Genomic DNA, 922,746 nt, shown 5'->3' on the forward strand with positions numbered 1-922,746 from the left:
TTTCCGATAAATCGGAATGGGAGTTAGCACCTTGGCTACAGGTTGCTAAGACGTCGTTGGGCCCTTCCCTCAGTCTTTCTCGATAAGCAGCTCAAAGTTAATATCATTTTGATAATATAACAGGAGTTTCGCTTAAAAGGCTTCACTAAAAAAGGATTTGTATTGAAATAAAAATAAAATTAAGGCTTAACTCCGATTCCGAAACTCAAATAAGGTCCAGCCATATAACTTGACATACTTAGGTTACCCAGCCTATAATTTGCCAGAGGAATTTCATATCCAGCTGCTGCAGTGAATACAAGTTTATACAGTTTACGCTTGGTCATCGGGATTCCATAATCCACAAAGACCTCTGGCTTCATCATTAAGCCACTATTTTTTAAATAACCATCAAATTTACGCTGCTCAAATAACTCAGGAAAATCAGGTTTATCCACTTTCAAAAGTGAATATCGAATATTGCCAAATCCTAAGCCTGCGAGTGCTCCCACCCCAAAATTTCTGTATTTGATCAGATTATATCCCATATTGCCGTAGACTCTAAGGCTATTCAATGAATGATTTTTTGCTTCATTTGCAGCTCCACTCAAAGCAAGATTATAGAGTTCTGCACCATATAATAAACGTTCCGTATTTCCCAAAATTCTCAAGCCCCAATTGGATGGTGCTCCATCCAAAGAATTTAACCCTGCTTCTTCCAACTTAGCATTGAATTCTTTGGCGTTGCTGAAGTGAACACCTCGAATAAGAGAAATGCTAATGCTGGCATCTTTATAAAAGAAATTTCCATCTGGAAGTGAAATGCCTGCTCCCACTCTGAGGAAAGCTCCATTTTGCGTATTGTCAAATGAAATACCATTCATGTTCCATTTACCCTGCAAAGGACTAAATGAATACCCCATTTTTGTGATCAGCTGCAAGGCCTCCTTCCTCCCAGGAAGGTCGAAATCATAGCTTAATTGAAAGCCAATCTCTGTTAGGAAATTCCCGTAATTAAAAGTCCCTTTATGAATATCTTTTTTCCGTAATACAAATCCCTGTTCAGGATTTGCTAAAAATGAATCAAGATTTTTTGAGGGCTGAGAGGGTAACATTTGAAAATTAAGGAAACCTACACCCAAGGACATGTAATGAATCAATTGAAAACGGGACTCTTCTGTAAATGCATAGCCAACATTCAACAACGCTCTGGAAGTCCTGTAATTCATCCTATAATCATCCAACTTGCTAACTCCTCCTCTATTATGAAGGAGATCCATACCTAGCACAAAGTCATTTATCCTAGTCTGATAGCCTACCCCAATAGTTTGGTATCTATTTCTAAGTCCTGACAATCCTCTGTCTTGAAGTAGTTTATCAAATTGATTGAGTTTGCCACCAGAGGTTCCGAGAAGTGCATAGAAAGTCGGCCTTTTTGTAACAAGTTGTTGCGCGGATGAAGTTGCAACGATAATAAAGAAGAAAAAAAGGAAAATATATCTATGAAAAAGGGGCATTGATTAGTCGGTTTGAAATAAGCTGGTAAAAACCCACAGCTTGTAGGCAAAATTAATGCTAAACCGATTTCAACTGAGATCTTTTGAAATAAGATGTTCAGTTATTTTTCCATATAAGACTTCAGGTGTGAAGGGCTTTTCTATAAAATCATTTATACTTAATTCCAGCATCTCTGATTTTATTTCTTGGTGAGATGCCGCAGAAAGCACCAAAATGGGTACTTGATTCTTACCTGAATCCAGGTCTTCCCGAATAAATTTTGCTACTGAAAGCCCACCAAGAATGGGCATCTGCAAATCTAAAAGTATGATATCAAAATTCGTTTTGTGAAACTCTTCAATGGCCTCTTGTCCATCTGAGGCCATCACAAGCTTGCCAATATGCCAATTTTTGAGAAATTTCTTAATCAGGATCTGATTGATCAGATTGTCTTCAGCAACTAGGATTGACACATTTTTTAAAGATTTTTCTTTATAATCCTGTTGTTCTGTTTGATCCTTACTTTTTATTTCCACGCTTTTAAATTTCAATGTAAACTCAAAGGTACTCCCTTGATTCAGAGTAGTTGATACATTTATTTCAGAGCCATGAAGTTCAACTAATCTTTTTACAATAGCTAATCCGAGTCCTGTACCGCCAAATTTACGGGTTGTATCGGATGAAGCTTGTGTGAAAGCCTCAAAAATAGACTCTACCTTATCTTCTGGAATCCCAATTCCCGTATCCTCAATACTAAATTTAATTTCACAGAATTCACGGGTAGCTTTAACCACCTGCAGAACAGTTCTCACCTGTCCGATATCTGTAAATTTGACCGCGTTGGAAAGCAGATTATTAATAATCTGACTTATTCTTACGGAATCTCCAATTAACAATTCTGGAATTTCACCATCAATATCAGTCCTGATTTTCAACCCTTTTTCCTTGGCTTGAAAGGAGTATGAATGAACTATCCGATTGACTAAAACACGTAAATCGAATTGAGATTGCTCCAAATTAATTTTCCCAGCATCAATTTTACTGAAATCCAGTAAGTCATTGATAAGGCTCATCAGATTCTCTGCCGAGAATTTAAGCGTCTTTAAGTTCTCCAATTGATCTTCTCTGGGGTTTTCCTCCATAAGCAGATGAGTCAATCCTATCACCGCATTCATAGGTGTTCTGATCTCATGACTCATCATCGATAGAAACTGAGATTTTACAAGAGAGTCCTTTTCTGCTCTTTCTTTAGCTTGAAACAACTCCTTTTGCGCCTGTTTTAATTCAGTAATATCTCTGGCAATTCCTGTATAAAATGGCTTCTTATCTTCGTGCTCATCAACCATCCTGCCATTTGAGCTAAACACCCTAAACGTCCCGTTTTTATGTTTGATTCGGAATTCCAAGTATTGATTTTCATCTAAAAAATCACTGATCTCCACACCATAAGATTGGAAAACATCCAAATCTTCAGGATTTAAATAGTGCAAAAAACTAGTACCGATCACCTCATCGGCCTCATATCCAAGAAACTGCTTAACATTTGGGGAGATATAATAGAACTCAAGGGTATCAGAAAGCGAGAAAATAATCTCTGTGGATTCTTCAACAAGTGTTCTATACTTTTCCTCAGACTGTTGCAACTCCTCTCTGGTCCGAGCTAATAGTTCTCCTGCCTTAGACTGAAACTTCAATGGATGACCTCTTACGATTAAAAATTTCTCAGAATAGCTAGATGGAAGATTTGTAAATGACCACTCATATTTGATGGAACTCAGCTCTTTAGGCCTTACCTTTTTAAGAAAGGTATTCTTAGGAACTATACCAGTTTTAAAAAATTCCTCCAAAGATGCAACTAATTCTTTTTCAGTTATACTACTTCTCCAATCAAAAGGTATTTCTTGAAAGTGCTTCTTAAAGAATTTATTGAAGAAAATTATTTCCTCAGATTCTATGACAAACAACGGGTCATTTATCTCATTAAAAACATCTGAAATATCAAACTGATTGAATTGTCTCATAGGTTTAGCAACCTCAGGATTTTGGTTTTTCAAAAATTGAAATAAATGCTCCTCGAATCTATAACTAAAAACAGAATCCAAAATATATGTATTTATCTTAAGAAATCATCTTCTTAATTTGACGATCTGACTTTGGATGTGTGTGAAAAACATTTTTCCTATAATCTAAAGAGAACCTTTTGTTCTTGAAATTCGTGTTCAAATGTGTACTTATTTTAACTAAAACACTAACTAATAACAATGATTGTAACTACCACCAACTCACTAGACGGACACAGTGTGGAGCAATATCTGGGAATAGTTTCAGGAGAAACTATAATTGGAGCTAACGTTTTCAAGGACTTTTTTGCAAGTATTACCGACATCGTAGGCGGTAGATCTTCTGCCTATGAGCGCGTTTTAAGAGAAGCTAAAGCGACTGCCATGGCAGAAATGGAGATGCAAGCCAGAGCTTTTGGGGCCAATGCAATTCTTGGAATAGACTTAGACTATGAAACTATTCGTGATGGAATGTTGATGGTCACAGCAAGTGGTACGGCAGTAAAAGTTGTAAAAAAGTAAAAGAATTAGTCCTGAGAATTCAGGACTTTTTTATTTGAGTCAGTACTTTTTCAGCAGTGGTTTTTTTACAAAAAAAGTCTCCTACAATTACATTGGGAGCTGTTTTGCACATATCCATACATTTAGTTTTGATGAATTTACAACTTCCTTTAAAAGGAGCTTCATCCGTAAGACTTTTGAGGTCCTTGTTAAGTTTTTTGGCGCCCTCTTTTTTACAATCGGAACCATTACACACAAATATTAATTTTCTGGAATGTTTCATTTTTACCCTCCTGAAATAGCCTGCATCATCAATCCACATAAATACGCACCATAAGTACCGGCAGCATACCCAAGAACAGCTAAAAGCACGCCAACCGGTGCAAGAGAAGCGTCAAATGCCGCTGCTACTATGGGCGCAGAAGCTGCGCCACCCACATTTGCCTGAGATCCTACTGCTACATAAAAGAAAGGGGCTTTGATAATAAAAGCTACAATGAGCATAATGATAATATGGAAAATCATCCAAACTATACCTACAATAAATAAAAGCGGATTGTCTAAAACTGCTCCCAAATCCATTTGCATACCGATAGTAGCTACCAGCACGTAGAGCAGAACACTTCCCATGCGTGATGCGCCCGCTCCCTCCAATTTCCTTGCCTTCGTAAAGGAAAGCAACAGTCCGGCGGTGGTTGCAATTACTACAATCCAGAAGAAAGCTGAATCCAAGGAATACTGTTTCAGACTTGGGTAATTCTCTCCGATATATGGGGCGACAAAGTCTGCGATCAAATGTGCCAATCCAGTCACTCCAAAGCCAACACCAAGAATAATCATGGTATCAGACAGCGTCGGAATCCTCATTATTCCCTTTCTGAATTCTTCAATTTTATCCCTTAGCTCATAGATTTTAGTACTATCCGCTTTGAATAGCTTATCAATCTTTTCAGGTTTTGCTGCCCAATAAAGCAAGAAAGCCATCCAAAGATTTGCTACCAAGACATCCACGGCAATCATCTGACTGAACAGTTCTGGACTAGGACCAAATACCTCCAACATAGCAGTCTGATTTGCACCGCCACCAATCCAGGAACCCGCAATAGTAGATAAGCCCCTCCAAACCTCTTCTGGACCACTGCCACCCAATAACTCAGGGAAAAGAAAGCCAACGGTCATCAACGCTAGCGGCCCGCCAAGCATAATTCCTAGCGTTCCAGCCAGAAACATAGTCAACGCTTTTGGTCCAAGTTTCAAAATACCCTTGATATCAATGCTAATCGTAAACAAAACCAAAGATGCAGGTAGCAAATACCTACTGGCGACCTTATATAAGCCAGAGCTCTCACCAGAAATCAGCCCAAAAGAATTAGCCAACGCTGGAATAAAATAACAAAGTAAGACTGTGGGAACTATACTGTAGAACTTCCTCCAAAGAGGCCTTTTACTAGCTGAGGTAGCAAAAATCAATGCCAGAATTGCCATAAGCAATCCAAAAACTACAGCATCATTTGTAAATAAAGGGGTATTTTCTTCCATTTCATCAAGGATAATCGACTGCAACAATACCAACATTTGAGTAAAAAGACCAGAATTCTACTTCTTTCCATTCTCTAGAATCTGCAGAAACTCATTTAAAATCATCGCCGTCGCACCCCAAACCATCTCCTGATCTACTTCAAAATAAGGTGTATCCAACTGGAAATTATTACTAAACTCTAAGATTTTTTGTTTGCGGATTTCAGGTTCATAAAGTGCACTGACGGCCGTTTGAATAATCCGATCCACTTCCCTTTTCTCAGGAACAAAATCAGGCACCTCTTCAGCATATCCTATTATTGGGCTTACCAAGAAATTACTGGTCGGAATAAACAAATCACTCATCCTGCCTATTAGCTTGACTTGCTCCGGCAGAATATTGACTTCTTCCCAAGCTTCGCGAAGCGCTGTATCCACTTCATCGGCATCTTCATCTTCCATTTTTCCTCCTGGAAAAGCAATCTGTCCACTATGAACTCCCTGGTAGACAGGCCTTTTGATCAGTGGAAAAAAAGCTTTATCCTCATTGGGATAAAGCAGTATCAAAACAGATCCCTTGCGATGATTATCAGGCAGTTTTGGATCAAACCTCCTCAAATCGACAGGGTTTGGAGACATAGAAAGCTGCGCTTTTTTGCCCGGCAGAGGATGTTTCATTCCATTTACCAACAATTCTAAAACGCTCCTAAAGTCCATTTTTAACTTAAGTCTATCTGTTTGATTTTCTTATTGATGTAAGAATGTGACTCATAAGTCTTAGAAACCTTGGCAAATTGAAACTGCAGCAACTCATGACTTTCTACATTGATGATCCATGCCATGGGTCTGTATCCTGCTTCTTCCTGAAAATACCCAAACACTAAAAATTCCTCTGCATTTAGCCACATACCATCCTCAAACATCCCGGAAGGCCCCATAAAAAGTAAGCGTTCTTTCATCCCATCTTCTCTGTACCAAACTACCTCTGAATCAGGATTGAGGAATGGCTCACCCACAGCTTCCTGAGCTTCAACCTTGTAGCTATAAATATCTATCGTGCCATTGCCAGTTGGATGAGGAATCTGATACGGGAAAAGTGGATCTCCTTTGAGCATTGGATTTCGCTCAGGCATTTCCATTGGATCTATAGAATCAGTCATCATCAATTCAAACTGAGAGGCGTCAAATTCGCCTAGGTCACTACTCCAGTGAGTATACCAACTTTTATTTTGAGCTAGTGCTACATCAATAAGCGCCCTGTTGCGACTTATTTCTTCCTCAGCAACAGTATTATTTTCATTACCCTCATTGGCTTGTTTTTCATTGCTCTCGCAAGCCATCAGTGATAAAAAAGCAATGCTTAAAAAGGCAAAATAAGTAAGTATAAATTTCGGACTCCTCATGGAAGATTTAATTCAGAAGGTTAAGCTAAGTCAGGACGACTAAAAATCAAAAAAGGTTGGAACATTGTTCCAACCTTTTCCTGCTCTCAAACCTATTAAACCTATTGTAGATATTCGTTTTTTGAATACCTGCGAAAATTAGAAAATGTTTTCATATCCACCAAACAATCGATTGCGAAAGATTTTCAAAATTTTATTTCCCGAAAGATTTTATATTCTAAACCCTTAAAAATCAATGAAATTATATCTTAGCTGATCAATAAAAATTTTCTAATTATTTTTTTGCTTTTACTCTCAGTCTGAACAGTCCATATCTATGAACTCAAACCTGCCACAGCAAGTAGCTACTAAAATTTATGTTGGGTTTATCACCTACATGGAATTATTCAATACCTACACCCGACTCGCACCACAATATTTCAGTGAAAAAGCTTGGCATGCGACCCATCTGAATAACAAACAAAGACTTCGACTATATAAAGACCTACTTTTCCCATTAGCTCATGACTGTACTGAATTATTGGAAGATTTAGCAGCTAATGCTGGCAGCTGGATGGAAATAAAATCCACTTATCAAAAACTTATCACAGAACGACTGGATAAGGAAATCGCAGAAACTTTTTTTAATTCTGTGATCAGAAAAAGCTTCCCGAAAATGACCATCGACGAAGATTTGATGTTTGTCATGGAAGGGTATGACTCCTGCGAAGTAAGAGAGTCTGAAGAACTTCTGAGAACCTATCCTTCCTTCTTAGGTTTGGAGAAAAATATCCGCCAAATATTGGATGATTATGATTTCGGAGCTCCCTTTATGGATAAAGAGCAGGATATCAAATTTTTAATTAGCAGTGTAAAGAATGTCATTTTAACAAGATACCGAGTAGGTCCAGATACCAAAACTCAAATTTTGAGATCGGTTTTTTACAGGAATAAAGCAGCTTATCTTATAGGTAGGACCTTTCTTGGGCATAAATGGATGCCTTTTATTATCCCGGTTGTACACGGAAAAAAAGGAGTATTTGTGGATACCTTGATTTTTGATCCCAACTTGATGAGTAGCATGTTTAGCTTTACTCGTTCCTACTTTATGGTAGAAGCAGAAATCCCCTCTCAGGTAGTCAGCTTTCTCAACTCTGTCATACCACACAAAAAAATCCATGAACTCTACAATGCCATTGGATTCAATAAACATGGTAAGACTTTATTTTACCGGGACTTCCTTCATCACATAGATGCCAGCGAAGATCAGTTTGAAATAGCTGCAGGAATCAAAGGAATGGTGATGACGGTATTCACTTTACCCTCTCTCAATATAGTTTTCAAAATGATAAAGGATCACTTTGAACCACCGAAAACTATGACTAGACAAGAGGTGAAGGGTAAATATAAGTTGGTTTCCCTCCATGACCGCGTGGGTAGAATGGCTGATACGCATGAATTTGAATACTTCAAAATCCCGATCGGAAGAATCAGCAAGGAATTGATGATTGAGCTCCGAAAAACCACAAACTCACTTTTAAAAATCACAGATACACATTTAATTATCAAACACTTATACACAGAGAGAAGAATGGAGCCTTTAAATCTGTTCCTGGAGCATTGCAACACAGAAGAAGGGATGAAAGCAGTAGAAGACTATGGGAGATCTATCCTACAGTTGGCACAGGCAAATATTTTTCCCGGCGATATGATGACCAAGAATTTTGGGCTGACGCGTCAAAAGAGGGTGATCTTTTACGATTACGATGAGATCGAGTTTCTGACCGATATGAATTTCCGAGTCAAGCCAAAAGCCGAAACTTATGAGCAAATTTATGCTTCGGAACCTTGGTATTCCATTGCCAAAAACGATGTATTCCCAGAGGATTTCAAAAGATGGATGATTGGCAGAAAAGATCTGAAGGAACACTTTCTAACCTACCATAAGGATCTTTTCGACCCTTTGTATTGGCAGGAAATCCAGCAAAGAATCACAGGCGGTGAATTAATTCATGCTTTCCCCTACCCGGACGAAATCCGCTTTCGCCCGAATGAAATGATTTAAGATCTGAAGTTTATTTCATTGGTATGCCTGCAACAGTTATTTTTGCAGGCTGGGTTATGCCCATAATCACCCACTGAATGAATTCTGAATCACTACTATTAGATTCCACAAATACCGTCAAAAAGACTAAAACCATATTCCTGAGTACTTCTGATGATGATGACAGACCTGTCTACATCTCAGGTAATTTCAATAATTGGACTACACAGGATCGTCGTTTTTTGATGAAGAAAATCTCCAAAGGAAAGTATGAGTTCACATTTCCTGATGGGCCAGAATTCGAGAAAGAGTTAATCTATAAATTTACCAAAGGCGACTGGTCCGAAGTAGAAATAGATCGCTACGGAAATCGTACGCCAAATCGACACTGGAAAAACGATAAAGTAACCAAGACCGAAAAAGTAGCCAAATGGCGTAAAAACTGGCTCCCCTATCGTCCAAGCCAACTTCCAATAATACGTTTAATCTCGGAAGAATTCGAAATCCCTCAGCTCAACAAAACCCGTAAAGTTTGGGCACTTTTACCGCATGATTACAATAACAGCGAGGAACAATACCCTGTGCTTTACCTTCATGATGCCCAAAACCTTTTCAATGAAAATGCTGAATTTGGAAACTGGCAGATAGATAAAAAGCTGGCTGTGATGTCCGATTATAACATTGGCAAGATCATCATCATCGCTGTGGAGCATGGGGAATCTGAGCGACTACAGGAATATAACGTTGGCAAAACGGTGCTGGGAATCGGAAGCGGGAAGAAATACATTCGGTTTATAACAGATACTTTAAAGCCATTTGTAGATAAAACCTACAGAACCAAACCTGAGCGGGAATTCACCGGAATTGGAGGAAGCTCCATGGGCGGTTTGGTCAGTATATTTTCAGGCCTGATCTATCCAGAAGTATTTGGCAAGTTGATGGTTTTTTCTCCTTCCCTCTGGGTTATCCCAAAAATCAAGCTGGGCTTTATTGACTTCTTTGAACCTCAGGAAACCAGACTATACCTCTATGCAGGTGGAGATGAAAGTGAAACCATGGTCAAGCATGTTACCAAATTCCGAAAACGCTTACTCAAACGGGAAAGCTTAAAAGGCAAAATGAAAGTCCATCTTAGCATCAATGAAGACGGAAAACACAACGAGACTTATTGGAGTGATGAGTTCCCAAAAGCCATAGAATGGCTCTTTTTCAGCACTAAAGAAGATTAAAAGCGAAAGCGCCACCTTATGAAATTCAATATTCAGTCAAACTCTAGGAATAATTCAGGACTTTTAATCATCCCTGTGGTGGGTTCTAACTGGTCAGAACTACTCAAGGAAAAACTAGGGGGTAAGTCAGTAAATCCCTCGATTTTCTCTGGGAAAAAGGATTCTTCCTATCAATTAGAAATCGGTGGTAGGTTAGTTTTATTGATAGGCTTGGGAGAAAAAACAGATGTCTCAAGCATTGAAAAGTCATTTCGAAGAGTTCTTTCCAAAAATAAAGATCTGGTAGAAAAATCCGTTTCCATCGATTTTTCTGCCGAATTCTCAACCGAATTAATTGAAAGTGCATTGGTTGGTTTTCAACTTGGAGCTTATAACATTGGTTTTTTCAAGCAAAAGAAAGAAGATCAAAAAGATTTCGCAGAGCTAGAAGTCTCAGTGATTTCCCAAGAGTCGGGATTAGAGAAAACACTTGATCGAGCAGCCAAAATTGCGGCAGCCAAAATCGAAGGGTTCAAATTAGTTGACTTGCCTCCGAATGTAATCACACCTGCCTATTTGGCAGATTGGGCCAAAAAATCAGGAGCAGAATATGGTTTTAAAACTACCATTTTTGATCAGGAAAAGGCAAAAGAAGAAGGTTTGGATGCGTTTTTGGCAGTAGCCCGTGGTAGCGCAAAAGCTCCAAAATTCATCATTATGGAGTACAGAAGCCCTAATGCAAAATCCCATTTGGGATTGGTTGGCAAGGGAGTTACGTTCGACACTGGAGGCTTGAATATCAAAACCCAAGGGATGGTTTATATGAAATCTGACATGGGAGGAGCTGCCGCAGTTTTGGCAGCTACGCAGCTTATCGCTTCACTCAAGCTACCAATTAACCTCACGGCCATCGTTCCAGCGGTAGAAAACTCAGTCGATAAAGATGCCTATCTACCTTCAGAAGTCATCGGTTCTCACGCTGGATTGAGCATAGAAGTGATCGATACGGATGCGGAAGGTCGCTTGATCTTGGCCGATGGCTTGTCTTATTTGGTGAAAAATTATCAGGTAGATCAGCTAATTGATTTCGCAACTTTGACAGGAAGTAGCGTGGGAACTTTCGGCTACGAATGTGGCGCTCTTTTTTCCAATTCAGATACAATTTCAGATTTACTTCGAAAGGCAGGAATGCAGTCTGGTGAGAAAGTATGGCCTCTTCCCATGTGGGAAAGCTATAGATCCGAAATGGACTCAGAGATAGCAGACATCAAAAACTATCACGGGAAACCTATCGCTGGAGCAATCACAGCGGCTAAATTTTTAGAAGCTTTTATCCACGAGCATCCGAACTGGGCACATCTAGATATTGCTGGCGTGGCATTCGGGGACAGTGAATTTGCAAAAACCAAGTCAGGAACTGCTTTTGGAGTCCAATTATTACTTAAATTCATCGAAAATCAATTGTAATTATGGGTGATCAAGGCAAGACTTTTCTATGCATTTCCAACTTTTTCAAAGGGAATGCATTCCTGACAGAACTCAAGAAGCAAGGCAATCGGGTATTTTTGATCACTTCAGAAAAGCTGAAAGACAAGCCTTGGGCATTCGAATACATAGATGAGATTTTCTATATGCCTGGTCAGGATTTGGATTGGGACCTAGAACTACTGATGAAAGGTGTGGGAGGTTTGATGAAAAATCATAAAATCGAAAGCATCGTCGCCCTTGATGATTACGATGTAGAAAAGGCAACTTTTCTCCGAGAAAGTCTAAGAATCCCAGGAATGGGTCAGACTACAGGCCGTTTCTTTCGCGACAAACTTGCCATGCGGATCAAAGCACATGACTCAGATATAAAAGTCCCGGCATTTGCGCCACTTTTCAATGACGATGATATCAATCAGTTTGCGGATCATATCCCTGCTCCATGGGTACTAAAACCAAGATCTGAAGCATCCGCTCATGGCATCATCAAGGTTCACGACAAGGAATCTCTTTGGGAAAACATTCATCAATTAGGAGATAATAGACTCTATTACCTAGTGGAGCAATTCAAACCCGGGGACGTATATCATGCTGATGGATTGATGCTGGATGGCAAAAATCTTTTCTGCTCTGTATCCAAGTATTTGTCCACTCCAATGGAAATCTCCCAAGGAGGAGGGATTTTCCGTTCGGCAAATCTCAAGTTTGGCTCAACTGATGAAAAGGCAATCAAAAAAGCAAATACAGCGGTCATGAAGGCATTTGGAATGAAGTCTGGAGCTACTCATACAGAATTCATCAAGTGCCATGAAGATGGGGAAATCTACTTCCTGGAAACTTCATCCCGTGTAGGTGGAGCGCATTTGGCTGAAATGGTAGAAGCCGCGACTGATATCAATCTCTGGGCTGAATGGGCGAAAATTGAAGATGCCTTGGCTAAAGGATATAAATACCAGCTTCCAAAAGTGTCTAAAAACTACGCTGGGATTTTGCTTACCCTATCCAAATTCCAGCATCCAGATTTGAGCAGTTTTGACGATCCGGAGGTTTATTTTAGAGTTCCTTTGGACTATCATGCTGGATTAATTGTAAAGTCAAAAAATCAGGATCGGGTGATGCAGCTTTTAGATGATTATGCTGAGCGAATTGCTCGAGAGTTCTCTACTATTGCGGATGCACCTGAGATAAAGAAGTTTCATTAGCAAAGTCAATTGTTAGAATGATAATACCCAACATAAAAGGTATAATAGACAGGCGCATCCTTATCAACTTTCAGGTTGATAACGAAGTTTTGGAAAGCTATTTACCTGATCCATTCAAACCTAAACTGATTAATGGAAAAGGGATTGCGGGTATTTGCTTAATTAGGCTTAAAGAAATTAGACCGTTTGGGCTTCCCAAACAAATTGGATTATCTTCTGAAAATGGCGCGCATAGAATTGCCGTTGAATGGATTGAAAATGGAGAGTTAAAAGAAGGTGTTTATATACCTAGAAGAGATACATCATCGAAATTAAATGCAATGGCCGGTGGTACTATTTTCCCAGGAGTACATCATCTAGCTGAGTTCTCAGTAGAAGAAGCTGAAGGAAAATATAAAGTTGCATTCCATAGTGATGATAAAACATCTTTGTCAATTGTAGCAAAAGAAACCCCCGAATGGAATAAGAAAAGTATTTTCAATAGTTTAGAATCTGTATCCGATTTTTTCAAAAATGGCTCTGTAGGATATTCTCCAGATAAAAACACATTCGAAGGACTAGAGTTAAAAGCACACAATTGGAATTTATCGCTATTAGAGGTAGATAAAGTTCATTCAAGCTTTTTTGAAGATCAGAGTATCTTTCCTAAAGGGTCAGTAAAGTTTGATAATGCTTTATTGATGAAGGACATAGAACATGAATGGATAGGTTTAAAAAGAATAAAAAGAACCAAAAACACTTTATAAAAACATTGGAAAGTTTTTAATGCTCATTAATATAGGCAAGCTATTATTCCCTACTCAAAACTTCTCCTCCACCCCTAGCCCAAAAAGCGCAAAGTCATATTTAACAGGGTCAGCAGCGTCAAACTCCCGAAGTTTCGCTGTTAACTCCAAAGCTGTCAACCAATCTGTTTGCTTTCGGGTAATCATGCCGAGCTTCCTTCCTACTCTATCCACATGCAGGTCGCATGGACAGATCAACTGAGCTGGTGAGATTCTTTTCCAAAGTCCAAAATCAACTCCCTTTTCATCGTCCCGCACCATCCAGCGCAGATACATATTAATACGCTTGCAGGCAGCCTTTCTAGTAGGTGTGGCAATATGCTTTCTTGTGCGATGAGGCGAATCAGGTAGAGAAAAGAAAAACTTTTGAAATTTCGTCAAAATAGATTCCATTGAATCGACATCTCCAGTTTGACCAAGAAGAAAAGCTTCTTCAAGTGACTCATGTCGTTTGTAAAACCAACTTAAAAAGTGGATGAAATAAAGCGTGTCGACATCATTGAAGGTTCTATGCTTGAAATTCAGAAATGGCTTCAAGTCATCTTCCTGATGATTCAGCAAAAAGTCATGAGGTGAATTGTCCATCATCTCAAACAATTCTATGCACTTATTGATAATCGTTTTTCGCTGTCCCCAAGCCAAAATCGCAGCAAAGAATCCTGAGATTTCTATGTCTTGTTTATTCGAAAAGCGATGGGGAATAGAAATAGGGTCAAGCACAATAAACCCCGGCCTGTTGTATTGCTCAACTTTTTCGTCTAAAAACCCCTTTAAATCCAGCATCAAAGGGCAACTTTCACTTCACCACCCTGTGTACCATCAAACCATTTGAAGGAAAGCTCATTCTCAACTTTCTCAGACACATGCCAATCAAAGCATTTAATGGTAGTGAGCAACCGCAAGGAATCCTCATCCGGATCATATAGACAAATATCAAAATCAGGTAAATCCTTAGACTCTGTGCTATTCCATTTCTCAAGAATAAATCCTTCCTCAAGTACCCGAACCTTTTTCCCAAAAACATAATCTGAAAGAACAGACGGAACCCCATCTTTCCTTCTAAACTTAAATCCAGAGGGTCCAAATACGATTTGCTTGATCAATTTGGCTTCTAACAATTCTCCAGAATATGGCAAATCTTCCCATTCTGATTCTTTCAAAACCACCTTTTTCCCTTCAGGCCGTAGTCTGTTCAGGAATCTCGAGAGTAAAGAGAAGACGTAAGTCACACCAATAAACAACAAGCCAAAACTCGCCAAGATCGGGTAGGAAATAATAAAAATAAGATTCCAGATAAACCGGAAAATATGGTGGAATACGAGTTGGACTTTATTCATAGCGCAAGCGCAAAATTAGCAGTGGCTTTTCGGAAACCAAAATTCAATCTTAAAACCTCTGCCCGAAGACATAGGTTCAAAACGAAAAAAGACCGCCATCATGACGGTCTTCTTTTATAACTTATAATGGAACATCCTTTCCAAAAAAAACTAAGAGTAAATAGAATTGGCTAGACATTAGATTTGAGGCATCTTCGGTCTCCCGTCTTCCAGCTTCCTAATACATCACCTCAACCGGGAATCTTCCATTCACTGCTTTCAACTGATCAAAAGCAGCCTGGGAAAGTTTGATCACCAATTTGGCATTATCGCCTGTTTCCGGAAGCGTTCCTACTACCCTAGCAAAAATAGTCACGTCATTTTCCTCATTTTTCACACGCATGATCGTACCCACTGGAGCTGTTCTATGCAGAACCAAGTACTTCTTATGTCCTCCAGTTCCTTCGATTAGCTCAGCCTGACCTGTTTCCTTGATGTTTTTAAATCCACCAGAAGTGTTTTCATCTGCTGGCTCTACCATCATTTCCTCTGCACTGGAAACAACTCTTGGAGTTCCAATCACTGGAACCGTAGATTCTTCCATCGCTCCACGACCCACTTTGAGCACTTGACCTTGCTGAAGATTATTAGATGTCAACGCATTCCAGGTAATCAGATCTTCTACTCTAGCTGAATATTGACTTGCGATAGAGAAAAGTGTTTCTCCGCTTTGTACAGTGTGCGATCTCCATTCTCCAGGAACCATAGGTTTACTAGTTTCCGCAACTACCTCCGGTTTTGGAGTTGGTTGTGTTTTCTCTTTTACTTTAGGAGTTTCCTCCTCCTTTTTAACTGACTTTTCTTTTGGCTTTGGCTCAGTTTTCACTACTTCAGTTGAAGTGGCAACCGCCACTACGGGTGCTGGCTCCTTCTCCACTGCGACTGGTACAGCAGGTTCTATGATTAACGACTGACCAACACTGAGGTCATTACCTTTCAGCCCATTATCTTTCATTACGCTTTCCACTGTTACTCCATATTTTTTAGAAATGGAGAAAAGCGTCTCACCAGGAACTACATTATGCAAAACAGAACCTGCAGGAATCTCGGCCATGGATACAAAAGGAACTTTGATCGTCTGACCGATTTTTAACCCTTGCTTCAACACTGGGTTAGCGTTCACTATATCACTCACAGGAGAGTTATACCTACGTGAAATCCCGAATAACGTCTCTTTTGGATCTACTTCATGTAAAATAAATGACTGATCTCCTATACGCTGAACTCCAATCGAATCAATGGCATTAAGCTCGGAAGCCTTTGATAATGAAGCAGAAAGTGAGAATAGAAGAAGAAAGGACCAGAAAAACTGTGATCTATTATTCATAGGGATATACTGAATTGGGGGTAAACGAATTAGAAATACAAGATTAATTTCCAAAGTCGATTGGCGCAAGAATTATGCTAGAAATCGAGAATGACACAAGTGACACCGACGATTGGTCATAAAACAAGTGCGATTCCTCTCGTGTTAATTGGATGACATTTAAATAGAAATTATTAACCTATAAAGAGTAAAAGGCAGTCTTGACCATGTATTCGTCGCAAAGGTCGGAGAATAGCACGAGAATCAGAATTTACTTTCAGAAAATACGGAAACAAATCCAAGCGATGAAAAGAAAAAAATCAGTTTTTACGCGTATTTCGTATCTTTTATCATTCGAAAATGCACACCAACAATGAAAATCTATTTCAGCGCACTAATCCTATTCCTTATTATTTCCTCCCAACTCGTTCTGGCCCAAAGCGATACTGGGGTTGATAAGAAAGTTTTCACTTTCAAAATCGATACGGACATTGATCCTGCCATGACTCGACGTGTGAAATTGGCATTGGAAAATGCAGAAGAAATTGATGCGGACTTGATTATTATTGAAATGGACACCTATGGAGGCGCCGTAAATGATGCCGATGAAATCAGGACTATGGTTCTGAATTCTACTATTCCTATTTATGTATTCATCAATAAGGATGCGGCATCAGCCGGAGCACTGATTTCCATCGCCACTGATAGTATCTATATGGCACCCGGGGCAAGTATAGGAGCTGCCACCGTGGTAAACGGAGCAGATGGAGCTGCGGCTCCCGACAAATATCAATCCTACATGCGCTCTATGATGCGAAGTACTGCTGAAGCAAAAGGCCGTGATCCTAAAATCGCTGAAGCCATGGTAGATGAAAAAATTGAAATCGAAGGAATCTCGGAAGAAGGATCCGTGATTACTTTCTCCGTTTCTGAAGCTGAAAAATATGGTTTTTGCGAAGGACAATACGATTCTATCGAAGACATTCTAGCTTCTCAAAATCTCGGTGAGGCTGAAATAATAACTTATGAAACGGGGCTTTCTGAGCAGATAATAGCTTTTTTCCTAAATCCAGCTGTCAGCGGATTTCTAATCCTTATCATTATTGGTGGTCTCTATTTTGAATTGCAGACTCCTGGAGTTGGTTTCCCAATCTTGGCTTCTGTGGTGGCAGTATTTCTCTATTTTATCCCTTATTATCTCAATGGCCTTGCTGAAAACTGGGAAATCTTAGTCTTTTTTATTGGCGTGATCTTATTGGCTGTGGAGCTATTTGTGATTCCTGGATTTGGGATTTTTGGAGTACTGGGCATCATCGGGATATTAACAGGACTCGTTCTAGGCATGATTCCAAACCAGAATTTCAATTTTGATTTTGTCCCAGCTGCGGATCTGTTTGGAGCCTTGCTTACGGTGATTTTAGCAGCTATAGTTTCAGTTGGCTTGGTATTTTGGCTTACTCCCAAAGTCAATGAGTGGGGAGCATTCAAAACCATCACTTTGGCATCCACCCAGCAAAGAAGCGAGGGCTACACTTCTTCCTCTTACTCAGAAACTTTAAATGGCAAGACTGGGACAGTTCACTCCAGACTGCGACCAAGCGGAAGAATCGAAATAGACGGAGATGTTTATGACGCTTATTCCCGAGGTGAATTTATAGATCAAGGAGCGAAAGTGATTGTGATTTCCACTGAAGGCACTTCGCTGAAGGTAAAAAAATGGGAGGCTTAAGAGAAATTGGTAAGTTTGCGCCATGAATACTTCTCAGACGATTTATGACCTGATTGGTGAAAAGCAAATCCGTTTGCTTACTCAATTTTTCTATCAGGAAGTTTCCAAAAACGAGGATTTGAAGAGACTTTATCCAGAGGATTTGGCACCTGCAGAAGATCGCTTATTTCTTTTTTTACTTCAGGTGTTTGGCGGACCTGAGACCTATTCTGAACAGCGGGGCCATCCCCGATTGAGAATGCGCCATGCCAACTGGAAAATCGATGCAAGCATGCGTGATCATTGGATGAATGCGATGATAACTGCCTTAGACCAAATTCAAGTGGATCAGAACATCAAAGAAGCCATGTTGAGTTACTTTGTGAAAGCAGCAAATCACATGATCAATCATGCGTAATCTATTCGCAAGGCTGTATTCTATATACGCAGGGTTAATCTTTGCACTGAGTTTTCTGCTGATCTTTCCATTCATTCTGGTTTGTATCTGGATTCCAGGTTGGAAAAAATATGGCCGAAAAATCAATCGCTACTGGGCAAGGGCATATTTCATTTGCATTTTCCTCCCTGTGAAGATTCAGAAAAGCGACAAGATCCAAAAGGACAAAGCATACATTTATCTCGCTAATCATTTCAGCTACTTGGATATCGCAATGATGGGCTTTATTCCCGGTGATGTTCTTTTCGTAGGAAAAGCCTCCATTCGCAAAGCACCTCTTTTCGGATACTATTTCAAAAACCTCCATATCGCTGTTGATAGAGAGCGACTAAAAAGCCGTGCAGAAACGATGAAACGCACAGATCAGGCTCTAGAATCAGGCAGCTCCGTGATCATTTTTCCCGAAGGAGGGATTTTCACCAAGAATCCTCCAGAGATGATTGCATTCAAAAACGGGGCATTCCGGATGGCCATAGAGAAACAAATCCCGATTATCCCTGTCACTTTATCCTATAATCATCTAATTTTACCCGATGACGGGAAATTGCTGGTGCACTGGAGATCTGCCAAAATGGTCCTTCACGAGCCTTTATTTCCTGGCAATTTTGAATCTGAAAAAGCGTTGAAAGAAAATTGCTTTCATGTGATTCAAAGTCAACTCAATGTAGATAACTCAAAACCATGAAATCGAGCATGACAATAATCTCTCTGTGAGAGAGAAAAAAATTAACATGCGAGATTTCTCCCGATAGCTATCGGGATGACCTTAAAAAATCAAATTATAAACACATGAAAATAGATACCAACTCAATTAAGAAAATCGCTCACCTTGCGCGATTGGAATTTGACGAAAGCAGCGCGGAGAAAATGTCTCGGGATATGAGTCAAATTCTCGACTGGGTTGAGCAGTTGAATGAAATTGATACTGAAAACGTAGAGCCATTGACTACCATGTCCTCAGAAGTGAATGACATGCGCGAAGATAAAATAGGTCATCAGCTGGAGCATGAAGCTGGCCTGAAAAATGCACCAAAAAGAGATTCCGACTACTTCCGAGTACCTAAAGTAATGGAGTAACCTACTTGACAACCACATTGAATACCTCAACCATCTATAAAATCCTAGCCCTCCTATTTATCATATCAGGAGGGCTTTTTGCGCTGTATTACCTGATTTTCGATCCTCAGCCTTATGTCAACATCAAGGCTGGAGCTTTTCTGGATACTGTTGCTATTCCTTTTGACTGGGTCCAAATAGGTCCTATTTCTTACCCTATTAAAGTTGATAATTACATTGTTTTCCAGGAGTTCAAAGCGTTAGCCCCTGAATTACATAGGACTGAATCCTACATTTATGCAGGAATAGTCTGGCTCGCAGTAGTATCTGTTTTGACATTAGTATCTGAATTTAAAAAGGCCTATTTCATCATTGGAGGCATTATTTGGATTGTTCTGCTTACTTTCAGTGATTTCAATGGACTAAATATCGGTGGGCAAAATGCGAACTATCCGCTCATTATTCTTTTGGCGGGAACGCTTATTCCATTAATCTACTTTCACATCTGGGGGCAAAAAAAACATCTGGTAATCAAGTGGATTGCAGTTTTTGCAGGGACTTTCTCAGCACTTGTACTACTCATTACTCAAAGTCCCGTCTCCAATCCTGAAATCTATGTTGCTGAGCACAGTTTGACAATCGGGTTTGGTCTTGCACTAGCCTGGGTCTTTTGGAATGGGCATGGCATACTATCCGGGATTTACATTTTGCTCGCAAGAGTAAACCGTAACCTCAACCTGAACATCACTGTTCAAATCAGCCTCATTACTTTAATTTATTTAGGCATACTATTCTTCTTGCTTTTAGCTTTACAGGGAGAAATAGGACTGCCTTTCCCTGCCTTCTCTCCTCTTTTCCTTCTTATACCTCTAGGGTTTTTCGGATGGATTTCAATAGGTGAAAAAGTAAGCCAAAGTGAGGATTTAATTTCTACACCTTCGGTAATAAAAGCTTTGCATTTAATCGGCTTTGGACTTGCCCTTTGGCTAGTATGGAAATTGAAATTTTCTGCAAATCAGCCAGGTGAAGAGCTTTACAAACACCTTTTTGTCTACACTCAACTTGGTTTCAGCCTCTTCTTTTTCATCTACCTGATGGCAAACTTTATGTCTGTCATGAACTCTGGAAAGGCGGTAGAAAAAATCCTTTACAAGCCTTATTCCCTTGTTTATTACCACATTAGGATAGGCGGATTGATAGTGATTTTAGTCCTCACTACTTATACTGGGGGGATAGTAGGCGTACAGGCTAATGCCATGTCAAGTAATATTCTAGGAGATTATTATTACCAAGTGGACAAAAAGCTGGAAGCAAGTATTCTTTATGAAAATGCTTGGATTCGCTATCGCAAAAACCCTAAAGCAAAATTCCTTACCGCCCAATTGCTACTGGATCTCAAGCAACCAACATTGGCAAAAGAGCATTTGGAAGAAAGCTTCACAGAGGTTCCTCAGGTAGATAATATCCTGCTCCTGAGCGACAGACTCCATCAGGAAAACAAAGAATTTGAAGCTATTTATTACCTAGAGAAAGGGCTCACTATTTTCCCTAATGAACCACACTTGGTCAACAACCTTAGTTTGCTCTATACTAAGGTCAATAAAACAACGGAAGCACTGGATTTGCTGAGTAATTCTGGAAGTACTGATCAAGTATTGATGTCAAATCTTTCGGCTTTAAAAACCAAACTTGGCAAGCCCGAAATCAGCGTAGATCAAAATTCTGAGCTCATTTATTTGATTAATGAGCTAGCAGCATCCAATGCTCTTGCCAATATTCCTTCGGAAGAATTACTAAAATCCGTTAAAGAGGGAGTTTTATCTGAGACTTCTCCAATGCTAATCAATGCAGGATGGAGGAATGTGATGTCGGAAAAAAATAGAAATGACCCAAGTTCAGACCTCACTTTGCTGGATAGCTTGGGGCAACAACCTGAAATGATTGCTTACCTAATGTCACTTCAGGAAACAGCTGTAATCAGGAACTTGGCAGCGGGAAGAGTAACTGAAGCTGTAAAAAATTTAAATGGTTTAGCTTTTCGAAACCCAAAGGACGCCGCTTATTACCTTCAACTCTCAGGAGGAATTTTAGCTCAAAACCTCGATTTTCAAAAAGCTGCCAATGAGTTTATTGCTGCTGTAGAAAGAGGTTTTCAGGCATTTGATTCTCATCATTGGAGTATTTTTGGACTTGCGGGAATGCCCGAAAAAGCTGTTGAAATTCGCGAGAAATACAATGTTTTATTGCCTAGTTACCTAAATGATGAAGGTCCTAACATTCCAGATTATTTACTAATCATCAGCCGATTTCATCAGTCGCCACCGGAAAACCTCTTGTCACAATGGCGAACACTTGATGAAAGTGCTTTGAAAACGGACATGGCTATTCGCTTGATTGCATACAAAGCGCATGGACTTGAAAGAGATGATTTGAAAGAATTGGAGAAATTTATCTCAAGTAAAATTGGCCCTCAAGAAGAACTCAAAACCTTTGTCAATAACCCTGACCTAACCAATGAGAAGTCAGTGTACGCATTTATTTCTTGGATCAATTCAGGAAAGGAGTTGACTGCTAACCCATACCTTAGCCCATTGATTATAAGCGCATTACAACTCAATAACGACCCTCTTTATCAATATGAAGTCTTGAATGCTGCCACTGAATTCAACCAAGATCCAATCCTTTGGCTGAGAAAAGTGAAGGCAGCGAGGGAAAGCGGACTTGATAATTATGCAGATGAATCCTTAGAATTTTTGAAACAATGGGTAAGCGAAGAAGAACTTCGACGCCTCCAATCCTTGAACTATTGATTCCTATTAACGTTTTTTATTTAAGCGGAAATTCATTTCCAAAGCCAAACTAGTACCTTTAGCAAAACCATTAGCCATGAAGAAAATAATAGAAACCCACGAAATAAACAAAACATATAAGATGGGAGCTGAAATTATTCAAGCTCTTAAATCTGTCTCCATTTCAGTAAATAAAGGAGAATATGTTGCCTTCATGGGACCTTCTGGTTCGGGTAAATCCACACTGATGAATATTATTGGCTGTTTGGATACTCCTACTGCAGGTACTTATATTTTGAATGACAAGGACGTTTCTGACATGACCGAGAATGAATTGGCAGAAATAAGAAATAAGGAAATCGGTTTCGTTTTTCAAACTTTCAACCTACTACCCAGAGCAAGCTGTCTTGAAAATGTTGCTCTTCCTCTAGTTTATGCAGGAATGAGCAAGTCTGACCGGGAAGAGATTGCATTCCAAGCACTTACAAATGTTGGACTTGGTGACCGAACTAAGCACAGACCAAATGAGCTTTCTGGTGGTCAAAGACAACGTGTTGCCATAGCAAGAGCATTAGTTAATTCACCAAGTATTATCCTTGCCGATGAGCCTACTGGTAACTTGGATTCAAAGACTTCTTACGATATCATGGAGCTTTTTCATGAGTTGCATTCAAAAGGCAACACAATTATCATGGTAACTCACGAAGACGACATAGCGCATTATGCGCATAGAATTGTAAGATTACGAGATGGATTGGTAGAAACGGACACAATAAATCCAAATCCTACGCGTGGTATTGCAATGCAAGCCTAGTCACACCTTATAATTTCAAATAGATTCTTAATTTTGTCCTTATAGAATCAGGGGCAAAGAGATGAAAATTTATACCAAAACAGGCGATCAAGGAACTACATCATTGTTGGGTGGGGCACGTGTCCCGAAATCTAACATGAGAATTGATGCCTATGGCACTGTAGATGAACTCAACTCCTACATCGGTTTACTCAGAGATCAAGCTGTAAATGAAAAAAGAACTGATTTCTTAAAGGAAATTCAGGATCGCTTATTTACTCTAGGAGCAGATTTGGCAACTGTACCAGGTAAAGACAAGGTAAAAAAACCTGATTTACACCCGGAAGACATAGAAGTTCTCGAGCAGGAAATGGATCAAATGCAAGAATTGCTCCCTCCGCTCACAGCTTTTATCCTCCCTGGTGGACATCAATCAGTTTCATTTTGTCATCTTGCCCGCACGGTTTGCAGACGTGCCGAGCGACTTGCAGTTGAACTAAACAGCATAGAACCTGTTTCTGAATTAGTAATTCAGTACTTAAATCGACTCTCTGACTTTCTTTTCGTACTTGGTCGAATGATGGCTCATGAACTTGAGGTGGATGAAGTAACCTGGAAACCAAGAAATTAATCATTAGATACCTGGCAAAACCAGATAACGGTAAAACCAATGAAGACACAACTTGCCCTACCGATAACTAAAGTTCAGAACTCTAGGTTAGCGGAAACAGATTTTTCAAATTTAGTATTTGGACGTACGCTTAGCGACCACATGTTTGTGGCAGATTACAAAAATGGTGAATGGACGGATCTGAGAATTGAGCCTTATGCACCACTTAGCCTGAATCCCGCTAATGCAACGCTTCACTACGGCCAGTCAATTTTTGAAGGCATGAAAGCTTACAGAAATGAAAATGACGAGATCTTAGTCTTTCGTGCAGACGCCAACTGGAAAAGACTGAATGAATCCGCAGAACGCATGTGTATGCCTGAGCTACCTGAAGAGATATTCATGGAGGGTCTTACTCAACTGATCGATTTGGATAGAGACTGGGTCCCCACAGCAAAGGGCGCTTCACTTTATGTTAGACCATTTATGTTTGCTACGGATGATTATATTGGTGTAAAACCATCCGATACCTATAAGTTTATCATCCTCACTTGTCCGGTTGGCAACTACTACAGCAAGCCAGTAAGTGTAAAAGTGGAGACCACTTTTACCCGGGCTACGGAAGGAGGAACTGGCGCCGCAAAAACTGCCGGTAATTATGCAGCTTCACTTTATCCTGCTGGTCAAGCTCAAAAAGCCGGATATGACCAACTGCTTTGGACCGATGGTAAATCACATAGCAAGATCGAGGAAAGCGGTACTATGAATGTCATGTTCAAAATAAATGGCACTTTAATCACAGCTCCCACCAACACAGGAACGATTTTGAAAGGGATCACCAGAGATTCTGTCATTCAATTGGCTAAGGATTGGAAAGAACCCTTGGAAGAACGATTCCTGACAGTTTCAGAATTAGAAACTGCGCTTCAAAATGGAACTTTAGAGGAGGCTTTCGGCACAGGTACTGCAGCTACAATTGCACATGTTCAACGCATCAATGTAAATGGAAAAGATTACATTCTTCCAAACAAAGCAGATGATGCTTTCTCGCATAGAGTTCTTGCAGAATTGGATGGAATCAAGTATGGCCAAGTGACCGACCCACATGATTGGATAATTTCTATTTAATCATTGGTTCAAAAGCTAGCAAAAAAGGCTGTCTATTTAATTAGACAGCCTTTTTTCAATCAGTATGAACAGGATTTTGCACCCTGAGAATCTTAAGTTTCTTTAGTCCTCTTGGCAATGCCCATTCAATCTCCATTCCTTCTTGGAAGCCTATTAACGCCACTCCCAAAGGTGAAAGTATGGAAAGCCTTTTTTCCTCTAAGTTTCCAAACTTTGGAAGCGTCAATTGAAAATTTAAAAGTTTTCCGGATGCTACATCCTGCACTTCAAAGTGAGAATTGAGTCGGATGACTTGAGGTTCCAGTCTGGAATCAGGAACTTTCTTAGCTAGCTCAATTTCCTTTGCCAGCAGTGAAATCTCCTTTGTGATAAGATGATGAGGAGTATTTAGGATTAATTCTTTAATCGTATTATAGTCGGATTTTGCAAGTATTGGTTTCATGATTTTTAAAAACAAGTGATTGGACCAAACAAATTGAGTGTGGAGTTAACAGGATAAGCATTTCGGAAATTTTGCCCTGCTTACGTAATCCAAAAAATCACTGAGGGCTAAGAAATAAAGGCTTTACTCTTTTGGTAAAACGCACAATTATCCAACTTGGCAGCTTGAGCTGTCAAAAAATAAGGTAGAAGGATAGCTGTTGAGTAAATCATGGTTTTTAAAAGCGGATGAATCAAATTTCTTTTCAGACCTGAACAATCGCGAAGTAGGTTTAACGGATCAATGCCTACTAGGTTTGGATTTAAGAGTTGAAAAAAAGGATGGTGAGCGAAGTCTAACCACGAATGCTTGGCCTTTTAGGAAGCAGGGTTCCTAACCTAGCCGAACTACTGTTACTGAGCTTGTCGAACCAATCTATTTTAAAACTTACATGTCGGTTGGTGAGCCTGTCGAATTAATTCAAAACACGGCCATTTAATGAAGTCAAAGCTCCCATTCCAAGAAAATCGACTTTTCTGGAAAGATTTAACATTTCAACGAAAGAAAACTTTCAAATTTGTTTTTATTTAGGAGTATGAAAAGACTACTAGTCCTTTTGATGATTTTTACAGCCTCGCTTTCCACTTTTGCGCAGGGAACGGATTTCATTCTCCTCAAAAGAGGCACAAAACAAAAATCCCAGATCCGATATTATCCTGGAGAAACGATTACTTATAAGAGCAAAAAAATAGATTACTTCGTCACTGACGTGATTCAAAGTATCGATCAAAACTTCATTTATCTCTCTGAAAACATCCTATCACCTGAGTCGATCACTGAACTGGATATACGAGATAAAGACCGCCGAAATAACACATTAAGAGCTTTAAACATGCTAACTCTAGGAGCTGGAATCATCCTATTAGGAGCAGAATCCATCAATAGCATCTACCACGAACAAAAATTCTCCATCAATAAAGGAGTGGGTCTTACTTCTGGAATCTTATTAGGAACAGGACTTGCTATGCTGCCTTTGCGATACAAAACATTCAAAAACTCTGGCAGAAATAAGATTCAGCTGATCCAAATGAGAATGGATTAATAGAAGTTTATTGGTTTAAACAGATATTTTTTCGGACTTTTGCCACCTAAATTTTAACCTAGACAGATGACTTCAGAACAACTGAAAGACTTGAAAGCCCGCACATCGGCTTTGAGGAGGTATCTTTGACTACGATCGTAAGAAAGCAGAAATAGAAGACCTAGAGGCCGTTTCGGCCCAGCCTGATTTTTGGAACAACCCAGAAGAGGCAGAAAAAAGCATGAAGCAAATTCAAGCCCGAAAAGCTTGGACTACATCATTCGAAGATCTCAATAAGACTATCGAGGATCTAGACGTTTTGTTTGAGTTCTACAGCGCAGATGAGGTTTCTGAAGAAGAAATCAAAGCTGAGTATATCAAGGCTGAGGCTGCGGTGCAAGAGCTGGAACTTAAGAAAATGCTCTCTTCGGAGGAGGATCAGCTGAATGCTGTATTGGAAATCAATCCCGGCGCAGGAGGAACAGAAAGCAATGACTGGGCCTCAATCCTCATGCGTATGTACATCATGTGGGGTGAGAAAAACGGCTACAAAGTAAAGGAGGTAGATATGCAGCCAGGAGAAGTAGCTGGCATCAAATCCTGCACACTGGAGTTTGAAGGTCCCTTAGCCTATGGGTTTTTGAAATCCGAGACTGGCGTACACCGCTTGGTTCGAATCTCTCCATTTGACTCGGGAGGAAGAAGACATACGTCTTTTGCTTCGGTATATGCTTACCCAGAAGTGGATGATTCCATAGAGATCGATATCAATCCTGCAGATGTGGAGTTGCATACTTCCAGATCAGGTGGTGCTGGTGGACAAAACGTGAACAAGGTGGAAACCAAGGTTCAACTGACTCACAAGCCTACGGGAATCGTGGTAGTTTGTCAGATCGAGCGTTCTCAGCTTGCCAACCGGGAAAAGGCCATGCAAATGCTGAAATCCCGTTTGTTCCAAATGGAATTGGAGAAGAGAAATGCGGAAATCGCAAAGATCGAATCCTCCAAAATGCGGGTAGATTTCGGTTCGCAGATCCGAAACTATGTGCTTCATCCATACAAGTTGGTAAAGGACAACCGAACAGGCCATGAAACCTCTGATACACAGCATGTGCTGGATGGAGGATTGAATGAGTTTATGAAAGCCTTTCTGCTCGCGCAAAGCGAGGAACAGGCGAATAAGGAGTAAAGGCAGTTGTCGGTTGGCTATTTTCAGTTGCAGAAAACAGTCAAGAGCGCCTAAATTTCTTATATAGGCATTAGTAAAACGAAGTAAAACATCAAGGCTGGGATTTGTTCCTGGCCTTTTTTTGTTCTAATTTCCTGCTTACAAAGTCATTTTGCCCCGCTGTGGCCCTGCTATCTCAGAAGCTGGACTAGATTTTACATTCAATCCCTATCCCTCAATAAATAAGTAAGTTACTTTTCTAATTTTTTTTAATTAGTTAGTGAATTATATAGTATTAGTTAGTTATCTTGAACTAAGTTAAATTTTTATCCACTTAATCAATTTTTACAATGGAAAATCGTGTATCGATTACTATCCCCCCAGCAGACCTTCAGGCAATCAATGATGCAGTGAAGGTATTGCAAGAGAAGTTAGGGCCACTTTTAATAGCCCTGACAGTAGATGAACGAAGAGCACTCACGAAGATGGGTGAAGCTTCGAGGCCCTTTGCAGAAAAGGTAATGGAGTATGTAGTGACCAATCCTGAATTTTTGCCTCCTTATGCCGATGTGGCAGAAATGCAGAAAGATTGGAAAGCAATTAGTGAATTGGGACCGGTGTATAATGCCATGAACCAGCTTACAAGCAACTTGGACGATACGCTGATGGAGGCGGGCTCAGAAGTGATGGAGCAGGCCAACATGTATTACCGATCCGTACAAGGTGCTGTAAAAGCCAACGTGCCGAGTTCTAAACCAGTGTTTGCAGACCTGAGAGTGCGCTATGAAAAGCGAAGCAAACGCAGTGGCGGAGATCCAGCGGGAGTTTAAAAAGTTGCTCCACTCACCTAAAGCCGGGAAGAAATTTCCGGCTTTTTTTATGGGTGAACCAAAAAGACCAGGAATAAAAAGTAAAGTAACGAAAAGACCTTTAAGGTTTTGAAAACCTGGAAGGTCTCATCTAGGTCGCCATTCCCTAGAAGCAGCACAAAATCTGATCAGATCTGCGAAGTATCACCTCCAAGCTGCTAGCTAATTATTCCAAGGTGATCATGATCTGTTCCGAGCAGATCCATTGCGGCTTTAAGCTGATAAGTATGTGATCGAAGGTGAAAAATATGTGCTCAGGACTGATAATTATGTGTTCGGGGGAGAAAATTATGTGTTCTGCAGTGATAAATATGTGCTCAGAAGTGATAAATGGGTGATCTGAGCAGATAAGTTGGAATTATCTAATAGATGTTCGACCACCTTCGGGGTCGTGGGGTGGTTTCGGATATTCGTTTACCATGGGTTGCACCCATGGTTATTGAGAGGCTTGATCCCTTCGGGATCCTTAATTATTCCGAGCAAGTCATACGCACGACCATGGGGTGATCATGCAATTAAGAAATTGAATTGGATATCATAAGACGGTGAAGCCGTCCAACTTTTCAATAACCGCGGGTGCAACCCGTGGATAGCCAGATGTTGAGATGAAATGCCAACCCTGAAGTGCCTGTCCCGATTATTTCGGGAGGTTGAACTTGTCATAGGTCGAACCTATAAAAGGTACTTAGGATCAAATTTGATTTCATATTCATTCAACAAGGATTTGTACTCCTCGATAAATGTAACTTTCCGATGGTGTTCCTCCTGGTTTTTAATGTAGTTCATGAGCCTCTCTTTGGCTTTTATAGTTTCTGAAAATACGCCGTAGCCGTCTTGCCAACCCTGGAAATCAGGAAAAATATCTTCCTGTTTGATCAATTCAATAGAGGCAAGTTTAATATCCTTTACCATTGAAGCAATTGCAATGGTTGGATGGATATGGGTTAGAATATGCAAATGATCTTCGACACCATTGATCCGATAGAGGTGACAATTTTTGTTGGTAAGGAGTTGGTGGATGTAGGCAAAAAGTCTGCGTCTGTGGTCTTTGATAAGTATGGGTTCCCGGTGTTTGGTGGAAAAAACGATGTGGTAAATAAGTTGTGTGTAAGTGCTCATAAAAATCTGGAATTAGTGGAAAAATGGCGTGTAGGAATTTCGGGAATTTGTGTGGCATTGGCAAAAGGTATTGCGAGATTGTTCGATCCCTTCAGGATCGTGGGAGGTCATGGGTAGACTTTTTTATCCATGGGTCCCGATATAGCTATCGCGGACACCCATGGTTATTGAGAGGTTTGATCCCTTCGGGATCGTTTGATCGGCCTGATTTTCCGCCTGCGACTCACGACCACGAAGTGGTCCAACTTTTCAATAACCGCGGGTGAAACCCGTGGAATCGTGAAATAGTGATAGGTAATGGTAACCCCGAAGTGCCTGTCCCGATTATTTCGGGAGGTTGAACATCCTGGGAATTACAAATAGTAGAAAATAAAAAAGCGAAGATACAATCTACGCTTAGTCAAAGGTTACTCCGTATATCCGCTTACCATGGGAGAGAAAAAAAGTTCGATCCCTTCAGGATCGTGGGAGGTCATGGGTAGACTTTTTTATCCATGGGTTTTACCCATGGCTATTGAGAGGTTTGATCCCTTCGGGATCGTTTGATCGGCCTGATTTTCCGCCTGCAACTTACGACCACGAAGTGGTCCAACTTTTCAATAGCCCCCGGTGCAACCGGGGGACACAGAAATGGATGATAAAACGGCAACCCTGAAAGGGTTGAACTCTTTTCAGAGGAATTACAAAATCCATAAAATAAGAAAGCGTAGATACAATCTACGCTTAGTGGGGCTTTCTTAGTGAGATTTAATGAACAGGTATAGTCTTATGTAGTAAACAATTATGAGAACCGAAATTAAAAATGAAATCTCAATCCCAATTGGTAAATTAAAGATTAAGGATGTGATTATAGAAGCTAAAGAAATTGACAAGTAAAAATTTATTATCAATTCTATTAATTTTCGTTTATTTGATAATTTAAACACTATAATTTTAAAACTGCCAATTGAAAATATGACAATTCCAACAATGAAAAATACATAGATTTGAAACCCATAAAACCCAACATAAAGATTAACATAGTTATTTATGTTTAGTGGATCCCAGTCTTCAGCATATTTAAATCCTGTAATTCCTTCGTCCTTATATGAAAAAATTGGATTAAGATTATTTTTTTTTGCACTTGTAAATTCATTTACTATCGTTATCCACAGTTGGTCATTATTGTTAAGTAAGAATTCACGAATTAGTACTGTGTTTAAAGTTGTGTCAATTTCAAGTTCTCTTTTATCTTCATCAATATATGAGCCCTCTAGCCATGCTAGATAGATTTTATTCTCTTTAGGCAATTGTATTTTTATGGGAGGAGAGAGTGAGTCATTTTGGATTACTGAACTGCCAGAATTTTCAATTATCCATTTAGAAATTGAAATATTTCTAGACTTAATTGAATCAACATTTATACTGATCTTAGATGGCATTATAGTCAAAAACTCATCGTATTCGAGTGAATCATTATAGTCAAAAAAATCATATTCGTCAGACAAATATATATCATGAGAATCTTTAAATAATGTCAATTCTTTATTATCATATTCTAAATAAAATGAAAAAAACATAATAATAGCTGTAATTCCAGCTATAATTAGAGACAAGACGCTAAATAACTTTTTCATTTCAAATAATTATAATTCAATTTCATCTATCTCCCTCATCACCCTATCCGTCTCCACAAGCGCTTTAATGATCTTCTGGTAATGCAGGATATCCTGAAAATCTAGGGTGCGGCCTTTGCGGTCTTTGAGCCATTTTTGGGCGGGTTGGTAGCCGCCGATGTAGAAGTTCCAGGCGAGTTCCGGTACGTTGGCGAAGTATTGCTCGGAGTTGATATAGACTCTTCCCGTCACTGCGAGGTTTTTCACCGAAGCAGTCTCTTCGTCTGAAACAGATTGCTTCGGTCGTTCCTCCCTCGCAATGACGAAATGCGGCTTCTCCACTTCGTTTTCGCCGCCGATGGGGTACTCGGTGATGTAGTCGTTTAGGCTTGGGCTTTCCATCAGGTGCAGGGATCGGAGTTCTCCGCCTAGGGCGACCAGTCTCCAGAACTCCTCCACATCGCTAGGATAAGGCACCCGAGGGAAATCTATCTTCAAAAACTCCTTGTAGGTCTCTCTATAGCTCGGCGAGTGCAATACCGCATAGATGTAATCCAGCAAATCTATGGGAGCAAAAGTATCTTCCTCCTCTTTTTCTGAAGTAAACTTCAACCCCAATCCCTTGGCGATTTCTGCCACCAGTTTCATATCCAGATTCGGAGTTCGGGTGGCTTTGGAATCTAAGGAAAGTTGGGAATCGGAATCTGGGTAGAGGTAGAGAGGAAATGCATTTCCTGCTCCAAATTGGCCAGCAGAATCAATATAATTTTTATCTGGAGGAGATGTTCCTATAAATACGTGTCTAAAACCTCTTATTGCTTGCTTTGGGATGTTTAAAACAATATTCTTTTGGAATATATGCTTCATGACTTTATCTCTTGCTCTGTCAATTAGCTTAGTATCATAGTATATGAATCTTTTATCGAATAGTCTATAATCAATTAATTTGATTAACGATTTATCTATTTTTATTTGATAATATGATTCAACTTGACTTTCTAAATGAGTTTTTGAAAGACTAATTAAAACTGCATCTTTTGAAGTTACTACCCCTACACTATTCAAGGGGAAAAGCTCATTAACTTTCAATCCTTTTTCGTAATCATTAATATTTATAAAATCCTTTTTAACAAAATAATAGTTTGGTTCATAACAGTTCAACTTTTGCCAACTCACAGACTTTAAACTATTATTTTTCAGGTAATCATATTTGAATTTTCTATTTCCAAATAAATCAAAGCTATATAACTCGAAAGGCTCATTACTTATATTTCCAAATTTCTTAATAAAAATGTTTATTGAAACCCCTTGCATAATGTCAAATACATTTTCATCCTTGGAACCATCAGGAGCTGTTTCTTTCTTTTTGGCATTTCCATGCAAGTCAAGAATATAGATCTTGTCAAAAGTATCTAGCAATTCCTGTCTCATTTGTCGATGAATTAGTCCATCCAAAAAACTATTGTTGGACACATAAGCTAAGATTCCTGACCCATTTTTCTCAATAAAGTGCTGCCCGTAACGAATGAATTTGATGTAATCATCCGATAGTGGTTGGATATTTCTTTCGTTTAGATTCTTCTTATAATCTGCTACTAAGCTTTCTATCCACTCTCCTTTATTCGTACTACTTACACTATAAGGCGGATTTCCTGCCACGATCATCACGGGCGCATCGCGCTTAATCTGATTGGCTTCGTTGGCCTCGGCAGAGAGCCAGTTGGCGAAGAGCGTACCCGTATCCTTGTGATATTCCTCTAGGGAATTGGTCAGATAGATGCGGAAGCGTTGGCCTTTGGTACCCGTGTAGCCAGTTTGCTTGAGCACCAAGTCCAGCTTCAGATGCGCCATGGCATATGATGCCATCAGGAGTTCGAAGCCGTTGATGCGGGGCAGCAGGTGATTTTCCACATAAGAATTCCATACACCTTGCTGACCTTTGAATTTGGAATAAATATGATTGATCGCTTCCGCCACGAAGGTACCCGTACCTGTAGCAGGATCGAGAAACTGTACCCGATGCACTTCCTGCTCCACTTCCCGCATTCCACCGGAGAATCTCTTGTCATGGGTAGGGATAGGCACTTTGATGGTGGTTTTGGAAGTATCCGCCAGCCCCATCGGCAAGTCAAACTCATCGATCAGAATATCATCCACGGCACGGATGATAAAGTTCACAACAGGATGCGGCGTGTACCAAACCCCACGGGCTTTGCGCAGCTTGGGATCGTAAGTACTTAGGAAGGTCTCGTAAAAGTGGATGATGGGATCCTCGGTCTGGGTGGCTTTGCCGAAATTGCTCAGAATGGCATTCACATCCGCAGCACGGAAGATATCCGCCAGCGCATCCACGATCCATTTGATCCGATCGTCCAGATCATAGCCGGCGATGTATTGGAAGAGCTTTCGCAGGAAGGGATTAGACTTGGGGATCAGTTCAGCTGCTTCCTGTCTGGAAAAGGTATCTAAAGATTCATCATACAATCGAGCTGCAAACATCCCATAGGAGATCGTCTGGGCATAGACATCCGAAAATTCCTTTGGGGTAATGTCATGAATGAGGATTTCCTTGAAGGCATTCATCTGCTCTCTGAGGGTGGAATTCTCCTGATTGATCTCATCGGAATTCAGGGAGTTCTCGATCACATTAGCCAGCATTCTTGCTTTACCCGCCATCATCTCAGCCAGTTTCTTTGGGCTTTTGATACTTTGGCTGATATGTGTGGTAAACTCCTTGATGAGAAGTTCGAAAGCAGGGAAATTATGAGGAAGTGGCAGGATTTTCCCACTATCCACCACGCCGATGCAAATGGAAGTAACGAGTTCCCCGCTTTTGTAATAGTAAAAATCGAGGTAATCAGTAAAGATCAGGTTGTCCAGAGATCCTTTGTATCGGTCGAATTGTTCTTTGTTTCCGTTCTTTTTCGCGCCTGTAAGATCAGCATCTCCTATATCTTTTGCCTCAATGAAGCCGACGGGGATTTCCTTTTTATTCGTCAGAATGTAATCAGGAGCTCCACAAGCCTGTCGTTTGGGTTCGTTGGTTGCGGAGATATTGGGAACTAGCGATTCAATTAGATTTTGTAGATCACCCCGAAAGGTATGCTCGGTGGCATGGCCTAACTTATAGCGGGTATTGATACTCTGTACGTATTCGGAAACAGTCATGAAAAAGAGTTATTAAAAAAGAACTCCCTAAAGATATCATTTACCCCGAAAACGAAAAGCAGATTTTATGTTTTGATGAAGAGATTTTGGTTGAGATGGACGAGTTCGACTACCTTCGTGGTCAGGCAAAATATACTTGACTCTATGCTCTTGTCTCATTATCTCTCAGCTCCTCTCTCTTGATACTTATGTCTTGATACTAGATACTTATGCCTTGATACTTACATCTTGATTCTTGATTCCTGCTTCTCATCCCTTCTTTTTCCTTAATTTCGCGTCACCCATGCGAACCCAACACTCTTTTTTCACCTTAGACTTTTCCCTACTCTGCCTGAGCTCGTTTTTGTTTTTCGCTTCCTTTAACATGATTATTCCGGAGCTACCGGATTATTTGACTTCACTAGGTGGAGCTGATTACAAAGGGTTAATTATTGCCTTATTTACTTTATCCGCAGGACTCTCCAGACCATTCAGCGGGAAGCTTGCAGATAAAATCGGAAGAATTCCTGTGATGATGATTGGCGCTTCTGTCTGCTTTGTAGTAGGAATGCTTTATCCCCTACTCAGTTTTGTAGGCGGATTTTTATTTCTAAGGTTTGCCCATGGATTCTCTACAGGCTTCACGCCTACCGGTGCTTCAGCCTACGTGGCCGACATAGTTCCCTATCAGAAACGTGGACAGGCAATGGGCTTATTTTCACTCTTTGGATCCATGGGAATGGCAGCAGGTCCAGCTATTGGCGGATGGCTAGCTACCCTATTTCCTATTGCTACAGTTTTCTATGTATCTGCTTTCACTGCCATATTTTCCATTTTGATCTTACTGAAGCTGAAAGAAACGTTACCAAACAAGGAGCGTATTTCCTGGAAGATGCTTCAGTTAAACAGACATGAAATCATAGAAAAGCGAGTGCTTGTACCCGCGACAATTCTCTTTCTGTGTTGCTTTTCCTTTGGTGTGGTGCTGACGATTATTCCGGATTTTTCTAGTCATCTAGGCATAGAGAACAAAGGACTGTTCTTCGGGGTATTCACACTTTCTTCCTTGGGAATCCGGTTGCTGGCAGGCAAAACATCTGACCGATATGGGAGAATCCCGGTGATGCGAGCTGCCAGTGCCACGCTAGTTTGTGCAATGGTATTAATCGCTTTGGCAGAAACCAAATTTGCGCTACTCGGGTCAGGTGTTCTTTTTGGCTGTGCAGTAGGAATGTATAGCCCAACAACTGCCGCTTGGGTGGTAGATTTATCACTGGATCAATATAGAGGTCGAGCGCTGGCGACTATGTATATATTTTTGGAAGCAGGAATAGGAATTGGTGCACTCGTCTCTGGATTTCTGTTTGCAAATAGCCCTGAAAATTTCCGTTTGGTATTCTTAACCAGTGCAGGTTTTGCAGGTCTGGCGTTTGTGACTTTGCTTTTTGTCAGCCGACAGAAAAGCCAAATCCTCTAAAATCTATTTTACCACCTTACTATTTTCTAATGAATTACTGATCATGACGTTGGCATTCATTTTTTCTCATCTATTCAATTACACAGCATTTCATACTGGGCTATTACAGCTCATGCCGTTGGCATGTGAAGATTTCTCAGGTGAAATTCACTACATAAAAACAGAGGTTTATCAATTCAGCAATCAGGCCTCGCTCAGCCAACATCGGACACCTGACATCCAACGTTTGTCATCAATTCCCAAGATGAGCATTCACTCTAGGAATCGCAAAAATCTCCTTTTGCCTTCCGTTGTAGTAAGTCACTTTTTCCCCATCAAATAAAGCTCCTTCTTCAAGCATTATTCTAACATCCTTATTCCATTCCGGCACAAACACCACAGCATTCAATTCAATTGCATAGCCAGTATTCGCATGGAGTGGAAAATCTCCAGCGCCAGGTGTATCGCCTTGATTGTCCCACATGCCGATAGTTGGCCCGGCAGAGTGTCCGTAAAAACCCAGTGGATGCGTGTAGATACTCCCTCGGATTGCCTCTGCATCCAAAACCTTGCGGGAAGCACGAAGAATTTCATTCCCAGTCCTACCTGTCACAAAATTAGAAGTCAAAATATCCTGCACTCTATTTCCCTGGGCAAAAGCTTTGCTTAAATACTCAGGAACTTTGGTTTCTCCAGCTTTAAGTACATAGGCCATTTCCTGTGTATCGGTATTCAATCTCAGGTAGGTGATCCCAAAATCCACATGAAGTAAATCCCCCGGCAAAATCACCGATTCAGGAGATTTAGTGGCAAAGTTTCTATTCTGCTCATTATTGGCAGGATCTGCTCGCTGAATATCCACCGAAGGATGAAACCAGGTGTCCAGTTTCATGGACTTTATTTTCTCTCTGTACCACCAGACCACATCTTCAGTCGTAGTCACACCGGGAGTGATTACGGCTTCAGACAATCCTTCTGCCACGATTGCATGTGCGATTTCCTGAATATGCTTGTAAGTGGCCATTTCAGGCTCAGTTCTGGTTTCCAACCAGCGCACAGCCAGCGTCTGGGCTGAAAAAACATTTTTCTGGAGATTTTGAGGCAAATATTCCAAAAACATCTGATGCTCATTTGTAGTCAACCCGTCTGCATGCCCATAATCTTTAGCGTAATTCAACCCTATTTTCTTAGGATTTTTTGAAGAAATCAACTCCATTAAAGCTTTCCACTGATCAGGTTGGCTTTCTGGATCCCAAGCTCTTTTAAAGGCTTTGCCCACATCGTATCGAGCAACGGCATAAGTTTCCACAGGAGCATTTTTAGAAGGCTGATACATCACCAGAATCGTTCTCCTCCTCGCAGCATGCCAAGTGGCAGGCAGCATAGTTCGGATCACGGGATCCTCATTGTATTCTCTGGAAATTACTACCCACATATCGATGCCTGTTTCAGTCATCAGGCTAGGAAGTAGGTTTTGGATGCGGTAATCCAACCAGCTATCGATCACATCAGCTTGTTGGCGCTGGGTGAGAACGGCTACATTTTGAGCGAAACTTTGATTGGCAATCAGGAAAAGAGTAAATACGAAAAGTAGCTTTTTGATCATAGTAAGTGGATTTTTCATTAATATAAAACAAAAAGTAGAAAGGTAAGTCTGACATAGGACTGAGTGAACTTAGTCAGTGACTATTGGTTTATTTGCTTCAATCATCCGGTTACTCAACTTGTGAAAACGGTAAAATAACACGGCAGCCGTCACACTTAAACCAATCAATAACCCATACCAAATACCTTTTTCAGCAAATCCCATTTCAAAGGCTAAGAAGTAACCCAACGGCAGGCCAATAACCCAATAAGCTACCAAGGTGATCAAAGTAGGGAATTTCACATCTTCAAGACCTCTCAAGACTCCCAGACCTGCTACTTGAACCCCATCTGAAAGCTGAAATAATCCTGCGATGATCAGCAAGGAAGCCGATAAAGCAACTACTTCATTGTGGTCAATATATAGCGTAGGTAAATAAAACCGCAGGATAATAAACAGCAATCCGGTGACAGACATAAAGATCAAAACCATTCCAAAAACTACCATTCCAGCTTCACGCATGCCCTTGAAGTTGCCTCTGCCTATCTGGTTACTCACACGAATCATCCCTGCGGTACTCAGACCAGAAACCATCATGTAACTGATTGAAGCAAGATTTATAGCAATCTGATGTGCGGCAAGTGCATTGACTCCTATCCAGCCCATCATGATAGCGGCAGCACTGAAGGCGCTCACTTCGAAAATATATTGAAATCCTGTGGGTACACCGATTTTCAAAATTCGGTTGAGAAGCAGAAACCTAAGCTTATCAATCCCCAATTTCAAATTAAACACATTGTACCGCTTTGATTTCATTACATATAATCCCATCGCTATTGGCATCATGATTCTGGAAATCAGGGTAGCCAAACCAGCTCCATTCAGCCCCATTTCAGGTGCGCCAAGTTTGCCATAGATCAAAACCCAGTTCAGAAACACGTTCACCAGATTGCAGAAAATAGTTACATACATCGCTTGTTTTGTCTGTGAGAGGCCTTCGGCAAATTGCTTGAAGGTCTGAAAGATCATAAAGGGAAATAAGGATGCCGTAATAATATACAGGTAAGGAATAGTCAATTTGACCACTTCTTCAGGCTGATTGAGGAAATGAAGCCCTTGTGACAAACCAATTACGACTACAGTCAACAGCAGAGCAGTTGCAATGTTGATCCATAAGCCATGCTGGAAAAGATGTCCTATCCTTTTGAATTTCCCTTTACCCTCAGCCACAGAAATCAAGGGAGTAATTCCCATAGAAATCCCCATTCCAAACATCAGAATAACGAAAAAAATACTATTTCCCAGTGAAGCTGCAGCCAGAGGAACCGCTCCTAACCGACCCACCATCATACTGTCAGCCACACCCACGGATACTTGTCCCAGCTGACTTAGAACAACTGGAAATGCCAAGGTGAAGGTGATTTTAAAATGATCCTTGATTGTCATGTTATAAATTAAGAATCCTAGCTGCCTTAAGAATCCCGGCAATGCTGATTGCATCGGTAATCTCTCCATTCATAACCATTTCCAAAACTTCAGTGAATTGCAATTTCTTGATTTTCAAAATTTCAGTTTCCTCAAAATCAGTATCACCTTGGGTGAGCTCTTCAGCTAAATAAACAAAGCCTACTTCATCAGTTACCGAATTTGACGTATGGATTTTCATAATTTCCGTCCACTTTTCGGCTTGAAGCCCAGTTTCTTCCTTCAATTCCCGCTTGGCACTTTCCAGATTATCCTCAGCCATTGGTCCGCCTCCCATAGGGATCTCCCAGGTATATTCATCCAAAGTGTAGCGGTATTGGCCGATTAGCCATGTATTCCCATTTTCATCAATGGGAATGATACCCATTGCTCTGTTTTTGAAGTGCACCTTACCATAAATACCATCATTGCCAGCAGGATTAATGATCTCATGGTGCTCCACTTTAATCCAGGGATTTTCATAAATCGGATTAATCTTCTTGGTTTTCCAGGGGTTTCGTTCCATTTGTTCAAAAAAAAAGGGTGACTTACGCCACCCCTTAACTATTAGTAAAGGCTGATTAAGCCGGAATTGGCATTACTTTAGAATCTTTGAAAGTAGATAAAATTACCATGGATTGCATGGAATCTACTTCTTTGATTTCAGATACCTTCTCAAGCATCAGACTTTGGTATGAAGTAATATCTTTGGCAATAATCTTTAGGATAAAATCTCCAGTTCCTGTGATATGGTGACATTCAATCACTTCAGGAATTATATTAATCTCCTTCATGAAAGCTTCAATATTCCCCTTATTATGACCAATCAAGCTCACCAACACAAAAGTGCTGACTCCCAAGCCGATCTTTTCAGGATCAAGCTTAGCATGATAACTCTTGATGATTCCAGACTGCTCCAATTTCTTCACTCGCTCTAAGGTAGGAGCAGGTGAAAGGCCAATATCTTTTGACAATTGAGCATTTGTGATTTTGGCATTAGCCTGTAATATTTCCAGAATCTTCCTGTCGATTTTATCGAATTTTATTCTTAAGCTATGATCCATGATCTCTTGCATTTACAAAATTTTATATCGCACAAAATTAATATAATTGATGATTGTTTTAAACCATTCATCAGAATTTTAAAGAGGAAAATCAAAATTTTCTTAAGATTTAAAGGCCTATACACAAACAATCCTTTCAAAATCCCTTGCCTCCTTTAAAAAATTCAAATTATCTCCTGTTATTCTTTTTTTAAAACGGTACTAATTGGATTAAAGTTTATTCTTTTTGATATAATCTCGAGCTGCTTGATGAGCAGGGTGTTTTCGCTTCGCATATTTCTTTACTTTTTTAAAATAGTCTTTTGCAAGCTGTTTATTTTTCTCCTCCGTAGCTAGCTTACCTAGCTGAAGTAAGGAATGAAGATAATAGCCACTTTCCTGAGACTCTGACTCTTCTCCATAAGAAAGTGTTTTGAGGTAATATTTCTTTGCTTCCGCTCGATTACCAATTCTCTCATTATACTGAGCCATATAAAATGCAGCATATCTCCCACTGTTAGACTCATAGCCAGTTTGCTTAGCATCTATTCGCTCGAGTATTTCCCTTGATTGTTGTACAGCTTCCGTCCACCGCCCGACGGCATAAAGGTGGCGGGCATAGGATCTATGGAAATATGGGTTTTCGGGAAATTTTGTGTGCAAATACTCAGAGATCTGTAACGCTTTGAATGGTTCCTTTTCTTCGGATGCATATAATCTGAACAAAAAATACTGGGCTTCGATCCGCGTGTAAAATGCATTATTGGCAACTTCTTCAAGTTGCTGTAATCCCAGCTCTTTGTTCCCCTTTGGGAAAAGTGCCATCACAGGCCTCATAAGAGGATAATTTTCGGGGATCCATTCTGAGAAATAATTAAAGAGTGCATCTCCAAGTAATAATTCTGGATTGAACTCCTCTTCTCCCCTACTTAAATCCATGTATTTCAATGCATTCTTTCCGGCCCAAGCAGCTTTTGTCCAGCTCTTTCTTTCGGAATACAGCCTTCCCTTAAACCCATAGCCAGCTGCTAGAAAAAACGCAGCCTCCTTATTGGTCTCATCCTCTTCAAACATGGTCTCAGCTTTTTCAATAGCCCGGTCAAGGTATTTTATGAAAACTGCATCGTATTTTTCATTGGTCACATCCACTTCTATCCTCCACCAATATCCCAACGCGACTAAAAATTCTGGCAAAGGGTGATTAGGGTATTGAATGGCAAGCACGGCGTAATCTCTCTCTGCTGTGGCAAAATCAAAATTGTACATGCTGTTGATAGCCTCAGTAATTCGAAACTGAAGCCCTTTGTCCAGGAGTAGGTACTTAGAAGGCGCAAAGAACATAGAATCAGTTTCGGCTTGCTGCGCCTGAGCAATGCCAAGTCCGGCAAACCAAATACTGAGAATCATTACGATTCGTGTTGACATATATTTATCTCTTTTTAGAACTCAAAATTAGGGGTATTCCCAAACAAAATTTTAGATTTGACCAAGATTCATCACTATAATGGCTAAAACTTTAACACCAGAAGCACAACGTCTGAAAGAACTAATTGATTTCGACAAACGAGTTTATTTTTTAGTACTGGTGTTTTTGTTTTTACTGATCAGGTATCTCACAAACACCTTAATTCTGGAAGCCATCCCAGATTATAATAACCTGGAAGCAAGGGGTGACTTTATGATTTTTCACATTTTTAATGCTTTAAACTACCTCTGGACTCCTTTTGCCCTACTCTGGAAATTCACCATAATATCTTTCCTCTTTTGGCTTGGAGCCTTTTTAATAGGATACAAAGTACCTTATAAAGAACTCTGGCAGTTTGCTCTTATTGCAGAAATGGTTTTTATTTTCCCAGAGCTGATAAGACTATTGATTTACATTTCTCCTTCTGCTGGAGTCACTTTTATGGAAATAGATGAATTTCGGCCTTTATCGCTACTCTCCTTATTAGGATCGGAAAATGTAGCCCCTCAATACCATTATGCATTTGCAACTCTTAATATCTTCGAGATAATCTACGGAATTGTCTGGGTATATGGTTTTCATATGATCAGTCGTCGCCCATTTGGGGAATGCGGATTAGTCGTTTTCATCAGTTATTATATTCCCTTGGTAATTTGGCTCAGTTGGTATATTATGGTTTACCGTGGGTGAAAAAATGATATAAAAAAAAGGGAGTAGCTTCAAAAACTACTCCCTTTTTTTGCTATTGAAAAATTTAGAATCCTAACCCTAAAGCCATTGAAGTAGGCGTAAAATTAAGATCTGAAACTTTTGAAGCCGCTCCTGACATCAGGTTTACTGAATAAACTCCAGAAGCAGATCCTACGGTAAATACTCCATAGGCCATATCAGAGGTCCCACCTATATCGAATCCGTTATCATCGATCAAATCTATACCTAGTGGTCCGATTGCTACGAGAACCCCATCATTTGGAGGAGACACCTGATACAGCATATCGTTTTGAGCATCTACTACGAATAGTGCTGTAGAAGTAGTTCCTGCAAAGCTTTTGGTATATGCTGCTCCACTCGCCATTGGCGCACCTGGGTTAAGACTTCCGTCCACTGCTACTACTGTACCCAAATCTGGGTGTAGTCTTAGATTTTGTCCGGTCTCGGTGATCAGACGGATTCTATCCACTGTTGGATTAAAATCAAATCCAATATAAGATCCCATCGCAGCTGGCATTAGCGGACTACCGATCGCCGTAACTGCTCCACTTGATGGATTGACGCTATATAACTGGCTCATATTAGAAATGGCAAGTAACTGACCATTCACAGGACGGAAATCGAGTCCAACAATCATTTCCCCAGCTTTCAATCCCATCATATCGACGGCGATTGGACTTGGGTTAGTAGGGTCAAATCTGTAAAGTTTGTTTGCTGCGTCGGTTGCGTAGGCAATTGGGTTAGTCTTGAATGCAATACTTACCACTGGCTGAGAAAATGTACCTACCCACATGGCTTGTCCAGTGTTAAGGTCAATTGTGTAGAGCCTTGATTCATCATCCTTTCTATTTACTGCCAAAGCCACAGAGTTATCAGGGTTCAAATCCATGTCACCAACACCTTCAAAGTCTACCCCCAAGTCACCTACTTCTTCCAGTCCACCGTCATTTGGAGGGACCTGCTTATAAAGTTTGTCTTGTTCAAAGTCAATATCGAAAAGCGTTGTCATGGTAGTACCTGAAAAGCTATTGGAGTACGCTACAGCGCCGATTCTTGGATTCATTCCGCCATTGATTGATCCATCTGTTGCTACTACAGTTCCAAGCTCTGGGTGTAACCTAAGGTTTTGTCCAGACTCTGTAACTAATCTTACCCTATCTACTGTTGGGTTGAAATCTAAAGACGGATTAGCTCCCTGATATGCAGGAGTAAAAGCTCCAGTACCTAATGCCGTAGCTACTCCTGAGTTTTCATTGATATGGTACAAACGACTCATGGAACTTAGTGCATAAAGCTGTCCTGTAGCGGGTCTGTAATCAATTGAAACGATCATCTCTCCAGAAGCCAAACCGGAAATATCCACCGAACTGGAAGGAGTAGAAAGACTTCGTGCATCAAACATTAAAATTTTGTTGTCTGAAGTTAACCCGGTAAAGCTTACTTCAGGGGCTGTTCCTGGCAATTCAACTGCTGGAACCATGTCATCATCCTTATCATCGCAGGATAAAAATGCCAGAGAAAAGATCATACTGGCAATTAGTGAGGGTAAAATGTTTATTTTTTTCATTTGTTGAATAGTTGATTTATCGCATTTACGATGTCAACTTTTCAACTGGATTTTTAAATCAAGAAACTATTTTAAAGAATTTTTAGATTCAACTAATAAGTGTAACACTAAGGTTTAAGGAAGGGAGCCTTGACCTCTTAGGCATGCTTTTACAAAAACTACATAGACATTAGTTCTTTGGTAATGATATAAATCCCCATAAGTAGAACAAACCAACCAAATCCTTTTTTGAGGGCCTTTTCATTTATCCTTTTGGATAAGGAACTACCTACGAAAATCCCAATAATCGATAAGCCTGTAAAAATCAAAAGCATTTTCCAATCAATTGTTTGATTGGTAACATCTCCTAAAAAACCAATTAAAGATTTTGCTGCTATAATTAATAGTGATGTCCCTACAGCCATTTTCATGGGAAGCTTAGCTAAAAGAACCAGTGCAGGGATAATCAAAAACCCTCCACCAGCACCGACTATTCCTGTGATCAATCCTACTACGATTCCCTCCACCGCGATCAACGGTATATTGAACTTAACCTCGGTTTCTTCATCATCATTTACACTTCCATTTCCCTTGATCATAGAATATGAAGCTGCCAGCATGATCAAGGCAAAGAATACCATGATTCCAATGCTTTTGGTGATCTCCAATCCTGCCATGTCAAAAAAAGGATCTGGTAAAGCTGGGACGATAAATTTTCGGGTTAAGAAAACGGCAATAAAAGAAGGTATTGCAAAAACTAAAGCAGTCTTGTAATCCACCAGCTGTTTTTTCATATAGGTAAATGACCCAACCAGGGAAGTGCTACCAACCACAAAAAGTGAATATGCAGTAGCCAAAATTGGGTCTATACCTAATATATAGACAAGGACAGGGACAGTCAATATAGACCCTCCTCCACCAATGAGTCCCAAACTTACACCTATCACAACTGCCGCTGCATAACCAACAAAAACGATGATTTCCATAATGAATTTCTAAGATTTGATGGTACAAAAGTACCAGTGATCCTCAGAGGACGAAGTGACAATTGTTACACTGGCTTCAAAACAGACAAAATACTTTGATAACCTTATTAAGGTAATTCCGATAGCTCTAGTTGCAAAATAATTCTGGTTACATCTGCCGATTCACTCATTTATTCCTTCACATTTGCTTAAATTATTGTTAGAAACTGAATAGCCATGAAAATAATTCTTCCGATAGATTTTTCAGATAATTCTATTAGTGCATTGGAATTTGCTATAGCACTTGCTGGGAAAAAAGATGGTGAAATAATACTCGTGCATGTCATAGAGGCTGTTTTTGACTTTGCATCCCAAGCCTCTATTGCTATGGAAAGCATGCATCGTGACGCAGAAACTTTGATGCAAAAGACTTTAGAAAAATATAAGGATTCAAACCTGATTTTTAAGACCATCATCAAAGAAGGAACTGCTTCTATTTCAATAGCTAGAATTGCGAGAGAACTAGATGCTACTTTGGTTGTAATGGGCACTCAAGGTGCCAGTGGAATTAAACTTGCTCTCATCGGGAGCACTACAGTCAACCTGATTAAAGAATCCTCAGTCCCTGTATTAGTTGTTCCTGCAGAATCAATTGCAGCGGATATTCGAAAGGTAGCTCTGGCGTTAGAATTTGCTAGTCATGAGGAAAAATTCATTGACTGGGTTATAAACATGAGTAAAAGATGGGAACGCGGAATAGAATTCGTCCATGTACAAACCTCCAATGATTTCGAGGAAGACCCAGGAATAAAAAAGTTGGAAAATTTAATCGGCACTCAATACCCAGGCTTAGCAGCTAAAATCCACACTTTTTATGCTAAAACACCCATAGAAGGATTAGACCAGTTTTTGGAAGAAAATGAAAATGTCATCCTTGTGATGTGCCACCAACATAAAAACCTCTGGGAGCAGGTCTTAACTAGGAGCCAAACTATTCAAATGGTATTCCATTCAAAAGTCCCACTTCTCGTAATGACTTGATCACTTACTGATCAACTCCTCAAAGTCATCACGGATGTAGATCACATTTCTACCCAATTCTATCCATTTCTTTTTCTCTAATTGCTTCAAAAGTCGGGAAACAACTTCCCTCGAAGTAGTTAGCTCATTAGCTATTTCTTGATGGGTAGTATGAAGCTCATTGGTTTTAAGCTGTTTCATTTTTTTCACGATATACCCCATTAATCGCTCATCCATTCGTTTGAACGCTACAGCATCCAAGGCGACCAGCATTTCCTGAAAACGGTTCTGGTATGTGTTTGAAACGAAATCTTTCCATTGCTTGAAATCATTCGAAAACTGATCAATGGCGGTAATTGGTATAGCTATTATGGTAGCATCTTCCTCGACAACTGCTTTAATTTCACTGGCTTTTGAGGCAGAGCAGCATGTCAGAGATAAAGCGCAAGTTTCACCTGCATCTAAAAAGTAAAGAAACAACTCTCTTCCTTCTTCATCCATCCTGGAAATTTTTATTGACCCTTCCAGCACGATTGGAACCATTTTAATGAACTGACCAGGCTCCATTAGAACTTTCCCAGCCTTTAATTCCATCATCTGCCCCTTATCCAATAGTTGCTCTAGCAATGCAGGGTCAGTAAAATTAGGTAGTGCTTCTTTGAGTTCTTCCGTTGTCATATCATTTTAAAAAGATGGCAAATTTAAAAATCTATCGTTTTTGGCTAAGTGATTAATATCACAATTTCTCGATCAAGATAGTTCAAAAAAAATACCTCCCAATTGACATGAGAGGTATTTATACTAATTATTTATCAGTCAACTATTCACATGTGGGGCAGCAGACAAATGGAACCTTAGTGAGAGGAGATGTTCTCAAAATTCTAAAATGTCCTAATCCTCTACTCAATGGACGCATTTCTTCGGGTGTGTTGGTAGGTGGGATTTTATCTTTGTCAACTTTCTCTAAAATTTTCTCCAATATTGGACTGTCTTTTACCTGTTGGAATTGTTCGAAGTGATCAAAAATATTTGTAATGTTACCAAAAACCTCGACTACCAAAACGCTGAGCGGACTATCTTCCGGTAAACCGAACATTTTCAATCTACTTGCAATTTCCTCAGAAGAAAATTTAGCCGTGCCTACTGGATGAAGTTCCTTTAGATTAGCTACCAAATGACCTTGAAGAATTAATGCTTCATTTTGAACATAAGAAGAGCTAACATTCGTAGGAACCTTATTTGGAGCAGAAGCTATTTTCACCAAATCTTTAAATTGCTCAGACTCTTCTTTGTCATCTACAATTTTTATCCCGATTTGCATTTCCTGTTCTCCCAATAATATATTCCTAAAATCTAGTCCGTCGGCTTGGTACACTTGAGCATATAACACCGCCCAAAGACTTGTTCTAGGTGGTTTTGAAGTGACATTTTTGCCATTCATTACTGCCTTTGCAAACGGCGCAGTGACATACATTTGCTGCTTTCCTCTATTCAATGTACACAGTAAATTAGGAGCAGGATGCTGAATACCTGTTACTCTAAGTGCTCTCCCAAACCTACCTTGAGCCGTGGACCAAAGATTATTTGTTTCACCATCAAAATGTGCATGTCCAACTCTAAATTCATAGGTAAAAAACCCAAAAAGCTCAGGGCTCTCTGCATGCATACCGGGTGGTAGCGGCAGTATAAAATGCCGCTCACTATCCAACGATTTAGTCATTTGCTGCATGGCTCCTATTGCCGCCATATCATCGCCCTGACCAGGAGTAATTATTCTTGTCAGTTCAGGATCAAGATTCAATGGACTTTCTTCAGGCGCTAATAACTGCTCGGCAGAATTATTAGAAATCAACTGATCAGGTGCATTTGCCAGCATCCTACAGAAGTATAAGTCATCGGGATTCTCTACCGGCTCCTCAAACTCAATCCACAAATGTCTTCTTCGCACCTCAGTGGAACTATAATCATCAGATCTATCATAGGGAGAAAATGCCAGACCCACACTTTTCATTTTAGGCATTTGCGATGGTGCAAGGACTGTTGGCAAAACTAATTCTTCAATTTTCTTTTCAGGGACACTGACATGTTTAGGTTTGAACTTTGGTATAATTGTATAATTAACCCAGATTTCATCCGGAAATCGAAGTTCAACCCCATCTCTTTTAAGGTCGTTTTTGGGTTCTATTGCGTCTATAAATACCAGTCGGGTATATCCTCTATTTATTTCCCCAAATCGATCTTCTTGTAGTGCTTCAAAAGAAACGGTATGCTTAAGTTCTATTTCTCCAGCATTTTTCAGGTTTCTCCATTCGCTTTCCAGGTCCTTTCTGAATTTGTATCTCTTACTGATTTGGAAGGCATCATTTTCCAAGCAATCCCAAGTCCAGTCTCTTTGCATTTTATAGCTTATCCCGCCAATCCAGTGCCCTTGCAATTCTGCTTTAGAGGCGAAAGTCACGCTACTCCCATCCGGAGCTAAAGAATGCTGAATTCGAGAGCTACAACCAAATGCTATTCTTTCCCCTTTCGGAGCCAGTATGGTCATACCTTTGGCTTTACAGCCTAGGGCATCAGCCAACCTGTTTACAATATCTGCTTCTCCAGTTTCTGTTACTCTTTTCAATAGATGTGAAAAAAGATTCTTTTTAATCGTTGGCACACGCTCTGGGCGAAGAAAAATCCCCTGCAATTCAGGCACATTCCCGAAAGGAAATAGTAATTGACCTTCTTGTGAGGGCTCCTTATAAAAAGTCAGTTGTGTCACTTTACCATACCTACTATCACTCTCAACGTCAGAATCAATAGATCCAAAATACTCATCTGGATCTTCCTCACTGCTGGCTAGACCTCGGAGTGTCACTCTAATATTTCTACCTGTAGGAAGTATTAATTGGGTCATTTCATCCAAATCTGAATTTTTCAAGTTATCTACGAAAAATGGATTGGCTTCTTCTCCGAGATTCAAAACAGGAACATCGATAAATTCAACAGGAATATCCAGTCTTGCATCAAAATCTGATGGGAACAATCGTTTGGTTTGATACAAAGTGATGTAGCCGTCAGAACCATTCTGACTTAAGGCATTATCCATTCTTAGTGATTTGACCTCTACCCGGATATATACTTCAGTCACATCTGGATCTGCTAAAGCTGGTTTCAAAACTTCGTTCTGAGCAGCCACATTCTTCAGTTCTTCGATGGGATCCCGACCTGCCTTCTGATATTTTTGAGTAAAAACTACCGCTGGATATTCCAACAATGGTCTATGAAGGGAAATCGTAGGATTGGAAGAGAAGGATGTTTCTGCGGGATCTGTGGAGTTAAAATATTCTCCAGTCTGATGAAGAAGCTGCTTAGGCATGTCAATCCTAAGCATACCGGGAATCACATAACGTTTGAAGGCGACATTTGTCACAGGATTAGGCGCACTGTTCAGAGGTATCTTATCCACCCTTGGCCCGCCTCCACTAATGTCAGTTAAGCGTATTCTAAAATCATAGCTTTGGCCATATCGCAGCACAGTATCAATTGGAGCAGGGATCAAAGTGGAATTAGGGTCAACTTTTTTCTCTTGGCTCCCTTTCAAAATAGCTCCATTTTCCTGATCATTTTTATAAATCAAAAGCGCATCAAGATCTTCAGTCACCATGCTTTTGCCAACCCAATGTGCATAATACATAGGCAACCAAAAATTGCTGGCATTCTTTCCTGTAAGCTTGGTAGGATAAACTTGGTAAGGAAGTTCGGTAGTTGATATAGCCAATTCCTTCCCCAAATTACTTTCTGGATTGATCTCAACTTCATTTAGACTTTCCCATACACTACCTTCTTCTGCTTCTTTCACGTCAATATGATAACCCATCACACCCAAAGGAGCATCTAGTCTTAACCCGGAACCTGCAGCTTGAACATCCGTATTTTCTGTCAGCTGTCTGATGTACCACAGTAATATCTGTTCATCATCCCATCCTAATCTAATTCCTGCCTCAGTTTGAGGATGAAAACCATCTCTTTTTTCCTTTATGAGATTTCCACTTTTGGGCTGATTAGCATGGACTATTTTCGCAAAACCATCATCATATAATCGTGCCTCCTGAAAAACTTCATCCCAAGGCCCAAATGGAATAACCGGCATCGGGTCAGTGTTTTTCTTGTGCACTACAGGGAAAGTCACTGCCGCAAAAACTGGACGTTCGGTGCCCGGCACCAAAGCTGGAATTCTGGCAGCGTATCGTTTTATTAATGGCCCTTCTGAGTCTTCTAATAATTGATTTTGAACTGAAGCATATGGATCATTTACAATATCTGCATATAGGAAGCCTCCATCTTCAAACCATGATGCTTCTATCCGGATAGTTACCTTATACACCATTCCGCAAGCTTCTGCCAATAAAGGTTGCTTGAGAATTTGGGCGAAAATCTTTCCCCAACTTATCTTATCTACAGGAGCAACTGGCTGGAGAGGCAGTTTATCTCTTACGGCACATTCATAGCTATCGTCTGTGACTGCATTCGGATGTCGAGGCTGGGTAAAATTGAAGCTTTTCCTATAGGTCTCAGGCAGATACTTTTTCACGCTCTTTGCAACATCTACCACTGGCGGAAGTTTATCGTTAGCGTTTCCAATGGTAAGCTTAAAACTCTTCGATACTTTTTCCAGTAAAGTTGCTTTTTTTGTCGCTTCTGTGACGGTGACTGGCACTAGCACCGGCATTCGATCTGGATTTAATGGATTTGAGATAGGAAAGTCATCAGTCCCTCTTACTATCCCCAGACTGAATTGAGGCTGAAAATTAGCAAACCCAGGCACAGAATTCGGGCTAGCGGGAGCAGTATTCCAATTAATAAATGGATCCGTATTGGTTGGTACTACTAAAATATTTACAGACAAATTCTCCCCATCAAAGTGCTGAGGAAGTGCCATTACCGAAAGAAGTTTTTTAAGTTCCATGTTCAAAAAGGTCTAGTTAAAAATAAGTATCAAGCGATCTGTCTGCTTTCCTGCCAAGTCTCTTCAAAATCAATATTGATGATAAAACATATACTGATCTCAAGTCCAAAAGTCACTGAAGCAGTGCATTCTGTTCGCTTTTCAGGAATGAGTCTGGTGACAGTACCACTGGCTTCGATATAAATAGTCACTGAGACCAAACCGCCAACTAAGCTTGCTTTACCTCTGAATAGCATAAAGGCAGTGACACTGATCAGATCCGCACTAGCGTACATTTCGCATCCAACCATGTAGGTGACGGACACATTCCCTACCACAGGTAACCCAACAGCTATTGTCGCTCCAAAACCAAGCTTCATTGTCAGACTTGGACCAATCTTAGTATCGCAAGCTACTTTTAATTGGACTTCGCCGATAGCGAAAATCGTTGCTCCCCCTACGGTAACACACATCACTTCAAGCCCACCACGGAATTCGATGAATGCGCCAGCTGTCGGTAAAAGTTGTTTAGGATCTGTGGTTACTTTGAGAGCAGCATTGAAATAAACACCTAACGCTAAGCCTGCTTCTAATTTGAGTGGTGTTTGTGGAGAGTTATACAAATCCTCTTGTGGTGGAAATCGTACCAGAGGAATTTCTTTAGATGCTTCAAATTTATATTCCCAAATCTCACCCGCATTGCTCATCGCTATTTTGAGACCTTTTTGCATGACAGCACCATAATCTCCCGTGCTCAGGGATGCTAATAATTGTAAAATATCAATCACGGGCTGGAGCTCGTCGCTGAACTCAATCTCTGGAGTTGGCAATCCTAGATTCGGGAAATCATCATCCTTAAAACCCTCATATCCTGACTCTTTACCCTTCTGCGCATCAAAATTTCCTTTAATAGTCATTAAGCGTGTAAATTCCCCCAAATCAACCACCATAGCGACATTGTTCAGTCTGCTCTTCCATGCTTTGGCAGTATCGTCTACTACTGCTTTAATATCAAAATTCAGCTTGCTATCTACATAGGTATTTGGATTATCTTCCTTCTTACCCGTTTGATAATCGATATAAATCTTCAGTGCTTCCATTTTCACCAAAAACACTTGAGTTGGAGGAAGATCAAAAGCTACCGCCTTCTTTATGATGTCATTAGCTCCAGTAGACAAAAGCTCAAACCCCTGATCTACTATCGATTCTCCTTCTTTTTGAAGCTCAATTTTCAGCATTTCCAAAACCTTAACTCCACCATCCTGTAAGCCATTCTCTCTGAAAATACTTGCAGCTGCCCCAACACCAGCTAATGCGCCACTGAATAGTACTGCCGCTTTTCCAAATTCATTAATTGCATTACCAGAATTAGGAAAAATTCCGCTACCTGCCATTAACCGATAAGCATCAGCATAAAGCATCGGAGTTTTACTTAGAAGTTTTTTTGTTCCATTTTCGAAGGAAGGAGTCAACACAAGGGCTTTCTGAGAAGCAGTAGTTTGGAGTATTCCGAAGTTGATTGTGCTGGAGTCAGGATTTCGTAATAACTCTGATGGACTTGCCAATCTCAACAACTTCGTATTGACATCAAGAGGTTTCACCACGATGTCTTTAACCCACTTCCCTGCTCTAATCAATGGAACAGGAATATGTGGAGGCAAAGGTGTAACATCACCAGAACTCACTTTATGCTGAACCACAGTCCAACTACCAGTTTTAGGCAAGATTAAGCTACCTCTTGAAGCGGCCACAAAAATTGGGTCTGTATTCGATGGGCTTGTAGAATGAGAAAAATCAAATCGCGAAATCCGCATCTGCTGATCAGATTTATTAACATTCATGACACAGTTAATATCCCCACCGATTATTCCTCCCTGCAAATCTAATAACTCTTTAAAGCGCTTAGGACTCAGCGGAACACCTGTTGGGGCTAATTGTACATATCCTAAAATCTTTTTGGAAGGAGTTCGGTTTTTAGTATGCCCTTGCACTAAGTTTTCCAGCTCCACATCTGCGTCAAACCAAACTGGACGACAGATAATGGGTAATTCTTTTGCAGTATTCTGATCCCAAGTCTGTTCTACGCCCAAGATATCTATGTAGGTCTCATCCTTTTTTATAAAATCAGTTCGTTCAAAATCAGCTATGCTCGCATCTTCTTCAATATTTCTTATGTTGAACAAACCTCGTAGTGTGCCAGGATGGATTTCATAGGGATCTTCGTGTACCAGGCTGCCATTCCTTACGAAATCATAACCAAAATCAAACTTACCATCGGTCTCCGGTTGCCATCCACTATCCACACGATAGACAAATCCAGAACTTGTACGAAATAGCGTAATCGTTCGAACTACCCGTATTCCCCAAGGATATACCAAACTTTTCACTTGAATCACTTCATGGCCAGTCCTGCCTAGCATAACATCAAATCGTGCTTGGCTCGTACTGGCAATGGCCGCAGAAGGACTTAACCAATTACTAAACATACTAGCTCCATAGCCCGAAAAATCTATCGTCGATACCGGAACTCCCTTCGGATCACCATTTTCGGTGGAAAATTCAGTGTTGAAAATAGTTGTTACTGAGTCACCTAGTGTACTGGTATTGGTGTATGTTCCGTAAGCAGAAAGGACGTTATTCAACTGAAAAGTAAAACCATCAAACATCGGCAAGTCTTTTTCCAAAGGAGGCTTTTTGCCAGCATCACCACCTATCGCTCGAATTTGTATCCCTCCTTGTAAACTATCTGGGAAATTTGGGTTGACGCCTTCCAGCCGTGGCAGCAAATCTTGGTATGGACTTTTTTGAGTGAGTTGAGCTACGGCTTTCAAACCAAATGGCAAAGTAAATTGAGCCAAAAGATCAATCTTCCTTTGCTTATACTGATCTAGTATAAAAGCAGTTAATGGTATAGGAGATAGAGTAACACTTAAATTACTTGTATTGATAAGTCGTGTAGGGCCACCATCATTGAGGTAATAATTATATCCTGCAGGTGGATCCATCGGTTGTGGTGGATCAGGAGGTGTTGTCAAATTCAACACAGGCTCCCAGGCTACCTGAGGTAAAAGAAATACTCTAGCCAAATACCCAGGAACTTTAACCTGCATTCCCTCAACGGAAATTAGTTGCCCATCTTGTGGGGCAACAGCTGCCTCAGTTTCCGTTTTGTGGGTTGCCACTCCAGTTACTTGTCGTTGAGATACTGCTCTCACATTAGTACCTAGACTTACCCCCACTTGATTTGCATTTGAACTTACATCGAGTAATGTGAAAAAATCCCGAGAGAAACCTGATACTTGCTTATTATACTCGGCTTCAAAGTCGGGGGTATTTCGCTTAGTCGCAGCACTTCTTGGTGCACCTGATTCGCTATTTATTCTATAAACTACCTTCTCAGACTCAAAATCTCCAACTGCATTCATTACTACTCCCGCCACAGCATCATTTGAAGGACTAGAAGCTGCGCTAGTTAGCGCCTGCCCAAAGTGGAAAGAAACAGTTACCTCGTCATCTTTCTCAGGAATTGGCTTTTGTATAATTCTACAAACCAACCAATTTTTAATATTGTCTAAATTGGCACTTTTCCGATTGAAGGATCTACTTAAAGCCCCAATATTCGCCAAATATGGATCAGGTAATGTAGGGAGGTAGGCCAGCATACCAAATACTAAGTAGGTTTGGCTTTCTACAATTCTTGTCCACTCATCATTGCATTTGCCAAAAACCATGCATCCATTTACAGGAGACACAGTGAATAATGCATTTTCTAGGGCTAAAGCAATTGATTTAAAATCCGGTACTTTATCAAATGGTAATTTATTATCCCACAGTATATTATCATCCAATAGTAAAAGTAAATTTGAGGTATCATTTCCAGCTAAAATCAATGCAGAATCCTTTGTCTTAATAGCAACTGCATGTCCGTTTACTTGCTTTGGTCTATCAACATTAACCGATGTATTGCAGGTAGAAAAAATCAGCTCCGTTCCCTCAGCCAGACAGTTATACAAAAAAGTTGTTTTCGAAGGAAAAGCGATATCAATGGAGGTCCCATATGGATTGAGTTCATCTTTCCAATGATCAACTTGCATCGATCCTCCTGATCCATTTGCAACCAGTGAAGTGATAGCAATCCTTCCTTCTTCTACCAAAAACAGGCTTTCATTTAAGCTGATTTTCTGAACTCCAATATTCTTCCAGTTAAATAGAATGCCTGGCTCCCATTCTTCCATCATCCCTCCAATACCAGATACCTCCAAAGGCGCATTTATATCCAGAGAAGCTGCAGGTATGGCCCAACAGCTAGATTTCACATTGGCTTCTCCAGATAGCTCAACCCAATTCCCTTGTGTTTTCTTGGGAGAAAAAACTTTGCCTTTTGAATCCGGTACAAATGGAATACAGAATCGACTGAGTTGAGTATTATACGTAGCTGCTTTGTTCTGATAGCTGAAAGAATTTGAATTACCATACACATTCCATTGAGCATTTCCTGCACCAACTAACTGACCTGTACCTGAGCCGGTAAACTTGAATTGAATAGCATCTGGGCATTGAAGTGACATCTCAGCTGCGTCTTTCCCATACCTCTTCGTGCTCTTGCTTCCTTTTATAGTAGGTGAATCAAGCTCTAGATTTACCGATACTTGAGTGTTCACGGCCAAGAGTAGATTATTTCCATTAAGCACAGGTTTCGCTGTAAGTGAAATTGTCCCGGCCTTTATTTTTAGTCCAAAATACCGATCTGCTGGTGCATTCGAAGCAAACATTTTTGCTTTAACCCACACACTACCTGCTACTAATGTAAAATTCTCGGTTACCTCAACTGGTTGACTATTTACTGGCTGTACTTTAGGTTTGGTGAATTTTGCTTTGAAAAATATCAAAGGTTCATTGGTCCCTTGTTTGCGCAGTGCTATCAGCTTTTCTACTCTGTAAACATCCACGAAAACCTGCAAGCCATCTACTCTCGTAATTGGTCCTATTGTTTTATTAACCTTTGCTCCAACCGCCCATGCTGGCACACTCTTTTTCACTTGACTAGTCCTAATAGGAACCTCACGAACAAATACTTTAGTCTCTGGCTCAGCAGCTACTTTTTGTCTGGTAACTTCTTTGGAAATTTCTTCAATCTTAATTTTATCAGGCTTTGAAAGTCTGTCCTGGAAGAAAAAATCCGCAGATTGAACAGTTAATTTTTCCGATTGAATATCTGCTAGAGACTGATGTTGCAAGGCTTTCGCTAAAATTGGAATTCCTTCAGTAATCGATTTTTTTTCTTTGGAGTCGCTAGCCTGTAATTGACTAAAAACCTCTGTAAGTAGGGACTGAATCAGGTCTTTTTCCATGGTAAAAAGTGTTTAGACTTGTGAAGCCCTCTCATGATAAAAACTGTTTCCTACTGCTACCACGTAAAAATCAACACCAAACAATTAAAAATTAAAAGAGCAGGATGAATTTAAAAATAAATCCAATTAATCCCTAAAACTATCCAATCTATCTCATTGAAAACCTACCAATTACGATACAAATTTTAGTATTTTTTACCAATTCTATAGATCGAACAAATACTAAGAAATAAGGTGTAGCCAATAATCAAAATCAGAACTCTTATAGCGAAGCAGGTATTACTATTTCTCTTAAAACTCTATTTTGAGCAGTAGCTATCGTTACCGAATTTTCTTTATCCAAAAGCCCAAGATTCAAAAACATGACAAAAATCTTCTTTATTTTTCTTTAGATTCATTCCAAATAATTCTATTTTTGCAATCGGTTCAAAAGGCCGAGGTAATACTATGTTAATAACAGCTGATTCTATACCTGTCACCCGGGCGGCAATTATTCAAGAAATCTTAGATTCTCCGTTGAAAATCAACTTGATGGAACTCGGGTTTTTGCCTGGAAAAACGATCACCCTGCATCATTCCGCTCCAATGGGAGGACCAATGGCATTCAAGCTTGATGAAACAATACTTGCCCTAAGAAAAACCGAAGCTTCACTCATTGAAGTACAATTGCTCTGAATTTCATGCCTGAGTCTACCATTCCTTCCCAAGTCAAATCACCAAAAATCGCCATCATCGGGAATCCGAACGTTGGTAAATCAACTATTTTCAATCAACTCACAGGACTGAATCAAAAAATTGGTAATTATCCTGGAGTGACTGTAGATAAAAGGACTGGGTCGATGGAGTACCATGGGTCAAATTATGAGATCATTGACCTTCCTGGCACTTACAGTCTTTACCCAAACTCAGAAGACGAAATCATTGCTCATCGTGTACTGAACCAGCTGAGCGAAGATGAAAAGCCCGACTTCGTGTTAATGGTCATTGATTCCTGCCAGTTGTCCAGAGGTCTATTTTTGGCAACTCAATTAATCGATTTGGGTTTAAATCTTGCCTTGGTACTGAACATGGCTGATATTGCCACGAGAAAAAATATTGCAATCAAAACCTTTGAGATTTTCAAAGCTCTCGGAGTTCCAATTTTGAGCACCGATGCTAGAGGTGAAAAAGGCCTGGATCAAATTCGTGAGTTAATTCATCAACAAAACTTCAGTAAAAAATCATCTTTTATAACTATAGAAGAGGTAGTTTCTGGAACCCTACTGAATGAGGTAAAAGAGAAATTTGAATTCACAAACTCCTATCAGGCATATCAAATGCTTCGTTTTGGAGAAAAAGACAAAACCATTTCCCTCGAAAGTCGAAGTTGGATCAAGGCAAAACTTGAAGAAAACAACTTTGATCTTGAAAAAGCACAGTTAGAGGAGACTAAGATTCGGTACAGAATTATCACTTCAATAGTTGAAAAAGCAGTAGTTAAGACCCCTGATGTAAAGAAGGAGTCTGGTATCGATAAAATATTACTTCACCCAGTCTTTGGATATCTCATATTTGGAGGCATTCTGTTAATTATTTTTCAGGCGATTTTTGCCTGGGCTTCTGTACCCATGGATCTAATTGATGGGTTCTTTGCTGAGCTTGCAGGTTCCGTATCCAACTTACTTCCCTCAGGTCCGCTTTCAAGTTTAATCACAGAAGGAATTATCCCTGGCATTGGAGGTGTAGTGATATTTATCCCTCAGATAGCGATGCTTTTTGGTTTTCTTGCGATTTTGGAAGATACCGGATACATGTCCAGAGTGGTGTTTTTAATGGATCGATGGATGCGCCCATTTGGACTTCATGGCAAAAGTATAGTTCCCTTAGTATCGGGTGTAGCATGTGCCATTCCCGGTGTAATGGCAGCAAGAAATATTGGAAATTGGAAAGAGAAAATCATCACCATTATGGTGACTCCTCTAATGAGTTGCTCTGCTAGACTGCCAGTTTATGTGATTCTAATAGGATTGGTAGTACCAAATGAGCTTGTTTTAGGTTTTGTGAATCTTCAAGCTTTAGCATTACTTTCCCTTTATTTACTAGGAGTGCTTGGGGTATTGTTTACCGCATTGCTCCTGAAAAACATTCTTAAAACTGAGGAGAAAAGCTTTTTGATGGTCGAGCTTCCTACCTATCGTGCCCCTCGCTGGTTAGACGTCTTGATGACTATGTACAATAAGTCCAAGACTTTTGTATTTGAAGCTGGTAAAGTAATCTTGGCTATTTCTGTGATACTTTGGGTTTTGGCATCCTATGGACCGCCAGATAGAATGGATGCCATCAGAGCTGAAAGTGAAGTTAAGCTCTCCCAAGCTTCACCTGAAGAGATTCCAGCAATAGAAAATGAAACTTCTTCTCTTCTTCTTGAAAACTCATTCATCGGAATTATGGGGAGAACAATTGAACCAGTGATTCGACCGTTAGGTTACGATTGGAAAATTGGAATTGCATTGATTGCTTCTTTTGCTGCGCGTGAGGTTTTTGTGTCCACAATTGCTACTATTTATAGTATAGGTGCTGATACCGAGGATGAACTTACCATCAGACAAAAGCTAAATCAGCAAATAAACCCGTCTACCGGCGATAAGGTCTACAATAAAGCTACTGCATTTTCGCTGATGGTTTTCTATGCTTTTGCGATGCAGTGTATGAGTACTGTTGCTGTAGTGTATCGGGAAACTAAAGGTTGGAAATGGCCGTTGATACAAACAGCATACATGACAGTATTGGCCTATTTTTCGGCCTTACTTGTCTATCAAATTCTATCTTAACATGTGGCAGGAAATAGTAATTGGAGTAATAGTTATAGCAGCTTTGGCATTTTTGGTAAAGAAGTATTTCTTCAAATCAAAAACTGAAGCTGGATGTGATAAGTGCGCTAAGCCCTGATTTTTAAATCAAATAATTTCTTAATGCCAGTTTTTTGATACTTTTAAGCTCATGGGCAAAGTAGCCAAGCAGAGTATTCAAACCACCATTTTTTCTTACCTGGGAGTAGTCATAGGTTATGTCAATGTTCTTTGGCTTTATCCTTATGCCTTGGACGCATCTGAGTTAGGTACATTTCGAACAATCCAAGACATAGGTTTACTCTTTGTTCCCTTTGCCCAGCTGGGCGTTGGGCATGGAATCACACGCTTTTTCCCTCAACTTAAATCAAATCAATCGGCTTTTCTCAGTTATGGTTTAGTCTTTTCGATGGCCGGATTTGCAGTGGTTAGCGCCATATTTCTAGGATTCAGAACCCAAATCATCAACCTTTTTGCGGTTAACTCTCCCGAAGTAATAGACTTTTTCGGTGTCATACTTCTTATTACTCTATTTGCCCTTTTGAGTAGCATACTGGATGCTTACAGTCGATCTTTTGTAAAAGTGGCAGTACCCACACTCGTTAGAGAGGTGTTTCTACGTCTTTTGACAGGGATTTTAGTAGGAGCATATTTGCTTAAATGGATCAGCTTCCAACAAGTAATGCAAGGACTAGTGCTAGTCTATGGGTTAGCCTTTTTGGGAGTATTAATCTATTTACTTTGGCTGGGAGTTTTAAAATTTGATTTCCGTTGGAACTCCTTTCCGAAAGGTTTTCGAACCTCCTTCCTTCAGTTTAGCCTCATTACTTTCTTGGCTACTGCAGCTTCCACGTTGATAATGAAGATTGATAGCATCATGGTGAGCTCCATGATCAGCCTTGAAGCAAATGCAATTTATACCATTGCCTTTAGCATGGCTTTGGTAATAGAACTACCTAGACGAGCGATTTCTCAGGTGGTTATGCCTGTGATAGCAGACCATTTTGCCAAAGGAAATCTTGAAGAAATAAATGCCCTGTATAAGCAAATTTCAAACCGTCAACTTTACATCTGCTTACTCCTATTCGTTGGAATATGCGCCAATTTGGATGCTGTATATTATTTTATTCCAAATCGGGAAATCTACGAAGCGGGTAAGCATGTAGTAGTTCTGATTGGTTTGGGGAAATTATTTGATGTTGTATTCTCCGTAAACAGTGAAATCCTGGTTTTTTCCAAGCATTACAGATTCAATTTGATTGCTACAATTGGTATGAGTGTACTCATCGTAGGGTTGAATTACCTTCTTATTCCCATCTATGGAATAGAAGGAGCTGCCTTGGCATCAGTTGCAGTGATGTTTCTGTTCAATTTTGTGAAATATTTATTCTTAAAAATCAGATTAGGTTTTGACCCTTTCTCCAGAGACACATTAAAAATAATTTTCGTTGGAGTAACAGCTTTTGGTCCTGGGTACTTCAATTCATTTTCTCTTTCTCCGATTCCAAACATCGTAGTTACTAGTTTATTGGTTCTTAGCCTTTATCTGTTTTGGTCAAGATTATTAGGAGTTGGAAATGAAGAGTGGGAATGGGTAAAAAATAAAATAAAAAAGTCCGGATCTTAGAGTGTTGCAAACCTCCTACTTGACAAGATTTGAGCTGCCTGTTAACCGCAAACTTCCACTGTTATCCTGACTCTTTCGAATCGAGGCCCCTTCCCGATAGATCGGGATCAGGGTGAGGCCTGCTTTTGGGAAGGGCTTCACTCGGTAAATTTGTAATTTGTGAAGTTTGAACATGTCGGCGATCCGGACAGTGCAAATATACGATTTATTACACGGCAGGTTGGCAAATCTGGAGGATGATTCCGAATATGTAGTAGTATCATATTCAAAACCCTTGGGTCTCAACCCAATAGTTCCGAATATTATTTCAGTTTTTCTCCCAACTTTAACCTCATATAGTTGCAATAAGATGAATATCAGGATATTTCAAAATTATATTTTACAGATATCTTAAAGATTTACTCGTAATACTGTTAAATTTGCATTTCTAAAACCTTTGGCGCTTTATGTATTTGATTAAAAAAATGGTCGTTTGCCTGGATCAAACCTCTCTGGATCAAACCTTGATTCAGCATGCAGCTTTTATTGCTCAGGTGAACCAAACCAAAAAAATCTACTTCGTAAATGTGATTAAAAACCTCAGTATTCCTAAGGAGGTACTTGAGGAGTTCCCAAATTTGATCGAGAATATGATCAATGAGAGGCAGGAAGCTATGGAATCAATGGTGAAGGAGCATTTCAATCACCCCAAAGGCATATCTCTGAACTACATAGTAAAAGAGGGTTCGCTTTCTAAAAAAATCCTGAAACTGGCTGAGGAAAAATCAGCGGACATGATCCTAATCGGGAGAAAAGTGCATTTACCTGGAACTGGAGTTGCATCCACAAGATTAGCAAGAAGAGCAAGTTGCTCTCTGTTAATTGTACCTGAAGGGTCTAAAACTAAAATGAAGCGCCTGCTCGTTCCAAGTGATTTCTCTGATTATTCAAAAGATGCATTGGAAGAAGCAATTATGATTGCTGAAAAGCATGGCGGACTTGAGATTGTATGTCAGAACGTATTCACAGTACCATCTGGCTATCACTACACAGGAAAGACCTACGATGAATTCACACAGATTATGCGAATGCATGCTGAAATAAATTACAAGAAATTCATCCGGAAAATAGATACAAAAGGAAATAAAATAACCCCAGTCTATACTCAAGACATCAACGATGATCCGGTAGAGGAAATCGTAGCAAAAGCTAAAGAAATAGATGCGGATGGGATAATCATAGGAGCTAAAGGTAGAACTGCTGCCACTGCCCTATTCATCGGTAGTATGGCCGAAAGATTGATACAGTACAATGATAGTATACCACTCTTGGTGACCAGGCCTAAAGGGAAGAATGCCGGTATCCTAGATTATATCTTAGAAATTTAATTTCAATATCTTTCAGAATATTTCTCTCTGAAAACCAAGACTTAAACCTGATTTTTTACTGGCTCACTAAACCCTTTTCTTTAAATTAGGTCTAAAAGGCTAATGAATAAAAACGGTGACCAGGAAATCCTCCATCTCATACAAGATCCCAAAACAAGGGACATGGGTTTCAGGCAGTTAATCCAGGCTTACCAAAAGCGAGTATATCATGTGATCAGGAGAATGGTTTTGATTCATGAAGATGCTGATGATATCACCCAAAACACCTTCATCAAAGCGCATCACTACATCGACAAGTTTCAAGGACAATCAAGCCTCTTTACATGGCTTTATAGAATTGCCACCAATGAATCCTTGACCTTCTTAGAGAAGAAGAAAAAAAGGTACTTCTTCTCGATTGATGATCATCAAGAGAAAATGGAATCTTATATTGATCAACCTGGCAATATAGATGGAGACGAAATACAACGCCTACTCCAAAAAGCATTGCTAACCCTGCCTGATAAGCAAAGGCTAGTATTTCATTTGAAGTACCAAGAGGAACTTACCTACGAGGAAATGTCTGAAATCACAGGTACCAGTATAGGCGCCCTAAAAGCCAGTTATCATCATGCTGTGAAAAAAATTGAACATTCCTTAACATTAGAATAAACTATTGACCCTCAACCCAGTCTAAACTTATACCATGCAAAAAATTCCAAAAATAAAGGATTTCAAGGCACCCGATAATTACTTCGATAGCCTTCCAGATAATATAATGGATAGAATCACCCCTCATAGTTCTATCAACTGGATGAAATACGCAGCTGCAGCTGCAGTCCTTGTCGTTTGCTTAGGGGTTTGGCAATTCAACACTTTCAATTCTCAGGTAGAAGATTTTTCTATGGATGAAGAAGTTTCTCTTTACATAGAAAGTCAATTCTGGACCGCTGAAGATGTACTCAGTATGGTCGATAACCCAGAAGAAATATTAGATCAAATCATTGCGGAAGAAATGATTTATGAAGTAGAGTATATCGATGAAACTGATCAAAATTGGTATTAATCTTGAAAAATTATAGCCTGGCAACTTCATTTAGGCATTCCAAAATTCAGCACGAAGAGGGATAATTAATCACCCAAAGAGATTCCCTCTGACAATTAAAAAATAAACGGATGAAAAAATTTATAGTAATCGCACTTATGTTTTTCCTGGTAATCGGATCTACTAAAGCCCAGCGCCCTGATGATAGATATGATCGTGAAAAACTAGAAGCGGCCAGGGTAGCTTTTATAACCACTAGATTGGATCTGAAACCTGAACAAGCACAAAAATTCTGGCCTATATATAATGTCTTCAATGATGCAAGGGAGAAAAGTCTTAGAGAAATGTCAGAGCTAGGAAGAACCAGAGACTTAGATTTGTCAGAAACAGAAGCTAAGAATAGAATTTCCAAAAAATTTGAAATCCAACGCAAGTTGATTACTGACGAGGAAAAATTCGTGAAAGATCTATCTGGGGTGATCACCTATAATCAAATCATTCAGTTGGATGGCCTTAACAGAGAATTTGCCAGACATATTTGGCAGAGACGAAGAGACGAGGATAAGAAATAAAAAAAGCGGCTTAATGCCGCTTTTTTTATTTGTTTACTTTTTTAGTAGATCTCTAATTTCTTCAAGCAATACCTCAGATTTAGAAAGTGCTGGAGGTGGCGGAGTTGGTGCTGCAGCTTCTTTCTTTTTCATACTATTGATTCCCTTCACAGCTATAAAGATTACCAAGGCGATGATTACGAAATCGACAACATTTTGGATGAAGATACCATAGGTCAGCAAAACTGGTCCCAGTTCTTCTCCAGCCGGGCCTACACTAGTCTCTTTCAGCACGATGGCCAAGTCAGTAAATTCCACACCACCAAGCAGGACTCCTATTGGAGGCATTACGATGTCCTTGACAAATGATGCGACGATCTTACCAAAAGCACCGCCTATAATCACAGCAACTGCAAGATCGACTACGTTGCCTTTGACAGCAAACTCTTTAAACTCTTTAAGAAATCCCATACGATTTTGGTTAATGGTTAAATGATATAGGGAATATTTTAAAAAAAATTCACCAATCCAAGACATAAACTAATTCTAAGTCATTTTAATGATTAAAAAGTGCAGTTTGTAGCCCATATTTGCACAAAAAAGCGAACTCTGACCCCATTTTTTTCCTTAACATTGCAAGCTTAACTACTCAATAAAAATGCAGGCACCAAAAGCCAAAAAAATAGCCCAGCTACTAGAGACACACGGACATCAGCGCATTGATAACTATTATTGGATGAGAGAAAGAGAAAACCCAGAGGTTATAGAATATTTAAATGCTGAGAACGATTACCTAAAATCAAGCCTGAAATCAACCGAAAAATTTCAGGAAGAGCTTTTCCAGGAAATGAAAAGTCGGGTTAAGGAGGATGATGAAAGTGTTCCTTACCTCAAATCCGGGTATTACTGGTATGTGAAATATGAGACTGGAGGAGAATACCCTCTATATTGCCGTAAAAAAGGAGATTTAGAGGCACTGGAAGAGGTATTCTTGAACGTTAATTCACTTGCTGAAGGCAAGGCCTACTATCAAGTTGGCGGAACGGCAGCCACTCCCAATCTTAATACCCTAGCTTTTGCCGCTGATGCAGTAGGCAGAAGAATCTATGAAATCCATTTCAAGGACCTTGAAACCGGAGACATCCTACCCGATTACATTCCTGCTACTACTGGTAATTTTGTCTGGGCTGCAGATAATCAAACGCTTTTCTACTCCAAGCAAGATCCTGACACACTTCGATCCTTTCAGATCTATTCACATAAACTTGGTTCACCTATTGCTGAGGACCGCCTGATTTATGAAGAAAAGGATGAGGAGTTTTCATGCGTAGTTCATAAGACCAAATCTGAAAAATACATTCTTATCCATTCTGAAAGCACAATTTCTTCAGAAATGAGGTTTTTGGATTCCTCCAATCCCAGCGGAGAATTCACATTGCTTCAAGCCAGAATTCCATACTTGGAGTATGCTGCAGATCATTATCAGGATCACTTCTGGATCAGAACGAATCATGAAGCGCAGAACTTCAAGCTAGTAAAAGCACCCATCAAAAGCCCTGGTGTAGAACACTGGGAGGATGTAATTGAGCATCGGGACACAGTATTATTAGAAGACTTTGATATTTTCTCTCATTTTCTGGTAGTCCAAGAAAGATCAAAAGGACTTTGCAAAATCAACATCAAACCATGGGATGGATCTGCTGGTCATTCCCTGGAATTTGAGGATGAAACCTACACCGCCTGGATAAGTACAAATCCAGAGTTTGATACTTCCATTCTGCGATTTGGCTACAATTCACTTGTAACTCCAGCCAGCACCTTTGATTACCACATGGTGACCAAGGAGAAAACTTTGCTGAAGCAACAAGAAATCATAGGAGGATATGATAGCACTCAGTACACTTCTGCTCGAATATGGGCAAAAGCAGATGATGGCGTAATGGTGCCAATTTCTTTGGTTTATAGAATCGACAAATTCTCTCCTCAGGGAGAAAATCCACTTTTACTCTACTCCTATGGCTCCTATGGTTTTAGCATGGATGCTTATTTCTCCAGCAGTCGTTTAAGTTTATTGGATAGAGGCTTTGTGTTTGCAATCGCACATATCCGTGGCGGAGAAGACCTCGGAAGAATATGGTATGAAGATGGAAAAATGCTCAAAAAGCGAAACACATTCACAGATTACATCACCTGTGCGGAATACCTAATATCTCAAAAATACACTTCACCATCTCATTTATATGGCATGGGAGGAAGTGCTGGAGGACTATTGATGGGTGCTGTGATGAATATGCGACCTGATTTATTCAATGGCCTGATTGCAGCAGTTCCTTTTGTAGATGTAGTGACTACCATGTTGGACGAAAGTATTCCTTTGACAACAGGAGAATTTCAAGAATGGGGTAACCCTAAGAATAAGGATTATTACGAATACATGCTTTCATATTCGCCCTATGATAACGTAGAAGCCAAAGACTATCCTAATTTATTGATCACTTCAGGACTACATGACAGTCAGGTGCAGTATTGGGAGCCTACAAAATGGGTGGCAAAATTAAGGGAAATGAAAACTGACTCTAAGTTGCTATTCCTACATACCAATATGGATGCTGGACATGGTGGAGCTTCAGGAAGATTTAATTCCCTGAAAGAAATGGCGTTAGAATATACCTTCTTACTTTACCTTGAAGGTATGATTCCAGGTTAACATTAAGTCTCGTTTAAATAATATCCGTCAGTCAGGAAGGGAAATATTTTTTCCTAACTTTGGCATAAACCTATTAGATTAATACTCCATGAAAATCGCTCTCATAGCCCATGATGGTAAAAAAGCCGACATGGTTCATTTTTTAAGTGGATTCCGCGAAAGACTGCAGAAGGCAGATGTGGATTTGGTTGCAACAGGCACTACCGGTTCACATATAGAAAAAGCTGGATTTGAAGTTGAAAAATTACTATCGGGACCCTATGGGGGTGATGCTCAAATTGCCGCTTTGGCTGCTCAGAAAGAGCTTGCAATGGTTGTTTTCTTTAGAGATCCACTTGACAAACATCCGCACGAGCCAGATGTGCAAATGCTAATGAGGATATGTGATGTGCACAATATTCCTTTGGCAACCAACCCGGCCTCGGCCGACCTAATGTTTAAGGCCTTTACACAAACCTAAGAAATGGAACCTAAAACCATTAAAAAAATTGGCGTTTTGACTTCTGGGGGAGACTCTCCAGGAATGAATGCTGCAATCCGAGCTGTAGTAAGAGCAGGATTTTACTACGATATAGAAATGTATGGAATCTACCGAGGATACGAGGGTATGATTTCTAATGACATCAAAAAGTTAGAATCAAAGCATATTACCCATGTACTCGAAAGAGGCGGTACATTCTTGAAATCTGCACGAAGCGCTGAATTCCGAACTCCAGAAGGCAGACAGATAGCGTATAACAATCTAAAAAGCCACGGCATTGATGCGTTGGTAGTAATTGGAGGAGATGGCTCCTTAACTGGTGCTCATTTATTCTATAAAGAATTTGGCATTCCTGCTATTGGACTTCCTGGAACAATTGACAATGACCTTTCCGGAACAGATTCTACCATTGGCTTTGACACGGCTTGTAATACAGCTATTGAAGCCATAGACAAGATCCGTGATACTGCGACTTCCCATGATAGACTTTTCTTTGTGGAAGTAATGGGAAGAGATGCTGGGTTTATTGCAATCAATGCAGGTATAGGAAGTGCTGCGGCTGCTATTTTGATCCCAGAGAAAAAGATGCCAATAGAGCACCTGGTTGATAAATTGAGGATAAGAACTAAAGCGAAGAAAGCGTCCAACATTGTCATTGTAGCTGAAGGAGGAAAAAGTGGTGGTGCAACAGAAATTGCTGCTCTAGTTTCAAAACATCTTCCTTATTATGACATCAAAGTCACTATTCTAGGTCATTTACAGCGTGGCGGTTCGCCGAGCTCTTATGACCGTCTCCTTGCCTCAAAACTAGGCGTAGCAGCAATAGAAGGCTTATTACAAGGGAAGTATGATGTGATGGCAGGACTGATCAATAACAAGGTCGTTTACACCCCTATCAAAAAAGCAATCGTCGATGACAAATCAGTAGATGAAGATGATTTCCGAGTTGCAAAGATTTTATCTACCTAATTATTCTTAAATATTCTGAAATTCAAAAGTCCAAGGTTATTCCTTGGACTTTTTGTTTTAGCTTAATCTGAATTTTAATCTACTGTTTAAATACACTTCAATGAAGCGACATTTTCTAATTGCTCTTATTCTTTTATGCTCAAATAAGATACTAGCTCAAACTCCCTTAACCTATTTTAATTCTGAGGGGGAAAAGCACCTTGCTGGAGAATTTGATCTCAATATTTTAAGAACTGATACCACATTTCAAAAATGGTATGAGCAGAGTGAGAAGTTATTCCAACTTTCGGGAAAAAATACCGATTGGAAAAAGAGTCTGGAGAATACCGAAGTGGAGATTTTTATCGGAACATGGTGCGGAGATAGCAAACGCTGGGTTCCACAGTTCGTGAAACTTTGGAACGAGCTTGGGTTAAGTGAAGACCAACTCAAATTCACTGCCTTATATGACGGAGAAGAGCAGTATAAGCAAGGTCCAAATGGAGAGGAAAAAGGAATGCTAATCCATCGAGTACCGACTTTTATCTTCAAGGAAAATGATCAGGAATATTCCCGGATTGTGGAATTTCCCGTGAATGATTTGGAAACTGATTTAGCCCAAATCGCGCTTGGTTATGCCTCAGAGCCTAATTACCGTGCTGCGACTTACCTTCTGGAATTATTTGATTCGGAACCTTTGGATTCTATCTACAGAAATGTCCAAACTCATTTCAATGAAGTGTATCAACGGGTAGGCAAAGAGAAGGAGCTGAATACCCTTGGTTATTTATTCGAAACTTCAGGCCGTCTGCCTCAAGCATTACTTACCTATGAAATCAATTCGGTGATCTTCCCTTATTCTCCACGCGTATTAAATAGTTATGCAGAAGCATTAACAAAAAATGGTCAAAAGGATCGCGCAATTGAAGTTTTCAAAAGAGTAGTTGCTTTAGAACCTACGCTTGAAAGTGCTATTGCAAAATTGAAAGAATTGGAAGGAGAGGTAAACGTAAATGAAAACTAGCAAGAAAGTCTGATCAAAAGAAAAGGATTTCTTACCGGTTGTATAGTTTACTTCATAAATACGACACTGGAGTTTTTACCCAATTTAATTTGGTCTCCTACTGCCTCTACAGCTCCCAGAGAAAAGAGTTCTTGATCAAAACCTTCAGGAGCATTAATTGATATTTTCTTTTTCCCAAGGTTATGCAACACTACTACTTCTTGATTAGAAAGCTTTCTAGAATAAGCCATTACCGATTTTGGATAAGAAGTTGAAGGCAATTCCAGTGAGCCAATTGCCAATGCAGGATTGGTATTTCTAAGGTAAATCAACTCTTTGTAATGATTAAAGTAGCTAGTTGGCTCATCTTTTTGCAAGGCCAAAGGAGTAACCGTTTTATCTAAGGAATACTTTGGTTCTATCCATGTAGTACGTCCAGTATCTTTCTCTTTTACATCCCAGAGGAAAGGTTCTCTGATTTGCTCATCAGGCTTTAATCCCAACATACCAATTTCCTCACCATAATACAGATAAGGAGCTCCAGGCATGGTCATCAGAATTGCTATTGCTTGCTTGTATTTTTCAGGATCAGAACCTAGTTCATTGAGTAACCTTGGCTGATCGTGATTAGAAGATATCGTCGCATCAATAAAATCTGATGTAATACTTTGGTAAAAATCAAGAACATCTTTCTGCTTCTTTACTAACAACATTCCATCCATTTTATTCAATGATTCTATCAATGTGTAATGAAAATCAAAATTGAATAATGCTGGAAGTCCTGGGAGAAATGGAGCTACAACTTCTTTTTTATCATACACCTCTCCCACCAAATAAACATCAGGTTTGATTTTAGTCATTTCAGCTCTAAAATCTATCCAAAACTCGTGGTTATCACTTGCTCTTTCATCTGGGTAAATATGCTTTGCAGCGTCCAATCTGAAGCCATCAACTCCGACCTCTTCCAGCCAAAATCTTCCTATGTCAAAAATCTCCTCTCTAACCATATGATTGTCAAAATTCAAATCAGGCATTCCTCCATTAAAAAAACCATAATAGAAATCTTCTCCAAAACCCGGATCATGCCATTGTCTGATGTTATCGGAATCCAGCGTGATGACCTTTTTCTCTATAAAATCCGCGATTGTGTCTTTTTGAGCCCATACATAATAATCTCTATAAGGATTATCCCTTCCTTTTTTAGATTCCTGAAACCAAAGATGATCACTGCTGCTATGATTGATAATCAGGTCGATTATAATCTTAATATCACGCTTATGCGCTTCATCCAACAGCCTCTTAAAGTCATCCATTGTCCCATAGTCAGTGTGGATAGCTTTGTAGTCAGTCACATCATATTTATGATAGCTAGGGGAAGGCATAATCGGCATAAACCAGATTGCATTAGCTCCCAACTCAGCGATATAGTCAAGCTTCTCCGTCACACCATTTAAATCCCCAATTCCATCTCCGTCGGAATCATTGAATGACTGAACAAAAATCTCATAGGTTACACCAGCTTTCGGCCAATAATTTTCGACAGAAGGTGTGGGCTTTTGATTACAGGCAGACATTAAAGCTAATCCCATAAGAATTGAGGCTATTTCGGGCTTTTTCATTTGGATTGGAGAAAAAAAAAGTCACTTTATAAAAGTGACTTTTTCGTTATTGTTTGTATTAATTTCTATTTACTGCATTCAGCATATCGAAAGCCAGCTCAAGTCTTTTTACGAAGTTCTCTTCGCCTTTGCGCAACCAGTTTCTCGGATCGTAAAACTTCTTGTTTGGACTATCAGCTCCATCAGGATTTCCTAGTTGAGTTTGAAGATATGCCTCATTCTTTTTGTAATTATTCAAAATACCTTCCCAGAATGCCCACTGCATATCTGTATCGATATTCATTTTGATAGAACCGTAACTATTTGCTTCTCTGATTTCTTCAACTGTAGATCCAGAACCACCGTGGAATACAAAGTTTAATGGCTTACCAGTCAAGCCATGCTTCTCTTTGATGAAATCTTGAGAGTTCTTCAAGATAATTGGCTTCAAACTTACGTTTCCTGGCTTATACACCCCGTGTACGTTACCGAACGCAGCGGCGATAGTGAATAGATCACCGATTTCTTTCAAGTGCTCATACGCATAGGCTACTTCTTCAGGCTGAGTATAAAGCTTAGAAGAATCAATGTCAGTATTGTCCACGCCATCTTCCTCACCACCGGTTACACCCAATTCGATTTCGATTGCCATTTCCAGCTTTTCGAATTCTTTGAAGTATTTGCAGGAAATCTCTACGTTTTCCTCCAAAGGCTCTTCAGAAAGGTCCAACATATGGGAGCTATACAGAGGTCTCTTGTGTGTTGCGTAATAAGCTTTACCAGCGTCCAAAAGTCCATCAATCCAAGGCAACAACTTCTTTGCAGCATGATCAGTATGCAAAATCACGGGAACACCATAAGCTTCAGCCATCAAATGCACGTGATGCGCACCTGAGATACCACCAGCGATACTAGCTTGTTGCTTATCATTTGCCAACGACTTACCAGCAAAAAATTGGGCTCCCCCATTTGAAAATTGAATGATCACCGGCGAGTTTAATTTCTTTGCAGTTTCAAGAACAGCATTTACCGAGTTGGTATTAATTACGTTCACTGCAGGCATAGCAAACTCATTCTCCTTAGCATAAGCATAAAGGTCTCTAAGCTCTTCACCGTATTTTACTCCAGGTTTAAATTTCATATCGTATTAGGTTTGTGTATTTCAAGTTAAAGCGCCCGAAAAAAGGCCCTATTTCTAACGTAGAGTTCAAAGATATAAATCCCTTACTTATAATTCCCCTCTTCTAATTCTAAAATATCATTCTTAAAAGCATTTCTTTCTGCGCAATCGATTTCAACACAGTAGATTTCAAAAAAAGAAGTGACTAGAAAAGTTTTAATCATCAGTATGTAGGATTCTAAACCGGAAAATTAAAAAATCAATTTCCACTCTGATTAAAGTGATCTTTCAAATGCCCTAAATAGCTGGATTAAAAGGGTATTTTTCTGCTCCTAGGAATTTCTATTCCCCGTTGATTATTACATTTGTCACGAGTAAAATCTTCTCTTATGAAAACCCTTAGAATCACCGGAGTTCCTGAGCATTTTAACTTCCCTTGGAAAAAAGTCGTAGCAAATCAGCCTTTTGAGAAGGAAGGAATTAGACTACAGTGGACCGACGAATCAAGAGGTTCTGGACAGATGAACAAAGATCTGAGAGAGGATAAATGTGATATTGCACTAGTCCTTACAGAAAGCTTCCTTAAAGATTTCGAGGCAGGCAACCCATCTAAAATGATAGGATTACATGTCAAATCGCCTTTAAATTGGGGCATTCACATCTCAGCTGGTTCTACCGTAGATTCCTTGGAAGAGATCACAGAGCCAAATTTTCTCATCAGCCGAGTAGGTTCAGGGTCTCAATTAATGAGCTATGTACTCGCAAAACGTGAGGGCTGGGATGCTGAAAAGCTGCAATTCAAAATTGTCAATAACCTACCTGGGGCACTGGCAGAAATGACTCCGGAGAAGCCTGAAATGTTTCTTTGGGAAAAGTACACGACCAAACCTTGGGTCGAATCGAAACAAATGAAGCGGATAGGTGAAGTTCCAAGTCCATGGCCTTGCTTTGCAATCATAGCAACAAACAAGGCGATAGCAGAATTTGGAGATGTAATATTTAAACTCAGAGACTTAGTCTATTCAGAATCCAAAAGCCTTCAAACGAATTCCTCTACGATTGCAGACATAGCCATAAACTATGCGCTAGATGTCAATGATGTAAAAGAATGGTTTACTCAAACATCGTGGGCTACTGAACCGGAACTATCGAGAAGTCAGCTGAATCAAGCGATGAAAATGATGAAAGAATTAGGGATTATTTCTGAAGTAGCCCAGCTTGAAGATTTCCTGACAAGCGAAAAGCTTTTAATTATTGATTAAAACTTTACTTGCAGGTAGTCGCACATATACCTGAGTGCCTTCACCTGGCTGGCTATTAATAAATAATTCACCGTCATTCATACGAATGAATTCCTTGCAAATCTGTAGACCTAAACCAGATCCTTTTTCCATTTTGGTACCTAGTTTAGAATCCGAAATCACATAATCAGGTGAAAGCAATTCGTTTATTTGATCTTCTTCCATACCTATTCCTTGGTCTTTTACACACCAAGTAACCAGATCCTTATCTGCTTCTACTGAAAGCTGAATTGTATCGCCAGGTTTGGAATATTTTACTGCATTATTCAAAATATTTCTAATCACAACTTCAATCAAATCACGGTCTGCATAAATCTGTAAGTCCGTGATTAGAGATATATATTCTATCTCAATTGATTTATCTCTTAATTTTGGGCCGATCAATTTGATGTTATCACAAACCAACTGATAGAGGTTAAAATCCACTTTTTGAAGTTTAAACCCTTCCATTTGAGCCAACGACCATTTTAGGGTGTTGTTCAGCGTAAAATAAACCGTATCCACATCCACTTTTAAATGTTGAATCAGCTCATCAAATTCACCCTGATTAATATAACCAGCAATCAAAGAGTCAACGATTGATTTCACTTGACCTACTGGTCCCCTAAGGTCGTGCCCGATAATAGAAAAGAGTTTGTTTTTAGTTTGGTTAATTTCTTGAAGTTGGATTGACTTGTTTTCCAAATCTTCATTCTGCTTTCGTATTTGCTGTTTTTGAAGAAGCAAGTCTGCATTTTTTTTATTGATATTTCTATTCAAATAAAATAACCAGACCAACAGGGCTAAAATCAGTACAGAACCTGCACTAACTAAGAAAATTATTTTACGGTTGAGAGCCAACCTAGTGGCTTGATTCTCATTCTGCGCTACCAATAAGTCTAATTCAGATTGCTCCAAATCATCCTCAAACATCCCCTGCATCAACGCCAACCTGTCTCTACTTGACTTATTCACAATGGAGTCATTCAAGGTGACGAATTTGGATTGCTGCTCAAAGGCATTTTTATAATCTCCTATTTGCCGGTAGTACTCCGCTAAGGATTTATGACTTTTTGATAGTTCATCAATTAGGCCATTTTGCATAGATATATCTATTCCTCTTAGAAGTACCTCCTTGGCCATTTCCTGCTTACCGTTTAGTAGATAGGTGTTTCCAAGTCTGTAGAACAAGCTAGCCTGTACACTGGAGATGCCTTGTGCTATTCCATTTTTTAGGGCTTCCTCATAAATCATCTCGGCCGAGTCGAGTTGATTTCTAGCAAAGTAAACATCTCCTATAATTCGATTTGAAAAAGAAAGCAAATAGGGCGATCCTGCACTTTTATTCGCTTCAAAAGCTATAGACGTATAAGCTAAAGCAGAGTCTAATTCATTAAGCCTTAAGAAGTTTAGCGCAACATTATTAAGACTTCTAATCATCGTATAGAGATCTCCCATTTGATCACTGATCTCATAGGCCTTTTTGAATTGAACTATGGCCATAGAATAGTTTTGCTGTTCATAGTATAGCGCTCCCATACTATTCAATACTCTAGCTGCTGCTTCTAGATTATTTCCATCAACAGCCAATTTGTATGCTTCCTTGGAGTAATTGAAAGACTTTTGCCACTGACCTCTACGGTAGAATATCCATCCTAAATTTTCCTTGGCTTTGGCTTCTTCAAGGGTATTGTTCAGGGATTGAGCCAGTTTCTCAGCTTCCGTAGCATAGTTAAAAGCCTCTTGTTGTTCTATTTCACGCAGGTAAAATGATAAGTCATTTAAAACAGTCAACCTTTCCTCACCCTTTATTGTAGCAAGTTGACTCTTCAGGCTATCAATTGCCTGAACCTGTGCCAAAGCGACAAAAGATGTGCTCAGTATAAAAAGAAATAGTAAAATTCGTTTCACGAAGTCTTATCAATTTAACTAGTCAAAAATAAGTGATTAAAAAACAAAGCGATAGATGGTTAAAAAAATGAGCCGGGGATTACTTTTTTAAATCGTCCCAATCCCACTCCTTGTTTATTTGAGTTATTGCATGATGTGCTGTTAGATCATATTGGCAAGGAACGATTGAAACGTAATTATTTGCAATTGCCCATTCATCATTATCCTCACCTTTATCAAAATTTACAAAATTACCAGCTAACCATAAATATTTTCTGCCATTTGGATCAAAACGCTCATCAAACTCCTCCTGCCATTTTGCCTCCGCTTGTCGACAAATTTTCAACCCTTTGATAGCTTCATTTTGCTTTGGTGGAAAGTTTACATTTAATGCAATTCCTTTTGTCATCCCTTTTTTTAGTACCTGACGGGTTATTTTCTCTACCCATTCTTCTACATGTGAAAATTCAGCTTTCGAAGAAAAATCGCATAAGCTAAAACCAATTGAAGGATAACCTTCCATTGCTCCTTCAATTGCCGCAGACATAGTCCCAGAATAAAGAACAGAAATCGATGTATTTGAACCATGGTTTATTCCACTTACGATCAAATCCGGACTTCTATCCTTCATCACATAATGCTTCGCCAATTTGACACAATCAGCAGGAGTACCACTAGACTTGTAAGCTTTTACACCATCGAAAATATCAACCTCTTCTAGACGTAGCGTTTCTCCTATCGTGATAGCATGCCCCATACCTGACTGAGGGCTATCTGGTGCTACTACCACCACATCTCCCAGTTTCTTCATCACAGATACGAGAACACGGATCCCTTTGGATGTGATACCATCGTCATTTGAGACGAGAATTAAAGGCTTGGACATTTAGTTTTGATTCAATTCGTTGTAATAGGCAGTAATGCGAAGTAGGTCTCCTCTTTTGTCATAGTCTAAGCGATTTTTCCTCATAAAAAGGGAAATCTGATCATCATGACCTGGCAACATTTCAAACAGATCTTTCTTCTTCAAGCTGTACTGCTCAATCTTACCATTTTTCAAAAAGTAATAATTAAAAGCTAATTTTTGCCCCATCATCATAGACTGGGGACCATAATAAGGATTCATGCCATAGCCTCCCATCATTCCAAAGTTACCCATTCCTCTAGAATCAGTTGCTACATATTCTCTGCACAACAGAGCAAGTTCTTCACCTTCTGTGAGCACTTCAAAGAAAATCGGGGTGGCATAATCATTTTCAAAAGCATACGGTAAACTGTAAAATTTACGTACGCCACCATATACTTCATCAAAAAACTCAAAATAGGTGACGTTTGTGGAAGTAAACGTTTCTATTGTTTGATCTTGAAGCTGAACTACATTATTGTCCAAATCGTATTTTATTTTCCCACCAAAGACCTGTCCATCTGTAGTATAGATATTTCCTTTGTGCCAAAGTTGCGAAGGAAATTGATTCTGTGCAGATGCAGAAGCTATACTCAGAAATAGTATGCTAAGGGAAATTAATGCTTTTTTTGCTGTTTCCATCATGTCTGAGTTTACGGAATAATACGTGTCAGGTTAATTCTCAACCCCAGATATTGACAAATATTAATATAAGAACAAGAATTTACTTCAAAATATTGTGTCCCATTTTATCTCGCTTGGTCTGGAGATATTTTTCATTGTGCACGTTTGGACTGATCTCTATAGGAACTTGCTCTACGATTTGTAGACCATAGCCCAATAGACCTACTCGCTTTTGAGGATTGTTGGAAATCAGACGTAAATTACTCACTTCCAAATCTCTCAATATCTGAGCTCCTACTCCATAGTCTCTACTGTCTGAGGGCAAGCCAAGAGCAAGATTAGCCTGAACGGTGTCCATACCTTCTTCCTGAAGTTTATACGCTTTCAATTTATTAATCAAACCAATTCCTCTTCCTTCTTGATTCATATAAAGAATAACTCCCTTTCCTTCTTTCTGAACCATCTGCATGGCAGCATGAAGTTGAGGGCCACAATCACACCTGCAGGAACCGAAAATATCACCGGTCATACAGGAAGAATGTACTCGAACTAAAACCGGTTCATCCTTTTCCCATTTGCCTTTAATCAATGCAAGATGAAGCTCCTGAGTATTGGTTTGACGAAAGGCAATTAGTTCAAAATCGCCGAAATCAGTAGGAAGCTCCACTCCTATCTCACGCTTTATGAGAGACTCATGCTTTAATCTATAGGCAATTAAATCTTTGATAGATATCAATTTCAAATTGAATCTCTTGGCTACCTCTACCAAATCCGGAAGTCGAGCCATTGTCCCATCTTCGTTCATTATTTCTACTAATACTCCAGCTGGTGAAAATCCTGCCAAACGGGCCAAATCAATTGCTGCTTCCGTGTGACCTGCTCTCCTTAAAACACCACCTCTTTTGGCTTTTAAAGGAAAAATATGTCCAGGCTTTCCTAATTCACTCGGATCTATAGAATCATCAACGAGCGCTTTGATGGTTTTGGCTCTATCGGCTGTAGAAATACCGGTAGTACATCCGTGGCCTATTAAATCCACTGATACAGTAAAAGGGGTTTCAAAAGCAGCAGTATTATTACCAACCATTAATTCCAGACCTAACTGCTCACAACGATCCTCTATAAGTGGTGCACATATTAAACCACGTCCATGAGTAGCCATGAAATTGATAATTTCTGGTGTTACTGTCTCTGCAGCACAGACGAAATCGCCTTCATTTTCTCTATCCTCATCATCTACTACGATAATTACCTCTCCATTTTTGATGGCTACTATAGCATCTTCAATAGGATCCAGCGTATATTTTTCCACGAAATTTGTGTTTGAATTAGTATTAAGAAAAGCAAATTTACACGCTTTCAAATCTTAAACAGGAAGAAGCCAAATAAAGTTTGGTTTAGCCAATGACTATTCCGAGCTCCTTATCAATTTCAAGCTGTACTTTCTTGAGCTCAAAATAGATCACCTGAAACTCATGAATCTTTTCATCATCAAGGTGCTCTGATTCAGCATTTTTTATCTTCTCCTTAGCCTCTTCCATCAGCTTTTGCACCATCTTTTTCTTAAGTCTCAGGATGGATTTAAATCCAGTAAGCGTCAAATCATCAGACTCAGTATTTATTATAATTTGATGCGTATCAGCCCAATGATGCGAAACTTCATGGCGAACAGTGACTAAGTCTATCACTTCTTTTTGAACTTCCTGATCCCCCAAGCCAATAAAATATTCTGAGGTCGGAATCTCACCTTGAACAAGGCTATTTCTATACAGGTCCAAAATCCTAGTGTAAATAGGCGTAGTGAAATCTAGCTCTTCAGTCTCAGAGAGCAGATATTGACAAAGATGCATCTCTTCATCGCCTACTTTTTGCCAACCATAATTCACTAGAATTCGAATCATTTCACGCTCTTGAATCCTGAGAATTTCTGAAAATGTAGTAGAAGTCTCATCTGGAATCAGTTCGTCGATTGCCTGCTCTGCGAAAGCCTCATCCTTCTGGCTATAATAATTATCCTTCTGGCTCTTTAGAATTGTTTTATTCAACTCTGCATGAATGATATCCTCCTCAATCCCTAATAGGCCGGAAGCTTCCTTGGCATAAACTGACCTAATGATCGGATCTGGAATTTTCCCTATGCTTTGAACCACTTCACGGATTACCTCCGCTTTGCGGATGGGGTTCTTGGTAAACTCCTCTTTATATAAGCCTATTTTGAAGCCTATAAAATCACGGCTGTTGCTCTCCAGATAGTCTTGAAATGCCTGAGAACCGACTTTCCTGGAATAACTATCCGGATCCTCACCATCTGGAAATACTACTGCTTTCACATTCAAACCGCCTTCCAGCAACAAGTCAATCCCACGTAGAGAAGCTTTGATACCTGCAGCATCTCCATCATAGAGCACTGTGACCTGATCGGTAAATCGCTTGATTAATTTGATTTGCCCATCCGTCAACGAAGTCCCAGAGGAAGCCACTACATTCTCTATTCCCGAAAGATGCAAGCTTACCACATCAGTATAGCCTTCAACGAGGTAGCAATTGTCTTTATCACGAATTGCTTTCTTCGCCTGAAACATCCCATAGAGCACATCACTTTTGTGATAAACAGGTGTCTCAGGGGAGTTGATGTATTTGGGTTGGTTTTTGTCTTTGGTAAGAATTCTAGCTCCAAAGCCCAAAGGTTTACCACTGATGTTGTGAATTGCGAAAATGACCCTATTTCTAAAGCGATCATAAACTCGGGATGCGTCTCCTTCCTTTTGAAGAATCAAACCTGCTTTCAGCAGAATCTCTTCTTTAAAGCCAGCTTTCTTCGCTGCATTCAGCAAATTATCCCAGCCATCCAGTGCGTAGCCCAGGTCAAACTTTTCTATGATTGCTGGTGTAAATCCCCGCTCCTTGAAGTAGCTAAGCCCAATAGATTTCCCCTCAGCCGTTTGCAGGTTTTTCACAAAAAAGTCTCTTGCAAAACCTAAGGCAATCAGTAAGCTTTCCCTCTCATTTTGAGCTTCATTTTGCTCAGGAGTGCGAGTCTCATCCTCTTCTACTTCGATTCCATACCGCCCAGCTATGTGCTTTATCGCTTCCTGAAAGCCAATCCCTTCAATATCCATTACAAACTGGATGGGATCGCCGGCCTTACCGCAGCCAAAGCACTTGTAGATTTGCTTTGCAGGAGAAATAGAAAATGAAGGAGTCTTTTCTCCATGAAACGGACAATTGGCCCAGAGATTCTGACCTTTCTTTTTCATGGGTAAATAGTCGCCGATCACCTCTTCGATGTCCATGCGTTCTTTGACCTTGTCCGTTGTAAGTTTACTTATACCCATAGGAAAATAATGAAGCAAAGTTAATCGCTCATTCTAAAAAATGAGAACTTTCTAAGGTTTCATCTAGTTCAGAAGTAAGATAGATTTAATTCATACTTTATTTAGAAGCCATTAAGCTCTAAATTGCGCAAAATTACAATATTCAATTCATGGAGTTAACTAAGGATAATATCCTGAAAACGCTTTCCCGGGTACAAGATCCAGATCTAAAGAAGGATTTGGTGACGTTGGGAATGATACAAAAAATAGAAATAAGAGGTAAAAAAGTCAGTTTTGATGTAGTCCTTACTACGCCTGCTTGCCCACTTAAAGAAGTAATCAAAAATAATTGCCTGGAAGTATTGGAACAAGACTTTGGTACTGAGCCTGAGTGGGAGTTATTTATGACTTCTCAAGTCACTACCATTAGAGATTCAGCTCCGGTATTACCACAAGTAAAAAACATCATAGCAATAGCATCAGGAAAAGGAGGCGTTGGAAAATCCACTACGGCAGTGAATTTGGCTGTCTCCTTAGCAAAAACTGGAGCAAAAGTAGGATTGATTGATGCGGATATTTCAGGCCCATCTATCCCTACCATGTTCAACGTGGAAGCTGAGCAACCTGCTGTCAAGAAAGTAGGTGATAAAAATATTATAGTTCCCATAGAGCAATACGGAGTCAAATTGATGTCAATTGGATTTCTGACCCCAGTGGATAGCGCAGTGGTCTGGAGAGGCCCTATGGCGAGTTCAGCGTTAAAGCAGTTTATTTCAGATGTAGAATGGGGAGAGCTGGATTACCTGTTGATCGATCTACCTCCAGGGACTTCAGATATTCACCTGACAATGGTTCAAACAGTACCAGTTACCGGTGCTGTAATCGTCACTACACCTCAAAAGGTCGCTTTGGCAGATGCTAATAAGGGATTATCCATGTTCAGACAGCCACAAATTAACGTACCCATCTTAGGTGTTATTGAAAATATGGCTTATTTTACACCCGAAGAATTACCTGATAATAAGTATTACCTATTTGGTAAAGAGGGTGGAAAAAGATTAGCTGAAAAATACGATGTGCCATTTTTGGGAGAAATACCAATCGTACAAAGTATTAGAGAAAGTGGAGATTCGGGATATCCGGCAGTTTTAAAAAACGGAATCACCCAAGAATCATATATGAAACTAGCTGAAGAAATCGCTAGACAAATTGCCATACGAAATGCCTCTAAGGATAAAACTGCAGTGGTAGAAATTAAAGCTTAAAGAACATGCAACCAGAACTTAAAGAACAAATAGAATTTGCACTTGACACGATTCGCCCCTATCTGGAAGCAGATGGAGGAAATGTGAGGATAGTAGAACTGACCGACGATATGGTTTTAAAATTAGAGTTGTTGGGTTCATGTGGTTCTTGCCCTATGTCCACTATGACTCTTAAAGCAGGAGTAGAAGAAGCTATCAAACGTGCAATCCCAGAAATCATCCGAGTAGAAGCCGTCAACCTAACTGTTGCTTAATTAGAATTTTAATGAAAAAAGGTTTTCGGGGTTTTGACAAAGCCAGTATGCTCCTTCTAGGAGCGTTTTTTGTGTTTTTTTCAGGCTTTGCTCAGCAATTCAAAACCTTAAATATCACAGATCAACTAAACCAGTCGAGTTCTCATACGCATAGAGAAAAATGTGGTCATACAATTCTAGAACAAAAAATGGAAAAGGAATTGGGCTATTTCGGCTCAAAACCGTTTTTTGAAAGCTGGATAAATGATAAGATTGAGGAGCATAAAAGTAGACCTCAAATCTTGTCAAGAACCAATGATGACCACATTTTGATTCCTGTAGTCGTACATGTGATTCACAATGGAGAGGCTTTAGGGCAAGGCCCAAATGTTCCACTTTCTCAGGTTGAGGAGCAAATAAGAATATTGAATGAGGATTTTCAGCGATTAAATGCTGATGCAGCAAATACTCCTGATATTTTCGCCCCTGTAGCTGGCCAAATCAACATTGAATTTGTTCTGGCCAAACAAGACCCCTCAGGATTACCTACCAGCGGAATTACTCGTATGGTCGGCTCTAAATCTTCTTATGATCCAAACACGGATGCAAGCACCATAGGGCAACTGATCCAGTGGAATCCAGCTGAATACATGAACATGTATGTGATTCCTTTAGTCAGTCCATTCATTGGATATTCATCTTTTCCAGTTTCTGATTTGCCAGGTTTAAATGGCGCTCCAAATTCAGCGATTACAGATGGCGTAGTAATAGATTATAGGTTTTTTGGCATAGGTGGAAGTGCAGTATCCTCATCCAGAGGCAGAACCGCTACTCATGAAGTGGGTCACTTTTTTGGTTTGCGTCATATCTGGGGTGATGGAGGGTGTGGAGTAGACGACTTCGTGGCGGACACTCCTCTTCAGGATAATTCCAATACTGCATGCAGTGCTAACGCTTCTAGATTTAGCTGTGATTCACAGGATATGATCCAAAATTACATGGATTATACCCCTGATGCTTGTATGAATCTTTTCACTAAAGGACAGGTGGAGCGATTCGAAGTAGTACTTGCTAACAGTCCCAGAAGAGTGACCTTACTTAATAACCGAGCCACTCAGGAGCCTGAGCTTGCTGAAAATGATTTGGCCATAGCGAGAGTTTTGGAACCAGGAGAATTTGAGTGTGATCCATTTATTAATCCTACTATAGAAGTACTAAATGCAGGACGGAATAATTTAACTTCTGGCAGAATAGAACTTAGGAGAAATGGAACAGTTTTAGAATCCAAAAGAGTCACTTTCAATCTAGCTACTGGAGAAAGATTTTTAGTGAATTTCAATCAGTTCACACTGCTTCCAAATTCAAACACGGTTGAATTCAGAATCACCCAGACCAATGATGTCCCAGACAACATCACCGAAAATAACATCAGAATAATTACCCCAGAACTTGAGCAACCTGTAAACCTGCCTTATACCAACGATTTAAGTACATTCCCAACCCCATGGGCCATTTCCAATCCTGATCAATTGACGACTTGGGAAAAGAGAAATCTTAACATTTCGGGTATTTCACAGGATTTAGTCTACATCAGGCATTACGAATATGAGGCGCCGGGACAATTAGATTATTACATCTCCCCGATTATTAATCTAGCTCAATTTCCAAACGCACAATTAGTGTTTGAAATGGCATATGCGCCTTATGATCAGGCTGGATTTACTGATGGGTTGATCGTAGCTGTATCTCAAGATTGTGGAAACACTTTTGATATTGCAAATGCGCCTTACGATAAAAATGATGCACAGTTACAGACAGCTCCAGCTACACTGGAGGAATTTATCCCAAACAATAACAATCAATTCAGAACGGAAATAGTCAATCTTGCAGACTATGCAGATCTTGGATCAATACGGTTAGCTTTTATTGCAGAGAATGCTTATGGAAATAACATATACATCAAAAACATCAGGATTTTACCTACCGAGGAATTTAAGTATAAACTGAATATTTCTGATGTTATCTCTCCTACTCCTATTTCAGATGGCACCAATGATTCAGATTCTGTTACTCTAACAAATAGCGGAAGTGTTCCAATCTCTACGTTCTTATTTTCAACTTCATTAAATGATGGTTCTGCACAAACCTATCTGGCTAGTGGCAGCACATTTTTACCATCGGAGTCCATCGACATTTCCATTCCAAATAGAGCTATTGCTGGGAAAAGCAAGGTTGAGTTTGTCGTATCTGAACCGAACTTTGATCAAAACGGAAACAGTTCTGACAGCACTGAACTATACGTGATCGAAGATGCTGCAAGCATTCCAGTGCCTTGGAGGCAAAACTTCAATAGCTCCTCTTCATTAAACCCTTGGCAGACGATTAACCCTGAATCAAATGATGAAGGTTGGGTTATCACTTCTGCTTCATCTGTGGAAGGTCCCAATAACGTGGCACGCGTGACTACAAAAAAACAAAACGACTCCTACTGGTTAGGAACCCCAATTTTTGACTTATCGGCAAGTAGGCAAGCAAGTATATTTTTTGATCTTGCTGCTGGTTCAAATGGAGCCAACACTACGCTAAAATTATTGGCTAGTTCCAATGGTGGCAATTCATATACGGAAGTTTGGTCTGCAAATGGGAATGCTCTTTCTACCGTTTCATCTGGAGAAGCAAACCCAAATAGCCCTGGTGATTACGTTCGGAAATTTGTCAACCTGAGTGATTTTGCTGGATCAGGGAAAACCCAAACGAGATTGGCATTTGTATTAGAAAATGGCAACCAGACTGATTCTCCTATCTATTTGGATAATATTGAATTGTTCTTGAATGCTAATCCTGAGCCGGTAGTCCCTGCAGTTGGAATGTCTGTTTTGTACCCAAATCCAGCTCGAGATATATTTAATATTTCATTTAATTTGACTGATTTAGAAGACGTTACTATTCAGGTTATCTCAAGTACAGGTGCCTTGGTTCAAGAAATTGAATACCCAGGTACACTGAACCAGACTTATTCTTTTAGCACCCAACTGTTTTCTAAGGGTGTTTTTATAGTCAACATCTCGAGTAATACAATCCGGGAAACAAGAAGATTAATCATTAATTAATCAAAAATAAGCTGAAGAAATCCTCTTCGGCTTATTTTTTGCCTTAGGGATAAATCAGTTTTAGAGCAATCCTTCGTTGTGAGGATTCAATTTCCCGCTTATCTTTAACTATTAAAATTTCTCAGGTATCTCATTCCACTTTCCTTTTGAAAAAGATATTAATTAACCTCCTAGTGATCATAGGGATTTCAGTTTTACTGGGCTTCCTTTTTTTGAAAGTTTATCTTCCCATGTATACCAACCATGGTGAATCAGTCTCCGTACCGGATTTATCAGGCTACACCTTCGATGAAGGTGTAGATATTCTTGATCGAGCTGGTCTTCAATATGAAGTGTCTCTAGACTCAGGATTCAACACAGATCTCAAGACTTTTGCGATTTTGAAGCAAATCCCAGAACCCAACGCTCAGGTGAAAAGTGGAAAAACTATCTACTTGACGTTGAATGCCCGTAATGCTCCAATGCTGAAAATGCCAAACTTGGTCAATACTCAGTTGAAAAATGTGCAGGAGATATTGGCAAATATGGGACTGGAAAGAGGAGATATAAGGTATGTACCAGATATCGGTATCAATGTGGTTTTGGAGCAAAAATATCGTGGAGTTAACGTTCCTGAAGGATTCGAAATCCCTAAAGGTGCGAGAATTGACTTGGTTGTTGGAGATGGAATGGGTAATCAAATTCTTGCCGTTCCTGATCTCAAGGGAATGGACGAAGTGGATGCTGAGTTCTTGATATTAGGTTCTAGCTTAAGAGTAGGTAACAAATATTATCTTGATACAGACTCTGTGGGTGCGGGAAAAGTATTAAGACAAACTCCTAAAGCTTCCACGCAAGTAAAAACAGGAGAATTGATTGATCTTTGGATTGCGAAAGATAACTTATAAGCTACATGCTCAAAATCCATCATATTTTTCGAATGACAGGGCTACTCACAGCCTTTTTCATGTCGACTTTGGCTTTCGGCCAATTGGTGGAACTTGCCCCCATTCAACATACCAAAATAAAGGCCCAGACATATTCTGATCTAAATTCAAGAATCTTTGCGGTAAACACTCTTCCCTTTTGGGACGATTTTTCCCAGGGTATAGACACGCTGAAATGGACAGTGTCAGGAGCATCTTATACTGAAACTATTGGCCTAAACGCTCCTTCTATCGGGATGATACTTTTCGATGGTGTAGATGCAAACGGTAATCCTTACTCCTTATCTCAACGTGATCAGGGAGAAACGGACTACCTAACCTCTAAGCCATTTGACCTCAGTTCTCTGAATTCATCTGATCGCGAAAGCTTATATCTAAGTTTTTTCTGGCAGGCAGCGGGCAGAGCCGAACTTCCAGATGAAAGCGATCAGCTTACTTTGCAGATTCTAGATCCTTCAGGAAGTTGGATTACTATTTGGAGTCAACTTGGCGGAGTTTCGCTGGATACTGAAAACTTCACTCAAGAGATTGTCAAGATTCTACCTACCTGGCAACATGCCAATTTCCAGTTTAGATTTTTCGCAGAAGGCAGACAATCCGGACCTTTTGACAGCTGGATTATTGATTATATCTACCTGAATGATGGTAGAACCAGTACTGATTTGGACTATAAAGACAGAAGCTTAACCAAAACAAATGAACTTAGGATTGGAGAATTCGGATCATATCCCTTTGTACTCTTGGAAAGCAATCAAAATGGTCTTTGGAGCAGTGTGAAAAACACTTTTTACAATCTGGAAAATCGCTTTCGTGCCATGGAATACTCCATCGTGATCAATGATTCTTCCTCGATGAATGCTACTCCCATCAATCTAAATACGCCTTTCAACCCGGTTCCTAATGCACTGGAAAGAAGAGATTTTACAAGTAGGGAATTTGAAGAAATTCCTTTACCTGAGAATGAAACCACTTTGCAAATCATCTCTTCAATTACCTCTGGTGATGAATTGCTTTACGAAGTAACAGCCGGAGATACCACCTTTTTTCCAAGTGTGAATTACGAGCTTAACGATACTGTAAAGACAACACTCCCACTCTTGGACTATTTTGCTTACGATAATGGTTCAGCTGATTATGCTGCGGGGATAAATCAGAGATCCGGGCAACTTGCCGTGAAATACAACAGTCCTCAAGAGGTTTATATAAAAGGTATCTCTATAAATTTCAGCAATCCTAGGCAAGCAAATCAAGCAATAGATATTAATGTGTGGACAGATCTCGACAATAATCCTATTTTCACAAAGGAGGATTTAATTGCTGTGAAGGAGCTGGGCCAAGAGTTTCTTTATTATTCTCTGGATACAAATATCAGAGTTGATGGGGATTTTTACATTGGCTTCACACAGTTTACTAACGATTTTATACATGTAGGTTTAGACAAAGTGAATGACACAGGAGACAAGCTTTATTATAATGTAGTTGGCACCTGGGTCCAAAATGAAGAGGTTCAAGGTTCCTTGATGATTAGGCCGCATATAAGCCTGGAAGCCCCATTTGAAGAGTTAGTTGCCCCCGAAGGCAATATTAGGATTTATCCCAACCCTGTAGAAACCCTTCTCAATTTGGAAGGGGTATTTAGTGAAGCCCGAGTCTTTGATTCTTTTGGGAGAGAGATTTTTCTTGAGCATCAACTTTCTTCCAAAGGAGAAATTATTAATTTTATTGGACAGCGTCCGGGAATTTATGTGTTAAACTTGGTTACCGAAGCTGGAATGCAATCATATAGAATTTTAGTCAAATAAGAATATGGAAGACATAACTGTAGAAGACCTCAAATCCAGATTGGATAACAAAGAAAAATTCATGTTTCTGGACGTTCGTGAAGAATGGGAATACGAGGATGATAATTTGGGAGCAAAAAATATCCCCTTAGCGGATTTACCCACAAGACTGGACGAATTGGAAGCATACAAGGACTCAGAAATAGTAGTTCATTGTAGGTCTGGAGCCAGAAGCATGAATGCAAAGAAATTTTTGGAGTCTAAGGGATTTTCAAAAGTCAGAAACACAACCGGAGGAATTTTAGCTTACCGGAATCTTTAATATAAACTCCCTTCGGGGAGTTTTTTTATTTGAAAATAAAGGGTTCAGGAGAGAAACAGAGAATAAATACAATAATGGCAATAATGCCTAATACTTTTCTATTGGCTTCTAACTCACGGAAACCAGATACTTCAGGGTGCCGCAAGCCCATAATTCTCCCCAATAAAAACCCGTAAAACAACCATCCCTGATATCCCTGTAATTCAGGTTTGACGAATGCCAAAGCATATTGAAATGCAGCTATTCCCAAAGAAAGGGTGATTCTATTCTTTAAACTTAGACCCGACTTTGTGAGGCATATAAACAAAAAACCTATATACAAAGGAATCCAGAGCATCAAATCCTCTACAGGTGAGTATGGGCTGATAATCCCGAGTCCTGCATAGCCTATAAACAAAACATAGGCAACTAGAGAAATCTCTTTGTGACGCTTCGGAAAAAGGCCAAATATCACATGTCCCCCATCCAACTGACCTATAGGTAATAAATTAAGAGCTGTAAAAAACAAAGCAAGGAAGCCGGCAAACAAATAAGGGTAATGGATCACCTCCGACATCGCTGGTAGGCGGTCTGGGTCAGCAAACATCTCGCCTAAACCCCAGAAAAGTAAGTTGTTGCCCAACTCAAAGTCAAGTACATCCTCCTCGTACCCTTGAAAATCTGGATCTGCATATTCCGGATGTATGGAATAGATGAAGTCAGGTTCAGGAAGTGTAGAAAAGCCATAAATAAGTACGAGAAGAGCAATTACAAAACCCGCCAGAGGTCCTGCAACGCCTATATCAAAAAACTTCTTTCGACTATTCACAAAGCCCTTCATCTGGATGACAGCTCCAAATGTTCCAATGGTAGGAATTCCGATAAATCCTAACCATCCAGGAATAAAAAAAGGCAAGGTGCACTTTACCTTATGATAAATAGCAGTAAAAAAATGTCCTAACTCATGAATAAGTAAAATCCCAATAAACGGAATGGAAAAAGCCATTGATTTCCAAAAATACTCCCAGGTAAGAATGCTATCCTCTACCCCAAGCACAGATTTACCATATACCCATTCTGCTCCAGCGAGCGTAGTAGCGATTAAAGTAACCAGAAATAGAATTCCGTGACGGAGGTACTCTTTTTTACTATACATTCTTGAAATAATCGAAAATCACTTCAGGTCCCGTCACATGCACAGCCTGAATACCTACTTCTTTTGCTCCTTCAACATTGGCTATTAGATCATCGAAAAACACCACCCGATCTCCAGATGTACCGAGATCAACTAGCATTTTCTCATATATTTCCGCCGAAGGTTTTGCGACCCCCATTTCATGGCTTAAAAACACCCAGTCAAAAATCGGATCAAAATTTTGAAGACCATGGTCATTTTGTAATATTTTATTTACAGCATTAATATGTATCAAATTTGTATTACTTAATATGCCGACTTGAAATTTTTCTCTCAATTTTGAAATTAATTTTAGTCTTTCTACAGGGATTTTGAGGAGCAAAGAATTCCATAATTCATCAACTTTCTCGTCATTCCACTCCTGTTGAAAATAGTCTCTTACCCCTTGCCGAAACTCGGCTGAATTGATTCTACCAACCTCATAATCCTTATGAAAATCAGTTAGATAAAACCCATTAAGTTTTTCATGTAAATCAGAAGAAACTTCCTCTTTGATACGATTTAATGCCTTCTGATAATCTATATCTACGATGACATTTCCTAAATCAAAAATAAGAAAGTCTACATCGGGTGCATTATTCATTCGAAATATGGGTTGTGTATTTGCATTCAAATATGTAACATTGCACACCCAAAACCAAGGTTTACGGCGAATACGGGCTAAAACAAAAGGTTTTAAAAGAATAGTACTTCCGATCAGTATCGGGATGCATTCGGTTAGAGCAACTGACTCTCCCGATGAAAGATCGGGACAGTAGGTGCTGGTAATATTTAAGAAAAAAGGGCTCCCGATCAGTATCGGGATGCATTCGGTTAGAGCAACTGACTCTCCCGATGAAAGATCGGGACAGTAGGTGCTGGTAATATTTAAGAAAAAAGGGCCTATAGCTCATTCGGTTAGAGCAACTGACTCATAATCAGTAGGTGCCTGGTTCGATCCCAGGTGGGCCCACAAGCCATTCGTTAATTCGGATGGCTTTTTTTATCTTAAGTCATGAATTGCTGCTACATACTTTTTAGTCCTTCACTTGATAAATTCTATACTGGGATTACTCAAGATACTCTCGAATCCCGGATTCTTAAGCATAATCAACACTTACATGGAAGCCATCGTTTTACTGCAAAAGCTTCTGACTGGGAACTATTTCTTCAACTAGGTGCTGAATCATTTGCTCATGCCCGCAGAATGGAATTGAAAATTAAAAAATGAAAATCTCAAAGTATATTAAAGAACTTAAAGAAAACATTCGCGCTCGCGAACTATTGCTCGATCAAACCAAATAAGCAACTGACTCTCCCGATTCATCGGGACAGTAGGTGCCTGACCCGATGAATCGGGAGATCCCAGGTGGGCCCACAAGCCATTCGTTAATTCGGATGGCTTTTGTTGTGTTATCCACCTAAAATTTACCTTTGGGGCTCCAGACGATTTCTTACCTAATAAAATCCTCACACCTATTTCCGCTTAAAAGTAGAGTAAGTTGACGACTCCGAACTGAGGTAACAAAGTGTGAAATGGTTGGAACTCAAAAAAATCATATCATCTGACTTTGTACTATTTAACCAATTCTTATACTTATCTCACTATATTAAAAGTGTTGTGCATGGTGCAAATGAAGAATAGAAACACTGCTTCAATTATTAATCCTGAAAAATAATGGATTGAATCACCTCTATACTCAATGGCTTATGGAAAAAATTCTTGATAAAGTCATAAGACTTTGATCTTATAATATCCTCTTCATCGGTTGATGAAGAAACCAAAAAAACTGACACGTTCTTATCAATAATATTATTACTCTTTAATTCTTCTAGCATACCCCATCCATCTAAAACAGGCATATTAATATCCAATAATATAATAATTTCATTATCTATATCAACCAAAGATTTAATACAATCAATCCCTTTTAAACCATTCTCACAGTGATGTATATTAATAGCAGGATAAACTATATATGCCATTTTCTCAATAATAAACCTGTAGATAGGATCATCGTCTATAAGTATCAAATGCTTATTCATTATCTTTCTTATTTAGTATTTGAGTATCCTTTACTATAGATTTTATAATTTCATCGAGTTCATTTGCTGATGTCCTCATGTGTTTTAGCCAATCAAACAATTCATTCTTGTCTAATGTCTCACTCTCAATTAAATTCATAATACCAAGCATTCTTGAAAGTGGGGCTCTAACACCATGTGATTGCATCCAGGCAATATTCCTCAATTTTTGATTTTGGATTTCTATTTGTCTAACATGACTACTCCTACTAATCGCAAATTCAATACTCTTTTGCAAAAGGTTTGGATCCAATTCATCCTTGATTAAGAAATCATAAATTCCTAACTCTAAGCTTTTTCTTGCAAGAGCTATATCACCATAGCCAGTTAATATAATTATAGGAGTGATAAAAATAACTCCTAATATTTTATCGATCAATTCCAATCCACTTAGATCAGGTAAATGCAGATCTAAAAATATTAAATCAATTTGATGATTATTTTCTGCAAGGAATGCTATAGTAGAAGCAGCATCTTCGCAGTGATATAGTTTAATATTTTTAAATCTATCTAAAAGATAGTCTTCAATTAAAATAAAATCACCCGGATTATCCTCTATTACAAGTATAGATATATTATTTATGTTTCTCTCTGGTCTAAACATAACCTAGTTAGATAGCGTGCATAATTGCAACCAAAATTCCTCTATTTTCAAAATTGCCTTCAAAAAATCATCCATATTAATAGGCTTTTTAACATAACTATTCGTATGATTTTCGTATGCTTTTGCAATATCCTTTTCATTAGAGGAAGTGGTCAAAATAATTATAGGTATCTTTTTTAGTACTGGATCAGACTTTACCGTTTGCAGTACTTCATGCCCGTTAAATATCGGGATATTAATATCCAACAATATTAAATCCGGTTTTTTCGCGTCCTTAAAATCTCCTTTCTTAAAGAGATAATCAAGTGCTTCTTGTCCATTCTTGGCTACATTAATCACTGTTTTTATCTTGCTCTCTTCGAAAGCTTCCCGGGTGAGGAGAATGTCACCTTCATTATCTTCAACTAAAAGGATGTTTGCCAACTTCATATTTCTATAGATTTTTTATTCTTGTTTTTAGCTATTGTAAAAAAGAAAGTTGTGCCTTCACCAACTGTCGAATTAAGCCATATTTGTCCACCTAAAAACTCAACACTTCTTTTTACTACTGAAAGTCCAATTCCTGTTCCATCATGCTTATCTCGATTATGTAATCTCTGGAAAATAATAAAAATTTTATCAAAAAACTGCTCATCTATCCCTATCCCGTTATCAGAAACTGAAAACTCCCATTCATTTTCATTTTCCTTGACCTTAATTTCAATGACAGGAGCAATGCCTTCTCTTGAGTATTTAATGGCATTATCGAGCAGACCATGGAAGATTTGAACTAGTACAGCATTATACGAAAAAATTGATGGCATATCTTCAGCTAGTATAACTGCTGAACTTTCTTCAATCACTTTTCTCCTCAGTTGTTTATAGCTAGCTATGACTTCATTCAAATTTACTTCTCCAAGATCTTCAGTAGGCTTACTAGCCCTAGAATATTCAAGCAGATCCAAAATGATGTTTTTCATGCGCCTAGCACCATCACTCGCAAAATATATATATTGCAATGCTTTTTCATCCAGTTCATTTTCATACTTCCTTTTGAGCTGATCCATAAAACTGGATATCATCCGTAATGGCTCCTGTAAATCATGTGAAGTTACAAAAGCAAATTGCTCCAATTCTTCATTAGAGCGCTCCAGCTCTTTCGTATACTGCTTTAGTAACTCCTTGTTTTTAACCTCTTGTGTTATGTCTGATGAGATACCGATAATACCTTTTAGTTCATTATTTTCATTATAAATAGGAGAATTGGTAATCAAGACTGGGAACTGGGTTCCATCCTTTTTCCGAACTTCAAATTCTCCCGTCCATGTTTGCCCTTTTTTCAGCATTTCCATGATTTGCTGGGCTTGTTCTCTATTCGTATCCGGAGTGGTTAGCTCCATGATATTCTTCCCTACTGCTTCTTCTGTTTTCCAACCATACATGGTTTCCGCCCCTTTATTCCAATAAGTAATTTTCCCTTCAAGGTCGGTTGCAATAGTCCCCTGCTGAACCATACTCAATAAATTAGCCTTAAATCTATCCTCTTCTTCTGCCTTCCTGCGCTCGGTAATATCCATTATTACGGCTAAATACCTTTGGCTTTCTTCAACCGCTATGAGCTGAAGATGAACTTCTACTGGGTAAAGGCTTCCATCTTTTCTTCTGTGCGAAGTGAAAAATATTATTTTTTCTTTCTCTTTGTTTACTAAAGGAAAAACAAGTTTCTCAAAAGTGACCTTTGTGTACTCAGGCTTTAGATCGATAGGTGTTAATTCTTTTATTTCATCTTCCGTATAACCTAAATTATCCAATGCTCCTTTATTGACATAAATAAATTTCTTCGTTTCTGAATCAAATACATAAATCTCATTTAGGCTATTTTCCAGAGTTAACTGTAGACTATTTCGCTCTCGTTCTGCCTCTTTTCTTTCAGTTATATCCTGAAAGTATAAAGAAAGTCCACTTGGAGTTGGATAAATATTTTCCTGAAACCACTTATTTGACAGTTTATGGTAGTACTCAAATCTTATAGATTCTTTAGTTTCTATTACTTTCTTTAAATTTTCTTCCAATTCTGTACCCAATAATTCAGGAAACTTTTCAAAAATATTCTTACCTATAATTTCTAAGGAATCAACCTGTAATAGTTGCGCACTACTGGCATTCATATAACTGAAGCGAAAATCCTCATCTAAGGCATAAAAATTATCTGAAATACTCTCCAGAATGGTGTTTTTTTCAATCAATGCAGAATAAGCAGATTCTTCGGCCTCCTTTCTGGAAGTAATATCAAAGCGAATTGCTAAATATTGAATAGGCTTGTTTTTTGCATCCAAGAATGGAACGATGGTGGTATCCACCCAAAAATAAGATCCATCTTTGGCTTTATTTTTTATTTCTCCACGCCAGATATTGCCTGATGCGATCGTTTTCCATAGGTTCTTGAAGAATTCCGCAGAATGATAGTTTGAATTAATAAGCCTGTGGGTTTGTCCTAGTATCTCCTCTCTTTCATATTTTGAGGTCGTACAGAAATTTTCGTTTATATAGGTAATCACACCCTCTTTATCCGTGACGGAAACAATAGAAGATTGATCTAATGCAGACTTATAATCTTTCAGGGCTTTTAAACTATTATCTAATTGTATTGCTGCAAGTTTTTGCTCAGTAATATCCTCACAAATAGCAACGGTTCTAATGGGCTTACCCTTCTCATCTCTTATGAATGCAAGGTGAATTCTAACCCAAACAATACTCCCGTCTTTTTTTATGTATCGCTTTTCATTCTTATATTCTTCTTCACTTCGGGCAGCTTTACTGAATAATTCCCAATCTTTTTCGCGGTCATCAGGATGGGTAAGCTCTAAAAAGTTCATATTGAGCATTTCTTCCCTGGAATACCCAGTTATGATTTCATAGTAGGAATTAACCAATATTACACGCCCATTGGAAGGGTCAACTTGAGCAATTCCCAAAGTAGCAATCTCAAAAATAGTTCTGAATTTTGCTTCACTTTGCTTTAATCCTATTTCAGCTTGCTTACGCTCGTTTATGTCTTGAAAACTACCATAAACCCTAACACAGGAACCATCAACAAATTCAGCTTTTGCAGTAGTGCGCACCCACAGCTCTTTATTATCCGAATTAACAATTATCGCTTCAATCTCATAGGACTTTCCAGTATTTATACATTCTTCAAAGTTTGAAAGTGCTAGTTGGCGAAAATCCTCCCTGTAAAAATTAATAGCATCATCAACAGATGGGGTAAAACTTTCGGGGTCTGTTGCATACAACTTGTGAATTTCATCTGACCAAAAGAGATTTTTGGTAACTAGATCCATCTCCCAGCTCCCTATTTTCGCGAGTGAACCTACTTCTCGATTTAATTCTCTTAGTTTCTTTTCTTCTGTAATGTTTTTGGCGGTGGTATAGATTAGCCCCTCCTCAAGATTGGTGTTACAAAACCAACTTAACCAAATGATTGCTCCTGACTTGGTAATAAACCGTACTTCAAAATTAAAGGTGGTTTGACCCGACTCTAAGCGAGCGAGTTCCTTATGGGCAATTTCAATATCTTCTGGATGGATAAATTTCTCAAAAGTCTGATAGAGAATCTCTTCTTCTGTATACCCCAATAGCTCACAACCTGCTTTATTTATCGTTAAAAACCTTCCCTGAAAATCACCAATAGTTACAATATCTGGAATGGCATCAAATAAATGAGTCAAGTCATTTTCCAACATTTTTCGCTTCAGTTCAGCGCCTATATAGCCCTCTAAGCGCTCAAAGACAGGAGTGTAGCTTGTTAGGTGCTGGGAGATTTTCTTGACCCCAACAGTTAGCACACCTATTACTTCATTATTGGATATTAATGGAATCCCCATGACAGATACTAAGCCAATCGTTCGTGCAGCTTTTCTTCTTAAAAAGTCGTCCTGATGATCTATGTCATTCCACAGAATTTGAGATTGATCAGACCATACTTTCCCTACCAAGCTTTCTGACCTTTGAAATGACCTAGTTTCCGATCCAACAGAATAGAAAGTTTCATCCTCTTTTGCTGACACATAGTGATTTATCAATCGCATGTGACTTTTCTCAATATTCAGCGTCCATAATTCTACCCAATCGAACTTTCCAAAGGTGCTAATCGTCTTGCAGAGCTTATGGGTTGACTTTAAGTAGTCATTTTCTGGATTAAAATTCAGACTTACTTCGGTTAAAAAATCCTTTTCAAGTTCCTTGTTTCTTTGTTCGGTGACATCTCTTTGGACCGAAATAAAGTGGGTAATCTTTCCACTTTGGTCTACTAATGGACTTACACCGAAATTAACCCAAAATTCACTTCCTGATTTGGTGTAGTTAACTACGGTTATTTCCGCAGATTCACCCTTCTTTAGCTTTTCACCAAGTAGTTTTAATTTTTGCTTCTCGGTATTTGGGCCTTGAAGAAATCGTGGGTTTTTTCCTAACACTTCTTCTTCGGAATACCCCGTATTTCTACAAAAAGCGTCATTTACATAGATTATTTTAGGACCTGGTTCTTCTAAAGGCTCCGCTTCAGTAATTAAAATAGACTCTGAGGTACTATGAATTACCTTTTCAAATAATTTAAGTTTATGCTCTTCCTCTTTTTGCTTAGTCACATCTCTTGAGACAGAAATTATCTGTTGTACCTGTTCGCTTTCTTTGTATACCGGGGACACGATCACATCCCACCATTTAGGCGTGCCTTTAGCTGTAGGGCTGAAGGCTGTAAACTGTGTTATTTCTCCTGCCAAGGCTTTTTCTATCGAGGATTTTACAAGTGCTTGGTTTTCACTTCCCCAGAGAGCCAGCCAGTTTTTGTCCTTAAAAGCTGAAAAATCATCTATTTCCATCTGGCAAAGCCCGTTGTAATTCATATACTGAAGACGGCCTTCTGTGTCTAATACTTTCAAGCAATCTGGACTGCTCTCTATAAGAATACGACTAAAAGCTTCACTTTCTTCGAGCTTCTTTCGATTATTTACCTCTTCTGTGATATCTCTAAAATTGTCAACAATCCCACCTACCGCTGGATCATGAAGCAAATTCGTTATGACCGGTTCAACCCATCGCCAAGAACCGTTTTTATGTCTTATGCGGGAATTATGTCCCTTCATGGGGACTCCAGGGTGTTCTAAAGAAAGAGCCAATGCATTTTCTGCTCCTGCTAAATCTTCAGGATGAACCAAATCTCTAAAATCCATCTCCATTGCTTCGATTGGAGTATAGCCTAGTATTTTTTTTACCGAACCCGACACATAACTAGTCTTACCTTCTGCAGAGATAATGATGGTGCAATCCATGCTATTATCAACTAAGGACTCGAACCTTCTTTGACTTTGCTCAAATTTCTCCTTCTGTTCAATTTTATCTGTTACATCTCTTGAATTAATAACAATGCCATTAATTGCTGAGTTGTCTAGCATATTTACTAAAACTGATTCGACCCATCTCCATTCATTTTCATGGTTTTTAGCACGATAGGGTTTCATTATTACTCTATCCTCTTTTATCGATTTTCTCAGTTCGGTTTGAGTTTGTTTAATATCATCGGGATGAACAAAGTCAAATGCATTTTTACCAATAAATGCTTCAGGTGGAATACCAGCGATAGCAGTAATTGAAGGGCTCATGAATAAATAACGTCCTTCAGTATCTAGCACTGCCACCAAGTCAAATGCCCCAGTAACTAGTGCTTTGAAACGTTGTTCACTTTTAAGTAACTTTTTCTCTTGTGCCAGTTTCTCTTTGCCGTCCCTTGCTACGGAGTAAAAGAGTTTTGTACCCTCATCCCATCTGGATGACCAGATATTATAAGCAATCCCGCCGTCTTTTTTTCTATACCTATTTGAAAATGACTTTATTTCCTCTCCGCTCTTTATGCTTGCATCTACTGAATCTGTAACATCTACATCTTCCTCAAATACCAACGAACTATAGTTTGTACCTAGTAATTCCTCAGGCGTGTAGCCCCAGTGCCTAATTGCTGCTTTATTAACATAAATAAACTGACCTTGCTCATTAAAAATACAGAAAACATCCAAGGAAGAGTCCAACATTTGTTCGGCTTCCAATCGCTTTTTTACTACGCGTGTAATGTCTTTAGATTGGCAAGCGACGGATACGATTTCACTGTTTCCTCCTGTTATTGGCTTAAAGGTTATGTGGGTATATTCGATTTTTTCTAGTTCAGGATTGAAAAAATGCTCTTCAACTTCAAAGTTTTCTCCATTAATCGCCCTTTTGTAATAAGCCTTCCATTTCTGAATGGTTTCTTCATCTAAGCCAGGCAAAAAGATGGATTCATTGAGTTTTTGCTCCGAGCCAGTAACTTCTTTCACCTGATCAAAAAATGCTTGGTTGGCATAAATCAACTCATAATCTGGATTTATCATCCAAATTAGATCCTTGGATTGCTGAAAGAAGAGTTCAAGTAAATGATTGTGATCCATTTAGTAAAAGTATCGTAGTTGTGTTGGAGAAACTCACTCTGAATCTATTCAAACATATTTCTAAAGTATAGATTTTCTTCTTTTTCAATTCCGTTTCCTGAGTTTTATTGCTTTAATGACTTCAACTACAGAAATACCAATGGAGAGCTTTCTATTAAGTGTGCATAATCTGGTGCTGAAATAGTTTTTCAAGCTAAGCAAATAGTGATAGATTGAATTTTTGATTCGTAATCTCTTTGGACTAAAAGAGGAAAAACTTCTTCAAAATACCTAATCTATTATCACGGGCCTCCCAGAATTTAATAGAAAAACATCAAAAAAAGCATGATATAGAATTAGACCTAATCTCAAGAAAATGGTTAAAAACCTGATTCTATGCTGATTATTGCAAGAAATAAATCATGCGCGTTTTCAGTGAGTGCAATCGAATCTATTTTTAAACCAAGAATTAATAGGAACTGGAAAAGGGTACTCACTTTTTTATCAGCTTTTGAAAGTGAGTTTTATGCTTCCAAAGTGGTTTCATAATTGATCCTCATTTAGGGGATAATGACAATTTCATTTTTCTAAAATGCTAATCATGAGGGAGCAAAGGGATAAAATCTTCACTTCCACTTAAAAGCAAAGTAAGTTGTCGGTTCGTCGCTGATGTTTCGAATGCCATGAACCGATTGGGACTCCATGAAATAAAAATCTCCAGCTTTGGCAGTGTATCCCTTGCCATCTATCATTTGGGCCGTTTCACCGGAGATCATTAGGATAATTTCAGTTTCATCATGAGCGTGTGGTTCATGACTAGCCACTTTTCTATCCAAAGTAGTCACGTGCATCTCCAACCTTTCGCACATAGCAGTTTCCCTATCAAAATAGGAACGGACCCCTCCTACGCTTGTGGACCTATAAGGCAAAGAATCAGCGTTGATCATCAGCGAATTCCCTGAGGCAACTCCTCTAGCCACATCCATTTTCTTCTTTGATCTATATCGGATGATGTAATAGGTAAGCGGAGTAGTCCCAACATTTTCGAGTGAATGCATTTGAAGCGGCATCAGAGAAACAACCCCATTAGCTCCCAGTATGGAGCTTTTGCCTTCTATAGTCACCTTCATGGTTCCTTCCTTTACTAGTATTATCTCCTCTATATCCTCGTTTGCATGCGCTGTACTTGGTTTAGCACCTACATTTTGAGTGGTGGCATGCATCTCCAGGTAATCCAAATGGGTGGAAACTCCTTCTAAAATAGGTCTGCTCACTCTATCATTGTTTGGAACAACCTTAAAATCACCCCACTTAAATACGCCGGACTCTATGGGTTTAAGTTGTGCAAAAGCTGATAATGTCATAAGGCAGAAAAGAGTGATGAGTGTATATTTCATAAGAATATTTTAAAGAAGCCGGTTAGAAATATATGAAATTGGAATCAAAAACAGGAGTGAGTTCCTTTCTCAAGCTGGCTGTTAACTTTTTTCAATTTACCAAAAAACAGCTAACCCTGCCTTTTGAACAAAATTGTCTAAAACAATTCTATTATAGAACCCTAGCTCATTTTACTGCGTCTTATCCCCTTGGTTTCAAATCCCTTTAAATCATTAAAACTATTAAACTAGAACTATGAAAATCTTTACTTTACTCTTCACCTTAGCGTTTACAGCTTTTTCTGTTGCCCCAAAAATCGCAAATGTTGACACTACAGAAAGCACGATCACCTGGACTGCTAAAAAAGTCACTGGACAGCATCACGGCAAAGTACCTATCTCGTCTGCAACGCTCGATTATCAAAATGGCAAAATCCTCGGTGGAACGTTCGAAATGGATATGACCAACTTGACTGTTGAAGATATTACTGATGCTGGATCTAATAAAAGGTTAACTGACCACCTAAAGTCAGATGATTTTTTCTCTGTGGAAAAGCATAATAAATCCAAGTTTGTGATCACAAAAGCAAAAACAAGCAACGGGAAAGATTACGAACTAACTGGCAATCTGACAATCAAAAACATCACTAAGCCAGTTACTTTCCCAGCAAGTGTGAGTACTTCTGGTGGCAAAATCATAGCAACTGGCAAATTGACTTTTGACAGAACTCACTACGATATTAAATTCCGTTCAGGTTCTTATTTCGAAAACCTCGCAGATAAAATGATCTACGACGACGTAGAACTAGACGTAAAATTGGTTGCAAGCGAGTAATTACTAAACTACCACAATACAAAAGGCCGGGAATTCCCGGCCTTTTCTGTTTTAGACTTAAGTATGAAAATTGATTTTTCCTACACACCAGAGATTGCTTCATTCATTCCTCATTCGCAATGACGACTTATTAGGCACGGGTCTCTGATATCATAGTTTCTATGGATTTACATTATAAATTCTACTCAAACCCAACACCAGTCAACCGACAGCAAACACCAAACAATTTTCTAAATGTCCCACTTCACCGTAAACAAGCCATATCTTGGCTGTACCAGATAAGAATAGGTACTGATTAGATTCTCCGTGAAACTATCTCTACGGATGGATCGCGTATCAAGAATATTCCAAACCGTAAATCTAAACTCCCAAGGACTTGACTTGCCTTGATAACTCAAGAAAGCATTGAAGAAATCATACTCACTCTTGGTCCCCGCACCTTTATTCAAGTAGGCATTGTAAGTGTAATCTGCATTAAGCTTCAACCCCTTCCAGATGTCCCAATCCACTTCCATTTTTGGGGAGTGTGTATTAAAGGTATTCTTTGCATTGGTAGAATTGTAAAAGTTCTGATTCCATGTATAGCCTAAATCAACCTCTACTGTTTTCATAAATGTGCTCGTGTATTTGATGAAGTATGAGTGCACAAACTGACTGTTTTGAATCAGGTTTTGATCGACAAAACTGTTGGTGGAGTAATTATTCCAGTTTCCACCCCCAGAGATTTTGAAGGTTTGAAAACGCTTATCAGCTTGCAGACTTGCAGTTAGCGACTCATTCACTGGATCAATATTTTGTATGCTCATGATTCGGTTGATCCCGGCAAAATCGGTCGTATTTACCAAGTCATTATGTTTTCTCGTCCAACTCAGGTTTCCAAATAAATTAAGCGAGGAGAAGAAATCAAAGTGATTATAATTCAGCGATTGGGTGTAAAACAAGCCATTGTCCAACTGTCTGTTTCCTTGCGAAATAGCATTGTAATCCGAGATCACTAATCCCTGCGCTAGCTTCTGTATATCCATGAAGTTTGCCTGACTGCTAAACCGGTATGTCAATGATCGATTGGATTTTATGCTCCACTTGGCATACATGCCTGGAAGAAGTAAGATCTTATCTTTCCGCAATTCATCCTCCATTTGAATGTCACTCCATGCGTATCTATGCAGAAAAAGAGATGGACTGATGACCACTGTTTTCCATTTGGTTTTGTAAGTCATCCCCAGATACAAATCTTGAAAGTCAAAACGGGAATCGTTTTCAAACTCTTCCAAATCAGCCTGCTCATCTATATCAGCCTGCTTCACAAATCCCACCAACTCCTGTCTGGTATCAGTATATCCCAAATTCCAGTTGATATGATTGGTAGGGTTCAGTATATGATAGTAATTGAATGCCCCTTCCAGCGTACGGGTTTTGATATCCTGATTTTGAAGAAAACGGTAAGTTTCACGGTCCACAATTGGGTACATCCCATTGAAAGGTTTTTGATTTGTAGTTAAATCATAGAGGGGGTTCGAGTAGTTTTTCTCCCAATTTGCCTCTATAGAGAAAACTCTTTTATCCGAAGGAGCATGAAACCACTCCCCTTTTTGCTGAACTGTGTATGGCTGCCGGCTTTGGAAACTATTTATTTGCTGTCGAATCTGCCCAAAATCTGAATCCTGAAAATTCTGATTTGCTATGTCAGCCAACTTTCCAAAAACACTGTATTTCACATAGGTTTCTTCTTTAGGAGTAAACGTTACTGCATATTTCATTAGGCCAGACTTATTCTCAACTGTGTTTGCTGAAGTGAGTGTCTCCTGATTATTTTCATCTGTTCGCAAATAGGTTCGCTGAGAAGAAGACCCCAATTCATTCTTGGAAGCGGAACCGATCACAAAGCCTGAATGCCTCCATTTCTCATTTGGGTTAAAATTCAAATTCACTGCGGCCAATTCTGTCCTCAGATCAAGGGCATTATTTCGCTGTGCCATGGGAATTCCCAGGTCATCCGAGCTCACGCTAAGAGAGGAGCCTGACTTCCCAGCCAAACCAGCTAATCCTCCGCTGAACCTAAAATAATCCTGCAAGGTGAAAGCCAATTCACCTACATTATTGGCGTCTGCGATCAGATTGAGATTCACTTTTGGAGAATAGTAAAAAGCATTCGCATGGCCCAAATAACGATCTTGAGGTCCAGCTCCTGCAGTCAAGTCACCAAAGACCAAGTTCTTTTTCCCATCCTTCAATTGTATGTTGAGCGCCAGCGTTTCGTCATTATCCAACCCACGAACTGGTGCTATTTCATTGAAGTTCTTCAGTACTTGCACTCGATCCACCGCATTTGCAGGAAGGTTTTTGGTAGCCAGCTTGGTGTCTCCATCAAAGAAGTTCTTTCCATCCACCATCACTTTGTCCACTTTTTTACCCTGAACCTTCACCTCCCCATTATCATCAACTTCGAATCCAGGAAGCTTTTCCAACACATCCTTCAGCTTCCGCTCTGTCCCAGTCGTGAAAGCATCAGTCTTATAAGTCAACGTATCACCTTTCATGGTGATGGGTAGTTCAGTCACTACCTCTACTTGATCCAGCATAGTTTCATCCTGACTTAGAATAACCTTTATCTGCTCCTGATCAGACCATTCAGTAATCTTCAGTTCGAATTGCTTATACCCTACGAATGAAACCCGTAGCAAATACTCAGATCCAGGCGCAAGGCCGATCTTAAATTTGCCCTCAGCATTCGTGATACCAAATCCGCCAATCTTTTGAGTAGTCTGATTGATTGCTACGACATTCGCGTAGGCAATCGGCTGATTCAAACTGTCCAAAACTTGCCCGATCAGATTTTTATTTTGAGAAAAAGATGGAAAGGCGATCAGAAGAAAAAATCCAATAGCAAAAAAGCGCTTAGCAAATAACATGGATAGAATTTTATATGCGATTAATTACCGATTTTGATCACCATCTCATTACCGCTTCCTGGTTTGCCGGAATAGCGCTTCATCATTTCCTGCATTTTCTCTTCCGACAGCGCATCATAATCCTTACTGCTGATCATTTCTCCTTTTTTTGGAACCTCTATTTCCACCGCTTCATTTGGATTCAAAACAATGCGCTCGGCGATGTAGGTCATCCCTCTATTTTGCAATTCCAGAATCAACCCTGGCAAACCCCAAAAATCATCTGGGCCATGGCTCACCGGAATCTGCATGGTAAACCAAGCGGTTACGTTTACAGTATCCTTAGTAATCTCCATCTCATCCTGTCCCATGGAAAAAGTCTTACTATCTACAATCCTTGAGAAAGTAGCTTTTTGGCAGGTGTAATCACCGATCTGCTTGCTTTCTCCAGTCAATTCCCAGTCATAGGTGTTCAGACTATCTTTCACCAAAAAACCTCTTCCCATCAAATCTTCCTCTTTGATATAGCTTTGCTCAGCCACATTCTTGTAGAGTAATCTGTCTTGATTCCCTGTATTAATCACTATGCTGGCACCACCGGAAGTAGCTGTAGCTGGACCGGATCCTAGACTTTCGACTTGCTTCCAATTGGATTCTGTTTGGGAAAAAGTAAGGATGTATTCACGTTCCATCTGCTTTTTCAATTGCTTTTGTAAATCTGAAATGACATCAGGAGCCATTTTGGTACTGTCCATTGAAATCTTAAAACTGGAGGAAGTTTTATAATATGCTCTACCAGTAAGACCTTGAGCGGTACCGGTAAAAATCGAGCCCATTAGGGCAAATGCGAGAAATAGAATTCGTATGTTCATAGCTGTAAATTTGTTGCTACAAACCAATACAAACTGCCTCTGCAACTTAGTTAATCACTGTTAACGTGTGTTAACATTCGATTTTATAAATTTCCTAGCATCTACTTTAGCACAGTGAAAAAGCTACATTTCAAGCGAATAAGCATATTGATTGCCCTCACGCTGCTGGTGAGTATAGGTGTGCAGATCTACCGTAATGTCACTCAGTTTAAGCAAAATGAAACTCAACTCAGCGCTGATATCCAGCAAAGTTTGGACAATGCGCTCGAGGTTTACTTTGCTGATTTGGCTAAAACAGATGTGATTACACTGACCGAGAATAAAAGCTCTACAATCAAACTTAGAAAAACAGGAAATGCCGAATTTGATAGCACAGAGAATGATTTTTTTAAGAGAATTGGGGAAAGCAAAGTCCTTTTTAAAGCACTGGAAAAAATGGAAGCTGGTGACACTTCGAGCTTAAGTTGGTTCGGTGAATTTGATACCACCAGAAATCTCAGGTTTCATACAAAGATTGATACGTTGAATACGATTGATCCACATGAAATACAAAATATCAATATTTTCAGAGGGCTGAATGCTGCCGACAGCATCAGGAATCTCAAAATGCTCACCAACCAGATTATTATCTCTATAACTCGGGATTCACTAGATTTTGAGAAGATCAGTAGGCTGGTGAAGGATGAACTGGACCGGCGAGATATCAGTATAAATTATGGCCTGCTCCAATACGAAAAAGACACCATAGCTGGTTCTTTCAATTATCCAGCATTAACAGAAATGCCTTTTTCAACAGTTTCAAAATCCACTTTCTTACCTCGTGGGCAAAAGCTGGAAATGTACTTTGAGAACACTGCTCTTACAGTTCTCAAGCGCGGAATAGTCGATATTCTGATGTCCCTTATCTTTCTTCTGATCATCTCAGGAGCATTTTACTACCTCTACCAAACCATCAAAAACCAGAAAGAAATCGCTGAAATCAAAGAAGACTTGATTGGAAATATCACTCACGAATTTAAAACTCCGATCGCCACCACGCTTTCAGCAATCGAAGGAATCGAGCAGTTCAACCCGGAAAACAACCCGGAAAAGACCAAAAAGTACTTGGGAATTTCCAAAGGCCAAATGCTCAAATTGAACTTGATGGTGGAGAAATTGCTGGAAACTGCGACCTTGGATTCCGATCAATTTATACTTCAAAAAGAGGAGGTCGATCCACTTCCAGTTCTCAGGTCCTTGGTTCAGAAGTTTCAAACTTTGGCACCGGAGAAAGAAATAGAGCTCGTTATGCCTTCTCATGTATCCCCCCTTCAGGTCGACCCTTTTCACTTCGAAAATGTACTTTCTAACCTATTGGATAATGCGCTCAAATACGGCGGTGATAAAGTAAGAATTACAGTTGATCAGGGAGCCAGCACTAGAATCAGAATTTGGGATAATGGTGGAAATATAGGTTCAGATCAAAAAGAACGGGTTTTCGAACAGTTTTACAGAATCCCAAAAGGAAATCTTCATGATGTAAAAGGCTTTGGAATTGGACTCTATTATGTGAAGAAAATCATTGAAAAACATGCAGGTAAAATCGAGCTGGAATCATCCGAAAGAAGCACCTCATTTATTACGATTTGGCCATGAGTAAAGTCAGAATTCTACTAGCCGAAGATGAGATGGCGCTGGGAATGATCATACAAGAAAGTCTGGAAAGCAGGGATTTTAAGGTAACCCTTTGTGCTGATGGACAGCAAGCTTGGGACAGTTATCAAAACTCAAAACCAGACGTGTTGGTACTCGATGTGATGATGCCCAAGAAGGACGGATTCACACTTGCCGAGCAGATTCGTAAGACCGATCCATACACGCCAATTATCTTTTTGACTTCAAAATCCCAAACCGAAGACGTCTTGAAAGGATTTGGATTGGGTGCAAATGATTATGTGCGGAAACCCTTCAGTATGGAAGAACTTATCGTACGGATCAAAGCTCAGCTTGATCGCCAGCAATTGCGAAAAAATCAGTCGGATTGGTTAGGTCTTGGGAAATATGAATTCCATCCAACAAAACAACTTTTAAAGCTAAATGAGGAAGAATGCCACCTCACTGCCAGAGAATCTCAACTCCTAAAAATCCTTCTGGAAAACGCAAATCAGATTACCGATAGAAGTTTAATCCTCACGCAGATTTGGGGTTCAGATGACTTTTTCAATGCGCGCAGTATGGATGTATTTATCACTAAGCTCCGTAAAAAACTTCAGGATGACGATCAAATCCAGATTCTGAATGTGCGAGGGTTTGGGTATAAATTGGTTTGCTAGCATCCATAACCGTGGGCAGTGCCGTACAGGCCAATTGAGCTAAAGTACTTCGGTGGGAGACACAAACCGAGGCGTGGAATTTGGGTATAATTTGAGCGTTAAGTATGGCATTATGGAAAGGTCTCCCAATCTGTTTATCTATCATTTTCAAATTAGTCACTTAGGGGATTTTCATCGCCAAATTCTTAAACTATTGGAAATCTAGATAGGTATTTATTTATTGTAACAAATATTACAGTAATTTGTGTTACAATGGTAAAGCAATGAATTTTTATAATCGAGAAAAAGAGTTAGCTGAATTAAGGCGAATCCGGGAAAAATCTACCCAAACTGCACAAATGACAGTTATTGTGGGCAGAAGAAGGATTGGGAAGACAAGTTTATTGAAAAAAGACAGTGAAGGTAATCCATCTGTATACCTTTTTGTAGCTAGAAAAAACGAGGTTCTCCTCTGCCAAGAATTTGTAGAAACTATCAAAAACAGTCTTCAAGTTAATTTTTTTGGGGAGATTACTAAGTTCAAGGACCTTTTCGGATGGATAATGGAGCTTTCAGAAAGTCGAAATTTCACCCTAATTATTGATGAATTCCAAGAATTCAAAGCAGTCAATTCATCCATCTTCAGTGACATTCAGAATATTTGGGATTCTAAAAAATCAAGCAGTAAGATTAATCTGATCTTCTGTGGCTCAAGTTATTCGATGATGAAAGATATTTTCGAAAATGCAAAGGGACCCTTATTCTCACGCGCAACGGCACACCTATACCTCAAACCATTTGATATCAAGGTACTTAAGGAGATCTTGAATGACTATTTTCCAGGATACACATCAGAAGATTTACTCGCATTCTATGCCTTTACTGGCGGGGTTGCAAAATATGTTGAAGGTCTGGTGGAAAGTAAAGCTTTCACGAGAGACTCCATTCTCAATGAGATTTTCAAAGAAAACTCACTATTTATCGAGGAAGGAAAAAACGTTTTAATAGAAGAGTTTGGAAAGGATTACATTACCTATTTCTCTATCCTTTCTCTAATCGCTTCATCCAAAACCTCACGACCAGAAATCGAGTCTATTTTAGAAATGAGTGTCGGTGGCTTTTTGGACAAACTAGAAAATGATTTCAGTTTAATCAAAAAGATCAAACCCATATTCTCTAAACCAGGTAGTAGGCAAAACAAATATGAAATAACGGACAATTTCCTCCGTTTCTGGTTCCGCTTCATCTACAAAAATCAAAGTGCCATAGAAATTGAAAACTATCAGTTTGTAAAAGACCTGGTGAAGCAAGGCTATTCTACTTTTGTTGGCAAAACACTTGAGCGTTATTTCAAGCAAAAACTTCAGCTTAGTGGAGAGTTCTCACAAATAGGTACGTATTGGGGAAAAGGAAATCAGAATGAAATTGACATCATCGCTATCAATGAACTAAATAAACGAGCAGTTTTTGTTGAAGTAAAAATGAATAAGTTAAAAATCAACCTGGAATATCTTCAAAATAAGGCTTCTGGTTTAGATGAACAACTGAATGGATTTTCAAAGGAATTCCTTGCCCTATCACTCGATGATATGTAAGGTCATATTCCAACTAGTTTTAGCAATTCTCCGGAATTAACAGTCTTTAAGCATTTCGCATGCTAGACGAAGACTTAACAATTCAATTCCTTCGTTATACACCCGAAGAGAATCTTAACCCTAATAAGATTTTGTGTGGAGGAAAGTCAGAGGCTAAGGCTGCCTGGGATTTAAGGAATAGGCCCCAAGTAGTCGCCTCTGCACCACGCGAGCAGACTCGTTTTTAGTTACTTTTTAAAAAGAATTTTCAATATTTTTTAGAAATATCGGATTTCCAAAATATCTGATTAGCTCAACAGTAAACATTCACACTACTCTTTCATTTATTCACCTTTTGATCAGCTTGAACTGAATTTTATGGTTAGTTTAGTCAAGCCTAACAGACCTGCTTTCTCTGCTTGAAATGACTCCATTGAACAACCCTAGTGAATAAAGTAAACTACATATTCCTCCTTCTTGCCTTGCTTGCGGAGATTATCGGAACTGTAGGAGGCTTCGGTTCTTCCGTATTTTTTGTCCCGATCGGAAATTTCTATTTTGACTTTCAAGCCGTTTTGGGGCTAACAGCCATTTTTCACTTGTTCAGTAACCTCAGTAAGATTTTCTTATTTAAACATGGGCTAGACAAAAAACTACTGATCAACATTGGGGTTCCATCTGTCATATTTGTCATCATAGGAGGATTATTGACAAAGGCCGTTGACGGAGGTATTCTGGAAATCTTGCTTGCTTTTTTCCTAATCGGTCTGAGTATCTTATTTCTTTACAAAAAAGATCTGATCATACTTCCCAATAGAAGAAACTCAATCGCAGGAGGTGCGCTATCGGGATTTTCAGCTGGCCTTTTAGGTACTGGAGGAGCTATTAGAGGGCTGACTATGGCAGCTTATAATTTGGAAAAAAGTGTCTTTATTGCCACTTCAGCATTCATTGATTTTTTCATAGACTTCACCCGAACTTTCGTGTACTACAGGAATGGCTATATCCAAAAAGAGCTTTTAATTTACCTTCCTTTTTTACTTGTGATAGGATTCGTAGGAACCTACCTAGGTAAAAGGATTCTGAATTACATCTCTCAGGATAAATTCAAAAGAATTTCACTTGTTCTTATCCTCCTAATTGGTCTTTTGACACTTATAAATGTTTTGATTCAATGAGAAACTAAGCTCACATGGTAGTAAAAGAGAGACTTAACTACCATTAAAAAATTAAAACATAACTTAGATTTTCACGGAAAAAATCTAGAGTTTGAAATCATAAATCATTTCACAAAATATAATATGCGGACTCAAGTCATTTCTCTACTTTTTCTCCTTAGCAGTTCACTGGCTTTTGCTCAGAACAAACTAGACACTAAAACTCTTGATTTTAAGCTGAAAGCGCTTCAGGAAGCCACCCAAACAGTTGGCTTTTCGGTTGCAGTAGTCCAAGGAGATCAAGTGATTTATTCCAAAGGTTTTGGGTATAGAGATCTGGAAAGCAAGATCGAAGCGGATGAAAACACGCTTTATGCAATTGGTTCCTCTTCCAAAGCGTTTACTGTTGCACTTTTAGGCATAATGGAGGAAGAAAAAGGTCTAAAATTCACTGATAGCCCGAAGAAATACCTGCCTGAACTGGAATTCTACAACGAGGAGTTGAATAATCAAGTAACTATTTTGGATATGATCAGTCATAGAACTGGACTTCCTCGTCACGATATTTCATGGTACTTATTTCCAACAGCAGATAAAGACAGTCTGTTGGCTCGCGTGAAATATCAGGAGCCTTTCACAGGAGTAAGAAAACAATGGTATTACAACAACTTCATGTATTTGGCACAAGGCCTAATCACGGAAAAGCTGACTGGCAAAAGCTGGGAAGACAATATTAGAGAGCGATTCTTTAAGCCTCTGAACATGAAAACATCAAATGTCAGCATCAGTGAAATGGTATCTCAACCCAATATCTCCAAAGGTTACAGCTTGGAGGATTTCACTACTAACAAAGCCATGCCTTACTATGATATTGCTGCCATCAGCCCGGCAGGAAGTATCAATAGCAGTGTAAAAGAGATGTCCAATTGGTTGAGAGTTTGGCTAAACAAAGGGAAACTCGGGGAAACTCAGGTCCTTCCTGAAGCCTATGTAGCTAAAGCTATTAATCCACTTATGCTCGTGGGTGGTGGAATTGCCGATAAGCAATTTCCTGATCAGCACCTCAACAGCTACGGTTATGCATGGTTTAACTCCTCTTACAAAGGCCACTACAGACTGGAGCATGGTGGAAATATCGATGGCTTTTCTGCCAATGTTTCCTTTTTCCCAACTGACAGCTTAGGCATCGTAGTTTTAACAAATCAAAATGGTTCTGCTTTGCCTGGCTTAGTACGTGATGCACTTTCAGATGAAATTTTAGGTTTGGAAAAAACTGATTGGGTGAGCTACTACAAAGAGAAAATCGGGAAAATCAAAGAACAACAGGAAAAGGCAAAAGCAGAGAAAAAGTCCAACACCGTTCCAAATACTACTCCTTCTCACAACCTAGTCGAATACACAGGTAAATACAATCATCCTGGGTATGGCACTTTCACAATAGAATACAAAAACGACTCACTTTGGGCGCAGTTCGTTCGAGAAAGAGTCTACCTAGACCATATGCATTACGATATTTTTGATGCTTTGACGGTCAAAGATGGTAAAGTAGACACTACTTCTGGCGGAGGTCTCAATTTTAATTTCCGAAGTAACGACCTAGGAGAAATAGAAGCTGCAAGTTTGAAATTAGAGCCTACTTTAGATCCGTTAACTTTCAAGCGGACTCCCGCAGAAACAAAAGTTTCTGCCGAAACTCTGGAATCTTATGCGGGAACATATGCTTTGGGAGGAACTGAGTTAAAAGTATTTATGAAGGATGAGAAGTTGACTTTATTTGTTCCCGGGCAGCCGGAATACACCCTCACTCCTACTGAAGAAAATGAATTTATCGTCAAAGGATTAGATGGTTATAAAGTACGTTTTGAAGAAAAGGAAGGCAAATCGCAGATGCTGCTAATTCAACCTAACGGCACTTTCCCAGCCACCAAAAAATAAGCTATCAATGAAATCAGTCACTGTGGTTGGTTCTGGAATAGTGGGTTTAACCTCTGCTATTTCACTTCAGGAAGCAGGTTTTCGCGTACGGATGGTTGCAAAAGAAAGATTTGATCGCACCTTATCCAATAAAGTCGGAGCAATATGGTTTCCTTTTGAAATCCATCCCAAAGAGAAAACAAACCATTGGCCGACGCTTGCCTACACGCGCTATGAACGTGAAATCCAAGAAGGAAATGGAGTAGCTTTTATTCCCTTTATCACAGCTTATACCCCAGAAAGCAACATAGATTGGACAAGTCAATTGTCAGATGGAAAAGTCCGAAAAGCAAGACCTGAGGAATTACCAAAAGGAATGCAAATGGCATTTATTTCTGAAGTCCCATTGGCCGAGCCGCATCTTTATTTGCCACATCTATTCGAGCGGTTTATTACCAATGGTGGTAACTTCGAAAAGCGAGAATTAGCATCATTGAAAGAAATGGCTGGGTTGGACTCTTGGGTGATCAATTGCACGGGTTTGGGTGCGAAAACACTCTGCAATGATGATGATCTACATCCCATGCGCGGGCAAATTCTTCGCTGCGAGAAAATGGATATTCCATCATTTGCCGATCCCACTAAAAGAGGCGCACTCAGCTATGTGATTAATAGATCTGAGGATTTGATAATCGGCGGAACTGACTATGAGAATGATTGGAATGAGAGAGAAGATCCGGCAGACACAACATTAATTCTCAATAGATTAGCACAATCCAGTTCTTCGAAAACTCCAGGTCTGCTTGAAGTAATCGTTGGGCTGCGCCCAAGAAGAAGTGCTGTTCGCTTTGAGTTTGATCCAGTCTTCTCAACAGTTTTTCATAACTATGGGCACGGTGGAGCTGGATTTACTGTGGCTTGGGGCTGCGCAATGGAGCTTGCAGATTTGCTTGTAAAAAGGCAAAAGCATTAGTTCCTCAATTATTAACCTTATATTTTTTGTATGTTCTTGTCTTTGCTTCAATCTATTTTGAACTGCCTAAGGCTAGTCATTCATTATCTGAGGCGAAGAAGCTTTGAATTGTATCACATGAAAACATGAACTCGAGAATAATCCTAATCTTATTAATTTTTAATGCCTCATTCAGTTTCGGGCAAACTTCTCTGGAAGAAATTGCTTTGGAAAACGGAGCATTTAGCGTGGGTTTTCGACACTATGTGACAGCTGACAGCACCCGCACTTATAAAAGAGTTTACGATTGGAACAATACCACTATCCCCAGACCGATTCCTGTAAGCATTTGGTATCCTTCAACAGATCATCCGAAGCAATCCGAAGCAAGGACTGTTTTAGATTACATGCAAGTTCTAAAGGAGGAAGAGGAATGGGAGTATCTGCCAAATGAGCAAATATTGAACTGGTTTTATTATCCAAATACGGTTGAAAATCAACAGCACCTCCAAGAGGTAACAAGAGCTTTTACTGGAATTAAACCTGCCAATGGCAATTTCCCAGTTCTAGTCTATGCGCCAAGCTATCAAGCATCTTCTATTGAAAACTTCGCTCTTTGCGAATATTTAGCAAGCCATGGCTATATCGTGATATCAAGTCCAAGTCGAGGAACGGAAAATAGGTTTTTGGAAGGTGGAACGGAAAAAGACTTGGAAACTCAGGCAAGAGATATTGAATTTTTACTGGCAGAAATAACAAAATTCCCAAATGCAAACCCCAACCAAATTGCAACGATGGGCTTTAGCTTTGGAGGCTTGTCTAATGTACTTGCACAGATGCGAAATGAGCAAATCAAAGCAATTGTAAGCCTAGATGGCAGTATCAAGTACCAACTTAAAACCTTGAAGAAATCACCATTTTTCAATCTTGAAAACGTAGATGTTCCTTTCATTCATTTTGCGCAAAAGAACATTCCTGAGGAAGTTTTACTAGCTGACAAAATAGACCCAAGCTTAGATCACAGTTTTGAGTTTTATGACAGCTTGAGCAATAGTCAGGCATATAGCCTAAAATTCCATAACCTATCGCATTCCTATTTTAGTACTTTAGGAGTATTATTCCAACCTCGGGATGAGAGGCAAGATAAAAGTGATCTTGAAATCATGGAATCTTATAAATTGGCTTCTGTTTACACCTTGAAATTTCTGGATGCATTCTTAAAAGATGATCAGGAAGCATTGAAATTCATAACTAACCAGCCTTCTGATAATGGCTTAAAAGAAAAGTTGGTAAGCTACCGATCCAAGCAAGCGGATATTCAAGTATTCTCATTCCAGGATTTCAATGAACTAGCTTCAACCCAGAAATATCAAAATCTGATTTCCCTACACGAATCAACTTTGAAGGAACATCCGGACTTGAAATTGCCTGAAGGAAACTTGAACAACCTGGGATTACAGCTTCTGTACAACTCAGAGACAGCCCAGAATGGAATAAATATTTTCCTATTAGCTACCCATTTATATCCAGAATCGGCAAACCTTTTTGACAGTTTGGGTGAAGCTTATCTTTTTATTGGGGAGAATGAAAAGGCAATGGAAAATTTTGAAAAATCGCTTCACTTATACCCTGAAAATCAAAATGCCATTGAGCGATTAAAACAACTTCAGAAATAAAACTACTTCTATAACTAAACCAATTTCAGGCCTTTCCAACATAGGACTTATTAGCCAATTCTAGTACCGCCTAACTATCAGAATACTGCTCTTTAGTAAGGGAAAAGCTTATTTCTCGCAGAAACAGACAATATTTGCTCAATAATCATTTTAATCCAGCATCAATTAATTACCGAAATGAAAAAAACACTCTTAGCCCTTTCTATACTTTACACAGGACTATTTTCCTGCACTCCCAAAATCGGCTCCATCATTACAGTATCAGAAGTTGCACGGGTGGAAAGGACTCTCTCTGCAGATGATATGGAAGGGAGAGGCATTTATTCTCCTGGATTGGAAAAGGCTGCGAATTTCATCGCCTCTGAGTTTGAGGCAAGTGGTTTGGAATATTTTGGAGATAATACATCCTACATGCAAAGCTTCGCTATGGTACTGGCAACTCCTGCAGAAGTGAGTGGAACGCTTGACAAAGAACCATTGAGTCCTAGCAATTTGGTTGTAAATAGTACGTCTGAGACTATAGAAATCAATTCTCTGTCAGAAATACAAGTGGTCAAAGTACCAAAAGATGCCGATTTCAATCAGTTGGTATTTCCTGTCTTGAGAGGTGAAAAAAATGCATTGGTTCTGATAGATCCTTCGCATGCGGCCAACTATGCAAGATTAGGAAGAATAGCAGGTAGGGCAAAATTCCCGATTTCAAATTCCCAGGTTTTCGTGATGACAGAAACCCTAGATCCTAGCTCTGTTTCACTTAAAATCACTAATAAAATTACTGAGCAAGAGCTGAAGAATGTCGTTGGTGTCATTCCTGGCAAATCCCTAAAGGATGAATATGTTGTCTTTGGCGCTCATTACGATCACCTTGGAATAGGTAGACCTGATGCAAGCCAAGACAGCATTTACAATGGTGCAAATGACGATGCAGCCGGAACTACCGCTGTCATGATGCTGGGTAACTATTTCAATAAGATAAAGGAGAATGAGCGCACCTTGATTTTTGTAGCTTTTACTGCGGAAGAGTCTGGAGGATTTGGAAGTACTTACTTCAGCCAGCAACTAGACCCTGACAAGGTTGTCGCCATGTTCAACATTGAAATGATAGGTACTGAAAGCAAATGGGGAACAAATTCTGCTTACATCACAGGCTTTGAAAAAAGTTCTATGGGCGAGATACTTCAGAAGAATCTGGAAGGATCCAAATTCCATTTCGAACCAGATCCTTATCCTAAACAAAACTTATTTTATAGATCTGATAACAGAACTTTGGCAGCATTGGGAGTGCCAGCACATACCATCTCTACTTCCAAAATGGACGAAGCTCCTAACAATGAGCCTAATTACCACAAAGCCAGTGACGAGTTCGAGACATTGGATATGGAGAATATGACCGAGGTAATTAAAGCCATAGCGCTCAGCAGCCAAAGTATTATCAGCGGTAAAGACACACCAACTAGAGTAGAGAAATTGGATTAAAAATCGATATGAATTTACTAAACAATTATAAAAAAACCCTGTCAAAATCACTTTTGACAGGGTTTTCCCTTAATTCAATCTAGTTCTACGACTCGTTAACTTATACTACAGAAGGCACTTCAAAACCAGGTCTATATTCTCTGGTAAGCATAGCGTCTGCTTCTGAATCGTTGACAAATTTCTCTGACTTAGGGTCAAAGTCAAGAACACGTCCCAATCTATAGGCTATATTGCCTAAATGAGCCAATCCAGAAGATAAATGTGCTGTTTCTACCGGTCCATTTAGGATAGATTTATCATGCTTACGAACTGCCTCTATAAAATTGGTAAAGTGACCATCTGTCCCTCCTGCACCTCTGTCCATTCCTGAAGCTGCTGCTCCCCCATCGTCACCGGATTGCCCTGGTGTGCGGTCATTTCCTAAGAAGGTTTTGTACTTATCGTAGCCATCGACCACCAGATACCCTTTGTCACCATAGAAGATATTCCCTACAGTAGCTCCATCCTCTGCATTAGTGTACCAAGGACGAACTTCGAACTGTATGATTTTATCCTCATCAGGATAGTTATAGATAGAAGTTAAAACTTCAGGAGTTTCCTTACTGTCCTTCCAAAGGTATTTGCCTCCCATGGAAGTAATCTTGGTTGGGAAACCTACATCCAGTCCCCACATACAAAGATCAGTCTCATGGATACCTTGGTTTCCGACATCGCCATTTCCATAATCAAAATGCCAATGCCAATTGTAATGCACCAGGTCACGGGTAAAAGGAACCTTTGGAGCAGGACCGGTCCACAAGTCATAGTCCAATCCCTCCGGCACCGGAGAAGTGCCTTTGACACCAATATCACCACGCATTCTAAACACAAGGCCTCGGGCCATATAAACTCTACCTATGTATCCGTCCCGCATCAATTGAATAGCTTCCTGCACGGCAGGTGAGCTCCTCAACTGAACTCCATGCTGCACGATCCTGTCATACTTTTCAGCAGCTTCGATCATCTTACGACCTTCAGAGATATTATGCGAACCTGGCTTTTCTACATAGACATCCTTGCCTGCCTGGCAAGCCCAAATAGTAGCCAATGCATGCCAGTGATTAGGAGTGGCCAAACTCACCACATCGATGTCTTTATTATCAAATACCTTTCTCAGGTCTTGCTCAATGCCTACATCTTTGCCATATTTCTCCTTAAAAGCTTTCTGTGCCGGGGTCAGAAGGTTCATGTCCGGATCACAAAGTGTAGTGATCTCAACGTCTTTCTGAGCCATAAAGCCCTGGATATGACTTTTACCTCTACCATTGATTCCCAAGACAGCTGCATTTATTCGGTCATTGGCGCCAAACGCTGAGGAAGGGATAAATGTGGGTAGTACCATTGCTGCCGTCCCCGCAAGTGCGGATTTTTTGATGAAGGTTCTTCTAGACGATTCTTTACTCATGGTTAAATTTATTTTGGGTTGTTAGTAAATTCAATTTATTGAAAAAATAGTATTTCTATGTATAAACTTACATGTATGGATATTTTTAGATAACAATCTAATGCACTAATTAACTAATCACCAAAATATCTTTTGTTTAGCTTGTAAGCAAATCTAAAGATAGATTTTACTAGTGTCAGTTTTTACGACTGATTTAGCCTGCCTAAAAAACCATGGGTTTGCTCCAATCCTGAATCCCACATATATAAAATGAATATGATTTACGCAAAAAACATCTTATCCTTCCTATAATAGAAAACTAAAAATCGCACATGAACATGAACATCTTTAGTAGACAGGCATGCCTCCAAAGGCTTGCAGCACCTGTAATTGCCTGCTTAATTATGACAGTTATCGTAATTCCTAAAGCTTTTCCGCAGCAGCCTACTACTTATACATCCTTCAAACCAGGAGGACAGTGGCTGGCAGATGATGGGGTTCATATTGATAGTCACGGAGGTAATATCATCTACGTAGAATCAGAGGAAACGTACTATTGGTATGGAGAGCATAGGGGTATGCCCAGAGGAGCTTCCTGCTATTCTTCCAAGGATCTCTATAATTGGAAAAATGAGGGGGTGGTATTAGAAAAAGGCGAAATTGAAGTGTTCGAACGTCCGAAGGTTGTCTATGATGAGGTAAATAAGAAATATGTGATGTGGTTTCATTTTGATAATTCCGCCTACAGAACTGCAGAACTTGGCGTGGCCGTAAGTGATACTCCAACAGGCCCATTTGAGGTGCAGGAGCATTACCGTCCAAATGGGCACGAGTCCCGTGATATTGGGATGTATTTTGAGCCAGATACGAAGAAAGCATACATTGGCTATGCTGCCGACCATATCAATAAGACAATCAGAATGGTAGAATTATCGGAAGACTACCTTTCTACCACAAGCAATGATGTGGATATAGAAGCCCATTGTGAGGGTCCTGATATATTGAAGAAAAATGGCAAATTCTACCTACTTACCAGCGGATGTTCAGGCTGGACTCCCAATCCTGCAACTTATTATACCTCAGAAAATATCATGGGGCCTTACACCAAGCATGGTAACCCATTTGTAGGCGATGCCGGAAACAACTCCTTCAACTCACAGCCCTGTTTTATTTTCAAGATCCCTGGCTACAAAGATGCCTACCTCTATATGGGAGACCGTTGGAATGGTAGGGGGAAACCGGAATCTGAATACGTTTTTCTTCCGATTACGATAACAGAGGAAGGCGAAATGGAAATACATTGGTACAATGAGTGGGATCTGAGCATGTTTACTCCTGAGAAAAAGCAATAGCTATGCAGTCAGGAAAAATCCCTTTTCATTTAACAAGTCATTCAAAATCACCTATTTTGTAGGTATAGTATTAAGCAACCATTAAACAGTAGACCAATATCAACATGAAGACATTTTTGAATACATTTTTAATAGTAGTCCTCACTTATTCAACTGCTTGCTCCCAGGAGAGTCCATCGACTGGGCCAAGCCCTGATGCAAAACTGACAGTGCAAGAAGCCTTTCCTTCGCTAACTTTTACTCGACCTGTAGATTTCCAACATGCTGGTGATGATTCTGACCGGGTATTTGTGGTAGAACAACGTGGAGTAATTTCTGTTTTTCAGAATAACCCAGCGACTACCCAAAAGTCTGAGTTTCTAGCGATAGAAAGTAAAGTGGATGATTCTGGAAACGAAGAGGGTTTATTGGGTTTGGCATTCCATCCAGACTATCAAAGTAATGGGTATTTCTACGTGAATTATACTGCAGAAAATCCTAATAGAACTGTGATCTCCCGCTTTTCAGTTTCCTCTTCCGATCCAACTAAAGCAGATCCGGGAAGTGAACTAGTCTTGTTAGAATATGCTCAACCTTACTCAAACCATAATGGAGGTCAAGTCTCCTTTGGACCTGATGGCTACTTATATATCGCCGCAGGTGATGGAGGAAGTGGCGGAGACCCACAGGGAAATGGACAAAATAAAACCACATTGTTAGGGAGTATTCTTAGAATTGACGTAGATCAGCCGTCTTCAGCAGGCAATTACTCCATACCAGCAGACAATCCTTTTGCAAATAATACGGAAGGCTTTCGGGAAGAAATTTATGCTTATGGCTTACGTAATCCTTGGAGATTTAGCTTTGATTCAGCCAATGGACAGCTATGGGTAGGCGATGTAGGACAAAACAAGTATGAAGAAATTGATATAGTAGAGAATGGGGGGAATTACGGCTGGAATACCATGGAAGGTGTTCACTGCTTCAAACCTGCGGATTGTGAAATGACTGGACTAAAATTACCTGTTTGGGAGTATGATCATTCCAAAGGTGATATTTCCGTTACTGGAGGTTTTGTGTATCATGGTTCAGCCATCGAGGAGTTAGAAGGCTTGTATATCTATGCTGATTACGTTTCCGGTAGAATCTGGAGTTTGGACGTCAGTGATCCTAATAATCCAAAAAACACAGAATTACTGAATGCTGATTTTCCAATTTCCTCTTTCGGTATTGACAAAAACCAGGAACTGTATATCTGTGGTTTTGATGACAAAATCTACAAACTAGGTTACGAGTAAGAACTGATTGAATTCAGAAGATCCCCAACACCAACAGCCCAAGAAATAACCATAGCTTTAGATAGGCTTTACTTTTCAGCAAAATGAAAGTTTAAGCCTATCCTTTTGCCTGAACCAATTAAAAATGGTTTAGGAAGACAATATATTCTGGTTATTAATAATTGATATATGCACTTACGCACCAGCTGTAATCTAAAATTTGAGATTTCTGAACCTACCCCGTTCATACTCATGCTCCGACCACGAAGCGGAAGTCAGCAGTGGGTAGAAAAAGAGGAATTTAAAATTACGCCAAGTATCCCTGTTTTTGAATTCACAGATGGGTACGGTAATCTTTGTCAGCGATTGATTGCTCCTCCAGGAATGTTCTCGATTGATACATCAGCCGAGGTAGTGACTTCTGATTTTATAGACCAAGGATTTGATGCTCCCTTTGTTGAAATCCAGAATTTACCTGACAATGTATTAAGCTATCTATTGCCCAGTAGATATTGCGAGTCAGATTTTTTTAATGAAATGAGCATGGAAATCACACAAGGGCAATACCTAGGTTACAATCAGGTGGCCGCAATTACAAACTGGCTTAGAAACAACGTAAGCTATGTACCAGGCAGCAACAATCAGCCCTTATCTGCCATTCAGGTAAATACCAGAAAGTTTGGAGTATGCACTGATTTGGCACATTTGGGTATTGCTATGTGTAGAAGCTTGAGCATTCCAGCTCGTATCGTAGTTGGATACTTACACGAGTTGAAGCCTATGGATATGCATGCCTGGTTTGAAGCTTACATTGGAAATCGCTGGTACACCTTTGATGCTACTCAGGAAGGTAACAGAGGAGGGTATGTTGTTCTAGGCTTCGGTAGAGATGCTGCCGATGTCGCCATTTTCAATCAATTTGGCACTCCTGTTTATCCCATTGAGCAGCGTGTGAGGGTTGAGTTGATTGAATCTAGTTTTTAATTTTCGACCGCTTGGAGCTGAGATAGAAAATCTCAAATCTCAAATCTCAAATTTCAAATCTTCACCCCTCAATCTCCTCCACCAACTCCGCATACCAAGCTTCTCCATACTTACGTATAAGCGCGTCTTTGAGGAATTTATAGATTGGCACTTTCAGGCTAGCTCCCAACTGACAGGCAGGATCGCAGATATGCCAGCGATCATAATTCAGCGCATCAAACTGATCGTATTTGGTAATACGAATCGGATACATGTGGCAGCTGATCGGTTTTTTCCAAGTGATCTTGCCATCTAGGTAGGCTTGCTCAATGCCACATTTTAGAATTCCACGATCATCAGTTAAGGCATATGCACATTCCCTATTATCCCCAATGGTTGGAGTTCCTTTGTCCCCATCCTTATCAAATACCCAAGTCCCTTGCTTTTCTATAGCCTGACGGCCTTCCTCGGTGATGTAATCTTTGACAATTGGGTAGATATCTTCGATGATTTTGGTCTCCTCATCTTCCAAAGGAGCACCCGCATCACCTTCCACACAGCAAGCACCCTTGCAAGCCTCAAGGTCGCAGACGAAAAAATTCTCCTTTATATCATCCGAAAGCACGGTATCCCCTACTATTATCATGGTCTTATTCGTTAGCCCGCAAAGGTAAGCAATCGAACGCTAGGCTTTCGGCTTCACCAAGTCTTTTCTTCGCACATAAACCCCTTTCTGCAACTTGGCAATAATATTTCCATTCCCATCTTTTACTTCACACGGAAATTCAAACACGCCTTTCCCATCTCGATCTACAGCTTCTTTTATATCAGAAATCTGCTCTGGGGAAAGCTTGAATTCTGCATATACCGTCCCCTTTCCAGGCTTCACAAATTCTATACTTGCTGTTTTGTCCCAGACGATGTACTCATCACTGAGCTGGGTGATGATGATAAACATAAAAAATGGATCACACATGGAATAAAGAGATCCTCCAAAAGCTGTACCCATCAGATTTCGGTTGTACCAAGTAATTTTGAGCTTGGTCTTGAAACTTGAAAAATCATCTGCATAATCGACCACTTTTATCCCTGAAAACAAATACGGAGGATACCAATTGATCAATCGAATCAATCTTCTGAACTTTCTTTGGTTACTCTTATTCATTTGGAAAGGATTTTTTAAAATAAATTACATCTCAAGATCCTGAGAAAATTTAGATCTCAAATTTATGACTGGAATAACGTGGTATTTAGACGATAAATCTTGTTTATCATTTACAAATAACCCAAAGTAATATCACCCCAAGTTAAGTTGCAGATAACTAACCTCCTGCCTCCAACTTCCCAACCTCCTACCTCAAACTTCCCAACTTCCTACCTCCAACTTCCCAACCTCCTGCCTCCAACTTCCTAACCTCCTACAAATTTTCCAAAACCGATAGCCAGAAAATGCCGTACTTTGGAACGTGCAAGTCGTCTTGTCGTCCCGATAGCTATCGGGAAGGAAAGTCCGGGCAACATAGAGCGCCATACTTCCTAACGGGAAGGGGGCTGACTGGTGACGGTCAGTTTACAGCTAGTGCAACAGAGAATATACCGCCCTGAGTACCGATAGCTATCGGCACGAAGGGTAAGGGTGAAAAGGTGGGGTAAGAGCCCACCGCTCTGGCAGTGATGTCAGGGGCACGGCAAACCTTATGGGTTGAAAGATCAAATAGGTTCCGCGTCGGATTCAGTTCCGAGAAAAGTTGCTCGCTTTTATGCGGAATGGGTAGATCGATGGACCCCGATTGCGAAGTCGGGGCTAGATAAATGGCAAGAAACTGACTCTAGAAATAGAGGAGGAAACAGAACCCGGCTTATAGACTTGCACTTTTTTATTTTATATTGAAACTATGTCGAAAATACTGATCATTGATGACGAGAAAGTCATCCGCGCCACACTCCGCGAAATTCTAGAGTACGAAAAATACACAGTGACCGAAGCCCAAGATGGTGAAGAGGGATTGGCAAAATTGCAGGAAGACGATTACGATCTAGTTCTCTGTGATGTGAAAATGCCAAAAATGGACGGCATAGAAGTACTGGAAAAAGCCAAAGGGCTTGATAAATCACCTCAGTTCATCATGATCTCAGCACATGGGAGCATAGAAACTGCCGTAGAAGCAACCAAGAAGGGTGCTTTCGACTTTATCCCAAAACCACCAGATCTAAACCGTCTTTTACTCACCGTTAGAAATGCTTTGGACAAAAAGAATTTAGTCACGGAGACCAAGGTGCTGAAGAAGAAGCTATCCAAGAAACTGGATATGGTGGGAGAATCTGCCGCTATTCATAAGGTCAAAGACACGATTGAAAAAGTCGCTCCTACAGACGCTAGAGTGCTTATCACAGGTCCAAACGGCACCGGTAAGGAACTTGTCGCTCATTGGGTACATGCGAAAAGCAATAGATCTTCTCAACCTTTTGTGGCAGTAAACTGCGCAGCTATTCCTTCAGAACTAATTGAAAGCGAGCTTTTTGGACATGAGAAAGGGGCTTTTACTTCAGCCCATAAGCAGCGTCAGGGGAAGTTTGAACAGGCTCAGGGCGGCACCTTGTTTTTGGATGAAATCGGAGATATGTCTCTTTCAGCCCAATCAAAAGTTCTACGTGCACTTCAAGAGAACTTGATCAATCGCGTAGGTTCAGACAAAGACATCAAAGTGGATGTACGTGTACTGGCAGCTACGAATAAGGATTTGAAGAAAGAGATTGAGGAGAATAAATTTAGAGAGGATTTATATCACAGGTTAAGTGTGATTCTTATTCAGGTTCCGGCGCTAAAAGATAGAAAAGACGATATCCCTTTACTTGTAAATAAGTTTTTGGATGATATATCTCAGGAAAACGGGGATGCACCAAAAAGTATCAGTAAAGCCGCTTTGGCAAAACTGCAGGAATATCCTTGGACTGGCAATATCCGTGAGCTGCGAAATGTAGTAGAGAGACTGGTGATACTAGGCGAACCTGAAATTAGCCTAGAAGACATAAAAAAATACGCTGACTATTAGATCAGCGTGTTTTTTTAGCTATTGGCGTCCTGAGTAGTCGTCGCCTTGGCGTAAGCTGGGCAAGGCTTACTGGAAGCACAAGCTCCCAATGCTAATATCCCAATCAATAATGCTGCAGTGGCTAATTTTTTCATCTGTCTGTTTTTGTTTGTCAAAGGTCAAATATGTTCAATTATTAGTTAGATAGCAATTACTGCACCAATAGATTACAACCCCTAATTTCACTGTTGTCAAATCTCCCCAGTACTTCCAGCATTCCGTTCTCATCAAATCTCCCCAAATCCTGAGTTTCAAGAAATGCACAGGAATGAAAATTCGCCAGATCAATCACGTTGATTCCTCCTTGGGATCGCTGCGAAAGTGAAAGTGGATCGTTTACATCCCTAAGCATAACGCGCATGGAATCAGGAAGCGTATATTTGCCCTGACCTTTTGAATAAGCCTGAGACATCAGTTCAGTCATTCCGTACTCTGAATGAATACTTTCCACCCCGAAAAAAGGTTTCAAAATATCATGCACCTCTTCCCGAATCATCTCTTTTCTCCTACCCTTCATCCCTCCGGTTTCCATCACTAGTAGGTTGGAGGGTGAATTGAATTTCTTTCCAGATTCAGCCAAATCCAACAAGGCAAAAGTAACTCCTAAAAGCAGCACCTTTTTAGGATCCCCTGCCAGCAATTCCATTTTGTCGAGCAACTCATCCTGATTATAGAGGTAAAAACCTGAATGAGCAGAATTGCTTTCCTTAATAAAATGATCAGCCATACTCACTAGGCTACTCCCCTTCCTTTCCAGATAAGCAGGCAAAAGTGCCAGAATATGAAAATCTTTCAATGATCCAAATTCATTTTCAAAAATGCGCTGTGCATGATCCAGATACCATTTCTCAGACCAAATGTAATGCTTGCTGGTAATCATCCCGGTAGTACCGCTGCTGGAGAAAAACTCCGAAAAATCGCTTTTCTCTCCCGATATTACTGGATGATCCTTGAAAAAACGGATGGGTAAAAAAGGAATTTGATCCATGGATTTCACCTTTTCCGTACTTAGATTACGAGCGGCTAGATATTTCCTGTAAATTGGATTAGCCTGAGACTGGAAATGAAAAAGTTCCAGGGCAAGATTTTCGAATTCATCCGAACTCAAATTACTTACCCTGTTTGAAAAACTTTTAAAGTCCTGCATCGTTTTATATTTTGCATCAATCAACCAAAGTATTGGTTTAATTTGCCGGTAAATTTACTTTCGCCCTATGCGTTTAAAAAGCTATTTAGGAATATTCTTTTTGTTATTACTCGCGAATGCCTGTATTAACCCGCCGGATAATTTCCCTTCGGTACCCAAAATCACCTTTGAGTCACTTGAATACGTTCCTACCAATGGGGCTGACTCCCTAATCATTGGGATTGATTTTCAGGACGCAGAGGGAGATTTAGGCTTATCATCCACTGATGATGATCCGCCATTCCAAGATGTGGACTTCCAAAGAGATACAAACGGAGACCTGATCACTTACGGCACTAGACCTGCAGAAGCTCCTACCTACAACCCTATCGATTGGTTAATAGATCCAATCGTAAACAACCAAGTTGTCAAAGACACCATTTGGGTAAAGCAGAACCCTAACCAGTTTAATATTTTTGTAAAATTCTATATCAAAAGAAATGGACAATTCACAGAATTTAGGTGGCAGGACCCTCCGTACTTTACTACCTTCAATGGGCGTTTCCCAAGAATTCTTACTTCTGATGTGGGGCAAGCAGTAGAAGGAAATATTAGCTATGGAATGCTATCCTCCGGCTGGGAACCTATCTTCAGAAGGGATACTATACAAATAGCTGTTGAAATCCAGGATAGAGCGCTCAACAGGAGCAATGAAGTTTTAAGCCCTGAAGTAACACTACTACAAATCACAAGACAATAAAAAAAGCCCTTTCGAAGGGCTTTTTTTATGGAATATTATCAGTTATTTAGATTGCAGGGTACTTCTTCGGATTTACTTCACTCATCATAGCATACACCTTCTCAACCACGTCCTCTACGCTAGGCTTAGAGAAATAATCTCCATCCGATGAATAAGCTGGTCTATGAGATTTTGCAGTGAGCGTCTGAGGTTCGGAGTCCAGAAATTTAAATACTTCCTGACCTTCCATTACTTGCTGTAGCATAAATGCAGAGCCAGCTCCTGGAACATCCTCATCGGCAAATATCACACGGTTGGTTTTCTTTATTGATTCACCAATGATTCCGTGCACATCAAATGGCAATAAGGTCTGCACATCAAGCACTTCTATTTCTATGCCCATTTCCGCCAAGTCATCAGCAGCTTCCATCACTATTCTACACATAGAACCATAAGTGACGATGGTAACTTCAGTTCCCTCTCTCAGTATTTCTGGCTTGCCTAAGGCAACAGTGTATTCGCCCAAATTATCAGGCATTTTCTCTTTAAGCCTGTAACCGTTAAGACATTCAATAACAATGGCAGGTTCATCAGACTTAAGGAGTGCATTATACATTCCAGCAGCCTGAGTCATATCTCTAGGAACACAAACTACCATTCCTCTCAAGGAGGACAATATCATACCCATAGGAGAACCAGAATGCCAAACACCTTCTAATCTATGTCCTCGGGTACGCACGATCATAGGTACCTTCTGCCCTCCCTTGGTACGGTAGTTTAGACAGGCAACATCATCTGCAAGCATTTGAAGTCCATAGAGCAGGTAATCCAAGTATTGGATTTCGGCCAAGGGTCTTAAACCACGTAAAGCAGTTCCAATTCCCTGACCAATTATGGTACATTCCCTTATTCCTGTATCAGCTACGCGCAGCTCTCCATGCTTTGCTTGTAAGCCAGCGAAGGCTTGGTTTACATCTCCGATTTTACCCACATCCTCACCGAAGGTAAAGAAACGAGGGTCTTTTTCAAGTGTTAGGTCAAAGTAAGATTGTAGAATTTCTCTGCCATCTACTAAAGGAGACTTATCGTTAAACTTGGCCGGCACTTCCTCCACATTCAAAACACTCCATTTTGACTGGCTATAAAGATGTGAATTGTATCTATCGAAATTTAAATCAGTCTGTTTTGAGAACCAGTTTTTCAGATCTGCCTTAACTGCAGGGCTATCCAATCTCAGGGTTAACAGTGCCTTTCGGGCTGCCATTACCACATCCTTTCTAATGGGGTTTATTGTTTTGGAAAGCTCCTCTGCTAGTTGATTGAGAATTACTTTTCTTGTGCTATGCTGAGCTGTTTCCCTAAGAAGAGTCACTACTTCATTTAATTCATTTTTGATTTCACTGGAAAAATTAGACCAGGCAGCCTCTTTTTCTTGCTTAACCTGAGCTTTGGCGTTAGCCTCAATTTTATCTAAGGCATCAGCATTGGCAATTCGATTACTCAGGATATATTCTCTGAATTTGGAGATACAATCCCAATCCTTTTCCCATTGAAGTCTCTTCTTGTCTTTGTATCGCTCATGTGACCCAGAGGTAGAATGGCCTTGAGGTTGAGTCATTTCCTGCACATGAATCAGTACAGGAACATGGGAGGTTCTTGCCAACTCACCTGCTTCCACATAAGCATTCAGCAAGGCCTCGTAATCCCAGCCATTCACTTTAATAATCTCAATTCCTTTCTGGGAATTTGTTCTTCCAAAACCTTCCAAAACCTCAGAAATACTGCCTTTAGTAGTATGAAACTCATTTGGAACAGAGATTCCATAGCCATCATCCCAAATGGAAATAACCATTGGAACCTGCATCACGCCTGCAGCATTGATAGACTCGAAAAACATACCTTCAGAAGTAGAGGCATTTCCTATGGTGCCCCAGGCAACTTCATTTCCGTTAACCGAAAACTTAGTCATTTCTTTCAGGCCTTTGTTTTCTCTATAGAGTTTGGAAGCGTAAGCCAAGCCAAGAAGCTTAGGCATTTGAGCAGCTGTGGGTGAAATATCTGCTGCAGAATTATACATTTTGGTCAGGTCCTTCCAAGTTCCATCATCATTAATAGATCTTGTGGCGAAGTGACCATTCATCAATCTCCCAGCACTGGCAGGTTCTTCCTCCACATTGGTGTGGGCGTATAACTGAGAAAAATATTGTTGAACTGTCAATTCACCTATGGCCAGCATAAAAGTCTGGTCTCGGTAGTAGCCTGAGCGAAAATCTCCAATTTGGAAGGCTCTGGCCATAGCTATTTGTGCTAGTTCCTTACCATCTCCAAAAATTCCGAACTTCGCTTTTCCCATAAAAACCTCTTTCCTACCCATCAATGAAGCATGCCTACTAACCATGGCAATTCTAAAGTCTTCAAGTATGGCTTCTTTGGAAAGATTCGGAGAATTCAGGTTTTTTGGAACTGATTGAACTTCTGACATAGAGGTTAATTTACTAAAGTTATTTGGGTTTTACTTAGCGGATTTTTTGAATCCTTCAAAAATAGCCAAATCCGCCTTCTATGCAAATTTCAACAATATAATTTTTCAATCAAAAATTTTGAGTAGAGTCAGTAATAAGAATTAAAACAGAATTTAATTTTGAAAAACAAATAATCACCATTAATAGTAGCAGGGAAATCAAAAACCCCGTAGGCTATAAACCAAGCATTTAGCCAAATATGCAGTTCAAAATTTTAAATGCTTAATTTCCCTTTTTTGAAATTTATTGAATGTTTTTATTAATAATCGGAATATAATTTCGAAATCCATTTATTTTCGAAAGCATACCAAATACTATTCTTTGTTGTGCAAATTGGTAGCTTTTGACTTACTATATTTGTTGTCAAGTTTATTTAAATCCAAAATTTGAAGTCATGATTATAGGTGTTCCTAAGGAAATCAAAAACAACGAAAACCGGGTAGCTCTTACTCCTGCCGGTGCAAAAGAATTGGTAAAAAGAGGTCATTCTGTTTACGTTCAGCACACCGCTGGTGAAGGCAGTGGCTTCCTAGATGAAATGTATGTAGAAGCTGGAGCTACTATTCTTCCTACTATTGAGGCGACCTACGAGATCGCTGAGATGATTATGAAGGTAAAAGAGCCTATAGAAGCGGAATACAAACTGATCAAAGAAGATCAATTGCTGTTCACCTATTTTCACTTTGCTTCCTATGAGCCTTTGACTAAGGCGATGGTAGCTAGCAAATCAGTTTGCCTTGCATATGAAACAGTAGAGAAGCCTGATAGAAGTCTTCCTCTTTTGGTTCCTATGTCTGAAGTAGCCGGTAGAATGGCTGTACAAAAAGGTGCGAATTACCTTGAAAAACCACTTGGAGGAAGAGGAATTCTTCTTGGTGGAGTACCGGGTGTACTTCCTGCTAAAGTATTGATTCTTGGCGGTGGGATTGTAGGTACACAAGCTGCCTGGATGGCGGCTGGACTAGGTGCAGACGTGACGATTATGGATCTCAACTTGCAGCGTTTGCGCTATTTGGCAGATGTTATGCCTGCCAACGTAAACACCATGATGTCCAATGAATTCAACATCAGAAAATTGATTCAGAATCATGATTTGATTATTGGCGCTGTATTGATTCCAGGTGCAAAAGCTCCTCACTTGATCACTCGTGATATGTTGAAGGACATGCTTCCAGGAACTGTGCTAGTGGATGTGGCAGTAGATCAGGGTGGATGTATAGAAACTTGTAAGCCTACAACGCATCAGGACCCAACTTTCGTGATCGACGATGTGGTTCATTATTGCGTAGCAAACATGCCAGGTGCAGTGCCTTACACTTCTACCTTGGCTTTGACCAATGCGACTCTTCCTTACGCCATGCAATTGGCTGATAAGGGCTGGAAAAAAGCAGCTCAGGATAATCCTGATCTAGTTCCAGGCTTGAATATTATCAATGGTGATATTGTGTATCAGGCAGTAGCTGAGGCATTTGATATGGATTATACTCCGGTGATAAAGTATTTGGCTGACTAATAGTGGCTGAGTTCAAATTATATGAATCCCTCCGGTGAAAGCTGGAGGGATTTTTTTTTGGAACAAGGTTTTACTACAAAGTTCACAGAGGATAACGCGGAGGCCGCAGTTTTACCACAATGGCTACAGAAGATAACGCAGAGACCGCAGCTTAGAGTTGACATTAACCTTGTCCAATGAAAATTGCCGATATAACTAATGTCCCGTTAGATCGAATAAATACCGATCGTGCCGTTGGCACTCTGGGATAATGTTTCTGATTAATTAACCCAGCATTGCATGCTGGGCTGTTATAGGTCTTGCCGTTGGCAAGAGGATAAAGCTTAAGTACCCTTTCGACATCAAATGATCCAGTTTCTGGAAAAGCAGGATAGCGAGATTTAACATATGAGTTGTATATCCAGCTTCTGGAGAAGATGAGTTTTTACCACAAAGTTCACAGAGGACAACACAGAGCGCACAGTTTAAAGGTGATTCCAATCCTTAATTATTGAAAATCTCCGATAGAATTCCTGTCTTGTTGGGGATTAATTATGGATAATTATTTTGCCTAAGTATGATGGAATAAATATTGATCGTGCCTTTGGCACTCTATATAATATAATCACTTCTTTAATTAACCCAGCATTGCATGCTGGGCTGTTATAGGTCTTGCCGTTGGCAAGAGGATAAAGCTTAAGTACCCTTTCGACATCAAATGATCCAGCTTCTGGAGAAGCAGGATAGCAGGCAAAGTTTTTACCACAAAGAGAGTCAAAGAGGACAACACAGAGCGCACAGTTTAAAGGTGATGCCAATCCTTGGTTATTGAAAATCTCCTATAGAATTCCTGTCTAGTTGGGGATTAATTATGGGTAATTCTTTTGCCTAAGTATGATGGAATAAATATTGATCGTGCCGTTGGCACTCTATAATATAATCACTTCTTTAATTAACCCAGAATTGCATTCTGGGCTGTTATAGTTCTTGCCGTTGGCAAGAGGATAAAGCTTAAGTACCCTTTCGACATCAAATGATCCAGCTTCTGGAGAAGCAGGATAGCGACAGCTTCAGGAAAAGCAGGATAACGCGATGACTAAAGAAGTATTTAGCGTACAGATCCTAAAGGAATACGAACGTTAAAACCTGTTGGACCTAAACTGATCTGATTGACAATCTGCGGCAGTTCCTTGGCATGGTTATGATGAAAGGTGTACATCACTGCATCGAATGTGAGTAGGAATGCTCCTTGGAGTATGATGGACTTTCCAAATCCTATAAACTTGTCCTTGTTTAGTCTTAATCCCCTTTCTTTTAAATACATCCCCCCTGCTATATAGGCAATATCGAGAGCAGCATTGAAAAGCAATATTTTCTCCATATTCTGCTGAGCATCCATAGTTGCCCAAAAGTCAGTTCCGGGAGTATCCTTAGTTGCCTGCCAGTACCCAAATCCTGCGATAACTAAATTCACCGAGTTCCAATAAAGATTCATTTGGTGAAAAGCCTTTGTCTGTCCTGTCGTCTGTCCGGCAGCTATCCCTCCCCAAATCATATTTCCTACTGCCCATCCTCCAAGAATCATCATTCCCTTTTCATTATAGGAAATTCTTGTTTGGTTGAAATCCTGAAGCTCCGCAATACTTTGTGCAAAAGTATCCAAGGGTAGAAAGACCGCAGTAAGAAGAACTATAAAAAGTAGTAGAGAATAGGATGATGATTTATTGAGCATAGGTGTGGGTTTTAGATGGGAGATTGTAGCGGTTGTTAGTTGTTGGTTGTTAGTTGTTAGTTGTTGGTTGTTGGTTGTGGGTTGTTGGGTGTTGGTTGTTGGTTGTTGGTTGTGGGTTGTTGGGTGTTGGTTGTTTCCGCTACGCCTCGGCGCACAGGCACGGCGGACAGGGTTTGTAGGTTAAGTGTAGCTGTTTAGAACCTTGAGATGATATTAATGAATAATGTAGAAAATAAAATTTTGAATAATGAAGTTGGGGGCATTTAGTAGTTGGCAGCTGCCTTGTAATAGGTCGGGAGCTTAACCTTCCAGTCTATCCTACGTAAATTCAGTAAAGCAAAATTATCAAAATCATGAAACTTATTTTTCCTACCGAACCGATTATCAGCGCAGACATTCCTCATGATTATCCCATCCCTCCCATAGGCGAGGAGTTTTATATACGATTTGAAACTTACGTAAGCGATCCTGAAGAATGGAAAAAAGTAAAAGAACTTTTGGATGGAAATGGATTAACTGTAGAGAAGGTGGAAAATGGAAAAATATATCTCTACGAGGGTCAAAAAGTAAATCTACAGGGAACCATAGAAAGTGATGAGTATATGCCTTCCATAGTTCAGTATTGGGAAAAGCATCCAGAGACTAGACCTGATTTTCCTAAGAGTAGTACGTAAGGTTGTTGGTTGTTAGTTGTTAGTTGTTGGTTGGTTGTCAGATGGTGGATTGAAGGAAGGTTGGAGTCTGCAAGGGGACTGCAGTAATGTGGGGTCAAGCCGGGGAACTTGAACCAGATGGAACGGCATTTTTCCTCTTTCTTTTTGAAGGCAAAAAGAAACAAAAACCTTTGTCAAAATAATGCTTCCCCGCGCCAGGCAGGACGCTGGCCCGCTATTTTGACCTCCTCCCCGCCTTTCACACAAGCATTTGCGATAAGAAATAAAGGTATATATGGAAGCTGTCAGGAGACTGCACGATGTAGGTTCGAGGTCCTGAGACTGAGATAGGGTGGTAAAATGTGCCATTCGTGAAACACGAACGGCGGCGGTGACCCCCGACCCCTAAAGGGGAGATGAGAGTTATGTGTTAAAAGATTTTTTTATCGGAAGTAGGAAGCATGCTGAAGGCATGCAATGTAATAGCCCAGGGTAAGGAGGCACGACGCAACCCTGGGTTTTAAGGACATATTCGTTCACCAGCGCTGGCCTAGGATCATCAATCGGAGACGGAGGCGCGGTGCCAGCAAGATGGAAACGTAATAACGGATCTGTCCGGCTTCTGGAGAAGCAGGACAACGGAGAATTGAACCAGATGGAACGGCATTTTTCCTCTTTCTTTTTGAAGGCAAAAGAAACAAAAACCTTTGTCAAAATAATGCTTCCCCGCGCCAGGCAGGACGCTGGTCCAAGTCGGGAGACTCGAACCAGATCGGTTGTTGGTTGTTGGTTGTTGGTTGGCAGGTTTGAATCCTATTCGATTTTGGGAATTAAGAAATAAAACACGGTACCTTCTCCAGGTGCAGACTTCAGCCATATCCTTCCTCCCAGAAACTCTAGATGCCTCTTGACAATGGAAAGACCTATTCCTGTTCCTCCATACTTATCGTTATTGTGAAGTCTTTGAAAAATAATAAATATTTTATCATAGAACTCAGGATCAATGCCTATTCCATTGTCGCGGATAGAAAATTTCCATTCTTTTTCATTTTCCTCCACTTCGATCTTGATTTCGGGTGATATATCGGTTTTGGAGTACTTGAGTGCATTGTCGAGTAAGCAATGAAAAACCTGAGTGATGGCTGCTTTATGTATTTTAAGGGTTGGCAGATCAACAGTGTTGATTACTGCTGAGTTTTTTGCGATAAGCTTCCTTCGTAGGTGAATAAAATCTGAAACCACCTCATTTAGGTTTACTTCTTCTGTTGGTGAGGAGGTATTGCTCGCTTTGGAATATTCCAACAAATCCAAAATAAGTTGCTTCATACGTTTGGCCCCATCTGTAGCAAAGTGAATATACTGGTGCCCCTTTTCGTCAAGTTTATCACCGTATTTTCTTTTGAGGAGATCCATAAAACTGGAAATCATTCTCAGGGGCTCCTGTAGGTCGTGTGAAGTGACAAATGCAAATTGCTCTAACTCTTCATTAGAACGCTCTAATTCACGGGTATACTGCTTGAGTGACTCATTGAGATCAGAGAGCTGAAGCTGCATGTGTTTTTGCTCGGTGATATCAGTCATAGCTCCAACCATACGAATAGCCTTTCCCGCCTCATTACGAATGATTACTCCACGGTCTATTACATAAAGCGTTTCTTCCTGCTCATTAAATATCCTGTATTCCAGCTCCCATCGGTTAATTAACGGGTTTGAAATCGCTTCATTGATACTTTCCTGAATTTTGATTATATCGTCAGGATGAAACCTATCTTTCCAGAAAATATCCTCCTTAAGTGATGTCAAAGCTGCTTTTCCAAAAAAACGTTCGATGGCGCTGGAACGGTAATAAGTTTGATTAACCAGATCCCAGTCCCATATGGCATCATTAGTCGCTTCAGTTACTTTTTCAAAGCGTTCATTTGCTTGAAGAATACTTTCTTCTGCTTTTTTACGCTCAGTAATATCAAGTATAATGGCTAAAAATCTTTTATCCTGACCTTCTTTAACTAATTGCAAATGGACTTCTACAGGATAAATACTTGCATCTTTACGTTTGTGATTAGTGAAAAACATGATTTTGTCCTTTTCATTACTCACAAGAGGAGCCACGAGCTGTTGGAATGAAGCTGCCGTGAAGTCAGGTATTATATCAAATGGGGTCAATGCTTTTATTTCTACTTCGGAATAGCCTAGGTTTGTAAGCGCACCTGTATTTGCATAGCTGAAAAGCAGTGTTTCTGAATCGAATATATAAATCTCATTTAGACTGCTCTCTAGGGTTGCCTGAAAGCTGTTTTTATCCTGCTCAACTTTCTTACGTTCTGTGATGTCAAAGCGAATGGCTAGGTATTGGACGGGCCTGTTTTTTTCATCCAGAAAAGGGACAATACTAGTATCCACCCAATAAAAGGACCCATCTTTTGCTTTATTTTTTATTTCTCCTCGCCAGACTTTACCGGATGAGATCGTGTTCCATAAGTCCTTAAAAAATTCTTTGGGATGATGGTTAGAATTAATTAGTCTATGGGTTTTACCGATCAACTCTTCTCTACTGAATTTGGATATTTCACAAAAGTTATCGTTCACAGAAGTAATCCTTCCTTTTTCGTCTGTGAATGAGGTTATGGCAGACTGTTCTAAGGCAAATTTATAGTCTGAAATTGATTTCAAACTTTTCTCTAATTCCAGAGCGGCCATTTTTCTATCGTGAATATCCTGATAACTACCATAAATTTTGGTCCGCTTGTTATTCACCACTTCGGTTTTACCAATAGCCCGGCACCAGCGCTCATTTCCTTTGGCGGTGAGCAGTAATATCTCCTCATCAAACTCGATTCCATCAGAAATGAGAAGTTTAAGGGCTTTTTGTAGTCGTTCTTTACTTTCACCTATATGAAATTCTATACCACCAGTTAGGGTGGGATTGTAACTATCGTCCAATTCCAATATTTCAAATAACATGGGAGACCAGTACATGGAATCTCTATCCTGGTTTACCAAGTCCATCTCCCAACTACCAATTCTGGCTAGTTTAGTAACCTGCTCAAGCAGCTCCTCATTTTTTGTTTCCTGAGTCACATCCAAGATCACGGAATTGAAGAGTACTGTGCCATCTGCCAGAAAGCTTGGGGCCCCATATCCGAGATGCGTTCTCACTTCTCCGTTTGGCAGGACGTATTTCCATTGGGCATTCCACTTGGTTTTGGATTCTATAGAATTTGCTATACTTTTTTGTACGTGTCCTATTTCTCCACCGGCTATTATTCTATCCCAGACTAGCTGGTTATTTTGAAGAACTTCTTCGTCAGTAAATCCCCATACCTCCTTAGATCCTTTGGTTACATTCTTCAAATTGTCTGTTCCATCAGGGTAGATTAGGTATTGAAATACTACACCGGGGAGGTTGTCTGCCAAGGACTGTAACCTTAATTCCGGTTCTTTACGCTCATCAATATTCTGGAAACTGCCATATACGCGTTGGCACTCTCCATTTACCATTTCAGCATTCCCTATTACACGTACCCAAATTTCTTTCTTTTTGGCGGTAATGACCACCGCTTCAATATCAAATGGCTCTCCAGTAGCAATACATTTTTCGAAGCTTGACTTTGCCAATTGCCTAAAATCCTCTCGGTAAAAATTGATATCTCTTTCCAAGTCCTGTGCAAATGTTTTCGGATCTGTATCAAGCATGTCGTACACCTCATCTGACCAATAGTGACTTTGAGTGACTAAATCCAACTCCCAACTCCCCATTTTTGCAAGGCTACGGGTTTGACGATTTAATTCCCTTAGTTTCTTTTCTTCCGTAATATCCTTGGCAACCGCATACAGAATACCATGCTCCGGTGCGGATGTTGCGGACCAGCTCAGCCATACTATTTTCCCCTGTTTGGTGATGTAGCGGTTTTCAAAGTTGGTTTGCCTTCCACCAGTATATAGATTGATCTGTTCTTCCCTTGTCCGGGACCTGTCTTCCTCATGTACAAATGATCTGATTGGCCGGGAACTCATTTCTTCAAAGGAATATCCAAGTAATTCTAAACCCGCTGGATTGATCCGTTTTAGGTAACCATCAAAACCTGCAACACAAATGATTACGGGAGTGAAGTCAAAAATCTGAGCCAATTCAATTTCGATTTTCTTACGGCTGAGCTCGGCGCCGATAACATACTCTAATTTTGGCAATAGCTCTGAATAATGGAATAAGGCCGATTTAGTCTTTTCAGTACCTAGCAATAACACACCGATAACCTCTTCTTTATCTTTCAAGGGCACTCCTATTACGACTTCTATGCCTGCCTTCTTCGCAGCTACTTTTCTTTGGGCAAGCCATTTTCCCTCCACATTCCCCCATATCTCTGTCTTTTTGTTTTCCCAAACATAACCAGGCATTCCTTCGCCGGGGATACAGGAATTGAGGTACTTGGTTTCTTCAATAAACACATTCCCAACCGTTCCTTTAACGTGGTTCGCTGCTCGGTTGATTGATTTAGCATCAATGGCAGGTAACCAGATTTCAGCAAAATCAAAATCACCGGAATTTGTCATTTGCCGACAGAGATCTGAAAGACATCCCGTTAAATCCTGGTCAGTGCATTGGTTGAAAATGTCACTTATTTTATTGATGTAATCTTTTTCAAGTTCTTTGGATTTTTTCTCGGTCACGTCCCGCTGGATAGCGACCCAATGGGTGTAGTGGCCTTTTTCATCAGAAACGGGAGTTATTGTAAAATTTATCCAGAATTCCTCGCCCTGTTTTTTATAATTGATAACTGTTACTTCACAGGTTTCCCAGTTTTTAATAGCAGCGTATAGTCTTGCCATTTCTGCTTTGTCAGTATTTGGTCCGTGAAGGAAACCCGGTGTTTTACCTATGACTTCTGCTGCCTGATAACCAGTCATTTTAGTAAAAGCAGCATTTGCATAAATGATTCTAGGCCCAGATTCATCCTGTGCAACTGCTTCGGTTATTAAAATCGAATCATTCGCATTGGTAATGACACTTTCTAAGAGTTTGAGTTGCTGCTGTTCTTCGATTTTATCTGTGATGTCTCTTGAATTGGCCACGATGCCTTTTACCGCTGGATTGTCCAGCATGTTCGTAAGCACAGTTTCCAACCATCTCCATTCTTTCTTATGGTTTTGAAAGCGATAGGGCTCAATTTTTACCTTAGTAACAATGGCTAATTTTTGCAAGCTACTTTTGGTTTGCTCAATATCATCGGGATGAATGAATTCAAATGCATTCTTGCCCATAAACTCTTCAGGAGGTATCCCAAGTACAGAGGTCGAGGTAGGGCTAGCATAAATGTAATTGCCTTCTTCATCCAGTATTGCGATCAGGTCAGAACCCTCCTGAACCAAGGCTTTAAAGCGTTGCTCGCTTTGGAGGATTTTTTCTTCCTGTTCAACTTTGTCTGTGATATCTCTCGAATTAACTACGATGCCATTGATGGTTGGATTATCAATCATATTGGTGAGCACCGTTTCCACCCATCGCCATTCATTTTTTAGATTCCTGGCACGGTAAGGTGGTACAGTTACCCGCTCTTCGGCGGCTATGTGTTTCAGACTGGCTAGTGTCCGTTCGGTGTCTTCAGGATGAACAAATGCAAAGGCATCTTTTCCAATAAATTCCTCCGGTGGTATCCCGATGATAGCAGTACTTGAAGGGCTCATATAAATATAATTCCCTTCCATATCTAGTACTGCGAACAAGTCATAGCCTCCTTGAACCAAGGCTTTGAACCTTTGCTCACTTTGCAGCACTTTTTCTTCCTGCTGTATTTTTTCCTTACCATCTCTGGCCACACCATACATGAGTTTAGTGCTTTCATCCCATCTTACCGACCAGATATTGTAGGCGATATCGCCGTCTTTTTTCGTGTAGCGATTGACAAAAGATTTAGTATTAAGACCATTTCTAATGGCAGTTGCTATTTCAATCGTTTTGGGCACATCTTCTTCCAGCGTGAAATCCAGGTACCGTTTGCCAATTAGTTCTTCGGGCAAGTATCCCCAGTGATGTTCAGCTGCGGCGCTCACAAAAACAAAATTTCCCTGTTCGTTAATGGTGCAAAAAACATCCAAAGAAGCATTCAGTAATTGACTCGCCTCGGATTTTCGTTTCACAATACGGGTGATGTCTTTAGAGTGGCAGGTAACTGCCACAATGCTTTGATCATCACCCTTCAACGGTTCAAAAGTAGTTTGACCATATTGAATTTCATTTGCCTCTGGATTGAAGTGATGCTCCTCTACTTCAAAAGATTCTCCATTAAAGGCTCTGATATAATAGCTTTTCCATTTTTCCTGATATGCCTCACCAAATCCTTCTACAAATGCAGAGTCATGCAGTCTATGCTCCTTTCCTGTGATCATTTTCACAGCATCCAGATATCTTTTATTGGCATAAATCAATTGGAAGCTGCGGTCAACCACCCAAAAAAGGTCTTTGCTTTGATTTAGTAAGAGATGGGTCAACTGAGTTTGATCCATAAGCGGGGGTGGTTTTTTGAAGACCTTAATGTATAAAAAAAACGAAAGAATCATTAATGTATATATCTGCTTTTATACCAGTAAGGATGTGGGGGTTGTTGGTTGTTAGTTGTTGGTTGGTGGTTGGCGGTTGGCGGTTGTTGGTTGGAGGTTGTTGGTTGGTGGTTGTTGGTTGGTGGTTGGAGGTTGTTGGTTGGAGGTTGTGGGTTGGTGGTTGTTGGTTGGTGGTTCTACGTGGCGACTAAGTGAGAATTTAAAATGAGTGTAAGTTCGGAAGTGGGAAGTTGGTGGTGTCCCCCGACTCCTTCCTGATAGCTATCGGGAGAGGAGAATGATGCTGGGTAATTTATCTATAGTATAAAGCATGCCGTAGGTATGCAAGATTGGTAGCGCCGGGTTTTAACCCGGTGTTTAAGGTTAAAATAGTTCACCAGCGCTGGCCCACGATTGTCATTTGGAGAAGGGAAATAATTGCCAGCAAGATGGAAACGGTGGATATTAAGAATTTAAAATGGATTGGAGAATAGAGGTTTGGAAGCAGGGAAGTTGGATGTCCTGTGACCGATGACCGATGTGACCCCCGACCCCTAAAGGGGAGAATGGTGGTTGGTTTCGGTAAGGATGACTGATGAAGTTGGTGGCAGTCAGGAGACTGCAATATTCAAAGCACAAGTCTGAAGACTTGCGCTAGATGGGGATGGGAGTCACAGTATCCAGTCGCAGTGGGCAGAAATGAAAGCTAAAAGATGAAGTGAGAAAGCTAATCAGCAAGAGGTTTGGAAGCAGGGAAGTTGGAGGTTTGGAAGCAATGCCATAGGCATGGCAGATTTTATAGCACCGGCCCCGATAGCTATCGGGGTTAACCCGGTGTTTAAGGTTAAAATAGTTCACCAGCGCTGGCCCACAATCGTCATTTGGAGAAAGGAAATAATTGCCAGCAAGATGGAAGACAGAATTATATATAAAGATTCGGGTTTCTAAATCCCGATCAAAATCAGCTCCGCGAAGAATATGAAATGGTCTGTGAGGACACAGACAATGGAGAGAAGTTGGAGGCAGTCAGGAGGCTGCAGCATCAAATGCACAGGTCATGAGACCTGCGCTAAATGGGACGGCACTGGGTAGATAAACCTTCGGGGTTTTGTAAACCCCAACCATTAAAAAAAGGGGCGGCTGCTGAAACACCGCCCCACAGCCCGAAACCTTGCAAGAATGGGCTGTAAAAAATACTTAGATAAGCATAGTAGCCATTCGTGAGACACGAACGGCGGCAGAGAGTCCAAAACTTTCAAGAGAGGACTGCAAAAAATGCTACAAAAGCTCAGTAACCGTACTTCGGCTGGCTGAATACTCAAGATAAAAGGCTGTCTGAAGACATGCGGTAATAAGTCGTTCGTGAGACACGAACGGCGGCACTTGTCGAACAGCAGAACAAAAACCTTTGGGGTTTTGAAAACCCCAAAGGTTAAGGAAAATAAAAGAGACTCATTTCTCTTGATAGCTTGGGGTAAGAGACTGGCTAGACCCAATGAGCCTCCCAAAGGGAGATGCCGAAAACCCTTTTTAGAGTAGGCAAACAACCAAAAACGGTTTCCCTGTTTTTGATCTGTTAAAAAACAGGACATAACGATGAATACTTTAGTAAAAAGATTACCTCTGTTTGCTTTTGTGCTGGCAGCTTTTGCTGCAGTGGCGTTTACAGAACCTACTGTGATGCCAGATGAATCCGTGGTCATTTTTGCAGAAGACCCCCTGAATCCAGGGCAATATATTGATGTGACCGTGCCTGTTTCCGAAGAGAGATACAATTGTGAAGACTCTTCTTTGGAATGCCAGGTAACTTTCACAAACAACGATCCCATCAACGGAACCAAGACGGTCCTTCAAATGGGCGAGTTTGAGGAGTTACCTTAATTAACTTTTTACCCAAGGCCAGCCGGCCTTGGGTATTTTTAATTACCTGGGATTTTGTTCCACACCACTTCGGATTATCTCATTATCCGGAATAGGAAATACATATCTGTTTGAGTTAGGTTGCAAACTAAATTCCTGACCATCAATCTCCCTGATAATTATTTTTTCAAAATCCGGCTCTTGATTCAATCTCCTTAGATCACTCCAGCGGATTCCTCTTCCAACCAGTTCTTTTCGCCTTTCCAATAAGACACGGTTCAAAAGCTCCTTTTCATCCAATCCTTCAAGAGGCATCCAGATTTCACTGAGATAACGATTTTCCAGCAGTTGATTTAAATAAGACAAGGCTAGATCCGAATTTCCCGAACGTGCAAATCCCTCTGCTGCGATCAACTGCAACTCTCCGACAGTCAAGCCTCCGAATACAATCGTGCTACCTGTATGGTGACCAGTCATATTGAAGTACCCCCCAGGACGTGCATTGAAATAGGCTTCAAGTCTTAAATCCCCTGGTTCATAACTGTTCAAAAGTACTGTATCCACATAGGTTTGGGTTCCCCTGGAAAATGCAGAAGAGTGAAGAACTGAATAAAAGATAGTCTCTGGACCAAACCGCTCAAATGGACGTAGGTTCTGTACATTTAGTTCATTGAGATCCATTCGATCCGAATAAAGATCTAAAGCAGCTTGAGAAGCCTGTGCGGCCTTTTCGTATTCAAACATCAGCAAATATACCTTCGCCAAAAGTCCATATCCTGCCGCTCGGGTAGGCCGAGTCTTAAACTCAGTACCAATGGGCAATATTCCTACTGCTACCTCCATATCCCTCAAAAGTGCTGTGTAGCATTCCTCTACTGAGGACCTTTGGGGTGAATTGTTAATATCCGCCTGCTCCCGCAGGATAATACCGGGCAAATCACTGTTTCCTCCATCCCGCTGAAAAGGCGGAGCAAACTGTTGGAGCAATTGATAATAGGCATAGGACTTATAAAATAAAGCCATTCCCCGCAATTCCTCTGCCCACTGCTTATTCGAGCCTGTATATTCATCTAAGGTTTTCAAGGCGATATTGGCATAAAAAACCTGGTTATAAGCAATCTCCCAATCCCAAATTCCTGAACCTTGGTAAGGGTCCTCCTGCCAGAGGTAAGCCCCCTGCTCCACCACACTCATCCCCTGATAGGCTTCTGAGGTTGTCCAAAAATCGTCTGCTGAAACATTAACCAGCGTTGCCTGTCGGTTAAAGACAACGTTGTTATCCATTAAAATCTGCACATCATCCAGTGTGTTGGGAACCAATAATCCCTGGTCTGGTTTGGGATCCAAAAACCCCTCGCAAGCCAGTAATAGGCTTGAAGAGCTAATAAGTAGAATGTTGAGTATTTTTTTCATATGATTATAATTTGTCTTTTAAAGGCCATATGGAATCTCGCCTGGGAGATAATCATCCCTCTGTGTGTCGCTTCCGACATGCCTGCCTGTCCGGTAGGCAGGCTCGATTTCATGTGTATATAATTTGATTTTTTAAGGTCATCCCGATAGCTGTCGCGATTTCATCGTGAGAATCTTGCCCATTGATCCCGATATCCATCAGAACATTTTATTGTAAGACATTCTGGGCTAGGCTCGCTATCGTGATTGTTGTATTTTAAAAAGGGGCCCGGGAGTTCAAACCCAGGCAGGCCAGTAAAAACCGCAGGAAACCAGCCTCCCAATGAGGAAAGTTTGCGGCCTTTTCTCTTTACTTTAGATTTAATTTAGAATTGTAACTGGAGTCCCGCTGCCAAACTTCTCAGGGGCCGGTTGAAGCCAAAATCAGGGTCCAAATCAGTTTTAGTAGCCTTCCAGATTACGCCCAGATTGTTGGCATAGACATATACCTGCGCATTGCCAAATCCTTTAAAAAGGCGACTTGTGGAATCAAATTGATAGCCAAATCGAATATCCTGAAGGCGGATATGATCTCCTTTTTCCACCAAATGGGAAGCACTTCGGTAAAACTGATCCCGAAAGGAATCCAATCTCTCCGGCATAGCGGGAATCTGCGTGGTCAATTCATCCCCAGGCTCCCTCCATCGCAAGCCAAAGTCCTGGTGGCCTCCCTGTGCCCTCAGAATGGAAATGTATTCTACCGAGCTTCTCCGGAAATAGTAGCCCAACCGATAACTGACATTGACAGAAAGGCTAAAGTTCTTCCATAAGAAATCATTTCGGATTGCACCGAATGAAGTAGGCCTGGCAGGACCATGATAGCGGATATTCTCAAGAGTGGAAGAGTTGATTATATCCCTGTATTCCTCGCTGAGGTCACCATCCAAAAATCCCTGTGGAGCACCGGTTTCAGGGTTTAAGCCACCCCACACATAACTGAAGACACTAAACAATGGTCGTCCTTTCACCGGAAAGTATTCCCCTCCTCTACCTGAAACCCCATAATTGATCAGGCTGGCAGCAGGAACATCCAATTCATAAGTGGTCACCTTTTCTTTCAATCCGCTAATCATGAAGTTGGTATTCCATGCAAGCCGACCTTTTAGGTTCCGTGTCATTAAGTTCAGATCATAGCCCTTGGTATTGGTTGAAGCATTGTTCCCTGAAAATATGGTGATGCCGGTCGATGGGGCATAAGGGGACTGCCCAATCAAATCCAGCCCATCTTTGGAATAAAACTCAAGTGTGCCAGATATATCACCGGATTTGGACTCAAAGTCCAGTCCCAAATTTGCGATAGCTATGCGCTCCCATCTTAAATTCTGATTGGGAGGATTGATAATCTGGCCATAGTTGACCTGAGTTAAGGTATTAAAAGTAATCACCTGCGCAGTGGTAAAGGCAGTTAGACTACGGTCCACATTACCGTTGTACCCATAGCTCAGCCGCAGCTTCAGATAAGGCATGCCTTCCCAGTTAAAGAATTCCTCCTCGCTCAAAGTCCACCCCAAACCAGCTGACCAAAGGGGGACAGCACGCATATTGGTACTTACGCCAAACAAATTAGAAGCATCCCGACGTACACTGGCGGTGACCAGGTAGCGGTTTTTATAGCTGAGGGAAGTATTGGCAAAAGCCGACAAGAATCTATCAGTGTTGAGACCCTGGCTTTGAACTGCCGGGATATTCACCGATGCATTGGGATTCGAGTAGCGGGAAAAAGGCGTGAAATAATCTACAGCCTGACTACTGGCCAACTCTGGGATATATCCATATCGCCTGGCGGAAAAATTGCTTCCACGCAGTGATTTGACTTCTCCGCCCATTAGGATATCCCAGCGTAATCCCTGCTCGAATTCTTTGAAATAATCCAACTGAACCCTTCCCGAATGGCTGGAGGACTGCCCGTTACTCACATTTAGTATGCCTCCGCGGGGAACAGGAAAGCTCAATTGCCCTGATTCATCCACCTGAGTATAGGTATTGATCAAATCACGGGTGGAATAGCTTTCCAGAGAATTCAGATTTTCTGAATTCCGGTTTTGTTCCCAGAATTGATAGCGACCCGAGACACGCAAATTCTCCCAAAGCCTGTAATCCAGGGTAAAATTGATGCGGTAATCGTTACGTTTTGATTCTGTAACTCCCCTTCCAAATTCATCCAGAGGACGATAGGCCCAATCCAACAAACCCACACTTTCGGCCTCCCGCTTGAAGCCTTCCCTCAGCTCGGTGACGATTTCCAGAGGATTACCATTTTCATCTGCCAGTCGGGCATAAGGATAGATGGGCGTGGTAGCTGAGAGGCGCAAATCATTCGGACGGATATTTTGGTCGGTTCCGTTTTGCTTTACCCCATAAAAAGCTCCCTCGATTTTCAACCTATCATTCAACAGGGAAAAATTCTCCCGGAAATTTAGGGTCAACCGTCCAGACTGATTGCCCTGCAGGTTTCCGACAAGTCGGTCATATCCAAGACTTACCCGATAGGATTGGATTCCAGATCCCCCTGACAATCCCACATTGTACTGTTGATTGACCTGGGGTCTGTAGAGATAGCGGTTGACATCAGTTCGCCAATCGTGGGAGCCGATCCTGCTGATCCGCTGCCCGGCTTCTGATGATGAAATGACTCCATCCCGCTGCAGGATAAGCGTTTCTACTACAGGGGTCAGAGCAAGCTTGTTTGGACTGTTTTCTGTGGAATTATAAAACCCGTTTTCAAAAAGTTGCCGTTCCACTTCAATGAAATCAGAAACCGCCATATCCGGTGAGCGAAAGGCATCCTGCGATTCTATCCAATTCACATTGGAGTTAAAGTCTACTTTCAGGGGTTGTTTTTTGTCGCCATTCTTGGTTGTAACAACGATTACCCCGTTTCCTGCCCTTGCTCCCCAGATGGAAGCCGCTGCTGCATCCCGCAGCACAGTAATGCTTTCCACATCATTGGGATTGATATCCTCCAGGTTACCGTCAAAAGGAAAATTATCAATCACGATCAAAGGTTGATTGAAGCGACCAAGTGTGCTTCTTCCCCGAATGGATATTGGATCTCTGCCGGAATCTCCAGTCTTGTTGAATATCAGGCCCGAAGTTACATCTTCTAAGCGGTCGATTAGATTTGTACTAACCCGACGATTGATCAACTTTTCGTCTACTGAGGCAAAAGATCCGGTGGAACGGGTAAGAGGAAGTGACTGGTAACCTGTGGATACCACCTGTACTTCTTCCAAGTCCATATTGATGGGCTGGAGCCTGATTTCCAGTTTGGTCGTTTCAGTTACTTCAACCTTAACAGTCTGCTTTTCATATCCGAGATAAGAAAAAATCAGACTGTACTCCCCTGTTGCAACAGTCATTTCAAATCTACCCGATTCGTCGGAAACGGTTCCTGAATTTTCCGACTCAATCAGTATGTTCACGCCCGATAGGGCTTCGCCCGATTGGCTGTCGGTCACAATACCCTCTATTTTGTACGGCGATTGGGCATAGGTTTGTGCTACGAGGAGCAAACCAATGCCGACTAGTATCAGTTTTAATTTTTTCATGGGTTATTTTGGGTTAATGAATCTTGTTTACTGAGTATCAAAACAGGAATTTCTGCCTCACGTAATTCCAAATCCAATCCTGCTTTCTGCAGGCTTTTCTTCAATTCTTCGGGATTGGAGAAGTTAGCTTCCAACGTAAGGTCAATCGGATAATCGATTCCCGTAAGGTCAATCAAAGGGTAGGGAGAAAGCTGTAGGGAGTAGATATTCAGCTGATAGATTAAACCTAGCAGGGGATAGTTGCTCAGCTTTGCCCTATAGGGATTAAATTCGTAGGATCTTTCTTTAAGAGAGCGGGGATATGTTTTTCCATCAGGCAGCACAATTGCCCAGACTTTTCTTTTTTGAGTTTGAACTTCTGCCTTGATTTCGGGAAAGTAACGTTTAAGATCTTCCCGCATCATGTGATATTGGTCCACTCCGGGTGGTGCGATCAATTCATAGCTATAAACACGGTTGCCTTCCTTCATCCATTCGATGTAATCCAGTCCGGATTTCCTGGTGTCCAGTTCATCTTCCCCAAAGCCATTAAATATCATGCGGTTGGGGCCGAAGAAATTGGCCAAGTCCCGCCCTGTATAGGCCAAGCGATAAAATTTAATCAGTGGATTATTGATCAGAATAATATGTGCCCCATCTTCCCGGTCATCGATCATTCCGCCGGAAACTCCCGGTAGGTAGCCGGTCAATGCAGACTGGTACCGGATGTTTTTCGATGGAATATGGGTATTCCCGCTGATGAGGTTTTCATTGATCGAAAAGGGAATCCGGTTATCGGCTTTCAATCGAAAATTTGCCTTACCGGTAGTGACCATTTCCCGAAGATTCTCCTCTATAATATCCTCCGAGCCTGTGATCGCCAGAATTTTACCCATGGGGTCCAGGATCACCAGGTGAGGTAAGGTAATATGAGGGAATAACTTGTTTAACCGATGCTCATCCACGATCAGAGGCAAATCCAAATCCCTCATGGATGAATAGAATGCCAGCTTTTTTTCCACTTTGGCTCCAGATTCATAGGTGACAGGAACAAACTGAATCTGGTCTTTGAACATTTCTTGCAGCAGGTCAGCTTTGGGCAGTGATCCTGAACTTGCAGTGCACCAAGTAGCCCAAAACTGCAGGATTACGTATTTTCCCCGGTAATCATCCAGGCGTAACTTATCTGAATCAAACTGCAATACCTCGGAAAATTCGATTCCGGAAGGTAACTGATCACCGATCGTCAAGGTATCCAATAGAGCAGAAGAGCTCGCGCTCTCCTGCCCTGGGAATCCAGGCTGATAAACCAAATCTGTGCCTGGGGGTGAATCAGCAACTTGTGCTGTGGATGTGCTCGTGGGTACGCATAGGTATCCCAGTAAGCAGATGAGTAGTGTTTTTTTCATGCTTTGAGTTGTTTGTTGCTGGTTGTTGGTTGTCGGGTGTCCGATGTTTGTCACGCTGAGCGAAGTCGAAGCGTATTAGCACCTGTCCGCAGTGAGCAGAAGTGAGAAGGCTGAAAGCTCAAGGCTGAAAGCTGAAAGCTGAAAGCTGAAAGTAGCATCACGAACGCTTGGTTCCAGATTCTAACTTCTTGACTCTTGGCTCTAAGATCTCGGCTCTAACTTCTTGGCTCTTGGCTCTAGCTTCTTGGTACTTGATACTTTGTACTTTGTACTCCAAACAAGACATAGTTTTTCCACCTCGGTCTATCCGACCAACCAGCAATAATGAATAATAAGATGTAATGTGTCAGCGCTACCAGCTACTGTGAGCTTGCTGACCTGAGTGTGTGGTAACCGATCTGCTCGAAGCTGCGCAACTTCTTAATCGGCGAAAAAACGAATCCTTAAATCGGATTCTTAGGCTTCAGAGGATACAGGCGATCTACCGCGGCGATGCCAGGAACTCCTCTTGTTAATTCCTTAAGCTCAGTGAACGTTAAACATAAGCTCCCTCCTATCCGAAATGGACTTGCCTTGGATACTGAAGAAAAATGCTTTCTGTTCATGACTTATTCTTTATCTGAAAAATACTCCAACAGCTTGTAGATATTCTTGATATCGTCTAGCTGTACCTTCCGATGAGTATCGGAATCGCAATTCTCAAGCTTTACTCTCTCCAAAATCCTTAGTATGGATTCCTTGAAATGGCTTGCTTCATTTTTTGGAATCAGGACCGACTTTTCTAAATCCTGAGTGTCTCCTTTGTTCCTTTCAAGCATTCAACATGAATTTATGTAAATACATCATGTTTATCTTGATATTCAAAAACATTTAATCAAGTATTTCTTGTTATTTTTTAAGAATAATTACCTTTAAGTAAAGAATAAATGGAATGACAAGACTTGGAGAAATTTTCAGCAGAAAATCTATTAACAAATCTGACGTAGCTAGAAAAACTGGATTAACACCTCAGAGAATTGGTGTCCTAACATTAGATGAAAAAGCAAAATTATCCGCCGCTGAACTCTATCTGATAGCCAAAGCTATAGATGAGGATCCATGTAAGCTATTGGATTATGTGTGTCAGGATTTGAAGTGAAAAGCGAGTAATTTCATAATGCGTCGTTATTAAGAAGATTAAAACAAAATCGAAAATATTTGGAATATTCTGGATGGTATTATTTTTAGTTTTGCTGGTCCTTTTACTTTTAAAGAAAGAATAAGAGCTCACTATACTGATAAAAATCAAACAGAAGTCATGATGAAGATGATGGAGATGAATGAGGCGATGAGGAAGATATTGGAGGGAAAATAATACGTTTAATCCAAATAGATTTGAACTACGAAAAATATGAATCAATATCGGGCTCAAGTGATTCTTTGGAGTTTGAGTTTATCAGCGAAGGGCCGAACGGTAAGTTTAAAAAAATCGTTCAATTCTCACAAACCAATAATCCCGATATTTACAATCTAGGATTTGGGGATAAGCTTGAAAATGGTGAAATAGATGATCAGATCAGGAACAATAATCAGGATAGAAATAAAATTCTAGCTACGATAGCTACAATTGTTTATGAGTTTACCTCGAAATATCCATCAAAAATGGTGTTCTTTTCTGGTAGTACTACAGAAAGAACCCGGCTTTATTGAATGGCAATTTCTAAAAATTTAATAGAATTGGAAGCTGACTTTGAAATTTCAGGTGTAAACTTTGACGAACAAAAATCCGTTATGGAAATATTCAGAAATGGTAAAAATTACGATGGATTTCTAGTAAAACGAAAAATAAGTTAACTTTACAGCCATGAAATCGAAGAAAAAATTAGAAGGCGCAAGTAAGTTTGGAATTAAAATCCAGAAGAATACTTCTTTGAATAGTTCTTCAAAAAAAGTACTCTTTCCTTCCCAGCTTGAATTTGCCAATAAGGTGGTTTCCAAATTAAAGCTGGAAACCAATTGACAGTAATAAGATATATGTAGAAAAAGGTGGGTAATAAAACACCTAACATTATAAAAAAAGATCATATCGCAGGGTAATTACCCAGCAACCTATTGGAATAGTAAAAATTTTAAATAAAAAGGCACTTTTTGGTGCTTTTTGTTTTTGTAGGGTCTCTTGAGAATTGCGAACGTAAATTGGCCGCTCCGTGAATATTATAACATGACCGGCCTGAAAGATTGGAAAAACCCAGCGATGGGTGCGGTTGGCGGTTGTCTGTTGTCGGTTGGCAGGTCTGAAGACTGCATTGAGATGGAGTAAATGGTGTGTGGGACACAAACCTCGGGTGAGGTAACGATCCTGAAAGGATCAAACTATAAATAGCCATGGGTGCAACCCATGGGACACAAAACAGCATACATTTTTGGCTATAATGACCCCGAAGTGGGTCGAACTAGTATTACCTTACAGTAGAATCCTGCCTTGTACTAAAAAGGGAGAATAGATAGCCGTTCGTGCAGAGAAATATCGGTTGGGGGTTGTTGGTTGTTGGTTGTTAGTTGGTTGTCAGTTGGTGGATTGAAGGAAGGTTGGAGTCTGCAAGTGGACTGCAGTAAGGTGGATTCAAGTCGGGAGAATTGAACCAGATGGAGGGCAGTCAAAAGATGGAAACGTAATGTCGGATCTGTCCGGCTTCTGGAGAAGCAGGACAACGGAGAATTGAACCAGATGGAACGGCATTTTTCCCCTTTCTTTTTGAAGGCAAAAAGAAACAAAAACCTTTGTCAAAATAATGCTTCAGCCGCACTAGCCTAACGCTGGCCCGCTATTTTGACCTCCTCCCCGCCCTAAAAACTAGCCAATGTGCTAGTTGAGTATTGCTCTTTGATCTAGATACAAGCACTAAAAGTCCCATAGGGACGGACTATAGGTAGTCCAGGGTTTCAACCTGGATATTCAGACAGATGGCTTGCGACAAATCCCCCTGCCCCCTTTGATTACAGCATGTTTTCCAAAATAAAACTAAAGGTGAAGGGGGAGTTTGACACGTGAAGCATCTGAAGTAGAAATCAATTTGAAATTAGTTGGGGAATGGAGATGTGCCGTGAGTGAGACACTCACGGAGGCGCAGCAAACAGCGGAATAATTTACCTAGCTTAAATTCTAAAAAAGTAGGTGCAGGGAAAGGATAAGCTTCCTAAAATCCTTATTTTTGAGTAAACGCAGGAGATTATGGAAGAATCAGAAAAATCAGATTTCACTGTACTGGAAAACAAAACTATAGGATCTATAACATACTAATAAGAGTGAGAGGTGACCAATGAATTCAGTATATTTTAGATGTAGAGAACTGATCTATAGTGATCATGCCATTAATCAGATGTTTAACCGCGATATCACAACTGAGGACATTGAGGAGGTGATCCGGTTGGGTGAAATAATTAATGATTATCCGAACGATAGACCCTTCCCTAGTTGTTTAATATTAGGTTTTGCTACAAAAAGGCCACTTCATTTGGTCATTGCCATAAATGAACTTGAAAGCAAATGTGTAATAATCACTGCTTATGAACCAGATCCCAAGCTATGGGCAGAGAACTTTAAATTTAAAATTTAACTAACTATGGAATGTACCTTATGCAAAAATGGCACTACTGAAAAAGGTTTGGTGACCGTCACACTAGAAAAAGGTAGCACAATTGTATTGATTAAGGAAGTGCCTGCAGATGTATGCGCTAATTGTGGCCATTACTACCTCTCAAGCGAAATGACCAAATTAGTGCTGGAAAAAGGAAATGAAGCTTATACGAAGGGAGCTGAACTTGAAGTGGTGAAACTTCAGGTGGCTTAATAGAACTGGGATTGGAGGTGTACAGTTTAGTGGGTGGCAGTTGGAAGTTGGAGGTCAGGAAGTTGGAGGTTGGAAGTTGGAGGTTGGAGGTTGGAAGTCGGATGTCTGATGTCCGGTGTCCCGTGTTGGATGTCGGATATCGGATATCGGTAAGTTCAATTGTTGAATATTAAATGATGAATGATGAAGTTGGAGGCAGTTAGGAGACTGCATTAAAGGTTGATCCAAGTCGGGAGAATTGGACCAAATGGGTTGATTTTTCGGATTACAAATCCTACGGTATGAGTTCGGGATTGCAAATCCCGAACAGCAGAGTGGAACGGTATTTTTCCCCTTTCTTTTTGAAGGCAAAAAGAAACAAAAACCTTTGTCAAAATAATGCTTCAGCCGCACTAGCCTAACGCTGGCCCGCTATTTTGACCTCCTCCCCGCCCTAAAAACTAGCCAATGTGCTAGTTGAGTATTGCTTTTTGATCTAGATTCAAGAACTAAAAGTCACATACTGACTGCAGTCTAGATTTCATCAAGAGTATCCTTCCTATTATATTGGTGGGATCGATTTTCTCAACAAGAAAATCAATCCCTGAACCATTCCATTTTTCATTTTAAATTAAAAGCATGAATTCCGGCATATTCTGCATTTCACTAGACTTCGAACTACTTTGGGGCATTTTTGATAAGGTGGGGACAAAGTATAACCCTAAGTATTTCGAGCATACGCGAAATATTGTTCCTGATATGCTCCAGGTTTTTGCCAAGAATAAAGTTCAGGCTACTTGGGCGACAGTGGGGATGTTATTCGCTGAAAATGAGGAAGAATGGCTGGCCTACTCCCCTATTCAAAAGCCCTCTTATAGAGAGCCTAAGCTTTCAGCCTATGAGTTTGCTGGTAAGATGGGTTTGAACCCTGCCGTGCATTTTGCACCTGAATTGATTAAGCAAATCATAAAGACCCCAGGACAGGAATTAGGCTCTCATACTTTTGCCCACTACTATACGCTGATGAGAGGTCAAAGCCCGGAACAATTCAGGCAAGACCTACAGGCAACTCAAAAAATCTCTCAGGATAAGTTTGGTATTTCCTTGAAGTCCCTGGTATTTCCTAGAAACCATATCAATGAATTATACTTGCCTATTTGCCTGGAAGAAGGCTATACCCAAGTCAGAAGTAATCCAAAAAGCTGGTTCTGGCAGGAAACCCAACACGAGGATTTAAGCAAAAAATGGTTTAGGTCGGCAGATTGCTTTATTCCAATCGGAAAAAACACCTCATTTTCTAAAGATGAAATGAAAGTCTATCCCAATGAACCCCTATTAATTCCGGCCTCCAGGATCTTAAGACCTATCTCAAAAAACAATCCCGTTTTTAACTCCGTCAGGTTAACCCGGGTAAAATCTGAAATGAGTTATGCAGCTAAAAATAAGGAAATCTATCACCTTTGGTGGCATCCACATAATTTTGCTAATGATCCTATTCAATCCATGCTGGAACTGGAAGAGTTAATGGTTCATTTTCAGTTTTTAAAAGCTGAGTACGGAATGGAGAGTATGAATATGGAGGGGATTGGGGAGTTAGTTATTAGTTGTTAGTTGTTGGATGTTAGTTGTTGGGTGTTAGTTGTTGGGTGTTAGTTGTTAGTTGTTGGGTGTTGGTTGGTTGACAGTTGTCACGAATAAGATTAAGGATTGGGAATTGGAGAATTTGAAATTGGTTGGAAGTTGGCCCCTGACCTACCGCCGATCCCTAAAGGGTATATTAAAGAATTTAAAATATTGAATGGTGAATAATGAATGTTGAATGGTGAAGTTGGAGGCAGTCAAGAGACTGCCGTAAGGTGGGTCCAAGTCGGAGTGAAAACCCCAGCGGGGTGGTAGATTTGTAGCCCAGGGTTTCAACCCTGGGATCAAAAAGTGGAGTTATTCACCAGCGCTGGCCTGCAATCGTCTTTCAGAGATATTGCGTTTTGCCAGCAAGATGGAAACGAATAGTTGGGGGGGAATTTAAAATGATGGAATTTAAAATTTAAAATTGGCGGAAGTTGTCCGGTGACCGGTGTTGGAGGTTGGTGGGTGGCCCGATAGGGACCGGAAGTTGCCCCGATAGGAATCGGGAGGTGTTGGTTGGTGTTAAGTTCGAATGATGAATGAAGAAGTTGGAGGCAGTAAGGATACTGCATTAATGCGGGTCCAAGTCGGAGTGAAAACCCCAGCGGGGTGGTAGATTTGTAGCCCAGGGTTTCAACCCTGGGATCAAAAAGTGGAGATATTCACCAGCGCTGGCCTGCAATCGTATTTCGGAGATATTGCGTTTTGCCAGCAAGATGGAAACGAATAGTTGGGGGGGAATTTAAAATGATGGAATTTAAAATTTAAAATTGGCGGAAGTTGTCCGGTGACCGGTGTTGGAGGTTGGTGGGTGGCCCGATAGGGACCGGAAGTTGCCCCGATAGGAATCGGGAGGTGTTGGTTGGTGTTAAGTTCGAATGATGAATGAAGAAGTTGGAGGCAGTAAGGATACTGCATTAATGCGGGTCCAAGTCGGAGTGAAAACCCCAGCGGGGTGGTAGATTTGTAGCCCAGGGTTTCAACCCTGGGATCAAAAAGTGGAGATATTCACCAGCGCTGGCCCGCAATCGTATTTCGGAGATATTGCGTTTTGCCAGCAAGATGGAAACGGAGAAAATTAAGAATTTAAAATGGTGGAATTTAAAATTTAAAATTGGCGGAAGTTGTCCGGTGACCGGTGTTGGAGGTTGGTGGGTGGCCCGATAGGAACCGGAAGTTGCCCCGATAGGAATCGGGAGGTGTTGGTTGGTGTTAAGTTCGAATGATGAATGAAGAAGTTGGAGGCAGTCAGGATACTGCATTAATGGGGGTCCAAGTCGGATTGAAAACCCCAGCGGGGTGGTAGATTTGTAGCCCAGGGTTTCAACCCTGGGATCAAAAAGTGGAGATATTCACCAGCGCTGGCCCGCAATCGTATTTCGGAGGTATTGCGTTTTGCCAGCAAGATGGAAACGGAGAAAATTAAGAATTTAAAATGATGGAATTTAAAATTTAAAATTGGCGGAAGTTGTCCGGTGACCGGTGTTGGAGGTTGGTGGGTGGCCCGATAGGGACCGGGAGTTGCCCCGATAGGAATCGGGAGGTGTTGGTTGGTGTTAAGTTCGAATGATGAATGAAGAAGTTGGAGGCAGTCAGGATACTGCATTAATGCGGATCCAAGTCGGAGTGAAAACCCCAGCGGGGTGGTAGATTTGTAGCCCAGGGTTTCAACCCTGGGATCAAAAAGTGGAAATATTCACCAGCGCTGGCCCGCAATCGTATTTCGGAGGTATTGCGTTTTGCCAGCAAGATGGAAAAGGAGAAAATTAAGAATTTAAAATGATGGAATTTAAAATTTAAAATTGGCGGAAGTTGTCCGGTGACCGGTGTTGGAGGTTGGTGGGTGGCCCGATAGGGACCGGGAGTTGCCCCGATAGGAATCGGGAGGTGTTGGTTGGTGTTAAGTTCGAATGATGAATGAAGAAGTTGGAGGCAGTCAGGATACTGCATTAATGCGGATCCAAGTCGGAGTGAAAACCCCAGCGGGGTGGTAGATTTGTAGCCCAGGGTTTCAACCCTGGGATCAAAAAGTGGAGATATTCACCAGCGCTGGCCCGCAATCGTATTTCGGAGATATTGCGTTTTGCCAGCAAGATGGAAAAGGGAAGATGTTTGATGTTAGGTTTTAGATGTCAGGTGTTCGACGGTTAAAGCCACCCATTGTTTTTAATGAAGAATATAGAATATCGAATGAAGAAGTTGGAAGCAGTCAGGATACTTCAGTATTCACAGCATAAGTCAAGTGACTTGCGCTAGGTAGTTGGACCCCCGCCACCTAAAGATGAGTATAGCCTTGATAGAAATCGGGATATTAAAGAATGTAAAATGTTGAATGTTGAATAATGAATAATGAAGTGGAGGCAGGGCCAGTGACAAGTACAGGTAAAAAAATCAAGGTATTACACTTGATCAAGAGTTTGGGCAGAGGGGGAGCTGAGAAATTAATCCCTGAAACGGCTTTGGTTCATGATCAGAATAAATTCAATTTCCATTGCCTATACTTCTATCATCAGGAAAACAATATCATTGATGAATTGGAGAATGCAGGCATTCAGGTCCATCACATTCCCTCTGGAAACTTAGGCTTATTTTTTCAAGTGAAGAGAGTTCGTGACTTCATCTTAGAATATCAATTCGATATTATTCATGCGCATTTGCCTTGGGCTGGAATTATGGCTAGATCGGTAGGTAATACGCTTAACATCCCCATAGTTTATACGGAACATAATACCTGGGAACGGTATAACAAACTTTCGTATTGGGGAAACAGAATCAGTTTTAAGCGACAGGATGTGGCCATTGCAGTATCCAATGAGGTTGCCCTTTCCATGCGCCTAAACTCCATTTGGGATCCTTATCAAAGAGGAGGAAGGATGAATCTGAAGGTGATTCAGAATGGGGTGAACACCAATGTATTTAAAAGAGTTACCCAGGAAAAAAGTAAGAAATCAGAAGTCAGAAATCTAAAATCTGAATTAACTATTCCAAAAAATGCTCCTGTGATTGGAATTGTGGCTGTATTCAGGGATCAGAAGCGCCTATGGCTTTGGGTTGAGGTAGCGGTAAAGATTCTGGAGCAATGTCCAGAGGCACATTTTTTATTGGTGGGAGATGGAGAATGGAGGGAGCGTATAGAGGAGCAAATTAAAAAGTCTGAAAAGGAGGCACATTTTCACCTGGTGGGGGTGCAAAAAGAGGTGATCCCTTATTTATCTATCATGGATATTTATATGAGCAGTTCTGAGTTTGAGGGATTACCTATAGCCATGCTGGAAGCTATGTCCTGCGAAGTTCCGGTGGTAGCTACCAGAGCCGGCGGTATAGGGGAAGTGATACAACATGGAGTGCAGGGCTATTTGACTGAAATAGATGATTGGGCGAAAATGGCAGATTATGCTGTTGAACTCATACAAAACCCCATGCTTCAAAATCAAATGGCTAAAGCCGCCAGAGACAGGGTGATAAAAGACTTTAGTATGAATAGGATGGTTGGTGAGTTGGAGGAGGTTTATTTGTCCGTTAATCGTTTTAGAAGGGAATTGGGGGAAAAGGGATTAGGGATTTGAGAATAGGGATTGGGGATTTGGGATTGGGAGAATAGGGATTGGGGATTTGGGATTGGGAGAATAGGGATTGGGGATTTGGGAATAGGGATTGGGGATTTGGGGATAGGAAACAGGGATTTGGGATTTGGGATTTGGAAAAAGGGAAAAGTGTGTGATTGGAAGCACTCATTGCTTTGGTGGTAATTTATTTTTTTCAGTAAGGTATCGAATGCTACCATTCAGAATTTTTAGAGCTGTAAAACAGTCTTCCCGAATTGAAAGATACAAATCCATTGAAATGTATTTACAGTCTTTTGCTTCAATCAAATGATCAAGAATTTCTCCTATCGACCCTCTAGAATTAAAAAAGAATTTTCGACTGTCTAAGAAGTGAAAGCGACCCCAGCCTTCAGCAATATTTGCAGTCGAGGACCTTGCTGCCCTTAATATCTGGGATTTTAATTCATATTTCTCTTTATCTGGAATTAGGTTAAGTACTTCATTCCTAATTCTATTTTTTAAAAAATTAGCAGCTTACCAGCATTTTAAGTCCTCGAAAGTATCCATAAAATAAGGGATTAGGGAATGGCTAATAGGGATTAGGAACCACTAAAAAATAGGTTCGGTCTTAAAATTTAGTCTTGAATTTTGGTTTTACAATTTACCCGTTTTATGGTTCTCAGCGAGCTATAGAATATAGTCTTTTCCCTAATCCCTTCTCTCTATTCCCTTTTCCCACAATCCTATTTCTCTACCAACTCCGCTTCAGCGATTCGTTTCCTCTCCTCCTCCACTATTCTATTAAATATCTCGCCACGTTTTTTGATGCGGGTGGTTTTTTGCCAGTCCATAAAGGCGACGACGACAAAAAGCATAAAGTACATGATCTGGGATTTTTGGCGTATGATAATCCCGAGATTAGACATCACGAAGGTCATGGAGATAGAGATGGAGATAAACACCACAGCAGACATCTTCACCATGGCAGGAGCAATCTTGATATAAGTCAGAAAGTCCTTACGAACAATCTTGCTAAACATGTAGATGTAGAGGGCATTCTCAAAGGAAATCGCAATTCCTAATGCATTAGGTGCATCTATAAACAGGGGTCTAAACCAGAAAGTGAAGAGCTTCATAGGCAAACTATAAGAAGCCATATCAACAGCAGACCCTGCTGATTGTAGCCTGCTCATATTTAATGCAGACTCTTCTTCAAAACTTTCAAGTAAATTATTAGGGTCATACCCAAGATAAATAATCAAATCTTCATATACATAAACACTCATTCCAATAGCAAAAAACACGACTAAATATTTTTGATACATAGGCACTTTTTCCTTCCCCAACACAAATCCCACTCCCATCCCAATCAGAATAGCAAAGAGAATGTGGGGCCTTACCATATAACATAGAAAACTACCAAATGCTATATGAGGAATTCGCTTTTGTGGCCAAGACAGCCCATAAATAAGAAACCCAATACCTGCGAAAATCACTGCCCCTTTTCCCAAAGATGCCGTCCAAAAATGCATATTGGGTAGAAACATGAAAATAGTGATAGCATCCCAACCTTCAAACTTGGGGTTAAAGCGTAGGTTTTCCTTAAAAAACAAGTAAAAATAGACAAAACCCCAGAACCCCAGCCATGTGCATAGGAACATCATCATGTCATAATTAAAACCAAACCAGTGAATCCATGGAAATGCTAACCAATGAATAAAAACTGTTCCCTCTTCAAAAGTAGTTGACCAATTTGTAGTGCGTTCTGTATAAATATAATACATCAAAGAATCAGATCTGTTCAATTGGGCATAGGTCCAGTATACCAATCCAAATAACATATGGTACCAGAAAATCTGGTTGAGCATACCAGCCTTCACCCATTTATGCTCCCGCTGTAGGTTGCCTAGGATGGGTTGGCTAATGCCAAAGAGAATTAGTATGAGGATTACCGCGCCGAGCACTGCGTTAATTTAAAATTATTGAATTAGAAATTTAAAATTAAGGTTTTACTTCATAGGTAGGAGGTTCGACTAAGCAATTTAGTGTTTTGGTAGAGATCCCCTCGCTCCTTTGTCTCTACTGCCACCTCGAAAATGTGTAATTGCTGTACTTGCCCACATCCCTTCACCAATTCTTCCTCTTCACCACCCCATATTTGTGAATAAATAAAAAGCATTTACTAGTATCCAAATGATCAATACCTCCTTCAAATCTTGAATATACGAAATCCAACTGTCTACTGAATCAGTACATTTTCTCTTGTCCTTTCCTATCTTTTTTCGTACATATCACTCAAATAGAATATTGAATGGACTGAGTTAAATGGTTTTCTTTCTCAATTTCATAATTGGTTTTTCAAAGAATCTGTATAAAAATGTTGAAATAAAAATACAGGATACCCAGAAAAGTAAATATCTGAAAACCACATCCAATTCTTCGTTTCGTAAGTGGATATCTTTCAAAATAGATCTTTTTACCAAAGCTAAGTTGGTCAGGTATAATGAATAGGAAATAAGTGAAATATGCGTTATAACTAATTTAAATTTATAGCATGGGGTTTTCAATAAGATGATTTTTGGAAAAACCATCAATATGGAAATTGATGTGATTAAAGGATAGATTATTAGAATAGTTTTATTAAAAGAACTATTTAAAATGATCTCGAAAAATAAATAAATAGTTATTCCTATAATGAATAATTTATCGGTGCTCTTAAAGAATAATCCATTATAATATTTATAAATATAGGCGCCAATTACACCTATAAATAAACTATCGAATCTTGTTACCACCATTTTTCTTATATTAAGATCAACCCAATCTTTTGAAGGTATTTCAACGTTAAAAAGAACAAATATTCTTGAAAATATTGAAAATGATATTACTATTAATGCCGTTGTGATTATTGCTTTATGAATATTTTTTTGGATTTTTAAATTAAACAAAAGCAACAAGGGGAATATAAAATAAAACCATTCTTCAACGCTAAGACTCCAGGCTTCTGTAAAAAATTTTTCAGGATGAGGGTACCATAAATTTTGAGAGAAGAAAAAGTAAGGAATAGATTTAACTCTTTCAAACATTGGAACTGTTCTTGGTGCAATAGCTAATAAAATTAGAAGAATTAAGAAATAATTTGGAAGTGTTCTTAACCACCTCCTATTCCAGAAAAATTTCAAATATTTGAAATTTAAAGGATGGGTTTCAATATCTTTTAAGATGATTCCTCCAATAAGAAAGCCACTTAAAACAAAAAAGATTGTAACTCCATCAAATGAAATCAAATTCATATACGGTCTGATTACTAAAGGTAACATGTCATTACTATGAGAAACCAGAACAAATATTATAGCTATTGCTCTTACAGCATCTAAACCGAAATTTCTTGAGTCCATATCTTAAATATAGTTTTCAAGTAATAATATTTCCATAGTATTATATCTAATCAATTCCTCACCACATTTCGATGCCTTTCGTGACTGAAACATTGTCCATTTTTTCTTGTCACTCCCTCTCTATTTTCGAATATGGCACTCAAAGTATCGGGCATTCTAGATACTTTCTGAGAGGAGGTCCTAATTTGTAAACTGAATGGGATCCACTAAACTCTTCCAATCATCCAATAGACCCAGTTCCACGACCCCGTCAATATTAATGGCAAAAACTTTCTATTTAAGCAGCATTTCCTATCCAAAAAGATATACCTGCAGAATACACCAAAGGAGATTTGACTTTTTACTCATTTACTTGACTGGATCAGGCAGCTCAATACCTAATTTCCGATCCGCTACTATTCAGGCAAGAACCTCCAGGACATGGTATTATCAGATACCATCGTCGAGAAACTTATGGTGGCAAACAAAGCCTCAAAAGCCAAACCATTTTACCCATTGAAAAGCTAGCCATTAGATAAAAAGTACCTTCGGCAAAAGCATCAAACTAATGTCTCCAACCTCTAGCATGGTTAAAATAGTTTACCGAATCTGATCGATTGAATTGGGCATAGGTCCAATAGACTAAACCAAAAAACATATGATACCTTAACATTTGGATCAGCATGCCTTCCTAAATCCATTTATGCTCTTTCTGCAAATTGCCTAGTATGTGTTGGCTAATGCCAAAAAGGATAAGTATGAGGAATATGGCGCCGAGGAAGGTTGATTAGTTATTGGTTGTTAGTTGTTAGTTGTGGGTTAACTAATATACTGATTTACCGATCACCGCCTCATACCCCCCCCCAATTCCTCTACCATTCGCTTCATACTGAATTGAGCAACGACACGCTCGCGGGAGGCGAGGGATTTGATGAGGTGAAGGGGTTTTATTTTCAAAATTAATTGTATTGCAAATACTAAACTATAATCCCTAAGCCAAAATTTTTAGGATAATTATAAGCTTTCTTTCCAGTTACTTTTGCAATATCAAAGACAGCTTTTCTCACTTCAGGAAAGCTTTCCGTATCATGAAATATACAGCACTTACTATGGCGCACAGCCCAAAGCCCACATTCAAAAGTCTCTTTGTAATTATGAACAATATCTACATGTGCAAAATCGTAATTTGATTTATCCAACTTTATCCAATCTTGGTAATTGGATTTAATTAGTTCAATGTTTGGATACTCACGCAAAGACTCTTTAGTTTCTTTATAGTGATCTCCTTTATGATCTGTATGAGTATCACCAAAAAACGTATCAATACCTTTAACTTGTTCAAAATAATTTGAAAAAACTACAGACGAAAAACCAAATTCAACACCAAATTCAATACAAGATTCCCTTTCGATATCAAACATCTCTAATATATCTTCAATAATTAATTCTAATCCAGACCACCCTGACTTATATGTTAATACTTTTTCAGGTTTTACAAACTTTTCCGGTGAATAAGGAATTAATGGATACTTAAAACTATAATATTGTCGAATTAGCTTTTTCTTTAATTTAAGTATTTTTGAAATATTCATTTACATAAAAACATTAACGAGACTAATTATTTATCTACTCTATCTCCTTTCGGCTAAGTAATTAGCCGTATGGAAAACTTCTAAGCTTGAATCATAATATTCAATTTCGTATAACCCATCTGAAACTATCCTAAACAATTTGAATCCTGGTGACAATAGTTCGTAAAAGTCTCTGAAAAAGACTTTTGAATCTATGTCACATTTGCCAAATTCAAATTGTATAAAATTCAAGGAATTGGATTCAATCATATTCTTAGCTCCTTTAATAGCAGCTAATTCATGTCCTTCTATATCTATTTTTAAAATGTCAATAACTTCAATATCGTTCTCTCTACAAAAGAAATCAACAGAAGTTACTTCTATTGATTCAGTAAATTCTTCATTAAAATAATTAAGTGAATAAGCTAAATTGTATACTGATGCGGTTGTTCTACCATTCCCGCTTGAGTACAATTTCAGTAATGTGTTTTCACTGCCTATCCCTAATTTATGCGGCTTTATTTGAGAATAATTCTCTGTTTTTTCCTCTAAAATCTTGAAGGTAAAACTAGATGGCTCGAAGGCATGTATGGTTGATTTATTCTCGAATAACTCATTTGCCAATAATGAATATTCACCTGAATTTGCTCCAACATCAAAAATCAGAATCTTATCCTTCCCTTTCAATTTTTCTTTCATATAATTCAAAGCCCAAATCTCACCGCTATGATTCAGAGAAGCGCCTCCAAAGTAGTTCATTCCAATCAAGGAAATGTGGTGTAATTTTATCCATAAAGGCTGGAGCACCTTTGATCGAAAAATTTTTAGAAGTTTTTGCCTCATTTAAATTTGATTAAAATACGCTTCGAATTGAGTTGAAATTTTGGAAATAGAGTAGTGTTCCTTTATGAATTGTGAACTAGTTGAGAGCAAAGCACAACGTTCTGAATCGGAAGTGTGAATTAGATGATTTAATTCATTTTCAAAACATTTAGAATCCCCAGAGTATACTAACCGTCCTCTATATTTATTTACTATTTCACCAATGCCACCTACATCGTAAGCGATTACAGGAACTTTGCAATACATAGCTTCCAAAATAACTCCCGGTAGACCTTCTATTTTAGAAGGCATTACCAAGGCCGTGGCTTTGGTTAAAATGGGAAAAATATTTTCAAGGGCAGGAATCATGATCACTTTAGATTCTATACCTAGCTCTTTTACTTTTTCTACTAATTTCTCTCGAAGAATGCCAGAGCCCAGAAATACTATATGTAGATCTTGGTGAGTTGCAGAAATCCTTGAGAAAATAGCTAACATACCTAAAGGGTCTTTCTCAGGCACTAGACCTCCAATTTGCAGTAGAAAGTTATCGGGTAAGTTGATCGTAGTTTTCTCCTTCTGTTTAAGGTCAATATCATTCAAATCTATTCCAATTGGAATTACGATTGATTTAGTCAAAGGGTAGCTAAAAGTACTATGAAGATTTTCTGCTGAAGCTTTTGACACTGAAATTATTCCTGATACCTGATTTAAAAGCCATTGGTTGAAGCTTTTATGAAAACCATTTCGGATAAAATCCCCCATTTGATTCGCATTTCGATAGATAATGAGGTTTTTCCATCCAAAAAACTTCTTAGAAAACACAGAAAATTTTAGTGTATCAGCTGCATTTGCCTGAATGATGTCAGGATTAAATTCTTTAATAATTCTAGAAATTTTTTTCCACCCTTTAAAATCAAAAAACCGATTGGAAATCGGTCTATTCAATTTAATCCATTCCCCGCTGAACGGTAAATCGGATTCGCCTTCAAAAATGCTTACTAACAACACTTCATTTCCAGATAGCCTAAGTTGCTCACTAAGTTGTGCCGCAAAAATCTCTGCTCCCCGACGTTGAGGTTTTTGTATTAGTTGGAGGATTTTCATTTGGGTTCTTTTTTCTTCATTGCACTACCTTAATATGCTGCTAAAAAACTAAAAGCAAATGAATAAAATTAGTATTTGAAATATGAGAGGAGTCGAAAGGTCCTCGACTTCGCTCGGACTGACCTGTTTTCAGTGTTTTGAAATCATTCAGTCAATGGTATCTAAAAATAAAATCTGTTCCAAAAAACACAGATCGCTTCGTTCCTCGCGATGACGGAATTAATGACGATCTAATGCTTTCTCGTAGATTGCTAAATAAGCTTCTCCATTCTTTACAGGATCATTCTTTTCCTTAAGGCCTTGCAAAGCTTTTTCACCTTTGAGGGCAATTATAGATGGATCTGAAATTATATCAAGTATTATCTTTTCCAACCTCGCTTCTATTATTCCAGATAATGCTTTTCTGTCTTCGTTTTGCCTATACAATCCTTCTCCATCCTGATCTTTAGGCACTTCGATTAGCCAGCCTTTTTTATTGTCATTAATCTCCGGAAGCGCTCGAATATTTGTGCTAATTACAGGACAGCCCTGGGATTGATATTCCAAAACTGAGTAACCATAAGTATCTGCATAAGTTGGAAGCAATCCTATATGGGTAGTTTTTAAGAGTTGGAGAACCTCGGAGTTTGGTATATTTTGATAATGCGAAATTTGAGTACGATGAGTTGAAATAATCTTCAAAGCCAATTCCTGATCAACTTGAGAAGTTTGGGAGGCATAGTCATTGAATTTCAAATTACTAATAATCCTTAACTGAACATTTGCTCCCTCTAAAATCAAACGATCGAAAACCCGTAAAGTCTCTGCACCGCCCTTTCTAAAAAAGTCATTTCCTATCAGGGTAAAAACCAGAGTATCGTTTATACTTATTCCTTTTTCTTCCCATGAATCAAGGTTTGACGATTGGGAAGGGTGAATGACCGTTAATTTTTCTGATATCTTTTGAAGGTATTCGGGAAACTCTTTCTCAACACGTTTTAACATAATAGATTTGGCGCAGCCACTCATAGCAACTATCCCTTTACAGGAATCTGAAGTGATGGTTTTCATACCAAATTTATCCATTCCCCAGCGAGGTAGTGAGGTTTCAAAGGTGGTGATCCAAGGAGTCTTTGAAAGTGAGAGTGCATTGAAAAAATGAAAAATATCTACTTTCCTCTGAAATGGTGCAAAATGAATATTCTTCATTACAGGGTGAGCAAACAATTTCTTTAGACTTGGTGACCGCATCAACACTCTATAGGGAGATACAAGATCCAAAACTTTGGAATAAGCGACCTTCTCAGCAATAAGTCCAAAGAAATTTTTTCTATGATTATAACTTAATCCAATAGTCCCAACTTTCAGTTTTTTCATATTAAAAATCAGTTAGGCTTTAAAAATTCTAAAATATTCTTACAGCGAATATCCCAAGTAAATTGAGTCTCCAGCGCATTTTTAGCATTATCACCTAGGTTCTTTCCAAAACCTACAGACTCCATAATTCTATTGACGCTAGCAACCCAATCAGGAAGATAATCTGGATCGCAAAGCAACGCTGTATGATTATGTTCCAAAATCTCTCTTATCACTGGAAGGTCGGAGGCTATAATAGGCTTCCCCGCTGACATATATTCAAAGATTTTTAAAGGGGACATCCATGTGGAAAGGTTGTTAGCTTGCTTTGAGTTTTTAACAAAAACCTGGCGTTGGTACGGGGCTAAAAGAATATCAAACTGTGATATAAATTTATGAGATTCACCTGGCGCTTTGTACCCATGAAATATTAGATTTTTTTGCTTTTCATCAAACTGAGACCTCCAAAATCCGATTTGGCTTCCGGTACCACCTACTATATGGAAATCTACTTCTTTCATCAATTTGCTCAACTGAATAATAATCTCCATACCCTTTCCTTGATATAGAGATCCCACATACCCAACTTTAAACTTTTCTCCTAATTCTTTTTCTTCAAACCCAGAATTTCTATATATTTCTGCACCATCATGAGCTATAAAGACTTCTTTGGAATCAATATTAAATTCACTTATCAAATGTGTTCTAAGAGGTGAGCTAATGACTATCCATTTTTTGATATACCCTTGACTGACAATAAATTGAAAAATATTTTTTAACCATTGTCCTTTGGTATTAAAAGGTTCATGAATCTCAAAAACAATTGATTTACCAAACAAGCTATACCAAAATGCAGCATAAATAGATCTTGTATAAGCTATAGTATTTGGTGCAAATGAGAAAAATGGTAGGAATGCATTATAGAGTCTACCTGACAATAAGAATGCTTTAAAAGGAAATAAACTTATTTTGAAGCTATTATCCACTCCATAAAAAGAATGGATATCAAAAACCTTTTGAACATTGTTCCTGGTCCTCTTGCCCAGAAGAGTCACCTTATAACCTTGTTTTGAAAATGCCTGACACATTTTCATCACATGAACAGAATCAGCAGAATAAGAGGGAATGGAAGAATCTGAGATATATACAATCTCTTTATTTACCATTTAAGTGAGATTTTTAACATTCTTAGTTATAAAAGTCTCAGAAACCCTTAACTCTTCCTGCTGAAGTATTTTAAATAATTTATTATCCAAGAGTATTTGTTTTGCTTCAGCATTTTTCAAGATTTTCAGAAAATTTTGAAATTCTAATTCAGCATCATGAAACCCCTGTCTGTCGATATGCCTTAAAGTTTCTTTCACAGATCTAATATTATCCCTATAACCATCAGCATAATCAGTTTTGAAAAAAGTAAAACCCGTCAAGTAAACTTCTTTTGCCTGAGAATTTAAAGCCAGATACAATCCTAGAAACCCACGTGTTGGTGTATAAGTACCAAACAACTTTTGGATAAAATTATAAGTTTTTGATGATAGCATAAATACATCCTTTGAACTGGACTTATACTTCTTAAAATAGTTAAAAACATTTCTCTTTCCCGAAGTATCAGTTTTGGCTTGAACCAGGTATTTCAAATTGAAGTTATCGAAAACCTCCCAATCTAATGGACCACCACCGCCATCGTCTAAATTCTCATGAAAATTGTGAATTAAAACATCTGTCTTCCTACCAATAAACTTTTCATTTTTTTCATTGTAGGTAATTAAAGCCTTATTGATTCTAATAACTATATCAAAATTATCAATAAAACTGCCCAACTCTCTTTCCAATGCAGAATTGGCAGCTCCGATGACCACTACTCTTTTACCTTTAAAAATTTCTTGGTACTCAAATTTTTTAGCTCTCGAATAATATAATAAACCAGCCTGAAGATTGTCTATTATTTTCATTTGCTAAAACTATGGATGTATTCATTCTCCATTTGCAAATCCATATTATTGTAACCTATAAAATCAATCCCATTTAGATTTGCTGCTTCTAAATCATTTTTTGAGTCTCCTATTAAAACTAATTCAGAGGACTCAAATGGTAAAATCTTCAGTAAATTATTAACCAACTCTGTTTTCGGAGTTGGGGAACCACTAATTGATTTGAAATGATGAGCAATTTCAAGTTGATGACAAAGTTTTCTTAATTCTATCTGATCTGAACCTGAAACTATATGCATTTCCTGAAAGGAGGAATTCTTCTTTATGAAATCTAAAGAATCATTAATTAATAAGTCTTTAGAACTCAACAATTCCAGCATGATTACTGAGAATTCCCCACAAAGTTCATCGATCATTTCTTGCTTAACAGGTACTTCTAAAATTTTTTCGAAGAAATACCTAAACTTAACATACCTAGACCAACCACCATTCCTGTGATGAAATTGAATTAACTTTTCAACGGCATCTTTGGGATAACTTTCAAGAACTTTTCTAAATCCCAATTCCCTAACCGGCATAGAGTCCAAAATCACCCCATCAAAATCCCAAAGGATAACCTTATATTTTTTTAAGTTTTTCATAAATAGCTTCTGCCATAGTGAAATCATCCTCCCAGTCTATATCCCAGGATTTGATTTTATCCATTTGATACAATGCCGGATTTGTGCCCAGTCTATTATTTTTTTCTATGTATATATTCCTCGGTGCTAGGAAAACAGCGTGATTCACTTCATAAAGGGTTGGCAGATCCTGTGTTCTTGGCCATTTGAACTCCGAGGAATCGGAATTAAATACTCTACCTTCTGAGTTCAATAGAAAGTTTTGAAAAGCAGATACTGATAACAATGAATCATGGCCATTTGCCAAATCATTCCAGTACTGCTCAACTACTAAATCATAATCTTTCCCTAAAACAAAAGGTGTAGTCACATGCCCCCATAATATGTGGTCATTTTGAATAATGCTTGGCACATATTGTATCAAGTCTGATAAGGCTGTGGTGTCCACACATAGTCTATCAGGACGAATCTCTACACGTAGCTTATGATGAGGATCAAAGATACCCTCAGCTATACGAATAGCTTCCTCATCGTTAGTGCTAAGAACTATTTCATCCAAGAGCTCACTTTCTAGCAATTGAGTAATTTTAAGTTCTAATAGTCCACCAGATAAATCAGCAAAAGGTCGAGTGCTTTTATTAATCACACGTTGACTCCCCTTACGAACGGGAAGAAAGAAAGAGACTGATTGATTCATAAGTAAGAATAAAGGGTGGATTTAAACCTATCTTGATAGGGAATTAAATTTAGAGAAGTTTTAAGTCGTTCAACATGTTAATTTCGAATTGTACAATTCAAAATCTAACTCATCTAGTAGAAATGTATTGCCCATAACGTCCTATCCATTGATGGGCAATGGCAGTAAGAGTCAACTTTGAGAATTTAAGAAAATAGATCAATCCGTAACGAACTGAAAATGGAATCTTGATTAAACTTTTGGATAAAAAGAAAAGGTAGCCCAAATAATGATTTCTTGACCAAAGAATATAAAGCATATTTCTAAGACTATAATATTGTCTATTTACTCGTGTGGGATCTCCAATAGATTTGCCTTTCCATCTGTATTTCTCACCTAAATTGCCTGCTTCTTTTCTGGCTTCCATCATCCCCTGCCCATCAATCAAAATCGAAAATCCTAGGTCTTTAACTCGAAGACAAAATTCCAATTCTTCAAAGCCAAAAAACAATTTCGGGTCAGGAAGAATACCATTCTGGATTACTCTGGAGGAAACTAAAATATGCTTATTTCCAGGAACATAGTCAGCCTCAGCCACATGCATTAATTCAGAATTACTAAGGACACGAGTACGGCCGGTATTAGGGTTAAATTTTCCACCAACTTTCCCAACTATTCCTACATCAGGAAATTGATTTGCTATTTCAAGTAATCTTTCAAAGGTTTTCAAATCAGTGGGAGGATCATCATCGTCGCCCCAGTAAATCCAATCGTATCCTTCTTTATATAAGGCCTGAAGCCCAATTAAAGCTGCGCCTGCTGGACCAGAATTAAAACCAACTCTATGATAACAAAAAGAAGATTCTTTAAAAAAATCTTGAACAGAATCAGATATACTATTATCAATAATTAGCACTTTATTAGGCTTTATTGTTTGCTTATTGAGGATTTCAACCCATTTATCTAGATGATCTTTTCGTTCATAAGTAGTAAGAAATACTCCTAATTTTTGATTATCCATTTAACAAATGAATAATTTGTTTATAATTTGACTCAGAATAATCTCTTTGTAGCTTTTCTTTATTCCTTTCAATCATCTTTACTTTATCCAAATCAGATAAATTACAAATATTAAGGATTTTATCAACGAAGGTAGCAGGAGATGTGTTATCAAATAAAAATTCATGATTAGAAGAATCTAAAACTTCGCGTATTGAAGGTATATCTGAAGCAGCAATTAGCTTTCCCGCATCCATATATTCAAGTATCACATTTGGGCATCCTTCATAATGCGTACTAAGTAAACAAATATCTGCTCTATTTAGATAAGCTGAAATATTTGATTTTCTCCCGATATAATGGATACCATACTCATTGAATGCTTCAATCAAGGATTGATTTTCATTTTTAATATCAGAACCTATTACTATTAATTTAAAGTTTGGCTGCTTTTTTTTTAAAAGTTTCCATGCTTCCAAAAGTAAGTGATAGTTCTTCTGTGGAACTATGTTTGCTATATGCAATAGCACCACATCTTCAGTTCCAAATGAAAAGGTGGAATGATCTAACTCAGAATTATTTACCACCTTTCTATAAGAGTTTTTGATAACAATAGTCTTATTTGGAAAGCGAGAATAAAGAGAAGCAGTTTGAGAATTGAAAATTAACCCTGAAGAATTTAGTAAAGCAATATACTTCATAAAGGAATCACGCCAACTGATTGATTCTTCTATCCCATGATTTCTTTCCATAAAAAAAGCTTTCTGAGCAGATGTAAACCTCCATATTAAATTTACATGGAAGCTTAAGTGCTTATTAAAAGGGAAAATAAAATCAGGTTTATATGATTGCAAGCAATTAATTAAATCATAGAAATAAAACAAACTTGCCTTTTTCGAACCATTAAAATTACTTGTATTTAAAAATCCATGATCTAGATCATTATTATTCAGAAGCTCTAAATACTTTGGATCATGGGTATATTGAGCTAAAATAATTGGATGAAATCCATTTTTCTTAAGAAACTTAGACCATAAAAAAGCTTGAATTGGTATTCCTCCAAATTCAAAACGAGCTATTAATAAAAGAACTGTTTTAGGCCTTTCTATCATAGAACCAGGTAGAACAGGCTAAAGTATTAAGGATAAAATGGAATTTGAAATGATTAGCAAAGTCATTAAGAAACAATTTCTTACATATTTTCAAATTCAAAAAAGAAACCCATTCTTTAGAAATATTTGAAATAGAGAATTTTAATGAATCTAAATATGCTTTCTTTTTTAAGGAGTTTAAAAAATCTAGGTTTTCACATTTAATTAAAAACTCTTCCCATTCAATCCAATCATCAGAAATAAAACCGTTTTCATTGTTAATAATCACTTCCGAATAGCTCCCCAGACAATTTGCCAAAACAGGAACTCCAAGTGCCATGCTTTGAGTACAGCGATTAGCTGATTTTACTAAACTCTCATCTTTATCATCAATAGGAATTATTGAAATATCAAATTCAGAAATTATTTCAGTAAAAGAATCTAATTCCCACTTAAAATCAGAATCCATATGATCAGTCAGGGTCGAAAAAGACCATTTAGGTGCAATTTTAAAAAGTTCTTTCTCTTTAAATTTTTGTATTAAGTCCCATTTACCTGATCCAGATTTTCCAAACCAAATCAATTTTTTAGAATTAATACTAGACACTTTAGGCTCTTTGAAAACTTCAACTGCATCAAATATTACCTTCACTTTATCACAACCAGCTTTTTTATAAAGATCAGCCAAGATTTTTGAAGGACAGATAATATGATCAACTTTTTCTGCCACAGACAATTTTAAAGGCAAATCACAATCTATAAATATTACTTTTGCTCCTCTATTTTTCAATTCCTCAATTAAGTATAACGTCTTTGGGCCTCCTAATTTTTGAAAAATAACAATGTCATCTCTCTTAATATTCCTTATAAAAAAAGAAACGAAATATGGTTTCCAAACAAGATCTTCTGAATAAAAAAATGGAGAATGAATTAGTCTTGAATTATAACCCAACTCTGATAATTTTTTATGAATATTAATACCATGAATTCTAGAACTAGGATTCCTTTTATTCCCACATAATAACCAGAAAATATTCAAGGTTTTCTAATACAAAACTTAAGTTCATAACAAGGAAACCTATAGCAAAATAATTCCTCATAAACCTCTAACCTTTTTAAAGAAGAATTAAACCATCTATTCAAAATACGATTTTTTATTCTTGAATAAACTGTACTTAAAGATTTACTCTTAAAAACAATAGTATATGAAACTATTTCAAAATTAAGGTCATTATAAAATGAAGGGACTTTTCTTACGAAGGACTCTTGATTTTTCACAAAATAATTTAGGGTGTAAAGACCAAAGTGATTTTTATGGGTAGGATCAGAATAAAAGTAAGGATTCGAAAAGTGAGGAACTTCACCTCTTAATGTTCCACCACGTTTTAAAACTCTATTCACTTCTCCCATGAAAAAAGGTAAATCATCAAGATGCTCCAAAAAATGATGACTATAAATTTCATCTATAGAATTTGCTTCAAAAAAAGGCATTCCCTTATTTAAATCAAAAACATAATCTACACCTGGAAAGGATAAAACATCTACACCAATAGAATCTTTTATGCGCTTATTATTTCCGCAGCCCAACTCAACTTTAACAACTTTGCTATTCAATATTAAATATTTTTATTTATAGATATTCATTTAAAACTAAATTTACACCTTAATCTCTTTACTTAGGTTTCTAATTTATAATCTAAAAAGACTTTTCCATAATCCTGATCTTCCCATTTATAAAAAAAACTTCCATTATCAAATACCCGGAATTTGTTCACATCTTTAAAATAAAATAAAGATTCATATTCATCATGAATATTTATAAGCCATTTAAATTCATTTGGCGAAAGTATTCCTCCCTTAAATTTAATTCTTAAAGTATTATCACCAATCTTTATATCAAATGGTTTTATGTGAATTGTGGATATTTTATAATCATACATATCCAAAAGTAATAAAGCAATAATCACACTGGCCTTTTTTACTTTTGATGAAAAAACAATTTCAAGATAAAAATCAAAGTTGTGAGGAATTACATTTATATTCTTTGGATTATCAAGACAAATTACATCAAACTTTATTAACTCAATATAATTATTTTTAAATCCCTCTAAACTTGAATCGTCAGCTATATTTAAATACTCAGATATAACTAAATCAGTATCACCGATAATTTGCACACCACCATTTTGCATTAATAATCCCTTTTTACAAATGGATTTAATTGCTCCCATATTATGACTAACCAACAAGACCGTACGTCCTTGGCTTGTACTTACGTCTTCGATTTTTCCTAAGCATTTTTTTTGAAACTCATAATCACCGACTGCTAAAACTTCATCAACAATCAATATTTCAGGTTCTAAATGTGCTGCGACAGAAAATCCTAACCTAACTTTCATTCCTGATGAATAAAACTTAACCGCAGTATCAATAAATTTCTCTACGCCAGAAAAATCTATAATCTCGTCTAGTTTGGAATCAATTTCCCGACGAGTCATCCCAAGTATTGTACCGTTCATATAGATGTTCTCTCTACCAGAGAGTTCAGGATGGAACCCTGTCCCAACTTCGAGCAAAGAAGCTACCCTACCATGAATTTCAATTTTTCCATATGTAGGGTCTGTGATCTGAGAGAGAATTTTCAGTAAGGTAGATTTCCCTGCTCCATTCTTCCCTATAATACCTAGCACCTCGCCTTCTTTAACTTCAAAGTTGATGTCTTTAAGGGCCCAGAAAACAGATTCATCCTCAACCCCAAACCTACTTAGTTCACGGAGTCTCTTTAAGTTTTGCCATGGGGATTTGATCAAATTACCGACTTGACCTACCAAAGTTTCAGCTTGCTTTTCTTTTAAACCTAAACGATAGCGCTTAGAAAGATTCTCTACTTTAATAACGGTTTTCAAATATTAAGATTTTAAAATAGATTTAATTTTTGATCCGATCTTCCATATGAGGTTTCCAAAATATTTTGGTGAAACATAAAAAATAATTATTGAATAGGTAATTAACCCATTCAAATGTTTCTTTTTACCAGATAAGCTTGACCAAAGTGATTCACTATGAATTCTGTAATGCATCGGGTTGCATTTCACATATCCAGCTTTACCCCACTTAGATAAGTATGCAATAAAAAAGGTATCATGGTTTTTTACCCTAAAAAATCCAGAAGGAAATTTGGTAACTACATTTCTAAACATCATTGTATTTTGATGAATTAGACATCCAGTAACCATTTCTTTTTGAGATCTATTTTTTTGAATAGTTCTATTAAAAAGATTCATATTAGAGATAATATTATTTCCCTTATCGATAGTTATGAAATCATGAAATGCGAGGACAAAACCTGGGTTTTCTTCCAAAAAATTAAACTGCTTTTGCAATTTTAAAGGATCAGTCCAATAATCATCTCCTTCTAAATACGCGATGTATTTTCCTTGTGCTAATAAAATTGCTTTTTCATAATTTCGTGCAAGCCCAAGATTCTTAGAGTTTTTATAAGACTTTAATTTCTCTGGAAATTCTACTTCAAATTGATTTATGATTTCAAATGTACTATCAGTTGAAAAATCATCTAGAATAATAATTTCAAATTGCTGATTAAATCGTTGATTCAAAATTGATTCAATAGCAAATGAAATATATTTTTCATGGTTATATGATAGGAGAATGACAGAAACTTCAATTGACATATTGGTTTAAGTTGTAACCAAGAATATAAAGCTAAAATCATCCAATTGTTCTAGTTTCTATTTCTTCTAAAAAGAAAAACAATTAGGTACTTGAAAAAAATCGGCATTAATTTCCAGTGAAAAGCATGAATACTTACTTTCTTCAAATAAAAAGAAGCATACATAATGTTTTCAGTTCTGCTTCGTCCATATTTATGTAACTGTCCAAGAAACAAATGGTATGCTTTAATCTCTAATGAAACTTGGACTCTATTGTTGAATTTTAATTTCTCAATTACTGGAAGAATTTTTCGTTTAGCTTTTTCTGTATTTTCTAACCATGTTGAATTTGGTTGCCCTTTTGAAAAATGCTCCATTAAAATGCATGGAACAAAATAGTTCTGATATTTTTGACTGATCTGATAACATAAATCTGTATCATACCCATGAAACCCTGGCAATTCTTCATCGAATTGAAATTCCAAAAAAGTAGCCATTTTTATAGCCAAAAACATCCCATCTAATGAATAAACTTTGGCAGGTATTTGATCTCCCTTTCTTTGAAGTACCCCATTTTCTGATTTGCCGGATTTTGAATTAGAAATATAATTAGCATGGATAAAGCTCCGATTAGAAACCCACCAATCTGAAGGGCTGATAGGTAAGTAAGAGGAACCAACTACACCTAAAACACCTGGGTTTTCTAATGTTTCAAAATATTCCACAAGAAGATTACCCCAATTTACAGTATGGAAAATTATATCCTCATGGATAAAAACCAAATAATCAAATATTGCCTTTGTTGCTCCTTTGTTGTAAGCTTTTGCAATTGATAAATTTTCATTCTTATTATCTACTCGAATTATTTCGTGTTCTAATCCTATTGTTTTTTCTAAGGATTCTGAAAAATTATTAAACCAAAAGTCATCAATCGAACAAACTATTATTGAAATCATTTAGTAAAAATTATCAGGAAGTTCAGCCTCTTCAAGCTTAAAATACATAGCTGGATAGTAAGATAAAGGCATTTTGAAGCTTCAGGTTCCTCTGAAATACAAACCAGTATAGTAGAAATACTATGGGTAGGAAGAGAAGGAAGGTGAAGGAGTTGAAAAGCAATGGTTGGTTGTTGGGTGTTAGTTGTTGGTTATTAGTTGTTAGTTGTTAGTTGTCCCGATAGGTATCGGGAGTTGTTGGTTGCCTCTAATCTCTCCCGATAGCTATCGGGATCTCTTAATACTTCGGCTAGTTTAACCTTTAACGCTCACAGGTGGATTATTTTGAACTCTGAGGAGTAATCTGGAAATCATTCTTTGTTCCTCGGCAGAGAGGGTATGGTAAAGCGGGAGGCAAAGCACTCTTGCTGCAGTCTGGTCAGAGAGGGGAGTAAATCCCGAGGTGTAATCGAGGGTATTTAGTCCTGGATAGAAATACCTGCGGGCACCTATGCCATGTTCTGAAAGAACCTTCATAGTTCTGAGTAATATGTCCTCATTCTTAAATAAGATTGGGAAATAAGAATGACTGTAGGCTTCGATGTTGCCGTTATCCGGAAAGCTTACATTCAGGTCGCTAAGTAGCTCCCGATATAGTTGACACTGTTCTTCTCTTTTAGCGAGAATCTGTGGTAGGTATGGGATATTGACCAAACCCATGGCAGCATGAAACTCAGAGTTTTTCGCATTGATACCTACTCCGTTGAAATTTTCAAAGCCATCATGGCCGAAGTTTCTCAGGTAAGCCATCTTCTTTAGGAGTTCAGGATCTTTGGTAAAGACTCCACCGCCTTCTATGGTATGGAAAACCTTGGTTGCGTGAAAGCTGCAGGTGCTGATATCTCCATAGTCGAAAATTGATTTGCCCTTTACTTTTACCCCGAAGGCATGAGCTCCATCGTAGATTACCTTGAGCTTGTGCTTCTTTGCTATCTCGGCTATGGCCTCCACATCACAGGGAATGCCATAGACATGGGTGGCGAGAATGGCGGATGTAAGCGGAGTGATTGCCGCTTCGATCTTTGCAGGATCTATGGTGAGTTGATCCGGCAGAATATCCACATAAACCGGTGTGCATCCCTCCCACACTATGCTGCTGGTAGTTGCCACATAGGAAAACGGGGTGGTGATTATTTCTCCCTGTAGTTCGAGTGCCTTGATAGCGATCTGCAAGGCAATGGTGCCATTGCTGACAAATAGCAGGTGATTTACATCCAGGTATTCCTTTAATCTAAGTTCCAGTTCATTGACCAGAGGGCCGTTGTTTGTGAGCCAGTTGCGCTCCCAAATGCCTTCAAGGTACTTGTCGTACTCTGCTTTAGGGGGAAGGAAGGGTTTTGTGACTGGGATCAAGGTTGGTTGTTAGTTGTTGGTTGTTGGTTGTTGGTTGTTGGTTGTTGGTTGTTGGTTGTTGGTTGTTGGTTGTTGGTTGTTGGTTGTTAGTTGTTGGTTGTTGGTTGTTGGTTATTAGTTGTTGGTTCTTGGTTGTTGGTTGTTAGTTGTTGGTTGTTAGTTGGTGGTTGTTGGTTCTTGGTTGTTAGTTGTTGGTTATTAGTTATTAGTTGTTGGTTGTTGGTTCTTGGTTGTTGGTGGTTGGTTGTTGGTGGTTGTATGTTCTACCGATTTACCAATTTACTGTTCTACCGATTTACTGTTCTACCGATTTACTGTTCTACCGATTTACTGTTCTACCGATTTACCAATTTACTGTTCTATCGATTTACTGACTTACCATTTTACCGATTACTGATTTACTGCCAACTGTAAACTGTCTTCGGCGGGCACAGCTTCGCTCTTTCACTCACACCCAAAGATTAGAGTTCTTGTCATTTCCACGCAAATAGCTCCCCTCCGCGATAGCTATCGGGAAGGGGCTGGGGGGTTGACTGAGTAATAAATTTACTCGGTTGAATTGGATTCGCAAATTTTGGGCTTAGAATGTTTGAGAATTGGGAATGGGGATTGGGTATGGAAGAAATGGTAAGTGAAATTTTTGATCCAGGGTTTTAGATGTGTGATTTTAGCTGTAGCATATATGTTCTGCTGTTTCTTGGGCTTTTATGCCAAGGGGATCCGCTCACTCGCCAAAGTCATATCTCTGGGGATGAAGGAAGGGCTATCTTAGCTGCAAAGCGACTATATTTCGCGAAGCGCATCTCCATCAGCAATATATAACTTATCTTTTTCAATCGATTTTGACCCTAACCGTACATACTATGCCTAAGATCCGATTAATCATCTGTTTTTTGATTGTACTATTCCCATCCACTACTCTATTCGCCCAAGAATTTGATTTGGTGATCTATGGAGGGACTTCAGCCGGTGTTGCTGCTGCCATTCAGGCATCCAGAATGGATAAATCCGTGCTTTTGATCGAACCCAGTTCGAGGCTGGGTGGGCTTACAACGGGTGGTTTGGGGCAGACGGATATAGGCAATAAGCAGGCCATAGGAGGTGTAAGCAGGGAGTTTTATCAGTTGATCAAGGAGTATTATAATCAGCCGGAAAACTGGATTTGGCAAAAAAAAGAGGAATATAAAGATGGAGGGCAAACGACCACTGCGGCGGGGGAAGATGCCATGTGGACCTTTGAACCCTCTGCTGCCCTGCATGTGATAACGCAAATGCTGGAAAAGGAAACTATCAGCATTGTCTATCAAGAAAGGCTGTTGAGGACTGCCGAGGGAGTGAAAAAATCCGGTGGAAGAATTCAATCCATTACCATGGAAAGTGGAAAAATCTATGCGGGCAAGATGTTTATAGATGCGACCTATGAGGGCGATTTGATGGCTAGCGCAGGAGTCAGTTATACCGTGGGAAGGGAAGGTAATAAGCAGTATAAAGAAACGCTGAATGGGGTGCAGGCAAATTATTACAGTCCTACCCTTCAAAACAAGGTTTCCCGAAATGCCATCAACCATAATTTTGTACCTGGAGTAGATCCTTATAGGGAAAAGGGGAATCCAGCAAGTGGTTTGCTTCCTTATATTTCTGAAGCCGGTCCCGGCATAGATGGAGCTGGAGACCATAAGGTGCAGGCTTATTGTTTTAGAATGTGCCTGACTGATCATCCTGAAAACAGGATACCTTTTGCCAAACCTGTGGGGTACGATTCCTTAAACTATGAGTTGCTGATCCGTAATTATGAGATGGGAGAAACTCAGGTTCCCTGGATTAATTCCTCCATGCCCAACAGAAAAACGGACAGCAACAACCGATTGGGTTTTTCTACGGATTTTATCGGTCAAAACTACGACTACCCAGAAGCCAGCTATGAGGAGCGGGAGAAAATAGTAGCTGCTCACCTTACTTATCAGCAGGGGTTGATGTGGACACTGGCATATCATCCCAGAATGCCGGAAAAGATCCGGAGGGAAGTTTCCCGATGGGGAACAAGCAAAGATGAATTTGAGCGGGAGGATGGTTGGCAAGGCCAATTGTATATACGGGAAGCGAGAAGGATGATCAGTGATTTGGTCATGACCCAGCATCATGCGGAAGGTTTGGAGGTGGTGGAAGACGCTGTGGGTTTGGCAGCTTATGGCATGGATTCACATCATATTCAGCGCTATGTAGATGCGAATGGGTTTGTTCAGAATGAGGGAAATGTGGAGGCACATGTTTCGGGTCCCTATCCCATTAGTTACCGGTCTATAATTCCGAAAAAATTTGAAGCGGAAAATCTCTTAGTTCCGGTTTGTGTTAGTGCGAGCCATATTGCTTTTGGTTCGATCCGCATGGAACCGGTATTTATGGTGTTGGGGCAATCTGCAGCTATTGCTGCTTGCTTGGCGATAGATGAAGCTGTAGCGGTTCAGGATCTTTCTTATCCGAAATTAAAAGCTAGGCTTTTGGAGTTTAAGCAGAGATTGGAGTGAGGGTTGTTAGTTGTTAGTTGTTGGTTGTTAGTTGTTGGTTGTTAGTTGTTGGTTGTTGGTTTTTGGTTGTTAGTTTTTGGTTGTTGGTGGTTGTTAGTTGTTGGTTGGGGTTCCGCTACGCCTCGGCGCACAGGCACGGCGGACCTGCCTTCGGCTAGGCAGGCAGGTGTTGGATGTCAGATGACCGATGTAGGATGTCGGATATCGGATATCGGTAAGTTCAATTGTTGAATATTAAATGATGAATGAGGAAGTTGGAGGCAGTCAGGAGACTGCATTATCCTAGGTCTAAGTCAGGAGACTTAGACCAGATAGGTAATGTCGGATCTGTCCGGCTTCTGGAGAAGCAGGACAACGGAGAATTGAACCAGATGGAACGGCATTTTTCCTCTTTCTTTTTGAAGGCAAAAAGAAACAAAAACCTTTGTCAAAATAATGCTTCCCCGCGCCAGGCCGGACGCTGGCCCGCTATTTTGACCTCCTCCCCGCCTTTCAAACAAGCATTTGCGATAAGAAATAAAGGTAAATCTGGAAGCTGTCAGGAGACTGCACGATGTAGGTTCGAGGTCCTGAGACTGAGATAGGGTGGTAAAATGAGCCATTCGTGAAACACGAACGGCGGCGGTGACCCCCGACCCCTAAAGGGGAGATGAGAGTTTTGTGTTAAAAGATTTTTTTATCGGAAGTAGGAAGCATGCTGAAGGCATGCAATGTAATAGCCCAGGGTAAGGAGGCACGACGCAACCCTGGGTTTTAAGGACATATTCGTTCACCAGCGCTGGCCTAGGATCATCAATCGGAGACGGAGGCGCGGTGCCAGCAAGATGGAAACGTAATAACGGATCTGTCCGGCTTCTGGAGAAGCAGGACAACGGAGAATTGAACCAGATGGAACGGCATTTTTCCTCTTTCTTTTTGAAGGCAAAAAGAAACAAAAACCTTTGTCAAAATAATGCTTCCCCGCGCAAGGCCGGACGCTGGCCCGCTATTTTGACCTCCTCCCCGCCTTTCACACAAGCATTTGCGATAAGAAATAAAGAAGTATTTGGAAGCTGTCAGGAGACTGCACGATGTAGGTTCGAGGTCCTGAAACTGAGATAGGGTGGTAAAATGAGCCATTCGTGAAACACGAACGGCGGCGGTGACCCCCGACCCCTAAAGGGGAGATGAGAGTTATGTGTTAAAAGATTTTTTTATCGGAAGTAGGAATCATGCTGAAGGCATGCAATGTAATAGCCCAGGGTAAGGAGGCACGACGCAACCCTGGGTTTTAAGGACATATTCGTTCACCAGCGCTGGCCTTGGATCATCAATCGGAGACGGAGGCGCGGTGCCAGCAAGATGGAAACGTAATAACGGATCTGCCCGGCTTCTGGAGAAGCAGGACAACGGAGAATTGAACCAGATGGAACGGCATTTTCCCCTTTCTTTTTGAAGGCAAAAAGAAACAAAAACCTTTGTCAAAATAATGCTTCCCCGCGCCAGGCAGGACGCTGGCCCGCTATTTTGACCTCCTCCCCGCCTTTCACACAAGCATTTGCGATAAGAAATAAAGAAGTATTTGGAAGCTGTCAGGAGACTGCACGATGTAGGTTCGAGGTCCTGAGACTGAGATAGGGTGGTAAAATGAGCCATTCGTGAAACACAAACGGCGGCGGTGACCCCCGACCCCTAAAGGGGAGATGAGAGTTATGTGTTAAAAGATTTTTTTATCGGAAGTAGGAAGCATGCTGAAGGCATGCAATGTAATAGCCCAGGGTAAGGAGGCACGACGCAACCCTGGGTTTTAAGGACATATTCGTTCACCAGCGCTGGCCTAGGATCATCAATCGGAGACGGAGGCGCGGTGCCAGCAAGATGGAAACGTAATAACGGATCTGTCCGGCTTCTGGAGAAGCAGGACAACGGAGAAGCAGGACAACGGAGAATTGAACCAGATGGAACGGCATTTTTCCTCTTTCTTTTTGAAGGCAAAAAGAAACAAAAACCTTTGTCAAAATAATGCTTCCCCGCGCCAGGCCGGACGCTGGCCCGCTATTTTGACCTCCTCCCCGCCTTTCAAACAAGCATTTGCGATAAGAAATAAAGAAGTATTTGGAAGCTGTCAGGAGACTGCACGATGTAGGTTCGAGGTCCTGAGACTGAGATAGGGTGGTAAAATGAGCCATTCGTGAAACACAAACGGCGGCGGTGACCCCCGACCCCTAAAGGGGAGATGAGAGTTATGTGTTAAAAGATTTTTTTATCGGAAGTAGGAAGCATGCTGAAGGCATGCAATGTAATAGCCCAGGGTAAGGAGGCACGACGCAACCCTGGGTTTTAAGGACATATTCGTTCACCAGCGCTGGCCTAGGATCATCAATCGGAGACGGAGGCGCGGTGCCAGCAAGATGGAAACGTAATAACGGATCTGTCCGGCTTCTGGAGAAGCAGGACAACGGAGAAGCAGGACAACGGAGAATTGAACCAGATGGAACGGCATTTTTCCTCTTTCTTTTTGAAGGCAAAAAGAAACAAAAACCTTTGTCAAAATAATGCTTCCCCGCGCCAGGCCGGACGCTGGCCCGCTATTTTGACCTCCTCCCCGCCTTTCAAACAAGCATTTGCGATAAGAAATAAAGGTAAATCTGGAAGCTGTCAGGAGACTGCACGATGTAGGTTCGAGGTCCTGAGACTGAGATAGGGTGGTAAAATGAGCCATTCGTGAAACACGAACGGCGGCGGTGACCCCCGACCCCTAAAGGGGAGATGAGAGTTTTGTGTTAAAAGATTTTTTTATCGGAAGTAGGAAGCATGCTGAAGGCATGCAATGTAATAGCCCAGGGTAAGGAGGCACGACGCAACCCTGGGTTTTAAGGACATATTCGTTCACCAGCGCTGGCCTAGGATCATCAATCGGAGACGGAGGCGCGGTGCCAGCAAGATGGAAACGTAATAACGGATCTGTCCGGCTTCTGGAGAAGCAGGACAACGGAGAAGCAGGACAACGGAGAATTGAACCAGATGGAACGGCATTTTTCCTCTTTCTTTTTGAAGGCAAAAAGAAACAAAAACCTTTGTCAAAATAATGCTTCCCCGCGCCAGGCCGGACGCTGGCCCGCTATTTTGACCTCCTCCCCGCCTTTCAAACAAGCATTTGCGATAAGAAATAAAGAAGTATTTGGAAGCTGTCAGGAGACTGCACGATGTAGGTTCGAGGTCCTGAGACTGAGATAGGGTGGTAAAATGAGCCATTCGTGAAACACAAACGGCGGCGGTGACCCCCGACCCCTAAAGGGGAGATGAGAGTTATGTGTTAAAAGATTTTTTTATCGGAAGTAGGAAGCATGCTGAAGGCATGCAATGTAATAGCCCAGGGTAAGGAGGCACGACGCAACCCTGGGTTTTAAGGACATATTCGTTCACCAGCGCTGGCCTAGGATCATCAATCGGAGACGGAGGCGCGGTGCCAGCAAGATGGAAACGTAATAACGGATCTGTCCGGCTTCTGGAGAAGCAGGACAACGGAGAAGCAGGACAACGGAGAATTGAACCAGATGGAACGGCATTTTTCCTCTTTCTTTTTGAAGGCAAAAAGAAACAAAAACCTTTGTCAAAATAATGCTTCCCCGCGCCAGGCCGGACGCTGGCCCGCTATTTTGACCTCCTCCCCGCCTTTCACACAAGCATTTGGGATAAAAAATAAAGATGTATTTGGAAGTTGTCAGGAGACTGCACGATGTAGGTTCGAGGTCCTCAGACTTGGATCAGATGGGGTGGTAAAATAAGCCATGCTTTAAGACACCAACGGCGGCGGTGACCCCCGACCCCTAAAGGGGAGATGAGAGTTTTGTGTTAAAAGATTTTTTTATCGGAAGTAGGAAGCATGCTGAAGGCATGCAATGTAATAGCCTAGGGTTTCAACCCTAGGTTTTAAGGATATATTCGGTAACCAGCGCTGGCCTAGGATCATCAATCGGAGACGGAGGCGCGGTGCCAGCAAAATGGAAACGTAATAACGGATCTGTCCGGCTTCTGGAGAAGCAGGACAACGGAAGTCGAGAGAATTGAACCAGATGGAACGGCATTTTTCCTCTTTCTTTTTGAAGGCAAAAAGAAACAAAAACCTTTGTCAAAATAATGCTTCCCCGCGCCAGGCCGGACGCTGGCCCGCTATTTTGACCTCCTCCCCGCCTTTCACACAAGCATTTGCGATAAGAAATAAAGGTATATCTGGAAGCTGTCAGGAGACTGCACGATGTAGGTTCGAGGTCCTGAGACTGAGATAGGTTGGTAAAATGAGCCATTCGTGAAACACGAACGGCGGCGGTGACCCCCGACCCCTAAAGGGGAGATGAGAGTTATGTGTTAAAAGATTTTTTTATCGGAAGTAGGAATCATGCTGAAGGCATGCAATGTAATAGCCCAGGGTAAGGAGGCACGACGCAACCCTGGGTTTTAAGGACATATTCGTTCACCAGCGCTGGCCTTGGATCATCAATCGGAGACGGAGGCGCGGTGCCAGCAAGATGGAAACGTAATAACGGATCTGCCCGGCTTCTGGAGAAGCAGGACAACGGAGAATTGAACCAGATGGAACGGCATTTTCCCCTTTCTTTTTGAAGGCAAAAAGAAACAAAAACCTTTGTCAAAATAATGCTTCCCCGCGCCAGGCAGGACGCTGGCCCGCTATTTTGACCTCCTCCCCGCCTTTCACACAAGCATTTGCGATAAGAAATAAAGAAGTATTTGGAAGCTGTCAGGAGACTGCACGATGTAGGTTCGAGGTCCTGAGACTGAGATAGGGTGGTAAAATGAGCCATTCGTGAAACACAAACGGCGGCGGTGACCCCCGACCCCTAAAGGGGAGATGAGAGTTATGTGTTAAAAGATTTTTTTATCGGAAGTAGGAAGCATGCTGAAGGCATGCAATGTAATAGCCCAGGGTAAGGAGGCACGACGCAACCCTGGGTTTTAAGGACATATTCGTTCACCAGCGCTGGCCTAGGATCATCAATCGGAGACGGAGGCGCGGTGCCAGCAAGATGGAAACGTAATAACGGATCTGTCCGGCTTCTGGAGAAGCAGGACAACGGAGAATTGAACCAGATGGAACGGCATTTTTCCTCTTTCTTTTTGAAGGCAAAAAGAAACAAAAACCTTTGTCAAAATAATGCTTCCCCGCGCCAGGCCGGACGCTGGCCCGCTATTTTGACCTCCTCCCCGCCTTTCACACAAGCATTTGCGATAAGAAATAAAGGTATATCTGGAAACTCTGAGTAGACTGCATGATGAAGGGCCCATGTCCTAAGACTTGGATCAGATGGAGTGGTAAAGCCTGCCGTAGGTAGGCAAGATGGGTAGCCTAGGGTAAGGAGGAACGACGCAACCCTAGGCAAAAAAACATCCGTATTTAATCAGCGCTGGCGCACCATCGTTTTGTGGAGACGGGAGCTTCATGCCAGCAAGATGGAAACGCGAAAAAGCGGAATATCGGTTGGGGGTTGTTGGTTGTTGGTTGTTAGTTGGTTGTCAGTTGGTGGATTGAAGGAAGGTTGGAGTCTGCAAGTGGACTGCATTGGGGTGGATCCATGTCGGAGAATTGAACCAGATGGAACGGCATTTTTCCTCTTTCTTTTTGAAGGCAAAAAGAAACAAAAACCTTTGTCAAAATAATGCTTCCCCGCGCAAGGCCGGACGCTGGCCCGCTATTTTGACCTCCTCCCCGCCTTTCAAACAAGCATTTGGGATAAAAAATAAAGATGTATTTGGAAGTTGTCAGGAGACTGCACGATGTAGGTTCGAGGTCCTCAGACTTGGATCAGATGGGGTGGTAAAATAAGCCATGCTTTAAGACACCAACGGCGGCGGTGACCCCCGACCCCTAAAGGGGAGATGAGAGTTTTGTGTTAAAAGATTTTTTTATCGGAAGTAGGAAGCATGCTGAAGGCATGCAATGTAATAGCCTAGGGTTTCAACCCTAGGTTTTAAGGATATATTCGGTCACCAGCGCTGGCCTAGGAACATCAATCGGAGACGGAGGCGCGGTGCCAGCAAGATGGAAGCGTAATAACGGATCTGTCCGGCTTCTGGAGAAGCAGGACAACGGAAAGCAGGACAACGGAGAATTGAACCAGATAGAACGGCATTTTTCCTCTTTCTTTTTGAAGGCAAAAAGAAACAAAAACCTTTGGCAAAATAATGCTTCCCCGCGCAAGGCCGGACGCTGGCCCGCTATTTTGACCTCCTCCCCGCCCTAAAAACTAGCCAATGTACTAGTTGAGTATTGCCCTTTGATCTAGATTCAAGCACTAAAAGTCCCACAGGGACGACCTTTGGGTAGCGCCGGCCCCGATAGCTATCGGGGTCAACCCTAGGTTTTAAGGATGTAATTGTTCATCAGCGCTGGCCCGCGACTTTTTTTTGTAAACCAAATGCTGGTGCCCCGCCAAGGCGGGCAGGCAAAAGATGGAAACGGATAGGTGGTTGTTGGCAGGAGGTTGGCGGTTTGCTATCGAGAAGTCCGGATGATGAATATCGAATGATGAATGAGGAAGTTGGAGGCAGTCAGGAGACTGCATTATCCTAGGTCTAAGTCAGGAGACTTAGACCAGATAGGTAATGTCGGATCTGTCCGGCTTCTGGAGAAGCAGGACAACGGAGAATTGAACCAGATGGAACGGCATTTTTCCTCTTTCTTTTTGAAGGCAAAAAGAAACAAAAACCTTTGTCAAAATAATGCTTCCCCGCGCCAGGCCGGACGCTGGCCCGCTATTTTGACCTCCTCCCCGCCTTTCACACAAGCATTTGGGATAAAAAATAAAGATGTATTTGGAAGTTGTCAGGAGACTGCACGATGTAGGTTCGAGGTCCTCAGACTTGGATCAGATGGGGTGGTAAAATAAGCCATGCTTTAAGACACCAACGGCGGCGGTGACCCCCGACCCCTAAAGGGGAGATGAGAGTTTTGTGTTAAAAGATTTTTTTATCGGAAGTAGGAAGCATGCTGAAGGCATGCAATGTAATAGCCTAGGGTTTCAACCCTAGGTTTTAAGGATATATTCGGTAACCAGCGCTGGCCTAGGATCATCAATCGGAGACGGAGGCGCGGTGCCAGCAAAATGGAAACGTAATAACGGATCTGTCCGGCTTCTGGAGAAGCAGGACAACGGAAGTCGAGAGAATTGAACCAGATGGAACGGCATTTTTCCTCTTTCTTTTTGAAGGCAAAAAGAAACAAAAACCTTTGTCAAAATAATGCTTCCCCGCGCCAGGCCGGACGCTGGCCCGCTATTTTGACCTCCTCCCCGCCTTTCACACAAGCATTTGCGATAAGAAATAAAGGTATATCTGGAAACTCTGAGTAGACTGCATGATGAAGGGCCCATGTCCTAAGACTTGGATCAGATGGAGTGGTAAAGCCTGCCGTAGGTAGGCAAGATGGGTAGCCTAGGGTAAGGAGGAACGACGCAACCCTGGGCAAAAAAACATCAGTATTTAATCAGCGCTGGCGCACCATCGTTTTGTGGAGACGGGAGCGCAATGCCAGCAAGATGGAAGCGTAATAACGGATCTGTCCGGCTTCTGGAGAAGCAGGACAACGGAGAATTGAACCAGATGGAACGGCATTTTTCCTCTTTCTTTTTGAAGGCAAAAAGAAACAAAAACCTTTGTCAAAATAATGCTTCCCCGCGCCAGGCAGGACGCTGGCCCGCTATTTTGACCTCCTCCCCGCCCTAAAAACTAGCCAATGTGCTAATTGAGTATTGCCCTTTGATCTAGATTCAAGCACTAAAAGTCCAATTGGGACGACCTATGGGTAGGTTTTAAGGATATATTCGTGCCCCAGCGCTGGCCCACGAGCATCAATCGGAGATGAATTGTTAGTTGTTAGTTGTTGGTTGTTGGGGGTTGTTGGGGGTTGTTAGTTGTTGGTTGGGGGTTGTTAGTTGTTGGTTGTTGGTTGTTGGTTGTGGGTGTTGGATAGCAGTTGTCCATGTCGGACTGACACTTCGACTTCGCTCAGTGTGACTGGAGTTGGCGGTTGGCTTGTGACAAATCCCCCTGCCCCCTTTGACCATTTTTTTTAGTTGTTAGTTGTTGGGTGTTGGTTGTGGGTTGTGCCCCAGACCCTAAAGGGGAGAATGGAGATTGGTGGTCAGAATTTAAAATTTAAAATGAAGGGAATTTAAAAATGGGGTTGTTGGTTGGGGAGTGTTCGATGCCCGATGCCGGGTTGAAGGTTGTTTTCTTACTGCCTACTGATCATTGCCTACTGATCACTGCCTACTGATCCTTGCCTACTGAGACTGTCTTCTGATCACTGTCTTCTGCCTTACTGAGTTCCGGTAATTCATAGAATAGGGGTAATCTCAATAAGCAATCGGAGTAGCGATCTGAATTGGGTAATTCTCTTTCGAATTGATCAGGGAAGTGCTTTTTAGCGAATTCTGATTTATGTAGACTTTGGTAATGGAAAACAGAAAGCACACCTGCATTCCTTAGAGTTTCGGAAAATGTAGATCTTTCAGACTCATTTTTGAAAAGCAGATAGAAGATATGGGCATTCCCTTTATTTCCCATTCCCTGCCAAGTAACATCAAGCCCTTCAGCTGCTTTAACAAGTAATTTTTGATAGGATTCAGAGAATACTTTAAGGTTTGTGCTACCCTCTGAGAAAAGTTGAGAATATGAGTACCAAATAGACATTCTTCGGCTTTGAATGGATTTTAGTTCTTCCAATTGAGACCACAGAAAGGCAGCAGTAACTTCCGATGGAAGGAAGGAACTTCCTATATCTACCCAGCCGTATTTATCTACTTCCCTTCGAAAAAATGCAGCTCGATCCGTTCCTTTTTCCCATAGGATCTCTGCTCTACTGATTAAATCAGGGTTATTTATGCCTATGAGTCCACCTTCTCCAGATTGGATGTTTTTGGTCTCATGAAAACTAAAGCAGGATAGATCGCCAATACTTCCAAGGGCTTTCTCCTTATAAAGACTATCTATTCCTTGTGCAGCATCCTCAATAACCCAAAGATTATGCTTTGTTGCAATGTGCATAATCATGTCCATCTCACAAGGGACACCTCCATAGTGCACTACTACTATTGCTTTGGTATTGGCAGTAATCAGCTCCTCGATGAGAGTTTCATCCATATTGGGATGATCTGCTCTACTATCTACAAAGACGATCTTTGCTCCCCGCAGTACAAAGGCATTGGCTGTGGAGACAAAGGTAAAGCTGGGCATGATGACTTCATCGCCTGGCTTGATGTCACAAAGCAAGGCTGCCATCTCCAGCGCATCAGTACAGGAATTTGTGAGTAGACATTTTTGTATTCCAAAGTTCTGCTCAAAGTATGACTGGCACTTTTGGGTATAGTAGCCGTTTCCTGAGATTTTCCCCCGATTGATCGCGTCCTGGATGTATGTGAGTTCCTTACCGGTTTGATAGGGTTTGTTGAAGGGAGTTTTCAGTTGTTGGTTGTGGGTTGTTGGTTGTTGGGTGTTGGTTGTTAGTTGTTGGGTGTTGGTTGTTGGTTGTTGGGTGTTGGGTGTTGGGTGTTGGGTGTTGGTTGTTGGTTGCCCCGATAGGGATCGGGAGTTGTTGGTTGCTGGTTGTTGGTTGTTGGTTGTTAGTTGTTGGGTGTTGGGTGTTGGTTGTTGGTTGTTGGTTATCAGGTCTTGATTCTTGGTTCTTGGTTCTTGATTCTTGGATCTTGGTTCTTGGATCTTGGTTCTTAGCTTTCTGTTCTAGATGATTTAATATAGATACCCAAACAGCCAGAGGGGGATTTTTTTACCAAGACCTATTTCAATACCATCTGCAGCGATATAATGATCAGTTAAACTTATATCGGGCAAATTTTTGTTTTTCCCTCCTACTTCCACTGACCAGGTTTGATCTATTCTAAAATCTGAGTCTGCTGGCAGAGTAAGTGAATGGCTATGTGTCAGTTGATTCAAAAAGAATGTTTCCCTAAGGTTGCCTATATCGACGTTGCTACCTAGCGCGTAAGCTAAATTTGTATTTTCCAAGTAGAGTTTTTCGGGCTTTTGCAAAAGAGAAATCCCTGTGCTGGATGAATATAAATTAGTGGTCAACTTGCTTTCATGCAGGTAGTTCAGATAGGTAAGCAGTGTGGTACGATTGATACCTATTTTCTGACTCAGCTTAGATACGTTGGGAATAAATGGAACTGAGTCTGAAATGATACTTAGAAAGATTGAATTATTGTTTATTATGATATACAACTATATATAATTATTGTATATCATGATGTACAGTTTTGTTGTTGGTTGTGGGTTATCGGTTGCCCCGATAGCTCGGGAGGTGTGGGTTGCCACGATAGCGGGAGTTGGTGGTTGGTGGTTGTTGGTTGGGAAATATTAATTTAAAATGTAAAATAAATAGAATTAAAAATGGATGGTGATGCGTTGCGGCGAACAAGTCTTGATTCTTGTGTCTTATCTCTTGTGTCTTATGTCTTATGTCTTGAGGTTCTTTTCTCCACAATATAAATCGGGCGGTTCTTTACTCCTTCGAAGGTTTTACCGATGTAAAGGCCGACCATGCCCAAAGTGATGAGCAGAAATCCGGTGAGCATCCAGATGGAAATAATTAAACTGGCGTAACCTGCCACGATAATCTCGCCATCCAGGTATCTATACAGCGTATATAAGGCGAAAAGGAATCCGCATAAGGCTACCAGGAGGCCAAGTTTGACGGTGAGTCGAATAGGTTTGTCAGAGTAAGCCAGCATGATATCCAGCGCAAGGTTGAACAACTTCCTGAATCCGTAGGTACTTTGCCTATCTCCATTTTCAGCATGTATCACTGGAATGGTTGTTTGCTTAAAACCTACCCATTTGACCATGGTTGGGAAATAGCGAATAGACTCTCTCATGCCTATGACTTCCTTGATGACTTTGCGGTGATAGATACCAAAATTGGCTATGCTCTCATCCTGCTTGGATCCAGTGAGCCAGGCTAGGGTTCTGTAGAAGATTTTTGAGGAGAGTTTCTTGAAAAAGCCATCTTTTCTATTTTCTCTTTTGGCTAAGACTACATCAAAGCCTTCTTGAGCTTTTTGGTAGAGGTTTGGGATTTCTTCGGGTCTATCCTGTAAGTCGCAGTCCATCACTACTATCCAGTCCCCTTTTGCAGCATCCAATCCGGCTGTGATGGCGTAGTGCTGTCCGAAATTCCTTGAGAGTTTGATACCTCTGATTTCAGGGTGGACTGTAGCTAGTTCTTCGATTTTATTCCAGGAGTTATCCGGGCTGTAGTCGTCCACTAGAATGATTTCAAATTCCTCCACCGGAACGCAAGCTTTGATCCTTGAAACGAGTTCGTCAAGGGTGTTTTCTGCGCGGTAGACTGGGGAGATGATGGAGAGATGCAATTTTTTGGTTGTTGGTTGGTGGTTGGTGGTTGGTGGTTGGTGGTTGGTGGTTGGTAGTTGTCCCGATAGCTATCGGGAGTTGTTGGGTGTTGGTTGGTAGTTGTTGGGTGTTGGATGTTAGTTGATCTGAGCTAACTAACAACGCACAACTAACAACTGGTTGTGGGTTGTCCCGATAGCTATCGGGAGTTATTGGTTGACTGTTGTTTGTGGTATGTGGTATGTGGTCTGTCTACTGAGACTGAGTCCTCAACTTTTCCACCAATGATATACATAAGCTAATTCTGCAGGTGTATAGCCTAAGGATTCGTAAAGTTTGCAGGCGGGGGTGTTGGATTCTTGGGTTGGGATAAGCATTTCTTTTGCCCCTTCCTGATAGCATTTATATTCGGCAGCTTTGACCAGCTTTTTCCCCAAGCCTTGGCCTTGATGATCTTCAGAAACTGCTATCAAACCAATAGCTCCTTGATCCTTTTCATGGGTGTAAGTGACCATTCCTGCTCTATTCGGAGCTATAAGTAGTTGCTTGGCTTCCCAAGCTTTTTGTATCCAGAGTTTATATAGTTTTTGAAATTCTTCCTGCCTGAGTCTTGGATCAATTCTAAAGCGTGAATACTCCCCACTCAAATATGCTAAGTCTAGTAGTTCATCCTCCAAAGTAGGATTCTCATAGTTCTGGATTTCTTCACTCTTCTCAATTGAAGTTAAGGTCTTTTGGAAGGTGATTTTGGTATCCACCATTTGAATAGCTGGAGAGGAAATTTCTAAAGCTGATTTGGTAAAAAGGTAGATAAGTTGATAGTCCTTAGTTGCTTCCAAAAACTCCTGCTCGTTCCAGTCCTTGGTGATGGTGGCCTTACCTACTGGGTAGTTGAAGAGGGAGGAGTCGAAGGGGAGTGGGGAGGTCAGGGTTGTTAGTTGTTGGTTGTTGGTTGTGGGTTGTGGGTTGTTAGTTATTGGTTGTTAGTTATTGGTTGTGGGTTGTGGGTTGTTGGTTGTTAGTTATTGGTTGTTAGTTATTGGTTGTGGGTTGTTAGTTATTGGTTGTGGGTTGTGGGTTGTGGGTTGCTGGTTATTGGTTATTGGTTGTGGGTTGTTAGTTATTGGTTGTGGGTTGTTGGTTGGTGGTTGGTGGTTGTGGGTTGTTGGTTGTTGGTTATTGGTTGTGGGTTGTTGGTTGGTGGTTGGTGGTTGTTGGTTGTGGGTTGGTGGTTGTTGGTTGTTGGTTGATCTGGGGTAACTAACAACATACAACTAACAACTAATTAAGCAACATCTGCAAAGATCCGTTCCATTCGGCGTCCCGATTGCATTTCAAATTATATATGATCGGGATCTACGGATGATTGGCCTTAGGCTACGTCAGCAAATATCCGCTCCATCCTCCGAAAGTACATCATGCCGAAGATGAAGAGGAAGATAGCTACCAGGGTTCCTGGCCAGATCCATTCCCAGGGCATGGGACGGTTAAGAAAGGCTGCACGGAATCCTTCGATCACACCTACCATTGGGTTAAGGATATAGAATTGCTGGTATTGCTCAGGTACAGCCGTAGTACTATAAACCACCGGAGCTGCATAGAGCAGAAGCTGCACCACGAAGGTCAGGGCATGCTTTACATCTCTGTATTTCACTGCCATGGCAGATAGCATCATCCCCATTCCTAGACTACACATCAGGAGTTGGATAATCAACAGTGGCAGTACTAATAATCCCCAGCCAGGAGTAATTTGAAAATAGATCATCATGCCCACGACCACCACAAACGCAATTATAAAATCCAGCAGTTTGGAAAGAATAGAACTCAGAGGGAGTACCATTCTAGGAAAATATACCTTGGTGATCATATTGGCATTTTGAATCAGGGAATTAGCAGACTCAGTAAGGGTGCCAGAAAAGTAATTCCAAGGCCATAGGGCGAGGTACGAAAACAAGGCATATGGAATCCCATCTGAATCGACATTTGCCAGGTTTCCAAAAACAACTGTGAATACTACAGTCGTAAACAGGGGTTGGATGATCGCCCAAGCCACTCCTAGTACCGATTGGGCATATCGGGCTTTGATACCTCTGAGTGTAAGAAAATACAAGAGATCCTTATATCGCCAGAGTTCTTTGAAGTCTATAAGTTGCCAGCCTGAGGTGGGTTGGATGATTTTGATGTTGTCTTTGGAGGGCACTGTGGGTTGTTGGTTGTTAGTTGTTAGTTGTTAGTTGTTGGTTGTTAGTTGTTAGTTGTTGGTTGGTGGTTGTGGGTTGTTAGTTGTGGGTTGTTGGTTGTTTGTTGTGGGTTGTTGGTTGTTGGTTGTTAGTTGTTGGTTGTTAGTTGTTAGTGGTTGATTGAGTACTTACTTTCCATATACCAGAATTCCTTGAATATCACCGGGGTCGGTTTCGAGGATGGAAACTTCCACTTTGCGTTGTACTTTTTCGTAGGTTTTTTCTTTGATGAATTCCAGGTAATTTTTGTCCAGATCAATGCCAATGAGGATCATTTGAATAGTTCCTGAATCTATGCCTTTCGCATAGTCTCCCACGATATAGGCCTTCTCTACCATACCCATTCTTTTGACTATACGTTCCATCAGGTCATCCAGACCGAGGAATTTGGAAACCATTCCTTTGATTTCGCCGAAGAAGGGATGCTGGGTATTTGCCTTGTACATTTTGGTTTTGCCCTCGTCTTCAGAGACTAGCAAACCAGCTTCAGTGAGTCGGTTGAGCTCCACCCTTACGGAATTGGTAGACTCGTCAAACTCCTTGGCCAGAGAGCGCAGGTATCCTGAATTGGCATGGGAAAAGAACTTGAGGAGAAGTTTAATTCGGGTTTTGGAGGTGACGAGGGATTCGAGCAAATTTTAGTTGTTGGGTGTTAGTTGTTAGTTGTTGGTTGTTGGGTGTTAGTTGTTGGTTGTTGGTTGTTAGTTGTTAGTTGTTGGTTGTTGGGTGTTGGTTGTTAGTTGTTGGTTGTTGGGTGTTGGTTGTTAGTTGTTGGGTGTTGGTTGTTGGGTGTTGGTTATTAGTTGTTGGGTGTTGGTTGTTGGTTGACAAGTCATTAATTTGATAGCCAGTATTTTTAACTATTTCTTTCGACTTTAAACACCACCGCCATGAGTAGCTATAGAGACCTAGATATTTACAAAATCAGCTTTAGTTTATTTTTAAAGACGCATCCTTTTTCACTAAGGCTTCCAAAGTTTGAGCTATATGAATTGGGAAGTCAACTGAGGCGATCATCTGATTCAGTAATCAGCAATATAGTAGAGGGATATGGTAGAAGGTCTTATAAAAATGATTTCATCAAATTTCTTATCTATGCTGAGGCAAGTGGCTTGGAAACATTAAACCATCTTGAGAAGATTCAGGCATTATATCCACATCTATCAATGGAGTGTGATGAGTTACTTAGAGATTATAATCTTTTAGGGGGTAAAATCCATTCATTCTCAGAATATGTAAGAGCAAACTGGAGAAGTTGAAAGGGGTTGTTGGGTGTTGGTTGTTGGTTGTTGGTTGTTGGTTGTTAGGTGTTGGTTATTGGGTATTGGTTGTTGGTTCGCTAAGTATATCTTGGCAGTAGCCAAATTCCATTAAGCTTTACCGCGACTTCGCTCGGCCATTTTGATCTACTGGCTAAGAATCAGATAATTTTTCTTGTAATGGAGTCTTAAATTTCAATTCCGCCTTCGGTGGACGGCTTCGCTCCTTCACTCCCACTTTTGGAAACTAGCTGACTGAGTAGTTTTTTTACTCAGTTAAACAAATTTAATGCGGCAAATGGATTATGCAAGTTTGGGAATTGAATTTCGAATTCACTCTTAATTTAAAAAGACTTGTTATTTGGATGTATTATAGACCTTTAGGTAATGGAAAAGAATAAAATTCTCTTCTTCTACTTTACTTTCCAGTTTATAATTCTCTTTCAGAAATCTCATGTAATCAGAAAAATAGAATTCCTTATTTAGGTCTACACCTAGTAAATAGTACTCATCGGCGTCAGAAATTTGCTCCAGATTAAAATGCTGTAGTTTCTTATGCTGAAAAGGACTTTGTGATATCCAGCCCAAACTTAGAAATGGAACAGGGTTTTCTTTTGTATAATCAATGCCAAGGAAATTTTCTTTGTAGCCCTCTATAACAAGCAAGGAACCTTTAGGAATAATTGCAGTGAGTTTGAGAAATTCTTTCTGCATGATTTTCCTTGCTTTAGCCTCACTGAAAAAGTTGAGTATATGAAAGCTAAAAAAAAGCAGTAGTAATAAGGATGCTATAATTGAAAACTTACTGCTCATAGCGTTTAAATGCGGTTCTACAACCGACAGAAACAAAAAGGGTAAGAAAAACAAAATTATGACCCTTCCATTGAGAATAAAAAAATGATTGAACACTAAGAAGAAAAGCATCCATAGGCTTAGGAAAATCAAAATCTTTTTGGATGCATTAAATGCAAAAATCAGATATGCCACAAGCATAAAAGAAAATATGGATTTGAAGGCCTCGGTTTTCATTACCAAGAACAACCTATACAAAGAATTCCAAACCTGGTCAAAAGAAAACAACTCTACATCCAATTCTGACTTTCTTTCTTTCAAGTCTGTGATAGGATAGCGTTCATCCTCCATCATCCATTGTGAGAAAAAAAACCACTTTGAATTGATTTCAAGGTCTCTTTCCAAACTAAGCTGATAAGAAATAGGATGATCTGAAACAGCTGCCCTTGCTTTGTTATATTGAATAAAGTCAGAATATTCTGATTGTTTTTCCCAAAGAATTTTTGAAGTAAGTATTGCTACCAATATTAAAACCGGGAGTAGGTACCAGGTTAAAGAATTAAGAATTTCCCTTACCGATTTGAAAATCAGTATATAAAGTCCAAAGCTCAATAAAATCAGAACAAAAGATTCCCAACGAATGAGCAATGATGTACTTATGAGGATCAAAGAGAAAAAAAATAGTGGTAGTTTTTTTACTCCCCCTATACACAAAAGAAGTAATAATCCAGAAAATCCTGCTATCCCCGCTACAATAGTGAATTGAAGAAATAAGGCAAAATGTAGAAAGAGGCAAAGACTGAATAGCACAAGGAGAATTTTTTCATTTAATCTTATTTTGCTTTGATTTAAAGACAAAGTCAAGGCAACAAAACTTAACCAAATCACCAAAAACCAAGTCAATGGATACCATGGCACAGAAGGAAAGAAAGTGTAGAGTTTGGAAAAAGTCCAGCTGAGAATAGGGTGAATAAAAACGGCGTAGGATTCAGGAGTTCCTGTGTAGGCACCGGAAACGAGCCACATCATGATTTCATCGTCATTTACCTGAAATCTCCAAGGAAGAAACCAGATGGTAATCATAGCTGCTGCAGCTATCAAGGAGCAAATTAAGACGAAGGAGTTAGACTTTATTTTCTCCATAAAATCTGAATTTCATTGCCATCAGGGAGCTGGGCATATTCCGTCGAAAAACCATTTTGCACAAAGGAAGGTAAGGAATCCAAGGAGTAATATATAAGTAGATCAGTCTGAAAATCCTGTGGAAAGTAATACGCTATTTGGCTTCTATCCCAAAAGCCTGGAGACTTGGGGGAGGTTTTATCCAATAGGTAAGGGATCCCGGGAATTCTATAAACGGCCAATACCTGATTTTTATCTTCTGCATATGGCCTAATAGAATTTAATAAATCAATCTGTTTTTCTGAGAGCAATATGTTATTTCCATTTCCATAGTTCCACTCCTCTGTTGCATTCCATAAGGGTTCCTGCTCGAATGGATGTATCCAAATGCCATTTAGGACCAAGAGAAAGCTCAGAGCCCCTACTCCAGCATTTATCACCTTCTTACCCTTCAACTGTATTTTATCGAAAACAAATAGAATAGCCAAAATCCAAAACACCCAAAAGTGAATTCCCAATCGTAGCCAATAAACATTACTTCCGAAATGGAGCACAAAGGGTAAAATCAATAGGGTCAGGAAAAGGAATCGCTGATTTCGGGAAATTGTTGTGAATCGAAATCTTGGCGCAACGTAAGCAAATAAAGCTACTGTAACTAGTAATACAACATGGTTCCACTCCTCTGTGATGGCAGTAATATAGGTAAGGTAGCTTAGAGCAAATACTCCAATAAGCAGCAATATATACTTCAACTTTGAGAAAGAATGTCTAAGAAATCCAGCTATTAAAAAAGGAATTGCAGCTAAGGCAAGCCAAAACCCTCCTACCAGCTCATACTTTGCGAGTGATAAAATCGCATAGGAGCTACGGCTGCCGATTAATTCCTTGGCATCTAACATTCTGGAAAACGCAAAATCACCTATGGCCATATACATCAAAAGTTCAATCATGATGTAAGGAATGATTAAACCCAGAAGGTATTTCACCTTTATCTCTTTTGAATACCCCATCCGAAGCAGGGTTAGTAAGCCCAACCCAAGACAGGCAGTAATTTTAATATACGCCAGGCAGGCTAGCATGAATCCAAGGAAGAGGTATTGAAGAACATTATTTTTCTGAGTAGAGATTACTGCTAACCAGAAACAGGTAAACACCACAGCCAGTGAATTATAGGATAGGGTTTGTGGTAAAAATCCATAGCCTGCAAAAAGCCCTAAGGCGACGATTAGGAAATGATTAACAGAAAACTTTTTTGTGCCTGTAAGATTTCCCCAAAAGAAGGTCAAAGCACCTGCTGCAAGAAAATAGAGAAATAAACGAAGCAGTCTAAGCCCAATCAATCCAAACTCAATTCCGGTGAACTTATAGAAAAGTTTGAATAAAAGGTCGTAGTTGAACACACCTGCTAAATTCTCCTGATTCGGTACTGCTAGCAAGGCATAAAGCCCTTCATCTGAGAAATCGAAGCCACGGTTGATTCCTAACAGGATCAATAAAAGGGATAGAGATGTGAGGCTTGTTAGGGTTTTGGACAAGGGGGGTGGTGGTTTGTTAGTTGTTGGTTGTTGGTTGTTGGTTGTTGGTTGTTGGTTGTTGGTTGTTGGTTGTTGGTTGTTGGGTTTTGAGAATTTAAAATTATTGAATTTAAAATGGAGGGAATTGGGAATTTAAAATGAAGAATTTAAAATGGGGGGGAATTGGGAATTTAAAATGAAGAATTGAAAATGGAGGGAATTGGAAATTATGGGATATTTTAAAATATTTCAATTAGACGAAAGTAGAATATCCATAACAAAACATTTAAAAATACAATTTTGTGGAAAACTTTAACCCTATTAAACCAAAAAATACCCTGTATAGGGTATTTTTTTGTAAGGTCGCCTATATACCTTTATGTCAGGGTGATTAAGCAACTTTTCCAGCACAACTTTTTCTAAGAAAATACTAAAGGGATTCTTTTATCTTATTTTTTAATCCCTTTTACCTTTTTTAAGTATCGAGATTTAAGACATTAGTAGCAAGACTTAAGACATTAGTAGCAAGACATTAGTAGCAAGACGCTAGAACCAAGACTTAAGACGTTAATATCAAGATTTAATATTCGATACATTGACCGTTCGTGAGACACGAACGGTGGCGGATCTTTTTTAAGTATCAAGATTTAAGACGTTAGTAGCAAGATGTTAGATACAAGACACTAGATACAAGACGCTAGAATTAGGAGTTTAGAGTACTTTATACTTTTGGTATAAAATTGAGATGGATTTGATGCGATAAATCTGCAAAATCCCCCTGCCCCCTTTGTAAAGGGGGAGTTGCCTCAATTCGGGCCTCAACCTTGCACGGAAATCTGGCACAATTGAAAAAAGAAGGATAAAAACGGGCCTCGACCTCGCAAGGCCACCAGGATTTATAGTGAAAAAAGGAGGATAAAAGTGGCTACGCCACTTTTATCCTCCTCCTTGATACATTGTACTTAAAACTTTATACTTTGTACTTGATACTTCTAATAATACCTGACCTCGCAATCGGGATTTGATTCTTTGAATCTATCGACTGCTCTGCTATTCAATCGGGTATTGAAGCAGGAAAGTTTCTTCAGGTTTGGCAGACCTTCAATAGGCCTTAGGGAGCGAAGGTTTGTGCTAGCCACGTCAAGTTCCTCCAGGTTGATCAATCCTTCCAGTCCTTTTAAAGTTCTCAGGTTGGTCCCGGAAATATTCAAAGTTTTCAAATTCATCAATCCTTCTATGGGCGATAGGTCCTCGATTCCGGAATTACTGATATCGAGTTCTTTCAGATTAGAGAGGCTTCTCAATGGGGAGAAATCAATGACAGGAACCTGTGAAATCTTTAATTTCTCTAGAAGTTTTAGCTCCACAATCGGAGCGATATAACCCAGAGGTGCATCAAAAATCACCAAAGATCTCAAATTGACAAATACAATAAGTGCATGAATATCGTCAACTGATACACGCTCGAAAGTCAAAGATGACTTTTCTGTCAAGGCATGTAGCTGCTCCGTAGAAGGCTCTTCTGGCATGGAGAATTGCTTTCTAAAGATTTCCTTCCAAACTCCATCCAACTCATTCCACCAGGTATTCAACTCTTCTATGCGGTAAATAATAGTCAAGCTTGGTTTTTGAATCAGGATTTCCGGAACTTCTTCAGTAAATATCTCAGACCCATTCACATTCAAGTAGGTCAAATTAGGAAGATTCAATACATCCATTATGGTGGTAACCGGACTTCCGTCAAGATCAATCTTTACTAATTCCTCATTTGATTTCAGGGGAGAAATATCTTTCACCTGAGAGTTTCTGCCTATGATTTCTTTCAAAGTTTTGACTTCGCTCAGAGAAATCATCTCGGTAACTGGATTATCAGAGAAATCCACTTTGGTGAGTTTGGCAAATCGAGTGATGGGATTAAGTGTTTGAATACCGGCTCCACTTAAATCTAGTTCCTCTAATCCAATAGTGCTTGTGAGTATTTCTACACTTGGGTTATCGGAGGTAATTTTAGGATTAGCTTTTTTCATACTAGCTTTCCAAGCATCAGAAAGTCCTGCCCACCAGCTTTCCAGGTCTTTTACATGGTGGATTAATAATACCTTAGGGTTATTTCGTGTGAAATTATCCGCAGCAATCACTGTAAGTTTTGTATCATCTGCCAAAACTTTATTCAGTTCTGCTTTGGCATTCAATGCGGATATATCGGAAACTTCAGTTCCGGTGATATCCAATACTTCAATATTTTTAAGCCCTACCAAAGGTGTAAGGTCTTGGATATTGGTATTTGATAAGTTCAAATTCCTAAGCGAAGCCAACTCAGATAACTGGCTGAAGTTGATTAGGTAATTGCCTGATAAATCCAGGTCTTCCAATTTTGAAAGGTCTTTGATATTCTCTGCGTTATTAAAACCGCTACGGGCAATATATAGGTTTTGCAGGCTATCAAATTCATTAAGAACGGCAAAGCTTAAGATTGGAGTTTCTTCCACTCGGAGCGACCGTATTGCCTTAAGATTCACCAGTTCACTAATATCTGTAATCTGAGTTTTGGAGATATCCAGATGCTTTAGTCTGTCAGAATACTTGATAAATTGTATATCCGAAGTAGGTGTGTTAGAAACATCGAGGTATTCTAGGAAGGTCACATTGGAAATAGGTCCAAGCTCGGTGATCTGCGTATTGCTGAGGTTGACGTACTTCAGGTTACGCATGGCTTCCATAGGACTGAGGTCGAGTAAAGAATCTGTCCCAGAAATATCCAAGGAGTCCACTTCTACGAATTTATATAGCAAATCCACATTGATGGAGTCGTATTGACTTAAAGCAAAGCGATCTCTGAAATAAGCTTTCCAGTGGGGATCTAAGACAGACCACCATTCGGCCAGTTCTTCGTCTCTACTTACCTTGGTGGTGTAAACAGAGGCAATTTTTAACTCCTGGGATTTGCTATCCAAATTCACTTCTACAAATCGAGGCTTGGTATTCGAAACTTTTTCGTTGTTGATACCGGTAGCCGTAATAGTTCTATCTAGAGATGCCAAAAAATACACATCCCCATTATCTTTCTGATGGGCTTTTACATCCCTAATCTTAAACTTGAAGTTGACATCCTTGTAGAAAAACTCAATGTCTTTTAAATAGGCAGTTACATTCTTGTTTGTCACTACCTTTCTATCCAGCAACAAATCGTCTTCCACCTGCACTTCTCCATCCCGGAAAATCTTCAGATAGCTTTCGCGAATGACCACATCCTTATCTCTAGGTTGCGTCTCTGAAGACCCGATAGTATTAAGCAGGTATTCCAAGAACCTAATTTGATCTTCGACTTTGGAAGAGTAATCATCTATTTCATCCTGAGTATAGCCTTTAATCGTCTGTGCGAATCCTGAGAAGCTCACACATAAAAGGAATAAACTTAGATATATAAACTTAGTTCTGATCATAAATGTATTTCTGTATAGACTCCTTGTCTCCAGGGTTAAGTTTGACAAGGTTTGAAATCAGCCAGCCTGTATTAAAACCAGGGCGGTTGAATTGGTTTACTTCAAAATACCAGCCTTCAATTTGAAAGAAGTGAAATTTAACATCTGTCACTGTCTGGTAACGGATGTTATTTTGCTTCATTTCGTAGAGAAATAAGGTGAGGTAATCTGGCTTAAAATTGCTCTCAGTGTAAGCTTCAGGGGAATTTGAATCTTGAAATGCTCTTCTAAGATTCATAAATCCCAGCTCATGACTGAGTGGGTGCAGGAAATCTTTACCATCTCCTACGGGCTTGTTGAAAATGTTTTTAAATGGGGGAAATGAGACCTCATCTATAACCCATTCGTACCCCAATCCTTCCGGCTGGAGTTTTAATATCAGGGTGGCTGTTTCTCTTTTGCCTTTGTAACTAAATTCAGCCTGTACTTCAGCAAGCCATCCTTCTCTGTGGAAGTTTATGTATTGCGGGTAAGCCGGTGAAAGTACTGAGTTAATAAACTCTGTTTTTAAGTCTGTATTAACGGAGGAAGTTTGATTATCAAAAAGTATCTGAAGAAAGCCCTTTCTCAGGGATCTGCTGTGGTATGCGGTATCACCGGGATAATAGCGCACATTGCCATCAGTGGGGGATTCCTCTGCATTAAATCTTCTGAAGAATTGGTTTAGTTGTTTGGTGGAGGCAGCAAATTTGCCATCATCTTTAATTGTCCCGGGGCTGCCTATGCCCTGCCCCGAGACAATTGAGATGCTTGCGATGAAAATCGCAAAAATAAAGGTTACTATTCTCATGCGGAAGTTTCTGTCACTCTCACGTCACCTAACATGACGTCCCAGAATTCGATGGTTCTACCAGCGATTTGGGTTTGCTTTTTCTCAACGTAAATAGTGATGTCTTTCTTAGTAGTGTCTTTGTAGTTCATACCTGTCTCTATAGAGGTACCTTCGAAACGTTGGAATACGGTGACAACACCTACGTATCTGCCGTCCGGCTGTCTTTCAAGGTCTGAAATGTATTGGATATCGTACCAGGTGATATTTACTCTATCGTAGTTCAAAGCCATCAAACGCTCAAAATAACGTCTTACTTTGTAGTATGCGATTTCGCTTGTGTTGATACTGGAAACACCCATCTCTGCACCTGGAGAGAAAAGTTCTTCAGCACGATCCATCACTCGGTTTGCTTCAGAGAACTGTGTCTCTTTGCTTCCGATGATGCTGATGTACTTACTTAAATCTTTTACTTTTTCAAGAGCTAAAGAGTCAATTGCTTGCTTTCTTGCAGGGCTAATTGTTTCGGACTGAGCTAGAGCACTTACTGAGGAAGCAAGGAATAAGCCCAGGAAAAGGATCATTATATTTTTCATTTTTTAATTATTTTTCAGGTGGGCGATTATTTTCTTCTAAGCTCCAATTCAGAGACCTTACCATTGGCATCCATACGGATATCGCTGATGTAGTTAAGATTCTTCTTGGTATCTTTTAAGTATTCCAAATACTTCTTGATAGTAGTAGGCTCATCGTAATCTTTGATTCCATTTTCTTCGTGAATCACGATCAAAACTGGAGTTTCCTGATTTGAAAACATACCTAGCGTCTCTTGGATAGTCTGGTTTGCCATAGATGCATTACCTGCTGCGGCTACGCTATTGAAATAATTTTCCAACTTCTCAGCTGCTACTTCTTCTGCAGAAGCCACTGGAGCTGGTGGAGGAGATACTGGCTGTTCCACTTGTTCGACAGGTGCAGGTGGAGCAGGTTGTGCAGCTTTCTTTTTACTCTTACATGCACCCATAGCCAGCATAGCGACTAAGGCAATCATAAGTGAGCGGTTGACCGAAATAGAGAACAAATTTTGTTTCATTTTGGGGATTTGATTAAGATGATGAGGTTTTTTATTTAATTGTTAAAGAAAAAGAATGAATCTCCTACTTTTTGATTTGGGTGCAAAGTAAATAAATTCGTAGGATTTTATTTCGATTTTTATACATAAGGGTTTACGCAAATGTTATTCCAATTCAAGATGCTTTTTGATAATATTTCTAAGTGATTATCCGTAATGCCACCAGTAAGCTTATTTTCTTTGTTTTACTGGCTAAAAAACCTCCCGAGCTATCTGGAGAGCTATATCCAAAATAGCCTAAAATCTAGAGTTTACCTTATTCTTTGCTCTTTGATCTTTACTTGCAGCAGAGAGGATATACATAGATTTTTAGGGGTTCTTTGAGCAGTATAAGAGTCAGCAGAGCGGCTAGTCCATACTCTCTAAAATCCTCCAAACATCGGGCGATAGTATATCAATAAATGATTCAATGATTTCTTAAAATATGTACATTCTGGCTGTAGCAGGCCTAAATCAGGGAAAATGCTATTAAATCAGTGCAAAAATACCCAACATTGGGTATTTTTTTATCGCTTGATACCTATGACATTTGAATTAGCGTTAAGTTTTAATTAGGCAGTAGCCGAACAAAAAGACCCAGAGCATCTCTGGGTCTTTTTATTTGTGGGTGGTGGTTGTTGGTTGTTGGTTGTTAGTTGTTGGTTGTTGGTTGTTAGTTGTTGGTTGTTGGTTGTTAGTTGTTGGTTGTTGGTTGGAGGTTGTTGGTTGTTGGGTTGTTGGTTGTGGGTTGTGGGTTGTTGGTTGTTGGTTTTTGGTTGTTAGTTTTTGGTTTTTGGTTGTTGGTTGGGGTCTGATGTCCGATGTCCGATCCACAGGGACGACCTTTGGGTAGCCTAGGGTTTCAACCCTAGGTTTTAAGGATATATTCGTGCCCCAGCGCTGGCCCACGAGCATCAATCGGAGACGTAGGCGCGGTGCCAGCAAGACGGAGAAAGGAATATATTCGGAATCGGTTGGCGGTTTTTCTGTTGGCTTGTGACAAATCCCCCTGCCCCCTTTGATCATTGCATGGTTTCCAAAATAAAAGTTATGGTGAAGGGGGAGTTTAGGAAGTGGATGCTCTGAAGTTAAGGTCAATTTGAAATCAGTTGTGGAATGGAGAATATGGGTTGGCGGGTGGTTGTTAGTTGTTGGTTGTTGGTTGGAGGTTGTTGGTTGGCCGTTGTGGGTTGTTGGTTGTTAGTTGTTGGTTGTGGGTTGTTGGGTTGTTGGCTGTTGGTTGGAGGTTGTTGGTTGTGGGTTGTTGGTTGTTGGTTGTTGGGTGTTGGTTGTTGGTTGGTGAGAGTTGAGTCTAAAACCTGAAATCTAATGATTTAACTAAGGACTTTTGAATATTTTTTCAGTAGAAATGCCTTAAGAGCTATGTAGACTACACCTGTAATGACTATGATTCCCAAGCCTTCGAAAGGCCCAGGAATTGTCCTAGGGTAGATGAAAAATCCAAAGTTTATTGCAAGTTGTAGCAGCGCATAAATCAATGCGATATTGACATGTGATATCCCTGCCTGATTAGCAAGCATTTGATATAAGTGAGATCTATGTGGTTCGGAAATCTTCTCCCCTTTTCGGATTCTATCAAAAATGGTAATTGCTGAATCCAACCCGTAAATAAGGAGGAATAGTATTACAGTCCATGATCCTGAGTACAAGTACCATTGAATCAAGAGGTAAATCATGACATAGGCAAGGGAAATACTCCCTATATCACCAGCAAACATCAATGCTTTTTTGCGCAAATTAAAAATCAAAAACACGCATATCGCCAGTATCTCGTAACGAATCAAATACTGGTCAAAGATTCCTAAGTAGGTATCGACAGCCAAAACACTTCCTAGAAAGACCAGGCCATATAATCCTGTGATTCCATTAATTCCATCCATGAAATTGATCCCATTGATGACGGCCAAGGAAATAAAATACAGAATGGGTAAGGCAACCCAGTTGATTTGAGCGAAGACACCCAAATCATAAAATGCCATGCTCAGTGCTAAAAATTGCACAGCAAAGCGAATTCTGCTAGAAATAGTGTAGATATCGTCCAGTAAACTAATCGTAGCAACCCACACAATACCTATTATCATCCAGGTATGTTGGAAATCAAAAGCCATCCACCAAAAAATCACAGCAAATGGGAATAATATCCCCCCCCCTCTTACGGTAGTATGCACATGCGAACTACGATGATTGGGCTTATCTACAATTTTAAACTTCAAGGCCAACCTATGGTAGGTAAGCGCCAAAAGAAGCAAGATCAAAAAGACAATAAAATAATTGAGAAACATAAATACTTACTTCAAGATGCTTGCCTTTAATTACCTGATTAAAGTAAAAGTTCCAGTTTTTTGAACTTCCTCACCTGATTTGGTTTTAAATATACCTTTATAAACGTAGTTACCATTTGGAGTAGCCTTGCCGTTCACTGTTCCATCCCAACCAATACTTTCAAGTTGGTCAGTTTCATAAATGAGCTCACCCCAAGTATTAAAAATGTAGAATTCCATTGATACAATTCCCCTAAAGACAGGCTTGAAGAATTGGTTTTTAGCTCCTGTAGGGGTAAATGCATTAGGAATCATAACGAGGTAATCATCGAATGCCGTTACTGTTTTTTGAACCTCTGCAATGCAACCAAATTGATCAATTGTAGTCAAGGTAATTGTATATGTTCCTTTTGACAGGTATTGATGCGTTGGGTTTTGGTCTGTACTTTCTGAGCCATCGCCGAAATCCCAATTCCAAATAACAACTTTACCTGTGGAATTATCATAAAAATTCACATCTTCCAAAATTTGGATTTCTGAATTTGGCACTATGATACCGCCTCCTAAGTCTGCATCATATGAGAAGTCAGGAACCAATAATTCATCAGAAATAATCACTCTTATACGTTGTCTCGGAGACCAGCATCCGGTGCCCTTAAAGCTAGTTTGCACTATGTAATCACCTGTTTGATTTACAGCATCTATATCTTCCAGTCTCAGCACCTGCCCGGAAGGATTTTCAATTCTGTAATCGTAATTAGAACTATTAAATCCTTCAATAAAATTACGCAAGTCTACAGTTTCGTTTGGATCGCAAATTATAGATGGGTTTGAAACACGTAGATTGGCAATTGCATTTACAGTGACATTTACAGGCAACAAATCAGGTGGGCAAATTCCTTGTCCTTGAACAGTCACATAGTAAGTGTACGGACTTTCAATAGCCTTTAACCCTGAGATATTAATTTCACCTGTTGGACTAACTTGAAAGCTTGCACCGTCAATAGTTGAACCATCAGAAATTGGTTGGTTACCAAGGGGATCTGAATACCACAAAAACTGAGGTGTTCCAGCGACTTGGGTGGTAGATGGCACAAGAGTAGCAACTTCACCTTCGCAAATCACCTTATCATTGGCAATAATTGGTGTGTCCTGAGAAACTAAATCAATTGCACCACTAGACACAATACAGGATCCGTCAGAAACTTCTATTGTATAGGTACCTTCAGGTAAATCGACGAATACCACTGGTGAGGAAGAGTTTTGAGTGGCTATGACTTGCGTTTGATTTTTCAAAGTCACAGTATATCCACTGGTATATCCACCAGAGAAATCTAGAGAAATAGTCCCTGATGCAGTATTACAGGTAGGATCCTCCAGTGTGGTGTTATCAATTGTTAAAGGAGAATTTGGCCCCAGAACTTCTACACCATCCAGTTGAGAAATACAGCCAGCGCTTTCTACAAAGACCGAATAGATTCCAGGAACAACTTCGAAGGTATTGCTAGACTGGTAAGTGACACCATCTATACTATAGGTGTAGGTGCCATTGCCCAAAGTAGCGGAGATAGTAATCAAACCTTTTTCTCCAAAACAGGCTTCATCAGTAACATTAGTACTGATCTGCGGCTTAGTAAACATGGATACTTTTGGAGTTGCCAGATCCCCCTCACAAATCCCAGCACCTACCACTTCCACATAGTATGTGAGTGGTGATTCAGCAGGTGTTAATCCTTCAATCGTTAATTCACCCTGAGAAGAAATCTGATAGGTTTTACCATCAGCAGCTGGACTGGAAGAGGAAACAATTTCTTGAGATTTAGAGCTATCTAAATACCATTTAAATTCGCCTGCTGCATTGAAAGGTGTCATTGTAGGAGTTAAGACAGCAATTTCACCCTCACAAATAGTCACATCCTCCACCTCTACTCGAGTAGGTCCAAAGGTGAGTGTAATTATTTGAGAGGAAATGATGCAGCCTCTATCATCAGTAACTTCAATATCAAAGTTACCCTCCAAAAGATTTTCGAATTTAAACTGGCCATCTTCAGATGTTTGGGTACCTATGACTGTAGTACCTTCAGAAATAGTAATCGTATAAGGAGCCCATCCTCCAACAACTTCTCCAGACACTATACCCGTAGGTGAGCCGCAACTAGGATCAATGGCAACAATATTTTCGAAGGCTAAACCAGCATTTGGACTCAATACCTCAAGGGAGTAGAGTTCTGAAGGACATCCTACACCATTTTGTTCCACAGAAATTGAATATGTTCCTGCTGCAAATAAGGTGGCTTCCAAGGTGGCCTGATCTACAAAAGAGCCGCCATTAATTGAGTAGATAAAGTTTGAATCTGCACCTGAAGAGACTGTAATCCTACCATCTTCCGCATCAAAGCAACTAATGGATAACACATCAAATGTGACTTCAGGTATAGGATATACGATGACTTCGACCGGCAATTCTACACCAGTACAGACAACGTAGAAATAATAGGTATAAGTACCTGCTTCTAGGCCCGAAATCGTAATGGAGGGATTTAGCCAATCAGAGTCGTCAATAATATAACTAACCTCTTGATTTTGGGAATCAGTACCGGAGAACAGCTGATCAACTTGACCTGGATTTTTATACCATCTTACTTCGGTAGCTGCTGCAGGAGGCAGAGATGGATCAGGAGCTAAATGGACCGGTAGGATAGTTACCTCATCGCCCTCACAAATTTCTTGAGGCTGGATTAGCTGATAAACTGGGTCAGAGGATTCTTCCACTACGAAATCAAAAATCTCAGTACAGCCATTTAAATCTGTTACAAGAAGGTAATAAGTATCAGGATGTAGGTCAACTGCTCCTGTGATATCACCAGGCACTATAGTACCTGTAGCAGATCCTCTTCTCCATTCCACCTGATATGTTCCCCAACCACCAGATATTACAAGATTCTGAATAATACCATTTGGTAAGCCACAATTAGCTCTTAGGATATCCGGAGTATTTATAGAAATCGGAGCTGCCGGTCCTTCAATTGTCGCATTTTCAATTATGGAGCAGCCATTTGAACTTCTTATTTCAATTGAATAATCACCAGGACTTAAGTTCTCGAATAGATTTGAGCTCACAAAGGGACCTCCATCGAGGCTATACTCAAAGATTTCATTTGCACCGCTTGCATCAACAGTTATTGTTCCGTCCGAAACTTCAAAACATGTCTCATTTGTGAGGGAAAGAGTAGCTTCCAATTCTGGAAAAACAATAATGTCTGCTTTGAAAATGTAATCAGGACATAACTGATCCCCTTCTACTCGATAGTAATATGCAAAATCTCCCTCTTGCAATCCGGAGATAGTCAGGCTGAAATCTGTAATATTTATTTGATATGTCAATCCATCAGTATCAGGAGTTGCACTGCTTGCAACAGGGATAGTAGCTGCTGCATCCTTGAACCAAGTAACCGTATAGGCTCCAGGGGTAGTAATTTGAGGAATCAAGGTAGCATCTGTACCGAAGCAGATTTCCTCTGCAATGGCCACCGTAGACAAGGGATCCAGATCATCATTAATCAAAGTCAGGGTAGGCGATGTAGTTTGGCAAAGCAAGACATCATTCACTACAACGCTATAGTCACCTGGCATTAACTCTTCAATCAAATACGTATTGCCGGTTACTGTATTCGTATAATCTGATAATGGATTTCCATTCACTTGAACGTCATAAGCTGGAGTACCTCCAGATATAGTGAAGGAAATGGTACCATTTGGATATGAACAGCTTGGGTTAGTAAAATCCAAGTCGAGGATTTCCAATAGGTCAGGCTGGGTAATTTCCACATTATCAACGATCGTTTCGCAGGAAGTAACCTTATTAATTACTCTTATTTGATAGTTGCCTGCGGGTAAGTTGTTGAATAAAGGATTATCCTGAACCGGCGAAACTCCAACTACCTCATATGAAAAAGAACCTGGGTCAACACTAGCATCCATGACAATTTCCAATTCTCCGGAATTATCTTCAAAACAATCCAAATTCTTCGTCAAAACTTCCTGAACGGGCGGATATTCAGAAACTGTGACTGTAGCTATCAAATCTGGGAAACTACAGGTATTGTCTCCAGAGATGGATAAGATATAAGGAAAGACTCCTGCGGATAAACCAGAGATGCTTAATTGATCCGGTGTAGTTGCATTAGCGTCATGATCTGATAAAGTATAGGTAACCCCTGCTATGGTAGCTCCATTGGTAATTACTGTCCCGGTTGGAGTTTTCCAAGTAAAAACCGGAGTGGAATTACTTATATCTACAATGGTTGGTAATAAGTTAACCACTTGACCTTCACAGGCCACTGCGTCATCAACTTCGAAAACCGGAGCTGGAATATCATTTAATTGTAGGGGCTGGGACATAATTTCACAGCCATTTGCATCTTTAACAGTTAGGATGTATTCCCCTACAGTCAGGTTGGTGAATGCAAATACCCCTGCACTTTGATTCAAGGTCGGGCTAGGAACAGGGGAACCATTATTTGTGAGACTCACCAAAGAGTAATCCGGGGTGCCTCCAACTACTTCCCAGGTAGCAAAAGCGCTAGTAGTAACTCCACAGGAGGTACCATCCGAATCTATCAAGCTAATTGTAAGTGGCGCTGAAGGACCAGCGACAGTTCCTGAATCTGATACTTGGCAACGCGTGCCACTGCTGAGGTCAACGGTATAGTTTCCCTGGGGAAGTCCATCAAATTCTGCCTGTGGTCCTGCCACGGAAGTTGGACTATAGACTACACCTGTACCATTGTTGGTAAGGGTAAAAGTATAAGTTGATGGTCCGTCTCCACCCGTACCTTCCACTGTAATGCTTCCACCCTCTCCGAAGCAAAGTTCATCAGAGACTGTAACTGAAGCAATCTGAAGTGGAAATTCGATCGGTAAAATTGTGAAAGGGATTACATGTCGAAAGAGTGGCTGACCGTCACTACCTGCTTGTCCTTCTCTAAATTCATCTCCTATTTGGAAAATGTAATCACCCGCAGGAAGACCAGCGTAATCAATTGAAGTTTGGCCAGTTGCCAAAAAAGTCCAATCTACAATTACTGTCCCAGCTGCATCGATAATTCTCCATTTTTCATTTCCGGGATTACCATTAGAGTCTACTCCTGTCACGGCTGCCCCGTCAATAGAAACCGCTATTTTCCCTAATTCCTGACAGGTTTCACGAATAGGTGTATTATTGAAATCGGGATTTAAATCAGGCACTATTAGGAGTTCAACTGCTTGAGCTGAAGATCCAATGCAACCAAAGGCCGAGGTAACTTCAACAGTATAATCACCAGCAGTAGTAGCTGTATAGCTTGTACCACTTTGTCCTGGAATTTGAATTCCGTCCCTGAACCACTTGTATGTATCACCTGGTACTACAGGCTCTATATTAAATAGCACCTTGATGGCGGCAGCCTCTTGCTGCTCCCAAACCAGTGGATCAAGGGTAGTGATGATAGGATCCGGTTGAGGATTGATTGTGATTGTAATTGGCTTAGCATCTGAAACCTGTCCAAAGTTGTCTGTAGCTGTGTAATAGATGGTAGTTACTCCAGAGTAGCCAGGTTGAGGAGTGAACCTCACTTTAGGAACCTCTAGCCCAGCCTCCTGAACAAGTAAAACTTCGAATTGCCCTGCTAGTTCTCCAGTTACATTATCATAAGCTGGTCTGGAAGTTCTTTCAGGACGGCAAAGAAGGTCCACGCAATTACCCGTTGGGCAATAAGTAGATGGAGCTGCTACAGGAGGAGTTGGAAATGGAATACTGATTGCATCGGCTGCCACTACTGCTTCTGCCTCTGGTACTGTGTAATATAGTTGGAGACATCTAATGAAGGCGTTGGCCGCGTCATTTCTTAATTCAACGTCTAGTTCAAAGGTGTTTGTTTCTCCTTCACAAACCTCTTCGTCCAAGGAATCAACCAAAGGTTTTTCCAATTTATCTTCATTGGAAACCTGCACAGTTACATTTCTAATTTCATGGAAATTTGTCTGGAGTCCAGTGGAAGCGGCGAATCCTACTTTCAATGATTCTGGTGCTGCGAAGGGGTAATCGATAGGCCCGTCGAATACATTGACCAACTTAACAACCCCGCCCACATTGATCAGCATTAAGATTTCAATGGTATAACCCTGAGTAGGGTCATTGATATCTTTAGGTGTTAGATCCAAGAATACTTTTCTATACCCTTCATCTGGACAGGATCCTGAAAAAGCATCGGTATCTATTTCAAATTTTTCAGTGTGTAGATAAGGTGCTACAGAGACCGGGGGGAAGGTTCCGGCAATTCCGGTACTGGCAGGATCGAAGATCCGACCATCAATAAACTTGTAGGATTCGAACCTTGGAGCACCTACAGTACCTGGTATAAACTTGTTGGAGTTAACTCTATCCCAATCGCGAAAGGGAGTGGCAGGTGCTGCGGGAGGAGGGCCATCTACAGGACCTCTAACCACCACTGAATGTGGGAACAAGGGGGTGTTGCTAAGGGCGTCCAGGTTATTGGGATCTTCAAAACCTCCAAATTTACCAGTTCGAGAATTCCCAAAATTACCTAATTCATCAAACCCAATTCCCAGATATGCTCCTTTTAGACCTGGGCTAATCAAGATAGCTTCATTAGCAGTGGCTCTTACGGAGGTATATCCTAGGGCACCTCCGGTACCGCCAATAGAAAAATCGGCAACTGGAATGGAGCCATCGAACATGAAAAAACTTACGCCATCAGCACCTGATCCCCCGTAATTGGAAAACTCAAAGGAGACCTTTAGACCAAATAGTGAGGAGAAAGGGATATCAACGAACATGTAACCACTTTCATCATTTGAAATTCCTGTAAGCTGTAGTGAGTTGCCTGTGAGTTTAACATCTGCAGCAGCATTGCCTCCAAATTCAATATTCTCTCGTAGATCGGTACCGATAAAAGTCTCACAAAATGGAAATCCGGTCCGAATAGGAATTTCAATATCTGCCAAGGTACGCGCGTTGCCATTGCTGGGAATTGTATCTAACGCAGCTAGAGACAAAGCTTCGAGCCTTTCAGAAAGTTGGTTTAAGCGATCAGTATTACTTTTAAATGGTGAGATAGCAAAAATGGCCCCCAAGCTGGAGAGCATTATTAGCAAAAAAATCGAAAGTTTTGAGTAGGAATTTTTGCTCATAATTAATTCTTGTGGTATTAATTTAATACCGGCACTAGAGAAGGGTAATCTATTTACTGTCCTTAAATTAAATTAAGTCAAAAATAGAACCAGTTTGGCAGGAAACCTCAAAATATCTTCAATCAATTTTTTTTCGGCTCACAAAAGATCCATTCCATTTGAGTGGGTCTTTTCTCAGCAAGGATAGATATTTGATCTGAAAGGGGGATTTTCTGGATTTCAGGAATATTAATTTTTCTATACCGAAATATATCATCTATGCTTTTTATCAGATCAATAGAATGCGTGTTTTGGAAACGGCTTCTTAACAAATCTGAGACACCAGGAGATGTAAAATCATGTAATTCAACAATAAAATCCGATTTACTCAAGTGGTTGATCACTGCATCAGAGAATAGAACCGATTCATATCCTTCACAGTCAGAGAATATCAAATGTCTTTGTGAGGGATCCAAACCTAAAAGAAAATCCGGCGTCACTTCCGCAATAACCCGAAACTTATCAGTATCCGCTATTCCGTTGGCATTAGCCATGACTTTAGTTTTCTCTCTGGCTTCAGGATTAATATCAGCCGCATAGATAATGGAGTCAGGAAATTTTCTGGCAAGCCCCACTGCATAGTAGCCTTCTGCGCAGCCTATGTCCAGAATAGAGGTATAGGTCTTTTTAAAAACCTTATTGAGGCTCTCATTCAGTTCAAATTCATAGCATCCCAGTAATTTTGGAAGCAAAGTAGAGTGCAAGGAACTAAAGAAAGGGTATTTCAATCCTTGAAATGGACCGTTTTTGACTTCATCGGAAATTAGGTGCTTATACTTTTCAAAAAAAAGGTGTTGGGCCTGAGCATTTTCCTCATTTTTCTTAGATATATAAATATCTGCATTCACCTCAGCAAGAGGCTTATAGAAACTCCAGATCCATTTGGAACTGGCAAAATTCATCAGCATAGTAGAAACTAAATGCTTAAGCTGTCTTTTCATTAATAGCAATATAGGATTGTTTACTTTCAATATTTGGTATTATTTATGAGAAAAAAAAAGGAAACAAGTAACGATTAGTTAGATTTGCAATCGTAAAATTCAATTTAATTCTCAGGATGAAGACAATTTTGATTACCGGTGGAACCGGTTTTTTGGGTAGAAACCTTGCTCTAAAGCTTAAAAACGAGTATCGGATTATTCTAACAGGTAGAAATAACAAACAAAATCTTTTTGCTTCAAAATACACTGGATGTCAGGTGGCTCCGCTTGATATCAGCAACATAGAATCGGTACGAGATGTATTTGTGGAATTCAAACCAGATGTGGTAATTCATGCAGCGGCTACTAAGTTTGTAGATTTGGCTGAGAAATATCCTATGGAGTGTGTTGATGTAAACATTCTTGGTTCACAAAATGTGGCTAGAGTTGCTGTAGAAAGGGAAATACCGGTTGTAGTGGGAATCTCAACAGATAAAGCTGCACCTCCAGTGAGGAATATTTACGGGATGTCCAAAAGTGTGATGGAGAGAATTTTTTGTGCGATGGATGGAAAATCCTCCACCAAATTCACTGCTGTAAGGTACGGAAATGTAGCTTGGTCAACAGGTTCAGTTCTTACGATATGGAAAAAGATGCTGGAAGAAACAGGAGTTATTGGTACTACCGGGCCTGAGATGAGGAGATTTTTCTTTTCAGTAGATGAAGCTGTAAACTTGGTAGTAACTGCCATGAACAATATAGATATCGCGAAGGGAAAAGTTCTTTCAAGACATATGAAGGCTGCTCAAATGCAGGATATACTTCAGACTTGGATAGAGGAAAAAGGCGGTAAGTGGGAGAAAATAGAAGGACGACCTGGAGAAAGAGACGATGAGTTCCTTATAGGTGATTTGGAATTGCCGTATACTGAAGAATTAAATTTTGATGGCATAAAGCATTATCTGATTTCATTTAATGACAAAGTGGAAAAGCCGGTATCCTTTGGTCTCTCTTCAGCAAATACAGATAAGTTGACCCGTGAGGAGATTTTATCTATTATCAACAATCCTCCTATTGAAGAGCAATAAGCGATGAATAAGATTAATCACGCATTAATCATGGCAGCAGGAAGAGGGACCCGCATGGCTCCGCTGACCAATATAATTCCCAAGCCTATGGCTCCCTTGTGGGGTTCGACATTGATTGCAAATGGGATCAAAAAACTGATTCCACATATTGCCAATTTGCATATTACGGTTGGTTATAAGGGGGCAGAACTGGCAAAACATGTAATAGAACTCGGAGTTCACTCGGTCTTCAACACTGAAGGCAAGGGCAATTCCTGGTGGATCTTCAATACATTGATGTCCAACCTAAATGAACCTGTATTGGTGCTGACCTCCGATAATGTAACTGATCTAGCGATAGATCTTATTTTAGATGATTATAATAGGTTAGGTGCTCCAGCATGCATGGTAGTTCCTGTTTTGCCAATAGAAGGGTTAGTTGGAGACTTTATTCATCATGAAAAAAATCGTGTGATCAAGCTTGACCGAAATGATCCAGCTGAAGCTTACTGCTCTGGTATACAGATAATCAACCCATATAAAATAAACCAGCTGATGTCAGCAGCGGAGGATTTTGGAGAAGTTTGGGGTAATTTAATTCAACAGGAAGAGCTCTTCTCTTCTTCGATCTTTCCTGACAAATGGTTTACCGTGGACACAATTGAGCAATTGACTCAAATGAATAGTCAACAATCCTGAATACTCTCACCTAGAATAGTTCATGCAAAATAAGTCTATAAAAATACTTGGCATTTCAGCATTTTATCATGACTCAGCAGCTGCTGTAACAGAAAACGGAATAATCATAGCTGCTGCTCAGGAGGAGCGTTTTACCAGAGACAAACACACTCCCGACTTCCCTGTAAATGCAATCAAGTATTGTTTGGAAGAGGCTGGGTTTTCTATAGATGAATTAGATGCAGTGGTGTTTTATGATAAGCCACTTTTAAAGTTCGAGAGACTTCTAGAAACTTATTACAAGTTTTCGCCCAAGGGATTTATATCGTTTGCCAAGGCAATGCCGGTTTGGTTGAATGAAAAGATGTTTCTAAAAAAGCTAATTCGTGAAGGTTTGAAAGAAGTGGAAGAGTATGATGGTAAGGATTTGACCATGCTTTTCCCTGAGCATCACCTTTCACATGCAGCGAGTGCCTACTACCCTTCTCCTTTTGACGATGCCGCCATACTGACCATAGATGGTGTAGGTGAATGGAGTACTGCTATTATAGGACATGGAAAAGGCGCTTCAATAGAGATTCTGAAAGAACTGAACTTTCCGCATTCTGTGGGTTTATTGTACAGTGCCTTTACCTATTTTTTGGGTTTCACTGTTAATTCCGGTGAATACAAGCTTATGGGTCTGGCTCCCTATGGCAACCCTGATTCTGAAGAAACTTCCCGGTTCGAAAAATTAATTAAGGAAAACCTGATTGAAATTTATCCGGATGGATCTATTTGGTTGGATCAAAGCTATTTCAATTATGCTACTGGTCTTAGGATGGTTTATGACAATAAGTGGAAAGACTTATTTGGAATTGAACGCAGGGATGAAGAAGCAGAGCTAACACAAATCCACTGCAATCTAGCATTGGCTATACAAAGAGTGACTGAGGATATTGTCCTTAAAATGGCTAAGGAAGCTAAAAGGCTGACCAACTCAGAAAACTTGGTGATGGCAGGTGGAGTAGCTTTGAACTGTGTGGCAAATGGCAAGCTTCAAAAATCCGGAATTTTTAAAAATATATACATACAGCCTGCAGCTGGTGATGCAGGAGGAGCATTAGGAGCTGCACTGGCAGCTACTTATATTTCTTTCGGACAAGAACGACTTAAGGCCGAACAGCCAGACTCCATGTCTGGATCCTACTTAGGCCCCTCCTATTCAAGCAAGGAAATTGAGCTGATGAGCCGCAAGGTCAAAGGAAAATACACGAAGTACGAAGACCTAACTGACCTCTATCCTGTGGTGGCCAAGGCGCTTTCTGAAGGAAAAGTGGTAGGTTGGTTTCAGGGTAGAATGGAATTTGGACCTAGGGCATTGGGCAATAGAAGTATATTGGGAGATGCACGAAACCCTGAGATGCAGAAGAGGTTAAATCTGAAAATCAAATATAGAGAGGGCTTTAGACCTTTTGCTCCCTCTGTACTAGCAGAAGAAGTTTCTACCTATTTTGACTTGGATGAGCCTTCTCCATACATGTTGCTTGTATCGCCGGTAAAAGAATCAAGAAGAAAAGAGCTTCCTGCCAACTATAATGAGCTAGGCCTTTGGGAAAGACTGTATAAAGAACGAAGTGATATACAATCAGTGACTCATTTAGATTTCTCTGCAAGAATCCAAACAGTTCATGAAAATACCAATCCGAGGTATTATCATTTAATCAAGGAATTCCAACGTCAGACCTCTTATGGTCTTGTGGTCAACACGAGTTTCAATGTGCGGGGAGAACCTATTGTTTGTACTCCGCATGATGCATACCGCTGCTTTATGAGTACGGAAATGGATGTATTGGTAATCAATGAGTATGTGTTTTTCAAGCAGGAGCAACCAGATTGGGAGAATAAAGATAAGTGGATGGTAGCCTTTAAAAAGGACTAGTAATGGGATTGATAAGTAAAAGCGATATTAAATCATTCTTTACGATCACGGTACCCATGCTGGTGATTATGTTGGTGTTAGTAGAAATTATCCTTTGGTTTGTAGCTCCGGTAGCAGATCCTTTTGAGAAATATAAGAATGCTGCGCCCCTCAATAATCAGTATATAGAGTCACAATTTCCTAAGAAGGTCTCCTATACTTTTGAAATTGAGTCCGATTTACCTTTGATGGATTCTTCAGCCACTTTCACCACCAATAATATGGGATTTCGGGGAGACTCTTTGATTTCTCCCAAGCCAGATAATGAGTATAGGATCTTTCTGGTGGGTGGGAGCACTACAGAAAATCTATTTATAGATGATGCCCTTGGTTTTGAAAGGCAGATTCAAGAGAAACTTCAGGCAGAGCACCCGACTAAATCGATCAAAGTATATAATGCCGGGAAATCCGGAGATGCCAGTCCAGATCACCTGGCTATGCTTGGCCAGAGACTGGTGCATTTAAATCCAGATTTGATCGTTCTCTTCCCTGGAATCAATGACTTGAATAGACTAGCCGCAGGATATGATTACCTGCACTATCCTGTTAAATCTACCGAAGTAGTCAGAAATTGGAAGGTGGATTTGAAGTTTTTCCTCAGCAATTTCCAGCTGGTTCGAAGACTAATCAATGTGATGAATCCAGAAGAGGAAAGCGCAAGGAAAGCTATCTTTCTATCTACGAACTACAAGGACAAGGTCAAGGAAGTGCAGACCTTACCACTAGAACCTTCTTTGCCTGAGGTAGATATTTCCATATACGAGCGGAACATTGAAAGTTTTGTGGGAATTTGTAGAAGTCAAGGCATAGACTTATTGCTTTTGACCCAGACATTTACCTGGGATAGTCAGCAGGAAAACAACCTTTCCAATTCCCATTGGATGGTAGGTATAGGTGATAAGCGTTATCCAGAGGATGCGTTAGCAGGAAAAATTACTGAAATGAATCAGACAATTATTAACCTTGCAACAAAAGATTCTGTGGACTTATTAGATTTGGAAAGTTTGATCCCAAAAACCAATGCTTACTTCTACGATGATTGCCACTTTAATAAGGGTGGGATTGATTATAGCACTGATTTAATTTCTAATACAATTCAAAAAACATATTTTACAAATTGATATGGATTTCTTAAAAGACATTTGGGCCTTTATGAAAGAGCGAAAGAAGTTCTGGCTAGCGCCGGTGATTTTCATTCTTTTGTTGTTGGGCGTATTAATCATTTTTGGTGGGGGCAGTGCATTAGCACCATTTATCTACACCTTATTCTAATTTAACAGCTTAATGAAAGCATTAAAAAGTGATCCCAGCAAAACGGTTTTGGTGATTTGTACTGGGCTAATTTTAGTATACTTTATCTTTTCTTTAAAATGGATACTATACGTAGCATTTGGGATAGGAATTTTAAGTATTCTATCTGAGTGGATCAGTAAAAAGATCGAGTGGGTTTGGTTTCAGTTAACCAAGCTTTTGAGCATGATAGTACCTAATATCCTACTTGGAGCTATATTTTATTTGTTCCTTACTCCTATTGCTTTTTTAGCGAATCTTTTCTCAAAGTCAGATCCTTTACTAATCAAAAGACCGGTAGGTACAGCATATAAGGAAGTGAATAAGCAATTCAAAGCCGAGGATTTGAAGAATCCTTGGTAAGTTTTTTAACCACGGATTTTCTTTAACCGGAGAGGGCGCGGAGGGAACGCAGGAGGACGCGAGGATTATCCATACTCGGAATGGAACGCGGAGGTCATCAAGCTTAATTATTGTTGACAATTAAAATCAAAAAAAAGCACTCCAGAAGGGGTGCTTTTTTTATGCTTTAACAGGAGATTTTTTTTTCACAAAGGGTATTAAGGCCTGATAGCTATTGTTCGTGCCGTTGGCACTCTTGGTGGCATATTCCTATCCTAAACCCAGAATTACATTCTGGGCTTTTATAGGCCTTGCCGATGGCAAGGAGTCAGGGATTTCAACTACTGCTAAATATTTCAATGAAATTATAGATCAAGAGCAGTAGCTCATAATTAATAAAAAGTATTCAGATCAATTAATCGTGATGTGTACTTTGAGCCAACGACATAACTAATAACAGCCCCGAATATAGCGCAGCGAAATTCGGGGTAAACTTCAGCCCTTTTCCTTAGGATTAGTTTTTAACCGGAGAGGGCGCGGAGGGAACGCAGGAGGACGCGAGGATTATCCATACTCGGAATGGAACGCGGAGGTCATCAAGCTTAATTATTGTTGACAATTAAAATCAAAAAAAAGCACTCCAGAAGGGGTGCTTTTTTTATGCTTTAACAGGAGATTTTTTTTTCACAAAGGGTATTAAGGCCTGATAGCTATTGTTCGTGCCGTTGGCACTCTTGGTGGCATATTCCTATCCTAAACCCAGAATTACATTCTGGGCTTTTATAGGCCTTGCCGATGGCAAGGAGTCAGGGATTTCAACTACTGCTAAATATTTCAATGAAATTATAGATCAAGAGCAGTAGCTCATAATTGATATATGATTATCTGCAATGATGCCAGTCAAGTCACCTTAGATTCTTTTCTTGGTTAGCTGGAAGACCGATGACCGAAGCGGCCTCATTGCTAGAGTATACCATCTATTAAGTCGCTTTTATCTATTTACTGGTAACAAAGCCGATATACATAAATTGATAAATAGTATTCAGATCAATTAATCGTGATGTGTACTTTGAGCCAACGGCAAAACCGATAACAGCAGCGAATATAGCGCAGCGAAATTCGGGGTAAACTTTCAGCCCTTTTCCTTCGGAATAGTTTTTAACCGCGGGGAGCACGAATGGAACGCGGAGGTCATCAAGATCAATTTGCGTTGGCTCAGTGGCAATTAAAATCAAAAAAAAAGCACTCCCGGGGGAGTGCTTTTTTTGCTTCTTATCTTCAGAACTTTAGATGGCGTATTTGGATGGATCTATATCTGGCTTATTGCTTTTCATAAATTCTACGACTTCGGACAATCCCTCTTCGAGAGAGAACTGAGGTTCCCAATCAAATAGTCTTTTTGCTTTAGAGTAGTCGCAAATCAATTTCATGACCTCACTTTTTTCTGGTCTAATTCGTTGATTTTCCGCGATAACTTCTTTATCCGTACCACAAATCTTTTGAACCATATCTACTATTTCCCCAATCGTATCTCCCCTACCTGTACCCACAGATACTACCTCTCCAACAGTGGAATCGGCTAATGCGGCCATCATAAATCCTCTTGCTGTGTCTTTTACATATAGCATGTCTCTCACCGGGTCTAGAGATCCGAGTCGGATTTCGTTGGAATCAGATAGTACTTGGGAGACAATGGTAGGAATTACTGCACGGGTAGACTGTCTAGGACCAAAGGTATTGAATGGTCTAAACACACATACCGGAAGGTTGAAGGATAAGAAGTAGCTCTCTGCAATTTTATCTGCACCAATTTTTGTGGCAGAATAAGGTGACTGACCCTGCATAGGATGTTTTTCATCAATGGGAGCATATAGAGCTGTACCATAAGTCTCCGAAGTAGAGGTTACCAAGAGTTTCTGAACACCTTGGCTTCTTGCAGCTTCCAGCATGTTCAAGGTGCCATTGATATTGGTAGATACATAAGCAGCAGGAGCTACATAGGAATAGGGAATTCCGATCAATGCAGCCAGGTGAAATACTATCTCTTTCCCTTTGGACAGGGTATTCATCAAAAAGCCATCTTGGATATCTCCAAAAACAATTTCAATCTGACTGAGTATCTCCTCAGGAAGAAAGCGAAGGTTGTTGGTGTAAGAGTTGGAGTTGTAATGAACCAAGGCTGTAACTTCAGCGCCAGCTTTAACCAATTCTTCAGCTAAATGGCTTCCAATAAAGCCACCTGCTCCAGTAACAAGGACTTTTTTTCCGGTGTAATTCATCGATTTGATTTATTAAATAGATTTTTATAATCAAGATTGGCTTTTTCGTAGTCTTGATGCTGGCCTATATCCAGCCAATATTCTTCTATAGGGAATGCGACGACAGATTGCTTCTCCTTTAATAGTACATCCATCAGATCTGTAATGTCATAAAAATTACCTTTTGGGATATGACTTAGGACTTCGGGGCTAAGTGCATAGATCCCGCCACTAATTCGGAATGAATAGGATGGTTTTTCTAAAATGGATGTTACGTGGCAGCCTTCTGTCTGTAATACGCCATACGGCACTTTGGCTTCATAGGAAGCGCTACCAATGGTCAGCTTGGCATTATTTTCTATATGAAAATCAAGAACAGACTTATAATTCAAGGAAGTCAACAAATCTCCATTCATTACTAAGAATGGAAGCTTAAGTTGATCTTCGAGGTATTTAACAGCTCCGATGGTACCAAGCTTTTTATCTTCTTTGAAATAGTGAATGTTAAGTCCGAAGGAAGAACCATCACCACAAAAATCTTCAATATGTTCTGACAAATAATTGGTGCACAGGTATACATTTCGAAATCCAAAAAGATGAAGTCTTTCGAGAATGGTTTGCAAAATAGGCTTGTTGCCAACCTTGAGCAGTGGTTTTGGGATATTTTGTGTGAGGGGTTCTAAGCGAATTCCTCTCCCTCCTACCATAAGCACCACGGGATTTTCAATAGTTGGGCTGGCTTTTTCTGGTTCTGAGGATAGAAAATGGTGTATTTTACCCTGGGCATCTACCACCGGAACCAGTTTAATTCCCTGCTCGGTAATCTGCTTCATATCCAAGGTTTTCTGCTCCTGAATGGAAACAGTAAAGGGATTGGAATTCATGACTGCAGAAAGGCTATCATCGAGTTGACAGCCATTTAAAATCCCCCTACGGATATCACCGTCACTTACAGAGCCTACTAACTTGTCATCAGCATTTACTACAAAAATGAGTCCCTTCTTATTTGCCTCAATCAGTCGCATAGCTTCACGAACTGATAGGTCTTGAGATGCTGAAAAAAGGTTGATTTTATCTTTATCAATAAACATATTAGACTAATTCCTTGATGTATGTTTCTAAGGTAAAGCTTTCCTGAAAACCAGTTAAGTCTCTGAAGAGATTATCTGATATTTTCATCATATTATCATAAGGCTTGACAGGCTCAAAATTCCTTTGGTAGTGGAAGCCTAGGTTTTTCTCGAACAAGTCAATCAATTGATGCACGTTGAAATGATCGCTGCCTACCATATTTAAAACCGAAGTCTTTCCCCATTCCATGTTCTCCATCACCTGTAACATTGCCTGGGACAAATCCTCGACATGAAGAAAAAAGCGAAAAAGACTTCCGTCATTATTGAAGTCCAACACCTGATCAGAGAGCCCGGATCTCAGCAAATAGGCAAACACACCTTTAGGCTGTGTAGATCCATATATGTTGGATAGCCTAAGGATCAATCTGTTTTCAGGTTTCATCCCAGCCAAAATCAACTCTTCGGCAGCCAGCTTCAGTGTGGAGTAAGGAGTTTCTGGGTGACAGGTATGAGATTCATCCACAAAATCTCCTGAGCCATACACACCTACACTGGACAATTGAATCAACTGGGTATGCTCTGCACAGGCCTGAATCAAGTGTTGGATTCCCAAAGTATTTTGAAGCAGGCAGGCTTGAATAGGTCTGCTAATTTGGCCAGTGAAATTGAAGATAAAGTCAAATTTTTCATCCCTAATCAGCTGCACAGAATCTGCTGAGCAGATATCCAAGCTCAAATAACGAGCACCGTTTCCTTTCCTGGAGCCTATGAAAATATTTGAAAAGCCATTTTTTTCTAAAACAGCGGAGAAATGGCTACCTAAATAGCCATTTCCTCCGAGTAGTAAGATTTTACTTTCCTTCGTAAAAGATTTTTTGGATACTGACACTTGAAAGGTCTATGTTTTTGAGGATGTCTACGATTTGTTTAGCAGAATTTCCTTCTCCGTATGGATTCTTTATTTCAGAGACTTCTTTTCTAAACTTATCATCAAATAGGGCTTTCTGAATTGCTTTCTCAATCTGAGCAGCATCATTAGGCACATCTAGGACATTGGAAGCACGTTCTCTACCCATTTGTCGATTGCCAATATTGATAGCAGGAATCTTCAAGGTAGGTGTTTCATGGATTCCAGAACTTGAGTTACCTACCAAAGCCCATGCATTTCTATACAGATTGACGAATTTCAAGGTAGGAAGAGAAGGAATCCATTTAAATCCTGATGCTTTGATTTCTTCAATGATTTTAGCATGTCCCGCATCATTATTAGGCAGTAGGAAAACCACTTGTGCATCGATATTTCTCAATGCCTTGAGCGTCTCTCTGATTTGATCAATTGAAGACATTGCCTCGGTAGTCACGGGATGCTGAATCACCAATACAAAAGGCTTGGAAAAGTCCAGGTCAAACTCTTTTTCCAATTCGGATGCATCCATGGTTGGGGTATTGACTAATACATCGATAGATGGGCAGCCTACTACGTGAATATCCTTTGGGTTTTCGCCAAGTCTAATCAATCTCTTTTCTGCATCTTCCGTGGCAGGAAAGTGAATGTGGGAAAACTTAGTCATCGCATGTCTGATAGATTCATCAATGCTACCGGTTACCTCTCCACCCTGAATATGCGCCACAGGGATATTCATGTGGGCAGCTGCAACAGTGACAGCAAAGTTTCCCCCGATATCAAAGCCAGATAGAACCAAATCAGGTTTGGATTTCTCCAACTCATAGGTGACTCCAGTCAAGACCCTAGCCATGGAACGAACCATTTCAGCCCCTGAATCGGGTGCATTGGAGTCAAACATAGGGATTTTGGCATCTATTGTAAATCCGTCATCTTCTATGTAATTGACATCTTTGCCATGAAGATCCAAGAGACATATGCCCGTCACTACCAGATAAATTTCAAAGAATGGATCAGCTTTCATTCTTTCTAAAATTGGCTTATATCTACTATAATCAGCTCTTCTTTCTATGAGTACAAATACTTTCATAAATTATTTAACTACTTATTGATGTGTTTTATTTAATACTTTTCCACTGCACCTGAATATCTACTTCTAAGTCTTCAGTGGCTGTTTTGCCCAGAATTGACTCAAAGTGCTCGGCTAAAATACCGCCTTTACCAGGTCTTTTCACCCAGATATTTTCTTTGGTAAATTGTTCGCCTGCCCGGATAGGTCGGATAGTGCACACCGTAGCAAAAGCGAAGTCAATTGTTGCTTGTTCTTCAGCCACCGCCTTCTTATCTCCTCCTCTTTGCAATTGGATGATCTTTGACCCCTCGATTAATTCAGCACAGGCTTGCTCGTCCATAGAGCAAACGATGTCCGGACCTTGTCTCTGCATGTGATCGGTGTAGTGTCTTTCCAAAATGGAAGCTCCCAAAGCCACTGCGCCAAAGCAGGCATGATTGGTAATGGTATGATCACTTAGTCCGATTACTGCCTGAGGAAAAGCTTCCTGAAGCTGAGCCATAGCTCCTAATCTAACCAGGTGGTTTGGTGTAGGGTATAAATTGGTAGTATGAAGCAAGGCAAAAGGTACCTTGTGCTTTTCCAATATAGCAACAGACTTTGCTACACTTGCCAGATCATTCATTCCTGTACTTAAAATCATAGGCTTCCCAAAGGATGCTATGTGCTCCAGCAAAGGATGGTTATTGCACTCGCCAGAACCTATTTTAAATCCTTCTACATCCCAGGAAATCAATCTATCAGCAGCTGCACGGGAAAAGGGAGTTGATACGAAAATCATTCCCTGAGCCTCTACATATTCTTTGAACTCCAGCTCCTCCTGCTCAGAAAGCGCGCAAGTTTGCATGATTTCGTAGATACTTTCTTTAGTATGAGAAGGAATGGTGTTTTTTGCTTCCCGACTCATTTCATCATCTACAATATGCGTCTGATGCTTCACCATTTCTACTCCTGCCCGCTTAGCAGAATCTACCATTTCCTTAGCTACTTTAAGTGAGCCACCATGGTTGATCCCAATTTCGGCTATGACTAAAGGAGGGAAATCATAGCCTATTTTACGTCCAGCTATTTCTATATAAGGTTTATTCATTTGTTTGAAGATTTTACCATACGGAGTAACCTCCGTCAATAATTAAGTTATGCCCAACTATATGTTTGGACGCCTCTGAGGCTAAAAACACTATCCCACCATTCATGTCAGATTTGTGGGCCATATCTCCAGATGGATTCAGCTGTTTATATCTTTCATAAAACAGGCCTTCATGTCCATTCCACACGCCACCTGGAGTTAAAGAGTTAACCCTGATTTGCTTATCTGCCCATAAGGTAGCTAAGTACTTGGTCAGTGCGATAACACCTTGCTTACTCACGCTATAAGCTACTGGTTGGAATATTCCTGTTCCTGGGTAGATCCTGTGATTAGGACTTACCACTCCATAAAGACTGGCAATATTAATAATATTACCTTTTCCCTGGGCGAGCATTTGCTTTCCAATCACCTGACATCCTAAGAAAACTCCTTTTAGATTGATGTCCATAATCCTGTCCCAATCTTCCTCAGGAAAATCCTCAAATCCAGCTTCAAAATTAGCAGTCTTAGATTGATTGGTACTGGCGGCACCGTTGATTAAGACATCGATTTTGCCATACTTATCCAAGATAAGTTTCAAGGCTTCCTTCCAAGACTGGGAGGAAGCTACATCCAGAGCAATTCCGCTAACAGGTAGCTCTTGCCATGATTTCTCGACGATGATTGCATCGCACTTGCTTTTATCCAAATCGGCCATGACTACGGTAGCCCCTTTTTCAAGTAATGCTGAAGCCATTTCAGGACCTAATAATCCTGCTCCACCGGTGATTAAAACAGTTTTATCACTTAAGTCAAAGATATCGTTCATCTATTTATCATTGTTTTTTACTCATTAAAAATTCCACCAATTCAAAATCCAAAAGTGAATCTATATCTATAGCCCTTTCTCTAGGAATAGGGAAAATTCTACAAGGCGCTTTGCTCCAGTGAGGATAGTTATACAATGCAGACTTTTTGATTACAAAAGCAGCAGGCGAGAGACTATAGACATCGGGAGCGTCTTGTCTTCTTACAATTGGTTTCTCAGACTTTTTCACAATTTCTGCTAAACCATCTTCCCTTATTTCCATCATATTGAAATAAGGGTTTCTTTCTGGCTCGTAGCCAGTAATCACTACTTCTGTGCTAGGGTTGTCCAATGCAAGTTGAATTGCGCCGTCTATATCCTGAGGTGTTTTCAAAGGAACTGTGACATCCAGATCAACCAGATACTCGACTTCTACACCATATTCTTTTTCGTAAAACTCAAGTGCATGTATAAAAACAGGCCATTTGCTGGCAGTATCCGAAGCCAAATCATCCGGTCTGAAAAAGGGTACTTTTGCTCCAAATTCTTTAGCTGCATCTGCTATTTGCTGTGAATCCGTAGAGATGATCAAGTCTGTAATCAATTCACTTTGCTGAGCTTGAACAATCGTATGACCTATCAATGGTATTCCATGCATGAGGCGTAAATTCTTATTCGGAACACCTTTGGATCCTCCGCGACAGCATATAGTAGCTAAAATCATTTAAATAATGGGGATTTTAATATGGTACTGGATTGACTGGAAAGTTTAGAAGCCACTACAAGTTGCAGGCTTTGTAATCCTTGCTCAAAGGTACAAATTCTATCATCTGATCCTTCGTTCATGAAAGCTTTTACTATTTCCAAATACCTATCATTTCGCTCAAAATCAGAAAAATCAAAAACTTCTTCCTTTTTATCTGCTAAAGTGAGTGTGACTGTGCGAGCAGCTAAATCCCATATAATAGTTCCAAGAGCGCCTGTAAAAACGCAGTTTCGGATTAGTACGCGCTGATGATAATCTAAATGAATGGTTCCTGTGGCACCAGAATCGAATCTGATCAATACATCTGCAACATCTTCAGTTTCAATTTCTAACTCAGGATTTTCCTGATAAATAGCGGAGACAGTGTGCACACTTCCAAGCAACCAAATCAGGTAATCAAATTCATGAATTAAATCCAGCATCACTCCTCCCCCTTTTACTTCCGAAGCGCTCATGCCTTTTCTATGATCTTCATAAGGCCTCCAATCTGGCAGATACTGACCTACAAAGGCATTTGCAGAGTACACCTTACCTATTGCTTTTTCATTCAATAGCTCTCTCACCTTAGTCAAACCTGGATCAAAATGCAGGTCATATCCCACATAAATCTGAACGCCAAGTGCTGAGGCAACTTTGAATTGCTCCAAATCATCCAAATTATGGCTTATCGGCTTTTCTAAATAAATTTTTGGGACTTTAGCTTGTACTAGCGCCTTCAATTGACCCACATGAAAAGCCGTAGGAGAACATACAAAAGCATGGGTATATTTATGATTTTCCGTCGCTTCGTCCAGCGTAGAAAAAACTTCATAACCATCCCATTCTGCGGATTTGGTTATTTTGGAAGAAACCAACGTAATGTTTTGATAGCCTAAGGATTTGAGGTTATTGAAATGTCTTGACCCAATAGATCCCAGCCCAATAATTACGATTCTTTTTGATTGCATAGTTTTATTCAAGCCTCTGAATCAATTGAATCTGAGGAGAGATTTGAGCTTATTTTTCAATGAATTAGGAAAAAGAGATTTAATGTGGTCTGACCAAACCATTCCTTCGGGATATCTCATTTTGAAGGGTGAATCTTTTTGAATTTTCCAGTATTCCTTCTTTCTCGGGTGACTATTATTGTATTGCCAAGGTTTACTTGGACCGGTAAAATGGAGTAGAATTGGAGAATCAATCGCCTCTTCCCTTTGTTCTTTTGACCAGCTTGATTGTCCAAAATCAAACCCTTCCTTAAACAATATTGCTTGTTGATTAAACTTAGGTGCAAGCTCTATATAGTCACCATCTATTACTGCATTCAGTGCACACTGATCCACAAATCTAATTTTCTCAGGATGGGTGTTAATAAATTCAAAGGCTTTTTTAGAAATATCCCGTTGTTTCCAAAGTTCAAGATTCATAAGCATAACGCCTGAGTTAAAATAGGTCGAAGAGTTCTTCATTCCCAGCTCAGTTTTCCATTTGTAAATGGGATCTTCTACTGCAGCTAGTGAATGATCTGTCAGGTCAATTTTTAAAAAATCATTTAAAGGTGAAACCACTATGATATCAGCATCTAAATAAATAACCTTTTTAGCCGGAAGCAGCTCAGGAATAAGTAGTCTAAAGTAATTTGCTTTTGAAAAATGATGTGGAATGGGAAAGTTTTCAAATGCATTATCATCGATTTTTATAAAATCAAATTTCGAACCTAAGGATATCACCTTGTTTGAAATCGCCGTTTTTTTGGACTCAGGCAGCGCAGAAGCAAGTAAATAAAATTGAAAACAATTATTTGGGTTTGCCCTGATCACCGAGAGCATGGTGGTCATTGCGTGAGAAATGAATTTCCCATCAGCACAAAAAACGATGGGTAATTCAAATAGTTCTTTGGTTGCCATTAGCTCATTTTCAGTTCACGGACAAAGCATTTGCCTAATCGTGCATGCCTTGCCAAGTGCCGGGAGTGTTTACTTCCCATATCTTTCATATTCTGCATATGATCCCCGCCATACACAAACGCTATTTGATCTTTGCTGTAGCTTTCAGAAACAATCTTCCAAAATGGGCAGGTAGGCGCAGTGCCTAAGACACCTTCATCAGCCCCCATTTTGCCATAGACTATAAAATCCCAGTGTTGCTTCCGGATTGAATCCTCCAATTCTACATCGTTGCTAGGTAGCGACTCTTTTTTAAGTAAAGGTTTCAGCCTTCTGGTATATCCAAAACCTCTTCCGTAGCACTTGCTCGCTTTCTCTGCAGGATAATCCTCGTAAAGAAAATCCAAAGCTGGATAAGGATGACAAAGTCCCTCATGTAACTCTAGTTCCCTACTCAGTCCGATAAAGAGAAGCTCTCTGGAGTAATTGACATTTGAATCACAATTCAAAAAGAGAATCTTATGATGGTTTTTAGCTCCTAGATTCTCCAAAAATAATTTACTGACCGCTGAACAACTGATGTTTTCCTTACAATGATTGAGAATAGCAGATGCGTATTTTTGGTAGTTTTCCTGATACGCTGGAGTATTTTTCCAGGGTAACAATTCCTTATTTGCTTGAATGATTAATGATTTGGGTAGATGAGAGAGCGTGTCACCAGGGCAATTGCTAAGGTCCGGAAATACAGGGATGGTTCCATTGCCCAGAATTTCATAGTGCCTCAGGCAATCCCAACCTCCTTTTTTCCAAGTGTAGGCAAATTTCGCTTCAGCATACATCCCATAATAATCCTGCTCATTTCCAAACCTGTAGGTATCTCTGAAACCTGGAATCACTTCTGCCCAAAGGTTTTTTTTCTCGGGAAGCTCATCCAGTATCAGTTCATCCGGAATGCAATAGCCTAATGGAAAAATGGAGTCAGAAATATTTTCTAAACCAAAATACCTTGGGAATATTTTGTTAGTAATTCTGAAAAAGTAGGTTTTTACCTTTCCTTTATAAGTTTCAAATTTATTACTGAATTTTTGGAGAATCGTCATATGTCAGTTTCCCTGAACTTGTTTAATCTGACTCATTAAGATCATTTTTTTCTTCAAACCCTTACTAATATATCTTGAAAAGTAGTAAATGGAAGGAAGGAGGCCCAGCTTTTCAATGGAATAGAGCACCTTCCACAGGTCAGCAGCATTTCCCATAAAAGAGGTGCTTTGAGAGCCGAGACGATACCTGTAGTTGGAAAGAGCCTTGTTAATACCATAAGCTTTAAACCCTTGCTTCAAAATTGCCAAATGGAACACATAGTCCTCAGCTTTCACCAGATCCAATTTCAAAAGCGGAATGGAAACCTGCATGGTGTCAACCATTATAGTTATGATAGAGAACTGGGGGTTACCTAAAAGTTGACGATATGAGATTTCGGGTGCAAATGGCACATTGCTTTTACCCATAAATTCCCCAGCTTCAGTAATTCTCTGAAACATAGTGAATGATATTGCATGCTTACTTTTTAGCATAAAAGCCAGCTGAATCTCAATCTTGTCTGACTCATAGGTATCATCTGAATCCAGGAAACACAGAAATTTACCTGTGGACTCCTGGATTCCTCTATTTCTAGCTGCCAGGGCACCGGCATTATTCTCCTGTCTAATCGCCTTTATTCTAGGATCCTTATCCGCAGCGCGTTGGCAGATCTCAAAGGAGTTATCTGTCGATTGGTCGTCAACCAACATAAGTTCCCAATTCTTATAGCTCTGATTAGTCACAGAATCTATACAAGCTTGTATAAAGTCTTGGGTATTGTAAACAGGAACAACTACAGAAACGAGGGGTAAGGTAATATCCTTCATTTGCTAAAAATTTTTGGATGCATAGTCTTTGACTAAAGTAGCAAATCTTCCGCTCCAATATTCCAATGAATTGGACATAAACTGATCGTGAAGATTTTGACTTATCGTTTGATAGACTTTTGGATTATGCAGTAAAAAAACAACTGCTGCAGCAAGTAATTCCGGCTTTCCGGGAGGAACGAAGAGGCAAGTTTCACCCTCTTGAAGTTCTTTAGCTATTCCCCCAACTTTTGTAGAAACAATGGGCATTGCGAAAGCTCTAGCCTCGTTGATAATCTTAGGTAAGCCTTCACTATAGGAAGAAATCATCATGATATCGTGAGATCTATAGAGTTCAAATAAGCTTTCTCCAAAAGCTTGGTATCCTGCAAACCTCACACAATGAGCTAATTCCAACTGATCTACAAAAGCCCTAAGCTCTTCTTCTATTCCTCCTTCACCAACTATAGTCAAGGAAACCTGAACACTTTGATTAATTAATTGGATGGCTTTTACTAGATCAAACAAGCCCTTCTCGGGCTCTAGTCTGCCAACAAAAAGGAGTTTTACATCGTTGTTGAATTCTTTTCTAGCGGGGAGCTGTAGTTTCTCAGAAACAATTGAATCACTGACATAAAAATTATTGGGAAAGAGAGGCTTGAAATGATTATACATCTCATCACCCACCGAAACAATCAGGGCATTTTTATGATATCTTTTTGCATATGCATAAAGAAATTGGGTGAATTTTTTACCTACGAAGCGATTAATACCTGAATATCTAACATGGATTAATGCTTCCAAATTTTGCCGGACAAAGAGGACAACTGGCTTTTTCCTACCCACTAGCAGTAACACCAAAAAACTTATAGGATGAGGCCATGTAAGCCAAAAAACATCATAATAAGAAACAGCTGATTTCAATAATTCCTTTGATCTACTCAATAGACCAGGTTTTTTGAAAAATTGGGAAACACTGGAATAGAAAGGAAATACAAGGATTTGATTTTCCTGATCTGTAAAAAAGTAATGTCCTTTTTCCGGTGCCTCAATACATCTGGAGCCCAGTTGAAACTGCTCAAAATAGGTTTCGCAGGTAGCCTTAATAAATAATATATGAGAATCATCTGCATATATTTTTCCTTTATTCTTCTTTAAAATAAAGTCGTTATAGGCAAAAATTTTCAATGGATAAATTAGCTTTAAAGAATTGGTAACAATTATGACAATGGAATTAGATGCTAAAATTCCTTTCGCAAAAAGACGGTGCTGAACTAGCTTTATTGATAATTTACGGGATAGAAATTAAAATAGGAGATTAAAGTTGTCCAGGCACTTTTTGTTCTAAATCCAGAGGTTCGTACTTAAATTTATTAACAGGTTTTACATTTACCTTTCTTCGCTCCTTTTTATTCTTTTTGGAAATAGAAGCAATATTGACACATGAGATCCCCATCAATAAAGGTGTGATGTAGGTACGAGTGGCGGAATGGAAGGTAGCCAGAAAGCCCATTAAAAACAGCGCGATCAAAATCCCCTTACTGATTGACTCTGGGGCATAGCCTTTATTTAAAAAGAAAACCAAAATAAATAAAAAGAAAATTATCAAGCCCAGGGCTCCATGTTCTGCAATTAATCGAGACAGTTCGACATGGGGCGCATATCCTTTGTATTCATCACGAAGATAGGCAGAAGCTCCAACTCCAACTCCTAGCAAGGTGTGATCTAGAAACAGGTCAACATCCTCCATAAAAATATCAGAACGGTTGGTGGTTATTTTATTAAGGTTTTTTTCAGCTGATCCAGCAAGAGTACCCTGGGTCTCACCCATATATCGAAGTAATAGCATCCCACCAGTGATTAAGTTTGCTGCAAACATCACTATAAAAAGAAGGATACCGACTGGGACAATGTATTTCTTAAAATTAGGAATCCTAAGTGCACTTCGCTCCTTGAAACTCAGTTTAGTCAAATAAAACATCACGACAAAAACACCGAAAAACCCTCCAATCATCCCACCCCGCGAAAACGTCAGGAGTCCTTGAATTGTAAATAGACCTAGCGTAATTCCATCTAGCCATTTAAAGCCTGAAATCCTATAGTTCAGCAGTACAGCCAGTGAAAACACAAAAACACCCAAGCCCAAAATTGTAGATACTTGATTAGACCCAAACCCTCCTGCAGTGGCGAAATTAGCACCGAGTGTAAACTCTACCTCATCAAGGTTTGGGGTACGAATGATGGTAAAAACCAAGGCCGAGACTATGGGATAAACTAGTGGTTTGGACCAATTGATCAAGGTTTTTAGATTCAAATTCAGTGTTGAAAAAAACCAGATTGCGACCCCAATATTTAAAAGTCCCAAAATGTTAAATTTGATATCATTAAAGCTGACTTGATTACTTTCATCAAATAGGACTGCCGGAATGGAGAGAATGAGGATCACTAACCCGATCATCCCTTTAGCTGTATAATTTCGGCTAAGGACAATTCCTAAGGGGCAAAGAAAAAGTAAAATATATTTCCCTAGTTCATAGGGTATAAAGGGATCCGATCCTGCTAACCTTCCCAGCCCTTCAAATGATGCAAAATAAATTATAATCTCTGCAATCAAACGAGCCCTATATGTAGCATTGACATTAAAAAGATTAATAAAACTATACCCTAGAAAGACATAAAAATAAATGATCATCGGGAATGCTGAGATGGTAGCAGATGCACCCAGCAGTACATGGACAATAAACCAAAAAAAGGACTTGTTCTGCTGCTTTAATGAATTGAAAAATATAAACATCTTAGCTCAGGCCTTTTAATAATTTAGTGTAGTTCTCCAAGAAATTCATATTGCCAAATTTACTTGAGACATGCTCGGCAAACAACTCTGCTTTACGATTTGCTTCAGATATATTATTGGCAACATAAATCATATTATCCAGCAGGTCAATTCTATTGCCCTTCTCAACTAGATAGCCGTATTTACCTTGTTCCAATAACGCGTCGCATTGACCGACAGCCGTGCATACAATAGGCACTTTAGCCAATCCCAGCTCCAGAAGTGAGACCGGTAAGCCTTCCACATCAGAACATAGGACAGCAAATTTGGCTTCTTGCATGTAGGGAGATAACTTAAGCTGTGTCCCTTCAATGTGTATTCTATTTCCCAAACTATTAATTTGAATCAACTCTTTAATTTCTTTTAGGTAAACCGGATTATCCGTTGCACCAACCAGTTTCAGCTTGAATGAGGGATGTGATTTTACAAATTCGGCAAATGTATTGATAAGCAAGTGGTGGTTTTTGGGTGGCTTTAAGTTAGCCAGACACAATACCACATCAGAAGGATCATGTCTGAAGATAGCTTCTGGAAGATCTGGAAAATTCTCTATATATGCGACGGAAGAAATTTTAGGGATTTCATTTTCTATCCAGGTTTTCAGCTCTTCATTTACAGTAATGACTGCATCAATAGAGCCATCTATAAACTTAATTTTATTTCCAAAACGTTGGTCATTTCCCGACAACCCACCATAATGAGCATGCCAAACCAACTTGCTTGAAGGAAGAAACTTTTTGAGTAAGACAGCCCAGAAAACAGAAGAGTCATGAACATGAATGTGGGTAGGGTTAAATCGACGTGACAGTTCAACCAGAGATTTAAAAGCTCTTAAATCAAAAAAAGATTTTTTGTTCAGGCAAAAAAAAATGTCTTTGTCGATTAAAAAATCATTCATTGGGCCGCTAGATCTGCTCGCAATCAGCAGAGTTGGGATATTTTGTTTGGTGAACAAGTTGGCTATATTCACCGCCATCCTTTCTGCACCTCCGACAGCCATAGAATCTATTAATTGCAGAACTCTCATTTCAGCTCTTCGATTTCAGTCTGAAATGATTCCAAGGTGTACTTTCTAGCCCAGCTGATGGCATCGGCCCTCATACGCTCAAGTTCCTTGATATCTGCAAGTAATGTCTTCAATTTCTCAAAGATCTCCTGTGGATCTTTGCTCACCAACACTCCTCGTTCCCGTTTTTCCCCAACCATTTGTGGCACACAACTAACTCTGGAAGTAAAGGGGATGCATCCCCAGAACATTGCTTCAGCAACAGCCTTAGGCCAGCCTTCCGTTTCAGAAACAAAAATGAGAAAGTGAGATTGTTTTAGGATGGATTTTACAGTTTCTGCGTTTACATTGCCTTTAAACACTACGTAGTCCTGCAATCCTAAAGCTCGGGATTGAGCTTCCAATTCTGCTCTCATCACCCCATCCCCACAATACACAAACTCAAAATTAAGACCTTCCTTTTTCATCAATTGGGAAAGCTTTAAACCAATTTCCGGATTTTTCCCATCATAAAGTGCTCCAATAAAAACTAGACGGATTTTGTCTGATAAGGAAGGTTTATTCACTGGTTCTTTCTCATTTTCCCTATAGCTGGCAGTGAAAAAAGGTAATACATTAGTTGTACTATCAGGCCATTTGCCATAGACTAATACCTTGGCATTCTTAGTCAGAAAAGTAGAATTTGCAATGAATCGTTGAATTTTATAGGTCCTTGGTTGCTTGGATTGCCCATCCCAATTGCCAGCATACTTGATAGTTTTAGGTTTTTGGGGAAACAAAACCTGAATAAACATGGCCAAAAGGCCCATGTTTCCGGGAATACGAATATGAATATGTTTGGCATCCTTCATAGCGCGATAGATTTCCCTTATAATACCAGGAAGATCTTTTAGGGCCTGTATGATTGCCTGTTTACTCTGTACATGGTATGCAGGAACCTCTGAGAAGGTAAATGCTGGATGTACATAAGGCATATCTATTTTATCAGGAATTAAGCTTTGGCTCATTGGAGCAATCACTTTTACAGATTGTTCCTTTTCTATCCATAGATTCATCTCACGGACATAAGGTCCGTAGGCATAATACTCTCCGTTTGCTTTACTATGCTGGACACAGGTAATGATTAAAAAATCAGTCATTTATCACTGAATTGTAAAATGCGAGATTTCTATCTAAAACCATGGAAACATTAAACATGGCGTGTGCTTTCTTAAATGCCTTCTTACCGATTTCTTTAAATTGGTCTTTTGCTTCTAAAGCCTGGATAATTGAATGCTCTATGCTTGAAACATCCAATGGGTTGCATAAAAAGCCATCTACCCCGTCTGTGATTGTTTCAGGGCCAGGCCCTTTATCTGTAAACACGACTACTTTTCCCATTGACATTGCTTCAGGCGCTACTAGTCCTTGAGTCTCCATAAAAGAAGGAAAAACGCAAATGGAAGCTGCCCCATATATTTTGGGGATTTGATCATGACTAACTGGTGGATGAATTTTTATTTGACTTTTCAGACTTTCAGGGATCCTTGATAGGATATAGTCCGTGTATGAATTTCCATTCGGAAAAAACCATTCTTTTCCATAGATATCCAAGGTGGTTTGGGGAAATTTTCTGGATATGTTCGGCATGGCATCCACCAGATTACCAACTCCTTTTTTCTCACAGATCGTCCCAGCAAAAACCAATGAAAAATCCTTTGCTTCGGGATACTCTTCCTTATAGGCAAAACGATTTTGGTCAATCATATACCTGATAGTTTCCAAGGGTTTACCTTGATAAGAGAGGTATTTTGCTGTATGTACTCTTACATAGTCAGAAACAGCGATAAAGGCATCCGCTTTTTTGAAAGACTTTTTCTCCTGATACCCCTTCCATTGATTAATAGGTCGGTTTTCAGATTCAGAGAAAAAATGATGTCCACCATGTAATCTGATTATATACTTCACCTTTGGCAGCTTCTTTATGAATGCCAATCCTAACTCGGATCCTTCTACAATATCAAGAGGGTGAGATTCATTGATTTCCTGGAGGTATTCATTCAATTTTCTTGCAATAATCCACCAATTAAGGCCAGGGGTAGATGGCTTGGCAAAACGAATAACTCTTAAATTACTTTGAGTATCGTCCTCAGTTACATCAGAATCGTTAGCTCCCAGGATGGTTACTCTATGTCCTGCCGCAGTGAGAGCTTGACTAAATGTATATAAAAAGACCCCGACTCCACCAGGATTAAGTCCAGCTTTTGGGTATTCATGAGAAAGAAAACAAATATGCATTTTTTACTTGTGCGTAGTTATTAGGTAATCAACTATTCGACTTGAGGCAGTAGATCCTTGATCCTGGAAGACAATTCTATCTCTCCATAGTAATCTATCCTTTGCTATTTCCATTGGACAGTCGATTGCTCTTCTTATGGTAGGCAGAATATCATCCGCAGAACGTATCCAGCCTACAGCATCCAAATCTTCGAATGTTCGAAAATGTTGAAACTGATAGACTCTTTTAATGGACCAGGGATGATCCGGCATTACCTCATAGTTTACATAAACTCCAGGCTTATTAAATTGGGCAAAGTCAAGTGCCATAGTGGAACCTACGTTTACTACGGTATCACTGTGATATGCTAAATTGACTAAGACTGCAATATCCTCTGGATAAGGAAAAAACTTACTCCAAAGCTCCCCTTTTCTCCACTTCGGCACAAGAGTTTTTATGAAGGGAAACTTCTTTAAAACTGATTGGTATCGTTCAAATCCTTCGACGGGTACTGGTCTAAAAAGCACTTCAATATCCGATTCGTTTTGTAAAGCTTTTCCTAAATCACTGAGGTAAATAGGATCATGAGGAGAGGTCAATGAATCATCGCCAGAAAAGCATATCCATCTTTTTTGAGGGTCAAGACCATTTTCAATTGCAAATTCCTCTCTGGATTTAATCAGCTTCTCATTTGAATAAAAATCAAACTGAGGAGTTCCTACTATCTTTATATTCTTTTTTTCAATGTCTGGAAAATACTTCAGCAACTCCTCCTCCATATATTCTGACCAAACCATGTAATCGCTTGCCCTCATAGGCAGCCGACCTTTGGGAAGATTATCCCAAGAAAAAATTGCGGCTACGGTTCTTATTCCTAAATCCTGAGCCGCAAGCATTGCTACGCCTGCATTTGGTTCGCGTTGATGCGTGCAAAATAAAATATCAGGATTAATTTTCTTTAGGTCGGCTTTATACTTTCTGTATGCAGCTGATTTTCTATGCTGATGTTGAATAATCGCATCGACCTTTGATATTTTATCCAAAGTCGTGAAGGTACCTCCTACTATTTCAGCAAGGTAATTGGAGAGTTTTCCCTTTAAATTCTTTTTCGGCAGCCAGTTATCTAGAATAGTAGGATTGCTTTCAAGATTAGCGTTTACTTTTAATCGGGCATATCCAACACAATCCCTTAAGAATCTTGGTAAAGGGTCTTCCTTATAAAAGTTGAAGGTGTGATTTTCAAAGTTTACTTGGGGATTTATACGTTCTGCTTCCTTCATGACTGCAGGATCCAAGGAATGCCATACAGCAACTTCGAATTTGGATTCACGGAGTAAAGGTATAATATCAGAATATAAATAATTCCTGATACCAATTCCATCAGGAATCAATAAACAGACTTTCATTTGTCGTTTTGGGAAATTAATGTTTTAGAATTTTTGATAAAATGGGGTGAAGTGAACTATGCTCGTGAAGGTCAACAAAAAAGAGTGGTTTTAACTTTTCAAGTTCTTCATCAGATTTATCCCACCATTTCAGATTAAGCAATTCTTGAATGAGTTCCTCTGAAAAACGTTTTCGAATTGGCTTTGCAGGATTTCCTGCTACAATAGTGTAAGGTTCCACATCTTTAGTCACGACCGAACCTGCAGCTAGAATTGCCCCATCCCCCACAGATACACCTGCCAAAACAATTACACCATGACCTACCCAAATATCATTGCCAAGTATAATGGGCTTCTCAGTCTTAAGTGATTTTAGTTCTCCATTATAAAGGTGGTTATTAATGTAGGTTGTCAGGTAGCTCATTGGGTGGTTCGTGGGATGGAATGCGACATCTCTTCCTAACTGACAGTACTTACCAATAATCACTTTGCCACCAAAATAATTATTAGTACCTAAGGTAGTCCTAAAGCCAATTTCTGTAGCATCTGAAAACGCACAGTATTCAGGGACAATAGTACTTCCTTCAAACTTCACGTGATGTGCTCCTGTTGCCCAAAATGAAACTAGCACCTTGTTTTTATAAGTCAGGTAGGGTTTAACCCAAAATTGAATTTTCTGAATTAATCTACTTTTAAAACTCATATTTTAATACGGCTCATTGACACCCAGATGGCTAAAAAACTGTCTTCTGAACTTATGGAATAAAAGGCGGCTTAGAAACTTACCTATTTTATATTGACTCTTTGAAAATGATATAGGGTCTGGAATTTCTAAGGGAGTAGTTATGGAGGTATCGATTAGGGTTTCCTGTAATTTTTCTTCCATCCAAGGATGAGGGCTGTTACCCATGTGATAGGCAAAATTCCCCAGCGTAGCTAACCTCAAAAAGCCAGACATATCATTAGGATCATCCAAATAATCTTCCTCACTATTATTTTGAACCCTAAATTTGCAAACCTTAGTAGGTGCAGCCTCGAAAACCTGCTTTCTAAACGTAGCAACAAAATGACCACAACCAACTACCGCTTCTGCAACTCCGTTTGAAACGACTAGGTATTTCTCTAAATGAATTTTCTGATACAAATTAGACCCTACACTCTTTTGGAAATTAATCAGGCCTTCTGGATCTTTTACCTTTTGAAATTTAATCTTCCCTTTAAAAAGTCCATAGTATAGAGTAGAAGCAGTACTAAAGAGAAATCCTTTGCTACTAGGAACTGGGGAAACCATGCCCGCTTCAGGAAAATCTACAAAAACTGTCTCGACTTCTTTTTGCCAATTCGGAAGAAACATGACATCTGCATCAGAAATTGTCAATAGGGGTTCTAGGTTACTTTTCACAATGGAATAAATCGCATTAATCTTTCCTAGATTTTCTTTTGTGTAAAAAATTTGATCGATGATTGGGTACTTTTTCTGGTAATCATAAATCATGTCTGAAATTTCCTGACAACATCCATTGATTACGATTGAAATTCTGGTTTTTGAGTGGACAGTATTAACTAGAGATTCAATGCAATATTTAAAAATCGTTTGAGAATCCTTGAAATATGCCTCTTCCAAATTCGGAATATAAACAGACAATATCACTCTGTGTGTAGAGTCTATCTCTATCGTAAAATTGGTCTTTGAGGGATTACTACCTACTCTCATATTGTATTTTCCTCTAAAATTAGATCTGCAATTTTTCTAGAAATTGCTTCATTGGAACAATTTTTCAAATACTTCTTGCGAAGGCGGTGTTTCTCCGCACTAATGTCCTCTGTAGATAATTCTCCAATTTCAGTCAACACTGAGCTCAGCGTGTTTGATTTTCCTGTGATAAATTTAGTGTTATCCAATCTACCCGGCATAGCACCCACTGAAGAGGATATAATGAGTTTACCGGCCGCCATCGCTTCTACCCCTGTCATAGGCCCAGTTTCTTCTGAGGAGTTGATAATTAATGCATCAAACTCCTGAAACATTTTATCCATCTCATCCGCTGGGAAAAAGCCACGTAACTCTACGTTATCTAACTTATTAGTTTCGATTAATTGACTATAGGAAGATTCAAGTTCTCCTTTACCGAATAGCAAAAGCTTAAGATCTGGGAATTCAATAAATGTTTCAATTACTTGTTCTACTTGTTTCACCTCCATAAACAGCCCTATCATCGCAAATATCTTGCATTGTGGCCTGATAGGTATTGAAAGTAATTTCTTTTCCTGAATTGCAGTTTGATCTATAAAGTGGAAAGGAAGAGAAGGTTTAAACTCCTTAAGTAGATTTTTATCATGAAAAATATAAGCTCTATTAAATCCATCTAGCTTAGCGCCATCTCTCAATAGGGACTCAAAGCTTCTCAATAACCCTGTGTAACGGATGAAAACAGGAACATTTAATGGTAATTCAAATATGGACCTTTCTAAAGAGGTATCAGTGATAAATAGGATGACGCAATCAAAGTCGCTAACAAATCTACTCCAAACGTTAGTGGTAAAAATAGCGTCTCTTTTAGTTTTGAGGATGGAAGAACCCCAAATTCTCAGTAACGTTTTTTTGATAAAACTATTTCGGAAAAGCCTCTTTCCAAAAACAAGATGAGCAGACTCCCAAACTGGAATATTTCCAAAAAAAGGACCTGAATTAAATCTGGTAAAAACTTCAACATGGGCTCCATGATCTTCCAAAGACCTCGCCCAAACTTTCATTTCTTCTAATCTTCCACCTACAGCATCCTTATTCAAAGGCCCCACAAGAAGGACTTTCTTATTAGGCATTAGAATTCTTGCAATTGTACCATTCTTCTGAAATTAGAGTCAGAAGAAAATAGCTGTTCAAAATCTCCGGAAGCTTTGATATTACCTTGATCTACCAAATAAATCATATCTACGTTTTTGATAGTACTCAATCTATGTGCTATTAGGATAATGGTATACTTTCCTTGAAGAGAATTAATATTTTCTTGAATAATTTTTTCTGAATCTGAGTCCAAGGCAGAGGTAGCTTCATCAAAGACAATTATTTCAACTTCTTTGAACAATTCCCTAGCTATAGAAATACGTTGTTTTTGGCCACCAGAGGCTTTGACTCCATTGTCTCCGAGAACCATTTCTTCCTGTCCTTTTAGTCCAATTACAAATTCCGTAAGGTTAGCCATGTCGATAGCTTTCCAAAAACGGTCTAAATTTCCCTTTGTTTTAGGAGACCAAAAAGTAACATTATTAAAAACAGAATCATTGAATATCACTGGTTCTTGGGTGATATATCCTACTTTGGATCGGAGTTCCAATATGTTGATGTTGGTCCTTTCCATACCATTAACATAGATTTTTCCTTGATTGGGATTAAATAAACCTACAATCAAATTCACCAATGTTGTTTTCCCACTTCCACTTGGTCCTACAAAGGCAATCGTTTGGTTTTTCTTGATTTTCAGATCTACATCTTCCAAAATTTGATGCCCATCCTTAAAGCCAAAGCCTATTTTTTCAAGAGAAATATGTTCCAAGGACCCAAAGGCTTGTTGACCATCGTTGATTTCAACTCCTTCTTCAAACATTTGAATAATTTCAGTTGATGAAACAATTCCACCAAATTGTGAAATAAATGTTTGCCAGCTGGACTGAACGCTAATTACGTAATTCAATGCTCTATAGAAGAACATTAAGCTTAAAAGAATACTAGACAATGCACCACCGAGCAAGCTCACTTGAATCAGTATTACAAGAACCACTATTATCAAAATAATAGGCTCCCTTAATCCATTCAAAAGTGAATTATAAAACCCAATCCGCTTCTGAAGATTTTCGATCTCAACTATCTGCTGTGTGAGCTTTTTCTTATAATTATTAAAGTAAGATGTAGCCTTTAAGTATTTAAAATGTTGAACTGCTTGAATTAAAAAAGACTGGAAAACATGTCCTTTACTTGAAATATTGATAGACGCTATTTCAGTTTTTCTGAAAAGCATTTTAAAAAAAACATTTGAAATAAACCCTCCTATACTTACTAATATGGCGAATTGCCAATTCGACACAAAGGCCAACCCCATATACACAACTAATAAAACTGCATATTGAAGGGTATTGAAGTAACTTATAAATGAGGCAGTTACTTTATAAACTTCAGCGGATAAAGTGTTTTGAATTCTACCTGCATCCATTCCCACAAAATTCTGATAACTAACTTCCTCCATGCCATTAAGCATTTGAAACCTTAGCTTTTTAACAAAGAAGATCTGTAGAGAAACTTTATAGTAACTATCAAAAAACTTAAAAATCCCCTTTACTAAAAACAGGATCGTCATGAATATCAGAATATTTCCAACATTCAAGTTGAATCCGATTGAATTCATAAAATCAAGAAGGAAGTCCAGCTCTCCTAACTCAGGTTTAGTTCCTTGAGAAGAATCGTCTACGGCTACTTGAAATAGAGGAATGAATAGGGCAAGTCCAAAACCGTCCAATAATCCTACTAAGAGACTCAGCAGGACTAGGACAAAAATTTTGTGTTTGAGATAGGAAAAGAAGAAAAAGAAATACTTGAAGTTTTTCTCAATAATTCCTTTTAGAAACATAAATTTTGAATAAAAAAAGGGTTTGAAATTCAAACCACTTTTTGTTAGATAAGGTATTTATTTTTTGTCGTCGTCGTAGTACCCATAGCCATAGCCATAAGAATAACCATATCCGTAAGCCACCTTTTTAGAATCAACTACACCGTTAAACACTCCAAATATGTTTTTAATGCCTTTATTTGTCTTTAAGCCATTTACTGCATCAATAAATGTTCTCTGACTATAATTTTGTCTAAAAACAAATAAGCTGCAATCCACCAACGTGAGTAGATCCAAGGTTTCACTAACCAAACCAACAGGTGGTGTATCAAGTACGACTACATCATAGATACCTTTTAAGGATTTAAGCAACTGTTCAAACCTTGCATCAAAAAGTAATTCCGCGGGATTAGGGGGGGTAGGACCAGCCACTATGACGTCAAGGTTGGCATATTTTGTTTTAGAAATTATTTTTTCATAATCCATTTCTTGACCACTAAGGAAGGTGGATAAACCTTTATCGTTTGTTAAATCAAAATTTGCAAAGATTTTGGGCTTCCTCATATCACATCCAACCAGAACTGTCTTTTTACCTGTAAGACTATAAGCCGAAGCAAGATTCATGGCACAAAAGGTCTTTCCTTCGCCCGAGATAGTAGAAGTAACCAAAAAGGTAATTTGTTTATCCTTCGGTAGAATGAATTTCAAATTTGCCCGTAATGATCGGAAAGATTCAGAGATACCAGACTTTTTATGATCAAAAACCACAAGATTACTATCGCTTTTTTTATTCTGGAGAATAGTACCAAGCAAAGGGATTTTAAGTTTGTTTTCGAGATATTGGACATCCTCAATTTTTGTTCTAAAAAGCTCCCTAACGACTACAAAAGTAACCGGAAGAAATAATCCAATTAGAAATGCGATCAAGTAATTTTTAAGTGGAGTAGGGCTGATTTGGAAGCCACCTTTTGCAGGTTCCACAATTTTATTGTTAGCCTCATTTGAAGCTTTGGAAATTGCCGCTTCAGCCCTTCTTTCCATTAAATAATTGTAAATATTCTCACTTAAGGAAAACTCTCGCTGAATTCTAATAAGGTTTTGCTCTGTCTTAGGAAGGTTTGTAAAAGACTTTTCAATCTCAGTGATCCTACTTCTCAAATCCTGGATAAGCAATATAGAATTACGGTCTATATTTGTTAGGTTCTCACGAATGGAACGATTAAGATCTGCTATTTTCCGATTGGTTTCTATTACTGCTGGGGCAGCTTCAGTCTGGCTGGCTAGCATCCTTGATTTATCCGCTTGCAATTGGAGTAGATTTTCGATCAAACCATTAAGTAAGGGATCTTCTATTCCCAATCCAGAGGGAACAATTACATCTTGATAACTTTCGTTTGCAAGGTAATCCTTAAGACTTTGATAATAGGTTCTTTTAAATTCTTCCTGAGCTAATTGAGTTTGATACTCCATCATTTGATCATACACAGAAGAACTCTCAGAACTCAGGTTATAAATTTTATTAGACGATCTAAAATCTTCCAATTGATTCTCAAAATAGCGCAAAGAATCTGCAACGCCTGCAACTTGTGAATCAATAAAGTTCACTGTTTTACTTGCGGATTGATTTTTTTGATCCAGCTCCATTTGAAGGAATATCTTCATCAACGTATTGAGATATACCTCACCCTTTTGCAAGTTTGAACTAGTAACCGACACCAACATGATAGAGGCTCCCCTCTCAACCGGCTCAATATTCAAGGAACTAGAATATCTATTGGCCAAAGAATTAAGGTCCCTCAACTTGATTAAAATACTCCCCGATTTATCTGACGAAACTTTTAAAACTTTTATATCCAACTCATTATTAGTGAGTTGATCATTAAATTTTGACTTTATGGGTTCTGGCTTCAACTCAAAGGGCACCCTACTTCCATCTGGAAGCAACTTATTATATCCTTCATCCACAAAGGATAGAGTGTAATCAGTTTCATTTTCCCATTCAATTTTCAGATACCCGTCAATTGTTTGTGGACTTTTCCAATTGACCTCCACTATTACTGGTGTGCTTTGATATATTTCGGTATCTACAAAAGTTCCCTCTTTAAAATACTCAACTTGAAAGTCAAGTTCCCTAAGCACTTCGAGGGCTACTGGCCTTGATTTCAAGATAATGGTTTCATTTTGGAGCCCCATACTGGAGCTTTCAATGATGGATGGTGAACCAAAAAATGCAAGAGGGTTTTCCTTTTCTTTAATGAAAAACATAGACTCTACCTTGAATAGAGGTTCGGAGGTCTTAGTGTATAGAAAACCAAGTGCCAAGCACATTAAAACAGAAATCAAGATAATTAACCATCTCTGTTTTAGCTTATTAAAAATAGCATTCAGCTCAAAGCCTGAATCTTCGACTACAAAGTCATTCTCGTTACTTTCAAAATTCATATATAGTGGAAATTATCTGACAATAGTCAAAATAAGGGCGATAGTAGATACTGTTGAGGTAATTAAGGCTAATGTCTGTATGAAATTAGTTCCGGCACCTAGCTCTCTAACTTTTAAAGGCTCAGCATACAAGACATCATTCGTTTTTAAAAAGTAAAATTCTGAAGCAAGCAGGTTTCTATCATTAAGGTTAATTTTGTGAATTTGACTTCCATCTGGATATTGGCGGAGTAACACAATTTCATCACGTTTTGCAATGGTAGTCAAATCACCTGCTGCCGCCAATGCTTCAAAAATTGTAACTCTACTTTGTAACACGGTTTGCTTCCCAGGGGCATTAAATTCACCTAAGGCACTAAATCTGATACCTCCTAGTCGTATTCTGACGAAAAACCCATCATCTGGAACATAAACTTGAACTTTCTCTTCAATTAAAGCTTTAGCCTCCTCAGTAGTAAGTCCAATAAGTTTTATTTCTCCTAACAAAGGGACTTCAACCATTCCTTCTTCATCCAATGTGTAGCCGTTCATAAAGAAAATATCCCCACCGTTAGGCCCCATATTCATATTGGTATTTGCCTGATCCCCAGAAATAATACTAAAAATCTCATTAAGTTCAGGGCTGGTAGTTTTAATATTTATTTCAACTATATCAAAGCTTTGAAATCTATACTTCTCTTCATTATAGCCATACCTTTCGCTTGAATAAACGTTAGGATTGCTATTCTCCAATTCCTGCATGTAAACAATCTTTTTATTGGATACACAAGAAGAAAATATGAAAATTAATAGAAAAAATTGAAGGATTCTCAATGAATTCATGAATATGCTTGGTTTAAATTTCGGCTAAATTAGTATAAATTTTGATCTAAAAATTTTTGATGAATTATAATCTTGCATCAACTAGGCTCTTATCCAAGAATCCTTTCACATCAAAGACAACTCTTGTATTTGATTTCTCTATTGCTAGGTTTGCAAATTTCTTATGTGAAACTGCCAAAATAACCGCAGAAAATTGCGTTAAGTCAGGAGCGTCATTTCCCGCTATAATATCAATTCCATATTCATCCTTCACTTCAGCGGGATTAGCCCATGGATCATACACGTCCACATCCATATCGAAAGATTTCAGCTCTTTGTAAATATCTATCACACGGGTGTTGCGGACATCTGGGCAATCCTCTTTGAAAGTAAAACCGAGGATAAGCACCTTAGAATCTATTACTTTCAAATCCTTTCGCATCATTAGTTTGATCACTTCAGTTGCTACGTGCTTACCCATGCTATCATTGAGTCTGCGTCCTGCCAAAATGATTTCAGGGTGATAGCCCATTTCCTGAGCCTTTTGTGCCAAATAAAATGGATCAACACCGATACAATGTCCTCCAACTAACCCAGGCTTGAATTTCAAGAAATTCCACTTGGTCCCCGCTGCTTCCAGCACCTCATTGGTATCTATTCCAAGTAAGTTGAAAATTTTAGAGAGCTCATTTACAAAAGCAATGTTTATATCCCGCTGAGAATTCTCAATGACCTTCGCAGCTTCTGCTACTTTTATTGAAGAGGCTTTGTGGGTTCCGGCTGTTATTACGGTACGATACAATTGATCTACAAATTCAGCGATTTCAGGAGTGGAACCAGAGGTGACTTTTAAGATTTTTGCAACGGTATGCTCCTTGTCACCAGGGTTGATACGCTCTGGTGAGTAGCCTGCAAAGAAGTCCTCGTTATATTTTAGTCCAGATACTTTTTCCAAGATAGGCACACATTCATCTTCGGTGACTCCTGGATAAACTGTGGATTCGTAGATGACCACATCTCCTTTTTTTAAGTAGCGTCCAATATTCTCGGAGGCCTTTAACATAGGAGTGAGAACAGGACGATTATGCTTATCAGTAGGTGTAGGTACTGTTACAATAAAAACGGTGCAATCTGCTAGTTTCTGAGATTCATTTGTAGGAAGCAAACCAACAATACCTGCTTCAGAGAACTCATTTACCAATACTTCTTTCAGTAAATCGTCTTCTACTTCAAGGGTATTATCTTTTCCGGCATTTAACTCCCCTACCCTTTTTGTGTCGATGTCAAAACCCACTGTTGGGTATTTTTTGGCAAACTCAACAGCAAGTGGCAGGCCTACATATCCTAAGCCTATCACAGCAATTTTCACATCCTTCAAATCTTTATTCATTGTCGCTTTTTTTCCTGAGAAACCATCCAAGTGTGATTCCTTGATAGAATATTCAAATTTTGGACAGCTTCGCCCTTTCAGTCCCAGAACTTAGCCTTATTCAAAGGATATGCGCTAACCCTTTAAAAACTTATGAATTCAGCTATAAAAAAACTCTTTACTTAGTCCCTAACCTTCATTCTCAAGTCAAATGAGTACCAAAGTTACTCATTAGAAACTTGATGCAAAACTAACAGAATTAGAGGGATTTCAAACAGCAAGTTATTTAGTTTGACCGATTCTATAGATCAAATTAAAACTACCGTAAAATGACAAAGGATTATATCCTGAGGGGTAATCTCCGGTACTTATCCCTTCGTTTTCCCATTGGTAATTGTAGCTCTTTATAAACTGAGCTTTTCCACGAAGTATCAGGTTATCCCACTTCTGATCCCATAGAAGTCCTAAGCTCAGATCAATCCAGGATTCCTTTTCTGGATTTCTAAAAAATGCTCTTGAATGAAAATCCTGATTATTTTCTAGTCTTTCGATTAGAATTCCTCTTTTATTGAAGCCAGAAACATGTGATACTTCTAAGGTCTGAACGTTGGAACCTACCCCAGAGCCTACTCCAAGCGTTTCGCCATAATTGACAAATCCTCTCGCCAGCCCATGCGTATGCCAAGTTTGATTGCCGATTAGTCCCGGATATCGGATATACCTATTTACCGATTCTTGCTGGTGAGTCATTTCGCTGCGAACCTGTATGAATGTGTTTTGAGGGCCAATAGGAAACAACTTTTGGAAGCCAACTAAATAGGCTCTTGCATGTTCGGGGTTCAATATGAATTCACGCCAGTTTAAAGCATGATCACGTCGACCGTACTCTCCATATAGTTCGAAGTTTCCTTTCGGAACAAGAAGTCTAAAAAACAATGACACCTGCTGATCCAGTCCATTGCTATCATAGATTACTGAATTCCCATTTGAAAAAAACTGCTCTTTTTGAAATCCCTCAAAAATCGGGAACCAATCAACAAATCTGTTGCCTTTGTACTTGCTGTATTGCTGAAAAGTTCTGTTTAATCCTACAAATAGATGTGGAATAAATGAAGGGCTATACGTCAAATTGAAACCATTTAAATAGCGCCAGTCGCCATCAAACTTTCTGAAACGAGCGTCATTTTGACTTGGGATTTGACTTGGGGCTAGGCCACTATTTTCAAGTCTTCCCATGATAATTTGCCCCTCGAAGTTCCCCAGAAAAGTCTTTAGAGGCCTTCTGGTAGCAAGACTCAAATGTGGAAATCCCTGAGCATTATCACTAAAAACCAAAGAATTAAACTGCCCAGGTCCCCACCAAATATTCTGGGTAGAAACGCCTAATGCTATAGGGCCAGCTACAATATTTACACTTGACTGACCCCACCAAAACTTAGAAATAGCTGCTGGCCCAAATCGCTCAGGGTTATCACCATTGTTCCAATAGAAAAATCTAGCACTGATCTCTCTGGAAGTAAAATCCTCGCCAAATCCTTGATAGGGCTTGTTCTGAGCGAATAAATATTCAGGCTGGAATTGCACTTCTAGCAGGTGAAACCTGGCGTAGAATCCTGTGCTTAAAGTGGTTTGAATCCCCACATTCGGAACCATCAGTTTGTTTCCCCAGCCGTATGGTCTTTTCGTGTTCACCTCTGTACCAAAAAGTATAGGAAGCATACTGAATTGTACATTCTTCTTTTTTGGGACCTTAGTGCCGGCTAGGAAATGTATCACTTCCCTGACAGCAGGGGTGGAATCTCTTGGAGAAAAAGAATAAGGTCTTAATTGAAAAGAATAGGCAGAATCAAATTGTTCAAGAAGCTGCTTCCTTCTCAAGAACTCTTCTAAAACAGGTGTATCAGCATTAAGAATTTGACTAAAAGCTGCTTGGGAAACCAGACTTAGAAAAACAAGAAGCAGGTAGCTACTCCAAAATTTCAATTGTCTATAGTATGAGTTTGATTTAATAGCCTGAATCATTTTCTGCCGGGTTTTTTACCCATAAATACACTAAATGACTCTATGGCTTCGACCCATCTTAGGTTTTGTCTAATTCCAAAGAATTTCAATTTTTCAGCTATACTCACATCAGGAAGACTAAAAATCTCGACAATATCTTTCCATTGAATTCTAAATTTGCCAAGAAGTTTCGCTGTAATTAGAAGCTTGCTTTGATCTTTTGGCAGGCGTCCGCCAAAGCGAATGGCACGAACACGTAGCTCCTTCCAACTCGATCTAGCAGGGTGGCCTATTTTTAATTCGGGGCTATATTGAATTTTAAATCCAGCATCAACAGCACGGTTACAAAACTCAGAATCACCTCCAGTAAAAAGGTTCGCATTAAACCCTCCAACACGTGCTACAACTTCCTTCCTGACAAGAAGATTTGCAGTTACCCCGAAATTATATTTGGAGACATACATAGCGTTGGGAAAAGCAAAAGCCTTTTCAAGGCGGACATATTTGTTATCCAAATGAGAAAAAAGCTCAATTGAGCCTGCAAAAAGATCAGCAACTCCTTCCTCGAGAAGTCTGCTCGCCTGATAAATCCAGTCATGCGCAGGGATGCAATCCGAGTCAGTAAATAGATAAGCATCACCAGAGGCCTGAGAAAGTCCTTTATTTCTTGCTGAATAGGATCCTGGGATAGTTTGCTTCAAGTATTTAATTGGAAAGGAATACGTTTCTGAAGGAATGTACTCATCTGAAGGATCGTTATTCACCACCAGTACTTCAAAGGAGCAAGTTGAACTTAATTGTGTATTCAAGGCATTAAGACATAGCTTTAAACGGGTCCAGTCCTTGAAAACAGGAATAATTACTGATATTGAATTTGAAGTCAAAACTACTTTTTGGCTTTATGGAAATAGGTCTTCAGTACTCCGAATATTGCATAGTGTGAGAAATAGTAGCAGGCCTGAAAGAGATTAAGATGCTCAAACTCCCGGTACACTCTCCATTGATATTTAGCTGCGCGAAATTTATTTCCAGAAATAGAATCGTCACGTAACCTATATCTTGCTAGGGGTTGATTGATCCCGTAGGCATATGGAATTTCCTTGAGGATTTTCAGCCAAAGTGCAAAATCTTGCCTTCTGGAGATCACAGGCATGTAAGCCTTACCCAATTGAGCAGTATCATACATTGCGGTAAGGCAGCCAATGGAGCATGTTTTCAGGAGTTCCTCATGACTAACTTTAGCTGGGACTTTGTGAATACCCACCACATCATTTCCCCTGAATTTATGATACCCTGAAAATGTAAACGCATGGTTATTGTCCAGCATGAATTTCAATTGGACCTCAAGCTTATTTGGCTCCCAGAGATCATCACTATCCAAGAAAGCAATAAATCTTCCCTGAGCCATTTCAATTCCCTTGTTTCGGCTTAGCGCAGCTCCAAGATTATGGGGGTTTTCATACAGATGAATTCTGGGATCACGCTTTTCATATTTATTCAAAATATGAATTCCCTTATCTGAAGAATAGTCATCAATAAGTATCAATTCCCAATCTGTAAAGGTTTGATTCAAAACAGATTGAATCGTTTCCTCTATATGAGAATAGGCATTATGTACAGGTGTAATTATTGAAACGAGCATCAAAGATTTGAGATGGAATTAAAGCCTTTAATACTTTCTTTTACGGAGTGAATCACTGAAATGGATTTATTAGGTTTCAATAGTTGCTTTACCATAAACGCAACTCCTAGCCAAAGTTGTGGAGATTTTCCGTATAATCTACGAATCAAAGCACCTTTACTTCGGAAGTATTTATCATCTAAAATTTTCCCTGAGCTTTCTAAAGGATGTGAGACAATATATTCTGGTATGAAATAAATGTTGAGTCCTTTATTAAGTGCATCATTTAGAAAAATCATTTCCTCGCCACTTGGGTAGCTTGTTCCCAGGCCAAATCTTTCATCAAATTTAAGCCCAGCTTCTTTAAGTTTGGAAACCTTCACTACCATTTCTACCGAAGACACTTTGTAAATACTACTTCGATCATGCTTAAACGCATTATTAGCATAGTTCTTATACGGCTGACCTGAAGGGGTTAGTATTTTAAAAGTAAGAATATCTGCATCTGGAAACTTTGCAAACCCAGCTTTTATCTTGCTCTGCAGGTCATCAGTAAATACGACATCATCATCAGCAATCAACGCGATATCAGCAGTAGAATGCTCTATTGCACGATTTCTACTTTTCGAAAGCCCACGCTCATTGAAGGAAAAAAACTGAAAATCAGTACCAGACTCCCTATGTCCAGCAGCATTCTGAGAAATAACCAAGGCGGGAATATTCAAATCCCGGAATGAAGTTGGGTCTTCATTCATGGTAGAAATTAATATTTGAAAATCCATTTATATTTTGGTAGATAATAGGCCAAAGAGCTGGCCGCTATACCCAGAAACAGCAAAGTCGCAGGCAACCTGTGCCTCACAGCCCCAAGTAGGTGAAATTCAAAAAAGGCAGACATCGCTAGGTAAATACCAATGTAAAGGAACCAAATACCATAGTTTTTCCAGTGCCGCACAAATAATACACTTAGGAAAAGTATAGCCAAAAGATATAGTCCATCGGCAAAATACGCGATTTTAGTCCAAAATGGTATGAAGATAAGGACCGGAAAAGGCGCTAAGAGAAACTGGAAAAACAGGCCTGGAAAACCGAGTATCAGGTCAAACCAATTGCTCCAAAACACCTCTGGATAGGTCACACCACTTTCGAAGTATTCCAGACGCTGAAGATTTCTGAACAGTGCAAGACTCTTAGGAGTAATTGCGATATTCAAAATGGCTTTTGAAATCGCATTTAACCCAACAAAAACAACAGGAAATAAAATTACGGTGAGTGTAATCAGTGCTTTTCTACTCAATTTCAATTGACTCAAATAATTCAATCCTATGATAATGAAAAAATAAAGCAGTAACTGAACTCTGAGAATACCGGCAAGAACAATACCTAAGACTAGGAAAATATTCAAAGTACTCTTGCGTGAAAGCCCATAAAAGAACAATCCTAAGGCCAACACAAAGTAACTCTCACGCAATGGAGTGAAGGAATATACCACAATAGAAGGAGCTAGAGCAGCAAGTACCAAAAAGAAGCGCTGCACTAGAACATCCTTTAGTTCATAGGTGCGATTAAATGCACCGGCGAGAAAGATCAAACCCAATTGGAAGAAAAAGACATTGAATAAGAAATAGTTGAAAATTGACCTAAGCGAAAGATTATAAATCGGAATTGCCAGAAACTTATAGCCGATTTTCACGCCTATGGATTGATTATCGGGAGTTCTTCCAGTCTCCAGAATAGCCGTAAATAGTTTGGTGTCAGGAAAGAAGGGAATGAGTTTGATTTTGAAATCTATTAAGCCAATTGCCAAATAGAAAAGTAATAGCCCCAGAAAATATACATTGATAAACTTATTGTCTTTCAATAAAATGCTCTTTGCGAAAGCTGTCAACAAAAAATACAGCAGTATGAAATAGAACGGAAGAGTGATCAGGTCCCAGAATTCAATATTTTGATAATACGCTTTCAACTATTTAGCCTCTTTGATTGGGTGAACCTAAACTTCCGGTATAGTATGTAACTCAAATATTTTCTGAATCGATTTGGTACTGAAAGTATTTTATCAAAAATAGTCACCATAACAGCCAAATCGCCCTTCAGATAAGATTCCCCATTTTCTTCTGCATCCGTTTGAAACAATCGCTTCACTTCCTTTACATCTGCCAGGGTAAATACTTCTTCAAATCTGAAAAGTAGGTAAATAAAAAGCCCCTCCGACTTTATAAAATCTTGGGGCTTCAAAAATGATTTCAATTTCTTGGCGTAAAGGAATCCTTGATCTAAAATAAATCGTCGCTTTTCCAGACCAATTTTAGTGTGAAATGAGGACTTCCTATAATAGGATGAATATCCATGGGAAAAGTCAATTTTGAACTTTAAAATAGAACTACTTAATGCTCTAGCATGTAGCTCAACATCTTGGAACCTTTGCTGCGAAATGTCGAAACCTCCAATTTTTTCAAAAAAGCTTCTTTCCCAAAGCCCACTGCTGATATGCCAAGGAATCCAATACCCCAAAAACATATCTCTATAGTTAATTGGAGACAGATTTAAGTTTAAGCCACTGATAAATGGCGTGGCTTCTTTAATAGACTCTGTGAAATGAGCTGTGGAAAAAATTAAAAGATCTTCATCCCGCTTAGTGCTGTTTCTTATTTCAAGACAGTCGGTAGATAGGAGATCATCTGCATCTAAGAAAATTATATGTGTACCGGAGCATTCCTTAACCCCGTAATTTCTACATGAATTGGCGCCTTTGAGGAGATCAGCCGGTCTTTCCAAATAGCGAAAACGCTCGTCAGATTCACAAAATGAATTAATTATAGCTTTTGAGTTATCCGTGGACCCATCATCCACTATCATGCATTCCCATTCAGGAAAAGTTTGATATTGAACAGAAGATAGCGTCTCTTCAATATGATCCGCGTTGTTAAAACACGGAATGATGACTGATATTTTCAATTTAGGAATTTTCTCCTTGATGAATTAGAAAATATTCACGCGCATAAACAGCGAAAATCAAAATAAGACCAAACACAAAACCTAAAGCTATTGCAAATCCTAAATTCAGGTAAAGTTTTGGGGAACTTGGGCTGTTAGCTATATATGCAGGTTCTATAGATGAGAAAATTGGCTTTTGACTATTCAATTTGATTTTAGCCAATTCCAGTTCCTGAGCTATGGTTCGAAATAGCTCAAACTTCAGGTTATATTCTGCATTCAAATTTTGCTCTATGGCTTTCATACTTTCCAAATACAAACCTTGGTTTCTCTCTCTGAATGTAGCCAAAGCAGATTGAGCGTCTTTAAAGCCTTTTTCACTTTTCAAATACTGTGCATTCAAGTATTCTACCTGAGCTTCCTGTTTTTCCAACAAATATTTGGTTGCATATTCTATCAATAGGTTCTCCACCAAATGAGAAAATGCATAGGAAAGCTCTGCCTCTGGCATTTCAGTAGTAATCGTCAAAAGTCTTCCTTCCGAGTTTGCCAGGATACGCTTACCAATTTGTATAAGTGCATACTGCTCAAAAGGATCATATTGGATTCTTTTCTTTCCTATCTCCTCTTTTATCTGAGAATCATCTACTTTGAGGGGAGCGCTGTAAAGTGTTGATGGCCTTCTCAAAACCTTATAAATGCTGTTTTGAGGTCTTGTTTCCACCATATATTTGAAATAGGTAACTGAATCTTCGTATAGTTCCGATTTCAATTTGGAGTACATCAATTCCTCCAAAAAAGGCTTACTAGTCAAAATCAATGGGTACAATGAAGGATCTAGAGTTGCCAATTGGTTATCATTTCCACCTACAGAAATTCCTGCTGCCTGAGCCAAAGAACCAAGTCCACTTGGAGAGCTAGAATTCTGCGCCTCCACAAGCAAAACAGAAGTAGTGACGAAGGAAGGTGGTGTAGTTAAAAAATAAATAAATCCTATGATCATAAAAATGACAATTGTTACGATCACCAGATATAGCTTCATCCGAATGAGTTTGACCAGATTTACGATGGTAAAATCATGATTTTGAAGGATCTTAGTTGCTTTCTCTTTCATAAGGCAAACCCGCAATGTGCGAGAGTCATTTGATTTTGAAATGAAATGATAATCATACTCTTTCTGCTTTTTTAATCCCTAAATCCAACTTCAACATTTCTTTCATTCCTATAAACTCCACATACCAAGTTGCGAAAAACAATTTTATTTTTTCTAACACACTTAAATCAGAGTAAGTAAAAATAGAAACATGAGGTCTGATAAAATGTAAAGCGAAAAATACTTTTTGTTTAGGGGTGTAGGAATTATAAAACCTGGTGTACATCCCCCCTATTGTCCTTTTCTTTTTACGGATCAATTCAGCTATATTTTTTCTTGAAGGGTGGGAAACCACAACTTGCTCTCCGTAGGCCATTTTAAAACCGGAAGAAGTAGCTCTTTTGGTCCACTCAAAATCACCTCCTGATAGAAGGTTTTCGGAAAATGGTCCGATTTGGGTAAAGACTTCTCTTTTACAAAAAAGATTGGCAGTTACACTTTGCCCTTTTTCTTCAACGTTTCTTTTTTGATCGAATCCAAACTTCTTTTCATAAATGAAAGCCAAATCTGAGGCGTCTGAAGGCTTGAAAAACTCCATTCTTCCTCCGACCATATCGAATCCTTGAAGTAAAAGATTTAAACCATTTTCCAGCCAATTTGCCGCTGGAGCGCAATCAGAATCAGTAAATGCCAAAAAATCAGAAGCGGTTTCATTGATTCCTTTATTTCTTGCTGCATAAGAACCCGGTCTAGATTCAGTGATCAGCCTTGTGTTTGGAGGAAGTTCAAAACCCTGAGGCATTAAATCTGAAGGCTCATTATTGACTATCACAACTTCAAATTGAGAGTGGGAAAGAGTTTGATTTTGTAGATACTTCAAACACTCACTTAAGGTTTCCCAATCTTTGTACGTAGGAATAATGACAGAAATCTTTAAATCCATCTTTTTACTAAGTACAAGAATTAGTTTTTAGCTTCATACGGCTTTAACTCTACAGGGTACCCCAAAGGCAGTACTCCCATCTGCAATATTCTTTGTGACAACAGAACCTGCACCAATCTTACAATTTGCCCCCACATGAACGCCAGGAAGAATAACAGCACCTGCACCGATTTGCGTGAAATCACCTACGCTGGCATTACCTAAGACCAGCGCACCAGGTCCAATTTCCACAAATTCCCCAAGTGTCACTTCATGGTGGATTTTGGCTCCTACATTTACAAGAGTTCCCGATCCAATTTTCACTTCTGGCCCAATAAATGATTGATTTAAAGCATCATATGAACCAGATGAAGAAGCACTTATGATAGCGTTTTTAGATCTAATCGGGAAGTAGATCCCTCCTATTTCTTCAAGAGACTCCATTATTTTCTTTCTAATTCGAGAACTTCCTATTCCCAAACAAAATCGAAATGACCCAGGAACTTCACTTTTTAATTCCTCTTCGGTATGGAGAATGCGAATATTCCCCTTAAAAATTAATTTCGATAGGTCTTTATCTAAGCAAATGATGTCATGTTCCTTTAGCTCTGAGTCAAGAGAATTTAATTCATCATAAACCTCCAAAGCATGTCCACCGGCCCCAGCAATAACCATTATCATCTTCAGCTATTTGAAAAATTAAAATTCAACATAATTGATCTATTACCATTTCCAAATCAACTGGATCTACAACTTCCTTCTTTCCGATGTGAGCACGAATCGAAGACAATAAATGCTCAGCATTACATTCTATCCCACCTATTGCTTTTTGCTCATCTATCAGATGCTGATAAGTGACTTCCCCTATTTCTTCAAGTATTATACTGAATGTACCTAAGTCGGCAGCTTCGGAAATACAGCCTGAAAACTTTGATACATGAAGATCAACTTCTTTCAATAATAGAGGCAAGGGAGTTTCATTTGCTAAATCCCACAAATCCTGATCGAAAATTTCCATAGACTCTAATTTCGCAATCAAGCCCTCCTTAGAAGCTGCGTCAATCCTAGGGTGCAGACGAATCAACCATGCAAACTCATCCTTTGTTTGAAGTATAGTTTCAATGATATAATCATCAATAATAGGACTCAAAGGCTGAAGTGTAAACAATATGGTGGGCACGTTACCTTTCAACTCATTGCTAGTATTATTCAGAAAATTATGCCAAGGATTTCCACCAATTGTAGTTTGAAAAGTAGAGTAATTAAAGTTTTCCTTTAATTGTTCTTCAGACTTATGATCCCACAACCAGAACACAGAAGGAAGAATAGAATAATCCTCTTTAAATCCAGAATAAGCTGCGTGCAACACACCTTGAGTACCATGTTGTATATCTATACATTCAATCCCTCGGTTTCTAGCAGCGATCAATAAACCAAAACATGGGATATTGTAATAGGATAAAAGGAAAACCTTTCGAGGTTTAGTTTGATCTAAAACCCAATCAAAACTAGCCTTCCAAATGAGAACCTTTTTTAAAGTATCCTTGATTTCTTTGGTTATGGAGAAAGTTGAATTTGAAAGCTTGCTTTCCAAAAAAGATATAAATCCCTCGAACCCGACCCATTTGGAATAATCTATGTCTTCAATAGTAACTCTACTTTCAAAATAACGAAAAATCAATTGAATATTTGTCCCTCTGTTTTTGTATGTTTTGCCCTGAATCTCGTGCCCATATTCCAAAGAGAGGAATCTCTTATTTTTTCCAGCTAAACTGTCCCCAATAGGATCAAAAAATTTATTAAAGGATTCACCGTTAAAATTTTCCCTGAAATTAACACCACTAAAAAACAAGTAATCCGTCGAAGTCAATTTCACTTCTTTCAACCAAGTTTTTGATCTAATTCTTTTAGCTTTTCGAATGAAAGAATTAACCAATTCAGAACGATTGATATTTTGCTTTTGATATCCTTTATCTCCCCAAAACACCCTTAAAAAAAGGCTGGTTTTAAGTATTGGCCAAACTTTAACTCCTCCAACTATCCAATTCTCAGTAGGATATGTAGCCTCGAGACTATCAAAAAAACTAATGATTTCCTGTCTCTCTTTAAAATTCACTAAGCAAACCTTTTTTTGAATAAGAGTCCCAGTAAAATGGATACAGCTAGAACAGATAGAGAAATAACTACTTTCACCTGTATAGAAAAATCAACGATAAAATAAGCTCCGACTGTAAGTGCTATGGTCAAAAACAACCATAAAAATGGATGGTAGTTAACGGGATTTACTGCCTTGATCGAAGGAATAAAGAAACCTATATAGCCCATAAATAATAAGGATATAAAGGTGGTATAGGCAGCCACTTCGAACCCATAGATTGGGATAAAAATGGAATTAAGAACGACATTAATAATTCCTGCTAAAAAGGTGACTTTCCAAATGATATTAGTTTTTTCTACAAAGAACAGCTTATTGCTAGAGCCCATATACATAGGTCGGTAATTATATCCCATGACGATAATAATCCCCAAGGAATACATTTGATCTAATCCCGGACTCTTGAGTAAAAATGAAAAAAGCTCCTTCAGCCAAATACTAACCAAAAAAGTCAACACGAAAAAGGCGAATTGCAACCCGAAAACTAAATTTCTAGCGACTATATCTTTACCCTCCTTGAATTTTTGAGTCATCATAGGGCCTAGCGCAAATCCAGCAGCCATACCTAATTGCTGAAATATATTTCCAACCGTATAAGCAGCATTATATTTACCTATGTTATTTACTCCTACTCCCAGCACATCCATCACCAATTTGTCTGAAGAATTCAGTAAATAGCTTGAGTAATAGTGAGGTACGGTAGGCAGACTAACTTTAAGCGATTGCTTGATAAGTCTCCATTTGAAATTGAAAATTGGCTTTAATCCAAATTTAAAATTAACGGGATAGTAATAAGAGGCATTAGACAGAACAGTAGCGATCAGGCTTGCCCAAAACCAGCCCATATAGCCTAATTTCAAGTAAGAAATAAAATAGAGGTTTAGAAAAACAGTTAAAATCCCGAATAGAGCAGTCCTCAAGCCTATTTGCAAGGGTTTTTGTTTTAGCTGGAAATAGGTTGAACCAATGATCCCAACTGGACCAAATATCACCAGAGGCGCTACGTTAATGAGCGTAATCAGCCAACGGTTTTCATGCGCTTCCTCAGGAACTATCCAATAAATCAGCAAGCCTAAAATGAGCGCATAAACTAAATTCCAAAGCGTCAGGAAGCCGTAAATTTGCCTCCAGGCCCACTTAAATTGATTTGGTGACTTGTAGAATGTATTTACTAAAATCACTCTAAGCCCCAGAAATGCCAAGACGGCAATACTACTTGTATAAGCTGTAAGTATGCCCGCTACCCCAAAATCAACCTCAGTTAAATCTTTGGTAATAACAGGTAAGATGAAAAGCTGGGCAACTTTAGGGATCTGGGGAGCAAAACCGTAAATAACCGTATGGCTAAATAACTTTTTGAACATATTAAAAATGTGAGCTACTTAAGAAAACCAGCACTTAATGAAATCTCCCCTCTTTCTTAAGTTTGAAGTAATGTTCTTTGTCCCTTTCCTTAAACACTTTTGCAGGATTTCCACCGGCAATAGCGCAGGAAGGAATATCACTAACTACCACAGCTCCTGCTTGAATAATCGCTCCCTCGCCAATAGTGACCCCTGCTAAAACAATGACATTATTCCCTAGCCAGACATTATCTTCTATAGTCACATCCTTAATGATATATGTATTATCGTAAGGAATTCTTGTTCCTTCATAATTATGGTACTTCGACAGAATCATACAGGATTTCCCTGAATGAAAGTTATCTCCAATCTTTACTATTCCCCCTTTTGGAATTTCAATTCCATTAAAATGACAATTGGTTCCTAAGAAAACATTTTCATTAAAAACACATTTAAAATTAACCTTCAAATCCTCACCATAGCCACCTAGTACTTTTTTGGCTTGCTGAGTGTGATAATTGATTCTTCTATTTTTTTGATAAACTCTGTAATGGTGGCGTATGAATTTGAAGATATTCATGAATCAAATGTTTTGAGCATCAGGTCTCTGACTCAAGAGTATTTCTGCAAGGGAAAAATCAATCAAATCATCGATATCAATGGAATTTCTTTTATCCATCAGGTATTTGGTCATATTCAGCTTTTGATAGCCTTTTTCTCTAAACCTAGCTGCATTAATCACATAGATAGCACCGTTCAATTCATAGACGATTGGGCATTCTTGCCTTCTTGTAAAAACACCATTTTTCACTTTGCATAAGACTCCTTTTTTATCTTCTTCAAATAAGACGTAGTAGGGATTGGAATCTGTTTCTTTTACCGAAACGATTAACTCTGAATCTTCTTTAATCAAAGTTAGAGCCTCTTGAATATGTGTTCCTGTTCTCAAGGGAGAAGTAGGCTGAAGAACTACAACAAAATCATAGCTAATTCCTCTATCCCTATAAAAATCCAATGCATGCATAATAACTTGCTCATTGGTTGCAAAATCAGAAGAAATTTCTGCTGGCCTCAAAAAAGGTATTTCCACACCAAAACTTTCAGCAACTTCTGCAATTTCTTCAGAATCAGTAGAAACGCAGATATCAATGGAATCAGCCACTTCCTTTGCAGCCTTAATGGTATAACCAATAAGTGGTATTCCTGCTATTTCCTTAATATTTTTCTTAGGGATCCCTTTTGATCCGCCTCTTGCTGGTATTAAATAAAGAATTTTCATCAATAGCTACTTGAGTACATTAAACTTGGATAGCCTCCTTTTCATCTAAAAATTCAGAAATAGTCCGACAGATATATTCCAACTCTCCCTCCATAAGATTAACCGAAGACGGTAAGCTCACTCCTCTTCTAGAAATAGATTCAGAAACCATCAATTCTTTTGAATCCCCATAAGCTTGATATGGAGGCATTTCATGCAAAGGATAAAATATTGGACGTGTTTCAATGGATTTATTGGTCATGTAATCCATGAATTCATCCCGGTCAAAAGGAGCATTGTCCCGAATTAAGAAAGTATAGAGCCAATAGGAATTAAAGTTTAACTCTTCGCTCTGGGGTATTTCAAAATATGGACTCTTTGATAAAACAGCATTATAAGAATCTGCTGCAACTCTTTTTCGGTCCACAAAAGTCGCTAATCTTTCAAATTGGGCCACTCCAATAGCGGCTTGAAGATTTGTGAGTCGGTAATTATACCCGACTACATCATGCCAATACCTTCTCGTTTTATTCATCCCATGATCTCGCAGTACGGTGGCCAATTCAAATACAGATTGATCTTTAAAAAGAACCATTCCTCCTTCACCAGTAGTTATTGTCTTGTTTCCAAAAAAACTAAATGTAGCTGCATCTCCAAAACTACCAACAGGTTGCCCCTGGTATTTTGATCCTAGTGCTTCAGCACAATCTTCAATAACTTTAAGATTAAATTCATTCGCCAACTCCATCAATTTATTCATATCGCAGGGTTGGCCATATAAATGCACCGGCATGATTGCTTTTGTTCTCTTGGTGATAGCTCTACGAACCAATTCTGGATTCAAATTCCACGATTTTGGATCAACATCCACCAGTACAGGTGTTGCTCCAGTATAAATAATCGCATTTATGGAAGCTGCAAAAGTTAAATCAGGTACAATTACCTCATCACCAACTCCTATACCGAGAGCCTCCATTGCCAAGTGCAATGCTACGGTTCCATTACTTACTGCTACAGAATGATATCCACGATGATAATTTGAAAAAATAGATTCAAACTCCCTGACATACTTACCTTGGGAAGAAATCCAATTTGTTTTTATGCAATCTGAAACGTAGGCTAATTCATTACCTTCTAATTGAGGAGAAGCTATAGGAATCTTTCTTAGCCTATTTCTTGTGGCATAATCTACTATCGTTCCTTCATTATTAAGAAGTGGAACAATTTTAATCTTATCATTGAGGGACTCTAAAATTGCTTGGTTGGAAGCCCCCACAGGTAATGAAATGAAATTTCTATTCATAATGACGGAAATTTCCTCCTCTAAAGAAATATCCTTTAATAAGGATCTCCTTATGTCTCCATCCGTAATTATTCCCACTAGTTTGGATTCGTTGTTCACAATAAACAACACCCCAGTCCCCACTTTATCCAATGATTTAAGTGCCGACCTAAGCGAATTATTCTCCGCGATTATTAACTCCTTAATTTCCAAAATTTTGTAATAATGAAATTTGTTCGTTTATCTCCTCCAGTGACTGTTTTTTCACCTCAAGTACATGAACCAGTGAATTAAAATGACTCATATGTTTCAAGAACCAGTAGTTTTTTCCCAGCGGCTGATTGTCATCTATTTCACCATTGTTATCACTGTGGTGAATAGCTTTTATAGTATTCCTGATCTTGTCTAATTCATCTTCAAGATCCAATTGAAGCGTGTTGCTTGTGACTTTTAAATGGGCTGTATCCAAGAGTAAACCAATTCTGGGATGATTAATTTCCTTGAAAAACTCATTTATTCCACCCGAATCGCAACAAAGCAGTGGATTCACTCCATTATAATTGAAAGGTGCCAGGACATTGTTTTCTATCAGAAAATCAATTCCTAGTTGATCGGCATATTCCAAAATTTCCAACACAGACTCTCTGAACAACTTTTTGTGTAAAGCATCATCGAAATCTTGTGAAAATGCAATCTTCCTTCCCAATTCTTCAGGGTTTGGGTCAATACAAAAACCTGCGTGAGCTGCAAAAAACGGAGATGCACTAATGCTAGAAAGCCGTAAGCCATTTTTGCAATGCTCAATTGATTTCTTCCTTATTTGCTCATCCTTACTGCCCAAGTTTAGGACAAAAGGCGTTTCTGGCGCAGGAAAATAGTTATGTGGCATTTTACTCAACTTTGCATTCAAGTAAATCTCCTCCATATTTTGCATAAAAGGCATACCGGAGCTGAATTCCAGATTGATCTGATTTTCTATGCAAATTCGAACCATTTTATCAACCGGCTGTCCTAAAAACGCCAAGGAGCTAACAAAGTAATTTTTATGCATTTCTAACCCTTAGATAAGACTTCTCTAAATCCTTCAGCACATCAAAACCCTGGCACATAGTTCCATTTAATACAGTCAAGTTATATCTATCATGAGTGAGTTGCAGCTTCTTAAAATCAGAATTCTGAGCAAATTCTAAGAAATAATTTAGAAAGGTAGAACCAAAACCTTCCCTCCTCATTTGATCAGTGACTGCGATGCTTGACCATAACGTACCATGCTGAAGGTCATAATATTCGTAGGCGATTTCTTTGGCTTCCCTGGATATAACTAAGGTTGTTGATAGATAGTTATTAATGATATTCCCAGGTTTTGGATAAAAGATCTAAGACGTTTTAAACAAACATTTCCTAACTCTTTAAGAGTAAATTCCATTACCAGCTTATGCAATCAAAATCCAGTACCTCATCCGCTTTCATTTGCTTGGATACTGGTTTTCCAATAAGCCTATCAAGCATATTTATTGGAATCCCTTTCAAAGGTCTTTTAAAACCAATCAATTCTGGAGTCAGAACGGTTCCTTCCTCCACATCCTGTAAGACAACAAGCCCCCTTTTCATGCCTTTGCTATTCTCTATTTCCACCGCAGATGGTTTTTTTACCTTGCTACCTAGTGCAGATTCAATATTCCTGATTCCGTCCACCATATCTTTAAATTCCATTGGAGTGAGGGAGCAACTATGATCTGGACCTTCCATTGCTTTATCAATAGTAAGGTGTTTTTCTATCACTTTGGCACCAAGTGCAACTGCAGCATAACAAGCGAAATTATTGGCTACATGGTCTGAATATCCGACTTCAACATCACAGGCTTCTTTTATACCATTCATAGCCAAAATGTTGGCATCCTCAATTCTTGATGGGTAGTTGGTGGTACATTGCAGGACGGTTAGCTTATTATTTCCAACACCTCTGATGGCTTCAACTGCCTCAAAAACATCCCCTATCGTTCCCATGCCAGTAGAAAGGTAGATTTGCTTATTTTTACTTGCTACGTACTTCAAGAAAGGAATTTCAGTCAATTGACCAGATGCTATTTTATATGAATTCACTCCTAACTCCTCCAAAAAATCAACATCCTCCTTATTGTATGGAGTTGACATAAAATCAATCGCTAACTTTTTGCAATAATTAACCAAATCCAGGTAACCAGAAAAATCCATTTCAAGCTTTTTCAACATGTCAAACTGGCTTTCTTGTTTGTCAGTAACTTCTAATTGGTATTTTGCTTTTGGAGATGTTTTTGTTACAATTTGCTCCGCTTTGAAGGTCTGAAACTTTACACAATCAGCTCCAGCTTCTTTTGCTTTTTGAATTAATTCCTTAGCAATTTGAATATCACCATTATGATTTACTCCTGCCTCTGCGATTATATATGTCTTTTGCAACATGGTAACTTCAATATTTAATATATAGGCTTAATCAAAAGTATACCTCCATGGGTCCCATGGAGGTAGAATAACTTTACTTTGAACCGATTCCGAAAGATTCAAAGCCTAAGGTCTTCAGGTATTTCTTATCATAGATATTTCTACCGTCGAAAATCACTTTATTTTTCAATAACCTTCCCACTACATCCCAACTTGGAATTCTGAATTCAGACCATTCGGTAACCAATAGAAGTGCATCTGCATCCACCAAAGCTTCATAAGCATCTTTGCAATAAGTCACTTTATCGAAGATGTAATGTTCCTTAGCTTCTTCCATAGCCACTGGATCGTATGCTTTCACAGTTGCACCTGCAGCTCTCAACTCATCGATAATTACTCCAGCTGGAGCTTCACGCATATCGTCTGTATTTGGCTTGAAACTCAAGCCCCACATGGCGAAAGTCATCCCTGATAGGTCCTCCCCGAAGTATTCCTTTACTTTCTTGGAGAGCACATATTTCTGATCGTCATTCACATCTTCCACAGCCTGAAGAACTCTCAGGTCATAGCCATACTGTTTGGCTGTTTTGATGATAGCTTTTACGTCCTTTGGAAAGCAAGATCCACCATATCCTACACCTGGGTAGATGAATTTATTGCCGATTCTCGGATCTGAGCCAATACCTTTTCTCACCATGTTTGCATCAGCACCAACTAACTCACACAGGTTGGCGACATCATTCATAAAAGATATTTTGGTAGCAAGCATGGCATTTGCAGCATATTTGGTCATCTCTGCAGATGGTATATCCATGTAGATGATACGCTCTCCACTTAATTGGAATGGCTTATAAAGACGCTTCATGATCTCCTCAGCACGTTCGTCATCTACTCCGATCACGATTCTATCCGGCTTGAGGAAATCTTCCACCGCTGCTCCTTCTTTCAAGAATTCAGGGTTGGATGCTACTGCAAACGGTAAATCAGAACCTCTTTTTTCCAAAGCTCCAGTTATCGCTGCACGAACTTTTTCTCCTGTCGTAACTGGAACAGTACTCTTGGTGGCAACAACTATGTAATCGGTCATTTTTGTACCGATCTCATCAGCCACAGCCAATACATATTTCAGGTCGGCAGATCCATCCTCACCTGGAGGTGTTCCTACAGCTATAAAAGCTACAGATGCTCCTTGAATGGCTTCTCCCAAATCAGTACTGAACTTAAGTCTTCCACTTTTGAAATTTCTGACAACAACCTCTTCTAAACCTGGCTCATAAATTGGCATTATGCCATTTTTGAGGTTGTCTATTTTTTTTTGATCGATGTCTACGCAGGTCACTTCAATACCCACATCTGCAAAACATGCTCCTGATACCAAGCCTACATAGCCTGTACCTACAACTGCAATTTTCATGTATTAATGATTTTTATTTTTTAAGGAAGTAAACGATCTATTAGGATACCGAGCGTGGCTAAACTTGAGGCTAAGCCAATCCATCCTGCAGCATTTAATCTCTGTCTCACTGGTTTTCTAGGTACTACAATTTCTGCTCCTGGTTCAATTTTAGGATAGGACTTTATTCCAAGGAAGCTGCGTGTACTTTGTGCATCACCATTTGCATATACTACATATGTTTTAGCTCTTCTGGAATCTTCCGTAAAGCCACCAGCTTTGGAAATGTATTTTTTGAGACTACTGCCAGACATAAATCTAGTGGTGGTAGGTAGTAGTACTTCTCCTACCATCCTTACAGTTTGAAGCTCTTTTGGTATATGGATAATATCTCCTTCCAGTAAGATTAAGTCTTCCTCGGAACCTGGATGTTGCAAAATGTACTGCAAGTCAATCCCTACAAAATCCTGCTCTTTCATACGCATTGAAATAAGAGTGGAATCTTGCCTTAAGGAATCAAAGGCAGGAGATATAGCGAAGAGTTTACGTCTCTGTTCTTCCTGCTGCAATTTCAATTTCTCTAGTTCGTTTTGGGCTATTTTTGCGTCTATTCTTTCAAAAAGAAGCTCCTCAGCTTCATTTCCTTCTCTATTTGTTTCAGGATCTAGATTAGCCCGGATATTCAAAAGGGCTTTTTCTCTTAATTCTTCTTCTGTAGGTCCTTTGTAATAAACAGTTCTTCTGATCAAACTTGCGCCCTTTGGATATGCATATTGATTAATGCCTCCAGCTCTTTTGATCACATCTGAGATTCGCTCATTTGCTCCTGCTATCGCAAATTCACCCGGATACATCACTTCTCCTTGAATAGTTACCAACTGTTCTCTTTCGAACCCGGGGCTTCTTCGAATAAAAACATGATCGAATGGTTGAAGAGGCTGGTTTCTTTCTTCCTCTGTCAATTCCAAATTGGGATCGATGGAAAGTGTTTTTATCTCGGCTATTTTACCTGAATTAGCATCTCTTACTCTTCTGGCAATTTCTATTTGTGAATTGGTCGCGGATTCCAGCATACCGCCAGATCTTAAAATTAAGTCTCCCACAGTCATATCGGACGCAAAAGGATAAGTACCAGGGTAATTAATTTCTCCAGATATTTTCACATAATATTCTTCCTGAATATCATACCTACTAGGCACAAACAAAAGGTCTTCGTTTTTCAAAGGAACATCAGGCGATGCTCCACTCAAAATCCCTTTAAGATCCAATGGTTGGGCTGCCAAAGTCAAATCTGCACTCGTTCTGTATAATGTTGCTCTATTGGAAAATGCTTCTGGTTTAAGACCTTGGGCTTTTTCTATTAATCCTTTGACAGTTAGACCACCTTCATCCAATGAATACTCTCCTGGCCGAGTGACTGATCCGGTTACCTGTACTCTATTCGAAAATCTTTCTAATGCCTCTCCGATTAATATTTCATCCCCATCCTTTAAGGAAAATGTCCCAAATTCACTCGATGGAACATCTACCACCTTTCGCTGATTATTTTCAATTCGTCTGACTGTAACTCTATCACGGTATGCCAAGCTAGTCATTCCGCCAGTGTAGATAAATAAGTCTTCTAAAGATTCACTTGGCTTCACTTCAAAAAGTCCTTCTCTTCTCACAGGACCTATTATTTCTACTCTAGTCTCAACTGCAGGAACTAAAACCACATCATTATCTTGAAGGGTAATGTTTGAGTTTTGATCTCCTTTGGATAAAAACTCATAAATATCTACTGTCGCGACTAATCTACTGTCCCTGTAAACTTGAACTTTTCTAAAGGCTCCATTCTCATTTGGACCGCCAGCAGCATAAAGCCCATTAAAGACTGTAGCAAATGAAGGCAGGGTATATGTTCCTGGTTTCGTTAACTCTCCAACCATTGAAACTTTAATTGATCGGATATTCCCCAATCTTACCTGAATAAACGTATTTGGGTTTGAGCCATTTAACCCGGAATATATTCTACCTAGCGCTGTTTTGATCCGAACACTCGCTGCTTCTATACTAGATCCGCCTACTTGCACAGGGCCAATATTTGGAATAAATATCCTTCCTTCTGGAGAAACACTTAAATCAAACGATTGCTGAGAAGCGCCATAAACGTCAATTAACAATTGATCTCCAGGTCCAATCACGTAAGATTGGGGGGTTGGGATATTAAGGCTTGGACTGAAATTAAGATCTCTATTGTGAAAGAGTTTATAGCCGAAAATCTTCTTCTGTTTTAAACTTAAATCATAATAAGGATCCGATCTACGAATCGAATCGAACATATCAGTTTCCTGAAACCCATTGACTGATCTACTATCAGACGTATTTTGACCTGTACCTGGTGAGCTCACGGCCATTTGCAGTGCGCTGATCCTCTGGCTTAGTTTAGCTGCTTCCGATGCCGGCATTCCTCTTTCTCTTGCCAAGGCAGTCAACTGATTTGTAGAGAGTCCGCTTGATTCTGCCCTTTTAATCAATTGTTCTATCTGCGCATCTGACAAATTATCGACTTTGAGGTTTTGGATATCAGAGAGGCTCTGACTCTGGGCGGCCCATGCCACCAATAAAAAAATCACCAGTAAAAGGTATTTTTTAGAATTAATCAACCAAGTATATTTTTTCAATTCAATAGTTTTCGTGTTGGACTCAATTTTCACTTCCTAAGCAACTGCTAATTTCTGATTTTTAATCGATTCTCAAACAATAATACAAAGCTTCGCCCTTTCAGTCACAAATGTGCCTATCCTCAAGTACATATATAAAACCTGAGCTAGCTAAGCTCCTACCTCCTTATCGAACAAAACCAAGCCTGTAGAGACCATCCTATCAGCTAGCAAGGTCAATACCACTTTCCGATCTATCATCTCTTCTATCTTATTTGATAGATTTAATATGTAACTCTCATTCAAATTATCTCCTGTGACCACTACGTCTATTTTTCCTGAATCGATACCTTTGGAAAGGTCGCCGACAAGAATAACTTGACTCACCTCCCCCATTCGCTCCAGTATTTGCTCGAGCAACTTGTCCAAGCCTAGATATTTCCGTATGATATCTTGTATGTTAGAGAAAAAGGGATGAGTCACATTTGCCTTGTATGCAATTTTATTTTTATCTGATTCCTTTACTAAAAACCCTGCTTGTGTAAGGTTATTCAATTCTTTGCGGATTGCATTGGTTGACTCACCAAACTCATCCGCCAAACCTCGCAAATGACTTTGTGTTTTGGAGTTAACAAAAAACTTAACAAGTAACCTCAATCTTGTCTTTGAGGTAATTAAGGATTCAAGCATAAAAATTCACTTCAATAGTGAGTAACAAAGGTACTCATTCGATTGAAATGGAAAAACAAAAAGCTGGTTTTTGAAAGAAGGCTAAGAACTTTTAACTAAATTCTTTGTACAGTTGCTATGCCCCATAGATATTATCTGGCTTCCTTTTGAAAAGTTTTCGGAATAAACTACCTGTCCATGCACTAAAAGCACCCAGCAAAAATCCTAGTACACCTGTGATTGCCAATAGTGGCATTTCTGAGCCAAACCCCATTAGTTCACCCATTTTGTCAGGTAGGGAACTCCCCGAAAATGTGCTGATATAGATACTTTGACTTAGCCATGCTAAGCCCATTCCAAAGCCCCCTGCGAAAAAAGCTTCAGCTCCTTTGTTACCACTTAAGGCAGCAAAAATTGCTATCAAAATCATAACAGACCAGTAAGGCAAAAAGGGATTAAATAGAATGACAAGTACAGCCGTGAGAAAAGCGAATAGTAGAAATTTCATGTGTTTATAATTTGTCTTTTAATTGCCACCCTGAATAGTCGGGGCAGGCTATGGAATCCCGCTTAGTTTAAAATCATCCCAGTGAGTGTCGCTTGCGAGATGGCTGTCTGTTGGCAGGCTCGCTTTCAGCGCACTTAGTTTAATCTAGTTTTGAATAACATACCTTCTACTTGATCAGCTGTTCGGAGATCGAAGTTCAGGTATTCACCATTTGCCCAAATTGGGATGAAATTGCCATAGAATTTACTTCCAGGATTTCCAGATTGACCACCTGGATAAATTCCAAATGCTTTGATCTCAGGCCCTAATTCCACTACCATTCTCCAGCTTGCTCCGGATCTCCCGCTTGTGGCATTCAAAATTCCGGCTCCCCCTCCCGTGTAGAAATTCTCCTCAGAAAATGAATTAAATTGGGGAACAATATGCTGAATTTTGGTCCGCTTATAGTTAGCCCACGAGAAATCCCCCTCTTCAGATTCCCATTTTTTCATAGCTTCTAGCAATCCGTAAAAGCCAAGCTTAACGTGGGTTGCTACAGTCTCTATTTCGGAGGTTTTCTTCAGATCAAACACTTCTCCGCTAGGCTCATTTTTCATAAAAAGTACCGTTTGATAGTAATTGGGAAGCACAACAGGTGCTAAATTTTCGGACAATTCCTTCCAAATCTGACTGTACAATTCTCTCCACCAAATATAAAATAAGGTTGGTGCATTTTGATTTGGATCAGCATAAAAATCCCATTGCTTCAAAATAGAGATATATTTTTTTGCCTCAGCATCATTTTCAAAATCGCTTCCAATCAACTCCAACATAATCGGTAAGGCTTCGGAAGCATGCAGGTAATAATCGTCAAACTGTAGCCCTTGCATATCCTCCACTGTAATATTGCTCATCTCAGATAGTTTATTATTGAGTCTGCGATTTCGATAAAACTCGTAGCTATTGTCAAAAACATAGTATGGATATGTAGAGTCCGTAGGGTGCTGGTTGGCTGAACTAACGAATCCGCGTTCAGGATTTAACGTACTTGCATTGTGCTCATTTGGAATATATCCCTGCCATTCCATTCTAGGGTCAGCCCCATCCATAAAGAATTTTCCTTGCCCTTTCCATTTCAATGGGAATTTACCCTGAATTCTCATGGCTATATCACCACTTTTGGAAGCAAAGACAAAGTTCTGAGCTGGTGCTGTGTAATTATCCAAAGCTGCATTATAGTCCTCATGGTCCCTACCAGTATTCAACTTTAAGAACGTCTTTTGCTCATTAGATCCTTCATGCACATTCCATTTTAAGGCAAAATTGACATCTTGACGGTTTGAATTAAAGGTTTCATCGTACACCACAGGTCCATAGTGGGTGTACACCACCGTATCCTTAAAAGTAGGCTCACCTTTTACTTTAATTTCCTCAATTCTAAAAGTTGTCTGCTCCCACTTTTCGCCGTAGCGGTAGGCTTTTCTAGATTTATCCTGAAAAGTAATTTTATACCAATCACGTGTATCCCGAGTGGCATTGGTAACACCCCAAGCAATATTTTCATTAAACCCTGAAATCACACCTAACGCTCCGGGAAGTGTAGCTCCTTTGACTGAGTGATTTGGTGTGGTGAGTTGCATGGAGTACCAAAGTGAGGGCAGGTTCAAGCTCAAGTGCGGATCATTGGCCAAAATTGGATTCCCGTTTTTCGTTTTCGACCCGGAAACAGCCCAGTTATTGGAGCCTGTCCCATCGGCTGGTTGTGGTAAGGGATCTATGACTAGCTGATCATCAGGGTAATTAATACTATCTGGTCGAGTGACTTCCAGAGGTTTGAAATCCCACTTATGTCCTGCTTCAATGATGGGTTCTACGCCAATTGGATATTCTGGATATAATTTATCCAACATCACATCACCTAGAATTTTTCTCAAATTCGAATACTCCAGATCCCGATCACCAACCAGCATATCGGTCATGTATTTCAGTAAAAGAATGGACTTAAATGCCGACCAGGGTTCTGGTCTGTAGTTTAAGATTTTATATTCTATCGGTAATTGTGCATCCTCAAGCTGATTGATATACTGATTTACTCCGTCAGCATAAGCTTCTAACAAGGCATAGGTCTCAGGGTCGGTTTCTTGGGCGAATTTTATACCTTTTTCCGCTCCATACGCCAAGCCTTTTCGTCTAGTCATTCTATCAAGATCCAAAGCTAATGGGCCTACTATTTCGGAGATTCTGCCGGCAGCAGCCATGGTCTGGAATTCCATTTGCCAAAGTCTGTGCTTTGCAGTAATGTAACCTTGAGCTCTATATAGGTCAGCTTCATTATTGGCAAAAATGTGTGGAATCAGATTCTCATCGTAAATCACCTGCACCTCACTGCTTAGATTATCGAGTCGCAGTTCATCTTGGGCCAATTCATCTTCAGAAATTGAATTTTGCCAAAACCCATGATTTGGATCAAGCAAAGGAGCTAAAGGAGGAATCGCTCCAAATGGTGTGGAAACAGCTACTCCAAGTGCGATTGTCAATGCTAAAACCACAAAAAAGCCTATGTACTTCATCTAATGATATCTATGTGAGGTGACGAATTTACCCTAAACCTAATATTAAAACACATATCCATTTACCCTTTTGATATTTACCTAACAAAAAAGCCCTCAATTCAATATTGAGGGCTTTTCTATGGATTGAAATTCCTTAATTAATTGTAATTGGCAGCTTAAGTTTTTCCCAGCGAATAACAATTCCTGGGTTTTCTATTTCCATGGAAAGTGACTCTTCGATTGAGTCTTCCCAGACAGGATTAACTTCAACTCTGAGTACGTCATTCTTTTCATCATATTGAAAATGTCCATGTTCTAGATCCCAATCCGAATTAAAAATAACTGTCCAAGGTCCGGTTTCTTTTGGAATAGTGAATAATGAATATTTACCTGCAGCTAGCTTTTTGCCCTCTACAGTCATGTCTTCAGCTAAGTCAACATAGGACGCTTCATTTGCTCCTGTTCTCCAAACTACATTATACGGCACCAAATCACCCCATAATTCCCTGCCTTTCACAGCTGGAGAACCATACTGTACTTTGAATGCCTTTCCGGCAATTTGACCTTCTTTCACCATCAAGGGACTAGGTCTGGCGTCTTCTGCTGTAGCAGCTTCCATGGCCTCTTCAGCTACTTCTGACTCTGAAGATTCAGTTGTCTTTGGTTCACTACACGAAGCAAAAACTATCGCTATAAATGCAGCCGCTAAGATAGGTTGGTACGTTTTCATTTGTTTATTTTTTGTTTTGAATATCGGGAGAAATCTCGTTTGGAAAATCACCATTTATGGGCGTAGCGACCTTCATCATGCGCGATTTCATTGTGGGTAATTTTCTATCGAAATAACTAATATTTGGGAAAGCAGCAAAATTCAAGCCTCTCTTTCATCAATTGCGTAACATTCATTTGCGGGAGAATCAAATACTCTACCTTTACAAATTAGTTAGATAATTCCTGAGAATCAATTTTCATTTGGATCGAAGATTGTGAATAAGGTTAAAACACCAATCACTTGAGTAGGATCATGATTTATTGCTTACTTTATTGCGAGTTTAATTTCAATTCATGAAAGTCATCACCTGGCTAATTTTTGCCGTTACTTTAGTATTATTTGCCAGCGTATTTATCTCTCCGGAGTATTTCAAATACGTTGGTCTTTTGCCGTTCTTCATTCCTGTTTTTTTACTTCTGAATCTATTTCTGGTAGTAATACTCATTTTGTCATGGAGAAAACTAGCTTTTTTGCCTCTACTAGCTCTAATTCTTGGTTATAAATTTTTCCTAGCCACTTTCCAGATTCACCCAAAAAACGAGCGTATTGATGGACTAAAAGTGCTCACTTACAATGCCCACATGTTTTACTATAAATCCAAAAGTGAGGGGACTGCAGATGCAAATGTTTTCACCTGGCTTCAGGATCAAGAGGCTGATGTAAAGGTATTTCAGGAGTTTTATCAGGATAATACCACTCCTTCCCGAGATGCGGTAAAAATTCTTGGCAAGAACTCTAATTATAAAGTTTCCTATCATATCACTGACGGAAACCCAACTAAGAGGTCTAACGGATTGGCTATTTTCTCAAAATACCCAATCATCAATGATGGAAAAGTCTTTGATGCCCAAGGGACAAACGGGGCTATTTTCGCAGATATTATGGTAAATAGTGACACAGTCCGTATTTACAATGCACATCTGGAATCTATGCGAATCGACTCGGATGGCTTGGAAAATATAGAAGGAGTCAAGGAAAACTACAGACAAACCTTAGGAAAGCTGCACCGTGGCAGTTTGGCGCGGAGCAAGCAGCTTAAAGTACTATTGGAGCATATGGATAATAGTCCTCACCCATTGATCTTGATGGGTGATTTAAATGAAATACCTTACTCCTATACCTATTTTAAGTTGAGCGAAAATTACGAGAATGCCTTCGAAAAGGCTGGGACAGGATTTGGATTCACTTATAACCGTATACTTTTCTTTCTTAGAATTGATCATATTTTTTCGAGCCCCTCGCTTCAAGCTGTTCAATTCAAAACTCACAGAGAGGTAGACTATTCCGATCATTACCCTGTCACAGCCACATATTCATGGGATAGCTTTGAGTGATCATGTAACTCTTAGGTCTTATTGAATTTTTTCTCCCACATTTTCTTCAAGGGTAAAAGCAAAAGTGGTAGAAGTAATAAATCGGCCAAAAGTGCAAATATCATCGAAGCAGAAATCAACAAACCTGTAAAGTGTGTTACGCCAAACTGGCTGAAAATCAGCAAACCAAATCCAGCTGTCAAAACTAGAGTAGTCAAAACCAGTGCCTTTCCAGCTTCTAAATAGGTGCGCTTCAACGCATAAATCAGATTTTTGCCCAAGCTAAGCTCATGCTTTAGCCTGCTCATAAAATGTATGCTGTCATCCACAGCAATCCCAAAAGCAACCGTAAAAAGTATGGCTGTCGTCAATTTAAATTCAATACCCAACAAATACATTAACCCAAGCATACAGATAAGCGGAATTAAATTGGGAATCAATAGAAGGAATGATATTCGCCAGGATCGAAACAAAAAACCGACAATTACCCCAACCAAGAGGAAAGCAACACCAAGGCCTTTGCCCATTTGCGTAGTCACTGACTTATGGCCTTTATCAATCAAATAAGCTGTGCCCGTCCACCGAACTTTTAGTAATTCCGGATCAATTTCCTTTTCAACAAATTCAATTAACTCACCTCGAAGTTCAGTAATTTTTAGCGACCCAAGATCTGGAGCCCGGGAACTAATTCTTCCCGATTTCCTGTCCTCGCTAATTACTTGACTTCCACTTGATTCTAAAGCTTTGTCAAGCCATCGATTCATTCGCTGACGTTGTCCGACAGTTGGCAGAACAAATGCTTTTGGATCCCCTTGATTCTGCGCCTGATTGATAGATTTGATCAGTGTTAAGGGCGAAATGGTCTTACCTACTCCAAATAGCTCATGAATTTTAGAATCAACTTTTTCTATTTCTTTTAAAACCTGTAAGTCCAATAAAGAATTTGTATTTCCACCAGTTGTAATGAAAATCTCGAAAGGATTCGAACCTCCATATTGCTCATCGAAGTATTCAAAATCCTTTTGAATAGGGTGATCCACAGGTAAGTTGTCAAGTAGATATCCGTTTATCTTTACTTTTGAACCAAGAAAAATGCATAGGAATGTAATTGCTAAAAATGATAAACAGATCCATTTTCGCTGCTTCAGTTGCCAAGAGAATAAGCTGTGCAAAACACTTGGTTTTTCGACCTTTGAAACTGAATAAGTATTGGGAATGGGGATCAGAAAAAGCAACCCAGGCGAAATGGATATTACTGAGAAAAATATGACTAGAACTCCCAGCCCAGTAGTCCAGCCAAAATCCTGAAGTGCTGGAATTGAGGTGAAATAAAGAGAAATAAACCCTAATGAGGTGGTTAATACTGTCAACCAAACAGGTATCAATAATTCCTTGTAAACTTCAGTAATAGCTAGTTGCTTATTTGCTCCAGTCTTAAGTTTTTTAGTTAAATGAGTGAAAAAATGAATCAACGCACTTAATCCAACAATCATAAAAATAGTTGGCTGCATCACAGACATGACGTCTAAGGGTTTTCCTAAATAAAGCAGCAAACCAAAAGCCCACGCAACTCCAATAATCAGTACCAAAAGAGGTATAACTACGCCCCACCAAGAACGAAAAATAATAATTAGTAAGAATAACATCAGTAAAATCGAGCAGCCAAAAAATAACCCGAACTCGTTCTGCATTAGCTTGATAAAGTCCCCTTGCATCTGGATTTTACCGGCTATGGCGTGCGGTTCAATGTTAAACTGAATAAACAGGCCTTTGATTGAAGCATACAGCTCATCTCCATTAGCCTTGGATATATTTTGTTCATTCTTAATCAATAAGAGAAGTGAATTTCCATCCTTAGAGATCAATTGAGAACGATATTGCTCCAAGTTCGATGAAGCCATCTCCAATGATTTTTCATCAGACCAATCCAGAACTTTTCGATAGGTCAATCCAAAAACACCGATTACTGGCTGCTTTAAATTAAGAATAGAAATGACCGTATCCACTTTCTCCAATTTTTGAATTTCGGATTGAATGGTATTGGCCTTTTCCAGAAAGTCCGGATTAAATAGCTCACCATCGGAGTTACTAAAGGCTATCAGCAGGTAATCATTATCATTTTCAAATTGACTTTTAAAGTTTTCATAGAAATCTAAATCTTCGTCATTCTGCGGAAAAAATGTCTCAAAATCATAATTGAATTGAGGTGTGGGGTGAAAAACTATAAGTAATACGCTGAGTATAACAGCTAGAGCGAGAAAAGAATAAGCGGTAGATTTTTGGAACATTTACTAATGATAACAGGCTTTGAAAGCAATTTGCCATATCAAGTATAACAAGTTTGACGCTGCTTTGTGTTAATTCAATTCCATTTATTATCTGAACTGATTAACTTGCCGAAACTTGAAAATCCAAATTAGAAGATGAAGCAATACCACGATTTGATGCGAAAAATCCTTGATGAAGGAGCTGTAAAAGGAGATAGGACAGGCACTGGAACCCGAAGTATTTTTGGCCATCAGATGCGTTTTGATTTATCGAAGGGTTTTCCGGTAGTCACGACCAAAAAGCTTCACCTCCGTTCTATCATTATTGAGTTGCTTTGGTTTCTCAAAGGTGACTCAAACATCAAATACCTTAATGAAAACAAAGTGTCCATTTGGAACGAATGGGCTGATGAAAATGGTGATTTAGGACCAGTTTATGGCTATCAGTGGAGACATTGGCCGGATGGAAAAGGTGGTGAAATCGATCAAATCAAAAATTTAATCCATCAAATCAAAACCAAGCCCGACAGTCGACGACATATCGTCAGTGCATGGAATGTGGCAGATGTAGATAATATGGCCTTGCCACCCTGTCACACAATATTTCAGTTCTATGTAGCGGATGGTAAATTGAGTTGTCAGCTATACCAGCGAAGTGCAGACGTTTTCCTAGGAGTACCTTTTAATATTGCTTCCTATGCCTTGTTCACCATGATGGTGGCCCAGGTCTGCGGACTGGATGCAGGTGATTTCATTCACACTTTTGGAGACGCGCATTTGTATTCCAATCATTTGGAGCAGGCAGAACTTCAATTGAGTCGTGAATTGAGAGAATTACCGACCATGAAAATCAACCCTGAGGTAACTGATATTTTTGATTTCAAATACGAGGATTTTGAGTTGGTCGGTTATGATCCTCATCCCCATATCAAGGCTGCAGTGGCGGTTTAATCGCGGAGAAATTAGTTTAATTAAATAGTTGAACTGATGGTAAGAATTAGCGAAAATAGTTAGATTTAGGTCAACTATTTTCTCCAAATATACTTACATCGCATGAAACTAAACCACTTAAGTGTTTTGCTAATTCTATTAGCATGTTGTGGATGTTCTTCAGAAGAAGAGTTCCCAGTAATTGAAGCCAATTTTGAAGTAAAATCTGACAAAACCTTAGCCTTTGTCCCAATACAATTTGAAGCTATACCAGATAGTGCCTATGCTTATTCCTGGGATTTTGGCAATGGAAAGACTTCAAATGAGAAAACTCCATTCCCTATTTACGAGGAGCCAGGCACTTATATAGTAAGCTTAACTACTACCTCGCTCAACAAAGTAAAAAACACAGTTAGTAAAGAGGTGAAAATCGGTGCCTATTTCATCACTAAAATAACCGCAATCCCGAGAGATGGGTATTCCAATGGGGATTTATATTTTGGAATACAACAAGAAAAACCATCAGGCTGGATTAGTGTAGACCAGGACAAAATAGCTTCTGAGCTGAGTACATCAGGAGAGCCATTTGAGATCTCCACTCCAAAAATTGCATTTGGCGGAAATAGCTTTGATTTTGGACTTCCCGTTATTATACTAGTTGACAACACTAATAATTCAGAACCCGCAAATTCATATTTACAAAGTGGTTCACAAAAGATGGAGTTAAATGAAGAACAGACTGAAGGTAAGGTATTTCTTAATTTAAGATCAGTAGCAAAATATGATTTTGAACTAGAGTTTAGCTATGAATTTGTAGATTAAGTTTCTCCAATTTCTTTTAAAAAAGCCCTGAATCGTTATGATTCAGGGCTTTTTTACTTAATCCTCTAACTCATATTTAAGCGTCTTCCCTTTCTGAACAGCAGGCAGACCCTCTGACATCCAAAGTGGTGCAGGAGCTCCCTTTAGGTAGTGGTCAAAGAACTGACTGAGTCTTACCGAAAGGTCTTTTCTATTTTTGCGTTGAACAAGGTTATGATCTTCTCCATTGTACTGAAGAAGCCAAGCTGGTTGATGCAATCTTTTCAACGCCATAAACATTTCAATTCCCTGATACCAAGGCACAGAACCATCTTCGTCATTGTGCATGATGAGAACTGGCGTTTTCACTCGATCCATAAAGAACAATGGAGAATTCTCCAGATAGTAAACTGGCTTTTCCCAAAGAGTACCTCCTATTCTGGATTGAGTTTGCTCGTATTGGAACATACGACTCATACCAGTTCCCCATCGGATTCCTCCATAGGCAGAAGTCATATTCACCACTGGCGCACCAGCACCTGCAGCTTTAAACATGTCGGTTTGAGTGATTAGGTAAGCCACCTGATATCCACCCCAGCTCTGCCCCTGAATCGCCATATTATCAGCATCTACAAAGCCTTTGGCTACAATGGATTGAACTCCTGGAATGATGCAGCTATAGGCACTTGGCCCTGGAAGTCCCAACTCATATTTGATATCTGGCACAAATACCAAGTAGTCGTTACTTACAAAATATGGGATATTAATCGTGGATGCACTTGGTGCGGGAGCTCTGTAATTGTGCAATCCATCGCTATTTCGCTCGTAGAAATAGACCATCATTGGGTATTTCTTTGAAGCATCAAAATTCTCTGGCTTGAACAGTAAGCCTTGTAATGGATCACCTTCACTGCTCAAATAATCTACTAATTCCACAGAACCCCAATTTACATTGGCTTGCTGAGGATTGAGATTGGATACCTTTTTAAGATTCTTGAAACTTAGATCGCTTAGATAAAGGTCTGGGTTCTCTTGATAAGTAGATTTGTTTAAAATAACTTCTGAACTTTCCTTGGCTTTGGTCAATCCAGAATAGCGATTTGCTGTCATTATTAACTGCTTTGGAGCTGATTTCCCATCAAAAGAACCGGTAAAATAACCAGCATCCTTTGTCTTTTCATTGAAGGCAGAAAGCAGTAACTGTCCTTTAGGATCAATACTTCGCTCTTCTCGATCCAAATCCTGTCTTCTAAAAATAATTGAAGCCTTTCTTCCTTCTCCTTGAGTCAGGTTGACAGCAGCAGATGGATTTTTAGGATCAATTCTCCAAATATCGAATCTATCATAGACCAGAAACGCCTCATCACCTGCTAACCAACCTGCATTTCCATAGCTTCCAGGAAGCGAAGGAGAGTCATGCAATTCTTGATAAAACACCTCAGGAAGTTCTTTGGTGAGGTTTATTTTAGCTTTCTGTGCAACATCATAAGCTACCCAGCTACTATCACGTGCATCATACCAATATACATACTTGCCCTCTGGAGAAATGGATGGAAACCCTGAAGCATCTTTTTCGATCAAGGACCTTGAACCATCGGTAAAATCTATCAAGTACAAATCTCTACCAATCTGAATATCCCAGCTGTAATTGATTCGATATGGATCATCCGAATAAGCTAATCCAAAATCACGTTCCACTTTTGATTCCAAGCTCACATTTTTCACATCCAAATCTGCCAGCTGCGTAATTTTATCTGTGTTCAGATCTATCGCTGCTAGATAGGAAAATCGCTCTTCTCTCCCTTTATTTTTGAGTTGCATGGGTTGAATCTCCGAATCTTGCCACCCCCAAATATCCAGACTTACTCTCTCTTCATCTAAAATAGTGGTATCACTTTCGTAGCTGTAATCCACATAATCCGGAGCTACGCCAAAAAACAGACGTTCTTCATTTTCTGCAAATTTAAGATTGCCATTTTCGCTGATTCTCCCATTACTCAAAATGCCCTCAGAATCTTTGGTTGCGATTTCCTTAGGCTCACCCTTGTTAGTCTCAACTAGAAAAACAGAATGATACGGTTTCTTGGCCTTGGCAGAATCGTCAGTAGCAAGATAAGAGAGGTATTTGGCTTCAGGTGAAAATGTAACCTCGGAATACGAAGTCATGCCTTCAGAAATCAGTTTACTTTCTCCACTGGCAAGGTTAAGCAGGTATATAGCCGCGTTGTCTAAGGTATCTTCCTCAGCCAAGACATATTGAAGGAAATCACCATTCTTTGAGAAGCTATATGACTTCACCCGTTCAAAATCATAGCTCAGCGTTCCATCCAATTTTCTCACTTTAAGTAAGGTACCGTCAGTTTTTTTAGGTTTTTCAGTTTTGGCAGTAGAATCAGCTTCAACATCCTTATCCTCTTTTGCTTTCTCTTTTTTCTCCTTTTCAAAATGAATAGCAATCCAGCTTCCTGCTTCCTCAGGGAGAGCAAATGATTTTACACGTGGAAGCTTTTCCATTTTAACTTCAGCCATATTATAAATAAAGAGGCTATCAGAAGGCATATCTTCCTTCTTAGTCTTTTTCAATTTTAACACATAAACTGAATCTGTCTCAGGAACTATTCTCCCTACAGCATACAAATCATCGGCAGAAAAGTCAAAAGAGGAACCTCTAGGGATAACCTGACGCTGATTTGGATCTTTATAGGATAAAATCTCCAATCTTCCATCGCCGTCTTGTGGAGAAATTTGATAGCCTACCCATTTACCGTTTTTGGTGATTTTCTCAGAAGCCATTCTTTCCCATCCATCATAATCTGCATGGGTCAGTGGTCTTTTCTGTTGGGCAAAAAGAATTTGCGATCCTAGGAGCAGTACAACAAGCACAGCTCCTATTTTGTGAAATTTCATAGTAAAGTAGATTAGCGGTAAGAATAGTAACAAGAACCTAAAAAAAGCATTTTCAATTAAACTCTTTGAAAAATCGGCTTTCAGGCACCCTTCAAAAATAAATTACACATATTCTATTCACTAACCGCTCAAAAAAAAGCTGGAAAAACCAGCTTACTATTTTTGTATGATTAGCTCAAAAGTTTCTACGCCATAGGTATCAAAACCGGGTACTGGCTTACAATCAGGCAATTTTCTAAGCACATAGTCAATCCGTTCTTTTAAACCCTTGTCAACATCACCTTGTACTTCAAAGCCAATCAATCTGCCTAAAGAATTTACTTGAAGCAAAATTTTCACCTCTTCAACAGCCGCAGATTTTTTTGTTCGAAATAAAAAAGGAGAAAAACTATCTATGATATCAAGTGTGCTTTCAGACCAAACCCAATGTGAATTGAGGTTATTGGCCAAGTTATTTTCGACGGCAGTAAGTTGAGAAAAAATTAAATCTGATGGGTATGAAGGTTCTTCAGAGCTGGAAATTGTTTCTACACTTCTCAATTTAAGCTTATTATACTCTACAAAATCATGCTCCGTGAAAGCAAATTCATTGGATACCTGCGCAACCAATGCATTACCGGCTAGAGGCGTGCACAAAAAAAGGATAATTATTAAATTACATAATACTCGTAGAGAGCCCATATTGATGTGATAGAAGTATGAAAGCAAAAATACAGTATTTAAATTTTCAAATACAATTTTATGCATTATAAATTTTAAATAGAAAACAAAAAAGTCTTGCCAAAAGCAAGACCCTTTTCAGAATATAAACCCAAATATAACTTTAGAGATTAAAAGTTTCAGATGAAAATAAACTAAAATTTGGAAATGCAAATGATCTCAAATTTTAATTCGACTTTTTACTCTATGAACAAAATATTCAATTGAACATTTATATCGAGTCCAAAGTAAGTAGATTTTACTTTTAATTACAAATTGAAAAAAAAATTTTGCTATATTTTGAACAATCTCTAATTTACAGGCAGATTTATTAACAATCATCCAAAATCACTCGGTAAAAATGGACAAAATTTTAGATATCGATAACATAGACTTGAAGATCATTTCTCTTCTCAATGAAGATGCGAAAACTCCATATACGGAAATCGCAAAAAAAGTCTTTGTATCCTCAGGAACAGTTCATGTTCGAATGAAGAAACTTGAAGATATGGGTATCGTGAAAAGTGCGACTTTAAATATTGATTTCTCTAAACTGGGATATGACATTTCCGCATTTTTAGGAATCTATCTTGAAAAAAGCTCCTTATATGATACAGTTATCGAAAAACTCAAAACAATTTCCGAAGTAGTAAGTGCTTATTACACTACAGGGAATTATTCGATTTTCGCAAAGATCATTTGCAGAGACACCAATCACCTCAGATATGTACTTGACAATATCCAAAAGGTGGAAGGAATCGACAGAACAGAGACTTTAATTGTTTTGGAAGAATCCATAAACAGACCTATACAGTTTTTTGACAAAGAAAAATAAGCCAATTAAGATTAAATCTAAATAAAAGATTTAGGCAAATGCATATAAAACGAAAAGTATTGAACCTTCAATACTTTTTTTTTGTAAAGACGGTATAGAAAGGACATTGAGGGCATTTTCTATCGAACGTATGTATACTTGATAGAATTATCCAATGAGTAAAAACATATTATTTTCATTATATGTTGTACCTTCGCCGTTAAAATGTAATTAGTCTAAATAACTCAGCAACAATGAGCAAAGACAATCAAATTTTAGAAGAACTAACATCAAAAGAATACGAACACGGATGGTCAGTAAACTATGAAGCCGATGAGGCTCCTGTGGGTTTAACTGAAGAAACTATTCGATGGATATCTGCCAAGAAAGAAGAGCCACAATGGCTTCTTGATTGGAGATTGAAAGCGTTCAAAACATGGGAGGCCATGTCTGAGCCTAAGTGGGCAAATGTCCACTACCCAAAAATAGACTTACAGGCACTTAAATACTACTCTGCACCAAAACAGACTAATAAGCCAAAGAGTTTGGACGAAGTAGATCCTGAATTGTTAGATATCTATAAGAGATTAGGAATCAATTTAAACGAACAGAAGAAACTTCAGGGAATTGCAGTAGATGCAGTTCTGGACTCAGTTTCTGTAGCTACCACATTCAAAGGAACATTATCCAAGTTGGGTATTGTTTTCTGTTCTTTCAGCGAAGCAGTAAAAGAGCACCCTGAGTTGGTGAAAAAATATTTGGGTTCTGTAGTTCCTATGACAGACAATTATTATGCAGCATTGAATTCGGCAGTATTCTCTGACGGATCATTCTGCTACATTCCAAAAGGTGTTCGTTGCCCAATGGAGCTTTCCACTTATTTCAGAATCAATGCTGCAAATACAGGACAGTTCGAAAGAACCCTAATCGTAGCGGAAGATGAATCCTATGTATCTTACCTAGAAGGTTGTACTGCACCGCAAAGAGATGAGAATCAACTGCACGCGGCTGTGGTAGAAATCTATGCCGGAGCACATGCAGAAGTGAAGTATTCAACTGTTCAGAATTGGTTCCCAGGTGATAAAGAAGGAAAAGGTGGGATTTACAATTTCGTAACCAAGCGAGGAATCTGCGCCGGTGACTTCTCCAAAATCTCTTGGACTCAGGTAGAAACAGGTTCAGCCGTGACTTGGAAATACCCTTCTTGTATCCTTAAAGGGGATAATTCAATTGGTGAGTTCTATTCTGTAGCGGTTACAAATAATTATCAGCAAGCAGATACCGGTACAAAAATGATTCACATTGGTAAAAACACCAAATCAAGAATTGTATCCAAAGGTATTTCTGCAGGAAAATCCCAAAACTCATATAGAGGTCAAGTGCAGGTAATGAAACGTGCGACAAATGCGCGTAACTTCTCTCAGTGTGATTCTTTATTAATGGGAGATCGCTGTGGAGCGCATACGTTCCCTTACATCGATATAAACAACTCTTCTGCGAAAGTAGAGCATGAGGCGACTACTTCGAAGATCGGAGAAGATCAGTTGTTCTACTGTAACCAACGTGGTATTGCGACGGAAGACGCAGTTGCTTTGATCGTTAATGGTTACGCAAAAGAAGTATTGAACCAGTTGCCGATGGAGTTTGCAGTGGAAGCGCAGAAACTACTAGCGCTTACTTTGGAAGGTTCGGTTGGTTAATGGAATTTGAGATTAGAAATTTCTGATTTGAAATTATGGCAACCATCACTCGTTTTGAAGATTTAGACATCAGGATAAAGGCGAGAGAATATTGCAAAGGTATCTTTGAACTAACCCAACTGGAAGGTTTTAAGAATGATTTCAGTCTGAAAAATCAAATCAATTCATCTTCAGGTTCTATCATGGATAATATAGCTGAAGGCTTTGAGCGAGAAGGAAATAGAGAATTTATTCAATTCCTAAGCATTGCTAAAGCTTCGGCAGGAGAGTCAAGATCTCAACTTTACAGAGCTTTTGACAGAAAATATATCACAGAAGAAACACTTAATGTAACTAGTGAAAAAAGTCTCGAAATCAGCAAGTCTATTTCTGGATTTATAAAATATTTAAAGGACAGTGAGATAAGGGGAAACAAGTTTAAAAGCTAAAAGTAAGGTTGCCCCAATTTCAAATATCAAATGTCAAATTTAAAATTATGTTAACAATAAAGAATTTGCACGCCTCTATCGAAGGGACTCCAATCCTAAGAGGTATCAACCTAGAAGTGAAAGCAGGAGAAGTTCATGCGATCATGGGACCAAACGGTTCGGGTAAATCTACTCTTGCCTCAGTTTTGGCAGGTAGAGAAGAATATGAAGTGACTGCAGGAGAAGTTTCTTTCAAAGGAAAAGATTTGCTTGACCTTTCTCCAGAAGATAGAGCAAGAGAAGGTGTTTTTCTTGCATTCCAATACCCTGTGGAAATCCCAGGCGTTAGCTCGACTAACTTCCTGAGAACTGCAGTAAATCAAGTGAGAGAATACCGTGGAGAAGAAGCCCTTGACGCGGTGAAGTTCTTGACTTTGATGAAGGAGAAAATGAAGTTAGTGGAAATGGACCAGAAGCTTTTAAGCAGAGCTTTGAACGAAGGTTTCTCTGGTGGAGAAAAAAAGAGAAATGAAATCTTCCAAATGGCTATGCTTGCTCCTACCCTTTCTATTTTGGATGAAACAGATTCTGGACTAGATATCGATGCGCTTCGTATCGTATCAAACGGTGTGAATCAGTTGAAATCAAAAGAAAATGCAACAATCGTGGTAACCCATTACCAAAGACTGTTGGATTACATAGTTCCTGATTTTGTACATGTTCTTTACAATGGACAAATTGTAAAATCAGGTACCAAAGAGCTTGCACTAGAGCTAGAAGAAAAAGGATACGACTGGATCAAAGAAGAAGTTGACTCCAAGGCGACCGTTTGATTTTCATCCTAAAACATCACTCATGAGTACGCTTATTAAGCAAGATATACTTGTGGAATTATTGGCAAATGCAGGAACTGGCTTTGAGCAAGTTCGTGCTACTGGAAAGGAAGCTTTCCAAACCCAAGGATTCCCTACCAATAAATCAGAAGAGTACAAATTTACAGCGATCACTAAAAAGATCGAGCAAAGTATTCAAAACTATGCCGCAGCAGGAGCATTTGAAGTAACTGCAGCGCAGGTGAAGGAGCATGTATTTGAAGGATATGCAGGTGATGTGTTGGTATTTGCCAACGGACATTTCCAGCCTGAACTTTCATCTTCTGTTGATGGAGTGGAGATTTTACCACTTTCTGACAAAGCAAACACAGCTCTTGGAAGTATTGCCAAGCCAGAGAAAGATCCATTTTGTGCTTTGAATCAAAGTTCTTTCGATGGAGGAGTTTTTATATCCGTGCCTAAGAAAGCTCTGATCCAGAAGCCTATTTTATTCTTGAATTTCTTCAAAGCAAATGCTGGTCAAGTTATTCAACCAAGAGTTTGGATCGAAGTTGGTGACTTTGCAGAAGTAACTTTCATCAATCACAGTGTGAACCTTAGTGACGCATCCTACTTTGTAAACAAAGTGGTGGAAGTGAAAGGAGGAGTAAACACTCAAATCCGCTACTACAAGTTGCAAAATGAAGGCAAAAACGCGATAGAGGTCAGCAATATCGAAACTGATATTCAGAAAGACGGAAGATTCACCTCAGTGAATATTTCTCTTTCCGGAGAAATGGTAAGAAATAACTTGAGCTTAAATATCCTAGGAAGCAATTCCGAGGGAAATATGTACGGGCTGTATTTGCTGAATGGCAAAACTCACGTGGATAATCACACCAATGTGGACCATACCGTTGCGCATGCCGAATCAAATGAGCTTTATAAAGGAATTTTAGCCGATAGCTCAAGAGGAGTTTTCAACGGAAAAATCTTCGTAAGACAAGACGCTCAGAAAACCAATGCCTTCCAGCAAAACAACAACATTCTTCTTTCTGAAGATGCTGTGGTCAATACCAAACCACAACTTGAAATCTGGGCAGATGATGTGAAATGTTCTCACGGTTGTACTACTGGTCAGCTGGACGAAGAAGCATTATTCTATCTGCAGGCAAGAGGAATCGCCAAAGATCAAGCAAGAGGCTTATTGCTTTATGCTTTTGCAGGAGAAGTGTTAGAACATATTACGGATGAAAGCTTCCGTGAATATTGCATCGCAAAAGTTCAGGAACGCTTAGGAAGTAACTTCTAAGAAATGGGATTAGACATAGAAAAAATCAGAGGTTTGTTCCCTGTGCTTCATCAAGAAGTGCATGGCAAACCTTTGGTCTATTTTGACAATGCCGCTACTACCCAAAAGCCTCAAGCTGTACTTGATGCGTTGACTAATTACTACGAGAAAGACAATTCCAATATTCATCGTGGCGCTCATGCGCTAGCTGATCGAGCAACTCGTTATTTCGAAGAAACACGAGAAGCTATTCAGCAATTCATAAATGCACGTGAAGCTGCAGAGGTGATTTTCACCAAAGGAACTACAGAAGGCATCAACTTGGTGGCTTCTACTTATGGGAGAAAATTCGTGGAAAAAGGTGACGAAATCATCATTTCTACGCTGGAACATCACTCCAACATTGTGCCTTGGCAAATGCTTTGCGAGGAGAAAGGCGCTATTCTAAAGATAATTCCGATCAACGAGGCTGGAGAGATTCTTTTCGAAGAATTCGAAAAGTTACTTTCTCCAAAAACCAAATTGGTCAGCATAGTTCACGCATCTAATGCGCTTGGAACGATCAACCCGGTTAAAAAAGTGATTGATTCCGCACATGCTGTGGGTGCAAAGGTTCTTTTGGATGGAGCGCAGAGTTCCAGTCATTTGCAAATAGATGTGCAGGCATTGGATTGTGATTTCTTTGCTTTCTCAGCCCACAAACTTTATGGCCCTACAGGTTTGGGTTGTTTGTACGGAAAAAGAGAAGTATTTGAAACCATGCCTCCTTATCAGGGTGGCGGAGAGATGATCAAAGAAGTGACGTTTGAAAAAACCACTTACAATGAGATCCCATTCAAATTCGAAGCTGGAACGCCCAATATTGGAGATGTGATCGCTTTCAAAGCAGCGATCGACTTCATCAATGAAATAGGGAAAAATGCAATCAAATCCCATGAGGATGAGTTGCTTACCTACGCCAACGAACAACTATCCCAAATCAAGGGTTTTATACCTGTGGGAACAGCGAAAGACAAGGTCAGTGTACTTTCATTCAACATTAATGCGATGCATCCCTACGACGTGGGGATGATGCTAGATGCCAATGGTATTGCCGTCAGAACAGGTCACCATTGTACTCAGCCATTAATGAAAAGATTTGGTTTGGAAGGAACTGTGAGAGCCTCCTTTGCTGTTTACAACTCGAAATCAGAAATAGATAAATTGGCAGAAAGCGTAAGCCGAATTGCCAGAATAAAAAATAAATGAGCAGTATTCAGGAAATTCAAGATGAGATAGTTTCGGAATTTGAAATCCTAGGAGATGACAAAGAATCCACCATTTATTACATCATGGAGTTAGGCGGAAGCTTGGAAGATTTCCCTGAAAGTGAGAGAATAGAAGCGAATACAATCAAAGGTTGTCAATCCAAAGTTTGGTTGATCGCTGATAAAGAAGATTCTAAAATTCATTTCCAAGCAGATTCCAACACAGATATTACGAAGGGATTAATCTCGCTTTTATTAAGAGTCTTAAATAATAGAAGGCCAGAGGAAATAATTAATGCAAATCTTGATTTCGTAGAGAGAATCGGAATGGGCTCAATCATCGGAAGTCAGAGATCAAATGGCTTTGCTTCTATGATCAAGCAAATTAAATTATATGCCTTGGCTTTTCAAACCAAGCAAAATGCCTGATAATATGTCGACAGAAAGCAAAACAGAAACATCAGTAGGACAAGTTGAAAATCTAAAGGAAAAGGTCATCCAAGCCATTAAACTGGTCTATGATCCAGAAATCCCCGTGGACGTATATGACTTAGGCTTAATCTATGAAATCACTGTTTATCCTGTAAATAACGTGTATGTTTTGATGACATTGACATCACCTAATTGTCCGTCAGCGGAATTTATTCCTTCAGAGATTAAGGATAAAATCCAGCAGATTCAGGGAATTAATAATGTGGAAATTGAATTGACATTTGACCCACCATATTCACAGGATATGATGTCTGAAGCGGCCAAACTTGAATTGGGTTTTCTCTAAATAAGAACTTTAAAACAGTAAAAATATGTATCCAGAAGAATTGATCGCTCCAATGAGAGCGGAACTTTCCAACGTAGGATTTGAAGAGTTCAGAACAGCTGAACAAGTTGCGACGCATCTTGGTCCAGACCATAAAGGCACTACCCTAGTTGTAGTAAATTCAGTTTGCGGTTGCGCGGCAGGAGCTGCTAGACCAGGCGTTACTTACGCAGTAGAAAATGCATCAGTAAAACCTACTACACTTGCCACAGTATTTGCGGGCAATGATAGAGATGCTGTTGAGAAATTAAGGGAGCTTTGTCTTCCTTATCCTCCATCTTCTCCAGCAATGGCGCTTTTTAAAGACGGAGAACTGGTACATTTCATCGAGCGTCACCACATTGAAGGTAGAAATGCAAAAATGATCGGCGACCACTTAGTGGAAGTATTTGAGCATTTTTGTGCATAAAATTAGCCCTGAGGGGCTTTTTTTATTCCAAAAAACAAATAGTCAGGGGGTTATCTAGTGATTTACTTTGGTTTTTGTGTAGAAACTTCAGTATTTAAAATAATATATTTTGAAAAAAATCACTTTTCGCAAGATTATTATCCCATTGAACACATTCAAAAGCCAAAAAACAACCTGAGTTTATTATCTTAAGGCCCTAAAACGAGGTTTTTTAACATACGCAATCCAAATAATAATTATATGTCTGAATCAGCTAAGCTTTCTTTCAAAGGACAAGAATATGAGTTTCCGGTAATTACTGGAACTGAAAATGAATCTGCGATAGATATCGCAAAACTTAGAGCTTCCTCAGGTCTTATCACACTTGACCCAGGCTACAAAAACACAGGAGCAACCACAAGTGCAATTACTTTTTTGGATGGTGAAGAAGGGATTCTTCGCTACAGAGGTTACAGAATTGAAGACTTGGCTGAAAAGTCAACTTTCCTTGAAGTTTCCTATTTATTGATATACGGAGAGCTACCTACTCAAGCACAGTACGAGGATTTCTCTAAAGAAATTACTCATCATACACTTGTACACGAAGACATTAAGAAGATTCTGGAAGGCTTTCCTTCTAACGCACACCCAATGGGCGTACTTTCTTCCATGATCTGTGCACTTACGGCGTTCTATCCAGACTCATTGAATCCAAATAGAACCGAAGAAGAAGTGAACCTAAGCATTATTCGTTTGATAGCTAAGATGCCAACTTTCGCAGCTTGGGCTTACAAGAACGAAATGGGTCATCCAGTAAACTACCCAGACAATTCTCTGGACTATTGCTCAAACTTCCTTAAAATGATGTTTGCACTTCCTGCGGAAAAGTATGACGTAGACCCAGTAGTTGCTTCAGCATTGGACAAACTTTTAATTCTTCACGCAGATCACGAGCAAAACTGTTCTACTTCAACTGTAAGAATTGTAGGTTCTTCCCAAGCAAGCATCTATGCTTCTATCTCAGCTGGTATCAATGCACTTTGGGGACCACTTCATGGCGGAGCCAACCAATCCGTTATTGAAATGCTTGAAGCGATCAAAGCTGATGGTGGAGATGCTAAGAAGTACTTGGACAAAGCTAAAGACAAAAACGATCCGTTCAGATTGATGGGCTTTGGACACAGAGTTTACAAGAACTTTGATCCAAGAGCAAAAATCATCAAAAAAGCTGCTGACGACGTGCTGGAGAAATTAGGCGTGAATGATCCAGTATTGGATATCGCAAAAGAACTAGAGCAAGCTGCATTAAACGATCAATACTTCATCGATCGTCAGCTCTATCCAAACGTAGATTTCTACTCAGGTATCATTTATCGAGCTCTTGGAATTCCTACCGATATGTTCACCGTAATGTTTGCCTTAGGAAGACTTCCAGGTTGGATCGCACAGTGGAAAGAAATGCGTGAAAATGGTGAGCCAATTGGCCGTCCAAGACAGGTTTACACTGGCGAAAATGAGCGTGATTACGTATCCATGAATAAACGCTAAGCGTAGATGCATATCCCCTTAAATAGAAATGACCAGCTAGAATCAGCTGGTCATTTTTTTATTTTATATCAAAAGCATTGTATTGCCTCAGGTGTTAAATTTGGACTTTCACCTTTAATCAAACAAAAATATAATGTCAATTAATACTTTTGAAGATGCAGTAGCATTAACAAAGAAATTCACTACCAAACCAAGTAATGAAGAATTATTAAAGCTGTACGGCTTGTACAAGCAAGCCACTGATGGTGACAATGAAACAGAACGTCCTGGAGGATTTGACTTCAAAGCTGCCGCCAAGTATAATTCATGGCTAAACTTTAAAGGCTTATCCAAAGAGGAAGCTGAACGGAAATACCGTGAATTAGTAGATGAACTTGCTAAAAAATACAGTTAAGAAATAAAGGCTTGGAAATTTTCTAAGCCTTTTCATTTTTCAGCTTTACTCTCTTTTTTTTGCCATTCTAGAGGCAATTATACTTCCTGCTATTAATTGCTGAATGTGGTAAAGCATTACGGGTAGCAACACGATTCCAAATAATGCCGGATCTGGGAAAATCACTTTACCAATAACTACTCCCTGAACCAAGGATTTTTTTGACCCACAAAAAAGGGCTGTAACCTTATCCTGCCAGCTAAATCCCAAAATCCTACACAAAAGGTAGATTAAGAACCAAACCAGAAAAAATAACGCCAGCATCGTCGCTCCCACCTCCAGTAACAAGGATATTTTATAAGGAGAAAATACTTGCTGAGAAAAAGACTGCGCAAAAGTCGTAAACACGATAATCATGATCACGGTCTGATCTACGTATTTTAAATGTCGGATGTGTTTCGAGATTTTCGGATACAACCAACTATGAGAAACTACTCCCAAAACAACCGGAAGCAACACCTTAACGGATAGCTCTAGAAGTGTCGGTAGGTATTCCATCTGGATATCCGCCGAGCCTGCCAACACTCCCATCCATGCTGGGGTGATGATTATTCCCAGCAAACTCGAAATACTGGCATTGAATATTGCCCCTGGAATATTTCCTCCAGCTATGGAGACCATCACTACTGAAGCACTAACAGTAGAAGGCAACACGGATAAATAGGTAATTCCAATTTTGAAATCCTTATCAATCCAAGTCATGGAGGAAGACAAGAGAAGAACTAGCAAAGGGAAAAGCAAAAAAGTAGCCACTTGGATAAGGACATGCAGTTTCCAATTGGACAAGCCAGATTTCAGCTCAGAAGGGTTGAGTTTGACTCCGTAGAAAAAGAACACTAATCCAATTCCAACATTAATTATCGGTTTCCAAGGCACAGGAGATTGGTTTGATCCAGCAAAGGGAAACAACCAAGCAAAGAAAATGGCAGCAAGTAAACCAAATAAAAACCCATTGATGCCAACCTTGCTAAGTATGTTGGCTAATTTTCCAATCATACGCTGGTTAGCCTTTTGAAGTTATCGCAAATAATGGCAGTAGCTATAGCCACATTCAAGGATTCAGCTTGGCCAAAACCTGGGATTGTCACCTTGTTTGTTACCATATTCTCAAGTTCTCTAGATATGCCATTGGATTCATTGCCCATCAAAATTACTCCGTGTTTGATCTTTGTCATTTGATGCACATTTTCACCATCTAAAAATGCACCATACACGGGAACATTCCATTTGCTGAAAACATCCTTTAAATCTGCATAGAAAAACCTGACTCGGGTAAAGGACCCCATACTGGATTGAATTACTTTGGGGTTGTAGAAATCAGCCGTTTGCTCTGAAAAAACCAAATTTTTGATCCCATACCAATCAGCAATTCTAATTATGGTTCCGAGGTTTCCTGGATCACGCACATCATCTAGGCCGACTACAAAATGACCTTGAGGAAAATCATAAGGGCTATTTGATTTCATCTGCACCACTGCTAAGGCACTATCATTGCTTTGATATTGACCTAGGCTTTCCAATTGATTTTGGGTAACCAAAATCACCTGAGCAGCTGATTGAGAAATGATGCTATTATGCTTTTCGAAAAAAGAATCTGTAACAACAATTAACTCCAGCTTAAAATCTGAGTTTAAGACTTCTAAAACACTCTTTTCACCTTCCACAAAGAACTTTTGCTCCTGATTTCGGAATTTCTTTTGATGTAAGGATTTAATAAACTTAACTGTATTTTTGCTAAGCATTCGGATCGACTCTGCCATTTTGAAATTCACCAAATATATACTTTTTATCTGTGTCCTTTGGGGCATGTGTGCTTGCACATTGAGTAAAAACCTGACTGATGGTGAGTATTTCCTTGATAGTAATGAACTTAAAGGAGTAAAAAAGGCAGACCCTTTGGAGGTCGAAAATTTATTTTTTCAGGAGCCTAACACAAAAATCCCACTCACCAATTCATCTCTCGGTGTTAGTATTTACAGATTTGGCCAGCTTTTTTATGACTCTGCCAGAGTGAGTGAAAAATTAGAGACAAAACAATCTGAACTACAAGAAATCAAAGCGGCTCTTGATGAGGAACAGGGTAATCGAAAACTCATTAAAAGAAGAGATAAAGTCCAGACAAAAATTCAGGATCTGGAAAAGATGGAAGAGTATGGAAATTTCCTGATGAGAACAGGAAATCCGGTGACAATTCTAGACAGTACAGAAACTAAAAAAACTGTCACAGAAATAGATAATTACCTTTATAATAAAGGCTTTTTGGATGCTGAAGTCTCCTTCGAAGTAGAGACAAGAAAGAAAAAGGCGACAGTGACCTATATCTTGGATGAAAAAGAACCCTACGTTCTAGATTCTATTTATATCAATTCTGAGAATGAAGGATTACTAGCCTTGATCAAAGAGACAAAAGAGGAGTCTTTTATAGTAAAAGGAGATAGCTACGATCAAAGCAATTTTACCAAGGAAAGAACGAGACTGGAAGAGCTTTTCAAGAACAATGGGTATTACATGTTCACCAAAAGTTTTATCGATTACAATCTTTACTACGACACCACTTCTAAGAAAATCAATGTTGAACAGCGAATTCTAAAGCCTTCTTTTGCTGAAAAACATGAGGTTTACAGTGTTGATTCGATCACGTTCAAAATAAGTCCCCCTAGTGATGAGTTTGTTGATGAGAAAGTTCAACAAAACTATCGGAATATTGACTTTACATTCTACAGGGATAGATTCTCGCCCAAACTGCTCAGCTCAAGGATATTGTTTGACGAAGGGCAAAATTACAAGCGTATAGACATCGTAGAAACTCAAAAGCAACTCAGTAACCTGGACCTCTTCAGGTATATAAATATTTCATTTGATACTGTAGGAACTCATCTTACGGCAAAGATCCTAACTCAGCCGAATCAAAAATATCAGCTGACCAATCAGCTTGGTTTGAGCATAACAGAGCAATTGCCAGGACCATTCTTTAGTACAGTTTTGAGAAATCGAAACTTCTTCAGAGCGGGAGAAATCCTGGAGTTCAACGCGCGAATTGGGTATGAAGGAGTAGCATCAGCAACTGACCAAGGCGTCTATCAAAGTAGCGAATTTGGGGTGTCTGCCTCTGTTATTTTCCCTAGATTTCTTATCCCGTTTTATGGGAAAAGCTTACAGAAGTTTGGCCAGTACAATCCCAACACCAGAACCCAGCTTGGCTATAATTACACTAATCGTCCAGAATACACCCGGTCTGGCTTAAATGCACTTCTTGCATATACTTGGGTTACCCGTGGCAATAGACAGCAGTTTACAATCAATGCGGCGGATATAAATTACATACGAACACCAAATATTTCTGAGGAATTCGGCCAAGTTTTGCTGGATCTTGAAGACCAAGGAAACAACCTAATTTGGTCCTTTCTTCCCTCTTTAATCAGTAGCGTATCTGCTCAGGCCATCATCAATTTCAATGATTACGGAAATTATACCTCAACAAATAAAGCGTCGCTACTTAAACTATTTGTAGAGAGTGGCGGAACTACTCTAAATTTTGTAAACGCTTCTAGCAACAATGAAACTACTGATTTTGCCAGATTCCAATGGCTAAAACTTCAGGCTGATTTCAGAAGGTATTATCCTTTAAACCAAAAGTCTACTCTAGCTTACCGAGCTAATTTTGGAATAGCAAACCCCTATGGAGTCAGTAGCGGAATCCTTCCTTACGAAAAATATTTCTTCGCAGGTGGAGGGACAAGTATTCGTGCATGGCAGGCTAGGCGATTAGGCCCAGGAAGCTACACCCCTCCTATTGGTGAAGAAGGGCGGTATGATTATGCCTTCGAGCAACCGGCAGAGATGATCTTTGAAACCATGCTGGAATATAGGAGAAACTTAGCCGGTTATTTCGATATGGCTGTTTTTGTAGATGCAGGAAATGCATGGATGATCGGTGCTGACAATTCACGGCCAGGATCTGATTTTAGATTTAATAGGTTTTACAAAGAAATAGCAGTTGGAACAGGAGTAGGTTTACGAATGGATTTCAATTTCTTGGTGATTAGACTTGATTTGGCAACAAAAGCAGTAGATCCATCTATGCCTGAAGGTGAACGATGGGTGTTGGATAATTTATCATTCAACAGACTCTTCGGACTAAAAGGCCAAACTGTGCTTAACTTTGGCATAGGTTATCCTTTCTAAAAATAGAATTACAATAAAAATGTCACGTAAGAGTAAAGAAGAAATAGCTGAAATCTACAGCCAGATCCAAGATTATGTCTGTACCCAACTAGAAATAGCTGATGGAACTGGGCAGTTTATGGAAGACAAGTGGGAAAGATCTGCTGGCGGTGGAGGCAGAACCCGTATTTTTAAAAATGGGGAAATTATAGAAAAAGGTGGAGTTGCTTTCTCTGCTGTTCATGGGGCAACGCCTGATAAAATTCTAAAAAAGCTAAACCTGGATAAGACCGACTTTTTTGCGACTGGTGTTTCTATAGTCCTACATCCAAAAAGCCCAATGGTCCCAATTATCCATATGAACATCCGTTATTTTGAAATGGACAATGGTGAATATTGGTTTGGAGGAGGAATAGATTTAACTCCCCACTATGTGGATAAGGCAGATGCTAAATATTTTCACCAAGAAATAAAAAAAGTTTGCGATCAATTTAATGCAGACTATTATCCAAAATTCAAGAATTGGGCGGATGATTATTTTTACATCAAGCACAGGGACGAAACGCGTGGAATTGGAGGTATTTTCTACGATAGGCTAAAGGCCAAAGATGATCAAGAATTTGAGAACATTTTGCAATTCAGTTTATCGTTAGGACGTTTATTTCCAGATATTTACGGGTATTTTATGAAGAAAAACTCTCAAATTCAATTTGGTGAAAATGAAAAGGCATGGCAAAGTCTGAGAAGAGGACGCTATGTGGAATTTAATTTAGTTTGGGATGCTGGAACTAAATTCGGATTGGACACCAATGGACGGACTGAGAGTATATTGATGAGCATGCCTCCCATGGCTGAGTGGGAATATATGCATGAACCTGAAATCGGTTCAAAAGAAGAGTTTACCCAAAATCATCTTAAAAAAGGCATTGACTGGTTACATTTTTCACAATGATCGAACAAATCAAGAATTGGGATGAGCAGCTTTTCTTAAAGCTAAATTCCTTTCATGTCGACTGGCTGGACGAAATTGCATTTCAACTATCCCAAACATTAGTTTGGGTGCCATTCTATGCAATTCTGGTTTACTTTATCTATAAGGTAGAACCCAAAAATAGTTGGTGGGTATATGGGGGTCTGGCACTAAGCATTCTCATAGCCGATCAGTTCACTTCCGGTTTCATGAAGCCCTTTTTCGAAAGACTCAGACCTTGCCATGATGAGCGATGGAGTGAAATGATCTATAATTATGGCCGATGTGGTGGTTTATATGGATTTGCATCGTCTCATGCGGCCAATACATTTGGTTTAGCAGTTTTTCTAAATTTAAAAATGAAAGGGAAATTACGTTTTCTCCCTTGGTTGTTTTTATGGGCGGCTGTGATATCCTACACCAGAATTTATCTGGGCGTGCATTATCCTTTGGATGTCATTGTAGGATCACTGGTCGGGCTTCTTGCTGGACTCCTTAGTTGGTTTATAGTGGTATTTGTAAGACGGGAAATTCTGAAATTAATTCTGAAAGGCTAACTCATTGGAACTTCATTCGAGAGCGCTAGAGATTACTTTCATTTAAGTATACCTGACTATTTAGTATTTCATTCCTTAGCCATTCTAACAGCATAAATCAAACGAGGAAATAAAACCTAAAAAGGTAATAAAGGAACCTATTTGCCCAAATAGGAGTTTTAAGAACGATTGTATTTATCTGAAAAAGAAAACTACCCAAAGCAATCGCATGTAAACCGAAACCGGTTAATACATGATTTTCAATTCTTTAGAGTAATAAGGGTATATAAATCCATCTGTAATCTAACACTTGCGCTGATTTACAGTTTTAGATATACTACAGCATATTTACAATATTGAAGTTTTAGCAACGTAGCAGCAGATCACCCTCTTGACGGAGCAGTCACTACCGAAGCCGCTTATTCTGACTTTGGATTTTAGGTAGGCTATCCCTGCAACTTCAAAAAATTCACTTATCAATAGATTATGAAGAAAATGATACTTAGTGTATTGGTCATTGTGTTTGGTGCACTTGAGCTTCATGCACAGGTCACTACGATTAACTTAGATCTTGTCACCGGAAAAATCAATGGCGGAATGCCACTTCCAGCTGAAAGGGAGTTTTACATACAAGGTGCCATTCCTGAAGAAATAGACATGGTGAAACTCCTAATCTATCCATCGAACAAAACAGAAAATTCAGGATATACGTATTTCTGGAAAACTCCATTCGGATACAAGGATCTCTCTTATCAAGTATTAATGGCAGATCCATTGCGCTCAAATACTAACTACCATTTAGAATTCGGCTATTATCAGAAAGCTGGTGCAGATCAGATAATTGAAGTTCGTGAGCTGATTCATCAAAATATCAAAACCTACCTAAGTACAGTCACTACGATCAAAAGAAGACGTATAAGATTTTCTGAATCTGATGAGGTGCTAATCAACAATCTTTCTAAGATAGTCAATCAAGGAGCCTACTATTTTGAGCTACCAAACGGAGACAAATTTCCTGGATTCAGTGATATAACCAGAGCAAAATTAGCCCAACGGGGTAACTTAAAATTGGGCAAGGCAAAGCTCAATGTGACCGGATTGGACGAGACTGACAATGCCAGAGCTGTATATGCTGAGCAGTACATATCAGAATTGGAACAAATCTTATTCTCGGAGGTAGAGCAGTTCTTAAGTCCTAACATGCTAGTAAGAGTAGACGAAACTATTTTTGAAAAATACAGTACTGAAAAAACGTCAAATTCTCTACCTATCAATATAGGATATGGAGCGATATCTCTAAGTAAAGGATTACCAGATCAAGAGTTTGTAACGAGTCCTTATGCTGGCCTCTCATTCCCACTCGGGAACCGAACATTCGCCAGATTCATGAATAATATGTCAGTATCCACAGGTTTCTTTTTATCCAATAAAATTGAAAATCAACTCAATGAGAAAATATCAGGCCCAGTATTAGACAGGCCTATTTATGTAGGTCTGGGATATAATTTCTTCAGAGTCATCAGGCTAAATGCGGGAGGTACATTTATCACCACAGAGCAAGCGGGTGGTTCTAATGTGAATAGCTTCCAACCTTTCGTGGGAATAAGCGCAGAATTCAATCTTTGGTTGGGTATAGGAAGCAAAAAAAGATAAGGATATGAAAAAGCTAATTTTATTAATTTTCGCTTTTGCCTTTGCTTTTTCTGCTCAGGCCCAATTACATGGCTACAAGTGGAGATTTGGAGCGAGTGCGGGTACTACTAATTACCTGGGAGATATAAGACCTTTTAAACTGGATAACTTCCAAAGTTTCACCAAATACTATAAGCGTTACAAAACCTATTCAGATCAATTGTCTTATCAGGTTTCTATAGAATATGCGCTGGGAAATTCGGTGGGATTAATGCTAACAGGAGGTAGCTACCAGTTTGGTTCTAGCGATAGGTTCATCCAAAATGATGGGACGCTATTTACAGAAAGTCCTTCTTTCGACAGAGCACTTAATTTTCAAACTGATGTATATGATGCTGGTTTGTCTTTTGTAATCAAGCCGGACAACAACTGGCTTTTGTCAGGAAAATCATTCTTTGCTCCCTACATCACACTTGGAGCCGGTGTCCAAAGCTTTAATGTACACGGAGATCTCTTGGATGCAAATGGCAATCGATATGACTACAGCAATCCAAATGTACTTCCAGACGGAAATTTCGAAACCAACCTGACCAACTTAGGAACTGAAAGATCGGATAAATATAAAACCACCTCATTCTATGCGAATTTGGGATTAGGAATCCGATTCCGAATCACCAAAACCTTAGAAATCTTTGCCCAATCTGATTTTAAGAGAACGAATACCGATTATCTTGACGATGTCTCAGGAGTTTATAGGGCTTCTTATGCTAATGATTTTCAAGAATATGCCGCAAAACCAGGAACGAATGTAGTTACAGCAGAAAACCCATATCGTGGAATGGAGAATGGCCGACCTGATTGGTACATCTATCACGGTATAGGAATAAAATTCAGTTTGGGCGCTAATAAAACAGCATTTAATCCACCGGTTATTACACAGCGCTACAGCTACATTCCTACTGAGGTTTCCAATGTTCAACAAGCAAAGGGAGATTCGGTTTCGGTAGAAACTATTTCTTCGAGTAATGTCCCTGTGACAAATAATTATTTTACGGTGGTTCAGCTTCCCTCAAATGAGCAATCAAGTATCAAAAGCAACACATCAGAACTTGATTCAGCAACCTTAGACCAAATTAATGCGGCGTTAGACTCTATCAAAACAAACCAAGCAGAGCTTTATGATGAAATAGAAGCCACCAAGCTTCAAATAGAAGAAATTGATCGTGATCTAACGCTTGCACTCAGTCAACAGGATTCAAGTATATCTGCTGAGGAGACTTTGGTTCGTCTGAGAAGTCTGGAAAGTGAAAAAGGCATCGCTCAGGAAAAAATTAAGAGCTTGAATGCGGTTGCGTTAGAAAATAAGTTCAAGATGAATTTGCTGAATGCTTTAAAATCAAGAACTAATCTGCCTTCAACCTTAGAATATGAATCTATGGCGAAAGAACTAATCATATATCCGGGTCAGGTGAGCAGAATAAGCTATTCCAGCAGTCCGCAAATTCTTAGATTGGATTCAGCTAGTCAAACATCTACCACTACTGAAACTGCGGCCATGGCAGCAGCCCCAGAAAAATATCCAGAGACAAGAACAAAAAATGATATTGATGAAGAAATGGCAAAATTCCGTAAGGAGATGCTTTCTGCACAGGCTACCAGGGATTCCGCTTTGATAATGGCCATAGCCAATATGAATCGTACTGTCATAGAAGCTCCTAAAAGGCAAGAAAATGTGCCTCAGGAATTTACAATTAATACTCAGGCAGTGGATGATGCATCTGAAAAAGAACTTGAGAAAAACCAGAAACAGCTGGAACAGTTACAAAAAAAAAATAATGAATTGCTTAAAGATGCACTGCTAGTCGGTGCAACAGCCGCATCTACCGCAGCAATTTCATCAGAGAGAACCAATAGATCCGATGATACTACGTCTTCAAATGACTCTACCCTTCGAGCTAGAATAGCAATGGACGCTCTGATTATTGATAGCTTATCAAGTATTCCTCGTGAGGTAGATACTGTGACAGTTGTAGATACTGTGACAGTGACAAAAACAGAAGTAGTAGAAAAAAATATAGAGACTTTGCTTACTGAAAGTAAAGTTGAAGTGTACTTCCCGATCAATGCCTATACCCTATCAGATCGAGAGCAGAGTAAATTAGATCCTGTTTCTGAATATTTGAAGAAAAATCCCGAAGCTATTGTCGAATTGGTTGGGTTTGCCGACAATACTGGCTCAGTTTCTTACAACCTTACGCTCACTGAAAAACGTGTTGAAGCCGTTACCAAAATGCTTACGGATTTTTATGAAATAGGCTCAGATCGAATAACAGTAAGTAATGGAGGCCTGATAGTTAGAGGTAGATCAAAAGGATCTGTGGAAACAGATAGAAAGGTGGAAATACGTGTACTTAAAAAATAGGTATAATTTAAATGCACCTTTCTATTTTTTGGATAACAATGGCATAGCTACACATATGATACTTTTAAATCTAGTGTCTGAGGCCCTATAAGATAGTTTGCTGAATAGCTGGTTATAGAAAGCCAACTCGCTGTGTAGATCAGTTTTAGACCAAAAGCATCGGAATATTCAGAATATTCTCGGTGCTTTTTGCGTTATTTGCCCTTCATTATTTCAGTCTTTCCCTCAAAACTTATTTCAAGTGCACTGCAAAATTGCCTTAAAAACAGTATTACTAGGTTTTATCTTAGTATTTAGTTTCAACTCAACTTTCGGTCAAGAATCAGACACTACTAAAAGTATCTCCGAAAAAAAGGAATCATTCCTCAATCATACCTCAAAAGGATTTATCCTTAAAAGTGAAGACGGTAAGTATGAAATGCAAATTGCAACGCGATTACAGCTTAGAGTTGCGCTGCCAGATGATCAAGATCCAATAACTTTCGCTGATTTTAGAAATCAGGACCAACGCGTTTTTAAGATAAATAGAGCCAGATTAAAAGTTGGTGGGCATGCTTATCAGCCTTGGATAAAATACTACTTTGAGTATGAGCTATCCCAAAGTCTCTTGCTTGACTATAGAGTGATGATCGAAAAATGGCCTTGGCTTAATTTTAAAGCTGGCCAATGGAAAGTAGAATTCACACGGGAAAGATTCATTAGTAGTGGTGATCAGCAATTAGTAGATAGGTCACTTTTGAACAGAAAATTTACCGTAGATAGACAACAGGGCGTAGAAGTCTATGGAAACCTTAACGGAGGTGGAATTGCCAATTTCAACTATTGGGCAGCTATTTTAACCGGAATGGGAAGAGGCGCACGTCAGAATGACGATTCGAAGATGATGTATTTCGGAAGGTTTCAATGGAATTTTCTCGGCAGAGAAGTCCCTTTCTCAGGAAGTGATTTGAAGATATCTCAAAAACCAGCAGCCATAATCGCAATCGCGGCAGTGAGCAATACGAGTCCTTACACTAGGTTTTCAACTTCTGGGGGTGGAAATCTTTCCGGGTATGAAGGTACCAACGATGGTCAATATACTGTAAAACAGTATCAGATTGAATCAGCATTTAACTATAAAGGTTTCTCCTGGTCAAGTGAATTTCATCGTAAAAGTATCTACGATAACTTTGATGAAATAGAGACGAACCTTGGTGGATATTATCTAACAGCAGGTTATCTTGCTCATCAAGCACTGGATTTTTGGCCAGAACCTTTGGAAATAGCTTTTAGGTATGCAGTAGTTAACCCAGATCTGGATATTTCAAGCAATAAACAACGAGAAGCGGCAGTGGCATTCAACTGGTTTTTTGCAGGTCATAAAAACAAGTTAACCACGGAACTTACTCGATTTACATTTGAAGACAAAGAATTACCTCAGGATAATGAATTACGATTTAGGCTACAACTAGACATCTCTTTCTAATGACTCGAATCTCCATTTTTCTTCTGCTTTTCTGGATCAACTTATCTGTTTTAGCACAAGATTCGGTAGTCTACAAACCCAATCAGATTCGAAACTTCAAACTAGTGCCCTTACCTGCAATTGCCTCAAACCCAGCAAATGGCTGGCTATTTGGCATCGCACCTTCAGCGACATGGAGGATGGGAGATCCAGAAAATACGCATCTATCAAATTTGGTTGGAAACCTACTCTACACCACCAAAAAACAATGGTTGATTAGTTCAAGAAGTAATATTTTCCTCGCAGATGACAGTTGGATTTTAGTTGGAGATTGGCGCTACTTCATTACCTCTCAGCCTACGTTTGGATTAGGAAGTAAAAGTCCGAATGAGCCAATAGAAAACCCAAATCAGCATGGAGTGTGGTGGGGAGAGCAACAAATGGACTACAATTGGGTACGTTTTTATGAGACAGTTCTCAAAAGAATCTCAGACTCAAAATTTTATTTAGGTGTTGGTTATCACCTTGATATCTATTCCAAAATTGAAAATTTTATTGATCAAGAGGTAAACCAAAATCTTACTTTTTCGAATGATTATTACAATCAGACAAAGGGGTTTGATTTGGATAAAAATACACTCTCAGGATTTACCGTCAATGCTGTCATGGAAAACCGGGATTTGGCAGTATCTCCCTATGAAACCAACTTTGCATTAGTCTCCTATAAAATCAACCCCGAATTTCTAGGGTCTAACCAATCTTCATCCACTCTCCTACTCGATTACCGACATTATTTCCCCCTTAGTGAGAAAAGGAAAAGGCACTTAGTCGCTTTATGGGGCTATGGCAATTTCCTGGTTTCTGGAGAATTACCGTACATGGCTTTACCTTCTATCGGGTATGATATGTTTGGCCGATCAGGCAGAGGCTATTCTCAAGGCCGTTTTCGGGGAGAAAGCATGGTATATACAGAAGCTGAATATAGATTCCCTCTTCAAAAAAATAAAGAGACTTTTGGAGGAACTGTATTCGTAAACGCGGCTAGTTTTGGGAGCAAACTCACTCAGGAAAAGCTATTCTCCCAAATCAATCCTGGATATGGACTTGGACTTCGAGTGATGATAAATAAAGAAAACCGAACTACAATCTCCGCCGATTATGGATTTGGGCAAAAAGGAAACTCTGGATTTTATTTGAATATCAATGAGTCTTTTTAATTCAAAAGACTATCACATCATAAAAAAGCCCCGAGAGTAAATACACCCGGGGCTTTTATCTTGAGACACTAAAATGATTATTTAGCGGAATTTTTCATTGCTGTCACTTCAGCTCTGATTTCTTGCGCAAGATTTTTAAGTGCCTGCATGCCAGTTCTTACTCTAGTACCTGCAGCCTTGTTGCCATTTTCGTAGAATTTTGCAAAGTCTGCTTCTAAAGAATCGACCAAATCTTTAACTTCTTGGTGTTTGCTCATAATCGTTTTATTGGTTGGTTATAAAATGTAATTAGACACAATAAACATCATTTATAGTGCCATTAGAAGTGTTTGAGTGTTTATTTTTAATTTTTAGTGCAGAAAAATGGCCTTTGCATTAAAACCTTCATTTTATTCAATTTTCGGCAACATTATATGCAATAAATTAAGTAAAATATCTTAGGTGGAAATTGACAAATCACCTCTATTTGAACTAGAGATTCCCCAAAGTGTATTTCTAGACACTTAAATCATCACTTTTTTGCCTTTTTCGGCAGACTCAAGGATTGCTTGAACGATACGAATATCTCTCAGTCCTTCTTCGCCAGGGACAGCTTGAGGTTTGCCATCCATAATAGTTTGGGCATCATTGTCCATCTGCCATACTTGCTCCATAGGTTGCTGAAACGAGAAATTTATTTCTCCTAAAGGACTTTTCCCTTTATTACCCGCATAAGCAGAAAAAGGCTCCATTTCTATCATCCCCTTTTCGCATTTGATATTCAGGAAATTCATATTGCCTCCGAAAGAAGTTTTGATCGTACCAATAACACCACCTGGAAATTCTAATTCTGCTTCAACAATTTCACCCAAACCATCTTTATAAATTTCGGGTCTCTCAGTCCAGACCTTAGCCGAGTTCACTGCTATAGGCTCCATTCCTGTCCCAAGTCTTGCGCCTTGAATAGAATATACACCCATATCATAAATCACTCCTCCACCCATCTCACGTTTTTGCTTCCAGTGATCTGTGCGGTTTTCGCGATATCCAGCAGCACAATCCAAGCCTAGGACATTACCCAAACTTTTTTCTTTCACTATTTTTTGAAATGCCTGAGTGTTCGGCTCATGCTGACAGCGATAACCAATGGATAAGGAGACGTTGGCTTTCTTGCAAGCATCTATCATAGCTTGACACTCCTCCACCGTCATGGCCATTGGTTTTTCACACCATACATGTTTGCCAGCTTTTGCCGCTCTTATGACATACTCCATGTGCATGGAGGGAGGCAAAACAATGTAAATGACATCAATATCCGGGTTGTCTGCAATCGTATCGAATGTCTCATAATTGTAGATATTCTTATCCGGGATTTTATGCTTCTCTTTCCAAATTGCGGCTTTAGATGGAGTTCCTGTCACGATACCAGCCAAATGGCATTTTTGGGTTTTTTGCAATGCTGGAGCTAGCAAATCAGTACTATAATAGCCAAGTCCAACCAAGGCTACGCCGAGATTGTCTTTGGCTGGCCTAGTAGATGAAAATACATTGAAAGGTGATATCAAGCTTACTCCTGCACCTAGAGCAAGAGACTTTAAGGTGTTTCTCCTAGAGATAGGGTTCATAGGTTTTTGGGATTTAGGTTTTTAACGTAATATGCTTATCAAGATACTGTTTTCATATTTACCTCCAAAAAAATCTTAAATTCAGACATAGTTTTAATTCCACCATAACCCAACCCACCTATGAAAAAGCTAATTATTCTAATTCTATTATTTTTCCCATTGTTTATCCATGCTCAGACAAACTTGCAACCTTACTTAACGCTAGAGGATGCAACAAGAATTTCAAATGCAGCGGAAGCTAAATCGAAAGCTGAAGGTTGGAATATGGTGATCGTGATCCTGGATGCTGGAGGCCATATGATTTCTCTTCGCAAAATGGATGGGGTTCAAATAGGCAGCATTGATGTAGCCCTTGGTAAGGCTAAAACTGCTGTTTATTTCAAACGTCCTACAAAAGTTTTTGAAGATATGATGAAAACAGAAGGAGGTGGTAGGATAGCGACTCTCCCAAATGCCGTGGCTATCGAAGGCGGTCTTCCAATTGTTAAAGACGGTGTCGTCGTTGGAGCAATTGGGATTTCAGGCGCCAGCTCTGCCCAAGATGGAATTGTCGCCGCTGCTGGGTTAGCTGTATATTGAGCAGCAACTCTTTAAATTAAAAAGCCTCCGGCTCATTTAGATTAATGAACCGGAGGCTTTTGAGCTTATTTAAAAAACTCATTCCACCTCGTCAGAACTGGGATAAACACCTGTTAGTCCTTCATACTTGAAATAAACGAACTCACTTTTGAAGTACAGCAAGATTCACATAAACCTACCTTTTCTTTAATGGCCAATGCTTTACGCAGTGCTTCTTTGCCTGTATTGTATGGGCCCAGATAATCCCGGTCATAAGCGCTCGGAATATGCTCACACTCGCGATCGTGGACTTCATGAATACCATTTTCGTTTGGATTGGAAGAAAGGTAAAAGAACTTCATAGGTTTAGTAATAAGATTTTCGCTTCTCAAAAATACCAACTGTACTAAAGCAAAAAAATACCCTATACAGGGTATTTTTTGGGTAAAAACTAAAAAAAACTATCTAATTCAGAGTATTAAAACTTTTAATTTCAGATTTCCGCATCGGCATTTGATCTATTAATTGATAGATATGCTTCAAGGAAAAATCTTGCCTGCTTCCTGAAGCCTTTACACCTCCATCCAGTCCGATCAAAACCCATTCAGGATTTTGGTTATTACGAGAAAGAACATTGAGAAATCCAGAAGGATCGACTTCGTCCTGCTCCGTATTTTTAATGTACTCACTGTGTTCAAACTCAACGAACAAAAGCTTTCTCTCCTCTATGCTTTTAGCTTTTCCTTCCAAAATTGAATCGAGCTTCATGTTATCAAAATTTGTGATAACGATTCGCTTTTCCCATTTATAGTCTTCAATAGTCTTGATGGCGTTGGGGAACATAAAAAAAAGTGTAAAATATACTATAAGAGATTTCATATAATGGTAACACCCACTATTTCAATTGGTTTTGTTAATCTGCCATTATTTTAAAAAACGACTTAACAATTCCTCCCACTCTTGTTCTAGCGATAAATCTGGTCTAACCTCCCCAGCTCTTCTATACCAATAGTCTGCATTCCATTGATCTCCTTCTTTTCGGTGTAAATAAGCATGAATCCTTGCGGCAGGCTGACCATCAAGGCTATCCACCTGATCATGAGCCTTTTCCCAATCTCCATTCCCATCGTACCAAAGCGCTTTGAGCATAGGACTGTACTCTTTGACTGCATCTTTTGAGTTTAAAAAATCATCAATTATTTTCTTATCTAGTCGCATACCATTTAAAATTTCTCCTCAAATAAAAGAAGCTAAAGTATAAATTCGTTACTCTTCAGTGCTTTTTTTGTGATACACTAGGGGCATTTTGGGATAAATCTAAACCTCAAAATTATAATTATTGCAAACCTCTCTTTGCAAACTTGTAAAACTCGTACTTAAAATTTCTGTCAGAAAGTAGCCCTTGACTAGTATTAATCCACTTTTTCATCTGCATGATAATCATAGCTCTAGGAAACTACTTCAACTTCCTTTTGCACCTCAAAATGCTGAAAACTTCAAATTCAAAACAGCATTTCCTTGCAATTGGCAATCAGAAATCCACATATTTAAAACCTAAACGCTACCAATGATGAAATTTATACGAGGGATTGTTTCATTAATTTTTTATTTACTCTGCTGCAATAGTGTCATCGGTCAAGTGCATACTGACAAAAATCTAGAGTCTTCAATCAGGGCCCTAACAGATTCATTTAATGGTGATGTCGGGATATATATCCAAAACCTAAAAACAGGAGTTACGGTGGAGATCAATTCTGATACGATCTATCCCACAGCCAGCATCGTCAAAATCCCGATTCTGTTGGGCATATTTGATAAAATCGAAAAAGGGGAAATCAGCTATAGAGAACCATTGATTTATCGGGATTCTATTAAGTATGGAGGATCGGGGATTATGCAGTTTTTTAAGGATTCTACTGAAACAGACTTAAGTACATTGATTGCTTTAATGCTCAGTTACTCTGACAATACCACCTCGCTTTGGAACCAAGCGCTAGCTGGTGGAGGTGCTGAAATTAACGAACTGATGGCGAAGCTTGGCTACAAAAATACCCGAGTGAATAGCCGAACCCTTGGCCGAGAAAGTATCTGGGAAAAATATGGCTGGGGCCAAACCACACCTAAAGAGATGGCAGATATTCTTATCAAATTAAATAATCGAGAATTGATAAGTAAGGCAGCATCCGAACAAATGTATCGACTGCTTTCAAACACATTTTATACAGATTATGCAGTGTCCGGGATTCCTGCAGGAGTAAATGTCGCCAGTAAACAAGGAATGGTCAATGCTTCTAGGTCGGAAGTGTTTTTAGTCAATTCACCTCAAGGGGATTATGTTTGCGCAATTTTCACGAATAACAATGAAGATAAAAGCTGGGAATATGAAAATGAAGCCTGGGTAATGACGCGAAAAATATCAAATCTGCTCTGGAATCATTTTAACCCTGATCAGCTCTATCAGCAACCGGAGGGTATAAATAAATACTTGGAAGGACTTGCCTACTAGGAGGATTTTACCGCAGCTTTTGCCAGTTCTTCAATTTTGGATCTGAGAAATTTAAGATTCTCAATCTTGCCAGGACGAAAAAATTTAACTGCATAGTCTGTGTGGTAGTGATGACATTCCAAGAATTTCTCACTACTTCTCAACCAATCTAATAACTCAAGAGGCTCTCCATTTAGTTGTTCGCTTTCTTTCTTTAATAGCAAGGTTTGAGCATAAAATTGATCAGAACTCAAATGATATAAATCAGCATCGCAAATAATAGAATCCATCAGATTCTTGGGTTTTTGAGGAACTTTAGTAGCAAGTATTGCTTGACAAATGACTTTTATTCTCCTTGCGGGAACATTATAGTTTTTCAAAAATTCTTTGGCAAACTCTGCTCCTCTTTTCTCATGATCAAGAGCTACTCCTTTCCAATAGCCAACATCATGCAGCCAGCCTGAAAAATAAAGGTCTTCCAATTCACTTTTATTTAACTTATAAAACTCTCCTATCTCTTTGACCTTGGAAACTATCGACAAGGTGTGATCCAAATTATGGTAACAAACCTCAGGAATTAATCGCTCGGCAAACAATCTTCTAATGTCCTGTTCAAAAGTTTTGAGATGTATCTCCACTGGCTCTAATCTGATTTTTGATAACTTAAAGAAAACTAATTTACTATTAATATTGATTTCACAAGCTTTAAATAATTGAATAGTAGTTATTTAAACTATTTAATACCGTTAAATAAGCAAATCAACACATTTAATTTCAGCAGATTTTACTTTTATTACCCAGTACTGCTTGCCAAAAAAAATTAAAGATTTGGACTTTTCACTCTCTTTTCAATTTTACACATATTCTATCATTCCCCGCATTTTCCATCACTAAACATGGCTAAACCACAAATTCTTTGCTTAATCATCAATAAATTCTTCAAAAACAGCAATTTAAGCTATAATAATCTGCAATTGGTCGGTAATTGAGAAGTTATATATTTGCTCAATTATCATTCTCAAAATAACTGTAAGAATTACTTTATGGAACAAGCTTTAATTTATGTAGTCCCTGCGCTGGGACTGGTGGGCCTGATTGTGATGGCCATTAAATCTGCTTGGGTGACTAAGCAGGAAACTGGTGACAAGAATATGATGGAGCTTGCTGGATATATTGCAGACGGAGCCATGGCATTCTTAAAAGCTGAATGGAAAGTCCTTTCTTATTTTGCTGTCATTGCAGTAATACTTTTAGCATGGTCTGGTACAGCTGTGGAGACATCTAGTCCTGTTATCGCCATTTCCTTCCTGATTGGCGCTGTTTTTTCAGCTTTCGCTGGATATATAGGAATGAATATCGCTACAAAAGCGAATGTGCGTACTACTCAAGCCGCAAGAACTAGCTTAAAGCATGCACTTAAAGTATCCTTTACGGGCGGTTCTGTAATGGGACTTGGAGTAGCAGGCTTAGCCGTTTTGGGTCTGGGTTCACTCTTTATTTTATTCTATCACTTATATGTGCAAAGTGTAGGTGCAGGAGTGAATGGGGTAGAAATGGAAAAAGCACTTGAGGTACTTGCAGGATTCTCATTAGGAGCTGAATCAATAGCTCTTTTTGCAAGAGTAGGTGGTGGAATCTATACCAAAGCTGCTGACGTTGGAGCTGATTTGGTAGGAAAAGTAGAAGCAGGAATTCCAGAGGATGACGTAAGAAACCCTGCCACTATTGCTGATAACGTAGGAGACAACGTAGGTGACGTAGCTGGAATGGGAGCTGATTTGTTTGGCTCTTATGTAGCTACAATTCTTGCGACTATGGTCTTGGGACGTGAAATTGTTTCAATTGATAATTTTGGAGGCATTGCCCCTATCCTACTTCCAATGGTTTTGGCAGGCTTGGGAATCGTTTTCTCTATCCTAGGAATGTTCTTCGTGACGATCAAAAATGACAAAGGTGACGTGCAGCATGCGTTGAATATGGGTAACTGGTCTTCTATTGTATTTACAGGAATTGCTTCATTTTTTGTTGTCAAATACATGCTTCCAGAGACTCTCTCTATTCGTGGATACGACTTCACGAATATGGATGTATTCTATGCAATCATCCTAGGATTAATAGTAGGTACTCTGATGAGTATCATCACGGAATATTACACAGCAATGGGTAAGCGCCCAGTTAAATCTATTATTCAACAATCAGCCACTGGACATGCGACGAATATCATCGCAGGTTTGGCAGTTGGTATGGAATCTACAGTACTTCCTATTCTTGTTTTGGCAGGAGGTATAATGGGATCTTATGCATTTGCAGGTCTTTATGGAGTAGCTATTGCAGCAGCAGGAATGATGGCAACTACTGCTATGCAACTTGCGATCGATGCCTTTGGCCCAATCGCAGATAATGCAGGTGGTATTGCTGAGATGAGCCAGCTTCCGGAAGAGGTTCGAGATCGTACAGATATTTTAGATGCAGTAGGAAATACTACCGCTGCATCAGGAAAAGGATTTGCAATTGCTTCAGCTGCCTTGACTTCACTTGCTCTATTCGCTGCCTTTGTGGGAGTAGCAGGAATTGATGCAATTGATATTTTCAAAGCACCAGTACTGGCTGCATTATTCGTAGGCGGTATGATTCCATTCATTTTCTCATCACTAGCTATCGCAGCAGTGGGCCGAGCAGCCATGGATATGGTAAATGAAGTAAGACGTCAGTTTAGAGAGATTCCTGGTATCATGGAATACAAAGCTAAGCCCGAGTACGACAAGTGCGTGGAGATCTCTACTAAGGCATCGCTAAGAGAAATGTTACTACCCGGTGCCATCGCATTGATTACGCCTATCCTCGTTGGCTTTGGTTTCAAAGACGTTTTCGAGCAGGTATCCTCAGCAGAAATGCTCGGAGGGCTACTTGCTGGTGTGACCGTCTCAGGGGTTCTGATGGGAATGTTCCAATCCAATGCAGGAGGAGCTTGGGATAATGCTAAAAAATCCTTTGAAAAAGGAGTGGAGATCAATGGAGAAATGTACTACAAAAAGTCCGAGCCTCACAAAGCTTCTGTGACGGGTGATACCGTAGGCGATCCTTTCAAGGATACTTCAGGACCATCCATGAACATCCTGATCAAATTGATGTCAATTGTCGCTTTGGTCATTGCACCACATATCAGCCAAAGCCCACATTCTGGAGCTATTTCTGATAAAGTTGAAATCAAAAAAGAAATCAAATATGAAGATGGAAAGAAAGTAGTCACAGAAACCATCAAGGAAATAAAGACGGTGGATTAAACACCACACTTTTAAAAGATACCTGAAAGGCTGCCTTAACTGAGGCAGTCTTTTTTTTATGCCTATGAATAAAGGAGTTAGCATTGAATTGCTTGAATACAAAATTTAATACAGCATAAACAAGCAAAAGCAAATATTATTGAAGTCGAAAGAAATTATTAACAAATTGATGAAAATCAGTGCGGAAAAATTGAAATAAATAATCTATTATCCGTAATTTATGCAACGATGGTAGTGAAAGGCCTTCTAAACTGTTCGATTTTAGTGCAATATCGCAAAAGTGGTTAAAATGAAGAGTTATGGTCACATAGCATTTAAAGCACTATAAATCAATAATATATAATCTAATCTGCCAAATATTGAATATTTCCTTTGCTTTTTGCTCTGAAAAAAAATGCAAGGAACTGCAAGAATTTAAAGCAAAACCAATTTTAATCTATAAACAAAAAACAAATGAAGAAAAACTACGCAATGACCTTGCTTTTTCTTTTAGGGTTTCTGGCGAGTATACCACTCTATGCCCAGCAAACGGTAAAAGGAAAAGTAACAGCTCAGGAAGATGGCGAGCCACTTCCAGGAGCTAGTGTTTTGATCCAAGGTACCAATACAGGTGCTGTAACAGACCTCGATGGTAATTATACCATAGATGTCCCGAATGCAGATGCCATATTGGTTTTCTCTTTTATAGGCTTTGATTCAAAAAGTCTAACAGTAGGTTCACAATCAACTATAAATGTTGCATTAGCAACTTCTGCTTCTGATCTGGATGAATTTATTGTCACAGCTTTTGGTATTTCCCAAGAGAAAAAATCATTGGGCTATGCAGCTCAAAGCATCGATTCTGAAGCAATTACAACTTCCAAGCAACCGAATATAGTTAATGCATTGCAAGGACAGGTTGCTGGTGTGCAAGTAACCAACTCCGGCGGAGCTCCAGGTCAATCAGCTAGAATTATCATTAGAGGTATAAACTCGCTGGATCCAAGTGCAGATAACCAACCGCTATTCGTAGTAGATGGTGTTCCAGTAGATAACTCTACTGTAGAATCTTCAGGTACCCCTAGAGGTATGACCAATAGAATCGCTGATATCAACCCAAATGATATCGAGACTATGTCTGTACTAAAGGGTGCGGCAGCGACAGCTTTATACGGTGTACGTGCTGCAAACGGCGCAGTAATCATTACCACCAAAAAAGGTAAAGTCGGCCAGGTTCAAGTAAATGTATCAAGCTCATTCGGTGTTGATCAATTAGTTAAAAAGCCGGCGCTTCAAGACCAATACGGTCAAGGATTCAGTGGGGAAAGAGATGATTCTAGCTTCTGGCCTTCATGGGGAGCAAATATCGCCGAGGAAAACGACCCAAACTATGTTTATCAGGACAATTGGACCAATGCATTCAACACGGGAACTACCATTGATAATAGCGTCAGTATTTCTGGTGGCAACGAAAAAGCTACTTTTTATGGATCTTTTGGCCGACTAGACCAAGAGGGTATTATTCCTTTTTCTACTTGGGGTAGAACGACAGCCAAACTCTCGGGAACTGTGAAAATGAGTGAGAAGTTTAATTTCTCTGGTTCTGTGAACTACTCAAATTCAGGTGGAAATAGAGTGCCTCACGATAGATTTCTTGAAAGAATGATGTATTGGTCAGAGACAACAGATGTAACAGACTATATCAACGAAGATGGTACCATGAAGACATATGGTAATACCAACCCAATCTATGATGCACGATTTGCAACCTATGAGGATGATGTAAATAGGGTGATAGGAAATATTAACCTGAATTACAGCCCTACTGACTGGTTAATGTTCTCATATAGACTAGGTACTGATTTTTATGCAGACAGTCGTACAGAAATCACTCCTGGTCCAATGGGCATCGATGGTGAACTAGCATTAAGCTCTACTGGAAATATGGAAGAAACTCGAATTAACAGTAAAGACTTAAATTCCAATTTCTACATTACTTTAAAAAAACAATGGAACAGCGATTGGAATACGCAATTGAGATTAGGTAATGATGTATTCCAAAGAAGGTATGACAGAGTATCAGCATCAGGCTCAAACTTTGTAATCCCTGGATTCTACAACCTCAGCAATACTACTCAAATATTTGCAAGTCAGGGCAAAAGCATCAGAAGACTGGTAGGTTTCTATGGTGACTTAATGGTGGATTATAAAAACTTCTTGTTTTTAAACATAACGGGCAGAAATGACATCTCCTCTACCCTGCCTAAGGAAAATAACTCCTTCTTTTACCCATCAGTAAACTTAGGATATGTGTTTAGTGAGAACCTGGATTTACCTTCCTGGTTTACTTTTGGAAAACTGAGAGCTTCTTGGGCACAAGTAGGTAAAGATACTAACCCTCATATCTTGGGAGCAACATTTGTATCACCATCTATTTTCCCATTGAATGGGCAGGTTGGTTTCTCTAAAAACTCTGTATTTGGCGATCCAGCTCTTAGGCCTGAGAGTACAACTTCTGTTGAATTTGGTACTCAATTGGCCTTCTTCAATAATAGATTGAATTTGGACGTGACTTATTATAAGTCAAATGCTGCGGATCAGATAATCCCAGTTCCGATTTCAGATGCAACTGGTTTCTCTTCTTATATCACCAATGCAGGTGAAATCGAAAATAGAGGATTTGAAATCGTACTTGGAGGCTCTCCTATTGAAACTGCAGATTTCAAATGGGATGTTACTGCCAACCTCACAACCAATACGAATGAAGTAAAATCAATCCGTGAAGGAATTGATCAAATCGTAGTGGGTAGCCAGTTCGGATATGCCGGATCTACAGTTACAATGATTTTAAGAGAAGGAGAAGCATATGGAAATATCTCAGGGAGCTATTATATCAGACCTGGCATACCTGAAGGAGCAACTGAATTGGATAGAGGGCTAACCCAACAAATTGGTGCTAATGGATTCCCAGTTAGGACAGGTAATCAGATCATTCTTGGTAATGCTGTTCCAAAATTCTTTGGTGGTTTGAGAAATCAATTCACATACAAGGGTCTTGAACTTTCTTTCCTTGTCGATTTCAGAGCAGGATTAGAGCAATATGACCAGTTTGGCAACTTCCTATCTGCATTTGGTAAGCAGGAAGATTCCAATAGAAGAAATGACACCGTAGTATTCCCTGGAGTACTTGCTGATGGATCACAAAACACCAAAGAAGTTTGGCTTGGTCAAGGAATTGGTCCTGACGGAGTAAATTATGGAGCTGGCTACTGGAGAAACTACTACAGAGGTGTTTCTGAAAACTTCGTGAATGATGCAAGCTTCATCAAGCTAAGAAACATCACCTTAGCCTACAGCTTACAGCCAGAGGTATTAGACAAAACTCCATTTAGATCTGCCAGAATTTCTCTAGCCGCGAATAATATCATCCTATCAACCCCTTGGGATGGGTTTGACCCAGAGTCCTTCTCTGCTGGAGCAGGTGGAAATGCAATAGGATTCACTGGGCTAGGTTTCCCAGGTGTACAGAGCTATTTCGTCACTTTGAATTTAGGTCTATAACCACTAAACCAACAGAAACATGAAATTCAATAATAAAATAAAAGCAGTTTTGGGAACATCCATGATTCTTACAGCCTCGGCTTGTGATTCATATTTGGATGTCAATGAGAACCCAAACAATCCGCAGGATGCTCCTATCTCTGGTCTGATGACCAACATTACCTACGAAACTAGCTTGAATGTCTATAGAGAAGGTAGCGCCGTTAGCAATTACGTACAATACTTGGCATCCCCGAACCCAGCAAGTGGCTCTGATACCATGGATCCGCTTAACTTCAGCAGTATGTGGTTCAGTCTATATAATGTAATGACTGACCTTTATACCATGAATGAAAAGGCTGAAGCTGAAGGTGCATTTCAATACCTGGGAGCTGGCCAGGTATTAATGGCTATGAACCTTGGAATGACAGTTGACCTTTTTGGTGATGTGCCATTTTCTGAAAGTTTCAACTTTAGCACTGTAACACCAGCATATGACGATGATCAGGTACTTTACGGTAATGTCATGAGTCTACTAGATCAAGGAATTTCAAATTTGAACAGGGAGTCTAGTACTTCAATTGGAAATGACGATTTCATTTATGGTGGAGATATAGATTTATGGCTGAAGTTTGCTTACACGCTAAAAGCTCGCTACATGATCCATATGAAAGGATCATCAGGATACAGTGCTTCAGAGGTACTTGCCGCAGCAGCAAATGGATTCGATTCAAATGCTGATAATGCATCAGTTACGTTCTTTGAGCAGCGTTTCAACCCATGGGCTCAGGATGCAATTAACAATGCAAACTTGCTATTGACAGGCTGGATTTCAGAGCAATTTATAGAAGCTTTGGATGGTACTTCTTATCCTACCGTAGATCCTAGATTGAAGCTGATGGTGGGAACTACTGATGATGGAGAGTTTATTGGTACTGTAAATGGCGCAGGTCGTGGAAATGCTCCTGAACAAGGTGCCCGTTCTACGTTGGTAGAAGGTCAATATTACACTTCTAGACAAGCCCCTTTATTAATTGCCACCTATGCTGAGTTAAAATTCATAGAAGCAGAAGCAGCATTTGATACCGATAAAGCTGCAGCATACGCTGCCTACCTAGAAGGAATAAATGCACATATGGACATGCTAAGTGTTCCCGCAGTTGAGAAAGCAGCGTACCTTGCAGATGCAAGTGTAAGCATGGGAGCTGACGCTTTGACTATAGCAGATATTTTCAAGGAAAAATACGTAGCGTTATTCCTTCATCCAGAAACTTGGAATGATGCCAGAAGATTTGATTATGCCTACAAGGACATGACACTTCCAGAAAACTTAAATCCGGATTTAGGTAATGAATACATTAGAAGATTGGCTTACCCAGACAGTGAAATAAGCAGAAATGGATCTAACGTCCCTTCGGTTTCACTTCTCGACAGAATCTGGTGGGACCAATAAATCCTTAACCCTTTTACTAAGTCTCCTATCGTAAGATGGGAGACTTTTTTATTTAACTTAAGACCACAACGCACAACACATGAAAAACCTATTAATCGCCGTATTGATACTACTGAGCTCTTGCACAGTTCAGCGGATCAATAAGTCTCTAACCAAATCTGACATCTTCAATCAAGGCCATTTGGGCTTTATGCTTGTTGACCCTGTGAAGGACAAAGTACTTGTGGATATTAATTCAGATAAGTATTTTATTCCCGCTTCCAACACCAAACTTTTTACATTTTACACCTCCTACACCATCCTGGGCGATAGTTTGGTAAATGGCCTAAACTATCTGGAAAAAGCTGATTCTCTTATATTCTGGGGAACAGGCGACCCAAGTTTGCTTCATCCGGATTTAAAAAACACCAAGGCAGTTGAGTTTCTCAAAGCACAAACTAAACCTCTGTATCTCTTAGATAACTTTGATCAGGTCTCAGCATTCGGATCAGGCTGGTCATGGGACTGGTACAATGCCTACTATGCAGCTGAGCGCGCTGCGATGCCGGTTTATGGAGATATTGTGCGCTTCGCAAAAGATGAAGGAGACAGCACCTTCACTATTTATCCGCCACGATTTGAATCTTCTTTGCAGCTTATTGAGCCTAGAGGTAGTTCAAGCTCAAGCTTCCGTCGAGATCATCTAGAAAACAAGTTTTCCTACTTTGTAACTGCTGATGCTAAAGACAAAAGATTTGAAACCGATATTCCCTTTATTACCTCAGCTGATTTTGCAGCTCAATTACTTTCTGAAGAAGTTGAAAAAAAAATAACGGTCATTACAAACACCAACTACTTTTCCGAAGAACCGAAGAAATTACTCACCGCAGCAGCAGATAGTATCTATTCCCAGATGATGAAAATCTCTGATAATTTCTTAGCTGAGCAGCTTTTGCTTTTAGTATCAGATCAATTGGATAACAAACTGAGTACTTCAGATGCCATTGCTTACGCAAAAGAAAACCTGTTAGCTGACTTGCCGGATGACCCTATTTGGGTGGACGGATCTGGTCTCTCTTCCAAAAACATGTTTACTCCCAGAAGTATCATAGCCTTATTGGGAAAAATACGTGCAGAAGTGCCTATGGATAAAATAAAGGCTTACTTCCCAGCAGGCGGAGAATCAGGCACAATCAGAAACTGGTATCCATCTGATGAAGGACAGCCACCATATATCTATGCGAAAACCGGTACACTATCCATGAGTAATGCACTCAGTGGTTATCTGATCACCAAAAGTGGAAAGATCCTACACTTCTCCTGCCTGATGAATAACTATGCTATTTCTGGTAATGAATTAAAAACCGAGCTTACAAAAGTGCTTTATTTTATCCATGATACGTATTAATCGCATGAAAAAGACCTCTCTTATTATTTTACTAGTATCATTATTTTCTGGTTTGGCTTTTTCCCAATCCTTCACTATGGAGCAAGTGGGGAAATTCAGCTTTCCATCTGAGCTTACCTCCTCTCCCACTGGAGAAAAAATAGCCTGGGCAATGAATGAACAGGGAAAGCGAAACATTTACTTCGCTGAAGGACCAGCTTTTGAACCTCAAAAACTGACTCAATTCAACAAAGATGATGGGCAAGAAATCAGCAGTTTGCAATTTACTCCTGACGGAGAATGGTTGGTTTTTGTGCGCGGGGGAGATCATGGAGGTGGCAATGCTTCCTCCACAGTGAATGTACAGAATCTCCCAAAATTACCTAAAGTAGAAATCAAGGCTATTAACCTAGCATCAGGAATGGTAGAAGATATTGTGCAAGGCGATGATTTTAGTTTAGGTGCACATGCTGAGATTTTATTTCTAAAGAACGGACAAGTTTGGACAGCAAATGCACATAACATGGAAGAACCCAAACAGCTTTTTGAAGTGAAAGGGAATGTGAATTATGCGCAATATTCACCAGACGGAAATAAGGTGGTATTTGTCTCAAATAGAGGCTCTCATTCTTTAATAGGAATTTATCAAAATGATTCGACTGCGATCCAATGGATTTCGCCATCGTTTCATCGCGATGCACTGCCAATATGGTCACCCAATGGAGAGCAAATCGCATTCATCAGACGTCAAGGAGGACAAGGAGCTGAATATCCTGTCCTAGAACCCAGGCATACTCCTTGGGAAATCTGGCTAGCAGATGTTTCAAAAGGTACTGCTAAAAAGCTTTGGAAAGCACCAGAGACGCTGAGAGGTTCCTATTCTTATCCCTTTTTCTCCTTCAGTGCGGATGGGAATTTAATTTTCCAATCCTACGAAGATGGTTGGCAACACCTGTATTCTCTTGAAGTCACTTCTGGAAAAACTACCTTATTGACACCTGGAGACTATATGGTAGAGCAGGTTAAAATCAGCCCAGATAAATCCAAGTTGATCTTTTCAGCAAACAATGGTCCCGCCCCTGAAGACATTGATCGAAGACATATTGGGACAATTGATATTGCAAGCAAAAAGCTGACTTGGGAAACCAATGGAACAGGTATAGAAGCCTATCCAGTTTGGATTGGAAATACTGGCAAGAAAGCCTATTTCAGCGCCACAGCACAACGCCCTCATCTGATTGCACTAAATGATGGTAATAACACAAAATTGCTTCAAGAATCTATCATTCCATCAGATTTCCCACAGACTTCGCTAGTCGTGCCCAAACAAGTAAAATTCACAGCACCGGATGGAACCACAGTTTATGGTCAGCTATTCGAAAAAGAAGGTGGAGCAGCTAAGAAACCTGGGGTGATTTTCGCCCATGGCGGTCCTCAGCGACAGATGCTTTTGGGATGGAGCTACATGGATTACTATTCCAATACCTACGCGCTGAATCAATATTTGGCTGAGCTTGGATTTGTGGTTTTATCAGTTAACTATCGTTTAGGAATAGGTTATGGCTTTGAGTTTCACAGACCTGCATATGGTTATTATCAAGGTGCTGTTGAGTATCAGGACATTAAAGCAGGTGGCGAATACCTTGCAGCTTTACCCCAAGTTGATGGTGAAAAAATTGGGGTTTACGGAGGGAGTTATGGAGGGTATTTGACTGCATTGGCTTTGGCAAGAGACTCAGAACTTTTCAAAGTCGGAGTGGATATTCACGGTGTACATGATTTGGATGGACGATATGATCTCCCAGAAACCTATGAAGTTGCTCCTGACTTAGACAAAGCCAAAAAGATTGCTTGGGAGTCTTCTCCTATGGCTGATTTGAAAACTTGGACTTCACCTGTACTTTTTATTCACGCGGACGACGATAGAAATGTAGGTGTAAGTCAGACTGCTGATATGATCCGGAGATTTGAAGAAATGGGAAAACCCTACGAATCTATTCTGATTCCCGGTGACACGCATCACTGGATGAAGTGGTCAAATATGATCAGAGTGGATCAAGCGACTGCTGACTTCCTGAAAAAACATTTAATGGATTAATTCGCGTATCAAATGCTTCAGCTACAAAATATCCATCATACAGCTATTATCTGCAGTGATTATGAGCGATCAAAAAAGTTCTACACCGAAATTCTCGGTCTTGAAATAATCAGAGAGGTATATCGTAAAGAAAGAGACTCATACAAACTTGACCTCAGCTTAAATGGCCAGTACCTAATCGCATTGTTTTCCTTTCCATCACCACCAGATCGGATTTCCCGACCAGAAGCTGTAGGGTTAAGGCATTTAGCGTTTGCGGTAGCCGATATAGAAGAATGTATCCTTGATCTTTCAAAGAATAAAGTCAGCTCAGAACCCATTCGGGTGGATAAATTGACTGGAAAGCGATTCACATTTATAGCAGACCCTGATCTGTTACCAATAGAATTTTACGAAGTATAGAATTCTATCGAGCATAAAAAAACCCGAGGAAATTTCCTCGGGCTTTCATTTTTATTACTAATCCTTAAAAAGGATTTTGAACCATTAAATCATTTGCGTTCAACTCATCAATTGGAATTGCCCACTGCCAAGCGTTAGTTCCGGCAGGCTCTTCAAATTTACCGTTGATTACAGATTCTACATGGTTTGCACCAGTTCTGTCCAAAGGTAGGTTAAGACGCTTCAAGTCATAGAATCTGAAACCCTCACCCCAAAGCTCAATTCTTCTTTGAGTCATGATCTCATCGATAAGTGCCTGGCCAGTGTTAGTTGACCTAGTATAGGCGTCATCTCTAGCAGATACAAGCTCAAATAGAACGTCTGCAGCATCTGAGTCATTACCAGTTCTAGCCAAAGACTCAGCCTCAAGCAAGATCATTTCCGCTGCTCTCATGTAAGGAACATCACCTACGGAGGATGCGTTTCCTTGAGCAAGGAATTTACGGTTCATGTAGTCTCTTTTCGAGAAACTAGAAAGCGTCATCTCATCAATGAAAGGATCTCTCAAAGCAGGATCAGAAGCATTTGGATCCCAAAGGCCTTTTCTAGCATCTGTATCAGGAATCATATCATAAAGCATGCTATTGATAGCCTTTGGATTGTTTCTGATGTTAGTTGAGCTGAAATTCAACGACATGTATGCAAAGTAAGAAGCAAAGAAAGTTTGCTGATCATCTACTTGACGACTACCCCAGATCCACTCAACATTATCCGTATTATTGAATCCCTCATAAAGAGCACTTTGTGACATTAACGAATAGCCAGCTCTCGCTTCTTTTGCAAGTGTAGCAGCCAATCCAAACTTACCTTGTGTAGCAGCTACCCTAGCTTTGATACCTTTTACCACATTGATATTCAGGTGTGATTTAGCATTTCTGCTTTCGTCTAGTAGAGCAATTGCAGCATCAAGATCTGCGTTGATTTGCGTATATACTTCCTCAACTGTATTTCTCGCACCACCTTCAGTGATCGGCTCAGTTACAATTGGAACTCCCATTTGGCTGTTGCCGCCTGCAGCATCATAGCGCTGTGCATACAATTGCACCAAGTTGAAATGAGCCCATGCTCTGTAAGCTAATGCCTGGCCAGTAATTTCATCTTTTTCAGATTGAGGGCCAGATGCAGCTTCAATGCCCTGTAGGATCATGTTGGCATTACCAATTATCTTATAGTAATATCTCCAAACAAAACGAGTATCACCACTTGTCTCTAAGTTAAGGTTCTGCCATCTACAGATAGAAACATACCAACCATTACCAGTGGTAGTCATGACCACATCATCAGCCAAAACATCACGCATAATCATCACTGCTCCTTCAGCAGCTTGACCTTGGCTATCAAATCTTAATAGCAACATTCTGTGAATACCATTCAAAGCCGCCATAGCATTTTGAGTAGAGGTAAACACCGCAGAGGCAGAAACTGCATCTGTTGGAATCGTATCCAAATAATCATCCGCGCAGCTAAAGTTCATTAAAAGCGCAACTATAACTATTGATTTAAATATCTTCTTCATAATTATCTCAGATTAAAGGTTGACATTAAGACCAACCGTAAAGGTTCTTGCAGGAGTATAAGTGTTTGATGTAGTACCAGCAAAATTACCAGACACGTACATTCCTTTTCTATTAGACATCCATCCTAGATTCTCGCCAGCTACATATACACTAGCACCTGCTACGCTGATTCTCTGTAACAAAGACTTAGGCAGATTATAGCTCAGGTTTATAGACCTTAAGTTCAGATATGAACCATCAATCAACCATCTGTCAGATCCAGCATTTGTTTGTGCAGCTCCTGTTACATCCATCTTAGGAACATCGGTGATGTCACCTGGTTCTTGCCATCTATTTAATGCATCTACATGAAGGGCATTTCCATCAGGATCAGCAGTCATCAAGCTAGCATAAACCCCGTCATATATTTTTCCGCCTACTGAATAAGACACCAAAACATTTAAAGAGAAACCTTTGTATGTAAACGTGTTAGTAACCCCACCGAAGAAATCAGGAATTGAAGTTCCAGCGTAGTGATACTTTGCGTTATTCTGACGAGTAGTTACAGTATCTTGGCCCACGATTCTAGTAGTAGCATCGTCCTCAGCATATTCCTCTGCTCTGTAAAGACCCTCTCCAGTTGCTGGATCTACACCCATCCACTCTCTTAGCCAGTAGTCATAGATAGATTTACCTACCATCAACTTCTTGGTTCCAGTGATCTGCTCTTCGAAAGGAAGTTTTTTGAACTCATTTTTGAAAGTCGAAACGTTTAAGCTTGCCGTCCATCTGAAATCATTGCTTCTGACAAGATCGCCTTGAATACTGAATTCAATACCTGTATTCGCAAGAGTACCAATATTTTGAGATCTGCTAGAAAGACCAGTAGTCAATGATAATGGCACGTCAAAAAGCAAGTTTTGAGACTCTCTGCTGTAGTATTCCAACGTACCAGAGAATCTACGTCCAAAGGCAAAATCCAATCCTATGTCATAGGTGTTATTAGATTCCCACTCAAGATCCTCAGCAGCAAGGCTAGCCTGAAGAATACCTGGCTCAGAAGCATTATTGAAACCTAAGTCATAAAGTGCTTGCCAAGGATAAAGACCTCCGATAGAATTGTTACCAACTTCACCATATGAAGCTCTCAATTTCAACATATCGAAGAAAGGCACATCAAAGAATGATTCTTTGTCAATATTCCAAGCTGCACCTGCAGAGTAGAAAGTACCCCATCTCACATCTTCATAAAATCTAGAAGATCCATCAGTTCTATATGATCCCGAAATAGAATACTTGTCATCAAAAACATAATTTACTCTTGAAAACACAGATTCAATTCTGTCTCTATCTACTCTACCATTTGCAGAACTAATAGTCACAAAGTTTCCTGGCTCAATATTACCTGCCAAGATTTGATCCTGCTTAGCTAGAGACTGGAAATTTAATTTATAATCGTAGTTCTCATGACCCACCAATACTTCAACAAAATGCTTTTCATTAAAAGTATTTGTATAAGTCAATAACTGGTTGAAAGTGTATGAATTAGTTCTAGAATTAGATCGGTTGGAACGTCCAGCTGGAGCTCCATCACCTACGATTGGGTTATCATAACCTATGTCTAGGAAAGAAGTCACATCAGTTGCGATATTCGTTCTTAATGCAAAGTGCTTTAAGAAAGTAACTTCAGCGAAAGCACGGGCTGAAATCACATCTCTATCATACTGATCCACGTTAAGCAAGGCTTCTTGATAGGCGTGACGTCCCGGAGATCCTCCTGTTCCTCTCCTTGGAAGACCCATTCCTATTAAATCACCAGTGTCAAATACTCTTCCACCAAATTCATCCAAAATATAACCACCCGTCATTGGTGTTTGTGCATAAACAGGATAGATAGGTCCCATGCTTCTAGCGAAGAACATAGGGTTCACATAACTAGTACTTCCACCTGTTCTCGCATTATTACCTTCACTCATTGTAGCAGAAAGGTTAACACCAGTTTTGAACCAATCAGTGGCTTCAGTATTGATATTCAAACGTCCTGTAAATCTTTGAAAATCTGAATTAACGATAAATCCTTTTTCATCTAGGTAACCGACAGAAGCGAAATAATCAGTTTTACCAGATCCGCCGCTATACGTCATGTTGTATTCAGATCTACCTCCTTTATCAACTATGTCGTCAAACCAATCAAGACTTTGGAAGTTATTTACTGCAGAAGAATTCAATGTACCGTCTGTACCAACAATCTGATTGTCAGGAACATTATATACATTGTATCCTAATACTTCAATCAAGTTTTCCGATGCATAGGTATTAGATGAAGCTAGGTCATTTCCACCTGTAAGGCGACTGTTTCTTAGTGATTCCCAAACCAAAGGGTAGTACTGATCAGCATTCACTCTATCATATTCAGGAAGTGCTCTGCTGGCAGTACCTTGCTGCACTCTGAAAGAGAAGTTAGACTTGTTCTTTTTACCTTTTTTGGTTGTGATCATAATCACACCATTAGCTGCTCTAGAACCATATAACGCAGTAGAAGAAGCATCTTTAAGGATAGTCATATCCTCAATATCCTCAGGGTTCAGGTTGGAGATAGCGGCGTCATAAGGAACACCATCCACCACATAAAGTGGAGAACTTGATGCGTTCACAGAACCAATACCTCTAATTCTAATAGCAGGAGTAGAACCTGGCTGACCTGATGCAGATGTAGTGATTACACCTGGAGATTGACCTTCAATTGCATTTGCTACGTTGTTGATAGGACGATTCGCAATTTGATCACCTTTCAGAGAAACTGCTGACCCAGTAAAGTTTCCTTTGTCTGCAGTACCATAAGCCACAATAATTACTTCGTCTAGATTCTGTACATCTGACTCCATAGTCACATTGATTACAGTTCTATTCCCAATTACTTCTTCATGGGCGCGATACCCAATGTAGCTAAACACTAAAGTTGTAGATCCTTGCGGTACTTCGATTGAGTATGTACCATCAAGATCTGATACTGCCCCAATGGTAGTTCCTTTTACCAAAACACTCACTCCAATGAGTCCTTCTGGGTCTTCGGCTGAGACTAGCTTTCCGGTTACAGTTCTGCTTTGAGCAAAAGCTGTAACACTTACTAGCAACCCCAAGAGTAAACTAAGTAATGTTTTTTTCATAAATTTTAATTAAAGGTTAACACATAACACAGCCACCGTTGGCTGCTAATTTTTAAACTATTATTTGACTAAATCTGAACTCTTAAATTGACAGATGAAAAAGCGATTTTGGGCAAATCGTAAAAATCAACTCATTTTCCAAAATATGTGTAAAACTAAATTTTTGAATTTTTACACATTTTTGGCTTTTTTCCGGGTTTTATAAACATGAAGTTTAAAGAAACTCATATTTTTTTTATTTAATGGTCAAAAATAACCTCATATAAATAAAATGTGCAAGCCGTTTAAATAAAAAAGCAACTTAAAACACAGTAGAAAATGAATGAAAAATCAGACCATTTCCCTTTTAAAAATCGCCTCTAAATTGAAAAACCCTCCCTGAATCATTCTTCAGAAAGGGTTTTTCAATTTCTTGATAAGAATATTATTTGGCTCTATCTACCACATTTTTCTCCTTAACATATTTCTCTAGCCAGTTATCCATTTCCCATAACATATGGTTAATAGATTCTTTTGCAGCGTAGCCATGACTTTCATTAGGCAAAAACACAAGTCTTGCAGTTGCACCATGACCTTTTAGTGCGTTATAGTACCGCTCAGATTGGATAGGGAAAGTCCCTGAGTTGTTGTCAGCCTGTCCATGAAGTAACAGGATTGGTGTTTCTACTTTATGAGCGAAGGAGAATGGAGACATATTGAAATAAACTTCTGGGGCTTCCCAATACGTCCTTTGCTCATATTGGAAGCCAAACGGAGTCAAAGTCCTGTTATAGGCACCACTTCTAGCTATACCGGCAGCAAATAGATTGGTATGTGAAAGTAGGTTGGCAGTCATAAATGCACCATAAGAGTGACCTCCCACTGCTATTCTATCTCTATCACCTATTCCAAGATCTACGATCTCATCAATGGCGGCTTCCGCATTTGCCACAAGCTGATCGATAAAGTAATCATTTGGTTCTTTGTCTCCTTCACCTACGATTGGCATCTCAGTTCTATCCATGATGGCATATCCGCGGGTCACCCAAAATAACGGCGAACCAGAACTTACTCTTGTAAAAGCATATTGAGATCCTCGTACTTGAGCTGCAACTTCTTTGGATTTGTATTCACGAGGATAGGCCCACATCAAAACTGGTAATGGCGCATCTTTACCTGGTTCAAAACCCTCTGGAGTATAAATTACCGCAGATAGATTCAGTCCATCGTTTCTTTCATAGGTCACCAACTGCTTCTGAATACCCTTGATAGATTCATATGGATTCTCAAAATAAGTAAGTTGCTGTGGAGCAATTCTCTTTTTCGTATTCACCAACCAGTAATTTGGCTGAATATCTGTACTCTCCTTTATAGTAATGAACTCCGTTGCATCATCATTCAAAACTTTGGCTACACGCTCATAATATGGTGCCTGCGATCTCCATAAGATGGTTTCTTCCTTGGTTTTGGTATTGAAAGTTGATAAATAAGGCATATCTCCTTCAGGTGATCCACCTGGACTGGTCATATACACCAAATCACCTTTGCGAAGCATCACATATTCTCCAAATTCATTCTCCACCATCACTGGATCGCCCGGATCATTGTACAAATCATCCGAGGAGCGTTCTATGATGACTTGCTTAGGTTGTGCAGGATTAGCAGGATTGATGATGGATCGCTTGTCCATTCTGGTTCTGGACCAGCGCTCTCCCATGATTGCAAAAGAATCATCAGACCAAATAATACCACCAAATCTATATGGAGTAGTTGCCAATTTTTGCTTGGAACCTGCAAACGGCGCAGCCAATGTAAAGACAATCTCTCGCTCTTCCATCTCAACGCGAGCATCTCCGCCATCCTGTGCCTCTACCCAATATAACATTGCAGGCTTGTCCGCTCGCCAATTGATATTTCTAGGCCCAGTCACAGTCGCATCAAAACCAGTTGGTCTATTTTCATCCAAAGGAATCTCAGCCAACACCTTTACTTTCTTCCCATCTATTGTCCAGATCTCTACATCGTATGGAAATCTACTCGCTGGCACTAAATAAGAAAATGGTTTCTTAATCAAATCCACCATTATATAATTTCCATCAGGTGAAAGATCCATTGATTTAATCATGCCTGAAGGACCTATTGGTTTCTTATTTCCTTCCAAATCAACCTCCATCAACTGAGAATCCATGAAGTAGGCAAAAAGCGCTTCATCATAAGAATTCTCAAGCAGATCTTGATAGGTTCTGCTCGGTGCTGCATCTCCAGTGGTTTCCTGAATAATCGGACCTGCAGGGGCAGAAGGTCTTTTTGGGATTTCTCCACGTGTTGGGTTTACCCCTTTTACGAGCAATTTATTGTCAGGAGTCCATGCTATTGGATTTCCATAGACATCATTGATGATCTTATCGGTTAATTTTTTAGCAGAAAAGGTAGTCAAATCAACTAACCAGAGACTAACACCGTCAGAATCGGTTTGCGTGAAAGTCATATATTTTTCATCATGAGACATACTCATCCCACCCATGTTTGGTTGAGCTGGTAATCCTGAGATTTGAATTTCTTCCCCTGATTGGGTTTTCTTGATTTTAATGTTTTCTACTCCGATTTGTCGACTTGGTCCAGAAGTCGCAGGATTAATTCTCATTCCCGCAATTTTTAATTCAGGTTGAGATAGCTGCTCAATAGTAGGATTGTCTGAACGCTCCATGAGAAGCATCCAATCACCGTTTTTGCTCCATCTTACTGAAGGCGTACTTGGCGCATTCACCAAGTCAGCTATTGCTTTAGGAGGAGTTTGATAAGTGCTCTGCGCTGAGACTTCCAAGAAAGACCCCCCCAGAAGAATTACCATTGCATAGATTATAGTAGCTCTTAGTTTCATGTTTGTTTAATTTGATTTTCAATGTCTAGATGTAATCTCGCAGGGTTTACAGTCATACCGGTGTATGATTTTTCAATCATGCTCGATTTCATAGTGTTATATTTTGGTTATTGAAAAATACCACAAACAATTCAAACCAAAATTTAGATTGAGATAGAAGGCTGAATATTAGTTTAAATCACGGTTTTATGGAATGCATTGGAAATACACATCCAATTTCCATAAAACCTCAAAAAAAAAGTACCTTTTTGGTTAATTACAAACCCAATTTTAATAATCCAACAAATACAGAATTTATGTCAGAACTTAAAACCAAAGCCACAAACGAATCTGTAACAGATTATCTCGATTCAATAGAACATCCTACTAGAAAAGCTGATGGCTTTCTACTATTAAAAATTTTTCAAGAGGAAACAGGCGAAAAACCCGTCATGTGGGGGCCAAGTATTGTAGGTTTTGGTAAATTCAATTATAAGTATTCTTCAGGAAAGGAAATGGACTGGTTTCCAGTTGGTTTCTCTCCTAGGAAGCAATCCTTGTCTATTTATATCATGCTTTCTAAGGAAGAAATTGAACCTTACCTAGCAAAACTTGGTAAATTCAAGAAGTCCAAGGGATGTATCTACATCAATAAAATGTCAGATGTTAATGAAGAGATTTTTAGGGAAATGATCCGTACTTCCATAAATTTAGTCTACAACAATAACCAATAACAAAATCATGCTACACGTATTAAATGGTGATTCTTTAGCATCTTCATTTCCAGCTAGCCTTCGTGGCGAAATTGCAGTGGCTCGGGAATGCTTAGTTGATGGTCCAGTCCAGGCAGATTCTATCGAAGAATTATGGGTGATTCGAGATAAGTATCTTTCAAAAAATTACGATGGTGTTACAGAAGGAGAGTATTTCAAAAGTGTTGTCCCTGAATTTGAGAAAATCTTAACTGCTTCGCAGGAAACGCAAGTATATCTTTGGTTTGAAAATGATCTGTTTTGTCAGGTAAATTTGTGGTTTGTGATGAATTTATTAAAAAAACATAGAGGGTCAGTTTATTTGGTCTCACCTACCACAGATTTAATCGAAGGTTTTGGAGGAATGAATCAATTGCAATTAGAGCAAGCCTATCGAGATGCGAAATTATTAACTGCTAATGAGAAGCACATTTTAAGTCACATGTGGGAGCTTTACGAGAGACCCGACGTATCTGAAGCCATCACGCTTTCTAAGCAGGTCATTCCTGAATTACCTTTCCTCTATCCAGCTGTAGAAGCATGGAAAGATTCCATTCCTCATGGGGAATATCTTGGCAAGCCGAAAGAAGCCTTAAAGGAAATTGCAGCTCAATTGAATACTGATGATTTTGGTAAAATTTTCAGAGCATTTCATATCAAACATGCCATTTACGGATATGGGGATTTGCAGGTAAAACGCCTTTGGGAAGAATTGAAAGAAGAAGTTAAAAAATAAGCAAACAGGAACCAGTCACATTGAGCGGAGCCGAAATGAAATAATGGAATAAAATTGACTTCGACTTCGCTCAGTCTGGCCTTTTAAGCTTTTTTTATTCTAATTCTCTGAGCATTTCTTCGGAGGAATCCATCACGCGTCTGTATTTTTTTAGCACCCAGCGACTAAATAGCACAATAAACACCAATCCTCCAGGTACATAAATCCCCCAAAACCATGGTTTATATACAATTTCTTCAGAGCCATTTAACTCCATTAAGGGAGGTAAAATAGTGATCATCAGAATTGCTCCAAAAATCATCCCATAGCGCTGTACCTTCCAGAATCGTATTTTGCCCTGTGAAAACTTTTCCAGCAGCTTTGCTGGAGCTTCTGAATCAATCCTAATGTTCCGCATACCTTTGACGGCAGTTAAACTAGCTGTTGGCAAAGCGATCATTAAAAAAACTGCAACCAAGGCAAAAACCTGATTGTACCACAATTCAAAGTCTCCAAATCTGAACAGAAAATACATAGCATAGCCGACACAGACCAATGAGCCTATTATTTCGGGAATTCTTATACGATTCATTTTACTTCTAAATTTCTGTTTGGTGATTTCCATCAGTAGTTCTTTTTGAATTTTATCCTGTTTTTCGACTTGCAAGCTTAGATCAGCCCAGAGTGATTTCATTTCCTCGAGTTCCATAGTCTAGTTGGTTTGTGTGGTGATTCCTGATTTTAACTTTGCTTTGATTCGGGACATTCGAGTCCCTACATTACTTACTGAGATACCGGATATTTCAGCTATCTCATCATAACTTTTGCCTTCCAAAAAGAGAAAGATGATCCCTCGATCAAGCAGATTTAGTTTTCTGATCTGAGTATAAAGTTGCTGTATTTTGTCTTCCTTTTCAGAATCTCCTTGCTCAGAAAACTGGATTTTTAGATCCTGAAGTGGAACAACCTGCAGTTGTTTTTTTGAGCGATTCATATGCGTAATCGCAGTGTTCATTCCCACTCTATACAGCCAGGTGCTAGATTTAGCCGCTTTCTTGAAATTATCAAATGACTTCCAAGTCTGATAGACAATCTCCTGATACAAATCATCTTGCTCATACCTATCACGGGTATAGATCGAAGTGATCTTGTAGATCAGTCCTTGATTTTGATGGATAAGGTTGACAAATTCTTCCTCTTTGTTCATTTGGCTTCTTTTACTCTATTAGTCTCTTATCTCGGAGAAAAATCACAGAATGAGTGAAAAATTTTTAGAAGATATTATAAACATAGCGTTTTAGCCATTCGTGAGGACCTAAATGACAGCGCAGAACTGTTCGATTAGCTTCAAACGGTAGCTTTTATTTTGGATAAAGTCCTACTTCTAGAGATTCAGGACAACCATTTCTACTAAACCCACTGCGTCCTCTGCAAAACCTTTGTGCAGCCTGTGATTAAAACAATCCATCACAAATCCTTAATTTCGGGTATGCAATGGTCCACCGAATTCACTATTCCTGAATCACAATTCCCCATCTCTCATCAAAGCAAAGTCCTGAGTATGGGTTCTTGCTTTGCGCAGACTATAGGTCAAAAGATGATTGACTCTAAAATTAATTGTCTGGTCAATCCTTTTGGGACAATCTTCCACCCAATGATACTAGGCGACCTATTAAATCATGCGCTTTTTCAGGACAAAATGGAAGAAAATGGGGTAATCGAACGTGATGGTGTGTTTTTCTATTTTGGGGCACATTCTGATCTCCAAGGTTTTTCTAAGGAAGATTTGGAGCAAAAATATGCCGTAAAACTAGCCGAAGTGAAAGAGTATCTAGAAACAGGAACACACCTAATCCTGACGTTTGGCACCTCCTGGATTTACGAGACAGAAGAATTTGGAAGGGTGGCCAATTGCCATAAAATCCCACAGAAGCAGTTTAAGAAAAAACTGGTACCGCTGGAGGCGATGGTTCTTCATTTGGGCCACGTTTTCGGAAATTTCTCTAGCGTTTATCCAAACTTAAAAATCATCCTAACGGTCAGTCCAGTCCGACACATTAAAGATGGGATTCCAGAAAACCAACTTAGCAAAAGCTTACTACGCGTGCTTTGCAATGAGTTAGAAAAAAGACACCATAACATCACTTACTTCCCTGCCTACGAAATACTTATAGATGAATTGCGGGACTATCGCTTTTACAATGCTGATCTGATTCACCCTAGTGAGGAAGCGGAAAATTACATCTGGGAAAAATGGAGTAAGGCATATTTCAGCCAAGAAACACAAGCAAAAAATCAGGAGCTGCAAAAAATCAAACTGGAACTTGCCCATCGTGCCCTCAATCCGAAAAGTGACGCCCATCAAAAATTTCTACAGAATCTTCTCCAAAAGCTGGAACGATTGAATGAGGAATTTGATTTTTCAGAAGAGATGGTGATGGTTCAAAAACAGCTTGAATAATTTATTTGGGAATTACGAAGTACGATTTACGAGCTCAAAATTAGTGTTAGGCTACCCTAAAACCCCAGTCAATTTGCAGATCTAAAAATCATTGTGTCTTACTTTACAATCTTACCACCTTCCAACTCTTAATCTTAAACCTATAATTTTTCAATCTTCCAATCTTAAAATTTTCCAATCCAAAATGTCTAATCGTCTCCTCCACTCCCAATCCCCCTACCTACTACAGCACGCGCACAATCCGGTAGATTGGATGCCTTGGGGTCCTGAAGCGCTAGAAAAAGCCAAAAGTGAAAACAAACCAATTTTAGTTTCCATTGGCTATTCGGCTTGCCACTGGTGCCATGTGATGGAGCGGGAAAGCTTTGAAGATGAGGCTACAGCAGAGATTATGAATGCTCATTTTGTCTGCATCAAAATTGACCGGGAAGAGCGTCCTGACATTGACAATATCTATATGGATGCGGTTCAGGCAATGGGATTGCAAGGTGGCTGGCCGTTAAATGTATTTCTGATGCCAAATCAAAAACCATTTTATGGAGGGACTTATTTCCCAAACCAGCAATGGAAAGGGCTTTTATCAAACATTGCAGATGCCTTCGAAAAGCATGAGAATCAATTAGCGGAAAGTGCCGAAGGATTTGGCACTAGCCTTAATCGTAGGGAAACTGATAAATATGGGATTTCAGCTGGAAATCAGGAATTGGATGCTGATGAACTTGCAGAGATCGCTACCAAGATAATTGCTCAATTCGATTCAGAATGGGGCGGAATGAATCGGGTTCCGAAATTCCCGATGCCTGCAATCTGGCATTTCATATTAGACTATGCCGTATTGAGCAAGAATGAAGCAATGCTGGAAAAGGTCTTTTTCACCTTGAAAAAGATAGGAATGGGCGGGATTTACGATCAATTGAGAGGTGGATTTGCACGCTATTCTGTGGATGGAGAGTGGTTTGCGCCACACTTTGAAAAGATGCTCTATGACAATGGTCAACTGCTGGAATTGTATGCAAAAGCTTACCAAGTGAGTAAGGATGAGTTTTTCAAAGAGAAAGTCACAGAAACGGTTGCATGGCTGGAAGCAGAAATGCTGAACGGAGAAGGAGGATTTCATGCTGCTCAGGATGCAGATTCTGAAGGCGTGGAAGGTAAATTCTATGTGTGGACCTATGAGGAATTGAAAGAATTGATTCCGGAAGAACTGCCTTGGTTTAGCAAGCTCTACAACCTTAAGCCAGGTGGTAACTGGGAAGACGGAGTAAACATACTTTTCCAAACAGAAGATGAAGAAAGCATCGCCAAAGAGTTTGGGATGAGTTTGGTGGAATTTCAATCAAAATTAAAAGAGATAAAAGCGCAACTTCTGGAAGTCCGAAATCAGCGGATTTATCCTGGAAAAGATGATAAAATCCTAAGCGGCTGGAATGGACTAATGAGCTTAGGATTGATTCAGGCATTTTATGCAACTGGCGAAAAAAGTATGCTAGACTTGGCCATCAGAAATCTTGAATTTCTTCAGGACAAACTATTGATAGATGGCGTGCTTCACCGCGCTTACAAAAACGGAAGCGCTTATACTCCTGGTTTCTTGGAAGACTATGCAGCAGTGATCCGTGCATCCATGATGGCATTTGAGGCAACTGGGAAAGCTAGATGGTTGGATTTTGCTAGGTCATTGACAGATTTCTGTTTGGCAAAATTTTACGATGAAAGTGATGGATTTTTCTTCTTTAACAATCCAACAGCAGAAAAACTAATCGCCAATAAAAAAGAGCTTTTCGATAATGTAATTCCTGCGTCCAACTCGATCATGGCAAGGAACCTCCATCGACTGTCGCTTTTCACCTATGAAGAAAAGTACACGGAAATCGCTTCAAAAATGCTCGGAGGCATGAAGGAACTTATCTTAAAAGAACCTGGCTTCCTATGTAATTGGGCAAGTTTATTTTTGGAAAAGCTAGTCCCTACTGCTGAAGTCGCCATTGTTGGAAAGGGAGCCTCGCAGAAGGCTACGGAATTTCAACAAAATTACTCACCTAATATGATTATGGCTTTCTCAGAAAGTTTGACAGAAAATGCCGCGATTCTCTCTGATAAAACTCCTGATCCGGATGGAAATGCCTTAATTTATGTGTGCTTTGATCATGCCTGCCGAAAGCCAGTGAGTGTTTACGAAGAAGCGATTTCACAACTTCCCTATTTAGCTTAATCCTTGGAAAGCCTATTTTCAGATCAAGATTTATATCCATCAGGAAGCGGAAATAATTTCGCAGATATCATCCTGCCCGTTCCTATTCCGCGGATGTTTACCTATAGCATTCCCTATTCCATGCAGTCCGAGATTAATCTTGGGGCTCGGGTGATTGTGCAGTTTGGGAAGAAAAAGGTGCTTACGGGAATCATCGGAAAAGTTCACAATAAACCTCCTCAGGCCTACCAAGCAAAACCAATTCTGGAAGTGCTGGATGATACGCCTAGTGTAAATCCCCTTCAAATCAGATTCTGGGTATGGATGGCAGAGTACTACTTTTGTCATATCGGGGAAGTGATGCATGCTGCTTTGCCATCTGGGCTTCGCTTGAGTAGCGAAAGTAAAGTTCAGCTCAATCCAAATTACGATAGGGAAACAAGCAAATATCCATTGGATGATCGGGAGATCATGATTTTAGACGCTTTGGATTCCAAGCCGGAGCTTTCTTATGATGACTGCGAAAAAGTACTTTCCATCAAAAGCATACATCCAATTTTAAAGAGCCTTGTCAAAAAAGAAGCAATTCTGATTTTTGAAAAAGTGCAGGAAAAATACACACCGAAGGTAGAAACTAGAATTCGGCTGACTCCTGAGATCGCAGAAAGTAAAAATGCTTTACAGGAAATTTTTGAGGCCTTGGCTGGTAAAGCAAAACAGGAGTCAATTCTCCTTAAATACCTACGTGACGTCCCGGTGATGAAGCTTCCAAAAGCTAATAACAACGGCGTCGACAAAGCGACCTTATTAGAAGAAGGAGATTCAGAAAGCTCTTTGAAAACCTTGATTAAAAACGGGATTTTCGAGTCCTTCAAAGTTGTGGTAAACCGACTTGCCGAAGAGGAACCTGAGTCAGAGCCTGCGCAACTTTCCACCAGCCAGCAAGCTGCTTTCGAAGAAATTAAGCATCAATTTGAAAGCAAGCAATCTGTTTTGCTTCATGGCGTAACAGGAAGCGGAAAGACGGAGATTTACATCCAGATGATTCAGGAAGTTCTGGATTCTGGTTCACAGGTGTTACTTCTTTTACCCGAAATTGCACTCACTACACAGATTGTCACCCGACTTAAAAAAGTGTTCGGAAGTAAGATGGGCGTCTATCATTCCAAGTATTCCGACAATGAGCGAGTGGAAGTTTGGAATGGCGTATTAAGCGGAAGGTTTTCTTTCGTAGTAGGGGTGAGGTCTTCGATTTTCTTGCCCTTTGATAGTTTGGGATTGATCATCGTAGATGAAGAACATGAGTCGAGCTACAAGCAATTTGATCCTGCTCCGAGATTTCAGGCTCGGGATTCTGCAATTATGCTTGCTTATTTTCATCAGGCAAGAACACTTTTAGGCTCCGCCACGCCTTCTTTTGAATCCTACTTCAACGCTAGCCAAGGCAAATTCGGGTATGTGGAATTGACCCATCGTTTTGGAGATGCCAGCATGCCTAATTTCTACCTGGCAGACTTGGCAGCTGATAAACGAAAGAACCTTCTCAAACTAGATACGACCCGCGTTTTGCGCGAGCGAATTCAAGATGCACTGGCGAAGCAAGAACAGGTCTTGATTTTTCAAAACCGAAGAGGATACTCACCTTATATTCAATGCGAAGACTGCGGCTGGACAGGGCAATGCGTGCAATGCGATGTCAGCCTCACTTACCATCAATTTTCCGAAGAACTTCGCTGTCACTATTGTGGATACAAGGAAAAGACGCCTAGCTCCTGCCCTGCTTGCGGAAGTACTCAACTCACCACGATGGGAATGGGAACGGAGCGCATTGAAGAATCCTTGAGTTTATTGTTTCCAGAAGCTAGAATTAGCCGAATGGATTTGGACACGACCAGAAATAAGCATGGATACCAGCGCATATTGGATGAGTTTGGAGCAGGAAATCTGGACATTCTCGTAGGAACCCAGATGATCACCAAAGGACTAGACTTCGGTAGAGTGACGGTAGTTGGGATTTGGGATGGGGATAGAATTCTGAATTTCCCTGATTTCAGGGCTGGGGAAAGAGCGTATCAACAAATCACACAAGTCGCTGGAAGAGCAGGCCGAAGAGAAGCTCAGGGACAAGTAATTGTTCAAACAAGAGATCCTGAAACGCAGATTTATTGCCAGGTAATCAAGGGAGATTATTTTGAGTTTTTCAATCATGAAATCCATGACAGGAAGAAATTCTACTATCCGCCTTTTGTGAAACTGGTGAAAATCACCACGCGTCATACAGATTATAAAGTTGCGGAAAAAGCCGCACTAAATCTACATCATGGAATGGCTGAAATCCCTATCAAGAAAATTGTCTTGGGCCCAGAAAAAGGCATCATTGCCAGAATCAAAAACCAGTATCAGTTTGAGAGCTTGATCAAATTGGATCGCTCAGGAAATACTCCAGTTATTTTCAAAGAGCATCTTTGGAAGATCACCGAAGAGCTAAAATCCAGACCAGAGTTTCGCTCGGTCAGGTTTGTGGTGGATGTTGATCCTTCCTAGATCAATTGATTTGAAGATTGAAAAATTGGAAGATTCCAAACAATTTAGACACTGCTTATTAATAAGTTAAGAACTGTTTTATATATTCATGCGTATTATCACTGGATCATGCGCATAGATTATGAAAAAGAGACTCAACATCACAATCGAGGAAAATCTGCTGGAGAAGATCAAAACTTATGCTAATCGGAATGACACTAGTATATCCAGTCTGGTAGAAGAGCATTTCGAGGCATTAGTCAAGCCAAAGCCGAAATTGAAAAATGGAATGAGCTTGGTGGAATACATGAAATCATTGCAGAAATCAAAGGTAGAGTTCCCCGTAGATTACAATTGGAAGGAAGAGTATTATAAAGCCAAAGCGAAAAAAATGGGCTATGAAGATCTTCTTTGATGTCAATATTCTGCTCGATTTTTTCTTAGAGAGGAGCCCAAAACAAGACTTAATAAATTCGATTTTCGAAAAATTAGACGGAAATCAAATCCGAGGTTATGTTACCATCTCTGTAATTCAAACTTGTGCTTACTATCTTAAGCAAGCCAAAGAGCTTCATGTTTGCAAGGAAATACTCGGAGTGATCTGTGAAAAGTTAACGCTGCTTGAGGGAGATAAAGCTTCAATTCTTTCGGCAATCCAATCCGCCCACACAGATATAGAAGATTCCATCCATTATTTTATTTGCCTACATCACCATCTAGATGCTATCGTTACATCGGACCGAGATTTCCTCAAACTTTCACAACCTTTCCTTCCAGTTATTACTCCTGAGGAATTGATTGAAAGAATGGGAAATTGAAATTTAGAAATTAATTCTCCTCTATAAACCCCAGCACATCTTTATAAACTCTACTTCCAGTCCATAGAAACTGCGTGATCATAGGAATATGCTTTTTCTTAGGGTAGATTTTCACCGTCACATCCTCAATTCCCTTCTCTTCGATTCGCTTCATAAATCGCTCCCTCCCAGCTTGAATGCTAGGATAAGTTCGTTCTCCTTCCAAAATCAGCATGGGAGCCAGATTGTCTGTCAAATAATACATAGAAGAATATTCCTTCCAGACGGCTGGATCATCCGTGAATGCATTCAGGTACTTTTTACCCTCCCCCTCACTCGTTTCTTGCAAATATCCATACATATCCAAACCAGCTGCATCGATCAAAATAGAGCCTGCCAGCTTCTTTCCATTCTCTGAAGGCTTCAACCTATTTTCCTTAACAGCAATCAATGAAGCCAAATGCCCACCTGCAGAATGCCCAGAAACGAAAATTCGATCTGGATCTCCACCGTGTTTCTCAATAGTCTCTTTTGTCCAAATCACAGCAGCCAAAGCAGATTCCTGCATTTCTGGAATCTCAAAATCTGGAGACAAAGGATAATCAGCAATCACTACTATCACATCCCTCCTAGCCAATCTATTCCCCAGAAAGTGATACATCTCCTTCTTTCCCGACTTCCAGCTTCCACCATAGAAAAAGACCAATACAGGTAGATTATCAGCTTTTTTGGGTGCGTAAACGTCCAGATTCTTATGAGGCAAATCTTGTTGAGTGTTGCCGGAAATGTAGTTGATATCTTTTGTTCTATGAAGTGTTTGAAAAGCGCAGGAGCTCAAAAAGAAACTAAAAACGCAAATTGAAAAGCTGGAATAAAGGGCTTTAATCATGTAGAATTGGGAAGTGGAAATTTAAAGTTGGTTGAATAGAGATTCTATTTTAGATAAATACGAAGTAAAATGATCCTTTGCTTAAAATAACTGGTCTTATCTGCTAATTGTCTTTAAATTATAAATCATTTCAATTCTTTTATTTAAAGAATACTTATGAAAAGACTTCAGATCGAGCCCCCAAATTACCTGTCTCTTTTTAGTGTGCTTTCTCTTGGTTTTATTTATTGGAGTTGCGGATCCAATTCCAGAGAGCCCATCCAACCCGAAATAATAGGGATCACTGAGTCTGTCTATGCTTCTGGCTATATCAAAGCGGTGGATCAATACGATGCTTTTACTAATGCCAGTGGGCCTATTCAGGAGATTTTTGTGGAAGAAGGAGATTCTGTTTCGATTGGAACACCGCTTTTGGCTGTTTTTAGTGAACGGGAAAAATTAAGTCGAGAAAATTCAGAATTAGCCAAAGCTTATGCAGGGCTTCAAGAAAATCAATCCAAACTTAGGGATCTACAACTCACAATTGATCTGGCAAAAAGCAAGATGCAAAACGACTCTCTGCTTTACGCTCGTCAAAAGAGCTTGCATGATCAAAATATAGGGACTGAAGTGGAATTTGAACAAAGACGTCTCAACTGGGAAAATTCAAAAACTGCCTATGAATCATCATTAATCAGATACAATGATCTAAAAAGAGAAATTCAATTTAACTCCAACAGTGCCTCCAAAGACCTTGCAATTAGTCGAGTTCTGGAAAGTGATTATGTACTGAAGAGTAAGATCAAAGGCAAGGTATATGCCCTGCTGAAAGAAAAAGGAGAAATGGTTACTCCCCAGGTAGCATTAGCAGTTTTGGGAAGTATGGATAATTTCCTATTGGAACTTCAAGTAGATGAATACGACATTTCAAAAGTTAAAATTGGGCAAGTAGTTTCCGTGTCAATGGATAGCTTCAAAGGCCAAACATTTGAGGCAGAAGTAAGCAAAGTATATCCAATCATGGATACCCAGACCAAAAGCTTTAAAGTTGAGGCTACGTTCACCAAAACTCCTCCTCAACTCTATCCAAACCTGAGTTTAGAAGCTAACATCATTACGGAGGTTAGAGAAAAAGCATTGGTAATACCAAGAGCATATCTAATAGCGGATTCATTGGTAATCAATGAGGATGAGGATACGCTTTCCGTAAAAGTTGGGCTTAAAAACTATCAATTTGCAGAAATTCTTGAGGGAATTTCTTCTGAAACAAGAATTATCAAGCCTGGCCTATGAAATGGTCGCTGATTATTGAATTGGCAAAAGCTTTAATGTTTGCAAGAATAAAGCAAACATTGGTTGCTGCTGTAGGTGTGACTTTTAGCATTACGATGTTTGTGGCTTTACTGGGATTTATGAATGGGCTTAACACCTTGCTCGATGGCTTAGTTTTGAATCGAACGCCTCACATCAGATTCTATAATCAGATCAAACCTAATCCCAACCAACCTATAGACCTTTCTCCTGAGTTTGGATCGGGAATCAACGTCATCAGATCTATCAAGCCAAGTAATTCTAGATTAGCAATTTATAATTCAGAGCCTATTTTAAAAACGCTAAATGAAGACCCGAGGGTAAAAGGCGTTAGTGCTAAAATAGCATCTCAGGTCTTTTACAACGTTGGAAGCATTGATTTGACAGGAATAGTAAACGGAATAAATCCTGAAAAGGAAACGGAGTTATTTGCATTCCAAGATTATGTTACTGTAGGCAATCCCGCAGATTTACTCCAAACCAACAGCATTATTTTGGGAAAAGGCGCCGCCGAACGGATGTTGGCAGATATTGGAGATGTCATCCAGGTGACTACCGCAAAAGGTAATAAGGCACAACTCAAAGTGGTTGGGTATTATCAATCGGGATTAGCAGAATTTGACAATTCAAATAGCTTTGCTTCAATAAATACTGTCCAAAAAATGATGGGGGAACCAAGTTCTTACTTGACAGATATTCAAGTGAAACTCTTTGATTTCAATCAAGCTCCTGCATTTGCAGATGAATACAGAGACATTTTTGAGATTGAGGCGGATGATATACAGACCGTCAACGCACAATTTGAAACCGGATCCAGCATCCGAACAATGATAAGCTATGCCGTTGGAATTACTTTATTGGTTGTCTCTGGTTTCGGGATTTACAATATCCTAAATATGATGATCTACGAGAAATTAGATACCATTGCAATTTTGAAAGCAATCGGATTCAATAGCACGGATGTAAAACGGATATTTATAACGATCGCAGTTTCCATTGGAGTTATTGGAGGAGGAATTGGACTTCTTTTTGGGTATTTGGCATGCCTAGGAATTGAGCAAATTCCATTTGAAACTGATGCGCTCCCAACTGTTAAGACTTTCCCTGTAGACTTCAGTACAAAATATTATATGATTGGTGGGATTTTCAGTTTAGTCACTACCTATCTAGCTGGTTTTTTTCCGGCAAGGAAAGCCAGTAGTGTTGACCCAGTAGATATAATAAGAGGAAAATGAAACAGGAAAGAAAAACTGTTTTGGAAGCCCGAAACGTTGACAAATACTTTTACAATCCAGTGGAAACCCAAGTTTTGAAAAAAGTAACCTTTCAAATCAATCGGGGTGAATTCGTTTCTGTGGTAGGTAAATCCGGTTGCGGTAAGTCCACGCTTCTATATATTCTTTCCACCATGGATACTGCTTTTTCCGGCGAACTCTGGATGGATCAGGAAATGATTACCGGCAAACCGGCCAACTACCTTGCGAAGCTTCGAAATGAAAAAATCGGCTTCGTTTTCCAGTTTCACTACTTACTCAATGAGTTTTCCGTATTGGAAAATGTCATGATTCCTGGCCTAAAATTAGGGAAATATTCACGGGAGGAACTGGAACATCGAGCTTTGGAAAAACTTAAGATTTTTGAAATGGAAGATCATGCTTTGAAGAAAGCTTACCAACTCTCCGGAGGTCAGAAGCAGCGAGTAGCCATCGCAAGAGCATTGATAAATGACCCTTTGTTGATCATGGGTGACGAACCAACAGGAAATCTCGACAAAAAGAACTCAGACATAGTTTTTAATAAGTTTAAAGAACTAGCCCAAGAATTCGGTCAAACCATGCTGATCGTCACACATGACCCTGAATTTGCAGATGGAACAGATCGGATTATTGAGATGGAAGATGGAAGGGTGATCAGGGGGCAATAGGCAGTAGGCAGTATTCAGAGTAGGCAGTATTCAGTGTGCAGTAATTAGGTTGATTTTGATCCAAATTTTTCAGGGTTTGCAATCATATAGCCTATTAATTTTCCAATTTCTAATGAGTCATGTTCCCAAACTGTTTTAGTGCTTTCTGAAATATAACCGCAAGCAAATGAAAACTCAACCCAGACTTGAGTCTCAGTATTTTCCATATCTGCATCTGAAAGTTTTGAAATGAAATGAGAAGGATATCTTCTTTTTCGATAACCTTCTCCAATATTGGCACAGGTGAACCTACTTGACCTCCGTATTTGATCAATCAAAGAATACTTCTCTTCCGAAGGGAAGCCTTTGCTTATCTCATAAATATTCATTGCTAGCTGGAATCCTTTTTTGTAGGCTAAAAGATCTCTAAAATCCATCTAAGAACAGTTTAATTAAAAAACTAAAATAAAAATACGTTTCAAAAATAAAACATAAAAGCATGTAAATCATCTATTTATAGAAATAAATCACATGCTCTAATATCAAAAAAAACCCACTGTCAAATTCGGCTCACTACGGACTGATAACTGCCCGCTGTAATACTGCGCTCTGATAAACTGATGACTGCCCACTGCCTACTACACAGCCGGTTCCTGCTGACTTAAGCAGTGAAAACTACCCAGCCCCCAAATAATATCTGTGCTATCAATCCCAACTACTTTACGATTAGGAAAGCAGCCAGAAATAATATCCAAGGCTTTTTGATCATTTTTATCTCTGAAAGTTGGTACAATCACGGAATCATTGGCAATGTAAAAATTGGCGTAAGAGGCAGGTAGACGCTGATCTTCATAAACGACCGGGCCAGGCATTGGCAGCTCCACAATATTCAATTGTTTCCCATCCTCTAATCGCATCTTTTTCAGGCGATCTAGATTATCCTGCAGTAACTGATGATTTTCATCAGCTCTATTTTCCTCCACCACAGTCACTACGGTGTCCTCATTTACAAAGCGGGTAATGTCATCAATATGCCCATCGGTATCATCTCCGACAATTCCATCACCTACCCATAGGATATGATTCACACCGTAAAAGTCACAAAGGTATTTTTCAATTTGCTCTTGCTTTAAATGCGGATTTCTATTTTCATTCAGTAAGCAAGCCTCTGAAGTCAACAGTGTTCCTTTTCCGTTGAATTCTACAGAACCGCCTTCCATCACCATTCCAGGTTTAAAGCATGGAATACCCAATTCCTCGGCGATCCTGATAGGAATCTGATTATCCAGATCATGCGGCGGATACTTTTCACCCCAAGCATTGTAATTCCATTTTACAATCACCTTCTTTTGATCTGCTTTTGGATTAATAAGGAAAGCCGGGCCATGATCTCTGCACCATGCATCATTTGTAGGAAAAAAGTGAAATTTGATTTTCTCCAAGTTCACTTCAGCCTTTTCCAGATGTGCCAAAGCAAAAGATTTCATGGCCTCATCTGCCACGTTGATATTTACCTTTTGACCATTGGAAACCTCCTTGATAAAAAGAGAATATGGGGAATAAATCGTATCGATTTTTCCCGGCCACGAAGCTTCCTTATGTGGCCAACTAAGCCACATGGATTCCTGAGGAGCAAATTCTGCGGGAAAATAATATCCCAGTTCAGCAGGAGTTTTTGTACCTGACTTGGCAATTGAAAAGATATCTGTCATGAATGGTTATTCTTCGTCCAAGTATCGCTTGGTGATTGGCTGATAGGAATCAATTCTACGGTCTCTCAAGAAAGGCCAGTGCGTCCTGTATCTATCAGATCCGGCAAAATCAAGTTCTTCCACATGGATCTGCTCTTCTTCGTGGGAAGCTTTAAATAATACTCTTCCAAAAGGATTGGAAACAAAAGATCCTCCCCAGAATTTCATATCTCCCTCAATTCCACAGCGATTTACAGAAACTACAGGAATGCCATTGGCAACAGCATGGGAACGCTGTATCGTCTGCCAAGCTCCGTACTGCTCGTCATTGGTCAGTCCATCCTGATCCTTGTGCCAGCCTATAGCCGTTGGATAAACTAGGAAGTCCGCTCCTTTCAAAGCCGTGATTCTTGCTGCTTCCGGGTACCACTGATCCCAGCAGATCAACACGCCGATATTTCCGAATCTGGTGGGGAAAACCTTATAGCCCAAGTCACCTGGAGTGAAGTAAAACTTCTCAAAATACCCCGGATCATCAGGAATATGCATTTTTCTGTATTTACCCAAGTAAGATCCATCTGAATCCAAAACGGCAGTAGTGTTATGATACAATCCTTCTGCTCTTTTCTCAAAAAGCGAAGCCACGATCACTACACCAAGCTCTTTTGCCAAAGCCCCAAACGTATCCGTGGACGGACCAGGAATGGCTTCTGCCAACTTGAAGTTTTCGTAGTCTTCTACATCACAAAAATAAAGGGAACGGAACAGCTCCTGAAGTACAACCACTTGAGCGCCTTGCGCCGCTGCCTCACGCACACCAGCGATGGTTTTTTCAAGGTTTGCTGCTACATCAGAAGAGCAAGTCAACTGGACTAAGCCCACTTTTACAGTTTTATTTGCCACTATTATCGGTTTTAATGGTTAGGGTTACAAAGATACTTTTGCCTGTTGCCAATGCCAAATATGAAAGTTCAAATTCACAATTGAGTAATTTGACAGGCAAGGGCTAGAATAACGGAAGAAGGTTGAAAAAGATTCAGTGCCTGAAATTTCACTAAAGAGGTAAATCTAAGTTCGCTTTAGCCAGCCTCTACGCTAACTAATTCAATTATTCCTACCTTGGAATTTGATAAGATGAGTTTGAAATCAAAATCAATTTCATCACAAACAATTAAAAAACAATTAAAGGTAAATTTTAACCATACATGAAGAAAATGCGAATATTATTTACAGGGGGATCAGGCAAAGCAGGAAAACACGTCATCCCCTACCTGCTTGATCAAGGACATAGAGTGATGAATGTGGATCTGAAGCCTTTGGATCATCCTGGAGTGGATAATTTGATCGCAGACATTACAGATTCAGGTCAAATGTTTAATGCCATGAGTTCCTATGCTGGCTTGGACGAACTAGAACCTGGAAATGGCGTCCCAAAATTCGATGCAGTGGTGCATTTTGCCGCAGTGCCAAGAATCTTGATCAATCCCGACAATGAAACTTTCCGCGTGAACACCATCGGGACTTATAATGTGATAGAAGCCGCTGTAAAGTTGGGAATAAAGAAGGTGGTTATTGCTTCTTCAGAGACTACCTACGGGATCTGTTTTTCAGATGGAAAAACTGACCCCAAATCACTTCCATTGGAAGAAGATTATGATGTGGATCCTATGGATAGTTATGGTATTTCAAAGGTGGTGAATGAGAAAACCGCGCGAGGATTTCAGCGGAGATCGGGAATAGATATTTATGCCCTACGTATAGGGAATGTGATCGAGCCGCATGAGTATGCGGAGCTTTTCCCTCATTATTTCAAAAATCCAGAAGTGCGCCGCAGGAATGCATTCTGTTATATCGATGCCCGTGATTTAGGCCAGATTGTGGATTTATGTCTGCAAAAAGACGGTTTGGGTTTTCAGATTTTCAATGCAGGAAACGATGAAAACGGTGCAGTCATCCCCACCAAAGAACTGGCAGAAACCTTTTTCCCTGGTGTGCCAATTACACGGGAAATGGGAGAACATGAAGCTTTGTTTTCAAACCTAAAAATCCGTGAAGTGCTAGGCTTCAAAGAGCTGCATAACTGGCAGAAGTATGTGAAATGGGAGTGAATAATAGTCGAGTATTCGAAAACTAACGAAAACCCCACTTGGCAATTTGTTCCAGCTATTGAGCAATCAGAATCTTCTCTTTCATAATAATTTCAATACAGGTAGGAAATGTCTCTGATTCGAAAATCAATCTTCCTCGCTTCTCTGGGTTTCCTGCTTTACTTTAGTGCTTTTGCACAGGACGAAGCTATGCTCAACGGGAAAATGCTGGCAGAAAGCTACTGCGGCTCCTGTCATGCTTTTCCTTCTCCTTCCTTTTTGCCTCAGGCTATTTGGAAGCAGCAGGTACTTCCTCAAATGGCAGCCATGATGGGGATAAAAGCTGCGCAGGATACTTTGGGGGTTTATGAGAACAAATCTTCTGAGGAAGTCTCTACTAGCAAAATACTTGGCGTTTATCCCTCTACGGCTACGATCAGTGTCGCCGACTTTCAAGCGATTGTGGATTTTTATGACACAGAAGCTCCTAAGGAGTTGCCTTTACAAAACCCAAAAGAAAATCCTGAACCTCTGCAGAACTTTACCGCAAAAAAGCTTTTCATAGAAGGCATACAAAGCCCAAAAACTAGCATGGTGGCGATCAATGAGGAAAGATCTGAGCTATTTATTGCCGATGCCACTGCAAATCAACTCTATGTAAAGGTTCAGACGGATGAACTTTACACCCTTCCCCAGACTGCCAGTCCAGCAGTAGATTTTATTAAAAAAGCACCCAATATTTTCAATATTATTTCCATTGGGTCCATTGCTCCAAGTGATCTTTCTCAAGGAGGACTTTATGAATTGGATTTGAATTCTGATAGTTGGTCTCAAGTTCTGGATCAGCTACCAAGACCAGTATTTGGAGTTTGGGAGGATCTAGAAAAGGATGGCAAGCCTGACTTCTTGCTTTGTAATTATGGGCATCATGGAGGAAATATCTCCGTTTATCCAGATGGAAATTTAACTTCTACTCCTATTGAGCTTGGTGGAGCCGGCGCTAGGAAAATAGAAGTTGCCGACTTAAATCAAGACGGAAAATTGGATATTATAGCGCTTTTCTGTCAAGGAAATGAGCGAATTTCTGTTTTTTACAATCAAGGAAATGGTCAATTCGAGGCTGAAAAGATTTTGTTGAAATTCTCTCCTGTGATGGGTTCTAGTTATTTCGAACTGCAAGACATGAATGCAGATGGAGAACTGGATTTGTTAGTTAGCAATGGAGATAATTGGGATTATTCGGCTGTTTCAAAACCTTATCATGGATTCAGAATTTATGAAAACAACCGGAATGGTACTTTTGAAGAGGCTTGGTTTTATCCTCAATATGGGGCAGCCAAAGCCATGATGTTGGATTTTGATGCAGATGGAGATTTAGACTTTGCTACCATTGCTTTTTACGATGAGCTTGAGAATCCTAAACATCAGTTTTTACTTTTTGAAAATGTAGGAAATATGACTTTCCAACCCAAGTACATTCCTGAGGCAGCTTTTGGAAAATGGATGACTATGGATGTGGGAGATCTGGATGCTGATGGCGATAAAGACATTGTACTGGGCGCGTATCTGCATAACACCTTAGAATATACAAAGCTGGTTATTCAGGGAATTGAGGAACTTCCAAGCGTGTTGATTTTGGAAAATACTCTTAAAAGCTTAAAAGTGGAAGATGGTTATAATCAATAGCTAATTAGAGCTAATTACTTTCAAATAAACACCAACATCATTTAGCTATTAAACTCGTAGAATTAGTATTAAATCTTTTTCAAAAAGTAGTATACATGTTCACCAAAATCCATAAAACTAGCCACCCACCCGATCAGCCCCTATTTATCTGGGATGGAGAATGTGGGTTTTGCAGATATTGGATCATCGTATGGAAAAACAAAACAGAAGGCTTGGACTACATAACCTTTCAGGAAGCTGCTTCTAAGTTCCCTGATATTTCGCTTAAAGATTTCAAAAAAGCATCTCGATTGATCGAGAGTGATGGTTCAGTATTTAGTGGTCCAGATTCAGCATTCCGAACTTTTTACTACTTCAAAAAGCCTAAAAAGCACTGGCATCAATGGTATAAAAGTTCTCCAATCTTCCAAAAGATCAGTGATCACACCTACAATTGGATTGCCAAGAACCGTCCTCTAATGATGAGGTTGACTTTGGCATTTTGGGGTAAAAATCCGCTGAAAAGAAAACCTTACTGGTTGCTTTGGGTCATTGGTGCTGCGACAATTGCCTTTTACATAATGAGCGTTTTCAGTTGAAAATGCATTAACCAAACAGTCAACGCTATTTAGGGAAGTACACTGAGGCCGCTTCGGTCTCCCGCGCTACAGGGACGTCTTCGGTCATCTGGCCAGATGAGCAAAGACATAATATTTTGAATAGTTAGGGATTTATTCTAAGAAATTTTAAAGTATATAAAACATAAGAAATTAAATGTTGAACTTAGATTAGATCCAGTGAATCTATAACAACATATTACTATGAAAAAGATAGTATTCAGCCTATTCCTTCTTAGCATTTCTTTCGCAGGTATTGCTCAGGGCAACTTAGAAAGGCGGGAATTTCTTGCAGCTTCTTTACAAAACAATGAAGCAGGAGAAGATCCCTTACGCCAATTATCAATCTACTTGCCTCAGGGCTATGAAAATGGAAATCAGCGCTACCCGGTAATCTATGTTCTGCATGGATATGGAGGCACAGACACCGTGATGATGAGTGTGTGGATTGATTTTAAGCGATTACTCGATGAAGCCATCAAGACTGGTAAGATGCGACCTATGATCGTGGTTGCTCCAAATAGCAACACGCGGATGCAGGGTAGTTTTTACACCAATTCAGAAGGTTCAGGAAATTGGGCAGATTACATCGGTAAAGATGTGGTCCAATATATGGATGAGAATTTCAGAACTATTCCTGACCGTGCCAGTCGAGGGTTGTGTGGTCATTCGATGGGAGGAAATGGTGCGCTTAAGGTAGGGATGTTGTTTGCGGACACATTCAGCGCTGTTTATTCACTCAGTCCTGCTGTTCTGAATTGGCATGGAGATTTTTCTCTTTCCAACCCTGCATTCAAGCGCATCAGCCAACTGAATGATGAAGAAGCGATACTACAAGGCCTGGCAGAGTCTGGTCAAACTGGTGAATTCAATGGTTTTTTTGCGGCGGTATTCACTGCGATGGCACGGGTTTATTCACCGAACATTTCAAATAAGGAGCTAAAAGCAGATTTTCCAGTGACGTACCTAGGTGACAGTGTTGTTTATAATTCGGAAGTAATCAGAAAATGGGAAGCAGAGTTCCCTTATTACATGATTGATGACTATCTCGCCCAGTTGAGAAGCCTTACAGCTTTGAAAATAGATTGGGGTCGGAATGAGGACTTTTCCCATATCCCTTACACCAGTTTAGAGTTCAGCAAGAAATTGGAATCGTACCGAATCCATCATTTTGCTGAAGAATACATTGGCGACCATGGAAATATGCTGGATGGTTTCGAAGGAAGGATCTTCACCGAGCTATTGCCATTTTTCAATACCTATCTGAATGGACAAACTCCTTCAAATTAAAATGAAAAGTTTCAGTCTGAAGGAGTTTTTTGGAATGTGTCAACCCTACTTATTTAGAGATACGACAAATTTTGAAAATGGAATGGCCTTCTGGACAAACCAATTTTCCGGAACCTAATCTCAGTAAAAAATATTAGCGTAATGCTGTGCAAAACTTTGCCATAAAACGGTATCTCTTATTTGCCAAAGCGACATATAGATTATGAATATTAAGAAAATGGTGAGAGACGCTCGGTTGCTTTTTTTTCCAGTTATATCTATGAATAATAAAATGCCAGCAATCAATAATACAAGCAAATCTGAGATGGTCATAGCCATGCCCAAACTAGCATCAAAGCTGAATAAAATACCGCGACCAATACCTGGCCCAATCGCCAATAGTCCAGTAGCAATCATGTAGCGCATGTGGTACTGAGATTTTTTTCGGTAGACCATCGCCATAGTCCAAAAAATAGTAAAGCATATCAGCCCACGGGAGTCCAAAGCAATTAATGTGAGCGCATCATGCATAGGCACATCGAACTCCATAGCCCGCCAATAGCCATGCCGTCCAATCAGATATAGGGATATAATAATGGCAGGACCTAGCACCCAAGAAACCTTTCCTATACTTCGGTGAAGCTTTGGGCGACCCATATAAAGAAGCGCAGGTTGGAGTACCAAAAGCACTAGCCAAGTCATCAGCAATGCACCGTGTACATGTATTGTGGGCGTGGCATTTTCGAACGTTGGAAACTGACTGGTGTAAGTGGAATAAAAACCCCACTGAGTCCCTAAAAAAATAAGAACCATCAAGATGGTCGTATTTCGAAAAGTTTTTTGCATAGTTAAAAGCTAGCTTGTTTTGCTCGGCATTGCAAATGAAATATTCCGATCTGGTCAAAGTGCAGAAATAATTTAATCTGTTTACAGGAACGATTTCTATATTCATTTCACCTAAAGATTGAATAAAACAAACCACAGCCTTATAGCAGGTCAGTTTTAGGCGAATTCTTATCCCAGAAAACCTTTATCTTGATGCACTTAAAACCCAAGTTGAAATCATATGTACACGCTCAAATCCCTACTTTTTCTCAGCCTAACCTTTGTGATTATCAGCAATTCAATGGCACAGAATGCCCCGTTTGATGCCTATACGATTAGATATTTCACCTTCCAAGGACATGAGGCCAAGATCGTTTTTCCGAAGGAGGCAAATGAAGCCAGAAACTGGATCTGGAGAGCGAGATTCTGGGGCCATGAACCGCAACTGGATCGAGCTTTATTGGACATGGGATTTCATGTAGTCTATGTAGATGTCGCAGATCTATATGGAAATGAGGAAGCTGTGAAGCGCTGGGATGACTTCTATGCCTTTTGCCGGGCCGAATTTCAACTCAACCCCAAAGTAGTTTTGGAAGGCATGAGCCGAGGCGGATTGATTATCTATAACTGGGCGGCGCAGAACACAGACAAAGTATTTTCAATCTATGCCGATGCGCCCGTTTGTGACATCAAAAGTTGGCCAGGAGGATCATATACCGGAAAAGGTAGTTCAGGAGATTGGGAGAAAGCACTTAAAGCTTATGGATTGGATTCAGCTTCGGTTCGGGAGTTTAGGGGAATTCCGATTTATACCAGCATTGAAGTTGCGAAAGCAAAGATCCCTGTCATTCACGTATTTGGGGAATCAGATAAAGTGGTTCCTTATATGGAAAACACCTATTTATTGGCAGAGGAATTCAAAAAAGCTGGAGGTAACATCACCCTGATCCCCAAGCCCGGAGTAGATCATCACCCGCATAGTTTGGCCGATCCACAACCTCTAGTGGACTTTATAATGAAAAGTATTCAAAAGTAGCATCATTCTATTTTCTTTGATTTTGCAAATAATCTAAGCCCCATGCGATTTAAAAACCCTCTATTTACGCTGATTCTTCTATGGCATACTGCTAATTTTGCGCAAGCTCAACAGCAAGTTCCCATCCCAACACAAGCACAGCTTGACTGGCAGAATTCTGAAATGGTGGCTGTTTTCCATTATGACCTCCATGTGTTTGACGGAAAAATTTACAACCAAGCTCAAAACAGAATCACACCCATCGCGGATTACAATATTTTCAATCCAGAAAAGCTGGATACAGACCAATGGGTAAAAGCCGCCAAGGATGCAGGATGCAAAATGGCCATTCTCACCGCTACTCATGAAACCGGCTTTGCACTTTTCCAATCTGACTCAAATCCATATAGCATGAAAGCGCTGAAATTTCAGGATGGCAAAGGAGATTTGCTTCGGGACTTTAAGGCTTCCTGCGAAAAATACGGCTTGCGAGCAGGTGTATATATAGGGATTCGATGGAATTCATTCTATGGAATCCATGATTTTATGGTTGAAGGAGAAAGTACTTTTGCCAAAAACCGGCAACATTATTACAATACCATGGTAGAAGGAATGGTGACAGAAATCTTCACAAATTATGGGGATTGGGCTATGGTTTGGTTTGACGGAGGTGCTCACGGACCTGAGCAAGGCGGACCTGATGTATTGTCGATCTTTGAAAAGCATCAGCCAAACGGTCTCTTTTATCACAATTTACAACGGGCAGATATGCGCTGGGGAGGAAGTGAATCAGGTACGGTTCCTTATCCTAGCTGGGGAACTTTTCCTTTTGCAGCTATTGGGTCGGGAGAAAGTTCGAGAGCAGAAATCAGTAATAACAACTTTGCGTTACTCAAAACTGGTGATCCGAATGGGATCTATTACATGCCAGCTATGAGTGATGCGCCTTTGAGAGGATATGGGGGCCATGATTGGTTTTGGGAGCCCGGCAGAGATCATTTGGTTTTCCCTTTAGAAAATCTGGTCAAGATGTATTACAATTCCGTAGGACATAATTCGAGTTTGATTTTGGGACTAACGCCAAATGCTGAGGGACTTTTGCCCGAAACAGATACGAAGCGCCTCAAAGAACTTGGAGATGAGATTTCCAGACGTTTTGCAAATAAGATTGGGGCTACTGCTGGAGCTGGTGACCAAGTCAAACTTCAGTTTTCCAAAAGGCAAAAGGTCAATCAAGTAGTACTAATGGAGGATATCACCAAAGGTGAGCGGGTCCGGAAATTTACGATTGAAGGTAAGACTGCAAATGGCTGGAAAATGATTTTTGAAGGTTCAGTGATTGGGCACAAGTTCATCCATGAGTTTGAAGAATTAGAAGTTTCTGAGCTACGACTTAAAATTTTAGAATCAAGAGGTGAAGCTCAAATCAAAGAATTTAGCGCCTATTCCCTTGAATAATTTGCCCTATTCACCCTTGTACCTCTCCACAAAATACATATCCACTTCACCCTTATTTTTCGCCTGCACTTTTCCTCTGTGAATGCATGAAAAACGATCTTTCACCAGCTCATAAGTAGCACCGGAAACGTTAATTTTACCTGCCTCTCCACTACTTTCCATCCGTGATGCAAGGTTTACAGTATCTCCCCAGATATCGTAGGCAAACTTATTCAGCCCAACAATGCCTGCAACAATATTCCCTGTATGAATCCCTATCCTAAGCTCAAAAACAGGCTTATTTTCACGGATGCTTACTGCTTTATGTTCTTCGATAAAATCCCGGATTTCAATAGCTGCATTGATCACATCAATAGGATGTGTAGTATTTGCAACCGGAATTCCACCAGCAGCCATGTAAGAATCACCTATCGTTTTGATTTTTTCAATTCCGTGCTTTTCGATGATCCTGTCAAACTTCTTGAAACAGAAATCAATTTCCGCCACCAAATCAACTGCAGTCATTTTCTCCGCAATCAAAGAAAATCCCACAAAATCAGTAAATAAAACCGTTGCACTGGCATACCTTTTCGTCTGAGCCGATCCTTTTTCCTTTAGTTCTCTAGCTATATGCAGTGGTAAAATATTCAGTAAAAGTTCATCTGACTTTTCCTTCTCATTCTGAAGATCCAGGGTTCTTTCTTTGACTTTAGATTCTAGGTTGGCATTGTACTCTTCTAGCCTTTTCTCATTCAATCTCAGATTCTCCTCTACTTCTTTTCGCACTTCTACTTCCTGAACCAATTTTTCATTGAGTTGATTTGTACTTTCCAAAAGCATTGCATTCTGTAGGGAAATAGCCGTCTGCGTAGCCATTACTTGAAGTATCTCAATGCGTTCTTTGGTAAATGCTCCAGATAGCAGCCTATTTTCCAGATAAAGCAATGAAAACCCAACTCCAGAATGCTTCTGCGGGATACACAGAATGGATTTTACCTTGTTAGAATCAATGTACTCTTCGTCTGAGTAAGGCAAAGTCTTGGTAGCATCTTCGAGGACGAGGGTCTCCCCAGACCTCAATACATAATTAATGACTGAGTGACTGATTTCCTCAAACTCAGCATAAGGGATATTTTGAAGCACCTGAATCTCATTGCTGGAGTTGTCAATGGATGCTTTGATCACTTTGCTATTCTTTTCGATCGTGATGAGAAAAGCCCGGTCTGCTCCGGCATTTTCGCTTACCAGCTGCATCAAGCCTGTGAGAATATTCTCCAATTTCATCTCACCGGAAATCAGATTAATAGTCTTTAGGATAGTATCCAAATCCAGGATATTAGCATTCACTCCTATTTCTTCCGCTGAAATAAATCCAGCATATGCTTCTTTCATTTGAATAAGTTTGGCCTTGGCTCCCCACTTCTCATAGGATTTATAGGCATTTGATAGGTAAAATTGTGCAGCTTCGGGTTGCTGCTGCGCATTGAAAAATATACCTGCTCTTTCCCATATCAACGCCTCATCCTGAATGTATTTATGCATTCTGGCATATCTGATCGCATAAGTAAAAGATCTGACGGCATTATCGAAATTTCCTTTTAGACCTTCATATTCTGCCTTCATAAACTCATGACGATGCTGGAAATTAACTTCGGAGTGCTTTACTAGTCCTCCAATCAGCTTGATATTCGTTTTGCATATTTTCAAAAGAGCCTTTTGTTCCGAAGCAGATCTTGCATGAAAAATCGGGGAAACGCAAAGGTTTTCGTAATAGAAAAAAAGCATTTCTGTAATTGATCCTTTTACAGGTATCAGGTGCTGCTTTTCCAAAGAACAGAACTTCCATGCCGTTTCATTTTGATTGAAAATCAGGCTCAAAAACTTCTTCTGCGAATACAGATTATGATAGTATAGACTAAAAGCAGGAATATCAGGAAAGTCTATTTTTCGCTCATCAAAGAGCTCCCCACTTAAGACCTCAAAGTCTTCTACTCCTTCCAGCAGGCACAAAGCAGATTGACGAAACAAATCAATTCGCTTGATCTGCATGATTTGATTCAGTGGAGTGATTTGTTTGCTGAGTAATTCGCCTCTTAGTAAGATCTTAGGTATTGGTTCACCTCCATAGAAATTCCAGTAAATAATCAATTGTCCGATGATGGAAGTGAATTCAAAATCTCCGGTTTCAAGTCCTTTTTTCAATGCCTCTTCCAACTCCGGGATGCTTTCCGCAAGATGCTTCAGCCAGTGCGAAATAAACATCACATAGACCTGCTTAAAGGAGACAAACTCGTCTTCGTTTTCGATAATTTCAAAAACACTATTCCCCAATTGACCCATTTTAAGACCCTTGGCCATATTACCCATAAAGGCAATATTGATATAGCCAAAAACTACGAATGCCACTGGCGTTTTAGAACCCAACCCAAATTTCAAGGTTAACCTAATCAACTCAAACATGATCAGTGGAAGTAGATTAGGTTCGGTTAAATAGGCTGCCAAAGACATATGATGCATGATAGACATGGCTATCAGTAACTTCTCGTCTTTGATCTTCGGGAGATTTAGGATTTTATCTTCAGAATAAAAAAGCAATCTTATGTTGGTCCTCAAAAAGCCTAATAATACATTCACCTGACCAGGATGACGCTTAAGGTCAATATCAACAAGACGAAGAATCTCCAATCCAATTTCAATTACCCTCTTCTGATCATTCTCAACGTTGGCATTCTGGATTTTAAGATCAGCCAATTTGAGCTTATCCAAAACACTAACTGCATTTGCATCGAGTAAAGCAGTGTATCTGGAGAATAGATCTTGATTGTTGCACTGATAGGCTGCGACGGCAGATTTCAGGTAAAGATCATAAGTGAATTCCCTATCCTTTTCCCAAGCGTCTGATGCGAGGTGTTGCAAGGCATTTTCAAAATATTGCATTGCCAACACATACGCTGTAGAGTTTTGAGCTCTCTGCCCTGCAAGACTATTTAGCTCACAGAGGGTTTTAATCTCAGATGGATCTGTGATTAATTCCTTACCAAAATTGAATTGATTTACAATCTCAAAAACATCATCTCTAAGTCCTTTTTCTTTGGTTTTCGACAGAAGAGCTTGACCTATTTTTAGATGATTTCTCTTTTTATCATCTTCAGCAATGAGTGAATATATAGCTTGCTGAACCCTGTCGTGAACGAAATAATAGCTGCCGTCCAGACTTTCTATGACTAAGTCAAGCTCTAGGGCAAGATTGAAATCTTTGGCTACTTTTTCACTTTCTTGCTCAGAAACTCTAACCAAGTCTTGCAAGTAAAATTTATTACCAATGCAGGATGCTAGTTTAAGGATTTCAATCGTGTCTACAGGGAGTTCATTGATCGCTTCAAGAAACAAATTGACGATATCTCCCTCCACATTATAACTGATCAACTTATCAATTTTCCAGTTCCATGAGCCCTCATCGCTATCAAAATAAAGCATCTCGTTTTTATAGATTGCTTTCAAAAATTGATTAGCAAACAATGCATTACCAGCGGACTTTTTGAAAACCAATGAAGCTAATTCATCTAAAGGTCGCTCAGATTTACCAAGCGTATTGGTGACCATCTGTCGTATATCCACTTCCTTCAGGTTTTCCAATAATATTTCTTCCGGCTGCAGTCCTTGCTCTTCCAATTCCATTTTAAACTGAAGAAAAAGATGCCCAAGGGTAATTTCATTATCTCGATATGCGCCTACGATGAGGATATTGTTAAGCTCAGAATTGACAAGTATAGTCTTCATCAAATCCAGAGAAGACACATCGGACCATTGGAGATCATCTATAAAAATGAAAACAGGTTTCCCAAGCTCTGCAAATACTTGGAAAAACTTCGTGAGTGCGTAGTTAAATCTTAGCTGCGCTTCGGTTCCTGTTAATACCGGAATCTCTGGTTCATTATCAAGCAATTTTTCCAAACCAGGAATAACCTCAAACAACACCCTTGCTATAGGCTGCAAAAGAGTATGAAGTTTGGCTTTCCATTTATTTAGCTCAACTTCATTTAAAAGCAAAACCTGATTGATCAACTTGCCCAACGCCTGCGAAAAAGCCGAATAGGGCACGTCAGCCCGTAGCTGATCGAACTTCCCCGAGATAAAGAAACCTCCGGATTGAACGACAGGTCTGTACAGGCGCTCTACCAGCGCAGATTTCCCAACTCCTGAATTACCATAGACATAAACAAGTTTTTTCTCGTTGTGGCTGATACTTGAGAAGGCATCTTTTAGCTGTTTTAATGGCTTGTCTCTAGCATAAAGCTGATCTGTAAATAGCAAAACGCCAGCGGAATCTTGGGTACCAAGTAGGAAACCTTCTATATCCAACTCTTTTTGGATGGAGTAAAGAATCATTTCCAGATCATACAAGACACCCTGGGCAGAATGATACCTGTTTTGCACATCTTTCTCGATCATTTTCATGATCAATTCAGAAAGAACCTGCGGCATTTCGGCTAATTCTGAAGGATGCTTAGGAGTCAACGCTATATGAGCATGAATCTTCGATGCTCCTTCCTTTGATTCAAAGGGTAATTGCTTGGTGAAAATCCAATAAAAGATGATACCTAGTGCATAGATATCTGAATAAAGCCCGATGTCTGTACTGATTCTACCCGTTTGTTCTGGGGCGATGAAGTCATAATCAGCTTCAAAAAAAACTAACCTTCTTTCAATTCCAATTTTTCTTTTGATTCGGGTGGCTAATCCAAGACTGATAAAAAACACCTCATTCGTCTCATCCTCGACAATAATATGATCTGGATTGAGGTTTAAGTGAACAAATTCTTTACGATGAACTTCTGCTAGTCTTTTTGTGATAGCTAGACAGATTTTCATCTTTTCGGCCACGTTCAAAGGCTTAGAAAGATATTCTTTTAAAGTTTTCCCTTTTATAAACTTCAGCTTTAGACATAACTCGGTCCCGGTATTTTCGCTTTGTAACACTGTCCTAAAAGCAGGGACAGAGACATCCAAAAACGAAGCTTCATTATTAGCTTTTAATGTTTCAATCTGAGAAAGTGTGGCAAGCGCTATTTTTTTGGTGACAATGGTATTTTCCCCAGATGGATTAGAATCCTGGTTGGCAGAATTATTAGTTGAAAACAAGATTTGCCATTTCATTAAAAAGAGCTGTTAAACTGTCAATTGGAAGGGCTGACCTAATAGAAATGGATAATAGGGTGATCCATTTCACTAAATTTAATACAAAATCTAATATAAAAAACACAAAATAAAATTCCCAACCGCATTAGCTTCACCTTATTTTTAATTACATTCCAACTCACTTTTCTTGTTTTTTAACCTCACTTTATCGCAGGACATGTCAAACTCAACCGAAGCTCCAAAAAAATTAGGTCATGAATATGTACAGTATGATGAAGATCGTATTGGGTATGAAATGCTTCAGGAATTTGAAGCGCAAGTCACTCGAATGTACAAGGACAAAAAAATGCTCCGCCAAGTACATACCAAAATGCATGGCTGCGTAAAAGCCACTTTTGCCGTAGAAAAAGATTTGCCAGACGAGCTCAAAGTTGGAGTATTTGCAGGCGAACCTAGAAACTACAATGCTTGGGTTCGATTTTCCAATGGCAATACAAAGCCTCAAAAAGACAAGAAAAAAGATATTAGAGGAGTTGCGATTAAGTTACTTGGCGTACCAGGCGAGAAAATATTGGAGGATGAAATTGATGCTCAGACGCAGGATTTTTTATTGATGAGCACGGAGAAATTCTTTGCAAAAAACATCAAAGAGTTGGGCAGACTTCTTAAAGCAATAACATCAGCTAGTTTTATAAAAAGTAAACTTTTTATACTAAATCCAGTTTTATGGCCAATAATACTTCGTGCATCAAAAAGTAAAGTGGCATGTAAGAACCCTCTGGACATCCCATATTGGAGTACCCAACCCTATCAATTTGGGACAGTAGACAGAGCTGTCAAATATCACCTTCGACCATCTCCAAATAACATTACAGTCATAGAAAATACTACCGACTATAATTATCTAAGGTATAATATGGCCCAAACGCTACATGACAATGAGGCCAAGTTTGATTTTTTTGTTCAGTTTCAAACTGATGCTGATGCAATGCCAATTGAAGATCCAACCGTCCCTTGGACTTCTCAAAATATCAAAGTTGCCACACTGACGATTTACCCGCAGGTTTTTGATTCGAATGTACGAATTGAATACGGAGACAATCTCTCCTTTAACCCCTGGCACTCTCTGCCTGAGCATAGACCTTTGGGTGCATTTAACCGAGTCAGAAAACGTGTGTATGAAGCCATGTCTAAATTCCGACATGATAAAAACAAATTGCCTTTTGAAGAGCCTAAAGATTCTAAAGACTTCCTTAAAGATACAAATAAGCCGAACACCAAAGTAACTATAGATCAACAAGTTCCTTCTAAGCATATCATTTTTACTACTGCTGAAGTCATTGTCAATTGTGACAAAAAGACTGCCTATGAATTTGTGTCCAGTGTAGAAAAGCTATCGAGTTGGCTACTTAAAACTGGACCTATTTACGGTATTATTAAAGTAAAAAAGCTGCGTGGAAATTGGGCTGAAGTTGGAGACAATAGGCTGGTAGAAAGAGGAGATTCCGCAACATTAGTAGAAGAACTTATTTCGGTTCACCATTATTCTAACTACGCGTATCAAACAACGGAATTCAGTGATATCTTCAAGCGTTTCACCAACAAATCCTATGGCCACATGTGGTTTGATACCGTTGATGATAAGACAAGACTAAGATGGGTGTATACGTTCACCTACAAAAATCTACTTGCTCGAATTTTCCTTTCCATCTTCGCCCCACTTTTTCTGAAAAAGTATCTTCAAAATGGGTTAAATAATGCCAAGGCATTTTTGGAAGAATAAGAATATGGAGTTAAATGGTGGATAAGTACCGAAGCACATTGATTGATGGGAAAAAGAAATAGGCCCCGCCCTTTACGGTAATCACTCTTGGCAGGTCCTTAATCGTTTTGCTTACTGGCTCATCTTGTATAGTGAAATTCTGTTCTTCTCCGAGCTCGGGTGTCTCTTTTACGCCAATAATTGGGTCAGGATCATTATATAACTCCTTGTTTTTCGGCAGATTTGCCCAGGTATATTGGAGAAATTCAAACTGACGGCTGATATCTGCATTGAAGCAAATAAATAAAAGCCCAACATCTCCATTGGGTGTAGTTTTCGTTGGTGAACCTTCATAAATCTCCCCATAAAGCCTTGCACGTCTGATGATTCTGTGTTGCTTACTTAGTTTTAAGGATTCTTTTTTGCCATGATCATCCACATTATCTCTCGGGTTGGTTCTTCTTAAGTGTGACCCAAATGGACATTTCAATCCATCCTTATCGAACTTAGCATAGCCAAAATCATTGACATCACTGAATGGTCCTGGATCTGCATCTGGAAAAAGAGTAACAGGCGCACCACTCTGCCATCTTCCCATAAACTTTGCTCCTAACTTTAAACTTTCTGCTTCATTTATAGATCCATCTGGATTCTTTGTTTTTTCATTCAAATAACCCCAAAACTTTTTTACATCCTGATCCAATTGGCGCATCACCATGAATGTCCCATCTTTTCCTATGTCTTTCTGACCGCTTCCACCCGCGTCAGGCGTTAGTAAATTCAAGTCCCCTTGTTCCTTTACAATCAAAGGAGTGTCAGGATATACTCCAAATTCGTTTTTATAACCGAATAAAAATTCCCCTGCCTTGATGACGTCATCCTTGTCTCCTACCCTCCCGGATCCCTCGATGATTGGCTGAGAAACACCGTCTCTAAACCCAAAGTGTTCTTTATTATCTGGCTGAGTTTTTCCATCTACATGAAAGAGTTCGATCAGGCCATTTTCATCAAACTTTGAAGCAAGCTCATTGTAGTAATCAAGACAGACTATTTTATCTTTCTCCAGGTCATCGTTCGAAGATTTATCATTCCCAAACACCATTAAACAAAGATGGATAGTTTCATTACGAGGCCCTCCCCAATTCCAAACTTCAGGGCGACTTGTGCCAAAATCCCCCAGTAATCTGGTTCTATGATCTGAGACCATCCCTTGTCGAAATTCTCTGGAAAATGCGCCAAGATTCTCTTCATTTAGCCCCAGCTTTCCCAATCCAGCATGAGTAAAAGCAATATTCAGATGTGTAGGAGGAATTTTAGACTTGTCGTGAATGTGCCTTGCTGATGTCATTTCTTTCCAGGACTGTGACAACCATTTTTTGGCCGCCTTAGCATCTGAAATCTGTAAGTAAACAAACCTCGAATACAACATATGAGCATAGCCTCGGATAAGGTAACCTTGGATATTTTCTAGTTCTAGCCTTGTCATATTTATAGTCTATCTATAGGAGTTTAAGAAATTTGGCGGCACGTCTTTTTGAAAGTGTCTTCATCAACTGAACCCTTATTCGGGTGTTATTATTGACATTTTTTATGGAGAGGTCAGGATATGCTGTGTACCAGAAATTAGTCACTAGCTCAGAATTACGACTCCATGCCAGAAAGTATTCCTCCTTGTAAGCGCCGCCGGTAATTAAAAAATTTGTCTTTGGAAAGACCTTCGTGTTAGAGAATATCCCAGTAAGTCCCCATCCACTATTATCTATAAAATCACCAAGGTATTGCTGCCAGCTCCCGTCAAAATTGGAGAAAAACAACACCCTAGAATTCTTCTCAAACATCACCCATTTAGCAAAGTGTATAGTGGGAATCCCCATCAATTTACCTTGTGTGAAGATAAATTTGATCAGAAAATTTGATAGCAAAAACATGAATTTAATGGCAATAAGGCGGATAGTCCCTTCTTTCATATCAACAAGCTGGGTAAACTGATTCTGATTTTTAAAATCTTCATACTTCTCTAAATCAGTTAAGAATTCATCATCTAGCTGACTTCTTTTCCTGGTGAAATTTTCATCCTTTCTCTCATAAAAGAAATGTACAATCAAAACCAAAACAAGGATAAAAGGCAATAAGGCTAGCAAGCAAATCCCTAGTATGACCACGCCAAAATAATTGATTCGAGGCGTTGTTACTCTTTCTGCTTTTAAGTATGAAAACTCAGCATTTGACAAGACCTGCTCTTTGATTTTCTTATGCACTGTTTCTGGTGACACATCTTCCCAAGTCCTAGAATCGACAAAGTTTCTAATAAAATCCCGAAGCTTTTTTTCCTTACGGATCTGCAAAACAGACCTGCCTGGAGCACCTATGTAAACTGCTGCATCCTTGATCACATGGTTTTCCAAATACGCTTTTCTACTTGCAGTGGTCACTGTATTTAATGGTGGATAATTTTCACAAAAAACATAGACCAGGTCCAAAATGGTACTGGAATTCTCGCTGACTTTATGAACCATTTCCCCTTCCTCACCATCGTAATCGATAACAAAAAGTAGCTTTGGATTCCGTTTCTGCTCGTCATCTATCCATGACTTCCCATGATCTATCACAACCCATCGAGCATAATGTATGATAGACAAACTGTCAAATTCTTTTGAGATTCCTTCTTGGGAATTCCGCTTGATTTCTACGAGTTGGTCTAATAAATCCTGAACCTTTTCGGGAATTACTGGAACAAGAATAGTAGTTGAGTTTTGTTTCATATAGATTTATTAACCTATAATTAATTTAATATCTAAAAATACCATAGTCTTGAAAGTCAAATAAATAAGGCGATAAAAGACTTGCTTGGACCAATTCCTTAGAAAAACTAAAAGTAGAAATTGATATTATTCTCATTTCAACAAAAGATTTCAAACCATTACTTACATGGTGGAAAACCTAATTTAAAAACAAAAACAAAGCCTCATTCAATATAAAGTTAAATATCCAGTATCACAATTTTGATCTAAGAATAATCCTATATAAGCTTTATCCTAAACCTTGAGAAAAACTTCCATCACTCCTACATCGAATGGATACACACAAAATGCTATGCCGAGTTTAGATTACCATCCTATTCTAGATATCTTTAAACGTAATTCTGAAAAACCCCAAAAAACCGAAACACAATGAAATCAGTCTATGTAGTTTTTTTCTTATTTGTAGTCGCAAGTTTTTCTGCTTTTGCTCAACAAACCTGCATGACAGAAGCTAGCATCAAAGCATTGGATGCCAAGTGGGAAGAGATGAACCTGAAACCAGATCCGGAATTTTTCAAAAATCAACTTGCAGAGAATTTTGTCTGGGTGCACAATCATGCTTCAATGGTAGATACCAAAGCGGGAGCCATAAAGCGAGCAGAGACTCAAGCTGCCAATGGTACAAGCAACACACGTTCTAGAGTACAAAGTGACGTGAAAGTCGCGATTACTGGAAATGTAGCTATAGTAACTGGCTTCACTGTAGTAGATAGAGGGCCTACTCCTACTCGATACCATTTCATGCGGACCTATGCGGAAATCGACGGTAAGTGTCTTTTGGTTGGAAATCATACCATGGCGATTCCTGAAGAGGAATAGTAGATCAAAGCTTTAGACAAAAGCAACCTTTACAAAGGTTTTTTAATTTTAGGTTTTTCCCAAAACCGAACAAAATTGTCCGCGGCTTTTAATTTCACGATCTAAAAAACCTTCTCTCAAGCTCACTAAGGGAGTTTAATGAAGGCATACCTTTTGGTTTTTTATGTAGAAGCAAATAAGAGAAACAGCTTTGTATCTCCAAAATTTGAAAATACCATGTGGAAAAATTACCTGAAGACATCTTTTAGAAACCTGAGACGACATAAGGGATATACGTTGATCAATATTCTCGGCCTAACATCAGGGATTGTAGCAAGCATTTTTATCTTTTTGTGGATTTTGGATGAACTATCATTTGATCAATTTCATGCTGAAAGCGATAGAATCTATAGTGTCATGATTAATAGCGAAAGACCAGATGGAACTATTGATACCTATGCTGCTAATCCATCCAGACTGAAAGAAACTCTTGTCAATGAAATCCCTGAAATAGAACTAGCGACTCAATACAGTTTTGAAAGTGCTGTATTGGTAAAATTTAAAGCAGAGGGCTTTAATGAAATAGGAATTTATGCTGATCCCAATTTTTTCAGGGTTTTTAGTTTTCCACTGATAAAAGGCAGCGTTGATAACATTCAGAATAAGTTAAACAGCATCTTCATCTCCGAAGATTTGGCCATAAAGCTTTTCAAGGATGAAAATCCTATAGAAAAAACCATTCTACTTGGGCAGGATCAGGAATTGACGGTGGCTGGTGTATTCAAAAACATCCCTGATAATTCTTCCCTACAATTTGATTTCGTTGCTCCTTTTGATCTCTATCTACAAGAGAATCCATGGATGCAAAACTGGGCAAGTGGTGGATCGAGAACTACAGTCTTGCTGAGCGAGAATTCTGAAATCCCTACTAATAAAATTGCCAATCTGATACAGAAAAACTGTTCAGAATGCATTAGCCAGCCATTTCTTTATCCTTACCATAAGCTTCGACTTCATGGAGAATTTGGAAATGGGGTGAATATTGGAGGAAGAATTCAACAAATTTATCTTTTTGGGATTGTAGCTATTTTGATTCTTGTGATGGCTTGTATCAATTTCATCAATCTTGCAACAGCAAGATCAGGTTCAAGAGGGCGTGAAGTAGGAATTCGTAAATCAATAGGTGCAAATAAATCTGAACTCGTTTTTCAATTTATCACAGAATCTATTCTGGTTTCATGGATAGCATTAATTTTTGCGATCCTTATGGTGCAATTGCTCCTTCCCTTTTTTAATCAACTCACAGAAAAAAATCTAGTCCTTGACCTTACCAACCCTATTTTCCTACTTGGTTTAGTATCTATTACCATCCTTACCGGAGTTCTTTCTGGTGCCTACCCTGCATTTATTTTATCCCGATTCAATCCTATTTCTGTTTTGAAAGGAGATAACCGATCTTTACTAAAAGGACAAAGTTTGCGAAGAATTTTGGTCATTGCTCAATTTTCTACTTCGGCCATATTGATCGTGGGAAGTATTGCTATTTATCAGCAAATTAATTTCATCAGCGATCGTAACCTTGGTTTTAATAAGGAAAATATCATCATTATTGATCAAAATGAAGGCATTGTCAAAAGCTATGATGGGATAAAAAATGAATTACTTCAGCTTCCTGGAATCGAAAATATAGCCTTTGGTGGCAATAGTATTTTTTCTGTGCCAATCACCACAAATGATCCCGTTTGGACTGGAAAATCAGAAAATTCGAACATCAATTTTAAGATTTATCGTTGCGACGAAGCATTTATTCCTACCCTAAACATCCCTATAAGTAATGGCAGAAATTTCTTAGGAACTCAAGATGCTTCGAATTACATCATCAATAAAAAAGCTGCTGAAGCGATGGGGTTGGATCTTGAAACTGCAGTCGGCACTGAATTGGAAATGTGGAATGGAAAAGGTCAAATCATTGGAGTTACAGAAGACTTTCATAACGATAACCTGAAGTTTGATATTGAACCGATGATTTTCATGTTTTCTGAAAATCTTGGTTCCCACTATTTCATCAAAGTTTCCAATCAAGCTTCCATGGCTGGATTAATTGACCAAGTCAAAGGAGTTTTTAAAAAATACAATCCAGAATATCCTTTTGAATTTTCTTTTCTAGAGGAGGTTTTTGAAAGAGAATATCAAAATGAACAAGTCATAGGCAAACTCGCTCTTTCTTTTACAATCATAGCAATTTTAATTTCTGGTTTGGGTCTTTTTGGTTTGGCTTCATTCACAGCAGAACGAAGAACCAAAGAAATTGGAATTAGAAAAGTGCTTGGCGCCTCTTCCAAAAGTCTTTCTCTATTATTATGTAGCGACTTTGCTATTTTAGTCTTTGCCAGCTTATTAATTGGCTTTCCTATCGCTTGGTATTTGATAAGGGAATTCTTATCCACCTTCACTTTTCATACAGAGATTCATTGGACATTGTTCTTTTTCACTGGCTTGCTGATGCTGGGACTTACATTCCTATCCGTCGGATATCATGCAATTAAGACTGCCTGGTCCAATCCTGTGAATTCCCTTCAGAATGAGGAGTAGGGTTTTGGTAAGAGATGGAAAATAACATTTTCTATTCAACAGGCCCCAATTTACCTCTTGCCGATTCAAGTAGAAGTTTGGAATCGAACACTTTTCCCGCTTTTACAACGGTATGTACAGATCTAGTTCGATTGATGTCTTCAATTGGATTTCCTTTGATAATCATTAAATCTCCCCACTTTCCTGGGCTAAGGCTCCCTGCCCTCTCGTCAATTCGAAAAGCTTCAGCATTTTGCTGGGTAGCAAAATATAAAACCTCAGCTGCAGGAATGCCTATTTCCACCATGGCAGCCATTTCCCTATGAATAAAAAATCCACCGATTCCACCTCCCAAATAATTATCCAATAATAGCGGGCGATCAGTTCCAACTGTGATCAATCCACCTGCATCATAAAACCTCAAAAGGGTTCCTTGCTTCACAGGGTAAATCAATGCACAAAGCTCATTGAAACTCGAAGGTTTCACTGCCTCTACGACCTTTTGAGAGAAAGGAGTTAAATACTGGGCTTCATTTGCCCAGTCCCCAAAAATTGGAGAATCTACCAAACCAATAGCTCCGTAGGTTCCCAAAGTAGCATCAAAATAGACTCCATTTTTGATATACAATTGAATGACTTCTTCCAATCTAGGGTCGGCAGGGTCTAGTTCTTTCAAGCTATTATAAGCACTGATAGTGGATACTAACAAGTCTCCCCCCAAAAAATGCTCTACTCGATCAATCCCTAATTTTATTGCATCCTGAGGATTAACAGAGTTTCTAAATCCAGAATCCAAATGACCTGTGACAGTAAGATTATGCTTATGAGCTTGGTCGATTAGAATAGCCAGATGCTCTTTTGTAATCCCTTTAGCTTTGAAGCCAAGAGCGCCACGGGAAGCCCAATAGTCAACGCGATCACGAATTTCCAGCTCGGTGAATTCTGGATTCCAATCAGGAGCAGCAGTACCAAAATAAGGACCTGAATGTAAGATTCGAGGGCCAGGACGACGATTTGCATCTATTTCCTCCTGCAAATCCCACATTTTTTCAGGTTCAATTTCACCTGCCGGAAAAGTACTGGTAATGCCATTGGCGAGAAAAATCTTCGGCATAGCCACTGTATCATCAAAAGCCTGACCGCCGTTGCTAACTCGGTAATGTGCATGAAGGTCAATCAGTCCAGGCAAAATATAATCCTCATCTGAAAATGACAGAGTCTTCCAATCTTTTAAACTCTCTCCTTCATTTACAAAAACTCCATCCTTCACATAAAGACCAGGGTTCTTCAGAAAAGTCTTACTTGGGGTATCAAAAACCCAACCTCCCTTTATCGCTAGGTTTTGAGAGAAGGTTTGGAAACTTGCCAAAAAGAAAAAAAGAGCAGTGAGCAATTGTGATTTCCTCATGAATTTGAAGGGATTTGAATTAAAATCAATCCTGAAGATACAGAATTTCCTCCCAGAATTTGTTGACCTCAAACCGCCGGCGGTCAGCTTTTATAAAGACACTAAACCTAGAAAAAGTTATTTTCAGTCATTTGATTTTCAAACCCAATTCCTCCATTCTTTTTTTATGAAAATCACTCCCAGAGATAGAGTGGGCTATTTTCACAAATTCGAAAGCCTTTTCGAGGTCATTAGTAGTTTCATAATAATCAGCCATAGAATCATACATATTGGCACTCTTAGGGAAATACTTGATTCCTTGCTCAAGGAATAGCTGCGCTTTTTCCATTTGCCCCATATCCATATTCATGTAACCTGACATGGTAAGCAAATCCTCAGGCAATGGCGGCACGCGGTATCCAAAATGAGTTTCCAACTTTTTGGCTCTATAATCCATCAACTCAAGTAGATCGTGGACCGAGGTTTCTGGAATATTGAATAGCTCCACTCTTTCCATCTGAAACCATTCAAATAAAGAAATTAAGCCGTTTCTAAGTGAAGGAAGTGGAATGGTGCCGTGAAGGTCTTTTGGAAAAAACTCCCAATCAAAGTCCAATCCAGTATCAGGGTTTGCTCTGCAAAACTCAGCAAAGGCCAAATTACTTCGAGCAAACAAGGTGAATTCTGAATCGTCCTGAACGACATTCTCAAGTGTGATTGAAGGGTTTTGCATATGAAGCTGACCATTAAGAGAAATGTAGAGCGATTTGCCATTTAGACTTTCTTTGGAGAAGGCATCCTTGGCATGCTTTAGCATCAATTGATCATCCCAATCCAAACTGGGATCGATTGCCAGATAATTTTCAAAAAGCTCAGGCTGGGTAATTAGTGTATTTATAGCAAACAATCCTCCGTAAGAATGTCCAATCAAAGTTCTGTAGCTAGTCACAGGATAGTTTTTCTCTACAAAAGGAATCAGCTCCTTTGCAATAAACTCCTGAAAATTATCCGACCCTCCATTGGGTTCCCAACTTGGCTCGACTACAGTGGGTGTCAAGTCTTTAGTTCTGTTTTGATGATTAGAAACTCCGATTAGGATCATGTCCGGCAAAAACCCACCTGAATAGAATTGCTGAGTCACAGCAAGAGCAGGTAGCAAATTTTCTCCATCTAGAATGTAAGCAGTAGGATATTTGCTGTCGCTCTCAGGATCAAATCCCTCAGGAAACTGTACATAAAAAGTCCTGATTTCTTTAAGAATTTCAGAATAAATAGAGTCTTTGATTCCTATTTCAGAGAGGAACTGGGCATTTGCATTACTAATTACGCTAAATAAGATAGCTAGGCAGAGCAGTATTTTTCTAGATAAAGAAAACATCAAGATGAACTTAGGTGGAAATTTGAATTGAAAATCACTTTGCTGCTTCGGTGTCCGCTTTTCTAATCCAGCTAAGTATTAAAGTTGTGAAGTACCCAAGAATGAATACAAACAATCCAAATAAGGGTGATAGCAAAGTGATTTTTAAGCCACCAGCTAAAATAGCCGGGTCAGCCCCTCCCGTTGCCTCGAGGGTATCAAATCCCTGAATCAAACCCATTAAACTGTTGGCAAATGAAATGACCAATCCCAGAAGCACAACTTGATTGACTAGCTTTTTATACTTCAAAAAAGTGGATTCATCCCCTTTCAGGTTAGCAAACGCTTTAAATGCAAAAAAAATCGCCAGCAGTAAACAAGCTAAAACAAGTAACATCCCCGTCAATCCTCCTTCTACAAATCTTTCAATGAGGACATTTGATAGAACCAGTTTTTGAGTAAAAATAGCTGTGTTAGTGTACATGGATTTTGTGATTAGTTGATACTACAAGTGTACAGTATCTGACATTCTTAAATTAGATTTTGCGATCAACGACTTTCCAAACTAGTAAATTGACAGGAATAGTGAGGGTTTTGAAAAAAACAAAATACGCTAGGTCACCTACCCAGCTAAATCTGTCAACCGTCGCAAATTCTTTGCAAATACGATTTTTTAAAAGACCTTGTCTTATTCAATGGAGATTAATAAGCGGTTGTTAATTCAGATTTCAAAGAAGCTTTTGGAACAGATTTCTATCTGTCTAGGGGCTCTTTTATTCTTTACTTTTTACTTTGGCATTACGATCTCCAATCTTGCACCGGCATTCACCTTTGGGATTTTTCTCTTGCCAGTCACAATGGGAATGGTGAATGTATTTTCTTTTTACCTTATCCCAGAATACCTCTATAAGCAAAAGTATTTTCTGTTTGCACTTTACACCATTTACACACTTATCATCTCCTTTTTCTTCATTGCACTTTCATCTTTTTATGGCTTCATTTTCATCAATTCATTGGATACCATCGACAAAGGATTCATGATGAGTAAGAACCTCTACCTGATCATTATTGGAGTTTACCTAATCGTGCTATTGACCTCGCTATTTTCAGCTTATCGGGAAAGTTATAAAATTCACTTACGAAATCAAGAGTTACAATATGAGTTAGTAAATGGTGAACTGCAACTAAAGCAAGATGAGCTTTCCTATCTCAAAATGCAGATCCACCCACATTTCTTATTCAATACACTGAATACGATTTATGGTTCTGCTATCGCAAAAAGCAATGAAACTCCAGAATTGATTTTGAAACTTTCGAATCTATTGGACTATATCTTGTATCAAACCAAAAAGTCTGTAGTGCCTTTACAAGATGAGGTCGATCATTTAAAAGATTACCTGGATTTAGAAAAGTTGAGACATGTGGAAAAGCTTAAAATTGACGCTACTTTTCCACAACAATTAACTGGTGAATTGATCGCTCCGATGCTACTTCTCCCACTATTGGAAAACAGCTTCAAGCATGGGAAATCACAGGCAAATGAAGCATTTGTGGAATTAAGGATTGAGGTAGGTGAGGGAAATATTAATTTCTTTCTCAAAAATACATTTGAGAAAACGGATCATAAAGAATCGCTGGAATCTTCTGGAATTGGTCTCCAAAACATCCAAAAACGTCTCGACCTCCTCTATCCAAATGCCCACCTATTCACCTTCGAAAAGGTAAAGGGCTACTTTGTAGTGAACCTACAAATTCAAACGAACCAACCCAAATCCGTATGAATTGTCTGATCGTTGACGACGAACCTATCGCACAGAATATTTTGAAGGACTTTGTCTCCAAAGTGAATCATTTAAATCTTGTGGGCTGTGCCAGCAACGCCAATGAAGCCTTTAATTTGGTTCAACAAGGACAAGTTGATCTGATTTTCCTAGACATCAACATGCCTGGAATAGATGGTATGGCTTTCGCCAAAATTATTCCTCAAGAGATGCATGTCATTTTCACTACTGCCTATCGTGAATATGCGATTGCAGGATTTGATTTGGCAGCCACAGATTATTTATTGAAACCCATTCCCTTTGAGAGATTTCTAAAAGCCATTGCAAAAGCAAAAGATGCTTTCGATTCCAAAAGTCATCCAACTTCCAGTGAAAAACCAGATTTTCTCTTCGTGAGGCAAGATAGAAAAATGGAAAAAGTAAACTTCGACGATATCCTTTACATAGAAAGCTTCGCGGACTATATCAAGATCCATTTAAAAGACTGTGTCTCTGTAGTGCGGGAAAGCATCTCAAATTTTGAAAGTAAACTCCCTGCGAGTCAATTCCTCAGATTTCATCGCTCTTTTATCGGTAATATCTCAGCAATTACTTCTTACACCCATGAATTTCTGGAAATTGACGGAAAGGCATTGACAATTAGCAGATCCTATAAAGAGGAAGTTTTAAAAAGACTCCAGAAATTCGAGTAGAGCGATTCAAAAAAAATCTGAACTATTTTTTAGTAAATGGATGGAATGACGAATTTTTCATTTTACTTTGTAACTCAAAGTACTTTTAACTATGCGAAAACCAGAACAAGAGTTAGCCGAAATCAAGTCCATGATGGAGAGAAGCACACGCTTCCTAACCCTCAGTGGTATTTCTGGGATATTGGCAGGGACCTATGCTTTGATCGCAGCAGGGATTGCCTATACCTGGATCTATTATCCAGAAGTACCCTATGGAAGTAATATCGACAAGATCAGTGAAGATGGGATCGTTGGAAAGTTATTGATCACTTCATTGATCGTATTGCTACTATCCATAGGAACTGCTTGGGTGATGAGTCAAAATAATAGCAAGAAAAAAGCTACCAAATTCTGGACTCCAGCGAGCAAACGTTTTATCCTAGCGCTATTTATACCAGTAGCCATTGGAGGAATTTTTTGCCTGGCTTTAGTTTCAAAAGGACATCTCGCCGTAGTCGCGCCAGCTACTTTGATCTTTTATGGATTGGGCTTGCTGAACGCCTCCCATTTCACTCATAACGACATCAAATACCTAGGCTATTGTCAGCTTGTGCTTGGAGTTATTTCGGCATTTCTTCCAGGATTTGGTCTGCTCCTCTGGTCATTAGGTTTCGGAGTACTGCATGTCATCTATGGAGCGATGATGTATTATAAATACGACAGGTAAGGTGAAGGGGAATTACGATAAAGCATTTGAAAATGTGGTCCGGTTGCGGGTCATGTCCATCTTGATGGTCAATGATGAATTTGATTTTAATTCATTCAAAGAGCTGCTAGATGTGACGGATGGCAACCTGGCTTCGCACCTGAAAAACTTAGAGAAGCAAGAATACATTTCAGTAGCTAAATCATTTCTGGGCAGAAAACCATTAACCAATTATTCAGCAACAGCCCAAGGTAAAATAGCATTCCAAGACCATCTGGAATTCCTAGAAAATTTGATCAAAGAAAACAAAACCTAAAAAAATTTATACACTTACTTTGAATCGCAAAGTACTTTTAAAACACAAGCAGATGAAGACAAACATAGAGTTTCTAAAATGCATTCAAGCAAAATCCGCTGCGGTAGCAGGGCTCATTGGAGCTGGAATTCCATTTTCCTGGCTTATGTTTCTCATTCTAGTCAAAAGTGAAGACTTCGAGACTTGGATGATGGTCCCCCTCACTTTTATCCCACTGGGTGGTTTGTTTGGAGGATTATTCTTCTACCTGATGGGATTTATCTGGTTCCCTTCAGGGAGAAGAAAGCTAGCAGCTATCATTTTCAGCACAGTAGTCTACTTTATAGGAATATGGCTCACTGCTGTTTTCGCATTCAGTCTTGTTGGGCTTTGGGATTAAAATCATTCGCTTCCAACTACATAATAAACCAGACACTTTTACTCACTAAATCATGGAAAAAGAAACAAACCTTTCTATCCTCGAAAAATTCCAGGATTGGATTTCACGCTCTACCAGCTTAAAACTTTTAGTAATTGGCTTCATTGCCTTATTGCTATTAATTCCGCAAGCGTTGATTACAGACCTGATTAACGAAAGGCAAATACGTCTTCAAGAAACGGAGAATGAAGTGACAGACAAATGGTCTCGGGCTCAAACTGTAATTGGGCCATATCTGGCACTACCCTATCATACGTACCGAGAGGTACAGAGTAATGGCGAAACCAAGGTAGTCAAGGAGCTACAAACTGCTTATTTTCTACCTGATGTTTTAGATGTCAATGGTGACCTTCAAGCTGAATCTCTTCATCGCGGTATTTTTGATGTGGTCGTTTATCGAGGGGATTTGGATGTAAAAGCTGACTTCAACTCCATTGCACTTGGAAAACTTGATATAACCACCGAGCAAGTACTTTGGGATCAAGCCACCTTTCTAATTTCCGTGAGCGATCTAAGAGGAATTGGAGAAAATCCTGAACTAAAACTTGACAACAAATCACTTATTTCAGAACCATTTACCGATTCTCAAACTAAGCTGACAGGGCTTCAATTTCCAGCTTCCTTGGATTCTGCATCAAAGGAATTTACTTTTTTTGGAAAAATAAAACTCAAAGGAAGTAAGGAGTTTCATATCGTACCTTTAGGCAAAACCACGTCCTTGAAACTAAGTGGAAATTGGCCTAATCCGAGTTTCCAAGGAGACTTTTTACCTGAAGACAGAGCACTGACCAGGGAAGGTTTTGAGAGCATATGGAAGGTCCTTCATTTTAATAGACCCTTTGGCCAGGAATTCACCAATACGCTGCCAAATTTCCTGGAAAGTTCCTTTGGCTTAAGCCTCAAAATGCCTGTGGATCAATACCAGCAGAGTATACGAACCTCAAAATATGCAATCCTAATAATCATCTTGAGCTTTCTGGCTTTGTTCCTAATGGAGACCTTTACTAAAAGAAGGATTCACCCGCTTCAATACACGTTGGTTGGATTCGCTTTGGTCCTCTATTACACCTTATTGATAGCACTTTCTGAGCAATTAGGCTTTTCATTAGCCTACCTCATTTCAAGCTTAGCGACTGTAGGCCTGCTAGCATTTTACTCCAAAAGCCTATTCTCCCAACTCAAAACCATAGGGATTTTCACAGGAATTCTCTCGGCATTTTACAGTTTCATTTTTGTAATCATAAAGCAGCAGGACTATGCCTTGTTGATCGGAAGTATTGGGCTATTTGTAGCACTAGCTGTTACTATGTTCATTTCAAGAAAAATTGATTGGTATAAAAAATAACCCCTCGCAATTCTGTTTAACTCCCCATAATTCGACAGCAAATGACATTATCAAGTTTACCTGAAAAGTTAGAGAACTACTATTTCAGCATAAAGAAAAATAGATGGCACTGGTGGTTTCAACTCGCTTGTAGAATCCTGCTAGCGTATGCATTCCTTGTTGCCGGCATGGTGAAAATTCTGGGTGAGCGATTTGCCAGTGGTTTATCTGTGATTCATCCTATGGGCTCCTATCTTGAAGCCCTACATCATACGGGCTATTACTACACGTTCATTGGGGTTGCTCAGGTGCTGGCTGCCATCCTACTTCTAATTCCTAGTACAGTTTTATTAGGGGCGTTGCTTTACTTTCCCATCATTGTAAATATTTGGATACTGTCTTATGCTGTTCGCTTTGTGGGCTCCTACTTCACGTCTCCTTTGATGGTATTGGCAAACCTCTACATCCTTGCCTGGCACTACGACAAACTGAGATATATCCTTCCATTTAATAATTATTCGAAGGAAGTAAGCGTATCCAAACCAGCGAAATACGAGAATAAATTTCCAATTCTATTTTGTATCGGAGTGATTTCCACCATGGTATTCTTCGTTTGGTATGCACGTAATGGACATGAAGTTATGCCTTTAAATTCCCTCTCTGACTGCAAATCTCAATTCATAGGAACAGAAAATGAAGCAGCAGGATTTGAATTCTGTGATTGTATTCATACCACCGGGAATCCACTGGACGAGTGTTTGGAAAATTTAGAAAAATCTAAAAATTAGAAAAAACATAACTCATTTATAATCAATAAAATCCTGAATAACATAATCCTTCCCGACCATGCGTACAGAAATCTTAACTCACATCAATGATCCGGCTTATCTGGAAAAGCTTTACCGAAGCAACAAGTCAGAGTTTAAAGCATCATTTACAACGCTTTATCCCGAAATAAGCGAGAAGCCAATCAGCGAATTTTGGAACGAAAGATTGAATTCCGAAGCTGGTGGAATCTCCTGGGGTTCCAATAACGAACTAGTTTACGTTGGCGTTGCCACATTCCTAGCAGGCTTGATCGCCCGGATTCCATTCACATTCTCCGTTTCAGAAGACTTCTTTTATCCTCGGAATATCGCCTTCATCATCTTCCCCGTCTTGGTAGCTTTTTTTGCATGGAAAAATAAATTACCTGCCAAAACTAAAGCGATCATTGCTGCTATTTCTTCAGCATGCCTGATTTATATCAACTCTCTGCCAGGCATTGAAACTGACACATTGATTTTAGCATGTCTTCACCTGCCTGTCTTATTATGGATTTTGATTGGAGTGGCTTTTTCAGGAAAAGAAATTCGGAATGTAAATAAGCGATTGGAATTCCTTCGATTTAACGGAGATGTGATTGTGCTATCAGTTCTTTTAGGGATAGCTGGAGCAATTTTAACAGGTATTACCTTTGGACTTTTCAGCTTGATTGAAATAAATATCGAAGAGTTTTTCCAGCAGAACCTAGTAGTTTTTGGCTTGCCTGCTGTCCCGATTATTGCCGTTTATCTGACTTGGACAAATCCTCAATTAGTCAATAAGGTATCCCCAATCATTGCCAAGCTGTTTAGTCCAGCAGTTCTGATTATGCTTACTGTATATCTTGTGGCGATCATGTATTCTGGAAAGGACCCGTACAACGATCGGGATTCCCTCCTACTCTTCAATTTAGTATTGATTGGTGTGATGGCCTTAATTTTCTTTTCGGTAGCCGAAAGCTCTAAAGATCAAAAGAAAAGCGGCCATTTTTGGATCCTTTTTCTTCTATCCATTATTACAATAATTGTCAATAGCGTTGCACTTTCAGCAATCCTTATTAGGATAGCTGAATTGGGGATTACACCAAATCGAATGGCTGTCCTAGGGAGCAATATTTTGATGCTCGCTCATTTGCTAATGATTGCTGTTAAGCTATTTCAGACTGTGTCCAAGAAATCAGAAAGCAGCGAAGTTGGAAAGACTATCGTGAATTATATTCCTGTTTATTTCATATGGGCAGCGTTTGTATTCTTCCTTTTCCCCGTTCTATTTAATTTTCAATAAATTCGATTTCAAGCAGGGATCAACTACCCAATGATCCCTGCACTTTTTTGACTCAATCAATAAATTGGTTGTATTTTGGCAACAGTCATCAAAACCAATTTTAGTAAATGGACATTTTTAATATCATTACCATACTTACTGTTCTTTCAGCTGCTTTTGCTTTTATCAACACCAAGTTTTTGAAGCTGCCTTTTACAATCGGGCTGATGATTATCGCAATCGCTTTCACGGTGATTCTAAACATTCTTGGAAACTTCAATCCTTATATTATGGAGGAAGCCAATGTATTGATAGAATCAATCGATTTTGAAACGGTGCTGCTAGATGTGATGTTGAGTTTTTTGCTTTTCGCGGGAGCCCTTCATACTAAACTGGATGCACTCAGAAGGCAAAAGGGTCCAATTGCGCTCTTCGCAACGATCGGTATTGTGATCTCTACCTTCCTCATCGGTACGATGATGTATTACCTCTTTATCGCATTCAACTATCCCATCGATTACCTCTATTGTTTGCTTTTTGGGGCGCTTATCTCTCCTACTGACCCGATAGCCGTGTTGGGGATTTTGAAGGATGCCAATGCCCCAAAAAAATTGGAGACCAAGATTGTCGGCGAATCCCTGTTCAATGATGGAGTCGGAGTCGTAGTCTTTATTGTGCTTTTCAAAATCGCTCAGCAAGGCTCGGACTCGATGAGCTTTGGAGATGTCGGCTTGCTATTCGTCGAAGAGGTAGTCGGAGGAATTGTCCTTGGATTGATTGCAGGCTGGCTCGCATTCCGACTGATGAAAGTCATCGACAACTTCGAAACCGAAGTGATGATTACTTTGGCTTTGGTCATGGGAATTTCGGCCTTGGCACATTACCTGCATGTCTCAGGACCTCTTGCGGTGGTAGTTGCGGGAATTTTTATTGGAAATAAATCACCGGAGATCGCTTGGTCGGCAAACACACAAAACTATGTCGACAAGTTTTGGGAATTGATCGACGTATTACTCAATGCGCTGCTGTTCGTGCTGATCGGCTTGGAATTATTGATTATCTCTTTAAGTACCAATTATCTGATTTTTGGCTTATTAGCAATTCCAATATCACTGCTCGCACGATTCATTGCACTTTCCGGACCAGTCGCACTTTTCAAAAAGAAGCTGGACTTCATTCCAAAGACAAATTTGATCATGACCTGGGGCGGAATCCGCGGGGGAATCTCGATTGCTTTAGCACTTTCCCTAGAACCTCAAATGGAACGGGAATTATTCCTGACAGTCACCTATGTGATTGTGGTTTTCTCAATTATTGGACAAGGCTTAACCATTGGACCTTTAGTAAAAAAGGTACTAGGTATGAGTGAATCAAAAGGATAGAAAAACAGACTAGCGCCTTACTTTTCGAAAGTAATTGCATCAGGTTTGGCTCCAAGCTTTTCTAAGGTTTTACTTATAGCTTTTACCATAGGATCAGGCCCACAAACGTAAAAGTGCTGGGAAAAATCCTCTACATGTTTTTTCAAAAAGTCCTCGTCGACACGTCCGTGTTCATGACCTTCAGCACTTTCTTTTTCGAGAATAGAACAAAAATCCCCCTTAAGAGTTTCTCTGAAGTATTTCTCCAAAATAACATCCTGCTTGGTCTTATTAGCAAAGAAAAGTTGGTTACCGCTTAACTCTCCTTGTGATTTCAACTGCTTGATTATTGCAATGAAAGGAGTAACACCAGCACCGCCTGCAATAAAAGTCCCCTTACCCTTGTATTCAATAGCACCCCAAGAGTCGTCGAAAATGAGCTCATCACCCACCACTAATCTGTCAAGTTGATTGGTGACACCATCATGATCTGCATAGGATTTAATAACGAATTCTAAATAATCGTCTTCTGGCAATGAGGTAAAGGTAAATGGGCGCTTTTCCTCCTTCCAATCCGGTTTATTGATAGCTACTTCGGTTGCTTGCCCTGGAGTAAATGAATAATCCTTTGGCTTTTCCACTTTGTACTGCTTTACATCGTGTGTTAATGTCTGAATATCAAGTATTTTTGAAATATGAGTCATTAAAATAGTTTGGTTAGTTGTAATTTATAATACGAATTCAAGGCTTTTTGTTTAATCCCGCCGGTATTTTCTCCTGCTGTTTCAGGAGCAAATGTGTTATTCCATTCAATATTTCTATGAATTAGCTAACTTGTCCAGCAGAAAAAATCAATCAAAAAATGAAAAAACATTTAAGCCTAAGAATCAGCTTTTTACTTGCTTTGACAATTGGTTTTACAGCATGCAGCAGTAAAACTGGGACCGAGAAACTTACAGAAGTAGAAGAAGGTACTGAAATTCTTTCTGGAGACTTCGGAGGTCTAGCGCTATATACATTAAGAGATGCTATGTCTAAGGACCCAAAAAGCACACTAAAAGCTGTTGCTGATAATGGCTATGCCTATGTAGAAACAGCAAATTATTCAGATGGAAAATTCTACGGAATGACTCCCACAGAGTTTAAAGCCTATTTAGAATCTATTGGCCTGACTGCCAAGAGTGCACACATGGGAATGGTTAATTTGGAGAATGCAGATCAATTGATTTCAGATGTGAAAGCTGCTGGCATCGAATATTTTGTTATTCCTGTACCTCCTATGGGCATGTTTACCTCTGGAAAAGATGGAATGGGAATGAAAGGCAGCCCAGAGGAATTGGTTAACATTATGAATACTTTGGGAGAAAAATGCAACAATGCAGGGATCAAACTTTTGTATCACAATCACGACTTTGAATTCAAAGCGATGGAGGATGGTACTGTGATTGAAGATCTTCTTTTGAAGAAATGTAATCCTGAATTTGTAAACTTTCAAATGGACCTTTTCTGGGTAACAAAAGCTGGTGTTGACCCACTTACCTATTTTGAAAAGTATCCAGGTCGCTTTATTGCTTGGCATGTGAAAGACATGAATGAAGAAGGTAACTTTGCTCCTGTAGGAACTGGTACGATAGATTTCAAGAGAATTTTAGCTGAAAAAGAAAAGTCAGGAATGGAGTTCTACTTGGTAGAACAGGATAATACGTTTGACTTAGACCCTTTAGAAGCAATCAAAATCAGCCATCAAGGTTTAGAAGAGATTGGATTCAAGTAATCCCCATTTTAATAAGTTAAAAGCCACCTTAATCGGTGGCTTTTGTCATTTTTGAAGATCCTGCTTTTAAAACTCACTAATCACCCTCTCCTCATTTCAGATGTTTTTAGTAATTTAATCGGTGTCCCAAAAACGATAACCTGATTATGAAAAACCCAATATTCATTTTGCTGCTTTGGCTTTTTATTCCTTTGATTGGTAAGGCTCAGCAAGAAAAGCCAAATATTGTCCTGATTCTGGCAGATGACTTAGGATGGTCGGATATCGGTTCTTATGGAAGTGAGGTAGAAACTCCAAACTTAGACTGGCTGGCTGAAAATGGGGTCAGATTCACTCAAATGTATAATACCTCAAAATGCAATCCTTCCAGAGCCGCCTTGATTACGGGTTTGTATGCACAGCAAGTAGGCTATGAATCTACCTACGAGCAGCCTCTGAAAAATGGAATCACATTCGGAGAACTTCTCCAGTCGGCAGGATATAGAACATTTTGGGCAGGCAAGCATCACGGATATGACCATCCAATGGATCGGGGCTTTGATAGATATTTTGGACTTAAAGAAGGAGCTTCAAACCATTTCAACCCCGGACCTCGTCGTGGAAACGAACCTCAACCTGCCCAAAAAAGGGATGATCGCCCATTTTATGAGGACCGGAAACTTATGCAGCCTTATTCTGTCCAGCAAGATTACTACTCCACCGATTACTTCACCAAATATGCCTTGCAATGGCTGGAAGAATACAAAGATGAGGACAAGCCATTTTTCCTTTACATCGCATATACCGCACCTCATGATCCTTTGATGGCTTGGCCGGAAGACATTGAGAAGTATAAAGGAAAATATTCTGAGGGGTATGAGTCTATCCGACAAAAGCGCTATGAGAAGCAGAAAAAACTAGGAATCATTGATGACACCTATTTCCTAAGCGAAGCTACCTATCTCCCTTGGCAGTCGCTTTCCGATTCTCTTAGAAATATAGAGGAACAGAAAATGGAAGTCTATGCTGCAATGATTGACCGCATGGATCAAAAAATCGGGGAAATCATAGAAAAACTGAAGGCCCTCAACAAATTTGAGAATACTGTTTTCCTATTTCTTTCCGACAATGGCGCCTCAGCTGAGGTAGTCACGATTCCCGGAGACGGGAAAATTGGCACCGTAGGACATTGGACTTCGCTGGGGCCTGATTGGGCAAATGTAGGAAACACGCCTTTGCGATTCTTTAAAAACTATTCTTTTGAAGGAGGTATCAAAACACCCTTAATCATTTCCTGGCCAAAAGGTCTGGGTCATCAAAATGAAATCAACTCTTACCCAGCACATCTGATCGATATTCTCCCAACTCTTGCAGAACTCGCAGACGCCAGTTACCCAAGTGAGTTCAAAGGAAATTCTATCTTTCCTGCTGAAGGAAAGAGTCTTTTACCTGCTATTCGAGGTGAATTGACCGAACGTATGGAACCAATTTTCTGGGAATGGAGAGTTGGAAGAGCCGTTAGAAAAGGAGACTGGAAACTCGTTGCTCATGGAGAAAACGCCTCCTGGGAATTATATAACCTAAAATTAGACCCAAGTGAGACAATAAATATCATAGACCAAGAGCCTGAAATTGCTAACGAGCTAGCGCTTGAATTCACAAATTGGAAAGAACGAGTAAGCTTTTAATGCAAGAAACCCCAAGTTGCAAACTGATATTGTAATCATTCAGTTGAGCTTGAGCACAATACTAATTAAGGAAAGTTTCACTCTGTAAAAACAAAAAAACCACTCCTGAGTAGAAGTGGCTTTTCATTTATGGGCCATTAACCTTTTTATCCCAGAAGTAAAGTCAGATTTCGATGAATAGAATTTTTACCTATCCACTTGTATCCGTCGGTTGTCCGTGCTGAGGCGGTCAGCACAAAACTATATGCACAGGATTGAGGTGGTCGCCAATTCCCGGACTCAGGAATTAATTTGTTTACAAATCCTTCCCAATTTCCTTTTGAGGGGGTGTATCCTTCGTAATAGATTGAAGTAGTCAGACCCTCCCCGTAGGTGGCATGAAAACTTACAGAACGGAGATTACCTTCTGGATCATTGGCTGTGACACGGAAATTCAATCCATCCGGTGCTGCTCCTATGCTTTCTATTGCACAAGCCGATACTTCACTCCTGCCATGTTTTACACTTTCGATTATCGTAGCCGGCACATGATTGTCTATATATAATTTCAACTCTTGGAATTCAAGCGGTCTGTAGCTAGTTCCTACAAAAAATGTGACTTTTATAGTATACAATCCTGGTAACAATCCAGAAGTAGGAAACTGTATAAGCAAGTCATCGATGGAGTAATCCGTACTTGGATTTGCCAGCTCATAATATCCATATGAATTTGGCGCAAAAGACTCCAAAGCATAGTTCGAACCCGTCCAGCGATAATTGGACCAATTGCTGATCAACTTCTGGTAGGTGCCTCCTCCCGGACCGGCTATTTCTACCATATACTTCTTATTGCTGGCACCATACAGCGATATCATTTTGGCACGGTTCCCTATCAAGTTTAGCGTACCGCCAAATGCAGCATTTTCCACATGAAGAGAATAACTGGACTCCGTTGTAGCACGACCGGTAGTTTGATTTATTATATCCTGATCAGCCGTATTTTTACCTGCAGGAATCAATCCTACACTTCCTATCAAATGGCCTAATGAACTGGAAGGAATACTTGGCTTTCTAGAAAGGACAAGCTGTCGAAGTTTGGTAAAATCCTTATAAAAATTGCCTGGGAAATCCGTTGTGAACCCAGGATTACTGGATTTTACCCTAAACCCAAAATAGGTAAATGGCGTACTCAACGGCCAAGAGAGCGACACGTTGATCTCGCTAAGTTCTATTCTGAATTTCCAGATTCTATGAGAAACTTCTGAGTTCGGACTTGGACCAAATTCTTGAACCACTGCCGAATTGGAAGGATCGGAAAGTAAACCTGTCCATTGTCCAGGACCTAGGTACTTCTGTCTACCGAGTTTGTTCGGCTGACCTGGGTAAAGTCCATAGTTCACATCTATATTAGAAGTGATCGCTCTATCCCTAGTATTGTCAAAAGTCAGCCAAAAATAATCGTTAGTACTGCTGTCATTCCCAGTATCAGATACCACATCGAGAGTGAGGTACAGAAAATTAGCATCGTTCTTTGCCATCACAAATCCTCTGGAGAACTTGAGACTACCAGCTCCCTCCCAATCTCCTTCGGTCATAGGTTTATTGATGTCAACTGGATTAATTGCCCATTCACTCCGTAGAGGAAAAGCAAAAAGTAATGGGGTTGTAATAGATAAATTTCTAAGCTTAGCCATAGTTTTAAATAATTATGAAATGTGAAAAGAAGTAGTTGTCTCCCAAAAAAAATGAGACAGTCTTGAAATCTAAAATCTCGATTTGTCAACTTAAATGACCTAAAACTATCGAGAACCAACTTGCGCCATTCAAATACGATCAGATTTAATCATCTGAATTTCAATTGATTATCCAATTTAATAATTTGAAGAAAAAATAGGTAGGATTAGGGCACAAAAAAACCCTGACTTGCACTAAATCAAGGTTTTATATTAGTATTATTTGCAAATCACTTCGCGGGTAGCACTTTAGTTTTCACTTCACCAAAGCCAACCCGAACTCCATCCTTCTCAGCAAATCCTTTCATAATTACCGTGTCACCATCTTCTATGAACTTTCGCTCAGTACCTGAATCAAGCTTTACCGTATTTTGTCCATTCCAAGAAAGCTCAAGCATTGAACCATAAGAATCCTCAGTTTTACCAGAGATCGTCCCGGAAGCCATCATGTCACCTACATTGATATTACAACCATTGACTGTCTGATGCGCTAATTGTTGAGCCACATTCCAGTACATATTTTTGAAATTGGAAGTAGAGACCTTGCTGCTTTTCTCATCTTCTGGCTGGATATAAGCCTCCAACTGTATATCAAAACTATGTGGTTTATTACATTTCAGATAGTCCAAAACTTCTGGTTCCTGAACGGGACTTTCTACTTTGAACTGTTCCAAAGCTTCTAAAGTCACCACCCAGGTAGAGATAGAAGAAGCAAAGCTTTTTCCTAAAAATGGACCTAAAGGCACATATTCCCATGCCTGAATATCCCGCGCAGACCAATCGTTGAATAGCACAAAACCAAAAATATAATCCTCCGCGTCAGCTGTAGAAACTGAATCGCCAAGCTTGGTAGATTTACCGGTAATAAATGCAAGTTCCAGTTCAAAATCCAACTTTTTACTTGGGCCAAATACCGGAGCACCTGTTTCAGGATCTTTGGTTTGACCTTTTGGACGGATCACTGGCGATCCAGATGGAATAATTGACGAAGCACGACCATGATAACCTACAGGAAGATGCTTCCAGTTAGGTAAAAGCGCATTTTCTGGATCGCGAAACATTTTGCCAACGTTCGTAGCATGCTCCATACTGCTATAGAAATCCGTATAATCTCCAATCTTCACAGGCAACAGCATAGTTGCCTCCTTACGATTTAGCATTACTTTACCGCGGGCTGAATGATCTCTTAGCTTTTCATTATCTGCCAAAAGCAGTTCCTGAACACGCTCTCTGATTTTTTTAGTGATTACTTTTCCCAATCCTATCATCTCATTCAGAGATTCGCTTAAGAAAATCCCTTCAGGTAAAAACATGTCTGAAAAGAATCCCTCTTGATCCAGAATGCTTAAGTCAACAATCTTGTCGCCTATTGCTATCCCGATGCGAGGACTAAGCTTTTTGTTTTTAAAAACTCCAAAAGGGAGATTGTAAATTGTAAAATCTGAATTTTTTGCTACTTCCACCCAGGTAGTCAGGGCGTTGCTTGGGCTGTCGCTCATTGGTAAAAATCGTTAGGACTGCAAATTTAGCCTTTCTATATGAAATGAAAAGTGCAAAAGCTGAACTAGCCGGATTTCATTTCGCAAGTATGGCTATAAGTCTTTGGCTACTTGACCGTTGACCCGAGAGAGCTAAATTTCAATTAATTCCAATCTACAAAATCAACCAATTATCAATTATTTCACCCTGTTTTCAAGCACTTTGCTAACTTAGGTACCGACTAAAACTCTGAAAAAATGAAATCTGACCAAAATAAAGTTCATATCAATTGGCTTTCCTAAGTCTTTAATGGTTCCTAGCCCTCACTTAAATTAATTTTATAAACAAATGAAAAACCTTCACAAATTTTGCCTGACTATCCTCATGGTATTGTTAGTATCGGTTGCTTTTTCTCAGGAAAAAAGCATTATCGATCAGCTTGAGGAAGTCGCTATAGTAGACCAAAAAGTCATGATGCCTATGCGAGACGGTGTTCGCTTGGCTACTGATATCTATCGCCCCAAAGGAGAAGGTAAATACCCAATCGTATTTTCTAGAACTCCCTACAACTTTAACACCTGGGGAAATGGAGAAATGAATACCCGCACCATGCAAACTGCCCTTTCATGGGTAGAAAAAGGTTATGCATATGTAGTCCAAAATGAGCGTGGCAGGTATTTTTCTGAAGGAGATTGGGACATACTTGGCGTCCCATTGACCGATGGATACGATGCATTTGAGTGGATGTCCAAGCAAAACTGGAGCAATGGCAAAATAGGAACATTAGGTTGCTCCTCCACTGCTGAGTGGCAAATGGCAGTGGCTTCACTGGATCATCCAGCATTGGCGGCGCTTGTACCCCAAGGTTATGGTGCAGGTGTTGGCCGGGTAGGTGGATTTTATGAGCAGGGAAACTGGTATAGAGGCGGTGCTGGTCAGATGCTTTTTACAAACTGGCTTTATAGCGTACAGCATGATCCAATGGCACCAAAATTACCAAAAGACATCAGTCAGAAAGACTTACTAAGACTCCAGCGCTTTTATGATATGTCCCCGGAGTATCCGAGAATTGATTCCAAAGAAGCATTGGCACACCTTCCCATTCAGGACATCATCAGACATCAGAATGGACCTATGGGTATTTACGAAGAAATGATCACGCGTAAGCCAAACGATCCCAAATGGTATGAAGGAGGATTGTATCACGATGATATGCCATTTGACAAGCCAAGTTTCTGGTTTGTATCTTGGTTTGATGTATCAGCCGGGCCAAACATTGCACTCTTCAATCATGCTCGCGAAAATGCCATTTCGCAAATGGCAAGAGATAATCAGTACTTGGTGATCGCACCAGTACTGCATTGCTCTTATACCCGCGCCTCTGAAAACACCATGGTAGGCGATCTGAATGTGGGTGATGCCCGATTGAATTACGATGAGATCATCACTGCTTGGTTTGATGTATGGCTTAAAGGAGAGAAATCTGAAGTCATGGAGGAAATGCCACGCGTACAGTATTACACAATGGGAGCAAATAAATGGCAAACTTCAGACGTATGGCCACCAGCTGAAGCAGTCATGACTACTATGTATTTGGACTCTGAAGGACAAGCAAATACGCTTAATGGAAATGGAAAACTAACTCCTAAAAAGCCTAAAAAAGACAATCCTGATACCTTCAAATACGACCCAATGAATCCTGTGACTTCCTACGGCGGCAATGTTTGCTGTACTGGAAATGCAATTGATGGAAGCGGAGGTTCCAAAGATCAGTCTGAGATGGAGAAGCGTGATGATATACTTGTTTATACTTCTGATGTTTTGGAAGAAGGAATTGAAGTTTCGGGATTCATAGAGTCCTACTTATTCCTCTCTTCAGATGCCAAGGACACTGACGTTACTATCAAACTAATCGATGTACATCCAGACGGCAAAGCTTATAATTTGGATGAAACAATTCAGCGAGTTCGCTACCGTGAGGGCTACGACAAAGAAGTCTGGATGGAAGATGGGAAAGTCTATGAAATCAAAATGACTCCAATGAGCACTTCCAACTACTTCGATAAAGGTCATCGAATCCGTGTCGAAGTCAGCAGTTCCAACTTCCCACGATTTGACCGAAATATGAATACTGGTGGAAATACCTACGACGAAACCGAAGGAATCGTCGCCACCAACTCGATTCATCATGGTGGAAAGAGTCTGAGTAGAATCGTGTTACCGATAGTAAAGAAATAATTTTATCACTATTGATAGTTAAAAGGAAGCCGAAATGCTTCCTTTTTTTATTTTTTGACTTTATGAAACTGTAGAAACTAAAGATTAGCTATTTTCAACCAGATCATTGAAAAACAAAAAACTGATGAAAGCTATATTTTTTGAGAAGTACGGAATACCTGAGGAAGTGCTACAATTGAAAGAAGCACCACTCCCGACTCCTAAGGATAATGAGGTTTTGATTAAACTCTATGCTACTGCAATCAATGATTATGACTGGAGCTTAGTCCGCGGCAAGCCCTATTTGTATAGACTGATGTTTGGCCTAGCCAAACCTAAAAATCCAATCACGGGGATGGAGCTTTCAGGAGTGGTTGAGGGTATAGGATCAAAGGTGAGCAAGCTGAAAGTTGGTGATGCTGTATATGGCGATATTTCACATTTCGGATTTGGGACTTTTGCGGAGTATATCAACATACCTGAGGATGCCGTTCTTCTCAAGCCTGATAAACTGAGTTTTGAAATAGCAGCTGCCATTCCTCACGCTTCTACCCTAGCCATGCAAGCACTCCGAGGTATAGCAGAGATAAAGCAAGGACAGAAAGTGCTCATCAATGGAGGCGGTGGAGGTGTAGGCACCATAGGGCTTCAACTGGCCAAACTCAACAACTGTGAAGTATCGGGAGTGGACTCAGGCGAGAAATTGGATATGATGAAGTCACTTGGCTATGACCAGGTGATCGATTACAAAAAGGTAGACTTCACAAAAACTGGAGAACAGTACGACCTAATCCTAGACTGTAAAACAAACAAATCTCCATTTTCATACCTAAGAGCTTTAAAACCAACTGGAGTCTATGTGACCATTGGGGGCAACCCTGGCAGTTTGATCTCAGTACTTTTTTGGGGTAAGATTTTTTCTTTATTCACTTCAAAAAAGCTTAAGATCCTCAGCCTTAAACCTAATGAAGGGCTGGATGAAATAGCCAAACTAGTAATCCAAAATAAAATCACACCTGAAATAGACGGCCCTTATCCACTTGAAGACACCCCTAGACTAATTCAATATTTTGGAGAAGGAAAGCATAAGGGAAAGGTTGTGATAAAGGTAAGTGGGTGATTAGAGTAAGGGAATCATATGATGTGAAATCTTCGAATTCATCTTAGCACTTTATATTTAAAAAGAGCTTGTGGAGAAGCAGCATAACCCAAAACCTTCGAACTCTTGGTTTTTAAAGACCTCATTTAAATTAATGGTATCTTCACGGGTTATTTCCCCCAAATCTAATCGAGAGGCTATTCTTCCATTGCAAGTGGACGTCAAACAGCCCCGATAGAAGACCATTTATGTCCAAATTACCAGAAGCGTACAAATTCCTAGATTTATCAGATTACGGAAGACCAAGTGCAAGATGGATCGCCAACGCACTAAAAGACACATCAGTTACCCCTGTGCAAGTCACCTCCTGGTTTATTGTTTCGGGAGCTTTGGCGATAGCCTGTATCTTGCTTCAGTTCTATGCAGCTGCAGCTTTCTTTCTTATTCTGAAATCTATACTAGATGCTGCAGACGGGGAGCTTTCGCGGATAAAAAACACACCATCTTACATCGGAAGGTATTATGACTCCATTGCTGATATCATCTTGAATTTCTTGTTTTTCCTTGCGTTCTGGCATATTACGGATGGCAAAATCGGCTATATGCTACTCGCTTTTATTGGATTGCAATTACAAGGCACACTGTATAATTACTACTATGTCATCCTTAGAAATACGGTACATGGTGACCAAACCAGCCGAATCTTTGAGGACGTAGCACCAATTGCTATGGTAGGAGAAAAGCAAAGTACAGTCAACCGATTTTATAAAATCTATGACCTGCTCTATATTTCTTTTGATAAGACGATTTATCATCTCGATCGAAAAGCAATGAATAGCAAGCCATTTCCCAGATGGTTTATGACAATGCTTTCAACCTTCGGACTGGGGTTTCAGCTTCTCTTAATGTCAATTATGTTGTGGTTCAATTTGGAGGCATATATAATTCCATTTTTCATCGCATATTCCAGTTTGATTTTAGTCTTCGTGGTAATCAGGAGAACTGTATTACATTGAGTTTTGTGGGATAATTCCGTAAAAAAGAATAGTGCTCTTGGAGTATTATTTCCTATTAAACCAAACTTATAATTCAGATTAAGTCCAGCTTCCAGAGAAGCAGGACAACCTCCTATCTGCGACCCTCTGCGTAATCCTCCGCGACCTTTGTGGTTAAAAAATCACTATTTTCACTCTCAGAATGACCGAGCTCGAACAAAATATAACCACCTACTTTGGCATGATGCGTGAGGATAGTTTGCAAGCTGTTAGCTCTCGCTTTCACCTAGAAAAACTTAAGAAGGGTGACAACTTTATGAAAACCAGAAAGCCCTGCAACAAGCTTAACTTTATTAAATCAGGGCTTTTGAGAATCTATAATCAAACTGAGGTTAAGTAAGTCACCCCGGCTAGGTATTGTATGGAACTACACCTTCCTATTGTAATTCGAATTCATAACCAAATTCTGATAAACTAAGACAACTCTAAAAACTGCGTGCCTAGCGTTAGAGACCCATAAACTACATTAGACTTTCTCCTCCTTTGGCGCCATCTGTAATTTATTTTTTCCAAAATCCAAGGTGCGGATTGGGAAAGGAATATTGATTCCTTCTGCATCGAATTTCTTCTTGATTAGCATAATCGCTTTATGTTGAGCCGCTAACTTTGGCTTAGGTTTGATGCTATTGATCCAAAATCTTGTCACAAAATTGATAGAACTATCCCCAAATTCCGTGAAGAAAAAATCTATTTCCTCATTTTCTACTATCGGGAAGTTTTCCTTGATCAACTCGAGAACCATTTTTTCAACTTTTTCCAAATCGTCTTCATAACCAACCCCACAGCTTACTTCTACCCGTGACCTATCAGTCAGCGAGTAATTTGTAAAAGGGTTATCAATAAAAATAGAATTGGGAATGATTACATATTCATTATTGGTTTGCCTAATTGCAACATTTCTAAGGCTGATTTCGGTCACGTAACCTTGCATACCATTGGTTTCAATAAAGTCACCGAGTCTGATCTTTGGCTGGAATGAAAGCATAAGGCCAGAAAACGTATTGCTCAAAGTGCCTTGCAATGCAAGACCGATTGCTAAACCAACGACACCAGCGCTCGCAAGAATCGTAGTAAGCACGGTATCCAACTGCATCACGCCTAGCGCAACAAAGAATCCAATCAAAATTATAATAGCGAATACCAGCTTACTTACCATTTGCCTTATCGCTTCGTCAGATATCCTTTTGTAGATAACCTTTTTACCAAGACTTCGGACGCCTTTTGCTATAAAATAAAAAATGACCATGACCAAAATGGCAACGGCGAAATTGGGCAATTTCAAAATGATGGCATCTAACCATCCGTCTAGCTTGGTCCAAAGATCAGTTATCGCATCATTGACAGAAAACTTTTCCTCTATTCCTTGTGCGTCTTGCATAATTAGTTTTTTGAGGTAAATCTCTAAGACAATTCAGTACCTATTCTAAAAGCATCAAGATTAAAATAACACCTGCCATAAAAAAAATGTTTACAATTGAACATCTTCATACTAAAAAGCAGAGTTTGAAATTGGCTAATTACTATCGTTAAAACCCTAATAGCAAAGTCAGATAAGCTCTTCAAAATAAAATACTTGTAAGACAAATCCAAATCATGTAGCTGGTGACACTTCTTGATCTCAAAACATTGAATTGCTTTTCTGAACGTATAATGAAGTGTAGATGCAGCTATCGGAATTATATAAGTACCTTCTGCTCACAAACTAACCTTTAGGTTTTGAGCCAGCATATAGAGCACCATAGAAACTCTAAAGCTTCGCGCATCCCGCATTAATGGGACTCAGCGACTTTTGCAGTTAATTATATCCATTTATACTATTTTCACTTTCGAAATGACAGAACTCGAACAAAATATAAAAAGCTATTTTGGCGTGATGCCCGAGGATAGTTTGCAAGTAGTAAGCTCACACTTTCATCTTGAAACACTAAAAAAGGGTGACTACTTTTTGAAAACAGGAAAACCTTGTAACAAACTTAGTTTTATAAAATCAGGACTGTTGAGAGTGTATAAGCAGACTGAAAGTAAAGAAGTAACGCAATGGATTTCTACTCAAGGTTATTTTGTCACTGATCTTTCGAGTTTACTTTTTCAAAGTCCGGCTCGTTGGACTATTGAGGCATTGACGGATGCAGAGCTTTACACCATCAGCGGTACCGCTTATAGGTCCATTGGGAGCTTAGTCCCGAATTGGCATGAACTCGAAAAGTTGTTTATTGCCAAATGCTTTACCTTTTTAGAGGACCGGATTTTCACTCATTTATCCATGACTGCCGAAGAACGCTATGCTCACTTCTTTGAGCATAATAAAGAGCTTTTCAATCAGGTTCCGCTCCAATACATCGCATCCATGCTCGGGATGACTCCGGAAACATTCAGCAGAATCAGAAATAAACAACTCAGCTAAACTTCTTGATATTTATCAAGAGCGCTCTGCTTACTACTTCCCAATTTTGCCTCAACACTAAATCACTTAACAATGAGGAACTTATTAAAACTGGAAGAAGCAGGTATATTTCTACTCAGCATTTACATATTCAGCACTTTAAATTTGGCCTGGTGGTGGTTTCCAGCACTATTGCTTCTACCAGATATCGGAATGATCGGCTATTTGTTTAGTCCTAAGATTGGAGCAATTACTTATAATCTCTTCCATCACCGATTACTTGCTGTCTGTGCTGGTTTATATGGATTGGCTTTTGAAAGTAAATATTTGATGCTTGCTGGGATCATACTTTTCGCCCACATTTCATTTGACAGATTAATGGGCTATGGTTTGAAATTCAACGATAGTTTTCACCATACGCATCTTGGCAGAATTGGGAAAGCAAAGGGTGATTGGGATTAATACAACTAACGCATAAACCTTCCCCGTGCTCTTTTTAAGGCACATGGCAATGAAACTTAATCCCATTTCTATTCCTTATAACGGTTAGACAATCACGACCACGCTATGAGCAGAGGATTTGTAAAAGAAGATGATCAGGAAGAAACACCTCTTGTACCACCAAGAGCGGATTTACCTGAGGGTGTCACCAACTTCATCACAGAAAACGGAATGTCAGAATTGCTTGCAGAAAAGCAAGCGTTGATTAATGAAAAGAGTGCTATAGAAGCTTCTACGGAACAGGAAAAACGCATTGCTTCAAATTTCATCAATGCAAAAATTCATTTGCTCGAAGAGCGGATTGCCATTGCCAAAATTGTAAATCTAACCGACCAGCCTCAAGATGAAATTCGATTTGGAGCAACTGTTACCCTGAAAATTGGCACTAGCTCTAAGCATCAGACTTACCAGCTTGTAGGAGTTGACGAAGCAGATATAGCTAAGAATAAGATCTCATTCATCTCCCCTATTGCCAAGATATTGATAGGCAAGAAAGTTGGAGAACAGGCCCTTTTAAAGTTGGCAAAAGAGGATAGGGTTTTTGAGGTAATGGGGATTAAATATTAATAGATATTGTGAAATTCAGGAATAGAAATCCCAAACAGCATTACTAAATTTTTGATCCAGCTTCTGGAGAAGCAGGATAACTTCGCCGCGCCCTTTGCGAATTCTTTGGGTACTTAATGGTCAAAACCCTTCGACTTCGCTCAGGGTGACAACAACTGTGTCAGGTCGAGCGGAGTCGAGACCTTCACCATGTATCAATCAATTTTCCCAACTTCCTGTAATTGATCGTCCAATCATGCCTCCGAAATTGGCTTTTTCCCTATTTTTGCCCCTCTAAATACTAATCCGAATATGTCTATTGCCAGCAAATACGATCCAGCAGCTACCGAAGCCAAGTGGTATGCTTATTGGATGGAGCACAAGCTTTTTTCATCGAAAGTAGATCCTAACAAGGAACCTTACGTGATTACCATGCCTCCTCCTAACGTCACAGGCGTCCTGCACATGGGGCATATGCTGAACAATACCATTCAGGATGTATTAATCCGTCGAGCTAGAATGCAGGGCAAAAATGCGCTTTGGGTTCCAGGAACTGATCATGCTTCGATCGCTACCGAGACCAAAGTAGTAAACTTGCTGAAGGAACAGGGAATCGATAAAAAGTCCCTTACCCGTGAGAAATTCCTGGAGCATGCATGGGAGTGGAAAGAAAAATACGGTGGAATTATTCTCGAGCAACTGAAGAAGCTCGGAGCTTCCTGTGATTGGGATCGTACAGCCTTTACTATGGATGCGGATCTAAGTGATGCTGTGATTTCTGTTTTTGTGGATTTACACCAAAAAGGGAAAATTTACCGCGGTATCCGTATGGTGAACTGGGATCCAAAAGGAAAAACTGCCCTTTCCGATGACGAGGTAATTACCAAGGAAATTGCATCCAAACTCTATTATATCAAGTATCAGATCGAAGGAACGGAGAATGAATTCCTTACCATCGCTACCACACGTCCTGAGACGATCATGGCGGATGTGGCCATCTGTGTCAATCCAAATGATCCAAGGTTCACCCATCTAAAAGGCAAAAAAGCAATCGTTCCTCTAATCAACAAAGCCATTCCAATCATCGAAGATGAGTACGTGGATATGGAGTTTGGTACAGGCTGTCTGAAAGTAACTCCGGCTCATGACATCAATGATTACGAACTTGGACTGAAGCATAAACTGGAAGTGATCGACATCTTAAACGATGACGGAACGCTGAATGAAAAAGCTCAAATTTTGGTTGGCGAAGATCGTTTCATTGCAAGAAAGATGATCGGTAAGAAACTGAAGGAAATCGACCAGTTGGAGAAAATAGAAGATTACAAATCCAATGTAGGTCACTCCGAAAGAACTGATGCAGTCATCGAACCAAAGCTTTCTCTGCAGTGGTTCCTGAAGATGGATGAGATCACCAAACCTGCTCAAAAGGCTGTGATGGAGGATATTATCCAATTGTACCCACCGAAATTCAAGAACATGTACCGCGCTTGGATGGACAATGTACGCGACTGGTGTATCTCCCGTCAACTGTGGTGGGGACATAGAATTCCTGCCTACCATCTTCCAAACGGCGAATTTGTCGTGGCTAAAACTGCTGAGGAAGCCCTGCAACTTGCGAATGAGCAATTTGATGGTACGTTTACCTTAGCTGATTTACAGCAGGATGAAGATGTATTGGATACCTGGTTTAGCTCTTGGCTTTGGCCTATTTCTGTGTTTGACCCAGAAGTATTCACTACGGGCAAGCCGAATGAGGAACTGAAATATTACTACCCTACCAATGATTTGGTGACTGCACCGGAGATTCTATTCTTCTGGGTGGCACGTATGATCATAGCTGGCTACGAATACATGGGCGAAAAGCCATTCAAAAATGTTTACCTGACCGGTATCGTTCGCGATAAATTGGGCAGAAAGATGTCCAAATCGCTGGGCAATTCGCCGGATCCTTTGGATCTGATCGCTCAAAACGGAGCCGATGGTGTGAGAACAGGAATGCTCTTCTCCTCTCCTGCCGGAAATGATTTGCCATACGATGACAAATTGGTGGAGCAAGGAAGGAACTTTACCAACAAGATCTGGAATGCTTTCCGCTTGGTAAAAGGCTGGGAAATCGATCCAAGTCTGGATGGAGGGGATAATGCTTCCAGTATAGCATGGTTTGAAAATCGATTCAATCAATCCTTGGTAGAAATCAACGAGCACTATGAAAAATTCAGAATTTCTGATGCTCTGATGACAACATACAAGTTGGTCTGGGGAGATTTCTGCTCTTGGTACCTAGAGATGATCAAGCCGGAATATCAGCATCCTATCGATCAGGCAACTTACGACAAGACCATTGCTCTTTTCGAAGATATCCTGAAGATCTTGCATCCCTTCATGCCATTTATCTCAGAAGAACTTTGGCACCAAATCAAGGAAAGATCTGTGGAAGAATCCTTAATCTTGGCTTCATGGCCGGAGGCTGAAGGATTTGATACGAAAATCATCGAAGAAGCAAATCAGGTGTTTGAGGTTGTTTCTCAGGTAAGAAACCTTCGCGCTTCTAAAGGCATGTCTCCAAAGGAATCCTTTGATCTGACCATCAACACCAAGAATGAAGGATTGTACGGACGATTCTCAGCTGTCTTAAATAAGCTGGCGAATTTGTCTTCTTTGAATTTTGGCGAGAAGGTAGAGAATGCAATCAGCTTCGTAGTGAAGTCTGATGAGTGCTTTATCCCAATGGGCGATTCCATCAATGTTGAAGAGGAAAAGGAGAACATTCAAAAAGAGATTGATTATACTCAAGGCTTCCTTAATTCAGTGATGAAAAAGCTCAGCAACGAGCGATTTGTAGCTGGTGCACCTGCTCAGGTCATTGAAATGGAGCGCAAGAAACAAGCAGATGCTGAAGCTAAAATTAAGGCTTTGGAAGAGAGTTTGGCGAAGTTGGGATAGGATAAAAATCTCTTGGTAAAACAATATAAACTAAAAAAGGAAGCCCGGTTGAACTCAAATTCAACCGGGCTTTTACATTTATTTTACCTGAAACTTATGCTGCGTTTCTAGCCGCATTGATAATTCCAAACATACTTCTCAAAATCAATTTCTGAAGCACTTCCGTGGTTTTACCGGTTTCTAGGATTTTCTGAATCGCATATTGCTGCACAGTAATGAGTGGCAAAACAATACGTTCACGAATTTCAATTGACTTTTTGATCACTTTATTATCACCCATCAATTCGTCCATGGAAGACACTTCTTTGAGCTTTTCTATAGATCTTAGGTATTCATCGTACATGATTTCCCAGAATTCCCCGTAGTTTTTATCCTGCTTCAAATAAGCGGTAGCCGGATAGAAACACTTGGTCAGTGACTGCATCGAATTCCCAAGAAGAGCTCTGAAGAAAAGACTGTTATTATATAGTTCTTTTAAATCTCCCAGCTTCCCTTTCTTTTCCAACACTTCAACTGCAGCTCCTACTCCATAGAAACCAGGGATATTCTGCTTCATTTGCGCCCATGAACCTACAAAAGGAATAGCACGAAGATCTTCAAATTTCAAACCTTCACCTTTGCCTCTTTTCAAAGGTCTGGAGCCAATATTGGTCATTCCAAAATACTTTAGCGGAGTAACATGCTCCAAGTATGGAACAAACTTCGGATGACTCTTGAATTTTTTATAGGACTCGTATGCCTCCCCAGCTAGCTCATCGATTAGCGCTCGCTGTTCTGTATTAAGATTCTTGTCAGCACCACCATATAAGTGATTTTCCAAGCCTGCACTGAGCAATTGCTCAAAGTTATAGGTACAAGAAGCTTGCTTGCCGTAGTTTGCAGAAATCGTTTGACCTTGGATCGTAACCTGAATCTCAGAGTTCTCTACTTTCTCGCCTAAGGAAGCGTAGAAATTGTGCATATTTCCTCCACCACGTGCAGGAGGTCCACCTCTACCATCGAAGAACACAACTTCAATTCCGTTCTCTCTGGAAACTCTGGTCATCTCCTCTTTTGCTCTTAGAATTGACCAGTTAGCCTGAAGGTATCCACCATCCTTGGTTCCATCAGAGAATCCAAGCATAATTGTTTGCTTATTCCCTCTAAACTCCAAGTGCTTTTTGTACTCAGGCATATTGTAAAGATTGGTCATGATTTCAGGAGCTTCTGCCAAATCATCGATCGTCTCAAAAAGCGGCACAATATCCAAAGGCATATTTTCCTTGTCTTTCCCTAGACACAGTTTATTCAGTTTGAACACCTCCAGTAGATGCTTTCTGGATTGACAGTTGGATATAATATAACGGTTCATGATCTCCTCACCACTTTCTTGCTGGATAGAATCAATCACGCCCATAGACTCCAGCATCTCCTGATTAAATGGATCTTGGAATGAAGCAATTTCAGGCAGCTCGGTTAGGCTCATAATCTGGGCGATTTGCTCATCTTCTGTGCCTTGAAGATCTTTTCCTTGAAGTGCGAAAATCTCTTCAATTAGAGTATCGTGCTTGCGGCTATCCTGACGCATATCCATGCAAGCGAAGTGGAAACCAAAGATTTTAACTTTAAGAATAAACTGATCCAATTCTGCGAGAAATAATCCCTCATGGTATTTGATCAAACCTTCCCGGGCAGACAGTAAATCTGCCAGCAACTGATCTTTGGTTTGATAAACCGAATTATTCTCAAACAACGTGGAGTAAAGACCACGCTCAATGTTGATTAATATCTCTTCTACATGCTTAAAGGTCAACCTTCTACGAACCTTACGCACGTCTTTGTAATAACACTTTAGCACCCACTTTTTCAAGCGTGCTGCCACTTGTTTTGTGATGGTATGCGTGACAAATGGATTGCCATCGCGGTCTCCTCCTGGCCAAAAACCGACTTTGAGCAAGCCTGGGTTTTCCCAATCGTGAAGCGGGATATCTAAGGATCCTAGTAAGCGAACCATGATATCGGAAATACTTTCGTAGAAAATATTTTCAAGGAACCAGATCAAGCTAACTGCTTCATCGTAAGGGGTAGGTTTTTCGCGCTTGGTAAATCCTGTTTTCCCTAATTGCTGCAAAAGTGAATTTATTTTACCGAGATCATCGGTGCGGATAGCATTTTCCAGATCGGTGATGATCGCTAGGACATTACCAGGATAAAATTGTGTAGGGTGAGCCGTCAGCGTGAGCCTAACCGAGAATGTCTTCAACTTTTCAATTAGCTCCGTCCGCTTATTGTCATTATCCGTACGGTCTATCAAAGCTTTGACCGTTCCTTTTCCTTTCAGGTCATGGATTTTCTCATACGCAGCATCCTCAATCGAGTCAAACAAAACGACTTGTCGCTCCACATACTGAATCATCTGGAAAAGCAAGTCGGATTGCTGCTCAGGTGTAGATTCTGGCATCAATTCATCGAAAAACCCTGCAATAATTTCCTTGGGAGTCAATCCCTTTTGGAAACCATCCTGACATGCTGTGCCTAAAATCGGAAGTAAAGTTCCGGTGCGGTAGATGTCATTGAAGGGAAGATCTAAAAACAAACTGTTGTAAATTGTGAAGCGCTTGGCTACTTGGGTATCATAGGTTTTATACATTATACATCTTCCGTTTTAATGGTTAAGCAAATTAGTAAAAATTCTAAAAACTGAAATAACTATTGACTATTCATTAATAAATAATCTCATTTTCTTCCTTTTTTTCAAATAAACAAGTGTTTTTACACCAATATTATAATTTCAAGAGTTGAGATAATTCAATACCTTCCTATTCTGAAATCGAACATGAGTCTTAAGTTACAAATTGGAATAACTATTTACTATACACGATTTGCTGTGACCAATGATAAGAAGTTTTAAACACATGAATAAAAACCTTTTCCTTGCGGGAATCTTAGCTGCAACTTTTGCCTGCTCTCCAGAAAAATCAACAGAAATGAACACCACTCCTACTACTTATACTTTTTTGGTTGGCACATATACTGATGAAGAGACTCAGGGACTCAATCAACTTGATTTTACTCCTTCGGAAAATAAATTAGAAATCAGAACAATCTACCCAGGGATTCAAAATCCTTCCTTTGTTGTTGCAAATTCTGCAGGAGACAAGGTCTTTACTTTAGAGGAAATAGGCAATGTTCCTGGAGGAAATATTATTAGTTTGAGCAGAGCCTCAGACAAACCAGCACTGTCGAAAATAAGTGAATTACCAAGTTTTGGAGATCATCCCTGTTATCTGGCACTTTCTCCAGATGAAAAATTCCTAACTGCTGCCAACTATAGTGGTGGTAATTTTAGTGTTTATAAAATTGATGAATTGGGAGAGTTAACCCATCTGCAAACTATTCAGCACGAAGGAAGTAGTGTAAATAAAGGCCGGCAAAGCTCTCCGCATGTCCACAGCACAGTATTTAGTCCGGATGGAAAATTCCTGCTAGTGGCCGATTTAGGGACCGATGAGGTATATGTTTATGATTTTGATGCAAATTCTTCCGAGCCGCTGACTTTAAACAATGCCTATAAAGTAACTCCTGGCGATGGACCAAGACACTTGGTCTTTTCTCCTGATGGAAAAGAAATCATGCTGGTCCAAGAGATGACCGCAGTCTTGGAAATCTTAAGTTTTGATGATGGAAAAATCAGCCCAAAGCAAAGAATTTCTTTACTTTCAGACGGTTTTACTGGTGGTGTTGGAGCTGCAGAGGTTCGGCTTTCTCCTGATGGAAAAAACATTTATGTCTCAAACAGAGGGGATGCTAATACAATCTCGGTGATCAGCAAAAATACTTCAGGAGAATATGAATTCACTCAGCAGATTTCATCCGGTGGTATCATGCCAAGAAATTTCAATCTCACTTCAGATGGGAAATATCTTCTAGCTGCACATCAAGCAAGTGATGATATCATTGTTTTTGGAAGAGATGTCGAAACAGGAATGCTCACGCAGACAGATTGGAAAGTAAGCGTCCATAGCCCTGTTTATCTCTTCAGACTAGGTGACTAGGAAGGCTGCTCCCAGATAATTTTGGTATTATACCGAATCTGTCCTTGCTCGATTTCCAAAGGAGAATGTAGATTATTCTCATATAATTTACCTGTACCCAAACCTTGGGGAATTGATGCATCCAACTCGTCCGCAAGCTGAGAGATAGCATTTAGGCCGATGTTACTTTCTAGTGCTGATGTCATCCACCAACCAATATTACGGTCCTCAGCGTGGGATATCCATTCTTTGGTTTCTAGAATTCCACCAAGCAAAGTTGGTTTTAAGATGATATGCTGAGGCTGAATTGCATCTAGGAGTCCAGCCTTATTTTTCACACCAATCAGTTCCTCATCTAGGGCGATAGGCAGCGGAGTTGCTTCGCAAAGTTGTTTCATTATATCCCAATTTCCAGCTGAGATTGGTTGCTCAATGCTATGCAAGTCATATTTGGCCAATTCCTTTAGTTTTGACAATGCATCTGTTGCTGAAAATGCTCCATTTGCATCTACGCGTAGGGTTATCTGATCTTTTGAAAAGCGCTCTCTGATATAAGAAAGCAGATCCAATTCCTGCTGAAAATCAATAGCTCCAATTTTCATTTTGATGCAATCAAATCCTTGCTCAAGCTTTTCCTTGATTTGATCCAGCATAAAGTCTTTCTTTCCCATCCAGATCAACCCGTTGATTGGGATGGCCTTTTTCCCTTCATGAAAATCCTTTCCAAGAATCTTCTTTTTCCCACCATTCTTCAGATCAAGAATCGCAGTTTCCAACCCAAAACGAATACTTGGAAGCTCGAAAGGAACAAGGTTAGCTAGTTGATCTAAAATACTCAAATCATCCTTCTTCCAGCTCACCTGAGAGATTTGTTTTAATGTCGATTGGAGCACTTCCTCAAAGTCCGGTCTATCATCTAAACTTAAGTTCACTAAGGGTGCAGCTTCACCCCAGCCTACAACTTGTGGGGTATTTACGTGAAAAGCTTTGATCCAAAAAACATTCTTTGTCTTCAAAACACCTCTTGAAGTTCCTGCGTCGAATTTAAACACAAGAGTTCTTTTCAGGTATTCAAAGGAAATTTTGGAGGACTCAGACATGGTTTTGTAGATGATTTGGAAGGTACGTGAAATGCCCTATCGAGAACCTTTCTCAATCAAGCGGTTTTTATTTAGGGCATTCCATCTGACCTTTGAAAAACAAAATATAAACAGATGAATTGACTTGGCTTATATTTGCGGGCCGAAGAACACCTAGTTATGCAGATCCCAGAAATTGATTTAAAAGCTTACGAATATACGTTACCCGAGGAAAAGATCGCAAAATTCCCTTTGTCCAGACGAGACTCTTCGAAACTTTTGCACTACAGAAATGGGCAGATTTCCCACTTGAATTTTAGTAATCTTCCGGAGTTACTTCCCGCAGAAACACTTCTAGTTTACAATGACACCAAAGTTATCCCTGCACGATTGATTTTTCAGCGGGAAACGGGAGCAAGAATTGAAATTTTCCTTCTGCAACCACTTGCACCAACAACTGTAATTCCAGAGATTATGCTTGCTAAGCATCCGGTGATCTGGGAAACGATGATCGGGAATGCTAAAAAGTGGAAGGATAACGAAGTGCTAAAAGGACAAATACCGTTTCAAAGCGGTACCATAACCCTTCAAGCCAAATTAATAGACAGAGAAACTCGAAAAGTAGAATTCTCTTGGGATAATGCTGATTTAGCATTTGTAGATGTGGTAGAAGCAAGTGGAGAAGTACCACTTCCTCCTTATTTGAATAGAAAGCCTATTGAGGAAGATAAATCCCGATATCAGACAGTTTATTCTGAAAAAGAAGGTGCTGTGGCTGCTCCAACAGCTGGGCTACATTTCACCCCAGAGATTTTCCAGCAACTTAAATCCAAAGGGATCAAAGAGGCTCAAGTTACGCTACATGTGAGTGCGGGCACTTTTCAACCCATCAAAGCAACTCAGGTCACTGAGCACCCCATGCATAGCGAGCAAATCCATGTGAATCGAGAAACTGTAGAAAAGATACTACTGAACCTTGGAAATGTTGTAACTGTAGGAACTACCTCAGTCCGCACGCTGGAAAGCTTGTATTGGTATGGCGTGAAATTGATTGAAGGCAAAGGTGAAGAACTAAAAATCCAGAAGCTTTTTCCTTATGAAAATAGGGATGGTTTGCCTTCGCCTCAAAAATCCTTCGAAGCTATTCTTGCTTTAATGGAAGAAAAAGGCTTTCAAACTATAATGGGTAGCACAGAGATATTCATTTTCCCCGGATACAAATTCAAGATTGTCAAAGGACTAATTACCAATTTCCATCAGCCTGGCTCTACCCTTATCCTACTGATTGCAACTATACTCGGAGATGAGTGGAAGCGTGTATACACTGAAGCTTTAACTAATAATTATAGATTCCTTAGCTATGGTGATAGTAGCTTGCTTTGGATAGATTAAGTCAGTCAACACAAAAATTTTCTAGCTATTTACCCGGTATAGATCAAAATTTAATCATTAAGCCATTTGCAAACTGAATTCTGAAAATTCAGAATAGTCAATTTCTTTTACCATTAGTATCATCGCATTTGCAAATTCCTGCTTACAGGAAAGAACTTCATACGCATAAAATAAATCTTCGGTGATGGTGATTTCTAATGAACCAAAAAATCGATTTAGCTCATCCTGAGAATTTGAACGAACAGATACACATCCGTTTTTCGATTCACTTTTCTCAATAATGAAATTTGCAGAAGCTGTTTGGATTATCATGTAGTTGGCTTTTTAATGATAAACAAAGCTAGCCTAGAGAAATATTAAATCAATACCCTATGCAGGGTATTTTTCAGTTTAGGCGCAAGTAATTGTCAAATTATTTTATTTGATATTCAGACTATTAGGCGAAAAGAATTAATCATTGAAATCCTATCCGTTAATGGCTTGTTAAATTCTGATCAATTGACTTATATTTGCATCGATTTACAAGATGGAGCTGGGAGAGGAATCGACCAAAGTTCTTGATTTCCTTTGAAAAGATGATTTTGTAAATCGACAAATAAGCCAAGTAAAATATCTAGAGAGTTGGGTGAGTGCTTATCCCGATAGTTATCGGGACAGCAGTTTGATAATTCTAATCTAGAAAAAATACATTTAGAGAGTTGGGTGAGTGGCTTAAACCAGCAGTTTGCTAAACTGTCGTACGTGTCAAAGCGTACCGGGGGTTCGAATCCCCCACTCTCTACCACTAAAAACCCTAACTATCTGAAATATTGATAGTTAGGGTTTTGTTTTTTGATTCAGGGATCTTTTCAGGGTCTTAGATATAAATATCTGGATAATTCATTTCCCATTTAGTCGTTCTCCATGACTCGAACAATTCGTACTGTACGAGGAGTACGAACCGTTCGAGTTGTACGAATTAAATTCTCCTTTTTCTCTTAAAAATATTTCAGAGGAATTAATATGCCTTTCCTGTTTAGTTTTTTTAATGCTAGATAAATTCCAAAAACCTATCAATCTGCTGTAAATACCACCCCCCAAATCCTTTATTGTCATAATCAACTTGAAAACCTGATAAATGATCTCCTTCAAACTGGACGATTTGACAACTATCTCCTAGTTTTTTCTGAAGCATTAAAGCAGCATCATAGGTCGTAACTTTATCATTGGAGGCGGCTAAAATCAAAAGCGGACAATCGATGGATTCAATAGATTTTTTAAAAGCTTTCGCTTTTTCGGGAAGCAAAATCTCTTTCCCTTGTTCATCATAATAATTCACAATTTCGCCAAGATCTGTAACGAAGCCCTCGCCAATTATAAAATCGATCTGATTTTTAATTTGAGGGTAGGCTCTAGATGCAATTGTAGTCCCCATTGACATTGCCCAGATACCTAATTTTTTATTGGGAAACTTATTGGAAATGATGTCTACCACGGCTTCCAGATCCCAAGCAAATTCTTTGTAATAGAGATATTCTTTCTGAATCTCGAAATTTTGGCTTTTCCCGAATCCTCGATAGTCAAATGTGACAACAGTATAGCCAGAGTTTGCCAAGATGGCGGCGTGGTAGACGAAATAAGACATATTTCCAGCGTCTGGATAAGCTAGAATCAATATAGTGTCCTTATTATTTTCTTGTTTGGCTTTGTAAATCCAGGTATTTAGACGGAAACCATCACTTGTATGTATATCCAGTTGTTGGTAGCTCCAGTTTAAAGAATCAGGTGTTCTGATATATTCCCTGTCTGGATTAATGGCAGAGACTTGATTGAAACTAAATAACAGCAAGAAAATGGATATCGCGGTGTTTTTCATAATGATTAGATTTTATGATTATTGATTCAAATCTTTTAAATCCCTAATCGAGCCTTTTTTCATTTTTATATAAATACATCTTTACTTATTTACATTTATACTTACTCAGACTTTGAAGTTAGGTCATAATTTGTTAAAATGAGCATTCATCTAAAGCACATGAATATGTGGCCAACAATAAAATTTTTAGGAACATTATTCATCAGCTTCATTGCAATGATCGGAGCATTGGGAGCGGAAAATCCATTTCCTCTTTTTGCTGTAGCTTGGGGAATATGGATCATTTATATCCTGAGCCTACGGTCAAAAAGAAAAAAGGAACTGGACAAAGAAAGACTAATCAGAGAAATCCTGGATAAACTTTAGAATCCAAAAAGTAACTTCAAAGAAGCAAACGAGCCCAACAGAAAAAAACAGATCGAACTAAAGCTGACAAGTCTAAAGCCCATTCTGGAAAGAAAGGGCTTTTTTATGTGCGCATCTTGAATCAAGGAAAGTATAAATCCAGTACCGAGAAATAAGATAACGATTAGTAGAGGTTCCAGCATATTGATTGTAGCGACTTGGAGTAAGAATTGTTAAGTTACTAAAAACAAAAACTTTTAGAAAAAAGGGGGATCACTCCTCCCCCTCTTGTTCAATTCCTAGAATATAATTGGCTGCTTGGTGTGCCTTTTGGGCAGCATAGATCAGCATTTTTGGATCATCTTGTAATGGCTTTAACCAGCCTTTCATATATGCCAATGAGTTTTTGAAATTAGCATCCTTGATCCCTGCGAACGCATTTAAATAACTTGCTCCCATTTCGGCAACTAGCTCTTCCTTGGAATATTCAGCGGATCCAAAACCAACCGAAGCAGGTCTTTCAGAAAATCTTCCCAATCTGCTTGTATTTCCTGTCGAGTGGATCATTTCATGAAAAAGTACAGAATAAAATTGTTCGTCTCCTTTGAATGTTTCTTTCTCAGGCATATTGATAAAATCATTGACAGGACTGTAATAAGCTTCGTCGCCTTCATAGACAATATTTGGGCAATCGATGTACCCTGATATAATGGACTCGCAAGTTTCGATTGGTGAAAAAACTCGTTCCTCTGTTTCTTTGATAGAAAAATCGATTCCTTCTATTTGATCGATGTTGAAAACCGTCCAGATAAACGGGGTAAACTTCCGACCAAAAACGTCCTCGTCTTCTCCTTCTTTGTTAGTTGTCTTTCCCTTAACAAATTTGGATATCTTCCAGAATACAACCTTAGTGCCCTTTTCGTTCTTTTTGACATTCCCGCCTAATTGCTTCGCTTGTTTGAAGGTTAGAAAATAAGGGCTGCTGAATTTTTTAGAGGTAGTAACCCAAGCTAGCCAAAGTGCATTAAAGCCCAAATAAGGACGGTCTGAAGCATAATTTTTAGGCGCGTTTCTAGGATTCCAGACCTTTTCCCAAGTAAGATTCTCATTTTGGATTCCCTCGATGATTTCATTGGTTACGGTTTCCGCTAGTTTGTTGAAATTTTCCCAAGCTTTCATTCTCATAAAGTTTTAAATGATAAAAAGGAACCTCTCATTGCCAAAAAACCCAACCTGATATCCAAGGATGTAAGGAAACTCGACCCGACACTTACTGAGCTTTTCCCGATAGTCAGGAGGGCAGTGTTTTTCTGGGAGAGTGGGGATAGTTGACTGAGAAGTGACATTTTTTTTATCCACTGGTGTTGAGGTTCCGACCGACAAGCGTCTATGAAAAAACAGGTTCTGGGTAAGGCAAAAACAGGAATTAAAAAGTCGGAGGCAGTCCGTAGGAAACCGTCTTTTTCACTTCAGGGCGAAGCGAATTTTTGACGATCCCAGGTTCTGGTTTTCACCTTTGCTTGATTGGGCGGACTTAACGCCAGTAGAAACCTGGAACGGATCAGACAACCAGCTTGGAAGAAAAAAGCTGCCTGACGGAAGTAAGGAAAAGCGGAAATGGCTTGCCCCTCTAAGGTGGCTCTGGCTACGGGTTCACGAAACGGCCTTCCCAAGTCTCAGGCTTGCCTGGACTTGGGATAAGGCTAAGAGAAGTGAAGCGGTAGCTGTGGGGAGTGAAAGCTCTTTCCCGAAAAGATGAGGAATGAGCAGTCATTTAAAAAATGGTGCGAATGAATCAAAATAGAGGGAATGAGCGGAACGGGGATAATGGCTTAGGGATAGAAGTGAAAATCCTTTCTCAGCGAAAGTCTGGTGTTCACGGATGAAAGATTGAGAGCGGATAGCCTGACCGAAAGGAAGCCCCATAAATCGATAGTATTCTGAAAAATCCTCACCTTTATACTCCAAATTCATAGCCATGTCCACTGCTATCCATGTCAGCAAAAAGCTGGAAAAACTAATCAAAAAGTATATAAGCCCTTCCGTTGGCGAAGAGAATACAGCGATTTTGGGAAAATGGAATGCTACGGTATTTTATGTCAACCGAAGGAAAAACTGGCTGCTTTACAATCCCAAAACCCACTATTCTCTGATCTTGGAAAACATCACAGCCAAAGACCTGCCGAACCTTCGAGAGAAAATAAGCCAAGAGTTCCATCTACAGCTAACGGTTGATGGAATCAATGCAACCCAAGAACAAGTCAACTGGCTATTGGACGAAATTAGATTCCACTCCACAGATGGAGATCGCAGTGCCTTGGGATACATAAACCAGATTATGTTCACTCTTGAATGCCATCTGGATGGAGAGCTCTTTCATAGTCTTGCTCAAATCAACGCCTACCTAAACGACAGTATCTTCAGTCTCGACGGTGCCTCCAAATACACCAACATTACCAAACCGAGGAAGGAATTGGAAAAAATCTTAAAAAACTATCTCGCTTCAGGTCAGGAAAAGCCTATTGATCCAAGCCAGTTGAATTAATAATTACAATTACTTTTATATAAAAACATAATTAAACAAATACTTTTTTATTTACTACAAGAAACTTAACCACATCTATCTAAATATCAATTGATTAAAAATTATTTTCTTAACAGATAAAATCCCCAGCTAGACAACCTTTAAAAAAGAGCCCTAAAGCTCTCCCTCATCTGCAAAGGAATAATATCCTTCTGATGTCATGATCAAATGATCTAACACTGGAATATCCAGAATAATACCGGCTTGTTTGATCCGCTGGGTTAATCTTTTATCCTGTTCTGAAGGCATTAAATTTCCACTTGGATGATTGTGGGCAATCACGATGGACTGGGCGGCACTTTTAATGGCAGCTGCATAGACCAGTTTTACATCTACTACGGTTCCAGCTGTTCCTCCAGAACTAATGGTAACAATTCCCAGCACTTGATTAGCTCTGGATAGTAGCATTACTTTAAAATCTTCAACAAACTCAATTCTATCATCTTCCCAAGCTTGGGCAAACACTTCATACACTTGTCTTGATGTACCTACTTTAGGGCGAAGTGAGTTTTTAACTTTTGTACTGTAGCTCAGCTTAATCTCAGCTACTTCAAACAAATCAATTTTTCTTTCGGAAGTCTCCATAATGTTTTTCGTTTTTGTGGAACAATGAATTATGAAGCTTCATCAGGCCGTAGGCGACAAAGACCGAAAGGAAAAGGAATAAAAAGCGCAGCGCAGCAAGCGGCTTTATGCCGGAAGCTTACGGTCACCCAGAGCCCAAAGGACTAACTTTGTGAGGAATTCTAGGCGTGCAATAAAAACATCTCTTAATTTCGAGTTCTCTATAAAAAATATCTCAATCATCTTAAATAGAATTGGCGTTGTTTTTCTAGATCAAAAGCCAGACTTAGTACCGCTGGATCCTATTTGATATCTTAGGCCATGGATGAAAACCATTTTAACCTAACGGTTGAAGTATTTCAATTTTAGAAATAGGATTTTGGAACATCAAAAAATTTTATTGTTATTTTTAATTTTTTAATTAATTGAATCAGCAAAAGGCAATTAATTTTTATTAACCCAAAAGTAAATGCACCTTACCCCTTTCCACGCCAAGTACTTCGCCTTCGAATTAACCAAAAGAGTTGCTTCGGATAGTGTAGAAAAGTTGGCTTCTGCATTGATAGATGCAAAAGTAGATTTAAACCCCCATCAGGTTGAGGCTGCACTTTTTGCTTTTCGATCTCCACTTTCCAAAGGAGCTATTCTAGCTGATGAAGTAGGTTTAGGTAAAACAATTGAAGCTGGTCTTGTTATCAGCCAGAAATGGGCTGAAAGAAAACGTAAAATCCTGATTATTTCTCCTGCAAACCTACGCAAACAATGGAATCAAGAGCTTCAGGATAAATTCTATCTGGAAAGCTTGATACTTGAGACCAAGTCATTCAATCAGGAAATCAATAAAGGCAACCTGAATCCATTTGATCAAAAAGATCAGGTTATCATTTGTTCCTATCAATTTGCTAAAACAAAAGCTCCTTATATCAGACACATCAATTGGGATTTGGTGGTCATTGATGAAGCACACCGACTACGAAATGTCTATAAGAACAGTAATATCATTGCCCAAACCTTAAAACTCACTCTTGAACCTTTTCCTAAAATTCTACTCACCGCTACTCCCCTACAAAATTCGTTGCTTGAGTTGTATGGGTTGGTTTCGATTATTGATGATCACCTTTTCGGAGACTTAAAAAGTTTCAAATCTCAATACAGCCGCGCGGACAAATTTGCGGATTCAGGAATTTATGAGGAGTTAAAAGAACGGCTTAAGCCAGTCTCGAAGAGAACGCTTCGACGTCAGGTCTTGGAATACATTCAGTTCACCAGTCGGAAGGCCTTCGTATTTGAGTTTTATCCTTCTGAGACTGAGCAGCGACTTTACACATTAGCATCAGATTATTTGCAGCAAGAAAAACTCTATGCCCTGCCAGCTTCTCAGCGAAAACTGATGACTTTGGTGCTGCGAAGATTATTAGCCTCTTCCTCCTTTGCAATTTCAGGAACTTTCAAGCGCCTGGAAGAAAAGCTTCTGGAAATCTTAAAGCGTCATGAAGAAAATCCTTTTGAGTTTGAAGATTTTTTAAATGAAGATTATGAAGACTACGATGAGCTAAAAGACGAATGGGGCGAAGATGAAGAGTCCGAATCGGGTAAAAAAGAAATTTGGTATAGTGAAGATGAATTGCTGGAAATCCGTGCCGAAGCAAATTTGTTAGGAAGCTTTGCTGATTTGGCAACTTCTATTAAAATAAATTCAAAAGGTGAAAAACTGATTGCAGCTTTAGAATCTGGTTTTATAGAGGGGATTAAACTTGGAGCATCCAAAAAGGCAATTATTTTCACAGAAAGTAAACGTACCCAAGCTTATCTATTTGAACTCCTTTCTCAGCGAGGATATGCAGGCAAAATAGTGCTTTTCAATGGTACGAATAGTGATAAGGAATCTAAAGCTACCTACCAAAAATGGCTCGCAGAAAATAAAGACTCTGACAAAATCTCTGGTTCGCCTACCGCAGATATGAGGGCTGCCTTGGTGGATAGATTTAGAAATGAGGCGGAAATCATGATTGCTACAGAAGCTGCAGCTGAGGGGATCAACTTACAATTTTGCTCCATCGTGGTGAATTATGATATGCCGTGGAATCCACAACGGATCGAACAGCGAATAGGTCGCTGTCATCGATACGGGCAAAAGCATGATGTTTTAGTAATCAATTTCCTGAATAAAAGGAATGCAGCTGATGAGCACGTATACAAATTATTGAATGAGAAGTTCAATCTCTTCAATGGGGTTTTTGGTGCCAGTGATGAAGTTTTGGGATCTATAGAATCTGGAGTGGATATCGAGCGAAGAATCTCTCAAATCTACCAAAGCTGCCGCACCACAGCCGAAATAGTGGAAAGCTTCAATCTCCTGCAGCAAGAATTGGAGGAAAATATCTCCCAGGCTATGAACTCCACCAAAGAAAAACTTTTGGAAAACTTTGATGAGGAGGTTCACGAAAAGCTCAGAATCAACCTCGCGCAAAGCAGGGAATACATCTCCAAATACGAAAGCTATCTCTGGAAACTCGCTCAGTTTTCTTTAAAAGACAAAGCTAGCTTTGATGAAAACAGTTTAAGTTTTAAGATAAGAACCCCAATTGCTCATGGGCCAGTGGGAAAATACAAAATAGGTAAAACTCCTTCTGAAAATCATTACCACTTTAGAATCAATCACCCACTGGCTCAGGATGTTTTGCAAACCTGGGAATCTAAAACCCTTCCAATCAAGTCACTAACTTTTGATTATTCTAACTCAGGTAAAATCATTTCTGCACTTCAGCCTCTTATTGGTCAAAACGGATGGATCACAGCTTACAAACTGGAAATAGAATCCTTTGACAAGGAAGATTACTGGATCGGAGTTGGAGTTACATCTGATGGACAATGGATAGATTCAGACTTGGTCAAGCGATTCTTTTCCTTGGATGCTATTGAGGGAGGACAAACAGACCTTCCTTCAGAAACTCAAATGCTTCTCGAAGAAAAAATCCAAGAAGAGATGGCTGCTGCTAAGGAAATCTCCATTGAGAAAAACGGAAAATTCTTTGATCAGGAATACGATAAGCTGGAGCACTGGGCAGACGATATGAAAATTTCTTTGGAGCGAGAAATCCGTGATTTAGATGCAGAGATCAAATTAAAAAAATCAGAAGCCAGAAAATCCGTAGACTTGAAAAGCAAAGTACAACTGCAACGAACAGTTAAAGACTTGGAAAAAGAACGTTCCGAAAAACGAAAGAGACTTTTTGAAGCACAGGACGATATTGATCAGAAGAAAGAAAACCTTCTTGCTTCAGTTGAAAAACAATTAGAACAAAAACATAAAGCCGAAAAGCTCTTTACTTTTAATTGGAAAATAAAATAATCTATAACCCTTTGGGTTAATAACTTTTAATTATACTTTTGCGTGAACATCACTTACAGGACAAACAAGCTTAAGAAACAAGCAGAGGATCTAAAGGAACTTTTTAAAGCCTTTGGAACAAATGCTAAACAAGTAAAGACAAGGTTAGAAGACTTAAAAGCTGCTGCAAGCCTTGAAGTTATTGGAAAAATATCTGGAGCTAACTGTCATCAATTGAAGGGCAAAAATTACAAAGGTTACTTGGCAGTGACTATTACAGGAAATAGAAGATTGATTTTTGAACCGAATCATGATCCAAAACCAATCAAAGATGATGGCGGATTGGATTGGACCCAAGTGACAGATATTACGATTGAAGAACTTTGCTACGATTACCATTAATAGCTAGACTAGAACCCCATGAAACTCAAAACCCAAGCTGATATCGAAATTGCCAAACTAGTGATCTCCCCTCCTGGAGATACTTTGGCGGAGACCATCGATGAGTTAAAAATCTCTCAAACTGAATTAGCGAGTCGAATGGGAAGACCTCAAAAAACGATCAACGAAATCATCCAAGGCAAAGCAGCTATCACTTCTGAGACTGCTATACAACTGGAACGGGTGACGGATATTCCTGCTAATTTTTGGTTGGAGCGGGAAAAAAACTATCGCCTTGAACTAGCAGAAATCCTCGAAGCAGAACGCTTGATCGAGGAAAAGGAATGGCTCAAAAACTTTCCGATTAAGGAAATGCTTAAACTCCAATGGCTGAGTCTGAAAACCAAAGAACCATTAGAATGTGTAGAAGCGATATTTCGGTTTTTTAGAGTAGGCGGAAAAGAAGCATTTTATACGTCTAGTTGTTTCGCTACTGTTGAAAATCAGAATTACCGCCTGACCAATCAAACCAAGAAAAATCCCTACGCCTTGGCCGCATGGCTAAGACAAGGGGAAATTCAAGCCTCCCAATTAGAAGTCAATGAATTTGATAAAACAAAATTCAAAGATGCCTTGACCGAGATAAAGAAAATTATGGTCGCGCATCCTGCGGATTTCTTCCAGCTCCTAGCTGATCAATGCGCTGACGTCGGTGTGAAAATCGTCCATACACCCAAACTTCCCAACTCCAAAGTACACGGAGCTTCTCGATGGATGGGTGATACTCCTGTGATTCAGCTCTCAAATCAATTCCAACGAAATGATATCTTCTGGTTTACCTTTTTTCATGAGGCAGGACATATATTAAAGCATGGCAAAAAGGAGGTTTTCTTGGAAGGTCTGGATTATACCGTAGAAGGGTTAGCCAAAGAAGCTGAGGCAGATGCCTTTGCCATTGCTTCTACCTACAGCGAGAAAGAGGAAGCCGAGTTTATGTCGCTGCAAAAAGGTGGGTCTTGGAGCACTGATCAGATTTTAGAATTTGCTCAACAAATCAATACACATCCAGCCATGATTGTCGGACGATTGGAACGCAAAGAAATTATTTCTAGAGGTCAAGGTCATGTGCATGGGTTTTATCAAAAAATTGAGTTGTGAGTAGTTTGATAGAGTTGCTTGATGACGCTAATAAATATTCCGCTGAGGAGTTTATAAAATTAGTATCCGAATCGGATGATTTTTGCAAACTAGGATCCCAAAGAAAGAAAACAACTGTATTTGGAAAAATTGATTTTACTAAAAATAATTACTCCAAAAAACACTTACTACTGACAAATTTCAGCTTTGATGGAAAAATTACATTTAGTGATATTGAGTTGCATTCAGGATTAATATTCAATGAATGTGAATTTAAAGCACCCATTAGCATAATAAAGTGTACATCTCATGAAGGGGGTAGCCAAGGATCGGCAAATGAAAATTTCACTTTGGGATTTCTTGGCTGCAGAATTAAAGGAATTTATGTTGCCAATTCATTTTTTGAAAATGGGATTTCTTTTCTAGGGTTGGAAAGTGAAAAGTCTCAAATAGGTCAACTGTCTTTTAATGACGTGACTTGTAGATCTACTTTTGAAATAAAAAATTGTCTTCTTAACTCTATTGATTTTTTTGGCGGAACAATTAGAAAGATGGGGCTTCAATTTATATCAATTGAAGTAATTAATAGTGTCCGAATAAGTCCCATAAAATGTTCAAATTTTATTATATCTGGCAAAGACTCATTATTTCACAAAACCGTAAATATTTCCGGAACAGATTATGGTTCAATCATTTTTGATGGTGGAATTTTTAAGGATGAAATTGTAATTCAAGACATTTCAATTTCCGAGTTTCTGAGTTTTTTAGGTGCAGTTTTCGAATCTGAGGTGCGACTTTCATTTGACAAAATGAACATGAAAGTCTTTAGTATCAATGAAGTTGATATCCTTGACACCAAATTTAAAAATGGAATTCAGTTTGATGGTAAGAGTATTATTTCAAATAAACTCCAAATCAATTTTTCAGAACAGTCATCAGGAGTAATAGATTTCCGAAATACCTTTTTTAAAGAAGTTTACCTTAAAGGAATCAACTTCAACAACTCACTTTTCCTTCGTGATTGCTCATATGATAAATTGACATTTAGCCATTTCTTCAATAAAGCATTGGTTTCACTCAATAATAACAAACCCGATGGAATGGAAGGCACACCATCCGAACTATTGATCGAAAATTCAAATTTGGGAAATACAGAATTTTATGATTTTGATTTCAGTATCTATCCATCCGTTCGAGTGATAGATTCGCGACTAGACAACATCTTTGTTTATGGAGCTAGCTGGTTTGTGAACAATCAGTTAAATATAGATTCAGATATTTCAAACCAAAGCAGAATTCTATCTCAAAAACGTGAAATCTATCGGCAACTTAAACTTGCTGCTGAAAAGCAATCCGATCGAATTACTGCCTTAGAATTTAAATCAAGAGAAGTAGAAACTCACGGTAAACTCATCAGATCTGAAAGAGGTAAAACAGATTCTATTTTAGGGACACTTATTAGATCAATAAAACCACACATTGATAAGGTTAAGCAGTTTTTAAAAAATAGAAAATTATCAGCTTGGTTTTCTTTCCAGTCGGATATGATCAGTATTAATTTGGGGAAAACCAATAACCATGGCCAAAACTGGCTCCTCCCATTTGGACTTTTAATTCTGTCAACAATAATAATCTATCCTCTTTTAGTAATTGGTGCAGATCCAATCATAAGTTGGAAATGTGATTGGAGTGCTGAAGGATGGAGTTTATTTTGGTGTAAAATGGGACAGTATGATTCTGTTTTCTGGCAATTATTCAATCCTACTCGAAGAGTAAAAGACATGTTTCCAGGACAAGTTCCTGCATCAGCTCATTTCTGGGATGGACTTCAAAGGATCGTACTTGCTTTCTTTATTTTCCAGATAGTATCCGCTTTTAGAAAGTTTGTCAAATAATTTCACTTATTCTTTTAGGATAAGTGGTTTGATTGATCACTTAGTTTTCACTTTATTCACAATAATATAACTTTTAGCAAATGCAAACCTCAGGTGTACTCAGCAGAAATTTCAAGGAAATATTCTCCACCAATGCCAGATACGAAATCCCATTTTTCCAGCGAGGATACTCTTGGCAACAGAAACAGTGGAAGAAACTAATCTTAGAGGATATTTTGGGAGAGGATGGAATCCTCGATAATGTCAATGACGATAATTTTAAAGACACCGAGCATTTCTTTGGCCCTATCGTGGTTCTCGAAAAAACAGGTGGGCATCCCTCACTCAAGCGATATCAAATTATCGACGGACAGCAACGATTCACGACCTCCTATTTATTACTTGCGGTGATCAAAGAGCTCATCGAAGAAAAGTCTGCAATGTCACCTAATGCTTCTTACTACGTGGCTGAGCTGAATAAAATGCTGATCAATACGGTCGAATCGGATGACGATTACCTGAAGCTCAAAATCTTCAGTACCAAAGGAGACAGATTTCCCACCTATAAAGCACTCTTCAATAGCAATCCAGTCAGCCCCTTTTTGGCTCAAGATCAGCATCTATACGATCCAAAAACCAATCGAATCGATGAATTCATCTCTTTTGCCAATAAAAACCTAAAAGGAAAAGACGTCCCAACGCTTTGGAATATCGCACGCGCTGTATTTGATTCTTTGAGGATCGTATGGATTCCACTGGATGAAAAAAAGGACGATGCCCAGGCGATTTTTGAAAGTCTTAATGATGCCGGACAACCGCTGACTGCGTCAGAATTGCTGTGCAATTTTCTGTTTAAACCTTTAATTACTGCAAATGAAGCCTCCTATGAACAAATTCATAATGAAAAATGGCTTTCGGCTCAGCGAAAAGTTGGCTACAATAATTTCGAAGAATACCTCCGTAACCTATTTTCCATAGGCGAAAAAAAGAAAATTGGTAAGGAAAAGCGGATGTATGCTTTCCTGAAAAACAAGCATAGACATCAGCTAGATCAACAACTTAGTCTTGACCTACTTGACCGAATTGTTGACTATACTGAAATCTATAATCAGATCATTGACCCCACTAAGTCTAAGCATCCAAATCATAAAATCAATCTGCTACTTTATTCGATCAAAAAAACAAACATGGATACGGTTCATCCCTATTTGATGGCTTTACTCAAAGCTTTTGAAAAAAGTGAGATGAGCGATGTGGAAGTGGTGAGTCTTTTAAAGGAGCTTTATACACTTTTGGTACGTCGAAAAATAGCCAAGCTCCAGACAACTAAGTACGATGTCTTATTTCCAAACCTATTTAATCAGATCATCAATGAAGGAGATAAGGTTAGGGCTTTCCAAAAAAGGGTAAAAGAAGAAAATCTATGGGTTGATGATCAAACTTTTGAAGAGGCATTTTTATCAAAAGAACTTTACAACCCCCGAGAATTAGGCTTTTCCAGACATATCCTTCAAGAAATAGACATCAAACTTCAACCGCACGGGGAACTCCCGGACTACACGACTCTGCCCACCATCGAGCATGTTCTACCCCAGACCTTGGATCAACACTGGAAAATTTACTTAGGTGCTGATGCATTAGATGCCAACTTGCCTAGAATTATCAACACCTTGGGAAACCTGAGTTTGAATAGCCAACAGGCCAATAGCACTTGGGGACAAAAGTCCTTTTCAAATAAACAAACTTTATACAACGACAGCTCCGCACTTGCCCGTGACATCAAAGCCAGGCCTGAGCCTTGGAATATCCAAGCGATCCAAAAACGCTCGGCTGATCTCGCTCAAACTGCCCTTAAAATCTGGAACTGGAAACTTTAAATCAATATCATGCCCTCCCCTAATAAAACCCAAAAACTCGAACTGACCTGGATAGGTAAGGGTGAAGAACCCAAGTTGGAGCCCCGCATTCTGATCGAGAACCCGGAGTATAGCTACGGTGATCCCAACTCAGAAAATATGCTGATCTATGGGGATAATCTGCTTGCCCTAAAAGCCCTGGAACAGGATTATACGGGAAAAGTGAAATGTATCTATATCGATCCCCCATATAATACAGGTGCAGCATTTGATCATTATGATGATGGAATTGAACATTCACTATGGTTAAACCTGATGTACTCAAGAATAAAATTTTTTAAAACTCTACTGTCTGAAGAAGGAGCAATATTTATTCAATTAGATGAGAATGAAGTAGACTATTGCAAAGTAATTTGTGATGAAATTTTTGGACGAGAAAACTTAGTAAATAGAATTACTATCGATGTAAGAGCTCCTTCTGCATTTAGCACGGTAAATCCTGGTGTTTTCAAAGCTTCAGAGTACCTATTGTTTTATGCAAAGAACAAATCATCCTTTAAAGAAATTGGATCAAGAGTTGAAAGAGAGCCAGATTATGCATACAGTATGTGGCTTGAAAACCCAAATTCTCCATTTGATAAATGGACTTTTTCTAACACAATGGATGCATATGAAAAAATTAGAAAAGACAGACCAAAAACACATCCTAGAAAAATTCTTGACAAGTATAATTCATTTATAACAGAAAATGCAAATCGTGTCGCAAGACTTGCGTCAATTAGTGATTCTGGAGCTGGTCAAAAAACTGTCGAGTTAAAATATGATTCTCTTAAATTTCCAAATACAATTTTTAAACTCGAAAGAGACGGAAAATATGATGACATTTTTATCCTTAATGGACAGCAACTAATTTTTTACAATAAAAATGTAAATGAAATTGAAGGTAAAAAAGTCGCTACGAGGCTATTAACCAACATATGGACTGATATAGCTTGGGAAGGAATTGCTAAAGAAGGATCAGTTATTTTCAAAAAAGGTAAAAAACCTGAAAAGCTATTAAAAAGAGTCATTGAACTTACAACAAAGGAAGGAGACCTAGTTCTCGACTCCTTTCTTGGTTCTGGCACCACTGCAGCCGTAGCCCATAAAATGGGCAGACGCTATATCGGGATAGAGCTAGGCGAGCATGCCATCACCCACTGCTATCCCCGACTGAAACAGGTAGTGGATGGTGAACAAGGTGGCATTTCCCAGTCTGTGGATTGGAAAGGTGGAGGAGGATTTAAGTTTTACACCCTAGCTCCCAGCCTGCTGAATCAGGATAGATTTGGAAACTGGGTAATCAATAAAGAATACAATCCCGATATGTTGGCCGCCGCCATGGCGAAGCAAGAGGGATTTAAGTACCAGCCGGATGAAGCGATCTTCTGGAAGCAGGGACGTAGCATGGAGCGGGACTTTTTGTTTACCACCACTCAGTTTATCACCGTGGAAATGCTGGACAAGATCCAGGAAGAGATGAAACCAGATGAGACGCTCCTGATCTGCTGTAAAGCCTATCAGCCGGAATGTGAAAACAGACATACTGCTATTACCATCAAGAAAATTCCAAGTTTGCTGCTCCACAAATGTGAGTTTGGCAAGGATGACTACAGCCTGAAGATCGTACAGCTTCCTAGCGATGACTCGGAAGAGAATCTTGAGGAAGAATCAATCGAATACGAAATCAAGCCTTCCAAGTCTAAACCTAAATCAGATCAAGCCTCTCTTTTCGACTAATTTTTTGACCCCATGAACAAAAACGCAAATCAAATCAAGCAGCGTCTTTCCTTACGTGAACCGCTGAAAGATTCACTTGATATTTTAGCTCAGCTGAGCGGGGAACTTTCCCTAAAGAAGGATGCTGACCTAGCGACAGAGTTGAAAATCGTACAGGAGCATTACCCTAAGGTATCTGACTTCGAGCGGGATTTTCCTTCTATCTGTTTTTCCATAGCCACTGGTGTGGGCAAGACCCGATTAATGGGGGCTTGTATCACGTATCTCTATCTTGAGAAGGGTATCCGAAATTTCTTTATTCTGGCTCCTAACCTCACCATCTATGAGAAGCTGATGGAAGATTTTGGTAATCCTGCCTATGCCAAGTATGTCTTTTCTGGTATTGGGGAATTCGTCCATAATAAACCAGTGATTATCACAGGAGAAAATTATGCACAGTTGGGTGGACTTTTCCGCGATTCGGAAGTGCGGATCAATATCTTCAATGTCGCCAAGTTTAACTCCGACAACAAAGGCACAAAGAAAGGAGGCATAGCGCTGGCACCGCGAATCAAGCGACTATCCGAATATTTAGGACAATCCTACTGGAGCTACCTTACTGAGCTGGATGACATGGTAATACTTATGGACGAGGCACACCGATACCATGCGGATCAAAGTAAAAAAGCAATTAATGAGCTAAAGCCTGTTTTGGGTATTGAGTTGACCGCTACTCCTTTAGATGAAAAAGGGAATGCCTTTAAAAATGTCGTGTATGAGTATTCTCTAGCCAAAGCTTTGGAAGATGGCAAGTATGTAAAGAATCCAGCCATTGCGACTCGGAAGAATTTCCGTGCTCAGGGTATGAGTGCCGATGAGATCGAAAAGATCAAACTGGAAGATGCAATTTCCATTCATCAGGACACTAAAGCAGAATTGGAGCTTTATTCCAGAAACACCGGAGCAAAGTTGGTGAAGCCATTTGTGTTGGTTGTTTGCCGCGATATCTCACATGCTTCAGATGTGCATCAGTACATGAATTCGGATCAATTCTATGGCGGTCAGTACAAGGGGAAAGTACTTCAGATAGACAGCAGTACCAAGAAAGACGAGGAAATCGACCGACAGTTTGTAGAGTTGGAGCGATACGAAAACGAGATTGAAGTCGTGATCCATGTGAATATGCTCAAAGAAGGTTGGGATGTTTCTAACCTCTACACAATCGTTCCTCTTCGCGCCGCAAATGCAAGTATCCTAATCGAGCAGACAATTGGTCGTGGCCTTCGATTACCTTTTAATGGAGAGCGTACAGGCGTGGATAAGATTGACAAGCTCACTGTAATCGCCCATGATAATTTTGAATCGGTCATTGCGGAAGCCCAGAATCCAAATTCGGTTTTGAATAAAATGACATTCATTACTTTGGACGAAGATGAGTTAAGACCTAAAACAGAATTAGTGTTTAGTCCTTCCTTGACCGAAGTAGCCTTTAGCCGTGAAGAAAAAGTAATTGCCAAAATCGAAGATCAGGCAAAGCGATCACAAGCACAATTTGGTCTAAATGCCAGAAGAGCAATCGTACATTTTATACCAAGCGTAGGTAAAATGGAAGGAGTAAATAGCCTGGCTGATTTACAAAAGCCTGAAGTAAAGCAGATGGTCATGCACAAAGTCCGGGAACAAGTATTTTCCGGGCAGACAGATATTTTTGCAGAAGAGGAATATAAAGCTGCTTATGAAGCTTATGACAAGTTGGTAAGTAACTATCAAGAAAATGTAATAGAGATTCCAAGAATTGATTTGGTGCAGGATGAGGCAAGAGCATGGTTTGAGGACTTCGATTTATTTACTGAGCTTGGATTTAACTTTAATCCTTTGTCTGAAGAAATTATGATTGTTGAGCTCACAGGTGAGCGCCGTACAGATTCAATCGGTGTGATCCATGGGGCCTTTCGAAGAGATTCTGCCGCAAATCAGGTGGTAGCAGAGCTGGTCAATTATCCTGAGATTGACTATGATGAATGCAGTGAATTACTTTTCAAACTTACTGGGCAGGCTTTAGCATATATTCAGAGCAAGCAGGAAGATGCGGAGAAATTTGCTTTGGTAGTGAAACAATATAGAAAACACATTGCCCGAGAGATTTACAAGCAGATGCGAACCCATTTCCGAATTAGTGATCGGGAATACAGCAAGCCGAAAGTTTGGTCATTTGTGAAGATCGAAGATTGGAACTTCAATGCCTTGCCAAATAGTAAAAGACACTACAAAGATGTGATTACACCTGTTTCTTTGATTCCGAAATTGGTTTTTACAGGCTTCGAAAAGGCCGGGCACTTAGAGTATAAGTTTGATTCCAAGACCGAGAAAGACTTTGCCTACATTTTGGAAAATGATAAGGACGTCTTGAAATGGCTTCGTCCGGCACAGAATCAGTTTAGAATCTATTGGGCGAACAATTCCAGACAATACTATCCCGACTTCGTTGTGGAGACCGCGGACTGCATCTATATGGTGGAGACTAAAGCAGCCGATCAAATGGAAAGTGCAGAAGTGCTTGATAAGAAGAAAGCAGCAGAGACCTATTGTAATTATGCATCAGAATATACTGCTGAATTTGGTGGAAAGCCATGGCGATATGTATTGATCGCACATGATGAGGTGAGTGTGAGTAGAAGTTTTGGGTATTTTATAAATTAAATATTGTAGTAATATGAATGATTGGGATCTTACATCATTTAAAAAGGAAATTGAAAAAATTGAAATAGAGAATAAAAAATTAATAAATGAAAAGGGATTTAACAACCAGTATGATTTTTCTGTTTATGAATTCTTAAGGAAGGTAATTCCTGGAATGATTGAATTAGATAACTCACATTTAAAAAAGGACGATATACTTATTATAAAGTTTTACAATTCTGAATTTGAGTATAATTTTTTCACATGCCGTGAAATATTCATCTACCCTGAGATGATGACTTTATATTCTATCCCAAAAGTGGAAAGCTATAAGAAAGAAATAATAAACTACTATAAATTAAAAAAGTCTGATAATTCAATATCTAAAATAACATATAACCTTAAGAACAGAGAGATAAAGGAAACTACTATTGATTCAAGTGCTTTAGAAAGAGAAATAAATTCACAAAAAGAAAGTCTAAAAGAAGTCATAAAGATAGAAAGATATGAAAGTGATTTTAAAAGAAACCCTGGAAAATATAGGGAAATCGATTCTCTATTTGAAAGGAAGGCCGCAGAATTAGGGAAAGAGTTTGTCAAGAATTTCTTTTCAAATAGACTTACTCAAGAAATCACTGAAGTTTTTGATACAAAAATATTGGAGAAGGAAATAATTGTTAATTTACCTAAGGGATTTAATTATTTCAAATACCGTAATTTTATTGGCTCAAATTTTTCTGGCAGAGTTTATTCAGGTCATGTTCTATTAGAAATAAAAAGAATTGATAAATCAATTACATACTTCTATTTGTTTTGGAATAAAAACCTTTTTTATATAAAATCATATATAGCGTCTATCTATTCTAAAAATTTCAAATTAGAAAATATTCTTATTATCGACTCATTATTTTCAGAATTAAATAAAGATAGAAATAATATAATAGATACTTATCTACAAGGAGATATTAATGAACATATATTTTACTACTCTCGAAAAGAATATAATACACCAGACTTATTCAAAATTGAGTTTAAAAAACTGGAAAATATTCTGAATAATGAAAATAATCAAATTGAAGAAGGGGAAGAGAATGTAAAGAAGGAAGAAAAACGTATTGAAGATTTAAAATTCATTCAAAGTATTTTCAATAAATAAGATAGCCATATTTTAAACTTGTTAAGTAAAATAGAAGTAAAAAACAATTAAATGGCGAATACACTAATCCCCTTTTCAATCATTTCTGACAGCATCATCGGGATATTTCCTGATAGATGGGGTTACAAGGATGAGCAAGGAAATGTAAAAATTGAACCAAAATTTTTAAGAGTCTCTCCATTTAACTCTTCAGGAATTGCTTCAGTATCATGTTACGAAAGAAATATGTATTTGGGCCAAGAATGGGTTCTCAGAGGACACCTAATAGATACTTCGGGAAATAAATTCACTAAAGAGGAATACCTGCAAATTAGTCATCAAAATATCAATGGAGGATATTTTGTGAAACAGGAAACTATTTTTGGAGAAGAAGAAAGTTTTATTGATTCTAATGAAAGTAAATATGAAATATTCTATAAGCTATTTTCTCATAAAATTAAGACAATAAATACTCACGAAAATTTTAATCGAACATTAAAAATAAAAGAAGACCGAGAAACGCTTTTTAGCTCTAGAGAGTATAGCGAAATCTACCAAATTTCAGAAAATCAATTTTTAGCTAAAATTGGCGGATCATACTTGAATAAATTTAGTTTAATTGATAAGGTTGGAAACAAGATAGAACCTAAGGATATTACAATATCAAAAAAACGGGAGTTTGGTATACAGATTTATCATTACACCAATAATCGTCAAATTGAGATAAATGGAAAATTCGGATATTTTGATTCAAATGGAGAAATCGCAATTCCATTCATTTATGATTCTCTAAGTCAATTTCATAACGGAGTTGGTAGATTTACCAACAATAATGAGACAGGGCTAATTACAAAAAATGGAAAATTCTTATTTAAAGGTAAAGGGGCAAATATTTCATTTTCTCATCCTCTCCAATCTTGGAGAATAATTAAAGATGGAGGGATATTCATTTTGACAAAAAGTTTTGATTACAGTATTGCTGATTTTTTAGAATTATATAAAATTGCTGATAAAATAAAACTTTCACCAACAATTGAGAATCAAACCATAACAACAAGGTTTTCTAACAATTATGGTCATAAGTTGTTTTCGATTTATTTTGATTCGATAATCGATGTCCTTCCTAATTATATAATCTATATTCAAAATCAACTTTATGGTGCATTTGATTTTAATGGAAATCAGGTTTTTGAGGCTATTTATGATAAGATACAATACTTAGAAGAGGATTCTTTTTTATTACAAAAAGAAGATACTATATCAATCATGAGTTTGAAAAATGGACTATTATATAGTTTTCAATGCAATAGATTTGAAATTCGACATCAAAACACCTTAGATCTATATAATTACCCTAATTCGAAATGTTATATAGATATAGATTATAAAATGAAAGCTATTATTTTATACCAGGATTTTTCATATCCACCTCATATCAACAAAGTGCTGAACTTTAAAGGTGTCGTTCTTTCAGAACATCAAGGAAATTTGTCGGATGAAGAAATAATGGAACAATTTGGAGATTTTGATTTGTAATAAATTGCTTTTTCAATTTTACGCCTTCTTTTAAATCAGAAATAGATTCGAATAGTTTTTTACCACGAAACTTGTCGCATTAATTGTCACCAGTTGTAGGGAAAGCTAACTACAATAAGCTGTTAATCCGTAACCAGTTTATTCCTGAGAACGCCATTTCGATACGGTTAGATACAAGCGATAAAAAAAAGCCCCGAAGGGCTTTGTAATTAAGATTCTTCCGATTCCTGCTCTTTGACAGAAACATAAACTGTGTGAGTTTTCCCGTACTGATCTGGTTCTTTCAGCTTCGCTACGTTGAACTTTACGTAGGTTGCACCTTCATATTCGAAGGTGTGGTTTTGAAGCTCTGCCATGTTAAGGCTCACTTCCACGATATCCATGTTTTCGACTTGCTTTCCTTTACCGATGTACTTTTTTGAGAATGCCATACTATTTTGGTTTTAGTTAAAATTTATGCAGGTCATTTAGGACGGTCTGGAAAACAGATAAAAATTAGAATTTGAAAACCGGGAGGCAGTCCGTAGGAAACCCTGTTTTTAGGAAATTCTGCTTAAAGCCCCAATTTTTTGAAGCTAACTGACAGTTCGACCTTTGTGCATACAATTGGACAAAACCGGAATAGGGCATTAGAATATTTATGAAAAGTTAGTGAGTGTGGTCAGGTTAATTTTTATAAAAATCAGCGAGTTTGATTAAGCCCTTTTCATCAAGAACAATAATTTTCTTCCCATCAAGTCTAATTAGATTATCTTTTTTAAATTCTGACAGCAAGCGAATTAGAGGCTCTGTAGAAGTCCCCACTAATCCGGCTATTTCCTCTCGGGAAAGTATTATATCTATTATTCGACCTCCTCCCTGTTCCACACCATAAGTATCACAAAGCTTGACTAAGGTGAATGCGAGTCTTTCTCTGATTGTTTTATGGGAAGCATCAGTAAGCTGCTCTTCCATCCCTCCCAAAGTTCGGCACAACGCACTCATAAGCTTTCTGTGGAAGTTGTTATCCTTGGCCATGATGTCCAAAAAAGTCTCTTTAGGAACAAAGCAAATAAGTGAATCCTCTATTATGGTGGCTGAATTGGAGTAATTTTCTTCACCAAGTAATGAGACAAATCCTAAAAAATCTCCCTTCTGGGCTAAGCTGATAATCTGCTCTTTTCCATTGGAAGCTATCTTATATACCTATACAATCCCTGAATTGATGCAAAAAAGTCCCAATGGTTTAGTGTTTTCGTAATAAAGGATTTGACCTTTCTTGTGGGAAATGATATTTTTATGACTAGACAACTTGCAGAGAAGCTCCTCTGAAAGCCCATCAAATAAGGAGAATTTTCTACTTTGACATAGCTCGCATGGAGTATTCTTATTGGTATTCATACGACTTTGTAAATCAAATTTAATTTAAAGGTTATTCCCCTAAACAAAAAAGGACTAATATCATAATTCAATAGCCATCTTTTCTAAAAATCTTTCTTCCCAAAAATCCAACCTGACAACCACACAGGAACCACCAGCCAAACAGAGAGGGAAAGAAAAATAATCAACATCCCCAAACCACTATTGAAAAACTGCTTAAAAAACGCACCGGTATAGCCCATCAAGGCTGAAATATCCAATTGCATCAACATCAAAATTCTGCCCAAATCAACAGGGTTCAGCATGACCAAACCCAGCGTTACCTTCTCTAGGGGATAATCTGCAAAGGAATATATCAGGTACAAGACAAACCCATCGTACACCAAGGAAAAGTAGATCCAAAGCCCCAGACTGATTCCGATAGCTTTCGCTTTGTCCCGTGTCATTACGCTGGCGAGAAAAGCAAATCCTGCGAAAACCGCACTCAACACCACTCCCACCCCGAGCAAGGTAATCAAACTACTGTCAGCTCCCCAAAGCAACATCGGCAGTCCAAATCCAATCAAAATCGATAAGCTCAGCATCAGAATTACCGCCAAAAGTTGGCTGAGAAATACATGTGAACGCTTCACGGGCTGGGCAAGCATCAACTCTATAAACTCCAAGTTGTTGTAAAAATGAGTTGTTGCAAAAACCGCAGAAATCAACGGAACGATCATGATCATAATATTCATCAGACTGAGCGAAACCTTGCTGAGATCATCCGAGACCTGGTAAATAGATACGGCTACCAAGATCATAAACAAGGTGTATATCATCGCAAAACGCGATTTCAGAATATCGTAAAGGGCGTATTTAAGTAGTTTCAACATGGCTCATTTCCGGTTTAGTTGTCTTTTTCTTTAATGTCCATTGCATCAGTTTGGCAATGGCCGGTGAGAATCTGTCTTCCCCGGTTAACTCTTTGAGGCTTTCAATGGTGTCATTGAAATAGACCTCTCCTTCGAAAATATAAACCGCCTGATTGGTGAGTTCCTCCAGATCGCTCATGATATGAGAGGTGATCAAAATCAGCTTTCCTGAGATTCGCTCTTTTTTTATTTTTGCTTTTAGAATCTCCACCGCAATCGGATCAAGTCCTGCTGTTGGTTCATCCAAAATCAGAATATCCGGAGTAAACAAAAAAGCCAAAGCCGCACTCACTTTTTGACGGGTACCGCCGGAAAGTGTGCCCATCGCTTTATCCTTCATTTGATCGAGCTTAAATGCCTCAACCAAATCCATATCGTAATTTTTGATCTCAGGACGCATATCTTTCATCATGGAAAAAAGCTGTCCTATCTTCATGTTTGATGGGTATCTACCAATTTGTGGCATGTATCCGATTTCTTGTCGATAGGAATGGCTTCTCTCTATGGAGTTACCTTTCACCAAGATTTCACCACTGTCCGGCATTACCATTCCCAGGATAGTTTTGATTATGGTAGTTTTTCCACTTCCGTTTGGTCCCATCAAAGCGTAGCTGTTTCCAAGCTGAAATTCCAGATTGAAATTTTTCAGCACTTGCAGTTTGCCAAACTTCTTGGATATATTTTTAACCGAAATCATAAGGTCTCATTTTTGGGGATTCATCAATCATTTCATCTGGTGTAAGTGTTGGGATGATTTTCTCCATCCTATCCAAAAGAGTCACCATGAAACTCCTCCAAAGGATGACTGCCGCCGGGATTTTTTCCACAATCACGCTGTAGAGATTAACAGGGCGATAGCCAATATCCCCGACCTTATCCCGATCCAAGTCATAGCCCTCATATTTATCCCAATAGTTTTCAGTCAACGTATTTAGAACCAGTGAGCCATTTGTACTGATATCGAAGGTGTTTTGGGTGAAATTATTTGCTTTAAATGTGTTTTGGTCGCAACTCGCCATGAGCTTGAGTGCCCAGCCATTTTCGCGGAATGTATTATTGGTAAACTCAATTCTGCTACTGCCTTCCATGTAGATTCCAATGGTGTTTTTCAGGAAAACATTTCCGATAATCTCACTGTCGCTGATGTCTTTCAGCAAGATTCCATACGCACTGGAACCCCAGTTTTCTTCGAATCTGTTTTCTTTCATCAGGACATTTTTAGTGTACATGACAGCGACTCCGGCGCCATTTTTACGAAAAGTATTTCGGATATAGCTGTTGTCGTGCGAAAACATAAAGTGCAATCCATAGCGCATATTATTCTCCACTACGTTTCCTTTCGCTTGTGTATGAGTCACAAACTCCAGATAAATGCCATCTCTATGGCCGGAAACCTCATTATTTCCGATAAAGGAATTTTTGCACTTCCAAAGGTGAATGCCATTTCCAACTTCAAATTCCCTAATAGCCGAAGCTGTGATTTTATTGTTGATAATGGTCATCTGGGAGGAATTGGAAAAATGAAGTCCGAAGTAGGTATTCTCCAAAATGTTGTCCCGGATGATACAATCCTTGGAATCGAAGAACTTGATCGCGGCTGAATCATCCATATTCGATCTACCCGTATTGATCAATTTCAAACCCTGAACAGTCAGGTTTGAAGTAGCGACGATCAGGATATTTCCTTTGAAATCTGCATCGATAACAGGGTAATTCTCTCCGATCAGTATCAATGGTTTTCGGATAATGATCCCGAATTGCTTGTAAGTTCCTTCGGAAATAATCAAAGTATCTCCTGCCGAGGCACCATCCACTGCTTCCTGAATCGATTGACCGGGAGCAATTCTGATGGCTGCCGACAGTACTTCAGGTGTCCCAATCAGGCAAAGAAAAAAGAAGATAAGGGCTAAAGTTTTCATGTGATAATATTTGATTTTAATCGGCCACCTGGAATCTGGCATTTCTGGTAATTATCCCAAGTGTATGACATTATGGTCATGCTCGATTTCATGATTTCATCTGCGAAACAGGTTATTTAAACTGTGTGGTAAGCTCTCCCCATGCGAGGTACACTCCTCCTGATTTATATTTGTATTCCTTTAAAAGATCATAATCCGGAAAGGCCACGATGTTACTTGCCATGGGAGTTTTGAATTCCTCGGACTTAAGATAAAAGGCGAAGTTTGCATCTAGGAGGACACCTGGATTCAGGTAATCGGTCACGAGAACGTGCTTGTATAGTTGGCCTTTTCCATCCTCTGAATCCATGTATTGCAGCATGCAGTTGACATCATCGAAGATGAAAACTTTGCCTTTCTCAGTGACCATTTCAGCCCCGAATTTAGGATCCATTAGTTTCATTTTGCAATGATGGCAAGCATCTTCACCGTATGCGATCGGTCTTGGATCCGCTGAACATGATGTCAAAAAGATCACTATTGAAAATATTGAAAGGTAGCGTTGCATAGTTTTCTGAATTTTAAAGGTTAAGCTATCTGAGTTTTTTTCCCCATTCGATCTCTCACAATTGCAATGATGAGTAAAACCACTCCGCCGATTAATATCCAACTTCCTGTATCCGGTCCGGAATAAGCCAGAAAATTCAACAACTCTTTGTATCCGATCAGGGGTGGCTGATAACTCATCCCTTCCACTTTTATGGCTGCTTTGGGATCAAGGTTGTGACCGTATTGATATCCCCAGCGGTACATATCTGCCAATACTGCCATCCCGAAGAGTGACATCAGACCAAAAAAAGCATAGAGACTCCATCTTTTTCCAATCAGAAAAGCAATAACTCCTAGGGCAATCAATGCCCCGATCACATAGATCAGGAAGGTAAATTCTGGAAACATTTCATTTCCGATATGTCTCATTCCGATGTAATGGTTTACCCCGTTGATCTGATCCACATTTCCGCTCAGGTGATCAATCCAAATCTTCATGTTGAGTCCCTCAGGGTATTGAGGAGCCCACAGGCTGATCTGCCAAAGCGGCATGAAATAAGCCGGAATGATAAGAAGGGCTGAAAGTAAAATCAGAGTTCTGTTGGATGTGCTGATCGATTGCATGATTGAAGGTGTAAATAACCGTCGACCCAGGTGGAGTCGACGGTAGGGTTTGGGTGATCACTCAACTTCTCCTGTGGAATATTTAACTTCGTTGCTCGATCCCTTGGGTGATACCCGCAGGTAGCCTTGCATTTCCTGGTGCAGTGCTGAACAGAAGTCTGTACAATAGAACGGGAAAATACCTGCTCTGTCCGGCACCCATTTCAGCGTAGAAGTCTCTCCTGGCATGATCAGCAATTCGGCGGTATTGGCGCCTTTGATTGCAAATCCATGGGGAACATCCCAGTCCTGCTCAAGGTTTGTCACGTGGAAATAAACCTCATCCCCAACTTGTACTCCTTCAATATTGTCAGGCCTGAAATTGGATCGGATCGAAGTCATATAGATGTGAACCTGATTGCCTTCACGCTCCACTCGCGCATCATTGATGCCTTTCAATGCATGTGGGTGCTTATTTTCCTCAATCTTGAAGAATTTAACCTGCTTGTCTTTAATCAGACTTGCAGGGAATGCTTCTGCATAGTGTGGTTCACCGATTGTCGGGAAGTCGAGCAAAAGCTGCATTTTATCACCGGAAATATCATAAAGCTGTGCAGAGTGCGCCAGTTCAGGTCCAGTCGGCAAGTAGCGGTCTTTGGTGATCTTGTTGTAAGCGACCATGTACTTTCCGTGAGGCTTGCCAGTTGGCCCGCCCGGGATGCTCAAGTGACCCACAGAATAATAAGTAGGAACCCTGTCCAAAACCTCAAGGGTTTCGATATTCCACTTTACGATTTCAGAAGACACAAACATGGAAGTGTACGCATTTCCTTTACCGTCAAATTCTGTGTGAAGTGGGCCAAGACCTGGCTTCTCTACTTCTCCATGGAGCACTGATTCATATTTCAGGACAGGCATTCCATCGAGTGTCCCTTCGAAGTCCTTGTTTTCGATTGCCGCAAGCATTTTGGTAAAAGAGAAAACCGGGATGATTGCCGCAAGCTTACCGCTACCGATAATGTATTCACCGGTTGGGTCTGTGTCAGTTCCGTGTGGTGACTTGGGACAAGGGATGAAATACACAATGTCCTTCAGGATTTTTGGATCCAACACAAGTACGTCTTCCATCATAGTGGAAGTAGCTGTATGAGTCTCCTCATTCCATGTGTTGTGTACATAGTTGGCTTTTTTCCTGGTTCCCTCACCTGCCTTTATGTACTCCTCAGCCTTCTTCCAATTCACTGCCATGATATAATCTTTGTCCTTTTGGGAAGCATTCACTTCCAAAAGTGTATGGGCCATCTCGGTATTGTAAGTGGAAAAGAAGAACCAGCCGTGAGATTTGTTTTTGCCGGCCCGGGCCAAGTCAAAATTAAATGGTGGCGCCTCAATTTGGAATGATAGGTTCATTTCACCGGATTCCTTATCCACTCCAATGAATGAAATATGGCCTTTGAAATTTTCTTTGTACGAATCAATCGAAACATCCGTATTATCTCCTGTGGGCACGGAGAATCGGGTTCCCGCCACCACATACTCGGTATTTTGGGTAATGAATGGTGAGGAGTGATTACCTGCTGAATTAGGAATCTCAATGATCTCAACCGTCTTGAAAGTGGTCAAATCGATCCGCGCAATTCTTGGAGTATTGTTGGCATTAGCAAAAACCCATCTTGCATCATGCTCCGCATTGGTGGTTGAAACAGCAATGTGATGCAGGTCATCCCAAGGAACGAAGCCAAGAGAGGTATTAAGCATGGGTTTGGTCTCTTCAGAATATCCCCATCCATTTTCCGGATGAACAGAAAAGACAGGAAGAACCTTCAATACTCTGCCTGAAGGCAACCCGACAACTGAAATCTGTCCATTAAAACCTCCAGATACGATGTTGTAGAATTCATCATGCTCTCCTGGAGCCACATACACTTTAGAAGCTGCATCGCCTGAGATTGCACTTTGCGCGCCCTTAGGTTTACAACTTGGTGCTAAAGCAACGGCAATCAAGCCTGCTGCAAGTAGCCATACATTTTTTTTCATTTGTTTACAATTTTAAAAACTGGGTTAAGTATGTGTTAGAACCTATATTCCCGCCTTTTCGAGATCATTTTTCCTCATAAATTCCAATATGCTACGGGCTTCATCAGCGGAAATATTTTGATTGGGCATACGGGTCAGGCATTCTTCCAAAAGCGCCTGAGCCTGTGGATCATTATCCAGCATTACATCCACATTGGTAATCATATTCATGATCCATTCCGGCTCTCTCCTGGAAGTGACTCCTTGAAAACCGGGACCTACCAGCCTTTTGTCATTTAACTGATGGCAAGCAGTACACTTCATGTCCACTATTGCTTTGCCCGAGGCAGCCAATGTCTCATCGATACCTTCGCCGATTTCGACCGATTTGAATTCTCCGATTCCCTTTGGATCGGCTTTTACTTCTTCTTTGGGAGAAGCGTCCGAGGCAGCAGAGCTTTCGCCTTCAGTACTTCCTCCACCACATGAAGTCAGGAGTATCCCCAGGATACCCATTGACAAAATCAGGGATTTTTTCATAATCTCAGGATTGATTTGTTTTTGTAATTTGATTGTAGGATTTGATATAGCTTGTTCGGGAAATTCAGTGAAACGTAAGCCCGCCATAATGAAGGCAAGACTGAGTGGAAAAAGGCAGGAAGCGATAAAAAGCCAAAAGTTGTATCCGGGTAAAAAGCCCATTTCCAACCAAACCAGGGTGCCTTGTAAAAAGAGTAAAACCTCAGTGAGCACAAAACCCGCGATCAGAAGAATCCACCCCGTTTTGCTGATTGGGAGTTCATTGATCCAGCCTCGGGCTATTGCCACAGCTGAAACCCCCATGGTCATTACGCCCAGTAAAACCAGATGAAGAAACCCGATAACATAGATTCGGATAGAATAGGAAATCACTGCTATAGAAGGAAATACCAGTAGTCCCTGGAGAATCGCTTTTGCCATCAGGCTTAATAGGGCCAAAATCAAAAGCACTCTGGCAATCCCCTTGAGTTTATCAGTTTTAACCAAATTGAATACTGACTTCAAAATCCAGAAATAGGCAATCAACTGGATAATCACCGCCATACCATTGATTTGAAAGAAGATCGGTTTCGGTGCAGCCCAGGTTACAGCAAGCATAAAAGTCATAACCACAGAGATCGACAGTATCCATTCCTGATAGGTAGGCCAAGGGATTTGGAATCCTAGTTCTTCGAAATAAAGCAGGATCAAGCCGAGTGCTCCCAACACAAACCAGCCATTCAGCTGGAAGTGAATAAACCACTGAACCGTCATAAAGTAAAGTTCATGCATCCTGCCCAGTGTCGCGGATATGGGCCCAACTGCCCAAAGCCCCAACGTGGAAATCACCATAAACCATATCGCAAGACGAATCATACGAGTGGCTGGGGTATTTTCACCTGACCGGATTACTTTAAGAAGCTTGTAAGCAAATCCATAGGAAATCAACATATGAAGTGTAGAAAAGCTGATGCTGATCGGTCCGTATCCCTGAAATGGGAAGGAAAACAGCATGCCCAAAAGCGCGATCACAGTCCCGAGGAAAAGCCACTTGTAATCCTTGATTTGGTCTTGTTCTTTCACAAGGCCAAAAACCATCCCTGCAACGAGCATTAAGTGTCCCCAACCCAGCATGGCAAGGTGTGAGTGCGTATGGAGGATATTTCGGTACTCAAAATAAGGAATCTCAACTACGTGGTATGACCTCATCACCAATCCCAGACAAACAGCCAGAAAGAAAAATCCAAACGCCCATCTCATCCAATTCTGACGGAATTGAACCCTGGAAGAAAAAGAGAAGATGGACGATATTGGATTTTGGGTGATCATGGATCAGGAATTCAGACTGTTAAACACTTCTCTGGCCTCCGGAAAAAGGATGTTGTTTTCCAGATGGATATGCGTATGCAGGTCTTTTTCAAACTCCTGAAGCATAGCAAAAGCGACCTTGTACGTCTGACAAGCATCTGCAGGAGGCGTATAGGCGTTGCTCAATTCGGAGATCTTTCTGAAGCGGTCACCCTCTGTTTCATGCTCTTCTTCCATCATGGCGATTGGGTTTTCAATACTTCCAAAGTGTGCCGGGGAAAGTGGGAAATTGTTCTTCTTTGCAGACTCCATGGCTTTGATGTAAGGAAAAAGTACAAATTCTTCCTTTTTCATATGGGAAGTCAATGCACCGGCTGTATTTAAAAACTCATCCCTGATCTCCAAAAGCTCTGGATGGTTATCGCCATGGACTTTCGCGATTTTTTCCACATAGAATTTCAGCGAGGGAATGGTGGTTTCCACATAGTTATGGTGGACATTGACAATGTGATCGACCAGATCAGTCATCCCAAAATCCTGATAATGCTTTTCATCCTGCTGCTTCACTGCTTGTTCTAGGTCGGCTGAGATTTTATCTAAATCCACCCCTTTCTTTTCACAGGCATCACTTAGCTTGATTCCTCCCTTGCAGCAGAAATCAATTCCATAATCGGTGAAGATTTTTGCAGTGCGGAAATTTTCCGCCACGATGCTTCCTACTTTTTTTTCTGCGATCTTGCTCATCATATTTAAGATAGTTTTATCCTTTATAAATTGAAAATTTTTAAATTTTTAAGAAATTAGTCCCCTTCTGTATTCCTTTCGCCATATCCTCAAGGGATGTAGTCATCATCATTCCGGCAAGATGTTCACGGATAGCTTTGAATTTATTGTGAACGGCGCAAGGGTGGTCTTCTGAGCATTTTTCAAGACCTAAAGCACAACCCGTGAAGATTTGATCCCCGTCAATTACTTGTACGATCCGATACAATTGCGTTTTCCTTCCCTCCTCATGTATCTCAAACCCACCGTTGGGGCCTTTTATAGAGGTGAGGAGATCTTCCCGAACTAATACCTGTAAGATCTTTGCAGTAAATGCTTCCGGGGAATTGATTGACTTTGAAATTTCCTTCAATCCTACTCTATCGCTTCCTTCCGGCAAGGTCGAGATGTAGATCATCGCATTAATCGCATATTTACAGGCTTTGGAAAACATCTCTTTTGTTTAGAAGATGCTCAAATGTAAATAAAAATATTAAAGGATAAAAATATCTTTTATTATTTTTTTTTAATCTTATTGATTAAAAAAATAGCCTCCAGTTTTCTAAGAAAATGGAGGCTTATCATAAGTCTATATTAGTCCCTTATTATTGTGGAAGCTGATTTCTTATGTGGCTTAAATCTGGATCAAATCATTTTCACAGGTTTTCCTTTTCAGGTCAATTACATTTTCAGATTTTCGAAAGAATAATATATAACGGGAGCTTGATAAACTGTCAGAATCCGGGATGACAATAAGCCTACGATAATTACCAGGTCTAATTCATTTTTCCACCCACTTGCAGTTCTGCCAGCCATCTCAATCGGCATCATTCCGATCACAATAGAAAAAGTCGCCGTCAAAATCAGCCTAACCCTGTACTAACTGGCTCTTGGATCCCTCATATTTCAATCCTTCTGTCAGAACTTGGTCAGGGCAAAAATTGCATGACTAACCTTACCAGGGTCTTCCCATGGTTCATCGGAAAATACAGCCACAACAACGTGCTGGCTGGCAGTAAAAAAGGAAAACTTATTGGAGCAAATCGCCCCTTCGCTCCCTAAAAATGGTTTAACTCGGATAGCTGGGTATCCATTTTAGATCTTAAGAAACTCAACCTGGTGAGAATTTGCATTAGATTTTGGTCGTCAAACTGCCAATTCCAGATTGAGCCATGGTTTTCCTGTCCGAACCCATCATTCTTTTTACCGTTATGAGATAGACATTTTTAAGGCTGCCACCACTTACTTATAAGTGAAACACATAAAAATCATAAATCCAGACCTTCAATTTTTTCTTTGATTTTGAATTGAAAAATAATTTGTTTTTATTTCAGACTTAATACTCTGAATTAGATTTGAAAGCCCTCTCCCAAGTCGGAAAATACGGTATACGTGCCTTGCTTTACCTGGTAGCTTATCCACCGAAAAATCAGTATTTAAGCATCAGGGATATTTCTGAAGAGCTGGGATTGTCCTTTCATTTTGTGACAAAAATTTTCCGCGAACTCACTGAGAGGGGAATTCTCATTTCCTATCGAGGTCCTGCAGGAGGAATCGCCTTAGCTAAACCTGCTGAGGAAATCATGCTGATCGACGTGATCAAAGCCTTGGAAGGGGATGATTACTTTGACAAATGCTTGATCGGATTGCCGCATTGCGGCTCAGCCAAACCCTGCCCTGTCCATGAATTCTGGAAAGAGGTAAAAACCCAACTTCAGCACAACTTTGCCGAAACCAGCTTGGCCACTTTGGGCGAGAAAATCCGAACCCAGGAAGTCCGGCTGGATGAATGATATTTTTTTACCCTTAATTAAGAATAAATAGTCTTAAATATGAAATAACCATTTATCCATCCATGAAGACAGAACCCAGCTTCCTAACCTATTTGATGAAGCCCAAAAACTGGTGGCTTCCCTTTCTCCTGATCTTCACCGTGAGTATCAGCGGCCTGATTTTCATAGGCCTTCAGACCTACAACGAGGCCCCTCCGATCCCCGATTACGTCGATTCAGAGGGCAATGTGATGATTTCAAAGGCTGATATTTTGGCCGGTCAGGAGGTTTTTCACCGCTATGCACTGATGGAATACGGAAGCATGTTTGGCGACGGGGCACTGCGCGGACCAGACTTTACCGCCCAAACCCTGCACGAAATGGCCGAGTCCATGAAAGAATTTTATAAGGTGCAATCCCCCACCGAACCAAATCCACTTGCCATAGCTGGTATTGAGGAACTGGTCAAACAGGAAATCAAGGAAAACCGCTATTTGAAGGAAACCAACCAAAATATTTTGAGCGATGCTCAAACATTTGCAGTCAGTGAGATCAATACCTTTTATCAGTGCGTTTTTCGAGATCCTGAATTTCATGAAGCCTTCAAACCTTCCGGATATCTGACAGACCCGAAAGAAATCGAGCAACTGAGTAAATTTTTCTATTGGGGGGCTTGGGTATGCAGCGTATCCCGACCGGGAGAATCGTACAGCTACACCCACAACTGGCCCTTTGACCCTGAAGCTGGTAATACCCCTACCGCTTCCACGATGCTGTGGAGTATCTTGGGATTGTTTGGACTGGTGCTGGGACTGGGAGCAGTGATGTACTATTATGGTCAATTTGAGCAGCTGACTGAGCAATACTATGCCAAAGGAGCCTCAGAAATGGTGACGGAGGAAAAAGTAAGAACCTTCCGACCCACTCCCACTCAACGGACGACCTTTAAGTTTTTCTATGTCGCCATTCTGTTGTTTTTGGTACAGGTACTGGCCGGTGTTCTCACAGTTCATGATTTTGTGGGATTCACAACTTTCTTTGGTTTTGATCTTCAAGCTTTGTTGCCGGTGACTATTTCCCGCAGCTGGCATGTGCAGATTTCCTTGTATTGGATTTCAGCTTGTTGGGTGGGCATTTCCTTTTTTATCCTTCCCCTCTTGGCCAAAGGCGAGCCCAAAGGTCAAGTTCAACTCATCAATTTGCTTTTCGCCATCTTCTTTGTTTTGGTTGCCGGTTCGTTAGTAGGCATTTACATGGGCCCTATGGGCATGCTGGGCAACCTCTCCAGATGGCTGGGTCATCAAGGTTGGGAATTTGTGGAGTTGGGAAGACTGTATCAATACATGCTTCTCGCGGTCTTTGCCCTATGGGCAGTGATTGTCTATCGGGGTCTTAAAGGCGTGATGACCAAAGCCAAACCTTGGGAACTCCCCAACTGGCTGGTCTATGCGGTGGTTTGTATTTTGATTTTGCTGGTATCCGGCTTCGTTGCCAGTCCGGAGACCAACTTTGTGGTAGCGGACTTTTGGAGATGGATGGTAGTGCACATGTGGGTGGAAGCCTTCTTTGAGGTATTCACCACGATCATTGTGGGCTACATAATGGTAATGATGGGCTTGGTCAATCGGCAGGCAGTGACTAAAGTGGTCTACCTCGCAACCTTGTTGTTTTTGGGTTCAGGCTTATTGGGCATTTCCCATAATTTCTACTGGAACGCCAAGCCAGTAGGCACTTTAGCCTTGGGCTCGGTCTTTTCCACGCTTCAGGTCGTACCCTTGATTTTACTGACTTTGGAAGCTTGGCGAATGCAGCGCATGCCCAAAATTTTGGCCAAAAAAACAACTGAAAATGGCAGGTCTTCTCTCTTTGCCATGCCCGGAGTGTTTTTGTATCTGCTTGGGGTCAATTTTTGGAATTTCTTCGGCGCCGGTGTTTTTGGGTTGATCATCAATCTTCCCATTGCCAACTATTACGAACATGGCACTTATCTGACTGTGAACCATGGACACGCCGCCCTGATGGGAGTTTATGGCAATCTTTCCATTGCGGGAATCCTCTTCGCACTGCGATTTCTCGTCAATCCAGAAACTTGGAACCCACGATTGGTCAAGCTTTCATTTTGGTCCATCAATTCCGGTCTGGCGCTGATGGTGATTTTGGACCTATTCCCTGCCGGAATTCACCAGCTTTTTACCGTCATGGATCAGGGCTACTGGTTTGCCCGGTCTCAGGAATTTATTCAAAGCGCTCCCTTTCAGACCATGACTTGGCTGAGAATAGTCGGGGGATCGGTGTTTCTGCTCGGCGGGGTTTTACCCTTGACCTGGATGGTACTCAAAAGCGCCCGTCATCTTAAATCGAAGCAAGATCTTACCATAAATCCAATATCACCAAAACACCAAGAAGTCGAAGTTTATTAAATCAATCCCTTATTATGCATCAACCCACACATGACTACACAGTCGACCTGGACTGGAACCACGGTCGAATTGGACAGCTGAGCAGTCCAGAACTGGAAACCCTCATCGAATGTGCCACTCCACCGGAATTCCCAAACGGGATACCCGGTATCTGGTCCCCCGAGCACTTGTTCACAGCCGCAGTAAGCTCTTGTCTGATGACAACGTTTCTTGCCGTTGCTGAACATTCCAATCTCAAATTCAAAAATTTCACATGCAAGGCGACCGGAAAATTGGCCAAGGTTGACGGAAAATGGATAATGACAGAGATTCATCTGTTTCCAGAATTGACGCTAGGTCCCAATGAAAAAAAAGAAAGTGGATTGAAAGTATTGGAAAAATCAGAAAAAGCCTGCCTGATCTCCCATTCGATCAAATCCGAAGTCAAAATGTTTCCGAAAATTCTCCACTTGGAATTAAGCTAATTCTAAACATACATAGTGAAGGTCATAAAAGGCAGATTCTTTGGACCTGCCTTTTTTCTGTTATTTTAGCTGAGGTCAGTTCAAATCAAAACTGTTAAGGGTGGGATCATACTTTTTATTTCCGATAAATAGGTCGTAAATGATTTTTGTCATATTTTTGCTTTCAACAACTCCTTTTTATGTTTTCCAAAGCTTGTGAATACGGTATCAAAGCCATGATCTATGTGGCCACTAAATCCCTACAGGGGGAAAGGGTCAAAATGGGAGATATCGTAGAGAAGGTAGGTTCACCCGAAGCTTTCACTGCAAAAATATTAGGCGAATTGGCAAAAAATGGACTCATCGAATCCCTGAAAGGTCCATACGGAGGCTTCTTTATCCGCCCCGATCAAATTGAATCCACAACGGTAATCCAAATCGTTTCTGCCATCGATGGAGACAATATATTCTCTGGTTGTGGATTAGGCCTAAAGGAATGCAGTGCCCAAAAACCCTGTCCTATGCATAAGAAATTTGTAAAAATCAGAGCCGAATTAAAAAAAACACTGGAAACAACCACTTTGATAGAATTGGCGAACGGGATCAAATCTGGCCAAACAATTTTGGTTAGATAACTCCTTTTTTTTGATTCTATTTCCGATAAAAAAGTCGCAAATAGATTCAAAATCACATTCTCAAAAAGTGACAAAATCTATAAGTGCCTAATTATGAAACACACTGCTTTATTTATAACATTCTTTGCCTTATTAATTTTCAAAGTACAGGCCCAAACCGTCCCCAATCCAGAGATTGGTCAATGGTGGTCCAGTCCCGGAATTATCGGCACGGCCCTACTTATTGCCTTGGTGTCTTTTGTCGCCATTCTCATCATCGGTTCACGCCTTTCGGCATTACTTCACCACCTCAAGAACAAATCAGAATCCCGAAACAAGGAATCTTTGAGATCCGAAATGGTGAATTGGGATGATGAAGACTTAGACTGGGTTTTGGAAAAGCGAAAAGCTGCCAAAACCTACCAGCTTTCAGGAAAGGAACTCTCAGGTCAAACCCCTTCAGAGGATAGCCTCGGGTTGATTACTAAAGTCAACCATGACCCAGAAAACCCTCTGGTCAATGAAAAAAAGCGGGAAACTCTTCACCTAGACACCCCTCAACCGCTCCGAAGCCTGATGATCTGGTATTTGGGCGCCTCGGTATTTTGGTTGGTTTTCGGCACGTTGGTCGGTCAGTATGTAGGTATGAAATTCATCTGGCCAGAGTTGGATCAAATCTCTTGGCTTTCCTTCGGTCGACTTCGCCCGGTCCACACGAATACCGTATTCTGGGGCTGGGCCTCTTTGACAATGGTAGGCTTAGGCTATTTTGTAATTTCCCGAACTTCCAACACAAGCATTTTTAGCTACAGCATCGCGAAAATCGCTTGGATTCTAATGAATTCAGCCGTATTACTGGGCAATTTCCTTCTCATGAGCGGGGTAAATAATGGTGGTGGGGAATACCGGGAATACATATGGCCTGTGGCTTTACTCTTTGCTGTCGGGATGATCTTAACCTTTTACAATTACTATAAAACGGTAGCAGACCGTAAGATCTCCGAAATCTATATTTCCAATTGGTACCTTTTAGGTGGCCTGGCGTGGACCATCACATTGGTGATTATCGGGTATTTGCCAAGCTATCAAGATGGCCTCGGAGAGACAGTGATCCAAGGTTACTACATGCACCAAGGAGTGGGCATGTGGTTCATGACCTTCACTCTTGGATTGGTCTATTATTACCTTCCAACTTCGCTCAACACGCCGATTTATTCCTATTCTTTGGGCGTGTTGGCCTTTTGGACGCAGATGCTTTTCTACACGATGATCGGCACGCACCATTTTGTCTTCAGCCCTTTGCCTTGGTGGCTTCAGACGGTTGCAATCGTATTTAGCGCAGGCATGCTGATCCCGGTCATTGCCGGAACCACCAATTTCCTGATGACTATGAAAGGTAGCGGGAGTGCCATTTCCAAAAGTTATGTATTGCCATTTTTCTTGGTTGGTGTGGTTTTTTACTTTGTGGGTTCTGCCCAAGGGAGTTTACAGGCATTTAGACTGACTAATTTTCTTTGGCACTTTACGGACTTCAATGTGGCCCACTCCCACATGACCATGTATGGAATCATCACCTTTATTCTTTGGGCTTGTATTTATGCGATTTTACCAAAAATCACCGGAAAAGAGCCTCCAGCATTGGGAGTTGGCATCCACTTTTGGCTGGCTTTTATAGGGCTATTTGCTTATATGGTTTCACTGATGGCAGGAGGAACACTACGAGGTATCAGCTGGATAGAAGGGGAACCATTCATCAATTCCGTCATTTTAATGCAGCCCTATTGGGTTTGGAGAGCAGTCGGAGGGTCGTTGATGTTGGTCTCCCACTTGGTTTTTGCCTATAATTTTTATCAGATGGCAAAAAAGGGAAATGTCGATCCGGCAAAAGTTACATCTCAATCATTTCAGCTAACCCCTAACCAACCGGATCATGTTTAATTTTCATAAAAACCATAGACTCCTTGTTGGAACGGCCGCTCTGGGATTTATTCTGCTGAGCATGGGCATTGCCATCATCCCGGCTCTTCAAATGCAGGATGTAAAACCCTTGCCAGGCATGGAAGAACTGAGCTCTGAGGAGCTGAAAGGTCTTCATGTCTATGTATCTGAAAACTGCATGTCTTGCCACACCCAGCAGGTCAGGAATATTGAAATGGATCAAGTTTGGGGTCAGCGGCCCTCTTTGGCTTCGGATTATTATTTTAGCAAACAACGGATGGATCTTTGGAGACAATCTCCTTCTCTTCTGGGAAGTGAGCGGACCGGACCTGATCTTACTGAAGTTGGAAAAAGGCAACCTGGAATAGAATGGCATCTCCTGCACCTTTACAATCCCCGAATAGTGGTCGGTGAATCCATCATGCCAAGCTATCCTTGGCTTTTCGAAGAAAAATCCCCTGCAATGGTCACTAAAAAGGATGTGCTAGTACCCGTTTCTGCCGATCTCCTAAAAAACCCTGAACATAAGCTTGTAGCTAAACCGGAAACTTTGGCACTGGTGACCTACCTGCAGTCCTTGGTACAGATGGATATTGGACAGGATCTTGGACCGGACTTTATCCCTTCCACCCGCGAGAAGAAAGGGCAATCTTCGGGAGAAAAATCACTTGAATTGGATGGCATACAGTTATATGCAGGAACCTGCGCAGCCTGCCACCAGCCTACTGGGGATGGAATTCCTGGTGCATTCCCGCCTTTGGCAGGAAGCAAAATCGTCAACGATCCAGACCCCAATACTCTAATTCAAATAATGCTATCCGGTTATGACGCTCGCCCCGAATACGGAGCTATGCCTGGATTTGCTGACTTGCTTACCGATGAAGAGATCGCCGCCATTGCTAACCATGAGCGTAGCAGTTGGGGAAACAAAGCTCCAGCAATTTCTCCGGAGCAGGTAAGTGAAATCCGAAAATTCATCCAAAACCAAAACCCATAAACCCATGCAAAATTCAGAGATATACCTCGAATCCCTCATCACCGCCACTCCACAGGAAGGCCGGGAATTGGCAATCAAATTGGCTAGAAAGTCCATCGCAGCTATCCAAACGGACGCGGAAAAGAGAAAAGCACTGAGGGCAAATTATGCTGAAGACACTGCACAGCTGATCGCATCGGCACAAATCATTGCGGTAGAATTTCAGACCATTGCCATGGCAAATAACTACTGGAAATCGTGAACAAAGCTTTAATTTCATTCTTGCTATTCTTCATTTCAGTGATTCCAGCAATAGCCTGCGATGTCTGCCAAAGAAACCAGCCTAAATTGCTTCAGGACATCAGTCATGGTACTGGTCCACAGGCAGAAAGTGACTACTACATCATCGGAGTCTCAGTAATTATCGTGTTGCTCACACTGGTTTATAGTCTGAAATACTTGCTCAAACCAGGTGAACAAAATCCCAAGCACATCAAAAATATTATCCTAAACCAACATTCGGAGTCATGATAGATAATCGGAAAATCCGTGTATTCCTCGACGAGGATTCGGTACCATTTGCCGAATTCAGCCCGCCTGTAAAGTTCGTACTGGACACCACCAAAATCCCAGATGGCAAGCATCAACTCCGAATCGTGGCACAGTCCACTTCTGGCAAAGAGGGAATGAAAACCGTGCCTTTCGAAGTTCGAAATGGGCCCTCCATTTCTATCGTTGGACTTGAGGATGGAGAGGTGGTCACTGATCAAGTTTCTGTCACGATTAACTCCTACGGCAGCGAGCGCAATGATTTCTTCCTAATCCGCGGTTCGGAGACTCCGAAAGGAATCCCTGCTTGGGTATGGGCGATTACAATCTCATTTATCGGATTTGCACTCTTCTATTTTACTATGTACTGGAATCAAGATAATTATCAATCCTTCTTCTGATGAACAAACCTGACATAACCACCCTGGACCATATTAAAATTATGGTCGACAGCTTTTATGGAAAGGTCCGAAAGGACGAAATACTGAAAGATATATTCAATGCAGTCATCGAAGAGCGATGGCCTGAGCATTTGGAGAAAATGTATCGATTTTGGCAGACCGTCTTATTGGACGAACACACGTATTATGGCAGTCCATTTACTCCGCATGCCCATCTTCCCGTGGACAAAGCCCACTTTGAGCAATGGATTAAGTTATTCCTTGAGACGGTGGATGAAAATTTCGCCGGAGAAAAGGCCGAAAGGGCAAAGTGGCAAGGACAACGAATGGCGGAAATGTTTAACTTAAAAATTAACTATTACCGCACTTCTTCTGTGCACCCTATTTTATAATTTCCACTCATTCCAACTTCTCATAATATGTCTAAATCCACCCCCCTAAAACGTGACCCTGCCCTACAACACCTCAGTCATGATCATCACCAAGGGCTTTTGCTTTGTTGGAAAATCAGACAAGGTTTCAAACTCGGAATCGAACCGTCTCGGATGCGGACCTATTCCCAATGGTTTTGGGAGAACTATTTGGAATCCCATTTTGAGGAAGAAGAAAAAGTTATTTTCCCAATACTTTCAGAAGAAGACTCACTTTTAAAGCAGGCATTGAGTGAACATAAAAGACTGCGAAAGCTATTTTCCTCATGGGAAGACCCGGAAAAAACTTTAGGTCAGATCGAAGAGGAACTTGAGCGACATATTCGGTTTGAAGAGCGAACGCTTTTCCAAGTGATTCAGGAAAAAGCTTCAGCGGAGCAATTGGAAACCATCAAAGAATATGCTACTCGGGAGAAGTTTGTGGAAAATGACTCAGACAATTTTTGGGTAACGCAAAAAAGCAAATAAACTCACACGGGATGTTTTGGATTTCTTAAGTTAAGTAAACCTGTGTTCTTCCCGAGCTGCCGCTTTCTCTTAATATATCGAGTAAATCTTGAATTAGAAGGATAAACCCGGTTTTTGGTCATGTTGTTAAAAATCAAAGCTACAAAAAGTAGTATCAAACTTCCGGTAAGAACTGGTGAAAGCACATACCAAAAACCTATTTCCTTTATTTTCTCCGTACCAATCACAGCAATCAGGGCGGTGGCACCTCCGGGAGGATGGAGTGTCTTAGTGATTTGCATCAAAATTATCGAAAAAGACACAGCCAACGGAGCGGCCAGCCAAATAAAATCCGGAAATACTTTGTGCATAGCTACTCCAGCTATCGCCGAAATCAAATGGCCTCCCACCAAATTCCGGGGCTGAGAAAGAGGGCTTTGAATAGCTCCATAAACCAACACCGAGGATGCACCAAACGATCCAATCAAAAAGACATTTTCCTCCCTACTCAAAAAGTGGGTTTGATAAAATGCGATAGCGCCCACACCTACAAAAGCCCCTACAAAGGACCAAAACTGTTCCCGAAAATCAATCAGAGTCTCTTTATAAAATATATATTGAGAAATTCTTACCGCTCGTTTAATGCGCTTTTTCAAGGTGTTAGGTCAGTTAAATTGAAACAGTAAAAGACACTATTGAGTCCTGTCATCTATAATTAAGACTCAATTTTTTTTAGTTGAGAATGGATGAACGGAACTTTCGGAGCAAGAAAATACCCCGTAAGGCTTGCGATCAAAATGGGTACAAAATGTCCAAATCCTGTGAGCACACTCAATAAAATCGTCGTACTCACAGGAGTTCGGGTGACGCAGGCATTGACAGCAGCCATGCAACTTACCCATGTAAGGATCGGATTCAAGGAGGGAAAAAACTCACATAACAGCAACCCCAGACATGTCCCAACAAAGAATAGGGGGATGATAAACCCTCCTCTCCAGCCAGAGGTAACAGTGACGGAAATAGCCAAGATTTTCATTCCTAAAATCATCAACAACCCCATCCATTGGAGATCCATTTCAATTAATCCATTGATTTCATGGTGTCCAAAATATCGCGTGACAGGAAAACCAAAGCCAATCCATCCAAGAATAAAGCCTCCCAATGTGGTTTTAAAATAGATTGGTAGTGATATTTTGTCAAATACCATCTTACAGCCCTTGGTTATGTAAATAAAAACCCAAGCTACCGCAGCCGCAATAATTGCAATCCCAAAGGCATAACCAAAGTCAAAAATCCCTTCATATTTATAGGAAGGGAAGTTCCAAATCGGCCCCAAACCTAAATGGATAATCAAAGCAAAAACAATGTAACTAAAACAACTGGCTACCAAAGCAGGAATCACTGCCCGGTAATATTCAAGCATATGCTTATGATGCAAAATCTCTACTGCAAAAAGACTCCCTCCCAAGGGTGCACCAAAAAGTGCAGTGAAACCCGCGGCCATACCTGCAATACTATAAGTTCGCAGCTTTTCCCCTTTCAGTCTAAAAATTTTTCCAAGCCAGGTTCCCGTCGAACCCGTTACTTGAACCAAAGGAGCTTCAGGGCCAAGACTTCCTCCAGCTGCTACACAGATCAGCGAGGAAATAATCATCGATGGATTGTTTTTGGGATTGAGTTTCCCCTTGTTGAATCGGATGTTATTGACCATCAGATGGATTTCACCAGGATCTCCAATCCAATGAATAACTAACCCTGCCAAAAGCCCCGCAGAAGTCATCAGCGGTACGATCATCCAGCCACCAATTCCCTCCAACAGGTGAATCATGGATTCCAGTGTGATCCAATAAAGCCCGGCAATACCTCCGCCTACTAAACCCAACAATGCCCAAAGCAAAAAATCTCTACTAAATAAAAACGGACTTATGCGGATCGGGTGATCAAGTAAATTGGAATATCCGATAAGTTTACGCTTGTGATTGAATTTCAAATCCTATAAGTTTTCTTGATCTGGCAAAGAAATAGGAAAAGAATATAAGAGGAAAGAAAAACCATCAAAACCACTATCCATGAACCCAAAGACCAAAGGAGGAATCCCAGGATTTCATTCTTCCAGCTTCAAGACCTCGGTTAGACACTTCGTATTCTGATCTCCAAGTCCTCAGACGGTCACATTACAGAGTACAGGTGTCCCAATCTACGGTTCGGCAGTGAGCACCTTGTCCGCAAAAACAGGGTTGCAAGCCCCCAAAATCAGATATCCCGGATAATCTTTATCCAGCTTTTTTTCAAAGTCGCTTGAATGTCGATTTCGGTAAGAATAACAAAACCCTCTTCTTTTACGCCTGCTTCTACTTTGGTTCTCAGAGAAGCCAAGTCTTTATATTTCAAGACTTTGGATTGATAGTAAGACATAATTCTATCTGTTAATTAGGAAAGTATATGCTTAAACAACTGATAGACCATGGAATATTTTAACGAAATACACTTTCAAAAAAAAACAGTTCTGATTGTATGCACACCGCAGGGAAATCGTCTCAGTCAAAGGCTGATTCTTATATCAATGGACGCCGAAGGGGCAATCAACTTAAATTTCTCCAAACTGATGATTCTATTTCGTAATCAGTTTTTCTACATTCTCTCATTCCTCCTAGGGTCTTTTTATCTCCCTTGAAGTGCTGCAAGAAGTAATTACCGGTATATCCCTTATCCCTGAGCCAAATTCCCATTTTATCTAAGTCCTGATGGGATAAAAGTGCTGCATGTACCGTAGTCCGAACTTCAAATCGAACAGACGAAACAAGGAGAATTTCGAGAGATTTTTCGAAAGCCAAAAACAAATTTGACCGGGTAATTTTCCAGTAATTATCAGCCATAGACTTAAAATCCAATGCTATATAGTCTACCAATCTCTCTTCCAACAACTGGCGGAGCACCTCGGGTCGACTGCCATTAGTGTCAATTTTAACTTCAAACCCCATGGCTTTCACTTCCCTTGCAAAAGGGATTAGTTGGGAATGAATTGTACATTCGCCGCCGCTAAATACCACCCCATCCAGCAGGTTCCTCCGGGAAAGCAAAAAGTCCCGGACAGGCTCCCAACCCAACTTACCCTTTCCGAGGACAATCTCCGGATTGTAGCAATAGCCGCAGCGCATGTTGCAGCCGGCAAACCAAACGATGCAGGCCGTACGATCCGGGAAATCGAGCAAAGTAAAAGGGGAGATACTGAACACAGGTCTCCCCTTTTCCAGACTACTCTGCGAAGTGGGTGCGCTGCTTGTGTTCACCTTTTTTGCCTATGTTAAAACTTTCTACAGGTCGGTGGTAACCCATTACGCGGGTATAGACCAGACATTTGGTTCGCTTCTCTTCGTTGAGTTGAAGTAAGCTTTTGGTTTCGATTTGTTCAATTGTTTTCTGCATTGTGAATTGGGTTTTGGTTTAAGTCAATTAAAAGAGCTTCATCGCATTTAGGACAATATTCATGTTCGCCATTCAGGTAGCCATGCACTGGACATATGCTGAATACCGGCGTCACAGTGATGTAGGGTAGCTTGAAGTTGGACAGGACTTTCTTGACCAATCGACGACAGGCTTCCGGCGAGGATATTTTTTCCCTCATGTACAAATGCAAGACTGTGCCTCCGGTGTATTTGGTCTGGAGTTCATCCTGCAGCATCAGTGCCTCAAAGGGATCATCTGTGTAGTCCACCGGAATCTGGGAGCTATTAGTGTAATAGATATTTTCTCCCATCCCTGCCTGGATGATATCAGGGAAGCGCTTTTTATCTTCCTTGGCAAACCGATAGGTAGTTCCTTCGGCTGGGGTCGCTTCAAGGTTGTAGAGATTCCCAGTTTCTCCCTGAAACTCTTTCATCCTCCCGCGGATGTGTTCAAGGAGTTCGGAAGTCAGATTTTGACCAAAATACCCAGTTATATCCTCCTCTCCATATGTAAAATTCAGAACCATCTCATTGAGCCCGTTGACCCCAATGGTGGAGAAATGATTGCGGAAATGCTTCAGATAGCGCTTGGTGTAGGGGTAAAGTCCACGGTCATACATTTCCTGGATAAAAACCCGCTTCTCTTCCAATGTAGATTTTGCGATCTGCATTAGATAATCGAGCCGCTCGTAAAGCCCGGTTTTATTTCCTGCAAAAAGATATCCCAACCGCGCCATGTTGATCGTGACCACTCCGATACTTCCGGTCATTTCGGCACTACCGAAGAGGCCATTACCTCTTTTGAGTAATTCTCTGAGATCCAACTGAAGCCGACAACACATCGACCGAACGGCATTGGGCTTGTAGGCATTCGGGTTTTCGATCTTTTGGCCATTCTCATCAAACGTGTACTGGCTGCCGATAAAGTTTTGGAAATAGGACGAGCCGATTTTGGCAGTATTTTCAAAAAGCAAGTCTGTGTTGGGTCCATACCAGTCAAAATCCTCGGTGATGTTAACAGTGGGAATGGGAAAAGTAAAGGGCTGCCCGTTGGCATCTCCCTCGGTCATGATCGTGTAATAAGCCTTGTTGATCAGGTTCATTTCAGGCTGAAAGTGCTTATAGGTTAATTCTTCCAAATAGTTCACACCTCGCTTTTCAGCCTTTTCCATCAGCAAATCCGAATCGATACCCCTAAAAAGATGCAGGTCGTTTTTGGTTGGTATTTGATCTTTAAGGTCATCCGGCACCACCCAATCTATCGTCACATTGGTAAATGGAGACTGACCCCATCGGGCAGGAACATTCAGATTATAAATAAAAGAACGGATCGCTTTTTCAATTTCTTGGTAGGAAAGGGAATCCTTAAATACATATGGCCCCAGATACGTATCAAATGAGCTGAAGGCTTGAGCACCAGCCCATTCACTCTGAAGAATCCCTAGGAAGTTGGCCATTTGACCCAAAGCTTCCCTGAAATGCGCCGGAGGGCGGCTTTCTACCCGGCCACGCACACCGTTGAAGCCTTCATTGAGCAGGCCTCTCAGACTCCATCCCGCACAATAGCCAGTCAGGCAGTCTAAATCGTGAATATGAATATCGCCGTTCCGGTGGGCATGCCCCTCTTCTTTGCTGTACACTTTGTCCAGCCAGTAGTTGGCGATGATTTTACCTGCTACATTGTTGACGAGGCCAGCGTTTGAATATGACGTATTTGCGTTTGCGTTGATTCTCCAGTCAGATTGACTGATGTATTCCTCTATAGTCTGGGTGCTATCAACATAAGTGGTATCCTCATTGAGTCCGGCTACATGCTCCCGCTGAAGCTTTCGGGTATGCCGATACAGCATAAATGAGCGCATGACCTCAAAATGCCCGCCCCGGTAAAGTTCTTTTTCAATCAAATCCTGAATCTCCTCCACCGCCCAGGTTGTTTTGGTCTCCACCTTTTGGATCACGGCTTTGAAAACTCCGGAATCGTATTCTGTCTGGACACTTTGAAAGCCTTTTTTCAAGGCATCTTCGATTTTAAATGGGATAAATGGAGCATATTCTCCATTGCGTTTGATTACATACTGATCCATAGACATCGATGGTTAGAGACAAAAGACAATGTAATTTTAGGTAATAAAAGATTATTTTATCCTTTTTTCCAATGTGATTTATATCAATGTTTGACCTGATCTAAATCATCCAGTTTCAGCGAAACAAATCTGCATTTCTGTTTCGTGACACCCTTAATAAAAGATATATTTATCCTCCATTTTGAAAAACATATTCTTACTGAAAATGGAAAGCTGTCCTATATCAATGAAACTTTTCCGTCATGCCACTTCACCGAAAAGGAGTAAAGGTCTCTGGAATTCAAAAATCCCCACGCTCCTTTTGTATCCCGGTTTACCGTCTATTTGAGAGGGAGTCTTTTCCGACAAAAAACAAGCATCCCCCAATCCTACCACTAACCAAATTTCACCATGGATCTCAGTCCCCTGCAGTCCCAATTAATAACTCTAAAAGCACAAAAAAATGCTGTGATTTTGGCCCATTACTACCAAAGACCTGAAATACAACAGATAGCCGACTATGTGGGTGACAGTCTGGAGCTCTCCCGGAAAGCCTCCGAATCCCATGCGGAAATTCTGGTTTTTTGCGGGGTACATTTTATGGCCGAAACAGCCAAAATCCTCAATCCCTACTGCAAGGTCCTAATCCCGGATCTGGAAGCGGGCTGCTCATTGGCTGATTCCTGTCCTTTGACAGAATTCATCAGATGGAAAAGAAAATATCCGGAACATGTCTTGGTCTCCTACATCAACTGTAGTGCAGAGATCAAAGCCCTCAGTGACTACATCTGCACTTCTTCCAATGCATTGAAAATCATCAATTCCATAGCCAGTGACAAAAAAATCATTTTTGCTCCAGACCGGAACCTTGGTGAGTACCTGATAAAGGAGACCGGCCGGGAAATGGTACTTTGGGAAGGAGCTTGTGTGGTACATGAAGCTTTTTCTGTCCAAAAATTGATAGAATTGGTGCGATCCTATCCATCGGCAAAAATCCTCGCCCATCCTGAATCCAAATCCGAAATCCTGAAAATTGCGCATTTCATCGGCTCCACTACTGCCCTGATCAACTATGTCGTCGAATCTCCGGCTGATACTTTTCTAATTGGTACTGAAGTCGGCATACTCCATCAAATCAAGGAATTATCACCTGACAAATACCTGATACCCATCCCAACAGAAGAAGACAATACGTGTGCCTGCAGCGAATGTGCCTTTATGAAGGTCAACACCATACAAAAGGTTATGGATTGTTTGCAATCGGAAAGTAACGAAATCATTCTGGATCCAATGATTCAATGTTTAGCATTGATACCAATCCAGAAAATGCTACAATTATCTTAAAGATGACTAGTGAAATTTTAATTGTGGGAAAAGGAATTGCCGGTATGACATCGGCAATATACTTAACTGAACTCCGCCCTGACATCCAGATTACTTTAATCGACAAAAGTGATGGATCAAGTAGTGCCACTTTTTTTGCCCAAGGAGGCCTAGCGGCTGTACAATCTACTCTAGATAGTTTTGACTCACATTACCGCGATACATTAGAGGCAGGGCATTTCCTGAACGATCCTAAAATTGTAAGGGAAGTAGTAACCAGGGCACCGGAAGTAATCCAAGATTTAAGTTCGTGGGGTGTTTCTTGGGACAGGTTTGAAGACGGCCGACTCAATTTAGGTCTTGAGGGTGGTCATAGCTTCTCACGGATTGTTCATCACGGTGACCAAAGTGGCAAAATAATTCATCAGCAGGTAGCTTCAAAGCTTAGAAATTACCCCAATATCCAATTGATAGAACATAGTGCAGTGAGGGATTTATGGGTCGAGGAAGGAGAATGCAAAGGAGTAATAGTTTATCAGGAAGACCTATCACAGGAAATGACGATCCCAAGTCAGACGGTCATTTTGGCCACAGGTGGATTAAGTTCGATTTTCCCCAGATCCACCAATGCGCAAAATTCAACTGGAGATGGACTGGCAATTGCCCTACGGGCCGGGGTTAAAACAGGAGACCTGCCATGGGTTCAGTTTCATCCTACTGTTTTGAATATTGGCAGTACAGACCATTCCAATTTACTTACTGAAGCTCTGAGAGGAGCAGATGCTTATATTATTAATGAGAAAGGAAGTAGGTTTCTTTTCGATTCCCTTTCAAAAGGGGAGCTATCAACCCGTGACTTAGTCTGCGAGGCAATTTGGCGCGAGATTGCTAAAGACCCAAACAGCAATGCTTATTTAGATTGTCGACACTTCCCAAAAGGCACTATGATAAGATCTTTTCCACAGGTTTATTCCCTTTGTCAGCGAGCCAATCTTGATCCTGAAAAAGATCTCCTTCCGATACTACCGGCAGCACATTATCACTGCGGTGGAATAAGTACTGACCGGACTGGAAAAACCTCCCTACCACGATTGTATGCAGTAGGTGAAGTGGCCCGCACAGGTCTCCATGGATGCAATCGCCTTGCATCCAATTCTATCATTGAAGCCCTGGTTTTTGCAAAAAATGCTGCCGCTGCACTTGCTTTGGAGCATAGAAAAGAATCCGCTAATTCATATCAATTAGATACCAGGAAAATATACTCCCCCGATATTTTCGGCCAACCTTCCGTCATTGACTTTTGGAAAGAATCCTTATTTGAATATTTCATGAAAAAATCCAAACCTGAATTTGGCTCATTACAGGAAATCCGAGATAGGCTTCAGATTTTGGAATTAAGTGTGGAACGGGGAATTTATTCAACTACCATCCTGAAAGAAAGAAACCTGCTTCAAATTTATGAAGCACTTCTAATTTTCAATAAAAACGAATGTGTTCATGATTTCCCTTACCAAAAAAATAGAATTTGAGGCTGCCCACCGCTTGAGCAATTATCAGGGTTCCTGTAGTGGGATCCATGGCCACACGTATAAACTGGCAGCAACTTTTATAGGGCCCATCAATCCTGACACAGACATGATCTTGGATTTCAAAACACTTAAAAGTATCCTCCAATTATCGGTTTTGGATCCATTAGACCATGCTTTGATCCTCAAAGAAAACCCTGAAAACAGAAGGATATTTTCCGCATATACCGGAAAAACCACCTGGATGGAATCCGAACCTACCTCCGAAAGAATGATTGAATGGGTGGCGATAAGAATAACTGCCCTCTTACCTACCACTATTGAACTGATCGAGCTGCAACTGTATGAAACTTCCAGAAGTTTCACAACGTGGAAAAATAATAAAGGATATTTTTATCTTTTATTATTTTTAATGTACTTTTGACTGAAGCAGGGGATTAACCCTCATTAGACCCAACGGGATACATATTCTATTTGATTATGAAAAACATCAATCAACTTACTATTAATGAAATCGTTTCGAATGATTACAGGGCCGCACTGGTACTTCAAGCATTTGGAATTGATGTTTGCTGCACCGGCAATCAAACCGTATTGGAAGCCTGCACCACAAAAAAAGCAGATCCGGGTCAATTGATTGAAAAACTTCTGGAATCGATGACCTCCACTTCTGAGGAAAACTTCGATTTCAAAAGTTGGCCCTTGTCAATTTTGACTGACTACATAGTGGCCAAGCACCATTCATTGATTCGGGACAGGATCCCGATAATTACGAAATTTCTCCAAAGAGTAGTGAAGGTTCATAGTGCTCACGAGCCTAACCTGAAAAAAATCAAAGCCTTGTTTGAAGATTCTATGGAGGACTTACAAAGGCATTTAAAACAGGAGGAGCTGATTATTTTTCCGTTCATTAAGAAAATCTCTTCAGATCCAGTTAGAAAAGACCTGCTGTTCAGCCCTTCCTATAGAAAAATCACCGAATTAATCTTTCAACTCATGGCCGAGCACGAAGTGGAAGGTCTTTGTCTGGAGGAAATCAGAAAACTATCAGATGATTACACACCTCCTGCCTATGCATGCAATACGTATAAAGTTGCCTTTGCCATGCTTCAGGAATTTGACATAAGCTTGCAGAAACATATCCACTTAGAGTCTAACATCCTGTTTCCGGAAGTAATTGCCCAAGAGTTTAAATCCCCTTTAAATTAATCCTGAAAGAAATGGTTTTAACTCCACCAAAAGCCGTGCAACTCCTCCCTCTTGTACTTCTGGGATTGGTACTAGGTATCTCAGGGGGATGGATCAGACTGGGCAGTCCCCAGATTCCTATCGCTTCGGCAGGGTCGAATCACGGGCTGCTGATGGTGGGAAGTTTTTTGGGTACCTTGATCTCACTAGAGCGTTCCATGGTGATGTCCCGCAGATTATGGTTGCTCGTTCCCTTAATCACCGGTGCCTCTATCCTTCCGTTTTTGCTGGGATATTCTCAGGCAGGTTTGCTCCTGCTCATGGCAGGAGCATTTGGCCTTAGTGCCATTATGCATATGCAGACCTTGAAGCATCCAAAATTCCACACCGTCCTTTTATATGCAGGTTCGGCATCTTGGTTTGTTGGAAATTTTCTTGTCTGGCAGGGCGGATTAATCGCTGCTGGCACTACCTGGTGGATGGGATTTCTGCTTTATACCATTGTTGGCGAGCGATTGGAACTGAGTCAGTTTCTTCCCGTCCCCTCTTGGTCCAAAAATGCACTAAAATCCTTTCTTGCCCTGTTTACTCTTGGTCTTGTGGTTCCTTTTCACAGTTGGGGCAATGAAATCATAGGGATTGCCTCCCTTCTGATTTCGGTTTGGCTCCTCTATTTTGATATGGCCAAGGTCGCAGCAAAAAAACACGCTCAATTCCGCTATATCGGGATCGGATTACGGGTAGGATACTTTTGGCTCGGACTACAAGGCCTGGTGTTACTCGGTATGGAAAGTCATGCGCTTTACTATGACCTGATGCTGCATACCTTCTTTCTGGGCTTTACCTTTTCCATGATCTGGGCACATGCCCCGATCATTTTCCCCACGATCTTTGGCATCCGGGAGACTCCGTACCATCCGGTTCTTTGGGCAACCTGGACACTTTATCAAGCCAGTTTATTGGGAAGAATCATTTGCAGCTTACTTGGTGAATATGAGCTTCGCAAAATTTTTGGTGTAGCCAATGGTTATCTGATCCTTGTTCAATTTGGGCTGATGGCGGCAATCGTCTTCTGGAAAATCCAAAACAGAGAAGCCATGGGTAGTCAGAATCATAACAAAACACTAAAAGCCGACCCCACATTGGATCCCCGTGCTTAGACCTTGCCTACATATTGCTCTGATCTTACTGATCCTGCTCAATGGAATGGTATACACGTGCATTCAGGCGCACTTTTATTTGGATCGGGAGCAAATCACGATTTTATATTGTATCAACAAGGAGAAGCCCCAGTTGGAATGCGATGGTAAATGCGAGTTAGGGAAAAGACTGTCTGAATCAAAAAAGCAACAGGAAAACAGAGAAGAAATCAGCCTGGAAGAGCTGAGTCTGGTCTATGTGTTGGAACGAAACGTCCCGATTCAATACAGCCTCCCAGAGCTTGTTATTTCCAAATTATTGATTGAAAATCGCACTATCTATATTTCAGAATTGTATCGGGATTTTTTTCATCCTCCCCAAAGCTAAGCATCCTTTTTTAAACTCTCATCCCCTGTCCATATAGTTCAGGCGAAAATCCCTATTTCCAAATTTATAAATTATGAAAAAGATACTCATGGTGCTGACACTGGCTTTTCTGGCCAGCGGGGCCGCTTTTGCCCAAACTATACAAGGAAAATGTTTTGATGCACTGACCAAGGAACCAATTGAAGGAGCCACCCTCCAAATAAATTCAAGCCACGGGGTGATCTCGGATTCCGACGGTTCATTTTCCCTGGATCTCGGGGGGGCTTCCTCACTTCATATATCATTTATGGGGTATGAATCCCAAACACGTGAAGACTTAACCCAGGGAAATTTCCTGTGGATTGCTTTAATCCCTAAAATAGAAGATCTTCAGGCAGTCACCGTTACCGCTTCCCGTGAAGCTGCCCAACGCCTCTCCTCCCCTGTAGCCATCCATAAGCTGAGCGCATCTTTGGTAGATGAAACGAAACCGATTGGGGTCAGCGAACTGATCAATAAAACCCCGGGAGTTTTGATGGTCAACCTGAACAATGAGCAGCACAGCATGGCCATCCGGCAGCCAGCAACCACAAGTCCCTACTACCTCTATCTGGAAGACGGGATAGCAGTCCGTCCTATGGGGATTTTCAACCATAACGCACTTTTGGAAACCAACCAACTGGCCATCAGCTCAGTCGAAGTAGTCAAAGGCCCTGTTTCCTCCATCTACGGGTCGGAGGGAATCGGAGGAGCCATCAATTTTCTTACACACCGCCCCACAGCAGTTCCCACGCTGAAATTTGGCCTAATGGGAGACAAGTGGGGCTATACCCGTTATCAACTCAGCGGGGGTGCAACTATCGGAAAGTTTGGATTTTATCTTGCAGGACTTCACAGCTTCCAAAATGACTCCTGGAGAATGCGTTCTGACTACCGGAAGGACATTTTCAATGCCAGAGTGGAGTACAGGTTCTCTCCAAAAACCCGGTTGATCGGAACCAGTATGATGGGCGACTACAACTCACAAACAAGTGGAAATGTGGACAGCACAGGATTCAATGGAAGAAGCTATCCGGCAAACAACGATTTCACCTTTAGGGAGGTCTTTGCCGTCCGAAACCGGCTTACCCTGGAACAGGACTGGAATTCAGCCAGCAAATCATTTGTAACGGTTTTCCATCGCATTAACAGAAACGGACAAAATCCATCATACAGACTCCAATGGAATCCCAAAGTCAATCCCGATCAGGGAAAGGGGGAACTCAATTCCTCCGACTTCAAGAGTCTGGGGTTGATTGCCCAGCACTCCCAGCGGCTAAATTGGAAATCAACCAAAATCCTCGGTGGGATAAGCCTGGACAATTCTCCGGTCACCTATATGGCGCACCAGGTGGACCTGAATGTGAAACTCCGGCCCGATGGCAAATCAGTGGAATTCTTTACAATAGACCAACTCCGTCCGGATATCCGGATCTCTGACTATTCAGCCTCTATAAACAATATTGGGACTTACCTGCAAGTAGAAGTCAGTCCAGTTGAAAAACTTCAATTCACTCTGGGAGGAAGGTACGACACAATGGGGTTTGATTACAACAATCAGTTGGATCAATCCAGCGGCATCCAATCCTACAGCCAATTTACACCAAAACTGGGTCTGACCTGGGAGATAAAGTCCACCCAAGGCGTCTATGCCAACTTTGCACAGGGCTTCTCACCTCCCCAACTCACTTCCATCTTCCGCCCCAGACCCGGCAGCAACCCAGTGACTTTCTACTACAATCTGGAGCCAGCGCTTTTTGACAGCAACGAACTCGGCTATTGGGGAAGTTTTTGCGATAATAAGCTGTACGTGGATTTTACATTTTACTACATGACCGGGGAAAACGAACTGCTCAGCATCCGACAGCCGGACAATTCATTCGACTATCAATCTGCGGGGAAAACCCTGCATTATGGCAACGAATTCAGTTTGACTTTCAAACCAAACCCGGAGTGGTTTATCCGCACAGGAGGTACCTGGGCAAAACATGAATTTGTAGATTTTAAGATCAGCCAACGGGAATCTGACCAGATACAGAATCTGAGCGGAAAGGAGATGCCCGGAGCGCCCCGATGGATTACCAACTCAGAAGTGACATACTATCCAGCTTTTGCCCCAAACCTTAGAACTTCCATGGAACTCCAGCAAATTTCGGGATTCTATGAAAACCAGGTTAATACCAAAAAAGCAAAAGGATATCAGGTGTTCAATTTCCGTACAGGATACAAATTCAAATGGGTTGAAATTTTCGGAAATGTCCTGAATATCTCCAACACACTCTATGCCCATACCGTCTCACGCGGTAATAATGCCGCTGATAAGCCAAATTATACCCCTGCCGCTCCAAGGACCTTTATCCTCGGCATCCAGTTCAATCTCGAAGGAAAAATACAAAAGCCATGAACTTAACTTTCTCCAAAGCCTTCTGCTGGCTCTTGCTTATCCCTATCGTCCTAATGGTGGGGTGTAGCCCTCCGGCAAAAAACTCCACTCTGAGGAATTTTCCTGGAATTCTGACCCTGGAATCCAGTCCAGAAATCGGTGCGGAAAGCATCTCTCTTACCCTTGATCCCAAGAAGCAACCGGTAGCTGTTTGGACAGAAAAAGCCATGGACTCCAATCAGATCCAAGTCCTCTATTCCCGATGGAATGGTCAAGAACTTTCCGATCCTCAAACCGTCCCAATGTCAGAAACCCCAAAGGTAGGCAGTGAGAGCATACCTAAAATGATCTTTAAACCCGATGGAGACTTGCTGTTGTTTTATGAGGTCAAGATTCACAACCCAACCAATGATCGGGTCAGCCAGATCAAATACATGGTTTCAAAAGATGATGGAAAAACATGGTCCGGACCTTTTCGGGTCCACTCAGACAATTCCCCTGACAAAGGGCACAGTTTCTTTGATATTGCGCTTTTGTCTGATGGAGAGATTGGGGCGGTCTGGTTGGATACAGCTTTAATCGAGGGAGGCAGGTCGGTGCTTTTCTCGAAAACCGATATCCAAAACAAATTCGGAAATGAAAGCGTGGTGGATTCCCTCGCCTGCCAATGTTGCCGGACCGCACTTTATGCCGATGCCAGCGGGTTGATCAGCGTGGTATACCGGGACATTCTTCCCGGTTCCATCCGGGACATTTCCCTGGCAACCTCCCTGAACGGAGGAGCGTCCTTCAGTACCGCCATCAGCTTCAGCTTTGACCAGTGGAACCTGGATGGATGTCCCCACAACGGTCCTGATGTGGTCAGTGACGGAGAAAGAATCTACACCACCTGGTACACAGGTGCAAATCAAAATGGTGTCTATTTCGCTGAACTGAATACAAAAGGAAAAACCATAAACAAGGAGCGTCTATCCCCAAACGGACGGAATATCCAATTGTCCCTGATACAGGGAAAACCGGTGGTTATATACTCTGAAAGCGTGTCTGAAAATGGAGAAAAGAACTCAAGAATCCTTAGCAAGGATATGACAACAGGAGAAATAATCCAGCTTTCAGCCCCTGGTTCTAAAGTGAACAGTCCCGTTTCCCTTGCCACCGATTCAGGCATGGTAATTTCCGGCTGGCTGGATCATTCCGGTAAAATCCAAAAAGCACGCGTAACCTTTCTCAGTCCGGTAAGCACAGATACCCTTCACTAGCAGACTATCTGATCCAATATCAAAAGCTGAGAAAAAGAGCCATCCCCGAATGCTTCGATGACGAATGCTAAAACATTTGCAAACTAGAACGACCCCCTCACCGTTCTGTCAACAACTTCCTCACTAATATTCTGGGAGCTCTAACTGCCTATTGCTTTCTATCTAAAAACCCCTCTATCCGAATTTTTACAACCTACCAGAACCGGCTTATTATGTAATTTGAACTGAGAAATTACTTCTTCTCTTTTTTTCTCTTGATGGGCTCCGGCAGATACCTCAAGAGCCAAAATGAAGCAAAAGCAAACACAATAGATCCAATGGCGGTAGTAAGGGCAAAATTCAGATTTTCCTGAAGAGCATTGTTCAGCGCACCGAAAAGAAACCAAACCTGAATCAGGACAAAAAGAATCAACAACAAAATGATTCCTGTCATCAAGGTATTTGTCTTATTGGGATGGGCTTCGTTCTGGGATTCTCTAAAATCACTCATGCTTCTCTGGGTTTAGGCGTTATGGGCTTTGACAAATATCTGGCCCTCTTGAATCATTACCTCAAGTTGAGGCAGTGGGCGAGGTGGTGGTCCCTGAATGACGTCTCCGGTACGGGGGTTGAAATACCCTTTGTGACACGGACACTCTATCTGACCTAAATCATGACGGTATTTGACTGCGCAGGAGAGATGCGTGCACTTTTGTTCAAAAGCCCTCCACTCCCCATTTCCTAGGTTGATCAGCAGGTAGGGAATAGTCTTGGAACCTTGGATTTCAAACTGAAAAGACTCTCCTTCTGCAACCTCCGATTCCATACAGATGGGATGGACTCCTTCCAAAGGTTTTTCGGGAAAAGCGAGAGACTTGACCACAATGGCGGTGTTACCAATAGCCAAAGCTCCGGAAAATAAGGTAAGAAACTTGGCAAACTCACGACGGGAAACGTGGGTCGCTTCTTTTTGCTCAATAGGAAAATCCTGTTTCCATTTTGGTATTTCGGAGTTGGGATCTTTTGACATAATGCTAAGGAATATTTAAGGATGAATATGTAAGGCAGTACTCCCTTTGGGCATCATGATGTTTACTTTGGTATTGACCTCTTCCTCGCCAAAGAAAAATTTATTGACCGGAGTGCTATTGGGCCTGAGCTTTTCGATCTCCTCACGGGTACCATAAAACAGCGCCTGACTGGGACAAACAGTTGCACACATTGGTTTTTTACCTGCACTGGTCCGGTCATAGCACATGTTGCATTTCATCATCAACTCGGCTTTCTCCTCTTTCTTTGGTACACCAAACGGACATGCCAGAACACAGTTGGAGCAGCCGATGCATCGGGATGTATTGGCTGTATGTACCACACCAAAATCATCCTTGGTGATGGCATCTGCAGGGCAAACATTTGCACAGACCGGATCCTCACAATGCATACAGACCTGTACTGTAGTCTGAACAGACACTGCACGCTCCACATAGTGGATATGGATCATACTTTCCTGTCCGTTTGTTTCACACTCAGCACAGGCCATCTCACAGGCATGACAGCCAATGCAGCGCTGCATGTCAACGAAAAACTCCATTTGCTGGTTATATTGAGGGTTTTGCATGATAAAGGGTTGTTAGGTTAAAAACTTTGATAAGCTGTTTCTTTGGTTTTGACCGAGGCCATTTTTCCTGTCGCGATTAGCTGACAGGCACAAACTTTGAATTCAGGTATTTTGCTGATAGGGTCTAAGGTTCCAATGGTTAATTGGTTCGCAGATTGAAGCCCTCCCCAGTGGTAAGGAATGAAAACTGTATCCTCTCGAATGGTCTCCACTAGCTGTGCCGGAAATGTCGCTTCACCGCGACGTGTTTTCACGATGACTTGGTCTCCATCCTTGATCCCATAGTGATAGGCTAACTTTGGGTTGATTTCCAGCAGAGGCTCGGGATACTGATCAACCAGTTTGCCAATCCTTCTTGTCTGGGTACCACTGAGGTACTGTGAGACGACGCGCCCTGTGGTCATTACCACGGGATATTCCTTGTCCACTACTTCAGAAGGGTCTCGATATGGAACAGGGTTGAAATGCGCTTTCTCATCAGAGGTTCTGAATTTTTTATCTTCCCAAAGCCGTGGAGTTCCCGGATGGTCTTCGGATGGACATGGCCAGAAAACTCCCATATTTTTTTCTATTCTTTCATAGGTAATCCCAAAATAATCGGCTGTCCCGCCTTTTGATGCGACCCGCAATTCATTAAAAATATCCTCGGCCTTTTGATAGGCAAATTTATCGCCCGCCCCTAATCGCTGTGCTAGCTCGATAATGATTTCAGAGTCCCGGCGTGCCTCGCCTGGAGGGGTAACCGCTTCATTAATTTTGACTACTCTCCCCTCCGCAGTGGTGACGGTACCTTCCTCCTCTTCGTGAAGAGATCCCGGGAAAATCACATCCGCATGCCTTGCGGTTTCATTGAGAAAAAAGTCGATAACTACGAAGTATTCCAGCTTTTCCAGTGCTTCCCGGACAAAGTTGTTGTTTGGCAAGGAAACCAAGGGGTTAAAACAGATCGTGATCAAACCTTTGATTTCGCCTTTGTGGATTGCCTCTATGATTTCATAGGCAGACAGTCCTTTTCCCGGCATTTCTTTTTCATCGATCCCCCATACCCCAGCTATGTATTTTCGATGTTCAGGGTTGGTAATGTCTCGATTTCCGGGAAGCTGATCACATTTATGACCGTGTTCCCTTCCTCCCTGGCCATTTCCCTGTCCAGTGATCGTACCATAGCCACAGTAAGGTTTTCCGATTCTACCGGTAGCCAGTACCAAATTGATACAGCTTAGCACATTATCCACCCCTTTAGAATGGTGCTCAATACCCCGGGCGTGGAGCAGAAAACTAGTCTTGGCCTTACCCCACAATTCGGCTGCCTGCTGGATTTTTTCAGAAGGTATTCCGGTTTTTTCTTCTGCCCAAGCCAAATCATAGTCCTTTACCGCATCGATGCTTTCCTGGAATCCTGAGGTGTAATTGTCAATGAAGTCATGGTCAAGCCAGTCATTGTCTACCAAGATCTTGAGCATAGCGCCAAACAAAGCAGAATCACCTCCTGGCTTTATCGGTAGATGAAGGTCAGCAGTACGGGCAATCGGGGTAACCCGTGGATCGATTACTATCAGTTTTGCGCCATTGTCTCTTGCCTGCCAGATGTAGTGCGTCAGCGTAGGAAATGTTTCCGACACATTTGCCCCTGCAATGATGATCACTTCAGCATGCTTTAGATCCTCCCAGGAATTAGAAATTCTGTCCAGACCGAATGCTTTTTTGTTACCGGCACCCGCACTGACCATACATAGACGTCCATTGTAATCCAGATTTTTGGTCTTGAGTGCTACTCGGGCAAACTTACCGATCATATAGCTTTTTTCATTGGTCAGGGAAACTCCTGAAAGCATAGCAAAGGCATCTTTGCCATAAGAATTCTGAATTCGCTGGATTTCGCTGACAGTTTTGTCCATGGATTCCTCCCATGATGTTCGCTCAAATCCTTTTCCCTCAATGCGTTTGAGTGGATTCATCAACCGATCCGGATGATTGTTTTGCAGATAGCGCTGCACTCCTTTTGGGCACAGTCTTCCTTCGTTGAAGGGGAATTCCATCCAAGGTTCAAATCCTACTACATTATTATCTTTTACTTTTAGTTGAATCCCACATTGCATACCGCAAAAGCAACAATGTGTCTTGACCAGCTTGTCAGGTTCATGTACTCCTTGGAAACCTTCTTTGGGAGTGTAACCCTTGTGTGGTCCAAATTGATCGATAATACTTTCTACTGAGGTAGGTAATTTTGCCATGGTGATATTTTTTATCCGAAGAAGGATCCGGAATTTTTTCTTACTTCAAAATGTGCTTTTGCCAATGCCGACCTTTTCCCCTCAGGGCTAAGATCCAAATGACTCCTTCCGTTCTTTAGGGTAAAGTCAAACCCCAAGTCTTTTGTGACTTGTTTTAAATCATCAACATGAAGCTTTGCGGCAAATTCTTCTTGAGTATGCGGACAGATGGCCATTCCCCTCTTTTTTCCTTCAAACCGATAAAGATTGGCCCCAAGCTGAGCCAAACGCTGAAAAATGTGGAAAAACTTGCCAAATGGAATCCAGATTAGGAAAAGAATAACTGTAACAGCATGGGTCACCGCCATAAACTGGTAGGTTTTCCCCTGCAAAAATGTATAGTCATAGGTAATACCCAACCCTGTAATTGAAATTGCGATAAGTAAGATCAAGGGCAGCCAATCCCCTTCCAATGTCTGTGTAGCAATCAGTCCCCCATCAGTAAGACGGCGTTTCATCATCATTACAGCTCCTATGGTAACCAATATCGAGCACCACACCAGTGCGTGAAATGCCATAAATGCAATGAGCGATCCCAGTTCAAAAGAACCTGCCTCAAAACCAAAGACCTTGGCAAAGTATATCATGTCATTGCCGGGCTTGAATTCAAAGTGTATCCAACCCAGGGTCAACGGTATGGTCACCGCAAAAGCGATCAAACAACCGGTTGCTAGCAGGAAGTGTCCTATCCATCGGGTGCGGCTTCGATGATAAATAAAGCGCTGGAAGAGGATGTTTTTGAAAAACAAAGACAAGCTCCTCATCAAATAAAAAGGGAAATCCCTACTAAAAAGAAACTGCATGCTACGCCTCCAGTAGAGCTTCGTAGGAGGCCTTTGCAACCAAACCGAATAGCGGTACGCAATTCCAAAAACAGCAAAAACTGTCCCCAGTAAGTAGGCTATCAGTGCAGCATCGAAATTCTGTAGATTTCTAGACCCTACGAAAACCAAGAGAATCACAGCAAGAGCAGCTATTGTCGCCTTGATTAGTGCGATTTTGTTGAGGGTTTTCAATAGGTTTACCATAAGAATTTTAAAGATTATTTTAACCTTTTCTAGTCAGCAGATCCCAATCAATATGGAAATACTTTTTGGCCACAAAATTAAACAGGCCTAATGCGATAAGTATCCAACTCCCAATTCCAACATAGACAAAAAACGTTGGAATTAAAAGAAGAAAATCAAATCCTAAAGCTTCAATAAGCTTTAGGGTACACACCGTGTACATCCCCAATGGAAAGACCATCCCCCAGTAACTTGGGTTATATCCCTTATATAGCATTGGGGCAGGCACCTTCATAATAAAATGTCTCCAGAAACCCAAAGTCAGGAGAAGAGGAATCCACCAAGAACCGAAAACCCAAAAAAACAAAGTAAACCCTTTTAGAAATGGAAAAAATGCAGATATATCCAAACCATGAGGTGCTTGAATCAATATGACCGACCCAGCCAAAGTGGTAATGGCCGTTGCGCCCATATTTATCCAATAAGGGGCTCCTAGGTCATCAGGATTCAATGGAAAAAAAGTAAGCCGTAAAAAAATCAATGTCATTATGAATATATACCAAAAACATCCCAGCATATACATGCTAAGAGCCAAAAAAGTAAAGAAACTTTTACTATCCGGTGAGAAAACTATGAGATTACCGGCAGTGACAGCTATTGCCTGAATACCAACCACTATAAGAAGCCATGTCCCATCTATCCCCTTTTCCATAGAAACCTTTTGTTTGGTCGTCGTAATCCTATAAAAAAAAGTATAGGAAAGAAGGATCCAAATCCCGAAGGCTAACCAGAAAAAAACCTTAGCTGCAAAAATCCAGGAATGCAGCAATAACATCTGGTTGGCTAAAATTGAAAACCCGGCAACAACAGTAAAAAATCCGGGCCCTTTATTATAGCTTTTAAGATCTGCAAAGAGTGCATTCCTGAAGTAGCTCAATTTTAAAATGTTCAGAAAAACCAGAATCGAACAAAATCCAATGTTTAGGTAAAAAAGAGGGTAGGCGATCCAGTTCATTTCTAAGAAAAAGGTGCCTAATGAGACTATTCCTGTCGCCATTACCAGACCGAAATACGAAGGAACAAGATTCTTAGACTCACTGATAATCATTTGTTTAAAATCAACCATATTCAAGGAGTTTAAATATTGTAACCAGAATACTTAAGCTAAATCTTCAGACGAACTGATAATTTGAATTTTGCATAACGGAAAAACCAAATTAAAGAAATTGTAGTCCATATCCTTAATGTCAAACCCCATAACAAAGAATGGTTTTGCTATTTCAACCAAACGATAGTTACATGATAAGTAACAAGTATCAGTGATAAGCATCTGGTGAAGATCCTGAGCTGCCCAGCTGAAAAACCATAGAAGACTGTTTGCCAAAAGAATTGATTTAAAGTAAAATTAAACCCAATCTATCCAACTTTTAGAATTAAGCACATTCCCTGATCCAGATGGGGAGGAAAACCTCAGCGAAATGGTAGCAACGATTAGGGTTCGCCAGACCTTCGCAATTCCTGTTAAATTCTAGCAGCCCAGAGTTTCAGTTTTCCACAATTTAAGCCATGTACTCATTAGAGATAAAGAGGTGATCAACCAAACCATCTTATTTATGTGCAAGATATTTAGAAAAAATATGAGTAAATATGACAAAAATCAGGGATATAAATTATCATGGATATTTACCCTGTAAAACAAAGAATAGTGCACAAAAGCTTCAAAACAATGGTTGAATTCTTTCCATCTAAATCGGGAAGAAAGAATTTTTACCGAAAGATATTAAGGGACTTATTTGTCTTTTATTAACCTGGTTTGTAAATTTGATTTATGATTTTCCCTTTTCAATAGAATTTCCATAAAAAACCCTAATAATTAATATCCCTAAACTCAGAAAAATGAAAAAGTTGTTTTATCTCCCAGCCCTATTCTTGGCCTTGGCCATCAACTCTTGTGGTGGCCAGGCTTCAGAGATAATGAGCGCAACAAGTGACTCACAAGGCCAAGGTCAGTCGGCGGTTGAAGATGATGACTCTAATTCCAATGTCGTTCAAGTAGCAGTAGGATCACCTGATCATACTATACTCGTATCCTCTCTAAAGTCTGCTGACTATGTAAATGTCCTAACGAATGTTGGCCCATTTACGGTATTCGCCCCAACAAATGCTGCCTTCGATGCACTTCCTGCTGGTATTTTAGATGATCTGACCAAGCCTGAAAATCAACGAAAACTTCGGAACATTCTAGAATACCATGTGCTGTTGGGTGTATACAAACATGAAAGCTTTATAAATGGGCGAAATCTCGGTACTGCAGATGGTAGATCGGTTTCTGTAATAGTAGCTGAAGACGGCAGCGTAAGTATTAATGGGGCGAAAATCATCGCAACAGTAGCTGCATCCAATGGAATAATCCACGTGATAGATCAGGTATTGCTCCCGAATTGAAAGTTTAGGTTAAATAGGTTTTGTGGTTTTTTAAATAAAAGGCCGAAGGATTGACTTCGGCTTTTTTCTTTTCAGCTCAGCAGGTTATATTTCGGACAAAATTATCCATGATGTTTTCACAAGCCACTAAGTATGCAATCAAGTCGGTCATTTATGTTTGGACCAAAAGTCTTGAAGACAAGAAGGTAGGAGCAAAAGAAATTGGATCTGAAATTGATGCTCCGGAAGCGTTCACAGCAAAGATTCTCCAGTCTTTGGTAAAAGCTAAAATAATAGGATCTCTTAAAGGGCCAAATGGTGGTTTTTATGTCGATGAAACTCATGCTAAAATCAATTTGAAAGATGTGGTGAAAGCTATAGATGGGGATCATCTATTTTCCGGATGTAGTCTGGGTCTTCCGAAATGTTCCGAAAAAAATCCTTGTCCCCTACATTTTGAAGTAGTCAAAGTGCGAAAAGAAATTGAAAATATGCTAACATCGAAAAGTTTAAAATTATTGGCAGTTGAAGTGATAAAAGGCACGACAACTTTGAGCTACCTTTTTAAATGAAACAAAATCGGTAAGGTAATGGGAATATGACACCAAACCTCTTGCAGAACCCTTCTCAAGAGTCTCCCATCACGCCGCAATTCGGGGATCTGAATGAATGGAATAGATATTTGATTCCTTCCCGTGAAGTAACAGAGGATTAGAGGGTTAAATAATGTCCTTTAATAAATTTAAATAGGTAAAAAGCCCAGAAGGGCTTTTAAGTTAAGATTCCTCAGACTCCGGATCTTTGACAGAAACATAAACGGTGTGGGTTTTTCCGTATTGATCAGCTTCTTTCAGCTTCGCTACGTTGAATTTCACGTAGGTTTCTCCTTCATATTCGAAGGTGTGGTTTTGAAGCTCAGCCATGTTCAGGCTCACATCCACGATATCCATGTTTTCAACTTGCTTTCCTTTACCGATGTACTTTTTTGAGAATGCCATACTATTTTGGTTTTAGTTAAAATTTATGCAGGTCATTTAGGACGGTCTGGAAAACAGATAAAAATTAGAATTTGAAAACCGGGAGGTAGTCCGTAGGAAACCCTGTTTTTAGAAAATTCTGCTGGAAGCCTCAATTTTTTGAAGCTAACAGGCAGTTCGACCTTTGTGCATACAATTGGACAAAACCGGAATAGGGCTTTTGATAAGATGGGTAAATAAGTGAAATAGTTGATGAAGCATACAAAAAATAAGCTTGAAGTTTCGGTGAAAAATCAGGTGGTTTTTATATCACGATTATGTATTAGGTGTGAGAAAACCCAACAATTTAGCATATCTAAAATCTATTGATTTTTAGGCTAGTGAATAAAAAATGATTAGTTTCCATTATCTGTCAAAGACACATGAAAAGCCGTATGATCACAACCAATCTTGAATTTCAATAATGAGCAAATTGAAGTATTTACTAGTTTTGTGCATATTCGTTCTTTTTACAGGTTGCTCGCAAGCTCCAAAATCAGGAATTAATTCGATAGAAATTCCAGCAACAATTGATTCAAATTTACACTTATCAGATATAGCTAAGTCTGTAAATTTAGTGCAAATGGAGACTAAAAACGGTGCTTACTTAACCTCCATTTTAGAGGTAAAACTTTTTAACGGGAATTTACTTGTTCGTGATACGAGCGGGAGTATACGGATCTTTGATTCCAAAGGTAATTTTATTGGAAAATTAGGCGTTAGAGGAGAAGGCCCTGGTGAATATAGTAGCGCATATTCGATTGAAATTGATCAAGAATTGGGTTTAATTTATTTAGGCGGAGTTCGGAAGCTGTTAGTATATGACAAGAATTATGAATTCTTAAAAGAGAAGAAGTTTTCTGATTTTATCACTTATATAAGTAAAGTTGATCAAAAGCCTATAATTATTACCGGCAGAGATTGGATTCCTGTTGAAGGTGGGTATTCTAACCAAACTATATTATTTGAATTAAACCGTGACCTCGATATTACTGACAGTCTTATTTTTAGAAATGTAGTACTTAAGGAAGCAAATGGAATTAGATATACTAGTAAGCACTTTTTAAGCAATACTATTGATGGTGCGTTTTTGTACTCTCCAGTATTGACGCAAGAAAATATACTTAGAGATACCCTTTACAAATTTGAGGGAGATTCGATAATCCCATTTGTAAAGCTTGATTTTTCAGAATTCCAAGGTTTTTCAATTATCAACATAAATGTTATTCCGTCCTATCAATGTAGTCGCAATGTGCTTGGTCCGGGGTGGAATTTACTGCATCTCCTACCTGGCTCAAGTCTAAAATTTTCAACTGGAAGACTTCTAAAGGCCTTATCTTACCCTCCTATCCTTACCAGTTTGAAATTGGTGTACAACGTCTTCCCATCCCTCTTCATGAATTCCTTCGGGATATGCCCATAAACTGGAAAACAGAACTTATTAAGGTGCTTTTATATAGCAGGTTTAATATTCTGATTTACTCTAAAGAGGTTTTTAGGATCATATTGCCTCTTGATTTTTGAAAGCCGGGCATAGTTGCCTTTATAGCTTGTTTTTACCCGCTCTTCTCCTTCATCCATAATAAAATTCAAGTAAGCTCCCCCTGAGGAAAAAGGATGTACAGAATTCCAATACTCCTTACACCAGGTAGAGATTTTTTCAGCGTTGGCAGGTTCCGGATCTACTCCTACTATTACCCCTGCATATTTGGCATCTCTGTAGGCCCATGGTGTTGCATCCTTTGCAACGCGGCCTGCCGCACCACTAATGGGGTACATGTGCATTTGGGATAGGGGAGTTGGAATTTTTGATCCGAACTCTAAGTGTTTTTCACTGGCTTCTGCACTCAAATCATCAAAGAAATCAGCTCTCCAGTACCATTGCAGCCCCGGAGGAAGTAATCCGTCAAACATAGATTGTAAAGCAGGATATGACATTGTGCCTACATGCGCAAATACTGGATTCAGGCCCATTATTGGCTTGAATACTTCTTCTGCTTTGTTTTCATCACCTAGGTAACACCAGATTATACCACAAAATTGTTTGTGATGCAGGGATTCAGGAAAGGGAGGTCCTGGTATAATCATGGTAGCAATAAACCCATTTAATTCGTCAGGTGCATCCTGAATAAATTTGTTGTACCATGCCATAATCTCCTTAGTTCGCTCAATTGGCCATAGTGTGGGTCCACCATATACATTCGTAATTGGGTGTGCCTGGAAAGTAAATGAAGTTACTATTCCGAAATTTCCTCCACCTCCGCGGATTGCCCAAAACAGATCTGTATTTTCAGTAGCATTGACCGTGACAAAAGATCCATCGGCAAGCACCATGTCTGCTTCCAGAAGATTATCAATAGTGAGGCCGTATTTTCTTGATAAATAGCCTACTCCACCACCTAATGTCAACCCTCCCACTCCTGTAGTAGATATGATTCCGGCGGGTATTGCCAATCCAAATGGATGCGTGGCATGATCTACTTCACCCCAAAGATTTCCACCACCAACTTTCACCGTATTATTTTTCTGGCTCACCAAGACGAATTTGATACCCGAAAGGTCTATCACCAAACCCTCCTCACAAAGCCCCAATCCTCCTCCATTATGCCCGCCGCCCCGCACTGCAAGCAGTAAATTGTTGTCTCTTCCAAAATTTACAGCGTGCATTACATCCGCAACATCCACACATTTTACAATCATACCCGGATGTTTATCAATCATGCCATTATATACTTTACGGGTATCATCATAAGCTTTGTCAGCAGGCAGTATTATTGTGCCTCTGAGCAGGGTTGCAAACTTTTCAACAACAGCAACTTCAAGATCTTTTATTAAGGTTGTCATAATTTCTTTTTTAAAGGATGCTAATAACTATTTACCTACAATCGAATCTTTTAATGAACTTAGGATCGCCTGCACATTGACCTGAGATTGTTCATCAATCTTATGTTTGTTTAAAACATACATGATATCATCCACCGTGTGTTGGTATTCTGCTGAAGTGATGTTCATTTCTCGGTGTGCAGTGGGCATATCTCTTCCGGTATAAGTGACCGGTCCACCACTGCCAGCTGAGAAAAAATCAACCGTGTGTTTCTTGATGACAGCAAGGCGTTCTGGCTGATCTTTATAAGGTAAAAACCTTGCACTGATTGCAGGGTTATTCATGTGTGCCTCTACCACATCATCCACAATGGCAGTGATGCCCGCAGTACCTCCAAGGTTTTCAAAAAGACTTTTGCTTTCGCTCATAGTAGTTTATTTAAAAGTTATTAATAAACTCAAATGTATAAGCTAGAGCAGCCAATGCCTGTCACATTTAATTCAAAGTCGTGTAATCTTGGATCAATTGAATCTTTAACCGGTAAAAAACCAATTAGGCGTTGACTGGTAAATATTCCGAAGGAGAATGCCCATATTTTTTATGAAAGCACTTTGAAAAATAAGAAGGACTGGAAAAGCCAGTTTCAAAAGCAATTTCTGAAACGTTGCCACTGTTTTTATTGAGCAATGCTAGGGCTTTTTTTAATCGATAGTCTTTCAAAAAAGTATTTGGTGATTTACCAGTAAGTGTTTTTAATTTACGATAAAGCTGGGATTTGCTTAAGCCGGCCGGTTTGCTGAAGTCATCTACTTTCAAATTAGAATCACTACAAGATAAATCTATAAAGTCCATCAGCTGAGTGATCAACTTTTCTTCTTGGAACTTCAAAATCACAAAGTTCTGAGCATTGCTAAATGTGTTGATATTTTCGCTGAGTGCAAGCTCTGCCACTTCTGCCGAGACTATAATATCACCGGGTATCATCGCACAGATCCGATCTGCCAAGTTTATTGTATCCTCAAAAATTGATTTCTTTTCTGTTACAGGCACACCTGCACTAAGCCCTATTTTTGACACAAAGGAATCAAATCCTAACCCCTTAAATATTGACTTTATCTCCAAAGACGTAGCAACTGCTTTTGATACTGATTCAAATGATACAATAAAAAGATCAGGAGTTTCTCGCACTACTCTTCCTTCATTAGCATTAATGACATTATGGATTGCTTCGAAATACGCTGTTAATGAATCTTTAGATTTTGAAAAGGTACTCTGTCCTGAAAACGATGATGCTTTTGCTATGACCATAATCGTTCTGAATGCAGGGTCATCAATGCTGTCAGATGTACCGTCTTGGTTTTTTTTCGGGTCTTCTATTCTTCCTAAGAAGGATTCTACTATTCCTGCATCCACCTCGATGATGCTGTGGGGTATCTGTCCGTGCGCTGTGTCGTGCATATCCCTTATTGCCTGTTCATTTGGTGCCTCAACCAGACAAAAAGCAGTCTTTCTTTTATCATCAAACCAATAGGTCAAACCTCTACAGCCAAAAGCATCCTGAATTTTCAGGTCTTCTTTATGCAATTGCGCAACATGTTCTGCTGTAACAGATTCAGAAACATCATGTCTGTCCATGTATATTGGCATAGTTGCAGTGGTAAATTATATCAATAGCTTACTGGTAATTTACTTAATTTTAATAGTTATGTAATAACTATGTTTTTTGGTTGTATTTAAAATGGTTCCAAGCTAATTTAGGATAGAAAAAAACGCCTAAAATTAGTCATCAATCTGAATTTTCTTTACAGCAATTCTGAATGCATTTTACTTTACCAGAACCTATTTTCATTCGGTTTTGTCATCCTGCTCCAGGTAATGTTTCCATAGGTATAATTGCTGTTTTTCAATTCCGTGGAACTCCCCTTTAATTGCCCTTCCTGAGTGAAGTTCGATCTGAGTTCTGTAAGTGAATATTCATCACGCTCAAAGTCATAACTGATACCGTCATCATTGTATAATAAGTAGGTATTTTCCTTTGAACCATAAATTCTGACTTCCAACGATTGGTCCGTCGTATTTTCACCTACTGAGGTTAACATTGGAATAATTCCTCCATCTTTTACAAAAAGTGGTATTTCTTCGAGTTTGGTCTGTATGGTAATAGTCTCCCCATTCCCCGCATACTCTCCGGTATAGAAATCAAACCAATTCCCTTTGGGAAGTACAATAGTACGCTCCTTCTGCCCGGTAAATACAGGTGCTACCAGTATGGAGGGTCCCATCATGTATTGATCGGTAACTTCCAATCTTTTTTGCTCTGCGTATGGGTTTTTCGCATCATCCAACTTACCTCCAGCCATGGTTTCCTGGACTTCATACCCATTCTCCAACACCATCGCTCTGAAAGGTGGAATACCCTTTTGATTGTACTCATAAAAGGCAGTATAGAGATAGGGTAAAAGCTTCATTCTAAGCTCAATTGTATTTCTGACCATGTCTGTTACTTCAGGGAAGCTCCAGGGCTTTTTTCCAGATGACCATGCATTTAGCATCATCAGCGGAGAGAAACTAACCGATTGAAAACGTCGAATCCATTCCTCAGCGGAATCAGCATTTCGGATTTCAGGAGTCCATAAAAGCCCTGCCAATGAGGAATTAGCCAATGCTGTCACGTAACCCTTGTGATCATAATAATCACTATAAAGTACAAAATTATGACTGCTAGCACCTATATAGGCAGATCTAATCAGACTATAGGTTCGCTGATTTTGCTCCTTAAAATGACGACCAAATATATCCATCATCATCATGCCATAGAGTTGTCTGATTTCTACTGCATCATTTCCTGAAGGAAAAGTGGCATGATCAGGCCATAGCCATACATCATAGCCATCCACCTCGTCAAATTTGTACCCACTCACACCAATAGCTAAATGATTCTTTTTGTGGTGATTCAGCAGCACTTGCTGTGCTTCGGGAATGGTGTAATCAGGAACTTCCCCTAGCCAGACAGTATGACTTCCCGTAAATGGACTGATATCCTTGTACATGGTCGAAACCGGTGCTACATAAGGATTCTCCCAAAGGTTTACTTTTATCCCTTTTTGATCAAGTGTCCGGACAAAGTTTTCAGGGTTTGGAAAGCGTGTGGTATCCCAATCAAATGAACAAGGGTAAGCAAAACTTTGCCAGCCTGGCTCAAGTCCGATTACATCCAAAGGAAAATTATGCTCTTCAAAATCCTCAATTTCCTTCAACACGTCCTGGTCACTGCTTTTGGTATGCATTCTATGCCAAAAACCCAGACCCCATTTTGGAGGGATGACTCCGCCTCCAAAAAAAAGGTTATATCGTTGAACAACCTCAAGAGTTGTCTGTCCGGTAAAAACAAATATTTCCATTCCATCTCCTTCAACACTTGCTTCCACCGCGTCGGACAGAGGGCGAGCTGCCCAGTTTTTGCCTGTTGTCCGGTCGATGGGTTCAGGTATATTACTGTCCTTTCGATTGCCCACTCCTACATGGATTTTTACACGTTTCGAGGAATTAATCAATACCCCGTACCCTTCACTTGAAATATAGAAGGGAACCGGCGCGTGTGTATATCCTTTGATCCCACCATAATGATCTACTTTGAGTGTGTAAACATTACTTCGTCTGTTTATCCCTTCAAACTCTAAACCTAAGCCGTAAATTTGCTCTGTTTCATTCAGTGGTAATCGTACACTTACTCGATTTGGAGTAAGTTGGCTGCGACTGGCATCTTTGGCAAACGGAAATGGAGAATCCCCCAAGGCTTCTATAGCATCAATCTTGGGCGAATTGGTATAATCCATCGGATTTAATCCCATTTCGCCAAAACTTGCCTTCCAAACACCTGGCATTACTTTCTCCCATTTTAATTCTTCTATCTCAGAAATCAAGGTGTTCTGAGCGTATCCATACCTACAGACAAGTATGAGAAGAAATAGCAATACGTTGAACTTTAAAAGACAGGGGTTTGATTTTGGGTCAATCATGATTGTTGAGTTGAAACTATTTTTATCAACCTTCTGGCAGATAGTAAGCTACAAGTTAAATAAGAAAATAAGGACACTGACATCATCAGGCAGTTTATGCGATAAAGTGAATATAGAGATCAAATAGCTCCTCTATCAGCACTTCAATTAACTCCTTGAGTTAAGTGATTCTAGTCAGAAAAAGGAATTTTGCATCGCATTAAAATTATTTATTTCCGGAATTAGTTTTTCATTTTCCCTCGAATCGGACCTAGGTTGGATGCAGACATATTAGCTCAATATTTCCCAGTTTATATTATTGTTAATGATGTCTCGCATGTTAATTTTTAACATTTCTAACACCTCCTGAAATCTAGTTTTGCCTCAAATTAAACCATTATCCAAACACTATGAGGTCAAAAACTTTTACCCATTATCAGGTAGGAATCTTATTTCTTTTCCTATTCTTTGGGTTCCAAGCCCAAACTTATTCCCAGGCGACCAATGCTTCCATTTCCGGACAGGTAATGGATGAAAACGGGGAGCCACTAATTGGAGCGGCTTTGCTCATCAAAAATGAGCTGACAGGCTTCACAGCATCTGCCATTACTAACCTTACAGGAAACTACACAGTAAACCAGCTTCCTTTGGCCACTGATTACTCAGTTACCTGCACATATTTAGGTTATGGCACTAAAGTATTCACCGGCTATTCAGTCAGCCAAGGAGATCGTATCAAATTAGACATAATTCTAAGCGAGGAGGCTCAATCCTTAAGTGAGGTAAGTGTAGTAGCCAATTCTTTGTCCAACAGCATTGACCGCTTCGGTAGCTCTACTGCTGTCACTGCCAAAGATATGGCGACCCTTCCAGTAAATGGTAGAAACTTCAACAGCTTGGTTGACCTTTCTCCTGTCTCTAATGGCAGCAACCTGTTAGGCCAGCTTTATTCTTCCACCAACTATACGATTGATGGAATGACGAATAGAAGCCCACTTTCCAGTGGATCGACCAACAGAGGTCCGTTCTCCATCTCTATGGAGGCTATCCGGGAATTTGAGGTTTCTACCAACGACTACGACGTGACTAATGGACGAAGTGGCGGTGGCATCATTAGCGCAGTTACTAAGACAGGCACAAACACTGTTCATGGATCGGCTTTCCTATTCAACAGGGCAGATTGGCTGAGCAGCAAATATGACACCCGAGGAAATGTGAGGGAAGATGAGTTTGCCATACAGCAATATGGATTTACCCTTGGTGGTCCGATTATCAAGGACAAGCTTCACTTTTTCCTTGCATACGATGGGCAGCGGGACGCCAGACCACTTTATATCGCTGACATCAGAACACCGGAAGATGAGAACAGATACAACCTTTCTCAAGAGTCTCTAGACCGATATTTGCAAATTGCAAGAAATGAATATGGAGTAGCTGAAAGCCCTCAAACTGGAAGTTTTGACAAGAAGAGATACTCCCACACAGCTTTTGCAAGAATTGACTATCAGATCAATAAGTCCAACTTGCTTACGATCAGAAACAACTTTTCCCGTGATCTAAATAGCCAAGGCGTCTCCGATAACAGTTCTATAAACCTATACGAGGTCTATGGTGATCACCTTTCTACTGCTAACAGTTTGATGGCATCCCTAAGAACTGAGATCAACAGTAAATTAACCAACGAACTCAAGCTTCAATACCTTTACACACTGGACGACGGAAGACCAAATGCCCAACTTCCAAGCAGCAACATTCCTCGCGCGATCGTGCAGCGTGTGGAATCTGTGGTAGATGGAAGCAATGTAAACACCACCATTCAACTGGGTGGTCAGCGCTACCTTCCAGAAAGATTCGAGTCCAACGTGTATCAATTGGTAAATAACCTATACTACACCAAAGGCAGAACAGATTTCACTTTTGGCATGGATCTCTTACTAAACAACCTTAACTCACTGGCAACTAGTGAATTCAACGGAAGATTCTATTTTACAGGTTTGGACAATTTTGAAAATCTACAACCTTACCGATACGCCAGAGAGGTAGCCACTGAGGACCCTACAGTAGAGCAAAGCATCTTTGGAGGAGGAGTCTATGCTCAGGCTGAGACGGATCTAGGAAGAGGAATGAATTTGGTTCTTGGACTTAGAGGAGATTACACAGGTTACCAAAACAGCCCTACTTTCAATCAGACTGTATTTGACGAGTTAGGCTTGAGAACTGATGTGAAAACAGGTGGATTTCAGGTGCAGCCACGAGTTCAGTTCACTTGGGACATCAATGAAAAGCAGCAGGACATCCTGAGAATTGGCGGTGGTATTTTTGGATCTGCACTGAACAACTACTCAGATGTAAACAACCTACAATTTGACGGCACAAAGATTTTCGCAGTAGATATTACAGGTGAAAATGTACCAATGCCTGACTTTGTTTCTTACAGAAATGACCCTACCACTGCTCCAGGTGTAGATTTATTGAATCAACCTGGCATTACCCCAGTGACCACTATTAACATGAACAGCGAGGATCTGAAAGTTCCTACTGTTTATAAAGGTAATGTGATGTACAATCGCGTATTCAACAATCGCTTGAGATTGGGTATAAACTTTATTGCATCAATCGCCAGAAACAACTACATGTATGTGGACAGAAATATGGTGGATCAGCCTTACTTCACCTTGGATGAAGAAGGAGGCAGAGGTGTTTATGTACCTGCAGCCACGATCAGTACTTCCAATGGAAATGCTGACTGGACCAAAGGAAGAAAGACAAATCAAATCGGTAGAGTATTAGAGCTAAACAGTGAAGGAAGAAATAACACCTACACGATGGTGATCGATGGAACCTATCGCTACTTCAAAGACGGACAAATCACCGCTAGCTACACTTGGAATGACAGCAAAGACAACACTTCTTACAATGGTAATGTCGCTAACAGTGCAACCCTTTTTCAGATGGTAGTGGATGATCCTAGAGATCTTTCTAACATGAGCTATTCCAATGGCCAGTACAGAACCAAAGTAGTGCTTTATGGCACCTTACCAACTTGGAAAGGCATCTCTGTAGGCGTGAGATACTCTGGAATCGGTGGAACCCGCTACTCTCTTCGCGTAAACGGCAACGTCAATGGAGACTTTGTCAATTCAAATGACCTAGCGTTTGTATTTGATCCGGCTACTTCAGGCTTGTCTGAAACCATAGCCGAAGGAATGACCAACATACTAGCCAATCCAAATAACCTAGCTACAGATTACATCCGAGAAAGTCTAGGAAAAGTAGCAGTGAGAAACGGTGGTGAAAACGGGTATTTCGGCAACTGGGACATTCGGGCAGCAAAGAAAATCTTCTTCAGTGGTGAAAAGAAATCAGGTATCGAACTTGGCCTGGATATATTCAATGTAGCCAACTTACTCAACAAAGAGTGGGGAACGTCCAAGAACTTAGGCAATCAAAACCTCTTGACTATCCGGAATTTTGATCCAGTGAAAGAAGCCTATGTGTATGAAGTAAATCCAAATGTGGGTGTCACCACTCCAGGCGGAACTCCTTACCAAATGCAGATTTCAGGCAAAATCTTTTTCTAAATAAAACTTATGTCCGCTGTCATCCGGCAGCGGACTTTTTCAAACCACACTTGTAATCATGTATCCTTCCTTTTTATCAAAAAAGATAAATATCCTTATTCTTTTAACATTAGCATTCGGAAGCCATTTTACTGCGCTTGCGCAAAACGCAAAACCGGCTGAACATGTGGTGCTGATTTCCATTGATGGCTTTCGCCCAAATTTCTACCTAGAGGAAAAGTGGCCCGCTCCAAACTTGCAAACCATGGCTAAAGAAGGAGCCCGATCTTTAGGCGTAACTGGCGTTTTTCCATCCGTAACCTATCCTTCCCATACGACTGTAATTACTGGTCACACTCCTGCCAAACACGGGATTTATTACAACGCACCTTTCGAGCCTGAAGGCCAAACTGGTAGATGGTACTGGGAAAATGAGCTGATTCAAGTCCCTACACTCTGGGACGCAGTAAGAAATGACGGAATGACCAGCGCCAGTTTCCTTTGGCCAGTATCTGTCAACGCACCCATAGATTACAATCTTCCTGAATTCTGGAGTCTGGAAGGCTATGGAAGAATCGAGCCAATGCGAGAGATGGAAACCCCGAAGGGATTATTGGCAGAAATGGAACTCAACGTGCTGGGAAAACTGAATGAAAAGACCTTCAACGGAGACTACCTGAACCGGGAAGACAGGATCGGCGATATGGCTGGATACATCCTAGAAACCTACAAGCCAAACCTGATCACCTTGCACCTGATCGCCACAGATCACTTCCAGCACAGCGAAGGCAGAGACGGCCCGATGGTACATAAATCCATAGCCGCTACCGATAGAGCTATAGGCAAAATCATGGAAGCTGCTGAACGAGCTGGCGTATTGGACAAAACCACCTTCATTGTAACCGGAGATCATGGTTTTGTGAATATTCACAGCTCGCTTAGTCCTAACATTTGGCTTGTAGAGGCGGGTTTAATGGAAAACAAAGATGACCGCGGAAACTGGAAGGCAGCATTTCATACTAGTGGAGCTTCAGCTTTTCTACATCTAAAAGATAAAAATGACACTGCTACAGTCGCTCAGGTAGAGAAAATCCTCGCTGATTTGCCAGAAAACATCAAAAAGCTCTTTAGAGTGGTGAAAAGAGAAGAATTGGACGATGTAGGCGCTGATCCAAATGCCGTATTGGCACTTGCTCCCATTCAGGGCATCTCCTTTTCCAGCTCTACAGATGGAGACATACTGAAGCCAGCCAAAGGTGGAACACATGGCTACTTTCCGGACTTTGATGAGATCGAGACAGGTTTTATCGCTTGGGGTGCAGGTATTCGTGAGAATGTGGAAATTCAGGAAATGGGCTTAGTAGATGTGGCATCCGTAGTGAAATACCTATTAGACTTATCCATTGAGCTACCTGAGAGCACATTATACCCGGGAATAAAGAAATAACAGAAACCAAAAGCCGGAGAGAAATTTATGTTTTTCTCCGGTTTTTACTTCAGTACAGCATGCCGTACATAAACTTCATATTGAAGTAACTATGTGCTAACAGTAGTCAGGTAATTTTGAGAAGATAATCTTCCGAATTATGGCAATACCTGTACGACCAAATAATGAAACTTATAAGGGTTTCAATTTTTTCGAGCACATCTCAGCTCAGAAGTCTAGCCAATCCTTTGGCATGGTTAGAGAGATTCTAATAAAAAAAAATGACTACATCTACACACCTTCTTCTGATCATACCTATATGTATGAAATAGTAGAAGGCGCAGTGAAGCTGGGTAGCTACACAGAAGATGGTGAGGAATTTATCTTTGATGTGCTGTTTAAAACCGATTTTTTTGGAGATTTAAAATACTTGAATAACCAGTTTTTTGAGTATTCAAAAGCACTCATAGATACGCGATTACGGGTGTACAACCGTGATTTTTTCAAAAAAATGGTAATCCTGAACCCAGAGGTTTCGGAGTGGTTTATCTCCTACCTAGTCAAGCGCTGGTGCAGTACCGAAAAAAAACTTAAAAAGCTACATGAGAAAAAAGCTAAAGAAAAACTTACGTTTCTCAATTCCTATTTTGATATCAAGGTCTCAGACGCGGAAGGGCTTGAGTTTGCCTTGATCGATCTTCTTACTCAAAAGGACCTTGGCGATTTGATCGGTATCACTAGACAGACCGTGGCTAATTCGTCTAGAAGTAAAGCCCTTTAGACTATGACTTCGCGTTTTTTATTAAAGAGGAGAAACATCCAATCTGCAGCTTCTTGCTATAACCCATAATCCTTTAACACAAAAAGCCCCGAAGGGCTTTCTAATCAAGATTCCACAGACTCCGGCTACTTGACAGAAACATAGACCGTGAGGCTTTTACCGTACTAATCTGGTTCTTTCAGTTTGGAAGCATTTAATTTGATGTAAGTTTCGTCTTCATATATTAAGGTACGGTTTTGAGGATCTACCATTTTGAAACTTACTTCCACGATGTCACTTTTTGAACTTGTGTTCCATTAGCATGTCAGTAAAGACACACAAAATCAAGCCGCCACCTGAGCTATGCTTTCCCAAGTCAAATCTCCAGCATATTTATGAGAGATTTTACCCCCATCATTCATGACCATCAGATAGATCCAGCCATTGTCAACTAAATCTCTCACAGCTTTATGCTTTTTCAGGATGGAGTTTATAGCCTCAATCGGTGCTTCTATGATGACATTGAGTTTTTCAGGTTGATGCTGGTATTTTTCTCCGTCGTGAACTGCCTGTATTGGTAAGCCTACCCTGAGATCGCCGGAATAACCTTCAAGTACCCCCAAGCCAGCCGTAACGTTGTGTAAAGTTTTATTTCCAGAACCAAAAGTCTTGTTATCAACCGTTGAGCCGTAATACTGAAGATTGATCCAGCTTGTGACTACCATAGGAGCAGTCATGATCAATTCCAGAACAGAAAACCCTGAATCCTTTTCCCATTCATAGGAGTGCAAAAATGACTTGCCCTCCATATCCATCCCTTTTGTTCTTTCACGCGGAGCAACCACGAAGGCAGAGCATCCGGCAAGCCCCCATTCAGGGCGGGTCTGTGACCAATCTTTACTCCTTGTGATTATCATCTTTTCTATACCCGAAGAGCTACTGGACTTCATACGAAGAGATCGTTCAGTTCTGGCTGCATGACCTGCTGAAGCCAAGGATTTTTGAAGAGATTGCAACTCTTCTATTCTATCATTTGGCACATCATATTCATTGAATATCCTTACTTCATCGGTAGTGGTATCATGAAGACAGGCCAGGAAAATTGTATTTACCGGAATGAAGATGTTCTCTGATTGCAGAGCTGTTCTGACCACTCTATTGTTTAATACTGCAGCTGCTACGCGGGCATTTGCCTCTCCAGAGTGACCTCCGCAAGCACCGCAGTCATAACCGGTGGCGTGTGGATTATTTACTGTGGTAGATCCGTGTCCTACGATTAGAACAAACCTTCCAAAATCGTCAGTCAGAGACATTGCCTTAAGTGCATTCTTGGCCATTTGGATTTGTTGATCAAGCGGAATCCCTGTCGTTTCTCCTAGATGATGATTTCTTCCCAGGCTAATAGTTCTATTTTTGAAATCCTTTTTCGACAAACCCTCCTGATCCGGATGTGGTACGGGGCGCGTTAAGCCAAATGAATCCGTGAAAATTTTAGGGAGGTATGAAAGCCCCATTGGACTGACAAAACTGAAGCATGTTACTGCTCCTGATTTAAAGGATTTCCAAACCTGTTGAACCTGTCGATTCTGCAGTCTTCCAGAAAGAGCTCGTTGATACGCCTTCGGGTCAGATAGCTCTTCCAGGATTGTAGGACCAGTTTTCAAAAGTACAGGACACTGAGCTTCTCCTTCGTTATGTCCTATTGGAACATATTTTATTGGAAAAGCGAAGAACCCAGCAAATCCAAGTGTTTCTATTTCGTGATCAACTAATTCGAGATTTCTTCGAAACACTTCGGATCGTACATCGATGCAGAATATTGCCTGTGCTTTAGCCTGCTCTGATTTTTGACTTTTCGATGGCACAGCCAGTTCGAATTTCTCGATGATTTTTCTTTGCGCTGCCAAATCAAAAGCCTCCTGTAGAATCAGGTTATGTGCTAAATGCTGATTCAATTCCGGCTGATTATTTAGCAGAGAAAATGTACCTTTTGCATCATCCCATTTTATATATATTTCTTCTTCGTTCAAGCTTTCGAGCAGACAGGCCTCCCAACAAATGAGCAGGGCTAAAAACTCGATAACTTTTCCATCTTTTCCTCCATACAGCTCAGAATCCCAATCCAATCGAGCCGCATAAGCAGCCCATCCACCTACTTTTAGGAGCAGGCGGTGAAAATAAAGTGAAGCTTGCTCAGGAGAAACCCCTAGTATATCCAAGGCTACTTTTGTGGCTTTAATCGGATCATCTGGTAATGACTTCACTAGTTTTCTAAATCCCTTCAACCCAATCAATTCTGGAGTGCGGTCAATTTGGGCTTCAGTTTTCCAGGAATAAAACAAATCTTGCTTTTGATCAGAAGCCACCCAAATTGCTTGCCCCTTATCAAAATAAGATGCAGCCCATTGAGAGACTCTGCCGATGAGAAATCTTTCCCAGTCTTTTTTAGTCACTTCAGTAGCCAGATCTGCTACTGTAGCAATCGTTTTAGTTACCTCTTTTGACTCATTCTTCTTTTTGAGAATCTTGATAAATTTTTCGGTAGATATGCTTTCTCCTCTTTTGCTGAGAGCCTGTTCAATGTCTCGCTCTATTATTTCTCCTGCATTTAGTTTGTCCAGGTAAAATGATGCCGGTAATGTCATTTGAACTGCACCTGCCATAGCTAATTCCTGAGCCACATTGCTGAATTTTTTGCTAGTAAAGCCCAAGAAAGGATTTACAGCTACGAAGTTTTCCAAAGGCCAAACTGGAGCTATTTTCTTACTTGCTTCTCGCATAGTATTGAGTAATACTTCTTGATTCATTTCTAGGTTTTCAAATAAGTTATATTCAGATTCAACATCTTTAATCATTTGACTATCATTATTTTAGATAAATATATAAGTAGTACTAGTTTACAATTCTAAGCAGGTTGTTTTTCAGGGCTATAGACTCTCAAATTATTTTGCTCGCTCAATTCCGCAGTTAAAACAGACTTGTTTTCATACTTATGAGAGTAAAGAGCTCTGACCATTCTATCAAAAATTGCATTTGCATAAAGCCCATTTTTCAAATGAATAGCCATTGCCTGGTAAGATGGTTTGGCTGACAGGTTTGGGGCGATTATTTGCAGGAAAACTGTCAATCCAAAGGCCAGAAGTAGCATGGAAATGAGTATGATTTCCATAAAGTTTGGCATTGCTAATTCAGGTATTTGTGAAGAAAGCAGAAAGTGGGATCCAGACTCCAGCGTAAAAAAAGCCGCTGTAACTAACACAGCTAGAAGACTCGCTTGACTCATTAGCTTCAAGTTCCCATTGGAGTCAATTGCTGAAGTAAAAAGTCTTGAAAGTCCCATAACTATCACTGCACCAAGTGCAAGAAGGGCTAATTCTTTTTGAGGGTCAATTCCCCAGGCTAAGGCAAATGCGGCATAAAGTCCCAGTGCTAATAGAATCCCCAAGGCAATTCTAAATGGGCTGCCGATTCTAGTTGATGAAGTGACTTTTGAAGCTCTGATAACCTCAATCACACTTCCTGAAGAAAGGAAAGCATGCGCCTTGTAAAATGAGTGAGCAACCAGGTGTAGCATTGCTGCAGGATAAAGCCCGAGGCCACAAGTCATTAAGCTGAACCCCATATGCGCAACGCTAGAGTATCCCAAGGCTGTTTTTACAGATGTTTGTGTAAGAAAAACAACTGAGGCAAAAAGAGCCGTAAATCCTCCGACAGAAATCAGAATCAAGGGAGCATAAGTGCTAGCCTCCATTACAAAGGCCATACGTACAATTAGGAACGGACCTGCATTCAACAAGCCTGCGTGAAGGAGGGCAGAAACCGGTGTGGGAGTTTCCATCACTTCAACCAACCAGCCATGAGTAGGGAATTGTGCAGATTTCAACAGTGTTGCCAAAACAAGCAGTATTGCAACTGCCTCTAAGCCTGGCATAGAGCTACCGGAAGCCAAATTTGCCTGTATCGCCTGAAAGATCACCTCCAGATTTCCTGTATCAAACTGAATATACAGAAGCGTAAACGCTGCTAATAAGCAAGCATCTCCTATTCTGGCTACAATGTACTTTTTCCGTGCAGCGATGATTGCTCCAGGTCTGTCTTTGTAGAAAACAAGCAATCTATGTAGTGACATGCTGGTAAGCACCCACGAGACAAATAATAAGGCAAGATTTCCTGATAGAACAAGGAGCTGAACTGAAGCGATTGTCGCAGCAAGTCTTCCAATAAATGCTCCATGATGCGCATCTCCATCCAAGTAATTCATACTGAATCGAACCACGATAAAACCTATGAGTGCTATCATCGTCAGCATCAAAATGCTTAACGCATCTAATCTTACACTCAACCCTAGTTGATCAATTCCGATAAGCGGAGACTCCAAAGTCCCATAATTAGCCACAAAAAAACCGCTTAAAGCGGCAATTAGAATGCTAACTACAGTGGATGCTGTTGCCACTTTTTTTACAAGTGACGGATGTATTCCATTCTGAAACCATGATGTAACTGCCGTTATTACGAATACCAGAGGGGACAATAAAACTGCAAAAGCGAGAAAACTTTGATTCATAGTCAAATGAGATTTATATGATTTCCATAGTAACCACTGACTCTATTTTCAAGGTTTTGCCTTGGGACTTCGCAGATTTTATCACCCCATTTAATTCTATATTGCTTTGTTTCAACTCCACTATTCGCGCTTCTGAAACATGATCAATCTCCCCAAATCTCACTTTATTACTGAAGCTTCTCATTCCATGAAAGTTGATTTTTTCGGAGAATAAATGGTTAATAATTTCCATTGCATCTTCTGGCGAAAATTCACCTTTAATAAGATCCTGCTGATTCGTGTCAGTTAGAGTTTTTTGTTTTAGTTGAGCTGTGTTCATTAGTTTGTTTTTTAGTTTGTGAAGCAAAGTTTAAAAATGTCATTCATAAATTTTTATTTATATTTGTTATGTAATACATAAGTAATTTTTATGAACTATACCATACACCAGCTTCAGATATTTCTTAAGGTGGTCCAGACAAAGAGCATCACAAAGGCTTCAGAAGAGCTTTTTATGACTCAACCGGCTGTTTCTATCCAATTAAAAAACTTACAAGATCAGTTTGAAATCCCGCTTACCGAGGTCATAAGCAGGCAATTACATGTAACAGATTTTGGACATGAAATTGCCATACTTGCAGAGCGTGTGGTCCAAGAATTAGAAAATATCAACTATAAAACGCAAGCTTATCAAGGAATCCTCAGCGGTAAACTCCGAATATCAGCAGCCTCTACCGGCAAATATGTGATCCCTTATTTTTTGTCAGGATTTATGGAAAAAAATACGGGTATTGACTTGGTACTGGACGTTACCAATAAAAGCCGGGTCGTTGAAAGCCTTAAAAACAATGAGATTGATTTCGCGCTAGTCTCGGTGATTCCAGAAAAGCTAAGTATTGAAGAGGAATTATTGATTGAAAACAAACTTTACTTGGTAGGAAACCGACCTATCAGAGATGAAAATAAACCACTGATATACAGAGAACAAGGTTCTGCAACACGACTTGCCATGGAAAAATACTTTGAATCTCATCGTGTAAATCAAAGAAAACGGATGGAACTCACATCAAATGAAGCTGTAAAGCAAGCCGTGATAGCAGGTCTCGGGTATTCCATTATGCCCCTCATAGGAATTCAAAATGAACTTATTAACAAACAATTATTTATTCTAACTCAAGAAGACCTACCATTAAAAACAGAATGGCGTTTGATTTGGCTGAAAGGAAAAAAAATGTCTCCTGTGAGCCTTGCTTTTCTCGATTTTATACAATCAGAAAAACAGGAAATCCTTCATCAAAATTTCAATTGGTATCTGGAATATTGAAATAACATTCTAGCCATCGCAGTATCACTTGTGATTTTGGTAAATAGAATGCTCATCCCTTTAGCATCAAACTCATTTGTTCTGAAAACTCACTTTTTCAAATTATATTGACCCCAGTTAATCAATCAAACCTATTTATGTACAACCTAGTAAAATTAATTCCTGCTTATTGTGCGCTTTTTGCGATAGCATCTTGCGGCAAACCCAGCGAAACTACCGATGTCACTTCAGAAATTGAAGTAAGTGATACTACCTCAAAGTATCTTTCCCAACCCTTAATTTCTGATCACTACACAGCAGATCCTTCTGCTCATGTTTTTGATGGGAAAATTTACATTTATCCGTCTCATGATGTAGAGTCAGATGTTCCTGAGGATGATCTGGGTGCGCATTTCAATATGATGGATTACCATGTGTATTCCATGGATTCTCCATCAGGAGCAATTACTGATCATGGAAAAGTACTCGGAGCTGAGGACGTGCCTTGGGCAAAAAGACAACTTTGGGCACCAGATGCGGCAGAAAAAGATGGTAAATACTACCTCTATTTTCCTGCAAAAGACGCCAATGACATATTTAAAATCGGCGTAGCTGTCGGTGATTCGCCTATCGGGCCTTTTTCTGCTCAGCCTGAGCCGATCAAAGGAAGTTACAGCATTGATCCTTCAGTATTCGGAGATTCAGATGGGTCTTACTACATGTATTTTGGAGGTATCTGGGGTGGACAATTGCAAAAGTATAGAAACAACAAATTTGAAGATAAAGGTGCGGCGCCTACCGATGGCCTTCCTGCTGACGATGAACCGGCTTTAGGGCCAATCATTGCAAAAATGAGTGATAACATGCTTCAATTTGCGGAGACTCCAAAGGAAATCAAGATTTTGGACGAAAATGGCTCTCCTATTTTAAATGGAGATAACGACAGAAGATTTTTCGAAGCGGCTTGGATTCATAAGTACATGGACAAGTACTATTTATCCTATTCTACAGGTGACACGCACTTTATTGCTTATGCAATTGCTGATAATCCATATGGACCATTTACCTACCAAGGTGTAGTCCTAAACCCTGTGGAAGGTTGGACCAATCACCATTCCATTGTTGAAGTTGATGGCAACTGGTTTATTTATTATCACGATACCCAACTTTCCGGTAAAACTCACCTACGAAATATTAAAGTTGCGCCATTGAAACACCTAGAAGATGGAAGTATTCAGACGATCAATCCTTTGAATTGATTAGCCTAAAACAACTATCAAACCCTTCATCCTATGAAAAAGGAGTCACCAAAAATGACTCCTTTTATTTTTTGGTCAGTACCAGTACTTTGTTCTTACAAACCAATTGAAACATTAATGAGAAAAACTACTGCACTTTTAACTGCATTTCTCTTGACACTAAGTGTGACAAGTTTTGCACAGAAAAAGAATAAGAAAAATGCAAAAGATGAGCCGGTAGCTCAAAGTCAGCCAGCCAAACCGACTAAAAAAAGCCCATTCAAAAAGTATAGCGAAATCGTCACAGATGAAGCCGTTTCAGATGAAGGACTGTTTACCGTTCATAAGGTGGGTGACAAAAGCTACTACGAAGTCCCATTTGATCTCTTTGAAAAAGACATGCTTTTAGTAAGTCGGATTTCAAAAATCGCTGATGGTCTAGGTGGTGGGTATACCACTGCTGGTTCTAAATCAAATGAACAAGTGATTCATTGGTCGAGAATGCAAAACAGCATCCTGCTTCGCTCCATTTCATTTGATAATGTGGCTGCAGATTCTCTTCCAATCTTTTTGTCTGTAGAGGCCAACAATTACAATCCTATCTTGGCTTCATTTAAAATCGAAGCCTTCAATTCGGACTCAACTGCCGCTTTAATCGAAGTAACTGATCTATTCCTTACTGATATTCCTGCACTAAGTGGGCTTTCTTCTGGAATGAGAAGGGAATACCAAGTACGAAATCTTGATAAAGAAAGAAGTTTCATTACCCGCATGGCAAGCTATCCTGAAAACGTAGAGGTGAGACATGACATGACTTATAATGCTACTTCTCCTCCTTCCAATTCAAGGTCTGGCACTATTTCCATGGAAATGAGCCAGTCTATGTATTTGCTGCCAGAGAAGCCAATGCAAGCTAGACTACACGATGAGCGAGTTGGATGGTTTACCGTTAGGCAGATTGATTATGGCTCTGAAGCACTGAAGTCAGATCAAAAAACCTACATCAGAAGGTGGAGATTGGAACCAAAAGATCCTGAAGCATATGCAAGAGGTGAGCTGGTAGAACCTGTAAAGCCGATTGTCTATTATCTTGATCCTGCAACTCCAGAGAAGTGGAGAAAATATTTCCGTCAAGGAATTGAAGACTGGCAAGTAGCTTTCGAAGCTGCTGGATATAAAAATGCGATCATAGCCAAAGATGCTCCGACTGCCGAAGAAGACCCAGATTGGAGTGCCGAAGATGCGAGATATTCTACCGTGCGCTACGTTGCAACGACCACGCGAAATGCAATGGGTCCAAGCGTTTCTGATCCTCGTTCTGGTGAAATCATAGAAAGTGATATCGTTTGGTTTCACAACCACCTCCGTTCTTACAGAAATCGGTACATGCTAGAAACTGGTGCTGCAAACCCATCTGCAAGAACTTTGAACACACCTGATGAGGAAATAGGTGAAATGATGAGAAGGGTAATATCTCATGAAATCGGTCACGCACTAGGATTGCCACACAACATGAAAGCGTCTTATGCCTACCCTACCGATAGCTTGCGTTCAGCTACTTTCACCCAGAAATGGGGCTTGGCAACTACCATCATGGATTACACTCGGTACAACTATGTTGCACAGCCAGGTGACGAGGGAGTGCGCTGGGTGAGAATGCTCGGCCCATATGACAACTATGCAATCAACTGGGGCTATAGATACATCCCGAATGCTGATTCTCCAGAAGCTGAAAAGTCTATCTTGAATAGCTGGATCAGGGAAAAGGCTGGAGATCCTATGTATTTATTTGGACGTGGAAATTCTTTTGACCCAAGTGACCAAACAGAATCTGTGGGCGATGATCCAGTTAAGGCAAGCACTTATGGGTTGGCAAACTTGAAAATCGTTGCTCCGAATCTTGCAAAGTGGACAGCTACTTCTGGTGAAGGTTATGATGATCTAGAAGAGTTGTATGGAGAATTGATCGGCGTTTGGAGCCGTTTTGCAAACCATGTGGTGACCAATATTGGTGGAGTTTATCAGGAATTAAAGACCACAGATCAAAGCGGTTTTGTTTACACTCCTACTCCTAAAGCTGAGCAGGTGAATGCAATGAAGTTTTTGAACGATCATGTATTTACTACGCCTGACTGGCTTCTCCAAAAAGAAATTTTGAGTAACATTGAAGCTAGCGGAGCTGTAGCGGGAATAGGAAGCATGCAATCAAGGTTGCTAAGTAGCGTGCTAAGAATGGATAGATTGGAGCGATTGATTGAGAATGAAGCATTGAATGGCTCATCTGTCTATACTTTGACTCAGATGCTGGCTGATTTGAGAAAAGGCATCTGGTCAGAGCTTTCTGGATCTCGGGACATTGATACTTTCCGCCGAAACCTTCAAAGAGCTCATGTAGAGCGACTCGCTTCTTTAATGACTCAGGATGAGAATAACAGGTCCGATGTCAGTGCTGCTGTTCGAGCAGAATTAAAGACCATCCAAACAACTGCCAGATCCGCAAGCACTAGATACAGTGCAGGTATAGTTCAAAATCACCTTCGCGATATTGATGCCCTTGTGAATTCAATACTTGATGCTGAATAAACTTACTTGTCATTGCCTTTCTCAGGAAGGGCAATGACATATTTTTATACCTTTTTCTGAATAGATTCTTCGCATTCTTAACATACTTTTGAGCTCAAAGAGTCTATTTTGTCTACGTCAGCATTTACTCAGCTGAATATTTCTACCTCAAAATTTTTTATTGCTTGAGGATATTATTTAAGAATATTTAAATCCCTTTTATGAAAATATCAAGATTTATTTGAAGGATTTACTTTCCTGCGAAAATTTTCAAGGAGTTTATAATCAAATAATTATAGAAAAATGTAAATTTTCATATACCAAAACTCATTTTTAATATGAAAAAGATTTTTAAAGTACTAGGCTACTTACTTGGGGTCCTTGTTATTCTGATTATTTGTGGAGTAGCATTTGTGAATTTCACCTTTCCTAAGGTCAGTCCTGCCCAAGACCTAACCATTGACCACAGTCCCGACCGAGTAGCTAGAGGAGCATACCTCGCCAACCATGTCACGGTCTGTGTAGATTGCCATTCTGAACGAGACTTTTCTCTACTATCCGGCCCGATTCAACCGGGAACACTGGGTTCAGGTGGGGATAGATTTGACCAAAGCATGGGCTTTCCAGGTGTCTTTTATGCAAAGAACATTACGCCTTTCGGGATTTCAGACTATACAGACGGAGAACTATACCGCCTTATTACCACTGGAGTAACTAATGAAGGCAGGGCCATGTTTCCCTTAATGCCTTATCAATTCTACAGCAAAATGGCCCCTGAAGATATCTATGACATCATCGCATACCTCAGGACTTTGGAGCCAATCGAAAATGAAATTCCTGAGTCAAAGGCTGATTTTCCCGTTAGCATCATCTTGAAGACCATTCCAAAAGATGCTGATCCTCAACCAAAGCCAGCTAAGACTGATCAAGTGGCCTATGGAAAATACCTAACTAATGCTGCCGCCTGCATGGAGTGTCATAGTCCTGTGGACCCTCAGGGCACTATTTTGGCTGGCTTAGAGTACTCAGGAGGAAGAGAATTTGCCTTCCCTGACGGTTCGATGGTTAGATCTGCGAATTTAACCCAAGATCAACAAAGCGGTATTGGAACCTGGTCTGAGGATATGTTTGTGGGAAAATTCAAGCAATACTTAGACTCAGGATATCAGCTCCCTAAAGTACAGCCTGGAGAATTCAATACCATTATGCCATGGGTAATGTATGCTGGAATGGAGGAAAGTGATCTAAAAGCTATTTATGCTTATCTCAAAACTATTGATCCTATTTCAAACCAAGTAGTGAAATTCACTCCTTCTAGCACTTCAGAATAGTTTTTACCAAATAAATTTTCAAACCTACTTTCGGAAATATAACTCTGGAGGTAGGTTTTCCTTTTTTGGTAATTACCTCAGCTATATAAAATTAGGGGCTAAAAAAACCGTTTTGCTCCCATCGTTGGTTAAATTTTATACCAACACCAACTCAAACGATCTGAATGCATCAAGCATTGGATCAGATGGATCAAGCTCTGTCACCAGGGTATGAACAGCTGTCATGTCACAGGTCTTGTATTTCTGGACTGAGTGGAGCTTATCAGAAACAGTGAGTATCACCGTCTTTTTCGCCGCTCTGATCATCGCCTGCTTCACCTGAATCACCTCCCAATCAAATTCAGTCAATCCAAACTGAGCGTCCAGATATCCGGTACCCAGTATGCACATATCTACACGGAGTTGCGCAAGCGCGTTTACTACCGTTCCTCCCACTGCGAATTTCGCTTCGTGTAAAAGTTTACCACCGAGAAATATCACCTCCACATTTTCATGATCAAGCAAGGCCATCGCCACATGAAGACTTGGGGTAAAAACAGTTAAATCCAACTTTTTAGGAATAAGCTTAGCCACTTCCATATTGGTAGTACCACCACTCATTAGGATCACTTGTCCATCTGAAAGCAGCGACACCGTTTTTTCGGCTATGGATATTTTCTTGGACTTCAGATAGATATTCCCGTCGTCTTTGGTGAAGGTCATAAAGCCAAAGGATGTAGCCCCACCGTGAACTTTCTTTAGCTTTTTCTCGCTATCCAGCTCCTTTACATCACGTCTAACAGTATCTATTGACACATTTAAAGAGTCCGATAAATCATTAAGTAAAACCCTGTGGTGCAGGTGTACTTGATCTAAAATATACTTCTGTCTTTCTTCTTTGAGCATGGAATAATATTTTTCAGTTTGGGAAAGTAAGAAAAACAGCAAAAACTTGCAAAAATAATCATGAGTTGAAATATCTGGCAAAAAATTGCTCTCTTTCATTGCCTATCCTGCAATTTTCTGGGTAGTTTAGCTGTGCAAAGCAATGCTGTTCTACTTTGAATTCGAATATCAAATCCTGTATAAAACCATGAATTTCAATTCATTAAATACGATTTTCCTTTACACTTTAATCTGCATTCTTTCACTTTTTCAGATTTCCTGCAGCCCAAAACCCACTTTCCGAATAATAGAAAAACCGATCACTTGGAATAAGGAGAGAGAAAATTTATCCTTACAATACCTGAAAACCCGTCATGATCTGGATAAAAAAACAGCAACTATCGACCCAAAAATGGTAGTAGTTCACTGGACTGCAATTGATAATATCGAGATGACTTTTGATGTTTTTGATTCGCCAATATTAGGCGGCAGAGCGGATTTAACTGGCGCTAGCAACCTTAATGTTTCCAGCCAATTTCTGATTGATCGGGACGGCACGATTTTTAGACTACTGCCTGACACTACTTTCGCCAGGCATACCATTGGGTTGAATTACCTGGCAATTGGAATAGAAAATATCGGAAGCGATGACATGCCTCTTAACAAGAAGCAACTGAAAGCCAACGAGGAACTAATCAGATATTTGGATATAAAGTATAACATAGACTATGTAATTGGCCATCATGAATATCAAAATTTCCAAACTACTGATCTTTGGAAAGAAGCTGATCCAGACTATCGCACGGTAAAAACCGATCCAGGAGATGACTTTATGAAGAAACTCCGAAAAAATCTGTCTGACTTAAATTTGAACCCTGTACCAACGCTCTGATTACCCTTTTATGCAATTTCATTCTAGGCACCTTTTTATAATTCTTGCCTTCGGGCTCTTCCTCTCTTCCTGTAAATCACAAAAACCCATTACTCCCGCGAGTAAGCCAAATGGTACCATAACGACTTCACCAAATACTAACCCTGGCGCAAATCTTCCAATAAAATCCCTGCCGATGGCTCCGGTTGCTTTACAGCCATTGACCTTTCAAATGCCAGAAATACCACGAGAATTTCGTGGCGTTTGGATTGCCACCGTTGCTAATATCGATTGGCCTATTTCACCGGATGACGCATACGAAAAGCAAAAACGTGATTTCATCAATCTGCTTGACTACTACAAAAATCTAAATTTTAACGCAGTCATAGTCCAAGTACGAACTGCAGGGGACGCTTTCTACCCCAGTAATTTGGCTCCATGGTCCAAATACTTGACAGGAAAACAAGGGCAAGCTCCAAATACAACTGAAAATCCACTTACCTGGATGATCAATGAATCCCATGCCCGAGGCTTGGAATTTCACGCTTGGCTAAATCCATATCGGGCGACCATGAATTTAAATACTTCAGATTTAAGCCCGGAGCACGACTACAACTTGCATCGTGACTGGATGCTGAAATACGACACCAAGTATTACTATAACCCAGGTTTACCGCAAGTGAAAGCACATTTATTGGCTGTGATCAAAGAAATCGTGGATAATTATGACATAGACGCTATTCACTTTGATGACTATTTCTACCCTTACAAAGTAGCCAAACTAGACTTCCCGGATAAGTCAACCTACGATAGATATAAAAAACCTGGACAATCTCAGGATGATTGGAGGCGTGACAATGTCAACCAATTGATTCTAGCGCTGAACCAAACCATAAAGGAGAGTAAGCCTTGGGTGCAATTTGGGATTTCACCTTTTGGAGTTTGGAGAAATCAAGACAAAGATCCGAAAGGATCCCCAACCCGCGCGGGACAGACAAACTATGACGATCTCTATGCGGATGTCTTGCTATGGATGAAAAATGGTTGGGTAGATTACATGATCCCCCAACTCTATTGGAGCATGGATCATAAGCTGGCTTCGCATAGAATCCTGAATGACTGGTGGGCAAAAAATCACTTTAATACCAATATCTACATTGGAAATGGACCATACAAAATCCGTGATGATTCTGATGCTGCTTGGGACAATCCACGCGAGATCAATACCCAGATCTCTTACACCCGTACGCTTCCGACTATTCAGGGAAATGCCTTTTTCTCAGCAAAATCCATGAAAATCAAAAATCAGGATGTAGCACAACTACTAAAAAAAGAGCTTTACAACGAACCTACTTTACCGCCAGCATTCCAGCCAAAAGGTCCTTCTGTGATAGATAGCCCGGTCGTGTTCAGTGTGGAATCCAATTCAGAAAAGACAACTATTCGCATGGCAAATCCACTTGATCCAGCCATCAGATACGCACTGATCCAAGGGGCAAATGAATTGAGCCAGTTGGCTGACGCCGAAATTCATCCGGTGTGGGTCGGTGGTATGCGAGCCAGAACTTTAGAAGTAAAAAGTCTAAATACACCATACCTAGCCATCCGTTGGATCGACCACTACGGAAGAATTGTCCAAACCCAAGTTTACCAAATACCTTAAATCCCCACTTATGCAAGACATGCTTGTCCGTTTGACCGGTTTACCGGATGTTTCTTTAGAAGAAGCAGGGTTATTGAAAAAGGAGAAAGTTGTCTTCAGAAGGTCTATTGCTCCAGAGAAGCATTTCGTAAGCAACTGGGTTTTGGAGCATTTCGGTGAGTATTGGCAGTCAGAAGTAGAAGTCGCTTTCAGCAGGCAGCCGGTCGCTTGTTGGCTGGCGCAAAGAGGAAATGATATCATAGGTTTTGCATGCTATGAAAGTACTGCCCGTAATTTCTTTGGTCCCACAGGCACATTAGAGTCCGAGCGAGGAAAAGGAATCGGTAAAATCCTCCTGATCAAATCACTGGAATCCATGAGAGAAATGGGTTATGCCTATGCAATCATTGGCGGTGTCGGACCGGCAGAATTTTACGAAAAAACAGTCAACGCTAAAATAATAGATGGATCTGACGTGAGTATTTACGAAAATCTGATCCGCAAATCATGAGCAAATCAACCCAAAGAACTCCATGGATCTGGATTCCCTCTCTTTACATGACCGAGGGAATTCCTTACATCGTCATCATAGTAGTCTCGGTCATCATGTACAAAAAGCTCGGCGTCTCCAATTCAGACATTGGGCTGTACACCAGTTTACTATACCTCCCTTGGGTAATTAAACCCATCTGGAGCCCGATTGTAGACCTTATTGGCACAAAGCGAAAATGGTTTCTAAGCATGCAATTGATTCTTGCCCTAGTCTTTTTAGGCGTAGGACTAACGACCGCTGGGAGTAACTTTTTCTTTCTGACTTTGGCGTTCTTCTGGATGGGAGCATTTGCTTCCGCCACAAATGACATCGCTTCCGATGGCATGTATTTGATCGCTCTGAAGCCTGAGCAGCAATCCTTCTTCGTGGGTTTAAGAGGTACTTTCTACAGAATTGGAATGATCACAGGTCAAGGCCTGATCGTGATGGTAGCCGGTTATTTGGAAACTTCCCTAGGAGACAACAGCAAAGCCTGGTCATATACCATGATAATTGTTGCTGTTTTGATGCTAATTCTGACCGCTGTCAATTATTTTTCTACTCCAAAAGTAGAAGAAGAATCAACGGAAAAAACTTCTAGAGAAGCAAGTTTTGGAAAGGTTTTCAGCACCTTCTTCACCAAGAAAAACATTGGGATTTCACTGGCATTCGTCTTACTCTATAGACTTGGAGAATCACAATTGGTAAAGATGGCCTCCCCATTTCTACTCGATTTCAAAGAAAAAGGCGGATTGGCTTTAAGCACTTCTGAAGTTGGTTTTATGTATGGAACGATAGGTGTAATCGCGTTGCTTCTGGGTGGGATATTAGGCGGAATCGCCATTTCCCGAGATGGATTGGGCAAGTGGATGATCCCGATGGCACTTTCGCTTAACCTACCGAACTTGCTCTACATCGCATTGGCGCATTTCCAGCCAGAGAATATCTTTTTCGCAGGCGCGGTCGTAGTCATAGAGCAATTCGGATATGGGTTCGGTTTTGCTGCTTATATGATTTTCCTTATTTACTTGGCAGAAGGGCTTTTCAAAACCTCACATTATGCTTTGGCCACAGGCTTTATGGCTATGGGAATGATGTTTCCCGGAATGCTTTCAGGATATATTCAGGAATGGCTTGGCTACACAGGGTTCTTCATTTGGGTAGGTATTGCGATGATTCCTGCGCTGGCAATCGCTGCAAGTGTGAAGTATCCGAGGGAATTTGGGAAGAAACTTGAGTAATTTACGATTTTGGATTTACGAGTTACGAGTCAGATAGGGACTTCCAACAACTTATATAGTTTTAACTCTTCGACTTCTTTACCAATAACAGATATAATTAAAGGGTCGGAAATTGGGTCAGTCCGAGCGGAGTCGAGGGCCTTTCGACTTCGCTCAAGGTGACCGGCTACTAAGAATAATTTTGCAATATTTCAATTTTCCAATCTTTAAATGAATCTAATCCAAAAAATCGCCCAATGCTTCTCCCCTGCTGCATTTATACATGATTCGGAGGAGAATTACCAAGCAATCGAAAAACTTATTCTTGATCAGGAAATCGGTGGGTTGACATTTTTTCATAGCCGACATTCTGCTGCTGCAAACTTCGAAAAGCGGGCGGAAGTACTTGATGTGAGTGGGACTTTGGAGAAGATGATTACCCTGATCAATCGCTATCAAGGCATTTCAAAAACGCCTTTGCTGATCAGCATAGATGGAGAATATGGACTGGCCATGAGGATTGAGAACACGCCTCAATATCCATTTGCCATTACCCTTGGGGCGATTAAGGAAAATGCGACAGAACTGATCGAAGAGGTGGGATATAGATTAGGATTGGATATGAAAGCTGCCGGAATTCATCTGAATCTCGCTCCCTGCTCCGATGTAAACACAAATCCAAATAATCCTGTGATTGGTTATAGATCCTTTGGAACAAATCCACAAAAGGTAGCCGAGAACTCATTGGCCATGTATCAGGGGATGAAAAAAGCTGGAATTGGAGCTTGCTTGAAGCATTTCCCTGGACATGGAGATACGCAAACAGATTCTCATTTGGGACTACCAGTAATTCAGAAAACAAAGGAGGAGCTGAGTAAAGAAGAACTTTTACCATTTCAATATGGGAAAGACCAAGGTGTTGAGATGATTATGGTAGGGCACTTGGCAGCTCCGGCTTTGTCTGGAGGAAAGGAAATCGCTGCAAGTATAAGTCGGGAGATTATCACGGATTTACTGAAAACAGAAATGGGCTTTACTGGACTGGTTATTTCAGATGCTTTAAATATGAAAGCCGTCGCCGACCATTTCCCAGTACCTGGCCAACTCGAATGGGAAGCCTTTCATGCAGGGAATGATATTTTGTGTTTCTCAGATCATGTAAAAGAAGGAATTGAGCAGATTTTCAAAAATGCCTCTGAAGAGGAAGTTGAAAAGGTATTTAAGAAAATATGGGCGCTCAAAAAGCAGTTAGGCGTGTTTGATTTTAAGGCTTTAGATCTTCATCCATTCGAATGGGAAAGTCATTCAGCCTTTCAATCCCAGCTTGCAAAAGAATACGTTTCCCTTGTATCTGGGAAAATTGATTCTGAAGAATTGAGGAGATTGGCAAGTGAAGGAAAACTTGTTCTTCAGAGTTTCTACGAAAAAGAGAAGTCAGTTTTCTCGCAAAAGCTTAATCAAAAATTTGCTTCAGAATTTAGTAGTATCCCGATAGAAGAAGCTGAAAAAGTAATCATTTCTCTTTTTGTTCCCTCTCACAAACCACTGAATCAGTTTGGAATGGAGGAAGATATTTTGGCTGAAATCAAAAAGCTAGCTCAAAACAAGTCATGCATTTTGGTTCATTTTGGAAATCCTTTGGCACTAAAACATCTCGGAAATCTTACTGATTTTGAAGCGGTGATTTGTGGCTATCAGAGTTTCGAGGAAGCTCAGGAGGTTGCCTGTTATTTTTTTTAACCACGGAGCACGCTGAGTCCCGATAGCTATCAGGATCACAGATATACACTGAGAACAATAAGTATCAGTTTGTGCCTGACAAAGCGAAAATTGACCAACCTTACTTGATTGTAGCCTATAGGAAGCAAGTTAGCTCTAGCTCTGTGCTCTCCGCGTCACCCTTCGTGATCTCAGTGGTTAAAAAAAAGCCGGCTCCCTTTCGGAAAACCGGCTCCAAAGAAATCATCATGCATTTGCAACTGGGTTAATCAGCTACGCGTACATTCTGACTTCCTAGATTTTTAAAATTAAATGCCTTCTGCCTCTAATTCTATTTTCACAAGTCTGGCATCTTCTCTATGATCTTTGACTTTACCTAAAGTCTTGTCTGAAAATGCCTTCAACGTGTTATTCTCTCCGTTATCATTTTGATTTTCGTAGATAGACATAGAGTTATCTAAGGTTTCCAATTGGAAATCTATGAAAGCCATATCAAAGTCCTCACCGCTTAGTGCAGCCAGTTCAGCATACTTTGCTTGCATAGCATCAGAAACTTCATCGGAAATCTCCACGTCTGTCCCGTCTACTATACCTTCCAGCTCAGTTTTACTTTCTGTAGTCTCGGATACAAGCATGGTTCCATAGTCCAATACAGAATCATCTTCTCCGTTGACTAGGGCTAGCTGACCGAAATCCATTTGAGCATTCAGGCTTTGTGAAGTTGCAATCGCAAAATTTCTATCCTGCTGATTGTAGGTAGTCAAAATCGGATCATTATCCTCATCTTCACAGGAAGTCATCCCGACTAGACAAAATGAAGAAAGCAGCACAGCTCCAGTGATCCTTGCTCTTCTGCTGAAGTTATTTGCTGCGGGTTGGTTTACATTACTTGTTCTCATAAGAAAATTAGTTGGTTTAGTGTTCTATCACTATTCTTACAAGTACCATTCCCATGGCTGTATAGCCATTTTAAGAGGCTTTTCCCCTAAATCACCTGTGTAAAGCTTACTCAGTCTGTTGAAAGTATTACGCTTTTAGTAAATCTCTTGCTTCACTTTTTTACCAACTCCCAGATCTCAAAAGGAATATAATCCAGCTCTTCTTCCTCATTTACCACTTTCACCAAAACTCGGTTATTTGGCAAAGTCATTTGAATCAATCCAGAGGGGATAGTCAATTCACCCGGTAGCTGAATTCCGTCCTTAAAAAGTATTATCCTATGAAATTCAGGATTGTACATCCGATAAGGCTTAACTTGGCTTTTCATCAGTTCGAGAGTACCCTCAGAAATCTCCTTTAAATAAACAAGTCCAACTAAATCCGAGTCAAATTTTAAGATCATATCATTCATTGAATAACGGGGTGTTCCACCAGAAATAGCCAAATTTGACTCTCTGAGCGGAATATCATCCAAGGCATTAAAGAATTCTTGCTTGACCGGGATTCTTTGAATTACATTCCAGTTGATAGGATTGTAAACTGTGATTTCATTGTCGATAGTAGTGGTGAAATACAAATTGCTATTCTGAGCATCAATGGTAAATATTGGATTAATCCTCACAGGAAACACCTCATCTTCTATTCCTTCAAATACTTTTCTGCTGGATAATGGAATTGTCGATTGGACTTTTTTACTAGCTGAATTAAAGTAATCAAGCATGTCTATTTTGCTTGGAGGAACATCATTAAAAACAATATTATTTATGTTGGTTCCATTTACAATAAATGAAACATCCTCCCCTCTAGTCAATGGAACAAACTTAGATCTTGGTCCAGCATAAACAACTGTCGTAACCTTCGGTTCATACAGTATTTTACTAAACTTATTGAAGTCAAGGTCATATTTCATTAGTTCTATGGAGGTCTGAACAAAGACATTTCCATCAGGAGAGAATCCCATGGCCAATGCCGATGACCTGTAATCTTCCGGCCCCTCTCCCTGACGCTTTTGACTGGCTAGTATCTTCCCATTTGCATCAAAAATAGCCAGCTCGATGCCCTCGGATCTTTTGTCAATAAAACCTACAAAAATATCTCTTTTGGGATCATAGTCCCTTATTCCTACCTCTGCAAGACTCTCTACACGGATTTCCCTTACTTTTTTGAAGGTATATTCTTGTGCCGAAAGAGTGAATGACAAAAAAGTAGCGCTAAATGAAAGCGCAGTTTTAATTAGAAGGTTTTTCATGGGTTAGTCAATTAAAAAACAAGCTAATAAAATAGTTGTAAAAATTAAACTAAAACCTGCTTTTAATACTCAGTATCAAACACATACGCAATCTCATGCACATACTTTTCTCCCGGAGCCAATGAAGTAGAAGGAAAACTTGGTTTGTTAGGACTATCCGGCCAGCCTTCAGGTTCTAAACATAATGCCCAGTGCTTCTCATATATCTTACCATCCGCGCCTGCAAAGCCATTGAACCCGTTTGCAGTATATAATTGTACGCCTGGAGCTGTTGAGAAAACTGACATCACTCGGCCGCTTTCAGAATGCTTTACTATGGCAATCTTCTTTAACTCGGAGGAGTTTGCTCTCTTGGTAACATAATTATGATCAAACCCCTCACCCAAAGCATCCAATTGAGCCCCAAGGTTCTTTGGGGTTTGAAAATCAAAGGGAGTTCCAGCAATGCTTTTTATTTCTCCGCTAGGAATCTGACCAGATTCGCCTGGTGTAATGGCATCTGCAAAAATCTGCAACTCATGATCCCGCACATCTCCATTGATTCCATTCAGATTGAAATAAGAATGATTTGTCAAGTTCACGACTGTTTTCTTATCTGTAGTTGATTCAAATCGCAGCTTCAATTCGTTGCTACTTGTAAGTTCCATCCAAAGCGTAGTCATCAAATTCCCAGGAAAACCTTCTTCTCCATCCACGCTTAAGTAAGTCATCTTCACGCCTACTGCATTGTCATTTTTATATACTTCAGGGCTCCATACTTTTACGCCAAAACCCTTCGCCCCTCCATGCAAGGTATTCTCTCCATTGTTTTTTGTAATGCGAAAAGTTTCCCCATCCAAAGTAAATGAAGCCTCTCCTATTCTATTGGCATATCTGCCTACCGCAGCTCCTAGGTAAGGTCCGTTTTTGGTAAAATAATCCGGAATTTCTTCCAACGCCAGGACAACATTTTCCAGCTTGCCATTTTTATCAGGAACGAAGATCCTGGAAATAATCCCGCCGAAATTGGTCATCTCCACCTGCATGTTTCCATTTTCTAAAGTGTAGTGAAAAACATCCTTACCTTCCCAAATCCCAACCTTTTCGCCTTTGATGGACAAAGAAGCTTCCTGTATCACAGTCATTTTGGTTTGCGAGAGACTTACTGTTACTGAGATCAATAGCAGTATTGCTACTAATTGGATTCTTAGGTTCATGTTTTATGCAATGAAAAATTTGAAAATAGTAAGAACTTGTCCGCCTTGACGCATTGGGAAATTTCGGATCGAGGTACCTTTAGATCTCGTAAATCATAATTCGTAAATCAAAACTGCTCATCTCCTTTTATGATTTTCTTCAATCTTATTGATTTGTTTGTCTAGCTCATTACGATCATAAACTTTCCCTTTCATCACTACCATTACTGGTACTTTCAATGTATTCAGATCTACCAAAGGGTTTTCCTGCACCAATACAAAATCAGCAGAAGCTCCAGCTTTGATCACTCCCCACTCTCCTTCCTGATCAAAGTATTTAGCGGGATTTACAGATCCTGATTTCAAAATTTCATAATTAGACATGCCTGCCTGAGACATCAACTCAATCTCATGATGAATAGAAAAACCCGGAACATTGAAGACCTGCGGTGAATCAGAAGTCATTAGGATAGGAACACCAGCTTCATGCATAGTCATGAATAATTCTTTCCTGAAGTCAAGATAGGGTTGCACATTTTCTTTTGTCAAAACCCCTCGTTCTTCATAAGGCGTTTTTGCATTGATCCAGCTTTGAACTTGGCCAGCAGACATATATTTCATTTCGGGTACATTTCTGTATTCTTCAGCTAGCTTGTAGCCAAAGTACCGATCAAAAAGTGTCAATGTCGGAGCCATCCATGCTCCTGTTTTCAAAGTCAAATCAACCAACTCCGGAAGCTTGCTCATATCTACTTCATTCACCAAAAGCATCGTAAAAGGCCCTGCTTTATCTGAATCCAAAACCTTGGAATAATCCGGCATCAGTGCTTCCACATAGCCATCCATATGTTCAACAGATTTATAGCCATTCTCCAAACTTGCTTTTAAACCAACCGCCAAGGACACATGGCCTCCGAAGGGAATTCCTAGCTCTTTTGCTGTTTTGGCAATTGCCAAAAACTCATCCATCTCCAATCCAGGATGTAATTTCAAATGATCATAGCCAGCAGCCTTTTCATCTTTCACCATTTGCGCAGCTTGCTCGGGCGAAGAGACAGAGGAACCACTGAAAGAAGGTCCAGAAAGAAAAAGTCTAGGCCCATCTATCTCGCCAGCTTCAATGCCGGCTTTCAAAGGTAAATGTGAGGCATGCCCAATCATTCCTCGTACCCTCAAAACTCCATTCGCTAAATAAAGCCACATAGCTTCCTCCTGAAGTTCAGTGTTTCCATTTTGGGCTACAGGAATGTGTGAATGGAACTCTGCCAAGCCTGGATAAACATAGGCCCCACCTCCATCGATCACGGGATTTACATTGAAATCAGTTGCAGATGACATTGGAGCTATTTTGATGATCTTACCTTCAGTCACCAAAATTGCTTGGTCGGCAAGCACCTGATCATTTTCCATGGATATTACATTCACATTGGAAATGTAGAAGGTTTGAGAAATCCCCGTCAAGAATGGGATTTGGAAAAACAGGAAAATCAAGAAAAGTAGCTTTTTCATAGTACAGAGAATCACATGGTTTACTCAATTTCGCTTTTATCGTGTCCCTAAACAATCCATGAGGAAAATATTAAACTCATGGGGGAGTTAATTCCCAAGGTATTTTACTGTTTACCCTTAGTTGGAGCTTCCAAATACCTAAAAGCCTCTGAAAGCATATCGTTTACACTTTGAGAAATACTCAATTTTAAACCATAATCGGGTTCTTCCCATGTCTCAAACTGCGAGTCAAGCATGCCTGCTTTCATGTAGTGATTTTTGCGGGCAAGCATACGATTCCAGATCAAATCCCGATCACCTTTTAGGTGAATCCAACGCACATCATCCTGCACTTTCAGTAATTCTCTATAGCTTTCCTTTAGAGCTGAACATGCCAATACCGCACCGCCAGACTTCTCATGCACGATTAAAATATCAGCTAAGGCTTGAAGCCATGGCATTCTATCCTGATCGTTGAGTGGAAAGCCCTGACTCATTTTTTCGATATTTTCCTTTGGGTGAAAATTATCAGCATCAAAAAATGGCAATTCGAACTTGTTGGCTATCTCCGACCCTATGGTCGTTTTACCTGTTCCTGAGACTCCTGTGACGATAATTAGCATGAATGAAAGTTAAGGAAATAATAAAATTATTTTCAACACTTCAGCTCCCAACTCTAGAGATGAATTATAATATCAAGTATTAGAGAAACTTAGATCTTTAATGAAAAAAAATTCTAGAAATAGTAGAAATCACACGGACGAGACACGAAGAATAAAACTTTCACAAAATTTTTGTAAAAGATCGTTTTATTAAAAAACATTTTTTAGATTTGTTTAGCTAAGTAGCCTGAGTAAAAACCTCCTCAATAGCAAGTTTTAAAAAGGAGAATCTTTCAAAAAGACTTCATTGCATAATTTGAATGATACTAATCACTCGGCACTTAACTAGTTGATTATAAACACAGTCCTAATAAACAAACCTGTCCAAACAGTATGCTAAGTAAGTATCCACTTTCAGATGTTGAAAAAAGTTTTCTTCAGGAATCTGGTGTAGAGAAAATCAGCACCCTCATTCCCTACCTTCAAGTTGACAATTTTCCGAAACTTGGCTTGCTTACTGCTTGTCGGTTTTTGGAGTGGGCAGCAGCAAATCCTGAAGGAGTAATCAGTTTGCCAACTGGTAAGACACCAGAATTTTTCATCAAATGGACACAGTTTCTACTTGACAACTGGGATAATAAAAAAGGAAAAGATGTCAGGGAAAAATACGGTCTGGGGAATACCAAAAAACCAATTCTCAAAGATCTGACTTTTGTACAGATCGATGAGTTTTATCCAATTTCTTCAAAGCAGAATAATAGCTTTTTTGACTACGTCAATAAGTTTTACATACAGGGATTCGGACTTTCGAAGGAAAAAGCAATTCTGATCAACTCAGATGAAATTCCGCTGGCTAACGGCCTTCATTTCAGCGCCGTTTTCCCAGACTTGAAAGTTGACCTTTCGTTGAGATTTAGAGATCCAAAAAATGATCTTGAAAAACTACAGCAGCAATCAATCTACAAGATTGACCAATGGTGTGGTGAATACGAACAGAAAATCAGAGACGCTGGAGGAATTGGCTTCTTCTTGGGCGGAATCGGTCCTGATGGACACATCGCGTTTAATACTCGAGGATCACACTTATTCTCTGTTACTCGTCTGACAGAAACCAATTTTGAGACCCAAGCCGTAGCTGCCGGTGATCTTGGTGGAATTGAAATCTCCTCCAATAGACTAGTCATTACAATTGGACTAGATACTATTGTGTACAATCCAGATGCTGTAGCAATTATTATTGCTGCTGGTGAGGCAAAAGCAGGAATTGTAAAAGATTCTCTTGAAACCCCGCTGAATAATGTCTTCCCGGGCACTGTTCTTCAGAAGCTTAAGAATGGCCGATTTTATGTTACCAAAGGAGCAGGCGTAAAACTTACTGATTCTGTAGATTCATATTATCAGAAAGGTGAATGGACCTGGGAAAAGACAGAAAGATCAGTAATCGACCTTTGTAAGAAGCTTGGTAAGTACGGTCACAGGATCAAGTTATCAGACCTTAAGGCTGATAAATACACCAAATTAATTCCTGATTTATCTGAGGAAACGGTCAGCCAGGTAATGAAAAGTATTGAGAGCAAACTCGCTAAAGGCTTAGAACAAGAAAGTAATGAAGTGCTTCTTCATACTGGCCCGCACCATGATGATATTTCGCTTGGGATTCTTCCTCACATTACTAATCAGCTCCATGAGCCAAGTAATGAAGCTCACTTTTCAGTATTGACTTCAGGTTTTACTGCAGTTACAAATACGTTTGTAATCGAAACACTTCTATCTACCAAAAAGCTACTAGATAATGGCCAGATTCAAATGGTCAATTTTGAGGATTTCTTTGACGTAGGATATAGTCTGAAAACTGACAAGGATGTTTATCACTACTTGACAAATGTAGCATCAGAAAAAGCAGATCAGCGTCTGAGAGGACTTTGCCACCGAGTGGTAAGAGCTTTGGTAATCGTTTATGAAATAAAAAATAAGTCTCAGCTACGCGAGACAATCAATGATGTAATCAGCATTCTGAAAAATAGCTACGATGGCGAGAAAAACTCCGCTAAAGTGCAGAAGCTAAAAGGAATGATTCGTGAGTTTGAAGAAGAGCTAGTTTGGGCACACTTTGGAGTACAAGTGAAAAATGTACACCATTTAAGACTTGGCTTTTATACAGGAGATATTTTCACCGAACAGCCAGATAAAGATCGTGATGTGGAACCGATCGTGGAAATGTTTAGAAAAGTTAACCCTACGAAGATTAGTTTAACGCTCGATCCGGAAGGTTCAGGGCCAGATACACACTATAAAGTTCTTCAGGCAACTGCAGCTGCTGTGAAAAAGTGGGGTGAAGAGAAAGATATCAGTAAGCTCAGAATCATTGGATATAGAAACGTTTGGTTCAAATTTGAGCCTCACGAGGCCAATGTGATTGTACCAGTTTCACTTGGAGATATGTCCGTGATGGAGGATTCATTTGCCAATTGCTACCTTAGCCAAGTGAATGCTTCTTTCCCTAGCTATTCTCATAATGGTAAATTCAGCACTGTTGCCAAAAGAATTTGGGTAGATCAACTGGACGCAATTCAACTCCTTCTAGGTAAGAATTACTTCTATCAGCACGAGCGTGCACAAGTTAGAGCTAGTCATGGGTTAATTTTCTTCCGTGATATGAATGTGGAAGAATTCCTAGCTACAGCAAGAGAATTAGAAAAATCAATTGAAGGAATGCTTTAATTGCAAGTACCGCGAAAGCTGCGGCTGTTTGTTAACCACAACAGTCACAGCTTTTCTATAAAACCTATCAACCTTATTAATTGTAGCGAATGGAAAAAGCCATTTTGGGATTAGATATTGGAGGCACCGGGATCAAAGGTGGTGTGCTAATTAACGGACATCTAGAAGATATCCGATCCATTGCTACACCTGCAAAAGAAAGTAAAGAGTATATCCTTGAATCCATTGCGGAATTCATTGAAACCTATTTGGAATATGACTTAGTAGGTATTGGCATTGGAATTCCTGGGTTAGTCGATGTGCGAGAAGGTATAGTATTGGGGCTTTCAAATATTCCTGCTTTTCAGCACGTAGAATTGAAGAAGTTTCTAACCAATCGTTTTGGAAAACCTGTCTTTATTAACAATGATGCAAACTGCTTTGCCTCAGGTGTCCATAAGTTTGGCGTAGGCCAAAGGTTTAACCATTTAGTAGGTCTCACTCTCGGAACGGGTATCGGTGGAGGCATTGTCATAAATGGCCACCTGTATAGTGGAGTAAACTCTGCCGCCGGTGAATGGTGTAGTTCAACCTATTTGGATAAAGACTTTGAGCACTATTGCAGTGGGAAATTCTTTGAAAGATCTTATAATAAAAAGCCTAAAGCTTTGGCCAAATTGGCCCTAGCTGGAGATCCAGTCGCTTTAAAAGCATTTGATGAATATGGTCACCATTTAGGAGAGCTTATCAAGCATATTCTTTATGCATTAGCGCCAGAGGCAGTTATCTTGGGAGGTTCTATCAGAAAAACGTATCCACTTTTCAAAGAATCTCTCTTTAAATCCATTTCAACCTTCAATTACCCTACGGTGATAGAAAGATTTGAGATTTTACTATCTGAAATGGATGAAACAGCAATTCACGGCGCAGTGGCTTTGGTAGAGTTAGAAAATGAAAACGAAGTAGTAAGTAATTAGATATAAATTGGTTTGTAGTAATAGAAAGGTGGCTTTTATAAAAGGCCACTTTTTTTTGGAATATTTTTGCTTAACCGCAAAGAGTACACAGAGGGTGACGCAGAGCCCACATCTTATAGGTCTAACCCTTTATAAACCTTGTCACATAGTGGTAAAAAATACCCAAAACTACCTTTCAGCCTTCTTGACCATTGAATTTGATAATTGATTTTTGAAAATTTCTTAGCCTTTTACAAAGTTCTGTATCTCCGCTTTTATACTTTCGAAGTGTTTTTTCAATCCTTCAAAGTCACCTGAACTGATCAACTTTTTATCAATCAACGAACTTCCCATTCCTACTCCGAAAGCTCCTGCTTCAAAAAAAGATTTGATATTGGATTTAGAAACTCCGCCTGTGGGAAGCAATTTGACTTGATCCAATGGTCCTAGCACATCTTTGATGAACTCCACTCCAAGCTTTGTGGCTGGAAAAACCTTAACAGCAGAAACTCCCAAAGACCAGGCTTTGTAAATCTCCGTAGGTGAAAAAGCTCCTGGGAAAATCGGGATATTCTCGTCAACAGCATGCGTTATGACAGTTTCATCTATAATAGGTGTGACAATAAACTGAGCTCCTGCATCTATCGCTTCTCGTAGTTCTGTCAGGTTGCAAACTGTCCCTGCACCGATAGTTAACGAAGGGAATTCACTGCTCAACCTTGAAATCATGGAAGCTGCGCCAGCCGTATTCATGGTAACTTCAAGCGTAGTAAGCCCCGCTGCTTCGTAAGCTTCTGCTATTTTCAAAACCACATCAAGAGATTGACCTCTAATGATCCCTACAATTGGTGCCGCTTTATACCGTTTCCAAAAGAGTGAAGTTGAAGTTTCCATATGATTTAGATTTCCTTAAGTGATAGGTGCATGATAATACAAGTTAATGCCTGCTTTCTAAACTTCAAGTACTATCGAAGCAGATCAGCCAGGAGAAAAAACCTCCCCAGCAACAACTTCTACTTAACTACACGAGAAAGCCCGATCCATTTTCTGAATCGGGCTTTACTTGATTTTCCTTAGCAGCCGTGGTTTGTGTCTCACAAACCACAAATTTCTTTATTTGGTAAGTGGCTTTTCTCGCTGCATTTCTACCATATCCACCGGCGGAGGAGTATTATCTCCTAGTAGGTGCTGTACAAAGTAATCTCCCATTTTCCAGAAGAAGTACTCCGTCATATCTCCATAGCCATGTCTCTGATCTGGCAAAACAACCAACTCAAATCGTTTTCCAGCTTTAATTAGCGCACTTGCCATTCTGGTTGTATTCGCCGGATGGACGTTATTATCTGCACTGCCATGGGAAAGCATCAAGTGACCTTTTAGATTCTTTGCCAGGTCAGGATTCTTATCGATCTGATAGATGAAAGTCGTGTCTCCTTTGGCATTTATCTGCTCTTTTACACCGTGATGCTTCTCAGACCACCAGCGATTGTACACGCTATTATCATGATTTCCAGCAGAGGAAACCGCCACTTTGAAAAAATCTGGATATACCAACATCGCAGCTGTGGACATAAATCCTCCACCTGAATGTCCGTGAATCCCAACTTTAGACTTATCAATGAAATCATATCGATCTGAAAGTTGCTCCACCGCAGCCTTTTTATCAGCCAAGCCATAATCTCTCAAATCTCCAAAACCATAATTATGGTACCACTTCGAGCGACCTGGGTGCCCTCCTCTATTTCCCAGCGTAATCACCACAAAACCAAACTGAGCCAATCGATCCGTTCTATCTAATCTGGCTGAGAATGCCTTGTCTACCGCTTCCGTTTGAGGGCCAGGATATACATATTCTATAATTGGATACTTTCGCGTAGAGTCAAAATCAAAAGGCTTGTACATCACACCATACAAATCGGTGATTCCATCATCAGCTTTGAAAGTGAAAGGTTCTGGGAATTGATACCCCGTGGCCATAAGATTGGAAAGATCAACAGTTTCCAGATCCATTACTTTGTTTCCTGCTTTGTCTTTCAAAATAACAACTGGCGTCGTGTTCACTCTGGAATAGTTATTCACAAAGAAAGTCGCATTGTCATTGATCTCTGCCGAGTGGTTGAAATCGCCAGAATTCAGCAGCGTAATCGCTCCACCATCTAAGCTCACACTGTACAAATGCTCATAATAAGGATCCTCTCCAGCTTCTCTGCCATTTGCCACAAAATACAACTTTCGGCCCTTCTCATCCACCCGTGCTACTCGATCTGTATGAAATGCGCCAGATGTCAATTGACGCTTCAATGACCCATCTTTTCCATAAAGATAGAAATGCCCCCAGCCATCTCGCTCAGACCACCAGACGATTTCGTTGTCTAAAATCTCAGGCTTCAAAAAATCGATGTAGCTATTACTTCTCTCTTCGATCACGACTTCCTTCTCATTGGTGGCAAGATTCCATCTACAGATATCTACTTTTTTCAGATCTCTGGAAGTCACAGCGTAATAAAATTCATCCAGATCGCCGAGCCAAGTCACTGGGCGGAAATCATCATCCCTGGAACTTTCCAGAGAATTGGAATTATAGACATTCAGTGTTTGATCTTTAAAAGTCCCGACAGGGAGGTTTGATAGCTCTTCAGTGTCAAAGGAATAATGCAGCAAATACGTAATCGGCTGTTCCTTTTCGCCTGGCATTGCATACTTGTAAGTCTCAAGCGTAGGACGGGGATTCTTAGTGCTGTGAATCACCCAAAGTTCTTTCACTTTGCGCTGATCAGTTCTCGTCATCACAAATTGCTTTGAGTCAGTGCTCCAGTAAGCTCCTGCACGCTTTCTCTTATCTTTATTCTTCTCTGTTTCCTCGTTATCCTCACCTCTGCCACTTGAGCCATATTCGAAGTTTTCCTCTCCATCCTCAGTCAGTTGATGTTCAACGATGGTGCTGTCTTTTTCATCTTTCACAGCTCTCAGGAAGTTCTCCTTATCCATCCAGTAGAGATTATTCTGCTTCGCAAAAAGGACCTTGGAAGAATCAGGAGCGATATTGGCCCAAGACATGCGTTCTGGATCTTTTGGAGCATCGGTGATTTCAGTCAACTGCTGATTGCTGATGTTATAATTGAAAACAAAGGTCTTTTTCTCCATCGAGTCCTTAGCGCTTTTGTTCTTTTCTTTGATCTCAGCCCAATCCTTTTTCAGCACATCTTCCGTGCCTTTTACTTTGAATTTGATGGTGTTTTCATCTTCCAAAAACTTCAGATCCTCCAATTTCAAATGCTGGCCATCCACTGGATCTTTGGTGATTTTCATAATCTCCATTGCCAGTTTATTGGTATCAAAAAGTTGACTTTTGGTTTTTCTCACCGGATCCACGATGTACCAATTCTTTCCATTACTGGTCTCGAACTCATACCAAAAACGATCTGATTTCTTTAGCCAATGTGGGTCAACTCGGGTGGAGAAAACCAGTTTTTTCATTTTCTCAGGAGAGAATCTAGCTGCAAGCTCATAATTACCTGAATAAACCTGCTCCTGGGAGTAGCTATTCTGGAAAAGTAAAATGAACGCAAATGCGAGTAAAGTGTGCTTCATAGTTGTTCTATTTGGGAAAACGAATCTAAATCAAACTTTTCCTACTAATAGAACCACTAGTATAAAAAACCTCGGTTCATTCAATCAAGGTCAGGAGTATTTGACCCTTTATCCCAAATTATTGTTGTCAGAACAGGCTTTTTCATATGTTTTTAACACTGGGATGACATTAGAGGTCAAAGTCTCAATAATGTTACTAATTTTTTAATAAAGCACTGATATTTAGTTCAATTGGAGGTTATACCTTTCAACCAAAACCAATAGAGTGAAAACCCAATTCAAAACAATCGTCATCTCTGACGTACATCTGGGCACTAAAGGTTCGAAAGCCAAGGAAATCGCCCGATTCCTAAAGCAGTATAACTGCGAAAACCTCATTCTCAATGGGGATATCATTGACGGCTGGCAACTCAAAAAATCAGGTTCCTGGAAAAGGAAGCACACCCGCTTCTTCAACAGAATCCTGAAAATGATTGAGAACCATAGCACCAAGGTCTATTACTTGCGAGGAAATCATGACGATTTTCTGGATCAGATTCTACCTTTTCAGATGGGTAATCTTTCCATTCAGAAAGACATGATTTACGAAAGTCATGGTAAAAAGTACTTCATAACTCACGGCGACGTATTTGACAGCATTACGACTAATCTACGCTGGATAGCTTATCTGGGTGATATTGGATACACCTTCCTGCTTTGGCTGAATAGCGTGGTCAACCACTACCGCATCAAGCGCGGACTGCCCTACTTCTCACTTTCTCAATATGTGAAAGGCAAAGTAAAATCTGCGGTTTCTTATATCGATCAATATGAGGAAGAGTTGGCGAAAATGGCGAAAGCGAAAGGATGCGATGGAATAATTTGCGGACATATTCACAAACCCGAAAATCGAATAATTGACGGAATTGAATACATGAATTCAGGTGACTGGGTAGAAACTATGAGTGCCCTGGCAGAGGATCATGAAGGAAACTGGCAGTTGATCTATTACAATGAAATCAACTTCAAGGAAGCCAAAGACGACAGCCTTAATCAGTTCTTTATAGGTAGAGCTGAACCTTCGATAATGCCAATGCGTGAGGTTTCTTTTGAAGCACCAAAAGATGATCTAGAGCCACCTGCTTTTACTTCTATTCAATGAAATTCTTGTTTATAGTCCAAGGTGAAGGTCGTGGACATATGACCCAAGCCATAGCTTTCGCAAGTCTGCTCAAAAAACAAGGGCATGAATTAACTGGAGTAATTGTAGGAAAAAGCAAGCGCAGAGCTATTCCAGATTTTTTCATCAGAGAAATTTCTGCTCCGATTCATTTGGTAGAAAGTCCGAATTTTGCCTGCGACAAAGCTGAAAAGAAGATTTTGATTGGGAAGACAATCCGTCAAAATCTTGCTAAAGCTTCTACTTTTTGGCGAAGCCTAAAGGAAATTCATGAGGTAGTTCAGAGGGAGCAACCTGATATCATCCTGAATTTTTATGATTTACTGGGAGGCATTTACAATGGGATTTTTAGACCAGAAGCACAATATTGGGTAATTGGTCACCAGTATTTGATTTACCACCCCGAATTCCAATTTGCTCCAGCTGCTGGTTTGAACAAGTTCTTTTTCAAGTTCAATACTCGCCTGACAGCTTTAGGAGCTTCCGAGAAATTAGCTCTTTCTTTCTACGAATTAGAATCTACAAATGAAATCAGAGTAGTCCCACCTTTGCTCAGAGAAGAAGTCAAAAACTTAACTCCAACTTCAGGTGACTTCTATCTCACTTACATGGTTAATTCTGGCTATGGAGCGGAAGTTTTAGCTTTTGCGAAAGCAAATCCACAACTGAACATCCGTGCTTATTGGGATAAAAAAGATGCTGCTGAAACCGAGCAGCCCTTACCAAACCTGAGTTTCCATAGAGTTCATGATAAGAACTTTCTTCGCGATATGGCCGCATGCAAAGGACTAGTCAGCACAGCTGGATTTGAATCAATTTGCGAAGCCATGTATCTAGGAAAGCCAGTGATGGTGATCCCTGTGGATGGGCAATACGAACAAGCCTGTAATGCGCTGGACACGGTTAACTCAGGAGCCGGGATTGCTTCGGACAACTTTGATTTTGCCAAGCTTGAGCATGCCATTCAATCACGAGAAATATCGGAGAATTCTTTCCAAGATTGGGTAAGCACCTGGCCAAATACATTCCAGCAGATCATACCTGAAACAAAAATGACTGAACCAGATTTTATTCTGACTCAGTCATTTTCATAATGCGCTAAATAATATTAGCAATTATTTAAAGCTCTTTGCTCAGGAGTGAGCTCAGAGACAGCTTTGAATACATTCTTTCCGTTTTCCTCTACGCGGTAGTAAGGGAAGTTGACCATTTTGACTTGTCTACGCTCAGGAGCACCCATATTCAGGAATGTAATTTGAAGCTCATTGTACATTAGAAACAAAGTATTTCGCTCCTCCATGGATAAGGAAGCATCGTTTCTACCTTTATTACGCATCAATTCATATTGGTAAGAGACCTTTTTGTAGGACTCTAAAAGTTCTGCAGGAGTAGGTGGAGGAGGTGGTGGACCCACTATACTAAGCTCTTCAGCAGTTAGATCCTTCCCCTTTTTGTAATAAACTTCTCCTTTGGATGTCAATTTAAGGTAAGGAACATAAGGTACCACTGCGCGCCTGACCTTTGGCTTGTCATGGAATGCAACCTGGAAGTACATACTTCTGAGTTCAGAATACATTTCGGTTAACTTCTCTTGCTCAGCTTTGCTTCTGTTTACAAAGTGCGGAGCTTGCTTTCGAAGCTTTTCGTAGGCTGCATAGGCATCTATGTATGATTCAAGATCATTCTTTACTTGTGCTGCTTTTACTCCCGGAGGCCATTTGTCTGCAGTTTCTTCTTTCTGTTCGGCGACAGGATTCTTATCATTTTTCACCCAAGCATTTCTTCTAGAAATTTCATTTTTAGATAGGTTGAGATAAAGCGTATCTTCTTTGGTTAATGGATCTGTAAAGCCAGATTCTCCTCCGTAATATTTATCAAAGCCTTTCTGATTATATAAATACACCTGATGCTCCTTTAGATTTTTATTGGATCGAGCAGCGCCACTATAGTAATAAACAATGTCATTACTTTTCATTTGATTCAATTTATCATTTGAAATCACTGTACCGTTTAGCCAAAGAGCAAAGGTTTCAGGATTCTTCCACGACTCAAATTGTTCAACTGTTGGGATAGATTTCTTAGTGGGAGGTGGGGGTAACACCAAAATCTTCTTTTCTTGATCGGAAAGCATTTGATAGGTCTTCTCTAGTAATTCCCCGGATTCATGTACGACAAAAAATGAAGCATTTCTATAATGCTTTTCAACCTTTTCAATTAGTTCGGCTGAAAATTTAGGTAATTGATCTTGGTTTTCCACCCTTTTCTCAGCTACTTCTCCATTTTTATTTTCTTGATGATCAGAACCATAATAATAAATTCTGCGGATATCCAAATCTCTTAACATCGCCTGAAAATCACTCAATTGACCCATCGAAGCTTTAGGATTAGTAATCAAATTAATAGTCAGATTATTTTTAACTGGTTTTGTTTTTTCTATTAGGTCCTTTACTTCCTCAATAGTATATACTTCATCTTTTGATTTATAAACCCCATTTGGTTTCAATTCAAATGTTAGGTCAAAATCAACTTCTTCATCATTTGAGGCATTTACGTAAACCTCACCTATAATTTCGCTATCCACTTGAGCCGCTACTCTTTCACTGAAAAAGTAAACCAACGCCCCTAGCACCGGAACCAAAGCAATCACTTTGATCCAATTATTTAAATTCTTTGATTTTCTCTTCATCATTTCAAATCGTTTTTTGGTTAATGAAAAATTCAAGCTGCTTGCCAATCCATATTTTTGCTCGGAGAGCATCATAGAGAGAAGCTGCGATTCATATTTCTCCAGAGGAGTGCTTCGCAAAGCCACTTCATCGGCAATAAATTCGTGATTGAGTTTGATCGTTGCTTTTGCCCAATACAATCCAGGATGAAACCAAAGCGGCACCATTAACGCCTCAATAAACAAAATATCCCAGCTGTGCTTTTGCTCGATGTGCGTACGTTCGTGAGCGAATACAGCATCGGTAAATTTCCCATTTTCCAGATCTGATTCTGCCACGAAAATGTACTTGAGAAAGGAAAATGGAAGTGATTCTTCTTTCAATAAAACCAAGGTCTGACCACGGTAATTGATCTTAATATTCCGCTGGATTTTATTCACCAGCACCTTGATATTTCTGGCGAACCGGAAGAAGAAAACAAGCGAAATCAGTCCATAAAGCCCAAGGAGAAGGTACTCCCAATTAAACTGAGATTCCGGAACTGCCGTAAACACCTGCTCCAGATTAGAATCCTGACTCGCCGCCTCAAAGTAAACTGGTTCAGAAATCACTTCGGTTGGATCCGTAACTATTTCCTGAGGAACTTCAATCGTATAGAGTGGAATAAGAAAGGACCCAACCACCGAAAAAAGCAGAAAGAACCGGTTGAATCTATGTAATACTTCCCGCTGCAATAGCACCCTGTGAACTAGCAGCAACAAAAGCAAACAGGCTATGGATTTGAGTAAGTAAACTATCATTTTTTCTGGTTTAGCTGGTCTTCGATTATACTCTTAAGATTTAACAACTCCTCTTCGGAGAGCTCCGTCTTTTTGGTAAAGAAAGACGCAAACTGTGCTGGTGAATCATTAAAGAAATTCTTAATCAAGCCCTTCAGATGCTTTGAAAAATAACTTTCTTTTGTGACCAAAGGGAAATATTCCCGCAACTTCCCATTAGCCTCATAACCCACAAAATCCTTGTCTCGCATACGCTTCAAAAGCGTAGAGATAGTCGTAGAAGCAGGCTTAGGCTCAGGATAGGAATCCATCAGGTCTTTCATAAATGCTCGTTTCAGCCTCCACAAATGATTCATCAGTTCTTCTTCAGCGCGGGATAGTTTCATTACCTTTATGTTAAATTTACTCTACAAATGTAGAACAATAATTTTCATCTACAAGTGTAGAGTAAAATTTTAAAAGTTAATTTCTGTGAAAAGCCGTTTTGCCAAAATAATCTCACAGTAGAATACCCTATAAAATCATTTCTCAGAGTCGAAATTTCTTAATTAAAGAATATTCAACATTTGAATGAAAAAGGGGTTTAATTAAAAATTCAAAAAAATAGCAGGGCTATTCATTAACGGATCTTTGTTTATCAAGCTATAATTAATAGAATTTGATAATTTCGAAGATTGCCCTTTAGAGAGAATTACATGTCAGCTGAAAATATACGATTACAAGAAGATAGAGACTTTACCAAACATTGGAAAAAATGGGGACCATACCTCACTGAAAGACAATGGGGAACTGTCAGGGAAGATTATAGCCCAGATGGTTCTGCTTGGGAAAACGTTACCCACGATGATGCTAGAAGTAAGGCATATCGCTGGGGAGAAGAAGGGATTGGCGGTATTTCTGATCACAAGCAGAAGTTTTGTTTGGCTTGGGCTTTTTGGAACGGCAAAGACCCTTTCTTAAAAGAACGCCTATTTGGATTAACGGGAAATCAAGGCAATCATGGTGAGGATGTAAAAGAGATCTATTACTACTTAGACTCTACCCCTACGCATAGCTACATGAAGATGCTTTATAAGTATCCTCAAGCAGAGTTTCCTTACCAGGATCTATTGGAAGAAAATAGTAAGAGAAGCAAACTAGATCCCGAATACGAGTTGATAGATACCGGGATATTTGATGAGGATAAATACTTTGACATTTTCATAGAGTATGCAAAGCAGGACATTGAAGACATCATTGCTGTAGCTACTATCCATAATCGTGGTCCTGAGGAAGCTAAAATCTGGGTGATGCCAACTCTTTGGTTTCGTAAGACTTGGTTCACGGGGCATGAACCTTTTATGCCCAAGCTTACCAAAACAGGGGATAACACGATCAAAGCCTACAATCCAAAGTCGGGGAACTACTCCATCACATTTGATGGGAATCCGAATCTAAAATTCTGTGATAACGAGACCAACCGGGAGAGAATCTACCACATTGGGAATGAAAAGAAATTCCTAAAAGACGCTATAAACGATTTCGTAGTTCAAGGTGATTCCAGCCACATCAACCCTGCCGATCAGGGCACAAAAGCTGCGGCAATCTATGAGATTACTATTCCTGCTGGAGAAAGCAGACAAGTAAAACTCAGGCTTCAGCATCAGGTGGAAGAGAATCCCCTAGAAATCTGTGATACTTGTCTAGACCAACGTAAAAAAGAAGCGGATGAATTCTATGAAGCACTTCAGGAACGAGTTACCGACGAGGATTTAGTAAATATCCAACGCCAGGCCTATGCAGGCATGATGTGGTCCAAGCAATTTTATTACTATGATGTGGAGCGTTGGCTGGAAGGAGATCCAGGTAGATATGTTCCTCCAGTTATTAGGAAAAAAGGAAGAAATAGTAACTGGCGACACTTGCAGAATTATGATATCATTTCCATGCCTGATAAATGGGAATATCCTTGGTATGCCGCATGGGACCTAGCATTTCACTGCATTCCGATTGCGCGGATAGACCCGGAATTTGCAAAGGATCAGCTGCTACTTCTGCTTAATGAATGGTACATGCATCCAAATGGTCAGATTCCTGCTTATGAGTGGAACTTCTCCGATGTCAACCCACCCGTGCATGCTTATGCGGTACAGCGGGTGTATCAGATTGACAAAAAAGCAAATAATGGCGTAGGTGACCAAGAATTTCTTGAAAGAGCACTTCACAAGTTGATGCTCAATTTCACCTGGTGGGTCAATCAAAAAGATAGTGATGGCAAAAACATCTTTGAAGGTGGATTCCTTGGTTTGGATAACATTTCGGTATTCGATAGAAGTCACGCTCAAAAGTATCATGGCAAGCTAGAACAGGCTGATGCCACCTCTTGGATGGCGATGTTCTCTCTGAACTTACTTCGCATATCTCTCGATCTCTGTGAATTCAATACAGTGTATCAATTCACTGCTACCAAATTCCTGGAGCACTTTCTTTATATCGCAGGAGCAATGAGCGATATTTCGGATGAGCATATCTCGCTTTGGGATGATGAGGACAACTTTTTTTACGACGTATTCCATATCCCTGGAAAAGAACCTCGTAAAATGAAAGTCCGCTCCATTGTAGGTTTAATTCCTCTTTTCGCAGTGGAACCTATTCGGGAAGATCTCTTTGCGAAACTTCCTGAATTCAAGAAGCGGCTGGATTTTTTCCTCCGGGAAAAACCAAAATTAGCAGCCTTAGTATCTAGCTGGATTCAACCTGGATACGATAAGCGTAGATTATTCTCACTCCTTCGTGGACACAGAATGAAAAGTGTATTGCAAAAAATGTTGGATTCAGATGAATTCTTAAGTGAATACGGCATAAGATCGCTCTCCAAATACCATGAGAAGAATCCATACTCAATGAAAATAGGAGGAGAAACGCTGTCGGTGAAATATACTCCAGGAGAATCCGACACTGTTATGTTTGGCGGAAATTCCAACTGGCGAGGACCGATCTGGTTTCCGATCAACTTCCTCCTTATAGAATCGCTAAAGAAATTTGACTTCTACTATGGAGGGGATTTTTCTATAGAATATCCTACCGGATCAGGTAAGTACATGACAATGGATATTATCGCAAAGGAGCTTTCTCTCCGCTGCATGAAAATCTTCATGAAGGATGAAAATGGTATTCGGCCAGTATTTGGAGCTAGTAATAAAAAATACCAAGAAGATCCACACTTCAAGGATTACATACTCTTCTATGAGTATTTCCACGGAGATAGCGGAGCAGGATTGGGAGCTTCCCACCAGACCGGCTGGACTGGCCTGGTCGCCGAGATGATTCACAAGTTTTATAAAATCAGAGAAGATCAGCATCATGATTCTAAAACCCTTTTTAGAAGCTAATCGGTTAGAAGCGGGATGTGATGAGGTCGGGCGGGGTTGCCTCGCAGGACCTGTGGTGGCTGCAGCAGTGATTTTGCCAGAAGATTACTCCAATCAATGGATCAATGATTCGAAAAAACTGGGTAAAAGACAGCGGGAAGATCTGATTGAGGAAATCAAGAACAAAGCCTTGGCTTGGGAAATTGCAGAAGCCTCTGTTGCCGAAATCGATAAGATCAATATTCTTAATGCTTCTTTTCTGGCGATGAGTCGGGCTGTTCAAGGTTTAAAAGTGCAACCGGATCATTTGCTAATCGATGGAAATCGCTGGAAATCTAAATTGACTATCCCTCACACATGCGTGATCAAAGGGGATGGAAAATTTGTTAGCATTGCGGCAGCTTCTATTCTTGCTAAGGTATATCGAGATAAATTCATGGAGAACTTGGCAGAAGAGTTTCCTCATTATGCCTGGGAGCGAAATGCAGGCTACCCTACCAAAGCTCATAGAGCTGGAATCGAAGAGTTCGGGGATTGTATTTGGCATAGAAAAAGTTTTACGCTCCTTAAGAAGCAAATTGCCTTAGATCTCTAATAACAAAGTCAAATTCTGAACTTATCTTTTTAAATCGGAGATCTTTCAAAGGCTAACTATTAAAAAACCGAAAAATGAACTGGATACTATTAATTATCGGAGGCTTATTTGAAGTTGGTTTTGCTTCTTGTCTTGGGAAGGCCAAATATGCAACTGGATTGGCGGTTTACGGCTGGTATGGCGGTTTTTTGGTCTGCCTCACAATCAGTATGCTTCTTTTGATCAAAGCAACTCAAACACTGCCGATCGGAACTGCTTATGCAGTTTGGACTGGAATCGGCGCAGTAGGAACGGTATTGGTTGGGATTTTTGTCTTCAAAGAATCAGCAGAATTCTGGCGTGTGTTTTTTCTCGCAACGCTAATTGGATCCATTATAGGCTTGAAATTCGTGTCCGCTTAGCTGTTTTAAGAAGGAATATTATCCAACTTATCCTCTTCTATTTCAGACTTTATTATTTCTTTTTCGCTTCCATCAGTAAGTATTTCTGACAACTCCATTCCAGCCAACATCTTTGAAGTGCCTGTTCCCATACCCATCACAGTACGCATAGCATCTTGGGTAGTCACACTCAAAAAAGTAATGAGTTCTCTCGGTACATGGTAAATGTTGCCATTCGTTGGGTTTGGAGCAGTAGGAACGAATACTGTATAAAGTTTTTCATCAATCTGATCAGTTATAAAGCCAGTCATCATAGTGCCTGATCGAAAAGGATCCAAGAGTACCACCTCTGAAAAAGGAAGCTTTTTCAAGCCTACAAATTGATAAACTGTTTGATGAATTAAATTATAAAGAGGGAGTTTAGTGAGGTATTTTCTCTCAAAGCGATTGAAGTAAACCTTGCCAACCTTATTTCTAACAAGAAGACCTATAAAAAACACGAAAGCGCTAAGAATCACCAGCGAAAGCACATTGATTATCCAATGTGGTTCAGCTGCTCCAGGATCTAGGGCCGCGCTGAGCGGTGCAACTACTCCAAAAATAAAATTGAATACAATCGATAGCAGAATAAGAATAATAGTAAGCGGAAGTAGGATTAAAAAACCTTGAATCAAACTATCAAGGATTACTCCTCTTCCAGTTTTTTCTTCTGCTATTAATGGAGTATGTGGATCTGATTTCATAGGTTCTAAAGAAAAATTTCAATGGCTTCACGACTCTTCACGAACCGCAAAACCATTGGTTAATTGTTTGAAATTGTCTCTTTGCAGAGAGCTTAAGGTTTTTTCACTAGATGCATAATCAAGGAGATGACTAGCAAGATCAGGAAAATGTAAAAGATGATTTGAGCGATAGAAGCTGCACCAGCCGCTATTCCTCCAAATCCTAAAACAGCAGCAATCAAAGCGATTACTAAGAAAATTAATATCCAGCGTAACATAGTTTTTAGTGGTTTATGGTTCGTTGAAATTTAATTCAAAATCGTACCAAGCAGCCAAACTGACTATTAAAGGTGATTTTGAGCTAATTCATGTAGCCTCCTATAATCCTTACGGGGAATAATAACCCCAAAACCAGCAACTTACCATCGGAAATGCACATCGAAAACAGCCGCTACTTTTTTCAATTCCTAACGACCTTATAGGAAATTATTTTTTACACTAGAACATCTAGGACAAAAAAAAGCTGTTAGAAAATCTAACAGCTTTTTTAATAATGGTGATTATTAACTACTTTTTTATTTTATTTTTTCAAAAACCAACTTCCCAGAACCAGGATTAGTGCTTATCGGCTCTAGAACCATTTTTTCGCTACTAAATTCTACAATTTTGGCTTTTCTGATTTCTTTTCCAGTTTGAATAGTCAGCACATCCTCGCTACTGATTTCAACTTTTGCCTGTTTTTGAACGATTTCTTGGCGGACATAGTCCGTGTATTTTAAACTGTCTCCAGGTACAAATTCATAGATAGTATTTTCAAGCCTATTATTGATTTTGTATTCCATCCCAGCTCTCATAGCTGGCGTTGCATTCTGATACTCCTGTGAGTTTCTCATTTGATCCATAGCATCGAAATGTACCAATTGCCAAGTACCAATCAGCTGTTCAAATTTGACTTGGCTGGCTTGTAATACAATTGCGAGTAATAGCGTAGGGATAATGGAAAGATGCATGGTATGAACACGGCAATTATTTTGCCAGAAAAAGGGCAAACTTCCTAATTATTCCTTTCTAGCCAGAAATCGAGGCTTACTGAACTAAGTTGCCATTCAAAAAAGGTAACCACTCCTCTGCTTGGCGTTCGGCATATTCTGATAAAAAATAAGCTAAAGAAGGTTTAAATGGCTTTTTAATTATAGTGAGCCCAACCTGCTCGGGACTTTTATCACCTTTGAGCACATTGCATCGGTGGCAAGCTGTGGTCAAATTGGTCCAGTTAGATTTTCCTCCTTTGGAACGAGGAACCACATGATCTATAGTCAGCTGCCTTTTACTTCCACAATATTGACACGCTCCACGGTCTCTTCTAAACAGATTGACGCGATTCAGGAGTACGCCACGATATGGGATATTTTTATAGTGATTGAGACAGATCACTGCAGGGTATGCAAAACTGCGGCTGACTGTCCTGATTTGAAGCAAATCATAAACCGATAAGCAGTTTGCCTTTTCCAAGAGTAAAAGGACGATGGCTTTTTGCGGAGATACTACCGCAACGGGAGAATGATCTAAATTCAATACCAATACCCGCTTTTCCATAGTTTAATTTATAATTGACCGAGTTTCTAGCTCCACCTGTTTATCCTTGCTGCTCCGTAGATGGGCTTCCCATTCACTCAGGTCCGATACTTTTATTCGATTGTCCATCCAAAATACTTCTTCAGCTCCAAGATACAAGGCATAGTTGACTTGCTTCTTTTCTAACTCCTTGAAAATAAATAAATCACCCGGCAAAACGAGCTCGGGGTCAATTTTTCTACCTGGAATTTTTCCTGACTTCCATGAATAGCCGGCAATGTTAAAGATCAGTTCAAAACCTTGTCGCTCATCCAATCCAAAAATACTTCTCCCACCTGCTTGGTACGGTGCATTCACATACTTCACGGCTACATCAATTAATTGGGATCTATCAGCTTTTATCGCATGGCTGCGAACAGAGCCAGTAAAACCAATATGGTCCTGCCAATTGAAAAGCTCTAAGTCTGAGAAATGGAGCCTGCTGCCCGGAAGTAAATAGAGATTGGAGCCTAGATATTCAATGGCTGCAATTGGACTGGTGACTACCTGAAAGTCCGCATTGAGGAATTTGTAATAGTCTGCTGCCGGAATTTCCTTGATCGTATGGGTGGTAATCCAGCCTTCCAGCCCAGTATCCTCATGCAAAATCTTGAACCATTGCTGATCGGAAGTCATCGCTATCGTCTGATAGCATTCACCAAAAAGTAACTGTGTGACCAATGCGGAATCAAATGTAGGCCTGCGGTAAAGAGGAAGAATTGTTTGCCTGCAGATCCCAAAAGCATCAATCAAAGGCCATTCGCTGGATTTCTCTTTTTGCATCTTTTTCCTTCAGGTCCTGTCGTTTGTCGTGAGATTTTTTACCTCGGCCTAGGGCAATTTCCATTTTCGCCATTCCTCGGTCGTTGATAAATATACGAACTGGAATGATAGTCAGCCCTTTTTCCTGTGACTTAGTTTCGAGTTTTTCCAGTTCTTTTTTATTCAAAAGCAACTTTCTATCTCGGATAGCCACATGATTATAACTCGCTGCCATAGAATATGGAGCAATATGCATCTGACGTACATAAAGCTCCCCATCCAAGAATATACAAAACGCCTCGGTAAGGGATACTTTCCCTTCCCTAATAGACTTAATTTCGGTGCCCTTCAAGACCATTCCAGCTACGTAGGTATCTACAAATTCAAACTGAAAACTTGCCTTTCTGTTTTTTATATTGATGACTTTGTCAAACTTATTATCCTTAGCCATGCTTAGATTTTCATTTTTGCGAGAGGAGTAACATCCATAGATGAAAATTCTCCTTTCAGGTATTTATAATGTGCTGCCATGGCAATCATGGCTGCGTTGTCTGTACAATATTCGAATTTTGGAATGTACAAGTTCCAGCCTTTTTGCGTGGCGAACTGAGTCAAGGTATCTCTCAAGCCTGAGTTGGCTGATACTCCCCCAGCAATTGCTACTTCCTTCACCCCATACTGCTTCACCGCCGCTTTCAGCTTTATCAAGAGCATTTCTACCAATGAATATTGTATGCTGGCACAAAGATCGGCCAGGTTTTCTTCAATGAACTTAGGATTTTCTTTTAACTGATCCCGAAGAAAATATAAAACTGCAGTCTTTATTCCACTGAAGGAATAATTCAATTCCGGCATTCTGGTGATAGGAAATTGAAAAGCTTTAGGGTTTCCTTCCTTGGCATATTTGTCAATAAGTGGACCTCCTGGATAAGGCAATCCTAACAGCTTGGCAGTTTTATCAAAAGCCTCTCCTACTGCATCATCCTGCGTCTCTCCTATCACTTCCATTTCTAAGTGACTTTTCACCAAAACCAACTGAGTATGTCCTCCACTTACTGTCAGGCAGATAAATGGAAAGTTTGGTTTTGGATCCTCGATAAAATGAGCCAAAATATGCGCATTCATATGATTCACTTCGATGAGGGGGATTTTCTTTGCAAAGGCAAATGCTTTAGCGAAGCTTACTCCCACCAATAGTGACCCCATGAGACCAGGACCCCTGGTGAAAGCTACTGCTGAAAGTTGATCCTTAGAAATTCCTGAGGATAAAATGGCCTCCTGAACCACTGGAATAAGATTTTCCTGATGAGCACGCGAAGCAAGCTCCGGAACTACTCCCCCATATTTTTCGTGAACTGATTGTGTGGCGACAATATTATTAAGTACTTTGCCGTCAGCTATAACAGCCGCAGAGGTCTCGTCACACGAGGATTCAATTGCTAGAATAAAGATATCGTTGGTACCCATTGGAAAAGAACGCGAAAGTTAAGGATTTTTTGCACAAAGCGTTTCGGGTAATACTTTGGATCGTCTTTTCATCAGTCATGTTTTTTATCGTATTGGCCCTGAGTTTACAGATCACTTGGGTTCAAAATAAGGTAATAAACACTGTAACAGGCATTCTGAATAATAATTCAGATTTCCACACAGAGATCGGTCAAATCAGGCTTACTTGGTGGGATGCACTCGAACTAGACGACGTTATCATCCGCGATCACCGGGATAGTTTGATGATTGGTGCCAAAAAAATCAATGCAGATTTCGAGTTTCTTTCCTTAATTCCTCCAGGAATCACAACCATCAATGCTGTACGGATGGAGACTGCTCAACTCCACCTACTGACCCATGAAGGTGATTCAGACATGAACATCAATCTTTGGGTGGAAGAACTTTCAACTATATTTAGTTCGAGCAGCTCTAGTTCGGGACCCACTCAGTTTAAGATCAATACAGTAGAGCTTAGAAATTCCCAAATATTTATTGTCAATGAAATAACCGACGCGATCACAAAAGGTCTGGATTACAATAGACTACGCTTTTCTGATATCACCTTAAATGCTTCGAACTTTTACTTGGAAGGTCCTCAGATTGGAGCTGACATTAAAATGCTAACAGGTACAGAATTGACTTCGGGTTTTGAGATCATGGAACTCAAAACCAATATGAAATATGGTCCGGAATTCATGGAGTTTGATAGGCTAAGCCTAAAGTCAATAAATAGTCATATCAAAAACTTCCTCCGATTTGAATACGCCACCCCAGCAGCATTTTCCAATTTTGAAGAGGAGGTAGTCATCATTACTAACTTGGATGAGACCAAGCTAGACTTGGGAGATTTAAAACTTTTCGCTCCATCCCTTCCTGATATTGATGATGAAATCTATCTATCCGGGAAAGTATCTGGACCTGTGTCTGATCTTAGATCAGAAGAATTCCTGATTCGGCTTGGGGAAAAAACAGCCATTTTCGGATCATTTAGACTAGATGGGTTACCAGACCTAGAGGATACTTATATCAACTTATCACTTAAGAATTCCACGATTTTGGCAAGAGATTTAGCCCCTTACTTGCCTTCCAATATTGCCAAAGAAATCAATAAGTTCAATACAGTGCGGCTCACAGCTGATTTTGCGGGTTATTTACACCGCTTTGATACAAACGGTGATTTTAAAACTTCAATTGGTGACATTACTGGTAGGGTGAGTTTTGATAGGGCTGATGGGCTACCAACGACCGTTTCTAATATAACCACCCAAAATCTAGACCTGGGAATCATTGCTGAAGACAGGGAATTATTTCAAAAAGTAAGCCTCAAAGGACGTATAACCACAACTGGTAGTTCCATAGCTGACTTGCTACTGGATGTGGATGCTGATGTCAGCAAATTCGGGTTCAAAAACTACCAATACACCAACATCAAGACGGACGCTACCTATGGGAAGGATCTTTTCAGAGGCAACCTGGCGGTAAAGGACCCGAACTTCAAAATCATTGCAAACGGTGAGGTAAATCTTAGAGAATCTACTGATTCTGTTAGGATGAGTTTACAAATTGATACTGCATTTCTAGATCGATTGAATTTGACTGAAAAGGCAACGTTCATTAGCGGAAATCTGGATATTGATGTAAAAGGAATAGAACTGGATGACATCCAGGGCATTGCACGGTTCAGAAACATTAAAGTCGGCTATGAAGATAGATTTTTGGACGTGGGAAGCTTCAATTTCCAATCTCTTTTCGCCGGAGGCACTCGAACCATGTCCGTTAATTCAGATTACCTAGTCGCGGCTGCCTCCGGTCAGTTTAATCTGGAGCAAATGGGTCGAGATTTGGACATTCTTTTAAGCCAGTACATAGCCATCATTCTAAATGAGGAGCAGCCCATGGCAGATCTTGAGCGCAATTTCTCTGAGATTTACAACCTCGATCTTAACCTTCGGTTGATCAATATCAACCCAATTGTTCAGCTTTTGGAGCCTGATTTGAGTGTTTCTAAAAACATGGTACTAGAGGGTGCTTTCTATCAAACAGCGGAGAATACTGTCTTTAACTTTTTTACCAGCATAGATACCCTGAAGTATAAAGGAAACTCTGCTCAAAACATTAACATAGATTTTAACACCTCAAAAATCATCAATAGCCCGGACATTCTAGCCTCCTTTTATGTCTATTCAAAAACTCAATTGCTTGGTAAATCCATACAGTTTACAAATTTTGGATTTGAAGCTATTTGGGATCAAAATGAAATGGATATTGATCTCACCCTAGACCAGGATTCTACGCAAAGTGCCGCAAGAGTCAATGCAGTAGCCAAATTTTCCAGCCTGAATACACAGCTGGCTTTTGAGCCATCTTCATTGAAAGTACTTGATCGGGAATGGAAATTTGATTCCCTGAACCTAATCACAATTACGCCAGGATTAATTCAAGTTGACAGCCTCAAGTTATTTAATGAAAACCAGTCTATTTCTCTACAAGGCATCATAAGTGACAGGGTTGAGGATAGATTGAATTTATTGGTCAACCATGTGAATATTGATCTACTAAACACGCTATTCCCGCAGGACTTCGACGGTACAGCAAATGGTCTTATATCTTTTGAGAAACTTTTAGACAATCCATTGATGCAAGGTGAATTAAGTCTGAATGACTTCGCCATCAATCAGTTTCCAATAGGTGATATGGCTGCAAAAGCCAACCTGGATCTAGAGCGATTACAAGTTTCACTGACTAATGTTAATGAAGGAAAAGAAACGATAAACCTGGCAGGGTATATTCTCACAGAAAATCAAGAACTGAATATGCAGGCTTCATTAAATGAAGCTAGCTTGGTGATTCTTGAGCCATTTTTATCCAATTATCTATCTGGTATGGGAGGCAGTATTTCCGGTAAATTAGACCTGGGAGGAACTATGGCTTCACCAAAAGTAGAAGGCACAGGAAGATTGAACAATGGCAGACTAACGGTAAACTATCTTAAAACCACCTATTTACTCAACGGAAATATCCTTTTTAGACCTAATCAGATCAGCCTTCAGCAGGTTTCTATGAGAGATCTCTTTGGCAATCAAGCCACTCTCACCGGGGGCATAAATCATCAAGGCTTTAATAACATCCGATTGGACATCAGAGCCAACCTCAACAACCTTCAGGTGATGAATACCACGGATAGGGACAATGAGACTTTTTACGGAACAGCCTACGTCTCGGGAACGCTTGAAGCTGTTGGTACTATTACAAATCTAGATATCAATGCACGAGCTACCAGTCAGCCAAATACTAGAATTTATATCCCCTTGACCAGCAGTAACACTCAGGCTCAGGAGGATTTTATTAACATGATCAATATTCAGGATACTGTTCGGATTCAGCAAATCGCTGAGGAGATCAATAGATTGGAAATAGAAAACGTACGAATGAATTTCGTGCTTGACATCACCCCTGACGCCTACACTGAGATAATAATCGACCCTCGAACGGAAGAAGGAATATCCGGACGAGGACGAGGAGTTTTGACAATGAATGTTGATACGCAGGGGAACTTCACGTTGAATGGCACCTACGAAATCACTGAGGGAATGTATAATTTCTCCCTTTATAATGTCGTGAAAAAGCAATTCAGTATCAAACCTGGAGGAAGGATCACCTGGTACGGAGATCCATACAGCGGAATTATGGATATCTCTGCCGAATACACGGAAAGTGTGTCTCTACAGCCTCTCGTACTAAGTTCGGTGACGCAATCCAACCAAAGTTCTGCGGCAAGCAGAAGATATCCAGTCAAAGTCTTGTTGAATCTGGATGGTGAATTACTCTCCCCTGACATCAGCTTTGGATTTGACTTTACCGAATTCCCATCCAGTGGTGAAACGCAAACTACTATTTCTTCTTTCCAGAATAAGATTGCCAATGATGAGCAGGAAATGAACCGACAGGTTTTCTCTGTTATCATGACGAGATCATTTTCCCCAGAAGGTCAATTTTCAGGTGTTTCCAATATTTCATCAAGTTTGGGGCAATTACTTTCTTCCCAACTCAACAGCTTTTTGGGTCAGGTTGACAAAAATCTAGAAGTAGATTTGGACGTGGCTAGCCTGGATCAAAATGCATTGGAAACTTTCCAACTTAGCGTAGCATATACTTTCCTAGATGGACGCCTCCGTGTGTCTAGAGATGGTGGCTTCACCAATAATCAGGGGAACGCCAGTGCTTCATCCATCATAGGAGATTGGCAGGCAGAATACATGCTCACCGAAGATGGGGTGTACCGAATCAGGATTTTCAACAGAAACAACTTCAATACATTTACCTCGCTTTCTCTTTCCAAAAACGTATCTACTTATGGTGTTGCCGTATCCCAAAGCGTATCTTTTAATTCCTTTTCGGAGTTATTCAGCAAAATCACAAGAAAGAAAAAAGAGAAATTGATCATCAACGATCAGGATGATTTTTTGCGCTATCAATTTGAAAATAAGACGGAATGGGAAAAAATTGAACTTGATAATATAGAAGAAAGGCTCGATTCGTTGAATCAGGAAAGAAGGATTAAGCTATTGAAAGAAGGAGTACTTTAAACAATTGCTCCTTATAAGAGATTAATTGAATAAAAGACAGATGAAAAAAGTAAGCATTTTTTGGTTTAGAAGGGACCTCAGGTTAGAAGATAACCACGGATTATTTCAAGCCCTCAGTGAGAGTGAAAACGTCTTGCCACTTTTCATTTTTGATAAAAACATACTTGATAAATTAGATAACAAGGCTGACGCGAGGGTAGAATTCATCCATGATCAGATCAGCAAAATCCATGATGATTTATCTAAAAAAGGTTCTTCCCTACTAGTCAAACACGGAGATCCTGAGAGCATTTACAAAGAGCTGCTTCAGGAATATGATATCCAATCAGTCCACACAAATCGTGACTATGAGCCCTATGCAAAAAGTCGGGATGAGAAAGTTGCTAGGATTCTAAATCAGAAAGACATTTCTTTCCACCAATACAAGGACCAACTGATTTTCGAACCGGGAGAAATCCTGAATGGATCAGGGGAATTCTACAAGGTCTTCACTCCTTTTAGCAAAGTCTGGCTGAGTAAACTCAGTCCCAAAATGCTTGAAGGGTACAAACCCATGCATTGGAAAAACCTTTTTCAGACCCCGGCTTTGGAGCTTCCGACTTTGAAGGAAATAGGTTTTGAAAAAAGTGATATCTCCATTCCATCAAAAACTGCAGATGAAGAAATCATCTCCCACTACAACGAAACACGTGATTTCCCAGCCAAAAACGGGACCTCGAGACTAGGAATTCATCTTCGCTTTGGCACCATATCAATCAGACAGCTAGCGCAAAAAGCCAAGGAACTCAATGCTACTTATCTGAATGAATTGATCTGGAGGGAGTTTTATATGATGATTTTGGCTTATAACCCTCAAGTAGTTGACAAAGCATTCAAACCCGCCTATGATCAGATTCCTTGGAGAAACAATGAGGAGGAATTTGCTGCTTGGTGCAAAGGAATGACGGGCTACCCAATCGTGGATGCGGGCATGAGAGAACTCAATGCCACTGGCTACATGCATAATCGAGTTCGTATGGTTGTGGCTTCCTTTCTCACCAAACACTTGTTAATAGATTGGCGATGGGGAGAAGCCTATTTTGCAGAAAAACTACTTGACTTTGAATTGGCCTCCAACAATGGTGGCTGGCAATGGGCTGCAGGTACCGGCACAGATGCGCAACCCTACTTCCGTGTCTTCAATCCAAGTTCACAGCAGGAGAAATTTGACAAAAACTGGAAGTACATCAAAAAGTGGATTCCTGAAATAAACTCAGATAAGTACCCAAAACCGATAGTAGATCATAAATTTGCAAGGCAACGTGCAATAGACACCTACAAATCAGCCCTGAATCAATGAATATCGGAGACCGAGTAAGACTACTACATGGAAACGAAGAAGGAATCATCCGCAAAATTTCTTCTAGTGGAAGAATGCAGATAGAAATAGAGGATGGATTTATCATTCCAGCCCTGAAATCAGAATTGGTTCTTATTCACGAAAGCGAAAAACAGCATTTTGGAGAGAAGCCTGTAGAAGAGAAAGAAATCGATACTCCCCTACCTATCTCTGGCCCAAAAGATCAGGGACTTTATCTTGCTTTCCTTCCTATCAATGACCAAAATCTCAGTCTGTATTTGATCAATGACAGCCGTCAGCCTTATTTGGCTCATGCTTCGGAAGTGTTTGGCTCTAACCAACGAACCTTACTTGCCGCCACTTTGAATCCTGGCGAAGCGAAGAAATTTGATGATAGGCTTTTAAAGGAAATGGACGAGTGGCCAGCATTTTTGCTTCGCTTTATTCCTCTTCATAATACTTTGGAGAAAGCAATTCCCGCCTTTGAGCGACAGCTAAAAATGAAGCCAACTCAGTTTTTCAAACACCTGAGCAAGGCACCTCGACTGGATAAAACAGCATACATTTTTGGGCTGGAGCAGACTACAAAAGAGCTGGATATCCGTGCCCTAAATCAAGAACTTGGAGAAATCACACCTAAATCTGAAACTCCAAAAGCTGTAAAACCGTCCCGATCAATTGATTTGCATATAGAAAAGCTAGCGACGGACCCAAAGGGCATGAGTAATTCCGAAATGCTTCGAGTGCAATTGGAGACTTTTGATAGAAACCTGGATCAGGCTATCGCTTCGGGAATGGACGAAATTACCTTCATCCACGGCATAGGAAATGGCGTGCTTCGCAAAGAAATTCACAAGCGATTGAGTCAACATCAAAATATTAAGTACTTTCAGGATACGCAAAAAGATCAGTGGGGCTATGGAGCTACCTTGGTCAGAATCTCCTAATCTATGCAGGCAAAGGTATCCCCTGTCTTTCAGCTTTTCGAAACTCAACACCAAGAAGCTAAAGCACTTTTCTTGGTTTTGGGAAAGCAGATCAAATCCAAGAAAGCCATAGAACTCCTAGGGAAGATGGACTTTATGGAGCTTTATGCAGATTTGATGGCCAAGGTTCATTTTGATATTGAAGGTCTGAATTTTAATATTTTTTCGGATTTCAAGCAGATGAAGAGAAGTCTCAGAAAGATCCATCATTTCAAACTGGCAGAAAAAAGCCTCAATGATCGGGAGCTGAAACTGGGGATAAAATTCAATGGCTACAGAATTCATCTGGATAAATACAAAAAGCAGATTTACACAGAAGCTTTTGATCTAATAGTGGGTAGCACGCTGAAAAGCTGGGATGATTTTCACGACAAGGCCCTAAAAGCCAGCAGGGGCATCAAACCACTGACCGTAAACACAGCTGTCAATCAAATCATCCAGGAAGAGTTGGAGTTTTTTCAACAGGATAAAAAAGGCCCTATGGACAGTAAGGCTCTGAAAGATACCTTCGAAGGATTGCGTACGATCATCATGCTGGAGAACTTGCTGATCCACTTGGGATTCAATCCGATTTTTATAACCTCCATACACGAGGAAATCGCTGCCCTAAAAGACAACTTAAAGCCTTGGTATTCCAACCAACTTTCCCTGCAATCCCTTACCTATTTCCTAAGAGATAAGCCCGAAGCAGGAAAAAAATATCTGGACTGGCTCAAAGAACTCAAAGAACAGAAAATCAACCTTGCCTCCCAAGCCGAGAAACAAGCCCATGGGTTATTTGAGAAGATATTGAGGTGAGTGGTGATGATACATCAAACTGTTAGTTTGTTATTGATAAGCATATTAACATTCCGATTTTAATGGATAAACTACTCTACAAACCGAAAATTGTAGGAATACTGGCAATTGTATTCAATTTAATCCCAACATTTTGGACTTATTTTATCGTCATATCCATCCCTTTAATTATTGGTGGGTTAATCTTCCAATTTGTTAAGTCTAGTAAAAACCTTTATTACGAAATCCCATCCGCTATCTTACTTATTGGATCATTAATGGGACTAATCTTAACAGTAGTGTCAATTTTTGAAATATTTCAATACTAATTAAAAAGAGCTTTTGCCAAATAGAAAATCAAAAGACAAAACCATTTTCAGTGAATTAGCAGAATGAAAAAATCGAATGTTGATTTATATGATCCCGAATTCAGCAGTTCCAAATTCAGGATTTCGAAAATCATTACTTAACAGCACGTATAAGAAAAGTAAATTATACACGTGTAAAATTTTCTTGTTAAATTTGAAAAAAACGGCTTATGAATACCAAACTCACCTTAACCATAGAACAAGATGTAATTCAAAAAGCTAAGGAATACGCAAAAGAGAAGAACCGAAGCCTTTCTGATATCATTGAAAACTACCTAAAAAGCCTCACTCAGGAAAATAAAGAAGAGGATAAACCAAAGCTGACTCCTATTGTCAAATCGCTAAAGGGATCTTTTAAAATGCCTGAGAATTTTGATTACAAAGTAGAATTGAAAAAAGCCCTGGAAGAAAAGCATTTGTAAATGGATAAAGTACTCATTGACTCGGATGTGATTCTGGATTTTTTCTTTGACCGAGAACCATTTGCTCAATTTGCCACAGAGATTTTTCTTCGCTGTGAGTCAAAGCAACTAATTGGCTATACCACTCCTGTCATCATTTCTAACGTCTATTACATACTGAGCAGAACAGCCAAATACGAGGTAATTATAGAAAAACTGAAGCAACTTTTAAGTATTATTGAGATCACCACGATGAATAAGGAAGTTGTCCTAGCAGCTTTAAACTCTGAATTCAAAGATTTTGAAGATGCTCTGCAAAATTGCGCAGCACTAAATCAAGGTGAAATATCAGTTATCCTTACTCGAAATTTAAAGGATTATAAGAAAAGTGATCTGGCCATATTGTCCCCTGAAATGTATCTGAAGAAGTAGCCTGATTTCTACTTTATTAGGGTAAAATCCGGATTGCAGAAACTCTAGGTTTATATGGGTACCTAGGGCATGTTAGGCAACTTATGACACTGTGATGCCCTGAGAATTTCCATAAAATCACGATATATTAGTCTGGAAATCAACTAACCCATTTTTAGGATGAAAATCATCTCAACCAACATAGGAAAGCCTACCACCTTTATATGGAACGGTAAAGAAGAAACTACTGGTATTTATAAAAAACCAACAGGCCAGCCTATCTATTTGACCAAAAACGATGTCATAAACGATGAGGTCTCCAATAGACTAAATCATGGCGGATATTACAAAGCCTGCTACATTTTTTCTGCAGAGCAGTATCCTTATTGGAAGGCTTTGTATCCAGATCTGGATTGGTCGTGGGGCATGTTTGGGGAGAACCTGACTGTTTCAGGATTTGATGAAAATGAAGTTTACCTAGGCGATATTTATAAGGTTGGCGAAACCTTAGTCATGGTTTCCCAATACCGCGAACCCTGCTATAAATTCGGACATAAGTTCGGAACACAGCATGTAATCAAGCAATTTATCCAACATGGCTTTGGCGGTACTTATCTGAGTATTTTGGAAGAAGGATATGTGGACATTGATGATGAATTCATTTTGATGGAACGACCAGAGAAAAGCCTTTCCGTTTCTAATCTATTCCAATTGGTATTTGCAAAAGAAAAAAATCAGGAGCTTTTGAAAATCGCAGCCAGTAGTAAGGCGATCCCTCCAAAAAAGCGGTTTTTCTTAAGCTCATTTATTGGTTCCAATCCCTAGAAAAGAATCAAAACGCCGACAACCTGTCTAGCGGAATTACTTGATCAAAAGGCAGAAATCATAAATGGATACTTTTTCAAAAACACTGAATAATCGAATCAAACTCATTATTTCACCCCGCATAAAACCGAAATATCCCTTAGCTTAGACCTTTCTAATCACCTATCAAACCTATGGATACCTCACACAAAACCTCATTCCAGTTTATCAGCGAACCTTCGGACATCAATTTCGGGGGAAAAGTACATGGAGGTGTAGTGATGAAATGGATAGATCAGGCGGCTTACACCTGCGCCAGAACTTGGTCAGAAAGTTATTGCGTAACAGTATATGTCGGCGGTATCAGATTTTACAAGCCTATCAACATCGGTGATGTGATCAAAGTGGAGTGTGCCGTAATCTACACTGGAAGCTCCAGCATCCACATCATGGTGGAAGTATATTCCAGAGACTTTGGTCACAAAGAGTTTGAGAAAAAGACGCATTGTATTATCATATTCGTATCCGTAGATGAAAATGGCAATCCGAAAAAGGTAAAGCCTTGGATTCCGCAAACCGATCAAGAGAAAAAACTGGAGGAATATGCCACTCGTTTGAAATCTCTCCGTGAAAATATTCACAACGAAATGAAGCCATTTTTTAATGAGTGATAAACTTTCCCAAAGTTTGGAACTTTGGGAAAGTTTCAGGCAATCCATCAATTATTCTCAATTTCACTTGTCATCTCCAAGCTGTTTCCTTCTTTGATTTTTTGAAGAAATAAATCCTCTACATAAAACTGCCAATCAGAAAACTTGATCGCCTGATTCGCCAAATGCACGTGGTGATCCTGGTCAAGAATGTAATCGTCAGGTTTGTTCAGCTCTCTGGTTTTACCATAAACAGCTTCCAGTTCTGCCAGCTGCTCCTTCCATTCATTTTCAAGATTGAGTAGTTTCTTTTTGGCAGCATCTCTTTCTTCATCAGTCTTGGCCAAATCCCATTCTGCAAGAAGAAGTAGAGACTTATTGGTGAATTGCGCAACTTTAGCCACTTGCTCATAAACATCAAGTCTGTAGGCATTTCTCAGCGCTGCTTCTTTTGAGGCAGATATTGTATTCAGAACCGACTCTATCACCTGCTGATTTTCGGTTGCTTTTGCCAGCTTCTCAGCATTTGCTTCTGCCCAAGCGCCAGGCTTTCCTGCCTCAGGCAAAGCCAAAACAGCATCTTGCATAGGATTTCCCATCATTCTTAGGCGGTTTCTATCTTTATCGTCAAGCAGGGCATTTTTCCAAAAAGCCACTGGACCCTCGAGTTCATTAATAAATGCAAAGTCTTCGGAGGCCAGCTCGGCGCCAAAGGTTCGTTGGCGGTAGGCTGCATGCAATTCACCTGAAGTTCTCTTCTGTCCAGACCAAGTGTATTCGGCAAAAACCGCAATCCCTCTTTGATACAATTCGAAGTGAGGAGAATCATCATCCCAAAGTGTTAAAAGCAAACCCTCCGCTTTATTTTCAATTGAGATCAAGGCGAAATCCCGAATATTCGCCGTATTGCTTTCTTCTAGTGGCATCAGGTTCCAGCGGGTTTGACCAGCAGTCGCTCCCATCACTTGGAAGCCGTGATCGGTAAACCACTTCATAGCGCGATTGTTCCCGATAGTCTCCGGCATGCTGTAATTCCAGCGCATATACACACAGTTTTTTGGAAACATGTCCACATAAGTATTAAGATTAGGCTCGTTTGCAGACCAAATGCTATCTACTTGCGCCTCAGAAAGATTTCTATTAAATATAGAATTGTACACACCTGCATTTTTCAGAGGCATATCATCCCAGAAAATCGGAGTCAAGCCCTTGTTTTCCGCGTATTCACTCACCCTATTCAGCCAAGTCAACTGCAACTCAAGCGGGGATTTCCCACTTCCTCTTCCTGTAGTATGAACCTCGTCTCCTCCTACATGAAGGTATTGCGCATGAGGAAAAGCTTCAAGCGCATCGGAATACAAATCAAACTGCACTTCATAGGTTCGATCGTCCAGTGGATTGAATGCCCAATCACTTTCAGGATCATCCCGTAGATCTTTATATTCCTCATGCTTTAGAATGAATGATGCATGTCCCAGACCCTGAACCAAAGGAGAAATCCGGATATTTCTAGCCATGGCATGATCACTCAGATTTTTCCATTCTGCGATGGACCATGCATCTGATGAACCTACTTTGGGTTGTTTTTCGAAAGCCAGCTTATCTTCTATCTCCAGAATTATCCCATTGATTTTCTGTTCGGCCAATTCATCCATCAATTCATAGTAATACTCCTTCTTTTCCAGGTGATGCTTGACGTCAAGGTGCACAGCACGATAGTTAAGCGCTGGTTCGTCTTTTATAGAAATCAGGGGCAATGCCGCCTCCTGATCCAAGGCATCTTGCACCAATTGACCCAGTGTGATTAATCCGTACCAAAGTCCAACTTTGGTCGCCGCTTTGATTTCGACGTGTGCCTCAGTAATCTCCAGCGTGTAGGCCTCAGGTTTCAATCCTGAAGTGGTCTCTAAACTTAGGGAAACTTCACTTGTGCCTGCGAGCGATTTACCCGCAATGAAATCTGATTTAGCTTGTTTGACAATGGCCTCAATTACAGTAGCAGAAACTGAAGAAATACCAGTTATTTCCATCGAAGCAGGGCTTGGCAATATCATATAGCTTCCAGCTTTTTTCGGGGCTGAATTGCAGGAAGCTACCAGTATGAGAAAGAGCAGCAGGTTAAAAACTGATAATTTACGCATGTAAAAGAGGTTTTGATGGGTGTTTGAAATTTGATTTAGCTAAAATACCAAATATTAAAAGGCAAGTACGCCACTCAACAAACAATTAGAAAGCTAATAAAGCATGAGGCTTTATTATTCCCTTTTTTTGCCTAATTTTTAGGTTGAAGCCAGTAGCAACACGTGGTACTAGTTTTTTTCAAACCCAACCTAACCTATAATGCTCACCTTATTGATTATCCTTTTTGCCTTGGCACTGATTCTAATTGCCATCGTCAAATTCGACATCCATCCATTTCTTGCACTTTTTTGCGGTGCTATCCTTTATGGATTATTAGCTGGAATGCCCGGAGAATTAATCCTACAATCCATTTCTGAGGGATTTGGAGGGGTTTTGGGAAGTATAGGCTTACTCATCTTACTCGGTGTGATGATGGGGACTTTTTTGGAAAAAACTGGAGGAGCAATTGTTATTGCAGAGAAAATCCTCTTTTGGATCGGAGAAAAATCGATCACAGTTGCCATGATGATTTCTGGATATATACTCTCGATTCCAGTTTTTGGCGACAGCACTTTCATCATGATGAACCCTATCAGCAAGTCACTGTCTCTGAAAGGAAAGGTTCCTTATGCTGCTACTACCATTGCTTTAGCGCTTGGAGCCACCGCGTCGCACTCCTTAGTCCCTCCTACTCCAGGACCAATCGCAACCGCCGGAATTTATGAAGCAGACTTGGGAATGATCATTTTCTATGGATTGATTGTAAGTTTAACCGCCTTGATTCCTTCTTACATTTTTGTCAAAAAGGTAGCTTACAAAATTCCTTTGGTTCCAAAAATGGCCGTCAAAACTGAGGAAATTGATAAGAAAGAAAGACCCTCAGCTTTTGCATCATTCCTACCTATTATCGTCCCTCTAATTCTTATTATAATCGCTTCTATCGCCAAGTACCCAACCAAACCTTTTGGAGAGGGTGGTTTTTACACCTTTATTCAATTCGCAGGAAGTCCAGTGATCGCATTGCTTTTGGGCTCCTTTATGGCTTTTACCTTACCAAAGAAATTCGATGCGAAGTTACTTTCTTCTTCTGGCTGGATAGGTGAGGCAATTCTGATCGCAGCACCTGTGATTCTGATTACGGGAGCAGGAGGAGTTTTTGGAAAAATGCTGCAAAACTCAGGAATCGGCGATCTGGTCAGCTCATCCATGAGTGGCGCAAGCTGGGGAATTTTTCTTCCATTTTTGATAGCTTTCGCGCTGAAAACTGCTCAAGGTTCATCTACTGTTGCGATGATTACCACCGCTTCGATTATTGCCCCTCTTCTTGGTTCTCTTGGATTAGACTCAGAAACCATGCGCGTATTCGCAGTTTTGGCTACAGGAGCCGGTGCTATGGCGATCTCCCATGCCAATGACAGCTTCTTCTGGGCAGTAACTCAACTCTCCGGATTATCCATCAAGCAAGGCAATCAGACGCACAGTTTGGGAACGTTGATTATGTCGGTGACGGCGATAAGTGTGATTTATCTGATTACGCTGGTGGTGGGTTGAAATTCACTATCTTAATTGGAGCTAACCTTATTTAATCATGATCAGGCAAACGAAATCTCCACCTAGCCAATTGTACCTAATCATGGGTTTTGTTGGTTTGTTTGCTGTTTTGGTAGGATTCTCCACTACGTTTATAATACCTGTAAGTCGAAATACATTTATTGCGCCCCCTTTAATCTATATCCATGGTGCATTAGCTATGTGCTGGGTAAGCCTGTATTTATTACAGGTCTTACTCATTCGAAGCAAAAATCTAAAGATTCATAAGCAATTAGGGATTATTGGATTACTCATCGCTCTGAGTATTGTCGTCACTTTGTTGCCCACCGGAATGCATCAAGTAGAACGTGAACTTGCAGAAGGTTTAGGACAAACTGCTACCTCTTCATTAGTTGGCATCTTATTTTCAGGGTTGATTTTTGGAGGCTTGGTGATCTCTGGAATCGCAAATAGAAAGATGCCTTGCATTCACAGAAATTTTATGCTACTCGCTACACTTGTTTTGATTTGGCCGGGTTGGTTTCGATTTAGACATCTTTTTCCGAATGTATCTGATCCCGCGTTTTGGTTTGGGTTTGTATTGGCAGATACATTCATTGTAATCAGTATCCTTTGGGACCGAGTTGTACATGGTAAATTCAATACCACATTACTCACATTTGGACTGCTGATTATCCTAGAAAACACGCTTGAACTTTACTTTTTTGACAGTCCATGGTGGCAAGAACTAGCTAACAAAATCTATTTCCTTATAAAAAAATGATAAAGCAATCGTACCCACGACTTCTCTGCTACCTCGTATGAAAAATAGACTTACCCTTTATCTTCTCCTTTTTCCACTAATTCTTCACGCCCAAATCCTAAAAAAGCCAATCCCTGACAAACTGGTCGTTTTGACTTTCGATGATGCTCCGGCTAGCCAGTATTCAGTTGTAGCTCCTTTGCTGCAGGAATATGATTTTGGCGGGACTTTCTTTGTCTGCGAGTTCCAGCCGAATTATGCCGATAGCGCACTTTATATGAATTGGAGACAGATTCAGGAATTGGACAGAGTGGGGTTTGAAGTGGCAAACCACACGCATACCCACGCCAATGTCAGCAAATTATCCCAAGCAGAATTCAATAAACAACTCAGCTACATCGAGGATAAATGTGACTCTTTAGGAATTACAAAGCCTACCAACTTTGCCTACCCAGGATATGGCTTGAATTCACAGGCATTGGAATTTTTAGAAGCAAAAGATTATGTTTTCGCTCGAGCTGGAGGAAGCAGAGCGTACGATCCTTTGAGTGATCACCCTTATTTGATCCCAAGTTGGGCGACTGATGAAACGAATAAAGCCGAAATCTTGAATGCCTTTGATCAAGCCAAAGACGGAAAGATTGTTATTCTGACAATTCACGGAGTGCCTGACATCGAGCATCCTTGGGTGAATACGCCGCCTGAGCTTTTCAAGGAATATTTGGAATACCTAAAAGTGAATGAGTTCACGGTGATTTCTATGAAAGAATTGGAGGAGTATATTGATGTGGATGAAGCCAAGCGCTTACTCAAGCCGGACTTTTCGAAGAAGCTTAGTAATTAAAACAGCCTACATAAGAAATGGCTTTAATCTCTTGAATAGAAATAAGAGATCTCTAGTAAACCCCGTTCCGTAGGAACGCTTGGTTGGTAGCAAAAGAATATTCTCACGGAGGCTCGTTCCGTAGGAACGACTGGTCAAGAATTGATACCACACGTTCCTCTGGAACGAAGAAACCCAACATCTTGACAATCAACTACCGACCAACTGTCCCGCTGGGACACATTGCAGATCAAGACTCAACTTGACAGTAGGTGAATCTTAAAAGATACCTTTTGCGAATCTTCGTGCACTTTGCTGCTAAAATAAATTATTTGCTCCCTCTGCGTACCCCGCGGTTACAACAAAAAAGGTGATCCGTTTCCAGACCACCTTTTCAAATCAATAGTAATACTAACTAAGCTTAAGCCAGATCGTAACGATCCAGCATCATTACTTTATCCCAAGCCGCAACAAAATCCTTCAGGAATTTTTCCTTAGAATCAGCACATGCGTACACTTCTGACATCGCACGAAGCTCAGAATTAGACCCGAAGATCAAATCAGCACGCGTACCAGTCCATTTCACCTGACCAGTCTTGCGATCTGTTCCTATAAATGCATGTTGTCCCTTGTCTGCAGCTTTCCAAGTAGTACCCAAATCGAGCACATTGACAAAGAAGTCATTGGTTAAGGCACCAGGAGTTGCTGTGAACACACCATGCTTTGAATTATCATAATTCGTACCCAACACTCTCAAACCTCCAACAAGTACAGTCATCTCAGGCGGTGTAAGCTTAAGAAGTTGCGCTCTATCTATCAGCATTTCTTCTGCTGAAGCGCGGTGCTTTGGCTTGTAGAAATTTCTAAAACCATCTGCTGCAGGCTCCATCGCTGCGAAAGATCCTACATCAGTCTGAGCTTGGGAAGCATCTGCTCTTCCTGGTGTGAAAGGTACGGTGATATCGCTACCAGCATTTTTAGCTGCTTGCTCCACTCCTGCACATCCAGCCAATACGATTAGATCAGCTAACGAAATCTGCTTTCCACTGGATTGAGAAGCATTAAATTCCTTCTGGATAGCTTCCAATTTATCTAGCACTTTGCTTAGCTGAGAAGGGTTGTTCACCTCCCAGTATTTTTGTGGAGAAAGTCGAATTCTTGCTCCATTTGCACCACCGCGCATATCTGATCCACGGAAAGTAGAAGCCGAAGACCATGCTGTAGAAACCAATTCAGAAACGGAAAGACCTGAATCCAATACTTTCGCTTTCAAAGAAGCAACATCTGCATCATTCACCAATTCGTGATTGACAGCAGGAATCGGATCTTGCCAGATCAGTTCTTCAGTAGGAACTTCTGGACCCAAATAACGCTCAATTGGCCCCATATCTCTATGTGTTAATTTGAACCAAGCTCTTGCAAAAGCATCTGCAAATTCGGCTGGATTTTCGTAAAATTTCCTTGAAATTTTCTCGTATGCTGGATCTTCCTTTAAAGCTATATCTGTTGTCAACATAGCTGGGGCATGAGACTTAGATGGATCATGCGCATCAGGCACAGTTCCAGCTCCGTCGCCATTTTTAGGAGTCCACTGATGGGCTCCCGCAGGGCTTTTTGTAAGTTCCCAATCGTATTTAAAAAGATTGTCAAAATAGCTATTGCTCCATTTTGTTGGAGTTGAAGTCCAAGTCACTTCAATACCACTCGTGATGGTATCGCCTGCATTACCTGTTCCATAGGAATTTTTCCAACCTAATCCCATTTCTTCGATACTAGCACCTTCTGGCTCAGCACTCACATACTGAACTGGATCTGCAGCTCCGTGCGTCTTACCAAATGTGTGACCACCAGCTATCAAAGCAACAGTCTCCTCATCATTCATAGCCATTCGGCCAAAGGTCTCCCGAATATCATGTGCTGCTCCAATTGGATCTGGTCTTCCTTCTGGACCTTCAGGATTCACGTAAATCAATCCCATATGAGAAGCACCTAGAGGATTTTCCAATTCTCTGTCTCCGCTATATCTTTCCTTATCCCCTAGCCATTCTCCTTCAGATCCCCAGTAAATATCCTCTTCCGGCTCCCAGATATCCGGGCGACCTCCACCAAATCCGAAGGTTTTGAAGCCCATTGTTTCTAGTGCCACATTACCCGTAAGGATTAATAAATCTGCCCAAGAAAGTTTTCTTCCGTATTTCTGCTTGATTGGCCAAAGTAGCAAACGAGCCTTATCCAAATTCGCATTATCAGGCCAGCTATTCAATGGTGCAAAACGCTGGGATCCAGATCCACCACCACCACGTCCATCGGCGATTCTATACGTACCGGCACTGTGCCAAGCCATTCTGATAAAAAATGGACCATAATGCCCAAAATCTGCTGGCCACCAATCTTGAGAATCTGTCATTAAATCGGCAAGATCCTTTTTGACAGCAGCTAAATCCAATGATTTAAACTCCTCAGCATAATTGAAATCCTTATCCATTGGATCCGACTTCGAAGAGTGCTGGCGCAGAATATTCAAATTCAATTGGTTTGGCCACCAATCATGATTTCTTGTCCCGCCGCCGGCTGTCTTATTAACTGATCCTTGGGTAAAAGGACATTTTGCTTGATTATCATTCACCTCCCAAGCAGGGTCTCCATGTGATTGATGTGGGTCATTGTGTTTATCCATAATATTAACAGTGTTTTTACTTTTTGAAATTCTAAAAGCTAATTTAACAAAAGATTTGCTTATGCAATTAAAAATCTCATTGATAAACTCTATGACTGTTTCATTCTTCCATTGAAATTATCAGTCGAATACCAACCAATGAAATTCAATTTATCTATCTGCTCAATACCGATTTAAATCAAGTTTTCAGTCATTTTTACAACACTTTGAATTTGCTGATTTTCTTGAGTTTTAAATAAAAGGTGGTATTTTGAATTTGTTAATTAATTGGTTCTAAATAAACTGATTTATTTCTCCTATCAGGTTCACAGTCATTTATTTTAAAACAACCCCAACATGGTAACTCTACTCATTATTATTGGAATAGCGCTTTTGATTGGCGTTTTTCTGGTCGGTATCTTCAACAGTTTTGTGAAAAACAAAAACACTGTTAAAGATGCCTGGAGCAATATTGACGTCGCTCTCAAAAGAAGATATGATCTGATCCCAAATCTGGTGGAAACAGTGAAAGGTTATGCCAGCCATGAAAAGGAAACCTTGGAGGCAGTAATCCAAGCTAGGAATTCGGCTATGTCAGTACCTTCAGATGATATCAACCAACAAATACAAGCTGAAAATCAGCTTCAAAAAACACTTAGAAGTATCTTTGCTTTGAGTGAAGCTTATCCTGACTTGAAAGCCAATACCAACTTCCTACAACTACAGGATAAACTAAATGAGATAGAAGAAAATCTTGAAAGATCCAGAAGATATTACAATGGCACCGTACGCGAGAATAATACCTACGGTGAAAGCTTCCCAGGTGTCCTTTTCGCCGGAATGTTCAATTACAAGCATTATGATTATTTCGAAGCTGAGCCAGAAAGCCGAGAGAATGTCAAAGTGAGTTTTAATTAAACATTAGTTCTCTCAATCATTCTAGTTGCATTGCTTTCTTTGCTCTTCGGAAAGGATGTCCGGTGTAGGATAACCGATGCACTCCAAAATGCAGATTGCAGCTTGGTATTTATGTAATTGGTAGTAGATTTTCACAATTGAAGGAACGCCAATTCATTGATTAGAAATCAACTTTACTTCCTACTTTCTATTGGTTTTTTTAAAAGTTCATGAGCACTAGTATGAAAAAAATCACCTTTCTATTTCTCCTATTTTTTGTGCAGCTAGAGGTCTACTCGCAAGACTTTACTGTCACTTCCTATACTGTTGACATTACTATTCATGAAGAAGGATACTTCGATGTGGTGGAGAAATACAACCTTAATTTCGAAGTGCCAAAACACGGGATCTATAGGGATATTCAGCTGGCTTATGACTTGCAAACTGAAGAAGGCGAGCAGGAAAAACGTCAACTGAAACTTAGTAAAATCATTGTTCCAGGATACAAATTTGATGCACCTTCAGCATTTGGACAGAAATATTCTGATAATGCACGGATTAAAATCGGTGATGCGAATGTGACACTAGAAGGTCCGCAGCAATATGAAATCAGGTATAGAGTTGAGAATGCTTTTCTCCATGAATCGGAAGCAATCCAATTCTATTGGAATATCAAGCCGAGTGACTGGTATGCTCCATTTAATAAAATAGACTTTCAGGTTCACCTTCCCAATGGAGTTTCTCTTCAGAAAGATGATTATTTCTTGTATTCAGGTACAATAGGATCGAATGTTCCCACTGATGATTTTGAGACCAGCTATGCAAATGGAGTCTACTCGGGTAGCAGCAAGGCAGGCGTAGTATCCTCGGGAGGAGAAGCAGTGACGGTTTTGCTGAAATTACCACTGGGCAGCGTTAAAGAAATCAAGCCACTCTGGCCTTTCTGGACAGACTACGGCTGGACTCTGATTCTTCCATTTGTTTATTTTGCCTTTTATTCCATCTGGAAAAAGCATGGGAAAGACGATCATGTAACAACCACCACGAGCTACTATCCGCCTACTGGTATGGATCCTGCTATGGTGGGTTTCTTAATTGATGACTCTGGAGATACCGTTGATCTGATCTCTTTGATTCCATTTTGGGCTTCCAAAGGTTTTTTAACGATCGAAGAAATTGATGAAAAAGGATGGTTTGCAAAGGATGACACCAAGCTCACCAAGTTGAAGGAAATTGAAGCAGATGCTCCATTATATCAGCGCCAATTATTTAATGGGTTATTTTCATCCAAAAGCGAAGTTCTCGTCAGCAGTCTCAAGGAAAAATTCTACACTACAATGAGTACTGCTAAGGGTAGTTTAAAAGATGCTTCTCAAATTTATTATGTGAACAAGTCAAGGCGAATTAAGAATTACACCATTTTTGGCTTGATCCTTTCCATGCTCATTCTTGTGCCCACATTTCTGTTTTTTTGGGGAATAATTGCTGCCGTTGCTGCTGGTGTTTCTCACATATTTTTGTTGATAATGAGTCAGTTTTTAATCAAAAAAAATAAAGAAGGGACTGCTATTTTATCTGAATTAAAAGGCTTCAAGCAATTCATTAAAGTAGCCGAGGAAAACAAGCTTAAAATGCTTTTGAAAGAAGACCCTTCCTATTTTGAGTCTACCATGAGCTATGCCTTGGCCTTTGGAATGTTTGATAGATGGGCCAAGAAATTCGATTCATTGAATCTACAACCGCCATCTTGGTATTACTCAACTAGTGGTAGAATGATGTCAATGAATCATTTTTCCAAATCCTTTAACAATTCTATCAAATCAACTCAATCCACTATGGTCAGTTCACCTTCCAGTTCTGGTAGCTCCGGCGGAGGTGGTTCATCTGGAGGCGGTTTTGGTGGAGGCGGAGGCGGAAGCTGGTAAACTTGATATAAAAAATTAAAAATCTTCCATTATGAAAAAAGTAGCAATCCTAGTTTTTGTATTAATTGCCTTTGGTCTAACTGTCAATGCTCAAAGTTTAGATGATAAATACCTCAGTAAGGTTCAGACTCTTGACAGTACAATTGAAACACTGTATGGGGTGATTTCTGGTGAAAAAGGTCAGGAAAGAAATTGGGAGCTATTCAAATATTTATTCCATCCGGATGCTAAGTTGATTCCTTCAGGAAAAAATCAGTCTGGTGTGATCGGAGCCACCTTCATGACCCCGGAGGATTACATTACCCGAGCTGGTAAGATGTTGGTAGATATAGGATTTTTTGAAGTAGAAAGCCATCGCACAGTTGACACATTTGGCAATATCACACAGATTTTCAGCACCTATAACTCCTTCAATAATGAGTCCATGGATAAGCCATTTATGCGAGGAATCAATAGTATTCAACTATTGAATGATGGAAATAGATGGTGGATTATCAATATTTATTGGATGCAGGAATCTCCAGAAAACCCAATTCCGGAGAAGTATTTACCGAAGAATTAAACATCAAACTAGCCATAATGAACCGTGAACAGCTAAAGAAAGATTTTTTTCCAGCGGAACTTATGCTAAAACTCTACAGAGATCTAGCAGACTGTGGAGCAGAAGCTAAAATAAAATTGATCGATGAATACATTGAAAAAGTTCGGGATTCTTATGATGAAGATGTACTGTTTATAAAGCAGCACAATCAAATAGCCCACATGCACTTCATGTCAGGGCAACATGAACAAGCTATTTCCTATTTTGAAATGGTGGTTGAAAAAATGGCTCCGGATGACTACCCTCCCATATATTTTCTAGCTATTAATCTATTGATTAGAAGCAATTGCATTCTTACAAATTATGATGTTGCTAAGCAATGGGGTGAGCTGGCGCTAAAAAACCACCATCATGCAGATCCAATTTCCAACTTGCACATTCTCAACGATTATATGGATGTTCTCTCCGAAACTGAAACTGATTTAGATAAAAAACACTACTCAGTGATTCAATCAATCATTGATGAATATGGATTCCCTGAAAAGTTGAGAGATCCTGTAGAGACCATTCGATCTATGAATAAAAGACATAAGATTTGGGCTAGAAAAATGGGTGATTTGACACTTAATTATGCTAAACCTGATGGTGCAGCTACTTTTGAGGATTTGGAGCGATACATAGAATCCTGTGAAATAGGTTGGTATAGAAATTATGCCAGAAACATGTTGGATAAATTGAAAAGTAACTAGCACAAGTCTGGAAACCTGCGCTAAATTCACATTCCCTCAACACCATACGCTATCTTACAGTATATGAAATCGAGCATGACCCAAAGCGACACACAGAGCTATGGTTATAATTCTTGCGGAGATTCCATTTGGCCATTAAAAATCAAATTATAATCACATGAAATCGAGCATGTCGGAAGCGACACACAGAGGGATGATTATCTCCCAGGCGAGATTCCATATGGCCTTTAAAAGACAAATTATAATCATATGAAAAACTCTGTATTTATAGCCACCAGTTTAGACGGTATGATTGCAGGAAAAAATGATGAGTTGGACTGGCTTTCTACTTTTCCGGAAATCGACCAAATCGACACAGGTTTTAATGACTTCACTTCCCGCATGGATGCGCTTTTAATGGGAAGAAATACTTTTAAGGTAATTTCAGACTTTGAGGGAGAATGGTTTTACACCAAGCCTGTTTTTGTATGGAGCAGTTCCATGACCGAGATTCCAGAAAAATTTAAAGGGAAAGCTTTTCTTGTCAAGGGAAGCATCACAGAAGTTCTTTCAGAAATACACGGCAAAGGCTTTCAAAACCTTTACATCGATGGAGGAAAGACCATTCAGAGCTTTCTGAAAGAAGACTTAATCGACGAAATGATTATTACAACAATTCCAGTATTACTAGGATCTGGAGTTCCTTTGTTTGCTGATTTACCCAAGCAATTGATCTTTAAATGCGTCAAATCAACGCTGTTTTTGGACAAAGTCGTGCAGAATCATTTTGTTAGAGCACGATAGGTTAACTAGCTGTCCAAGCTGTTGTTCTTCAGAATAGGCTGATACAAGAAATACAAAATCGTTGCGTCGCTGCGTCGCCGCGAGAAATCACCTCGTCGTCCATCCCCCATCTATAGTTACGAAGAAGTATTTACCATAAACCAAGAATTAACCTGATCAAATTATGCGATTGGATTCCTTCCAAGTAAACTAGTTCATATGAATAGTACAATTCCAAAAAGTGTTTCTACCAAGAATTTAAAGGACGTCTTTCAATGATAACCTGGCCAATAGTTGAATCCCCTCTATAGGGCACAGATATTCAACCTTAAAATCATCATCGTTGCTTGTCCATCTGTATTTGAGCCTATTAAGAACCATGTGTTACACCAACTTAAGAATAGAACCAAGAACTTTGATGATGACAAGGTCTTGACTATAGTGAATAATTCTTTTAGTTATCACGGCGAAGTTGCAAATAATCTCTAGCTGAACGCCTATCTCTAACCTAGTAGAGGCTGTTCCAGCTTAAGAAACAGCCTCTTCTTGCTAGATTATAGATTCCTATTCTTCCACCCTCTTCAATACCCAAGTGGATGGTACCGCCGGAATGTGATCAGGATCAACAATTCGTTTTGGACCCAAAAAACTTGGGAAATTCCAAATTAGGCTTTCTCCTTGAAAGGTTGCATGAATGGTAACACCTTTTGGTTTATCATAAATGTGAAAACTTCCAATTATTCCTTTTTCATTGGAGGAGAAAATAACAGGTGGAATTCTATGAAGATTTTTTGTGTCAAATATTTCTTTGAAATTAACCTTATCCTTGGAATACAAGAATTCAACAAATTCTAGATCATTATAAACAAGATTTTCGTCCACAATCAATTTGACATAACCAAATAAAAATTTATCTTCTCTTTCTAAACTTTTTACTTCTTTAAATATTAGAGTAACTGTAAAGTCAATTCTCTCATCTTTATAAAACCAAGTTCCTTCTAAATCTGTTAGCTTTTCTTGATTTTCGGGAATTTGAGCGAATATTGGGCTAGCAGCTAGTGTGAAAACTACTGTTAAATAGATTGTAATATAATTTAGTACTTTCATAATTAATTGCAATTTAGTGTTACGGTATTGGTTCCTTGTCGATTAGTTCCAATTTTGTTCCAGGAATTAAAATTTGATAACTCACCTTTAGATAAGGTAAGTCCCAAACCTGTTGAATTAAGAAAATTAATTAATCCTATTTCATTCTGTAAAGTAGAATTTGTAGGGTTAACAGAGCAACTGGTTTTTGAATGCATCAAATCAATAACCTTATTAGACAAAGTCGTGCAGAACCATTACGTCATGTCAAGATAAAATCACCTCGCCGTCCATCCCCCATCCACTGTCAGCATCGAGCCCACCATATAGCTCGCTGCATCTGAAGCCAAGTAAATCGCAGCTCCCTGAATTTCTTCCAGCCTACCCCATCTTCCGAGTGCCGTAGCGCCAACGATAAATTTCTTTCCTTCTTCCGTATCTGCAATTGGCAAGTTCATTTCCGTCAAAAATGGTCCAGGACAGATGGCGTTTACATTGATATTGAATGGGGCAAACTCCAATCCTAGCGCCCGTGTCATCTGAACCACAGCACCTTTGCTGGAAGTATAGGGAGTTCGATTGGAAAGCCCAACAAGACCTAAAGTACTTGCCAAATTAATGATGCTACCACTTTTCACCTCTTTCATGTAAGGTGTTACAGCCCTACAGCAAAGCCAAGTTCCGGTCACATTGATGTCCATCACTTTCTGAAAATCTTCCAAGGTTAATTCATCTATTGCACCTCGAATATTGATTCCAGCGGAGTTAATCAAGACATCTATTTTCCCAAAAGCATCAAAGGCAGCTTTGGCCATCGCTTCTGTCTGCTCTTTGTTCACCACATCCGCTTCAAAAGCAATAGCCTTCACGCCATAGAGTTCAGAAATTCTATGAGCTGATTCCTCGCCCTCTTTCAGCGTTCTACTGACCAACATCACATTTGCGCCAGCCGAGGCAAGTCCCTCTGCCATGGCTAAGCCGAGTCCTTTGGATCCGCCGGTGATGATGGCAGCTTTTCCTGTTAGGTCAAAAAGTTTGATTCCGGGTAATTTATTAGACATGAGTTAATTGTTTAAATGATTTTCGCAATGATGCGAGTAAACTTACTTTCTTTGGTTTTCTGGCTGGAAGACCGATGACGGAAGACCGAAGTTGCCTCAATTCTAGTGTTTAACATCGCATTTGCCGAAGTGATTTATTGCTTGTATAGTTGTTTTTAATTACCTAAACTCTATTCCAACCCCAGCGAACTTCGACTATAGTCAAGACATGCCAACACATTCTGTTCCTCGTAAGCCAATTGCTCTTCCTTACTTAGACCCGTCACACGCGGTAACTCACCTTTGAATTGATTTTCTTCCATCATTCGCTCCATTTTGTACACATCCAGTCCTGACAAATGATCGAACGTAGCCCAATAGCTATCTTTCATTACAGGGATTTCTAAGGGATCACGAGTAATCATCTCCAGACTAAAGTTGATCTCAGGATTATACTTTTTACAGAGTTCAACTGCAGATTTCAAATCAACTATTCCTTCACCCAATGGCACTTCGGATAGCAGAAATCCATCATGGTAGTTTTTCACACCCATATCTTTCACATGAGTAGAAAAGGCATAAGGTGCTAAAGTCTCAATCACTTCCATAGGATTTTCCATGAAAGAAAGATTATTCCCGAAATCCAAGGTTACGCCTACCCACTCACTCCCCAGCTTTTTAATGATTGCTTCTAGCTCCTTCGCTGTCCAATCTTTATGATTTTCTACTGCCAACTTCATTTTATGCTTTCGCATAAGGGGCTCGGCTAGTTCAATCGATTCAATCGCTTTTATCCGAAATGCCTGGTAATCACCTAAGGTTTTGAAAGTAACATAGCGCCTTCCGCTCAGACAGGCAGTTCGCAAAACCGTAGCCCCTGCCTCTTTTGCTGCCAAAACTTCTGCTTCAAACTTAGCGATCTCATCATTTGACTTTGGCAAAGCAATGCTTCCCTCCAGATACAACCCTGTCTTTTCTCGTGCATCTCTTACTTTTTTAGCAAAATCTGAAGACCAACCATTGACCAATGTCTGCACACCACCCGCTCCTACTTCCTTACAATGCTCGATTAAACTAAGGGCATTCTCAAAGCCTGGATATTTCTCGCTTGGTGTATCCGAATGCCATCTCGCAGCATAGGAATGTACCACGATTCCCATTCGTACATTTTGCAGAAAATCAGGATTTCCAGGCAGCGGAAAAGCCATTGCCATAACTCCAAGCCCAGCTGTCTTTATGAATTTCCTTCTACCTGAATTGTAGCTCGATAGACTGGGTTTAGAACTGTTCATAGCTTATGGTTTTGGGGCTTCCACAGGAGGCAATGACTCTATATACTCATCTAGTTCGGCCGCTTTCCACGGGTAAACTCTTCCTTGAGTAGACACCCGAGTTTTACCAATAGTACGGCCTGAAATTGGTGAAGCTTGGTTGCCCCACTCATTTCTAATATAAGTCAAAATCGCCGCAATACTTCCATCGTCCATGGTAGAATGTGCAGGCATAACCGGGAGAATATCCGGAGCATCATAGGTTTTTCCGGCTACTTCCACCGGACCTTCCAACCCATGAAGTAAAATCATCGCTAACCTGCCCTCGTTACCCAAAACCCATTCAGATCCTACTAAAGGAGGTCCCATCCTAGGCGCTCCTGCTCCATCTGAACCATGGCATCCTGCGCAAGTCACCAGGAACTTCTGCCGACCATCAGCAAATTGCTTCAACGCCTTCTCATCCAACTGATTGGAAACAAGCTTCACCTCTGAAGGCGTATAGCCAGGCCAAGCAAACATTCGCTTCAGCATATCCACACGATTTTCATCGATGGGCAGATCAGTCCTTTGGAAAAGTGCTGGCTCTGAAGTCAAAGGAATAGGTTTCCGATCTTTCAGGTTGGCTGCCTGAATGGACATTCCTGAAATCAGGATATTTTCTTTCCAGCCTAGCTCTTTCTCGTCTGCCAAAGCCAATAACCCTTTTACTTCATTTTGATCTCCATTTTTAATGATCGCACTAGCTAGTGTTTCAAGAAAAATCTCCTTGGTCTGCTCTTTCACCTTCCACTCTTCCGATGCCCAAAGCTTTTGCAGGAAATCATATTCCCTTCCGCCCAAACTACTCATCATCGCATCACGAATTAATGGATCATCGCCATACTTTGAGAAAATAACAGAAAGCACACGTTCATCTTCAGAAGGCTCCAGCACATAACTACTCAGCGAAAGTTGCAGAGCTTCCTGTGAAGTGGTAGAATCAACTACTTTTTCCATAGCCTCAGCAAGTCTCACTTTAATAGCACTAGACTCCATAGCAAATGGTTCCAATAACCTAAGAGCAGTACTTTGAACCAAACCAGAGGAATTTTCGAAGATTGACAAAAGGAAATCTGGGGAAAGCAGGTTAAGTCCTTCCAAGGTCCATAGTGCATGAAATCTTCCTAGTTCGGTGGACTTTGAATCAGCAGCGAGCTGCATCACCTTCTCTTTACCGGTCTTGTCATTCCGCTCTACCAAGAGTCTCTGGGCCATATCTCTATACCAGCCATCCCTATTTGAAAGAAATTCGATCAATTCATCAGTGCTAGCTTTTGAAAGCTTGGGTTGCGCTAAAGCATTTTTTCCTTTTGGCACTATTTTCCAAATCCTACCCAAATGCACGGGCATTTCCAGCCCTCTACCAATTGTTTGCTCTCGCAAATAGGGTGTCAAATATTCTCCATGCTGAATCAAACCACGATACATATCTGCAATGTAAAGTGCTCCATCGGGGCCCGTAGCAAAGTCAACTGGTCTAAACCGCTCGTCAGTTGATGCTAGAAATTCAATTCCCGAGTGCGGGTCTTTTCCTTCCAAAATATTGCCTTTTTGGCTGATGATATTTCGCTTCACCAGATTACCCGCAGGTTCAGCAACGAAGGCATTTCCATAATACTCCTCAGGGAAAAGTCCTGCTCTATAAATCCATGGAGAACAGGCAGCTGTAAACTCCATCAATCGCTGGTCTTCACTGAGGACGCCAGGAATGTATCCTCGATTGACGGCTGGCGTCTTACGAATAGGGAAAACTCTGCGATCCATGCTAACTCCGTAATCAATACCAGTTGATGGAGAATGATTGGGATTACGGGAAAGGTAATTTGGTGGAACCAAATCCGCATGCAACTGGGACCAATTGTAATTATAAAATAAACGGCCTTGATCGTCCTGACTGATTCCCCATTGACCACGAAACTCAGTAGAATCTCTAATCCATTCGCCATCTTGGTATTTATACCTCAGCCTGGATTTAGCGTTGTAATACCAATTATCAACATTTCTAAGCAAGCCATTATCGGAATGCTCAGGATTACCAGAAGATGCATAGGTTGAATCCAATAAAACTTTTGTATCGGCTTTCAGGTCGCCATCCAGATCTTTGGTAACCCAAAGTGCTGTGTTTTCAGACACCAAAACCCCATCTCCAAAAAAACCGAGCGCTCGAGGCATGATCAGACTATCAAGGTAAATCGTGCTTTTATCCATCACTCCATCACCATCCTCATCTTCCAGCACCGAAATTCTACCGATTGGCTTATCTTCTTCAGAGCCAAGCGTATCAGTCATAAAACCACGCATCTCGATCACCCAAAGCCGGGAATCCTCATCGAACGTGATGAAAACTGGATCTTCCACCATGGGTTCGGCGGCAACTAACTGGATTTGAAATCCCTCTTCTAATTGGAAAGTCTCTAATTCTTCTTCAGCAGACTGAGCAGGAGAAGGGTTTGAAGGGTCTTCTTGTACAGGTTTAGAACAAGAAAATAGGGTTATTGCTATCAAAAAAGACAAAGCAATACGAATAATCGACATACTACAAATTGGTATTTTGGGTTTGAGCTGAGAGCGCTTGAAGTCGCTAACCTCTAATATCTTGGCTAGTCAACTTAAGACAGATACAATTTTAAACATATTACTTCCTTACGCAAGAAAGAATTAATTCAATGGCTTGATTATTCATTTCTGGTCCAAGAGAAATATAAACAGACATATTGGGTATATTCATTTTCAACCTTCAAAACGTCAAAATGAAGAAAAACATACTTCTGCTAGCAATTCTATTTCTGTTTTCATTTTATGTTCTTAAAAAAGAAGTGTGGGAGAAACGTACTCCCACTTCAGTCACGTTGATCAAATCTGAACTTTCCTGGAATGGAGATTCCTTACCCCAATACCCAACCTCCAATCCAGAAATTTCAATTCTAAAAATCACCATCCCAGCACATGCTGAACTTCCTCTTCATTATCATCCCGTCATAAATGCAGGCGTGCTTTTAAAGGGTGAGCTTTTTGTGATCGATGAAGATGGAAATGAACTGACCATGAAAGCAGGCGACCCCATCATAGAAGTAGTGAATAAAAAGCATTTGGGAAGAAATTTGGGCGATGAAGATGCAGAGATAATTGTCTTTTATGCTGGAAGTGCAGGCATGAAGATTACGGAAAAAGTGCAATAGTAACTTCCAAGCCTTAACTTTGACCAAAATATAAATTCATGAACTTTTCAGATTTAGGACTTTCCAAGCAGATACTTGATGCCATCAAAAAAGCCAATTACGATACTCCTTATCCAATTCAGATAGAAGCTATCCCGGCTGTTTTGCAAATGAAAGATGTATTAGGAATTGCGCCTACAGGTTCTGGAAAGACAGCTTCTTACATCCTCCCCATTCTCCAAAGACTTCAGGAAAAGCCTATTAATAAGGGTAGAATGATCCCGATTTTAGTGCTTGTCCCGACCCGTGAACTAGCAAGTCAAGTGGCAGAAGTGACTGAGAATTTCGCCAGATTTTTAACCCGACCTGTCAAAGCATTGGCAGTTTTCGGAGGAGTTTCCATCAATCCTCAGATGATGAAAATCTACGGAACGGATATTTTGGTCGCTACTCCCGGGCGATTGCTGGATTTGCTTTCTAAAAATTCTCTGAATCTGAATCAAGTTGAAATACTGGTATTGGACGAAGCAGACAAGGTGTTGAATATGGGATTCAAAGAGGAAGTAGATTTGATCCTGGAAAAACTACCAAAAAAGCGCCAGAACATACTTTTCTCTGCAACGACCGAAGAAACCGTAGAAGGGTTAATCAATGAAATGCTTCATGAGCCAGTTCGAATCACTGCTGAGCCGGACACTGTTTCCCCAGATCTAATCGAGCAGTATGCCTACCGAGTTCCTATGGAGCAAAAAGGCCCATTCCTGCGTTATTTGATCAATTCTGGGGATTGGTCCCAGATTCTGGTTTTTGCTTCCTCTATCAGAGCAGCGAATAACATCGTCACCAAACTCAACAAAAACGGAATTGATGCTTTAGCTTTTCATGGAGACAAAAGCCAAGGTGCTCGATCTGAAGCTTTGCATCGTTTCAAATCAGGAAAAACCAGGATTCTTGTTGCGACAGATTTAGCAGCAAGAGGAATTGATATTAAGTTTTTGCCGCTTGTGATCAATTATGAATTGCCGAGGTCGCCAAAGGATTATGTACACAGAATCGGAAGAACAGGTCGTGCTGGTGCCACTGGAGAGGCAATTTCCTTGATTGCTGAAGAGGATTTGCATCACTTCAAAATCATCCAAAAGAAGATGAAAAAGCATGTGCAGCTGAGAAGTATAGATGAGATTGAGTTTTAATATGAATATTTCCCGCAGATGGACGCAGAAAAATCCGCAGATCAGCGCAGAGTCGTATAGTAGAGGTTTATAGTTATTGCTCGTGCCTTGAGCACCCATAAAATCACCCAACTCCATTTCAACCCAGAATTTCATTCTGGGCTTTTATTGACCTTGCCGTTGGCAAGGGGTTCAACTTATTTGAGAGAGTACCAACTCAAAAAACATGGCTCATCAATTACTAGGGCCTCATTTAATTTTGGGCAATGATCACCTCAAACCTGCCATTAGGTGTGATCCCCAATTTTCTCATGATCATTTGTGCCAAAGGCACAACCGATAACAGCTCCGAATACAGCGAAGCGTAATTCGGAGTTAACAATTCAGTGGAAATTCAAGAGTGCCAAAGGCAGGATCCATATTTTAAACGAATTCGATTCACAGCATAGCTATTCGACTTAGAAAACCTACTTTAGACTATCGTCAAGCCTTAACTTTAGTCTTATGAAAATTCAACGCTCCTTTATTATCCTTTTGCTTTTCACTTCTCAAGTCACTTTTTCGCAGCAAACAACAAAATCTCCCAACGTCATTCTCATCATCACGGACGATCAAGGCTACGGAGATCTAGGATTCACAGGAAATCCTCACATCAACACACCGACCCTGGATGCTTTCGCTGCAGAGAGTGTTCGATTTACTAATTTCTATGTTTCCCCGGTTTGTGCGCCAACTCGAGCAAGCTTGATGACGGGCCGCTATTCCCTTCGAACCGGTGTGCGCGATACTTACAATGGAGGTGCGATGATGGCTTCAAGTGAAATCACCATCGCTGAACTATTGAAATCAAAGGATTATGCGACTGGGATTTTTGGAAAATGGCATCTGGGAGACAACTACCCTATGCGACCTAGCGATCAGGGATTTGACGAATCACTGATTCATCTTTCTGGCGGAATGGGTCAAGTCGGAGATTTCACTACATATTACCAAGGCGATCGAAGCTATTTTGATCCGGTGCTCTGGCATAACAATCAGCAGGAAGGTTATAAAGGTTACTGTTCAGATATTTTTGCAGGTGAGGCAATCAGGTTTATTGAAAAAAATAAGGACAAACCATTCTTTACCTACTTAGCTTTTAATGCACCGCATACCCCACTTCAGGTTCCAGATGAATATTATCAAAAGTACAAAGACATAGATCCTTCTTCAGGTTTTGGAACTGATGGAAAGCCCTTCTATCCTATGTCTGAAAATAATAAAGAAGACGCGCGGAAAGTTTACGCAATGGTGGAAAACATTGATGATAACCTGAGAAAACTTTTTAAAAAACTGGAGGAACTCGGAATCGAAAATAATACCATCGTCATCTTCATGACAGACAATGGTCCTCAGCAGCAACGCTATGTAGCTGGGCTAAAAGGTCTAAAAGGCAATGTATTTCAAGGTGGAGTAAGAGCCCCATTTTTCATTCGATATCCTAATGGATTCAATGGAAACAAAGAAATCAACACACTTTCTGCTCATTTAGATGTACTTCCTACACTTGCTGATCTCTGTGGATTTGAAGTGCCAAAAGACAGGAAAGTAGATGGTCAAACTCTGCTTCCTTTGATTCAAGGCCAAAATGCTTCAACTATTGACCGCAGTTATTTTGCGTATTGGACGAGAAAATATCCTGAGCTTTACCAAAATATTTCCATCCAAAAAGCAGGCTGGAAGTTGATAGGAAATACGGATTACAATTCAGAAATCGAAAAATTTAACTTATACAATCTGAATGAAGATCCATATGAGCTAAATAATCTTTCCTCAAAAAATGTAACGAAAGCGACGGAATTGAAATCCGAAATGGATGCGATCTACTTGGAGCTGATCAATGAGAAAAATCAAAAAGATCCTCCGATCATTCATGTTGGAAATGCATCTGAAAACCCAATATTTTTAAACAGAAATGATGCTGCTGGAGAGCGGGGAATCTGGGCGCAGGAGGATATTTTCGGCTACTGGAATGTCAGCATTGAGCCGGGAATTTATGACATTCGAGTGAAATTCATCAAACCCGTACCTCCTAAAGGAAGGATGACCATTGAGACTTCCAACTACGCCAACATTGCTTTTGATAAATCCAGCGAAGAAGTGGATATACTTGAAATGAAGGGGGTATCTTTACAAGCGACCGAAGGGCAGTTACTGCCTTTTTATGAGGTGGATGGGCAACGATATTTTCCATTTTGGGTAGAACTTGAGAAAAAATAACTAATCCAAAAACAAAAAGAGGCCTACTTGCAAGAACATAAAAAATTAGCTATCTCCGCTGCTTTATCTCCTTAGCCTTGAGTTTATTTATTTCTCAGTTTAGCATAGAAAAAATGAAAATTACAGAAAAGGATCAAATTAACTCAACATGCATTCTTTGGTGAATTTGTAATCATTCAAAATAATCCAATTGAATCCAGTTACATGTTAACAAAATCTATTCAGATTAATGATTTTTCATCACACTACGATTTACCCTGATTATTCCATAAAAAAATAACCAAATATTTACGAACTCATTAACACCTACCCCTGTTTACCTCAGATACTCCGAGTTTCATGATCAAATAATTTTTAGGGTGGAAAAGAAATACAGCAAAACGGAATACTTTAAGATTGTCCTGGTACTAGGTGCCTTGTGTACGATTAGCCCATTCTCAATCGATATGTACCTCCCAGGTTTTCCTGAGATGGCCAAGGATCTGAATACACCTATCTCCAATATTCAGCTTTCCCTTACTGCCTATCTAGTCGGTATTGCCATTGGTCAGTTGTTTTATGGACCCTTGCTGGATAAGTATGGGCGAAAAAAACCGCTCTATGCAGGTTTGGCTATATACATTCTTGCATCCATTGGGTGTGCGATGTCACAGTCTGTAGAAAATCTGGTTTTCATGCGCTTCCTTCAGGCTATTGGAGGCTGTGCTGGAATGGTGTCTGCGCAAGCTATTGTTCGTGATATTTTTCCAGTGAAGAAAATTGCACAGGCCATGTCCTTGCTTATTCTCGTGATTGCCGTTTCACCGATGATAGCTCCAACTTTAGGTGGTTTTGTCACTGCGGCTTATGATTGGCACTGGGTATTTATCATCCTTGCAGTACTTACAGCTATTATCTGGATTGCTACTGTAGTCGTACTTCCTGCGGGTGCCCTACCGGACAAAGAAATCTCTCTAAAACCTAAGCAGGTCTGGAAAGGCTATATCAGAGTTCTAGAAAACCGGCAATTTTTAGTATACATGCTAGCCGGAGGAATAGCTGGAGCGGCGCCTTTTGCCTACATCGCTAGTTCAGCAGATGTATTTATGAATTTATACGGCTTGAGCGAGCATCAATTCGGTTGGATCTTCGCTATTCTGGCTTTTGCCATGATTGGGTCTACACAATTGAATCATATTTTATTAAAGAAATTTTCATCCCAACAAATCATCAACTTCTCCTTACACTATCAAGTGACTGTAGGTCTGATTTTAGTCACAGGTGTCTACTTTAACTGGTTTGATGTGCTTTCCTTGATCGCTTTGATGTTTGTGTTCCTCACAGCCCACGGCCTGAATGGTCCAAATACCACCGCACTTTCTATGGCACCATTTGCTAAAGCAGCAGGATCCGCTTCTGCAATGCTGGGAAGCATGCGTATGGCAATCGGTGGAATTGTGACGGCAATCGTCAGCTTATTCCACGCAAGTTCTGCATTCCCCATGGTAATGGGAATGGGGATCTGCGCAGTTGGAGGTTTTATAGTTTTAAAAATGGATCAGTCTATCCCGGGAACGATCAGTCGGGAAAGAAACAAAGAAGTGTTTGCCTCTTAAAGCCGAAATTCGTGATGAATTCCGGCTTTTAGATTTTAATCTGTGATCGCCTTTATCAAATCTGGATGAACCTGTTCCCCGGTATTTCGATCAAAGAGTGCAAAACCATAGTCACCAGCATAGCCATTATCCCAATAGAATGGAACCAATCCATGGCTTACCATACTTTTGGTCACATACCTTAGGTAGTCAGCCACGTAGCGGTGGTTTTCCTCAGCTTTTTTCATGATTGCCCCATATTCACCCATCAGTACGGGAACACCTTGATCAATAAAATTGGTTTTCATTTTTTGGAACTGCGCATCCACATGTGATTCCCCTCCCCAAGCAGCTGTTTTTGAAGGATCAGTCGCATTTGTGCCCCATTGGGTGATGATTTCATCCTCCCTCAGCGCGAACTCATACGGATCATAATAGTGAGATTCTACCATCAGACGATCCTCTGTATCATCCGTTGGAATATCGAAGAAATTCACCCCATGGTCAATATTTGTGTTGAATGTCTGTACGACCAGGTTTCTGTAGGTATTTCTCCCACCTGTGGAGCGCACGGCATCGACGAAGGTTTGATTAAAAGAATTCTGCACCTGATAATATTCAGGTTTCGGGGTACCATAATCTCCTTCCACCATCACTTCATTTGTTCCGGCAAAAAGTAGGTGATCATCATAATCCCGGAAATTCAATGCTATTTGAATCCACATTTTCTCCAGTCTATCATTCACATAGTCCTGCTGCGCAAAAGTCGGCTGCATCCAGCCTTCGTCCCAGTGTATGTTCATCAGCGCATACATGTCATTGTCGATCACATAATCCACCACTTCCTGCACTCTAGCCATCCAGGCAGGATCGATTTCATAGGTCTCTGCATTGGTAAATTTACTCCAGGCCACAGGGATTCTTACCGAAGTAAAGCCAGCAGCCTTGATGGCATCAATGAGCGCTTTTGTAGTTTTCGGATTGCCCCAGGCGGTTTCCCCTCCTATCGCTTCTAGGGAATTACCAAGGTTCCATCCTACCCCCATTTCACCTGCCAGATTCAAGCTAGAAATATCGCGCATTCCGGTATTATCGGCGGGGATGTAATATGTAGGAAATTGAGGCTCACTCGCCTCCTGAGTTATTTTAACTGGCTGGATGATAGTCCCGGATCGTATATTTATAACAGTAGTCCGGAGTTCTTCTGTGGGGTTTAAATCAACTTTTACGGATATCTGAGTATTCCCAGATCCTTGTCTTGGGCTCACAGTAATCCACGAGGCATCATGCTCCACCTGCCATTGTTGATTACTCGTAATTGCCAGACTTAATGTTTCTTCAGTAGAAACGAACACTAGCTCGTTTGAAGAAACCATAAGAGTAGCCGGTTCTTCTTTTTCCCCACAGGAGAAAATGCTAAGTGAGAGTAGAACTGCGAGTGAGAAAAATCTAGATAGGTTATTCATAGGGTTTAATTTAATCCTTTCAAAAGTATTCAATCCTTCACTATCCAAAGGGGGCTTAATGTTAGCGAAAAGGGATTCATTTGTTACTTAAATGTATAATTGCTGATAGAACCGCTTGTTTACTCCTATTCTATCGGCAAAGGAATAATCCCTACTTTTGCGATTCCAATACCCGCCCAAACCATGAGCAACTCAAACCTTGCAGTAAAAACAGTTATTTTCAGTATGCTGGGAAATGTTGTTTTGGCTACAATTAAATTTCTGGCAGGCATTTTTGGTAATTCTTATGCCTTGATTGCTGATGGTATAGAGTCCGTTGTTGACGTTTTTTCTTCATTACTCGTGCTTTTTGGGTTGAAGTATTCTTCTAGACCAGCAGACGAAAACCATCCCTATGGTCATGGAAAAGCTGAGCCGCTGATCACCTTTCTGGTAGTCGTTTTTCTTATTATATCAGCCTGTACGATCGCTTATCAGGCTTTCCAGCATATCCTTATTCCCCACGAACTTCCAAAACCTTTTACCTTGACCGTTTTGGCAGCCATAATAATTTGGAAGGAGGTTTCATTCCAGGTGGTCATACGAAGAAGTAAGAAATTGAATAGTGGGGCTCTAAAAGCTGAAGCATGGCATCATAGAAGCGATGCAATTACTTCCGTCGCTGCTTTTATAGGAATTACCATTGCCATTTTTGGTGGAGAGGGATTTGAGGTCGCAGATGACTACGCAGCGCTTTTTGCGGTAGCTTTCATACTTTATAATTGCTATAAAATCTTCAGACCCGCCCTTGGGGAAGTAATGGACGAGAATATCTACGAGGAATTGACCAAGCAAATTCGAGCTGTATCCTTAACTGTCCCCGGAGTAGAAGGAACTGAAAAATGTTTTATCCGAAAAGCAGGAATGGAATACCATGTCGATTTACATGCCTTGGTTCCGGGAGAACTTACAGTAACCGAAGGTCATGACATTTCTCATAAGCTGAAGGATAAGCTATGCGCCGAGATTCCAGAACTGGGAAATGTGCTTATCCATATTGAGCCTTTTTAGAATTAGGAGATAGACTTTTCGGAAAGAATACCTAATTTATACTCCAATCGATTTTTCAACTAAACCCAGATTCTGCCATGAATATCCTTGAGAATTTAGCCTTTGGGAATGAACGTCCTTCCGTCTTCCCTATTCAGCGAACTGACAAAACGAACTATTTCGCCATAGGTCTCCTCCAAGATCAGATCTTAAAAAAACACACGGCAAATGTCCCTTCTTTACTTACTGTGATAAAAGGAGAAATCGAGTTTTTCATCAATGGAGAGAATTTCCTTCTCAAAGAATTGGATACATACGACATACCAGTGATGGTAGAGCATGAAGTGAAAGGCGTCACAGAGAAGAATATTTTTACAATTGTACAAGAGAAATAATAGGATTGAAACCTCCTTTAACTAATACTTCCAAATATTAAAAATAATCCCAAACCCTATGAAAACCTTATTAACCATTGCCCTTTTACTTTCTGTCACTTTTGCCTTTGCGCAAGCAGAAAAAGACGTAGCATCTCGAGTAGAAAAACTCAGATTAGCCTTGATTGACCCCACCGTAGCCAACTTAAGCGAGTTAAGTTCCATCCACCTAAGCTATGGACACTCAAGTGGGAAGTTGGAAAACCAAGCACAATTTATAGAGGCACTCGTTAGTGGTGCATCAGATTTTGCTAAGGTTTCTTTTGAAGACCAAACCATACAAGTAGAAAAAGACATAGCTATTGTCCGACATAATTTAGCAGCAGATGTGCTAGATGGCGGTACATCAAACTCCATTAAAATCGGGGTAATACTCGTCTGGCAGAAAGAAAAAGGCCAATGGAAATTATTGGCCAGACAGGCTTATAAATTGAGCTAAGACTTTACCCTCTAACCCACTGTCTTTTGAAAAAAATACTTTTAGTAGAAGATGACACCCGAGTATGTAGTTTTATCAATAAAGGTCTGACTGAAAACGGCTTTGAGGTCACTATTGCGATGGATGGCACACTTGGACTTCAGCTTGCTCTTACTAGTCAATTTGACTTGATAATTCTGGATATAATGCTCCCAAGCATAAATGGCTTAGAAGTATGTAAGCAAATACGGCTTCAAAAATCGGAGGTCCCTATTTTATTTCTCACGGCTATGGGAAGTACGGAGAATGTAGTCATCGGGCTTGATTCTGGGGCGGATGATTACTTAGTCAAGCCATTTAAATTCATAGAGTTGCTGGCTCGGATCAAAACGCTCATGCGTAGAGGAGGCAAATCAGACGATTCAGAAGATATTACCAGCGACATTTACAGGTTTGCAGATTTAGTTTTGAATGATACTGAAAAGACCGTATTCCGAAACGATCATGAGATCTCATTGACTTCCACAGAATTTCGGTTGTTATTAATGTTTATGAAAAACCCGCGAAAGGTCCTTTCGCGAGTGGATATGCTGCATGAAGTCTGGGGAGTTAATTTTGACATGGGCACTAATGTAGTCGATGTGTATGTAAACTACCTTCGGAAAAAAATGGATAAATACGGAGACCAAAAGCTAATCCAAACGGTAATCGGAATGGGTTATGTGTTAAAAGAATATTGATGCAATAGCACTTGACTGATACCAACGGGCTTAGACCAAATACAGAAAAAAGTAAAAGGCTGAATGGGAAGTTAAAAGACATGTCATTACCCTATGAAACTTCAAAATAAGATAATCTATATCCTGCTTACAGCCTTCATTGGTTACACCCTGCTTTTCAGCGGATTTATCTATTATTCGATTTCCATTTTTGCTTTCACAGACTTTTATAAAAGACTGGAAATTAGAGCAATAGCCACTGCAAAGATAGAGCTCGAGAAACAAAAAGATAGTAATGTGGTCCAGCAATTGCGTCAAGATTACCTAGAACCTCTAGCCAATGAGCAACACCTAATCCTGGAAGACATCAATGAAGAAAACCTAGTGGATGACCCCAGGCTCAAAGATTTCAATAAGTCATTTCTAAATGATGTGGTGGCTGAGGGAATCGGAACCTACAGCCAACAAAATGCTTTTTTCTACGGAACAATCTACAAGACTCCAGACCAAAAAAAGCACTTGGTAATACTTTCCGCCGAAAACTACTTTATCACCCATCATCTCGCCTATCTCAGGAATCTTATTTTTACTTCACTGGCTATAGCCTTTCTACTCATTGTAGTGTTCTCTATTATGTTTTCCCGGAAAATCATTGAACCTATTCAAAACATAATCAAGAAGACAAAAAAAATAGGATCTGAAAATCTTCATATGAGATTGGAGGTTCCCGAAAACAATGATTCAGTCCGAGAACTAGCGCAGACATTCAATGACATGCTTAATAGGCTAGAAACTTCTTTTGAGACACAAAAAAACTTTATCAGCAATGCTTCTCATGAGCTAAACACCCCACTGACCTCAATAATCGGCGAAGCGGATGTCTCCCTTTCAAAACTTAGAAAGCCAGAAGAATATGTCGAGTCTCTTAATGCAATACTGGATGAAGCGGAAAAGCTTCAGAAAAAAACCCAAGCATTGCTTCTGCTAGCGCAAACGGGCTTTGATGGGAAAAAACAAAAGTTCGGAAAAGTACGAATGGATCAGCTGATTTTGGATGTAAAAGAAACAGTAGAGAAAATTCAAACTAAAAATAAAATTTCGCTGGATTTTAGTCTCCTTCCCGAAAACCCCCTTTTACTGAAAGTATTAGGAAACGAGCAGCTGCTACATCTGGCTGTCTCCAATATAGTCCTGAATGCCTGCAAATACTCTGATGGACAGACTGTTAATATTGCTTTGGCAGTAATGGACGGTTCCATTATTATTATCGTGAAAGACAGTGGAATTGGCATTCCCTCGGATGAAATGGACTATATCTATGACCCATATTTCAGGGCTTCCAACACAAAAAATCATGAAGGACATGGGATTGGCCTTCCTTTGGCACGAAATATCATCCGAATCCACGATGGGGTATTAAAAGTAAATTCCTCGCTCAACAAAGGCACGACCGTAGAAATTCACCTACCTAAAGGAGACTTTGTCCTCTAATCTAATTCTAATTTCAGCCCCTCAAAATCTAATTAGATCTTAATCTCATCCTTAGTCCATTCTAATACCTCGAAGATAATTTAGCCCCTGTTGATTATAACTGACAACAGCTATGGCAAAAACTATCTTAATACCAACCGACTTCACAGTTGAATCGCTGAATCTTGTAAAGACAGCCCTGGAAAATAACGCAGACCATTCTGAGAAATTAAGATTAATTCTCGTTTACGGTCAATGGGCCTCCTCCTCCATTACTGAATTACTTTTTTATTCCAAAAGGAAAGTACTGGAAACTCTGGAAAATGAGGAATTTAAGTGCAGTTGCGAGATGCTTTTGAGCAAATATGAGGCGATCATAGAGCATATGTCGATTGATATCTTCAGCGGCAACAACCAAAATGCTTTTGAAAACTACTTGGAAGGCAACAAAGTCACCGAAGCATACATCCCTCGAAACTATAAGTTTAAATTAAAAAACAGCAACAGTTTTAACCTGATCCCATTTTTCACCAAAAGTAAAACAAATCTCTTCAAGGTTAATTGGCATACAGTATCTGTAGAAAACGCAGAAAGCAGTAAAAACGAATTATCCTCTTTGTTTTTCACACATGGACAAGTAGCCCATTAAACTACACTATAATGAAATACACCTTCATCTATTTGGCGATATTTACCTCTACGATGGTGGTGTACTTTGCTCTTCTATCGCTACAGGAGTCACCTACTTCTAATATTCTAGGAGAATGGAAGGAGATTTCATGGGAATATGAAAAGTTGGATTCAATCCTGCGAAAGGACAATAGTTTCGACTACATGGTAACAGACCATATTAAGGAACAGATTAGTGAAAATCTAATTATTCATAAAGCGGAGACCTGGAAATTCACTGACGATGAAACATTGGAAATGCAAGGGTCTGAAACTCAAAAATCACTGCATTGGACACTCAAAGGCCGTGGAAATATCCTTCAAATCGATGGGGCAAACTTGATGGAACATTATGAAATACAAGAGCTCAGTTCAGATCGTATGGTATTACACTTCAATTTTGACATGCAAGTACGTGGTATTGTCAAAATGACTTTCGAAAAAATCAATACCTAATCCAATGATCAGTAACAATCAAACTCGAACAGTCAAAGAAAACATACAACTCGGTTCCTTGACGGCTTTTTCAGCGGGAATGGTAAACGTTATTTCTGTGATTATATTTTTCGCGTTCACTTCGAATGTTACTGGACATTATGCGATTTTGGCGCAAGAGATTTCCCATGGCAATTGGTATCAGGCACTGGTTGTTTTTGGCTGGATTGGTTTGTTTTTTTTAGGGAATTTCACTTCAAATCTGATCGTAATCAATTTCCGAAAAGAAAAAGCTTACTTGGCGCATTCCATCCCAATCGTATTGGAAATCCTGTGTTTGCTGGTGGTTGGCACTTACATTCAATTTTATTATAAGGAAACTTTATTGGAAACGGAATTGATGGTGAGCGCAATGCTATTTGCTATGGGTATCCAAAATGGACTTACTGCCACCATTTCAAATTCGGCGGTCAAAACAACTCACCTGACCGGATTAACTACTGATCTGGGAATACTTGCTTCACTCTTTACCAAAAAAGAAAATCGAGAAAATCCGCATCTGAGAAATAAGTGGAAATTACTATTGACGATCATGTCATCTTACCTAGCAGGGGGGATTTCGGCAGGATATATCTACCTAACCATAGCCTACAATGTTTTTTATATCGTTTGTGTCTTTTTGTTGATTGTCATCGGATATGATTTCTACCGAATAAAAATGAGAAACTTGCTTCAAAGAAAGCAACCGTATTATAGAAAAATCATTAAAAGTCAAACTCCTCAACTTTCTAATCATTAACAAAATAGACAAAACAGAGTTTACTAGTCACCCAAAATTAACAGATTAACATAAAGGTTTTGAACAATCAAAAAAGACAGTCCGATTAGTGGGGCTGTCTCTTTTTTTTGAGTTAAGAAATTTACGGTTTACTCATCTTTAATTGGTTTTTTATGCCAATAGGAAGCGAGTATAGAACCACTGACATTCATGAACGGGCCAAATACGGCAGGAGCTAAACCAACTGTGGCGATCTTTCCCATCTCCTTGGCAATACCAGAGGCTAGTCCCCCATTTTGCATTCCGACTTCTATCGCTATGGTTCGACAATCTTTTTCACTAAGTCTAAACAATCTACTTGCCCAATAACCAAGCACATATCCGAAGAGATTATGAGCAATTACTAGGACGATTAATAAAGGACCAATGTCCAGAAGACTATCTCTACCCGCAGCTACTATTACTACCAAGATCAATGCTATGGCAGCCATTGAAATTATAGGCATGAGATCATCCAGCCATTTGGCTTTTCCTTGCAAGAAGTAGTTAAAAATAAGGCCTGCCCCAATTGGTAGGATAACCATTTTCACGATGCTAAGCATCATTTCTACTACGTCAATCGCGACAAACTCTCCTGCAAGCCAGCCCATTAAAAAAGGAGTCACAAAAGGTGCCAACAAGGTAGTCACAGAAGTGACAGTAATAGAAAGTGCAAGATTGGCTTTGGCAAGGAAAGCCATCACATTCGAAGCCATTCCACTCGGCGAGCATCCGATTAAGATAATTCCGGCTGCAATCTCTGGCGGAAAGCCACTCATGTTTGCCAATGTAAATCCAATAAACGGCATAATGGAAAACTGGCAAAGTACACCTATTAAAACTCCTTTGGGCATTTTGACTACACCAAGAAAGTCTTTGATACTCATCGATGTCCCCATTCCAAACATGATCACTTGAATCAAGGGAACAATCAATGCGCTAAATTTAAAGCCCTTATATTCTTGGAAATACTGTGGATAATAGAGGGCAATTGCAACTGACCCGAAAATCATGAGGGAGTAAGCGTACCCTTTTAGTTTCGGAATTCCAAGAAATGTTATCGCGCACAAAAAGAAAAAACCGATCCAAAGGGGGCCGGCATTTGCAATACCTGAAAAGAGAGTAATGCCAAGTGCAACCAAGAGTAATACACCGCTAATTATTGACAGGGCTTTTGTAATTGTTGGGTTCAAAATGAGAAACTTTTGAGTGAATTCTTTTTTTAAAACAACCCGAAAACCAGTTTTACAACAAGTCTTCGGGTTTTCTAGCAATAAGCAAAATAGGCTTTTTTAACTGTAGGTTCTATCGTGAGAGCGCTTCTCATTCCACATATCCGTAGGAGCAAAATATGAGCTATCCGAAGGATGCAAGTGAGCTTTTACCACTTCTTCATTCAACTCAATTCCTAAACCTGGTGCTTCTAAAGGAACTGGAGCATAGCCTTTGTCGATCATTTTGCCTCCACCCGTCATAGTAACCAAATCCTCCCACCAAGGTACATCAACTGAGTGATGCTCCAAAGCAAGGAAATTCTGAGTTGCTGCTGCACAATGAACATTCGCAATAAAGGAAACAGGAGTTCCAGCTTGGTGCATAGCCATACCAATGCCTTTTTCTTCAGCATAATCAGCAATGCGCTTTGTTTCCAAAAGTCCTCCTGAAGAGGCTAAATCTGGATGCACGATATCCACAGCATGATTATCGATCAAGTCTTTGAAGTATTCTAATAAATAGATATCCTCTCCTGTGGTCGTTGGCGTATTCAGTGCATCAGTAATCGTCTTATGCTGCTGCCACATCTGCCATGGCACCATATCCTCCAGCCAAGCTAATCGATACTTATCCAGTGCCTGCCCTAGTCTAATGCAGTTGTTTAGATCAAAGTGACCATAATGATCCGTAGATATAGGAATTTCATAACCTACCATCCCACGTACATGATCCACGATTTTGGCCAATTCATCCAGACCCTTTTCGGTAATCTGCACACCGGTGAATGGATGGGCCGTGTTTGCATAGGACATATAGCCCCCTTGCCACTGACTTTTACCCATTTTGAAAATCTCTGGATTGACAATACATCCGGGGATATCCATGATCTCTCCAATAGAAACATCCATTTTGAGCCAAGTATAGCCTTGTTCTTCTGTTCTGAATTTAATCAACTTCAATTGCTCCTCGGGAGATTTTGCTTCAGGCGTATCTGCATATAGCCTCACAGAATCCCGATATCTACCACCTAAAAGTTGCCAGGCAGGCACATTGTATGCTTTGCCACAAAGATCCCAAAGGGCCATCTCAACACCACAAACCCCGCCGGCTTGTCGAGACTGCCCACCAAACTGTTTGATGATTTTAAAAATCTTTTCAACATTACAAGGATTTTCCCCGAGAATCCTGCTTTTCAGCATCAGTGCATACCTAGGATCAGCACCATCCCGAACCTCTCCCAATCCATAAATTCCTTGATTAGTATCAATCCGAAGAATAGCAGTGCCACCCATCACATTTGTATGCGCATAGCGAAGATCTGTGATCTTTAGATCTGATGGAGCGGAAGCCCGGCGTACATTCTTGGTAGTTTCAGCCATGGTGTCTTCTATTCCGAGTCCCATTAATGCGGTGAGACTTAATCCACCAAGAGCTGTCTTTTTCAAAAAATCCCTTCTATTGTCCTTTGTAAAGGGGTTATCAATCTCCGCCTGACGCTGCGCAGTGTATGCGCGCTCCTGCTCCTTATTCTTTTGAATGAGGTGTTGTAATGTGCTTTTCATGGTCTATTGGGTTATTGTTTTTATTTTAATTAAAAATGGGAATTACCAAAGAATGACCTAATCGAGTGATTGATGAGGTCTTTCTTTTGCTTTTGAAATGGGAAATCATAAATTCTAATTGAGGACTCAATAATTTCTTTCCTTCAGGTAATCATCCAATTCCTGTTTGGTCATCGGAAGCTTGCCCGGGTAATTATTTAACCAGTTAAGAAAATCCTTCTTTATCTCTTCGGTCCATTGGCTGTCGATCTGTCCCGCAAGATATTTTCCTTCCCGAAGTCTCTGGTGCCCAAACTCGTCACGTAAGCCAGTTACTTCAGAGGTCAAAACAAGCTCCTCCACCAGATAGGCTGGGATAAAAATCACCCCGTATTTCTTTGCTAAAACTACATCTCCTGGGAGCACCGTAGCTCTGCCAACCCGAATAGGACTGTTGATAGAAGTAAGCATCATTTGTTGAATGTAAGATGGATCTTGTCCTTTCATCCAGGCATTGAATCCTTCGATTTCTGACAGACCTTCCTGGTCACGAACAGAACCGTTAAAGACCACGCCGCGCTGGGATTTGGCATAGATGGCATTTCCGAGATTATCACCGATCAGCGTTCCATCTACTATTTTACCATAGCCATCAGCAACATACACATCCCCATTTGTGAGAATATCAATAGGCCAAGAATTCGTCCCTCCCTTAGGAGACCTACCTTCTTTTTCTACTCCCTGATCTTTCACCTGCTTTTCCAAATCTGGCCGCAGTGGCATGTACTGAGCAGTCACTACCCGACCAGTCATCGCTGCATCAGGAAGCATGATTTGCCAATCGCCCTCATATTGGTTCTGATAACCTTTGTTGCGCAAAACTCCCCAAGCTTCTTCTATGGAGATATTTTTCAGGCGCTCCAAAATTGAATCAGAGACTTTAGGTCTTCCATCAGGAAATCGCTCGCCAGTCCATTCAGCAGTTAAGGCTTTGATGTATTCGGGAGAAGCGCCCACATTTTGGGCTTTCAACTCTGTATTTGGCAGTAAAAAGAGACAAGAAAAAGCACCGATCAAGAGCGAAATCTTGATGCTTTTTTGGGGGTTTGAAATTGGGTTCATTGGTATTTTGGATTTAGGTTTTTTTCTTCACTATATCTCACTGAAGAAAAAATATTAACTGATTTACTCAAAGAATGGAATACCTGGGACTGCATGCTTTTTCATCCCTTCCTCGTTGATTTCTACACCGATTCCAGGTTTCTCAGAGACTGTTATAAAGCTATTTTCTGTTCTTGGGCCATCATAAGTCACTATGTCTTTCCATAGGTCATCTGTGTCCATATAGATTTGCCACTCCATGATCTGGAAGTTAGGTACAGAGGCACAGACATGGCAACTCGCCATTGCTCCTAAGAAAGAAGCTACCATATGTGGAGAAAAAGGCACATAATAAAGATTTGCTAGGTTTGCTATTCGTTGGCCTTCTCCGAGTCCACCTGCTTTTTGCAAATCAGGCATAATAATATTCAATGCTCCGTCTGATAATAGTTTTGTGAAACCGTAGGCGAGGTAAATATTCTCACCAGCACAGATCGGAGTACTAGTCTCCTGAGTGATGTGCTTATACATTTCCGGATTATCAGCAGGAATTGGTTCTTCCAAGAACATCAAGTTTAACGGTTCATATGCTTTCGCCATTTTCATTCCCGTTATCGCGTCGTAACGCCCGTGCATATCTACACAGATATCAATATTTGGCCCTACCTCTTCTCGTACTGCCGCAATGGCATTGTACATTCTGTCTATTTCCAAAGGACTTGCCGTCCAGTTGAAACGGTCATATTTATTGGGATCTCTAGCGTCATCCACATCAAATTTTACTGCATTGTAGCCTCTGGAAACGGCGTTTCTAGCCGCTAGCGCATAATCATTTGGAGTTGGATTGGTGGAGGTGTAAAGTGCTGTATCGCAGTAAACACGAATTTTATCTCTGAATTTCCCACCCAATAATTGATAAACAGGGACATTAAAAACCTTTCCGGTAATATCCCAGAGTGCTGTCTCTATCGCTGTCAAAACTGCCACAAAAACGCCAGATTGTGCGCCACCAAAAAAAGCTCCTTTTCTGATTTGCTCTGCAAGACGATTGGGGTTAAGTGGGTTTTGTCCTTGAAGCTGCCTGCCCATCCGCTGAATCATGTAGTAAGTGCCTTGGATAGCATCTACTGCTTCTCCACAGCCCCAGACGTCTTGATTGGTATATATTTTAACATAAACAGCCCCACGCACATAGCCACATTTTACATCTGTGATTTTCAGGTCAGAAGGATTAGAGTATGGATTTTGCTTGGCAACGGCTTCATTTAGTCCACCAAAAGTACCCATCAAGCCGGCGCCAGTCAGTCCGGCTACGGCACTTTTTTGTAGAAATGATCTTCTTGAATTCTTAGATTTCATAGGTTTTATGGGTTGTATTAAATATTACCAGGTTCTGTTTTTAAGTATTTCTTGAATTTGCTCGCGAGCTATTGGCAGTTCATCTATATGGGATTCTAGCCAATGAGAAAAGTCTTTCTCTATCTCATCAGACCATCTGGTATCGATATCTCCAGCAGTGTATTTTCCCTCTCTAATCCTCTCATGTCCAAACATATCTCTCAGACGCACTACTTCAGAAGTGACTACCACTTGCTCCACTAAGTGAGCAGGAATAAAGGATACTGCTCCATCACGACCCAAAACCACATCACCAGCCATCACTGTAGCTTGACCAATTTTTGTAGGTTTATTGATGCCAATCAACATGGTATTCAAATCTCGAGGTTGATTGTGATGGGAAGGATGATAGCTACGGAAATAGGAAGTGAACCCACCGATTTCTTTGAGCCCGGCGATGTCTCTGATCGCTCCGTTATAAACTATTCCATTGCCTGAATTGGCAAAAATTGCATTGCCCACATTATCGCCGATCGTCGGACCTCCATCATGAATTCCAAATTGATCGGCTACATAGACATCGCCTTTCACCAACAAATCCACCGGCCAAACATTTTGACCCTTTTTTCCTTCAGCCTGTCCACGAGCATCTATAGCTCCATGAATATCTGGTCTGCCAGGCATAAAAGTGGCAGTCAAAGCCCTCCCCACCATAATGCTGTCAGGGTTGATCATTTCCCAGCCTTCGGCATATTGATATTTATAGCCTGCATTTTTCATCACTGCCCATGCTTCGTCATGGGTTACGATTTTCATACGCCTCAGTAGGTCATCAGAAACTTTAGGGCGACCATCATCAAATCTTTCCCCTTTCCACTCTTGAGTAAGAAAGAGCATTTCCTCTTTGGAAATTTGCTGTGCAAAAGAATCTATCCCTAAAAAGAATAGAAACAGTAGGGTTATATAGGTTTTGTTCATTTCGGAATATAACTAAAATCAAAAAAACCGAGCCTGGATTTTCCAGACTCGGTCATATTACTATTTGTCCCACCAAACTTTCGTTGCAAGATTATCAGCTCCACTAGCCGAAATAGCAGCCTGCACGTTTTCAGAATTTACAGAAATCTCTGAATTTGGATAAGTTATCCGATTTATAAAATCAACCTCTTTTCCAGGAAAAGGATTGGTGGTAAGCATAGGAAATCCAGATCTACGGAAATTGGCAAAAGCTTCCGGTCCATTCATAAATGATGACACCCAATATTGAGTATTTATCATTTCAAGCGCCTTAGAAGCATCAAATGGATTTGCTGCTAAATATGCATCTGCTGCCGCTGGCGCAATAGAAGATGCAGCATCTACTGTCCCCAACTGTTCCATGTGAGCCTTTACTCCCGCGTTATAGTAAGATTCGACATCTCCTGAACTAATCCAGCCTCTTTGTCTAGCCTCAGCTAAAAGAAGGTTGTTTTGCGAAGCTGTAACTAAGAAGTTTGGTGCTGTATTTTTCGCAAGTCTTCTTCTGTCTGCTTGGGCAAATTCATAGAAGCTTGTTAATCCCAAATTAGCAGCAGCTTGTACCGCACCAGCATTGTCATTTCCCAGAGGCATCCCCACGTGCACACTAGCGTCATAAGTACCGGCTGCCACCGTCTGCTCTGGACCTGATTTGGCATCTACATAAGTGATTGCTATCGCAGAGAGGCGAGGGTCATTTTTACTTTTCAAATAATCCACAAATGGAGCTGTCAAATAGAAATTCGATGCCTCTGTAGAATTCAATAAGTTTCCAATTGTATTCAAATAGTTAGCATCATGGTTAATTTTTGCATTATCGGCATTTGAAAGAATCACTCCGCCCTGAAATGCTGCCTGAACTACCTGTTGAGCTTTTGTTGCATTTACAGCACTCAGTCTCATTCCAGCTCTTAGCAATAGTGAGTTTCCAAAGCTTTTCCACTTATTCAAATTCCCTCCATACAGGATATCCGCAGTTTCAATTTTCCCAGAAAGATTCAAAGCTGCTGTAGCCTCAGTCAATTCCTTGATGATGTCCTCATAAATAACTTCTTGAGAATCATACGTAGGGAAAAATACCTGTTGAGAATAGCCTAATCCACCTTCGAAATAAGGTATACTTCCATAGTCATCAGTCAAAACCATAAATGCAAATGCCTGAATAATCCGTGTCATGTTAAGCAGATTAGCTCTGGTCGGATCACCTTGGACTTGACTGATTACATCTCTGGTGTTCTTGATCACATCTCGATAATATCGCTGCCAAAGTTCCTGAGTTGCGTTTCTATTATCTTGATTGAAATTAGCACCTGTTAGTACGCCGGAATTTGGCGAAATAATCTGTTGAACAATGCCTATGTCATATATCAGTGTACCGTTTGGATAAGCGCAGCCAACAATTGCTGCATTTAATTGAAACGCTGGGTCAATAGCCGTAGCACTAACTTTATTAGTATTTAGCTCGTCGAAATTGCTATCGCAAGCTGATGCATACATCAGAATGGACGCTAAGAATATATAATTTAAGATCTTTTTCATGTCTGTATAGTTTAGAATTTGACATTAAGATTAAAACCTAAACCTCTGGTAGAAGGAAGACCTGTGGACTCCATACCAACCAAATTATCAGAAGAATACCCGAATGATTCTGGATCAATATTATCAACCCATTTCTTTATCATGAATACGTTATTTGCCACGAAATTCAGCTTGACTGATTTGAATGGCTGGTTTTCAGGTAAATGTTTGGTAAAATCATAGCCCAAAGTGATTTGGCGAAGTTTCACATAGCCTCCATCATAGATAACTGGCTCTACCAAAGCTTGAGATCTTACTACTTCCCAATAGGACTGCACTGGCGCTACTGCTGTATTTATTTCACCAGCTTCGTTTACTCCATCTCCTACGACTCCACCTTCTCTTCCTTCTAGGGTCATTTTATGTAAACCATGTCTGGTAGCATTAAAATTGGTACCGGAAAGCATAGTATTTCCCAACTTATAGTCAATCAGGAACGACAGCATTACTCCCTTATAATTGAAGGAGTTATTAAAGCCTCCAACCCAATTTGGTAGTGCACTTCCGAAATTAACAAGGTCAGTGGTTCTAAGTGGAAGCCCGTTAGCACCAAAGATTTTTCTTCCTTGATCATCTCTTCTGTAGCCAAAGCCTGCCACTTGCCCCATTTCCATACCAACGATTTGTCTCAATTCTCCATTGAAAACGTGGGTTCCTACGGTGATTCGCTCTCCAGGATTATCCGTCAATAGGCTAAGAACTTTGGTTTTGTTGTAGGCAGAGTTTGCGGAAAATTCCCAAGTAAAATTATCGTTCTCCACAGGGACAATGGTTAAGAGCATTTCAATTCCCTTATTTTCACTTTGACCACTGTTGATAGAAGTATTGACAAATCCAGAAGCATCCGAGATCTGCGCACTTACAATCTGGTCCGTTGTGAGTTTTCTGTAGGCCGCCAAGTCCAAACTCACTTTGCCTTGGAACATCCGTAGTTCTAATCCAACTTCTGCTTCACCAATTCGCATTGGTCGCAAATTCGGATTTGGTAGATTACTTCCGTTAGGACCACCTACTGGCTGACCTCCAAACAGGTTATTATTTATGCCATAAAATAGCACATTGGAATAGGCTCCTACGTCGGCATCACTTCCCACCTCAGCATATGCTACTCTTAGTTTTCCAAAATTCAACCAGCTGCTTTGAGCAAAATTCTCAGTGAATACCCAGCTAGCTGATAGAGAAGGATAAAGAATACTTCTATTTTCTTCTGAAAGTGTGGAAAACCAATCGTTTCTAACTGTACCAGTTAGGAACAACATATCCTTATAAGAAACTTCAGCAGAACCGTAGATTGAATTAACGGCCCGCTCATTAAGGTCATAAATAGGATCTTTTGCTCTTCCATTCTGAACCGTATAAAGATCTCTAACTACGAAGTCGGTCACCTGTACACTATTCAGGTCAGACCTTCTCTGCATGTGATTACCACCAATATTTGCATTGATTCCAAAATCACCAAACTCCTTATTAGCATTGATCAAAAAGTCTGTGTTTATCTCACGGAATCTTCGTTGCTCCTGGGTGTAAACACCATTTACAAAACCTGCTGGGGCTGGAGCTCGAGATGCTTGTCCAGTTGGAAAGTTATTATAATCCTGATCTCTAGTCCAGAAATCCTGTCCAACTCTTCCTTGCACAAATAACCAGTCAGTCAATTGGTATTTAACCGCTATGTTTCCAAAAATCCGGTCTCTACGGATATTTTGAAACTGGTCAGAAAGTGTGAAATAAGGATTGGTACGATTTCTAAATCTCGAATAAACTGCTTCATTTCCATTCGCATCATATCGGTTATCACGAAGCACATCCAAAGGCATGGAATTAGCCATATTGTAAAGTGCAACCGGGATTGTGTTATCCTGCTGACCTATGTTTGGAGGATTATCGTTCTGTTCGTGAGAGTAATTAAAGTTTCCACGGAAACTGAGCTTGGAACTCAAATCATAAGCAAAGCCTAAATTGATAGTCTTTCGGTTGTATGTATTGTTTGGGACTATGCCCTTACTGTTCAGATCAGAAAAAGACAAACTCATTCCACCCTTTTCGCCAGAGGTAGCTAGCGTAATAGAATTAGTTACGTTCTGACCGTTGCGGAAGAAATCATTGATAATACCCCTTACTGGTACATAAGGAACAGTAACTCCATCGAAAAGCATTTGGGTCATGCCAGGAGCGAATTTCTCCCCAAAGGACCATTGCCCAGAAGTAGGGTTTGGAGTGGTCGGTCTTACACCTTGCTCACCCTGACCATATTCATATTGGTAATCTGTGAAATCAAGGGGAGCTTCGTTCGTGTAGTTTAGGTTATAGGTAACTCCCAATCCTCGACTTTCATTTTTGGTTTTGGTTGTGATCATGACAACCCCGTCTTTGGCTCGAGAACCGTATAATGCAGCGGCGGCAGCTCCTTTCAGAATAGTCATTGATTGTACATCATCAGGATTGATACTGGATAGTCCATCACCACCATCAGAGGTATTTCCTCCTCCACGCACGCCAATACTACTATCAGAGGCATTATTACCAGGATTCGAACCGAAGTTGGTATTATCAATAGGTACACCGTTCACTACGATGAGCGGATTATTTTGACCCGAAATAGAGGATTGGCCACGAATACGGATTTTTGATGTACCTCCAGGACCGGAGCCCAATGCTGAAATACTCACCCCGGCTACTTTGCCTTGAAGTGCATTCATCACGTTTGGCGTCCTGTTGATAGTCAACTCATCAGATTTCACGGTTGAAGTAGCGTAACCAAGACTTTTTGCTGATTTCTCGATGCCCAAGGCAGTTACCACAACTTCTTCCAAGTCGCTAGCATCCACTTGCATGCTGATGTTCACTACTGACCGATTGCCAACCACTTCTTCTTGATTGAGGTATCCTACAAAGGAGAAAACCAGGACAGACGTTTCGCTCTCAACATTAATTGAATAGTTTCCATTATTTCCAGAAACAGTACCTGTTGAGGTTCCTTTGAGAAGAATATTAACTCCCGGAAAACCCATCCCATTTTCATCGGTCACTCTACCGGTAATCTCTATCCTTCTTCGCTCAAGTTTTGAAATGGCATTTCGAGAAATTCTCGCATTTGAAGCGGAGGTTCTTCCCTCAGAAGAAGGAGCAGCAGCAGAACTGAGGATATTATTCAAAATGGGGTCTTTAGCCGTTAGGCTGGATTTGTTTTGAAAAATCACATAAAAATTCTCTCCCGCTTTTTCATAGCTGAGTCCTGTTTCTTTCAGGATTACTTTCAATCCCTCCTCTACAGAACTAAAAGAAGATTTTGACGATTTGATTCTTTTTGATTGAACCAATTCATCCTTGTACGCTATCGAGACTTTAAACTTATTCTCGAATTGTGTCAGAACCTCTTTGAGGTCTCTGTTTTCACTCCTAGACGAATAGGTGTCTAGGTTCTTTTCCGATGCTATCAAACCCTCGACTTGCGCTGATGCAAACCAAGAAATCGAATAGCTCATACATAATAATAGTACAAACTTTCTCATTGTAAACTGGGTTCAGGTTTTTTGGGGAATACTTCATTTTGGGTTACTTAATCAGATACTTATTTTGCTCGTTTACTATTTCAATATTGAAGATTTTGGAAACTTGATCCATAAAATTTGCAGCATCTCCAAGTGGCATAGAGCCCGATGCTGTTTGCATTAGCATTTCCTCATCTTCAAATTCTATCTCAATTCCATAATTATTTTTGGCCATTGTGATGATTTCACCTAAGCTGGTTTCATCCAAGTTTAAGACCTTGTCTTTCCAGGAAGTATAGAGTGATGTGTTCACCTTTTTTCGTTGAAACTTACTTTCTTTAAACTCTACCAAATCACCCGGATTCATCAGGATTTTCCCTTCCTTATCTTTTACTGGAAAGCTGAGGGTCACCATGCCTGAGGTAAGCACTACCTCTGTCTCTTGCGATCGGTTATACACGTTAAACTCTGTCCCGAGTACTTCTATTGCTACATTTTGGGAACTTAGAACCTTAAAAGGTTGATGATCTTTTTTATGGACTACGCTAAAAAATGCCTCACCTTCGATCCATATTTCTCTGGCAGTCTGGCCCTCCCAATTGTCGACAAAAGTCAATTTTGAATTAGAATTGAGAATAACTTTAGAACTATCTGGGAGTGTAATTTCTTTGGTTTCTCCGAAGGCAGTTTGGTACTCGATCTCCTTTGGGGAGTCAAACCAAATCCAAGTCAGAAGGATCAATGAAAAGGAAGCAATAGCCAAGGCAAGTGGCCAAACTTTTCTTTGCTGAACAACCGGCTTTTGCACTGCAGTTGGCTTGATATCAGCTTGAATTGCACTCCAAACATCAAACAATTCTCTTGGCTTCATCTCAAACTTCGACTTATCTAGATCCAAAACCAATTTTCTTGCTTCTTCGATCATCGGTACTTTGGTTGGGTTAGCTTTTTTCCAAGCCTTCCAAAATTCCTCATGCGCCGAATCACCATAGAGTACCCATTCTTTAAAAAATGGATCCATGACAAAGTCATTTGTAAAAAAATTATCGTATTCAGATGAAAGATGATTCACAGCTACTCTTTTGGTTAATACCTATAAGAGTGACTGAAGATTAAAACCTCATCATTTTTTCTAAACTTTTTTCAAAGAAAGTTTGAGAGGCAAAATAAAAAGCTGATTTAGAGAGAATTAAAAAAATTAAATGATTTAGGAGTGAAGCTCCAGAAAGTTATCGCAGCGCAACCCTCATGCATTGAAGCGCTTTTGACATGAGGTTATGTGCAGCTGCTGGAGTGATGGACATTATACTTGCTATCTCAGCATAACTTAGATCATTGAAAAATTTTAATATTAATATTTCCCTTTGGCGCTTTGATATTTTAGTCAATCCATTAAAAATTTTCTTCTCGTTCTCTTTCCTGAAATCTTGAGCAAGAAGTTCGTCCTCAACAGAAAGATCGAAATCTAAAAACTCATCGTTTTCATTAGAATCCGTAAAAAGCTTTCTATTTCTATTGATATGTTGGATTAACAGGTTTCGAAATGATGTAAAAAGGTAGTGTTTTACAGAATCTATTTCAGTTAGTGTTTCCCTTCGATTCCAGATATTGGTAAATAATTCTTGAATACAGTCTTTGACTAATTCACTGTTATAGCAAAAATGCATACCGTAATTGAAGAGTACGTTAGAAAATCTCTGATAGAGGTTAGAAAAAGCGAGATCATTCCCCTTTCGGACGCTTTGCCACAGGGCAACATCGTCAGAATTAGTCCTCAAGTCAGTTTTTTGGCTTCTTGAAATAAATAGATTAACTGGACTACCCATATTCAAAATTTTATTACTGTAAAATTCCGATTCAAGGTAATAAGTTTTTTAATACATATCAAAGACTTCCTTTATATATTGTACAGAGCTAAATAACCAACTAATCATCGACTTCAATTACCCAAGCATGCCAGCTATAAAAAATCCTGCATAGGTACCCAAAGCATTCCCAAGACTTCCTACCAAGACTCCCGGAATAAGTAAATCAGGACGGTTCAAACTCTCTGCTGAAGCAAGTGCTGTAGTATTCCCTCCCACGTTTGCTTGAGAAGCAACTGCTATGACATCCCAATCAATTTTTAATAATGCTCCAATCCCAAAAATCACTATGCCATGAACTACTATGATCAGTGTCACAAATAGAATCAATGTGCCTGCCAGTTCACCCAATCCAGACAAGGTGTTCAGATCACAAAGTGTCCCAATCGTCGCCAAAAAAAGGAGTATTAGAAAAAAACCAATGGTATGAGTGCCTGATAATTTTTTGATGAATTGCAGCTGAGCCAAAATCAAAGCAACTGTAGTGAGTGTAATAATTTCAGGTATTTGTGGAAAAAACTGAAATACGAGCTTAGAAAATGCCATCGCCAACAAAGCCAAACCGAGTATTGCAGCCAGCCCAGGAATACTTACAGATTCTTCTTTCTTCAATTTTTGAACTTCATTTCCAGTCGGAAGCAACTTTTTTCTAGGAAATAAAGTCTGCAAATACTTAGGTAAAATCAGTGTAGCAATAATCCATGGCGTTCCTATCAAATTGTCAACTACCGTACTAGCAGCATACAAATCAGCATTTTCATTCACGTGGTAACTAAGCGCAACTGCATTAAAATTTATACTTCCACCTATATAAGTACCTGTGTACATACCCGCAATTGCATTTGCCATATCTCCGATTTCCGTAGCTGGCTTCACCAAAAACCAAGCAACAAGAACTCCGATTATGGTTCCCAGTCCACCAATTCCGAACATAAATAAAATTGGTCCTCCGGCTTTCTTAAGACTTTTAAGGTCAACTTCCAGCAAAGCAATGAAAATCCCCATTGGCGCCAGGTATAAAAAAACTCCAGTATAAATCGGATTACCGTTTGTTGCAGTTGGAATGATATCAATGTTTGCTGCAATTGCTGCAATCAGAATCACTAAAATAGGGGTACCGATAGTTTTCCACCCTTTGAATTTTGCAAGCCAAACAGATAGCAATACAATCATGCAAAGCATTCCACTGACATAAATTGGGTCTTGATTCCAGGTCATGGTGGAAATTAGGCAAAAAAGTCTTGAATAGATTTAACTATATTTTCTATTTCTTCATCCTTCATCCAATGGTTTAAAGGCACAGAAAGCCCTCTTTGGCTAAGATTTCGAGCATTTTTAAATTCTCCTTTACTTCGAAAAGGCTTCATATCCGGCAAAATTTGGGGATAGTGAATAGCCGTCCCAATTTCTTTCTCCAAAAGGAACCTTTTTAACTCATCTCTACGTCCAGTTTGAATCACAAAAAGATGCGCATTATGATCTTCTTGCAAAATATCTGATGGAAGCTTCAAACCATCGATTGACGATAGCTCGTCCAAATACATTTGTGCAATCCTTTTTCGAGTAGTTTGAAACGATTCAAAACGGCTCAAAATCACATTTAAAAATCCAGCTTGAATAGAATCAATACGACTGTTTCTCCCTACAATTTCATGTTTATCACGAATCACCTGCCCATGATTTAGAAGCATTTTTATTCGGTTGCTCAATTCTTGGTCATTTGTCAAGCACATTCCTGCTTCACCCAAAGCCCCCAAGTTTTTGGTTGGATAAAAACTCAAGCATCCCACATCTCCAAAAGTCCCAGCAGCTTTCCCATTTTGAAAAGAACCGAAAGACTGAGCCCCATCTTCGATGACGAAAAGCCTATGCAGTTTGGCTTTTCGCATCAAGCTTTCCATATCCACCAGCTTTCCATAGAGGTGAACAGGAATCACAGCCTTAGCTTTGGGCGTAATCGCCTTTTCCCAATCCGAAGCCAAAAGTCCATTTTCATCCGTATCCCAAAAAACAGGTTTTGCTCCAACCATCACCACCACTTCAGCAGTGGAAACCCAAGTCATCGCAGGAATAATTACTTCATCGCCTTTCCCTATTCCCAATGCTCGCAGCGCAAGTTCCAATGCATCCGTTCCATTTGCACAGGCAATAGAAAATGGAGAATTGAGGTAATTTGTAATTTGAGATTCGAAAGCTTGTACCTCCTCTCCTCCAGAAAAAAATCCCTTGTCGAGCATTTCTGCAAACTTGGATTTCAAAGCATTTTTCAGCTCCGCATCTATTCTTTTAAGATCAAGAAATGGAACCTTCATCCAATAATTTCGCTAATTGTAAACTTAGATTTCTTCGGGAGTACCGATCATTACCAGTAGCTGGCTCAGCTTTACCACTGCGCTCAAACAACTTTCTCAAACTGACTTGGATAGCGACATGATCTGAATGAGTGAAAACCTCTCCAGCTTCAGATTCTTTCAAAATCTTTGCAGAATCCCCTTCAGGATCGCCTAATGCTAAAATTGGCAAAGTAGTCGCCATGTATTCAAAAAGCTTTCCCGGGATATTTCCCTTCGCATTTTTAGTATTGGTAAGGATCAAAGCCAAAGCATCAGCTTTCTCATAAAATCCAAAAACTTCCTGATGGGAAACATATCCTGCAAAAATCACATGCCCTGATAGCCAGGAATCTGCTGCAATTTCTTCTCGAACTTGATCGCTAACTCTTCCCACAAAGGTAAATTTCACTTCTCCTGTTTCTTTAGAAAACTCCTCCTTCATTGCTTTGAGCAGAGGCATAGGATTTCTAATGGAGTCTATTATTCCGGTGTAAACCAAGTTTAGACTGCCTGCCTTTTTCTCTCCCACAGAAAATCCCTGAGGTATATCAGAGTCATCAAAACCATTGGTAATTAGATTGATTTTACGGGTTGCCAGTTGCTCCAAATCATGCTGGAAAGTGGGTGAAATTGTTGTCACAACATTTGCCTCACTAAGGACCTCTCTCTCTAATTTCCTATGCTTATTTCGAACCTGGTTTTGCATGGGAAGCTTGTCCAAAAACTCCCACTGAGACCAAGGATCTCGGAAATCAGCGAGCCAAAAGACACCTGTTTTCCTTTTCAAATCCTTACCTATTAAATGCATGGAGTGCGGCGGTCCTGTGGTGATGATTGCTTGAAATTGTCCCTTTTCAATCAATTCAGTTAAGAATTTTACGGATGGCTTTACCCAGAAAACCCGGGGATCCGGCACCATCATATTAGCTCTTAGCCATATTGCAGCTTTCTCAATGAAGCTCTGCTCTTTTTGCTCCAGTACTCTTCCTGGATGCGATTCTTTTTTGCCTCGAATTCGATCCAAAAGCTGATAAGGTTCCCAGATCGGGAATTTCATTACCTCCAGGTCTTTGGAAATTTCCTTTTCCAGCGTTTCATCCTTCAGGTCAAAATCAGGGTTCTCCGGCGTAAAAATCACGGGCTCCCAACCTGCTTCAGGTAGATACTTAGCAAATTTCAACCAACGCTGAACGCCAGACCCTCCACTCGGAGGCCAATAATAGGTGATTATTAAAACTCGTTTCTTCATAAGTGTACTATGTCCTCAGTCTAAAGTACCAAGTAGCAGGCCATAAAATCAAATATGAGTAAAAACAATGAGTCGAAGTTTCAGTATTCGGTCGCAGTATTCTGTCGCAGTAGTAAACCCGAGTTGGCGCAAGTCTTCAGACTTGTGCCGCAACTTGTGTCATATGAATTTTCAGACTTCCTACTGTAATCAGGAAACTGCAAAAAAATGGTCCAAGTCTGAAGACTTGGACCTAAAGCTGGAATAAATTTCAAATTTGAAATCTTAAATCCCCAATTTCCTTATTCCCCTTGTGCAAGAGAATAACCTCTTACTCCGTCGAATGAATACAAATTCTCAGTTTTGATAAAGTCAAATCCAAGTTCTTCTACTTGCTTCAGCAATTCTCGAACTTGTGCATGTGTGATGGTTCCTTGCTCGGCATTCTGGAATCTACATCTCCAGTGGTCGGTGCAGAAAGACTCACGCATTCCGCCAGGGAATACTTTAATTCCTCTGTTGGTAATCAAGGTCAATTGGAGTCCATCAGCATTTGCTTTACGAAGCATTTCGCCCAATACTTGAGGATCTCTTCCTGGCTCATCCCAATCTACAAATACATCCACTCCTATTAGCTCTTTTTTGGCTTTGGTCACAGGAGATACAAAGACATTCATTGGAGTGGTATCTTTATCAAATTCAGCTGGAACCATTGACGTAGGAAGTTGACCGATTCTTTCGATCACAGCATTTGCAAACTCCTCAGTGCCAACTTTCTTAGTAGAAAGACCTTCCTGATAAATATCACCTGTGTGAATTCCATCTTCCAATGTCTTCATCCATGCATTAGAGATTTTCTCAGCTATCTCAGGCTGACCAATGTGAACCAACATCATAATTGCACCATTTAGCAATCCTGATGGATTCGCAATACCCATTCCCGTGATATCAGGAGCAGAACCATGAATAGCTTCGAACATCGCTACTTCTTCACCCACATTTGCGGAGCCACCGAGCCCTACAGAACCGGTCACCTGCGCTGCTACGTCGGAAATAATATCTCCGTAAAGGTTAAGTGTTACGATCACATCAAAAGTCTCTGGTCTATCCGCGATCAGAGCCGTTCCGATATCGATGATTTTATGATCATTTTGAATATCTGGATACTCCTTTGCGATCTCGTCAAACGTCTTGTGGAAAAGACCATCAGCAAGTTTCATGATATTATCCTTAGTCATACAAGTCACTTTTTTACGACCATATTTCTTAGCATACTCAAATGCATAACGGATGATTTTTTCAGAACCTGGCTTAGAGATCAATTTCAAAGACTGAAAAACTTCCTGAGTCTGTCTATGCTCGATTCCTGCATACAAATCCTCCTCATTCTCACGAATGATTACAAGGTCTGTCTTCGGAAAATGAGTCTTGATAAATGGTGAAAAAGCCTTACATGGTCGCACGTTCGCGTACAAACCAAATGAAGTTCGTGTGGTCACGTTCAACGACTTAAAACCACCTCCCTGAGGAGTCGTGATTGGTGCCTTCAAGAAAATTTTTGTTTCTCTCAGCGATTCGAAAGCATTCGGTTCCATACCGGAACTGATTCCTTTGAGGTAAACTTGCTCTCCGATTTCGATTACATCGTATTCAAGTTGAGCTCCAGCAGCTTCGAGGATCGCCAGTGTAGCCTTCATGATTTCGGGACCGATCCCATCACCATAGGCAACTGTAATTTTTCTTTTGGAAGACATATTAATATAGTGGATTTAGTTAAAATTTGATTTTGAACAAAAGTAAATAAAAATGTGGAAGCAGGTTTTTGACCTAGGACAAAATCCACAATATCTAGGCTTTAATTACAAAAGGGGTAATAATCCTTTACCTTAGGTTAAGCATTTTCCCAATCCCCAGTTTGGGAATGACTACCCTACTTGTATATTTGTTTTTATACCCAACGATAAATTATGGCTGATTTCAAAAACATCCTGACTGAAGTGAAAGGTGGAGTGCTTCACTTGACCATCAATCGTGAAGACAAAATGAACGCATTGAATTTTGAGACTTTAGAGGAGCTAAGGACAATTTTTGAAGAAGTTTCGGATAACAAAGAGATCAAAGCGGTGATCATCACAGGAGCTGGAGAAAAGGCCTTCATAGCTGGCGCCGACATCAGTGAGATTGCCACCTTGAATGAAGTGAATGCCAGAAAATTTGCTGAAAACGGTCAGGAAATATTCAGCATGATAGAAAATTGCCACAAACCAGTGATTGCTGTTACAAATGGCTATACACTTGGTGGAGGTTGCGAATTAGCAATGGCCTGTCATATCAGAATTGCCACAGCCAATGCAAAATTTGGACAACCAGAGGTTAATCTTGGGATTATTCCTGGCTACGGGGGAACTCAGCGATTGACAATTCTAATTGGTAGAGGAAAAGCTAATGAGCTAATGATGACCGGTGACATGATTGGTGCGGACGAAGCTAAAAGTCTAGGATTGGTAAACCATGTAGTTCCTACTAAAGATGAGGCGCTAGCGAAATCTGAAGAAATCATAGGTAAAATCCTTAGTAAAGCCCCTCTTGCTATAGGTATGATTATTGACTGTGTAAATTCAGTATATGTACCTGATGAAAACGGTTTCCAAACTGAAGCAAACAGCTTTGCGCGATGTGTGAAATCCGGAGATTACAAAGAAGGAACATCTGCTTTTCTGGAAAAAAGACAGCCGCACTTCAAAGGAGAATAAACTCCTTGACACTGAATGAGTAATTTCAAAAAACTAGCTGGACAGACCGCAGTATATGGACTGAGTAGTATTCTTGGTCGATCAATTAATTTTTTGATGATTATCGTGTATACCGAATACCTCAGCAAAGAGGCTATGGGTTCGTTCACGAGTATCTATGCGCTGGTAGGATTTATGAATATTGTGTTCACCTATGGGATGGAGACTACTTTTTTTAGATTCGCAACCGGTAAAAATTTAGACTCAAATAAAGTTTATAATACAACCCAGTCCTTGCTCATCACGAGTACGCTCCTTTTAGGAACGGGACTGTATCTACTGGCTCCTTGGTTAGCTGAATGGCTCGATTATCCGGGGCAGGCCTATTTATTCAGATGGACAGCATTGATCTTGTCTTTTGATGCGATTCTGGCTATTCCTTTTGCTAAGCTCCGTTTAGAAAACAAAGCCTTGATCTTCGCAGGCACGAAGATTTTGAACATCTTCCTTAACATTTTCTTCAACCTTCTTCTGATCGTTGGCTTCCCTTATTTAATTGGTGGTGGGGTCATTCCAGAAGGATTTCTTGGCTATAGATCAGATTGGGGAGTGGAATACATTTTACTATCAAACCTTCTTGCAAATGGGTTGATTATCCCATTTGTATGGTGGAAAGCAGGATTTTTCAAATTCCAACTGGATGGAAAGATCATTAAGCCTATGTGGGTTTACTCCATCCCACTGCTTTTTATGGGGTTAGCAGGAGTTACAAATGAGTTGTTTTCCAGATTTCTCTTTGAATATGTACTTCCTCCCAATTTCTATGCAGGACTATCCGCTCGGGAAGCTGGAGGAATTTTTGGCGCCAATTTTAAGCTGGCGATCTTGATGAATTTGGTGATTCAGGCCTTTAAATATGCTGCAGAGCCTTTTTTCTTCAAACAAGCACAGGACAAAAACTCTCCACTGCTCTATGCTAAAGTGATGCATGCATTTATCCTGTTTTGCACTGTGTTAATGATTGCAATTTCCGTAAATCTGGAATGGATGGGGCCACTTTTTTTAAGACAACCCGGATATGAAGAAGGACTTTTTATAGTACCAACCCTATTAATGGGCTACCTACTTCTCGGCATCTATTTCAACCTCTCTATTTGGTTCAAAATCACTGATCAGACTAAATACAGTTTCTGGATCACGTTGGTTGGAGCGATAATCACCATTGCAATTATCTTCGTTTTCGTGCCAATCTGGGGATACATGGGTGGAGCGCTGAGTACTATTTCCTGTTATTTTGTGATGTGTCTATTATGCTATTTTTATGGTCAAAAATATTACCCCATCCCTTATCAGACGGCAAAAGGCGCCTTTTATTTGTTAGTCTCTTTTGCAATAAGTTATTTAGGCTTTTATTTAGATCTAGGCGTTCCTGCATTGAATTTCTTTATGAAAAACGGCCTGATCTTACTTTACATTGGGCTTATCTTCTTGCTGGAAAAAGACCAGATAATGTCCTACTTACCAAAAAGTAAGAAACCATAGTATTTAATTTTATTGTTTGGGATCATTTATGTAGCAATTATCGTTAGCAAACCAAACGACCCAAAAATCGCTTTAAGTATTCCATACTTATTTACAAACAAACTCTAATTGCATAAAAGGCATTATGTTTGTTAATTCAAGCTGCAGACCGTATTTACTGTGAATTTCAAAACAACAATCCTCCTATTTCTACTTGTTGCTTTCAGCTCCTCAGCAAGTTTCTCGCAAGAAAAGCTTTCAAAAAAAGAGCGAAAGGCACAATTGAATGAATCTCAAGGCACCCGCTATTTCATCGAAGGTGAAAAGAACCTCGTGCTTAATGATTTGGAAAAGGCATTTTTTTACTTTCAGAAAGCTATGGAGTTTTCACCTGATGCTCCTGCTATTCATTATAAAATTGCAGAGATTCTAGTTAAAGCGAATCAAGCAGAAAAAGCAATGCCTTATGCGACTAGAGCTGCTGAACTAGATCCCGAAAACAAGTATTACTCTCTAATGGTCGCTGAGATCTATACTAACCTAAAGCAACCACTTAAAGCTGCAGAAATCTTAGAAAGATTAACTGCTGATGGAGAAAACAATCAACAATACAACTTAGATCTAGCATCTATTTACCTGAACGAGAAAGAGTTAGATAAAGCACTAATAGTATTGGATCGGGCGGAAGAGTTTTATGGTATCATGGAGCCAATTACTATTCAGAAGCAGCGGATCTATTTGAGTAAAAACAACCTGAGCAAAGCAATAGAAGAAGGTAAAAAACTAGTTGAAGCCCGACCTGGAAACCCTTCCTATGTCATGAATCTGGTTGAGATTTTATACAATAACAATAGGGTAGATCAGGCATTGGATTTAGTTTTTGAAGAGATAGAAAAGTACCCAAGTCAGCCTGAATTGCAAATGGCAGCCCATACGCTTTTAAAGGATAAGGGCGAAATAGAAAAATCGAACCAATATCTGTATTCTGCTTTCGCCAGCGCCGATCTTGATCCAGAAGTCAAATCCAAAGCTTTTTCCAGTATTTTAACTGAAATCAAAACCCAGGAAAGAGAAACCCTCCTAGATAGCCTGGAAAGCTTAATGGCAAAATCCAGCCCTGAAAATGCGGATATCTACGCTGCTTTGGGTCAGCGGAGAATGCTTGAGCAAAAGACTAAAGAAGGAATAGAATACTTCAAAAAGTCACTTTTGATCAATCCGAAGAATGCTACTTTACTTGAGCAGGTGATTTTAGGGTCTTTTGGTGAAGATGCAGATTTCAAGGAATTGGAAAAATTCACAGTGTTAGGTGTGGATGAATTCCCTCAAAATCCAGAATTCTGGTTCTATGATGGTGTAGTAAAATCTGCACAAAAGAATGATGAAGAAGCCGTAGTTTCTCTTAATAAAGCGATCGAACTAAACGCTAATAAAAACCCTCAGCTAGACCAAGTTGCTTTCGGTTCTCTGGGAAATTCTCTTTATAACTTGGGAGAAAAAGAAGAAGCTTTCAGGAATTTTGATAAAGCACTGGAGCTCAACCCAAATGACGAGCAAGTCCTAAACAATTATTCGTACTTCCTATCCCTGGAAAAGAAGAATTTGGAAAAGGCAAAAACCATGTCTGATAAAGTTGTTCGGAGATTTCCAGATAATGGCACTTTCCTTGATACACATGCTTGGGTTCTTTTTCAGATGGAAGACTACGAAGGAGCTAAGAAATATATGGACTTAGCGATGATGCATGAAACACAACCAAGTGGGGTCATGCTTGAACATTACGGAGATATTTTATTTCACCTGGGTAAAAAGAATGAAGCATTGAGTTATTGGAAAAAAGCCGAAGGAAGTCCTGAGGCCTCTGATAAACTTTCACAAAAAATTAAAGAAGGAAAATACCATGAATAAACTTTTTGCAGGAATTGTGCTCGTCATAGGTCTCGGCCTTCTTTTCTCCTGCTCCAAAAAGACGATAGTCTATCAGGCAGATGGGAAAATGGAAGATTTCTCCCCTATTTACACTGACTATAACTACATGAGTGCTAAAGCCAAAGTAGTGATCGAGGAAGAGTCAGGTAAAATCACTCGCGGTAGTTTAAACCTTCGCGCTAAAAAGGATTCCGTATTATGGTTTGTCATTTCTCCCGGAATGGGAATGGAGGCTGTAAGAGGGCTCATCACTCAGGATAAAATTCAGATCAAAGACAGAATCGGAAAGGAGGATGTCAATCTAACCTTCACCGAATTTGAGGCTGTTTATGGACTTAAATTATCATTGGATATTTTCCAAAATGTGCTTTTTGCTAATCCTCCTCACCAAGTAGATTACAAAGACAGACTTGTGAGAGTAGGTAAATCTTTTGAGCTTACCCAAGTTAGGGACAAAGTAAGGTACTTTTCAAAAGTCGATGTCAATTATAGAAAAGTCTCAGAACTAGTAAGTAATTCACTTGATGATCGTGGCTCATTACTTGCCAGCTACTCCACTTTTCAGGATATAGACTCCAAGCCATTTCCATTTGAAGTTCTCTATAAACTTGCATATCAACTGCCAGAAGGTGGACAAAACACCATCATCAATGTGGAATGGACTTCAGTTGATCCTAATTCAGCCCCACTTAGCTTCCCTTTCAAATTTTGAATTGCATGTTTGGCAAATTTCTAATTCCATTTAGCCTTCTGATTGGATTCGTGTTTTTTACAGCTGTGGACGTAGCTGCCCAAACAAAAAAAACTCGTGAAGAATTAGAAAAGCAGAAAGCTGAAGTACAGGCTAGACTATTGGAATTTGATAAAATCCTAAAGCAAACCACTGCTACCAAGAAAAACTCCATAGGTGAACTAAACGCTGTAACCAGACAGTTTCAAACGCAAACTCGTCTTGTTAATACACTTGACCGAGAAGTGAAGCTAATCAATCAGGAGATAAGTGAAACGGAGGATAAAATACAAAGCTTAGAAGTACAGCTAAAGGAGTTGAAAGCCGAATACGGTCGGATGATTTATAATGCTTCGAAGCTTAATAGAGGTCTTTCTATAGTTTCTTTTGTCTTCAGCTCTGCCAATTTTAATCAGCTTTATTCTAGGTTAATGTATTTGAAACAATACACCGATAGCCGAAAACAACAAGCAGCCCAAATTGAGAAATTAAGCTTAGAACTCATTGATCAACGCGCCCTATTGGACAATAAAAAAGCTGAAAAAGAAAAAGTGCTTGCCGAAGAGCAAAAAGAACGAGCAGAGCTTGACAAAATGAAGCGAACCCAACAAGGCCTTGTCAATACGCTCACTTCTAAAGAACAAGAGATAAAAAAACAGATAACCGCGACTAAGAAACAACAGGATCAGCTCAATAAAATGATCAAGCAGGTGATCGAGGATGAGATTCGCCGAGCTGAAGCAGCTGCTAAAAAAGAAAATAGCACAGCCACCAAATCAACTGGAAGTAGTATGCCGATGACACCGGAAGTTGCTGCATTATCGAAATCATTTGCAGGTAATCAAGGTAGACTTCCTTGGCCAGTGGAAACAGGTTTTGTATCTCAGGGATATGGTACCTACCCACACCCTACTCTTAAAGGGATTACGATGGAAAGTGATGGGATAGATATCCGTACTCAGCCCAATTCTAACGTAAGAGCTGTTTTTGATGGCACAGTAACTAAAATCACCACCATGCCTGGATTTGGTGGAACGGTAATCATCAAACATGGAGAATATTATACCATGTATAGTAAGTTGAAAACCATTACTGTAAAATCCGGTCAAACTGTAAGCGCAAAAGACGTAATTGGTCAAGTTGCCTTAGGTGCTGACGGAGAAGCAGAAGTACATTTTCAAACTTGGAAAGGTCTATCTGTAATGAATCCTTCTGCATGGCTAACATCCAAGTAGCAGAGAATTGCGTATATTCATAAAAAAGATGGACTGCTTTCCCGCTGAACTTTGTGTAAGCGGATCACAGTTATATCTTTGTATCCACATTTACCCTTAAACACACACCATCATGACTACATTAGGTTTCATTCAAAACATGGGCGGTGGCTCGATCATATTGATCGTATTGGTCGTCCTTCTATTGTTTGGTGCTAAAAGAATACCTGAATTGGCTCGTGGCCTTGGCCGTGGTATCAGAGAATTTAAAGATGCTACCAAGGACATTCAGAACGACTTAGAGGAAGGTCTGAAAGACGACAAGAAAAAGTAATCTCTTAAGCCAAGAAAATTGGAAAAATTCATCTCATTCGACGAAATAAAAAAATCGCTCGAAAAGAAGGAAACAGACTGTCGTGCGATAGTCCAATATTATCTTAAAAACATTCAGACGAAGGCGCATCTAAACGCCTTCGTCGAAGTTTATGAGCAATCTGCTTTAGAACAAGCAGATCTCATCAATGAAAAACTGGCGAATGGAAATGCCGGTAAACTTGCCGGAATGGTTATCGGTATTAAAGATGTTCTTTGCTACGCAGGTCACGAATCCAACGCATCTTCCAAAATCCTTAAAGGTTTCGAATCCCAATTCACCACCACAGCCGTCCAACGATTGCTCGACGAGGATGCTATTGTAATTGGCCGGCTCAATTGTGATGAATTCGGAATGGGTAGTTCAAATGAGAATTCAGCCCATGGCAACGTATTAAATGCTGCGGATGAATCACGGGTTCCCGGAGGATCTTCTGGGGGTTCTGCCGTGGCAGTGCAGGCAAACCTATGTACAGTTTCTTTAGGGACTGATACGGGAGGCTCGGTGAGACAGCCAGCCGCATTCACCGGGGTGATCGGAATGAAACCTACTTATTCGAGGGTTTCTCGCTGGGGTTTGATTGCTTATGCTTCTTCATTTGACTGCATAGGCGTTTTTTCCAGAACTGTGAAAGACAATGCGTTGGTCATGGAAATAATGGCTGGCCATGATGATTACGATAGCACTTCATCAAGAAAATCTGTTTTGCCCTATAGCCAACTTTTGCATTTTGATAAAAAGGCAAAAGTAGCCTATCTAAAAGAGACAATCGAATCTCCTGCTCTTCAGTCAGAAATCAAAGCCAACACATTAGCAGTATTGGATAAATTGAAATTTGAAGGCCATCAAGTAGAAAAAGTAGAGTTCCCATTACTTGATTTTATCCTCCCAACTTATTATATTCTTACTACTGCAGAGGCAAGCTCCAATTTATCAAGATTTGATGGCGTGAAATATGGATACCGAACTCCAAATTCACATAACCTAGAAAGCATGTATAAGCTGACTAGAAGTGAGGGATTCGGGGAAGAAGTAAAACGAAGAATTATGCTGGGTACATTTGTACTAAGCGCAAGTTATTATGATGCATATTTCACCAAAGCGCAGAAAGTCAGAAGATTAATAAAAGATTTTACAGAGAATCTTTTAAATGAATTTGACTATATTATTATGCCGACTACTCCATCCACAGCGTTTAAGTTTGGTGAGCATAGTGGCGATCCGGTAGCGATGTATCTGGAAGATCTGTTTACAGTACAAGCTTCAGTTTCTGGAGTCCCGTCTATCTCTCTTCCTAATGGGAAAGATGAGAATGGAATGCCGATAGGTTTACAAGTGATTTGTAACTCTTTCAAAGAGGCAGAACTTTACGCTTTCAGTAACTACTTGACCGAATTAACATCATAAACCCAATATCCCAATGAAAAAATCTTTGTTCAGAATTTTCACACTTGCGCTCATCACATGTTTGATCCCACTGTCCAAAGCCTTTTCTCAGGATGATGAGTCTATAGCTGCCGCTCCCCTACTAGATGAGGAAGTCCTTCCTAATTACCATTACGAGTACATTCCAGATTTCACCTATGACGATATCGATAGGCGCGTGAAAGCAATGGACCATGAAATGTCCTTTGAACTCAACGATCGCATTTTTTCATTCATACAGTATTTTACAGTAAGAAATAGAGACTATACCAAAATGGTCTTGGCACGAAAAGAGCTGTTTTTCCCAATGTTTGATGAAATGATGACCAAACATGACATGCCGCTTGAGATCAAATATTTATCAATTATAGAATCTGGGCTTGATCCTCAAATCAAATCTCGTGTAGGCGCAATGGGGCTTTGGCAGTTTATGCCAGCGACAGGTAGAATGTATGGAATGAATACTAACAGCGAGGTAGATGATAGAATGGATCCGGAGCTTTCTACCGAAGCAGCTGCCAAATATTTGAAGTCACTTTATCGAATGTTTGGCGACTGGGAAGTAGCAATGGCAGCTTACAATTGTGGGCCTGGCAACGTGAGAAAAGCAATCCGTAGATCTGGAGGCAAGAAAACTTTTTGGGGTATTTATAATTATTTGCCTCGTGAAACCCGGAGCTACGTTCCTCAGGTTCAAGCAATGCTCTATATCTTAAATCACCTAGAAGAACATAATTTCTTTCCAGAAGACCCTACCTATGTGGTTGAATATGAGAAAATTCGTTTTGACAGAGCGTTGAGTTTAGACAAATTAGCTGAGTTAACAAATCTTTGTGTATCAGATTTGAAGACGCTAAATCCGGCCATAAAAAACACAAGATTACCTGAAAGTAATAAGAGCATGGCTCTTCGAATTCCTCGAACCAAAGCCCCTTATATCAAAGAAAACCTTGCATGGTTAAATGATTCGCTTAATAATGCTCCCACTATCCTACTTGCATCTAATGTCCAAGTTCAATCTGTAGAAGCTCTAGTTCAAGAAATCAAGCAAAATAGTACTGTTTATAGAGTTAGGTCTGGAGATGTCTTAGGTTCAATCGCGCAGCGTCATGGTGTTACTGTGACTCAAATAAAATCCTGGAATAATTTATCTTCAAACCTTATTCGAGTTGGGCAGACTTTGAGAATAAATTCTGGGATGTCCGGAAATATTGCTACTACGCAAACAAATGCCTCAGGACAAACCACTTATATAGTTCAACCGGGAGATTCTCTTTGGATTATTTCCAGAAAACATGAAGGCCTCACCGTGGAACAAATTAAGCGTTTGAACAACTTGAATTCAAATAATATTAAGCCTGGTCAGAAGCTAATTATTGGCTAATTCCGACCAGATTTTGCTCTAGTTTGTTAATTTTTTTTAAGTAATGGCAATATTAAGTCCTAAATAAGGATAAATGTTCTGATGTCATTAATTTACCCTATCCAAGAATCAAACGACCAAAAATGAAAACCTTTTCATCCATTTTCAAAGCCCTAGTTATGGGTATTGTGTTTACGTCCTGTGAATCCGACGGAACAGGCGCAGACAGTTCAAAGCCAAAAGCAAGAGGCTCCATAGGGGAAATCATCCTAGTAATAGACTCTGTTAAGTGGGCAGGACCAGTTGGTGATCAGCTAAAAGAAATCTTCGAATCTGATATCCCGGGAATGATCCGCTCCGAAGCAAAGTTCAAAGTGAACACGGTGGATCCTAGAGCCATGACTCGTATGCTCAAAATGTCCACAAACCTAATTTACGTTACAACTTTTGACGACAAAGGGTCTGCCAGTCAGGCAATTAATGCACAATTCTCAAAGGAATCCAAGGAAAAGGCAATGAATGATCCTGAAATCTATTCCTTAAGAATGGAAGATGAATATGCAATCGGACAGGAAGTACTTTACTTGTTTGGCAATACAGAAGAACAACTTGTAGAGAATCTAAAGAAAAATGGAAGTCGACTTCAAAACCTGTTTGAGGTAAGAGAAAGAGGCAGATTAGAAAAAATCATCCTAGCTAGGAAAAATTCTGCGGCCGCAGTAGAAGCGAGAGAGAATCTTGGAATTGAGATCAATGTCCCAGCATCCTATCAAGTTGCCAAGTCAGAAGATGACTTTTTGTGGGTACGACAAATTACACCTAGTGGAAATCGAGCGGATATAAGTTTATTTTTCTATGAGACAGAGTATACCTCAGAAGAACAAACTTTCCCTGCAAACATCCTCAAACTCAGAGACTCAATCACGAAAGAACATATTTTTGGTGACCCAGAAGATACAACTTCCTATGTAGTATCTGAAAAACAAATCCCGCCTGCTTTCAGAAACATGGTGATTAATGATAATTTTACCACAGAAATAAGAGGCGCCTGGAAAACCAACAACATAAGCATGGGTGGATCCTATCTTGGTTACCTCATGATTGATCAGAAAAAAGGAAAACTTTATTACATTGAAGGGTTCGTATTTTATCCAAATGAAATACACAGAGATGCCCTCAGAGAAATAGAGACCATTCTTCTGAACACTGATGTGAGTTGGAAGGAGGACCAGGGGGCCTAAAACCCAAATTAGACTAGCTTTTATGGCAATCAAAATCCGCAAGGAAGACGCACTAAATTATCATACGCAAGGCTCGCCTGGCAAAATCGAAGTAAATCCCACCAAGCCGCTTTCTAGTCAGATGGATCTTGCACTGGCCTATTCACCGGGTGTTGCAGAACCCTGCAAAGAAATAGAAGCGGATGTTGAAAACGTTTATAAATACACCGCCAAGGGCAATTTGGTGGGTGTTATTTCCAACGGAACTGCAGTTCTCGGGCTTGGAGATATAGGTCCTGAAGCATCAAAACCAGTAATGGAGGGAAAAGGAGTTCTTTTCAAGAAATTTGCAGGAATAGATGTTTTCGATATTGAGATCAATGAAAAGGATCCAAAAAAGCTAATCCAAATAATCAAGTCACTTGAACCAACTTTTGGAGGAATTAATCTGGAAGACATCAAAGCACCCGAATGCTTTGAAATAGAAACTGAACTTAAGCGGGAAATGAAAATCCCGGTCATGCATGACGACCAGCATGGCACAGCAATTATTTCAGGAGCAGCATTACTTAATGCCCTTGAAATTGTTGAGAAGGATATCTCAAAAATCAAATTAGTAGTAAACGGTGCAGGAGCTGCGGCAATTTCCTGTACTCGGTTCTATATTTCTCTAGGTATAAAAAAGGAGAACATTGTTCTATGTGACATCGTCGGAATCTTGAGATCAGATAGAACCGATCTGGATGAGATTAGAAGAGAATTTGCCACAGATAGAGACTTGTATACACTTACTGATGCATTGAAAGATGCGGATGTATTCTTAGGTCTTTCTGCGGGGAATATTGTTTCGCAAGATCAGTTAAAATTAATGGCACCAAATCCGATCGTTTTCGCTTTGGCAAACCCTGATCCTGAAATTTCCTATGACTTAGCAGTGGCTACACGTCCAGATCTAATCATGGCAACGGGACGTTCTGATCATCCAAACCAAGTGAATAACGTCCTAGGTTTTCCTTACATTTTTAGAGGAGCATTGGACGTGAGAGCCACAGCGATCAATGAAGCCATGAAATTGGCTGCAGCTCATGCAATCGCAAAACTAGCCAAAGAACCTGTTCCAGATATTGTAAACAAAGCATATGGTGAGGACAAACTAGGTTTTGGACGATTATACCTTATTCCTAAGCCACTGGATCCGCGATTGATTACTACGATTGCTCCTGCTGTCGCTAAAGCGGCTATGGAAACTGGTGTTGCTAAATACCCGATTAAAGATTGGGATGCTTATGAGCTTGAGCTTCAGGAGCGCATTGGAATTGACCAAAGATTGATGTCTGTGGTCATCGCCAGAGCCAAAAAAGATCCTAAGCGTGTAGTATTTGCGGAAGCAGATAATAGAAAAATACTCAAAGCCGCTCAGATCATCCGCGATGAGAAAATTGGAGAACCTATACTCCTTGGCAATAAAGAAAAAATCTTATCTCTAATAGCAGATAACTCCTTAGATCTGACCAATGTCACCATTATAGATCCTTTGGAGGAAAAGGAGATGCTGGCGAGATTCGCTGATATGCTATTGCAAAAGCGTAATAGAAAGGGAATGACCGTAGGAGATGCAGCAAGACTAGTTACTCAAAGAAATTACTTTGGTGCCTTGATGGTAGAATCTGGAGCGGCAGATGCTTTTATCTCTGGTCTTACGCGAGACTATCCAAAAACCATCTTGCCATCTCTGCAGACTATCGGTGTAAAACCAGGTGTAAACCGGGTGGCAGGTATGTATATAATGAATACTCCAAAAGGGCCGTATTTCTTTGCTGACGCTACAGTTAACCTCAACCCAACGGCAGAAGAATTAGTGGAAATAATAGGTTTAACAGCGGATGCTGTGAGATTTTTCAATATGGAACCTAGAATCGCTGTACTTTCATATTCCAACTTTGGCTCAGCTAAAGGAGAAATTCCAGAAAAAATGGCAAGAGCTACAGCAATAGCTCAGAAAAAATATCCGGATTTGGTGATTGAAGGAGAAATGCAGGCAAACGTTGCGATTAATGAAGATATCCAACGTGAAATGTATCCATTTTCCAAACTCATTAACAAGAGAGCAAACACACTGATATTCCCAGATTTGAGTTCAGGTAACATCGCTTATAAGCTGCTAGCTGAACTTGGAAACTCCGAGGCTATTGGACCTATTTTGCTAGGAATGAATAAGCCGGTTCATATTCTACAGCTAGGAAGTTCCATCAGGGAAATCGTAAACATGGTAGCTGTGGCAGTAGTCGATGCTCAATCCAATAGCAACTTATGATCGATTATCTAAGCGGAAAACTGGTTTACAAAGATCCCACTTATGTCATTATCGATGTGAATGGGATAGGATATCATGTAAAAATATCCCTTCAAACCTATACAGAAATCAAGGATGAGGAGCAGATTAAGCTCCTCACATTTCTTCATATTAAAGAAGATGCTCACACACTTTTTGGGTTCAAGAAGGAGGATGAAAAGCGTCTATTTTTATTATTACTTTCTATTAATGGAGTAGGTCCTAGCACAGGCCTTATGATTCTTTCTTCGTTAAGCTCTGCAGAAATAGAGCAGGCAATTTTGGCTGGCGATGTAGCTACCATCCAGCATGTCAAAGGAATAGGTGCAAAAACCGCACAACGTATAATTTTAGAGCTTAAAGACAAAGTAGGTAAAGGTGGTTCTGAAGCTTCCACTTCACCACTAGGATTTTTGAAATCAAGCAATAAAATCCGCGAAGAAGCGTTACAAGCACTTATTAAGCTTGGTTTTCCAAAAGCTGCAGCAGAAAAAAATATAGCCGCTGTACTGAAAAAAACCACTGGAGAAATTTCGTTAGAAGATTTAATTAAAGCATCTTTAAAGACATCATAATATTAAGTTGTATTGACCTTTTTGAGTGTACTAACTTTTTACGGGAGGAGGTTTCTCGGTAGTTGGCCTGAATTATTCATCCTATTTGGTCTATTACTCGCCTATTCCACTTCTGAGGCTCAACAAACCAATCCTGACAGTGTTCAGTCCCGGATTGATTCATTGAATCGAAGGAGACTAACTCCCTCGTATTTGCTTTGGCAAAACTTGAGGACAAATCCCCTATTCCCAACCCGGAATCCCTTCTTACAGTCCCAAATCCCATTTTTAAAGTCCAGCCCCATTACCCAAAATGTAGAAGTAAAAATAGATTCTGCTCTGAGGTACAATGTGGTGGATCAGATTGATACGGTCCGCGTAGGAAACGAGCAAGAATATGATTTTGAACAATTTTCTAAAATTCAAGAATATAAAGTCAGACAAGACTATTGGCGAAGCCGCGCTCGTGGAGGAGATGGTGAAAGCGCTGTAGAAGGAAGAGGATTAATCCCTCCGCTCACGGTTAGTCCCTCATTTGACCGGCTTTTTGGGGGAAGTGAAATCAATATTGTTCCATCAGGCTATGTCAATCTAGACTTCGGGGCGATCTTCCGAAGAGTGGATAACCCTACCCTACCCATTAGGCAACAGCAAAACGGTGGATTCAATTTTGACCAGCAAATCCAAATGGCAGTAAATGGTTCTTTGGGAGAAAAAGTGAAGATCGGCGCCAACTTTGATTCTAATAATTCCTTTGACTTCCAGAACCAGATGAAGCTAGAGTTCAACGGTTTTGAAGAAGATATTATCCAATCAATTGAAATCGGTAATGTTAGCATGCCTGTGCAAAACCGGTTGATTCAGGGAGCTCAGAATCTTTTTGGAGTTAAGACCCAACTCCAGTTCGGTAAACTGGGAGTGACGGCGGTTGCATCTACTCAGCGTGGCCGGAGAGATAACTTGACTATAGATGCTAATGGACAAGGTAGGTCATTTGACATTCAGGCTTCCAAATATGACGACAATCGACATTTCTTTATCGCCCATTTCTTCCGAGACAATTACGAACGTTGGTTGAGAGGCCTTCCTCAGGTACTTTCCGGGGTGAATGTGACAAGAATCGAGGTTTACATAATGAACCGAGCGGCAAATACAGAAACGCTCAGGAACTTTGCTGCATTCATGGACCTTGGCGAGGGAAGGGTGATTTACAATCCTACAAACCCAAACATAGGTTCAGGAACGCCTTCAGCCCCAGCTAGTAACTCGGCGAACCTTCTTTATTCCAATATCTCAAGAAACCCTGCTTTTCGCCCTTTTGACACAGGATCTCGGGCTATGGAAAATAGTCTAGGTCTCAGAAAAGGCGTTGATTTTGAACAGATAAATGGTGCTAGGAAATTAGATCCTACAGAGTATTTTTTCAATCCTCAGCTTGGCTACTTGTCACTTTTTAGAAGACTTCAAAATGATGAAGTTTTGGCTGTTTCTTATGAATACACCTACAATGGTCAAGTGTATAAAGTAGGAGAATTAACAGAAGACTATCAAACAAGACAAGAAGATGAACTGATTTTCATGAAACTTCTTCGTCCTGCAAGAATCAATACTAGAGTCCCAACCTGGGATTTGATGATGAAAAACGTCTACAGCCTTAATGCCAATCAAATATCGAGAGATGGTTTTCAACTTCAGGTAATCTACAGAGATGATAGAACCGGACTAGACAACCCTTCGCTTTTGGAAGGCGAAAATGTAAAAGACAGACCATTAATTCGGCTCACAGGCCTCGATAACCTGAATCCCCAAAATGATCCTGCTCCAGATGGGAATTTTGACTTTGTCGAAGGCCTCACAATCTTAACAAATCGAGGGCTTTTGGTTTTCCCAGTTTTGGAGCCTTTTGGATCAAACCTTGAACAATATTTTCAGCCCGGTGAAGTGGTATTAAAAGAGAAATACGTTTACGATACACTTTACACCACAACTCAGGCCGATGCTGAGCTTGTTACCCGACTTAACAAATATTTCATTAAGGGTAGGCTAACTGCAGGTTCGGCAAGTGAAATCCAGCTTCCGGGACTTAATATTTCTCCTGGATCTGTGATAGTGCAGGCAGGAAATATCCCTTTGACTGAAGGGGTAGATTACACCATTGATTACAACGTCGGAAGACTTGTTATTATCAATGATGCAATACTTCAATCAGGGAAACAGATCAATGTTAGTTTTGAAAAAGCTGATCTAGTATCCTTTCAAACACGAAGTTTACTTGGAACTCGTCTCGATTACTTATTTAGCGACAAGTTTAACTTGGGCGGTACATTCCTATATCTAAATGAACGGCCAAACGTCACTCGAATAGCCACTGGAAGTGAAACTTTGAGAAACAGCATGTGGGGTATAGACGGGAACTTCTCTGATGAATCCCGCTGGCTAACCAAAATGGCGGATGCACTTCCTTTTACAGATACTAAAGAAACCTCTCTGGTAAATATCAGTGGGGAATTTGCACATCTAATCCCCGGTACTTCAAATCGTGTAAATGGAGAACAAGCATCCTACATTGATGATTTTGAGGCAGCAATAACTCCATATAATCTAGGAGGTGCAGCTAATCAAAATTGGAAGCTTGCATCTGTGCCGCAAACGTTTGACAATAGATTTGACTTAAGTAATCAAACAGAAGACAACCTAGGTGCAGCTTACAGAAGGGCTAGAGTCGCCTGGTATAATATTGATAATATTTTCTATAGGGAAAGTGGCCCAGGCGTTCCAGCCAATATCACTCGGGAAGACAGAAGAAACCATTATGTAAGAAGAGTCCTACCTCAGGAAATATTTCCTCAGCAAGATCGTGATGTAATAGTCACTCCAGAGCCTCTTTTTGAACTAGCCTACTTTCCAAGTGAGCGTGGAATGTATAATTACAATACAAATCTGACTCAAGATGGATTACTTCCAGAGCCTAAAAAGAATTTTGGTGGAGTAACTAGGGCTATTACTACTGAAGTTGATTTTGACAGAACAAACATTGAGTACATAGAATTCTGGCTTTTGGATCCATTTATTGAAGGAGAAAATGGTAGAGTATTGGACGGAAAATTCAACCAAAACAACACCACTGGTGGTAAACTTTTCATCAATCTAGGAGATATTTCAGAGGACATCTTGAAAGACGGCCGTCATGCCTTTGAAAATGGCCTTCCAGCAGATGGCGACCCTTCTGAGACTGGACAAAATGAATGGGGCAGAATTACTCGTGAGCAATACCTTCTTCCTGCCTTTGACAATTCAGAAATATCCAGACAAAATCAAGATGTAGGCTTGGATGGCTTGAAAAATGAAGATGAGGCAAATTTTTTCCGAAGCAGATTCTTAGACCGCCTAAATGTAAGTACAAACGCCAGAAACGAAATTCTACAGGATGTCTCAGGAGATTTATTCGAATATTACCTAGATGAGACTTTTGATCAAAACGACACAAAGATTCTAGAACGTTACAAAAAATTCAATGGCATGGAAGGCAACACGCCAGTGTCTGCAAACCAAAATCTCCCTTACACTCCTTCTGGATCAAATACTCCAGACAATGAGGATCTAAACACAGATAATACCATTAACGAACTGGAGAACTATTACTCTTACGAGATGGATCTCAAGCCAGGAAGTTTAGTAGTGGGGCAAAACAATATCGTGGATAAAACCACGGCAAATGTAAATGGTGAATCTGTTGACTGGTACTTATTCCGTATCCCCGTTCGCCAACCAGACCGTGTGGAAGGCGACATTACAGGTTTCAAATCTATTCGCTGGTTTAGAACTTATTTGACTGATTTCGAGCAGCCTGTAGTATTACGAATGGCAAACTTCCGAATGGTTGGCAGTCAATGGCGAGTATTTCAGGAATCACTTTTCGAAAGAGGTCTATTCGAAATCCCTGAACCTGACAATTCAAATGTAACTGTAGATGTGGTTAGTATAGAGGAGAACAGTCAAGGAAGTTCTACTGAAAGTCCATATGTGCTACCTCCAGGCATCTTCAGGGATCGTGACAATACCTCAACTGTAGAAAGAAGGTTAAACGAACAATCACTCCGTGTCTGTGTGGAAGACCTAGGAGCAAGAGATGCCCGCGCTGTATTTAAAAACGTAACCTTGGATTTGGTACAGTTTGAGCGAATCAAAATGTTCCTTCACGCCGATAGTGAGGATGCGATGGATGGGGAAATCACTGCATTCCTAAGATTAGGTACAGATTATACAGATAATTATTACGAGATAGAAGTACCACTTATTATCACTCCAAAAGGCACCAGAGATCCAGAACTGATCTGGCCTGCGGAAAATGAAATCGATATCGCGATTCAGGAAATCGTAGGTGTGAAGGTAGCCCGTGACAATCAGCAAGTACCGCTGAATATTCCATTTTCTCAGCAAATTGGACGGTACAAAGTAACGGTGGTTGGCCGTCCTGAATTGAACCAATCCCAATCTTCGATGATCGGTGTGAGAAACCCAGGTACCCATGGCGGTGGAAGTAGGAGTATTTGCCTTTGGGCAAATGAACTCCGGGTAACGGGCGCTACCAAATCCAATGGATGGGCAGCAAATGCACTCATGAATGTGAAAATCGCTGATGTGGCAGTAGTAACAGGTTCCATAAGACACAACTCAATAGGCTTTGGAGGTCTGGAAACCAGATTATCTCAGCGTGCCAGACAATCAACTACGCAATATGATATCTCTACTAATGTGGATATTCATAAACTTTTACCGCAGGCGATTGGGGTCAGTATTCCAATGTATTTCTCGATAGAGAATAGCACTACTAAACCAGAGTATGATCCATTGAATCCAGATGTTCCTTTCGAAGTAGCTTTGCAAAAATTTGAGACCCAGGATCAAAAAGAAGCCTATAGAAAAATAGCGCTGGACCAAATCAACCGCAAAAACATCAGTTTCAATAATGTCAGAAAATTAAAGTCTAACCCAGAGGCAGAAAATCATTTTTATGACATCAGTAATTTGTCTTTTTCATATGCCTATGGGATAATGACCCAGACAAATGCACAAATTCAGGACTATTCCTATAAAACGTATAGGGGCAATGTCACTTATAGTTTCCAACCAAAACCTCTAGCTTTTGAGCCTTTCAAAGGCTCAGGTTTTTTAGATTCTCCATACTTAAAACTGATTAAAGATTTTAATTTAAACCTATCTCCTACCCTAATATTAGCTCGATTGGACATAGACCGGAAGCATCTGAGGTCTCAATATAGAAATGATCAACTTAGTACTGCTGGAGTTGATCCACTATTCCAAAAGAGCTTTTTCATGAACCGATTCTACTCTGTGAATTGGGATTTGACTAAGAACCTACGCGTTGATTATACAGGAAGTGTAATGGCAGTGGTAGATGAACCACAAGGAGATTTGGACACAGAACAGAAATCTGATTCTGTTAGATTCAATGCTTGGAGATTTGGAAGGAGAACAAACTATAACCACAGTATAAATCTGAATTATACCTTACCGCTAGACAAGATTCCATTTACTGACTGGATCAAAGCTGATTACAAATACATAACAACCTATACTTGGCTTACTGGAGCTATTGGACAAAAAGACACATTGGGGAATTCCATTCAAAATACTAGAGACCAATCACTTAACGGTAAATTTGATCTTATAAGACTTTATAATAAGAATAAAAAGCTAGCTGCACTGAACGCTCCCAAACGACCGAGTATTCCTGGCAGAACGGAAACCCAAGCAGAAGATACGATTGGAACACCTTTTACAAATCAGCTGCTAAAAACGCTGATGATGGTAAAAGAAATCACATTTAATTATGGTAAAACAGAGGGAACTTTCCTCCCAGGCTACATGCCAAATACCGGCCTGTTGGGAATGGATCGTTTATTCGAAAACCCCGGTTTAGCATTCCTGTTTGGTAGTCAGGACCCGACTATTAGAAATGAATTTGCGCAGGCGGGAATCATGGCTCCAAGCAGTGAACTGACACAAACTTTCAAACAAAGTAGTGCCATTAATATGAGGTTTGGAAGTATCGTAGAACCTTTCCAAGACTTTAAAATCACCTTAAATGCAACAAAACGTGAGGTGGGTGATTACCAGGAAATTTTCAGAAACTCTCTGAATAATCCTGGCGAATACGAGTCTATAAGCCCAAATCGCCTTGGCACATATAGTATCACCACGATTATGATTGGTACCAGCTTTAGCAAAGATGGTTTCGATAATGTTTCTCCATTATTCACAGAATTTGAAAAGAATAGAGAAATTATTAAAAACAGGCTAGAAACCTCTGGAGGTGGAGGTGAATATTCTCTCAATGGACAAGATGTATTAATACCTGCTTTCTTGGCTGCTTATAGAGGGAAAGACGCATCAGAATCCAACATCAATCCATTTCCAAAAACGCCACTGCCAAACTGGAGATTGGATTACCGAGGACTTTCTAGAATAAAGGGACTAAGCGAAATCTTTAGCAGTATCAACATCACCCATATGTATACATCTACCTATGACGTGAGTAATTTCTCTAATTCACTTCAATATCAACAAGGCTTAGAGCTTTACAATACTCTTCAAAATATTCCTAGACCAACTGAAGTTAATGAAGTAGGCCAGTATATACCTATTTATGTATTAAATCAGGTAGTTCTTACTGAGCGCTTTGCTCCATTGGTGGGGGTAGATTTATTGACAAAAGACAGGTTAAATATTGCAGTAAATTATAATAAGGAGCGGTCTTTAGGATTGAACTTCTCCAACTCTCAAGTGACAGAACAGAAGAGCAATGATTTTGGATTGACTCTGGGCTATACCAAAGCAGGGCTGAAAATCCCTTTCAAATTCCAAGGAAGGCAGTCTGTGTTAAAAAATGACGTTCAATTCAAGTTGGATTCCAAAGTAGTGAGCACGACCCAGATTCAGCGAAAGATCGAAGAAGGAAGTACGGTAACGAGTGGAAATTTGAACATTTCTATCAGACCAACAATCTCCTATTTAATCAATCAAAACCTCAATCTCACCCTATATTTTGATCGAACCATCAATGACCCTAGAGTGACAACTGCCTATAAGCGAACTTCTACAGCTTTTGGCGGCCAACTTCGATTTAATTTAGGTCAATAGATTTTATCCTTGACCGATTCCTATTAATTTTGACTCCCATATTAACTATTTAAAAAATGGATTTTCCTCAAGAACTAAAGTACACCAAAGACCACGAATGGGTTAAAATTGACGGTGATGTTGCAACTATTGGAATCACAGAATTTGCCGCAGGTGAGCTGGGTGATATCGTCTATGTAGAAGTTGAAACTACAGGTGAGACATTAGACACCAATGAAGTTTTTGGCTCTGTAGAGGCTGTGAAGACAGTTTCAGATCTATTCATGCCAGTGGCAGGTGAAATTTTGGAAGTAAATCCAGAGTTGGAAGATGCTCCTGAATTAGTGAATGAGTCTCCTTATGACCAAGGATGGATGATCAAAGTGAGAATAACAGGTGACCTTCCTGCTGATTTATTGTCTGCATCAGCGTATGCAGAGTTAGTTGGAGAATAAGCAATCTGTTTTGAGATTAGGAATTGCTATAGTTTGGTTGATTTTCATTGCCGCAGCTATGCTCACTCCAGGAAATAACTTTCCAGATCCTTCATTTCAAGCTGAAGACAAGTTGGTCCATTTTGTTTGCTTTGGCCTACTGAGTTATCTTTGGTGTGGAGTTGGTATGAAACGAGATTTTGTGAAAGGATTACAGGGTAGAGTTTTAACCAACTACTTGGTTTTCGGCGTAGCCGCTGGAATAGTTTTAGAATGTGCTCAACTGTATATCCCCTTCCGATCTTTCGATTATATGGACATGATTGTCAATGAAATAGGTGGAATAGCAGGTTTATTAGCATATTTTAAGATTCCTACCACCAAGATTGGCTTGGAATAGTGCCTATTAATTATTACAATTGTTAGTCTGAAAAAGAAGAAAAATTTAACCGTAATAAACCAAACGTATAATGGAAGCAAAAAAAACTCCCAGCGCTGATCTAACCAGAAAGTCAGGAATGTTCCTGAACTTAGGTTTGGCAGTGGCTGTAGGTGCTACCCTTGCTGCCTTCGAATGGAAGTCATTTGACGATGGTTCATTGAAAGACCTTGGTCAAGTAACTGATAACTTCGAAGAATTGCTAGATATTCCAATCACGGAGCAGCCACCACCACCACCGCCACCACCAGTAGAGCAGCCTATCATTCAGGAAATTCCTGATGAAGTAGAAATCGAAGAAAAAATCGAAGTTAACTTCGATGTCGATGTGAAAGAAACTACTGTAATCAAAGAAGTGGTGATTGCTGAAGCTCCTGTAGAGGAAAAAGTAGATCAGATCTTCGATGTGGTAGAAACGCAGCCTGAGCCACCAGGGGGAATGTCAGGTTGGAACCAATACCTTTCTAAAAACCTAAAATACCCTACTCAAGCAAGAAGAATGGGTACTGAAGGTACTGTAATTGTGGTTTTCGTTGTAAACACAGACGGTTCTATTCAAGACGTTGAAGTATTGAGAGGAATCGGTGGAGGTTGTGACGAAGAAGCAGTAAAAGTAGTAAGTGCTGCTCCAAAGTGGACACCTGGTAAGCAACGAGGTCGTCCAGTACGTACTCGTATGAGACTTCCTATCAGATTCAAATTGAGCTAATCCTTTGGATCCAAACTATATAAAGACCCGATTTCTCGGGTCTTTTTTTTGCCGTATTCTTAACAACTTTTAGCTTAGTTAAATAGTGTTAGAGGATTAGTATCAGCGGGTTATGAAGTGTAAATTATTAGAGTAGTTTTTTTTCTAACCTCTAATCAAACACTCATGGAACACAAAAAAAATCCAAAGTTGGACCTTAGAAAGTGGTCAGGAACTTTGTTTAATCTCGGACTGGCAGTAAGCCTTGGAGCAGTATTGGTGGCTTTCGAATGGAAGGCCAGAGATCAAGGAATCATCAAAACATTTGAAGGAATAGAAGATGATTGGGATGAAATAGAAATCCCACAAACAATCCAGAACCCTCCTCCACCGCCTCCGCCGCCTACCCCAATTGAGGTAAATATCCTTCCAGATGATATAGATATTGACAAGATCACTGATATCAAAATCGACTTAAACACAAATGAACAAGCTGATATTCCCGAGGTAGAATTAACTGAGGCGCCAATAAAGGAGGACATAGATGTAATCGTAGACTTTGTTGATGTGCAAGCTATGTTTAAGGGCGGTATGGATGCTTGGTATGCCTATCTTAATAAAAACTTAAAATACCCAGCACAGGCTAAAAGAATAGGAATTGAAGGAATGGTCATCGTGCGCTTCGTTGTAAACACAGACGGATCGATACAAGACATAGAGTTAGTTCGAACTATCGGTGGCGGTTGTGATGAAATAGCAAAGGAAGTTATTGAAAACTCCCCAAATTGGACTCCTGGCAGAATAGGTGGAAGAGCTGTACGATCTAGAATGACTATGCCGATTCGCTTTAGACTAAATTAAAGTACTAATTTGATAAAAAAATAAGGGGCACTCAGCCCCTTATTTTATAGTACATTTAACGATTGCTCTTTTACTTTTTCGAGTTCATCCTTCATTAGAATCACATGCTTTTGCATTTCAGCGTCATTTGCTTTTGATCCTATGGTATTGATCTCTCTTCCGATTTCCTGCGAGATAAACCCAAGTTTCTTGCCCTGACTGGTTTCTTCAGAAAGACACTTTGAAAAGTATTTCAAATGAGTGTCAAGCCTGACGATCTCCTCTGTTATGTCCAGCTTTTCGAAGTAATAGATCAGCTCTTGTTCAAATCTATTTGCATCAAAGGAATTTTCATCAAGCCATTCGCTAAAATGATTACGGATCTTTTGCTTTAATCTATCCTTGCGCTTTCCTTCATTTTCCTGAATTTTTGACAATCCAGCTGCAATTGCATCGATATTGCTCTGAAGCTTTTCTTCCAAGGAATTCCCTTCATCCTGACGAAATGAATCACATTTGTTTAATGCGATTATCAACATTTTTTTTATTTCTTCCCAATCCGCCTGATCATCTCTTTGCTCACCTGTTACCTGAGTGATTACGGTTGGAGACTGGAGTGCAAGCTTGAAAATATCCTGGGAATCGTCATTTACACTAGATGCAAGGGCTTTATATTTTTCATAAAAAAGAGCAAACAATTCTTCATTAATACTCACTGGCATTTCTGCCGACCCTTTGGATTGGAAATCAATCGAAATGCTCACTTTACCTCTATCCAAAATAGACTGAACCAGATTTCTAATTTCTAGCTCTTTATCATTAAACTGTCTTGGACTTCGGATGGACAGATCCAAAAATTTTGAATTGAGCGTACGAACTTCTACTTGGATCACCATTCGCTCATCCTCAAATCCGGCATTTCCGAAGCCGGTCATTGATTTGATCATAATAAAATTTGTTGTTAGAAATTGAAGCCCAAAGTTACATAGAACTTTAAATCTTCGGCTTCATAATTTCTGATAGGTCTTGCTACATCAAATTTGACATAGTAGTTGAGTAAAACAGTTCTTAATCCAGCGCCATAACTTTGAAGCCAAGGATTATTGAAGTTATTAAGCGTGATCGTAAAAGGAGATCCTTCTGTGTTAATTACTTCGGTATTTTGATCATTCACACGCTCCCATGGAGCAGAATCATTCCATGCTGACCCTATATCATAGAATCCAACCAATTGGAAATTACGAATAAAATTGGAGGTGATATTTCCCCTAGTTAAATAAGAGAATACGGGTATTCTAAGTTCTGCGGTAAATGTGATCATATTTCTACCTCGTATCTCATCGTAATCATATCCTCTCAAATCAACAAAGTCTGCAAAAAGGATATTGGAATTTTCTACACCGGTAGGGTTTCTGATGGGTGAAGACTCTGGTCGGTTGGATGGCGGGCGATAAAAGTCGTTAAACAACCAATTATCCATTCCACCTAGCATGTAGGTTTGCGGATTATTTCCCATAAAGGATCCTGCGTAAAGTCTTGCTGCAATAACAATGTTCTTATGGATAGCTCTATATTCTCTCAAATCGAGATAGAAATTCCCAAAGGAACGGTCATTATTATTAAAGGATTGATATTGGGTATAACCAATTTTGCCTTTGAATCCTCGCTGAGAATATAATCCCAATGGCTGAGTACGATCGTAAACGAATTCTGCCTTTCCTCCGATATAATTTACATTTAGCCTATTCTGCTCAGGGTTTTGACCAATTATTAAAGAATCTGGATTAAGATTGAAATATTGTGTTCTGGCCACGAAAGGTGATAAAGCAACTCTTGCGTTTGCATTTAAAGGGTATGAAAACCCAAGTTCCGCCTTAGTCAACACATATTTCTGGATAGTAATGTCGCCCTCCGAAACTCGAATTGTCCTACGATCAAATCTTCCTTTAAAATCTACCCTACTTTTCAAATACTCATACTCAAAGAACAAATCTCCACCTGACCTGAAATCAAGCGTCGTCATCACTCCGCCTTGGAATACATGGTTGTCTAACAAATCAGTCATTTTACCCGTCATACCAATCCCGAAACCTCTTAGAGGATCTACCACAAACCGGGTATTGATACTATTTATAAAAAACTGTGGATCCATTTGTCTAGGACCAGTCACTTTTTTCCTTAAGCTTTCTCTCCTAAAAGATTCTAACAAATTCGTTTTGGACTCTGCAGCTTCTGCAACCACTGATTGCGAGCCAAGGTTAGGTGGTAAAGTGTCGAAGGTATAATTATCAGTATTGATTCCATTCTTAGATTCAAAGCTTAAGCGCTTCAGATCGATCGATGATGTCGAGTTCTTCGGAATAGTATCCAACATAATCGTAGGTTGCACTGGTTGATTTTCATCCTGCAGAATTATGGTTTGATTTTCTCTTGCTTGCTTTTCTTCTAATAATCTTCTAGCTGCCATCCTTTCATTGAGACTCTTAGCTTGCTCCAGCTGTATTCTTGGTGTACTAGGAGTAAATTGATCTGCGCTTGAAAATCCTTCAACTACAAGAAAACTCTCCCTTCCATCACGAATAGAATAAGCCATTCTATTCATTCTACTGTTGATGTCGAAAGCTTCAATACTTTTATTGAAGGCAGAAATTTGATTTGAAACCTGATTTCCTATGCTCATTCGCATCAGGTTATTAATTCCACTTAAATCACTTAAGTAAACAATAGAATTGCTATTGACTTTCCGTGGTCTTATATTTTTACTATTCGAATTGGTCAGCTGCTTGGTGATCACTGTATCAGTCACCTGCACCATGTAGAGGTTATAATAATCTGGTAAGGATGACAGTTCAAGATTTTTTCCCATTAGTGAATCCGGCAAACTAGTCGCATTCGAGGAATATATAATGGTCGAATCATTCAAAAACATAGGTGTCAATTCATCAAAAGAATCATTGGTTAGCCTTTTGCCAGCACCTCTGGTGTTTAACGTATAAATATCAGATTTCCCATTAGAAATGGCTGACAGGACCATATTTTTCCCTGTGCTGTTGAAATCAAGGCTAAGGATCTGAGTGATATTTCTTAAGAAAATCTTATCCTGATTAGACCCATCAATTGACCTCAGTCTAAGTGTAGTGACACCTCTCTTGAAAGATGCAATGGCAATATTTGCAGAATCTCTCCAAGCTATAATTGGGGAAGTGAAATTGGCTTCTTGATCTTGCAGGGATGTTCCTCCAGCAAAGATTGTTTGTTCGCGACCGGAGCTAACTTCTCTTATTTGAACTTTGTACTTTCCACCATTATTGATCACATAAGCTAAGTTTAATCCGTCAGGACTAAACTTAATATCATTAATCGCACCTATAAATCTTGGGGATGTTTCAGCAACTGCAGCACTTCTATTTGGATCTTTGAAAGTCGAAGAAACTTGCTTGTTGATATCCAGATAATACTTTTTCCAATCTTCGGTGAATGTTTTATAATTTAATCCTACCGTGTTGGCTATACTGTTTTCCTCATTTCTGTTTATTCTCGAAAGATTGAGAATACTGGACACATACCTTCTTCCATACCTTTCTGCTATATAATTCCATACGGATTGTCCCACCAAAGCTGCTTCTCTCTCTTTCAATTTGAGAATTTTTGGTGTTTCGTCTTCCTCAAAGTAATGTCTTACAAAGTCATCCATCTCTCGACTCCAGCCTTTGGCTAAATAAAGCGCTACGCCATCTACATACCATTCCGGGAAACTATTGGTAAGGTTGGACTGGAAGGCATCAGAGACAGATGAACCATAAAGCATCTCTTCGATAATAACCTTGACAGTACCATATAGCAAATCATCCTTAAATTCATCAACCTCACCTTTATAAGCTACTTCCGCTAGAAGCCTATTGAAATTGGTTTGTCCTTGCTCACTATATTCTTCCTTATTCAGGTTGATATTGCTTTGCAAAAGCTCCTCTGGAGAATTGTATATATAGATTTTTGGCTTGGTATAGGCCACATAGCCGATCATCTGAGTCAGGCGATTAAACTCACTTTCCAGATAATCAATAGCCATTTTGGCATTTGCACCTCCTCTGTCATAGTAATAGACCTCAAAATTATTTGAGGAATAAAAGTACCATTCAAACTGCTGGTGCTGGATTCTGTTTTTCCCAAAACGCTCCTGGTCAAACTGAGCCAGGGCAATAAATGAATTCAACCATAACCCAGCAAAAACTAAAATTCGGAAAAGGTGATATCGCATTCTATTTGCTGAAAGATGTCTTTAAATATAATTAAAATACCGAGCTATGTCCACTTCGTGGTCAATTGCCTTATCATTTAGAAGGTAGTTAGCCATTATATCACTAAAATAAGGAATAAGTGACACTCCTTTGGCTCCAAAACCATTGAATATGTAAACGCCTACCTCGGTAGGATGTTTTCCCAAAAATGGTTTTCTATCTCTAGTTGCAGGTCTAATTCCTGTCTTATGGCTAATAATTTCATCCACTGGCACAGGAACCAAATCCTGTAACTTTCCTAAAAGCTCTGTTTTCGCTTCATTTGTCGGCCCTTCTTCCAAATCATGTTTAGTATAAGTAGATCCAACCCGATGTACACCATTACCTAGATGAACTCTGAAAACGCCTCTATTCACGACATATTCAGGAGCAAACCCTTGTTTCACCTCCAATATTTCTCCTTTGACTGGTGCAAAAGGTAGGTAATTGAAAAACTGAGAGTTCATAGCCCCAAGTCCATTACAATAAATTAGTGCTTTTGTTTTGATATTTCCATTAACCCAAAATTCTCCATCATGAGAAAGTATAGACTCATCAAACTTCTCTACAATTAGTTCTTCCTTGAAATACGAAGTCATCGCATCAAGTAGATTGTTGATATTCAGCCAACCTGAATTGCGAAGCATAACTCCACCAAACGGGTCTTTTAAATAGTCTGATTGACTCTCTTGATAGATCTTTTCTAGGTAAGCTTCAAAACCAGGATCAGCACTATGGCCCATCCACTCATTTTGCTCCTCTACACTGAGAAAAGGTCTATAAATGGCTTTTTCTGTAAGAAATTTGCTTCCGGTAAGTCTTTCCAGTTCTTGGTAAAAAGGTACGATTCTAGGAAAAAGCGAATCTGCTTTCCAGGTTTTGACCATTTTTCTTCCGGTCACTGGATTAAAAAGCCCGGCAGCCACTCTACTGGAATTATTAGCTCCAGGCTGATCAATAATCCTAATTTTCTTCCCAGCTTGTTTCAGTCTATAGGCCAGCGCTGATCCTGCAAGTCCCTGTCCAATGAGCAAAAAATCAATTTTCATAACCCAAAATAAAGGTTTAATTCCTTATTTTGTCTCAATTCTGACATACATTTCCCATGCTATATATTAAGTCTTTTACCTTCAACCCTTTTCAAGAAAATACCTATTTGCTTTACGACGAAAAAGGCAATGGAACATTAATAGATCCAGGATGTTTTGATTTAGCTGAGCGAAAAGAGCTACTTGATTTTGTGACTGAAGAAAAGATTCGAATTACTCAGCTTCTTAATACCCATTGCCATATTGACCATGTCTTAGGTAATGCTTGGGCAAAAAAAACCTTTGGAGTCGATCTCCTTATTCATAAAGAAGAAGCTTCAGTTTTAAAGGCTGTGGAAGTTTATGCACCGAATTATGGATTTGTAGGATATGAAAGCAGCCAAGCGGAAGGGTTTCTCGTTGAAGGAGAAGAAATCAAAATTGGAGACGAAGTGCTTAAAATCATTTTCGTCCCAGGACATGCGCCGGGCCATGTGGTTTTTTACCACCAAGCTTCACATCAGTGTATTGCAGGAGATACGCTCTTCAGAGGCAGCATAGGTCGTACGGATTTACCGGGTGGAGATCATGACCTTCTCTTGAGCAAAATAAAATCCGAGCTTTTCACCCTACCTGAAGAAACGGTAATCTATCCCGGACATGGCCCAGAAACAACAATAGGTTTCGAAAAAACTCACAACCCATTCGTGGGTAAAAATGCACGATCTTGAAAATCAAATCCCATATCCCAAATACAATAACACTACTTAATTTACTTTCAGGAGTAATTGGAATTATTTGGGTAATCAATGGAAACATACTCTCAGGCGCATATTTCATCATTTTAGCTGCTGTTTTTGATTTTTTTGATGGTTTTGCAGCTAGGCTTTTGCATGTTCAGGGAGAACTTGGAAAACAACTTGACTCACTAGCCGACATGGTTTCATTTGGAGTACTGCCCGGAATGATTCTATTTCAAATGACCAAAGTCAACACATCTATTGAATGGCTTCCTTACTTGACCTTGATTGTACCGCTGTTTTCGGCACTAAGATTAGCAAAGTTTAATCTGGACACTAGACAAAGTGATAAGTTCATAGGCCTTCCAACGCCAGCAAATGCCTTATTTATTTCCACCTTGCCATATTTCGCTATTCAATGGACCGGGGTTGGTACTTGGCTAACTTCACCCTTTTTTCTGGTAGGAATAGCATGGCTCTTTTCCATATTATTACTGGTAGAGCTCCCGCTCATTGCATTAAAATTCAAATCGTTTTCTCTGATCCAGAATAAATACAGATATGCACTTTTAGCCATTGGGCTTACTCTGATTTTATTTTTTGGATTGGCGGGAATTCCTATTCTGATTTTAGCCTATTTAGGATTATCAGTAGTAGAAAACGCTTCTAGCTAGGATGATCTGCAAAAGCTACAAGCTACTAGTCACTCTTCTATTCAACATTCTGTTGATTAATTCAGCTTATGGTCAAAATTCCTATTTCAAATTCAAAATCACTGAAGAAGGCATCTATCGAATAAGTGCTGATCAAGCTCAGGAATTAGGCGCAAATTCCTTAACCGAAATCGCTGTCTATGGATACCCTGGTAAGTTGCCACAACTTTTACAGCCTCAAAATATAGAACTACAGGAAGTTCCAAGTTGGGAAAAAGATGGTAATCTGTATTTCTACCTTTCATCGCCACATAGCTATACTTTTGACGAAGAAACAATTGAATATCAACATAATCCCTATTCCGATTCTATTAGTTTCCTAGTGGGAATATCTCCAAACCCAAAAAGGATAGCAACAATTTCTGGGCAATCAGGAACCCTAGATCCGGCTATTCTATATCAATGGAATTGGCTTAAAGAAGATGAAAACAATATCCTAAACTCAGGGAGAACTTGGTATTCAAGGGCAATTGCACCTGGTATAACTCGTGGATATTCTTTTCCATTAGAAACAAATTCTACTGCCAAATGGAAGGTTTCTGCGAAATTAATGTCAAGTGCAAGCTTAGCTTCCCAGATCACTATAGCTGTAGATGAGATGACTATTTCGGAGAGTTCATTTGCAGGAATTCCTAGCAATACTTATGCGATAAAAGGAGAAGAAGTATGGACGAATGAGAGTTTTTCACCTTTGGGAAATCAGGTGGAGAGATTGAGAGTTTCATTCCAGGCCACCAGTTCGAATGATGCTGGGTATTTCGAATACATAGGAATAGGAGTTCCGCACTCAAGTGATTCTTTGGATGAAGGCGTTTTTTCTATGAATCAAGAAACTTCTATTTCAATTGCCGCCTTAACAGGTTTGTCAGTTTGGGAAGTTGGAGATTTTTTTAATCCAAAGGCAATTGATTTCAGTGCTGGAAATATAATTACTGGACAAAGATTCATTGTGTTTGATGAAAACCAAGCAAAGCTTATCTCAGAAATAGAACCTGCTAAAATTAATCTCCGAACCCAATCCGTTTGGCCGGAACTTCTCATAATCACTCCTAAAACACTCAGCTATTCAGCCAATAAACTCAGCCTCCACAAACTTGGATTGGGTATTTACTCTGAAGTAGCCTTCCTCGATGAAATCTACGATTCATTCGGCTATGGAAATCCTGACTTAAATGCAATCCGGAATTTCATAGCCTGGCATTACCATCAAGGTGGTAAACTTCAAAATGTCCTGATTTTAGGGAAAGGAACCTTTGACTACAAAGGAATTCTTGGTGGAAGGCCAAACCTAGTCCCTATTTACACCAGTAGAAATAGCTTAAATCCTTTATCCACATTTAGCTCTGATGATTATTTCTCACTTATTGAATTTGGTCAAGGAGAATGGGAAGAAACCAGGGATGGTGACGAAATAATGCAAATCGGAGTGGGAAGATTACCGGTGATCAATGCTCAAGAAGCAAATATCGTTGTAGATAAAATTATCGATTACGAAAAAAATCCGATCGGAGGAGACTGGAAAAAAACAGTAACCTTCTTTGCAGATGATGGGGATAACAATATTCACTTACGCGATTCTGAAGCTCATGCTTCTTTTTTAAATGAAAATCACAAGGACTTCAAGCAGCAGAAATTATATCTAGACCGGTTTGAACAGGAAAAAAGCGGAGAAAGACAGACTTCTCCACAGGCAAAAACTGCCTTAGAGGAAACGCTCCAAAAAGGAACTTTACTCCTCAATTTTATTGGCCATGGCAATGAAACCACACTAACCGCTGAGGAAATATTTCTGACTTCAGACATTTCAAATTGGGCAAAACAGGAGAAACTAGCATTGTGGGTTACGGCTACTTGCCAATTTGGTATACATGACAGCCCATTTTTGAGATCTGCAGCGGAGGAGCTTTTGACCGCTACAAATAAAGGTGCAATTGGACTTTTGACCACGGGAAGACCTGTCTTTAGCAGTGTGAATTTCTCATTAAATGACGCCTTTTTTAAAGAGGTTTTCAAACTCGAAGATGAGCACTACCAAGATCTGGGAAGCATCTTCAGAAATACAAAAAACAAAAGTTTAAATGGAGCACTTAACAGAAATTTTAGCCTTTTAGCTGATCCCAGCATGAAGCTGGCAAGTCCGGAATTTCAAATTGAGTTTACCTCTTTTAAAAATCCCGAAAACCAAACTATCCTAGACACTCTTTCTGCACTTCAAGTAGTAGACTTTGAAGCAGAAGTAATTAATCCGAATACTGGCGGGGTTTCTACTGCTTTCGAAGGTGTTTATACAGTAGAACTACATGACAAACCGATAACAGACAAAACTTTGGGAGACGAAAGTAATCCTATCGAATATGAAATAACTGAAAATTTGATTTTTAAGGGAAAGGGTAAAATAGTCGCTGGAAAAATCAAAGGAAGTATGATTATCCCTAAAAATATAAATATAGATTTTGGAGAAGGAAAAGTTCGAATTCTTGGGGAAAATACGAGTCAAAATTGGGAAGCTTATGGATTTAGTCCAATTGTAATTGGGGGTACTTCCAGCGCACCACTTGGGGACACAGAAGGCCCAACGATCACTGCTGCCTTTGGTGGGAAAGGTGAATCCCCTTTTATATTCCCTTCCAAAACAATTAGAATGGAAGCAACATTTTCAGATTCAAGCGGTATAAACATTTCTGGATTTCTGCCTGCAGAAAATCTAATTGTTCAAATAAATGATAAAGCGCCTGAACTATTAAATGATTATTTCACCTCAGAAAATAGCACATACAAATCAGGTAAAGTGACGTTTGTATTAAAAGACTTAAAAGAAGGAAAGAATTTGGTAACTATACGCGCATGGGATAACTTAGGAAACGGGAGTGTATTTAATGAGGAGATTACAGTAGATGGAAGTGATAAATTAAGAATACTTAGTCACAAAACTTATCCCAACCCAGCAGTAATTGAGAGTCGTTTTGAGCTTGAACATAATCAACCGGGTGAAAATTTAATTCTTACGCTTGCTATTTTCCAAACAGATGGCAAGACACTATTTACCGAAAGTGAACGTTTAGTGAAGGCCAATGCTCAAATAGATGATTTGGTTTGGTTTTTTTTACAAAACCAAACCAAATATCCAGCAAAAGGAACTTATATTTACAAACTAACGCTTCAATCAGAGTTTGATAATTCTGTTGATTCAGTAAGCGGACTAATATTAATTCAATGAAAAAAATAGCCATTAGTAAAAGGAAAAACCTACTTATAGCAGTTTTTACCCTGGCTACTTTATCTGTGTATGCACAGAACAGCACTATCATTTCTGGTCAGGATCCTGATCGACGAGTGATAACTACGGCTGTTCCTTTTTTGAATTTTGCTCCAGACTCCAGACACTCGGCTATGGGAGATGCGGGTGTTGCCATGTCACCTGACGGTAGTTCCGCACATTGGAATGCTGGAGGACTAGCATTCGTTGAAGATGATATGGGGTTTTCACTCTCCTATTCCCCATGGCTTGGTAAGCTTGTCAATGACATGTCTTTAAGTTACCTGACCGGGTATTTTAAAATTGATGAAGTTTCAGCATTTGGATTTGACCTACGTTACTTCAATATGGGTGACATCCAATTGACAGATGGACGAGGTAACCCACTAGGTGAGTTTAATCCAAGAGATATAGCGATTGGTGGGACCTACTCAAGAAAACTTTCATCAAACTTAGGTTTAGGGATATCTGCCCGATTTATCTATTCTAATCTTTCTGGAAATATCTCATCTGTAGGTGGCAATGAAGCTAAACCAGGTATTAGCGTCGGAACCGATGTTGGCCTTTATTATTCTAAACCAATTTTCGCTGGAGCGAAAGATGCAAACTTCTCTTGGGGACTTAGTATCACGAATATTGGCCCGAAAATCACCTACAACTCAGCTGATGATTTAGATTACATTCCTACCAATTTAAAAGTAGGTACTGCCTATTCTATAGATCTTGATGCCGTAAACACCTTGACTTTTGCTTTAGACCTCAATAAACTATTAGTTCCAACTCCGCCAATCTATGCGACCAATGAGGATGGGACGTTGGAAACAGATGAAAATGGAAATCTTATTATAGAACCTGGAAACGGTAAAGACCCAAATCGTCCACTTATTTCAGGAATGTTTGGCTCATTTGCAGATGCTCCAGGAGGATTTTCTGAAGAAATGCAGGAGATTACGATTTCATTCGGAGTTGAGTATAACTACGATGATAAGTTTTCTTTACGTACCGGATATTTTTATGAAAATCCAAATAAAGGCGGCCGCAAATACTTCACAATGGGAGTAGGTTTCGACTTGACGAAGCTTGGATTTGACTTCTCTTACCTAGTACCCCAACAACAAAATCACCCACTCGCAGAGACATTACGATTCTCTTTGATGTATAATATTCCCAATTAAAAATGGTTTTAGACAGGTCGAAGGCTCCGGAATTTAACGTTCCAGAGGATTTTGAACTATTGCCTCCATTGGAACTTAAACTTTCCAATGGTGCTAAGTTATTTTATATCCCCACTCCAGGTTTAGAGGCAGCTAAAATTGATGTACTATGCAGAGGTCAACGAGCTTCACTTCCGCTTGAGCAAACGCTTGTTTCCTCATTCACTCTTCAAATGCTACAGGAAGGATCAAAAACTAAAACTGCTAGTGAAATAGCTGAGTTCTTTGATTTTTATGCATCTGAAGTTCACCCAATTCTAACTTTTTCTCAGGAAGGTTTAGGGCTTTTGTCTACCAAAAAACATCTTCCCATCGTTTTACAAGAATTTATATCCTTGTTTACTGAAGCTACATTTCCACAGGATATGCTGGAAAAACGCCAGTCTCAAAGAAAACTCAGCATCAAATTAGAAAAGGAAAAAACAGCTTCAAGAGCGAATCAAGTATTTAGAAAATGTCTCTTTGGAGCTCATCACCCCTATGGCGTAGAAATTAAGGAAAGCCATGTTGAAAGCATCTCAAGAGATCACCTGGTTTCTTACTATAACACCATGCTTTGGCAAGATTTAGAAATTTTCGTGACAGGAGATTTTGATTCAGAAGAGCTTGATACCATAAGTAAGTTACTTGGGGAGCTACCAAATCGAGCAGCAGTGGAGCCCGTACTTTTACCTGGTGTTAATACCCTTTTGGCAGTCACAGAGCCACGGGATAAATCTGTACAAAGCAGTATTCGTATAGGAAACTGGTCTATCCCCCAGAATCACCCTGACTTCGTTGCACTTTCAGTGTTCAATACTATTTTGGGTGGTTATTTTGGCTCGCGACTGGTAAAAAATATCCGCGAAGACAAAGGTCACACCTATGGCATTTTTTCTTCACTAGCCGAAATTGGAGATTCTCATTATTGGGTAATAGCAGCTGATGTCCAAAAAGAATTTTACCTAGACGTGTTAGAAGAAATCTACCATGAAATTAGAAACTTGACAGAAGATGGAATCAACTCAGATGAATTGGAGGTAGTTCGAAACTATCTAATCGGACAAATGCTAAAGCAATTCAGTACTTCATTTGACTTAATTGATAGATTCAAAGCTGTTCATCACTCTGGAATGAATTTCGATTATTACGCTCAAAAATTGGCATTCTTGAAGGAATTTACTTCGGAAGACATAAAGGAAGTTGGAAAAAAATACTTCAGCAACCCGCCATTTATTGAGGTTGTAGTGGGTTGATCAGGTAAGTTTTACATACAACCATGAAATATCTAAATCAGTCCAAATCCATAGCTTATACAAGCTGAATTCGATTCCTTTGACATTCATTTCAGCGGCAAGCTTTGCAAAGCCTTTTGCGGACTCAAAATTCGCTGACCATAGCGCATGTTTTAACTCAAATAATAACCTACTTTTCAACGCCTCATCCTCTTTCGGACTTCTATTCATTTCCTTTATTTTTTCACAAACCCGAAGAGTACTTGGAAGCATTTTGGATTGGTAACGCTGATATTGGCAGGCAGAAAGCGAGTTCTCATGCTTGCGCTTAAGAACACCAATATGGTCCGAAAATATGATTGGGAAATCTCTGGACAATCGTAATTGAACATCGAAATCTTCATAGGAAAGCGTGGCATCATATCCACCAGCTTCTTTCAGAATTTTTGCATTAAAAACTACCGTAGGAGCTGATATATAACTTTTACGGATAAGATTTTCATACATTTTATTCTCTAGCGTTAGCTTTTGTAACTCCTTGTAATCCTCAAGTTCATAAAATGAAGCTTCTTTTCCATTTTCATCTAAAATTTTAGCATCAGAAAATACAAATGCGGCTGACGGGAATAACTTCAATCTGTCTATAGAGGCAGAAAGATGATTTTCGTACAAAAAATCATCCCCAGATAAATCAACTACAAACTGGCTTTCAACCTGATTCAAAACTTCATTAAAAAGCTGGCAATAAGGTATAGATTCATGCTTGTAAATTGCTTTAACTGGAATTCGCTCAGAATTATTCGTTACCCATTCCTTGATAATTGCAGGTGTATTATCCTTACTTCCATTATCTACTACGATCAATTCAGCGTACTCATAATCTTGAAGAGCCACACTTACTAAGGCCTTTTGAATCCATCTCTCATGGTTGAAAGCAATACAAATAATAGTGACCTGATCAGTTTTATTCATATTACAGCTTTTTCACCCAAGTGATTTTATTACTGATATCATTCGAAAAGCGGGATTTAAAAAACATCAATTTGTGATTTACCCCATCATGAAGATCTGAAGAACCTAAGTCAATAAAATCTACTTTTTGCTCTACAGCAACCTGAAAAAGCTCTGTCAAAATCAATTCACCTCCATTCTTTACTGGAATTTTAGGATTGATCGCAGAGAGAAAATAATACAAGGAATTACTCGTCAATTTTACAACAAGTGAATATCCAATTGCCTCGCCATTTTTACTTAAAGTGATCAGAAAATAACGATTTGGATACTCGGATACTTGCTGTACAATTCTATTGTCATCAAGTGTAATATCATAACCTTTCTGAGTGTTCCATGATTTAATCTCTTTTAAAAAGCCAAAGTTGGAAATAGAGGAATGACCGACTTTAATATCTGATATTTTTCGCTTAGACTGGAGCTTGGGGGATGCCTTTTGAGTCAGTTTTTTAATTTTCTTTTTTCCTAAAAAAAATTGATGACTTAACACGTTTTCCTGCTCAAAACCACATTTGACTAGCAGGTAATTTATCAAATCAGTCTGCGGCTCGTAAGGTTTTGGGGCTTGGGATATAGCAATTGATTTTATACCTCTGTGAATCAATTCCGCAACAATAGCCTCTATAAAAGACTCTAACGATGCTGAACTAGAGCTATCAACTATCCAAAAACCACCAAAAGGTGACATGGGAAGGGATATAGCTTCGCCGGTTTTGGTGATTGCAAAAGTGATAAGAGCCTTAGTCTTTTGCTTTTTTTCCCAGATAAAATCAAGTTGATCCTGAAAGTTTTCAAATGGTAAATTGCCTAGAAAATAGTCTTTTCCCTCTATCAAAGAGGAAACAACCCGAAGCTCGTGAGAATCATTTATTTCCTTTTTGAAGCTTTCCAAAATAATCTAGGTCTCTGATGTAATCATCTTCTGAAAAAGCCTGGTCTGACATTCCAAGCAACACTGCGTCAGGAGTTAATCTGGCAACTAACCAATTTAAAGGAGGGATAAAAACGGCTTGCGCTGGAGAACTTAACTCGAACTTAAATGTTTCGCCTTGTACCGAATGAATTTCCAGAAAAACCTTTCCTGCCACCGCTACTACCACTTGTGATTCTTGCCAATGTGCATGATTTCCGCGAGTCTCTCCTTCCTTTACACCGGATATCCAGAAACATCGCTGAATTCCTTTAGGGAAGAGTTCCAAATTCTCCCAAAAGGTAAGGCTTCCCGTTTCAGTGGAATTCCCAGGAAGAGTTAAAGTATAGGGTGATTTTGAAATAATGGATTCAGGCATTTCGATCTTTTTCCTCCAGATAAAAGTAAGTTATTTCAGATGGATAACCTGTTACCCATTTGTTAATTTTATAAATTCGCTGCACATCAACTTTAAGAAATACATGTCAGACCTCGGCGACGAGTCAGCCTTCGAAGATACGTTTTTAACTGTTTCCAGAACTTCTGAAGGCCTATACAAGGATAGAAGCAGTAAGTTTTTCTATTTTTCATTTCCGGTAAAAAATGAAGAGGAGATTAAAAATTACCTGGCTGAGCTTCGCAAAAAATATTATGATGCTAGGCATCATTGTTTTGCATGGGCACTTGGAAAGGATGCAGAGCAGTTTCGAACGAATGACGATGGAGAGCCAAACCACTCTGCTGGAGATCCCATTTTGGGACAAATCAGATCAAATAATCTGACAAACATCCTAATCGTTGTGGTTCGTTATTTTGGAGGGACAAAACTGGGAATGGGGGGTTTAATTCAAGCTTATAAAACCTCGGCTGCGCTAGCGATAGAGGAAAATGAAATTATAGAAGAGCAGGTGAAAACTTCCATTACCGTTCAATTTCCATATCCTGTGATGAATGACGTCATGAAGGTCATCAAAACACATGATATTCAGATTCTAACTCAAGAAATGACTTTGGACTGCGAGATGAAGTTAGAATTCAGAAAGGGTTTAGAGGAGCTGATTATTTATTCCTTTGAAGAAATCGAAGATTTGGAGCTAACCCTTATTTAAACAATTCATCCAAATACCCTTCAGACTTAAGTTTTTTGAATATTTCCAAACATCCCCAAGCATCTGTAGCTGCATAGCGCTGCTGCTTAATCGTCAGCTTTTCTGCCTCCCAATTGGATACTTGCTCAGACTTGGAAATACGGATTCCTAACACCATTGCACATAGATTTCTCACGCCGATATTGATAAATCCAACCCTTTTCAACTCATCATTCAGATCAAAAAATGAATTGGCATAAAATGAATCTGTCAATTTTGCTAAGCCTTTGATGTCGTCATGAACGGCAGCACCCACTTTCACAATACTCTCTTTTTCCAGAATATTCCGAAGAGAATCTGGAAAGCCTATTTCATTCAATCTAAAAAGAAAAGCTTGTGTAGAAGTGGACAATTGTAGCAGGGAAACTTGGTTTGTTACTCCCTTTTTGAAAGCTGGCTTGGTCTCCGTATCAAAACCAATGACACGTTGCTGAACCAGGAATTCGGCTACTTCCTCAACATCTTCAATTTTATCGATTAAAAACATTTCACCCTCAAACTGTCCCAGTGGAAGGGCATTTACTTCTTCTTTTGTAATCTTAAATGGAATCATACCAACTTTTCTTCTTCTACTTCATCGTAATAGGTGATCCCTATTTTGAAATATCCATATAGAATGGTCATAAAGGGACTAATAATATTAAAAAAGCAATAGGGAGCATAGACCAAAGTAGCCACTCCCAATACCGAGGCTTGTGTAGCTCCACAGGTATTCCAAGGTACTAAAACGGAGGTTACTGTGCCTGAATCTTCTAGCGTTCTGCTGAGGTTTTCAGGTGCCAATCCTCGCTTTTTATAGACATCTGCATACATTCTGCCAGGAACCAAAATAGCTAGATACTGATCTGAAGTAGTGATATTAAAGAATACGCAAGTAGCAACCGTGGATGCGATAAGTGATCCAATGCTGTGTACTTTTTGGATGACTGCTTCTGCCAAAACGCGTAGCATGCCACTTTCTTCCATTATTCCGCCAAATACCATGGCTGCGATAATCAACCATATAGTGTACATCATGCCAGCCATACCGCTCGTGACAAGTAATTCATTCACCACATCATTTGTAGTCGAAATACTGATTTCTCCGTAAAGAGACATCATCACTGCCTTGAAGCTTTGGTAGGCGTATGAGGCATTTTCGTCAGCAATCAGCCGAATGATCTCTGGTTGGAAAATCACTGCAAAAAGACCTCCCAAAAGCGCTCCTGCAAGAAGAGCTGGGATTGCAGGGATTTTTTTGATAATCATGACTATCACCACAACTGGAACGATAAATAACCAAGCACTAACATTGAATTTCTCAAGAATTACATTCGAAATAGCCTGCACATTATTTACTTCTCCACTTACCTCATAATTCAACCCGATCACAATAAAGATGATGATCGTGATCGTAATTGAAGGAATGGTGGTTTTCGCCATGTACCGAATATGGGTAAACAAATCTGTCCCTGCCATGGCCGGTGCAAGATTAGTTGTATCTGAAAGTGGGGACATTTTATCACCGAAATAAGCACCAGAAATAATAGCTCCTGCTATTATCCCTTCTTCAAACCCTAAAGCTTTCCCTATTCCAAGTAAAGCGACTCCAACAGTAGCAACGGTGGTCCAACTACTTCCTGTTGCCACAGAAACGATAGCACTTACAATACAGGCTGCCACCAAAAATATCGCCGGGCTTAATATCTGGAGCCCATAATAAATCATCGCTGGAACAATCCCACTTAATAACCATGTACCAGCCAATGCTCCTATCAGAAAGAGAATCAAAATACTGGACATGGCAGAACTGATGCTTTTGATCGCTCCATCCTGTAGCGTTTCCCAACTGTATCCTAAGCGGAAAATAGCTACCAAAGCAGCCACCATAGAAGATAGTATAAGAACTATTTGGTTGGATCCTGAAAGCCCATCTGTGCCAAAAACTTGAATATTCAATACCAATAGGACGATCAAAAAAACCAGGGGAATTAGTGCGTCAAAAACTTTTGGAGAACGGTTAAAACCTTGCATCAATAAGGGTTTGGTGGATTAAGGAGTTGAATCTAATGAAAAAATATTAATTACATCTTGGACAAAAGAGCAGAAAGCTCCTTTCCAACTTGCCAACCAATAGCCACACCCATTCCGCCTAATCGAACTGCAGCAACAGTATTAGTACCTACCTGTTGAATAATAGGAGATTTAATTTTGCCAAAAGCCATTATTCCAGTCCATTCCATATCCCATGTAATCCTTTTACTTGGAAATATTACTTCAGTTGCCAATTTTTCCAAGTGAGATTTAATTTTGGGATTAACTTCAAAATCAGTGCTTTTTTCGCCTTCAAAATCCTTATTCCTTGCTCCGCCTAAAAGAAGTCGCCCGTCAATCTGACGAAAATAAACATAGCCTTTATCCATATGAAAAGTTCCTTTCCATGGGATTTTGAAATCCAAAGGTTTAGATAAAAGGATCAATCCTCTACCAGGCTGAATGTCTGAATCTGGCAAAAGTTTTTTAGTAAAGGCATTGGTGCAAATCGCAATTTTATTGGCCTTAAACTCCAAGTTAATTTCGCCTGCACCATCTTCTGCCAAGACTATTCCATCATCTTTCTGTATTTCATAAACTGAAACTCCTGTTAATATTCTGATCCCTACCTCTTGGGCTAATTTCCAAAGCGATGTCATGTACATCCCAGGGTCGAGTTCTCCCTCAAATTTATTTTTGACGATAAAGTTGATTTGATCAGTAAAACCCATTTTCCCTGGATTCTTAATAAGCGAAAAAACATCTTCATTAAATATTGGCTTGAGAATTTTATTCACTGACCCCATCTGATCTAACGCCTCTCGTTGGGTCTCATCCAACAGTTCATATCCATTTGAGTGTACATACCCAAGGTTTTTTTCTCCAAACTGCTTACCAATCGCCTTAAGACCTTTATATCTGCGCTCCACAAGAGCAAGAATTTCATCTTGGGGCATACTCCAAAAATCATCCAATATCTCCGTCAAACTCCCAAAGCAGGCGAAACCAGCATTTTTAGTGCTTGCACCAGTTGGAAATACTCCACGCTCTAATACAAGTATGTTGGACTTGGGGTGGTTTACCTTATAATGTATAGCAGTTGACAAGCCGACAAATCCAGACCCTACCACAATAAGATCGTATTTAAGAAAGTGTTTTTTCTCCCAATAACTGAACATTTCGATTTTAAGAAAAAGGAATTAAAATAGATTTAGTATTTTAATTCAATCTAAGCGATATAATCCCAAAATACCATGAGAAAGATCGATGAGTTATTCCAAGAATATGGTCAGAGTCATCAAAACATGACCAATAAGCTTATCCATTGGGTTTGTGTACCTGCTATTTTTTTTAGTATTGTTGGGCTTATTTTTAGCATACCCTCGGAGCCGCTACCTAGTCTTCTTCCATTCCTTGAAAATTTTGCCAATTGGGCGACGGTAGTATTAGTGCTAGTGTTGATTTATTACTTCATGCTTTCTATCCCACTTACCTTAGGCATGTTTCTTTTCTCTGCTGTATGTTTAGCATTGGCAAATTTTATAGATCTGTATTTACCAGGGAAGCTATGGATGGTTAGCCTTGGCGTGTTTATTCTAGCCTGGATCATGCAGTTTTATGGTCATAAGATTGAGGGCAAAAAACCTACATTTCTCAAAGACCTTCAATTTTTGCTGATTGGTCCAGCATGGTTAATGCATTTTATCTACAAAAAGTGGGGACTAGCTTATTGAGAAAGGAGCTCTTCCACAGCAACACTATCTGCCATTTCGATAGGATTTCTGGTAAAGAGCTCTTTTAATCTATTAAGAGAACTTTGGTTTTTCAGTGTATAGACACTTTCCAAGATTGATTTCTTCTCTCTTGCAGTCAATCTCCAGTTCAAAGATGCACGCTGCATTGTCTCCTGACTTTCTGTCAATTCCTCCACTTGTACCTTCTCCGGTGCATATTCAAACTCTATTTTTTCAAGATTAAAAGGCATAGACTCTACCATATAATTAAAAAGTACTTCATTTTGAATCGTTTGCACATTATCCCAATTCGCATAAATATTCTTCAAAGGAGTAAATACCTTCTCAAAGATCCTTGGAGGAAAGCTAGGAGCAATCTCTGTGATTTTCTCAGAATCTCGTATAGTCACCAAAACTACTCCTCCTGTATTCTCCTTGATCCAGGATTGGAAAACGTACATAAAGCGGAGAGCATCCTGAATACCAAAATTATCTGACAACCCGGTATCCATAGTTTCCATGACGGGATTTGAAGGCAATTCTATATTAGGCGTAATAAATGGAAAAGTTGCGCTCATCCTCAAGGCAGTTAGAAACCTTAGATTCTCTGAGTCATGTTCCTGAAAGAAACGAAGGAAATCAATCGACTGCTTCTTCTCATCCATACCAAGTTTACCTAGCATCGATGTTCCAAAAAACGACATAGAATGTGGCGAAATCACAAGCTTTCTACCATCATTTGTTATCAAAGTAGTCACGGGAAGCAAGGGAATACTGCCGGAAAACTCAGGTTCTTCGTATGCAGAAATCGGTTTATCCAGAATCCCTTCTGTATTCTGGTTCAACTGATTTTCGAAAGCATAACCCCTGTCTTTTAGATACTTATGCCCATTATAGTGAAAATTTTGATTTCGTATCAACAAGTCATTAACCAGCAGGGTAAAAATGATCGGATTAAGATTATCAGCGGATATTTGATCTAGGTACTTTTCATCTAGTGGATTTACGGAAGGATCGGTTAATGACCTGAGATAAACCTCTCTAAAAAAAGCCTCACCTATTACTCCACCCGAAGCACCTGTAAAAAGTTCTGTATGTTTTAAAACCTCTCCTTCATCTATCCCATACATACTCTGCAAAACTTTAACTGTCCACAATGCTGACCGCTGACCACCTCCGCTTGAGGCTACCATTACCATTTTAGGCTTTCTCTCATTAGGAAATTTTGCTTTCCAATTATTGAGAATGTTAAGGACGTTTTCCCTATCCTTTTTTACCAGTTCAGGACTCAAAAGACTATCCATGTGAGCAAGGCTGTACGTAACAGGAGGCACTGAATAATCTAGTCCATATGCTTCATGCGGACGATTGAGAAAATTGAAATTACTGAAATAATTAGCTAGAATAATAAAGGAAAATACAGCAAAAGTAGCCCATCTCCTTAGCCAAAAACTAACAGCCCCTACCAACATGACCAAAATGGCAAACAACAGCGTAGCACTCATCGCTGCGGGTAATTGGAGAAAAGGATTCTCTTTGAAAAACCCTAAAAATAAGACAAAGAGGATCAAGAATACTTGGATTACAAAGAGGTTCAGATGATTCTGATCAAATACCCTTAGTATCTTTGTTCCCTCAAATCTTGAGATATCCGGTCTGACCTTCTCGGGCTTGAGGTGAAGATTCAAGTAATACAAAACCTTGTATTTTTGAGTTTTCAGCTCCTTATATTGGCTGATTACATTTGCTCGTGTCAGCCTTACTTTACGAAGTCTTTTGTCAACCGTCCCAGCAAATAGGATGAAGAAATCCTTGTTAGTAAAAGCAAAATACCCAAATATGACAGCGTAGGTAACTACACTGCCAGCCAAAAACCCGAAAAAATAATATAATACCTCCCAGTCATTGGCAAGGTTGTTACCTAGCTGGAAATCTATAAACCTTAAAATATACACCACATAAAAAATAAAAGGGATGATTCCATTATTCACGCAGTAGTGGATAAACGGCTTATTCACAATTGCTAAAAAGGGAAAATGCCTTCCATCCATAATGTAAGTGGACATATGAAAAGCCATAGTCAAAACCGCAAAACCAATTCCCATCAAAAAAAAGCTCACCCAAGAAACCTGATGCAGATATTCAGGATCTAGGAAAAGAAACGGAATCCCCAACATGACACCGAAGTATTCCAAAATAACTCCCATCAATAAAATCCAAATAAGTACAAGACTCAGGTTTTTTCTTAGATGAAGTAATAGTAATTGGACTGGAAAGCTGTACCAGATTTTATCCCGCATTGTATTCGTTTTGCGATAATTTACTGCTTTTCTTTTACTCTCCACAATCTTTTCATGAATCCAATTTTGGTTTATGAAGAGCATATTATCTGACAAATAAATTGGTTTGAAAATCAAGGAGTTACTAATCCCCATACCATTCAAGCTGTTGCTTTTGCCGAAAACACACTTGCGCTTCAAAGGATATATTTTACCTTCGAAGCTCAAACAGAAAGAATTATGAGAACTTGGTTTTTATGCAAAGTCAAATATGCAAAGGAGAATGAGCAGGGTTTGCTTAAAAATATTTCCGAGGCATATCTAGTTGATGCGGTATCATTTACAGAAGCAGAAGCAATTCTATATGATAGGCTGGCATCTCAGATTAGAGGAGATTTTCAAGTTACTGGAATAAGTAAAAGTAATATTGTAGATGTTTTCTTTTATGAGGATGCTGACATTTGGCACAAATGCAAAATATCCTATATGGTGGCAGACGGAGAAAGTGGCAAAGAGAAAAAAGTGACACAATACATGATCGTAACTGCTAACGATGTAAAAGAAGCCTACGATAGAATTCAAGAAAGTCTAGGCAATATGCTTGTGAGCTTCAGAGTACCTGATATTGTAGAAAGTCCTATTATAGAAGTATTCCCTTTTGAGCGGGACGAAGTAGCTGATCAATTGCCTGAAGGGAATTTCAGACCGGTTTCAGAAGTTACTCAAAACGAAGAATAATAATTTACAACTATAGAACAAAAAAGATCGCGGAATTTGATTTGCCCCCAAAAAGTAAGACACTTATTGGGGGTATTTTTATGCCAAAAAATAGAAAACACAATTACGAATTCCGGCTTAGGAGAGTGCAATAAGTTATCAAGGGTCGCCACTCTTCGGAAAGTATCGGCAAAAGGGAAAACATCAGGAGTTCCTTAGTCAAATGCAATTCCTACACATAAGCTCAAAAAACAGAACACTACTCAATACCGGTCAGCCAATTCACTGATTAAATATATTTTTATGTATTTCAAATAATTATATATGTATTTTAAAGAAAATCAAATGGAGATTCTTTAAATTTACAAGATGAATGATTACGATGCTATTCAGGGTTTCAGTCAGCTAGCTGTAGTATCCGAGTACTTTCTACAGGTTACGCTAGAAAAGACTGGGCGGGTCATCACATCGGATTCTAGCATAGGCCCAGTACCGACTTTTTTCGACAATAAAGAAAAACCAATCTTTTTTTCTGATTGCTTTGCTGCCTCTAATTGGGGCAAATATGAGAGCCAGAGAATAAAAGCTTGGAAAAACTCTCACCAATCTTTTACTGTTGACCTTCAAAAGATCGAGCATCCTGAAGGTGATTTGGTTGACACCAAATGGGAATTCTTTTTTATTACTGAAGATTATGGCACTTGCTTAGGGATAGGACATCCAGTTTCCCAGCCAATGCCTTATAATTTAGGCTTAGGCGATTTTTTTGATAGTGCCACAAGCGAGGGAAAAGAAATTATTGACAGTATTTTAGAGGATAAGTTACTCGGTTTTTGGGAGTTCGACGTGTCTAAAAAGGGAGATAACATAAGCAAGGGACTGGGCCAAATGCTCGGATATACCCAAGATGAATTAAAGGGTAACACTCCTATTTCATGGCAAAAACACATCCATCCTGAGGACTTCCCAAACTTATTAAATGATTTAGGAATTCATTTTAAGACTGCAGGTAATCTGCCTTTCAAGAAGGAATTTAGGATTAACCAAAAATCAAATCAAACAATCTGGGCTTTGGGGTTTGGTAAGACGATCGAATGGTCGAATACTGGACACCCGACCAAAATCTTAGGTTGTATTTTGGATATTTCAGATAGAAAGAAACAAGAAATATGGCTAAAGGAGCATCACTACTTCCTGAAAGAACTTGCATTTGAACAGTCTCACACGCTTAGAGCTAGAGTGGCAAATATCTTAGGAATCCTCGAAATATTGGATAGTGAACCACAAAACAACGAATCCAAAAGACTAGTGCAGCTCATCAAAAAAGAAACAAAATTATTGGATCAATCGCTTAAGAAAAGTATCAAGGAATCGGTTCAAAAAAATAAGTCAATTGAAAATGATTTATCAAACGAATCAAATTCTTCTCCATTTTAAATAGAAAAGATCAGGAACTTAAAGTTTCCTGATCTTCCATTTTGCTTTCAGATAGCCCCAAATCACTTTGGGGCTCATCACTTTTTTCCTCTAGAGGCTTCCATCATATCCCACATTTCTTCAGGTATTTGATCCAAATTATTGAACTCACCTGCCCCTTTTAGCCATTCACCTCCATCTATTGTCATTACCTCTCCATTTACGTAGCTAGAATAATCTGACACCAAGTAAGCTGCTAGATTAGCTAGCTCCTGGTGTTCACCAACTCTACCAATTGGCACTTTCTTAGCCGGATCAAATTTTTTCACCAAATCACCAGGAAGTAGGCGACTCCAAGCTCCTTCTGTAGGGAATGGCCCAGGAGCGATTGCGTTTGATCGAATCCCGTACTTAGCCCATTCAACAGCCAGAGAACGAGTCATGGCTAACACACCGGCTTTAGCAGCAGCAGATGGAACAACATAGCCTGATCCAGTCCAAGCGTAAGTAGTGACAATATTGAGAAAAGTGCCTGATTGCTTTTTTGCAATCCAATCTTTACCAGCAGTTAAGGTGACTTGGGAAGTACCTTTTAAAACAATATCCAAGACAGTATTAAATGCATTTGTTGATAATCGCTCGGTAGGGCTAATAAAATTCCCAGCAGCGTTGTTCAATACCACATGAATTTGCCCCAGCTGCTCAGTAGCATCCTTCCACATAGCTTCCACTTGATCAATTCCCCTAACATCACAAGCTAATGAAATTACCTTCCCTCCTTTTGCAGCCATCATTTCTTTAGCTGTTTCCTGCAGTACATCAAGCTTTCTAGATGTGATTACCAGGTTGGCTCCAAGTTCTAAAAAATACTCTCCCATCGATCTGCCTAGCCCTGTTCCTCCTCCAGTTACAATAATATTTTTGCCTTTCAATGCTCCTGGTTTGAGCATTCCTTCTGCTAAAATCATAAATTTGTGGTTTATCGTCGAGTTCCAAGATAGTTATTTCGGCGTGGTAATTGAAGGACGAATAGTAAACCAACGCTAATATTTTTAATCACCATCTAATGAAAAGATCTATTTTCGGACTGATTGTACTAGTTCCAATTTTGATGAGTTGTGCGGAAGATGAGGAAAAAGTTATCCAGACAGATTTACCCACGGAAGCATCTCAATTGTTCAGTATTTCTAAGGACTGGAATGAAAGCCTATATTTTGCAATGATTACTTGGAAGGAATATCAACAGGTAGATTCACTTAATTTACCAGGTTGTCCAGCAATTCACTTGGACCAAGTAAGGAAGGTAGTAACGTTAGATTTTTTGGCCGGCAGTACTTGTACTCAATCAGGGGAATACAGTAGAAGTGGGAAATTGACCATCAAATTTGAAGACTCCTTAGCTAACTCTATAAACCAATGGACTTTAACTTATGACGATTATCACTTTGGCTCAAAAAAAATAGAGGGAATTAGAACTTTTACTAGAAATGGTTCCGACGAGGTTCTGGAAGAATTTAATGATCTTATAGAAAGCACAGAAACTAACCTCAGCACAGAGTTCTCCGGAAAATTTACTCATACCAAAGCATATGTCAATGATTCATTGGTCAGCTTTAGTTCTACTGGAAGCTTATCAGGTTTAAATGCTGTCGGTAGAGAATTTGAAATAGCTATTAATGCCCCTGTAAATCGATTTATAAACTGCCTACAAGAAAATGAAGTCCTTCCTAAAGTAGGTGCAGAAAATTGGTTTGTATCTCGAGGGGGAAATTCGGAAGTATCTTATTTAACTACCTATGAAGTATTAGTTGATGAATGCAAAGTTGCCGCCAATACCATGTTGCCTGACGGAAGAAAGCTACTTTTAAACCCAAAAAAGTAATCACAAAAAAAGCCCCGATTTTCATCAGGGCTTTCATTTTGACCTATTAGTCTATTAATATCTATAGTAATCAGGCTTAAATGGACCTTCAACGGTTACTCCAATATATTCTGCTTGATCCTGAGAAAGAACTTCTAGATCAACACCTAATTTAGCAAGGTGTAAAGCGGCAACTTTTTCATCTAAATGCTTTGGCAATACATAAACTCCAGGCTGGTAGTCATCTGTATTATTCCAAAGTTCAAGTTGAGCTAACACTTGATTAGTAAAGGAGTTTGACATCACGAAAGATGGGTGGCCAGTTGCACAACCCAAGTTCACTAAACGACCTTCAGCTAGTACAATAATTTCATTTCCATCTACATTGTAAAGATCTACCTGTGGTTTGATCTCTATTTTAGTGTCACCGTAAGTTCCATTCAACCAAGCCATATCGATTTCATTATCGAAGTGACCGATGTTACAAACGATGGTTTTATCTCTCATCGATCTGAAATGTTCTTCAGTAATGATGTTTTTGTTTCCAGTAGCAGTGACTACAATGTCGGCCTCTTTTACTGCATCTGTCATTTTCTTAACTGCGTAGCCATCCATTGCAGCTTGCAATGCACAGATTGGATCAATTTCAGTAACAATAACTCTTGCACCAGCTCCTCTTAGAGAAGCAGCGGAACCTTTTCCAACATCACCATATCCACCAACTACAGCTACTTTACCAGCCATCATCACATCAGTAGCTCTTCTGATTGCATCTACCAAAGATTCTTTACATCCGTATTTGTTGTCAAATTTAGATTTGGTAACAGAATCGTTCACATTGATAGCAGGCATTGGAAGAGTACCTTTCTTCATTCTTTCGTAAAGTCTATGAACACCGGTAGTAGTCTCTTCCGAAAGACCCTTGATGCCAGAAACTAACTCAGGGTACTGATCTAAAACCATGTTGGTCAAGTCACCACCATCATCCAAAATCATATTCAAAGGCTGACGATCTTCGCCGAAAAACAAAGTTTGCTCGATACACCAATCAAAATCCTTTTCGTTCAAGCCTTTCCAAGCATAAACTGAAATACCAGCAGCAGCAATAGCAGCAGCAGCATGATCTTGAGTAGAAAAAATGTTACAAGAAGACCAAGTAACCTCTGCTCCAAGAGCAACCAAAGTTTCGATCAATACAGCAGTCTGTATAGTCATGTGAAGACAACCTGCAATTCTAGCACCCTTCAGTGGCTGAGAAGTACCATACTCTTCACGTAAAGCCATCAAACCAGGCATCTCTGCCTCAGCTAGTTTGATTTCTTTTCTTCCATACTCTGCCAAGGAAATATCTTTAACCTTGTATTGAATGAATTTTTCAGATTTTATTTCTGACATATTATTGATAGTTAACGTATTAATTTCACTTAAAACCTGCGCAAAGGTACCGCTTAATATTTGGAATCTAAAATTATAAGGGGCTATAGGAAGGAGATCTCTTTCAATCCAAAAACAGCTATTTCTGTATTTTCCAACTCCATTTCCAATTTTCCATCTGCAGATATTCCAACAATTTTTCCGGAGAATTGTTCTCCATCTGTAGAATAATTGGCCCAAATTTCTTTTCTGTACAGATTCATCAAGTATTCACTTTTGATTTCTTTCCACTTTCCTTTCTTCAATTGAATGTATCCTTGCTCGATTTGAGTAATCAAAAGCCGAAACAGTTCTTCTAATGCAATCTCGCTTCCTGTGATTGACTTGATTGAAGAAGCACTAGCCGAATGAAAATCTATCTGATTGATATTTAACCCTATTCCAACCACAGCAAATTCCCACTCTTTACCTGAAAATGTATTTTCAATTAAAATCCCACCTATTTTTCCGAACCCAGGCACGATCAAATCATTTGGCCACTTTACTTCTATGTTTGGCACATAGTTTTGAAGCATCTGCTTTATACTATTTGAAACTGCCATATTGAGGTAAAACTGCTCTGAAATATCCATGAAATCAGGTCTTAGAATCAAGGAAAATGTCAAGTTCTTGCCAGCTTGCGAGCTCCAACTATTTCCTCGCTGACCTTTGCCTTTGGTCTGGTGGTTGCATATTATAATGCTGCCTTCCCTTGCCTGACCCGTCCTGACCAGATTGAGTGCAGTGTCATTAGTCGAGTGACACTCTGGCAGGAAATGAACATCTTTCCCTAAAAAAATCGTGTTGGCAAGAATTTTATACATAAATTTTGAATTCGTCTAAAAAGGATGTTTTATACGCGACGTTGCAAAATTAAATGAATAATATGACAGCAGAAGAGCTGAGCAAAGTAATCATTAAAGGAATGGAGGAAAAAAAGGCCTCCGACATAGTTTTAATGGATCTAAGAAATATCAAAAACACAGTGACTGATTTTTTTGTTATATGCTCAGGAAATTCTGACTCACAATTAGACGCTATAGCGGATTCTATTGAAGAGGAAGTGTTTAAAATTGGTCAAGGAAATCCATGGAAAAGTGAAGGGAAAAGTAGCCGTCAGTGGATATTAGTAGATTATGTGAACGTTGTGGCTCATATTTTCCTTAAAGATAAAAGATCATTTTATGGTTTAGAAGACCTTTGGGGGGATGCCAAAGTCACCCGAGTTGGATAAATACCAAAAACTTTCAGCTTAACCCTCCGTTTACCTTAAGTTTATGAAATTACCGTTATAAGAAATGAGCGATACTAAGAATAATAAAAACAAAAAATTCACCCCAAAGGCACCTCAAAAACCCAATTTTCAGCTTTGGCTGATAATCGCTGCTGTTGCCGTGCTACTAGGTCTTACTTGGATTCAGAATAGAAATGCAGTTGTAGACATTACTCAAAAGAGATTTGAGGACATGTATTTAGCTGGCGATGTCTCTAAAGTAACCATGGTCAAAAACATGGAGCGTGTAGATGTGACTCTTAAAACTGCTGCTTTATCCACCGATAAGTATAAGACTGAATTGGAGTCCAATTCAACTTTCTTTAACCCTCAAGGCCCTCACTATTCATTTGAAGTAGCCTCTGTAGACAAATTTGCACAGGATTTCGATACACTTAAAGAAGAAGTTCCGCAGGAAAACCGCATAGAGCTATCTGTAGCAACTGAAGAAAACTGGGGTAGCTATTTCAGCAGCTTTGGATTCCTGATTTTATTATTTGTTCTTTTCTGGTTTATGATGCGCCGGATGGCAGGACCTTCAGGACCAGGCGGACAAATCTTTAATGTAGGTAAATCAAAAGCTCAGTTATTCGACGCTGAAAACAAAGTCAAAATTACTTTTGACAATGTGGCAGGACTAGATGAAGCAAAAGAAGAAGTTCAGGAAATTGTTGAATTCCTTCAAAACCCAGGGAAATTCACCAAGCTAGGTGGTAAAATACCTAAAGGTGCATTGCTAGTAGGCCCTCCAGGTACAGGTAAAACTTTGCTTGCAAAAGCTGTAGCCGGTGAAGCTGGCGTTCCTTTCTTTACCCTTTCAGGTTCTGATTTTGTGGAGATGTTCGTAGGTGTAGGTGCTGCCAGAGTTCGTGACTTGTTTAAGCAAGCCAAGGAGAAAGCGCCTTGTATCATCTTTATTGATGAGATCGATGCCATTGGTAGATCCAGAGGAAAAGGCCAAATGCCAGGTTCTAATGACGAAAGAGAGAATACGCTTAACTCTCTTTTGGTAGAAATGGACGGTTTCGGAACTGACACAGGAGTAATCGTAGTGGCAGCAACCAACAGACCTGATGTACTTGATAGTGCATTGTTGAGACCAGGTCGTTTTGATAGACAGATTTCTATAGACAAGCCAGATATCGTAGGAAGAGAAGCTATTTTCAAGGTACACTTGAAGCCTATCAAAACAGCTGATGACGTGGATCCGAAAAAATGCGCTGCACAAACACCTGGTTTTGCCGGGGCTGAAATAGCCAACGTGTGTAATGAAGCTGCTTTAATAGCTGCTAGGAGAAATAAAACTGCTGTAGATATGCAGGATTTCCAAGATGCCGTCGATCGTGTGATTGGTGGTTTGGAAAAGAAAAATAAGATCATCTCTCCAGAGGAGAAGAAAATTGTAGCATTCCACGAAGCAGGTCACGCAGTAGCAGGCTGGTTTTTGGAGCATGCTGATCCATTGGTCAAAGTAAGTATAGTTCCTCGTGGCGTAGCCGCGCTGGGTTATGCACAATACCTTCCAAAAGAACAGTTCCTATATCAAACAGAGCAATTGATGGATGAGATGTGTATGACTCTAGGTGGTCGTGCTGCGGAAGAAATTATCTTTAAGAAAATTTCTACCGGAGCATTAAGTGATCTGGAGCGTGTTACTAAGATGGCCTATTCTATCGTGTCAGTTTACGGTATGAATGATAAAATTGGAAACGTTTCCTTCTATGACTCTAAAGGAGATGGCTATAAAATGACCAAGCCTTACTCTGAAACTACAGCTGAGGTAATCGATGAAGAAGTAAGAAAATTGATTCAGTCAGCTTATGATAGGACGAAAGACCTCCTTACGCATAGAATCAAGGAATTAGATATTTTGGCAAAAGAGCTTTTGGAAAAAGAAATTTTATTCCAGGCAGATTTGGAGCGCCTAATTGGTAAAAGACCATTTGACAAGGAAACTACTTATCAGGCCTTCACGAATAAGAAAGATGTGCCAAAGGAGCCAGACTTGATCTCGAAAGACGAGAAGAGCGAGTCTGAATCTTCAGATCCTTTAGTAGATCCTATACCGGAGCCGAATTCTGATAATCGAATTTTATAATATTAGCCCCGATTCATTCGGGGCTTTTTTATTTTGTTCCAGCTCGTTTATCTTTAGTTATGCAATCCCCCCCATTGGATTTTCCACTGAATGGAAAAAAACTCTATTTCGCATCAGATTTTCATCTTGGAGCTCCAAATGATGCTGAAAGTAAAGTGCGTGAAAAACGCATTATCCGCTGGTTGGATACCATTGCGGATGATGCTGCAGCAATCTTTTTAGTGGGTGATATCTTCGATTTTTGGTTTGAGTATGGGCAAGTAATCCCTAAAGGTTTTATTCCTTTTATTTCAAAAATCCACCAACTCAGAGAGCGCAGAATTCCTATTATTTTCTTCACCGGAAATCATGATCTATGGATGAAGGACTATTTCACCCAAGAAATGGGAATACCTGTTTATACTCACCCTATTGAACTGAAGGTAGAAGGAAAATCTATATTGGTAGGTCATGGAGATGGTTTAGGACCTGGAGATAAGGCTTATAAAGTCATAAAAAAAGTCTTCACAAACCCAGTAGCACAGTGGTTATTTCGTTGGCTTCACCCCGACTTAGGAGTCAAACTTGCTAAAAGCTGGTCAGGACACAGTCGTATTTCCAATACTGAAAAAGACGAAAATCACTTTCTTGGCGAAGATGAATGGCTTTGGACTTACTGCAAGGATCTGGAGGCAAAGAAGCACCATGATTTCTACATTTTCGGACATAGACACTTACCACTTGAGCTCAAAGTAGGTACAAACTCCACCTATTTCAATCTTGGAGAATGGGTGACGCAAAACACCTATCTTTCCTTTGCCTCCAAAGAAGTTAAACTTTCCTCCTTCGAAGAATGAGGGCCTTCATTCTTCTCATCATTAGCTTGGTACCGCTTTTTACCTCGGCACAAACCGAGGAAAAGCTAGGAAATCCCCTCGCAGAGATTTCGCTCCAGAATCTAGACTTAATCTCTTTCGATACTAAAGACCAGTTATTCGCTAGCACCATCTCAGGGGACATTTATTTATTCAGTGCAGATGGCAAGCAAGTGAACTTATTTTCTCCCGCTAGGCAGGGACGATTAAATCAACTGGAAGCTGCATGGACAGTGAACATTTTTAGCTTTTCGTCAGATCTGCAAGAGTATAGAATCCTGGATAGATTCCTTAATCCTTTGGCAGAAAAAGGCTTCTTCTTAGCAGATATAAACTTGGCGAAAGCAGCGACTTTGGGAAACAATAATATGGTTTGGGTATGGGATGAATCCGATCTGAATTTAAAATTATTGGATTTCAGAAGAAATCAGATTATTCAATCTCAGCCTCTTAATTTGATTCTGGAATCAAACGATTTGAGTGTCACTGAAATCAGAGAATTCAAGAATCGCTTGTTTATGAATGTGCCGCAAACGGGTGTTTTTATCTTCGATAATCAGGGCAACCTGATGCGAAAAATACAAGTCAAGGGAATCAATAAGCTTTGCTATTACAACGAGCACCTCCTCTGGATCGCTGATAATAAGCTGGTGGCAATATCTCTCACTTCCAATGAAACCAAGACATTAGCTGAACTGGAAAGTCCAGGAGGAATTTACCTTCAAATCGGACAAGAAAGATTAGCAGTCGTTTTCAAAGACAAAGTAAATCTATATACTACTCCTGATTGGATAAAGGTATTGAACTAAAGCAGTCTTACTACTCCATCTTTCTTTATTCAACTTTCAGAATTCAACATTTTCAAAAATTATCAAAGTCCAGCTGCAAAGAAGCAGGGCTACATTACATCGCTTCCTCTGTAAAAAACCGAAATCCTGCTCGGTTAAAAGAAAAATCAAAAAAAGGCCATTTCATTGCTGAAATGGCCTTTGGTACATTATCAATTGAGAGCTATTAGTTGACTTTCACCAACTCAATATCAAAGATCAAGTCTTTACCAGCTAGCTGGTGATTTGCATCTAATGTGATTTTTTCAGAATCTACACCAACAACCGTAACTGGCATAGGCTGGCCATTTCCTCCTTGAAGAGTCAAAGACATTCCGACTTCCGGCTTAATATCAGCTGGTACTTGAGCAATTGGCACATCGATCATCATATCATCTCTCCGCTCACCGTATGCCTCCGCAGCAGGAATCGTTACGGTAACCTTGTCTCCTAGCTTCATACCGTCAACAGCAGTATCAAAGCCTTTAATCATATTTCCATCGCCTAAGGTAAATCCTAGAGGCTCACGATTTGCTGAAGTATCAAATACGCTTCCATCTTCTAATTTACCGGTATAATGCACTTGAACTGCATCTCCTTTTTTAGCTTGCATAGTCTTTTGTTTTAGTAAAGTACAAAGGTACAAAAATCTCTTATGGATGAAAACCTCAGGAGTTATGTCCGATTTCAGTATAGAAGCGTACATAAATGGACAGTTCGTCTCCAAAAACCCACTTAATCCGCTTATATTAGGGTTGGCATCATTTTGCTATTAAGAAGATCAAACAATCAACCATGGAAACTCAAGATTTAGGCAAGATTCTTATCATCGATGATAATGAGGATTTACTCTTTGCCGCCAAAATGCTTTTGAAAAAGCACGCGAAAGAAGTCATGATAGAAAAGGACCCGCGTAGAATTCCTTTTTTGGTAAACAACAATAACTACGATGTTATCCTTCTGGACATGAATTTCAGAGAGGACACCACATCTGGTAAAGAGGGATTTCACTGGCTAAAGCAAATCAAAGAGATCGATCCAAAAGCTGTAGTAATACTTATCACTGCTTTCGGAGATGTGGAAATGGCTGTTCAAGCTTTGAAAGAAGGCGCGACAGATTTCATATTGAAGCCCTGGCAAAATGAGAAATTGATCGCTACCCTATCTGCCGCCATCAGATTGAAAGAAAGCTACAATGAGGTAGATAAGCTGCAGAAGAAGCAAAAGCAGATGCAGAGCGACATGAAGAAGCCTTACACGGACATCATCGGTCAAAGTGCTTCCATGAAAAACATTTTCTCAATTATTGACAAAGTGGCTCAGACGGATGCCAATGTGTTGATATTGGGCGAAAATGGCACTGGTAAAGAATTAATTGCACGAGCCATTCATGATAGATCACTCCGAAAAGACGAAATTTTTGTAGGGGTAGATATGGGTTCCATCACCGAATCCCTGTTTGAATCCGAGCTTTTTGGACATAAAAAAGGCGCCTTCACAGATGCAAAAGACGATCGTGCAGGCAGATTTGAGATTGCCGACAAAGGATCCTTGTTTCTGGATGAAATTGGAAATCTTTCACTACCTCTACAATCGAAATTGCTAACAGTTTTGCAGCGTAGAGAAGTAACAAGAATAGGCACTAACAAGGCTCTTCCTGTGGATATTCGTTTGATCTGCGCAACCAATATGCCGATTCACGATAGTATTTCTGACAATTCATTTCGACAGGATTTACTCTACAGAATTAACACAGTAGAGATTTTCTTGCCACCACTTCGTGAGCGCCAGGATGACATTCCGATCTTGGCCAATCACTTTCTGAAAAGCTATAGCCAGAAATACCGTAAAAACTTTACAGGATTTACTACCGCAGGATTGGATCTGTTACAGCATTATGCTTGGCCGGGAAACATCCGTGAGCTTCAACATGCTATCGAAAGAGCTATAATTATGGCTGAAGGCGACATGCTAGATTCAAGAGATTTCTTCTTCCTTTCCGCAAAGCCAGCTTCAGATAAAGCTCCAACTTCAGTCACGTTGAATCTCGATGACATGGAGAAAACTACCATTCAACGGGCAATAGATAAAAACGGAGGAAACATTTCTAAAGCAGCTAAGGAGCTTGGTCTGACCAGAGCTTCCTTGTATAGAAGGCTGGAAAAATATGGACTATAAAGTTGGCTTACTCGGGAGAATCGCCTTTCTAGCAGCTTCTCTTTTTCTTCTTGCCTACGCTATGATTGATAGTTGGGGAGTATTTATGATTTCCCTACTTCTCGTTTTGGTCGTATTTCAGATTATCTATTTGCTCCGTTATTCCGAAGGATCTTTCAAAAAAGTGCGTGTTTTCCTGGATAACATCAAGCAAGACAAATACTCCCAACTTTATCCTGTGAAGTTTGATGGAACAGAAACAGATGACTTACATATAGAATTCAACGCGATTCTCGCAAAGCTGAAAGAAGACCAAGCTGAGAAAGAAGCAAATTACCAATACTTCAGATCTGTCTTCAAACACCTGAGTATTGGACTGATCACTTTTGGTGAAAATGGTGGAATTCAAATAGTCAACACCGCTGCCAAACGAATTCTCGATGTAGAAGAATTGAAAAACATCGGGGAAATCGAGGGGATCAATAAGGAATTGCACCTTGCGATTAATAATCTTCGAACAGGCGGAAGTGAATTGATCAAGATCGCACATCCTGACGGCATCATGCAGCTTTCTGTTTATGTCATCGAACTGTTGATGCGTGGGGAGAAATTCAAATTGGTTTCGCTACAAAATATCCAATCTGAGCTGGAGGAAAAAGAGATGGAAGCTTGGCAAAACCTGGTCAAAATTCTGACTCATGAGATCATGAATTCAATTGCACCAATTTCTTCTTTGGCAGGAACTATCCAAGGAGAAATGGAAAGCAAAATCGAACATGTGGAGCAAATAACTCCTTCAGAAATGGAGGATTATCTGATGGGAATCAGCACTATAGAAAAGCGTAGTCAAGGTCTGATCAGCTTCGTTTCTGATTTTAGAAGTTTGGCACATATCCCTGCACCGAAGTTCAGCAGTATTGCTATCGCAAAACTATTCCATCAATTGGAGATATTACTTCAAAACCAACTTGAAGCCAATCAGATTGAACTGATCAAAGAAATAAATCCTAAAGAACTAATTCTTTTCGGAGATCAAACTCAGATCGAGCAGGTGCTGATTAACCTTACCCAAAATGCAATTCAGGCGGTAGAAGACTCACAAGTAAAGCGAATCATTCTCCGGGCGTTTATTGATGAAGCAGGAAAAATAATTTTGGAAGTAGCAGACACCGGAAAAGGAATCGAGGAAGAAGCACTTTCGAAGATTTTTATTCCATTCTTCACCACCAAATCCAAAGGTTCGGGCATAGGTTTGAGTCTTTCAAAGCAAATCATGCGCCGCCACAAAGGCAATATTCAGGTGCGTTCCACTCAGGGTGAAGGGACAACTTTTAAGTTGATTTTTAATGGTTAAGATTTAAATTCAGAAAGCTGAACTTAGAAAGCTTAATGATCTGGAATGTCATCACCGAGGTCAGACTCCCTTGTCTGTGTCCTCACTGACAAGGGAAATTAGATTGAAGTGTAAAAGCTGAGCTGCAATAGAAAATTAAGTAAAAACTGCCTTTTCAGAACTTGGCTCTGAATGAGTTAAAAGTAGTTAAGTAAAGTATCACCCCTTGATAAATCACCGTCATTGTCATGAATCTCAAATCCACTTTCATGAGAAATACTTTACTCTTCAGCTTCGTCTTGCTTTCTCAATTTTGCTTTGGGCAACTAAAAACACTCAAGGGGAATTGGGTCTCGGAAAAAAACGAAACACTATCGATCTCCGATACTACAAACAATGATAACCATCTAGCAAGTAATGGAAATTCACAAAACCTCTATATAGAATTCCTAAAAGACACACTTAGCTTTCAAGAGAGGTTTTATTCTAGCTCAGATGATTACAAAAAACTAAACGTAGTAAAATATGACATGAAAATTGAGAAAATGAATGATAGTCTACTAATCGCTACACCTGTATCTGAAGCGTCAAAACGACTTTTCAAGTCTAGCGAAGCAATAACGTTCTTTAATCAAGAATTCATTCAAGACAGCTCTTTTGTCTTTGAGAAGCTAACTTTTCATACGTCTGCATGTTTTGGATCCTGCCCAGTCATACATCTTGAGATTTCATCGGACAAAACTCTTAAATACTCAAGCAATTTTTATAAGGAAAAGTCCTTCAATGAGACTGACACTGCACGTTCAGGGAATTTCACGGGTACACTCTCCGACAAACTATTCGATGAGCTCAGGGATTTGATTATCCAGTCAAAAATCACAGCACTGCAAGGTGGTCAAAATCAAATGCTATGTTGTGATGGGGCTATCAAAACCATAATCTTATACCATAATGGCCTTAGAACTTATTATAAAGTCATGTTCGAACCCAGGATACTAAGAGAGCTTATTTCATTTTTAACTACCATAGATCAAAATGTAGATCTTAAAAAGGTTGAGGAGAAGTTTTCTTTTGAAAGATAAAAACTGCTTTAACCGCTATGTCCATTCAAATAGGAATTAATCGTAATCATTATCTTTTTATTCGTGCACACTTTTGTTCCTTTGTATAAAGACGAATATCACCTACTTGATCTTTTTAAACTCAAGTACAACCCACTTTCATGAACAAATACAAACAAATCGAAGCAGCAATCCTAGCCGCATCGAATATTCTTATTACTGCCCACAAATCTGCCGATGGTGATTCTGTCGGCTCCTCTTTAGGGCTATTGCATTTTATAGAAAAGCTTGGAAAAAAGGCTACTATCTGCCACCCTGACCAAGCGCCTGACTTTTTGGACTTCCTTGACCTGTCTCCCATTATCACGATGGACCAAGAACCTGAGAAAGTAACCGAAGCATTCATTGAGGCGGACTTGATCTTTTGCTTGGACTACAATTCTACAGACCGAGTGGGTAAAGAGATGCAAGTTTTGCTAGAAGCAGCTACATGCACCTTGATCATGATTGATCATCATCAAGACCCGCAGGGCTTCACTTCATTGACTATTTCTGAAACATCTGCTTCCTCCACCGCAGAATTGATTGTGGAGTTGATTGAGCAGTCTGGAAATGAAGCAATATTGGATGAAGAAATCGGAACTCCTCTGTACTTGGGAATTCTGACTGATACGGGAAGTTTTCGCTTTAATTCCGTCAAACCGAGAACTCATGAAGTCCTCGCCAAATTGTTAGCTTCAGGTGTCAAACATCATCTGATTCATGAATTGCTAAATGATACCAATACAGCAAGTCGGCTTCGCCTTCAAGGATTTGCGATGTCTCAAAAGATGGAGGTTTTGAATGAGAATACGGTTGCAATCATTCCATTGACCAAAGAGGAATTGGCAACTTATGACTACAAAAAGGGCGATACTGACAGTCTTGCAAACCTTGCTCTCTCCATCAAAGGAATTAAAGTAGCCATTATGCTTTCGGAACGCGATGGTATGGTCAAAATGTCTTTTAGATCAAAAGGCAAAGACAACCCAGTAAACACCCTAGCTGCAGCTCACTTTGAGGGAGGGGGACATATAAATGCCGCTGGTGGCATGAGTGAACTCTCTATCCCTGAGACTTTAGATAAAATTAAGAGTCTGATTCCGGAATATTTTCCTGTTTAGATAGTCTGAGCTATTGGTAGCTTTCAACATTTTCTTATTCAATAGATAAGTGTTGATTGCAAAAAAATTAAAAATTGAGTGTTGACAAAATTCAAAACGTTCGAGGTCAGAAAAAGACCTCAAACGTTAAGCCCCGGCGACGCTGTGAGAACCGCATAAAAAAACTCCGTGTAAAAATCACACGGAGTTTAATTGTTGGAGGCTTTTAACTCTTAATTAGTCTTTCAACGTCACTGTTCTGGTCACGTCATTGAATCCACCTGGGATCAAGTTCCCATCAGCATCAAGCAGTTCCAATTTAACAGTCACTTCACCTTTTGGTAGACCTTTAATTACATAAGGAGCCCATTCTGTGATCATAAATTCCTGACCGTTGATGGTAGCTCTTACTTTATTTCCATCTTCAGAAAGTGTAGTATTCAGCAAGAAGAAATCAAGCAATAAATTCTCTGTATCAGCGCCTGTATACTCACCTTTTGGACGGCTATAGATCATAGTAGGCTTGTCAAAATCCACATTCATATCATCGCTGGCATTACCAACAACCATCTTCTTAGCAATAAATGAATTCGCATTCTTAACTGATTCATGATATGATCTGCTCAAGAAAGCAACCAAGTAATGTGTTCCTTCAGGCATTTCTCTTTTGAATTCTGGCTCGTAGTGCGCTGAGTAAGGCTCATTATCCAGGATAAAATGGATATGCTGACCTTTGTCAGAATTGGCCAAATTCGCAGCCATTCCATTGCGCTCAGTTACTTCACCCAGCATGTAATCTTTCACATCAAAAGCAAAATCAACTTCGCCAGCTTTTCCAATGGTAGTATTGGATGGATTTTTAAGAGTTAAAGAAGACGAAGCATAAGCTGGAGAATCTGTAAATTTCTCTATCGAAATCTCAGCTGGAGTGGACATTTCCATACCATCTACGACTTCTTCTACATTTTCAGCTTTTTTCGGTTGGCAACTTACCGCAATCAAAAGTGCTGCTGCTGCGGTACCTAATATCTTAACATTCATAATTTTCAATTTTAGTGTAATTGGTTTTCAGTAGAACAGTATAAATTTCGCAAACGCTATACCATAGAAGACTGAGCTAGCCTATTGATTTATTTTGGTTCCTAATCAACAAAAATTCAAACAAAAGCCTGGTGTTTTACATTCAATCTGAAGCAAAAATAGTCAAGAAGACTGCCTTAAACCAGTATTTAGACCAAATTCCAAAGGAGAAGTAATGCATTCTATTATTGAAATCTTATCAATAAAGTAAAAAGTAATTTTAAAATATTAATAGCCATTCAGTTAGCTGAGTCATCTATTTTCCCCAAATTGGGTAAAATCCTCAACTTAGCTTTATCAATTCATCTTAACTCGTTGGCTTCCATAGGCAACATTTTGCTGGGGAGATGTGAAAAATAATAAAACCTGAAGTTATGATATGATGAATTTTAATCACTTGAATTTCCAATCATAATGAATCAAAAGGATTTTAAAAATGATCAAAAACAACCCATCTTTTGAACTCAGATCCTTTTTTAATAACTAGTCATATGAAAGCTGCCATCCGAAGATCATACGGTCCCCCAAATACGATTACTGTTGAAGAAATCGAAAAACCTGTTCCAAAGGATGATGAAATTTTAATACGAGTTGTTGCTAACACAGTGAATCGTACAGACTGCGCAAATTTGACTGGCAAGCCTTTTATCATGCACTTAATGCTAGGTTTGGTGAAACCCAGAAAAATCGTCTTGGGGACTGATTTCGCTGGTGTAGTGGTTGCAATTGGGAAGAATATCGATTCATTTCAAGTCGATCAACGGGTTTTTGGTTTTACTGACATGGGACTGGAATCACAGGCTGAATACATGGCCATGACCCCTAAAGACAATCTCATCATCATACCTGACCCGATTGATTTCAAGCAGGCCGTGGCCAGTCTTGAGGGTGCGCATTATGCACATTCTTTTATTCTTAAATCAGGAATTCGTTCCGGTCAAAAAGTCCTAATCAATGGCGCCACAGGTGCAATTGGGTCAGCATTACTGCAGTTTGCGAGGACTTTTGATGTACATATCACAGCTACTTGCAGTACAGAAAACATTGATCTGATCCGTTCACGTGGGGCTGATCAAGTTGTCGATTTCACACAAGAAGATTTCACACAGCGCGGTGAAAAATATGACCTTGTGTTTGATTCAGTTGGCAAAAGCACTTTTGGAAAATGTAAGCCAATTTTAGAGAAGAACGGAACCTACATTTCATCTGAATTAGGACCTTATTCCCAAAACGTTCTCTATGCCATCTTCACTCCTCTTTTTGGTGGTAAAAAAGTCAGATTCCCTATTCCATATCCTTTAGCTAAAACAATTCCATATATCAAATCCAAAATTGAAACGGGACTTTTTAACCCTCTAATCGATCGTGAATATCCGCTTGAAGAGATACCATCAGCTTATGAATATGTGATTTCAGGCAGGAAAATTGGAAATGTGATAATTAATCTATCAAAAGATTAAGTTTTTTAAGATGAGCACAAGATAGACTTCAACTGTGCATTCCGATAATTATAATCCTTTGTAAACCAATCCACTTGCTTAAATTCTCTTAATTTATGTAGCGAAAATATCATCGCACGCGTCTTGGTATTGATTGAAAACTAAAACCAACAAATACGTATGATGAGTTTAAATTCATTTGCAATGAAGAAATTAAAATCACTAGCGACAGTAGCCTTGCTAACCGGAACATTAGGATTAACCAGTTGTCTGGACAACGACGATATGATGGACTTTCCAGATGCAGGTTATATTTCCATTTACAATGGCGCCCCAAACAATACTGGCGTAATTGTCTATGCTGATCAAAACCAGGTAAATAATTCGCCAATTAAGTACAAGGATGTATTGGCCTACCAAAACTTCTTTCCTGGGGATAGACTATTCAAATTCTCTGATCCAAACTCTTTGACTTCACTTTTGGAGAAAGAGTACGAAATCAAGATAGATTCTGTGTACTCGATGTTTGTACTGGAAGAGGGGGGAGAATTGGATGCGGTGCTGGTAGATGACGATTGGTCCGAACCAAATGCTGATGAGGCACAAATCAGAATGATCAACTTATCTCCTGATGCAGGGTCGGTCACGCTAAAACTTGATGAGGTAGATAATCCATTCTTTGAAGGAATCGCATTCAAATCTAATTCAGACTTCGAAAGTCTGGATTCCGACACTTACAAACTAACTGTAGTTTCAGCTACAGGAGAAGTGCTTGCTACCGCATCAAACGTAGAATTGATAGGAAATAGGGTTTATACACTGGTTCTTAGGGGCTACAATCAGTCCACAGAAAATACTAAAAAACTTGATTTGCAATTATTGACCAACTATATAGACTACTAAGTAGTCCAATACCACAATGAAAAATCCCGGTCAGATCAGATCGGGATTTTTTTATTTTTGTACTTGTCCCGTCCTGAAATAGCTTTTTCAAATAATAGTAGTCAAAGTCCTAAAAGTATAACAGTTCTGATAATCCGGGAGCTTTGAATTAAAATGACAAAGCATTTTTAATTAGTTTAGTCTACCCCAAGAAAATGTATTTAACCACTAATAGCCCCAATCTAATCATGCATAGATTTCTCAACTTGATCAAACTGAAACAACTACCATTAATAATCCTTTTTCTGGCCAGTTTTATCGCAGTTTCCTGCTCATCTGATCAAACAATAATTGTCGATAAAACTGTAGAGTCCCTTACTTTGAGCATCAATGACAAAGGGTCAGTAGTCAATCTTATTGATGCAACCACGGGTAAAGATTACATTCTCAAAGACACACTAGCTCCTCTGATGTCTATTCGGGTCAATAATAAAATGATCTATCCGAAATATGCGACGATAGAAAACGGCATCATAAACTTGACTTTTGAAAATGATGTGGTCGCAGAAATAAAGATGGAAGAAAAAGAAACGCACCTCACATTTGAGTTAATTTCTATAACAAACAATGAAAACATAGAATTAATAGTTTGGGGTCCCTACCCAACCACCATACAAAAAACTATCTCTGAAACAGTCGGTGTGGTGCGGGATGATGATTTTGCTATCGGCATTCAAGCCTTAAACCTGAAGACTCTAGGAGGATATCCTTGGAATGAAAGTGATCGTATGCCAGAATTTGATTTCGTAAGAGAAGCTGAAACTGACAATATGCATCCAGAATCAGATGGCAGTGTGCTTTATAGAATTGAAGCTGCTGCCCCTCTACAAAATGGCAGTTCCCTGCAAGCGTACACTAGAAATAGAACCACTCAAAGAATATACTCCGATGTTGATCATGACATGATTGTTGCCCCGCCATATGATGATGGTGGAGTTATTGGTTCCAAAATAGCCATTTTTGGAAGTCCTGAAACAAAAACTTTGGAAACTATCGGGGCTATTGAAATCGCCGAGGGACTTCCTCATCCAATGATTGATGGGGAATGGGTGAAGACAAATCCTAATGCAGCCGCAGCATATCTCATTACCAATTTTACTGAGGAAACTGTAGATGAGGCCATTGCACTAACCAAGAAGGCAGGATTGAAATACCTTTACCATTATGGAAAAACATTTGAAACCTGGGGTCAATTCGAATTATACAAAGGTGAATTTCCAAACGGAATCAAAGGTCTAAAAGAATGTGTCGATAAAGCTGCTGAACGGGGAGTTTATTTAGGCACTCATTTCCTATCAAATTTCATCCAAACAGATGATGCCTACGTTACCCCAATTCCAGATGAAAGACTAGCCATAGTAGGAAGTTCAACCTTAGTCGATGACATAGACGAGACTGCTTCCACCATCACCATTGAGTCGCCAAAATTCTTCAATCAAATGAAGAATAATAATCTAAAAACAGTAATGATCGGCGAGGAATTGATTCGCTATGGAAGTGTTTCGGAAGCATCTCCTTGGCAATTGCTGGATTGTCAGCGTGGAGCATTTGACACTAAAGCCAGTAGTCACCAATCAGGAGAAAAGATCTCCAAGCTATTGGATCATGGGTATAAAGTATTCCTGAGCGATGCCGATTTGACCAAAGAAATGTCAGTCACGATGGCAAACTTATATAACCAGACTGGACTTCGTCAAATTTCCTTTGATGGTCTTGAAGGGAATAGATCAACTGGTTTGGGCTCTTACGGTGAAAGTTTGATGCCTTACACATGGTACACTAATTTGTCTGATGACTTAAAGAACCATTTGATCATTGACGCCAGTCGTACTACTCACTTTTTCTGGCACATTTACAGTCGTATGAACTGGGGCGAACCTTGGTATGCAGGTTTCCGCGAAAGTCAAACTGAATACCGATTTAACAATCAAGCCTATTTCAAAAGAAATTTCATGCCTGGCATGTTAGGCTGGTTCAAAATGACCCCAGAAACCAGCGTGGAAGATATGGAATGGATGCTCGCCAAATCAGCTGGTTATGATGCGGGATATGCATTGGTGGCCGATCTAGAAACTGTTGATCAAAATGGTAACTCTGATAAAATTTTAGAATTAATTGGTGACTGGGAAAAATTGAGAATTTCCAACTCATTTACCGAAGCTCAGAAAGAAGCAATGCGGGATAGCGACAAGGAATTTACCCTTAAAAATATCAATGATTCGGAATGGAACCTGCAGGAAGTATATTCAGAGATTTACGCTCATGAGAAGAAAGTCAGACAGCCAGGTGAACCTTTATATACTTCATTAGAATTCAATAATCCGGGAAAAGAACAAGTGGTACATTTCACTTTGACAGCAATGAGCTGTGATGTAAGTGCTATTACGCTTGAGATTAATGGATACAAAAAAGTAGAGCTACCAGTGAGCGTCAACGAAGGTCAAACCTTAAAATATACTGGAGGAAAAGAATTGGTCTTATATGATGCCAACTGGCAGATCATCCGCAAATACGAAATTGACCTTTCTGATCTTAAAATCAATCAAGATGAGAACGTAATCACTGTTGATAACAACTTCGATCGAACTGATAAGGAAGCCAGTCTCAAAGTAGAAATCCGAACTTATGGAGAAGAGCAAAAAGTGGTTTTGAAAAGTTGACAATTTGTAACCTTAATGTATAGCTAATAAAATAAGATTTGGTCTCCTTCCACTCTACAAAAGCCTTTCAACCTCAATAAAAGACTTTTTTTTATTTTATTAATCAATCCGTTTATACCCCACTTTACAAGAATCAATAAAAAAATCTAGCATTCTTAGTCCAGCAAATCAGTATTTGAATCATTCTGACTACAGTTTGACTCTTATTTCTATTCTCGCTTAAATAGATTAACTTTTATAAAAAGAATCACAAAATGGCTAGAATTGTAACCCGAGTAGAATATGATGTGGTACGAATACTCATGGTTATCAATATTTGGTGGCTCGGAGTAAAGCTTTACAAAAATCCTCGTACAGCTTATAAAGTTGTCAAGCGCCTCATATCCAATTTCCAAGATATGATTGGAAACAAAAAGTTGGTTCGCGCCTTTGAAATTGAAGGCAAGTATTCATGGGACATGTTTAATCCAGCTTGGCCAACACCAGGATTTAATACATTTTTCACTTCTCATTTACAGGAAATCAAACCAACTGACCAAAGTCAACTCGGTTTGAGAAGGCTATTAATAGCCATTACTAAACGTTGCCCTTTAGCCTGTGAACATTGTAGTGAAGCTGGCACTTTATACAATAATGATGTACTATCATGCGAGGAGTTTGTTAGTCGCATTGACAAATATGTGAAGCAAGGTGTTGGTCAATTGATATATTCTGGAGGAGAACCTCTAAGTCGATTTAATGATTTAATAACATTGATTAGTCGCTATAAACTTAGATGTGATCAGTGGATCTATACCTCAGGATTTGGACTCACCCTGGAGAAAGCCCATCAACTTAAGCAAGCAGGATTAAATGGCGCGGCAATAAGTCTTGACAATCATGTGGAGCAAAATCATAACATGTTCAGAGGAAGCAGCAAATCATTTTTCTGGGTACACGATGCTGTAAAAAACCTTCAAGAAGCTGGTGTTTTAGTTGCACTGAATGTATGTCCTACCAAGACTTATATCGAATCTGCTGGGGTGGAGGAATTAATAGAGCTAGCTAAAAAGTGGAATGTACAAATAGTGAATCTATTAGAGCCACGTGCTGTAGGAAACTATCAGGACCAAGATGTAGAACTAAACGTAGCACATAAAGATCGCCTCAAAAAGATTAGTGATCAATTCAATTTTGACAGAGCCTATCTAAACTACCCTACTGTCCTTTATCCTGCTGGGTACCGAGCAGCAAAAGCCTGCGGAGGTGGAATAAGCTACCTGTTTTTAGATTATGATGGCACCTTATATCCTTGCCCGTTTTGCAAAGTAAAAATGCCTGAAATTCAACAGAAGGCAGCGCTTTGTGAAGCTTAATTTGCTTTATTTCTAAGTATGCTAAAAATAGAAAGCCACAATAAATCATTAGCACTCCGGGTATTAGTTTCAAGTTTTCATAATAACCCAGGAGTTCTTTGGGTGGTTAAAAAAGACAAGCGTATTCAAGATAGAATTGCTGTTCTATGTAATTATTGTCTAATGGTTGCAATGGAAAAAGACGGTGCTTTTATTACCTCTGATGGCAAAGGAGTGGCACTCATTTTTAAAAGTAGTAAAAAGCAAAGTCTAATAAATTGGTTGCTTGGATATGCTAAACTTTGGCGAAGTTGCATAGGCTGGAACAGGCCATGGACCATAATCAGACGTGAAACCGAAATAACCAAACGTAGACCAAAACAAGAACATCTTTATATCTGGATGTTAGCCGTAGAAGATCGAAGCGAAGGGCTAAATCCTATTAAAGAAATTAGGGACTTTGTTTACGAATATTCCAAAAAAGAAAAGCTCCCGATCTTTGCAGAAACTGCAGCTAAAAACATGTTGCCTTTGTACAAGCGTTATGGCTTTACTGTTTACGACGAATGGAAAAATGACGGGTTAAATGTTTGGTTTATCCAGCGACCTTCAGAATAAGCCTAAGCTTCCTTATTTTTTGCAATAAGCTCTTTTAATGACTTGTTATACGTAGGTGAAAAAGTCCCGAAAAGCTTATCCCAAATACTTAGATAAATGCCAAAATTATAGCGTACAAATTGGTGATGCTGTTGATGATGCAAGGCAGTATTAAAAACTTCAAATCCCTTCCACTTCTCAGCACGCAACTCATATCCACAGTGACCATATACCGATAGTAAAGACATAAAAAGGGTAAATATTATCAAGGATATTTCTGGTATTGGAAGTATAAATGCTAGAATCGAAACAATCCCGATCTGAATCACTCCCTCAATCGGATGAAATGAGAAGGCTGTCCAAGGATTCGGATTAGTTGATCTATGGTGAATAGAATGGACTTTTTGAAAGATGACAGGCATATGCAGAATTCTATGAGTCACATAAAAATAAATGTCATGAATACCCAGGCAGACAAATATGGAAACGATAAGAAACCACCAATTCAGCTCTGCCGCAGTATGAATTGACTCTATTTTTAATAAACCCTTCGTCTGAGCATAATCCATAAGAGCCCCAACAAGTATAAATACGCCAAGATTCAAAAATGTAAATGCAAATTCCTTCTTGCTAGGCAAATTATCCTTCTCATCTATTTTAAACGATGGTTTTTTCTTTTTCAGCTGCTTGTTTAAGAATACAAAAAAGAGCACACTGAGTAATGATGAGCCAGGTAAGAGCCAAATCCACATCATGCTACTTCTGCTAAATTCATTTGCAAACCATTTTTCTTTAACAGCTTATAATGAGATAGATACGCATTAATAAAACTTGGCTCATAGTGGTAAGGCAACCCTAATCGTTTTGCAGTCTCTTTTATAATCGGGGTAATGCTCACATAATGTACATGGCATATTTTCGGAAAAAGATGGTGCGCCAAATGATGGTTAAAGCCTCCAAATAAGAAATTGAGAAACCAATTTGATGTCGCGAAATCCCTAATCGTGTGCAATTGATGATGTGACCAAGAAGTTCTTATTTGACCTGATTCATCCGGGAGAGGGAATGCTGAATCCTCTGCTACGTGTGATGGAATAAGTGCCAAGGTAATCGTTATGCTTGCTGTAAAATTCATGAGCAAAAAACCTAACAACAGTTGCCAGCCGGTTAAGGAAGAAAATACAAGCGGCAGAATAAGTATATAAGAAACGTAGATAATCTTGAAGAAAATAAGCTTGAGGTACTCCGTCTTTTCATGCCCACGAAACTTAAGTGAACCTATTGCTTGCTTTTTAAAATCTTGAAAATCACGGAAAAACAACCAGTTTATGGTATAAAGCAAATACAAAAAAGGTGCATAAATAAACTGAAAGCGATGGTACCCTTTAATCTCATCATCCGGAAAAATCCGAACCATGGGATTTTGTTTAAGATCAGCATCCGCATTTAAAATGTTTGGAAATATATGGTGAGAAAATACGTGGCGCTTTTTCCAGATATAGGAGTTTGCTCCCAAGAAATCAAATAGAAGTAGAAAACTACTATTCATCCATTGCTTCTTCGAAATAGAACTATGAGCTGCGTCATGCGCTACGTTGATCCCTATAAATATGGCAAAGGGACCCATCAACGTCATAGCTATTAGTGCTATTGTAGCACTTTCAGCATAAAGCAAGACAGCATACAACAAAAGGTAAAAGAAAACTAAAACCCCAGCCTTCACGAAGAATACTCCTGAGGCAAATCCTCCGGTCTCTGAAGATTTCACATATGCAGCAACCTCCCTTTTTACCTCCTCATAAAAACCATCAGTTTCTTGTAAAAAGTGAATTGGATGCTCCATTACTTAGTGACTAGATTATTGTAAAATACGTTTTGATACAATTCTTGAGAAAATCGGGATAGCTCGCCCGGGTTTTTGAACTTCATAAGTTTTGCTCGCTCAACTTTCCCCACATATTCTTGCTTCGAGATGTAATAGCCTTTAGCCCGTACAAATACAGTTCTTTCCATTTGTGATGACACGGGAAGCCCTTCAAATTTGAATTCAGTGGAAGCCCCGCTTCCGAGATGCTTCATATATTGTTCATCATCTGCCACTAAGACTTCCAAGAAGTCTTCTCCCTTATCGCCAATGGCACTTTTAGGTTTTATAACTGTCACGTTTAATTCACTTTGCTTTGAGTAATCAACTCCGGCAAAGTCCAAATCCCAGAATCTGAATCCAGATTTAAGCCTAAACTCAACATTTTCACTACCGCTACTTACTTCAAATGGTACTACCACAGAATTATAAGTAATGTCGCCCAAAAGCTCTATTTCATCTATTTGTTGCCAGCCATCTTTGGTCTTCATCTCCACTAAAAGCTTTATCCCCTGTTCGCGCATCCATTGCTCCCGCTCTTCTTTAGATTTATCCTCATTCCGCTCAATCCACTTCACGTACTTACTCCCGAACATCGAGCTAAACTCATTATAGACATAACCTGACCATTGGGTGTTTTTCAAGTTCATAACCAATTTGCCAGTTTTCTCATGAAGCGGATTTTGAAATTTTAGCAAAATTGTGCCTAATCCATCAGTTACATCCGAATCAAATTTATAGGAGGATTGATCTTCAGCAGAAATACTAGCTAAAATAAAATCAGTTTTATTATCCGAAACAGCACTTCTTGGATTTTGAATCGAATAGATATTCCCTTCCATATCTGCCTCAACTGTCACATTTTTATCATGGTTCACAACTACCAGCTCGACTAAATTGGTAAATTGATCTTCGTTCTCCTCGTTTGTAATGCTTAAAGAAAATGAGCTTTGGTGCGAGAAATAGTCAGGAAGTTTTTTCAAGTCACTACGTTCTAATTGTGCAGCTTTTGCTCCGGTATAAAGTGAATTGACTTTTTTCGCTTCATCGCCATCATTTATAAAAACATGAGGACAACTACATGCAATTGCCAAAGCTACTCCCAATGTAACTACGGTTGCACCTAATACTATAGCAACTGTAGCACCGTTCGGCAGTGCGCTTCTTGAGACTGCCACATTAAGAATTTGTCCAGAATTAAAAGAAATTTCATCACTCGACAAATCAACACCATCCATCAGCATGAAATGAATTTGTTTCACGGCATCCTTATCAGATTGACCGACTTTTCTAGGCTGCTTTTTGTTCCTCGATTTATCAGGGATTTTATTGTAATACTCTAATGGAAGACCAACAAATGGTTTAAGTTTTCCTGAAACAATTTTTTCATTTTCATCAAACGAGACGTCATACAATTCCTTCAATTGATTTTCACTATGTACTACCAAATAATTTGAATCCTCGAGTTGAAGCCATTCTCCGGCACCTGAAGGCGTTTTATCATCTTCTACACTAGCCTTGTATCTATAACTCGCGCAGGATGTCAAGTATATAAAGAGACAAGCGAACAAAATATTTCCAATGGAATTCAGGTTCTTTATCATGGCAAAATTCGGTTAGAATTAAGATAGGAAAAAACTTGTATTTTTCTAATACTGCTTTAATAGAAAGGTAATCAATTAAACTGAAACTCAAATAAAATAGCTAAGGGCAAAACCTTCGACACTAAACTATTAATTACTTAAAATCAGCATTTTAGAAAATTAAATCAAAATGAAATCATAAATTGACTTATAGAATCTCAGTCCACAGACCACTAAAGAGCATTTAGGATTATTTACTTATTTTTATTAATAAAGGAATAATACAAAAAATGAGAATCTCAAATCATACTAGGTAAATGGAAAAGTATAAGGACTTGTATAAATGGATGATAATCCCGATGGTCATCATGCAACTTGGTATTTTTGTAGATTACTGGGGGGATTTCAGAGAAAATATTTGGTCTGTGCACGTCCACTATTGGACGGGTTCTCTTTGGTATTTATATCTGATCATTCAACCTTACTATGCTACTCATGGCCAACTTGAGAGGCATAGAACGAATGGCATAATTGGGATGTTTTTAGCTGGTGGTGTTTGCATTACCGCCTTTAGTATGATGCATAGAGATATAGCCGTCTCTCAACTTTCTTTCGAAAACCCTGAAAGGTTTGGCCCATTTGAACCATGGTTTTTTCTCGGAGTAGCAAGCATTGAAATACCATTAATTATTGCTTTTGGCTACGCTGTGATAAAAAGTATACTAAATAGGAAAAATACGGATGAACATGCTTGGTGGCTTATATCAACTGTGTTCATCATCATGATGCCTGCGCTAGGCAGAGGAATACAAGGAGTCTATATTGGTATGAACAGTGAAAACTGGCCAAATATTGACATTATGGCTCCTCTGTATCTAGCACAATTAATTATTATTTTCTTGGTATTACTTACTGCATGGAAATACAAGAGATTAAAGCATCCAGCAACCTATCTGGCAGTTGCAGCAAATATTTACGCATTATTTTTAGAACCGCTAGGAAAATCTGAAATAATTGAAACGTTTTTGAAAACTGTGATCAAAGGATAAATAAGAAATTGGAAATCTAAGCTACTTCAATTCAAAAACGACAGCAGTTATTTCACATTTTCTTCAATCTGGTCCAAATTGGTTGAAGTAAGACAGAGCAAAATCTACCTTAACGCTATTCCTCTTGCGAGATATCAATCTTTAGGTAAATGAATGTGTGAAACTTTTTCTTCCTACTATTTTTCCACTCCCCCAAAATTCATCTTGAAGCTTGCGCCAAATAAGCCATAGGTATCGCCGTAGCCCGAAACTTGAGTCAACTGATAATTATAAAAGGGCATGATTACATAGTTGGCTCCTTTAGTCTCCAAAACCCGAAGGTTGACCCCAAAATTCAAGGTCGCAAACGGGTAAAATTTGCCGCTTTTTGATTCAAGAGAATTGCTTTGTACCACATCCTGTTGGCGAAGAGTAACAGAAGAATTCCCCAAAGCATCATTCGCATAGAAAGCAGACTGTCTCTGTACAGTAAATTCCTGAGAAGCAGTACCTTCTAATGAATAAAAGTTAGAAAATCCTGCTTGAATGGAAACAGAATTATTTCTTGTCACTGGATATTTAACAAAGACAGGAATTTCTACCTGCATCTGTCTTACCTCCAGTTTTTCTGTCTGTGGGTACGAATTACCAAAATTCATCACCATACTTTCTGCCTTAGCATTTTGACTAAAGTAATTAAAGCCAAATCCAGAGCCTAATGTGAGCTTCCCTGGGAGCTTGACATCTACCAACATTCCTAGTCCTATGGTAGATGCTGTCGCAACCTGATTATCATTTTGGATGGCTCCAAAACCTGGAGTCAAACCCATGCCTAGACCAACTGATGTTTTGTCCTTTTCTATAACCGGAAATTCACTTTCGGCTATAAAAATCTCCTTATCCGTAGATTTCGCAGGTTCAGAGATTTCCGCTGATACTAAAGTCTCTGGAGCTATGGTCTGCGTTAAAGAATTTAAGTTTTCCGGTTTTTTGTCTACCTCCTTTTCTATAATTGAGTTTTGGTTAGGCACAGTAGTACTAGATTTTTCAGGAACCTGCGCGATAACCTTTTCATTTGATAACACTGGTATATCCAGCGAAACTTTAGGTTGTTCTGTTTTCGCAGGCTTTTCTAAGAGCTCAGAAGCAATGGCTAGATTGTTGGTTTTGGAAGGAAGCGTCTCAACTGGCACAATCTCAGTTTTGGCAGTTTCTGATTCTGTAACATCTGAAGGTTTACCACTTACCTCAATATCAGAATCAATACTTTTTGACCCCGGTTCAACACTCGCTTTTCTATCCGAATTTATTTTATTTGAATCACTCGAAGAAAGCTTTTCCAAAGCATTCTCTGGTGTGGAATCCACCTTTTCTGCAAGTTGAATCTCTTGTGAATTAAATTCTTCAATACCAGCTATATCAACAGAATTGATCCCTACTGCAATTAAAAGCAAAGACGCTGCAATTCCTGTCACCCAATAGGCAATAGTTCTTCTTCTGCGGTGCGCACGCATTTTCTGAAAACCTTCCCAAGCACCCAATTCGTAAGGCGCTGAGGCTTCGAGCAACTTCTTTTTAAGGGAAGCAGCGATTTCCTTATCCAGCTTATCTTCCTTCATATTCTTTCAAGTGTATTGATACTAATTTGCGAAGCTCAGACTTTGCCCGCGCTAGGTAGACTCGGGAGGAGCTCTCCGTCAAGCCTAGTTTTTCGCCAATTTCTTTATGACTATAGCCTTCGATCTCATAGAGATTAAACACCATCTTGTGATCTTCTTGCAATAGATTGGTTAGGTTGATAATGTCCTGAAACGCGAGATCCTGAAGCGCATTTACCTCGTGAAACACCCCAGTTTCCTCGCTGACATCAGATTGATTCTGAAACTTCTTCTGCTTCCGAAAATAGTCGATGGCCGTATTTACAGTGATCCTCCGAAGCCAAGCCTTCACCGATTGGAAGTCGTCGAATTTTTTGATCGACCCGAAAAACTTCAAAAAGGAGTCATTCGTAATCTCATCGGCCAGTGCCTTTTCTTTGGAATAGGACAGACTGATACCCATGACATAGCCATAGTATTTTTTATAGAATACCTCTTCGTACTTAGCCGATCGTCGTTTGCACCCTTCGATCAGCTCTTGGTCAGTCCACTTCAATTCAAACCTATTAATCTATGGTTTACGACATCCAAGTTGGAGTCGGAATTATCATTTATTAGCTAATCATCTCATCACTAATTCACCGATTTTGCCGCTGAACCCTGCTCCCCCATAGCTTCTTTTATTTTTATATACTCTTCGTTCCCTGCTGAGTTTATACACTCAGCAATTCCTTTTAAGTTCTGAGGATAGATGGATTTTGTAGTAAAATTACTCCCTTCTATCATAAATCCAGATTTCTTTGCGATCGAGTCATTATCGGAGCCCGCATTTAGCGCACTGCCCGCAAATATCAAAATCAAATAGATCCTTAGAAGTGTCTTCATCTTACTTTATTACCCTGACGGAAAGCTCTATGAATACGCTACAGAAGAGAAGAATTATTTTGATTTTTGGGAAAATAATGTGAAAATCTGACTCTCATTTTTAGCCCAAAAGTTAGTGGCAGTTAACTAAAAAACTGACGAAAGTCACTTCAATCAATGAGTTCTCACAGACGATTGAAATGCAGACGAACCTAGTTTTACTGCTTCAAAATCTAGTAAAATCTCCCCCAGTAAAAATGCAAAATTATAGCAGAGCACATAGCTTCCATATCCCAGTTATGGGACTAGGATATACCGTAGATACGCCGATCAAAGTTGCCAAGTATGGGATCTCAAGTGTAGTCTCCATCATGGATGATCACTTGCTGGAAGATATGAGGAAAATTTATTCAACTAAATATGTTCGGGAATTCATTCCAATCTCCGATTTGGTGGATGACTACCGTGCAAAGCGTATCACTGCATACCTGGATTTAACCCAGTCAATCATAGAAGAGCAGTTTAATAAATTGATCCATGGTGATTGGGAAAAAAGCCTAGAATTTCAAAAATATCTGAATCTTCTCCCTGCTGAATCTCCAATTCCTAGCTTACTTGAAAAAATAAAATCTAGTCCTGATTCGGAGAAATTTCATCTAAAAGAAGTATTCAAATCACTGGTAAACATGGGCGCTGTTGACGTGAACATCATGACCAAAGTAGACAAGATAAACTCTGATAAATCAGGTAAAGAATTACCTAGAGAATATTCTGATGCTTCATCCGCTTTAAGAGGTTTTGCAAATAGTAAAGCAAATGGGTCAGTGGTCTTTTCTGCTGGAATGAATCCAGCTTTGTATAGCTATGCAGAACAATTCTCTGAGTTTTTCCCAAATCAATTTGGCGAGATTTCGAAAGGAATTATTCTTAAAGTGAGTGATTACAGATCAGCTTTGATCCAGGGAAAGTTCTTAGCAAAGAAAGGTCTTTGGGTTTCAGAATTCAGAATTGAGTCTGGTCTGAACTGTGGCGGACATGCATTTGCTACAGATGGATTTCTCATTGGGCCGATTTTGGAAGAGTTCAAAACCAAGAGAAACGAGCTTTTTCAAACACTTTACGAAACATGCCAAAAATCACTTGAAATCAAGCATTTAAACACACTTTCAAAAAGTCCTACTTTCAAGATAACTTACCAAGGCGGAATAGGAACAGCGAGTGAAGACAGCTTCTTACGGGAGTATTATGAGCTGGATGGAACAGGTTGGGGAAGCCCATTTCTTCTGGTTCCCGAAGCGACTTCAGTTGATAATGACACCTTGGATCGATTGCTAAAAGCTAAAAAATCGGACTACTTTCTAAGCGATGCGTCTCCGCTAGGAGTTCCTTTCAATAACCTACGAACATCCTCGGGTGAAGAGCAGCGCCTGAAGAGAATTAAAAATAATCGACCCGGAAGTCCCTGCTACAAGAAGTTTCTTTCCAACAATACTGAGTTCACAGAGAAACCGATTTGCACCGCTTCTAGACAGTATCAAATTCTCAAATCAACCCAATTTGAGGCAGGGGAAATTGGGTCAGAAGAAATGGATAAAACGATAGCCAAGGATTGCCTTTGTGAAGGACTGAGTGCTCCGGCTATTTTAGCAGCAGGAGAAACTCCAAGAAGAAATCTCAAGGCGGTCACGATCTGTCCTGGACCCAACCTTGCCTATTTTAAAGGCACCTTCACTCTCAAAGAAATGGTGGATCATATCTACGGAAAGTTAAGCCTCAAATTAGATATTGAGCGTCCTCATGTCCTAGTGAAAGAGCTACAGTTGTATGTTACTTTCCTGAAAAAGGAATTTGAAAATAAGGTGACTGAAAAAGTCGCGAAGAGAGAGGCCTACTTAGAGAAATTCAGAAATAACCTAATCCAAGGTGTAGAATACTATCAGGAATTAATAGAAAAGGTAGAAGTTGATTCAACCGCAATTCTAGCTAAAATGTCTGATCAATTTTCAAAAATCAAAGGCGAAATAGAACAGTTGAGTACGCCACTATTGACAAGCTTAACTTAAGAAGTCAAATACATTATTAGCTCGGATGACCAAGAAAAGCTGAAAGCTAATCCAGCCATTTTTCGGCTAATTTGCGATCTCGCAAAGGAAATGCTTTCAGCTTACTTTTTGGCACTACCAAGTTTAAGAAAAGGACCAGTGAGCGTAACCAAAAGCTGTCCGTTAACATCGCGTATTTAGAAAGCTTAGGAAGCATATGGATATCACCCTGAATGGCTTTTTTCATAGCTTCAAAGTTTTCATATCCTCTAAATGAAGGCACGATTGACAAAACTTTGATGGAATCATTTCCAGCTAACTGTTCTCTCGCCACCTGCACCTCATGCATGTCATCAACGGTGATCACACCATCTATCACGTAGGATAAGATTCCATTTTCTATAGAATAATTTACTTCCATCTTCTCCCCTAACCTCAAATGACCCTATTTTGATTAGAGAATTTTGAATTACTCAGATTTGAGAATAACTGCTGGGTTGGCTTTTAATATTTTCCAGATTTGCGAGCCTACGGTAACTGCCACTACAAGCAAAAGAATTACTAATCCACTGCCAATAGGAATTACTCCAACTCCAGAATGAAAAGCAAAAAAACTATCCAGAAAGCTAGAAATAATCAGAATAGAAAAAGCCCCACCTAATATTCCCGCTATTCCCCAAATAAGTAAATATCTCCTGAACAACTTCATAGAAATATCTCTCAAATTGGCTCCAAAGACTTTTCTAACGCAGTAATCTTTGATATGAGAATTCATATTAAGGGAAACCAATCCAAACAACCCTAGTGCAGCCAGAATTACCGCAAGAATGGCTGAGAATAAAAGAATATTCCTCACTCCCTGAACATCTGAAAATTCCCTGTCAAACACTTCAGTTTGTAACTTCCCTTGGAAAAGACCTTTTGGAATGGTTTCGTGCCAAATCTTCTTAACTGCATTCACAGAAGATTCTGCTGTCCCAGAACTCATCAACAGCGTCAGGTAATTAAATGTCGTATCTGGCGAAGCTCTTATCACCATTGGATCAATTGCTTCCTGGAAAAATATCGTGTGAAAATCCTCCACTACTCCTACCACAGAATAATTCGCGCTATCCAAGGTGATCTTTTCATCTAGAGGAAACGTCAATCCTAACCTATCCAGAAATGTCTGATTGACTAGTACAGATTCTTGAGTATCAGAAATCAGCTCTGGATTGAACATCCTACCCTCTTTCAACTTTAGATCTAAGATGTCAGGATAATTGGCTTCAGCATTCAAGAGGCTTATTTCGTACTTTTGATCGTCGAACTCCAGAACTTCTTCACGGATCCAGTTTCCCACATAATCTTGGCTCCCGCTGATCTCGTTGACAGTTCCCAGCGCTAACAGCTTGTTTTTGAGAGGTAAATAATCTTCTTGGTTGGGCACATTCACAATAATCTTGTCTGCACTAGAATAGCCCCAGTCCCGATTTTCGTTGATGTAATTTGTTTGGACAAAGGCGATTCCACCAACTATGCTAATGATCGCAAGTGTAAATTGGAAAGTCAGTAAAATGCTTGTTAAGATGCTTTTGTTTCCAATTTTTTGAGAGCCTTTCAGAATATTGATCGGCTTAAAAGAGGATACATATATCGCTGGATACAATCCAGAAATGAGGGTAATAAAGAGCAACATTCCTCCCAAAAACACCCAGATATTTGCATCTCTTAAGAGGTCAATTTTGAGGTTTTTAGAAGCTATTTCATTAAATCCCGGAAGGAAAATGAATCCAGCCAAAAGGCAGCCCAGAAATAGGGCAAAAAAGCAAACCATTAAGTTTTCACTCAGAAATTGAAAGACCAGCTGACTTCTCCTACTTCCAATTACCTTTCTCACCCCAATTTCTTTTAATCGCTTTGAGGCCATCAAAACAGAAATATTGATGTAATTAAATACTGCCAAGATTAGAATAAATAACCCTATTGAGCCAAGTAGGATCTGTGGCCCCAAGCCCAAAAAATCACGAACTCCATTTTCAATCTCGTCTACTTTGTAAACTAAGTCTGAATAAGCAACCAGCCCCATATTTAGATAGGGTTTATCAGGATTGATTTGGTTCTGAATATTGGTCAAGGCTTGTAGCCCAGGATTGAACTCAGAAATATCTTGCCCTTTTTCCAGCTGGATAAAAGTCCAGAGTTCAGAATTCCATTCTTCTTCCAATGTAATATCTAGGGTAGAATATGGATGCGACTCAATATTTACCAAAAGATCAAAATTGAACATATCCATATCGTTGAGATCTGCCAAGACACCTCCCACTTTATAGAGTTTTTCTTCACCATCCACTACCAAAGCCAGCTCCTGACCGATTGGGTGAATGTCCCCAAAAAGCTTCTCTGAAAGCTCATGAGTCAGGATCACTTGGTCTTGATCTTGTAAGGCTCCTGCAAAACCATAGTCCATTCTATAGGTGAACATTTCCATAAAAGCTGGATCTATGTAGATTGATCGCTGCTGATAACTTTCATTTTTGTGTATCAGTATTGGAAACTCACGAAGCACCCGAGTATGATTCTGAACCCGATTCAATTTTTCGGGAATCAACTCAGAGATAGGTTCTGCAACAGCTCCATAGGTCACCAAGCCATTTTCTCCTGCGGCAGTGTAAGTCAATTGATAGATCTCATCTTTGTTTGGTTGGTTTAGACCTTTGAACCAAATTTGAGCTATAAATAGGTATGCCACCATGCAGCAACCAACAGCACACGCCAATCCAAACACGGAAATAAAAGTGGTTCCCTTTTGCTTAATAAGGTTCCTCCATCCGATTTTAAAATAGTTCTTTAGCATAGCTCCATGTGAAAATGTCTGGTAAGTTGATTTTGTGCGCTTGATATTACTCCAGCGGAAAAAGCTGAGCACATGGATAAGAAATCTAACCCGAGCATAAGCCAATCCTCTTTCTTCCAAGTCCATGTAAAAAAGCTCATAGGCATCACCTTGAATCTGCTCCAACCGACTTGGATTACAGTAGAATTCCAGAAATCGATCTGGCCATTTTGGTGGGAGATGTTTGAGCTTATTGTCCATTTGAAAAGTCCAAAGCAAGTGGTGGAAGTTGATCGTATAGTTTATTTCTTAAACTTTTCACCTCTTCGATTGCGGCTCGTCCCGCAGCAGAAAGAGTAAATATGCGTTTTCTCCTTCCTCCCCTTTCTTCAGTTGCTCCACCCATATAGGACTTCAGAAATCCTTTTTCTTCCAAACGGTTGAGAACCGTATGAATCGCCGAGATATTGACCATCCTACCTGTTTGATTTTTGATCTCTTCCAACACAGCGACACCATAGGCCTCCTGATCCAAGATGCCCACAGTAAGCAAAATCAACTCTTCCAATTCACCTAAATGATAGCCTTTCATAAACCTCTATTATTTTATTTACAAAAGTAAATGTAATACATTACTTTCATATTTGTAAAACAAATATTTATCAAAAGCTTTGAGTGGATTTTTTTCAAAAAATTAGATTTAGTCTTGCTGAGATAGTACCTGCCCCTCTTCCAAAAGTAGTTGCTTTAGCTCCGCATACTTCACTTCCTGAACAGGGATGTCATTATCAATCACCAGCGAAGCCGCAGCTGCAGCTGATTGACCCAGAATCATAAACACAGGCTCCATCCTAATAGAGCCAAATGCTGTGTGTGAGCTGGACACACAGACTGGCACAAGGAGATTTGTGCACTCTTCCTTTTTAGGAACAAGGGTTCCATAGGAAATTGAGTACGGATTTTCTGGATGAACTCCTATGTCGCCTTCATTCTGTACAAATCCCTCCTTCGTCACAAACCGCTGTGTATTGTGCGAATCCAGGGAATAAGAACCCATCCCAACTGGCTCTGGAACTTCCTTATCGCCTAGCACATCATGTTCAGTCATCACATATGCTCCCACCATTCTTCGGGCTTCGCGTACATAGATTTGATGCGGCCAGTTGTTATTATTTACAAATTCGTCCTTTGCCAACCCCCAATTTGCCATTTCAGCTCTAACCGAATCAGGTACATTTTCATCATGAGACATGTAATAGAGTAGACCTTGCTGATAGTCGGTGTGTTCCTTTAATATCTGCTCCCTTTCAGCATAGCTCGCTTCCGGATAGTCATAATTTTTACCTATATAATCTGTAGAAAATGGACCGTGATTATTGGTGTCTGTCTTCAAGTTGGGAATTGGATCGTATTTTTCAAATGTCTCATCCCAACCGGCGGCATACACCCGAGCCAGTAATTCGTACCGGGCGGGATAATAGTTGTCTGGTTTTGGAAAAGGAATTCTGTTATCGGGATGCCTGCTCATCGCCAAACGATAGGTATATGCTTGAAGCCTATTATCCCCTTCCCCATTCTGCCCTGGAGGTTCCGATGAAATTTCAGGGAGCAACCCACTAGTCGAATCATCAGGAATCACATAGGGACTGATGTTATTTTGAAAATAATGTCGGTGCTGATACACACCTACCTGCACCCCATTCCACTTCTCTCTATAAGTTGCATTCGATTCTCTGCCTACATGATAGCTAACTCCTGCCGCAGCCATCAAGTCACCTTCATAAGTCGCATCTATAAAGACTTTCCCGCGGTAAGTTTTCCCTGAAAGTGTTTGGATTTGAGTGATTTCACCATTCTCCTTGATAACGCCAGATTGTCTATCCAGCCATTCATCCCGATGAATTTCCAAGTTATTCTCAACGACAAAATCTTCAAATACCTGCTCTGCCACATGAGGTTCAAAAATCCACATCGTACGATTCTCTCCATCCATGGCTATTGTACCTTGCCCTTTGTTTCCATAGTCTTCTTTTTTCTGCCATTTCCAAGCGGAATCTTGTTGGTAATGTTGGTAAATCCTATGGTAAAACTCCCTTGCCAATCCTCCTATCACTGACTTGTTTCCGGTGTCAGTGAATCCCAAACCTCCAGATGACAAGCCGCCCAAATGAGTATCCGGCGAAACGACAATGACTGATTTGCCCATCGTTTTTGCCTGAACAGCAGCAGTAATCGCAGCTGAAGTACCTCCATAAATAATCAGGTCGGCAGTGTATAGGTTAGGGTCTTTTTGCTGGCAGGAAAAAGAAATTAGGATCAAAAAAACAATTGGTAATAATTTCATAATGAAGGGTTTATCTTAATAAATTTGAAAATAGACTTAATTGATTTTAATTCAATACTTTTTCCTCTAAAAAACTAACCTACTGTTAAATGACTCTTCATACCATCCTCGGTGCCAATGGGAACATTGCAAAAATAGTCTCTACTGAACTTCACCAAAAAGGAATAAGCGTCCGCCAATTCAGTAGAAATCCAAAGAATGTGAACGAAACAGATGAGTTTTTGCATGGAGATTTAATGGATTCCACTACAGTTTCAGAAGCTGTGAAAGGTGCTGAAGTAGTTTATCTATTGGCAGGAATCCAATACAAGGCCTCGATCTGGGAACGTGATTGGCCAAAAATCATGAGAAACACCTTAGATGCTTGCATACAGCATGGTGCTCGGTTGGTCTTCTTTGACAATATGTACGCTTACGATCCTGAGCAAATTGGGAATCTGACCGAAGAAACCCCACTAAACCCAAAAAGCCGCAAAGGAAAAGTAAGAAAGCAGATTTTGGAAATGTTATGGAGAGAGGTAAAAGCTGGGAAATTAAAGGCACTCGTGGCTCGGGCCGCTGACTTCTATGGTCCTGGAGCTTCTAATAGTTTTCTCCATGAATTGGTAATCAAGCGTATGAAATCAGGAAAAGGAGCTCAATACCTTTATGATTCGTCAAAGAAACATTCATGGACTTACATTCCTGATGCCGGAAAAGCAACGGCTTTTTTGGCACTGCAGGAAAACTCATGGAATCAAAGCTGGCATCTGCCAACTGACCGGGCTTATAGCTCTGTAAATCATATTGTAGCTATGCTAAACCAAAACCTAGGCACAAGACTCAAGCTTCAGGTGATGCCTCCTTGGCTCATCTATGTGCTTGGCCTCTTCATTCCAGTGATGAGGGAAGTAGTGGAACTTCGCTACCAAATGGATTCAGACTACCGTTTTGATTCCTCCAAAATCGAAAAAGCTTTTGGCTTGAAGCCTACTCCAATTGAAGAGGGTTTGAAAAATTGCATTTAAAATCAGCTGTTTAGTCTATCGTCAATTTTAACTTATAAAGGATAATCCCATCATCCTCGTTTTCGGACAAACCTGCAACTTTGGACACGACCAATTCCCCGTCATTGTTGACAACCATTGGGAAATTACTCGACAAAGGAAAAGGTACATTAGTAGCCAACTGATTAAAGTCCTTATCGAAAATCGCTGCATAATTTGGATCTTTTTTTCGTGCAGCTAGACCATCCCGAGTCGGGGGACCAAGATCAATCACTTGTTGTTCATCAAGTCCCCTATTATATACAGCAATGTAATAGTCTCCTGAAACCAGAATATTGGTGAATTTACCAGTTCTCTTTTTCTGGTTTTCCACAAAAAACTGTTCGGCTTTGTCCAACGGTACTGGCGTATAAGAAACCCAGTCAGGTATATCTACATCAACTGTTTTTTCATAGAGAAACTGATCTCCTTCCTTAGAATAAACATAAAATCGAGGCTCAAACTACATGCTTAGCAAGAGCTTTTCCTGATCCAACGTATATACCGGAATAGGGAAACCATGCACCTGATCTCCCATTAAAACTGAAGTTTCGGGTAGACGTAGGGCACCAAGGGTATCGCCAGTTGTTTTATCCTGAGATTCAATAATAGGTAGGTTATACAATTCGCGGTAAAACTCACCTTCTTCCATATTTATAGCTAGCGTTTCCGGCCAAGGCTTGGGATAAAAGATTTTGTTGCCAGATTCAAACATTCCCAGCTTTGGATACATCATAAAAACCTGATATGAATATGGAATAGTCACTTCTCCTACTTTGGTAGAATCCCGAAACATGTAATAGCCCTTCGGTGGGTTAAAAACTGTCACGTCTCCATTGAAATATCCAAGACCAAGCGCCTGTCCAACTGGATCGATACCATCCTCACTGAACTTATGATGGTTCAGAATCTTCCCATTACCATCTACTTCCAGATATTCATAATATGAATCAGTAGTTAGAAGGTATTTATCAGTCTTAGGGTCGTAATCCAGAAGCATCATTTCTCCAAGATAATCTACTTGCACTGAATCGGTGATTTCCAGAGAAAAGGTTTTAGAAGCGGATTCACTTTCTGTTTTCTCCCCACAGGAAAAGTTGCTTATAACTAAAGTGATTAGTACAAAATGAGGTAGGTTAAGTTTCATAGTAAAAATTAAAGAGCCAAAACACTGGGATTAACTGCATGATTTACAAAATCATATCTAAAAAGATAAATACTATCAAAAAGTACAACTATATAAGTTTTTTTAACAAAACTATCTAGCTAGCAACTCATGAACACGCTCCCGAAGTACTGGCACCACGAGCTCCTCAAACCATGGGTTTCTCCGCCTCCACATAAGATTGCGAGGCGAAGGGTGCACAAGTGGAATAAACTCAGGCATGTACGATTCAAAATTCCTTACAGTCTCAGTTAGATTTTTCCTCTTCCTTTTCCCTAAGTAGTATTTCAATGCATGCTGTCCTATAAGCAAGGTCAATTTCACCTCAGGCATCTGATTTATCATTTTATGATGCCATAAAGGAGCGCACTCTGGTCTTGGAGGCAAGTCACCTCCTACACCTCTTCCTGGATAGCAAAATCCCATAGGCATGATCCCAAAGTTCCTCGGGTCATAAAATTGATCTCCACTCACATCCAGCCATCTCCGCAGTTCATTGCCGCTTGCATCGTTCCAAGGGATTCCGGTAGCATGAACTTTAGTGCCTGGTGCCTGCCCTATCACCAAAATTTTACTTTCAGGATGAATAGAAAATACCGGCCGGGGACCAAGAGGTAAAAACTCTTTACAAACAGTACACGACTGAGCATCAAGAACTAAAGATTCAAAACTATTCATCGGACAACATTTCACTTAAATGTTCACTCTTTTTGAGTGAAAAAAGAGATTATATGAAAATTGGTTAATAATTACAGGGAAATAATAGTAAATTATTAGGCTAGTTTATTGAAAAGCAACATTTTACTCTAAACAATGAGATGTTAATTCTAGTTAAATCCACTAGACCATCTTAGTTCGTACTTAGATAACAACCTTTCAACCACTCATTCCCAATTGCCATGAAAAACACTCACTTCCTTTTCGCATTATTACTTATTATTTGCGCAGGATGCTTTTCCTCCAAAGATTATGTAACTGATTACGACTATAATTATCAAGCATCTTTTAAGAAATATAAAACCTTTGCATTCGTAGTCCCTACTGAAAAGGATACCAGTATGATATCCCCAGTATTGACTGCAACTATAGGCGCTAGGTTAGGTTCTCAGGGTTTCCGCGAGCAAGAGTCCAAACCTGATTTACTAGTGAGCTATAAGATATTCATGGATTCAATCAGATACCGAGGCTATGTGCAGCCAGAATTTGATTATTACTTACAGCGAATGAAAAATGTACCTGAAAAGGAAGATGGGGATTTGGACAAGGAGCAAGAAAAGGATGAAACGTATAACCACGTAAAGTATAGCCAAAACCAAGGAATGCTAGTAGTATATGTGATCGATAGCAAAAGAGGAAATACCATCTGGCAAGGTTATACTGCCGCCAATTTTGATTCAGAATCTCCCAACTTTCAATCGGATGTAACTAGGGCAGCATACCGGGTCATGAATGAATTCAAAGTTGTAAATCGCCTCATGGAGTGACAGGTGAATATTTCTGAGTAAAGAATTAGTCAACCTGTGTAGGTATTCCACACTTTTTTGAAGAGGTTCCAAATATATTTTGGAACCTCTTTTTTATATAAAATAGGGCTCTATTGTATCCAAACACGTCTATTCTGTCGATTTAAGTGAAATAACACCAGGATTCTCTTTGTGGCAATTGCTTTGAAATAGTTGATTCAAATACAAAGAAATCAACTATGAAAAAATCACTAATTGTTACAGGACTTTTGAGCGCCACTGTGATGGTGTCATGTGTGTCAAAGAAAAAATACACCGAACTAGAAGGTAATCTTTATAAGACACAAACTGAGCTTGCTACCACTGAGCAAGAGAAAGCGGAACTTGAAGAGAAAATGCAAATCATCGAAAACAGAGTTGCAGAATACAACGCTAGAATCAATTCTCTTCGTGATACCAACGATGCATTAACTATGCAGAATGAGGGCATGTATTCTCTTGAAGGTGCTACGATGATGTCCAAAACATCCAAAGAGAAAATGAAGCAAACCTTAGCCAACGTAGATCAGGCTAAACTTGCGCAAGCACAAACTTTGGAGGATTCAGTGAACCTAGCGGTAGAATACAATTTGAAGAAGAATATTACGGAGACTACTGTAGATGGAGAAGAGGATGATGTGAACATCAGCATTGACCAAACCGTCGTGATGATTTCTGTATCTGACAAGTTACTTTTCAACACAGGAAGCTACAGAATCAATTCGAAAGCTGATCCACTATTGCAGAAATTGGCTGAGGTAATTAATGCTGAGCCGAGCCTACAAGTGATGATCGAAGGGCATACCGACCCAAGAACAATCTCAACTGGAGTAGTTCAGGATAACTGGGACCTTTCTGTGAAAAGAGCAACTAGTATCGTGAGAAAACTTCAGGAAAGTTATAATGTAGCACCAGAGAAAATGATCGCTGCAGGTAGAGCTAGCTATATGCCTATCGTAGAAAATGATTCTCCTGAAAACATGGCAATCAACAGAAGAACTAGGATCGTTTTGATTCCTGATTTGGATATGTTCTTTGCAATGCTGTAAAACATAAAAAACCACCAACACACGTTAACCACCACAACCGAAAAGCAGGCTCTAGAGCCTGCTTTTTTTGTTTAATACCACATTAATCACAAAGTCTTTTGGAGAGAATAAAGCTTAGTTTGGATTTTAAATATTGCATTGATTTTAAAAACCCAACAAGATGTGTGAATATGAAATTTTAAATCACACCACATAGACACATAGTTTGCATAGCATTTGGAATACTTCTTTCTATGTGACTATGTGGTTATTCAAAATAGGAACTTCAGTAGTTGATGCTAGAGTGCATCAAAATATTGGATTTTTAAAAATTGAGAGAGCATTTATAATTTACTAGAATTGAGTAAATTCTCACAAAAAATGGCATCAACACAAAAGATAGTAAATGACCTTTCCTACAAAATATTGGAACTGCAATCGAAGTACACAAGCATCTAGGCCCAGGACTGCTAGAAAGCATATACCATAAATGTTTAGCTATTGAGTTTGAAACAAGGAATATTAAATTCAGAAGTGAATTAATTATCCCTATTAAATATAAAGGGCATTCAATAGATACCCAGCTTAGGTGTGATTTCTTGGTAGAAAATTTAATTGTAGTGGAAATAAAATCGGTTGCAGAAATCCTTCCAATTCATCAAGCACAGCTGATCAACTATCTTAATTTATTAAAATCACCCAAAGGAATACTTATCAACTTCAATGTCGTTAACATTTTTCACCATGGTCAGAAGACAATTGTGAACAAATACTTTGAGATGCTTGATATTGAATAATTCAAATTATAGACAGCACAAGCTCCAAAAGGCTTCAACAAAAAACCACGTAGATAAATAGATTACATAGCCCTTAAACTATTGTTCTCTATGTATCTATGTGGTTTAAATGAAAAAAGCTAGTTACTCCAAGACCTCCAATGTTCCCAATGCATGCTGCATCAAGACTTCTTGGAAATACAAAGTGTAAATCGCCTGGGCTTGATCTGACTGAGCAGCCACTAACTGTTGGTTTGCAGTAGCTAAATCGACGAAATTAGAAATTCCTAAGCGGAAGCGTTCTGCAATCGCATTTTGTGCTTCTTTGGCTGCCAATACTTGAATCCCCGTATTAGTTTCCTTTTTCACAGCAGCCATATAGTTCAGATAGGCTAGTTTCACATCTTGATAGATTTTTCTGTCTACAGATTCCTTCTGCAAAATCTGATTCTTGTAAGCCACTTTGCTGCTGGCAACGTTTAGCTTATTCTGAAAATTGTTGAAAATCGGAATGGAAAGGCTAAGTCCTAGCGTATTTTGTGGATATACCTTCCAAAGCTGATCTTGGAGATTCCTATCATCCAATGAGGTAAAGAAAGTATTGTAATTATAAAACGCCCCAATTCTTGGGTAGTACATGGCTTTAATCGCTTGCATATCCTTTTTGTAAGAGGTCACCAAAAGATCCTGCTGCGTACCATCTGCTCTATTTAATTGAGCAATTTCATACAACTCCTTCATCCCCATACCATCAAATCTTAACTCACCTGACTTAGGATCCACAGATTCCAAAACAGGTACTACCCCTGGCTCCAGCTGCAGGTATTCTGACAAGTCCCAAACATCATTTTCGTATTGCAACTCTGCATCCACCAGCACAGATTCTAACCGAGCGACTTCTGATTCCTGATTATACTTGTCCGAAAGGGTGCGAAGTCCAGCATCTACAAAACCTTCAATTTGCCTTAAAGTCTCCTTTTGATTATCCAGGTTTTCTAGTGAAATCCTCATTATTTCCTGATCCAAAAGCACTTGAAGATACCTTCTAGCTACATCAAACATGACTTGTTGGGAAGCTCTATCCAGCCCTTTCTCACCAGCTTCATAGGCTAATTTCGCAGATTGAGTATCTAATATCCTTCTGCCAGCATTGAAAATAGGCATGCTCATATTTAGACCAGCATTTACAATCTCATTGGTCACATTCGTTACCACGATTTCTCCTTCAATCTGCTGAAATTGCTGTCCTGACTGCTGCGAAAGGGAGCTGTTAATATTGGCACTTGGGAAATGGGAAAGAAAGGCTGACTGCTTTTGCAGCTTCAATACTTCTATATTGTTGGACTGGGTTTGGTAAGCAGCATTTGCAGATAAAGCTAAATCCACTGCTTTTCTGAAATCAATTCTTAAGGTGTCCTGAGCTTGAATTGTACCCGTTATCATCACTACAATTAGTAGCGCTATGTACTTCTTAAACATGAATAATCGCTTCATCTTTTTCAATTTTACCATCCAGCATATCGATCAATCGAGTGCCGTAATCTGCATTTTCTCTGGCATGCGTAGCCTGAATAATAGTAGTCCCCTCTCCGTGCAATTCCTGAAAAACTTCCATGATTTCCTTAGCCTGACCTGAATGCAAATTCCCCGTAGGTTCATCAGCTAGGAGCACACGGGGTTTGCCTGCTACTGCCCTTGCGATACCTACCAACTGCTGTTGTCCACCTGATAATTGAGCTGGAAAAAGATCCTTTTTGGCCACCATATTGAAGCGGTCAAGAAGGTCAGCGATGATACTCTTACGCTCGTTGGATGACACTCCTCTATACAAAAGTGGCGTTTCGATGTTTTCATAAACCGTCAATTCATCGATCAGGTGATAAGCTTGAAAAATGTATCCAAACTCACTTTTGTGAAGTGCCGAACGCTCCCGTTCTTTCATTTTGGCAAGATTTCTATCCCCAAACCAGTATTCTCCTTCGTAGTCTTCATCCAGTAAACCAAGGATATTTAAAAGTGTAGATTTCCCTGCGCCACTTGGCCCCATAAGGGTGATAAACTCTCCTTCGTTGATGGTAAGATTTATGCCTTTGAGAATAAAAACACGCTGAAATCGTGATTCAATGAACTTGTCTAAATTCTTAAGTTGTATCATTTTTAATTGAAATAGTTGAAAACTGAAAAATTGGTGGATTTGGTTGAGTGAATCTCAAGCTCTATTCTCCGTTATCATTTCTTTTTAAGTCTTTTCCACTTTTATGCCATAAAAAAATGCCTCTGAATTAACTCCAGAGGCATTTTTTTACTTTTATCGGGTTCGCTTTCTCGAACATTTTTGTTCGCCAGCGAACAAAACAAGTAATCAATGATCAAGTTTCAAACTCAATGATCAATTCTTAAGGCTTTGGACTTTGTACATGGTACTTAGTACCCAAATTAGAATTCACGATACTTCCCGTCCAAAAACTCATTCGGTTCTTTTTCATCAAACTTGGCTTTTTTGCTATTCCAGTGCAATGTTTGATTTGGGAATCTACCTGCAATCACTCCAAGTAGAATCGTCTCGGTCAATCTCGCTGCATAAGAGAATGGCGCAGTAGTTTCCCCTTTGCCTAGACAAGCATCCACAAACTGATGGTAATGTTTCTTGCTCTCAGCATTATAATCCTTCACAGGCTTACCCAAATTGAATGATTCTATGTCCATTTCCACATACTTACCATCTACTATTTTTCGAGGTAACTGCTGGAAGTGAGGCAAAAGCAATCTGCCTTTTTCACCCATAAACATAGCTCCTTGGTCTGGTAAAGTTTCTCCATCTGGCAAAACTAAATCCAGGTGATTTGAGGGTGCTCCTCCGCCGTCATACCAAACCCATTTTAGCTTTTCAGCTGTATAATCAGTGCCTGGAAATTCATACGTAACTATATTGTGTTCAGGGAATCCAAAACCAGTAGGAAGACGACATTCGTTAAGGATGGTCTCAGGCACATCAAGCTGAAGCGCATTGTATGGCGTATCAAAAATATGTACGCCCATATCTCCTAGAGTACCACAGCCGTAATCCATGACCTTCCTCCAGTTCCCCGGATGATAAAACCCCTCCTTGTATGGACGCTCAGCCGCAGTTCCTTGCCATAGGTTCCAATCTAAGGTACTCGGAACAGGATCAGATCCCGTTGGTCCCGGACCATCATATCCCCAGTTTTTAGGAGACCATGCTCTCACCGTGTGTACTTTACCTATGATTCCTGACTGTATAAGTAGCGTCGCTAATTTGTAATCATAGAACGAGTGAACTTGGATGCCCATTTGAGTTACCAAATTCTTCTCAGCGGCCATCTTATTCATCGCTCTAGCCTCGCTCACATGATGTGTAAGCGGTTTTTGGCAATACACAGGCTTGTTCAATTCCATGGCCATCATAGATGCTGGCGCATGTGTATGATCAGGAGTAGAGACTATGACAGCGTCAATCTTGTCTCCCATATCCTTAAGCAATTCTCTATAATCCGCATAGGTTTTAGCGTTTAGATGTAAAGCTTTGGCTTTGGCTAGATTGATACCGTCCACATCACATAAGGCAACGACATCTACTAATTCATGTGAGGAGATTGCGTCCAAATCTGCCATCCCCATACTGCCAAGGCCAATGTGAGCAGTTCTTAATCTTCCTGCAGCATTCAGGTTGTTTAAAAACGAAGGTGCCAATGCAGCTCCAAATAAACCAATACCACTTTTTTTAACGAAGTCCCGGCGATCCATTACTGAAATTTTCTTACTCATTTTCTTATTGTAGTTATTTCTTGGTTGCTTATAATTCTTTGATTCTGATATCCTTAAAATAGACAACATCTCCATGCCCTAAAAACCCAATATGCCCTGAGCTTCTCTCCAAGCCTGGATGATCTTTATGATCTAATGTACCGTCTTTACTTGCTTCCAAATAATCACCTTCAAGAATGGTAGTACCGTTCACGATTACCTGAATTTTCGGATGGTTCACTATCACAGTTTGTTGGTTCCACTCTCCTACCGGATTCAAAAAGCCACGTTTGGCAGGAATAACTCCATAAACGGACCCATGATACTGGTAGACTTCAAGTTCCGCATACTTATCCGCGGTATTATCCAAAATCTGAAGCTCTTTGCCTACATAAGCAGCATCTCCTTCAAGTGGCGCATGAATTCCCAAACCATTATTGGCTCCTGGGGTTAGTTTGAACTCAAAGTGAAGAATGAAATTACCATATTCTTTTTCGGTGTAGAGATTACCTCCCCCTCCACCCTGCGGATCGATGACGATCATTCCATCTTGAGCTTTATAGGACTCCTTATTACCAACCCATCCTTCCAAATTAGTGCCATTGAAAAGTGAGGTGAAGCCTGTTTCAGTTGATTTGCTTTGGGCTTTTACCCCGAAAATTACTGCCAAAAATGTAATGGTAAAAAAGAAAGCTTTGGTCTTTGTCATGGTGATATCGAGATGAAATAAATCGATGATGGATAAAACGTTGGCACAATTTAACTTTTATGGGCAAATTCTGGTAGTTTAACTTAATTAAAAATTTTATTTACTCCTGAGGTTATTTATTGATTTTTTTGGAAAAGATGGAGAGGGAAGTCAGTACAAAGTAGCTAGTAACAAGTATCAAGTCTGCCTGAGGAATTGTATAAATGATATCTGGAAATGGTGCAAAGGCCAGGATTCAGAAAGGGCTACAAAAACACCGCACTTATGCTTTTACAATAATTAAGGCTCTCAGTCGAGCATTTAGGTACAGCTCTATGTAAGCTATATGTCTATGTGGTTCAAAAAACAAGTCAAGACTTCGAAAATCCTCTACCATAGGTTATATTTTTTGGCTTGTAGTATAAAAACTTTGCGCCGTTGCGCATTCGCAGGAAATATTTACCCTCCCTACGTTTTGGCGAGCCGTCATCATCTCTATTGACATCATTTCGGCCAAAACCCCGATTCGGCATACGATCCTATTACCCCAGGTTGAAACCTGGGGCTACAAAAACACCGCACCTATGGTGCTTTTACATTAATCCAGGCTCCTCATCTCTATGTGAACTATGTGTCTATGTGGTTTAAAAAAAACAAGTCAAGTCTTCAAAAATCCTCTACCGTAGGTTATATTTTTTGGCTAGTAGTATAAAAACTTTGCGCCATTGCGCCGTTGCGGAAGACACTTTGCATCGCAGTCCATCCCCACACTGCTCACTGCGACTGATAAATGCCTTCTAAGCTACTCGCTCTTCAACACCTTCGCAGGATTCGTTTGCGAAGCCACATAGGAATGAATACCAACGATGAGCAAACAAATTGCCATCACTCCCAAACCAGCCAAAGCAAATATCAAATAGGGCATATCGACTCTCGTATTGAATCCATTCAGCCAGTCATTCAGGAAATAATAAGCAGGGAAAACAGCAATCAGAAATGATACTCCTACCAAAATCATGTACTCTTTAGAAATCAGGAAAATGATCTGCTGCAAGGTGGCGCCCAATACTTTTCGGATGCTGATCTCTTTGGTACGCTGAGCAATCGTGAAACTGGAAAGTCCAAACAAACCCAAACAGGAAATCAAAATCGCCAAGGCACAGGCGAATCCCAACACATTTTTGATCTTCATATCCTCCTGATAGAATCGATCTATCTGCGTATCCAAAAAGTTGAAAGACGCTTCCTCATAAGGGTAAACTGTTAAGAAAATCTCCTCCAGTCGCTCCTTGGCCGCGGTCAAATTCTGATCAGAGTTTAGCTTCACATTGACTGATTGGAAGTAAGGAGCATTATAAGTGAATAATAATGGCCGGATTTCCTCACGCATAGACCTGGAATGAAAATCCCCTACCACGCCTTTGATCTTCACCTGCCTCTGACTATATCCGATTTCAGCTCCGATGGCTTCTTCAGGACTTGAGAAACCAGCCTCCTTCACAAATTTGGCATTGACCATGATTTCGTCCTCTCGGTCTATACTAGCCTCACCTGCCAAAATCGGAATGCCATTCACCCCTACAAAAGCCGAATCCACATTCATCACCTGAATCGAAAGCTCTTCAAAGGTGGTATCGACTGGCACCCTTACGATGGACGTCCACAGACTCGTTGAGGACGCCAAACTACCGCTCAGGCTGGTACGCTGCACCATCGCTTCCTGATTGTACCGATCCTGAAGTTGGAGCATTTTATCCGGATCAGACATAAATGGCAAGTGGGCATACAGCACCGCTTCCTTGTCAAACCCAAGCGGCTGACTCGTCACGTATTTCAACTGATAGTTCAGCACCAACACTAAAATAATAAAGGCTATGGAGGAGGAAAGCTGGATGACCGTAAGGTTTTTCCTCAGAAAAACACCCACCGAAAATTTCCCGTCTCGGGTCATTTCTCCCTTTAGCGCCCGCTGAGGATCATAATTGGAAAGAATAAACGCAGGGTAAATACCAGTGATCAAGGTCAACAAAACAGGGAATACTGTATAAAAGTGGATGTTCGTAAGCGAAAAGTAAGCTATCGCAAAATCCTGTGGCAGATAGGTAGAAAAAATCAACTTGAGCCCTTCCACAAAGCCCAAAGCCAAAAGCGTACTAATCAAAATAATTAAAAATGTCTCCACCAAAAACTGGGAAATCAATTGAATTCTAGTTCCGCCAATTGTCTTCCTAATCCCAACTTCCTTAGATCGGCTTATCGCCTGCGCAGTTTCCAAATTCACAAAATTCAAAGTTGCCAGCACCAAAATAATCAAGCCAATAAAAATCAAGCCTTTTAAAAATGTTTTGGAAACGTGGGTACTGCCATAATTGGGCTGAAAATGCATCTCTGAAAGTGGCTCAGTGAAAAAGCTAGTAGCATACTCGCCGTCATCCTCAGCCTCCATATTTTTTGCTATCAGAGGCTTAAAAGCCTTATCCACAGATTCAGGCGAGACACCGTTCGCAAGTTTGACAAAAAGCTGACTGCTAGAGTTTACCGAAGTCCAATCGTGCAAGCCGTACCACTCGAGCTGCTCTTGAGTCCGGATGGTACTCAGGGAAATAAAATCTTTGAAAATGAAATCAGTATTTTCAGTGTAATCAGCAATTACACCGGTGACTTTAGCGTAAATAGAATCTGAATCCACAAACATCAATTCCTGACCAAGCACATCAGACGCTTCAGAACCCGGAAAATACTTATGCATACTAGTTTCAGAAATCACCACAGATTCAGGTTGGACTAAAGCTGCTTCAGGATTCCCAGCAAGCCACTTTCTAGGAAATATCTTGAAGAAACCAGAGTCAGCAAAAGTGACTTCATTAGTCCTTCCAAACACCTTATCCGTAGATGGCAAAGCAACTAAAGCTTGATACATCGTATAGAGTCTTCCTTTTTCTTCCAAACCTGCTATCTCATCGGTAATCACTTCACCGAGCGGTCCCGGAGTTCCAGAATTAGGAAAACTCCCCCCATCTCCCCAATCTGTCAGGGTATTGATACGGAAGATTCTATCCTTATCCGGGTGAAACTGATCAAAACTATAGGAATGCGTCACCACATTGAATATCATAAAGCAGATTGCTATTCCTATAGACAAACCCAAAACATGAATAGTAGCTCTTAGCTTATTTCTTTGGAGGTTTCTCCAGGCTATTTTGAAGTAGTTTTTTAGCATTTTTTATGGTATTGAAAAATTGGAAGATTGCAAGATTTTAAAATTGATTTACAGTTTGTGGCTCTTGATTCTCGGTTTTTGGTGCTTGGTTCTTAAAACCTTGAATCTTGAATCTTGATACTCGCTACTTGCTACTCTATTCATCCTTCAACGTCTTCACCGGATTCATTTGCGTAGCACGATAAGACTGAGCTGATACAATCAATAAGGTGAACACAATCCCAGCGACACCTAAAACCCCGAAATTCAGCCAAGAAGGCCATTCTTTCACAGCAAACTGTTCAATCCAACTTTGCATAAAGTACAAACTCAGTGGTAAACCAACCATAATTCCCACGATGGTAATCACTAGAAATTCCTTATTAAACATCCAGGAAATACTCCAGCTTGATGCGCCAAGCACTTTCCTGATTCCGATTTCCTTGGTACGCCCTGCTATACTGAGTGCCGCCATCGCAAACAAGCCCATAGCTGCGATCAAAATTGCAATGCACGCCGCCAAAAATACCATTTGCCCGAGTCGCTCATCAGCCACATATTCTTTCTGAACTGCCTCATCCAGGAAACTAAAGCTGAAAGCTTCCAGTGGAAATACCTGCTCCCATTCGCTTTCAAGTAAAATTCGGAAAGCCTCAAAGTCAGTTCCATTCCCTTTCACAATTACCTTAGGATTGGCAGCAGAATTAATCATCAGCATATTAATACCGCTGAAAATAGTCTCTGGGCTTTTTGCTAAAACTATAGGCTCGATTTCCTTATAAAGTGAATTGTGGTTGAAATCCTTCACTACGCCTACGATCTCATGATTGCCAATCCTAGCACTGGGTAGCATTTCACCCAAGGGATCCTCCCAACCTAAAGCTCTGGCAAAGGTCTCGTTGATCAGTACTGCGCTGCTATCAGAGCCAGGTACCGGGTTCAAATCACGTCCTTTGGCCATCTCTAGCCCAAGCGTCTTCACATAATCCCCTCCTACAAAATTCAAACGGAAATTGAATTGCTCGTCCTCTGGTGTAGGAAATCCCCCATCCCAAAAAGCATCATCTCCATAGGTAGCGATGGTAATGCCTACGGATTGAACCTCAGACCTGCTAGCCAAAGCTTGGCGGTATTTCTCTGCCTGTGCAAATCCAGCATTAATTGAAGTCACGAAACTGGTACTCGGCACTTCTGGAACATCAACGATCACAACCATCTCTTGATCAAAACCCAAATCGTAATCACGGATCGCCTCCATCTGATTTACCATGATCAGTGTAGAAGCGATCAGCAAAAAGGAAATGAAGAACTGAAATGCCACCAAGCCTTTTCGAAGTGCCTGCTTTCCAAAACGAATAGACAGATTACCTTTCAAGACTTTGATAGGCTTCAAACTGGACATAAAAAATGCTGGATAGGCACCTGCCATGGCTGTGATCAAAACAACCAAACCAAGGATTATTGCTATTTGCGTAGTCCCATAAACCAAATCAAGTTGCTTTTCAAATAAATCATTGAAAGTAGGTAAAAGCAATTCTGCTAATAATAACCCCAAGACTAAAGCAGCTATAGTCGTTAGAAATGCTTCCGTCAAAAACTGGAAAACCAACTGCCCAAAATCTGCCCCCATAGTCTTTCGAACGCCAACTTCTTTGGCACGGGTAGTGGATCGACCAATCGCCATAGTGGTGAAATTGATGCAGGCAATCAACAGGATCAAAAATGCAATTCCAGCCAAAATCCATAGCAGTGAAGGTCTGGTAGACTCTACCATTCCTGAGTTCGGATTATCGGTCAGGTGCATCTCAGTGATTGGCTGTAACGTAAACAGGTAGGATCCTTCCTCATATTCCTCGCCTAGCATTTTCTTCATCATTCCCTCAACACCAGCTTCTACTGTTTCCTTGGACTCTGGATCATTGAGTTTCAAATAGGTGTCGCCATAAACGTTAAACCATGAATCCATACTCTGCTGATCGACGGTAAAAGCAAGATTTTCATCGTTCATCAGCATTTCAAATTGAATACTGGAATTCGCCGGCAAATCTTCCAAGAGCCCAGCCACCCTATACTCTTCATAGTTGTCCCCCATCCGCATCCGAATAGACTTCCCCATGGGATCACTATCACCAAAGAATTTCTCAGCGGTTTCCTCTGTAATTACAACCCCGAATTTATCCTGTAAAACCTGCTCTTTAGACCCCTGAAGAAGCTTGAAATTAAAAATATCAAGAAAATCAGGACTTACAGTGAGGTATAGTTGATTTTGAGTGGTTTCCTCATCCAAATAGGCCTGTGCTGATCCTCCCACCATTCGCGTAGCAAGCGTCACCTGAGGAAACTCCGCAGCAAAAGTAGGAGCAGTTAGGAGAGGTGTAGAAAAGGAAGATTGCTCTTCACCCTCTTCGATCTGATGACGTTCTACTCGGAAAATCTGCTCATTCTCCTGATGGAAATCATCAAAACTGCGCTCAAATTGTACGAAAAAGAATATGAGAATACTCACACCCAAGCCAAGGGTCAGCCCGATCAAATTAATCCCAGTGTGCAACTTGTTCTTGGACAAATTACGGATTGCGATTTTAAAATAGTTTTTCCACATAAAAGATGAATGCCAAATAAGTGTTCCTAAATGAAGTTCATGATTTGGAATAAATAAGCACCACCCCAAAAACATAGAATTTCACCTCTCCTTACCATCAAATTTCTGTGCCAGTAAAAAACTGGTAAAACAGGCTGAATTCACTTGATAAGCCATTCCATAGAAAAACCAATCGGACGATTTTGTCCGCTAGTGGGCAAAGTTTTTCAAAAAGTATTCGGTAGTACCAGCGATCAGTTTCTTTATCGAGACGATCGCACAAGGCAAAAATCTTTTTTAGCTCTGCTAATCAAAATAAGGAATGATTAGGGCATTACTCATTAAGATTTTTACTTTTAACTTCTAGGCACTTTTCAACCCAACTTCACCATGTCAAAAAACGACTCGAATAGCTCAATGAAAACGCTCAATATCTCTCAAGATAGAAGAGCTTTTTTGCAAAAAGGCACCTTGGCTGCGATGGCATTAGCTCTCGGAGTAGATATCGTCCATGCAGGGACCATGCCCGAGGGATATATTCCTGTGATGCTACCTGCCGATTTTGATCCCATGAAAGGGAAGGGTGAGGGAATGATCATTCGAAATGAAAAGCCATGGAATGTGGAGCCAGCACCACATCTATTGAATGATGCGGTAACTCCCTTTTCAAGTATTTTCATCAGAAATAATGGACTGATCCCAGAGGATGTAGATGCTGCAAAGTGGACTCTCACAATTGGTGGCGAGTCCGTAGTGAAGGAAAAAACTTATACACTTGAGGAGCTTAAAAAGAAATTCAAGTCCTACACGTACCAGCTCACTCTAGAATGTGGTGGGAATGGCCGGGCTGGTTTTTATCCTCCTGCCTCTGGCAATCAATGGGAAGAAGGAGCCGTTTACTGCTCAGAATGGACTGGCGTGCGATTGAAAGATGTGTTGGCGGATGTGGGGATAAAATCCGATGCAGTCTATGTGGGCTATTATGGAGCTGACAAGCACCTCAATGGAGATCCAAACAAGGTCGTGATCTCCCGTGGTGCTCCGATGGCAAAAGCCCTACAAGACGAGACGCTATTAGCTTTTCAGCTAAACGGCAAGGACATTCCTTTGGCGCATGGATACCCGCTTCGGCTGGTATGTGGTGGCTGGCCAGCGTCTGTCTCTGGGAAATGGTTGAATAAACTCGTCGTTAGAAACCAAGTGCATGATGGAGAGAAAATGATGGGTGATTCGTATAGAGTGCCAAAATACCCAGTAGCCCCAGGGCAGAAAGTACCAGATGAGGATATGAAAATCATAGAATCCATGCCGGTGAAATCAATTATCACCTATCCTAAATCCGGAGCGATGTTCGATACTACCAAAAAGCTGAACGTGCAAGGCCATGCTTGGGCAGGAGAAAATGAAGTAAGTGCTATGGAGGTAAGCACAGATTTTGGCGCAACCTGGAAAAAATGCAGTTTGAAAAGGCCCGCTAATCGGCTTGCTTGGCAGCAGTGGTCAATCGAATTGAACTTTCCTCAGAAAGGTTACTATGAGATCTGGGCGAAAGCAACGGACGATCAAGGAATTTCTCAACCTATGGTCATCCCTGGTTGGAACCCAAAAGGCTACCTAAACAACGCCTGTCACAGAATCGCTGTAAAAGTAAGCTAAGCCATGAGCAAATTACATGATAAAAACCCTTCCTCATCTCAAAAGGAAAAACGCAAACTCTTTGATGGGCTGATCAAGTCTGTCGCAGGACTGGTGGCAGTAGTTGTGGTACTGACCGGATTGGTTCTCGCAATGGTTTTCCAACCTGAAATTTCAGCAAGAATAAGCTCTTTTTCATCTGAAGCAACGACTGAAAACCCGCAACCCTTGACGGATATCTCGACCGAACTCGTGGATGGTAAAGATGTGGAAACTGGATTGCTTGCTGGTGATGGACTAGAACTGGTAAAGGCACACTGTACCGCCTGTCACTCTAGTGCACTGATTCTCCAAAACCGTTTTACCCGTGAAGGATGGCACGAAAAAATCGTTTGGATGCAAGAAACACAGGGACTTTGGCCTCTTGGGGATAACGAATCAATTATCCTGGATTACCTAGCGGCTAATTATGCTCCAGAAGCGCCGCGAGGAAGACGCGTTCCTCTTACAGATATTGAATGGTATGAGCTGAAGGAATAGTAAATCTTTATATATCGGGTGCCCGATGTAGGCTGAAAAATCAAAAGGAGAATTAATCAACTTTCAACTTCTCCTCCAATTTCACAATCCAATGTGCCCGATCTACTACAACAAAATCATGGGTAATTCCTTCGTGAGTTAAAATTCGCAAGCCATTATCTACAAGTTTGGCTGTCTTTCTAGCCGAAACCTCAGCTATACTTTCAAATGGAATAGCCGATTGGCCAGTCTGAATATTGAATGAATGGGATTTGAAAATCAAGTTCTGATCCGTAAGAAAAAGCTTCCCTCCTACAGCTTCGGCTCCCCTAAAAAGATTTGCCGGTCCTTCCATTTCTACTTCCTCACTGGGACTCAGCTCAGGATGAATAGACTTCCCGAGGCTATTTCCCAACTTCTTAAAAATGTAAGGAAACCCAATGGTCATAAATAGTCCTAAGAATACACTTTGAAAAATCAAGCTGGATAATGGCATAGCTTTGCCGTCCATGAAATAATGAATTAGATAAAGGCCCAGCATAAAAATGCCTGCATTGATAGCAAATATGACAAGTCGTTTTCCCCAAGTCATTTGATTAAGTTCAGTTACCATTTTCTTATTAATTATTTGTAGAATCCATTTCCTTACAGCCTTCTTTATCTACCGTATAAGACAGATTGATAATCTTCCAGTCACTCTCATTTTTTATAAGAGTAAAAACATCCACACCACAGTGCGAAAATTCTCCATTCAATCTAAACTCATACGGAACCCACGCCATGGCCATCCCTTCATGGATTTTTATATCCATTGATTTGGCAGTTTCTACGTATGAACTCTTGGATACGAGAGACTTTAGATCGTCACTGAAAAACCTCATTCGATTTCTAGCTGGCGTAACCGTGTTGTTCATGGTCCAGATCTGGCCTTCCATGAATGCTACTTCTTTCAGCAGCACAGTATCCTGCTTTTCTAAGGATTCGAAAAAGCGATTGACTGTAGTTCGTACAGCAGTCACTTCAGATCGATTAGTTTCCTGTGCAAAGCAATTTATACTGATCAGAAGCAAGAGAATTACTAAACTATTTTTCATGGATTTGGATTTTTTTTTGTTCTAATGTAAGGACACTTGCCATAAAATGGAATTCATTATTAGCTCTATTGGAAGTATAAAACATTGAAAACAAATCAATTTCCCTCATCCACAAATTCCAATAAGTCACCTGGCTGGCAGTCCAAAGCCTTACAAATTGCCTCTAGCGTACTAAAACGGATGGCTTTTGCTTTTCCAGTTTTTAAGATTGAAAGATTGGAAAGTGTCAAGTCAACCCGTTCAGAAAGCTCATTTAGCGAAACTTTCCTTTTGGCCATGACCACGTCAAGATTTACAATAATGGCCATACCCTAGACAGTTAACTCGTTTTCGTTTTGGATTTCTACGCCTTTAGCGAAAATAACTCCAATGACATAAACCACTGCAGCCATCAGGATAAAGGCTTGACTGTCCCCCCAGAATTGATCCAACACATCCATAGAATAGCCATGATGTTTGAGGTTCTTAGCCGTTTGCCTCGCAATATAACTCAACAGTCCAATAGAAAATGTGTAGTAACTGATCTGCAAAATTTGCTTCGAGACCAATTCATTGAAGGGTTTTTGCAGATTAATTTCTGTCACCAGCTTGATCACTATGTAAAATAGCACTGCTTTCAGTATGGCAATGGAAATGATAAAACTATACATCCCAAAGAATGCCCATTTGCTTCGTTCATAAATTTCGCTTAGATCCAGCCTTTGGTAAAGCTTGGACACGAAGTCTGGATTGTATAAACTGAAAAAGAAATTCACAAGCAAGCCTCCTGCTTCTATACAAAGGCCAACGAAGATGACCCAGGCAATAACCCTCAGTCCTTTGAAAATGAAATTATTTGTTTGTGACATAACTGTGATGGATATAATTATGTCACAAGAATACTAATTATTTATTGTTATTCAATAAATATGAACTCTTTTTCAATAAATATTTAGTGAAAAGCATCTAATAATTAAACTACAGCCTAAAAGCTGCGGTTTTTCTGAATTAATAAAAGTATCCCTCTCGAAAAGGAAATGAAGTGCCTCTATTCTATTTCTTGCGACACCGATTTCAATTTTAAATTTACTTTCTTCAAATGCATCAAGTGAAAGCAAAATAGCGCCTTTGTTATCTTGAACCAAGAGGATGTAAACAGGTATAATCTTCTTTATATCAAATCATTAGATGTTTCTTTTCAATAGTAAAATAAAAGGTAGTCCCTACACCAGGGGTGGATTCAAGCCAAATTTTACCTTCCAGGAATTCCACATGTTTTTTGGCTATAGAAAGCCCTATGCCAGTACCATCGTATTCATTCCGGTTATGTAATCGTTGAAATAGGGTGAATATTTTATCATGGAATTCTGGATCAATTCCAATCCCGTTATCCTTGATAGAGAACATCCATTCATCAGCTTGCTCAGTCGCATTTATTTCAATGTGAGGTGCTATTCCCGCCTTCGAATATTTTATTGCATTGTCCACTAGTGAATGAAAAACTTGTGTAATACCAGCCCTGTAGGTGTAGATAGTTGGCAGTTCAGAAGCAGAAATCTTAACCGCTTTTTCGGAAATTATTTTTCTTCTCAGCTGTTTGAAGTCTGAAAGTATCATGTTTAGATTCACCAGCTCCAAAGAGTCACCTGGTCTTCCTGCTCTTGAATAGTCCAATAAATCAAGGATAATTTGCTTCATTCGCTTGGCACCGTCAGAGGCAAAGTGGATATACTTGAGGGCTTTTTCATCCAACTGATCTTCATATTTGCGCTTGAGCTGATCCATAAAGCTGGATATCATCCGCAAGGGTTCTTGTAGATCGTGAGAAGTGATAAAGGCAAATTGCTCCAGTTCCTCATTGGAGCGCTCCAATTCCTTTGCATAGGTTTGCAGTGACTCATTAAGCTCAACCAGCTGGTGTTCAAAATTTTTCCTTTCGGAAATATCTGTCATCGCACCTATCACCCGTATTACGTTTCCTTCCTTGTTTCGTATAAATGTGGCTCGATCAATCACAAATGCATAGGACCCGTCAGCTCTTAAAAATCTGTACTCCTCATACCAACTATTCAGTGTTGGGTCTTGCATATATTGTGCAACTTTAGTTGCAATACGTACCCTATCACCTTCATGAATGAGCGATACCAAAAAATCAAACGAAGGTTTTGTCTCATCCATGTTATATCCGAACAAGGTCTGAAACCCCCTACCCCAAAAAAGGTCATTTTTCACTACATCAAAGTCCCAGATAGCATCGTTGGTAGCATCGGTCACTTTTTCAAATCGTTCGTTGGCTTGGATTAGGCGGATATCTGCTTCTTTTCTGAGTGTCACATCTTTAAAATAGACAGATAAGCCTTCTTGGGAAGGATAGACCGCTACTTCAAACCATTTACTGAGTGTTGGGTAAAATTCTTCAAAACTTACATTTTCCCCAGTTTGTAGGGCTTTGTGATACTGACGGTAAAAATCAGAGTCAATTGCATCTGCATATTTTTCCCATAAATTTTGTCCTACCATTTCCTCCCGATTTCTGCCCAAAACCAGTTCAGCCTCCTTATTCCAATAGGTCACTATCCAGTTTTTGTCCAGAGCAAAGAATGCATCTCCTATACTTTCTAGAATATTATTCTTTTCCTCGAATGCTCGTTGCAAGGCTTCAGCTGCTTCCCTTCGCCCATCTACATTTTTGAAATACGCAGAAATTCCGCCATTGGAGGGATAGGCATTCACTTCGTACCAATTACCATCACCGGGAAAGAAGTATTCAAAAGATTCAGACTTTCCTGTCTGAGCTACACGTAAATATATTTCCTGAAGCGGGGTACCTATGGCAGCAGGGAATTCTTTCCAGAGGTTTTTCCCTAAGACATGTTCACATTTTCTATTCAGTAAGTTTTCCGACTCCTTATTGAAATAAGTGAAATTCCAATTTGAATCAACTGCATAAAAAGCATCTGAAATACTCCGCAATATTTCAGAAATATGCAATTCAAGTGATTTTGTAAAGTGTATGTCCTGAAAGCTGCCATAGATTTTAGTACACTTACCGTTTATCCGTTCACTTTTTCCAATCGCCCTGACCCAGCGTTCATTTCCTTTGCTAGTGATCAATAGTAATTCTTCATCAAACTCGAGTCCTTCATCAATTAAATCAGATAAAGCATTTTTAATACGTTCATGACTCTCTTCAGTATAAAACTCAAGGCCTCCGGATAGGCTTGTGTCATAGTCCTGATCCACTTCCAGAATTTCTTTAATCAACGGCGACCAGAACATTTTATCCCCTTCCTGAGATAATAGATCCATTTCCCAACTGCCAATTCTCGCCATTTCAGAAGCCTGACGGAGTAGCATTTCATTCTTGACCTCCTGAGTAACATCAAGTACTATTGAATTGAAAAGTATACTTCCATCTGCCAAGAATACAGGTGTACCGATACCCAGATGCGTTCGTAGCTCTCCTGTTGGCATCAGGTATTTCAAGCGGGTGGACCACTTGGAATTTGTCTCAATGGATTTGAAAATGCTTGCTTTGGTTTCTTCAAAATCACCTGCAGCCCTTATCTGATCCCAAACTAAGTTTACGTTTTCTAAAACTTGCTCTGCTGTGAAGCCCCACAACTGCTCTACTGCTCCCGAGATATGCGTTAGTGCATCTGTCCCATCGGGATAGATATAATACTGATATACTACACCGGGAATGTTGTCTGAAAGGGAAAGTAACCTTATTTCAGCTTCCTTGCGCTCGGTAATATCCTGTATACTTCCATAGATCTTTTTACATTGCCCATGGTGCATTTCTGCAGAACCAAAAACACTGACCCATTTTTCTTTTTTATTCTTGGTAACGATTACTGCTTCGTAATTAAAACTTGTGCCTTTTTCTTTAGATTCCTTTAGCTTAGCTTGGGCCATGGCCCGAAAATCATCCCTGTAAAAATTAAAATCATTCGCTAAGTTGGGAATATGGTTTTCGCCATCTATTTCTAAAATTTGGTGAGCAATATCTGACCAAAAGAGCTCATTTTTTTCTATATCAAATTCCCAACTGCCTATTTTCGCCAGTTTTGATACCTGTTCCAGAAGTTCTTCATTTTTAGCCTCTGCTGTCACATCCAAAATCACGGTATTAAATTCCACTGTGCCATCAGTCAAATAAGTGGGTGATCCATAACCCAAATGAGTTTTCAATTCTCCGGTGGGCAGCACATATTTCCATTGGGCTGACCATTTTGATTTGTTTGCTACTGATTCTAAAACGCTCTTTTTTACCTGTTCAACATCGCCACCTGCAGCAATTTGATCCCAGACCAATTGATTATTCTGCATTACTTCCTCTGCTGAAAATCCCCAAACTTCCTGAGACCCTTTGGTTACAGACTTCAGACGATCTGTACCATCAGGATAAATATCGTATTGAAACACAACGCCAGGTAGGTTATCGGCAAGCGATAGCAGTCTGATTTCCGCTTTCTTTCTCTCATAAATATCCTGAAAACTGCCATAAATACGCTGACATTTTCCATCCACCAACTCTGCGTTACCAATGACGCGCACCCAAAGTTCTTTTTTGTTGACAGTCACCAATACTGCCTCAAAATCAAAAGGTTCACCATCTCTTATGCATCGCTCCACATTAGAACTTACCAATTCCCTGAAATCCTTGCGATAAAAACTAATACCTTTTTCCAAATCAGGGCGAAAGGAATGCGGGTCCGTTTCGTGCATTTGGTGTACTTCTTCTGACCAGTAGAGTGTTTGATTGATCAGGTCGATTTCCCAGCTTCCTATTTTGGCAAGCTTGCGTGATTGCCTATTCAATTCTCTCAGCTTCTTTTCTTCCGTTATATTTTTGGCGGTCGAATATATCAATCCTTCCTCTAAATTGGTGTTGCAATACCAACTTAACCAGAGGATTTCTCCTGATTTTCGTATGAATCGTACCTCGAAATTGAAGGTGGTTTGTCCCTGCTCCAAGCGGCTGAGTTCGTCAAGCGCTATAGCCTTGTCTTCGGGATGGATAAATTTCTCAAAGGTTTGAAACAGTATTTCTTCCTCACTATACCCCATCAACTCGCAACCTGCCTTATTGATAGTTAAGAACCTTCCCTGAAAATCGCCTATACTTACCATATCCGGAATAGCCTCGAACAAATGACTTAAGTCATTTTCCAACATAGTCCGCTTGAGTTCAGAGCCGATAAAACCCTCCAGGCGTTTAAATATTCGGGTATATTTTTTTAGATGATGGGCATTTTGTTTAGTCCCTATTGTCAGAACTCCCTGTACTTCATTATTTGAAATCAACGGAACACCCAAAACAGACCTCAGACCAATTTTTTTCGCTGCCTTCTTCCTTACAAAAGAATTCAAATCTTCAAAGTCAGTCCAGAGAAATTGCGTTTTATCGGCCCAGACTTTTCCAGGCAACCCTTCTGATTTTTGAAAAGTATGAATCTTTGAACCTAAGTGATAGAATTCTTCATCGTCAGGATCTGCTACATAGTGGTTGAGAAGATGCATTTGGTTTTTCTCCAGATTGGAAGTCCATATCTCTACCCAATCAAACTTTCCAAATTGGCTGATCGCCTTGCATAACTCATTCGTTGCCCTGCCATAGTCATTTTCAATATTAAAACATGAGCTAATTTGGGTCACCAAATCGTTTTCAAGTTCTTTGTTTTTTTGCTCAGTAATATCACGCTCGATGGCAATCCAATGCGTACACAGTCCATTTTCATCGGCTACCGGTGAAACAGTAAAATTTATCCAGAATTCTTCCCCGTTCTTTTTGTAGTTGATGGTGGTGATTTCGCACGACTCCTTATTGCGGAGAGCTTTACTTAATTTTGCCAGTTCAACTCGATTTGAACTTGGTCCCTGCAAAATTCGAGGTGACTTACCGACTACTTCTTCGGCGGTGTAGCCAGTCATTTTGGTAAAAGCGGCATTCACATAGATGATTCGCGGGCCAGGTTCGTCAAGAGGTTCCGCTTCAGTAATTAAAACTGCATCATTGGTGTTGGTGATGACACTACTCAAAAGTTTCAGTCGATGCTCCTCTTCTTTTTGCTTAGTAATATCTCTGGAAACAGAAATAATCTGTTGTACGGGTTCATCGGAATTACTTACTGGCGATACTAATACATCCCACCATTTTGGGATACCTTTAACCGTGGGGCAAAATGCGGTAAATTGGGAAGTTTCTCCAGCCAAGGCTTTATCTAAAGATGCATTTATTAAGTATTCATTTTGGCTGCCCCATAATTTTGACCAGGATTTGTCTTTAAATTCCGAAAAGTTGTCTATCTCCATATGACACAATCCATTGTAATTCATGTACTGGAGACGACCTTCAATATCCATTACTTTTACGCAATCGGGACTACTTTCCAATACGGTGCGATTAAACAATTCACTGGCTTCAAGTTGCCTTTGCGCACTTACTTGATCAGTAATATCCCTTGAATTAGCTACTATCCCATTCACAGCAGGATTATCCATCATATTTGTTAGAACCGTTTCAATCCAACGCCATTCATTCTTACTATCAAGTAATCGAAAGGGCTCCACAATGACCTTGCTTTCGGTACTGATTCGCTCCATGTAACCGGCAGCTCTCTCGCTGTCATCAGGATGGATGAAGTCAAATATCGTTTTGCCTTCAAACTCTTCTGGTGTAATACCTAAGATGGATGTAGTAGTAGGACTGGTATAGCTATATTTACCATCGGTATCAATGATACTGATCATGTCAGCACCTTCTTGCACCAAGGCTTTGAAGCGTTGCTCACTTTGAAGCAATAGCTCTTCTTGTTTGATTTTCTTCGTTACATCCTGACACACTACAAGCATACATTGGCGGTCATTGAAAACCAACTTATGTCCGTTGATTTCCATTTTGATAAGCGTACCGTTCTTTTTTTTGTGGATGAAAACCCCTATGTAACTATTTCCTTCATTGCTTTTTACAACTTTACGGGACTTCATAAGCTTGGGAATTTCCTCAGGCGGCCTCAAGTCTTTCAAAGTGAGGGTTAGAAATTCCTCTTTTGTATACCCATAATGTGCTATAGCTGCTTGGTTTACCTCCAAAATTCCAAGCGTTTCATCCTCATAAATCCATGACGGAAGCGGGTTAAGGTTGAAAAAATTATTATTAAATTTCTCTATTTCCATATTTTTCACTTTTGAGCAGAAGCTGATATAGGTAAGGCATAGCCAAAATGCCTCACCTGCATCTACCTCCTCCTAAACCTACTGAAAACATTTGAAATATTTAACCGCCTCCGATTCACTCAAACCCACTTTATTCGACCACAATCGGATACTATCGAATACAAACGATTAGGTACCGACTCCGCGCTTTCCCTTCCTGCAACTTTGACCCATCAGTTTTTCCTCTAGCGAAAACGACAAACAAATTATCTAACCAAAACAACAAACATCATGAATGCGCTAAGAAACAAAGTACAGCTAATCGGTCACCTAGGAGCTAAAGTAGAATTGAAAACTCTGGAAAGTGGCAAAATCGTAGGACATGTAAATATCGCAACCAACGAATCCTACAAAAACCAAAAGGGCGAGCGGGTTACCGAAACTACCTGGCATCGCTTGGTAATGTGGGGCAAGAATGCTGAGCTACTCGAGAAGTTCACTGACAAAGGGTCTGAGATAGCTATCGAAGGAAAAATATCCAACCGCGACTACAGCGATAAGGATGGAGTGAAGCGATACATCAGCGAGATTGTCGTAAATGAATTCTTAGTATTGGGAGAGAAAACCGCAAAAATGCAGGAAGAAGCAGATTTGCCTTTTTAAAAGTAACTCATTAAAAAAATCCGAGAGATGAAACTCTCGGATTTTCATTTTTTGGACATTACTTTTCTAAAATCTTCTTTAGGTTTTCCAAACTCATCAGTAAATCTTTACCCAGCATTTTTTGAAAAACCCATTTAAACAGGCTCATGGGGAATTTGGTGGGTCCACGGAAATCCCAAGTTACCTGCGTTTGCTTGTCATTAATGGCAGAAATTAAAAACTTAGAGGTCCCCGTATTTTTCATGGGTCTTTCAAATTTCATCTCATATTCGATACACTCGCCGTTGACGATATTCGATATTTTCTGCTCGCCTGCCCCCACGCTTTTATCGGAGCTATCCCATTTATATACAAAGCCAACAGTCCCATCTTTACCGGAATATTCAGTCTTTTTATTGGGATCTTTCATATTCCAAACACTATAATTATCCATGTTTTTAGAATACTTCAGGTAATCAAAAACAAGATCTTTGGGTTGATCGATCACTACAGACTTCTCAACAATCATTTCACTGGCCATGCTGTATCAATTAAGGTTATATTTTTAGAAAGAGGCTTTCCGGAAAATTTATTCTTTTCTGAAAGCTCACTAAGCTATACAAAATCAATAAGTTAAGTGAAGATTAAAGCAAGTTTAAAACTGCCTTGATTTTTTACCCTAGCTAACCCAAATAGCTAGTCTGAAAGTGCCAATTTCCAAAAACAACGTTGGGTTCCTCTGCTTCGAATCCAACTACTGACTGAAATTTTTAGAGTTTGGAAACATTCACCAAGTAAACCTCAATAAAGAAACTCCCTGTCTTTCGATATCAAGTTTTAGGATTGTTTCTCCTTGCGCTAAAGTGATCCATTTAGGAGAACTCGCCAATTTTAATTGTCCAGCTTCTTCCAATTGCGCAATCTGATCGGCTGTTGGGTTTTGTGGTGACCCCATTTCCAGCCAAAGGGTATAGGAATTACTGTTTTTTTGATCGATGGTGAAATGCTCCAGAAGCACCTTTTCTGTCGGTAATCCTTTCAGTTTCACCTGTACTGCTGTGGTATCTCCTATGTGTATGTTATCGTCATGATAGTTCCAAAGCATAATACTGGCCGAATTATCATTTTTTGTTGCCAGCGCATTGATATCTGTGCGCTCCCCTCTGACTCCACTTTCTATGATGCTGTTGTGGTTATAAGCTAAATCACCGCTTACTTCCACTCGATTTCCTCCCATCATTCCAAACATCCGAAAGACATTTAACACCGGCTTATTTACTCCGTTAGTAGCCATGTCCCTGAATCCTGCAAACCAAGCCTGATCTTCAAATTCAAAACCCCAGGTAACTGCTCCCAGTAAATTCACCCCATACTCATCTGCAAGGGCATATTTGCGGGCAAAAGAAGCGGCAGTATAACTTGAATACATGGTGCCGTTCCGGTAGGCATTGTGTGGATAATCTGCTTCAGAACATGCCGCACATCCTTCTGGATCTGATTCCCCGATGATGATAGGCAAATCTTTGAACTCTGGATACGAAGCAACAATTTCAAATCCTTTCTCAATATCATTCAATTGAGCTCCCATGTTCATTTGCACCATTCCATCTACTACTTTTGGACTACCCTTCGCGTGAAAAGTGATAAAATCCAAAGGCGTTCCCTTCTTTCCCGTGGCATAATTTGTCCCATCCTTGACATGATTAAGGAATGTGGTGAGAAACTCAGCAGCCTTATCCCAGCCCGGACCAGTGCCTTCCGGACCTCCAACTTTTGCTGTAGGCAAAGCTCGCTTAACAGCATCCGCAGAATAATCATATAGCTTGATGTACTCTTCTGTAGTTCCCTGCCAGTATCCAATATTTGGTTCATTCCATAGTTCCCAGTACCAACTTTCCACTTCTTCTTTTCCATAGCGGTCTATAGAATGCTTCACCCATTGGAATACCAATTCAGCAAACTTCTCATAATCATTCGGTGGATAGGCCCATCCAGTGTATATTTCTTCATACTTGATGCCTGGCTTCCAAAAATGTCGATAAGGTTCAGGCCTACTGGAAAGTGCTTTAGGCATAAAGCCAATCTGCGCAAAAGGTTTCATCCCTCGCTCAATGTAGGTATCAAAAATCTGGTCAATGATTGTCCAATCATACACAGGCCTGCCTTGCTCGTCTTCTGTGTAAACATTGGTAGATCCCCATTTCAATGCTGCCCGCGGTCCTTCATCGGTCACCAACAGACTATGCGCTCTCACATATACCGGCACTGGACTTAGCTCTGCGATTTCGCCGAGAAGCTTTTTCCCATCTTTCATATAGGTGAAGTTGGGTTCGTCGTACCCCCACCATGCCCATATCGGCTTCATAGGTCCTTTTTCATTGGCAAAATCAACTTCAATCTCGATTGGAATATCTGATGATTGGGCTGAAACTTCACCGATAAAAAGTAGGAGAATAAAGAGGCTTGATAAAAATCTTTTGAAGGTTGTCATGGTTGTTTTGGTGGTTAAGGTGGGATTTCGCCAACGGTTTATGGTATGGTGTCGTGCTACGCACGCGACGAAAACCTAGTTGTTGTAACCAGTTGTTTTCAGAAGCTAAAAGATCGTTCCTGTCTTTTCATTCTGATATCCAAAAAAATTCCAATTCCAATTAACAGGAATGCAATCGAAATTACTCCAATTTTGATACTAGTATCAATACCACTCTGAACAGAGAAAGCAGTAGCAAATGCAATGGCAAAACTTGCTATCCAAGTTGTGTAGATATTTTCAGGTACAAAACCTAAGTTATTTTTTAAATACTTCTTGAATTTGGCTAGTTTTTTCTTGTAAATTTCATTACTAAAAGATGGAATTTTTTCTAGTTCCAAATATCTCAAGTAACTTTCAATTCCTTCCATCTGTTCCGTACTTAAATCCTTTTCTTTTAACTTCTGTAAAAGTTTTATGAATTTTTCAAACGTTTTGATTTCCGATTTTTCATTGGTTTTAGAAAGTTGTTTTTTTAGAAAGATTATAGTTGCTTTCAAATCGATTGTTTCCCTAACCGAATTTGGACCAATTAATTCACTCAATTCAACGTCTAAAGCAATTGCTATTCTTTTAATTGTTTCGCCAGTTGGTTCCGATTCATTATTTTCAATTCTTTGAATAGTTCTTAAACTAACTCTTGATTCGTCTGCTAAATACTCTTGAGACATTCCGCGAGTTGCTCTTAAATTCTTTAAGTTTTTTGCTAAATTTTTTGTTTCCATTTTGAATGTTAATTATTGTTTAAGCAAATGTATATCGGAAACATATTTACTTGTTACGTCAAGTAAACGTCATCTTTGCGTCAATTGGTTACAACGAGTCGCTATACGCAACTATAGCTTTTATCTTCTAAACCTACTAAACTTTTTTGATTCCTCAACCAACCTCCAATTCACCCAAACCCACTTTATCCGACCACAAACGGCTACTATCGAATACAAACGACTTGCTACCGACTTGTCGCAGACCCATCCTGCAACTTTGGATCATAAGTTTTTCCTCTAGCGAAAACGACAAACAAATTTTCTAACCAAAACAACAAACATCATGAATGCGCTAAGAAACAAAGTACAGCTAATCGGTCACCTAGGAGCCAAAGTAGAATTGAAAACCCTGGAAAGTGGCAAGGTCGTGGGTAATGTGAACATTGCGACCAACGAGTCCTACAAAAACCAAAAAGGTGAGCGGATCACCGAAACTACCTGGCACAGACTGGTGATGTGGGGCAAAAATGCAGAGCTACTCGAAAAGTTCACAGACAAAGGATCTGAGATCGCCATTGAAGGCAAAATCTCCAACCGCGACTACAGCGACAAGGATGGCGTGAAGCGCTACATCACCGAGATCGTAGTCAATGAATTCCTGGTGCTGGGAGAAAAAACTGCGAAGATGAAGGAAGAAGCAGATCTGCCTTTTTAAGGAAAGTCTTGAGATAGTGTAAAAATCAAAAGGCTGGTAGTTCAAACTTCCAGCCTTTTTCATTTTATGTTTACTAATCACTGGCTGATATTATCCTGCTTCTGGAGTAGAAGGATTGTATTTTGATCAAACGCTTGAAAATTAAACCTAAAACAAAGACAAACCTTGTATCCTTAAAACCCAAAGACCTGAAATCCTTTGCGTAATTACTCTACTACTCAGGTTTGTTTTTCGATTTTTTGAAACTTACTTCACCTTACAATTCAACTGACCCAAAAGATGAAGATTCTATATTCACTTATTTTTCTATTTTTTCAGTTCTCCGCTCCCACTTTTGCACAGATTCACTCTCCAGCAGATTTAGTAAACCCTTACGTGGATAGCAAAAATTCACGCTGGTTCTTTTTCAACTCCGCAACCAGACCTTTCGGGATGGTGAATCTTAGTCCTGACACGGATACCGGTGGAGCTTGGGGATCTGGCTACAGGTATGAAAGCGACTCCATCAAAGGGCTAAGTCACGTTCATGCATGGCAACTTTCGGGGCTATCAGTCCTCCCGGTTTCGGAAATAAAGTTGGAGAAAAACACGGATTTTGGATCGGCTTTTTCCCATGATTCAGAAATCGTCAAACCAGGCTATCATCAGCTCATGCTGGACCGATACAACATAAAAGTAGAACTCACCTCTACCCTACGGGTAGGATTTCATCGCTATACTTTCCCGAAAAACAGGCAGCAGCAAGTCATGATCAGACTTGGGGGAATGCTAGGTCCCTCGGACATCATCGATGGCAAAATCACCCAACTAGATAACACTACCCTTCAAGGGCATCTGATCAATGGGAACACCGTCAGAAGACCTCATAATACCGCAATCTTTTATGCTATCAAACTCAATAGGCCTATAGCAGAAATCTCGGGCTGGTCAGAAAACGGAGTCACTTCCACCCTTTCCGAAATCAATGGAAAAGACTCTGGAGCGCTACTGACTTTTGATAATTCTCAGGAAGAACTACTCATGAAAGTAGGGATTTCCTACGTCAGCGCTGAGCAGGCGATGCTGAATTTAACTACTGAGTTGGTGCACTGGGATTTTCAGAAAATTCAAAATGAAGCTTTCGACGAATGGAATAGCTATTTGGGAAGGATCAAAGTAGAAGGTGCCACAGAAAAGGACAGACGAAGATTTTACACGGATTTATTCCATGCCCTTCAGGGAAGAAGAACGATCTCGGATGTAAATGGGAAATATGCTGATATGACCAGTGGAATACTTTTGGCGAAGCAAATCCCCTTGGACGAAGCAGGCAAACCAAAATTCAGACACTTCAATTCGGATTCATTTTGGGGAGCTCAGTGGACGATTAATACGCTTTGGCATCTGGTTTATCCGGAGATTACAGAGGAGTTTGTCAATTCCATGTTGCAGTACTATCAGGATGGAGGTTTGATCCCGAGAGGACCTTCCGGTGGAAACTACACCTACGTGATGACTGGTGCATCAAGCACACCATTTATCGTCAGTGCTTACCAGAAAAGTATTCGGGGGTTCGATATTCAAATGGCTTATGAAGGCCTAAAGAAAAATCACCGCCCCGGAGGGATCATGGAAAAAGCGGGTTATGAGCACAAAACTTCTTTGGGAGGCGGCTTATCTTATTATTTACAAAATGGGTTTGTGCCGTGGCCAATTCCAGAAGGGAACTTCGGTTATCATCAGGACGGACCAAGTTTGACCTTGGAGTATGCCTATCAGGATTGGACACTTGCTCAGCTGGCCAAAGCACTAGGTGACGACGCAGTCGAGCAAGAGTTTTTGAAAAGGTCAGAAAATTATAAAAACACCTTTGATACCGAATCCGGCTGGATGCGACCGAGAAATGTAGATGGAAGCTGGAAAACCCCTTTCGATCCTTACGAATACAATGCCGGCTTCAACGAAGCAAATGGAAGCCAGGGAACTTGGTTTGTCCCTCATGATCTGGAGGGATTGGCAAAATTGATGGGTGGAAAAGACACCGCCATTGAACGCTTGAACAACTCCTTTGTAGAAGCTGAGAAACTTGGCTTCACTTCAGGCACCTCCCATTCTCAGGAAACCCATCCAGAGTACCGGAGAATTCCGATCAATTATGGCAATCAGCCTTCCATTCAGACCGCGTTCATTTTTCACAAATTGGGAAGACCGGATCTGACCCAATATTGGTCCAGGGCTATAGTGAAAAGAATCTATTCTGACCTAAGTCCTGAAAATGGGTACAACGGCGATGAAGATCAAGGGCTGATGGGAAGCTTGGCTGTATTGATGAAAATCGGCTTATTCCAAATGAACGGAGGAACCGAAGCTGATCCAGCCTATCAAATTGGCAGTCCGATTTTTGACAAAATCACGATTAAGTTGAATACAGACTATTACTCAGGAAAGGAATTCATCATCAAAACCGAGTCAAACAGCCCTTCTAATGTTTTCGTGAAATCTGCAAACTGGAAGAATCAAAACTTAGGCAATCTTGAGCTTTCGCATAGCCAAATCACAGGTGGTGGTGAATTGAAATTAGAGATGAGTGAAAGTCCTAAAAAGTAGATTCGCTCCGTTCGTGTCACGTACGGTAAAAAGTAATAAATGACTCCTGACCAAATAAAGTCCAGCTTCCGGAGAAGCAAGAGAACTGGGAATTGGAATTGAGTGAATTACAAAACAAAGGTTAGATTGGCAAACCGTCTCGTTTTCATTCTCTGAGTCGGTGTCCAAAGGACGATATTTCAATGGACTGAAATGAAACTTCAACTCCTTATTTTTTTGCACATTGGTAACAAGGACATGCTTGAACAAAATCCATTGAAAACCTCAAAAATCATTGCTTTTAAAGCACTGGAGCATCCCAAAACAGTACAGCCTCCTAGCATGGGCCGGAACAGTTAGCTGTTTTATTTAGTTAAAACTGTATTCCCAGGTAGGCGATACATTTTTACCTAGTTGTTTTAACTATAGAAAAATCAAAAAATGAGTAATCTAAGAAATAAAATCATCGATATTCTCAAGCAAAGAGATCCAAACGATACAGAATTTATTCAGGCTGTGCAGGAAGTCATCCCTTCCGTGAGCAAGGTCTTGGAGAAACATCCTGAATATGATTCGCTCAAAATTCTGGAGAGAATGATAGAGCCTGAAAGAGTCGTCACATTCAGAGTTGCATGGTCGGATGACCAGGGAGAGGTGCAGGTCAATCGGGGCTATAGAGTTCAGATGAATTCTGCCATAGGACCTTACAAGGGAGGATTGCGCTTTCACCCCTCGGTCAATATCAGCATATTGAAGTTTTTGGCTTTCGAGCAGATTTTCAAAAACGCACTTACTAACCTTCCTATGGGAGGCGGAAAAGGCGGTTCTGATTTTGATCCCAAAGGAAAATCAGATAATGAAATCATGCGCTTTTGCTTTGCTTTCATGCAGGAGCTTTTCCGTCACCTCGGCGATTTCACAGACGTCCCTGCAGGAGATATCGGTGTTGGATCACGGGAAATCGGATACCTGTTTGGGATGTATAAGAAGCTTAAAAACAAATTCAGTGGCATTATCACCGGCAAAGGGGAAGATTGGGGAGGAAGTGTCATCCGACCCGAGGCTACAGGTTACGGATTGATTTATTTTGCCAGCAACATGCTAGAAGACAAAGATGACTCCATCAAAGACAAAAAGTGTCTAGTATCCGGCTCAGGTAATGTGGCCCAGTTTGCACTTGAAAAAATCATAGACCTTGGAGGAATTCCTATCAGCGTATCGGATTCTTCAGGATACATTATAGATAAAGACGGGATAGATAGTGCCAAACTTGATTTCATCAAAAAACTGAAAAATGAAAAGAGAGGCAGGATCAAAGAATATGCTGAAAAATACCCTGAATCCGAATATCATGAGACTAAAAAAGACCAGGATTTTAATCCACTTTGGAAAGAAAAAGCAGCTTGTGTTTTCCCTTGCGCCACTCAAAATGAAATCAACGAGCAGGATGCCAAAAACTTGGTTTCGAATGAAATCATCTTGCTTGCCGAAGGTGCCAATATGCCTTGCAGTACAAAAGCAATTGAGATTTTACAGGATTCGAAAGTCCTGTACGCACCAGGCAAAAGTTCCAACGCCGGGGGTGTTGCCGTCTCGGGATTGGAGATGTCCCAAAATCGCCAGGGAGTATATATGGACAGAGATGAGGTGGACCAGCAGCTAAAGAATATCATGAAGGATATTCATGACGAATGTCTGAAAACCGCTGAAGCTTATGGCGTCCCGGGAAACTATCTGGAAGGTGCAAATATCTTTGCCTTTTCAAAAGTAGCTCGAGCCATGCAGGCGCAGGGGGTTGTTTAATCACTAAAAACTCATTGATGTTAAAAAAAATGAGGCTCCTTCGAGCCTCATTTTCATTCAAATTACTTTGGCCAAACATTGTCTGCCGTGTCTCTATCGGGGAAACGTCCGTGAGGATCCAAGGTGATCTTCTTGATTTTCAGATTTCCAAAATGCATTACCGCATCAAAGGTTCTACTTCCATCAAACCATACCGAAACCGGCCAAGTCAATTCAACAGTAGTATCATTTATCTCTTTAGCATTTGGCATCGTGATGCTCGCCGGACCTTCAAATTCCACTTGTAACACAACTGGCGATGGCATCTCCCCTGCCTGATGTACAGTTACAGTAGTTTTGCCATTTGCCGAACTCACATCCTGAATAGAACCTTCTACAGATTCGGTGGTAAATAACCAGTAATACCAGAACCAACCGAGATTTTGCCCCAATTCATTATCCATAAAGAACATGTAATCCCAAGGTGATGGATGCTTAAACGCCCAAGTAGTGGTATATTTTTTCATTGCATTAATCACTGCCTCGTCACCGACGATTCCACCCAACATGGAAAGCATCAACGGTGTCTTCGAATAGGTTTGAAATCCATACATACTGCCCGCATCATTAGCACTCCACATCAGCGGAGCTTCATCTTCCCTCCCACTGATTCGACCGTAGTTTTGTCCCAAACCATCCAGATTATAATCTACTCCTCTGCTATCTGCATCTGAAAGAATATTCATGTATTGGTTGAATCCTTCATCCATCCATCCGTAGCGGGTTTCGTTGGTCCCAACCATCATTGGCCACCACTGATGCGCAGCTTCATGATCGGCAGCTAACTGGTTGGAATTAATCACCATAGGATATTCCATACCTGCACTTGGGCCGTCTTGGAGAGTGAGTTGGGGAAAAGGATAGGGTGTCCAAAGTTTGGAGTAAAACTCCAAGGCATGTTTTGTGATTTCTCCTGCTTTTTCAAAATACTTCGCTCTCTCCGGAATATACACCATGTAAATTGGAACTTCTCCTTTACCGGGAATATCCGCTTTGATAGCCTTCCAAATAAATCTATCCGAAGTAGCCCAGGCAAAATCATTGACTTTATCAGCCACATAGTGCCAGGTCAATTTATCTCCGGCTTTTGTAGCTTTTCCTGGACCTTTTTCATCTTCTCCTACCAGCGTCACTTCAGTGTCAGATTCCAGAACATTCGCAAATCTCTCAGCTACTGTCGGGGTCAACACCTCAGTTGGATTTTGTAACACACCAGTGCCAGTTACGATCCAGCCTGCCGGAACGGTAAGCGAGACGTCATAACGTCCGAAATTATTATGGAACTCAGCTGGACCTAGGTAAAGGCTGGTTTCCCATCCTCTCAAATCGTCATACTTCGCCAATCTTGGAAACCATTGGGTTGGTTGAAATAACGTGCTATCAAAACGCTGAGTCATTCTATGTCCACGGCCACCATCTCCCCCAGGCAATTTGGTATGCCAGTCAATCTCAACTTCCGCAGTTGTACCTGCCTTGATAGGGTTTACCAGTGTGATAGTAGCAACTGTACTTTGCAAACCTCTCACGCTTAGAGTGGTTGGATCATTTCTACTTCTTCTTGGTGCAGCATTCAAATTCACAGATTCTCCTCCAACTTTGATAGAAGTCACAATCATTCCTTCGGTGTTTTCCGCAGGAACTGAACTACCTCGAGGCACGTCTCCTCTGAAAATATTGTGATCCAATCGAAGAACAATTGCATTCAAATCATCCTTGCTGTTGTTATGCACCAAGATTTTCTCAGAACCTGTGATGGTCTGCGTACTTGGATCCAAACTGGCTTTGATCGTGAAATCCGTTTCCAGCTGCCAGTAGTTTTCTCCCGGTTTGCCTGAGAAATTTCTTGAGCCTTCTTCAAAAGCTTTACGAATCGAATTCGTCATTGGGACATCTTGCCTGATCGCCCGAGTATCCGTTTCTATGGATTTTCGGAGAGGCTTTTCTTGCTGCGCAAAAGCTACAGATGAGCTCAGGAGCATGAAAAAAAGTATTTTTCTCATAAGTTGGTTAGTTTTTTTCTAGTTGGTCACTACTTAATCAAATGGCGGGATTTGACTTACTGATCTCAAGATTCAATTAGTTTTCAAGACATGCTTCAAAAGAAAAGCCTTCACGTCCGTTAAAAGGTCAAAAACTGAATACTGCGACTGATCACTGCCTACTTCCTCTTCCCCGGTACATACCTTTCCTCCATTCTAGCCTCCACATCTTCTCTGTAAAAGGCCACGTCCTTGAACTCACCATCTACATACCCTTGAGTCTGATCATAGAAGTGTGGGGAATTTGGATCAGAACTTTGTCCTCCTGCGAGGATTGATTTGGCTTTTACTTTCTCACCAAACTCTACTGCTGCTACAAAGCTGTTACCTCTGTAGCCATACAATCTCTTCGTTCCAGGATAAGTTCTGGCACCAAAAGCGGCCAAAGCACCCCAAGTTCCTGATGCCATCCCCACAGGTGTATATTCTTTTTCATCATCAAATGGCATATCGATTTCTCCGGTCAAACGCTGGAATCTGTTGATCTCAGACCAAGGCGTATTCCAAGTCCCAAAGTCTGCATTCATCTGATCCAATGTTTTGGCAAAAGTGGCTAAAAGTTCGGTCGGCGATGGGTTTGGGATCTTTGTGTTTTCATCTTGGTTAAAAGGAATGAAGTCATTGATGCTGCCAAAATCTCTCATGAAGTTCATCCCAAAGAAATGAGCCAGAGACATCGCCACAGATTCTTTGGATGTGCGGTAATCCCAAGCTTCCAAAACACGAATTGCTTCGGCAAACTGCGGATCTCCCACACCACGCATTTCATGAGCTTTGAGCAGCATAGGAACCAAGTGCTCAAATGCAGGCAAATAAGGATCGTAAGCCAATTCGATCAGGCCATCCAAAGTCAAAGCTGCGGTATCGCTCAACACTTTAATCGCATGTATTCCACGATAATTCTCCTGGTCTGGCGCCATGTAAAACGGATAATCTTCTTCTTTTGGACTGAATTCAGCTGCAGCCGTGAATGGTGTGGAGTTACAGTTTTGGATCCATCCTGTACCTGGATTTAAGATCAGAATACTTTCATCCACTGTATGTAAACCTTGCCAATCTGAAGCAGGATCTGATCCATCAACAGGCTCTGAGAAGTCAAACCCTTCATTTCTCTTTGGGATAAAATTCCCATGGAAATACGCAATGTTTCCATCTGCATCTGCGAAAACCGTATTATTGGAAGAGTTAGTACGAATGTCCATCATCTTCTTAAACTCGGCATGATTGCTGAGTTTTGTTCGCGTGAAACTTTGAATCAAGGCATTCACCGGATCCCAATTGATCTTGGTAGCCACCCATTTGTCTTCGATGGTATGGGTAATTGGTCCGTGGTGCGTTCTATAGAAAGTGAAAGGCTTTTCTTTCATTTCCGTGCCGTTTTTATATTTCAAAGTGACCTGAAACTCTTCTACAGCTCTTGTTTCTCCTCCATATTGATACTCATATTTCCCGTCCTTTTCAGTGACCTCTTCCACAAACTCATCAATAAAATCCACTTGTGTGGACGTATGCATCCAACCCGTTTTTTCATTGAATCCCTGATAAACAAAAAACTGTCCCCAAGTCACCGCTCCGTAAGCATTCAAGCCTTCTTCGCTTACTACATGAACCTCCGGTCTAAAGTAAAATGAAGTGTGTGGATTGATCAGCAGCATCGCATTGCCTGAAGCAGTCATTTTCCCATTCAGTGCAATTCCATTAGATCCTTTTGGCTCGTCTAAAAGGGATTCATTCGCAAATTCTGTTTCATGCATAGCCATCACATCTGGTTCTTTTTCGGCATAGAAAGCCCTAATACCTCTGGTAGGAATTTGCTCTATATCGCCTCCAATAGATCCTTCGCTAAAAAACATCGGCATCCAAGGTTCATATTTTGTGATCACCTGAGGAGTCACATCAGGATGTGTTGCTAGATAATAATTTACGCCGTCGGCAAAAGCAACACAAAGCTCCTTCAGCCAGTCAGGTGCAGATTCATAGGCAGCTTTTGCTTCAGCTTCAGTCATGTACATATTGGCTCGCAAATCGCTATAAATAGCTTCCGCACCTTCCAGCTCAGCAAGCCGGCCGGTAGCCCAGATATAATTACGCTCAACTCTCCTGAAATCATCCTCACACTGCGCGTACAACAAACCAAATACTGCATCGGCATCGCTTTTCCCATAAATATGTGGAATGCCATAATCATCTCTAAGGATCTCCACTCGGCTGGCGGTATCTTCCCAGCGTTCCGCTTCAGTTAGTTCCTTGGGTTCGCAAGACCAGATTAGAACAGGCAAAAGAAAAATTAACAATCTAAGCTTCATATTTGGGTGTTTTTGGATGCTGGGTAAAATAATTTTTTTCAAAATAGACTATTTGTTGAGTTTAGGCAATTGGTATTTTACCTGTGTTGTGTGTATGAGTTTAGCGGTAATTTGGCAGTGATCTCTTTCATCAGGTCATCTGAAATCAATTTATGCTGCTGATAGGCAAAAATCATTTTCTCGATTTGCTGTACTGTACTAGTACCTATCACAAGTGAACCCACTGCCGGCTGAATGAGACCAAACCGAATCAAAAATGCTTCGGAAGGCAAACCTGAAGCTGTAATTAGCTCTCGCACTTCTTTGACCTTGGCAGCTGAATAGTCTAGAAACGGCTCAGCTGATTTATTAATCAATAGTCCCTTGGCAAGAGCGCCACGGACTAAAACTCTGGAGTCTGACTGAGCGATCAAAGGGAAAGCAGTCTCCTCAGGTCTACGATCCAATGGATTGTATTGCATCATAATGGTAGCCGGAGCACTCATTTCAAGTACTTTTCGGATTACATTAGGGCGGATCGATGAAATACCAAATGCGCGGATTTTCCCCTGGTTTTTTAGAATATCAAAAGCCTCAAGCGTTTCATCCCAAGGATCTTCTATTGTCCCTCCATGTAATTGATAAAGATCTATGTAATCTGTCTGCAGCCTTTTCAAACTCTGCTCCACTGCCCTTAGAATGTAATCCTTCCTAGGATTCCAGTCCCATCCATTCCCATCCTCGTGGAGTTGATTCCCAACTTTGGTCGCTAGAATAATATTTTTTCTCCTGTCCCGAATGACCTCCCCAATTATTTCTTCATTCATTCCTTTTTGGTATAAATCAGCCGTATCCAAAAAATCGATACCCACCGAAATTGCAGCATCAATAACCTTTTGATCGTCTTTAAGGTTGCCTCTTAGCGACATACATCCCAAGGCGATAGGACTAATTTCAAAATCGAAGGCTGGTAATTTTCTCTTTTCCATTCTCACAAATTCTGATTTTTAAGGATGGAATTCAAATTCTATTGGAAATCTGGATTTATTAAAAGTTTAATAATTTGAGAAACTGAAAGCATTCTTTCTATAATCCCTATTTTTGGATTCTCAAACCTATGTGAAATGAAAGCTAGCATGAATCAAACCATACTTTTACCATGCAGGATCATCCCGAAATGAGTTTGGGATAAGCTTAATGACCTATTAAACACAGTAATTGACTTATGAAAAAAATAGCAGTTTTTACTTCTGGAGGGGATAGTCCTGGCATGAACGCATGTGTGCGAGCGGTCGTGCGTACAGCTATTTTCAAAGGGCTGGAAGTATATGGAATCTATCGTGGATATGAAGGTATGATTGATGGAGATATCAAGCGCCTTCAATCTCACTCAGTAAGTAATATTGTTCAGCGTGGTGGAACAGTATTGAAATCTGCCAGATCTATGGAATTCAAAACTCCAGAGGGAAGAAAGAAAGCATACGACAATCTGAAAGCACATGGCATTGAAGGTCTTGTAGCAATCGGCGGTGACGGTACATTCACTGGAGCAAAAATATTTTTTGAAGAATATGGTATCCCAACGATTGGCTGTCCGGGTACGATCGACAATGACTTGTATGGCACTGACTATACGATTGGATTTGATACAGCTGTGAATACTGCTTTGGAAGCAATTGACAAAATACGTGATACTGCAGCTGCGCACGATCGGATATTTTTCATCGAAGTGATGGGTAGAGATGCAGGGTTTATTGCAGTGGAATCTGGAATTGGTGGAGGAGCTGAATTTGTGATGGTACCGGAAACCAAAACTGATTTGAATGATGTAGTGAAATCCCTAAAGAATAATAGAAAAAACAGATTCTCCAGTATTGTTGTTGTAGCAGAAGGTGATGAAGCAGGCAATGCGCAAACGGTCATGGAAATAGTTAAAAATAAGGTCAATGATCCTACAAAAGACTTTAAGGTGACCACTCTTGGACATATTCAACGAGGAGGAAACCCTACAGCCCGTGACCGAGTTTTAGCTAGTAGATGTGGGATGTCGGCAGTAGAAGGGTTACTTGCCGGTCATCAATTTCACATGGCTGGAGTTGTCAATCAACAGGTTGTATTCACCCCTTTTGTTGATTGCATAGGAATGAACAAGCCACTGATTGCCGATCATCTTAAATTAATGAAAATCTTGAGTATATAAGATGGGTTTTATACCACTATTCATCATGCTAGGAAGCGGTGCTCTCCTGTTTTTTCTTACTGTGAAAAATGAGCTGCAGCGTAAACTCAATCACCAGAAAGAGTTGCTATTTAAATTAAATTCCTTGAATCCAGCATTGGGTATTCTGGTCGATGATTCCTCCGATCCAGACTTACTTATTGTTGCGCTAAAGGATAAAAAGACAGAGAAAGGAATCACTGAAAAAGCATTGAAGATCATTCGGGATCTAAAGGTCAATCGAATTCAATACAACCAGCTTCTGAAAAAAGCTCCATACAATTGGGTTGGAAAAATCGCTCGTTTTCAGGCGATTTGATCTTCTACAAAGGCTTGGATATCATCTTGCATTTCAGGAGAAAACCAGTGAATTGATTCATCTTTTTTGAACCAAGTCATCTGACGTTTTGCGTATCGTCTCGAGTTTCTTTTGAGCAATCTGACGGCTTCTTCCTTATCATACTTACCTTCCAGATACCCGAAGATTTCTGAGTACCCAACAGTTTGCAATGCATTCAGATGCCTTTTCCCAAAAAGTGCATCTGCCTCGTCAAACAAACCAGTTTGGATCATCTGATCCATTCTTCGATCGATTCTGGAGTACAACTCTTCTCGATCTCTTTCCAAGCCAATTTTAATCGTTTGAAAGGGTCTTTCCTTTTTTGATTTCACTCTAAATGAACTAAACTTCTTTCCCGTACCTCTCCAAATCTCCAAGGCACGCATCAGTCGCTGAGGATTTTTTTGGTCAACTTTTTCAAAATACTCCGGATCATTTTTAGCAATCTCTTCCTGTAAAAACGCTAAGCCCTTTTCCTCATATTCCAGAATTATCCCCTTGCGGATCTTTGGATCCAGCTCTGGCATTTCATCCAACCCATCGACAATTGCATCTGCAAAAAGTCCTGAGCCGCCAGTCATAATGACCACCTGATGCTTTGTAAACAAATCATTCAGCACAACCAACGCTTCTTGCTCAAATTTCCTGACATCATATTCATCGGCTATGGACAAACTGTTGATGAAATGATGAGGAACCTGCATCAACTCCTCAGCACTGGGTTTTGCCGTTCCCAAATTCATTTCTCGATAAAACTGTCTGCTATCGCAAGAGACGATTTCAGTCTTGAATTTTTTGGCTAGATTTAGACATAAATCAGTCTTCCCAACTGCAGTGGGACCCACTACTAAGATTAAATAGGATTGATTTGACAAAATGAATTAGATAGGTAGCCGAAAGCCAAAAGTCCAAAGTATTGTAATGAAAACCAAAAAGGTATTGATTGTTGATGCTAATGATATGAATCGGCGGTTAATAGAAAACTTGATCGAGCAGTTGTGTGGATTTGAATCTGTAAAAACCGGATTTGAAGCAGTTGATAAAACTAGCCAAGTAGCGTTTGATCTGATCTTGATGGATATTCAACTGCCGGTAATGGATGGCATGACTACCGCTAAGGCAATCTGGAGAAAATCTCCCCACAACTGCCCAATTATCGCTGTTTCAAACTTTTCTGAAGAAAACTCCAGAAAATGTTTGTTGGAAATGGGTTTTCAAGATGTAATTTCAAAGCCAATTCGTCCTAAAAATTTTCTGGAAGCTGTATCAGATATTCTTTCCTGTACTGATGACGAAAAGCTAAGCTTTCATGATTCTCCGGAAATATTGGATAAAACCGTCTTTAATCAACTATCTAAATTTAATCCCCCAAATATTCTTAGGTCTTTGTATATTGATTTTATTGAAGAACTCGATCAGCTGATGCCCCTAATAGAGAGAGCCTTAGAAGAAAAGGATAAGCAATCGCTGATCGAAAACTTTCATACCATAAAAGGTAACTCTGGTACTTTTGGAGCCAAGTCCATTTTTACTATTTCTAGTGATGCAGATTTGCAAGCACGTGCCGAGGAATGGAATTCTCTGGAATCAACGATAAAAACCCTCAAAAATGAACGTGTTATATTTGAAAAATATCTTGAAGAAGAAACTATTTTTAACTCATGAATGAATCTAAAAAAATCCTTGTTGGGGAAGATAGTTCAGTCATCTTAAATTTGACTAAGAGCATTCTTTCATTTGAAAAATATGAAATGAAAGCTGCTAAAAACGGCAAACTTGTGCTGGACATGCTGGAGAAGGAGGATTTTGATCTTATTCTCATGGATCTAAATATGCCTGTCCTCGATGGAGCTACCTGTACAAAGATGATCCGGGCATTAGATGATGAAAGCAAATCCAAACTTCCGATCATTGCAATTACCGGCAACATGAATAATTATACCATGGATGAATTCAGGAAGCTGGGATTTGATGATTTTATCCAAAAACCACTGGACTACGACAAATTACTAGTTACTGTAAAAAAATTCCTCGTTTAAATATGGCAATAAAATACACCAAGCACTTTTTGGATAAACTCGAAAATCTATTCGCCTCGTCGGATTATATGTTGCGTTATGAAAAAGGGAATTTCAAATCTGGCTATTGTGTATTGAATGATGCTAAAATCGTAATCGTCAATAAATATTTTCCGCTGGAAGGTAAAATCAATGCTCTAATTGATATTCTCATCGAACTAAATCTTGACCCAGCTGATTTTAAGGAAAAAGCAAATCATGACTTCCTCACAGAATTGAGGCAAACACAATTAAAATTTTGAAAGTAACCTTTTTAGGAACCGGTACTTCTCAGGGCGTTCCAGTGATTAGCTGTACATGCGAAGTATGCGGATCATTAGATTTTAGAAACAAGCGTTTTAGATCATCCATCCACGTGGAGGTGGGAAAATTAAGCGTAGTAATCGATACAGGGCCTGATTTCCGAACACAAATCCTCCGGGCAGGCATCACCGATCTAGATGCAGTGATTTTCACCCACGAGCACAAGGATCACACCGCTGGTTTAGATGATATCCGTCCATTTAATTTTAAGCAACAAAAAGACATGCCTGTCTTTGGAAAGCTTCAAGTAATAGAGCAAATCAAACGTGAATTCGCTTATATTTTCAGCGGAAAAAGATATCCTGGTGTACCTCAGGTAGCCCCTATTGAAATTGATGAGACCCCATTTACAATTGAAGGCATCAGGATTACTCCCATTCCTGTGATGCATTATAAGCTTCCCATTTTAGGTTTTCGAATCGGCGATTTCACCTATATCACAGATGCCAATTATATCCCAGATGAATCTCTAAAACTCATTGAAGGAACTGAAATTCTGGTTTTAAATGCTTTGCAAAAGGAATCCCATATCTCACATTTCACATTAGAGGAAGCGGTAGGAATAGCTCAGAAAATCGGGGCCAAGGAAACCTACTTTACGCATATTTCGCATAAACTTGGCCTGCATGATACAGTCGACAAGGAATTACCTGAAGGAATAGCCTTGGCCTATGACGGGCTTCAGCTAACTTTGGGCTAATGCATCTAAATTTTCACTTCCTACAATACCTCTGTCCTGAACTGGAAAAAGCTTTTCAAGAAAAGACGATAACCGCCTGCTATTCTCAAAATAAAGATGAGTTGATCATGGAAACGGAAGATGCTGAAGAGTCGCGATTCATCCGAGCGCATTTTTTACCACCTCAGATTTACCTTTCATTTCCTGAAAACTTCCAGCGCGCTAGGCGAAATAGCATTAACCTGTTCAAGGAAATCATCGGAGAAAAGATCTTGGGTTGTAAGGTCTTGAGTTTTGAGCGGGCCTTTTATTTCAACCTTAGCTCAGGTAAAATCCTCCTTTTCAAATTACATGCGAATCGAAGTAATGTTTTGCTTTATGAGCATGATGAAGCAATTCCATTTAAATTATTCAGAAATGGCATTACAGAAGATCGCGATTTGGATTGGAGAACACTGAATAAAAATTATGATTTAAGTTGGGAAAATTTTGAAAAACTGGAAGGAAATGCTTCTCAATTTCTGCCTACGCTTGGTTCAATTCCAAGAATCTGGCTTAAAGAACGAGGCTATCCTACCGCAGAACTTCAAAGCAAATGGGAACTCATGCAGGAGTTGCTGGACATGTTGGAAACGCCACTTTTTTCTCTAATAGACCCGAACGGAGAGATTCAGCTAAGCCTTCTGCCTAATGACAATCCTGTCAAAAGCTTCTCTAATCCTATTCAGGCAATCAATGAGTTGTTTTATTTGGCTCTGGTCCGAGGGAATTTTGAGAAAGAAAAAAACTCCTTACTCAAAAAATACCAAGAGCAACTCAAGCGCACCAAATCGTATATCCAGAAGTCCACGCAAAAACTTGAAGAACTTCGCAACTCTCCTCCTCCTTCAAATCTGGCAGATGTGATCATGGCTAATTTACATGTTTTTCAAGACGGACGACTAGAAGCCGAATTGATGGATTTCTATACAGGGGAAAATATCCAGGTCAAACTCAAGCCAAACCAAAAACCGCAGGATCACGCAGCCTCATTATACAGAAAAAGTAAAAACCGGAAACTGGAATGGGAGCAATTGGAAAAAACTATTTCTGCAAAAATAACCCAAGCTGGAATTCTCGAATCTAAAATTGAGGAATTGAATGCAATTGATGATTTCCGATCCTTAAAAAGCTATAAGAAATCTCATGGTGAGGACAAGGCTTTGCAAAAAGATGAAGTCATTTTACCGTTCAAAACTTTTGAATTTGAGGGATTTCCTATCTGGGTAGGTAAGTCTGCTCAAGCAAACGACGAAATGCTTCGTGGCTACACCAAGAAAGACGACCTCTGGCTGCACGCGCGAATGGTTCCGGGTTCACATGTACTTATCAAGACTTCGGGGCTTAAAAGCATCCCGTTGGCTGTCTTAGAGACCGCAGCTTCATTGGCTGCTTTTTATTCTAAAAACAAAAATGAATCCCTTGCGCCGGTGATTCATACTGAAGCCAAATATGTGAGAAAAGTAAAAGGTTCTCCTGCTGGAACGGTCATGGTAGAAAAAGAAAAAGTACTGATGGTTATCCCAAGAGGTCCGGAAGAGATTTTTGGAAAAGGTGATTAAACAGTAATCAGTGGTCAGTAGCAGTTTACAGTTTTGATCGACAACCTGTGAGATTTAGAAATCCTCAAAGGTCATTTAATTAATTTCTTTTCGACTATTGCCTCAAGGAAGGCAAAAAAAAGAGTCCCGGATTTTATCCGGGACTCTTTTTGTAATGTTTAGAAGTAGCTTATTCTACAATATGCACTTTAAGCATGTTGGTTCTACCGTTAGCTTTTAGCGGCATGCTTCCAGTATTTACGATAATATCTCCTGTATTCACATGATCATCAGCTTTCAGCGTATTTTCTATATCGGTAAAAGTAGCGTCAGTTGACACTTGGTTTTCGTAGAAATAGGCACGCACACCCCACACCAAACTCATCTGAGTAATCAAAGGTCTATTTCTAGTGAATACGAAAATGTTTGCCAATGGTCTGTGAGAAGCAATTCTGAATCCAGTGAAACCAGAAGAGGTAATACCCACAATAGCTTTTGCTTTTACGTTTCGTGAGAGTCTTGATGCCATCAAAATCAAGTTGTTGCTTAAGAAGGTATCATCATCCTCAGGAATTTTGTAGAGGTTGTGATAGATATCAGCATTTTTCTCTAGGTAGCTAATGATGCTACTCATTGCTTTTACTGCATTTACAGGATATTTACCTGAGGCAGTTTCAGCAGAAAGCATTACCGCATCAGCACCGTCGAGCACTGCATTTGCGACGTCATTTGTTTCTGCACGGGTAGGACGAGGATTGGTAATCATGCTCTCCATCATTTGAGTAGCAATAATCACAGGTTTGCAAGCAAGCTTACATTTCTCTACTATTCTTTTTTGCCAAAGAGGAACGATTTCCATAGGAACTTCCACTCCCAAATCACCACGAGCTACCATAATTGCATCTGTAGCTTCGATGATTGCATCTATGTTATCAAGAGCTTCTGGCTTTTCGATCTTAGCAACGATTTTGCAAACTTTTCCTTTTGCTTCAATCCGCTCTCTTAGATCAATAATATCTTCGGCAGATCTCACGAATGAAAGTGCGATCCAATCCACTTCCTGCTCCAAGCCAAAAGCCAAATCTTCAATATCCTTCTCAGTAAGCGAAGGTGCACTAACTTTGGTATTCGGTAAGTTGATGCCTTTTCTGGATTTCAGAATACCACCGTGGATGACAGTGCAATTGACATTTTTACCATCGGTATCATTTACTCTTACTTCTAAATTACCATCGTCAATCAGGATTCTATCTCCTGTTACAACATCATTTGGAAGGTTCTGATAAACCGTACTCACCAAATGGCTAGTCCCAACCACTGGATCATTGGTGATGGTGATCAATTCACCAGGCTTGATTTCCACTCCATTATTTTCTACTTCACCCACCCGGATTTTCGGACCTTGAAGATCCTGAAGAATCCCCAGGTTTAACCCTTCGTCCTTATTGATCTGTCTTATTATGCTTGCTACTTCAGCGTGGATATCGTGTGTACCATGTGAAAAATTTAAACGAAACACATTGGCGCCGGCAGCTGCCAAGCTTTTGATAGTTTCGTAATTATTTGAAGCGGGGCCTATAGTTGCTAGAATTTTTGTCTTATTGAATTGGCTCATTAGGGGATTAATAAGTTAATAGGTTTTCTTTTGATTTAAGTTTACTCACATCCAGCTTCATGACATTTTGTATGTAGCGATTTTCAGCCAGCTGGTTCGCAAATGTATTAATACTTATTTGAAAGGTCTCGTCTTGAACCAAAAGGAAATAATCCATTGATTTCAATTCTGGTATCAGATAAGACACTTGATTTGTGGAGTTGAGCGCTTTATTTTTTAAAAGTTGAACAAATCCATGTGGTAAAGAAAGGAAATATTGTGAGATTTTTAGGCTTGGAAGGGTCATAAATTCCAATAAAAGATCTTCAGATTTAATAAGGTTCAAGTCTAAATCCCTGTTGATAAGCCAGGCCATTTTATAGTCCTTAACAGGCGATACGAGCCCTAAAAGCTCGAAATCATAGGTGTGTTCAATTAGTAACTTGGCCTTCTTCATTCAGGGAAAAAATCAATGAAAACAAAGTTAGAAAATATAATTCAACTTCAAGGTGCAGCAAATTGTATTAAAATTTACTTGAATCTTTTCTTTGCCAATTAGGCATTAAATATATTTCTTTGCGAAGTGTTATTAACTAAACTGATCACAAAATGTCTGAAATTGCACAAAAAGTAAAAGCCATCATCGTTGACAAACTTGGCGTAGAAGAGTCTGAAGTTACTTTGGAGGCGAGCTTTACCAATGACCTTGGTGCTGATTCTCTTGATACTGTAGAATTGATTATGGAATTCGAAAAAGAATTCAACATCTCTATTCCTGATGATCAGGCTGAGCAAATCGGTACTGTTGGACAAGCAGTTACCTACTTGGAAGCTAACGTAAAATAATAATTCCTAAATTCATTCTATGAATTTAAAAAGAGTTGTTGTAACAGGTATAGGTGCCCTCACACCAATAGGCAATACCGCAGAAGAATTCTGGCACGGTCTGACTAATGGTGTGAGCGGTGCTGCGCCGATTACCAAATTCGACGCTTCACTTTTCAAAACCCAATTTGCCTGCGAGGTCAAAAACCTGGATGTAGAGCAATTTATGGATCGAAAAGAAGCTCGAAAGATGGATCCATTTACCCAATTTGCCATGATTTCTGTTGAAGAAGCCATGAATGATTCGGGATTGGATCTTGAAAAAATCGATAAATCAAGAGCCGGAGTAATCTGGGGATCTGGAATTGGAGGGTTACGAACTTTCCAAGATGAAGTAACTTCTTTCGCTACAGGTGATGGAACACCCCGCTTCAATCCATTCTTTATTCCCAAAATGATCGCTGATATCAGCGCAGGCTTTCTATCAATTAAATATGGTTTTCGCGGTCCAAACTTTGTAACAGTTTCTGCCTGCGCTTCAGGCACCAACGCCCTAATTGATGCATTTACTTACATCAGAATGGGTAAAGCTGATATTTTCATCAGCGGTGGTTCAGAAGCAGCAGTTACTGAAGCAGGTGTAGGTGGATTCAATGCGATGAAAGCCCTTTCTCAACGAAACGAATCTCCAGAAACAGCCTCAAGGCCGTTTGATAAAGACAGAGATGGCTTCGTTTTGGGTGAAGGAGCCGGAGCATTGATTCTCGAAGAATACGAGCATGCTAAGGCACGTGGAGCTAAAATCTATGCAGAACTTGTAGGTGGTGGCATGACTGCTGATGCTCATCATATCACTGCTCCTCACCCAGAAGGATTAGGGGCGAGTAGTGTTATGAAAATTGCTTTGGATGATGCAAATCTTAAACCTGAAGACATTGATTACATCAATGTCCATGGCACATCTACACCTCTGGGTGACGTAGGTGAAACTAAGGCTATTCAACAAGTTTTTGGTGAACATGCTTACAAGCTTAACATCAGTAGCACCAAGTCAATGACTGGCCATTTATTGGGTGCAGCGGGTGCTATAGAAGCTATTGCTTGTATTTTTGCCATCAAAAATGGAATTGTACCGCCTACGATAAATCACTTCGAAGATGATGAAGCATTTGATCCAAAATTGAATTTGACTTTCAACAAAGCGCAGAAGAGAGAGATAAATTATGCGTTGAGTAATACGTTTGGATTTGGTGGACATAACTGTTCAGTAATTTTCAAAAAATATAATTAATCTGAATTTTGAAATTATTTCAAAGGCTCGGATTTTCTAATCTCTTCTTTAGTGAAAAAGACAAAAGGCTTGCTGCCTCCATCAGATTGATGACGGGGAGCAGGCCTTTTAATTTATCATTATACAAACTTGCACTTACTCCTTCCAGCCTAGGGGAAGAAACATCTCAGGGATTCCGACTTTCTAACGAGCGTTTAGAATTCCTTGGCGATGCAATTTTAGGTGCGGTGATAGCTGAGTTTCTATTCCAAAAATTCCCATTTCGCGATGAAGGCTTTCTCACCGAAACCCGTTCGAAGCTTGTTAATAGGGAAACGCTAAACGATACCGGAATTAAAATTGGATTACGGAAAGCTTTGGACATGGAAATTGGCGAACGGAGTTTCACAGGAAACAAATCCCTATATGGTGATATGTTAGAGGCTTTCCTTGGAGCTATTTACCTGGACAAAGGCTACCATTTTACCAAACATTTCATCACCCATAGAATCCTACTTCACTTTGATGTAGAAAGTATAATCGCTACTACGACGAATTATAAAAGTAAAATCATCGAGTGGTCTCAAAAAGAAAATAAACAAGTGGAATTTTCAGTCCTAAGCGTTAGTGGAAACCAGCGTTTCAAGGAATTTAGGGTTGCTTTGCAGGTAGAGGGAGAAGAAGTAGCACAAGGAAAAGGAAGCACCAAAAAGAAAGCTGAGCAGGAAGCCTCCAAAAATGCCTGCGAAACACTAAGAATTGCCACATAGCTGCGTAATTTTAGGATCAATTACATCCATTTATGTCTTCAATAAAAATAGCAGGAGCTACCGTCAATCAAACACCACTGGATTGGTCAGGCAATTTAAAAAGGATCATACAGGCTATAGAAGAAGCAAAAAAACAAGATGTCGAAATCCTTTGCTTGCCTGAATTGGCTATCACAGGTTATGGTTCCGAAGATTTATTTTTAAGCTATTGGTATCCAAAAAAAGCGATTGCACAACTGGAGCTTTTACTGCCACATTGCCAAGGAATAACTGTTGCTGTCGGGTTGCCTGTACGAATTCAAGACAAAGTTTATAACTGTGTTGCCGTCATTGAAGATGGATTTTTAAAAGGTTTTGTAGCGAAACAGTTCATGGCGATTGATGGAGTGCATTACGAATTCCGCTGGTTTACGCCATGGCAAGCTAATGAAGTGGTTGAATTAGAATTTCAAAATCAGCAAGTTCCATTTGGAGACTTGACTTTTTATCATAAAGACGTTCATTACGGATTTGAAATCTGTGAAGATGCCTGGAGAGGTAAGCTCAGACCTGGCTATAGACTTTGTGAACGCAAGGTTGATTTGATCTTTAATCCCAGCGCAAGTCACTTTGCCATGGGCAAGACTCAGCTGCGCAAAGAGTTACTTGAAGAAAGTTCATCTATTTTCGACTGCTATTATTGCTACGCAAATTTGCTTGGGAATGAAGCTGGCAGGATGATTTTTGATGGAGAAATACTATTGGCCAAATCAGGCAAATTAATTTCAAGAAACAAACTTCTTTCCTTTCAGGATTTTCAGGTAAAAAGCTTTTACCTAGAATCAACCACGCAAGATCTAGCTGCTATAAACTCGAAAAATGAAGAATTTGTCCAAGCTTCAGCTTTGGCCCTTTTCGATTATATGAGAAAAAGCAGAAGTACTGGATTTGTGCTCTCGCTTTCTGGAGGAGCAGATTCATCTTCCATCGCCATTTTGGTAGCTGAGATGGTAAAGCGGGGAATTGATGAATTAGGTTTGGAGACTTTCTGTGAAAAAGCTGGTATTAAAAACATCCCAACTTCTTCAAATCCTGAAAAGGAATTGATGAAGCAGATTCTGACGACTGCTTATCAGGGAACTAAAAACTCATCAGACGAGACCTTTTCTTCTGCAGAAACCCTTGCCCAAAGTATCGGCGCCACCTTTTACCATTGGGAGATAGACGAAGAAGTAAAATCCTACACAGCCAAAATAGAAAAGGCAATTGGCAGGAAATTGACCTGGGAAAAGGACGACATTACCCTGCAAAACATACAGGCTAGAACCCGCTCCCCTATTATCTGGATGCTGGCTAATATTAACAATGCACTTTTGCTCTCTACCTCAAATCGAAGCGAAGGAGACGTAGGCTATGCCACTATGGATGGTGATACATCTGGTAGTATTTCTCCCATTGCGGCAGTAGATAAATATTTTATCCTTAACTGGCTAAGCTGGGCAGAGAAAAATCTTGAGCGTCCGGGTTTAGCTAAAGTAAATTCACTTCAGCCAACTGCGGAACTTCGACCTTTGGAAAGGACCCAAACTGACGAAAAGGATTTAATGCCCTACGCAATTATTGTCGAGATAGAAAAACTTGCGATTCGTGACCGACGTTCACCACTAGATATTTATTTGATTCTTTCCGAAGAATTAAAACTCGAACCTGACACTTTGAAAGGCTATATCAAAAAATTCTTTCAACTTTGGTCTCGAAATCAATGGAAAAGAGAGCGCCTTGCCCCTTCTTTTCACTTAGATGAATTCAATGTGGATCCAAAAACCTGGTACAGATTCCCGATTTTGTCGGGTGGATTTGCTGAAGAACTTGCACAATTAGATCAACTATAAATCAACAAATATGCTTGAATTAATCATGAACTATATCGTCTGGGACCCTAGCCCTTCCGTGATTCCTGGCTGGGAAAGGCCACCCTGGTATAGTATCCTATTTGCTGCTGGATTCGTGATCTCTCAGCAGTTCATGGTTCACTTTTTCAAAAAAGAGGGGCAAAATCCGGAGTTAGTTGATAAACTGACTATCTACATGGTCATTGCGACGATAGTTGGAGCGAGACTTGGGCACGTGCTATTCTATGAGCCAGCAAAATACTTAAGCAACCCTATTGAGATATTGAAAGTCTGGGAAGGTGGGCTTGCTAGTCATGGCGCAGCTATAGCAATTCTCTTTGCACTTTGGCTTTACGCCAAAAGAACCCCGGGCCAAAGCTATCTCTGGGTCGTTGACCGAATTGTAATCGTCACCGCGCTGACTGGGGCATTGATCCGATTTGGTAATTTGATGAATTCTGAAATCGGTGGAAAAGATACCGGATCCGATTATGGAATTGTTTACGCATGGGATACGGAGGAATTACTTTCTACTTTGAAAGTCCCCGTAGAATCAATCGACCCATACAAACCTGCAGATCGTCAGGGCGAATTGGTGGGAAATGGAATCGTTCCTTTGAATATTGATTTGGAAATCAACAAAGGATCCTACAGCCTTGAAGAGCTAGAAACGACCTTGAGACGTGATATTAAATATGCTTTGACTCAGTTTAGCTCAAGTCAAGACTATTTAGCGGAACCTGTGGAAAGCCCACTAAACATGGCCATCTCAGATAAAGGAGACCATTACTTAGTTACAGTTCAGACATTTGGGAGAACAAAACACCCAACACAAATCTATGAGTCCCTATCCTACTTCGTGATTTTCTTGGTCCTTTTCGGCCTTTGGAACAAATACAAGGAAAGATTGCCAGAAGGAATTCTGCTTGGATTATTCTTGATATCAGTATTTGGAATGCGATTTATCTGGGAATTCTTCAAAGAAAGCCAAGTCGCATTTGAAGATGAAATGGCATTCAATATGGGACAACTATTAAGCATTCCACTGGTAATAGGAGGAATAATTCTCGTGATTCGTGCGCTGAAAAACGGCTTAAAACCTATAAAAAATTAAGGAACTGGATCATGCCCGTGGCCTCCCCAAGGATGGCAACGGGCGAGTCTTTTGATTCCCAGCCATCCACCTTCGAATGCTCCATGCTTCATAATAGCCTCCTTCATGTATTGACTACAGGTCGGTGTAAACCTACAGCTAGCAGGAAATAAGGGAGAAATGGTGTATTGATACACCAAGACTGGAAATATAGCTATCTTACGAAGTATGGATTTTGCCATGAATTAGTCCTATAATTGTGGTCGTTACGTAATTAACCAATAACATCATTTTAGAATTCCCTCTTGATCCTCAAGAAACCAAATATCCTATACTTATCTATTTTGTGCTTCGCTCTATTACTAGAGTCTAGAGCTAATATTTGCTATGCACAGCAGGTTGACACCACTTTTGCTCCTAAAAGTACAAGCACTCCTGACAGCGTTCGAGTTAATAACATTTTTATAGTTGGGAATGAAAAAACAAAGAAAAGTGTAATTCTCAGAGAGTTAGATTTCACTACAGACTTCTATTACGATTGGAATACCTTTCTAGAAATACTCATTGCTGATCAAAAGAAAATCTATAATCTCAGGCTGTTTACATCAGTCGAAATAACTCCACTTTTCACTGGAGATAATGAGGTGGAAATCCTGATAACAGTGAAAGAACGATGGTATATAGTCCCTCAGGTTATTTTTCAGCTCGCCGATAGAAACTTTTCCGAGTGGTGGACCAACCAAAACAGGGATTTCTCAAGGGTAAATTATGGACTAAGAATGAGCCATAGCAACGTAGGTGGCAGGAATGAAAAGCTAAAATTCGCAGGTCAACTTGGGTTTACCAAAGCCTTAGATCTGCAATACAGCAAACCTTATATAGATAAAAATCAAAAGCATGGACTTGCTGCCCAGCTTACATTTAAGGAAAATAAGACGATCCCGATTAGATCTGCTTTCAATAAGCAAGTTTTTTATGGGAATGAAAACGAAGATATCATTAAGAAAAGCTTCGCAGCGGCCTTAAGGTACACGTACAGAAGAAGTTATTATAACTATCACTTCCTAACTTTGGGATATAGCGGTACTTGGGTCAGCGATGATGTTTTGACCGAAAACCCCAACTATTTCCAATCAGGAGATAACAGACTCCGATACATTTTTGCTACTTATACCTTTCGACACGATCGTAGAGACAATGTCTCATATGCCACTGACGGGGAATTATTGGACCTTTCCATTACAAAATATGGGATAATATACACCGAGGAACTTGATGAAGTAGAGGTGAACCTAACTGCTAATAAGTATTTCAAAATTTCTGACAAGTTTCATTTCAATACCGGTTTGACCGCAGATTGGTTTTTGAGTGCAAGCCAACCATACACTTTAGTGCGAGGGATAGGGTATAATCCAAACTTCGTACGCGGTTATGAGCTTAATGTAATTGAAGGTCAACAACTATATGTCCATAAAAACAGCTTCCGATGGAAATTCGTTGATTGGCAAATTGATATTTCGAACATGATACCATTGGAGCAATTTAATACCATCCCGATTCGACTTTACCTCAGTGCTAATTTTGATCATGGATTTGTGAAGGATAGGAATAATATCCCTGAAAACTCTCGCCTTGCAAACAAATACCTCATGGGTTATGGGACAGGAATCGATCTAATTGGCTTTTATGATTCAGTACTTCGCTTTGAATATTCTTTGAACAACAGCGGAGAAGGCAACTTCTTTTTTAACTTTTCAACACCCTTCTAATTCTTTTCCGTCAAAAAAATCTAGTTACATGAATTGATTATCAAGTTTTTAACTAAATTAGTTAAGGCTTTTTTCAATCTATTTATGAAGCAACTGATTTTTTCCTGCTTCCTGTTTTGTCTGCCTTTTATTTCAACAGCACAAACGGACCCACTTACGCAAGTACATGGCGCTAGAGGCCAGGGAATGGGTAATCTTCGTGTACATGGAATGGATACTTGGAGTTATTTCAATAATCCAGGAGGACTGGCTAAGTTGGAATCATCAGAAATCACGGCAGGCTCTGATCTTAGATTTGGGCTCAGAGAGCTAAGTTCTGCCGATCTAGTTGGTGCATGGAAAGTGAAAGCTAGAACTTTAGGATTTGGAATTTCCAGGTATGGCGGGAAGTTATTTAATCAGCAATCTCTTGGGGTAGCTTTCGCAAATCAGTTGGGAATTGTAAGTGTTGGGGGGAAATTAGAATGGTTTCAAACCCAAATTGAAGGATTTGGAAGTGGAAGCAGCTTGATTTTCAGTTTGGGTGGTATGGCTGAGCTCAGTCCTAATTTTTCTGTAGGAGCTAGCATTTCCAATCTCAGCCGATCCAAACCCTCAAAAGACTCCGAAACAAGACTTCCAACCGGTGTGAGCTTAGGTGTTTTTTACACTCCGATTTCACAGCTTCAAATTCATCTAGAAGTAGAAAAAGATATTCAGATCAAGCCAATCGTAAAAGCCGGAATTGAATATGGTATTAGAGATTGGGTATTCCTCAGAACGGGGATCAACAGCAATCCAAGCAGACTATTTTTTGGCTTGGGACTCAAATCAAAAAGCATGAGTTTGAATTATGCTTTTGGTCAAAATCAGGCACTGGGAAGTACAAATCATATGAGTTTAGGCTTTGCTTTTGAAAACTAATGAAAGCTGTCATTTTATATTTATGTATTTCGTGTTTCCTTTTCTTTAAAGCTATTGCCCAGCAGCCACCGCAAAAAGAAATAGATCTGGAATCATTTATGGAGCGGCTATTCCCCGTTCAAGATGACGATCTGGACTATGAATCCATTTATGAGGTCCTTTTGCAGCTCTATTTGAATCCGATGGATATCAACCGTGCGAATGCCGAAGTATTAACATCTAGCTATTTACTTGACCCCAACCAAATCACCAATTTGATTACCTATAGAGACAAATTTGGACCATTGATATCGCTCTATGAACTTCAGGCTATCCCTGGTTTCGATCTCAAAACGATAGCGCAAATCCTGCCATTTTTAACACTGGGAACAGGCAGTTCAAATCAAACCCAAGCTTTCTGGAAACGAGTTTTGACTGAGGAGCAGGCTTATTTTCTATTACGGCACCGTAGGACTTGGGAAACCCGCAAAGGATTTACACCAGCTGACACCAGCTCTACTGGAAAGGTTTCAAGTCGATACCTAGGAGATCCAAACGAATTATATTTAAGATTTAGAATTCAGCATGCTCGGGATTTCAGTATGGGGTTCACTCTGGATAAAGACCCCGGTGAAAAATTCAGTTGGGACGGAAAAACTGCCAGATATGGCTTCAATTTTTTATCCTTTCACTTCACGAAGTATTATGTTGGCAAATGGAAGACCATCGCTTTGGGGGATTTCCAGGCTCAGTTCGGTCAAGGATTGGTTTTTGGTGCTGGATATTCATTGGGAAAAGGTGCAGAAACTGTCCCGACTGTCCGAAGAAGCAGTGTTGGCATACTTCCCTATACAGCTGCGTTAGAGTTTGGATTTTTTCGGGGAGCAGGTGTTACTTATCAAAATGGAAGTTGGCAAAGTAGCCTGATTGCCTCTTATGCTCCTAGAGATGGCCGCGCAGCTGCAAGTATTGACACCCTGACCTCCGAAGATTTAACAATCAACTCTTTTAATCAAAGTGGCCTTCACAGAACGTCCGGCGAGCTAAGTACCAAAAATCAATTTCGGGAATTAAGTCTTGGTGGAAACTTCCAATATTCGTCCAAATCCGGCAAATTTCAAGCAGGCACAAATTACCTCTTCACACGATTTAATCATCCCTGGATTAAAGAAAAAACGCTTTACAACCAATTTGATTTTACTGGACAAAGCAACAGCGTGGGAAGTGTCTACTTGAATTACAACTGGAAAAACATTTTCCTTTTTGGCGAATCTGCTATTTCACAATCTGGCGGAAAAGGAAACGTAGCTGGGTTTATTTCCAGCCTGAGTAAGCAGGTAGATTTCTCTGTATTGTGGAGAAAATACGATACAAATTTCCACAGCTTTTACGCAAATGCCTTCGCAGAAAACACACGGCCTGCCAATGAAAATGGCGTTTATTTGGGAATCCAAATCAAGCCAATTCCTAAATGGAAGATAAATGCGTATTACGATTACTTCAGATTTCCTTGGATGAGATATCGTGTTTATGCTCCTTCCAAAGGCTATGAATGGCTCGCAAGAATTAGTTTCCAACCCAATCGAAACTTAACAGCTTTCTTTCAAATCAGAGAGGAACAAAAAGATCGAAATTTATCAGATTCAGGAGAACCTGCCCTCCCCTATCAAATCAAACCAGTAAATAAAATCAATGGACTTCTCAGCCTTGAATATCAAGTTAGCAAAGCGTTCTTTTTTAGATCCAGAATTCTTTTTAGTAGAGTGAATTTTGATGCGCAAAAGTCATCCGGGTTTATGATCCTTCAAGATGCCCAGTACAGTTTTGGTAAATTCAGACTCACAGGAAGAATCGCACTTTTTGACACGGATGATTACGATACGAGACTTTATGCATTTGAAAACAATGTATTATGGACATTCTCAATTCCCGCTTTTTCCGGACAGGGCATGCGTCACTATCTCCTTGCCCAATACCAAATCAACTCCCAGTTGACTACATATTTCCGTTTTGCCAGAACTTCCTACACCGACAGAGAAACTATAAGTTCGGGGCTTCAGGAGATTAATGGCCCAACGCAAACTGAAACCACTTTACTGATCAGATACATGCTCCACCGCTAAATTTCCATCAATGGTATTAAGAAGAATCTGCTTTTTCGATAATTTGAACTCAAACTACCACCTGTATGAAAAAACACCTACTATTACTTCTAATCACCGCCTTTTCATTAAATATTGGTTTTGCTCAAAGCCTAGATTTGACCAAAATGACCAAAAAGGACGGGTTCATTCCTTTTTACCTAGATGAAGAAAAAGGCAAAATCTACCTTGAAATTGACAAGCTTGAATGGGAATTTCTATATGTGAATTCACTGACCGCCGGTATTGGATCAAACGATATCGGACTTGATCGAGGGCAGCTTGGAGACACTCGGATTGTAGAATTTAGAAAGTCTGGAAATAAGCTTTTTATGGTTCATAAAAACTATGATTTCAGAGCCTATTCTGACAATCCTTCAGAAGTCCAATCGATCAAGGATGCTTTTGCAGAATCCATAATCTGGGGATTTGAGATCGCTCAGAAAGATGGAGATAAGTTGATCGTCGATGCTACCAATTTCTACTTACAAGATACGCACGGGGTAGCAGAAACCTTGACCAGAAGTCGTCAGGGCTCCTTCCGTACAGATGCTAGCAGGTCAGGTTTGTATTACCCTATGACTAAAAACTTCCCTCAAAACACCGAGGTAGAAATGACAATCACGCTGACAGGACAAGCCACTGGCGGTAACCTAAGGTCTGTGACACCGAGTCCAGATGCGGTGACCGTACGCCAGCGTCACTCGTTTATTGAGCTTCCTGACGACAACTATGAGCCGCGTGAATTTGATCCAAGAGCAGGATTTGGAAGTATTTCTTACATGGATTTCACTACACCGATCTCCGAGCCGATTATGAAGAGATTCATTGCTCGCCATCGATTGGAAAAGAAAGACCCTACTGCCGCCATGTCTGAGGCTGTTGAACCAATCGTTTATTACCTTGACCGAGCCACTCCTGAGCCGGTTGCGTCAGCATTGATAGAAGGTGGAAACTGGTGGAATCAAGCTTTCGAAGCTGCAGGATTTATCGATGCATTTCGAGTTGAACTGGCACCGGAAGGGATGGATCTGATGGATGTACGATACAATGTAATTCAGTGGGTTCACAGATCCACTCGGGGCTGGTCATATGGAGCTAGTGTACGGGACCCAAGGACAGGAGAGATTTTAAAGGGTCATGTCTCGCTAGGTTCACTTCGGGTGAGACAGGATTATTTGATCGCCCAGGGACTTTTGCAACCATTCGAAGAGGGAGCTCCTGCAAATCCTAAAATGCTAGAACTTGCTGTTGCCAGATTGAAGCAACTATCTGCTCATGAAATCGGGCACACGATCGGTCTGGCGCATAGCTATGCTACTTCTGCAAATAATCGTGCCTCAGTAATGGATTATCCTTATCCATTGATCACCGAGACAGCAAATGGAGAGCTAGATCTGAGCAATGCTTATGATGACAAAATCGGTGATTGGGACAAATGGGCAATCAAATATGGATATGCTGTAGTTCCAGAAGGACAAAATGAAGCTGCATTTCTCAAGAAAACCCTGGAAGACACCTATGATGCTGGGCATCAATTCATCACGGACTCTGACTCGAGAAGTCCTAGTGGAGCACACCCTACCTCTCATCTTTGGGACAACGGAGCATCCGCATCCGAGGAACTGACCAGAATGCTAAAATTGAGAGAAAATCGCATGAAGACCTTTGGGTTGAATGCCATTGAAGAAGGTCAGCCTACGGCACTAATAGAGGAAGTTTTCGTGCCACTTTATCTAATGCACAGATTCCAGATCGAAGCCACAAGTAAACTCCTCGGTGGCGTGGATTACAGGTATAAGGTAAAAGGTGATAATCAACCTAACCATGGCTGGGTGCATGCGGCTGAGCAAGAAGCTGCCTTGAACGCACTACTATTCGCCATCTCTCCAGATCAGATTCGAGTTCCTGATCATATTTTGAAATTGATTCCCCCACGTCCTTTTGGCTACGGAAGAAATAGAGAAACATTCGTATCAAGAGTAAATCCAATCTTTGATCCAATTGCGCCGGCTGAAACTGTTGTAGATTTAACGCTTGCTTTCCTGTTGGATGGAGCTAGAGTAAACCGCGTTCACCTACAACATTTACAGCAAAGTAATCTTTTTGGGCTTAATGATATGTTGACAAGTATTGAGAAGCAGATTTTCAAAAACTACACTACCGAAGACATTAACCTGGAGATAATCCTAATGACTCAAGCAAAATATGTAGATCATTTGATTGTATTAGCTAAAAATGCGGATGTCTCCAATACCATCAGAGCGATCGCCAGAGGGAGGTTAAGGCAGCTTTCTCTTAGTGGTCCCTTATTATTAGGGGCAAATACCAGAGCCCAGCACCAATCTTATTTGGCTGAAAAAATAATTGCATTTTTGGACCTACCAGAAGAACTGAATCCGCAAGAAACCTTGAAAGCTCCTGACGGTTCGCCTATAGGAATGGAATCTATGAGTTGCGACTTTGACTATTAATACTTCTACTAAAATGCACTTTGGATTAAAATTCTGAAGTGCATTTTTTCTTTAGGTGTATTTCTCCTTCGTAGCGATTACGCAATCCAACTCAAATCGGTAAATTAACCACCGAATTGATAAAAGGAGGTCATTTAATTGAACCTTCTTGGAATGCCCCTGTTTAGATAGCCAAACGATTTTAGATTTATGAATAACCCATTACTGGCAGATTTTGCCACACCATTTGATACCGCACCTTTTGATCAAATCACTCCAAACCACTTTCTTCCTGCTATAAAAGCTGCTATTGCTGAAGCAAAAGAAGATATTTCAAAGATTAAAGCTGAAGCATTACCAACTTTTGAAAATACAATTGAGGCTCTTGATGGCTCGGGAAAACGGCTGGGTATAATCGCAGGTATATTTTTCAATTTAAATTCCGCAGAAACAAACGAAGAAATCCAATTACTAGCTCGGGAAATTTCTCCGCTTTTAACTGAACATGGAAATGATATTTTACTTGATCAAGAACTTTTCCATAGAGTAGCGCAAGTTTTTGAGCAAAAAAGCCAGTTGGAATTATCACCAGAGCAAGTAACCTTGCTAGATAAAACTTATAAATCCTTTGTAAGAAATGGTGCCAAACTAAAAGGAGACAAAGCTGATCAACTACGGAAAATAGATCAGGAACTAGCTCAAAAATCGTTGAAATATGGTGAAAATCTACTGGCTGAGACAAACAAATATGTTCATTTTGTAGATCAGGAGTCTGATCTAGATGGCATACCTGATGGAATCAAGGAAGCAGCGGCGCAAATTGCCGAAGAAAAGGAGCAACCGGGTAAATGGGCCTTTACGCTTGACTATCCAAGCTATATTCCAGCGATGACTTATGCCAAAAATAGAGCATTGCGTCAGACATTATTCATGGCTAGTGGCAGCAGATGCGCAAAAGGAGATGAACTGGATAATCAGGAAATCATAAAGAATATCTTGAAGCTTCGTCATGATCGAGCGGTACTTTTAGGATATAAAAGTCATGCTGATTTCGTACTTGAGGAGCGTATGGCAAAAAGTCCAGACCAGGTAATTTCTTTTTTGGATGCATTACTAGAAAAAGCAAAGCCAAAAGCCAAATCTGAAATTAAAGAGCTGGAAGCTTTTGCAAAGGAACTTGATGGGCTCGAGGAGTTGAAGAAGTGGGATTTCGCCTATTATTCAGAGCTTCTGAAAAAAGAAAAGTATTCCCTCGATGATGAGCTTCTAAGACCCTATTTCCAATTAGAAAAAGTAATTGAAGGAGTATTCCAAACAGCCGAGAAACTCTTTGGAATTACATTCACTCCTAGAAAGGACATTCCTCTTTATCATAAAGATGTCACAGCATACGAAGTGACGGATAAGGACGGAAAATACCTTTCAGTATTCTATGCGGATTTTTTCCCTAGGCCTGGCAAAAGAAATGGAGCTTGGATGACAAGCTACAAGGGCCAAAGTATGAAAGGTGAAGTGGATGTTCGCCCGCATGTTTCTATCGTTTGCAATTTCACTAAGCCGACCAAATCAAAGCCAAGCCTGTTGACCTTCAATGAAGTGACTACTTTATTCCATGAATTTGGACATGCACTTCATGGCATGATGGCAAAAGGAAGATATGAGTCACTTTCGGGGACCAGCGTATTTTGGGATTTTGTAGAATTACCCTCTCAGATTTTCGAAAACTGGTGCTACGAAAAAGAATGCTTGGATCAATTTGCGAGGCATTATGAAACCGGTGAAAAGATCCCTGAAGAGCTAATAGAGAAAATCAAAAAAGCATCAAACTTCCAGCAAGGTTATCAAACGCTGAGACAAATAAGTTTTGCCCTTTTGGATATGGCATATCATAGCAAAGATCCAAGTGATATAATCAGCATACCTGACTTTGAGGAAAAAGTGATGAAAGCCACAGACCTACTTCATAAAGTACCTGGAACTTTGATGAGCACTTCATTTTCTCATATTTTCCAAGGAGGGTATTCTTCTGGGTATTATAGCTACAAATGGGCGGAAGTGCTGGATGCAGATGCATTCGAACTGTTCCAAGAGAAAGGCGTCTTTGACAAGGCTACAGCGGATTCTTTTGCTAAAAACATCTTGTCTGCAGGAGGAAGTGAACACCCGTCTATTCTCTATAAGAGGTTCCGAGGAAGAGAACCTGAGCAAAATGCCCTATTAAAACGAGCTGGATTGATTTCAGAATAATTTGGTTTATTTACTTTAAAGTAATTTGTAAGGACGAATTAGTATCAAAACCCAACCCTTGATGGAGATTTCAAGCAACAAACTTCCTACTTACCTCCGGGCTCTTTCAGTAATGATTTTCATTATTGTATTAGTTTTCCTCTTAATAGTTGGAAAAAGTTTGCTTGTACCCTTATTCATGGGCGGTTTTTTTGCAATATTATTTACTCCCATTGCTATTTGGCTCGAGTCAAAAAAAGTCCCTAAAATACTTGCCTGCATCATTTCACTATTAATGATGACTGCACTTGTGGGGGGCTTGTTGACATTTGTAATCAGCAATGTGGCAGAGTTCACTCAAGATTTTGATGACGTTTCAGGCCGATTGACAGAATATGCGCATGCAGTAGATGAATGGGCAATGGATAACTTTTCGTACGACACTGCTTTAGAAGAAAAAGCAAATACGGACTATTTGAAAAACCTGCTGACAGAACATAGTTCGAGTATTGGTGACTTTGCTCTAAAAACGGTGGGGTCATTAACAGGACTGGTATTGATACCCGTATTTATGTTTTTCTTTCTCCTGTACCGTAATCACCTTACCAATGTGATCATCCATATATATAAAGACAAAGATCCTGAACTGGTAAAACTGCGCATAGTTAATTTGAGGAAGGTGATTCTAAATTATATCGTGGGGGTAATAAAGGTGATGGGAATTCTGGCAATTCTAAATATTACTGCATTTTCATTACTGGGAATTAAACATGCAGTTTTCTTTGGTACACTTGGGGCGATTTTGAATATCATACCTTACGTAGGTCCATTTTTTGGAGCGATGCTTCCTATGATATATTCGTTTCTCACCAAAGACAGCCTGTTCTACCCCGCTGGAGTGCTAGTTTGTTATCAGGTTATCCAGATGATTGAAGGAAACTTTCTCACCCCAAAAATCGTGGGTGGAAATGTAAATCTGAATGCATTTATTACATTCTTAGGATTGATAGTAGGCGGTTCAATATGGGGAGTAGCTGGAATGATCTTGATCATACCGAGTATGGCAATCCTGAGAGAAATATTTGATCTAAGTGATGACACAAGACCATTTGCGCTTCTATTGGGAGAAGAAAAAGATTTAGAAAAGAGCCAAACAGACACAATTGAAGATGAAGAAGTAAATGATGATAAAAAAGATTAAGACCTTATTGCTCCTGGCACTAATTGGAATATCAATTTCATGTGATTCAGACGATACTAAAAAAGGAAGGTTCCTATTGAAGGGAAATGAAAAAATGGAGGAGAATGACCCCAAAGGAGCAATGGAATTCTACGGTGAAGCACTGGAAATAGATTCTACCTATGCCGATGCATACTATAATAAGGCGCTGGCCCACTTACGGCTAAACCAACTTTCGGAGAGTATCCAAGACCTCAGTCTAGCTGTTAAATACAAGTCTGATTATTACGAAGCTTTGTTTCAGAGGGGATTAAATTACCTTGATAATGGAGAATACTATAACGCCAGAGCAGATGCTCAAAAGCTGGTTCAACTGGATAACCAGAACTGGAAGAGCTATTTTCTAACAGGGCTAGTGGAAGAAAAGCTCACTAATTTCCCGGATGCCATGGCAGCTTTTGATCAAGCCTCCAAACTCAATCCAGAGAATTCAGATCTACTCGTAAACCAAGCAACAATACTTTATTATCAGAAGGATTATGAAGGTGCAAAAAAGGTATTGGATAGAGCAATGGCACTTAATCCACTAGAGCCAAATTTGCATAATCTGCGGTCTATGATCTTTTTTGATGAGCAAAATTATGCTGAAGCATTGGATGCTGTGGAGAAGGCTATTTCACTTGATAAAAGTCAAGCTTACTTCTACAATAATAAAGGATTATATCTTCTGTTTCTAGATCAAAAAGAGGAAGGTCTGGATCTGATAAATCAAAGCATACAAATGGATTCAAATAATCCTTTTGCATTAAGAAATAAAGGGATTTACTATGTAATGGAGGGAGATAAGATCTCGGCCTTGCAATATTTAGTGGAATTGAGCCAAAATTATCCAGAAATGGACTTAGTAGAAGAATATTTAGAAAAAGCTCAGGCGCTCTGATTTCTCTCAAGAATAACTTCCTGAATTATCTTCTGCAATTCTGAAGCATCAATAGGCTTGGCTACAAACCCATCAAAATCACATTCTTCTATTCTGTCTTTTATTTCAAGTTTGGCTGCTGCTGTTAGCGCAATAACTGGTGTTTCAGAGATTTTTTTGATAGCTAGAGTCGCTTCAAAACCATCCATTTCAGGCATTTGAATATCCATTAAAATGCAATCAAAATTAGTTTGACTTACTGCATTAACCGCTTCCACACCATTGTTTACTCGCTCGTAGGTAAAGCCCCATTTGCTGATAATTTTACCTAAAACCAACGCATTTACATCATTGTCCTCAGCCATCAAGAGGTGAAGAGCTGAATTTTGATTGGTATAACTATTAGTAAGTGAAGGTCTCTCGAGTTGCATTTCAGCAATTTCGAATTCTAATTCAAAGTAGAATTTACTTCCTTCGTTAACTACAGAATCAAGCCCAATTTCTCCTCCCATCAGATTCAATAGCTTCCTTGTGATAGAAAGGCCCAGGCCAGTTCCACCATATTTTGTACTAAAGGTTGGTCTTACTTGATCAAAATCATTGAAAATCTTATCCTGATGCTCTGGCGCGATGCCTATTCCATTATCACTTACTTCGAAATAGACTTTAGCTTTGCCATTGCTTCTATTTATCAAATTAACGGTAACCTTTACTTCTCCTTCATTTGTGAATTTGAGTGCATTAGTAATCAGATTATTTAGAATTTGAGATAGGCGGGTCTTATCTCCAGAGACTGCAATATCCAGTCCTTCGGAGAGGTTAACTTCCAATTTATTTTTACTGTCTCTTGCATGAAATGTCAAGCCTTTGATTATCTGATTTATAAAAGAGCTCAAGTGGAAAGGTGCATTTTCTATAGTTAATTTACCTGCTTCTATCTTCTGAAAGTCTAGCAAATCATTGATCATAATGATCAAATTGTCCACCGCAAAATTGATAGTATCCAACTCTGATTTTTGGTGGACTTGAGGATGATCGTGAATCAATGAATAAGTAGAGCCTGAAATCGCATTCAATGGCGTACGAAGCTCATGACTAATCATTGAAAGGAAGTCAGATTTAATCTGATTAGCCTTTTCTGCTGCCTTCCTTGATTCATCCAAGGTTGCTTCAAACTCCTTTTGGTTACTGATATCTGTCAAATATCCATACCAAACCATGTCTCCATTCTCAAGAGCTTGTGGTCTTGCAGCTCCCAAAATCCAGCGATAATCTTCAGATTTAGGGTCAGATTTGACTCTAAATTGGCATTGCCAAGGTTCTACTGTTCTTGCTGAAGCAATGGAACTCATTATGACTTGAGGCAGATCAACCGGATGCACACGAGAGATTGCTAATGAAATATCGGTGAAATTATCAAGCTCCTCAGGCTTTAACCCTAATACCTGCGCAATTCCTTTGGATAAAAATGAAAAGTTCAATTTCCCTTCCGAATCCATCACCAATTGATACAAACCTCCAGGAACTTGCTCAGTAAGATTCATCAAGAAATTGCTGCTATCCTCCAAATTCTTCTCCAGAATAACCTTCTCGGAAATATTTTTAAACGACAGCAAAACATATTGAACACCAGCAACACTGAGTTGCTTTGATGCAACCTCTAGATTCAATTGAGATCCATGGGGATCAGTAAGATTAGTAGAAAATCGATGTATTGTATGTTCAGAAACAGCATTACTCAACCAATTTTTCCATTGAAGTGGATCATCAAATAATCCTTCTACTTCACTTAGGTGGTGTAATTTTTTATCATCAGAATATCCAAAAAGGCTTAATGCTTCAGTATTCGAAAGAAATACCTCACCATCTGGCTTAAGGACTAACTGTGGGTCTGGGAACTCCAACAAAAACTTTTGATATTCCTCTTTAGTAGGTAAGCCTTGGTCTCTGACTTTTTCACCCTTATAAAATAGAAAATAGTTTGTTGAGCTATCTTGAGGAAGTTCAATATGAAAATCATACTTATTTCCATTATGACTCAGTTCTAGCGCTTCTTTGAAAATAAAACTGCTTATATCCAGCCCCAAACCGACGAGACTTCTATCTATCAACTTTTCTCCTATTTGATCTTCAAAAGCTTTATTTGAATAAAAAATAGGATACGGGAAAGTATCATCTGCAAGAAACACCATCTCTGATGACTCGTAAATAAGTTTCTTAAAGGTACTGTTGATTCCTCTTTCCTGCATTGAAATAGTGCTTACTTGGCTTGAGTTATGATCTTGATAAAACCATAATTCTTAGGGCTGATCCATTATGACGTAAACATACAGCAATTTGTATTTCGTAGCAAGCTTTTTGATTTATAAATACATTAATTGGATAATGTTTTGATGATTAGTTGGCTAAAAAAATTAATACTCCTGACCAGTATCACTTAGTTTAGTGCAAAAATTAGATTTTGCTGGAAATAGCGACACAAAAAAAGCCGTAACAGTCAAGTTACGGCTCCCACTCTATTAATATTTGTTAGGCTTTAGCTTTGATCAGGTTGAGTGCTGACCCTGCTTTAAACCATTCTATTTGTCCCTCATTGTAGGTATGATTTACCTGAATCGTATCTGAAGATCCATCAGCATGATTCAAAACCACCTGCAATTGCTTACCTGGAGCAAAAGTAGTCAAGCCGATAATATCAATTGAATCATCTTCTTGTACCAAATCGTAGTCTGAAGGATTAGCAAATGTCAATCCTAACATCCCTTGCTTTTTCAGATTAGTCTCGTGAATTCTCGCGAATGACTTTACCAAGATAGCTCGCACACCGAGGAACCTAGGCTCCATCGCAGCATGCTCCCTAGAAGAACCTTCACCATAGTTTTCATCACCCACGACGATAGAACCTATGCCATTGGCTTTATAGTCTCGCTGCGTTGCCGGTACTTCACCATATGCTCCAGTCAGCTGATTCTTCACTGAGTTTGTAGCATCGGTGTAGGCATTCACAGCACCGATAAGCATGTTATTGGAAATATTATCTAGGTGTCCTCTGAATCTCAACCATGGTCCAGCCATAGAAATATGATCTGTAGTACACTTACCTTTTGCTTTGATCAGGAGTTTAAGACCTTTCAGATCTGTACCTTCCCAAGGCTTAAATGAATCCAATAATTGAAGACGATCTGAAGTTGGGCTTACAGCAACAGTTACATTAGATCCATCCACAGCTGGCTGCTGATATCCGGCATCCTCCACTGCAAAACCTTTTGTTGGTAATTCAAGTCCGCTTGGCTCATCCAACATAACTGAAATACCCTCTTCGTTAACAAGGCTGTCGGTCATTGGATTGAAGGTCAAGTCACCCGCAATAGCCAAAGCAGTCACAATTTCCGGAGAAGCTACGAATGAGTGTGTATTTGGATTTCCATCGGCACGCTTCGCAAAGTTTCTGTTGAAAGAAGTGATAATGGAGTTTTTCTCCTGCTTTTCAGCTCCATGACGAGCCCACTGACCGATACAAGGTCCACAAGCATTCGCAAGAACAACTCCACCCATTTGACCGAAAGTATCCAAGAAACCATCTCTATCAACAGTAAATCTTACCTGCTCAGATCCGGGAGTGATTGTGTATTCAGATTTTGCTACTAGCTTTTTATCTACCGCTTGTTGCGCTAAAGATGCTGCTCGGGAAATATCTTCGTAAGAAGAGTTGGTACAAGAACCGATCAAACCAACCTCCAATTTTGCCGGCCAGTTATTTTCTTTCACAGCAGCAGCAAACTTCGAGATAGGCCAAGCCAAGTCTGGCGTAAATGGTCCATTCACATGTGGCTCCAATTCAGACAAGTTGATTTCGATTACTTCATCGAAGTAAGTTGCAGGATTAGCATAAACTTCTTCATCACCAGTAAGGTGCTCGGCGATTCCATTTGCCAATTCAGCTACATCAGCTCTCTCAGTCGAAGCTAGATAAGCAGCAGACTTTTCGTCATAACCAAAAATAGAAGTAGTCGCACCAATTTCAGCACCCATGTTACAGATAGTGCCTTTACCTGTTGCAGAAAGTGACCTAGCTCCATCTCCGAAGTATTCTACAATTGCTCCGGTTCCACCTTTCACAGTAAGTATACCTGCCACTTTCAAGATTACATCCTTCGCTGAAGTCCAGCCTGAAAGTTTACCTGTAAGTTTAACACCAATTAATTTTGGGAATTTCAGCTCCCAAGGTAGTCCAGCCATTACATCACATGCATCAGCTCCACCAACGCCGATCGCTACCATTCCTAGGCCACCTGCATTTGGTGTATGAGAATCTGTACCAATCATCATTCCGCCTGGAAATGCATAATTCTCAAGCACTACTTGATGAATAATACCCGCTCCTGGCTTCCAGAATCCTAGACCATATTTATTTGAAACAGAAGCTAAGAAGTCATAAACCTCTTTGTTTTTATCCTTTGCCTTCGTCAAATCCTTCACAGCTCCTACTTCAGCTTGAATAAGGTGATCGCAGTGTACAGTAGAAGGGACAGCTACCTGATTTTTACCAGCTTGCATAAACTGCAGCAATGCCATCTGTGCCGTTGCATCTTGCATTGCAACCCTATCTGGTTGAAAGTCAACGTAAGAAACACCTCGGCTATATGCCTGGGAAGCGGCACCTTCGCTCAAGTGTGCGTAAAGAATCTTTTCAGTCAAAGTAAGTGGACGCCCCACAGCCTTACGAGCCGCTTCGATACGTTCTGGATATCGGGCATACACTTTTTTGATCATTTCAATATCAAAAGCCATTGTATAGGGATTTTTTGTTTGGTAAAAGTTTCGATTTTATCGACCGCAAATATAGGAAGTTAGCCCAATAATAGGTAACCATTCAACCACTGTAAAGGCGCCTTTCTCCTTATTTAAAACCATTTTAGCTTCGTCCTAAATTTCTACTGAACTAGTGTTGCTAAATCTCATGTCAAAAGGTCACTGCCAAAAAGAAAAATTTATACTGAGACACCTATCAAAAAGGAAAAAAATCTCAGCCATAATTATAGGCAGATAATATTTACTTTGCAGCATCAAAAAACTACCTGAATGGAGTTTATTCTGAATCCATTTTCATTAACGCTAATAATTTCCGGATTACTTGTAGGAGCATTATCTGTTTATATCTCCTTTAAAGTGGAAGGATCTACTAGATGGATTGCGCTCACCATGCTTTGTGCGTCAATTTGGGGCTTTTTTTATGGACTCGAACTTAGCGTTACTTCCCGGGAAGCCATTCTGATTTTCATTAAACTGGAATACGTAGGGATTTCATTTATAGGGGCATTTTGGCTAATATTTAGCTTGATTTATACCAGTTTTAGACCCAAATACTATGGTATAATACTAGCTCTAGTACTAGTGATACCTATCCTGACTTATATCCTTGTTCTTACTAATGATTCTCATCAGCTTTTTTATAAATCAATTACAATTATTGAAGCCGGCGCGCTCTCAATAGCCAACATCGAAATAGGACCATGGTACATTGTGAATTTAATTTATACCTACACTTTATATTTATTAGGATATCTCATAATCTGGTGGCGATTTCGGTTTTCTGATCAGCTTTTCAAAACTCAAACTAGACTTATGTTATTAGCAGGAGTTTTCCCGATGATATTCAATCTTTTCTATCAATTTGAAATTATAATCCCACTTCAAGTTATTGATTTGACTCCATTCTCTTTTCTGTTTACCTATCTTATTTTAGGCTTTGCTATCCTAAAATACCAACTCTTCAATATTAAGCCCATCGCACATAACAAAGTAATAGAGGCAATCACCAAAGGAGTGTTATTGGTAGACGCGCAGGATAGAATAGTGGATTTCAATCCAGCGTTTTTAGCTTTTGGTATCTCAACTGAAAAGGTCAAAATCTCAATTAAAGTACAGGAAATCTTCCAGAATCAACGTGATATTCTAGCGCTAATTACCGCTGGAGTGGCAAATAGGATAGAAAGTAAAATCACTATTGACGGAAATTGGCGTTTTTTCCAGATTGAGACAATTCCGCTTTTAAACAGAAAGTCAAATAAAAATGGTCTTATAGTTCTATTTGAAGATATTACTGAGCAAAAATCAATAAACCAGACTTTAAAAAACCAAAAACTAGAACTTCAACAACTTAATGACCTTAAGGACAAATATTTCAGTATTATCTCACATGACCTTAAAGGCCCAATTTTCGGAATCAAAGAGCTAATCCACCTGACAAATTCGGGAATGGTTGCCCAAGATGAATTTATGAGTATGCTGCCGGAAGTGTCCAGAAATATGGAACAAGTAGCATTGTTGCTAGACAATCTTTTGGCTTGGTCAAGCTCTCAACTTAAAGGAGGTGAAATAGTAAAACCTCAGGAATTTGACATTCACAAAATCTTGGAGCAGCAAAAGAGCATTTTGGAACGAATAGCGAACGAAAAGCAACTTGAAATAAAAATACAGCCTCAAGCCAAATCTCTGATCTCAGCTGACAAAAATATGATTGAACTAGCAGTCAGAAACATCATGAGTAATTCGATCAAATTTTCCAAAAAGGGAGGGGAAATCAAAATCTCCACTCATGATGAATTACTGTTCGTGAAAATTTGTATTGAAGACTATGGAAAGGGAATTTCCAGTGAAAATCTTGCGAAAATAAATGAAGGAATTTCCTTCACAACGGTTGGCGAAAATAATGAGTCTGGAACTGGCCTAGGCCTCGTCTTGGTAAAAGAATATATTCAAAAGAATAATGGATCAATCGAGGTTTTCTCACAAGAGGGCAAAGGCACCAAATTCTGCATATACCTTCCTATCAGCAAACAAGAATAGCCTTTATAATTCAAGAAGAAATGCCATTGTATCTACTTCATCGGCGTATTCCCAGGGCTCAGGAGTTTGGGCAGCACCAAAAGGAACAAGACCATTTGCATTCCCAACAACACATTGAATTTTCTCTTTCAAACTATCCAATCTTTCAGCCAATTCCTCCTCACTTGAGTAAACCTCATAGTAAAGAACTGAAATGGGCGAAACTAAGTCCTCGCTTTCTTTAAGGAGTAAAAAACCATTATCTAGATGATCCTCAAGATTAACTAGATATATAGATTTATTGTAATCATAATTGTTGTGGTATTTGTGGTGTGCGCCAACCGATGCATAAACCTCCAAAGCTCCCAGCAAATCCTGAAGTTGATCTTTCTTTTTCACATAGATTTTTGAAACGTTTCTACATCCAAGACCATAATATTGGAAAATATCTTTTCCTAAATTGACATAATCTTCGCGAGTTTCATCTCCTTTCAAAACAGCAACAGAGGTCCTATTTTGGCGGATAACATGAGGGTATTTTCCAAAATAATAATTAAAGTATCGAGAAGAATTATCACTGCCAGTAGCTATATAGGCATCCATTCCTTTTAGCATATCTTCTAATCGTACTTGCGACTCAAGTCTAGGGTCAATTTCGATCAGCTTATTAAGTAGCCATTTCATCAAGACCTCATCAGATGAGCTTAGCTTAACAACTGCCTGATGACCAGCGAGGATAACACACATAAGATCATGAAACCCAACTCCAGGAATATTGCCTGCAAGCATCAATCCTATTGATTTTGGGGTTTGCACTTCGCTCAACTCATAAATTGATAGCCAAGCATCCAATTTCTCTTGAGAAAGCATAAAGGAAATACCTTGAAGCGATAACTCTACTGATTCTTTTGTAAACCAATTATTATTATTCTCCGCTCTCCACAGCAACTCATCTTTTTGCTCAAAACTTAAATTGTCGATTGTTTCACCTAGTTTGACAAATGTGGATATGCGTTCTGCTGGCTTCATACTTTGGATTTAAAGTCACAAATTTAGGCTTTTTGAAAGGAAGCAACCTTAGAATCGAATTAAATTAGTTAGTGTGACAACTTTTTTATTGCCTCACAGCTTTAAGGTTATTACTTTTGAACATTAAATAATTGAAGTTATGGCTATAATGATAACCGACGAATGCATCAACTGTGGTGCATGCGAACCAGAATGCCCAAACACTGCGATCTATGAAGGTGGCGTAGAGTGGACTTGGGGAGGCGGTACTACTTTAAATGAAGTGACATTAGAAGACGGTACTGTAATAGATGCAAATGAAAAGCAAGAACCTGTTTCGGATGAATTCTACTATATCGTGACCGATAAGTGCACCGAATGCAATGGCTTTCACGAAGAGCCACAGTGTGCGGCAGTATGTCCTGTAGATTGCTGCGTAGACGATCCTGATCACCGCGAAACTGAGGAAGAGCTATTGGCCAAAAAAGCCATGATGCACGGCGAATAAATAGATTTACAGTAGAATTTGCTTCATATTTCTAACGTTTTAGCCTAATTAGCCAGCTTAATGGATAAAAATATTAAAGGTCTGGTTTGAAATCTCGGGTCTAAATGTTTTATCTTGGATTGAATTTTATACAACCTTATACTTAAAACATAAAGAATTGTGGACGATCAAAGAGGCTATGACAGAGAGGAGATTTTCTCCAAAAAAGTAAAAGCGGGCAAAAGAACGTATTTTTTCGATGTTAAATCTACTCGCTCAAATGACTATTACCTTACTATAACTGAAAGTAAAAGAAAGGTAAATGGGGAAAATTTCACTTACGAGAAGCATAAAATCTTTCTTTACAAAGAGGATTTCTTCAAATTCGCTGAAGCACTTAATGAATCTGTTGATTACGTTAAAAACGAACTTCTTCCCGATGTAGATTTCGAGCAATATGAGAAAGAAGAGTCTGAGTATAACGATGAACTCAAGTGGGAATAAGTTGATTGGATTCATCAGATTTATAGTTTCAAAATAGAGAAATAGTATATTAGAGGAGGCAGATTTGTCTCCTTTTCTTATTTCAGAATATGCAGCGATTTTTCATTTATCTCATTTTATCCATAGCAGTTTTCTTGCTGTTTGGTTGGTATTTCTCAAACATTACACTTTACCTGATTATTTCTCTGATTCTCGCCGCACTATTGCGCCCATTGACAAATCAGTTGAATGATTTCCATTTATTAGGTCAGCATATTCCAAGATGGTCCGCCATTCTCCTATCCTACTCTGCGATAGTTCTTTTAATAGTATTGCTAAGCTTTCTGTTTTTTCCACTTATCAATAACCAAATCATCATCCTCAGTGAACTAGATCTGAACGGAATCTATGAGCAAGTACAGCTGCCGGTGAGTAGAGTCGAAGGTTTTCTTTTAAGGCATGAATTGCTGGAAGGTCAACCTGGTTATTTATTTGGCAGCTTGAAAGCGAGTATGATAGAAATGATCAAGAGTTTTGACTTTACTTCTTTTATCAGTGGAGTCATCAATACTACCAGTAGCCTTTTTATTGGCACTATAGCTATCGCTTTTATCAGCTTTTTCCTACTTCTGGAAAATGGTTTGCTTCGCAGAAATCTGCTGAATTTGATTCCGAACCCTTATTTCGAACTTTCAGTAGCGACATTTACCAAAGTAGAAAAGCTGCTCTCAAATTATCTTTCAGGACTATTATTGCAGATGCTAGCTATTTTTTCTTTAGCTAGTTTTGGTCTAACCCTTATGGGCGTGGAGTATGCTCTAACCATTGCACTTTTTGCAGCTGTGGCAAATCTAATCCCCTACGCTGGCCCATTACTAGGGGCTTTATTCGGTATTATAGTCGGTATTTCTTCTGGATCTTTTGAAACAAACACAGAATTAAATTACCTGATAATTAAAATTCTTTCTGTTTTTGGCCTAGTACAGATCACTGACAACATATTTCTACAGCCAATGATCTTTTCTAAATCTGTAAAAGCGCATCCCCTTGAAATATTTGTTGTTATCTTTGCCGGGGCAAAAATCGCCGGAGTTCTCGGGATGATCTTTGCCATACCGGTTTATACGATCTTTAGAGTATTTATTTTGGAGTTCTATAAAGGGTATAAATCTTACAGAATATTTCAAATAAAATAACAAATTAATGGCATTACAATGTGGCATTGTTGGACTTCCAAACGTAGGGAAATCCACTCTGTTTAACGCTCTCTCGAGTGCAAAAGCTGAGGCAGCTAATTTCCCTTTTTGCACGATCGAGCCAAATGTGGGTGTTGTGACCGTCCCTGACAAAAGACTTCAAATCCTTGAAGAACTTGTAAATCCAAATAGAGTCCTGCCTACTGTGATTGAATTCGTGGATATCGCTGGCCTTGTAAAAGGAGCCAGCAAAGGAGAAGGCCTAGGAAACAAATTTCTTGCAAACATCCGCGAGGTAGATGCTGTTATTCATGTAATAAGATGCTTCGACGATGAAAATATAGTCCATGTAGCTGGCGGAGTAGACCCAATATTTGACAAGGAAGTAATCGATACCGAACTTCAATTGAAGGATTTGGAATCAGTGGAAAAGAAAATCCAGAAGACCGAAAAAGTAGCTAAAGCAGGTGATGCAAAAGCCAAAAAAGAATTGGAAACTCTATTGGAATTCAAGCAAGCACTTACCAATGGCAAGAATGCCAGATCTGTAGAAGTGGAAAAAGAAGACTTGGAGGCCGTTAGGGATTTGCATTTGCTAACTATAAAGCCTGTAATCTATGTAGCCAATGTAGATGAAGAAAGTCTACAAACAGGAAACCAATATGTTGACAAACTTCGCGAAGAAGTGAAGGATGAAAATGCTGAAGTAATTGTCCTTTGCGCCGCAATAGAAGAGCAAATCGCTGAGTTTGATGACCCTGAGGAGAAAGAAATGTTTCTTGGAGAATATGGTTTGGAAGAAAGTGGGCTAAACAAATTGATCAGTGGTGCGTACTCACTACTAGACCTGATTACCTATTTCACAGCTGGTGTGCAGGAAGTTAGAGCCTGGACTATCAAAAAAGGCTGGAAAGCTCCGGCAGCAGCAGGAGTAATTCATACAGATTTTGAGAGAGGATTCATCAAAGCTGAAGTAATCAAACTAGCTGAATATCAGAAGTTCAAAACTGAAGCAGCATGTCGAGAAAATGGAAAAATCGCTATCGAGGGCAAAGAATACGTAGTTCAAGATGGCGACATTATGCATTTTAGGTTTAATGTGTAATATTTTCTCAAAAAAAATGATAATTTTGTAATTGCTTATTCACCCAATACGTTACGATTTTATCTTATTTATTGTCTCATTTTATTTTTAATTTACCGTGAGAGTTAGACTAATATTTTCCCTAAAAAACAAGGGTTCGTACCTGCCTTTTCACCACCAGTATATTCTGGCGCAATTCCTCAAAGGTCTTATTGTGAAAGGTGGAAGAGAAGAGTTTTACAACTATAACTACTTCAACTTCTCTGGTCTAAAAGGCCAGACTAAAGTTAGTAGAAGTGGATTGCACTACTATTCCAGTTTAGTAACCCTAGTATTGTCTTCCCAAAGTGAAGACTTCATGGACTATCTGCTAGAGCAGGTTTTTGCCACCCCAAAAATCGAGCTTGGTAACCTGATAATGGTCCCTGAATATACTGAAATCGAAGTAGAGCCGGTGTTGGAGACTTCAAACAAATTTGTTTGTATTTCCCCATTGGTCTTGATCACTCCAGCTTTCAATGAGGAAGCAGGTAAACGTTTCATTAGCCCGGATAGCGATGAGTTTTCCGACCTGCTTTATGAATCAACTCTTACTAGAATGGAGCGATCAGGCTGGTACACTCCCGAGCAAATGGAAACTTTCTACAAGTTTCAGGTAGTTCCAGATATGGTTTATGTAAATAAACTCAAGGAAGCTCAGAAGAAATTTGCTAGAATCTATGCCGTCTATGACATGGATGTAAAGTATGAAGTAAGAGGATACACCCTTCCAATTACCTTATACGCAGCACCTGAAGTTCAGGACTTCGTATTCAAATGTGGTTTGGGAGCATTTACCCACAAAGGTTTTGGTATGCTAGATTTGGCTAATCACCCAACTGGGCCAAGAACTACAACTTACAAATTTAAGAGAGAAGGATTTGTTCCTTACAAGCCAAGTGGCGAGCGTACACGTGAAAACGTCGCCCCACCCACCGAAGATAATAATGAAGATTCATCTTCAGAAGAATCATAAAAAAATCCCTTCCGGTTTCGGAAGGGATTTTTCTTTTAAAGTCTTCGTCTGTTCGGATGCAAGTAAATATAACCTACAAGCTGATCGTAACGTGAGCCAAGGTTCCTAAAATAAACCAGGACCTCATACTCATTTTCAGTTTCAAAATAACTGCCTTCAAAAGGCTTTGTTTCAAATTCTCCATTTCTCAAATAAGCATATTGGTAATCATACCAACCTTGTTTTACAAGGAGAGAGGTTACATAAACGCCCATTTTCGGGTCCCATTCCATTTTTGCCTCAGGGGCTTTTCCCCAATTGGTCAATGCCCCCAAAAGGTAAACAGGATCTGATGTTTCTTCTATTGCCAACCTGAAAGTCATTAGCATATATTCGCTTTCCATTTCTGGATTTCCACCCGGGCGATCCTTTGTTTCAACTATATATTGTCCATTCAAATCCAAATACTGAGAATACGCTGTCTCAGGTCTTGGTTTATTAATGTTTCCATCAGCAAATATCACATCTGTCTCTACTCGCATATTTGCGATGTTTACTCCATTTGCCCTGATGAACCTCAAGTCAACGAAGCGAAATTCATTACCAGCATCAAATGTATTACTTCCATCAAATGACTCATACCTTAATATTTTTGAACTCTCATTCATAAAAGTTGGCTTAGCCAAAAATTTCGCATTGTCCCAACGTTGATTTTGGCGAATAAGCACTTTGATCTGTCCATCAGGATTGGTCACTTCTCCAGCAGAGTAGTTTACTACAACATTTATTTGCTGGGAAGTACTTCGATCAGCTGTCTGCGATGGCGGAACAATCGATGCTCCTACTCGAAAAGTCTCCTCATAAACCATGAAGCGTTTTGTCAAAATCACATCTGACTCATCCCGTTGCCTATAAACTTTTAAAATATAATTCCCTGATTTTAAAACGCTAGGAAGTTCAAATCGGTAATGAATGTATGGGATTCGAGTATTGACAGAATATTCATAATCCTGAATATTGAACTCGTTGAAGGTGGGTGAAAAATCATTGTCCTTGAGCTGAGACTTCTGCCAATCAGCATCACAATGAATTAATTTGGCAGTATAGAGTTCTGGATCATATGCTAAATCATCAAATAGCAAAACCAACGGCTTCCCAGATCTCAGTGGAACAACTGGCGCGTCAATAGACGCATCAAAAGTCACTCCAGCAGGAAATAAACGGACTGACTGTATATGATCCTTATATACTTTATCCTCCAGTTGCTGCGCAAAAAGATGGAAAATAGCTGATATGCTTAGTAAAAAGCTAAAAAAAACAGATTTGGTCTTCATCCTGAAAAATAGGCAAAATGAAGACCAAATCTAAAATTTACTAGGAAAGGACTTCCTGTAGATTGGAAATTTTGTCAACTAACTCTTCCCATTGCTCATTTGAAGCTTTCAGCTTGGATTGAACTCCTTGGTAACTTTCCTGAACTTCCTGAGCTTCCTCTTCTCTTGAGTACAGTTCTGGATCAGCCATTTTACGCTCCAATCCTAACTTTTTCTCCTCCAGTTTCTCCACTTCTTTTTCTACCCTCTCAAGCTCTTCCTCAAGTTTTCTAAGGTCTTTTTTAGCTTGCTGAACTTCAGGATTATTTACTGGAGCCTTGGCTTTAGGCTGTTCCTTTTTCTCTGGCTTTTGTACAGTTTGTACCGGAGCTACTACAGCTTGTTTTTCACGCCAAGCTTCATACTCCGCATAAGTACCCAAGTATTCCTTGATCTCATGATTCTCTATGTACCAAATCTTATTTGCCACACCTCTGATAAAGTGTCTGTCGTGAGAAACAGTCACAAAAGTACCCTCGTACTGCTGCAATGCCTGAATCAATATATTTACCGACTGGAAATCAAGGTGGTTGGTAGGCTCATCGAGAAGCAAAAAGTTAGATTCTGAAATCAAGGTTTTGGCCAAAGCAACTCTGGATTTCTCTCCTCCAGATAATACTTTGATCTTTTTGAACACTTCTTCATTCGTAAACAAAAAACACCCCAAAACCCCACGAAGCTCCATTTCAGATTTCGCACTGCCTGCCTGCGCCATTTCCTGCAAAATCTCATTATCTAAGGTCAGAGCCTCTAACTGATGCTGCGCAAAAAACGATTTATTTACATTATAGCCTTCAGTTCTTTCACCCTGTAGATTTTTTTCGGAGCCATCGATGATTCTAAGCAAAGTTGACTTACCCTTTCCGTTTGCTCCGATCAGGGCAATTTTATCACCTCTTTCGATACGCGCGGTAGTATTTTTCAGAATTATATTATCACCATAAGCCTTCGAGATGTTATCCAAAGTGATGACATCACGCCCAGACTGCTTTGTGAATTTGAATTTGAAATTCACTGAAACCTCATCACTCACTACTTCATGTACTCGATCCAATCTATCCAGCGCCTTGATTCTAGACTGGACCTGATTGGATTTCGTCGCTTTTGCACGGAATCTCTCAATAAACTTCTCAGTCTGCTTGATCATCTGCTGTTGATTCTCATAGGCATTCTGCTGGATTTCCATTCGCTCCACTTTCTCTTCCTTATAGAAGGAATAATTTCCGGAATATAATGTCAGCGTATTACTCGCCACTTCTACGGTGCTACTGATACAGTTATCTAAAAATGTCTGATCGTGGGAAACGACTATAACAGCGCCCTCGTAGTTCTTCATGTAATTCTCCACCCATTCGATGGAAGGAAGATCCAAGTGGTTGGTAGGCTCATCGAGCATCAGCAAGGAAGGTTTCTCCAACAAAAGTTTGGCAAGCATGACACGCATCCTCCAGCCACCGGAAAACGTTCGTAGCGGTTTATTCAAATCTGCAGACTTAAAACCAATTCCTTCAAGCACTTCTTCCGCTTTGGCTTTGATCGTATAGCCTTCATTCGCTTCGAATCTTTCCTGAAGAAATGCCAACCTATTGATCATCTCATCGGAATAATCCGTTTCCATCTTTTTCAAGATTTCATCTATCTCATCTTGAAGCGCCAAAGTTTCCTTGAAAGCCGCCAAGGCCACATTCAAAATACTATCGTCAGACTGATAGGATAGCAAATCTTGGTTCAAAAAGCCAATGGTACAATCCTTTGCCTTTTGAACTTCTCCTGAACTCGGCTGATAGTCGCCGTTGATAATTTTCAAGAGCGTGGATTTACCGGTACCATTTTGACCTACAAGGCCAATTTTGTCCTTTGGTTTGATGTGCAAATTGGCGTTTTCATACAATGGACGCCCTCCGATGAAGTAAGAGAGATTGGAAATCGATAACATGGCGCAAAATTAACCATTAACCCGCTCATAACCTTTTCATTCCCAAACATTCTGAATGTTTCTTAACTTACTATATCAAAGAAACACCCAATTATGAAATACTTAACTAATTATTCAATCCTTCTTGGAATAGGAATTACCCTTCTAGCTTTTGGTTGCGAGCAAAACCAAAAAGCTGAAGCTCAAAGCTTTGAAACCCCGAATAGTGCGAACAAACGTGATATCAGCGAAGCAAAAGCAGATGTGAAACTTGACGAAATCATGTTGCCTGAGAATTTTAAAATTGATGTTTGGGCAGCTGATATTCCAAATGCCCGTGAGATGGCAATCTCTGAAGAAGGGGTTGTTTTCGTAGGCACCAGACAGGAAGGAAATGTTTATGCTGTAATTGACGAGAATGGCGACGGCAAAGCTGACACCAAATTTATCTTAGCAGAAGATCTCCAGATGCCTAACGGAGTTGCATATAAAGACGGTGACCTCTATGTGGCTGAAGTGAGTAGAATCATTCGGTTTAAAGACATCTTAAACAATCTTAATGATCCAAAATATGAAATTGTTTATGATGAATACCCTACAGAAACCCACCATGGATGGAAATTCATAGACTTTGGCCCAGACGGAATGCTCTACGTACCAGTTGGAGCACCGTGTAATATTTGCGAATCTGAGGATGAAATTTTTGCATCGATAACTAGAATGGATGTCAACTCTTCAAATCCTACCCCAGAAGTATATGTTCATGGAGTGAGAAATTCTGTTGGGTTTGATTGGGATCCGAAAACTGGAGATATGTGGTTCACAGACAATGGCCGAGATATGCTTGGTGATGATGTTCCTAATTGTGAGTTAAACCATATAACTAAAGCTGGCCAGCACTTCGGATACCCTTATTGGCACGAAGGAACTGTGAAAGATCCTGAATTTGGAGACAAAGGTGGTCCTGCCAGTGATTATGTCGCTCCAGCAGCCAAAATGGGTGCACACGTAGCTCCTTTAGGAATGAGATTCTATCAAGGAGATATGTTTCCTTCGGAATACAAAAACAAAGTAATTATAGCTAAACATGGCTCCTGGAACAGAAGTAAGAAATCAGGCTATGTGCTTACTTCTTTAAATGTTGACGGTTCAACTGCATCTGGCGAGCAAGATTTCGCCACGGGATGGCTAGATGTGGAAGCTCAGGAAGCTTGGGGACGACCAGTCGATGTCCAAGAGTTGAAAGATGGAAGTCTGCTGATTTCCGATGATATGGCTGGAGTGATCTATCGGGTCACTTATTCGGCTAACTAACGCATAAAAAAGGGAAGCAATTGCTTCCCTTTTTTCAATCTTACAAACTTCTACATACAAGTATATTGAGGATATTTATTCAACTCTCTATTATTATTTCATAGGATATGATTACCCTAATAAGACTATCCTCAATCTTACCAGCATAGAAATGTATTCAGTATAAAACTTAGTAAAACGCAAATTTTTTCTATAATTATGAAACTGAAGTTACACATGGCGCCGAAGGTGCCAAACCATTCATAACCCTGTACGCAAGTTCAGGGAGGTTGATAAAGTAGTAAACCATAGCCCTGAAAGGGCGGAACTTCAAAGTTTCGCTCTTTCAGGGCTGCAAAGGATATTAGTTTTATACCCCCGGCTTTGCCGAGGGATTTGAATCGTTGCAATCCTTCGGATCTTTTTCGAGCTGTGAATTAAATTCATGATACATAGAAAGGCCATAAATTTGGCAACTGGTGAAAAAGCGGATTTACATAATTCCTAATTACTACAAGGAAATAGAATCTCAGCCCATGCACTTGATTTCAACTTCATAATTCACATAACTCTTCAGCGAAAAACTAAAGGTACTTCCTTTGCCGAGTTGGCTTTCGACCCAAATTTCACCTTCATGTTTTTGAATTATTTCCTGACAAAGGACCAAACCCAAACCAGTTCCTACCTCTCCCAAGGTCCCACGTTTTTGTTGAATGGATTTTGAAAAAAGCCTATTGAGCACTGTTTCATCCATTCCTGTCCCATGGTCGCGTACAGAAATGACAACATCTCCTTCTTTCTCCTGAACATGTATATCTATTATTCCATTTTGATTGGAGAACTTGATAGCATTGGAAATTAAGTTTCTCATCACCGTCAATATCATATTCTGGTCAGCAGACACATAAATATTCTCTGGACAGAATTTTTCCAGTCTAATTTTTTTATAGTCAGCCTGAGAAGAAACCATCGCACTGGCGGTCTCTATTAATTTACTCATCTGAATTACTTCAGCTTTGATTTCAAACAACTTAGTTTCTTTGATTGCCCAATGCAACAGGTTTTCAAGTAAGTTATGCGTATTACGGGAGACATTTAAGAGGTATTGAATATTCTCCAGATGCTGTGAATTCCCAGAGTCCTCGAATTCATCCTCCAAAAGCTCCATGTAACCAATGATAGAAGTGAAAGGATTTCTCAGGTCATGGCCGATGATACTTAAGAGCTTGTCCTTTTCATTGATATGGTTTTTCAATTCTAGGTTAGCGTGTTTCAGCATAGTGGTCCGCTCTTTTACAGTGTTTTCAAGCTGCAAGTTTTGTGCTTTGATTGTACGGACTCTCCATTTATAAGCAAGTAGTAAGAGAAATATAACTAGTAGTGAAGACAAAATAATAAACCATTCTGTCTTCCAGAAAGGTGGAGTTATTACTAATACCAATGAAGCTCCAGCTTCATTCCATAGGCCATCATTGTTGGAAGATTTTACCCTAAAAACATACCTACCTGGGTTAAGATTGGTATATGTAGCGTTGCGCTGCTCACCTACATAATTCCATTCTTCCTCAAATCCTTCCAATATATAAGCATATTGATTTTGCTCAGGATGGGTGTAATTGAGGGCTATAAATTCAAAGGTGAGCACATTTTCTTTATAAGTCAGTGTGATAGAATCGGTTTGAGAAATATGCTTTTGTAATGGAGAATCGGCTTTTTTAAAATCTACTGATTGATTGAATAATCTAAAATCCGTAAAGTAAACCGGAGGTACATTTGGATTCGAGTTTAAGCGGTCGGGATGAAAAAGGTTAAAACCATTCATTCCTCCAAAAAGCAATTCACCAGTTCTAGTTTTAAGTACCGAATACCGAGAAAATTCATTTCCCTGCAAACCATCATGCTTTTCAAATTTCGTAAATTCCAGATTGTTTTGATCAAATTTCACTATTCCCTTAATAGTACCGAGCCATAAATAACCACGATCATCTTCTACTATGGAGTTGATTTCATTCACTGGCAACCCATCCTTCTGCGTGAATGTGAGGAAATTATCTCCCGCGGGGTCATACTTCGACAGCCCTTTTTCAGTTGCTATCCAAATATTCTTCTTTTGGTCTTCAAAGATCTGCCGAATATAATTGCTGGGAATACTATTTGGGTCTAAATCAGAAGGATTATAAACTTTGAATTTCCCTGTTGACTTGTCTTTTGATTGGATCACACTCAAGCCAGAATGCGATCCAATCCACAGGTTGTCATTGCTATCCTCAAAAATCCGCAATATTTGATTCGAAGAAATACTTTCAGCATCATTCTCGTCCTTTTTAAAAAGTTTAAGCGCAGCAGTGCTTTTATTATACCGATACAGTCCTTCGTCGAATGCGGCTATCCATATGTAATTCTCATCAAAATGCACATCAAAAACATGCTGGATCGGATACGTGTCATTTTTTATCCAATCCTTAAAACTGGTAAATACACCATTCTCCTCATCCAGTAAAATATTAATCCCACCGGCCCAAGTACCTGCCCAAAGCCTTCCTGCCTCGTCCTCATTCAGACTGATCACAGCATCAGAGCTCATGGAGTTCGGATTTTGAGGATCGTTTGTGAAGGTTTTAAAATTACCTTTCGCTCTATCGAAGTAGTTTAAGCCACCTCCGTCTGTAGCTATCCAGATATTTCCACTTTTAGTCTCCAAAAAATCCCTAATAATATCATTATTAAGGCTTTCCGGATTTGATGAATTATTGTAATAATGGGTGAACTTGGAGGTATATGGATCAGCTACGTTTATACCAGATTGAGCTGTACCCACCCAGTACCTATCCTGCTTGTCCTGAAAAATATTCCAGATGGAATTATGAGTGAGACTGGTAGGATTTGTGGGGTCATGTAAATACCTGAAAAAACCATCCTTTTCTTTATTGTATAGATGGAGTCCGCCATTTTCGTTACAGGACCAGAGATTCCCTTTTGGATCTACGTAGAGCTTAAATATTGTATTATTGTTAAGGCTAAGCGGATTTCCAGGTTCATGAAGGTACCGAACAAAACTGACCTTGTCATCTGACACTATCATTCTATTGAGCCCTTTACTCCGGGCTCCTGCCCAAAGATTCCCTTCATCATCTATAGCAACCGTTTTAATATTATTTGAACTGATCGAATGTGGATCGGTAGGATCATGCTGAAAATATATCATCTGCCCACTTGAAGTCTTCAGCTTAATAAGACCATTTTGCTGAGTTGCAAGCCATAGCACTTCATCATCTCCGGCAACCATTCCATTTATTGAACCAAGTTGGCCGTCTTTATAAGACAGAAACTGGTTCTTATTGGGATCAAAAAAAAACAAACCTGAAGCAATACTGGAAACCCATATTTTCCCACTGCTGTCTTCTAAAATGCTGTGTACCAAGTTACCCTCCCCTGCATGAGCACTATCCTCGGAAATAAGCTTAAACCTAGTGAAATCATCCGATTCTCTATTGTAACTCGCTACTCCATCTCCAGTTCCTATCCACAATTGATTATCACTATCCTCGAAAATCGCCCCAATATACTTATTGTTGATACTGGTAGATTCTGAATCAGATACATAAACCTGAAAATCCAAGCCATTGTACTTGTGTAGTCCACTGTGAGTGCCAACCCAAATAAATCCGAGTTTATCCTGAAAGACAGCCGAAATCCTGTTATTAATGAGCCCATCGCTTATCCTTTGGAATTTTAGATCGGGCTTAACTTCCTTTATTTGGCTCTGGGCAGGAAGCCCAGTTAGTATTACTGCCACAAATGTGATCGTAAAAATAAAGCTCCACTTAATTACTTTGGGCAAACAAAAATAGATCTTGAAATTATCCATTTTAAATTCATTTCGGGTTTATCTGGGCAAATTATTAGGTTCAATGATATTTTTATTCGCTGAAAACCTAAAATCTGGCACAATCTATTGATAAATAGACTTGTAACCTACAGCCAAAAAAATGATGGCTACTTCAAAGGAAAATCAAAAAAATTATACTTTTTCTAGAAAAATTTTTACTGCATTTTAATCCTAACAATTTACTTATATTCAATTTTCATCAGGATCGACTAAAAGTCGAATAAAGAAAACACTTTCTTGTATATATCTGAAATAGAACAGACTATATTCTATCTAATAGTTTTATCAGTTAGATAATATAATTTGATTCTTTTTTAGAATTCTTGAATGATAAGATTTTAACTTTTTTAGCAAATAAAAATTCGCTTTTTTCTATAAAATGTAAAATTCGTCCCTTTCGGGACTATTAATCAGCCAGAACTGCATTCCTAAAGATAGAACGAGTTACTTCAGCCAATCTGGCTTAGTAGTAACTACTTCGGCTTGAAGCTGATTTAGCAGATTGTACAAGCCAAAATAGGTTCTGTTGACATATAATCCATGTCTAGAACCTCTGGCCTGCCTTGATTTTTTGAACATCTTATCGTTAGAAATACGGTCTCCCAAAGCGAATATTTTCTCAAAAAAGCCGTCATCTGAAAAATCAAATTTATCAACATGGAAAGGCTTTCCTAACAGAGAAATCATTTCTCTAAAGACAGATTTAAAATAAAGCTGCTCTTCAGGACTGTCCTTTTCCGATATAAAATCCAAATCGAAGAAAACCTGATCAAGCTCACTATTGTTGATCAACAAATCCTTTTTGATTAATGCAAAATAGCCTTGATAGAAATCCTCAGGTATGATTTTAACGCAACCAAAATCAATAATTCCCAACTGATCATTTTCCTGAATGATGAAATTACCTGGATGTGGATCAGCATGAACCTGCTTTAAGTTATGTACCTGATGGTGGTAAAACTCCCAAAGTGCCTGTCCGATTTGATTTCTGGATTCTTGACTTGGATTAGTTGCCAGCCATTCTTTCATGTGCGCACCTTCGATCCAATCCATGGTGATGATCCGATCAGCACTTAATTCATCGTAATAAACAGGGAATTTTAAATTAGGAATATGGCTACATTCTCCGGAAATCTCTCTGGAGCGCATCACTTCCAACACATAATCTGTCTCTTCAATAAGCTTCTCCTCCACCTCTTCCATATAATGATCAAGTTCTTTCTCATTCATGTTCAAAATTCGCAGAGCAAATGGCCTTACCAGTTTCAAATCTGAACTCACCGAATCAGCTATGCCAGGGTATTGGATTTTTACAGCTAGCTTTTTATCTCCAAGCGTAGCTTGATGAACTTGCCCAATTGAGGCTGCATTCACAGCCGAACGGGTAAACGTATCAAAAACCTGATCTGGAGATTTGCTGAAATATTTCTGAAAAGTCTTTACCACCAAAGGGTAAGAGAGTGGCGGTGCAGAATACTGCGCCATGGTGAATTTATCCTGATATGCCCGCGGCAAAAGGTTCTTATCCATGGACATCATCTGTGCTACTTTCAGCGCGGAGCCTTTGAGCTGACTGAGCGAAGAGTAAATGTCAGTTGCATTATTCTGATGCAGTTCCTCTCTGTCCATGCTTGGATTCACCATTTTCTTGGCGTAATGCTTCACATAGTTGCCTCCTACTTTTGCTCCAGTAGAAATGAATTTGGCAGCACGCTGCACTTTTGAGACAGGGATCGCCTGCTGCTCGTTTAAGTTATCTGTCATGGCCTATTTAGACTGATACATGAATTTTGCAAAATCAAGAAATGAATCCAGTGCACTTTTACCCATTAGGTCAAAAGCTAAATTCACTGATTTCTCAATTGCCGCATCGGTTTTTTCAAATCTTGGGGATCTATCATCAAGCCAATATCTGAATACAAATCCAACTTGAATCCAAAGCGCCTCGTCGTAACGATCCGAAATGACAGGTCTCGATGCGATCTCTTCTGTCTCTTTTCCTTCTAAAATTATCTCACTGGCAAAAGCTTTAAACTTCTCCTTGAATTCCGAGGATTCTTTGGGTAAAGCCATAGCTGACTTTGCCTTATTCTCGTACATACTCAATAAATAAGACCTGTTTTTCTTCAAGACTTCAATCCAGGTAAACAGAAAGCTCAAAAACTTCTCACGAGCAGAATACTCTTCGAAAACACCTTGTTTTTCAATATCTACTAGAGTTTCATCAAAAATATCAACTAGGATTGTAGATTTTATCGATTCAAACGAAGTGAAGTAAGTGTAAAACACCTCCTCCTTCATCTTCAAATCCTTAGCAAACTTGAAAACTGACTTGGGTAATTCACCATGCTCAAGCACATGGTTTTTAAATCCATCCAAAATCACCTTTCTATAATCCTTCTTTGTAGTTTTCTTAACAGTGGTAGTTTCCATAGTAACTCTTTTTACATTTGGTTAACAGCCAACAAGACCAACAGGTTTAGAAAAACATAAAAAAAACCGAAGTATTAACTTCGGTTCGAAATATTTAGTCTGGATAAGTTCATCCTGTGACTTTTTCTATCACCAAGTTGTGATTAGTATATATACAGATATCAGCAGCGATATTCAGACTTTCTCTTACCATTTCTTCAGCAGTCATTTGCGGGGCAAATTGCTTCATCGCTCTAGCCGCTGACTGGGCATACATGCTTCCTGACCCAATGGTAGCTATTTCCATATCAGGTTCGATTACATCACCATTTCCAGAAATAATTAAAATATCATCCTTATCCGCGACGATCATCATGGCTTCCAGCTTAGAAAGCATCCGGTCCGTTCTCCACTCTTTAGCAAGCTCTACGGCTGAACGCTTCATATTATTTCCAAATGCTCCAAGCTTCTCTTCGAATTTCTCTAAAAGTGTAAATGCATCAGCAGTTGACCCAGCAAATCCGGTAACAATTTTACCTCCCTGCAAAACTCTCAATTTTTTTACGCTGCTTTTTGCTATTGTATTTCCTAAAGTCGCCTGACCATCTGCTCCTATCACTACCTCTCCATTATGTCTGATCGCAACTACAGTTGTTGATTTAATTTTTGTCATGTCTGTGGTTATTGTGTGTTGGGTACATACCAATAAACGTACAAAAAGCAAAAAGTCCTGAAATCAGGACTTTTTGGCAGTTTATAGTTTTCTTAAACCAGTATTCTAACTGGATCTTCGAGTAAACTTTTCAATGTAATCAGGAAGGCAGCTCCAATAGAACCATCTACCACTCGGTGGTCGCAAGATAAAGTCACTTTCATCACATTACCGACTTGCATCTGACCATCTTTCACGATGACAGTTTCCTTGATACCTCCTACTGCTAGGATACATGCATCAGGTGGATTGATGATCGCAGTGAACTCGTCCACTCCGAACATACCCAAATTAGAGATGGTAAAGGTATTTCCTTCCCAATCCTTAGGTTGCAATTCTTTATTTTTTGCTCTTCCACCAAGGCTTTTCGCCTGAGTAGAAATCTGAGAAAGTGAAAGACTATCAGCAAATCTGATCACAGGAACAAGAAGTCCCTCATCCACTGCTACTGCCATACCTATATGGATATGGTCATTATATCTGATCTTATCCCCTAGCCAGCTAGAGTTCACTTTAGGATGCTGGCGCAAAGCTGCTGCTGTAGCTTTGATCACCATATCGTTAAAGGAAATCTTCACCGGAGCGATTTCATTCATGCTTTTTCTAGCTTCGATCGCTTTGTCCATGTTGATTTCCATGGTCACGTAGAAGTGAGGCGCGCCAAACTTACTTTCTGCAAGTCTCTTAGCGATCACTTTTCTCATCTGAGAAACTTTCTCCTCTTTGAAGCTTTCTACACCAAGTCCTGGAGCAGCAGTACCAACAGCTTCACCTCCTTGAGGAGCAGCAGCATGCACAAAGTTCTCTACATCTCTCTTCACGATTCTTCCACCGTCACCTGAACCACTTACAGTTCTAATATCAATCCCCTTATCTTCAGCCATTTTCTTAGCCAAAGGAGATGCTTTCAATCGATCGCCATCTGCAGTAGTTGCAGGAGCACTGCTTGTGGAAGATTCTGCTTTAGCCTTTGGGGCTTCTTCCTTCTTCTCTTCTTTAGCTGGTTCAGATTTAGGTTCTGCAGGCGCTTCGGAAGATTCAGCTTTTTGAGCTTTCAACAGGGTCTCGTAATCGGCACCTTTTTCACCGATCACAGCGATCACGCCATCAACAGGAACAGAATCCCCAGCTTCAACTCCTATATATAATAGGGTTCCGTCGTCATATGACTCCAGTTCCATCGTCGCCTTATCCGTTTCTACTTCTGCGATTATTTCGCCAGATTTCACCTCATCTCCAACTTTCTTCAGCCAAGATGCAATCGTACCCTCTTGCATGGTATCAGACATTTTCGGCATGGTGATCACCATTGCATTGATATCTGAAGTATCAATTTTCTCAGCTGGAGCTTCGGATTTTTCAGAGCCAGGATTGTTATCTTTCTCTTTTGACTCTTCCTCCTTTTCTTCTTTCTTAGGAGCTTCTTTTTTGTCTGATGTAGAGTCTTCACCACCGTCAAGAAGGTGCTGGTAGTCCTCACCTTTCTCTCCGATCACAGCGATCACGCCATTCACAGGCACTGCATCTTTCTCTTTAACTCCAATATATAAAAGCACACCCTCGTCATAGGATTCAAGCTCCATCGTTGCTTTGTCGGTCTCTACTTCAGCCAAGATATCTCCCGGTTTCACTGAATCTCCAACTTTTTTCAACCATGCAGCAATCACACCTTCTTCCATGGTGTCGCTCATTTTAGGCATTCTTATTATTTCGGCCATAGGTTATTCCGCGCTAGTTCGTTTTTAAAGTGTCCAAAAATAGTTTTTATAATGGCTTTAATCAAATTTAAAACTAGTAATTTCCCCAAGCATTTCAGCCTTTAAACCCTATCTCCCTGATATGCCATTATTAGAAAACTCCACCTACACCAGACCCAAGTGGCTGTTTAGCGCACACTTAGAAACTATTTACCCATCACTTTTCAGGAAGGTTTTAACCCCTAATCCAGTTAAAGAGCGAATTTTAACTTCTGACAGTGACTTTCTTGATTTGGATTGGTACCGCCAAAACAAGTCGAAATTAGTCATAATCAGTCATGGTCTGGAAGGCAATAGCACTAGAGCTTACATGCTTGGGATGGTAAATACTTTTCTGGAAAAAGGCTACGATGTGCTTACCTGGAATTTCCGAAGCTGTAGCGACGAGATGAATAAGCAGGTGATTTTCTATCACTCTGGTGCCACTTACGATCTTGATTTAGTCGTGCAGCATGTTTATAATTCTTATGAAGAAATTAACCTAGTTGGATTTAGTTTAGGTGGAAATCTGACGCTGAAATATCTGGGAGAAAAAGGAAATAGCCTTCCTAAAATTCATCGAGGTGTAGCCATTTCTGTTCCTCTGCATTTAGGAAGTTCTTCCAGAAAAATCTCTGAAACCGAAAACACCTTATACTCCAAGCGCTTTTTGCGAAGCTTAAAAAAGAAAGTTATAGATAAATCCGCAGCTCACCCGGGTCAAATCCCAGTAGAAACCCTAAGAAATATTAAAACTTTGGCTGATTTTGATGATTTTTTTACCGGGCCACTTCACGGCTTTGCAGATGCCGAAGAATACTACGAAGTCAATTCATCTTTGTATTTTCTCGATCAGATAAAAGTCCCAACATTGGTCTTAAACGCATTAAATGACCCTTTTCTAAGTGAAAAATGCTTCCCGACAAATCTCGCTAAATCGCTTGATCAGGTCCATTTCGAATTCCCAAAACATGGAGGTCATGTGGGGTTTTCTCCTGAAAACTCATCAAAACCTTATTATTCGGAACGACGGGCAGTTGAATTTATAAGCGCTGTTATCTAACTTCCTGCCAATTACAGCGATATAAAATTATGTGTGGACGATATTCCCTAAGCAAAAGCAAAGAAGAAATTGAAGAGAGATTTAAAGCAGAAATGCTGACTGATCTAAAACCAAGATATAACATCGCTCCAACTCAATTAGTCCCTGTAATTACTTCCCAGAGCCCGAAAGGATTTTCTTATTTCTATTGGGGAATCACTCCGGAATTTGGCAAAAACAGACCTGTGGCGCAGAAGCTCATCAATGCCAAAGCTGAAACGGTAAATGAAAAAATTTCTTTTAAAACAGCCTTCCGACAACGTAGGTGCATTATTCCAGCAGATGGCTTTTATGAATGGAAGCGACTTGGGAAGAAAACCTCCGTTCCATACAGATTCACTTTACGCGAAGACGAGCTATTTTCTTTTGCAGGAATCTGGGAGGAATATGAGTCTGCGAATGGAGAAACTCAGCATACTTTTTTGATCCTAACCACCTCTCCTAATTCTGTTGTCTCTGAAATTCATGATAGAATGCCTGTCATCTTAGATAGAGATGCCGAAAAAAAATGGCTGGATAGTTACGCTACTGAAGAAGAGCTTTTGACCATGTTAAAACCATATTCCGCAGAATCCATGTTGGGTTTTACAGTTTCACCCTTAGTGAATTCAGTTCAGAATGATAGTCCAGCTGTCATCCGCAAGACCTCTCCTATGGATCAGCATGGAAATTATACGCTGTTTGGTTAATTCTACCGCTAATCCTTCTCGCCTTTGCTAGAGTAAATTGATCTCGCGATATTGTCATTCAATTTTATGAATAACCCAAATTGACATGCAAAAATCGAGGATTTTAGGAGTCGGCCACTATGTTCCAGAGCGCAGTGTAACCAATCATGAGCTTTCTGAGATGATGAACACTAACAATGAGTGGATCGTCGAACGAACGGGGATAGAATCTCGCCACTGGTTTACTCCAGGGGTAGACACGGTCACTAGCATGTCAAAAGAGGCCTCAATAATGGCCATGGACAGAGCTGGAGTTCAGGCTACTGAAATTGACTTTATTGTTTTTGCCACCATCACTCCTGATTATTTCATTCCTGGAAATGGAGTCTTACTCCAGCGTGAATTAGGACTAGGAACCATTGGAGCTCTGGATATCCGTAACGCCTGTTCAGGATTTATCTACGCACTTTCCATCGCAGATCAGTTTATCAAAACTGGTATGTACAAAAAAATCCTGGTTGTCGGTGCTGAGATCCAATCTTCCGCTTTGGACAAAAGTGACGAAGGCCGCTCTAGTTCAGTCATTTTCGCGGATGGCGCCGGTGCTGCAGTCCTTGGTGCTGCAGAATCTGACCAACCGGGAATTCTAAGTACACACTTACATTCCCAAGGGGAGCATGCAGAGGAATTATATTGCAAAGATCCTGGAAGTAGTCGAGAGGTTAGAATATCTCCAGAACTGATCGAATCTGGAAGTTTTTTTCTCAAAATGAATGGTAATGCTGTTTTCAAGCATGCTGTAGTGAGATTCATGGAAGTGATCAAAGAAGCACTTGATGCAAATCAACTGGATCAATCCGCTATTGATTTACTCGTTCCACATCAAGCCAACCTTCGGATCAGCCAATACATTCAAAAGCAGCTGGGTCTGCCTGACGAAAAGGTTTTCAACAACATCATGACCAAAGGAAATACTACGGCAGCCACCATCCCTATTGCGCTTAGCGAAGCATGGGAACAGGGCCAAATCAAGGAAGGAGATTTGATTTGTCTTGCCGCCTTTGGCTCTGGATTCACTTGGGCTTCAGCATTACTCCAATGGTAAATGGTAGAAAATCCGAATGAAATAGACTTGCAACTTTGGCTTGACCAAGAGGTGATACCACGCCAAAATAGGTTAAAAGCTAAATTCTGGAAAATCCTCTCTGATATAGGAAACGCAATAGACTCAGAAGGCCTGGTCAAAATTCATTCTAGGAGTCGTGGTGTAAAACTATCCAAAGGAAATAACCTACTAGGATTCCCTTACCACGTTTTGGATTTAATTAGAGATTTTGATCAAGAAAACGGTCTAAACATTCGCCTGCTAAACTGGTTTGGACATGGTATTTTCCTATTTGTATTGATAGGAAATAAACACCCAAAAGCGCCTTTAAATCAACTGAAAAGTGAGAATTGGCTGTTTGACTTATCAGAAACACCATGGGATTATCCAGAAATCCTTTTGAATTTTGCAGCGACTAATACACCTAAAGAAAATGAAATAGCAAACTCATCGTTTTATCAATGGCACAAACCAATTCCTATTAAGTCTGCCTCAGAAATTAAGACCAGAATTTTGGATGAACTAAAAAATCTGAATTACTTACTCTCGGAAAAAATGGGATAAAGCTGGAATTAACTTATTTTTAAACAGGAATGAAGATCCTTCGTAAACTATTCAGATTATCCTTTTGAAAGATTTCAACTAACCCATGGAATCTAGACGAACTAAAAACCTTATGAAATCGAGCATAATAGAAGCTTCACCTAAAAAGCAGATTATCAACCTTGCGAGATTCCATAGCCTGCCCCGACTAGTCGGGGTGGCCTTAAAAAAAAATATAAACACATGAAATACCTCCTAATCGCAATAATCCTTTTCAGCACGCCAGTATTGGCCCAAGAAAGCTCTATGGTCCGGCAATATAATTCTGACTCTACGCTGATGGCTACAGGTATTGTTACAAATTCATTGCGAGAAGGATTATGGAAATATTATAATCCCAAAACAAATGTCTTACTCACTGAAGGAACCTTTAAAAATGGCGTCAGAGAAGGTAGTTGGACCAGTTTTTACCCAGATGGTAAAAGAAAAGTAGTAGCAGAATATAAAGACGGGATACTTTTTGGGCCTTCTAAACTTTATGATGCAGATGGAGCATTAAAGAAAGAGATGATTTTTCAGGACTCAGTTATTGTAGGTAAGTATATAGAATATTTCGGCAAAACTGGAGTACCAGATTACATAGATGCAACTCAAATATCACTAGAAGGCCAATATATAAACAGCAAAAAAACTGGTCAGTGGGTACAATATTATGACTTTGGTGAGGTAGCTACCAGAGAATTCTATGTAAATGGAGTGAAAGAAGGACCATTTTTAGAGTATGACCCAGAAGGTGTCCTAGTCACCGAGGCTTTATATAAGCAAGGGGAATTAGATGGAACATTTAAGAGATTTACTTACCCAAATCTGATAGTTGAGGAAGGCAATTATAATAATGGTAAGAAAGTAGGGGAATGGGTTCGATATTTCCCAGGAACCAAAACCAAAGAATCAGAAGAGTATTATGACGAAAATGGCAATCGCGTTGGGACTTGGAAATATTATTATGAAAACCAACGACTTGCTAGAATAGAGAAGTATGAGAATGGAATCGCAGTAGGAACGTGGGAGGAGTATTTCCCTAACAAATCAATAGCAAAACGTAAAACCTACGAACTCGGAGTTCCCGTCGGTGAATACGTAGAATATCACAGTTCAGGACAAGTTTCAGTTTCCGGGCAATACGCTAGCGGAATGAAGACGGGTGTTTGGAAGAGTTATTTCCCAGATGGAGAGATTTACTCTATAGGAGAATATCGAAATGACTTAAAAACAGGCCTTTGGAAATATTTCAATAAGATTGGAATTCTTGTTGGAGAGGGAGAGTATAGTTTAGGACTTGAAAATGGGCAGTGGGTGTACTATTACGATGGCGGGCAACTTAAATCTGTAGGTAGTTACAATATTGGCTTTGAAGATGGTATTTGGGGTCTATTTTATGACAATAAACAACTTACTCAAGAAGAATTTTGGGACAATGGACGCCTCATGAATGTAAGTGACTATAATACGTATGAGGGAAGCTCTACCCTTGACAAAGGCACGCTGAAAGACGGCAACGGCACCAGGATTACCTACTATGTGACTGGCAAGAAAGAATCCGAAGGAAATTATGTTTTAGGTAAGGCGGACGGAACTTGGGTTTTCTACCATGAAAATGGCAGGAAAGCTTCCGAAGGTCAAATGAAAGAAGGTAGAAAGGAAGGACCATGGAGATACTATAATCCTGCTGGACGCTTAGAAGATTTGATCAACTACAAAAACGATGAGATTCAGGAAGAGCCATTGAACAGTTTGCTCAATTTCAATTAATGGAAAACATTGTTGAAAATTCAGAGTTTCTATACTAAAACTCATCATGTTCGGATTATTTAATAAGAAATCAGAGAAAGAAAAACTACAGGAAGCTTATTCTAAAAAACTAGCAGAGGTGCACAAAGCATCACAAGTTAATAGAAAGGAAGCTGATCGCTTGGCAGCAGAAGCTGAAGAAATAGCAAAAAAAATAGATTCCCTATAGAAAGCTCTTCAAAAAACACTGACTACTTATAAAATATAATATTTTAAAGTTCAAGTATTTACAATGAAGATCAATCATTCCTTAGGCTAGTCCTTTTGGATTATTATTAATGACTAGAAGTTTATTTCAGGGTGACTGAGCAACAGACGGAAACTTTAAAGCTTTTAAGCTCGGACTAAAATCCGAGCTTTTTTATTTTCTAGCATAATCATCTTCCACTCTCACAATATCCTCTTCACTTGACGGGGTTTGAGGATCTGTATGCATCCAAATTTCTGCAACTAACCCCCATGAATCCAATCCAACCAATCGATGCCTTTCGCCTTGTGCTAGGAAAATAGTTTTACCAAGATCCATTTTCTCCAGCTTCCCAAGTTCATCCGTTGGGCTCCTTACTATACCAGCCTCTCCATCAATAAGCTTCCAGATTTCAGCTCTACGATGATGGTACTGCCATGAAAGTCGAGCTCCAGGAGCCACCAATAGAAATTTCGGACTTAGTTTCTGTTTTAATTGAAGCTCAGAAAATTCAACGTCTTCGAAAAACATTGCTGCAAATTCTCGAATTTGTTTTTCATCCAATGCAAAAAATCCGCCCCAAGGTCTTTGATCATCTTTAACTCCAATTCTAAAACCTTTTACCTTCAAAAAGTCCTCTACTTTTTGAAACACCTCATTTTCATTTAGTTGACTATTCTTATCAAGTAAATCCATATCTGTTTTAAAAATGTGAATGTCAAAAATAATTAATTCAGAGAGAAAACGCATTCCTTAAAAAAAATATCACATTTCGAATCTTTTGCAAAAAAACCATAGCCACACCCACTAGAATTGGGCGATATCACGACTTATAATCTACCATTAACTTATTTTTTTAAAAAAGTACTTTTTTGAAACTCGAAAATTGCCGTAATTCAGGAATAACTTAGACCTATGCACTTAATAAATCCACAAGAGATAATCCAAAAAATGGAAGGAGTGGTAGAAATAAAAAGCTACCTAAACAAAATTAAGATTATTAAAAACCTGTATACAAAGGGGGCAAATACTGCCAGCGAAATATGTGCTGAAGTCGGCATCTCCTTGCCTACTGTCAATTCACTGCTTGGTGATTTGATTACAAGTGGAGAAGTTATCAAACAAGGACGCGCGGAATCACAAGGTGGACGTAAACCAGATTTATATAGACTGGCCCCCGATGCTTTTTATGTGCTTTCTGTCGATCTTTCTAAGTTCAACATGAATCTTGCACTTTATTCATGCAATCAAACCCTGACTACCACTAAGGAAAGTCATAGAATAAGCCTAGACAACGAAAAGGAAACCTTTGATCGCATATGTACTTTTATAGAAGCGTATCTCGAAAAGACAGGTATTCCAGCCCATAAAGTTATTGCAATGGGTTTTTCTATGCCAGGCTTAACAGATTCGGTTGGTGGTGTGAACTATACGTATTTAAGGTTTGGGAATAAAACTCTACTAGAAAACCTTGAATCTAGATTTTCTAAGAAAATATTTCTTGAGAATGATGCCCGAGCAATGACGCTAGCAGAATATAAATTTGCAACAGATCGAAGTCATAAGAATGTTCTTGGCCTTTTTATAGGCTGGGGAATCGGACTGGGAATCATCATTGACGGAAAATTATATCAAGGAGCATCAGGTTTCGCTGGAGAATTTAGCCATTCTCCGATCTTTGAATCAAGAGATGTAACCTGCATATGTGGCAAAAAAGGTTGCTTGGAGGCAGTAGCCTCAGGTACAGCTATTGTGAAAATGGCTGAAGAAGCTATCAAACTGGACAAAGACAGCATACTGGCCAGAATGGCTAGGAATCACGAAGGAGATATCATGCCTAATCTTGTGGTAGATGCTGCCTTGTCAGGTGATCAAAGGGCAATTACCATCCTTTCCGAAGCAGGTTTGGACTTAGGCAGAGGTATTTCCATGCTTATTCAGGTTCTAAACCCTGAATTAATAATAATAGGTGGATCAGTTGCAGAAGCAAATCAATATTTAATTACTCCAATTCAACAGGCTTTAAATATTTACAGTATGGCTAAGTCACGTGAAAAGTCTAAGATTGCCCTATATCAACTAGGGGAAGATGTTGGTCTTTTAGGTGGAGTCGCCGTTGTAAACGAAAAACTATTCGAAGATGTAATCAATTGATTGGAGCTTAACTTCGAAGTTGTAAACACACATGAATTTCCTTCATAAATCTAAGACAGTCTTATTACTGACTTTAGGGTCTTTCATATTTCTTAAGCCAGTCGTCCTTCTTCAAGCTCAATCTTCTTCCCCCAATTTTGAAAAGATCTCCAATAAAAAATCGGGGATTACTTTCAAAAACGAGCTGAAAGAGGATGAAAAGAACAATATTCTGCGCTACGAATACTTCTATAATGGCGGTGGAGTAGCTGTAGGGGACTTGGATAATGATGGCTTGGAAGACCTATTTTTCACAGCAAATATGACTTCCAATAAGGTTTACCGTAATCTGGGTAATTGGAAATTTGAAGACAAAACAAAATCAGCTGGAGTAGGTGGCAAGGATGTTTGGACTACTGGAGTCAGTATGGCAGATGTCAACGGAGATGGCCTATTGGACATTTATGTCTGCTATTCTGGCAAGGGAAATCCAGATTCTCGGGGAAATGAACTCTGGATCAATAAAGGCAATTTTACTTTTTCGGATGAAGCAGAGGCTTATGGACTTGCAGATCATTCAAATAGCACTCAAGCCTTATTTTTTGATTTTGACCGGGACGGTGATCTCGATATGTATTTATTGAATCACCACATTGAAGCTATTAATGAACTTGAATTTAGTGAGGTTAAAACTGTTAGACACCCTTACGCAGGGGATAAGCTTTTTAGAAATGACAATGGTAAATTCATCGATGTAAGTGAACAGGCTGGTATTCAGGGCTCTGCTTTAGGTTTTGGATTGGGCGTAGTTTCCTCAGATATCAATCAAGATGGCTGGCCAGATATCCTGATTACTAATGACTACATAGAGCCGGATTATCTCTATATCAATAATGGTGATGGTACATTTACCGACCGAATGAAGGAGTACTTCCAGCATATATCGCACTTTTCGATGGGGGCTGATATTTCGGATATAAATAATGATGGGAGACCGGATATCTATACCTTAGATATGCTTCCAAAAGACAATGAGCGCCAAAAACTGCTTTATGGACCTGAAAACTACGAGCAATATGCCTTGATGATAAAGGAAGGCTTTTACCATCAAAGTATGCGAAACATGCTCCAGCTTAGTCAAGGCGATGGATTATTCTCTGAGGTGGGTCAGCTTGCGAAAATTTCAAACAGTGACTGGAGTTGGTCTGCCTTGTTTTTTGATGCAACAAACAATGGTAAAAAGGACCTTTTCATTACCAATGGCTACTACCGAGACTACACCAATCGAGACTTTCTCAAGTACAAAGGAGATTACTATTTCAAACAGGCGATTGCCAATGAGAAAGCGGATACGCTACACTTGGTCACCACGATGACCTCCACTCCTATTCATAATTACATTTTTGAAAATACCGGAGAACTAGATTTCGTTGATAGATCAATTGAATGGGGATTCGAAGATAAAGGCTTTTCGAGTGGAGCAGTTTACGCAGATCTGGATAATGATGGAGACCTCGATTTGGCAGTCAATAACCTGAATGAGCAAGCTTCTGTTTATGAGAATATTAGTCCAGCGAAAAATTGGTTACAAATTTCTTTAAAAGACAACTCTTTAAACTCGTTTGCTTTAGGAGCAAAAGTTAAATTATTCACAGGTGATGAAAATCAAACTTTAGAAGAACAACCCGTCAGAGGGTTTCAATCTTCAGTCAGCCCTAGACTTCAATTTGGATTAGGCGAACTCTCAACCATTCCTTCTATCCAAATTATCTGGCCTGATGGCACTCAACAATTCCTTGAAAATATACCATCCAACCAGCATCTAACCATTGAAAAAGAAAGTTCTCAAGGAGCACAAGCCTCCACAAAACCTTCTCCTATACTGGATAAAAGCAACTTTGCTCCAGAACACACCCCTGAGCCAAAACAATACAATGACTTCAAGCGTCAGCCTCTGATGCTCACTATGCCGAGCTACATCAGTCCAATTTTATCCCAAGGAGACTTGAATGGAGACGGCAATCCTGAGCTATTTATTGGCGGATCAAAAGGACAAGCTGGCAAAATGATTTCCTACGAAAATGGCACTTGGAAGAACTATACCGGCTTCAGATCTTCTAATGAATTTACCGATGCTGTCGCAATTTTTGAAGATTTCAATGGAGATGGAAAGCAAGACCTATTCATAGCAAGTGGCGGATATCATGACTATTTAGGTTCGGATGAGTCCCTTCAGGATAGACTTTATTTGAATGATGGACTGGGTAATTTGACTAGACAATCTTCATTTCCAGCTTATACATTTAGCACAGGGACTGCCCAGGCTTTCGATGCAAATGGAGATGGAAATTTGGATCTATTTGTGGGTGCTAGACTTATCCCTGGACGCTATCCAATTATCCCGGAAAGTAAATTGCTCATCAATGATGGTCAAGGAAATTTCACAGATGAGACTCTTGAATATTTACCAAATGAAGGTAAAATAGGATTAATCACTACCTCAGAGTTAATTGATTTGAATTCAGATGGTAAAATGGATTTGATTCTTGCTGGAGAATATATGCCTATCACCGTTTTACTTAATACTGGGCAAGGATTTGAAAATCAAACCTCAACTTATTTCAATTCAGATCTTTCAGGCTGGTGGAACACACTATCCAAAGCAGATATTGACAATGATGGAGACATGGATTTGATCGCTGGGAATTTTGGTTTAAACTCACAATTTGAAGCGAATGAAAATAAAAAGCTTCGATTGTATGCCGCTGATTTCGATCAAAATGGATCAATCGATCCTATTCTGGAATGCTTCGTGGGAGACAAAATGTATCCGTATCCAAGTCGTGATGAACTGCTAGATCAAATGGCAAGTATGAGAAGCCGATTCACGGATTACGCTTCCTACTCCAAAGCGACAATGACGGATCTCTTTACCGTGAAGGAGTTAGAAAGCTCCCAAATCCTGGAAGCAAACACCTTAGAATCAGTAGTTTTAGAAAATACCGACAACGGGTTTGAAGTTAAATCACTCCCAAGAATAGCCCAATCATTTCCTGTCTTTAGCATTCTACCTATAGACTTAAATCTGGATGGTCGTATGGATTTGATTTTAGGAGGTAATCAATCTTATACTCGCATACGCATTGGATTAATGGATGCTGGATTAGGTTTAGTTCTAATTGGTGATGGCAAGGGAAACTTCTCCCCATTAAGTCCTGCCGAATCCGGCTTAGCCATTAAAGGAGATATAAAATCTATTTTGCCATTTAAAACAACCTCAGGAACAGAGCTACTTTTCGGAATCAATCAGAAACCTTTGGAAAGCTACACGATTAAATGAGTCGATATTTAATAAAATCATTTGCCCTACTTACGTTGATTTGCTCGGTGATGAATGCTTCACTAGCAAAGCCAAAAGACATCAATTGGCCGAAAGTGTACGCACAAGAACTCTTTCACATCACCGAAGTGATGGTGACTGATGTGGCGAGCCCTCCTGTAGCAGCCAGAATTTATGCCTATTCCAACCTCGCTGCATACCTGATTTCAAAGGAATCCGGTAAAAGATTTGAAAACCAAAATATACTAGACCAGACCTACTTAGCAGATTATGATTGGGGAATTACCAATCTAGAAATTAGTTCTCCAGAGTTTGCAGCTATCTACGCGCTGTTGAAAGTCGGTGAATCCATTATGCCTTCAGGATATCTGTTGAAAGAAAAACAGGAAGAGTGGGTTGAAACTGCATTAAAAGCAAAAATCATCAATAAGAAATCGCTTCAAGCACATATTGATTACGCATCCTCAGTTGCCAAAAAAGTGATGGAAGTCGCTAAAAAAGATGGCTACCTTCAACTTTCTACGTTGACTAGATACACTCCTCAAGAGGGAGAAGGTTTTTGGTACCCAACTCCGCCTGCTTACATCGCTGCGGTAGAACCAGAGTGGGAAACAATTAAACCCTTTTTCATTCAAAATCTGGAAGAATTTAAACCTGCTCCGATGGCCCCATTCGACATGAATGAGGGTAGCTCTTTCCACACTCAACTGATGGAGGTCTATACCGTCACAAAAGAACTTGACGAAGAAAGAAAACTGATTGCCAACTTTTGGGATTGCAATCCATTCAAAGTTCAATTTTCAGGACATATGGCCATTGGCGTGAAAAAAATATCTCCAGGTGGACATTGGATCGGTATTACGGGTATTGCTGCGCAAAAAGCTGATCTTTCATTTGCAGAGACAGCATATGTGCATGCACTGGTTGGGATGACACTCCATGACGCTTTTATTTCCTGCTGGAAAGCAAAATACGACACCGATAGAATTCGACCTGAAACTGTAATCAATCAAAAACTAGATCAACGCTGGAGACCACTTTTGCAGACACCTCCATTTCCAGAATATACCTCGGGACACTCAGTGATCAGTAGGGCATCGGCTGTAGTATTAACCGGATATTTCGGAGATAATTTTGATTTTATAGACAGCTCGGAAACCTACTTTGGCTTACCGGAAAGGCCTTTTCCATCCTTTCTTTATGCTTCAGAGGAAGCTGCTATTTCCAGACTTTATGGTGGAATTCATTTTCGAGATGCCATAGAAGAGGGTGTTAAGCAAGGTGAAAAAATTGGAGATATGATATGGAAAAAAGTTGGTAGTCTACCTTAAAACCAAATTAACACTTTAACTCTTAGCTTATCGATTTTATTACCCCTTTCAGCCTAATCTGTTGCTCTAATTTTCAAAATCTCCGTGCCAATCAATTTCCTTAGAAAAAGGATCTAATATCTCATCTAACAATACAGACACTTGCTCTCGGTTCAGTTTCACATCTGTAGTAAATTCACCTCCTAATCCTCTCTTGTTCCAAGCTTGTGCTATTTCCACAAGAGGCGTATTTGGCTTGATCATTTCTAGTAAAATTTGAAATCTCTGCCCCGTCAAATAATCCCCTGAAGCACCCCAATAGTCTTTCAGGCTAGAATAAAGTGGTCTTAATCCATCGACCAGCTCATATTCTGTAACCAAGCGATCTGGATAAAACCAAGTTTGATTTGCCCAGAGATATGGAACTCCCTCCCCTTTCAATATTCCAGTTACGCCGATTTTCTGCATTGCTTTAAAATTTTCATCGTCTGGGTTCATATCGATAAATGGCATGAGGTAAGCATTCTGAGAGAGCAAAACAGACTGCACCTCTCTTATAGAAACTTCGTCAAGATTTAGCTTTTCTTTAATGGAAACCGACGCCAGTACTCCCGCAGCCTGGCCAATACCTAAAACCACCGGCTGAAGCCGTGTTGCCCCATTTACAATATTTGAAACCGAGATACTCTTTTCTGCAAGGATCAAAGCAGGATGATCCTTTGGAATCAAAGCACCCAAAGGGACATTGTAAGAAGGGACGCGAATCTTGATAAAGTCGATTGCCGGAGCATCCTGATTTTTTTTGTGATGGTGGTCTATGGTGTAATCACCAATCACCACTCCAGTTCGATACAAAGGATTCGGAGCTTCATAAGGAGTTCTTACATTAGGCAGGGTGAAATCTACTAACCCATAATATCTCCTGGATTCTCTGTGATACGGAATCATGGGCAGATCATCTTCCGTAGGATATTCCTCTTCAGCTATCCCCAAATGCGCATAACCGAGTTCATGTTGTATATAATACGTAAACCTGAGTGTTGCCTGTTTTGCAGCCTCTAAAGCAACTTTGCGCTGCTCAGGGTTCATCTCAATACTATTCAAATAATAATCATTGCCACAGTTGGGCCAATTGATCATGTATTTCCCATTAGGAAGCTTCCCGTAATTCAGCATTTTATCACAGTCCGAAGTCGCAGCCAAATCCGTAGTCGGATCTGAGTGAGCACATGCACAGGCGAATTCAACTGGATCATAATTGGCAGGTTTCGGGATTGTCTTATCAGTGCCTTTTCCATAATCCTGGAGGGTGACAACATAGGTGAGGTCCTGGATTATATCATTACTTTCTACTGGCGCAAAGCTCTCCCCAATTTCATCCCGTGCATCCATCCCAAGTCGATAAGGTAATCCTTGGGATGCAGCCACATCTCCAAGTTCTGTTGCGTCAATTAACATAGGCGCCTCTACAGTGATCAGCTCTCTGTTATGCAGAAAGCTCACAGTCCAGACATTATTGGAATAACCAGCAGTTTTCCATTCACTTTCGAAGAATACAGTCAATGCATCCACTGATTTTGCCATATCCTGAAGAATCTTATTCGCTACGCTTGGTTCAAAAAGTGTGTAGCTCACCCAGCCCGTGGAGAGCTTTTCTGCCCCCCCATAGTGATCTTCCAATTTTGCTTTGAACTCACCCCAAACCCCTGATGGCAAGCGATGATTTCCATCTATAGCCGAGACTCCAGCTGAAGTCAGCATTCCTCCGAGCCATGGAGTTGGCTCAATGATCAATGTTTTAGTCCCTAGCCTGCCTGCGGAAATACCCGCTGAAGTCCCACTTGCACCTCCTCCTATGATGATGAGATCATACTTTTCCTGTGGAAAAGCAGGTAGTAAAACAAGTAAAAAAAGGCCTATAAAAATTGTATAAAACTTAATTGTATTCATAATAATAAAGTAACTAAACGAATGATAAACATGCGCCAATCAATGCTGATTTTTCGCCCAAAAGCGACCTTTTGATGATCACAGGGTAGCCCATTCTTTCCAGATAGGCTTGCGTTGTAGGTAAATAATGATCACTTGCTAAACTTACTTTCCCTCCCAAAACAACTCCTTCAGAATGTAAGCGAATCAAATACGGGAATAAAAACTCTCCCAAAGTATTTCCAAACGTCTCAAAGACTTGCTTGGAAACGAATGAATCAAATTCCTCATTGAGCAAATCTTTTACGCCTGAAATCTCCATCCCAAATTGCCCCAAAGCATACTTCACAAACCAAGATGTACCCAAATAATCTTCTGCTATTCCATCACGAAAAGGCGCTGTCCATAGCTTCGCATCTTTCACTACCGAATGCACTTTTAAGGCAGACCCCAATCCTGTTCCTAACGTAATTCCGATAGAATTTTGGAAATCCCGACCAGCTCCAGCAAAGCTTTCTCCTGAGAGAAAGGCTTCAGCATCATTGGTAAAAGCTATTCTTGCTGGAGAAATCCCTAAACTTTCAGCTAAAAGGTCCTTGACAGAAAGCTGGTAAAGTGAGACCATTTTCCCCTGATCTTTGATCAGAGAAACTCCATTATCATAATCATACGGGCCTGGCATCGCTATCCCAAGTTGAAACTCGCTTAATTCTCCAGCTGCTTTTTTGATGACTTTGGTCCAGGCAGAAATAATACTTTCAGCTGTGCCAAAGGTGTCCACGTCAGCCTCGTAAAAATTACTAATTACCGCTGCTCTATCCTCCAACTGAACTTGGGCAGCTGAGATATGAGAACCACCAATATCGACTCCGATTATTTTCATTTAAGAATTTAGACAGTACACGTATATATTAAACTAAAGTACAAAAAGAAAGAGGCTTCGAAACTAATCGAAACCTCTTTCAAAAATCAAAATTATTAAAGGATATTACTTATCCCACCATACTGAGTTAATCCAAGTATCGCCGCCCATATTAGAGATAGCGTTTGCTAAACTTTCAGGGTTAGTAGTACTTTCCGATGCTGGATATACTTGTCTTCTAGGAATTTGGCCTGAAGAGAAATTGCCGGTATAATTCACAGCATTCAACTCAGGATAGCCAGATCTTTTCCAGTTATTCCATGACTCTACGAAATTTGCAAGGACACCAGTAGTAGCCCAGATTTGTTCGTTAATCATTTTTAAGGAAGCAGCAGCACTGCTTGTATCCAAAGGATTTGCAGTAGCAAAAGCAACAGCGTCAGCTGGCGCAACAGATCTTCCACCAAATTTACCTATGGTAGTCATTGCTCCTTGCAATCCAGCAGTATAGTATGAAGATGCTGTTCCCGGAACAGAGAAGCCTCTTACAGCCGCATCAGCTAATAAAAACTGAATTTCAGCGTAGGTGAGAATAAATACAGGAGCATTTCTATCTCTGTAAATTGCTGTAGGTCTAGAGTATGCTCCTATTGGCGCAACATCCCCACCAGTCCCAGTTGGTCCAGGATACTTAGCATAGTTAGTAATGTCCTCTGCTCCGCCTTTCAAATCAAAGCCATTTGGCAAACCAATTTGAACACTAGGATCACTATTTCCAACTACGTTTCCATTACGGTTAGCAGCGAGTCCAGCAGGTGGTACTTCAGCTATAATTGATAAACGTGGATCATCATTAGACTTCAAGAAGTCGATCAACTTTTCTGACCAACGGACCTCATACACATCGTCAGTTACATTCAACGCATTTGCACTTGAATTTGCGTAACCATTGTTCTGATCTGAAACTAATACTGCTTCATCTGCAGGAGAGGCAAAAACTCCTCCAGCAACAGCTTTTTGAACATAGGACTGTGCTGTAGAAGGATCCACGTCCACTAATCTCATGGCCATACGAAGCATTATAGAATAACCTAGTTTCTTCCATTTAGTCAGATCGCCACCATACAATACATCATTTTTGATAGGATCACCAGAAGTATTGATAGAGGAAAGAGCTCCTTCCAGGTCAGAAAGCATTGCCATGTAAGCTGCAGACTGAGAATCGTATTTAGGTTGGGTAATTCCAGCTTCAGCCATTAGAGCCTCGCTATATGGAATATCTCCGTAAACATCAGATACAAAAGAAAGCGTAAGAACCTTCCATATTTCACCTACTGCTACCAAGTTAGAAAAGCCTTTTGTCTCAGCAAGAGACTGCATTTGATACACTCTAGAAGCAGCAGCGAAGCCGTCATTCCAAACACTTTGGATGTAGCTATTTGTACTTCCAGATGCTACATACTTATCAGCATTTGAATAGTAGTTAGCTCCTCCTGTTGAAGTAGAGGCCATTACTTGTACCCACATACTTTGGAAAAGTATCGCTCCGGTATAACCGGTCATCATATTACCATAGTTATAAGAAACTGTAGGCAAGATCAAGTTAGGGTCAAAGACATTCCCTGCAGCACGGTTTGGATCTGTATTAATATCCGCAAAATCACCGTCACAGCTTGATACGGCTAATAGAATACCCGTAAGAAATAAGCTTATATATTTTTTCATATTAGTTCAATTTGAAATTAAGGTTAAAACCAAAAGATCTAGTGCTTGGAAGGTTACCACCTTCAATACCAGTGTAGTTAATATTTGAACCGAAATTAGCTTCAGGGTCAATATTCTTAGCTTTACGCATCAGGAAACCAATGTTTCTTCCAACTAGAGATGCACTCAAGCCTTTCAGGACAGGAACATTTCCAAACCATTTTGCAGGGAAAGTATAACCTAAAGTCAATTGTCTCAATTTGATGAAATCACCATCTACGACGCTGGTACTAGTTACATTCTGTGCTAGCGCTTGGTAGTAAGCCTGAGCTGGAGCTGTTACACCTCCATTTGTCACACCTGATTCTCTACCTTCAAGAGTGATTTGGTTAAGACCTCTGAAAATTGAGTAAAACTCAGTTGCAGAAAGCACTTTGTTACCGTAGTTATAGTCTATCAAGAAGGAGAAAGAAACACCTTTGTAATTAAATTCGTTATTCCATCCTCCATATAGAGTTGGTAATACTGAGCCCATATTGATCAATTCTCCACGAACAGGAAGTCCTGCCTCATTTACCCTGATGCTTCCATCAGCATTGTATGCGTAATCATAAGCTCTGATTTGAGGTCCAGGTTCGCCTACTACATAAGAAGTGATAGCATTTCCAAGTGTGCCTCTATTTTGACCCAAGTTGATTGGGTTGTTATTAGGGTCAGTGCTTAGTATTTCACTCTTAACATTCGATAAGTTGAATGAAGACTTCCAGAAGAAGTTTGGAGTTTGAATCGGCGTACCAGTCACCAAAACTTCCAATCCTTTGTTACTGGTAGAACCAGTCGCAACAACTGCGCTATTGAAACCTGAAGTTATACTTAGGTTGGCATTCATGATCTCGTTATGCGTCTCCTTCTCATAGTAAGCGATATCAAAGCCTAAGCGGTTATTGAAAAAGCTCAAATCAACCCCTAATTCCAATTCACTAGTTGTAAACGGCTTAAGGTTCAAATTAGGAAGAGATGTTGGAGATGATCCAGCTGGAACTCCATTATAAGAGTTCGCAGAATTATAATAGAATGTACTTTGATAAGCATCAAATGGCTCACCACTAGTCACTGCATAAGACGCTCTAACCTTACCAAAATCCAAAGCAGGCATATCGATCAACTGATCAAATACAAATGCAGCGGCAACTGATGGTGAAAATATACTGTTGTTGTCTGTAGGTAATGTACTATACACATCATATCTACCTGTAGTTGTTAGCGTTAAGATGTTGTTATAGCCGATACCAACTGAATAGTATGCAGACTGAACTTCTCTCTCATTGAATCCATAAGATCTGTTGAACGCCTCTACGTTAAATGGAGAATATAAGTAAGGAATTACAAATCGGCTTCCGCCTACTCCTACCGACTCAAATTTGTTATTTCTTCTATTCGCACCAGCGATAAGATCCAGATTTAACTTACTTGTTAAGTCAAAATTAGCACCTAAAATACCGTCGATGTTGGTTTCAACTCTAGTAGACTGACCTCTGCCGCCTAGACCACCTTGTAGGTTTGCAGAATATGCAAGTCCAGAAGGATCTACACTAAAGAAGTCATCGTTAGAAGCATCGTTACCAAAGCGAATCAACGCGTATATATCTTTTGTAAAGCTATATTTCGTAGATAGTGCAGTAATGGTACGCTTTCTTCCGATATCATTTACACCTTGATTTGAGATAAAATAAGGGTTAGTCACATAGATATCATCACTAAATACTGTCTCAGCACCAGTATCAGGATTATAGCCAGGAGCAAAAATGCTTTGTCTAATATTTGGAGCAAGAAGCAAGAAGTTGTTTGGGTTCTTAGGGCCATCACTTAGGTTAGGCACATTGGTAGATTGCTGATCGGTGTAATTGATCATGGCAGTTACATTAAACTTTTCAGTAATGTTTTGCTCCACGTTCAAATTGAGAGATAGTCTATCTACTCCACTATTCGGAACAATTGATTTAGCATCAAGATTGGAAGCTGACATTCTGAAAGATCCATCCTTACCTAATCCTTTTGAAATAGATACAGTGTTTGTAAAGTTTGTTCCTGTTCTGTAGAAGTCAATGTAACGATCGTTAGAAGGAGAGTATGGATACTGATTTCCATCAAAACCTATCACTTGGCTTCCATCCATCATAGCACCCCAAGCCAAACGACCAGAAGTCTGAGCGTCTACAGCAGTAGTTGGCTTCAATCCTCCAACTCCTTGACCATAAACTTCCTGGAAATCTGTAAAATCTACAGGATTTTCAGACATTACGTTCATAGTATAAGTTAAAGACCAGTCGTCACCTTTTGATCCACTCTTAGTAGTAATCAAAATCACACCGTTTGAAGCTCTGGAACCATAAAGTGCAGATGCAGCCTGCCCTTTCAATACAGTCATAGTCTCGATGTCATCAGGGCTAAGGTTACCAATACCGTCACCACCATCTGCTCCACCCCATTGTCCAGCTGAACCTCTTTGGGTATTATCCATTGGGATACCATTGATTATATATAAAGGTGATCCAGTACCACTGATACTTGGTAATCCTCTCAATGTGATCTTAGATGTTCCACCTGGTCCACTACTTGTTCCTTTTACCACCAAACCAGCAACTCGGCCAGCTAATGAGTTAGCGACATTCGTTTCGCGCGCGGTAGTTAATGCTTCACTACCTACCTGCGTTACAGAGTAACCTAGAGTTTCTTTGTCCTTGCTGATACCCAATGCTGTTACTACCACTTCTGATAGCTCACTCGCATCTTCCTCTAGCAATACATTTAATTCTGAACGGTTACCAACAGGAATTTCCTGTGTAGCATAACCGATAAAGGAAAAAACCAAAACAGAGTTTGGGCCGACTGACAAGGAATACTCACCATCAATATTAGTGGTGGTTCCTGTCTGATTACTTTTATCCAGGATAGTAACCCCTGGCATAGGCAAGCCGTCCGTTGCTGCGGTAACGACGCCTTTCAGCACCCTCGTCTGAGCTTGCACATTAGCCAGCAGGCCAACGGTCAGAACAAGTGCTAAAGCAATTGATAGAATTTTTTTCATAGTTTGAAAATAGTTGTTAGAAATAAAATGATTTTGCTAATCGTGCACCAACACACACCTCTGCGCACTAGAGGGCCATTCATTACCAGTAATTCAGTCTAGTAGGATAATAAAAACTCTTAAAATAATGCCTCATCAAATTTTTTGATGAGGAAATATGAATACAGTTCCTAAAGCTAAAAAAAACAACTCTCTATCAAAAAAATTTAAGTGATTTTTTCTTTAAATATAATAGCACTTAGTAAAAAAAATTTAATAAGTAGTCCAATTAACAGAATATTTGAGCGACCGCCCTAATTGTTTTATTGCTTTTTATTTCTCAATCCAAAAGATTTTAAATATGTAGGTTAAGAAGATAAGAAAATTCCTAAAACACCTTTTTTTCAGTTTCTGCCTACTGTGCATTTCGCATAGAAAAAAAAGGTCGTATTATCAGAAATCAGGAAGTCTATAGGACCTAATATTTAAGAAGTCAAAATTTTTATAATTCATAAAAAAAGACCTCTCAAACAAATGAGAAGCCTTTTCCAATTAATAAACCCAATCTATTATTAATTCATATCCCAAAAAACTGTGTTGTTCAATTTATCTTGAGACTGAACTTCAGAATAGTTCTCCAAATTGTAAGTCTGCTCTGACCCTGGATACATCCAACGTAATGGAGGAAGGCTCTGCTGGTTTGAATTATCAACCCAGAAATCTAATTCCACTTTACCTAGACGTCTTAATTCATTCCAGTTTTCATTTGACTGAACGACATTGAAGTGTAGCCATTTCTGGTCTGCGATGAGGGATAATTTCTCATCCATTCCAGAAGCAGCATCCCAAGAAATTCCATCCATTGACAAGTAACTGTTTATCGCATCATCTGTTGGTTCTATAGGAGCAGCTGATTCTGCATTGTTACTGATATCTCTCAGATATACATAGAACCCAATTGATTGCTTAATTGCTTCTTCGTAGTGCATTTTTGCCATAGCCTCTTGACCTTCTTTCAGGTAAAATTCTGCTGCCATCAAATGAACTTCTGACGCAGTAATAAGGATACCCGGAAAGTATTGGTTTCTACTGATGGTTGAGAAATTGTAGAGACTTAAAGTTTGGGTCAATACTAAAGCGTTTTGGTCGGTAGGATTCATCAAAGGGTCTAGACCCAAATATTCTCCATTCGCATTCAAACCTGGCTGGAATACATAAGTCAATCTAGGATCATCATTATTAACCATATGATTCAAAATTGCTTCTCCAGCAATATTACCGTTCCAATCTTCTAAACCACTGCGAAAATCATTTGCTCCAATCACTGTACCTAAGGAGAAGATATCCCACATAATATTACTGCCATTATCTGCCACTATAGGAAATTGTGTAGAGTTGGATAAAATTGCAGCAATTTCTGATTTGGCTCTGCCGCTGAATTCACTAGTACCACTTACTCTTGTCAACATTTTCAATCTTAAGGAGTTAACATACCTTCTCCACATATTAACATCTCCGTTATTGATTAAATCCTGAGTTTTAAATTCTACTGTAGTAGCAGGGTTAATCTGTAACGAGCTCAGTTCTGTAGCAAAACCAGCTAAATCATCTAACATAGTAGTATAGATATCAGTGGCCTTATCATAACTCGCATAGGATTTTGAATAATCACCCCCATTAATGCTCAACATACCAGCTTCTGACCAAGGAATATCACCATGTAAATCCACCATTTGCTGAGTATGATCATAGAAGTAAGTTGCAGCAGCTATCATAAATACACGGTTGTCTGCCTTTTTCTCATCAGATAATCCATTGTATACTTTCTGCAACTCTCTATACTGAGCCATAAAACCGTAGTAGTTATTCCATTTGTCATTAACAGCTGCAGATCCAGGCACGTATTGGTTTTCAACATTTACCCAGCCTACTGACTGCGTATATCTGTTTGAAGTGATTCTTTTGATTACAAAATAATCCCAATAGGATGGTAATACTGACTGACGGTTAGACATTATCATTCCAGTAAACTGCTTCCCAATTGTAGTCTCCGCAAGCTTGGATGGATCTGTATAATCATCCGCAAAATCATCTACTGTACAGCTAGCTAAGCCACTGATTAGTAGTGCATATATAAATATTCTTTTAATATCCATTTTCATATGTTTTTATCTTTTCTAACTATTAGAATCTAGCTGTTAACATCACACCCCATGTTCTGGTAGCTGGGTTTGTACCCGCACTAGTCAACGTCTGCGTCCATCTAGATCCTCCAGTTAATACTTCTGGATCTAGGTCTTTGATATTTCTATATAAGAAAAACAAGTTTCTGCCATATACTGATATATTCACATTAGATGCGCCGATCTTAGAAGTGATGTTATTTGGAATAGTATATGCCAATGACAATTCTCTCATTTTGATGTAATCGTTGTCCTGGATATACAATTCATATCTAGACTGGCTATATTGTGGACCACCCCAGTTGTAAGTATTCCAATAGTAGAATGCCTGAGATACTACATTTGAGTTAGTTGACCCATCAGCGACAACACCGTCCATTAACATACCATCATGGTAAACCGTCTCCCCATTTGGACCTTGCGCTGTAGAATGAGGTACTTGAATTCCTTGACCATTAGCGTTCTGATAGTAAGCCAATCCTCCGCTTGCCTCGTCCATATTATTCAAGCTTTCTTCAGTAAGACCACGGCTTATCATCCAGTTTATACCTGTAGGCATTACACTGCCACCGATCTGAAAATCCATTGCTGCATATAGAGTGAAGTTTTTATACTTGAAATCGTTGATAATTCCACCTACTGCATCTGGCATTGCATTACCAACCTGCACCCAATTTTGATCATCAATCTTGTATAAGCCATTCGGCTGAACAATTTTATTACCATTATCATCTAGTGCTATTGGTCTTGCATAAAAATCACCCATTGGTCTACCAACCACTGATCTAAGTTGAGCAGCGTTTCCATCGTAATCAGCATGTAGCAGCTCTGTGGCATTGTTTGCAAGTTGTTCAACTTTGTTTACGTTTCTAGCCAAGTTGACAACTAGGTTCCACTGGAAGTTAGGCGTAGCCATGATGTCACCTCTCAACTGAACTTCAACACCAGTATTTCTAAGGGTACCAATATTTGTCAATACAGAAGTTGCACCGGATGTGGCAGGAAGTGTCAATGGCAAGATCTGGTCACGGATTTGGGCATTATAATAAGAGATATCTATACCGAATCTGTTGTTGAAAAACCTTGTATCCAGACCGAATTCAAATTCGTGTTTCTGCTCAGGTTTGATGCCGTCATTACCAAAAGAAGATGACAAATTAGTATATAACACGTTAGCACCACCTGGCTGCTGTACACCCAAAGAGTTTTGGTTGTAGGCAATATTAGCTCTGTAGATATCTGGATAGTTACCTACAATTCCCCAAGATCCTCTTAATTTCGAGAAAGTGATAAATTCAGGCAACTTAACAGCATCAGATAGAGCAAAAGCAGTATTAACTGATGGATAGATGAAAGCATTGTTGTCAGGGTTCATAGTAGAGATTCTATCTCTACGGATTGTACCTTCTACAAACCAAACCCCTTTATAGTCTAAATTTACAGTACCTAAATATGCATCAATCGTTCTGAATTGACGACTAGAACCATTATTAGGGATATTTGTCGAAGCAACAATGTCAAAAAGATTCTCAGTACTCAGACCTCCGTTGGTACTTCTACTAATGCTACTGAATTTTTCAGTTCTAGCAGTATAGCCTGCCATTGCACCTATAGAAATATCTTCAGTGATTGCTTTCTTATAATTTAGCATTATGTCTCCATATAATATGCTAAACAATTCTGTATTCATTCCAAAGCCACCAGAAGGACCAAATGCTAAAGGTCTTTCTGAGAAATTACTGTTTTCACTATATCTATTAGTAAAATCAGTAGATATACGAGCTCTAAGATTCAAATCATTGGTTATTTCGAATGTATTAGTCAAACTACCAATTACACGATTACTTACCTCTGAAGATAGATTTTTGTTAACTCGCCATACATAATCTGCAATATCTCCTCTGAATCCATTTCCAGTAATATTTTCTTCAGGAGTCAAGCTTTGGCCGTTACCGGTTACAAATCTATAACCTCTACTAGTCTGATATCTATCTAAGTACCAAGCTCCATTATCAAAACGAGTCATCATTCCGCCAAAATTGTTAATCATTCGATCAATAGAGTATGGACGGTTTTTAGTGTTCTGATTAATGTAATTAATCATCAAATCGGTCTTCAGTCTTTTATTTACTTGATAGCTAGAATTAAGGTTTAAAATATTCTTGCTGTTTTTAGAATTCAAACTTAAAGCCTCATTGTCCTGACGAGTCAGAGAAAGACGAAAGTTTGATTTCTCTGTTGAGTTAGCAATGGATACGTTCACCTGAGAACTTACCGGGTCATTAAATAGTGCAGAATAATTATCTTCTTGGGCCACATATGGTCTAGCAATCCCATCCCAAGCAATCATAGGCTGGCCATCAAATGCCGGTCCATAGTTGGTAGTGGTGTTAGGAACTGTCCTCTGGCCACCAGCTGTATAATTAAATCCGTCTTCAGCCTGTCCCAAATTCTGAATATGAGATGGCATTCCTGGACCTCTTACATTCTGGTATCGAGGTAAATAAGCAATATTATCAACAGAGTAATTTGTATTAAAATCAACCTGCATTCCATTTTTTCCCGCTTTACCTTTTTTAGTAGTAATCAGGACCACACCATTAACAGCTTCGGAACCATAAAGTGCTGCAGCAGAAGCTCCTTTCAATATGGAGATGTTATCAATGTCTGCTGGGTTGATATCCAGCAAACCATTACCTCTCAAACGCTGATCTCCCCAATAGTTATTATTGGACACTTCCTCATTTCGGATAGGAACTCCATCCAAAACGATTAGAGGCTGACTTTTACCTGTGATCGAGTTAATGCCACGAATTTGAATATTAACTGGAGAAGTTGCTCCACCTGCTCCGCTTTGAATCCTTACACCAGGAGCTTTTCCATATAATGACGATGCAACGTTTGGGTTACCTACTTTCACTAACGCGTCTGCCTTTATTACACTACTAGCGTACCCTAGAGATTTTTCTTCTTTGTCCACGCCGAATGCAGATACGACAAATTCAGAAAGCTCACTTTCATTCTCCTTTAACGAGATATTGATTATCGATTGATTGCCAACCGTAACCTCTTGAGTTGAATACCCAATGAAAGAAAAAACTAGTACCGAATTAGGCCCTACTGAAATAGAATACTCACCATCTACATTTGTAGTGGTACCGGTCTGATTTGTCTTATCCAAGACTGTGACACCAGGCATAGGTAGACCATCCTCTTGGACAGTAACTACTCCCGTTAAGATTCGCTTTTGAGCATGAGCTGTCACCGTTAGGGCCAACATCACAATCAAAGTAAATGCAATTGATAAAAATTTTTTCATAGCTGGTAATTTGAGGTTAGCAATAAAAACTTGAAGTCATTCTCCATCGGCCGACTTTCGGGATGGATTAACGGTAAATGATGTTCCATACTAGTTTAATTTGGGGGTTTATGATAAATTTTTTAGTGCCGACTCCCTAACAATTTTCCTATCTACCACTGTCAAAGATGATTAGCACATCATAAATCTAGAAAAAAGAATTATGTATCAAACACATACATATGTTTTTTTTCTATAAAACTGATGATCTTACTGTATTTTTTATGTTAAGTAATAAATAAAGAGTACTTTTTTTTCAAAATCGAACAGTAATTCATTCACTTTTTAACATCATTTTATAAAATGAAGTGGTTTTTTTAGAGCAAGAACACTACTACACTCTTAATTATTTAAAAATGTCCTAAATAGAGGGAGGGGCTTGTTTAAAAAAGTTATAAATCTGAGTAAAAACAAAAAAAGCCGCCCCTCTCGGGGCGGCTTTGATTAATATTGAAAGTAAAGCTTATCTAAGAAAAAGCATTTCTCTATACTTCACTAGTGGCCATGACTCATCGTCAACCAATAGCTCCAATTTATCTACAGCGTATCTAATCTTGTCGAAGTAAGCTTCTTTTACGTCGGTCTGGTAGCCTTTTGCCATTTTTACGATATCCGTCTCTTTGTTCAGTTTCTTGCGCGCCTCTACCATAGCAGTGATGTTAGATTTCAAAGATTCTATATGCTTAGACACTTCTTTGATTGTCTCTACTGCAGCAGTGTGATCCAACCCAAGGCCTTTCAAACCATTAGCGTTTTGGATGATTTTATTCTGGTATAGAATAGCAGTTGGAATAATGTGATTCAATGCCAAATCTCCCATCACACGCCCTTCAATCTGAATCTTCTTCATAAAGTTCTCTAGCATGATCTCATGACGGGCATGAACTTCAATACCATTCATTACATTATGTCTTTCGAAAAGCTCCTTTGTTGCTTTAGCGGCATATACATCCAAAGCCAACGGAGTAGATTTCAAGTTAGACAAGCCTCTTTTCTTCGCTTCAGCAGCCCACTCATCAGAATAGCCATCACCTTCAAATCTTACTTTCTTGCTATCCTTGATGTATTTTCTCAATACATTAACAATCGCAATTTTCTTTTCCTTACCGGCAGTCATCTCCTTCTCGATGTCTTTAGCCATATCTGCCAATACATCTGCCACGATTACATTCAGCACAGTCATTGGTCCAGCCACATTCGCCTGAGAACCTACCGCACGGAATTCGAACTTATTACCAGTAAATGCAAAAGGAGAAGTTCTATTTCTATCAGTATTGTCAAGGATAATTTCAGGAATCTTAGAGATACCTAATTTCATGTACATGTTATCACCCTTCTCGATCTTGATATTACCGTTTTTCTCAAGCTCATTCAAAACTTCTGTAAGGGTTGCACCTAAGAATACAGAAATAATAGCAGGAGGAGCTTCGTTAGCGCCTAGTCTGTGGTCGTTGCCTGCAGAAGCGATACTAGCTCTCAATAGATCAGAGTGATCATATACCGCTTTAATAGTCGCTACTAGGAAAGTCAAGAACTGAAGGTTTTCTCTTGCTGAGTTGCTTGGCTGGAAAAGATTTACTCCAGTATCTGTAATTAATGACCAGTTGTTATGCTTACCACTACCATTTACTCCTGCAAATGGTTTCTCATGAAGAAGGACTTTCAAGTCATGTCTCTCGGCCACTTTCTCCATCACATCCATTAACAATTGGTTGTGATCTGTAGCCTTATTTATTTCCTCAAATAATGGAGCAACTTCGAATTGACCCGGAGCAACTTCATTATGTCTTGTCATTACAGGAATTCCAAGTTTAAGTGCCTCGTTTTCGAAATCCACCATGAAATCCTTAACTCTTGTAGGGATAGAACCAAAATAATGATCATCCAATTGCTGACCTCTAGCCGGGCTATGACCGAAAACAGTTCTACCACCCATTACCAAATCTGGTCTTGCAGCAAAAAGCGCTTTGTCGATGACAAAATATTCCTGCTCAACACCCAAAGAAGGCTGTACTTTTCTCACATTTCTATCAAACAGTTGGCAAATAGCTACTGCTGCTTCATTGATCGCTTCGATAGATTTCAATAAAGGTGTTTTGTAATCCAAAGCCTCACCTGTGTAAGACACAAAGATTGTTGGGATACAAAGTGTGTTTTCGAAGATAAAAATCGGAGAAGTAGGATCCCACGCTGTATATCCCCTAGCTTCAAAAGTAGAGCGTATACCACCATTAGGAAAAGAAGATGCATCTGGCTCTTGCTGAACTAGTGCGGATCCTTTGAATTTTTCAAGTCCTCCTAGGGCATCGAAAAAGGAATCATGCTTTTCTGCGGTCGAACCAGTTAATGGCTGAAACCAGTGAGTATAATGTGTTACACCTTTGGATAAGGCCCAAGTTTTTACAGCGGATGCCACTTCTTCTGCCGTGGCAGCGTCAATCTTGGTTCCTTTGTCGATGGCTTCCATTACCCTTTTATAAGCTGAAGGTGCCAAAGACACTTTCATTTGAGCGGTCCCAAAGGTATTGGTACCAAAAAAGTCCGAAATTTTGTTTGATGGGGCCTTTACAGCTACTCGCTGTCTAGTCTGCACCATTCCTAAGGCTTGTTGTCTGAGTGTTGCCATTTCTACAATATGTGGTTTAAAATTATACACACAAAAATAGAAAAATATGTATATGAAATCTCTTTTGACTGATTTTTGACCTCATTTTTCGAAAAAATTACATTTTTTTCAATAAAACATGAGTAAAAGACACCATTTTCGGTTAAATACTGTGAATTGCCTCAAAAAATTGGAGAATTGAAAACAAGAGAAGATTAATTACCTTTGCAATCTCATTGTCAGAAGCGTAATTGTGAAAAAAGTAGCCTTTTATACACTAGGATGTAAGCTAAATTTCTCGGAAACCTCCACTATCAGTCGCCAATTTGAAGAAAAAGGGTATCTGAAAGTCGATTTCCAGGAAAATCCCGACATTTTCATTATCAACACCTGCTCAGTCACCGAAAATGCAGATAAGAAGTGTAAAAAGATCGTAAAAGAGGCAAAGAAGATCTCCCCAAACTCCTATGTCACTATAATAGGTTGTTACGCTCAGCTTAAACCAAAGGAAATTTCTGAAATCAAAGGAGTGGACGCTGTTCTTGGCGCAGCAGAGAAATTTCGCTTGATCGAATTATTGGATGATTTTGCGAAAGCACAGGATACCAAAATTCTCGCTTCCGAAATCCAGGAAGCCACAGTCTTTAATAATGCCTACTCTATAAATGACCGCACCAGAACTTTCCTGAAAGTCCAAGACGGATGTAATTACGGATGTGCTTTTTGTACGATTCCTCTTGCCCGAGGCAAAAGTAGAAGCAACACCATAGAAAGCGTACTTCAGTCAGCCCGCGAAATCGCTGCAACTGACGTCAAAGAAATAGTCCTTACCGGCGTAAATATCGGCGACTTCGGAATCGTAGATGGCAAACGTAATGAACGCTTTGCAGATCTTGTCTATGCACTTGATGATGTAGAAGGAATTAATCGCCTACGCATTTCTTCTATTGAGCCAAATTTACTGACCAACGAGATCATCAGTTTCGCAGCACAATCCAAAAGATTTGTTCCACATTTCCACGTACCACTTCAATCTGGCTCAAATACCATTTTGAGAAAAATGGGTAGAAGATACCTGCGCGAATTATATGTGGATCGTGTGACCAAAATCAAGACACTAATGCCTCATGCGTGCATTGGCGTAGACGTGATCGTTGGTTTTCCAGGTGAGACAGATGAGCTTTTTCTCGAAACTTATAATTTCCTGAATGAATTAGACATTTCTTACCTACATGTATTCACCTATTCTGAGCGTGCTAATACTAGAGCAGCAGAAATGGATGAAGTAGTACCTATGAAAAAGAGAAATGAACGCTCAAAAATGCTTCGTATTCTTTCCGAGAAAAAGAGAAGAAAATTCTATACTGAGAATTTAGGCAAAACATTCACGGTACTTTTCGAAGAAGATATAGAAGATGGAAAGATCCATGGCTTCACAGAAAACTACATTCGCGTAGCTGCAAAATATGACCCAATGCTGATCAACGAATTGAAGCTGGTTACCTTAGATCAGATCAATGAAAAAGGAAATGTAGAGGTACTCGAACCTGAATTGGTATATGAAAAGCACTAATGCCAAATTTAATTTTATTCTTAACTCCTAAACAACTTTTTCTGAAGCTCGTTAGTTTAGTATGAACTCCTTATTTAAACCAGACGGAAGAATCACCAGAAGACTGTATTTGGTGATGTTTATCATTTTCTATTTTATTAATATCCTGTGCCTAATGATCATTTGGGACAGTTTCCAATCCGAGTCATGGGCTGTTTTCTATGGAGCCGGTGTAGCACTGATTGCATCAATAGCGGTATTGTTAATTCAAGCAATCAAAAGACTACATGATATAGGATTGGATTGGAAGTATGCTTTTTACTTATTAATTCCACCCCCAATAAATTTTATTGGCTTTATTTGGCTAGCAGCAAAAAAAGGGCAAGATGGGCCAAATGAATATGGTCCAGACCCGAGGAAAACAGATATTGTGTAAATGACAAATGAGATAAACTTCTTTTCTCAGCAATTCAAAGCGGTACAGAAAGTAATATTTCTATACCGCTTTTGCTTTTTTAGATGAAAGAATCGAAAGGGAATCCTAAATCTGATGCGCAATTACTCCCACATTTTTCTAAATTCAAATCAGCAAAAATAATAGCAGTGGAAGATTCACATAAAATCGCCTTAGTTAGAGAAGAACCTTGGCTTACGCAATACGAACCGCAAATTCAGCGGAGATTTGATCGATATAAGGACGCAATCCGAGAAATCAATGACTTCAGTGGGAATATTCTTGAATATGCCTCAGTGCACAAATTTTACGGGATACATTTCGAAGCATGGAGGAAAGGATGGGTATACCGAGAGTGGGCTCCTGCTGCCAGACAACTTTATTTTTTCGGCGATTTCAATGATTGGGACCGAGCTTCCCATCCCATGAAAAAAAGTGGTCGTGGAGATTGGGAGATTTTCCTTCCCTATGAACAGTACAAGGATTTATTCACACATAAAAGCAAAGTTAAAGTTCATGTCATCGCTGAAAATGGTGCCTTAGACAGGATCCCCGCCTATATACGACGTGTAATTCAGGACGAAATAACTCATGATGTGGCTGGCCAGCTTTGGTTTGCAGAGGATTTCAACTGGACTGATACTTCTTTTACTACTAAAAACAGTCTTCAACAGCCTTTGATCTACGAATGCCATGTTGGAATGGCTCAGGAGAAATTAGGAGTAGGGACTTACCAAGAATTTGAGGAATTTACCCTTCCTAGAATCAAAGCTGCTGGCTACAATACCATTCAGTTAATGGCAATAATGGAGCACCCTTACTATGGATCCTTTGGCTATCATGTCTCTAACTTTTTTGCTCCCACTTCCAGGTTTGGTACGCCTGAGGAGCTCAAGTCCCTGGTAAATAAGGCCCACGAAATGGGGATTGCAGTTGTGATGGATATCGTGCATTCACATGCGATCAAAAATGTCAATGAAGGATTGAATGAATTTGACGGGAGTGATCATCAGTATTTTCATCCCGGAGACAAAGGCTACCACGAAGCCTGGGATTCCAAAGTATTTGATTACGCCAAACGGGAAGTGCAGCAGTTTTTACTTTCGAACATCCGCTACTGGCTAGAGGAATTCCATTTTGATGGGTTTCGATTCGATGGGGTAACCTCAATTATGTATCATCACCATGGATTATTCATGGACTTTGATTCCGTAGATCTATATTTCGATGCTAATGTAGATGAGGACGCGATTCTTTATTTGCAGCTAGCAAATACTTTGATTCATAGTCTAAATCCTCAGAATATTTCCATTGCGGAAGATATGAGTGGAATGCCTGGACTAGCCCGTCCGATTGCTGATGGAGGAATTGGATTTGATTTCCGAATGGCTATGGGAGTTCCTGATTTTTGGATTAAGACGCTGAAGCACAAGCAAGACGAGGAATGGGATATGTTTGAGCTTTGGCACCAACTGACCAATCGTCCTTCTGCAGAACGATCCATTGGCTACGCTGAAAGTCACGACCAAGCCCTTGTCGGAGACCAAACACTTGCCTTCAGATTGATGAAGGAAGATATGTATTTCTCCATGTCTCAACTTCAGCAAAACTTAGTGGTTGATCGAGGGATTGCCCTGCACAAACTCATACGACTAATTACACTTACGCTAGGTGGGGAAGGATATTTGAATTTCATAGGAAATGAGTTTGGACATCCGGACTGGGTTGATTTTCCACGAGAAGGGAATAACTGGAGCCATCAGCACGCACGAAGACAATGGTCCCTGGTGGACGATCCATTATTGCGATATGGGCAGCTTGACGCTTGGGATAAGTCCATCATTAAGCTCGCTACTGACTATCAGCTTCTAGCCTCAGCCCCCGCTGTTCAACTCTACCTAGACCCAGACAAAAAGATTTTAGCCTATGAAAGAGCTGGTTTGATATTCGTGTTCTCTTTCCATCCTACCGAATCTTTTTTTGGTTTGCCTATTCATGTGAAAAATGCAGGTACTTACAAGATTCTACTCAATTCAGATGAAAAAGAGTTCGCCGGTTTCCAGCGTCTGGATCAAAATATAAACTACCCAACTGACAAGTACGATAGTCTACAACTCTATGTACCAAATAGAACGGTGGTTGTATTAGAGAAAATATGAACACCTCCGCGGAAGCATACTTTTCAGAAGGCTGTGGTCGTTGTCAATTAGGTGGCACTCCACAGTGTAAAGTCCATAGTTGGACTGAAGAACTGTCCCTTCTAAGAAAATTAATTCTTGACTCTGGTCTGAATGAGGAAGCGAAATGGGGAGTTCCTACGTATACCTTTCAGAAAAAAAACGTGCTCATCTTGGCAGCTTTTAATGAGTATTGCTCAATTAGTTTTTTCAAAGGCGCACTGCTAAGTGATGAACACAAAATCCTTGTAAAACCGGGAGAGAACACGCAGGCGGGACGATTGATTAAGTTTACGGATGTAAAAAAAATCAAAGAGCTAAAGTCTGTTATAAAAGCATACATTTTTGAAGCAATAGAAATAGAAAAAGAAGGATTAGTGGTTGAGTTCAAAAAAAATCCTGAGCCTATTCCAGAAGAGTTGAAAACAAAGCTTGAGAATGATCCTGCATTCAAATCAGCTTTTGAAGCACTGACTCCCGGGAGACAGCGAGGTTATATCTTATATTTCTCAGCACCTAAGCAATCCAATACCCGAGAATCTAGAATAGAAAAGTTTGCACCAAAGATTCTCGCAGGAATAGGATTGAACGATCGCTAAAATCGTGAGAGATAGTTAAGAAATATTACCCTTTTTCATCTCTTTCACTGCATAATCGACAGCTCTGGCAGTCAAAGCCATGTAGGTGATCGATGGATTTTGAGTTCCGGTAGAAGTCATGCAAGCTCCATCGGTAACAAAAACATTTGGAGCCAAATGCATCTGATTAAAGCCATTGAGCAAGGAAGTCTCAGGATCTCTACCCATTCTTACACCACCCATTTCATGAATATCCAAGCCAGGAGATTGCTTGCTATCGCCTCTACGAATATTTATGCACCCAGCTTTGGTAAGCATCTCCTCCCCCTGCTCATAAAAGTCCGTTAGGATTTTCTCATCATTTTCATCGTAGTCTACACTAATCTGAAGCAAAGGAATCCCCCATTCGTCTTTTTGATCCGGGCTAAGAGTTACGTGATTTGACTCTTTAGGGATGGTTTCTCCTTGCATCATCATGTAAACCGACCAAGGTCCGGGAGTTGAGTTTGCTTCCTTAAAATCTTGACCAAAAGGAACATCAGCATATCCAAAACCTGCCCTTCCAGCTGTATAAAAAGTCATATATCCCCGCATGAAGTCCATTTCCTGCTTTTTGACATTTCTAAAATTGGGCATCATCACTGCGGTTGGTCTTCTACCAAAATAATATTCGTCCATGAAACCCTCGTAATTGGCATTGATTGATCCACGGTAATTATGAAAAGCAACGTATTTCCCTAAGATTCCAGAGTCATTTCCCAGACCATTTGGAAAGCGCTTTGAGATACTATTCAGCAAAATCAAATTAGTATTAAGCGCAGAAGCATTTAGAAAAATAACATCTGCAAAATATTCTAACGATTCCTTTGTAGTTCGATCGACGATTCGCACTCCAGTGACCTTACCTTTTTGATCATCGTAAATAAGTGAATGAACCACCGAATCCGGTCGAACCGTCAAATTTCCAGTCTTTGCGGCAGTTGGCAAAGTAGATGAATTCGAACTAAAATACCCTCCAAAAGGACATCCTCTGTAGCATTGATTTCTGGCCATACATTGGCCACGACCTTGGGCGAGATGGACGTCCTTGGGTTCGGTGAGATGCGCGCACCGACCTATGATTACATCTCGGTCATTGTATGAAGCTTTAATACGTTTCTGGATTTCCTTTTCCACACAGTTCATTTCCCATGCTTTCAAAAACTCTCCATCTGGCAAAGTGTCCAACCCCTCATAACTTCCGCTTATCCCAACAAATCTCTCCACATAACTGTACCAAGGTGCTACATCTTCATACCGAATCGGCCAATCCACCGCAAAGCCATCCCGACCTGGTCCTTCGAAATCATATTTACTCCACCGCTGAGTTTGACGTGCCCAAATCAGGGACTTTCCACCAACTTGATACCCTCTTACCCAGTCAAATGGCTTATCCTGTATGTAAGGATGCTCAGAATCTTTTACAAAAAAATGCGCTGTATCCTCTTTATAAGCATAGCAGCGATTGACCACAGGATTCTCTAATTTATCGGCTAGAGGAATTCTATTGCGATGAGGCATCTCCCAAGGTGCAGCAGTCATGGTCGGATAATCTTTCAGATGTTTCACATCCCTACCCCGCTCCAAGACTAAGGTTTTCAGACCTTTTTCACAAAGCTCCTTCGCCGCCCATCCCCCACTGATACCTGAACCTACCACTATTGCATCAAACTGATTTGATTTCATCTATGTGTAAAATTTGCGTCAAAAGGCCGCTAAGCCTGTTTCGAAATTCATTTCAAGATTGAAATCTATCGAATTCCACAGAGACTTTAACTAAAAACTTTACGAAGTTCCCTTTAAAGATAAAAGACCAAAAAATATATTTGAGAATGTAAATTGTCTAGCACGATTATCCCCCACCGATGGAGGAATAGATTTAGACAATCATCTTAAAAAATAAGTGAAGTGGGTCGAGTCTATGATTAGATGAAATACATCTCAGGCTTAGCTCCTATTTTTATCTTTATCAACATTGCTGTACAAATTATTCTCCTCATCCTCTGAGCCAATTCTCTCCTGAGCATCGTCCAATTCACTTCCGGGAACATCTAGGTCATCTCCTGTAAAGTCAACTTTTTTCTTTCGCTCAATCAGTTGCTCATCAGCGCCACCATCGTCACTTAAATTAGCATCTTTTGGCCCTAAAGCTTCCAAGTCCTCTTTTGTGATTTTAGCATCTTCCACAAGTTCTTTATTAGTTTTATTTTTAGAGTTTTGATCTTTTTCTGGATTGTTCATAATATCATCGTTTATGTTCACCTTTTTTAAAAGCAACATAGATGCCTTGCTCATAAGAAAGATGATTTTTTTCAACAACCAGCTTTTGAAGGCTTATATCAAAGCTTGAACCCATAGTCGTAATGGGAAAAACAAATAAGTCAACTTATTTGCTGTGAAGAAAAATACCCATTGTGAGTCATTTAGGCTCCTTCAAAACTGGGAAAAACCTAAATCAATCTATCATGTGGCCATGAAAAGATCATGACTATCACTTTTTAGCAATCTTATTCCAAAGTTTTTCACCCCATTTATTGAGAAAGTTTTGCTCGTTTTTCTCCGCGATATCTTCATCGCCAAGAGCATAGCCCCAGGAATTCAGCATTGGGGTAGCATCAAAAATTATCTTAGCGATTCCAGCGAAGGGAATACTCAATATCATTCCTACAATGCCCCAAATGGAGCCTCCAAGAATCACAACAATAATGGTAACTAGTGGATTGATCTCCACTTTGCTACCTACCACATAGGGCTCTAGAATATAGCTTTCTATAAACTGAGCTATTGCAAATGTCACCGAAACCCCAACAAACCCCCACAGATCAGCACCTGAAATCACACTCATAATCATGGCTAACACAAATCCAATTATGTTTCCAATAAATGGGATTAGTGAGAGCAAGGCAGCTATAACACTAATTAATAAAGCATTTTCAATTCCTGAGATGGATAATCCTATGCTATAAATGATGGCTAAAAAAACAATTAAGATGAATCTTCCAACCACAAAGTCCAAAGCCAATTCAATGGAATTTCCCATCACCTTTTTTGCTTCTTCCTGATTTTCTTTATCAATAAACTTTAGAATACTGCGCTTCACTTTATTCCTATAGAGCAAAAAGAAAAAAAGATAGATTAATGTTAGTGCAGCACTGCCTAGAAACGAGAAGAGATTTTTAACAATAACACCTATTTCCTTCGCAGCTTGTGTTACGATTTTACCTTGAGATGAAGCGTTTGAAGATTTTTGTGATGAGGAATTTGTTGCATCTAATGAATCCTCAGCCTCAGTCCGACCTGAATCTACAGAAGGAAAAAGCATTTCAACCTGCTGTTTTAGATTTATACCGGTCTTTTCATTTAAACTGACTTGGATGTCTTCAACTTTAGGCCGAAGTTGATTTTTAATCTCTGGCCAACGCCCAGAAATATTTGATATCTGGGCAGAAATAATGACAAAAAAAGAAATAAAAACTGCAAAACTAGATAAAACACTTATTAGCGCTGAGATCCCTCTGGATAAACCCCAAGATTCAAATTTCCGGCAAATAGGAATACAAATCAAAGTCAAAAGTAGTGCAATTGAAATCGGCTTAAAAAATCCAGCAGCCTCAATGATTCCCAATATCAAAAAGTAGGTTCCTATAATTAGGAATGTTAAAATCTGCAGGACTTTATTGGAATTCATAGGTGATTTGTTCTAAATCGAATGTATTCTTTAATCTAAAAAGATTCGAAATGAAATGCTAGATCATGAGTTTCGCAGGGCTGAGATCAATTCCTTTTTACTCATCTTGCTTCTTCCTTCAATCCCAATTTCTTGAGCTTTGGCATATAGGTCACTCTTTGTCCTATCCTCATATTTTTCAGCTTTGCCACCTTTTTTACCCGAATTGGGGTCGTTTGCTATTCTGGCAGCCTTGCTTTTACTCATTCCTTCTTCTCGTAGAGCTTCGTATTGTTCATCATTTTTGATGCTTGGACCATGGTTCTTAGTCATTTTACCTTGAGTTTATGGTTAGATACTATGGATTTTAGGTATTCAGCAACTCAATTTTTAGCTTTACCAAATGACCGTAAATCAACATTCTACTCTAAGTAGTACATAAAAAATGCCGAAATGCCACTTCCCAAAATCAGTATTTAAACAAGTAGATTACATAAGCATAGTTTTTTTTTAAAAAGATTAGTTTTAAAAGCCAGTCTTTTTAGTAAAACATGCCATATTCTTTCACCTCAATGAGGTCTACTTTAATACAGACTATTTACCAAAAAAGGTCCTTCAATTCGATAATTGAGGGACCTTTCTACATCTATTAGAGGTATTTTCTATTCGTACCTCAACGATTCTATAGGGTCTAATTTGGAAGCTTTGAATGCTGGAAAATATCCAGACATCAATCCTACAACTATACAAATCACGAAGGCTACCATCATCCACAACCAAGGAATTAAAAATCCTCCTACTCCAATAACCAAGGCAATAATATTTCCGATAGCTATCCCCAACAGAACTCCCATGGCTCCGCCTAAGATACAGATCATGATTGCTTCCAAGAGAAATTGTTGTCTGATTCTTAGTGGAGTGGCTCCGAGTGCTTTTCGAATGCCGATCTCCCTTGTCCGCTCCGTTACGGACACGAGCATGATATTCATCAATCCTATAGATGCTCCAAGTAAAGTAATAAACCCAATCCCAAATCCGCCCATTCTCAAATAGCCTGCAACCTCCTCCAAACTTTCTGCAACTGACTCACTTTTTGCCAATTCAAAAGAATTATCCTGAGTTACTCGATCTTGTCGGATCTCTCTCATCATCCCGATAGCCTGTCCCATTTCATAGTCAATTCGTTCTGGACCAGAGGCTACGCCAGTAACGTTGTAGTTGAAATTCCCTCGTTGATCAAGACGACTAGCATTTTCAATCGGGATAAGGATTTGCCTATCTGCACCTTGATCTGGACCAACTCCTCCTTGTTTTTCAAGTACACCAACTATGGTATAAGGTCTACCTAGAAAAGTTATTTTTTGATTAAGCGGATCTTCATTTTCTTCGAAAAGGGTAGATTTCAGTTCCTTGCCTATAATGCAAATATTGTATCCATTCTGTGCCTCCAAGCTGGTGAAATTCCTGCCATCCTCTAACTTCATCGCCTTAATACTCAAATAATTCTCATCACCCCCGCGAATTCGGACATTTGGGTTAGTAGTTTTAGAACCTCTCTTGACTTCAGCTGATCCACTCACAGATACAAACACGCTGGAAATACCTATTTCATTATATTTCTCTTTGAAGCTCATCACTTCTCGATAGGTGAGGTTTGGATATCTTTTCTCTATTTTACCGTCTTGTATCGCCCTTCCTCCACTGAATCCTTTATTTCTAACATCGAATGAGTTAGCTCCAAGACCAGAGAAGCTTTCAGCGATTTGAGCCTTAATTCCATCAATGGCAGTTAGCATACCCACCAAAGATGAAATGCCGATTGCAATGATAGCTCCTGTGAGTACAGTTCGTAATAAATTTACTTTTATGGATCGTACAGCTTCTCGTACGTTTTCGATCAGATTCATAGTATGTTCGTAATAGAACGGATTTTTATGGCAATTGCGACTCGATAAGTCAATAATAATTAAATACGGGGGAAATGACTATTTGACTAGAAAATTTAAGAGTTACTCAATGAATCCGGTCGCCACGTACCTCAAGATTTTTGATCACATCTGCCTCGAAATCAAGCCATTCATTCCATCGTTTGTTCACCTTTTCTGGGGCATCATATTTTCTGGCCAACTCGATGAATGTGACATAATGTCCCGCCTCAGATACCATCAATTCATAGTAAAATTTCTTTAATTCTGGGTCTGTCAGGTTATTAGAGAGCAGCTTAAATCGTTCACAACTCCTTGCTTCAATTAAGGCGTTCATCAATAATTGTTCAGTAAGCTGCTGTATTCTACTTCCGCCTTTTTTGACAAAATCGGTAAGCTGAACTACGTATTCGTCTTTTCTAGGAAATCCAAACTTCAATCCTCTAGATCGGATTTGCTCCAAAACGCGCTCAAAATGCCCCCATTCTTCAGCGACGATTGGAGTTAACGTGTCAACCAATTCATCTAAATCATTAAATCTCAATATCAAACTGATGCAGGAAGAAGCCGCTTTTTGCTCACAGTAAGCATGGTCGGTGAGCACATCCTGCAAATTCATTTCTGCTATGCCAACCCATCTAGGATCAGTCGGTAGTTTCAAATTCAGCATTTTCTGTCTTGTGCTTTCTTCCCAACTCATCATCAATCGAACAAATACCAAGTGATTCCTAGGTCAATAAAAGACTTATATCCAGTGTAATCTGGTGTAACAAAATATCCTTCATTCTCCATCAATCCACTATTCAAATGATTGTATTTCAACAAAACCCGGGTACGATTGATTCGGAAATCAAGGAAAATATCGGCAATGGGATAAGCATAAACATTGAAGTCATTCTGCAGATAAAATTGCTGGGTAGAAGGATTATATGCCTCTGCGTAATAATCCGAATGGTATCGTATATCAAGCCCAAGCTGGACATAAACATTCTCATTAAACATGGGGCTGTCGAAATAGAATTTAGTATTTGCATAGAGCTGAGGAATCCTAAAATTATCACTGGACTCACCTGAGATCTGGGTGAAAATAACTTCAGTATCCCATTGGAATTTCTGACCAACTCTAATGCTGGACTTCAGCCCTGGGATCAACATAAAAGCTTCTCCGCTAGCCTGCTCCGCTTCCCTGCCTTGATTGAAGAAAACGTAATTATTTACTCGATTGATCGTGAGTGAGGGCCTAAGTTTGATCTTATTAAAATCCAATTTGAACACACCCCTGACTTGATCTACACCTATGTTGTTGAAATCATTATCCCATTGATAGTGATTTCCATAATACATCTGCTGCATTGCGGTAGGCTTGTAAACAGCCTTGGTGTAATCCACTTCGAGCCATGGCGAAATAAACAGACCATGAAGTCTAAAAGCACCTGGAATCAAGTATTCTCCATCCGCACTGATAGACCACTTCTCTGATATCTTTCCAATCAGCTCCCCACCAATATAAACTTCATTGAAGTTGTTTTTATCAGGATAAAAAGTGCTTTCCATTCTACCTGCCCTGAATTTTCCGTGAGCATTATAATAAAAGCCCTTGAAACTACCCTTAAAACCTACTTCATTACCCCATTCCTTGAAGTCGCTATAATTCCTTGTGGTGACTTCTTGAGTACTATCTTTCTGTGCATTTAATCTTTCGCTTGGGTAAAAAAATGAATCACTTCCAGTTAATGCTGCAGTTAAGGTAAAGTCCTTATTTTTCTGATCGAAAATGTGATAAATCTGCAATTCATCACGAACACTGTATTCATGATAGAATCTATATTCTTGACGCAGATCACTCGCTTGGGTGTTGCTAAGCCATACTTTCGCATCTTCATAAGTGAAATACACCGAGGTGCTATCCTCCTCTGGAGGAATGATGCCCCCGATCTCATTCACTTTATGGAGCATTCTGGAAAAATTACCTAGAAACCAATATTTCCCATTTTCTGACCGGTAATTGGTATGCAAAGAATAAGAGTTCTGTACCACCATATTATCGTCACGGGCATTGGGATTCAGCGTCTTTCTAGCACGAATGGTATGAAAATTAAACCCTACGTTCCACCTTGGGTTGATATTTCTGGCAAAAGCTAGATCAAGCATATTCCGTTGACCACCTCCAAAAAAAGCAGACATCTCCGTAAAAGGTGATTTCGTATCGAAATACTTATTGTCTTCTGGGGCGTGATAATATAAATCGTAAACCGAAAACCCAGACCTAGTTCCTATAACATCCGGAATCTCATAGAAAATCGGCTTGGCTGCACTTCCAATATTTCCCAGATCCTGATACTTCCAGTTACTTTTAGCAACGGGATCATAATTATGAAAATTATTCAAGGCAGTATCCAGAGGATATAGGATCAGGTTGTTTCTCTTGATATCTTTTTCAAAAAAGTACAAACTGGTCGTAGGTCCATAAACCATCCTGGTGCTATCATCCAGCAATGATCTCCTACCTTCAGTCTCCTCCTCTTCAACAGGAAGGACTCGTTCTTCACTTCTCTGCTGATTTGGGTTTTTCCGTGTCGGAGGGGCAATCACCTGCGCAAAAGTGGAGGTTAGACTCCCTACAATTAAGAAAAATATGAAACCGAGTATCCGTATATTCACTTAGCTTTTGCCTTTTTTGAAGACTTTTTGTTGGATTAGTTGGACCAAAGTAAGCTCGTCATCAGCTGAAAAACTCATTTCTATGGGTAGCACAAAAATCGGAATTTCTTCCAGAAATCCTTTGGGTGCACTAGATTTAACTTTCACGGCATCTTTTTCAGTCGTAAGTACAACGGGATTTTGGGATTCCAGTTGCTTAAACATGGCTTGAATTTTATCAAAATCAGCTTGAGAATAATCATGGTGATCAGGATATCGCATCACTTCCAACAACTCATATTTCTCCCTCACAAATTCTACAAGCGGCCGATCATTTGCCAAACCAGTTAGCAAGATGATTTTCTGGAAAAAAGGCGATGGATTACATAATGGTTTAGGTTCACCGTATGAAATAGAGCAAAAAAGTACTGGAGTTTCCTGTCTTTTGTAAGGTGAAACAGAACCTATCAACCTTCTCTTATCAGACTCTGAAAGCTCTTCTGGACTTTTTGTGACGATAATAACATCTGCTCTTTTTGCACCTGACCTGCTCTCTCTCAATCGTCCCATGGGCAAAAGATAATCAGAGAAAAAAGGCTGCTGATAGGTAGTCAAAAGAATAGTCAAATCCCCTTTCACATAGCGATGTTGATAGGCATCATCTAAAATCACCAATTCTGGAACCTTGGTTTCTGAAGCTATTTTCTCAAGTGCTTTAACTCGATCTTCCCCAACAAAAACCGAGATATTATTGCCAAACTTTTGATAAATCTGAAAGGGCTCATCGCCAATATCCTGAGGAGTAATTTGTTCGCCAGCCTTAAGAAATCCTTTTGTCTCTCGACCATACCCCCTACTCAAAGTTGCTACTTTACCCTGATCCTGAAGCTTTCTGATCAGGTATTCTACCATAGGAGTTTTACCAGTCCCACCTACACTCAAATTCCCAACTACTACAGTTGGCATTGGGGCAGGAACACTTTTTAGCCAGCCCATATCGAAAAACCAATTTCGAAGTCGAGTGACTAGGTCGTATAATAAAGCAAAAGGATAAAGCAAAAAAGCGTACCAGCGCATTCCAGAATTACTATTTTTGATCAAATAAACAGAAAAAATATGGGATACAAGATTAGCGATGTGATTTCCTACTTAGAGCAAATCGCCCCTCCATCCTATCAGGAGTCATACGATAATGCCACCTTGATCACCGGTGACAGAAGCGCAGAAGTAACTGGAATTGTTTGTTCCCTCGACTGCATAGAAGCCACAGTAGAAGAAGCCCTAGAGCTGGGAGCTAATTTAATTGTGGCTCATCATCCGATTGTTTTCAAAGGACTAAAAAGTCTAACCGGTAAAAATTATGTAGAGCGTACGATCATCAAAGCAATAAAAAACGACATAGCGATCTATGCTATCCACACCAACTTGGACCATGTTTCTTACGGAGTAAATAAGCGGATTTCCGATCGATTAGGTCTTTTCGAAACCAAGATTTTACAGCCAAAAAAGCAATTGCTGAGCAAACTTGTCTTTTTCGTGCCAGAGCCAGGAAAAGAAAAGGTACTTCAAACTGTATATGCAGCAGGGGCGGGCAAAATAGGTGAGTATTCGGATTGCTCCTTTCAAGTCAAAGGTACCGGGACTTTTACGCCTTCGGCTAAAGCGAACCCTACCTTAGGTGAACGTGAAAAAGCCCAAGAAGAGGCTGAAATCAGGGTAGAAGTACTGGTTTCGAATCACCTTCTCCCAAAAGTCCTAGGTAAAATGCGCCAAGCTCATCCTTATGAGGAAGTTGCTTACTATGTCCAAAGTCTTGAAAATGAAAATCAAGAAGTAGGAGCTGGAATGATTGGAATCCTTCCAAATGAGATGAATGGAGAGGAATTTTTAGATTATTTGAAAGCCAAAATGAATTTGACAGTAATAAAACATACAAGTTTAATCCCCCGAAAAATCAAAAAAGTAGCAGTTTGCGGAGGCGCTGGAATTTTCCTATTGAATGATGCAAAAAGAGCTGGCGCAGATGTTTTTATCACCGCTGACGTGAAGTACCACGAGTTTTTTGATGCTGACGGAGCGTTAATTCTTTGTGACATCGGACATTATGAGAGCGAAATTTTCACAAAAGAATTACTCAGGGAGTTTTTGTCACAAAATTTTCCTAATATTGCACTCTATTTGACAAAAGTAGTTACAAATCCCACATCCTACCGATAGTACATGGAAAGTACAGTAGCACAGAAACTCGAAGCTATTCACAACCTTCAACTTTTAGATTCAAAACTAGATGCCATCATTAAAGTCCGCGGAGCTCTTCCAGAAGAGGTTCAGGATCTTGAAGATGAAATTGCTGGTTATGAAACTCGATTGGAGAAATTTCAAAGTGAAATAGATTCTTTTGAAAACGAAATAAAGGCGCTTAAAGAAAGCATCAAGGAATCTGAGAAACTGATCAAAAAGTATCAGGAGCAGCAGATGAATGTTCGCAATAACCGCGAGTATGATGCAATCACTAAAGAGCTTGAACTTCAAGATCTAGAGATTCAGGTAGCTAAGAAAAAAATCACTGAGGCTGGTTATAGAATTGACACCAAGAAAGTTGACTTGGAGGAATTAAGCGCAGTGAAGAAGGACCGTCAGAAAGATTTGGATCAGAAAAACAGCGAATTGACTTCGATTGTATCTGAAAGCGAATCTGAAGAAGCAAAACTTAAAAACGATCGTGAAAAAGCAACTAAAAAAGTTGATGAGCGACTTATAAAATCTTATACCAAAATCAGAGCTAACGCAAAGAATGGTCTTGCAGTAGTATTGGTAAAAAGAGGAGCTTGCGGCGGATGTTTCAATACAGTTCCTCCACAAAGACAGGCTGATATCCGCGAGAAGAAAAAACTGATCGTTTGTGAGCATTGCGGTAGAATCCTTGCAGGTGTGGAAGATGAGATCGTAGAGGAAGTAGCACCAAAGAAAAAAAGAGCAACTAAGTCAACTAAAGCAAAAGCTTAAGTCCAGACCTTAAAAAATATAAGTTCAAAGAAACCCCTAGCTAATAACTTGGGGTTTCTTTTTGATCTACTTTTTTGTTTTCCTCGTAGATAATTTTCTATATTGTCAACTATGAAAAGTCTTGGAATTCTAACAATCACCTTATTTCTCTCCCTTTCAGTATTTGCGAAAGAGACCGAACCCAAAACTTTTTTGGTCCTATTCAAATCAAAAGAATTAAAATCTCTGAACACCTCTCTAAAGGATATTCAGTCTCAATTTTCTTCCGATTTCAAAACGAAAACCTATTCGGGCAATTCGGAACTAGCACTAATAATTGACATTCCAGAGTGTGAATTTGATGTATGTTTTCTCGGACAGTTTCTGGTCTCGCTACAAAAAGACAGAGAAATAAAGCTTCAGGATATTGCCTTCAGGTTGATCGATATGACCGCTAACAAAAAGTCATTGAACACCTACTTATCTGCCTTCGAAGAAAGTCAGAAAAAGGAAAAAAACGATAAACGAAATGCTACAGCTCCTTAAGGTGCTCAGTATCGTTTCTTTTCAGTAATTCAAACGTCCCATCTACTTTTTGTTCGATCAAATACAGACACAGATTTTTGTGCTCAAACATGTCCATGTGACACAAATCCTGCTTCATTATCAAGCTTAAGAAAATCCGCATCGCACGTCCATGCATACAGACTAAAATTGTCTCACCCGGCCCGGCAATGATCGCATCAATTCCTCTTTGCATGCGCTTTGCTACAATATTGGGGCTTTCCCCTCCTGCAATGCAATAATCAAGATTGCCTTTTTGCCATTGGTCCAGCATGTGTTGATAATACTTACTTTCTTCAGGTGACATAGGAAGTCCTTCGTAATCACCCCAAGAAATCTCATTCAAATCTGTAGTAGAAATAGCCGGGATACCTAAGTTTAAAAAAGATTGAATAGACTGCTTTGTTCGCTGTAGTCCGGTATAATATGCCTGATCAAACGGGATATCTTTGTAAGCTTCAAAAAAAGCCGCTGCCTGCCTTCTGCCATTCTCATTGATGGGAGCATCAATTCCACTTCCCTGCACTACACCTTTGAGATTATAATCAGTTTGACCGTGCCTAACTAAGTAAATTTTTTTTCGATTCAAGATTCTTTATTTTTGTCGTCACCCCAAAGAAAACTCATTTACATTAAAATTCATGGTATTCTCCCAAAAGCCTTCATTGAATCAAATCAACCAGAATGGAAAAAACACGATGACGGATCATTTGGGTATAGTATTTACTGAAGTTGGTGATGATTACTTGAGCGCTACAATGCCTGTGGATGAAAGAACAAAACAACCCATAGGCTTGTTACATGGAGGCGCCAACGTAGTGCTCGCCGAAACTCTTGGAAGTGTGGCAGCTTCACTTACCATTGATTTACAAAAACAAATTTGTGTAGGGCTGGAAATAAACGCAAATCACCTAAAAGGCGTTAGGTCTGGATTAGTCACCGGAATAACCAAACCTATTCACATTGGAAAAAGCACACAAATCTGGGAGATTAAAATTACAAATGAGCAAGGTCAGCTTTGTTGCATCAGCAGGATCACAATGGCGATTTTAGACAAAAAGTAATGCATACTAACGTAGCTACAAATCATACAAAATCAGAAATACTTCAACTTTTACTTCAGTTGGGGTTGACTTCTAGCGGTTCTTTTGCCATTTGGCGAAAACCAAAATCAAATACGGTTGAAATCGTCTTAAATGACACATCTGCGCCTGTTAAGGTGGGTTTAGCGTTAGAAAATCTGGAGCCAGGGTTTATTGTACATCCATTTGCCGACCAAGCGGACCAAAAAGCCTACTTCATAAAGGCCAACAAATATTTTTCCTTTGACCTTGAAAAACCACTTTCTACAGAGGATCTTCCTGAATGGGCTAAAATCCAACTGAAAAATCAAGAAAGGCTTTCCCCTAATGAAATCAGAGAATTGCTGATCAATCAAACCTTGGTTAGTAAAGTAAAGACTTCAAAACTGAGCGAAAATAAAGAACACTTCACCCAACTGGTAAAAGAAGGAATTAAGGCAATTCAGGAAAATAAACTTGAAAAAGTAGTTCCTGCGCGAACCAAAACTATAACTATTCCACCAAATTTCAACCTGGGTTGCACCTTGCTTAGCTTGATGGAAGCCTATCCAAATGCCTTCATAAACTTCTTTCACCTACCTCATGTAGGCACTTGGATAGGCGCTTCGCCTGAAACATTGATCGAGACAAAAGGAAATATTTTCTGTACCATGTCCCTTGCAGGCACACAAAAAGCTACTGGAGACAACCCTCTAAAATCAGTTGCTTGGACACAAAAGGAAATTGAGGAACAAGCTTTAGTAAGTCGATACATCGTCTCCTGCTTCAAAAAAATCAGACTGCGTGAGTACGAAGAGCACGGCCCAAAGACAGTTCTGGCAGGGAATCTTCTCCATCTACGATCAGATTTTAGAATTGACATGCAGGAAACTGGATTCCCTGAGCTTGGATCCATCATGCTAGGCCTGCTCCATCCTACTTCCGCAGTTTGCGGTATGCCTAGATCCGAAGCTCACAATTTCCTCCAAGAGTTTGAAGGATTTGACCGCTCCTTTTACGCTGGATTTTTAGGCCCTGTAAATATTCAAGGAGAAACTTCTATTTATGTCAACCTGAGAACTGCCAGTCTTCATGACAACGAAGCTACGCTGTATGCAGGTGCGGGAGTCACCGAAGATTCTGATCCTGAAAAAGAATGGGAAGAAACTGAACTCAAGTGTCAAATCATCGGTAAATTCATCCAAAATCCAAGCGCTTGATTCTTTCCCAGATTACAGAATTAGTGGCCATTTGTGCCAAAAAAGGCATCGAAAACGCAATTCTTTCGCCTGGTTCGAGATGTGCTCCGTTGACTATTGCCTTTGCTAGGCATCCGGATATCCATGCCAGGACCATCTCTGACGAGCGCTCTGCGGCTTTTATAGCCTTAGGCATGGCTCAGCAATTGGAAGAACCTGTTGCTTTGGTCTGTACTAGTGGCTCGGCAGCACTTAACTATTTCCCCGCTGTAGCTGAAGCATTTTTTCAGCAGATTCCTTTGTTGATTCTGACTGCAGATCGACCTGCAGAGTGGATCGATCAATACGATGGACAGACGATTTTCCAGCCTGGAGTGTACGGAAAGCATGTAAAAGGAAGCTTTCAGTTGCCTGATACAGTCAGCAATCCAGATATACTTTGGCACTCATCCAGGATCGTAAATGAAGCGGTTAATCTTGCAAAGCAATTTCCTGCTGGGCCAGTTCATATCAATATTCCACTGAGAGAACCTTTCTATCCTGCTAAAGACGAAAAAATAGTTTTTCCTGAGAAACCGCATGTTTTCAATTCAGTGAAAAGTAGAACCCAGCCTACCGATGAATCTCTCATTAAGCTCAAAAGCAGACTAGAGATTGTGCAAAGAGTATTGATCATTCCTGGGCAACAACGACCTGAACCTCAATTACAAAACTTGCTTGATCAGCTTGCTATCAAGCAAAAAGTAGTAATCGTCACTGACACTATCAGCAATTTGCAGTCCGATCAAACAATTTCATTCCACGATCATTGGCTGGGAAATGAAGCATTTTCGGAAGGTTTAAAGCCGGACTTGATTATCAGCTTTGGTAAATCAATCATTTCCAAATCACTCAAACTTTTCTTAAGAAAAACTCAAGCATCGCATTGGCATGTTCAGGAGGACGGAAATGCAAAAGACACCTTCCAGAGACTGACGAGGAAAATTGCCGCTTCTCCGGCTTTCTTCCTGCACTGGCTCAGCCAGAATCTTGGAGCCCAAAATAATGAGTTTTATCAGGCTTGGCATTGGTTAGAAAAATCCACTGGCCAGAAAATCCTGCAAACCTTAGGAAAACAAGCTTTTGGGGAATATCCAGCTTTGGCTTACTGCTTGAGTAAAACTCCCACCCCTTCAAAAATCCATGTAGCCAATAGCATGGCCGTTCGTTATTTGAATTTGTTGGGAAAAAGAAGTCAAGAAATCGTTTGTAACCGCGGAACGAGTGGCATCGATGGGTCTAATAGCACTGCCGTCGGTTGTACTTTTACCACCAAGGATATCGTTACCTTAGTTACTGGAGACATGGCTTTCTTCTATGATCGCAACGCCTTTTGGCATAATTACGCGATGCCGAATCTTCGGATTATTCTGCTCAACAACCACGCAGGCGGGATTTTTCGACTGATCGACGGACCAAAAAACCAACCTGAGTTGGAAGAATATTTTGAAACAAAACAAAAACTTACTGCACAGCATCTGGCTACTGAGTTTGGCTTTTTCTATTCCAAAGTGGTGAATCAGGAAGAACTGGAATCATCGCTACAAGACTTTTTTGAAGATTCTCTTCACCCAAAGATTCTTGAAATCGAGACCTCAAGTCCTGAAAACGCAGAGATTTTGAAATCGGTAAAAGAAAGAATCAAGCTGTCACTTGAGAACTAAAAGTAGAATCGGGAGAACTGGTCCCCCCGATTTTTTGAATCCAATAAATCATCAAACCAATTTGCCCCAATTCTGCCAAAGTCAAAGGAATCAAGGCTAAAAGTGCGCCTATTCCCGAAAACAATAACACCCCTGCAACTAAAGTTAAGGCTCCAATCACCATAGGGATGGAAGAAAATCTATTTTTGTAGCCTAAAAATCCAATCCCAATAAATGCATACGCAAAGCCGAATGAACTGATTTTGACAAAATAATAATCACTAATTTCAAAAGCGAGCGATATCATGGCTACCATATCTGTCACATACCAAATCACAGTGAAGGAAAGCATGGTCAATAAAGCATATTTCAATAGCTCATTTTTATAAAAAGCCACTAGCCTGATCCAGCCATAAATAAATATGGAATATCCGATAAAACTGGCACTTTTTGCCAGAATAAAACCAATCATTTTAAAGGAGTATTCTCCAGCAACATATTCAGCCTCCATGCTGATTTCGAAGATCGAAGCGAAGAAATAGACGATGCCCGCAGCAAACCCCAAGTATAAAACCCAAGGAGCTTTAGCAGGCTGAGTTACTAATTGCTCCGGTATGCCTTGAAAACCCAACGCTTCAAATAATGCCTTGATCGTGTAACTCCTCGGAGTCACTTCTCCTGATTCTATGCGCTGTATGGTCCGCACATTCAGGTTGCAGAGTTCGACCAACTCTTCCTGAGTCAATCCTTTTGCCTTTCTCATTTCAGAGATCCGCTTGCCAAGTTCTGGTTGTTTCATAATATGTATGTTTTGATTTACCATGGCAATTTCTCTGATTGGATTGTGACTTAAGGCGTAATAGGCTCGGTTTTGACCCGACATTCACCCGACATTTGGCTTTAATGGCTCAATTTAAGGATTTACCTAAATCAAAGGCAACACTTGGCGAAGCGCAGGATTTCTGTTTTCCGCCTTCCAAATTGCGGAAAGCTCCGTGAATTGCGGAATATGCGGAATCTGCATAAATCGGACATTAAGTTCATATCCTTCCTTTAAAGAAGTTGGTACAATTGCCACTCCCATCCCATTTTCCACCAATTTGAAAATTGTCAGCGCATGCACAGACCTATGCCTGATCTTAGGCGAAAAACCTGCGTCACGACAAATGCCGATAATCTGCTCGTAATATAGATTGCTATAATCTGAGGAAAAAAGTACAAAAGACTCATCCTTAAACTGATTTACGGAATGAAATTCCGCTGCATTAATAGGATGATCCTTCGGCACTACCAATGAAAAACTATCCCTCAAAACCACCTTCATTTCGAGATCACTTGGCACCGACGCCAACCTTACAAAACCCAGATCCAACTTGTCTTTTTCTATCATTTCCACTTGAACAGCGTTACTAAGCTCTTCCAAACTCGTGCTGATCAATGGTTGTTGAGAATTCAATTTTGAAAGCAAATCCGGCAAAACCTGATTGGACGCTGACCCTAAAAAGCCAACTCGAAGTTCACCAATTTTCCCCTCCGCTATTAACTTCAATTGACTTCGGGTAAGATCCAGATGATTCAGGACGAAGTCAACTTCATTCTTAAAAAATACTCCTGCAGCGGTCAGCTCCACATGCTTTTGATCCCGCTCAAAAAGTTTTACCTCCAGCATTTCTTCCAATTGCTTGATTTGTCTACTCAATCCTGGCTGGGAAATAAATAGCCGTTCGGCTGCCTTTCGAAAATTCAATTCCTCTGCAACTGCTTTGAAATAACTCAAATGTCTTAATTCCATGATGCCTCAAAGGTATCAAATCATGACAATATTGATATCAAAACTTATCATTCGTGCTTGGTATCTTTGTAAAGACCCTAGAATATTTACCCAACTAGTAATGGAAACCTTCAACTACGGAACAGACCAACTGACTGTCGGAATCGCTTTAAAGCTGGCAAGGAAAGAAATAAAAGGAGTTCTCAGCCCTGAAACCCAAGAAATAATAAAAGCCTCTGCTTTGGCAGTTGCAAACATCGCCAAAGGTGAAAAAGCAGTCTATGGAATCAATACAGGATTTGGACCTCTTTGCACCAGCAAAATCTCAGCTGCTGACACGCAGACACTTCAGGAAAACCTTTTGAAAAGTCATGCCGTCGGATTGGGGGAACCGGTCCCGATTGAAATTTCTAAATTGATGCTTGTGCTAAAACTTCAGGCTTTAGCTCAGGGATTTTCTGGAATTCGATTGGAAACTTTGGATCGAATGATTTGGATGCTGGAAAAAGAAGTAATCCCTGTCGTCCCAATCCAAGGTTCTGTAGGTGCTTCTGGAGATTTAGCTCCACTTTCGCATTTGTTCTTACCGTTATTAGGTTTGGGAAAAGTGCATTATGAAGGTAGCATTGTCAAAACTTCAGAACTCTTTGAAAAGCTTGGAGTAAAAGCCCTTTCCCTGGGCCCGAAAGAAGGCTTAGCCTTAATAAATGGCACTCAATTCATGGCGGCCTACGGCGTAAAAATCGTTGATCGCCTGCATAATCTGCTGGTTCATGCTGATATCACCGGTGCGATGATGATAGAAGGATTGATGGGATCAATCAAACCTTTTTCGCCTGAATTGCATCAGATAAGGCCATTTAAAGGGAATCAGCATGTAGCTCAGACGATTCTGAACTTGCTTGATGAATCAGAAATAGTCAATTCACATTTGGATTGCGCTCGAGTTCAGGATCCATATTCTTTACGCTGTATGCCGCAGGTTCACGGTGCTTCGCGAAATGCTTGGTTGCATTTGAAAGATGCCATAGAAACAGAGATCAATTCCGTAACGGACAACCCAGTAGTATTCAGCGAAGATCACACGATTTCGGGTGGAAGTTTCCATGGTCAACCTATCGCTTTGCCATTGGATTATGCCTGTCTTGCAGCTTCGGAATTAGGGAATATTTCTGATCGCAGAATCTATCTTTCCCTTGAGGGTGACACGCCTGGAGTACCAAAATTGCTTTTGAAAGAAACTGGTTTGAACTCCGGTTTGATGATTCCGCAATACACTACAGCAGCTTTAGCCTCTGAAAACAAAGGACTTTGTTTCCCTGCTTCTGCGGATAGCATCCCTACCTCACTTGGACAAGAAGACCATGTGAGTATGGGTTCGATAGGAGCTAGAAAAGCTTTACGGGTAATTGAAAACGTGGAGAAAATATTAGGGATTGAGTTGTTTTATGCTGCTCAGGCTATGGATTTCCATGCTCCCTTGAAATCAGGAAAAGTAATGACTGCGATTCATGCCCATGTCAGAAAAAGTATAACTCCTGTAATTAAGGATCGAGTGATGACCGAGGATATGGAAGCGGCGATTGAGATGATTCAAAGTGGCGAATTGATCGAAATTGCAAATAAGGTTGCGAAAAAAGAAGGGTTGCCTTTTGAGACAGAGTGGAGTGAAATATTTAATTGTTAAATAACTAGCCCGCTGATTTATGCAGAAAAAATGCGCTGATAGTCATATATCAATTATTAAAATCAGCAAATTAAATCTGCGTCCTTATCAGCGTTAATCTGCGGGAAATCATTGGAAACTGTTATAAAAACCAAGTCATGCAAAAGTTAATCGGCCCAATAACTCAACTTCTAACACTGAATCATCTCCCACACAAAGGAGCTTTGAAAGACGAGCAACTGGAAATTTTAGAAAATGCTGGGATTTTGATACAAGATGAAAAGATTCTGGAAGTCACAAGTTTTACTGAACTTTTGAAAAAAGCCAAGTCTCACGATGTTGAAATCATAGAACTAGAAGGTGATTTTGTGGTCCTTCCAGGTTGGATCGATTGTCATACACATATTTGCTTTGGAGGCACTAGAGCTAGGGATTTTGCAATGCGAAATGCTGGTAAATCCTACCTGGAAATCGCAGAAGCTGGTGGTGGCATTTGGGACACGGTAACTCAAACTCGGAAACTAACTCAAGTAGAGCTTGCTGAGAAAACCGTTGAAAATGCAAATAGACATCTCAGCGAAGGCGTGACGACTATAGAAGTGAAAAGTGGCTATGGACTCAATGTAGCCGAAGAACTCAAGATGCTTCTCGCTATCAAAGACGCGAATGCTCAAACAAAAGCCGATCTGATCTCAACTTGCCTTGCCGCTCATATGAAACCACGTGATTTTGCCGGAACAAATGCGGAATATCTGGAATTGATTTCTCAGGAGCTTTTTCCCATTTTGAAGTCAGAAAACCTCACAAACAGAATTGATTCTTTTATTGAGAAAAGTGCATTTTCACTGGAAGAAATAGAAAGCTATTACCAAAAGGCTATCGATTTAGGCTTTGATCTTACTATACATGCCGATCAGTTTACCAGTGGCGGATCTGAAATTGCTGTTAAATTCAATGCGAAGTCCGCCGATCATTTAGAGGCATCTGGAGAAAGGGAAATTGGCCTTTTAGCTAATTCCGAAACAATTGCAGTTGCTCTTCCAGGCGCGTCAATCGGACTGGGTTGTGCTTTTAGTCCCGTCCGTAAAATCTTAGATCAAGGTGGTTCTTTGGCAATCGGAAGCGATTGGAATCCAGGTTCGGCTCCTATGGGCGACTTGGTAACTCAGGCATCCATTTTGGCAACTTTCGAAAAATTAAGTACTGCAGAAGTTCTTTCAGGATTGACTTTCCGCGCTGCCGCAGCTTTAGGATTAGAAGATCGAGGGGTCTTGAAAACAGGATTATTGGCTGATTTCAACCTTTTCTCAACAGATAATTTCCAAGAAATCCTTTATCAACAAGGTAAGTTGAAACCAGAGCAGGTGTGGAAAAGAGGAGAAAAGACGTGAGACTTTAGACATAAGACATTAGAAGCAAGACCCTAGACCCAAGACTCAAGATTTTAGACTATAAACATATGACTTCAGATTATTGAATTACGACTGAAGTTCCGATTGATCTCGTAATTCGTAAATCATAAATCGTAATTATAATGGTTTTCCAAGAGCAAATATCCCAAGGCATTCCCTCTTTACTTCCTGCTAAAAAAGAACGTGACAACTCCCTAAGCCATGCTCCAAAACGCAAGGATATTCTTTCCCTAGATGAGAAAAAACTGGCTTTGAGAAATGCACTACGCTATTTTCCAAAGGAATGGCATGCGGAATTGGCGGAGGAATTTTCTATTGAACTGAAGCATTTTGGGAGAATCTACATGTATAGGTTCATGCCTGAATATGCGATGCATGCGAGGCCGATTGAGGAGTATCCAGCAACCTGTCAGCAGGCAGCTGCTATCATGCTGATGATCCAAAACAACTTAGATCCGGCCGTTGCTCAGCATCCCGAAGAGTTGATTACTTATGGTGGAAATGGGGCAGTTTTCCAGAACTGGGCCCAATACCTTTTGGTGATGAAATACCTCTCAGAAATGACGGAGGAGCAAACTTTACATATTTACTCAGGTCATCCAATGGGGCTTTTTCCATCTTCCAAAGAAGCTCCGAGAGTGGTTGTTACGAACGGAATGATGATTCCAAATTACTCCAAACCCGATGATTGGGAGAAATTCAACGCGCTCGGTGTGACTCAATACGGACAGATGACTGCGGGTTCTTTTATGTATATCGGTCCACAGGGAATTGTGCACGGGACGACGATCACGGTGATGAATGCTTTTCGCAAAAAACTGAAAACTGGAGAAAAGCCAGCGGGTAAGATTTTTTTGACCGCAGGTCTTGGCGGAATGAGTGGCGCTCAACCAAAAGCCGGAAATATCGCAGGTTGCATTACCATCTGTGCAGAGGTCAATCCATCTGCAGCCAGGAAGCGTTATGAGCAGGGTTGGGTAGATGAATTGCTAGAGAATCTGGATGAATTGGTACTCCGAACTCAGCTGGCCAAGCGAAATAAAGAGGTGGTTTCCATCGCTTACATTGGAAATATTGTTGATGTATGGGAGCGATTTGATGCCGAAAATATCTTCGTGGAACTAGGATCTGATCAGACTTCCCTTCATAATCCTTGGGCTGGGGGTTATTACCCTGTTGGCCTAACTTTCGAAGAATCCAATCAACTGATGGCAGAAAATCCCGCAGAGTTCAAGGCTAAAGTTCAGGAAACCTTAAGACGCCATGCTGATTCAATTAACAAGCATGTGGAGAAAGGAACCTACTTTTTCGATTATGGAAATGCTTTCTTGCTGGAAGCTTCTCGGGCTGGAGGGGATGTGATGGCAGAAAATGGAATTGATTTTCGCTATCCTTCCTATGTACAAGACATCTTAGGTCCCATGTGTTTTGATTTTGGATTTGGTCCCTTCCGCTGGGTTTGTACTTCTGGAAAAGCTGAAGATTTGAGAAAATCAGATAAGATAGCTGCTCATATTTTGAAAGAAATCATGCAAGAATCTCCTGCTTCTATCCAACAGCAAATGCAAGATAATATCACTTGGATTGAGGAAGCTGAAAAGAACAAACTGGTAGTGGGATCTCAGGCTAGGATTCTTTACGCTGATGCGGAAGGAAGAGCAAAAATTGCTAAAGCTTTCAATGATGCGATACAATCCGGCAAAATCTCAGCTCCAATCGTTCTTGGTCGAGATCATCACGACGTCAGCGGAACTGATTCTCCATACCGCGAAACGAGCAATATCTACGATGGAAGCAAGTTCACAGCCGACATGGCTATTCATAACGTAATTGGCGATAGCTTCCGTGGTGCCACTTGGGTTTCGATCCATAATGGAGGCGGAGTTGGCTGGGGTGAAGTGATGAATGGAGGTTTTGGAATGGTGCTGGATGGCTCAGAAGATGCGGAGCGAAAGCTTAAATCCATGCTTTTTTACGATGTGAATAACGGAATTGCCAGACGTGCCTGGGCTAGGAATTCTGGTTCTTTGGAAGCAATTCAGCGAGAAATGGAACGCAATCCAGGGTTAAAAGTTACTATTCCTAATCTCGTGGATGAGGAGATTTTAGATCTAGATTCTTGAAATCCTGCTTCTGGAGAAGCAGGATAACGTTTTAACGTGATTCATTAATTTCTTATCCTTCAAAAATAGCTTCCAGATCAAGCGAAAACCCAGGAAGCACAATCGATTTGATTTGGTCTCCTGAAGTAAAAAGTCTAGACGGCTGGAATTTACCCTCGACCAAGGTATAGATCAAAACAGTACAGTCGGTAGGATGAACCACCCAGTATTCTCTCACCCCATATTCCTCGTACAAGTCATATTTATTTTGAACTTCCACTCGGCTATTTCCCGGAGAAAGAATCTCAACAACCAAATCCGGAGCTCCCCAACAGCCTTTATCGTCCAATTTGCCAAGATCACAAATCACAGAAATATCCGGTTGGACAACTGAATCTGTTTTCGAATACTCAGGATTTCTGGAAAAGCGCACATCGAATGGAGCCGAATATACTTTGCAGGAATGGCCTTTTAGAAAATTAGCAATTTCTAAGTAAATGCTCCCTGACACCTCTTGATGCCTACGATTCGGAGCTGCGGCTTTTGCAAAAATTTTCCCTTTGATTAGCTCAACGATTTCCTCAAAATCCCATTTGAGGTAATCTGCATAGGTATAAACTGCACCCTCTGGCTCATTGAAAGCGTCCAAATCAATCTTCTCTTTTTGAGGAATTCTATATTCTTTCATAACCTACTGATACGATCTAACTGAAAATTTGAATACTACCTAAAAACCAAATACATAATTTCTGGTATCTTAAGTATCAAATCGCGTTTTTTAAGTTACTATAAAATAATACCATCATCAATATGCTGCATCAAAACCCTAATCCTTCACTTTGGTCAGGAAGAAAATCCGAAGAAATTGAATACTGGCATCAGGCAACTATCTCTGTCAAAGACCTGAATCAAGACGATAAGCAAGACACCCCCAAAGTCGGCATATTAGGATATGCTGGGGAAGAAGGTGTAAAAAGAAATCAAGGCCGATTGGGAACTGCAGAAGGTCCAAATGCCATACGTAAGAATCTAGGCACCTTGGCCTTTCACCTACCTGAAAAAAGTAGAATTTTCGACTATGGTGATATTTACACAGAGGACGATGATATGGAGTCCAGCCATAAATTGATTTCAGAGACTGTTTTCAATCTCTTGGAAACAAAGCATTTCCCTATACTTTTGGGTGGTGGACATGATCTGGCTTTAGCTCACGGAAGAGGAATTTACAGGCACCTTGCTTCCAAAATTCAGAAATTGGGTATAATCAACATGGATGCTCACTTTGACCTTCGTCCCACCCTAGATGGCAAAGGACATTCTGGCTCTCCATTTTTTCAATTAGCTGAAGAAAATCCTGATTCTTTCCAATATTTATGTTTGGGAGTACAGCGCTCTGTAAATCCAAAATCGCTCTTTAGTACCGCGGAAAGTGTGGGAGCAAAATGGATGGTAATGGAAGATTTCAGGATGAATAACTGGGAAGTAATCCAGGAAAAAATCCTCTGGTTCCTTGACTCAGTAGACAAAATCTATCTCAGTGTGGACATGGATGGTTTTTCCTCAGCATTTGCCCCAGGAGTATCGGCTCCTTCTCCTATGGGTTTCCGGCCTGAGTTTGCCTTCAAGGTTTTCGAATTACTCGCTTCATCAAAAAAACTCATTTCAATGGATGTTGCGGAGTTAAATCCAGCATTTGATCATGATCAAGCAACTTCCAGATTGGCAGCCAGATGTGCCGAGTATGTAGCAAGGAAGGTGTTAGCCCTCAAAGACTAAACGACTCATAAAACAAACTTGCAATTTCATGAAAAATCCATCCCACAGCTTTTTCATCATTCTAATATTTTCATTTTTTAGTTGCCAATCTTCTGAAGAAGGTTCTGAAATTCAGACTTTCGCAATTTCGGAGTCAGACATCTCCGCATTTGATGAGGTGGTCACTTCAATTGAATTTATCCCACTGAAAAACAAAGCAGATGAACCTGTAAATCTGAATTGCAGTGTCTGGAATCTGAAAGTCACCGAAAAGTTTTTGGTCTATACTACTCTTTGCAATCCTGAATCAAAAATCCACCTTTTTGACCATAACGGAAATTATATAAAAAGCTTCGAAAGAAGCGGAAATGGTCCTGAGGAATATCAAATCATGCAAGGAATAGATTTAAATCAAGACACACTTAGCATTACAGTTGGTGCGGGCCTTATCAAACAATACCACTTTCCTGATTTTGAGTTTATTGGGACAGTTAATCTGGATAAAGAGGCAATGTTCATTCCGTATTTCACCAAGATTTCAAAAACCAAGTGGCTAACCGCACCGATGCATACTGGGGAATTGGATGAAAATGGGGAGTATAAACTTTACAAAATAATGGACAGCTCCGACGGTAAAACAGTCGAATTGCCAATTGGCGCAACTCCATTGACTGCAGAAATCAGCGAGGGGGATTTCGCAAAATTGGGACAGGGTTATTTACTGAACTATGCATTTTCAGACACCATATACCAATATAAAAATGACCAATTGACACCCTATGCCAGCTTGGATTTCGTGGAGAGAAAACCATCCACAGATGATTTAAAAATGGACGGCGCTCAGCTAGAGGCCACAGTTACAAGTCAGCCTTTCGTAATCAACATGGGCAAAATTTGGCATACTGAGAATATTTTCCGTCTTAAAACCTTTGCGCTTGCAAAAAACCCTCAAATGGATATTACGAATATGCGTACTTTCCCTGTCCATGAGGTTTTCCTCAATCATAACACAAATCAAGTCACCGCATTCAAATCATTAGCCGGCTGGTCAAATGGAAAAGGAGATGCAAAAGATGGCTATTTCTACGACATACTCAGGACCGATGATTGGATATACGCATTGGAAAATGGGGCACTGGGCAAATATGCTGAACAGCTAGAAAAGTCGATCGGAGAACTTGGAGATTTCGAAGATCCTATTCTTATTAAATATCAAGTGACAATGAAAAATTAAGAGACTAAGATTCTCAAAGAAAACCTAAATACAATAAACCTATACCCATGAAAAAACCTATTTTAACCTTGTTCGCCTTTGCCATCCTCTATTCGGCCAATGCGCAAAATATTAAGCCTACAGGGACTATAGAATTCCTGTCTAAGGATCTTGCCCGAATTATTCAAAAGAATGCAACTGTAGAAGTGATCGCCGAAGGATTTGAATTTACAGAAGGCCCGCTTTGGGTGGATAAAGAGAAAATGCTTCTATTTTCAGACATTCCCGCCAATACCATCTATAAATGGACTGAAGGAAACGGAAAGGAAGTGTATTTAAAACCAGGTGGTTACACTGAAGCCAAAGAGAGAGGTGGCTTCATGGGGTCAAATGGATTGCTACTTTCACCAGGTGGAAACCTTTGGATTTGCCAGCATGGCGACCGGCGGATCGCAGAGATGGACGCTACCCTCCAAACCCCAGATGAAACTTACCGTACCGTAGTAGACTCTTTTGATGGTAAAAAGCTAAATAGCCCAAATGATTTAATTTTATCCAAAGCTGGGAATCTATACTTTACTGATCCCTCTTATGGTCTGGCAAGTGATTCAAAAAAGGAAATTGACTTTCAGGGTGTATACATGATGAGTCCAACTGGTAAAGTAACTATGCTTCTTGACTCCATAGATCAGCCAAATGGAATAGCTATTTTCCCAAATCAAAAAACCCTATTGGTGTCAAACTCTGATCCTGTCAAAAAGAAATGGTATGCATATGACTTGGCAAAAGACGGCTCAGTAACTAGCGGAAAAGTTTTTCATGATGCCAGCGATGCTTCAGAGCCGGGCTTATGTGACGGATTCAAAATTGACAAAAAGGGGAATGTATTTGCCTCCGGCCCAGGAGGAATCTGGATATTCAATCAATCAGGTGACTTATTAGGGAAGATAAAATTAGAAGGAGCTACCGCTGCAAATTGTGCTTTATCCCCGGATGGAAAAACACTTTATATAACAGCCGAACAGTATTTACTCAGAATGAAGATGAGATAAACTCCGCCTCAGTAAGCCTAAAAAACCTCCAAGAGATCCATTTCTTGGAGGTTTTTCTATTTCTATACTATTGAGGAATTTAGATATTGATTTGGCTCAGACCAAATCGACTGAAACCTTACCGCTGATCATCCTCTCCCATCACATCATAGCCACGCCATTTAAATGACTCTGCTAGTTCAGAAGCAGCCGGCCAGGCAATCTGGTGCTGTGGACTAGCCACCCATTTTCTTCGATTCTCTTCGGTATCAAAAGATATCTGGATTTGATAATTGAATTCGGTTGGTTCTGCTTCTATACCTTTTGCTTTCTCCTCTGGAAAAAGGCGAAGTAATTTGGAACTCAGGTATCCATCCTGAACGAGCATGGCTGGGACATATATAGAGTGATACATTTTCTCAAAAGCGGCTGCATTTTCTAGCAAAACCACAAAATCCATTTGCAAAGCCATAGCTATCGGCTCAAGAGATCCACCAGAGTAATTGGCACTTTTATCTGCAGAAACTGACACGCCAATGACCAACAATTCAAGATCATCAGGACCCGTATTTTCCAACGAAATACTTTCTCCCAACAATCCTGTGAACGCATCATCAGCTGCAATCTCATTCGTCACACCATCAATGGATAGCTTGCCCTCACCTTTCAGTACATAATAAACCTCCTCGATACCTTCCAATTGCCTCGGGCCAACAGATTTCCCCGCTGGAATCACCAAATGATCTACACTATTCCAGCTGGTTTTGAACACTTCTGGACCAAAAGCTCTACGGGCTAAAGCCCCATTCCCGCTGTAAGCGTGATTCTCAGCCTTAAGCTTATCTTTTGCAAATTGGTAGGAAACAAAAACAGGAACCTCATCTATGTCTGCTCCTTCCCGGGTATCACCCAGATCAAAAGCATCACCCTGAGCTTTTCTCTCTGAAACAGCATAATTCAACCATTTTAAAGGTTTATCACTAGAATTATAAATGGCATGAGCATCTCCCAGCTTGCAGGGTACTGCTACAGGTCCCTTGAGTGTAGAAGTACGTCCATTGACAGTAAACTCAGCTTCACCATCGAGTAGAATATACATTTCCTCAATGGAGTGGTGAAAATGATGTCCTATGCCTGATTTGGCTTGAATCTCGCCAGAATGGAGGTATAGAAAATTAGTAGATAGGTCATTTCGCCCAACCAATTGAGTAAAGCCCATTTTACCAGCCCCTGCATGTACAGCGGATAGTTCCCGGTACTTTGCTGGGTCATTATGAATTATTCTTTCGCTTTTTACGGGTTGCTGAGCCCAAGTTGCGAGCGTCACCAAAGAAAAAACTAGGGTTAAAATACTTTGCATGTCATTATAGGTTTAAGAGTTTTAATCGGTTTGAAACAGTTTGAATTCGTCTTTATAGAATTATTAAAATTTATTCTGGCAGAGAATAAACTACGTATCCTTTTGGCAAAGCCCCAGGCCTTTTGGAGAAATCGTAACTCGTAGGGTCAAACCTGTTGGAAGCATTGATCACTAAATATTGCTTTCCATTTACCACGTACATTCCAGGCTGTCCGGTCGATTCGTTGTCCAAGGTAGTTTCCCAGAGGATTTTTCCGTTATCAGCATCGAATGCATAGACAATCCCTCCTTTTCCTGTAGCAAAAACGATGTCAGTAGAAGTTATAACCATTCCTTTTCTTATAGTTCCACTTGGAGCACCAGTGGTTTTATCACCTTTTGTGAAAGCAGAATCCAAACCAATTGGTTGACGCCATTTGATAGTTCCATTGTTAAGATCATACGCAAATATAGATGCCCAAGGAGGAGCGGTTAGCGCTTGCCACTCTGTACCGTAAGCAGTAGTGTATCTATCCTCAGGGTGAATTACATCTTCTGGATAATCCTCTAAAGGGGCAGCACGAGTTGTGTCTTCTGGGATGTTCACACCTCCAGAAGCCACTATCGGCCCAGTAATTTCGGGAGCTTCTGAAGCATTCATCATTCCTCTAAACCGATTTGGTGATCCGCCAAGATAGCGGTGCATTGCCAAAACAGTAGCTTCCTCAATATGGACAAATGCTGGCATTCTTCCTCTGCCTTCCGAAAGCAGGGTTTTAAATTCATCATATGAATACCGTGCACCTACATTTATTAACGAGGGACCAGCTCCTCCTCCTTTCATTTCCTCACCGTGACAAGTCTGACAAGACCCCGCGTAGAGCGTGCTTATTTTATTCTTTTCATCATCCGAAAGAACCGGCTCTACCGGAACTACTTTTGAAAGTTTATAGATTGATGCATAGTCTTGGGCCATGATGTACATGATTCCTTTTTCAGGGTTTGTTCCCGTATTCCCATAGCTGGCGCCTCCCAAAGCACCTGGCATAGTAACGGTTTCATATTTATCAGACGGAGGAATATACAATCCTGATTTTGCGGTATCCAATCGAGCATACCACTGTTGCTTCAATTCTTCGGAGAAATATGGGTTTAAGGTTTCCTTCGTCACTTCATGCCTTGTAAAATCCGGAATTACGGCAGGTATAGGTTGAGTAGGCCAAGCTTTTTCACCTGGCATTTCGCTGGCAGGAAATGGTCTTTCTTCAATTGGAAAGACCGGCTCTCCAGTATCTCTATCAAAAACAAAAACAAACCCATGCTTAGTCGCTACTGCGACCACATCAATCTCTTTTCCATCCTTATTAATTGTCAATAATTGTGGTGCTGAAGCCAAATCATAATCCCAAAGGTCATGATGAACAGTTTGATAATGCCAGATTCGCTTTCCTGTTTTGGCATCTACTGCTACCAATGAGTTCCCAAAAAGACCTGTGCCTTCACGGTCTGCGCCATAGAAATCATATGTTGGTGAGCCTATAGGTAAAAATACTATACCGCGCTTTTCGTCCACTGTCATTTCACTCCAAACATTGACGGCTCCTACGTACTTATATGCATCTTTTGGCCAAGTGTCATATCCAAATTCACCAGGCTGGGGTATCGTGTGGAATGTCCATTCCAACTTTCCCGTGACCACATTATAAGCCCTCACAAAACCAGGTGGAGAAAAAAATGTCTCTCCAGGCGCGGAACCTAAAATCACCAAATCACCAAAAATAACTCCCGGCATCATTGATTGCATTCGGCGAATACTGGTCGGATCGCGATCCAAGCCAATTCGTAAATCTACATATCCGCCAGTGCCAAAATCAGTGATACTTTGGCCAGTAAGTGCATCGATTTCCTGAAGCGAGTTATTCAGTGTGAAGACAAGTCGTTTATCACTCTTGTCCTCGCTTTCCCAGTAGTTTATCCCTCTTCTGGACAAACCTCTCAAGTCAGTATGTATCCAGAGCTCCTTTCCAGTGACTGCATTCAGAGCAATCAAGGAGTTGTTTTTACCATACACATACATGATGGTATCAACGATAATCGGGCTAAAACTGTAAAAGCTATTATCCTCTATGGGATAATTCCAGGCTACTTCTAGCTGATTCACATTTTCCTTGGTGATCTGTGAACCATTGAAATACTTGGATTGATCTGGACTGCCACCGTAATGCGACCAAGTAGTATGATCGTTTTGTTGGTCAGGTGTACATTTGAAAATAGTCCCCAGGATTGAAACAATAATGAGACTTTTTAATAGGTTTAGGGTATTTGGGAATTTCATTTTATATAATGAATTAATTTTGCTTAAAGCTAATTTTTCAATATATACTTCGCTAATACCAATTGCAATATTAATTATATAATGACAAGAATTTTAGGTGAATTTGGCGCCCAGAAACCTTAGGGTCAAGTACTTTTCAAGAGTTTTATCTGAATACTAAAGAGATCAACTTCTTCAGAACAACGAAAAATAGCTCAGCAGCAAAATGAAAAATAACTTTAAAGGTTAGATTTCACTCGTATAAACTCTTGTTTTTTAACCTCAATTTCTATCGAATTAACTAGACTGCGGCCCATGCCCTCCCATTGTACTTTCATCTGATCCCCGGATTGCAAAGCGATACCAGCACCGAAACTGAAGGCTCCTGTGCCAAAGAAATGAACATGTCCCTGTAGCGGCTGTCTGTGATCAGGGTATTTAAAATGATGATATTCCAGGTTAGCCAAGCTGTGGGCCATGTTGTTTTCACCAGTTTTTATGTCTGCGGACCATAGCACTTCTTCTCCACGGGACACACTTACCTTTCCACTCAAATCCGAAAATTCATCAGTAAGAACGAGTTCAGGACCGATGGAGCAAGTACGCAATTTGGATGGAGCCAGGTAGAGGTAATTCTGCTTTTCCATGACATGATCTGAGAATTCATTACCTGTCGTAAACCCAATCCTAATCGGCTGGCCTTTTCTGTCTATGATATAAATACCAGCAATCTCCGGTTCTTCTCCACCATCATTTCCAAAAGCAGGAACATCCAAGGCCTCACCATGTCCTTTTAGAATAGAACCAGTTCCTTTATAGAACCATTCAGGCTGAATACCGATTTCTCCCTTCGAAGGCTTACCTCCCTCTACTCCCCACTGATAAACCTTCATGCTGTCTGTCAAGGCGTTTCCCGCTTCGCTTTGATGCATGACATTTCGATTCATCGCGCTGCTGTGATGTGTCAAGCCTGTGCCGGATACCATGCAGTTTGAAACTACATCCGGATTATCGAAAGACGGCAACAATTTCCAATCACTTGTTCCAAAATAAACTTTATCATAATCCAGCTTTTCAGTTGAAAGTTGTTGCTCCAAAAGCGTATGAACCGAAACCTCAGAGTCAAGTGATTTTATAGCTAACTGGTATATAGAAGTGAATTCATTCAGCAAAACCAGGAATGGTTCTGCTACTACTGCTACTTTTCTCCCCTTTGCTGGATGGATAAGCTGGACTAATCTTGTATTCTCTTTCATTTTGGTTTATTTAATAGGTCAAAAGTTATAGTTGCAAGTTGAAGTTATAGTAATCGACATAAAAAGCCTTATTTCTTTTTAAGTAATTCCGCAACTTTTTAGCCCAACCATACATGTTCTGCGAAAACCTGCTGCAAAAGGGTGTATAATAGAATATTTCTCTTGCAAATTCTCCTTTTACATATCCAAATCTTTTGCCTCAAAGCCTTCGGGCAATTTTTATTTTAAATCCCTCAATCCAATCTCATAACTCACTTCGTATATAAAAAAGAAGAGTTTAAACGCTTTAAAAGCCCTTTTAGAAGATATAGCAAATTTTAGGAAGAGAGCTTAAAGGCTTTAAATGGTATTATTTTTTAATGTTTTATAGATAGGAATCAGAGTAGTTTAGTATATATTTTATTCTTTTTTGAATTTAAAATTACCCATCTAATAATGGGTTGAGGTACTCTGATTGTTCGAATAATTTTAACCATTTAAAAACAATCATCATGTCAAAACAAACTTTACTAGATGAGTCAAATGCTGCTTTGAGCCAAAACAAAGGCGATCGCAGAAAATTTCTCAAGTTCAGTGGAGCAGCTATTGCTACCACTGGAATTTTATTATCAGGCTGTCAGGAAGTATTCGAAGCACTACCAAATGCACGAACTGAAGGAAAAGGACCCGCAACGCGATCAGTGCCACTTGGAAAAGGCGACATTGGTATACTAAATTATGCCTACGCTTTAGAACAACTGGAAGCGGCATTTTACCTTCAAGTTGTCGCTACGATGTATTCAGGTATCTCTGAGTCGGAAATGGTAATGATGGAAGATATCAAAAACCATGAAGTTGCACACAGAGATTTTCTAAAAGCTGCCTTGGGGAAAAATGCCATTGTCGACCTGAATTTTGATTTTAGCAGTGTGGATTTTAGTGATAGAGACAGCGTATTAGCTACCGCTAAAGTTTTTGAAGACTTGGGAGTAGCTGCCTACAATGGAGCGGGTCAACTTTTAGAAAGTCCTGATTACCTACTAATTGCAGGGAAAATCGTCTCTGTAGAAGCTCGCCATGCCGCTGCCATCAGAAGTATTTATGACAATGATTTCACCTCTTTTGCAGGAGATGATATAATTGATGCAAATGGATTGGATAGAGCCTTTTCACCTACTACTGTTTTGGAAGCTGCCGCACCATTCATCATGAATAAAATCATTGCGAATCAACTTCCTACTTCCTAACCTTAAAGAATCACAACATGAAAATATTAGAAGTACTTAAAAAATATGACATCAAGACAGAAGAGCTTGATGCATTTACCTCAAGACGTGAAGCATTCAGGAAACTGGCAAGCTTTGGAAAAAGCGTGGCATTTGCGGCAATTCCTGCAGGAATGGTAGCTGGAAGCACACAGAACGCATCTGCAGCACATATTCCTACGGTAATCAATGTGCTCAACTTTGCACTCACGCTAGAATACCTGGAAGGAGAGTACTACACTATGGGCATCAATTCTCCCGGACTGATTCCAGCTGGCAGAGATATGGCTATTTTCGCAACCATCGAAAAGCATGAAGTAGATCATGTTGCTTTTCTGAAGGCAGCAATTACAAGTTATGGTGGAACTCCTGTAGAGAAACCAACATTCGATTTTACCGCTGGTGGTAATTTCTCCCCCTTCACTGATTATGAACAATTTCTAATTTTAGCTCAAGCATTTGAAGATACAGGGGTAAGAGCTTACAAGGGTCAAGCAGGAAACTTAATTGCCGAAAATTCAGCGCTCACCGCTGCTCTTCAAATCCACTCCGTAGAAGCTAGACATGCTTCAGAAGTCAGACGATTGCGAGGCCTAAAAGGCTGGATCACGCAAGCAGAAAGAGGAGCTGGAATGCCTGCTGTTACTCAGGCAGTCTATAACGGAGAAGACAATTTAATCCAAGGGGGAGTCGATGTGACCACCGTTACTCCAATAGGTTCTGATGGTATTACAGAGAGTTTTGATGAACCACTAACCACCGAAGAGGTTTTGACTATAGCTGGATTATTTATAGCTCAGGCCTAAAAAAGGTCGTTCCAAAGCACTTAAGGCCGGATCAATATCCGGCCTTATTTTTTTAAACGACAACAAACCATTTTTCCTAATTCAATGCCTCCCACAAAATCTCTACGGGATGCTTGGCTTTCCGTCCAGTTCCGTCAGCAATCTGGTGTCGGCAAGAAGTCCCTGGTGCTGCTATGATAGTTTCAGCCTCTGCGTTTCTCACTGCAGGAAAAAGAACCAACTCCCCTACTTGCTGAGAAACCTCATAATGCTCAGCTTCATAACCAAAACTTCCAGCCATTCCACAGCATCCGCTAGGAATGGTTTCTACAGAATAGTTGGTAGGGAGTGAAAGCATTTTCTGTGTCCAAATCATGGATGAAAGTGCCTTCTGATGGCAATGTCCGTGAAGTTTAATTTTCTGAGTTTTGGTGGAAAAAGAATCAGCATGAATATTTCCAGCGGCAATTTCCTGCCCTAAAAACTCATCGATCAGCTTCACATGAAACTTCAGCTTCTTTGCTTCCTCCACCAATTCTTTTTTTACAATTCTCGGATACTCATCCCTAAAACTCAAAATAGCCGAAGGTTCCAAACCAATCAAAGGAGTTTTTCCATCAATGATTTTTGAGAAAATGGACACATTTGCTTCGGCATGTTTCTTAGCTTTTGGCAACAAGCCCTTAGAAAGCGCCGATCTACCACTTTCCTCATGATCCACGACTTTTACATCGTAGCCTAGCATTTTAAGAAGAGAAATAGCTTTTATTCCAATCGCAGTATCGTTGTAATTGGTAAATTCATCCACAAAGAAGTAAACGGATTTGATCTGCGGCGTAGCACTCGGCAAAGATTGATAATTCTTTTTGTACCATTTGCGCAAGCTAATCTTACTGATCTCAGGGAGATTTCGCTGTGGGGCTACGCCCAAAATGGACTTCATCATACCTCCGGTCAAGCTGTTGCTCAGCATGAAATTCGCCAGCCCAGCAGTTTTTGAGCCAAGCTCATTCAACTCATTGATGTAAGCAAAAGCTTTCGATCTTAGTGGTATTCCATTTACTTTTTGATATTGATACAGGAATTCTGCCTTCATACTTGACATGTCCACATTGGAAGGACATTCGGCAGTACAACCCTTGCAGGAAAGACACAAATCCATCGCTTCCTTGATCTCTGGATGGTTGAAGGCATTCTCCTTTTTGTCCATCGTGAGAAATTCCCGAAGTGTATTGGCTCGACCTCGTGTCGTATCTTTTTCATTTCGCGTGGCCATGTAGCTAGGACACATCGTACCTCCAGAACCTGGAAGTTTACGACAGTCGCCAGAACCGTTACACTTTTCAGCCAAGCGAAGTATTCCACCTACATTGGAGAAATCAAGGATAGTATCATGATTCGGAGTCTCCATATCCGGCTCGTAACGAAGAAATTTATTCATCGGAGCAGCATCAACTATTTTCCCTGGATTGAAAATATTCTGTGGATCCCAAGAAGATTTAATCCTTCGGAAAAGCTCGTAATTCTTTTCCCCAACCATCAGCGGAATAAAAGCAGCCCTAACTCGACCATCACCATGTTCTCCACTCAGGGAACCATGATATTTTTTAACCAGCTCAGCTGAAGCTTTAGAAATATTGTAAAACTCCTCCACGTCTTTAGACTTCTTCAAATCCAAAATTGGACGCAAGTGGATCTCGCCAGCACCAGCATGCGCATAATGAACAGGCTTTTGGTTGAAACCTTCCATCATTTCATCCACTTCATCGATGTAGTTGGCCAAATCTCCTATATCCACCGCAGTATCTTCTATACACGCCACAGCCTTCGCATCCCCAGGAATATTTGCCAAAAGTCCCAATCCGGCCGAGCGAAGTGCCCAAGCCGTAGAAACCATAGCTGGTTCTATGATCGGATAGGCATAGCCAAGTCCCGTTGCAATCAAATCATCGACCAAAGCCTTGCCTTTTGCCATGGCTTCTTCTAGGGTTTTCCCCCGAAACTCCACCATCAAAATCGCCTCAGGATCACCTTCTACGAAGTAACGGTTTTTAGAATATTCAATACTTTCTTTGGTACAATCCAAAATAATTTTATCCATCAATTCTACGGCTGTAGCTGGATGCTTCATTGCCGTTTGCGCTGAAACCATACTCTGATGAATCGTCTCAAAATGTGCCGCTACGACTATTTCTATGGGATCAGGTAAAGGATCCAAACTGATTTTTATTTCGGTTGTAAACGCTAAAGTCCCCTCAGAACCACTCAAGAGTTTACAAAAGTTGAATTTTTCCTCTCCTTCAAAAATATCAGCTTTCAGCAATTCATCAACAGCATAACCCGTGTTTCTTCTATGAATTGACTTTTTAGGAAATTGAGCATGAATCTCATCTCGAGCTTTTTCGTCTCCTAACTCCTCTACTACTTTTCTATAAATTCCTCCCTCCAGTGTTTGCAACTTGGTTTTTTGTTCAAACTCATTCTTTGAAAGTGCCTCAAATTTTACCAGGTTCCCATCACTCAAAATGGTGTCCAATGAAATCACTTTATCTCTAGTGACACCATATACAATCGAAGTCGTCCCTGATGAATTATTCCCAACCATTCCACCAATCATCGCTCGGTTGGCAGTAGAAGTAATCGGACTGAAGAAAAGTCCATGAGGTTTGAGGTAGCGATTGAGCTCATCACGTACTACCCCAGGTTGCACGCGAACCCATCGTTCTGCCACATTCAATTCCAGTATTTGAGTAAAATGCTTGGACACATCCACTACGATTCCGTTGCCCACGCATTGCCCGGAAAGGGAGGTGCCTGCAGTTCTAGGAATCAGTGAAGTGCCATTTTTGGAAGCAAAAAGTATCAGCTTCTGTATATCTGATTCAGTCCTTGGAAAAGCAACAGCTAGCGGCATCTCCCGATAGACTGATGCATCGGTGGCATATAGGGTCTTTGTTAAAGAATCTACTTGCAAGGTTCCTTCCAGTTGGGCAGAAAGTTCTTGAAGCAAAGGCAATAGGTTAGGCTGGTTTGAAGACATGCCCAAAAATAACCCGATGTGATGGATTTAAGGAAAAGTTGGGAAAAAGAATTTGGAAATGAACATGACACAGTTAAAAGAACCAATTATTTTGATTCCAAATACGATTCAGAAAGAAGAAAAAATAAAATATAAACCTCCTAAGATTGCAAATGTAATTGCATAAAAAATCCTTACATCTCCAGAATTAATTCCTTCTTTTCCAGAGAATACTCCTTCTCGAACTTGAATTATCAATAATATTAATCCAAAAAGGAAAAATAGTAAGCCTAAAATCAACTTAAAAAAGTCCATTTGGTAAGAAATTTAATTCAATTTTGAATTTCAAATTTATCACTTATTCCATCTAAGAGCTAATTTCCCATGTTTTTCTACCTCTCTCAATTTCTGAGTTTCTTAGCAATGCCATTGACCATTATCAGTTTACTGATCTTAATTGGGACTATATATGTGAAAAAGAAATGGGGTAAAAGATGCCTTTGGGCTGGTTTGATTTTACTCTGGTTTTTCTCTAATCAGTTTATCGCAAACCAAGCCATGCTAGCTTGGGAACCTGATTTCAAGGAGTTTACTGAAATCAAAAATTACGAAATAGGTATTGTCCTTACTGGGGTAACAAACTTGAGTAAAACAGCCTATGACCGCACTTTCTTCCATAAAGGAGCAGATCGGATCACCCATGCGCTCCAGCTTTATCGCATGGGGAAAATCAAAAAAATCCTTATTACTGGCGGTCAAGGACTCAACCCGGTCAACCCACAATCAGAAGCTGAACTTTTACAGCGATTTCTAATCATGACTGGAGTTCCACCTGAAGACGTAATGATTGAAGCCTTAGCAAAAAACACGGCTCAAAATGCCCAGTTTACAAAGGAATTTTTGGAGAAAAATGGAATAAATACCAATCAAGAATTCCTTTTAATCACCTCAGCATTTCACATGTATCGTGCAAAAGGCTGCTTTGACAAAGTTGGGTTAAAAACGGAAACTTTCCCTACCGACTATTACGGTCACGATACGAAATATGATTTTCCATCATTTGTATATCCTAACCCTGCATCAATCGAAAACTGGCATAAACTAGTAAAGGAATGGATCGGAATTTTGGTGTACAAGATAGTGGGCTATATGTAAGTGAAAATTGTGAAATGGAATTGTAAATCTTTCAAATTATTACGTACTTTGCGTAACGTACTTTGCGTAACGTACTTTGCGTAACGTACTTTGCGTAATAAACGATACCGGTAGCATGAAAGAACCCTTTAATCCATTCGTAATCAATACTTATCAGGGAAAAGAGTATTTCTGTGATCGAGAAAACGATCTAGAAATGCTCATTTCTCACATAGAAAATGATAGAAATGTAGTGCTTTATGCCTGGAGAAGACTAGGAAAATCAGCACTTATTCATAGACTTTTTGATGAATTAGAGTCTTCAAAAAATTACGAAACACTCTACATCGACCTTCTCGCTACGCAAAATATCGATGAAGCCATCCAAACTATTTCGGCTGCAATCTATCAGAAATATGGAAAAAAAAGCGGTGGGATCAGCGCAAGTATTCAAAAACTGCTGGCTTCCATAGGCGCGACTATTAGCTTTAATCCAATATCTGGAACTCCCGAGCTCACGCTTGGAGTAAACAAATCCGAGCAGCCAAGCCAGTCTTTAGCTGCATTGGGCGAATTTCTGCTCTCTAGAAAAAAACGGATTGTAATCGCAATCGATGAATTCCAGCAAATCAACGACTACGAAGGAGAGAAAGCCGCAGCCGTATTCCGAGCGTGGGTGCAGCAGATTCCTGAAGTTCGCTTTATCTTCAGTGGAAGCCATCGCACACTGATGGAAGCTATGTTCACAGAGAAAAAGCGGCCTTTCTATCAAAGTTCAATGCTGGAATCTCTACAGCCCATTTCCTTGGAAGCTTATACTGAGTTTATCATACAACATTTTCAAGCAGCCAAAAAGACAATCGAAGCTGAATCTATTGCTAAGATCTATACCTGGAGCCGTGGCCAAACCTACACAGTTCAGTTGGTTTGCAATCACCTTTTTTCCAACTACAAAAAAGTCACAAATACTGATGTTGACACGGTATTTAATCAAATTCTAGTTCAGCAGCAGGCGATTTATGCCAATTTCCAAAAAATGCTCACCCGCACGCAGTGGAATGTATTCCGGGCCATCGCCAAAGAAGAGCCGCTTCAAAACCCCTTAAGCAAAGACTTTCTTCAAAAGCATAAGCTCGGCGCAGCAAGTACCGTGAGCACGGCTTTGAAAGCTTTGGAAAGACTGGAACTGGTGATCAAAGACGAAGGAAATTACCTGGTTCACGAAGTGCAGTTAGCGAGATGGATGGCGAGACTTTAACTCCGCGTTATGCTGCTTCTCCAGAAGCAGCACAGCAGTCAAACTAACAAAGTCACCGAATCAAACAACGTAAGAAACATAAAGAAAATGCTCAACCTGAGCCTCACCCGAAAATTAAGCCAGTCCCGTAAACCTCTGCTCACTGATCACTTGACAACTCACTCACACTATACTAATAATGTATTCTGAATCGAATTGCCGATGTGAGTGTCTTCACTCACATCAAATCAGTAAAGTGCTTTGAATACCATCTCTCAATTCAGTATCCACTCCCACTTCATCTGCAAATTCAGTCCAGTGACCTACCACCGATCTTACTTTTTCTATCTTTTCTTCTGGCTTTTTGATATTCATTTTTCGGGCAACTTCTAAAAAATCATCGTCCGTAATATTTTCTCTCTTCCCATTTACCATCAGCGACTGAGCACTCACCCAGAGACTTCCAGGACGATAAGCATAGCAAATATCATAGGCGGGAGAAAGTCTCCATTTTCCAGTTTTATCCATCAAAAACGCAAAGTTCTTGGTATGATCATCACAATTCCTCGCCAGCACATTGAATACCATACGAATGAACATTTGCTCTGCCTCAGGATAAGTGAGTCGAAGCATTCTCATTGTTTCGAAAACCTGCTCATAACTATAGAAACCAACTTGATTGAAGTCAAAATGACGAATTCCACATAAGCTTTGCATGTGGACCTTTTCTCCATTTTCCAATCGATCAAAACGCTTGGTCATAAAATGTGCTCTGCCATTTTCCTCTAGCAATCGACATTCACTCATTTCAACCCCAGCTTCCACAGCCATCAAGTAATAGGCCATTTCCACCCTTCCATACCCTACCGTGGCTCCAAACTGAGAATCGTGCACCCCATCAAACTTGATAATCCAATACGAAAATCCGGCTGGAGCTTTCACTTGCCCACTTTTAACTGCCCCTGTTTTTGGATTAAAAGCAATCACAGCCTTTGCACGAGCACCGCCTGCAGAAGTACCAATCTTGAGAATATCAGAAAGAGCAGATTGCTCCTCGCTTGTCAAATTTGACTGAAAATCGGCTCTGGAATTGAGAATCTTGCCTGCAATATCTACTAAACTATCAATCTCAATGGCACTTGCTTTCACTGCCTCACTTCTGAATGAAGGTCTGATTTCCAATGCCCCAATCCCACGTTTCCCGATAAAACACAGCTGTTCAACGGGATTCAGACTATCCGCAGCCCTCCCATTTTGGATCAGCCAAGCATTGATCAATTGGTTCCCATATTTATCCGGAAGCATATCTGCCAGCAAACCCGGAAGACCTTTGAATGTATCGAAGACATCACCCCGGGACTTACGGATTTCAGGAAATGAATAAATCCTTTTCCCCTGACTCAAAGGCATTCTTATCGGAGATATATCGAGACCTGAGCGAAGAAAATTTTGGTCAAACTCAAAACTACCCAACTGCTCAGAATCATCCCAGAAGATAGCACCGGCAAGCTGATCCCATAACCATATCTCCGCCGCAACTACCATTCTAAAGGAGGATCTTCAGCTGCCATATTGCTATTCCTCACCCGTTGACGCTCATGCTTCTTTTGAAGCTTGATGTAAGTCATAGGGCTGATCGTCTTCTTCACCTCAAATGACTCCAGCCATTGTAATTGGTCAAGTACTCGCAGCACTTGGATCAAAGTGATCAAATTCACCTTTTCGCCACGCTCCAAAAGACTCAATGTGGATCTACTCACACCGGAATCGGTCGCCAACTGCTCTTGAGACTTATTTTGCTGCATACGATGATGCTTGACAAAATCTCCCAGCTTTTTCAGAATTGCTAAATCACTTATTTGATTGTAATCCATGACTTAAATATCATTCATTATCCTCAAATATACATATTATCGAATGAATTATCATACAATTATAAAAATTGTAAATGAATGATAATTCATTCATTATAAATGAAAATATAACTTAAGGAATGACTTATAAGTCAAAAATAACTAGTATCTCTTGACAAATAGTTGCCTACTCCACTTCCACTCAAACCTCCAACCCTTCTGTTCAAGTAAAATAGGATGATATGCTACAGCTGCTTTTGCCGTAGGCGAATTGAAAAATCGCTGATCATCTGTAAGGATTGCCTTCATTTCTCCATTTGAATCATCAAAAACCAAGTCCATCACAACTGAAGGGGTTTCTTTGGAATAGAATTTATTTTGATCCAACAATATATTTTTTAAGCTCCAATCAATCTCATAGCCTTTAGAAGTAGGCTCTGGGGCAAGAACTAAGGCGCTTTTACTGTGCTTCTGTACAAAACTCAAAAACTCTCTCAATAGGACCAATCCAGGATTCTTAAGTTGGCCTGGTCGAAAATCTGAAGGCTCAATACTACTGATGACATGCATCTTTTTTCGACTTCGGGTGATCGCTACATTCAGGCGATTTTCAGCCCCAGCTTTACCCAACAGCCCAAAGTTGGTCACCAACTTCCCTTCAGGGTTTGGAGCATATCCCAAGGATAAAATCACCTGATCAAACTCATCACCCTGCACATTTTCAATGTTTCGAACCTTGATCTTTGAATCCTGAAAACCAGCAGTCCAAAGCTTTTCACGGATTAATTCCATTTGGAAGTAATTCCCCGTAACTACCCCAATAGTATCAGTTGGGCTTGAGCTTAAAATTGATTCTACTTTTAAAACTACTGCATCAGCCTCCGTTTTATTAACCTGACTAGCCCATATTCCTTGGACTTTTTCCCAAGTAAATGCAGGTTCAGCAGCCATAGAAGTAGCATAATCAGGTAATGTCTCTAACTGATCATCGTAGAAATGTGTATTGGAAAAATGAATCAAAGCAGGATCAGCCGAACGATAATGCCCTTTTAGCTGATGCTTTTCAAAGAAATTCCCAGCCAATTCCAAAAGAGACTCCGCTTCATACTCCAAGCCTTCCTCATCCGAGTCCCATTTGACCTGATAAAAATCTGAAGGACGCAGTTGTTTAGAATCACCTGCCACAACCACTTGTTTTCCGCGGAGCATAGCTGGCAATCCTCGCTCCACCTGACATTGAGAAGCCTCATCAAAAATCACCAAATCGAATTCTTGACCAAGTGGAAATAAGGCAGAAACAGTTTCTGGACTCGCAAACCAACAGGGTAATAAGCGAAAAATTTCCTCTCCCATTTCTTCCACCAGCTTCCGAATCGGCCAACGCTGACGCTTTTTACACACCTGATGGAGCAAATCCCGATAAGTCAGTCGATTGCCCAAGCGATTATAGTCTAGCTCAGAAGTAACTTGTTCTCGAAGACGGAGCAAAGCGATATGCCTGGCTATCTTCCTTTTCTCAAGAACAGCAAACTTCAATTCTTCCAATTCATGCTGCATCGTCAAACTTCCAGCTTCTGCCAAAACAGGAGTTTTAGCTTCCAACTGAGCTATCCAAGCCAAATACCACGAATTCCAAAAAGCGCTGGTCTGATCCAAAACACTCAATTCAGAGTACTCTTCAGCAATTTTTCCAGCTAGGTCAAGAGTGATTTGGTCCAAACTATCCAGAAATCGATCAAATGAAACCAGTTCCGAAAATGTCTGATTTAGCTCTAATTCAGAACCAATTTCCGGTATTCCATTTTTATATGCATCCAAAATCTGGGAAATACTAAGATAAGATTTCCATTGGATTGATTTGGTATAAAATAACTCAGAAAATGCCCAAAGCTCACCAATTTGAGTCCCTAACTCAGAGATGTTCCATTTTGCTAGTTTGTGAATATCACTCTGATTTCTCCAGCCTAAAACCCATTCAATCGTAGGATTTACCTCATCGAGTATTCCTTGTAAACCCTCGATAGAAAGCTCCATTAATTCTAACCCATCAATTTTAGGCAACTTCTCAAACTCTTGATTTAGCAATTTCAATCCCTCAAGCTCTCTTTGCAGGTCAGATAAAACCACTGAATTAAGCTTTAAATTACCAGAAGCAAGTATCGAAAAAACCAGCGGAAACTTACTTTTATTGAAATTCGCTTGGAGCCTACCGAACCAAGTGCCGACTAGAGATCCCAACCCATTCAACTCCAATTCTAAAACTGAAAGATCTTCAGTGAGTGGTGAAATCCCGTACTGAAACTTATTAAGCTGTTCAATAGTGCCAGTAGCCCAGCCTTGAATTGTAGTAAGCTTATCAAAAAAATCCTCGCTAAGAGCTGCCGAAATTGCTAATTGTGGATTTTCCAGTTGAAGAAAGGAAGAATTTAGCTTGGCAAGCGTCTGAGGAAGATTAGAATCAGCTAAAATGAGCTTGGCCAAATGCGCATAATCAATCGCTAGTTCTTCCTTTTTAAACTTAGAATTAAAGTCAGCAATCTCCTTCAAACTTTGGGAAATCCGCGGGAAAACTGCAGGCTCAAAATGAGCAAAGGAAATTCGGTTTTGCCAGAACGTGCCTTTAATGTGTGACTGATAGGCATGATATAATTTAAAAGATCTCTCAAACTCCTGAGCAGATTGAAAATCAAGCTTTTTTAACCTTTCATGCTCGAAGAAGGATTTCTTTAAACTAGCCTTCAAATACATTCCTTTAATTGGAATGCCTGCTGTATTCACATCAAAAAGGGCTGTTCGTAGGTTTTCAAACTTCTCTGAAAGTCTGGAAATAGTCTTGGAGTAATTTGAAATTTCCCGCTCTAGTTCTATGGAATCAATTCCCCGGTTATGCTCTTGATAGCTGTCAATTGAATCAATCTGCCCTTTTATTTTATGAAAAAGTTCCTTTTGATCGGCACGAAAATCATGCACCAAACCTAAAAAATCTCCAAAACCTGCATTTGATAATCGCTCAAATACAACATCCAAAGCTGCTCGCTTTTGGGACACTACCAAGACCTTTTTGCCTCTGGAGCAATAGTCAGAAACAAGGTTGGCTATCAATTGAGATTTTCCCGTACCTGGGGGTCCTTCTACAACTAGGCTTTTTCCTTGGCGAACTTTCACTAATACATTCTCCTGCGTAGCATCCAGCGGAAAAACAGGAAAAAGCTGATCTTCTCTTGGAACAGGTTGATTTTCACCACTTGTGAAATGCTCAGTGAATAAATCGTCCAAAGTCTTTTCTCCAAATTCTATCTCCAGCTTTTCATGATCAGAAAATAGAAAACTGCCTTTTTGAGCAAACAAACCTAAGAGCGCATAGCTTTTCAAGACCAGTTTTCCATCATGAAAAAGACTAGAATCAAGGCTTGACTGTGAAATCGGAAAGGAGACGAGTTGGTCCTCAAAAATCGAGGAACTGAGCTGAAGAGAAAAATGCTCATTGAGAAGCTTGGTGAGTTCAGTTCGGAATTCTGTCGCATCGTTGGACAATTCCCGCAAGGCTAGATTTAAAACTTCCTCATCTAGCGCTTTGCCGTAGGCATGACTATAGGCCAAAAGAAAAGCAGGATTCCACTGCCAATCATCTGTTTTGGAAAGATTCCAGTGTTCATTATGTACTTTTAGCTTTACTCCTAAAAGCAACAAAGGTGCCCGCAGAACTTGTCCATTAAGTAATTTCCCCTCCACAAATGGCCAACCAAGATAAAGGGATTGCTCGCCTGTCTCTTCCTGTGTAAGTTGATCTCGAAAGGAAAGTCTGGAAAATGCCTTGGAAATACTATTTACGTCAGCAAGCCGAGGGTCTGATTCTGGAATTAACGAAATTTGTTTATTTGAAGAAATAGCCTTCTTGATGATTTCAAAGCTATTTTCCCCATTCAAAAAATCTAATTCTTTCAGATCGACCACTCCAAAACCTTCAGTCTTTGGCAAATAAAGTGACCTGTTTTTGGTGGACAGGTCGACTAGACGGTTTCGGTAAGTCTGAAAGATCGATTCCTGCATTTACTGGAATGGTGAGTCTTTTTCCTTTTTCAACTGATTGTAAACGATGTAATCCAACCTTCCTGGCATCCATTTATTAAGGAATTTCAACCACCATCCTTGGGTGGTCAATGTCAGATCACGCTTCCTTTTCAAGGTGGCTTTCAGGATTCTCTCTGCTACCTCCTCCGAACTCATCATTTTTGATTCATCTCTTGGTGATTCTCCTTGCAAAGCACCGTGCGCATCTAGCGCGTTCTTACGGATATTTGAGGCAGTAAATCCAGGACATGCCACTAACACATGGACACCTTTTTTCATCACCTCTGTTCTTAGGGATTCGAAAAATCCATTCATAGCATACTTACTGGCCGTATAGGCGGTTCTCGCTGGCGTGCCTCGAAATCCGTTGACTGAAGAAATCCCAATCACAGATCCTTTTTGCTCTAAGATTGACGGCAAGCAAAACTTTGTAGCATAGACTGCTCCCCAAAAATTTGTATTCATTACCTTATGAAACACCTCGAAGTCTAGATTTTCAAACAACGCTCTCATGGTTATTCCGGCGTTATTAATCAGTATGTCGATTTTACCAAACTTCGCCAAAGTAGCCTGAGCCATTCGCTCATTGTCATCAATCACGGCAGCATCTGCGGAAATGGCTAGCACTTCTATGCCTTCAGCTTCCATTTTGGCTTTGACAGAATCCAACTTATCCTGATTTCTGCCTGTAATGACGATTTTAGCACCTGCTTTGCCGAAAGCAAAAGCACATGATTCTCCTATTCCCGAGGAAGCTCCAGTGATGATTACTACTTTATCTTTAAGACTATCTTTTTTCATTAATGGTGCAAAGGTACAGAATTTGATCTTTATCAATTTTGCTTTAATGTGAGTAAATAGAAGAGAAAATCACATTCTTATTAGCGAATTACCATAGATGTGAGCTTTTAAAACATTTCTATAAACCTAGATCTAATTTTTAAAGTTTAACAAAAGAAAATTTTCTCGCTAAACCTTCGGCTTAAGATACGATCCAACTTACACCTTAGATTTTCGATTCCTTTTTACAGGCAAATTTCCCTAATTTTGCGCCCATGTCGCGAAAAATGAAAAATAAAGTGATCACCAATCTCCTCATCGAACGCATTGCTTCGGAAGGAAAATGCTTGGGACATCATGAGGAAAAAGTGGTTTTTGTAACGGGCGTAGCTCCTGGAGATGTGGTGGATGTGCGGATTACAAAGGGAAAAAGCTCCTTTATGGAAGGCGAACCAGTGAAATTCCACGAGTATTCAAAAGAGCGAATTGACCCTTTTTGCTCGCATTTCGGAATCTGTGGCGGATGCAAATGGCAGCACATCAATTATGATTTACAGAAAACCTACAAGCGTCAGCAGGTTTTGGATCAGTTTCAGCGCATCGCCAAAGTAGATATCCCAGAGGTGAAGCCAACCTTAGGCTCTGAAAAGACAAGATATTATAGAAATAAACTTGATTTCACTTTTTCCAACAAGAAGTGGCTGACCATAGAGCAGATTCAGTCTGGAGAAGATTTTGACAGAAATGCATTGGGTTTCCATATCCCAAAGATGTTTGACAAGATCGTCGATGTGGATCATTGCTACTTGCAGGGAAATATCTCCAATGATGTCAGAAATGAACTGAGAACTTTTGCGCTAGCTAACAATTTGAGTTTCTACGACATCAGAAATCAAGTGGGACTACTTCGAAATTTGATCATCCGTACCACCAGCACAGAGCAATCCATGGTCATCGTACAGTTCGGAGAAGATGATCCAGAAGGAATCCAAAAGGTCATGGAATTCCTAAATGAGAAATTCCCTCAGATCACTTCTTTGCTATATGTGATCAACACCAAAGGAAACGAGACTTTCCATGATTTGGAATTAGTGACTTTCTCAGGAAATGACTACATCGAAGAAGAAATGGAGGGCTTGAAGTTCAGAATTGGACCAAAGTCTTTCTATCAAACCAACTCCGAGCAAGCCTACGAATTATACAAAGTCGCTCGAGATTTTGCTGATTTGCAAGGCGATGAAGTAGTCTATGATCTCTACACTGGTACTGGAACTATCGCCAATTTTGTAGCCAAAAAAGCCAAACAAGTCATCGGAATCGAATATGTACCTGCAGCGATAGAAGATGCGAAAATCAATTCTCAGATCAACGGGATTGACAATACGCTTTTCTACGCGGGTGATATGAAAGACATGCTTAACGAGGAATTCACCGCGACTCACGCCGCTCCAGACTTAATCATCACCGATCCTCCACGTGCAGGAATGGACGAGAAAGTCGTGCAAATGCTCTTGAGATTAGCTGCGCCGAAGATCGTCTATGTCTCTTGTAATCCTGCGACTCAGGCTAGAGATGTGGCGCTTTTGGCAGAAAAATATGAAGTGGAAAAAATCCAGCCAGTGGATATGTTTCCACAGACGTATCATGTAGAAAATGTAATCAGCTTAATCCTAAGAAAATGATGAGAGATGAAAATGCTCCCGAATTAGACGGGAAATATTTGGGAACTATTACGAGTGATTTTGTAAAGATTTCTGATACGTTGAAGGAAGCTTCTTACCAAATTCGCTCACGCAAATTTTCTGAATACCCAATCTTCCCTATCTCCAAAGAGATGCAGCCCATCGGTAAAATCTTTATCGGAAAAGCTGAGAAAGATTTGGATTGGAACTACTTCATCACCTATCTCGATGAGTTTATTCAGCGAAAATTAATTGGAGAAGACACCATAGAAGACTTCCAAAATGCTTACAAAGACCCAGATGAATTTTGCTGCTTATTTGTCATCGACGGAGCCTTTACTAGTTTCGTTTATATTCCTTATCCGAATGATTAACTTTTAAATCTATTCATAAAAAAAGCTTTACCTTTTAATAGGGTAAAGCTTTTTTGTTTTGTTTCTAACCGATCGAATTAACTATTCATCAACTCCTCGATCTCCTCTGCTTCAATTGGGATATTTCTCATTAAGTCAAAGTATCCTTTGCCTTCCTGGATCTCGATGTTGTTTTCCAATCTAACTCCAAGACCTTCTTCCTGAATATATATTCCCGGTTCTACGGTAAATACCATTCCCGGTTTGATCGGGCCATGCATGGTTCCTACGTCGTGGACGTCTAATCCTATATGATGTGAGGTGCCATGCATAAAATACTTTTTGTAAGCCGGCCAAGCTGGATCTTGATTTTTTATATCTGTCTGATCGATCAATCCCAACCCAACTAATTCACTTTGCATAATTAACCCCACTTCCTTGTGGTAGTCTTGGATATTTGTTCCAATCGTCAAAATCCGAGAAGCTTCCTTCTGCACTCGCAAAACAGCATCATAAACAGCACGCTGTCTTTCGGTAAATCTTCCGCTCACTGGAATTGTCCTAGTCATATCAGCATTGTAGTTCCCATACTCTGCACCTACGTCCATGAGAAGCATTTCGCCAGCTAGGCAAGCCTTGTGATTTTCGATGTAATGAAGCACACAAGCTGAAGCACCAGAAGCGATAATTGGCTCATAAGCGAAGCCGTTGCTTCGATTTCTTACAAATTCATGCAAGTATTCTGCTTCGATTTCATACTCAGTCACTCCAGGTTTTACAAAAGATAAAATTCTTCTGAATCCCTTCTCGGTAATATCACAAGCTATTTGAAGTTGGTCGATTTCCTCTTTTTCCTTCACTCCTCTCAGCTCATGCATGATCGGAGCAGCTCGATGATAGGTATGAAGCGGGAATTTCTCCTTGCATTCTTTTATAAATCTCGCATCCTGAGTTTCTACGACTACCCCGGCACGCAGATGCTCATTGGTATTCAAATACACATTGCAGCAAAGCGCCATTACCGTATTGAATACCTGATCAAAGTTCGAAAGCCACTGGATATTTTTGATTCCAGAAGTAGCCTCTGCTTCTTCTTTGGTGTATTTGTGACCTTCCCAGATGGCAATATGCTCATTCGTTTCGCGGAGAAAAAGAACTTCCCGCATGTTTGGATTTGGACAATCAGGAGCTACTAAAAGTATGGTTTCCTCTTGATCTATTCCTGTCAAATAAAACAAATCGTTATTCTGACGAAAGTGCATCGTCCCGTCAGCATTGGTAGGCATGATGTCGTTGGAGTTGAAAATTGCCACACTGCTTTCAGCAAGTTTGTAGCAAAACTTCTCGCGATTCTTAATGTAAAGGGAACTGGAAAGAGGTTGGTATTTCATATTTTTCTTAGGCTTATAAGGTGGAAAGTTACAAATTCTCGGGCTATAATCAGGTTTGAAATTCCTCTGGAACCATTTTCCTGCTTTACTTTGTATATTACCGACAGGGTAAATAAAGCATGGAATTAAACATCAAAGAACTTAGTAACGGCATTCGGATTGTCCATCAGGAAGTTACCCATACCAGACTTGTTCACTGCGGATTTATATTAGACATAGGAAGTAGAGATGAGACCAAAGAGCAAGAGGGACTTGCACACTTTTGGGAGCATATGGCTTTTAAAGGCACTCAAAAACGTAAAACCTTCCATATCCTCAATCGTCTAGAGTCGCTCGGCGGAGAACTCAACGCCTACACTACCAAAGAGAAAGTTTGCTTCTATGCCTCAACTCTTAAAGAGCATTATGGCAAAGCTTCCGAGTTACTTTTTGACATTACCTTCAATAGCACGTTCCCAGAAAAGCAGATCGAAAAGGAGCGGCAAGTTATCCTGGAAGAAATGGCGATGTACCGCGATTCTCCAGACGATGCTATTCAGGATGAGCTCGACGAATTGGTTTTTGAAAATCATGCACTGGGAAGAAACATCTTGGGTACAGAGCAAACCGTGGGAAGCTTTACACAACAGGATTTCTTTGATTTTATATCCACTCGTTTGGACACTTCCAGGCTTATCTTTTCAGTGGTTGGGAATATCTCATTTCAGAAAGTTTTGAAAGGAATTGAAAGCCCTTTGTCCCAAATACAAACCAAGAGAAGTCTATACGTCAGAAATGGATTCAATAACTATTCCCCCAAAATAAAAACGCAAGAACGAGATATCAGCCAGTCACTTTGTGCAATCGGCCGCCCCGCTTTTTCGCTTTACGATCCAAATCGATTCAAACTTTACCTCCTGAATAACATTCTCGGCGGACCAAGTATGAATAGCCGCCTCAATCTTATGCTCAGGGAAAAGCACGGCTATGTCTATAGCATTGAATCGAGCTATCAGCCTTTTTCCGATGTTGGCTTTTTTGGGATTTACTTTGGCACAGAAGGAAAAACGCTGAAAAAAGCCCAATCCCTGGTACTCAAAGAAATGAACAAATTATCCAACACCAAACTTGGGACGCTTCAGCTTCACATGGCAAAGGAGCAGGCAATTGGCCAAATGGCGATGGCCGAGGAAAATTACTCCGCCTTGATGTTAGTTTATGGTAAAAGTCTTCTGGATCATGGAAAAGTGGATCCCTTGGACAAAATCTTCGCCCAGATCAAAAACACTACTGCAACAGAAATTCAGGGAATCGCCCAAGACATCTTCAATCCTGACCAGCTTACTTTCCTAACTTATACTCCCCAATAATCATGGAATTTATCGATCCCGCGCTTTTAGCATATTGTGAAGATCATACTTCAACAGAAGACAATTTACTCCTGAAAATAACCCGGGAAACTCAGGCAAAAGTCATGATGCCACGCATGATCTCCGGACATTTGCAAGGGAAAATGCTGGAGCTTTTCACCAAAATGCAGAATCCAAAAACTATTCTTGAAATCGGCACCTATACTGGCTATTCAGGACTTTGTCTGGCTAGAGGTTTGAGAAAAGATGGAAAGCTGATAACCTTAGATATTAATGATGAGCTGGAGACGATGGTACGTGGCTTTTTTGAAGAAAGTGGACTTGCTGACCAAATCGACTACAGACTTGGAAATGCACTCGAAATAATCCCTATGCTAACCGGTCCATTTGATATGGTTTTCATCGATGCTGACAAAATCAATTATTCCAATTATTACGACTTGATCATAGAAAAGATGAATTCAGGAGGGATCATCCTAGCAGATAATGTGCTCTGGTCAGGTAAAATCCTAGTCGAGGAAGGACAAAAAATCGACAAAGACACCCAAGCCTTATTGGACTTCAATACCATGATTCAAAACGACCCTCGTGTTGAAAACGCACTACTTCCAATCCGGGATGGCGTGATGATGGCAAGAAAAATCTAGCTGAAACGAAAAGGGGAATCATTTTTGCTAAAATGAGGCAGAATCGATGATGAAAGCCTTTTTCGAATGAAAACCTACAGTATTCCCTACCTTCTTTTCATCTTGCTAGTATTTTTTGGCCAGGAGTCCATGGCCCAAATACCGCAAGTCCCTGCTGAGTTGGAATTTGCAGATCTTATCATAAGAATCAACCCCCAGGCTCGCCGTGAAATCCAGCTAGACGTAGATGCACAATACCGAAATCCTGCTTATTTCAAAGTAAAGCAAGATCGCGTCAATCTCTATATGCCGATCATCGAGCGGGAGCTTAGAAACTCAGGTGTGCCCTTAGATTTAAAATACTTGGCAATTCAGGAAAGCGGCCTGATTGGAGACGCAGTTTCCACTTCCAATGCAGTAGGATTCTGGCAGTTCAAACAGGGTACAGCTGAGGAGGTTTTTCTCAGAGTAGACAATCAGATCGATGATCGGAAAAATATTGTCAATGCAACCAAGGGAGCTGCACTTTATTTACAAAAACATAACAATACATTCGACAATTGGATGTGTGCTTTAGTTTCATACCAGATGGGCCTAGGAGGTGCGAAGGCATACTTTGGCACCCAATACAATGGAAAGCGCATCGTAGATGTTAACAGAAACACACATTGGTATTTCAAGAAATTCTTAGCTCATAAGATCGCATTTGGAAGTCAAAAAACCATGCTCGTTAGTAATGGACAGTACATGGCAGAAGAGCGGGTACAAGGCCCAACTACTTTGGCCGCTTTAGCTAAAAGGTATGGGGTAACCGAACAGCATTTAAAAGATTACAATCTTTGGACTAAAAATGGAAAAATCCCTGGAGATAGAGTCTATACCGTGATTTATGTGAAAGAGGGTTCCCTACCTACGAAGCCAGCAATTATCACCGAAGCAAAGCCTAGCACTCAAAGTCCTAGCTCGACAACTACTTCTACTTCACCAGCTTATAGGCAGGCGAACTCTTTTCCAAGAATTTCAGGAAATACGACCAAAGCATCTCAGCCAGATCAGATCACAGTGAACAACCTAGAGGGTGTCCAAGCTGCTCAATCGACCACTCAAAGTACTTTCTCAGACCGAGTGGGTATAAGAGAAAATAAATTCAGGAGACTGAATGATTTGGATAAAGGAGAGCGAATCGAAGCTGGTGAATATTACTATACCGAGAAAAAGAATGCGAGTGCTGAAGTAGCCACACACATCGTACGTTCAGGCGAAACCCTATGGAGCATTTCGCAGAAATATGGAATAAAACTCTCCGCACTGAAGTCTAAGAACCGAATCAGAAAGGACAGAGACTTGAAAGTTGGAATGGTGCTAAACCTTCAAGAACATAGAAAACGTGGAGAGGATATTCCAGTGGTGAAAATCAATAATCCAGCACCAACAAGAGAAGTTGTAGCAACTAGTACATCAACTCAAGCTACAACTCAACCGGCTGAAAGTAATTCAACTGCGGATACTAGTAATACTTCTAGCTCAAAACTAACACATACCGTTTCCAGTGGAGACACACTATTTGCTATAAGTAAGAAATACGGTGTGACCGTCAACCAGTTGAAAAGCTGGAACAATATTGGAACTCAAAACATCATATCCATAGGGCAGAAATTGGTTATCTTCCGCCCTTAAATTGCAATTTTCCGCGCTTTTTAAATGTCAAAATATCTCCTAATTTTTGGATTATTTCTTTTCTGCCTCAGCCACACTTTGCAGGCTCAGGACAGGCAATACATACCTGACACTGTCCTCATCAATGGGGACACTTTATTGATGCTTGGAGATTCTCTGTTTATTGAGGAGCCTGTAAAAGAAATTTTCTGGAAAACGGGGGGCAATTATAACCTGAATATTCAGCAAGTCACTTTATCAAACTGGGCAGCCGGTGGCGCAAGTACTTTTGCAATGAACTCTGGCTTAACGCTTTTCGCCAATTACAAAAAAGATAATAAAGTTTGGGACACTCAACTCACTGTAAGTCTAGGCTTCAACCGCCAAGACGACAGGGATTTTAAAACCAGAAAGACTAATGACAATTTCACTTTTGTAAGTAATTATGGTCGGGAGCTTTCTGAATTTTTCTACTTATCCACTCAACTAGATGCGAGGACGCAGCTGCTTGCTGGTTACAAATTTTCCAGACCAGCGGGAAGTGATGTGGAAATCCGAACAAAAATATCAGACTTATTATCTCCCGGCTATGTGCAATCTTCCACAGGTCTTAACTACCGAAAAACGTATAAGGACAAGAGTAAGCTTTCAGTTATACTATCCCCTTTCACGGGTAGATTTACGATTGTCTTGGATGACTCACTAAGTCGAGCAGGTGCATTCGGTGTAGTACCTGGAGAAAATGTTAGAGCAGAGGCCGGGGTGTCAGTTGCTGCCTCAGTGACAGACGTTCAACTAATGAAAAATGTCACCTGGAAATCAGATATCAACCTTTTCTCAAATTATGAGGTGTTTGGAAATATGGTGGTCAATTTTAAATCTGTGATTAGAATGCAGGTGAATAAATTCATTTCTACCCGGATTGAGACGGTGCTTATTTATGATGAGGAAGTGTTTATCAAACAGGATGACGGGACTTCCAGGCAAGCTGTGCAGCTTCAGAACCTCATAAACTTTGGAATATCACTGGATTTTTAAAAGTCAGTCTCCAAACCAAACCTACGTTGAAACTCACCCAATGCTGGGTGTTTTTCCTTTAAAAAATTGAATTTGTCGGTACTCGTATAGAGCTTATTTCGCTCAGATTCCAATTCTTCTTTTATCTCAACTTCTACTTTAAAGTGATTGACTTTACCTAGCTCCCTGATAATTCGAACTAACTCAGGCTTCATTTTCAGTGCAATCTCTTCTTGCACATGACCCATCACTTCGAGAATAACTGTGTTTGAGTTCATCTTAATGGATTGGCCAAGAATCGCCAACTCCATACTTTTCCCAAGCTTCTGAAAGTGCTCCCTCACCTGTGGGAAGACTTGATCTAATATTTCCTGAGTAAGATCTCTTCCTTCTATTTTCACTTCAACTACCTCCTCAATCTCGTTAGATTTAGCCTGTTGAATTTCATCCTTAGCCTTCTGATCAGCTAATTGCTTTGTATGCCCTAGATTTTTTGGGATAGAAATAGTCTTTTGTAAAAGACTAGTCTTCGTAGTACTTGAAGTTGCCGGAAAAGGAATTGGTTGCTTTTGAGACTCAGGTTCTTGGTCTGTCAGACTTTTTTTTTTGCATCCTCTGCAGCCACCATAGATAGACGGAAGGCCTGAGGAAGTTTTGCCATTTTCATTAGAGCCAACTCCACATGTAAACGCTGATTCTTTGACGTCTTATAATGAATATCGCATTGATTGGCGATGTTCAAGGCAGAAAGTAAAAAGGAAGCAGAAGCGGCTTCTGTCTGCTGCAAATAGCGCTCTTTGGCAGATTCCGATACTTCGATCAACTCAACAGTAGCAGGATCTTTGGCCACTAACAAGTCACGTAAATGCTCGCAAAGTCCAACAATAAAATTATGCCCATCAAAACCTTTCTTCAGGATTTCGTCAAAAATCAATAAAACCTGAGAAAGATCCTCAGAGACCAAAGCATCCAAAACTTTGAAATAGTAGTCATAATCCAGAATATGAAGATTTCCTATGGTCTCATGATAGGTCACTTTTTTCCCGGCGGAATAAGTAACAATCAAATCAAACATAGAAAGTGCATCCCGAAGCGCGCCATCTGCTTTGGTGGCAATAAGTCTAAGCGCTTCTTCCTCATAATCCACTTTTTCCTTTTCCGCGATGTATTGCAAATGGCCCGAAATGTCTTTGATCTGAATTCTATTGAAATCAAAAATCTGACAACGAGAAAGAATAGTAGGGATAATTTTATGCTTCTCTGTGGTCGCCAAAATAAAAATGGCATACTTAGGAGGCTCCTCCAAAGTCTTCAAAAAGGCATTGAAGGCTTGATTTGAAAGCATGTGAACCTCATCAATAATATAGACTTTGTACTGCCCTTTTTGCGGAGCATACCGCACCTGATCTACTAGATTACGGATATCATCTACGGAGTTATTCGAAGCAGCATCGAGCTCGTAGATATTGAACGAACTGTTGTTTTGAAAAGAAACGCAGGACTCACATTTACCACAAGCTTCAAAATCAGCTTGAAGATCTTCACAGTTAATCGTCTTGGCAAGGATACGGGCACAGGTAGTCTTACCCACCCCACGTGGACCGCAAAACAAAAAAGCCTGAGCTAAGTGATTGTTTTTAATCGCATTCTGAAGCGTAGTGGTGATATGCTGCTGCCCTACTACGCTCTTGAAATCTGCTGGTCTGTATTTTCTTGCCGAAACGACGAAATTTTCCATCACCGCAAGATATAAAAAACTCTATATTCAGGAAGCCTGAAATCCGAGCTATTCAAAAGATTTTCCGTAAAGAATTGAGTTTGAAGCCCATCCTTTTGGATAATTTAAAACAGTATTCAGAGATCAGTGTTCAGTTTTCAGCTTGGCCACTGAACACTGATCTCTGACTTAATCAATTTAATTGCACCAACTTCATGTCGGAACTATTTTTCCATTACTTTTGTCAACCTAATTCAAATGGGGCTGACCGGTTTTGACAGTAAGTGTAAAGATCGGGCTCGCATGCAGGCTGGAGTATGTACGGCCTTGAAAAATTCATACGCACTATAAATGGCGAAGAATCTTACGCTATGGCTGCCTAATCTAACCTTTATCGGATAGATCGCTTGAAGGGTTGAGTTACGAGAGTAATTCCCCGGCCACATCTCACCGCCCGTTGTCTGGTCCGGGTGGATCTGAGGTGTCGACTTGATCAGAATGCTGCTTGTGATGCTATTATGCAGGCTTAAGACCCAGTAGCTAAGTCGAAACTAGGTGTGTTACCCAGCATATTTCGATCGAAAAACCAACAGGTAACTAAGCATGTAGACGGTACGTTGTTTCCTTATCTGGACGCGAGTTCGAATCTCGCCAGCTCCACCTGACGGCACAAATCCAATTTTGAAGGATTTGTGCCTTTTTTTTTGTGCCTACAATCCACTATTAATCAGATAGATAAGCTTACCAAATTTGTTGACTTCGGGAGTTCGAACTTTTTGGTCCTGAAAAGTGATTTTTAAAAAAAGTCGAATTCAGCATAACCTACCCTCATTTTTACCTAACTATCCAAGCTTATATACCACCATTAATCCCCTGTATATCATTGCCTTAAAGTCTTTTTCGAGGCTTTAATTTTAATTTGAAATTGAAGCTGGAAATAGTAATACCTACTAAGGAAAACATGTTATATTTTCGCTTACCAGATCAATATCTCATCTTTTTCAAACTTGCTCTTCACATTGGATTTGAACAGGTTTAGGGTCACCGTGAACTCATGGGTACTCCCCGGTAGCAGGTAGCTACTGCCCATAGGAAACTCATACAGGTAGCCGATCCGCAACTTCGGAGTCAAAACACCTGCCTGCACGTTGCTCGCATAGTCTATCCGGTGACCTCCGCCTACCCATACCTTATCCATCAGCAAAGCTTTGAAATTCATCTCAAACACATTGGGAAGATCCTTGCGGCTTCTAAAAAAGGCATTCGTGATGATTGCCAGATTTGGCGTCACGGTCTCACGGAACCCTGCCTGAATAAATTGCTCCGCCGGGTATCCTTCCATGAAGTTGTCCCCACTGCTTGCTTTGCCACCATTGATCCTATGAATCGCGTAAGAAAAATAGTACTTACGATGGGTCAGTGCCATTCCTATATTTGCGTCCAGAAACTGCATGTTGGAAAAAGAACCAAAATATTTCCCCATAGTAGGGTCGTTTTGTTCTTCGGTAGTCATCGCGTTACCATCCAGTCGGATCGTTTGGTAGTTGACCCCTACACCCAATCTGAGGTTGTGATTCTCGGTCAGTCGTACTCTGCTCGCGTAGCTGATCATCAGTTCATTGTCTCGAAATGCACCGTAGGTGTCGTGAAGCAGATTGACCGAAATGGCATTTTTCCCCATCAATGCCGGGTCCGCTTCTCCGGCAAGCTCCCCAAAGTCCAGCTCTGTGCTAAAGAAAAATGTCCGGGGAGCCCCCTCAAATCCGGACCATTGATTCCTGACGAATCCGCGTACCGTAGAGCCTTCATACCCGGTCAACCCGGGATTGAAGTAGCTCTGGAAATGAGAAAACTGGGAAATGTTCTTGCGCGACTGGGCAACCGAAAATACGTGCATCAACAGAAAGCAGAAAGTAAGCGGTAGATATTTTGAACGTGTCATTTCGTTTCGGATTTAAAATTAGAATTGAATTCCCTAGTACTTTAATCTTTCAGGATAGTGAGGATACCTCTGCGGATAATACCCGTCTCGATGACTTCGACCACCCAGAAGTAGGTTCCAACCGGCATTTCTTTGCCCTTGTAGGTTCCGTCCCATCGGACATCTGCATCTTCGGTGTAGAACATGCGCTCTGAGTTACGGTCAAAGACCTGAACTCTCACACCGGTATAGTAGCGAAGATCCGGTACACCCCAGGTGTCATTGACCCCGTCACCATTTGGCGTGAAACTGTTGAATATCTCCAGCGCCATGATGTCGGTTCGACCTCGGTTAATCGTGAACTGTTTCTCAATCACATTCCCATCGCGGTCCGCTACCTGTATCACGACCGTAAATTCGGTCTTGCCAGACACCTCGTCTGCACTGCTCCAGAACAGAATTCCACTTTTCACTTCAAAATGCTCATTGTCTCCTGCACCCGGCACCAGCATAATGCTATGCACATTGTCAATCGGGTCAACTACCGTGAAATTGCCAATCTCCTGGAAGTAATTAGCCGGATCAGGATCAAAATCATTATTGCTCAGAATGACATCTTGAGGTGCAGGCTTCGCCAAGACATTCACCTCTACTGTAGCCATCAATTCAGCTGGATTCAGAATGCCACTTGGTAGAGTGACTATTCCGGTAAGGAAGTAGGCTCCGCGCTTGAAGATGTTAAGCGGAGTCTGATCCCATGTAACCGGCAATTGTACTACTTGTCCATCAGCTGTCACCGCACTCAAATTTATTGGCAATGAAGGGCTAACAGACCAAGGCGTGGTAATCAATTCATGGTCAGAAATCGTAATCAATTCAGCCGGGATGATTTCAAACTGAGCCGAGATATACTCAACCTCGTAATTGTTACTTGGAATCAATGTGCCTAGAACTATTTTGTAAGAGCCGACCAGCTCTCCTTCTTCCCGAGATAGTTTGCCAGTCAGCGAGCTAATGTTTTCAGTCCCCTTAAATCCAATGGCAATAAATGTCAATTCAGGATCGCTTGAACCAAAGATTTTACTATGGGCATTGGCCTGAATTTTCAGCGTTGCCTTGGTTACCGTCAAGGTTCCATTTACCAGCGTAATTGCGTAGTTCTGATCCTCTCCGCCTGTCAGCGTGATTGGATAAGTCCCCACGTTCGAACTTGTCGTCGCAGTCGTTGCGATGCTTGGTTCAGTGGAAACTTTTTCGTCTCCGTTTGTTAGGCCGTTATAGCTAAAGGTCAGCGTTGGTTTTGCTTCGCCGTAGACTTTCTGTTTGTTGTCTGCGGTGATCGTTACTTCCTTCTTGCCAATAGTGAGCGTTCCATTTACCAGCGTAATTGCATAGTTCTGATCCGATCCACTTGTCAGTGTGATTGAGTAAGTTCCCACGTTCGAACTTGCCGTTGCGGTCGTTGCGATGCTTGGCTCAGTATCTACTTTTTCGTCTCCGTTTGTTAGACCGTCATAGCTAAAGGTCAGCGTTGGATTTGCTTCGCCATACGTCTTGGACTTATCGTCTGCGGTGATGGTTACTTCCTTCTTACCAATCGTCAGCGTTCCATTCACCAGCGTAATGGCGTAGTTCTGATCCTCTCCGCCTGTCAGCGTGATTGGGTAAGTTCCCACGTTCGAACTTGCCGTCGCAGTCGTTGCGATGCTTGGTTCGTTCGTCACTTTTACATCGCCATTGACTAGGCCAACGTAGCTGAAAGTCAGCGTTGGATTTACTTCACCGTAAGTCTTGGACTTGTTGTCTGCGGTGATTGTTACTTCCTTCTTACCAATCGTCAGCGTTCCATTCACCAGCGTAATTGCGTAGTTCTGATCCGATCCACTTGTCAGTGTGATTGAGTAAGTTCCCACGTTCGAACTTGCCGTTGCGGTCGTTGCGATGCTTGGCTCAGTATCTACTTTTTCGTCTCCGTTTGTTAGACCGTCATAGCTAAAGGTCAGCGTTGGATTTGCTTCGCCGTAAGTCTTGGACTTATCGTCTGCGGTGATCGTCAACGCTTTCTTACCAATCGTCAGTGTTCCATTCACCAGCGTAATTGCGTAGTTCTGATCCTCTCCGCCTGTCAGCGTGATTGGGTAAGTTCCCACGTTCGAACTTGCCGTTGCGGTCGTTGCGATGCTTGGCTCAGTATCTACTTTTTCGTCTCCGTTTGTTAGACCGTCATAGCTAAAGGTCAGCGTTGGATTTGCTTCGCCATACGTCTTGGACTTATCGTCTGCGGTGATGGTTACTTCCTTCTTACCAATCGTCAGCGTTCCATTCACCAGCGTAATTGCGTAGTTCTGATCCTCTCCGCCTGTCAGCGTGATTGGGTAAGTTCCCACGTTCGAACTTGCCGTTGCGGTCGTTGCGATGCTTGGCTCAGTATCTACTTTTTCGTCTCCGTTTGTTAGACCGTCATAGCTAAAGGTCAGCGTTGGATTTGCTTCGCCATACGTCTTGGACTTATCGTCTGCGGTGATGGTTACTTCCTTCTTACCAATCGTCAGCGTTCCATTCACCAGCGTAATTGCGTAGTTCTGATCCTCTCCGCCTGTCAGCGTGATTGGGTAAGTTCCCACGTTCGAACTTGCCGTCGCAGTCGTTGCGATGCTTGGCTCAGTGACTACTTTTTCGTCTCCGTTTGTTAGGCCGTTATAGCTAAAGGTCAGCGTTGGATTTGCTTCTCCGTAAGTCTTGGACTTGTTGTCTGCAGTGATCGTCAACGCTTTCTTACCAATCGTCAGCGTTCCATTTACCAGCGTAATTGCGTAGTTCTGATCCTCTCCGCCTGTCAGCGTGATTGGGTAAGTTCCCACGTTCGAACTTGCCGTTGCGGTCGTTGCGATGCTTGGTTCGTTCGTCACTTTTGTATCGCCATTGACAAGGCCAGCGTAGCTGAAAGTCAGCGTTGGATTTGCTTCTCCGTAAGTCTTGGACTTGTTGTCTGCAGTGATCGTCAACGCTTTCTTACCAATCGTCAGTGTTCCATTCACCAGCGTAATTGCGTAGTTCTGATCCTCTCCGCCTGTCAGCGTGATTGGGTAAGTTCCCACGTTCGAACTTGCCGTTGCGGTCGTTGCGATGCTTGGCTCAGTATCTACTTTTTCGTCTCCGTTTGTTAGACCGTCATAGCTAAAGGTCAGCGTTGGATTTGCTTCGCCATACGTCTTGGACTTATCGTCTGCGGTGATGGTTACTTCCTTCTTACCAATCGTCAGCGTTCCATTCACCAGCGTAATTGCGTAGTTCTGATCCTCTCCGCCTGTCAGCGTGATTGGGTAAGTTCCCACGTTCGAACTTGCCGTCGCAGTCGTTGCGATGCTTGGCTCAGTGACTACTTTTTCGTCTCCGTTTGTTAGGCCGTTATAGCTAAAGGTCAGCGTTGGATTTGCTTCTCCGTAAGTCTTGGACTTGTTGTCTGCAGTGATCGTCAACGCTTTCTTACCAATCGTCAGCGTTCCATTTACCAGCGTAATTGCATAGTTCTGATCCTCTCCGCCTGTCAGCGTAATTGGATAAGTCCCTACATTCGAACTTGCCGTCGCGGTCGTTGCGACTGTTGGCTCTGTGGATACTTTTTCGTCTCCGTTGACTAAGCCTTCATAGCTGAAAGTAAGCGTTGGGTTTGCTTCTCCGTAAGTCTTGGACTTGTTGTCAGCGGTGATCGTTACTTCCTTCTTACCAATAGTGAGCGTTCCATTCACCAACGTAATGGCGTAGTTAGCGTCAGCTGCTCCTTCTAAGGCAATTGGATAAGTCCCCACGTTCGAACTTGCCGTCGCAGTCGTTGCGATGCTTGGTTCAGTGGAAACTTTTTCGTCTCCGTTTGTTAGGCCGTTATAGCTAAAGGTCAGCGTTGGATTTGCTTCTCCGTAAGTCTTGGACTTGTTGTCAGCGGTGATCGTTACTTCCTTCTTGCCAATAGTGAGCGTTCCATTTACCAGCGTGATTGCGTAGTTCTGATCCTCTCCGCCTGTCAGCGTGATTGGATAAGTCCCCACGTTCGAACTTGCCGTCGCAGTCGTTGCGATGCTTGGCTCAGTATCTACTTTTTCGTCTCCGTTTGTTAGGCCGTCATAGCTAAAGGTCAGCGTTGGGTTTGCTTCTCCGTAAGTCTTGGACTTGTTGTCTGCAGTGATCGTCAACGCTTTCTTGCCAATCGTCAGCGTTCCATTCACCAGCGTAATTGCATAGTTCTGATCCTCTCCGCCTGTCAGCGTGATTGGGTAAGTTCCCACGTTCGAACTTGCCGTCGCGGTCGTTGCGACTGTTGGCTCTGTGGATACTTTTTCGTCTCCGTTGACTAAGCCTTCATAGCTGAAAGTAAGCGTTGGGTTTGCTTCTCCGTAAGTCTTGGACTTGTTGTCAGCGGTGATCGTTACTTCCTTCTTACCAATAGTGAGCGTTCCATTTACCAGCGTAATTGCATAGTTCTGATCCACTCCGCCTGTCAGCGTAATTGGATAAGTCCCTACATTCGAACTTGCCGTCGCGGTCGTTGCGACTGTTGGTTCTGTGGATACTTTTTCGTCTCCGTTGACTAAGCCTGCATAGCTGAAAGTAAGCGTTGGGTTTGCTTCACCGTAAGTCTTGGACTTGTTGTCTGCGGTGATCGTCAACGCTTTCTTACCAATCGTCAGCGTTCCATTTACCAGCGTAATTGCATAGTTCTGATCCTCTCCGCCTGTCAGCGTAATTGGATAAGTCCCTACATTCGAACTTGCCGTCGCGGTCGTTACGACTGTTGGTTCTGTGGATACTTTTTCGTCTCCGTTGACTAAGCCTGCGTAGCTGAAAGTAAGCGTTGGATTTGCTTCGCCATACGTCTTGGACTTGTTGTCTGCAGTGATCGTCAACGCTTTCTTGCCTACTGTGAGCGTTCTTTCCACCTCCAAAGCCGCAAAATTGGATTCATCACCTTCTTGGGTAGCAGTAATCGTGGTACTTCCAGCCTTCAGGATCGTAGCTTGATTTCCTGTAATATTAACCACTGTTGGATCAGCGGCGGTGTAGGTTACCGTTAACCCCCTATCAGTTTCAGCATTGCCCAAAGTGAAGATTGGATTTCCATAAGTTTTGGCACCAATCTCAGGGAAAGTGATCATCTGGGCATTCTTGGTGATTGTCGTAAAAGACCAAGTGTAAGAATAGCTACTAAATCCAGCAAATGAATTCCCCACGGCATCAGAAACAAATCCTGCTGGAATCTCCATAATCACCTGGGTATTCAGCGGTAGATTCTCAGTGATTTCCAGAGAAAGTGTAAGCTTATCTTCGGACAGCACAAACAGTGATTTCACTGCTGAATCGCTTAAGTCAAACTCTATAATGGATTCAATAGTGCATGCGTCTTCACCAACTTTACCAAGCTTAAATATTCCTGCATTTCCAAGAGTCACTTCTTGATCAAAAGTGATGGTCAGCGTAGGCTGAAGTGCAACTTCAATGGCACTATTTAATGGACTGAATACTGAAACTGAAGGGGCTATATTATCCACCGTGGCGTTGCTTGTATCTGCTGTCGTGGTCTCATTCCCAGCACTGTCATTCGCTGTGACGCTAATATTTCTATTGCTGGCATCTATTGCTCCAGCAGTAATGGTGTAAGTGGCGCTCCAGATTCCTGAACTATTTGAGGCAGCAACTGCGGATTCTCCTCCAAATTGAGAGAAGTTTATTGTGACAGAACTGATGAAATCACTATTGTTATCGCCATCAGCAGTATTATTCCAAGTAGCAGTGACCGTGTCGCCAATTTTGAAAGCTCCACCTGTACCTGATGCTCCTGATATACTGATTTCGGGATCGGTAACTGTAGGTGCGACATTATCTATCACGTAGTTGTTGGAATTTGTAGTGCCTGAACCTGTATTCCCTGCCTGGTCAGCAACTCCAGTATTATCCAAAGTAATCAAATTGGTCGCATCGGTAACTCCTGCGCTTGGTGTCAAGGTTGCTGTCCAGGTAATCCCGCCATCCGAGGAACTCAAGCCGGAAAGACTACCGTTGGCTACCGTTAAATCAGCACTTGAAAATCCTGTAACTGCTTCTGAGAAAGTAAAGATTACAAGGCTTGTCTCTCCAACTTTTAATTGGGTATCTGAAACCACTATCGTGGCAGTCGGACGCTGGGTATCTATTTCATAGTTATTAGAATCTGTGGTGCCTGAGCCTGCATTTCCTGCCAGGTCAGCGATTCCCGCATTATCCAGTGTTATCACATTGGTCGCATCGGTAACGCCTGCGCTTGGTGTCAAGGTTGCCGTCCAGGTCACTCCGCCATCCGAGGAACTTAAGCCAGAAAGGGTACCGTTGGCCACTGCAAGATCAGCATTTGTAAATCCGGTTACCGCCTCAGAGAAAGTAAAGGTAACAAGACTTGTCTCTCCAACTTTTAATTGGGTATCTGAAACCACTATCGTGGCAGTCGGACGCTGGGTATCTATTTCATAGTTATTCGAATCTGTGGTGCCTGAGCCTGCATTTCCTGCCAGGTCAGCGATTCCCGCATTATCCAGCGTTATCACATTGGTCGCATCGGTAACGCCTGCGCTTGGTGTCAAGGTTGCCGTCCAGGTAATGCCCCCATCTGCTGAACTTACTGCAGTTAATGTTCCGTTTGGCATGGTTAAATCTGCGTTCGTAAAGCCTGTCACCGCCTCTGAAAAAGTGATCGTCACTGTGGCCGTTTCACCTATCTTAAGTGCAACATCGTTCAACGTTATGGTAGCAGTTGGTCTGGTTGTATCAACAGCAAAGTTGCCTGAATCTGTAGTACCTGTCCCTGCATTGCCAGCTGCATTCGTCACGCCAGTGTTATTCAGTGTAATCACATTGGTAGCATCAGTAACCCCTACTGTTGGAGTAAAGGTGGCTGTCCATGTAATGCCCCCATCTGCTGAACTTACCGCGGTAAGTGTTCCGTTTGGTATGGTTAAGTCTGCGTTCGTAAAGCCTGTCACCGCCTCTGAAAAAGTGATCGTCACTGTGGCCGTTTCACCTATCTTAAGTGCAACCTCATTCAACGTTATGGTAGCAGTTGGCACTATAGTATCGATGGTATAATTACCTGAGTTGGTCGTTCCTGTCCCTGCATTGCCTGCAGCATCACTGACACCAGTATTGTCCAAGGTAATCACATTCGTAGCATCGGTTACACCTGCTGTTGGAGTAAAGGTGGCTGTCCATGTAATGCCTCCATCTGCTGAACTTACTGCAGTTAATGTTCCGTTTGGTATGGTTAAATCTGCGTTCGTAAAGCCTGTTACTGCTTCTGAAAAAGTAATCGTAACCGTAGCTGTTTCGCCTGCTTTAAGCGCTGCATCTGATATAGCTATCGTTGCGGTTGGTCTGGTTGTGTCAATCGTATAGTTACCTGAATCTGTTGTACCTGCCCCTGCATTACCCGCAGCATCCGCAACTCCTGTATTGTCTAAAGTAATCACATTCGTAGCATCGGTTACTCCTGCTGTTGGAGTAAAGGTGGCTGTCCATGTAATGCCCCCATCTGCTGAACTTACCGCGGTAAGTGTTCCGTTTGGTATGGTTAAATCTGCGTTCGTAAAGCCTGTCACCGCCTCTGAAAAAGTGATCGTAACCGTAGCTGTTTCGCCTACCTTAAGCGCTGCATCTGATATAGCTACTGTTGCGGTTGGTCGAGCGGTATCAATGGTATAATTACCTGAGTTGGTCGTTCCTGTTCCTGCATTGCCTGCAGCATCGCTGACACCAGTATTGTCCAAGGTAATCACATTCGTAGCATCGGTTACACCTGCTGTTGGAGTAAAGGTGGCTGTCCATGTAATGCCACCATCTGCTGAACTTACTGCAGTTAATGTTCCGTTTGGTATGGTTAAATCTGCGTTCGTAAAGCCTGTTACTGCTTCTGAAAAAGTAATCGTAACCGTAGCTGTTTCGCCTGCCTTAAGCGCTGCATCTGATATAGCTATCGTTGCGGTTGGTCTGGTTGTGTCAATCGTATAGTTACCTGAATCTGTTGTACCTGACCCTGCATTACCCGCAGCATCCGCAACTCCTGTATTGTCTAAAGTAATCACATTCGTAGCATCGGTTACCCCTACTGTTGGAGTAAAGGTGGCTGTCCATGTAATGCCCCCATCTGCTGAACTTACCGCGGTAAGTGTTCCGTTTGGTATGGTTAAGTCTGCGTTCGTAAAGCCTGTCACCGCCTCTGAAAAAGTGATCGTAACCGTAGCTGTTTCGCCTACCTTAAGCGCTGCATCTGATATAGCTACTGTTGCGGTTGGTCGAGCGGTATCAATGGTAATACTTAAAGCAGCCGAAGACGCACTCACGTTACCGGCTGCATCTGTAGATGTAACTGTAATGCTATGCACACCTGCTGATAATACAGGGCTAGCATTAAAAAGCCAGGTCGTTGTTCCATTATCCAATGCCGTGCCCAAAAGACCATCGACAGAAGATGTCAACTTCACAATATCACCGATCGCTCCTTTTCTACCTGTAAAATTCGGTGTTGTATCCGAGGTTAGGTTATCAGTGCTCGAACTACCTGTATCTGTACCCGCTTGTAGATCTGCAGCACTTGGTACTGCAGGAGTATTCGCATCTATTGCATCTGCATTTTGGCTGATGGCAGAGGTAAAGGTATTTCCTGCTTTTCCACCTGAATCTGTCATGGTAATGCTGATTGGGATATCGCTGCCAGCGACTACATCTGTTCCCCCTTCCGTTACCGTAAATGTGGCAGTATACGTTGTATTATTGATCTTTGATAAGCTACCCAAAGTAAAGCCTCCAATCGTTCCACTCAGACCTCCCGAACCAGTGGTATAATTATCAGCATCGCTGGTTACAGTTATTGTGGCAGTTACAACGCTGCCCACCTTCATTGTGGCGTTTGGAATACTAACAGCTGTTATTGCTGGTCCCACAGCACTGGAAATTACCGTGGTTGTATTATTGGTTGCATCAACTGTACCGTCATTCATTACTATGGTAAAGGTGGTGGTTTCTGAAGTTGCAGTTCTGTTGTCCGTTGGGTTAAAAACCAAAGCCCTTAACGCTGTCTGCATCGCGGCTGGTGTTTTGCTGGTCATAGTATATGGCCCAGAACCAGCATCTGCCCCGGTGATTACCCCTTTGGCATTGTCGTCAAGTGTAATTGTTGCCGTTACATTATCACCATCAGCATCAGCAACGGTTATTGCAGAAAAAGGAGAAATAGTGGCATTGTCATTAACATTTTGACCTGCAGTGGTGCCTCCAATAGTTGGGGCTATATTGGCAGGGGCATTTGTAGTAAAACTCTCCTCGCTCCCATAACTCGTACCTTCGCTGTTGATGGCATAGGCGCGAACATAGTATGTTGTTTCAGAATTAAGCCCTGTAATAGTTTGTTCAAATTCTCCCTGCCCGGTTCCTGCCTGTACCTGGGTTGAACGACCATCACCTATGGTTGGATTTATATTAGTTCCATACATGAAACCACGCTCTGATACTGTGGCACCGCCGTCATCGGTTACTTCACCTTTTAAAGTAGCTCCTGTCGTCGTTACTGCGGATGTAACCCAGGTGGCAACGGTGGGGGCGATGTTGCTACTTTCAGCCTGAATAGTAAACGTTTTGGTCTCCCTTGCATACATAGAAAAGTCATCATGAACCCAATTTGATTTATCATTGATGGCCGCTCTCAGCTGAGATTTTGTGCCGGTAAAAATCCCATTATATTTTGAATTGTCTATTTCAGGATCTGTGGTTACACTATAAAACAATGAAATACAATTAACTCCATTAGTCAGACCAGTCGGTATTCGTGATGTTTGGGTGCCTGTTACAAAAGCATCCGCTCCAGACGCTTCTTCCGCCCAACGTGTAGTTGCGTCATTTCCATACCCATTTGAAAATAAAGCCCCTCCATCATCATTGGTAAGTCCGGTAATAAATTGGGGTGATGAAAGAGATCCCTGATAAACAATCACCTGATCTCCACCTATATAAGAAAAATTGGCACAAGAAGTAAATGAATAAGACACAGAACTTTCACTGTTCACTCGAACTGAAATTATATTTCCACTTTCCTCATCGAAATGAAAAACCGTACCGGCCGGATAACTAGTTGTCGTTACCAATTCCATATGACACTCGGTATTCTCCTGCCATTTCAAAGTAGCTCCCCTCCATCCTTGTTCGGTAAAGAATATACTTGTGCCTATTTCTAAAGGAACTAATGTGACTACCGAAAATCCGTCAACTCCGTCTGAATTAATTCGAATGACTCCTATATCTCCCTTTTCCAGAGTTGTACCTTGAAGTTCAACTGCCGGTTCAAAAACAATGTTATCCAACCCAATATATAGGTTATTATATGGCGCTGATTCCGCAGGATAAAAGCGAACTTCATCTACATTACTCCATCCTGAACCGAAGCTTAAAGTACCAGAGTTACTTCCATCCTGATTATGGTCTGCTCTTACCCAATTTAGTATGGCAGTTCCACTTCCATAGCTTCCTGATGCGGTTACCTGAAAACCTTCTGCACTAATAACTTCTGAACCGTTGTCATAGCCTTTGATATTATATATTTCGGATGAATTCCCATTAGAATGTCCAAAAAACTCTCCTACTAAAGACACAAGCTTAAAATTACCTGTAGAAATACTTTTGAATGAAACATAACCTCCAGAGGTATTTCCTCCCATTACTACAGCACTACCTGAAAATAAAGGACTCGTAGAAATTCCTTGACCAACAGCATCGCCTATTCCTACATAGGCATCACTTCCTGTATAGGTGATACACTGATAATCAACCGAACCACCATAAGAAATATCTTCATGGGTGCCAAAATCCTGATCGGGAGGTGTGGTACAATCTAACCCGGATGTAGTGAAACTCTCTATTCCACCATAGCTCGAACCGGCACTATTCGTCGCATAGGCCTGATAATAGTAAGTTGTGGAAGCTGTTAGTCCTGTGATTGCTTCGCTAAAGGTCCCCGTTCCGCTTCCATCACTTACATTAGTTACACCACTTTCACCTATTGTCGGCGTATTGTCTGAGATAGAATAAACAAAACCTCGGGCTGACACTGATGCTCCGCCGTCAGCGGTTACATTACCATTTAGAGTAGCTCCGCTCGCAGTGATGGAAGTTGCTGCTGTGGTGGTGAGGGTTGGCGTTACAACAGTAGATGGTATAACATAAGATACATTATCTAAATAAAAGTTTATATCTGCAGCTTCAATCCATACCTCATCAATATTCGTAAAATCAGGGTTTCCTGAAACATTTATATCACCGTTAAAATTTACGTTTACTGTACTACCAACTTGTGCTCCATTTCTACGTGCTTTTAACGTCCCACTGGTGCTCGCTCCTACACCTGCTTCCTTCAAGTATATACTAGATAAAGTAAATTCACTGCCGTCATGCCTGCTTATGGTCCATTTTGTAATACCACCAATATCTTGGTTATTATCATATAACGCACCTGTTCCCCCAGCCCCTTCGTTTGCTTTAAAAGTTATCAAATCATTTGTGGCTGCAGAGTTTATTTCAAAATTCAGCGGGCCAATGGCAGTAGACTTACCTAAGGTATTAGAAAAAGTACTTGATATCCCTAAACTATTAAAATCTACTGATGCAGGTCCTGAAGGTACTGCGCCTGAAACTATATTACTTAATGTTATATTTCTTATTGTAAAAGCATCTACAGAAACGGTGCTTGGATTAATTGTTATTTCAATTTCCGAGACTCCTGTTACCGGCAATGAGGCATTATTATCAAAAAAAGCACCTATAGAAACTCCAGACGTTGAAGATGTAAGCGATTTTGTTGCATTTAATGTCATGGTACGGATAATTGTACCTACAGAATTTTTAAAAACAATTTTTGTGTTGGTTGTGTAATCAGCCGCTGAAGCAGGATCTAAAAAATTAAAAATGCTCAAATCGTTTACATCAAAAGATATGGAGTTTACCCCATCGGCCTTTAGAGTAATTACATCTGTGCCTCCTGCAGTGGTTAATTTTGAAAAAAGCTCTGATCCCACTACAGAATTCGTAGTTCCTGTGGCATTATTACTAACCACTAAAACAGAATTTGTTGAAATCGTTTTAAATCCAGTCCCAGCGGAATTATCAGCTCCTAATCCTCTAAACTGAGTGAAAGACTGAGCATCGATTTGAAATGCAGAAAGATATAAAACAAAAAATATTGAAAGTTGAACAATTTTTTTCATCAGGGTATTTTTTTTTATTGTTGTGATACAGAATGGAGCACTCGTATTTGTATTAGAGTCCTCGCAACCATTCTCAAGTTCGCGGAGCTTGACTTGGGCTATATAAAGTGAACTCAAAGGGGACTTTAAATAGCTAGACTTGCGATTGGACCAAAGGAAGAACTTCTCCATATTCTGCTGGGTTATTCGAGTTTTTGAAATCAGATTAGGATCGAAAAGTACTCGAAAAAGTCACCTTTGCACACAATATTCTTTTCCAAATACCGTTTTTGAAACAAGAACTTAGTGAACCACGAATTAGGATTGACGAACTACAAAAAGTAGCCGATCAGTGAACTAGACTTTTTTGAATTAAAAATGATTTTTTGGATTTTTCAGAAAAAATGAACCACACTGTAGTGAGTTTTGTAAGATCTCAACTAAAAAATCGACCGGAATTCTAAAAAATTATAAACAAAATCCCGACAGTTTATCACACCTCATTTTCCTGAAAGGCGCGCCAAAAGTCCCTTGGACTTTTGTAGTATTTTTTCTTAAAAGCATTAAAAAATGTGGTCCTGCTACTAAAGCCACAACATTCTCCCAAAGCTTCCAAAGTATATACGTCTAAGTAGCCTTCTTCAATCATCTCTTTGGCTAAAGAAACCCTGTAATCATTTAGAAAACTTTTAAAATCAGTCTCAAAAAAAGATTTGAAATATTTCGGCAGCTCTCGTACGGAAATTCCTAACTTCTTTGACAAATTACCAACCGTAAGATTTTGAACCTTAAAAATTTGCTCCTTTTCAAAGAGTTTTAAAATCTGTTCCCTAACTGTTTCGTCCAAATGCACATCCTTATTAGATACAAACTCGTCTTGGTCATGGTGATGGTGTGTTTCCCACTGACTGCTACGTCTTATATTTGATTTTTCGTTACGTGACATTTTAGAATAAGATAATTCTGATCAAAAAAACCGATCTAGATTTAAATGATTGTAAATACTGAGTAACCCACGGCAACTAGGATCAAAACAAAAGAGCAGGGCGGTAATATAAACTAATAGGCTTCCTGTCAGCATTGAATCATAAGCCCCAAGACCCATTTCAAACCAATGGACGATAGCCAAGATATACAGGCTATAAATAAGCAATGACCAACCCAAGAAATGGTTACTTATCCCTTCTAGATTCCCTTTACGGATTAGTATAATGGCACTTACAATCAAAAATGAAAGGGAATAGATTTTTAAAAGTAAAACTATAAGCATAAAGATAAAACGATTTTCTTAAAATAATTGGTACTTTAAGCTATCTGCCAATTCTTATATTTCCAAAAAATAGCATTTCTATCAAAGAAATACAATTTTGATGATTTGAAAATCATAAATACTTAATTATGCCACCATTTTAATAGAATGGGTAGTTATGCATTTACAGATTTTTAATAAAAAATATTCAACTACTATTTTTCTGTTATTTTAAAAAATCACTAGTGTTATCTGCGTTTATATCGAGACTTTTACTTCAAGAATTGGTGAAGGCTGTTTCAAGAAAGGCCCTCTAGATTTCTATGTAATTTAATCCCACAGCTATTCGTCTTCACGCTCCTGAACACTAAGCCAAGACTGTATCGGATACTAAAACGGCTTGATAATTTTAGAAATCACAAGGCAAATTTATGCGTGAATTATTGATTTCAGGCTTATAAATAAACTAAATAAAAAGTATTACAAGGTGTTGTAAATCACTATTCTGCATTTCAAACAAGTAAAAATGAAACTTTTAATTTAAAGGAAATATTCGATCCTAATTATTTGGAAACAAGGGTGATTTAATACTTAATTCACCAAATAAATCACCCAAATATCATGATCAATCTCCTAGAAAAAAAAGTGACTAATCCCATCCCAGAAAATGAGATGGAAAGGTTGTTAGAGCTAAGTAACCTAGATTTAGATTATACGGACTTGGAAGAATCCCTATCTGATCTTACTAAGCTTGCAGCAAAAATTGCAGGGACAGAAATCTCTCTAGTCAATCTAATCGATACCTACACGCAATGGACAGTTTCTTCCTTCGGAATTGAAATAGCACAAATGCCCCGTGAAGAATCTATCTGTCAATATGTGATCCAAGGTCCTCAGGTAAATGAATTAGAAATAGATGATTTGGCTGAAGACGAGCGATTCAAAGACAAATTCTATGTCGCAAGCGACCCAAACCTCAGGTATTACTATGGGATTCCACTGAAACTTAATGATGAAGTCAGCTTAGGAGCACTGTGCGTGTTAGACACTCATTATAAGGAGATCAGCCCTGAGAAAAAGGAGATGCTTTCAATTATTGCCAAGGAAGTCGTAAACAGACTCAAAATTTATAAAGCTGTAGAAGGGCTTCAGAATAGGGTTCACGAAACTCAGCAAGTGAAAAACAAAGTAGCGCATGATATACGTGGCCCAATTGGAGGAATAATCGGCTTGGCGGAGATCATCCATGCTCAGGGTGATGATAACAAATTGGAAGAAGTATTGGAATTCATAAATCTGATCAGGAAAAGTGGCAAATCCCTTTTGGAATTGGCGGATGAGATTTTGACTCAGGACTATGAAGTAAGCAAAGGCCGAAAAAAAGTGGCCCCTGCTGAGGGTGAGTTTACACTGAATACAGTGAAAGATAAGATCAAAACCATGTTTGATCCTCAAGCCTTAGTCAAGCAAATCCAATTTGAAATTGAAGTGGATGCTCCTAATGCAGAAGTACCGATTCCTAAGAATAAAATTCTGCAGATTTTAGGGAATTTAGTGTCCAACTCAATGAAATTCACCCCTTATGGAGGTGAAATCCAGGTGAAATTAGACCTTTTAATCAATGATATTGAAAGAAAACTGATTTTTGAAGTAATAGATAGTGGTGCTGGAATGGAGGAAGATAAAATTCAAGAGATACTCAGTGGAAACTCCACCTCAACAGATGGATCCTTGGGAGAAAAAGGCTATGGTTTTGGATTAAACCTTGTTTTTCATCTAGTCAAGTCTCTGAAAGGAAAAGTGGAATTGGAATCCAAATCAGGCTTTGGAACGAGTTTTAAAGTTGAAATTCCATTAAAGTAATAAACTATCAAGAAATCTATAGTCGATTTTGATATACTGACGCGAGTTCGAATTTAATCTATTCAAATTTTCAGTAATAGCCCTGTAAGCAAATTGTTTACAGGGCTTTATCATTATCAGCTTAATTCACCTTTTAGTTGGTAGACACAAAAAGCACACAATTAAATTATTGTCAACAAAACCGATGATTGATTGATAATATTTAAGCAATAGCACTTGAATTCGATGAAAACGTTACATAAGTTTGTGACCAAATGGCAACATATTTAGTTAGATTCCTTTTATCGCTGAGTATTCTTATATCGAGTGGCTATAGTTCAATCTATGCCAGTATTGATAATAAAAATACCTTGGATAGCAACGGCCTCTCCTTTGAGAGTAGCCTCGGAGTCAACAATACAGACCAGCATCCTTTATCCTTTTCTACTACCAAAGAGCATGGTACTGATATCTTCACCGTCAACAATTCGAAGATAGAGGAGGAAGACGATGAGCTTGCCAATAACCATAGTTTTTTAGACGGGTCTCAATTCGACGCCGCTTACTTTACACGGATTTTCAATTTTCTTTTTCGTGATTCTTCACATGACTTGCATTTCAGCAAGTTCATCCCCAACCCAAACAAACATCGTAAGCACATTGTAATTCAGGTATTTAGAATATAATACCTTACTTTTTTTAGGCAAAGACTCAACTTTGCCAACACTCCCCCATTTCCAGATTAAGCCCTAGAACCATTAGCCCAAAGCTCATGCAGTTCGACGGATTCTGTGTATTCCCTATACACAACCAACCAAAATCACCCGGAAATTAGTATCGTTTTTATCAAATCAACCTATGAAATCAACCATGGCTTAATCATACACGAGTATGATTTAAAGCAATAAGAGATTCATAACGATAGCTATCGGGATGGCCTTCAAAAGACAACTAATAATTATATGAAAAATCAAATTCTCATGCTCTTGAGCCTGTGCGGCACATTATTGATTGCAAGCTGTAACTCACACAGAGAAGAGCATCATGAGGCCGAAACCACATTTCTGGTTACCAGCCCTTTAATAATGGACACATTGATCACCAAGGATTATGTCTCCCAAATCCATTCTATCCAACATATTGAGCTACGTGCCCAAGAAAGAGGATACTTGCAAAAAATCTATGTAGATGAAGGCCAATTTGTAAAAAAAGGTCAGCTCATGTTCAAGATCATGCCGAAGCTCTATGAAGCTGAGCAACAAAGTGCCAAAGCAGAAGTGGATTTTGCTGAGATCGAATACCAAAACACCAAAACGCTTGCCGACAGAAATATCGTTGCACCCAATGAATTGGCAATGGCAAAAGCTAAACTAGCTAAAGCTCAAGCAGAACTTGCTCTTGCAGAAGTTCATTTACAGTTTACTGAAATCCGAGCACCATTTGATGGTATCGTGGGTCGATTCCTTGTAAGAGAGGGAAGTTTACTCGGGGAAGGTGAATTGTTATCTGATTTTTCTGACAACAGCAAAATGTGGGTTTACTACAACGTACCCGAAGCAGAATATCTAGAATACAAAGCGGAAGTAAAAGGTGATGAAGATGTGATTGTCAAGCTATTGATGGCAAATAACAAGCACTTCCCCTACCCTGGAGTGGTCGAGACTATAGAAGCGACCTTCAATAACGAGACTGGCAACATTGCTTTCAGAGCTACTTTCCCAAATCCTGACGGTCTTTTGAGACATGGAGAAACTGGCAATATCGAGATGGGTATTCCTTTGTTTGGCGCTATGTTGATCCCGCAAAAAGCAACTTTTGAAGTACTTGATAAAAAGTATGTTTTCGTGGTGGATGAGGAAAATAAAATCCGATCAAGAGAAGTCAGCATCGCTGCGGAGATTCCACACATTTTTGTGATTTCAGCAGGCTTGGAAAAGACCGACAAAATCCTACTTGAAGGACTACGACTGGTGAGAGAAAATGAAGAGATTCATTATGAATTCGTACAGCCTCACACAGCATTGTCTCAGCTAGACTTGTATGCAGAGTAGTCAATTATTTCCTAAAACCAGAAAAACTGATGTTTAGCACATTCATAAAACGACCAGTCCTCGCGATTGTGATTTCGATCATCATCGTATTCGTGGGATCGCTGTCTATTAATCAGCTCCCCATTTCTCAGTTCCCTCCGATTGCCCCTACCACCGTAAGTATTTTCATCGCTTATCCCGGATCTAGTGCCAACGTACTTGTTGAGTCCACTTTGATCACCTTGGAAAACGCCATTAATGGTGTGCAGGATATGAGATACATGGCAACAGACGCTACCAGCGCCGGTGAAGCAACGATAAATGTTATCTTCGAACCTGGCACCGATCCTAATCAAGCAGTAATTCGAGTCAAGACCAGAGTAGATCAGGTCATGCCCCTTCTTCCGGAATTGGTGCAGCGGGAAGGTGTAATTATTACACCTATCCAGCCTAGTATGTTGATGTATGTCAACTTGTATTCTACGAGCGAATCTATGGATGAAAAATTCCTGTACAACTACGCTAACGTGAATATGATCCCTGAGATCAACCGTATAAAAGGGGTGGCAAGATCACAAATATTAGGTAGCCGTACCTATGCCATGCGAGTTTGGCTAAATCCAGATCGTATGCGTGCTTACAATATTTCCGTGGATGAGGTAATGGAAGCGATGCAAGAGCAAAGTATAGTGGGAAGACCGGGTCGAATAGGCCAAAGCTCTGGTATAGAAGCGCAATCACTGGAATATGTACTGACCTATAAAGGGCGATTTAGTAAAGCTGAGGAATACGATAACATCATCATCCGAGCAAATTCAGAAGGTGAATCTATCAAACTGAAAGACATTGCACGTACAGAATTGGGAAGTGAATTCTTTGATATTTATTCCAATTTGGATGGCAAGCCATCAGCTGCAATTGTCTTGAAGCAAAACTATGGGAGCAATGCGAGTGAAGTAATAGATGAAGTAAAGGCGAAACTGGATGTAATGAAAGAATCATTTCCTCCGGGGATGGATTACAGTATCAGTTATGACGTATCCCGATTCTTGGATGCTTCTACGGAGCAGGTGATCCATACACTTCGAGATGCATTTATCCTGGTCGCCTTAGTTGTATTTATTTTCTTGGGTGATTGGCGATCGACGCTGATTCCGATTATTGCGGTGCCTGTATCACTGATTGGAGCCTTCTTCGTTCTTCAGATGTTTGGACTCTCTATCAACATTATTACGCTTTTCGCTCTGGTACTTGCCATCGGTATAGTGGTCGATGACGCGATTGTAGTGGTGGAAGCCGTGCATGCCAAGATGGAAGAAATGCCACACTTGTCACCCTATCAGGCTGTAAAACGAGTATTAGGTGAAATCTCCGGTGCAATCATCGCAATCACTGCGGTAATGGTATCTGTATTCTTGCCTATCTCATTCATGAGCGGACCAGTTGGTACTTTCTACCGTCAGTTCTCCATTACTATGGCGAGCTCCATAGTAATCTCAGCAATCATTGCGTTGACGCTGACCCCTGTACTTTGCGCGATGCTCTTGAAAAATCACCATGGAAAAGAGCGGAAGAGAAATCTATTGACAAAAGCTTTGGATGGCTTCAATAGCGGTTTTGATAAGTTGACTGGAAAATATGTGGGTTTACTTAGAGCAATGGTTAGCCAAAAATGGCTCACTTGGGCTATTCTATTACTCTTTGGAGCTGGTATTGTTTTCGAAAATGAGATCCTACCAGCAGGCTTTATCCCAAGTGAAGATCAGGGAACCATCTACGCCATCATCCAAACGCCTCCAGGCTCTACTCTGGAGCGCACCAACCAGGTTTCTCAGAATCTCCAGAAAATATGTGAAGAGATCGATGGGGTAGAATCTGTTTCATCTCTTGCAGGATATGAGATCATGACAGAAGGTCGTGGCTCCAATGCTGGTACTTGTTTGATCAACCTCAAACCTTGGGGAGAACGCAAGCACACAGTAAAAGAAATCATGGAGGAGTTGGAAGAAGAGTCTAAAAACCTAGGAGCTGTTGTAGAATTCTTCGAACCACCAGCAATCCCAGGATTCGGTTCATCCGGTGGATTCTCCCTACGACTCTTGGACCAGACCTCAACTACTGATTATCAGGATTTTGATAGGATCAACCAGAAATTCATGGATGACTTACGTGCTCGTAAAGAGATTACTGGCTTGTTCACATTCTTTGCAGCAAACTATCCTCAATATGAATTGGAGATTGATAACGACAAGGCTATGCAAAAGGGAGTATCTATCGGAAAAGCGATGGAAAACCTTGACATACTCATCGGTAGTACCTATGAGCAGGGCTTTATTCGATTTGGTAGATTCTTTAAAGTATATGTGCAGTCGGATCCTGAGTTTAGAAAACTGCCATCTGATGTCATGAACTTGTTTGTGAAAAATGAGTCAGGAGAAATGGTGCCTTATTCAGCCTTCATGACTATGAAAAAGACGCAAGGCCCGAATGAGATTACCAGATTCAACATGTACAATTCAGCATCTATTCGAGGGCTTCCGGCTCCAGGCTATACCACCGCGGATGCCATTCAGGCAATTAGAGAAGTATCTGCTCAAACACTGCCTAGAGGTTATGACATTGCATGGGAAGGGCTTTCGTACGATGAATCCAATAGAGGTAACGAAGCGCTTTATGTATTCTTGATCGTATTGATCTTCGTGTACTTTGTATTAGCAGCTCAGTATGAGAGCTTTATTATTCCTCTCGCCGTTGTATTCTCACTTCCGGCAGGGGTATTTGGTTCCTTCTTCTTGCTGAAAATGATGGGACTGGATAACGATATTTATGCTCAGATAGGACTTATCATGCTAGTCGGTCTATTGGGTAAAAATGCCGTGCTGATAGTAGAATTTGCGGTGCAAAAGCGCCAAGAAGGCTTATCCATTTTTGAAGCTGCCATTGAAGGTGCTAGAGTTCGATTCCGACCTATCTTGATGACTTCCTTTGCTTTTATCGCAGGTTTGATCCCTTTGATCGTCGCATCCGGAGCAGGAGCAATTGGTAACCATACCATTGGTGCATCTGCACTTGGTGGTATGTTATTCGGAACCATTTTCGGGGTGATCATTGTCCCTGGCTTGTACTTCATTTTCGCTAGTTTGGCTGATGGCCGTCACTTGATTAAGAATGAAGATGAAACTCCATTGTCCGAACAAAAACAACATTCACATGCTTAAGAGAATCCTATATATATGCCTAGGGGCAGCATCTCTAACACTAGCGGTGTCTGCTTGCAAAACCCCGGAGCTAATCCAAAAAGACGTAAATAATGAAGTACCTGAGAGCTTTGCAAATGGCTCTCAGGACACTACAAACACTGCTTCTGAAGTGATATGGCAGGATTATTTTTCTGACCCATATTTGAAAGCCTTGATTGACACTGCTTTGAGCAACAATCAGGAATTGAACATCACTTTACAGGAAATCCAGATAGCACAGAACGAGATCAGAGTCCGAAAGGGCGAGATTTTACCTTCTGTAAACATCGGAGCAGCGGCTGGAGCAGACAAAGTAGGTCGATACACGAGTCAAGGAGCAAACGATGCAAATACAGAGATCAAACCGGGTGAAGAAATGCCTGATCCATTGCAAGATTACATGCTTGGAGCGTATGCTACTTGGGAAGTCGATATTTGGCACAAACTTAGAAATGCTAAAAAGTCAGCAATGACCAGATATTTGGAAAGTGTGGAAGGTAAAAACTTCATGGTGACCAACCTGATCTCAGAGATTGCTAATTCTTACTTTGAACTACTAGCTCTTGACAATGAGCTTGCCATAGTTCAGCAAAACATCGAGATTCAAAACAATGCCTTTGAGATTGTAAAATATCAAAAAGATGCAGCGAGAGTAACTGAATTGGCTGTGCGTAGATTTCAGGCTCAGGTGCTTAACACTACGAGTCTACAATATGGTATTCAACAGGAAATCATTGAGGTAGAGAATAGAATTAACTTCCTGGTAGGTAGATTCCCTCAGCATGTTGATAGAAACCCGAATGCCTTTGGAGAGCTAATCCCAAAAACAATTCAAGCGGGTATCCCTTCCCAGCTGTTGGCAAACAGACCAGATATCAGGCAAGCTGAGCTGGAATTAGCAGCATCAAAAATTGATATTCAGGTAGCTAAAGCTGATTTCTACCCATCTCTTGCAATCACTGCAGGAGTAGGTTTTAATGCATTCAATCCACGCTACATCTTCACTTCACCAGAATCGTTGATTTATTCACTTGCAGGCGAATTAGTCGCTCCGTTGATCAATAGAAATGCGATAAAAGCGAGGTATTTGACTGCGAATGCTAAGCAGATCCAAGCCATTTACAATTATGAGCAAACCATTTTGAATGCCTATATCGAAGTAGCCAATCAGCTTGCTAAAATTAACAATTTGGAACAAACCTATGACTTAAAGTCTCAGGAAGTAGAAGCGCTGACGAAGTCAGTCGATATCTCCAACGAACTCTTCAACTCTGCAAGAGCAGATTACATGGAGGTTCTTTTAACCCAAAGAGATGCACTGGAATCCAAATTCGAGTTGATAGAAACTAAGATGAAACAAATGCATGCCAAGGTTGACATCTACCAAGCGCTTGGTGGCGGTTGGAAATAAATTAATTGGTTGATTAAAGGTTGAATAGTTATCCAGCAAATCTTCTGGATAGCAATTTCAAAAGTCCCTCTGAATGTTCGGAGGGACTTTTTTTATGCCTCACGACTTGAATGAGATCTTGGCTATTTTAAATATTCAATATTAGAAAATGAAATCCAGCTCTAAAACTCAGTCTTTGAAGTAAGCATACATCATAGAAATTAAACGGCATCGCAAATGGCAAATAAATCAGAAATAGTGCGACCATCATAGGTATAATCATAAGAAACAGAGCTGCTACAGAAAAAACCTCTCTAAATCAACGGAGAGTTTTTTTTTGTTTTTACCACAATTCTTATTTCCTTGGTTACCAAATTCACCTTCCTAAATGTTCATCATTTTACGTGCAAACAAGTTTAATTCAAGTCATATCATGGTGAAAATGCTACCTCTTCTTTTTTTAGTTCTATTAGGTTGCAATATTATCCCGCCAGAACCGTCTGATTATACTGTGGAAGAGGTAAGCGTGATTGGAGGGCCTGATCAAAATCTCCAAGACAGTGTTGGACTTTTGCTTGTGGTCAGAGGCCTCCCTCCCACCAACAAATGGGATATGATTTGGGAAGTCAATGGTCAAGTGGTGTTTACAGAGGAGGTTTCTGGAAAGGCAGGAAGGATCTCTTCTATTCAGAAATTCAAAGGGAGTCAGCCAGGAGAATATATTTTTAAAGGTTGCATCTTATCCAAGACTATGAAGGTCTGTGACGACGTGACCTTTTTCCTACGGTGACTACTCCAAATCCGCTTATCCAGTAAAATAAGCATCCAGCTCAGTCAGCATCGCTGATTTATCTCTCAGGTCATTGATAATTTTACCTTTTTCAAGCAGTACGATACGATCACAAATTTCGGTGACGTGAGTTAGGTCATGGCTGGAAATCAAAAAGGTTACCTGCGATGCTTCCTTCTCTTGAAGAATTAATTTCTTCAAGCGGATCTGAGAACTTGGATCTAAATTTTCAAAAGGCTCATCCAGGAATACTACCTCTGGGTTGCCCATTAAGGCTGCCGCTATACCTACCTTTTTTAGATTACCCTTAGATAGGTCACGGATGTATTTCTTTTTCCCGACTATTTCATCGTTGAAAAACTCAGTAAACTTGCCGAGATGAAGTTGTAAATCGGCCTCAGATAGGCCGTATATTTTGCGAAGCGTCTGAAAATACTCATCAGCAGTCAGGTAAGACAATAGCATATGCTCATCCAAATAGGCTCCAGTTGTTCTTTTCCAGTCTTCAGATTTACTCACGTCCCGCGAATCGATTTCCACTTTTCCCTGAGAGGCACGAACCAGATCGAGCATAATCCTAAAAAGGGTCGTCTTTCCAGCCCCATTGTTTCCCACTAGACCAAAACATTCTGATTTTGGTATCTCCAGCCTTGCCACGTCCAGGACCACGGCTTCTTTATATTGTTTTTTCAGATTAATAACTTGAATCATAACTCTTGACGGAATGAAGATGAAATTTCGTATCGGTTCGCTAAAACTCGATTAATATTGATAGTTGAAAGCTTATTGAAGAAAATAATCCCTATTACCCCTACGGTGCTTAAAGCAGCTAACCCAGCGTAGAAATTGAAAAACATGGCAAATGGCAAGTAAATTACATATGGAGCCACCATCATAGGAATAATCATAAGAAACTGAGCTGCGCCTACTCCTTCATAATTGAACATTGCTCCCTTATTCAGGTCCATGGGTTTCGGCTTCCAGAGAGCCAGATAAATAATCAAATGAATCATCACTCCAGCATTAAATAAGAAAGTAGCCAGGTGAATCAGCAGGAATGACCAACCAAAATACACATAGGGAATTGACAATAAAAAACACAATAAAGAGATGGATAGAAGCAAGAGGTATTTACCTCTTACCAAGTTTTTAATACCATCTTTTCGGTTAAGAAAAAAGTCAAAATATCCGGAGTTCCAGCTTAAGAATAGTTGACCATATTGAATCATAAAAATACCTGTAATAAATATTCCTACGAAAATAAATATGTTCTGCATAGGCCCATCCTTATAAGCTGGGTTGTCATAAAATATAGTACCGTAAAGCAAGAAAAAAGCACTGAGCATCAGGAAAGTACGGCTCTTCTTATGACGGATTATCAATTTCCATTCCAGGTCAGCAAGCTCCCCAGCCATTCCAAATCTTGAAAAGAAACCAACTGACTGATTTACAAATCTAACTTCTTCCTCCTTGGCCAAATCTTCTAGATAAGCATTATTGAGATAGTAGGAGAACGCCATGTAATACCCTACAAAACATAGAACTAACATGATCGCCAATGGTAAAAAACTACCCATCGCCAAGGTGAAGAATGGCGCTACTATTTCACCCAGATTAAACCACCCCATGTAGGTAGATCCTCCACCTAGAAGCAGAATCACAAACACAATCACTACTCCAATCAAACTATCTTCAAATCGCTGCTTGAACCACAGCATAAACCAATGCAAAGTCCAGCTGATAAATAGGATAGTCCCCAGCCAAGAAATAGCTCCTTGAACTCCATATTGCATAGAAATTTCTGTGAATGCGAATGGACTAAAGAGTATTAAAGCAATAATGCTTAATGGAGAGAAAAATGATCTCCCTAGTAACATATGCATAATTTTCTTTTTGGAAATAGGCAGATGTAGCAGGCTTTCCAACTCTATTACGGGCAGTTTCTGGAGGAAATATCTATACATGAATTCCACCAGAAAAAAGAAGATTAAGCCTGAATTCAGAACCTCTATAGGGTCTTGTCCTTCAGCAATTTCACCCAAAATCCTACTTAGAAATATCCCAGCCATCAGCAAATACCCTAGGAGCATAATCGCCAGAAAGCCTAGGAAAATGGCAACCATTACGCTTTTGGCAAATGATGTGGATCGGAAACTTTTTAGGAATTCCAGTCGAACCAGTTCAAATAACATATAAAATTAAAAGTAAGTCGGGGTATAATTTGAACTCAAAATATAGGGAAAAGATCCTTCAATCATAGGCCCACTATGTAATAAATGAATTTTGAAGGGATTTAGAGACCTTCGAGGTTTTCTAAACCTCAAAGGTCACAAAGCCAAAATAAACTCCTCTACCCTATTATATTCCCTTCCAGCATATTTAATCAATAAGGGATCTCTGCTAACCTCAATAGCTCCTGCCAATTCTTTTATCCCAGCCTTTTCAAGTGCTTTTGAAATCCAATTAGCGAGCTCCTCGGGACCTGAAATTTCAAATTTCAAATCTTGAACCTTAGACTCAATCCTTCCCTTTTCCACACTAAAATGGAATTTCTTTCCTGGTAACAATTGATTGATCTGACCTGAGATTACTAAATCCTCAGGCAAGCCAGAAATCAATGGAGTTCCACAATTCAACAACCAAAACCGATCTGCCGTTTCCAAAGCAATCTCCAAATCGTGAGTTACGACGAGAATAGCTTTTCCCTGATTTTTGGAGATTTCTCTCAACAAATGCATGATTTCGTAGCGATTTACCAAGTCCAAATGCGCCGTTGGCTCATCCAACACCATCACCTTTCCATCCTGAGCTAACGCACGTGCAATCAAAGCTTTTTGTCGCTGACCGTCGCTGATTTCGGAAAGTCGCTCATCGCGCAAGTATTCTATTTTCGTAGCGGAAAGGGCATTTTGAATCACTTCTCGATCTCTACCTTCGAGTTTTCCCGTCCAACCCGTATGCGGAATTCTCCCCATAGCTACCAATTGCCCCACAGTCATATTTCCTGGTAAAAATGGCTCAGTTAATACAACAGCTAGTTCTTTAGAGAGTAGCTCATTGGAATAGCCAGAAATAAGTTTCCCTTTGAGTAAAACTTCACCTTTGAAAGGCTTCAATTGACCTAAAATTGCTTTTACCAAAGTAGATTTCCCTACGCCATTCGGCCCGAGCAAGCAGGTCATTTCGCCGGAAAATAGCTCAAAATCCAACCCATGAAGAATCTCCTTTTGGACTTTACCTTTGGTGTAACCCAAGCTTAAATTTCTCCCGATTATTGATGCTTTTCTCATGGCTTAAAATTCCTTGCTGAAGTTTTTGCGAAGCACCAAACTGATCACTATCGGAGCTCCAACGAGTGACGTCACGGCATTAATGGGCAAAGTCTGGGCGGAACCTGGCAACTGCCCAACGGCATCACATAGAAGCAACAAACTCGCTCCAATCAATGCGGACGCCGGAAAAAGAATTCGATGATCTGAAGTTTTCCAGACAATCCTAGCGAGATGAGGAACTGCGATTCCTATAAAAGCAATCGGTCCACAAAATGCGGTAACACTTCCAGCCAACAAACCTGTGCTTAGAATCATCAGCCAACGCAGGCGATCAGGATTGATCCCCATGCTTTTTGCGTAGCTCTCACCGAGAAGCATTCCATTATATGATTTCACTGAAGCGATCACAGGTACAATTCCAATGACATTCACCAAACCTAACACCCAAACCTGATCCCAAACCAGTCCTCCTAGGCTACCCATGGACCAAATGGTAAATAGCTTCAATGCTTCTGCTCCAGAAAAGTACGAGAGAACAGAAATAACCGCCGATACAGCCGAGCCAAACATCAATCCTACGATCAAAAGCGTCATGCTATCTTTGACTTTCCATGCAGCTAGACTCACGGTGAGCAAGACCAAACTTGCGCCTAAAGTCCCAGCAATGGCAATGGCCCAGGGGTTGATAGCTCCTCCAAAGGCTGCAAAGCCAAATGCTGAACCGGCCAACATCAAGATCGCTACGCCCAATCCTGCACCTGAACTAATCCCCAGTACGAAAGGTCCTGCAAGCGGATTCCTGAAAAATGTCTGCATTTGAAGGCCGCTAATGCTCAGCCCAATTCCAGCTAAGATTGCGACCAAAGCTTTGGGCAATCTATAATTCAAAATAATCTGCTCCCGTGATGCCTTATTCCATTCTCCAGTGAATAGCCCACTCAAGATTTCACTGGGAGAAATGGATACCGATCCCAAGCTGACATTCAATAGGAAACTGAAAAGCAGCAGAATCAGAGCAGCCGACAGAAGAAGAAATGGACTATTTTTTTGCATGGAGTTGTTGATAAAAATACAACTCATAATCTGGAAGTAGGTCGGGATGAAGGATTTTGATGAGATCTTTCAAAATCAAATCCGGTCGCATATAGCCCAACTCAAAATACTCCAACCCTCCTGCTCTACCTCGTTTCTGGGTATAAGAAAAAATATTTCCTGTTTTGAAAGCTTCAAAAGCTTTATATCTAGGCTCAGCATTACCCATAGTTTCTAAGTCTGGAAAATCAGCCGAACCAATCCAAAAATCAGCCTCTAAGGAATTTTCAAGCACATATTCATAGTTCAATTGAGCAGATCCCGTTCCTTTTTGATCTGAGAAAATATAGTCTCCACCAGCATTCTGAAGGATTTTCGCTCCCCAGCTTTCACTTCCCGGCGCATACCAAATATCCTGATAAAGCACGCCACTAAGCACTGTTGGACGTATAGAATCAGCAAGGGACGCACTCAGTTTTTCCGCTTCCAAATAGTCATTTTCTACTTGCTCAAAAGCTACTTTGGCTTCCTCATATTTCCCCAAAAGCACTCCGGTAAACTTAATCCATTCTGCTCTTCCAAGTGGATGTTGCTCCACATATTCCCCGTTAATTACAGCAGGAATCCCCGCCTGAGCCAGCAAATCCAAGTACTTCAGATCACCTCCCAGCGTAGAAATCATGATCCAATCCGGCGTCAAATCGATCACCATTTCGGTGTTTGCCGAAGGTCCAGCTCCCAAATCTTCCACCTTGCCTGCATCAATTTGTTGCCAGGTTTTCTCTGAAGAAATCAGATTCAAATTGGGAAAACCAATCAACTTTTCAGTCACATTCAGCATGTCCAAATGTGAGATTTGCGTGGTAGAAGTAAGCACAATTTTCTCAACCGGAAGTTGAATTATTGCATCATAATTCCCTTCAGGTTTTTCTGCATTTTCTTCTAAAACTAAATACCTGAAAATTCTATCCGCTCCTGTCCAAGCCTGGGTAACTTCCACCTCCCAAAAAATATTTCCTCTAGAAATGGAAAATCCAGAAGCATAGCTTAAGTCTATTTTTTCAGGATTCTCACCTTTGTCTACTTTAGCATCATTACACGCTGTAAAAGAAAAGGTTACAGCTAAAAAAACTGAAGTAACAAAGTGCCTAAATGGATGATTTTTCACAGAATTTCTTGGAGATATTGAAAGCCAAAATAAGCGCGGCTTTTCGCCACTTCCAAAATTTCTCTGCAAACAGATTTTTTTTCTAAGCTTTCCCAATCTACTTTTGCAGCCGAAATAGGTTCCCAATCTCGCATCTGAGCTCTTGGGATTAAAAGGGAATTTGGTGTAAAACCAAAGCTGTCCCCGCAACTGTAAGCCTAGCGGATTTTTCCGCAAATGATTTGTCAACCGTGCCATTGTTCCGAAACCAATTCGGGATGAGAAGGCGGCAAATTAGGTGAGCCAGGAGACCTGCCCATTTCTGTTGATTCTGTGCTTTCGGAGGAAAAGCAATGAAGAAAGTACCAGAGCTGAATTATTGGCCTCGTTCCCTTCTTCCCATTTCTCTTTAAGCCTGAATCGGATTTATAACTAATTCGATCAGGGATGTTTTTGCTTTTGTGGGCAATTTCTTTTGTGGCGCCTAGCCAAACTCAGGACACGGTCAAGCTCGACCAAGTGGAGGTCTATGCGCCTGCTTTGGATCGTTTTGCCCAAGGGCAAAAAGTCATGAGCTGGGAAAAAGAGGACTTGATTGACTACCAGGGCCGCTCACTTGGAGATATTCTTCAGGAGCAATCGCCAGTTTTCGTCAGGCAATACGGAGCCGGAATGATCGCTTCCCCATCTTTTCGAGGCACTTCAGCGGGACATACCGCGGTTTTTTGGAATGGCCTGCCAATCAACAGTCCCTCGCTCGGGCAAAGTGACTTATCCATTTTGCCTATTTCCGCCATCGATCAAGTGAGTTTGCAGTTTGGAAATGCTGGAGCACTTTTTGGAAATGAAGCCATAGGCGGATCGATCCATTTAGGAACTCAAACACAATTCGGTAAAGGATTTCATGCAGGTATTTCTCAGCAGATTGGAAGCTTTGGGATGTTTAATTCTTCGGCTTTTGCAGGTTTCTCTTCAAAAAACTTCAGTAGTAAAACCAAAGTTTATCGAGAGTTTTCAAAGAACAATTTCCCCTACAAAGACCTGGGACAGCATGGTACACCAGAAGTCAAACAGGATCATGCTCAGTTTGAGCAAATCGGAATTGTGCAGGATTTGGCTTGGAATCTGAATGAAGACAACCAATTGAAAACAGCTTTTTGGTGGAATAAAACCAACCGGCAAGTTCAGCCTGTGATGGGTTCACAAACAAATGATGAGCAGGAAGATCAGGCTTTTAGGGCAGTGATTGATTACTTCCATTTTGAAAAAAAGTCCCTTTGGAATCTGAAAACTGGGTTTGTGAGAAACGAGCAACTTTTCAATGCCAGTCAAAACAACAGCACGCAATACTTTTTGGCTGGAGATTGGGATCAAGAGATTTCTACCAAGTGGACTTCGAAACTTGGCGCCAGATATACGCTAACAAAAGGTCATCTCAGTACCTACCTAGCGGGTGATGAGCGTATCGAATTGTATCAAAGCACAAAATACTCACCTTCTGAAAATCTATCTTTTGCACTGAACCTTAGGCAGTTGATTTACTCCGGCACCTTTGCTCCATTTACTCCTAACCTTGGAATGGATTGGAGCTTTTGGAACCGAAACTCTCAGTCCTTACAACTTAAAACTTCTATCGGAAAAGGCTTCAAAGTTCCGACGCTGAATGATCGTTTTTGGAATCCTGGAGGTAATCCAGACTTGCTTCCCGAAGAAAGTCTGAGCGGAGAAATTGGCTTGACATGGAATAAAACAGGGAATCTCAACTGGACTCAAAGCCTGACTTATTACAAGATGTCCGTGGATAACTTGATCATTTGGCTACCAAAAGGAAGCTTCTGGACTCCGGAAAACATCAAAAAGGTCAGCAACCAAGGTGTAGAATATCAAGGAAGTTTAGATGGAACTTTTGGGCTTTGGAATTGGGAATTGACGACCTCTTACACTTACTCCAAAGCAGTAACCACCAAAGGAACCGACGAAAATGATCAGTCTGTCAGCAAGCAATTGCCCTATACGCCCCAGCATCAGGCTAACGCAAAAATCAGAATCGAGAAGAACGGTTACTCAGCTATTGCAAGCACATTTTATGTAGGAGAGCGATCTGTCACAGCTGACAATCCTCGCATGATGCCTTCATTTCAGCTTTTCAATTTCGGACTTGCCTACGACCAACTTGAGATCGGAATGCTGCAAGTTCCTCTAAGTTTTCAAATCAATAATGTTTTTGACACCGACTACCAAGTGCTCTATCTCAGAGCCATGCCGGGAAGATCTTTTCAATTTAACTTATCTATAACAATATGAAACTAAACCAACTACTATGGGCTTCTGCCCTGATCTCTGTCTCTTTTGCCTGCTCTGATAGCGGAGAAGAAAAGCCACTAGGCAAATACGACAACGGTATCCTGATCATGAACGAAGGGAACTTTGGAACAAACGATGGAGAAGTCTATCATTTAAATCAAAATACGGAAGAACTTCTACCTAATATTTTTGAAGCTGAAAATCTTCGTCCATTTGCTGGCTTATTAGAAGACATAGTGCTTGAGGCAGATAGATTATACTTGGTGGCAAACACCGGAAAAGTAGAAATAGTCAATCCAGCTGACTTCAAAAGTTTAGGGGCAGTTTCTGCAGAATTGGACCAACCAAGATCTTTAGCTGTGAACGGAAGTAAGCTTTTCATCAGTGATTATGGTCCTTATAATGCTAGCTATGCTACGCCAGATTCTTATGTAGCCGTGGTAAATGGACTTGACGGTGGAGTCGTTTCAAAGAAAATCGAAGTCTCGAACAAGCCTGAGGATCTTTTCTCACATGGCAATTTCATCATCGTAGCTGGTTCTGAAGAAAACAAAATCGAAATCATCGACGCAACTCAGGAAGTGGTGGTCTCAACAATTGACTTGGAAGCATCTCCAAAACAGTTTTATGCTGTAGGTAATGTGCTTTGGATCTATGCAGTGGCAACCGATGAAGTGATTTTCTATACCGTAAATCTGAGCAGCTTGACTTTAGGAAATACATACACTGTGCCTGTCGCTAATGCTACTAGCAGGATTGCATTCGACGGAGATGACGAAATGTATGTTTTGACTAGCTCTGGATGGCCAGATTACAATGATGCTGTGGTTAACATTGACATAGAAGGAAGCTCTGCTACTTTCACTGAATTAATGACAGGATCAGGGCTCTACGGAATTGGTTACGACCATAACTTGGATCAAGTTTATGTTTCCAATTCCAATGGATTCCAAGGTAATGGAACGGTAACTGTTCTTTCTGAAACTGGTTCTGTGATCAGAACTTTTGAGGCAGGCAGAGGCCCCTCTGGGTTCTTGGTTTATTAAGGTTGGAAGATTTTAAAATTGGAAGATTGGAAAATTAGTCTCTGATAAAACAAACTTTCTTACGATGTAACTAGGTGAAAAAGCCGCTAAGATTGATTTCTCAGTGGCTTTTTCGCTTTAAATTCTAAATTACTAAAATTCAAACCCATAAAAAGACGGCTTTTTGTGGATTTTATTCCATAAAAGGACGGACTTTTATGGATTATATTCCATAAAAGTCTATATTTGAGCATGAAATTTAATAGAATTCATTTTCATAACCTTTCAGCAAAGCTACAGGACAAGAAAGTGATTATACTGATAGGTCCCAGACAAGTAGGGAAAACTACCCTAATTTATGATTTGCTAGCTGGAAAGGATTATCTATTTCTAGACGGGGATGACCCAACTACCAGACGATTGTTAGATACACCTAACACAATGCAGATCAAATCGATCATTGCTGAATACAACTATGTGTTTATTGACGAAGCTCAGCGGATCGAAAATATAGGAATTACTGCAAAGATAATCCATGATCAAATGTCGGAAGTGAGATTGATCCTGAGCGGATCATCTTCTTTCGAGCTATCAGGATTAACTCAAGAGCCCCTTACTGGGAGAAAAGTGACCTTTCATCTTTATCCTATCAGCTGGAAAGAATTCGAGCAAACCGTAGGATATGTCGCCGCAGAACAGGATCTGCCTAACCGGCTGGTTTACGGCTTTTATCCAGAAATAATCACCAATGTAGCTGATCAAGAAAATCTACTGTATGAATTAACAGAAAGCTATCTTTATAAAGATGTGTTGGCTTTGGGGATCATCAAAAAACAGGATGTAATCTTCCGCCTTTTGCAACTTTTGGCTTTTCAGATGGGGAGCGAAGTGTCTTACAATGAACTTTCCAGATCATTGCAGATCGATGTAAAAACCGTCATTAGCTATATAGATCTCCTCGAACAAGCCTATGTGATCTATCGCATGGGAACTTTCAGCAGAAATCTTCGCAAAGAAATAAAGATGAATAAGAAAATCTATTTCTATGATAACGGAGTCCGGAATGCACTAATCAAAAACCTTCAACCACTTGCCTTAAGAAACGATATTGGAGCGCTTTGGGAAAATTTTCTGATGTCCGAAAGACTGAAGTATCTAGAATATCAGGGAATAAAAGTCAACAGCTATTTTTGGCGTACCAAAAACCAACAGGAGCTGGACTATCTCGAAGAAAAAGACGGGAAATTGAAAGCCTTTGAATTCAAGTGGAATCCAGATGCAAAATTCTCAATTCCTTCTGCATTCAAAGAGACTTACACAGCTGATTACAATTTAGTTCACAGGGAAAATTTCAGAGAATTCATCCTCTAAAACCCCATCACTTCTGCCTAACAATCCCTTCTAACTCGTTCAATTCAAATTCAAGGTCCGTATATCCCAGCACATACGGACCTATTTCATAAGGTATGTAAGTCAGTACAAACTTCCCATCCTTGTACCCGATTGCGTTGGGAAGAAAAAAACCAGTTTCAGGCAAAAAGAACCCTGCTTCTTCTAATGATTTTCCTTGTTCCACCTCATGATATTTTCTGAAAGCAGTTTCTGCCAATTCCAGCATTTTATCCTGATCCAAAACTACTCGATCAAAGCTTAAGTACTCTCCCGTTTGCTTATCGAAATTCATATAATAAACACTGGAATTTGGATGAGCTCCGCCAGAGAAATTGTATTCGCTAAATTTAAAACTCAACGTACTGTCCGATTCATAGCTTTTCTCTACGTCCAACTCAACCGCCCATCCTCCAGGAGCATCTGGAAAATCGTTAATGAAATTTTCGAAAGAAGTCAGATAATCATTGGCGGCAGAATCCAGGTTATCATAGGTTTTATCTTGTTGAAAGTAAGCAAGCAATTGATGCTCTATTTCTTCATTGATTGTAGAAGCCGCCGGTACATTTTCAGCGATTGGCCAACTCAATTCAACCTTGGCACAATTATCATCACTACACCTTTCAGAAGTAAAGGTTTTTGTGCTGAAACTAATATCCTCCACGATTTGCTCTTCATCTTGTGTTGGTCTTCCACAAGCTACACCTAGGAATAAAAATATAATTAGCAGGTATTTCATTTATAGTTTTTGGTTGGAATGAAAAAAAGTACTTATCAAATCCCTCGCCAAAGCCAATGGACTGAGCTCTCCATTTTCAACTCGCGAACGATTTTGAGTGAGCATTTTCTGGACTTGCTGATGTTCCAAAAAGAATTTACTAAGTAAAAATTGTAGGTTTTCATCTAGCCAGTTCAACCTCTGCTCAGCACGATTTGACTCCCAAAAGCCTGACCTAAGCATTTTGCTTTCAAAGTCTAGAATCATTTCCCAAATTTCCATCAAACCTTCCCCATTCAATGAAGATGCCGTGATCACTGGAGTTGACCAGTTATTTTCTCCAAGAGGGAATAGGTGAAGGGCATTTTCATAAGATGATTTTGCTTTCTTGGCACTCGTTTGATTATCGCCATCAGCTTTATGAATTACGACGCCGTCAGCCATTTCCATAATTCCTTTTTTGATTCCCTGCAGCTCATCTCCAGCACCAGCTAGCATCAGCAAAAGAAAGAAGTCAACCATGCTTTTTACAGCAGTTTCGGACTGCCCCACTCCCACCGTTTCTACAAGAATCACATCAAAACCTGCTGCCTCACAAAGCAGCATAGCTTCCCTTGTTTTGGAACTAACACCACCTAGGGTATTGCCCGTTGGGCTAGGGCGAATGAATGCTCGCTTATCTCCAGCCAATTTTTCCATCCGGGTTTTATCCCCAAGAATACTCCCTTTGCTTTTTTGGCTGGAAGGATCCACTGCCAAAACAGCTACAGATTTACCTGCTTCTATAAGCAACTGACCGAAAGCCTCTATAAAGGTGCTTTTCCCAACTCCAGGAACTCCTGTGATTCCAATTCTGATTGATTTCCCAGTATGAGGTAAAACTTCTTGCACCAAATCAGATGCCAATGCTAAGTCACTTTCCAGGGAGCTTTCCGCCAAGGTAATCGCTTGGCTAAGCTTCGTTCTATCCCCAGAGAGAACCCCTTCTTTGTATTCCTGTAGCGTGAAACGTTTTCTCATTTTGGATAGCCTTCGGTAAAACTCACATCCCCCATCGGGCTCTTTTGGTACGTAGCAATCACATAAGGTTGCATGCCTTGAGTGAAATATGGATCGGTCGGAGACAGCTTGATCTCCTGATCTATCCCATCATTGAAAAAGAACACGACTGTACGTCCATATTTCGTATGTGGCATCGCATCTCCGTATTCCCGCATCCATTCCTTCGAACTATCCAGAGCCTTTACCGCATATATCCGCACCACCGGACCGGTATTGTTTTCATTTCTAAACGTCGACAGCTCTTTGTATTTCCCATCGAATCGCTCCATTCCTGGCTGAGAGAGTGAAGCCATGGAGATGTAAACTACAAGTCCAATCACGATAAGGGTGATAATCCAGAAAATGATTTTAGAGCTTTTCAAAATTAAGGTGCGGTTATAAAGATTAGGCCTTAATTTAGCCGAAAATCCCGAGAATGACCTTCGAGTACCTCAAAGCACTTCATATCATTTTTGTAGTCACCTGGTTTGCAGGGCTATTCTATATCGTCCGATTATTCATCTATCAGACTGAAGCAATGGAACGCCCAGAGGCCGAGCGATTGATCCTCAAACCTCAGTTAGACCTGATGGCCTCCCGCCTTTGGTACATCATCACCTGGCCCTCTGCCGTGCTCACTTTGATTTTTGGGACTTTAGTATTGACCTACCGCTTGGAGTTCTTGCAGCTGCCTTTTATGCATGCAAAATTAGCATTCGTCTTCTTATTGTACTGCTACCATGGCTGGTGTCACAAACTCTTCAAAGAATTGCAAGCTGGTCGAACCAGATGGACCTCAACACAGTTGAGGATATGGAACGAGGCGTCCACGATTTTACTCTTTGCTATTGTATTTTTGATTGTATTGAAAAGCACTTTGAGCATGGTTTGGGGTTTGGCTGGATTAATCACACTTGGAGTAAGCCTGATGCTCGCCATCAGACTCTACAAAAAATTTAGAAAAAGCTAATGAATTCTGTGAAAATGAAGTTTTCAATCTTCTCCCTTCTTATTATTTCAATTCTATTTTCTCAATGCAAACCTGCCGGAGAAAAGAACACACCACTTCCAAAACTTGGCAACTGGCATGTGGATGAAAAAACTGTAGATGGGAAGCTCGTTCAGGACACAGTTTATCATACGATTGCAGACTTTTCATTTACAAATCAAGAAGGAGAAACCATCACTAATGCATCTGTAGATGGTAAAGTTTATGTAGCGGATTTCTTCTTCACTACTTGCCCAACGATCTGCCCGATCATGAAAAAAGAAATGATTCGTGTGTATGAGAAATTCGGTGACAATCCAAATTTTAAGATTCTGAGCCATACCATTGACCCTAATCACGATACAGTCGAGGTGCTAAAAGATTATGCTCAGAAACTGGGAATTGAAGATGCAAAAACATGGAATTTTCTTACCGGAGAGGCTGAGAAAATCTACGAACTTGGACAAACTAGTTACATTACCACTGCCCAAGTTGATCAGAACGAAGCAGGTGGATTTCTTCACTCGGGCGCTTTTCTACTTATTGATGATGCGGGGCACATTAGGGGTGTTTATGACGGCACCAAGGCTGATCAAGTAGATAAGTTAATTTCTGATATCCCAAAGCTTTTGGAGTAATGAAGAGATTTCTAATACTACTATTTTTTGCGGCAGCATGTAGTCCCAAAAGCTCCAATGAAGAGAATACACTGGCACAAATAGAAGATCCCGAAGTAATGAAATATGCTGTGGAAGGAAAAACTATCTACGAAAACCACTGCGGGAATTGCCATCAGGCAGACGGTCTGGGTTTGGGTAATTTAATCCCCCCAATAAAAGATTCAGATTATTTCAAAGAAAGTATTCACCGAACTGTTTGGATTATGAAATATGGGCAGGAAGGTGAAATAATGGTGAATGGGCAAGTTTATAATCAACCCATGCCAGCAAGCCCAAAACTTACTCCTTTAGAGATTTCACAGATAAGTACCTACTTATATAATATCTGGGGAATGAATGAAGGGAAAATCACTTCAAAGCAGGTGGAGAAATACCTTCAGGAAAAGCCTGAATTTTAATTAATTCAGAAGTTCATCGGCTTTTGCTAACACCTCTTTCATTTCTACATTGACAGCAGATACAAGGACCATTTGCTCTTCCAGATACTGTTTAATCTCTTCAGGTGATTGTTCTCCATCCTTAGGCTCATATTGACGCATCCACTTGAACATGGCTTCATGTGCATGATTCAGATCGTAGGCAAGTGCTTTATATTCTTGGATTTTAGCTGAATCTTGAGGACTTCCTTTCTCGAGTTCACCTACTTTTTCTAGAGCTCTTCTTTCCAAAGATTTCAGATTACCCATTTTTGGCATAACTTCATCATGAACGGCAATTACTTCTTCACGAAGTATTTCATTCTCACTTGGACTCTTTGGGCCACAAGCTTTTACCAATAAAAATGAGGAGAAAATTAAAAATAGAATTGTACGCTTCATAAATACTATAATATTAGGCCGTAAAGTTACTATTAAATCTATAAATAGTGGTATAAAGTAAGATCATAATAGAAGGTGATTTATTCAGCTTAAGCTATTATTTTTAGATGCTCTTAAACTAGAAAAGAATGAAACCATTTTGCTTTGCCGATGGGCAAATTATCTCCTCAGAAAAAGCCACCTTACATCCTATGGACCTAGGGCTAATTCGAGGCTACGGGATTTTTGATTTTTTCCGAACAGTTAACTTTAAACCTCTTTTTCTCGAAAGTTACTTGGATAGATTTTTGGCATCTGCTGAGAAAACCTTTCTTCCGTTGGATTATTCCCGAGCAGAGTTAAGGGCTATAATCCACGAATTGATTGAGAAAAACAATTTGAAAGAAGGAGGAATTCGAATGGTGCTAAGTGGTGGCGTTTCTCCAAATCACTTTTCACCTGCCAAAGGAAAGCTATTTATCTTCGCAGAATCACTGATTTTCCCTGCTCAGGAAAAATATGACAAAGGCATCAAATTACTCTCTCTGGAGTATGTACGCCCTATCGCCGAAATCAAAACAACGAATTATGCATACCCCGTTTGGGACAGCATCCGGTGGAAAGATGCAGGCGCTGAAGATGTAATCTATCATATGAACGGCATACTAAGCGAGAGTTCCCGAAGCAATTTCTTCATCGTAAAGGATGGGATTATTAGTACTCCAGACTTGCATGTGCTGATGGGAATTACACGAAAGAATGTAATAGACTTGGCTGGTCATGTGCAAATCAGGCCTATTAGTATGCAGGAGGCTTTGAATGCTGACGAGGCTTTTATCACCAGTACCACCAAGGTCTTGCTTCCAGTAACTCAAATCGATGAGCACGAAATAGGGACCGGAAAACCTGGGTCTGTGTCCCTTGGATTGTTGGAGAAATTCCGCGAGTTGGAAAAGGAGATTTGTTTCTAGAATAGAAATGAAGTCAGAATATTGAAAGGTTTAGTCTTAATTAAAAGACTAATATCTTTTAATAAACAAATCTGAGATTGGAAATAAGCAATGATCGTAGCGAGGAAAACTATGAAATCTATGATCCTATATGGTCATAAAACATTTAACTATATAGTCACATAGAAAAACATAGAAATGCGATCACTTCATCTGCAAAACATATATTAGTTAGACTTTGGTCCTTTTGTCACTTTATGGTAAAAAAGGCAGTTTGTTTGCTCTTTTATTGAAGTACAGACCAGAGAATCTATCTCGCTTAATTCACCAGTGTTGCGTTCTTCATAATGTACATGAGTTTCTCAGGATCTTTACTATTTAGAGTAAGTGTACCTCGAACTCGAACTCTATTGGAAGTGTATTTGATGGGCGAAGCCATATCTACTTCCATCACAGTTTCCGGACCGCCAGATCCGCAGAAGAAGCATTCTGCCAAAGGCAAACTGGAAAGAATAATATGCTCCGGCTTGAACATTCCCTCAAAAGGAATAATGTAGCCATCAGCCTCCACTACTTTACCTTCCATTTTGGTGATATTTTCGGAAAAGACAGGAACATAGAGCTCACCATATTCATCTTCAGAAATTTTATAGGTTACCTCAGAGAGGTTTTTCCATACATTGGTGCTTTGTGCCAAAAGAGGCACCTGTCCCAAAATCATCAGTACAACTGCCAGAACGGCTATTTTTAACTTTCTCATATATTCGGGTTTTAAATCAGCCGCTAGTTAAGCCTTTGTCAATTGCTTTGCAATACTTGTTTGATAAGCTGCAAATGCTGGGATAATCGAAGCCAAAACTCCAACCACTAACGCATAAACTACTATCCAAAGTTCTTGTTTGAGGAAAACCCATGGCTGAAGAGAAGCAACAACGCCTTGCTCATTCTGAGAAATAATTACCGAAAGAAAGGAATGCCCTAATAAAATCCCGAGAATTGCACCCATAAAGGTTAGCATAATCCCTTCTAAGAAAATCAGGAGTAACAGTTGAGCTCTCGACGCTCCAATTGCTCGTAAAATCGCCAGGTCATATTTCCTCTCTTTAAGTGAGTTAAATAGCGCAATGAAAATCCCCAATCCAGAAATACCAATTATCACCACTGCAAGTCCCTGAAGTAAAGTAATTCCAACACCAAGTAATTCGAATAATCTGGACATCTCAAAAGAAGGAGAAGCAGCCTGCATAGAAGTCCCTGAATTGATCAATCGCGGGAGCTGAATAGCCGCCATGGGATTTCTATATTGGATCAATAGGGTGGTTAGATCTCTGGATTCGGTGGTCTTTGGAAAGCCTTTTACAGCAACTGAATCGGAAAGGCTCATTTGCTGATGTTCCATATGATTCATTGTTGAATCCCCCGCATTTACTTCTGATCCTTCGTCATGGGTGTACCAAATAGATTCCACACTAGTAAGGATCAATCGATCGAGTACATTGCCTTTTCTATTCAATACCCCAACAACTTTGAATTTATTCGCCTCATGCTCATGACTTCCAACACTAATGCCATGACTTCCCACGAACTCATCACCTACTGAATAACCTGCTTTCTCGGCTACTTCTGCTCCCAACACCACCTCAAACGGTTTAGCCCAAAGCACACCACTGTGAAGTTGAGTTTCATAAAGCGCTGGATAATCGTGATTCGTCCCGACGATTCTAAAACCTAGGTAATTATCTCCCAAAGCCATTGGGATAATATTTTTCACCAATCTATTTCTCGAAAGCTTTTGTGCTTCTTCCATTGGGATATTTCCGGTAGGAAAATCAATGTGATACACACCAGCGAGAATCAATTGCAACGGGCTTCCCTTTGCTCCTACAACCAAGTCAATTCCGGCTGCATCCTGGTTCATTTTCTTTTCAAATTGATCTTGGATAAGTAACAGCACCGTAATGATAGCCAATCCAAGAGCAAGTAAAAACACATTCAACCCTGTAGAAAGTGGTCTGAAAGTCAAATATTTCCAACTTAGTTTAAATAAATTCATGCCGCTTTCACTTCTACAAAATTTGGAATATGAGCCTTTACACGTTGGTCATGAGTGACAATAATTAAAGCCGCACCGATCTTGGCAGCTTGAGTCTTGAGAAGGTTAATGACTATCTCAGTATTTTCATCATCTAAGCTGGAAGTTGGCTCATCAGCCAGAATTAATTTCGGGCTATTTGCAAGCGCTCTAGCAATTGAAACACGCTGAGCTTCTCCCTCACTCAATGTTAATACTGAAGATTTAGCTTTTGTCGCCAGCCCCAATTCCCCAAGTAGGTCCTTAAGATTCTGCCCCTTTTTCTTACCGAAAAAGTGAGCCATTTGGAGATTCTCTTTCACATTTAGAGCTGCTAAAAGATGTGGTTTTTGGAATACGATTCCTATTTCCTTCCCACGAAACAAGTCCAACTCCTGCCCTTTCAAACTAGCCAAATTCTTACCTGACAATTTTATTTCTCCTGTCTCAGGTTTGAGTAATCCAGCAAGTAAATTCAACAAGGTAGTTTTCCCAGAACCAGATTTCCCTAGCACCAAAAGACATTCGCCTGCTTCTAAAGAGATATCGGGGAAAATCAATTTCTGTTGTCCAGGATGCTTGTATTCTATGTTTTTTGACTCAAAGAGCATAATTAACTAACGGGAATTTCCACTTTAAAAGTTGTGCCGTTTTTGGTATCACTGTCAAAGCTGATCTGCCCCTTCAGCACATCGATACATTTTTTGACAATCGATAGTCCCAACCCTGATCCTTCTACAATTCCCACATTTTTCGCCCTAAAAAAGCGTTCAAAAAGCTGGTCTTGCTCTGCTTTAGGGATACCAATTCCCTTATCTTCAATCGTTCCTACCAATTTTTTACCATCAAATTCCAATTTGAATACCACTTCCTGACCATCCTTGGAGTATTTCACGCTATTGGATAGTAGGTTTTCGAAGATCTGATAGAGAAGCTCACTATCGGAGGTGATCACCTTCGGAAGGTTTACCAATTCAGTCTTGATTTTCACATCATTTTCCTTGCTAGCACTTACGGTATCGAGAACTTCCTTTACAAATGCACCTAAGAACATCTTTTTTGGCCTGAACTCTATTTTATCAGCATCTGCTTTTCCAAAAAACAATACACTAGTCAAAAGGTTGTTCAGTGCTCTGACAGAATTCTCAATTTTGAAAGCATGCTTGGTGATCTTCGGCTTGAACGGGTGATCTTTCTCGGCATAAAGTTGGAGCAATTGTGCAGAACTCAAAATCGAAGTCAGTGGAGTTTTGAATCCATGAGAAACGTTCAGTACGATTCTAGATTTTAATTCATTGATTTCCCGTTCTTTTTCCAAAGCCTTCATCAGCTCCTTGTTGGCATTATAAAGCTCAATGGTACGCTGTTTCACTTTCTCCTCCAGCTCATTATTGAGCTTTTGCAGTTCCTTTTCTTTCCTGTCTTTATAGATTGCCAATTCTATCACCATGTTCAATTCACGGATATTAAACGGCTTGATCACATAGGCACTCGGATTGGTACCAACCACCTTGTTAAGTGTCTCAGCATCAGAGCTTGCACTCAAATAAACGACGGGAACATCGTAAATTTCATTGATGATCTCAGTAGTTTTTATACCATCTAATTCTCCTGCTAAATTGATATCCATCATCACCATATCGGCGTGATTTTCAGCTAAAATCTCAAGCGCTTTTTCTCCAGAATCTGCTATTCCAAGTATTTCGTGTCTGTTTTTCTCTAAAGCTCGCTGAAGTAAAAGTGCTGAAACAGGATCATCTTCAACGATGAGAATTTTAAGGCTAAACATAGATGATGTTGGATGTGATAAATCTATTTGGAACCGAAAATATAAAAAATATATGTCTACCAAGTGGAAATAGTACAATTGCTTCGCAAAAGCCCCTATTCTTTTATCTCACTTTATTAAGTCGCAAATATAAAAGAGATAGTCTTTAGGTAATTCCCTTGTTGTAGAACTCAAGTTTGTCAGGATTCTTAAAGATTCAAGGAATTCCCAGCATATTGTCACCCTTTTCTTTTGTGGGTGGTGGGTTTATTATATTTTTGTGCCAAACTATAGAAATCGCATCATGAGTGTACTAGTAAATAAAAATTCCAAGGTGATCGTACAAGGATTCACCGGGTCTGAGGGTTCTTTTCACGCACAGCAAATGATCGAATACGGTACAAACGTAGTCGGCGGTGTAACTCCTGGTAAAGGAGGCTCGACTCATTTGGAAAAACCTGTGTTCAACTCTGTAGAAGAAGCTGTTCAAAAAACTGGTGCAGACACTTCCATCATTTTCGTGCCACCGGCTTTTGCTGCTGATGCAATCATGGAAGCTGCTGATGCAGGCATCAAAGTAATCATCGCTATCACTGAAGGTATTCCTGTAGCTGATATGATGAAAGCTAAGCCATATATCATTGAAAGAGGTGCTACGCTTATCGGCCCTAACTGTCCAGGAGTAATCACTCCAGGAGAAGCAAAAGTTGGTATCATGCCAGGTTTCGTCTTTAAAACAGGTAGAATCGGTATCGTATCTAAATCAGGTACATTAACTTATGAAGCTGCAGATCAAGTGGCTAAAGCTGGTCTAGGCGTATCTACTGCTATCGGTATCGGTGGAGATCCTATCATTGGAACTTCTACTAAGCAAGCTGTCCAGTTGCTAATGGAAGATCCTGAGACTGACGCGATCGTGATGATCGGTGAGATCGGAGGAAACTATGAAGCTGAGGCTGCAAAGTGGATCAAAGAAAACGGTAACAAGAAGCCTGTAGTGGGATTCATCGCCGGACAAACTGCTCCTGCTGGACGTAGAATGGGTCACGCTGGTGCGATCATCGGTGGAGCTGACGATACGGCTGCTGCCAAAATGAGAATAATGAGAGAAAATGGAATTCACGTAGTAGATTCTCCAGCGGAGATCGGCGCTACCATGGCTAAGGCTTTGGGCGTGAATGCTTAAAATATGTTGGATGTTGGGTGACCGATGACCGATGTTTTGAAACCGCTTCGATTAAGTTCGGAGCGGTTTTTTCTTTTTTAGTAGCTAGATGTAAGACATAAGTATCAAGACCCGAGACTTGACATTAACCTATAAATTCCAAAAAGCTAGACTTCAAATTTAACTAGCTGAACAATCTCAAATTTTCAATTAAAAATTTCAAATCTGAAACCTTACCTTTGCCGCTTCAATTCTAAGACTTATGATTTCAGTAGATAACGTAGGCGTCATTCACAGCGGCTCGACCCTTTTCAGTAATGTTTCCTTTGCCATCAACGAAACCGACAAGATTGCCTTGATGGGGAAAAATGGTGCTGGTAAATCCACTCTTTTAAAGATCATTGCTGGCCAGACCAAACCGAGTTTAGGATCTGTTTCGGCTCCGAAGGACTTTGTGGTGGCATATCTTCCTCAGCACTTGTTGACTTCAGATGATTGCTCCGTGATGGATGAGACATCCAAAGCTTTTGCGAGCTACCTGAATATGAAGACGGAAATCGAGCGAATCAATGAGGAATTGACTGTGAGAACTGATTACGAATCGGATGAATATTATAAGCTGATCGAGCAAGTTTCGGAATTAAGTGAGAAATTCTATGCTATTGAGGAGGTCAATTACGAGGCAGAAGTGGAGAAAGTATTGCTTGGTCTGGGTTTCGAGAGAACTGATTTGACACGTTCCACTTCAGAATTTTCTGGAGGATGGAGAATGCGGATTGAGTTGGCAAAAATCCTTTTGCAAAAGCCTGATTTGATCTTGCTTGATGAGCCTACTAACCACTTGGATATTGAATCCATTCAGTGGCTGGAAGACTTTCTATTGAACAAAGCCAAAGCGGTTGTGGTGATTTCCCACGATAGAGCTTTTGTGGATAATATAACTACCCGCACAATCGAGGTGACCATGGGTCGTATTTACGATTACAAAGCTAAATACAGTCACTACCTGGAGCTAAGAAAAGAGCGTCGTGAGCAGCAACAAAAGCAATATGAAGAGCAGCAAGCTACGATTGCAGACATTCAAGGTTTCATCGACCGCTTCAAAGGAACCTATTCCAAAACACTGCAAGTACAGTCCCGCGTGAAAATGCTGGAGAAAATGGAAATCATCGAAGTAGATGAAGTAGACAGTTCTGCCCTAAAACTCCGCTTCCCTCCTTCTCCACGATCAGGAAACTACCCTGTAATCGTAGAAGACATGAGCAAAAGCTACGACGAGCATGTGGTCTTTAAGAATGCTTCCATGACTATCGAGCGCGGGCAGAAAGTCTCATTTGTCGGTAAAAACGGTGAAGGTAAATCTACCATGATCAAGGCGATTATGGGCGAGATCGACTTTGAGGGCAAGTGTGAATTGGGCCATAATTCAATGATTGGCTATTTCGCTCAAAACCAAGCTTCTTTGCTTGATGAGAGTTTGACCATTTTTGAAACGATCGACTATATAGCAGTTGGAGAGATCCGAACTAAAGTAAAAGATATTTTAGGCGCATTTATGTTTCAGGGTGATGCCATCAATAAGAAAGTAAAAGTGCTTTCTGGCGGTGAGAAGACACGTTTGGCTATGATCAAACTTTTACTTGAGCCGGTGAACTTGCTTATTCTCGATGAGCCTACCAACCACTTGGACATGAAAACCAAGGACATCATCAAAGACGCTTTGAAAGCTTTTGATGGCACGTTGATTATTGTATCTCACGATAGGGACTTCTTGGATGGGCTGGTAACTAAAGTGTTTGAGTTTGGAAACAAGCGGGTGAAAGAGCACTTTGAGGATATCAATGGATTCCTTAGAAATAAGAAGATTGAGAATTTGAAGGAAGTGGAGAGATAGTCGGTTGTCGGTTGTCGGTTGTCGGTTGTCGGTTGTCGGTTGTCGGTTGTCGGTTGTCGGTTGTCGGTTGTCGGTTGTCGGTTAAAGCGAACTCAAGCTATTGAAATAGGTTTCAAAAGGAAGGTTATATAAAGCTACTTGACACAATTAGTAGCAGACTTAAATTAGATTAAAAAAAAAACGGCAGTCGCTAAACTGCCGTTTTTTGTTATTCCTATTTTTTCAGATTTCATACCAATCTTCGTTCACACATCCCACTTACACCCCAAATACTCTTGGAAGCCAAAGTGTGATCTCAGGGAAAAGCATGATGATAATCAACGCTAACACCATAGCTGCATAGAAAGGCAACATGGGTTTAAGGATTTTTTGGATGGTCGTATTTGCCACACCTACCCCAATAAACAAAATAGAGCCCACAGGAGGAGTACAAAGCCCAATACAGAGGTTGAGGACCATCATGATACCGAAGTGCACTGGATCAACTCCCAAAGCCGTTACAACTGGCAGGAAGATCGGAGTGAAAATCAAAACTGCTGGAGTCATATCCATGAAGATCCCGACGAATAACAACAATAGGTTGATCATGATCAGAATCACAAAGATGTTATCACTTAATCCAAGCAAGGCATTTGAAATATTCTGAGGAATCTCCTCACTGGACATCACCCATGACATTGCCATGGAAGTTGCGATCAATAACATCACCACTGCTGTGGTCTCCGCTGACTTCAACAATACTGAAGGCAAATCCTTTACTTTCAGTTCACGATAAATCAGCGATAACACCAAGGAATAAACAACAGCGATGGCAGATGCCTCGGTAGCTGTAAACACCCCTCCTATTATTCCTCCGATCACGACAATCAGTAAGAATAAACTTGGAACTGCCTTCCAAAATGTACTCAAAATGACACCAAAAGAAGATCCTTCTCCCGCAGGTAGTTTATGTACCCTTATCATTATAGCAGCGGTAACCATCAATAACAATCCAACCAAAAGGCCCGGTAAATATCCAGCTACAAACAACGCTGCTACAGAAACCCCACCAGAAGCCAAGGAGTAAACAATCAACACATTGGATGGAGGAATGATTAATCCAGTCGTAGAAGAAGTAATATTTACCGCCGCTCCCAGTTCTTTTGGATATCCTTCTTTCTCCATTCTTTTTCCCAAAATACCCCCCATTGAAGATGCCGCAGCCACCGCAGAGCCTGCAATCGCTCCCATTAGCATGGCTGCAATGATATTCACGTGAAGCAAACCGCCACGCATTCTACCTGTGAGCGCTTTCGCAAACTCTATGAGTCGATTGGCAATACCACCTCGGTTCATCAATTCTCCTGCAAGAATGAAAAAAGGAATTGCCAAAAGAGAAAAACTGTCCAATCCAGTCCCCATACGCTGCGCTATCGTGGTTATTGCAGGCATGGTTTGGACGGTCACCATCAATGTCAGCATACTGGAAAGTCCAAGACTCCAGGCTACTGGCACACCGATTCCTAAAAAGAAAAGAAAGGATAGTACTAATACTAATACACTTAACACCTCCATTACACTGTAGCTTTTAAAGTTGTCAAAAATTTGATAGCAACTACTTGGTAGTAAATCACTAATAACCCGCTAAACGGGATAATACCGTAGATATAAGCTAGTGGAATCTGAAGTACAGCTGATTTTTGTTCCAAGATAAAAGTCAAATAAACGAGGTTTGATCCTCCTATGACCATCACCACAAGTGCAAAAATAAAAATGCAGGTGTTGATCAAAATCATCAATTTGTCCTGCGCCTTTTCTTCGAGCTTTGTAAGCAAAATATCAATTGCCAAATGCTCATTTTTTCCTGCAACATAGGCTGCTCCCAGCATTCCTACCCAGATCAGCATGTACCTGGACAATTCATCCGTAAATGAACTTGGGCTTTGGAAAATATAACGTGAAACCACCTGCCAGGTCACATTGACCACCATAAGTGACATCAAGATGACTAGTAAATAGGCAATCCATTTATCCAGGATTAGCTTGGTTTGGGGTGAAAACATAGGATTGAAACTTTGGGTTAACAGTTATTTTACAGCGCGAATTTCTTCTACAATTTTATAGATTTCTGGTTGCTGAATTTTGAGTTCTGAGTACATCGGCTCGACTGCTTCGCGGAATGGCTGCTTATCTGGGTAGGTGATAGTTACTCCTGCCTTTTTCAATTCATTCAAAGACTCCTGCGTAGCTTCTGCCCAGATCTTGTATTCATAAGTAGCTGATTCATCAGCCGCCTCTTGCAACCATTGCTGCTCCTGCTCATTCAGACTTTCCCATACTTTGGTGCTCACGATCATCACATCTGGCAAAGCTGTATGTTCATCTAAGCTGTAGAATTTACATACTTCATAGTGCTTGGAAGTATAAAGGCTCGGCGCATTATTCTCCGCTCCATCCACGATACCTTGCTGCAGAGCTGTGTAGAGTTCGCCAAAAGAAACTGGCGTTGGAGAACCTCCCAGACTTTTCACCATATTTGAAGCGGTGTTACTTTCCATCACCCGAACCTTCAAGCCTGCAAGATCCGCTGGTGTCTCTACTGGTTTGTCCTTGGTATAAAAGCTTCTTTTCCCGGAATCATAGTAGCACAGTCCTCTCAAAAGATACTTCTGAGGATCTAGCAAAAGCTTTTTACCAATCTCACCTTGCAAAACCGCCAACTGATGGGCATCATCTCTAAAAAGATATGGCATTCCAAAAACCTGCATGGTCGGAGCAAACCCTTCCAGTGCAGCTGAGGACACCTTGGTCATACCTAAACTACCAATCTGTAGGAGTTCTACCAATTCACGCTCACTGCCTAATTGCTGATTAGGGTAAATTTTCACGACCATTTTGCCGCCTGATTTCTCCTCTACTTTTTTAGCCAAAAAGAGCATGGCTTCATGTACAGGGTGTGTAATGCCTAGGCCATGGCCAAGCTTGATTATTCGCTTTTCCCCTGTCGCCTGGCAGGATACGAAAAGTGCTAGCACAATACAAAAGGAAAGGGTTTGAAGTTTTTTGATTGTCATCTGGTTATTTTTTTGTTTTTGAATTGTCAGATGGAATCTCGCAAGGTAAATAGGCGCTATACTTAATGACGTTCTTCGTCATGCTCGATTTCATGGGTTTATTGATCATAAAACATACTACACAATAATAGGTGTTTCTAAGATGAAATGTCAGGTTGATTTACGGAAACGATTTAGTGAGCTGTATAATATGGTAATTCCTTTGAGTGATCAAGGTTTTAGGTAGGTAGAAAATTCCAAAAACATTCTATTTTCAAATTATGAGAAATGATAAAATTCATTTTAGTACATCTGCACAAATATTTTAATTTTCATTAAGGATTTTCGTTATTGCAAATGAATAATATAAATTGCGCAATCGATTGCGCAATATAATAATTAATTCTAATGAACCATAAGACATTATTAATTCATCCTAAGGACAATGTGTTAGTCGCTTTACAAGACCTTAAAGCAGGCGAAATAGTTGAACACAATGGCCTAAAAATAACCCTCAAGGACAGTATTCCTGCGAAACATAAGTTTGCAATAAATGAATTGAAGACTAACTCTCAGGTCTTTATGTATGGCGGAATTGTGGGTAAAACTCTTTCTACCATCCCTTCAGGAGGTGTTCTCAGCACTCAAAACGTAACTCACGAAGCTGAAGACTTTGGAGAAAAATCAGGAGTTTACCAATGGGATGCACCTGATATCAGCAAATTCAAAGACAAAACGTTCAATGGTTTCCATCGTCCTGACGGACAAGTAGGAACGGGTAACTATTGGTTAGTGATCCCGATGGTTTTCTGTGAAAATAGAAACGTCGACATCATTAAAGATGCTTTTCTCGAAGAGCTTGGTTTCGGCAAGCCAAACCCGTTCAAAAAGATGGTGCGGGAAATGGCAAGTCTTTATAAGTCTGGGCAAAAAGATTCCTTTGACTCTGTTGTTGTGGAAACATTCGCGGAAAAGGCAGAAGAACGTCTTTTTGAAAATATCGATGGAATTAAATTCCTAAATCATCAAACAGGTTGTGGCGGCACAAGAACAGATTCGCAGGCTCTTTGCGCGCTAATCGCTGGTTACATCAACAATCCAAATGTGGCTGGTGCAACAATCTTAAGCTTAGGTTGTCAAAATGCCCAGTCTTCTTTTATGGAAGAAAAGCTTCGTCTAATCAACCCAGATTTCAAAAAGCCTTTGATTATTTTGGAGCAACAGGTAGAAGGGACCGAGCAGCAGATGCTTACCCGTGCGATTAAAGAGACCTTTATTGGAATGGCTGATGCCAATACCCAAACCCGTCAGCCTGCTCCTTTGAGTAAATTGGTGGTAGGATTAGAGTGCGGCGGATCGGATGGATTCTCTGGAATCTCAGCAAATCCAGCTGTGGGTTATGCAGCTGATTTGGTTGTAGCGCTAGGTGGAACAGCCATTCTTTCTGAATTTCCTGAGCTTTGCGGTGTAGAGCAAGAATTGATCAACCGTTGCGTTTCGAATGACAAAGCCGAGCGTTTTTCTACGTTAATGCGACTTTATGCTGCTGCTGCGGAAGCTTCAGGTTCTGGATTTGACATGAATCCTAGTCCGGGAAACATTAAAGACGGCCTGATCACAGATGCAATGAAATCTTCCGGCGCTGCCAAGAAAGGCGGGACTTCCCCAGTAACTGATGTGCTGGACTACGGAGAATACGTAAACACACCAGGCCTGAATTTACTATGCACTCCTGGAAATGATGTAGAAAGCACCACCGCAATGGCAGGCGCTGGGGCGAATATGATCTTATTTACAACGGGACTTGGCACACCAACCGGGAATCCAGTTACTCCTGTCATCAAGGTTTCCTCAAATCACAAACTAGCCGAGCGCATGCCTGATATCATCGATATCAACACAGGTTTTGTGATCTCCGGTGAGAAAAACATCCAACAAATGGGTGAGGAAATCTTGGAGAAAGTAATCAAAGTAGCAAGCGGCGAAGAAAAATCCAAAGCTATGATTCTTGGCCAGGACGACTTTATCCCTTGGAAAAGAGGCGTTTCTCTTTAAACATAATCAAGAAAAGGGAGCTCAACTTCCTTCTCCAATTCGGAAGACTTGTAAATGGCTCGGATCAGCTCCACTGATTTCCGGGCCATATTTCCTTCTACCAATACCGACTCATCATTTTCTACAGCATTTAGGTAATGCTCCCATTGTGCTTTGTGCAATGCATGTCCAATTGCCATTGGATCAGCAGCTCCTGACCCAGCACTGGTATCTGCAACGATTGGCTCGGGTTCTTCCCCCTGAATACTCCATTGAATAAGCTTTCCAGCCTCCAAAACTGCAGACCCACATTTTCCAAAAATCTCCAAACGCTCTGGTAATCCAGGATACAATGCAGTAGAGGCAGTGATATTTCCCAGCGCTTTGTTTTCAAAAGTCACTAAGGCAGCACCCAAATCTTCCCCCTCTATAGGATGAAGAGCTGTTTTTACTTTAGCAAAAACAGACTTCACATCACCCATTATATCAAGTAGCAAGTCGAATGTATGAATGCCTTGATTCATGAAAGCCCCGCCTCCATCTCCTTCCAGCGTTCCTTTCCAAGGGCTGTTACTATAGTATTCAGGCGCTCTGTACCAATTAACATGAGCATTTCCCATCAAAAGTTTTCCAAATTTCCCTTCTTTCACCGCTGCTTTCAGCTTAAGATAATCTTCAGAAAATCTATTTTGAAAAATAACTCCGAGCTTTACACCATTTTCTTCGCAAGTATCAATCAGCTGGTCAGCTCTTCTAAGATTTATCTCGATTGGCTTTTCTATTATCAAGTGCATACCTGCTTTTGCTGCCAATAAACCCGCTTCCATGTGATGTCCGCTAGCCGTGCAAATGCACACAATATCAAGCTCAGGATGAGTCAAAAAAGCAGAAACATCGGAGTAAGTATCAACTCCGAATTTCTCTTGAGCTGCCTTTGCTCTTTCAGCAGAAGAACTGCAAAGCGCAACCAATTCAGCATTTTCGATTTCCGCGATCGCATCTGCATGCTTTCCAGTGATCGCACCTGTTCCCACTATTCCTATTTTAAATTTTCTCATTTTTTCAATTCATTTTGAAGTTCATCCCATAGTTTTTCAGAAATCGGAACTCCATTCTTGAGGTTTCTATTTCGGGTTTCTAAGGTACTTTCGCCCGGATATCTGACTGACTTGTCAGCAAAAGTTGCTGAACTTTTCAAATCGTCGATCAGCGCGTCTGACTTAGTTTCTATCCAATCTGTAAGTTCAAGTTTGGTGGGATCAAAGCAAAGGAAAACCTGCGAAACAGCACTTTCATGGCCAGATTTTCCTATTTCAAAAGAAGCATTTCCTCCAGAAAGAACTGCTGCCAGCAAATCCAAAACCATACTCAGGCCTGAGCCTTTCCACAGTCCAATTGGCAAGCCCAGGTGATTATCAATCACTGTTCCCGGATCTTTGGTGAGATTACCCTCCTTATCAAAACCTGCTTCATAATCCATTTGCTCACCTTTAGCTCTTGCTATGCTCAATTTCCCATAAGCGAATTGAGTAAAAGCCATGTCCAACACCACCGGGCCTTTTTCTCTGGGAATTGCAATCACCAGAGGGTTGTTGCCGATTTTGGGTTCACTTCCACCCCAAGCGGGCATATTGGGAATTGTATTTGTGAAGCAAATCCCGATGCATCCAGCCTCTACCGCCTGCCAACCGAAATTACCACCACGCATCCAGTGATTGGTATTTTGCAAGGTAACACAGCTGATTCCAAACTCTTTTGAAAGCTGAATTGCTCGGTTCATCGCAAAATCAGCATTGAGATTCCCCACGCCCTCCTGTCCATCCCAACGCTCAAACATGCCTAGTTGAGTTAAAGCAACAGGTTCTTTATCAGGATAAACTAAGCCTTTTTTGATAAAATCGAGGAAAAGGAAAAAGCGATTTACCCCATGAGAGCGTACTCCGTCAAGATCAGCTTTGGCAAAAAGAAAGGCACATCGCTGCGCCCGTTCTTCAGTAAAGCCATAATTAAGTAATATTTGCTCAAGTGTTTTCCTGAGTTGCTCAAAAGGAAGTTGCAGATCAATCATCGAAAAGTCTGAATTTATTAGTGGTTTCCTCTAAGATAAAACCTAGGCTCAAATTTCGCATATATTGTGAAAAATTAGTTGACCAAGCTGTTCAAATAGACCTCCACGTTGCTGTAATTCTTGTCCAGATCAAAACCTTTGGAGTCATCCGGATTCTTTGGATCCAAGCCATTTTTCTCTTCCCAATCATCTGGCATTCCGTCTTGATCCGAATCGATTTTTACAGTTCCTTGATCAAGAATCGGCCATCCTCCCACCTCAGCTTGAGAATTGATTATTCCATTTTCACCGAATTTATTCACTCCCGTTGCCACTTCCTTTACAATCCTCTCATCTATTGAATCTCTCCTGAGGCTTGCGCCAGCATTCTTTAAAACTGCATGATATGCTTCCTCAGCACTCATGGTTTTTGCTCCCGCAAAGTCAAAAGCAGCTGAAGCTTCAACTTGGTCGGCATCCACTCCTTGAATTCCCAAACTGTTATCTGCCGTCACATTTTCAAATCCTTCCACTACATTTCCATTTACATAGAATTTCGCATAAGGTTCATAGGGTTCGACTATCCTATCTCGATTTGATTTCGTCGCTGGACCGGCTTTGTAGTAGTTATTGACGATGTTGTATTGCCCCTCTTCACCTGCATAGGAACTGTTTCCCTTCCAATTGTAGATGACGTTATTTCTAAAATCCACCCATTCTTTTGCTGGTTCTTTGTGATAACGAGCGCCGTTAAATCTTGGGTTCCGGCTATTATGATCTGCGAGAAGGTTGTAGATAAAAGAAGCTTTTTTACCACCCCATATTCCTCCATATCCATGGTCACCCTTTTCGTGCACAGATCTATTGAGGCTTTCTGATAGAATTGTCCACTGCAACGTGAAATTCTCATTGTCATAAAAAGATCCGCATTCATCCGTAGCCCAACTCAAGGAACAATGATCAATAATGACATCTTTCACTCGAATGGCGCTCATCGCATCATCCTGAACGTTGAGTTCATCGCCTAATCGGCTTCGGATGTATCGAATGATGACGTTATCATCTTTCACTTTAATAGGATATCCTTGAAGTGTAATTCCTCCGCCGGGAGCACTTTGCCCAGCAATAGTCAGGTGACCATAGTTTATATCCAAGCTTGATTTCAACTCGATATTTCCAGAAACAGCAAAAACGATTATTCTTGGTTCCTTTTTTTGGATCATATCCCGAAGTGAGCCTGGTCCATCGTCATTCAAGTTAGTTACCACCAAAACTTTTCCACCTCGACCACCTGTAGTGAATTTCCCAAAGCCTTCAGCGCCTGGAAATGCGAGTGGTTTACCTGCATTTTCTGACAGAAACTGGCTTTCAGCTTTTCCCTTTTCCTGAGCTTTACAGCCTAAAGAAATCAGCAAAATCAATCCTAATCCGATTGTGTTTTTTAGAATCATATTCAAAGATTATATCATTGGGTTTGCTCTTTTGCATAACTGAAGTGCCAATCCCCAAGGGTCTTTTACCATGACCAGGTGGGAGCCATCAGGCAAAATATCGTCAGAAATCACCTTAGCTCCAGCTTCAACCAAGCGATCTCGGTCTGCATTTGGATCTTCAGAAACCAATGCGAGATGAACGGCAAGTGGATGAAGTTTTTCAAAATCAAGAGTTTCACCTTTTGGATTGGAATAAATCTCAATCATAACCGTACCACTATCATCCGCCAAAAAGGTCATGTACGGTGGCTCTGCCATTTTCTTGACTACTTTCAGTCCCAGATGTTCCTCATACCAATGAGAGGCAGCAGATGCATTTGCAACGTTTAGTGCAAAATGTTCGAATTTCATATGTTTATAATTGTTTTTTTATGGCCATATGGAATGCCCTGGTAATCGTTTCCCTGTGCCGTCCCTAAGTTTCAAGATCATGGGCATTTCATAGGTCTATTTTTATGTCAATTGCTTAACGGAAAATCCTTGATAAGACTATTCAGGTAAGTCTCCAAATAAGAATAAGGAGTTCCAGGTTTGATTTTAGCTGCATCTGTACCAAGATTTGGATCAAGCTCATTTGCAGTTTCCCAATTGTCGGGAATCCCATCTTTATCAGTATCTATGACTGGGGTTCCTGCTGCGAGTTCTGGCCAACCTCCTAAATCTGCTTGGGAGTCGATAATACCGTTTGTAGAACCAAGTGATCCTTCTACCGAATAGGAATTATTATTAACGTTGTCAATAATTCTCAAATCAACCTCATCTCTTTTCAGTGAACTTCCAGCATGAAGCAATACCAATTCCAAGGCTTTTTCTCCAGAATGCGTAGTGACATTACCATTAATAGGGTGAGGAGAAGCTTGTCGAATTCCATCAATATCGCCTTGAGAAACTGTGCCATAACTACTATGAAACTGGTTCAAAACACCAAAAGCCCAGTTGTCCTGAGAAGCTGAAGTACTGCCTTCGATAACATTTCCATCAATGAAAAACTTTCCCCAGACGTCATAGACTTCAGTTCCTTCATTCTTATTCTTGTCAATTGAAACTATTCTATTCCGCTTCGATCCTGAAGGAGTTGCCGGGCCAGGCTTGTAGTAGTTATTAACAATATTCACATTCATAGCCTCACCGCCGTATGCGCTATTGGAACCCCAATTGTAAATGACATTATTTCTCATATCCACGAGATCAGTCAGTGCAAAAGCTTTTCCAGCCTCTTCTCCAAGCCGAGGGTTTCTGCTGTCGTGATGAGCCAAGATATTATGGTGAAATGAGGCATTTTTTCCACCCCAAATTCCACCGTAACCATGTGCTCCTTTTTCATGAACTGAGTTTTTCAAACTTTCAGAAATAATACTCCACTGCAGCGTAGTATTCTCATTGGCATAGAAAGTAGCCGTCTCGTCTGTGGACCAGCTCATGGAGCAATGATCGATGATAATATCCTTTTGAAAACGAGCCTCCAGAGCATCGGCTTGCTGCTTGCCTTCGTCTCCCATCCTGAATCTAATGTACCGGATGATAACATTATCTGCATTGATAACGACCGGGAAATCCCGGATCGTAATCCCATCTCCAGGAGCACTTTGCCCTGCGATGGTAATGTCTCCGAAATTGATCTGAAGTTTGGATTTCAACTGAATCGTACCACCTGTATTGAAAACGATCGTCCGTTTACCTGATTGATTGACTGCGTATCGAAGAGTTCCTACCGATCCATCATCGGTCAATTTATCCACATAATAGACCTTGCCTCCACGACCACCAGTTGTGAATTGACCGAAGCCTTCAGCCCCAGGAAAGGCATAATGCAACCCTTCATAGGGAGGGACAACTTCTTCAAGTTCCTCCACTACCAAAGGATCGGAAAATTCCTTGCATGAAATATTTGAAAAAAAGATGATGGGTATAAAGAAAAGCTTAATTATCGAATTCATTGGTTTTTGATTTGGATTGAAAAGAATAAGGTGCGGCAAAACCACACCTTATCTCAATTAATTATTAACCCAATACTTAACTATAATGTAACTCTCCAACGCTTGTCACCTGTATCAAACCTTCCAGCGAATCCACTGTCCTTAAAGTTAAAGTTATTCGTAGCTGGACTCACCCAAAGGTCAGATTGACCTTTTGAATAGTTGCCAACAGGGAATCCAGGGATCTCATTTCCAGAAAAGCTGAAATTTGCAGTGCTGTAATTATTAATTAAATTAAAATTAGTACTCTCCAGACCATCCACGCCTCTTATCCCATAGTTTTCAGATTCTGACTCATCCCAAGCATGCCCAAAAATACTGTTGGTAATGCTAATGCCACTGGCCACATTGTTATTGCCATCTCCACCTCTGTATCGGAACATTTGTCCATTTGGGCTAATGAAATTGGCAAAGGTACAGCCATCTATTGTGATGGAATTTGAGTTGTTTCTAGAAGTGATACCACCCTGGATTTTGTTGAAGGTAGATGACTCAAATACTATATTTTGAACGTTTGCAGTCAGCTCATCATCACTTGGGTTTGTATCCGTAGTCAGAAGTCCATAACCACCGATGCTGTCCACCAATGTGTTTTTGATGAGATAGTTTTCTATGGTTACCGTTCCTCTTATCCTTATAATTCCTCGGAAAGTACCCATTGTGCAATTCTCGAAAAGTAATTCTCTCACATTCACTCCACTTGTATTAGGATTAAACACGTAATCTCCTGTGTAATCAGCTCCCCTAATTTCCAGATCAATAAATCGGATATGATCGATCTGAGCGCCTTCAGCTATATTCCAGTTGCCTGTAGTATATAACTTGGCTTTTTGCTCACCAAAGCCATAAGCTGCCTGGATGGTGATAGACTTATCCAAGTTCTCAGAAGGCAAGTCGTAAGTAACGCCTCTTTTCACCAAAATAAGATCACCGTCAGCTGCTGCTAGCACTGCATCGGCCACTGCGCTTGGGCTTTCATTGTCCCGGATATCAATTACTCCTGGAGCTGTAGGATCTATATCAGCTACTCGGGTAGTATAGTTAACCCAGCCTCTCAAAACATCTCCACTGTAGATAGCTATTTGATACTCTGTTTCAGGATCCAAACCTTTCACGATCACCTCTGCTTTTGCCCGCTCTTCACTTGTCACCATCTGCTCATCGAAAAGAGGAGTACTTAACTGTAAATCTTGAGCAGAAAACACTTTGACCCCAGTCACTTCTGCACCAGCTTTTGTCCAAGTAACTCTGGCTGCAATATCAGTTACATCAAAAGATGCCGGATTATTCAAAATGGTCGGGAAACGCTGTGTACGCACATTTCCAAGATCTGATGCTTTGCTATCAAAAGCTGGATCTGCAGCTCTAGCTGTTGATCTCACTTGATAAAGCGTATTCCAGAAAAGCTCCTCTCCTATCAGAGCTTTGTTGATCTCGACATAAGAAGTATCTGTTTCAATGACATATTCAATTGTATTGAATGTATCACGACTCACTTCCAGTGTGTAGGAAATAGCACTTTTCATATTTCCCTGATTGACAATAATTGTATTGCCTTCTGAGTAAAGATCTTCGTTCAATACCGGTCTGAATAACCTTGTCTCCTCGAACATCTCCTCGTCCTCCTTACATGCTGACACTGCCAAAACGGCCATCAACAGCATAAAAAGGGTGCTTTTTATATTTCTATTTAGAATTTTCATTGTTGAACTTTTAGATTTTGACAGCCTCATTAAAATCCATAACCATCATTGGTCAATGTCCCTTGGCTATTGTTGATAGCCGTAGAAGGAATCGGGAAGATGTAGCGTGCTACACCCGGATTTGGACCATTATAATAGTTTGCCCAATCCTTTGTGATCCATTCCTGGTACTGCGTAGTTTCACTATGCATACTCAATAAGAATGGAACCTGATTCCATGTATCATCCGGTGGAGCGACCACTCTCGTATTAGGATTCAGTAGTACAAACTGTCCAGACTCATTTACTTTCCAGTACATGTAATCAGGCAAATTACCAGTTCCGTTGAATGCCTCATCAGCCATTTCTTTCAAGCCTTCGACAGTTTCTTCCATTTTCTCAGCATAATTTCCCCAGCGAATCAATTCGTACTTACGGATCATCTCACCACCAAACTCCCAAGCTCTTTCATCAACTATGGCTTCGAAGAAGCTCTCTTTGCTGGCAGAAATATCAGCCACATATCCATCTACTCGAGTACCCCAAAGATCATCCGAAAATGCTCTTCTTCTCACTCTTTTGAGTGCTTCCTGAGCTGCGACAGTTGGACCGTTCAATTCATTTTCAGCTTCCGCAAACATCAACAACACATCTGCGTAGCGCATCATTGGCCAGTTGATGCCTGTTCCTTTGGCAGAGGATGCACCTGGAGGATTTTCCAAAAACGATCTACTCCACTTGCCTTGGGCGATGTTTGTTCTCCCGTTGACAAATTCTTTCTCAAAGTTTGTATTGATCTTATACAATGCACAAGTCACATCTCTTCTAGTATCTAACGTATCAAAAGAAAAGTAATAAGTAGGAGGAATAGCCATGTAGTTATTACCCGAACCGAAACTGTGAGCCGCTGTAGGACCGCCTTCTACTGTAATACCGATGTTCCAGGCTACGTCACCATTTCCCAGAGCAAATGGCACTTCGAAAAGCACATCAGCATTTACCGGAGAGATGAATTTTGACTGATTAAGAAATACCTGACGGTAATCGGAAGGAAGCGCACGATCCTTCAATTGCATCAATTTCTCAGTGTAGTTTTTGGCTACTTGATAGTACTCTAAATAATCGCTAGATCTCGTCTGAGAAAGGTCAGGTTGTAAGTAATACCCACCACGCTGCAACGCAATTCTGGCGATCATTCCCAAGGTATATTCTCTGGTCACCTGCTCGATTCCATAAGGAGTCTGATCAGCCCAAAGCATTTTCTCTTCTACTTCGATCATATCCTCGATCACTCCAGACAAAATGACGTTACGATCTTCCTTTGGAAGGTTAAATTCAAGCCCTGCCTTAGGCGCTTCATTCACATAGGGCACATCCCCAAAATAGTACACCAAAATACTGTACCAGTAGGCTTTCAAGGTTACTGCCTCACCTAGCAGGTGATTCATAGTTTTCGCTTCGGCTACATCGGTAGATTCTAATTTACCGGAGGCACGAAGTCCTTCTATAGAAATATTAGCATCGCGAATAGATCGATAAGCATAAGTCCATACGATCTCCAAATCTCTGTTTGTTTCCAGAGCATTAAGATCCCAGATTTGATATCTGTCTGAAGAGCTAGTCCAGCCACTTTGATGTTCTATATCGGTATTACCAGCCATATTATTTGAAAGTCGAGAGCGAAAAGCATCCTGACCAAAATTTGCGTAAATAGCATTGACACCTTTTCGTGCATCATCCACATTTGAATAAATGTAGTTCGTATCGAATGTGGAAATAGACTCAGGCTCAAGGAAGTCATCGCAAGAGAAACTCATCCCAGCAATAACAGCTATAATTATATGTTTGATTTTCATGTGTTTATATTTTTATTTTATGACCACATGGAATCTCGCAGCAAGAATAATTATCGGATTTTGTGAAACTCTTCATTATGCTCGATTTCATTGGTTTAAAAATTCAGATCCATTAAAATGTAACATTTAACCCCACCGTGAATGAACGGCTTCGTGGAAATGAGGAGTAGTCAACTCCCGGAGTCAGCGCAGCATAAGAACTGCTGCGGCTCGTACTTACTTCAGGGTCATATCCTGAGTAATCTGTCCACAATTTCAAATTGTTTCCGGTACCGTAAATTCTCAATTGAGACAACCCGATACGTGAAATCAAATCTCTTGGAAAGGAATATCCTACGGTTAGGTTATTCAATCTGATAAAGGAACCATCTTCAACAGCCCAATCAGAGATAACTGCACCGGCGATACCAAAGCTACTATGTGACCAGATGTTTTTATCTGCATTCAACTCGCCCAACTGACCTAGATCAGTTACGACTTCACCAGGAGTTCCTGTATAGGTTCCATCGACATCGATGTAGGTGAAGCGATTATCAGAACTCATGGTGGTGAGCAAGTTGCCATAGGTAGTTCTTCTGAACTGGTTGTATTGGATTTTACCGGTGTTATAGACATCATTACCAAACTGGTAATTGAAAAATATCTGCGTATCAAATCCTTTCCATCTGGCATTAAGTCCAAAACCACCCTGATTTTTTGGTAGTGCATTACCGATTACTTTTCTGTCTTTGGCATCGATTACCCCATCTTCATTAAGATCCTTCAGCTTCATGTAGCCAGGCTTGATGTTGGTGTTACCCACTACTCCGCCAGAGCTTGGAATCCCTTCTTTCAGGATATAACTTCCAGAAACAGCATCATAAGATTGGAAATCATCCACACTGTAGTAGCCATCATTTACATAGCCATAAATATCACCGAGTTTACCTCCCACTTGTAAGTAAAAATCATTGATGTTGTTCAAATCTGTACTTGCCCAGTTGGACTGAAAGAATCGGTCATTTGTCCCATCAAGCTCCTCAATTCTAGCGATATTAACACCAGTATTGAAGTTGACAGAAAGTGAGAAATCAGGTCTGTCCAATAAGAAAACATTGATTCCCATTTCGAACCCTTTGTTTGATGTACTACCGATATTATCCCACTGAGAGTTAAACCCTGTATTAGGAGGAATAGCAGATTGAAGCAATAAGTCTCTGGTAGTATTAGAGTAGAAATCCAAGCTACCTTCAATTTTAGCCTGCATAAAGGCAAAGTCCAATCCCAAATTCCGGTTTACAGTAGTTTCCCAAACTAAGTCAGGATTGTATAATACAGAGCTACTTGGCGTGTAGTACACGTTATCCACGTTGCCAAAACCTGGACCTCTATTGGTCGATCCTTGGAAAAGGAATTGTGTAGCAGTAGGATCGATCCGATCATTTCCCGTCTCTCCATAGGAAACTCTTAATTTCAACTCATCGACAAAAGTGGAATTTTGAAGAAATCCTTCCTCAGATAATTTCCAACCCAAAGCAACCGCCGGGAAAACACCGACTCTATTTTCTTTAGCAAATTTACTGGAGGCATCAGCCCTTACAGTACCTGTCAAAAGCCATTTGTTATTGAACTGATAATTCACTCTGCCAAAAAGTGAGAACCTGTTAGAATTAGTCTCATTTCTGGTTTCCAAACGATCCACTCTACCGAAAGTCATGTTTGCAAAAAGCTCCTCAGGAGTAATAGACAATCTGAAGTCTTCAGATCGGATCATAGAATAGGTACCCCCGGTAGAATAAATTTCCTGCCCAACCAAGAAGTCTAACTTGTGTTTATCTCCAAGTCCCTGCACTACCCAGTTTACACTATTCAACCAACGAAATGAATTAGACTCTCTGTTAGTTTTGACACCAAGCGGTAAGCTCCCTCCATTGTTGAAAGACTCCCCTGTTAATGGTCCGTAAAACCTTAGGTCTTCTCTAAAAGACTTAGAACCGTTGACGGTAGTTTTGAAATCTAAACCTTGTACAATATTCCAGTTTAGACCAGCATTGAATACATAATCGTTATCTGTACGTTTTCTCCAATCTTGCTCTGCCAATTCAACCGGACTTACTAGACTTAGCAAGAAAGATTGAAAATCATCTTCTGAGTTGAGCTGATTTAGATCTATTTCCAATTCATCAGCTACCCCATTTACAGGTCTGGTTTGTACAGCGTCCTTAATGTTGATCTGAGCACTGCCTGATGTACCTGCTCCATCAACCACCGTATTGGTGATACGGGCACCAGCATCAAACGTAAGTTTATTGGATAGCTCCTGATTCAATTTGAAGTTGATTACGTTTCTATTGTAACCTGAATTAATCATCAAGCCTTCATCGGTATTATTTGTCAAACTCAACATCACTTTTGTTTTGTCTGTACCCCCTGAAAGGGAAATATTATGATACATGGACATTTTTGGGTCACCAAATAATTCCTCCTGCCAATCTGTTCCTGGCTTTTGCTTATAGAGCTCCAGATCATCATAGACTCCATAGAATCTCTCAAATCGTCTAAGATCAGCCTCAGATCTCAATTTGGCATATTCATAATTTGCCAACACATATTCGTAGGGATCTAGCACTTCATATCTACGATCCTTTGGCAAGGTTTTGTATTGGAAAAAGTTGTTGTAAGAAACAGATACTTTACCCGCCGTCGGTGTTTTAGTAGTCACTACAATTACTCCGTTGGAAGCTTGAGCTCCATAAATGGCCGTGGCAGAAGCATCTTTCAGAACCGAAATACTCTCTATATCTGTAGGAGGAATATCACGGATACTATTTACTATAAATCCGTCTACTACGTAAAGTGGCGCATTATCCTGGGTAATCGATCCACCACCACGAACTCGTATAACAATATCTGCATCTGGAGAACCGTCTGTAGTAAGGACGTTTACACCTGGAAGTCGACCGGTGATTGCCTGTGCAGCACTGGCAACAGGAATTTTGGAAAGATCTTTTCCTGAAATAGAGGCTACCGATCCTGTCAGATCAGTTCGTTTCACTGTTCCGTAACCAAAGCTGACTACTTCAACTGTTTCCAGCTGAGCCATGTCTTCTTCGAGTGTTACGTTAATGATTGATTGATTTCCTACTTCAATGTTTTGAGTCTCCATTCCTATAAAGGAGAAAACTAAAGTTTCTGAAGAAACAGCAGGGATGGAGTAGCTTCCATCAACATCTGTGACCACACCTCGTGTAGTTCCTTTTACCGTGACATAAGCCCCTGGGAGAGGCAAGCCATCCGAACCAATCACGGTTCCGGTAATTGGGCTTGATTGCGCAGAGACCTGAAAACTTAGGCTGCACAATAAGCACATTAAGAGAATTAGATATCGGGACTTTTCCGATACGAGTAGAGTTTTTTTCATTTCATTGGCTTTTTGGGTTGACAATTCCCTTTTTAAGGATAAAGAGCATCCGACAAATTCTTAGAATCCGACCAGCAGTACCTTCATGTTATTGTAAAATTTGAGTAGTTAAATAAGTTATAAAGCTCGAATTGACTGCCGATATTAGATATTTATTGTGCAATCGATTGCATGTTACATATTAATATTTAATGTCGCAAGATTTTTATCAAAATTTTCAGCAATTCAAAATAAATGGCCTATAAGGCTATTATTGACAAAATAATAATTTGGAGAATGGAATCTGAGCACATCAAACCGGCAAAAATCTTATAACATCGTGCAATCGTTTACACTCCATTTTTAAAATAATAGTGAGAATAGATTCTTATTTCAGGGTCTTTCCCAAAAAATCAGCCATTATCTCTACTGTAGTATTAAACCATGTGTCGTACAGCCAAAAAGGATGTGGACTGCCAGGAAAAGTATGAACCTCAGAATAGACTCCTTTTTCAGTCAATTTGACTATCAACTCGTCTCTTCCCGCATGAAATCTAGGATACTGAGAATTGATAAAAAGTATGGGAACCATTTCTGGTGCTTTTAAATACAATGGAGAAGCTTCATCCCAGACTTCCGGTTTCTGCTCGTATGTCCCACCAAGCCACTCTGATGCCACCTGACCTTCAGCTGATTCAGGATGGTGAAATGCCAAAACTCCGTCCATGTCTATAATCGCTTGAACAGCTGAAGAAGCAGATAACTCAGTGAAGCCTTCGTATTCCAATGAGTTTGTCATTCCTACCAATGCAGCAATCTGACCGCCGGCAGAACTTCCAGAAATGGCTATTTGTGTAGTATCCAATCCAATTTCATTCGCATGCACCTTCAGCCAACGAATCGCTTCCTTTACATCATGAATCGCAGCAGGATATTGTGCCTCCGGCGAAAGTCTATATTCAACAACTGAAGTCACATATCCCTTTTCTGCCAAGGCTATCGCCATTGGAATCTGTAGTTCTTTATCACCGGATTTCCATCCACCACCATGAATCATGACGATCCCCGGACGTAAAGACTCAGCCTGTGTTGGCGAAAATACATCCAACTTCAGCTCCCTACCTCCGAGCTTTTTATAGACATGCCCTTTACTTTCCGTTACTGATTCGCTGGAAAGAATCACAACAGGCTTGATCTCCGGAAAATTCTTCACATCCTTTTTCCATGCATCTTGCAGATTAAAAGAAATGTCTTTCCGATAGCCAAACCAGCGATTTCCAAAGTAATCTGCATCGGTAGTTTTGCCTGAGAAGATTAAATCAGTGCTATAACTTTTGAGTTCATCTGCACTTAGCTGATGAGACCATTCTACCCGTGAATCTGCATTAGCACCAGCACCAAAACTTCCAGATTCTGCATAGAAAACAGTCTGTTCCGCTTTTTCCCGGTTCCAATTATGCCAACCTTCTGGGACGATGTGAGCTCCCATTTCAGTATTTATGAAAACAGTTTTGGCAAAATCCCGCCAGGGTCTTCCCAAATAAACCTTCGTCACGCCTTCAGCGGAAGTGAGTCTACAGTTCTTGAAAACATAACCGTATTCCACCCACTCTGGAGTCGAAGCCGCAGTGATGTAGGAATCTGATTTGGAATGGATCACACAGTTTTCAAAAAGAGCCGTGGCCGAGCCGAAGATAAAATCCGTTGTGCCCTCGATATAGCAATTCTTGTAGAGTTGACGGGAGTTTTCACCTGAAGCAAACATGGTATCCTGATCTCCTATAAAGCGGCAATTCTCGAACACCAAGCGATCACCCTCCGCATGAAGCGCCACTGCCTGCCCAACTGGTCCAGCTGTATTTTGTATGGTGAGATTTTTGAAAGTCAATGAATTGCCAAGGACTTTCAAGGTATAAGTTTCGAAAGTTCCCATATTGTCTTTCGCTGCAAAATCATCGTAGGTAATGATGGTATTTTCAGGGCTTTCGCCTACAAAAGTCACATTGGTCACTGGACCCAGAATTGTTAATTTCTCCTTGTAAATTCCCGGCTTGATATAAACCGTCAATGGTTTCGGAAGATAAACCCGAATTGCATCCAATGCTTCTCCAATCGATTTGAAATGTCCGGAACCATCTTGGGATACGACAATATCATGTTCGATTTTGCCTTTCAGTGCTTCCGAATCAAGCGGTTTGATTTCTACAGAAGGCACCTGAGAAAAAGAATTGCCAATTATCAAGAGCAAAAACACCAGATAAAAAAATGTTGATTTCATAAACCTTTTCATCATTACTTCCATACTTTCTGGTTTTATAGCCTCCTGGTTCTTAATACTTTCTTCTTGGATCTAGATTCTATTGTCTTGATACTTGATTCTTGGCTCTTGACTCTTTATTCTAAGCTCTTGGCTCTACGTTCTTGATACTTGATACTTGCTGCTTAATACCTGCTACTTCACAATATCCCTCATCCCTTCCAGCACCAACGCAGCAACAGCTTTCGCTCCAGCAGGCTGAAAATGTGTATTGTCCTTTTGACCATCTGGATAAGCTTCGTATAGCCCTGGGCCAAAGTTCATAAAGTAATTCTCGGTCACATATTCCTGCCCTTTTGCAGAGAAAAAATCCATCGAACGCTGATTCAAATCTATCATTAAAGCATCCAGCTCCGCTGCCACTTCTTTGGCTGCAGCATCATATTCACCATGGACATTCTCCAAATGACCGTCTTTCCAAGGGTAATTTCTCGCCACCGGCGTCAGCACAATCGGAGTCGCACCTTTCTCTCGGGTTTGATTTACAAACAACCGAATGTATTCCTTGTAACCTTCCACCGTCACATAGCGCTCAGTTTTTTCCACCGCCGCATCGTTGTGGCCAAATTGCATAATTACCAAATCGCCAGCTTGCAAATCCTTATAAACAGCCGACCAACGTCCTTCTTCGAAAAACGTCCGCGTACTTCTGCCTCCACGAGCTCTATCATCGACAATTACGGAGTCAGCATCCACCAAACCAGTTAATGACTTTAGGTTTTCTTTACTCATAAACTCTTGAAAAACCTGACCCCAACCCTTCACAGGATAGCGATCTTTCATGTAATCATCGTCACCTCCATAATTGGAATAATCCGCCATGGTAGAATCACCGATAAGGTATATTTTCTTGATCTTTTCCTTTGGGGAAAAAGCTGAGATAACTAGCAGTGCTAGAAGTATTGGAAGGTATTTTTTCATGGTTTATTTATTTATTTATTTATAACCACAGACGACGACCGACAGTCCACTGCAGTCTAAATTATTAGAAGAACGATTTGCTCAACAGTTATTTGTAATTGAGCTTTTCCACTAAAGCTAACCTACTGTCGACGGTTGACTGTGGACCACTTCTAATCTTTCAAAAACTTCACCAGCTCCGGCAATTTCTTTCTCAATTCTTCTACTGCCAAATCACTTACTTTGAAAGCGCCTGTTGGCGAAAGATGGGTATTATCTTCTCTTCCCTCAGGGAATTGGGAGTAATCTCCGGGGCGGTAATGAAGAAACAATTCCTTGGATTTTTCTACGCCAAATTGCTCAATCAAAGCAATCGTTTTTGCATGCAGATCGAAAAGCGGTACTTCCATCTCAGTAGCAACTTCTCTTACCACTTCAGAATATCTGCCATGCGTATCGGTCAACACTCCATTTTCATCAAAGCTCCTTCTTGAAATCGGCGTCGCCAAAACTGCCTTCCCTCCTCTTTCACGAATCTCTTGGACATATCTAACCAGATTATCGCGATAGGTAGAATCCGCAAATGCGTAGCGGTCTGCAGAATTGATCTTTTGATCATTATGACCAAACTCTATAATGACGTAATCTCCTGGCTTGATCCGCTCCATCACCACATCCCAGCGGCCTTCATCTCGAAAGCTTTTGGTACTTCTCCCGTTCACAGCATGATTTTCAAAGCGGATTCCTTCTTTGAAATAAAGCGGAAAAACCTGTCCCCAACCTTTCTCTGGATTGCTACCCGAGTACGGTTTGTCAGCCATGGTGGAGTCTCCTACCAAGAAAACAGTGATTTCTCCTTCTACTGCATCCTTACCAAAAATCGCTGCATAAAACAATGTGAAGGTTGAAAATAGAATTACAAACAACTTCATCTTATTTCAGTTTTATAGCTTTCTCTGAAACACCATTACCTTTGGTAATCTGGTTTGGACTTTTAAAATCTGCCCGGTCAAACTCTAAATTATCGGATGTCCCTAGTACACGGACAGCAGCTTTTCCATTCTCTTCAAATGTAAAACCACTCACTTTTACGCCCTGACTGTTAAATATTGTCAATGGAACCTCATCAGTGCCCAACACCTTTACATTAATCAGCTCCAAACCTGCTGCATCGATTGCCGTGATACCTTTTTTCGCTTGCAAAACAGCATTTTCCAAGCGTATATTTTCCAATTTCATTTCTGGTAACCCCATAAAAAATGCTGCTACTTCTGAATCTGTTACCGTGATATTTTTCATACTAATATTTCTGAAAACAGGTGTTTCCTCTGTCACGGGCTCTAGATTTTCCTGTCTCGCCTCATCATCGGCACTTTGATCTTCTTCGATCACAGGACTATTTCCAGTGTAAAACATATTGAAACCAATCGCCTCAGTTGGAATTCCAACCATATCAATGTCCGAAATCCAGATATTCTCCACCACTCCACCTCGGCCACGTGTGCTTTTGAAGCGAAGACCAATGTCTGTCCCAATAAATGTGCAATTAGAAACATGGATATTCCTCACCCCACTGGACATTTCACTTCCCACAGTTACTCCCCCGTGACCATGATACACGATGTTGTTCTTGATGATCACATTTTCTGTTGGAATGGCTCGATCTCTACCATCTTTGTCCTTTCCGGACTTGATACAAATCGCGTCATCTCCCACATCGAAGGTGTTATTATAGATCAATGCATTTTTGCAAGACTCCAGATCCAAGCCATCTCCATTCTGAGAAAACCACGGGTTCCTCACATTCAGGTTTCGGATGATCACGTCTTCACTCATGAGTGGATGGATATTCCAGGCTGGAGAGTTTTGGAAAGTCGGGCCGTCTAATAACACTACCTTACTTTCGCGGATACTAACCATCACCGGGCGAAGGAAATCTTTCATCTTCTCCAATTCAGCGCGATCGGTAATATCCGGCACATTGAAACTAGAACTTGCATTACGTCCATCCAAGTAAGATTGGGAAGGAAACCAATTCGTCCCTTCTACTATTCCGCCACTTTTGACCAAGTCTTTCCACTGAGAATCCGTCATTTTTCCCTTCTTCACTGCTCTCCATACTTCCCCACTACCATCTATGGTTCCATTACCGGTTATCGCAATATTTTCTACTTGGTAGGCATTGATTGGAGAGAGGCAACGAATGGTATTCAAACCCTCAAAACTGGTCTCGATTAACGGATAATCATCTTTATCCTTGCTGAAAATAATAAGTGCTCCGTCTTCCAGATGAAGATTCACATTGCTCAAAATCGTGATCGGCCCAGTGTACCAAACACCTCGTGGTACCAGTACTTTTCCTCCACCGGCCTTGTTCACAGCTTCGATTGCTGATTTAAAAGCATCGGAGTTCTTCGTCAAACCATCTCCTTTTGCTCCAAATTCTGTAATGCTTTTTTCAAAATCAGGAAAGCTAGCCTCCTTCACCTTTGGCATATCAAATTCCACACCCTCATAAATGGTTTCCAGTGTTTGCTGCGCAAAAGCTAAAGAAATACTCAGGAGCAAAGTGAGGAGGATTAAAAGGCTTTTAAATTTCATATTTTGGGTAGTTAATAATTTCAGTTTTTGTTTTCTCTGGTGATTTTTTCTGTTGGATCCCAGCCGTCAGTTCCCGCTAGGATAGCTTTTACCGTATATTTTGTCCCTTCCTTTTCAGTCAATTGATGTGACCAAGAAACACGTTGGGTTGCATTTGCTCCTGGACCTTTGGAACCAAACTCTGCGTAAAATGCAGTCTTTTCAGCATTGGGCTTACTCCAATTGTGCCATCCTTCAGGCTTGATATGCGCTCCCATTTCTGTGTTGATGAAAACTGTTTGCGCATAATCCCTCCAAGGTCGTCCCAGATAGACTGAGCCAATTTCGGCATCACTTGTCAGTTTGCAATCGACAAACACAAAACCGAACTCAGTAGCTTCTTCTGTTGAGGCAGCAGTGACATAGCTTCCACCTTTTTTGGAGAAAATCTCACAATTTTCAAAAACTGCCGTAGACCAACCGAAGATAAAATCGGTCGTTCCTTCTATGTAGCAATCTTTATAATATTGGCGGCTACGATCTCCATGTGGATAAAGTGTATCCTGAAATCCGAGAAATCTGCATTTCTCAAAAACTACTTTGTCCCCATCCACACGAACGGCTACTGCCTGACCAACAGGTCCAGCGGAATTCTCAAACGTGATGTTTTTAGCATAGAAACCATCTCCAAAAACGAAAAAGCTGGTGGAACCAGTGGTCCCCATTTCTTCTCCAAACTTGTTTTTCTTTTGAGCAAAATCGTCGTGAGTCACCAAGGTAGTTTCTGCATCTTCTCCTATCAGAGAAATATTGGTTTTCGAAGCTGCCAGCACCAATTTCTCTTTATAAACCCCAGGCTTTAATAAAATCCGGGTTTCATTTTTCCGAAAATCCGGAACTGCATCAAAAGCAGCCTGAATGGTCTGAAAATCACCTGAACCATCTTTGGATACTACAAAGTCAAAATCCTGACCGAAAAGAAATCCACTTAGAAAAAAGGCTAAAATATATAGAATTGATTTTTTCATGATTAATCAGCCAATTGCTCGTATTGTAAGGAAGCTAGAATAAATGGCCCAACACCCTTTGGATCGTTCACTCGGATCTCTTCTCCTACATAATATTCAAATGAGCCATCCCGATAAGGAGTACCTCCAAGCCCAGCTACGCCGCAGACATTCGTCAGGCTGATACCTCCATCAGCATCTTCCCGGACAAACTCAGCTAACATGCCTTCATATGCTTTCTTGCCGGCAGCAAGATCTTCTTGATCCAAGTAGCCCTTTTGGGCACCTTTCAATAGAAAGTAAGTAAACATCCCTGAAGCGGAAGATTCCAAGTAATTTCCTTCACGCGTGCCCTGATCTACTACCTGATACCATACGCCTTCCGGTGTTTGGTAGCGCTGAATTCCTTTGGCCAGCTTTTTCGCTACAGCGATAATATCATTTCTTTTTGGATGATGTGTAGGTAGAAAATCCAACACATCGACCAGGGCCATCGCATACCAGCCTATACTTCTACCCCAGTAATTGGTGGAAAGTCCAGTCTCAGGATCGGCCCATTTCTGTTCTTTGCTTTCGTCCCAAGCATGATGATACAAGCCTGTTTTCTCGCTGTATCCATATTTATCCATCAGCAAAATCTGATTTGCCACATCATCAAAAAGTGCAGGCTCATCGAAGGTGGCTCCATATTGTGCCAAAAATGGAGAACCCATGTAGATGCCGTCAAGCCACATCTGATGCGGATAGACCTTCTTGTGCCAGAAACCACCTACCTTATTTCTAGGATGATTTCGCATTTGGTCACGCAGTTCATCTACAGCTAGCTTGTATTTTTCTTCACCCGATTCCTCATAAAGGTTGATCAGAAACTTACCCCCGTTCACGCGGTCTATGTTGAAATCCGTCTTCTTGTAGGTCAGAATAGTTCCAGCGCTATCCACCATGAAGTCCGCAAACTTCTTAGTGTAATCGTAAAACCGTTGCTCACCTTTTTGCTTCCAAACAGCCTGCATAGAAGACATGATCAAGCCATGGGTATATTCCCATTTTGGTTTCTTATTGAAATCTATTGTCCAGCCTTCAGGATTTCTGGCGATTTCCGAGTCAGCCATCCACACTGAATAGGCTTTCCCAGAAGCATTTTCGATTTCAGGACTTTCGTTGACTTCGGATTTTTCTGCTGAGCAAGCAATAAGAAAGGCTCCTGACAATAGGGCGAGAGAAGTGAATTTGAATAGTTTAAGCATGGTTTAGTTTGGGTTTGCTTGTTACTGTTTTACGACGAAAATCACTTTAAAGCTATTTTCAGCGGATTGGAAAGTTTTAAAATCTCCCGATCCAAATAGTCTTTAAATTCTTCTTTGGAAGTTATTCCACCTGGCTCTTGTTCCCAAGCCGCCAAAAAGTAATAGCTGAGTTTTTTACTTCCGGAATCAAATACCAGAATATGGGACAGCTCATCTTCAGTGTCTTGCGTTAATTGAGCCGTCGGATAAATTACTGCTATGCCTAAATTATCCTCAGCCAAGCTTTGCGGACCATAAGTCGCTAAATAACTGTAAGCTAGACTCCCATCACCTTTCAATACTTGTGCTTTAGCGTCTTTGATCAATCCCGTAGCGTAATTGTCAATTGCATTCGTAGATTCGAGATCCATTTTGGATAGACGCGTTCCAGAATGAATGGAGATATTGGACAAAATATCAGTTTTGCCGGCAGGCAAATCCCAACCAGAATAGCGGGTTAAAATTGATGAGTAAACAGGGCCGTTATTAGTGATTTCAGCATACAAACTATCCGTCACATCGACTCTTCTGGCTTTACCATTTTCGAAGGTAGCAATGCTTCCAAGACCTAGGGTTTTCCCAACTTTCAAAACATCCATACCCCAATTGGCTGGTTCGTGATAAGAATCAAACCCATCCTGTCCAACTTCCTGTAGAACGGGAGTATTCACTTTTTTCCCAAAAACATCTATCCCATTTCTCCAATCTAAATAAAAACGATAACCGACTAAATCGGACTCCCAACCAGGGCCTTCATATCTAATAAACCAGGAATGGTCTGTATGCTCTGCAGGTACGTGAAGTGAGTCCACATTTTCAAAGTGACCTCCCAGGTATTCACGATTTTTAAATTCACCTCCGAATTTATGTGATAGTTCAGCCTGTGTAAGTTTTGGATAATCTGGAACAGTAATGTCAGATGAAGCCTTGACTTCTATCTCAAGTTTTTGATTTGCTCCTATAAAAGGAAGAACAAAAACCAGCCCCTTATCAGAACCTTTTTCATTGAGTTGAGAAGGAATCTCCGCATCACCCAAAAACACACGATAGCTTACACCATCCTCCAAATAAAATTTCTCTTTTAATTCTTCCAGGCTGATGACAATCATTTCGCTGCTTCTATCGATGGACAAAGAATTTTCCATAGAAAAATGAACAGATTCAGACGAATTTTCCGAGTTTTCAACTTTCTTCTCCTGTGTACAACTTAATGCAACCACTAGGACAAACCCTTGGAATAGTTGAGAAAACAGTGGTTTTGACTTGCGGAATACTCTAGGCTGATAAATCATTAGTGCACTTAAAATCAATGAATTAGACTATAAATTGACTCAGGAATTTGAAATCAAAGGCTCAAATTTTCACATAATTTGAGCAATCGATTGCATATTAAAAAGAAATTAAATAATAAAAAATTTTAACTATGCATAATTCATCATTTTATACATTTATGGACTATTTTTATTGAATATACAAAATACTAGTTTGTCACAACTCCGTGAACGATTAGTATCATCCGTATTTGAATTTCAAAATTAATACTATATTGCGCAAACGATTACACAAAGACCCTAATGAGTACTACTATTGAAACACGGTATTCCTCACATCCTGAGGATTTCAAAAATTACCCAACCCAAGAAATTCGAGATAAGTTTTTGCTTGAGGAAATCTTCGTTCCAAATCAAATCACAGGGATTTACACGATGGAAGATCGGCTGATTGTGGGCGGAATTCATCCCGTAGACAAACCTGTAAAATTGGAATCTGTCGATCAATTAAAAGCACCCTACTTTCTAGAACGTCGAGAGATCGGCATTATAAACGTAGGCGATCAATGCACGATTGAGGTAGATGGTGAGTCGATTACGCTTGGTCGAAAGGAAGCTCTTTATATAGGAAAGGGTATTCAGAATGTAGTATTTCATCCTGCTACTGAGGGCAAGACATTATTATATTTCAATTCGGCACCTGCGCATTGTAGCTACCCGACTCGAAAAATAACACAGGAAGATGCTGAAGTGGTTACACTTGGAGCATTAGAAAACTCCAATCACCGAACGATTTATAAGCTTTTAGTCAACTCGGTTGTAGAAACCTGTCAACTGCAAATGGGCATGACCGAGTTGAAGCCAGGCTCTGTTTGGAATACTATGCCAGCGCACGTGCACGACCGAAGGATGGAAGCCTACTTCTACTTTGATTTGAAGGAAGAAAACGTGGTCTCTCATTTCATGGGAACTTCAGCCGAAACTCGTCATATCTGGATGAAAAATCATCAGGCAGTAATCTCACCAGTTTGGTCTATTCACAGTGGCGCAGGCACTTCCAATTATACTTTTATCTGGGGAATGGCGGGTGAAAACATGGACTATGGAGACATGGACATGGTGAAACCTTCCGAATTAAGATAAATCGAAAGCACATGAAACCAAATTTTGAACTAAAAGGCAAAATTGCTTTGGTCACTGGAGCGACTCATGGACTGGGTATGGCAATGGCGAAAGCTTTAGCTCATCAAGGGGCCACTTTGGTAATCAATGGCCATACTCCTTCCAAAATGGAAGCTGCGATTGAAGATTATGCCGCTGAAAATATCCAAGTTTATCCTTATTTGTTTGATGTAAGCGATGCGAAAGCTGTTGATGCCGCCATCTCCAAAATCGAAGAAGAAATTGGAGAAATAGCTATTTTGGTGAACAATGCCGGGATGATCCAGCGTGTGCCGGCATTAGAAATGAATCCTGAAGACTTCCGAAAAGTTGTGGATATTGACCTTGTTTCTCCGTTTATAGTTTCCCAGCGAGTAGCCAAGACTATGGTGAAAAACAGAAGTGGAAAAATCATCAACATATGCTCTATGATGAGCGAACTCGGCCGTAATACGGTTAGTGCCTATGCAGCCGCAAAGGGTGGTTTGAAAATGCTGACAAGAAACCTTGCAACCGAATGGGCCAAATACAATATTCAGGTGAATGGAATAGGCCCAGGATATTTTGCTACTGAACAGACAGCTCCAATCCGTGTAAATGGTCACCCTTTCAACGATTTTATTGTAAATAGAACTCCAGCTGGCCGCTGGGGAAACCCCGACGATCTCGGTGGAGCAGTGGTTTTTTTAGCCAGCCCAGCAAGTGATTTTGTCAACGGCCAAATCATTTATGTAGATGGAGGTATTTTGGCAACTATAGGGAAGCCCATCGGAGAATAGTTATTTTAGCTTTTGTTACTTTAAACCCAACCTAAAGGCAATGAAAAACGGAAAAGCCACCATTCATGATATCGCTGAAAAGCTACAGGTAACTGCGTCTACAGTATCAAGAGCACTAAATAATAACCCTCGGATCTCCGATGCGACAAAGAAAAAAGTACTAAAGGCTGCCAAAGAACTTAATTATCAACCTAATAATATTGCTTCAGCTCTGAGAAGTGGAAAAAGCAGACTTATTGGAGTGGTGGTACCTACCGCAAATCGAAACTTCTTTTCTTCCGTAATTCGAGGTATTGAAGAAATTGCAAATTCCGTTAATTATAAGGTGGTGATTTCACAGTCTTATGACGACTATGAAAAAGAGATGCAGACAATTGAGGCGCTGCTCAATGTACAAGTGGATGGCATTATTGCCTCAATAGGAAAGACCACTGAAAATGTTGATCATTATAAGAAAATCCTTAAAAAAGGAATTCCTTTAGTCCTATTCGATCGGGTTACAAATGAACTTGATGTAAGTCAGGTAGTAATCGACGATTATTATGGAGCATTTCAGGCAACCGAGCATTTGATAGAACAAGGCTGTAAGCGCATCGTACATTTTTCCAACTCCCAAAACATCAACATTTACAAAGAACGAAAAAGAGGCTATGAGGACGCTTTGCAGAAGCATGGCATCCCTGTAGATCTTGAATTGATACGATTCAGTAAACTACAGTTGGAAGACGGTAGAAGATCCATGCAGGAAGTCATCGATGCTAAAATACCTTTTGACGCAGTCTTCTCTGCATCTGACTACTCAATTATGGGAGCAATGCAGGTCTTGAAAGAAAATGGATACAACCTCCCTGAGGATGTCAAATTAGTAGGGTTTGGCGATGAGCCATTCACTTCATTCACAGAACCTACACTTACTACAGTGAATCAAAAAAGTATTCCTATGGGGAATATCACTGCAGAAACTTTCTTTGAGATCCTCAATCAAAAAGATCAAAAGAATGTCATTTCGAAAAAAACTATTCTTAAACCAGAGCTGATCATTCGGAATTCTTCATTAAAAAACCAGAACCATAACAGCACTATTGACCTTATCGCCTAATGCAACTTCTTTCGAAAACTAACCATTCTACCCCCCAACGCCCAGTTAAGATACTTCAATTTGGAAATGGCAATTTCTTAAGGGGCTTTACTGATTGGATGATTGAAAAATCAAATGAAGCCAATGTTTTTGACGGTGACATTCACATCGTACAAGTTCATAGCCGATCAGGAAGTAATCCTATGAAGGATCAGGATTGTCTTTTTCATGTGATTGAGCAAGGGTTGAAAAATGGAGAGTTGGTACAAGAAACAACCCTTGTAAAATGTGTTGCAGAGATCACCAATGTATTTGAGGAGTATGAGGAATATCTGAAAATCGGTGAAAACCCAGATTTACGATTTATGGTTTCGAATACTACTGAGGCTGGAATCGCCTTTGATCAAACAGATCACTCAGCAGAAAGCATTTCCAAAACTTTCCCTGGAAAGCTTACCGCACTACTTTATCACAGATTTAAAACCTTCAAGGGGGATGCTTCCAAAGGACTGATTTTTCTTCCTTGCGAGCTGATCGAAGCAAATGGAGAAGCACTCAAAGAATGTATTCAGAAGTACATTTCCTTTTGGAAGTTGCCAGCAGAGTTTTCGGAATGGATTGATTGGAAAAACATATTCTGCAATACACTTGTGGATAGAATTGTACCTGGATTTCCGAAAGGATCAATTGATGAAATTCAAGAGAATCTAGGTTACAAAGATGACATGGCAGTGATGGTGGAGCCTTACCACTTCTGGGCAATAGAAGGAGCTGAAACAGTTAAAGAAGAATTCCCGCTGGATAAAGCTGGACTCAATGTTAAATTCGTAGATAATCTCGCTCCTTTCCGTACTCAAAAAGTACGAATTCTTAATGGAGGTCATACTTCCATGGTACCCTATGCCTATCTCAAAGGCCTAAGAACGGTAAGAGAAGCAGTGGAAAACCCGGAAATCGGAGCTTTTCTGAAAGCTGCGATTTACGAGGAAATCATACCTACACTAGACATGCCTCAGGAAGAGTTGGAGCAGTTTGCAAACGATGTGTTAGAGCGATTTGCTAACCCATTCATCGTGCATGAATTGAAGTCTATCGCGCTAAATAGCATCTCCAAATTCAAGGTTCGCGTGCTACCTTCTTTGCTAGCTTATTATGAGTTGAAAAAGGAATGGCCTGAAAAATTGATTCTTTCTTTCGCTGCACTTTTAGTATTCTACAAAGGTAACTACAAGGGAGTAGAAATCCCTGTTAATGACAATCCAACACTAATGACTGAGTTCAAATCTGCTTGGGCACTTGACAGCACAAAGGAAGTCGTGGATAAACTCTTGAGTGAGAGAGGTTATTGGGGAGGGGACCTAAGAGGTTACGAGGGATTAGTAGAAGCTGTAACTGAAGCTGTTGACCAATTACTTATTTCTTAACCCACACCCTAGGATCTTGGCGCATCAGCCGAACCAAAGTCCCATATAGCTCGGGATGATAATCAAAAAATTCGTGGGGCTTTTCGAAGAAAGTCTCCAATGCTACCGCGAAAAACTCATCATCATCTAACCCAGCACTTGACCTGAAAACGGTCAGGTTTCCGGCTTTTATCTTTTGGATTTCCTCACTTGCCAGCACTTGAAATGATCGGTAAATCTCAGGATTAAAGAACTCGCATTCATCGTTGTAGTAAATCTGATTTTCCAGTTTCAACGCATGAGCTACTTCATGGATTCCTAGATTCACCCCATCATTTTCATTGGCCATTCCATTCAAAAAGCAGTTCCAAGACAAAGCAATAATACCATGCCGTGGATTTACTTCTCCACGATGATATTGCTTGGAAATAGTACTGTAATAGGTGTCTGGATAGACTAAGATCTTACTGAAATGAGGCAAGCGTAGATCATTCCAACCAAAAGTCACCATCACGATAGTTGCTCCAATAAGTATTTTCATCTCCGGGGTAACAACTTTTATTTCTGACCTGCCTATAAAGGATTTTCTAGTTAATACCATCTCCAATTTTTTCACAAACTCATCTTGATGGAGTGGATTAAGTCTCTGAAAATATGGAAAATAATTTTCCAAAATAGCTCTTTCCGAGCTCGATATTTTTCGCCTATTCCAATAGGTAAATCCATCATAGAGCCATTCGAAAATCTCAGCTAAAAGCGAATAAAGAAATAACATAGGTATAAAAAAGGGCAGTCACTAAATTAGTAACTGCCCTCAAAATAAGAATTAATTCTTAAGTTATCTAGCGTAATTTACTGACCTCATTTCTCTGATTACAGTAATTTTGATCTGTCCAGGATACTGCATTTCCTTCTCGATTTTCTGAGAAATGTCGAAAGATAGCTTACCTGCTGTGGAGTCATCTACATTATCTGCATCTACCAACACGCGAAGTTCACGACCTGCTTGCATTGCAAAGCATTTGTTAACCCCGTCGAAGCTTAAGGCAAGCTCCTCAAGGTCTTTCAGACGCTTGATATAACTATCCATCACTTCGCGTCTTGCACCTGGTCTAGCGCCTGAAATCGCATCAGAAGCCTGAACAATTGGAGAGATCATAGAAGTCATCTCTATTTCATCGTGGTGAGCTCCGATCGCGTTGCAAATCTCTGGATGCTCTTTGTATCGCTTCGCAAGCTCCATACCTAATACTGCGTGTGGTAGCTCCTGCTCTTCGTGCCATACTTTTCCGATATCATGAAGCAAACCTGCACGCTTGGCCATTTTCGCATTCAGCCCCATCTCAGCTGCCATAGTAGCACAAAGCTTGGCAACTTCTCGAGAGTGCTGCAATAGGTTTTGACCATAGGAAGATCTATATCTCATACGACCCACCATTCTGATCAACTCAGGGTGAAGACCATGGATCCCAAGATCTATACAAGTTCTCTCGCCTATCTCGACGATTTCTTCTTCTATATTCTTTTCTGTCTTGGCAACTACTTCCTCGATTCTGGCCGGGTGAATACGTCCATCCTGCACCAATCTATGAAGTGAAAGTCTTGCAATCTCTCTTCTCACTGGATCAAAACCAGAAATAATAATAGCCTCAGGTGTGTCATCAACAACGATTTCTACTCCAGTAGCTGCTTCCAGCGCTCGGATGTTTCTACCTTCTCTTCCGATGATTTTACCTTTGATATCATCACTTTCGATGTTGAATACCGACACACAGTTCTCTACTGCATGCTCAGTTGCTGTACGCTGGATGGTGTCCAACACGATCTTCTTAGCCTGCTTTGTAGCTGTAAGTTTTGCTTCGTCGAGTATATCTTTGATCTGAGAAGACGCTCTGGAATTAGCTTCCTCAGTAAGCATAGTCACCAATTGATCACGCGCTTCTTCACGAGTTAGATTAGCGACTTTCTCTAAGTCAGCGATTCGCTGATTGGTCACGCGGTCAAGCTCTTCTTTTTTTACTTTGAGAGAATGTAATTGCGCATTTAAGTTCTCAGACTTACTATCCAGTTCTGCTTCTTTCCTCTTCACCTGCTCCAATTCTTTGGAAACCTGTTGCTCTCTTTGCTTTACTTTGTTCTCATTGGTGATGATAATGTTTTTCTTATTACTCATCTCCTCATCAAAGTCAGACTTCAGCTTGAGGTACTTTTCCTTTGCTTCTAGAATCCTGTCCTTCTTGATGGATTCGGCGTTGATTTCAGCTTCGCGAAGCATAGACTTCACTCGATCACGAGTTTCTTCCTCCAGCTTAGCATTTTTGTTTTTTATTAATGCGCCAGCAATTGCGGCTCCTGCACCAGTCCCGATAAGGGCTGCGAGGACGATATATAGTATGTCTCCCATAGGTATTTTGGATATAATTGAACCTTGGGGAATCTGAAAAATCTCCTGAATTTTTGTGTTGTGAATAATTACAACGCCTTAACTAATAAGGAGTTGATGTGAGAAATACTGGATTTTATATGCTCGGAATCTTCCGTATTAACTTGACTGGTTTCTAACGACTCCACCATGCAATCAAATGCTACCATTGCCAGCAAATCCTGGTTATCGTCCAGTCCGTATTCCTCTTTATACTTTTTTAATTTTTCATTAATCAGCTTGCCAGCATGACGGATCTTGGACTCGTCCTCGATCTTCACACGCATAGGATATTCTCTATCCCCTATTTTTAATCTGATGGCAAGTGTCTCCATATCACTCGGATAAGTAGGTGATTAAATGATCGATTTCTTGTATATAATTATTGATTAGGTCACTCATTTCAGTTGACTGTTCCGGATTCACCGGTTGGTTGTCTACAATGTTACTAATTTTAATTTTATTTTTAAAATGTTCGATTTCCTGCTCTTTTTTATCCAAAGCCGTACTTACTTCAGATAATTTTTGCTTCAATTGCTCATTCTCCTCGCGTATTTCAAGCAATTTACTACTAGCTTGAAGTGCTAGTTTCTCTAATTTTTGCAGTTCCTCTTGAATCATTTCTATGTTCTTATCAATGCACCAACCTCTTTCTCAAAGGCTTGAATCAATTTACTCATAGTTTTGTCAATTACCTTATCGGTCAATGTATTTTCCTGATCTTGTAGGTGAAAACTCAACGCATAGGCCTTCTTTCCCGCATCGATTTTGTCTCCTTGATACACATCAAATACACCGATTCTTTTCAATAATTTCCCGCCAAACTTCGTAGCCACTGATTTTACCTGATCATAACTGACAGTTTTATCAATTACCAAAGAAAGATCACGGCGAACCTCAGGGAATTTTGAGATTTCCTCAAACTTCTTCAAGCCAGAAGCTTTTTTGCAAAGCAAATCCCAGTTCAAATCAGCATACCAAACTTCCTGTCTTACTTCTGCCTGCTTCAACATCTTATCGTCAAGCAAACCTATTGTCGCGAGTTCCTTCTGACCAAGCATGATCTTCAAGCCATAGGCAAAAGGTGCAGTCTCAACCATAGTAAGATCTCCAGCCTGCACATTCAGCTTCTCCAGAATGCTTTCCACTGTGGAATAAATATCAGGAAATGCAAAACTCCTGGCCGGCTCCAGCCAGCTTTCAGCAGTCTTTTTCCCTGTCAGGAAAAGTGACAACCTTCTGCTCTCTGCATATCCTTCTTCAGCCTTATGGTAAACGGTACCAAACTCGAAGTATTTCAAATCAGTCTGACGACGATTTATATTTCTAGCCAAAACTTCCAAACCAGAGTACAGCAAACTTTGACGCATCACGTCCAAATCTTCGCTTAGCTTGTTGTAGATGACTACATTTTCGGAAGGATTCAAAAAGCCCGACTTCT

General features: G+C 40.1%; 717 protein-coding genes, 2 tRNA genes, 2 other RNA genes, 2 pseudogenes and 2 riboswitches (2 of these 725 cut by a window edge). Of the genes and pseudogenes, 355 read left to right on the forward strand and 368 right to left on the reverse strand.

What is annotated here, in order from left to right; translation table 11 throughout:
- Positions 1-89: riboswitch (SAM riboswitch) on the reverse strand (it extends 10 nt beyond the left edge of the window).
- A 90-nt stretch (positions 90-179) separates the two neighbouring features.
- Together ACPUEN_RS06850 and ACPUEN_RS06855 are read right to left on the reverse strand one after the other, a co-directional pair.
- Positions 180-1,496, reverse strand: a complete 1,317-nt coding sequence (locus ACPUEN_RS06850) for a hypothetical protein (protein ID WP_425639362.1) — start codon at positions 1,494-1,496, stop codon at positions 180-182.
- A 69-nt stretch (positions 1,497-1,565) separates the two neighbouring features.
- Positions 1,566-3,497 carry an ATP-binding protein gene (locus ACPUEN_RS06855; protein WP_425639363.1) on the reverse strand — a complete coding sequence of 644 codons (1,932 nt, stop codon included), beginning with the start codon at positions 3,495-3,497 and terminating at the stop codon, positions 1,566-1,568.
- Positions 3,498-3,737: 240 nt separating this feature from the next.
- On the opposite strand from ACPUEN_RS06855, the gene ACPUEN_RS06860 reads away from it, so the two are divergent.
- Entirely contained in the window at positions 3,738-4,058 is a 321-nt protein-coding gene (locus ACPUEN_RS06860) for a YbjQ family protein (RefSeq protein ID WP_111613095.1), read from the forward strand.
- 19 nt (positions 4,059-4,077) lie between these two features.
- On the opposite strand, the gene ACPUEN_RS06865 is transcribed toward ACPUEN_RS06860, so the two are convergent.
- Genes ACPUEN_RS06865 through ACPUEN_RS06880 form a run of 4 tightly spaced genes read right to left on the reverse strand, consistent with a single transcriptional unit; the run spans position 4,078 to position 6,958 of the window.
- Positions 4,078-4,359, reverse strand: a complete 282-nt coding sequence (locus ACPUEN_RS06865; protein ID WP_425639364.1) for a (2Fe-2S) ferredoxin domain-containing protein — start codon at positions 4,357-4,359, stop codon at positions 4,078-4,080.
- The gene (locus ACPUEN_RS06870; RefSeq protein WP_425639365.1) at positions 4,323-5,576 is read right to left on the reverse strand and encodes a DUF819 domain-containing protein; all 1,254 of its coding nucleotides are present in this window, start codon (positions 5,574-5,576) and stop codon (positions 4,323-4,325) included. The genes ACPUEN_RS06865 and ACPUEN_RS06870 overlap by 37 nt, the downstream gene beginning before the upstream one ends.
- A gap of 57 nt (positions 5,577-5,633) precedes the next feature.
- Positions 5,634-6,233 carry an NUDIX hydrolase gene (locus ACPUEN_RS06875; protein ID WP_425639366.1) on the reverse strand — a complete coding sequence of 200 codons (600 nt, stop codon included), beginning with the start codon at positions 6,231-6,233 and terminating at the stop codon, positions 5,634-5,636.
- Between the two features lie 41 nt (positions 6,234-6,274).
- Positions 6,275-6,958, reverse strand: coding sequence for a hypothetical protein (locus tag ACPUEN_RS06880; RefSeq protein WP_425639367.1), 684 nt, complete (start codon positions 6,956-6,958; stop codon positions 6,275-6,277).
- A 316-nt stretch (positions 6,959-7,274) separates the two neighbouring features.
- Here ACPUEN_RS06880 and aceK point away from each other — a divergent pair, with 316 nt between their 5' ends.
- The 5 genes from aceK to ACPUEN_RS06905 all read left to right on the forward strand — a co-directional run bounded on the left by aceK (position 7,275) and on the right by ACPUEN_RS06905 (position 13,622).
- On the forward strand, positions 7,275-9,002 hold the full coding sequence (gene aceK, locus ACPUEN_RS06885) for a bifunctional isocitrate dehydrogenase kinase/phosphatase (protein ID WP_425639368.1): 1,728 nt from the start codon (positions 7,275-7,277) through the stop codon (positions 9,000-9,002).
- 77 nt (positions 9,003-9,079) lie between these two features.
- On the forward strand, positions 9,080-10,210 hold the full coding sequence (locus ACPUEN_RS06890) for an alpha/beta hydrolase (protein ID WP_425639369.1): 1,131 nt from the start codon (positions 9,080-9,082) through the stop codon (positions 10,208-10,210).
- An 18-nt stretch (positions 10,211-10,228) separates the two neighbouring features.
- Positions 10,229-11,656 (forward strand): leucyl aminopeptidase family protein, encoded by a 1,428-nt coding sequence (locus ACPUEN_RS06895; RefSeq protein WP_425639370.1) that lies wholly within the window; start codon positions 10,229-10,231, stop codon positions 11,654-11,656.
- Positions 11,657-11,658: 2 nt separating this feature from the next.
- A complete protein-coding gene (locus tag ACPUEN_RS06900; RefSeq protein WP_425639371.1) occupies positions 11,659-12,876 on the forward strand; it encodes an ATP-grasp domain-containing protein in 1,218 nt (405 codons plus the stop codon).
- Between the two features lie 17 nt (positions 12,877-12,893).
- The gene (locus ACPUEN_RS06905; protein WP_425639372.1) at positions 12,894-13,622 is read left to right on the forward strand and encodes a DUF2071 domain-containing protein; all 729 of its coding nucleotides are present in this window, start codon (positions 12,894-12,896) and stop codon (positions 13,620-13,622) included.
- Between the two features lie 54 nt (positions 13,623-13,676).
- Here ACPUEN_RS06905 and ACPUEN_RS06910 read toward each other — a convergent pair whose 3' ends face one another.
- From ACPUEN_RS06910 to ACPUEN_RS06920, 3 genes are all read right to left on the reverse strand, one after another.
- A complete protein-coding gene (locus ACPUEN_RS06910; RefSeq protein ID WP_425639373.1) occupies positions 13,677-14,444 on the reverse strand; it encodes a TIGR02757 family protein in 768 nt (255 codons plus the stop codon).
- A complete protein-coding gene (locus ACPUEN_RS06915) occupies positions 14,444-14,998 on the reverse strand; it encodes a hypothetical protein (protein WP_425639374.1) in 555 nt (184 codons plus the stop codon). The genes ACPUEN_RS06910 and ACPUEN_RS06915 overlap by 1 nt, the downstream gene beginning before the upstream one ends.
- A gap of 217 nt (positions 14,999-15,215) precedes the next feature.
- On the reverse strand, positions 15,216-16,364 hold the full coding sequence (locus tag ACPUEN_RS06920; protein ID WP_425639375.1) for a LysM peptidoglycan-binding domain-containing protein: 1,149 nt from the start codon (positions 16,362-16,364) through the stop codon (positions 15,216-15,218).
- A gap of 352 nt (positions 16,365-16,716) precedes the next feature.
- Here ACPUEN_RS06920 and ACPUEN_RS06925 point away from each other — a divergent pair, with 352 nt between their 5' ends.
- The 8 genes from ACPUEN_RS06925 to ACPUEN_RS06960 all read left to right on the forward strand — a co-directional run bounded on the left by ACPUEN_RS06925 (position 16,717) and on the right by ACPUEN_RS06960 (position 24,884).
- On the forward strand, positions 16,717-18,072 hold the full coding sequence (locus tag ACPUEN_RS06925; RefSeq protein ID WP_425639376.1) for an NfeD family protein: 1,356 nt from the start codon (positions 16,717-16,719) through the stop codon (positions 18,070-18,072).
- Between the two features lie 22 nt (positions 18,073-18,094).
- The gene (locus ACPUEN_RS06930) at positions 18,095-18,469 is read left to right on the forward strand and encodes a cyanoglobin (RefSeq protein WP_111613082.1); all 375 of its coding nucleotides are present in this window, start codon (positions 18,095-18,097) and stop codon (positions 18,467-18,469) included.
- Positions 18,462-19,193, forward strand: a complete 732-nt coding sequence (locus ACPUEN_RS06935; RefSeq protein WP_425639377.1) for a lysophospholipid acyltransferase family protein — start codon at positions 18,462-18,464, stop codon at positions 19,191-19,193. Before ACPUEN_RS06930 ends, ACPUEN_RS06935 begins: the two co-directional genes overlap by 8 nt.
- Before the next feature lie 104 nt (positions 19,194-19,297).
- Positions 19,298-19,585 carry an Asp-tRNA(Asn)/Glu-tRNA(Gln) amidotransferase subunit GatC gene (gene gatC / locus ACPUEN_RS06940; RefSeq protein WP_425639378.1) on the forward strand — a complete coding sequence of 96 codons (288 nt, stop codon included), beginning with the start codon at positions 19,298-19,300 and terminating at the stop codon, positions 19,583-19,585.
- A gap of 17 nt (positions 19,586-19,602) precedes the next feature.
- Positions 19,603-22,374 (forward strand): hypothetical protein, encoded by a 2,772-nt coding sequence (locus ACPUEN_RS06945; RefSeq protein ID WP_425639379.1) that lies wholly within the window; start codon positions 19,603-19,605, stop codon positions 22,372-22,374.
- A gap of 76 nt (positions 22,375-22,450) precedes the next feature.
- Positions 22,451-23,167: an ABC transporter ATP-binding protein gene (locus ACPUEN_RS06950; protein WP_111613137.1), complete on the forward strand. Its 717-nt coding sequence runs from the start codon at positions 22,451-22,453 to the stop codon at positions 23,165-23,167.
- 61 nt (positions 23,168-23,228) lie between these two features.
- Positions 23,229-23,777, forward strand: a complete 549-nt coding sequence (locus ACPUEN_RS06955) for a cob(I)yrinic acid a,c-diamide adenosyltransferase (protein ID WP_425639380.1) — start codon at positions 23,229-23,231, stop codon at positions 23,775-23,777.
- 39 nt (positions 23,778-23,816) lie between these two features.
- A complete protein-coding gene (locus tag ACPUEN_RS06960) occupies positions 23,817-24,884 on the forward strand; it encodes a branched-chain amino acid aminotransferase (protein WP_425639381.1) in 1,068 nt (355 codons plus the stop codon).
- 55 nt (positions 24,885-24,939) lie between these two features.
- Here the strand turns inward: ACPUEN_RS06960 and ACPUEN_RS06965 are convergent, their stop codons facing one another.
- Positions 24,940-25,326 (reverse strand): GreA/GreB family elongation factor, encoded by a 387-nt coding sequence (locus tag ACPUEN_RS06965; RefSeq protein WP_425639382.1) that lies wholly within the window; start codon positions 25,324-25,326, stop codon positions 24,940-24,942.
- A 574-nt stretch (positions 25,327-25,900) separates the two neighbouring features.
- Between ACPUEN_RS06965 and ACPUEN_RS06970 the strand changes: the two genes are divergently transcribed.
- From ACPUEN_RS06970 to ACPUEN_RS06980, 3 genes are all read left to right on the forward strand, one after another.
- Positions 25,901-26,407, forward strand: a complete 507-nt coding sequence (locus ACPUEN_RS06970) for a hypothetical protein (RefSeq protein ID WP_111613074.1) — start codon at positions 25,901-25,903, stop codon at positions 26,405-26,407.
- Positions 26,408-26,473: 66 nt separating this feature from the next.
- Positions 26,474-27,575, forward strand: a protein-coding gene (gene prfB, locus ACPUEN_RS06975) for a peptide chain release factor 2 (protein ID WP_425639383.1) whose coding sequence is annotated in 2 segments (ribosomal slippage) — positions 26,474-26,533 and positions 26,535-27,575 — 1,101 coding nt in all. Because the reading frame shifts where the segments join, the coding sequence is not laid out codon by codon here.
- 329 nt (positions 27,576-27,904) lie between these two features.
- Positions 27,905-28,384 carry a hypothetical protein gene (locus ACPUEN_RS06980; RefSeq protein WP_425639384.1) on the forward strand — a complete coding sequence of 160 codons (480 nt, stop codon included), beginning with the start codon at positions 27,905-27,907 and terminating at the stop codon, positions 28,382-28,384.
- Between the two features lie 711 nt (positions 28,385-29,095).
- Here ACPUEN_RS06980 and tnpA read toward each other — a convergent pair.
- From tnpA to ACPUEN_RS06995, 3 genes are all read right to left on the reverse strand, one after another.
- Entirely contained in the window at positions 29,096-29,542 is a 447-nt protein-coding gene (tnpA, locus tag ACPUEN_RS06985; RefSeq protein ID WP_425639385.1) for an IS200/IS605 family transposase, read from the reverse strand.
- Between the two features lie 737 nt (positions 29,543-30,279).
- The gene (locus tag ACPUEN_RS06990; protein WP_425639386.1) at positions 30,280-31,158 is read right to left on the reverse strand and encodes a hypothetical protein; all 879 of its coding nucleotides are present in this window, start codon (positions 31,156-31,158) and stop codon (positions 30,280-30,282) included.
- 9 nt (positions 31,159-31,167) lie between these two features.
- Positions 31,168-34,305: a type ISP restriction/modification enzyme gene (locus ACPUEN_RS06995; protein WP_425639387.1), complete on the reverse strand. Its 3,138-nt coding sequence runs from the start codon at positions 34,303-34,305 to the stop codon at positions 31,168-31,170.
- A gap of 283 nt (positions 34,306-34,588) precedes the next feature.
- On the opposite strand from ACPUEN_RS06995, the gene ACPUEN_RS07000 reads away from it, so the two are divergent.
- Positions 34,589-35,761: an MFS transporter gene (locus ACPUEN_RS07000; protein ID WP_425639388.1), complete on the forward strand. Its 1,173-nt coding sequence runs from the start codon at positions 34,589-34,591 to the stop codon at positions 35,759-35,761.
- A gap of 232 nt (positions 35,762-35,993) precedes the next feature.
- Here the strand turns inward: ACPUEN_RS07000 and ACPUEN_RS07005 are convergent, their stop codons facing one another.
- The 5 genes from ACPUEN_RS07005 to ACPUEN_RS07025 all read right to left on the reverse strand — a co-directional run bounded on the left by ACPUEN_RS07005 (position 35,994) and on the right by ACPUEN_RS07025 (position 41,257).
- On the reverse strand, positions 35,994-37,346 hold the full coding sequence (locus tag ACPUEN_RS07005; RefSeq protein WP_425639389.1) for a M24 family metallopeptidase: 1,353 nt from the start codon (positions 37,344-37,346) through the stop codon (positions 35,994-35,996).
- Between the two features lie 69 nt (positions 37,347-37,415).
- Positions 37,416-38,771 (reverse strand): MATE family efflux transporter, encoded by a 1,356-nt coding sequence (locus ACPUEN_RS07010; protein WP_425639390.1) that lies wholly within the window; start codon positions 38,769-38,771, stop codon positions 37,416-37,418.
- Position 38,772: 1 nt separating this feature from the next.
- Positions 38,773-39,315, reverse strand: coding sequence for an NUDIX domain-containing protein (locus ACPUEN_RS07015; RefSeq protein WP_425639391.1), 543 nt, complete (start codon positions 39,313-39,315; stop codon positions 38,773-38,775).
- A gap of 55 nt (positions 39,316-39,370) precedes the next feature.
- Entirely contained in the window at positions 39,371-39,853 is a 483-nt protein-coding gene (locus ACPUEN_RS07020; protein WP_111613135.1) for an Lrp/AsnC family transcriptional regulator, read from the reverse strand.
- 210 nt (positions 39,854-40,063) lie between these two features.
- Positions 40,064-41,257, reverse strand: coding sequence for a tetratricopeptide repeat protein (locus ACPUEN_RS07025; RefSeq protein WP_425639392.1), 1,194 nt, complete (start codon positions 41,255-41,257; stop codon positions 40,064-40,066).
- A gap of 79 nt (positions 41,258-41,336) precedes the next feature.
- On the opposite strand from ACPUEN_RS07025, the gene ACPUEN_RS07030 reads away from it, so the two are divergent.
- A complete protein-coding gene (locus tag ACPUEN_RS07030; RefSeq protein WP_425639393.1) occupies positions 41,337-41,987 on the forward strand; it encodes a sulfate ABC transporter permease in 651 nt (216 codons plus the stop codon).
- A gap of 64 nt (positions 41,988-42,051) precedes the next feature.
- Here the strand turns inward: ACPUEN_RS07030 and ACPUEN_RS07035 are convergent, their stop codons facing one another.
- Entirely contained in the window at positions 42,052-43,575 is a 1,524-nt protein-coding gene (locus ACPUEN_RS07035; RefSeq protein WP_425639394.1) for a DUF4394 domain-containing protein, read from the reverse strand.
- 158 nt (positions 43,576-43,733) lie between these two features.
- The gene (locus ACPUEN_RS07040) at positions 43,734-44,540 is read right to left on the reverse strand and encodes a sulfite exporter TauE/SafE family protein (RefSeq protein ID WP_425639395.1); all 807 of its coding nucleotides are present in this window, start codon (positions 44,538-44,540) and stop codon (positions 43,734-43,736) included.
- Positions 44,541-44,756: 216 nt separating this feature from the next.
- Between ACPUEN_RS07040 and ACPUEN_RS07045 the strand changes: the two genes are divergently transcribed.
- Positions 44,757-45,560, forward strand: coding sequence for a universal stress protein (locus ACPUEN_RS07045; RefSeq protein WP_425639396.1), 804 nt, complete (start codon positions 44,757-44,759; stop codon positions 45,558-45,560).
- Here the strand turns inward: ACPUEN_RS07045 and ACPUEN_RS07050 are convergent, their stop codons facing one another.
- The 3 genes from ACPUEN_RS07050 to ACPUEN_RS07060 all read right to left on the reverse strand — a co-directional run bounded on the left by ACPUEN_RS07050 (position 45,561) and on the right by ACPUEN_RS07060 (position 55,820).
- Positions 45,561-46,217, reverse strand: coding sequence for a Crp/Fnr family transcriptional regulator (locus ACPUEN_RS07050; RefSeq protein WP_425639397.1), 657 nt, complete (start codon positions 46,215-46,217; stop codon positions 45,561-45,563).
- 142 nt (positions 46,218-46,359) lie between these two features.
- Positions 46,360-50,490, reverse strand: coding sequence for a hypothetical protein (locus tag ACPUEN_RS07055; protein ID WP_425639398.1), 4,131 nt, complete (start codon positions 50,488-50,490; stop codon positions 46,360-46,362).
- Between the two features lie 29 nt (positions 50,491-50,519).
- Complete coding sequence (locus ACPUEN_RS07060; RefSeq protein WP_425639399.1) at positions 50,520-55,820, reverse strand: hypothetical protein; 5,301 nt, start codon at positions 55,818-55,820, stop codon at positions 50,520-50,522.
- A gap of 447 nt (positions 55,821-56,267) precedes the next feature.
- Here ACPUEN_RS07060 and ACPUEN_RS07065 point away from each other — a divergent pair, with 447 nt between their 5' ends.
- The 7 genes from ACPUEN_RS07065 (at position 56,268) to ACPUEN_RS07095 (ending at position 63,238) form a co-directional block, all read left to right on the forward strand.
- Positions 56,268-56,495 (forward strand): FeoA family protein, encoded by a 228-nt coding sequence (locus ACPUEN_RS07065; RefSeq protein ID WP_111613061.1) that lies wholly within the window; start codon positions 56,268-56,270, stop codon positions 56,493-56,495.
- Between the two features lie 5 nt (positions 56,496-56,500).
- Positions 56,501-58,630, forward strand: a complete 2,130-nt coding sequence (gene feoB, locus ACPUEN_RS07070; RefSeq protein WP_425639400.1) for a ferrous iron transport protein B — start codon at positions 56,501-56,503, stop codon at positions 58,628-58,630.
- A gap of 169 nt (positions 58,631-58,799) precedes the next feature.
- Entirely contained in the window at positions 58,800-60,275 is a 1,476-nt protein-coding gene (locus ACPUEN_RS07075) for a lipopolysaccharide biosynthesis protein (RefSeq protein WP_425639401.1), read from the forward strand.
- Positions 60,276-60,721: 446 nt separating this feature from the next.
- Positions 60,722-61,642, forward strand: a complete 921-nt coding sequence (locus tag ACPUEN_RS07080; protein ID WP_425639402.1) for a universal stress protein — start codon at positions 60,722-60,724, stop codon at positions 61,640-61,642.
- A gap of 102 nt (positions 61,643-61,744) precedes the next feature.
- Positions 61,745-62,293: an RNA polymerase sigma factor gene (locus tag ACPUEN_RS07085; RefSeq protein WP_425639403.1), complete on the forward strand. Its 549-nt coding sequence runs from the start codon at positions 61,745-61,747 to the stop codon at positions 62,291-62,293.
- 34 nt (positions 62,294-62,327) lie between these two features.
- Positions 62,328-62,687 (forward strand): hypothetical protein, encoded by a 360-nt coding sequence (locus ACPUEN_RS07090; protein ID WP_425639404.1) that lies wholly within the window; start codon positions 62,328-62,330, stop codon positions 62,685-62,687.
- Between the two features lie 110 nt (positions 62,688-62,797).
- Positions 62,798-63,238: a hypothetical protein gene (locus ACPUEN_RS07095; protein ID WP_425639405.1), complete on the forward strand. Its 441-nt coding sequence runs from the start codon at positions 62,798-62,800 to the stop codon at positions 63,236-63,238.
- A 33-nt stretch (positions 63,239-63,271) separates the two neighbouring features.
- Here the strand turns inward: ACPUEN_RS07095 and mscL are convergent, their stop codons facing one another.
- A complete protein-coding gene (mscL, locus tag ACPUEN_RS07100; RefSeq protein WP_425639406.1) occupies positions 63,272-63,688 on the reverse strand; it encodes a large-conductance mechanosensitive channel protein MscL in 417 nt (138 codons plus the stop codon).
- Between the two features lie 187 nt (positions 63,689-63,875).
- Between mscL and ACPUEN_RS07105 the strand changes: the two genes are divergently transcribed.
- The 4 genes from ACPUEN_RS07105 to ACPUEN_RS07120 all read left to right on the forward strand — a co-directional run bounded on the left by ACPUEN_RS07105 (position 63,876) and on the right by ACPUEN_RS07120 (position 68,377).
- Positions 63,876-65,924 carry a S9 family peptidase gene (locus ACPUEN_RS07105; protein ID WP_425639407.1) on the forward strand — a complete coding sequence of 683 codons (2,049 nt, stop codon included), beginning with the start codon at positions 63,876-63,878 and terminating at the stop codon, positions 65,922-65,924.
- An 88-nt stretch (positions 65,925-66,012) separates the two neighbouring features.
- Entirely contained in the window at positions 66,013-66,384 is a 372-nt protein-coding gene (locus tag ACPUEN_RS07110; RefSeq protein ID WP_111613051.1) for a methylglyoxal synthase, read from the forward strand.
- Between the two features lie 3 nt (positions 66,385-66,387).
- Positions 66,388-67,374, forward strand: coding sequence for a 6-phosphofructokinase (pfkA, locus tag ACPUEN_RS07115; protein WP_425639408.1), 987 nt, complete (start codon positions 66,388-66,390; stop codon positions 67,372-67,374).
- 100 nt (positions 67,375-67,474) lie between these two features.
- The gene (locus ACPUEN_RS07120) at positions 67,475-68,377 is read left to right on the forward strand and encodes a tetratricopeptide repeat protein (RefSeq protein ID WP_425639409.1); all 903 of its coding nucleotides are present in this window, start codon (positions 67,475-67,477) and stop codon (positions 68,375-68,377) included.
- Between the two features lie 47 nt (positions 68,378-68,424).
- Here ACPUEN_RS07120 and ACPUEN_RS07125 read toward each other — a convergent pair whose 3' ends face one another.
- Positions 68,425-69,975 (reverse strand): alpha-amylase family glycosyl hydrolase, encoded by a 1,551-nt coding sequence (locus ACPUEN_RS07125; RefSeq protein ID WP_425639410.1) that lies wholly within the window; start codon positions 69,973-69,975, stop codon positions 68,425-68,427.
- A 58-nt stretch (positions 69,976-70,033) separates the two neighbouring features.
- Positions 70,034-71,095: a class II fructose-bisphosphate aldolase gene (fbaA, locus tag ACPUEN_RS07130; protein ID WP_111613047.1), complete on the reverse strand. Its 1,062-nt coding sequence runs from the start codon at positions 71,093-71,095 to the stop codon at positions 70,034-70,036.
- Positions 71,096-71,463: 368 nt separating this feature from the next.
- On the opposite strand from fbaA, the gene ACPUEN_RS07135 reads away from it, so the two are divergent.
- Complete coding sequence (locus tag ACPUEN_RS07135; RefSeq protein WP_425639411.1) at positions 71,464-72,336, forward strand: ABC transporter substrate-binding protein; 873 nt, start codon at positions 71,464-71,466, stop codon at positions 72,334-72,336.
- On the opposite strand, the gene ACPUEN_RS07140 is transcribed toward ACPUEN_RS07135, so the two are convergent.
- The 5 genes from ACPUEN_RS07140 to dnaG all read right to left on the reverse strand — a co-directional run bounded on the left by ACPUEN_RS07140 (position 72,322) and on the right by dnaG (position 79,107).
- Positions 72,322-74,265, reverse strand: a complete 1,944-nt coding sequence (locus ACPUEN_RS07140) for a tetratricopeptide repeat-containing sensor histidine kinase (protein ID WP_425639412.1) — start codon at positions 74,263-74,265, stop codon at positions 72,322-72,324. The two genes, ACPUEN_RS07135 and ACPUEN_RS07140, sit on opposite strands and share 15 nt — an antisense overlap.
- 79 nt (positions 74,266-74,344) lie before the next feature.
- The gene (surE, locus tag ACPUEN_RS07145) at positions 74,345-75,130 is read right to left on the reverse strand and encodes a 5'/3'-nucleotidase SurE (RefSeq protein ID WP_111613548.1); all 786 of its coding nucleotides are present in this window, start codon (positions 75,128-75,130) and stop codon (positions 74,345-74,347) included.
- Positions 75,131-75,793 carry a hypothetical protein gene (locus ACPUEN_RS07150; protein ID WP_425639413.1) on the reverse strand — a complete coding sequence of 221 codons (663 nt, stop codon included), beginning with the start codon at positions 75,791-75,793 and terminating at the stop codon, positions 75,131-75,133.
- 79 nt (positions 75,794-75,872) lie between these two features.
- Entirely contained in the window at positions 75,873-77,084 is a 1,212-nt protein-coding gene (locus tag ACPUEN_RS07155; protein WP_425639414.1) for a bifunctional 3,4-dihydroxy-2-butanone-4-phosphate synthase/GTP cyclohydrolase II, read from the reverse strand.
- Positions 77,085-77,169: 85 nt separating this feature from the next.
- Positions 77,170-79,107: a DNA primase gene (gene dnaG / locus ACPUEN_RS07160; protein ID WP_425639415.1), complete on the reverse strand. Its 1,938-nt coding sequence runs from the start codon at positions 79,105-79,107 to the stop codon at positions 77,170-77,172.
- 149 nt (positions 79,108-79,256) lie between these two features.
- Between dnaG and ACPUEN_RS07165 the strand changes: the two genes are divergently transcribed.
- The 6 genes from ACPUEN_RS07165 (at position 79,257) to ACPUEN_RS07190 (ending at position 86,723) form a co-directional block, all read left to right on the forward strand.
- On the forward strand, positions 79,257-80,351 hold the full coding sequence (locus ACPUEN_RS07165) for an Mrp/NBP35 family ATP-binding protein (RefSeq protein WP_425639416.1): 1,095 nt from the start codon (positions 79,257-79,259) through the stop codon (positions 80,349-80,351).
- Between the two features lie 5 nt (positions 80,352-80,356).
- Positions 80,357-80,605: a NifU family protein gene (locus tag ACPUEN_RS07170; RefSeq protein ID WP_111613553.1), complete on the forward strand. Its 249-nt coding sequence runs from the start codon at positions 80,357-80,359 to the stop codon at positions 80,603-80,605.
- Between the two features lie 11 nt (positions 80,606-80,616).
- Positions 80,617-83,694, forward strand: coding sequence for a M43 family zinc metalloprotease (locus ACPUEN_RS07175; RefSeq protein WP_425639417.1), 3,078 nt, complete (start codon positions 80,617-80,619; stop codon positions 83,692-83,694).
- Between the two features lie 230 nt (positions 83,695-83,924).
- Positions 83,925-84,581 carry a PASTA domain-containing protein gene (locus tag ACPUEN_RS07180; RefSeq protein ID WP_425639418.1) on the forward strand — a complete coding sequence of 219 codons (657 nt, stop codon included), beginning with the start codon at positions 83,925-83,927 and terminating at the stop codon, positions 84,579-84,581.
- Positions 84,582-84,586: 5 nt separating this feature from the next.
- Positions 84,587-86,422, forward strand: a complete 1,836-nt coding sequence (locus ACPUEN_RS07185; RefSeq protein ID WP_425639419.1) for a T9SS type A sorting domain-containing protein — start codon at positions 84,587-84,589, stop codon at positions 86,420-86,422.
- A gap of 4 nt (positions 86,423-86,426) precedes the next feature.
- Positions 86,427-86,723 (forward strand): rhodanese-like domain-containing protein, encoded by a 297-nt coding sequence (locus ACPUEN_RS07190; RefSeq protein ID WP_111613556.1) that lies wholly within the window; start codon positions 86,427-86,429, stop codon positions 86,721-86,723.
- Positions 86,724-86,748: 25 nt separating this feature from the next.
- Here the strand turns inward: ACPUEN_RS07190 and ACPUEN_RS07195 are convergent, their stop codons facing one another.
- Both ACPUEN_RS07195 and ACPUEN_RS07200 read right to left on the reverse strand, forming a co-directional pair.
- On the reverse strand, positions 86,749-87,858 hold the full coding sequence (locus ACPUEN_RS07195) for a site-2 protease family protein (RefSeq protein WP_425639420.1): 1,110 nt from the start codon (positions 87,856-87,858) through the stop codon (positions 86,749-86,751).
- Positions 87,851-88,480, reverse strand: a complete 630-nt coding sequence (locus ACPUEN_RS07200; RefSeq protein WP_425639421.1) for an HAD family hydrolase — start codon at positions 88,478-88,480, stop codon at positions 87,851-87,853. The genes ACPUEN_RS07195 and ACPUEN_RS07200 overlap by 8 nt, the downstream gene beginning before the upstream one ends.
- Before the next feature lie 295 nt (positions 88,481-88,775).
- On the opposite strand from ACPUEN_RS07200, the gene ACPUEN_RS07205 reads away from it, so the two are divergent.
- Both ACPUEN_RS07205 and ACPUEN_RS07210 read left to right on the forward strand, forming a co-directional pair.
- Positions 88,776-88,849, forward strand: a tRNA-Ile gene (locus tag ACPUEN_RS07205).
- Between the two features lie 42 nt (positions 88,850-88,891).
- Complete coding sequence (locus ACPUEN_RS07210) at positions 88,892-89,107, forward strand: GIY-YIG nuclease family protein (RefSeq protein ID WP_425639422.1); 216 nt, start codon at positions 88,892-88,894, stop codon at positions 89,105-89,107.
- Positions 89,108-89,538: 431 nt separating this feature from the next.
- Here the strand turns inward: ACPUEN_RS07210 and ACPUEN_RS07215 are convergent, their stop codons facing one another.
- The 5 genes from ACPUEN_RS07215 to ACPUEN_RS07235 form a co-directional block, all read right to left on the reverse strand.
- Positions 89,539-89,922: a response regulator gene (locus ACPUEN_RS07215; protein ID WP_425639423.1), complete on the reverse strand. Its 384-nt coding sequence runs from the start codon at positions 89,920-89,922 to the stop codon at positions 89,539-89,541.
- Positions 89,915-90,565 carry a response regulator gene (locus ACPUEN_RS07220; protein ID WP_425639424.1) on the reverse strand — a complete coding sequence of 217 codons (651 nt, stop codon included), beginning with the start codon at positions 90,563-90,565 and terminating at the stop codon, positions 89,915-89,917. The genes ACPUEN_RS07215 and ACPUEN_RS07220 overlap by 8 nt, the downstream gene beginning before the upstream one ends.
- A gap of 3 nt (positions 90,566-90,568) precedes the next feature.
- Positions 90,569-90,994, reverse strand: coding sequence for a response regulator (locus tag ACPUEN_RS07225; protein ID WP_111613038.1), 426 nt, complete (start codon positions 90,992-90,994; stop codon positions 90,569-90,571).
- The gene (locus ACPUEN_RS07230) at positions 90,991-97,023 is read right to left on the reverse strand and encodes a PAS domain S-box protein (RefSeq protein ID WP_425639425.1); all 6,033 of its coding nucleotides are present in this window, start codon (positions 97,021-97,023) and stop codon (positions 90,991-90,993) included. Before ACPUEN_RS07230 ends, ACPUEN_RS07225 begins: the two co-directional genes overlap by 4 nt.
- A gap of 605 nt (positions 97,024-97,628) precedes the next feature.
- Positions 97,629-98,399, reverse strand: a complete 771-nt coding sequence (locus ACPUEN_RS07235; protein ID WP_425639426.1) for a cupin domain-containing protein — start codon at positions 98,397-98,399, stop codon at positions 97,629-97,631.
- A gap of 235 nt (positions 98,400-98,634) precedes the next feature.
- Between ACPUEN_RS07235 and ACPUEN_RS07240 the strand changes: the two genes are divergently transcribed.
- The gene (locus tag ACPUEN_RS07240; RefSeq protein ID WP_425639427.1) at positions 98,635-99,213 is read left to right on the forward strand and encodes a YceI family protein; all 579 of its coding nucleotides are present in this window, start codon (positions 98,635-98,637) and stop codon (positions 99,211-99,213) included.
- A 230-nt stretch (positions 99,214-99,443) separates the two neighbouring features.
- On the opposite strand, the gene ACPUEN_RS07245 is transcribed toward ACPUEN_RS07240, so the two are convergent.
- On the reverse strand, positions 99,444-102,125 hold the full coding sequence (locus tag ACPUEN_RS07245) for a carboxypeptidase-like regulatory domain-containing protein (RefSeq protein WP_425639428.1): 2,682 nt from the start codon (positions 102,123-102,125) through the stop codon (positions 99,444-99,446).
- Positions 102,126-102,145: 20 nt separating this feature from the next.
- Positions 102,146-102,976 carry a GLPGLI family protein gene (locus ACPUEN_RS07250; RefSeq protein WP_425639429.1) on the reverse strand — a complete coding sequence of 277 codons (831 nt, stop codon included), beginning with the start codon at positions 102,974-102,976 and terminating at the stop codon, positions 102,146-102,148.
- A gap of 114 nt (positions 102,977-103,090) precedes the next feature.
- On the opposite strand from ACPUEN_RS07250, the gene ACPUEN_RS07255 reads away from it, so the two are divergent.
- The 8 genes from ACPUEN_RS07255 (at position 103,091) to ACPUEN_RS07290 (ending at position 114,016) form a co-directional block, all read left to right on the forward strand.
- Positions 103,091-104,611 carry a sensor histidine kinase gene (locus ACPUEN_RS07255; protein WP_425639430.1) on the forward strand — a complete coding sequence of 507 codons (1,521 nt, stop codon included), beginning with the start codon at positions 103,091-103,093 and terminating at the stop codon, positions 104,609-104,611.
- On the forward strand, positions 104,608-105,288 hold the full coding sequence (locus ACPUEN_RS07260; RefSeq protein ID WP_425639431.1) for a response regulator transcription factor: 681 nt from the start codon (positions 104,608-104,610) through the stop codon (positions 105,286-105,288). Before ACPUEN_RS07255 ends, ACPUEN_RS07260 begins: the two co-directional genes overlap by 4 nt.
- A gap of 263 nt (positions 105,289-105,551) precedes the next feature.
- A complete protein-coding gene (locus ACPUEN_RS07265; protein ID WP_425639432.1) occupies positions 105,552-106,862 on the forward strand; it encodes an ATP-binding protein in 1,311 nt (436 codons plus the stop codon).
- A 425-nt stretch (positions 106,863-107,287) separates the two neighbouring features.
- Positions 107,288-108,019 (forward strand): sulfite exporter TauE/SafE family protein, encoded by a 732-nt coding sequence (locus tag ACPUEN_RS07270; protein WP_425639433.1) that lies wholly within the window; start codon positions 107,288-107,290, stop codon positions 108,017-108,019.
- Between the two features lie 123 nt (positions 108,020-108,142).
- Positions 108,143-109,933, forward strand: coding sequence for a serine hydrolase (locus ACPUEN_RS07275; RefSeq protein ID WP_425639434.1), 1,791 nt, complete (start codon positions 108,143-108,145; stop codon positions 109,931-109,933).
- A 7-nt stretch (positions 109,934-109,940) separates the two neighbouring features.
- The gene (locus tag ACPUEN_RS07280) at positions 109,941-110,885 is read left to right on the forward strand and encodes an FAD-dependent oxidoreductase (RefSeq protein WP_425639435.1); all 945 of its coding nucleotides are present in this window, start codon (positions 109,941-109,943) and stop codon (positions 110,883-110,885) included.
- Positions 110,886-111,010: 125 nt separating this feature from the next.
- Positions 111,011-112,540 carry a CocE/NonD family hydrolase gene (locus ACPUEN_RS07285; RefSeq protein ID WP_425639436.1) on the forward strand — a complete coding sequence of 510 codons (1,530 nt, stop codon included), beginning with the start codon at positions 111,011-111,013 and terminating at the stop codon, positions 112,538-112,540.
- Between the two features lie 177 nt (positions 112,541-112,717).
- Positions 112,718-114,016 carry a M28 family peptidase gene (locus ACPUEN_RS07290; protein ID WP_425639437.1) on the forward strand — a complete coding sequence of 433 codons (1,299 nt, stop codon included), beginning with the start codon at positions 112,718-112,720 and terminating at the stop codon, positions 114,014-114,016.
- A gap of 100 nt (positions 114,017-114,116) precedes the next feature.
- Here ACPUEN_RS07290 and ACPUEN_RS07295 read toward each other — a convergent pair whose 3' ends face one another.
- Positions 114,117-115,460 carry a Gfo/Idh/MocA family protein gene (locus tag ACPUEN_RS07295; RefSeq protein ID WP_425639438.1) on the reverse strand — a complete coding sequence of 448 codons (1,344 nt, stop codon included), beginning with the start codon at positions 115,458-115,460 and terminating at the stop codon, positions 114,117-114,119.
- A 383-nt stretch (positions 115,461-115,843) separates the two neighbouring features.
- Here ACPUEN_RS07295 and ACPUEN_RS07300 point away from each other — a divergent pair, with 383 nt between their 5' ends.
- The 3 genes from ACPUEN_RS07300 (at position 115,844) to ACPUEN_RS07310 (ending at position 119,031) form a co-directional block, all read left to right on the forward strand.
- Positions 115,844-116,791 (forward strand): glycoside hydrolase family 43 protein, encoded by a 948-nt coding sequence (locus ACPUEN_RS07300; RefSeq protein ID WP_425639439.1) that lies wholly within the window; start codon positions 115,844-115,846, stop codon positions 116,789-116,791.
- 104 nt (positions 116,792-116,895) lie between these two features.
- The gene (locus ACPUEN_RS07305) at positions 116,896-118,068 is read left to right on the forward strand and encodes a PQQ-dependent sugar dehydrogenase (protein WP_425639440.1); all 1,173 of its coding nucleotides are present in this window, start codon (positions 116,896-116,898) and stop codon (positions 118,066-118,068) included.
- Positions 118,069-118,299: 231 nt separating this feature from the next.
- A complete protein-coding gene (locus tag ACPUEN_RS07310) occupies positions 118,300-119,031 on the forward strand; it encodes a transglutaminase domain-containing protein (protein WP_425639441.1) in 732 nt (243 codons plus the stop codon).
- A 61-nt stretch (positions 119,032-119,092) separates the two neighbouring features.
- Here the strand turns inward: ACPUEN_RS07310 and ACPUEN_RS07315 are convergent, their stop codons facing one another.
- Positions 119,093-119,656, reverse strand: coding sequence for a DUF3109 family protein (locus ACPUEN_RS07315; RefSeq protein ID WP_111613022.1), 564 nt, complete (start codon positions 119,654-119,656; stop codon positions 119,093-119,095).
- Positions 119,657-119,695: 39 nt separating this feature from the next.
- On the reverse strand, positions 119,696-120,175 hold the full coding sequence (locus ACPUEN_RS07320) for a PaaI family thioesterase (RefSeq protein WP_425639442.1): 480 nt from the start codon (positions 120,173-120,175) through the stop codon (positions 119,696-119,698).
- 300 nt (positions 120,176-120,475) lie between these two features.
- On the opposite strand from ACPUEN_RS07320, the gene rnpB reads away from it, so the two are divergent.
- Positions 120,476-120,888, forward strand: an RNA gene (rnpB, locus tag ACPUEN_RS07325) — RNase P RNA component class A.
- 17 nt (positions 120,889-120,905) lie between these two features.
- Positions 120,906-122,063 (forward strand): sigma-54-dependent transcriptional regulator, encoded by a 1,158-nt coding sequence (locus ACPUEN_RS07330; RefSeq protein WP_425639443.1) that lies wholly within the window; start codon positions 120,906-120,908, stop codon positions 122,061-122,063.
- A gap of 190 nt (positions 122,064-122,253) precedes the next feature.
- On the opposite strand, the gene ACPUEN_RS07335 is transcribed toward ACPUEN_RS07330, so the two are convergent.
- Positions 122,254-123,249 carry an acyl transferase gene (locus ACPUEN_RS07335; RefSeq protein ID WP_425639444.1) on the reverse strand — a complete coding sequence of 332 codons (996 nt, stop codon included), beginning with the start codon at positions 123,247-123,249 and terminating at the stop codon, positions 122,254-122,256.
- Positions 123,250-123,316: 67 nt separating this feature from the next.
- On the opposite strand from ACPUEN_RS07335, the gene ACPUEN_RS07340 reads away from it, so the two are divergent.
- Positions 123,317-123,988 (forward strand): hypothetical protein, encoded by a 672-nt coding sequence (locus ACPUEN_RS07340; protein ID WP_425639445.1) that lies wholly within the window; start codon positions 123,317-123,319, stop codon positions 123,986-123,988.
- A 46-nt stretch (positions 123,989-124,034) separates the two neighbouring features.
- On the opposite strand, the gene ACPUEN_RS07345 is transcribed toward ACPUEN_RS07340, so the two are convergent.
- The gene (locus ACPUEN_RS07345) at positions 124,035-126,449 is read right to left on the reverse strand and encodes an alpha-ketoacid dehydrogenase subunit alpha/beta (protein ID WP_425639446.1); all 2,415 of its coding nucleotides are present in this window, start codon (positions 126,447-126,449) and stop codon (positions 124,035-124,037) included.
- A 434-nt stretch (positions 126,450-126,883) separates the two neighbouring features.
- Between ACPUEN_RS07345 and ald the strand changes: the two genes are divergently transcribed.
- On the forward strand, positions 126,884-128,002 hold the full coding sequence (ald, locus tag ACPUEN_RS07350; RefSeq protein WP_111613015.1) for an alanine dehydrogenase: 1,119 nt from the start codon (positions 126,884-126,886) through the stop codon (positions 128,000-128,002).
- A 1,087-nt stretch (positions 128,003-129,089) separates the two neighbouring features.
- On the opposite strand, the gene ACPUEN_RS07355 is transcribed toward ald, so the two are convergent.
- Positions 129,090-129,713 carry a DUF6992 family protein gene (locus ACPUEN_RS07355; RefSeq protein ID WP_425639447.1) on the reverse strand — a complete coding sequence of 208 codons (624 nt, stop codon included), beginning with the start codon at positions 129,711-129,713 and terminating at the stop codon, positions 129,090-129,092.
- Positions 129,714-130,066: 353 nt separating this feature from the next.
- Between ACPUEN_RS07355 and ACPUEN_RS07360 the strand changes: the two genes are divergently transcribed.
- Positions 130,067-130,387 (forward strand): hypothetical protein, encoded by a 321-nt coding sequence (locus ACPUEN_RS07360; protein ID WP_425639448.1) that lies wholly within the window; start codon positions 130,067-130,069, stop codon positions 130,385-130,387.
- Between the two features lie 792 nt (positions 130,388-131,179).
- On the opposite strand, the gene ACPUEN_RS07365 is transcribed toward ACPUEN_RS07360, so the two are convergent.
- Entirely contained in the window at positions 131,180-136,867 is a 5,688-nt protein-coding gene (locus ACPUEN_RS07365; RefSeq protein ID WP_425639449.1) for a PAS domain S-box protein, read from the reverse strand.
- Positions 136,868-138,496: 1,629 nt separating this feature from the next.
- Here ACPUEN_RS07365 and ACPUEN_RS07370 point away from each other — a divergent pair.
- Positions 138,497-138,781, forward strand: a complete 285-nt coding sequence (locus ACPUEN_RS07370) for a hypothetical protein (RefSeq protein WP_425639450.1) — start codon at positions 138,497-138,499, stop codon at positions 138,779-138,781.
- 42 nt (positions 138,782-138,823) lie between these two features.
- On the opposite strand, the gene ACPUEN_RS07375 is transcribed toward ACPUEN_RS07370, so the two are convergent.
- From ACPUEN_RS07375 to ACPUEN_RS07395, 5 genes are all read right to left on the reverse strand, one after another.
- Positions 138,824-140,173 carry a RagB/SusD family nutrient uptake outer membrane protein gene (locus ACPUEN_RS07375; RefSeq protein WP_425639451.1) on the reverse strand — a complete coding sequence of 450 codons (1,350 nt, stop codon included), beginning with the start codon at positions 140,171-140,173 and terminating at the stop codon, positions 138,824-138,826.
- A 365-nt stretch (positions 140,174-140,538) separates the two neighbouring features.
- A complete protein-coding gene (locus ACPUEN_RS07380; RefSeq protein ID WP_425639452.1) occupies positions 140,539-143,760 on the reverse strand; it encodes a SusC/RagA family TonB-linked outer membrane protein in 3,222 nt (1,073 codons plus the stop codon).
- The gene (locus ACPUEN_RS07385) at positions 143,757-145,148 is read right to left on the reverse strand and encodes a TlpA family protein disulfide reductase (RefSeq protein ID WP_425639453.1); all 1,392 of its coding nucleotides are present in this window, start codon (positions 145,146-145,148) and stop codon (positions 143,757-143,759) included. Before ACPUEN_RS07385 ends, ACPUEN_RS07380 begins: the two co-directional genes overlap by 4 nt.
- Positions 145,149-145,591: 443 nt before the next feature.
- The gene (locus tag ACPUEN_RS07390; protein ID WP_425639454.1) at positions 145,592-145,753 is read right to left on the reverse strand and encodes a hypothetical protein; all 162 of its coding nucleotides are present in this window, start codon (positions 145,751-145,753) and stop codon (positions 145,592-145,594) included.
- Positions 145,754-145,756: 3 nt separating this feature from the next.
- Complete coding sequence (locus tag ACPUEN_RS07395; protein ID WP_425639455.1) at positions 145,757-145,966, reverse strand: hypothetical protein; 210 nt, start codon at positions 145,964-145,966, stop codon at positions 145,757-145,759.
- Between the two features lie 113 nt (positions 145,967-146,079).
- Between ACPUEN_RS07395 and ACPUEN_RS07400 the strand changes: the two genes are divergently transcribed.
- The 7 genes and pseudogenes from ACPUEN_RS07400 (at position 146,080) to ACPUEN_RS07430 (ending at position 154,149) form a co-directional block, all read left to right on the forward strand.
- Entirely contained in the window at positions 146,080-146,286 is a 207-nt protein-coding gene (locus ACPUEN_RS07400) for a helix-turn-helix domain-containing protein (RefSeq protein WP_425639456.1), read from the forward strand.
- 236 nt (positions 146,287-146,522) lie between these two features.
- A pseudogene (locus tag ACPUEN_RS07405) lies at positions 146,523-146,981 on the forward strand (DUF6934 family protein).
- Positions 146,982-146,991: 10 nt separating this feature from the next.
- A complete protein-coding gene (locus ACPUEN_RS07410) occupies positions 146,992-147,147 on the forward strand; it encodes a hypothetical protein (RefSeq protein ID WP_425639457.1) in 156 nt (51 codons plus the stop codon).
- A gap of 1,300 nt (positions 147,148-148,447) precedes the next feature.
- Positions 148,448-148,744, forward strand: coding sequence for a DUF4258 domain-containing protein (locus tag ACPUEN_RS07415; protein WP_425639458.1), 297 nt, complete (start codon positions 148,448-148,450; stop codon positions 148,742-148,744).
- A gap of 6 nt (positions 148,745-148,750) precedes the next feature.
- The gene (locus ACPUEN_RS07420; RefSeq protein ID WP_425639459.1) at positions 148,751-148,978 is read left to right on the forward strand and encodes a type II toxin-antitoxin system MqsA family antitoxin; all 228 of its coding nucleotides are present in this window, start codon (positions 148,751-148,753) and stop codon (positions 148,976-148,978) included.
- Positions 148,979-149,596: 618 nt separating this feature from the next.
- Positions 149,597-150,568: a polysaccharide deacetylase family protein gene (locus ACPUEN_RS07425; protein ID WP_425639460.1), complete on the forward strand. Its 972-nt coding sequence runs from the start codon at positions 149,597-149,599 to the stop codon at positions 150,566-150,568.
- Between the two features lie 2,357 nt (positions 150,569-152,925).
- On the forward strand, positions 152,926-154,149 hold the full coding sequence (locus tag ACPUEN_RS07430; RefSeq protein WP_425639461.1) for a glycosyltransferase: 1,224 nt from the start codon (positions 152,926-152,928) through the stop codon (positions 154,147-154,149).
- 165 nt (positions 154,150-154,314) lie between these two features.
- Here ACPUEN_RS07430 and ACPUEN_RS07435 read toward each other — a convergent pair whose 3' ends face one another.
- The 19 genes from ACPUEN_RS07435 to ACPUEN_RS07525 form a co-directional block, all read right to left on the reverse strand.
- The gene (locus tag ACPUEN_RS07435) at positions 154,315-154,638 is read right to left on the reverse strand and encodes a four helix bundle protein (RefSeq protein ID WP_425640161.1); all 324 of its coding nucleotides are present in this window, start codon (positions 154,636-154,638) and stop codon (positions 154,315-154,317) included.
- Positions 154,639-154,871: 233 nt separating this feature from the next.
- Positions 154,872-156,092, reverse strand: a complete 1,221-nt coding sequence (locus ACPUEN_RS07440; RefSeq protein WP_425639462.1) for a hypothetical protein — start codon at positions 156,090-156,092, stop codon at positions 154,872-154,874.
- Positions 156,093-156,449: 357 nt separating this feature from the next.
- Positions 156,450-157,526 carry an acyltransferase family protein gene (locus ACPUEN_RS07445; RefSeq protein WP_425639463.1) on the reverse strand — a complete coding sequence of 359 codons (1,077 nt, stop codon included), beginning with the start codon at positions 157,524-157,526 and terminating at the stop codon, positions 156,450-156,452.
- 956 nt (positions 157,527-158,482) lie between these two features.
- Positions 158,483-159,097, reverse strand: a complete 615-nt coding sequence (locus ACPUEN_RS07450; protein WP_425639464.1) for a class I SAM-dependent methyltransferase — start codon at positions 159,095-159,097, stop codon at positions 158,483-158,485.
- A 39-nt stretch (positions 159,098-159,136) separates the two neighbouring features.
- On the reverse strand, positions 159,137-159,919 hold the full coding sequence (locus tag ACPUEN_RS07455) for an FkbM family methyltransferase (protein WP_425639465.1): 783 nt from the start codon (positions 159,917-159,919) through the stop codon (positions 159,137-159,139).
- Complete coding sequence (locus ACPUEN_RS07460; protein WP_425639466.1) at positions 159,920-161,005, reverse strand: glycosyltransferase family 4 protein; 1,086 nt, start codon at positions 161,003-161,005, stop codon at positions 159,920-159,922. It abuts the gene before it with no gap.
- A 219-nt stretch (positions 161,006-161,224) separates the two neighbouring features.
- Positions 161,225-162,361: a glycosyltransferase family 4 protein gene (locus tag ACPUEN_RS07465; RefSeq protein WP_425639467.1), complete on the reverse strand. Its 1,137-nt coding sequence runs from the start codon at positions 162,359-162,361 to the stop codon at positions 161,225-161,227.
- Between the two features lie 8 nt (positions 162,362-162,369).
- A complete protein-coding gene (locus tag ACPUEN_RS07470) occupies positions 162,370-163,506 on the reverse strand; it encodes a glycosyltransferase family 4 protein (RefSeq protein ID WP_425639468.1) in 1,137 nt (378 codons plus the stop codon).
- Positions 163,507-164,292, reverse strand: a complete 786-nt coding sequence (locus ACPUEN_RS07475; RefSeq protein ID WP_425639469.1) for a glycosyltransferase family 29 protein — start codon at positions 164,290-164,292, stop codon at positions 163,507-163,509.
- Entirely contained in the window at positions 164,289-164,912 is a 624-nt protein-coding gene (locus ACPUEN_RS07480; RefSeq protein WP_425639470.1) for an HAD family hydrolase, read from the reverse strand. The genes ACPUEN_RS07475 and ACPUEN_RS07480 overlap by 4 nt, the downstream gene beginning before the upstream one ends.
- Complete coding sequence (locus tag ACPUEN_RS07485; RefSeq protein WP_425639471.1) at positions 164,890-165,588, reverse strand: cytidylyltransferase domain-containing protein; 699 nt, start codon at positions 165,586-165,588, stop codon at positions 164,890-164,892. The genes ACPUEN_RS07480 and ACPUEN_RS07485 overlap by 23 nt, the downstream gene beginning before the upstream one ends.
- 109 nt (positions 165,589-165,697) lie before the next feature.
- Positions 165,698-166,588: a glycosyltransferase gene (locus tag ACPUEN_RS07490; RefSeq protein ID WP_425639472.1), complete on the reverse strand. Its 891-nt coding sequence runs from the start codon at positions 166,586-166,588 to the stop codon at positions 165,698-165,700.
- Complete coding sequence (locus ACPUEN_RS07495; protein WP_425639473.1) at positions 166,581-167,678, reverse strand: glycosyltransferase family 4 protein; 1,098 nt, start codon at positions 167,676-167,678, stop codon at positions 166,581-166,583. The genes ACPUEN_RS07490 and ACPUEN_RS07495 overlap by 8 nt, the downstream gene beginning before the upstream one ends.
- Positions 167,662-168,696: a hypothetical protein gene (locus tag ACPUEN_RS07500; protein WP_425639474.1), complete on the reverse strand. Its 1,035-nt coding sequence runs from the start codon at positions 168,694-168,696 to the stop codon at positions 167,662-167,664. The genes ACPUEN_RS07495 and ACPUEN_RS07500 overlap by 17 nt, the downstream gene beginning before the upstream one ends.
- Positions 168,693-169,271, reverse strand: coding sequence for a class I SAM-dependent methyltransferase (locus ACPUEN_RS07505; RefSeq protein WP_425639475.1), 579 nt, complete (start codon positions 169,269-169,271; stop codon positions 168,693-168,695). The genes ACPUEN_RS07500 and ACPUEN_RS07505 overlap by 4 nt, the downstream gene beginning before the upstream one ends.
- 62 nt (positions 169,272-169,333) lie before the next feature.
- Positions 169,334-170,563, reverse strand: coding sequence for an ABC transporter ATP-binding protein (locus ACPUEN_RS07510; RefSeq protein ID WP_425639476.1), 1,230 nt, complete (start codon positions 170,561-170,563; stop codon positions 169,334-169,336).
- A gap of 3 nt (positions 170,564-170,566) precedes the next feature.
- On the reverse strand, positions 170,567-171,349 hold the full coding sequence (locus ACPUEN_RS07515) for a glycosyltransferase (protein ID WP_425639477.1): 783 nt from the start codon (positions 171,347-171,349) through the stop codon (positions 170,567-170,569).
- A 50-nt stretch (positions 171,350-171,399) separates the two neighbouring features.
- A complete protein-coding gene (locus ACPUEN_RS07520) occupies positions 171,400-172,284 on the reverse strand; it encodes a glycosyltransferase (protein WP_425639478.1) in 885 nt (294 codons plus the stop codon).
- Positions 172,285-172,578: 294 nt separating this feature from the next.
- On the reverse strand, positions 172,579-173,676 hold the full coding sequence (locus ACPUEN_RS07525) for a DegT/DnrJ/EryC1/StrS family aminotransferase (protein ID WP_425639479.1): 1,098 nt from the start codon (positions 173,674-173,676) through the stop codon (positions 172,579-172,581).
- A gap of 863 nt (positions 173,677-174,539) precedes the next feature.
- Here ACPUEN_RS07525 and ACPUEN_RS07530 point away from each other — a divergent pair.
- Positions 174,540-176,201, forward strand: coding sequence for an FAD-dependent oxidoreductase (locus tag ACPUEN_RS07530; RefSeq protein WP_425639480.1), 1,662 nt, complete (start codon positions 174,540-174,542; stop codon positions 176,199-176,201).
- 8,265 nt (positions 176,202-184,466) lie between these two features.
- Here the strand turns inward: ACPUEN_RS07530 and rffA are convergent.
- From rffA to ACPUEN_RS07560, 6 genes are all read right to left on the reverse strand, one after another.
- The gene (gene rffA, locus ACPUEN_RS07535; RefSeq protein WP_425640163.1) at positions 184,467-185,660 is read right to left on the reverse strand and encodes a dTDP-4-amino-4,6-dideoxygalactose transaminase; all 1,194 of its coding nucleotides are present in this window, start codon (positions 185,658-185,660) and stop codon (positions 184,467-184,469) included.
- Positions 185,661-185,945: 285 nt separating this feature from the next.
- Positions 185,946-186,437: a hypothetical protein gene (locus tag ACPUEN_RS07540; protein WP_425639481.1), complete on the reverse strand. Its 492-nt coding sequence runs from the start codon at positions 186,435-186,437 to the stop codon at positions 185,946-185,948.
- Positions 186,438-186,664: 227 nt separating this feature from the next.
- Complete coding sequence (locus tag ACPUEN_RS07545; protein ID WP_425639482.1) at positions 186,665-187,588, reverse strand: glycosyltransferase family 2 protein; 924 nt, start codon at positions 187,586-187,588, stop codon at positions 186,665-186,667.
- Between the two features lie 249 nt (positions 187,589-187,837).
- A complete protein-coding gene (locus tag ACPUEN_RS07550) occupies positions 187,838-188,407 on the reverse strand; it encodes a GNAT family N-acetyltransferase (RefSeq protein WP_425639483.1) in 570 nt (189 codons plus the stop codon).
- A 533-nt stretch (positions 188,408-188,940) separates the two neighbouring features.
- A complete protein-coding gene (locus ACPUEN_RS07555) occupies positions 188,941-189,768 on the reverse strand; it encodes an ABC transporter permease (RefSeq protein ID WP_425639484.1) in 828 nt (275 codons plus the stop codon).
- Positions 189,769-189,936: 168 nt separating this feature from the next.
- A complete protein-coding gene (locus ACPUEN_RS07560; protein WP_425639485.1) occupies positions 189,937-190,443 on the reverse strand; it encodes an ArsR family transcriptional regulator in 507 nt (168 codons plus the stop codon).
- Positions 190,444-190,698: 255 nt separating this feature from the next.
- Between ACPUEN_RS07560 and ACPUEN_RS07565 the strand changes: the two genes are divergently transcribed.
- On the forward strand, positions 190,699-191,067 hold the full coding sequence (locus tag ACPUEN_RS07565) for a four helix bundle protein (protein ID WP_425639486.1): 369 nt from the start codon (positions 190,699-190,701) through the stop codon (positions 191,065-191,067).
- Positions 191,068-191,424: 357 nt separating this feature from the next.
- Here the strand turns inward: ACPUEN_RS07565 and ACPUEN_RS07570 are convergent, their stop codons facing one another.
- The 9 genes from ACPUEN_RS07570 to ACPUEN_RS07610 form a co-directional block, all read right to left on the reverse strand.
- Complete coding sequence (locus tag ACPUEN_RS07570; RefSeq protein ID WP_425639487.1) at positions 191,425-193,002, reverse strand: hypothetical protein; 1,578 nt, start codon at positions 193,000-193,002, stop codon at positions 191,425-191,427.
- Positions 192,990-194,516: a hypothetical protein gene (locus tag ACPUEN_RS07575; RefSeq protein WP_425639488.1), complete on the reverse strand. Its 1,527-nt coding sequence runs from the start codon at positions 194,514-194,516 to the stop codon at positions 192,990-192,992. Before ACPUEN_RS07575 ends, ACPUEN_RS07570 begins: the two co-directional genes overlap by 13 nt.
- A 971-nt stretch (positions 194,517-195,487) precedes the next feature.
- Entirely contained in the window at positions 195,488-197,938 is a 2,451-nt protein-coding gene (locus ACPUEN_RS07580) for a leucine-rich repeat domain-containing protein (RefSeq protein WP_425639489.1), read from the reverse strand.
- Entirely contained in the window at positions 197,925-198,767 is an 843-nt protein-coding gene (locus ACPUEN_RS07585; RefSeq protein WP_425639490.1) for a hypothetical protein, read from the reverse strand. Before ACPUEN_RS07585 ends, ACPUEN_RS07580 begins: the two co-directional genes overlap by 14 nt.
- Positions 198,764-199,342, reverse strand: coding sequence for a hypothetical protein (locus ACPUEN_RS07590; protein ID WP_111613043.1), 579 nt, complete (start codon positions 199,340-199,342; stop codon positions 198,764-198,766). Before ACPUEN_RS07590 ends, ACPUEN_RS07585 begins: the two co-directional genes overlap by 4 nt.
- A 26-nt stretch (positions 199,343-199,368) precedes the next feature.
- A complete protein-coding gene (locus ACPUEN_RS07595; protein WP_425639491.1) occupies positions 199,369-199,839 on the reverse strand; it encodes a nucleoid-structuring protein H-NS in 471 nt (156 codons plus the stop codon).
- A gap of 1,352 nt (positions 199,840-201,191) precedes the next feature.
- Positions 201,192-202,091: an MraY family glycosyltransferase gene (locus tag ACPUEN_RS07600; RefSeq protein WP_425639492.1), complete on the reverse strand. Its 900-nt coding sequence runs from the start codon at positions 202,089-202,091 to the stop codon at positions 201,192-201,194.
- Between the two features lie 99 nt (positions 202,092-202,190).
- Entirely contained in the window at positions 202,191-209,330 is a 7,140-nt protein-coding gene (locus ACPUEN_RS07605) for a PKD domain-containing protein (protein WP_425639493.1), read from the reverse strand.
- 122 nt (positions 209,331-209,452) lie between these two features.
- Positions 209,453-210,310: a hypothetical protein gene (locus ACPUEN_RS07610; RefSeq protein WP_425639494.1), complete on the reverse strand. Its 858-nt coding sequence runs from the start codon at positions 210,308-210,310 to the stop codon at positions 209,453-209,455.
- Between the two features lie 116 nt (positions 210,311-210,426).
- On the opposite strand from ACPUEN_RS07610, the gene ACPUEN_RS07615 reads away from it, so the two are divergent.
- From ACPUEN_RS07615 to ACPUEN_RS07640, 6 genes are read left to right on the forward strand one after another with little or no spacing between them, the layout of a single operon-like run.
- The gene (locus tag ACPUEN_RS07615; RefSeq protein ID WP_111612946.1) at positions 210,427-211,377 is read left to right on the forward strand and encodes a polysaccharide biosynthesis protein; all 951 of its coding nucleotides are present in this window, start codon (positions 210,427-210,429) and stop codon (positions 211,375-211,377) included.
- A gap of 3 nt (positions 211,378-211,380) precedes the next feature.
- Positions 211,381-212,055, forward strand: coding sequence for a nucleotidyltransferase family protein (locus tag ACPUEN_RS07620; protein WP_425639495.1), 675 nt, complete (start codon positions 211,381-211,383; stop codon positions 212,053-212,055).
- A gap of 22 nt (positions 212,056-212,077) precedes the next feature.
- Positions 212,078-213,955 carry a carbamoyltransferase family protein gene (locus ACPUEN_RS07625; RefSeq protein ID WP_425639496.1) on the forward strand — a complete coding sequence of 626 codons (1,878 nt, stop codon included), beginning with the start codon at positions 212,078-212,080 and terminating at the stop codon, positions 213,953-213,955.
- Positions 213,956-213,957: 2 nt separating this feature from the next.
- Entirely contained in the window at positions 213,958-215,115 is a 1,158-nt protein-coding gene (locus ACPUEN_RS07630; RefSeq protein WP_425639497.1) for an SGNH/GDSL hydrolase family protein, read from the forward strand.
- Between the two features lies 1 nt (position 215,116).
- A complete protein-coding gene (locus ACPUEN_RS07635; protein WP_170124584.1) occupies positions 215,117-215,266 on the forward strand; it encodes a DUF5989 family protein in 150 nt (49 codons plus the stop codon).
- A 12-nt stretch (positions 215,267-215,278) separates the two neighbouring features.
- Positions 215,279-215,647, forward strand: coding sequence for an SxtJ family membrane protein (locus ACPUEN_RS07640; RefSeq protein ID WP_425639498.1), 369 nt, complete (start codon positions 215,279-215,281; stop codon positions 215,645-215,647).
- 1,265 nt (positions 215,648-216,912) lie between these two features.
- On the opposite strand, the gene ACPUEN_RS07645 is transcribed toward ACPUEN_RS07640, so the two are convergent.
- The 46 genes from ACPUEN_RS07645 to ACPUEN_RS07870 all read right to left on the reverse strand — a co-directional run bounded on the left by ACPUEN_RS07645 (position 216,913) and on the right by ACPUEN_RS07870 (position 269,527).
- On the reverse strand, positions 216,913-217,905 hold the full coding sequence (locus ACPUEN_RS07645) for a GDP-mannose 4,6-dehydratase (RefSeq protein WP_425639499.1): 993 nt from the start codon (positions 217,903-217,905) through the stop codon (positions 216,913-216,915).
- Positions 217,902-218,975 (reverse strand): nucleotidyltransferase family protein, encoded by a 1,074-nt coding sequence (locus tag ACPUEN_RS07650; RefSeq protein ID WP_425639500.1) that lies wholly within the window; start codon positions 218,973-218,975, stop codon positions 217,902-217,904. The genes ACPUEN_RS07645 and ACPUEN_RS07650 overlap by 4 nt, the downstream gene beginning before the upstream one ends.
- Before the next feature lies 1 nt (position 218,976).
- Complete coding sequence (locus ACPUEN_RS07655; RefSeq protein WP_425639501.1) at positions 218,977-219,846, reverse strand: NAD-dependent epimerase/dehydratase family protein; 870 nt, start codon at positions 219,844-219,846, stop codon at positions 218,977-218,979.
- Positions 219,809-220,951, reverse strand: a complete 1,143-nt coding sequence (neuC, locus tag ACPUEN_RS07660; RefSeq protein ID WP_425639502.1) for a UDP-N-acetylglucosamine 2-epimerase — start codon at positions 220,949-220,951, stop codon at positions 219,809-219,811. Before neuC ends, ACPUEN_RS07655 begins: the two co-directional genes overlap by 38 nt.
- 28 nt (positions 220,952-220,979) lie before the next feature.
- Positions 220,980-222,023 carry an N-acetylneuraminate synthase family protein gene (locus ACPUEN_RS07665; protein ID WP_425639503.1) on the reverse strand — a complete coding sequence of 348 codons (1,044 nt, stop codon included), beginning with the start codon at positions 222,021-222,023 and terminating at the stop codon, positions 220,980-220,982.
- A 13-nt stretch (positions 222,024-222,036) separates the two neighbouring features.
- Positions 222,037-222,831 carry an SDR family oxidoreductase gene (locus ACPUEN_RS07670; protein ID WP_425639504.1) on the reverse strand — a complete coding sequence of 265 codons (795 nt, stop codon included), beginning with the start codon at positions 222,829-222,831 and terminating at the stop codon, positions 222,037-222,039.
- Between the two features lie 7 nt (positions 222,832-222,838).
- Entirely contained in the window at positions 222,839-223,534 is a 696-nt protein-coding gene (locus ACPUEN_RS07675) for a cytidylyltransferase domain-containing protein (protein WP_425639505.1), read from the reverse strand.
- The gene (locus ACPUEN_RS07680) at positions 223,531-224,523 is read right to left on the reverse strand and encodes a Gfo/Idh/MocA family protein (RefSeq protein WP_425639506.1); all 993 of its coding nucleotides are present in this window, start codon (positions 224,521-224,523) and stop codon (positions 223,531-223,533) included. The genes ACPUEN_RS07675 and ACPUEN_RS07680 overlap by 4 nt, the downstream gene beginning before the upstream one ends.
- A gap of 21 nt (positions 224,524-224,544) precedes the next feature.
- Positions 224,545-225,462, reverse strand: a complete 918-nt coding sequence (locus ACPUEN_RS07685) for a glycosyltransferase family 8 protein (RefSeq protein WP_425639507.1) — start codon at positions 225,460-225,462, stop codon at positions 224,545-224,547.
- The gene (locus ACPUEN_RS07690) at positions 225,462-226,541 is read right to left on the reverse strand and encodes a hypothetical protein (RefSeq protein ID WP_425639508.1); all 1,080 of its coding nucleotides are present in this window, start codon (positions 226,539-226,541) and stop codon (positions 225,462-225,464) included. The genes ACPUEN_RS07685 and ACPUEN_RS07690 overlap by 1 nt, the downstream gene beginning before the upstream one ends.
- 3 nt (positions 226,542-226,544) lie before the next feature.
- Complete coding sequence (locus ACPUEN_RS07695; protein WP_425639509.1) at positions 226,545-227,348, reverse strand: glycosyltransferase family 2 protein; 804 nt, start codon at positions 227,346-227,348, stop codon at positions 226,545-226,547.
- A 3-nt stretch (positions 227,349-227,351) separates the two neighbouring features.
- Positions 227,352-228,515 carry a glycosyltransferase family 4 protein gene (locus ACPUEN_RS07700; protein WP_425639510.1) on the reverse strand — a complete coding sequence of 388 codons (1,164 nt, stop codon included), beginning with the start codon at positions 228,513-228,515 and terminating at the stop codon, positions 227,352-227,354.
- A gap of 130 nt (positions 228,516-228,645) precedes the next feature.
- Positions 228,646-230,121 (reverse strand): O-antigen ligase family protein, encoded by a 1,476-nt coding sequence (locus tag ACPUEN_RS07705; protein ID WP_425639511.1) that lies wholly within the window; start codon positions 230,119-230,121, stop codon positions 228,646-228,648.
- A 1-nt stretch (position 230,122) separates the two neighbouring features.
- Positions 230,123-231,187 (reverse strand): glycosyltransferase, encoded by a 1,065-nt coding sequence (locus tag ACPUEN_RS07710; RefSeq protein ID WP_425639512.1) that lies wholly within the window; start codon positions 231,185-231,187, stop codon positions 230,123-230,125.
- A complete protein-coding gene (locus ACPUEN_RS07715; RefSeq protein ID WP_425639513.1) occupies positions 231,184-232,305 on the reverse strand; it encodes a glycosyltransferase family 4 protein in 1,122 nt (373 codons plus the stop codon). Before ACPUEN_RS07715 ends, ACPUEN_RS07710 begins: the two co-directional genes overlap by 4 nt.
- A complete protein-coding gene (locus ACPUEN_RS07720) occupies positions 232,298-233,443 on the reverse strand; it encodes a glycosyltransferase family 4 protein (protein WP_425639514.1) in 1,146 nt (381 codons plus the stop codon). Before ACPUEN_RS07720 ends, ACPUEN_RS07715 begins: the two co-directional genes overlap by 8 nt.
- Positions 233,444-233,446: 3 nt before the next feature.
- Positions 233,447-234,829, reverse strand: coding sequence for a hypothetical protein (locus tag ACPUEN_RS07725; protein ID WP_425639515.1), 1,383 nt, complete (start codon positions 234,827-234,829; stop codon positions 233,447-233,449).
- A gap of 16 nt (positions 234,830-234,845) precedes the next feature.
- Positions 234,846-235,511 carry a CatB-related O-acetyltransferase gene (locus ACPUEN_RS07730; protein WP_425639516.1) on the reverse strand — a complete coding sequence of 222 codons (666 nt, stop codon included), beginning with the start codon at positions 235,509-235,511 and terminating at the stop codon, positions 234,846-234,848.
- A 3-nt stretch (positions 235,512-235,514) separates the two neighbouring features.
- Positions 235,515-236,522 (reverse strand): glycosyltransferase family A protein, encoded by a 1,008-nt coding sequence (locus ACPUEN_RS07735; protein WP_425639517.1) that lies wholly within the window; start codon positions 236,520-236,522, stop codon positions 235,515-235,517.
- Positions 236,519-237,631, reverse strand: a complete 1,113-nt coding sequence (locus tag ACPUEN_RS07740) for a glycosyltransferase family 4 protein (RefSeq protein WP_425639518.1) — start codon at positions 237,629-237,631, stop codon at positions 236,519-236,521. Before ACPUEN_RS07740 ends, ACPUEN_RS07735 begins: the two co-directional genes overlap by 4 nt.
- Positions 237,631-239,430, reverse strand: a complete 1,800-nt coding sequence (locus ACPUEN_RS07745) for an ABC transporter ATP-binding protein (RefSeq protein ID WP_425639519.1) — start codon at positions 239,428-239,430, stop codon at positions 237,631-237,633. The genes ACPUEN_RS07740 and ACPUEN_RS07745 overlap by 1 nt, the downstream gene beginning before the upstream one ends.
- Before the next feature lie 57 nt (positions 239,431-239,487).
- Positions 239,488-241,851, reverse strand: coding sequence for a GumC family protein (locus ACPUEN_RS07750; RefSeq protein ID WP_425639520.1), 2,364 nt, complete (start codon positions 241,849-241,851; stop codon positions 239,488-239,490).
- Between the two features lie 12 nt (positions 241,852-241,863).
- On the reverse strand, positions 241,864-242,673 hold the full coding sequence (locus tag ACPUEN_RS07755; RefSeq protein ID WP_425639521.1) for a polysaccharide biosynthesis/export family protein: 810 nt from the start codon (positions 242,671-242,673) through the stop codon (positions 241,864-241,866).
- Positions 242,674-242,737: 64 nt separating this feature from the next.
- Positions 242,738-244,042 (reverse strand): nucleotide sugar dehydrogenase, encoded by a 1,305-nt coding sequence (locus ACPUEN_RS07760; RefSeq protein ID WP_425639522.1) that lies wholly within the window; start codon positions 244,040-244,042, stop codon positions 242,738-242,740.
- 261 nt (positions 244,043-244,303) lie between these two features.
- Positions 244,304-246,043, reverse strand: coding sequence for a capsule assembly Wzi family protein (locus ACPUEN_RS07765; protein ID WP_425639523.1), 1,740 nt, complete (start codon positions 246,041-246,043; stop codon positions 244,304-244,306).
- Positions 246,040-246,906, reverse strand: coding sequence for a glycosyltransferase family 2 protein (locus tag ACPUEN_RS07770; protein WP_425639524.1), 867 nt, complete (start codon positions 246,904-246,906; stop codon positions 246,040-246,042). The genes ACPUEN_RS07765 and ACPUEN_RS07770 overlap by 4 nt, the downstream gene beginning before the upstream one ends.
- A gap of 2 nt (positions 246,907-246,908) precedes the next feature.
- The gene (locus ACPUEN_RS07775) at positions 246,909-247,664 is read right to left on the reverse strand and encodes a glycosyltransferase family 2 protein (RefSeq protein WP_111611877.1); all 756 of its coding nucleotides are present in this window, start codon (positions 247,662-247,664) and stop codon (positions 246,909-246,911) included.
- The gene (locus ACPUEN_RS07780; protein WP_425639525.1) at positions 247,664-248,425 is read right to left on the reverse strand and encodes a glycosyltransferase family 2 protein; all 762 of its coding nucleotides are present in this window, start codon (positions 248,423-248,425) and stop codon (positions 247,664-247,666) included. Before ACPUEN_RS07780 ends, ACPUEN_RS07775 begins: the two co-directional genes overlap by 1 nt.
- Positions 248,407-249,609: a hypothetical protein gene (locus ACPUEN_RS07785; RefSeq protein ID WP_425639526.1), complete on the reverse strand. Its 1,203-nt coding sequence runs from the start codon at positions 249,607-249,609 to the stop codon at positions 248,407-248,409. The genes ACPUEN_RS07780 and ACPUEN_RS07785 overlap by 19 nt, the downstream gene beginning before the upstream one ends.
- Positions 249,606-250,601, reverse strand: a complete 996-nt coding sequence (locus ACPUEN_RS07790) for a glycosyltransferase family 2 protein (protein WP_425639527.1) — start codon at positions 250,599-250,601, stop codon at positions 249,606-249,608. The genes ACPUEN_RS07785 and ACPUEN_RS07790 overlap by 4 nt, the downstream gene beginning before the upstream one ends.
- Position 250,602: 1 nt before the next feature.
- Complete coding sequence (locus ACPUEN_RS07795; protein WP_425639528.1) at positions 250,603-251,694, reverse strand: Wzz/FepE/Etk N-terminal domain-containing protein; 1,092 nt, start codon at positions 251,692-251,694, stop codon at positions 250,603-250,605.
- Between the two features lie 52 nt (positions 251,695-251,746).
- Positions 251,747-252,616 (reverse strand): glycosyltransferase, encoded by an 870-nt coding sequence (locus ACPUEN_RS07800; RefSeq protein ID WP_425639529.1) that lies wholly within the window; start codon positions 252,614-252,616, stop codon positions 251,747-251,749.
- A 33-nt stretch (positions 252,617-252,649) separates the two neighbouring features.
- Positions 252,650-253,276: an acetyltransferase gene (locus ACPUEN_RS07805; protein ID WP_425639530.1), complete on the reverse strand. Its 627-nt coding sequence runs from the start codon at positions 253,274-253,276 to the stop codon at positions 252,650-252,652.
- A gap of 25 nt (positions 253,277-253,301) precedes the next feature.
- Positions 253,302-254,711 (reverse strand): hypothetical protein, encoded by a 1,410-nt coding sequence (locus ACPUEN_RS07810; RefSeq protein WP_425639531.1) that lies wholly within the window; start codon positions 254,709-254,711, stop codon positions 253,302-253,304.
- Positions 254,711-256,114: a lipopolysaccharide biosynthesis protein gene (locus ACPUEN_RS07815; RefSeq protein WP_425639532.1), complete on the reverse strand. Its 1,404-nt coding sequence runs from the start codon at positions 256,112-256,114 to the stop codon at positions 254,711-254,713. The genes ACPUEN_RS07810 and ACPUEN_RS07815 overlap by 1 nt, the downstream gene beginning before the upstream one ends.
- 34 nt (positions 256,115-256,148) lie before the next feature.
- Complete coding sequence (locus tag ACPUEN_RS07820) at positions 256,149-256,673, reverse strand: acyltransferase (protein ID WP_425639533.1); 525 nt, start codon at positions 256,671-256,673, stop codon at positions 256,149-256,151.
- A gap of 3 nt (positions 256,674-256,676) precedes the next feature.
- Positions 256,677-257,372 carry a cytidylyltransferase domain-containing protein gene (locus tag ACPUEN_RS07825; protein ID WP_425639534.1) on the reverse strand — a complete coding sequence of 232 codons (696 nt, stop codon included), beginning with the start codon at positions 257,370-257,372 and terminating at the stop codon, positions 256,677-256,679.
- A gap of 19 nt (positions 257,373-257,391) precedes the next feature.
- On the reverse strand, positions 257,392-258,846 hold the full coding sequence (locus ACPUEN_RS07830; RefSeq protein ID WP_425639535.1) for an aminotransferase class I/II-fold pyridoxal phosphate-dependent enzyme: 1,455 nt from the start codon (positions 258,844-258,846) through the stop codon (positions 257,392-257,394).
- Complete coding sequence (locus tag ACPUEN_RS07835) at positions 258,836-259,684, reverse strand: sugar phosphate isomerase/epimerase family protein (protein ID WP_425639536.1); 849 nt, start codon at positions 259,682-259,684, stop codon at positions 258,836-258,838. Before ACPUEN_RS07835 ends, ACPUEN_RS07830 begins: the two co-directional genes overlap by 11 nt.
- A gap of 374 nt (positions 259,685-260,058) precedes the next feature.
- On the reverse strand, positions 260,059-261,075 hold the full coding sequence (gene neuB / locus ACPUEN_RS07840; RefSeq protein ID WP_425639537.1) for an N-acetylneuraminate synthase: 1,017 nt from the start codon (positions 261,073-261,075) through the stop codon (positions 260,059-260,061).
- Positions 261,076-261,148: 73 nt separating this feature from the next.
- Entirely contained in the window at positions 261,149-262,468 is a 1,320-nt protein-coding gene (locus ACPUEN_RS07845) for a UDP-glucose dehydrogenase family protein (RefSeq protein WP_425639538.1), read from the reverse strand.
- Positions 262,469-262,488: 20 nt separating this feature from the next.
- Positions 262,489-265,089 (reverse strand): SLBB domain-containing protein, encoded by a 2,601-nt coding sequence (locus tag ACPUEN_RS07850; RefSeq protein WP_425640165.1) that lies wholly within the window; start codon positions 265,087-265,089, stop codon positions 262,489-262,491.
- A gap of 171 nt (positions 265,090-265,260) precedes the next feature.
- Entirely contained in the window at positions 265,261-265,779 is a 519-nt protein-coding gene (locus ACPUEN_RS07855; protein ID WP_425639539.1) for an ArsR family transcriptional regulator, read from the reverse strand.
- 115 nt (positions 265,780-265,894) lie between these two features.
- Complete coding sequence (locus ACPUEN_RS07860) at positions 265,895-266,266, reverse strand: hypothetical protein (RefSeq protein ID WP_425639540.1); 372 nt, start codon at positions 266,264-266,266, stop codon at positions 265,895-265,897.
- Positions 266,267-266,400: 134 nt separating this feature from the next.
- Positions 266,401-268,815, reverse strand: a complete 2,415-nt coding sequence (locus tag ACPUEN_RS07865) for a penicillin acylase family protein (protein ID WP_425639541.1) — start codon at positions 268,813-268,815, stop codon at positions 266,401-266,403.
- 136 nt (positions 268,816-268,951) lie between these two features.
- Positions 268,952-269,527 carry a DUF2911 domain-containing protein gene (locus ACPUEN_RS07870; RefSeq protein ID WP_425639542.1) on the reverse strand — a complete coding sequence of 192 codons (576 nt, stop codon included), beginning with the start codon at positions 269,525-269,527 and terminating at the stop codon, positions 268,952-268,954.
- Positions 269,528-269,862: 335 nt separating this feature from the next.
- On the opposite strand from ACPUEN_RS07870, the gene ACPUEN_RS07875 reads away from it, so the two are divergent.
- Positions 269,863-270,903 (forward strand): endonuclease/exonuclease/phosphatase family protein, encoded by a 1,041-nt coding sequence (locus ACPUEN_RS07875; protein WP_425639543.1) that lies wholly within the window; start codon positions 269,863-269,865, stop codon positions 270,901-270,903.
- 11 nt (positions 270,904-270,914) lie between these two features.
- On the opposite strand, the gene ACPUEN_RS07880 is transcribed toward ACPUEN_RS07875, so the two are convergent.
- Complete coding sequence (locus tag ACPUEN_RS07880) at positions 270,915-273,170, reverse strand: efflux RND transporter permease subunit (protein WP_425639544.1); 2,256 nt, start codon at positions 273,168-273,170, stop codon at positions 270,915-270,917.
- A gap of 135 nt (positions 273,171-273,305) precedes the next feature.
- Between ACPUEN_RS07880 and ACPUEN_RS07885 the strand changes: the two genes are divergently transcribed.
- Together ACPUEN_RS07885 and ACPUEN_RS07890 are read left to right on the forward strand one after the other, a co-directional pair.
- Complete coding sequence (locus ACPUEN_RS07885) at positions 273,306-274,100, forward strand: thymidylate synthase (RefSeq protein ID WP_425639545.1); 795 nt, start codon at positions 273,306-273,308, stop codon at positions 274,098-274,100.
- A gap of 102 nt (positions 274,101-274,202) precedes the next feature.
- Positions 274,203-274,901, forward strand: a complete 699-nt coding sequence (locus ACPUEN_RS07890; RefSeq protein WP_425639546.1) for a PKD domain-containing protein — start codon at positions 274,203-274,205, stop codon at positions 274,899-274,901.
- 57 nt (positions 274,902-274,958) lie between these two features.
- Here ACPUEN_RS07890 and ACPUEN_RS07895 read toward each other — a convergent pair whose 3' ends face one another.
- Positions 274,959-277,787: a prolyl oligopeptidase family serine peptidase gene (locus ACPUEN_RS07895; RefSeq protein ID WP_425639547.1), complete on the reverse strand. Its 2,829-nt coding sequence runs from the start codon at positions 277,785-277,787 to the stop codon at positions 274,959-274,961.
- 156 nt (positions 277,788-277,943) lie between these two features.
- Positions 277,944-278,534, reverse strand: a complete 591-nt coding sequence (locus ACPUEN_RS07900) for a hypothetical protein (protein ID WP_425639548.1) — start codon at positions 278,532-278,534, stop codon at positions 277,944-277,946.
- A 313-nt stretch (positions 278,535-278,847) separates the two neighbouring features.
- Between ACPUEN_RS07900 and ACPUEN_RS07905 the strand changes: the two genes are divergently transcribed.
- The 11 genes from ACPUEN_RS07905 (at position 278,848) to ACPUEN_RS07955 (ending at position 287,904) form a co-directional block, all read left to right on the forward strand.
- Positions 278,848-279,321, forward strand: coding sequence for an Lrp/AsnC ligand binding domain-containing protein (locus ACPUEN_RS07905; RefSeq protein WP_111611852.1), 474 nt, complete (start codon positions 278,848-278,850; stop codon positions 279,319-279,321).
- Between the two features lie 233 nt (positions 279,322-279,554).
- Entirely contained in the window at positions 279,555-281,000 is a 1,446-nt protein-coding gene (gene sufB, locus ACPUEN_RS07910) for a Fe-S cluster assembly protein SufB (protein ID WP_425639549.1), read from the forward strand.
- A 35-nt stretch (positions 281,001-281,035) separates the two neighbouring features.
- On the forward strand, positions 281,036-281,428 hold the full coding sequence (locus ACPUEN_RS07915) for a four helix bundle protein (RefSeq protein WP_425639550.1): 393 nt from the start codon (positions 281,036-281,038) through the stop codon (positions 281,426-281,428).
- 47 nt (positions 281,429-281,475) lie between these two features.
- A complete protein-coding gene (sufC, locus tag ACPUEN_RS07920; protein WP_425639551.1) occupies positions 281,476-282,240 on the forward strand; it encodes a Fe-S cluster assembly ATPase SufC in 765 nt (254 codons plus the stop codon).
- A 22-nt stretch (positions 282,241-282,262) separates the two neighbouring features.
- A complete protein-coding gene (gene sufD, locus ACPUEN_RS07925; protein ID WP_425639552.1) occupies positions 282,263-283,531 on the forward strand; it encodes a Fe-S cluster assembly protein SufD in 1,269 nt (422 codons plus the stop codon).
- A 3-nt stretch (positions 283,532-283,534) separates the two neighbouring features.
- A complete protein-coding gene (locus ACPUEN_RS07930) occupies positions 283,535-284,758 on the forward strand; it encodes a SufS family cysteine desulfurase (protein ID WP_425639553.1) in 1,224 nt (407 codons plus the stop codon).
- Positions 284,755-285,186 carry a SufE family protein gene (locus ACPUEN_RS07935; RefSeq protein WP_425639554.1) on the forward strand — a complete coding sequence of 144 codons (432 nt, stop codon included), beginning with the start codon at positions 284,755-284,757 and terminating at the stop codon, positions 285,184-285,186. Before ACPUEN_RS07930 ends, ACPUEN_RS07935 begins: the two co-directional genes overlap by 4 nt.
- Positions 285,179-285,535, forward strand: coding sequence for an iron-sulfur cluster assembly protein (locus ACPUEN_RS07940; RefSeq protein ID WP_245947045.1), 357 nt, complete (start codon positions 285,179-285,181; stop codon positions 285,533-285,535). Before ACPUEN_RS07935 ends, ACPUEN_RS07940 begins: the two co-directional genes overlap by 8 nt.
- Positions 285,536-285,560: 25 nt before the next feature.
- A complete protein-coding gene (locus tag ACPUEN_RS07945; protein ID WP_111611845.1) occupies positions 285,561-285,983 on the forward strand; it encodes a BrxA/BrxB family bacilliredoxin in 423 nt (140 codons plus the stop codon).
- Between the two features lie 240 nt (positions 285,984-286,223).
- Positions 286,224-287,510, forward strand: a complete 1,287-nt coding sequence (locus ACPUEN_RS07950; RefSeq protein WP_111611844.1) for a citrate synthase — start codon at positions 286,224-286,226, stop codon at positions 287,508-287,510.
- Positions 287,511-287,643: 133 nt separating this feature from the next.
- Complete coding sequence (locus ACPUEN_RS07955) at positions 287,644-287,904, forward strand: acyl-CoA-binding protein (protein WP_425639555.1); 261 nt, start codon at positions 287,644-287,646, stop codon at positions 287,902-287,904.
- A 45-nt stretch (positions 287,905-287,949) separates the two neighbouring features.
- Here the strand turns inward: ACPUEN_RS07955 and ACPUEN_RS07960 are convergent, their stop codons facing one another.
- A complete protein-coding gene (locus tag ACPUEN_RS07960) occupies positions 287,950-288,939 on the reverse strand; it encodes a bile acid:sodium symporter family protein (RefSeq protein ID WP_425639556.1) in 990 nt (329 codons plus the stop codon).
- Positions 288,936-289,685, reverse strand: coding sequence for a TrmH family RNA methyltransferase (locus ACPUEN_RS07965; protein ID WP_425640167.1), 750 nt, complete (start codon positions 289,683-289,685; stop codon positions 288,936-288,938). The genes ACPUEN_RS07960 and ACPUEN_RS07965 overlap by 4 nt, the downstream gene beginning before the upstream one ends.
- Before the next feature lie 19 nt (positions 289,686-289,704).
- On the opposite strand from ACPUEN_RS07965, the gene ACPUEN_RS07970 reads away from it, so the two are divergent.
- The 7 genes from ACPUEN_RS07970 (at position 289,705) to ACPUEN_RS08000 (ending at position 300,328) form a co-directional block, all read left to right on the forward strand.
- Entirely contained in the window at positions 289,705-292,128 is a 2,424-nt protein-coding gene (locus ACPUEN_RS07970; protein ID WP_425639557.1) for a BamA/TamA family outer membrane protein, read from the forward strand.
- Between the two features lie 19 nt (positions 292,129-292,147).
- On the forward strand, positions 292,148-293,059 hold the full coding sequence (hemF, locus tag ACPUEN_RS07975; protein WP_425639558.1) for an oxygen-dependent coproporphyrinogen oxidase: 912 nt from the start codon (positions 292,148-292,150) through the stop codon (positions 293,057-293,059).
- Positions 293,056-293,634, forward strand: coding sequence for a phosphatase PAP2 family protein (locus ACPUEN_RS07980; RefSeq protein WP_425639559.1), 579 nt, complete (start codon positions 293,056-293,058; stop codon positions 293,632-293,634). The genes hemF and ACPUEN_RS07980 overlap by 4 nt, the downstream gene beginning before the upstream one ends.
- Positions 293,635-294,099: 465 nt before the next feature.
- Positions 294,100-295,266 (forward strand): hypothetical protein, encoded by a 1,167-nt coding sequence (locus ACPUEN_RS07985; RefSeq protein WP_425639560.1) that lies wholly within the window; start codon positions 294,100-294,102, stop codon positions 295,264-295,266.
- Between the two features lie 4 nt (positions 295,267-295,270).
- Positions 295,271-297,667, forward strand: coding sequence for an OmpA family protein (locus tag ACPUEN_RS07990; protein ID WP_425639561.1), 2,397 nt, complete (start codon positions 295,271-295,273; stop codon positions 297,665-297,667).
- 241 nt (positions 297,668-297,908) lie between these two features.
- Positions 297,909-299,132, forward strand: a complete 1,224-nt coding sequence (locus ACPUEN_RS07995; RefSeq protein WP_425639562.1) for a porin — start codon at positions 297,909-297,911, stop codon at positions 299,130-299,132.
- Entirely contained in the window at positions 299,132-300,328 is a 1,197-nt protein-coding gene (locus ACPUEN_RS08000) for a BamA/TamA family outer membrane protein (protein WP_425639563.1), read from the forward strand. The genes ACPUEN_RS07995 and ACPUEN_RS08000 overlap by 1 nt, the downstream gene beginning before the upstream one ends.
- 77 nt (positions 300,329-300,405) lie before the next feature.
- On the opposite strand, the gene ACPUEN_RS08005 is transcribed toward ACPUEN_RS08000, so the two are convergent.
- Both ACPUEN_RS08005 and ACPUEN_RS08010 read right to left on the reverse strand, forming a co-directional pair.
- Positions 300,406-300,585 (reverse strand): histone H1, encoded by a 180-nt coding sequence (locus ACPUEN_RS08005; protein ID WP_111611834.1) that lies wholly within the window; start codon positions 300,583-300,585, stop codon positions 300,406-300,408.
- A gap of 246 nt (positions 300,586-300,831) precedes the next feature.
- A complete protein-coding gene (locus ACPUEN_RS08010; protein WP_425639564.1) occupies positions 300,832-301,932 on the reverse strand; it encodes a Gfo/Idh/MocA family protein in 1,101 nt (366 codons plus the stop codon).
- Positions 301,933-302,052: 120 nt separating this feature from the next.
- Here ACPUEN_RS08010 and ACPUEN_RS08015 point away from each other — a divergent pair, with 120 nt between their 5' ends.
- Complete coding sequence (locus ACPUEN_RS08015; protein WP_425639565.1) at positions 302,053-302,511, forward strand: GlcG/HbpS family heme-binding protein; 459 nt, start codon at positions 302,053-302,055, stop codon at positions 302,509-302,511.
- 113 nt (positions 302,512-302,624) lie between these two features.
- Here the strand turns inward: ACPUEN_RS08015 and ACPUEN_RS08020 are convergent, their stop codons facing one another.
- The 3 genes from ACPUEN_RS08020 to ACPUEN_RS08030 form a co-directional block, all read right to left on the reverse strand.
- Positions 302,625-302,852 (reverse strand): hypothetical protein, encoded by a 228-nt coding sequence (locus ACPUEN_RS08020; protein ID WP_425639566.1) that lies wholly within the window; start codon positions 302,850-302,852, stop codon positions 302,625-302,627.
- A 103-nt stretch (positions 302,853-302,955) separates the two neighbouring features.
- Positions 302,956-303,369, reverse strand: a complete 414-nt coding sequence (locus ACPUEN_RS08025; protein ID WP_425639567.1) for a DUF4174 domain-containing protein — start codon at positions 303,367-303,369, stop codon at positions 302,956-302,958.
- Between the two features lie 45 nt (positions 303,370-303,414).
- On the reverse strand, positions 303,415-303,708 hold the full coding sequence (locus tag ACPUEN_RS08030) for a hypothetical protein (RefSeq protein WP_425639568.1): 294 nt from the start codon (positions 303,706-303,708) through the stop codon (positions 303,415-303,417).
- A gap of 349 nt (positions 303,709-304,057) precedes the next feature.
- Between ACPUEN_RS08030 and ACPUEN_RS08035 the strand changes: the two genes are divergently transcribed.
- Entirely contained in the window at positions 304,058-304,996 is a 939-nt protein-coding gene (locus tag ACPUEN_RS08035; RefSeq protein ID WP_425639569.1) for a serine hydrolase, read from the forward strand.
- On the opposite strand, the gene ACPUEN_RS08040 is transcribed toward ACPUEN_RS08035, so the two are convergent.
- On the reverse strand, positions 304,993-305,613 hold the full coding sequence (locus tag ACPUEN_RS08040; protein ID WP_425639570.1) for an HD domain-containing protein: 621 nt from the start codon (positions 305,611-305,613) through the stop codon (positions 304,993-304,995). The genes ACPUEN_RS08035 and ACPUEN_RS08040 overlap by 4 nt on opposite strands.
- Positions 305,614-306,018: 405 nt before the next feature.
- On the opposite strand from ACPUEN_RS08040, the gene ACPUEN_RS08045 reads away from it, so the two are divergent.
- The 6 genes from ACPUEN_RS08045 to ACPUEN_RS08070 all read left to right on the forward strand — a co-directional run bounded on the left by ACPUEN_RS08045 (position 306,019) and on the right by ACPUEN_RS08070 (position 317,097).
- Entirely contained in the window at positions 306,019-308,259 is a 2,241-nt protein-coding gene (locus ACPUEN_RS08045) for a sodium-translocating pyrophosphatase (protein ID WP_425639571.1), read from the forward strand.
- A 453-nt stretch (positions 308,260-308,712) separates the two neighbouring features.
- Positions 308,713-311,799, forward strand: coding sequence for a SusC/RagA family TonB-linked outer membrane protein (locus ACPUEN_RS08050; protein ID WP_425639572.1), 3,087 nt, complete (start codon positions 308,713-308,715; stop codon positions 311,797-311,799).
- A 19-nt stretch (positions 311,800-311,818) separates the two neighbouring features.
- Entirely contained in the window at positions 311,819-313,231 is a 1,413-nt protein-coding gene (locus tag ACPUEN_RS08055) for a SusD/RagB family nutrient-binding outer membrane lipoprotein (protein WP_425639573.1), read from the forward strand.
- Positions 313,232-313,310: 79 nt separating this feature from the next.
- Entirely contained in the window at positions 313,311-314,618 is a 1,308-nt protein-coding gene (locus ACPUEN_RS08060; RefSeq protein ID WP_425639574.1) for a D-alanyl-D-alanine carboxypeptidase, read from the forward strand.
- Between the two features lie 4 nt (positions 314,619-314,622).
- The gene (locus ACPUEN_RS08065; RefSeq protein ID WP_425639575.1) at positions 314,623-316,695 is read left to right on the forward strand and encodes a S9 family peptidase; all 2,073 of its coding nucleotides are present in this window, start codon (positions 314,623-314,625) and stop codon (positions 316,693-316,695) included.
- A gap of 12 nt (positions 316,696-316,707) precedes the next feature.
- On the forward strand, positions 316,708-317,097 hold the full coding sequence (locus ACPUEN_RS08070) for a VOC family protein (RefSeq protein ID WP_425639576.1): 390 nt from the start codon (positions 316,708-316,710) through the stop codon (positions 317,095-317,097).
- Between the two features lie 64 nt (positions 317,098-317,161).
- On the opposite strand, the gene ACPUEN_RS08075 is transcribed toward ACPUEN_RS08070, so the two are convergent.
- The 3 genes from ACPUEN_RS08075 to ACPUEN_RS08085 all read right to left on the reverse strand — a co-directional run bounded on the left by ACPUEN_RS08075 (position 317,162) and on the right by ACPUEN_RS08085 (position 324,629).
- Positions 317,162-318,652 carry a RagB/SusD family nutrient uptake outer membrane protein gene (locus ACPUEN_RS08075; RefSeq protein WP_425639577.1) on the reverse strand — a complete coding sequence of 497 codons (1,491 nt, stop codon included), beginning with the start codon at positions 318,650-318,652 and terminating at the stop codon, positions 317,162-317,164.
- Positions 318,653-318,664: 12 nt separating this feature from the next.
- Positions 318,665-321,799 (reverse strand): SusC/RagA family TonB-linked outer membrane protein, encoded by a 3,135-nt coding sequence (locus ACPUEN_RS08080; RefSeq protein WP_425639578.1) that lies wholly within the window; start codon positions 321,797-321,799, stop codon positions 318,665-318,667.
- 424 nt (positions 321,800-322,223) lie between these two features.
- Positions 322,224-324,629, reverse strand: coding sequence for a prolyl oligopeptidase family serine peptidase (locus ACPUEN_RS08085; RefSeq protein ID WP_425640169.1), 2,406 nt, complete (start codon positions 324,627-324,629; stop codon positions 322,224-322,226).
- 326 nt (positions 324,630-324,955) lie between these two features.
- Between ACPUEN_RS08085 and ACPUEN_RS08090 the strand changes: the two genes are divergently transcribed.
- Entirely contained in the window at positions 324,956-325,372 is a 417-nt protein-coding gene (locus tag ACPUEN_RS08090; protein ID WP_425639579.1) for a DUF1801 domain-containing protein, read from the forward strand.
- Between the two features lie 7 nt (positions 325,373-325,379).
- On the forward strand, positions 325,380-326,126 hold the full coding sequence (locus ACPUEN_RS08095; protein ID WP_425639580.1) for a DUF1835 domain-containing protein: 747 nt from the start codon (positions 325,380-325,382) through the stop codon (positions 326,124-326,126).
- A 94-nt stretch (positions 326,127-326,220) separates the two neighbouring features.
- Here the strand turns inward: ACPUEN_RS08095 and ACPUEN_RS08100 are convergent, their stop codons facing one another.
- Entirely contained in the window at positions 326,221-326,814 is a 594-nt protein-coding gene (locus tag ACPUEN_RS08100) for a hypothetical protein (protein WP_425639581.1), read from the reverse strand.
- 3 nt (positions 326,815-326,817) lie between these two features.
- Positions 326,818-327,312 carry an RNA polymerase sigma factor gene (locus tag ACPUEN_RS08105; protein ID WP_425639582.1) on the reverse strand — a complete coding sequence of 165 codons (495 nt, stop codon included), beginning with the start codon at positions 327,310-327,312 and terminating at the stop codon, positions 326,818-326,820.
- Positions 327,313-327,594: 282 nt separating this feature from the next.
- Here ACPUEN_RS08105 and ACPUEN_RS08110 point away from each other — a divergent pair, with 282 nt between their 5' ends.
- The 5 genes from ACPUEN_RS08110 (at position 327,595) to ACPUEN_RS08130 (ending at position 334,098) form a co-directional block, all read left to right on the forward strand.
- Entirely contained in the window at positions 327,595-328,566 is a 972-nt protein-coding gene (locus tag ACPUEN_RS08110) for a GSCFA domain-containing protein (RefSeq protein ID WP_425639583.1), read from the forward strand.
- 184 nt (positions 328,567-328,750) lie between these two features.
- On the forward strand, positions 328,751-330,778 hold the full coding sequence (locus ACPUEN_RS08115; RefSeq protein WP_425639584.1) for a thioredoxin domain-containing protein: 2,028 nt from the start codon (positions 328,751-328,753) through the stop codon (positions 330,776-330,778).
- Between the two features lie 3 nt (positions 330,779-330,781).
- Positions 330,782-333,301 carry a replication restart helicase PriA gene (gene priA / locus ACPUEN_RS08120; protein WP_425639585.1) on the forward strand — a complete coding sequence of 840 codons (2,520 nt, stop codon included), beginning with the start codon at positions 330,782-330,784 and terminating at the stop codon, positions 333,299-333,301.
- Positions 333,302-333,422: 121 nt separating this feature from the next.
- Positions 333,423-333,695, forward strand: a complete 273-nt coding sequence (locus ACPUEN_RS08125) for a DUF6364 family protein (RefSeq protein ID WP_425639586.1) — start codon at positions 333,423-333,425, stop codon at positions 333,693-333,695.
- Positions 333,679-334,098: a type II toxin-antitoxin system VapC family toxin gene (locus ACPUEN_RS08130; protein ID WP_425639587.1), complete on the forward strand. Its 420-nt coding sequence runs from the start codon at positions 333,679-333,681 to the stop codon at positions 334,096-334,098. Before ACPUEN_RS08125 ends, ACPUEN_RS08130 begins: the two co-directional genes overlap by 17 nt.
- A 10-nt stretch (positions 334,099-334,108) precedes the next feature.
- Here the strand turns inward: ACPUEN_RS08130 and ACPUEN_RS08135 are convergent, their stop codons facing one another.
- Positions 334,109-334,966, reverse strand: a complete 858-nt coding sequence (locus ACPUEN_RS08135) for an alpha/beta hydrolase (RefSeq protein WP_425639588.1) — start codon at positions 334,964-334,966, stop codon at positions 334,109-334,111.
- Between the two features lie 156 nt (positions 334,967-335,122).
- On the opposite strand from ACPUEN_RS08135, the gene ACPUEN_RS08140 reads away from it, so the two are divergent.
- The 3 genes from ACPUEN_RS08140 to ACPUEN_RS08150 are packed head-to-tail and all read left to right on the forward strand — an operon-like array spanning position 335,123 to position 338,180.
- The gene (locus ACPUEN_RS08140) at positions 335,123-336,238 is read left to right on the forward strand and encodes an efflux RND transporter periplasmic adaptor subunit (RefSeq protein ID WP_425639589.1); all 1,116 of its coding nucleotides are present in this window, start codon (positions 335,123-335,125) and stop codon (positions 336,236-336,238) included.
- Positions 336,235-337,491 carry an ABC transporter permease gene (locus ACPUEN_RS08145; RefSeq protein ID WP_425639590.1) on the forward strand — a complete coding sequence of 419 codons (1,257 nt, stop codon included), beginning with the start codon at positions 336,235-336,237 and terminating at the stop codon, positions 337,489-337,491. The genes ACPUEN_RS08140 and ACPUEN_RS08145 overlap by 4 nt, the downstream gene beginning before the upstream one ends.
- The gene (locus ACPUEN_RS08150) at positions 337,488-338,180 is read left to right on the forward strand and encodes an ABC transporter ATP-binding protein (protein ID WP_425639591.1); all 693 of its coding nucleotides are present in this window, start codon (positions 337,488-337,490) and stop codon (positions 338,178-338,180) included. Before ACPUEN_RS08145 ends, ACPUEN_RS08150 begins: the two co-directional genes overlap by 4 nt.
- A gap of 44 nt (positions 338,181-338,224) precedes the next feature.
- Here ACPUEN_RS08150 and ACPUEN_RS08155 read toward each other — a convergent pair whose 3' ends face one another.
- From ACPUEN_RS08155 to ACPUEN_RS08165, 3 genes are all read right to left on the reverse strand, one after another.
- On the reverse strand, positions 338,225-338,596 hold the full coding sequence (locus tag ACPUEN_RS08155; protein WP_425639592.1) for a four helix bundle protein: 372 nt from the start codon (positions 338,594-338,596) through the stop codon (positions 338,225-338,227).
- 201 nt (positions 338,597-338,797) lie between these two features.
- Positions 338,798-339,871: an agmatine deiminase family protein gene (locus ACPUEN_RS08160; protein WP_425639593.1), complete on the reverse strand. Its 1,074-nt coding sequence runs from the start codon at positions 339,869-339,871 to the stop codon at positions 338,798-338,800.
- Positions 339,872-339,877: 6 nt separating this feature from the next.
- Positions 339,878-340,753, reverse strand: coding sequence for a carbon-nitrogen hydrolase (locus ACPUEN_RS08165; RefSeq protein WP_425639594.1), 876 nt, complete (start codon positions 340,751-340,753; stop codon positions 339,878-339,880).
- A 302-nt stretch (positions 340,754-341,055) separates the two neighbouring features.
- On the opposite strand from ACPUEN_RS08165, the gene ACPUEN_RS08170 reads away from it, so the two are divergent.
- The 4 genes from ACPUEN_RS08170 to ACPUEN_RS08185 all read left to right on the forward strand — a co-directional run bounded on the left by ACPUEN_RS08170 (position 341,056) and on the right by ACPUEN_RS08185 (position 345,509).
- Positions 341,056-341,958, forward strand: coding sequence for an NAD-dependent epimerase/dehydratase family protein (locus tag ACPUEN_RS08170; RefSeq protein WP_425639595.1), 903 nt, complete (start codon positions 341,056-341,058; stop codon positions 341,956-341,958).
- Positions 341,959-342,066: 108 nt separating this feature from the next.
- Positions 342,067-343,623, forward strand: coding sequence for an FG-GAP repeat domain-containing protein (locus tag ACPUEN_RS08175; RefSeq protein ID WP_425639596.1), 1,557 nt, complete (start codon positions 342,067-342,069; stop codon positions 343,621-343,623).
- A gap of 95 nt (positions 343,624-343,718) precedes the next feature.
- Positions 343,719-344,201: a thiol-disulfide oxidoreductase DCC family protein gene (locus ACPUEN_RS08180; protein WP_425639597.1), complete on the forward strand. Its 483-nt coding sequence runs from the start codon at positions 343,719-343,721 to the stop codon at positions 344,199-344,201.
- A gap of 222 nt (positions 344,202-344,423) precedes the next feature.
- Entirely contained in the window at positions 344,424-345,509 is a 1,086-nt protein-coding gene (locus ACPUEN_RS08185; protein WP_425639598.1) for an alpha/beta hydrolase, read from the forward strand.
- A 120-nt stretch (positions 345,510-345,629) separates the two neighbouring features.
- Here ACPUEN_RS08185 and ACPUEN_RS08190 read toward each other — a convergent pair whose 3' ends face one another.
- On the reverse strand, positions 345,630-346,334 hold the full coding sequence (locus ACPUEN_RS08190; protein ID WP_425639599.1) for a hypothetical protein: 705 nt from the start codon (positions 346,332-346,334) through the stop codon (positions 345,630-345,632).
- A 220-nt stretch (positions 346,335-346,554) separates the two neighbouring features.
- Here ACPUEN_RS08190 and ACPUEN_RS08195 point away from each other — a divergent pair, with 220 nt between their 5' ends.
- Positions 346,555-347,349 (forward strand): alpha/beta hydrolase family protein, encoded by a 795-nt coding sequence (locus ACPUEN_RS08195; protein WP_425639600.1) that lies wholly within the window; start codon positions 346,555-346,557, stop codon positions 347,347-347,349.
- A 42-nt stretch (positions 347,350-347,391) separates the two neighbouring features.
- A complete protein-coding gene (locus tag ACPUEN_RS08200) occupies positions 347,392-348,786 on the forward strand; it encodes an alpha-L-fucosidase (protein WP_425639601.1) in 1,395 nt (464 codons plus the stop codon).
- A 6-nt stretch (positions 348,787-348,792) separates the two neighbouring features.
- Here ACPUEN_RS08200 and ACPUEN_RS08205 read toward each other — a convergent pair whose 3' ends face one another.
- Positions 348,793-353,922 (reverse strand): adenylate/guanylate cyclase domain-containing protein, encoded by a 5,130-nt coding sequence (locus ACPUEN_RS08205; RefSeq protein WP_425639602.1) that lies wholly within the window; start codon positions 353,920-353,922, stop codon positions 348,793-348,795.
- A gap of 199 nt (positions 353,923-354,121) precedes the next feature.
- Here ACPUEN_RS08205 and ACPUEN_RS08210 point away from each other — a divergent pair, with 199 nt between their 5' ends.
- Entirely contained in the window at positions 354,122-355,687 is a 1,566-nt protein-coding gene (locus ACPUEN_RS08210) for a hypothetical protein (protein ID WP_425639603.1), read from the forward strand.
- 10 nt (positions 355,688-355,697) lie between these two features.
- On the opposite strand, the gene ACPUEN_RS08215 is transcribed toward ACPUEN_RS08210, so the two are convergent.
- Both ACPUEN_RS08215 and ACPUEN_RS08220 read right to left on the reverse strand, forming a co-directional pair.
- Positions 355,698-357,152 (reverse strand): Dyp-type peroxidase, encoded by a 1,455-nt coding sequence (locus tag ACPUEN_RS08215; RefSeq protein ID WP_425639604.1) that lies wholly within the window; start codon positions 357,150-357,152, stop codon positions 355,698-355,700.
- 13 nt (positions 357,153-357,165) lie between these two features.
- Positions 357,166-358,428 (reverse strand): hypothetical protein, encoded by a 1,263-nt coding sequence (locus ACPUEN_RS08220; protein WP_425639605.1) that lies wholly within the window; start codon positions 358,426-358,428, stop codon positions 357,166-357,168.
- 408 nt (positions 358,429-358,836) lie between these two features.
- Here ACPUEN_RS08220 and ACPUEN_RS08225 point away from each other — a divergent pair, with 408 nt between their 5' ends.
- On the forward strand, positions 358,837-359,286 hold the full coding sequence (locus ACPUEN_RS08225) for a nuclear transport factor 2 family protein (RefSeq protein WP_425639606.1): 450 nt from the start codon (positions 358,837-358,839) through the stop codon (positions 359,284-359,286).
- Between the two features lie 138 nt (positions 359,287-359,424).
- Entirely contained in the window at positions 359,425-361,857 is a 2,433-nt protein-coding gene (locus ACPUEN_RS08230; RefSeq protein ID WP_425639607.1) for an ABC transporter permease, read from the forward strand.
- A 31-nt stretch (positions 361,858-361,888) separates the two neighbouring features.
- Here the strand turns inward: ACPUEN_RS08230 and ACPUEN_RS08235 are convergent, their stop codons facing one another.
- From ACPUEN_RS08235 to ACPUEN_RS08245, 3 genes are all read right to left on the reverse strand, one after another.
- A complete protein-coding gene (locus ACPUEN_RS08235) occupies positions 361,889-363,244 on the reverse strand; it encodes an amidohydrolase family protein (protein WP_425639608.1) in 1,356 nt (451 codons plus the stop codon).
- Between the two features lie 127 nt (positions 363,245-363,371).
- Positions 363,372-364,601, reverse strand: coding sequence for an alpha/beta hydrolase-fold protein (locus tag ACPUEN_RS08240; protein WP_425639609.1), 1,230 nt, complete (start codon positions 364,599-364,601; stop codon positions 363,372-363,374).
- A 34-nt stretch (positions 364,602-364,635) separates the two neighbouring features.
- The gene (locus ACPUEN_RS08245; RefSeq protein ID WP_425639610.1) at positions 364,636-365,064 is read right to left on the reverse strand and encodes a hypothetical protein; all 429 of its coding nucleotides are present in this window, start codon (positions 365,062-365,064) and stop codon (positions 364,636-364,638) included.
- A 211-nt stretch (positions 365,065-365,275) separates the two neighbouring features.
- On the opposite strand from ACPUEN_RS08245, the gene ACPUEN_RS08250 reads away from it, so the two are divergent.
- The 9 genes from ACPUEN_RS08250 to ACPUEN_RS08290 all read left to right on the forward strand — a co-directional run bounded on the left by ACPUEN_RS08250 (position 365,276) and on the right by ACPUEN_RS08290 (position 373,245).
- On the forward strand, positions 365,276-366,361 hold the full coding sequence (locus tag ACPUEN_RS08250) for a sensor histidine kinase (RefSeq protein WP_425639611.1): 1,086 nt from the start codon (positions 365,276-365,278) through the stop codon (positions 366,359-366,361).
- Positions 366,358-367,053, forward strand: a complete 696-nt coding sequence (locus ACPUEN_RS08255; protein ID WP_425639612.1) for a LytR/AlgR family response regulator transcription factor — start codon at positions 366,358-366,360, stop codon at positions 367,051-367,053. The genes ACPUEN_RS08250 and ACPUEN_RS08255 overlap by 4 nt, the downstream gene beginning before the upstream one ends.
- Positions 367,054-367,144: 91 nt before the next feature.
- On the forward strand, positions 367,145-367,759 hold the full coding sequence (locus ACPUEN_RS08260; protein ID WP_425639613.1) for a hypothetical protein: 615 nt from the start codon (positions 367,145-367,147) through the stop codon (positions 367,757-367,759).
- Position 367,760: 1 nt separating this feature from the next.
- Positions 367,761-368,054, forward strand: coding sequence for a winged helix-turn-helix domain-containing protein (locus ACPUEN_RS08265; RefSeq protein ID WP_425639614.1), 294 nt, complete (start codon positions 367,761-367,763; stop codon positions 368,052-368,054).
- 52 nt (positions 368,055-368,106) lie between these two features.
- Entirely contained in the window at positions 368,107-368,433 is a 327-nt protein-coding gene (locus ACPUEN_RS08270; protein ID WP_425639615.1) for a hypothetical protein, read from the forward strand.
- 52 nt (positions 368,434-368,485) lie between these two features.
- Positions 368,486-369,817, forward strand: coding sequence for a cell envelope integrity protein CreD (gene creD, locus ACPUEN_RS08275; protein WP_425639616.1), 1,332 nt, complete (start codon positions 368,486-368,488; stop codon positions 369,815-369,817).
- 41 nt (positions 369,818-369,858) lie between these two features.
- Positions 369,859-370,584, forward strand: coding sequence for a DoxX family protein (locus ACPUEN_RS08280; RefSeq protein WP_425639617.1), 726 nt, complete (start codon positions 369,859-369,861; stop codon positions 370,582-370,584).
- A gap of 58 nt (positions 370,585-370,642) precedes the next feature.
- Positions 370,643-371,884, forward strand: a complete 1,242-nt coding sequence (locus ACPUEN_RS08285) for a hypothetical protein (protein ID WP_425639618.1) — start codon at positions 370,643-370,645, stop codon at positions 371,882-371,884.
- Between the two features lie 107 nt (positions 371,885-371,991).
- Complete coding sequence (locus tag ACPUEN_RS08290) at positions 371,992-373,245, forward strand: cation:proton antiporter (protein ID WP_425639619.1); 1,254 nt, start codon at positions 371,992-371,994, stop codon at positions 373,243-373,245.
- Positions 373,246-373,262: 17 nt separating this feature from the next.
- Here ACPUEN_RS08290 and ACPUEN_RS08295 read toward each other — a convergent pair whose 3' ends face one another.
- A complete protein-coding gene (locus ACPUEN_RS08295; protein ID WP_425639621.1) occupies positions 373,263-373,928 on the reverse strand; it encodes an FAD-binding oxidoreductase in 666 nt (221 codons plus the stop codon).
- A 158-nt stretch (positions 373,929-374,086) separates the two neighbouring features.
- Between ACPUEN_RS08295 and ACPUEN_RS08300 the strand changes: the two genes are divergently transcribed.
- Both ACPUEN_RS08300 and ACPUEN_RS08305 read left to right on the forward strand, forming a co-directional pair.
- Complete coding sequence (locus ACPUEN_RS08300; RefSeq protein ID WP_425639623.1) at positions 374,087-374,998, forward strand: sugar phosphate isomerase/epimerase family protein; 912 nt, start codon at positions 374,087-374,089, stop codon at positions 374,996-374,998.
- Between the two features lie 146 nt (positions 374,999-375,144).
- Positions 375,145-376,665, forward strand: coding sequence for an arylsulfatase (locus tag ACPUEN_RS08305; protein WP_425639625.1), 1,521 nt, complete (start codon positions 375,145-375,147; stop codon positions 376,663-376,665).
- Positions 376,666-376,811: 146 nt separating this feature from the next.
- Here the strand turns inward: ACPUEN_RS08305 and ACPUEN_RS08310 are convergent, their stop codons facing one another.
- Both ACPUEN_RS08310 and fahA read right to left on the reverse strand, forming a co-directional pair.
- A complete protein-coding gene (locus ACPUEN_RS08310) occupies positions 376,812-378,338 on the reverse strand; it encodes a hypothetical protein (RefSeq protein WP_425639626.1) in 1,527 nt (508 codons plus the stop codon).
- 269 nt (positions 378,339-378,607) lie between these two features.
- Complete coding sequence (fahA, locus tag ACPUEN_RS08315) at positions 378,608-379,876, reverse strand: fumarylacetoacetase (RefSeq protein WP_425639628.1); 1,269 nt, start codon at positions 379,874-379,876, stop codon at positions 378,608-378,610.
- A 328-nt stretch (positions 379,877-380,204) separates the two neighbouring features.
- Here fahA and ACPUEN_RS08320 point away from each other — a divergent pair, with 328 nt between their 5' ends.
- The 3 genes from ACPUEN_RS08320 to ACPUEN_RS08330 all read left to right on the forward strand — a co-directional run bounded on the left by ACPUEN_RS08320 (position 380,205) and on the right by ACPUEN_RS08330 (position 384,188).
- Positions 380,205-382,094: a CocE/NonD family hydrolase gene (locus ACPUEN_RS08320; RefSeq protein ID WP_425639630.1), complete on the forward strand. Its 1,890-nt coding sequence runs from the start codon at positions 380,205-380,207 to the stop codon at positions 382,092-382,094.
- 124 nt (positions 382,095-382,218) lie between these two features.
- Positions 382,219-383,193: an NAD(P)-dependent alcohol dehydrogenase gene (locus ACPUEN_RS08325; protein WP_425639632.1), complete on the forward strand. Its 975-nt coding sequence runs from the start codon at positions 382,219-382,221 to the stop codon at positions 383,191-383,193.
- Positions 383,194-383,420: 227 nt separating this feature from the next.
- Positions 383,421-384,188, forward strand: a complete 768-nt coding sequence (locus ACPUEN_RS08330) for a CDP-alcohol phosphatidyltransferase family protein (protein ID WP_425639634.1) — start codon at positions 383,421-383,423, stop codon at positions 384,186-384,188.
- A 505-nt stretch (positions 384,189-384,693) separates the two neighbouring features.
- Here ACPUEN_RS08330 and ACPUEN_RS08335 read toward each other — a convergent pair.
- Positions 384,694-385,605 (reverse strand): mechanosensitive ion channel family protein, encoded by a 912-nt coding sequence (locus ACPUEN_RS08335; RefSeq protein ID WP_425639636.1) that lies wholly within the window; start codon positions 385,603-385,605, stop codon positions 384,694-384,696.
- A 453-nt stretch (positions 385,606-386,058) separates the two neighbouring features.
- Here ACPUEN_RS08335 and ACPUEN_RS08340 point away from each other — a divergent pair, with 453 nt between their 5' ends.
- The 4 genes from ACPUEN_RS08340 to ACPUEN_RS08355 all read left to right on the forward strand — a co-directional run bounded on the left by ACPUEN_RS08340 (position 386,059) and on the right by ACPUEN_RS08355 (position 390,603).
- On the forward strand, positions 386,059-386,631 hold the full coding sequence (locus ACPUEN_RS08340; RefSeq protein ID WP_425639638.1) for a Crp/Fnr family transcriptional regulator: 573 nt from the start codon (positions 386,059-386,061) through the stop codon (positions 386,629-386,631).
- A 72-nt stretch (positions 386,632-386,703) separates the two neighbouring features.
- Positions 386,704-387,072, forward strand: a complete 369-nt coding sequence (locus tag ACPUEN_RS08345; RefSeq protein ID WP_425639640.1) for a DUF4260 domain-containing protein — start codon at positions 386,704-386,706, stop codon at positions 387,070-387,072.
- 105 nt (positions 387,073-387,177) lie between these two features.
- Positions 387,178-387,678: a GreA/GreB family elongation factor gene (locus ACPUEN_RS08350; protein WP_425639642.1), complete on the forward strand. Its 501-nt coding sequence runs from the start codon at positions 387,178-387,180 to the stop codon at positions 387,676-387,678.
- A gap of 291 nt (positions 387,679-387,969) precedes the next feature.
- Positions 387,970-390,603, forward strand: coding sequence for a valine--tRNA ligase (locus ACPUEN_RS08355; protein WP_425639644.1), 2,634 nt, complete (start codon positions 387,970-387,972; stop codon positions 390,601-390,603).
- Between the two features lie 94 nt (positions 390,604-390,697).
- Here the strand turns inward: ACPUEN_RS08355 and ACPUEN_RS08360 are convergent, their stop codons facing one another.
- Positions 390,698-393,232, reverse strand: a complete 2,535-nt coding sequence (locus ACPUEN_RS08360) for a phosphoenolpyruvate carboxylase (RefSeq protein WP_425639646.1) — start codon at positions 393,230-393,232, stop codon at positions 390,698-390,700.
- 265 nt (positions 393,233-393,497) lie between these two features.
- Between ACPUEN_RS08360 and ACPUEN_RS08365 the strand changes: the two genes are divergently transcribed.
- On the forward strand, positions 393,498-394,637 hold the full coding sequence (locus ACPUEN_RS08365; RefSeq protein WP_425639648.1) for a lactonase family protein: 1,140 nt from the start codon (positions 393,498-393,500) through the stop codon (positions 394,635-394,637).
- On the opposite strand, the gene ACPUEN_RS08370 is transcribed toward ACPUEN_RS08365, so the two are convergent.
- A complete protein-coding gene (locus ACPUEN_RS08370; RefSeq protein WP_425639650.1) occupies positions 394,634-395,716 on the reverse strand; it encodes an o-succinylbenzoate synthase in 1,083 nt (360 codons plus the stop codon). The two genes, ACPUEN_RS08365 and ACPUEN_RS08370, sit on opposite strands and share 4 nt — an antisense overlap.
- A gap of 159 nt (positions 395,717-395,875) precedes the next feature.
- Between ACPUEN_RS08370 and ACPUEN_RS08375 the strand changes: the two genes are divergently transcribed.
- Positions 395,876-397,087, forward strand: a complete 1,212-nt coding sequence (locus ACPUEN_RS08375) for an S-adenosylmethionine:tRNA ribosyltransferase-isomerase (RefSeq protein WP_425639652.1) — start codon at positions 395,876-395,878, stop codon at positions 397,085-397,087.
- A 57-nt stretch (positions 397,088-397,144) separates the two neighbouring features.
- On the opposite strand, the gene ACPUEN_RS08380 is transcribed toward ACPUEN_RS08375, so the two are convergent.
- Complete coding sequence (locus ACPUEN_RS08380; RefSeq protein WP_111611770.1) at positions 397,145-397,399, reverse strand: hypothetical protein; 255 nt, start codon at positions 397,397-397,399, stop codon at positions 397,145-397,147.
- Positions 397,400-397,779: 380 nt separating this feature from the next.
- Here ACPUEN_RS08380 and ACPUEN_RS08385 point away from each other — a divergent pair.
- Positions 397,780-397,871 (forward strand) — tRNA-Ser (locus tag ACPUEN_RS08385).
- Between the two features lie 246 nt (positions 397,872-398,117).
- On the opposite strand, the gene ACPUEN_RS08390 is transcribed toward ACPUEN_RS08385, so the two are convergent.
- Positions 398,118-398,942 carry an alpha/beta hydrolase gene (locus tag ACPUEN_RS08390; RefSeq protein ID WP_425639654.1) on the reverse strand — a complete coding sequence of 275 codons (825 nt, stop codon included), beginning with the start codon at positions 398,940-398,942 and terminating at the stop codon, positions 398,118-398,120.
- Between the two features lie 138 nt (positions 398,943-399,080).
- Here ACPUEN_RS08390 and ACPUEN_RS08395 point away from each other — a divergent pair, with 138 nt between their 5' ends.
- Entirely contained in the window at positions 399,081-399,308 is a 228-nt protein-coding gene (locus tag ACPUEN_RS08395; RefSeq protein ID WP_425639656.1) for a hypothetical protein, read from the forward strand.
- Between the two features lie 252 nt (positions 399,309-399,560).
- On the opposite strand, the gene ACPUEN_RS08400 is transcribed toward ACPUEN_RS08395, so the two are convergent.
- On the reverse strand, positions 399,561-400,466 hold the full coding sequence (locus ACPUEN_RS08400; RefSeq protein WP_425639657.1) for an ArdC family protein: 906 nt from the start codon (positions 400,464-400,466) through the stop codon (positions 399,561-399,563).
- Positions 400,467-401,265: 799 nt separating this feature from the next.
- Between ACPUEN_RS08400 and ACPUEN_RS08405 the strand changes: the two genes are divergently transcribed.
- The gene (locus tag ACPUEN_RS08405; RefSeq protein WP_425639659.1) at positions 401,266-401,832 is read left to right on the forward strand and encodes a DUF6933 domain-containing protein; all 567 of its coding nucleotides are present in this window, start codon (positions 401,266-401,268) and stop codon (positions 401,830-401,832) included.
- Between the two features lie 153 nt (positions 401,833-401,985).
- Here the strand turns inward: ACPUEN_RS08405 and ACPUEN_RS08410 are convergent, their stop codons facing one another.
- The gene (locus ACPUEN_RS08410) at positions 401,986-402,456 is read right to left on the reverse strand and encodes a JAB domain-containing protein (RefSeq protein WP_425639661.1); all 471 of its coding nucleotides are present in this window, start codon (positions 402,454-402,456) and stop codon (positions 401,986-401,988) included.
- Between the two features lie 448 nt (positions 402,457-402,904).
- On the opposite strand from ACPUEN_RS08410, the gene ACPUEN_RS08415 reads away from it, so the two are divergent.
- From ACPUEN_RS08415 to ACPUEN_RS08455, 9 genes are all read left to right on the forward strand, one after another.
- On the forward strand, positions 402,905-405,787 hold the full coding sequence (locus tag ACPUEN_RS08415) for an SNF2-related protein (protein ID WP_425639663.1): 2,883 nt from the start codon (positions 402,905-402,907) through the stop codon (positions 405,785-405,787).
- Between the two features lie 42 nt (positions 405,788-405,829).
- Positions 405,830-406,168 carry a hypothetical protein gene (locus tag ACPUEN_RS08420; RefSeq protein WP_425639665.1) on the forward strand — a complete coding sequence of 113 codons (339 nt, stop codon included), beginning with the start codon at positions 405,830-405,832 and terminating at the stop codon, positions 406,166-406,168.
- 18 nt (positions 406,169-406,186) lie between these two features.
- Positions 406,187-407,305 (forward strand): HigA family addiction module antitoxin, encoded by a 1,119-nt coding sequence (locus ACPUEN_RS08425; RefSeq protein ID WP_425639666.1) that lies wholly within the window; start codon positions 406,187-406,189, stop codon positions 407,303-407,305.
- Complete coding sequence (locus ACPUEN_RS08430) at positions 407,302-409,179, forward strand: hypothetical protein (protein WP_425639667.1); 1,878 nt, start codon at positions 407,302-407,304, stop codon at positions 409,177-409,179. Before ACPUEN_RS08425 ends, ACPUEN_RS08430 begins: the two co-directional genes overlap by 4 nt.
- A gap of 80 nt (positions 409,180-409,259) precedes the next feature.
- Entirely contained in the window at positions 409,260-411,035 is a 1,776-nt protein-coding gene (locus ACPUEN_RS08435) for a DUF262 domain-containing protein (protein WP_425639669.1), read from the forward strand.
- Positions 411,036-411,044: 9 nt separating this feature from the next.
- Entirely contained in the window at positions 411,045-412,793 is a 1,749-nt protein-coding gene (locus ACPUEN_RS08440) for a site-specific DNA-methyltransferase (protein ID WP_425639670.1), read from the forward strand.
- Between the two features lie 12 nt (positions 412,794-412,805).
- Entirely contained in the window at positions 412,806-415,472 is a 2,667-nt protein-coding gene (locus tag ACPUEN_RS08445; RefSeq protein ID WP_425639672.1) for a DEAD/DEAH box helicase, read from the forward strand.
- A 13-nt stretch (positions 415,473-415,485) separates the two neighbouring features.
- Positions 415,486-416,607, forward strand: coding sequence for a hypothetical protein (locus ACPUEN_RS08450; RefSeq protein ID WP_425639674.1), 1,122 nt, complete (start codon positions 415,486-415,488; stop codon positions 416,605-416,607).
- A 51-nt stretch (positions 416,608-416,658) separates the two neighbouring features.
- Positions 416,659-418,122, forward strand: a complete 1,464-nt coding sequence (locus ACPUEN_RS08455) for a WG repeat-containing protein (RefSeq protein ID WP_425639676.1) — start codon at positions 416,659-416,661, stop codon at positions 418,120-418,122.
- A 209-nt stretch (positions 418,123-418,331) separates the two neighbouring features.
- Here the strand turns inward: ACPUEN_RS08455 and ACPUEN_RS08460 are convergent, their stop codons facing one another.
- The 12 genes and pseudogenes from ACPUEN_RS08460 to ACPUEN_RS08515 form a co-directional block, all read right to left on the reverse strand.
- Positions 418,332-418,553, reverse strand: a complete 222-nt coding sequence (locus tag ACPUEN_RS08460; RefSeq protein WP_425639677.1) for a hypothetical protein — start codon at positions 418,551-418,553, stop codon at positions 418,332-418,334.
- A 235-nt stretch (positions 418,554-418,788) separates the two neighbouring features.
- Positions 418,789-419,502, reverse strand: a pseudogene (locus ACPUEN_RS08465) (Crp/Fnr family transcriptional regulator).
- 83 nt (positions 419,503-419,585) lie between these two features.
- Positions 419,586-420,353, reverse strand: coding sequence for an ABC transporter permease subunit (locus ACPUEN_RS08470; protein WP_425639679.1), 768 nt, complete (start codon positions 420,351-420,353; stop codon positions 419,586-419,588).
- On the reverse strand, positions 420,337-421,089 hold the full coding sequence (locus tag ACPUEN_RS08475) for an ABC transporter ATP-binding protein (RefSeq protein WP_425639680.1): 753 nt from the start codon (positions 421,087-421,089) through the stop codon (positions 420,337-420,339). The genes ACPUEN_RS08470 and ACPUEN_RS08475 overlap by 17 nt, the downstream gene beginning before the upstream one ends.
- On the reverse strand, positions 421,076-422,311 hold the full coding sequence (locus ACPUEN_RS08480) for a nitrous oxide reductase family maturation protein NosD (protein ID WP_425639681.1): 1,236 nt from the start codon (positions 422,309-422,311) through the stop codon (positions 421,076-421,078). Before ACPUEN_RS08480 ends, ACPUEN_RS08475 begins: the two co-directional genes overlap by 14 nt.
- Positions 422,312-422,423: 112 nt before the next feature.
- Positions 422,424-422,858 (reverse strand): nitrous oxide reductase accessory protein NosL, encoded by a 435-nt coding sequence (locus ACPUEN_RS08485; RefSeq protein ID WP_425639683.1) that lies wholly within the window; start codon positions 422,856-422,858, stop codon positions 422,424-422,426.
- A 20-nt stretch (positions 422,859-422,878) separates the two neighbouring features.
- Positions 422,879-423,463: a hypothetical protein gene (locus ACPUEN_RS08490; RefSeq protein ID WP_425639685.1), complete on the reverse strand. Its 585-nt coding sequence runs from the start codon at positions 423,461-423,463 to the stop codon at positions 422,879-422,881.
- 57 nt (positions 423,464-423,520) lie between these two features.
- Positions 423,521-425,479 (reverse strand): Sec-dependent nitrous-oxide reductase, encoded by a 1,959-nt coding sequence (gene nosZ / locus ACPUEN_RS08495; protein ID WP_425639687.1) that lies wholly within the window; start codon positions 425,477-425,479, stop codon positions 423,521-423,523.
- Positions 425,480-425,521: 42 nt separating this feature from the next.
- Positions 425,522-427,306, reverse strand: coding sequence for a c-type cytochrome (locus tag ACPUEN_RS08500; protein WP_425639689.1), 1,785 nt, complete (start codon positions 427,304-427,306; stop codon positions 425,522-425,524).
- Between the two features lie 3 nt (positions 427,307-427,309).
- Positions 427,310-428,032 carry an iron-sulfur cluster repair di-iron protein gene (gene ric / locus ACPUEN_RS08505; protein ID WP_425639690.1) on the reverse strand — a complete coding sequence of 241 codons (723 nt, stop codon included), beginning with the start codon at positions 428,030-428,032 and terminating at the stop codon, positions 427,310-427,312.
- A 37-nt stretch (positions 428,033-428,069) separates the two neighbouring features.
- Positions 428,070-428,501 (reverse strand): RrF2 family transcriptional regulator, encoded by a 432-nt coding sequence (locus ACPUEN_RS08510; protein ID WP_425639692.1) that lies wholly within the window; start codon positions 428,499-428,501, stop codon positions 428,070-428,072.
- Between the two features lie 227 nt (positions 428,502-428,728).
- On the reverse strand, positions 428,729-428,914 hold the full coding sequence (locus ACPUEN_RS08515) for an efflux RND transporter permease subunit (RefSeq protein WP_425640171.1): 186 nt from the start codon (positions 428,912-428,914) through the stop codon (positions 428,729-428,731).
- Positions 428,915-429,402: 488 nt separating this feature from the next.
- Between ACPUEN_RS08515 and ACPUEN_RS08520 the strand changes: the two genes are divergently transcribed.
- The 11 genes from ACPUEN_RS08520 (at position 429,403) to ACPUEN_RS08570 (ending at position 438,059) form a co-directional block, all read left to right on the forward strand.
- Positions 429,403-429,840, forward strand: coding sequence for an RrF2 family transcriptional regulator (locus ACPUEN_RS08520; protein ID WP_425639694.1), 438 nt, complete (start codon positions 429,403-429,405; stop codon positions 429,838-429,840).
- Between the two features lie 62 nt (positions 429,841-429,902).
- Entirely contained in the window at positions 429,903-432,239 is a 2,337-nt protein-coding gene (locus ACPUEN_RS08525; protein WP_425639696.1) for a nitric-oxide reductase large subunit, read from the forward strand.
- A 14-nt stretch (positions 432,240-432,253) separates the two neighbouring features.
- Complete coding sequence (locus tag ACPUEN_RS08530; RefSeq protein ID WP_425639698.1) at positions 432,254-432,703, forward strand: OsmC family protein; 450 nt, start codon at positions 432,254-432,256, stop codon at positions 432,701-432,703.
- 179 nt (positions 432,704-432,882) lie between these two features.
- Positions 432,883-433,317 carry an RrF2 family transcriptional regulator gene (locus tag ACPUEN_RS08535; protein WP_425639700.1) on the forward strand — a complete coding sequence of 145 codons (435 nt, stop codon included), beginning with the start codon at positions 432,883-432,885 and terminating at the stop codon, positions 433,315-433,317.
- Between the two features lie 93 nt (positions 433,318-433,410).
- Entirely contained in the window at positions 433,411-435,234 is a 1,824-nt protein-coding gene (locus ACPUEN_RS08540; protein ID WP_425639702.1) for a cbb3-type cytochrome c oxidase subunit I, read from the forward strand.
- Positions 435,227-436,231 (forward strand): cbb3-type cytochrome c oxidase subunit II, encoded by a 1,005-nt coding sequence (locus ACPUEN_RS08545; RefSeq protein ID WP_425639704.1) that lies wholly within the window; start codon positions 435,227-435,229, stop codon positions 436,229-436,231. Before ACPUEN_RS08540 ends, ACPUEN_RS08545 begins: the two co-directional genes overlap by 8 nt.
- Before the next feature lie 4 nt (positions 436,232-436,235).
- Entirely contained in the window at positions 436,236-436,472 is a 237-nt protein-coding gene (locus ACPUEN_RS08550) for a hexameric tyrosine-coordinated heme protein (protein WP_425639705.1), read from the forward strand.
- Positions 436,469-436,741 carry a hypothetical protein gene (locus ACPUEN_RS08555; RefSeq protein ID WP_425639707.1) on the forward strand — a complete coding sequence of 91 codons (273 nt, stop codon included), beginning with the start codon at positions 436,469-436,471 and terminating at the stop codon, positions 436,739-436,741. The genes ACPUEN_RS08550 and ACPUEN_RS08555 overlap by 4 nt, the downstream gene beginning before the upstream one ends.
- Positions 436,738-437,160, forward strand: a complete 423-nt coding sequence (locus ACPUEN_RS08560) for a cytochrome C (RefSeq protein WP_425639709.1) — start codon at positions 436,738-436,740, stop codon at positions 437,158-437,160. The genes ACPUEN_RS08555 and ACPUEN_RS08560 overlap by 4 nt, the downstream gene beginning before the upstream one ends.
- Positions 437,160-437,552, forward strand: coding sequence for a group III truncated hemoglobin (locus ACPUEN_RS08565; protein WP_425639711.1), 393 nt, complete (start codon positions 437,160-437,162; stop codon positions 437,550-437,552). The genes ACPUEN_RS08560 and ACPUEN_RS08565 overlap by 1 nt, the downstream gene beginning before the upstream one ends.
- Before the next feature lie 27 nt (positions 437,553-437,579).
- Positions 437,580-438,059, forward strand: a complete 480-nt coding sequence (locus ACPUEN_RS08570; RefSeq protein ID WP_425639712.1) for a hemerythrin domain-containing protein — start codon at positions 437,580-437,582, stop codon at positions 438,057-438,059.
- Between the two features lie 2 nt (positions 438,060-438,061).
- Here the strand turns inward: ACPUEN_RS08570 and ACPUEN_RS08575 are convergent, their stop codons facing one another.
- The 7 genes from ACPUEN_RS08575 to ACPUEN_RS08605 all read right to left on the reverse strand — a co-directional run bounded on the left by ACPUEN_RS08575 (position 438,062) and on the right by ACPUEN_RS08605 (position 443,568).
- Positions 438,062-438,694, reverse strand: a complete 633-nt coding sequence (locus ACPUEN_RS08575; RefSeq protein ID WP_425639714.1) for an HPP family protein — start codon at positions 438,692-438,694, stop codon at positions 438,062-438,064.
- A gap of 59 nt (positions 438,695-438,753) precedes the next feature.
- Positions 438,754-440,028 carry a chloride channel protein gene (locus tag ACPUEN_RS08580; RefSeq protein ID WP_425639716.1) on the reverse strand — a complete coding sequence of 425 codons (1,275 nt, stop codon included), beginning with the start codon at positions 440,026-440,028 and terminating at the stop codon, positions 438,754-438,756.
- A gap of 207 nt (positions 440,029-440,235) precedes the next feature.
- Positions 440,236-440,319, reverse strand: a complete 84-nt coding sequence (locus tag ACPUEN_RS08585; protein WP_425640173.1) for a DUF302 domain-containing protein — start codon at positions 440,317-440,319, stop codon at positions 440,236-440,238.
- Positions 440,292-440,453, reverse strand: a complete 162-nt coding sequence (locus ACPUEN_RS08590; RefSeq protein ID WP_425639718.1) for a hypothetical protein — start codon at positions 440,451-440,453, stop codon at positions 440,292-440,294. Before ACPUEN_RS08590 ends, ACPUEN_RS08585 begins: the two co-directional genes overlap by 28 nt.
- A 167-nt stretch (positions 440,454-440,620) precedes the next feature.
- Entirely contained in the window at positions 440,621-441,274 is a 654-nt protein-coding gene (locus ACPUEN_RS08595) for an anaerobic ribonucleoside-triphosphate reductase activating protein (protein ID WP_425639720.1), read from the reverse strand.
- Positions 441,275-441,293: 19 nt separating this feature from the next.
- Positions 441,294-441,464: an anaerobic ribonucleoside-triphosphate reductase gene (nrdD, locus tag ACPUEN_RS08600; RefSeq protein ID WP_425639721.1), complete on the reverse strand. Its 171-nt coding sequence runs from the start codon at positions 441,462-441,464 to the stop codon at positions 441,294-441,296.
- Entirely contained in the window at positions 441,448-443,568 is a 2,121-nt protein-coding gene (locus tag ACPUEN_RS08605; RefSeq protein WP_425639723.1) for a ribonucleoside triphosphate reductase, read from the reverse strand. The genes nrdD and ACPUEN_RS08605 overlap by 17 nt, the downstream gene beginning before the upstream one ends.
- A 390-nt stretch (positions 443,569-443,958) precedes the next feature.
- On the opposite strand from ACPUEN_RS08605, the gene nadA reads away from it, so the two are divergent.
- The 8 genes from nadA (at position 443,959) to ACPUEN_RS08645 (ending at position 452,771) form a co-directional block, all read left to right on the forward strand.
- Complete coding sequence (gene nadA, locus ACPUEN_RS08610; RefSeq protein ID WP_425639725.1) at positions 443,959-444,891, forward strand: quinolinate synthase NadA; 933 nt, start codon at positions 443,959-443,961, stop codon at positions 444,889-444,891.
- Positions 444,892-444,893: 2 nt separating this feature from the next.
- Complete coding sequence (locus ACPUEN_RS08615; RefSeq protein ID WP_425639727.1) at positions 444,894-446,399, forward strand: L-aspartate oxidase; 1,506 nt, start codon at positions 444,894-444,896, stop codon at positions 446,397-446,399.
- Positions 446,368-446,820: a 6-pyruvoyl trahydropterin synthase family protein gene (locus ACPUEN_RS08620; protein WP_425639729.1), complete on the forward strand. Its 453-nt coding sequence runs from the start codon at positions 446,368-446,370 to the stop codon at positions 446,818-446,820. Before ACPUEN_RS08615 ends, ACPUEN_RS08620 begins: the two co-directional genes overlap by 32 nt.
- Before the next feature lie 56 nt (positions 446,821-446,876).
- The gene (locus ACPUEN_RS08625; RefSeq protein ID WP_425639730.1) at positions 446,877-447,605 is read left to right on the forward strand and encodes a DUF542 domain-containing protein; all 729 of its coding nucleotides are present in this window, start codon (positions 446,877-446,879) and stop codon (positions 447,603-447,605) included.
- Positions 447,606-447,640: 35 nt separating this feature from the next.
- Positions 447,641-448,744, forward strand: a complete 1,104-nt coding sequence (locus ACPUEN_RS08630; RefSeq protein ID WP_425639732.1) for a hypothetical protein — start codon at positions 447,641-447,643, stop codon at positions 448,742-448,744.
- Positions 448,737-449,111, forward strand: a complete 375-nt coding sequence (locus ACPUEN_RS08635; RefSeq protein WP_425639734.1) for a hypothetical protein — start codon at positions 448,737-448,739, stop codon at positions 449,109-449,111. Before ACPUEN_RS08630 ends, ACPUEN_RS08635 begins: the two co-directional genes overlap by 8 nt.
- Positions 449,112-449,184: 73 nt before the next feature.
- Positions 449,185-451,533, forward strand: coding sequence for a TonB-dependent receptor (locus tag ACPUEN_RS08640; protein ID WP_425639736.1), 2,349 nt, complete (start codon positions 449,185-449,187; stop codon positions 451,531-451,533).
- Entirely contained in the window at positions 451,530-452,771 is a 1,242-nt protein-coding gene (locus ACPUEN_RS08645; protein ID WP_425639738.1) for a sialidase family protein, read from the forward strand. Before ACPUEN_RS08640 ends, ACPUEN_RS08645 begins: the two co-directional genes overlap by 4 nt.
- A 232-nt stretch (positions 452,772-453,003) precedes the next feature.
- Here the strand turns inward: ACPUEN_RS08645 and ACPUEN_RS08650 are convergent, their stop codons facing one another.
- From ACPUEN_RS08650 to ACPUEN_RS08675, 6 genes are all read right to left on the reverse strand, one after another.
- Positions 453,004-453,261, reverse strand: coding sequence for a DUF6755 family protein (locus tag ACPUEN_RS08650; protein WP_425639739.1), 258 nt, complete (start codon positions 453,259-453,261; stop codon positions 453,004-453,006).
- 12 nt (positions 453,262-453,273) lie between these two features.
- Entirely contained in the window at positions 453,274-453,780 is a 507-nt protein-coding gene (locus ACPUEN_RS08655) for a ubiquinol-cytochrome c reductase iron-sulfur subunit (RefSeq protein ID WP_425639741.1), read from the reverse strand.
- Positions 453,781-453,795: 15 nt separating this feature from the next.
- The gene (locus tag ACPUEN_RS08660) at positions 453,796-454,290 is read right to left on the reverse strand and encodes a 4Fe-4S dicluster domain-containing protein (protein ID WP_425639743.1); all 495 of its coding nucleotides are present in this window, start codon (positions 454,288-454,290) and stop codon (positions 453,796-453,798) included.
- Positions 454,291-454,385: 95 nt separating this feature from the next.
- Entirely contained in the window at positions 454,386-456,602 is a 2,217-nt protein-coding gene (locus ACPUEN_RS08665; RefSeq protein ID WP_425639744.1) for a molybdopterin oxidoreductase family protein, read from the reverse strand.
- Between the two features lie 11 nt (positions 456,603-456,613).
- The gene (locus ACPUEN_RS08670; protein ID WP_425639746.1) at positions 456,614-457,657 is read right to left on the reverse strand and encodes an MFS transporter; all 1,044 of its coding nucleotides are present in this window, start codon (positions 457,655-457,657) and stop codon (positions 456,614-456,616) included.
- 31 nt (positions 457,658-457,688) lie between these two features.
- Positions 457,689-458,774, reverse strand: a complete 1,086-nt coding sequence (locus tag ACPUEN_RS08675; protein WP_425639748.1) for a tellurite resistance/C4-dicarboxylate transporter family protein — start codon at positions 458,772-458,774, stop codon at positions 457,689-457,691.
- A gap of 770 nt (positions 458,775-459,544) precedes the next feature.
- On the opposite strand from ACPUEN_RS08675, the gene ACPUEN_RS08680 reads away from it, so the two are divergent.
- Both ACPUEN_RS08680 and ACPUEN_RS08685 read left to right on the forward strand, forming a co-directional pair.
- On the forward strand, positions 459,545-460,093 hold the full coding sequence (locus ACPUEN_RS08680) for a fasciclin domain-containing protein (protein WP_425639749.1): 549 nt from the start codon (positions 459,545-459,547) through the stop codon (positions 460,091-460,093).
- A gap of 107 nt (positions 460,094-460,200) precedes the next feature.
- Complete coding sequence (locus ACPUEN_RS08685) at positions 460,201-460,644, forward strand: RrF2 family transcriptional regulator (protein WP_425639751.1); 444 nt, start codon at positions 460,201-460,203, stop codon at positions 460,642-460,644.
- Positions 460,645-460,848: 204 nt separating this feature from the next.
- On the opposite strand, the gene ACPUEN_RS08690 is transcribed toward ACPUEN_RS08685, so the two are convergent.
- Positions 460,849-461,070 carry a hypothetical protein gene (locus ACPUEN_RS08690; protein WP_425639753.1) on the reverse strand — a complete coding sequence of 74 codons (222 nt, stop codon included), beginning with the start codon at positions 461,068-461,070 and terminating at the stop codon, positions 460,849-460,851.
- A 442-nt stretch (positions 461,071-461,512) separates the two neighbouring features.
- Here ACPUEN_RS08690 and ACPUEN_RS08695 point away from each other — a divergent pair, with 442 nt between their 5' ends.
- Positions 461,513-462,511, forward strand: a complete 999-nt coding sequence (locus ACPUEN_RS08695; protein ID WP_425639755.1) for a 6-bladed beta-propeller — start codon at positions 461,513-461,515, stop codon at positions 462,509-462,511.
- A 29-nt stretch (positions 462,512-462,540) separates the two neighbouring features.
- Here ACPUEN_RS08695 and ACPUEN_RS08700 read toward each other — a convergent pair whose 3' ends face one another.
- From ACPUEN_RS08700 to ACPUEN_RS08715, 4 genes are all read right to left on the reverse strand, one after another.
- A complete protein-coding gene (locus ACPUEN_RS08700) occupies positions 462,541-463,932 on the reverse strand; it encodes an FAD-binding oxidoreductase (protein ID WP_425639756.1) in 1,392 nt (463 codons plus the stop codon).
- A gap of 27 nt (positions 463,933-463,959) precedes the next feature.
- On the reverse strand, positions 463,960-464,340 hold the full coding sequence (locus ACPUEN_RS08705) for a group I truncated hemoglobin (RefSeq protein ID WP_425639758.1): 381 nt from the start codon (positions 464,338-464,340) through the stop codon (positions 463,960-463,962).
- Between the two features lie 124 nt (positions 464,341-464,464).
- The gene (locus tag ACPUEN_RS08710) at positions 464,465-465,559 is read right to left on the reverse strand and encodes a nickel-binding protein (RefSeq protein ID WP_425639760.1); all 1,095 of its coding nucleotides are present in this window, start codon (positions 465,557-465,559) and stop codon (positions 464,465-464,467) included.
- A gap of 182 nt (positions 465,560-465,741) precedes the next feature.
- Positions 465,742-467,931, reverse strand: coding sequence for a TIM-barrel domain-containing protein (locus tag ACPUEN_RS08715; protein ID WP_425639762.1), 2,190 nt, complete (start codon positions 467,929-467,931; stop codon positions 465,742-465,744).
- Between the two features lie 389 nt (positions 467,932-468,320).
- Between ACPUEN_RS08715 and ACPUEN_RS08720 the strand changes: the two genes are divergently transcribed.
- The 3 genes from ACPUEN_RS08720 to ACPUEN_RS08730 all read left to right on the forward strand — a co-directional run bounded on the left by ACPUEN_RS08720 (position 468,321) and on the right by ACPUEN_RS08730 (position 473,677).
- Positions 468,321-471,491 (forward strand): carboxypeptidase regulatory-like domain-containing protein, encoded by a 3,171-nt coding sequence (locus tag ACPUEN_RS08720; protein ID WP_425639764.1) that lies wholly within the window; start codon positions 468,321-468,323, stop codon positions 471,489-471,491.
- 58 nt (positions 471,492-471,549) lie between these two features.
- A complete protein-coding gene (locus ACPUEN_RS08725) occupies positions 471,550-472,917 on the forward strand; it encodes an alkaline phosphatase family protein (RefSeq protein ID WP_425639766.1) in 1,368 nt (455 codons plus the stop codon).
- Between the two features lie 139 nt (positions 472,918-473,056).
- Positions 473,057-473,677, forward strand: a complete 621-nt coding sequence (locus ACPUEN_RS08730; protein WP_425639767.1) for a Crp/Fnr family transcriptional regulator — start codon at positions 473,057-473,059, stop codon at positions 473,675-473,677.
- 323 nt (positions 473,678-474,000) lie between these two features.
- Here ACPUEN_RS08730 and ACPUEN_RS08735 read toward each other — a convergent pair whose 3' ends face one another.
- The 3 genes from ACPUEN_RS08735 to ACPUEN_RS08745 are packed head-to-tail and all read right to left on the reverse strand — an operon-like array spanning position 474,001 to position 478,539.
- On the reverse strand, positions 474,001-476,511 hold the full coding sequence (locus ACPUEN_RS08735) for a YbcC family protein (protein WP_425639769.1): 2,511 nt from the start codon (positions 476,509-476,511) through the stop codon (positions 474,001-474,003).
- A 50-nt stretch (positions 476,512-476,561) separates the two neighbouring features.
- Entirely contained in the window at positions 476,562-478,220 is a 1,659-nt protein-coding gene (locus ACPUEN_RS08740) for a proton-conducting transporter membrane subunit (RefSeq protein WP_425639771.1), read from the reverse strand.
- Positions 478,221-478,233: 13 nt separating this feature from the next.
- Complete coding sequence (locus tag ACPUEN_RS08745) at positions 478,234-478,539, reverse strand: hypothetical protein (RefSeq protein ID WP_425639773.1); 306 nt, start codon at positions 478,537-478,539, stop codon at positions 478,234-478,236.
- Between the two features lie 90 nt (positions 478,540-478,629).
- Between ACPUEN_RS08745 and ACPUEN_RS08750 the strand changes: the two genes are divergently transcribed.
- From ACPUEN_RS08750 to ACPUEN_RS08765, 4 genes are all read left to right on the forward strand, one after another.
- On the forward strand, positions 478,630-479,523 hold the full coding sequence (locus ACPUEN_RS08750) for a LysR family transcriptional regulator (RefSeq protein WP_425639775.1): 894 nt from the start codon (positions 478,630-478,632) through the stop codon (positions 479,521-479,523).
- A gap of 137 nt (positions 479,524-479,660) precedes the next feature.
- A complete protein-coding gene (locus tag ACPUEN_RS08755; protein ID WP_425639777.1) occupies positions 479,661-480,761 on the forward strand; it encodes a glycoside hydrolase family 43 protein in 1,101 nt (366 codons plus the stop codon).
- A gap of 33 nt (positions 480,762-480,794) precedes the next feature.
- Positions 480,795-483,323, forward strand: coding sequence for a zinc-dependent metalloprotease (locus tag ACPUEN_RS08760; RefSeq protein ID WP_425639779.1), 2,529 nt, complete (start codon positions 480,795-480,797; stop codon positions 483,321-483,323).
- 317 nt (positions 483,324-483,640) lie between these two features.
- A complete protein-coding gene (locus tag ACPUEN_RS08765) occupies positions 483,641-484,633 on the forward strand; it encodes a cytochrome C (protein ID WP_425639781.1) in 993 nt (330 codons plus the stop codon).
- Positions 484,634-484,768: 135 nt separating this feature from the next.
- On the opposite strand, the gene ACPUEN_RS08770 is transcribed toward ACPUEN_RS08765, so the two are convergent.
- Positions 484,769-485,518 carry a DeoR/GlpR family DNA-binding transcription regulator gene (locus ACPUEN_RS08770; RefSeq protein WP_111611908.1) on the reverse strand — a complete coding sequence of 250 codons (750 nt, stop codon included), beginning with the start codon at positions 485,516-485,518 and terminating at the stop codon, positions 484,769-484,771.
- Positions 485,519-485,705: 187 nt separating this feature from the next.
- Here ACPUEN_RS08770 and ACPUEN_RS08775 point away from each other — a divergent pair, with 187 nt between their 5' ends.
- From ACPUEN_RS08775 to ACPUEN_RS08795, 5 genes are all read left to right on the forward strand, one after another.
- Positions 485,706-486,389, forward strand: a complete 684-nt coding sequence (locus tag ACPUEN_RS08775) for a peptidoglycan recognition protein family protein (RefSeq protein WP_425639783.1) — start codon at positions 485,706-485,708, stop codon at positions 486,387-486,389.
- Positions 486,390-486,399: 10 nt separating this feature from the next.
- Positions 486,400-488,031 (forward strand): glycoside hydrolase family 10 protein, encoded by a 1,632-nt coding sequence (locus ACPUEN_RS08780; protein ID WP_425639785.1) that lies wholly within the window; start codon positions 486,400-486,402, stop codon positions 488,029-488,031.
- 10 nt (positions 488,032-488,041) lie between these two features.
- Positions 488,042-488,521 (forward strand): GNAT family N-acetyltransferase, encoded by a 480-nt coding sequence (locus ACPUEN_RS08785; protein ID WP_425639787.1) that lies wholly within the window; start codon positions 488,042-488,044, stop codon positions 488,519-488,521.
- Positions 488,518-489,783, forward strand: a complete 1,266-nt coding sequence (locus ACPUEN_RS08790; protein ID WP_425639788.1) for an MFS transporter — start codon at positions 488,518-488,520, stop codon at positions 489,781-489,783. The genes ACPUEN_RS08785 and ACPUEN_RS08790 overlap by 4 nt, the downstream gene beginning before the upstream one ends.
- 210 nt (positions 489,784-489,993) lie before the next feature.
- Entirely contained in the window at positions 489,994-491,502 is a 1,509-nt protein-coding gene (locus ACPUEN_RS08795) for a glycoside hydrolase family 3 protein (protein ID WP_425639790.1), read from the forward strand.
- 287 nt (positions 491,503-491,789) lie between these two features.
- Here the strand turns inward: ACPUEN_RS08795 and ACPUEN_RS08800 are convergent, their stop codons facing one another.
- From ACPUEN_RS08800 to ACPUEN_RS08820, 5 genes are all read right to left on the reverse strand, one after another.
- Entirely contained in the window at positions 491,790-492,380 is a 591-nt protein-coding gene (locus ACPUEN_RS08800) for a DUF4142 domain-containing protein (RefSeq protein ID WP_425639792.1), read from the reverse strand.
- Positions 492,381-492,532: 152 nt separating this feature from the next.
- On the reverse strand, positions 492,533-493,669 hold the full coding sequence (locus ACPUEN_RS08805) for a hypothetical protein (protein WP_425639794.1): 1,137 nt from the start codon (positions 493,667-493,669) through the stop codon (positions 492,533-492,535).
- A 62-nt stretch (positions 493,670-493,731) separates the two neighbouring features.
- Positions 493,732-494,865, reverse strand: a complete 1,134-nt coding sequence (locus ACPUEN_RS08810) for an aldose epimerase family protein (RefSeq protein ID WP_425639796.1) — start codon at positions 494,863-494,865, stop codon at positions 493,732-493,734.
- 117 nt (positions 494,866-494,982) lie between these two features.
- Entirely contained in the window at positions 494,983-496,353 is a 1,371-nt protein-coding gene (locus ACPUEN_RS08815) for an amidohydrolase family protein (RefSeq protein WP_425639798.1), read from the reverse strand.
- Between the two features lie 104 nt (positions 496,354-496,457).
- Entirely contained in the window at positions 496,458-496,955 is a 498-nt protein-coding gene (locus tag ACPUEN_RS08820; protein WP_425639800.1) for a gluconokinase, read from the reverse strand.
- A gap of 372 nt (positions 496,956-497,327) precedes the next feature.
- Here ACPUEN_RS08820 and ACPUEN_RS08825 point away from each other — a divergent pair, with 372 nt between their 5' ends.
- Entirely contained in the window at positions 497,328-499,655 is a 2,328-nt protein-coding gene (locus ACPUEN_RS08825; RefSeq protein ID WP_425639801.1) for a glucosamine-6-phosphate isomerase, read from the forward strand.
- 89 nt (positions 499,656-499,744) lie between these two features.
- Entirely contained in the window at positions 499,745-500,611 is an 867-nt protein-coding gene (locus tag ACPUEN_RS08830; protein WP_425639803.1) for an ROK family protein, read from the forward strand.
- Between the two features lie 222 nt (positions 500,612-500,833).
- Here ACPUEN_RS08830 and ACPUEN_RS08835 read toward each other — a convergent pair whose 3' ends face one another.
- Entirely contained in the window at positions 500,834-501,484 is a 651-nt protein-coding gene (locus tag ACPUEN_RS08835) for a bifunctional 4-hydroxy-2-oxoglutarate aldolase/2-dehydro-3-deoxy-phosphogluconate aldolase (protein WP_425639805.1), read from the reverse strand.
- Positions 501,485-501,703: 219 nt separating this feature from the next.
- The gene (locus ACPUEN_RS08840; protein ID WP_425639807.1) at positions 501,704-504,181 is read right to left on the reverse strand and encodes a DPP IV N-terminal domain-containing protein; all 2,478 of its coding nucleotides are present in this window, start codon (positions 504,179-504,181) and stop codon (positions 501,704-501,706) included.
- A 265-nt stretch (positions 504,182-504,446) separates the two neighbouring features.
- Between ACPUEN_RS08840 and ACPUEN_RS08845 the strand changes: the two genes are divergently transcribed.
- Positions 504,447-505,322, forward strand: coding sequence for a UDP-2,3-diacylglucosamine diphosphatase (locus tag ACPUEN_RS08845; RefSeq protein WP_425639809.1), 876 nt, complete (start codon positions 504,447-504,449; stop codon positions 505,320-505,322).
- The gene (locus ACPUEN_RS08850) at positions 505,319-506,434 is read left to right on the forward strand and encodes a glycosyltransferase family protein (protein WP_425639811.1); all 1,116 of its coding nucleotides are present in this window, start codon (positions 505,319-505,321) and stop codon (positions 506,432-506,434) included. The genes ACPUEN_RS08845 and ACPUEN_RS08850 overlap by 4 nt, the downstream gene beginning before the upstream one ends.
- 14 nt (positions 506,435-506,448) lie before the next feature.
- Here ACPUEN_RS08850 and ACPUEN_RS08855 read toward each other — a convergent pair whose 3' ends face one another.
- Together ACPUEN_RS08855 and ACPUEN_RS08860 are read right to left on the reverse strand one after the other, a co-directional pair.
- Positions 506,449-508,806: a M56 family metallopeptidase gene (locus ACPUEN_RS08855; RefSeq protein WP_425639813.1), complete on the reverse strand. Its 2,358-nt coding sequence runs from the start codon at positions 508,804-508,806 to the stop codon at positions 506,449-506,451.
- Positions 508,803-509,171, reverse strand: coding sequence for a BlaI/MecI/CopY family transcriptional regulator (locus ACPUEN_RS08860; RefSeq protein ID WP_425639815.1), 369 nt, complete (start codon positions 509,169-509,171; stop codon positions 508,803-508,805). Before ACPUEN_RS08860 ends, ACPUEN_RS08855 begins: the two co-directional genes overlap by 4 nt.
- Positions 509,172-509,480: 309 nt before the next feature.
- On the opposite strand from ACPUEN_RS08860, the gene ACPUEN_RS08865 reads away from it, so the two are divergent.
- From ACPUEN_RS08865 to ACPUEN_RS08875, 3 genes are all read left to right on the forward strand, one after another.
- Positions 509,481-512,156, forward strand: a complete 2,676-nt coding sequence (locus ACPUEN_RS08865) for an MGH1-like glycoside hydrolase domain-containing protein (protein ID WP_425639817.1) — start codon at positions 509,481-509,483, stop codon at positions 512,154-512,156.
- On the forward strand, positions 512,128-512,730 hold the full coding sequence (locus tag ACPUEN_RS08870; RefSeq protein ID WP_425639819.1) for a ribonuclease HII: 603 nt from the start codon (positions 512,128-512,130) through the stop codon (positions 512,728-512,730). The genes ACPUEN_RS08865 and ACPUEN_RS08870 overlap by 29 nt, the downstream gene beginning before the upstream one ends.
- 74 nt (positions 512,731-512,804) lie before the next feature.
- Positions 512,805-513,131, forward strand: coding sequence for a DMT family transporter (locus ACPUEN_RS08875; RefSeq protein WP_425639821.1), 327 nt, complete (start codon positions 512,805-512,807; stop codon positions 513,129-513,131).
- Between the two features lie 5 nt (positions 513,132-513,136).
- On the opposite strand, the gene ACPUEN_RS08880 is transcribed toward ACPUEN_RS08875, so the two are convergent.
- The 7 genes from ACPUEN_RS08880 to tsaD form a co-directional block, all read right to left on the reverse strand.
- The gene (locus ACPUEN_RS08880) at positions 513,137-513,853 is read right to left on the reverse strand and encodes a DUF502 domain-containing protein (protein WP_425639823.1); all 717 of its coding nucleotides are present in this window, start codon (positions 513,851-513,853) and stop codon (positions 513,137-513,139) included.
- Positions 513,854-513,945: 92 nt separating this feature from the next.
- A complete protein-coding gene (locus ACPUEN_RS08885; RefSeq protein ID WP_425639825.1) occupies positions 513,946-514,110 on the reverse strand; it encodes a DUF1328 domain-containing protein in 165 nt (54 codons plus the stop codon).
- Between the two features lie 297 nt (positions 514,111-514,407).
- Positions 514,408-514,842: a hypothetical protein gene (locus ACPUEN_RS08890; protein WP_425639826.1), complete on the reverse strand. Its 435-nt coding sequence runs from the start codon at positions 514,840-514,842 to the stop codon at positions 514,408-514,410.
- A gap of 76 nt (positions 514,843-514,918) precedes the next feature.
- Positions 514,919-515,428 carry an HNH endonuclease gene (locus ACPUEN_RS08895; RefSeq protein WP_111611735.1) on the reverse strand — a complete coding sequence of 170 codons (510 nt, stop codon included), beginning with the start codon at positions 515,426-515,428 and terminating at the stop codon, positions 514,919-514,921.
- A 3-nt stretch (positions 515,429-515,431) separates the two neighbouring features.
- Complete coding sequence (locus ACPUEN_RS08900) at positions 515,432-516,229, reverse strand: hypothetical protein (RefSeq protein ID WP_425639828.1); 798 nt, start codon at positions 516,227-516,229, stop codon at positions 515,432-515,434.
- A complete protein-coding gene (smpB, locus tag ACPUEN_RS08905; RefSeq protein ID WP_425639829.1) occupies positions 516,192-516,659 on the reverse strand; it encodes an SsrA-binding protein SmpB in 468 nt (155 codons plus the stop codon). Before smpB ends, ACPUEN_RS08900 begins: the two co-directional genes overlap by 38 nt.
- Before the next feature lie 2 nt (positions 516,660-516,661).
- A complete protein-coding gene (gene tsaD, locus ACPUEN_RS08910; protein WP_425639831.1) occupies positions 516,662-517,675 on the reverse strand; it encodes a tRNA (adenosine(37)-N6)-threonylcarbamoyltransferase complex transferase subunit TsaD in 1,014 nt (337 codons plus the stop codon).
- Positions 517,676-517,752: 77 nt separating this feature from the next.
- Here tsaD and ACPUEN_RS08915 point away from each other — a divergent pair, with 77 nt between their 5' ends.
- The 8 genes from ACPUEN_RS08915 (at position 517,753) to ACPUEN_RS08950 (ending at position 528,039) form a co-directional block, all read left to right on the forward strand.
- Complete coding sequence (locus ACPUEN_RS08915; RefSeq protein WP_425639833.1) at positions 517,753-522,282, forward strand: translocation/assembly module TamB domain-containing protein; 4,530 nt, start codon at positions 517,753-517,755, stop codon at positions 522,280-522,282.
- Between the two features lie 40 nt (positions 522,283-522,322).
- The gene (locus tag ACPUEN_RS08920) at positions 522,323-523,621 is read left to right on the forward strand and encodes a cryptochrome/photolyase family protein (protein ID WP_425639835.1); all 1,299 of its coding nucleotides are present in this window, start codon (positions 522,323-522,325) and stop codon (positions 523,619-523,621) included.
- On the forward strand, positions 523,618-524,568 hold the full coding sequence (locus ACPUEN_RS08925; protein ID WP_425639837.1) for a Smr/MutS family protein: 951 nt from the start codon (positions 523,618-523,620) through the stop codon (positions 524,566-524,568). Before ACPUEN_RS08920 ends, ACPUEN_RS08925 begins: the two co-directional genes overlap by 4 nt.
- 3 nt (positions 524,569-524,571) lie before the next feature.
- A complete protein-coding gene (locus tag ACPUEN_RS08930; RefSeq protein WP_425639839.1) occupies positions 524,572-525,405 on the forward strand; it encodes a hypothetical protein in 834 nt (277 codons plus the stop codon).
- Positions 525,406-525,922: 517 nt separating this feature from the next.
- The gene (locus ACPUEN_RS08935; protein ID WP_425639841.1) at positions 525,923-526,174 is read left to right on the forward strand and encodes a DUF6364 family protein; all 252 of its coding nucleotides are present in this window, start codon (positions 525,923-525,925) and stop codon (positions 526,172-526,174) included.
- Positions 526,175-526,585, forward strand: coding sequence for a type II toxin-antitoxin system VapC family toxin (locus tag ACPUEN_RS08940; RefSeq protein ID WP_425639843.1), 411 nt, complete (start codon positions 526,175-526,177; stop codon positions 526,583-526,585).
- Between the two features lie 159 nt (positions 526,586-526,744).
- Complete coding sequence (locus ACPUEN_RS08945; RefSeq protein WP_425639845.1) at positions 526,745-527,389, forward strand: MOSC domain-containing protein; 645 nt, start codon at positions 526,745-526,747, stop codon at positions 527,387-527,389.
- A gap of 173 nt (positions 527,390-527,562) precedes the next feature.
- Positions 527,563-528,039 carry an acyl-CoA thioesterase gene (locus ACPUEN_RS08950; protein WP_111611726.1) on the forward strand — a complete coding sequence of 159 codons (477 nt, stop codon included), beginning with the start codon at positions 527,563-527,565 and terminating at the stop codon, positions 528,037-528,039.
- Positions 528,040-528,086: 47 nt separating this feature from the next.
- Here ACPUEN_RS08950 and ACPUEN_RS08955 read toward each other — a convergent pair whose 3' ends face one another.
- The gene (locus tag ACPUEN_RS08955; protein ID WP_425639847.1) at positions 528,087-530,159 is read right to left on the reverse strand and encodes a beta-N-acetylhexosaminidase; all 2,073 of its coding nucleotides are present in this window, start codon (positions 530,157-530,159) and stop codon (positions 528,087-528,089) included.
- A 199-nt stretch (positions 530,160-530,358) separates the two neighbouring features.
- Between ACPUEN_RS08955 and ACPUEN_RS08960 the strand changes: the two genes are divergently transcribed.
- The 3 genes from ACPUEN_RS08960 to ACPUEN_RS08970 are packed head-to-tail and all read left to right on the forward strand — an operon-like array spanning position 530,359 to position 533,276.
- On the forward strand, positions 530,359-531,690 hold the full coding sequence (locus ACPUEN_RS08960) for a GntP family permease (RefSeq protein WP_425639849.1): 1,332 nt from the start codon (positions 530,359-530,361) through the stop codon (positions 531,688-531,690).
- 37 nt (positions 531,691-531,727) lie between these two features.
- Positions 531,728-532,453, forward strand: a complete 726-nt coding sequence (locus tag ACPUEN_RS08965) for a hypothetical protein (RefSeq protein WP_425639851.1) — start codon at positions 531,728-531,730, stop codon at positions 532,451-532,453.
- Between the two features lie 37 nt (positions 532,454-532,490).
- A complete protein-coding gene (locus tag ACPUEN_RS08970; protein ID WP_425639853.1) occupies positions 532,491-533,276 on the forward strand; it encodes a polysaccharide deacetylase family protein in 786 nt (261 codons plus the stop codon).
- Between the two features lie 400 nt (positions 533,277-533,676).
- On the opposite strand, the gene katG is transcribed toward ACPUEN_RS08970, so the two are convergent.
- The gene (katG, locus tag ACPUEN_RS08975) at positions 533,677-535,932 is read right to left on the reverse strand and encodes a catalase/peroxidase HPI (RefSeq protein WP_425639855.1); all 2,256 of its coding nucleotides are present in this window, start codon (positions 535,930-535,932) and stop codon (positions 533,677-533,679) included.
- A gap of 336 nt (positions 535,933-536,268) precedes the next feature.
- Here katG and ACPUEN_RS08980 point away from each other — a divergent pair, with 336 nt between their 5' ends.
- The 5 genes from ACPUEN_RS08980 to ACPUEN_RS09000 all read left to right on the forward strand — a co-directional run bounded on the left by ACPUEN_RS08980 (position 536,269) and on the right by ACPUEN_RS09000 (position 540,806).
- Positions 536,269-536,829, forward strand: a complete 561-nt coding sequence (locus ACPUEN_RS08980; protein ID WP_425639857.1) for a LemA family protein — start codon at positions 536,269-536,271, stop codon at positions 536,827-536,829.
- Positions 536,830-537,050: 221 nt separating this feature from the next.
- A complete protein-coding gene (locus tag ACPUEN_RS08985; protein WP_425639859.1) occupies positions 537,051-538,733 on the forward strand; it encodes a DUF2207 domain-containing protein in 1,683 nt (560 codons plus the stop codon).
- A gap of 31 nt (positions 538,734-538,764) precedes the next feature.
- A complete protein-coding gene (locus ACPUEN_RS08990) occupies positions 538,765-539,295 on the forward strand; it encodes a hypothetical protein (protein ID WP_425639861.1) in 531 nt (176 codons plus the stop codon).
- The gene (locus ACPUEN_RS08995) at positions 539,217-540,023 is read left to right on the forward strand and encodes a hypothetical protein (RefSeq protein WP_425639862.1); all 807 of its coding nucleotides are present in this window, start codon (positions 539,217-539,219) and stop codon (positions 540,021-540,023) included. Before ACPUEN_RS08990 ends, ACPUEN_RS08995 begins: the two co-directional genes overlap by 79 nt.
- A gap of 249 nt (positions 540,024-540,272) precedes the next feature.
- On the forward strand, positions 540,273-540,806 hold the full coding sequence (locus ACPUEN_RS09000; protein WP_425639864.1) for a dihydrofolate reductase family protein: 534 nt from the start codon (positions 540,273-540,275) through the stop codon (positions 540,804-540,806).
- 543 nt (positions 540,807-541,349) lie between these two features.
- Here ACPUEN_RS09000 and ACPUEN_RS09005 read toward each other — a convergent pair.
- From ACPUEN_RS09005 to ACPUEN_RS09020, 4 genes are all read right to left on the reverse strand, one after another.
- On the reverse strand, positions 541,350-541,892 hold the full coding sequence (locus ACPUEN_RS09005) for a DUF6705 family protein (RefSeq protein ID WP_425639866.1): 543 nt from the start codon (positions 541,890-541,892) through the stop codon (positions 541,350-541,352).
- Between the two features lie 257 nt (positions 541,893-542,149).
- The gene (locus tag ACPUEN_RS09010; protein WP_425639867.1) at positions 542,150-542,932 is read right to left on the reverse strand and encodes an SDR family NAD(P)-dependent oxidoreductase; all 783 of its coding nucleotides are present in this window, start codon (positions 542,930-542,932) and stop codon (positions 542,150-542,152) included.
- A gap of 170 nt (positions 542,933-543,102) precedes the next feature.
- Positions 543,103-544,203, reverse strand: a complete 1,101-nt coding sequence (locus ACPUEN_RS09015) for a sugar phosphate isomerase/epimerase family protein (protein ID WP_425639869.1) — start codon at positions 544,201-544,203, stop codon at positions 543,103-543,105.
- Positions 544,204-544,206: 3 nt separating this feature from the next.
- On the reverse strand, positions 544,207-546,759 hold the full coding sequence (locus ACPUEN_RS09020) for a DUF7133 domain-containing protein (protein WP_425639871.1): 2,553 nt from the start codon (positions 546,757-546,759) through the stop codon (positions 544,207-544,209).
- Between the two features lie 215 nt (positions 546,760-546,974).
- Here ACPUEN_RS09020 and ACPUEN_RS09025 point away from each other — a divergent pair, with 215 nt between their 5' ends.
- The 4 genes from ACPUEN_RS09025 to ACPUEN_RS09040 all read left to right on the forward strand — a co-directional run bounded on the left by ACPUEN_RS09025 (position 546,975) and on the right by ACPUEN_RS09040 (position 552,408).
- On the forward strand, positions 546,975-547,403 hold the full coding sequence (locus ACPUEN_RS09025) for a cupin domain-containing protein (RefSeq protein WP_425639872.1): 429 nt from the start codon (positions 546,975-546,977) through the stop codon (positions 547,401-547,403).
- 38 nt (positions 547,404-547,441) lie between these two features.
- A complete protein-coding gene (locus tag ACPUEN_RS09030; RefSeq protein WP_425639874.1) occupies positions 547,442-548,575 on the forward strand; it encodes a DEAD/DEAH box helicase in 1,134 nt (377 codons plus the stop codon).
- 483 nt (positions 548,576-549,058) lie between these two features.
- The gene (locus ACPUEN_RS09035; protein WP_425639876.1) at positions 549,059-550,813 is read left to right on the forward strand and encodes an arylsulfatase; all 1,755 of its coding nucleotides are present in this window, start codon (positions 549,059-549,061) and stop codon (positions 550,811-550,813) included.
- Between the two features lie 359 nt (positions 550,814-551,172).
- Positions 551,173-552,408, forward strand: coding sequence for a multidrug effflux MFS transporter (locus tag ACPUEN_RS09040; protein WP_425639878.1), 1,236 nt, complete (start codon positions 551,173-551,175; stop codon positions 552,406-552,408).
- A gap of 35 nt (positions 552,409-552,443) precedes the next feature.
- Here the strand turns inward: ACPUEN_RS09040 and ACPUEN_RS09045 are convergent, their stop codons facing one another.
- Positions 552,444-553,853 (reverse strand): cellulase family glycosylhydrolase, encoded by a 1,410-nt coding sequence (locus tag ACPUEN_RS09045; RefSeq protein WP_425639880.1) that lies wholly within the window; start codon positions 553,851-553,853, stop codon positions 552,444-552,446.
- A gap of 183 nt (positions 553,854-554,036) precedes the next feature.
- Here ACPUEN_RS09045 and ACPUEN_RS09050 point away from each other — a divergent pair, with 183 nt between their 5' ends.
- The 8 genes from ACPUEN_RS09050 (at position 554,037) to ACPUEN_RS09085 (ending at position 559,826) form a co-directional block, all read left to right on the forward strand.
- Positions 554,037-554,903: a cation diffusion facilitator family transporter gene (locus ACPUEN_RS09050; protein WP_425639882.1), complete on the forward strand. Its 867-nt coding sequence runs from the start codon at positions 554,037-554,039 to the stop codon at positions 554,901-554,903.
- 77 nt (positions 554,904-554,980) lie between these two features.
- Positions 554,981-555,277 (forward strand): hypothetical protein, encoded by a 297-nt coding sequence (locus ACPUEN_RS09055; protein ID WP_425639884.1) that lies wholly within the window; start codon positions 554,981-554,983, stop codon positions 555,275-555,277.
- 58 nt (positions 555,278-555,335) lie between these two features.
- Positions 555,336-555,755: a nuclear transport factor 2 family protein gene (locus ACPUEN_RS09060; protein ID WP_425639886.1), complete on the forward strand. Its 420-nt coding sequence runs from the start codon at positions 555,336-555,338 to the stop codon at positions 555,753-555,755.
- Between the two features lie 26 nt (positions 555,756-555,781).
- Positions 555,782-556,474 (forward strand): response regulator transcription factor, encoded by a 693-nt coding sequence (locus tag ACPUEN_RS09065; protein WP_425639888.1) that lies wholly within the window; start codon positions 555,782-555,784, stop codon positions 556,472-556,474.
- A 93-nt stretch (positions 556,475-556,567) separates the two neighbouring features.
- Positions 556,568-557,944 carry a HAMP domain-containing sensor histidine kinase gene (locus tag ACPUEN_RS09070; RefSeq protein ID WP_425639890.1) on the forward strand — a complete coding sequence of 459 codons (1,377 nt, stop codon included), beginning with the start codon at positions 556,568-556,570 and terminating at the stop codon, positions 557,942-557,944.
- A gap of 112 nt (positions 557,945-558,056) precedes the next feature.
- A complete protein-coding gene (locus ACPUEN_RS09075) occupies positions 558,057-558,572 on the forward strand; it encodes a hypothetical protein (RefSeq protein ID WP_425639892.1) in 516 nt (171 codons plus the stop codon).
- 11 nt (positions 558,573-558,583) lie between these two features.
- Positions 558,584-559,048: a hypothetical protein gene (locus ACPUEN_RS09080; RefSeq protein WP_425639894.1), complete on the forward strand. Its 465-nt coding sequence runs from the start codon at positions 558,584-558,586 to the stop codon at positions 559,046-559,048.
- Positions 559,049-559,052: 4 nt separating this feature from the next.
- On the forward strand, positions 559,053-559,826 hold the full coding sequence (locus ACPUEN_RS09085; RefSeq protein WP_425639896.1) for a YoaK family protein: 774 nt from the start codon (positions 559,053-559,055) through the stop codon (positions 559,824-559,826).
- A gap of 128 nt (positions 559,827-559,954) precedes the next feature.
- Here the strand turns inward: ACPUEN_RS09085 and ACPUEN_RS09090 are convergent, their stop codons facing one another.
- From ACPUEN_RS09090 to ACPUEN_RS09150, 13 genes are all read right to left on the reverse strand, one after another.
- Positions 559,955-560,857 (reverse strand): bile acid:sodium symporter family protein, encoded by a 903-nt coding sequence (locus tag ACPUEN_RS09090; RefSeq protein ID WP_425639898.1) that lies wholly within the window; start codon positions 560,855-560,857, stop codon positions 559,955-559,957.
- 279 nt (positions 560,858-561,136) lie between these two features.
- Entirely contained in the window at positions 561,137-562,621 is a 1,485-nt protein-coding gene (locus tag ACPUEN_RS09095; RefSeq protein ID WP_425639900.1) for a mandelate racemase/muconate lactonizing enzyme family protein, read from the reverse strand.
- Between the two features lie 126 nt (positions 562,622-562,747).
- Complete coding sequence (locus ACPUEN_RS09100) at positions 562,748-563,722, reverse strand: RraA family protein (RefSeq protein WP_425639901.1); 975 nt, start codon at positions 563,720-563,722, stop codon at positions 562,748-562,750.
- 63 nt (positions 563,723-563,785) lie between these two features.
- Positions 563,786-565,060, reverse strand: coding sequence for a mandelate racemase/muconate lactonizing enzyme family protein (locus ACPUEN_RS09105; RefSeq protein ID WP_111611696.1), 1,275 nt, complete (start codon positions 565,058-565,060; stop codon positions 563,786-563,788).
- Between the two features lie 24 nt (positions 565,061-565,084).
- Complete coding sequence (locus ACPUEN_RS09110; RefSeq protein WP_425639904.1) at positions 565,085-566,017, reverse strand: RraA family protein; 933 nt, start codon at positions 566,015-566,017, stop codon at positions 565,085-565,087.
- A 60-nt stretch (positions 566,018-566,077) separates the two neighbouring features.
- Positions 566,078-567,595: a SusD/RagB family nutrient-binding outer membrane lipoprotein gene (locus ACPUEN_RS09115; protein WP_425639906.1), complete on the reverse strand. Its 1,518-nt coding sequence runs from the start codon at positions 567,593-567,595 to the stop codon at positions 566,078-566,080.
- An 11-nt stretch (positions 567,596-567,606) separates the two neighbouring features.
- Positions 567,607-571,146 (reverse strand): SusC/RagA family TonB-linked outer membrane protein, encoded by a 3,540-nt coding sequence (locus ACPUEN_RS09120; RefSeq protein WP_425639907.1) that lies wholly within the window; start codon positions 571,144-571,146, stop codon positions 567,607-567,609.
- 43 nt (positions 571,147-571,189) lie between these two features.
- Entirely contained in the window at positions 571,190-572,146 is a 957-nt protein-coding gene (locus ACPUEN_RS09125) for a FecR family protein (protein ID WP_425639909.1), read from the reverse strand.
- 208 nt (positions 572,147-572,354) lie between these two features.
- A complete protein-coding gene (locus ACPUEN_RS09130; RefSeq protein WP_425639911.1) occupies positions 572,355-572,951 on the reverse strand; it encodes an RNA polymerase sigma factor in 597 nt (198 codons plus the stop codon).
- Between the two features lie 117 nt (positions 572,952-573,068).
- Positions 573,069-574,208, reverse strand: coding sequence for a DUF819 domain-containing protein (locus ACPUEN_RS09135; RefSeq protein WP_425639913.1), 1,140 nt, complete (start codon positions 574,206-574,208; stop codon positions 573,069-573,071).
- An 8-nt stretch (positions 574,209-574,216) separates the two neighbouring features.
- Positions 574,217-575,302: a DegT/DnrJ/EryC1/StrS family aminotransferase gene (locus tag ACPUEN_RS09140; RefSeq protein WP_425639915.1), complete on the reverse strand. Its 1,086-nt coding sequence runs from the start codon at positions 575,300-575,302 to the stop codon at positions 574,217-574,219.
- The gene (locus tag ACPUEN_RS09145) at positions 575,283-576,572 is read right to left on the reverse strand and encodes a glycosyltransferase family 4 protein (RefSeq protein WP_425639917.1); all 1,290 of its coding nucleotides are present in this window, start codon (positions 576,570-576,572) and stop codon (positions 575,283-575,285) included. The genes ACPUEN_RS09140 and ACPUEN_RS09145 overlap by 20 nt, the downstream gene beginning before the upstream one ends.
- A 281-nt stretch (positions 576,573-576,853) precedes the next feature.
- On the reverse strand, positions 576,854-578,305 hold the full coding sequence (locus tag ACPUEN_RS09150) for an NADP-dependent isocitrate dehydrogenase (RefSeq protein WP_425639919.1): 1,452 nt from the start codon (positions 578,303-578,305) through the stop codon (positions 576,854-576,856).
- 213 nt (positions 578,306-578,518) lie between these two features.
- Between ACPUEN_RS09150 and ACPUEN_RS09155 the strand changes: the two genes are divergently transcribed.
- The 16 genes from ACPUEN_RS09155 (at position 578,519) to ACPUEN_RS09230 (ending at position 601,509) form a co-directional block, all read left to right on the forward strand.
- A complete protein-coding gene (locus ACPUEN_RS09155; protein WP_425639921.1) occupies positions 578,519-579,304 on the forward strand; it encodes an enoyl-CoA hydratase/isomerase family protein in 786 nt (261 codons plus the stop codon).
- Between the two features lie 15 nt (positions 579,305-579,319).
- Positions 579,320-580,825 (forward strand): polysaccharide biosynthesis C-terminal domain-containing protein, encoded by a 1,506-nt coding sequence (locus ACPUEN_RS09160; protein ID WP_425639923.1) that lies wholly within the window; start codon positions 579,320-579,322, stop codon positions 580,823-580,825.
- A gap of 159 nt (positions 580,826-580,984) precedes the next feature.
- A complete protein-coding gene (locus tag ACPUEN_RS09165; RefSeq protein WP_425639925.1) occupies positions 580,985-582,712 on the forward strand; it encodes a tetratricopeptide repeat protein in 1,728 nt (575 codons plus the stop codon).
- On the forward strand, positions 582,705-583,445 hold the full coding sequence (locus ACPUEN_RS09170) for a DUF4292 domain-containing protein (protein ID WP_425639927.1): 741 nt from the start codon (positions 582,705-582,707) through the stop codon (positions 583,443-583,445). The genes ACPUEN_RS09165 and ACPUEN_RS09170 overlap by 8 nt, the downstream gene beginning before the upstream one ends.
- 5 nt (positions 583,446-583,450) lie before the next feature.
- Positions 583,451-584,698 carry a murein hydrolase activator EnvC family protein gene (locus ACPUEN_RS09175; protein ID WP_425639929.1) on the forward strand — a complete coding sequence of 416 codons (1,248 nt, stop codon included), beginning with the start codon at positions 583,451-583,453 and terminating at the stop codon, positions 584,696-584,698.
- Between the two features lie 112 nt (positions 584,699-584,810).
- Positions 584,811-585,011, forward strand: a complete 201-nt coding sequence (locus tag ACPUEN_RS09180; protein ID WP_086501145.1) for a Sec-independent protein translocase subunit TatA/TatB — start codon at positions 584,811-584,813, stop codon at positions 585,009-585,011.
- A gap of 18 nt (positions 585,012-585,029) precedes the next feature.
- Positions 585,030-586,457: an Asp-tRNA(Asn)/Glu-tRNA(Gln) amidotransferase subunit GatA gene (gene gatA / locus ACPUEN_RS09185; RefSeq protein WP_425639931.1), complete on the forward strand. Its 1,428-nt coding sequence runs from the start codon at positions 585,030-585,032 to the stop codon at positions 586,455-586,457.
- A gap of 13 nt (positions 586,458-586,470) precedes the next feature.
- A complete protein-coding gene (locus tag ACPUEN_RS09190; RefSeq protein ID WP_425639933.1) occupies positions 586,471-587,859 on the forward strand; it encodes a LysM peptidoglycan-binding domain-containing protein in 1,389 nt (462 codons plus the stop codon).
- A gap of 122 nt (positions 587,860-587,981) precedes the next feature.
- Positions 587,982-589,079: a DUF4837 family protein gene (locus ACPUEN_RS09195; protein WP_425639935.1), complete on the forward strand. Its 1,098-nt coding sequence runs from the start codon at positions 587,982-587,984 to the stop codon at positions 589,077-589,079.
- A 22-nt stretch (positions 589,080-589,101) separates the two neighbouring features.
- Positions 589,102-591,372 (forward strand): NADP-dependent malic enzyme, encoded by a 2,271-nt coding sequence (locus tag ACPUEN_RS09200; protein ID WP_111611678.1) that lies wholly within the window; start codon positions 589,102-589,104, stop codon positions 591,370-591,372.
- The gene (ruvA, locus tag ACPUEN_RS09205) at positions 591,369-591,965 is read left to right on the forward strand and encodes a Holliday junction branch migration protein RuvA (RefSeq protein ID WP_425639937.1); all 597 of its coding nucleotides are present in this window, start codon (positions 591,369-591,371) and stop codon (positions 591,963-591,965) included. The genes ACPUEN_RS09200 and ruvA overlap by 4 nt, the downstream gene beginning before the upstream one ends.
- Before the next feature lie 207 nt (positions 591,966-592,172).
- Complete coding sequence (gene sprA, locus ACPUEN_RS09210) at positions 592,173-599,108, forward strand: cell surface protein SprA (protein ID WP_425639939.1); 6,936 nt, start codon at positions 592,173-592,175, stop codon at positions 599,106-599,108.
- Between the two features lie 56 nt (positions 599,109-599,164).
- A complete protein-coding gene (gene gcvH, locus ACPUEN_RS09215) occupies positions 599,165-599,542 on the forward strand; it encodes a glycine cleavage system protein GcvH (protein ID WP_111611676.1) in 378 nt (125 codons plus the stop codon).
- Between the two features lie 10 nt (positions 599,543-599,552).
- A complete protein-coding gene (locus tag ACPUEN_RS09220; RefSeq protein WP_425639941.1) occupies positions 599,553-599,921 on the forward strand; it encodes a VanZ family protein in 369 nt (122 codons plus the stop codon).
- Between the two features lie 70 nt (positions 599,922-599,991).
- On the forward strand, positions 599,992-600,669 hold the full coding sequence (locus ACPUEN_RS09225) for an energy transducer TonB (RefSeq protein ID WP_111611674.1): 678 nt from the start codon (positions 599,992-599,994) through the stop codon (positions 600,667-600,669).
- Positions 600,670-600,834: 165 nt separating this feature from the next.
- A complete protein-coding gene (locus ACPUEN_RS09230) occupies positions 600,835-601,509 on the forward strand; it encodes an energy transducer TonB (protein ID WP_425639943.1) in 675 nt (224 codons plus the stop codon).
- A 44-nt stretch (positions 601,510-601,553) separates the two neighbouring features.
- Here the strand turns inward: ACPUEN_RS09230 and ACPUEN_RS09235 are convergent, their stop codons facing one another.
- Genes ACPUEN_RS09235 through ACPUEN_RS09245 form a run of 3 tightly spaced genes read right to left on the reverse strand, consistent with a single transcriptional unit; the run spans position 601,554 to position 606,814 of the window.
- Positions 601,554-602,435 carry a YicC/YloC family endoribonuclease gene (locus ACPUEN_RS09235; protein ID WP_425639945.1) on the reverse strand — a complete coding sequence of 294 codons (882 nt, stop codon included), beginning with the start codon at positions 602,433-602,435 and terminating at the stop codon, positions 601,554-601,556.
- Between the two features lie 14 nt (positions 602,436-602,449).
- Entirely contained in the window at positions 602,450-605,746 is a 3,297-nt protein-coding gene (locus ACPUEN_RS09240) for a biopolymer transporter Tol (RefSeq protein WP_425639947.1), read from the reverse strand.
- Positions 605,747-605,767: 21 nt separating this feature from the next.
- Entirely contained in the window at positions 605,768-606,814 is a 1,047-nt protein-coding gene (locus ACPUEN_RS09245) for an NAD(P)/FAD-dependent oxidoreductase (protein WP_425639949.1), read from the reverse strand.
- A gap of 56 nt (positions 606,815-606,870) precedes the next feature.
- Between ACPUEN_RS09245 and ACPUEN_RS09250 the strand changes: the two genes are divergently transcribed.
- Genes ACPUEN_RS09250 through ACPUEN_RS09270 form a run of 5 tightly spaced genes read left to right on the forward strand, consistent with a single transcriptional unit; the run spans position 606,871 to position 613,951 of the window.
- The gene (locus ACPUEN_RS09250; RefSeq protein WP_425639951.1) at positions 606,871-607,524 is read left to right on the forward strand and encodes an MBL fold metallo-hydrolase; all 654 of its coding nucleotides are present in this window, start codon (positions 606,871-606,873) and stop codon (positions 607,522-607,524) included.
- On the forward strand, positions 607,521-608,207 hold the full coding sequence (gene pssA, locus ACPUEN_RS09255; RefSeq protein WP_425639953.1) for a CDP-diacylglycerol--serine O-phosphatidyltransferase: 687 nt from the start codon (positions 607,521-607,523) through the stop codon (positions 608,205-608,207). The genes ACPUEN_RS09250 and pssA overlap by 4 nt, the downstream gene beginning before the upstream one ends.
- A gap of 1 nt (position 608,208) precedes the next feature.
- On the forward strand, positions 608,209-611,463 hold the full coding sequence (porU, locus tag ACPUEN_RS09260) for a type IX secretion system sortase PorU (RefSeq protein WP_425639955.1): 3,255 nt from the start codon (positions 608,209-608,211) through the stop codon (positions 611,461-611,463).
- On the forward strand, positions 611,460-612,677 hold the full coding sequence (gene porV / locus ACPUEN_RS09265; protein ID WP_425639957.1) for a type IX secretion system outer membrane channel protein PorV: 1,218 nt from the start codon (positions 611,460-611,462) through the stop codon (positions 612,675-612,677). The genes porU and porV overlap by 4 nt, the downstream gene beginning before the upstream one ends.
- A 2-nt stretch (positions 612,678-612,679) precedes the next feature.
- Positions 612,680-613,951 carry a M16 family metallopeptidase gene (locus ACPUEN_RS09270; protein ID WP_425639959.1) on the forward strand — a complete coding sequence of 424 codons (1,272 nt, stop codon included), beginning with the start codon at positions 612,680-612,682 and terminating at the stop codon, positions 613,949-613,951.
- On the opposite strand, the gene ACPUEN_RS09275 is transcribed toward ACPUEN_RS09270, so the two are convergent.
- Genes ACPUEN_RS09275 through ACPUEN_RS09285 form a run of 3 tightly spaced genes read right to left on the reverse strand, consistent with a single transcriptional unit; the run spans position 613,952 to position 616,230 of the window.
- Positions 613,952-614,902, reverse strand: a complete 951-nt coding sequence (locus ACPUEN_RS09275; RefSeq protein ID WP_425639961.1) for a glycosyltransferase — start codon at positions 614,900-614,902, stop codon at positions 613,952-613,954.
- Position 614,903: 1 nt separating this feature from the next.
- Complete coding sequence (locus ACPUEN_RS09280) at positions 614,904-615,833, reverse strand: hypothetical protein (RefSeq protein ID WP_425639963.1); 930 nt, start codon at positions 615,831-615,833, stop codon at positions 614,904-614,906.
- Positions 615,805-616,230 carry a sugar 3,4-ketoisomerase gene (locus ACPUEN_RS09285; protein ID WP_425639965.1) on the reverse strand — a complete coding sequence of 142 codons (426 nt, stop codon included), beginning with the start codon at positions 616,228-616,230 and terminating at the stop codon, positions 615,805-615,807. Before ACPUEN_RS09285 ends, ACPUEN_RS09280 begins: the two co-directional genes overlap by 29 nt.
- 103 nt (positions 616,231-616,333) lie before the next feature.
- On the opposite strand from ACPUEN_RS09285, the gene ACPUEN_RS09290 reads away from it, so the two are divergent.
- Positions 616,334-616,960: an IMPACT family protein gene (locus ACPUEN_RS09290; RefSeq protein ID WP_425639967.1), complete on the forward strand. Its 627-nt coding sequence runs from the start codon at positions 616,334-616,336 to the stop codon at positions 616,958-616,960.
- On the opposite strand, the gene ACPUEN_RS09295 is transcribed toward ACPUEN_RS09290, so the two are convergent.
- Genes ACPUEN_RS09295 through ACPUEN_RS09305 form a run of 3 tightly spaced genes read right to left on the reverse strand, consistent with a single transcriptional unit; the run spans position 616,953 to position 620,190 of the window.
- Positions 616,953-617,552: a 3'-5' exonuclease gene (locus tag ACPUEN_RS09295; RefSeq protein WP_425639969.1), complete on the reverse strand. Its 600-nt coding sequence runs from the start codon at positions 617,550-617,552 to the stop codon at positions 616,953-616,955. The two genes, ACPUEN_RS09290 and ACPUEN_RS09295, sit on opposite strands and share 8 nt — an antisense overlap.
- The gene (nhaC, locus tag ACPUEN_RS09300; RefSeq protein ID WP_425639971.1) at positions 617,549-619,012 is read right to left on the reverse strand and encodes a Na+/H+ antiporter NhaC; all 1,464 of its coding nucleotides are present in this window, start codon (positions 619,010-619,012) and stop codon (positions 617,549-617,551) included. The genes ACPUEN_RS09295 and nhaC overlap by 4 nt, the downstream gene beginning before the upstream one ends.
- 50 nt (positions 619,013-619,062) lie before the next feature.
- On the reverse strand, positions 619,063-620,190 hold the full coding sequence (locus tag ACPUEN_RS09305) for an NAD(P)/FAD-dependent oxidoreductase (RefSeq protein WP_425639973.1): 1,128 nt from the start codon (positions 620,188-620,190) through the stop codon (positions 619,063-619,065).
- A 75-nt stretch (positions 620,191-620,265) separates the two neighbouring features.
- On the opposite strand from ACPUEN_RS09305, the gene ACPUEN_RS09310 reads away from it, so the two are divergent.
- Complete coding sequence (locus tag ACPUEN_RS09310; protein WP_425639975.1) at positions 620,266-620,745, forward strand: DUF962 domain-containing protein; 480 nt, start codon at positions 620,266-620,268, stop codon at positions 620,743-620,745.
- Here ACPUEN_RS09310 and ACPUEN_RS09315 read toward each other — a convergent pair.
- Positions 620,739-623,045 (reverse strand): patatin-like phospholipase family protein, encoded by a 2,307-nt coding sequence (locus tag ACPUEN_RS09315; protein WP_425639977.1) that lies wholly within the window; start codon positions 623,043-623,045, stop codon positions 620,739-620,741. The genes ACPUEN_RS09310 and ACPUEN_RS09315 overlap by 7 nt on opposite strands.
- Positions 623,046-623,264: 219 nt before the next feature.
- Between ACPUEN_RS09315 and ACPUEN_RS09320 the strand changes: the two genes are divergently transcribed.
- Together ACPUEN_RS09320 and ACPUEN_RS09325 are read left to right on the forward strand one after the other, a co-directional pair.
- Positions 623,265-623,762: a DUF4494 domain-containing protein gene (locus ACPUEN_RS09320; RefSeq protein ID WP_111611656.1), complete on the forward strand. Its 498-nt coding sequence runs from the start codon at positions 623,265-623,267 to the stop codon at positions 623,760-623,762.
- A gap of 348 nt (positions 623,763-624,110) precedes the next feature.
- Entirely contained in the window at positions 624,111-625,178 is a 1,068-nt protein-coding gene (locus ACPUEN_RS09325; RefSeq protein WP_425639979.1) for a PAS domain-containing protein, read from the forward strand.
- A 77-nt stretch (positions 625,179-625,255) separates the two neighbouring features.
- Here the strand turns inward: ACPUEN_RS09325 and ACPUEN_RS09330 are convergent, their stop codons facing one another.
- On the reverse strand, positions 625,256-626,125 hold the full coding sequence (locus ACPUEN_RS09330) for an SDR family oxidoreductase (protein ID WP_425639981.1): 870 nt from the start codon (positions 626,123-626,125) through the stop codon (positions 625,256-625,258).
- A 98-nt stretch (positions 626,126-626,223) separates the two neighbouring features.
- On the opposite strand from ACPUEN_RS09330, the gene ACPUEN_RS09335 reads away from it, so the two are divergent.
- Positions 626,224-627,039 carry a hypothetical protein gene (locus ACPUEN_RS09335; protein WP_425639983.1) on the forward strand — a complete coding sequence of 272 codons (816 nt, stop codon included), beginning with the start codon at positions 626,224-626,226 and terminating at the stop codon, positions 627,037-627,039.
- A gap of 54 nt (positions 627,040-627,093) precedes the next feature.
- Here the strand turns inward: ACPUEN_RS09335 and ahcY are convergent, their stop codons facing one another.
- Together ahcY and ACPUEN_RS09345 are read right to left on the reverse strand one after the other, a co-directional pair.
- On the reverse strand, positions 627,094-628,413 hold the full coding sequence (gene ahcY / locus ACPUEN_RS09340) for an adenosylhomocysteinase (protein WP_425639985.1): 1,320 nt from the start codon (positions 628,411-628,413) through the stop codon (positions 627,094-627,096).
- Positions 628,414-628,496: 83 nt separating this feature from the next.
- Positions 628,497-629,255, reverse strand: a complete 759-nt coding sequence (locus tag ACPUEN_RS09345) for a biotin--[acetyl-CoA-carboxylase] ligase (RefSeq protein ID WP_425639987.1) — start codon at positions 629,253-629,255, stop codon at positions 628,497-628,499.
- 62 nt (positions 629,256-629,317) lie between these two features.
- Here ACPUEN_RS09345 and rsfS point away from each other — a divergent pair, with 62 nt between their 5' ends.
- The 4 genes from rsfS (at position 629,318) to ACPUEN_RS09365 (ending at position 633,465) form a co-directional block, all read left to right on the forward strand.
- Positions 629,318-629,665, forward strand: a complete 348-nt coding sequence (gene rsfS, locus ACPUEN_RS09350) for a ribosome silencing factor (RefSeq protein WP_111611898.1) — start codon at positions 629,318-629,320, stop codon at positions 629,663-629,665.
- A gap of 64 nt (positions 629,666-629,729) precedes the next feature.
- Positions 629,730-631,802, forward strand: coding sequence for an ATP-dependent zinc metalloprotease FtsH (ftsH, locus tag ACPUEN_RS09355; protein ID WP_425639988.1), 2,073 nt, complete (start codon positions 629,730-629,732; stop codon positions 631,800-631,802).
- Between the two features lie 59 nt (positions 631,803-631,861).
- Positions 631,862-632,638: a UDP-2,3-diacylglucosamine diphosphatase gene (locus ACPUEN_RS09360; protein WP_425639990.1), complete on the forward strand. Its 777-nt coding sequence runs from the start codon at positions 631,862-631,864 to the stop codon at positions 632,636-632,638.
- On the forward strand, positions 632,635-633,465 hold the full coding sequence (locus ACPUEN_RS09365) for a hypothetical protein (protein WP_425639992.1): 831 nt from the start codon (positions 632,635-632,637) through the stop codon (positions 633,463-633,465). The genes ACPUEN_RS09360 and ACPUEN_RS09365 overlap by 4 nt, the downstream gene beginning before the upstream one ends.
- A gap of 205 nt (positions 633,466-633,670) precedes the next feature.
- Here the strand turns inward: ACPUEN_RS09365 and ACPUEN_RS09370 are convergent, their stop codons facing one another.
- On the reverse strand, positions 633,671-634,096 hold the full coding sequence (locus ACPUEN_RS09370; protein ID WP_425639994.1) for an FKBP-type peptidyl-prolyl cis-trans isomerase: 426 nt from the start codon (positions 634,094-634,096) through the stop codon (positions 633,671-633,673).
- 182 nt (positions 634,097-634,278) lie between these two features.
- Between ACPUEN_RS09370 and ACPUEN_RS09375 the strand changes: the two genes are divergently transcribed.
- From ACPUEN_RS09375 to ACPUEN_RS09390, 4 genes are all read left to right on the forward strand, one after another.
- Entirely contained in the window at positions 634,279-635,661 is a 1,383-nt protein-coding gene (locus tag ACPUEN_RS09375; RefSeq protein WP_425639996.1) for a sigma-54-dependent transcriptional regulator, read from the forward strand.
- Positions 635,651-636,994 (forward strand): sensor histidine kinase, encoded by a 1,344-nt coding sequence (locus ACPUEN_RS09380; RefSeq protein ID WP_425639998.1) that lies wholly within the window; start codon positions 635,651-635,653, stop codon positions 636,992-636,994. The genes ACPUEN_RS09375 and ACPUEN_RS09380 overlap by 11 nt, the downstream gene beginning before the upstream one ends.
- Before the next feature lie 248 nt (positions 636,995-637,242).
- On the forward strand, positions 637,243-638,055 hold the full coding sequence (locus ACPUEN_RS09385) for a DUF6438 domain-containing protein (protein WP_425640000.1): 813 nt from the start codon (positions 637,243-637,245) through the stop codon (positions 638,053-638,055).
- 140 nt (positions 638,056-638,195) lie between these two features.
- On the forward strand, positions 638,196-639,197 hold the full coding sequence (locus tag ACPUEN_RS09390; RefSeq protein WP_425640002.1) for a DHH family phosphoesterase: 1,002 nt from the start codon (positions 638,196-638,198) through the stop codon (positions 639,195-639,197).
- Between the two features lie 216 nt (positions 639,198-639,413).
- Here the strand turns inward: ACPUEN_RS09390 and ACPUEN_RS09395 are convergent, their stop codons facing one another.
- Positions 639,414-640,217, reverse strand: coding sequence for a hypothetical protein (locus ACPUEN_RS09395; protein ID WP_425640003.1), 804 nt, complete (start codon positions 640,215-640,217; stop codon positions 639,414-639,416).
- 530 nt (positions 640,218-640,747) lie between these two features.
- On the opposite strand from ACPUEN_RS09395, the gene ACPUEN_RS09400 reads away from it, so the two are divergent.
- The 5 genes from ACPUEN_RS09400 (at position 640,748) to ACPUEN_RS09420 (ending at position 647,249) form a co-directional block, all read left to right on the forward strand.
- Entirely contained in the window at positions 640,748-641,716 is a 969-nt protein-coding gene (locus ACPUEN_RS09400) for an NAD(P)-dependent alcohol dehydrogenase (protein WP_425640005.1), read from the forward strand.
- 183 nt (positions 641,717-641,899) lie between these two features.
- The gene (locus ACPUEN_RS09405; RefSeq protein WP_425640007.1) at positions 641,900-642,598 is read left to right on the forward strand and encodes a DUF4397 domain-containing protein; all 699 of its coding nucleotides are present in this window, start codon (positions 641,900-641,902) and stop codon (positions 642,596-642,598) included.
- A gap of 227 nt (positions 642,599-642,825) precedes the next feature.
- Entirely contained in the window at positions 642,826-645,297 is a 2,472-nt protein-coding gene (locus ACPUEN_RS09410) for a hypothetical protein (RefSeq protein WP_425640009.1), read from the forward strand.
- Positions 645,298-645,551: 254 nt separating this feature from the next.
- Positions 645,552-646,652, forward strand: coding sequence for a radical SAM/SPASM domain-containing protein (locus ACPUEN_RS09415; protein ID WP_425640011.1), 1,101 nt, complete (start codon positions 645,552-645,554; stop codon positions 646,650-646,652).
- Between the two features lie 18 nt (positions 646,653-646,670).
- On the forward strand, positions 646,671-647,249 hold the full coding sequence (locus tag ACPUEN_RS09420) for a hypothetical protein (RefSeq protein ID WP_425640013.1): 579 nt from the start codon (positions 646,671-646,673) through the stop codon (positions 647,247-647,249).
- Positions 647,250-647,251: 2 nt separating this feature from the next.
- On the opposite strand, the gene ACPUEN_RS09425 is transcribed toward ACPUEN_RS09420, so the two are convergent.
- The 3 genes from ACPUEN_RS09425 to ACPUEN_RS09435 are packed head-to-tail and all read right to left on the reverse strand — an operon-like array spanning position 647,252 to position 650,696.
- A complete protein-coding gene (locus tag ACPUEN_RS09425) occupies positions 647,252-647,983 on the reverse strand; it encodes a sterol desaturase family protein (protein WP_425640015.1) in 732 nt (243 codons plus the stop codon).
- Positions 647,980-649,071 (reverse strand): fatty acid desaturase family protein, encoded by a 1,092-nt coding sequence (locus tag ACPUEN_RS09430; protein WP_425640016.1) that lies wholly within the window; start codon positions 649,069-649,071, stop codon positions 647,980-647,982. Before ACPUEN_RS09430 ends, ACPUEN_RS09425 begins: the two co-directional genes overlap by 4 nt.
- Positions 649,071-650,696: a hypothetical protein gene (locus ACPUEN_RS09435; protein WP_425640018.1), complete on the reverse strand. Its 1,626-nt coding sequence runs from the start codon at positions 650,694-650,696 to the stop codon at positions 649,071-649,073. The genes ACPUEN_RS09430 and ACPUEN_RS09435 overlap by 1 nt, the downstream gene beginning before the upstream one ends.
- A 296-nt stretch (positions 650,697-650,992) precedes the next feature.
- On the opposite strand from ACPUEN_RS09435, the gene ACPUEN_RS09440 reads away from it, so the two are divergent.
- Positions 650,993-651,724 carry a hypothetical protein gene (locus tag ACPUEN_RS09440; protein ID WP_425640020.1) on the forward strand — a complete coding sequence of 244 codons (732 nt, stop codon included), beginning with the start codon at positions 650,993-650,995 and terminating at the stop codon, positions 651,722-651,724.
- Positions 651,725-651,900: 176 nt separating this feature from the next.
- Here the strand turns inward: ACPUEN_RS09440 and ACPUEN_RS09445 are convergent, their stop codons facing one another.
- From ACPUEN_RS09445 to ACPUEN_RS09455, 3 genes are all read right to left on the reverse strand, one after another.
- Positions 651,901-653,322 carry a hypothetical protein gene (locus ACPUEN_RS09445; protein WP_425640022.1) on the reverse strand — a complete coding sequence of 474 codons (1,422 nt, stop codon included), beginning with the start codon at positions 653,320-653,322 and terminating at the stop codon, positions 651,901-651,903.
- Entirely contained in the window at positions 653,309-653,857 is a 549-nt protein-coding gene (locus ACPUEN_RS09450) for an RNA polymerase sigma factor (RefSeq protein WP_425640024.1), read from the reverse strand. The genes ACPUEN_RS09445 and ACPUEN_RS09450 overlap by 14 nt, the downstream gene beginning before the upstream one ends.
- Before the next feature lie 77 nt (positions 653,858-653,934).
- The gene (locus ACPUEN_RS09455) at positions 653,935-654,186 is read right to left on the reverse strand and encodes a hypothetical protein (protein ID WP_425640025.1); all 252 of its coding nucleotides are present in this window, start codon (positions 654,184-654,186) and stop codon (positions 653,935-653,937) included.
- Positions 654,187-654,422: 236 nt separating this feature from the next.
- Between ACPUEN_RS09455 and ACPUEN_RS09460 the strand changes: the two genes are divergently transcribed.
- Entirely contained in the window at positions 654,423-656,228 is a 1,806-nt protein-coding gene (locus tag ACPUEN_RS09460; protein WP_425640027.1) for a hypothetical protein, read from the forward strand.
- A gap of 46 nt (positions 656,229-656,274) precedes the next feature.
- Here the strand turns inward: ACPUEN_RS09460 and ACPUEN_RS09465 are convergent, their stop codons facing one another.
- From ACPUEN_RS09465 to ACPUEN_RS09480, 4 genes are all read right to left on the reverse strand, one after another.
- Positions 656,275-656,646 (reverse strand): STAS/SEC14 domain-containing protein, encoded by a 372-nt coding sequence (locus ACPUEN_RS09465; RefSeq protein ID WP_425640029.1) that lies wholly within the window; start codon positions 656,644-656,646, stop codon positions 656,275-656,277.
- 30 nt (positions 656,647-656,676) lie between these two features.
- The gene (locus tag ACPUEN_RS09470) at positions 656,677-659,283 is read right to left on the reverse strand and encodes an ABC transporter permease (protein WP_425640031.1); all 2,607 of its coding nucleotides are present in this window, start codon (positions 659,281-659,283) and stop codon (positions 656,677-656,679) included.
- The gene (locus ACPUEN_RS09475) at positions 659,273-659,614 is read right to left on the reverse strand and encodes a PadR family transcriptional regulator (RefSeq protein ID WP_111611633.1); all 342 of its coding nucleotides are present in this window, start codon (positions 659,612-659,614) and stop codon (positions 659,273-659,275) included. Before ACPUEN_RS09475 ends, ACPUEN_RS09470 begins: the two co-directional genes overlap by 11 nt.
- A 108-nt stretch (positions 659,615-659,722) precedes the next feature.
- Positions 659,723-661,366, reverse strand: coding sequence for an FAD-dependent oxidoreductase (locus ACPUEN_RS09480; RefSeq protein ID WP_425640033.1), 1,644 nt, complete (start codon positions 661,364-661,366; stop codon positions 659,723-659,725).
- An 89-nt stretch (positions 661,367-661,455) separates the two neighbouring features.
- On the opposite strand from ACPUEN_RS09480, the gene ACPUEN_RS09485 reads away from it, so the two are divergent.
- A complete protein-coding gene (locus tag ACPUEN_RS09485; protein WP_425640035.1) occupies positions 661,456-662,373 on the forward strand; it encodes an NAD-dependent epimerase/dehydratase family protein in 918 nt (305 codons plus the stop codon).
- Between the two features lie 10 nt (positions 662,374-662,383).
- Here the strand turns inward: ACPUEN_RS09485 and ACPUEN_RS09490 are convergent, their stop codons facing one another.
- From ACPUEN_RS09490 to ACPUEN_RS09500, 3 genes are all read right to left on the reverse strand, one after another.
- Positions 662,384-662,725: a hypothetical protein gene (locus tag ACPUEN_RS09490; RefSeq protein WP_425640037.1), complete on the reverse strand. Its 342-nt coding sequence runs from the start codon at positions 662,723-662,725 to the stop codon at positions 662,384-662,386.
- Between the two features lie 129 nt (positions 662,726-662,854).
- Entirely contained in the window at positions 662,855-663,538 is a 684-nt protein-coding gene (locus ACPUEN_RS09495; protein WP_425640038.1) for a hypothetical protein, read from the reverse strand.
- Between the two features lie 111 nt (positions 663,539-663,649).
- A complete protein-coding gene (locus ACPUEN_RS09500; RefSeq protein WP_425640040.1) occupies positions 663,650-664,234 on the reverse strand; it encodes a uracil-DNA glycosylase family protein in 585 nt (194 codons plus the stop codon).
- A 221-nt stretch (positions 664,235-664,455) separates the two neighbouring features.
- On the opposite strand from ACPUEN_RS09500, the gene ACPUEN_RS09505 reads away from it, so the two are divergent.
- The 3 genes from ACPUEN_RS09505 to ACPUEN_RS09515 all read left to right on the forward strand — a co-directional run bounded on the left by ACPUEN_RS09505 (position 664,456) and on the right by ACPUEN_RS09515 (position 666,883).
- Complete coding sequence (locus ACPUEN_RS09505; protein WP_111611629.1) at positions 664,456-665,040, forward strand: DUF4136 domain-containing protein; 585 nt, start codon at positions 664,456-664,458, stop codon at positions 665,038-665,040.
- 218 nt (positions 665,041-665,258) lie between these two features.
- Positions 665,259-666,107, forward strand: coding sequence for an OmpA family protein (locus tag ACPUEN_RS09510; RefSeq protein WP_111611628.1), 849 nt, complete (start codon positions 665,259-665,261; stop codon positions 666,105-666,107).
- A gap of 458 nt (positions 666,108-666,565) precedes the next feature.
- Complete coding sequence (locus tag ACPUEN_RS09515; protein ID WP_425640175.1) at positions 666,566-666,883, forward strand: GxxExxY protein; 318 nt, start codon at positions 666,566-666,568, stop codon at positions 666,881-666,883.
- A 123-nt stretch (positions 666,884-667,006) separates the two neighbouring features.
- Here ACPUEN_RS09515 and ACPUEN_RS09520 read toward each other — a convergent pair whose 3' ends face one another.
- The 6 genes from ACPUEN_RS09520 to ACPUEN_RS09545 all read right to left on the reverse strand — a co-directional run bounded on the left by ACPUEN_RS09520 (position 667,007) and on the right by ACPUEN_RS09545 (position 677,080).
- Positions 667,007-668,356 carry a TolC family protein gene (locus ACPUEN_RS09520; protein WP_425640041.1) on the reverse strand — a complete coding sequence of 450 codons (1,350 nt, stop codon included), beginning with the start codon at positions 668,354-668,356 and terminating at the stop codon, positions 667,007-667,009.
- Positions 668,334-669,017: an ABC transporter ATP-binding protein gene (locus ACPUEN_RS09525; protein ID WP_425640043.1), complete on the reverse strand. Its 684-nt coding sequence runs from the start codon at positions 669,015-669,017 to the stop codon at positions 668,334-668,336. Before ACPUEN_RS09525 ends, ACPUEN_RS09520 begins: the two co-directional genes overlap by 23 nt.
- A gap of 281 nt (positions 669,018-669,298) precedes the next feature.
- Entirely contained in the window at positions 669,299-670,648 is a 1,350-nt protein-coding gene (locus ACPUEN_RS09530; protein WP_425640045.1) for a Gfo/Idh/MocA family protein, read from the reverse strand.
- A gap of 28 nt (positions 670,649-670,676) precedes the next feature.
- Positions 670,677-671,336 (reverse strand): 3-keto-disaccharide hydrolase, encoded by a 660-nt coding sequence (locus ACPUEN_RS09535; RefSeq protein WP_425640047.1) that lies wholly within the window; start codon positions 671,334-671,336, stop codon positions 670,677-670,679.
- 781 nt (positions 671,337-672,117) lie between these two features.
- Positions 672,118-674,535 (reverse strand): ABC transporter permease, encoded by a 2,418-nt coding sequence (locus ACPUEN_RS09540; RefSeq protein ID WP_425640049.1) that lies wholly within the window; start codon positions 674,533-674,535, stop codon positions 672,118-672,120.
- 136 nt (positions 674,536-674,671) lie between these two features.
- A complete protein-coding gene (locus ACPUEN_RS09545; protein ID WP_425640051.1) occupies positions 674,672-677,080 on the reverse strand; it encodes an ABC transporter permease in 2,409 nt (802 codons plus the stop codon).
- A gap of 405 nt (positions 677,081-677,485) precedes the next feature.
- On the opposite strand from ACPUEN_RS09545, the gene ACPUEN_RS09550 reads away from it, so the two are divergent.
- Positions 677,486-678,751 carry a sulfite oxidase gene (locus ACPUEN_RS09550; RefSeq protein ID WP_425640053.1) on the forward strand — a complete coding sequence of 422 codons (1,266 nt, stop codon included), beginning with the start codon at positions 677,486-677,488 and terminating at the stop codon, positions 678,749-678,751.
- Between the two features lie 3 nt (positions 678,752-678,754).
- On the forward strand, positions 678,755-679,270 hold the full coding sequence (locus ACPUEN_RS09555; protein WP_425640055.1) for a hypothetical protein: 516 nt from the start codon (positions 678,755-678,757) through the stop codon (positions 679,268-679,270).
- A 52-nt stretch (positions 679,271-679,322) separates the two neighbouring features.
- Here ACPUEN_RS09555 and ACPUEN_RS09560 read toward each other — a convergent pair whose 3' ends face one another.
- The 5 genes from ACPUEN_RS09560 to ACPUEN_RS09580 form a co-directional block, all read right to left on the reverse strand.
- Positions 679,323-679,862, reverse strand: coding sequence for a GRAM domain-containing protein (locus tag ACPUEN_RS09560; RefSeq protein WP_425640057.1), 540 nt, complete (start codon positions 679,860-679,862; stop codon positions 679,323-679,325).
- Positions 679,863-679,869: 7 nt separating this feature from the next.
- Complete coding sequence (locus tag ACPUEN_RS09565) at positions 679,870-680,343, reverse strand: hypothetical protein (protein WP_425640058.1); 474 nt, start codon at positions 680,341-680,343, stop codon at positions 679,870-679,872.
- Positions 680,344-680,438: 95 nt separating this feature from the next.
- Positions 680,439-680,651 (reverse strand): helix-turn-helix domain-containing protein, encoded by a 213-nt coding sequence (locus ACPUEN_RS09570; RefSeq protein WP_425640060.1) that lies wholly within the window; start codon positions 680,649-680,651, stop codon positions 680,439-680,441.
- Between the two features lie 3 nt (positions 680,652-680,654).
- On the reverse strand, positions 680,655-681,191 hold the full coding sequence (locus tag ACPUEN_RS09575; protein WP_425640062.1) for a DUF2975 domain-containing protein: 537 nt from the start codon (positions 681,189-681,191) through the stop codon (positions 680,655-680,657).
- Between the two features lie 307 nt (positions 681,192-681,498).
- Positions 681,499-687,504, reverse strand: a complete 6,006-nt coding sequence (locus ACPUEN_RS09580; RefSeq protein WP_425640064.1) for a PAS domain S-box protein — start codon at positions 687,502-687,504, stop codon at positions 681,499-681,501.
- A 270-nt stretch (positions 687,505-687,774) separates the two neighbouring features.
- Between ACPUEN_RS09580 and ACPUEN_RS09585 the strand changes: the two genes are divergently transcribed.
- Positions 687,775-688,146 (forward strand): single-stranded DNA-binding protein, encoded by a 372-nt coding sequence (locus ACPUEN_RS09585; protein WP_425640066.1) that lies wholly within the window; start codon positions 687,775-687,777, stop codon positions 688,144-688,146.
- Between the two features lie 58 nt (positions 688,147-688,204).
- On the opposite strand, the gene ACPUEN_RS09590 is transcribed toward ACPUEN_RS09585, so the two are convergent.
- From ACPUEN_RS09590 to ACPUEN_RS09600, 3 genes are all read right to left on the reverse strand, one after another.
- Positions 688,205-688,666 carry an SRPBCC family protein gene (locus ACPUEN_RS09590; protein WP_425640068.1) on the reverse strand — a complete coding sequence of 154 codons (462 nt, stop codon included), beginning with the start codon at positions 688,664-688,666 and terminating at the stop codon, positions 688,205-688,207.
- 246 nt (positions 688,667-688,912) lie between these two features.
- The gene (locus tag ACPUEN_RS09595) at positions 688,913-690,616 is read right to left on the reverse strand and encodes a GH39 family glycosyl hydrolase (protein ID WP_425640070.1); all 1,704 of its coding nucleotides are present in this window, start codon (positions 690,614-690,616) and stop codon (positions 688,913-688,915) included.
- 98 nt (positions 690,617-690,714) lie between these two features.
- A complete protein-coding gene (locus tag ACPUEN_RS09600) occupies positions 690,715-691,380 on the reverse strand; it encodes a helix-turn-helix domain-containing protein (RefSeq protein ID WP_425640071.1) in 666 nt (221 codons plus the stop codon).
- A gap of 325 nt (positions 691,381-691,705) precedes the next feature.
- Between ACPUEN_RS09600 and ACPUEN_RS09605 the strand changes: the two genes are divergently transcribed.
- The 3 genes from ACPUEN_RS09605 to gdhA all read left to right on the forward strand — a co-directional run bounded on the left by ACPUEN_RS09605 (position 691,706) and on the right by gdhA (position 696,445).
- Positions 691,706-692,077 carry a single-stranded DNA-binding protein gene (locus tag ACPUEN_RS09605; RefSeq protein ID WP_425640073.1) on the forward strand — a complete coding sequence of 124 codons (372 nt, stop codon included), beginning with the start codon at positions 691,706-691,708 and terminating at the stop codon, positions 692,075-692,077.
- Between the two features lie 279 nt (positions 692,078-692,356).
- Positions 692,357-694,663: a GH92 family glycosyl hydrolase gene (locus ACPUEN_RS09610; protein ID WP_425640075.1), complete on the forward strand. Its 2,307-nt coding sequence runs from the start codon at positions 692,357-692,359 to the stop codon at positions 694,661-694,663.
- Positions 694,664-695,083: 420 nt separating this feature from the next.
- Entirely contained in the window at positions 695,084-696,445 is a 1,362-nt protein-coding gene (gene gdhA, locus ACPUEN_RS09615; RefSeq protein WP_425640077.1) for an NADP-specific glutamate dehydrogenase, read from the forward strand.
- A 62-nt stretch (positions 696,446-696,507) separates the two neighbouring features.
- Here the strand turns inward: gdhA and ACPUEN_RS09620 are convergent, their stop codons facing one another.
- From ACPUEN_RS09620 to ACPUEN_RS09630, 3 genes are all read right to left on the reverse strand, one after another.
- Complete coding sequence (locus ACPUEN_RS09620; protein ID WP_425640079.1) at positions 696,508-698,484, reverse strand: M1 family metallopeptidase; 1,977 nt, start codon at positions 698,482-698,484, stop codon at positions 696,508-696,510.
- A 158-nt stretch (positions 698,485-698,642) separates the two neighbouring features.
- Positions 698,643-700,829, reverse strand: coding sequence for an acylase (locus ACPUEN_RS09625; RefSeq protein WP_425640080.1), 2,187 nt, complete (start codon positions 700,827-700,829; stop codon positions 698,643-698,645).
- 77 nt (positions 700,830-700,906) lie between these two features.
- Positions 700,907-701,797 carry an aldo/keto reductase gene (locus ACPUEN_RS09630; RefSeq protein WP_425640081.1) on the reverse strand — a complete coding sequence of 297 codons (891 nt, stop codon included), beginning with the start codon at positions 701,795-701,797 and terminating at the stop codon, positions 700,907-700,909.
- A gap of 236 nt (positions 701,798-702,033) precedes the next feature.
- Between ACPUEN_RS09630 and pfkA (ACPUEN_RS09635) the strand changes: the two genes are divergently transcribed.
- Both pfkA (ACPUEN_RS09635) and ACPUEN_RS09640 read left to right on the forward strand, forming a co-directional pair.
- Entirely contained in the window at positions 702,034-703,008 is a 975-nt protein-coding gene (gene pfkA / locus ACPUEN_RS09635) for a 6-phosphofructokinase (RefSeq protein ID WP_111612180.1), read from the forward strand.
- A 25-nt stretch (positions 703,009-703,033) separates the two neighbouring features.
- Entirely contained in the window at positions 703,034-703,345 is a 312-nt protein-coding gene (locus tag ACPUEN_RS09640; protein ID WP_425640084.1) for a hypothetical protein, read from the forward strand.
- On the opposite strand, the gene miaA is transcribed toward ACPUEN_RS09640, so the two are convergent.
- Positions 703,333-704,241, reverse strand: a complete 909-nt coding sequence (miaA, locus tag ACPUEN_RS09645) for a tRNA (adenosine(37)-N6)-dimethylallyltransferase MiaA (protein WP_425640086.1) — start codon at positions 704,239-704,241, stop codon at positions 703,333-703,335. The two genes, ACPUEN_RS09640 and miaA, sit on opposite strands and share 13 nt — an antisense overlap.
- Positions 704,242-704,287: 46 nt before the next feature.
- Here miaA and ACPUEN_RS09650 point away from each other — a divergent pair, with 46 nt between their 5' ends.
- Genes ACPUEN_RS09650 through ACPUEN_RS09670 form a run of 5 tightly spaced genes read left to right on the forward strand, consistent with a single transcriptional unit; the run spans position 704,288 to position 708,027 of the window.
- Positions 704,288-705,031: a response regulator gene (locus tag ACPUEN_RS09650; protein ID WP_425640087.1), complete on the forward strand. Its 744-nt coding sequence runs from the start codon at positions 704,288-704,290 to the stop codon at positions 705,029-705,031.
- On the forward strand, positions 705,028-705,405 hold the full coding sequence (locus ACPUEN_RS09655; protein ID WP_425640089.1) for a response regulator: 378 nt from the start codon (positions 705,028-705,030) through the stop codon (positions 705,403-705,405). Before ACPUEN_RS09650 ends, ACPUEN_RS09655 begins: the two co-directional genes overlap by 4 nt.
- 2 nt (positions 705,406-705,407) lie before the next feature.
- Complete coding sequence (locus ACPUEN_RS09660) at positions 705,408-705,686, forward strand: hypothetical protein (RefSeq protein WP_425640091.1); 279 nt, start codon at positions 705,408-705,410, stop codon at positions 705,684-705,686.
- Positions 705,683-706,447, forward strand: coding sequence for an MBL fold metallo-hydrolase (locus ACPUEN_RS09665; protein WP_425640093.1), 765 nt, complete (start codon positions 705,683-705,685; stop codon positions 706,445-706,447). Before ACPUEN_RS09660 ends, ACPUEN_RS09665 begins: the two co-directional genes overlap by 4 nt.
- Positions 706,447-708,027, forward strand: coding sequence for an NFACT RNA binding domain-containing protein (locus ACPUEN_RS09670; RefSeq protein ID WP_425640095.1), 1,581 nt, complete (start codon positions 706,447-706,449; stop codon positions 708,025-708,027). Before ACPUEN_RS09665 ends, ACPUEN_RS09670 begins: the two co-directional genes overlap by 1 nt.
- A 169-nt stretch (positions 708,028-708,196) precedes the next feature.
- Here ACPUEN_RS09670 and pyk read toward each other — a convergent pair whose 3' ends face one another.
- Entirely contained in the window at positions 708,197-709,621 is a 1,425-nt protein-coding gene (gene pyk / locus ACPUEN_RS09675) for a pyruvate kinase (RefSeq protein WP_425640097.1), read from the reverse strand.
- Between the two features lie 7 nt (positions 709,622-709,628).
- Positions 709,629-710,057: an IPExxxVDY family protein gene (locus ACPUEN_RS09680; RefSeq protein WP_111612189.1), complete on the reverse strand. Its 429-nt coding sequence runs from the start codon at positions 710,055-710,057 to the stop codon at positions 709,629-709,631.
- Between the two features lie 152 nt (positions 710,058-710,209).
- On the opposite strand from ACPUEN_RS09680, the gene ACPUEN_RS09685 reads away from it, so the two are divergent.
- Genes ACPUEN_RS09685 through ACPUEN_RS09705 form a run of 5 tightly spaced genes read left to right on the forward strand, consistent with a single transcriptional unit; the run spans position 710,210 to position 715,450 of the window.
- Positions 710,210-710,446: an acyl carrier protein gene (locus ACPUEN_RS09685; protein ID WP_057940051.1), complete on the forward strand. Its 237-nt coding sequence runs from the start codon at positions 710,210-710,212 to the stop codon at positions 710,444-710,446.
- 19 nt (positions 710,447-710,465) lie between these two features.
- Complete coding sequence (gene fabF, locus ACPUEN_RS09690; protein ID WP_425640099.1) at positions 710,466-711,716, forward strand: beta-ketoacyl-ACP synthase II; 1,251 nt, start codon at positions 710,466-710,468, stop codon at positions 711,714-711,716.
- An 8-nt stretch (positions 711,717-711,724) separates the two neighbouring features.
- Positions 711,725-712,465, forward strand: a complete 741-nt coding sequence (gene rnc, locus ACPUEN_RS09695; protein WP_425640101.1) for a ribonuclease III — start codon at positions 711,725-711,727, stop codon at positions 712,463-712,465.
- A 32-nt stretch (positions 712,466-712,497) separates the two neighbouring features.
- On the forward strand, positions 712,498-714,336 hold the full coding sequence (gene nadE, locus ACPUEN_RS09700; protein ID WP_425640102.1) for an NAD(+) synthase: 1,839 nt from the start codon (positions 712,498-712,500) through the stop codon (positions 714,334-714,336).
- Between the two features lie 10 nt (positions 714,337-714,346).
- Entirely contained in the window at positions 714,347-715,450 is a 1,104-nt protein-coding gene (locus ACPUEN_RS09705; RefSeq protein ID WP_425640103.1) for a prolipoprotein diacylglyceryl transferase, read from the forward strand.
- Here the strand turns inward: ACPUEN_RS09705 and yidD are convergent.
- The gene (gene yidD, locus ACPUEN_RS09710) at positions 715,447-715,671 is read right to left on the reverse strand and encodes a membrane protein insertion efficiency factor YidD (protein ID WP_425640104.1); all 225 of its coding nucleotides are present in this window, start codon (positions 715,669-715,671) and stop codon (positions 715,447-715,449) included. The two genes, ACPUEN_RS09705 and yidD, sit on opposite strands and share 4 nt — an antisense overlap.
- Positions 715,672-715,734: 63 nt before the next feature.
- Between yidD and ACPUEN_RS09715 the strand changes: the two genes are divergently transcribed.
- From ACPUEN_RS09715 to ACPUEN_RS09745, 7 genes are all read left to right on the forward strand, one after another.
- Positions 715,735-717,198 (forward strand): POTRA domain-containing protein, encoded by a 1,464-nt coding sequence (locus ACPUEN_RS09715; protein WP_425640105.1) that lies wholly within the window; start codon positions 715,735-715,737, stop codon positions 717,196-717,198.
- An 84-nt stretch (positions 717,199-717,282) separates the two neighbouring features.
- On the forward strand, positions 717,283-718,101 hold the full coding sequence (locus ACPUEN_RS09720) for a hypothetical protein (RefSeq protein WP_425640106.1): 819 nt from the start codon (positions 717,283-717,285) through the stop codon (positions 718,099-718,101).
- Positions 718,101-720,203: a ComEA family DNA-binding protein gene (locus ACPUEN_RS09725; protein WP_425640107.1), complete on the forward strand. Its 2,103-nt coding sequence runs from the start codon at positions 718,101-718,103 to the stop codon at positions 720,201-720,203. The genes ACPUEN_RS09720 and ACPUEN_RS09725 overlap by 1 nt, the downstream gene beginning before the upstream one ends.
- 65 nt (positions 720,204-720,268) lie before the next feature.
- Positions 720,269-722,695: a zinc-dependent metalloprotease gene (locus ACPUEN_RS09730; protein WP_425640108.1), complete on the forward strand. Its 2,427-nt coding sequence runs from the start codon at positions 720,269-720,271 to the stop codon at positions 722,693-722,695.
- A gap of 189 nt (positions 722,696-722,884) precedes the next feature.
- Positions 722,885-724,921, forward strand: coding sequence for a M3 family metallopeptidase (locus ACPUEN_RS09735; protein WP_425640109.1), 2,037 nt, complete (start codon positions 722,885-722,887; stop codon positions 724,919-724,921).
- A 61-nt stretch (positions 724,922-724,982) separates the two neighbouring features.
- Complete coding sequence (locus ACPUEN_RS09740; protein ID WP_425640110.1) at positions 724,983-726,101, forward strand: AI-2E family transporter; 1,119 nt, start codon at positions 724,983-724,985, stop codon at positions 726,099-726,101.
- Entirely contained in the window at positions 726,082-727,020 is a 939-nt protein-coding gene (locus tag ACPUEN_RS09745; RefSeq protein ID WP_425640111.1) for a tetratricopeptide repeat protein, read from the forward strand. The genes ACPUEN_RS09740 and ACPUEN_RS09745 overlap by 20 nt, the downstream gene beginning before the upstream one ends.
- Here ACPUEN_RS09745 and ACPUEN_RS09750 read toward each other — a convergent pair.
- Together ACPUEN_RS09750 and ACPUEN_RS09755 are read right to left on the reverse strand one after the other, a co-directional pair.
- A complete protein-coding gene (locus ACPUEN_RS09750) occupies positions 727,008-729,248 on the reverse strand; it encodes an ATP-binding protein (protein WP_425640112.1) in 2,241 nt (746 codons plus the stop codon). The two genes, ACPUEN_RS09745 and ACPUEN_RS09750, sit on opposite strands and share 13 nt — an antisense overlap.
- A gap of 280 nt (positions 729,249-729,528) precedes the next feature.
- Complete coding sequence (locus ACPUEN_RS09755) at positions 729,529-731,790, reverse strand: aconitate hydratase (RefSeq protein ID WP_425640113.1); 2,262 nt, start codon at positions 731,788-731,790, stop codon at positions 729,529-729,531.
- A gap of 291 nt (positions 731,791-732,081) precedes the next feature.
- Here ACPUEN_RS09755 and ACPUEN_RS09760 point away from each other — a divergent pair, with 291 nt between their 5' ends.
- Complete coding sequence (locus tag ACPUEN_RS09760; protein WP_425640114.1) at positions 732,082-733,848, forward strand: histidine kinase N-terminal 7TM domain-containing protein; 1,767 nt, start codon at positions 732,082-732,084, stop codon at positions 733,846-733,848.
- 3 nt (positions 733,849-733,851) lie between these two features.
- Here the strand turns inward: ACPUEN_RS09760 and ACPUEN_RS09765 are convergent, their stop codons facing one another.
- Entirely contained in the window at positions 733,852-734,856 is a 1,005-nt protein-coding gene (locus ACPUEN_RS09765) for an acyl-CoA reductase (protein ID WP_425640115.1), read from the reverse strand.
- A gap of 139 nt (positions 734,857-734,995) precedes the next feature.
- Between ACPUEN_RS09765 and ACPUEN_RS09770 the strand changes: the two genes are divergently transcribed.
- From ACPUEN_RS09770 to cas6, 5 genes are all read left to right on the forward strand, one after another.
- Positions 734,996-735,343 (forward strand): 4Fe-4S binding protein, encoded by a 348-nt coding sequence (locus ACPUEN_RS09770; protein ID WP_111612206.1) that lies wholly within the window; start codon positions 734,996-734,998, stop codon positions 735,341-735,343.
- Between the two features lie 159 nt (positions 735,344-735,502).
- Positions 735,503-735,826, forward strand: coding sequence for a DUF3276 family protein (locus tag ACPUEN_RS09775; protein WP_425640116.1), 324 nt, complete (start codon positions 735,503-735,505; stop codon positions 735,824-735,826).
- 89 nt (positions 735,827-735,915) lie between these two features.
- A complete protein-coding gene (locus tag ACPUEN_RS09780; RefSeq protein ID WP_425640117.1) occupies positions 735,916-737,001 on the forward strand; it encodes an AI-2E family transporter in 1,086 nt (361 codons plus the stop codon).
- Positions 737,002-737,008: 7 nt separating this feature from the next.
- Positions 737,009-738,106, forward strand: coding sequence for a redox-regulated ATPase YchF (ychF, locus tag ACPUEN_RS09785; protein WP_425640119.1), 1,098 nt, complete (start codon positions 737,009-737,011; stop codon positions 738,104-738,106).
- Positions 738,107-738,203: 97 nt separating this feature from the next.
- Positions 738,204-739,100: a CRISPR-associated endoribonuclease Cas6 gene (gene cas6 / locus ACPUEN_RS09790; RefSeq protein WP_425640121.1), complete on the forward strand. Its 897-nt coding sequence runs from the start codon at positions 738,204-738,206 to the stop codon at positions 739,098-739,100.
- Positions 739,101-739,135: 35 nt separating this feature from the next.
- On the opposite strand, the gene ACPUEN_RS09795 is transcribed toward cas6, so the two are convergent.
- Together ACPUEN_RS09795 and ACPUEN_RS09800 are read right to left on the reverse strand one after the other, a co-directional pair.
- Positions 739,136-740,413 (reverse strand): DUF5103 domain-containing protein, encoded by a 1,278-nt coding sequence (locus ACPUEN_RS09795; protein WP_425640123.1) that lies wholly within the window; start codon positions 740,411-740,413, stop codon positions 739,136-739,138.
- A 40-nt stretch (positions 740,414-740,453) separates the two neighbouring features.
- Positions 740,454-742,388: an ABC-F family ATP-binding cassette domain-containing protein gene (locus ACPUEN_RS09800; protein WP_425640125.1), complete on the reverse strand. Its 1,935-nt coding sequence runs from the start codon at positions 742,386-742,388 to the stop codon at positions 740,454-740,456.
- A gap of 93 nt (positions 742,389-742,481) precedes the next feature.
- On the opposite strand from ACPUEN_RS09800, the gene ACPUEN_RS09805 reads away from it, so the two are divergent.
- Complete coding sequence (locus ACPUEN_RS09805; RefSeq protein WP_425640127.1) at positions 742,482-743,681, forward strand: PQQ-dependent sugar dehydrogenase; 1,200 nt, start codon at positions 742,482-742,484, stop codon at positions 743,679-743,681.
- Positions 743,682-744,189: 508 nt separating this feature from the next.
- On the opposite strand, the gene ACPUEN_RS09810 is transcribed toward ACPUEN_RS09805, so the two are convergent.
- From ACPUEN_RS09810 to ACPUEN_RS09830, 5 genes are all read right to left on the reverse strand, one after another.
- Entirely contained in the window at positions 744,190-747,528 is a 3,339-nt protein-coding gene (locus ACPUEN_RS09810) for a ligand-binding sensor domain-containing protein (protein ID WP_425640129.1), read from the reverse strand.
- Between the two features lie 465 nt (positions 747,529-747,993).
- The gene (locus ACPUEN_RS09815; RefSeq protein ID WP_425640131.1) at positions 747,994-749,313 is read right to left on the reverse strand and encodes an ABC1 kinase family protein; all 1,320 of its coding nucleotides are present in this window, start codon (positions 749,311-749,313) and stop codon (positions 747,994-747,996) included.
- Between the two features lie 3 nt (positions 749,314-749,316).
- Positions 749,317-749,982: a TetR family transcriptional regulator C-terminal domain-containing protein gene (locus ACPUEN_RS09820; RefSeq protein WP_425640133.1), complete on the reverse strand. Its 666-nt coding sequence runs from the start codon at positions 749,980-749,982 to the stop codon at positions 749,317-749,319.
- 109 nt (positions 749,983-750,091) lie between these two features.
- Entirely contained in the window at positions 750,092-750,634 is a 543-nt protein-coding gene (gene hslV / locus ACPUEN_RS09825) for an ATP-dependent protease subunit HslV (RefSeq protein WP_425640135.1), read from the reverse strand.
- A gap of 92 nt (positions 750,635-750,726) precedes the next feature.
- Entirely contained in the window at positions 750,727-752,391 is a 1,665-nt protein-coding gene (locus tag ACPUEN_RS09830) for a pyruvate dehydrogenase complex dihydrolipoamide acetyltransferase (RefSeq protein ID WP_425640137.1), read from the reverse strand.
- A gap of 121 nt (positions 752,392-752,512) precedes the next feature.
- On the opposite strand from ACPUEN_RS09830, the gene ACPUEN_RS09835 reads away from it, so the two are divergent.
- From ACPUEN_RS09835 to ACPUEN_RS09860, 6 genes are all read left to right on the forward strand, one after another.
- Positions 752,513-753,472, forward strand: coding sequence for a YheT family hydrolase (locus ACPUEN_RS09835; protein ID WP_425640139.1), 960 nt, complete (start codon positions 752,513-752,515; stop codon positions 753,470-753,472).
- Between the two features lie 29 nt (positions 753,473-753,501).
- Positions 753,502-754,200, forward strand: coding sequence for an SOS response-associated peptidase (locus ACPUEN_RS09840; protein WP_425640141.1), 699 nt, complete (start codon positions 753,502-753,504; stop codon positions 754,198-754,200).
- Between the two features lie 85 nt (positions 754,201-754,285).
- Complete coding sequence (locus ACPUEN_RS09845) at positions 754,286-755,284, forward strand: 3-oxoacyl-ACP synthase III family protein (RefSeq protein WP_425640143.1); 999 nt, start codon at positions 754,286-754,288, stop codon at positions 755,282-755,284.
- Positions 755,285-755,848 (forward strand): hypothetical protein, encoded by a 564-nt coding sequence (locus ACPUEN_RS09850; RefSeq protein ID WP_425640145.1) that lies wholly within the window; start codon positions 755,285-755,287, stop codon positions 755,846-755,848. It abuts the gene before it with no gap.
- A gap of 222 nt (positions 755,849-756,070) precedes the next feature.
- Positions 756,071-757,639, forward strand: coding sequence for a toxin-antitoxin system YwqK family antitoxin (locus tag ACPUEN_RS09855; protein WP_425640147.1), 1,569 nt, complete (start codon positions 756,071-756,073; stop codon positions 757,637-757,639).
- Positions 757,640-757,685: 46 nt separating this feature from the next.
- A complete protein-coding gene (locus tag ACPUEN_RS09860) occupies positions 757,686-757,847 on the forward strand; it encodes a Lacal_2735 family protein (protein ID WP_111612225.1) in 162 nt (53 codons plus the stop codon).
- A 192-nt stretch (positions 757,848-758,039) separates the two neighbouring features.
- Here ACPUEN_RS09860 and ACPUEN_RS09865 read toward each other — a convergent pair whose 3' ends face one another.
- Positions 758,040-758,561, reverse strand: a complete 522-nt coding sequence (locus ACPUEN_RS09865; protein WP_425635725.1) for a phosphoheptose isomerase — start codon at positions 758,559-758,561, stop codon at positions 758,040-758,042.
- A gap of 219 nt (positions 758,562-758,780) precedes the next feature.
- On the opposite strand from ACPUEN_RS09865, the gene ACPUEN_RS09870 reads away from it, so the two are divergent.
- Genes ACPUEN_RS09870 through ACPUEN_RS09880 form a run of 3 tightly spaced genes read left to right on the forward strand, consistent with a single transcriptional unit; the run spans position 758,781 to position 764,669 of the window.
- The gene (locus ACPUEN_RS09870; protein WP_111612226.1) at positions 758,781-760,019 is read left to right on the forward strand and encodes an ROK family transcriptional regulator; all 1,239 of its coding nucleotides are present in this window, start codon (positions 758,781-758,783) and stop codon (positions 760,017-760,019) included.
- Positions 760,020-760,050: 31 nt separating this feature from the next.
- Positions 760,051-763,338 carry a VCBS repeat-containing protein gene (locus tag ACPUEN_RS09875; RefSeq protein ID WP_425635726.1) on the forward strand — a complete coding sequence of 1,096 codons (3,288 nt, stop codon included), beginning with the start codon at positions 760,051-760,053 and terminating at the stop codon, positions 763,336-763,338.
- Positions 763,335-764,669, forward strand: coding sequence for a vanadium-dependent haloperoxidase (locus ACPUEN_RS09880; protein WP_425635727.1), 1,335 nt, complete (start codon positions 763,335-763,337; stop codon positions 764,667-764,669). The genes ACPUEN_RS09875 and ACPUEN_RS09880 overlap by 4 nt, the downstream gene beginning before the upstream one ends.
- 66 nt (positions 764,670-764,735) lie before the next feature.
- Here the strand turns inward: ACPUEN_RS09880 and ACPUEN_RS09885 are convergent, their stop codons facing one another.
- The 7 genes from ACPUEN_RS09885 to ACPUEN_RS09915 form a co-directional block, all read right to left on the reverse strand.
- The gene (locus ACPUEN_RS09885; RefSeq protein ID WP_425635728.1) at positions 764,736-766,598 is read right to left on the reverse strand and encodes an FAD-dependent oxidoreductase; all 1,863 of its coding nucleotides are present in this window, start codon (positions 766,596-766,598) and stop codon (positions 764,736-764,738) included.
- A 13-nt stretch (positions 766,599-766,611) separates the two neighbouring features.
- Positions 766,612-767,460, reverse strand: a complete 849-nt coding sequence (locus ACPUEN_RS09890) for an ROK family protein (protein ID WP_425635729.1) — start codon at positions 767,458-767,460, stop codon at positions 766,612-766,614.
- A gap of 105 nt (positions 767,461-767,565) precedes the next feature.
- Positions 767,566-769,164, reverse strand: a complete 1,599-nt coding sequence (locus ACPUEN_RS09895; RefSeq protein ID WP_425635730.1) for a SusD/RagB family nutrient-binding outer membrane lipoprotein — start codon at positions 769,162-769,164, stop codon at positions 767,566-767,568.
- Between the two features lies 1 nt (position 769,165).
- Entirely contained in the window at positions 769,166-772,231 is a 3,066-nt protein-coding gene (locus ACPUEN_RS09900; RefSeq protein WP_425635731.1) for a SusC/RagA family TonB-linked outer membrane protein, read from the reverse strand.
- A gap of 551 nt (positions 772,232-772,782) precedes the next feature.
- Positions 772,783-774,366, reverse strand: a complete 1,584-nt coding sequence (locus ACPUEN_RS09905; protein ID WP_425635732.1) for a SusD/RagB family nutrient-binding outer membrane lipoprotein — start codon at positions 774,364-774,366, stop codon at positions 772,783-772,785.
- Between the two features lie 28 nt (positions 774,367-774,394).
- Positions 774,395-777,712: a SusC/RagA family TonB-linked outer membrane protein gene (locus ACPUEN_RS09910; RefSeq protein WP_111612234.1), complete on the reverse strand. Its 3,318-nt coding sequence runs from the start codon at positions 777,710-777,712 to the stop codon at positions 774,395-774,397.
- 502 nt (positions 777,713-778,214) lie between these two features.
- Positions 778,215-780,377 (reverse strand): glutamine synthetase III, encoded by a 2,163-nt coding sequence (locus ACPUEN_RS09915; protein WP_425635733.1) that lies wholly within the window; start codon positions 780,375-780,377, stop codon positions 778,215-778,217.
- A gap of 232 nt (positions 780,378-780,609) precedes the next feature.
- Between ACPUEN_RS09915 and mtaB the strand changes: the two genes are divergently transcribed.
- The 4 genes from mtaB to ACPUEN_RS09935 all read left to right on the forward strand — a co-directional run bounded on the left by mtaB (position 780,610) and on the right by ACPUEN_RS09935 (position 785,138).
- Positions 780,610-781,929 carry a tRNA (N(6)-L-threonylcarbamoyladenosine(37)-C(2))-methylthiotransferase MtaB gene (gene mtaB, locus ACPUEN_RS09920; RefSeq protein WP_425635734.1) on the forward strand — a complete coding sequence of 440 codons (1,320 nt, stop codon included), beginning with the start codon at positions 780,610-780,612 and terminating at the stop codon, positions 781,927-781,929.
- 61 nt (positions 781,930-781,990) lie between these two features.
- On the forward strand, positions 781,991-782,344 hold the full coding sequence (locus ACPUEN_RS09925) for a DUF805 domain-containing protein (protein WP_425635735.1): 354 nt from the start codon (positions 781,991-781,993) through the stop codon (positions 782,342-782,344).
- Between the two features lie 167 nt (positions 782,345-782,511).
- The gene (locus ACPUEN_RS09930) at positions 782,512-784,521 is read left to right on the forward strand and encodes an alpha amylase C-terminal domain-containing protein (RefSeq protein ID WP_425640177.1); all 2,010 of its coding nucleotides are present in this window, start codon (positions 782,512-782,514) and stop codon (positions 784,519-784,521) included.
- The gene (locus ACPUEN_RS09935; RefSeq protein WP_425635736.1) at positions 784,518-785,138 is read left to right on the forward strand and encodes a YdeI/OmpD-associated family protein; all 621 of its coding nucleotides are present in this window, start codon (positions 784,518-784,520) and stop codon (positions 785,136-785,138) included. The genes ACPUEN_RS09930 and ACPUEN_RS09935 overlap by 4 nt, the downstream gene beginning before the upstream one ends.
- 15 nt (positions 785,139-785,153) lie before the next feature.
- Here ACPUEN_RS09935 and ACPUEN_RS09940 read toward each other — a convergent pair whose 3' ends face one another.
- From ACPUEN_RS09940 to lpxK, 8 genes are all read right to left on the reverse strand, one after another.
- Positions 785,154-786,842, reverse strand: a complete 1,689-nt coding sequence (locus tag ACPUEN_RS09940; protein ID WP_425635737.1) for a GMC oxidoreductase — start codon at positions 786,840-786,842, stop codon at positions 785,154-785,156.
- Positions 786,843-787,103: 261 nt separating this feature from the next.
- On the reverse strand, positions 787,104-787,451 hold the full coding sequence (locus ACPUEN_RS09945; RefSeq protein WP_425635738.1) for a hypothetical protein: 348 nt from the start codon (positions 787,449-787,451) through the stop codon (positions 787,104-787,106).
- A 196-nt stretch (positions 787,452-787,647) separates the two neighbouring features.
- On the reverse strand, positions 787,648-788,844 hold the full coding sequence (locus tag ACPUEN_RS09950) for an AI-2E family transporter (protein WP_425635739.1): 1,197 nt from the start codon (positions 788,842-788,844) through the stop codon (positions 787,648-787,650).
- 63 nt (positions 788,845-788,907) lie between these two features.
- Positions 788,908-789,156 (reverse strand): DUF7218 family protein, encoded by a 249-nt coding sequence (locus ACPUEN_RS09955; protein ID WP_111612243.1) that lies wholly within the window; start codon positions 789,154-789,156, stop codon positions 788,908-788,910.
- Between the two features lie 329 nt (positions 789,157-789,485).
- Positions 789,486-790,730 carry an ABC transporter permease gene (locus ACPUEN_RS09960; protein WP_425635740.1) on the reverse strand — a complete coding sequence of 415 codons (1,245 nt, stop codon included), beginning with the start codon at positions 790,728-790,730 and terminating at the stop codon, positions 789,486-789,488.
- 106 nt (positions 790,731-790,836) lie between these two features.
- A complete protein-coding gene (locus ACPUEN_RS09965) occupies positions 790,837-791,448 on the reverse strand; it encodes a tRNA-(ms[2]io[6]A)-hydroxylase (protein ID WP_425640179.1) in 612 nt (203 codons plus the stop codon).
- A gap of 2 nt (positions 791,449-791,450) precedes the next feature.
- On the reverse strand, positions 791,451-793,409 hold the full coding sequence (locus ACPUEN_RS09970) for a putative porin (protein ID WP_425635741.1): 1,959 nt from the start codon (positions 793,407-793,409) through the stop codon (positions 791,451-791,453).
- The gene (lpxK, locus tag ACPUEN_RS09975) at positions 793,410-794,465 is read right to left on the reverse strand and encodes a tetraacyldisaccharide 4'-kinase (RefSeq protein ID WP_425635742.1); all 1,056 of its coding nucleotides are present in this window, start codon (positions 794,463-794,465) and stop codon (positions 793,410-793,412) included.
- A gap of 39 nt (positions 794,466-794,504) precedes the next feature.
- Here lpxK and ACPUEN_RS09980 point away from each other — a divergent pair, with 39 nt between their 5' ends.
- The 3 genes from ACPUEN_RS09980 to ACPUEN_RS09990 all read left to right on the forward strand — a co-directional run bounded on the left by ACPUEN_RS09980 (position 794,505) and on the right by ACPUEN_RS09990 (position 796,919).
- Positions 794,505-795,605 (forward strand): Nif3-like dinuclear metal center hexameric protein, encoded by a 1,101-nt coding sequence (locus ACPUEN_RS09980; RefSeq protein WP_425635743.1) that lies wholly within the window; start codon positions 794,505-794,507, stop codon positions 795,603-795,605.
- A gap of 3 nt (positions 795,606-795,608) precedes the next feature.
- Complete coding sequence (locus ACPUEN_RS09985; protein ID WP_425635744.1) at positions 795,609-796,394, forward strand: zinc ribbon domain-containing protein; 786 nt, start codon at positions 795,609-795,611, stop codon at positions 796,392-796,394.
- Between the two features lie 111 nt (positions 796,395-796,505).
- Positions 796,506-796,919, forward strand: a complete 414-nt coding sequence (locus ACPUEN_RS09990; RefSeq protein ID WP_111612248.1) for a hypothetical protein — start codon at positions 796,506-796,508, stop codon at positions 796,917-796,919.
- Here the strand turns inward: ACPUEN_RS09990 and ACPUEN_RS09995 are convergent.
- A complete protein-coding gene (locus tag ACPUEN_RS09995) occupies positions 796,906-797,526 on the reverse strand; it encodes a histidine phosphatase family protein (protein ID WP_425635745.1) in 621 nt (206 codons plus the stop codon). The two genes, ACPUEN_RS09990 and ACPUEN_RS09995, sit on opposite strands and share 14 nt — an antisense overlap.
- A gap of 52 nt (positions 797,527-797,578) precedes the next feature.
- Between ACPUEN_RS09995 and ACPUEN_RS10000 the strand changes: the two genes are divergently transcribed.
- Genes ACPUEN_RS10000 through menD form a run of 3 tightly spaced genes read left to right on the forward strand, consistent with a single transcriptional unit; the run spans position 797,579 to position 800,900 of the window.
- The gene (locus tag ACPUEN_RS10000; RefSeq protein ID WP_425635746.1) at positions 797,579-798,001 is read left to right on the forward strand and encodes a hotdog fold thioesterase; all 423 of its coding nucleotides are present in this window, start codon (positions 797,579-797,581) and stop codon (positions 797,999-798,001) included.
- On the forward strand, positions 798,001-799,218 hold the full coding sequence (locus ACPUEN_RS10005; RefSeq protein WP_425635747.1) for a chorismate-binding protein: 1,218 nt from the start codon (positions 798,001-798,003) through the stop codon (positions 799,216-799,218). Before ACPUEN_RS10000 ends, ACPUEN_RS10005 begins: the two co-directional genes overlap by 1 nt.
- Positions 799,215-800,900, forward strand: a complete 1,686-nt coding sequence (menD, locus tag ACPUEN_RS10010; RefSeq protein WP_425635748.1) for a 2-succinyl-5-enolpyruvyl-6-hydroxy-3-cyclohexene-1-carboxylic-acid synthase — start codon at positions 799,215-799,217, stop codon at positions 800,898-800,900. Before ACPUEN_RS10005 ends, menD begins: the two co-directional genes overlap by 4 nt.
- Here menD and ACPUEN_RS10015 read toward each other — a convergent pair.
- Together ACPUEN_RS10015 and ACPUEN_RS10020 are read right to left on the reverse strand one after the other, a co-directional pair.
- Complete coding sequence (locus tag ACPUEN_RS10015; RefSeq protein WP_425635749.1) at positions 800,878-801,678, reverse strand: helix-turn-helix domain-containing protein; 801 nt, start codon at positions 801,676-801,678, stop codon at positions 800,878-800,880. The genes menD and ACPUEN_RS10015 overlap by 23 nt on opposite strands.
- A 126-nt stretch (positions 801,679-801,804) precedes the next feature.
- Positions 801,805-802,671 carry a LysR family transcriptional regulator gene (locus ACPUEN_RS10020; RefSeq protein WP_425635750.1) on the reverse strand — a complete coding sequence of 289 codons (867 nt, stop codon included), beginning with the start codon at positions 802,669-802,671 and terminating at the stop codon, positions 801,805-801,807.
- A 100-nt stretch (positions 802,672-802,771) separates the two neighbouring features.
- Between ACPUEN_RS10020 and hutH the strand changes: the two genes are divergently transcribed.
- From hutH to ACPUEN_RS10035, 3 genes are all read left to right on the forward strand, one after another.
- On the forward strand, positions 802,772-804,337 hold the full coding sequence (gene hutH, locus ACPUEN_RS10025) for a histidine ammonia-lyase (protein ID WP_425635751.1): 1,566 nt from the start codon (positions 802,772-802,774) through the stop codon (positions 804,335-804,337).
- Positions 804,338-804,474: 137 nt separating this feature from the next.
- Entirely contained in the window at positions 804,475-805,707 is a 1,233-nt protein-coding gene (hutI, locus tag ACPUEN_RS10030; RefSeq protein ID WP_425635752.1) for an imidazolonepropionase, read from the forward strand.
- Positions 805,708-805,850: 143 nt separating this feature from the next.
- Positions 805,851-807,851 (forward strand): urocanate hydratase, encoded by a 2,001-nt coding sequence (locus ACPUEN_RS10035; RefSeq protein WP_425635753.1) that lies wholly within the window; start codon positions 805,851-805,853, stop codon positions 807,849-807,851.
- 52 nt (positions 807,852-807,903) lie between these two features.
- Here the strand turns inward: ACPUEN_RS10035 and ACPUEN_RS10040 are convergent, their stop codons facing one another.
- Positions 807,904-808,518, reverse strand: coding sequence for a Uma2 family endonuclease (locus ACPUEN_RS10040; RefSeq protein WP_425635754.1), 615 nt, complete (start codon positions 808,516-808,518; stop codon positions 807,904-807,906).
- Between the two features lie 122 nt (positions 808,519-808,640).
- Between ACPUEN_RS10040 and hutG the strand changes: the two genes are divergently transcribed.
- The 3 genes from hutG to ACPUEN_RS10055 are packed head-to-tail and all read left to right on the forward strand — an operon-like array spanning position 808,641 to position 811,850.
- Complete coding sequence (hutG, locus tag ACPUEN_RS10045; protein ID WP_425635755.1) at positions 808,641-809,606, forward strand: formimidoylglutamase; 966 nt, start codon at positions 808,641-808,643, stop codon at positions 809,604-809,606.
- 28 nt (positions 809,607-809,634) lie between these two features.
- Entirely contained in the window at positions 809,635-810,819 is a 1,185-nt protein-coding gene (locus ACPUEN_RS10050) for a 6-bladed beta-propeller (RefSeq protein ID WP_425635756.1), read from the forward strand.
- 47 nt (positions 810,820-810,866) lie between these two features.
- Complete coding sequence (locus ACPUEN_RS10055) at positions 810,867-811,850, forward strand: SMP-30/gluconolactonase/LRE family protein (protein WP_425635757.1); 984 nt, start codon at positions 810,867-810,869, stop codon at positions 811,848-811,850.
- A 118-nt stretch (positions 811,851-811,968) separates the two neighbouring features.
- Here the strand turns inward: ACPUEN_RS10055 and ACPUEN_RS10060 are convergent, their stop codons facing one another.
- The 3 genes from ACPUEN_RS10060 to araD1 form a co-directional block, all read right to left on the reverse strand.
- On the reverse strand, positions 811,969-813,189 hold the full coding sequence (locus ACPUEN_RS10060) for a cupin domain-containing protein (RefSeq protein WP_425635758.1): 1,221 nt from the start codon (positions 813,187-813,189) through the stop codon (positions 811,969-811,971).
- 70 nt (positions 813,190-813,259) lie between these two features.
- The gene (locus ACPUEN_RS10065; RefSeq protein WP_425635759.1) at positions 813,260-815,503 is read right to left on the reverse strand and encodes a PQQ-binding-like beta-propeller repeat protein; all 2,244 of its coding nucleotides are present in this window, start codon (positions 815,501-815,503) and stop codon (positions 813,260-813,262) included.
- A 218-nt stretch (positions 815,504-815,721) separates the two neighbouring features.
- Entirely contained in the window at positions 815,722-816,738 is a 1,017-nt protein-coding gene (gene araD1 / locus ACPUEN_RS10070) for an AraD1 family protein (RefSeq protein WP_425635760.1), read from the reverse strand.
- A 491-nt stretch (positions 816,739-817,229) separates the two neighbouring features.
- Between araD1 and ACPUEN_RS10075 the strand changes: the two genes are divergently transcribed.
- Positions 817,230-817,964, forward strand: coding sequence for a ferritin-like domain-containing protein (locus ACPUEN_RS10075; RefSeq protein ID WP_425635761.1), 735 nt, complete (start codon positions 817,230-817,232; stop codon positions 817,962-817,964).
- A 17-nt stretch (positions 817,965-817,981) separates the two neighbouring features.
- On the forward strand, positions 817,982-818,788 hold the full coding sequence (locus ACPUEN_RS10080; RefSeq protein WP_425635762.1) for a ferritin-like domain-containing protein: 807 nt from the start codon (positions 817,982-817,984) through the stop codon (positions 818,786-818,788).
- 76 nt (positions 818,789-818,864) lie between these two features.
- On the opposite strand, the gene ACPUEN_RS10085 is transcribed toward ACPUEN_RS10080, so the two are convergent.
- Entirely contained in the window at positions 818,865-821,807 is a 2,943-nt protein-coding gene (locus ACPUEN_RS10085; RefSeq protein WP_425635763.1) for an FAD-binding and (Fe-S)-binding domain-containing protein, read from the reverse strand.
- A gap of 363 nt (positions 821,808-822,170) precedes the next feature.
- Between ACPUEN_RS10085 and ACPUEN_RS10090 the strand changes: the two genes are divergently transcribed.
- Both ACPUEN_RS10090 and ACPUEN_RS10095 read left to right on the forward strand, forming a co-directional pair.
- Positions 822,171-822,941, forward strand: coding sequence for a YdcF family protein (locus ACPUEN_RS10090; RefSeq protein WP_425635764.1), 771 nt, complete (start codon positions 822,171-822,173; stop codon positions 822,939-822,941).
- A gap of 115 nt (positions 822,942-823,056) precedes the next feature.
- Complete coding sequence (locus ACPUEN_RS10095; protein WP_425635765.1) at positions 823,057-824,178, forward strand: AAA family ATPase; 1,122 nt, start codon at positions 823,057-823,059, stop codon at positions 824,176-824,178.
- A 222-nt stretch (positions 824,179-824,400) separates the two neighbouring features.
- Here ACPUEN_RS10095 and ACPUEN_RS10100 read toward each other — a convergent pair whose 3' ends face one another.
- The 4 genes from ACPUEN_RS10100 to ACPUEN_RS10115 all read right to left on the reverse strand — a co-directional run bounded on the left by ACPUEN_RS10100 (position 824,401) and on the right by ACPUEN_RS10115 (position 830,882).
- A complete protein-coding gene (locus tag ACPUEN_RS10100) occupies positions 824,401-825,702 on the reverse strand; it encodes a type II toxin-antitoxin system HipA family toxin (RefSeq protein ID WP_425635767.1) in 1,302 nt (433 codons plus the stop codon).
- Positions 825,696-826,031: a helix-turn-helix domain-containing protein gene (locus tag ACPUEN_RS10105; protein WP_425635768.1), complete on the reverse strand. Its 336-nt coding sequence runs from the start codon at positions 826,029-826,031 to the stop codon at positions 825,696-825,698. The genes ACPUEN_RS10100 and ACPUEN_RS10105 overlap by 7 nt, the downstream gene beginning before the upstream one ends.
- 141 nt (positions 826,032-826,172) lie before the next feature.
- Positions 826,173-830,060 (reverse strand): DEAD/DEAH box helicase, encoded by a 3,888-nt coding sequence (locus tag ACPUEN_RS10110; protein WP_425635769.1) that lies wholly within the window; start codon positions 830,058-830,060, stop codon positions 826,173-826,175.
- Complete coding sequence (locus ACPUEN_RS10115) at positions 830,061-830,882, reverse strand: SDR family oxidoreductase (RefSeq protein WP_425635770.1); 822 nt, start codon at positions 830,880-830,882, stop codon at positions 830,061-830,063.
- Between the two features lie 254 nt (positions 830,883-831,136).
- Here ACPUEN_RS10115 and rlmD point away from each other — a divergent pair, with 254 nt between their 5' ends.
- Together rlmD and ACPUEN_RS10125 are read left to right on the forward strand one after the other, a co-directional pair.
- Positions 831,137-832,543: a 23S rRNA (uracil(1939)-C(5))-methyltransferase RlmD gene (rlmD, locus tag ACPUEN_RS10120; protein WP_425635771.1), complete on the forward strand. Its 1,407-nt coding sequence runs from the start codon at positions 831,137-831,139 to the stop codon at positions 832,541-832,543.
- Positions 832,540-832,917 (forward strand): hypothetical protein, encoded by a 378-nt coding sequence (locus ACPUEN_RS10125; protein ID WP_425635772.1) that lies wholly within the window; start codon positions 832,540-832,542, stop codon positions 832,915-832,917. Before rlmD ends, ACPUEN_RS10125 begins: the two co-directional genes overlap by 4 nt.
- Positions 832,918-832,994: 77 nt before the next feature.
- On the opposite strand, the gene ACPUEN_RS10130 is transcribed toward ACPUEN_RS10125, so the two are convergent.
- Positions 832,995-834,287, reverse strand: a complete 1,293-nt coding sequence (locus ACPUEN_RS10130; protein ID WP_425635773.1) for an aminopeptidase P N-terminal domain-containing protein — start codon at positions 834,285-834,287, stop codon at positions 832,995-832,997.
- Between the two features lie 119 nt (positions 834,288-834,406).
- Between ACPUEN_RS10130 and ACPUEN_RS10135 the strand changes: the two genes are divergently transcribed.
- From ACPUEN_RS10135 to ACPUEN_RS10150, 4 genes are all read left to right on the forward strand, one after another.
- Entirely contained in the window at positions 834,407-835,636 is a 1,230-nt protein-coding gene (locus tag ACPUEN_RS10135) for a M16 family metallopeptidase (RefSeq protein WP_425635774.1), read from the forward strand.
- A 2-nt stretch (positions 835,637-835,638) separates the two neighbouring features.
- Positions 835,639-836,283, forward strand: a complete 645-nt coding sequence (locus ACPUEN_RS10140; protein WP_425635775.1) for an O-methyltransferase — start codon at positions 835,639-835,641, stop codon at positions 836,281-836,283.
- Positions 836,284-836,349: 66 nt separating this feature from the next.
- Positions 836,350-837,939: a LysM peptidoglycan-binding domain-containing protein gene (locus tag ACPUEN_RS10145; protein WP_425635776.1), complete on the forward strand. Its 1,590-nt coding sequence runs from the start codon at positions 836,350-836,352 to the stop codon at positions 837,937-837,939.
- Between the two features lie 24 nt (positions 837,940-837,963).
- The gene (locus tag ACPUEN_RS10150) at positions 837,964-838,956 is read left to right on the forward strand and encodes a DUF3078 domain-containing protein (protein WP_425635777.1); all 993 of its coding nucleotides are present in this window, start codon (positions 837,964-837,966) and stop codon (positions 838,954-838,956) included.
- On the opposite strand, the gene ACPUEN_RS10155 is transcribed toward ACPUEN_RS10150, so the two are convergent.
- Positions 838,953-839,336 (reverse strand): hypothetical protein, encoded by a 384-nt coding sequence (locus ACPUEN_RS10155; protein WP_425635778.1) that lies wholly within the window; start codon positions 839,334-839,336, stop codon positions 838,953-838,955. The genes ACPUEN_RS10150 and ACPUEN_RS10155 overlap by 4 nt on opposite strands.
- A gap of 191 nt (positions 839,337-839,527) precedes the next feature.
- A complete protein-coding gene (locus ACPUEN_RS10160) occupies positions 839,528-840,673 on the reverse strand; it encodes a DNA polymerase III subunit gamma/tau (RefSeq protein WP_425635779.1) in 1,146 nt (381 codons plus the stop codon).
- Positions 840,674-840,912: 239 nt separating this feature from the next.
- Here ACPUEN_RS10160 and ssrA point away from each other — a divergent pair.
- Positions 840,913-841,315: a transfer-messenger RNA gene (ssrA, locus tag ACPUEN_RS10165) on the forward strand.
- Between the two features lie 313 nt (positions 841,316-841,628).
- On the opposite strand, the gene ACPUEN_RS10170 is transcribed toward ssrA, so the two are convergent.
- The 3 genes from ACPUEN_RS10170 to ACPUEN_RS10180 all read right to left on the reverse strand — a co-directional run bounded on the left by ACPUEN_RS10170 (position 841,629) and on the right by ACPUEN_RS10180 (position 855,767).
- Positions 841,629-842,594, reverse strand: a complete 966-nt coding sequence (locus ACPUEN_RS10170; protein WP_425635780.1) for a PorP/SprF family type IX secretion system membrane protein — start codon at positions 842,592-842,594, stop codon at positions 841,629-841,631.
- 41 nt (positions 842,595-842,635) lie between these two features.
- Positions 842,636-854,842: an MBG domain-containing protein gene (locus ACPUEN_RS10175; protein WP_425635781.1), complete on the reverse strand. Its 12,207-nt coding sequence runs from the start codon at positions 854,840-854,842 to the stop codon at positions 842,636-842,638.
- 472 nt (positions 854,843-855,314) lie between these two features.
- Positions 855,315-855,767 carry a helix-turn-helix domain-containing protein gene (locus ACPUEN_RS10180; RefSeq protein WP_425635782.1) on the reverse strand — a complete coding sequence of 151 codons (453 nt, stop codon included), beginning with the start codon at positions 855,765-855,767 and terminating at the stop codon, positions 855,315-855,317.
- A 924-nt stretch (positions 855,768-856,691) separates the two neighbouring features.
- Here ACPUEN_RS10180 and ACPUEN_RS10185 point away from each other — a divergent pair.
- The 6 genes from ACPUEN_RS10185 to ACPUEN_RS10210 all read left to right on the forward strand — a co-directional run bounded on the left by ACPUEN_RS10185 (position 856,692) and on the right by ACPUEN_RS10210 (position 865,361).
- Entirely contained in the window at positions 856,692-857,933 is a 1,242-nt protein-coding gene (locus ACPUEN_RS10185) for a GAF domain-containing sensor histidine kinase (protein ID WP_425635783.1), read from the forward strand.
- Positions 857,934-858,187: 254 nt separating this feature from the next.
- Positions 858,188-858,598 (forward strand): hypothetical protein, encoded by a 411-nt coding sequence (locus ACPUEN_RS10190; RefSeq protein WP_425635784.1) that lies wholly within the window; start codon positions 858,188-858,190, stop codon positions 858,596-858,598.
- Between the two features lie 276 nt (positions 858,599-858,874).
- Positions 858,875-859,963 carry an efflux RND transporter periplasmic adaptor subunit gene (locus ACPUEN_RS10195; RefSeq protein ID WP_425635785.1) on the forward strand — a complete coding sequence of 363 codons (1,089 nt, stop codon included), beginning with the start codon at positions 858,875-858,877 and terminating at the stop codon, positions 859,961-859,963.
- Positions 859,964-859,992: 29 nt separating this feature from the next.
- Entirely contained in the window at positions 859,993-863,160 is a 3,168-nt protein-coding gene (locus ACPUEN_RS10200) for an efflux RND transporter permease subunit (protein WP_425635786.1), read from the forward strand.
- Positions 863,153-864,592, forward strand: coding sequence for a TolC family protein (locus tag ACPUEN_RS10205; RefSeq protein WP_425635787.1), 1,440 nt, complete (start codon positions 863,153-863,155; stop codon positions 864,590-864,592). Before ACPUEN_RS10200 ends, ACPUEN_RS10205 begins: the two co-directional genes overlap by 8 nt.
- A gap of 367 nt (positions 864,593-864,959) precedes the next feature.
- Positions 864,960-865,361 carry a hypothetical protein gene (locus ACPUEN_RS10210; protein WP_111610904.1) on the forward strand — a complete coding sequence of 134 codons (402 nt, stop codon included), beginning with the start codon at positions 864,960-864,962 and terminating at the stop codon, positions 865,359-865,361.
- 15 nt (positions 865,362-865,376) lie between these two features.
- Here ACPUEN_RS10210 and ACPUEN_RS10215 read toward each other — a convergent pair whose 3' ends face one another.
- The 5 genes from ACPUEN_RS10215 to ACPUEN_RS10235 all read right to left on the reverse strand — a co-directional run bounded on the left by ACPUEN_RS10215 (position 865,377) and on the right by ACPUEN_RS10235 (position 870,902).
- A complete protein-coding gene (locus tag ACPUEN_RS10215; protein ID WP_425635788.1) occupies positions 865,377-866,072 on the reverse strand; it encodes an ABC transporter ATP-binding protein in 696 nt (231 codons plus the stop codon).
- Positions 866,069-867,553, reverse strand: a complete 1,485-nt coding sequence (locus ACPUEN_RS10220) for a DUF5687 family protein (RefSeq protein ID WP_425635789.1) — start codon at positions 867,551-867,553, stop codon at positions 866,069-866,071. The genes ACPUEN_RS10215 and ACPUEN_RS10220 overlap by 4 nt, the downstream gene beginning before the upstream one ends.
- A gap of 135 nt (positions 867,554-867,688) precedes the next feature.
- Entirely contained in the window at positions 867,689-868,651 is a 963-nt protein-coding gene (locus tag ACPUEN_RS10225) for an ABC transporter ATP-binding protein (protein ID WP_425635790.1), read from the reverse strand.
- 3 nt (positions 868,652-868,654) lie between these two features.
- Positions 868,655-869,686: an iron chelate uptake ABC transporter family permease subunit gene (locus ACPUEN_RS10230; RefSeq protein WP_425635791.1), complete on the reverse strand. Its 1,032-nt coding sequence runs from the start codon at positions 869,684-869,686 to the stop codon at positions 868,655-868,657.
- The gene (locus tag ACPUEN_RS10235) at positions 869,673-870,902 is read right to left on the reverse strand and encodes an ABC transporter substrate-binding protein (protein ID WP_425635792.1); all 1,230 of its coding nucleotides are present in this window, start codon (positions 870,900-870,902) and stop codon (positions 869,673-869,675) included. The genes ACPUEN_RS10230 and ACPUEN_RS10235 overlap by 14 nt, the downstream gene beginning before the upstream one ends.
- Before the next feature lie 30 nt (positions 870,903-870,932).
- A riboswitch (cobalamin riboswitch) is annotated at positions 870,933-871,146 on the forward strand.
- Positions 871,147-871,259: 113 nt separating this feature from the next.
- Between ACPUEN_RS10235 and ACPUEN_RS10240 the strand changes: the two genes are divergently transcribed.
- The 3 genes from ACPUEN_RS10240 to ACPUEN_RS10250 all read left to right on the forward strand — a co-directional run bounded on the left by ACPUEN_RS10240 (position 871,260) and on the right by ACPUEN_RS10250 (position 875,512).
- Positions 871,260-873,116: a TonB-dependent receptor gene (locus tag ACPUEN_RS10240; RefSeq protein WP_425635793.1), complete on the forward strand. Its 1,857-nt coding sequence runs from the start codon at positions 871,260-871,262 to the stop codon at positions 873,114-873,116.
- A complete protein-coding gene (locus tag ACPUEN_RS10245) occupies positions 873,113-874,162 on the forward strand; it encodes a YncE family protein (RefSeq protein ID WP_425635794.1) in 1,050 nt (349 codons plus the stop codon). The genes ACPUEN_RS10240 and ACPUEN_RS10245 overlap by 4 nt, the downstream gene beginning before the upstream one ends.
- Before the next feature lie 231 nt (positions 874,163-874,393).
- Positions 874,394-875,512 (forward strand): ATP-binding protein, encoded by a 1,119-nt coding sequence (locus ACPUEN_RS10250; protein WP_111610896.1) that lies wholly within the window; start codon positions 874,394-874,396, stop codon positions 875,510-875,512.
- A 7-nt stretch (positions 875,513-875,519) separates the two neighbouring features.
- On the opposite strand, the gene ACPUEN_RS10255 is transcribed toward ACPUEN_RS10250, so the two are convergent.
- From ACPUEN_RS10255 to ACPUEN_RS10265, 3 genes are read right to left on the reverse strand one after another with little or no spacing between them, the layout of a single operon-like run.
- Positions 875,520-876,269 (reverse strand): PdaC/SigV domain-containing protein, encoded by a 750-nt coding sequence (locus ACPUEN_RS10255; RefSeq protein WP_425635795.1) that lies wholly within the window; start codon positions 876,267-876,269, stop codon positions 875,520-875,522.
- Positions 876,270-877,268: a methylmalonyl Co-A mutase-associated GTPase MeaB gene (gene meaB, locus ACPUEN_RS10260; RefSeq protein WP_425635796.1), complete on the reverse strand. Its 999-nt coding sequence runs from the start codon at positions 877,266-877,268 to the stop codon at positions 876,270-876,272.
- On the reverse strand, positions 877,265-877,672 hold the full coding sequence (locus ACPUEN_RS10265) for a hypothetical protein (protein ID WP_425635797.1): 408 nt from the start codon (positions 877,670-877,672) through the stop codon (positions 877,265-877,267). The genes meaB and ACPUEN_RS10265 overlap by 4 nt, the downstream gene beginning before the upstream one ends.
- 53 nt (positions 877,673-877,725) lie before the next feature.
- Here ACPUEN_RS10265 and ACPUEN_RS10270 point away from each other — a divergent pair, with 53 nt between their 5' ends.
- The 3 genes from ACPUEN_RS10270 to ACPUEN_RS10280 are packed head-to-tail and all read left to right on the forward strand — an operon-like array spanning position 877,726 to position 879,355.
- The gene (locus tag ACPUEN_RS10270) at positions 877,726-878,259 is read left to right on the forward strand and encodes a CopD family protein (RefSeq protein WP_425635798.1); all 534 of its coding nucleotides are present in this window, start codon (positions 877,726-877,728) and stop codon (positions 878,257-878,259) included.
- A 14-nt stretch (positions 878,260-878,273) separates the two neighbouring features.
- Complete coding sequence (locus ACPUEN_RS10275) at positions 878,274-878,915, forward strand: SCO family protein (protein WP_111610937.1); 642 nt, start codon at positions 878,274-878,276, stop codon at positions 878,913-878,915.
- Positions 878,915-879,355 carry a c-type cytochrome gene (locus ACPUEN_RS10280; protein ID WP_111610891.1) on the forward strand — a complete coding sequence of 147 codons (441 nt, stop codon included), beginning with the start codon at positions 878,915-878,917 and terminating at the stop codon, positions 879,353-879,355. Before ACPUEN_RS10275 ends, ACPUEN_RS10280 begins: the two co-directional genes overlap by 1 nt.
- Here the strand turns inward: ACPUEN_RS10280 and ACPUEN_RS10285 are convergent, their stop codons facing one another.
- Positions 879,356-879,775, reverse strand: a complete 420-nt coding sequence (locus tag ACPUEN_RS10285; protein WP_425635799.1) for a hypothetical protein — start codon at positions 879,773-879,775, stop codon at positions 879,356-879,358.
- A gap of 128 nt (positions 879,776-879,903) precedes the next feature.
- On the opposite strand from ACPUEN_RS10285, the gene ACPUEN_RS10290 reads away from it, so the two are divergent.
- Complete coding sequence (locus ACPUEN_RS10290; RefSeq protein WP_425635800.1) at positions 879,904-880,725, forward strand: aminotransferase class IV; 822 nt, start codon at positions 879,904-879,906, stop codon at positions 880,723-880,725.
- Between the two features lie 298 nt (positions 880,726-881,023).
- Here ACPUEN_RS10290 and ACPUEN_RS10295 read toward each other — a convergent pair whose 3' ends face one another.
- The 4 genes from ACPUEN_RS10295 to ACPUEN_RS10310 all read right to left on the reverse strand — a co-directional run bounded on the left by ACPUEN_RS10295 (position 881,024) and on the right by ACPUEN_RS10310 (position 884,564).
- Entirely contained in the window at positions 881,024-881,425 is a 402-nt protein-coding gene (locus tag ACPUEN_RS10295; protein WP_425640181.1) for a hypothetical protein, read from the reverse strand.
- 66 nt (positions 881,426-881,491) lie between these two features.
- A complete protein-coding gene (locus ACPUEN_RS10300) occupies positions 881,492-882,757 on the reverse strand; it encodes an ABC transporter permease (protein ID WP_425635801.1) in 1,266 nt (421 codons plus the stop codon).
- Complete coding sequence (locus tag ACPUEN_RS10305) at positions 882,754-883,386, reverse strand: ABC transporter ATP-binding protein (protein ID WP_425635802.1); 633 nt, start codon at positions 883,384-883,386, stop codon at positions 882,754-882,756. The genes ACPUEN_RS10300 and ACPUEN_RS10305 overlap by 4 nt, the downstream gene beginning before the upstream one ends.
- Positions 883,387-883,388: 2 nt before the next feature.
- Complete coding sequence (locus ACPUEN_RS10310) at positions 883,389-884,564, reverse strand: hybrid sensor histidine kinase/response regulator (RefSeq protein ID WP_425635803.1); 1,176 nt, start codon at positions 884,562-884,564, stop codon at positions 883,389-883,391.
- A 283-nt stretch (positions 884,565-884,847) separates the two neighbouring features.
- Between ACPUEN_RS10310 and sucD the strand changes: the two genes are divergently transcribed.
- Positions 884,848-885,729, forward strand: a complete 882-nt coding sequence (gene sucD, locus ACPUEN_RS10315; RefSeq protein WP_091697283.1) for a succinate--CoA ligase subunit alpha — start codon at positions 884,848-884,850, stop codon at positions 885,727-885,729.
- A gap of 241 nt (positions 885,730-885,970) precedes the next feature.
- Complete coding sequence (locus ACPUEN_RS10320) at positions 885,971-887,602, forward strand: ABC-F family ATP-binding cassette domain-containing protein (protein ID WP_425635804.1); 1,632 nt, start codon at positions 885,971-885,973, stop codon at positions 887,600-887,602.
- 258 nt (positions 887,603-887,860) lie between these two features.
- Here ACPUEN_RS10320 and ACPUEN_RS10325 read toward each other — a convergent pair whose 3' ends face one another.
- Genes ACPUEN_RS10325 through ACPUEN_RS10335 form a run of 3 tightly spaced genes read right to left on the reverse strand, consistent with a single transcriptional unit; the run spans position 887,861 to position 890,655 of the window.
- Positions 887,861-889,156, reverse strand: coding sequence for a TRAP transporter large permease (locus ACPUEN_RS10325; protein WP_425635805.1), 1,296 nt, complete (start codon positions 889,154-889,156; stop codon positions 887,861-887,863).
- The gene (locus ACPUEN_RS10330; RefSeq protein WP_425635806.1) at positions 889,156-889,644 is read right to left on the reverse strand and encodes a TRAP transporter small permease; all 489 of its coding nucleotides are present in this window, start codon (positions 889,642-889,644) and stop codon (positions 889,156-889,158) included. The genes ACPUEN_RS10325 and ACPUEN_RS10330 overlap by 1 nt, the downstream gene beginning before the upstream one ends.
- A 24-nt stretch (positions 889,645-889,668) precedes the next feature.
- Positions 889,669-890,655, reverse strand: a complete 987-nt coding sequence (locus ACPUEN_RS10335) for a TRAP transporter substrate-binding protein (protein WP_425635807.1) — start codon at positions 890,653-890,655, stop codon at positions 889,669-889,671.
- 387 nt (positions 890,656-891,042) lie between these two features.
- Between ACPUEN_RS10335 and ACPUEN_RS10340 the strand changes: the two genes are divergently transcribed.
- Positions 891,043-892,689: a UxaA family hydrolase gene (locus tag ACPUEN_RS10340; protein WP_425635808.1), complete on the forward strand. Its 1,647-nt coding sequence runs from the start codon at positions 891,043-891,045 to the stop codon at positions 892,687-892,689.
- On the opposite strand, the gene ACPUEN_RS10345 is transcribed toward ACPUEN_RS10340, so the two are convergent.
- The 15 genes from ACPUEN_RS10345 to ACPUEN_RS10415 form a co-directional block, all read right to left on the reverse strand.
- The gene (locus ACPUEN_RS10345) at positions 892,686-893,726 is read right to left on the reverse strand and encodes a Gfo/Idh/MocA family protein (RefSeq protein WP_425635809.1); all 1,041 of its coding nucleotides are present in this window, start codon (positions 893,724-893,726) and stop codon (positions 892,686-892,688) included. The genes ACPUEN_RS10340 and ACPUEN_RS10345 overlap by 4 nt on opposite strands.
- Positions 893,723-894,736 (reverse strand): 3-dehydro-L-gulonate 2-dehydrogenase, encoded by a 1,014-nt coding sequence (gene yiaK, locus ACPUEN_RS10350; RefSeq protein ID WP_425635810.1) that lies wholly within the window; start codon positions 894,734-894,736, stop codon positions 893,723-893,725. Before yiaK ends, ACPUEN_RS10345 begins: the two co-directional genes overlap by 4 nt.
- A gap of 74 nt (positions 894,737-894,810) precedes the next feature.
- Positions 894,811-896,166: a pectate lyase family protein gene (locus ACPUEN_RS10355; protein WP_425635811.1), complete on the reverse strand. Its 1,356-nt coding sequence runs from the start codon at positions 896,164-896,166 to the stop codon at positions 894,811-894,813.
- Positions 896,167-896,175: 9 nt separating this feature from the next.
- Positions 896,176-896,559: a VOC family protein gene (locus tag ACPUEN_RS10360; protein ID WP_425635812.1), complete on the reverse strand. Its 384-nt coding sequence runs from the start codon at positions 896,557-896,559 to the stop codon at positions 896,176-896,178.
- A gap of 107 nt (positions 896,560-896,666) precedes the next feature.
- Positions 896,667-898,145: a pectate lyase family protein gene (locus ACPUEN_RS10365; protein ID WP_425635813.1), complete on the reverse strand. Its 1,479-nt coding sequence runs from the start codon at positions 898,143-898,145 to the stop codon at positions 896,667-896,669.
- 80 nt (positions 898,146-898,225) lie between these two features.
- Entirely contained in the window at positions 898,226-899,887 is a 1,662-nt protein-coding gene (locus tag ACPUEN_RS10370; RefSeq protein WP_425635814.1) for a DUF4957 domain-containing protein, read from the reverse strand.
- A gap of 29 nt (positions 899,888-899,916) precedes the next feature.
- On the reverse strand, positions 899,917-901,722 hold the full coding sequence (locus tag ACPUEN_RS10375) for a RagB/SusD family nutrient uptake outer membrane protein (protein WP_425635815.1): 1,806 nt from the start codon (positions 901,720-901,722) through the stop codon (positions 899,917-899,919).
- A gap of 112 nt (positions 901,723-901,834) precedes the next feature.
- Positions 901,835-905,122: a SusC/RagA family TonB-linked outer membrane protein gene (locus ACPUEN_RS10380; RefSeq protein ID WP_425635816.1), complete on the reverse strand. Its 3,288-nt coding sequence runs from the start codon at positions 905,120-905,122 to the stop codon at positions 901,835-901,837.
- Positions 905,123-905,489: 367 nt separating this feature from the next.
- Positions 905,490-907,379 (reverse strand): pectinesterase family protein, encoded by a 1,890-nt coding sequence (locus ACPUEN_RS10385; protein ID WP_425635817.1) that lies wholly within the window; start codon positions 907,377-907,379, stop codon positions 905,490-905,492.
- 174 nt (positions 907,380-907,553) lie between these two features.
- Complete coding sequence (locus tag ACPUEN_RS10390) at positions 907,554-908,339, reverse strand: rhamnogalacturonan acetylesterase (RefSeq protein ID WP_425635818.1); 786 nt, start codon at positions 908,337-908,339, stop codon at positions 907,554-907,556.
- 152 nt (positions 908,340-908,491) lie between these two features.
- On the reverse strand, positions 908,492-909,250 hold the full coding sequence (locus ACPUEN_RS10395; protein ID WP_425635819.1) for a rhamnogalacturonan acetylesterase: 759 nt from the start codon (positions 909,248-909,250) through the stop codon (positions 908,492-908,494).
- A 1-nt stretch (position 909,251) separates the two neighbouring features.
- Positions 909,252-910,919, reverse strand: coding sequence for a glycoside hydrolase family 28 protein (locus ACPUEN_RS10400; protein ID WP_425635820.1), 1,668 nt, complete (start codon positions 910,917-910,919; stop codon positions 909,252-909,254).
- Positions 910,920-910,939: 20 nt separating this feature from the next.
- On the reverse strand, positions 910,940-911,926 hold the full coding sequence (locus tag ACPUEN_RS10405) for a pectinesterase family protein (protein ID WP_425635821.1): 987 nt from the start codon (positions 911,924-911,926) through the stop codon (positions 910,940-910,942).
- Positions 911,927-911,928: 2 nt separating this feature from the next.
- Positions 911,929-913,152, reverse strand: coding sequence for a glycoside hydrolase family 88/105 protein (locus tag ACPUEN_RS10410; protein WP_425635822.1), 1,224 nt, complete (start codon positions 913,150-913,152; stop codon positions 911,929-911,931).
- Between the two features lie 41 nt (positions 913,153-913,193).
- A complete protein-coding gene (locus ACPUEN_RS10415) occupies positions 913,194-914,336 on the reverse strand; it encodes a DUF4861 domain-containing protein (RefSeq protein ID WP_425635823.1) in 1,143 nt (380 codons plus the stop codon).
- A gap of 429 nt (positions 914,337-914,765) precedes the next feature.
- Here ACPUEN_RS10415 and kduI point away from each other — a divergent pair, with 429 nt between their 5' ends.
- From kduI to ACPUEN_RS10435, 4 genes are read left to right on the forward strand one after another with little or no spacing between them, the layout of a single operon-like run.
- The gene (kduI, locus tag ACPUEN_RS10420) at positions 914,766-915,605 is read left to right on the forward strand and encodes a 5-dehydro-4-deoxy-D-glucuronate isomerase (protein ID WP_425635824.1); all 840 of its coding nucleotides are present in this window, start codon (positions 914,766-914,768) and stop codon (positions 915,603-915,605) included.
- Positions 915,606-915,616: 11 nt separating this feature from the next.
- Positions 915,617-916,402, forward strand: coding sequence for a gluconate 5-dehydrogenase (locus ACPUEN_RS10425; protein WP_425635825.1), 786 nt, complete (start codon positions 915,617-915,619; stop codon positions 916,400-916,402).
- A 40-nt stretch (positions 916,403-916,442) separates the two neighbouring features.
- Positions 916,443-917,501 carry a LacI family DNA-binding transcriptional regulator gene (locus ACPUEN_RS10430; protein ID WP_425635826.1) on the forward strand — a complete coding sequence of 353 codons (1,059 nt, stop codon included), beginning with the start codon at positions 916,443-916,445 and terminating at the stop codon, positions 917,499-917,501.
- Positions 917,501-918,904: a tagaturonate reductase gene (locus ACPUEN_RS10435; RefSeq protein ID WP_425635827.1), complete on the forward strand. Its 1,404-nt coding sequence runs from the start codon at positions 917,501-917,503 to the stop codon at positions 918,902-918,904. Before ACPUEN_RS10430 ends, ACPUEN_RS10435 begins: the two co-directional genes overlap by 1 nt.
- On the opposite strand, the gene ACPUEN_RS10440 is transcribed toward ACPUEN_RS10435, so the two are convergent.
- The 5 genes from ACPUEN_RS10440 to pheT form a co-directional block, all read right to left on the reverse strand.
- A complete protein-coding gene (locus tag ACPUEN_RS10440; RefSeq protein ID WP_425635828.1) occupies positions 918,894-919,658 on the reverse strand; it encodes a zinc-dependent peptidase in 765 nt (254 codons plus the stop codon). The genes ACPUEN_RS10435 and ACPUEN_RS10440 overlap by 11 nt on opposite strands.
- A 63-nt stretch (positions 919,659-919,721) precedes the next feature.
- Complete coding sequence (rny, locus tag ACPUEN_RS10445; protein ID WP_425635829.1) at positions 919,722-921,287, reverse strand: ribonuclease Y; 1,566 nt, start codon at positions 921,285-921,287, stop codon at positions 919,722-919,724.
- 68 nt (positions 921,288-921,355) lie between these two features.
- Positions 921,356-921,640 (reverse strand): cell division protein ZapA, encoded by a 285-nt coding sequence (locus tag ACPUEN_RS10450; protein WP_111610857.1) that lies wholly within the window; start codon positions 921,638-921,640, stop codon positions 921,356-921,358.
- 1 nt (position 921,641) lies between these two features.
- Positions 921,642-921,926 (reverse strand): hypothetical protein, encoded by a 285-nt coding sequence (locus tag ACPUEN_RS10455; RefSeq protein ID WP_425635830.1) that lies wholly within the window; start codon positions 921,924-921,926, stop codon positions 921,642-921,644.
- 2 nt (positions 921,927-921,928) lie between these two features.
- On the reverse strand, positions 921,929-922,746 hold the 3' portion of the coding sequence (gene pheT / locus ACPUEN_RS10460) for a phenylalanine--tRNA ligase subunit beta (protein ID WP_425635831.1). The gene runs 1,594 nt beyond the window's last position; the window shows 818 of its 2,412 coding nt (coding positions 1,595-2,412); its start codon lies beyond the right edge, outside the window; the stop codon is at positions 921,929-921,931.

Origin of the sequence: Algoriphagus yeomjeoni, from assembly GCF_049821175.1 — a bacterium.
GTDB lineage: Bacteria > Bacteroidota > Bacteroidia > Cytophagales > Cyclobacteriaceae > Algoriphagus > Algoriphagus yeomjeoni_A.

Bases quoted from the DNA above. Each gene is read 5' to 3' on its own strand.
- ACPUEN_RS07025 (WP_425639392.1), bottom strand. From the start codon at position 41,257: ATGTCAACACGAATCGTAATGATTCTCAGTATTTGGTTTGCCGGACTT.
- ACPUEN_RS08185 (WP_425639598.1), top strand. From the start codon at position 344,424: ATGAAAAAGATAGTATTCAGCCTATTCCTTCTTAGCATTTCTTTCGCA.
- ACPUEN_RS10340 (WP_425635808.1), top strand. From the start codon at position 891,043: ATGAACCATAAGACATTATTAATTCATCCTAAGGACAATGTGTTAGTC.
- ychF (WP_425640119.1), top strand. From the start codon at position 737,009: ATGGCATTACAATGTGGCATTGTTGGACTTCCAAACGTAGGGAAATCC.
- ACPUEN_RS08780 (WP_425639785.1), top strand. From the start codon at position 486,400: ATGCAATTTCATTCTAGGCACCTTTTTATAATTCTTGCCTTCGGGCTC.
- ACPUEN_RS08090 (WP_425639579.1), top strand. From the start codon at position 324,956: ATGTCAGAACTTAAAACCAAAGCCACAAACGAATCTGTAACAGATTAT.
- meaB (WP_425635796.1), bottom strand. From the start codon at position 877,268: ATGAGAAAACGTTTCACGCTACAGGAATACAAAGAAGGGGTTCTCTCT.
- ACPUEN_RS10195 (WP_425635785.1), top strand. From the start codon at position 858,875: ATGAAAAATCAAATTCTCATGCTCTTGAGCCTGTGCGGCACATTATTG.
- ACPUEN_RS08965 (WP_425639851.1), top strand. From the start codon at position 531,728: ATGATCAGGCAAACGAAATCTCCACCTAGCCAATTGTACCTAATCATG.
- ald (WP_111613015.1), top strand. From the start codon at position 126,884: ATGATTATAGGTGTTCCTAAGGAAATCAAAAACAACGAAAACCGGGTA.
- ACPUEN_RS10435 (WP_425635827.1), top strand. From the start codon at position 917,501: ATGCAACTTCTTTCGAAAACTAACCATTCTACCCCCCAACGCCCAGTT.
- ACPUEN_RS07485 (WP_425639471.1), bottom strand. From the start codon at position 165,588: ATGAATCAATCAGTCTCTTTCTTTCTTCCCGTTCGTAAGGGGAGTCAA.
- porV (WP_425639957.1), top strand. From the start codon at position 611,460: ATGAAAAAAATAGCCATTAGTAAAAGGAAAAACCTACTTATAGCAGTT.
- ACPUEN_RS08755 (WP_425639777.1), top strand. From the start codon at position 479,661: ATGTACAACCTAGTAAAATTAATTCCTGCTTATTGTGCGCTTTTTGCG.
- ACPUEN_RS08175 (WP_425639596.1), top strand. From the start codon at position 342,067: ATGTCTCTGATTCGAAAATCAATCTTCCTCGCTTCTCTGGGTTTCCTG.
- ACPUEN_RS08160 (WP_425639593.1), bottom strand. From the start codon at position 339,871: ATGACAGATATCTTTTCAATTGCCAAGTCAGGTACAAAAACTCCTGCT.
- ACPUEN_RS09235 (WP_425639945.1), bottom strand. From the start codon at position 602,435: ATGATCAAATCAATGACCGGCTTCGGAAATGCCGGATTTGAGGATGAG.
- ACPUEN_RS08725 (WP_425639766.1), top strand. From the start codon at position 471,550: ATGTATCCTTCCTTTTTATCAAAAAAGATAAATATCCTTATTCTTTTA.
- ric (WP_425639690.1), bottom strand. From the start codon at position 428,032: ATGATGAGCAAGATCGCAGAAAAAAAAGTAGGAAGCATCGTGGCGGAA.
- ACPUEN_RS07895 (WP_425639547.1), bottom strand. From the start codon at position 277,787: ATGAAATTTCACAAAATAGGAGCTGTGCTTGTTGTACTGCTCCTAGGA.
- ACPUEN_RS10225 (WP_425635790.1), bottom strand. From the start codon at position 868,651: ATGAGAAAAGCATCAATAATCGGGAGAAATTTAAGCTTGGGTTACACC.
- ACPUEN_RS09345 (WP_425639987.1), bottom strand. From the start codon at position 629,255: ATGTATAAAATTCTTGCCAACACGATTTTTTTAGGGAAAGATGTTCAT.
- ACPUEN_RS10175 (WP_425635781.1), bottom strand. From the start codon at position 854,842: ATGAAAAAAATTGTTCAACTTTCAATATTTTTTGTTTTATATCTTTCT.
- nosZ (WP_425639687.1), bottom strand. From the start codon at position 425,479: ATGAAAAAAAATGTATGGCTACTTGCAGCAGGCTTGATTGCCGTTGCT.
- ACPUEN_RS07335 (WP_425639444.1), bottom strand. From the start codon at position 123,249: ATGCAGGACTTTAAAAGTTTTTCAAACAGGGTAAGTAATTTGAGTTCG.
- ACPUEN_RS08700 (WP_425639756.1), bottom strand. From the start codon at position 463,932: ATGACAACCTTAATAAAAGATCTTGAAGTTGCTGTTGTTGAAAAGTTT.
- ACPUEN_RS07225 (WP_111613038.1), bottom strand. From the start codon at position 90,994: ATGAAGTTGGCAAACATCCTTTTAGTTGAAGATAATGAAGGTGACATT.
- ACPUEN_RS07825 (WP_425639534.1), bottom strand. From the start codon at position 257,372: ATGAAAATTCTTTATTTAATACCAGCAAGAGGCGGATCAAAAGGGATC.
- ACPUEN_RS08310 (WP_425639626.1), bottom strand. From the start codon at position 378,338: ATGGCTAAGCTTAGAAATTTATCTATTACAACCCCATTACTTTTTGCT.
- hutG (WP_425635755.1), top strand. From the start codon at position 808,641: ATGCTGCATCAAAACCCTAATCCTTCACTTTGGTCAGGAAGAAAATCC.
- ACPUEN_RS08930 (WP_425639839.1), top strand. From the start codon at position 524,572: ATGCAGGCAAAGGTATCCCCTGTCTTTCAGCTTTTCGAAACTCAACAC.
- ACPUEN_RS07445 (WP_425639463.1), bottom strand. From the start codon at position 157,526: ATGGACTCAAGAAATTTCGGTTTAGATGCTGTAAGAGCAATAGCTATA.
- ACPUEN_RS08110 (WP_425639583.1), top strand. From the start codon at position 327,595: ATGCAATGGTCCACCGAATTCACTATTCCTGAATCACAATTCCCCATC.
- dnaG (WP_425639415.1), bottom strand. From the start codon at position 79,107: ATGGGTATAAGTAAACTTACAACGGACAAGGTCAAAGAACGCATGGAC.
- ACPUEN_RS08590 (WP_425639718.1), bottom strand. From the start codon at position 440,453: ATGTCTTACTATCAATCCAAAGTCTTGAAATATAAAGACTTGGCTTCT.
- ACPUEN_RS07065 (WP_111613061.1), top strand. From the start codon at position 56,268: ATGTTAATAACAGCTGATTCTATACCTGTCACCCGGGCGGCAATTATT.
- ACPUEN_RS09055 (WP_425639884.1), top strand. From the start codon at position 554,981: ATGAATATCCTTGAGAATTTAGCCTTTGGGAATGAACGTCCTTCCGTC.
- ACPUEN_RS07480 (WP_425639470.1), bottom strand. From the start codon at position 164,912: ATGAAAAACTTAAAAAAATATAAGGTTATCCTTTGGGATTTTGATGGG.
- yidD (WP_425640104.1), bottom strand. From the start codon at position 715,671: ATGGCAAAATCCATACTTCGTAAGATAGCTATATTTCCAGTCTTGGTG.
- ACPUEN_RS06850 (WP_425639362.1), bottom strand. From the start codon at position 1,496: ATGCCCCTTTTTCATAGATATATTTTCCTTTTTTTCTTCTTTATTATC.
- ACPUEN_RS07015 (WP_425639391.1), bottom strand. From the start codon at position 39,315: ATGGAACGAAACCCCTGGAAAACCAAGAAGATTAATCCGATTTATGAA.
- kduI (WP_425635824.1), top strand. From the start codon at position 914,766: ATGAGTACTACTATTGAAACACGGTATTCCTCACATCCTGAGGATTTC.
- ACPUEN_RS10240 (WP_425635793.1), top strand. From the start codon at position 871,260: ATGTTTTTGCTTTTGTGGGCAATTTCTTTTGTGGCGCCTAGCCAAACT.
- ACPUEN_RS08710 (WP_425639760.1), bottom strand. From the start codon at position 465,559: ATGCCAATATACATGGACAGACATGATGTTTCTGAATCTGTTACAGCA.
- ACPUEN_RS10170 (WP_425635780.1), bottom strand. From the start codon at position 842,594: ATGACACGTTCAAAATATCTACCGCTTACTTTCTGCTTTCTGTTGATG.
- ACPUEN_RS09595 (WP_425640070.1), bottom strand. From the start codon at position 690,616: ATGACAACCTTCAAAAGATTTTTATCAAGCCTCTTTATTCTCCTACTT.
- ACPUEN_RS07365 (WP_425639449.1), bottom strand. From the start codon at position 136,867: ATGGATCAAACTCAGTTGACCCATCTCTTACTAAATCAAAGCAAAGAC.
- ACPUEN_RS09410 (WP_425640009.1), top strand. From the start codon at position 642,826: ATGCATAGATTTCTCAACTTGATCAAACTGAAACAACTACCATTAATA.
- ACPUEN_RS08945 (WP_425639845.1), top strand. From the start codon at position 526,745: ATGAAAATCATCTCAACCAACATAGGAAAGCCTACCACCTTTATATGG.
- ACPUEN_RS09195 (WP_425639935.1), top strand. From the start codon at position 587,982: ATGAAAACCTTTTCATCCATTTTCAAAGCCCTAGTTATGGGTATTGTG.
- ACPUEN_RS09105 (WP_111611696.1), bottom strand. From the start codon at position 565,060: ATGAAATCTAAGAATTCAAGAAGATCATTTCTACAAAAAAGTGCCGTA.
- ACPUEN_RS09240 (WP_425639947.1), bottom strand. From the start codon at position 605,746: ATGCGATATCACCTTTTCCGAATTTTAGTTTTTGCTGGGTTATGGTTG.
- ACPUEN_RS09295 (WP_425639969.1), bottom strand. From the start codon at position 617,552: ATGATTCCATTTAAGATTACAAAAGAAGAAGTAAATGCCCTTCCACTG.
- ACPUEN_RS07135 (WP_425639411.1), top strand. From the start codon at position 71,464: ATGAAAACCCTTAGAATCACCGGAGTTCCTGAGCATTTTAACTTCCCT.
- ACPUEN_RS07095 (WP_425639405.1), top strand. From the start codon at position 62,798: ATGAAAAAATTTATAGTAATCGCACTTATGTTTTTCCTGGTAATCGGA.
- feoB (WP_425639400.1), top strand. From the start codon at position 56,501: ATGCCTGAGTCTACCATTCCTTCCCAAGTCAAATCACCAAAAATCGCC.
- ACPUEN_RS08450 (WP_425639674.1), top strand. From the start codon at position 415,486: ATGAATGATTGGGATCTTACATCATTTAAAAAGGAAATTGAAAAAATT.
- ACPUEN_RS07565 (WP_425639486.1), top strand. From the start codon at position 190,699: ATGAGTAGCTATAGAGACCTAGATATTTACAAAATCAGCTTTAGTTTA.
- ACPUEN_RS07650 (WP_425639500.1), bottom strand. From the start codon at position 218,975: ATGTTTATTGATAAAGATAAAATCAACCTTTTTTCAGCATCTCAAGAC.
- ACPUEN_RS09080 (WP_425639894.1), top strand. From the start codon at position 558,584: ATGAAATACACCTTCATCTATTTGGCGATATTTACCTCTACGATGGTG.
- ACPUEN_RS10065 (WP_425635759.1), bottom strand. From the start codon at position 815,503: ATGAAATTCCCAAATACCCTAAACCTATTAAAAAGTCTCATTATTGTT.
- ACPUEN_RS07860 (WP_425639540.1), bottom strand. From the start codon at position 266,266: ATGAAATTTCTACTATTCGCTTTTCTCACGGCTGTACTTGTCATTCTA.
- ACPUEN_RS07310 (WP_425639441.1), top strand. From the start codon at position 118,300: ATGCTCCGACCACGAAGCGGAAGTCAGCAGTGGGTAGAAAAAGAGGAA.
- hemF (WP_425639558.1), top strand. From the start codon at position 292,148: ATGTCACGTAAGAGTAAAGAAGAAATAGCTGAAATCTACAGCCAGATC.
- tsaD (WP_425639831.1), bottom strand. From the start codon at position 517,675: ATGGGTACCAACGATATCTTTATTCTAGCAATTGAATCCTCGTGTGAC.
- ACPUEN_RS06880 (WP_425639367.1), bottom strand. From the start codon at position 6,958: ATGAGGAGTCCGAAATTTATACTTACTTATTTTGCCTTTTTAAGCATT.
- ACPUEN_RS10415 (WP_425635823.1), bottom strand. From the start codon at position 914,336: ATGGAAAATTCTTTGTCCATCGATAGAAGCAGCGAAATGATTGTCATC.
- ACPUEN_RS08285 (WP_425639618.1), top strand. From the start codon at position 370,643: ATGCGTACAGAAATCTTAACTCACATCAATGATCCGGCTTATCTGGAA.
- ACPUEN_RS09395 (WP_425640003.1), bottom strand. From the start codon at position 640,217: ATGAATGTTAAGATATTAGGTACCGCAGCAGCAGCACTTTTGATTGCG.
- ACPUEN_RS08320 (WP_425639630.1), top strand. From the start codon at position 380,205: ATGAAAAACCTTCACAAATTTTGCCTGACTATCCTCATGGTATTGTTA.
- ACPUEN_RS07800 (WP_425639529.1), bottom strand. From the start codon at position 252,616: ATGGATTTAAAGATTTCTGTCATTATTCCTACGTACAAAGATTGGGAA.
- ACPUEN_RS07915 (WP_425639550.1), top strand. From the start codon at position 281,036: ATGGCAACCATCACTCGTTTTGAAGATTTAGACATCAGGATAAAGGCG.
- ACPUEN_RS07085 (WP_425639403.1), top strand. From the start codon at position 61,745: ATGAATAAAAACGGTGACCAGGAAATCCTCCATCTCATACAAGATCCC.
- ACPUEN_RS07530 (WP_425639480.1), top strand. From the start codon at position 174,540: ATGCCTAAGATCCGATTAATCATCTGTTTTTTGATTGTACTATTCCCA.
- ACPUEN_RS09170 (WP_425639927.1), top strand. From the start codon at position 582,705: ATGAATAAACTTTTTGCAGGAATTGTGCTCGTCATAGGTCTCGGCCTT.
- ACPUEN_RS08055 (WP_425639573.1), top strand. From the start codon at position 311,819: ATGAAATTCAATAATAAAATAAAAGCAGTTTTGGGAACATCCATGATT.
- ACPUEN_RS10020 (WP_425635750.1), bottom strand. From the start codon at position 802,671: ATGGAATTAAGACATTTGAGTTATTTCAAAGCAGTTGCAGAGGAATTG.
- ACPUEN_RS07150 (WP_425639413.1), bottom strand. From the start codon at position 75,793: ATGATGGAAACAGCAAAAAAAGCATTAATTTCCCTTAGCATACTATTT.
- ACPUEN_RS08325 (WP_425639632.1), top strand. From the start codon at position 382,219: ATGAAAGCTATATTTTTTGAGAAGTACGGAATACCTGAGGAAGTGCTA.
- ACPUEN_RS09610 (WP_425640075.1), top strand. From the start codon at position 692,357: ATGAAGATTCTATATTCACTTATTTTTCTATTTTTTCAGTTCTCCGCT.
- ACPUEN_RS09965 (WP_425640179.1), bottom strand. From the start codon at position 791,448: ATGAGTTGGGAAGAAAGCACAAGACAGAAAATGCTGAATTTGAAACTA.
- ACPUEN_RS07945 (WP_111611845.1), top strand. From the start codon at position 285,561: ATGTATCCAGAAGAATTGATCGCTCCAATGAGAGCGGAACTTTCCAAC.
- ACPUEN_RS07685 (WP_425639507.1), bottom strand. From the start codon at position 225,462: ATGGCAACCAAAGAACTATTTGAATTACCCATCGTTTTTTGTGCTGAT.
- ACPUEN_RS08875 (WP_425639821.1), top strand. From the start codon at position 512,805: ATGAACTGGATACTATTAATTATCGGAGGCTTATTTGAAGTTGGTTTT.
- ACPUEN_RS08415 (WP_425639663.1), top strand. From the start codon at position 402,905: ATGCACCTTACCCCTTTCCACGCCAAGTACTTCGCCTTCGAATTAACC.
- ACPUEN_RS08950 (WP_111611726.1), top strand. From the start codon at position 527,563: ATGGATACCTCACACAAAACCTCATTCCAGTTTATCAGCGAACCTTCG.
- ACPUEN_RS10160 (WP_425635779.1), bottom strand. From the start codon at position 840,673: ATGGAAAATTTCGTCGTTTCGGCAAGAAAATACAGACCAGCAGATTTC.
- ACPUEN_RS10410 (WP_425635822.1), bottom strand. From the start codon at position 913,152: ATGCTTAAACTATTCAAATTCACTTCTCTCGCCCTATTGTCAGGAGCC.
- ACPUEN_RS09425 (WP_425640015.1), bottom strand. From the start codon at position 647,983: ATGATGTGGATTTGGCTCTTACCTGGCTCATCATTACTCAGTGTGCTC.
- ACPUEN_RS10150 (WP_425635777.1), top strand. From the start codon at position 837,964: ATGTCAAAATATCTCCTAATTTTTGGATTATTTCTTTTCTGCCTCAGC.
- ACPUEN_RS07170 (WP_111613553.1), top strand. From the start codon at position 80,357: ATGCAACCAGAACTTAAAGAACAAATAGAATTTGCACTTGACACGATT.
- ACPUEN_RS10185 (WP_425635783.1), top strand. From the start codon at position 856,692: ATGATCAATCTCCTAGAAAAAAAAGTGACTAATCCCATCCCAGAAAAT.
- ACPUEN_RS07315 (WP_111613022.1), bottom strand. From the start codon at position 119,656: ATGATAATAGTAGGGGATACCGTGCTTTCGGATGATATAAAGGAGAAT.
- ACPUEN_RS07985 (WP_425639560.1), top strand. From the start codon at position 294,100: ATGAAGAAAATGATACTTAGTGTATTGGTCATTGTGTTTGGTGCACTT.
- ACPUEN_RS07105 (WP_425639407.1), top strand. From the start codon at position 63,876: ATGCAGGCACCAAAAGCCAAAAAAATAGCCCAGCTACTAGAGACACAC.
- ACPUEN_RS10325 (WP_425635805.1), bottom strand. From the start codon at position 889,156: ATGGAGGTGTTAAGTGTATTAGTATTAGTACTATCCTTTCTTTTCTTT.
- ACPUEN_RS07320 (WP_425639442.1), bottom strand. From the start codon at position 120,175: ATGAATAAGAGTAACCAAAGAAAGTTCAGAAGATTGATTCGATTGATC.
- ACPUEN_RS08250 (WP_425639611.1), top strand. From the start codon at position 365,276: ATGGAGATTAATAAGCGGTTGTTAATTCAGATTTCAAAGAAGCTTTTG.
- ACPUEN_RS09480 (WP_425640033.1), bottom strand. From the start codon at position 661,366: ATGAAATTATTACCAATTGTTTTTTTGATCCTAATTTCTTTTTCCTGC.
- ACPUEN_RS09780 (WP_425640117.1), top strand. From the start codon at position 735,916: ATGCAGCGATTTTTCATTTATCTCATTTTATCCATAGCAGTTTTCTTG.
- ruvA (WP_425639937.1), top strand. From the start codon at position 591,369: ATGATCGATTATCTAAGCGGAAAACTGGTTTACAAAGATCCCACTTAT.
- ACPUEN_RS07580 (WP_425639489.1), bottom strand. From the start codon at position 197,938: ATGATCAGAACTAAGTTTATATATCTAAGTTTATTCCTTTTATGTGTG.
- ACPUEN_RS08330 (WP_425639634.1), top strand. From the start codon at position 383,421: ATGTCCAAATTACCAGAAGCGTACAAATTCCTAGATTTATCAGATTAC.
- ACPUEN_RS08620 (WP_425639729.1), top strand. From the start codon at position 446,368: ATGATTTCCCTTACCAAAAAAATAGAATTTGAGGCTGCCCACCGCTTG.
- aceK (WP_425639368.1), top strand. From the start codon at position 7,275: ATGAACTCAAACCTGCCACAGCAAGTAGCTACTAAAATTTATGTTGGG.
- ACPUEN_RS09605 (WP_425640073.1), top strand. From the start codon at position 691,706: ATGAATGCGCTAAGAAACAAAGTACAGCTAATCGGTCACCTAGGAGCC.
- ACPUEN_RS10400 (WP_425635820.1), bottom strand. From the start codon at position 910,919: ATGAAATTTAAAAGCCTTTTAATCCTCCTCACTTTGCTCCTGAGTATT.
- ACPUEN_RS07230 (WP_425639425.1), bottom strand. From the start codon at position 97,023: ATGGATCACAATCATTTACTTGAACTCTTCTTTCAGCAATCCAAGGAT.
- ACPUEN_RS08750 (WP_425639775.1), top strand. From the start codon at position 478,630: ATGAACTATACCATACACCAGCTTCAGATATTTCTTAAGGTGGTCCAG.
- ACPUEN_RS06960 (WP_425639381.1), top strand. From the start codon at position 23,817: ATGAAGACACAACTTGCCCTACCGATAACTAAAGTTCAGAACTCTAGG.
- ACPUEN_RS08825 (WP_425639801.1), top strand. From the start codon at position 497,328: ATGCTAAGTAAGTATCCACTTTCAGATGTTGAAAAAAGTTTTCTTCAG.
- ACPUEN_RS07865 (WP_425639541.1), bottom strand. From the start codon at position 268,815: ATGAAGTACATAGGCTTTTTTGTGGTTTTAGCATTGACAATCGCACTT.
- ACPUEN_RS07495 (WP_425639473.1), bottom strand. From the start codon at position 167,678: ATGATAGAAAGGCCTAAAACAGTTCTTTTATTAATAGCTCGTTTTGAA.
- nrdD (WP_425639721.1), bottom strand. From the start codon at position 441,464: ATGCAGAAAACAATTGAACAAATCGAAACCAAAAGCTTACTTCAACTC.
- ACPUEN_RS09270 (WP_425639959.1), top strand. From the start codon at position 612,680: ATGGTTTTAGACAGGTCGAAGGCTCCGGAATTTAACGTTCCAGAGGAT.
- ACPUEN_RS08605 (WP_425639723.1), bottom strand. From the start codon at position 443,568: ATGGATCAGTATGTAATCAAACGCAATGGAGAATATGCTCCATTTATC.
- neuC (WP_425639502.1), bottom strand. From the start codon at position 220,951: ATGAAAGTATTTGTACTCATAGAAAGAAGAGCTGATTATAGTAGATAT.
- ACPUEN_RS08560 (WP_425639709.1), top strand. From the start codon at position 436,738: ATGATAGATAATCGGAAAATCCGTGTATTCCTCGACGAGGATTCGGTA.
- ACPUEN_RS08020 (WP_425639566.1), bottom strand. From the start codon at position 302,852: ATGAAGTTCTTTTACCTTTCTTCCAATCCAAACGAAAATGGTATTCAT.
- ACPUEN_RS08820 (WP_425639800.1), bottom strand. From the start codon at position 496,955: ATGCTAATTATCGTCACAGGAGTCTCAGGAACAGGTAAAACGACCATA.
- ACPUEN_RS08345 (WP_425639640.1), top strand. From the start codon at position 386,704: ATGAGGAACTTATTAAAACTGGAAGAAGCAGGTATATTTCTACTCAGC.
- ACPUEN_RS08740 (WP_425639771.1), bottom strand. From the start codon at position 478,220: ATGAATCAAAGTTTTCTCGCTTTTGCAGTTTTATTGTCCCCTCTGGTA.
- ACPUEN_RS07240 (WP_425639427.1), top strand. From the start codon at position 98,635: ATGAAAATCTTTACTTTACTCTTCACCTTAGCGTTTACAGCTTTTTCT.
- ACPUEN_RS08255 (WP_425639612.1), top strand. From the start codon at position 366,358: ATGAATTGTCTGATCGTTGACGACGAACCTATCGCACAGAATATTTTG.
- ACPUEN_RS09325 (WP_425639979.1), top strand. From the start codon at position 624,111: ATGAATGATTACGATGCTATTCAGGGTTTCAGTCAGCTAGCTGTAGTA.
- ACPUEN_RS07385 (WP_425639453.1), bottom strand. From the start codon at position 145,148: ATGAAAAAAACACTACTCATCTGCTTACTGGGATACCTATGCGTACCC.
- ACPUEN_RS07360 (WP_425639448.1), top strand. From the start codon at position 130,067: ATGAAACTTATTTTTCCTACCGAACCGATTATCAGCGCAGACATTCCT.
- ACPUEN_RS07110 (WP_111613051.1), top strand. From the start codon at position 66,013: ATGAAAATCGCTCTCATAGCCCATGATGGTAAAAAAGCCGACATGGTT.
- ACPUEN_RS07455 (WP_425639465.1), bottom strand. From the start codon at position 159,919: ATGAGGCAAAAACTTCTAAAAATTTTTCGATCAAAGGTGCTCCAGCCT.
- ACPUEN_RS07005 (WP_425639389.1), bottom strand. From the start codon at position 37,346: ATGATCAAAAAGCTACTTTTCGTATTTACTCTTTTCCTGATTGCCAAT.
- ACPUEN_RS10360 (WP_425635812.1), bottom strand. From the start codon at position 896,559: ATGAAATTCGAACATTTTGCACTAAACGTTGCAAATGCATCTGCTGCC.
- ACPUEN_RS08290 (WP_425639619.1), top strand. From the start codon at position 371,992: ATGGACATTTTTAATATCATTACCATACTTACTGTTCTTTCAGCTGCT.
- ACPUEN_RS09740 (WP_425640110.1), top strand. From the start codon at position 724,983: ATGGAGATTTCAAGCAACAAACTTCCTACTTACCTCCGGGCTCTTTCA.
- ACPUEN_RS08935 (WP_425639841.1), top strand. From the start codon at position 525,923: ATGAATACCAAACTCACCTTAACCATAGAACAAGATGTAATTCAAAAA.
- ACPUEN_RS08730 (WP_425639767.1), top strand. From the start codon at position 473,057: ATGGCAATACCTGTACGACCAAATAATGAAACTTATAAGGGTTTCAAT.
- ACPUEN_RS09895 (WP_425635730.1), bottom strand. From the start codon at position 769,164: ATGAAAAAATATATAAGCTTATTTCTTACGGGTATTCTATTAGCCGTA.
- ACPUEN_RS08305 (WP_425639625.1), top strand. From the start codon at position 375,145: ATGAAAAACCCAATATTCATTTTGCTGCTTTGGCTTTTTATTCCTTTG.
- ACPUEN_RS08885 (WP_425639825.1), bottom strand. From the start codon at position 514,110: ATGTTACGCTGGATATTAATTTTCTTAGTAATCGCTTTGATTGCTGCT.
- ACPUEN_RS07380 (WP_425639452.1), bottom strand. From the start codon at position 143,760: ATGAAAAAATTAAAACTGATACTAGTCGGCATTGGTTTGCTCCTCGTA.
- ACPUEN_RS08790 (WP_425639788.1), top strand. From the start codon at position 488,518: ATGAGCAAATCAACCCAAAGAACTCCATGGATCTGGATTCCCTCTCTT.
- pfkA (WP_425639408.1), top strand. From the start codon at position 66,388: ATGGAACCTAAAACCATTAAAAAAATTGGCGTTTTGACTTCTGGGGGA.
- ACPUEN_RS08125 (WP_425639586.1), top strand. From the start codon at position 333,423: ATGAAAAAGAGACTCAACATCACAATCGAGGAAAATCTGCTGGAGAAG.
- ACPUEN_RS10140 (WP_425635775.1), top strand. From the start codon at position 835,639: ATGGAATTTATCGATCCCGCGCTTTTAGCATATTGTGAAGATCATACT.
- ACPUEN_RS10095 (WP_425635765.1), top strand. From the start codon at position 823,057: ATGAAAGAACCCTTTAATCCATTCGTAATCAATACTTATCAGGGAAAA.
- ACPUEN_RS08335 (WP_425639636.1), bottom strand. From the start codon at position 385,605: ATGCAAGACGCACAAGGAATAGAGGAAAAGTTTTCTGTCAATGATGCG.
- ACPUEN_RS10035 (WP_425635753.1), top strand. From the start codon at position 805,851: ATGGTTTTCCAAGAGCAAATATCCCAAGGCATTCCCTCTTTACTTCCT.
- ACPUEN_RS07960 (WP_425639556.1), bottom strand. From the start codon at position 288,939: ATGATTGGAAAATTAGCCAACATACTTAGCAAGGTTGGCATCAATGGG.
- ACPUEN_RS09705 (WP_425640103.1), top strand. From the start codon at position 714,347: ATGCTTGAATTAATCATGAACTATATCGTCTGGGACCCTAGCCCTTCC.
- ACPUEN_RS08680 (WP_425639749.1), top strand. From the start codon at position 459,545: ATGAAAAAGTTGTTTTATCTCCCAGCCCTATTCTTGGCCTTGGCCATC.
- ACPUEN_RS08380 (WP_111611770.1), bottom strand. From the start codon at position 397,399: ATGATAATCCAAACAGCTTCTGCAAATTTCATTATTGAGAAAAGTGAA.
- ACPUEN_RS09305 (WP_425639973.1), bottom strand. From the start codon at position 620,190: ATGTTCAGTTATTGGGAGAAAAAACACTTTCTTAAATACGATCTTATT.
- ACPUEN_RS07845 (WP_425639538.1), bottom strand. From the start codon at position 262,468: ATGAAAATTGCAGTTGTAGGTACAGGCTATGTAGGCTTGGTATCAGGA.
- hslV (WP_425640135.1), bottom strand. From the start codon at position 750,634: ATGACAAAAATTAAATCAACAACTGTAGTTGCGATCAGACATAATGGA.
- ACPUEN_RS08000 (WP_425639563.1), top strand. From the start codon at position 299,132: ATGACTCGAATCTCCATTTTTCTTCTGCTTTTCTGGATCAACTTATCT.
- ACPUEN_RS08360 (WP_425639646.1), bottom strand. From the start codon at position 393,232: ATGTATAAAACCTATGATACCCAAGTAGCCAAGCGCTTCACAATTTAC.
- ACPUEN_RS08230 (WP_425639607.1), top strand. From the start codon at position 359,425: ATGAAGGCATACCTTTTGGTTTTTTATGTAGAAGCAAATAAGAGAAAC.
- ACPUEN_RS07635 (WP_170124584.1), top strand. From the start codon at position 215,117: ATGGATTTCTTAAAAGACATTTGGGCCTTTATGAAAGAGCGAAAGAAG.
- ACPUEN_RS08340 (WP_425639638.1), top strand. From the start codon at position 386,059: ATGACAGAACTCGAACAAAATATAAAAAGCTATTTTGGCGTGATGCCC.
- rlmD (WP_425635771.1), top strand. From the start codon at position 831,137: ATGTCGCGAAAAATGAAAAATAAAGTGATCACCAATCTCCTCATCGAA.
- ACPUEN_RS08015 (WP_425639565.1), top strand. From the start codon at position 302,053: ATGAAAAAGCTAATTATTCTAATTCTATTATTTTTCCCATTGTTTATC.
- ACPUEN_RS09875 (WP_425635726.1), top strand. From the start codon at position 760,051: ATGAATTTCCTTCATAAATCTAAGACAGTCTTATTACTGACTTTAGGG.
- ACPUEN_RS10280 (WP_111610891.1), top strand. From the start codon at position 878,915: ATGAAGAGATTTCTAATACTACTATTTTTTGCGGCAGCATGTAGTCCC.
- ACPUEN_RS08980 (WP_425639857.1), top strand. From the start codon at position 536,269: ATGGTAACTCTACTCATTATTATTGGAATAGCGCTTTTGATTGGCGTT.
- ACPUEN_RS09835 (WP_425640139.1), top strand. From the start codon at position 752,513: ATGCCATTATTAGAAAACTCCACCTACACCAGACCCAAGTGGCTGTTT.
- ACPUEN_RS10055 (WP_425635757.1), top strand. From the start codon at position 810,867: ATGAAAAAACCTATTTTAACCTTGTTCGCCTTTGCCATCCTCTATTCG.
- ACPUEN_RS07175 (WP_425639417.1), top strand. From the start codon at position 80,617: ATGAAAAAAGGTTTTCGGGGTTTTGACAAAGCCAGTATGCTCCTTCTA.
- ACPUEN_RS06860 (WP_111613095.1), top strand. From the start codon at position 3,738: ATGATTGTAACTACCACCAACTCACTAGACGGACACAGTGTGGAGCAA.
- creD (WP_425639616.1), top strand. From the start codon at position 368,486: ATGGAAAAAGAAACAAACCTTTCTATCCTCGAAAAATTCCAGGATTGG.
- ACPUEN_RS09400 (WP_425640005.1), top strand. From the start codon at position 640,748: ATGAAAGCTGCCATCCGAAGATCATACGGTCCCCCAAATACGATTACT.
- ACPUEN_RS08890 (WP_425639826.1), bottom strand. From the start codon at position 514,842: ATGCATCTTTCCATTATCCCTACGCTATTACTCGCAATTGTATTACAA.
- ACPUEN_RS10130 (WP_425635773.1), bottom strand. From the start codon at position 834,287: ATGAAATACCAACCTCTTTCCAGTTCCCTTTACATTAAGAATCGCGAG.
- ACPUEN_RS09285 (WP_425639965.1), bottom strand. From the start codon at position 616,230: ATGCCTGAATCCATTATTTCAAAATCACCCTATACTTTAACTCTTCCT.
- ACPUEN_RS09850 (WP_425640145.1), top strand. From the start codon at position 755,285: ATGGTAGAAAATCCGAATGAAATAGACTTGCAACTTTGGCTTGACCAA.
- ACPUEN_RS09570 (WP_425640060.1), bottom strand. From the start codon at position 680,651: ATGGCCATTATTGTAAATCTTGACGTGGTCATGGCCAAAAGGAAAGTT.
- ACPUEN_RS08960 (WP_425639849.1), top strand. From the start codon at position 530,359: ATGCTCACCTTATTGATTATCCTTTTTGCCTTGGCACTGATTCTAATT.
- ACPUEN_RS09485 (WP_425640035.1), top strand. From the start codon at position 661,456: ATGACTCTTCATACCATCCTCGGTGCCAATGGGAACATTGCAAAAATA.
- ACPUEN_RS10220 (WP_425635789.1), bottom strand. From the start codon at position 867,553: ATGTTATTTGAACTGGTTCGACTGGAATTCCTAAAAAGTTTCCGATCC.
- ACPUEN_RS09725 (WP_425640107.1), top strand. From the start codon at position 718,101: ATGAAAGCTGTCATTTTATATTTATGTATTTCGTGTTTCCTTTTCTTT.
- ACPUEN_RS09330 (WP_425639981.1), bottom strand. From the start codon at position 626,125: ATGATTTTAGCAGAAGGAATGCTCAAACCAGGAGCATTGAAAGGCAAA.
- katG (WP_425639855.1), bottom strand. From the start codon at position 535,932: ATGGATAAACACAATGACCCACATCAATCACATGGAGACCCTGCTTGG.
- ACPUEN_RS08540 (WP_425639702.1), top strand. From the start codon at position 433,411: ATGAAACACACTGCTTTATTTATAACATTCTTTGCCTTATTAATTTTC.
- ACPUEN_RS07965 (WP_425640167.1), bottom strand. From the start codon at position 289,685: ATGCTTAGCAAAAATACAGTTAAGTTTATTAAATCCTTACATCAAAAG.
- ACPUEN_RS07950 (WP_111611844.1), top strand. From the start codon at position 286,224: ATGTCTGAATCAGCTAAGCTTTCTTTCAAAGGACAAGAATATGAGTTT.
- ACPUEN_RS09115 (WP_425639906.1), bottom strand. From the start codon at position 567,595: ATGAAAAAGATCTTAAATTATATATTCTTAGCGTCCATTCTGATGTAT.
- ACPUEN_RS09125 (WP_425639909.1), bottom strand. From the start codon at position 572,146: ATGGATCCATTTTTTAAAGAATGGGTACTCTATGGTGATTCGGCGCAT.
- ACPUEN_RS10145 (WP_425635776.1), top strand. From the start codon at position 836,350: ATGAAAACCTACAGTATTCCCTACCTTCTTTTCATCTTGCTAGTATTT.
- ACPUEN_RS08990 (WP_425639861.1), top strand. From the start codon at position 538,765: ATGAAAAAAGTAGCAATCCTAGTTTTTGTATTAATTGCCTTTGGTCTA.
- ACPUEN_RS07675 (WP_425639505.1), bottom strand. From the start codon at position 223,534: ATGATTTTAGCTACTATATGCTGTCGCGGAGGATCCAAAGGTGTTCCG.
- ACPUEN_RS07400 (WP_425639456.1), top strand. From the start codon at position 146,080: ATGACAAGACTTGGAGAAATTTTCAGCAGAAAATCTATTAACAAATCT.
- ACPUEN_RS08260 (WP_425639613.1), top strand. From the start codon at position 367,145: ATGCGAAAACCAGAACAAGAGTTAGCCGAAATCAAGTCCATGATGGAG.
- ACPUEN_RS07690 (WP_425639508.1), bottom strand. From the start codon at position 226,541: ATGACGATTCTCCAAAAATTCAGTAATAAATTTGAAACTTATAAAGGA.
- ACPUEN_RS10450 (WP_111610857.1), bottom strand. From the start codon at position 921,640: ATGGAGACACTTGCCATCAGATTAAAAATAGGGGATAGAGAATATCCT.
- ACPUEN_RS09600 (WP_425640071.1), bottom strand. From the start codon at position 691,380: ATGGAAACAAAAAATTTAGCAAAAAACTTAAAGAATTTAAGAGCAACT.
- ACPUEN_RS07805 (WP_425639530.1), bottom strand. From the start codon at position 253,276: ATGATAATGGTTATTGCTGGGGCCGGTGGACATGCTTTGGAGGTTTAT.
- ACPUEN_RS09885 (WP_425635728.1), bottom strand. From the start codon at position 766,598: ATGAATACAATTAAGTTTTATACAATTTTTATAGGCCTTTTTTTACTT.
- ACPUEN_RS07280 (WP_425639435.1), top strand. From the start codon at position 109,941: ATGAAATCAGTCACTGTGGTTGGTTCTGGAATAGTGGGTTTAACCTCT.
- ACPUEN_RS09375 (WP_425639996.1), top strand. From the start codon at position 634,279: ATGGAAACTCAAGATTTAGGCAAGATTCTTATCATCGATGATAATGAG.
- ACPUEN_RS09755 (WP_425640113.1), bottom strand. From the start codon at position 731,790: ATGGCTTTTGATATTGAAATGATCAAAAAAGTGTATGCCCGATATCCA.
- ACPUEN_RS07090 (WP_425639404.1), top strand. From the start codon at position 62,328: ATGCAAAAAATTCCAAAAATAAAGGATTTCAAGGCACCCGATAATTAC.
- gatC (WP_425639378.1), top strand. From the start codon at position 19,298: ATGAAAATAGATACCAACTCAATTAAGAAAATCGCTCACCTTGCGCGA.
- ACPUEN_RS10040 (WP_425635754.1), bottom strand. From the start codon at position 808,518: ATGAAAGAATATAGAATTCCTCAAAAAGAGAAGATTGATTTGGACGCT.
- ACPUEN_RS08070 (WP_425639576.1), top strand. From the start codon at position 316,708: ATGCTTCAGCTACAAAATATCCATCATACAGCTATTATCTGCAGTGAT.
- ACPUEN_RS08500 (WP_425639689.1), bottom strand. From the start codon at position 427,306: ATGATCACCCAAAATCCAATATCGTCCATCTTCTCTTTTTCTTCCAGG.
- ACPUEN_RS09760 (WP_425640114.1), top strand. From the start codon at position 732,082: ATGGAGTTTATTCTGAATCCATTTTCATTAACGCTAATAATTTCCGGA.
- ACPUEN_RS07415 (WP_425639458.1), top strand. From the start codon at position 148,448: ATGAATTCAGTATATTTTAGATGTAGAGAACTGATCTATAGTGATCAT.
- ACPUEN_RS07710 (WP_425639512.1), bottom strand. From the start codon at position 231,187: ATGAGAGTTCTGCAATTAATAGATTCTATGGCTGTCGGAGGTGCAGAA.
- ACPUEN_RS08765 (WP_425639781.1), top strand. From the start codon at position 483,641: ATGAAAAAGATTTTTAAAGTACTAGGCTACTTACTTGGGGTCCTTGTT.
- ACPUEN_RS08570 (WP_425639712.1), top strand. From the start codon at position 437,580: ATGTCTAAATCCACCCCCCTAAAACGTGACCCTGCCCTACAACACCTC.
- ACPUEN_RS07515 (WP_425639477.1), bottom strand. From the start codon at position 171,349: ATGTCAATTGAAGTTTCTGTCATTCTCCTATCATATAACCATGAAAAA.
- ACPUEN_RS09735 (WP_425640109.1), top strand. From the start codon at position 722,885: ATGAATAACCCATTACTGGCAGATTTTGCCACACCATTTGATACCGCA.
- ACPUEN_RS10430 (WP_425635826.1), top strand. From the start codon at position 916,443: ATGAAAAACGGAAAAGCCACCATTCATGATATCGCTGAAAAGCTACAG.
- ACPUEN_RS10425 (WP_425635825.1), top strand. From the start codon at position 915,617: ATGAAACCAAATTTTGAACTAAAAGGCAAAATTGCTTTGGTCACTGGA.
- ACPUEN_RS08035 (WP_425639569.1), top strand. From the start codon at position 304,058: ATGATGAAATTTATACGAGGGATTGTTTCATTAATTTTTTATTTACTC.
- ACPUEN_RS08645 (WP_425639738.1), top strand. From the start codon at position 451,530: ATGAACTTAACTTTCTCCAAAGCCTTCTGCTGGCTCTTGCTTATCCCT.
- ACPUEN_RS08815 (WP_425639798.1), bottom strand. From the start codon at position 496,353: ATGAAAAAGCTACTTTTCTTGATTTTCCTGTTTTTCCAAATCCCATTC.
- ACPUEN_RS07980 (WP_425639559.1), top strand. From the start codon at position 293,056: ATGATCGAACAAATCAAGAATTGGGATGAGCAGCTTTTCTTAAAGCTA.
- ACPUEN_RS08785 (WP_425639787.1), top strand. From the start codon at position 488,042: ATGCAAGACATGCTTGTCCGTTTGACCGGTTTACCGGATGTTTCTTTA.
- ACPUEN_RS08810 (WP_425639796.1), bottom strand. From the start codon at position 494,865: ATGAACCTAAGAATCCAATTAGTAGCAATACTGCTATTGATCTCAGTA.
- ACPUEN_RS08835 (WP_425639805.1), bottom strand. From the start codon at position 501,484: ATGGAAACTTCAACTTCACTCTTTTGGAAACGGTATAAAGCGGCACCA.
- ACPUEN_RS08400 (WP_425639657.1), bottom strand. From the start codon at position 400,466: ATGAAAGCTTGGGAAAATTTCAACAAACTAGCGGAAACCGTAACCAAT.
- ACPUEN_RS09175 (WP_425639929.1), top strand. From the start codon at position 583,451: ATGTTTGGCAAATTTCTAATTCCATTTAGCCTTCTGATTGGATTCGTG.
- ACPUEN_RS09370 (WP_425639994.1), bottom strand. From the start codon at position 634,096: ATGCAAGCTAAAAAAGGAGATGCAGTTCAAGTGCATTATACCGGTAAA.
- ACPUEN_RS09455 (WP_425640025.1), bottom strand. From the start codon at position 654,186: ATGAAGACACTTCTAAGGATCTATTTGATTTTGATATTTGCGGGCAGT.
- ACPUEN_RS09385 (WP_425640000.1), top strand. From the start codon at position 637,243: ATGAGAAATACTTTACTCTTCAGCTTCGTCTTGCTTTCTCAATTTTGC.
- ACPUEN_RS10335 (WP_425635807.1), bottom strand. From the start codon at position 890,655: ATGACAATCAAAAAACTTCAAACCCTTTCCTTTTGTATTGTGCTAGCA.
- ACPUEN_RS07185 (WP_425639419.1), top strand. From the start codon at position 84,587: ATGCTCAAAATCCATCATATTTTTCGAATGACAGGGCTACTCACAGCC.
- ACPUEN_RS09680 (WP_111612189.1), bottom strand. From the start codon at position 710,057: ATGAAGAAGGCCAAGTTACTAATTGAACACACCTATGATTTCGAGCTT.
- ACPUEN_RS09685 (WP_057940051.1), top strand. From the start codon at position 710,210: ATGTCTGAAATTGCACAAAAAGTAAAAGCCATCATCGTTGACAAACTT.
- fbaA (WP_111613047.1), bottom strand. From the start codon at position 71,095: ATGAAATTTAAACCTGGAGTAAAATACGGTGAAGAGCTTAGAGACCTT.
- ACPUEN_RS07245 (WP_425639428.1), bottom strand. From the start codon at position 102,125: ATGTTATTTGCTAAGCGCTTTTTTGCTATTGGATTTTTTCTTCTGATC.
- ACPUEN_RS09655 (WP_425640089.1), top strand. From the start codon at position 705,028: ATGAATGAATCTAAAAAAATCCTTGTTGGGGAAGATAGTTCAGTCATC.
- ACPUEN_RS09230 (WP_425639943.1), top strand. From the start codon at position 600,835: ATGGAACACAAAAAAAATCCAAAGTTGGACCTTAGAAAGTGGTCAGGA.
- ACPUEN_RS09630 (WP_425640081.1), bottom strand. From the start codon at position 701,797: ATGGAAAAGAGAAAATTACCAGCCTTCGATTTTGAAATTAGTCCTATC.
- ACPUEN_RS09530 (WP_425640045.1), bottom strand. From the start codon at position 670,648: ATGAGTAAGAAAATTTCAGTAATGGATCGCCGGGACTTCGTTAAAAAA.
- ACPUEN_RS08735 (WP_425639769.1), bottom strand. From the start codon at position 476,511: ATGATTAAAGATGTTGAATCTGAATATAACTTATTTGAAAACCTAGAA.
- ACPUEN_RS08870 (WP_425639819.1), top strand. From the start codon at position 512,128: ATGATTCTAAAACCCTTTTTAGAAGCTAATCGGTTAGAAGCGGGATGT.
- ACPUEN_RS09405 (WP_425640007.1), top strand. From the start codon at position 641,900: ATGAAGAAATTAAAATCACTAGCGACAGTAGCCTTGCTAACCGGAACA.
- sufC (WP_425639551.1), top strand. From the start codon at position 281,476: ATGTTAACAATAAAGAATTTGCACGCCTCTATCGAAGGGACTCCAATC.
- ACPUEN_RS09310 (WP_425639975.1), top strand. From the start codon at position 620,266: ATGAGAAAGATCGATGAGTTATTCCAAGAATATGGTCAGAGTCATCAA.
- ACPUEN_RS08695 (WP_425639755.1), top strand. From the start codon at position 461,513: ATGAGCAAATTGAAGTATTTACTAGTTTTGTGCATATTCGTTCTTTTT.
- ACPUEN_RS08210 (WP_425639603.1), top strand. From the start codon at position 354,122: ATGTCAAACTCAACCGAAGCTCCAAAAAAATTAGGTCATGAATATGTA.
- ACPUEN_RS09070 (WP_425639890.1), top strand. From the start codon at position 556,568: ATGAAACTTCAAAATAAGATAATCTATATCCTGCTTACAGCCTTCATT.
- ACPUEN_RS07475 (WP_425639469.1), bottom strand. From the start codon at position 164,292: ATGAAAATAATAGACAATCTTCAGGCTGGTTTATTATATTATTCGAGA.
- ACPUEN_RS06870 (WP_425639365.1), bottom strand. From the start codon at position 5,576: ATGGAAGAAAATACCCCTTTATTTACAAATGATGCTGTAGTTTTTGGA.
- ACPUEN_RS06915 (WP_425639374.1), bottom strand. From the start codon at position 14,998: ATGAATAAAGTCCAACTCGTATTCCACCATATTTTCCGGTTTATCTGG.
- ACPUEN_RS09445 (WP_425640022.1), bottom strand. From the start codon at position 653,322: ATGAAGGAAGATAAGCTGGATAAGGAAATCGCTGCTTCCCTTAAAAAG.
- ACPUEN_RS09190 (WP_425639933.1), top strand. From the start codon at position 586,471: ATGAAAAAATCTTTGTTCAGAATTTTCACACTTGCGCTCATCACATGT.
- ACPUEN_RS09640 (WP_425640084.1), top strand. From the start codon at position 703,034: ATGCTAGGAAGCGGTGCTCTCCTGTTTTTTCTTACTGTGAAAAATGAG.
- ACPUEN_RS09770 (WP_111612206.1), top strand. From the start codon at position 734,996: ATGGCTATAATGATAACCGACGAATGCATCAACTGTGGTGCATGCGAA.
- ACPUEN_RS07250 (WP_425639429.1), bottom strand. From the start codon at position 102,976: ATGAACATACGAATTCTATTTCTCGCATTTGCCCTAATGGGCTCGATT.
- ACPUEN_RS07430 (WP_425639461.1), top strand. From the start codon at position 152,926: ATGAATAATGAAGTGGAGGCAGGGCCAGTGACAAGTACAGGTAAAAAA.
- ACPUEN_RS08655 (WP_425639741.1), bottom strand. From the start codon at position 453,780: ATGTCAAAAGATCCCAACTCCGAAATACCAAAATGGAAACAGGATTTT.
- ACPUEN_RS09470 (WP_425640031.1), bottom strand. From the start codon at position 659,283: ATGGACAATAAGCTCAAACATCTCCCACCAAAATGGCCAGATCGATTT.
- ACPUEN_RS08370 (WP_425639650.1), bottom strand. From the start codon at position 395,716: ATGTCTGAGTCCTCCAAAATTTCCTTTGAATACCTGAAAAGAACTCTT.
- ACPUEN_RS09380 (WP_425639998.1), top strand. From the start codon at position 635,651: ATGGACTATAAAGTTGGCTTACTCGGGAGAATCGCCTTTCTAGCAGCT.
- ACPUEN_RS07020 (WP_111613135.1), bottom strand. From the start codon at position 39,853: ATGGATCATAGCTTAAGAATAAAATTCGATAAAATCGACAGGAAGATT.
- ACPUEN_RS08690 (WP_425639753.1), bottom strand. From the start codon at position 461,070: ATGGCATTCTCAAAAAAGTACATCGGTAAAGGAAAGCAAGTTGAAAAC.
- fahA (WP_425639628.1), bottom strand. From the start codon at position 379,876: ATGAGCGACAGCCCAAGCAACGCCCTGACTACCTGGGTGGAAGTAGCA.
- ACPUEN_RS07060 (WP_425639399.1), bottom strand. From the start codon at position 55,820: ATGGAAAAAGACCTGATTCAGTCCCTACTTACAGAGGTTTTTAGTCAA.
- ACPUEN_RS09985 (WP_425635744.1), top strand. From the start codon at position 795,609: ATGGAAAGTACAGTAGCACAGAAACTCGAAGCTATTCACAACCTTCAA.
- ACPUEN_RS10090 (WP_425635764.1), top strand. From the start codon at position 822,171: ATGTTTTTCTACCTCTCTCAATTTCTGAGTTTCTTAGCAATGCCATTG.
- ACPUEN_RS07450 (WP_425639464.1), bottom strand. From the start codon at position 159,097: ATGAATATTTCAAAAATACTTAAATTAAAGAAAAAGCTAATTCGACAA.
- ACPUEN_RS06965 (WP_425639382.1), bottom strand. From the start codon at position 25,326: ATGAAACCAATACTTGCAAAATCCGACTATAATACGATTAAAGAATTA.
- pyk (WP_425640097.1), bottom strand. From the start codon at position 709,621: ATGAGCCAATTCAATAAGACAAAAATTCTAGCAACTATAGGCCCCGCT.
- ACPUEN_RS08140 (WP_425639589.1), top strand. From the start codon at position 335,123: ATGAAAAGACTTCAGATCGAGCCCCCAAATTACCTGTCTCTTTTTAGT.
- ACPUEN_RS10000 (WP_425635746.1), top strand. From the start codon at position 797,579: ATGGTATTCTCCCAAAAGCCTTCATTGAATCAAATCAACCAGAATGGA.
- ACPUEN_RS07490 (WP_425639472.1), bottom strand. From the start codon at position 166,588: ATGGATAATCAAAAATTAGGAGTATTTCTTACTACTTATGAACGAAAA.
- ACPUEN_RS09945 (WP_425635738.1), bottom strand. From the start codon at position 787,451: ATGAGCAAGGCATCTATGTTGCTTTTAAAAAAGGTGAACATAAACGAT.
- ACPUEN_RS09575 (WP_425640062.1), bottom strand. From the start codon at position 681,191: ATGTCACAAACAAATAATTTCATTTTCAAAGGACTGAGGGTTATTGCC.
- ACPUEN_RS10255 (WP_425635795.1), bottom strand. From the start codon at position 876,269: ATGAAATACCTGCTAATTATATTTTTATTCCTAGGTGTAGCTTGTGGA.
- ACPUEN_RS08425 (WP_425639666.1), top strand. From the start codon at position 406,187: ATGAAACTCAAAACCCAAGCTGATATCGAAATTGCCAAACTAGTGATC.
- ACPUEN_RS08640 (WP_425639736.1), top strand. From the start codon at position 449,185: ATGAAAAAGATACTCATGGTGCTGACACTGGCTTTTCTGGCCAGCGGG.
- ACPUEN_RS08300 (WP_425639623.1), top strand. From the start codon at position 374,087: ATGAAAAAACATTTAAGCCTAAGAATCAGCTTTTTACTTGCTTTGACA.
- pfkA (WP_111612180.1), top strand. From the start codon at position 702,034: ATGAAAAAAATAGCAGTTTTTACTTCTGGAGGGGATAGTCCTGGCATG.
- ACPUEN_RS08270 (WP_425639615.1), top strand. From the start codon at position 368,107: ATGAAGACAAACATAGAGTTTCTAAAATGCATTCAAGCAAAATCCGCT.
- ACPUEN_RS09565 (WP_425640058.1), bottom strand. From the start codon at position 680,343: ATGAAAAATAGTTTAGTAATTCTCTTGCTTCTGATCAGTATAAATTGC.
- ACPUEN_RS08830 (WP_425639803.1), top strand. From the start codon at position 499,745: ATGGAAAAAGCCATTTTGGGATTAGATATTGGAGGCACCGGGATCAAA.
- ACPUEN_RS09475 (WP_111611633.1), bottom strand. From the start codon at position 659,614: ATGAAAGGCTATCATTTAGGTGAATTGGAAGAGTTGATTTTGCTTACT.
- ACPUEN_RS10305 (WP_425635802.1), bottom strand. From the start codon at position 883,386: ATGCTCTTTGAGTCAAAAAACATAGAATACAAGCATCCTGGACAACAG.
- ACPUEN_RS09870 (WP_111612226.1), top strand. From the start codon at position 758,781: ATGCACTTAATAAATCCACAAGAGATAATCCAAAAAATGGAAGGAGTG.
- ACPUEN_RS09110 (WP_425639904.1), bottom strand. From the start codon at position 566,017: ATGAACAAAACCTATATAACCCTACTGTTTCTATTCTTTTTAGGGATA.
- ACPUEN_RS07955 (WP_425639555.1), top strand. From the start codon at position 287,644: ATGTCAATTAATACTTTTGAAGATGCAGTAGCATTAACAAAGAAATTC.
- ACPUEN_RS09440 (WP_425640020.1), top strand. From the start codon at position 650,993: ATGGAAAAGTATAAGGACTTGTATAAATGGATGATAATCCCGATGGTC.
- ACPUEN_RS07295 (WP_425639438.1), bottom strand. From the start codon at position 115,460: ATGAGTAAAGAATCGTCTAGAAGAACCTTCATCAAAAAATCCGCACTT.
- ACPUEN_RS07670 (WP_425639504.1), bottom strand. From the start codon at position 222,831: ATGAACGATATCTTTGACTTAAGTGATAAAACTGTTTTAATCACCGGT.
- ACPUEN_RS08200 (WP_425639601.1), top strand. From the start codon at position 347,392: ATGCGATTTAAAAACCCTCTATTTACGCTGATTCTTCTATGGCATACT.
- ACPUEN_RS08475 (WP_425639680.1), bottom strand. From the start codon at position 421,089: ATGATTTCGGTTAAAAATATATCCAAGAAGTTTGGCAAACTGCAAGTG.
- ACPUEN_RS08865 (WP_425639817.1), top strand. From the start codon at position 509,481: ATGTCAGCTGAAAATATACGATTACAAGAAGATAGAGACTTTACCAAA.
- ACPUEN_RS07180 (WP_425639418.1), top strand. From the start codon at position 83,925: ATGTATACCAACCATGGTGAATCAGTCTCCGTACCGGATTTATCAGGC.
- ACPUEN_RS07305 (WP_425639440.1), top strand. From the start codon at position 116,896: ATGAAGACATTTTTGAATACATTTTTAATAGTAGTCCTCACTTATTCA.
- ACPUEN_RS07940 (WP_245947045.1), top strand. From the start codon at position 285,179: ATGCCTGATAATATGTCGACAGAAAGCAAAACAGAAACATCAGTAGGA.
- ACPUEN_RS09150 (WP_425639919.1), bottom strand. From the start codon at position 578,305: ATGTCTTCCAAAAGAAAAATTACAGTTGCCTATGGTGATGGGATCGGT.
- ACPUEN_RS09100 (WP_425639901.1), bottom strand. From the start codon at position 563,722: ATGAACCCAATTTCAAACCCCCAAAAAAGCATCAAGATTTCGCTCTTG.
- ACPUEN_RS08080 (WP_425639578.1), bottom strand. From the start codon at position 321,799: ATGAAAAAAACATTACTTAGTTTACTCTTGGGGTTGCTAGTAAGTGTT.
- ACPUEN_RS09750 (WP_425640112.1), bottom strand. From the start codon at position 729,248: ATGCAGGAAAGAGGAATCAACAGTACCTTTAAGAAACTTATTTACGAG.
- ACPUEN_RS09800 (WP_425640125.1), bottom strand. From the start codon at position 742,388: ATGTTATCGATTTCCAATCTCTCTTACTTCATCGGAGGGCGTCCATTG.
- ACPUEN_RS07340 (WP_425639445.1), top strand. From the start codon at position 123,317: ATGCGTTTAAAAAGCTATTTAGGAATATTCTTTTTGTTATTACTCGCG.
- ACPUEN_RS09030 (WP_425639874.1), top strand. From the start codon at position 547,442: ATGAACTTTTCAGATTTAGGACTTTCCAAGCAGATACTTGATGCCATC.
- ACPUEN_RS10250 (WP_111610896.1), top strand. From the start codon at position 874,394: ATGAAATTTAATAGAATTCATTTTCATAACCTTTCAGCAAAGCTACAG.
- ACPUEN_RS08955 (WP_425639847.1), bottom strand. From the start codon at position 530,159: ATGCGTAAATTATCAGTTTTTAACCTGCTGCTCTTTCTCATACTGGTA.
- ACPUEN_RS07610 (WP_425639494.1), bottom strand. From the start codon at position 210,310: ATGAAAAGACAGCTTAAGCATTTAGTTTCTACTATGCTGATGAATTTT.
- ACPUEN_RS09000 (WP_425639864.1), top strand. From the start codon at position 540,273: ATGAAAAACTCTGTATTTATAGCCACCAGTTTAGACGGTATGATTGCA.
- ACPUEN_RS06935 (WP_425639377.1), top strand. From the start codon at position 18,462: ATGCGTAATCTATTCGCAAGGCTGTATTCTATATACGCAGGGTTAATC.
- ACPUEN_RS07695 (WP_425639509.1), bottom strand. From the start codon at position 227,348: ATGAAGGATATTACCTTACCCCTCGTTTCTGTAGTTGTTCCTGTTTAC.
- lpxK (WP_425635742.1), bottom strand. From the start codon at position 794,465: ATGCGCTGGTACGCTTTTTTGCTTTATCCTTTTGCTTTATTATACGAC.
- ACPUEN_RS08565 (WP_425639711.1), top strand. From the start codon at position 437,160: ATGAACAAACCTGACATAACCACCCTGGACCATATTAAAATTATGGTC.
- ACPUEN_RS10135 (WP_425635774.1), top strand. From the start codon at position 834,407: ATGGAATTAAACATCAAAGAACTTAGTAACGGCATTCGGATTGTCCAT.
- ACPUEN_RS07395 (WP_425639455.1), bottom strand. From the start codon at position 145,966: ATGCTTGAAAGGAACAAAGGAGACACTCAGGATTTAGAAAAGTCGGTC.
- ACPUEN_RS07640 (WP_425639498.1), top strand. From the start codon at position 215,279: ATGAAAGCATTAAAAAGTGATCCCAGCAAAACGGTTTTGGTGATTTGT.
- ACPUEN_RS09290 (WP_425639967.1), top strand. From the start codon at position 616,334: ATGTCAGACCTCGGCGACGAGTCAGCCTTCGAAGATACGTTTTTAACT.
- sufD (WP_425639552.1), top strand. From the start codon at position 282,263: ATGAGTACGCTTATTAAGCAAGATATACTTGTGGAATTATTGGCAAAT.
- ACPUEN_RS07815 (WP_425639532.1), bottom strand. From the start codon at position 256,114: ATGTTCAAAAAGTTATTTAGCCATACGGTTATTTACGGTTTTGCTCCC.
- ACPUEN_RS08855 (WP_425639813.1), bottom strand. From the start codon at position 508,806: ATGATAGTTTACTTACTCAAATCCATAGCCTGTTTGCTTTTGTTGCTG.
- ACPUEN_RS06855 (WP_425639363.1), bottom strand. From the start codon at position 3,497: ATGAGACAATTCAATCAGTTTGATATTTCAGATGTTTTTAATGAGATA.
- ACPUEN_RS08240 (WP_425639609.1), bottom strand. From the start codon at position 364,601: ATGTTTTCTTTATCTAGAAAAATACTGCTCTGCCTAGCTATCTTATTT.
- ACPUEN_RS08715 (WP_425639762.1), bottom strand. From the start codon at position 467,931: ATGATTGACCCAAAATCAAACCCCTGTCTTTTAAAGTTCAACGTATTG.
- ACPUEN_RS07765 (WP_425639523.1), bottom strand. From the start codon at position 246,043: ATGATTCAGGCTATTAAATCAAACTCATACTATAGACAATTGAAATTT.
- ACPUEN_RS10440 (WP_425635828.1), bottom strand. From the start codon at position 919,658: ATGTTATTTCTTTATTCGCTTTTAGCTGAGATTTTCGAATGGCTCTAT.
- ACPUEN_RS07795 (WP_425639528.1), bottom strand. From the start codon at position 251,694: ATGAAAGAGAAAGCAACTAAGATCCTTCAAAATCATGATTTTACCATC.
- ACPUEN_RS07705 (WP_425639511.1), bottom strand. From the start codon at position 230,121: ATGTTTATATTTTTCAATTCATTAAAGCAGCAGAACAAGTCCTTTTTT.
- ACPUEN_RS07375 (WP_425639451.1), bottom strand. From the start codon at position 140,173: ATGAAAAAAATACTCAACATTCTACTTATTAGCTCTTCAAGCCTATTA.
- ahcY (WP_425639985.1), bottom strand. From the start codon at position 628,413: ATGTCAGAAATAAAATCTGAAAAATTCATTCAATACAAGGTTAAAGAT.
- ACPUEN_RS09365 (WP_425639992.1), top strand. From the start codon at position 632,635: ATGAGGGCCTTCATTCTTCTCATCATTAGCTTGGTACCGCTTTTTACC.
- ACPUEN_RS08350 (WP_425639642.1), top strand. From the start codon at position 387,178: ATGAGCAGAGGATTTGTAAAAGAAGATGATCAGGAAGAAACACCTCTT.
- ACPUEN_RS07740 (WP_425639518.1), bottom strand. From the start codon at position 237,631: ATGCCTAATAAGAAAGTCCTTCTTGTGGGGCCTTTGAATAAGGATGCT.
- ACPUEN_RS07120 (WP_425639409.1), top strand. From the start codon at position 67,475: ATGAAGCGACATTTTCTAATTGCTCTTATTCTTTTATGCTCAAATAAG.
- ACPUEN_RS07605 (WP_425639493.1), bottom strand. From the start codon at position 209,330: ATGAGCAAAAATTCCTACTCAAAACTTTCGATTTTTTTGCTAATAATG.
- ACPUEN_RS09250 (WP_425639951.1), top strand. From the start codon at position 606,871: ATGCTATATATTAAGTCTTTTACCTTCAACCCTTTTCAAGAAAATACC.
- ACPUEN_RS08205 (WP_425639602.1), bottom strand. From the start codon at position 353,922: ATGAAATGGCAAATCTTGTTTTCAACTAATAATTCTGCCAACCAGGAT.
- ACPUEN_RS06925 (WP_425639376.1), top strand. From the start codon at position 16,717: ATGAAAATCTATTTCAGCGCACTAATCCTATTCCTTATTATTTCCTCC.
- ACPUEN_RS09950 (WP_425635739.1), bottom strand. From the start codon at position 788,844: ATGAATTCCAATAAAGTCCTGCAGATTTTAACATTCCTAATTATAGGA.
- ACPUEN_RS07590 (WP_111613043.1), bottom strand. From the start codon at position 199,342: ATGAAAAATATAATGATCCTTTTCCTGGGCTTATTCCTTGCTTCCTCA.
- ACPUEN_RS07030 (WP_425639393.1), top strand. From the start codon at position 41,337: ATGGCTAAAACTTTAACACCAGAAGCACAACGTCTGAAAGAACTAATT.
- ACPUEN_RS09415 (WP_425640011.1), top strand. From the start codon at position 645,552: ATGGCTAGAATTGTAACCCGAGTAGAATATGATGTGGTACGAATACTC.
- ACPUEN_RS09900 (WP_425635731.1), bottom strand. From the start codon at position 772,231: ATGAAAAAAATTCTATCAATTGCTTTAGCACTTGTTCTGACCGTTGGC.
- ACPUEN_RS06895 (WP_425639370.1), top strand. From the start codon at position 10,229: ATGAAATTCAATATTCAGTCAAACTCTAGGAATAATTCAGGACTTTTA.
- rsfS (WP_111611898.1), top strand. From the start codon at position 629,318: ATGACAGCAGAAGAGCTGAGCAAAGTAATCATTAAAGGAATGGAGGAA.
- ACPUEN_RS09320 (WP_111611656.1), top strand. From the start codon at position 623,265: ATGAGAACTTGGTTTTTATGCAAAGTCAAATATGCAAAGGAGAATGAG.
- ACPUEN_RS09430 (WP_425640016.1), bottom strand. From the start codon at position 649,071: ATGGAGCATCCAATTCACTTTTTACAAGAAACTGATGGTTTTTATGAG.
- ACPUEN_RS07930 (WP_425639553.1), top strand. From the start codon at position 283,535: ATGGGATTAGACATAGAAAAAATCAGAGGTTTGTTCCCTGTGCTTCAT.
- ACPUEN_RS07820 (WP_425639533.1), bottom strand. From the start codon at position 256,673: ATGAATATCTTCAAATTCATACGCCACCATTACAGAGTTTATCAAAAA.
- ACPUEN_RS09460 (WP_425640027.1), top strand. From the start codon at position 654,423: ATGCAAAATTATAGCAGAGCACATAGCTTCCATATCCCAGTTATGGGA.
- gcvH (WP_111611676.1), top strand. From the start codon at position 599,165: ATGGATTTTCCTCAAGAACTAAAGTACACCAAAGACCACGAATGGGTT.
- ACPUEN_RS10105 (WP_425635768.1), bottom strand. From the start codon at position 826,031: ATGGATTACAATCAAATAAGTGATTTAGCAATTCTGAAAAAGCTGGGA.
- ACPUEN_RS06970 (WP_111613074.1), top strand. From the start codon at position 25,901: ATGAAAAGACTACTAGTCCTTTTGATGATTTTTACAGCCTCGCTTTCC.
- ACPUEN_RS09050 (WP_425639882.1), top strand. From the start codon at position 554,037: ATGAGCAACTCAAACCTTGCAGTAAAAACAGTTATTTTCAGTATGCTG.
- surE (WP_111613548.1), bottom strand. From the start codon at position 75,130: ATGTCCAAGCCTTTAATTCTCGTCTCAAATGACGATGGTATCACATCC.
- ACPUEN_RS09155 (WP_425639921.1), top strand. From the start codon at position 578,519: ATGGCTGATTTCAAAAACATCCTGACTGAAGTGAAAGGTGGAGTGCTT.
- ACPUEN_RS08470 (WP_425639679.1), bottom strand. From the start codon at position 420,353: ATGTTGAAACTACTTAAATACGCCCTTTACGATATTCTGAAATCGCGT.
- ACPUEN_RS06875 (WP_425639366.1), bottom strand. From the start codon at position 6,233: ATGAAACATCCTCTGCCGGGCAAAAAAGCGCAGCTTTCTATGTCTCCA.
- ACPUEN_RS08895 (WP_111611735.1), bottom strand. From the start codon at position 515,428: ATGGAAAAGCGGGTATTGGTATTGAATTTAGATCATTCTCCCGTTGCG.
- ACPUEN_RS09520 (WP_425640041.1), bottom strand. From the start codon at position 668,356: ATGAAGCGATTATTCATGTTTAAGAAGTACATAGCGCTACTAATTGTA.
- ACPUEN_RS08280 (WP_425639617.1), top strand. From the start codon at position 369,859: ATGACATTATCAAGTTTACCTGAAAAGTTAGAGAACTACTATTTCAGC.
- ACPUEN_RS10190 (WP_425635784.1), top strand. From the start codon at position 858,188: ATGGCAACATATTTAGTTAGATTCCTTTTATCGCTGAGTATTCTTATA.
- ACPUEN_RS09745 (WP_425640111.1), top strand. From the start codon at position 726,082: ATGATGATAAAAAAGATTAAGACCTTATTGCTCCTGGCACTAATTGGA.
- ACPUEN_RS08355 (WP_425639644.1), top strand. From the start codon at position 387,970: ATGTCTATTGCCAGCAAATACGATCCAGCAGCTACCGAAGCCAAGTGG.
- ACPUEN_RS09420 (WP_425640013.1), top strand. From the start codon at position 646,671: ATGCTAAAAATAGAAAGCCACAATAAATCATTAGCACTCCGGGTATTA.
- ACPUEN_RS09145 (WP_425639917.1), bottom strand. From the start codon at position 576,572: ATGAAGAAACGAGTTTTAATAATCACCTATTATTGGCCTCCGAGTGGA.
- ACPUEN_RS09990 (WP_111612248.1), top strand. From the start codon at position 796,506: ATGAAAAGTCTTGGAATTCTAACAATCACCTTATTTCTCTCCCTTTCA.
- mscL (WP_425639406.1), bottom strand. From the start codon at position 63,688: ATGGGATTTCTTAAAGAGTTTAAAGAGTTTGCTGTCAAAGGCAACGTA.
- ACPUEN_RS10345 (WP_425635809.1), bottom strand. From the start codon at position 893,726: ATGAGAAAATTTAAAATAGGAATAGTGGGAACAGGTGCGATCACTGGA.
- ACPUEN_RS07200 (WP_425639421.1), bottom strand. From the start codon at position 88,480: ATGAATAATGCACCCGATGTAGACTTTCTTATTTTTGATTTAGGAAAT.
- ACPUEN_RS07035 (WP_425639394.1), bottom strand. From the start codon at position 43,575: ATGAAAAAAATAAACATTTTACCCTCACTAATTGCCAGTATGATCTTT.
- ACPUEN_RS10385 (WP_425635817.1), bottom strand. From the start codon at position 907,379: ATGAAATCAACATTTTTTTATCTGGTGTTTTTGCTCTTGATAATTGGC.
- ACPUEN_RS09935 (WP_425635736.1), top strand. From the start codon at position 784,518: ATGAACACCTCCGCGGAAGCATACTTTTCAGAAGGCTGTGGTCGTTGT.
- ACPUEN_RS06955 (WP_425639380.1), top strand. From the start codon at position 23,229: ATGAAAATTTATACCAAAACAGGCGATCAAGGAACTACATCATTGTTG.
- ACPUEN_RS08850 (WP_425639811.1), top strand. From the start codon at position 505,319: ATGAAATTCTTGTTTATAGTCCAAGGTGAAGGTCGTGGACATATGACC.
- ACPUEN_RS09275 (WP_425639961.1), bottom strand. From the start codon at position 614,902: ATGAATAAAACTGATCAGGTCACTATTATTTGTATTGCTTTCAACCAT.
- ACPUEN_RS09510 (WP_111611628.1), top strand. From the start codon at position 665,259: ATGAAAAAATCACTAATTGTTACAGGACTTTTGAGCGCCACTGTGATG.
- ACPUEN_RS09045 (WP_425639880.1), bottom strand. From the start codon at position 553,853: ATGAATAACCTATCTAGATTTTTCTCACTCGCAGTTCTACTCTCACTT.
- ACPUEN_RS09810 (WP_425640129.1), bottom strand. From the start codon at position 747,528: ATGGATAATTTCAAGATCTATTTTTGTTTGCCCAAAGTAATTAAGTGG.
- ACPUEN_RS07570 (WP_425639487.1), bottom strand. From the start codon at position 193,002: ATGGAGAAAATAAAGTCTAACTCCTTCGTCTTAATTTGCTCCTTGATA.
- ACPUEN_RS09095 (WP_425639900.1), bottom strand. From the start codon at position 562,621: ATGAAAAGCACATTACAACACCTCATTCAAAAGAATAAGGAGCAGGAG.
- ACPUEN_RS07755 (WP_425639521.1), bottom strand. From the start codon at position 242,673: ATGAATTCATTGAGAATCCTTCAATTTTTTCTATTAATTTTCATATTT.
- ACPUEN_RS09225 (WP_111611674.1), top strand. From the start codon at position 599,992: ATGGAAGCAAAAAAAACTCCCAGCGCTGATCTAACCAGAAAGTCAGGA.
- ACPUEN_RS09820 (WP_425640133.1), bottom strand. From the start codon at position 749,982: ATGGAAACTACCACTGTTAAGAAAACTACAAAGAAGGATTATAGAAAG.
- ACPUEN_RS09620 (WP_425640079.1), bottom strand. From the start codon at position 698,484: ATGAGAAAAATACTTTTTTTCATGCTCCTGAGCTCATCTGTAGCTTTT.
- ACPUEN_RS08940 (WP_425639843.1), top strand. From the start codon at position 526,175: ATGGATAAAGTACTCATTGACTCGGATGTGATTCTGGATTTTTTCTTT.
- ACPUEN_RS07615 (WP_111612946.1), top strand. From the start codon at position 210,427: ATGAAGACAATTTTGATTACCGGTGGAACCGGTTTTTTGGGTAGAAAC.
- ACPUEN_RS10215 (WP_425635788.1), bottom strand. From the start codon at position 866,072: ATGATTCAAGTTATTAATCTGAAAAAACAATATAAAGAAGCCGTGGTC.
- ACPUEN_RS08220 (WP_425639605.1), bottom strand. From the start codon at position 358,428: ATGAAACAAAACTCAACTACTATTCTTGTTCCAGTAATTCCCGAAAAG.
- ACPUEN_RS08720 (WP_425639764.1), top strand. From the start codon at position 468,321: ATGAGGTCAAAAACTTTTACCCATTATCAGGTAGGAATCTTATTTCTT.
- ACPUEN_RS06920 (WP_425639375.1), bottom strand. From the start codon at position 16,364: ATGAATAATAGATCACAGTTTTTCTGGTCCTTTCTTCTTCTATTCTCA.
- ACPUEN_RS08880 (WP_425639823.1), bottom strand. From the start codon at position 513,853: ATGAAATCAGATCCACATACTCCATTAATAGCAGAAGAAAAAACTGGA.
- ACPUEN_RS09555 (WP_425640055.1), top strand. From the start codon at position 678,755: ATGAGCAAATTACATGATAAAAACCCTTCCTCATCTCAAAAGGAAAAA.
- ACPUEN_RS07880 (WP_425639544.1), bottom strand. From the start codon at position 273,170: ATGTTCCAAAAATCTACCGCTTATTCTTTTCTCGCTCTAGCTGTTATA.
- ACPUEN_RS09580 (WP_425640064.1), bottom strand. From the start codon at position 687,504: ATGGAAATAGAGAAATTTAATAATAATTTTTTCAACCTTAACCCGCTT.
- ACPUEN_RS07460 (WP_425639466.1), bottom strand. From the start codon at position 161,005: ATGAAAATCCTCCAACTAATACAAAAACCTCAACGTCGGGGAGCAGAG.
- ACPUEN_RS08145 (WP_425639590.1), top strand. From the start codon at position 336,235: ATGAAATGGTCGCTGATTATTGAATTGGCAAAAGCTTTAATGTTTGCA.
- ACPUEN_RS08375 (WP_425639652.1), top strand. From the start codon at position 395,876: ATGCAGATCCCAGAAATTGATTTAAAAGCTTACGAATATACGTTACCC.
- ACPUEN_RS10380 (WP_425635816.1), bottom strand. From the start codon at position 905,122: ATGAAAAAAACTCTACTCGTATCGGAAAAGTCCCGATATCTAATTCTC.
- ACPUEN_RS07645 (WP_425639499.1), bottom strand. From the start codon at position 217,905: ATGAATTACACCGGAAAAAAAGTCCTTGTTACTGGAGCAGGTGGCTTT.
- ACPUEN_RS09085 (WP_425639896.1), top strand. From the start codon at position 559,053: ATGATCAGTAACAATCAAACTCGAACAGTCAAAGAAAACATACAACTC.
- ACPUEN_RS07190 (WP_111613556.1), top strand. From the start codon at position 86,427: ATGGAAGACATAACTGTAGAAGACCTCAAATCCAGATTGGATAACAAA.
- ACPUEN_RS10275 (WP_111610937.1), top strand. From the start codon at position 878,274: ATGAAGTTTTCAATCTTCTCCCTTCTTATTATTTCAATTCTATTTTCT.
- ACPUEN_RS09005 (WP_425639866.1), bottom strand. From the start codon at position 541,892: ATGAAAGTACTAAATTATATTACAATCTATTTAACAGTAGTTTTCACA.
- nadE (WP_425640102.1), top strand. From the start codon at position 712,498: ATGTCTTCAATAAAAATAGCAGGAGCTACCGTCAATCAAACACCACTG.
- ACPUEN_RS10375 (WP_425635815.1), bottom strand. From the start codon at position 901,722: ATGAAAATCAAACATATAATTATAGCTGTTATTGCTGGGATGAGTTTC.
- ACPUEN_RS09590 (WP_425640068.1), bottom strand. From the start codon at position 688,666: ATGGCCAGTGAAATGATTGTTGAGAAGTCTGTAGTGATCGATCAACCC.
- ACPUEN_RS07425 (WP_425639460.1), top strand. From the start codon at position 149,597: ATGAATTCCGGCATATTCTGCATTTCACTAGACTTCGAACTACTTTGG.
- ACPUEN_RS07905 (WP_111611852.1), top strand. From the start codon at position 278,848: ATGGACAAAATTTTAGATATCGATAACATAGACTTGAAGATCATTTCT.
- hutH (WP_425635751.1), top strand. From the start codon at position 802,772: ATGGAAACCTTCAACTACGGAACAGACCAACTGACTGTCGGAATCGCT.
- ACPUEN_RS07715 (WP_425639513.1), bottom strand. From the start codon at position 232,305: ATGACTGATTTTTTAATCATTACCTGTGTCCAGCATAGTAAAGCAAAC.
- ACPUEN_RS08150 (WP_425639591.1), top strand. From the start codon at position 337,488: ATGAAACAGGAAAGAAAAACTGTTTTGGAAGCCCGAAACGTTGACAAA.
- ACPUEN_RS08050 (WP_425639572.1), top strand. From the start codon at position 308,713: ATGAAGAAAAACTACGCAATGACCTTGCTTTTTCTTTTAGGGTTTCTG.
- ACPUEN_RS08545 (WP_425639704.1), top strand. From the start codon at position 435,227: ATGTTTAATTTTCATAAAAACCATAGACTCCTTGTTGGAACGGCCGCT.
- ACPUEN_RS07990 (WP_425639561.1), top strand. From the start codon at position 295,271: ATGAAAAAGCTAATTTTATTAATTTTCGCTTTTGCCTTTGCTTTTTCT.
- ACPUEN_RS09830 (WP_425640137.1), bottom strand. From the start codon at position 752,391: ATGGCCGAAATAATAAGAATGCCTAAAATGAGCGACACCATGGAAGAA.
- ACPUEN_RS10300 (WP_425635801.1), bottom strand. From the start codon at position 882,757: ATGAATTTATTTAAACTAAGTTGGAAATATTTGACTTTCAGACCACTT.
- ACPUEN_RS09765 (WP_425640115.1), bottom strand. From the start codon at position 734,856: ATGAAGCCAGCAGAACGCATATCCACATTTGTCAAACTAGGTGAAACA.
- ACPUEN_RS08025 (WP_425639567.1), bottom strand. From the start codon at position 303,369: ATGAAATCTCTTATAGTATATTTTACACTTTTTTTTATGTTCCCCAAC.
- ACPUEN_RS08985 (WP_425639859.1), top strand. From the start codon at position 537,051: ATGAAAAAAATCACCTTTCTATTTCTCCTATTTTTTGTGCAGCTAGAG.
- ACPUEN_RS08805 (WP_425639794.1), bottom strand. From the start codon at position 493,669: ATGAAAAACCTTCTAATTAAAACTGCGCTTTCATTTAGCGCTACTTTT.
- ACPUEN_RS09025 (WP_425639872.1), top strand. From the start codon at position 546,975: ATGAAGAAAAACATACTTCTGCTAGCAATTCTATTTCTGTTTTCATTT.
- ACPUEN_RS07410 (WP_425639457.1), top strand. From the start codon at position 146,992: ATGAAATCGAAGAAAAAATTAGAAGGCGCAAGTAAGTTTGGAATTAAA.
- ACPUEN_RS09955 (WP_111612243.1), bottom strand. From the start codon at position 789,156: ATGACTAAGAACCATGGTCCAAGCATCAAAAATGATGAACAATACGAA.
- ACPUEN_RS07465 (WP_425639467.1), bottom strand. From the start codon at position 162,361: ATGAAAAAACTGAAAGTTGGGACTATTGGATTAAGTTATAATCATAGA.
- ACPUEN_RS08550 (WP_425639705.1), top strand. From the start codon at position 436,236: ATGCAAAATTCAGAGATATACCTCGAATCCCTCATCACCGCCACTCCA.
- ACPUEN_RS09670 (WP_425640095.1), top strand. From the start codon at position 706,447: ATGCATCTAAATTTTCACTTCCTACAATACCTCTGTCCTGAACTGGAA.
- ACPUEN_RS09120 (WP_425639907.1), bottom strand. From the start codon at position 571,146: ATGAGAAAGTTTGTACTATTATTATGTATGAGCTATTCGATTTCTTGG.
- ACPUEN_RS09200 (WP_111611678.1), top strand. From the start codon at position 589,102: ATGGCAATCAAAATCCGCAAGGAAGACGCACTAAATTATCATACGCAA.
- ACPUEN_RS08490 (WP_425639685.1), bottom strand. From the start codon at position 423,463: ATGCAATCGATCAGCACATCCAACAGAACTCTGATTTTACTTTCAGCC.
- ACPUEN_RS09180 (WP_086501145.1), top strand. From the start codon at position 584,811: ATGACTACATTAGGTTTCATTCAAAACATGGGCGGTGGCTCGATCATA.
- ACPUEN_RS09720 (WP_425640106.1), top strand. From the start codon at position 717,283: ATGAAGCAACTGATTTTTTCCTGCTTCCTGTTTTGTCTGCCTTTTATT.
- ACPUEN_RS07625 (WP_425639496.1), top strand. From the start codon at position 212,078: ATGCAAAATAAGTCTATAAAAATACTTGGCATTTCAGCATTTTATCAT.
- ACPUEN_RS07735 (WP_425639517.1), bottom strand. From the start codon at position 236,522: ATGAGAGTAGGTAGTAATCCCTCAAAGACCAATTTTACGATAGAGATA.
- ACPUEN_RS07045 (WP_425639396.1), top strand. From the start codon at position 44,757: ATGAAAATAATTCTTCCGATAGATTTTTCAGATAATTCTATTAGTGCA.
- ACPUEN_RS08195 (WP_425639600.1), top strand. From the start codon at position 346,555: ATGTACACGCTCAAATCCCTACTTTTTCTCAGCCTAACCTTTGTGATT.
- ACPUEN_RS09905 (WP_425635732.1), bottom strand. From the start codon at position 774,366: ATGGATATTAAAAGAATATTTATATATGCACTACTAATCAGTGGCTTA.
- ACPUEN_RS07210 (WP_425639422.1), top strand. From the start codon at position 88,892: ATGAATTGCTGCTACATACTTTTTAGTCCTTCACTTGATAAATTCTAT.
- neuB (WP_425639537.1), bottom strand. From the start codon at position 261,075: ATGTTGCAAAAGACATATATAATCGCAGAGGCAGGAGTAAATCATAAT.
- ACPUEN_RS08155 (WP_425639592.1), bottom strand. From the start codon at position 338,596: ATGGATTTTAGAGATCTTTTAGCCTACAAAAAAGGATTCCAGCTAGCA.
- ACPUEN_RS10005 (WP_425635747.1), top strand. From the start codon at position 798,001: ATGCATACTAACGTAGCTACAAATCATACAAAATCAGAAATACTTCAA.
- ACPUEN_RS07370 (WP_425639450.1), top strand. From the start codon at position 138,497: ATGAATACTTTAGTAAAAAGATTACCTCTGTTTGCTTTTGTGCTGGCA.
- ACPUEN_RS07075 (WP_425639401.1), top strand. From the start codon at position 58,800: ATGGGCAAAGTAGCCAAGCAGAGTATTCAAACCACCATTTTTTCTTAC.
- ACPUEN_RS08095 (WP_425639580.1), top strand. From the start codon at position 325,380: ATGCTACACGTATTAAATGGTGATTCTTTAGCATCTTCATTTCCAGCT.
- ACPUEN_RS08105 (WP_425639582.1), bottom strand. From the start codon at position 327,312: ATGAACAAAGAGGAAGAATTTGTCAACCTTATCCATCAAAATCAAGGA.
- ACPUEN_RS08365 (WP_425639648.1), top strand. From the start codon at position 393,498: ATGAATAAAAACCTTTTCCTTGCGGGAATCTTAGCTGCAACTTTTGCC.
- ACPUEN_RS07420 (WP_425639459.1), top strand. From the start codon at position 148,751: ATGGAATGTACCTTATGCAAAAATGGCACTACTGAAAAAGGTTTGGTG.
- ACPUEN_RS07195 (WP_425639420.1), bottom strand. From the start codon at position 87,858: ATGTATAGTAAAAAAGAGTACCTCCGTCACGGAATTCTATTTCTGGTT.
- ACPUEN_RS09925 (WP_425635735.1), top strand. From the start codon at position 781,991: ATGAACTCCTTATTTAAACCAGACGGAAGAATCACCAGAAGACTGTAT.
- ACPUEN_RS08390 (WP_425639654.1), bottom strand. From the start codon at position 398,942: ATGAAAAACACCGCGATATCCATTTTCTTGCTGTTATTTAGTTTCAAT.
- ACPUEN_RS09495 (WP_425640038.1), bottom strand. From the start codon at position 663,538: ATGAAACTTAACCTACCTCATTTTGTACTAATCACTTTAGTTATAAGC.
- ACPUEN_RS09660 (WP_425640091.1), top strand. From the start codon at position 705,408: ATGGCAATAAAATACACCAAGCACTTTTTGGATAAACTCGAAAATCTA.
- ACPUEN_RS08625 (WP_425639730.1), top strand. From the start codon at position 446,877: ATGAAAAACATCAATCAACTTACTATTAATGAAATCGTTTCGAATGAT.
- nadA (WP_425639725.1), top strand. From the start codon at position 443,959: ATGGATCTCAGTCCCCTGCAGTCCCAATTAATAACTCTAAAAGCACAA.
- porU (WP_425639955.1), top strand. From the start codon at position 608,209: ATGATCTGCAAAAGCTACAAGCTACTAGTCACTCTTCTATTCAACATT.
- ACPUEN_RS10075 (WP_425635761.1), top strand. From the start codon at position 817,230: ATGTCAAAACAAACTTTACTAGATGAGTCAAATGCTGCTTTGAGCCAA.
- ACPUEN_RS07275 (WP_425639434.1), top strand. From the start codon at position 108,143: ATGCGGACTCAAGTCATTTCTCTACTTTTTCTCCTTAGCAGTTCACTG.
- ACPUEN_RS08395 (WP_425639656.1), top strand. From the start codon at position 399,081: ATGAGCATTCATCTAAAGCACATGAATATGTGGCCAACAATAAAATTT.
- ACPUEN_RS08915 (WP_425639833.1), top strand. From the start codon at position 517,753: ATGTTTTTTATCGTATTGGCCCTGAGTTTACAGATCACTTGGGTTCAA.
- ACPUEN_RS08665 (WP_425639744.1), bottom strand. From the start codon at position 456,602: ATGGCAAAATTACCTACCTCAGTAGAAAGTATTATCGATCAATTTGGA.
- ACPUEN_RS07900 (WP_425639548.1), bottom strand. From the start codon at position 278,534: ATGCATAAAATTGTATTTGAAAATTTAAATACTGTATTTTTGCTTTCA.
- ACPUEN_RS08745 (WP_425639773.1), bottom strand. From the start codon at position 478,539: ATGAACACAGCTCAACTAAAACAAAAAACTCTAACTGACACGAATCAG.
- ACPUEN_RS08295 (WP_425639621.1), bottom strand. From the start codon at position 373,928: ATGACTCATATTTCAAAAATACTTGATATTCAGACATTAACACACGAT.
- ACPUEN_RS10405 (WP_425635821.1), bottom strand. From the start codon at position 911,926: ATGAAAAAATCAATTCTATATATTTTAGCCTTTTTTCTAAGTGGATTT.
- ACPUEN_RS08615 (WP_425639727.1), top strand. From the start codon at position 444,894: ATGACTAGTGAAATTTTAATTGTGGGAAAAGGAATTGCCGGTATGACA.
- sucD (WP_091697283.1), top strand. From the start codon at position 884,848: ATGAGTGTACTAGTAAATAAAAATTCCAAGGTGATCGTACAAGGATTC.
- ACPUEN_RS08435 (WP_425639669.1), top strand. From the start codon at position 409,260: ATGCAAACCTCAGGTGTACTCAGCAGAAATTTCAAGGAAATATTCTCC.
- ACPUEN_RS08085 (WP_425640169.1), bottom strand. From the start codon at position 324,629: ATGGTAATTCTTCTGGGGGGGTCTTTCTTGGAAGTCTCAGCGCAGAGC.
- ACPUEN_RS10125 (WP_425635772.1), top strand. From the start codon at position 832,540: ATGATGAGAGATGAAAATGCTCCCGAATTAGACGGGAAATATTTGGGA.
- gdhA (WP_425640077.1), top strand. From the start codon at position 695,084: ATGAGTAATCTAAGAAATAAAATCATCGATATTCTCAAGCAAAGAGAT.
- ACPUEN_RS10115 (WP_425635770.1), bottom strand. From the start codon at position 830,882: ATGAAAAAAGATAGTCTTAAAGATAAAGTAGTAATCATCACTGGAGCT.
- ACPUEN_RS06890 (WP_425639369.1), top strand. From the start codon at position 9,080: ATGAATTCTGAATCACTACTATTAGATTCCACAAATACCGTCAAAAAG.
- ACPUEN_RS09795 (WP_425640123.1), bottom strand. From the start codon at position 740,413: ATGAAGACCAAATCTGTTTTTTTTAGCTTTTTACTAAGCATATCAGCT.
- tnpA (WP_425639385.1), bottom strand. From the start codon at position 29,542: ATGAGCACTTACACACAACTTATTTACCACATCGTTTTTTCCACCAAA.
- ACPUEN_RS08675 (WP_425639748.1), bottom strand. From the start codon at position 458,774: ATGGTTGATTTTAAACAAATGATTATCAGTGAGTCTAAGAATCTTGTT.
- ACPUEN_RS08405 (WP_425639659.1), top strand. From the start codon at position 401,266: ATGTCCACTGCTATCCATGTCAGCAAAAAGCTGGAAAAACTAATCAAA.
- ACPUEN_RS08840 (WP_425639807.1), bottom strand. From the start codon at position 504,181: ATGAAGCACACTTTACTCGCATTTGCGTTCATTTTACTTTTCCAGAAT.
- ACPUEN_RS06950 (WP_111613137.1), top strand. From the start codon at position 22,451: ATGAAGAAAATAATAGAAACCCACGAAATAAACAAAACATATAAGATG.
- ACPUEN_RS09015 (WP_425639869.1), bottom strand. From the start codon at position 544,203: ATGAACAGTTCTAAACCCAGTCTATCGAGCTACAATTCAGGTAGAAGG.
- ACPUEN_RS10395 (WP_425635819.1), bottom strand. From the start codon at position 909,250: ATGAAGTTGTTTGTAATTCTATTTTCAACCTTCACATTGTTTTATGCA.
- ACPUEN_RS06990 (WP_425639386.1), bottom strand. From the start codon at position 31,158: ATGAAAAAGTTATTTAGCGTCTTGTCTCTAATTATAGCTGGAATTACA.
- ACPUEN_RS09500 (WP_425640040.1), bottom strand. From the start codon at position 664,234: ATGAATAGTTTTGAATCTTTAGTTCTTGATGCTCAGTCGTGTACTGTT.
- ACPUEN_RS09650 (WP_425640087.1), top strand. From the start codon at position 704,288: ATGAAAACCAAAAAGGTATTGATTGTTGATGCTAATGATATGAATCGG.
- ACPUEN_RS09535 (WP_425640047.1), bottom strand. From the start codon at position 671,336: ATGACAAAGACCAAAGCTTTCTTTTTTACCATTACATTTTTGGCAGTA.
- ACPUEN_RS09585 (WP_425640066.1), top strand. From the start codon at position 687,775: ATGAATGCGCTAAGAAACAAAGTACAGCTAATCGGTCACCTAGGAGCT.
- ACPUEN_RS07300 (WP_425639439.1), top strand. From the start codon at position 115,844: ATGACAGTTATCGTAATTCCTAAAGCTTTTCCGCAGCAGCCTACTACT.
- ACPUEN_RS07345 (WP_425639446.1), bottom strand. From the start codon at position 126,449: ATGTCAGAAGTTCAATCAGTTCCAAAAAACCTGAATTCTCCGAATCTT.
- ACPUEN_RS10210 (WP_111610904.1), top strand. From the start codon at position 864,960: ATGTTCATCATTTTACGTGCAAACAAGTTTAATTCAAGTCATATCATG.
- ACPUEN_RS07870 (WP_425639542.1), bottom strand. From the start codon at position 269,527: ATGAAAACGTACCAACCTATCTTAGCGGCTGCATTTATAGCGATAGTT.
- ACPUEN_RS09360 (WP_425639990.1), top strand. From the start codon at position 631,862: ATGCAATCCCCCCCATTGGATTTTCCACTGAATGGAAAAAAACTCTAT.
- ACPUEN_RS06905 (WP_425639372.1), top strand. From the start codon at position 12,894: ATGATAATACCCAACATAAAAGGTATAATAGACAGGCGCATCCTTATC.
- ACPUEN_RS08480 (WP_425639681.1), bottom strand. From the start codon at position 422,311: ATGAAAACTTTAGCCCTTATCTTCTTTTTTCTTTGCCTGATTGGGACA.
- ACPUEN_RS08685 (WP_425639751.1), top strand. From the start codon at position 460,201: ATGATGTTTTCACAAGCCACTAAGTATGCAATCAAGTCGGTCATTTAT.
- ACPUEN_RS07220 (WP_425639424.1), bottom strand. From the start codon at position 90,565: ATGTTTAGACCAGAGAGAAACATAAATAATATATCTATACTTGTAATA.
- ACPUEN_RS08925 (WP_425639837.1), top strand. From the start codon at position 523,618: ATGAATATCGGAGACCGAGTAAGACTACTACATGGAAACGAAGAAGGA.
- ACPUEN_RS06930 (WP_111613082.1), top strand. From the start codon at position 18,095: ATGAATACTTCTCAGACGATTTATGACCTGATTGGTGAAAAGCAAATC.
- ACPUEN_RS07470 (WP_425639468.1), bottom strand. From the start codon at position 163,506: ATGGTAAATAAAGAGATTGTATATATCTCAGATTCTTCCATTCCCTCT.
- ACPUEN_RS07585 (WP_425639490.1), bottom strand. From the start codon at position 198,767: ATGAGAATAGTAACCTTTATTTTTGCGATTTTCATCGCAAGCATCTCA.
- ACPUEN_RS10100 (WP_425635767.1), bottom strand. From the start codon at position 825,702: ATGGTAGTTGCGGCGGAGATATGGTTATGGGATCAGCTTGCCGGTGCT.
- ACPUEN_RS09010 (WP_425639867.1), bottom strand. From the start codon at position 542,932: ATGTCTAATAAATTACCCGGAATCAAACTTTTTGACCTAACAGGAAAA.
- ACPUEN_RS07750 (WP_425639520.1), bottom strand. From the start codon at position 241,851: ATGAATTTTGAAAGTAACGAGAATGACTTTGTAGTCGAAGATTCAGGC.
- ACPUEN_RS07010 (WP_425639390.1), bottom strand. From the start codon at position 38,771: ATGACAATCAAGGATCATTTTAAAATCACCTTCACCTTGGCATTTCCA.
- ACPUEN_RS08760 (WP_425639779.1), top strand. From the start codon at position 480,795: ATGAAAAAGGAGTCACCAAAAATGACTCCTTTTATTTTTTGGTCAGTA.
- ACPUEN_RS10290 (WP_425635800.1), top strand. From the start codon at position 879,904: ATGAAACCATTTTGCTTTGCCGATGGGCAAATTATCTCCTCAGAAAAA.
- ACPUEN_RS08170 (WP_425639595.1), top strand. From the start codon at position 341,056: ATGAAGAAAATGCGAATATTATTTACAGGGGGATCAGGCAAAGCAGGA.
- ACPUEN_RS10270 (WP_425635798.1), top strand. From the start codon at position 877,726: ATGACCTTCGAGTACCTCAAAGCACTTCATATCATTTTTGTAGTCACC.
- ACPUEN_RS07890 (WP_425639546.1), top strand. From the start codon at position 274,203: ATGAAACTAAACCACTTAAGTGTTTTGCTAATTCTATTAGCATGTTGT.
- ACPUEN_RS10060 (WP_425635758.1), bottom strand. From the start codon at position 813,189: ATGCAAAGTATTTTAACCCTAGTTTTTTCTTTGGTGACGCTCGCAACT.
- ACPUEN_RS07290 (WP_425639437.1), top strand. From the start codon at position 112,718: ATGAAAAAAACACTCTTAGCCCTTTCTATACTTTACACAGGACTATTT.
- ftsH (WP_425639988.1), top strand. From the start codon at position 629,730: ATGAGCGATACTAAGAATAATAAAAACAAAAAATTCACCCCAAAGGCA.
- ACPUEN_RS08190 (WP_425639599.1), bottom strand. From the start codon at position 346,334: ATGCAAAAAACTTTTCGAAATACGACCATCTTGATGGTTCTTATTTTT.
- ACPUEN_RS09435 (WP_425640018.1), bottom strand. From the start codon at position 650,696: ATGATAAAGAACCTGAATTCCATTGGAAATATTTTGTTCGCTTGTCTC.
- ACPUEN_RS07520 (WP_425639478.1), bottom strand. From the start codon at position 172,284: ATGATTTCAATAATAGTTTGTTCGATTGATGACTTTTGGTTTAATAAT.
- ACPUEN_RS09130 (WP_425639911.1), bottom strand. From the start codon at position 572,951: ATGGGTAGTCCAGTTAATCTATTTATTTCAAGAAGCCAAAAAACTGAC.
- ACPUEN_RS07855 (WP_425639539.1), bottom strand. From the start codon at position 265,779: ATGCTTGAATCCTTAATTACCTCAAAGACAAGATTGAGGTTACTTGTT.
- ACPUEN_RS08795 (WP_425639790.1), top strand. From the start codon at position 489,994: ATGAATCTAATCCAAAAAATCGCCCAATGCTTCTCCCCTGCTGCATTT.
- ACPUEN_RS09090 (WP_425639898.1), bottom strand. From the start codon at position 560,857: ATGATTTTCGGGTCAGTTGCAATTGCCCTCTATTATCCACAGTATTTC.
- ACPUEN_RS06980 (WP_425639384.1), top strand. From the start codon at position 27,905: ATGGAAAATCGTGTATCGATTACTATCCCCCCAGCAGACCTTCAGGCA.
- ACPUEN_RS07285 (WP_425639436.1), top strand. From the start codon at position 111,011: ATGAACTCGAGAATAATCCTAATCTTATTAATTTTTAATGCCTCATTC.
- ACPUEN_RS10205 (WP_425635787.1), top strand. From the start codon at position 863,153: ATGCTTAAGAGAATCCTATATATATGCCTAGGGGCAGCATCTCTAACA.
- ACPUEN_RS09525 (WP_425640043.1), bottom strand. From the start codon at position 669,017: ATGATACAACTTAAGAATTTAGACAAGTTCATTGAATCACGATTTCAG.
- ACPUEN_RS10355 (WP_425635811.1), bottom strand. From the start codon at position 896,166: ATGATTCTAAAAAACACAATCGGATTAGGATTGATTTTGCTGATTTCT.
- ACPUEN_RS07595 (WP_425639491.1), bottom strand. From the start codon at position 199,839: ATGAAACAAAATTTGTTCTCTATTTCGGTCAACCGCTCACTTATGATT.
- ACPUEN_RS09020 (WP_425639871.1), bottom strand. From the start codon at position 546,759: ATGTCGATTATTCGTATTGCTTTGTCTTTTTTGATAGCAATAACCCTA.
- ACPUEN_RS08485 (WP_425639683.1), bottom strand. From the start codon at position 422,858: ATGCAACGCTACCTTTCAATATTTTCAATAGTGATCTTTTTGACATCA.
- ACPUEN_RS07620 (WP_425639495.1), top strand. From the start codon at position 211,381: ATGAATAAGATTAATCACGCATTAATCATGGCAGCAGGAAGAGGGACC.
- ACPUEN_RS09245 (WP_425639949.1), bottom strand. From the start codon at position 606,814: ATGAAAATTGATTTTTTGCTCATTGGACAGGGACTTGCAGGATCAGCG.
- ACPUEN_RS08460 (WP_425639677.1), bottom strand. From the start codon at position 418,553: ATGGCATTCTCAAAAAAGTACATCGGTAAAGGAAAGCAAGTCGAAAAC.
- ACPUEN_RS09335 (WP_425639983.1), top strand. From the start codon at position 626,224: ATGAAAAGATCTATTTTCGGACTGATTGTACTAGTTCCAATTTTGATG.
- fabF (WP_425640099.1), top strand. From the start codon at position 710,466: ATGAATTTAAAAAGAGTTGTTGTAACAGGTATAGGTGCCCTCACACCA.
- ACPUEN_RS07730 (WP_425639516.1), bottom strand. From the start codon at position 235,511: ATGAGTTTTAAAAGTAGATTAATTCAGAAAATTCAATTTTGGGTTAAA.
- hutI (WP_425635752.1), top strand. From the start codon at position 804,475: ATGCAAAAGTTAATCGGCCCAATAACTCAACTTCTAACACTGAATCAT.
- araD1 (WP_425635760.1), bottom strand. From the start codon at position 816,738: ATGAAAGAGAATACAAGATTAGTCCAGCTTATCCATCCAGCAAAGGGG.
- ACPUEN_RS07725 (WP_425639515.1), bottom strand. From the start codon at position 234,829: ATGAAAGTCTGTTTATTGATTCCTGATGGAATTGGTATCAGGAATTAT.
- ACPUEN_RS09805 (WP_425640127.1), top strand. From the start codon at position 742,482: ATGAAATACTTAACTAATTATTCAATCCTTCTTGGAATAGGAATTACC.
- ACPUEN_RS10015 (WP_425635749.1), bottom strand. From the start codon at position 801,678: ATGAAACAACCAGAACTTGGCAAGCGGATCTCTGAAATGAGAAAGGCA.
- ACPUEN_RS08130 (WP_425639587.1), top strand. From the start codon at position 333,679: ATGAAGATCTTCTTTGATGTCAATATTCTGCTCGATTTTTTCTTAGAG.
- ACPUEN_RS08970 (WP_425639853.1), top strand. From the start codon at position 532,491: ATGAAAAATAGACTTACCCTTTATCTTCTCCTTTTTCCACTAATTCTT.
- ACPUEN_RS10085 (WP_425635763.1), bottom strand. From the start codon at position 821,807: ATGTCTTCAAACCAGCCTAACCTATTGCCTTTGCTTCAAGAACTTTCT.
- ACPUEN_RS07265 (WP_425639432.1), top strand. From the start codon at position 105,552: ATGAATTTTTATAATCGAGAAAAAGAGTTAGCTGAATTAAGGCGAATC.
- ACPUEN_RS10320 (WP_425635804.1), top strand. From the start codon at position 885,971: ATGATTTCAGTAGATAACGTAGGCGTCATTCACAGCGGCTCGACCCTT.
- ACPUEN_RS07720 (WP_425639514.1), bottom strand. From the start codon at position 233,443: ATGCATATTTGTTTTCTTTCTCATGAATACCCAAAAGCTGGACTTAAT.
- ACPUEN_RS07055 (WP_425639398.1), bottom strand. From the start codon at position 50,490: ATGGAACTTAAAAAACTTCTTTCGGTAATGGCACTTCCTCAGCACTTT.
- ACPUEN_RS07125 (WP_425639410.1), bottom strand. From the start codon at position 69,975: ATGAAAAAGCCCGAAATAGCCTCAATTCTTATGGGATTAGCTTTAATG.
- nhaC (WP_425639971.1), bottom strand. From the start codon at position 619,012: ATGCAAGGTTTTAACCGTTCTCCAAAAGTTTTTGACGCACTAATTCCC.
- ACPUEN_RS06910 (WP_425639373.1), bottom strand. From the start codon at position 14,444: ATGCTGGATTTAAAGGGGTTTTTAGACGAAAAAGTTGAGCAATACAAC.
- ACPUEN_RS08770 (WP_111611908.1), bottom strand. From the start codon at position 485,518: ATGCTCAAAGAAGAAAGACAGAAGTATATTTTAGATCAAGTACACCTG.
- ACPUEN_RS09910 (WP_111612234.1), bottom strand. From the start codon at position 777,712: ATGAAAAAATTTTTATCAATTGCATTTACTTTGATTGTGATGTTGGCC.
- ACPUEN_RS09625 (WP_425640080.1), bottom strand. From the start codon at position 700,829: ATGAAGCTTAGATTGTTAATTTTTCTTTTGCCTGTTCTAATCTGGTCT.
- ACPUEN_RS10230 (WP_425635791.1), bottom strand. From the start codon at position 869,686: ATGCAAAAAAATAGTCCATTTCTTCTTCTGTCGGCTGCTCTGATTCTG.
- ACPUEN_RS08075 (WP_425639577.1), bottom strand. From the start codon at position 318,652: ATGAAGAAGATATTTAAATCAATAGTTATAGTTGCGCTTTTAATGAAC.
- ACPUEN_RS08410 (WP_425639661.1), bottom strand. From the start codon at position 402,456: ATGGAGACTTCCGAAAGAAAAATTGATTTGTTTGAAGTAGCTGAGATT.
- ACPUEN_RS09840 (WP_425640141.1), top strand. From the start codon at position 753,502: ATGTGTGGACGATATTCCCTAAGCAAAAGCAAAGAAGAAATTGAAGAG.
- ACPUEN_RS08530 (WP_425639698.1), top strand. From the start codon at position 432,254: ATGCATCAACCCACACATGACTACACAGTCGACCTGGACTGGAACCAC.
- ACPUEN_RS08705 (WP_425639758.1), bottom strand. From the start codon at position 464,340: ATGAGCGAAAGCAAAAGTCTTTTTGAAAACCTTGGAGGTACTGCGGGC.
- ACPUEN_RS07330 (WP_425639443.1), top strand. From the start codon at position 120,906: ATGTCGAAAATACTGATCATTGATGACGAGAAAGTCATCCGCGCCACA.
- ACPUEN_RS07165 (WP_425639416.1), top strand. From the start codon at position 79,257: ATGGAGTTAACTAAGGATAATATCCTGAAAACGCTTTCCCGGGTACAA.
- ACPUEN_RS08005 (WP_111611834.1), bottom strand. From the start codon at position 300,585: ATGAGCAAACACCAAGAAGTTAAAGATTTGGTCGATTCTTTAGAAGCA.
- ACPUEN_RS06900 (WP_425639371.1), top strand. From the start codon at position 11,659: ATGGGTGATCAAGGCAAGACTTTTCTATGCATTTCCAACTTTTTCAAA.
- ACPUEN_RS08510 (WP_425639692.1), bottom strand. From the start codon at position 428,501: ATGTTTTCCAAAGCCTGTAAATATGCGATTAATGCGATGATCTACATC.
- ACPUEN_RS08650 (WP_425639739.1), bottom strand. From the start codon at position 453,261: ATGAGTGATTTTAGAGAATCCCAGAACGAAGCCCATCCCAATAAGACA.
- ACPUEN_RS08800 (WP_425639792.1), bottom strand. From the start codon at position 492,380: ATGAGAACAAGTAATGTAAACCAACCCGCAGCAAATAACTTCAGCAGA.
- ACPUEN_RS07080 (WP_425639402.1), top strand. From the start codon at position 60,722: ATGTATTTGATTAAAAAAATGGTCGTTTGCCTGGATCAAACCTCTCTG.
- ACPUEN_RS09550 (WP_425640053.1), top strand. From the start codon at position 677,486: ATGTCAAAAAACGACTCGAATAGCTCAATGAAAACGCTCAATATCTCT.
- ACPUEN_RS09845 (WP_425640143.1), top strand. From the start codon at position 754,286: ATGCAAAAATCGAGGATTTTAGGAGTCGGCCACTATGTTCCAGAGCGC.
- ACPUEN_RS10180 (WP_425635782.1), bottom strand. From the start codon at position 855,767: ATGTCACGTAACGAAAAATCAAATATAAGACGTAGCAGTCAGTGGGAA.
- ACPUEN_RS09980 (WP_425635743.1), top strand. From the start codon at position 794,505: ATGGGATACAAGATTAGCGATGTGATTTCCTACTTAGAGCAAATCGCC.
- ACPUEN_RS07235 (WP_425639426.1), bottom strand. From the start codon at position 98,399: ATGAAATATACACTCATCACTCTTTTCTGCCTTATGACATTATCAGCT.
- ACPUEN_RS08100 (WP_425639581.1), bottom strand. From the start codon at position 326,814: ATGGAACTCGAGGAAATGAAATCACTCTGGGCTGATCTAAGCTTGCAA.
- ACPUEN_RS10285 (WP_425635799.1), bottom strand. From the start codon at position 879,775: ATGAAGCGTACAATTCTATTTTTAATTTTCTCCTCATTTTTATTGGTA.
- ACPUEN_RS08445 (WP_425639672.1), top strand. From the start codon at position 412,806: ATGAACAAAAACGCAAATCAAATCAAGCAGCGTCTTTCCTTACGTGAA.
- ACPUEN_RS07260 (WP_425639431.1), top strand. From the start codon at position 104,608: ATGAGTAAAGTCAGAATTCTACTAGCCGAAGATGAGATGGCGCTGGGA.
- ACPUEN_RS10390 (WP_425635818.1), bottom strand. From the start codon at position 908,339: ATGAAAAAATACCTTCCAATACTTCTAGCACTGCTAGTTATCTCAGCT.
- ACPUEN_RS07040 (WP_425639395.1), bottom strand. From the start codon at position 44,540: ATGGAAATCATCGTTTTTGTTGGTTATGCAGCGGCAGTTGTGATAGGT.
- ACPUEN_RS10365 (WP_425635813.1), bottom strand. From the start codon at position 898,145: ATGAATTCGATAATTAAGCTTTTCTTTATACCCATCATCTTTTTTTCA.
- ACPUEN_RS08235 (WP_425639608.1), bottom strand. From the start codon at position 363,244: ATGAGGAAATCACAATTGCTCACTGCTCTTTTTTTCTTTTTGGCAAGT.
- ACPUEN_RS08225 (WP_425639606.1), top strand. From the start codon at position 358,837: ATGAAATCAGTCTATGTAGTTTTTTTCTTATTTGTAGTCGCAAGTTTT.
- ACPUEN_RS09865 (WP_425635725.1), bottom strand. From the start codon at position 758,561: ATGGATTTACTTGATAAGAATAGTCAACTAAATGAAAATGAGGTGTTT.
- ACPUEN_RS07745 (WP_425639519.1), bottom strand. From the start codon at position 239,430: ATGTTTCTAAAAGGAATTATTGAGAAAAACTTCAAGTATTTCTTTTTC.
- smpB (WP_425639829.1), bottom strand. From the start codon at position 516,659: ATGGCTAAGGATAATAAGTTTGACAAAGTCATCAATATAAAAAACAGA.
- ACPUEN_RS07630 (WP_425639497.1), top strand. From the start codon at position 213,958: ATGGGATTGATAAGTAAAAGCGATATTAAATCATTCTTTACGATCACG.
- ACPUEN_RS09160 (WP_425639923.1), top strand. From the start codon at position 579,320: ATGAGTAATTTCAAAAAACTAGCTGGACAGACCGCAGTATATGGACTG.
- ACPUEN_RS06995 (WP_425639387.1), bottom strand. From the start codon at position 34,305: ATGACTGTTTCCGAATACGTACAGAGTATCAATACCCGCTATAAGTTA.
- ACPUEN_RS09140 (WP_425639915.1), bottom strand. From the start codon at position 575,302: ATGAAGGTTCCATTTCTTGATCTTAAAAGAATAGATGCGGAGCTGAAA.
- ACPUEN_RS09540 (WP_425640049.1), bottom strand. From the start codon at position 674,535: ATGCTAAAAAACTACTTCAAAATAGCCTGGAGAAACCTCCAAAGAAAT.
- ACPUEN_RS08900 (WP_425639828.1), bottom strand. From the start codon at position 516,229: ATGCAAAAAGAGAAATCCAGCGAATGGCCTTTGATTGATGCTTTTGGG.
- ACPUEN_RS10245 (WP_425635794.1), top strand. From the start codon at position 873,113: ATGAAACTAAACCAACTACTATGGGCTTCTGCCCTGATCTCTGTCTCT.
- ACPUEN_RS10200 (WP_425635786.1), top strand. From the start codon at position 859,993: ATGTTTAGCACATTCATAAAACGACCAGTCCTCGCGATTGTGATTTCG.
- ACPUEN_RS08455 (WP_425639676.1), top strand. From the start codon at position 416,659: ATGGCGAATACACTAATCCCCTTTTCAATCATTTCTGACAGCATCATC.
- ACPUEN_RS08180 (WP_425639597.1), top strand. From the start codon at position 343,719: ATGTTCACCAAAATCCATAAAACTAGCCACCCACCCGATCAGCCCCTA.
- ACPUEN_RS08660 (WP_425639743.1), bottom strand. From the start codon at position 454,290: ATGGCCTGTGCTGAGTGTGAAACAAACGGACAGGAAAGTATGATCCAT.
- ACPUEN_RS10110 (WP_425635769.1), bottom strand. From the start codon at position 830,060: ATGCAGGAATCGATCTTTCAGACTTACCGAAACCGTCTAGTCGACCTG.
- ACPUEN_RS08010 (WP_425639564.1), bottom strand. From the start codon at position 301,932: ATGAACCCTATCTCTAGGAGAAACACCTTAAAGTCTCTTGCTCTAGGT.
- ACPUEN_RS07835 (WP_425639536.1), bottom strand. From the start codon at position 259,684: ATGCATAAAAATTACTTTGTTAGCTCCTTGGCGTTTTTAGGACAGCCG.
- ACPUEN_RS10080 (WP_425635762.1), top strand. From the start codon at position 817,982: ATGAAAATATTAGAAGTACTTAAAAAATATGACATCAAGACAGAAGAG.
- ACPUEN_RS09505 (WP_111611629.1), top strand. From the start codon at position 664,456: ATGAAAAACACTCACTTCCTTTTCGCATTATTACTTATTATTTGCGCA.
- ACPUEN_RS06865 (WP_425639364.1), bottom strand. From the start codon at position 4,359: ATGTGGATTGATGATGCAGGCTATTTCAGGAGGGTAAAAATGAAACAT.
- ACPUEN_RS08215 (WP_425639604.1), bottom strand. From the start codon at position 357,152: ATGACAAGGCTAGAACTAGAAAATATCCAAGGTTACCTTATCCGAGGC.
- ACPUEN_RS08535 (WP_425639700.1), top strand. From the start codon at position 432,883: ATGTTTTCCAAAGCTTGTGAATACGGTATCAAAGCCATGATCTATGTG.
- ACPUEN_RS08995 (WP_425639862.1), top strand. From the start codon at position 539,217: ATGGTGGATTATCAATATTTATTGGATGCAGGAATCTCCAGAAAACCC.
- ACPUEN_RS09060 (WP_425639886.1), top strand. From the start codon at position 555,336: ATGAAAACCTTATTAACCATTGCCCTTTTACTTTCTGTCACTTTTGCC.
- ACPUEN_RS07355 (WP_425639447.1), bottom strand. From the start codon at position 129,713: ATGCTCAATAAATCATCATCCTATTCTCTACTACTTTTTATAGTTCTT.
- ACPUEN_RS07885 (WP_425639545.1), top strand. From the start codon at position 273,306: ATGAAGCAATACCACGATTTGATGCGAAAAATCCTTGATGAAGGAGCT.
- ACPUEN_RS10370 (WP_425635814.1), bottom strand. From the start codon at position 899,887: ATGAAAATTCTAAATAGAAATATAAAAAGCACCCTTTTTATGCTGTTG.
- ACPUEN_RS09815 (WP_425640131.1), bottom strand. From the start codon at position 749,313: ATGACAGATAACTTAAACGAGCAGCAGGCGATCCCTGTCTCAAAAGTG.
- ACPUEN_RS09890 (WP_425635729.1), bottom strand. From the start codon at position 767,460: ATGAAAATAATCGGAGTCGATATTGGTGGTTCTCATATCTCAGCTGCC.
- ACPUEN_RS10455 (WP_425635830.1), bottom strand. From the start codon at position 921,926: ATGATTCAAGAGGAACTGCAAAAATTAGAGAAACTAGCACTTCAAGCT.
- ACPUEN_RS08440 (WP_425639670.1), top strand. From the start codon at position 411,045: ATGCCCTCCCCTAATAAAACCCAAAAACTCGAACTGACCTGGATAGGT.
- ACPUEN_RS09915 (WP_425635733.1), bottom strand. From the start codon at position 780,377: ATGGCAACACTCAGACAACAAGCCTTAGGAATGGTGCAGACTAGACAG.
- ACPUEN_RS08115 (WP_425639584.1), top strand. From the start codon at position 328,751: ATGTCTAATCGTCTCCTCCACTCCCAATCCCCCTACCTACTACAGCAC.
- ACPUEN_RS07665 (WP_425639503.1), bottom strand. From the start codon at position 222,023: ATGAATAAACCTTATATAGAAATAGCTGGACGTAAAATAGGCTATGAT.
- ACPUEN_RS09560 (WP_425640057.1), bottom strand. From the start codon at position 679,862: ATGGTAACTGAACTTAATCAAATGACTTGGGGAAAACGACTTGTCATA.
- ACPUEN_RS08065 (WP_425639575.1), top strand. From the start codon at position 314,623: ATGAAAAAGACCTCTCTTATTATTTTACTAGTATCATTATTTTCTGGT.
- ACPUEN_RS08775 (WP_425639783.1), top strand. From the start codon at position 485,706: ATGAATTTCAATTCATTAAATACGATTTTCCTTTACACTTTAATCTGC.
- ACPUEN_RS07680 (WP_425639506.1), bottom strand. From the start codon at position 224,523: ATGCAATCAAAAAGAATCGTAATTATTGGGCTGGGATCTATTGGGTCA.
- ACPUEN_RS09075 (WP_425639892.1), top strand. From the start codon at position 558,057: ATGGCAAAAACTATCTTAATACCAACCGACTTCACAGTTGAATCGCTG.
- ACPUEN_RS09855 (WP_425640147.1), top strand. From the start codon at position 756,071: ATGAAATACCTCCTAATCGCAATAATCCTTTTCAGCACGCCAGTATTG.
- ACPUEN_RS07760 (WP_425639522.1), bottom strand. From the start codon at position 244,042: ATGAATAAAGATTTGAAGGATGTGAAAATTGCTGTGATAGGCTTAGGA.
- ACPUEN_RS09860 (WP_111612225.1), top strand. From the start codon at position 757,686: ATGTTCGGATTATTTAATAAGAAATCAGAGAAAGAAAAACTACAGGAA.
- ACPUEN_RS09730 (WP_425640108.1), top strand. From the start codon at position 720,269: ATGAAAAAACACCTACTATTACTTCTAATCACCGCCTTTTCATTAAAT.
- ACPUEN_RS07215 (WP_425639423.1), bottom strand. From the start codon at position 89,922: ATGAATAAGCATTTGATACTTATAGACGATGATCCTATCTACAGGTTT.
- ACPUEN_RS10310 (WP_425635803.1), bottom strand. From the start codon at position 884,564: ATGTTTAGCCTTAAAATTCTCATCGTTGAAGATGATCCTGTTTCAGCA.
- ACPUEN_RS10050 (WP_425635756.1), top strand. From the start codon at position 809,635: ATGAAAAATCCATCCCACAGCTTTTTCATCATTCTAATATTTTCATTT.
- ACPUEN_RS07935 (WP_425639554.1), top strand. From the start codon at position 284,755: ATGAGCAGTATTCAGGAAATTCAAGATGAGATAGTTTCGGAATTTGAA.
- ACPUEN_RS07775 (WP_111611877.1), bottom strand. From the start codon at position 247,664: ATGCTCGTTTCAATAATTACACCTGTACATAATGCCTATTCTCATATA.
- ACPUEN_RS08860 (WP_425639815.1), bottom strand. From the start codon at position 509,171: ATGAAACTATCCCGCGCTGAAGAAGAACTGATGAATCATTTGTGGAGG.
- ACPUEN_RS07875 (WP_425639543.1), top strand. From the start codon at position 269,863: ATGAAAGTCATCACCTGGCTAATTTTTGCCGTTACTTTAGTATTATTT.
- ACPUEN_RS09135 (WP_425639913.1), bottom strand. From the start codon at position 574,208: ATGACCTGGAATCAAGACCCAATTTATGTCAGTGGAATGCTTTGCATG.
- ACPUEN_RS08045 (WP_425639571.1), top strand. From the start codon at position 306,019: ATGGAACAAGCTTTAATTTATGTAGTCCCTGCGCTGGGACTGGTGGGC.
- rny (WP_425635829.1), bottom strand. From the start codon at position 921,287: ATGGGAGACATACTATATATCGTCCTCGCAGCCCTTATCGGGACTGGT.
- ACPUEN_RS07000 (WP_425639388.1), top strand. From the start codon at position 34,589: ATGCGAACCCAACACTCTTTTTTCACCTTAGACTTTTCCCTACTCTGC.
- ACPUEN_RS08245 (WP_425639610.1), bottom strand. From the start codon at position 365,064: ATGTACACTAACACAGCTATTTTTACTCAAAAACTGGTTCTATCAAAT.
- ACPUEN_RS09940 (WP_425635737.1), bottom strand. From the start codon at position 786,842: ATGAAATCAAATCAGTTTGATGCAATAGTGGTAGGTTCAGGTATCAGT.
- ACPUEN_RS09035 (WP_425639876.1), top strand. From the start codon at position 549,059: ATGAAAATTCAACGCTCCTTTATTATCCTTTTGCTTTTCACTTCTCAA.
- ACPUEN_RS07050 (WP_425639397.1), bottom strand. From the start codon at position 46,217: ATGACAACGGAAGAACTCAAAGAAGCACTACCTAATTTTACTGACCCT.
- ACPUEN_RS09880 (WP_425635727.1), top strand. From the start codon at position 763,335: ATGAGTCGATATTTAATAAAATCATTTGCCCTACTTACGTTGATTTGC.
- yiaK (WP_425635810.1), bottom strand. From the start codon at position 894,736: ATGATTGATCTGCAACTTCCTTTTGAGCAACTCAGGAAAACACTTGAG.
- sufB (WP_425639549.1), top strand. From the start codon at position 279,555: ATGAGCAAAGACAATCAAATTTTAGAAGAACTAACATCAAAAGAATAC.
- ACPUEN_RS07780 (WP_425639525.1), bottom strand. From the start codon at position 248,425: ATGGATTTTCAAATATTAATTTCTACCATGAATGAAGACCCAACTTCA.
- ACPUEN_RS08060 (WP_425639574.1), top strand. From the start codon at position 313,311: ATGAAAAACCTATTAATCGCCGTATTGATACTACTGAGCTCTTGCACA.
- ACPUEN_RS08030 (WP_425639568.1), bottom strand. From the start codon at position 303,708: ATGCGACTAGATAAGAAAATAATTGATGATTTTTTAAACTCAAAAGAT.
- ACPUEN_RS09315 (WP_425639977.1), bottom strand. From the start codon at position 623,045: ATGCGGGATAAAATCTGGTACAGCTTTCCAGTCCAATTACTATTACTT.
- ACPUEN_RS08920 (WP_425639835.1), top strand. From the start codon at position 522,323: ATGAAAAAAGTAAGCATTTTTTGGTTTAGAAGGGACCTCAGGTTAGAA.
- ACPUEN_RS10295 (WP_425640181.1), bottom strand. From the start codon at position 881,425: ATGATTTTGGGACAGGTGCCTCTTTTGGCACAAAGCACCAATGTATGG.
- ACPUEN_RS10330 (WP_425635806.1), bottom strand. From the start codon at position 889,644: ATGTTTTCACCCCAAACCAAGCTAATCCTGGATAAATGGATTGCCTAT.
- ACPUEN_RS08135 (WP_425639588.1), bottom strand. From the start codon at position 334,966: ATGATTAAAGCCCTTTATTCCAGCTTTTCAATTTGCGTTTTTAGTTTC.
- ACPUEN_RS09960 (WP_425635740.1), bottom strand. From the start codon at position 790,730: ATGAATCTGATCGAAAACGTACGAGAAGCTGTACGATCCATAAAAGTA.
- ACPUEN_RS08525 (WP_425639696.1), top strand. From the start codon at position 429,903: ATGAAGACAGAACCCAGCTTCCTAACCTATTTGATGAAGCCCAAAAAC.
- ACPUEN_RS07390 (WP_425639454.1), bottom strand. From the start codon at position 145,753: ATGAACAGAAAGCATTTTTCTTCAGTATCCAAGGCAAGTCCATTTCGG.
- ACPUEN_RS09390 (WP_425640002.1), top strand. From the start codon at position 638,196: ATGAACAAATACAAACAAATCGAAGCAGCAATCCTAGCCGCATCGAAT.